Genomic DNA, 922,746 nt, shown 5'->3' on the forward strand with positions numbered 1-922,746 from the left:
TTCGGTGGGAGATGAGTACTATATTCTAAAGCCTCGGTGTGACGGTGCAGTATATGTAGATTTACGTTTCAGGATAAGCGTTTTGTAATCTCTTCTCGCGCAGGCTGTCCAACTTTGTCTGGTTCACCAACCGATAGTCGAATATCTGCACAGGAAGGTGCCCGACAGACTCTGTTCTTACCCAGATGCTTGGCCTGGTATAAAGCGTCGTCTGCCTCTTTGAGTATTTTGTCGAGAGTGTCGGTCTGCGGACCGGTGGCAGCAATGCCCAGGCTGAGGCTCAGGGGTACAGGACCTCCCTTGTAGAGTAATGCCGAGTTCCTGAGTCGCTCAGCGATCTTTACGCCCCTGACAGCATCTGTGTTGGGCAGGAGAACAACAAATTCTTCGCCGCCATAGCGGGCAATCAGGTCCTCCTGACGAAGATCTTTCCTTAGTTGACAAGCAAGGTCAGAGAGAACCTTGTCACCCGCCGGGTGACCGAAACGATCATTGATCTGTTTGAAATCATCGATATCTATGAAAATCAGACAGGATTGGGACTTTGCGGAATCAGGGCGGTGAAGCAGTTCTGAAGCCTCATTGACAAAAGCTCTCCGATTCAGAAGACCCGTCAGTGAATCAAGGCTGGCCTGCAGTTTCCAGAATCGAGTCTGCTGATTGGCCTGAAACAGGGTTCGCGCATGGTTGCTGATGTCGGTTATCTGTTGCCACTTCAAAGGTCTGTTGGGTTGGCTTCCCGGTGAGACCACCAGCAGACTATGGTGGTTTTCTTCACTGTGAAGCAGAAATATCCAGTATTTAACGCCGTTTCGATCTTCAAGCCGGATATGGTGCTTTTGTTCCGAGGTAATGATGTTCATCAGCTCATCTTCAATACTGTCAATACTGTTTGTTAGAATCTGGGCTGCTTTAGGGTAATGGCTGCTGACATCCCACTGGTCTTTATTCTTAATCAGTATCATAGAGGGTGTATCGGGTATTATCGCATCCAGAGTTGCCAGAATGCGCTGTCGAATGGTCTTTTCATCCATTAGTGCATTGCTGGGTGCCTGAAGATGTTTGCGAAGGGCTGAATCAAAGACTCGTCGTTTATCAAATTGGCTGTTAACCAGATTGATAGAGATAGCCTGGCGATTCTTGTGTTTGCGGTTAATCCAGTAAAGACCGTTAATTAGCATGGATTGGAGAGCAATTAATGCCAGTTCGGCCTGACTGGGAATGACTCTGGGCCACTCTTTTGAGGCCCAGCTGCTAAATAGGGCAAAGAACAGTGTGAGCATGACCGGTAACGCCAGTTTGGCGGGTCTGACACCCTGCGAAAAAATAGTCAGAAGGCTGGCAATGAGCAGGACTGCGGACACTGCGATCATTAAAAATGCCGCATTGAGAAGCAGGGTTTTCTCTGTGGCGAAGAAGCTGAGAACCAGTCCGACCGACAGGCAGCTAAGCCAGAGCATAAGTCTGTCTGTTTTGGGATTATAGAGTGCCAGCAAACCGAGGTTCTTGTAACAGCCCAGGGCCGAGACAAGGCTGATGACCGTCATGATCAGCACCCAGAATTCGGGGTCCCAGGACCCGTTAATTATCCAGAAAATGTCGCCTTGGTAAAATACGACCAGCGTCGTGGTGGCCAGCAGGTGTGCAGTAAGCAACAGGTAGGAAGGGTGCCGGGTGTAGATCATTACAGCCGCTGTAACGATCAGAAAGAGCAGAAGCAGTGCCAGCAGTGAAGCTGACAAGGCCTGATTCTTGTATTCATCCAGCATGTAGAGTGATTGTGGCCAAAGGTGAGGGTTCAACCTGTTTGGTTCTGAGCTGTCCACACGTATATAAATGTCGTGGGTTTTGTTCCCAGGTAGCCGGAGTTTCAGAACTCTTGGGTCTGACTTGCGGCTTTGACTGCCAATACCCAATGAAGTGATCCGATAACCCTTTTCAGAAGGTGTGAAGACATCAAGTTTCTTGTGGGGAGTCCTTCTGAATACCAGCAACCAGTCTGAATTAAGAGAATGATTCAATGTCAGGCGGAGTTTGTACCAGCGATCACTGGTGCCGGGCTGTTTTCCGCTCAGGATCGCTTCCGGAGCAGGAACCGAAGTCAGGAAGCTGACCAGTTTAACCGGTCCAGACGGTGAAGATTCTGCAACGGAAGTCCCGTGGGTAGCCTGGCTGACAAAAAAGATCAGCAGAAGCACCAGAGCCCTGATGAAAATGACTGCTCTTTGCGAACAGGTTGAGAAGGTCAATAGAACCCGCAATTCAGGCAGTCCTCCATGACGAATTGACAGCTTTTCACTCTTCCTTCAAAGGGTCGTCTGTTAAATCTATTTACCCTGTAAATGATTGTGACACAGACAAGGTGTGCAGGCCAAGGTGGCAGAGCGGATTCGTCACTAAATTAACTTCGACAGTGACGTTTTCTGTCACTGGTGTGAGGAGTGTACATCAGGACGTCGAGTCCTGATGTAGTGGAAATTACATCGCAAAGTGCTCTTTAGAGAAGGCGACTTTCTCGTCAATAGGCATAGTCCAGTTGGGCAGAGACTCAATCAGCTCCAAACGGGGCTGGATGCCGCAGTCATTGGCGATCTGGATAGCCAGGCCGGGTCGGGCATTGAGTTCAAGGATCAGTGGACCATCCCTCTCATCCAGGACAATGTCCACGCCCAGATAACCCAGTCCTGTCATGTCATAACAGGCTGATGTCAACTTGAGCAGTTTGTCCCAGTGAGGTACTGCCAGTTTTTCAAAGCTGTGACCCGTGTCAGGGTGCCTGTCAATCGGCAGATCAAACTGGACGGCTCTGAGGCTTTTGCCAGAGGCAATGTCCAGACCCACTCCAACGGCTCCCTGGTGAAGGTTGGCTTTACCATCAGAAGCCCGGGTGGCCAGACGCAGCATGCCCATCACCGGAAAGCCCCGGAAAACAATCATACGAATGTCCGGCACACCTTCAAAGCTGTAATCATTAAATACCGGGTCTGCCACGATCAGGCTCTCGATCATGGCTACATCACTTTTGCCTCCGAGACTGTAAAGGCCACCCAGAATGTTGGAAACATGTCGGTTGATGTCTTCAAATTCCAGAGTGTCGCCGCTGGCTTTTACATAACGTGGACCGTCGCGACCCACGATGACCAGAATGCCTTTACCGCCACTGCCCTGGGCGGGCTTGATCACGAAACTGTTGTGTTCTTCAAGCAGGGTACCCAGATCTTTAATGTCGTGCTGGTATTCGACAACACCCAGCAGTTCAGGGACGTCTACATTGGCTTTTTCTGCCATCCTTTTGGTAGTGAGCTTATCGTCCACCTGAGGTAGCAGTTTGCGGGGATTATATTTGATAACATAATCGAGGTTCCGCATGTTCATGCTGAGAATCCCGGCCTCGTGGAGGCTGGATGGACTGGCAAAACTGCGAAAAAATCGTTTGATGAACTCCATGGGTTAACCTCCAACCAGAGGCTTGAAGCGACGAAGTTCCAACAGACGGTAACCGGTGTATTGACCCAGCATGAGGGTCAGACCCAGAACGGTCAATAGCAACTCCGGAAAGTTATAGGTCAGGTGCTCAACCAGTGGGTTGGACATTAGCAGGTAACTCATAGTGGCCACCAGCAGACTACCAGAGCCTTCAATCAGTACGTCTTTGGGGCCTTCTTCTTCCCAGAGGATAGACATTCTCTCAATGGTCCACGCCAGAATAATCATTGGGAAGAAGGTCACGGTCAGGGCCTGGGTAATCCCCATCTTCCAGGTGAGTACGCTCATAACGCCCATTATGCCTATGACGACAATGATCACCGCCGCCAGTCGGGCGACAAGGAGCATATTGAGTTGACTCAATATCGAGCGAATCCAGAGGCCGATGGAAACTATGGTGACAAAGATAATCAAACCAGGCAGTAACTGGGTTTCCAGGAAGGCCACGGAGATCAGGACCGGCATAAAGGTTCCTGATGTTCTCAGGCCGACCAGGATACGCATGATCAATACGACCAGGGTGCCAATCGGAATTAGCAGAATGCTCTTGAAGGCATTCTGGACTTCCAGAGGCAGGGCGTAAATAGAGAAATCGACCAGTGCTGCATTGTCAGCCCGGGACGTTTCAATGGCCAGATCCCTTGTTGGCTCGTTCTGAGAAATCATCGAAAAAGAGACCCGGGACGCTGTGCCACCCATGACATCCAACAGGGATTTACCACCTCGTTGCCAGAGGAAGAAGTTTTCCGGGTTTCCGGATGCTCCGGTTTCAGGATCAAAGAGTAACCAACCATCATTGGTGTAGACTTCCAGCATCTCTACTATGGGCTGACGACGTCTGCCGTCTTCGAGGTAAAGGCCTCGAACAACCCGGGCCGGTATATCGGCCATGGAGAGCATCTCGATCAGCAGATTGGTGAGCTCAGCACGGCTATCAATCATGCTAAGCAGCATGTTGGTATTCTGACTGGGCTGTTGGGCAATAAATTCCTTGATCAGGGTGCCTGTGAAACTTCGACTATCAGCAGAGCGTTCTTTCACCTGTTCCAGCAGTGAGTCTGCTGCAGTCTGATAAGGTTCCGGCAGGGACGGTTTGGCCTTCAGGGTGTCGTTGTTTTCTTCAACAGGAGGGGCCAGAGGTTCCACCAGTTGTCGATCCGGATGCAGACTCACCTTGTAAAACAGGCTTTGTTTGCCACTGGCCTTGCGAATGCTCCACTCTGCACGACGTTGTCCTTCATCATCATACTGGTTGATGCCATAACCCGGAGAAGCAAAGGATTCATTCAGAATACGGAAGCCGGATTGTTGATCGGGTAAGGTCAGGGATGCCTTGACGGGTCCACCGTCGGCCTTGAACTGTATTTCAGCTTCAACACTCCAGACGGTGGTAGTTTCTCCCCGGGTTAAGGGAAACCCCAGGGCAAAGTGTTTGTATAAAGTCAGGCCCAAACCTGCCGCGATCAAAATGACCACCGCCAGACTGAGTTGAAAACGTCCTTTCATTCAAAACCTCACTTCTTTTTCTCAGCAATATTTTGCTGGGCAACATCAACCAGAGCCGTATTGCTCAGGAGTCTTTCACCGATAAGAATCGGATGCTCGTAGCCAGTGCGATTGGTCAGCGTAAATTCAACATTTTTGGAAATCTTTCCCAAAGTTATGGGAATAAAGACAGTAACCCGGCTCTGGTTTGCCAGACCGCCGTGACGTTTGATTGAAACTTCACGATGGACTTTGCGCTCAAAGGTCCGGCTGTTGTCACCATTGACGATCTTGAAACGAACCCACTCTTCGCCATTTTTTGTGAAGTATTCAATATCGGTTGCATCGATGGAAGACGTTTTGGCACCTGTATCAATACGTGCCTTGAATGGGTTCTTGAATCCTTTGATACGAACCTCTTCAAGCTCTCCAAACAAAGCAAGACCACTGACGTCGACAGGCTTGTCTATCTGTTCCTTGATACTCAGGTTGCCGCCAGTCGGGAGCTTAACGGTCAAGGTATCCAGGACTTTCTCGGTTGCGATGTATTTCTTGCTAACATTGGCTATGGCCATGTCTTTGAGAAAATCCCGACCAATGAGCAGTGGGAATTCAAAACTTTCCCTGTCGTTCAGTGAGACATCCAGGTTCTGGGTAATATCGCCGACCTTGACGTTTATATTGACGACATAACGGGTCTGGGACTCTTCACCGCCCGGAACCTTGATCAAGACAGTGTCTTTGACGGGGAGTTCCAGAGTGACATTGCCCTTGCTGGTTCTGGGGAGGTCAAAGCGAACCCACTTTTTACCATCCCGTTCAAAGTTCTTAATGTTTCTGGCATCAATCGACGAGCGTCCTGCACCGGTATCGATCTTGGCATTCATTTTCAGACCGTATTCTGTGAGAGTGCCTATCTCTGCAAAACCCAACACCAGTTTTCCGCCAACACGGGCGGGGGTTTGAACCAGTTGCTGTTTAACAGAAATGGTATCCGGATGAAGAGGCTTGGAAGGTTTAAAAGTTTGTAATTCTTCTGTCTTCTGTTTTGAGTCGGGCGCCTCGGTTTCTGTCCTGGAGGTCTTTTGACTGTCCGTAGTTTGAGCAGGTTTTTGTAGCACCTGGCAGCCAGTCAAAGCGGATATCGCCAGGATAAGCGCGGGTAATGCCGGAAAACGGGTCATGGGTAAGCTACTTATTTTTACATAAAATGAGTGAATGGTAGCCGCGATAGTCTATCGCAAGCCGAGCAGCTTACTTGATGTTTGGTGACTTGCCAAGAAGTCTGGCCTTGTGAGCAGGCTATGAAGGGGTAACGCGTTTCCCGATCAGGCAGGTCAGAACAATAGTCACCACAGAGGGGGCAACCCAGCTTAAATTAAAGTCGTACCATGGTAGTGACTCAAGAGGTACCAGAAGCTTTTGTGTAATTGGATGGTTCAAACCCTTACTGGCATCGACCAGGCTGAGTATAAAGGTGACCAGGAGCGTGGCTCTGTAGACCAGCTGAGGATTGGGTAGCAGGCTTTTGATCAGTCCCAGGAGAATCAGGGCAATAGAGACCGGGTAGAGTACCAGTAAAACAGGAATAAACAGTTCGATCATCTGGTTGAGATTAAAGTTGGCAAACATCATGCAGGAGAGACTGATGGTCGCCACAAGTACCTTGTAATTGAGTTTCCCGGAGAGATCACAGAAATACTCCGAAGCAGCAGTGATCAATCCAATTGCGGTAGTCAGGCACGCCAGTGTCACAACCGTTGCAAGCAGAACATTGCCATAGAAACCAAACAGTCTGTTGACATAAACAGAAAGAATCTGGCCGCCGTTGTCTGGGTGGGCAATGATTCCGTGACTTTGAGCACCCAGATTGAAGAGGGACAGGTAGACCAGAGCCAGTCCGAAAGCTGCTAGACAGGCCGTTATGACAGAATATCTGACCAGGGCGTCGGGTGTGGTAATACCGTGAGATTTAAGGTTGGTAATGATGACAATGCCGAACAGCAGTGCAGCCAGAGCATCCATCGTCATATAGCCTTCAAGGAATCCACTAAAGAAAGGATTTTCTGCATATCCGTTCATAGGTTCACCGGCTTCTCCCAGAGGGGAGATGAGGGGAGATATACCGAGAATCATCAGCAAGAGGATGAGGGCCGGTGTGATGATCTTGCCTACGGATTCAAGTAATTTTCCCGGATAGAGGCTGAGATACCAGGCAGTGCCAAAGAAAATGATGCTGTATGCCAGTCTGGAAGTGCTGTCGGGCTCTTTCAGAAACGGGATTATTCCGATTTCATAGGCAACAAGGCCGGTTCTCGGGACACCGTATATCGGGACAACAATGATATAAATGCAGCAACCCATCAATGCAATCATGCTGCGTGGCAGTTCACCGGTGATCTCGTTGAAGCCGCCGCCAACTCGGGAAATCATGACCACAGCTAACAAAGGGAGAAGCACTCCGGTGACCAGAAAACCGGCAGCAGCAAGCCAGACGTGGGTGCCAGCCAGCTGTCCCGCCAATGGAGGAAATATGAGATTGCCCGCGCCAAGAAACATGGCGAAGGTCATAAAACCCATACCAATGATGTTCTGAAGACTTAATCGTTGCTTCATGCGTAAGGTTCTGCCTTGATTGAATGTTATCTGGTCAGAAACGGACGTCCATGCTCAATCCTGGGAGATGAACGATTTTTTTGTAATGAATAGGAAGTATGGACTCAATTTCAGAAAGTGGTAGTCCGGTCCGACTTTTGCTCGGTCATTATTCGAGATGAGCATAAGATTAACTTTTGTTAATCTTATGCTCATTGGGTCTTCATTGTAGAGTCACTATCCTTTGCGATTATTCACTGATTTCATACAGGTAAGTGTCATGAGGCTTTTAAAAGAGGCCATTCTGGGCCTTTTTCTGGTATCAACCGCTGCTCTGGCAAGCCAGGAGGATGTCCTGCTTCAGCTGGCTATCGAAAATGCCAAAATCAAACCCGAACAGGCCATTGAGAAAATTTCCGACCGCTATTCCGGGCATCTCAGCGAATTTGGCATCGATGATGAAGACGGTAGAATGGTTTATGAGTTTGCCATTGTTGATCCTGAAGACAGCGTTGAGTTGGAAGTAATTATGGATGCTGACTCGGGAAAGGTCTGGCTGGACGAAAAAGACAGGCTTTCCAGCAAAACGTTGAAACGTAAAAAGTACCAGCTGTTAATGAACAGTGGCATGACTTTGAAGAAAGCCATTGATGAAGCGAAAAAGATTGTTCCGGGGCAGCTGATGGAAGCAGAGCTTGAACAGGAGAAGGGTATTGTATTTTTTGAAATTGAGTTGTTGACGGATAAAGGCGTGCGCAAGGTGATTGTTGATCTTCAGTCTGGCAGGCCGATTCCGGTGACCCAAAAATGATCAGGTTTTTGATTCCCTTCCATTGTCAGAACGGAATAGGTGTGATGATATGAAGTTGCTAGTGGTTGAGGACGACCGGACAACCCGTGAATACATTGCCAAGGGATTCATGGAGCATGGCTGGACCGTGGATGTGGCTGACAATGGCCGGGATGGTCTGTTTCTGGCATCAGGCGAGAGCTATGACATCATTGTTCTGGATCGTATGCTGCCCCAGATGGAAGGGCTCAAGGTGCTGGCGGCACTGAGAGCTTCTGAAAACCAGACACCGGTAATCATTCTCAGCGCTCTTGATGGCGTTGATGAACGCATTAAAGGCTTGAAGCAGGGAGGGGATGATTACCTTTGCAAGCCTTTCTCTTTTGGGGAACTTCTGGTTCGGGCAGAAATTCTGACTCGCAGAGGGCACAGTAAAGAAGCTAAAAATACTCTTGTTATTTCCGATCTCGAAGTAGATCTATTATCCAGGCGTGTGGTCAAAAACAGGGTTGAGGTGAACCTTCAGCCAAGAGAGTTCCAGCTTCTTCGCTTTCTCCTGGAGCATCAGGATCAGGTGATTTCCAGAACCATGCTGTTTGAGTCTGTGTGGGATTATCACTTTGATCCGGGCAGCAACATTATTGATGTTCATGTCGCTAAATTGAGGAAAAAGCTGGATACTGCCGGAGGAGCATCCCTGATTCACACTGTGAGAGGGGCAGGTTATGTTCTCCGTGAGTCGGCTTGACCCTCTGGGTCGGTTACGGGCATCCTCACTGCTGCGCTATACCTTGCTGCATACAGCTATTGTCCTGGTACTCTGCGGATCAGCCCTGTGGTTAGTGAAAGACTACAGTCTGGGGTTCTATCAGAAACGACAGGATCAATTTGTTCTGGAACAGCTCAATTCTCTGGCATCTTTGGCCAGAAGCCATTCAGAAAGTGAATTCAGCGCGGTTGTAAGTCAGATGGCTGAAAATAACCGGCAAGTGCTGGTGGTTTTTAAAAGCGCCGAGGGCTATCTGGGTAATTTGAATTATCTGCCTGAAACCGTCCCCCTGTCACCAGCGACGGGCAGTTTCTGGATACTGGGAGATTCGGTTCTGGGAGACGGTCGCTTCCAGAAAGTGCGGGGGAGTCGTATTAACAGTCGCTGGGGTCCCTTGGTGCTGGCCTACAACTCTTCAGACTTTAACCTGTTTGCTTCTCGTTTCACTCTGGCACTTTATGCCGCTATGGTATTGGTTTTGCTGGTAGGACTGGTGACCGGGTTTTTATTTTCAAAAAAAATATTGGCTCGTCTTCGCGCTATCAATAAAGTGACTGCAAAAGTCGGTGAAGGTCTGTTAGCCGCCAGAGTTAAAGTCACTGAAAAGGGCGATGAGTTTGATGAGTTGGCTGGTCATATCAATCAAATGCTTGCGCAGATCGAAGACTCAGTAGAAGCCATTGCATCGGTAACCAGCAGTATTGCTCATGATCTCAGAACGCCTTTATCCCGACTGAGGATCAAGCTGGATGGATACTTGCGAAATGGCGGTGCTGGTGTTGAGGATATTCTTGAGGCCCAGACTGAGCTTGATACGATCCTGCATACCTTCAATGCCATGCTTGAACTCACGAAACTGGAATATGGGCAGGGGGATCTTGAGTTTGTCCGTTGTGACCTGAAAGAAATAGGCTACGAAGTGGTTGAACTGGCGGAGCCTTTGGCAGAAGCCTGTGAGCAGTCTCTAATACTTGAAGTGCAGCAGCCTCTGGTTGTTCGGGGGAGTCACCAGTTGCTGTTTAGAATCCTGTTTAACCTGGTGGAGAATGCAATCAAGTACTCTCCTGAAAAAGGCGAGGTCAAAATTCGTATTGATCAGGATTCAGTATCAGTTATTGATCAGGGGGCAGGTATTCCGGAATCAGAGCAGGAAAAGGTATTCCAGAGGCTGTACCGGCTTGATCAGAGTCGAACAACTCCTGGTCATGGGTTGGGTTTGTCGCTGGTCAAGGTGGTCGCTGAGCTGCACAATGCCAGGATCAGTTTTGAGCAGGGTGAGCAATCTTTTGCTGTTAAACTGACGTTTCGCAGAGGAGAGTAAAGCCTGGCATATGGGCAGGCTTTACTCTGTTCGGTTACTTATAGCCAGCCTTTTCGTTTAAAGAAAAAATAAGTGCCAAGAGCGCTTGCCAGCATCAGAATCAGGGCCAGAGGGTATCCCCAACTGCTACTGAGTTCAGGCATTACCTTGAAGTTCATACCATAGATGCTGGCAATCAGGGTCGGCGGCAGAAACATCACGGCGGCTACGGAAAATATCTTAATGATATTGTTCTGTTCCAGATTGATGAAACCCATGGTGGCGTCCATCAGGAAGTTGATTTTATCAAAGAGAAAGCCAGTGTGGGGTGTCAGAGAGTCAATATCACGAAGAATGTCTCGCACCTGGTCAACCTGTCCGTCATCCAGCTTGTGACGGCAGTTTTTCAGTATGTATCTGAGGCAGCGCTGGCTGTCCAGTAGATTAAGACGAACTTTGCCGTTTATATCTTCCTGCAGGGTAATATTTTTCAACAGGTCATCAACATCAGTATCATCGTCAGAAAGAGCATGTTGACTGGTGGCTTCGAGATTTTCGTAAACTTCTTCCAGAGTGTCAGCTAGAAACTGAACTTTAGTGTCAAACAATGCGATCAAGATATCGATCGGTGTTCGTGCCTTTATGTGTTGCAGTTTCAGATAATTTCTCATCAGTCGGAACAGGGCGGTAGGCTCATCCTGTAGGGTGACCAACTGGTCGTCACGAAGGTTGAAAGCAACGTTGATGCTTCGAAATTCCTGGCCTGCCTGATGAGGGAATAAGGAACGAATATGAAAACCTGTCTCACTTTCAAAAAATCGTGATGAGGCTTCAATCTCGTACAGTGCATCTTCGTCTTCTATAAATCCCGGGCACTCCTGTTTCAGCCAGTCATCCTCGTTTTCGTCCAGTTCAACAAGGTCCAGCCAGAGTGTATTTTCAGGAAGCGCCACATCGGTCTGTATACGGGTGATGCAGTACTGCTCAGTATCACGGTGATAGGCGTTGATCATAAAAGACTCTGATAGCAAATCTGGTACTTGGCGTCTGTTGGACTCAGGCTTCCCGGAATTGGCTGAAATCGTCTAAGTCCATCAGGCTCCTTTAAGAAGGGTCGCTCTATTGTACAGATCGATGCACCTTAGTCCAGCAGTGATCTGGCTCTGGTGGAGGCAAGGCATTTGTCCACCAGAGTCTGGTGATATGCTTTATAAGGCTTTTTACCTGTCAGCAATAGTGAGACAGTTCAGCCCAGGCTCTATAAGCGGGTTCTTTCATCGCCTGTATGTTCAGATCTTCGCATCATAGAGGTGACCTCTATCCGAAAGGGATTGGTTGATTGCTGATTATAACTTTCGAGCCAGTCTCTTAGCTGGTCGGCATTTGCGGCATTCGGACATTAAGCATCAGTGTCTGGCTTTTGCGCTCCCTGTCAAAACGAAATCCGATCAAATAATAAGCAACTGAGCATTGCGGCATTTTTTCTTCATAATCATACCTTTTTAGTCAGAAGCTTCAGAATAGTTAGGTCAATGAAAAAAGATGCTTTTTACTTAGATGATATCTGAATGTAAAAACTCTCAATCAGCCATTCCCGCTGAGTAGCTGTAGATGGAGAAAAAATACAAAGTGACTCAAATCAGGCTGTAATTTTACTTTCTGGTCGTTTTTCAGTATCTGCTGTGAGACATGTCTAACTCATTTTCTTTCGGCAGGCCAGCTTTATCGCTATGCATTGTTGCGATAGGAAAGCTACCCGGCCTGCCGCCTTGTATAAAGTTAATGAGCCCTATAGTTCGGTTTCCTTTTCGACTTTATCCATCAGCTCGTTATCTGCCGGCTGATTTTCTGCCTGCTTGTTATCTGCTGGCCGATCTTCTGCCTGCTTGTTATCTGCTGGCTGATCTGCTGGCTGCTTGTTATCTGCTGGCTGATCTGCTGGCTGCTTGTTATCTGCTGGCTGATCTGCTGGCTGCTTGTTATCTGCTGGCTGATCTGCTGGCTGCTTGTTATCTGCTGGCTGCTTGTTATCTGCTGGCTGATCTGCTGGCTGCTTGTTATCTGCCGACTCATCATCTGCCTGCGCGCCATCTGTTTGCTCTTTATCTACCGGCTCCTTATCTACCGGCTCCTTATCTGCCTGCTCGCCGATAGAAGAGATCTCTATCTCAAAAGGATTAGCCAATTGCTGATTACGAGTATCGAGCCATTTTGTTAGCTTCTCGGCATTCACAGCCTTCGTCACCCATAGCCTGAAACTCAATGTATGGCTGGCGTTTTGTTCGTTCAAACTGAATGAGAGCAACTCATAACTTCCAGAGTATTGCAGTATCGGCAACATATGCTGCAAAGTATCGATTTCCAGATTACTCGAACTGTACGTAAAGCTGACCTGAAACTCTTTTGGAAAGGTGGTATAACTTAAGAAAAGGCCTTCCAGACCTAAAGCGACCAGTCCTGCACCCAGGCATCCGCCTCCCAGCTCTGGAATCCCTATACCAAATCCAGCTCCTGAAACAGCCCCTGTCACGACAACCGTAGCCGCAAGCGCATACTTCATATAAGACCATGACGGATTTACTTCCGAGTTACATATATAGTTACCACATAAGCAGCTGAGCTGACGGTCGGGCTCTATGGCTTCCGGGTCTGATACACAGTGAGGCCGGGAGAAAGGCGGGGTGGAATACATTTCGTCGGCTTTCATGGCCACCAGCCTGGCGAATACGTGGATAAACGTTTTCAGCTGGTTTTCATGAATATGTACAAACGGTTCACCAGCGCCACGGTCTTCTCTTTCCAGCCAGGCGGAAACAGAGGCACTTCCGGTGGGTAGAAATTCAGCGGAACGTCTCGACATAGCAGCAGGCTGACTGGTCAGGGGCTGTTCGGGAGTGGTGGATTCAGCCCTGTTATCAGAATCAAAGAAAGACACTGAGACTGGTAAGGAAACCGCACCATTTGCCGGAGAAGTCGGCACTCCCCCAACAGCTCCCTGTTCCTGACCCGTATCGTCAGCCGCCGATGTCAAGCCACTGGAATGACTCTGGGCAGAAGGGATCCGTCCGGTAACGGGTAACCCGCCAACCATGTCAGATCTCTGGCTTTCAGTATTTTCATGGGTTGGTAACTCAGAGTAGTCTCCCTGTGATCCGGGGGCTGGAGTTAGGTCATCAGCGACGGTTTTTGTGTCAGACTCTACGGACAGATAAACTTTGACGAGTGCCCGTGAGGTTTTGAAATTAAGCACGAAATTATCTGCGACTGAAATTGTGGGAGTCAGCAGGAATAGGAGTGCAGTGAAAAAACTACACAATCTCTTGATGCTCGAAATTTTTTTCATAACTACACCTGTTAATCAGAAATTTTAAATTAGTTAAGCCTATGGAAAAAATGGGGTTTTATTTAGAACATTTCCGACTATGACAACTATTAACCAGTCATTCCCTTTGACCATAGTAAATAAAGTATTTTGTTAGACTTTTTAACAAAGATATCGAGGCTCTTTAGATCGGTTGTGATGTTCCTTTATGGTCGTTTTTCAACACCTCTTGTAGGGCGCGTCCTGCTTGTTTTCTGTCAATAGGCCGCCTTGTATCGGTAACTTTCAAGGTAGATGTCGCCTCAACTTATGCAGCTAAATCACAATCATGCGGCTATAGACGTCCAGAACCAAATAGAGGTAATAATATTTACCCCTGATGGGTGACCCTAAAAAGGTTATATCCCACGACCAGAGCTGATTTGGTCCCGTGGCCCGATGCGATGTTGGCTTCCGCTTTCCGGGCTTCCGACTGCGACCGCGGTGATGCTGTTGATTATAGGCCTTGAGCACTCGATAAAAGCTTGACTCAGAAGCCATATAAACACCTTCGTCGGCCAGTGTCGGTACAATCTGGCTTGGCGACTTACTTTTAAATCGCTCGCTGTTACAGACTTTCAGAATCTCGTTCTGCTCACTCTTGGTCAGTTGGTTGGCAGGTATTCGCCGGTCTGCGTATTGACGCTGATCTTCCCGTACCTGTTCCACATCCGTTTGCCAGCGCTGAACCGTGCGTATCGACAGGTTGAGCGCAGCACAGGCTTTCACTTTACGTGCACCCTGTGAAACAGCTTCCTGGATTAAAGCAACGGCTTCCTTGCGATCAGGGAGAGGAATCAATCGTCCTCGCGCTCCCCCCAGATCGCGTTTGCCTTTTTTGTTAGAACCAACAGTGCTGCGGTTTCAGCAAGTGCTTTGTCTTTGCGTTTGAGTTCTTTTTCCAGTTTCTGGATGCGCTTCTTGTCATCTCGTCTGGCAGCGGCCTGTACCTGACGGGATTCAGCAGGCTTTGTGCTACCGTCCTGTTTTCCGCCCATAAATTCAAACTGAATTCTAAAGTCTGGATTCCCGCTCACCCATATAGTTTGGTCTGCTGATGTCGGAGACCCCTATCTGGAAAGGGCTGGCCCAGTGATGATTATGACTTTCGAGCCAGGCTTTTAACTGGTTGGCATCTACTGCGTCCGGCATCCGGACATTAAACCTCAGTGTCTGGCTATCGTGTTGATCGTCCAAAATGTACGATACCAATTCGTAACCTCCCGAATATTTCAGCATGATCGCTATTCGCTGCAAATTACAGATTTCGAAATTGTTCGAGCTAAATGTGAAGTTGACCTGAAACTGATTTGGAAAGTGGGTAAGACTATAGAATAAGGTAGAGGCAGAGGTGATGAGTAGCCCTGCTGCCAGGGATACGGCAGCAAGAATAGGAGCTCCCTCAGCAAATGCAGCACTGGAACTTGCTGCTGTCAAAATCAACGCAAAGAAAGGCACAAACTTTCCATATTTCCAAATCCTATTTGCGGCCGAGTCACATACAAAGATGCCACACCGTGTGAAAGGCTGGTAGGTATTCATTTCTTTTGGTTCCATAGCAACCAACCTGGCGAAGACACGGACAAACTCATTGAGCTGGGTTGAAGGAACATGAATTGACGGGGCGTCATCGGCCATCTCTACTCTTTCCAGCCAGGCGGAAACCGAGGCTCTTCCAGTTTGCAGATTTTGGATAGAATGGGTTGAAACTGCAACGGGTTGAGTGGTTAAGGGTTGAGCTGGAGGAGAGGATTCATCTTCGTCATCGGAATCAAACTCAAACTCAAGCTCGAATAAAGATACTGCAATTGGCAGGCCCCCAACGGCACCTCGCTCCTCGGTCTCATCATTATAAAAGGGTGTCATCCCAGGAGCGTGAACCCGGGAAAATGGCGAATTAAAAATTGGTAACCCTTCAGCCTTTTTGGAATTTCGACTCGCACTGTTATCAACGTTTGGTAACACAAAGGAATGCCCTTGTAGCCCGCATGCTTGCGATACTTCATCGGTTTTTCTGTCAGGGTCTATAGATAAATAGACTTTGACGAGAGTCTTTGAAGTTTTGAAATTAAGCACGTAGTCATCGGCTGCTAAAACCATGGGAGCTGTCAGAAACACTGTTGTAGTGACAAAATGGAACAATGCTTCGATGATTAAAAATTTTTTCATAATCACACCTGTTAATCAGAAGTCTTAAAATAGTTAAGCCACTGGAAAAAGATGTTTTTTATCGCGTGAGAGTTCCCAGGGTGTCGCAAAAGCAGAGAGCAAAGCTGAGATAAGGAAGAAAGTACTGAAAAAGCGCAATATACTGCCACCCGGCAATACCATCACCCAAACTCTTTCAAAAGGCACCCGTTAAGTACCTGGTTAGGTACTTACAATAGGCTGAGCGTCAGGACGTGACCTGCTGGCCTTTTGAGCAGGCTCATTGGCATCTGTGACGAAGCAGGCAGGAACCACTACGAAATCGTGAAAAAGTAGATGCAAAGACAATCCCCCGCTGATTTCTTTGAATCAGTGGGGGGATGTTTAGATGAGGATTAATCTGTCGGCTGCGGATAAATTCAACCTTAGCCCTATAGCGTGGTTTCGGATTTGCCCATGGAAGAGACTTTTATCTGAAACGGATTAGCTAATTGCTGATTCTTACTTTCCAGCCAGTTTTGGAACTGTTTGGCATCCACGTTATCTGGCACGCGGACATTGAACGTCAGTGTCTGGCTGGCGTTTAGCTCATCCAAACTGAACGATACCAATTCATAACCTCCCGAGCACTGTAGAATATTCACAATTTGCTGAAAATCATAGATTTCCTGACTGATAAGCAACTGGTTTGAACTGAAAGTGAAGCTCACCTGAAACGGGTTTGGAAAACGTGTATGGCTGAAAAAACAGGTACACAGAGGAGTAAAGACCCCCCCTGCGACCAGAGATCCGTAAGCTAATCCAGAGACTCCCGTACCAAATCCAGTGCCCGTACCTGCCGCTGCCGCAAGAAACGTCGAGAGCACCGCAAACTTTCCACATGACCAGGTCGGATTTGCCTCGGAGTTAAAGACGTAGGTGCTGAAACGTGGAAAGGGCTTCCAGCTTCGCATTTTGTTGACTTTCATAGCAACCAGACTGGCAAACATCCGGACAAAGGCTTTAAGTTCATTGGCAGAAATATGAAACGGGTTGCCGCCGCTTACCTCTCTTCTTTCCAACCAGGCATAGACGATTGAACTCCCTGTTTTCAGATAGTGGACTGAATGCACCGACGCATCATCAGGTTGATTGGTTAAGGGTTGGGCAGCTGAAGTGGAATCAGCTGCGTCGATAGAGTCAATAATAGTCACTGAAACTGGCGAAGACGCAGGCCAGCGCCTGACTGCTCCGGGCTGCTGATCTAAATCAATGCCAGTAAATCTTAAATCAAGGGGCTGACTCTGGGGAGAAACTGGCGGGCCGCCTGTTGCTCCAAGTTCCTGATCTATAGCATGTTCAACCATTGTCAAATCAGATAGCAGTCCCTGTATAATGCCATCTACTGTTTCAGGTTCACGGTCTCCATCACTGCCTATCGATGTCAAATCGCGAGGCTGGCTCTGGACAGAAGGTGGCGGCCCAGAAATTGGTAACCCTCCAACTGTCTTATGTTCATGGCTTCCACTCACATCATCGGGGGACATCCCGGTGGCCGTGGCTTGCTCTTCTGGTGCTCCATCAGTGTTAGTTTCAGGATCAATAGACAGGTATACTTTGACGTGTGTTTGTGAGGTTTTAAAGTTAAGCACGTAATTATCGGCCACTGAAACCATGGTGGTCAGCAGAAAGATCAGTGCAACGACAAAGCTGCACAACACCTTAACACTACAAAGTTTTTTCATAATTACTCCTCCAGCTTAATAGCCGGAAACGCATTTCCAATCTGCACAGTGAATTAGATAAGAATGAAAGGGAGAGTTGCTCCAGGGCAGAATAAAGACCCGGCGAGTAACTAAGCCTTCCCGAAAAAACAGAAAATGCATTCAATTAATGCTTGCCCGAAAACACTCCTCCATGATTGTTGATGGTGTTGTCTGCAAACTGTAAGGGGTAATAAAAAAATCGCCATAATGTGTCTTTTAAAGACTCAAACATTATTGCACCTGATTACCAGACGTTTTTAAAATAGTTAAGCCGCTGGAAAAAGATGCTTTTTATTTAGAATATTTCTGTCTATAAAATATAAAATAAAGGGGCGTCCACAAATTTTACTAACAAGGAAACAAAGAAAAACAAAGAAAAACAAAGAAACGTTCGGGGAATTCTTTGACCGGGTGACTTTAAAATAGAGAAGGAAAAAGTATCCATATATTTGACTAACTGACGTGTTGAACTACTTTTTAGACTTGTATCAGTTGGGGACTGTGTTCGAGTTTGCTTGCACCCAAAGTAGACTGATTGATCCGGGTAATACTCTTTTATTATTGTGCGTTTTGTTCCGTAATCAGAGACTAATGTTGTTTTGAGAATTATACGACTATGGGTTTTTTTCAATCTTCAAGGTGGCAGGTTGTCAACTGTTTAGGTGGATTGGACTCTATTTTTGCTATCAAATTTTGTGCTTATGCTTCAATGTTCAATTGCTATGTTTTTCTAGTCGCATATTCTAGTCGGCGTATTTGAATTCTTTGAATTTTTTTATTGTATTTCTACTGAATGATTTTGATGTGAAGATATACAGATTTTCAAAAAAAACACGTATTCTGCTTTTTATAATAATTTTAATAAAGAGCGTTTGAGTTGAGCAGGTGGTTTTTATGTTTCTCATAACAGTTTGTTTGTTAATTTGGCGAAGGGGTTTTTGAGTATGTTATTTCTTCTCTCTTACAGCGTTTTGATACCAGGCTTCTGTAGTCCGAAATAACGGATATAAAGTTAATCTGTGCTCTAGAGGCTGGTTTCCAGAAGACCAACAGGGTGTGTTGTTGGCTCGCCAATGGCAGATACCTTTATTTGAAGCGGATTTGTTAATTGCTGATTCTGCCTTTCAAGCAAGCCGCGGAGATTGCCAGCATTCACTGTGTCAGGCACCTGGACGATAAACCTCAGTGTCTGGGTGGAGGTCCGCTCGTTGAAATGAAATGACACCAGATTAAAGCCTCCTGTGCACTGCAGTAAATTCACTATCTGCTGCAAATGATTGATTTCCTCACTCATGAGTAAATTATTCGATCGAAATGTGAAACTCACCTGAAACCGGTTTGGAAACCAGGCACGGCTTAACATTAAAATGCTGGGAGGAATACAGATTCCGGTACTCAGACATGTGCCTCCCAAGGCAGGGATTCCCATACTAAATCCAACACTGGTAACTGCCGCTATAGCGATTGACTCAGTGAGAACCGCAATCCTTCCCCGATACCAGCGCGGATTTACATCCGAGTCACATATGTAGCTGCGGAGCCGCGTGAACGGCTGACAGGAATGCATTTCTTTAGCTTCCGTAGCAACCAGACTGGCGAACAGAACGACAAATTCATCCAGCTGATCTGGAGAACCTTCAAAAAAAAATGCACCACCGCCATCCTCTACTCTTTCCAACCAGGAGGAAACGCTTGAACTTTTGGTTGGCAGTGGACGGATATATTCTTTCGATGTAGCAGTTGGTTGAGTTGTTAAGGGTAGGGAAGAAGTTGCTCCAGTCCCATCATCAGGTTCAATGAAATGCAGTGAAACGGGTGAAGGAAGCCCTCCTGAGTTCTGGCCTTCGTCGTTAATAATATATGTCAAATCAGTGAACTGACTTTCGGTAGATACCGGCAATCCCCCAACTGCACCTGGTTCCTGATTTTCATCATTACCACCTGATGCAAGATCAGAGGGCTGGGCCTGGGGAGAAGGCGCCGGTTCAGAAATTGGCAAGCCACCTACCGTTGTATATTTCTGGTCTTCACGATCATCACTGGGTAACAATCCAGAGGGTTGCTCTTGCAATCCTTGCTCTACCGATGCTTGATTCGCTTCTGTATCAAGGGGTACAGAGAGGTGTACTCTGACGACGGTTTGCGGACTCTGAAAAACAAGTAGGAAATGCTCTGCAACCGAAGCTGGTGGGGTCAGCAGGAGCAACACAGTAATGACAAAACTGAACGATACCCGGATAAGATATAGTTTTTTCATCATCACACCTGTTAATCAAAAGCTTAAAAATAGTTAAGCCACTGAAAAAAGATGTTTTTTATTTAGAATATTTCCGACTATGCAACACTTTGCAGGTGTTGTTAATGCTTTCCTGGCTCCGGTGTTTTTTGGTACAGCCATAAAGGGACATAAGAGTCATAAACAGCTTGAAGTCCCCGGTCGGCCTGGCTAAGAACTTATGGTTTCTGAAAGCGGATGACATCCTGTTCAGAGGCCTGTTGCAGAATCTGCTTCAGAGTCAGGCAGATATGCTCGGCAACATCAGGATCACTGATGGGCTGATGGTTTTTATCCGTGATAAAGAAGCTGTCTTCGAGTTTTTCACCAAAGGTAGCAACCTTGGCATTATGGACTTGCAGCTCCAGTTCCACGAAAGTCCTTACGACTCTGGCCAAAAGTCCGGGTCTGTCGGTTGCCCTGATCTCCAGCAGTGTCTTTTTAATGCCGGGTAAGTTGCTGATGGTGATCAGAGGTTCTTTGGCGAAGTGCCGAAGTTGTCTGGGGGTGCGTCTCTGGGCAGCAACGGGCATTTGCCCCGAATCGCTGAGAATATCTTGCAGGTAACTCTGTATCTGCACAATGCGAGACTCATTGTTACCTATGGCTGAACCGTCTTCTTCTAATACGGTATAAGTATCGAGGCTGAACTGTTCACTGGAGGTGATGATTCTTGCGTCCTGGATACTGATGTGCAGGGAGTCGAGTCCGGCTACCGTTGCAGCAAACAGATTGGGGCGGTCAGGTGCATAAACAAAAATTTGAGAACCACCGTGCTCCCTGTCAGTGTCTGTTTCCCGTGTCAGTACCAAGGGTTGCCGCTCCTGGTGAGCGAGAATTCCCCTCGTATGCCAGGCAATTTCATGGGGGTCATGACGGGAAAAGTAGTCGTCATCCAGAGTGTTCCAGAGTGACTGAATCGATTGTGTGTCCAGGTTGTCATCAGCCAGCAAGGCGAGCGTCTCCTGCTGAATGTCCTGCAGTCTTTCATCATTGTCAGGCATATTCTCTATGCCGTGCTCCAGGACCAGGCGGGTCTGGCTATACAGCTGTTGCAATAAGGAAGATCGCCAGCCATTCCACAACTCAGGATTGGTAGCATTAATGTCGGCAACAGTGAGCAGGTAAAGATGGTTCAGGCTGTTCAGATTGCCCACTTTACGAGCGAAATCCTGAATGACTTCCGGGTCCGACAGGTCTTTTTTCTGGGCCGTGGTCGATAGGGTGAGGTGTTCACGTACCAGCCAGACAATGAGCTTCGTATCGACACGACGCAGGCCGTGTCTTCGGCAGAATACTTCGGCATCATCGGCGCCCAGCTGAGAGTGATCACCTCCACGCCCTTTACCGATGTCATGATAAAGGCCGGCGACATAGAGTAACTCTGGTTTTTTGATGTCATGTATGATTCGAGAGGCAATAGGGTAGCGCTGCTTGTTTTCTTCGTAGCGAAAGCTACGCAGGTGCTTGATCAGCAACAGAGTATGCGCATCGACTGTATAGGTGTGGAACAGGTCAAACTGCATCTGGCCAATAATGCGACCAAACTCTGGCAGGTAGCGGCCAAGGATGCCATAGCGAGCCATTCTTCTGAGACTGATGGTTAATCCATAGGGTGCCTGCAAAAGCTGAAGGAATAATTTTGCGCACCTTGGGTCTTTTCTGAACTGACTGTCAACGGTGTGACGAATATCGCGCAGCAACCGGATGGTCTCAGCCCTTGGGCCGAGAATATCGGGGTCGCGGGTCATGAGGACAAACATTTCCAGAATAGCTGGCGGGTGCTCAGCGAATACCCGGTCATGAGTAACTTCAATGTACTGATTGCGTATCTGGAATCGATCATTGATAGCCGTTACGGTCTGCGGTTTGTCCGCATTCAGAATCTTGTCATCAAAATTCTGGAGGATCAGGTCTTTGAACTGGCCAACAATCAGAACCGTGCGGAAGTAGCTTTGCATGAACTGTTCTACCGCCAGTGAGCCAGGTTGGTCCCGGTAGCCAAACTGTTCAGCCAGTGATCGCTGGTGGTCAAACAGGAGTCTGTCTTCGCCCCGGCCGGCCAGTGTATGCAGTGCCCATCGTATCTTCCACAAAAATGCCCGGCAGCGGATGAGTTGTTCGTATTCGGCTTCTGTCAAAAAATTCAAAGCCATCAGTTTGATCGGGTCCTGGGTACCGAAATGACGTCTTGCGGTCCAACCCAGCATGTGCAAATCACGGATGCCGCCGGGTGAGCCTTTTATGTTGGGCTCCAGGCTATACGCGGTGTCAGCATACTTTTTGTGTCGGGCCTTCTGTTCGTCAAATTTGGCCTGAAGGTACTGATTGCTGGGCCACATATGGTGGACGCTGATCTTTTCCTGAAGTTGCTTGTTGAGATTTTCAGGATCACAGAGGGGGCGTGCTTCCATCAGGTTAGTGATGATGGTCAGATCGTCTCTGGCCTGTTCGGCGCATTCTTTTATGGACCGCACACTGGAGCCTACTTTCAGGCCAATGTCCCACAATGTCGTCAAAAAAGTTTCGATTTCTGTCTGGTGGGTCTGGTACTCGTCATTCTCCAGAAGAATCAGAATGTCGATATCGGAGCCGGGATGAAGCTCGCCCCGACCATAGCCTCCTACTGCAAGCAAGCTGATGTGTTCAGAATCGTCCCAGGCAGATTGTTCCCATACTGTGATAAGAATTTGATCGATAAGCCAAGTATGACTGTATACCAGCTGATCAATATTGACTTTTTTCCTGAACCATTGGTTCAGCATATCTCTGCCAGACTGGATGGTGTCTTTGTAAAGAGGGATGGAAGGCTGATTGCTGAGAGCGGTAACAAACGAGTTTTTATCAAACAGCTGGGCTTCAAGCTGATTCGGAATCTTTGGGGTTGCGTGATTCATAATAGATTATTCTCCTGGCACTCCGTCGCTAAAAAAACGGCTCGCGCTTCTTTGAAGGCGAAATTCTACAGATCAGATTCTATAAATAAACCGTGCGAGCCATTCAGGGGTCAAAAAGGAAGCGTTTCTTCACTTCTGAGAGTCAGTACCTCGACGCCATCAGCGGTAACAAGAATGGTGTGCTCCCACTGGGCTGAAGGGCGACGATCCTTGGTGACCGCAGTCCAGCCATCTCCCAGGAGTTTGGTGAACTTCTTGCCGGCATTGATCATGGGTTCAATAGTGAATGTCATGCCTTCCCGCAGAACATAATCGTTATGATCGCCATAACCATCGTAATGAAGTACCTGAGGATCTTCATGGAAGACCTTTCCGATGCCGTGGCCGCAAAACTCTTCAACCACAGAGTAGTGGTTGGCGTGAGCATGCTGGGCGATGACCCGGCCAATATCACTCAACCTTACACCGGGTTTGACGATCTCGATGCCCTTGTAGAGACATTCCTGTGTGACATTGACTAATTTTTCTGCATAGGGCTGGACGTTGCCGACCAGGAACATCTTGCTGGTGTCACCGTGGTAACCGTCTTTGATAACAGTAATGTCGATGTTGAGCATGTCGCCGTTCTTGAGGGTCTTCTTGTCATTGGGAATGCCGTGACAGACAACATGGTTCAGAGAGGTGCATATGGATTTTGGAAAACCGGGGCGACCGGGTGCAGCACCATAGTTCAGGGGGGCTGGAATAGCCTGCTGTTCATTAACGATGTAGTCGTGACAGATACGATCAAGTTCGCCAGTAGTAATGCCAGGTTTTACGTGGGGGGTGATCATCTCCAGTACTTCGGCAGCCAGCTTGCCGGCGATGCGCATTTTTTCAATATCTTCAGGGGTTTTGATCGTAACGTTCATTTCAAATATTCTTTGTCAGGCGCAGGAAATACCGAGAGTGCTCTATAGTGAGTGATCTTTGATGACGGGTTAACAAGGTCGTTTTGATCACTTATGACGGTCTGCTTCGGTAGCTTCCCAGGGGCTTTATGGATTCATTGCTGAAATTCTAACAGAAAAGAAGAGAGAGTTGGTTATTGTTAACTGGAACTGGCTTCAACTGTATAAAGAATCCTCCTGCAAAGAAATCTGTCGACTTTGAATCATCATAAGATTGTGGTATAAAATTGCGTCCTCGTGTTCAGGGTCACCTGATTGCGAGGTTACTATCTGATTTTGTAAACAGAACTCACATACACCGACACATGATTCAGGGTGCCCGAGTGCAGTCAGCGAGAGCTGATCGTTGGGTCGAACTCATGGGGTGTGTGGAGGCCTAACCCTGTAACAGGAGAATTCTCATGGCTCAAGTCACCATGCGTGACATGCTCAAGGCGGGCGTGCATTTTGGTCACCAGACTCGTTTCTGGAACCCGAAGATGAATAAATTCATCTTTGGTGCTCGTAACAAGATTCATATCATCAACCTTGAGCACACCATGCCTGCCTTTAATGAAGCGATGAGCTTCATTCGCAAGCTGGCCGAAGGTAAGAACAAGATTCTGTTTGTTGGTACCAAGCGTGCCGCCGGTAAGATCATTCGTGAAGAAGCTGCTCGCTGCAGCATGCCTTTCGTAGCACATCGCTGGTTGGGTGGTATGCTGACCAACTACAAGACCATTCGTCAGTCTGTACGTCGTCTGCGTGACCTGGAAGCTCAGGCTGAAGATGGCACTTTCGAAAAGCTGACCAAAAAAGAAGCCCTGATGCGCCGTCGTGATTTGGAAAAGCTGGATCGCTCTCTGGGTGGTATCAAGGAAATGGGTGGTCTGCCAGACGCACTGTTTGTTATCGATGTCGAGCACGAGCGCATCGCTATCCAGGAAGCCAATAAGCTGGGCATCCCTGTCATCGGTATCGTTGACACCAACTCCAGTCCTGAAGGTGTTGACTACGTTATCCCTGGTAACGATGATGCGATTCGCGCTATTCAGTTATACATTAAAGCTGCTGCTGATGTTGTTCTTGAAGGTCGTTCCGCTGCCAACACAGGCGCTGAAAGCGAGTTTGTAGAAGTTGAAGTAGAAGCTGCAGAAGCAGCTGAAACTGCAGAAACTACAGAAGCAGCTGAAGCCAAGGCTGAAGACGACCAGGAAGACACTAAGGAAGCTTAATCTTCTGGTCGTTGCGAAAAGGGGGCGTGGCCCCCTTTTTCAGATTTAAAAGAGCGTTTGTCACTTTGGGGTGGTCATTGACAGGAGCTTCAGTATGCACAAGCCTATTTTGTATGTCGTAAGCTTGAAGCGCTAAACAACTAAGCTCAAGGCTGCCCTGAATCCCTTATTGAATATTTGCGAGAGGAACCCACCATGGCAGCAATTACTGCAGCACTGGTTAAGGAACTGCGTGAACGCACTGGCCTGGGCATGATGGAGTGCAAAAAGGCTCTGGTTGCTTCAGAAGGTGATATTGAAAAGGCGATTGAAGAGCTGCGTAAATCTGGTCAGGCTAAAGCCGCCAAGAAAGCAGGTCGTACCGCAGCTGAAGGTATTGTCGCTACCAAAGTTGCTGAAGATGGAAGCTTCGGTGTAATGGTTGAAGTTAACTCCGAGACCGACTTTGTTGCTCGTGATGACAACTTCCTGGGTTACGTTCAGACAGTGTTAGACGCTGCTTTTGACCGTAAGGAAGCTGACGTAGCCAAATTGATGGAAGGTGAACTGGAAGAAGCACGCCTGGCGCTGGTACAGAAGATCGGTGAAAACATCGGTGTCCGTCGTATTGAAATCGTAGAAGGTGGCGTGATTGACGCATACGTTCACGGTAACAAGCGTATTGCTGTTCTGGTTAGCCTTGACGGTGGCAGCTCCGAGCTGGCTCGTGATGTAGCTATGCACGTTGCTGCTGTTAACCCTCAGGTGGTTAACAAGGACGACATGCCTGCTGAGCTGGTTGAAAAAGAGAAGGAAATCTTCAAGGCTCAGGCAGAGCAGTCTGGTAAACCAGCTGAAATTATCGAAAAGATGATTGCTGGTCGTATCAACAAGTTCCTGGCTGAAAACAGTCTTACTGAACAGCCTTTTGTTAAAGACCCTGATGTCAAGGTAGGTGCTCTGGCCAAGAAAGCTGGGGCAACTATCACTGGCTTCGTTCGTTACGAAGTTGGCGAGGGTATCGAGAAAGAAGAAGTGGACTTCGCTGCTGAAGTTCGCGCTCAGGCTGGACTCTGATCCTGATACTGGTTATTACTGGTTAATGGATGGTGCCTGACCTGTTAGCTGAACAGGCTTGACAGAGCCTGTTCAGCGGGTCTGCAGGTTTACCCGTGTTCTGGTATCTGAGCAATGATGCACTGCTGCAAGGTTGTATGTAAACGGCCGCTTTTGAGCTGCTGACAGTGCAGAAAGCTCATTTGGCAGGATGTGGGGTGAGTCGGCAGGTTATCGGGGACAGGCGCGCCTTCGCCTAACTCTGAATTGGAAAGCTGAATATGCCGGCAAATGATCGACAACCGAAATACAAGCGCATTTTGCTTAAGCTCAGTGGCGAGGCCCTTCAGGGAGCGGGGGACTTTGGCATTGATCCCAGTGTTCTTGACAGAATGGCTCTGGAAATTGGCCAGCTGGTCGGTATCGGCGTTCAGGTCGGTATCGTGATCGGTGGTGGAAACCTTTTTCGTGGCGCAGCGCTGAGTGCCGCTGGCCTTGACCGTGTGACTGGTGACCATATGGGGATGCTGGCCACAGTTATGAATGCTCTGGCTATGCGTGATGCCCTTGAGCGTTCAAACATCAACACCCGGGTCATGTCTTCCATTCCGATGGATGGTGTTGTAGAGCACTATGACCATCGTCGTGCAATACGCTACCTCAATGGTGGCGATGTAGTGATTTTTTCAGCGGGTACCGGCAATCCTTTCTTTACAACAGACTCTGCAGCCTGCCTTCGCGGTATTGAGGTTGAGTCCGATGTTGTGCTGAAAGCAACCAAGGTTGACGGTATCTATGACAAGGATCCGGTTAAACATTCTGATGCAGTAAAATTTGAATCCCTGACCTATGATGATGTGCTCGAGCGCAAACTCGGCGTAATGGATTTGACTGCGATCTGTCTGGTCCGTGATCAGCAGATGCCCGTTCGGGTTTTCAATATGAATAAATCCGGTGCTCTGCTCAATGCAGTGGTAGGTGGCGAAGAAGGAACACTGGTGAGTGGGGTGGAAAATGATTGAAGAAATTAAGCAAGATGCGCAGGAGCGCATGAGCAAGAGTGTTGACTCTCTGGACAGTGCATTTGCCAAAATTCGTACTGGCCGCGCTCACCCGAGTCTGCTCGATAGTGTCAGGGTCTCTTATTATGGCTCCGAGACGCCATTGAGCCAGGTGTCTAACATTTCTACTGAAGATGCCAGGACTCTGGCTGTCCGCGTCTGGGAAAAGCAGATGGTTCCTGATGTAGAAAAAGCGATCCTGAAATCTGATCTGGGTCTGAATCCTTCCACTGCCGGTGAAGTGATTCGTATCCCTCTGCCTCCCCTGACTGAAGAAACCCGGAAGGGCTACACCCGTCAGGCACGTCAGGAAGCTGAAAACGCTAAAATTGCTATTCGCAATATTCGTCGTGATGCGCTGGCCGATATCAAGGAGCTGGAAAAGGAAAAAGAAATCAGTGAAGACGATGAGCGTCGTGCACAGGACGATATCCAGAAGTTAACTGATAAATACATTGCGGCAGTAGATGCGGCGTTGGCCAGCAAGGAAAAGGACCTGATGGAAGTTTGAGCGCTTCATCTTCTAATTGATTGGTTATAGACAGTCATGAGCGAAGAAAATCAATCTGTGTCAATCTGGATATAGCAGTCTCACTTTAATTGCAAATGTGGTTATTGTGGTGCTGTCGTCAGCTCTGTGTCATTGGCATGGCTGTGTTTCCTTAACATGGCTGTTTGATCGCTCCTCTTAATGTCTCATTTGATCAGGGATGGTGTTTCTCAGGTGGATTTGTGTATCTGTTCTGAGGTGTTAGGAGTGGCACTTTGCTGGCGTTTACAATTTGCAGTGAACGCTTCCGGAGTGCTGCAAATAAATTGTATTTTCAGATCAACAAAATAGTGAATGGCCATGAAATCGCAAGAGGAAATCGGCAGCCTTAAGGAAGTACCAGTTCAGAAGTTGCCCCGCCATGTGGCCATCATTCTGGATGGAAATAACCGCTGGGCGAAACGGCGACTGCTTCCGAGTCTTGCCGGCCATCGAGCGGGTCTGAAAGCAGTCAGAGAAGTCATTGAAGCCTGCGGTGAAGCAGGTATTGAAGTTCTGACTCTTTTCGCTTTCAGCAGTGAAAACTGGAACCGGCCGAAGAGTGAAGTGGATGGCTTGATGGAGTTGTTTCTGAGAACGCTGCGCAAGGAAACCGCTAAGCTCAAGAAAAATAATATCAGACTGAAGATTATAGGCGACATTAGTCGTTTTAGTCCGGACATACAGGCACATATTGCTGAAGCAGAAGCTTTGACTGCTGACGAAGCGAAAGTGACTCTGGTGATTGCTGCCAATTACGGCGGAATGTGGGATATTGCCCAGTCTGCCCGCAAAGTGGCTAACATGGTAGAGCAGGGGGAGATATCCGCTGACCAGGTTGATGAGTCGTTAATTGGTCAGCATTTGAGTACAGTGGGTATACCCGAGCCTGATCTACTCATCAGAACCAGTGGTGAACAGCGTATCAGTAACTTTCTTTTATGGCAGTGTGCCTACAGCGAATTTTATTTTACCAAAACCTTGTGGCCGGATTTCGATCGCAGGGAGTTTGAGCGTGCGCTCCTGGCTTATGTCAATCGCCAGAGACGATTTGGCAAGACCAGTGAGCAGGTGGAGGCTGAGGCTACGTGTTAAAACAGAGAATTCTAACTGCTGTAGTTCTGGCAGTATTGGCCCTGAGCAGTGTTATTTTTCTTCCTCCCACCGCTTTTTCAGTCCTGATTGCCCTGGTTATCATGCTGGGAGCCTGGGAATGGGCTAATTTGTCCGGCTTTAAAGATGTTTTTGCCCGGGTGGTTTATGTGTTGCTGATCGCTGGGGTCTGCTGGTTTGTGAAAGATATGTCGGCCTATGCACTGCTGACAGTGTCTGTTATCTGGTGGCTGCTGGCATTTGCTCTGGTGAAGAGTTATCCAGCTTCTGCCCGTTTCTGTCAGAGTCGATTGCTCAGGCTGGTGATGGGTGTGTTGACCTTGGTTCCAGCCTGGTTTGCACTCTCAAAACTTAAACTCCATGATCAGCATGGCTGGACCATTATTCTGGTGTTTCTGCTTGTCTGGGCAGCCGATATAGGTGCCTACTTTGCCGGTAAGAATCTTGGTCGTCACAAGCTCGCCGAGAGGGTGAGCCCCAAGAAAACGGTTGAAGGATTGGTCGGTGGGCTACTAATGTCGTTACTGGTGGCGGCCTGTGTGGGCTTGTATTTTGACCTTTCTTTAGCTCGTGGGCTGGGTCTTTTGGTACTTTCAGTTGCTGTTGTTCTGGTTTCCGTATTGGGTGATCTTTTTGAAAGTATGCTCAAGCGTGAGCGCGGTATTAAGGACAGTAGTAATTTACTGCCAGGTCATGGTGGGGTGCTGGATCGAATAGACAGCCTGACGGCGGCTGTGCCGGTCTTTACTCTGGCTCTGATTGTCGGAGGGAGTTAAGCATGCAACAGGTTTGTGTCCTGGGTTCAACCGGGTCTATCGGAAAAAGCACTTTGGACGTCATTGCTCGAAACAATGATCGTTACAGAGTCAGGTCGCTGGTCGCATGTCGAAGTCATGATGCGATGTTGGAGCAGGTGAGGGCGTTTAAGCCGGACTTCGCTGTCATGTCAGATCCTGCTGTTGCCGATCAGTTGCGAGCATCGGTAAAAGCTGAAGGGATTAAAACAGAGGTTCTTGGTGGTAGTCGGTCAGTCGCTCTGATGGCTGCTGATTCAGACATCGATATCGTCATGGCTGCTATTGTCGGAGCCGCAGGTCTGCTGCCTACTCTGGCCGCTGTCAAGGCAGGTAAGAAAGTCTTGCTGGCAAACAAAGAGGCGCTGGTTATGACCGGGGCGCTCTTTATGGATTCGGTAAAAGAGTCTGGTGCCCAGCTGTTGCCAATTGATAGTGAGCACAATGCTATCTTTCAGTGTCTTCCCCATGGTTATAGTGAAGGTCTTCAGGGGGTTGGGGTTCGCAGAATTCTATTAACCGCTTCGGGTGGGCCTTTCAGGGATGCACCGGTAGACACTCTACCTGCTGTTACACCAGCCCAGGCATGTGCTCATCCGAACTGGAGCATGGGGCGAAAGATTTCAGTAGACTCGGCCACCATGATGAACAAGGGGCTTGAGTTTATTGAAGCTTGCTGGCTCTTTGGTGCTCGTCCCTCCCAGGTCGAGGTGCTGATTCATCCGCAGAGTATCATTCATTCTCTGGTGGATTATGAGGATGGCTCAGTTCTGGCACAAATGGGCAATCCGGATATGCGCACACCGATTGCTCATGCAATGGCCTGGCCTGAGCGCGTGCAATCCGGTGTGGAGCCACTTTCTCTGGCCGATATTGGCAGACTGGATTTTCAGAAGCCCTGTATGCAACGTTTCAGATGTTTGCAGCTGGCTCAGGATGCTGCAACTACCGGTGGGACTGCAGCCGCTATGTTAAATGCAGCCAATGAGACGGCTGTGGAAGCCTTCCTGGGTGATCATCTACGTTTTGATCGTATCCCGGAAGTCATTGATGCCACGCTTCAGGCGCTTCAGGTGTTCAGTGCAGGTGATATTGAACAGGTGCTGGATGCTGACCGAAAGGCCAGGTTGCAGGCCAGAACCCAGATTGAACAGTGGCACAAGACAGCTTGATGCTGTCATGGCTTAAATACATATATTTACTGTCATTCTGGCGATATTCTATTTACAGTCGTACATTGAATCATAAAACTCTGTCAACCACTGCTGTCTGCGAGTTCAAGGTCAAAGCAGGCAGGCAGGCGTACCGGAGGTTGGGTAGCGCGAAATGATATTTGGAACTTTGCAAACGTTTTTGGCTTTTGTCATAACGTTAGGAATTCTTGTCAGTATCCATGAGTTTGGCCACTTCTGGGTGGCCCGTCGTTGTGGTGTCAAGGTTCTTCGCTTTTCCGTAGGTTTTGGTAAGCCGCTCTGGAAGCGAACTGATCGTCAGGGGACTGAATACGTAATTGCAGCCATCCCCCTTGGCGGTTATGTCAAGATGCTGGATGAGCGGGAGGGGCCTGTACCTGAATCGGAAAGAGCCTTCGCTTTTAACAACAAGCCTGTCCTGTCCCGGATAGCGATTGTGGCTGCGGGTCCGATCGCTAATTTCTTGCTGGCAATAGCGGCACTGTGGTTAATGTATGTTTTGGGTGTAAAGACTGTGCTGCCGCAGGTTGAAAAAGTATTGCCTGATTCTCCTGCTGCAATAGCCGGTATTCAGCCCGGTGATGAGATTTTAAGAATCGACTCAACAGATACACCCGGATGGCAACAGGTGAATATGGAGCTTTTGTCGTTTATTGGCGACAATCGCTCTGTTGAAATCGTGGTCAGGCCCGGAATCCCTGGTCAAAAGCCTGAAGGCACTGAAGTCATCAGGCAGGTGCCCCTGCATAACTGGCTGGTAGGTCAGGAGAATCTGAATCCCGTCAGGGCACTGGGGATTGTACCTTACTCACCACAACTACCTGCCGTTATCGGTCAGGTTGTTCCGGGCGGTGCTGCTGAGCAGGCAGGCCTCCAACCCGGAGATAAAATTCTTAAAACCAATGGTGAGCCTGTACAGGATTGGCTGGCATGGGTTAACCTGATTCGTAGTCACTCTGGTAAAACACTGCAGTTAGACGTTGAGCGTAACGGCAGTCTCCAAAGTCTTACCATTACGCCTGGTGAGAAAGAGGTGGAAGGTCAATCTGTGGGTTATATTGGTGCTGGTGTTCAGTCGGTCTCCTGGCCTGACGATATGGTCAGGACCTTGCAGTTTAACCCGCTCTCCGCAGTGCCCAAAGCTATTCAGGCAACGTCAGCTTTGACAGGAATGACGCTTGAGTCGCTGTGGAAGATGGTTGTCGGGCTGGTTTCGGTAAAAAACTTGAGCGGCCCTATTACCATTGCTAAAGTGGCTGGCGCGTCCCTGCAATCAGGACTGGAGAATTTTCTCTATTTCTTGTCCATGTTGAGTGTCAGCCTTGGGGTTTTGAATTTACTGCCCATTCCTGTACTGGATGGAGGACACCTGTTGTTTTATCTGGTGGAGTGGGTCAGAGGGAAACCTCTGTCTGAAAAGGCTCAGATGGTTGGGTTGAAAATTGGGGTGACTCTGGTGGTCAGTGTAATGATGCTGGCTCTTTATAATGACATAAGCCGGCTTTTCTGATGCGACTACCCAGAGTGAAAAATGAACACGGACTAAGAACGGATTCCATGAAGCGATCACTGTTGTCTCTGCTGATTGGCTCAATGGCCTATGCGTCAGGCGCTAATGCTTTTGTAGTGTCTGATATCCGGATTGATGGCCTTCAGAGGGTTTCAGCCGGTACAGTATTTAATGCATTGCCCATAGAGGTTGGGGATGATGTTGAATCTGTGCAGATTTCCAGTGCAGCTAAATCTCTGTTCCGCACGGGGTATTTCAAAGATATTCAAATGGCCAGAGACGGTGATATTCTGGTCATTTCGGTTATTGAGCGACCTTCAATCAGTGAAATTGTAATTAAGGGTAACAAAGCCATCAAAACTGATGATCTCAAGCAGGGGCTGAGTAAGTCAGGTCTGGCTGAAGGTGAGATTTTTCAGCAGGCTACCCTGGAGGCTATTCGACTTGAACTGGAGCGTCAATATGTTGCTCAGGGTCGCTATGGAGCCAGTATTACCGCTGATGTTGAAGCTCAGCCCCGTAACCGGGTCAAGCTGACTATCAATGTCAAAGAAGGCAAGGTAGCGACCATCCGACATATCAATGTCGTTGGTAATACGGTTTTCCCTCAGGAAGATGTACTGGGTTTGTTTGAACTCAAAGAGTCGCACTGGCTCTCGTTCTTTGGCTCCAGTGATAAGTATTCCCGGGAAAAACTCTCGGGTGATCTGGAGCGTCTGCGCTCTTACTACCTGGATCGGGGCTACATCAACTTTAATATTCGCTCCACTCAGGTTTCGATCAGTCCTGACAAACAGAGTGTTTTTATCACTGTTAATATTGATGAAGGTGATAAATACTCAATCAGTGATGTCAAACTGGCGGGCGACTTGATTATCTCTGAAGAAGAGGCCAAAAGCTTGTTGCTGGCCAGACCGGAACAAGTGTTTTCCCGTCGGGTGATTACGACGACAGAAGAAATTCTGAGCAGACGTCTGGGTAATGAAGGATATACCTTTGCCAATGTGACAGGTATACCGACTCCGGATCATGAAAAGAAAACCGTTTCCCTGACTTTTTTTGTTGATCCTGGTAAACGTGCTTATGTTCGCAGGATCAACTTCACCGGGAATACCAAAACCGAAGATGAAGTTCTGCGTCGTGAGATGCGTCAGATGGAGGGTGCTTCTGCGAACACTCAGAAGATTGAGCAATCCAAGGTGCGTCTGGAACGTCTGGGTTTCTTTAAGTCAGTCAATGTTGAAACACCACCGGTTCCCGGAACCAGTGACCTGATTGACGTGAACTACACCGTTGAAGAGCAGCCTTCGGGCAGTATATCAGCCAGTGTGGGTTTCTCTCAGTCTGACGGCCTGCTTTTGGGCGGCTCTATCAGTCAGAACAATTTCCTGGGGACCGGTAACAAGGTGTCTGTAGGTCTGAACAAAAGTGATGTCAGTCAGCTCTATAACTTCAGCTTTACTGATCCGTATTTCACCGTTGATGGTGTCAGCCGTGGTTTCAACTTGTATCACCGTTCTTATGATTACAGTGATACTGATATCTCGAACTATGCTGCAGATACAACCGGTGCCAATGTTAACTTTGGCTACCCGATTTCGGAAACTCAGACAATCAGTATGGGATTGGGTATTGACGATACCAGTATTACAACGGGTTCAGAAACGCCGGATTATATTCTCAATTATCTGAAGGAGAATGGTGATAGTTTCACAAACGTCAAGACAACGCTGAGTTGGTCCGAAAATGAATTGAATCGAGGCTTGCTGCCGACACGGGGTTACTCTCAAAGTGCATCGGCGCAGGTGACTATTCCGGGGTCGGATGTCAGCTTTTACAAGCTGGTTTATCGTGGCCAGTACTTCTATCCGTTTACCGACTCGCTGACAGGGCGCGTCTCTACCAGAATCGGTTATATCGGTGCCTATGGTGATACCACCGACATACCTTTCTTCGAGCATTTCTATGCGGGTGGCTTTGGCTCTGTTCGTGGCTATAAAGATAACTCCCTGGGTCCTAAGGCCAAAGAGCGGACAGACAATGATTATAACGCCATTGGTGGTGATTTTGTCTTCGAGGGTACCGCTGAAGTGCTCTTCCCTCTACCTTTTGTGAAAGATCAGCGTTCGCTCAGAACCAGTCTGTTCTTTGATTACGGTAATGTCTTTGATACCAATTGTCCCAGCGGTGATATCAAGGATTGCTCGAAGCCTGATTTTGGTTCGCTTCGCTACAGTGTCGGCGTCGGCCTGACGTGGATTACCCCACTCGGACCGCTGACCTTTAGTCTGGCCAAAGCACTTAATCCCGAGGGAGAGGACGAGACTCAGGTGTTTGCGTTCTCCTTGGGTACGCCTTTCTAAAACCTCTCGTGATTTTATTGAGGGCTGCTTCTGGCATTAGCAGCTCTCAATAAGATTTTCAGAAGCCAATACAATCATACAGGTTGAGCGAGTGTTTCCTCAGCAGTTTTCGGCTCTGATTTCCACCTGATTATTCCTGCGATTCGATAATACCGAAGGATGGTTTTATATATGATGAATGCCCACTTTTTTTGCCAGGAGAAAGAATCAGTTTTTACTGATTCTATACAAGCAGAGCGGTATAAATAGATGCGATATAATACCATTTCATTATAATTAGTGCGTTCTCGCATGTGGCTTTAGGAAAGCTTTGAAGCTGTTTCAGAATTTATCAGGTGATTGTTTCAGGCTTTAGAGAGTTTCTGGTATACAAAGGTATACTCTGTTTTGGACTTTGCGTTTTTATTCAGGAGAAAGAACTTGAAATCGATCAAATTGGCGTTTGTTGCTCTGCTGCTGTTATCTCCATTGGCTCAGGCACAAAAAATCGCTGTTGTGGATTCTGAGATGGCTGTTCTGGAGTCAGACGCTGCCAAAAAATATGCCAAAGAAGCTGAAAAGATGTTTGCTCCTAAAATCAAACAGCTCAAAGCACTGCAGGAAGAAATCAGAGTAATGGAGCAAAAACTGCAGAAAGATGGTCCTACTTTAACCGAGGGCCAGCGTGAGAATCGTCAGGTCCAGATCAAGCGTAAGTTTGAAGATCTGCAACTGCAAGATCGACAGCTGCGAAGCGAAAAAGCCCGTTCTGACCAGACCGAACTGGGTAAGCTGAGACCGAAGCTTGATAAAGCGATTGAGGAAGTGTCTAAAGAGCAGGACTATGATCTGGTTCTGGAGCGTGGTGCTGCGCGTTTCGTTAAGCCTGGTTTTGATATCACCCGTAAGGTGATTGAGCGCATGAATAAGTTGAAGTAATTCATGAAACAGTCTTTTTCCTTTACCTTGTCTGAGCTGGCTGACAGAGTGGCTGCTGAACTCAAGGGTGATGGTGAGGAGTGTATCTCTGGCCTGAATACCCTTCAGGATGCTGTTGCTGGTGAGCTGGCCTTTTTAGCGAATCCCGCCTACGCTCGCTACCTGGAGACTACAGGGGCCAGTGCGGTTATTCTGGCACCCGCTCAGGCTGAAGCCTGGGCCGGGAATGCATTGATTCTGGATAATCCTTATCTGGGGTATGCTTCTCTTTCTCATCTGTTTGATACTGATAAGGGGTTGCCTGAAGGTATCCATTCCTCCGCAGTTATTGCTTCAGACGCCGCGATTCATCCAACGGCCGCAATAGGCCCAAAAGTAGTGATTGAGTCCGGAGTTCAGATCTCTGAGGGTGTTCGAATTGATGCCGGTGCTGTGATTGGTCATGACACTGTGATCGGTAAGAACAGTCATATTTGTCGAAATGTTTCAGTCTGTCACGGTGTCTTTATTGGTGAGCGCAGTATTATTCATGCTAATGCTGTTATCGGGGCCGATGGCTTTGGCAACGCCCGATTGGACGGGCAGTGGCATAAAATAGCCCAGATCGGTGGAGTAGTTATCGGTAACAATGTAGAGATTGGTTCCTGCACCTGTATCGATCGAGGCGCATTGGGGGACACGGTGATACACGACGGAGTCAGAATCGACAATCTTGTGCAGATCGCTCATAACGTGATAATAGGAAAGCATACTGCTATTGCTGCCAATGTCGGTATTTCCGGTAGTACCAGGGTTGGTGAATATTGCACCATTGCTGGTGCTTCGGGTCTTGCGGGTCATATCACCATTGCTGATCATGTTCATCTCTCTGGAATGGCAATGGTCACCAAATCCATATCCCGTTCTGGTGCCTATGCATCCGGGACAGGCATCATGGATGCGGGGGAGTGGAGAAAGAACGCGGTCCGCTTCAGGAGACTTGATGATATGGCCAAACGACTGAAACGGTGCGAGCGCCGACTCGAAGAATGAAACCCGTTTGATGTGCCGCACGTTCGGTATCTATCAGCAAGAGGCTGGTTTATCAGTCTCTTGCTGTATTTCCTGATCATCCTGTCATGCCCGGTGATCAGGTTTTGCTGAGGGCTTAATTTCTGGCCATGAAAAGAAATGTCTGGAAGTTCTCCTGTCAGGGGGAGGTTGATGGTAAGATAGCCCGCTGTGCTGAAATAACCTGTGCAAGAAAGGAACTATAGTCTTGATTGATTCCCGTTCCAGCCAAGAATCAAATGCTGTTCTGGATGAATTGATCCATCCGACAGCCATTATTGATCCGCGTGCTGCTTTGGCACCGGACGTAAAGGTCGGACCCTATGCCATTGTTGGTGCAAACGTTGAAATTGACTCTGGAACAGAAATTCATGCCCATGCTGTTGTCAAGGGGCACACCAAAATAGGCAGAAATAACCGCATTTTCCAGTTCGCCAGTGTTGGTGAAGATTGTCAGGACCTGAAGTACGCAGGCGAAACGACCTGGCTTGAAATTGGTGACAATAATGTGATCCGTGAGGGTTGTACTATTCATCGGGGGACTTCCCAGGATAATTCGATTACCCGCATTGGCAGCAATAACCTGTTGATGGCCTACGTTCATGTGGCCCATGACTGCATCGTTGGTAATAACATTATCCTGGCCAATAACGCTACGCTGGCCGGTCATGTCAGGATTGGTGATGGGGTCATCCTGGGAGGGTTCACCACCGTGCATCAGTTTTGTGTTATTGGTGATTTCAGTATGAGTGCTGCTCATACAGCTCTCTTCAAGGATGTTCCTGCATTCGTGATGGTCAGTGGTAACCCGGCCAAGGCTCACGGCATGAATTTTGAGGGGATGAGGCGTCGTGGTTACAGTTCGGAACTGATCCGTGAATTGCGTCAATGTTACAAGTTGATCTACCGGCAGGGTCTGCGGACTAATGAGGCACTGGACAGGCTTGAATCCATGAAAAAACAGCCCCAAATCCAGTTGCTTATTGACTCTTTGAAAGCGTCAACCCGAGGTATCACGCGCTGATTTTCGAAGTCAGTCTTTCCCTGCCAGCCACATATTTTTCACGGTAAATAGGAATGTCCAGAACACTGTCATTTGCTCTGGTGGCCGGGGAGGCCTCGGGTGATCTGCTGGGAGCAGCGCTGATCAGAAAGATCAAATGCCATCACCCCGATGCCCGATGCTATGGGATTGGTGGTCCAATGATGATCGCTGAAGGGTTTGAGAGTCTTTTCCCCATGGAGAGGCTTTCAGTAATGGGGCTTGTTGAGGTGCTGGGGCGGCTGAGAGAGCTATTAGGTATTCGCAAGCAGCTGAAAGAAACTTTCATGGCAGAAAAACCAGACGTTTTTATCGGGATTGATGCGCCTGACTTTAACCTGGCTTTGGAAAAGTACCTTAAATCCAATGAGATACCTACAGTTCATTATGTAAGTCCTCAGGTTTGGGCATGGCGAGAAGGCCGATTGAAGAAAATTCGGTGTGCCGTTGATCATATGCTCGCGCTTCTCCCGTTTGAGGCAGATTACTATCAGGGGCATGGGGTTCCGGTCACTTTTGTTGGTCATCCGCTGGCCGATCAAGTGGCCTGGGAGCCGGACGCGGTTGCAGCTCGGCGCTCACTGGGAATGGATGAAGAAGGGCTTGTGGTCGCCTTATTGCCGGGCAGTCGAAAAGCTGAAGTATCCCGTTTGGGGGAGCTTTTTTTAAACACTGCGCGCCTGCTAAAGAAAGACCATCCCGATATTCGGTTCGTCATTCCCTGTGCCAATGAAAAGAGAAAGTTGCAGTTGCTACCCATGCTGGAAGATTTTCCAGATCTGAATGTCACGGTTGCCGTCGGTAAAACTTCTGAGATGATGGCGGCAGCCAATGCGATTTTGATCGCTTCAGGAACGGCTACTCTGGAGGCAGCTTTACATAAGAGGCCTATGGTGATCAGCTATCGAATGGCGTCACTGAGTTTTGCGATTCTCTGCCGTTTGGTAAAAGTTGAACATGTTGGCCTGCCGAATTTGTTGGCGAGCGAGCCCTGTGTACCTGAGCTGCTGCAAGACGATGCGACCTCTGAAAAGCTTCATGAAGCCATGGCCAGGGCATTAGACGATCAGGAGTGGCGAAGTCATCTGGTTCAGGAATTTACAGCGATTCATAAAACCCTCAAACGTGATGCCAGTGCTCTGGCCTATGATGCGGTGATGTCGGTAGTAGGAAAATACGATGCAACAAAATGAGCTGGGTTTTTTTGCTGTCCCCGAGACCGTTACACAGGTTTGTGGTGTCGACGAGGTGGGTCGGGGCCCACTCTGCGGTCCGGTGGTGACCGCCGCTGTCATTCTGGACCCTGATAATCCCATAGCCGGGCTTAATGATTCCAAGAAACTGTCTGAAAAGAAACGTGATGCGCTCTTTAAAGAAATCAAAGAGAAAGCACTGGCCTGGTCCATCGGCAGGGCTGAAGTTCATGAGATCGATGAACTGAATATTCTTCATGCCACTATGCTGGCCATGCAGAGAGCGGTTGCAGGCCTTTCAGTGAAGCCGGAACTGGCCCTGATCGATGGTAATCGTTGTCCTGATCTGCCCTGTCCTGCTGAGGCTGTGGTGAAAGGTGATGGTTCTGTTCCGGAGATTGGGGCAGCTTCTATTCTGGCAAAAGTAACACGTGATCGTGAAATGGTTGAGTTGGAGAAGCACTATCCCGGTTACGGGATTGCCGGTCACAAAGGTTATCCAACCAGAGTTCATATGGATGCCCTGAAAAAGCTTGGAGCGACGCCTATCCATCGTCGTTCGTTCAAGCCTGTCCGTGATGCATTGGAGGCATCGGGGTTATAACGAGCTGGCAGTTAACATGGCTCCGTTGTTAGAATTAAAAATCACCATCAATCGGTCTACCTTCTCTCATGCCTGCACGTTTCATACATCTGAGACTTCATACAGAATTTTCCCTGAGCGATGGCCTGGTTCGCATCAAGCCACTGATTAAGGCAGCCGGAGAGCTGGGTTTTCCTGCGGTGGCCGTTACTGATCAGTCGAACCTTTGCTCGCTGGTAAAGTTTTATAACAGTGCCCAGGGGGCGGGTATTAAACCGATCAGTGGCGCTGACTTATGGGTTACGCATTCTGATCCGGCTCTTGAGCCTGTGAGACTTGTATTGCTTTCTATGAATGAGAAGGGCTATAGAAACCTCACAGAGCTGATTTCCCGGTCCTTTCTGGAGAATCAGCAGCATGGCAAAGCCATTGTTAAAAGAGAATGGATTCAGGAAAAATCTGAAGGCCTGATAGCGCTATCAGGTGCCAGAGAAGGGGATGTAGGTCAGGCCATTCTTAATGGCAATGAAGCGCTGGCGGGTGAGCTTTTGACTGAATGGATGGAAGCTTTTCCGGGGCGTTACTATCTTGAGCTGCACAGAACATCCCGAGCGGGTGATGAGGATTGCCTGCATGGCTCCGTCGCGCTGGCTGAAAAATACGATTGCCCGGTAGTGGCCACCAACGATGTCATGTTCATCAATAAAGAAGACTTCGAAGCCCACGAAGCCCGGGTGTGTATCGGTGAAAGTTCAACCCTGGACGACCCGCGCAGGGTCAAAAGATACAGCGAAGAGCAGTATCTGAAAACGGAAGAAGAGATGTGTAAACTCTTCTCCGATATCCCTGAAGCGCTTGAAAATTCAGTGGAAATTGCCCGGCGCTGCTCGGTTTATGTGCATCTGGGCGAGTACTTTCTGCCAGAATTTCCCATCCCTGAGGGGATGACGATGGATGCCTTTTTCAGGAAGTTTTCCCATGATGGTTTGACTGAACGTTTGCAAACTATTCTGGACCCTGCTGATTCTGACTATGTCAGTAAAGAAAAAGTGTATCGGGATCGTCTCGATTTCGAACTGGATATTATTCTCCAGATGGGATTTCCGGGCTATTTCCTGATCGTAATGGATTTTATCCAGTGGTCTAAAAGTAACGGCATACCGGTCGGGCCGGGGCGTGGTTCCGGTGCTGGTTCACTGGTGGCCTACGCGCAAAAAATTACCGACCTTGACCCTATTCAGTATGACCTGCTGTTCGAGCGATTCCTGAATCCGGAGCGGGTGTCCATGCCTGACTTCGATGTCGACTTCTGTATGGATGGCAGAGACAGGGTGATTGACTATGTCGCCAGAACCTATGGTCGTGATGCGGTCTCCCAGATCATTACTTTCGGTACCATGGCTGCTAAGGCGGTGGTCAGGGATGTAGCCAGGGTCCAGGGCAAGTCCTACGGTCTTGCAGACCGGCTCTCGAAAATGATTCCCTTCGAGATCGGTATGACCCTCGGTAAAGCTTACGAGCAGGAAGCTACTATCAGGGATTTTCTTGATATCGATGAAGATGGCAAGGAAATCTGGGATATGGCGCTCAAACTTGAAGGGGTTACCCGCAATGTCGGTAAGCACGCTGGCGGTGTCGTCATAGCACCGACCAAACTGACCGATTTTGCACCGCTTTACTGTGATGAAGCCGGTGGCGGTGTTGTTACCCAGTTTGATAAAAATGATGTTGAGTCTGCCGGTCTGGTGAAGTTTGACTTTCTGGGGCTGAGAACTCTGACCATCATTGACTGGGCGTTGAAAATGATCAACCCCCGCCGCCAGCAACGTGGCGAGGATGAGCTTGACATCATGATGATCGATCTGGAGGACAAGTTCTCCTACGACATGCTCAAGCGGGCTGAGACCACTGCGGTTTTCCAGCTTGAGTCCCGGGGCATGAAGGATCTGATCAAGCGTCTTCAGCCCGATTGTTTTGAGGATATCATCGCTCTCGTGGCCCTTTTTCGCCCGGGGCCTCTGCAATCGGGCATGGTAGATAACTTCATTAATCGTAAGCATGGCCGGGAAGAGTTGTCCTATCCGGATGCTCAATATCAGCACGAGTGGCTTCAGCCGATTCTGCAGCCTACCTATGGCATCATCCTGTATCAGGAGCAGGTCATGCAGATCGCTCAGGTGCTGGCAGGTTATACCCTGGGTGGTGCGGATATGCTTCGTCGAGCCATGGGTAAGAAAAAACCCGAAGAGATGGCCAAGCAGAGAGCAGTCTTTGAAGAAGGGGCTATCAAACAGGGGATTGATGGCGAGCTGGCGATGAAAATCTTCGACCTTGTGGAGAAATTTGCCGGTTACGGCTTTAACAAATCTCACTCAGCTGCCTATGCCCTGGTCTCTTATCAGACGCTTTGGCTGAAAGCCCATTACCCGGCAGAATTTATGGCGGCGGTCATGAGTTCCGATATGCAGAATACCGACAAGGTTGTGACGTTTATTGAAGAGTGTCGGGAAATGGAACTTACGCTGCTGCCACCGGATGTAAACAGTGGTGACTATATGTTTGGCGTGAATGACGACGGGCATATTGTTTATGGTCTGGGTGCCATCAAGGGCGTTGGTGAGGGGCCTATCGAATCCATTGTTGAAGCCAGAAACTCAGGCGGTCCATTCAAGGACCTCTTTGATTTTTGTGAACGTGTTGATGCCAAGAGTATCAATAAACGGGTTCTGGAGGCTTTGATTCGTTCCGGTGCCCTTGATCTGCTGGGGCCTGCACCGGGTAAAAAGGCCCGATACAATTTTAACCGCGCGGTGTTGGAGTCCAGCCAATCTGAAGCCATGAAAGCGGCAGACCAGGCCGCCAAGAGTTTTGACTCTGGCCATGGTGATCTGTTCGGTGCACTGGTGCCCGCCGGTGAAGAGGATGTCTACGATAAGTACGGCAATGTCGAAGAGTGGGCCGATAAAGTTCGGCTGAGTGGCGAAAAAGACACTCTGGGTCTGTACCTGACCGGTCATCCCATTGATGAATATGAGCAGGAGATCAAACACTTTATTCGCAACCGTATCCGGGACCTTCAGCCAGCCAGAGGCGAAAGTCAAAACATAGCAGGCCTGGTGGTGGCCATGAGGACCATGAATAACAAACGCGGCGACAAAATGTGTTTTGTGACATTGGATGATCGTACTGGCCGAATCGAAGTATCGATCTTTGCCGATGTTTTTGAGCAGTGTCAGGCGCTCATCAAGATGGATACGGTGATTGTCTTTGAAGGGGAGGTCAGCTTTGATGATTACTCTGGTAGCCTCAAGGTCAGAGCCAAGAAAGCTCTCAACCTGATTGATGCCCGAAGTTACTATGCCCGCAGGCTGCTGGTGGATTTAAGCAGTGGGCAGGTGGACAATGCGTTTCATGCCAAAATGTCCGGCTTGCTCGGACAGCATCCGGGTCAGCTCCCGGTGCAGGTCAACTACACCCGTGACGATGCTTCGGCCAGTATCCAGCTGGGCGAAAAATGGAATGTTAGTCCCAGTGATGACCTGGTGATGGGTTTAAGGCAATGGCTGGGCAAAGAGTCCGCCAAAGTAGAGTATCAGTAACAGACGCTTACTCTTATTAACTCGACATATTGATCGCTTTTACGTATTTTTCAGCTGATGCGGAACTCTTGAAGTGGAATCTATGAACCCGAATTATCTGGATTTTGAACAGCCGATTGCTGAGTTGGAAGCCAAGATCGAAGAGCTAAGACTGGTTGGCACCGATGCCGAACTGAACATTACTGATGAAGTCAGCCGCCTGCAAGAAAAGTGCAAGACCCTGACTGAGCAGATTTTTTCTGATCTGTCTGCCTGGCAGGTAGTTCAGCTTTCAAGACATCCGCGTCGTCCTTACACTCTGGATTATATTCAACATCTCTTTACCGAGTTTGATGAGCTGCATGGTGATCGTCACTTTGCAGATGATCCTTCAATTATCGGTGGCATTGCCCGATTCAATGGTCGTCCGGTGATGGTCATGGGTCATCAGAAAGGCCGTGAAATCAAAGACAAAGTGCTTCGTAATTTTGGTATGCCCAAGCCCGAAGGCTACCGGAAGGCCTGTCGGCTCATGGAGATGGCCGAGCGCTTCAAAATGCCCATCATGACTTTTATCGACACGCCGGGTGCTTATCCGGGCATTGGCGCGGAAGAGCGTGGACAGAGTGAGGCCATTGCCTACAATCTGGCCGTTATGTCTCGCCTGAAAGTGCCCATTATCTCTACTGTTATCGGAGAGGGGGGCTCCGGTGGCGCGCTGGCTATTGGTGTCTGTGACCAGCTGCTGATGTTGCAGAACTCCATCTACTCGGTGATCTCTCCGGAGGGCTGTGCATCGATTCTCTGGAAAAAGTCTGAATATGCTTCCACAGCCGCAGAAGCCATGGGTGTAACTGCATCCCGGCTGATGGAGTTGGGGCTCATTGATCGTCTGGTCATGGAGCCTCTGGGTGGTGCTCACAGTCAGCCAGAAGTGATGGCTTCTACACTGGGTGTTGCCCTGGAGGAGGAACTCCGAAAGCTGGAGACAATGGCCGCTGATGAATTGATAGAAAGTCGTTACCAGCGCATCAGGGATTACGGCGCTGTCTGATGGCGGATCAGCCTTTCGAAAAGAATCGACGATTGAAAAAGTCTTTCATTTCATCCAGTGACGAAAGATTTTTCTCCTTAACAGAGCATCTTTCTGAGCAAATCAGAGGCATTGCAGGGAAGCCAGTTTTAGTGGCGTTTAGCGGTGGATTGGATTCTACCGTTCTTCTTCATTTATCGGTGTCTCTTCGTGAACAGGGGAAGATTAAGTCTCTCTCGGCAGTTCATATTCATCACGGGCTCAGTGAGAACGCCGACTCATGGGCGGAGCATTGCCTGTCCCTCTGTGAACAATGGCAGGTTCCTCTGGAGGTGGTCAAAGTTGCTATTGAGTCATCCTCGGATATTGAACGACAGGGCCGTGAAGCACGCTATGCCGTTTTTGAAGACCGTCTGCCTGATGGTGGTTGTCTGTTGATGGGTCATCATCAGGATGATCAGGCGGAAACAGTGCTTTTTCGATTGCTGCGAGGCAGCGGGTTGGATGGTGTGGCCGGTATGCCTGCTTCAAGACAGTTAGGTGGTGGGATATTACTAAGACCTCTGCTTAATACTTCCAGGCAAACCATTGAAAACTATGCAGAAAATTATGGTTTGGCTTTTGTCGAAGATGAATCCAATCAAGATCAGAGGTTTCGGCGTAATTTCCTGAGGCTAAATCTAATGCCGCAGATTGAGGCCGTCTGGCCAGGTGTTGCAGCCCGGCTGGCACAGTTTTCCGAGGATGTTTCTGAACTAAATCAGATGCTCCTTGAGCAAACAGAGCACTATGCCCGGCCGATTATTCAAGCACCGCCATCCCGAATTTGGGGTGAACGCAGCGTTTTAGATCTGGAGGCGCTCAAGCTTATTAATGGTCTTGCAGCCCGGAGAGTGGTTCGCTATTGGCTGGCCTCTCATCAGGTCCAAATGCCAGACAGAATCCGACTGAACGCTCTGTTCACAGATTTGATTGAAGCGGCAGAGGATGCTGAGCCTGTTGTCTTAATAGGTGCTTTTCAGTTACGCCGCTTTGCAGGAAAGCTGGTGCTGCTTCGTAAACCTGAGCCTATTGAGAGAGAAGGTTTTGACTGGCAGTGGCGTGCGGAGCAAGTCATCAAGCTGCCTTTTTCGGGGGGGCGTTTAGCGCTGGAAGAGGGAGGGGATGTCCGGCTCCCGGAAACGGCATTGCGTATATTGTTTCGTTCTGAGCTGCCTGCGGGGCTAAAAGTCGCTGTGAAAGGTCGTGACGGCCGTAAGACGATCAAACGTTGGTTGCAGGACTACAAAGTTCCCCCTTGGGTCAGGGAGTCTGTTCCATTTGTTTTTTATGGGGATCAGCTGGTGGCGTTACCGGGGGTTTTTGTCACAGACACGTTCGCCTGTGAGCCGGGCGCTGGCAGATGTCTGTCCTGGTGTCCCGATGTCTGAGTCTGGTCAGCAGGACTTAAACCAAACTTTCTAGGCATTTTCTCAGTATGTGTTTTACGTTTAGCAGCGATTTTGGTATCCTGATCTCCCATCTTGAGTATTCATTTTTTTCCCGCATTTAAGAGTCAGCAGATAACAATGACGCGTTATATTTTCGTCACGGGTGGTGTTGTTTCCTCATTGGGCAAAGGCATCGCTTCAGCTTCCCTCGCAGCTATCCTTGAGGCACGCGGTCTTAAGGTGACGATGCTCAAACTGGATCCTTATATCAACGTTGATCCTGGCACCATGAGCCCGTTCCAACATGGTGAAGTGTTTGTTACTGAAGATGGTGCGGAGACCGACCTCGACCTGGGCCATTATGAGCGTTTTGTGCGCACCACCATGAAGCAGGGCAACAACTTTACCACGGGTCGAGTCTATCAGGACGTTCTTCGTAAAGAACGTCGTGGTGATTATCTGGGCGGTACGGTTCAGGTTATTCCCCACATTACCGATGAAATCAAACGTCGCGTTGTTCAGGGGGCTGGTGACGCAGATATAGCTATGGTTGAAATTGGTGGTACTGTGGGTGACATTGAGTCTCAGCCATTCCTGGAAGCGATTCGCCAGTTGAAAGTTGAGCTGGGTTCTTCCCGTGCTTTGCTGATGCACCTGACCCTGGTGCCCTTTATCAAGACTGCGGGCGAAACCAAGACCAAGCCTACCCAACACTCTGTTAAAGAGCTACGATCCATTGGTCTTCAGCCAGACATTCTGGTTTGCCGAAGCGAACAGTTTATTGAAGCCTCTGCCCGTCGCAAGATCTCCCTGTTTACTAACGTTGAAGAGCGTGCGGTTATCTCTCTGGAAGATGCAGATACTATCTACCGCATTCCCCAGATGCTCCATGAGCAGGGACTGGACCAGATTGTTGTCGACAAGTTTGGTTTGGATGCTCCGGCTGCAGATTTGTCTGAGTGGGCAGATGTTGTGGATCGTGACACCCACCCGCAAAAGGAAGTGACTATTGCCATGGTGGGCAAATATATGGAGCTTCTGGATGCTTATAAATCCCTGATTGAAGCGGTTCGCCATGCCGGATTGAAAACCCGTACCAAGATCAATATCCGTTATGTTGATTCCGAACTGCTTGAGCAGGAGGGACTGAGTCGTCTGGAAGGTGTCAGTGCGATTCTGGTGCCTGGTGGATTTGGTCACCGTGGTGTGGAAGGCAAGGTTCAGGCGGTTCGTCATGCTCGTGAGAAGAAGATTCCCTATTTGGGTATCTGTCTGGGTATGCAGGTCGCTGTTATTGAATACGCTCGTAACAAGGCAGGTCTGGAAGGAGCCAACAGCTCAGAGTTTGATCAAAACTCCGAGCATCCGGTGATAGGTCTGATTACTGAGTGGTTGGCTTCCGATGGTGCTTTAGAAACTCGCACCGAAGCGTCCGATCTGGGGGGAACTATGAGGTTGGGGGCCCAGAAGTGTAACCTCATCTCTGGTACACAGGCTCACTCTGCTTACGCTAAAGACATTATTATTGAGCGGCACCGTCATCGTTATGAGGTCAATAACAATTACCTCGAAACGCTCCAGGATGCTGGTCTGGTTATTTCCGGGCGCTCTGAAGACAATGCTCTGGTTGAAATGGTAGAAGTCAAGGAGCACCCCTGGTTTGTGGCCTGCCAGTTTCATCCCGAGTTTACTTCTACGCCGAGGGATGGGCATCCGCTCTTCAAGTCATTCATTGAAGCGGCTTTAAACTATCAGGCTAAACAGGATTAAGGGCGCGTATGTCTGAACAGAAAGCAGTCTCTGTAGGCTCTCTTCAGGTAGCTAACGACAAGCCGTTCGTGCTGTTTGGTGGCATGAATGTGCTCGAGTCTCGTGACATGGCTATGAAAATAGCAGAGCACTATGTTGCTGTTACAGAGAAGCTGGGTATTCCTTATATTTTCAAGGCTTCCTTTGACAAGGCGAACCGTTCTTCCATCCACTCTTATCGTGGGCCGGGCATGGAAGAAGGTCTGAAGATCTTTCAGGAGCTGAAGGAGACGTTCGGAATGCCGTTGATCACCGATGTTCATGAAGTTTATCAGTGCCAACCGGTAGCTGAAGTGGTTGATGTTATTCAGTTGCCAGCTTTTCTGGCGCGTCAAACCGATCTCGTGTTTGCCATGGCCAAAACCGGTGCTGTGATCAACATCAAGAAGCCTCAGTTTCTGAGTCCTTCGCAGATGGGTAATATTGTCGACAAGTTTGCTGAGGCGGGCAATGAGCAGGTTATTCTCTGTGAACGTGGATCTTCTTATGGTTACGACAACCTGGTGGTTGATATGCTGGGCTTTCGTACCATGAAAGAGGTGAGTGGCCAGTCTCCCGTTATTTTTGATGCAACACATGCACTACAGTGCAGAGATCCAATGGGAGCGGCTTCCGGCGGTCGTCGTCATCAGGTGACTGAGCTGTCTCTGGCCGGTATGTCGACCCGTTTGGCAGGTCTTTTCCTGGAAGCCCATCCTGATCCGGATGCAGCTCGTTGTGATGGTCCCTCAGCGCTGCGTCTCTCTCAGTTGGAAGGCTTTCTGGTACAGGTGAAGGCTATTGACGATCTTGTTAAGTCAATGCCCGAGCTGGATACCCATTGAGTGTTCCGTTCGATGTAAGAAAACCGCCGAATTCCGGCGGTTTTTTTTGTCAAAAATAATCTCTTTGATGGCGGCAAAGGGTTCTGTCTTTAAGAGGCTGGGGTTCGTTTTTTTATCAAGCTTCATTCGCTCATTGTTATCCGTTTTTCATCACTGTGATATCAAGGGCTTCCATTGAATTCAAGTTTAATCTTTGCGCCTTCGGTGTTGCTGTGTGCAATAGTTGATAACCCGCCGGGAGTTGGTATAGTGTCCGCACTGCAGCGTCTGGGAAGCTAAAAACAGTCCAATTGGATAATGGCACTGGAAAATTGAATCAGTATTATTATCTAATCGGGCTGAGATGGTTGGGTTGGGAAGATCTGGATCTCAGACTTCATCGGTCTACAGTAAGATTCCTCACTGCCCGGTCAGGTCAGGTATATTTCCCTTCATAGACATGGTGTTGTGAAAAGTATTTTTGTCTTTCTGTGCAACAAGAGTGAAGCAACGTACTTTTCATCGTCTATCGGCATTTGTGTAGAGAGAAAGCTATTATGGCAAAAATTGTTGAAATCAAAGGCCGCGAAATCATGGATTCTCGCGGTAACCCAACCGTAGAAGCCGATGTCATTCTGGAATCGGGTGCCATGGGGCGTGCTGCTGCACCATCCGGAGCCTCTACCGGTTCCCGTGAAGCTCTGGAGCTGCGTGATGGAGACAAATCTCGCTACCTGGGTAAGGGGGTCCTGAAGGCTGTGGGCAACATCAATGGACCTATCCGTGAAGCTCTGCTGGGGCGTGATGCCACTGATCAGCGTGGACTGGATGCGGCCATGATTGAGCTGGATGGTACCGAGAACAAGAGTGTTCTGGGCGCCAATGCCATTCTTGCAGTATCCCTGGCCGCAGCAAAAGCCGCTGCTGCAGATAAGAAAATACCTCTCTACCAGCATATTGCTGACCTGAACGGCACTTCTGGCCAGTTCACCATGCCGGTTCCTATGATGAACATTCTCAACGGTGGTGAGCACGCTGACAACAACGTCGATATTCAGGAGTTCATGATCCAGCCAGTCGCTGCCAGGACTTTTGCTGAAGGTTTGCGCATGGGTGCTGAGGTATTTCATGCCCTGAAGAAAGTTCTGTCTGCCAAAGGCTTGAATACTGCGGTAGGTGATGAAGGTGGTTTCGCGCCCAATCTCGCTTCTAATGCTGACGCGCTGGCTGTCATTAAAGAAGCAGTTGAAGCAGCTGGCTACAAGCTGGGTACTGATATTACTTTGGCGATGGACTGTGCGGCATCAGAATTCTATGTTGACGGCCAATATAATATGAAGGGTGAAGGCAAAATTTTCTCTTCCAATGAGTTTTCTGACTACCTGGCCAATCTTTGTGAAGAGTACCCGATTATCTCTATCGAGGATGGTCTGGACGAGTCTGATTGGGACGGTTTCAAATATCAGACTGAAATTCTGGGCGACAAGATCCAGATTGTTGGTGATGACCTGTTTGTAACCAATACCAGGATTCTCAAGGAAGGTATTGAGAAAGGTATCGCTAACTCTATCCTGATCAAGTTCAACCAGATCGGTTCCCTGACTGAAACGCTGGAGGCTATCAAGATGGCCAAAGATGCTGGATACACTGCGGTGATCTCTCACCGTTCCGGTGAAACAGAAGACGCTACTATTGCAGATCTGGCTGTGGGAACTGCTGCAGGTCAGATCAAGACCGGTTCTCTGTGCCGTTCTGACCGTATTTCCAAGTACAACCAGCTGCTCCGTATTGAAGAAGAGCTGGGTACAAAAGCTCCATATCGTGGTCTCGCTGAATTCAAGCGTGCCTGACAGGTTGTTTGATTAGCGCGTCAATAAAGGGAGGCTTTTAATGTCTCCCTTTGTTCTGTGTAACGAGCCTTTGCTTTTATTTTTATGATCACTTTTCGGGTATTCTAGTTTTTTCTGTTTTCATCGTGGGCACATTTTACAGGCTTTGATAGACTCAATGGCTGGAAACAATGAGAGATTCAGATGCTAAAGCTGGTGCATACATTACTTCTTCTGGCGCTGTTGGTCCTTCAGATTCAACTCTGGACGGGAGAGGGAAGTGTGGCCGAAATGGTAGCGATCAAAAAACAGATTGAGCAGCAGGAGCGGGAAAACGAGCGCTTGTATCGGCGAAACCGCTTGCTCGCTACCGAAGTTATTGAGCTGCAAAACGGTTTGCAAACCCTGGAAGAGCACGCACGTCTTGATTTGGGGATGATCAAGAAAGATGAAACGTTTTATCTGATATATGACTGAGTGTTCCAGCTACTTTAATACTGGCTCAATACCGGGCAAAAAATTCCACAACGCTCATCATTGCAGCTATTTTATAGATCGGGGGAGGTTCCTGATCGGCTATTTAAGTGGCGTTTCAGATTTATAACAGACTGAAACATATTCTGTTTGCAAAAGGTTCCTTATGACCTTTCGTAGGTGACAATGTGAGTACGAGTACCCCTCTTGAGCCCCGTTTTTGGGCAATTGTTCCTGCCGCTGGAGTGGGGCGTAGAATGCAGAGTACAATCCCCAAGCAGTATCTTGAGATTCATGGTCGCACCTTAATAGAACACACCCTTGAACGTCTGCTGGGTTTTTCTGTGTTGGAGAAACTGATTGTTGTGATTGGTGCTGAAGATGAGTACTACAAAAATATTGAGATGTTGCGGGATTCGCGAATTATGTTGGTGCAGGGAGGGGATGAGCGTTACCATTCCGTCTTGAATGGGCTGAAAGCTTTGTCCGAGTTGGCAGATGCCGAGGATTGGGTGATGGTGCATGATGTGGCCAGACCTTGTATTCGTCATTCCGATCTGGAGTGGCTTGTGAAACAGTTAGCTGGCCACGCCACCGGCGGTTTGTTGGGAATGCCTGTCAGAGATACTATGAAGCGCACTTCTTCTTCTGGCGAAGTGACTGAGACCGTGGATCGGGATGAGCTTTGGCATGCCCTGACCCCGCAGATGTTTAGAATGAAGCTGCTTTACGATGCACTCAAAAAAGCGCTGGATGACGGAATGCCCGTCACGGATGAAGCCAGTGCTATTGAATACGCTGGATTCAAGCCGCTGATGATCGAAGGGCACAGCGATAATATCAAGGTGACCCGTAGCGCTGATTTGACACTTGCAGCCCTCTACATTCAACAGCAAGATAAACTGATTGAGACAGTATGATGCGAATTGGTCACGGTTTTGATGTGCACCGCTTTTCCGATGAAGTGGCGGCTGATGCCAGCATTGTGCTGGGCGGGGTCACTATTGAACACAGCCATAAGCTTTTAGCCCATTCTGATGGCGATGTTCTCCTTCATGCCGTTTGTGATGCATTACTGGGAGCGGCTGCTCTGGGTGATATCGGTCAGCATTTTCCGGATACAGATCCAAGGTATAAGGGAATCGACAGCCGACAGCTTCTCAAGCATGTGGTGACATTGATTCATGAGAATGGCTACCAGGTAGTCAACGTCGACAGCACTATTGTTGCCCAGACACCAAAAATGGCTGCTTATATTCCTGCCATGAAAGAAAATATCTCCAGAGATCTTCAGATCGAAACTGAAGCTGTCAATGTAAAAGCAACGACAACTGAGAAGTTGGGCTATACCGGGAGAAAAGAAGGTATAGCAGTTCATGCGGTGGTGCTTCTGACTCATAGCAAAGGCCTTTTTTGTTGATCCGTTTGCGCTATACCCGAAAGATTATTGTTTAATGAATCAAATTTCTTACACACCATCCTGGTCTTATTGCTGGGGTGGTCCACTGGGGCAGTGCGCTTTCAAGTCTCTGCCTGAGGATTTCATCGTTGAAGAAGAGCTGCCCTTTCTTCCGGAAGGTGAAGGGGAGCATGCCTATATCAATGTTCAGAAAACCGGAGAAAATACCGATTGGGTAGCAGGGCGGCTTTCCAGATTCGCTGGTGTAAAACGCTCTGCAGTCAGCTATGCAGGACGAAAGGATCGCCATGGTGTTACACGTCAGTGGTTTAGTGTCTGGCTGCCCGGGCAGGACTCCCCGGAATGGTCGCAGCTGAATAGCGAATCTTTGCTTATAATTGCCGCGACCCGACATGGTAAAAAGCTCAAGACCGGAGCATTGAAAGGTAATCACTTTATCATCACTTTAAGGCATGTAAATGTGCCGCAGGTGCTGCTGGAAGAACGCTTGAAGTTGATCGCCGGTCGAGGTGTGCCCAACTATTTTGGAGAGCAACGCTTTGGTCATGAGGGCGCTAATGTTGATCGGGCATTGCTGATGTTTACCGACAGTTTCAAGGCTCACAGAAACAAACGCGCAATGTATTTGTCTGCAGCACGTTCCTGGATATTTAATCAGGTCGTTTCTGAACGTGTCAGTCAGCACAACTGGACCCGCTACCTTGAAGGAGATGTACCCGGTTTTCAGGACAGTGGTAGTTTAATTCTGCGGGACCATGACCAGAACCTGATGACAAGAATTGAATCGGGAGAAGTCTCATTGACCGCGCCTCTCTGGGGTCGAGGGGAGTTGCTTTCAGGATCGGATTGCAGAAAGATGGAAGAAGAGATTTCTGCACGCAACCTGTTGTTGTGTGAAGGTTTGGAGCAGGCAGGTATAAAGCAGGAGAGAAGGGCCATCCGTCTGATACCTGCAGCCATGAGCTGGAAATGGTTATCAGATGATTGTGTTCAACTTGAATTTTCTCTTCCAAAAGGCTGTTTTGCAACAGCAGTATTGAGGGAAGCTTTAGAATGTATAGAAGGATGTTTCGGTGAGAATACTGCTCAGTAACGATGATGGTGTTTTAGCTACTGGGTTATCCACCCTGTACAGTTCGCTCGATGGCCTGGGTGAGAGAATTGTCTTTGCTCCTGATAGGAACAGTTCGGGCTTGAGCAGTTCATTGACCCTGGGTCGTCCCCTGAGGGTGACTGAGCATTCCAATGGTTTCAACAGTGTTGATGGAACTCCGGCTGATTGCGTTCATTTGGCGGTCAATGCGCTGTTGGAACAAGAGCCGGATATTGTTGTTTCAGGCATCAATCATGGCCCCAACCTGGGTGATGATGTTCTTTATTCAGGGACAGTAGGTGCTGCTATGGAAGGTCGTTTCATGGGCTTACCTGCCATTGCTGTGTCTGCCTGTGGCAAAAGTGAACAAGACTTCATCACAGCAGGAAGGGTGGTCAGAGAATTGATCCCCAGACTTGAGCAATTATCTCTGCCAGAAGGAACCATTTTAAATGTTAATGTGCCCGATAGGCCTTATGAAAAGCTCCAGGGGCTGGCAGTGACTCGTTTGGGGCACAGGGAAAGGCCTGAAAAACCTGTTAAAGTATTGGACCCCAGGGGAAAGCATGTCTATTGGATTGCTCCTGTTGGTAAAGAACAGGACGCGGGTGAGGGTACTGATTTCCATGCAATTGCTGAAGGTTTAGTCTCAGTAACACCCCTTCAGTACGACCAGACTCATCATGCAACGCTCTCTGCGCTCAGTGAATGGCTGGGCAGATGATATGAAAGAGGTTGATATTCATGGTATAGGAATGACCTCCCGGAGAACCCGGGAGCGTCTTATCCATCGACTTTCAGATCAGGGGATTGACTCTGTCGAGGTTCTGGAGGTCATTCGAAATACACCGAGACATCTGTTTGTGGACGAAGCGCTATCCCACAGAGCTTATGAAGATACTGCCTTGCCTATTGGTTTCGGGCAGACACTGTCGCAGCCGTATATTGTGGCCAGAATGACAGAGGCTCTCATGGCAGCAGGTCCACTCAACAGAGTACTTGAAATAGGCACGGGTTCCGGTTACCAGACAGCGGTCCTATCGCCGCTGGTAAAAAAAATATACTCCGTTGAGCGTATCAAACCCCTCCATGAACGAGCGAAGAAATTGCTTAAAGCACTTTCTATTCACAATGCTCAGTTTAAACTTAGCGACGGTGGTATGGGTTGGTCAGTCATGAGCCCCTTTGATGGAATCATTGTGACAGCTGCCCCGGATCAGATACCTGAAGAGCTATTACAGCAGTTGTCCGAAGATAATGGTCGTCTCATCATTCCTGTTGGAGGTCGCAGTGTTCAGGATTTATTGCGGATCACCCGTCAGGGAGATACCTTCAAGAAAGAAATGCTTGAAGCTGTGCGGTTTGTGCCATTACTGGATGGGATTCAGAAGTAATACACTCCTTTGTATCTCAAGAATGAAAACCAGTCGGGTCGCTCTTAAAAGATAAACGGGTCTCTTGCTGATTTATGCATTACAGAATAAGACAGGTTGGATTATGTCAAAGATGAAAGAAAGTCTGGGTATTCTGCTCAAGGGGGTGGCGATGGGGGCTGCCGATGTTGTTCCCGGGGTTTCAGGAGGTACTATTGCTTTTATCACTGGTGTCTATGATCGTCTGTTAAATGCTTTGAAGAGTATCAATCCCGGTTTGCTGGTCAAGCTCAAATCCGGAGGGGTTGCTGAATGCTGGAAGCATATAGATGGGAGTTTTCTGGTTCTGCTGTTTGGCGGTGTGTTGATTAGTATAGTGAGTTTTTCGCATCTTATTACGTACCTGCTGGAAAGTTACCCGGAACTCATATGGTCTTTCCTCTTTGGTCTGATATTGATTTCAGGGGTTCATATGCTAAAACAGATAAAGCATTGGACTGTCGCTTCTATGATACTTCTTATGCTTGGCTGTGGTGTCTCCTATTTTATCGGGACGCTGACGCCTACATCTCTGACTCCTTCTTATCTGATGTTGTTCTTTGCTGGTTGCATTGCTATTTCTGCGATGATTTTGCCGGGCATTTCTGGCAGTTTTATCCTGTTATTGATGGGATTATACCCTGCTGTTTTGGCTGCCGTGAAAGATCTGGATATTCTGGTGCTGGTGATTTTTGGATCTGGATGCATTGTCGGGTTGCTGACATTTTCTCATATCCTCTCCTGGTTGTTAAAGCAGCATCGTGATCTGACTCTGTCTTATCTGACAGGGCTGATGCTCGGTGCCTTGGGAAAAGTATGGCCGTGGAAAGAAACCCTGGAAACGAGAATAAACAGTTCGGGGCAGGAAGTTCCTTTCCTGGAAAGAAATATTTCTCCCTGGACGTATGAAGCGCTTTCTGGTCAGTCGGCTTACCTGTTGCCATCCATTACTTTAATGTTCTCAGGTATTTTGCTGGTTGTTCTGCTTGAGAAATTCAGTAATCGTTTTACTGAAAATTAACTATTGGGCTCTCTTGCTGCATAAGTGAGCAATTAATTCTTAATAGTTGTCAAGGGTTGGTTGCTGCTCCCGGCTGTTCTAAAGATTCTTTGCAGAATTGTGTGTTGGTGTCCTGGTCTCACGAACTAAATACATTCCTGACAGACAGTCTGGAAGGTGGCTGATATGAAAAGAATGTTTCGGTACTGATGATCCTTTGTAGGTAAACTGCGCTGAGATATAGGCGTTATCACTTTTTTTGATATATTTTTTTAGATTAAGAAAATTTAAATATATCCTAATTTATTATATTGTGGGACGTGCCTCGGAGGCTGAGTATGGAGCAGAGTCAATGACAGGTGATCGTCTTGGGCAAGAAATTAATTTGAGTGTTTGCTCAAGAATATTCGGTTGGATAGTATTGACTCTGTTACTGTCAGGGTGTTCTCATGACCCTTCCTCAGTTCAGGTTAAAGAGCTCAGGTTACCCCCCAAAGTAGTTAGTGGTAGTCATATTGTTCGTGGCGGCGAAACTCTTTTTTCAATAGCTTGGCTTTATAGTAGAGATTACAAAGAGTTAGCTGCTGTCAATGGAATACGTTCACCTTACACGATCTTTCCGGGCCAACATATCAATTTGACTTCCTCGAGCTATGTATCTCACTCTCCAGGTCCTGTAATAAAGAGCACAACCATTTCATCCAAGTCTGCTGCGGTTAAAAAAACAACAGTAAAAATGCCTGTGAAGGTAGAACGATCATCCAATATTTCAAGTTGGCGCTGGCCGGCCAATGGAAAAGTGGTACAGGGATACCACAACGGCAATGGGCTGAATAAAGGGATTGATATCAGAGGCAAATTGGGAGAGCCTGTAAGTGCAGCTGCCGCTGGTGAGGTGGTTTACGCGGGTAGTGAGCTCGCTGGCTATGGCAAGCTGATCATTATGAAACATAACAACAGCTATCTGAGCGCTTACGCTCACAATAAGGAGTTGCTTGTGCGTGAAGGAGACTCAGTTAAAGCAGGCCAGAAGATAGCCGAAATAGGTTCTACAGGAACGACAGAGCCTAAGCTGCATTTTGAAATTCGGCATAATGGCAAACCGGTCGACCCGATGCGATTCCTGCCTGTACGCTGATTTCATTCTGCGGTGTCGGTAGAGGGATCTCACGGGTGTCGACTCAACTCTCAGTTGGTTGTTCGACAGACAGTGGGGCTTTCGGATAGGACTGACTCTTATGGCAGCAAAGAGGGAAGACTCAGAGCAAAATAATTTTGCTGAGGATTTTACCCAGGGAAAGAGTGAAATTGATAACGTGTTGGACTCTGATCTCAATGAAAATGAAGAAGTTGAAGAGAAAGAGCCTGCACAGCAGACACTTACACCGAGCGCGTCAGATTACAGTAGGGCCCGTCGTGATGATGACGGTTTCTATAAATCCATTGATGCCACTCAGCTCTACCTCAACGAGATAGGCTTTTCACCTCTGCTAACACCAGAGGAAGAGGTGCATTATGCGCGTCTTGCCCGTCGAGGTGTTGAAGCGGGCAGGCGTCGTATGATTGAAAGTAACTTGCGCCTGGTTGTAAAGATCTCAAGGCGGTATGTGAATCGTGGACTGACACTACTGGATCTTATTGAAGAAGGAAATCTGGGTCTCATCAGGGCGGTTGAAAAATTCGATCCTGAGCGTGGGTTCCGTTTTTCAACATACGCCACCTGGTGGATTCGTCAGACAATTGAGCGGGCCATCATGAATCAGACGCGCACCATTCGTCTGCCTATTCATGTGGTCAAGGAACTCAATGTTTACCTCAGGGCGGCTCGAGAGCTGACTCAAAAGCTGGACCATGATCCTACCCCGGAAGAAATTGCGCAACTGCTGGATAAACCAGTCGATGACGTTAAAAGGATGCTGGGGCTTAATGAGCGTGTCACTTCTGTTGATACCCCATTAGGTCCGGATTCTGATAAGTCCATCCTTGATACCATCTCTGATGAGAAGGAGTCTGATCCAGCGGAATTGCTTCAGGATCTTGATCTTAATGACAGTTTGGACAAGTGGCTGGGAGAGCTTTCTGAAAAGCAGCGTGAAGTGGTGGCCAGAAGGTTTGGTTTAAGGGGCTACGAAACCAGTACCCTTGAAGAAGTGGGTAAGGAAATTGGTCTGACAAGAGAGCGAGTCAGGCAAATACAGGTTGAGGCTCTTAAGCGATTGCGCTCGATCCTTGAGAAACAGGGGTTGTCCGGGGAGTCTCTTTTTAGCTGATAGCAGTGCCTTGATAATAAAAAAGCCATGATCTTGGGGTCATGGCTTTTTGTTTGGGAAAGAGTCAACGCCCGAACCATTGAAAGCAGTAATCAAGGTCGTTCTGCACACTTTTCCTATAGTGATCTTCTTGGTTCTATCGTTCCAGATGTTCAAGCTTACCTTTAACGCCATCCCATTTTTCCGCGTCGGGGAGTGCATCTGTTTTTTCTGTAATGTTATCCCAGACGTCAGCAAGTACGGCGTTGAGTTCAATAAACTCCTGCTGATCTTCCGGTACCTCATCCTCGGAGAAGATCGCATTGGCTGGGCACTCAGGCTCACAGAGGGCGCAGTCGATACATTCGTCCGGGTGGATGACCAGAAAGTTGGGTCCTTCGTAAAAACAATCTACGGGACACACTTCCACGCAATCGGTGTATTTGCACTTTATGCAGTTTTCACCCACTACGAAAGTCATGATGGTTACACTCCGTTTGTTCAGGCTGATGATAAGTCAGTCACAATACATTCATGAAATGTCACCATCAGGAATGACATTTCCAATCGCATATCCCTGACTGGTTTGACGCAAGGCCTAACCAGTCGAGGCGACAAGTCTACCAGTATTGTTTCTAAGGTAGTAGTTTAACCAGTTATGAGCATAGTCAGTTTTGCGCAATCAGTGACTTGAGATCGTACAGCAACCCGAGAGCCTGACGGGGTGACAGGTTGTCAGGGTTGAGATCTTTGAGTGCTTCGACGGCCGGATGTGGTTGTGAAGCTGCAAACATATCTGCCTGAGTCGGGTTCTCATGACAACCCTTTTTGGCCTGTTTTGGGGGTTGTCGCATAGCCTGATCAGTTGAGCCTTCTTCCAATTGTTGCAACCTGGATCGCGCCTGAGAGACTACATTTCTCGGGACGCCAGCTAGCTGAGCCACTTGTAAACCGTAACTCTGGCTGGCAGGGCCATCCTGAACCGAGTGCAAAAATACAATTTTATCGTCGTGTTCTGTAGCATTCAGATGAACGTTGGCAACTGAGCCGCACTCGTCTGGTAGTTGAGTCAGCTCAAAATAGTGAGTGGCGAACAGTGTGAATGCCTTGACGGTATCGGCCAGGTGATGAGCGCAGGCCCAGGCCAGTGACAAGCCATCGAATGTGCTGGTTCCCCGACCCACTTCATCCATCAAAACCAGACTGCTTGCTGAGGCGTTATGCAGAATATTGGCTGTTTCAGTCATTTCCACCATAAACGTGGATCGTCCCCCGGCCAGGTCATCGGATGAGCCTATTCGGGTGAATATTCTGTCTACCAGACCAATTTTTGCGTGGTTGGCAGGAACAAAACTCCCTACGTGGGCTAATAAGACGATCAGTGCCGTTTGCCTCATATAGGTCGATTTACCACCCATGTTTGGACCAGTGATAACAAGCATTCTTTTTGTTGCATGCAGGTCTACATTGTTGGCGACAAAGGGCTCAGTTAACACCTGTTCGACAACCGGGTGGCGACCATCTTCAATATGAATGCCAGGATCCGGGCTCAGTTCTGGCTGGCAGAAGTTCAGAGTCTCAGCTCTTTCTGACAAGTTGTTCAGAACGTCCAGTTCGGAGATGCTCATGGCTGTTTCCTGAAGAGGGCCCAGTGCTTCCAGAAGATTAACCAGTAATTCGTCGTAAAGTGCTTTCTCCCTGGAAAGCGCTCTGCTTTTGCTGGACAGAGCCTTATCTTCGAACTCTTTTAATTCCGGTGTGATGAAACGTTCTGTATTTTTCAGTGTCTGGCGACGTATGTAGTCTACCGGAGCGTCTTCAGACTCTCTTCGGCTGAGCTCAATGTAATAGCCATGAACCCTGTTAAAGCCGACCTTCAGGCTAGGTAGCCCTGTTTTCTCCTTCTCTCTTTTTTCCAGTTCAACAAGATAATCGCCTGCGTTCTGACTGAGAGCACGAAACTCATCCAGTTCTGTGTCAAAGCCCTCCGCAATGACGCCGCCGTCTCTGATGATGACGGGCGGATTTTCGATAATGGCCCGGCTCAGTAGATCTGTAACCTGAGGGTGTTCACTGATGGCTTCAGCCAGCTTATGAATGTCCTCATTGTCGATCGTTTTGAGAATGGATTGCAGCTCAGGCAGCTGATTTAGAGCATCTCTCAGACGAGCCAAATCTCTTGGACGGGCTGATTTTAATGCTACTCTGGCAAGAATACGCTCAATATCGCCAATGCCGCGAAGCAAGGGTTGAATCTGCTCGAAGTAATAGCCAGATTTTATTGTTGAGAGAATGGATTGGCGTTTTTGTAACTTATAAAGATTTCTCAGGGGGCGATTCAGCCATCTTGAAAGTAATCGGCTGCCCATAGCGGTCGCTGTTTTATCAAGTACTGACAAGAGTGTGTGATCCCGGCCACCATTGAGGTTCTGGGTTAGTTCCAGGTTTTTTCGGCTGGCTGCGTCAAGGACTACGCTTTCTTCGCGAACTTCCTGCCGGATGCTTCGAATGTGGGGCAGGGCAGTTCTCTGTGTTTCCTTGGCGTATTGCAACAGACAGCCTGCCACCTCCAGACCGACTGTTAATGATTCGCAGTCGAATCCTTGCAGGTTTTTGGTTTGAAACTGACGGGTTAATCCTTCATAGGCGCTGTCACGATCAAAGTCCCAGGGCGGGCGTTTGATTGTCCCCGGACGTTCAACAATTCGGACTGGCCATTCAACACTGTCATTGATGAGAATTTCGGCAGGGTTGATACGCTCAACTTCTGCCATCAGCGCTTCTTCACCCTCGACTTCTACTGCTGTAAATTGACCACTGCTGATATCCAGAGAGGCTATTCCATATCGATTTTCTGATCGGGTCAGTGCGGTCAGAAGATTGTCCTGCTGTTCGTCCAGCAGTGCTTCGTCACTCACTGTACCAGGGGTCAGGATCCGGACGACTTTTCTTTCAACAGGGCCTTTTGATGAAGCCGGGTCGCCAACTTGCTCGCAAATGGCGACAGAAACGCGCAGTCTGACCAGGCGAGCCAGGTAACCCTCTACAGCATGGTAAGGGATACCTGACATGGGAATGGGCTCACCGGCGGACTGTCCACGGGTTGTCAAGGTTATATCCAATAACTCCGCAGCTTTACGGGCATCGTCATAGAAGAGCTCGTAAAAATCTCCCATGCGATAGAATACCAGGTGCTCCCGGTGCTTCTGTTTGATTCGCAGGTATTGCTGCATCATTGGTGTATGCTGACTCTGGGTGTCTTTGCGCTGGCTCATAGATGAGGGTAAGCCTTGAATTCAGGTTGCTGACAAACAATCTGTCATTTTACTATGAAAAGCTGGCTGTTTTCATGGCAGCAATGGTTTATCTTTAGCTATTGGCAGCTGCGGGCAGTTGAATGTATGTCTGACCCGATTCAAAAAAACTCTTCCTATTTGACCCAGAGGCGAAATTGATGTCCGGAGATTTTGACAAAAAGCTGCTGCTGCTGGCTGGAAAACTTCAGGCTGGAAACTTGAAAGTGGCTGCTGCTGAATCCTGTACTGGTGGCTGGCTCAGTCAGGTTTTTACTTCTCTTGCCGGTAGTTCATCCTGGTTTGAAGGCGCCATTGTCAGCTACTCCAATGCTATGAAACACAAGTTTCTGGGTGTGCCTGTTGCGCTGATTGATCGTTACGGTGCTGTCAGTCAGCCTGTTGTAGAAAGCATGGCATTGGGTGCTGTCAAGCGCCTTTCTGTACCCTTGAGTGTTTCCATTTCTGGCGTTGCTGGCCCTGAAGGTGGGACTGATGAAAAGCCGGTGGGTACAGTATGGGTTGGCTGGTGTTTTAACGATCAGGTAACGACTGAGGTCTTTCACTTTTCCGGAGACAGGGAGCAAGTGAGAAGACAGGCCGTTGATGTCGCTCTGGACGGCTTGATTAAACTGGCGGATAGAATTTCCAGATAAATGCTGGACAAATATACAGATAGTGTTTAAATATACAGTATCTAAAGATTTGAATACTTAAAGAATAGTGGCCTGTACTAAAAGGTGGATTTGAATAATGGATGAGAACAGAAAGAAAGCATTAACGGCGGCTCTGGGTCAGATTGACCGCCAGTTTGGTAAAGGAACGGTCATGCGCATGGGTGACCAGAAGCAGGAAGCCATTCCAGCTATCTCTACAGGCTCATTACAACTGGACATAGCGTTGGGAATAGGGGGGCTACCAAAGGGTCGTGTAGTTGAGATTTTTGGTCCTGAATCTTCTGGCAAGACCACACTGACGCTCAGTGTAATTGCAGAAGCTCAGAAGCAGGGTGCTACCTGTGCTTTCGTAGATGCTGAGCACGCTCTGGATCCTCAGTACGCTGGCAAGCTGGGTGTGGATGTTGATGACCTCTATGTTTCGCAGCCTGATACCGGAGAGCAGGCACTGGAAATTACGGACATGTTGGTTCGTTCCGGTGCGGTTGATGTCATTGTTGTAGACTCCGTTGCGGCTCTGGTTCCCAAAGCTGAAATCGAGGGGGATATGGGTGACTCTCATGTCGGCCTTCAGGCACGCTTGATGTCTCAGGCTCTGCGAAAAATCACGGGTTCTATCAAACAGGCAAACTGTTTGGTTATTTTCATCAATCAGATTCGTATGAAGATTGGTGTAATGTTTGGTAACCCCGAGACTACCACGGGTGGTAATGCTCTTAAGTTCTATTCTTCTGTTCGTCTGGATATTCGCAGAACCGGTGCAGTGAAGCAGGGTGATGAAATTACTGGTAATGAAACCCGGGTCAAGGTGGTCAAGAACAAGGTTTCTCCTCCCTTCCGTCAGGCTGAGTTCCAGATTCTTTACGGTCAGGGTATTTATCACATGGGTGAAGTGATTGACTTGGGCGTTAAACAGAAGTTGGTCGAGAAATCCGGCGCCTGGTACTCCTACAAAGGTACGAAAATTGGTCAGGGTAAGGCCAATGCTGCTCAATATCTGACCGACAATCCAAAGATTGCTGAAGAGATAGAAGCACAGATTCGAGCTGAATTGTTGGGTTCTGCAGAACCTGGGTCTGAAGCCTCTGCAAAATCAGATGCAAAGCATCAGGATGAACTTCTGACGGAATAAGTTTTGGAAGTCTTTGACAAAGATATTCGCCGTGCTGGCATGGATTTGCTGGCACGCCGTGAACACAGTTTTCAGGAGCTTCAGCAAAAGCTCAGTCGGCGTTACCCTGATTTTGATGTGGTTCCTGCACTTGAGAGATTGCAAGACGAAGGTCTCCAAAGTGATGAGCGCTTTATCGAGAGTTATGTTCGTTCAAAAACAGAAAAAGGATATGGCCCCGTCAGAATACGCTCTGATTTGCGCAGGAAAGGCCTTGCTGATCAAGTAATCTCATCTTTTCTGTTTGAGGACGATGATGTCTGGCTGGAGATGGCAAGATCCAGTAGGTGTCGCAAATTTGGTAATAACTTGCCCGCTGGAGCGGGGGAAAGATCTAAACAGTATCGGTTTCTGGCGCAGAGAGGCTTTACCAGTCTTCAGATTTCAAATTGTCTAAAGCAGCTATTTTTAACTTAGCTCATATGAACAACATTTAACTTAAACAGAGTCTGCATGGCTGTTTTTCTTTCCCTTCTATATAATGTCCGTCTTTTATAGATTGCTGTTTAATCTCCCGTTTGGAAGACTTGTATGACTCGTGTGAAATATATGAAAAGTGCTGAGATTCGCTCTGCTTTTCTTGAATACTTCAGAGAAAATGGGCATGAAGTCGTACCCAGTAGTTCTCTGGTGCCTCACGACGATCCAACCCTGCTGTTCACCAATGCAGGTATGAACCAGTTTAAGGAAGCATTCCTCGGCAGGGAACAGCGAGCATATACACGAGCAACCTCGTCCCAAAAGTGTGTTCGTGCTGGTGGTAAGCACAATGATCTTGAAAATGTGGGCTACACTGCCCGTCATCACACCTTTTTTGAAATGCTGGGTAACTTCAGCTTTGGTGACTATTTCAAGCAGGACGCCATTCGTTTTGCCTGGACTTTCCTGACTGAAAAACTGCAACTGCCCGTTGAGCGTCTCTGTGTTACGGTTTATGAATCAGACGATGAGGCTTATGACATCTGGCTTAATGAGATCGGTGTTGCTGCTGAAAATATCATTCGTATTGGTGACAACAAAGGAGCTCCATACGCCTCTGACAACTTCTGGCAGATGGGAGATACCGGTCCTTGCGGACCTTGCACAGAAGTCTTCTATGATCACGGTGATCATATCTGGGGTGGTCGACCCGGAACTCCGGACGAAGATGGCGATCGTTTTATTGAAATCTGGAACATTGTCTTCATGCAATACAACCGTCAGGTGGATGGACTGATGGAACCTTTGCCCAAGCCATCGGTGGATACAGGTATGGGGCTGGAAAGGATTTCTGCGATTATGCAGGGAGGGCATAGTAACTATGATATTGATATCTTCCAGAACCTGTTGAATGATGCTTCCGGAATTCTGGGTGGTGTACCAACACCAGAGGCTTCACTGCGCGTTATTGCCGATCATATCCGTTCAAGCTCATTTATCATTTCCGATGGCGTCGTGCCGTCTAACGAAAGTCGCGGATACACACTCAGACGTATCATCCGTCGCGCATGTCGCCATGGACACAAATTGGGAGCCACTGGGTCGTTCTTCTATAAGCTGGTAGCTTCTCTGGTGCGTGAGATGGGTGATGCTTATCCTGATCTTGCAAAAAATCAGGCGCAGATAGAGAGAATATTGCTACAGGAAGAAGAGCAGTTTGCTAAAACGCTCGATAAGGGAATGAAACTGCTGGAAGGCAAGCTCCAGGGGCTTGAGGATAGTGTTATTCCTGGTGATGTAGTGTTCATGCTTTACGATACCTATGGTTTCCCCGTTGATCTGACCAGTGACATTGCCAGAGAGCGTAAGCTGGCGGTAGATGAAGAAGGTTTCGAGCAGTTACTTGAGGCTCAGCGAGAAAGGGCCCGCGCAGCCAGCAAATTTGGCGTGGACTACAGCGAACAGTTGGTTATTGAGGGAGCTACTGATTTCACGGGCTATGAAAGTCTTCAGGACGGAGCTGAAGTCACTGCTCTGTTTGTTGATGGACAGTCAGTTGATTTTATTTCTGAAGGTCAACAGGCGACGGTCGTTCTGCAGTCAACACCTTTTTATGCAGAATCTGGTGGTCAGGTGGGTGATAGCGGCTCGCTCAGGTTTGAGGGTGGCGAGGTTAAAGTGCTGGACACTCAGAAACAGGGCGACAGTCATCTTCATATCTCAGAAGTATCCCAAGGTAAATTAAAAGTTGGTGATATTGTGAGTGCCTACGTTGATGTTGAAGCCCGAAAGGCAACGGAGCAGAATCACTCTGCCACCCATTTGCTTCATGCTGCACTTCGCAAGGTTCTGGGTGAGCATGTTACTCAAAAAGGCTCTCTGGTAGATCATGACAAACTTCGCTTTGACTTTTCCCACTTTGAAGGGGTTAAGCCAGAAGAACTCCGGGCTATAGAGAGACTGGTTAATCAGCAGATCCGTAATAATAGTCAGGTGGAAACCGAGCTGTTAGATATGAAAGCTGCTCAGGCTAAAGGCGCAATGGCTCTGTTTGGTGAAAAGTACGGTGTAGAGGTTCGCGTGCTTTCTATGGGTTCTGAAGGCTTCTCTGTTGAACTCTGCGGGGGTACTCACGTTAGTCGTACGGGTGATATCGGTTCATTCAGAATTATTTCTGAGTCCGGTATTGCAGCGGGTGTGCGACGCATTGAGGCTGTAACAGGTGCAGCTGCGATTGATTATCAGGAAAAACTGGAAGATACCCTGAAATCGGTCGCAAGTCTGGTAAAAGGTTCTCAGGACAATTTACAAGATAAAGTTTCTTCTCTTCTCGATCGGAATAAAGAACTTGAGAAAGAGCTTCATAAACTTCAACAGAAGCTGGCCTCTGCCGACAGTGCTGACCTTCTGTCCAGGACAATTGATGTCGATGGTGTGAAGTTGCTGGCTACTGAGTTAGAGGGAGTAGACCCTAAGTCTCTCCGTGACATGGTCGATCAGCTGAAAGGTAAGCTCCAGACAGGTATCGTATTTCTGGCTGTCCCTGGCCACTCTAAGTTCCCTCTGGTAGCGGGAGTAACCAAAGATCTTACTGATAGGGTGAAGGCGGGTGACTTGTTGAAAATGGTTGCCAGTCAGGTCAATGGTCGTGGTGGAGGTCGTCCAGACTTTGCTCAGGGTGGTGGTTCAGATGCTTCCAAAATCAAAGAAGCGCTTGAATCTATAGTACCATGGTTACAAGAACGTCTGTAATGTGATCGATTTACCCCGATAAAAAAACGAGCCATATGGCTCGTTTTTTTATCGTAAGCTTTTTTTAATAAAGCTATTCGTGTTAAATTCCGGCGTTGGCTGATTGACGTAGAACGATATAAACATGGCGCTGTTAGTACAAAAATTTGGCGGCACCTCTGTTGGGGACCTGGATCGCATCCAGGGAGTAGCTGACAAGGTGAAAGGGTTCAGGGATAAGGGGCATGATGTCGTTGTCGTTGTCTCAGCAATGAGTGGCGAGACCAATCGACTGACTGATCTTGCGTCCAGTATTCAAAAACAACCCACACCCAGAGAGATGGATGTTCTGCTTTCCACCGGTGAGCAGGTCACAATAGCCCTTCTGGCAATGGCTCTTAATGAGCGTAACTGTCCTGCCCGTTCTTATAACGGTAGTCAGGTTTCCATTGTTACGGATCAGGCTCACACAAAAGCTCGTATACAGCATATAGATACAGAGAAGGTGCGGGCTGACCTTGATCAGGGTCGTGTAGTGATCGTCGCTGGCTTTCAGGGGTGTGATGCTGAAGGCAATGTTACAACTCTTGGAAGAGGCGGCTCCGATACTACAGCCGTTGCTTTGGCAGCTGCTCTTGAGGCAGATGAGTGTCAGATTTATACAGATGTCGACGGTGTTTATACAACCGATCCACGAGTTGTGGAGGGGGCAAGAAGACTGGACAAGATTACTTTTGAAGAGATGCTGGAAATGGCCAGTCTGGGTTCAAAAGTTTTGCAGATTCGGGCGGTTGAGTTCGCTGGAAAATATAATGTCAAACTGAGGGTACTGCATTCCATGCAGGAAGGCCCTGGAACTCTAATTACGATCGACGATGAGGATGTAGCTATGGAATCACCGGTAGTATCTGGTATAGCCTTTAACAGGGATGAAGCGAAAGTTACTATTAAAGGTGTACCTGACATTCCAGGTGTCGCATCCCGAATATTGGGTCCTGTCAGTCAGGCCAACATTGAAGTGGATATGATTGTTCAGAACGTGTCAGATGATCGTACCACTGATTTTACCTTTACTGTGCACCGTAATGATTATCAGAACACTCTTGATGTTTGTGCCAAAGTCTGTAAGGAATTGGGTGCACGCGAATATGACGGTGATGAAAAAATCGCTAAAGTTTCTATCGTCGGTGTGGGTATGAGATCCCACGCAGGTGTCGCCACCCGGATGTTTCAGGCTCTGGCTGCAGAAGGTATCAATATTCAGATCATCTCAACTTCTGAAATCAAAGTTTCCGTTATTATCGCAGAGAAGTATCTCGAGTTGGCTGTAAGGGCTCTTCACTCTGTATTTGAACTGGATAGGGAACCTGTAGAGAGTAGCGAAGTCTAAGGTTAAGTAGGGTATCTTGAAAAGGGAATGCTGCAGTTCAACGTGCTAAACCCGAATGGCTCTGAGACTGGTTTGATCAACAGTCAGGAGGAATATCGGACAAATACACCGTCATTCCCGTCAGGCATGGATTCTTCAACTAGAATGGGTTGTGCCTGTTAAAAACTTACAAAATGTGATTTTTTTGATGACTACATTTCTCTGCTAGTAAAAATACGCATGGAAATGTTGGGTTCGGTGGCTAGACTCTGTTGGCTGAGAGCTTCTCAAGCATGAAACGGTGATCTGGCAGTAGCTGCCTTGCTGAGAAAGTGTTCCCGTATTTGGGGCTAAGGTCAATCAAGCAAAGCATCACCGTGCTCAGGATTGACGGTCGTTGACTTACAGAGATGTAAATAAGGAGATTGTAATGCTGATTCTGACTCGCCGCGTAGGAGAGACCCTGATGGTCGGGGACGAGGTCACTGTCACTGTGCTGGGCGTTAAAGGTAACCAGGTGCGTATTGGAGTCAATGCGCCAAAAGAAGTTGCCGTTCATCGTGAAGAGATCTACCAGAGAATTCAGAAAGAGAAAGAGCACGGGGGTGTTCCGTCTGCCTCTGAGCCTTACTGAGTATCTGGTTTTAACACCGAATTCAGTGAAAAATACCCGGCTAACAGCCCGGGTATTTTTTTATCTATGAAAAATGTCTCGATTAAGGAGCGATAATGCGTTTGCCGATAAGGTGACAAACTTTAGAACCTTTATAAAAGTCTCTGGTCGTAAGTAAGAAGAAAAAGCTTGCATTCCAGGGTGCGAACAGTAGTATTAATTGCGCATGCGGTGAGGTGGCCGAGAGGCTGAAGGCGCTCCCCTGCTAAGGGAGTATACGGTTTGTAGCCGTATCGAGGGTTCGAATCCCTCCCTCACCGCCAGATTCTTTAATGTTTCCTTTCTCATTAAGATCACAGGGCAGGCTGGTTGTTATCAATCTGCTCCATGCTCTGCTCCAACCTTTGTGATGTGATGCTCCTTCAACTCTAACGATTGAAATACACTTATCGTTGCTCAGTGAATTTCGATAATGCTTTGAAATTTGATAGGGGATTATGGGGTCTTTGCTGCCATAAAAATGTCTTTGAGGAATGTCTCTGAGTTTATCTCGAAAATCTAACGGGTTCAGAGCAGAAGGCATTGGGCTGACTTTATGAAACTGGTTGGTGAAAAACGGGTCGAGGTTGCCAGCCACCGTCAAGATTGAGGCCACGTCATCCCTTTGGGCCGCTGATAACAGAGCCAGAGTGGCCCCTCCCGAGTAACCAATCAGCTCGAGTTCTCTATAATTACCCTTTTTCTTCAAATAATCTAAAGCCTCGTTAATGCTTGTCAGAGAAGCCTTGTCGTAGCGGCCAAAAGTCCAGACTGATTTATTGCAGAACTTGGTCATGATGTACTGGCAAGGTCTGCCCAGATAAGCGATATCGGAGTATGGATCCTTCAACATAAGGCTATGAACCAGTCTATTGACCGGTGTTGGGTCGGAAGAGGGTGTACCCCTCTTTAGCCAGGCTTTACCATCTCCTTCTATATAGACCCTTAATCTTTCTTTTCTGGCGTTTTCAGATAGCCATGCCTTGAGGGTGTGGGTTGAAGTGGATATTTCCACAGAGGACAGCTTTTTCGAGTTGGCCAGAAGTTGTGTGGTAGTGGTATTAAAAGGAGCAGGGGAGTGACAGCCAGAGAAAATAAGGCTGAAAGAAAGTATTAAAAGAATGTGCTTCATAGGCAAGTATTTTTTAGAACTAATGTACCTTTTTATTTATCGGAAGCTTAGCTCCCTAATATAGTGACTTAACCTGGCAGTTTTTGATTGATACTGTTGTGTTTGTTAAAAAATATACGAAAAATTTACCAATGTTTTAATTAATAGGCGCTGGGGGTTAGTTGCAGGTTTCTAAAAGAAAGAATCTTTATATCTATAGAATCTATAGAAAAATTAATATCACTTTTAATTCTGAAAAAGTATTTAATATTACTTGTTGCCATCTGTACGATACCTTGCCTTCAGGCTCCTATGTCTGATATGTCCGTTAATTTGAAAACTTATAAATGAGAAAGTTCAACGAAAAGAACATCCAGAAAAGAGGTTGGAGTTGCAGTAATGAGACAGGTTCAGGTGTTTAATAAGACACTGCTTTCCATAGCCGTGGTCACGGCTCTTGGGGGTTATAGTAAATGTTCACAGGCTCAATTCCTCGTGAATAACAAAGATTTCTTTAAAACAGTTGAAAAAGTAGATCTTTCCGGAATGGTAAAAGTTCGGAATGAAATGCTTTCTGATGATCCACTGATTAAACAGGCTGATAAGGCAGTTAAACGTTATGAAGTCTATAAAGTTAAACATGATGAAAAACAAACAGATGCAGAGCGTTTATTCATCAATGCCAGTTTCTGGAAGCAGCTTGAAATAGATGCACCTGATTTTTTATTGTTAAGTGAAAGAAGTGTATCTGCCGATGATCGCAAGCCAAAAGAGTCAGAGTCTTTGGTTAAGCGGGAAAGGGCCGTTTTGGGGAGAGCGCATAGTGCACTTGAGTCTTTGGGTGCAGCAGAGACGCAATCGAGCTTTAGTGGTCAAGATTATGGGCTTGATAAACACCTTTTTAAAAAAGACGGTCAAAGCCTTAATGAAGCCAGGAACGCCTACCTTAAAAGATTGGTAGAACTTGAAAATTTAGCACTTCGTGATGCCATTCTCGTTGAAAAAGAAGTTGTGGATGAATCTACCAGGAAAACGAAAAAGGTTAAGGTGGCTCCGGATGCAATCATACTGAAAGGTATCGATTTATCTGACGGGGGTGTCAGAAAAACAGTTCTTGAAAAGCTGACCAATGTTGAAGAAGTCTTTGAATTAAAGACAAATGGCAATGGTAAAGTGACCGGGCTGGGCTTTAAAACCAGAGTGTTGGAACTGGCGGATGTCAGCAGTGGTTTTAAAGAGGGAGAAAGAGTACCAGTGGTAGCATCAGCTGCAACTGAAGACGAGGCTGATGTTAAGGCATACGGCACAGTTGTTCTTTCTGGAAGATCCAGTGCGGTGCATGAAGGTTTCGGCACAAGTGAACGAGCACTTGATGCATTTGTTGCCAAAGAAGGTACATCGGTACGTATCGCAAAAGATGGTGCTATCCGATCTACGATCATCTATCTGAAAGGTGTTGATGATGTAACGGGTGTTGATGTCGAAGTTGACGGAAAAAAAACCAAGACTGTTGATACTTTTTTAGACTTGGTAGGAATACTACCAGAGCAATTGGAAATTATGGAAGAAGCCATGAATAAGCATGGTAAAAAGGTCCATAAGCCAATTGCACGAAAAGCTGCGGTAGCAGTTATCGATGGGGCTAAAAAAGGTACTGTCAATCTGAAAGGCTATGAAGATATAGAGATCAAAGGCTCCAGGTTAGTTGTTCGACAAATCGGTGTTGCGGAAGATGGTGTTACTCCAGCATCCGCTAATGTCACTATCACAGACAGTGATATAACTGTTGATGCAGGGTCCGACGATACAGCAAATGCTGGAAAAGGCGTTGTGGCTGGTCAGAATATCGTTCTGAGTAATACTCATCTGAGTATGCAGGAAGAGAACAAGATTGCTCTGGAAAGCATTATTTCTGATGAGTTAGAAGGTAATGACAACACTAGGAAAATGAAACAGCCAAATTCAATTACGGTTACTGAAATCAAGGCTGTTCCCGTTAAAGGTCTTAATGCTCAGAAGGCAATGGAAGGCTCCATTGATGGTTTTGCAGAGCACGTTGTTGATGTTGAAGCTGAAGATGTACTTGATGTGTTTGAGGTTAGGAAAGGCTCTGTCTCACACGTCAGCCTTACTGATATTGAGAAGGTTCTGGTTGAAGATGGTCAACTGTATGCCGACGAAGTCAGTACGCTCGAAAGGCCACTGGTCTCGTTTGACCTGAGAGGAAAAGCGACCGTTCGATCAATGTCTAATGATGCGCAGCCTGTTTTCGTTAGTAGAGACGCAGATGTAACTCTGGCTGTCGGGCAGGAAGTGTCCAAGGATATTCATGGTTTCAGACACTTTATTTTGGACGGTGGTACTTTAGAAGGTAGCCTACAAGGCTTTGCTGCTGAAAATGGCGATGAGAAAGATCCTGAACGCTTCACTGGTTCAACAGTTACTCTGAAAAAAGGTACTTTGAAGGGTGGTGAGATTGGCGGCGTTGTTGATGGGAAAGAGCGAGGGCACCTAAAGGAAGTGCTTGTAACGGGTCAGATTGATGTTAAGCCCGGCACTACTGAGCTGAGAACTTTGGATAGGGTAGCTACTAAAAAGTCTCAAATGCCTATCTTTCAATCTACTGAACTCAAGCAGGTCAAAGTGGTTGCTCCTTTGGTTGTCGATTCCAAAGGTAGTTTGAAACTCTTTAAGACGTTTAAGCAAAGCAAGCTGGATGAGAAAAATACCCCTGTTCTTGAGTCAGCACCTTCATTATTGGCAACGAAGGGTAAAACACTTGAGAAAGGTGCTAACCTGTTCCTTGTCGTGGATGGTGATGATAAATCACTGTCGTCTGTCCCCTATGTCAGTGTTGATGGTTCTTTGAAGTTGCAGGGACAGAACCAGATCAAACTTGATTTGACCAATAGCATTGACAGTAAGAAACGTTTTGAAAATGCCAAAAATCTTTATGAAGAAGCCAAGTCTGGTAAGCCTTTGACTACTTCGATTGCAGTTATTGAGGCCGATAAAGTAGAGGGTAGCTTTGTTGCTCCCGATACAGGTACCGTATTCATTGATGCTTCAGACAGTGGATTTGCGAAGAGTGAGAAGACTGGCAAGTCTGTATACTCTATTAATGTGAAGTATGATGACAATCCGGTTCAGAAATTGCGCTCTCAATATAGTCTGTCTGAAGATCAGGCAAAAATGTACATTGCTACCTATGAATCGGCATTGTCTACTGACAATATGGTTTCATCACAGTCTATGTTCAACCTTGTAACAATGGCGGAGCAGCAGGACATCAAGTTGTTTGCTGACCAGCAGTTGCCCGATCTCAATAACGCAGTGGGTCGTGCTTCTGTAACTTTGCAAAATAAAGTTAATGAGTCGATTGGTCGTCGTCTCAACAGTAACCGTACTGGAGTTAATGCTGGCGATATGTATCAGTCTCAGGGGTTTTGGGCCGAGTATATTTTCAATAACGGAAAGCTTGATAATGATGAAGTTCTAAAAGGTTATCAAGCCAGAGTTAATGGAGTCACTCTTGGTGCTGATACCACGCTTAATGATCAGATGACGGTCGGTTTTGCCTTCACTTATGGTAATACAAAGGTTGAAACTAACGACATACATCGTGAAACAGCGACCGATACTTATATGGGCACCCTTTATACTGGATGGAATCAAAATAATTACTTCCTGGACTCAATGTTCAGTTATGGTAAGGGAGTCAATGAATACAAGCGTAAAGTTCAGCTGGAAAAGACTGCTTACAGAGGCGAAGCCGATAGCACTGTCTGGGGGGCACGTTTAGTAGCTGGCTATAACTATCAGATAAATCAGTGGGTTCTTCAGCCTCAGGTCACCTTTGGCTATAACAGTGTTAAATTTGATGATCTCACTGAAAAGCAAACAGGTGACTGGGCTCAGAAGCGTAAGATGAAGGAATTCGAAGTCATGGAACTGGGTGCAGGTTTGAAGCTTATGGGTGATTTCGAGTTGGGTCGAGGTATTCTCCAACCTGAGTTTGTTCTGATGGGTTACCATGACTTTAAGGATGAAAAGCCTGAAGCAACGGTGACAATCCTTCAAGGCGGTAAAACCTTGACATTCACGGGAGCTGAACGTGAGCAAAATCGCTTCCTGGCCGGTTTGGGTGTTAACTACAAAATGGAAAACAACCTGAGCTTGAGTCTGCATTATGACAATAACTGGATGGGGGGCTTCAAGGCGGATAGCTTGAATGCAACTATCCGTTATGATTTTTGATTGGTTGCAAACTAACGTCTAACCACCAGCGTCTTTAGTTGGACCTGAACTTTTTTAGCCCTGCCTGTGTGGGGCTTTTTTGTTGTTGTGCGTTGTTGTTCAAATGTGAAAATTGCCACAATACCGTTGACTCCTCGGGGTTAAATCTCTATAGTTCGCTCCCGTTGATGCAGCGCGCTCGTAGCTCAGCTGGATAGAGTACCTGGCTACGAACCAGGCGGTCGGAGGTTCGAATCCTCCCGAGCGCGCCACTCATTAAAACGGCAAGTGTCGCTAGTATAAGTTGTACCGGTGAGGTGGCCGAGAGGCTGAAGGCGCTCCCCTGCTAAGGGAGTATACGGTTTGTAGCCGTATCGAGGGTTCGAATCCCTCCCTCACCGCCAGTGAACAAGTTAGTATTACGCGCTCGTAGCTCAGCTGGATAGAGTACCTGGCTACGAACCAGGCGGTCGGAGGTTCGAATCCTCCCGAGCGCGCCATTTAAGAAGTTTTCAAATATGAGCGTCCGTAGCTCAGCTGGATAGAGTACCTGGCTACGAACCAGGCGGTCGGAGGTTCGAATCCTCCCGGACGCGCCAATTTGAAAGTTGGGTAACCCCATCAAAACAAAGAATATGACGGTGAGGTGGCCGAGAGGCTGAAGGCGCTCCCCTGCTAAGGGAGTATACGGTTTGTAGCCGTATCGAGGGTTCGAATCCCTCCCTCACCGCCATTCTGTATCTCTTAACTCATTGATTTATCAATGCTTGACTATTTAAACAACTCAAGTTACGCAGTTAGCAACCTCTTTCAAGTGCCTCAGAGAAGCTTTTAGCCTTGCCATATAAATTTTGGCTCTGAGCTGAAAGTGATTCACTTCTGTTACGCGTTGCTCAGAATACAACGGCTTTCAAGTTCTACTTACAACAAATAGCATGGAGAATCAGCCCTAATCTGATCAGCCGCCGTTCTTTGATGGAGTTATTCAATGATCCAACTGAGAAAATGAGAGTCAATTTACTCATGAATCAGGGGGCTGGAGCTTGGGTATGTTTAGCCGGACAGTAGTGAGAAATCATATCAATTTCCCAGATGAACTTTATTTATTAGAAATGATTCTATCTTCAATAAGAAGTCGTTTAAAAGTTGTTAACTTGCCTATAGGTGCATAGTTACGAAGGTGTAACCTCTGCTATAAAGACCTCTTAAAGAGATTTAAAAGCTAAATGTCGGAGCATTGCAACAAAGCTGCTTTATTCTGTCTCCCCTGAGATTAATAAACTATAAACTGTTTTTTCGTGAATATAAGAGCGAAGGGAACTCGCCTTATTCTGTGCTTGAGTTGGCTGCACAGCACTTGGATCGAGTTTCCTCTTTTCCCTCAGGATTCAGAGAGTACAGAAATATGAATTCAAGCTCAGGAAACTCTGCACCTGCTATTGGTGAGATCTCAGCAGCGTCTGGTAAAGTGATCGCCATAAAGCCGGATGGAACCCAAATAGTTCTCGAGCCAGGGGACAAAGTTTTTCTTAATGATCGGGTCGTTTCAGAAAATGGTGATCTCGTTGTCATTACAACATCGAATAACCAGGTTCTGGAACTGAGTGGTCAGCAGCCACTTACTCTTACAGATAGTGTGCTGTCCGGTCAGGATACTGATATCGATGAAGAACAGGCCGAGGAAGAGCTGGCTGATGAAGAGGTTCGGGACGCTGTTGCTGAAGGAGCAGATCCCGGTTCTCCAACAGAAGCTTCAGCGGCAAAAGAAGATACCTCCGAAGAGAGAAGTCCTGACCAGACAGAACCCAGGCTTGCCCCATCAGATATCCCTGTTATCACGCTTGAAACTGATGACCAGTTAGATGAGGAATCCATTACCGAGTCTTCTGAGATCCTGACTGCCAGCAGCAGGCCTGTCACTAACGCAGTTGTTCAACAACAAGAATCTGAGAAAGAATCGGAGACTCCAGAGCCTGTCGTTATTTCGTACCAGCCTGTCGCTCAGGCATTGTCAATGGATGGTAATGAAGATTCACCGATCCTTCAGGGACAGCTTTCTGCGACAGATAATAGTGGTGGTGCTGGCGGAGCATTGACGTACTCTCTGGTTTCTGCAACGGAAGCAGGTTCAATAAATATAAGTGGTGACGGCTCTTTTGAGTTCAAGCCTGGAGCAGACTTTGACTATCTGGCAAAGGGTGAAAGCCAGACTGTTACTTTTGTTTTTGAGGTTATCAATTCACAGGGAAACAGAAGCCAGGCATCCGTAGGTATCACGATAGAAGGTGTCAACGATACGCCTGAAGTAGAGGCTCCGATTGTTCTTGATCTAAATCAGAATGACTCTGGCATTAGTCTGGATCTTTTACAAAAAGCCAGTGATAAGGATCTGGACGATGAATTGTCTGTTACCAGCCTTCGTCTGGTTTCTGGTAACGAAGCTGGCGTCAGTGTGACCGAAGAAGGATCAGAGCTGGTTATTGATCCGGAAGCTTATAAGTACCTTGCCGTTGGCGAGATGGAAATCATCACCTACGAATATCAAGGATCGGATTCACAGGGAGATTTTACGACCCAAACCGCCAGCATCACCCTGGCAGGAAGTAATGATGACCCGGTAGTTCAAAATGCAATTTTATTGAGGACTAACCAGAATTCGCCATCAAATAGTATTGATTTGTTGGCAGGGAGTACTGATGTTGATCAGACCGACACCTTAGATGTTGTGAACCTCCGACTCACCGCCGGTGACCCGGTTGGCATCAGCATCTCGGAAGATGGCAACAGCCTATCTCTGGATTCGTCCGCTTATAACTATTTGGCGGCAGGGGAATCAGAAAGAATTGATTACAGCTACGAAGTTGACGATGGTCATGGGGGAACGGTTAGCCAGAGTGCTTCAATAACCATTGAAGGCCTCAACGACGCTCCCACTATTAGCAATGCCACCGATGTTGCCGGTGCAGTCACCGAGATTGTCGACGGGGGTGCCGGTGAAAACAGCAACAGCCTGACCGACACTGGCTCGTTCACCGTTGCTGATGTCGATCTGAGTGACCAGCAGACTGTCAGCGTCAGTGCCGGGGCCAATGGTTATCTGGGCAGCCTGACGGCTAGCGTGGCAGATGACACCCAGGGCGACGGCAGCGGTCGGATTGACTGGAGTTTCAGCGTTGATGATGCCGACATCGATTACCTGGGCGCCGGTCAGACTCTGACTCAGACCTACACTGTCACAGTTGACGATGGCGAAGGCGGTACCGTCGATCAGCAGGTGACTATCACTCTGACCGGCACCAACGACGCACCTACTATTACCAGTGCCACCGATGTTGCCGGTGCAGTCACCGAGATTGTCGACGGGGGTGCCGGTGAAAACAGCAACAGCCTGACCGACACTGGCTCGTTCACCATTGCTGATGTCGATCTGAATGACCAGCAGACTGTCAGCGTCAGTGCCGGGGCCAATGGTTATCTGGGCAGCCTGACGGCCACCGCGGCGGATGACACTCAGGGCGACGGCAGCGGTCGGATTGACTGGAGTTTCAGCGTTGATGATGCCGACATCGATTACCTGGGCGCCGGTCAGACTCTGACTCAGTCCTACACCGTCACAGTTGACGATGGCGAAGGCGGAACCGTTGATTAGCAGGTGACTATCACAATAACTGGCACCAACGATGCTGCGGTGATCAGTGGTACAGACACCGGTAGTGTTGCTGAAGATGCTGGTAATATCCTGACTGCAACAGGAAGCCTGAGTGTGAACGATGTAGATAACGGCGAGGGGAGTTTTACCGGAGAGACTATATCTGGCACCTATGGTTCACTGACCATGAACACCGATGGCAGCTGGAGCTATTCAGCGGATAACAGTCAGTCAGCTATTCAGGCTCTGGGGGATGGTGACAGCCTGAATGAAACCATTACGGTGAGGTCTCTGGATGGCACCACCCGCGATATAGTGATTACCATTAACGGCACCAACGACGCACCCATTGCAGCTGATAACAATCTGAGTCTCAGTGAAGCGGGAAAGCATACTTTTACTCTTGCTGAATTTGGCTTCAGCGATGTGGATTCAGGGGATAGCCTTGCTTCCATTACGTTGACGTCCCTGCCTGCTTCGGGAAGCCTGACATTAAACGGCAGTGCCGTCTCCATTAACCAGGTAGTCAGTGCCAGTGATATTCCCAACCTGGAATTTACCGCAGATGCCAGCATTAACGGTAGCCATCATGGCAGTGTAGGTTTCAAGGTGAGTGATGGTGCGCTGGAGAGCAGTGCCTATACCATTGACTTTTATACACCGCCTAAAATTGATTCGGTGATGCTAGATGGCAGTTTCCAGCCCGTAATCACCGGTACCGGTCAACCAGATGCAGTGCTGAATTTTACTATCAATGGTAACAATTACAGTGCATCGGTTGGCAGTGATGGTAACTGGAGCTTCACGCCCTCGTTAACACTGAACGACGGTGATCCGCTGAATATCAGTGTTACCTCGACGGAAGCAGGTGGTGTTGCCAGTTCTGCGACCACTTATAGCGCAGATGTCAGCCGGGGTGATCCACAGAGTAATACTGTGACGGGTGGCAACGATACTGACTTTATGTACGGTGAGGCAGGCGCTGATGTTCTGATTGGTGGTGAGGGCGATAACTGGTTAACAGGTGGCAGTGGTCAGGATCGGTTGGTTTGGCAAGCTGGTGATGGTGGCACCGCTGCCGACCCGGCTGTTGACCATGTTACAGATTTTTCCGTTGGTGCCGGTGGTGATATTCTCGATTTGCACGCCCTGCTCAGTGGTGAAGAAAGTACTTCGGCTGATCAGTTTATCCAGTTCCGTGTAGAAGGTAGTGACTCCATTATTGATATCAGCACGGTGGCCGGTGGCGATATAGTTCAGCAGATTGTGCTGGAAAACACGGATCTCTCGTCCTTGGGCAACACCGATCAGGAAATTATTGAGCAGCTACTGAGCGATGGTCAGCTCACCCTTGCCCGAACCATTACCATTGATAACAACATAATGGGTGACAACCAGATCAGCGCTGCCGAAGAAGGTGCCGTTCTCGTTTCCGGTGTTGGTGAGCCCGGTGCTTCCATTCAGGTCGAAATTGAAGACACATCAGCTGCGACTGTCTCTGCCACCGTCACGGTTGGACTGGATGGCACCTGGAGTTTGGCGGGCAGTGAACTGGATGTCAGTGCCCTGTCTGACGGGACGCTGGATATTACCGTTACCCAGACTGACAGTGCTGGAAACATCACGACGGATACTTCAACCGTCATCTTCTCCGGTACCGCCCCCACCCTGTCCTCTGCTGAAATCGTGGCCAATACACAGAATCTGGTACTGACTTTTAGTGAAAATATGGATAGGAGTCGTGTCCCTGACCTGGCTGACTTTGATGTGGCTATTGATGGCAGTGCCGTCAATGTTCTTAATGTCTCTTACCTCAACGATACCCAGATTCGCCTTAGTCTGGACACAGTGGTCAGTCCCTCGGGCAGTGTGACGCTTGATTATACGCCAGGCAGTCATGCCCTTCAGGAACAGGTGGGAATTAACCCATTTGCCGCATTAAGCAGTTTCTCTGCCACAGTGACGCCCGATGTTTCTGCCGCAGTTCGTCAGAGCATGACTGTGGAGGGTGACCAGCTAGTCATTGATTACAATGAAGCACTTGATCCCGCCAGTGTTCCTGATGTCAGCGCTTTCAACCTGTCTCTGGTGGGTGGCGGCAGCCGCACGGTATCAAACGTCAGTATTTCCGGTAGCCGAATGACACTGACCCTGGACAGCCCGGTTGGCGATGCAGATATTGTTAAGCTGTCCTATAACGTGGCAGATGCCAGCAATAATGGCGGTGGCCCCATTCAGGATGACCAGGGAAATGACAGTAGTAGCTTCAGTAGTGCGCTGGTTGAGAATAATACAGACACCTCAGTACCAACTATAAACAGTGCCGTGGTGGACGGTGATACTCTCACCCTGACTTATTCAGAGGATCTGAACGAAAGTGTCAGCCTGAGCGGTATTCTAAATGTTGAGGTAGCAGGTACCAGCAGATCGGTCAGCAGTACCTCAATCAGTGGTAATCAGGTAACGGTGCAGCTGGCCAGCCCCGTGGCAGACGGGGAGTCGGTGACGTTCAGCTATAGCCCATCCAGTGCAGATAGCAGTAATAATAACGACCGGATTGAAGATTTGCGGGGTTTTGACGCCGCTGCCCTCAATCATGGTGACCTGACCGTCAGCAATATCACGGATACGATTTCACCCAGCCTGTCCACCGCCGAGGTGGATGGCAATACCGTTACATTAACGTTCAGTGAGGAACTGAATGGTAATGCCACCATTAATCCATCCCTGTTTAGAATTGCCGTTGATGGGCAGAGTGAACCGATCAGCAGCCTTGCGATCAACGGCCAGCAACTGACCCTGACGCTTTCCAAAGCGATTACGGATGGCCAGTCGGTTACTCTGGATTACACTCCGCCCGCTGCTGGCAGTGCCCTGGACAACGAACGTCTGGAAGACCTTGTCGGCAATGACACGGCTTCGATAGCCAGCTTCTCCGTCGACAACGTGACCAACAGCGGTGGTAACCCGGAAGTCGTGCGCCTTTACAGTGATGACGCGGATCAGTGGTATCGCGATGGTGACACCATTACCGTCAAGGTAGAGTTTTCTGAGCCAGTTCAGGTGACAGGGAATCCAACCCTGCAGCTGGAAACAGGAACCATTGACCGCCTTGCTTCGTACAGTGGTGGCACAGGAACGAATGTCCTGTCGTTTACTTACACTGTGTCTAACCCCGATGAGTCCGCCGACCTCAATGCATTATCCACCTCCGCACTGGATCTTGGTGGCGGTACAATCACCGACCTTTTAGGTAACAACGCAGACTTGCTCCTGCCGGAGCTGAATGAAGCCGGGGCCCTGGCTCAACAAAACGACATCAGGATTGATACTGTGTCTCCGACCGTAGGGCTCAGCAGCAGCTCAGCCAGTTCAGCGGGCATTCTGACGCTTTCCGGTAATGGCTTCAGCTCACTGCTGTCACCAGGTGAGTCTACCGATACCGATCTGACTGGCAGACTGGACTGGTCAAAACTTTCATGGCGGGTTGTAGACAATAGCGGCAGTAACACGGATATCAGCTTTAGCGCTGCTGATATTGAGTCCGCCCTGGCCGTTAATGATCAGCAATTGAACATTAAGTTCAGTAGTAGCAAGCTTGCCACCATGCGTGCCACTTCAGGCTATGGTAATGAGGAAGGTCAGGATCTGATCCGGATTACCAGTGATGGCTTCTTCCAGGATGCGGCTGGTAACACCATGAATGATGGCAACAGCGCTGGCGTGGAGATCTTCATACTGCCTCCTGATGGTATTGCACCTTCTGTCAGCAGTATCACCAGCCTGACGGCAGATGGGGAGTACGCAACGGGTTCCGTTATCCGTTTGCAGGTGAGCTTTGATGAAGCCGTGGAGGTGACGGGTACACCGGTACTGTTGTTGGGCACTGGTGACAATATCTCTGCTGCCCGGTTCAGTTCCGGGTCTGGTACCCAGGAGCTGGTGTTTGAGTACACTGTTCAGCCAGGGGATGAGGCACCGGACCTGGATGTACTGAGTGCCAGTGCCCTGCAGCTTAATGGCGGCACCATCAAAGACTTATCGGGCAATGCCGCTGTGCTGACGGTTCCTGTTGCTGCCAATAGCGACTCGCTGGCCAGTACCGCGGATATCATGATCGACGGCTCCGCCCCAGATGTGTCTATTACCGGGGTTACCCTGGCTCCCGAAGGCGCCAATGATCAAAAGCTGACCATCAATGGCAGTGGTTTTGATGCGTTATTGGGCAGTGGCGAATCCGTTGGCCTGAGCCTGACAGGAGATGCGCTGTCACGGTTTGACTGGAGCAAGCTCTCTATAAAACTGAAACAGCCTGATGGCAGCTTTGAAAGTGTCAGTCTTGGCGCCTCGGATATTGGTTCAGTAGAGATTCACAGTAACCGGCTTGAGATTGTTATTGATGAAGGCGTCAACAAGGTACTGGACAACAATGGTTTCAGTACCGTATCAGGGGACACAGCACTGGATATCAGTCAAGGCTTTATGGCTGACCGGGCGGGCAACCGATCGACTACCGATGCTCTTGCGGATCAGGCGGTTACTGTCACCAGCAACGGCGCTACGGTTCTTAATGTTTCCTCCGACACCGTAGATGGAAGCTATCAGGCCGGTGATGAGATTCTGATTCGCGTACGGTTCAGTGAAAAGGTCTCGCTGCAAAATTACGACCCTAATAATGACCCTCTCTTGTTGTTGCTTAATGACAGACAGCCGACCCAGGCTGATCCTTATGGGGGGAATGCCGTTTATGTCTCCGGTGATGGTACCAGGGAATTTGTGTTCCGCCATACCGTGAGTGCCGGGGAAAACATTGATGACCTTAACTATCGTGATACCAGTTCCCTGACGTTCAGTACCGGCATTTCAGGATTCCCGTCTGCAGGCTCCCTGGTCAACGGTGCAGGCAGTAATGTCAGCCTGACATTGCCCGGAACCGCCAGCACTGAATCACTGGCCGGTAACAGTAACATTGTTATTGACACAGATGCAGCTACCACCACCATCACCAGTGCCGCCTACGATGAAAGCAACAACCAGCTCCTGCTGAAGGGAGCGGATTTTGATCAACTGTTGAACAACAGCGAAAGTGCCACCGCCGATCTTTCGGGCAGGCTGGACTGGAGCAAGCTGGTGATTGATATCGACAAGGATGACGGTATCACACAAAACGTCAGCTTCTCTGCCAGTGATGTGACGGTTGCCCGTTTGGCAGGAACGGATACCCTGTCGATCCAGTTGACTGACGCCAAGGCTGCTGAACTTGAGGGTATTTTTGGCTACAAAGGCTCGGAGGACGGTGTTGATATCCAGGCGGGATTCCTGAGGGATCTGGCGGGTAACGAAGGGGCAGCGGCTGTCAGTGACCTGACCCTGGATTACGCCGACATTGCTGCTCCGACAGTCGTGCAGGTACGGCTTGAAGATCCCGGTCACTTCTCCATCGGAGAACAGGTGGTCATTCTTGTTCAGCTTAGTGAAGCTGTGAGCGTCAGTGGCATTGATGCTTCCGATGCCAGCACTTACCCAACTCTGGCTCTTAACAACGGCGCAGTAGCCACCTATGACAGTGGTGCAGGAAGCGATACATTAAGGTTTGTCTATACATTTGGTGCGGGTAATAGTGAAAACAGCCAAGGGCTTAACTATGCCTCTGATACAGCGCTGACCGTACCTGCCGGAGTCATGGTCTTTGACTCCGCAGGGAATAGCATGCTCACCACACTGCCTCCGGTAAGCAGTAACGATGCCCTGGCCCAGACGGGCAGCGCCATCATTGATGTTAATGCCCCAGAAATTCTGCAAATCAGCAGCCTGACAGCGGATGGTGAGTACAGCGAAGGGAAGCTGATCCAAATAGAGGTCTCTATGAGCGAGGCGGTCAATGTGACCGGCTCCCCGATCCTGAATCTAGATAGCGGTGGTCAGGCCACCTATGCAAGTGGTTCCGGCACAGACAAGCTGATATTTAATTACACGATTTCGTCGGGGGAGAACGATTCTGACCTGGATGTATCGAGCATTTCATTGTCGGGGGGCAGCATACAGGACCAGGCCGGAAATGACTTGGATACCAGCACTCTACCCACTGGTAACGACAGTGATTCGCTGGCTAGTCAGTCGGATATTGAAATTGATACCATTGCTCCCACGCAATCGATCACAAGAATTTTTATGTGGGGGCATGTTTTTGAATTTAATGCCTCCAGCTCATTCGTAACGCCTAAAGGGGGGGGATTTAACGGACGAGTTCGGAATTGGTTGGTCAAAATTTGTACTGACTGGTACCGATAATTTCGGCCAAAGCACCAGTTTTTACTTTCAGGAAAGTGATGTTGGTTCATTTGAAGTTCATAGTGGTTCTTCCTCAACAGGGGTAATATCACTTTCAGATCAAGGGTATGAGCGTTTAGTTTCGTGGCAGGGCTATTCCTACTTCAGAAACAATAATGAGTTCTCTGATATAGATATAAGGGTCGATCAAGGTTGGCTTGCTGATTCGGCGGGTAATTTATCGACCTTTACCTGGAGTCAGAGTGCACTTGAAGCTTCAGGTTGGCAAGAGAATAATTCAAAATATGCCACCCACCTGGAATCTATCACAGCCAGTACGGCAAATGGCATTTACAAGGCAGGTGACGTTATCAATATCACCGTCGGCTTTAGCCAGAAAGTGATGGTGGATACCAGTAGTGGTACGCCGACCTTAACTCTGAGCAATGGCCAGACGGCAACCTTGGTGGAATCAGGTGGTACTAAGGCCAGGGTCTTTAATTTTTCCTATACCGTCCAGGCCGGGGACTTGGTGAATGACCTGGATGTTACCAGTATTAATACCAATGGTGGCCGTTTTTATGGTGGCGGTGGCCCCAACAATGGTACCGTGGATGTGTCTTCTTCTGTTATCAACGGTTTGGACATTGAAGACACTATGGCCGGAGCTAAAGAGATTCATATTGACACTACTGCTCCGGCAACGACGATATCGTCGGCCGAGTACGATCCTGAGAGTAATATGCTCGTTCTTGATGGCAACGACTTTAACAGTATCCTTAGTGCTAACGCCCCGGCTGACAGCACCGAGTTAAGGCTGGTGCTGGACTGGAGCAAGCTCAGCTACAAGGTCAACGGCTCACTGACTGAGAGCTTCAGTGAAGATGACGTGTTGTCTGCCAAAGTGATTGACAACAACCAACTTATTATTGAGTTGGCAGCGGCCAAGGCTGACAGTATCGAAACTAACTCCGGTGGTGATTATAGCGATGATGCGCTGGATATCTCCGCCGGGTTTATCAAGGATCTGGCGGGCAACGTGTCAACCACCGATGCGCTCTCTGCAGGTAGTGTGACCCAGTCGGATCTGAAAGCGCCTGATTTAACCTCATCTCTGGCTTCCAGTAACGAGCTGGTGCTGAGTTTCTCCGAAGCCATTTCCGGCTCGCCCTCAAACTCTGACTTTACCGTTCAAATTGATGGCAGTGCACGTCTGGTGACTGGCGTTGCCATAAACGGTCAGGAAGTTACCGTGACCTTTGATGGCGCCCAGATTGACAGCTCAGAACAGTTATTGTTCAGCTACACCGGCAGTAGCCTGAGTGACAGCAGTGGTAATGATGTGGTTACCATCAGCGACCGGGTGGCAGGCTTTGACCATAGTTCCAGTGCGGGTTTGGATACTTTGATTGGCGATATCGGGGACGATATTTTCACTATTGACCATGACGACGTCACTGCTTCTGGTGGTCTGGGGGCTGATATCTTTGATTTTAATGCCACCGGCACAGCGCAAAACCCTGCCGAGCTGATTATTACCGATTTCAACACCGATGAAGGCGATGTGCTGAAGCTGGATGATATTCTGGTGGATCCAAGTGACAGCCTTGATGAGCATTTTCATTTTGTTGCCAGCGGCAATGATACCGTGATGGAGATCAGTGATACCGCCAATGGTGATGTTACGAAGAAAGTTAGGTTCAAAGATGTTGATCTGTTCGCCCTGGGCGGAAGTGATGCTGATATTCTTAACAACCTGATGGATAACAATAATCTGGATCATGGCTCCTAAAGCCTGTTATTTTTTTCGATTGGCACATTTTGTCGTCTTGTGATCCTATCTATGATCTCACGGATCTGACGACAAAATGCTGTTATATCGGGTAATTTCTAAACTTGTTTTTCTTAGTGATCCATAAAGTATCCATTTTGTTTAATGGATTCACTCTCACCGTATCTGTCAATTGTCATCCTGAGACCAAAATGGCTGAGTGTTACAACAGAGCCGTTTTAATCTGTCTATCCTGTAACTAATAAGCTTTTAAACTGGTTTTTCGTGATACAGGAGCGAAAGGAATTCGCTTTATTCTGTGTTTGCATTGACCGCACAGTACCTAAGTCGATTTTCCGCTGCTCCCTCAGGATTCGGAGAGAGTACAAAAATATGAATTCCAGCTCAGGAAATTCTGCACCCGCCATTGGTGAGATCACAGCGGCATCAGGTAAGGTTATTGCCATAAAGCCGGATGGAACTCAGGTAATTCTTGAACCAGGAGATAAGGTTTTTCTTAATGACCGGGTGGTATCGGAAAACGGTGAGCCTGTTGTCATTACGACAGCGAATAATCAGGTTCTGGAGCTGAGTGGACAGCAACCACTTACACTGACCGACAGTGTGTTGTCCGGCCAGGGCTCTGAAGCTGATGAAGAACAGGCTGATGAAAATCAAGCTGACGAAGGGGGGCGGGATGCCATTACCGAAGGGGTTGACCCCGCTTCCGTGGCAGAAACTCCAGCGGTAGAAGAAAAAGCTTCAGAAGAGCCAGGCTCTGAACAAACAGAGTCCAGACTCGCACCTCCGGATATGCCTGTTATTACCCTTGAAAGCGATGACCAGGCAGATCAGGATTCAGCGGTCGAGTCTTCAGAAATTCTGAATGCCAACAGCAGGTCTGCCAGCAGCAACATTGTTCAGCGACAACAGGAGGCAGAGAGGGCAGAGAGTGAAGCGGGGTCGGCAGAGCCTGTTGTCGTTTCGTACCAGCCTGTCGCTCAGGTATCTTCAATGGTTGGTAGTGAAGATGCACCGGTTCTGCAGGGGCAGCTGTCTGCGACGGATGCCGGTGGTGGCGCACTCACCTACTCACTGATATCTGCACCAGAAGCAGGCTCAATCAATATTGATAGCGATGGCTCTTTTGAGTTCAAACCAGGGGCAGAGTTTGATTATCTGGCTGCGGGTGAAAACCAGACGGTTACTTTTGTTTTCGAGGTTATTAATTCACAGGGGAACAAAAGTCAGGCATCCGTAGATATCACGGTAGAAGGTGTTAACGATACACCTGAAGTAGATGCCCCGATTGCTCTTGATGTCAACCAGAATGATTCCGGTATTAGTTTAAACCTTTTAAAGAACGCCAGTGATACAGACCTTAACGATGATCTGTCTGTTACTGGCCTTCGTCTGGTTTCTGGTAATGAGGCTGGTGTTAGTGTGGCTGAAGATGGCTCAGAGGTGATTATTGATCCGGAAGCCTATAAGTACCTGGCCATTGGAGAGACGGAAACCATTACCTACGAATACCGCGTAACGGATTCGCAGGGAGATTTTACGATTCAAACCGCCAGCATCACACTGGCAGGAAGTAATGATGACCCCGTGGTTCAAGATGCAATTTTGTTGAGGGCTGACCAGAACTCGCCATTACAAAATATTGATTTGTTGGCAGGTGCCAGCGATGAGGATCAGACAGATACTTTAAATGTTATGAGCCTCCGACTCACTGCTGGTGATCCGGTTGGCATCAGCATCTCGGAAGATGGCAACAGCCTATCTCTGGATTCGTCCGCCTATCAGCATTTGGCGGCAGGAGAGTCGGAAACAGTTGAGTACAGCTATCAAGTTGACGACGGTCGAGGAGGAACAGTTAACCAGACTGCCTCAATGACAATTGAAGGCCTCAACGATGCACCCACCATCACCAGTGCCACTGATGTGGCCGGGACTGTCTCTGAAATTATGGACGGCGATGCCGGGGAGAACGGCACCAGTCTGACCGACACTGGTTCCTTTACCATTGCTGATGTTGATCTGAGTGACCAGCAGAGCGTCAGTGTCAGTGCTGGAGCTAACGGTTACCTTGGCAGCCTGACAGCTACCGTTGCTGATGACACCCAGGGTGATGGCAGTGGCCGGATCGACTGGAGTTTCAGTGTTGATGATGCCGACATTGACTATCTGGGCGTCGGCGAGACTCTGACCCAGACCTACACCGTGACTGTTGATGACGGCGAAGGCGGTACTGTCGATCAGCAAGTGACCATTACGCTGACCGGTACTAATGATGCACCAACTATCAGCAGTGCCACCGATGTTGCCGGGATGGTCACCGAGATTGTCGATGGTGGCGCCGGTGAGAACAGCAACACCCTGACCGACAACGGCTCATTCACCATTGCCGATGTTGATCTGAATGACCAGCAGAGCGTCAGTGTCAGTGCTGGAGCCAACGGATACCTGGGCAGCCTCACCGCTACCGTTGCTCATGACACCCAGGGTGACGGCAGTGGCCGGATCGACTGGAGTTTCAGTGTTGATGATGCCGACGTCGATTACCTGGCTGCCGGTCAGACCCTGACCCAAACTTACACTGTCACTGTTGATGACGGCGAAGGCGGTACTGTCAATCAGCAAGTGACCATCACCCTGACCGGTACTAATGATGCACCAACTATCAGCAGTGCCACCGATGTTGCCGGGATGGTCACCGAGATTGTCGATGGTGGCGCCGGTGAGAACAGCAACACCCTGACCGACAATGGCTCCTTCACCATTGCCGATGTTGATCTGAATGACCAGCAGAGCGTCAGTGTCAGTGCTGGAGCCAACGGATACCTAGGCAGCCTGACAGCTACCGTCGCTGATGACACCCAGGGTGACGGCAGTGGCCGGATCGACTGGAGTTTCAGTGTTGATGATGCCGACGTTGATTACCTAAGTGCAGGTGAGACACTGAACCAAACCTACACCGTGACTGTTGATGACGGCAAAGGCGGTACTGTCGATCAGCAAGTGACCATCACCCTGACCGGTACTAATGATGCACCAACTATCAGCAGTGCCACCGATGTTGCCGGGATGGTCACCGAGATTGTCGATGGTGGCGCCGGTGAGAACAGCAACACCCTGACCGACAATGGTTCCTTCACCATCGCCGATGTTGATCTGAGTGACCAGCAGAGCGTCAGTGTCAGTGCTGGAGCCAACGGTTACCTGGGCAGCCTCACCGCTACCGTAGCGGATGACACCCAGGGTGACGGCAGCGGCCGGATCGACTGGAGTTTCAGTGTTGATGATGCCGACGTCGATTACCTAAGTGCAGGTGAGACACTGAACCAAACCTACACCGTGACTGTTGATGACGGCAAAGGCGGTACTGTCGATCAGCAAGTGACCATCACCCTGACCGGTACTAATGATGCACCAACTATCAGCAGTGCCACCGATGTTGCCGGGATGGTCACCGAGATTGTCGATGGTGGTGCCGGTGAGAACAGCAACACCCTGACCGACAATGGCTCCTTCACCATCGCCGATGTTGATCTGAATGACCAGCAGAGCGTCAGTGTCAGTGCTGGAGCCAACGGTTACCTTGGCAGCCTCACCGCTACCGTAGCGGATGACACCCAGGGTGACGGCAGCGGCCGGATCGACTGGAGTTTCAGTGTTGATGATGCCGACGTCGATTACCTAAGTGCAGGTGAGACACTGAACCAAACCTACACCGTGACTGTTGATGACGGCAAAGGCGGTACTGTCGATCAGCAAGTGACCATCACCCTGACCGGTACTAATGATGCACCAACTATCAGCAGTGCCACCGATGTCGCCGGGATGGTCACCGAGATTGTCGATGGTGGCGCCGGTGAGAACAGCAACACCCTGACCGACAATGGCTCATTCACCATCGCCGATGTTGATCTGAGTGATCAGCAGAGCGTCAGTGTCAGCGCCAGTGCCAACGGATACCTGGGCAGCCTCACCGCTACCGTAGCGGATGACACCCAGGGTGACGGCAGCGGCCGGATAGACTGGAGTTTCAGTGTTGATGATGCCGATGTCGATTACCTAAGTGCAGGTGAGACACTGAACCAAACCTACACTGTGACTGTTGATGACGGCAAAGGCGGTACTGTCGATCAGCAAGTGACCATTACTCTGACCGGTACTAATGATGCACCAACTATCAGCAGTGCCACCGATGTTGCCGGGATGGTCACCGAGATTGTCGATGGTGGCGCCGGTGAGAACAGCAACACCCTGACCGACAATGGCTCCTTCACCATTGCCGATGTTGATCTGAATGACCAGCAGAGTGTCAGTGTCAGTGCTGGAGCCAACGGTTACCTTGGCAGCCTCACCGCTACCGTAGCGGATGACACCCAGGGTGACGGCAGCGGCCGGATCGACTGGAGTTTCAGTGTCGATGATGCCGACATTGACTATCTGGGCGTCGGCGAGACTCTGACCCAGACCTACACAGTGACTGTTGATGACGGCAAAGGCGGTACTGTCGATCAGCAAGTGACCATCACCCTGACCGGTACTAATGATGCACCAACTATCAGCAGTGCCACCGATGTTGCCGGGATGGTCACCGAGATTGTCGATGGTGGCGCCGGTGAGAACAGCAACACCCTGACCGACAATGGCTCCTTCACCATCGCCGATGTTGATCTGAGTGACCAGCAGAGCGTCAGTGTCAGCGCTGGAGCCAACGGTTACCTTGGCAGTCTCACCGCTACCGTAGCGGATGACACCCAGGGTGACGGCAGTGGCCGGATCGACTGGAGTTTCAGTGTTGATGATGCCGACGTCGATTACCTAAGTGCAGGTGAGACACTGAACCAAACCTACACTGTGACTGTTGATGACGGCAAAGGCGGTACTGTCGATCAGCAAGTGACCATTACTCTGACCGGTAGTAATGATGCACCAACTATCAGCAGTGCCACCGATGTTGCTGGGATGGTCACCGAGATTGTCGATGGTGGCGCCGGTGAGAACAGCAACACCCTGACCGACAATGGCTCCTTCACCATCGCCGATGTTGATCTGAGTGATCAGCAGAGCGTCAGTGTTAGTGCTGGAGCCAACGGTTACCTTGGCAGCCTCACCGCTACCGTAGCGGATGACACCCAGGGTGACGGCAGCGGCCGGATCGACTGGAGTTTCAGTGTTGATGATGCCGACGTCGATTACCTAAGTGCAGGTGAGACACTGAACCAAACCTACACAGTGACTGTTGATGACGGCAAAGGCGGTACTGTCGATCAGCAAGTGACCATTACTCTGACCGGTACTAATGATGCACCAACTATCAGCAGTGCCACCGATGTTGCCGGGATGGTCACTGAGATTGTCGATGGTGGCGCCGGTGAGAACAGCAACACCCTGACCGACAATGGCTCCTTCACCATCGCCGATGTTGATCTGAGTGATCAGCAGAGCGTCATTGTCAGTGCTGGAGCCAACGGTTACCTTGGCAGTCTCACCGCTACCGTAGCGGATGACACCCAGGGTGACGGCAGCGGCCGGATCGACTGGAGTTTCAGTGTCGATGACGCCGACGTCGATTACCTGAGTGCAGGTGAGACACTGAACCAAACCTACACCGTGACTGTTGATGACGGCAAAGGCGGTACTGTCGATCAGCAAGTGACCATTACTCTGACCGGTACCAATGATGCACCAACTATCAGCAGTGCCACCGATGTTGCCGGGATGGTCACCGAGATTGTCGATGGTGGCGCCGGTGAGAACAGCAACACCCTGACTGACAATGGCTCCTTCACCATCGCCGATGTTGATCTGAATGACCAGCAGAGCGTCAGTGTCAGTGCTGGAGCCAACGGTTACCTTGGCAGCCTCACCGCTACCGTAGCGGATGACACCCAGGGTGACGGCAGCGGCCGGATCGACTGGAGTTTCAGTGTCGATGATGCCGACATTGACTATCTGGGCGTCGGCGAGACTCTGACCCAGACCTACACCGTGACTGTTGATGACGGCAAAGGCGGTACTGTCGATCAGCAAGTGACCATCACCCTGACCGGTACTAATGATGCACCAACTATCAGCAGTGCCACCGATGTTGCCGGGATGGTCACCGAGATTGTCGATGGTGGCGCCGGTGAGAACAGCAACACCCTGACCGACAATGGCTCATTCACCATCGCCGATGTTGATCTGAATGACCAGCAGAGTGTCAGTGTCAGTGCTGGAGCCAACGGTTATCTGGGCAGCCTGACGGCTACCGTGGCAGACGACACCCAGGGTGATGGCAGCGGCCGGATCGACTGGAGCTTCAGTGTTGATGATGCCGACATTGATTACCTGAGTGCCGGTGAAACCTTAAACCAGACTTACACCGTCACTGTTAATGACGGGGAAGGTGGTACCGTTGATCAGCAGGTGACTATCACAATAACCGGCACCAACGATGCACCTACTATCACGAGTGCCACCGATGTTGCCGGGGCGGTCACCGAGATTGTCGACGGTGGTGCCGGTGAAAACAGCAACAGCCTGACTGACACCGGCTCGTTCACCATTGCTGATGTCGATCTTTCAGACCAGCAGACGGTCAGCGTCAGTGCCGGAGCCAATGGTTATCTGGGTAGCCTGACGGCTACCGTGGCGGATGACACCCAGGGTGATGGCAACGGCCGGATCGACTGGAGCTTCAGTGTTGATGATGCCGACATTGATTACCTGAGTGCCGGTGAAACCTTAAACCAGACTTACACCGTCACTGTTAATGACGGGGAAGGTGGTACCGTTGATCAGCAGGTGACTATCACAATAACCGGCACCAACGATGCACCTACTATCACGAGTGCCACCGATGTTGCCGGGGCGGTCACCGAGATTGTCGACGGTGGTGCCGGTGAAAACAGCAACAGCCTGACTGACACCGGCTCGTTCACCATTGCTGATGTCGATCTTTCAGACCAGCAGACGGTCAGCGTCAGTGCCGGAGCCAACGGTTATCTGGGCAGCCTGACGGCTACCGTGGTAGACGACACCCAGGGTGATGGCAGCGGCCGGATCGACTGGAGTTTCAGTGTTGATGATGCCGACATTGATTACCTGAGTGCCGGTGAAACCTTAAACCAGACTTACACCGTCACTGTTAATGACGGGGAAGGTGGTACCGTTGATCAGCAGGTGACTATCACAATAACCGGTACCAACGATGCACCTACTATCACCAGTGCCACCGATATTGCCGGGGCGGTCACCGAGATTGTCGACGGTGGTGCCGGTGAAAACAGCAACAGCCTGACTGACACCGGCTCGTTCACCATTGCTGATGTCGATCTTTCAGACCAGCAGACGGTCAGCGTCAGTGCCGGAGCCAATGGTTATCTGGGTAGCCTGACGGCTACCGTGGCGGATGACACCCAGGGTGATGGCAACGGCCGGATCGACTGGAGCTTCAGTGTTGATGATGCCGACATTGATTACCTGAGTGCCGGTGAAACCTTAAACCAGACTTACACCGTCACTGTTAATGACGGGGAAGGTGGTACCGTTGATCAGCAGGTGACTATCACAATAACCGGCACCAACGATGCACCTACTATCACCAGTGCCACCGATGTTGCCGGGGCGGTCACCGAGATTGTCGACGGTGGTGCCGGTGAAAACAGCAACAGCCTGACTGACACCGGCTCGTTCACCATTGCTGATGTCGATCTTTCAGACCAGCAGACGGTCAGCGTCAGTGCCGGAGCCAATGGTTATCTGGGTAGCCTGACGGCTACCGTGGCGGATGACACCCAGGGTGATGGCAGCGGCCGGATCGACTGGAGTTTCAGTGTTGATGATGCCGACGTCGATTACCTAAGTGCAGGTGAGACACTGAACCAAACTTACACCGTGACTGTTAATGATGGCAAAGGCGGTACTGTCGATCAGCAAGTGACCATCACCCTGACCGGTACTAATGATGCACCAACTATTAGCAGTGTCACCGATGTCGCCGGGATGGTCACCGAGATTGTCGATGGTGGCGCCGGTGAGAACAGCAATACCCTGACCGACAATGGCTCCTTCACCATCGCCGATGTTGATCTGAATGACCAGCAGAGTGTCAGTGTCAGTGCTGGAGCCAACGGTTACCTTGGCAGCCTCACTGCTACCGTAGCCGATGATACCCAGGGTGACGGCAGTGGCCGGATCGACTGGAGTTTCAGTGTTGATGATGCCGACGTCGATCACCTGGCTGCCGGTCAGACCCTGACCCAAACTTACACCGTCACTGTTGACGATGGCGAAGGCGGTACCGTCGATCAGCAGGTGACTATCACCCTGACCGGTACTAATGATGCACCAACTATTAGCAGTGCCACCGATGTCGCCGGGATGGTCACTGAGATTGTCGATGGTGGTGCCGGTGAGAACAGCAATACCCTGACTGACAATGGCTCCTTCACCATCGCCGATGTTGATCTGAATGACCAGCAGAGTGTCAGTGTCAGTGCTGGAGCCAACGGTTATCTGGGCAGCCTGACGGCTACCGTGGTAGACGACACCCAGGGTGATGGCAGCGGCCGGATCGACTGGAGTTTCAGTGTTGATGATGCCGACATTGATTACCTGAGTGCCGGTGAAACCTTAAACCAGACTTACACCGTCACTGTTAATGACGGGGAAGGTGGTACCGTTGATCAGCAGGTGACTATCACAATAACCGGCACCAACGATGCACCTACTATCACGAGTGCCACCGATGTTGCCGGGGCGGTCACCGAGATTGTCGACGGTGGTGCCGGTGAAAACAGCAACAGCCTGACTGACACCGGCTCGTTCACCATTGCTGATGTCGATCTTTCAGACCAGCAGACGGTCAGCGTCAGTGCCGGAGCCAATGGTTATCTGGGTAGCCTGACGGCTACCGTGGCGGATGACACCCAGGGTGATGGCAACGGCCGGATCGACTGGAGCTTCAGTGTTGATGATGCCGACATTGATTACCTGAGTGCCGGTGAAACCTTAAACCAGACTTACACCGTCACTGTTAATGACGGGGAAGGTGGTACCGTTGATCAGCAGGTGACTATCACAATAACCGGCACCAACGATGCACCTACTATCACGAGTGCCACCGATGTTGCCGGGGCGGTCACCGAGATTGTCGACGGTGGTGCCGGTGAAAACAGCAACAGCCTGACTGACACCGGCTCGTTCACCATTGCTGATGTCGATCTTTCAGACCAGCAGACGGTCAGCGTCAGTGCCGGAGCCAATGGTTATCTGGGTAGCCTGACGGCTACCGTGGCGGATGACACCCAGGGTGACGGCAGTGGCCGGATCGACTGGAGTTTCAGTGTTGATGATGCCGACATTGATTACCTGAGTGCCGGTGAAACCTTAAACCAGACTTACACCGTCACTGTTAATGACGGGGAAGGTGGTACCGTTGATCAGCAGGTGACTATCACAATAACCGGCACCAACGATGCACCTACTATCACGAGTGCCACCGATGTTGCCGGGGCGGTCACCGAGATTGTCGACGGTGGTGCCGGTGAAAACAGCAACAGCCTGACTGACACCGGCTCGTTCACCATTGCTGATGTCGATCTTTCAGACCAGCAGACGGTCAGCGTCAGTGCCGGAGCCAATGGTTATCTGGGCAGCCTGACGGCTACCGTGGTAGACGACACCCAGGGTGATGGCAGCGGCCGGATCGACTGGAGTTTCAGTGTTGATGATGCCGACATTGATTACCTGAGTGCCGGTGAAACCTTAAACCAGACTTACACCGTCACTGTTAATGACGGGGAAGGTGGTACCGTTGATCAGCAGGTGACTATCACAATAACCGGCACCAACGATGCACCTACTATCACGAGTGCCACCGATGTTGCCGGGGCGGTCACCGAGATTGTCGACGGTGGTGCCGGTGAAAACAGCAACAGCCTGACTGACACCGGCTCGTTCACCATTGCTGATGTCGATCTTTCAGACCAGCAGACGGTCAGCGTCAGTGCCGGAGCCAATGGTTATCTGGGTAGCCTGACGGCTACCGTGGCGGATGACACCCAGGGTGATGGCAGCGGCCGGATCGACTGGAGTTTCAGTGTTGATGATGCCGACATTGATTACCTGAGTGCCGGTGAAACCTTAAACCAGACTTACACCGTCACTGTTAATGACGGGGAAGGTGGTACCGTTGATCAGCAGGTGACTATCACAATAACCGGTACCAACGATGCACCTACTATCACCAGTGCCACCGATGTTGCCGGGGCGGTCACCGAGATTGTCGACGGTGGTGCCGGTGAAAACAGCAACAGCCTGACTGACACCGGCTCGTTCACCATTGCTGATGTCGATCTTTCAGACCAGCAGACGGTCAGCGTCAGTGCTGGAGCCAACGGTTACCTTGGCAGCCTGACGGCTACCGTGGCGGATGACACCCAGGGTGACGGCAGTGGCCGGATCGACTGGAGTTTCAGTGTTGATGATGCCGACATTGATTACCTGAGTGCCGGTGAAACCTTAAACCAGACTTACACCGTCACTGTTAATGACGGGGAAGGTGGTACCGTTGATCAGCAGGTGACTATCACAATAACCGGTACCAACGATGCACCTACTATCACCAGTGCCACCGATGTCGCCGGGATGGTCACTGAGATTGTCGATGGTGGCGCCGGTGAGAACAGCAATACCCTGACTGACAATGGCTCCTTCACCATCGCCGATGTTGATCTGAATGACCAGCAGACTGTCAGCGTCAGTGCTGGAGCCAACGGTTACCTTGGCAGCCTGACAGCTACCGTAGCGGATGACACCCAGGGTGACGGCAGCGGCCGGATCGACTGGAGTTTCAGTGTTGATGATGCCGACGTCGATTACCTAAGTGCAGGTGAGACACTGAACCAAACTTACACCGTGACTGTTGATGACGGCAAAGGCGGTACTGTCGATCAGCAAGTGACCATCACCCTGACCGGTACTAATGATGCACCAACTATTAGCAGTGCCACCGATGTCGCCGGGATGGTCACTGAGATTGTCGATGGTGGTGTCGGTGAGAACAGCAACACCCTGACCGACAATGGCTCCTTCACCATCGCCGATGTTGATCTAAATGACCAGCAGAGCGTCAGTGTCAGTGCTGGAGCCAACGGTTACCTTGGCAGCCTGACAGCTACCGTTGCTGATGATACCCAGGGTGACGGCAGCGGCCGGATCGACTGGAGTTTCAGTGTCGATGATGCCGACGTCGATTACCTAAGTGCAGGTGAGACACTGAACCAAACTTACACCGTGACTGTTGATGACGGCAAAGGCGGTACTGTCGATCAGCAGGTGACCATCACCCTGACCGGTACTAATGATGCACCAACTATTAGCAGTGCCACCGATGTCGCCGGGATGGTCACTGAGATTGTCGATGGTGGTGTCGGTGAGAACAGCAACACCCTGACCGACAATGGCTCCTTCACCATCGCCGATGTTGATCTAAATGACCAGCAGAGCGTCAGTGTCAGTGCTGGAGCCAACGGTTACCTTGGCAGCCTGACAGCTACCGTTGCTGATGATACCCAGGGTGACGGCAGCGGCCGGATCGACTGGAGTTTCAGTGTCGATGATGCCGACGTCGATTACCTAAGTGCAGGTGAGACACTGAACCAAACTTACACCGTGACTGTTGATGACGGCAAAGGCGGTACTGTCGATCAGCAGGTGACTATCACAATAACCGGCACCAACGATGCACCTACTATCACGAGTGCCACCGATGTTGCCGGGGCGGTCACCGAGATTGTCGACGGTGGTGCCGGTGAAAACAGCAACAGTCTGACTGACACTGGCTCGTTCACCATTGCCGATGTTGATTTTTCAGACCAGCAGACTGTCAGCGTCAGTGCCGGAGCCAATGGCTACTTGGGTAGTTTGACGGCGACCGTGGCGGACGACACCCAGGGCGATGGCAGCGGCCGTATCGACTGGAGTTTCAGTGTTAATGATGCCGACATTGATTACCTGGGTGCCGGTCAGACTCTGACCCAGACTTACACCGTCACTGTTAATGACGGGGAAGGAGGTACCGTTGATCAGCAGGTGACCATAACAATAACCGGCACTAACGATGCGGCGGTGATCAATGGTACGGACACCGGCAGTGTCACTGAAGATGCGGGTAATATCCTGACTGCCACTGGCAGCCTGAGTGTGAACGATGTGGATAACGGCGAAGGGAGTTTTACCGGAGAGACCATAACTGGCACCTATGGTTCACTGACCATGAACACCGATGGCAGCTGGAGCTACTCAGCGGATAATAGTCAGTCAGCTATTCAGGCTCTGGGGGATGGTGACAGCCTGAATGAAACCATTACGGTGAAGTCTCTGGATGGCACCACCCACGATATAGTGATTACCATTAACGGCACCAACGACGCACCCATTGCAGCTGATAACAATCTAAGTCTCAGTGAGGCGGGAAAGCATGCCTTTACTAATGCTGAATTTGGCTTCAGTGATGTGGATTCAGGGGATAGTCTTGCTTCCATTACGTTGACATCCTTGCCTGCTTCGGGAAGCCTGACATTAAACGGCAGTGCCGTCTCCGTTAACCAGGTAATCAGCACCAGTGATATTCCAAACCTGGAATTTACCGCAGATGCCAGCATTAACGGTAGTCACCATGGCAGCATTGGCTTTAAGGTAAGCGATGGTGCTCTGGAGAGCAGCACTCATACCATTGATTTTTATACACCGCCCAAAATTGATTCTGTTGTCGTCGATAATAGTTTCCAGCCCGTGATTACGGGTACGGGCCAACCAAATACTACCCTGAACTTTACCATTAACAATAACAGTTTCAGTGCATCCGTTGGCAGTGATGGTAACTGGAGCTATACGCCCTCGCTGACACTGAACGATGGTGACCCACTGAATATCAGTGTTACCTCTACAGAGGCAGGTGGTGTTGCCAGTTCTGCAACCACTTACAGTGCGAATGTTAGCCGAGGGGATGCCCAAGATAACACCCTGACAGGCGGCAACGGTACAGACTTTATGGACGGTGAGTCAGGTGCTGATGTGCTCACTGGTGGTGAGGGCGATGATTGGTTAACGGGTGGTAGTGGTCAGGATCGTTTTGTCTGGCAGGCTGGTGACGGTGGCTCTGCCGGTGATCCGGCCATTGACCGCATTACAGATTTTTCCGTCGGTGCCGGTGGTGACATTCTCGATTTGCACGCTCTTCTCAGTGGTGAGGAAAATACTACAGCAGATCAGTTTATTCATTTCCGCACAGAAGGCAGTGATACCGTCATTGACGTTAGCGTTGTTGCCGGTGGTGATGTAGTGCAGCAGATTGTGCTGGAAAACACAGATCTGTCGCCTTTGGGGAATACGGATCAGGAAATTATTGAGCAGCTGCTGAGCGATGGTCAGCTCACCCTTGCCCAGACCATTGCCATTGATAACAACATAATGGGTGACAACCAGATCAGCGCCGCCGAAGAAGGTGCCGTTCTGGTTTCCGGTGTTGGTGAGCCCGGAGCTTCCATTCAGGTCGAAATTGAAGATACATCAGCTGCTACTGTCTCTGCCACTGTAACGGTTGGACTGGATGGCACCTGGAGTTTGGCGGGCAGTGAGCTGGATGTCAGTAACCTGTCTGACGGTACACTGGATATTACCGTTACCCAAACCGACAGTACTGGAAACGTTACGACGGACACTTCGACCGTTATCTTCTCCGGTACCACCCCCACGCTATCTTCTGCTGAAATCGTGGCTAATACACAGAATCTGGTACTGACTTTTAGTGAAAATATGGACAAGAGTCGTGTCCCTGACCTGGCTGACTTTGATGTGGCCATTGATGGTAGTGCTGTCAATGTTCTTAATGTCTCTTATCTTAACGATACCCAGATTCGCCTTAGTCTGGACACAGCGGTTAGTCCCTCGGGCGGTGTGACGCTTGATTATACGCCCGGCAGTAATGCCCTTCAGGAACAGGTGGGAATTAACCCATTTGCCGCATTAAGTAGTTTCTCTGCTTCAGTGACGCCCGATGTTTCTGCTGCGGTTCGCCAGAATATGACCGTAGAGGGTGACCAGCTGGTCATTGATTATAATGAAACGCTTGATCCCGGCAGCGTTCCCGATACCAGTGCCTTCACCCTGTCTCTGGTTGGCGGCGGCAGCCGTACTGTGTCAAGCGTCAGCATTTCCGGTAGCCGGATGACGTTAACTCTGGACAGCCCGGTTGGCGATGCGGACATTGTTCAGTTGTCCTATAGCGTGGCTGATGCCAGCAATAATGGCGGTGGCCCCATTCAGGATGACCAGGGCAATGACAGTAGTAGCTTCAGTAGTGCTCTGGTTGAGAATAATACAGATACCTCAGTACCAACTATTAACAGTGCCGTGGTGGACGGTGATACTCTCACCCTGACTTATTCAGAGGATTTGAATGAGAGTGTCAGCCTGACCGGAATTCTGAATGTTGATGTGGCGGGTACCAGCAGGTCGGTCAGCAGTACTTCAATTAGTGGTAATCAGGTAACGGTGCAGCTGGCCAGCCCCGTGGCAGACGGGGAGTCGGTGACGTTTAGCTATAGCCCATCCAGTGCAGATAGCAGTAGTAACAATGACCGGGTCGAAGATTTGCGGGGCTTTGACGCCGCTGCCCTCAATCATGGCGACATAACCGTCACCAATACCACGGACACCATTTCACCCAGCCTGTCCACCGCCGAGGTGGATGGCAATACCGTGACATTAACGTTCAGTGAGGCACTGAATGGTAATGCCACCATTAATCCATCCCTGTTTAATATTGTCGTCGACGGGCAGAGTGAACCGGTCAGTAGCCTTGCTATCAGTGGCCAGCAACTGACTCTGACGCTCTCCAACGCGATTACGGATGGTCAGACGGTCACTCTGGATTACACTGGGCCCGGTGCGGGCAGTGCTCTGGACAATGACCGCCTGGAAGACCTCGTCGGTAATGACACTTCTTCGATAGCCGGCTTCTCTGTCGACAACGTGACCAACAGCGGTGGTAACCCGGAAGTTGTGCGCCTTTACAGTGATGATGCGGATCAGTGGTACAGCGATGGTGACACCATTACCGTCAAGGTAGAGTTTTCTGAGCCTGTCCAGGTGACAGGGAATCCTACTCTACAGCTGGAAACCGGCACAATTGACCGTCTTGGCACGTACAGCGGTGGTTCAGGAACTAAAGTCCTTTCCTTTACCTACACAGTGGCTAATCCCGATGAGTCTGCCGACCTCAATGCATTATCCACCTCCGCACTGGATCTTGGTGGCGGTACGATTACCGACCTCTTAGGTAACAACGCAGACTTGCTCTTGCCTGAGCTGAATGAAGCCGGGGCCCTGGCTCAACAAAACGACATCAGGATTGATACGGTTTCTCCTACCGTAGGGCTCAGCAGCAGCTCAGCCAGTTCAGCGGGCATTCTGACGCTTTCCGGTAATGGTTTCAGCTCACTGCTGTCACCAGGTGAGTCCACCGATACCGATCTGATTGGCAGACTGGATTGGTCAAAACTTTCATGGCGGGTTGTTGACAATAGCGGCAGTAACACGGATATCAGCTTTAGCGCGGCTGATATTGAATCCGCTCTGGCCGTGAACGATCAACAATTGAACATCAAGATCAGTAGTAGCAAGCTTTCCAGCATGCGTGCCACCTCAGGCTATGGTAATGAGGAAGGTATGGATCTGATCCGGATTACCAGTGATGGTTTCTTCCGGGATGCGGCTGGTAACACCATGAGCGATGGCAACAGCGCTGGCGTGGAGATCTTCATACTGCCTCCTGATGGTATTGCACCTTCTGTCAGCGGTATCACCAGCCTGACAGTGGACGGGGAATACGCAACGGGTTCCGTTATCCGTTTGCAGGTGAGCTTTGATGAAGCCGTGGAGGTGACGGGTACACCGGTACTGTTGATGGGTACTGGTGACAATATCTCTGTTGCCCGGTTCAGTTCCGGGTCTGGCACCCAGGAGCTGGTGTTTGAGTACACTGTTCAGCCAGGGGATGAGGCACCGGACCTGGATGTACTGAGTGCCAGCGCCCTGCAGCTCAATGGTGGCACCATCAAAGATTTATCGGGCAATGCCGCTGTGCTGACGGTTCCTGTTGCTGCCAATAGCGATTCGCTGGCCAGTACCGCGGATATCATGATCGACGGCTCCGCCCCAGATGTGTCTATTACCGGGGTTACTCTGGCTCCCGAGGGCGCCAATGATCAAAAACTGACCATCAATGGCAGTGGTTTTGATGCGTTATTGGGCAGTGGCGAATCCGTTGGCTTGAGCCTGACAGGAGATGCTCTGTCACGGTTTGACTGGAGCAAGCTCTCTATAAAACTGAAACAGCCTGATGGTAGCTTTGAAAGTGTCAGTCTTGACGCCTCCGATATTGGTTCAGTAGAGATTCACAATAACCGGCTTGAGATTGTTATTGATGAAGGCGTCAACAAGGTACTGGACAACAATGGTTTCAGTACCGTATCAGGGGACACAGCACTGGATATCAGTCAAGGCTTTATGGCTGACCGGGCGGGCAACCGATCTACTACCGATGCTCTTGCGGATCAGGCGGTCACTGTCACCAGCAACGGCGCTACGGTTCTTAATGTTTCCTCCGACACCGTAGATGGAAGCTATCAGGCCGGTGATGAAATTCTGATTCGCGTACGGTTCAGTGAAAAGGTCTCGCTGCAAAATTACGACCCTAATAATGACCCTCTCTTGTTGTTGCTTAATGACAGACAGCCGACCCAGGCCGATCCTTATGGGGGTAATGCCGTTTATGTCTCAGGCGATGGCACCAGGGAATTTGTGTTCCGCCATACCGTGAGTGCCGGGGAAAACATTGATGACCTTAACTATCGTGATACCAGTTCCCTGACGTTCAGTACCGGCATTTCTGCAGGCTCCCTGGTCAACGGTGCAGGCAGTAATGTCAGCCTGACATTGCCCGGAACCGCCAGCACTGAATCACTGGCCGGTAGCAGTGACATTGTTATTGACACAGATGCAGCTACCACCACCATCACCAGTGCCGCCTACGATGAAAACAACAACCAGCTCCTGCTGAAGGGAGCGGATTTTGATCAACTGCTGAACAACAGCGAAAGTGCCACCGCCGATCTTTCAGGCAGGCTGGACTGGAGCAAGCTGGTGATTGATATCGATAAGGATGACGGTATCACACAAAACGTCAGCTTCTCTGCCAGTGATGTGACGGTTGCCCGTCTGGCGGGAGCGGATACCCTGTCAATCCAGTTAACTGATGCCAAGGCCACCGAACTTGAGGGCATATTTGGCTATAAGGGTTCAGAGGATGGCGTTGATATCCAGGCAGGATTCCTGAGGGATTTGGCGGGTAACGAAGGTGCCGCAGCCACCAGTGACCTGACCCTGGATTACACCGACATTGCTGCACCGACGGTGTTGCAGGTACGCCTTGAAGATCCCGGTCAATTTATCACCGGAGAACAGGTGGTTATTCTCGTTCAGCTCAGTGAGTCAGTGAACATCAGTGGTATTGATGCTTCCGATGCCAGCACCTACCCAACGCTGAATCTGAATAACGGCGCCGTAGCCACCTACGACAGTGGTGCTGGTAGCGATATATTAAGGTTTGTCTACACCGTTGGTGCGGGTAACAGTGAAAACAGCCAGGGGCTTAACTACGCTTCAGATTCTGCGCTGACCATACCTGCCGGGGTCATGGTCTTTGATTCCGCAGGGAACAGCATGCTTGCCACGCTGCCTCCGGTTAACAGTAACGATGCGCTGGCCCAGACGGGCAGTGCCATCATAGATGTTAATGCTCCGGAAATTACCGCAGTCAACAGCCTGACCTCCGACGGCCCTTACAACGAGGGCAAGGTAATCCAGATTGAGGTGTCTTTCACTGAAGCCGTTGATATTTCTGGAGTTCCAGCCCTTAACCTGGATACCGGTGGCCAGGCCACCTACTCCAGTGGTGCCGGAACGGACAAACTGGTGTTCAATTATACGATTGGCAGTGGTCAAGACAGCTCAGACCTTGATGTCAGCAGCCTGGATCTGTCCAACGGCAGCATTACCGACCTGGCCGGTAATTCAGTGGATGTTAGCACCCTTCCGACGGGGGCTCAGGCCAACTCACTGGCAAGCAATGCAGCACTTGAAGTTGATACAACCAACCCTTCCTTACCGGGTCTGGGTGCGGTTAACTTCTGGGTTGGTAGCGACGGCTATTCGCCGGGCCGGATATTTATTTATTCAGATGGTAATCAAGCGCTTAATTCCAACGAAGTCAGCCAGATGACGCCTGACTGGAGCAAGCTGTACGTTGAAAATACAGAGACTGGCGAGCGGCATTATTTCAAGGCAGATGATTTTTCGGCCAGCAGTTTTGAACGGCACTCATCAATAAATCATGAGATGAAAATAGACCTGAACCAGAGTGGGGCTGATGCGTTTGAAAAAAACTTCCGGGGCTACAGTGACTGGCCAGACACTATGGTTGTACATGTTGAAGAAGGGTTTCTGGTAGACCGTGCTGGCAACGGCTATTCTTTTTCATCACCGTCAAACGGTCTGGATATGGAAATTCTCTCTCCTACGGATACGCCAACCGCGCAGGGGAGGCAAGGTAACAAAATTACGGATGTTCGTGTTGTCTCTGTGAATGACACTTATAAAGCCGGTGAAGAGTTGTTGATTCAGGTGGATTTCAACCATGTGGTTAAACTTGACTACAGTACAACACCTGAACTCCGGTTTAATATTGGCGGCACGCAACAAACCGCAGTACTGGACACGAATGCCCACTTATCCGGCGAGTACAACAACAGCTTTTTATACCGTTATACAATTCAGAGTGGCGATAATGTCACTGGCAGTATCTCCCTTGCGGCGTCCAACCCCATCGATACAGTATTCAAGGAACCTGCAACTTCTTCATGGACTAATGGCGCTATCACTGTCAATTCAGAGCAGAGTATCGCCCTGACAGCACCTTCAGGAGCAGGTTCCCTGGATAACAACAGTTCAGATCTGATTATCGATACGACTGCTCCGCTCACCACCATTGCCTCGGCCAGTTATGACCCCGATACCAATCAGCTGGAGCTGTCGGGTTCAAACTTCAATGATATTTTAAGTGGCAATACCGCCGCTGACAGTGCTGAGTTAAGGCTGGTGCTGGACTGGAGCAAGCTCAGCTATAAGGTCAACGGCTCACTGACCGAGAGCTTCAGTGAAGATGACGTGTTGTCTGCCAAAGTGCTGGATAACAATAAACTCATTATTGAGTTGGCAGCGGCCAAGGCTGACAGTATTGAAACCAACTCCGGTGGTGATTATAGCGATGATTCCCTGGATATCTCCGCCGGGTTTATCAAGGATCTGGCGGGCAACGTGTCAACCACCGATGCGCTCTCTGCAGGCAGTGTGACCCAGTCGGATCTGAAAGCACCTGATTTAACCTCATCTCTGGCTTCCAGTAACGAGTTGGTGCTGGGCTTCTCCGAAGCCATTTCCGGCTCGCCCTCAAACTCTGACTTTACCGTTCAAATTGATGGCAGTGCACGTCTGGTGACTGGAGTTGCCGTAAACGGCCAGGAAGTTACCGTGACCTTTGATGGCGCCCAGATTGACAGCTCAGAACAGTTACTATTCAGCTACACCGGCAGTAGCCTGAGTGACAGCAGTGGTAATGATGTGGCCAGCATCAGCGACCGGGTGGCAGGCTTTGACCATAGTTCCAGTGCCGGTTTGGACACTCTGATTGGCGATATCGGGGACGATATTTTCACCATTGACCATGACGACGTCACTGCTTCTGGTGGTTTGGGGGCTGATATCTTTGATTTTAATGCCACCGGCACAGCGCAAAACCCTGCCGAGCTGATTATTACCGATTTCAATACCGATGAAGGCGACGTGCTGAAGCTGGATGATATCCTGGTGGATCCAAGTGACAGCCTTGATGAGCATTTCCATTTTGTTGCCAGCGGCAATGATACCGTGATGGAGATCAGTGACACCGCCAATGGTGATGTCACCAAGAAAGTTACGTTCAAGGATGTTGATCTGTTCGCCCTGGGCGGAAGTGATGCTGATATTCTTAACAACCTTATGGATAACAATAATTTGGATCATGGCTCCTAAAGCCTGTTATTTTTCGATTGGCACATTTTGTCGTCTTGTGATCCTATCTATGATCTCACGGATCTGACGACAAAATGCTGTTATGTCGGGTAATTTCTAAATAGTGATTCTTTCCCATTTCCGGGCCTGCCAGACCATAACAAAAGCCAGTGAGCTGATAAGTCTCTGCAAAGCCTGTACCAGCCAGATTGCAGTCAGTCCCAGGCCCAGCACAGGTCCAACCAGCCAGCACAGTGGTAACAGGATTAACCACTGTCCGGCAGCTCTTATACCTAGCACCGTGCGATTTGCACCGGCACCCAGAAGGGCCTGTGTGAATACCAGAGAGGCCGCATCAAGGAAGATACTCAAACCGGTCAGCTGAAGCGGAATTGTTCCCATCTCCACAAGCGACTCCTGATGCAGGAAGAGACTCAGCAGGAACTTGGGAGCAAAAAGTAAGGGGATGCTCAGTAGTAGCAGTATACTGGCTGCGACCATGACAATATCCCAGCCCCAGCGCCAGGCTTTATCGGGTTTACCGGCTCCCAGGCTCTGGCTCACCAGGGTATTAGCAGCCATACCCATGCCCATACCCGGCAAAATCAACAACAGGGAAATATTCATCAGAACATGGGCTACAGCCAGTTCACTGGTTCCCATCTGGGCAATGATGGCAAATAGCATCATAAAACCAAGAGAGAACAGCATTTGTTGCAGAGAATCCGGAACAGCCAGTCGTATCAGTCGAAGGGTCTGCCCAAAGTCACGATTCATTAAAAACCTGAAGTCCATAAAACCTTGTTCTTTGGCGATCCCCAGAAGGCTGAACAAATTCAGCATGGTAGCGAGGTACATTGCGAGGAAAGTGCCAAGTGCTGCCCCGGCAACTCCCATTGCTGGTAATGGACCTATGCCATAGATAAGACCGAAACTCACCAGCGCATTGAAGAGGTGAGAGATGACCAGAATACGCAGAAAACCTGAAGGCCTCCCCGTGCCATTCCAGTAACCTCTGAAAGAGAGGCAAAGAGCGGCAGCAGCCAGGGACATGACACGAATCCGAAAATAGGTAACGGCAGTATCCTGCACTAGTGCACCCTGGTTAAAAATGTGCAATATCCATGGGGCTAACAGCATCAGCATAAGACTGACGGGCAAGGCAAAGAACAGGGCGATGATGATGCCATGGTTGACGGGCGTCGCACACAGACGACCATGGTCAGCCCCCAATCGACGGGCTACTTGCGCCTGTACGCCGGCAGAGAGCCCTGCCACAAGGGAGAGACCGACAAAGTTTGCATAACTGGCGGCACCCACTGCCGCCAGCGCTTCTTTTCCCAAGGGACCCACCAGGGCAGCATCGACAAGATTCAGAAGGCTTTGAGACAGCATCGCCATGATGATGGGGGTGCCCAGTTTCAATATGGTAGTAACGCGCTGTTTCAAGTAAACCTCAGACTGTGTTATTCAAGATTTGGGCGTAACCAGCGTTCGGCTTCTTCCAGACTTATGCCCTTTCGCTCAGCGTAAGAAGCAAGCTGGTCTTTGGCGATCTTACCCAGACCAAAGTATTTGGATTCAGGGTGAGAGAAGTACCAACCACTGACACTGGCTGCGGGCATCATGGCAAAGTGTTCTGTCAGGTTGACTCCGGTATTTTCCTCGCCATTGAGCAGCTTAAACAGTGTTGCTTTTTCGGTGTGGTCCGGGCACGCCGGGTAGCCGGGGGCAGGGCGGATACCGGTGTATTTTTCCTTAATCAGTTCTTCATTACTTAAGACTTCATCCGGAGCATAACACCAGAATTCCTTGCGCACTTTTTCGTGCATATATTCGGCAAACGCTTCAGCCAGCCGGTCAGCAAGCGCCTTCACCATGATGCTGTTGTAGTCATCGCCCTTGTCTTCGTAGGTGTTGGCCAGTTCATCCGCACCAATGCCCGCCGTGGTGATAAAACCGCCGACATAGTCTTCCAGTCCAGAGTTTTTTGGTGCAACAAAGTCTGACAGGCAGTAGTTTGGCTTATCATCCGGTCTTGGGTTCTGCTGGCGAAGATGATGAAGCATGGCTTTGACTTCGGAGCGATCTTCGTCGGTATAAACCTCAAGGTCATCATCGTTTACCTGAGATGCGGGCCAGAAGCCAATAGCCGCGCGAGCACCAATTTTCTTGTTCTCAACAAGATCTTTCAACATGGCCCTGGCATCATTGTAAAGGGTGGTGGCCGCTTCACCGACAATGTCATCTTTCAGGATATTCGGATATTTGCCCGCCAGATCCCAGGTGATGAAAAAAGGTGTCCAGTCGATGTAATCCACCAGTTTTTCCAGCGGGTAATCTTCAAACACTTTGACACCTGTGAAGGTTGGGGCGGGTGGTTGATAGTTGTTCCAGCCGGCATCAAAGCGATTATCAACAGCCTCCTCATAAGTCAGTAATTGTCGCTTATTACTGCGTTTCTCATGGCGTACTCGAATTTTTTCGTACTCGGCACGCGTCTCCTCGATCAGTCCCGGTTTCAGTTCTTTACTCATCAATCGTGTCGCAATACCAACACTACGGGAGGCATCGGTCACATAAAGTGCCAGATCATTTTGAAACTGTGGCTCTATTTTCACAGCCGTGTGAGCTCTGGAAGTGGTTGCACCGCCGATTAACAGGGGCAGGTGCATGTCCTGGCGTTGCATCTCGCTGGCGACATGCACCATTTCGTCCAGAGACGGTGTGATCAAACCGCTGAGACCAATAATGTCCACGTTTTCTTCCCTGGCTACCTGCAGGATTTTTTCGCAGGGTACCATAACACCCAGGTCGATCACCTCGAAGTTATTACAGGCCAGCACAACGCCGACAATATTTTTGCCAATGTCGTGTACATCGCCTTTAACGGTCGCCATCAGTATCTTGCCGTTGGACTGAACGTCGCCGTCTTTCTCTTCTTCAATGAAAGGAATCAGGTGGGCAACGGCCTGTTTCATAACCCGGGCACTTTTGACGACCTGGGGTAGAAACATTTTACCGGCTCCAAACAGATCACCGACTACGTTCATACCCTCCATCAATGGACCTTCGATAACATGAATAGGGCGATCTGCCTGTTGACGAGCTTCTTCGGTGTCTTCAACAATGTAGGTGGTTATCCCTTTCACGAGGGCATGTTCAAGACGTTTGTTGACGTCCTGTTCACGCCAGGAAAGGTCTTCTACTTTCTTCTGGCCGGTGCTGCCACCGCGATAGTCCTCTGCAATGGCCAGTAAGGCTTCTGTGGCTTCGTTATTGCGGTTGAGAATGACATCTTCAACCCGTTCACGTAGCTCTTTGGGGATTTCCTCGTAAATTTCCAGCTGTCCGGCATTGACAATACCCATAGTCAGACCATCTTTGATGGCGTGATACAGGAAGACCGCATGAATGGCTTCCCTGACCGGGTTGTTACCCCTGAATGAGAAGGAAACGTTACTAACGCCGCCAGAGATCATGGCATGGGGCAGGTTTTCCCTGATGTAGCGAGTCGCATTGATGAAGTCCACCGCATAATTGTTGTGCTCATCAATACCGGTAGCCACAGCAAAGATATTCGGGTCAAAAATAATGTCCTGGGGTGGGAAGCCCACTTCATTAACCAGAATATCGTAAGAACGCTTACAGATTTCTATTTTGCGGGCTTCGGTGTCAGCCTGACCGGTCTCGTCAAAAGCCATCACCACAACGGCAGCACCGTAATTACGGCATAGCCTTGCCTGATGGCGGAAAGCTTCTTCGCCTTCTTTCAGGCTGATAGAGTTAACAATGCCTTTGCCCTGAATGCATTGCAGACCGGCTTCGATGACATCCCATTTAGATGAGTCCACCATGACCGGCACTTTGGAGATGTCCGGCTCAGAGGCCACCAGATTCAGGAAAGTAGTGATAGCCCTTTTGGCATCCAGCATCCCTTCATCCATGTTGATGTCGATGACCTGGGCTCCGTTTTCAACCTGCTGACGAGCAACGTCCAGGGCTGTGTCGTAATCTTCTTCAATAATCAGGCGTTTAAAGCGGGCTGAGCCGGTTACATTACAACGTTCACCGACATTGACAAACAGCGAGTCTGCAAAAATATTGAAGGGCTCAAGACCACTGAGACGACAGGCGACAGGAATTTCAGGAATCTGACGTCTTTCGATAGACGTCATTCTATCTGCAATTGCCTTGATATGAGCCGGAGTACTGCCGCAGCAACCACCAATAATGTTCACCAGGCCGGATTCGGCAAACTCGGCAACAATGTCTGCCATTTCATCCGGAGTTTGATCGTACTCGCCAAACGCATTAGGCAAGCCCGCATTAGGGTGTGCGCTGATAAAAGTGTTGGCAATGTTGGACAGTTCTTCCAGATATGGACGCAGCTCACTGGCACCCAGGGCACAGTTCAGGCCTACAGAGACAGGATTGGCATGTTGCACAGAGTTCCAGAAAGCTTCCGTGGTTTGTCCTGAAAGGGTGCGGCCGGAAGCATCGGTAATGGTGCCTGAAATCATGATGGGCAGTTCATAACCCAGCTCGTCAAACAGTTCTTTTACGGCAAAGATAGCGGCTTTGGCATTCAGGGTGTCGAAAATGGTTTCGATCAGAATAATATCGGAACCCCCCTCAATCAGGGCAAGGGCTGCTTCTTTGTAGGCCATAGCCAATGCTTCAAAGCTGGTGTTGCGATAGCCCGGATTGTTGACGTCAGGCGAAATGGAAGCGGTTCTGTTGGTTGGGCCTAGCACCCCTGCTACGAAACGGGGCTTATCAGGGTTTTGAGCAGTGGCTACATCAGCCACTTCTCTGGCTATACGGGCTGACTCCCGGTTGATCTCCGGGACCAGATGTTCCATCTCATAGTCAGCCATGGCAATGGTTGTAGCGTTAAAGGTATTGGTTTCCAGAATGTCAGCTCCGGCATCCAGGTAAGACTGGTAAATCTCCTTGATGATCTCAGGGCGTGTCAGAGAGAGAAGGTCATTATTGCCCTTGAGGTCACAGCTGTGATCAGCAAACCGTTCTCCACGGTAATCTTCTTCATCCAGCTTATAGCCTTGAATCATGGTGCCCATGGCACCGTCAAGGATCAGAATCCGTTTCTCCAATTGCTCTTTAAGAAGGTTTGCTCTTGGAAAGTGTGCTCTTTCTTGACTGTTAGGCATGGGTACAGATTCCGGGCCAGTTCTCTCTATTGCCATGAAACAGGCCGTCAAGGTTTCAGTTTGACGGCTCACGGCTGCTTGTAGGTATTTTCAGGAGAGCGATGGTATCAGAAATGTGCCTCAGAGTGTGTACTTCAAATTACACATATTCATAGAAAAAGTAAGTAAAATGCAAGGTCGACTATGATACCGCTGTCGGCATAACGACGTTCAATCCCATACCACGATCGAATAAAATATTGGCGAGCTTAAACAGGCTATAGCCCAAAATCGTGCCAATATAGTGAATTTTCGCTTACTTTGGTTGAATAAATGACGCGGGTTTTGCGTCTTCGGGTAAGACCGGGAATGGCCACTCATGAATCCGTCATCAGGGCCAGTTCTTCAATTGTGGGCATTTGTTGTTAATACCTGCAGTGGCAGCTTGAATAAGGGTAAAATTGCTGAGGCTTAATATCAGCGATCATTGTTTATCCATTGCACCTGCCTGATACAAGGGCGTGACATCCTACCCCAGTTTTTTCGGTGTCATGGCAATCACTAATACACGATAATCTCCATTACAGAAGTGCTGTGCCGCAGCGAAACCAACACCATTGCAGTTATCCGTGATCACTGCATTATTCATGATATTTTTCCCATTTTTTACTGTTATTTTAATGGGTAGAGAATATCAACCTGAGCCTGTCAAAGTGACCCGTGAACGCTTTCGCGTGCGCCAGCCAAGTACCTTTACCTGATGGGTGGTATGTGATAAACCCTATGGGCTGAATGGATGGCATGGACAACTTAGAAATGGCGAATGATATACGCAGTTTACTGAACACCTTCAACGATGCGTTTTCGAATCAGTGTCTGGATCGGGTTATGGAGCATTTTGCTGACGAGTGCGAATTCCGAGAAATGAATGGTCATACTGCCCGAGGTAAACACAAGGTTCGTAACGCCATCAAATCAGTGTTTAGCGGTATGTACGGAAAATTAACCTTTATTGAAAAAAGTATGTTGGTTGATGAAGACAATAAAACAGCCAGTTTTGGGTGGTATTGTCAGCATGATATGCTACCAGTGGCAGGTATGTCGTTTAGCCAGAAGGTTATTGCCTCACTGATTAAGCTGCGTTTTGGTAAGTCGTTTCACTGGGAGGGTATGGATTATTTTGTGTTTGATGATGAGTTAAAGATTGTCAGTAAACAAAGTTATGGCCGTGCGGCGATACCAAAATTTATTTGCGGGCCTGCACCGCGTCAATGTGACTGATTGATTATGAGGAAGACCCGTGACTCTTTCTAAAAAACATCACCTCCCAAGCGGTGGCTTTCGCAATAATGACAAGATGGAAATGCATCACCGTTCGTTATGGAAAATTTTAAAATGGAAGTTATTTGAAAAATTACCGGAAAAAGTTTCGATTCCTATTGTGAAAGATGATCATTCGGTCTTTGAGTACTCAGATAAATCGCTGACAAGTTGGATTGGTCATGCGACTTTTTTGATTCGTCATCAGGGCATGAATATTATTACTGATCCTCATTTTTCTGAACGAGCATCGCCAGTGCAGTGGGCTGGGCCAAAGCGTTATTCACCTCCTGCGATAGATATTAATGCCCTACCTCATGTTGATGTGATATTGATTTCCCACGATCACTTCGATCATCTGGATCGACAATCTGTGTTGACGATCCAGAAAAGGCAGAAACACAACCCGCCGTTATTTATGTTGCCACTCGGATTAGGCCATTGGTTCAGCAGGCGGGGAATTGATAATTGGGTTGAACTGGATTGGTGGGAATCGCATACCCATCGTGGCTGGACGTTCACCGCAGTGCCGTGCCAACACTTTAGTGGCCGTTCCATCTTTCCTGACCGAACGCTCTGGTGTGGGTGGGTATTTGAAGCGCCTTCAGTATTTGCGAAACCGGGTAAACGCTTTTATTTTGCTGGAGACACTGGCTACAGCTCAGACTTTAAGGCTATTGGTGATCACTTTGGCTATATGGATATGGCCATGGTGCCCATTGGGGCCTATGAACCACGCTGGTTTATGAAAGAAATCCACGTTAACCCACAAGAGGCGGTGCGCATTCATCAGGATGTTGGCTCGCGCTTATCGCTGGCGATGCATTGGGGCAGCTTTATGCTCACCAACGAGCCGATGTTGCAGCCGCCGGAAGATCTACAGCTTGCCAAACGACAACAGAATGTTGCGGATAACGATTTTATTGTGATCAAGCCTGGAAAAATCACTGCTTTATTTGACGATTTATTATGACAAGGGCGGAGCTGGCATTCTCGACGGAATTGCTAAAGACTCTCGGCTCCTCTACTGTTTTGAAAATCGGGATGCTTATGCTGAAGCCTTAATATTGTCGTGGCTATTCTTTTGAAGGCAAAACCCAGCAACCAGGGTGGCAACCAGAGTTACACTGGCAAGCGTCACTGTTCCCATTTGTGGCAGTGAACCCACCAAACCACTGACTATTGTAGCCAGTAGCATTTCTATGAAGAAGATCAGTCCGGCAGCGGTGCCTGCATTGTTGATCATATGTTCGGTGGCTCTGGCCTGGCATAGGGGCATAAAGAGACCCAGTCCCAGCTCAAAGACAACCATACCAAACATATAACCCGGAATAGAGCTGCCATGACTCCACCAGGCAGTGGCAAAGGAAATGTTTGCACCTGCAGCCAGAGTGATCCAGGCAAGTCGAGTGCTTTTCTCACGTCCTAACCGGTCATTCAATTTGGGGCCATAGGTTGCACTGAAAAGGTAGCCCGCAATGGCTATCGCAAAAAGGAATCCATAAAATTTTGGAGCCAGGCCTAATTGGCTGATCATTACAAAAGGACCACCGGCGACAAAAACAAAAGCGCCAGAGAAGGCTGTGCCGGCAGCGATAGTGAACCGCAGATAGCGCCAGTCAGTTAATACGTCTTTATAGCCTGAGAGAATAGGGTGGCCAACGTGCCTGGGGATTTGATGTTTTTCAGGAATAAATAGCAGGCTCATCATCGCAATAATGGCCATAGCGCCCATGGCCAGAATGTTGTACTTCCAGCCTGCATATTCTTGAATAAATCCACCTGCGATGGGAGCCAGCATAGGGACCAGTGTCAGGCAGGCGCTGATATAGGACAACATCCTTACTTCCATTTTCTCTCGGAAATAATCTTTGGCCAAAATTCGGGCAACGGCAGTACCAAAGCAACCAAATACGGCCTGGGCAAAGCGTGCAGCTATGAACAGACCAATGTGATTGGTCAACAGGGTGGCAGCAGTGGCAAGCAGGTAGAGGGTATAACCCAGCATCAAGGTCTTTTTACGACCCAGGCGGTCAGCCAGGGGGCCCACTATGAGCATCGATATCGAAAAACCCAGCATAAAAATACCGATACTCCACTGGGTTGTAGCACTGTTACTGCCAAAATGTTCTGTTATAGCCGGGAGAGAAGGTGAATAGATATCGATAGAGACCGGACCAACAATGGCAAACACTGTCAGTATCATCAGGACAGTAGTGGAGTGTTTTTCTATATCTAATGAGCTCATGGCTGCGACTCGTTCTACTGAAATTTATGCTGGAAGGGATAAGTTCGAAAGGTTCGAAGGAATTAATTGGCCCTTATTTTTAGGCAAAATTCCCCTTTAACCTGGAAAAAGAGCGCGAAGGGTACAGGCTTTTGAACAGGGTAACAATCGTATAATTTCACATAAGACTGGGGGCTCACGAAGCACTAAAGAGACAAGTACAGCAATGGGGTGTAACCTGCCGTCGTTGAAGCACAAGTCTTTAATACCTGACTAGCCCACTGGGGATTTCAACATAACGCTGAATGGCATAGAATGTCGACAGAATGTTGAGAGGGTTCTTGAGTTGAAGATTACATTTGCGGAAGCAGCACAAAAGTACCTTGCCACCCTGTTGGAGAAACAGAATGTGGAGGGTATTGGGGTGCGCCTGTTCGTTACCCAGCCCGGTACTCCTTATGCTGAAACCTGCCTTGCCTACTGTAAACCCGGAGAGGAAAAGGAAGGAGATCTGATTCTTGAGCTGGAATACTTCAATTGCCATGTAGAAGGAAAAAGTGAACAGTACCTGGAAGACGCTGTTGTTGATTTCTCCGAAGATAAACTGGGTGGCCAGCTGACTATCAAAGCACCGAATGCCAAATTGCCCCAAGTCAGTGAAGACAGTCCACTGGACGAGAAAATCAACTATTTCCTACAGACCGAAATCAATCCGGGGCTGGCTTCTCACGGTGGTGTTGTTTCTCTGGTTGAGATTGATGAGGATGTTGCTGTTTTGCAGTTTGGTGGTGGTTGCCAGGGCTGCAGTGCAGTAGATCTGACTTTGAAAGACGGTGTCGAGAAAACTCTGATTGAACGAATTCCTGAGTTGAAAGGCGTCAGGGATGTGACAGATCACAGCATTACCGAGAATGCCTACTTCAAGTAAAAGGCTGTCTGTCTTAAGAGCCGGTTTATAGACTAATGGCACTCCTATAAGCGAGTCCATTCTTTCCATAAACCGGTTTTTTGTGCGCTGGAAAATGGTAGAAATAGCGAATTAGCATCATTTTGCTATGTATGTACAATATACAATCATATTTATTGCTATTAATTGAAGTGAGGCTTCGTTCGAACTTTGAAACTCATATAAAAAAAGAGGGACTGACTGTTAATCAGTCCACATTTGTCTGGGAGGGTATGGCAATCAAGCAATTATCTGGCAGTAATGGGGTTGTCTAATTCCTCTTTGAAAGAACGATGGTTCAGAGCTTTCCCGGCTGTATATCTCTTCTCTGGATTGGCTTCCAGTAGCTTAGGCAAGAGTTCTAAAATCATGAAACGATGCCCGGATCGAGTCTCTCTTTCCAATGTTTTATTACAGGCATCTTTTAATGTTTCGGCATAATCAACGATGGCCTTTCTGGAAGTCTTCAGCTTACCGGTGTTTTGCAGGGTCTCAACTATGTGTCCATCAGTAATGCTCTGGCACTCTCCAGGAGCAATACAATGAGCCATAGAAGCCATAGTGACACCCAGCGCCCAAATATCACCAGCTGTCTCATACCCTTTTCGTGGGAGAAAGCTTCTGGTGGCAAAAGTTCTGGATGAGGAACGTTAAAGATCGTGTCAGAAAAGTATTTTACCCGGTTCATCATGGATTTATCATGAAGTGCAGCACTGTCCTGATGTTCGGTTGCCATGCCAAAACCATCGAATCTAATCTGGTTATTATCTTCAACAATACATTCTTTACTGACACGGCCGTGGGCAAAACTTTTGCTATGGATGTAAACCAGACATTCCAAAACGGGTTTTATTTTGTCTGTAAATGGTTTTAAGGACTCTCAGGCCTTAGGGCAGACCAGTGCTGCGAGTGATCCCGAATAGGCTTTGAATGTTTTTCCATCTGCCTCAACAAGGCTTGGTAAATAGCTGGCTCCTGTATCCTGTGTTCTTTTTTTTGGTGCAGCTTCTTCAAGTTTGATATTTCGCAAAAATGCGTAGAACCAACTTTCTTTATATTGTTTTTCCAGTGTGGGTAATTTATTGGTTGGTTGGGCTAGGCCGGGTGTAGGAAGGGCTTTCATGGTAATCGTCCTTGATTGATCAATATTCACACCATAGATGAAAATGTAAATAAAATGACTGTGCTGGATGATATTGCTAAAACAGTGCCTTGATTGATTTCTATCTTTGATTAGGATGTTGGGTTAACTCATTTTTTTCTATAAAAAAAATGGATTTCACTGGATTGGCATTAAATGAAGTCGAATCTCATTACACAGGCAGGCAAAGACAAGCTTGAAAAAGAGCTGCATGACCTCTGGCGGCATAAGAGACCGAAAGTGACTCAGGCAGTTTCTGAAGCTGCAGCGTTGGGTGACCGAAGTGAGAATGCAGAGTATAAGGAAGGGAAAAGACTGCTGAGAGAAATTGATCGAAGAATTCGCTTTCTCACCAGGCGGCTTGATGTTATCAAAGTGGTGGATTATTCACCTGAGCAGGAGGGCAAGGCTTTTTTTGGTGCCTGGGTAGAAGTCGAGAATGAGGAAGGAGAAGTGCTCCAATGCCGGATTGTGGGGTCTGATGAAATTGACGTCAAGCGAGGGCACATAACCGTTGATTCACCCATGGCCAGGGCTTTAATCGGTAAGCAGGTTGACGATGAAGTACTGGTCAGGACGCCGGAGGGAAACAAAATCTGGTTTATCAACAAGATACAATACAAGCCTTTCCATTGACTTTGATGACAATTTCGGTCCTGGATCTTGTAACCAGAGTTCATAACAAAAGCGCAGAGCCTTTTGCTGTATTTTTACCTATGTTGGTTTTAGGGTGTATGACAGTTGGCCATAAACGTATATCATAATGTGCCCTTTTTCGTAGTGTTTCTGGTTTTTCCAGTAAATAAAGAACCTGTGAAACTGTATAAGCAAGTCATACTGTCAAATTTCTTCGTTGCCAAGATCATCCAATCTTGCGGCTCCCAGTGTACACACTTGGTAGAAGCCAACCTTGATATTGAATCTCGCGCGGACCGCACACTGTGTACAGAAGTGTTACACGGTGCGCACCACTATAAAGTGCTGACCAATCACTTGCTGCCGGAAGTTTGCCCGATTTGTGCTGCTATCCTGGCTAGAAGAATCAGTAATATGCCAAAAAAGCGGTTGATTTCTTCCAGTTTTCCCGATGAAGTTTGTGTGGAAGTGCCAGAATCACAAATGGACCTATTATCTGGTCTGACAGAAGAGATAGATATACTTGGAACTAAAGAGGTCACACAAGGACATCAATTCGATTTGTTTTAAAGGATGCTGACACAGTCATAAACTGACCGTGTCAGACTGTTAATTATTCTGCAATTCTTGCAGGAAGTAGGTTTTTTAACTTCTCCCTCATATCACGCAGGCTTTTCTCTGTAGTTTCCCAGTCAATGCAGGCATCAGTAATCGATACACCGTATTTCAAGTCTTCAAGGTTTGCAGGCACTTTCTGGGCACCCCAGCCAATGTTGCTTTCTATCATGAGGCCCACAACAGATTTGTTGCCTTCGATAATCTGATTAGTCACGTTTTCCATGACCAAAGGCTGAAGCGCCGGGTCTTTGTTAGAGTTAGCGTGAGAGCAATCAACCATAACGTTTGGCTTGATGCCGGCATTCTCAAGCTCCTGCTCGCAAAGGGTTATGCTGACAGAGTCATAGTTGGGCTTGCCGTTACCACCGCGCAGAACAATGTGACCATATTGGTTCCCCTTGGTACGCGTGACAGCTACCTGACCATTGCCATCAATACCCAGGAAACGATGAGGATTGGATACTGAGTTCAGAGCGTTGATCGCTACTTCCAAGCCACCATCGGTACCGTTTTTGAAACCCACAGCCGAAGACAAACCACTGGCCATTTCACGGTGGGTCTGGGATTCAGTGGTCCGGGCACCAATAGCAGACCAGGATACCAGATCCTGCAGGTATTGTGGGGAGATAGGATCCAGAGCTTCGGTGGCAGAAGGCATACCAAGCTCGGCAACATCCATCAGCAGGCGACGGCCAGTGTGCAGACCTTCTTCAATCTTGAAGGTGTCATTGAGGTGTGGGTCGTTAATCAGACCTTTCCAGCCAACAGTGGTGCGTGGCTTTTCGAAATAGACGCGCATGACCAGATAGAGAGTGTCGCTAAGCTCATCTGCCAGTTTCTTTAGACGTCCGGCATAATCCATGGCCGCATCAACATCATGGATAGAGCAGGGGCCTACCACAACAAAAAGACGATGATCCTTGCCATCGAGAATATTGCGAATAACTTCACGGCCTTCGGAAACGGTTCGCTCAGCTGCCTCGCTCAGGGGAATTTCCTTTTTCAGCTGCTCTGGAGTGATCAGTAAGTCCTGAGATTCAATGTTCAGGTTTTCAATCGGTAATGCGGCCATTTGTTGCGCTCTCAACTTTGATTATTACTCCCTTCCGGGTTTGCGCCTTAGATTGCTCGCCCGGGTATGTATAAGTCGGGCTTGCAGAGTTCAGCGACGGTGATTCACTCTAATCAAGAACTGTGGCTGCTACAACCCTGTGAATAATAATTTTGCTTAATTTAAGTCGTTGCTACTATTGTGAAATCTTGCTGGTTTACATTAGGTAACGAATACCCAGCACCAGCAGAATAGTAGCCAGAATCATACGCATTATGTTCTCTGGCATGTATTTGCCAACTTTAGTGCCCAGATAAATGGCTGGGAGTGAACCAATCATCAGCGCTCCCAGAAGGTTAAAATCAACATTGCCCAGCAAGGTATGACCTATCCCGGCAACGAGGGTTAGTGGTACTGCATGTGCCAATTCAGTGCCGACTACTCTTACAGAAACCAGTGCAGGGTATATCAGTAAGAGAATTGCTGTTCCCAGTGCCCCGGCTCCTACAGATGACAGGGTGACCAGAACGCCCAGGACCATCCCCATAAATACGGTAAAGTACTTCAGTCTGTTTCCAGACAGCACTTTTCTGTTGTAAAACTGCATTTTTTTCAATTTGTTGCTAAATATAAGCACCAGTGCTGTTAAGGTAAGCATAAAGCCAAGGCAGGTAGTAAGTATCGGGCTATAATGATCGCTTCCAGTGAAAAGATATTTCAACAGGAATATAGTAGCCACAGTCGCTGGGATACTTCCCATACACAGTAGTTTGACGAGTCGCCAGTTAACACTATTTTGTCGATGATGAACCCAGACGCCACTGACTTTGGTCAGGGCGGCATACAACAGGTCTGTACCTATTGCTATGTGAGCCGGAAATCCAAATAAAAGGAGTAGCGGAGTCATCAGTGACCCGCCTCCTATGCCGGTTAAGCCAACGGCAAAGCCCACGCTGGCACCCGCTGAAATGTAGAGCAATGTGTCCATAAAATATGGTCTAAAGTTATAAGTAGCTCAGGCGATGTTTGAAATCATGATTAAAGCTGCATGATTCACTGGTAACTGTAGCGACCGGCTTGTATTCTTGGAAGTAATTAAATGATATTCTCTTATGCCGCTATGAACTAAGAGTGCTTGTATTTTTTCACGCTATGGGTAGACGTTAGCTCGACCGGAGGCCATCAATGAAGCTGCAACAACTGCGCTATATCTGGGAGGTCGCTCACCATGATCTCAATGTATCCGCCACAGCGCAGAGTTTATATACCTCGCAACCTGGTATCAGCAAACAGATTCGTCTGCTTGAAGATGAACTGGGTGTTGAGGTGTTTGCCCGCAGCGGTAAACATCTGACCCGAATCACCCCGGCTGGTGAAAAAATTATAGAAACTGCGGGTGAAATTCTAAGAAAAGTCGAAAGCATCAAACAGGTGGCACAAGAGTTCAGTGATGAACGTAAAGGCTCTCTGTCCATTGCTACGACTCATACCCAGGCACGTTACGCGCTGCCTGACATCATCAATAACTTTATTTCCCAGTATCCAGATGTGTCCCTGCACATGCATCAGGGCGCTCCGATCCAGATTGCCGAGATGGCCGCTGACGGTGTTGTCGATTTTGCCATTGCGACCGAAGCGCTCGAACTCTTTAACGATCTGGTGATGATGCCCTGCTATCGCTGGAATCGCTGTGTGCTTGTCCCGAAAGATCATCCGCTGGCACAAATATCTGAACTGACACTTCAGGATGTTGCCCGACATCCTTTGGTGACTTATGTATTTGGTTTTACAGGTCGTTCCAAGCTGGATGAGGCTTTTATGAATGAAGGCTTGTCGCCCAGAGTTGTCTTCACGGCAACCGATGCTGATGTCATTAAAACCTATGTAAGATTAAAGCTGGGTGTGGGGATTGTTGCGAAGATGGCCTATGACCCAGAGCTGGATTCCGACCTGGTTCCCCTGAATGCGGATCACCTGTTTGAACCCAGTGTCACCAAGATTGGTTTCAGAAGAGGGACCTTCCTGCGCGGATTTATGTATGACTTCATCCAGCATTTTGCGCCACATTTGACGAAAGAGGTTGTGCAGGAAGCGATTTCAAGACATAACAAAGCTGAGGTAGATGAACTGTTCTCTGGTGTTCAGCTACCCGATCACTGACTTTTATTTCCTTTGAAGTGGCGGCTGCATTACGCAGCCTGCCGATTCAGCACTTCCTTCACCAGCTTGAAGTAAACGGTGTAGACTCTCGGTTCCTGACCGTCTTCCTCAACTACAAAAAACGGAGCCTTGTCTACCTGGTAGTGATCGGCCAGAAGTGCACCCTCGCTCGAAGTTTCACCTTCCTTGGCAATCAGTACCTGGTCAATTTTTTCAAGGTGACCGGAGCTTTGTAGTCGCTCCAGAACTTCACTGCATTTTTTGCAGGGGCTACCGTCCGCCATTATTTTTTTGACCATGGTGATTTTCATCAAGAGACTCCTGTGGCTGGTTTGCGGTTTATTTTATTATGAAAACGTTGTTTTTTCTTCGCTCGTGGTTATTTATTCAAAGAAAGTTTCGAGAGCTGTCATCAGGTTTTTTACCTTGGTTATGGATTCCTGATATTCCTGGTGACAGTCTGAATCTGCAACAATGGCACCTCCACCCCAGCAGCGAAGCTTTTGATTATGAGCAACCAGAGTCCTGATGGTAATGCTGGTGTCCATCTTGTTGTTACAGCTGATATAGCCAATAGCGCCGCAGTATACGTTTCTGGCGACAGCTTCAAGTTCACGAATGATTTCCATGGACCTGATTTTTGGGGCGCCGGTGACTGAACCACCCGGGAAGGCACCTTCCATCAGTTCGAGAATGCTGTGTTCCTGACTCAGCTCACCGGTCACGGTGCTGACCAGGTGATGAACATTAGCATAACTTTCCAGCTCAAACAGTCTGGGAACGTTTATGCTTCCGGGCTTGCAGACTTTACCGAGATCGTTTCTCAGCAGGTCAACAATCATCAGATTCTCAGAGCGATCTTTTTCGCTAGCCAATAATTCTTCAGCATGGGTAAGATCTTCTTCAGGTGTTTCACCTCTGGGTCTTGTACCTTTTATGGGGTGAGTTTCTACCTTGGAATCAGTCACTTTTATAAAACGTTCTGGCGAGTGACTCAGAACAGTGACATCGAGATGAGACAGGTAAGCAGAATAGGGCGCTGGACTCACTTTCCTGAGATGTTTGTATGCCTGCCAGCAATCGCCATTGAATCGACTGGTAAATTCCTGTGTCAGATTTACTTCATAGGTATCACCTGCAAGTATGTAGTCCTGAACTTTATTGAAGGCGGATTCATACTCTGATTCGCTGATGGTAGTAGAAAATTTTTCCTGCAACTGAAATGGCGATGAATCCTCGAGGCCTGCTTTGTTATGGATGAGAGCAAGAATACTTTCCCGGTTACTCTCTGGCATATCAGGGTGACTGAAAAAGACGGTTTTTTGTCGATGGTGGTCGGAAATAATGGCCCAATGATAAAGACCTACGCTCATTAAAGGCGTTTCCAGCTGTCGAAACTGAATCCTTTCCGGCTCACTCAAACCGCAAAGCTCGTAGCCCCAAAATCCCATGGCGCCACCCGTGAAGGGTAATTCAGAGTGTTCTACTTCCGACATGGTTGCGAGTAAATTATCCAGAATCTTGAAAGGGGACCGATCGCTCTCAACCCGACTTTCACCGGATAGACGATTGATGGTCTTTATGCGGTAGTGGCTGTCTACAGTGACGACGGCCCAGGGATCAGCAGTGATGATGTCATAGCGATTGTGCTGCTCTTTCAAGGATGAGGAAGAGCAGCTGTCCAGATAACATGCCCAGGGTTGCTTGATAAAAGGCTCGAAATAAGGGCTGGAGTCACTCAGGTAGTCCAGTTCAACGATGAATAGCTCTTTCATAAAAGGCATAAAAATCCCGGGTCAGATCAGAGGCGCATTTTACCTTCAGAGTATTGTTGGCGCTACGGACTTTTCTGGTGTTTTATTGTTCAGGATTACTGTTTTCAAAGGCCGGTCAGGTTCTAAGAAATTAGTCTTAATTCAGTTGAAAGCAATATATCTTGCAAAAATTTTTGCCAATTTTCAGATTGTTAACAATAATCTGTATTTTGAAGCATTACTAATGTATAAATGGCTTAAAAAAAGAATATTGTAAACAATTCTTATGCCAGAAAAGTTCGCAAACAAGGACCCGGTTCGTGTTGGGACTCAGTCGCAAGAGGTGATGGGCCTGCTGATCGGAGATATTACTTCGGGTCGTTTAAGTCAGGGCAGCAGAATCTCAGAGCCAGAGCTTTCAAGAAAGTACGGTGTCGGGCGTGGTCCTCTTCGAGAAGCGCTCTTGAAACTTGAAGCTGCCGGTCTCGTTGTTCGTGCTCCTCATGTGGGTGCCAGGGTAGTCACTCTTAGCCAGAATGAGTTGTCAGAAATTTTTGCCGTTCGGGAAGCGCTTGAGGGCATGGCGGCTCGATTGGCAGCAATCCATATGTCCGATCAACAACTGCTGGATCTCGAATTCCTGCTTGAAACACATGCCAGCCATATTAATGAGCACAGTGGCCAGTCATACATTGATCAGGAGGGTGATCTGGATTTTCATTACCGTGTGATCCATGGTTCCTGCAATCAGAGGCTGATACGTTCGCTCTGTGATGAGCTCTATCATCTGATTCAAATGTACCGAAAAACTTCAGGTCGTCCTGCTCGTCCTGAAGAAGCGTTGACTGAGCATCAGATGATCTTCAGGGCTCTGAAAGACCGTGATGGTGAGTTGGCCGAAATGTTGATGCGCCGTCATATTGTCCGGGCCAGAAAAGAAATTGAACAATTCATTGACTCCAATCACCAGCATGAACGAATGAAATAACCTTTGCCCCAGGGGCGAAATATTTTTTCTGGATAAATAGAGGACGTGAAATGAGTGATAAAAACAACGCCCTTGGTCGACTGATCGCTAAAGAGGGCATTGTTACCGCGCCTGGTGTATACGATGGTATCTCTGCTCGTCTGGGTGAAGAAGCGGGCTTTTCTGCACTGTATGGAAGTGGTGGTGCTATAGCTCGAAGCACAGGTGTTCCCGATATTGGTCTGCTGACCTTGACTGAAGTGGTCGAACGTGTCCGTCAAATCTGTGAAGCCACTTCACTTCCCGTGATTGCCGATGCGGATACCGGTTTCGGTAACGAAGTAAATGTCAGACGCACCGTAGAACTTTTCAGAAGCGCCGGAGTGTGTGGCTTTCACCTGGAAGATCAGGAATTTCCAAAGCGTTGCGGGCATCTGGATGGCAAGTCTCTGGTGTCCAGTGAAGAAATGTGCAGGAAAGTTTCCATTGCTGCCAAATACGCCGGTGATGTCACTGTCATAGCGCGAACGGATGCTATTGCGGTAACCGGCTTTGACGATGCAATCGAACGGGTCAAGGCCTATGTTGATGCGGGAGCAGATATGTTGTTCGTCGAAGCTCCCCAGACTATTAAGCAGATAGAAGAGATCGCGAGACAGGCACCTGGCCCGAAACTGATCAATATGTTCTACAGTGGCAAGACACCGCTGGTACCTACAGAAGATCTTAGAGCAATGGGCTATCAACTGATCATCATTCCTTCCGATCTGCAGAGAGCTGCAGTGACTGCTATGCGTGAAGTGCTTGAAGTCATTAAGCGTGACGGCAACAGCGGTGCCATTGCCAATGGCATGATGACGTTTCAGGAACGTGAGCGACTGGTTAAGACCGAAGAATTTCTGAATCCTTAGTGATGACACCTATTCAATAAGAAGAACGGAGAACGATCGTGGCAGAAAAGACGCTTTCCATTAAGAAGCCCGGTGGTGCTGGCCTGCGTGGTCAGTCTGCTGGTGAAACTGCACTCTGCACCGTTGGTAAAACTGGTTCAGGTCTGACTTATCGCGGTTATGATATCAAGGAACTGGCTGACAAGGCACAGTTTGAAGAAGTGGCTTATCTGCTGCTTTACGGCAAGCTGCCCAATCAGTCCGAGCTGGAAGCCTATAAAACCCGTCTGAAAGGGATGCGTTCACTGCCTGATGCCCTGAAGGTGGTATTAGAGCAGGTTCCTGCGGGTGCGCACCCAATGGACGTTATGCGAACCGGTTGTTCAGTGTTGGGTAATCTGGAGACTGAGCATAGTTTCTCCGAACAACTGGATCACATCGATCGTATGCTGGCCATCTTCCCAGGCATGATCAATTATTGGTACAACTACAGTCATAAAGGCATTCGTATTAATGTAGATACCGAAGCTGATTCCATTGCTGAACAGTTCCTGTGGACTTTGCATGACAGCAAGCCAGAACCTCTGCACGTAAAGGTAATGCACGCTTCCCTGATCCTGTACGCCGAGCATGAATTTAATGCTTCCACCTTCACCGGCCGTGTCTGTGCTTCCACACTTTCTGACGTTCACAGCTGTGTAACGGCTGCGATTGGTTCTTTGCGTGGACCTCTGCATGGCGGTGCGAACGAAGCTGCCATGGCTATGATAGAGAACTGGCGCTCTGCCGATGAGGCAGAACGAAGCATCATGACCATGCTGGCTCGTAAGGATAAGATTATGGGCTTTGGCCATGCAATTTACCGTGAGTCTGACCCTCGTAACGCCATTATTAAAGAGTGGTCCAGAAAATTGTCTCAGCAGGTTGGCGATGAGTACTTGTATACTGTTTCCGAGCGTGTTGAAGCGGTCATGTGGCGCGAGAAGAAATTGTTCTGTAACGCTGACTTCTTTCACGCTTCTGCTTATCACTTTATGGGTATTCCAACCAAGCTGTTTACACCAATCTTTGTTTGTTCACGTGTTTCTGGCTGGACGGCACACGTTATGGAGCAACGTGCCAATAATCGTATTATCCGTCCTTCTGCTGACTACACAGGTCCGGAAACTGCCGAGTGGGTTGCGATCGAAGACCGTTTATAAAACAGAAGGCCTGAAGTTATGAACATTGCCTATCGCAAACCATTACGGGGAACTCAGCTGGATTATTTTGATACTCGTGCAGCCGTCGAAGCGATCCAGTCTGGTGCCTACGCAACTTTGCCATATACTTCCCGGGTTCTGGCTGAGCAGCTCGTTCGTCGCTGTGACCCCGAAACCCTGACGGATGCCCTGAAGCAAATCATAGAACGTAAGCGTGAGCTTGATTTTCCCTGGTATCCAGCCCGTGTCGTGTGTCATGACATTCTCGGCCAGACGGCTCTGGTTGATCTGGCTGGCCTTCGTGATGCGATTGCCGAACAGGGAGGTGATCCTGCCGAGGTTAATCCGGTTGTTCCCACGCAGTTGATTGTTGACCACTCTCTTGCTGTAGAGTTCGGAGGCTATGATCCGCAAGCTTTTGAAAAGAACCGTGCCATTGAAGATCGTCGTAATGAGGATCGCTTTCATTTTATTGAGTGGACCAAAACGGCTTTTAAAAATGTTGATGTTATCCCGGCGGGTAACGGCATCATGCACCAGATTAATCTGGAGAAAATGTCTCCGGTGATTCAGGCCCGTGATGGTGTCGCTTATCCGGACACCTGTGTGGGTACAGACAGCCATACGCCTCATGTTGATGCTTTGGGTGTTATTGCAATGGGTGTTGGTGGGCTGGAAGCTGAAACGGTTATGCTCGGGCGTCCTTCCATGATGCGTCTTCCAGAGATTATTGGTGTTGAGCTATCAGGCAAGCGCCAGCCCGGTATTACCGCAACCGATATTGTTCTGGCCATAACAGAGTTCCTGCGTAATGAGCGTGTTGTTTCTTCTTACCTCGAGTTCTTTGGTGAAGGTGCTGCGGATCTGACTATTGGTGACCGTGCCACTATTTCCAATATGACACCGGAGTTTGGTGCTTCTGCGAGCATGTTTTACATTGATGAGCAAACCATCGACTATCTAAAGCTTACAGGGCGTGAGCCGGAGCAGGTGACGCTGGTTGAAAATTATGCCAGGACAACCGGGCTCTGGGCTGATGATTTGAAAACTGCTGAATATGAGCGTGTACTCAGGTTTGACCTGTCCACTGTTGTTCGTAATATGGCGGGGCCATCAAACCCTCATCGTCGTCTGCCCACCTCTGAGCTGGCCAAGCGTGGCATTGCTGTAAATCTGGACAAAGCTCAGGCCGAAGAAAAAGCCGGTCTTCTGCCCGATGGTGCAGTGATCATTGCTGCGATCACCAGCTGTACTAATACCAGCAACCCTCGCAATGTTGTGGCTGCGGGCCTTGTTGCCAAAAAGGCGAATGAACTGGGTCTGGTGCGCAAGCACTGGGTTAAATCCTCTTTTGCGCCAGGCTCCAAAGTTGCCAGACTCTATCTTGAAGCGTCTGGTTTATTGCCTGAGCTTGAGAAACTGGGTTTTGGAATTGTCGCTTATGCCTGTACGACCTGTAACGGTATGAGTGGTGCCCTTGACCCGGACATCCAGAAAGAATTGATTGATCGCGACCTCTACTCTACAGCGGTATTATCTGGTAACCGAAACTTTGACGGCCGTATCCACCCCTATGCAAAGCAGGCCTTTCTGGCTTCTCCGCCTCTGGTAGTGGCATATGCCATTGCCGGTACCGTTCGTTTTGATATAGAAAAAGATGCACTCGGGACAGATAAATACGGCAATGACGTCACTCTGAAAGACATCTGGCCAAGTGATGAAGATATTGATGCGATCGTTGCTGAAAATGTGAAACCAGAGCAGTTTAACGAAGTTTACATCCCTATGTTTGATCTGGATAGGGTAGAAGAAGCCAGTAGTCCGCTTTACGACTGGCGTCCAATGAGTACTTATATCCGTCGCCCTCCTTACTGGGAAGGAGTGCTGACTGGTGAGCGAACACTGAAGGGTATGCGTCCTCTGGCACTTTTGGGTGACAACATTACTACCGATCACCTGTCACCATCGAATGCCATTCTGGCGAGTTCTGCGGCTGGTGAATATCTGGCGAAAATGGGATTGCCTGAAGAAGATTACAACTCCTATGCCACACACCGTGGTGACCATTTGACCGCGCAGCGAGCGACCTTTGCTAATCCGAAACTGCTCAACGAAATGTGTCTGGATGACAGAGGCGCGGTGAAACAGGGTTCCCTTGCCCGTATTGAGCCTGAAGGTAAAGAAACCCGTATGTGGGAAGCGATTGAAACCTACATGAATCGCAAGCAACCACTGGTTATTGTTGCGGGTGCCGACTATGGCCAGGGGTCGTCCCGTGACTGGGCTGCGAAAGGGGTTCGTCTTGCCGGCGTTGAAGCTATTGTGGCTGAAGGTTTTGAACGTATCCACAGGACCAACCTGGTGGGTATGGGGGTTCTGCCACTTGAATTCAAGGATGGCACTACCCGTAAAACTCTGGGTCTGGACGGTACTGAAACTTATGATGTTCTGGGTGAGCCTGCTCCACGAGCGAATCTGACGCTGCTGATTCATCGTGCCAATGGTGAAACCTTGGAAGTAACTGTGACCTGCCGCCTTGATACACAAGAAGAAGTTTCTGTATACGCTGCTGGTGGTGTACTACAGCGATTTGCCAAAGACTTTCTGGAGGGCAAATAAGAATGTCGCATGTGCCTCAGATCAGGATACCAGCCAGTTATATTCGGGGTGGCACCAGTAAAGGAGTCTTCTTCACTCTGGAGGACCTCCCTGAGCGGGCGCAGATTCCCGGCGAAGTCCGGGATAACCTGTTGCTGCGGGTGATTGGCAGTCCCGATCCTTATGAAAAGCACACTGATGGAATGGGCGGGGCTACTTCGAGTACCAGTAAAATTGTCATTCTTTCTAAAAGCCGTCAGCCAGATCACGATGTGGATTACCTGTTCGGCCAAGTTTCCATTGATAAGCCTTTCATAGACTGGAGTGGCAACTGTGGCAACCTGACTGCTGCTGTTGGTGCTTTTGCCATCAGTAGAGGTCTGGTTGATCCCCGCCGTGTTCCGGAAAATGGTGTTTCCATGGTGCGCATCTGGCAGTCCAACATCAAAAAGACCATTGTTGCCCATGTGCCTGTCATCAATGGGGAGGTTCAGGAGACTGGGGACTTTGAGCTGGATGGTGTGACCTTTCCGGCGGCAGAAATTCAGGTGGAGTTTCTTGATCCAGCCGACGGCGATGGCGTTATGTTCCCAACGGGTAACCTGATTGATGATCTGGAAGTTCCCTCTCATGTTATAGAGAGTGGGACGCTGAAAGCTACGTTGATTAATGCGGGTATTCCAACCATTTTCCTGAATGCGCAAGAGCTGGGTTACTCCGGAGTCGAGTTGCAGGAAGCCATCAATAGTGATGAAGAGGCAGTGGCACGTTTTGAAACCATTCGTGCTCATGGTGCTGTCCGGATGGGGCTCATTGACCATGTGGATGGAGCTGCAAAACGTCAGCACACTCCCAAGGTTGCTTTTGTCGCCAGGCCTGCCCCATATACCACATCCAGTGGTAAAGAGATCAAAATGGATGATATTGATCTATTGGTGAGAGCCTTATCCATGGGCAAGCTTCACCACGCCATGATGGGAACTGCCGCAGTAGCCATCGCCACTGCAGCCGCTATTCCCGGAACATTGGTAAACCTGGCTGCAGGTGGTGGTGAACGCAATACGGTTCGTTTCGGGCACCCTTCTGGCGTCTTGCGAGTTGGCGCGGAAGCTGCCCTGGAAAAGGGAGACTGGACAGCGAAAAAAGCTATTATGAGCCGCAGTGCCCGGGTTCTGATGGAAGGCTGGGTAAGAGTCCCCGGGGATTCTTTTTAATTTGACAATCAAAACTCCATCGAATGTTACTTCAGCCGTCGTTTGAGGTGAGCAAGATCCATAATACGAGTAGAAATTTCTTCAACAGAGTAATCAGTACTGTTGATGTAGGGAATACGTTCCTTGCGATAAATCTGCTCAATCGTATGGATTTCAAACTGACATTGCTGGCTGGATGAATAGCGTGAGTTTGGCCGTCTTTCGTGGCGAATACCAGCCAGACGACCGGGATGAATCGTCAGGCCAAACAATTTGTCCCTGTGTGGCTGCAAGGGTTTGGGGAGCCTGAGCGGTTCATCCAGATCTTCTTCTGTGATCGGATAGTTCGCTGCGAATATGCCAAACTGCAGGCCCAGGTAAATGCAGGACGGGGTTTTACCACTTCTGGAGGCCCCCAGCAGAATAATATCTGCCTTGTCATAATTTCTTGTTTTTGCACCGTCATCATTATCAAGAGCGAACTGAACAGCTTCTATACGTCGGTGGTAAATGTGGCTGTGAGTTGTGGAACGTTTTTTGCCCGTTCTATAGAGGGGGTGTTGACCGAACTCATGCTCAAGACCCGGCAGAAAAGTTTCGAAGAGGTCTATTATATAAGCACCACTGGTGTGGAGTATGCGACTGACGTCTTCATTCAGAACTGTCATGAAGACGACAGGTCTTATCTGTTCTACTTTGTGAATGCTGTGAATCTTTTCAATCAGCTGAATGGTTTTTACAGTGGAATCTATATAAGGGAAGGTAACATGTTGAAACTCATAGCCTTCAAACTGCGCGAGGAGACTCTGTCCGAACGATTCTGCAGTGATTCCTGTGCCATCTGAGACGAAAATTGCCGTTCTTTTCACTTTTTTTCCTTCAAGGTATTTCATTTTATAACAAAATCTAACATAGTGTACCTACCGTAACACGGAAGCGATAGGCTGGACTGAATCTGGTATAACAGACGTTTGTCTTTTGTACAAAAAAGCCAAGAGTTGGCCATAAGCATACAAGCACGCCTGGCTAACCGAAACAGCCATAAGCAGATAGAAAAGAGCGGGGAATGCTGCTTTGAATAATTTTGTAGTAGGCCTGGAAACTCTGGGCATGGGAGACGTCGAAAAAGTCGGCGGCAAGAACGCCTCTTTAGGCGAGATGATCAGTGGCTTAAGCAAGGCCGGGGTAAAAGTCCCGGGTGGTTTTGCAACAACGGCCGAGGCTTATCGGGACTTTCTCGATGGCAACGGACTTTATCAAAGAATTCATAGCCTGTTGGATGACCTGGACATCAATGATATACGGGCGCTGACCACTGCTGGCGCTAAAATCCGTCGCTGGATTATGGAGGAACCTTTCAGGCCGGAACTGGAAGAGTCCATTATTAAAGCTTACCAGTCTCTTTCCGGGAGTGATGACCTGCCAGTAGCGGTCCGCTCGTCAGCGACTGCGGAAGACCTTCCCGATGCCTCTTTTGCAGGTCAACAAGAGACTTTTCTGAATATTCGCGGTGCAAAAAACGTGCTGATTGCTGTTCGCGAAGTGTTTGCCTCGCTCTTTAACGATCGTGCTATTGCTTACCGTGTTCATCAGGGCTTTGATCACAGGAATGTAGCACTGTCTGCCGGTATTCAGAGAATGGTGCGCAGCGAGACCGGTTCTTCCGGGGTTCTGTTCTCTCTGGATACAGAGTCCGGTTTTGATCAGGCCGTGTTTATTACGGCTTCTTACGGTTTGGGTGAGACAGTTGTTCAGGGTGCTGTTAATCCGGATGAATTTTACGTCTATAAGCCTGCTGTCAAAGCTGGACGTCCCGGTATTCTGAGACGTACTCTGGGCAGCAAGGCGATCAAGATGATCTATGGCCACAGCGGTTCGGCAGGTCGTTCGGTAGAAACGGTAGATGTGGATCTGGATGCCAGAGGGCAGTTTTCAATCAACGATGAGGATGTCACTGAGTTGTGCCGTCAGGCCATGGCTATTGAAGCGCATTACGGTTGTCCAATGGATGTTGAATGGGCTAAAGATGGTGATGATCAGCAGCTCTACATTGTTCAGGCTCGTCCTGAAACGGTACAAAGCCAGAGCAGTGGCAGAAAGCTGGAAAGCTTCATCCTTAAAGAGAAGGGCGAATTGCTGGCTGAAGGTCGCAGTATTGGCCAGAAAATCGGTCAGGGTAGAGTTCGCCTGATCGAAGATATTGATGAGATGGACAAGGTTCAGGAAGGCGATGTTCTGGTCACTGATATGACTGATCCTGATTGGGAACCAGTTATGAAGCGGGCTTCTGCCATCGTGACTAACCGGGGTGGCAGAACCTGTCATGCAGCCATTATTGCTCGTGAGTTGGGTATTCCTGCGGTTGTGGGTTGTGGCGATGCGACCTTCAGGCTCAGGGAAGGTACTCCTGTAACCGTTTCTTGTGCAGAAGGGGATACCGGTTTTATATACGAGGGCCTTTTAAACTTCGAGCACAAGGTTCGTGATCTGGATGTCATGCCGGAGTTGCCTTTCAAGCTGATGATGAACGTAGGTAATCCGGATCGTGCTTTCAGTTTCTCTCGTACACCCAACAAAGGTGTAGGTCTGGCAAGACTTGAATTCATCATCAACAAAATGATTGGTGTGCATCCGAAAGCCCTGCTGAATTTTGACAAGCTGCCTGTGGATGTGAAGCGACAGGTAGGTGAGCGCATATCAGGCTACAGCAGTCCGGTAGACTTTTATGTTGAAAAACTGGTTGAGGGAGTCTCCACCATTGCGGCCGCCTTTGCACCGGAAAAGGTCATTGTTCGTCTGTCTGACTTCAAGTCTAATGAGTACTTCAATCTGGTGGGTGGTCACCTCTATGAGCCCAATGAAGAGAACCCAATGTTGGGTTTCCGGGGGGCATCACGCTATATTTCTGAAGATTTTCAGGATTGTTTCGAACTCGAATGCCGGGCTATGAAGCGGGTGCGTGATGAAATGGGGCTGACCAATGTTGAGCTGATGGTACCTTTTGTCAGAACCCCGGAAGAAGCGGGTCAGGTCGTTTCCATCATGGAGAAGTTTGGCCTGAAGCGAGGTGAAAACGGTCTTCGAGTCATCATGATGTGCGAGTTGCCTTCTAATGCGTTGATGGCCGATGACTTCCTGCAATACTTTGATGGTTTCTCCATTGGCTCTAATGATATGACTCAGCTGACATTGGGTCTGGACAGGGATTCTGGCCTGATAGCCCATCTCTTTGATGAGCGTAATCCTGCTATCAAGCAGTTATTGTCGATGGCTATTCAGGCTTGTAGAAGGCAGGGTAAGTATGTGGGTATCTGTGGACAGGGTCCGAGTGACCATCCTGACTTCGCCAAATGGTTGATGGAAGAGGGTATAGAGACTGTATCTCTTAATCCGGATTCTGTGCTGGAAACCTGGCTGTACCTTGCTGACAATGAGTCTCAATAGCGATGAACCCTAAATGAAGCCCGTAATGCGGGCTTCATCATTTCTCTTTATATTCACTATTCACTTCCTTTGTCTTCTTCACTTCATTGATTCCTGTACACTTTTTTTGTCGGCAAACCTTGTTCATAAAAGAAGGAAAAAAGAATGACTCAGTTTACTACCCCGGATCTTTGTGATGATTTTCCTGAAAAGATCTCCGTTGTTGAACCGGGTTTCAGAAACTTTGGTGGCGTTAATGCTTTTCATGGACAGGTCGTGACCTTGAAGTGTTTTGAAGATAATTCTCTGGTTCGTGAGTGGGTGGGGCAGCCAGGAGAAGGCAGAGTGTTAGTGGTTGATGGCGGTGGTTCCATGCGCAAGGCCATGTTGGGCGATATGCTGGCAGAGCGTGCCGTTGAAAACGGTTGGGCAGGCATTATTATTTATGGCTGCATCAGGGATGTCGATATTATTGCCGATTTACCGCTGGGTGTTCAGGCGCTGGGCTGTCATCCCATGAAGACAGATAAAAAAGGCGTGGGTGAAAGCAATCTGGTCGTCTCTTTTCACGGTGTTGATTTTGTACCTGAGGGCTATGTTTACGCCGATAATAATGGAATTCTTTTCTCCCGAGAGCAGTTGATATGACGCAATCTTGAAGGAGGGTTGAAAAAAGCCTGCTGTTAGATCACACGAAAGGATGATTGGGTCATCGATGAATGATCATGGCGTATTTTTCAATATCAATGTTTCCGCCTGAAGCGATGATTACAGTTGTTTTTCCCCTGAACTTTTCTGAGTGTTGCAATAGTGCCCCGAGTCCAATAGCGCCACTGGGCTCGAGGATTAGCTTCAGTTTGGAAGCCGCAAATCGGATGCCTTCGTGAACAAACTCTTCATCAACGGCCAGGCCGGCGACCTTTGAATTCTGTATGATTGAGAGATTCTTTTCCCCCGGGCTTAAAGCTTGAAGGGCATCACAGGAGCTGAATAGTTTGCCATCTGCTCTGGCGCGCTGCCCCTCTTCAATCGACAAAGTCATTCCTTCGTACCCGGAGGGTTCAATAGCCAGCACTTGGGTATCAGGGTAGTTCAAAGTATTAAAAACCATGCTCGAACCGGCGGCCAGGCTACCGCCACCGGTCGGGCATAACAGGAAATGGCAGGTCTCTCCCATCTGTTCAAGTTGTTCGGAAGCTTCCATGGCGACAGCGGACTGACCCTGAATCAGAGTAGCATCATCAAAAGGGTGAAGCAGAGAGTAGTCATGCTGCCGGGAAAGTCTAACGGCCTCTGCGGCAGCTGCCTCCTCTCTGGATGGTTCGGATTGGTAACAGAGTTTAACGTCTGCACCATGGGCGCGGGCACTTTCTATCTTGTTCTTCGGGGCATCAGCGGGCATAACAAGGTGAACATCAATGCCCAATATCTCGCCTGCTGCAGCCAGTCCTCTGGCAAAGTTGCCGGAAGAATAAGCAATAACGCCTCGTGATTTCTCGTGTTTAGTGAGTTTTAGTAGTCTGTAGAGGGCTCCCCTGAATTTAAACGCGCCGGTTTTTTGCAGAGACTCAGCTTTCACAAATACTTTGCCTTGGACCCTGGCTCCCAGTTCTTCACTGGGAATCATAGGTGTCTTTCGAGTGTAGCTCTGCAGGCTTTGATAGATTTCCTTCAGGGTTTTTAAGTCAGGGATAGGCATAGAGGTCGGCATAGGGGTTCCATTTTGTACAACTCAGTACAGAATAGACACAATGAAGGGGGCGGGAGTTCCTATCGGTATGGAAAATGGCGTGCAATAAGAAACAGCTCTTCATCCGTTGAAGATGAAGAGCTGTTACAGGTACTAAAATTTGTCAGAAAGCTCCAAAATTTCCCACAATCAATTAAGGCACTATCGGTTCTTCTGGATCACGTGTGTGATGTGGTCAAAGTATCCTGTCCCAACTTCTTTCTGAGGGCATGAAAAGGTGTAGCCTCGTTCAAATGCAGCCTGCTCGGGTTGCTGAACCATTTCTGCGTAATGTTTCATGCCCTCTCCCTTACCGTAGTGATAAGCCAGATCAAACATGTTGTGCCACATACTGTGGATACCTGCCAGTGTGATGAACTGGAATTTGTAACCCATCTCACTTAGTTCATCCTGGAAGCGGGCAATGGTTTTATCGTCCATGTTCTTTTTCCAGTTAAAGGATGAAGAGCAGTTATAAGCCAGTAGTTGATTCGGGTATTCGGAACGAATAGCCTGGGCAAAGGTTCTTGCTTCGTCCAGATCCGGTGTCTCTGATTCATACCAGAGCAGGTCGGCAAAAGGTGCGTAAGCCAGTCCCCGGGCAATCGCCTGTTCAATACCCTTGCGGGTGCGATAGAAGCCTTCTTTGGTTCTCTCGCCGGTCAGGAAAGGCTGATCATAGTCATCGATATCAGAGGTGATCAGATCAGCTGTGCTGGCATCGGTTCTTGCCATAAGCAAAGTCGGAACTCCAGCGACATCTGCGGCCAGTCGAGCAGAAATCAGTTTGTCAACAGCTTCCTGGGTAGGAACAAGAACTTTTCCTCCCATGTGTCCGCACTTTTTGACAGAAGCCAGCTGGTCTTCAAAGTGAACACCCGCAGCGCCAGCTTCGATCATGCTTTTCATCAGCTCGTAAGTGTTACGGACTCCACCAAAGCCATCTTCACCATCGGCAATGATGGGAGCGAACATATCTCTGTATCCTGCATCGCCTGGTTCGATACCATTTTTCCATTGGATCTGATCTGCTCTCATGAAGCTGTTGTTCATTCTTTCGATTAACGCCGGTACCGAATCTACCGGATAGAGAGATTGATCGGGGTACATGGAGCTGGCCGAATTATTGTCGGCAGCCACCTGCCAGCCAGACAGGTAAACGGCTTCTAGTCCCGCTTTAACTTGCTGCAGTGCCTGACCCCCTGTCAGAGACCCCAGACTGTTTACGTAACCCTTGCGTGACTTGTTTTCATAGAGTAGAGTCCAGAGTTTCTCTGCTCCCATTTGTGCAAAGGTATTTTCTACCTTAATGGAACCGCGCAGACGGACGACATCCTCAGCTTTGTAGGTGCGTTTTACATTGGCCCAACGAGGATTTTCTGACCAGTCCTGTTCGATACGGGCAATCTCTTCAGCGCGATTATAAGTTGACATTGTATCGCCTCTCCTGAAAATCAAACGGTTGTTTGTCAAGGCAATTTCAATCTATAACAAAAGATAACAAACTTGATAATTTATTATGGTTATAGTGAATATTCTCATCAAAAATGTCACAATATCCTTCCCTTGCCACTAAATAGTTGGCTCTTTTACTGAAAAACTCTTCTTTATAACCGGAAAGTTAATGTCACAAGACTTCCGGAAGCTTTAAAGCAGTATTCTCTGGATTCAGGTGTCCTGAAGTGTCATTCAAAGAGCTTGCTGCCGCTTATAGCAATAAATGGGGCGTTTTTCAGGATCAGAGGATTGTTTGACTTTGCAGCAGGGGGATAACTATTCTTGGCCATCTGGCGAACCGCTTCAGGATGTAAACAAAAAATATGAACTTGGCTCGTGTTGATCTGAACCTGCTGGTGTATCTGGATGTGCTTCTGCGTGAAAGAAGTGTCACTAAAGCGGCTGAGCAACTGGGCATAACCCAGCCAGCGATGAGTAACGGGTTGAAAAGACTCAGGAGTTTGTTTAATGACCCTCTGCTGGTAAGAACCAGTGAAGGCATGTCTCCAACAGAGAGGGCTCTTGCCCTGAAACCCCAGATTGCAGACGCTTTGAAACTTTTGGAGCAGGCTCTTCTGCCCAGAGATGCCTTTAATCCTGGAGAGAGTTCCAGGGTGTTTCGTGTTATGGCCAGTGATTATTCAGAATCCACTGTCATTCCCATGGTGCTGAAAAAGCTCAGAGCTGAGGCTCCGGGGATTACTCTCGATATTCTCACGCCCAGCGATGTGACCTTTCATGATGTGGAGCATGGTCGTGTTGATATGGCCATTAACCGTTTCAGTCATATGCCGCAATCTTTTCACCAGTCATTGATCTGGGAGGACTCTTTTTCCTGTGTCCTGAGTCGCGACAATCCGGTTATTGGTAATTTCACCCTTGATAGTTATCTTTCCGCGCAGCATATATGGGCAAGTAAGACAGGTATGGGTGTCGGGGTGGGTATTGACCCAAAAGATGTTCAGCAACTCGGATGGGTTGATGAGGCGTTGTCGGCTATTGGTCACAAGCGTGACATCAGGGTCCTGACGAGACATTACCAGGTAGCCATGCTGCTCTCATCCCAAAATGACCTTATTGCGACTCTGCCCAGTAAGTTGGCTGAATTGCACCGCCATGAAGATGAGCTGGTGGTTTTGCCGCCGCCGTTTGAGATCCCCCCAATCCAGCTTCGTATGGCATGGAGCCCGTTGTTGCATCACGACGCCGGGCATAACTGGCTACGGCAGGTTATCAAAGCTACTGCACAACAAACCAAGCCGGGTGACGACCCTGTTTGATAACAAATGATAATTTATGTGAAATAAGTGGTCTAACTATCTAGAAAGTTGTGTTAACTAGTGTTAATCTCTGATTGCCTTTGAGCGATGGCGGGTAGCTAAGTGCTTTGCCTGTCGAAGTCCTGATAATACCCAAACGAGACCCACCGGAAGGTAAGATAAAATGAACTGGTTAACACAACTGAGCACAGAGCACACGCTTTACCCTGTGGCTGATGAATGTATTGAAAATACATCAGAAAGTTACTACCTGATCATCGCTGAGCAAAAGCAGGAATCACATCCGGACGATTGAGTTTCAGAATCCAGAAAAGCCGCCGTTGTGCGGCTTTTCTGTGCATAATCTTTGTTAATAATTGCTATTTATTGAAAAAATATCATATATAACTGAGTTGAATTGGTCATCACCTGTCGGTTCAAACAGAATAGTGCTCAGACTTGAGCTGTCGGATTTTTTGGTGAAAATCAGGCGGTCCATCTCAACATTGGCATTGTCCCCCACCTTATTTCGGTGAGGGTTCCCTGTTGGTCACCTGACAGGTTTCTGTTACATGGTTCGCTGCTCAGGGAGTAATCTTGGTTACTGCGTAAAACTCTCCCAGAGGGAGCTTTTATTGGGCTAATCAAGTTTGCTTCCAGGGTCTCAAACCAACTCTGCAGACTTAACATCCCGTGAGCCCCACGGCAGGTCTGACAGAAGCAGAAAAAATAGTTCACAGGCTTGCTCTTCGCAAGCCCCGCTTACATCTCCACCTGATTCGGTGGTGGTCTTACGCGAATTGAAGATAAAAGCGTGTAGAAGGAAGGCATATGGCTGATCGTATTCAGATCGGAGGTTTGCAGATAGCAGCCCCTATCCACAATCTCTTGGTTGAAGCTATTGAGGGCACTGGAGTGACTTCAGAGGTCTTCTGGTCAGGTTTTGAGGGTGTTCTGGATGAGTGCGTCCTTGAGAACAGGTCTCTGTTGCAGAGGCGGGAGGCTCTGCAAAATCAAATTGATCAGTGGCATAAAGAGCATAAACAGCAGCCCCATGATCCTTCTGCCTATAAACAGTTTCTGTTGGAAATCGGTTACCTGCAATCTGAGGGTGAAGGCTTTAAGATTACGACGGAAAATGTTGATACAGAAATTTCCTCCCAGGCGGGACCTCAGCTGGTTGTACCTGTGATGAATGCTCGTTTTGCACTTAACGCAGCGAACGCTCGTTGGGGAAGTCTTTATGATGCTTTGTATGGTACTGACGCTATTCCTGAAAGTGATGGTGCTGAGCGTGGTAAGGGCTATAACCCTGTGCGTGGACAGAAAGTCATCGCTTTTGGTAAGGCATTGCTTAATCAGGCGGCGCCTCTGGCTAAAGGAAATCATTCCAGGGTGGCCGGTTATGCTGTCAAGGAAGGGGAATTGGCTCTCTCTTTGGACGATGGCAGCGTAACGGCGCTGGCCCAGCCTGAAAAGTTTGTCGGGTATACAGGCAGTGAAAAAGCGCCTGATAGTGTTCTGATCAAAAATAATGGCCTTCATATTGAGATTCAAATTGACCGTCAATCTCCTATAGGAAAGGCTGATGCGGCCGGAGTGAAGGATCTGGTGGTAGAGGCAGCTCTGACAACTATTATGGACTGTGAAGATTCTGTGGCTGCCGTCGACGCTGAAGATAAAGCGTTGGTTTATCGAAACTGGCTCGGATTAATGAAGGCAGACCTGCAGGACACATTCATTAAAGGTGATAGAACCTTAACCCGTCAGCTGGTTGCTGATCGTAACTATACATCCCCCGCAGGTGAAGCGTTTTCTCTGCATGGCCGGAGTCTGATGTTTGTTCGAAATGTCGGGCATCTGATGACTACTGATGCCATTCTGGATCGTCAGGGAAATGAAATTCCAGAAGGCATTATGGATGGAATGTTTACTTCGCTGATTGCCATGCATGACCTGAAAAAACAGGACGGCATGAGAAACTCCCGCACCGGCAGCGTTTATATTGTTAAGCCAAAAATGCACGGGCCAGAAGAGGTAGACTTTACCAATAAGCTGTTTGGCAAGATTGAAGATGTTCTGGGTCTTGAGAAAAATACCCTGAAGGTTGGCATAATGGACGAAGAGCGTCGTACTTCTGTCAATCTCAAAGCCTGTATCCGGGCGGCCAGAGATCGCGTTGTCTTCATTAATACAGGTTTCCTTGATCGTACTGGAGATGAAATACACACCAGCATGGAAGCTGGTCCGATGATTCCAAAAGGCGAAATGAAACAGTCCGCCTGGATTAATGCTTACGAGGACCAGAATGTTGAGGTAGGACTTGACTGTGGTTTGGCCGGTCGTGCTCAGATTGGTAAAGGTATGTGGGCTATGCCGGATGAGATGGCCAAGATGCTGGCGACTAAAATCGGGCATCCCCAGTCAGGAGCGAATACCGCCTGGGTGCCTTCACCTAATGCCGCGACACTGCACTCTACTCATTATCATTCCGTAAATGTTCTTGAAGTTCAGGAATCTATAGCTGAGCGTCAAAGAGCGAGTCTGGATGATCTTCTGACTATTCCTTTGCTGCACGACAGGGCTTCTCTGACTGAAGATGTGATTCAGCAAGAGCTGGATAACAATGCTCAAGGTATTCTCGGTTATGTTGTTCGATGGGTGGATCAAGGTGTGGGTTGTTCAAAAGTTCCTGACATCCACAATGTTGGCTTGATGGAGGATCGCGCAACGCTGCGTATCTCCAGTCAGCATATGGCCAACTGGATGAGGCATGGTGTCTGTTCTGAGGAGCAGGTGATGGATGCCATGAAGCGTATGGCAAAGGTGGTTGATGAGCAGAATGCCGGGGATCCTGAATACCGACCTATGGCTCCCGATTATGATGCCAGTGTTGCTTTTAAAGCAGCGTGCGAGCTGGTCCTGAAAGGTTGTCAGCAGCCTAATGGATATACCGAACCGGTACTGCATGCAAGAAGGCGTGAATTTAAAGCCACTGCAAAATGAAATAACTGAATGGTAATAAATAAAGCCCTCAATTGAGGGCTTTGTTGTCTTGAAGCGATTTGCTCGCTTCGCTATCGTCAGGTTAGATCGCTCTAGCTTGAGAAGCAGCGTTGCCCACATAATTCGCGGGTGTCAGCTTCTTAAGTTCAGCTTTTACCCCGGCAGGCATGTTCAGGTTGTCAATAAAGGTCTCCAGAGTCGCCTGGGTGATGCCTTCCTGACCACGAGTCAGAGCCTTGAGCTTTTCGTAAGGCTGCTTAATACCGTATCTGCGCATAACTGTCTGGATGGGCTCCGCCAGAACTTCCCAGGCATTATCCAGGTCTTCATTCAGGCGTTCGGCATTGATCTGTAGCTTGCTGATACCTTTCAGAGTCGATGCATAAGCAATCAGGCTGTAACCCAGACCCGCTCCCAGGTTGCGCAGAACGGTTGAGTCTGTCAGGTCGCGCTGCCATCGGGAAACAGGCAGTTTCATAGCCAGATGCTGCATAACGGCATTAGCAATACCGAGGTTGCCTTCGGAGTTTTCAAAGTCAATCGGATTAACTTTGTGAGGCATGGTGGAAGAGCCTACTTCGCCGGCCACAGTTTTCTGTTTAAAGTATCCCTGGGAGATATAGCCCCAAATATCACGATCAAAATCGATCAAGACAGTGTTGAAACGGCAAATGGCATCAAATAGTTCAGCGATGTAGTCGTGAGGTTCAATCTGGGTGGTGTAGGGGTTCCATTCCAGACCCAGACTGGTGACAAACTTTTCAGCATGTTGCTGCCAGTCAATTTCAGGGTAAGCGGACAGGTGAGCATTGTAGTTACCAACGGCACCGTTGATTTTGCCTAGTGGAGTAATTCGGTTGATTTGCTGAACCTGACGGCGCAGACGGTAAGCAACGTTTGCCATCTCTTTGCCCAGCGTGGTAGGGGAGGCTGTTTGTCCGTGAGTACGGGACAGCATTGACTGATCGCTGTGCTGATGAGCAAGACTTTCGATTTCCTTGATGATCTGATGCATGGGCGGAAGTACCGCCTGTTCAATGCCAGTCTTCAACATCAGCCCGTGAGACAGGTTGTTAATGTCCTCGGAAGTACAGGCAAAGTGAACAAACTCACTGATAGTAGCCAGCTCATCGTTATCCTGTATTTTTTCCTTGATCAAGTACTCAACGGCCTTGACATCATGGTTCGTGGTGCGCTCAATTTCCTTGACGCGCTGGGCATCCTCAAGGGAAAAGTTGTCGACCAGCCGGTCTAAGAGGACGTTAGCACCCTTGGATAGTTCAGGAACTTCGATGATTTCGGGGTGGCTGGCCAGTGCCTGTAACCATTTAACTTCAACGGTCACTCGAAAGCGGATCAGACCATACTCACTGAAAATGCTTCTCAGGCTTTGGGTCTTGTCCCCATAGCGACCGTCGACGGGGGAAACAGCAGTCAGTGCAGACAGCTCCATGTTTAACATGCCTTATGCTCATACAAAGGACGCATCATACCGGAAAAAGGCTTTGGATGCAGGGTGGATGATTTGGTTTAAAGCTGATTCAAGCCGTTCAATAACTTTTTTCGGCTAAGTAATAACTGCCAGCGGCTGCCACCTGTCTGGCGCCAGAGAATGGCAGCCCGTATCCCGGCAAACAAAATGGCGCGTATCTTGTCAGCATTGCCCTGATTCTGAAGATGTTGGAGGTCGCCTGAAACTTGTACTCTTGTCTTAAAGGTGCTGATGGTGTCGAGGTAAATACCGGCAAGGCTGGCAATAACATTTTCATGGAGGATGCCAAAGTGGTCGGCCTGTTCCCTGCAGCGTTGCAGGCGCTGGGAGATCTCATTCAGCATGTCACGATTTCGGGAAAGTTTGCGTTCCAGATGTATCAGGGTCAGGGCATAACGAACGGTGTCGGCCTGGATCGCGTCGGCCTGACGTTGCAGGACATCTTTCAGTATTTTTCTGCCAGTGAGCAGGCTGTCGTAACCATTGAAGACATCCTCAACGCGATCAGGAGAGATGACAAACAGGCTGCCAATCAGTGGTTCGAGTGGCCCTTCACTGATTTGCCCGCTCTTGGCCAGACGTTCTACAAGGCCAGCAGCCTGAAAAATCGCTGAGAGGGCAGCTGCCTGTTCCTTTGCTGTGTATTGCACCTGAGTTTCTCTACCTTACTTATGCTTTCTCTTTTCGGAAGGTTGTCTGCTCCCGGTTGTGGAGAGTTGAGCGAACTGATTGATGTCTTATTGAATCTGAGCCTCACTCAGAGAGTGATGTCTGGTTTCAATAACTCCACCGCCCAGACAAATATCATTCTGGTAGAAAACAACAGACTGCCCCGGAGTGGCCGCCCTCTGAAGTTCGTCAAAAACCACAAGATATCTCCCATCTGGTGTTCGCTCAAGGCGGCAGGCCTGATCCTGTTGTCGATAGCGGATCTTGGCGGTCAGGCTGGCTGGCATTTCGGGCGCTGAGCCGGAGATCCAGAATATTTCAGAAGCGGTCAGGGCTTCAGAGAACAGCAAGGGGTGACTATTGCCCTGAGCAACGATCAGTTGATTGTTCTCAAGATCTTTCTCAACAACATACCAGGGCGATTCTGAAGCGCCTTTCAGTCCACCAATACCAAGCCCCTGCCTTTGGCCGATGGTATGGTACATCAAGCCTGAATGCTCGCCAATAACTGTGCCCTGATCGGTCGCAATGTCGCCAGGCTGGGCCGGAAGATACTGCTTCAGGAAATCACGAAAACGGCGCTCACCAATAAAGCAGATACCTGTGCTGTCTTTCTTGTTGTGGGTGATCAAATCGTGTTCTTCTGCTATGCGCCGAACTTCGGGCTTTGCTATTTCACCCACTGGGAACAAAGTTCTGGCCAGTTGTTCGGTTCCGACCTGATGCAGGAAGTAGCTCTGGTCTTTATTGGGGTCAAGACCCTTTTTGAGGCAAGCCCGGTCATTAATGTTGTCTCTGCGGGCGTAGTGGCCCATGGCGATACAGTCAGCTTCCAGTGTCAGGGCATAATCCAGAAAAGCCTTGAACTTGATTTCCTTGTTGCAGAGAATGTCGGGGTTGGGGGTGCGTCCGGCCTTGTATTCCTGCAAGAAATGCTCAAAGACATTATCCCAGTATTCAGCAGCAAAATTGGCTTTATGGAGTTTAATGCCAATTTTGTCGCAAACGGCCTGAGCATCTTCCAGATCGGTCATGGCAGTGCAGTATTCAGTGCCATCATCTTCCTCCCAGTTTTTCATGAACAAACCTTCTACCTGGTAACCCTGCTGTTTGAGCAGAAGTGCAGATACCGAGGAATCAACACCTCCGGACATACCCACGATTACACGGGTGTCCTGAGGGTTTTCGTCAGAAAAAGTGGCACAAGAGTCTATCATAGTTAATGTATGGCTGAATCGGGAAGCAGGGCATTGTACCTGTCTGGCTAATTCAGTTCTATAGAGTATTTCGATATGCAAACAGAAGATTGTGTAGCAAAACTACATTTATTCCTTACGCACATTGGTATATCTTATAGGCGATAACGTCAAAAGCGTTACGGGGCTGTGCAAATAAAGTGATAAATAGTGGTCGTCAAACTCCACTTAAACCCCTCCGCAGAGGCACCACAGCCAGTTGTTTTTTGGAGATAACATGACAACAGATACAACCAGAATTATTTACACTATTACTGACGAAGCTCCCGCCTTAGCCACCTATTCACTGCTCCCTATTCTCAAGGCTTTTACCCGAGCCGCAGACGTAGCCGTTGAAACCAAGGATATTTCACTGGCTGGTCGAATCATAGCTAATTTCCCTGAGAAGTTGAGTGCAGCACAAAAGCAAAGTGATGCTCTGTCTGAGTTGGGTATGCTGGCTAAGACGCCTCAGGCAAACATCATCAAGTTGCCTAACATCAGTGCTTCTATCCCGCAACTGACAGATGCGATCAAAGAGCTACAAGAACACGGTTATGACATTCCTGATTTTCCTGTAGAACCCGGGAATCCTGAAGAAGAAGTCATCAAGGCTCGTTATGCCAAAGTGCTTGGTAGTGCGGTAAACCCGGTTCTTCGAGAGGGTAACTCTGATCGCCGTGTTGCGGCTCCCGTAAAAGAGTTTGCGAAGAAGCATCCTCACTCTATGGGTGCCTGGACTGCAGATTCCAAATCTCACGTTGCTCATATGCACAGCGGTGACTTTTACTCCAGTGAGCAGTCAGCAGTCATGCCTGAGGCTACGGATGTAAGAATCGAGTTTGTTGGCAGCGATGGATCTGTTTCGGTGCTAAAACCGAGTACGAGCTTGTTGGCCGGTGAAGTTATTGATAGCGCTGTCATGAATGTGAAAGCTTTGAGGGCATTCTACGAAGCTTCTGCCCAGGAAGCTAAAGAGCAGAATGTTCTGCTCTCCCTGCACCTGAAAGCAACAATGATGAAGGTTTCTGACCCGATCATGTTTGGTCATGCTGTCACAGTCTTCTTTGAAGACGTGTTTGAGAAACACGCTTCTCTATTTTCAGATCTGGGCGTCGATCCGGACAATGGTCTGGGTGACGTTTATGCCAAGATTGCCAAACTGCCTGCTGAGCAGAAGGATGAAGTAAAGGCGGATATTCAGGCCGTATACAAGACTCGCCCTGAGCTGGCGATGGTGGACTCCGATAAGGGTATTACCAACCTGCATGTACCGAACGATGTCATTATCGATGCATCTATGCCTGCCGCTTTGCGTTCCTCGGGCCAAATGTGGGGGCCTGACGGAAAGCTGCATGACACCAAAGCTATGATTCCTGATCGTTGCTATGCGGCTATTTATCAGGAAGTCATCGATTTTTGTAAGGAGAACGGTGCATTCGATGTCACTACTATGGGTAATGTTTCCAACGTAGGTCTGATGGCTCAGAAAGCTGAAGAGTATGGTTCTCATGACAAAACCTTCAAGGCTCCTGCAAACGGCATTATCCGTGTTGTAGAAGAGTCTGGCAGTACTGTGTTTGAGCACAATGTTGAAGAGGGTGACATCTGGAGAATGTGTCAGACCAAGGACGCGCCAATTCGCGATTGGGTCAAGCTGGCCGTTAACCGTGCCCGGGCAACAGGGGCTCTGACTCTTTTCTGGCTGGACGAAAATCGTGCCCACGATGCCAACCTGATTGCCAAGGTCAACGAATACCTGAAGTTCCACAATACCGAGGGTCTGGATATCCGTATTCTTTCTCCGGTGGACGCTTGCCGTCTGAGTATGGAAACGATTCGGGCAGGTAAAGATGCCATTTCCGTGACCGGAAACGTTCTGCGTGATTACCTGACTGACCTGTTCCCGATTCTGGAGCTGGGTACCAGTGCTAAAATGCTCTCTATTGTCCCTCTGCTGGCTGGCGGAGGTCTGTTCGAAACTGGTGCTGGTGGTTCAGCTCCCAAGCACGTTCAACAGTTTGTTAAAGAGAATCATTTACGTTGGGATTCTCTGGGTGAATTTCTGGCTATCGCTGTATCGCTTGAAGATATTGCCGTTAAGACTGGGAATGCCAGGGCCCAGATTCTGGCTGACACATTGAACGCTGCTATTGGCCAATATCTGGATGCTAACAAGTCTCCTTCCCGAAGGGTGAAAGAGCTGGACAACCGTGGTAGTCATTTCTATCTGGCTCAGTTCTGGGCAGAAGCTCTGGCGGCTCAGCAAGTAGACCAGGAACTCAGCAGCAAGTTTTCCGGTCTGGCAAAGGAGCTGGTCGAGAAAGAAGGTCAGATTGTCTCGGAACTGGCAGATTGTCAGGGGGGGGCTGTTGATCTGGGTGGCTATTATGAGCCCACTCCAGCTAAAGCCACTGAAGCTATGCGTCCAAGCACTACCTTTAATGCGGCAATTGATGGCATGATTTAATTTCCGGGCATTTTTACCCATCAAGAATGGCTGCAGGCTTGTTCTGTGGTCGTTTTCTTGCTTGTCAGATCAAATGATTATTTTTCTGATTCTTTTGCTATTTTATTTCGGTTGTCAGTCGATGGTATCCATGAAATCAATAGCTTTTGAAGTGACGAGTGATGTAAATTGTTTTTCTTTGCTCTCAGCGTGTTTAGAATGGTATTCAGGGTGTAGTGCTTTTGACGTTTTTCGTCATCGACACCTGGTTACAGGCAGTCCAGAGCCTGGTTAATTCAGCTGTAAATTCACCTGGAAGCGAGTGCAATGCAGCAGATAGCAGTTCATCAATACATGAGTAACTTTGAGTGGCTTCGTCTAAGCTTAGAGAATGAAGGGATAGAGCAGGAAGGCGATCATGATATCGCTCTGGCACCAGCTAAAGCCAGAGTCAAACCGCCCGCTATGTATCAGGTTCTGCTCTTGAATGATGATTTTACACCGATGGATTTTGTGGTTGAGGTCCTGGAGAAATTTTTCAGCATGAGTAGTGAACAGGCAACACAAATCATGCTGATGGTTCATACGCAAGGCAAGGCTGTATGTGGATTGTTCAGCAAAGATGTTGCTGAAACCAAAGCCCAGCAAGTCAACGAGTACTCCAGAGAATTCCAGCATCCCCTGTTGTGCAAAACAATTAAGGCCGATTAGTGTTCTCAGGGTAATATCATATGCTCAATAAAGACCTCGAACTGACTCTTAACAGTGCTTTCCGTGATGTAAGAAGCAAGCGACATGAATTCATGACCGTGGAACATCTGCTTCTGGCACTGCTTGATAATGAATCCGCTTCCCGAGTACTTCTAGCTTGTGGTGTAGAAACCGAAAAGCTGCGCAGGGAACTGATTGATTTTGTTGATTCAACAACCCCTTTAATACCTGCCAACGATACCGAGCGAGAGACCCAACCCACTCTCGGGTTTCAGAGAGTTCTGCAACGCGCTGTATTTCATGTGCAAAGCTCAGGAAAAAAAGAAGTCACCGGTGCTAATGTTCTGGTTGCAATCTTTAGTGAGCAAGAAAGTCAGGCCGTTTATTTTCTGAAGCAGCAGGATGTTGCCCGCATAGATGTCGTCAACTATATCGCTCACGGAATTTCCAAAATGCCGGGCAATGAGTTGGAAGAGTTGGGTGGAGAGCTTATGGAGGAAAGCACTGACTCAGAGGCAGCCGGTCAAGACCCCCTTAAAAATTATGCCACTAACCTGAACGAACAGGCCCGTATAGGTAAGATTGATCCGCTGGTAGGTCGGGCAGAAGAGGTTGAGCGGGTATCCCAGATATTGACGCGACGTCGTAAGAATAATCCTCTGCTGGTGGGTGAAGCCGGAGTTGGGAAAACAGCCGTTGCTGAAGGTCTGGCAAAAAGAATAGTGGACGGAGAAGTTCCTGAAGTACTCTCCAAAGCGGTTGTGTATTCTCTGGATCTTGGTTCGTTGCTGGCTGGAACCAAATACCGTGGTGATTTTGAGAAGCGATTCAAAAAGTTGCTCAGCGAACTTAAAAAGCTCGATAACGCCATTCTCTTCATTGATGAGATTCACACTATTATTGGTGCCGGTGCTGCATCCGGTGGTGTTATGGATGCTTCTAATCTTTTAAAGCCACTGCTGACTTCTGGCGATCTTCGTTGCATAGGCTCAACGACCTTTCAAGAGTTTCGTGGTATTTTCGAAAAAGATCGTGCCCTGGCTCGTCGTTTCCAGAAAGTGGATATCAGTGAACCGAGTGTTGACGATACCATTGATATTCTTCGTGGTCTCAAGAGTCGCTTTGAAGAGCATCACACCATTGAATATAAGGATGATGCCCTGAAAGCTGCAGCAGAGTTAGCTAATCGCTATATCAACGATCGTCATATGCCTGACAAAGCGATTGACGTTATTGATGAGGCTGGTGCTTATCAGCGTCTTTTACCAGAGAATGAGCGCAAGAAGATCATTGAGGTGGGCGACGTTGAAAGTATTGTCGCCAAGATTGCCCGGATTCCACCTAAGTCTGTTTCTTCTTCTGATAAAGAGTTACTTTCCAAGCTTGAGAGGAATCTCAAAATGGTGGTCTTCGGCCAGGACGAAGCCATTGTTTCTCTTTCAACTGCGATTAAATTGTCGCGTGCTGGTTTGAAGGCGCCTGACAAGCCGGTGGGTGCTTTCCTGTTCTCTGGGCCAACAGGTGTCGGCAAAACGGAAGTTTGTCGTCAGTTAGCCAAGTCCATGGGGGTTGAGCTGGTCCGTTTTGACATGTCCGAGTACATGGAAGCTCATACAGTTTCCAGACTGATAGGTGCACCTCCTGGCTATGTCGGTTATGACCAGGGAGGACTTTTGACAGAAGCGATCAACAAGACACCCCATTGTGTCTTGTTGCTGGACGAAATTGAGAAAGGGCATCCGGATGTATTTAACCTGCTTTTGCAGGTGATGGATCACGGCACTCTGACAGACAACAATGGTCGTAAAGCTGACTTTAGAAATGTTATTCTGATCATGACGACCAATGCTGGTGCTGAAAGCATGACGCGTACTTCTATTGGTTTCACTGAGCAGGATCATACGACAGACGGTATGGAAGCCATTAAGAAAACCTTTACACCGGAATTCAGGAACCGTCTTGACTCCATCATTCCCTTTGACTCATTGACCGAGGATACTATCAAGCATGTTGTCGATAAGTTCCTTACAGAGCTTCAGGCGCAGCTGGATGAGAGAATGGTTCAGATTGACGTTGATGATAAGGCACGAGAATGGCTGGCAGAGAAAGGTTATGATCGGATGATGGGGGCTCGTCCTATGGGGCGTGTTATTCAGGAGCATCTCAAGAAGCCCCTGGCGGAACAGATCCTTTTTGGCAAGCTGTCTGAGAGTGGTGGCTTTGTCCGCGTGACAGTCAAGAAAGGAGGGCTGTTCCTGAAATTCGAACCTGCCAAAAGCCTGACTTCGGATTTTGAAGTTGTGGATGGTGAGCAGGGCTGAAAAAAAGCCAGGAGAGGGACAGGGGCAAGAGGCCCCTGTCAGCGGGAACGGTATGTGATACGGCCTTTGGTCAGGTCATAAGGAGTCAGTTCAACTTTGACTTTATCACCTGTCAGAATGCGGATGTAGTTTTTACGCATTTTGCCTGAAATATGTGCGGTCACAACGTGACCGTTCTCCAGTTCTACACGGAACATAGTATTAGGCAGGGTGTCAATGACAGTGCCTTCCATTTCAAGACTTTCTTCTTTCGCCATATAAAGTTTGACCTCAGGAATAGAGCGTTAGCTGAATAAATCTGGCAGGCATTCTGCCTGAAAACCAGCTTTAAAGCAAAGTGAACCGGCCTTTATCCATATAAAAACATTCTCTGTCATCACTTTCGATCCCCATCAAATCCTGATTGACCAGATAATACGGTGAATTAACTGGGAGTTAATGTCGCTGTAGCTGATTAACCCTGTCTGAATAATCAGTTACAGTGTATGTCAGGACGACTACCTCAAAGTAACCCAGCGGTTGTTAACATAGACTTCCAGAGGACGGTATTGAATTTTGTAACTCATTTTTTTGCAGTCCTTGATCCAATAGCCCAGGTGAAGGTGCTTGAGCCCCAGTTTTTTGGCTTCCTCTATCTGCCAGAGAATGCAGTAACTGCCCAGACTTCTGGTTTTGCTGACTTCAGGGTCATAAAAGGTATAAATTGCAGAGAGTCCATTTGACAGCTCGTCGGTGACTGCAACAGCCACGAGTTTTTCGTCCAGCCAGAATTTGTAGTAGCAACAGAATTCAGGGCAACCTACCAAAAAGGATTGGAATTGCTCCATTGAGGGAGGGTACATATCGCCATCGCGATGCTGTATGGAGATGTATTTTTTGTAAAGCTGATAGGTTTCTTCATCGTATTCAGCTTCGGATCGGGTGACCAGGATATCCCGATTTTTTTTTAATAGCTTTCTGTGCTTGCGTCTGGGTTCGAAACTCTTGGCAACCACTCTGGCCGGAATGCAAGCGTTGCAGCCCTGACAGTGAGGTCTGTATACGTGTCGACCGCTTCTTCGAAATCCAATGTCGGCCAAATGCCGATAAAGAGCTGGATCCAAGTCTTTGTCGGGATCCATAAATAATGTTATAGCCTGCTTATCCTCCAGGTAGCTGCAGTTGTGTGGCTGGGTTGCGTAAAATTTAAGATCTTTAAGTGCGCTCATCAGCTTCGGCCGTCCATTGCCCTGTCTAATTCCAGTGTGCACTGGTTGCAGGCGTTCGGCAACCGTCTTTCAATGCCTTGAGAAATGCATCCCGGCTTATCATTCTCGCGCCCAGTGACTCCAGGTGGGGGCTGTGTATCTGGCAATCGATCAGATGGAAGTTTCTATTCAGCAACTCTTTGCACAACATAATCATTGCAAGTTTTGACGTATTGGTTTCGAAACTGAACATGGATTCTCCAAAGAATACTTTGTCAATCGTGACGCCATAAAGCCCGCCCACCAGCTTATTGCCTGACCAGACTTCCACCGAATGAGCCAGACCCTCTTTAAAAAGGGCAGTATAGGCTTCTTTCATTTCTTTGATGATCCATGTGCCATCCTGATTTTTCCGGGGCGACGAGCAGGCAGTCATGACTTCACTGAAGGCTTCATCAAAACTCACTCTATAAGAGTGTTTTTTTAGAAAACGCTTCATGGAGCGGCTTATGTGCAGATACTCTGGATAAAGCACCATTCTTGGGTTAGGAGACCACCAGAGAATGGGTTCGCCTTCGTTGAACCAGGGGAAGATGCCCCTCTTGTATGCGTCAGTCAGTGTTTCAGGGGCAAGGTTGCCACCCATAGCCAATAGGCCATCAGGGTAATCCAGAGCCTCATGAGCAGCAGGAAATTGAGGTCTATCGGGATCTAGTAAAGGAATGGTTTTGCGCATTATCTGGGCAGCCGGGTTAAAAAAGAGATCAGGTTTTCGGTTTTACTGTTAGTGAATACGGCAATCTCGGTTTTTGATTAGTGTATTCACTAATGGGCGTTCGTTCTCGCAGGGGCTATTTTCATAGACTCTTTCCCCCCCCATCAACAGGAGATAGCTGTGACCCAGCTTGTTGAATTATCCCCTCAACCTATTTGGCGACACTTTCAGGCACTTTGCAAGATTCCCCGCCCCTCCAGGCATGAAGATGCTGTGCGTGCCTACGTAAAGGAGTTTGGCGAAAATCTTGGTCTGGATACCCTGATAGACGAAGTCGGCAACGTGATCATTCGCAAGCCAGCTACTCCGGGTATGGAAAACCGCCGTGGCGTTGTTCTCCAGAGTCACCTGGACATGGTGCCTCAAAAAAACGCAGATACAGAACATGATTTTACTAAAGATCCTATCAGGGCGTACGTTGATGGCGATTGGGTTACTGCGGAAGGAACCACTCTGGGAGCCGATAATGGTATTGGTGTTGCAGCGGCTATAGCGGTGCTTGAGTCGACGGATATTCCCCATGGTCCTGTTGAAGCTCTGTTTACCATTGATGAAGAGAGTGGGATGACCGGAGCTCACGGTCTTAAGCCTGGTTTGCTGAAGGGTGAGATCATGCTGAACATGGACTCTGAAGATGAAGGAGAGCTCTATGTTGGCTGTGCTGGTGGTGTCGATGTTTGTATTTCTCACAGTTACCAGGAAGAGTCTTTGGAGGAAGGATATAGCAGTTTCACTCTTGCTTTGAATGGCTTGAAAGGCGGTCATTCCGGTATTGATATCAAACTGCAGCGGGGTAATGCCAACAAGCTGATGGTGAGGCTAATGAAAGCCTTGTCTGGAATAGGTGCCAGACTGACAGAATATTCCGGCGGTTCACTCAGAAATGCAATCCCGAGAGAAGCCTTTGCTCAGGTAGCTATCCCTCTAAGTAGTCGCGAAGAAGCTGCCCGAATAGTTGATGAGTATCTGAATGTATTTCGTACAGAGCTGTCAGAAGCAGAGCCAGATCTGAGTCTTGTTATGCAGGTCTCAGAATCTGTTCGGAAGGCTATGACCCCGGAAGCACAAAGTCAGCTGATGAACACCCTGCATGTATCTCCAAATGGCGTCCACCGGATGAGTCTGAGTGTTGAAGGGGTGGTGGAAACATCAAATAACCTGGCCGTCATCAAGATAAAGGAGGGTCGGATTACCATAGAAAACATGGTACGAAGCCTTATTAACAGTGCCAGGGAAGAACATGCCGAGAGTATTGCCGGTCTTTATCGGTTAATCGGAGCAGAAGTCAAAAAGCAGGGGGGTTACCCCGGATGGAGGCCCAATGCTGAGTCTACTATTTTGAAAACCATGAAGGATATTCATGAACAGGTGTTCGGTTACGAGCCTGAGATCAAAGTCATTCATGCTGGCCTGGAGTGTGGGTTACTGGGTGGTGTTTACCCAAACTGGGACATGATTTCTTTTGGCCCAACCATTCGGTTCCCTCATTCACCGGATGAAAAGGTCCATATTCCGGCGGTTGGAAATTTCTGGAACTACCTGATTAAAACACTGGAGGCCATACCAGAAGCCTGATTGACCAATAATGCTGTCAGAATGAGCAAATAAACTGGCAGCATTGCAAAAAATTGTGTAAATTGCGCTTTCCTAGGGGAAGTAAGTGTAATAAACTTGTCTCCGTCTAAAGTCAGTCTGCTTTTGCCAGCCATTGAATGAAGAACAATTGATCTCATTATCAAATATCCCCCATACATGTGTGGATGCCCTGCGCTGGCAAGGGCAGCTTCCTGTTGTCATCACTTCAAACTCTTTTCGGAGGTAGGTAATTAATATGGGTACCCTGAGCGCGGGAGGCCGTTTCTTTAAAAATGAAGAACTGGACGTTATTGAGCAACAGCGCCTGCAAGCTCTCCTTGATATCACTGATCAGCACGATAAAGAAGTGACTCAGCTGAAGTCACGGCTTGATGCGGCTGAGCAGAAGGCTGAAAAGCTGAACAAGCAGGTCAAGAGCGCTGATAACGAGCTGAAAACGCTGCGAGCCAGCAATCCTGATCGTATGAAGAAACAGATCAAACGTCTGCAGGAGCAGAACCGGACTCTGACGACAGAGAACGGGACACTGAAAACCAAGCAGAAGCAGCTCACTCAGCAGCTCAATGCCAGTAAGCAGGAGCTGGAGCAACTTCAGGCTGAAAAGGTTGATCAGGAAGAAAGCGAAGAGAGCTTGTAAAAGGCTCTTGTAGTGTGCAGCAGGCTGTGCAGCGTATGGATATGAGGCTCAAGCCATCAGGCAGTTATGTCTTGAAAAGATATATACTGTATAGCCCTTGCTGATTAGCACGTTAATCATCCAGTTGCCATTTCCTGGGAAAGGAGGTTCGATCAAAGCCCAAAATTCATTTATCCTTTCGTGGGGTCTGTATAGACTCTGTCTGTATCATCAGAGTGCTTTCTTGCCGTGCCTGTCAGGTAGGGTAATAAGCCACCAGGAGGATAATATATGAGTAACTGGTCGTTGTGTCAGTATGAAGGCGTTGATCACCTTGAGAAGTCCTATACCTTCAAAAAGTATTCGAAGTCTCTCTGTTTTCTTAATGCGGTGGCGGGACTGGCGGAGTCCTACGTACATCATCCAAGAATGATTATTGAGTGGGGCAAGGTAACGGTTGCCTGGGGGACTCATGAGTCTGAACAAGGGTCCGGAGTCATGGCCAGAGATCGTCATCTCACTCAGGAAACGGATCGATTGTTCGAGCTATTGCAGGTCAAACAGGTGTCGGACGATATCCAGCTATGATTATCTCTGCGTTGGCTGATTGAACCAGAACATGGGTGTGTTTTATAACCGTCAGTGAAAATTTTTATCTAAGGCATACCTGGTAGCGATCAAGCAAGAATAAAAACTTGCCAGGGTGGTGATCGAATTTGCAACAGAATGTTGGTCTGCTTCAATACAATCAAACAACAACGAAGCCGTCAGTTGTCATGAAACACCCTCAGGGTTAATGTAGGGCTACAGAGTAGTTATTTGATGACTATCAGCCATGAAAGTCCTTGAGGGTATTCTAAAAAACAATGAATGAGGATTTCATTAATACCTATCTAAATGAACTTCAACAGGAAGAGGTCGGCCGGTGTTGTAAATGCAAAAGGATTTCTCTGCGCTTTGCCAAGGTCGTTGCTCAACGGAGTCACACTGATAAGGCTCATAAGAACAAGTAGACATCCTCGCTCACCCGTGCCTGGCATACTGAAATAATGAGCCTTTCGTACTTACCAACTTGCAAGATAATCCCAAATACTTCTTACGCAGTTCCGAGATTTTTTTTGATTGCTTTATAGTAATCCCACTGTTTAATGCATTAATTTATAGAAAAATATAACATCCCGGGCTTCAAAACTGAGCACTGCCTGCCATTGTTCAGCAAGGTGCTGAAAGGTTTCTATTGAGTAAAAACAGACATGGGTAGGATCATTCTTGTAATGCCATCTGCAAAAGGCTTCCTGATCTATCACCATTTTGGTCATGAATGCCAGTGTCCCGCCGGGTCTGATCATACTCCAGAGTTTCGGCAACCATACATCCGGTTGATGGATGTGTTCTATGACTTCAGTGACTGTGATAAAATCGTACGTTTTTTCCAGAGCGCTTTGATCCGAATGGAAAAAGGGGTCATACAGAGCCATAGGCCAACCAGCTTCAGCCATCATCAAAGAAAGTGTGGGGCCAGGCCCGCAGCCAAAGTCCAGTCCCTGTGCATCCAAAGATATCCTGCCTTTCAACGGCTCTGTCACCCTTGAAAGAAATTTTCGATATCCCGGCTCAAAGGCATTGTTTGTATGAAGCTCATATTCTGAGCGTTCCAGCTCAGGCGTTGGCCAGCTTTTTTATCAGCAAAAACCAGTGAGCAGTCAGAACATCTGAAATAATCTCTTCTTTTATCGCTGGCAAAGTCTCTGGATAAGGCACTGCACAGGGGACATTGACTGTTTTCAGTGGTTGAAAGTGACATTATTAATCACTTTCATGACGGTATTCAGCGAATTTGGATATAGGCACCCAGCCCGTCTGTTTCTGTTGGTTTTCTACCCAGGCCCAAGCGTTAATCTCACGCATGATTCTCAAATTTTCACCCGCTTTCACACTGAGTTTCCTGGCGCTAAAGTCCTCTAATGCAATCCCGTGTTTCTGGTTCAAACGTCTTATCAGAGGCAGGGGAGTCCAGCCTTCTTTGCCCGATCCAGTTGTGACCCAGATCCATCCGGGAAACTCATCATCACTTTTACCTAATATCAGACTGTCACCTTCACTGAAAGTCACTGGGTCCGGGTAGCAGGCCTGATAATCTTCTATAACCTTGACTGTTTTCATAACTCAGCTTTTAGTAGACAACTCTTTCATACCCTCTTCCAGACCCTTCACCGTCAGAGGGAACATTCTGCCCTCCAGCTGTTCATGGATGATCTTTGTAGAATGGGTGAAAAACCAGCTGTCTTTATTGATGGGGTTCAACCAGATAGCATTATCAAAATGATCCAGAACACGCTGCATCCAGGTGTGCCCCGGTTCTTCATTCCAGTGTTCAACGCTTCCGCCCGGTGAGGTGATTTCATAAGGTGACATCTGGGCATCTCCAACAAAAATCACTTTGTAGTCTTTACCAAAGCGATGAACGATGTCCCAGGTTTCGGTTTTTTCACTTTGTCGTCGGACGTTGTTTTTCCAGACCCATTCATAGAGATAGTTATGGAAGTAGAAAAACTCCATATGCTTGAATTCAGAGCGTGCACAGGAAAAGAGTGCTTCACAGTCTTTGACGTGAGCATCCATGGAGCCACCGATATCCATAAAAAGCAGTACTTTCGCTGAATTACGCCTTTGCGGAACCATTTTTATGTCCAGCAACCCTTTATTGGCTGTGGATCGAATGGTGTTATCGAGATCCAGCTGATCCGGAACCCCCTGTCGTGCGAATTTTCTGAGTCTGCGCAGGGCCATTTTCATATTGCGACTGCCCAGTCTTTCATTGTCATCCAGGTTCTGGAATTCCCGTTTATCCCAGACTTTGGTGGCGCTCCGGTTTCTGCTCTCGTGTTGGCCAATACGAACCCCCATTGGATTGTTACCATAGGCACCAAAAGGGGATGTGCCGCCAGTGCCAAGCCATTTATTCCCCCCGGCATGACGTTCTTTTTGCTCCTGCAGACGCTGCTTCAGTGTCTCCATCAATTCTTCAAGGCTGCCGAGTGCCTTGAGCTTTTCCCGCTCTTCTTCGCTGAGCTGATTGATGAATTCTTTTCTGAGCCAATCTTCCGGTATAGTGGCTTCAAGCAGATCTTCAACGCTCTCAATGCCGTCAAAAAAAGCTTTGCAGGCTTTATCGAAGCGGTCGTAGTGACGTTCATCCTTGACCAGTATGGCTCTGGATAGTTGATAAAATGCTTCGTTATCCGCGAAGACTACATGAGCCTGCATAGCCCTGAGCAAGTCAAGGTACTCCCGGGTACTGGCCGGGACACCAAAGGCGCGAACCGTATCGAAAAAGTTAGTCAGCATCGGTTCACCTTATCGACGAGTCATGAAGGCGAGCCGTTCCAGTAAATGAATATCCTGTTCGTTTTTAACCAGGGCTCCGTAGAGTGGCGGTATAGCACTGCGAGCATCGCTGTTTCTTAGCACATCGACTGGTATGTCGTCAGAGTTCAATAGCTTGAGCCAGTCTATCAGCTCAGAGGTAGAAGGCTTTTTCTTCAGGCCGGGGATATCCCTTAATTCAAAGAACATCTGCAAAGCTTCGGAAACCAGCCCCTGCTTCAGGGTGGGAAAGTGAACATCGACAATCTGCTTCATGGTCGCCGGATCAGGGAAACGGATGTAGTGGAAGAAACAGCGTCTGAGAAAGGCATCGGGCAGTTCTTTTTCATTGTTACTGGTGATGATCACGATGGGCCGCTGTCGGGCCTTAACCATTTTCCGGGTCTCGTAAACAAAGAACTCCATCTTATCCAGTTCCTGAAGCAAATCGTTGGGGAACTCGATATCAGCCTTGTCGATTTCATCAATCAGCAGAACCACTTGTTCATCGGCTTCAAAGGCTTCCCACAATTTACCTTTGACGATGTAATTGCCGATATCGTGTACTTTTTCATCGCCCAGCTGAGAGTCGCGCAATCTTGAAACAGCATCGTACTCATACAATCCCTGTTGGGCCTTGGTGGTGGATTTGATGTTCCACTGCAAAAGTCGTTTGCCCAGGGATTCTGCTACTTCTTCTGCAAGCATGGTTTTTCCGGTTCCGGGTTCGCCCTTGATCAGAAGAGGGCGTTGCAAGGCAATGGCCGCGTTCACAGCAGTTTTCAGTTCGCTGGTTGCAATATAATTGTCGGTAGAATCGAATTTCATGATCACAATCGGATTTGTTGGCGTTAGAGTTCTGTCAGCACTCTAACGAGGTTTGTAGCTGCTGTGAATACTTATTTGATATTTTGTCCGATCAACGATGACTATCTTTCCATGATCTCTGTGACTTTTACAGAGGCTACGACAGATTTAGGACATTGTTGATTTTTTCTGTCAGACTGTCCGCTGAATTGATTCTACTTTTCAGGCTAAGGAGTGACTAAATGGGTTTTGAGATTACAGCCATTGCATTGGTAGTCCTGATCGCTGTGCTGATAGGTACTGGTGTCAGAATGGTTCCACAGGGCTTTCATTTCACCGTAGAACGTTTTGGTAAGTACACCCGAACACTGTCTCCCGGCCTGCATGTCATAGTGCCTGTTGTTGACAGGATTGGTAAAAAAATCAATATGATGGAGCAGGTTCTTGATATACCTTCACAGGAAATTATCTCCTCCGATAATGCCCAAGTAACGACAGATGCCGTTTGTTTTTACCAGGTTCAGGATGCTGTTCGTGCGTCCTATGAAGTCAATGAACTCTATCGGGCTATGCAGAATCTGGTGATGACAAACATTCGTGCGGTTCTCGGTTCCATGGAGCTGGATGAGATGTTGTCCAACCGTGACCGTATTAACAACATGCTGCTCCTCAAAGTGGATGAAGCTACCAGTCCATGGGGAGTGAAAGTGACTCGCATCGAGATTCGGGACATAGCTCCTCCTAATGATCTGGTGGAGTCCATGGCCCGTCAAATGAAAGCGGAGCGGGAGAAAAGGGCTCAGATACTTGAAGCAGAGGGTAGCCGGGAAGCGGCTATCAAAGTAGCAGAAGGTGAAAAACAGGCTCAAATTCTACAGGCAGAGGGTGAGCTGGAAGCAGCCAAGAGAGAAGCTGAGGCCAGGGAAAGGCTGGCAGAAGCAGAAGCGCGGGCGACTGAAGTCGTTTCCCAGGCTATTGCTAATGGAGATGCCCGGGCTATCAATTATTTTGTTGCGCAAAAATACGTGGATGCCTTGCAATCTGTTGCGGCGGCGGAAAACAGCAAGACCATCATGATGCCACTGGAAGCAGGCAATGTGATTGGCTCGCTGGCGGGTATTAAAGAACTCTTCGATGGCTTGAAGAAAACACCCTGACAGGATCTGGTATATCAATGGACTTTCTCAATACTTTGCAACCCTGGCATTGGTTGATTGTTGCGTTCCTGTGCCTGGGTCTGGAAGCTCTTGGGGCAGGAGGCTTCCTTCTTGGCAGTGCTGCAGCGGCTCTCCTACTGGCAGCGTTGGTGTGGCTGCTGCCTGAAACCAGTTGGGCCTGGCAACTGGTGTGGTTTGCATTGAGCAGCCTGATCTTTACGGTGGCTTACTGGAAATTTTTCCGTCGGGTGAATGAAAAAAGTGATTACCCTCAGTTAAATCAGCGTTCTGCTCAATTGATCGGCCGGGTGCTGGTTCTGGAAAATGACCTGCCCGGTGGGCAGGGAAAGATCAGGGTTGGTGATACCCTCTGGTCCGTCAAAGCGCCCGGAGACCTTGAGAAAGGCTGCTCAGTCATCGTCACTGGTGCAGATGGGATGATACTTCTGATTGACAGACATAACTGACCATGGAGAACAAACTGTGGGGCCGATAAAAACAAGCCTGCACTTTATCACTCAGAATCTGATGAAGTTGAGCTGGCTGGCACTGCTTGTTGTTTTGCTGCTGTTGTTTTTTGGCAGCTGGTTGTTAATGTGGCTGTCCGGAGAACAGGAACTGACTTCTCCGGAGATCTGGTTTTATTATTTTGTGGCCACGGCAACTACGGTGGGTTACGGCGATTTCACCCCAGAAACAGCGGGCGGAAAAATGACTGCTTCACTTTTGGTAATGCCGGGCGGTTTGGTGATTTTTGCCGGCTTTCTCGGCAAACTGTCTTCATTTTTTGTCGAGTTATGGAGAAAAGGCATGAAGGGGAAAGGCGATTATTCAGCATTGGCCGGGCATATAGTGATTTTGGGCTGGCATCCTGAAAGGACAGCCAGAATGATCGAACTGATTTTCGGTGATATCCGCAGAGAAGATCGCAAGGTAGTGCTCTGTGCCACAGAAGAGATGGACAACCCTTTTCCTGATCAGGTTTTGTTTATTCAGGGCAAGAGTCTGAGTGATTATGAACTGCTTAGCAGGGCCGGAGTGACTTCTGCCGACCGGGTCATCATTTACCGCTCCAACGATGACAAAACACTGACCAGTTGCCTGACCGTAACAGCAATGACGAAAACCGCTCATATCGTGGCCTGGTTTGAGCATGAACATATGGTCAAACTGCTCAAGTCCCATTGTCCGCAAGTGGAGTGTCATACCAGTATTTCCATGGAGATGCTGGTGCGATCGGCTCAGGACCCCGGTTCTTCTCGAATCCAGGGGCAGCTTCTGTCAACGTTGATTGGCCCCACACAATACAGCGTTAAAGTCCCTGAAGATTTTGAGGGAGTAAGGTTCAATCGATTGCTGGAATTTATGAAAAAACAGCATGAAGCTATTGTTCTGGGAGTCGCTGAGACGGCCACCGGTGATGATCTGGTTCTCAACCCCAATGGTGATCAGCGAGTAAAAGCAGGTCAACTGGTTTACTACATGTCGGCACAGAGAATTCGCTCCGGAGAAATTCGCTGGAGCGATATTAAGGAGTAATAAGGCATCCCGATTCATTATTCACTCATGACGGTAGTGAACCTGGCCTTCCCGGAATGCAATAAATTCTCCGGACTTCATAATGTTCCAGCTCTCATTGGTGGTCAGAGGTTCGGTGGCGACTAGAGTGACAATATCGTTTTTAGTTGTCACCTGCTTAAAATCAACACTCAATGAATCATCCTTCAGAGTCGCTTTTTCAAAAGGTGCTTTTCGGGTAATCCAGCTTAATTTGGTCGAGCAGAAGCAATAAAGATGTTTTGAGTCCGTTAATAACATATTGAACACCCCCAGCTCTCTTAATTCCAACGCCAGCTTATGAATATAGCGCTGCAGGGTTGCAGCCCGTGCAGGGGGTTTAGGAAAGCGTTCCCTGAGCTGGCTCATTAACCAGCAGAAAGCATATTCGCTGTCAGTGGTGCCCACCGGACGGTAATAGCAAAGCGGTTTTTTCTTGATCCCTTTAAGCTGGCCATTATGGGCAAAGGTCCAGTTTCGTCCCCAGAACTCCCGGGTAAAAGGGTGGGTGTTTTCCAGAGAAACCCGTCCGGCATTCGCCTGACGGATATGGCTGATCACAATATCGCTCTTGATCGGATAATTCCTGACCAGTCTGGCGATTTCTGACTCACAGCTCGGATGGGGGTCGCGAAACTCACGTAATCCCGCCCCTTCATAAAAGACGATACCCCAGCCATCACTGTGGGGACCGGTGCGTCCGCCTCTCTGCATCAAACCACTGAAGCTGAAGCAAATGTCGGTCGGTGTGTTGGCGCTCATGCCCAGCAGTTCACACATCTCAACTGTCCGTTAGTATTGTTTCTTGGCATTGTTTGTTCCGTTGGTTCACAAAACTATCAGCAGGTGGGTTCCTGCCTTTTGGATCGTATCTCGCTACCAGAGGGTTTCGGAGCTCGCTCAGTTTTTTTCTTGTCTGTGTTTGACTTCTTTACGGGCAGGACAAAGGCAATCAGGGCCGCTAATCCAGCGGCGAACACAATGATCATTCCTGTTCTGGACATGGCTTCAAAACCGTGGGTCATGCCATCGTATATCATTGTAAACAGCGCGGGAGACAACAGATCAGAGCCTCTGGTTATCCACCAGGGTGTGCAAAGCAGGGCAGCAGCTGTAAAACGCAGTACCCACTTCAAGCGCGCAGGCAGTCTTCCGGTAATCATAATAAGCGACACCAGACAACCCATTGCACCTGCCAGGTAGATTGTCCAGCCTAGAATAAATTGCGAACTTGTCATCCTTTCTCCTGTTGACGATGGCACCGGGCTAAGCCAGAGCTGGAGGAAAATAGCCGATAAGAAAAAATCAGGTGGTCGATCCCGGGATGTCGGCCGATAAAAACTGAAACAATAGTCTATATTGATGCAGGTGTTAACCCGTGAATATTACGCCTGAAGCAATCCAGAGTCTTAACTTGAGGCCACTTTAGCATATGTTTCCGGCAATTTGATCTTTTCCCGGCATGAGGCAGGTATTGCCTTCGCAGTCATGGCTATCGGGGTAGATAGAAGATACTGCTTTATCGAATGACAACAATAACCCAAGAGGACGGACTATGGTCAATCTATCTGGGGTTGCCTCCTGGTTTGACTGGCTGGCACTCCTGTCACTGATTTTACTGTGGGTAGGCTATACCATTTTTGCCTATCGAAAGGGGCAGGCAACGGCATGTCTGGCCAGCGTTCTGGCACTCTACAGACGAGACTGGATGTATCGGCTGCTTGGCAGGGATAACCGGATAGCCGATGCCAGTCTGCTCGCCAGCCTTCGGGCATCTGTCAGTTTCTTTGCTTCCACCAGTATTCTGGTTATGGCGGGCCTGATCACCGGAATTGCAGCATCAGAAGAAGCGGTCGGCGTTCTGTCGGCTATGCCTTTTGTGACGACCAATACCCGTGAACTCTGGGAACTGAAGGTTTTGGTCATGCTGGTTATATTTGTGTATACCTTTTTTGAGTTTACCTGGAGTCTCAGACTCTATAACTTTACCTGTGTTCTTATGGGGAGTGCCCCTCTGATGCAGGATATCAGTGGTAATAAAACGGAACAGAAAGTATTTGCGGACAAGGTGGGCTTTATCATGACGCTGGCCGCCAACCACTTTAACTACGGCCTGCGAGCCTATTATTTTTCTCTGGCCACATTGTCCTGGTTTATTCATCCGTCTCTTTTTATCATCAGCACGGTCATGGTGGTGGTTATTCTGTACCGTCGGGAGTTTCATTCCAAAGTGCTTGATACGCTCTCTGATACTGCTAAGGAGTAGCAGGCAAAAGAATATTCATAAAATTCTCGAATTCTGCCTTGAAATCAAAAAGCCTGTCCCCACATTAGTTTCAAAGCAATTTATGATCAGGCTGATCGCTCATGAGAAGGTTCTGAACGACGGCCACTGGCAGAAAACAATGTAGAGGGCCAAATGACTGCAGAAGCCAAAAAAGAAACACTGGGTTTCCAAACCGAGGTCAAGCAACTTCTTCACCTCATGATCCACTCCCTGTACTCCAATCGCGAAATCTTTCTGCGGGAGTTGATCTCTAACGCTTCAGATGCTGCTGACAAACTGCGCTTTGAAGCGTTGCATAATGATGGTTTGCTGGAAAGTGATCCCAATCTGGATATTCGTGTTGATTTTGACAAGGAAGCAAAAACCGTTACCGTCGCTGATAACGGCATTGGTATGAACCGTGAGGATGTTATTGCTCACCTGGGTACCATTGCCAAGTCCGGCACCGCTGACTTCCTGCAACAGCTGACCGGTGACCAGAAGAAAGACTCTCAGCTGATTGGTCAGTTCGGCGTCGGTTTCTACTCTGCCTTTATTGTCGCTGATAAGGTCACCGTTGAAACCCGCAAGGCGGATGCACCGGCTGAGCAAGCCGTCCGTTGGGTATCTGACGGCTCCGGTGAATTCACCGTTGAAGGGATCAGCAAAGAAAAACGTGGCACCTCCATCATCCTGCACCTGAAGGACGATGCCGAAGAGTTTGCTGACGGCTGGCGTCTGCGCAACATTGTTCGCAAGTATTCTGACCATATCTCCATGCCAATTCTGATGGTCAAGCAAGAGATGCCTTCAGAAGAAGAGGAAAAGGAGGAAGACAAGGCGCCTGAGTGGGAAACGGTTAATACCGCAAAGGCCCTGTGGACTCGCTCCCGTTCTGATATTACTGATGAAGAGTACAAAGAGTTCTACAAACACATCAGTCATGACTTTGCTGACCCTATAAAGTGGAGTCATAACCGTGTTGAAGGCAAGCTGGAATACAACAGCCTGTTGTTCATTCCTGCCAAAGCTCCCTTCGATCTTTATAATCGTGATATGCAGAAAGGCCTGAAGCTCTACGTTCAGCGCGTATTCATCATGGATCAGGCCGATGAATTCCTGCCCATGTACCTGCGTTTCATTAAGGGTGTGGTGGATTCTAACGATCTCTCCTTGAACGTATCGCGTGAAATCCTTCAGAAAGACCCTGCTGTCGACAGCATGAAAGCCGCATTGACCAAGCGTGTTTTGGACATGCTGGAAAAAATGGCCAAGAAGGAAGAAGAGCAGTATGCAGAGTTCTGGAAAGAGTTTGGTCAGGTATTAAAAGAAGGCCCTGCCGAGGACTTCGCAAACCGTGAGAAAGTTGCCAAACTCCTGCGTTTTGCTTCTACCGAGAGCAAGGGTAGTGATCAGGATCAGTCTCTGGAAGGCTATGTTTCCAGAATGAAGGAAGGTCAGGACAAGATCTACTACATCACTGCAGAAACCCACAATGCGGCGGCCAACAGTCCTCACCTGGAAGTGTTCAGAAAGAAGGGGATCGAAGTTCTTCTGCTGAGCGATCGTGTTGATGAGTGGCTGATGTCGCACCTGAACGAATTCGATGGCAAACAGTTTGCAGACATCGCACGTGGTGACCTGGATCTGGGTCAACTGGACGATGAAGGCGACAAGAAAGCCCTGGAAGAAAGTGCCAAGGAGAAAGAAGATCTGCTCAAGCGCATCAAGGATGCCCTGGTGGACCAGATTGAAGAAGTCCGTGTAACGCACCGTCTGACGGATTCACCCGCTTGTCTGGTCGTAGGTGAACAGGATATGGGCGCCCAAATGCGTAAGATCATGGAAGCTGCGGGTCAGGCCATGCCTGAATCCAAGCCTATCTTTGAGATCAATCCTGAGCACCCTCTGATTAACCGTTTGGATCAGGAAGCAGATGAAGATCGTTTTGCTGATCTGTGTCGTGTGGTCTTTGATCAGGCCAAGCTGGCTGCAGGTGGCCAGCTGGATGATCCTGCCAGCTACGTTCAGCGTTTGAACAAACTCCTGTTAGAAATGGCAGGCTAACAAATATTGGAGCTGGAGCTTAATCTAAGTTCCAGCCCTCAACTGTCACTTGTCCAGTTTTTCCACCCTGCCTTAAAGTCATGCCTCAATTCTGACCATCGATTTTTGACATCGTGCCTGAACTCGTTCATCTCTTTTCTAGCTTTCAATTCAAGGCGCTTGAATTTTGAGTCCGTATTGTTCATTTTGACATCAATACTGGCCTGTTCTGCCTCGTGTCTGAGTTTATTGGCGGCTTTTATAAAGTTCTCAAGTGTTAACACCTGACACAGATAGTTGCTGATAGGCTTAAACTCCAGAGCCATGTCTTCAAGAAACTCCGCCAGTATATAAAGCAGGCTGTCCAGACTGGATCTGGATTGAACGTCCCGATTATAAGTACGACCACTGGCGGTTTGCGGAAGGTTGTCAGTCTCAGACTGATACGGTCTTCCAGATAGTTGTTGTCCTTCTACTTTCATAAACGATACCTCCCTGTTCGTTTTAATCCCTGTTTGATTGTAGAGTTTTTTAATGCTGTATTGGTCCTGTTTCGTAAGTTAGATAACCGGTTGGTTATCATTCGGTCGGTTGATTCATAAGCGACACCTCCCTCGTACCTTTGGTCCCTCCATTCGTTTAGTCATTACAATGTTTGCACTCAGAATAGTGGAGAGGACTCCTTGAGCAGTATACGACCTTGATCGATTAGACTTAGGGCTAACTTGACAAAATTACTGCCAGTTCAGTTCATTGTTTCCAGTTTTGATCTACGCTGTATTAAGGCTGAAACGGGTTTTTCTCACCAGTTCCCTGTGACAGTGGCATTCTTTCATGAAGTCCGTCCGTACCGTATTTTTGTCAAAATGGCTGACTGTCCTGTTAGCGATTCTTCTCATTTCTGGCTGCAGCATGCAGTCATCTCCCATTCTTTATCCAAAAGGTCCGGTTGCTGAAACCGAGCGGAATCTGTTATTCCTCGCGACAGCCATCATGCTTTTTACTTTGCTGCCCGTTTACCTGATCACTTTCTGGTCATGCTGGCGTTATCGAGCCAATGGCAAAGGGGCCTATCGGCCAGACTGGCACAAATCCATTTTCGTTGAACTGTTTATCTGGGCCGGTCCACTGGTCATTATCGTTGTGATCGGTGTTCTTGTTGTGATTTACACCTACCAACTCGACCCCTACAAGCCTCTGGTCAGTGATGAGAAAACGTTCAGGGTTCAGGCAGTGGCTCAGAACTGGAAGTGGCTATTTATCTACCCGGACCAGCAGGTAGCGGTAGTCAATGAACTGGCTTTTCCCAGTGACAGACCCGTTAATATTGAAATTACTTCAGACACGGTCATGACATCCTTCATTATCCCTGCGCTGGGTGGCCAAATTTATGCCATGGCCGGGATGACCACTCATCTGAACCTCAAAGCCTTCGAGCCAGGTCGTTTTACTGGAAGAAATACCCAGTTCAGTGGCCGGGGCTTTCCTCATATGGTATTTGACGTTCAATCACTCTCTGAAAGTGACTTTGCACAATGGCTCGATAACGTCAAAAAAGCAAACAAACGACTGGACTCAATGAGTTATCAGAAGCTCCTCAGGCCGGAAACAAAGTACCCGGTAGAGTACTACTCCTGGGTTGAACCGGAGCTGTTCAGTCGAATCGTTGCTAAATACACCGGAGCAAGCGGTGCCTTACCCCTGCAAAAAACCGGAAGTCTGGAGTAAGCCATGTTAGGCAGATTGACCATTGATGCACTGCCGTTCTATAGCTCGGTTGCTATGGGAGGCGCTCTTGTTACAGTGATGGCTGTGCTTTTGACGGCTCTGGCCGTGACCTGGGCAGGCAAGTGGCGATATTTGTGGGAAGAATGGCTGACCAGTGTCGATCATAAGCGAATCGGGGTCATGTATATCTTGCTGGCACTGGTCATGCTTGTCCGTGGGGTTATTGAAGCCGTCATGATGCGAACCCAGCAAGCGATTGCTCTTAACAATGATGGGTATTTGCCGCCAGAGCATTTTGAGCAAATTTTTACTACCCATGGCACTATCATGATCTTTTTTATGGCCATGCCGTTTCTTACTGGCCTGATCAATATCGTTGTTCCCCAGCAGATTGGCGCCAGAGATGTGGCTTTTCCCTTCATGAATTCGGTCAGTTTATGGCTGACTGCTGCAGGTGCCGGGTTGGTGGGAATTTCCCTGGTTCTGGGCAAGTTCTCGACAGCGGGCTGGACCGGGTATCCACCTTATTCAGGTATTGGTTTCAGTCCGGGAGTTGGTGTCGATTACTGGATTTGGGCACTGCTTGTCAGTGGTGTGGGCAGTACGATGACCGGAATTAACTTTATAACGACCATTTTAAGATGCCGGGCTCCTGGCATGAAATTGATGCAGATGCCATTGTTTGTCTGGACCACACTCTGCACCAGTATTCTGATGGCGTTTGCTTTTCCTGCCCTGACCGTAGTGGCGGCTCTGCTGGGGCTGGACCGGACAGTGGGGATGCACTTTTTTACCAATGAGCTGGGTGGCAATATGATGAACTTTGCCAACCTGATCTGGATCTGGGGACACCCTGAAGTCTACATTCTGATTCTGCCTGCTTTCGGTGTATTCTCTGAAGTAACCGCTGTGTTTTCCGGGAAAAGGCTGTTTGGTTATCATTCGTTAGTCTACGCCACCATGGCTATTGGACTTTTGTCGTTTACAGTATGGTTGCATCATTTCTTTACTATGGGCTCCAGTCCAAACGTCAACGCCATATTCGGTATTGCCACAATGATTATTGCTGTTCCCACAGGCGTTAAAATATTTGACTGGCTCTTTACTATGATCAGGGGGCGGATTGTTTTTCATCCCGCTATGCTGTTTACCATCGGTTTTATTATTACCTTTGTAATAGGGGGTATTACCGGAGTCTTGCTGGCAATTCCTCCGGTAGACTACCAGATGCATAACACCACCTTTTTAGTAGCGCACTTTCATAACATGCTGATACCCGGCGCCTTGTTTGGTTACTTTGCAGGCACTCAGTTCTGGTTCCCCAAGGTCTTTGGCTTCAGACTTAATGAGTTCTGGGGCAAGATGGTGTTTTCCTGCTGGTTGATCGGTTTCTATCTCGCCTTTATGCCACTCTACGCCCTTGGGCTTCTGGGTATGACAAGGAGGCTTGAACAATACACCCAGCCTGATTGGCAACCTTTTCTGCTGGTGGCTTTTGCAGGTGCATGTTTTGTACTGGTTGGCATTTACAGTGTCTTTATGCAGTTTTACGTCAGTGTCAGAGACCGTAATCAACATCGGGATCTAACCGGTGATCCATGGAATGGCAGAACTCTTGAGTGGGCCACCTCCTCACCGGCAGCACCCTATAACTTTGCTGTGATACCCAAAGTCAACTCTGTTGATGCCTTCTGGGAAATGAAAAAAAAAGGGGAAGCCTATTATTTTCCTGATCAATACAGCGCCATCATAATGCCCGCTCTTAGGGTAGACATTAAGCTCAAAAAAGCTTCATTTCCAGCGGCAGAACTCACCTTGAACAGCCAAAATAAAGCTTCGCGAAAAGTATCAAGGCTGAACAAGATGAGTATCGCAAATAGTAGACTAGTTCAAAAAAACTGCTGACGTGTTTCGACCGGTCTGAACTTCTCAGTATGGCGGAACAGCTTGGTTTTACTATACGACAGCGAGATATCCGCCCCTTGGACTTTATCCTTTCACTGATTGATGCCCTTGCTGGTGATGGAAACTGCGATACTCAAGCCGATCTCCACCGTAAATTTAATGAGTTGACGGGGCTGAATGTCTCCTATCGTTCCTGGGCAAATCAAGCTAAAAAAGACGCGATGCCTGCTCTTGTCCTCTGGCTATGGGTGCAGTGTCTGGAAGTCTTTACCCGCAAAGTCATGGCGTTTGATGAGGACAGTCCATTTTCAGAGTTCGAGCACATTCTGATTCATGACGGCTCATCGCAGGCTGTCTACAATGCCCTAAAGGAAACATTTCCCGGCAGGTTCTCAACGGTCAGTCCTGCTGCTGTAGAACTTCATACGACAATGGATCTTCTTACCAACAATCTGGTGCGCGTGCAGCTCACTGAAGATACCCGTTCAGAAAGAGACTGTCTGCCACCACTGCCAACCTCCATGGCTAATATCCTGATGCTGATCGATGCCGGTTATTTTGAGTTGGAACGCTTTGCTGCCATTGATGATCGGGAAGGTTCTTTTATCTGCAAGGCACCTCAGAGTATCAACCCGACGATACTCAGCGCAGTACGGGAGGATGGCAAAAATCTGAATCGCTACAAAGGGAAAAAACTTAAGGAAGTGTTGTCTGGCTTCCCTAAAGATCAATGCCTCGACCTGGATGTAGAATGGCCAGGATTCAAAGCCTGGCCATATCGTTTGGTTGTCCGCTGGAATGACAGGAAACTGAAATGGGTATTCGTTGTAAGCAACCTTAACCGGGTTGAGTTCACCCTGAATGAAGTACTTCAGGCCTATCGTCTACGATGGCAAATAGAGCTTATCTTCAAAGAGATCAAGTCCTATTCAGGGTGGCATCGTTTTAACACTAAATCAGCGACACTGGTGTTTAGCCTGATTCTGATGTCCTTCGTGGTTGTGACGTTGAAAAGGTATCTTGCCCATGCTGCACAGGCGAACCTCTATGAAAGTGGAGCCATTGAAGAAATCTCGACGCATAAGGCGATGAAAAGTGGAACCCGACTGTTTGGTAATGTCATTTTATCCCTTATGAATGCAGGAAAGTCTCTGCTCTCACATACAAGGAAGCTGCTCAACTTCTGGGCAGATAATGCGAAACGTGAACACCCTGCACGAGATGGTTGTTCAGGGCGTACAAGATTAGGTCTTTGTGCTGTGGGTGGGGCTTAATGTCTACCTTAAGAATGCCCGCTAATACCGGAGCGGGCGTTTATATTGGTTTGTTTGGATTTTTAGTAGGGTTTGCTTTCGTCTGGTATTTATGGTGGTTGGCCATCCTCGCCATGGTCGGTGCGGTAACAGTATTGATCGTTAGAAGTTCTAATGATCATGAAGAGGAGATCTTTACATCAGAAGCTGTCATGGCCATTGAGAGCAAACGAAAGGCTCAGTTAATGTCTGCTGAAAGTCTCTCACCCAGAGGAGGGCCTGTATGAATCAGAATGCGCTCCAACAAGCCATGGCTGAACATCTTGAAGAGTACCTTGATAACCGGGAATTCGGTTTCTGGCTCTATCTGATGACGGATGCGATTATCTTCGCGCTGCTTTTTGCAACCTATGTCAGTATGTTCAGAAATACTGCCAACGGACCTGGGCCCATTGAACTTTTCGATCTCAAACATGTCTTTCTTGAAACCGCCTGCCTGTTGATCTCCAGTGTCACATTTGGTTTTGCCTGGTTGGCAGCTATGCATAAAAAACGACCGATTGTAATGCTTTGGTTAATCATTACCCTCGTTTTTGGTGTCACTTTTGTTTCTCTGGAAATCGCCGAATTTGCAGAAATGATCAGAGAGGGGGCCGGGCCTCAAACCAGTGGTTACTTGTCGTCTTTTTTTACACTGGTTACTACCCATGGCATCCATGTGAGCATTGGCATGCTTGGCATCCTGATGATGGTGTTGCAGGTTTTTATGAAAGGGCTGACGCCCCAGGTCTGCTCCAGGTTGTATCGCCTCGGTTTATTCTGGCATTTTCTGGATATTGTCTGGATAGGGATCTTTTCTGTCGTTTACCTACCGGTGTTCATATAGGAGGTAGCCGTGCAAGCACATGAACATAGCCTGAAGGACTACCTTGCAGGGCTCGTTCTGGCGATCGTTCTGACGGTGATCCCTTTCTGGGTCGTCTGGTCCTCAGCTTTCCCGGCCAAAATACTGTTTGCCATTATTGCATTGTGTGCCTTGATTCAGGTGCTGGTTCACTTGCGTTTTTTTTTAAACATCACCCTCAGGCACACGGGCAGAGACTATCTGACAGCGCTGTTTTTTGCCGGAGTTCTGATTTTCATTATGGTGGGTGGGACTATCTGGATATTGTTTGATCTGAACTTCAGAATGATGTGAGTGGCAGAAGGCTGCAGCCTAAAGAGTCAAGCGACAATCGCGTTATATTCTTTCACTTTCCTGGCGTATATAGCCGGACCTCTCAGTGGGGTTTCACGATATTTGGCCCGCAGATCAAGACCGGTGCGATAGATGGTTTCGATGCAGCTATCGAGTGATACTGCCTGAGTTGCGTCACCAGGCATAGCCAGACGAGCAGCAGTGATTGCCTTGATAGCCGCCATACCATTTCGCTCGATGCAGGGGATCTGGACCAGGCAGATCCCACCTCTGCCTGACAGCCTGCTTCTGCGCCCGATATGTCGGGTTCAAATATTGCCTTAAAAAAGCATTGTCATTTGGCGTGTTCTCTCATAAAATACTTCAAGATTTTGGAAGTTGTTGGTTTTAAAGACTTTTATCTGAAAATCGATCCATTACGGCGAGTTAGCAAAGCGGTTATGCAGTGGACTGCAACTCCATTTAGACCGGTTCGACTCCGGTACTCGCCTCCATTCTCTTTTTTAAGAATCTAATCTTTCACCCATGGCAAAATATATGGGGCTTCGATGCCGGAGCATGTCAGTTGATTATCTATTTTCCAGGCTTATGATGAGTTCAAGAGGCGTTGGCCACTAACTTAGTGGTAAAAGAAAGCAGCCCAGCGGCTTGGGAACTCTTTCCGTTCCTTGATAAATTGCAGCAGGGTTTTCAAGGGCATTAATTTCAGGGAAGCCCTGGCCTTCTTGTAGCCGAGGCCGTAAACAGGATCGTCACTGTTTTCTATTGCTGCTCTGCGGAATTCTGCGTCTTTTGTATCCTGATTTTTCAACCAGATATAAGTACCTAACCAGTTGGTTTCGCATATTCTGGAAGATGCCTCTGGATCAGAATATCGTTGAACTCTCTGGCTATCACCTGACCATTGGCTGTTGTAGAGGTGCTCCATCGGGTCAGACCCAGTATCGGCCTTTCATTATGAAAGTTACTTCGGCTGGCTTAACGATTTAGACTGTAAGTCTGACAGAACGACCAGAAGGATGAGACTAAGTCTTGTCTCGATGCAGATTATAGAATCAGTAATAGAGCCAGTGTGATTATAATACCGAAACCAGTATCGACTATGGCTTTACCCACAGATGAAGTGGGTACCTTGCTGATACTCGAATCCATACTGTAACTTGAATTAATAATGGAACTTGAATTGATAACGTAGCTTGAATTAATAATGGAGCTTGAATTTGAAAAGGTACTGGATACTGCGTTGTTAACAAAAGCGTAGTTTGTCATGTTTACCGGGCAGACTTCCGAGTCGAAGTATAAATGATCTTCGAGATTGATCAGTCCGCTGCAGGCAGTCGCTGTGGAACCTTTGATGGCTGTCCAGGTGTTGATGGTCTGGTTGATGGCGTAGGGGGCAGGTGATGCCGTGACAACGGATGAGCTGGGTGTCAACCTTTCGCACTCATTTCTCAACAGGAACGGATCAGCCGCTTTCAGGCTGAATTGTTCCTCGATTTGTCGCCACGGACTGTGTCCTTGCAGGTGATTACAGGCAAAGGCCAGTTCAATTGGTGCTTTGACGATTAAAGCGGTCTCTGTCACCTGAATCTGATTGCCTGCCAGGTTAAAAAGGGGACGTTCGGCATTGTTCTCTGTATGACCTGTAAGAACGAAGCCTCCTCTCCTTGATATTAGTAACCAGCGGTGATTATTGGATGCGATGCCACTATTAGAGATGTTGACTTTGTTTCTGTAGATATTCACACTGGTTCCGGATCCAAGAATAAACTCAGCTGCGTCGGCCATTTTGCCCTGCAATGTGTTCCCGATAATCTCCAGTCTTTGCGACTGGTTCTTGATGGCAGGAAGATGAATAAACACCGCTTCCGCAGGAATACCGTTGGTAGTCGGCATGATGTTATTACCTATGACCGTGTTATTGGCAAACCTCAGACCCGGGCCAGATTGAGTGGGGTCAATCGATGCATCCAGAGGTTTTTTGCAATCAAGATAAACTGCAACCCATCTAGGGAGACGGAATACGTTGTTTTCGACAATCAGCCTCCGGTTAGAGCACGCAGCTCCAATAATGATGATATGATCTTCGTTGGTCATAGGTCTATCTGACAGGAAAGTAATATGGCTTATATGACTGTCTTTTGTTTCTCCAAAATTGAAGTTATCAGTAGCTCCAACCCAGATCATAAATGTAAGACGATAATTTGGCCGAAGCGTAATGACGATATCAAAACCTTCATCGGCAGCACCAATAATGTCCTGACCATCCTTCAAAACTATAGAATTTTCAATGCCGTACTTAACTGAGATTTTATCAAGCAGAGGGGAAGCTGTTGATGGGGAAGGTGTCATTGTAGGAGTAGCAGTGTTGGAGGAAAGCAGTATCACGGTGTTCTCAGGAATCCGGTTGATCAACTCAGCCATATCTCTTGTCTGATCGGCATTGAGCAAGGTACAGTTTCGCCCGCGAACAAGATTACTGTATTCGTCCAGTCGTTTATCAACCCCCGCTGTTTGCCCTCTGAGGGATTCACACAATGCCGTTGTAGGGACTGTTGAAGCAGGAGAAGTTGTGGATTGAGCCTGAAGGCTCAAGGGTTGTAAAAGGAATAAAGAAGCGATTAACTGAACCAGATAATGTTGCTGCTTGAACATCGATTTTCCTCAAGTGGATACCCCGTACTTCTAGTGCGGGAAGGAATGTTGACTTGCTGGGGTCGCCCAGACCGTTAGAGCAAGCCATCACTCTATTTTTGGTGCTTACACACCGTCCTAGCCTTGCGGCAGTAAAGTTCACCTCGACGGGGTCGCCTAGACAATGTTAATGGACGGTTTCTTGATAGCAGCACTGTGATTAACCCTCAATACACTGTTTAACCACTATCCTTAGAGCTTGGGACTGGTGAAGTCGGTAGGAAGTCTAGGTGTTGTAATTATACTTATCCAATCAGACTGTGCACGGACTCCCGACAATGGTGTATAGAACGACATCTGTTTTTTTTTGTCCTGACTTAATGATAAAAGAATGCGCTCCAACGGGTAGGGAACGTTTTCCGTTCTTTGATGAATTGCAGCAGTGTTTTCAAAGGCATTAATTTCAGTGAAGCTTTGGCCTTCTGAAAACCAAGGCCGTAGACAGGATCGTCACTGTTTTCTATTGCTGCTCTGCGGAATTCTGCGTCTTTTGTATCCTGATTTTTCAACCATATATACTCCATCATGACACACATGCCTTCTTCAACCTCCAGTGGCAGGTCGCGATAGTTGTTGTAGAAGAACCAGGCATGGGTTAATTCATGGATGGCTACGGTCCGGAAATGTTCTTCTGGCAGATGTCTCTGGATCAGAATATCGTTGAACTCTCGGGCAATGACCTGACCATTGGCTTTCGTAGAGATACTCCATCGTGCCAGACCCAGTATTGGCCTTTCATTATGAAAGTTATGTCGGCTGGCTTCCCTGAGTTCATCACGACCGCACAGTGTCAGTGGGGTTTTGGATTGATGCAAATTCAATCCTACAGAGGAGAGGGCAGAGCGCATCTGCTCCATGATTCTGTCCCCTTCTTCCTGAGAAACTACACCGTGAAGATTGCAGAGGTTGCAGATCACCAGACCGTCCGGGAAAGACATGCCGCCATCGGTGATGTTTTTGCAGACTATGCGGCCGCAACTTGAACAATTGGTGTAGTCCTGATGGGTCTCGCAGAAGGTATTGCCCCAAAAATCCATCAAATATTGTTCACCGAGAGGTTTGCGGCAGACAGCACAGGGGGGATGATGCTGCTTCAGGTAGCAGTCCAGATGCCAGGGCATGCCATCGTTTTCTATGTATTTGTCTTTGATGGTCTTCCGGCATCCGGGGCATTTCAGGCATCTTGTATGAAAAGGACGGCCATTAAAGCCAACAAACGGTTTGTTCAAAAGCGGTTTTTTGCAGGTTCGACAGTTAAAACAATGTGTGTGCCAATGACTACCAAGGGCTTCCAGACCATTTCCGTGGATTGGCTTTCGACAGCTCTTGCAGAAATTCATGTCCTTCCCTGGCCATGTGATGCTTACTCAATAACTTTAGCAGGAGCAGGTTAAAGCTGTTGATGATTCAGAGAAAATGGGTTGCAGTCATTTGCTTCAATCTCTTGGCTTCAGTGTGGTAGTACTGGCTGGTGGTATTGATCGAGTCATGACCTGCAAAAATGGCCAAATCTTCTATGTCCATCTGACGGGCAAGGTGTGTCAATGCAGTATGTCGCAGAGCGTGGAAAGGCATAGCCTTGAATCGACTTGCCCTGATAGCCATCCCGTTTGCTTGATAAGCGCAGAAGTCCATAAAGCTCTGCCACCAGAAACGTAATCCTCTGGAGGAAAGTCCGCCCATTTTGCCCTGAATTTTGCGTGTTCTGGGAGCTAATGGGAAGTCGTCCCCCAACAGGCCTTCATAGTGAAACCTTTGCCTGAACGCCTTGATCTCTTCAATAAGCTTGTTATTCAGTGGCAGCTGACGACGTTTTCGACCCTTCCCCAGAATACTGAGAAAATAGCCGCCTTCAATATCCGGGTGAATATCATTACAGCTATGTCCGGTCAGTTCAGACTCTCGAAGTCCGAGACTGTAGCCCAGCATAATGATGTAGCGTGTTCTTGCTAACTCTGATTCAGAGATGCGCTCACTATGCCTTTGTAGCTCAAGGCAGTTCAGTAAATGCTGCCATTCTTCTTCATGAAAAAAGCGGACAATAGAAGTGCCCCTGGCGAGCTTTTCGCCGGAACGAATCAATGAAACAGCCGGGTTGCCCGGTGTGTATCGATTTTTCTCCAGAAAAGAAAAGAAAGATGAGAGTACGTCTATGACCTGATCAGTGCTTTTTCCGGGCTTGATGGATGCCTTAAACAGTATTCTTTCTGGTTGTCCGGGGATAATACCTTTCTTTAGCCAGCGATCTGGCAGATTTTGTACATGATGAAGATACATCTGAAGATGCTTCAGCCGAACCTCTTTATAAGTTGCCCCCATATCCTGATACAACCAGGCGCTGAAACGCAGGATTTCTCTTTCATAGCGTCTGAGCGTCTCGCTGGAGCGGGCTGCAGATTTGTTCAGAAACAAAGTAAGAATCTCACTGTCATTGACAGCGCCGGTCATATCAGTATTGAACGACGATAAGTCGGACTGATGGTTTGGATGGTTGCCCCCGGGAAGTAGCAGAAGTTTTGAGAGCGCTGGTAAACTCATGGCCTGCTCTCTTTGCTTTGTTCAATAGACAGCTTTAGAGCATCGTTATAGCCTTTAAGTCGTTCAACTTCGCGCTCCAGTGCTTTTGTTGAATCAAGTTCTTCCTGTAGCTCCCGGTTCTTTTGCTCAAGGTCAGCTTGATGCCTTCTGGACTCTTTGATGACATCCTCGTTATGTCGGGCCTTTTGTTCTGTATCCATAAGCTGTCGCACTGCGCTGGTAATCGCTTCAACAGGCAGGTTCATAAGTAGTACCAGCTCTTTAATAGCCTGAAGTTGCGGATCTGATTCTTTAACAATGGCTTTGTAATGATTCCTCTCTTCGCAAGCTTCCAAATGGGCTTTAGACTTGGCTTCCAATCGATATTGAATTTCATTGTGCGCCCTCTCGGCAGCCAATCCGGATTCTTTCTGTTTCTCCAGCTTGGATTCAATATCTGTTCTTAGCCGACGTTCACTGTCTACGGTTTTGATCCAGTGGTTGATTTGTGCCTGGTACTGACTGTCGAGCTTAGTCTCTAGAGAGGAGAGGGCATTGGTATGTTCTTTTTTATTGCAAGCCAGAGTTTCTTCATGCTTGTTATTTTTTTCGATCTCTGCGTTTAGCTGTTCCTTCAATTGAATGATGCTTTTCTCATGCTCTGATTGTTGCTGAATCAGCTTCTTTCCATTTTCTTGTAGCACCTCATTTTCAGCCGTTAGTTGCTCCAGTTGGTGTTTCAGGGCCAGTCGTTCTTCAGAGAACTGCTGTACTACCTGTTGCAGCTCGTCAATTTCCTGATTGGCTTGATCTTCAAAGTCACGCTGCAAGGCGGTTGCATCATGTTTCCATTGGATGAGAGAGCGTTTCAGAACACGCACAAGATCAGCAGGTAGCTCTTCGTTTGTCTCTTTCTGGGCGTCATCCAGAAAGCGCCACTCATTGTAATAGGGCAAAACCGTTTGTTTCCCCATTTTGGCAATGCGGGCCAGTTTATCGGCATTAATTCGTTCTCCTCTGGTCTTGAGATCGTCGAGGACTCTGAAAACCAGCTCTCTGCGCTGAATTTCCTTCTGGTTCTCGCTATTGGCTTTGTTATCCATGATTTTTTACCCGGGAACATACTATCAATACCAGTATTATAATACTGGTATTGATAGTATTAAAGTTCTTTATCTACTACCGGTAAATGAACTTACCGGTAGCAAGTAATAGTTTTTGCGAAAATTCTAAAGATCTGCTTTAAATCTGAATGCGTACAAAACTATTTTGATGAATGACATACGATGAGGACTGAAAATGGATAGAAGAAAGTTTATGCAGCTTGGGTTGGCTTGCACCTTAATCCCACTGGTTGCCATGGATACTGTTGCGGAACCAGCAGCCGCTGGTGAAGTTCAGGAAGACGATCCACAGGCAAAAGCTCTCAACTACGTGAAGGAGGCTTCTGAGGCCAAGGGCAATCCAAAATATAAGGAAGGGGATATCTGCAAAAACTGTATGTTCTTTGAGGCTAGTAAGAATAATGGCTGTACACTTTTTGCTGGTCGCAGAGTAGAGGAGGGTGGTTGGTGCACAGCCTGGGTAGCAAAACCGAAATAATTTACCCTTTCAACGATTCGTTGTTCGGGGCTATCTGAAGAGTGACTTTATAGCAGGTAGAACGATGCGTCCGGTACAACCATCAGAGTCGGGCGCAATATAAACCGCAGTAAGGGCTCAAGCTGGAAAGTCGTACTTGCTAATATACCCGCTAGCAGCATTCCTGAGCCCAAAGGGAGGGTCACTTAATATAGCGAGCTTTGGATTTTACTTTTTCGACCAGCTTTTTACCTTTGGGAGTTAAGGTTAGTTTGAAATAACGACCGTCGTCCTCATGTTGAGCCTTTTTGATCAGACCCAGACCAGGGCGGTCATGGCGGCCTTCGCCCAGACGCTTCACACTGACAGCAATATCGCTGGGTGTGCCACAGGTCAGTTTTTCAGCATTCACCAGGTCAGTTATGGTTTCGCCAGGATTCTCAGCCACTACCAGCAGGATCTGCCATTGGATAATGGTAAGTGGGTATTCCTGAAGCAGGTGGGTAAGTTTAATCAGACCTTTTAATGTCATTATTAATCTACCTTTAGGTTAGGTTATGGGCGCGCTGTGAACTTAAGGCGTCGTATACTTCTTATTTTTCGGCCTCTAAAGCGTACTGCACAACGGGTGCAACAACAGAGGTACCAGAACAAATATTAGACAGTTTTATACTGATCTGGCAAATTTTAAGAGTCAGGTCGTCTATTTTAATGCGAAGGTAGCATAGCTGTTACGCTTTGAAACAAGTAAGGCTACTATTAATCCATGATCAAAAAATGCCTTTTTCCAGCTGCTGGTTACGGGACACGCTTTCTGCCTGCGACCAAATCCATGCCCAAGGAAATGATGCCTATCGTAAACAAACCCCTTATTGAGTTCGGCGTTGATGAAGCCCTGCAAGGTGATTTGCGTGAGATTTGCATCGTTACAGGACGTGGTAAACGGGCTTTGGACGACCACTTTGATATAAATTATGAACTGGAACATCAGATCCAGGGAACAGTCAGGGAACAAACCCTTTCGGGTATTCGGGGTTTGATGGACGAATGTACATTCTCCTATACACGTCAGCGTGAAATGAAAGGACTGGGTCATGCCATTCTGACCGGAGAAACTTTGATTGGAGATGAGCCGTTCGCTGTCGTCTTAGCCGACGACCTCTGTATCAACCTTGATGGAAAAGGTGTTCTGTCCCAGATGGTTAACCTGTACAAACAGTTCCGTTGCAGTATTGTCGCCATCGAGGAAGTGCCTGCCGAGGGTGCCTTTTTTATATCATAGATTGCGCATAATATATATTATGTTAAATATATAATAAGGCTTTCAACTTACGCTGGCTTATGGAGCTTTCCTCCTTCCTTCGCATCAAGGTTCATACTCTATAAATTTCGAGTCATGTAGCCGCAATGTGAACCTATAGCAAATTTACCTGCACGTAAGATACTTTTTCCTTGGAACTATTCAAGATTCAATTTGTTTTACGGAACTTTTTTTTTATTCACTGGTCAACAAGCGTAAGTACCTGTAGAGGGTAACTTTCCTTCATCATGGATAAAGCCAAGAGAATAAAACGATGGACAGATTAACTAACACCTCATGTAATCCGGGACCAAGCCAGTCTGGTTATAGTGCTAAAAACGATGGTAATGAGAATTATGGCAATGCTTCATGCAAAACCGTAAGGCCTGTCAGCGGTGAGCCATCTGGAATCAATCAAGCAGATTTCACACCTGACCCTGCAACAAGACAGAAAGAGATCGAAATTTCCTCCAGAGCAGTTGCTTTCGATGTAAATGCTTCTAAAGCGGCTGAACGCAAACCAAAACTGGATTTTACTGATGTCAGTAGTATTGGTCTTATTTACTGGCAAGAAATCTCTAAGGCGGAAGCTCATCCCGGCAAGAAGTTTGAGGTTAGCAATAGACCGGGCGAATGCCGAGATATTTGTGATATTTCAGAAGACTCAATAGTTGGATTAATCCAATATCATAAGTTTATGGCTGAACGTAAAGCTCTTTTAGCTGGGGACATAGTAACATATGCTCCATTATTGCCGTCCGAGTTTGATGAGATTCGCTGTTTTCTGGAGGACAACTTAAATCTGGATCCAAAAGACAATGTTATCATTGATGCGGGCTCAGGGCCTTTTTGTTATCACAGTGCGCTATTTGCCATGGCAGGCTTTACTGTGAGACCTTACGACTATTCACCTGCCAGAAGTCTCTACGATAAAGAAGATCATGGCTTAGCAGAGAAAGCTCTTTCTCCTTTTCTGAAGGTAAATGATAAGGATTTGACGGGCGATGATATTACTCCCTTATTTTTTGATAAGAACTCAGTATTATTTATGAGTTTCCCTGACTTGCAGGGGCATCCTATTAGCTTTCCTATGGTAAAAAAATACACTGAATCGGAAGCATTAAATAAAGTGGTTGTTCTCATTATTGTCGAAGATGACGACCAACAGGATCATTTTTTTTCTGTGTCAAAAGAGACAATAGAGTTTCTCAGAGAAAACTATGAATTGCGTGATAAAACTCTTATGCGAGGGACTTTGTTAAGCTGTACGCAGGTGCAAATCTACGTCAGGAAAGGAGTCAATCGAGCAGATTTCACAACAGATCCCGTAACAAGTAAAAACAAGACTACCGCTAAAGATAGAATGCGTGAAGCTTTCATAGAACTAGAAAAACAAAATTTCAGACATGCGGAAGGATTATTCCGAGACATTTTGAACGAAGGCCCGTTCACGCTGAGTGTTAGTGAATGCCAAAATATTATCATTGGGCTTGCCAGCTCGCTGAAAGAACAGACCTATGAAAAAAAGACGCAAGCATGCTCTATGCTGGAAGCGCTAAGGTCGAGAAACCCGCTTAATGAATTTGGAGCTTCGACTATTCCCAACCTTGACCTGACCCTGAGTCTTTGTGAACAGGCAGCTGGACGTTGCCGTGTTGCTGAAGCACGGCTGCTGGCTCTGAGAAATAAAGGGCAAGATGCCGACGAGGCAGCACAATGTGAGCCATCTGGCAATTTTGACTTTGACCAGGCTCAGGTAAAAGTGTGGGAGTTGATGCGTAAACATGAATTGGCCGAAAAACTGCAGCTTAACCTGACTGGCAAGCCTCCGGGTGATAGTGAGAGCAGCCCGAGCCAGCCCACTGATAACGATCCGGCCTGAATAAAGATTGGAGAAAATTTAAATGGATATTTCATCGACGCTAAATCGAAGTACAACCGATCAGAATGAAAGGTTCTGGTTAGTGGGTCTGAGTGACTCGGAGGAGGATTCTGCAACAATAACCAGTACTTTTCACTCACGAAATACCTCTACAACAGAGCCACTTGAAATACAGAGTTTGAAGATTCGGGGATTTTCACAACGAGAAATCAGTGCAGCAGAGAAAACACTTCAAGAGAGAAACATTACCCCCACCTATGAAGCTATATCCCACTTTTTGGATTCGGGCTCGCGCACTGGTCGTTTTCCTCTTTTTGACCAGCTCAGTGAAGCTATTAAACGGACACCAGGCGTTCAGGGTAAAGCCCGGCTGGCCGAGGCACTGACAAAATTTGCAGAGTCAGTCAATAATGATGTAGCCGAGAAACTTGACAAACACTATGCCACCTTGTGGCCCAATAGTGAGGAAATTGTAACCATTGTCGACGGTTGGCCTCCTGAACTCAAAGAGCAAGCTCGATATATTAAAAGAAACTGGCCAGAACTGGTGTTAAAAGGTGACGTGAAGTTTAACTTCGATTCTACGTCGGAGGTTTGCTCCGACCACTATCGAAGCTATAGGGGTGCACCATCACCGTTAGGATATCTGGCATTTTTCCGTCTGGTCAAAGACATCTGGTTCGGTGCTGTAAATACGAACAATGCATGCACTATGAACAGAGTCTGCCATCTGCTGATTTTCTTTACCAAGGAAATATCTGACAATACCTTCGCATACGAAGACGAAGGAGCCAGTCGAAAAGAACAATTCGAAAATGTCATTCAACGGGAGCTGAAAAAAGGCATCTCATCGACTTATGATATCGGCGCCTTTGCTTTTATGCTGGTAGCAAACCCATCGTTATGGACTGATCATAAACTTGAAACCTTTCAGTTGATGATTGGCAGGGCCTTTATTGACAAGACCGATAAACTGACTCCCCTGTATTCCCAGTGGCAGGATCCAGCCCAGCAAGATAAGGTTTGCAAAGCGGTCGAGGCCGAGATCATCCCTAATATTGCCCTTACCTTACATTACCTTGATGGCATTTATAACTACCTGATGAACTATAGATCAGTGGTCAGTTGGAGAAGTAATGCACTCAGTGAAGAGATTGCTAATGGAGACTATTTCGACAGCACCACTAAACAGTTGGCGCGTCCAATACAACTGGCTGAATGGAAAACGTTACCTCCTATTCCGGAAATAAAAGAAATACTGTCTCAGTTTTATACTAATCCCAACAATCAGAAACTGTTTTTAGGAACAGAAGAATTCAAAGTATTCCAAAAAGAACAAAGACGACTGAAAGCCAGACAAGGGTTCATTGAGGCCATTAAAACTACGACAAAGCAGATTAAAAAAGAGAAATCTAAACTCATTAAAAAGCAGTTCAAAGAGCAGGGATTTGCAGCAACAAAGGATAATCAGGGCAATATCAGCTACGGAGAGGAATATTATCGAGAGCGCAAACAATACATTAGTCACCTTAAGGAACAAAAACTGGCCGTTGAACAACATATTGGCATCCCTATTCCCTTTAAAGTAACGGCTTTGCAGTTGAGCCAGTTGCTTGGGGCATTTGATGAATTACCCATTGCTGAGCAACGGTACTGGAAAATGAGCCGCGCTTATGCTGAGAGCACTGCCATTCCAGAACTATTGGAAGACTTGACACTGACACAGGATTCAGAGCCTTCAGATCTGGCCGATGAGCACGAAAAACTGAGGGAACAACAAAGTAAATTTATTACTTGCCGCTGTTCAACGTGTACCGTTTGCGAAGCAACCCGTTATCTTTGTGAATGTCGGGATGGCTTGAACCGGAGACTTGTCATAAGAGAGAACAAACACAGAGATCACGTCCTGAAACAAAGAATTGCTAAAAGCGTTAAGGATTTTTATGCTAAAAATTTCTGTACAGAAGGCACTCCTGTGTTGGTCGAAGATAAGCAAATAGCCATTCCCGCAGCACAGAGGCAAAACCCAAATTACAGAAAACGCACAAAGACCCCTGTTGATCCTGATAAAAGCACCCTCCCCCATCCAGCTAAAATGACTCATTTTGAGCACATGCTCACGGATGGAAGCCAGTGTGAGAAAAAACATCGCTCAGAATTCGTGATTGATAAGGACCAGCGCAAGTTTATAACCGAAGTATTTCGTAAAAAAGTAAACTCTCCCGCAAAAAAACAACGACGTCACCGACATTCAGCACTACCTGCCGGGCAACTGAAATATAATAAAGTGCTCCGACAACTTTATAAACACCATGCTGACAATCCGGCCTCCCGAATAAGCACTACTAAAATCCTTGACTGGTTTGATAAAAACCCGGAACAGGCAGCTGCTGCTGTTAGCTATTTGCAGAAAAAGCCACAAGAGATAAGATCGCTGTTTAAACCGGACACTCTGCAGTTTGCAACGCCTAAGTCATTTAAGGCAATTCCATGTCAGGAGATCTATCACAATATTGAATCATTTAATAAACACCTTCATGACCTGGCAGCTGGAAAGGATAATAACTTCATTCCCCTGGATAAAAGGAAAATGAAGGGGTTATACCTCCATAAGACATTCTGCCTTGCCTGTCGGACTAATTTTGGTCAGAAGCGCGAATTGCAGGCTCATTTAAAAGAGACGCATCAGGCAAACATGGACAAAACCTTTGAACGTATTCGAGCCATGGGACATGAGGCGACAGAAGAGCCGACTTCCACTGCGGTGATTGACTCTGTTAAAAACAGGGAGCTTCAAACCATTGAGCAAATGCCTTTCGATCAACGATCTGAAGCAATTGCGGCTGTTTTCGAGCATGAAAGTGTATAGATATAGGGATGCGATTTATCCAAATTGCAGGCTTAGATGCCAGATAATGCTCAACAGCAAGCATTATGCCCTTTTGAGAGATCAGCGAACTGAACGAGCTCGCCATTTCCCGGAGATCATCAGCAGGCAGGGTGTCACCAGCAGTGTTAACAGAGTGGCAAAGGTTAGCCCCCCTGCTATGGAGGTCGCCAGCTGATTCCACATCTGGGTGGAGGGTGCTCCAATCTCGATGGAATGATCAAACATATTGATGTTCATCGACAATACCATGGGCATCAGGCCCAATACGGTCGTGATGGTTGTCAGCATAACGGGCCTGAGACGCTGAGCGCCAGTTCTGAGAATCGCTTCTCGTACACTATGCCCTTCTCTTTTAAGACTATTGAAAGTATCGATCAAAACAATGTTGTTATTCACGACAATCCCCGCCAGGGCAATAATGCCGATGCCACACATAACGATGCCAAAGCTCTGACCGGTGATCATCAGTCCCAGGAAGACGCCACCTGTGGCCAATATCACGGCTGACATAATTAATGCAGCCTGGTAGAAACTGTTGAACTGGGTGACCAGAATCATGGCCATGACAAACAGCGCGACGCTGAATGCTTGCATCAGGAATTGTCCGCTCTCTTTCTGGTCCTCTTCCTCGCCCTTAAAGTCAAAGCTGACACCATCGCCAAAATTGGCCGCTGCTAACGCTTGGGTCAATAACGGGATTTGTTGTGAAAGCAGCTCTCCATCAACCAGATCAGCTGAAAGAGTGATGCTTCGTTTACCGTCTATGCGCTTGATATTATCGAGCTTGCCAGTGACTTCTCGCTCAGTAAAGTTACTGATGGGCACCAGTCCGGAAGAAGTCATTAGACGAAGCTGGTCAATACTTTCCAGATGTCGTTCACTTTCAGGGTAACGGATGCGTATATCTACTTCATCCTCGGAATCATCAGGGCGATAGGACCCCACTGTTAATCCGGATGTCACCATTCTTACCATACTGCCGGTTGTTGTAACGTCGGCTCCATATCGGGCAGCTTCAGCACGATCAATACTCAGACGCCACTCGTAACCGGGTGCGGGCCCTGAATCTTCAATATTGGTAAAAGAACCCAGATTCTCGAGCAGGTTTCTTGCTTTAGCTACTGCATTGTATAGAGTGTCAAGATTGTCGGCCCTGACAATCAGCTCCAGCGGCTTACTGCCGGGAGGACCATCCTTGACACGTTCAACGGCTATATCCAGCCCTGAGAATGCTGACAATCTTTGTTCAGCATCCCCGGCTATGGCCAGGGTTGTGTCACGGTACTGCCAGTCTTCAAGATTGATTCTTAAGGTCCCTACAACCTGATTATCTCCGGTTCTGGCATAGAGTGTCTCCATGCCAGGCAGATCCAGCAGGCGGGCTTCTATGTTTTCCATCAGGGCATCTTTTTCGTCAACGGAAAGGTTCCCTGAGTTCACTTTTACGGTAATGATAATGGCATCAGTATCTACATCAGGGAAGAATTCAACACCACGGGAAGTCTTGATAAAAAGAGTAAAAATCAGCGCTACCGTGATGCAGGTAAAAAGTAACACCTTGCCAGGGTTGTCTATCGCGCGGGCTAAAACTGAAACATATCGCCCGGTGAATCCGGTGGTCTGATCAAATTCGCCTGACTCAACAGCCTGCATGGATGCTTTTTCTCCAGCCCCCAGTGAGCGGGGTTTGCCAATCGTGGCACCCAGCGTTGGGATGAAAATCAGGGCCATGATCAGTGAAGAAGCCAGTGTTGCAATCAGAGTCAGGGGCAAGTACTTCATAAACTCCCCCATCATTCCCGGCCAGAACATCAGTGGAAAGAATGCTGCCAGTGTTGTGGCTGTGGAGGCGGTGATGGGCCAGGCCATTTTGCGAGAGGCTTCGAGATAGGCCTGTTGGCGATGAATCCCCTCCCCCATTCTCCTGTCTGCATATTCTGTGACAACAATAGCGCCATCAACCAGCATACCTACCGCCATAATCAGCGAGAAAAGCACGACCATATTAATGGTCAGACCCATAATCTCCAGGATCAGAATGCCCGACAGGAATGAACCGGGTATTGCGATGCCCACCAGAAAGGCACTGCGAGCCCCCAGGGCACCAATAATAATGATAACAACGAGAATCACTGCAGACAGGACGTTGTTCTGCAAGTCAGTCAGCATCCTTTTTATTTCTTCGGACTGATCACCCACGTAATCCACTTTCAACGTCTCGGGTCCGGCTGCAATACCATGATTGATGATAGTTTTTGCCACTTCAATGGCTTCGATAATGTTCTCACCGGGGCGCTTTTTTATTTCCAGGGCAATACTGTTTTCGCCGTTCAGGCGGGCATAGCCTCCGCCCTCTTTAAACGTACTCAGGACGGTAGCGATATCTGCAAAGGTCACTACCCGGTTCTCTTCTACTTTTACTGGTTGGGAAAGAATATCTGCCGGGGTTTTGTAAACGGCAGGGACTTTAACAGAGTAACTACCCTGACCGGTATCCATGCTGCCAGCAGCGACCAGCTGATTATTCTGAGAAACCAGGTTAATGACATCGGCAGGCACCAGACCATAACTTTCCAGCTTCATAGGGTCGATAATAACGTCTACGACTTCTTCCCTGTCACCGGCGATATCTACTTCCAGAATCGCCTTGCGGGCTTCCAACTCATCCTTCAGGGCTCGGGCAATCTTTACCATGGTTCTTTCAGGAAGATGGCCCGAGAGAATAGCAGTCATCACAGGGTTTACGCTGGCCATGGTAATTTGTTCAATGACGGGCTCATCGGTTCCATCTGGCAGCTTGCTTTTTGCCAGGTTCACCTTGTCGCGGACATCGGCAAGCGCTTTATCAAGCTCCATACCAGCCTCAAACTCAAGTGTGACAGAGGCATGAGATTGTGAAGCCGTTGCAGAGAGTTCCTTGACGCCTTCAAGTCCCTGGAGCTCTTTTTCCAGAGGCAGAATCAGTAATCTTTCTGAATCTTCCGGTGAAATGCCTTCGTAGCTGACGGAAACATATACGAAGGGAATAGGAATATCAGGCGAAGATTCTCTGGGAATCGTCAGGTAGGAGACCATCCCCGAAATAAGAATCAGAATAAACATCATCAGAACTGTACGACTGCGATCCAGCGACAGGCCAATCAGGCTGCTCATGGTGTATCCCCCGCAAGCTTGTCTCCTTTAGCCGCAAGAGCCTGCTCCAGTTCAACCATCACCCGGTCCCCTTCCCTGACAAAACCCTGTCCTCTGGTGATGAGTCTGGCACTGGCAGGAATACCGCCAAGCCAGATACCGCTGGCTTCAGATTTGACAATATCAACGGCAGTGAAGTGCACCTGATCCTGTTCATCCACCCATTTGATGCCGGGGTTACCGGTCTCATCCAGACTTAATAAGGCTGGTGAAGCCTTGATGGCTTCAACTTGTTCCAGTTGAAGTTCAGCCTCAACACTCAAACCGGCCGGTGTCTCCATAGCTGCATTAGGCAGACTGAGTTCTACCTTAAAGGTTCGGGTGCCCGATTCCGCCAGACGGGCAATGTTGCGAACTTTTGCAGAGACTGTTTCACCGGAAGCAAAACGAATATCCGCGCTATCACTCAGGGTAACTGCAGCAATATGTGACTGGGGAACATCAACAGCAACCACCAGAGGATCAAGATCGAGTATCTCGGCGACGGGTTTCCCTGTTTCAATATAATCACCCTGCTCAACAAACCGGTCATTCAGAATGCCGGTTACCGGAGCACGGATTCGGGTGTTATCGAAATCAATTTCAAGCGTTGCAAGCGCTGATCGCGCTTCGCTCAGGTCCACTTCCAGTCGTGGCAAATCATTCTCAGCAATCAGGTTTTTACTTTTCAGTGACAGTGCTGATTCATAGTCCAGCTCAGCTTTTCGGACTCTGGCTTTGGCAGTGGCAATCTGGGCCGGTAATGCCCCCTCTTTCAAAGTGACGATAGCTTCTCCACTTTTTATGAGCTGCCCTTTCTGACCAGTTGCGGCTATCACTCTGGCAGAGATTTCTGCACTGATCGTCACGATCCTGTCGGGCTGGGTTTCGCCAAACAAGCTAAGTGTACGGTGAATAGATTCAACAGGAAAAACTCTGGCTGAGACTCTGGCCAGCGGCAATTCAGCAACAGGGGTGCTTTGCGCCAGAGATGAGGACTTACCGGTATCGGACATGGAAGTCACATCTGCGGTCAGCAGATAGATTCCTAAAAGCCCCGCCATTCCTCCGGCAAGGATCCAGGATCGATTAATGTCAGGCATAGAGTGTTCGCAATGTGTCGTGATGGTTCCAGAGATGTCGTACGACCTTGTACGATTCTTTAAAGGAAACTATATAAAAGCTGACCAGTAAGCAGCAAGCCAAGGCTAATATCTTTGCACATCTCTGACCTTTGGGTCTGGCGTTTCAGCTTATAACCAGGAGGCTTTTCGGCTATGATGCAGCTGATACTACCTAAGGAAGCCGTTTCAAGGTTATGAAAGTCATTACATTCAATGTCAATGGAATCCGTGTTCGTCTGCATCAACTCAAGGCTCTGATCGAAAAGCATCAGCCTGAAGTCATTGGACTGCAGGAGATCAAAGTCACTGATGAAGATTTCCCGGTCGAGGCCATTGAAGCCCTGGGTTATCATGTTGAGTATTTCGGACAAAAAACACACTATGGCGTTGCCTTGATGAGTCGTCGAAAGCCTGTCCGGGTCGAGAAAGGTTTCAAAACCGATGGCCCTGATGCCCAGAGGCGCCTTATCACCGGAGAATACCAGACCGACAGTGGCCAATCCTTTACCGTCATTAATGGTTATTTCCCTCAGGGCGAGAGCCGTGATCACCCTACCAAGTTTCCAGCCAAGCAGGCTTTTTATCAGGATCTGATGAGCACTCTGGATAAAGAGTATTCACCGGATCAACCTTTGCTGGTTATGGGCGACTTTAATATCTCCCACACGGATACTGACATTGGTATCGGCCCCGATAATGCAAAGCGCTGGCTAAGAACGGGAAAATGCAGTTTCCTGCCGGAAGAAAGAGAGTGGTTTGACCGACTTCTGGCCTGGGGGTTCACTGATTGCTTCCGTGCATGCGCTAAAAAGAACAGTGAAGAACTATACAGCTGGTTTGACTACCGCAGTCGTGGATTTGATCGTGAGCCCAAACGAGGTCTTCGAATAGATGGTGTTATCGCAACGGACTCTTTGATGACGCACTGCAAAGCAACCGGCATTGATTACGATATTCGTGGTTTGGAGAAGCCTTCAGATCATGCTCCTCTCTGGGTAGAATTTGACGTCTGACTATTATCTGACAAAAAATAGCCTCTTGCATCAAGAGGCTACAATATTTTCTTAATGTTCTTTAAAACTATTCAATAATCTCGACTGTGTCGCCAGATCGGATAACGCCTTCAGATTCATGGATCAGGTTTTGTCCAAAAATGACGCCCATCTCCGTTCTTCTGTAACCTGACAATGTCAATAGCGGATCTTTTCCTGTCTTAGTGCCTGTTGCCGGATCAACCGTTGTCATGACACATCGGCTGCAAGGCTTGGCCACACGGAAAACCACCTCACCTATTTTGATTCTTTGCCAATGATCTTCTGCATAAGCGCTGGTGCCCTGAACGACAATATTGGGTCTGAAACGGTCCATGGTGACCGGAGTATCAAGGCGGCTGTTAAGCTCATGCAATGAAGCTTCTGTGGTCAGAAGGAAAGGAAAACCATCAGCAAAACCTGTGCAATCTCCCTCATTGGCAAAACGAAGATCCACCTGACGATGCACCTGCTTTGAGAACTTAACCATTCTGCATGGCAAGCCAAGACATTCAGTGAGCCATTGGGATGCGGCATCACCCGCATCAAGCGCCTGCAGCTCATCTTTCCAAACCACAACACGCTTTTGAGAGACTGCAGACGCTTGCTCCGGGTCTTTAATGATGAGATCAGACATCCCCGGTGCAGACAGGGTCAGTCCACCTCCGTCTGGAGTAGCAGAAATCAATGCCATTTTTGGATAATGGCGCTGGGTCATAAATTTGCCATCGGGCTCGACGACCAACCAGCGTCGATCATTAATAAATCCCATAGGATCAATAACAGCCTGATCGACTGAAATCTTCTTGAGCGACTTCACCGGGTGAATGGCAAGATGGGACACAGTCAGGGAAGAATGAGTCATTAAAGTCTCACTATGAATTTAAAGATTCAGCGCATAGCCCGATTGCCATGCCCACCTTATTTTGGAGAGAATGTACCAGATTTTCACCTGTAACTTCGAGGTTTTATGAACCCTAATCTGGTGGACATCGGTGTGAACCTCACCGATAAGCAATTTTCAGAGGATCGGGACGAAGTCGTGGCGCGTGCCGTTGCAGCAGGCGTGAATACGATGATTCTTACCGGAACCTCTGTTGCTGAGTCTCAACAGGCATTGGAACTGGCCGAAAAGTATTCCGATTACTGCTATTCAACGGCCGGCATTCATCCTCACGATGCAAAAAACGCCACACAGTCCTGTTACAAAGCCCTGAAAGAGCTGTTTCAAGCATCGCCAGTGGTTGCTGCGGGTGAAATGGGTCTGGACTTTAATCGGGATTTTTCTCCCAGACCGATTCAGGAAACTGTTTTTCAGCAACAGTTACAGCTGGCCGTTGAAGCAGGTCTCCCGGCTTTCTGCCATGAGCGTGATGCAGCTGAGCGTTTTACAGCCATTGTCAGAGAGTTCAGAGATCACCTTGATGGGCTGGTTTTGCATTGTTTTACTGCCGACAAAAAAGCGCTCTATCAATACCTTGATCTGGATCTGCACATTGGCATAACCGGCTGGGTCTGTGATGAAAGGCGTGGTACGCACCTGCATCCATTATTGAAAGAGATTCCGGCAAATCGCCTGATGATAGAAACCGATGCCCCCTGGCTTCTGCCCAGAAGCATGGACAAAAAGCCAAAGAGCAGGAGGAATGAGCCTGCCTATTTGTCCTGGGTAGTGAAAACCATTGCTGAACAAACGGGCAAAAGCTTCGGGCAAGTGGCCAGAGAGACATCACAAACGGCCAGAAACTTCTTCAATTTGGATCCAGATGAACAATGACGTCGGCATTGGGAAGGAACGCCATAATGGCATCTTCCGCAGCCTGACCAATATCATGAGCTTCGTGCAAGCTCTGATCACCATCAAGGTCGATGTGCATCTGGATAAAGGGAACCCGACCAGAAATACGGGTTCTCATCTCATGGATGCCAAGAACCCCTTCAATAGCCAGCACAATGCGTTCAATGTCCTGAACCTGCTGCTCTGGCAATGAATGGTCCATAAGCTGCTGAACCGCATCCCACGCCATTTTGCCAACACTGACCAGCATATAAATCGAAATCAGGAGAGCAAATCCCGGATCAAGATAGAAATAACCCTGACTGGCACCATAGAGCGCAATAATAACAGAGGCATTGGTGAGCAGATCGACTCGATAATGTGCGGAATCTGCAGCAATGGCAGCAGATCCGGTTTTCTTCACAACATAGTTTTGTATAGACAGGAGTACGAGAGTCACTATAATCGAGAAAAGCATGACGGTCATGCCCACTGTTTCATTGTCAACGCTGCCTTCCTCTCCTAACAGCTGGTCAGTTGCGCTGAGAAACAAAATAATGGCCGAGCCAGAAATAAAAGCAGATTGAGCCAGAACAGCCAGATACTCAGCTTTGCCATGGCCAAATCGATGCTCTTTGTCGGCAGGTTCGAGGGAAATTTTGACTGCCACGAGTGTGATCACCGAGGCAACCACATCCATGACAGAATCCAGCAGTGTTGCCAGAACACTCAGAGAACCGGTCATAAACCAGGCGGCAATTTTAACGAATAAGAGGATGGCGGCAGTTGTGACTGAGGCCATTGAAGCGAGCTTCATTAACTTTTCATGGCTGTCAGAGATTTTTTTAAAGGCTGTAGACATACGATCCATCAATGTTGTGTAAACTGTTTCCCTAGTTTCAGAATACTGAATCTGTAATAAAAATCCTAGGAGCCTGACTAAGAAGCCATCAACTCCGGGATGAATGCTCAGTCAGGTGGTTATAGATCCATTCTCCGAGCTCTTCCATTTCAAACGGCCAGCCTATCTCGTCACCCTCTTCGGTAGCGATCACCGGGATTCTGACACCATATTGTTCAATCAAATCGTCAGATACGCTGATTTCAACCGCCGACCAACAGAATTGACTATGAAGTTGGGGATGTTGGCCGAGAATTATAAGGAACTCTTCAACATGATCACACAGATGGCAACCAGATGTGGTATAGAAAGATAAGTGCAGCACAAGTTTTCCTGAACAGCGGGAGGCTAAGTCGGATACAATTGTAACCGTTCATTTAGCTCACCCCAAAATTTTGCTAGAGAGCTGTATTTTCACTGTAAAAAGAATAACCAGGCCCTATAAACGATGGACTTTACTTTTTTCAATCAATTGATGTTAATTCTGGCTCTCTCCGTGGGAGCCATTGCTCTGTTTCATCGCCTGAATCTGCCCGAAAGCCTTGGCTATCTGGCGGTGGGTATCTTGCTTGGCCCCACCGCTACCGGCTTGATCGATCATAGCTTTGATATCAGCTTGCTGGCAGAAATTGGCGTGGTCTTCCTGCTGTTTACTCTTGGTCTGGAGTTTTCGCTTAAACGAATTAAGTCCATGAAGCGGGAAGTGTTTGGGCTTGGGGGCGGGCAGGTCCTCTTGTGTGGGGCAGGAATCTTTGCGGTTTTGCTGGTGGTTGGAACTTCAGTAAAAGAAGCTTTGATCGTCGCAGCAGCTCTTGCTTTATCTTCTACTGCGATTGTTTCCAAAGAGTTGACCCAGAGCAATGAAATTCGCAGTCGTCAGGGCCAGATGGCGATTGGTGTGCTGCTGTTCCAGGACATTGCCGCAGTTCTGTTCCTGATTCTGGTTCCAGCCCTGGCGGGGGCGGGAGACAAATCAGTCTTCACCACCATTAGCATGGCTCTGGCCAAGGGCCTGCTTTTTGTCCTGCTCATGATGGCCGTTGGTAAATGGATTCTGCCCAGAGTCTTTAACGAAGTCGCAAGGACCCGCTCTGAAGAGCTGTTTGTATTAACCGCTCTCATGATTGCCCTGATGGCGGCCTGGTTAACTCATGTTCTGGGTTTGTCCATGGCTCTGGGTGGTTTTATTGCCGGCATGATGATGGGTGAGAGTAACTATAAGCATCAGGTGGAAGCGGATATCAGACCTTTCCGGGATATTCTACTGGGACTGTTCTTTGTCTCCGTCGGGCTGATGCTGGATCTGAATATCCTGCTGAATTTCTGGCCAGCGATTATCCTGGGTACAGTGGGCCTGGTCATCTTCAAACTGGGTATCATTACGCTACTGGCAAGAGTGCTCAGAGAGAAAAAAAGTACTTCACTCAAAACCGGTCTGGCTCTGGCTCAGGGGGGGGAATTCTGTTTTGCCCTCATTGCTCTGGCTACTCAATATGGCCAAACGGAGGGAGAAAGAGCTTCCGTGGTGCTGGCCATTACTATTCTATCCATGATTCTGGCGCCATTGCTCATCAGAAACAGCAGCAAAATTGTCAATCTTTTATATAAGAAACAGGAGGCTATACAGTCCCAAATTGATCAGGGCGATATTGAGCAGCAGGTCTCTCACATCAGACAGCATACACTCATTTGCGGCTACGGCCGTGTGGGACAGACAATAAGCCGATTCCTGGGGCAGGAAAAGCTGGCCTTTGTAGCAGTAGATAATGACCCCTTACATGTTCATGAAGCCGGACTTGCAGGCGAACCTGTCTTTTATGGAGACTCGCGTCGTTTGGAGCTTCTGGAGTCAGTTGGTTTGAAACGCGCCAGGCAAGTCATTGTCTGTATCGATCGCAGTGAAAATGCCCTGGAGATTGTCAAAACAATTCGTTCCCATTATCAGGATATTCCCATTCTGGTCAGAACCCAGGATGACAGTCTGACAGACTCACTCAAAAAGGCCGGTGCCACAGCCGTTATTCCTGAAGTGCTCGAATCCAGTTTGTTGATCGTCAAGCATGTTCTGTTAATGCTGGGCATAGATCGTAATCAGGTCAGAGACAAGATCCATAAAGCCAGAGAACAACAATATGATATTCTCAATGGTTACTATCCCGGCTATGAAGATGTTATGGGAGACAGCGAGGAAACTTCTTTACGGCATGCTGTTAACGTTTGCCGGGGTAATACCTGTGAAGGATTGAATCCCCGTGATTTACCGCTTGAAGACGATGTTTCTGTTGTTGAAGTAAAACGGGACGGCCAAAGTCTGGATCCGGAAGAAGTGGATGCCCTCGAACAAGACGATATTGTTATTCTGACCGGGCCTCTTGCACCTATGCAGCAATCTGAAAAGAACCTTATCTGATATTTTGGCAGTCCTGAAATACGGGCTGCCACATTCTCAAAACCCTTCCGAAACATTTAGCTTTTTTCAGTGTGAGATAACTGCCTGAGATAACAGTCACCATTTATATAATAAAAAGAACTCCATTCATTTCAATATGATACAAGAATAACCTAATAATTATTCAAACAGACACTATAATGAATTTTCGAAAGGACTTCTGTGTAAAACAGGGCGTTAACAAAAACTTTTATAATATTAAAATAGGTGAATACTATGGTCATTCGATCGATTCGGCTGTCCCTCAGTTCGTGTTTTTTGCTGATATTGATTCTGACCATAAAGCCCTTAAACAGTCACGCCATCTTTCTTGAATTTTACTTGCCACCCTACTTCTCCGGCATGGAAGGACATCCGATTGTTTCCAGAGAAGAACTTCCTCAGAATACTACCCTGATCCAGCAGCAAGAACCTTTTTTCTGCAATGACTACGAGACTAATTTTAATTATTTTAACAGTCTGCCATCCGCCTCATTAATCAAGTTTGGTGGTTTCGCATTGTTGGGATCAGCTTTTACCAATTCAATAGCAGGCGGAGTTGATCCTCATAATTACTGGCACAAGCCTGTTTTTCTGTTGAATCTGGTCACCATTCTTTCCTGGTCCATCCCTCAGACCAGCTTCACCAACGAATACGCTCTACCTGTTGCACAATACCGTGAAGTCGAAAAGGTGTTAGACCAAATAAAAACGACAGAAAGCAACGAGACTCAGCGTTATAAGGAAGAACCTTCAGCCGGTTACGTCCTGACGGGCCTGTCATTTGTTGGCCTTAATTTATTCGCTGAATTTTATAATGCCAACAATCCATCTCCGGGACCCGGAGTGAATATGCTGGAAAATTTCGCCATCGGAGCTAAATCCATTGGTGTCACCAGCAATATGGCATCAGCCCTGAGAACTCACTTAAAAAATATCTACCTGAGTAAAGGCTTTACAAGTTACGAAGCGACTGCGGCAGCATCAAGAGATGTAACAACCATCTACGTTGTCCTTCTGGCTGGGGTGGTAAACACGGGTCTGCTCAACTCAGCAGCCATGGAAGGTATAAACGCCAAAGATATTGAGCAGTATTCATTGGCGATGGCTCGTTATGTCGGTCGAAAATACTACCACGTATCTCTATCGGGCGGCCTGATGATCAGTGCCGCTTATGAAACCATTGGCTCTCTTGAAAATTACTGTATGGCAAACTTTGATCATGTTTTACCTCATGCCCACTATGGGGAGTCAGAAAAACTGGTTTTATGTAAAGGGTTAGCTTCTGTTTCTATGGCCAGCATGAGCGGTCTGGCCTTATTGAAATTATCCAGTGGTTTGCCCTGGGTCTATCTTGTGAATGCTCTAGAAGCAGCGGGTCTGGTAAACACTGAAATGGCGATCACTCTGGGTCGAAACCTGTTCGATCATCCGATTGCTAAAGATACGGCAGGGCTCGCCATGGGAGGCGCTATTACGGCAGGTTCCCTTTACCTCAACCTCCGATACTTCCCCGGATCGATGATGATGTACATACTCCAGGGCTCCGGGTTAATCATGATCTACGAAACGGGCTCTGCACTGGTAAGTCATTCTTATCCGACTGCAGGAAAGGTACTGGCACTTGGTCATACCGTGATGGGAAATTATGACTATGCCTGTAAGCCAAGACCTTAAGGTCTCAGTTATCAAACTCCTCAAGCTTTCAGGTGTTTTTATTATTAAAGGATGCTCTATGCAATTAATGCTCAAACAGTTAATTTTTTTGGTTTTATCTGCTTGCTTCACTTCTCTCTGTGTTGGCCAAACAAACTCGAAGTTGCGTGATCCTCATACTGCTCCGGCTCCGGGTTTTGAAACGGGAATCGATGTACATGCTGCCTGGTTTCAGCAGCACTTTGGTGTTGATGCTATACAAGAGCAGGAGTCCGTAGAATTTATCATAACTGAGTTACCGGATATGTATTCGGAAGAGGCAAGAGAATATCTCGAGCTGACATTACCTGGCTTGTTAAAGGCAAGAAGTCTGGATCACGAAATTCGGGCACCCTGTCATCAGCAGAGACTCAAGTGTGATGTTGAGATTTACCTTTTCAATCAACAGGAAACTTCAAAGCAGCTGACAGAGATTGTGCGCTTTACTGTACTTACGCAGATAAAGCCAGCCGAAGTATCCTCAGGCTCTGACCATTCATCATTAGAAAAAGATGCCCAGTTACATTGTACTGCGAAAATGGATTGTCCTACCGCTACTGATTCGGAAACAAAAACGGCTTTATTTCAGGAGTCAGATCTGCCTGAACTTGGTACGGACTGGCTGGAAAAAGTCCATGTTTATCAAAATAAGGAGAATGGAGACAGTCTGGTCATAAGGAATAACATTGTTTATTACACCGGTAAATCACTGACTGTTCTTCTCAAACTTTTCAATTCCCTGCTCTTCAGCTCGGGACCTGTTGATACCAGTGACGGATATTATGGACATTTCGCCAACGCTCAAATACTGGCAGAAGCTCTGGCATTGGGGGATATAATACCGCTTTTGATCAGAGATCATAATTGGTCTTACATCACACCTCAGATAGATGCCAGCGGTTACACTTTGTCTCTTGCTATTTTTTGCACCTATTTACATTATCGGGATAATCTGGGCCTGGTTCTAAACAAGAAAGAGATGTCTGAGTCTGATGTGCGGATATTCTATACGTGGAAGCTGTTTGCGAATATTGCGACCAAAGCGATTAATGAGGTTGCTGAGAAGAAAATATTTGCCAAAGAGACCGATAGCGAGATTAATAAAATGAAATCCTCGCTGTTCACCAGTTTAGTTACAGCCATTCCCTATGGAACAAAGTTAATGGTCACTGCCTTTACGGGTAATACCTATGCCAATAATATATTGAAGGCGGTACCGGCAGATCACTTCCTCTCCTGCTCGATCAGTGTCAATGGTGCCTGCATTCAACTGTTCTTCCATCGTATTCTGGGTGAAGCTGATATAACCATTGTTCCTGCCACCAGTCTGGAACCGGCCAAAAAAGTGACATCTGGCCTTTCCTATATCCCGTCAGCCATAACACAGGCTGCCATAGGAAAAGCGTTTAATAGCCTTGGAATGACTGTATGCGGTGGACATTACATAAAAGGAGCCGGGTATGCATTGGTTGATGGTGCCGATAAATATCTGGTGGCTCAGGGGGCCAGTGACTTTACCCGCTATTCAGCGTTAATGGCTGGCTCTCTTTTTATGAGTTACAGCAACTACTCATTCAGTAAGACATTTGCGAGCGGATTCACCAATCGCTATGCAAAATATCTCATGATTTGGGCGACTACAACTTTTATGACATTGTCTGAACTCTACTTTCACACGTCTACCTTGAGGTGATTTTTAAGATTATCACGCTTTGTTAATTCTTCTCCTGTCATATCACTTGCGACTTCATCACTGGCATGTAATAAATGAGACGAACTCACGAAACGGGGAATTATCATGGCAAAGGGCACTGGCTTCCTGTCAACGCTGCAGAGCGCCTTAGCGTCTGCGTTTGGTGTGCAGAGTGAAAAAAACAGGGCGCGTGATTTTTCGCAGGGACGTCCGGCGCACTTCATCATCGCCGGTATTGTGGGAACGCTTGTTTTTATTCTGATCCTGGTAATGTTGGTGAAACTGGTGCTCAGTCAGTCTGGGTAGCTTATTGATGGCTGACCCAGTATACAGCAGTAACAACAATCAGCATTACTATCGAAACAGCTGCAATGGCATCAACAGTACTGTCTTTCATGGGCTTTCCCTGAGACATTTCTCATTCCCTCAATCAGTTATTTGATGGTGCTCCTCCAAGCTAGCTGATTATCGCTTTTCGGGCAACTGCTCAATGGTCCTTTTCCGCGCCATAAGTCTTGATTGAAAAGTTTATCTGGAATAATGTGTTCGTGGCACTTAAGCAAAGCGACTTATTCAGTCTCCCGAATACATGGATTTCTTCGGATATGCAGTTTTCATCTAGTTATATAAAAAAATTTTTTATTACTAAATACAAAAATACTGTTATCTTGTCTACTCTCGGTCGTAGCTGGAATCTGCATCGAGCCTGAAACAGATTTCCAGAAGCCTGATATAGTCAGGCCTCTGGATAGCTCGCCAACCCATTTAGAAAAATTATTCCCATGTATAAATACGATGAGTACGATCAACGCATCGTCGACGAAAGAGTGAGTCAGTTCAGAGAGCAGACTCGACGTTACCTCGCCGGTGAGATCGCAGAGGACGAGTTTTTACCCCTGCGTCTGCAGAATGGCCTCTATATTCAGCGTTTTGCTCCCATGCTGCGGATCGCAATCCCGTACGGCATGTTGAATACCCGCCAGGTTAGAAGACTTTCTGAAATTTCGCGCAAATATGATAAGGGCTATGTGCACTTCACTACCCGCCAGAACGTACAATTGAACTGGCCTCTGCTTGAGCAGGTTCCTGATATCCTGGCTGATCTTGCGGAAGTAGAGATGCATGCAGTGCAGACCAGTGGTGCTTGCATTCGTAACACAACTACTGATCAGTTTGCCGGTATTGCACGAGATGAAATTGTAGACCCAAGACCCTGGTCTGAAATCATCCGTCAATGGTCCACATTCCACCCGGAATTTGCCTTTTTGCCCCGTAAATTCAAAATCGCCGTTTGTGGTTCTGAAGAAGATCGTGCCGCTACCATGGTTCATGACATTGGCGTCCATGCCTTTCGAAATGAGAGCGGCAATGTGCGATTCAAGATACTGGCCGGTGGTGGACTGGGACGAACTCCCATGGTCGCCAGTGTCATCAGAGAGTCCATAGAGCCTGAGCATTTATTGACCTATCTGGATGCCATTCTGAGGGTTTACAACCGCTATGGCCGTCGTGACAACAAATACAAGGCGCGCATCAAGATTCTTGTAAAAGCCATGACACCTGAAGTATTCACAGAGAAAGTGGAATCAGAATGGGAGCAGATCAAAGATGCCCCATCCCTTTTGCCTGAAGCTGAGATAAAGCGTGTCAGCCAGCACTTTATTGATCCAGAATACAAGGGACTGGTGGATCAGGACTTTAATGATCTGGCTTTGAAAGCGCCGGCAGGTTTCCATTCCTGGCTGAAACAGAATGTGTTTTCCCATAAGAAACCAGGTTACTGTGCCGTCACCCTGACTTTGAAAGCTACCGGGGATGCTCCTGGTGATGTATCTGCAGAACAACTGGATGTTATTGCTGATCTTGCCGATCATTACAGTCTGGGAGAGCTCAGAGTTAGCCACGAGCAGAATCTGATATTCGCTGACGTGGAACAAACGGCACTGATTGAACTTTGGGAAAAATTGTCAGCTGTTGGCTTGGGGACGGCCAATCGTGGCCTGTTAACCGATGTGATCTGCTGCCCGGGTGGTGATTTCTGTGCACTGGCCAATGCTCGATCTATTCCTCTGGCAGAGGAAATTCAGCGCAAGTTCGACGATATTGACTATCTGCATGACGTCGGTGAGCTGGACCTGAACATTTCAGGTTGCATGAATGCCTGTGCCCATCACCATGTGGGTCATATAGGTATTCTGGGTGTCGACAGAAAAGGCATTGAATATTATCAGGTTCAGGTCGGTGGCTCTGCTTCAAAAGAAGCTGCCCTGGGCAAGATTATTGGACCTTCATTCAAGCGTGAAGAAATTCCTGACGTGCTGGAGAAGATCCTCAGTGTTTACATAGAGCAGCGTCATGAAGATGAACTGTTTATCGATACCTGCCAGCGCATTGGCATAACCCCTTTCAAGGAGCGTGTGTATGCCCAGGCTGCTTAAAAATAGCGAAGTTTTTGAGGATGATTACCGGATTCTGGATTCAGAATCTGCAGATCAGGTATTTGCAGGGACGCTGCTGATTCCAGCTAAGGAACTTGATCAATATAAGAAACTGCTTGAACAAAAGCAGCAACCAACCGGCTTGTTCCTTGATAGTGATGACGAAGTTGAAAATTATGCTGACATACTGTCCAGCTTCGACCTGATTACCATTAATTTTCCCAAGTTTATTGATGGTAGAGGCTACTCCCTGTGCCGCATCCTCAGGGACCGTTATCATTACAAAGGAGATATCAGAGCCGTGGGTGACGTGCTTATCGATCAGATTTTCATGTTGCAGCGGTGTGGCTTTTCAAGTTATTACCTCAGAGAAGACCAGAAAGCAGAAGATGCTATCAAGGCATTGGACACTTTTACCCTAAGGTATCAGGGAAGCACTGATGATCCTGAACCTCTCTACAGAAAAAGACAGGCATCTTAGAAGAGCCAGATCCAACTTGTTAAGGGCTGCTGTCAGCGGCCCTAACCTTCTCTTGTTTACCGGACTCACAGCCTTGGGTATATACTTGGCCTTTTAGCTTCAAGAAAAATGCGGGCTGGAATAGCCCTTTTATAAACAATCATTTATCTGGCGAGTCTAATGGAAAGTGGTTCCCTGCTCTTCTCTTTCTTCCTTATCTTCAGTGGTGCTGCAATACTCGCTACTGCTGCGCTGTTTACCCGTCAACCTCTCCTGGTCGCCTACATCGTACTGGGTGCCTTTCTGGGCCCCTATGGCATGGAAATGGTTACGGATACCGGGCTTTTAAATGATATTGCCCACGTCGGAATTATATTCCTGCTGTTTTTGCTCGGACTGGATATGCAGCCCGCTCACCTTGGTCATCTGCTCAAGAAAACAGCTACGGTAGGATTAATCAGTTCGATCATATTTGCACTAACCGGTTATGGACTGGGACTGGCATTTGGTTTCAGCCAAAAAGAAGCCGTCATAACCGGTGCGACAATGATGTTCTCCAGTACCATTATTGGTATCAAATTATTGCCAACCACGGTACTGCATCACAAACATACCGGCGAAATTCTTGTCAGTCTGCTGCTTTTGCAGGATCTGCTGGCGATTCTGGTTCTCCTGCTGCTGTACAACTTTGATGGTGGATTTGCCAACAGTAAAATGGATGTTCTGATGGCTCTCGCCGCACTTCCTATGATCATAGCTGCGGCTTTTTTGGCTGTTCGTTATGCTCTGCTGCCATTGATGGCACGCTTCGACCGGTTTCATGAATACATGTTCCTCTTAGCCATTGGCTGGTGTCTTGGCTTCGCTGAACTGGCCCATGCCTTGAATCTTTCCTATGAAATTGGTGCCTTTATTGCCGGGGTCAGCATTGCTACCAGCCCGATTTCTCAGTACATAGCCATTAATCTCAAGCCTTTGCGGGATTTTTTCCTGGTTCTGTTCTTCTTCTCAATCGGTGCCAGCTTTAACCTCAATTTGTTCGGAGAAGTGTGGCTGCCTGCGGTTATCATGACCGTTATTTGTCTGCTTCTGAAACCTGCCACATTTGGTATCTTACTGAGTGCCAATGAGAACAAATCAACGGCATGGGAAGTCGGTTTCAGATTGGGCCAGACCAGTGAGTTTTCTATTCTGATTGCAGTACTGGCAGCGGGGCAGATGTTGATGGGAGAGATCGCAGCTCACGTCGTCCAGGCAACTGCCATATTAACGTTGATCATCTCTTCCTACGTGGTGGTGTTTAACTATGAATCACCCATAGCGGTATCGGAAAAGCTGAGAAGAGACTAAGGCAAAGAAACCCCGCATAACACGGGGTTCTTCTATCCAGACAACTCTGGAGCAGTTAAGAGAAATATCGACCCTGAGACAATCTTTCCCAGATTTTTCCGAAGGCATTGTCCAGAGTCGTTTCAGCAGCCAAGCCCAGTTTACTGGCCATTCCTTTCTTCACTTCATAAGTGACCTGAATAATGTCTGAGGAGTCTACCCTGCTATAGATATACTCATCACTGGTCATGACCAGATCAATCAGGTTTTTCTCAATCGCCTGACGGCCATACCAGATTTCACCGGTAGCGACCTCCTCTACGTTAACCTGCTCACGTTCCTCCTTGATAAACTCTTTGAACAGCTCATGAGTGTCCTGAATATCCTGCTTGAACTTATCACGACCTTTTTCAGTGTTTTCACCAAGAACCGTCAGAGTGCGCTTAAATTCACCGGCAGTGTGCAGTTCAATATCAACATCATGTTTCTTAAGCAATTTGTTGATATTAGGCAGCTGAGCCATAACACCTATAGAACCAATCACGGCAAAAGGCGCAGCAACAATCTGATTAGCCGTACAGGCCATCATATAACCGCCACTGGCAGCCACTTTATCGACTGCAATAGTGAACTTAATACCACGATCTCTGATACGTTGTAGCTGGGAAGCTGCAAGACCATAGGCATGTACCATACCTCCCGTACTTTCCAGCTTCACAAGTACTTCATCCTTGTCTGTGATAACAGATAGTACTGCAGTGATCTCTTCACGAAGAGACTTGACTGCAGAAGCTTTCATATCGCCGTGAAAATCAAGGACATACAAACGTGGTTTTATTTCCTTTTCTTTATCCTTTTTCTTTTCCTTGTCGGCTTTCTTTTTTTCCTTTGCCAGCTGCTTCAGACCTTCCTTGTCGAGCGTCGCATGCTGAAGATCATCCTTCAGATGCTGATAGTGTTCATTCAGTTTCTTGATTTCAAGATGCCCTTTACTGATCTTTTTGGATTTTTGTCCCATTGCAGCTGCCGCAACAATGATGATCAGCAGTGCCACAACAAATGTGACCACTTTGGCAAGGAATAAGCCGTATTCCGCCAGATACTCCAAGAGAGCCTCCAATAATTCATTTCAATATGAGTGCTTAAGGATACCTGAAAAAGAGAATGTGAAAAGTCCAACTAATGCTTGGTTGGCCATCTGCTTACCTGCGGCTTGAGTGATCTCCAGCGACCAGTTTTTGAGAACATCAGCTGACGAGCCTACGGCTCTGCCGTAGGTCATTTAACTGGTCACACAAAGGCAGAGACAGTCGTTTTGATGACCATGTGTTCCGTATTTTTTGAGTGGTAGAATTTGCACTGAGCCAAATCTTTAAACAGAACAAAAATATGATTGTATAATATTAAATATCTATCAACATCCTGGATATTGTGAATTTCGGTGGAATGTCCGGCAGATCATCTCTAAGGAACCATTCGGCACTCACCAGCTCTGCCTCTTCAAGCTTAATCTCACCTGATTTATATTCTGCGTGATAGCCCAGCATCAAGGCATGGGGAAATGGCCAACTTTGACTGAGTTGGTACTTTATTTCACCGACCTCCAGACCCACTTCCTCCCTGATCTCTCTTATTACAGCTTCCTCAGCACTCTCGCCCGGCTCGACAAAGCCCGCGATGACCGTATGCATTGTTGTATCACGCAAATGTCGCTGATGTTGAACAAGCAGTACTTCATCCCCTTTATGAACAAGAACTATGATGCAGGGAGATATCCTTGGATAGTAAGTCATCTCACAGGCTGAACAAACCATTGACCAGTCCCCTTCGCTTGACATGCATGGACTACCACAGCGGCCACAGAATTGGTGGTCTTTTCTGGATCTCAGGATTTGAGCGGCGTGACTGTATAACGCCACCATTGATTCAGGTTGCATCGCCATATATTGTCGGGCATTAACAGCACTCCCCTCTTCAGGAATTCGGTCTGTTTTTATAACCGACACCGAATATTCGTCCAGATTTCCAGTTCTGATTGATTCGTGGTTATCCATCCAGGGGTGTTTCTCCCAGAGGAACTCCCCCTCGGAATTCATCAGGATGTCATGACCAGACAGAATTAGATAACGATCAGCATTACCCCCTTCCGGGGTCCAGCCGTTTGCAGGTTGGTATTGTTGCATGTATGTCACTGCTTTCGATGATGAGTTAATGGTCAGTCGGTCATTGCAAACTGGTAGCAATTACCAATTCTGCTGGCCTATCTTTTCCAGTTTTTCCTGATGCAACTGTAATTCAGCATCGGTCGGTTTGATGATTTTCAAGGCGGGTCTGTCCAAAGATAGACGTCTGATAACCGTTACATCATCAGTCCCCTCTCCGGTTCCTCCCAGAAGCAGAGAAGTCTGACCACCCGTCATGGCAAGGTAGACTTCAGCCAATATCTCAGAGTCAAGGAGCGCACCATGGAAGGTACGAGCCGAGTTATCGATAAAATAACGTTTGCAAAGTGCATCCAGGTTATTTTTCTGACCAGGGTGCTTCTTTCTGGCTATAGCCAGAGAGTCGGTAATTTTACTGTAGTCTTCAACCTGCCCAAGGGCTGGATCCAGCCACTTTAGTTCATGGTTGAGAAAGTTAATATCAAAGGGGGCATTATGGGCAATCAGCTCGGCATCTTTGATAAAATCCAGAAAATCTTTGGCCACTGCTGCAAAGAGCGGTTTGTCCTGAATAAATTCGTTGGTAATACCATGAACCTGGATAACCTCATCATCCATTTGCCGCTCAGGATTGATGTAGACATGATAAGTATTGCCCGTCAGCTTACGGTCAATCATCTCCACACAACCGATTTCGACAATCCGGTGACCCTGTGAAGGGTCTATCCCGGTGGTTTCCGTATCCATTATGATCTGGCGGTTCATTGCTTCTTACCTTCAATAATCTCTTGAGCACCACGACAGGCGAGTTCATCCGCCATTTCATTTTCCCGGTGTCCGGCATGCCCTTTTACCCAGCACCACTCAATTTTATGGAGGGTATTCTGGGCATCAAGCCGCTCCCATAAATCTTTGTTTTTTACAGGGTTACCAGCCGCTGTTTTCCAGCCTTTGCGTTTCCAGCCGGACAACCACTCTGTGATACCCTTGCGTACGTATTGGGAATCGGTTGTGACACGCACCTCGCAGGCCCGGGTTAATGTTTCCAATCCGACAATGGCAGCCATCAATTCCATGCGGTTATTGGTGGTTTCCTTCTCGCCACCATACAGTCCTTTTTCAGCGGTACCGTAACGCAGAATGACCCCCCAACCACCGGGGCCGGGGTTTCCTTTACAGGCACCATCTGTAAAAAGCTCAACGAGCTTGCTCAACGATTATCTCCCACTCGGCTGGACCCTGTAATCGGTTTTCCGACCAGGGATTGCCCCACGGAGGACCAGACAGGCTTGATGGGTGTCATGCCTGCCACTTCCCGGGTGGCAACTATGATGTAAAAACTGCCAAAGGGCAGCATCCAATTATGACAGCGCTGTTCAATCGATTCTGACTTCAAGCCCATGACTGAGTGGGTGGAAGGGAACAGATAGGCACCATGAATCACTTTCTCAACACTGAACCCCAACAAGGTTAACCAGTCCTTCATCCGACTTGGACTAATGAACTGGACACCACTGAACAACCTACGATAACCCGGAAGTATCATCCGCTTGATGTTGCAGAGACTCAGAGGGTTAAAACCGACTACCATCATCTTGCCTCCGGGGATGATGGTATGCCCCGCTTCGCTGAGAAGTCGGTGCGGGCGATCAGACACTTCTACCATATGATGCAGCAGGACCAGGTCAAGGCTGCCCGGAGCTATCGGCCAGTGATAAGGATCAAGCAACAACGAAGACGTCGGCTCAGAGTTTAAGGGGTGAAACTGAAAGTTTCGACTTACCTGGGACTCTGACAACAGAGCCGCAGTCGGAGATACCGATAATTCAACAGCATGATAACCAAAGATATACTTTAACTCATGTTCTATGTGACAGCGTTCTGTCTCAAGGACAAACTCTCCTGCACCGGATTGCATCCACCCCTGCAGGGCCTGCAATTTTTGAGGCATTTCAGGTCTGGTCGTTTTTTTAAACCATTGCATCAGGCTTTTTCCGTGTATGCTGCAGTGAAATCAGCAAAAACCTCGAGCCAGATTGTTGTCCTGCTCAAATACACATCTTATCGGGCACGGCAGGATTCAACCAGCATCGGTGTCATCCCCTATGACAATCGTAAAGAAAATAGTACAGACTTTACACGCAAAATTTGTAAAAATGGTTTTTTGTCCATTACAGGCATTAGAATGTTATTGACCATTATCCGACAGAATGTCCTATGATCCACATTCAAGCTATCCCGGCTTTTCAGGATAACTACATCTGGCTGCTCTCTGAAGATTGCAGTCAACAAAGTCTGGTCGTTGATCCGGGTGACGCTAGCGTGGTCGAGAAAGCACTGGATAGACTTGATCTGGAATTGTCGGGCATTTTGATTACCCATCATCACTGGGATCATACAAACGGCATAGAAACGTTAACAAAAAACCGTAGCATTCCAGTCTATGGCCCTGATAATTCGGCAATTTCCGGCATTACTCACACCCTGGATGGCACAGAGACACTGGCAGTGCTCGGTACTGAATTCAGTATTTTGAAAACACCGGGACACACGCTCGATCATATTGCCTATTTCGCTAATCCTGATCAGGATGATCCCATTCTATTCTGTGGCGACACCCTCTTTTCAGCCGGCTGTGGCCGACTGTTTGAAGGGACTGCTGAACAAATGCAGAGCTCATTCAATAAACTCCGCGCTCTACCCGAAAACACCCGGGTATATTGTGCACACGAATACACTCTGGCAAATCTTGCCTTTGCCCAGACCGTAGAACCCGACAACCACTCTATTAAGGAGTATCGCAACAGAGTCGTCCGGCTTCGCGAGCAGAACAGGCCAAGCCTGCCCTCTAGCCTCAAGCTGGAATTTACCATTAATCCATTCATGCGTACTGACCAGAATAGTGTCATTACTGCTGTTAAGGAGCACGCCCCAAATGCCTCTCTGTCAAACGATTCAGAGGTATTTGGAGCATTGCGTCATTGGAAGGATCACTTTTGATGACGATAACCCCTGTGTTCCTTCAAGATAAATATAGTTTTTATGTCTGAACCTTTGATTACAGAGCAAACGTCTGGTCGCTATACCGGACCTGAAGTTAAACCCCTGATTCGAGTCTTGAGTGCCGCCACACTCATAATGACTCTAACAAGCTGTCAGAGTCATTCTCCAGAGCAGGCAGGTACTCCACCAGTCAAAGTTGAGCAAAAAGTTGCCAAAGGGAAAACGGCCAAAAAAACATTTAAGGATCAGCTGGCCAAAAAACCATTGACCGACCTGTGGGATAGAACTCGTCGGGGTCTCGCTATGGACCTGGATAATAATCATCCCCGGGTATTGGCAGAATTACGCTGGTACAAGAAAAACCAGGGCTACTTTGACCGCGTTTCTGATCGCGCCAGTCCCTATTTCTATTTCATCCTGATAGAAGCTGAGAAACGTGGCGTCCCCCTGGAGCTGGCATTAATGCCCATAGTAGAGAGTGCCTTCGATCCATTTGCTTATTCCCATGCAGGAGCATCCGGCTTATGGCAATTCATGCCAGCTACCGGAGAACATTACGGACTGGAGCAGAACTGGTGGTATGACGGTCGTCGTGATGTGGTTGAGGCCACCCGTGCAGCTCTGGACTATATGGTCAGTCTGCACGAAATGTTTGACGACTGGGAATTAGCACTGGCTGCTTTCAACTCTGGGCCAGGGCGAGTCATGAATGCGGTCAACAAGAACGAAAGGCGGGGTAAATCCACCCGCTTCTGGCATCTTGACCTGCCAAGGGAAACCACCGCCTATGTTCCAAAGCTGATCGCCCTGGGCAAGATCGTTCGTGATCCGGCCAAATACGGTATCAAGCTAAAGTCAATTCCTAACAAACCTCATTTTGCCAAGGTTGAAACCGGTGGCCAGCTGGATATGGCCAAAGCGGCCAATTTGGCTGGCGTTACTCTGAATGAGTTATATCGCCTGAATCCCGGGATTAATCGCTGGTCCACCCCTCCTTCTGGTCCACACCATCTGCTGGTGCCTGTTGCCAAAGCCGAATCCTTCCGGACTGAACTGGCTCAATTGCCGGCGGAGAAACGTATGCAATGGCAGCGCTACTCAGTGAAGTCTGGTGATAGCCTGATCAGGATTGCCAATACTTTTAATACCAAGCCCGGGCTCATCAAGGAAGCGAACAAAATGGAAACAGACTTGATCCGGGTTGGTCAAAGTCTTTTAATCCCCGTCGCTGTCAAAGAGAAGGAAGAGTATGCCCTGACAGCGCCGCAGCGCCGTATTGCCAAGCAAAACACTCAGCGTGCCGGACGACACAAACTGAATCACTCTGTTAAATCCGGAGACAGCTTCTGGAGCATAGCCAAAAAGTACAATACCGGTGTCCAGGAACTGGCTCGCTGGAACAGTATGTCACCCAGAGACAATCTCAGGATCGGGCAGACACTGGTGGTGTGGACCAAAACCAATGCGCCTCAGGACGGTGTTGTTCGCAGGGTCAATTACAAGGTTCGCAATGGCGACTCCCTGTCCAGAATCGCTGACAAATTCAATGTCGCCATAGCCCAGATCAGAACCTGGAATACCTTTGACAGCAAATACCTGCAGCCTGGTCAACAATTGACTCTCTATGTTGATGTGACCCGCGTTTACGAATGATAAATTCATAATGCTCAGACCCGGTTTTGAACGGGTCTGATATTTTTCTCTATAAACCACTCCCCTATCCTGTCGATGCTATATTCATTCGGTTTAACAATACCAGGAAGCATCATTGAAACGACTGACGCTCTCTCTTCTGCTCTATTGGCAGAGTATTTACGCAATAGCTGCGGGTGAGCAATGGCAACATTATCTGTCCATCATGGACGAGCCTCTGTATAAGAAAGATTTCAAACACTTCCGGTACGTCAATCCCGCAGCGCCCAAAGGTGGTCATCTGCGATTAGCAGCCCTTGGAACCTTTAATACTCTGAATCCATACAGTGCCAAAGGAATAGCCCCCTCGCAGGCGAATAATACTTTCAGGTTTGGCTTTCTGGAGCTGAACGAACCCCTGATGGTGGGCACTGGTCCTTACGCACCCTCCATGGAACATAAAAATACAGCCTATGGTTTAATCGCCGAAGCGGTAGCTTATGATCCGGAAAAACATAAGCTCTCATTCAAGCTGAGAACAAATGCCCGTTTTCATGACCAGCATCCCATTACCACGGAAGATGTAGAGTTTTCCTATAAAATACTGCTGGAGCACGGGCACCCAAACTTCAAACTGACACTAGAGCAAGTTGAACGCATCCAAATCGAAGATCACTACATTATCCACTTCTATCTGAAACCCTCATCTTCTAAAGCGCTCCCAATTAAACTCAGCGAGCTGCCTGTCTTACCAAAGCATTACTGGCAGAATCGTGATTTTGAAAAAACCACACTGGTCCCACCCTTACTCAGTGGTCCTTATAAGATTTCCAGGGTCAAGCCGGGGTCAACGATCGTCTTTGAACGAGTGCCAGACTATTGGGGGGAAGATCTTCCCGTTAATAAGGGGCTTTATAATTTTGATAAAGTTACTCTGAATTTCTACCGTGACCGTCATGTCAGCTTTCAGGCTTTTAAGAACGGGGAGACCGATGTCCACTATGAAGGCGAGGCGAAAAACTGGGAAACAGCTTATGTCTTTCCAGCCATGCAACAAGGTAAAGCGACCAGACTGAACATTCCTGACAAGATGCATTATGGCAGAAGGTTCTTTGTCTTTAATCTCAGATCCCCACTGTTTCAGGATCGAAGAGTCAGGCAGGCTATCAGCCTGTTATTCGACTGGGAATGGTCTTCAGCAAACCTCTTCCATAACGCCTATGTCCGCACCACCGGTTTCTTTGGCGCTCATGAGAATAATACATCTGCGGTCCCGTCAGAGAACGAGCTGGAACTGTTTGAAGCTTTTCAGTCGATAGTGCCACCGGGGCTCTATTCCCAACCTTTTGAACTCCCAAAAACAAACGGGGATGGGAACATCACAAGCCATCGAAGACAAGCCCTGAAACTGCTAAAAGAGGCCGGTTGGCATTATCATCAGGGACAATTATTAAGCGCCCGGAATGAACCCTTTCACTTTACATTTCTTCACTACTCAAAACTGGCTGATCGTTACATACTTCCTTTTGCGGCCAACCTTGCCAGCGTGGGAATCAAAATGGATTTTCGAGCCATAGACCTGAGCCAATATCAGCGAAGACTGCGTCAAAGGGATTTTGATATGGTTCAAACAACCCTGACGGTGCCTTTTCTTCCCGGCGAAGACCTTAAAGGGTTATTTCACTCAGAGTCTGCGGACTCTGAAGGCAGCCGCAATCTGGCCGGGATTCATAACCCGGCCGTCGATGGCTTAATTGATCATGCGCTGTCAGCCAACACCGGAGAGGCTCTTTATACTGCTATGCAGGCTCTGAATCGTCTCTTGCTCTGGGAATATTACTTCATTCCCAACTGGCAGGGGCGTTTTATAAGAATCGCTCATTGGCAGCATGTGCAACCTCCTGACACTTTCCCACCCTTTGGTATTCGTCTCACTTCATGGTGGATGAAACCAGCCTCTAAAGCCCTTCAACGACAAGGAAAAAAATGACGATCAAACGATGGGCAAGAACTCTTATGGCGCTGAACATTGCCTGGTTTTATCCTTCTGTACTGGCCAGTGTTCAGGAATCCTATCGCACAGGTCATGCCATCAGCCTGATCGGCACTCCCAAATATCCTGCCGACTTTCAACACTTTTCCTATGTCAATCCTGATGCTCCCCGTCAGGGTAAGGTCAGACTGGCGGTTCTAGGCACTTACGATACCTTTGATCTCTTAAGTTCCAAAGGTGTGCCTGCTGCCGTTGGTGCCTACATTTACGACAGCCTGATGTTTGCCAGCCGGGATGAGCCCGGCAGTCTTTATCCAATGATTGCCGAACGTATCGAATACCCGGATGATAATCGCTGGGTACGTTTCGTTATTAACCCGAAAGCCCGTTTTGCCGACGGCAACCCGATTACTGCCGAAACTGTGAGGGATACATTTTTTCAATATAAAAATGGCGACTTCTCCAACTTCAAGCTCCTGTTGAAGGATGTTAATCAAATAGAAGTTGAACCCGGAAACCGGGTAAAACTGACCCTGAATGTCCCCGAAGACAAGAAGCTGCCTTTTCGACTGGCCCAGCTACCCATAATTCACAGTAATTACTGGACAAAGTCTGAAGATGTTGACACTAAGATCCATATTCCTGTCAGCTCAGGGGCTTACAGCATCAAGCACTATGAGCTTGGCCAGACCGTTTTTCTTGAGCGAAACGAGGATTACTGGGCTCAGAAGCTGCCTGTGAATATTGGCCGGAATAACTTTAAGCAGATCAGACTGGAGTATTTCAGGAACTCCACACTCTCTCTCGAGGCTTTTCTCAGTGGACACTACGATATCCGGATAGAAAATCTGGCCAAAAACTGGACTTATGCATACAAGGGTAAGGACCTGGAGAGCGGGAAGATCATCAAGAAAAATTACCCTCGCAAGAGCTTTCAGGTTCAGTCCTTTATCTTTAACAGTCGAAAATACCCTTTTAACGATCAACGGGTCAGAGAAGCCATCAGTCAGGGTTACGATGTAGCCTGGACCAACGCCAATCTTCTTTATGGCATTTATTCAGCGCCCGAAAGCCTGTTTGCCAACTCGGATTTTGCCCACTCAGGCATACCCGATAGAGCTGAAGCCCAACTGCTTGAACCTTATCGGGACATACTTCCTGAGAAGCTGTTTAAACAACCCTGGACTGGTGTACAAACAGATGGCACTGGCAATATCCGAAAACAGCTCAGTTATGCTAATAGACTTCTGAAACAGGCTGGCTGGGAACTCAAAAACGGCAAAAGAGTCAACAAGGAAACCGGTGAGCCACTCAGGTTCGAATTGATGCTGGCGGTGCCAGAACAGGAACGTGTTGCTATACCGTTCAAAAGTAATCTGGAAATGCTCGGCATTGAAATGCAGATCACCTCGCTGGATGTCTCTCAGTACATTCGAAGAGTGCGCAATCAGGATTATGACATGCTGCTCAGAACCTTCCACCAGCCTGATGTGCCTGGCAACGAACAAAGAGAATACTGGAGCAGCAGTACTGCCAATCAACAGGGCACGCAGAACCTCGCAGGTGTCAATCACCCTGCGGTTGACGCCATGATTGAGTCTATTATCAAGGCTGAATCCATCAACCAGTTGCAGGCCGCCACCAGAGCTATGGATCGCATCCTGCTCTGGGAAAATTACACCATTCCCCAGCTCTACCATCGTTACTGGCGGGTAGCATACAGAAGCCACTACAACTATCCTGACAACGGAGGTCTTTACGGCTCTGTGGACCTCAGCATCTGGTGGGAGAAAGAACCAAAATGAAACGCCTTGTTGCGGGAATATTTTTGATAGTAACGTCCTCTTTGGTATGGGGAGCAGAAAACATTCCTCTGAAGCATGCCATAAGTCTCTATGGTGAACCTAAGTACCATAAGGATTTTGAACACTTTGACTACGCCAACCCGGACGCTCCAAAAGGCGGTGAATTCAGACAGGCTGTGACCGGCCAGTTTGACAGTCTTACACCTTTTGTAGATCGCGGTTCGGCTGCGGCTGGCAGCGACTTGCTGTATGACAGCCTGCTGCAAAGATCCTGGGACGAGCCTTTAAGTAAATACGGTTTGATTGCCCAGTACATAGAATTGGACCCTGATAACCGCTGGGTTGCCTATCATATTAACCCCAAAGCTCACTTTAATGATGGCCATAAGGTGTCAGCCAGTGATGTAAAATTCTCGTTTGATCTTCTGAGGGAGAAAGGCTCAACGTTCTACCGCCACTTCTATGATGATATCGAGAAAGCTGAAGTCACAGCGCCTATGAGGGTACTATTTACCTTTAAAAACAACAAAAACCGGGAGCTGCCTCTAATCCTGGGGCAAATGCCTATACTTCCAGAACACTACTGGAAGGACAGACATTTTCCGCCCTCCGGATTTGAAGTCCCCGTCACCAGCGGTCCTTACCAAGTCGATAAAATCAATCCCGGACGATCCATCAGTTATAAAAGAGACGAAGATTACTGGGCACAAGACCTGGCTGTAAACCGGGGTCGGTATAATTTTGACCGCATGCTGTTCGAATATTACGGAAACGAATCTGTGCTGTTAGAAGCGATGTTCAGCAATCAATATGACTTCAGACTGATTACAGACCCAACCATCTGGAATACCCAGCTGAGCGAGAACCGAATTAAAAAATATCGTCTGGTACAAGAAGTCATAAAGAACCATAACCCCCAAACCCTGACGTTAGCCTACAATACCCGGCGACCGTTTCTAAAAGATGCCAGAGTCAGGGAAAGTCTGGGATACGCTTTTAATTTCAAGCAGATCAACGACCACCTTTTCTTTGGAATGTATCGACCTGCTGAAAGCTTTTTTGCAGGCTCTGAGCTGGCAGCCAGTGGAATTCCATCAGCTGAAGAACTGAAATGGCTGGCCCCCTTTCAGCAACAACTGCCTGAAGCCCTCTTCCATGATCCCTTCAAGGTACCTGATAGCCGACTGGCATCGGGCGACCGATTGAGTATGGCAAGCGCACTCAGGTTATTAAAACAGGCAGGCTGGGAAATAAAAGATAATCAACAAGTTAATGCCATGGGGGAACCACTGGTCCTGAACGCACTGGTAGCCACTGAAGAACATGAAAAAGTTCTGCTTTCCATCAAGGACGGTCTGAGTCGTCTTGGTATTACCTTAAATGTTCATCGTATAGACCCACTCCAGATGGTAGCCAGACTCCGTGAACTGGATTTTGAACTGGTACTGCATGTCTATCGACATACTGCATCACCAGGCACCGAACAGGTATCCTTCTGGGGATCGGAAACCGTTGATCAACCAGGAACCAGAAACCTGTCGGGTGTTCATTCACCGGTGGTCGATCACATAGCTCAATTGATTCCATCAGCCACCAGCCGTAAAGAACTGCTTTCAATGGTTCATGCCCTGGACAGAGTTCTGCTGTGGGGACACTACTCACTGCCTCTCTGGTACTCACCTTCCTGGAACGTTCTGTACCGGGATACTCTGAAGCATCCTGAGACGACGCCGCTTTATGCTCTTGACCTGAGTACATGGTGGTATCAAACGAATAAACCACCATCAGCCAGAGCTAGTGCTGGTTCAACACTGAAGAAGGTAGATTAACCGCTTGGGTGACAGGGTACATTGCGATACTAACAATCAGGAACTCTCTGGTTACATGTTTGTAGGTGTTGATTCTGAAGCAACACAGGTATTTTAATTGCTTCAGATCAACTTTTACCGTCATCTAAAAGTATTAATGACCTTTTTATGATGAATTAGACCTTGCCTGTCAGGTTTGATAGGTGTTTACAATATTGTCAGAAATCGGAACAACTCCGCAAGAAGCAATACCTGTAGTCAGGGAGCCGACTATAGTTTTGAGGCAAAAGTTATAACAATGCGATCCAGGCTAACCATGAATCATACAGTGATGATAAAAAGATCGTTGAAGACAACGATTTTCCAGTCCCTCCCCATTGCGACACTCTTGCTTTCCCTGTCTGTGATGCCTTTACCGGTAAAAGCAGAGGACGCAGTTAATAAACTCCCTTCCCTCTCCCTTTACGGTGACAGCAAATACTCAAAAGATTTCAAACATTTTGACTACGTGAACCCCGATGCACCCAAGGGTGGAACCTTGCGAATGGCCAGCATGGGGACTTTTGACAGCCTGAACCCCTATATAGAAAAAGGAACTCCGGCTGCGGGATTAGGCTTGATTTACGATACTCTGATGACCAGCAGTGCCGATGAACCTTTCTCCATGTACGCCCTGGTAGCTGAATATGCAGAGCCCGCCGTTGATAACAGCGGCATCACTTTCCACTTGAATGCAAAAGCCCGGTTTCACGACGGACAGCCTGTAACCGCCGAAGATGTGGTTTACAGTTTTGAACTGCTCAGGGACAAAGGCTCACCGTTTTACAGGGCTTATTATGGCGATATTGCCATGGCTGAAGCCCTGTCCAAACGCAGTGTGCGCTTCGTTTTCAAACACAACCGTAATCCTGAACTTCCCCTGATCATTTCCCAACTCCCGGTTCTTCCAAAACACTTCTGGGAAAAAGAGTCGAATAACTTCGAAGAGGGCAACCTGACTCACCCTCTGGGCAGCGGCCCATACAAAATCCGTTCTGCCGAGCCGGGTCGCAGTATTGTTTACGAGAGAGTTGTTGATTACTGGGGTAAGGATTTGCCGGTCAACAAAGGTCGCTATAACGTTGATGAGCGTCGTTATGACTATTACCGGGATGCCAACGTATCACTGCAAGCATTGAAAGCCGGGGAATACGATCTCCGCTTTGAAAATATTGCCAGAAACTGGGCCACCGCCTATGACACTCCGGCAGTTAAAAAAGGTGACCTGATTCAGGAATCCATCCAAACCAAAGCCCCTCAGGGTATGCAGGGGTTTGTCTTTAACCTGCGCAGAGATATTTTCAAGGACGTCAGAGTTCGAAAAGCGTTGAATTACGCCATGGACTTCCAATGGCTTAACAAGAATCTGTTCTATAACAGTTACACCCGGACACAGAGTTATTTTGCCAACTCTGATATGGAAGCAACCGGCATTCCTGAAGGTAAAGAATTGGCCTACCTTGAGCCCTGGCGAGATCAACTCCCCGCCGAGTTATTTACCCAACCCTTCAAACTGCCCGTCACCGATGGCAGTGGCAGAATCCGCAATCAGCTGAGCGAAGCTCTGTCCCTGATGGAACAGGCAGGCTGGAAACTGGAAAATGGCTCGCTCCGGAAAAACGGCAAGCCCTTTGAATTCGAAATTCTTCTGTATGATTCAAGCATGGAGAAAGTGGCCCTGCCAATGAAGAAAAACCTTGAAGCCATGGGCATCGATGCCAACCTGCGAATCGTGGATATTTCACAATACATAAACCGCCTCAGAAGCTTCGACTTCGATATGCTGGTCAGTCGCATTCCCCAATCCAGTTCGCCCGGAAACGAGCAACGGGACTTCTGGGGCAGCGAATCAGCGGATCTGCCAGGCAGTCGAAACCTGATAGGGATTAAAAACCCGGTGGTTGATGGCCTGATCAGGGAATTAATCAATGCCGACTCCAGAGAGGATCTGGTCGCCGCCGTTAAGGCTCTGGATCGGGTGCTGCTCTGGAATCAATACATGATCCCCCAATGGTATCTGGCCAGTAACCGGGTTGCCTACTGGAAGCCCCTTAAACACCCTCTCAGCCGTCCTGATCAGGAACCTCTTTATCAGTTGGACCTGGACTCCTGGTGGATAGAACCGACAACCATCAGGGCTTCTTCAGACACGACCGCCGATGGCGAAGAAAAAAATGAAGAAAATAAAGGCATACCACTTTGGCCTGTCGGCATTCTACTGGTCATCCTGTTTCTGGGATGGGTCATCCGTCGTTCAAAACGTCGCAACTGAATTATGAAAAGCTATATTCTACGCCGTCTGGCGTTAATGATTCCGACACTGTTTGGCATCCTGCTTCTGAACTTTGTCATCATTCAGGCTGCACCGGGTGGCCCTGTTGAGCAGATGATTGCCAAACTGGAAGGTTTTGAAATCAATGCCACCAGTCGCATCGGAGGTTCCGGCAGTGCCGAGATTCAACAATTGAGTGTGGACGAATCCGGTGAGTATCGGGGACGGCGGGGACTGGACCCGGAACTCATCAAAGACATCGAAAAGCTTTACGGTTTTGACAAACCCGCCTACGAGCGCTTTATACAGATGGTTGTCAACTACGCTCAATTTGAATTTGGCGACTCCTTTTTCAGGGATGCGAAAGTCATTGACCTCATCAAGGAAAAGTTACCTGTCTCAATCTCTCTGGGTTTATGGAGCACACTGCTGATTTACCTGATCTCCATTCCCATGGGGATTCGAAAAGCAATAAAGCACGGTAGCCACTTCGATGTCTGGACCAGCGCTGTTATTACCACAGGCTATGCCATTCCCAGCTTTCTGCTGGCCATCCTGCTTATTGTTCTGTTTGCCGGTGGCAGTTACTGGAACTTCTTCCCACTGCGCGGGTTGACTTCGGAAAACTTTGATCAACTCAGTCTGATCGGCAAACTGGCAGATTACGCCTGGCATATGGTTCTCCCGGTTTTTTGCATTGTTATTGGTGGTTTTGCAACATTAACGATGCTGACCAAAAACTCTTTTCTCGATGAGATTCATCGCCAATATGTGCAGACAGCCCGCGCCAAGGGTCTGGATGATAACCAGGTGCTGTACGGACATGTTTTCAGAAACGCCATGTTGCTGGTGATATCCGGATTTCCTGCGGCCCTGATTGGCATACTGTTCACCAGCTCATTGCTGATTGAAATTATTTTTTCACTGGATGGACTGGGCCTGCTCGGCTACGAAGCCGCCATTAATCGCGATTACCCTGTGGTCTTCGGATCCCTGTTTATCTTCACTCTCATAGGCATGGTGGTAAAACTGCTGGGAGATCTGACCTACATGCTGGTCGACCCAAGAATTGACTTCGAGGCGAGGGACTAATATGGCATCGTCTCAAAGCATAAAACCTTCCCGTATAAGCCCGCTCAACCGGCGACGCTGGCAAAGTTTCAAAAGTAATCGGCGGGGCTATTACTCACTCTGGATTTTCGGTTTCCTGTTTTTCACCACGTTATTTGCCGAGTTCATCGCCAATGACAAACCCCTTCTGGTGTATTTCAAGGGTGAAATCTATACCCCCATTTTACATATCTACCCTGAGACAACCTTTGGTGGTGAATTTGAGCTGGAAATGGATTACCGTCAGGACTACGCAAAAGAGTTGATCGAGCCCCATGGCTGGATGCTCTGGCCTCCCATCCATTACAGCTACGACACCATCAACTATGCCCGCGTTGCTCCGGCGCCTCCCACGCTCGAGAATCTGCTGGGCACCGATGATCAGGGCAGAGATGTATTGGCAAGGGTTATTTATGGTTTCAGAATATCCGTACTTTTTGGTCTGATTCTGACGCTGTTCAGCTCTGTCATAGGGGTTGCCGTAGGCGCCATACAGGGATTTTATGGCGGACGAACTGATCTTATAGGACAACGATTTATTGAAGTCTGGTCAGGTATGCCCAGCCTGTATCTGCTGATCATTCTTTCCAGCTTTGTCGAGCCCGGCTTCTGGTGGCTGCTGGGTATTATGCTGCTGTTTTCATGGATGGCACTGGTGGATGTGGTCCGTGCCGAATTTCTGCGTGGTCGAAACCTTGAATATGTCCGTGCAGCCAGAGCCCTGGGGATGACCGATAGCCGATTGATGTTTCGTCACATTCTGCCCAACGCCATGATTGCAACAGTCACCTTTATGCCCTTTATTCTGACCGGAGCCATCACCACCCTGACTTCTCTGGACTTTCTGGGTTTTGGTCTGCCAGCCGGATCGCCTTCACTGGGTGAGCTGATCGCCCAGGGTAAGAATAATCTTCAAGCGCCATGGTTGGGCATTACAGCCTTCATGGTAATGTCAGTGATGCTGACCCTGCTTGTGTTTATCGGGGAAGCCACCCGCGACGCTCTGGATCCACGCAAATACGTTACAGGTCACTAAGCGATGACAAGTTCCCTGCTCCAAATCAAAGACCTGAAAGTCCGCTTCAATCAGAGCGGTGGCAGCAGCGATGCGGTAAAAAACGTCAGTTTTGAACTGTTTCCCGGAGAGACGCTGGGTCTGGTGGGTGAGTCCGGCTCAGGTAAATCCATTACAGCTCTGAGCATACTGCAACTGCTTCCTGAAAATGCCAGTCACCAGGGCGAGATAGTGTTTGCTGGCAAAAACCTGTTGGCTCTGTCAGAAAGAGAAATGCGAGGCGTTCGGGGTCATCAGATTGGTATGATTTTCCAGGAGCCCATGACCGCTCTCAATCCACTGCATACCATAGAGAAGCAGATCTGCGAAGTTCTCAGTCTGCATCTGGGAATGCGCCCTCAATCTGCCAGTCAGCGGGCTTTGGAGCTGCTTGAACTGGTGGGCATTCAGGAGCCCGCCAAAAAGCTTTCAGCCTATCCTCACGAATTGTCCGGTGGCCAGCGCCAAAGAGCCATGATTGCCATGGCACTGGCCTGCGAGCCAAAGGTCCTTATCGCTGATGAGCCCACCACGGCACTGGATGTCACCGTCCAGAGGCAAATCCTGACACTGTTGGCAGAGTTGCAGCAGAAAATGGGTATGGCTATTTTATTTATCAGCCATGACCTCAACCTGATCCATCATGTTTCCCATCGAATTTGCGTCATGAAAGATGGAGAACTGGTGGAAACCGGTGCCACAGAAGCGGTTTTTAATCAGCCAAAACATCCTTATACGACAGAGCTGCTCAATGCTGAGCCTTCAGGGGCTCCTGCTCCTGTCTCTGATGAGCAACATAAGATTATCGAAGGGCAGGACATCAGGGTCTGGTTTCCAGTCAAAGCGGGATTCTTTCGAAGAACGGTTGACCATATCAAAGCCGTCACCGATCTTTCCATCTCAGTTGCAAAAGGTGAAACACTGGGTATTGTCGGTGAATCCGGTTCTGGAAAAACCACATTGGGCATGGCCCTGCTGAAGTTGCAGGAAAGTCAGGGCCAGATCTACTTTGAAGGTGAAGCCCTCCACCTCCTGAACCAGAAACAGTGTCGTCCATACCGACGACAGATGCAGGTTGTTTTTCAGGACCCCTATGGCAGTCTGAGTCCGAGAATGACCATTGCCGATATTATTGGTGAAGGACTCGATATCCACCAGCTGGCCAGCGACAGTGAACGGGACGATCTGATCATAAAAGCCATGGCAGAAGTCGGTCTTGACCCTCAATGGCGACACCGTTATCCCCATGAGTTTTCTGGCGGGCAGAGACAGCGTATTGCCATAGCCAGGGCCCTGGTTCTGAAACCCGGACTGATTATTCTTGATGAGCCTACTTCAGCTCTGGACAGGACTGTCCAGTCTCAGGTTATTGAGCTGTTGAGAGACCTGCAGAAAAAATACAACCTGAGCTATATTTTTATCAGCCATGACCTTGCTGTAGTGAAAGCTATGAGCCACAGGATTCTGGTGATGAAAGACGGTGAGATTATTGAGCAGGGATCAACTGAACAGATCTTTCACCATCCGCAAACAGGATACACCCGCGAGCTGCTTGAAGCCGCCTTCGAAAGTCATCAGCGGCGCTGATTCCTGACAGGAAAAACAGTCTGCATTCTGAGAGTATTTCATCGTTCTTTTATGAAGAAGATGAAATACTTCACTCCCTGATTCATTGTCATCACTGGCTTTTCAACTATCTTCACTTCACCTGCAGACGAATCCCGTCGGAGTAAGCAGCATGTCCCTGTTTGAACATTACCAGCAAAGATATGACCTGACCCAGGAAGAAGAGATGAGCCTTCAGGCTTTCCTGGAACTGTGCAAGAATGAACCCGGAACCTACGCCAGCGCCGCCGAGCGTATTCTTGAGGCAATTGGTGAGCCGGAGCTTATCGATACTTCCAGAAACCCGAGGCTCAGCAGAATTTTCTCCAATAAGCTGATCAAACGATATCCGGCGTTTGATGGCTTCTTTGGTATGGAAGAAGCCATTGAACAGATTGTTTCTTACTTCCAGTACGCCGCCCAGGGACTGGAAGAGAAAAAGCAGATTCTCTACTTGCTTGGCCCGGTGGGCGGTGGTAAGTCTTCTCTGGCAGAGAAACTGAAGGAACTGATAGAAAAAGTACCCTTCTATGCCATCAAGGGGTCACCGGTGTTCGAATCACCGCTGGGTCTTTTCAACCCGGAGCAGGACGGAGAGCTGCTCGCGAAAGAATTCGGTATACCCGGCCGCTGTCTGCGCTACATTATGTCCCCATGGGCTGTTAAGCGCCTCGAGGAATACAAGGGTGATATCAGCCAATTCAGAGTCGTCAAACTCTACCCTGACCGACTGAAGCAGATTGCCGTTGCCAAAACCGAACCCGGCGATGAAAACAATCAGGATATTTCCAGCCTGGTGGGCAAGGTGGATATACGACAACTGGAAGAGTATTCCCAGGATGATCCGGATGCCTATAGCTTCTCAGGGGCACTTTGTAGAGCCAATCAGGGCATTATGGAATTTGTCGAAATGTTCAAGGCGCCGATCAAGGTACTCCACCCTTTACTGACAGCCACCCAGGAAGGTAATTACAACAGCACAGAAGGTCTTGGCTCAATTCCTTATGAAGGCATAATTCTTGCCCACTCGAACGAATCGGAGTGGCAGACATTCAGAAACAACAAAACCAATGAAGCTTTCATTGATCGCGTCAATATAATCAAGGTGCCCTACTGCACCCGCATGAGTGAAGAGATAAAAATTTATCAGAAGCTGCTTGAGCACAGCTCTCTGAACAAGGCGCCCTGTGCCCCGGACACATTGCGGATGCTTGCTCAGTTCAGCGTCCTGTCCCGAATTGTAGATCCGGAGAATTCTTCCATTTACTCGAAGATGCGGATTTATGACGGCGAGAATCTCAAAGACACCGATCCCAACGCCAAATCGCTCCAGGAATACAGGGATGCCGCTGGCGTTGACGAAGGCATGGAAGGATTATCAACCCGTTTTGCTTTCAAGATTCTCTCAAAGGTCTTTAATTTTGACCCTACCGAAATAGCAGCTAACCCGGTTCACCTGTTGTACGTTCTTGAACAGCAGATTGAACAACAACAGTTCCCTGAAGCGTTGGAAGAGCGTTACATCGGCTTTCTCAAGGAGTATCTGACGCCAAGATACGTTGAGTTTCTGGGTAAGGAAATACAGACGGCGTATCTGGAGTCCTATTCTGAGTATGGCCAGAACATATTTGATCGCTACATTACCTACGCGGATTTCTGGATTCAGGATCAGGAGTTCAGGGACCCGGATACCGGGCAGATTCTTGACCGTAAGGCACTGAATGATGAGCTGGAAAAAATTGAGAAGCCAGCGGGCATAGCCAACCCGAAAGACTTTCGCAACGAAGTGGTGAATTTTGTGCTCAGGGCCAGGGCTGACATGCAGGGCAAGAATCCCATCTGGCTCAGTTATGAGAAGATGAGAGCCGTGATTGAGAAAAAGATGTTCTCCAACACAGAAGATCTGCTGCCGGTCATCTCATTCAATGCCAAGGCTTCTCATGACGACCAGAAGAAACATGCCGACTTTGTAGACCGCATGGTCCAACATGGCTACACCGAAAAGCAGGTCAGGCTGCTGTCTGAATGGTACATCAGGGTCAGAAAGTCCCAGTAGCCCGGCAAGTGACCGTCATGAGTATCATCATTGATCGACGCCTGAACAGCGGCAAAAAAAGTACCGTCAACCGTCAACGCTTTCTGCGACGGTACAAAAACACCATCAAAGAGTCTGTAAAGGAGCAAATCAACCAACGCTCGATTACAGATATGGAGCGTGGTACGGATGTCGCTATTCCCAGGAAGGATGTATCAGAACCGGTCTTTCATCATGGCGATAATGGTCGCAGACAACATGTTCATCCCGGCAACAAAGAGTTCCACACAGGTGACAGGTTCAAGCGCCCAGAGGGTAGTCAGGGTCAGGGGGCAGGTGAAGGCGAAGCCAGTCATCAGGGTTCGGGCATTGATGACTTTGTCTTCCAGATCAACCGGGATGAATTTCTTCAGTATCTCTTTGAAGATCTGAAGCTGCCCAACCTGATCAGGAAAAACCTGATGGACACCACCGAATACTCTCTCAGGCTCGCCGGATTCACCCTGTTTGGCTCTCCTGACCGGTTGAATGTCGTGCGTTCACTCAGGGCCGCTAATGCCCGCAGAATTGCCCTTTTTGGCAAGGAACGCAAATTGATCAGGGAGTTGAAGCGTCAACTCAGGGAGCTTGAGGTACAACCGGGTGGTCGTGACAGGGAGAAGGAAGAGGAGCTGCGCAATCAAATCACTGAATTAAACAAAAAGCTGCGTCGGTTGCCGTTTATTGACGACTTTGATCTGCGCTTTAACAATCTGGTGAGGGTGCCACAACCTTCCAGCAAAGCCGTTATGATCTGTATCATGGATGTCTCGGGTTCCATGACCCGTGAGATCAAGGATATAGCCAAACGATTTTTTCTTTTGCTTTACCTGTTTCTGGAAAGAAATTATGAAGCCACTGAAGTGGTTTTTATAAGACATCATTCCCAAGCACGAGAATGTAACGAACAGGATTTTTTTTACGCCAGGGAAACGGGAGGTACCATTGTCTCTTCAGCACTGGTGCTAGCCAGGCAGATCATTGATGATCGTTATCCATCGGCAAAATGGAATATTTATGTTGCCCAGGCCTCAGATGGCGATAACTGGGACAGCGATAACCCACTCTGTCATGACGCCATTACCCGGAAGCTTCTGCCTCTGGTCCAGTATTTCGCCTACGTAGAAATCGCCAACCGGCATCAGAACCTCTGGCATACCTACAAAGACATCGAAAAAAACTTCAGTGAACAGTTTGCCCAGCAGCAGATTCGTGACCAGAGCAATATCTATCCGGTCTTCCGACGTCTTTTCGAAAAGAAAGTGGAATAGCCATGACTCGCCAGTACCTTTCAACCGGTTCCGAATGGACCTTCGAATTGCTTCATGCTTATGACAGGGCCATTGGTCAGCTGGCAGAAAAATTTAAGCTTGATACTTACCCGAACCAGATCGAAGTCATTAATTCGGAACAGATGATTGATGCCTACGCTTCAGTAGGCATGCCCCTGATGTACCATCACTGGAGTTTTGGCAAAAAATTTCTCACCAACCTTCAAAACTATCAGCGCGGCCACATGGGCCTGGCCTATGAAATCGTCATAAACTCTAACCCCTGCATTGCCTACCTGATGGAAGAAAATTCCATGGCCATGCAGGCGCTGGTGATTGCCCATGCCTGTTATGGTCACAACTCTTTTTTCAAAGGCAACTACCTCTTTCGCCAGTGGACCAATGCAGACTCGATTGTCGATTATTTATTGTTTGCCAGGAACTACATTTATCAGTGCGAAGAGAAATACGGTGTGGATGCCGTTGAAGAGATGCTTGATGCCTGTCATGCGCTGATGAACCAGGGGGTCAATCGATATATGCGCCCTTCTGCTATTTCTGCAGAAATGGAAAAAAATCAGGCACGGGAAAGAGAAGAATATATCCAGAGAAATATCAATGACCTCTGGCGTACGGTCCCGACCAAAAAGGAAGACCCTGCCAAATTGAGAAGACGTTTCCCTCCGGAGCCGGAAGAAAACATTCTCTACTTTATTGAAAAAAACGCCCCACTGTTAAAAACCTGGCAGCGGGAACTGATTCGAATTGTCCGTAAGATAGCCCAGTATTTTTATCCTCAGCGACAGACCCAGGTCATGAATGAAGGCTGGGCCAGCTTCTGGCATTACACACTGATGCATCAGCTCTACCGGGAAGGTCTGATAAACGAAGGCTACATACTCGAGTTTCTGCATTCCCACAGTAATGTCGTGTTTCAGCCGGATTTTGATGATCCACGCTATTCCGGCATTAATCCTTATACCCTGGGCTTTAATATCTACCGGGACATTCGCCGGATATGCGAGCAGCCTACTGAAGAGGACCGGCTCTGGTTTCCTGACCTGGCGGGCAGTGACTGGCTGAAAGCTATCCATCACGCCATGGTTCAATACAAGGACGAGAGTTTTATACTCCAGTTCCTTTCACCCAAAGTGATGCGGGATATGAAGTTATTTTGCATTGATGACGACCACAAAAAAGCCTTCCTGGAAGTCAGCGCCATACACGATGAGTCAGGTTACAAAGCACTCAGGGAGGCATTGTCCAATCAATACAATCTGGGTAATCAGGAGCCTAATATCCAGGTTTATGATGTTGATGTAAGAGGAGACCGCTCGCTGACCCTGATTCATTCCATGCACCTGGGTCAGAACCTTCACGCAGGAACTGCTATGGAAATTCTCAAACACCTGCACCTGCTATGGGGGTTTGACGTACGGTTGAATTCCGTGGACGCTAAAGGTGTGGTACAGCACAGTTACTGTACCTCGGAAATACACTGCACCCCCTGAAAAAACTCATCAGATGAGCTTTTTCAGGACGATGACTAATGCCTGTTATTGAAGAGGCAGGGTCTTGTGGTGATTACCGGTCATGTGTTGCAGAATACGATTGACCTGGCAGCTGTAACCAAATTCGTTGTCATACCAAACGTAGAGTACGCAGCGGTTGCCATCAACAATGGTGGCCTGACTGTCAACAATACCCGCATTACGGTTACCGACAAAGTCACTGGATACCGCTTCAAAAGAGGTCACGTAATCGATCTGCTTCTTGAGATCAGAGAACAGCGCCATCTCGCGGAGATAGCTGTTAAGCTCTTCAACGGTAGTGTCTTTGGACAGATTCAGGTTCAGGATAGCCATGGATACGTTGGGAGTCGGAACCCGAATGGCATTACCGGTCAACTTACCCTGTAACTGAGGCAGCGCCTTTGAGACGGCCTTTGCAGCTCCGGTTTCAGTGATCACCATGTTCAGGGCAGCACTGCGACCACGGCGGGAACCTTTATGGTAGTTATCAATCAGGTTCTGGTCATTGGTGTAGGAGTGAACGGTTTCCACATGGCCATTCTCAACACCAAATTTGTCGCAGATCGCTTTCAGTACGGGTGTGATCGCATTGGTGGTACAGGATGCAGCAGAAATAATCTGATCTTCATCATTGATGATGTTGTGGTTGACACCAAACACAACATTTTTCAGATCGCCCTTGCCCGGGGCAGTCAGCAGAACCCTGGAAGCTCCGTTAGACTGAAGGTGTTGACTCAGACCTTCCTGGTCACGCCATACACCGGTATTGTCTACGATGATAGCGTTGTTAATACCGTAGCTTGTGTAGTCGATGGAATCCGGAGAGTTGGCATAGATAAACCGGATCGCCACACCGTTGGCGTAGATGATATTGTTCTCTTCATCCACACTGATGGTGCCATTGAATGAACCGTGGACCGAGTCACGTCTCAGCAGACTGGCACGCTTTTGCAGATCGTTTTCCGCTTTGCCCTTGCGAACGACAACCGCTCTCAAATTCAGGCCGGAACCACCTGCTCGTTCAACAAGAATTCGAGCCATGAGTCGACCAATACGACCAAAGCCGTAGAGAACGACATCTTTATCGTCATGGCCATTGCCATTCTTGCCATCCACGAGCCCGGAGACCTGACTGCGAACGTACGCTTCCAGGGTTTGCTTGCCTTCACTTTTTTCGTAGCCGGATGCCAGCTTACCAATATCAATTCTGCCCGGAGCCAGATTCAGCTTGCTCAGCAATTCAATGACAGGGAATGTCTGACGGACACACAGGGCAGAACCTTCCACCTGACGCACGTATTTGTGAGATTTAAGGATGTCAATCACAGAACGGTTGATGATTGAGCGGCCATAGATCGAGGTCACAACGTTGTTTTCGCGATACAAGCGGCCGATCAATGGAATCATGGATTCGGCTAAGGCTTCACGTTCTCTCCAGTCCTGAAAATGGTCTTTTCCCACGGTTCCAATCCTGTAATTTTTATGCACTCAAGGCTGTCAATCAGCTCAAGGCTGTTTACTTCTGGCAGACTGTCACCCGAAAGCAACCGACAGGTTACCTCAAACAACATAGGTCTACGTTTTTTGGCCTTTCGGCTCAGGGGCTATTATCCAGAGTTCACCCCCACTTGGCAACAAAGTACAACAAACTTTAACACTGCGTCCAATCACTCTTCGACTTTACAGGCAATTGTTGGTGCGCTAGTGCATGGTATCTGTTGCTCCGAGCAGCTACAATTGCGGATCTAGCGTATTAAGAACAAGTCACCTTTCATGTCGCAGGCCAACTTGAAATCATCTTCTTTCCAGCTTCCAGAGACTCCGGGGCATAAAACCTTCTGGGGTCATTTAAGCCAGTCAACAAGCTCATACGCCATAGCCAGTGCCGCCCGGTCAACCCGCAGGCCGCTTCTGGTTATTACCCCGGATTCCGCTCATGCCAATGCCCTTGAAGAAGAACTGAATTTCTTCCTAAAAGGTGATCGGTCCACCCGGATTCTGCACTTTCCCGACTGGGAGATACTGCCCTACGATGCTTTTTCTCCCCATCAGGACATCATTTCCCAGCGGCTGAAAACCCTGTATCGACTGCCTCGCAGCGAAAAGACCCTGCTGATCATCTCGGTTTCCACCCTGCTGCACCGACTCTGTCCCCGGGATTATCTGGAATCCAACTGTCTGGTTTTGAAGCGGGGTGAAACCTTTGTACTTGCCGAGAAAAGGCAACAACTGGAACAGGCGGGTTATCGTTGTGTTGAAACAGTCTACGAGCATGGTGAGTTCGCAATTCGGGGGTCACTCATGGATATCTTCCCCATGGGTTCCGATACCCCCTACCGGATTGACCTGTTTGATGATGAAATCGATACCCTGCGAATTTTTGATCCGGAAAGCCAGCGCTCCATAGAACAGGTTGATCATATAGAACTGCTTCCAGGTCATGAATTCCCAATGGACAAGACCTCCAGAGATCGCTTCCGCAGTCTGTTCAGAGAAGCGTTTGATGTGGATCACCGTGAGTGTCCCGTGTATCAGGACATAGGACAGGGAATGGCAAGCCCGGGTATTGAATATTACCTGCCCCTGTTTTTCGAAAAGACAGCCACGCTGTTTGATCATTTGTCCACTGACACAACGATCATTCAATATCAGGGCGTGCAGGAAGCGATTGAACACTTCTGGCAGGATCTGACGGATCGCTACGAAAACCGGAAAGTCGATAAACACCACCCGCTTCTGCCTCCCGCAAAGGTTTTAATGCCTTCAGAAGAAATCAACCGGGCTCTGAAACAATACCCGCGTATTATCCTGTCAGCTGAGCATGTTGATGCCCCGGACAGCTTCAACCTTGATCACCAGTCATTACCTGAGCTGACCCTGAATGCCCGAGCCGACCACCCTTTAAAGCCTCTTGAAGACCTGATCGAGTCAGGACCAAGGGTTCTTCTGGTGACCGAGAGCGCGGGTCGCAGGGAAGTCCTGCTGGAAATGCTGGCCCAGTCCGATATTCGCCCCGATACATTCAACAGCTGGGATACCTTCCTGAGCAGAAAAGAGACGCTGGGGATTACCCTGGGTACTTTAGCATCAGGATTCTTTCTCAAAGATCTGAATATTGCCCTAATTCCGGAATCCCTGCTTCTGGGCCAGAGAGTTATGCAGCGCCGCAGGCGAAAAGGCGATACCCAGACCGATACCGATCAAACCATCCGTAACCTGACCGAGCTGAGAGAAGGTGCTCCAGTGGTCCATATTGATCATGGCGTAGGACGCTATCGTGGTCTTCAAACCCTGTCCGTTGATGATCAGGAAACCGAATTCCTGACCCTGGAATACGCCAGCGAAGCTAAACTCTACATTCCTGTCGCTTCTCTGCATCTTATTGCCCGTTACACCGGCACGGATGATGAGCTTGCTCCTCTGCACCGTCTTGGCAGCGAACAATGGTCCAGGGCTCGTCGCAAAGCGGCTGAGAAGGCCAGAGATGCTGCAGCGGAGCTACTGGATATCTACGCCCGACGAGAAGCCAGAAAGGGCTTTGCCTTTTCGGCACCGGATCAACAGTATCATGCATTCACGGCCGGCTTTCCGTTTGAGGAAACACCGGACCAACAGCAGGCAATTATCAATGTCATAAAAGACATGTCTGAGGGTAAACCCATGGACCGACTGGTCTGTGGTGATGTCGGTTTTGGCAAGACAGAAGTGGCTATGAGAGCAGCCTTTCTGGCAGTCCAAAGTGGCAAGCAGATAGCGATCCTGGTCCCGACCACCCTGCTGGCTCAGCAGCATTACGAAAGCTTTCGTGACCGTTTTGCCGACTGGCCCGTTGAAATCGACGTAGCCTCACGTTTCAAATCGGCAAAGCAAATTCAAGGACTCAGGGAGAAAGTCGCAGAAGGCAAACTGGATATCATTATTGGTACCCACAAACTGATTCAGGGTGATTTCAAGTTCAAAAATCTGGGCCTGTTGATTATTGATGAGGAGCACCGCTTCGGAGTCAGGCACAAGGAAATGCTGAAATCCCTGCGTTCCGAAGTTGATATTCTGACTCTGACGGCTACCCCGATCCCACGGACACTTAATATGGCAATGTCGGGTATTCGCGACCTGTCAATCATAGCCACGCCACCTGCACGACGGCTGTCAGTTAAAACCTTTGTTCGACAAAACGATCAATTACTGGTCAAAGAAGCCATTCTGCGTGAGCTATTGCGCGGCGGTCAGGTCTATTACCTGCACAACGAAGTTTCCAGTATCGAGAAAGCGGCTGCTGATTTGCGGGAGCTTATTCCTGAGGCACGTATTGCCGTCGGTCACGGTCAGATGCGTGAAAGAGAGCTGGAGCAGGTCATGTCCGACTTCTATCACAAACGACATAATATCCTGGTCTGTACTACCATCATTGAGACAGGTATTGATATACCGAATGCCAATACCATTATCATCCACCGATCGGACAAGTTTGGCTTGGCACAATTGCACCAGTTGAGAGGTCGGGTCGGTCGATCTCATCATCAAGCCTATGCTTATCTCTTGACACCTTCACCAAAATCCATGACCAGGGATGCTCTGAAAAGACTGGAAGCCATTGCCGAAGCCCAGGACCTGGGAGCTGGCTTTATGCTGGCATCCAATGACCTGGAAATACGGGGAGCGGGTGAGTTGCTGGGTGAAGATCAGAGTGGGCAGATTCAGAATGTTGGCTTTACACTCTATACCGAAATGCTTGAGAAAGCAGTGGAAGCGATCCGAAAAGGTGAAACACCGGACCTGGACAAACCTTTACAGCAAGGCAGCGATGTGAACCTGCGGTTACCCGCACTGCTTCCGGAGGACTATATTCATGATGTTCATAACCGACTGATTCTCTATAAACGAATTGCTGCAGCGAAAAACGACGAAGATCTGAAAAACCTTCAGGTTGAACTGATTGACCGATTCGGCCTGTTGCCGGAACAGACCAAGAACCTTTTTCGGCAGACCCGTCTCAGGTTAAGAGCCGAGAAAATGGGTATTATCAAAATTGATGCCGGTGCCACCAGTGCCCGAATCGAATTTAACAGTCAACCGGACATTAACCCCATTGCCATCATTCAGCTGATTCAATTTGAGCCGCACCTATTCAAACTGGAAGGTAGCAGCGTGTTGAAGTACAGTGGCTCCATGGAAAAAGGCGAAGCACGATTCAAGCTGCTTGAGCAACTATTGGATCGACTGGCCCCATAAGAGTGAGAAGCAGTCATGCGTCTTTTCGATCAATGTCTGCTTCATACGGCTCTGAGTCCTCTAAAACTGTTTACGAAACGGCATGACCACACTTTTGAAGCCCACTGTTCAGATACCTCAGCACTGGCGCACCGCTGCACACCAGACTGAAGGTCAAAGAGTTTCAGGATTAAGCAGGGATTTTATGAAACGCCTTGAGCTGAAAAAAACGACTGTTAATCACAATGTCACCTTCGGCATGATTCAAAAAGCGATCGGTACCCTACTTCTGGGCACAGTCTCCATAACGGCCATTGCCAGTGAGGATACCCAGTGGTACCAGGCTGATATGATTGTATTTTTGAACGAGCAGAGTACGAGTGACAATGAGAAATGGCCTGGTATTACCGCTCACCCTCTTCCCGCTGACGCCATTAAGCTAAAATCCTACAACTCCGGGACAGACGCAAAAGGAACCTCTTCTGATCTCACTGACTTTCTGGATCGTCCTGACAAAAAGCCTGCAACAGATCTGGAGCGGGATGCCTTTGTGTCCCTGCCCTACCCATCACACTTGTTGCAAAGTGAAAGCAGTGCCCTGTCCAAAAATGGTGGCTACCGGATTCTCGATCAAAAAGCCTGGCTGATGCCGCTCAGGGAAGGCAAAAGTTCGAGGCCAATCAGGATAGGCAACTACAACACACAAAGTAAAAAACCCAGTATGTTGGAAGGTACCGTTACGATCAGCTCCAGTCGTTATCTGCATGTAAAAGTTAATCTCTGGTACAGCGAACTGGCATGGGAAGCACTGGCAAAAAACATGGAGAATGTTCAGCCGCACCCGGAGTCTCAAAAGAAACCAACCCTGGATAAAAATCTGCAACTGGTCAGGGCACCTGACGGTCAGCCCATGAAGATTTCCCGTAATTTTCATTTGCAGGAAAGTCGCAGAATCAAAAACAGTGATGAGGTTCAGTACCTGGACAGCCCGGTCATCGGTGTTCTGTTCAAACTGACGCCCTATAAAAAGCCGGATAAACCTTTGCTACCTGAAATGGAAGCTGACCAGGAAAAAAGCCCGGAGCCAGGGATACTACCCGGAATTGTCGATCAGGAAGGCAGCTGATTCGGAGTAATACCCATCGTGCTTTCTAACCCGAGACAAGGCGGCGTGGAAAGTTCGATTGGTATAAAAAGAGCTGTCAGTGGCGCAGCTCTTTTTTCATGATAAAGCTGTTCTTGTCCTGGTTTGACTCATAGGTCACCTGATCCATCAGCTTGTTCACAATGTGTAGACCACGGCCACTGCACAACCAGGCTTCAGGATGCTCAGGATCAACGACCATTTCAGTCGTATTCTGCATGACATCGTCCGGAATACTGTGTCCCCAGTCGCTAACAGAAATATTCATCATGGTCTTGTCCAGATTGATACACACTTCCACCGGATGGCCCGCTTCATTTTCGTAAGCATGCTCAATGGCATTGTTGACAATCTCTACCAGACAAAGCTCTAGCCGATTAATTTCAACAGGAGAGAGAGTGGTCATGGCACAGACACCCCTGACCGCCATAGCCACTAGCCTGGTATTGGATAACTGGCTGTCGATTTCCAGCTTCAGCACCTGTGACATGTCAGCTCCCTTTAACAGCCTCAGCCACTGAACCATGGAGTTTGAACAATTTATCCATGGACGTAAGATCAAACAGATCCTGCACCGCAGGTTGTGCAGAAGCCAGACTGAGTGACCCCTTACCCGACAATTTCTTAAGACCCGCTACCAGCACGCTCAAGCCTGTGCTGTCCATAAAACGCACTTCGGCAAGATCGACAATCAGCTCGGATTTGCCCTCTTCAATCAGATCAAACACATAGGTTTTAAACGCTTCGGCAACGGAAGCATCGAGACGGGACTCATCAATCCGGACCACTGTAATCTGGCCTTCCTCGTAGTGTTCAAACGCCATGCCATCCTCCTGGCTTTCAGGGTTTCCATTCCAGTAACAGGTAGGTCACATCGTCATCGAAACGGTCCAGCTCACTCCAGTCTCTGACATTTTTCTCTACCTGGTCAACAACTGATTTTAAATCGTCATCTAAAGTATCTTGCAGGCATTGCAGCAAACGGGCCTCACCAAACTGTTGACCTTCAGTGTTTTCGCATTCCGTCACTCCGTCAGAATAGAGAAACAGACGGTCACCCGGCTGAAACTGCAAAGTGCTGGAGATGTATTCCATGTCCGGCATCATACCGATGGGCACTCCTCCACCCATTACGGGCTCTACAAAGGCTTTATCACGATGAATCCATAAGGGTTGCGGATGACCCGCCTGTGATAATGTCACCTGACCTGTGCGACTATTGATAAGTCCATAGGCAATGGTGAAATAAAGCATCGACTCCGGTGTCAACTGAAACCGCCGGTTCAGTGAGGCCAGAACCTTTTCGGGCGCACGCACCTTATTGAATGGTTCATGATCCAATGTTTCCTTGACGATGGAGCCTCTGCCCGATGTTTCTGAGAGAATATTATTCAGAGTAAATGAAAAGAGCGCTGAGGGAATACCATGCCCGGCCACGTCCAGTTGATAGAACCCTAAGGTTTCACCATCAATAGCCTGATAACCAAACATGTCCCCGCCCAGTATTTTGCTGGGCTGGAAAAACCAGTCAAAAGAAACATGTTGTATGGTCGCCGGTTGAGCCAGCAAAACTTCCTGGGCTTTGGCCGCCGATTCAAGATCTTTTTCAACGGTCTGAATCGCTTCAACCAGGCGTGTATTCTGCAGCTCGAGCTGCCTCTCAAGTTCGATGATACGAATCCCTGCTTTCAGGCGGGCAGCCAATTCATCAAAATTAACCGGCTTGGCAAGAAAATCATCCGCCCCGTCATTCATGCCTTCAACAACTGCCTTATGATCTGCATTACCGGTGAGCAGGATAAAATAAATATAACGTCCAAGATCTGTTTTTCGGGTCTGCCTGAGCAGTTCCAGACCATCCATCTCAGGCATCATCCAATCGCTGATGATAATTCTGACATCCTGATGTTCCCGCAGAATCTCCAGAGCCTGTCTACCATTCTCGGCCTCGAGTACCTGGTGCCCCTGCTTTTTCAATACCACGGAGAGCATCAAACGCTGGTCACGAGCATCTTCAACGATAAGAATATTCATTTAGCCTATATCGGCCGGGCCTTATTTCATCTTAATCAGTGGCTATCATTATCGGGTGAGTTACCTGACTCTGGTTCAGCATTCGCTTTATGAATCACTTTCATCACCGGATAGGCGAACTCCGCTCCTGCTTTTTGCACTGCAGAAGCAATGATCAACATGATGCTTTCCTGGACCCTGACAAAGTCCACTCTGCCCTTGGGAATGACATGCACCCGGACCTGACACTCCAGTGATGAATCCCCATATTTTAGAAACCTTGCATAGTGGGGCTCCGAACAATCCAGCTCGGGATGCTGAAGAAATTCTGTCGTGATCTGATTCATGACGGCGGGGATCTTGTCCAGATCCTCGTAGCGAATACCAAAGTTTTCAACAACCCGGCGGTTACGCATTCTGGATGGATTTTCCAAAACGATACTGGTGAAGACCGAGTTCGGGACAAACACGGGTCTGCGATCAAAATTTCTTATCTGGGTCAAGCGCCAGCCAATATGTTCTACATGGCCTTCTATCTGTCGGTCCGGAGAACGAACCCAATCGCCTTCTTTAAAGGGTTTATCCAGCATTAACATCAAACCACCAAAGAAGTTGGCCAACCATTCCCTGGCAGCCATACCCACAATCAAGCCGCCTACGCCACCAAAAGTCAGCAGCGCGGAGAGCGAATAGCCCAACTTTTGCGCCAGAATCATCACCGCCAGAACAATCAGAACGATATGAAAAAACCGTGACAGGGTTCTGGCCAGGTCGAGATCTTTATCTTGAACGCCCGAGATCTCGGCAATGTTCGGTAACTGCCTGATGAGTCTCAGCAGAAGCCAGAGTGGAAGTAATACTGAGCAGACAGCTTCTGATGTGGCCAGCCAGTCATGGCCTTCTTCTTCTTCACTATGATCAACAAACCAGTGAGCGAGGTAAAAAAAACATAACAACCACGGAAGAAGCAACAACGGAGGACGAAAAGCTGAGGCCAGACAGGCTCTCACCGATTGATTCTCAGATTGAGCCCATCGACTGAGAAGGAAGTGGCTGAACCAGGAAACGATAACAGCAGCCACAATCGCTGTCATTAGATCGACATTATCCCCTTTAAGAAGACCCTCCCAAAACATTGCCTGCTCCTCGCACAAGAAAACCCCACGGTAAAGGGGATATCGGCCATCGCCTTCCCGGTTATATTCAGACCATTGAAATTATCCTCAAGGGATAAAAGCTGGACGAACATACTTTGATTTCAACACTAAAGGGTTGAAATCAATCTATCATAGCCGGTTCAGCCGTTTTTGCCGGTGTCTGCTTCAACTTGCCGAGCCATTCTTGCGGGACATCAAGCGTCCGGGTCGGGAAGGCAATATCAGCGTCATGAGAATGGATAATAGCCATTATCCTGACCAGGACATCCTGTTTGACCCTGAGGTACTCTGCCCAGTCTCTGGTACATGTAAAGCAATAGACTAAAATATCGAGGCTGGAGGGTCCAAAGGCATTGAGCGATACGAGAAGAGTCTTATCACTGGCGATTTCATCGTTGTCGTTCAGATACTGCCGTATTTCCTCGACGATCACCTCCACCTTCTGGCCATCCTGATACCTCAGGCCAACAGTTTCCTTGATCCTTCTATTTTCCATTCGCGATGGATTCTCAACAGAAATGCTGTTGAAAGTGGCGTTGGGAACGTAGAGTGGTCGCTTATCAAATGTCTTGATGCGGGTTTCTCTCCAGCCAATGTATTCCACAGTGCCTTCAATGTTTCTATCCGGCGAACGAATCCAGTCTCCAACCCGAAAGGGTTTATTCAGGTAAATCATCAGACCACCAAAGAAATTGGCCAGCATATCCTTAGCGGCAAAACCGACTGCCAAACCTCCCACACCACCAAATGCCAAAAGACCTGAGATACTGTAGCCAAGTGACTGTAATATAGTCAGAAAACAGATGATGATGACCACAATTCTGCTTAATCTGCCAATCGCTACTACGGTCGTTGGATCATTAGACTTATCGCCTGCCAGTTCAGGATTCAGGAAGTTTCGTTCCAGCTGACGAATGAAACGGATAATGCTCCAACCCACCAGGGTCAGGATAATGACATCCCTGAGATTATTCAGACCATCGATTAACTCAGAATCCGTAGCCTTGGCAACTACAGCAACAACCCAGCAGAAACCAATGACCCAGATCAACAGGATCAGAGGGGTTCTGAGTCCCCTGATAACGGCATCATTCCAGGGGGTAAGGGCTGCACGACCATCTCTGGAAAGATGAGCAAACACTCTGGACAAGATCAGATTGATAACGCCTGAAATCAACAGGACAATAACGGCCTGAATAACCCATTGAGGAATATCCAGTTCATGAAAAAAAGGGTGAGAAAGAGACATTATCAGACTTCCGGATAGGGAACACGGGACACTTAGCACTGAGAATGATTTCATTCCCACAGGATTGAAACCATTCTATTGTCGTTTTATGGCAGATCAGTTAAATCGTTCAGAAAGGTAATCCAGTCTGTCCTTGCAACTAAGATAGCGATCCATAGTCACCAGCTCTTCCAGAGCTCGACCGCCACGGGCCTGAAGAGATGAAAGATCAGGCGTTGAGAAAGAAGACCGTTCAAGCCAGGGCAAAACTTCCCGGACACCCTCCCTGCTGCTTAATAACAATAAATCACAACCCGCGTTCAAGGCTTTTTCGACCCGGACAGTGTAACTTCCGGCTGAAGCTGCACCCTCCATGGTCAGACAGTCGCTGATGACTAACCCATTAAAACCGATCTGTTCTCTAAGGATGTCTTGCAACCAGATTGATGAAAAACCACAAGGCTGATCATCTACTTCAGGAAAAACAATGTGTGCGGGCATAATCGCTTCCATGCCCTGCTCTATCAGAGCTTTGAATGGCACCATATCTTGCTGCTGGATGGCACTCAGCGAACGATTGTCCGTGGGCAGGGTCAGATGAGAATCTTCGTTAACACTGCCATGGCCGGGAAAATGTTTACCCACACAGGCCATTCCTGATTCACGGACACCACTGCACCATGCACCAGCCAGTTTAATCACGTTTTCTGGCTCACAGCCGAAGGCACGGTCGCCCACTATATCGGTCAGACCCAGGTTCAGATCCAAAACTGGAGCCAGACTCATGTCAAGGCCGCAGGAGAGTAATTCTTCTGCCATAAGCCAGCCACAATCCTCAACCAACTCCAGGGCTTTCTGGGGATCACAGTTGAAATAGCTGGCGTAACGCCCGGCAGGCGGCAAACGGGTAAAGTCGTTTCTGAAACGCTGAACCCTGCCACCTTCCTGATCCACCATCAAAATCAGGTTCTGTCTGATACTTCTTATGTCTCTGACCAGATCACAGAACTGTTTGCGATCGTGAAAATTCCGGGCAAAAAACAATACGCCGGCAACACCGGGATGCAGGAGTAATTCCCGCTCTTCAGGCTGGAGTGTCTGACCTTCAAGGTCGATTATCAGAACGCCATTATTTTTCGCATTGTTATGATCATGCCTATACATACTTTTCTTGCTCTCCTGACCCGTCTGCATGCGATAAAACTACTCTGGCAGAATATCAATAGTAGTTCCGGGATGAACCCGGTCAAATAAATCAATCATGTCATGACCATGCATCCTGATACAGCCTCTCGAACCCGGCTCACCCATCACAGCGGTATCGGGTGATCCGTGGATATAAATATACCGTCGCATGGTATCGACATTTCCCAGACGGTTGTAGCCGGGTTCAAGACCGCTTAACCAGAGAATTCTGCTTAAAATCCAGTCCCGACGTTCAGAGTATTGTTGTAATAGTTCGGGTGAATAGATCTCACCCGTGTATCGCCTTCCCACAAAAACCGCATGGAGAGGGAGGCCCTCACCGATTTTCGCACGAATAATATGACGCCCCAGTGGAGTCTGCCAGCTACCTTCCTGCTGCCCTGTTCCTTTACTGGCGGTGGATACAGAGTAACAAATCTTTTCTGCACCCTTTTGCAGCAGCTCCAGAGTCTGCGAGGCAATTCTAACATTAATGTGCACAGATGAATCTCGTATTGACTGGTTTCGCTTTGGCTCAGGCTCGAGAGCCAGCAACTCGAATAAAGATTATCGACCATTCTTATAGGTGGCATGAGCGCGCAGACCAGCTGCCATAAATGGCACCATTCTTCTCATAATGTTCTCAAGATTGTCATCAATGTCATAATCTCTCTGGGCAATGGAGAGAAGTGCATCGGCGCCAGATACGGAAAAGACAGCAGAGCCAAGACTGAAATAAGTACGCCAGAATTTATCGGCTATCGGAAGGTCAGGACAGGCCCTGAACAACAACTCAAAGTATCGGCTGAAGACGGTTCCATAAGTTTCCGTCAGATAACGCTTCAAATGCCCCTGGTTCTGTGTGAAAGCCAGCCCCATGAGTTTCATAAAAATAGAGATGTCATCGGGCCTTCTGGGTTTTACAGCAAGAATATGGTCAACAAGTATCTCAAGCACAGCCTCAAGATCAGGTGGCTCACTCTGATCGGACCACTCATCCAGAGTGGTATTCAGCCCTTTCATGAAGGGGTCCAGAAAACGGGCAAAAACCGCCTGTATCAGCGCTTTTTTGGAACCAAAGTGATAGTTCACTGCAGCCAGATTAACCCCTGCCTGTTTTGTAATGGTTCTTAAGGAAGTCTCTGAGAAGCCATGTTCAGCGAAGAGCAGTTCGGCTGAATCCAGAATTCTTTCGACAGTTGAAAGTTGTGCCATGGTACAAAGAATTTTATAAGTTTATTAAACGACTGTGTAGAACCTACGTATCTGGCCCTGAACTGTCAAGGCTGCTGCAGCTTGAATCGACTTCAAGTCAACACTTCAAGCCAATGCTCTGGGCGACCTTGCATACCTTTTATGCTTACCCTCTAGAACAGCCACCCTATGGTGGACCTAATGTCAAGAAAATAAATCAATAATTTAAGTCAAGTCCTGCATAGCAAGGAATACGGGAAAGCTCTTGCTTTGAGGGCATTCTGTTTGGGCTATCAACGGGACGGAGAAATATGTGGTAGGCATCACGGAAAGCCAGTCGACAATCATTTTTATTTTAGGGTCTATTTACCAATCGATTTATTCCTGATGGGGGTGGTGAATGTCGGTTTATACTACTGATAGTAATGTCGTCATAACCGATGTCAGCAGATACTTTGCCAATCATGTAAAATATTGTCATTTTATCGCTACTGTCTATGAACGAGCTGCTGCTTTGCGGAACAAAGTGTTTTTTGCCAGAGCAGTTAATAGAGCTGCATTTTGTACCGGGAACCCATACGTCACTCGAGCCGGTATCTAAAACGACTTTAAATATTTGATCATCAGATCCAATTTAATTACAGTGTAATAAATCTCATTACGACTATTTTGCGTTGATATCTTTCCTTTAGCCATCTCTGGCTCACGAATTTCCAAATAGAATCGCTCTTAGGGTAGACATTAAGCTCAAAAAAGATTCATTTCCAGCGGCAGAACTCACCTTGAACAGCCACAATAAAGCTTCGAAAAATTATCAGAGCTGAACAAAATGAGTACTGCAAATAGTAGACTGGTTGAAAAAACTGCTGACGTGCTTCGACCGGTCTGAACTCCTCAGCATGGCGGAGCAGCTTGGTTTTACTATACGACAGCGAGATATCCGCCCCTTGGACTTTATCCTTTCACTGATTGGTGCCCTTGCTGGTGATGGAAACTGCGATACTCAAGCCGATCTCCACCGAAAATTTAATGAGTTGACGGGGCTGAATGTCTCCTATCGTTCCTGGGCAAATCAAGCTAAAAAAGACGCGATGCCTGCTCTTGTCCTCTGGCTATGGCTGCAGTGTCTGGAAGTCTTTACCCGCAAAGTCATGGCGTTTGATGAGGACAGTCCATTTTCAGAGTTCGAGCACATTCTGATTCATGACGGCTCATCGCAGGCTGTCTACGATGCCTAAAGGAAACATTTCCCGGCAGGTTCTCAACGGTCAGTCCTGCTGCTGTCGAACTGCATACGACAATGGATCTTCTTACCAACAATCTGGTGCGCGTGCAGCTCACTGAAGATACCCTTCAGAAAGAGACTGTCTGCCACCACTGCCAACCTCCATGGCCAATATCCTGATGCTGATGGATGCCGGTTATTTTGAGTTGGAACGCTTTGCTGCCATTGATGATCGGGAGGGTTCTTTTATCTGCAAGGCACCTCAGAGTATCAACCCGAAGATACTTAGCGCAGTCCGGGAGGATGGCAAAAATCTCAATCGCTACAAAGGGCAAAAACTTAAGGAAGTGTTGTCTGGCTTCCCTAAAGATCAATGCCTCGACCTGGATGTAGAATGGCCGGGATTCAAGGCCTGGCCATATCGTTTAGTTGTCCGCTGGAATGACAGTAGACTGAAATGGGTATTCATTGTAACCAACCTCAACTGGGTTGAGTTCACCCTGAGTGAAGTACTTCAGGCTTATCGTCTACGATGGCAAATAGAGCTTATCTTCAAAGAGATCAAGTCTTATTCAGGGTGGCATCGTTTTAACACTAAATCAGCGACACTGGTGTTTAGCCTGATTCTGATGTCCTTCGTGATTGTGACCTTGAAAAGGTACCTTGCCCATGCTGCGCAGGCGAACCTCTACGAAAGTGGAGCCATTGAAGAAATCTCGACGCATAAGGCGATGAAAAGTGGAACCCGGCTGTTTGGTAATGTCATTTTATCCCTGATGAATGCAGGAAAGTCTCTGCTTTCACATACAAGGAAGCTGCTCAACTTCTGGACAGATAATGCGAAACGTGAACACCGTGCACGAGATGACTCTATGTAGATAAAAAAAACCTCCTTGATTTTAGACGGTCATTTGAGGTTCAGCTCGAACCAGATAATAAATTAATGGATTCATGACCATGATTTTCATTGGGTAATGTTTTTGTACGAAAACTATCTGATTAATCAGTATAATGCCTTGAGTGTTTTTGGTTCATTGAGCCTGTCATGTAACTTGGCAAAACCAATCCGATCATCTGTTTTATCGAAAACGGTGTAAAACGCTCTCATGAATGGATTTCCAAGGATCCAAGATTCATTATTAATTCCGGGCATTTCGTCAATTCCAGCATGACATTCAACCATTCCAAAGCAGTTTTGCTCTTTGACTACATAAATTTGTGGGGGAACCTCATAGATATGGCCACCAATGGAGACCTTCAGAGGTGGAAGTTGGCTGACGTTTGAGCAATCTGCTTTCACATCAAGAGATTCAAGAATGGATTCGACGTCTTTTTCTGGCCCATAAATATAAAGTGCCCCTGTATCAATATGGGCTTTGCATTGTCTTTCTTGACAGCTTAGGAGAATATTTTTTGCTCCGACTGAGATGCCGTCAAAAGAAATATCGTAATAAGGATGTTCACCATCGATAGCTATCAGGGAGTGCCAGTATATAGGCCCCTGATAATAGAAAGGGTCGGGCTCACCGATAATCATAACACTACCGCCCTTGTTGGTTTTTTGGGACAGGTAGAACGAAAAGACAGCTTTATCGATCAAACCCTGTTTTAGGGCATTGTCTAACCATGATGGGATGATACTATTGCTCTTAAAACCCAAGCCTAAAACGCCATCGAACGGATGGTCCTCGATATCATCTGAAATAACGTCGGCTACAGCAAATCCCTGAGATACTACCTTTATGCCACCGAGAGTAATATCATCATAACCGAAGATACCAGATATTTTACCTCTGGCGTAACTTAGGTTCAGTCTGTGGCTAGTGCGTACAAACGAGCTGCTGCTTTGTGGATCAAAACGTTTTTTGTCAGAGCAGCTGTTTGAATCACATGTTGTACCAGGAACCCAGATATAACTTGATCCGGTATCTAAAAGAACTTTAAATACCTGATCGTCAGATCCAATTTTTATCTCGCCGTAATACTGCGTATTACCGAAGTTGTGTAGTAATGTCTTTCCTTTAGCCATTTCTGGTCCATAAATTTTCAAATAAAGTCGCTTACCGGGAAGGTCACCCATATTGCTGCTGGTTACTGGAATGCGGTTAAAAACAGGAAGATCTGCAAAAACCGCTGAATCAGATAGAGAAAAAATACATATAAAAATATTTTTTAAAAAGAGGTTGTTCATAACAATTACCTTTTCAGACTCTATGTAGTGCCTGCCCGAAAACCCACAAATAATCCGATTCAGCAGGCAGCAGGCAGCAGGCAGCAGGCAGCAGGCAGCAGGCAGCAGCAAAAATTTTAGGTTAAAATTCAGCCTACTCATCTGTGGGTGCTACTTTTTGGTTTATTTCTGTTCATTTTGTGAACAACTTTCCGATTTTTGAGCACAGGGCAACCTCACCCAAAGGTGAACCTGGTTGCCAACAGGCCCGTTTCTCTTTTCAGGCCGCTTTTTTACTTGTCTGGGCTGCCTGCTTTTGTAGCAAGGTACCCAATCGATACAGATTCGTACCCAGAACTGCCAGAGACACATAACGACGGAAGCTATCAATGCCAGTATCCGGGCATCAGTCCAGCCCATGCTGTTCGAGGGCATCAATATCAGATTCTACAGCGGAGTGCTTCCTTTTTGCCCTGATAAACTCCGGGTGTCGCTCACGAAACCTGTCCTGTTCTGACCATTTGCCCTTTTTGGGCAACACTGTCCGGTCGAGTAATTCTTCCAGTTTTTCAAGATTTTCTTTTGAGCAGAAACCCTGGTCATAACGGACTTGTGATACCTGGGGAAATCGCTGTTTGGCACCTTCCGCAATAGTTACAGTCACTTGGTCGCCCCTCTGTTTATCCATGACCAGATGATGCAGGTTAAAGCCAAACTGATCCTGCAATACGTAGACTCTGAGGCCAAGTTCCACAGCGGTGCCAGCCTTACCTTTGCTGATCCATTCAGTATGACATTCGAATAAAGAAAAAACCTTCTCATTATGAGGGATGCTTTCATGATTCAATACACGACGGACAATCAGCTGACACTGGTAGTCTGAATCTTTTACCCAACGTTCCAGTTCTTTTAACCGCAAGTCCCCTGGCGTACGTGCTCTCAGGAGCTTTAAGGTGACTTCTGCCTTGCTAATAAGCTTCTGACTGCAGGCATCATAGTCGGCATGGGCAGCTTCAATATCATTCCGCCGGACATCCCGAAGCGCCTCGTTGGCCGAGGTGGATCGTTTCAGGTTGCGGGCTTTGTGAAATCGCTTCTTATGCTGCTCCTGCAAATAGCGGCTCTGTCGCCACAGGCTTTCATGCTGCTCCGAAAACAAAGTGGTTGCCCACTCTATCAACTTGCAAATAGCATCTCTGAGCAGGTTGATATCCGTCGGAAAGTGAACATTGGTTTTTACGACGATCGAGTCAGCGCGGGCGCGTAACCTCTCTTCTTTTTTTTACCAATTCACGGCCAGCATTGACGACGACCTGATTGATCTGGTCCAGAATTTCCGGTGTGAACAATGAGATGTTATCTTGCAGGGTTTGCAGTTTGTACTGGTGTTCACAGTAAGACCCATGGCCTGGAATCTTTCGGTGAGTTCCATGCTCGTTAGCCAGCTCAAGAAGCCGGTCGTAGTCGCAGTTAATGACCAGCCGCAAGGCGCCAAAAACCAACACCCTCCAGGGATCCATTCCGGGACGCCCGTTACCTTGGTCGGCAGCTATCATACCCTCAAGCACGTGAAAAACCTGATTCCTCAACTCGATATTTGTCCAGATATATTGCAATGCCAAGAGCAAGCGGGGAATGTCATCCCTTGACCTGAGATTGAATGTAATGGCAGAGATATCAACCTCGCCAAGCTGTATTTGTGGATTAATGGTCTGGCGCATAAGTTCGGGAACGTCCTGTTGTGGAAAACCTTCGTTCCTTAAATTAGGCTATAAGCCGCTATTTTAAAGTATTTGAGGGTTTTCGGACGGGCACTAATTAAGTGGCTAAAATAACCTCTGGACAATCATAAACAAAGAGCCAAACCCGGTTTTTAATTACCTCCGGATATTTTTATTAACAAAAGCCTGAAAGCAAACCAGACTCCATAATTTGGACAAATAGATAAGTTAATTTTTTATGGCAGAACTTCGGAAAGAGAAACATCTACCACGATAACGAGCCTCTATTGCAGGAAACAAAGTGTTATCGTAACTAACTAACCGGTCAGTGATTTCTGAGAAAAGAAATAATTAAATATCAAGTACCAGGGCAATACTGTAACCCGGGATTTATGGCTATTTGCTCAGCATGGAAGCAGTGAGTTTATTCTCACTAATTAATTTTTATCAAGAAAGGGAGAGTAGACTATGCAACCTATCAGACAATCAACCGAACCAATGCAATGGCAGACATCAAAACCGCCAGTTAACTCCCTGGAGGTCTCCGAAAAGGCTTCTAATATTGTTACAAAACTGATCAGAAAGCTGTCACTCAAAATCCTGCCTAAGGCCGTCAATGACGACAAAAGCAAGGTAGTGTCTGCTACCAGCCTGGCTCCGGTTCTGGGCATGCTTCTGGCGAGTATGGATGATAAAGAAAGGAAGGCATTGATTCTGGACATCCCCGTAGATACCTTAACTGATGACCTGGAGAATGCAATCCATAAAAAACTCGGTGAAGCCAGCGTAAAACACGCTTATAGTAAGGATCCTGATCAGAAACAGGCAGTCTCTTGCGCTGGCTTTATGGCTACTGAAGATGCCTCCAGGGATGAGCAGCTTGATCAGAGGCTGTCTGAATGTTATCAAACTGAAAAGCTCGACTGTCATGACAGCTCCGTAGCACGCGTCGCAGGAAGTTACATTAATGAGAAAACCAATGAAAAAATTAAAAACTTGTTTGATTGTTATCCTGAAACTGAGCGGGATAACATTAAAGCGGCCATTGGTAGCGTGATACAATTCGATTGTAACTGGGAGAAAGCATTTTCTCCAAATGATACAGTCCCGGGCAATTTTCTTTGCGCAGATGGAACTCATATTAATGACGTAAAGATGATGCAGATGTGGGAAAATTGCCACTATTCCTATAACAGAACATTTGGCGCCATAGCCAAAAATTTCCGATCTGTGAATGGAGAAAACCTTAGATTTGTTGCGATATCACCCCGCGAAGAAAGTGCAACAGCAATTAACTACCTTAGTTCCAAAATAATCACTGATCTGATTAGCGATACAAGACATAATAAAGCGATATTTAATATAACGCTACCTAAAATAAACGTAGTAGAAAGTTGTGATATTCAATTACTCGAGATAATTTGCGAGACATTTGGAACCGACGTAATAGTCGCACAAGACTTAGCAAAATTAGGCAAACCGGAAAATAGTAATCTGAGTATTCTTCTGAAGACTGTACTATCCATTAATGAAGAAGGTGCTCAGAAAAAGCTTTTGAGTGATGAAAAAATTTCTGTAAGGTGCTTACCCAAAGTAGGTAGCTTTGACTTTGTTTGCCCTGGTTACATTGCCATTGTAGACGAAAATGAAAATCGGTTGGTTGAGTTGATCATTAAGGATGGTCGTTTTTTTGAATTTGCTCCGGCCGAGACCATTTCTTCTGAAAGTTTGAGCACTGATGACTGTAAAGCTGAAAGCAAAAGAGCTAAAATCGAAACCAATACAAATGGTAGGAAAAAGCTTGCTTCCAAAAAACGCGGAAAAAGCGGTGAAGCTACTATTGACTCTATAATAGAGCACTTATCTGAGAAAACAAAAATCAAAAGTATTGATGCGAGTCCTCTAATACGTCATAGCTTTGATCCGAATGGGGAGTTTAATATCGAAAGTGCCTATTCAGGTAGATCTGATTTATCTATCAAAACTCGTACCAAGGAAGACGCTATTAAAATCAAAGATAAAATATCAGAATGGCTGGATTACAAACATGAATGTTTTGTTAAAGTTATCGAGATCTCTGATGGCTCTCATGTAGAAGTTTCATTTGACGCATGGGATGCACTGTTTAAGAAGTTAAAATCTACACATTCATAAATAAAGTGCCAAATCCGGAGATTAACCATCTCCGGTTTTTTTTAACAAAAGCTTAGCCTGTAGTTGCCCCCACAGGTTAAACAAACGGACAATTAAAGTTTTTGGGTAGAGATAACTTCACTATGGCAACCAGGCTCTATTGCTGGGAACAAGGTGTTATCGTAACTAACTAACCGGTCAGTTTTTTCTGAGAAAGGAAATACTTAAATATCAAGTACTAATGGCAATACTGTAATTCATCATTTATGACTATTTGCAATAGCATGGAAGCAGTGAGTTTATTCTCACTACTTTGTATCAACCAAAGGAGAGAATACTATGCACTCATTTACCCCAACCGGAACAATTAGAACTTCAAGCCAGGCAATGCAATGGCAGCCATCTAATATGCCAGCAACTTCCTTCGAGATCACCTCACAGGCTTCAGATATTGTTAAAAAACTGATAAATAAAGTGTCAATCGGGATCTTATGTACTCAGGATGCCAAGGACCACAAAAGCAAGGTGATCTCTTCTGTCAGCCTGGCTCCAGTACTGGGTATGCTTCTGTTGTGTATGGATGATAAAGCCAAAAAGGCATTGATTCTGGAAATCCCCGAAGAATCCTTAACTGATGAGCTGGAGACTGAAATCCATAAAAAACTCGGTGAATTCAGCAAAGACCACCCTTACGGAAGCCATCCTGATCAGTTGATCTCTTGCGCTAACTTTATTGCTTCTGCCTTTTGCGTCAGTTTTGAGCAGTTTGAAAAAATACTCTCTGAATGTTATCTAACCCAAAAGCTGGAAGGTGCTTTCTGGGACGTAGCTGATGTCACAGAAGCTTTTGTTAAGGATAAAACCAAAGGAAAAATAGAAAAGTTGTTTGATGGGTTGAACGAAGTTAAAGCAGTAATTGGTAGTGTAATACATTGCCGGGCTGTCTGGGAGGATAGTTTTTCTCCAGATGAAACGGCTGCTGGAAGTTTTCTATGCGCAAATGGAACTTGTATTGATAACGTCAAGATGATGTCTAAAACTGAAACGGTTCAATGTGCTTCTAACAGGAGATTTCGTGCCATCGCAAAGGAATTCCAATCTGTGAATGGAGAAGATCTTAAACTGGTCGCAATAAAGCCGCATAATAAAAGTGCCACAGCGATTGATAAACTTGATTCTGACACGATTAACGAGTTAACTGAACAATTAAATCATAGACAAGCGGAATATACGCTAACGCTACCCAAAATAAACATGGACAGTTGTGACACTCAGTTACTCAAGAAAATATGTAAGGTATTTGGAACTGACATAGTAGCGGGAGATCTAACAAAATTAGGCATTTCGGCAGATGATAATCTGGAGATGCTTCAGAAAATCATATTTTCTGTTGATGAAAAAGGTGCCAGCTGTGCGATGGCGACTGTTGCACAAATTCAAACAAGGTGCGAAAAACCTCGCTTTGATTTTGACTGCCCTGGCTACATTGCCATTTTAGACAAAAAAGGTAATCGGTTGATTGAGCTGGTCATTAAGGATGGCAGCTTTTTGGAGTGTGTTGGAGACCCTATAATCTCCACCGATGGAGAATCAGGCTCTAATAATCTGGCAAGTTTTAACAGTTTTTATATGTCTGATAGCGAAGATGATAGTTTTTATAGCGATGATGATAGTTTTTATAGCGATGATGATAGTTTTTATAGCAAAGATGATCAAGAACCAGTGCATCGCAGTAAAATAGATTTACCCACAAAAATAAAGCTGGTAGAAAAAGACTTATCTGCAATAACACGCTTATCTTTTGACCCTCTTGAAACTATAGATGTGAGTGCTTTTATAAAAGACTGTTATAATCCGGATGGAAAGCTTAATATTAAAAGCGCTAAGGCAGATAATCACAGGCTATATATGACAACATCTTCTTTGGATGACGCTAAAGATATTAAGAAAAGAATATTAAAATCCATTGGAGAAGACTATAGTTGCTATGTTGAAATTCGCGAAAGAGCTACTCCTATTCAAGTAGATGTTTTAATTAATCCTTGGAAAAAAATGATTGATCAAATAACTTCTGGATTTATCAGTTCTTATATTTCTGATAGCGAAGATGATAGTTCTTATAGCAAAGATGATCCAGAACCAGTGGATCGCGGTGAAATAGATTTACCCAAAAAAATAAAGCTGGTGAAAAAAGACTTATCTGCAATAACACGCTTATCTTTTGACCCTCTTGAAACTGTAGATGTGAGCACTTTTATAAAAGACTATTATAATCCGGATGGAAAGCTTGATATTAAAAGCGCTAAGGCAGATAATCACAGGTTAAAAATGACAACATCTTCTTTTGATAACGCTAAAGATATCAGGGAAAGAATATTAAAATCCATTGGAAAAGAATATAGTAATTCTGTTAAGATTTATGAAAGAGCTAAACCTATTCAAGTAGATGTTTTAACCAATCCCTGGAAAAAAATGATTGATAAAATAACTTCAGGACCTACCGATTCTTATATTTCTGATAGCAAAGATAATCCTATAATTACAACTGCTGAAAAACAGAGCTCTGATAATCTGGCAACTCTTAACGATTATGATATGCCTGATAGTAAAGTTTATACATCTGATGATCAATTCACAATTGAGAAAGATGTAACCGATCTAACTTCGATAGATAGGATTAGTACTTTAATACAACACCACTATAATCCGAATAGCGAGTTTGATGTTCGGATCGCTGTGGCAGATCATATGCAGCTAACACTCAATATGTCTTCTAAGGATGAAGTTATAGAGCTTAGAGAAAGAATATTAAAATCAATTGGAGATAAACATAGCAAATTTGTTAGGATACTCGGTCAAAATTCTCCTTTTGAATTAGAGGTTTCTTTTGAAGCTTGGGAAGCACTGCGCAATAAGTTAACTTCTAATCAATCATGAATCAATACAATGCCAAATCCGGAGATTAACCACCTCCGGATTTTTTATTAACAAAAGCTTAAACTATAGTGGCCCCATAGGATGGACAGACGGACAATTAAAGTTTTTCGGGCAGAGATACCTCCACTATGGCAACCAGGCTCTATTGCAGGGAACAAGGTGTTATCGTAACTAACTAACCGGTCAGTGATTTCTGAGAAAGGAAATACTTTAATATCAGTAATACTGGCAATGCTGTAACCCAGGTTTTATGGCTATTTGCTCAGCATGGAAGCAGTGAGTTTATTCTCACTAATTAATTTGTATAAAGTAAAGGAGAGAAGGCTATGGAATCAATGAGAACTTCTATGAATACGGCGCAGTGGCAGCCATTTAATCTGCCAGACACATCCTTACAGACTACCTCACAAGCTTCTGATATTGTTAAAAAACTGCTGGACAAAGTGTCATTAGGCATCCTCAGTGCCAAAGGTGTCAGGGACGACGAAAGCAAGGTAGTGTCTTCTACCAGCCTGGCTCCGGTTTTGGGAATGCTTCTGGCGTGTATGGATGATAAAGCCAGGAAGGCGGCAGTTCTGGGTATCTCGGAAGAAGAATTAACTGATGAGCTGGAGGCTCAGATCCATAAAAAACTCGGTGAATTCAGTGTAAACCACCCTTTCGCTAAGGATCCAGACCATAAACAGGCACTCTCTTGCACTAACTTCATAGGTTCTACCTCTGCCCTCGGGAATGAGAAGCTTAATCAGACACTGTCTGAATCTTATCACACCGAAAAGCTGGAATGTCATGACCATGACAGGTGTCTGGCCGATGTCGCTGAAGATTACGTGAAAGAGAAGACCAATGGAAAAATCGAAAAGTTGTTTCATGGTCATTCTAAAGCTCGACGAGAACTAATTAGAGCGGTATTAGGTCATGTGATGGAATTCGACGGTATTTGGAAAGATGAATTCTCTGAAGACAAAACGGACCATCGCCCATTTAATTGCGCAAATGGAAGTTTTATTAGAAACGTCAAGATGATGTCTTCAACTGAAGAGCTTCAATTTGTTGAGACCAGTGAATTTGATGCCATTGGTAAAGAATTCCAATCCGTGAATGGAGAAGACCTTAAATTAGTTGCAATACAACCACACTTTGAAGATCCTGAAATGATTAATAAACTTGACTCTGAAGCCATTAATCATCTGATTGAAAGATTAAATGATCGTAAAGTGAAGATGGATCTAAGACTTCCGAAAATAAAAATAGAGAATAGTTGTGATACCAGGTTACTCGACAAAATTTCTGAGGTATTTGGAACCAACATAATAAAGGCCGGGGATTTAACAAGATTAGGCGATTCATCAGACGGTGATCTGGAGATACTACAGAAGACCAAAGTATCCATTGGTGAAAAGGGAGCTTATGGTACAGTGGCCACTGCCGCAACAACTACTCTCAGGGACCCATCCTCTGAGCGTCCCAGCTTTGAGTTTAATTACCCTGGCTACATTGCCATTGTCGATGGACAAGGTAATCGGTTGCTTGAGATGGTGATTAAGGATGGCAGCTTTTTTGAGCTTGACGGCACACCCGAAATCATACCCGCTGGAAAACAGAGCTCTGACAACCAGCCAGCTTATTACGATTTTGACATGTCTGATAGTGACGATGATACAGAACCAAAAATCGATTTACCCACAAAAACAAAGATGGTACAAAAAGACTTATCTGCAATAACACGATTATCTTTTGACGTTCTTGAACATGTAGATGTGAGTAATTTTATAAATAACTATTATAATCTGGATGGGAAGCTTCATATTGAAAGCACTGAGGCAGATGATGTCAGGATAACAATAAATATGTCATCTCCGGATGACGCTAAACAGCTTAAAGGAAGAATATTAGAATCCATTGGAAAAGAATATGAATATGGACGTTTTATCAAGATTCATGATAGATGGAACCCTGTTGAATTAGATGTTTGCGGCGATGCCTGGAAAAAAATGATTACTAAAATAACTTCTGGACAATCATAAACAAAAAGCCAAATCCGGGGTTTAATCACCTCCGGATTTTTTTATTAACAAAAGCCAGAAAGCAAACTAGCCCCCATAAAATGAACAGATAGACAAGTTAATTTTTATGGCAGGAAACAAGATGTTATCGTAACTAACTAACCAGTTAGTGATTAATGCGAAAGCAAATACTTAACTCATAGTAATGCTACATAACACAGAATTTACGGCTATTTGAAAAGCATGCGCTGTCCGCAAACATGGAAGCAGTGTGTTTGTCCTGAATAAAAAATTAATTATTATCAGAGTTAGGAGAAAATATTATGCACCCTATTGGACATTCATTCAGACAATTTTCATTGTCATCGCAACCGCTAAATCTGCGAAACACATCCTTCAAAGCCACCTCACAGGCTTCATATCTTGTAAAAAAACTGATTGATAAAGTGTCATTAGGAATTCTGAACGCCGTAGACGCCAGGGACAATAACAGCAAGGTAGTGTCTTCTGCCAGTCTGGCTCCGGTTCTGGGTATGCTTCTGGCGAGCATGGATGATAAAGCTAGAAAGGCATCGGTTCTGGGTATCTCTAAAGAAGAGTTAACTGATGAGATGGAGATTGAGATCCATAAAAAACTAGGCGAATTCAGCGTTAACCATGCTTACGCCAAGGATCCGTACCAGATACAGAAGGCACTCTCTTGCGCTAACTTTATAGGTTCTGACTCTGCCGTCATAAACGAGCATCTTGATCAGATACTGTCTGAATGTTATCAAACCGAAAAGCTGGACCGTCCTGACCAGGACAGGTGCCTGGCTGACGTCGCAGAAGACTTCGTGAAAGAGAAAACTCATGGAAAAATCAATAAGTTGTTTCATGGTCATTCTAAAACTCGACGAGAACAGATTAAAACGGTAATTGGTAATGTGATGGAATTCGAGGGTATCTGGAAAAGTCCATTTTCTAAAGAAAAAACAGCTTCGGGCAAATTTATTTGCGCAGACGGAAGTATAATTGAAAACGTCAAGATGATGAAGTCAACTGAAAATGTTCAATTTTTTCATAACAGAAAATTTGGAGCCATTGGCAAAGAATTCCGATCAGTTTATGGTGAAGATCTTAAATTAGTCGCAATAATAACACCTGATGACAGTCCAACAGGGATTAACAACCTTGATTCTGATACAATCAATCACCTGATTGACGGATTAAATGGCTCTAAAATAGAGATGGATCTAATGCTACCCAAGATAAAAATAGACGGCAGTTGTGACACCAATTTACTCGACAAAATTTATCAGACATTTGGAGCCGCTGTCATAAGGTCTGAAGATTTAACAAGATTAGGCCATCCCTCAAATTGTGATCTGGAAATTCTTCAGAAGACCAGAGTATCCATTGATGAAGAGGGAGCTTATGGTCAAGTTGCCACTGCCGCAACAAGAACGCTCAGAGGGTTCGGTACAAAAAAACCACCACACTTTCATTTTGTCTCCCCTGGTTACATTGCCATTGTAGATGGACAAGGCAATCGGTTGGTGGAGATGCTGATTAAGGATGGCAGCTTTTTAGAATTTTATGCGGCTGGGAATGACTCAGCTGAAAGCTTGAAATCTAATGATTTGAAATCTGATAAAAGTTTGAAACCAAATGACTTGACAGCTGATAGCAAAATGACTCCTATCGAAAATTATAAAAATTACAGAAAATTAGATGAACCCAAAAAAGACGAAAGAATTATTGAAGAAACTATTAACTCTATAAAATATATGTTACCAGATGATGAATCTATTGATGTGAGCAAACTAATATACCATAGGTTTGATCCGAAAGAGGATTTTAATATCAAAAGTGCCAAAGCACTTAAATCCAGATTAGCTATCCATACTGGTACTAAGGACAATGCCCTTGAAATCAGAGAAAAAATATTAGAATGGCTTGATTACAAACATGTAGATTTTGTTAAAGTTTGGCATGGTTTTGATGGCTTTGAAGTAGAAGTTTCAAATGATGCCTGGGATGCACTGCGGAAGAAATTAACTTCTACACAATCATAAATAAAATGCGAAATCCGGAGATTAACCACCTCCGGATTTTTTATTAAAAAAAGCTTCAGGGACTCAGCTTGCGAATTTCAGCCAACAACTCATCACTATGGTGGCAAAGCATGCCTCACCTGCACCATTGACAACCCTCTTGTCATTTTTTACTTATCGTCGCAGCCTGGCAAGGTACTTAATAACTTGCCACCACAAGAATACTGTATATAATCACAGATACTGTATAAAAAAACAGACTGAGAGACCATGATCAAACTGACTAAACGGCAATCCGAGATACTGGACCTGATCAAATCTCATATTGAAGAGACAGGTTTCCCACCCACCAGGGCCGAAATCGCCAAGACCTTCGGCTTTCGCTCACCCAATGCTGCCGAAGAACATCTCAGGGCACTGGCCCGTAAAGGCGCTATCGAGATTACCCCCGGAGCCTCCCGTGGTATCCGCATTCCAGACAGCCAGCCTGAAGGCCTTCCGATTATTGGACAGGTTGCTGCCGGGAACCCGATCCTCGCCCAGGAACATATCGAAGACCACCTGATGCTCAATCCCGCTTTCTTCACCCCATCGGCAGACTTCCTGTTAAGGGTAAAAGGAATGAGCATGAAGGACATCGGGATTCTTGATGGTGACCTGCTGGCCGTTCACAAGACAACAGATGTTCGAAACGGTCAGGTTGTCGTCGCCCGGATTGAAGATGATGTCACCGTGAAAAGATTCGAGAAACAGAAAAACAAAGTATTGCTGCATCCGGAAAACGACGAGTTCGAAACCATAGTCGTTGATCTCACTCAGGATGCCTTTGCCATCGAAGGTTTAAGCGTCGGAGTCATCAGAAATCAGTCCTGAGACGGAATAAGATGAGTCTGACCATTATTCCAGAGACACTACTCACAACAGGCAGCTGTTGTTAAAGGCCCACTACGCTGAAGTGCGAATAACAAACAGCGTCCGGGCTATGCCAGAAGGAAGAATTTATGCTGTACCGAACCAGCAGTGAAAGGCACAATTTTTCAGCCCCAAGCTATCAGACCAATACAGTCTGCATTAACCCCTCGCGCCTAGAAAAGACTTTATCAGGAAAAACTGAAAAGTCTCTGAAGCCCAGTATTAATGAACTCATTCTTTCAGGTCAACCCTGGCAGGCAGAACAACTCCTGACGCCCATGCTCAGTCAGCTGTCCACTGACAGTGAACGTTGGTTGACCCTGATTCTGGCAGATGACACCAGAACCCTGCACTGGTTAAAGAATTGCGACTTAAATCATGACAAGGTGCAAATCTTTAGCTCCAACAATATTAATCAGACATTGGAACTCACCAGGAAAGCGCTGGCATCCGGAACCAGCCACACTGTCATCAGCTGGCTGGGGCATTTGGATAAAGGGTGGCTAAGTAGGCTTGAAAGCGCAGCCAGGAATGGACAGTGTCAGGGGCTGGCTATTCGCACTAGACAGGTTGCATGATGCCTGTCATTTCCATGAAAATAGAGTCAGTGCAGTACTCTGTTCTCAGGAATCTCTTCTTCAGAAGACTGCGGACGAGTAAGTTCAGCAACTTCACGCATGCCTGCATCAAACATGACCTTTGCCACTTGCAGGTGGTCCCCTTCAAGATACATCTTGGCTTCCTCTGAAAACTTCATAGTCAGCAGCGGCTCACCCTCGTCATCACTGCGTCGCAGAACGATCTCTCCTGTTGGAAGTTCCACAATTTCCAAAAACGATGCAGCCATATTTCGTTCCATAAATAGCGTATAAGAGGGAGAAATCATGCAGCATTGTGACTTATGATGCAATAGGTCAGTACAGAGTAATGCAAAGTGTTATTGCAGACTGGAAAGTAAAAACCCTTAAAAGAGCTGCAGCTTTTGCCCCCGTATTGCAGCATACACACGATAAACTGGAATTAATCAGGCTGTTAGCGACAGAGCAAAGCCCAATACTTTCGCACCATTCATCGTGCCATAATCAACAGGGCTAATCGCCTCAACCGGAACAGCATATTCGGCAGCACGCAGCTTGAGATCATTCAACATATATTTAACCTGAGGACCCAGCAGAACAACATCGAAACAGGCTACCTGTTCATCGAAATGACTAGCGCCGAAGGCTTCAACCTCGACTTCTTCACTCCGACTTTCAGCTGCTTCGCGCATTTTCTCCACCAACATGCTGGTAGACATACCTGCCGAACAGCACAGCATGATCTTAGTCATAAGACACCTCTGATCAAATTGAACAACAGCCATAAACAACAGAGTTCTAAACATTCCCACAATCATGCACGGTTTGAATCAATCCAGGCACACTATTATGAGTCATGAATCAGATCTAAAAAATCTAATCACCATTCAAGATTGAAATTTCTAAAGTGCCCTACCAACTCCTTGAGGGAGGCAAGAATACTCTTGGCACTTTCTGGCGTCTTAATACCTTTGGTGACTTCACTAGTATCCGAAGCAATCATAATCATACTGCTATTACTTGAATATGATTGTATATTACCATTAGCATTAAAAATATCGTCATAAGCTTTAAGTAAATCTGCCAGCCAACTGTCCGACGACTCCAGCTGCTTTAACTGCTCGAGTTCAGACACTTCTGCCGGTTGCTCAACCATCAATCTGCAAGCATCTTCCAGAGACAGCAACCGGGTCAGCTGCTCACCGTAGGGAGACAATATCTCCGCCAGCATCGAGGAATAGGCTTGACTGGCATGCATCAGAAATGCCTCTCGAAAAGCCTCCTGCTCAAAAGCTTCTGCTCTTTCCCAGGCATCCAGCTGTAAACGGGCATAGTGTAATTTTTTGTTGGTATGAGAACGCCACTGCTCAGACATAATCTTTCTCAAAAATAAAAAGACCTCCACGGATCTCTGTGAAGGTCCTGTTTGTGACGAGGCCAGATCAGGATTTTTTGCGCTTCCTGGTGACTTTTTCTTCCCACTTGCCTTCCTGGAAGGTAGCACTCCACCCTGAAGCCTTGCCTTCAGACTCACTCATAACATATTGAGTTCTGGTTTTGCGACTGTAGCGAATGATTGCGGGATTACCATCAGCATCCTGCCTCGGTGCATCCAGAAGATAATGATACTTTGGATCAATAGCCGCCTGATGAGGGATCAGTTCACTCACCAGAGGAGCACGGGTCTCACGGTTCTTTGGGAACTGGCTGGCCGCCAGGAAAAGACCTGAGGCACCATCTCTGAGAATATAATGATCATCCACTTTCAGACATTTGAGCTCAGGCATGGGTACAGGATCCATTTTGGGGGGAGCCGCTTCCCCACTTTTCAAGAGCTTGCGGGTGTTTTTACACTCGCTGTTGGTACAACCAAAGTATTTGCCAAAGCGTCCGGATTTGAGCTGCATCTCGGAACCGCACTTGTCACATTCAAGCACGGGGCCATCATAACCCTTGAGTTTGAATTGACCTTTTTCCACTTCATAGCCGGAGCAGTCCGGGTTATTACCACAGACATGAAGCTTACGCTGCTCATCAATCAGGTAGCTTTCCATCGCCGTAGAACACTTGGGACAACGATGCATAGCCCGCAAAGCATTGACTTCTGCATCCTCGTCGTCAGCATCTTCAACTTCTTCGCCGGGCACCAGATTAATGGTACATTTACAACGCTCCCTGGGCGGGAGCGAGTAACCGGAACAACCCAGAAATACTCCCGTACTGGCCGTGCGAATCATCATATCCCTGCCACAATCAGGACATTTGATATCGGTAGGAGAAGGGTCATTGGAGCGCATACCGTCGCTGTCGTCTTCAGCCTGCTCCAGCTTGCTGCTGAAATCACTGTAGAAACTGTCCAGCAGATCTTTCCAGTTCTCACCACCTTCAGCCACTACATCGAGATTGGACTCCATCTTGGCGGTAAAGTTGTAATCCATAAGATCATGGAAGTTCTCAACCAGCCGGTCTGTGACAATATCGCCCATTTTCTCGGCATAGAAACGACGATTTTTCAGGGAAACATAACCGCGATCCTGGATAGTCGAAATAATGGAAGCGTAAGTGGAGGGCCTGCCTATTCCACGCTTCTCAAGCTCTTTTACCAGAGCCGCTTCACTGAAACGGGCAGGCGGTTTTGTAAACAGCTGTTTCGGGTCCAGTTTTTTCAGATCCAGCGGATCACCTTTTTCCAGAGCCGGCAGAATGATGTCTTCACCTTTTTTGGCTATGGCCGCCATTACCCGGGTATAACCATCAAACTTGAGGGTTCTGCCCCTCGCCTTGAGATCAAAGTCGTCCACCCGAACTGTCAGGGACGTACTCAGGTACTCCGCAGGCGTCATCTGACAGGCAACAAACTGTCTCCAGATCAGTTCATAGAGCCGCTCTGCATCCTTCTCAAGACCGGAAATAGAGCCTGGCTCAGCAGTCACAGAGGAAGGACGTATTGCTTCGTGAGCCTCCTGAGCGCCTTCTTTACTGGAATACCGGTTCGGATTTTCAGGCAGATACCTTGAGCCGAACGTACCATCGATAAATTCCCGGGCACTCTCCACCGCTTCCTGACTCAGATTGGTCGAGTCAGTACGCATGTAGGTGATGTGACCCGCTTCATAAAGACGTTGGGCCATCATCATGGTCTTCTTGACACTGAATCCCAGACGGGTACTGGCCGCCTGCTGCAAAGTTGAGGTAATGAAGGGTGCAGAAGGACGACTTCGGGTCGGTTTGTCTTCACGCACGGTCAGCTTGTAATCAGCCTGTCTCAGCTTTTCAAGAACAACTCCGGTGGCAGCCTCACTGACAGGTCTGAAGGCATCGCCAGCTTCTTTGGCCACCTGAAAACGGATAACTTCTCCATTTTCCGTAGACAGGTCAGCGTAAACTTCCCAGTACTCTTCGGGGATAAAGCTTCTGACTTCACGCTCCCGCTCAACAATCAACTTAACCGCTACTGACTGCACCCGCCCTGCTGACAGGCCACGGGCAATTTTAGCCCAGAGCAGAGGAGAAACCATATAACCTACTACACGGTCGAGGAATCGCCTTGCCTGCTGGGCATTGACCCGGTCAATATTGAGAGAGCCGGGCTCTTTGAAGGCTTCCTGGATGGCATTTCTGGTAATTTCGTTGAAGACTACCCGCCGATAACGTTGAGGCTCCCCGCCAATAGCTTCCTGAAGATGCCATGCGATGGCCTCTCCCTCACGGTCCAAATCAGTTGCCAGGTAAATTGTGTCAGCTGATGCGGCAAGGCGACGCAGCTCATCAACCACCTTCTCTTTGCCGGGCAGTATCTCGTAACGGGCCTGCCAGCCTTTTTCAGGGTCGATGCCCATTCTTTCAATCAGCTGTTCTTTGGCTTTGCGCTTCTTATGGATGACTTTCTGCTCAGGAGATAGCTTACGTGTCTCAGCAGCAGCCTTTGCCCGAGCTTTGGGGTCCACAGGCTTCCTGGAGCCACCTGCGGTGGGCAAATCACGAATGTGACCAACACTGGACTTAACAACAAAGTCCTTGCCCAGATATTTGTTTATTGTCTTCGCCTTGGCCGGCGACTCGACGATAACTAAAGATTTACCCATGCTACCTTACACGTCCTGTAATCAGCTCCATTGTTCCGGTTATGCTGACCAGCCTGGAAAAAAGATCATAAAACACTCAGTGCTGTCTGCGACCAAAACAAGAAAGGTCGGGAATTGAAAATTGTTTCAATATATAAGGTCAAGAAAAACATCGGTCAAGGAAAACCCTGCAATGATCCTGAATTTTTCTCGAACGACCCTCTTATTTATCGTTTCACAGCCTCAATGATTAATCCAGCCAGTTATAAGCAATAATATCCTTGAATATCAAAAGATTATTTAATTACTGTGAAGCCTGACAGATTTCATGATGATCATTGACGGGAAAAAATGTCGGGTTTTACCGACAAAATAACTTATGCAGACACTGAAAAAGATACTCATTTTCGAAGCAGAATCTCAGCATAAAAATGCATCAAAAAGGAGTACCCCGGAATAGAATTCCGGGGCGAGTACTTTCAGGCAGGATAAGCCAGACAGGAACCCGTCTGGCAAAGGCCGACGCCTTACAGACGTTCAAATACCGTAGTAATACCCTGACCCAGACCTACACACATGGTTGCTACACCGATCGTACCATTGTTCTGCTTCATTACATTCAGCAGAGTACCGGAGATGCGGGCACCAGAGCATCCGAAGGGGTGACCCAGGGCAATAGCGCCACCGTGCAGATTCACCTTCTCATCCATCTTGTCGAGCAGATTCAGGTCTTTCAGGACAGGCAGAGCCTGAGCAGCAAAGGCTTCATTCAACTCAACATGATCGACGTCATCCATAGCCAGTCCTGCACGCTCGAGAGCTTTCTTGGTGCTGGGCACAGGACCATAGCCCATGATGGAGGGATCAACACCGGCAACTGCCATGGAACGAATCACAGCCATTGGCTGAAGACCCAGGTCCTGTGCACGCTGTGCAGACATAACAATCATGCAGGAAGCACCATCGGTAATCTGGGAAGACGTTCCGGCTGTCACTGTCCCTTTCGGGTTAAAGGCAGGCTTCAACTGCGCCAGTCCTTCGAGTGTGGTTTCAGGACGGATCGTCTGATCTTCGGTGAAAACGGCCAGATTGCCATCATCATCATGTCCCTGCATAGGGATGATCTCATCTTTAAACTGACCGGCTTTGGTCGCTTCCCAGGCTCTCATGTGAGACCTCACACCAAATTCATCCTGAGCTTCACGAGTAATGCCGTGCATCAACCCCAGCATTTCTGCAGTCAGACCCATCATACCAGCAGCTTTGGCAGCGTACTTGGACAGGCGCGGGTTAGGATCCACTCCGTGCATCATACCCACATGGCCCATGTGCTCAACACCACCTACAACAAAGACATCACCGTTACCGGTTTGAATAGCCTGAGCAGCGGTGTGCAGTGCGCTCATGGAAGAACCACAAAGACGGCTGACAGTCTGGGCTGATGAAGTATGAGGAATGGGAGTCATCAAAGACGCCATACGGGCGACGTTCCAACCCTGCTCCAGAGTCTGGTTGACACAGCCCCAGATCACGTCTTCAACTTCTTCAGGGTTAACACCGGGATTACGGTTCAATACTCCGGTGATAAGGTTGGCAGACAGGTCATCGGCACGGACATTTCGGTACATGCCACCCTTTGAGCGACCCATAGGGGTCCGCCCAAAGTCAACAATTACGGCGTCTCTCGGATTAAGGCTCATAGTCAATTCTCTCTTAAATCTGTTGCTCGTGATTAACCATTTTTTTGTCGCTCAAGGCTGTTTACGCGCCGTAAAACGTCTTGCCTTCACGGGCCATTTCCCGCAGCTTTTCAGTAGGCTGATACAGAGGACTGATGTGAGCGTACTGATCAGCCAGTTCAACGAATTTGTCGACACCCATGCTATCGATGTACTTCAGGGCGCCGCCTCGGAAAACCGGGAAGCCGATGCCGTTGAGCAGAGCCAGGTCAGCCTCAGCAGCTGTATCAACAATGCCGTCTTCCAGTGTACGAACGGTTTCCATACACAGTGGAATCATCATGCGATCAATAACTTCCTGTGTCTCAAACTCACGACTTTCGCCAGCCACCTCAGAGAGAAGCTCATAAGCCGCTTCGTCGACCACCTTTTTGGGCTTACCTTTCTTGTCCTGCTCGTACTTGTAGAAGCCGACATTGTTTTTTTGTCCGTAACGCCCATTCTCGAACATCACGTCAATGGCACTCTTCCAGTCACGGGACATACGATCCGGGAAACCTTCAGCCATCACTTTTTCCGCATGAGAGCCGGTATCGATACCCACTACGTCAAGCAGGTATGCCGGACCCATTGGCCAGCCAAACTTCTCCATGACTTTATCGACTTGCTGGAAGTCGGCACCGTCTTTCACCAGCGCGGCGAAACCACCAAAGTACGGGAACAGCACCCGGTTAACCAGGAACCCGGGGCAGTCATTAACAACGATAGGAACCTTACCCATCTTCTTGGCATAAGCAACAACCGTTGCCACCGTTTCTTCGCTGGTCTTCTCACCACGAATCACTTCCACCAGAGGCATTGCGTGAACCGGGTTGAAGAAGTGCATGCCACAGAATTTTTCGGGTCTTTTCAGATCCTTAGCCAGCTCTGTTATTGAAATGGTTGAAGTATTGGAGGCCAGAACAGCGTCCTCACTGACGTGATTTTCTACTTCGCCCAGGACTGCCCTCTTGACATTGACGTTTTCGACAACGGCTTCGACAACGACATCAACATCACCAAACTCACTGTACGACAGAGTTGGAACAATGTGATTAAGAACCTCTCCCATTTTCAGAGGATCCATACGACCACGGGCCACTCGCTTGGACAGCAGCTTGCTGGCCTCGGTCAGCCCCAGATTCAGACCTTCCTGAGCGATGTCTTTCATCAGGATGGGAGTGCCTTTATAAGCAGACTGGTATGCAATACCACCACCCATGATGCCGGCACCCAGAACAGCGGCTTTCTCAACTTTACCTGCCTTTTTGGTCAGCTCCTTGGTCTTCTTCTTGAGCATCTGGTCGTTTAGAAACAGACCCACCAGGACATCAGACACAGGCGTCTTGGCCAACTTGACGAAACCTTCAGCTTCCACTTTCAGGGCTTCGTCTCTTGGCAGCTCGGCATGCTTTTTGATCGCTTTGACAGAAGCCACAGGTGCTGGCATGTGAGGGCCCGCTTGCTGCTTGACAACCGCCGTGGCTGTTTCAAAAGCCATCAGCGATTCCAGCAAAGGCAGCTTGAGAGGTGAACGCTTTTCATCCTTACGGGCATTGTAATCCAGCTCACCTGCCAGGCAGCGTTTGATGATAGCTACCGCTGAGTCCACCAGCTTTTCGGTTTCAACGACTGCGTCTACAGCACCCACTTTCAGAGCGGCATCAGGCTTCTGTTCACGACCGGCAGCAATCCACTCGATCGCGTTATCAACACCGATCAAACGTGGCAAACGGACAGTCCCACCCCACCCCGGGTAGATACCGAGTTTAACTTCAGGCAGGCCGACACCGCCTTTATTGGACAGAACACGATAGTCAGCACAAAGGCAGATCTCAAAACCACCACCCAGAGCGCTGCCATTGATGGCGGCAACGGTCGGCATATCCAGATCTTCAAAACTGCTGAAGGTCTGGTTTACGCCCATGACCATCTCAATCAGTTCACTCTCTTCCTGACGGAAGTTGGAAGTGAACTCCTTGATATCAGCACCAACAATGAAAACGCCTTCCTTGCCGCTGGTAAGAACGACACCCTTAATGGTGCCATCCGACTTGATGGCCTGGACGGCAGCATTAAGATCTTCAATGGCAAGCCGGTTGAACTTGTTCACCGACTCCCCATCCAGGTCAAATCTCAACTCAGCGATGCCGCTTTCAAGTGCCAGAACCTTGAACGCTTTCCCCTGATATATCATTTATCTCTCTCCGGACGGATTGAAAAAGGTTGTCCTGATAACTGACGTCTGAACAAATGGCGCCAGAAGTCTGACTGAAAATAGTGCCTTTAACGAAAATGGCAGATTATTCTCAGTAAGACTCCTGATGAATACATCTCAGACTGTGTTCGCCAGAAATTCATACAACCGTTTGAATTTTTGAGCCTACCTTCTTTGAATTTTTTAACAATGTCAAGGAAATGAACACCAATATATCCGCAAAAATACTGATTCATAACAGATACCCATTGCAAATTTACTTGGACAACTCCAGCTACAGCCATACAATATAGGCGTTTGGTCTATGATGCCTGCAGTAAATCGCCACTTTATGTCACAACCTCATATCGCAACTTTATGCAGCGGTATTGTAGCTGTTGTGGTTATAGTGCACAGCCATGATCCGGAAATGCAGCTCACCGGCTCAGATGATAAAAATGGCTACGTAACTGAATTGAGCTGCATTTCTCTGAAAAACACCGGGAAGAGAGAGACGGTCTATGAGTCAATATAACCATATACTCGTTGCTATTGACCTGTCTGACGAGGCAGACGATGTTCTGGATAAAGCAAAGTCTCTTGCAGAAACCTACCAGGCGAGACTAACCCTGGTGCATGTGGTTGAACCACTGAGTGTGGCTTATGGCAGTGATATCCCACTGGATCTCACAACCCTTCAGGATGAAATCACCCAGCAGGCCAGAGAGCGTATTTCGCGTTTGGCAGAGAGTATTAATCTGGACAAGGGCGAACAGCATGTCGTTTATGGCCGCCCGGAAAGAGAAGTACATCGCATCGCTGACGAATCAGACGTTGACCTGATCGTTGTTGGAAGCCACGGCAGACACGGTCTGGCCCTGATCCTCGGCTCAACATCAACCAGCATTCTGCATGGTGCGGGGTGTGACGTTCTGGCGGTAAGAGTGGGTAAAAATAACAACCATAAATAAGAACCGAAGTGGTGAGTTAACAGTTGGCAGATATCCGTTCTTAAGGCTGCACGCTGCTGACTGTTGACTCCCGACTTAATAAAAATACTATCTCATGGTTGAGGACTTGTTCGCATCTTCTTTAAATAATCGAGCCACTCCGTGAATTTCATCAAATAATACACACGTTTTATCAGATCTCTTTTCTGTAACTTTGCTCTCTCGTCACGTAGACGTTTTCTCAGTTCTTTTCTCTGTAACTTTGCTGCCTCGTCCATGGTTTCATTAGCTTGTTCAGCGTCATTAGAGCCAATAGTTGTGTCAGAAGGAAGCAAGCCAATAGTTGTGTCAGAAAGCAGTTCCCATAATTCAAATGATTGAAACATCAGATCCTTAAATCCGACAGTGAGGATTGTCAGTATGACGCGATAATCATTTTGATCAGGAAAAGCTCTGTGTAATTGTTGGTTTATATAATATTTGATTTGTACCAATAGTTTTCGAAATAATTCAGGATCCAGGTTTCCAATACTATTGTATGTTACAGTCATTCCAAATTTCATTTGTTGAAATAATTCCTTTTCATTGCGCTTATAGTTATAAAAGGTTATCGCTTTACCTGATGTTCTGAAATATTTCTTTATATTAACAACATCATTTATTGCGGATGGATACCTTGAATGTTCGAAAGGGTCAAGCATCGGACTTATGATATCAATCAGTTTCAAGAACTGATTACCCCAAGCCACTAATTCAGGTTCTTCATTACCATACTCTTGTATTAGCTCCAGCATATGATCAGCTGATCTTTGCTGTCGCTTATAGACCGCTATTCTATGACTATTCATGTTATTGCTGAGGAGTTTGGTAGCGTCTCTTAATAATGAATCGACTGATACATTATTGGCTTGCCCAGACTCTAAGGGTGCCTCCAATTGCTGCAAAAGTTTCATGCGTTCTGTATCAAAAGATTTCAGTCCGGAAAAGACTGAAGACGATTTTGCAACATTTTCTTTTAAAACATTTTTATCTTTTATCGGTTTACTTTTACCTAACAGCTCATCTTTATGCCAGTAAAGCCTGGATATTCCAGCTATTTCAGCAGCGTGAATCAGGAATGAAGTAAAAAAAACATGGGCCCTTTGAGAGGAAGCTCCGCTTGAATTTATGGCTGCATAGTAAGCCAACAGCAAATACGCGAGGCTCTCTTGTTGTTGCGAATTGTTAAGATCGACAGGAGACAGAGTACCTTGGAGATAAGATAGAGCCTCCATGATTGCATTCTGATTTTGATCAAGGTCAACGTGAAGACTAGCCTTGGCTTGCTCAATCATGCCTGCAATGGTCAGATTATTACCCGGGGGCATTTCCGGAATGTTATTTAACAAAGTGGTTAGAGTGTCTTCTGAGAGGCCTGAGTTTAATTTGCGGATAATTTCTGCAATTTGTTCACGGGACATTGGCGGCAGCGAAAGGTTCATCAAAGGCTGCATCTGCGCTGCTTCAGCTCCCTGCGGTTCTTCCTGAACCTCAATCTCATTGACGTCTTGTTCACTCCCGGTGTTCATGGCAAAAATAAGATTGGTATCATTTGGGTTGACTAAGGGAAACCTCCCCGTAAGAGCATTATGGTTAATCAAGTCGGATAGAAAGTCGGACTCTTTTGCTCTCTTTCCTTCAAAAAATATTTCATCCACCGGTGTTAATAAAGGATTTGCTGCCAGCAATGCCATACAGGGGCAAGCCATGATAATACCAAGAGAACCGGCGACTAGCTGACTTGCCCTGGTACGATGGGTGAATATTGATAGCCTTGTTGTTTTTGATAATTGAGAAATGGAGTGGCTGATCATTCTACTTCCTTAAAGGTTTGAAGCACCCTCGGAAAGTAGACCAAGGATCACAATAATGCTCAATTCTTGTCACGAATATCAGATCTGACACTCACCGGCTCATTGTCGTCTCTGGGAGACTGTCAGACTTCAGCATCCGTCTAGGCGACCCCGTCTAGGCGACCCCGTCTAGGCGACCCCGTCTAGGCGACCCCGTCTAGGCGACCCCGTCTAGGCGACCCCGTCTAGGCGACCCCATAGCGAGGATTGCGAGAAATTTTCAGACCCATTTATCGCAACCGAACGACAGTATGAATGCAGGAGCCAGAGCAACGCAGGAGCAGTTGCTGCCTTGGATTTACACCTTCTGCTGTGTCAATACCAATCCTGTTCAGAATCACTCCAGTCAGAATAACTGCTGGAATCACTACCATCAGTGTAACTTCTTTCAGATTCACTCTGGTAATCGAATTCAGAAACCTCCGTACTCCAACCAATTAAATAATCAAGCCATTTCGAGAATTCATCCAATGACTCCATACGTTTCATCAGGACTCTTTTCTCTAACTTTGCTGCCTCGTCATTCAGACGTTTTATCAGTTCTTTTTTCTGTAACTCTGCTACCTCGTCATCCGTGGCTTCGTTAGCTTGTTCAGGTTCTATAGAGCCAATAGTTGTATCAGGAAGCAGTTGCCATAAATCAATTGATTGCACCACCAGAGCCTTAAATCCTATAGTGAGGGTTGCCAGTATGGCGTGATATTCATTTTCATCAGGAAAAGCTGCGTGTAATTCTTGGCATATATAATATTTGATGTGTATCAACAGTTTTAGAAATGATTCAGGTTCCAGATCCCCCAGGTCAATCATTATTGCTACTATTCCTTTCCTGATTTCTTCAAATAAATTCTTTGTTATGTGCTCATGGTTATAAAAGGTTGTCTTTTTACCTGATGCTCTGAAATATTCCTCTATGTTATCAATAGCTGTAGTTAGGTCTATTAACCTTATATGATCGAAAGGGTCAAGCATCAGACCTATGATATCAATCAGCTTCAAGAACTGATGGCCCCAAGCCACTAATTCAGGTCCTAAGCCACCATGTACTTGTATTAGCCACAGCATTTGCTCAGCTGATCTTCGCTGTCGTACATATTTTGGTATTCCGTGCCTGTCAATGTCATGATTGAGCAATTTAACAGCGCCGCTTAATAATCCATCGACTGATACATTATCGGGTTGTCCAGACTCTAAGGGATTCTCCAATTGTTGCAAAAGCTTAATGTGTTCTGTTTCAAAAGATTTCAAACCAGAAAAGACTGAAAATGATTTTGCAACATTTTCTTTTAAAACATTTTTATCTTCTATCGGTTTACGTTTACCTAACAATGCATCTCTATACCAGTGGAGTCTGGATATTCCAGCTATTTCAGCAGCGTGAAGCAGGAATGAAGTAAAAAAAACATGGGCCCTTTGAGAAGAAGCCCCACTTGAATTTATGGCTGCATAGTAAGCCACCAGCAAATACGCGAGGTTCTCTTGTTGTTGCGAATTGTTAAGATCGACAGGAGACAGGGTACTTTGGAGATAAGATAAAGTTTTCATGATTACATTCTGATTTTCATCGAGGTCAACGTGAAGACTGGCCTTTACTTGCTCAATCATAGTTGCAATGGTTAGATTATTACCCGGGGGCATTTCCGGAATGTTACTCAACAAAGTGGTTAGAGTGTCTTCTGAGAGGCCTGAATTCAATTTGCGGATAATTTCTGCAATTTGTTCGCGGGACATTGGCGGCAGCGAAAGGTTCATCAAAGGCTGCATCTGCGGTGCTTCAGCTCCCTGCGGTTCCTCCTGTACCTCACTCACATTGACGTCTAGCTCATTCTCGGTGTTCATGGCAAAGATAAGATTGGTATCATTCGGGGTGACTAAGGGAAACCTCCCTGTAAGAGCATTATGATTAATCAAATCGGATAGAAAGTCAGACTCTTTTGTTCCCTTTCCTGCAAAAAATCTTTCATCCACCGGCGTTAATAAAGGGTTTGCTGCCAGCAATGTTGAGCAGTGGCAAGCCATAATAATACCGAGTGAACCTGCAACTAGCTGACTCGCCCTGGTACGATGGGTAAATATTGATAGCCTTGTTGTTTTTGATAATTGAGAAATGGACTGGCTGAGCATTCTACTTCCTAAAGGTTTGAGGAACCCTCGTAAAGTAGACCAACGATCGCAATAATGCCCGATTCTGGTCACGAATATCAGACCTGACACTCACCGGTTCATTGTTGTGGTCTGATTCTAACGACCTGCTCTCCATAGAGCGTACTTTACCTGATTCCAGAATTTCAGCAGTGGCCAGGGCAGCTCAAGCATTTCAACATCCAGTTCGTTGCAGCCTCGTTTATGGCCAACAGATTGGCTGACCTCCCGAACAGTCTTGCCAGCCAGCAAGCGGCTGAGTTCCCCGGCGGTCAATGCCTTAACAGGAACACGACAAATGTTCACTGGAAAAAGGAAATTTTTTCTTACTTGAGAACATTTTACTTACCGAATTACACCTTCTGGCTTGTCAACATCATCCTTGTCAGAACCACTGCTGTTAGAATAACATCTGGAATCCTCACTATCAGAATCACTACTCCAACAATGATCAGGAACAGAGAGACGTCTACCAAAGAAATAATCGAGCCATTGCACGAATTCATCCAAGTGATTTAACCGTTTTTTCAGGCGCTTTCTTTTCCTCTTCTTCTCTTCTTTGCCAAGCTCTTTGTCTTCTTGTCCGCTTGCTGCCTGGTCTTGCATGGTATCGTCAGCTGGCTCAGCGACATCAGACCTGATAGACCTGTCAAGCGCTTCCACTAAATCATATGATTGCAACTGCAGGGCCTTAAATCCTTTAGTGATGGTTTCCTGTATGACTTGAAATTCATTTTCATCTGGAAAAGCCACGTGTAGTTGTTGGCATATATAAAACTTCATCTGTACCAACACTTTTAGAAATGATTTAGAGTCTAAATTTTCCTGGCCAAATAATTCATCTGCCATTGCTTGTTTGATTTGTTTAAGTAATTTCCTTTTTTTACTCTTATAATTATAAAAGGTTGTCTTTTTACCTGTTTTTTTGAAATATTCCTCCATGTCAAAAATATGTGTAATCACGCCTCTCTCTTCTGGATCAAAAGGGTCAAGCATCGGGCTAATGGCATCAATCAGATTCAGATACTGATTTCCCCAAACCACTAATTCAGGTTCTTCGCCACCATATTCTTGTATTAGCTCCAGCATGTGCTCAGCTGATGTTTGCTGTCGCTTATACATCGGTATTCTGTAACTATCAATATTATGGTTGAGTAATTTAGCAGTGTCTCTCAGTAATGCCTCGACTGGTACATTGGGTTGCTCAGATTCTAAGGGATCTTTCAATTGTTCCAATAGCTTAATGCGCTCTGCTTCTAAAGATCTGATACCAGAAAAGACTGAAGATGATTTTGCAACATTTTCTTTTAAAACATTTTTATCTTTTATCGGTTTACCATTACCTAACAGTAGATCTTTATGCCAGTGGAGTCTTGATATTCCAGCCATTTCAGCAGCGTGAAGCAGGAATGAAGTAAAAAAAGTACGAGCCCTTTGAGAGGAAACACTACTTGAATTTATGGCTGCATAGTAAGCCATCAGCAAATAGGCGAGGTTCTCCATGTCATGCGAATTAAAAGGATTGACAGGAGACCCGGCACCCTGGGTATAAGACAGGGCTATTATGATTGCATTCTGATTTGGGTTAACGTCAACGTTAAGACTAGCCTTCACTTGCTCAATCATGCTGGCAATGGTCGGGTTATCACCGGGGGGCATTTCCGGAATATTGTTCAACAGTGTAGTTACTGTGACTTCTGAAAGTCCTACATTCAATTTACGGATAATTTCAGCAATTTGTTCACGGGACATTGGCGGGAGCGAAAAGTTCATCAAAGGCTGCATATACAGTGCTACAGCTCCCTGCGGTTGTTCCTGAACCTGACGTTCATTGACGTCTGGCTCATTCCTGATGTTGATGGCAAAGATAAGATTGGTATCATTTGGGGTGACTAAAGGCCCCCCCCCTGCAAGTGAATTATGGTTAATCAAATCAGATAGAAAGTCAGACTCTTTTGTTCCCTTTTCTAAAAAAAATCTTTCATCAACCGGCGTTAATATAGGGTTTGTTGCCAGCAATATTGAGCAGTGGCAAGCCATAATAATACCAAAGGAGCCTGCGACTAGCTGATTAGCCCTGGTACGATGGGTGATTGATAGCCTTGTTGTTTTTGAGAATTCAAAAATGGAGTAGCTGATCATTCTAGTTACTTAAAGGTTTAAGGACCCCATACAAAGTAGACCAGGGATGGTAATAATGCTCAATTCTGGTCACGAATATCAGATCTGACACTCATCGGTTCATTGTCGTCTTTGGGAGACTGTCGGGCTTAAGCGTCCGTCTCGGCGACCCCATCTAGGCGACCCCATCTAGGCGACCCCATCTAGGCGACCCCATCTAGGCGACCCCGTCTAGGCGACCCCGTCTAGGCGACCCCGTCTAGGCGACCCCGTCTAGGCGACCCCGTCTAGGCGACCCCGTCTAGGCGACCCCGTCTAGGCGACCCCGTCTAGGCGACCCCGTCTAGGCGACCCCGTAGCAAGTTCAGAATCGCTCCCGTCAGAGCAACTCCTGGAATCACTACTATCAGTATCACTTCTTTCAGATTCACTAGTGTATGGGTAATCAGGAACACATGTCCTACTACCAAAGAAGCAATCGAGCCATTGTACACATTCATTCAAGTGCTTTAGCCGCTTTTTCAGGTATTTTTTCCTCCTCTCTTTTTTACTAAGCTCTTTGTCTTCTTGTCTTTTTGCTGCCTCATCATATCTGGCTTCGCCAGCTTGCTCAGAGATATCAGTGCCATTAGTTGTATCAGAAAGCATTACCCATAATTGATATGATTGTTGATGCAGGGCCTTTAACCCTTTGGTGAGGGTTTCCACTATAACTTGATGATGCTTTTCGTTAGTAAAAGCAACATGCAGTTGTCCCGCTATATAGGACTTTAAGTATTCAATCACTATTTTAAATGATTTATGATTTTGATTTTCTTCGTCGAGCATTGCGTCTACTATTACTTTTCTTATTTCTGTCAGCAACTCCCTGCTTTTTCCACTCCCATGGGAAATAAAGGTTGCCCTCATATCTGATTTTCTAAAATAGACGTCTATGTTATCAATCTTTGCTATCAGGTCTATTTTTTCCGAAGCGAAAGGGTCAAGCATCAGTCCAATGAGATCAATTAAATTCAAGAACTGATAGTTCCAGGCTACTAATTCAGGTTCATCTTCACCATATTTTACGATAAGCTCCAACATTCGCTCAGCTGACGTTCGCTGTCGCTTATACATCGATATTTCGTTCCTATCAAGGTCATTATTGAGCAGTTTGCCAGCGTCACACAGTAAGGCATCAATTGACTCAACTGAGGGGTCCTCAAATGGATCTTCAAATAGATCCTCAGATGGTTGCAAAAAGATAATGCGCTCTTTTTCTAAAGATTCCAGAACGTAAAATACTGGATATAATTTTGCAACATTACCTTTTAAAACATCTTTGTCTTTTATCGGTTTATTTTCAGCTAATAGTTTGGTTTTTTGCCTGTGAAGTATAGATATTCCAGCCATGTTAGCAGCGTGAAGCATGAATGAATTAAAAAAAACATGGGCTCTGTACATAGAAGCACCACTTGAATTTATGGCTCCATAGTAAGCCAGCATCAAATAAGCGAGACTCATTTGTTGTTGCGAATTGTTCGGATTGACAGGAGACTTGGTACCCTGAATATGAGATAGAGCTACTATGATCGCATTCTGATTTTGGTTAACGTCAACGTGAAGACTAGCCTTAACTTGCTCAATCATGCTCGCAATGGTCAGGTTCTCAGCAGGGGGCATTTCGGGAATGTTGTTCAACAGAGTGTTTAGAGTGTCTTCTGAGAGGCCTGAGTTCAATTTACGGATAATTTCTGCAATTTGTTCGCGGGACATTGGCGGCAGCGGAAGGTTCATCAAAGGCTGCATCTGCGCTGCTTCAGCTCCTTGCAGTTGTTCCTGAACCTCACTCTCATTGACGTCTGGCTCATTCCCGGTGTGCATGGCAAAGATAAGATTGGTATCACTTGGAGTGACTAAAGGAAGCCTGCCTGTAAGAATATTATGGTCAATCAAATCGGATAGGAAGTCAGACTCTTTTGTCCCCTTTCTTTCAAAAAATCTTTCATCCACCGGCGTTAATAAAGGGTTTACTGCCAGCAATATTGAACAGTGGCAAGCCATAATAATACCAAGGGAACCTGCGACTAGTTGATTAGTCTTAGCACGATTGGACAATATGGATGACTTTGTCGTTTTTGGTAATTGAAATATAGAGTGGCTGATCATGCTAACTCCTCAAGTGTTCGAATGTCTCTAGGAGCCTGACCGAGAATAGCGCCCGTAGCGAGGACGGCAGAAAATTGAGGATGAAAATTCGGTTTTGTGAGGAGAATAGCGAGCTATTTGACGAACAAAAGCGGATTTTCAGACCAATTTGCTGCCGCCGCAGTAGGGCAGACTATTCTCGGTCTAATGGGATGGTCCGCCCCTCCTAAACGGCTTCAAATGAGCCAAAATGGAGTTAACCATTTAAACAGGATTAACCGGAGCGAACCACCCATGACTATTTCAGTACTTGGTATCGATATTGGCAAGAACAACTTTCACCTGTTTGGTGTTGATGAGCAGGGTAGCAAAGTCATCAGAAAGAAGTCGTCCAGGAAGAACCTTCTAGAGTACGTGGCAAATCTGGAGCCATGCATTATCGCTATGGAAGCTTGTGGTGGTGCTCACTATTTGGCTCGGTTATTCAAGAACTATGAGCATACTGTCAAGCTGATTTCACCTCAATTTGTCAAGCCTTATGTCAAGACCAACAAAAATGACTACAACGATGCTGAAGCGATTGCAGAAGCAGCTTCACGGCCCAGCATGCGTTTTGTACCTGTTAAAACATCAGAGCAGCAGGCCTGGCAACTTCTGCACCGCTATCGTCAACAAGCGGTTGATCAGAGAACTGCCCTGGTTAACCAGATCCGGGGGTCACTATTGGAAGAAGGTATTGTAGTTGCCCAGGGTATTGGTAAAGTTCGTGCACAGCTTCCACGAATTCTGGAAGATGCTGAAAATGGACTCCATTCGCTGACTCGTGAGCTGCTACATGGTTTATCAGAAGAGTTGGCCAGTCTTGACAAGCGTATTCAACAGTATGACCAGAAAATTCAGGAGCTAGCAAAAAACGACGACGAATGTCGTCGAATGATGACTATGCCGGGTATCGGAGCCATCACTGCCACAGCATTGAAGGCAGCCATTGGTGATGCGACGTATTTTAAATCTGGTCGACACCTTGCCGCATGGATGGGATTAGTTCCAAGACAGCATTCCACAGGCGGTAAGTCAGTCCTGCTGGGCATCAGTAAACGGGGTGATAAATACCTGCGCACATTATTGATACACGGCGCACGTTCGGTACTCCACTGCCTCAAAAATAAGGATGACCGCTGTAAAAAATGGGTTAGCCAACTTAATGAGCGCAGCAATCACAACGTTGCCGCCGTTGGTCTGGCTAATAAAATGGCTCGGATTGTCTGGGTCATCATGACCCGAAATGAAGTTTACAAGGCTGCATAATGAAGTAAAGGCGGCAGCGGCAAAGTAAAGCATAAGCTTAATCAAAGGGGACCCCCCCGCAGATTGCGATGAGCATGTACAGTTGATGGCAAACAGGTAAAAACCGGCAACCTGAAACCTGATAGGAGCCTTGACCCTTGAGGCCGTCGGACTGATAAGGCCAGGTTGCGCGGATACCCATCAGGGCCAGAGGGTTAGACCTCATGAATAGGCCGTATATATGATTGCAGTTATCTTTGTTTGCTAATTAACAAAACAGGCTCTTGCAAAACGGGGCGGACCATATAAGGCTCCTAGCAGCCTGTCGGACTTAAGACTGTCCTACTGCGGTTGCAATAAATTGGTCTAAAAATCTCTGTTTCTTCGTCAAATAGCTCGCTATTCTCCTCAGAAACAGAGATTTTTATCCTCAATTTCTTGCAATCCTCGCTACGGACGCTTAAGTCCGACAGGCTGCTAGAAAAGTAGACCAGGGATCACAACTACACTCAGATTTATGTTTCAGGATCTTGTTTTAAGCCAGTCCTTCACGGTAACGGCTCCTGCATTGCGCGGGCCGCTGACAGCCTGTTATCTTCTTTTCGTACTTGCGAACATTTGACTTACTGAGTTACAGCTTCGGTGTGTCAATATCGCTCCCGTCTGAATCAGTCCAGTCAGGGTTACTGTCAAAATCACTACTGTCAAGATCACTACTGTCAGTATCATTTTTTTCAGATTCACTACTGTCAGCAGGATCAGGAACCATTTGACTAGTACCAAAGTAATATTCAAGCCATTCGACGAGTTCTTTTAAGTACTTTATTCGTTTTTTCTGGTTTCTTTTTCTCTTCTCTTCTTCACTAAGCTCTGTTCCTTCATGTTCCTTAGCTGCCTCATCATGCATGACTTCATCAACCTGCACAGTATCATTGGAACCAATAGCTTTATCAGGAAGCAGTGCCAATAAATCATATGATTGTTCCAATAGAGCCCTGAATCCAATAGCAAGGGTTTCCACTATGGTGTCGCAATCATTTTCATCAGTAAAAGTTAAGTGCAATTGTTGCGCTACATATATTTTTATGTATAAAAACAATTTCTTAAATGATTTAACATATTGATTGTTTTGATCATGCATCACTTCCATTGATACTTTTTTGAATTCTTCAAACAAATCCCTTCTTTTTTCTCTACCGGAATAAAAGGTCGTATTCTTACCTGATTTTCTAAAATAATCCTCTATATCTTCAATATTTACATTCGGATATTCACATTGTGGCGCGAAAGGGTTAAGAATCAGACATACGACATCAACCAAATTCAGGAAATGATAGTTCCAGGCTATTAATTCAGGTCTATCTTCACCATATTCTTGTATTAGTTCCAGCATTCGTTCGGATGATTTTAGCTGTCGCTTATGACTCGACATTCCGTTCCTGTCGATGCCATCGTTCAGCAGTTTGGCTGAGTCTCTTAGTAATGCATCGACTGATATACTGGATTGCTCAGACTCTGAGGGATCCAGCACTTGTTGCAAAAACTTGATGCGTTCTGTTTCCAAGACTTTCAGACCAGAGAATACCAAAGATGATATTGCAACATTTTCTTTTAAAGAAGCTTTATCTTTTATCGGTTTATTTCTACCTAACAGTTGAGCTATGTGCAGATGGTGGAGGAATCCAGACATTCCAGCCATATCAGCGGCATGAAGCAGAAATGAAGTAAAAAAAGCATGGGCACTTTGAGGGGAAGCACTGCTTGAATTTATGGCTGCATAGTAAGCCAGCAAAAAACAGGCAAGGCGCTGTTGATGTTCTGAATTGCCCGGATTAACAGGGGACTGGGTCCCCTGAATATAAGATAGAGTTTCCAGGATTGCATTATGATTTTGGTCAATGTTAATTTGAAGACTCATCTTCACTTGCTCAATCAAGCCTGCAATGGTCAGGTTATCACCGGGAGGCATTTCCGGAATATTGTTCAACAGAGTGGTTATGGTGTCTTCTGAGAGGCCTGAATTCAATTTCCGGATAATTTCAGCGATCTGTGCACGGGACATTGGCCGGAGTGGAAAGTCCATTAATGGCTGCATCTGCGGTGCTCCAGCTCCCTGCGGTTTTTTCCGGCCCTTTCTCTTATTTATGCCATGCTCATTCCCGGAGTTCATGGCAAAGATAAAATCAGTATCATTAGGGGTGATGAAAGGAAAACTACCCGTAAGGGCATTATGGTTAATTAAAGCGGATAAGTAGTCAGACGCCTTGGCCCCCTTTTCTTCAACAAATCTTTCATCGAATGGCGTAAACAAAGGGTTTGCTGCCAGCAGTTTTGAGTAAGGGCAAGCCATGATAACGAGACCAAGGGAGGCTGCGAATAGCTGATTAGTCTTACTTCGATGGGGATATTTCGAGGACCTCGTTGTTTTCGTTAAATGAGACAGCGAGTTACTGATCATTCTGCTTCCCTTAGTCTTTAAACGCCCCTCATAAAGTAGTCCAAGGATCACAGCAATGCTCAATTTTAAGCTTTAGTCACCAATATCTGAACTGACACTCACCGGTATATTGTCGTCTGTAACCTCAGCTCTTAGCCATCGTGTTTTCTTAAATAACGGTTTGGTGAATTGTTCAAGTTAATTGATAGCTCGAGGCTTATGGAGTACCTGATATCATTGCTGAACGTATATTGAATCATAAGTATCTGCCCTGACCGGAGACCTTGAGCTGTCTGGTTGACGGGCTGTAACTTCTTAAGTTTTCTTGACAGAATCACAGAAAAATCAATAAATTGAGAGACACGTACTTCAGAAAATAACAACGAACTATCCAATGATACCTTCTTATTTTGCTACTGCACTCAGGAATATGATTCATCCATTAGACGATTTGAGCGATAAAGACCGCTATCTGTTTGGCTCGAAAGAACAGTCACGATTTGTTTTTGGCAGATGTCCTTCTACCGAAAAGAGACACTTGTACCCGGATCCATCACAAACTCCTGATACCCTGTTACATGCCAGAAAAATAACCAGATTATCTCACGATAATTTTAAACAGAATGATCGCAGTTTTGAAAAAATAGTGAACGACTGTAAAGCTGCATTTAATCTGGGAAGAGTAGCAACGGTTGTTCAAGGGCGGAGGCATACTTATTATGCATACTTTCTTGCCAGACTGGACGGCTGGCTCAGCCATTTTGAATCAGTACCCATGTTTCAGTGGAATGAAAACAGCACTCTGAGTAAATGTGAAGACTTGGTCAGCGCTATAGACCAACTGCCTAATTATTTTAATTATTATAAGAAGGTTGGGGCTTTTACACGTAAGGCTTGCGCCCTTCTTCTTTCAGAAATGAGTATTGAAGAAATTCGACAATCTCTTATTGAACACGAAAAAGGTGAAAAGCGCTTCTCTTTGCGGTTATATCACCTTTTAAAGGGTATTTGCCGTGCTTCTGAGGAGGCTGAAGAAGTGCAGACCATGCTGGATCACACAGAACAGTGCAAAGGCTTTCCTGTGGAAGAGCTGTACCGGCTTTTTATTGATGAGGATCACTCGAAAGTGTACGGTTTAGGGCTGTTTTGTTATGAGGATGAGCCCGGGTACGCAGCCGCTATGCTAAGAGCCTTTAAAGAAGTTGGTAATATATTGGCTAATAAACCCCTGGATTACAGTAAAATTGAAGCCATTCATACTTTGACAACATCCGGGGTTTTGTCAAGCAATGAAGATGTGGCCATTAAAGACATCTCCTGGAACGAAGGCAGCGTTTTCTATAAAAGAGGCATAAACTTGACAGAGGATGGTTTAGAAGAAATAACGAGACTGACTAGTGTGAACAATTTTCCAAAAATAGAAAGGCTGAATTCTGATACATATCTTGTTGATTTTGATTATAAAGATCACAAAGGTATGGAGTTATCAAAAAATTATTGCCAAACCTTTGAGAAAAAGTTGCAAGAAATAACTGAAACTGACAGCCAACGGCGACAGGATGCAATTATTCATGCCATTGTTGAACTATGTCGGAATCTTCAGCATACCCACCCTTTCAGAGATGGGAATGCCAGAACCATCGGCTGTATTCTGCTGAACGGACTCCTTCTGCGAGAAGGTTTTTCACCCACCATAATTGATGATATTAATAAATTCGATGCTTACAGTGTGAATGAGCTGGTTCAAATCCTTAAGAAAGGGCAGCAATATTTTCAAACGCTTCGCAAGTAATCATAGGCAGCCATTGATCTAAAGTAACTTTTGTTAACCTGATGCGTTTGATCATTGCAGAAAAAACCAGCCTGGGCAGAACCATAGCCGATGTTCTGCACCGGCCACATAAATAAGAACAGAAGCTGTGAGTGAAATGCTAGCAGATATAGGACTGCACATTAACGACTGCTAACTCCCCACTTAATACCGAAGGTTTTCAACTCATATTTTCGAGTTCTTCCCAACGCTGCATCTTCTCTTCAATATTTTGATTGACGGCTTCCAAACGTGCGAGAGTGGTTTGAACAATTTCCTGATCACTCTGATAAAAGACAGGATCGGCGACAGTTTCTTCCAGCTGAATCAACTCTTCTTCTAACGTTTCAAGCTCTCCCGGCAAAGCATCCAGTTCACGCTGAAGCTTGTAACTGAGTTTTTTCTTTTTCGGTTCCGACCGGGATTGAATGCCGGGTTCAGGTTCAGCCTTCTTTTCTGGCTTGCTGGTTTGCGCTTGCGCAACCAGTTGACTGACCTCGCCTCCCTGTCTGAGCCAATCTTCAAAACCACCCACATACTCTTTAATCCTGCCGTCAGGCTGGAATACGAGGGTACTGGAAACCACATTATCGAGAAATTCACGATCATGGCTGACCAGCAGCACCGTACCCTCAAAGTCCACCAGTAATGACTCAAGGAGCTCAAGCGTTTCGACGTCCAGATCGTTGGTTGGCTCATCCATGACCAGCAGGTTAGCGGGCTTACTGAACAGCCTTGCCAGCAGCAAACGATTTCGCTCTCCGCCAGACAAAGCCTTTACAGGAACACGACAACGGTTAGCGGGGAACAGGAAATCTCCGAGATAGCTGATCACGTGCCGACTGGCTCCGTTAATCATGATGCTCTCACGGCCTTCAGCTACGTTATCTATGACCGTTTTTTCAAGATCCAGTTGATTTCTCAACTGATCAAAGTAGGCTACTTCCAGCTTGGTGCCTTCCTTGATAGAACCGGATTCAGGTTGAAGTTGCCCCAGCAAAATACTTAATAATGTTGATTTGCCAGCACCGTTGGCGCCAATCAATCCGATCTTGTCGCCCCGGATCACCCTGAGATCAAAATCTTTAATAATGTGCCGACCTTCCCAGGACTTTGAAATACCCCTGGCTTCCATCACCAGCTTACCGGAACTACCGCCCTGCTCCAGAGAGAAGCTTGCCTTACCCTGAACTACCCGGCGCTCCATTCTTTCATTTCGAAGCACTTTCAACGCTCTGACACGGCCTTCATTACGGGTTCTTCGTGCTTTGATACCCTGGCGAATCCAGGCTTCTTCCTGAGCCAGCTTTTTATCGAAAAGCGCATTCTGTTCCGCTTCCACTTCCAGTGCATGGGCTTTTCTGTCCAGGTAAGTTTTATAATCACAGTCCCAACTGGTCAGGATACCCCGATCGAGCTCGACAATCCGGGTAGCGAGAGACTGCAGGAATGAACGATCGTGGGTGATAAACAGAAGAGCGCCCTGAAAATCAAGCAGCTGCTTCTCAAGCCAGTCAATGGCAACAACATCAAGATGGTTAGTGGGTTCGTCCAGCAATAACAGATCAGGTTCACACACCAGTGCCCTTGCCAACTCTACCCTTCTGCGCCAGCCACCGGAGAGCTCCTTCATTTTCTTCTCTTCCGGCAGACCCAGTTTCTGAATCACTGTATCTACCTTCTGCTGAAGACTCCAGCCATCAGCAGCTTCCAGCTTTTGCTGAACTTTTTCCAGAGCTTTTATATCTTCATCCGACTGAATATTCTGGGACAATTCGTGAAACTGACTGATCCAATCGCCCACTTGTTCAAGGCCGGAAGCTACGACATCGTAAACTTTTTTCTCATCCTGCTCAGGAAGATCCTGGTTCAGAACGCCAATACGCATACCCGGCTTTCGCCAGATGCTGCCATCATCTGCATCGATTTTGCCGGATACCAATTTCATCATGGTGGACTTGCCAGCACCATTACGTCCCAGCAAACAGACCCGTTCACCTTTACGTATCTGAAACTCAGCGCCATCCATCAGGGGATGATCGCCATAGGCAAGGTTTATATTGTCAAATCTTAGTAATGGCATTCTCGAGTTAACCTGTCCTTTTCAACGTCCTGCAACTGCGATAACACAGGATTAAAAGTGCCGCCAAGCATACCTGCTTAAGTGTTTCGAGCCAAAAAATCCAGGCAAAAATCCACAGTTCACGATAAGGCTATATTTGTTTTGCGGTCGGCTGTTCTTTGCCATTGTTTCGAACAAAGCGGTTTAACCAAAGCGGCCTGGAGAAAGATTAGCCAAAGTGGCGAAGAATGGAATGTTTTCAGGGCACGACCATCTCAACCAATGTTGCCAATCCCGGACCGGGAAGCTCCATTTCCAGTACAGCTGCATTGCCAGTCATAAAGCCGGGTCCCTGATGAATTGATCCTTCGCAGAGCAGTCCGGTTAAAGCGCCGACAAGAGGCATATGACTGGCAAGAACGATATTTCCCTGAGCAGGCAGTTCCGAGATAACAGCCAGCGGATCGTCGTCTGGAGTAATGCAATCCATTGTTTCCAGGGAGCAGCCCAGCGTTTCTGCCAGAATCCTGCCGGACTGCTGAGCCCTGAGATAAGGACTGGCCAGTATCCTGTTAATGCCAAGATGGGTCAGCTTCGACGCTGTGCTGAGCACTTCTTGCTGACCCATGCCCGTTAAAGGTCTTTCCTGATCATTTGGCGCTGACCAACTGGCTTGCCCATGACGCATTATGATCAGTTTCATGATTAGATACCTGTTTGTTTAAATGAGCTGATATACGACTGAATATATACAATTTTGGATACAAAAACAGCTACATCCTGACACCCTGTGAAAGTCCGGATTTCTGGCTCATTCGACAACATCTCAACACGAATTCAGGCATCTTTCTCATCACTGACAGGCTCTTTCTCTCCGGGCCAGTCACTGAATGGGTAAGGCTTGGTGTCGGCATTATAAGTAACAAACTGGATAATCTGATAAAAATATTGATTCAGCCCGGCTGAGAAATCCAGCAACCGTGAATTCGGTTCAGATTTAATAAACCCGTGAACCACCTGAATAATGGCAATCAATAGAATCAGCAATCCGACAATATGGGCCAGCATGTAAAACAACACCATGAACAACAGCCTGAGCCATCGGGACTCTGATTTCAGATTATCTAACACTTTCTCATCCATAAAAAAACCCTCGCCGTTTTTGTTAATGGATATGCGTCATTAATTGACAATATTAAGGAAGGAAAGCCCTCCAGCCCTTCATCTGACCATAAATTCGACATCAGTTTTCTGTTCTCGAAGCATCATACCGCGCACCAGCTGATTGACATCAAACTCTTTGAAGATGACCATATGCAATGCTTCAACAATCGGCATATAGACTTCCAGCTCAACCGCTTTTTGCCTGACCTGCTGTAAGGTATTAACCCCCTCTGCGACCTGACCCAGTTCGGCTTCAGCTTCTTCCAGGGTTTTTCCCTGACCCAGAGCATAACCAACCCTGAAGTTACGGCTGAGACTGGAAGTACAGGTGGCGACCAGATCCCCTACCCCGGACAGTCCGAGAAAAGTCATGGGGTCCGCACCAAGCTTGACAGCAAAACGACTCATTTCTGCCAGACTGCGGGTTATAAGCATACTCTTGGTATTTTCACCCATACCCATGGCCGCCCCGATACCCGAGACAATGGCATAAATATTTTTCAGGGCACCGGCCAGTTCAACGCCATAGACATCCCGATTGGAATAGACTCTGAAGTAATCCGAATGCAGCACCTTTTGTACTATCTCACACAACTCGTTATCTTCACTGGCAATCACGGTCGCCGTCACTGCTTTGGCGATAATTTCCCTGGCCAGGTTGGGGCCACTGAGAACACCCACTCTGGCTGAGTCAAGTTCCTCATTCAGAATTTCACTCATCAGGTCAAAGGTGACCGGTTCGATCCCCTTGGTGGTACTTATTACCATTTTGCCTTCCAGTGCATCGCCCGCCATCTGAACCACTGAACGGAAGGATTTGCTGGGAATGGCAATCAGGACAAGATCTGCAGATGAGACTGCGGCCTTGATATCAGTACAAGCCTGAACCGAAGGATGAATGGTAAAATCCGGCAGATAGCGATGATTAATATGATCCCGGTTAATCCCCTTTACCTGCTCATCACTGCGCATCCAGAGTTTAACCTGATGGCCGTTGTGAGCTGATATATCAGACAGTGCCGTACCAAAGCTGCCTCCACCCAGGATGGCTATGGTATACTGCTTGCTATCGTTATTCGGCGTCATCATTATAATTTCGGCTTTGTTTCTCTTGATCTGGTGCTAATCAGCCTATTGGGCAGGCCATGAGTCAAGAATCATCTTTTCAGCCTCAAGCCGGGGAAAAATGATTCGAACAAATAATACAATACCTGAAACGTTTATTGCATGGGCTAAGTACATAAGTTAGTGCATAAGTCGGTATTGCGTTTTTCAAGGCACAAAAAACCCTGACCATTAAGGTCAGATCTTGATTAAATGTCACGAGAGCTGCCACATCTGTTGTTTTTTTGTTAATTTCAACAGAATTCGATGATGACAGTCTGAGACCGGTGGTATAGTGCACGCCGGAACGATAGTAATGAATTCCCGTGATCAGTGATCAGCCAGAAAGGGAGTCGATGTACCCGTGTCACCCCTGCCTTATCGGGCGACCATGTCATTTTCCAGGAATAATGAACGAATGAAGCAACAATCCTTCGATAAAGACGACCTGCTCCGCTGTTCACAGGGTGAGCTTTTCGGGCCAGGCAATGCCCAACTGCCAGCACCCAACATGCTGATGCTGGACCGTATCGTTCGGATCTCTGAAGAAGGCGGTAAATACGGTAAGGGCGAAATCGTTGCCGAGCTGGATATCACTCCAGACCTTTGGTTCTTCGACTGTCACTTTCCGGGCGACCCGGTTATGCCTGGTTGCCTGGGTCTGGACGCTATGTGGCAGCTGGTCGGTTTTTATCTGGGCTGGATGGGTAATCCCGGTCGTGGCAGGGCGCTGGGCAGCGGTGAAGTCAAATTCACCGGCCAGATTCTGCCAACTAATAAGAAAGTGACCTACCAGATCAATATCAAGCGTATCATCAGTCGCAAACTGGCGCTGGGTATTGCTGATGGAACTGTCAGTGTCGATGGACGTGAGATTTATACTGCCGATGGGCTCCGGGTAGGCCTTTTCCAGAGCACCGACGCATTCTGATTCATTCGGATAATTCAGGTTTAGATTAATGAAACGTGTTGTAGTTACAGGGATCGGCATTACCTCCTGCCTGGGAAACACCCAGAGTGACGTGGTCGACAGTCTCAAACAGGGAAAATCCGGTATCAGCTTTAACGAAAGCTACGCTGAAAAAGGCTTTCGCAGCCAGGTTTCGGGCACTGTCAACATTGACCTTAGCGAGCATATTGATCGTAAAACCCAGCGTTTTATGGGTATGGCGGCTTCTTACGCCTACATCGCCATGAAGCAGGCCATTGAAGATTCTGGCCTGTCAGAAGAACAGGTTTCCAACCCAAGAACTGGCCTGATTGCTGCGTCCGGTGGCGCCTCATCCGAAAACATTGTCGAGGCCGCTGACATCATGCGTGAAAAAGGTGTCAAGCGTGTAGGCCCTTACCGTGTCACCCGAACGATGGGCAGCACAGTATCTGCCTGTCTGGCGACCCCATTCAAGATCAAAGGCGTCAATTACTCCATTACTTCTGCCTGTGCTACCAGTGCTCACTGCATCGGTAGTGCGGTTGAACAGATCCAGCTGGGCAAACAGAATGTTGTCTTTGCTGGCGGTGGTGAAGAGGAGCACTGGTCACAGACCGGCCTGTTCGACGCTATGGGCGCACTGAGTTGCAAGTACAACGACAGCCCGGACAAAGCTTCCCGAGCTTACGATGCTGACCGGGACGGATTTGTCATTGCCGGCGGTGGTGGCATGGTGGTTCTGGAAGAACTGGAGCACGCCAAAGCCCGTGGTGCCAAAATTTATGCAGAAGTCGTGGGTTACGGTGCTACTTCTGACGGTTATGACATGGTTGCTCCTTCCGGTGAAGGGGCTTCCCGTTGCATGCGTCTGGCTCTGGAAACGGTTGCCGGTCCTGTCGATTACATCAATACCCACGGTACATCTACTCCCGTTGGTGATGTAGCAGAACTGAAAGCACTGAAAGAAGTCTTTGGTGACACAATGCCTGCCATCAGCTCCACCAAGTCCCTCTCTGGTCACTCTCTGGGAGCGGCTGGTGTGCAGGAAGCGATCTATTGTCTGCTGATGATGAAACACAACTTCATCGCGGCTTCAGCCAACATAGAGACCCTGGACGAGGAAGCCAGAGATCTGCCCATTCTGGTCGGTAAAGCTCGCGAGCAGAAACTGAACCGCATCATGTCTAACAGCTTCGGTTTTGGTGGCACCAACGCTTGTCTGGTATTCCAGAACTACGAAGACTGAAGGGATTCAGATTTCCGGGTGTTTCAGAAGAATGATGGAGCCTGGTTTTATGGTTATGCTCCATCATTTATGTCCGGGAGCTTTGGCTGTGGCAATTTCAACTAACAATGCTCAGATAACGGTTAAAAGCGTCCTCCTCTGCTTCAACGACCATTGCTATGAAGTCTTCATAGCACTGGCTGGTATGAGCTTTATCCAAAGCTTCATAATAAGCAAGACGGTTCTCCGCTCTGATAATGACGGGTAAGTAACCACTGCTCATCAAGTCAAAGTTCATCAGCAAGCGGGCTGTACGGCCATTGCCATCGACAAAAGGATGAATTCCTACAAAATCAACATGCAGTCTCGCTGCCCTCTCAACAGGGTAATAATCCTGATTTTGATAGCCATCCACCAGTTCCGTCATTAACGACTGCAAGTGCAGGTGTTCAGGAGGTATGTGTTGAGCACCTGCAATCATTACATTTTCCTGTCGATAGCAACCCGCATTAGTGTTATCAATATTTTTTAATAGCAACTGATGAATAGACTTAATCAGTCGTTCACTGAATGGCTCATCTCTTGCGATTACAGACTCTACCCACTCAATGGCCTCCCGGTGATTAATGGCTTCAAAATGCTCCCTGATTGACTTGCCGCCAACAGTAATACCCTCAAGAACCACCTTGGTTTCCTTGAGTGTCAGAGTATTACCCTCTATCGCATTGGAATGATAAGTCCACTCAAGCACCATTGCCTCATGGAGCGACTGGACACTGTTTTTTGGCAGGGGCCTGAGGGCCCAATTGGGCTTTGAGAGCATCTATGGTTTCAAACATACCGTGAGTAATCCATTGCGATCGTAATTGTGCCCATTATATGGCAAACAGATTGCTTATGCTCTGAGTCATCAGTAACGGCGCAACTGTTATCCTTTCTATGCCCGCTCTTTGTTATTCTGGCTTACTTTATGGTTAGTATTAATTAACAAAATAATGAATTACTGTTCGTTTTATCTGTCAATACAACCAAGCCTGAAATGCAGTAGGTTGAAAAAGCCGCCTTCCAGGAAGGCGAAGCCAGCTGATCGGGAACTTACAAAAATATCACGGAGTGTATGACAATGAACCCAGTGACAGAAACAAACTTACAACTTATCCCTGCTTTAGCGCAAATAAGCATTCCAGGCACTAAAGAGTCAGCACCAAAAGAATTAGCAACTCATCACTTAAAAGCTGATCAAAGCCAGCCATCGCAGGTTGAAGGGAAATCATTATCAGAAAGAAAGATTGACTCCACCAATAAACTTTTGCTCCTTGATGAAGAGCACCACACGGAAATATTATATGCTTACCGAAAATGCGATGGAACAACCTTTTTTGAACAAATTGACAGTCCAGAACTCTACGCTGAAGAAACTCTTGTGTATTGGAAGCTTAAACTTTTACCTTTTACTTTGAATGGAGTCAAACATTATAAAGTGCCAGCTAATACCCCTATTTTAAAGGAAGAATGTTTGGTTTCTTTGCCTTTAACTGAGGAAGCAAATATTGATTCATGTTATTTGAATCAAATAAAAAGCAGGCTGTCCTGTCTCTTTACAAAGGGCTTTGAGAATGTTTGCAAAACGGTTTTTCCTCTTGAAAATAAAGAAATTGATTCTCACGGTGTCTGTCATCAGCTTGTAAATTATTTAGCATTTGGTATGGATAAACAAAAGGATATAAAATTCAATGGGTGGTATGAAAAACTTCCTTTTGCTTCCATTCATACAGATGACAAAAAAAAACTATGCATCGGAGATATTCTGCAATTATTTTCAAATGAAAAATTGATTCATAGTCTGTTTTATATCGGAGGTGGAAGATGTATAAGCAAGCATGGTCCGATTGATATATTTTTCCAATCTTTACCTGCTGCTCTGGAGACATACCCTTCAGAATCAATAAGGATCGTTAGATTAGCGCCTGAATATTATTCAAAACAAATACCGTTTAGAGTAAATTACTGATCCTTTTAGTTGCCTCTCTATGCCGATTTAGCTGTGACAGGTGGAAAGGATTTAGCCCCTAATCGAGGATAAGTACGTGACCAGTTGGTTTCGCATATTCTGGCGAGTGGATTTTGTCATCCTTCAAGGCGCAACGACGGGCGCGTAGCCATAGCTACGCAACCAGAGTTGGAACGCAGAATGATGGAAAAAGCCGCCGTCCAGAATATGCGAAACCAACTGGTTAGGTACTTAAATACTTACTTAAAGAGATGAAAGCATGAACGGAATAAATAACAAATCCAGTATTGACAGCTCCACCCCATTAACATCTAATCAACCGCCATCAGAAACACCAACTGTTGTCAGTATGGGTAGAGACATCAGTGTACATAACAAGAGTGAACCTTTGTCAGTCAATATTCCTCCCTCAGAAGGTGCAGCCCAATCAATTGCGCCGGAGAAAAAATCACAGCTTGTTAAGGAAGCTTTAAATGAAGCTACCTCTGTCTTTTCAAGATGTGTCTCACTTCATAATGAGGTAAAGGAAGACTGTAGATTGTTATCTCATGCTACTTCTGAAACATCGACTGCAGACACACAATGTTTGTCTGAAAAACCTCAGGCAGAAGCAAGAGCTGCCACCTTATCTCCATTAGAGTTGAGTATTAATGAACTAAAAGATAAAAATATATGCCACACAACGGTATCAGTTCTTGAAAAACATCTCTCTAAAGAAAAGTATTCAGTAACTCATACCTTCATGTTTGGCGAACAACAATTATACAAGGAATACATCAATAGCAATCCAGAAAATAATTATGCTTTTTCACACAGAATCAGTTACATATACGATAATGTGAAAGTATATTCTCATGAATTTGTTATTCTGAGGAAAAACAACAGATTCCATATCTTACAGTCAATGGTAGACGCGTTTAGTCTTGATCAATGGCTGAATGGTGACTCTTCAACAATAGTCAAAAATAAAAAAAGCTTAAAAAAAACCAATGATATGATTTTGTTTTATCAGGAGAATAATTTGCCATCACTTTTTTCTAAAGAAAGGGAAGATGAAATAAAAGAAATGACAGAAGATTTAAATAAAATCGAACCATCATTTAATAAAATAATAAAAACAAGAAAAAACAAGTCCTGCTCTAAAGCTATTTTTAACCAGAAGATTTTGCCTACATTATTTTCAACCTTAGGCAATTCGGATGATCGTCCTTACTTTAGAATATTCTCAGCTTCAAGAAGATACTTAGGCATTGATCCAAAATATGAGATGTTTTTCGAAGTATACGATTTCCGAATATAAGTCGTGTTCCCGAAGTAATTCTGACTGAATACACCAAACCAGTGAGAGTGGGCCCCTCACTCTACAAGAAAAAAAGGAAAAACCTTCATTTCAGGATTCATTCTCATTACAATTTTGCTGAGCTCGGCAGCAGTTTGAGAAAAGCCAGGTAGTTCCTATTGTCCAACTTAAAAGGGTATAACCATGAAAACACGTGCAGCTGTCGCCTGGGGGCCAGGCAAGCCTCTCATTATTGAGGAAGTTGACCTTCAAGAACCCCAGGCTGGCGAAGTCCTGGTAAAATTAACAGCATCCGGCGTATGTCACACCGATGCCTTTACCCTGAGTGGCGAGGACCCTGAGGGTATCTTTCCCTGTATATTGGGTCATGAGGGTGCAGGTGTTGTAGAAGCCGTAGGAGAAGGAGTTACATCCGTCGCGGTGGGTGATCACGTTATCCCGCTATACACTCCGGAATGCGGCGAATGTAAATTTTGTACCTCTGGTAAAACCAATCTCTGTCAGGCCATTCGTGAAACTCAGGGCAAAGGCCTGATGCCGGATGGAACCTCGCGTTTTTCAAAAGATGGGCAGCCCATTTATCACTTTATGGGTACATCAACCTTTGCAGAGCATACGGTATTACCTGAAATTGCCGTGGCAAAAATCAATCAGGCCGCACCATTGGATAAAGTCTGTTTGTTAGCTTGTGGAGTGTCTACCGGTATTGGTGCTGTACTGAATACAGCTAAGGTGGAAGAGGGAGCTACGGTGGCTATATTTGGTTTGGGCGGTGTTGGCCTGTCGGCAGTTCAAGGCGCTGTGATGGCCAAAGCCGCACGCATTTTAGTGGTGGATATTAATCCCGATAAATTTCAAATGGCCAAAGACCTTGGCGCCACCGATTGCATCAACCCAAAAGATTACGATAAACCGATTCAGGATGTGATTGTGGAACTCACCGACGGCGGAGTAGATTACTCCTTCGAGTGCATCGGTCGAACTGAAACCATGAGAAGCGCCCTGGAGTGCTGTCATAAAGGTTGGGGTGAGTCGACGATTATTGGTGTCGCTGGCGCTGGTCAGGAAATCAGTACCCGTCCCTTTCAATTAGTCACAGGCCGTGTCTGGCGCGGCAGCGCCTTTGGCGGGGTTAAAGGGCGGACGCAACTGCCAGAGTATGTTGAAAAATATATGGCGGGTGAAATTAAAGTCGACGAAATGGTCACCCATACAATGCCGTTAGAAGACATTAATATAGCCTTTGAGCTGATGCATGAAGGTAAATCGATTCGCACTGTCATCGAATATTGACCAATGAGTGAATGAGGCTCGTGAATTCTACTCACTTGCCAGGTAACTTTTTAAGTGAATCAACAGGCAAAACCAGCTATGAAAGAATTATCTCGTGTTAAATGCTTTGGTGGCGTTCAACTACAAAATGAGCATGAAGCTGACACTACCCGCTGCACTATGCAGTTCTCGATTTATTTACCCAGTAAAGCCGAATCCGAAAAGGTTCCGGTTCTGTATTGGCTGTCAGGTCTTACCTGTACGGATCAGAACTTTGTGACAAAAGCGGGCGCCCAACAGTTTGCGCAAGAACATGGTGTTGCTATTGTTTGTCCAGATACCAGCCCTCGTGGAGAGGCTGTGGCAGACGATTCCGAAGGCGCCTGGGATTTGGGTTCAGGGGCCGGTTTCTATGTCAATGCAACAGAGCAGCCATGGGCTGAGCACTATCAGATGTACGATTATGTGGTGCACGAACTACCAGCCCTGATCGAGGCTAACTTTCCCGTTACTGGTAAAAAATCAATCTCAGGGCATTCTATGGGTGGCCACGGCGCCTTGGTGATTGGTCTGAACAATGCCAATCATTATGAGTCAATTTCGGCTTTTGCGCCGATCGTAAACCCCAGTCAGTGCCCATGGGGACAAAAGGCATTTACTCATTATTTAGGGCACAACCAGGACGCATGGCTTGCCTACGACGCCACTGTATTAATTGCGAATCAGGCATACGATCGTGTTTTGCCTATTATGATTAACCAGGGTCTGTCGGACAATTTCTTGCAGCAGCAATTACTGACAAATCATTTCAAATCGGCGTGTGATAAGGTGAATTACCCCATCCAGCTATCTATGGATGAAGGCTATGACCATAGCTATTTCTATATAGCCAGTTTTATCAGCGATCATATCGCTTTTCATGCCAGGGCCTTAAACTCTTCACGTTAAAAAGGCATTTAAAAACTCAGTCTTATCAGCCACTCTAGCAGCCTGTCGGAATAACACGGTAAAAATCACTGAACTACGAGAGAATAATTTCTTGTTATCACTCAGTGACGACATTCTTTGTGCTCTGAAAAAACTTTGTTAGTTGTACTTAACAACATGTTATGAACTTTTATCCCACTAGACAACTCTAAATTACTGCACCCATTTTTAATCGACTTGCTAATCCGGGACAAATGCTAACTTGTAGGAAGAAACCATGTACGGAATAGATAACAGCTCCAAAATTGTTGGCTCCCCCCTGACAACACCTCATCAATCTCAATCAAAGACACCAATGGGTGTCAGTATGGGCAGAGACGTCACTGTCTATAACAAGAGTCAACCTTCATTGCTCAACTTTACCCCGTTAGCAGGCACAGCACACTTAACTATGCCAGAGGAAGAATCACAGCTTGTTAAGGACACTTTAGAAGAAGTTTCCTGTGCATTTTCCAGAATTGTTTCAGTTCAAGATGAGATTAAGGTAGGTAGTAAATTTTCATCCAATTCTATTGATGAGACACTGGGTGCAGATAAACGAAGCCTGTCTGAAAAGTCACCCTTAAAACCAAGCTGTGCTTCTTTATCTCCATTAGAGTTGAGTACTAGTAAACTAAAGAATCAATATGTATGCCACATAACAGCAGAAGTCCTTGCAGAAAATCTCGCTAAAGGAAATTGTTCAATCCCTTTTGTTTTTTCATCTGACGAACAGTATTTATATAAGACTTACATTAATAGCGACCCAGAAAATGATTACATATTCATCCATAAAATCAGTTACATACAAGAAAACATTAAAACATATTGTCACGATTTCGTAATTCTCAGAGAAAACAACAATTTTCACATATTACAGTCGATGGCAGGTATGTTTACTCTTAATCATTGGCTTACTGGTGACTCTTCAACCATAGAGGACTCTACAAAAACCTTTAAAGAAGGTAATGATCTAATTTTACTAAACAGCAAAAACCAATTGAAATTACTTTTTTCCAACAAAACAATAGATGAAATAAAAAAAATATGGAAAGAACTAAAAAGCACCAAACATTCATTTAATAAAATAATTAAAACAAGAAAGAACGAACCCTGTTCTAAAGCTATTTTCAATCAGAAGATTTTACCTACGCTGTTTGAAACCTTAAGAAACTCGGATGATCGTCCATATTTCAGATTATTCTCAGTTTCAAGAAGACACTTAAATATAAAACCAGAATACGAGATTTTTTTAGAGCTACAGAATGCAAAAATATAAGTCTCCGACCATTTACAATCAGCACTGACTTTATGTCACACTTCAACTTTCTTACCATTGATTATTTTAAATTAACATTCTGTTATTTGTTAGTCGCACTTAACATCATGTTATGAACTTTTATCCTGAAAGGAACTCCCAATAAATGGATGAAATCAATATTGGATGACCTTCAATACAATATCTGTGCAATGAAGGATAAATCCAACTTAATAAAAAGGAACATGATATGAATAACTTAAATAGCGCTCCCGGTGCTAACGGACTTCCGGACTTACACTCAACAAAACCTGCTCAGCCGCAGAGCGCATCAACAGGTGTTGGTTTCGGAAAGGTTGTTACTGCAGTTGAACTGAGACAATTTTGTATGGAGCGTTATGAGAGTTTGCAACAGCAAAGCTACCATACTCAAGGCGAAGGAAGCATTGGTCTCCACCGTTCGGTGGCCGTCAGTACCGATGGCTGCGCGAAGATCTATAATCGGCAGGCCGATGGATCATTAGCAGAGTCCACCGTCCCCACTACAAGTCCTGTCAGCTCAGCCACCTTAAGCCTCAATGGTCTCCATCTTGTAACCATCAGTAACGATTACACGGCAAAAATTTTTGACCTGCAGGCAGATGGATCATGGACAGAAAAAACCTGCATTTGCCATGATGACAAGATCAGATCAGCTACCTTTAGCAATGATAACAAGCATCTGGTGACCATCAGTGACGATTACACGGCAAAAATTTTTGACCTGCAGGCAGATGGATCATGGATAGAAAAAGCCTGCATTTACCATGATGACAACATCAGATCAGTCACCTTTAGCTCTGATGACAGGCATCTGCTGACCACCAGTGACGATCACACAGCAAATATCTTTGGGTTTACTGACGACGGATCATGGGCAGTAAAAGCCACCATTTACCACAGTGCCAAAATCGGAATAGCCACCTTCAGCGCTGATGACAAACATGTGGTGACCACCAGTGACGATCACACGGCCAAAGTCTATTGCGAGCTGGCCGACGGATCATGGTCAAAACAAATCACCATTGACCACGATGGGCCGATCGAATCATTAATCTTCTACTGTGATGGGCCGCATCCTGGAGACCACCAGTGAGGATGGAACGAGGCAACTTACTGCTCTGACTTGAAAGGATTGTTGGCTCAGAGGCAGAAGTTCCTGACTGCTCAAAACTGAGTTCGATGCAATAAAACAGGGTGCTTCTGATTATTTAGCTATGGCTGGTTCTACGCTGGAGCGTGGGAAGGAGTCAAAATTCTCTTAATTGAACTTTTAGTACAAGCAGAAGTCTAAATAAATAACCTGATCAATAATAAAGTCTAAAAGCTATTTACAAAAAGTTAATGTAAGGGAGTACATAACTATGAACATGGAAGCGATTGGTTATATTTCAAAGGTCCTGTTTGACGTACATGACAGAGGTGGCTACCTGATGCATTCAGGCAATGGCACATCTGTGGGACCCGATTTAAAAATTAAACTTATGGAAGTTTATAATCAGCAGAGCCTTAAATCTTCCAATAAATTTCCGAATGACACACCTATCGATGAAAGAACTGTTGAATTCATTCATATATTGCCCACCCTTGCTCAAACCTCTGATTTTTTTGATAGATTAAACAGGCATGCCGAAAATTTCTGCAGAACGATAGAGAGTAATATTGCTGATTCAATAGAAATACAAGACGCTCTAGAAGAGCTCAACAAGCAACATAGATCGAAGAGGATCGATTTAAAAGAATCTTTAAGGGAACTTAAAGGTGTCGGAAACTTCATGGAAACAATTCTAAATAAAGTTGAGAACGGAGTTACAATAACCGATAACGAAAAAACAATATTCAAGTTTCTGTTAGCCAACATACTGAAGATTGATCAAAACACAGACATTTCAAATTTAGAGCACATCATCAAAACTCTGATAAAATATTTTCATCCTGATAGATGTTCTGGTAAGAATAGTGATTTATATTCCTGCATTTTAAGCAATGGACTCCGTATTATCGATCACATAAAAATTTTATGGGATGTTGAAAAAACAGTGAATTCCAGAAGTCAGAAGGGTATTAGCCATGAATCAACTATTGACTCTTTAATAGAATCGATTGCCAACCTAAAAAAAATTGACAACTGCTATCGACTCAAAACTTTTGAAAAAATAAGAAAAGAGATGCTGGCACTCAAGGCTAATGATCTGAAAGATAACGACAAAGTAAGATTATTAATGTCGATTATCCAAGTCGACTCTCCATCGATATTGAAAACAATGATAAATCACCTGGGTATTAATAATTTAAAAGTCAACAATGAAAAACCGCTTATTTATGCTATCCAGAATACTGCTGTTGAGGTTATCAAGATATTAATAGAAAAAGAAGATATCAATGCTCCCGGCCTCGAAGGAAAAACACCGCTCCAAATAGCCATTGACTGTTACAAGATAAAGAAAGATAACTTTTGCCCTGGTAATTCAGCTAGGATAGTTCATTCCATATTAGATTGTCATAAAGTCTGCGTTGATGCTAAGGACTCTGAGGGTAAGACTGCATTATGCCATATTGCCTTTCAGGAAAACGTTGGTTCAGACAGCCTCAGCCTTGAAATTATTAAAAAACTAATCAATCTGGGTGCCAATATTGATCAGCCCATTATGCACGATCTAACAGTACGTAGCTTTTTAAAGAGGGAGCTAACGAAGAAGAAATTTCATGATATAGAGACATTGGCAGATAGTCTGAAAGACCTAAGAAATGCCGGGTTTCCTTTGATATCATCGATTGCGAAACTAAACACACTTACCGACATGGATCGATCCAAAGCTTATGAAAAAATAAGAAAAGAGATGCTGGCACTCAAGGCTAGTGATCTGAATGATAACGACAAAGCAAGATTATTAAAGTCGGTTATCCAAACCGACACATCAGAGCTGATGGAAATAATGATAAATCGCCTGAGTATTAATAATTTAAAAGTCAACAATGAAACACCGCTTATTTATGCTATTCAGAATACTGCCGTGAAGGTTGTCAAGCTAATAATAGAAAAAGAAGATGTCAATGCTCCCGGCCTCGAAGGAAAAACACCGCTTCAAGTAGCTATTGACTGTTACAAGAAAAGGAAAGATAAGGATACCAATGGTGATCTTACTGAGATAATTCAGTCCCTATTAGAGTCTCATAAACTCTGCGTTGATGCTAAGGACTCTAAGGGTTTTACCGCATTATGCCATATTGTCTCGCAGATAAATATTGATTCAACAAGCCTTGAGATTATTAACAAATTAGTCAATCTGGGTGCCAATATTGATCATCCCATTCTTCACGATATAACATTACGTAGCTTTATAAAGGACAGGCTAAACGAGAAGCAATTTTATGATCTTGAGATATTGGCAGACAGTCTGGAAGACTTAAGAAATGGCCGGTTGCCGTTGATAGCATCGATTGCCAAACTAAACACGCTTACTAACATGGATCGATTCAAAGCTTGTAAAAAAATAGAAAAAGAGATGCTGGCACTCAAGGCTAGTGATCTGAAAGGTGACGACAAAGAAAGATTATTAATGTCGGTTATCAAAACCGACACATCAGAGCTGATGAAAATAATGATAAACCACCTGAGTATTAATAATTTAAAAGTCAACAATGAAACACAGCTTATTTATGCTATTCAGCATGCTGCTGTGAAGGTTGTCAAACTATTAATAGAGAAAGAAGATATCAATGCTCCCGGCCTCAAAGGAAAAACACCGCTACAAATAGCCATTGACTGTTACAAGCAAAGTAAAGATGGGAATACCAATAGTGATTATACTGTGATAATTCAGTCCCTATTAGAGTCTCATAAACTCTGCGTTGATACTAAGGACTCTGAGGGTAAGACCGCATTAAGCCATATTGCCTTTCAGGAAGAAATTGATTCAACAAGCCTTGATATTATTAACAAACTAGTCAATCTGGGTGCCAATATTGATCAGCCCATTGTGCACGATATAACAGTACGTAGCTTTATAAAGTCGAGGCTAAGCAAGCAGCAATTTTATGATATTGAGACATTGGCAGATAATCTGAAAGATTTAAGAGTGGGAGTTGAATTTCACGGAGATGACATTGTGGCATTAATTGACGAGTACAATAAAACTTCTCACAATAATGATAAAGCACGTAAAAAAGTTGAAGAGGCGATCAGCAATAGAAAAACACTTCTTCAGAAAAAAGACTGCAAAAAAACTGTACTGATGGCAGCTATTGAGTCTAACGCACTAAGTTTCATTCAATTACTATTAAAACGATCTGATTTCACTCTTGACCAGCTAACAACTGAAGGTGATAGTCCATTAGATTATGCAAGAAAAAAAGGTGCTCATACAATTGTCGAATTTCTGTCCGATGTTGTTTCAACAACCGGTACTTTCCCAACAAATAGTGGGAATACAAAGCAGTCATCAAATAGTCCATTCACTAACACCTCCACTGACGGAGCCACACCTCCGAAAATACAAAAAATGAGCTGATTTAACTAACTCAAGTACGCATCATCCTGGAAATCAGTCACTATAGGTGACAAGGCTCCTGCCCAGGCTGGAGAGGGTGTCGCAAAACCCTCTCCAGCCTGGGCAGGAGTTGACTCCCGTTATTCCCGGCTTCATTCTCGTCATTCCCGATTTCATTCTCGCCATTCCCGCGAAGGCGGGAATCCACACTGACTCTCCACCAGAACCGTACTGCCCGGTGCCCCCCTGGCCTGGTCATCCCCGAGAAGGCAGAGATCCACCGTTGGCGCTGGATTTCCGCCTTCGCGGGAATGACGAACTCAGAGCATGGGAACGAGCTGTTGGAGTTTTGCGACAGCCTCTCTGGTCCGTGGGCACGAGTCAAAATTCTCTTAATTGAACTTTTAGTAGAAGTAAAAGTCTAATGGATGACCTAATCAATAATAAAGTCTAAAAACCATTTACAAAAAATTAATGAAAGGAAGTACATAACTATGAACATGGAAGCGCTTGGTTTGATTTCAAAGGTTCTGTTTGACGAACATAACACAGGTGGCTGCCTGATTCATTCAGGCAACAGCAGATCTGTGGGACGCTTTTTAAAAATTAGACTTATGGAAATTTATAGTCAGCAGAGCCTTAAATTTTCCAATAAACTTCCGAATGACACACCTGTCAATGAAAGAACTATCGAATTAATTCATATATTACCCACCCTTGCTCAAACCTCTGATTTTTTTGATGGATTAAACAGGCATGCCGAAACTTTCTGCAGAACGATAGAGAGTAATATTGCTGATTCGATAGAAATACAAGACGCTCTAGAAGAGATCAATAAGCAACAAAGGTCAAAGAGGATTAATTTAAAAGAATCTTTAAGGGAACTTAAAGGTGTCGGTAACTACATAGAATCAATTCTAAATAAAGTTGAGAACGGAGTTACAATAACTGATAACGAAAAAACAATATTCAAGTTTCTGTTAGCCAACATATTGAAGATTGATCAAAATTCAGACAATTCAAATGTAGAGTACATTATTAAAACGTTAACAAAATATTTTCATCCTGATAGATGTTCTGGTAAGAATAGTGATTTATATTCCTGCATTTTAAGCAATGGACTCCGTATTATCGATCACATAAAAAATTTATGGGATGTCGAGAAAACAGAGAACTCCAGAAGTCAGAAGGCTATTAGCCATGAATTAACTATTGACTCTTTGATAGAATCGATCGCCAACATAAACAAAATTTCCAACTGGTATGAACTCAAAGCTCGTGAAAAAATAAAAAAAGAGATGCTGGCACTCAAGGCTAGTGACCTGAAAGATAACCACAAAGAAAGATTATTAATGTCGATTATCCAAACCGACTCATCAGATATGCTGAAAATAATGATAAATCGCCTGGGTATTAATAATTTAAAAGTCAACAATGAAACACCGCTTATTTATGCTATCCAGAATGCTGCCGTGGACGTTGTCAGGATATTAATAGAAATACAAGATATCAATGCTCCCGGCCTCGAAGGAAAAACACCACTCCAAGTAGCTATTGACTGTTACAAGAAAAGGAAAGATATGATTACCGATCGTAATTCTATCAGTGATTTTACTAGGATAATTCAGTTCATATTAGATTGTCATGAACTCTGCGTTGATGCTAAGGACTCTGAGGGTATGACCGCATTATGCCATACTGCCCTTCAGACAATAATTGATTCAACAAGCCTTGAGATTATTAACAAACTAATCAATCTGGGTGCCAATATTGATCAGCCCATTATACGCGATATAACAGTACGTAACTTTATAAAGGGGAGGCTAAATAAGGAGCAATTTTATGATATAGAGGCATTGGCAGACAATCTGGAAGACTTCAGAAATGGCCGGTTTCCGTTGATACCATCGATTGCCAAACTAAACACACTTACCAGCATGGATCGATTCGAAGCTTATGAAATAATAAGAAAAGAGATGCTGTCACTCAAAGCTAGTGATCTGAAAGATAACTACAAAGAAAGATTATTAATGTCGATTATCCAAGCCAACTCATCAGATCTCATGAAAATAATGATAAATCGCCTGGGTATTAATAATTTAAAAGTCAACAATGAAACTCCGCTTATTTATGCTATCCAGAATGCTGCCGTGAAGGTTGTCAAGATATTAATAGAAAAAGAAGATATCAATGCTCCCGGCCTCAAAGGAATAACACCGCTCCAAGTAGCTATTGACTGTTACAAAAAAAGCAAAGACAGGAATGCCAATAGTGATTTTACTGAGATAATTCAGTCACTATTAGATTCTCATAAACTCTGCGTTGATGCTAAAGACTCTGAGGGTAAGACTGCATTAGGCCATATTGCCTTGCAGATAAAGATTGATTCAACAAGCCTTGAGATTATTAACAAACTAATCAATCTGGGTGCGAATATTGACCAGCCCATTAAATACGATATCACAGTACGTAGCTTTATAAAGAGGAAGCTAAACGAGCAGCAATTTTATGATATAGAGACATTGGCAGATAATCTGAAAGATACAAGAGTGGGGGTTGAATTTCACGGAGATGACATTGTGGCATTAATTGGCGAGTACAATAAAACTTCTCACAATAATGATAAAGCACGTAAAAAAGTTGAAGAGGCGATCAGCAATAGAAAAACACTTCTTCAGAAAAAAGACTGCAAAAAGACTGTACTGATGGCAGCTATTGAGTCTGATTCACTAAGTTTCATCCAATTACTATTAAAACGATCTGACTTCACTCTTGACCAGTTGACAACTGAAGGTGATAGTCCATTAGATTATGCAAGAAAAAAAGGTGCTCATAAAATTGTCGAATTTCTGTCCGATGTTGTTTCAACAACCGGTGCTTTCCCGACAAATAGTGGGAATACAAAGCAATCATCAAATAGTCCGTTCACTAACACCTCGACCGACGGAGCCACACCTTCGAAAATACAAAAAATGAGCTGATTTAAATAACTCAAGTTACGCACCATCCTGGAAATAAGCCATTCTGCCAGTGTCAGATAATAAAATTTTGTTGGTTTTACTTATCAACCTGTTATGAACTTCCGAGCAAAAATCGAATCTAAATCCAAGTATCGACTATAGCGCCCCTTGCTTATCAAGGATGAAATACTCACTTTCAAGGAACAAAACATGAATAAAATAGACAATAGCTCCATCGTTCAAGGCCCTCTCTCGCCACTACCCAAACGAGCTCGATTGGAAACATCAGCGGTTACAAGGGCAGGAAGGAGCATCACAGTATCTGGTATGGAAGAAAAGGAAAAACCTTCATTATCAGTTATATCCCCGTCATCATCTGCCATGACTTTTCACGATTTGGAGCCTCGGGATATCCTCAGTTCAGAACCGGTTTGCACCCCCCTTCCCGAGACTGTCATGGATTATAACGCTCTGGCAAAAGACTGGTATCGTCGGTTCTCTCCAGCACAACAGTGTCAACTAAGCACTGCCATCAAAACAAAAGACGATAATCAACTCCGTGATTGGTTAGAGTCGTTCTCGAATGACCAGGCGTTGGTAGAGTCACTCACAAATCTCAATCGCGAGGATAGTTGTTTCCCTGCCCGGTTATATTACACCAAAACCAGGCTGATGTCCGAATGTAAAACATTTAATTTGCTGACAAAAGCCACCATTCAAGGAAAAAAACGTATCGCCTCAGCCGCGATCAGTTCTGACGGTCGCTATCTGCTTGCTGTCAATTACGCCAATAAGGCAAAAATTTACCGCCACATGACTGATGGATCATGGGAAAAAGTAACCACCATTTCCCATAAAAGCTTTGTCTACTCAGCTATTTTCAGCCTCGACGGGAAGCATGTGTTGACCGCCAGCCGGGATGGCACAGCGAAAATATATAGTTTGGGGTACGAAGAAGCATGGAAACTGGATGAATCATGGCAACCAAAAGCCATCATTTCCCATGATGCCCCGGTTCTATCAGCCAACTTTAGCGCCGATAGCCAACATGTGATAACCAACAGTTCGGATGGAAAGGTGCAAATCCATAGCCAGATAGACGATGGATCATGGCAATTGACAGCCACATTTTCCCATAATGATGGTGTCGAATCGGCCAGCTTCAGCCCTGATAGCCGCTATGCAGTCACCGCCAGTTGGGATAGTACGGCGAAAATCCTTGCCCGGAAGACCGATGGATCATGGGAAGAAGAAGCCATCATTGACCATGAGAGTAGTGTCTTATCGGCCACCTTCAGCCCTGATAACCGCCATCTCGTGACCACCAGTAGTGATTGCACTGCAAAAATCCATAGCCGCAAAGACAATGGTTCATGGGAATTAACCGCCATACTACTCCATGATGGTATTGTCGAATCAGCCACCTTCAGTCCCGACTGCCGTCATTTGGTGACTGTCGGCTATGATGGCACAGTGAACATCTACGCCCGGAAAGACAATGGATCATTGCTAAAAAAAGCCATCATTCACCATAAGGATCGCGCCAGGTCAGCCGCCTTCAGCCTTGATGGCCTCCATTTCGTGACCGCCAGTGATGATGGCACGGCGAAAATCATGGGTCTGCTGCCCGATGGGTCATGGGTAGAAAAAGCCTGCATTTCCCATGATGGCTATGTTCTATCAGCCAGCATTAGCGACGATGGCAGTCATGTGCTGACCGCTGGCGGCCACATGGTGAAAATCACTGAACTAAAGCGGAGTGATTTATTGCCTGCCCCACCCCTTTCTCAGCGTAGCTGTACAATCGTGTGATTTTTCTTACTCAACGGGGGTGGTCAGTGACTGACGCCATTCTGCCCCTGTTGAAAGAAACAAAACTTGTCAGCTGTACTTCACAACATTTCATGAACTTTCATCAATGTTGACTGCCCGTATTGATCGAAGCCAGATAACCACTTGGGAAGAGCAAGGCATGCAAGGAATAGATAATAACGCCAGCATTGCAGAATCAGAGCCGCCACCAACCAGACAAACTCATTTGGGGAGCACATTATTTTGTATCAGTGCGGGTAGATCCGTCGCTAAAGCTTATGAGGAAGAAAAGGATAGCCCTTCGTTTCAGTATTTTTCTGTATTATCAAGTCCCATGATTTTCCGCTATTTGAAACTTCGAGATATTGTCAGTCTGGAACGGGTATGTAGCCGCCTTCGCGATGGTATCAAACAAGATAATGCTCTGGCAAAAGCCTGGTATCGACGGTTCCCTTCATTACACCAGTATCAACTAAGGACAGCCATCAATACAAAAAACAAGGAGCAACTCCGTGGTTGGTTGGAGTCATTTACGAATGATCAGGTGTTAGTGAATTCACTTACAGACCTCAACCCGAAGGCGGTTTATGCACCTGCTCTGTTTTTTTTCACCAAGGCTAAACTGATGTCTGAATGTAAAACATTTAAATTAATTACAACATCAACTATCACCGAAAATGAATACGTAAACTCAGCCAGCCTCAGTGTCGATGGGCGCCACCTGATCACCGCCAGCGACGATGACAATGCGAGAATTTACGTTCATAAGACTGATGGAGCATGGGCAGAAAATACCGTCATTCGACACAGGGGACCTGTCGAATCGGCCACCTTCAGCCCCGATGGTCAGCATGTGGTGACCGCAAGTTGCGATGGCAAGGCGAAAATCTACTGCCATAAGGCCGATGGGTCCTGGGAACCAGTAGCCAGCATTTCCCATAGAGACTCTGTCAACTATGCCGCCTTCAGTCCCGATGGCCGCCATGTGGTGACCGCCAGTTCCGATCTAAAGGCAAAAGTCTACAGCCTCAGGGACGACGGATCATGGGAAAGCATAGCCACTATCCCTCAATATGGTTCGATCAGATTTGCCAACTTCAGCCCCGATGCTCGCAATATAGTGACCGACAGTGAATATTATACTGCGGAAATCTGTGGCTTCAGAGATGATGGATCACGTTTAGAAGAAGCCAGTATTGATCATGATGGCTGGGTCGTATCAGCCACCTTCAGCCCCGATGGCCGCCATGTGGCGACCGCCAGTAAGGATGGCACGGCGAAAATCTGTGGTCAGAAAGCCGATAAATCTTGGGAACCAGAAGAGACCATTTGTCATTCTGCCTGTGTCAACTCAGCCAACTTTAGCCCTGATAGCCGCTATGTAGTGACTGCCAGTGATGATAAGACGGTAAAAATCTATGGTCGGAAAGCCGATGGATCATGGCAGCCAGAAGCCAACATTGTTCATAAGCGGGAAGTCTTATCAGCCGCCTTCGGCCCTGATGGCTGTCATGTGGTAACTGCCAGCAGGGACGGAACGGCGAAAATCATTGGCAAGAATGCCGACGGGTCATGGTTAGAAAAAGTCAGCATTTCCCACAATACCGGCATTCCCCGTAATAATGACTGGATTATCTCAGCCTCGTTCAGCACTGATGGCCGCTATGTGTTAACCGTTGCCAACGACTATTCGGTGAAAATCACTGAACTACGAAGGAGTGATTTATTGCCTGCTGCCCCCCCCCTTTCTATGAGTAGCTGTATCATTTTGTGATTTTTCTTACTCAACAGGGGTGGTCAGTGAGTGACGCCACTCTGCCCCTGTTGAAAGAAACAGCCTTATTGGTTGCACTTAACATCCTGTCATGAACTTTCATGCTAAATCCGAATCTAACTAGCTGGATCAACATTGAACGTCGTTGATCATTGAGGATACGTACCTGCTTTCAGAGAAAAAAATATGAATGGAATAGACAATAACCCCAGAATTGAAGTTTCACACTCGCCTCCTAAACGAGCTCATTTGCAAACACCAGATGGTAACCATGCAGACAGGAGAGTCAGGGTACCTGACCAGAAAATAAAGGATAAACCTTCATTGCAGGCTTTAACCGAATTACCACTTTCCATGATTTTTTCCTATTTGGAGCTTAGGGATATCCGCAGCATAGAACGTACCTGTACCTTTCTTCACGAGGCTGTCAAAGAAGATAAGGCTCTGGCAAAAGCCTGGTATCGTCGGTTTCCTTCAGCACATCAGTATCAACTAAGGGCAGCCATCAAAACAAAAGATGCTACTCAACTCCGTGAGTGGTTAGAGTCGTTCACGAATAATCAGGCATTGTTGAAGTCACTCACAGACCTCAACCCGGTGGGGGTTTCTGTGCCTGCTCAGCTATATTTCACCAGAGCCAGGCTGATGTCCGAATATAAAATATTTAATTTGGTGAGAAAAGACACCATTTACGAAAATGACTCAGTCGACTCAGCCGTCCTCAGTGTCGATGGCCGCCATCTGTTAATCGCCAACCGCGATTATGCAGCAAAAATCTACCGCCGCATGGCTGATGGATCATGGGAAACAAACACCATCATTCCCCATGGAAGAAGGATCCGCACAGCTATTTTCAGCCCCGATGGGGAGCAAGTGTTAACGGCCAGTTGGGATGACACAGCAAAAATATACCGTCTGGGGTGCGATGGGTCATGGTCAGAAAAAGCCTGCATTTTCCATAATGGCTCGGTTATAAAAGCCAGCTTTAGCGCCAATGGCCGCCATGTGATAACTAACAGTTCGGATAAAACGTCGCAAATCCATAGCCGGAAGGACGATGGATCATGGCAATTGACAGCCACATTTTTCCATGATGATGCTGTTTACTCAGGTAACCTGAGCCCCGATGGCCACCATCTGGTCACCGCCAGTTGGGACATGACAGCGAAAATCCATCGCCAGAAGACCGATGGATCATGGGAAGAAGCAGTCTTCACTTTTTACCATCAGGATCGAGTCAGTTCAGCCGCCTTCAGCCCTGATGGCCGCCATCTGGTGACCGCCAGTGACGATGGCACAGCAAAAATCATCAGCCAGCAGCCCGATGGCTCATGGTTAGAAATAGCCTGCTTTTCCCATGATAACAAGGTTCTATTAGCCAGCTTCAGCCCCGACTGCCGTCATTTAGTGACCTGCAGTGATTGCAAAGTGAAAATCTACGGCCAGAAAAATAATGGAAAATGGGTAGAAAAAGCCATCTTTAAACATGAGGATCCTGTCACCTCAGCGACCTTCAGCCCTGATGGCCGCCATTTGGTGACCGCCAGTGATGATGGCACAGCGAAAATCATTGGTCTGCAGCTCGATGGCTCATGGTTAGAAAAAGCCTGCATTTCCCATGGATACTGGGTTATATCAGCCTGTTTTAGCGACGATGGCAGTCATGTGGTGACCGCTGGTGACAACACGGCGATAATCACTGAACTACAGTGGAGTGATTTATTGCCTGCTGCCCCACCCCTTCTTCAGCGTATCTGTACAATCTTGTGATTTTTCTTACTCAACACGGGTGGTCAATGAGTGACACCATACGGCCTGTGTTGAAAAAAATAAATTTTGTTAGCTGCACTTAACAACCTGTCATGAACTTTCATTCTAAAACCGATTCTAAACCGCTGGATCAATATTAAACGTCGCTGCTCATTGAGGATACGTACCTGCTTTCAGAGAAAAAAATATGAATGGAATAGACAATAACCCCAGAATTGAAGTTTCACACTCGCCTCCCAAGCGAGCTCAATTGCAAACACCAGAGGGTAACCATGCAGACAGGAGGGTCAGGGTACCTGACCAGAAAAGAAAGGATAAACCTTCATTGCAGTTTTTATCCCCATTATCACTTTCCATGATTTTTTCCTATTTGGAGCTTAGGGATATCCGCAGCATAGAACGTACCTGTACCTTTCTTCACGAGGCTGTCAAAGAGGATAAGGCTCTGGCAAAAGCCTGGTACCGTCGGTTTCCTTCAGCACAGCAGTATCAACTAAGGGCAGCCATCAAAACAAAAGATGCTACTCAACTCCGTGATTGGTTAAAGTCGTTCACGAATAATCAGACATTGTTGAAGTCACTCACAGACCTCAACCCGGTGGGGGCTTGTGTGCCTGCTCAGTTATATTTCACCAAAGCCAGGCTGATGTCCGAATATAAAATATTTAATTTGGTGAGAAAAGATACCATTCACGTAGATGAATCTGTCGACACAGCCGCCCTCAGTGTCGATGGCCGCCATCTGTTAATCGCCAATTTCGAATATGCAGCAAAAATCTACCGCCGCACGGCTGATGGATCATGGGAAACAAACACCATCATTCCCCATGGAAGAAGGGTCAGCTCAGCTATTTTCAGCCCCGATGAGGAGCATGTGTTAACCGCCAGTTGGGATGGCACAGCGAAAATATACCGTTTGGGGGGCGATGGATCATGGTCAGAAAAAGCCTGCATTTTCCATAATGACTCGGTTCTGGCAGCCAGCTTTAGCAGCAATGGCCGCCATGTGATAACCAACAGTTCGGACAGAACGGCGCAAATCCATAGCCGGATGGACGATGGATCATGGCAATTGACGGCCACATTTTTCCATAATGAAGCTGTTTACTCAGGCAACTTGAGCCCCGATGGCCACAATGTAGCCACCGCCAGTTGGGACAAAACAGTGAAAATCCATCGCCAGAAAACCGATGGATCATGGGAAGAAGCAGCCTTCACTTTTAACCATCAGAATCGTGTCAGGTCAGCCACCTTCAGCCCTGATGGCCGCCACCTGGTGACTGCCAGCGAAGATGGCACGGCGAAAATCATTAGTCAGCAGCCCGATGGCTCATGGTTAGAAATAACCTGTATTTCCCATGATAACACGGTTCTATCAGCCACCTTCAGCCCCGATAACCACCATGTGGTCACCACCAGTTGGGATAAGACAGTGAAAATCCATCGCCAAAAAAACAATGGATCATGGGTAATAAAAGCCACCTTTAAACATGATGATCCTGTCAGCTCAGCGGCCTTCAGCCCTGATGGCCGCCATTTGGTGACCGCCAGTAATGATGGCACAGCGAAAATCATTGGTCTGCAGCGCGATGGGTCATGGTTAGAAAAAGCCCGCATTTCCCATAGATACCGGATTATGTCAGCCAGTTTTAGCGACGATGGCAGTCATGTGGTGACCGCTGGTGACGACAAGGTGATAATCACTGAACTACAGTGGAGTGATTTATTGCCTGCTGCCCCACCCCTTCTTCAGCGTATCTGTACCATCTTGTGATTTTTCTTACTCAACAGGGGTGGTCAGTGAGTAACACGATTCGGCCTGACAAGATTTCATGAACTTTCATTCTAAAACCGACTCTAAGCAGCTGAATCAATACTGAACGTCGTTGCTCATCGAGGTTAGCCACCTGCTTTAAGAGAAAAAAATATGAATGAAACAGATAATAACTCCAGAATTGTAATTTCACTCTCGCCACCTGAGCAAGTTCATTTGCAATCGCCAGAGGGTAACCATGCAGATAGGAGCATCAAGGTACCTGACCAGAAAATAGAGGAAAAACCTTCATTGCAGGTTTTATCTTCAATACCACTTTCTGTGATTTTTTCCTATTTGGAGTTTAGAGATATCCGCAGCATAGAACTTACCTGTACCTACCTTCGCAAGGCTGTCAAAGAAGATAACGCTCTGGCAAAAGCCTGGTATCGCCGGTTTCCTTCAGCACAGCAGTATCAACTAAGGACAGCCATCAAAACAAAAGATGCTAGTCAACTTCGCGATTGGTTAGAGTCATTCACCAATGATCAGGCGTTGTTGAAGTCACTCACAGACCTCAACCCGGTGGGGGTTAGTGTGCCTGCTCAGTTATATTTCACCAGAGCCAGGCTGATGTCCGAATGTAAAATATTTAATTTGGTGAGAAAAGACACCATTCACGAAAATAAATCTGTCAGCTCAGCTGCCCTCAGTGTCGATGGTCGCCATCTGTTAATCGCGAGTCTCGATTATACAGCAAAAATCTACCGCCGCACGGCTGATGGATCATGGGAAACAAACACCATCATTCCCCATCAAGACCAGCTCAACTCTGCTATTTTCAGCCCCGATGGGGAGCAAGTGTTAACCGCCAGTGAGGATGACACAGCGAAAATATACCGTTTAGGGTGCGATGGGTCATGGTTAGAAAAAGCCTGCATTTCCCATGATAACTCGGTTCTGACAGCCAGCTTTAGCGCCGATGGCCGCCGTGTGATAACCAACAGTTTGGATGGAACGGCGCAAATCCATAGCCGGAAGGACGATGGATCATGGCAATTGACAGCCACATTTTCCCATAATGATGGTGCGGTTTACTCAGGTAACTTCAGCCCCGATGGCCACCATGTGGTCACCGCCAGTTGGGATAATACAGCGAAAATCCATCGCCAGAAAGCTGATGGATCATGGGAAGAAGCAGTCTTCACTTTTTACCATCAGAATCGTGTCATGTCAGCCACCTTCAGCCCTGATGGCCGCGATCTGGTGACCGCCAGCAACGATGGCACAGCGAAAATCATTAGTCAGCAGCCCGATGACTCATGGTTAGAAATAGCCTGCATTTCCCATGATAAACAGGTACTTTCAGCCACCTTCAGCCCCGACTGTCGTCATTTGGTGACCTCCGGCGCTGATTGCAGAGTGAAAATCTACTGCCAGCGAGACAATAGATCATGGGCAGAAAAAGCCATCTTTTACCATGAGGAGAGTGTCAGGTCAGCGGCCTTCAGCCCTGATAGCCGCCATTTGGTGACCGCCAGTGATGATGGCACAGCGAAAATCATTGGCCTGCAGCGCGATGGGTCATGGGTAGAAAAAGCCTGTATTTTCCACAGATACTGGCTTAAATCAGCCAGCTTTAGCGACGATGGCAGCCATGTGGTGACCGTTGGTGACGACACAGTGATAATCACTGAACTACAGTGGAGTAATTTATTGCCTGCTGCCCCACCCCTTCTTCAGCGTATCTGTACCATCTTGTGATTTTTCTTACTCAAGAGGGTGTCGCAAAACTTCAACAGCTCGTTCTCACGCTCTGAAGTCGTCATTCCCGCGAAGGCGGGAATCCAGCGCCAACAGTGGATCTCTGCCTTCTCGGGGATGACAAGGCCAGGGGGGCACCGGGCAGTATGGTTCTGGTGGTGAGTCAGTGTGGATTCCCGCTTTCGCGGGAATGACGAGAATGAAGCCGGGAATGACGAGAATGAAGCCGGAAATGACGAGAATGAAGCCGGGAATGACGAGAATGAAGCCGGGAATGACGGGATTAGCTGCACTTCACCAGATGTCATGAACTTTCATTCTAAAACCAACTCTAAGCAGCTGGATGAATATTGAACATCGTTGCTCATTGAGGATAGCTACCTGCTTTCAGAGAAAAAAATATGAATGGAACAGATAATAACGCCAGAACTCAAGCTTTACTCTTGCCACCTAAGCGAGCTCATTTGCAAAAACCAGAGGGTACCCATGCAGACAGGAGCGTCAGGATACCTGACCAGAAAATAAAGGATAAACCTTCATTACAGGCTATATCCTCATTATCACTTTCCATGATTTTTTCCTATTTGGAGCTTAGAGATATCCGCAGCGTAGAACTTACCTGTACCTTTCTTCGCAAGGCTGTCAAACAGGATAACGCTCTGGCAAAAGCCTGGTACCGTCGGTTTCCTTCAGCACAGCAGTATCAACTAAGGGCAGCTATCAAAACAAAAGATGCTTCTCAACTCCGTAATTGGTTAAAGTCGTTCACGAATAATCAGGCGTTGTTGAAGTCACTCACAAACCTCAACCCGGCCAGGGCTTTTGTGCCTGCTCAGTTATATTTCACCAGAGCCAGGCTGATGTCCGGATATAAAATATTTAATTGGATGAGAAAAGACACCATTTACGAAAATAAATCTGTCAACTCAGCCGCCCTCAGTGTCGATGGCCGCCATCTGTTAACCATCAGTCTTGACAATACAGCAAAAATCTACCGCCACATGGCTGATGGATCATGGCAAACAAATACCATCATTCCCCATCAAAGCCGGGTCAACTCAGCTATTTTCAGCCACGATGGGGAGCGTGTGTTGACCGCCAGTCGGGATGGTACAGCAAAAATATACCGTTTGGGGTGCGATGGGTCATGGTCAGAAAAAGCCTGCTTTTCCCACGATATCCCGGTTATATCAGCCAGCTTTAGCACCGATGATCGCCATGTAATAACCAACAGTTCGGATGGAACGGCGCAACTCCTTAGCCGAAAGGACGATGGATCATGGCAATTGACAGCCACATTTTCCCATAATGATGCGGTTTCCTCAGGTAACTTCAGCCCCGATGGCCACCTTCTGGTCACCGCCAGTCGGGATAAGACGGCAAAAATCCATCGCCAGAATACCGATGGATCATGGGAAAAAAACGCCTTCATTTTTTATCATCAACTACCTGTCAATTCAGCCACCTTCAGCCCTGATGGCCGCCATCTGGTGACCGCCAGCGACGATTGGACGGCAAAAATCATTAGTCAGAATCCTGATGGCTCATGGGTAGAAAAAGCCTGCATTTCCCATAGAGACCGGGTTACATCAGCGAGCTTCAGCCCCGACTGCCGTCATCTGGTGACCACCGGCAGTGATTGCAGAGTGAAAATCTACGGCCGGAAAAACAGTGGATCATGGGTAGAAAAAACCATCTTTCACCATAAGGATCGTGTCAGGTCAGCGGCCTTCAGCCCTGATGGCCGCCATTTGGTGACCGCCAGTGATGATTTCACGGCGAAAATCATTGGCCAGCTGTCCGATGGGTCATGGGTAGAAAAAGCCTGTATTTCCCACAGATACTGGCTTAAATCAGCCAGCTTTAGCGACGATGGCAGCCACGTGGTGACTGCTGGTGGCAACAGGGTGATAATCACTGAACTACAGAGGAGTAACTTATTGCCTGCTGCCCCAACCCTTTTTCAGCGTGTCTGTATAACCATGTGATTTTTCTTACTCAACAAGGGTGGTCAGTGAGTGACGCCATTCTGCCTGTGTTGAAAGATAGAAATTATTAACCATTGTCCGGAATCAGAGTCCTGTTTTTGTTAGTTGAACTAAACAACATGTCATGAACTTTCCCTCTAAATCCGATTCTAACTACCTGAATCAATATTGGACGTCTTTGCCAATCAGGGATAAGGAAATAAAACATGCATGGAATAGATAATAAATCGAGCACCGATGGTTCACACTCCCCACCACCCGGGCAAGTTCGTTTGCAAACACCAAAGGTTATCTGCGCAGGCAGGAGCGTCACTGAACCCGACAAGGAAATCGAGAATAAACCTTCATTGCAGGGTTTATCTTCATTATCACTTGCCATGATTTTTTCTCATTTGAAGTTTCGGGATGTTAGCAGCTTAACAAAAGTATGTACCCGCTTTCGCGACCTTATCAACGAAGATAACACTCTGGCAAAAGCCTGGTATCGACAGTTTTCTTCACCACACCAGTATCAACTCAGGAAAACCATCAATACAAAAAATGGGAATCAACTCCGTGCCTGGTTGCAGTCATTTACTAATGATGAGGCGGTACTGACGTCGTTCAAAGATTGCAAACCTGAGAGTGTTTATTTACCTGCACGGTTATATTTCACCAAGACTAAGCTGATGTCCGAGTGTAAAACCTTTAAATTGGTTAATAAAGCCACCATCAAGGAAGACATGGCTATCGAAACAGCTCTCCTCAGTGTTGACGGCCGCCATATGGTAACCGTCGCTGAAGACCCAAGAGAAAGAACGCCGCAAATCTACGTTTATAAGACTGACGGATCATGGGAAAATATAACCACCATTCCCCATGAGGACTGGGTCAACTCAGTTATTTTTAACCTCAATGGTGACCGTGTGTTGACCGCCTGTGGCGATGGCACAGTGAAAATCTATGACAAGGAGGCTGATGGGTCATGGAAACATAAAGCGACCCTGGCAAATAATCGTCATGCATTAAGCCTCATTGTCGATGAGCGCCATGTGTTGACTACCAGCAGGGACGGAACGACGATGATCCATGGCCTGAAAGACGATGGATCATGGGAATTACCAACCACCCTTTCCCATAATGCACGTATCGAATCAGCCGCCCTCAGCGCCGATGGCTGCCACCTGGTCACAGCGGGTTTTGATTACACAGCAAAAATACACAGTCAGAAGACCGATGGATCATGGGAAGTGAAAGGTATCATTCCCCATGAAAGTATCGTCTACACGGGCAACTTCAGCCCGGACAGTCACTATATCGTGACCGCCAGCCGCGATTTCACAGCGAAAATCTACGGCAGGCAGGCCGATGGATCATGGCTGCCAGAAATCACCATTGAACACGATTGTGCTGTCTGGTCAGCCACCTTCAGTCCCGATGGCCGTTACGTGCTCACTGCCAGTAACGACTGCACGGTGAAAATCTATTACCTGAACGCTGATGAAAAATGGATAAAAAAAGCCACCTTTAACCATGACGATGGGGTCAATTCAGCCAGCTTCAGCCCTGATAGCCGCCATCTGGTCACTGCCAGCAGGGACGGAACGGCGAAAATCATCGGCCAGAACGACGATGGATCATGGTCAGAAAAAGCCAGAATTTACCACAAAGGCAACGTCTTATATGCTACCTTCAGCGCCGATGGCAGCCGTGTGATTACTGCCGGCAGGGACTGTGAGGTGCAAATCACTGAACTACGGATGAATGATTCATTACCTGCTGTCATTGTCTGACATCTTTCTGCGCAGGCGAAAAGACAGAAACTTTGTTAGTTGCACTTAACAAAATGTTTTGAACTTATCATTCCGAAACAGTTTCTAACCTGAATGATTAACTTTCGAACGTCTCTATTGGACGAAGATAATTCCAAATTTTTCAGGAGTCAGACATGCACGGAATAGATAATAATCCCCTCGTTGAAGGTCCGGTCTCGCCACCAAAGCTAGCTCGACTGGCAACACCAGCGAATGACAGCGCGGGCAGGAGCGTCACTGTAGTTGGCGAGGAAAAAAAGCAAAGACCATCACTACTGTCTTTACCCTCACTTTCCATGATTTTTCGCTGTTTGCAGCTTAGAGATATTTACAATACAGGACTGACATGCAAGCACCTCCAAACCGCTGTCAAAGACGACAACGCTCTGGCAAAAGCCTGGTATCGCCAGTTTTCTTCAGCACACCAGCGTCAACTAAGCACGTCCATCAATGCAAAAGACAGTCATCAAATTCGTGATTGGTTGAACCTCTTTACCGAGGATGAGGCGTTAGTCGAGCCATTGGCAAATCTCAGACTGGAGAGCGTTTATTCGCCTGCGTTGTTATATTTCAACAGAGCCCGGCTAATGTCTCAATATGAAACATTTAATCTGAATACAGAAGCCACTATTCACGAAAATAGTTTGATCAAGTCAGCCGCTCTGAGCGTCGATGGCCGTCATCTTGTGACCGCCAGTGATAAATATAAGGCGACTATCTATGACCAGAAGAGTGTTGGATCATGGTTAAAAAAAACCAGCATTCCCAATCACTGCAGGGTCAAATCACCCATGTTCAGCCCTGATGGCCAGCATTTGCTAACAATCAGCAGCGATTACACGGCGAAAATATATAGCCTGGGGTCCGATGAATCATGGGCATTATCAACCACCCTCACCCTGCGCGATGATGGTTGTGTCCAATCAGCCGCTTTCAGCACCGATGGCTGCCATGTGATAACTGCCTTTTGGAATTACACAGCGAAAATCCATAGCCGGATGGACGATGGATCATGGGCAGAAACAGCCAGCCTTTCCCGAGGTTATATCGAACCAGAAAAACGCATAACCGACGACGTCAATAAGATATCTGCCACCTTCAGCACCGATGGCAGCCATTTGGTAATCGTTTGGGGGAATCATAGAGCGAACATCCATGGTCAGAAGGCCGATGGATCATGGGAATTAGAAGGTGTCATTTCCCATGAAAACAGCATCAATTCAGCCAGTTTCAGCCCCGATGGCCGCTATGTAGTGACTGCCAGCGATGACAAAGAGGCGAAAATCTTTGGCAGGGATAGCAATGGATTCTGGGTAGAAATAGCTACCATTCACCACGAGGGTTCTGTCAACTCAGCTACCTTCAGCCCCGATAGCCGCCATTTGGTGACTGCCAGTAATGATCGCACGGTGAAAATCTATTACCTGAACGCTCATGAAAAATGGCAAGAAAAAACCGTCATTAAACATTCCAGAGCTGTGCATTCAGCCACCTTCAGCCCTGATGGCTGCCATCTGGTGACCGGCAGCAAAGATTGGACGGCGAAAATCATTAGTCAGGCGAACGATGGGTCATGGTCAGAAAGAGCCAGCGTTACCCATGGCAACTTGGTTATGACAGCCAACTTTAGCGCCGATAATCGCTATGTGGTAACCGCCAGTTGGGATAGAACAGTGCAAATTAATGAACTGCAGAGAAATAATTGAATGCTGTTCACTGAGAGACGCCATTCGGCAATTAACCAGCTCAATGGTAATTGCTAATCAAGATAAATACTCAGTCTCTGGGAACAAATCATGAATGGGATAGGTAATAACTCCAGCATTGAAGGCTTACATTCACAACCTGAACGAGTTCAATCAAGAACAGATGCGGCTAGCCGTGCAGGCAGAACAATCTCTCTGGCTGACACAGGAAAAAATGAAAAACCTTCACTGCAGCATTTATCCTTATTATCTCTTTCCAGAGTTTTTCGTTATTTGAAGCTTAGGGATATTTGCAGTTTACAACAGGTATGTATCCACCTTCGCGATCTTGTCAAACAGGATAACGCTCTGGCAAAAGCCTGGTATCGCCGGTTTCCTTCACCCCATCAGCATCAACTGAGCATGACCATCAGCAGAAAAAATGACTATCAGCTCCGTGATTGGTTGCAGTCGTTTACGAATGACAAAGAGTTAGTCAATTCACTCGTGGGGCGACGGGAGAGTGTTTATTTTCCTGCTCTGTTGTATTTCACCAAGGCTAAGCTGATGTCTCATTATGAAAGGTTTAAGTTGGTAACAAACTCCACCATTAAGGAAAATGAAACTATCAACTCAGCCGCCCTCAGTGCCGATGGCCGCCATCTGGCCACCGCCAGTAGAATGGTGAGAATCTACGGCAAGGAGGGCAATGGATCATGGGTACAACAGGGCCTTATTCCACACAACGGTGACCTCAACTCAGTCAGTTTCAGCCCCGATGGTCAGCATCTGGTGACTGCCAGTTATGATGGCACGGCGAAAATATATGGTCTGGAGTACGATAAATCATGGACAAAAAAAGCCATCATTACCAATGAGTATTCGGTGCGATCAGCCACCTTCAGTGCCGATAGCCGCCATGTGTTGACCGCCAGTTGGGACATGACAGCGAAAATCCATAGCCGGAAGGACGATGGATCATGGCAATTAACAGCCACCTTCTCCCATGATGGTTTGGTCCAATCAGCTGCCTTCAGCGCCGATGGCCGCCATGTAGTCACCGCCAGTTGGGATTACACAGCGAAAATCCATAGCCAGAATACCGATGGATCGTGGAAAGTAGAAGCCATCATTGACCATAATGACATTGTCAATTCAGTCAGCTTCAGTCCCGATAACCGCTATGTGGTCACTGCCAGCAGGGATCACACCGCGAAAGTCTGTGGCAAGAACGACAAAGGTTCATGGGAAGTAAAGACCGTCATTGACCACAAGGATCATGTCAACACAGCTAACTTCAGCCCGGATAGCCTTCATGTAGTCACTGCCAGCGAAGATGACACAGTGAAAATTTACGGCAGAAAAGCCGATGGCTCATGGGAAAGAAAAGCCATCTTTTATCATAGGGCCTGGGTCACATCGGCCATCTTCAGCCCTGATGGCCGACATATTGTGACTGCCAGCGGTGACGCAACGGCCAAAATCATTGCTCAGAGAGCCGATGGCTCATGGATAGAAATAGCCAGCATTGCCCATTTTAGCTGGATAAAATCAGCGACTTTTAACGACGATGGCCATCGTGTGATCACCGCCGGTTGGGATGCCAGCGTGAGAATCACTGAACTGCTTTGGTATCATTCGTTGTCTGCTGTCACCAAAAGACACCCTCCTGCATGCACCGAAAGAAACTTTGTCAGTTGCACTTAACAAGCTGTTATGAACTTTCGTTCCGAAACTGTCTCCAACTAAATAAATGATTTTTAACCGTTCTTGTTAATCAAGAATAAATATCAACCTTGTGGGAAACAGTCATGCATGGAATAAATAATAATCCCGGTATTAAACCTCGACTAAAGCGAGCCCGAGATCGATTGTTAGCACTAGTGGGTAGGAATGCGGGTAGGTCCGTCACTCTAGCCGATAAGAAAATAAGGCAACAATCTTCATTGCTGGCTTTATCCTCAGATACACTATCCATGATTTTTTGCCATTTGGAACTTCGGGATATTCGCAGTTTACAAAAGGTATGTGTCCGCCTTCGTGACCTTATCAAAACAGATAACACTCTGGCAAAAGCCTGGTTTAGCCAGTTTTCATTACCACACCAGAAGCAACTGAGGATGACCATTAATGCAAAAGACAAGGATCAACTCCGTGCCTGGCTTGAGTCGTTTTCTAGTGACCAGGCGTTACTCAATTCGCTCACAGATTGTCGGCCAGAAAGTGTTAATTTAACTGATCTGTTATTTTTCACCAGGGCAGAGCTGATGTCTAAATGTGAAAGCTATGAACTGGTCACTAAAGCCACCTTTGATAAAACTTATCATGCCAACTCAGCCATCGACACTCCTGATCACCTGCCGATAGCATTCCTCGCTAAAGTGTATTCAGCCGCCCTCAGTGCTGATGGCCGCTATCTGGTTACCGCCAATGGAGACTATAGGGTAAAAATCTACGCCCGCAATGCGGATGGAATATGGGAAATAAACACCACTATTCCCCATGAAAACCGGGTCGAGTCAGTCATTTTTAGCCCCGATAGTCAACATTTACTCACCATCTGTTTGAATTACACGGCGAAGATATGTGCTCTGGGGTGCGATGGGTCATGGGAACCAAAAACCACCATTCTCCATAGTGGACGCATCAAATCAGCCGCCTTCAGCACCAATAGTCGACATGTGGTGACCGCCAGTTGGGATTGCACTGCGAAAATCTATAGCCTGAAGGATGATGGATCATGGCAATATACAGCCATCCTTCCCCATTGGTCTTGTGTCTATTCAGCCAATTTCAGCACTGATGACTGCCACTTGGTAACGAGCTGTCACGATAAAACGGTGAAAATTCATAGCCTGGGGGCTGATGGATTATCATGGCAAGAAAAAGACTCCATTCCCCATAAAGGTATTGTCATATCAGCCAGGTTCAGCCCCAATGGCCGCTATCTGGTCACCGCCAGTAGGGATTGCAAGGCAAGAATCTTTATCAAGAAGGCCGACGGATCATGGAAAAAAATTACCACCATTCAACACACTGGAATCGTCAACACAGCCACTTTCAGCCCCGATGGCCGCCATGTAGCCACTGCCAGCTACGATGGCACGGTGAAAATCTACGCTCGAAAAGCCGATGGCTTTTGGGAAGAGAAAGCCACCTTTTCTCATAAGGGTTGGGCCTTATCAGCGACCTTCAGTCCTGACGGTCGCCATCTGGTGACTGCCAGCAGAGACAAAACAGTGAAAATCATCGCTCAGCAGGATGACGGGTCATGGTTAGAAAAAGCCACCATTACCCATGATGGCAAGATCTCATCGGCCGCCTTTAGCACCGATTGCAGCCAGGTGATCACAGCCAGTGAGGATGGCACAGTGATTATCACTGAACTACGAAAGAATCGTTCATTGCCTGCTGTCACTGAGTGACAGCCTCTTGCATGTGTCGAAAGAAATTTTGTTAGTTGCACTTAACAACCTGTTATGAACTTTCATTCTGAAAATGTCTCCAACTGACGTAAGTACCTAACCAGATACTTATTAATTTTTTAAACGTTCTTGTTGATCGGAGATAAATAGCACTTGCAGGAACCAGAGATGCAAAGAATAAATAACAATCCCGGTATTAAACCACCACTAACGCAAGATCAATCGCTGGCACTAACGGGTAACCATGGGTACAGGTCCATCACTGTAACTGATAAGAAAAAAAAAACAGTTTCATTGCAGGATTTAGCCTCAGATACACTGTCCTTGATTTTTTGCCATTTAAAACTTCGGGATATTCACAGTTTACAAAAGGTGTGTACCCGCCTTCGCGACGTCATTAAAGAAGATAAGGCTCTGGTCAAAGCCTGGTATCGCCAGTTTTCTTTACCACACCAGCAGCAACTGGGGATGAGCATCAAGACAAAAAACAAGCATCAACTCCGTGCGTGGCTTAGTTCGTTTTCGAATGACAAGGCATTAGTCAAGTCACTCACAAATCGCCGGCCGAAGAGTGTTTATTCAGCCGGTCTGTTATTTTTCACCAGGGCTAAGCTGATGTCTGAATGTGAAACGTTTAAATTATTGACTAAAGCCACCATTGATAAAACGTATAAAGTCGGCTCAGCCAGCAGCACTGAGGAATGCAACCGTTTAGCGGGCCTCAATCAAGTCAACTCAATCGACCTCAGTGCCGATGGCCAGTATCTGGTCACCGCCAATGGCGACAAAACAGCGAAAATATTCGGCCAAAAGCCCGATGGAACCTGGGAAAAAACAACCACCCTTTGCCATGACGCCTGGGTCGAGTTAGCCATTTTCAGCCCCGATAGTCAGCATTTAGTCACCGTCAGTTTGAATGGAAAGGCGAGGATATATGATCTGGGGTGCCATCAATCATGGCAACCAAACACCATCATTCGCCATGATGGTCTCATCAATTCAGCCAGCTTCAGCAGCGATTGCCGACATCTGGTGACCGCCAGTTCCGATAACACAGCGAAAATCCATATCCGGAAGGACGATGGATCATGGCAGTTAACAGCCATCCTTCCCCATAACTCTTCAGTCCGTTCAGCCACTTTCAGCACCAATGGCAGCCATTTGGTAACCGCCTGTAACGATAAGACAGCGAAAATCTATAGCCTGAGGGCTGATCGACCCTGGGAAGAAAAAGATGCCATTCCCCATGATGGTGCCGTCCTGTCAGCCAGCTTCAGTAGCGATGGTTGCTATGTGGTCAGCGCCAGTATGGATTACAAGGCGAAAATCTATGAGAAGAAAACCGATGGATCATGGCAGGAAAATACCATTATTCAACACACACAAACCGTCAACTCGGCCAGCTTCAGTCCCGATGGCCGCCATCTGGTGACTGCCAGCAACGACGGCACAGTGAAAATATATGGCCAAAAAACCGATGGTTTTTGGGAAGAAAAAGCCACCTTTTCCCATAAGAATTCGGTCTTATCAGCCACCTTCAGCCCTGATGGCCGCCATCTGGTGACTGCCAGCCATGACAAAACGGCGAAAATCATTGGTCAGCAGGATGATGGTTCCTGGTCAGAAAAAGCCTCCATTGCCCATGACGACTGGGTCTTATCGGCCAGCTTTAGCGCCGATGGCAGCCATGTGGTCACCGCCAGTTGGAATGGCATAGTGAAAATCACCGAACTACGGAGGAATGATTTATTGTCTGCTGTCACTGAGCGATATCCTCTTGCAAGGTGAGCGCTTAATCCTGGCAGCTCTCCGGCGAAGGCTTTTTGGCTGAGAGAATTGAGTTCAGAAAAGCGGGTCAGGCTGTTTTCTGCGGGAATGCCTGTATTTGATAAGGCACGAGAATGGCGTCCGCTAACTGAAGCTGCTTGCAAACAAGAGCGGCTTTGCCTGCAAACAAGGGGCATTTTGTGCCCACATTAAGTGAGAATAACTCAAATACCTTGCTGTACTTGCCCTACAAGTCATGCAGTTCTGTGTTCATGGCTTTAGCTCCAAGGCTTTTACCAGTTCTTTGGCGAGCCTGATATCCCGCTTCTGGGAAGCCTTGTCACCACCGCAGAGCAGGATAATGAGTTCGTCTGTGCAAGTGTGCAGGGAGGCCGGTTTTCACGGCACTGTTTCATGTTACTGGTAAAGTAAAACTATATCGATGAGCGAAGCGCAGTGACATGACCCATATGCGCTACGGTGTGTAATAGATGGAAAACCGCCAATGTGCTACGGTGTCATTATCTTGTAACACATAAGGACACAACCATGAGCGAGGCAACTTTTACCTTCCGGGTCGATGACGCTTTGAAAAGCCAGTTTGCCCAAGCGGCCAAATCTAGCGACCGTAGTGGGGCGCAACTTCTCCGTGATTTCATGCGGGATTTTGTCCGGCAGCAGCAGGAAGCAGCAGAGCATGACGCATGGTTTCGGCGCGAAGTTCAGGCAGGCATAGACTCGGCCAATGCGGGCGAGCTAATAGTCGCTGAGGACGTGGAAGCCGAAGCTGCCGCATGGCGAGCAGAAACGCAGCGCAAACTGTTAGGCTCTGGCTCGTGAGGCTGGTCTGGACCAAACCGGCCAGCCTCGACCGAAAAGATATCCGGGAATACATCGCCCAGGATAACCCGGCCGCTGCCCTCGCCCTCGATGAGTTGATATCGGAAAAGGTTTCGCGGCTGGTCGATCACCCTGGCCTTGGTCGCCCTGGGCGTGTTGCGGGAACGCGAGAGTAGTGTCTGAAAAAACGATCGTTTTGTTAAACGTGCAAAATATGTGCTGCAACAGCGAGAATATCCTGAAAAACAGTTAACTTTTCCCGTCTGCAAAATCAAAGCCTGATTTTCTCTTGCGTTGTTGATTATTCCAGACTGTCAGCATGAAGATTTGTCACGATTACGCGCCATGTACCTCCTTGATATCAAAGCAAGTGAAGTTTTGTTAGTTGCACTGACCAACCTGTTATGAACTTTCATTCTGAAATTGTCTCTGACTACTAAATAATTTTGAACCCTCCTTGTTGATCAAAGATAAATAACAACTTTGCAGGAACCCGTCATGCATGGAATAAATAATGATTCCGTTAATGAACCACCACTACCGCAAGTCGAAGCTCTATCGCTAACACCAACGGGTAACCATGCGGGCTGGTCCATTACAGTAACTGACAAGAAGAAGAAATCTTCATTTCAGGATTTAACCTCAGATACGCTGTCCCTGATTTTTCGGCATTTGAAACTTCGTGATATTCGCAGTTTAGAAAAGGTATGTACCCGCCTTCGCGACCTGATCAAAGAAGATAACGCTCTGGCAAAAGCCTGGTTTCGCCAGTTTTCTTCAGCACACCAGAATCAACTGAGGATGTCCATCAGCAGAAAAGACAAGGATCAACTCCGAGCCTGGTTTGAGTCGTTTACGAATGATCAGGCGTTACTCAAGTCTCTCACAGATTGCCAGCCCACAAGTGTTTATTCACCTGCTCTATTATTTTTCACCAGAGCAGAGCTGATGTCTCAATGTGAAACCTTTGAGTTAGTCACACAAGCCATCATTGATAAAACATATAAAGCAAACTCAGCCACACCCTTTGAGGTTCGCATGAATATGCAAGACCTCAATAGGGTCGACTCGGCCACCCTGAGTGCTGATGGCCGCTATCTGGTCACCGCCAATGGAGACAAAACGGCAAAAATCTACGGCCTCCAACCTGATGGAACATGGGAAAAAAAAGCCACCATTCCCCACGACGGACAGGTCAAATTAGCGATTTTCAGCCCCGATAGTCATCATCTAGCTACTGCCAGTATGAATGGCACGGCAAAGATAGTTGATTTGAGGTGCGATGAATCATGGGAACCAAACACCACCATTGTCCATGGTCGTGACATCAAATCAGTCGACTTCAGCACCGATAGCCGACATCTGGTGACCGCCAGTGAGGATGCGACAGCGAAAATCCATAGCCAGAAGGATGATGGATCATGGGAGTTAACAACCAACATTCCCCATAACGAGGTAGTCTGTTCAGCCACTTTCAGTGCCGATGGCTGCCATGTGATCACAGCCAGTCTCGATAAAACGACGAAAATTTACAGCCAAATGGACGACGGATCATGGGAACAAAAAGAGGTTTTTCCTCATACTGATGAAATCCTGTCAGCCACCTTCAGCGCCGATGGTCGCTATGTGGTCACCGCCAGTAAGGATTGCATTGCGAAAATCTATGAGAAGAAGTCCGATGGAGCATGGGAAATAAATACCACCATTCAACACGGGAAAGCTGTTAACTCGGCCACCTTCAGTCCCGATAGCCGTCATCTCGTGACTGCCAGCGACGATTGCACCGTGAAAATATGCGGCCGAAAAGCCAATGGCTTGTGGGCAGTAAAAGCCACCTTTGACCATAATCAATTTGTCTTATCAGCCACCTTCAGCCCTGATGGTCGCCATGTGGTGACTGTTTCTCTCTATCACACAAGGGCGAAAATCTTTGGTCAGCAGGATGATGGGACATGGTTAGAAAAAGCCAGCATTATACATAATTGCTGTATCTCATCGGCCACCTTTAGTGTCGATGGCAGCCTGGTAATCACATCCAATTTGAATGGCATAGTGAAAACCACTGAACTACGCAGGAATCATTTATTGCCTGCTGTCACTGAGTGAAAGCGTCCTGCATGTACCGAAAGAAATTTTGTTAGTTTCACTGACCAACCTGTTATGAACTTTCATTCTGAAATTGTCTCTGACTACTAAATAATTTTGAACCCTCCTTGTTGATCAAAGATAAACAGCAACTTTGCAGGAACCCGTCATGCATGGAATAAATAATGATTCCGTTAATGAACCACCACTACCGCAAGTCGAAGCTTTATCGCTAACACCAACGGGTAACCATGCGGGCTGGTCCATTACTGTCCCTGACAAGAAAAAAAAAATCTTCATTTCAGGATTTAACCTCAGATACGCTGTCCCTGATTTTTCGCCATTTGAAACTTCGTGATATTCGCAGTTTACAAAAGGTATGTACCCGCCTTCGCGACCTGATCAAAGAAGATAACACACTGGCAAAAGCCTGGTTTCGACAGTTTTCTTCAGCACACCAGAATCAACTGAGGATGGCCATCACCGGAAAAGATAATAATCAACTCCGAGACTGGTTTGAGTCGTTTACGAATGATCAGGCGTTACTCGAGTCTCTCACAGAACGCCAGCCGACGAGTGTTTATTCACCTGCTTTATTATTTTTCACCAGAGCAGAGCTGATGTCTCAATGTAAAACCTTTGAATTAGTCTCTAAAGCCACCATTGGTCTAAAGTGTAAAGTCTACTTAGCCGACCTCAGTGCTGATGGCCGCTATCTGGTCACCGCCAATGAAGACAATACGGCAAAAATCTACTGCCAAAAGGCTGATGGAACCTGGGGAAAAATAACCTCCATTCCCCATAACGAATGGGTCAAATCAGCGTTTTTTAGCCCCGATAGTCACCATCTACTGACTGCCAGTGCTGATTACACAGTAAAGATAGTTAATCGGGAGTACGATGAATTATGGCAACCAAATACTACCATTTCCCATGATGCAGGCATCCAGTCAGTCAGCTTCAGCACCGACAGTCGACATGTCTTGACCGCCTGTTATGATGGCATAACGCAAATCCATAGCCGGAACGACGATGATAGATCATGGCAGTTAACAGCCACCCTTCCCCTTCCCGATTACATACCTGTCTATTCAGCCTTTTTCAGCACCGATGCCCGCCGTGTGGTGACCGCCTGCGACGATAAAATGGCGAAAATCCTTAGCCAGAGAGACGATAGATTATGGGAAGTAGAAGGTGTCATTACTCATAATGCTCCTGTCATGTCAGCCACCTTCAGTGTCGATGGTTGCTATTTGGTTACAGCCAGTGCTGATGGCAATGCGAAAATCTGTGAGAAGAAAGCCGATGGATCATGGGAAGAAAATAGCATCATTCAACACAGGAAAACTGTCAACTCGGCCGTTTTCAGCCCCGATAGCCGTCATGTAGTGACCGCCAGCAAAGATCGTACAGTGAAAATTTACGACAGAAAAGCCGATGGCTTTTGGGAAGAAAAAGCCACCTTTTCCCATAAGCATTCGGTCAAATCAGCCTACTTCAGCCCTGATGGCCGCCACCTTGTGACAACGGCCTCGTATGGTAAAACGGCGAAAATCATTGGTCAGCAGGATGATGGTTCATGGTCAGAAAAAGCCAACATTGTCCATGATGACATTATCACATCGGCCACCTTTAGCGCCGATGGCAGCCAGGTGATCACATCCAGCCTGGATGGCGTAGTAAAAATCACTGAATTACGGAGGAATCATTTATTGTCTGCTGTCACTGAGTGACACCTTCCTGCACGCATCGAAAGAAATTTTGTTAGTTTCACCGACCAACCTGTTATGAACTTTCATTCTGAAATTGTCTCTGACTGACTAAATAATTTTGAACCGTCCTTGTTGATCAAAGATAAACAGCAACTTTGCAGGAACCCGTCATGCATGGAATAAATAATGATTCCGTTAATGAACCACCACTGCCGCAAGTCCAAGCTCTATCGCTAACACCAACGGGTAACCATGCGGGCAGGTCCATTACTGTCCCTGACAAGGAAAAGAAATCTTCATTTCAGGATTTAACCTCAGATACGCTGTCCCTGATTTTTCGTCATTTGAAACTTCGTGATATTCGCAGTTTACAAAAGGTATGTACCCGCCTTCGCGACCTTATCAAAGAAGATAACGCTCTGGCAAAAGCCTGGTTTCGCCAGTTTTCTTCAGCACACCAGAATCAACTGAAGATGGCCATCACCAGAAAAGACAAGAATCAACTACGAGCCTGGTTTGAGTCGTTTACGAATGATCAGGCATTACTCAAGTCTCTCACAGATCGCCAGCCGATGAGTGTTTATTCACCTGCTCTGCTATTTTTCACCAGGGCTGAGCTGATGTCTCAATGTGAAACCTTTGAATTAGTCACTACAGCCACCATTGACAAAACTTATAAAGCGAACGCAACCACCAGCACTGCCGATTTCGATCTCATGGAACATGCCAATAATGTCGAATCGGCCGACCTCAGTGCTGATGGCCGCTACCTGGCCACAGCCAATGGCGACAATACGGCAAAAATCTTCGGCCACAAGCCTGATGAAGCATGGGAAATAAAAACCATCATTCCTCATAGTAAAAAAGTCAAATCAGTGACTTTCAGCCCCGATAGTCACCATCTGCTTACAGTCAGTACAAATGACAGGGCGAGGATTTGTGACCTGGGATGCAATGGATCATGGCAACCAAACATCATCATTGTCCATGATTTTCTGATCAGTTCAGCCACCTTCAGCACCGATAGTCGTCATGTCGTGACCGCCAGTTTTGATAACACAGCGAAAATTCATAGCCAGAAAGATGATGGATCATGGGTGTTAACAGCCATCCTCACCCATAACAGACCTGTCTATTCAGCCATTTTCAGCACCGATGGCCGCCATGTGGTAACCGCCTGTAAGGATAAAACGGCGAAAATCCATAGCCAGAACAACGATAGATTATGGGAAGAAAAAGAGGTTTTTCCCCATAATAATACTGTCCTTTCAGCCACCTTCAGCCCCGATGGTCACTATGTGGTCACGGCCAGTCAGGATTGCAAAGCGAAAATCTATGAGAAGAAGTCCGATGGATCATGGGAAGAAAATTTCATCATTCGACACAGGCAACCTGTCATGTCAGCTTCCTTTAGCCCCGATGGCCGCCATGTAGCCACTGCCAGCAAAGATTTCACAGTAAAAATTTACGGCAGACAAGCCAATGGCTCATGGGAAGAAAAAGCCTCCTCTCTCCATGAGCTTTGGGCCTTATCAGCCACCTTCAGCCCGGATGGCCGCCACCTGGTAACAACGGCCATGTTTTGTAAAACGGCGAAAATCATTGGTCAGCAGGATGATGGTTCATGGTCAGAAAAAGCCAATATTGTCCATGATGACACTGTCTCATCGGCCACCTTTAGCGCTGATGGCAGCCAGGTAATCACATCCAGTGTGGATGGCATAGTGAAAATCACTGAACTACGGAGGAATCATTTATTGCCTGCTGTCACTGAGTGACACTATCTCTACAACACTATCCTGCACGTGCCGAAAGTTATTTTGTAAGTTTCACTGACCAACCTGTTTTGAACTTTCATTATGAAATTGTCTCTGACTGACTAGATAGTTTTAACCGTCCTTGTTGATCAAAGATAAATAGCCACTTAGCAGGAACCCGTCATGCATGGAATAAATAATAAACCCGCTATTGAACCGCCAATAACTCAAGCTCTATCGCTAACACCAACGGCTAATAGTGCGGGCAGGTCCATTACTGTAACTGACAAGGAAAAAAAATCTTCATTTCAGGATTTAACCTCAGACACACTGTCCCGGATTTTTCGCCATTTAAAACTTCGGGATATTCGCAGTTTACAAAAGGTATGTACCCGCCTTCGCGACCTGATCAAACAAGATAATGCACTGGCAAAAGCCTGGTATCGCCAGTTTTCTTCGGCGCACCAGAATCAACTGAGGATGTCCATCAACAGAAAAGACAAGAATCAACTCCGAGCCTGGTTTCAATTATTTTCCAATGATCAGGCGTTACTCAAGTCACTCACAGATCGCCAGCCGACGTGTGTTTATTCACCTGCTTTATTATTTTTTACCAAGGCTGGGCTGATGTCTCAATGTAAAACCTTTGGGTTAGTCACAAAAGCCACCATTGACAAAACATATGAAGCGAACTCAGCCACATCCTTTGAGGAGCGCATGAATAATACTGTTATATCGGTCGCCCTAAGTGCTGATGGCCACTATCTGGTCACTGCCAATGGAGACAATACGGCAAAAATCTACGGTCTCCAACCTGATGGCACATGGAAAAAAAAAGCCACCATTCCCCATAACTTACAGGTCCAATCAGCGATTTTCAGCCCCAATAGTCATCATGTAGCTACTGCCAGTGAGAATGGCACGGCAAAGATAGTCGATTTGAGGTGGGATGAATCATGGCAATCAAACACCACCATTCGCCACGATTTTGCGATCAATTCAGTCAGCTTCAGCACCGATAGTCGTCATGTCCTGACCGCCAGTCTGGATAAAACAGCGAAAATCCATAGCCGGAGGGATGATGGATCGTGGGTCTTGACAGCCACCCTTCGCCATAAAAAATATGTCTATTCAGCCATTTTCAGCACCGATGGCCGCCATGTGGTAACCGCCTGCATGGATAAAACGGTGAAAATCCATAGCCAGAACGACGGATCATGGGAAGTAAAAGATGTCATCCCCCATAGTTATGTTGTCCTGTCAGCCACCTTCAGCGCCGATGGTAACTATTTAGTCACCGTCGGTAGTAACAAGGCGGAAATCTATAAGAAGAGGGCCGATGGATCATGGGAAGAAAGTACCCTCATTCAACACAAGGACATTGTTAGCTCAGCCACCTTCAGTCCCGATAGCCGTCATCTAGTGACTGCCAGCAAAGATAACACAGTGAGAATTTACGGTAGAAAAGCCGATGGCTTTTGGGAAAAAAAAGCCACCTTTTCCCATAAGCATTGGGCCTTATCAGCCACCTTCAGCCCTGATGGCCGCCATGTGGTGACTGCCAGCTATGACAAAAGAGCGAAAATCATTGGTCAGCAGGATGATGGGTCATGGTCAGAAAAAGCCAATATTGTTCATCGTGCACCTATCTCATCGGCCACCTTTAGCACCGATGGCAGCCAGGTGATCACATCCGGTTTCGATGGCACAGTGAAAATCACTGAACTTCGGAGGAATCATTTATTGTCTGCTGTTGCTGAGTAACAACTTCCTACATGCGCCGAAAGAAATTTTGTTAGTTTCACTGACCAACCAGTTATGAACTTTCATTCTGAAATTGTCTCTGACTACTAAATAATTTTGAACCCTCCTTGTTGATCAAAGATAAATAACAACTTTTCAGGAACCCGTCATGCATGGAATAAATAATGATTCCGTTAATGAACCACAACTACCGCAAGTCGAAGCTTTATCGCTAACACCAACGGGTAACCATGCGGGCAGGTCCATTACTGTAACTGATGAGGAAAATAAACCTTCATTGCAGCATTTAGCCTCAGAGACACTGTCCCTGATTTTTCGCCATTTGAAACTTCGGGATATTCGCAGTTTACAAAAGGTATGCACCCGCTTTCGCGACCTGATCAAAGAAGATAACGTTCTGGCAAAAGCCTGGTTTCGCCAGTTTTCTTCAGCACACCAGAATCAACTGAGGATGGCCATCAACAGAAAAGACAAGCATCAACTCCGAGCCTGGTTTGAGTCGTTTTCCAATGATCAGGTATTACTCGAGTCACTCACAGATCGCCAGCCGACGAGTGTTTATTTAGCTAGCCTTTTATTTTTCACCAGGGTTGAGATGATGTCTCAATGTAAAACATTTGAATTGGTCACTAAATCCACCATTGACAAAACTTATAAACCCAACTCAGCCACCAGCGAAATTGATCGCCTCCTTATGGCAGGCCGCAGCAGAGTCCACTCAGCCGCTCTCAGTGCTGATGGCCGCTATCTGCTCACCACCAATAACGACTGTTCGGCAAAAATCTACGGCTGCAAGGCTGATGGAACATGGGAAATAAAAACCATCATTCGCCACTACGGACACACCAGATCAGCGATTTTCAGCCCCGATGGTCGCCATGCTGTTATCACCAGTGGTGCCAAGGCAATGATATATGATCTGGGATGCAATGAATCATGGGAACAAAACACCATCATTTTCCATGATCATAAGATCAAATCAGCCACCTTCAGCACCGATAGTCGACATGTCTTGATCACCAGTTTGGCTAACACAGCGAAAATCCATAGCCAGACAGATGATGGATCATGGCAGTTAACAGCCACCCTTCCCCGTCACAATGCCTTCCTTTCAGTCATTTTCAGCATTGATGGCTGTCATTCGGTAACTGCCTGTCAGGATAAGACGGCGAAAATCTATAGCCAGAAAGGCGATGGATCCTGGGAACCAAAAGATATCATTTCCCATGATAGTGTTGTCGAGTTAGCGACCTTCAGCGCCGATGGTTGCTATGTGATCATCGCCAGTGCCGATGGCAAGGCGAAAATCTATGGCAAGAAGTGCGATGGATCATGGGTAGAAAATACCGTCATTCAACACGGTGATTATCTCAACTCGGCCACCTTCAGCCCCGATGGCCGCCACGTAGTGACTGCCAGCGACGATCACACAGTTAAAATTTATGGCAGAAAAGCCAATGACTTCTGGGAAGAAAAAGCCACCTTTTCCTATAGCGGGTTTGTCTTATCAGCCACCTTCAGCCCCGATGGCTGCCATGTGGTGGCTACTATCTTATACAGTGAAACGGCGAAAATCATTGGTCAGCAGGGTGACGGTTCCTGGTCAGAAAAAGCCAACATTGTCCATGATGCCAGTATCTCATCGGCCACCTTTAACGCCGATGGCAGCCAGGTGATCACAGTCAGTCAGGATGGCATAGTGAAAATCACTGAACTACGGAGGAATCATTTATTGTCTGCTGTCACTGAGTGACACCTTCCTTCATGCGCCGAAAGAAATTTTGTTAGTTTCACTGACCAACCTGTTATGAACTTTCATTCTGAAATTGTCTCTGACTGACTAAATAATTTTTAACCGTCCTTGTTGATGAAAAATAAATAACAACTTTGCAGGAACCCGTCATGCATGGAATAAAAAATGATTCCGGTACTGAACCACCACTAAGGCAAGTTCAAGCTCTATCGTTAACACCAACGGGTAATAGTGCGGGCAGGTCTGTTACTGTAACTGATGAGGAAAAGAAATCTTCATTTCAGGATTTAACCTCAGATACGCTGTCCCGGATTTTTCGTCATTTGAAACTTCGGGATATTCGCAGTTTACAAAAGGTATGTACCCGCCTTCGCGACGTTATCAAAGAAGATAATGCTCTGGCAAAAGCCTGGTATCGACAGTTTTCTTCAGCACACCAGAATCAACTGAAGATGGCCGTCACCGAAAAAGATAATAATCAACTCCGAGCCTGGTTTGAGTCGTTTTCCAATGATCAGGCGTTTCTCGAGTCACTCTCAGATCGCCAGCCCACGAGTGTTTTTTCACCTGCTCTATTATTTTTCACCAGGGCTGAGCTGATGTCTCAATGTAAAACCTTTGAATTAGTCACAAAAGCCACCATTGACAAAATTTGTAAAGTCAACTCAGCCACCAGCATTGACGAAACCGACCATTTAAGAAAACTCAATAAAGTCGAATCTGCCGCTCTCAGTGCCGATGGCCGCTACCTGATCACCACCAATGGAGACAATTCGGCAAAAATCTACCGCCAAAAGGCTGATGGAATATGGGAAAGAACAACCGGCATACCCCATGGCAGTTCGGTCAGATCAGCGATTTTCAGCCCCGATAGTCACCATCTGGTAACCGTCTCGAATCACAGGGCGAAGATATGTGGCCTGGGATGCAATGAGTTATGGAAACCAAACATCAACATTCTCCATGATCATCAGATCAGTTCAGCCACCTTCAGCACCGATAGTCGTCATGTCGTGACCGCCAGTTTTGATAAAACAGTGAAAATTCATAGCCGGAAAGATGATGGATCATGGGAGTTAACAGTTACCTTTTACCATAATTATTCGGTCTATTCAGCCACTTTCAGCAGCGATGGCCGCCATGTGATAACCGCCTGCGGGAGTAATACGGCAAGAATCTATAGCCAGAGAGACGATAGATTATGGGAAAAAAAAGAGGTTTTTCCCCATGAAGGTACTGTCATGTCAGCCGACTTCAGCCCCGCTGGTAACTCTGTGGTCACAGCCAGCCTCGATGGCACAGTGAACATCTATAGGAAGAAGTCCGATGGATCATGGAAAATAAACACCATCAGTCAACACAGAAATGGTGTCAACTCAGCTACCTTCAGCCCCGATGGCCGTCATGTCGTGACTACCATCTTCGATGGCACAGTGAGAATCTACGGCAGAAAAGCCAAAGGCTTATGGGAAGAAAAAGCCTCCTTTGCCAATAATTTTTTGGCCATGTCAGCCACCTTCAGCCCTGATGGCCGCCACCTGGTGACAACTACCTTGCATTGTAAAGCGGCGACAATCATTGGTCAGCAGGATGATGGTACCTGGTTAGAAAAAGCCAACATTGTCCATGATGCCGCTATCTCATCGGCCACCTTTAGCGCCGATGGCAGCCAGGTGATCACATCCAGTGTGGATGGCATAGTGAAAATCACTGAACTACGGAGGAACCAGTCATGCATGCAATAAATAATGATTCCGATATCGAACTGTCACTAAGGCAACCTCAAGCGCTATCGCTAACACCAACGGGTAACCACACGGGCAGGTCTATTACTGCAACTGGCAAGGAAAAAAAATCTTCTTTTCAGGATTTAACCTCAGATACGCTGTCCTTGATTTTTCGTCATTTGAAGCTTCGGGATATTTGCAGTTTACAAAAGGTATGTACCCGACTTCGCGACCTTATCAAAGAAGATAACGCTCTGGCAAAAGCCTGGTTTCGCCAGTTTTCTTCAGCACACCAGAATCAACTGAAGATGGCCATCACCAGAAAAGACAAGAATCAACTCCGAGCCTGGTTTGAGTCGTTTACGAATGATAGGGCGTTTCTCGAGTCACTCTCAGATCGCCAGCCCACGAGTGTTTATTCACCTGCTCTATTATTTTTCATCAGGGCTGAGCTGATGTCTCAATGTAAAACCTTTGAATTAGTCACAAAAGCCACCATTGACAAAACCAATAAACCCAACCCGGCTGCCGACAGGGGCGACCGCCTCTATATGAGACAACTCAGTAAAGTCTACTCTACCGCCCTCAGTGCTGATGAACACTATCTGGTTACCGTCAATGGAGACTATACGGCAATAATCTACTGCCAAAAGTCCGATGGAACCTGGGAAAAAAAAACCTCCACTCCCCATAACGAATGGGTCAAGTCAGCGATTTTCAGCCCCGATAGTCACCATCTACTTACTGCCAGTGATAATGGCACGGTACAGATATATGTTCGGGAGTGCGATGAATCATGGCAACCAAACACTACCATTTCCCATGGTGGTGGCATCACTTCAGCCAGCTTCAGCACCGACAGTCGACATATCTTGACCGCCAGTTATGATGGCGTAACGAAAATCCACAGCCGAAACGACGATGACAGATCATGGCAGTTAAAAGCCACCCTTCCCCATTACAGACCTGTCTATTCAGCCTTTTTCAGCACCGATGCCCGCCATGTGGTATTGGGCTGTCACGATAAAGTGGCAATAATCCTTAGCCAGAGAGACGATAGATTATGGGAAGGAAAAGGTGTCATTACTCATAATTCTTCTGTCATGTCAGCCACCTTCAGCGCCGATGGTTGCTATTTGGTTACCGCCAGTGATGATTGCAATGCGAAAATCTGTGAGAAGAAAGCCGATGGATCATGGAAAGAAAATACCATCATTGAACACAGGAAAACTGTCCAATCCGCCGTTTTCAGCCCCGATAGCCGTCATGTAGTGACCGCCAGCAAAGATTGCACAGTGAAAATTTACGACAGAAAAGCCGATGGCTTTTGGGAAGAAAAAGCCACCTTTTCCCATGAGGGTTGGGTCACATCAGCCAAGTTCAGCCCTGATGGCCGCCATGTGGTGACTAAAAGCTATGACAAAACGGCGAAAATCATGGGTCAGCAGGACGACGGGTCATGGTCAGAAAAAGCCAACATTGTCCACAGTGACATTATCACATCGGCCACCTTTAGCGCCGATGGCAGCCAGGTGATCACATCCAGCCTCGATGGCGTAGTAAAAATCACTGAACTACGCAGGAATCATTCATTGTCTGCTGTCACTGCGTGACGCTATCTTGATAGAACTATCCTGCACGTGCCGAAAGAACTTTTGTTAATTTCACTGACCAAGCTGTTTTGAACTTTCGTTCAGAAATTGTCTCTGATTATTTTTGAGGATTTTTAAACGCCTTTGTTGATCAAAGATAAATAACAACTTTACAGGAAGCAGTCATGTATGAAATAAATAATTCCTTTATTGAACCGCCAATAGCGCAAACTCAAGCTCTATCGCTAACACCAATGGGAAAAAGTGCGGTCTGGTCCATTACTGTATCTGACAAGGAACAAAAATCTTCATTTCAGGATTTAACCTCAGATACACTGTCCCTGATTTTTCGCCATTTGAAAGTTCGGGATATTCGCAGTTTACAACAGGTATGTACCCGCCTTCGCGACGTTATCAAAGAAGACAACGCTCTGGCAAAAGCCTGGTATCGACAGCTTTCTCCAGCACACCTGAATCAGCTGAGGGTGACCCTCACCCGAAAAGACAAGAATCAACTCCGAGCCTGGTTTGAGTCGTTTACCAATGATCAGGCGTTACTCAATTCACATACAGAACGCCAGCCCACAGGCCTTTATTCGTCTGCTCTACTATTTTTCATCAGGGCTGAGCTGATGTCTCAATGTGAAACCTTTGAATTGGTCACTATCGCCACCATTGACAAAACTTATAAAGCCGACTCCTATGATCTCTCTGCCAATATTTCAGATATGGCATTTCACAATCGAGTCATTTCAGCCGCACTCAGTGCTGACGGCCGCTATCTGGCCACCGCCAATGGCGACAAAACAGCAAAAATCTACGAACACAAGGCTGATGGAACATGGGAAATAAAAATCACCATTCCCCATTATGATGAAAGGGTCGAATCAGTGGTTTTCAGCCCCGATAGTCACCATGTACTGATCTCCAGTTCGATGAACACGGCGGAAATATATGATCTGGGCGATGAATCATGGGAACCAAAGATCACCACTCTCGATGATCTTTACGTCAACTCAGCCACCTTCAGCCCCGATAGCCAGCACGTGGTGACCGCCGGTAGCCGCCAGGCGGCTAAAATCCATAGCAAAAAACGCGATGGATCATGGCAGTTAACCACCACCCTTCCCCATGAAAATACTGTCTCATCAGCCTCTTTCAGCAATGATGGCTGCTATCTGGTAACCGCCTGTTGCGATGGAACGGTGAAAATCTTCAGCCGGAAGGACGATGGGTCATGGGAAAAAAAAGATGTTATTCCCATTAATAATGGTGACATGTCACCCACCGCCACCATCAGCCCTGATGGTCGCTATGTGGCCACCGCCGGTGTGGATTATTGTATGGCGAAAATCTTTAGCAGGAAGGCCGATGGATCATGGAAAATAAATACCATCATTGAACATAAGAAAATTGTCAACTCAGCTAACTTCAGCCCCGATGGCCGCCATCTTGTCACTGCCAGCAACGATGGCACAGTGAGAATATACAGCCGAAAAGCCGATGGCTTATGGGAAAAAAGAGCCATCTTTTCCCATAAGGATTTCGTCATATCTGCCACCTTCAGCCCTGATAGCCGCCATGTGGTGACTGCCAGCGATGACAAAACGGCGAAAGTCATTGGTCAGCAGGATGATGGTACATGGTTAGAAAAAGCCACCATTGTCCATGATGACGAGGTCACATCGGCCACCTTTAGCGACGATGGCAGCCAGGTGATCACATCCGGTTTCGATGGCATAGTGAAAATCAGTGAACTACGGGGGAATCATTTATTGTCTGCTGTCACTGAGTGACACTGTCTCAATAACACTGTCTCAACAGCACTATCCTGCATGTGCCGAAATTCATTTTGTTAGTTTCACTGACCAACCTGTTTTGAACTTTCATTCTGAAATTGTCTCTGACTGACTAAATAGTTTTAACCGTCCTTGTTGATCAAAGATAAGCAGGAACCCGTCATGCATGGAATAAATAATAAATCCGCTCTTGAAGCACCAATAACTCAAGCTCTATCGCTAACACCAACGGGTAACAGTGCGGGCTGGTCCGTTACTGTATCTGACAAGGAAAAAACCTCTACATTTCAGGATTTAACCTCAGATACACTGTCCGTGATTTTTCGCCATTTGAAACTTCGGGATATTCGCAGTTTACAAAAGGTATGTACCCGCCTTCGCGACGTTATCAAAGAAGATAGCGCTCTGGCAAAAGCCTGGTATCGCCAGTTTTCTCCAGCACACCAGAATCAACTGAGGATGACGATCAACAGAAAAGACAAGAATCAACTCCGAGCCTGGTTTGAGTCGTTTTCCAATGATAAGTCGTTACTCCAGTCACTCACAGAGCGCGAGCCTACGAGTGTTTATTCACCTGCTCTATTATTTTTCACAAAGGCTGAGCTGATGTCTCAATGTAAAACCTTTGAATTAGTCACAAAAGCCACCATTGACAAAATTTATAAAGCCAACTCAGCCACCAGCTTTGACGAGCTCATGTCTATGGAAGATGACAATAAAGTCCACTCTGCTGATCTCAGTGCTGATGGCCGCTATCTGGCCACCGCCAATGGCGACAACACAGTAAAAATCTTCGACTACAAGTCAGATGGAACATGGGAAATTAAAACCACCATTCCTTTACAAAGACCGGTCAAATCAGCCACTTTCAGTCCCGATAGTCACCATCTGGTCCTCGGCAGTATGCATGGCACCGTATGGCTATGTGACCTGAGATCTGATGAATCATGGAAACTAAGCGCCACCATTTGCAATGAAAGTCCACTCTGTTCAGTCACCTTCAGCACCGATAGTCGACATGTCGTGACCGCCAGTTTTGATAAAACAGCAAAAATATACAGTCAGAAGGATGATGGAATATGGAAGTTAACAACCACCCTTCCCCATCACGGTTCTGTCCTTTCAGCCATTTTCAGCACCGATGGCCGCCATTTGCTAATCGGCTGCGGGGATAAAACGGCGAAAATCTATAGCCAGAGCGCCGATGAATTATGGGAAGAAAAAGAGGTTTTTCCCCATGAGGAGACAGTCCTGTCAGCTGCCTTCAGCGCCGATGATCGTTGTGTGGTCACCGTCACTATGTATGATGGCAAGGCGAAAATCTATGAGAAAAAGTCCGATGGATCATGGGAAGAGAATGTCTTCATTCAACCCATTAACGCTGTCAAATCGGCCTCCTTCAGCCCCGATGGCCGTCATCTAGTGACGACCAGAGCAGATAACACAGTGAAAATTTACGTCCGAAAAGCCGATGGCTTGTGGGAAGAAAAAGCCACCTTTTCTCATAAGAGTTCGGTCTTCTCAGCCACCTTCAGCCCTGATGGCCGCCATTTGGTGACTGCCAGCTATGACAAAACGGCGAAAATCATTGGTCAGCAGAATGATGGGACATGGTTAGAAAAAGCCAACATTGTCCATAGTGACACTATCGCATCGGCCGCCTTTAGCGCCGATGGCAGTCAGGTGATCACATCCAGTGAGGATGGCATAGTGAAAATCACTGAATTACGGAGGCATCATTTATTGTTGGCTGTCACTGAGTGACACCATCCATAGAGCGTGTCGCAAAACCTCTAAGAGTTGTTGGAGTTTTGCGACAGCCTAACAAGGCTTATTCCAATTCTCAGTCTCAACAAAACAGACTACCCTGCATAAACTCAGCAACCTAAACTCTTTGGCAATGTACAGCTTTTACACCTTTCTACAGTTGTCCACTGTATCGTTTGTAGCAACAGTAATTTCCTTTTTGACAAACCCTGAAGTGGCCACTGGTGAATATTTGGAATGGCAGCTGCCTGTAAACCAACAAAGTGATGCCTCTATATCCGTTCGAGCCAGGTCGGTAAGTGTTGCTAAAAAAACTCAGGGCACACGAACACAGTCTTTTACTGGCGAAGTCACTATTTCCGGGCAGATCGACCAGCCATTTATCCTCTGTGCACAAGGCTTAAACGCTCAGGGCTTTACTTATGAAGCCAGTGCTGTTGTACCTTTCCCCTTTTCTGATAGTGATAAATCAACCCATCTTTATGTGCTTAGGTTGAGTGAGCAAACGGGCAGAATGGCGATTAAAGAAAGCCAGCCTTGCCCGGAGTCTTTTAATCAGCCGTATCCATTCACATCAGGGCAATATCTGCGCTCAAAAAAGCCTTTTTTAGTGGTTGATGGACGAGTAGAAAAAACGCTCAATACTCAAAATGCCGGGGCAATTCCTCCCGCCGATATGCCAATCAAGCCTGTGTTGTTTCAAAGCCCTTCAGGTGGTGGCTACGACACTGACGATGACAAGGATTTCAAACGACCGCCCTTTATGCCCGTACCTGACAAAATGATGGTCGACCTGATTCTCCTGCCCACTCTGAGCCTGCCTGCTAACTGGCGTGATTATCTGCCCTTTGTCGGGGTGTACCACTGGCTTACCAATACACAGCCCGAAGGAGTAACGATGGTTGTGCGGTTCGGCGATTCGCCGCCGCTTACCTTCCAAATCAGCCTGGCTGAATCCCGGGAACTGGCGGATAAGCTGCTTAATACACGGGCGCTTTTACACTGGCTCGCCCCCAAACTCAGTGGCAGGGAGCATCTGATACAACAGCTTCTGGAGCTGACAGCAGACTCAGACGAACTACCCGGCCCATTATCTGAAGAAATCCTTAAATCCCTCCGAAAGCAACTGGCTATCGTGTTGGAACTACCCGATACAGAGTTCAGTCTTGAGTTTGAATACTCGGAACTGGAACGCACTTTTAGAAGACAGACCAAGACTCAGACACCCCCCGGAACCGTACAGCTAGTAAACTCCCAAAGCAAAATTTCACAAAATCCCGCAGTGGATAAAGGCAACAAACAGAGTTATTCAGGCACCCAGAAACGGCGCCAAAAAAAAAACAAAACCAGCCAGAGCAGAATTATCCAGAACCTGATAACAAACGTACCGATTACACTCATAATGCACTGTCCGGGAATGTTGAGTATTACACCATCAGGCTGCATCAAACTGAATATCACGTCAGCAAACGACAGGTGTTAGCGATTCTGGACAGGCCTTTGTCAGAAGCCGGTTTAAGGTTATCCTGTCTGGATTGCCAACAAAGCGGGCTTGCGCTTCAGGAAGTAATGCCTCACGCAGAAAGGCACTGGCTAACATGCGATCAGTGTCAACAATTCAGACCCATTGCAGGTACCCTTGATGCGCGCCAAATAATGCTACAAAACCATACCCAAAGTCAGTGCACTCACTACAGAGGGCAGGTACTGGCAACACCTTTAATGGACAATACTCTGACTCTGTTCCGTTTCATGATTCGTTTCGGTACGGAAGAAACCCTGCTCGACCTGTTACAACAGTTCGATTTACCGATAGATGCTGAGGATTTAAATCAGACAGATCGTAACCACAGAACCGTGCTTCACGATCTGGCTCAATATACTTCACCGGCAGTCATCCGGTCGTTTCTTCAGCGTTTCAAGCATTGGGTAACCGCTGAACTAATACAGCTTCCAGACAATTACCGCTGGACTTCAGCACACTACCTGTTTCAATATCAGTCAGAAAAGACCATCATTGAATTCATTCAATCTAATGGCAAGATGATTACCTGGGAATTGCAGTCCCGGCAGAACGACCTGGGTTCAACCCCGCTTCATATTCTTTATCACCGGAATTTCTTCCGGGCAGTGGCGGAAGTGTTTCAAAGATTACAAAATCAGGCAGGCAGACCTGTTAACGAGGATCTGGCAATGCAGGATTTCAGTGGCGTAAACCTGCTGCATATTCTTTTTGCCAGTGGCAATACTCCGCTGATTTATCATTTTATTGACCAGCATTATGACTTGATGACCAGTGATATGCTGTGGTGTGAAAAAGCCGGTAATGACGAAACGCCACTGCACATACTGTTTAAGCAGGGTTCTTCATCTACCATTCAACGGCTTATTGACGGCTGCTATGGTTCCATTCGCCTTAATAAGCTGTTAGGCAAAAAACGAGCCACTGATGGCTATACCCCGCTGCATCTTCTCTTTGCCAGAGGTGATATCTCACTGACCAAAGCATTACTAGACAACCTTGGACGTTGTATTCACAGAAGGGAAGCATTAAAAACCAACCGTGCCGGTGTCTCTGTACTTCAGATGTTGTTACAGAAGGCTTCTCCTATAGCTGCATTGTCCTGGCTGTGTCTGGTTAACTCTAAGCATGAGCAGTTTCTAAAACCACTTCTGGAGACCAACCCTGAACTCAGCTGGGACGAGCTGCTTGATCAGGCCGGGCAGCTCCGGGTCATGACTCCACAACTTAACTGGTTGAAGAAAGAGCGAGAAAAACTTGAACCATCAATTGTTGGAATTTCGGCACCGCTTTCAGAGCCTTTGGCTTCGACAAGGCTTGATCCTGGATCATCAGCTCCGCCGCTGCTTGTACCGGAAGAAGATGAACCTGGGTTATTTGAATCAAGTCAAGATACAAAAAGTCTGGAAGCACCCAAACCCGTTATATCGAAAGCAACGACTTCGGAAGTCTCCATTGCAAAGGCTGAAAAATCTTCAGACGTTATAAGCATCACAGAAAAATCCATAGTCACTGTCGCCAGTGGTGAAAACCAGTTACACGAAATAGCAAGAAACAGCTCAACTGAAGATATTGCAGCAATCTTCGAACGCAATGCTGAAACCATCACGCCAGCCATGCTATCAAAAGCCAATATTGCTGGTCGTACACCTTTTCATATATTGGTTGATCGAAGTATCAGCGCCGGTACTATTTTGTCTTGGCTTTTGCATGGTTTATCAGATGCTGTGGCCAATGAGCTGCTTGATAAAGATCTCTTTAGCGAACATAGTTGGCGACAATTATACGATTACACTCGTGTATCACCTTATCTTGAAAAAGACCTGAAACTCAAACAGGTTCTGGAGCTGCTTAAGCCGATATTCAATCAAGAACCCACATCATCTGAAATGGCTGCATCGCCATCAACTCAGGAGTTTTCAGACGCAGTGGCTCATATAGAGTGTCCAATTTGCATGGAGGCAATGGCCGAAAATGTTGCGGCCACTCCCTGTTGCGGTCAACTCTTCCATAAAGATTGCATTACCCGTTGGGTAAAAGGCAAGAAACAGTGTTCTCTCTGTCGCAAGAGTATTTCAGCCAATCAATTAACAACCATCCGACTGCCTGATATTGTTGTGACGAAAGTGTTTGATGCTCGGCCTAAAGTGAAGCCAGAAGAAAAAAGCTCATCGCCTGATGGAGCAAAAGGTTTTGCCTTTGGTGTTGAACCTGACTTTAAAGCCGGTATGCAATTGGAAACGACAGATAAGATGGGCGATACACCATTACCCCACTTGGCTACTGGTCAAGGCCAAACAGACACCGTCGAAGCCAAGGTATTGTCGGACATTGACCGAATCATCCGCTTTTGGGATTTTAACGTTGCTGCCCGGAATGGCAACACATGGTTGATCAGGGAATCGCTGAAGGTTGATCCCTCCCTGGCCAAAGAGAAGGCTAACGATGGCTCGACGGCTCTTCACTCAGCTGCTCGTAATGGCCAACTAGAAACCATCCAGACATTGCTGAACTTTGACCCCTCCCTGGCCAAAGAGAAGGATAACTATGGCTGTACGGCTCTCCACTTAGCTGCTTATAACGGCCACACAGAGGCCATCCAGACATTGCTGAACTTTGACCCCTCACTGGCCAAAGAGAAGGATAACTATGGCTGTACGGCTCTCCACTTCGCTTCTGAATGTGGCCACTTAAAGGCCACCCAGACATTGCTGAAGTTTGACCGTTCTCTGGCCAAAGAGAAGGATTATTATGGCAATACGGCTCTTCACAAAGCTGTTTCTAATTTTTGGGGCCATACAGTGGTTATCCAGACATTGCTGAAGTTTGACCGCTCGCTGGCCAAAGAGAAGGATAACTACGGCGAAACCGCTCTCCACAAAGCTGCTCGTGAGGGATGCACAGCGGACATTCGGACATTGCTGAACTTTGACCGCTCCCTGGCCAAAGAAAAGGATAACGATGGCAAAACGGCTCTCGACTTTGCTATCAAGTGTGGCCACAGAAAGTGCAAGAAACTTCTTGAAGACTATGGAGCCCAACCATCGGGCAGCCTTCAACAGTGAGAAATAAAATTGCGCGGAGAACCGATTCTTGATTATTTCAAACCTCGCCCTCATACTGCGCCAAACCCGTCGCAGTACCTTTGACCTCCCCATCCTTAATAAACGCCTTTTCACCAACGTTTCTCGACTTTAGTCTTCAGGTAGCACGCCGAAAAATAGCTGCATCAATTTTGGAAGAGACTAGCAGCCTGTCGGACTTAAGCGTCCGTAGCGAGGATTGCAAGAAATTGAGGATAAAAATCTCTGTTTCTGAGGAGAATAGCGAGCTATTTGACGAAGAAACAGAGATTTTTAGACCAATTTATTGCAACCGCAGTAGGACAGTCTTAAGTCCGACAGGCTGCTAGTGCAGCTAAGCCTTGATATCCATACAGCCCTCGTTCCCAAGCTCTGAGGTCGTCATTCCCGCGAAGGCGGGAATCCAGCGCCAACAGTGGGTCTCTGCCTTCTCGCGGATGAAAAGGCCAGGGGCACCGGGCAGTATGGTTCTGGTGGTGAGTCAGTGTGGATTCCCGCCTTCGCGGGAATGACGGGAGTCTAGCCGGGAATGACGGGAGTCTTGCCGGGAATGACGGGAGGGGAACCAGGGTTTTTCGACAACCTCGGAGCATGGGAACGAGCTGCTGGAGTTTTGCGACAGCCTCACAAGGCTTATTCCAATTCTCAGTCTCAACAAAACAGACTACCCTGTATAAACTCAGCAACCTAAACTCTTTGGCAATGTACATCTTTTACACCTTTCTACAGCTGTCGACTGTATCATTTGTAGCAACAGTACTTTCCATTTTGACAAATCCTGAAGTGGCCGCTGGTGAATATTTGGAATGGCAGTTGCCTGTAAACCAACAAAGTGATGCCTCTATATCCGTTCGAGCCAGGTCGGTAAGTGTTGCTACAAAAACTCAGGGCACACGAACACAGTCTTTTACTGGCGAAGTCACTATTTCCGGGCAGATTAACCAGCCATTTATTGTCTGTGCACAAGGCTTAAACGCTCAGGGCTTTACTTATGAAGCCAGTGCTGTTGTACCTTTCCTTTTTTCTGATAGTGATAAATCAACCCATCTTTATGTGCTTAGGTTGAGTGAGCGAACGGGCAGAATGACGATTAAAGAAAGCCAGCCTTGCCCGGAGTCTTTTAATCACCCGTATCCATTCACATCAGGGCAATATCTGCGTTCAAAAAAGCCTTTTTTAGTGGTAGATGGACGAGTAGAAAAAACGCGCGATACTCAAAATGCCGGGGCAATTCCTCCCGCCGATATGCCAATCAAGCCTGTATTGTTTCAAAGCCCTTCAGGTGGTGGCTACGACACTGACGATGACAACGATTTCAAACGACCGCCCTTTATGCCCGTACCCGACAAAATGATGGTCGACCTGATTCTCCTGCCCACTCTGAGCCTGCCTGCTAACTGGCGTGATTATCTGCCCTTTGTCGGGGTGTACCACTGGCTTACCAATACACAGCCCGAAGGGGTAACGATGGTTGTGCGGTTCGGTGATTCGCCGCCGCTTACCTTCCAAATCAGCCTGGCTGAATCCCGGGAACTGGCGGATAAGCTGCTTGATACACGGGCGCTTTTACACTGGCTCGCACCCAGACTCAGTGGCAGGGAGCAACTGATACAACGGCTTCTGGCGCTGACAGCAGACTCAGATGAACTGCCCAACCCATTATCTGAAGAAATCCTTAAATCCCTCCGAAAGCAACTGGCTATCGTGTTGGAACTTCCAGATACTGAGTTCAGTCTTGAGTTTGAATACTCGGAACTGGAACGCACTTTTAGAAGACAGACCAAGACTCAGACACCCCCCGAAACCATACAGTTGGGAAACTCCGAAAGCACAAGTTCACAAAATCCCGCAGTGAATAAAGGCAACAAACAGCGTTATTCAGGCCGCCAGACACGCAACAATGAAAAACAACAAAACCAGCCAGAGCAGAATTATCCAGAACCTGATAACAAAGGTACCGATTTCACTCATAATGCATTTTTCGGGGATGATGAGTATTACACCGTCATACTGCATCAAACCGAATATCACGTCAGCAAACGACAGGTGTTAGCGAATCTGGACAGGCCTGCGTCAGAAGCCGGTTTAAGGCTATCTTGTATGGATTGCGAACAAAGCGGGTTTTTGCTTCAGGAGTTACTGCCTCACGCAGAAAGGCACTGGATAACATGCGATCAGTGTCAACAATTCAGACCCATTGCAGGTACCCTTGACGCACGCCAAGTAATGCTAAAAAGCCATACCCAAAGTCAGTGCACTCGGTACAGAGGGCAGGTACCGGGAACACCTTCAATGGACAATACTCTGACTCTGTTCCGTTTCATGATTCGTTTCGGAACGGAAGAAACCCTGCTCGACCTGTTACAACAATTCGATTTACCGATAGTCGCTGAGGATTTAAATCAGACCGATCGTAACCACAGAACCGTGCTTCACGATCTGGCCCAATATACTTCACCGGCAGTCATCCGGTCGTTTCTGCAGCGTTTCAAGCATTGGCTAACCGCTGAACTGATACAGCTTCCAGACAATGACGGCTGGACATCAGCACACTACCTGTTTCAATATCAGTCAGAACAGGACATCATGGAAACCATTCGATCCAATGGCAAGATGATTACCTGGGAATTGCAGGCCCGGCAGAATCGCAGAGGTTCAACTCCGCTTCATATTCTTTATCACCGGAATTTCTTCCGGGCAGTGGAGGGAGTGTTTCAAAGATTACAAAATCAGACAGGCAGACCTGTTCGCCAGGATCTGGCAATGCAGAATTTCAGTGGCGCAAACCTGCTGCATATTCTTTTTGCCAGTTGCAGTAACACGCTGATTTATAATTTTATTGACCAGAATTATTCCCTGATGACCGGTGCTATGCTGGAGGCTGAAGCCCATAATGGCGAAACGCCACTGCACATACTGTTTGGTCAGGCTTATCCATCTACCATTCAACGGCTTATTGAAGGCTGTCGCATTTACCTTGACTCTAAGGTGTTAGGCAAAAAACGAGCCATTGATGGCTATACCCCGCTGCATCTTCTCTTTGCCAGAGGTAATATCTCACTGACCAAAGCATTTCTGGGCAGGGTTTACTTTGATTATCTCATAGGATTAACAACCAACCATGCCGGTGTCTCTGTATCTCAGATGTTTTTACAGCATACTTCTCCTGCAGCTGCATCGTCCTGGTTGCGGGCTAACCTTGAGCATAAGCATGAGCAGCTTCTAAAAACACTTTTGGAGACTAACCCTGAACTCAGCTGGGACCAGCTGTTTCAACAGGCCGGGCTGCTTCAAGTCAGGTCACATCGACTTGACTGGTTGAAGGTAGAGCGAGAAAAAAGCATCACAGAAAAATCCATAGTCACTGTCGCCAGTGGTGAAAACCAGTTACACGAAATAGCAAGAAACAGCTCACCTGAAGAGATTGCAGCATTCTTTGAACGCAATGCTGAAACCATTACGCCAGCCATGCTATCGAAAGCCAATATTACTGGTTGTACGCCTTTTCATATATTGGTTGATCGAGGTATCAGCGCCGGTACTATTTTTTCCTGGCTTTTGCATGGTTTATCAGATGCTGTGGCCAATGAGCTGCTTGATAAAGATCTCTTTGACGCACTTGGCTGGCAGCCTTTATACGATTATGCCCGTGTATCTTCTTATCTTGAAAAAGACCTGAAGCTCAAACAGGTTCTGGAGCTGCTTGAGCCGATATTCAATCAAAAACCTACATCATCGGAAATTGCTTCATCGCCATCAACTCAGGAGTCTACAGACGCAGTGGCTCACATGGAGTGTCCAATTTGTATGGAGGCAATGGTCGAAAATGTTGCGGCCACTCCCTGTTGCGGTCAACTCTTCCATAAAGATTGCATTACCAGTTGGGTAAAAAGCAAAAATGAGTGTTCTCTCTGCCGCAAGAGTATTTCAGCCAATCAATTAACAACCATCCGACTGCCTGAGATTTTTGTGACGAAAGTGTTTGATGTTCAGCCGAAAGTGAAGCCAGAAGAAAAAAGCTCGTCGCCTGATGGAGCAAAATTACCCCACTTTGCTTCCGGTCAAGGTCACACAGGGACCATCAAGGCCAAGGTATTGCCGGACAGTGACCGAATCAAGCGCCTTCGGGATTTGCACTCTGCTGTCCGCACTGGCATCACACCATTGATCAAGAAAATGCTGGCGTTTGAACCCTCCCTGGCCAAAGAGAAGATTGATGGCGAAACGGCTCTCCACTTGGCTGCTTCGGAAGGCCAAACAGAGGTCATCCAGACATTGCTGAACTTTGACCCCGCCCTGGTCAAAGAGAAGAATATCTTTGGCGAAACGGCTCTCCACAAAGCTGCTTATGAAGGCCCCACAGAGACCATCCAAAAATTGCTGAAAATTGCCCCCTCACTGGCCAAAGAGAAGGACAACGATGGCAAAACGGCTCTCCACAATGCTGCTTTTCTTGGCCACACAGTGGCCATCCAGACATTTCTGGACTTTGACCGCTCACTGGCCAAAGAGAAGGACAACGATGGCAAAACGCCTCTCCACACAGCCGCTGATTGGGACCATCCAGAGGTCATCCAGAAATTGCTGGACTCTGACCGCTCACTGGCCAAAGAGAAGGATAAATATGGCAGGACAGCTCTCGACTATGCTATGCAGCTTATCTGCACAGACTGCAAGAAACTTCTTGAAGACTATGGAGCCCAACCATCGGGCAGCCTTCAACAGTGAGCAATAAAAGTGAAAATCACTGAATTACGGAGGAATCATTTATTGTCTGTTGTCACTGAGTGACACTATCTCAGTAGCACTATCTCAGTAGCACTATCCTGCATGCACCAAAAATCATTTTGTTAGTTGTACTTACCAACCTGTTTTGAACTTTCATTCTAAAACTGTCTCTGACTGACTAAAAATTTCTAAACGTCCTTGTTGATCAAAGATAAATAACAACTTTGCAGGAGCCCGTCATGCATGGAATAGATAATAAACCCGTTATTGAACCGCCAATAACGCAAACTCAAGTCCTATCGCTAACACCAACGGGTAACAGTGCAGGCTGGTCCATTACTGTATCTGACGAGGAAAAAAAATCTTCATTTCAGGATTTAACCTCAGATACGCTGTCCCTGATTTTTCGCCATTTGAAACTTCGGGATATTCGCAGTTTACAAAAGGTTTGTACCCGCCTTCGCGACGTGATCAAAGAAGATAGCGCTCTGGCAAAAGCCTGGTATCGCCAGTTTTCTTCGGCACACCAGAATCAGCTGAAGATGACGCTCTCCTTAAAAGACAAGAATCAATTCCGAGCCTGGTTTGAGTTGTTTTCCATTGATAAGGCGTTACTCCGGTCACTTACAGAGCGCGAGCCGACGAGTGTTTATTCACCGGCTCTATTATTTTTCACCAGGGCTAAGCTGATGTCTCAATGTAAAACCTTTGAATTAGTCAGAAAAGCCACCATTGACAAAATTTATAAAGCCAACTCAGACACCAGCTCTGACGAGCTCCTGATTATGGAAGCTGACAATAGAGTCTACTCAGCCGACCTCAGTGCTGATGGCCGCTATCTGGTCACCGCCAATGGCGACAATACAGTAAAAATCTACGGCCACAAGACGGATGGAACATGGGAAATTAAAACCACCATTCCTCTTGATAGACAGGTCGTATCAGCAATTTTCAGTCCCGATGGTCACCATCTGTTGATCGTCTGTTCGTATGGCTATGGCATGGTGAAGGTATTTGACTTGGGATCTAATGAAACATGGCAACCAAAGGCCACCATTCGCCATGATAATCTAATCTCTTCTGCCACTTTCAGCACCGATAGTCGACATGTAGTAACCGCCAGTTTGGATCACACAGCAAAAATCTACAGTCAGAAGGATGATGGATCATGGAATTCAACTGCCATCCTTGCCCATTACGATGCTATCCATTCAGCCATTTTCAGCACCGATGGCCGCCATTTGCTAATTGCCTGCAGGGATAAAACCGCGAAAATCTACAGCCAGAACGGCAGATTATGGGAAGAAAAAGAAGTTTTTCCCCATGAGGAGGCTATCCTGTCAGCCGCCTTCAGCGCCGATGATCGCTATGTGGTTACCGTCGGTATGAATGATTGCAAGGCAAGAATCTATGAGAAGAAATCCGATGGATCATGGGAAGAAAATACCTTCATTCAACACACTAAATATGTCAAATCCGCCACCTTCAGCCCCGATGGCCGTCATTTAGTGACGGCCAGAAGAGATCAAACCGTGAAAATTTACGGCCGAAAAGCCGATGGCTTATGGAAAGAAAAAGCCTCTTTTTTCCATGATGATTGGGTCTTTTCAGCCACCTTCAGCCCTGACGGCCGTCATGTGGTGACTGCAAGCAAGGACGGAACGGCGAAAATCATTGGTCAGCAGGATGATGGCTCATGGTTAGAAAAAGCCAACATTTTCCATGATGACTCTATTTCATCGGCCAGCTTCAGCGCCGATGGCAGCCAGGTGATCACATCCAGTATGGATGGCATAGTGAAAATCACTGAATTACGGAGAAATCATTCATTGTCTGCTGTCACTGAGTGACATCTTTCTGCATGCACCGAAAGGCATTTTGTTAGTTCCACTGATCAGCCTGTTATGAACGTTCATTCTGAAATTTTCTCTAACTGACTGAATATTTTTTAACTGCCCTTGTTGATCAACGATAAAAAGCAACTTTGCAAGAGCCAGTCATGAATGGCATAAATAAAAATCGCGTTACTGAATCACCACTAACACAAGCTCTATCGCTAACAACAACGGATAACAGTGCGGGCAGGTCCGTTACTGTATCTGACAAGGAAATAAAATATTCATTTCAGGATTTAACCTCAGATACACTGTCCCTGATTTTTCGCCATTTGAAACTTCGGGATATTCGCAGTTTACAAAAGGTATGTACCCGCCTTCGCGACCTGATCAAAGAAGACAAGGCTCTGGCAAAAGCCTGGTTTCGCCAGTTTTCTTCATCACACCAGAATCAACTGAGAATGCCCCTCACCATTAAAGATAAGAATCAACTCCGAGCCTGGTTTGAGTCCTTTTCCGATGATCAGGCGTTACTCCAGTCACTCACAGAGCGCGAGCCGACGAGTGTTTATTCACCCGCTCTATTATTTTTCACCAGGGCTGAGCTGATGTCTCAATGTAAAACCTATGAATTAGTCACCAGAGCCACCATTGACAAAACTTATAAAGCGAACTCATCCCCCCCCATTGCCGGTCCCTTGAATAGGCCAGAGCTCAATAGGGTTAACTCAGCCGCTCTCAGTGCTGATAGCCGCTATCTGGTCACAGCTAATGGAGACCATACGGCAAAAATCTACGGCCTCAAGGCTAATGGAATATGGGAAATAAAAACCACTATTCCCCATGACAAACCGGTTGTATCAGCCATTTTCAGCCCCGATAGTCACCATCTATTAACCGTAAGTTTTAATGCGGCGAAGATATATGATCTGGCATGGGATGAATCATGGGAACCAAACACTACCTTTCGCCATGGTGCTCTCATCAATTCAGCCACCTTCAGCACTGATAGTCGTCATGCGGTGATCACCGGTTGTGATAACACAGGGAAAATCCTTAGCCGGAAGGATGATGGATCGTGGCGATTAACGGCCACCCTCAGGAAAGCCTACAACTCAGCCAACTTCAGCGATGATGGCTGCCATGTGGTCACCACCTCTTTTAATAAAACGGTGGAAATTCATAGCCAGAAGGCGGATGGATCATGGGAAGAAACAGATTCCATTCCCCATAGTGGTAAAGTCATTTCAGCCAATTTCAGCCCCAATGGTTGCTATTTGGTCACCGCCAGTATGGATTGCAGGACGAAACTCTTTGAGAAGAAGTCCGATGGATCATGGAAAGAAAATACCCTCACTCGATACAACAACGTTAACAAATCGGCCACCTTCAGCCCCGATAGCCGCCATTTAGTGACCGGCAGCAACTTTGGCACAGTGAATATCTACGGTCGAAACGCCAATGGTGTATGGAAAGTAAAAGCCATTTTTTTCCATGATGATGAAGTATTGTCAGCCAGCTTCAGCCCTGATGGCCGCCACCTGGTGTCAATTTACAAGCGTTGTAAAACGGCAAAAATCATTGGTCAGCAGGATAATGGCTCATGGTTAGAAAAAGCCAACATTGTCCATGATGACTTTATCACATCGGCCAGCTTCAGCGCCGATGGCAGTCAGGTGATCACATCCAGTAAAGATGGCATAGTGAAAATCACTGAATTACGGAGAAATCATTAATTGTCTGCTGTCACTGAGTGACACCCTTTTGAATGTACCGAAAGTCATTTTGTTAATTTCACTGACCAGCCTGTTATGAACTTTCACTCTGAAACTGTCTCTGACTGACTAAAGTAAACGCCAAATAAACCCACGCCCTTCAGAATCAAAACCCCATTTGAAATGATTAGCCTCCCGATATAAGGAGGCCAATATGTCAAAGAAATTACCCGCAGACAGTGAATGGCTAGAGCGTGTTCAGTCGTGGCGGGATTCAGGTTTGACTCAGAGTGCGTGGTGCCAACAGCATGGTATAAGGGTATCCAAATTCGGATACTGGAAGCGTAAACTCGACACAACCCCCAGCGTAAAACCGACCCCGAACAACTCTGGCTTTGTCCAGGTAACACCCCAACCAGAACCTGGTGCGCCTTCTCGGATAACACCACTCTCCATCACCCTACCCAGTGGTGTAACAGTGTCCGGTATTGATGAAAGTAACCTGTCGCTTTGTGAGCAACTGGTGAGGGATATGCTATGAACACCCCGGTTATGCGACCGTCAGAGGTATTACCAAAGGTGTTTCTCTACCGGGAGCCGATTGACTTTCGCAAGTCATTTCGTGGGCTTGCTGTGTTGGTTGAACAAGAGCTGGGGCACAACCCCTTTGACGGCTATTTATATGCGTTTACCAACCGGCAGCGTAATAAAATCAAGTGCCTGTTCTGGGAAGATAATGGTTTTGTGCTTTATTACAAGAGCCTGTCTGAGGACAAATTCCACTGGCCCAAACCGGACGAAGAGCTGGTTACATTAACCGGGAAACAATTAAACTGGCTGCTGGACGGCTACAATCTCAATGCCATGCAACCCCATAAAAAAAGGCATTATGAGAGCTGTTTTTAGTCCTGTTTTTCAGGGTTTTATGGTAAAATAGCGACCATGAAATCGACCGCCGACACTCTGATTTTTCAGCCGAAATCCGCACTGGATTTGCCCTTTCATCAGGCTGAGACTAACCCTGAAATGGTCGCCTTGTTTGAGGCGATCCATTCGCAGGAAAGTGTCATTCTTGAAAAAGAAAATGCCCTTCTTGAAAAAGAAAATGCCCTTCTTGAAAAAGAAAATGCCCTTCTTGAAAAAGACGACATTATTCAAAAGAAGTCAGAGGTCATCGATTCTCAAAAAAAACGCATTGCGCAACTGGAAGAGTACCTGAGGCTCTCCCGATCCCGCCTGTACGGAAGAAGCACTGAAAAAAACAACAGCCAGGTCGACATTTTCAACGAGGTGGAGCTGGAAGGCTGCACCGGAGAGCAAGACGAAGCTGAAGGTCAGCCAGAGCAAGAGCCTCCAAAACCACGCAAAAAGAAAACAGGGCGCAAGTCATTTTCAGAGTCTCTGCCCAGAGTGCAGGAACGCTCTGAACTCAGTGAAGAAGAAAAAGCCGGAGCCATTGATACCTTCTTTGTCAAAGTCCGTGAAGAGCTTGATATCGTTCCGACCAAGGTTCAGGTGAAAGAAATTCTGCAAGAGAAAGCAGTCTTTCCAGAAGTCGATGAGCATGGACAGGAGAAGCGGGTCATTAAAGTTGCAGAGCTGCCAAAACACCCACTGCCCAAATCTTCACTCTCTGTTTGCACACTGGCCTGGATCATTGTCTCCAAGTACTGCGACGCACTGCCTTTGTACAGGCAAGAGAATATCCTCAAGCGATACGGTGGCTCTGTCACCCGGACGACGATGGCCAACTCTTTGATTCGGCTGTCTACAGAACTGCGGCCACTCATCAATTTGATGAGAGATCATCAAAAGACCGGTTCGGTGATCCATGCTGACGAAACCCGAATTCAGGTGATCAAGGAAACCAGCAAGTCCATCAACTCTGACAAATATATGTGGGTCAGCCTTGGTGGGCCACCCGGACAAACATCGGTGGTGTTTGAATACGATCCCTCAAGAGGCAAGGAGGTTCCCCTGCGTCTGTTCGAAGGGTTCAGCGGTTACCTGCAAACTGACGGGTATGCCAGTTACGACGCTGTATGCAAACAAGAAGGCATCACCCAGGCGGGTTGCTTCGACCACGTTCGCAGGAAATTTCTGGATGCCAGGAAGGGCGAAGCCAAACCGGGCAAAAAGGTGAAAAACACCCGCGTTAGCAAGGCGAATGTCGCTTTAGGCAAAATCGGTAAGCTTTACGCCATTGAGAAAGAAATAGGAGATCTTCCTCCATCAGAAAAAGCCATCCTGCGTCAGCAAAAGAGTAAGCCACTACTGGACGACTTTCATGTATGGCTGGAGAAAAACATAACCAGGCTAGACCCGGGCAGCCTGTCGCACCAAGCCATGAGCTATGCATTGAACCAATGGCCAAAACTGGTCGTTTACTGTGACAACGGCCACCTGGATATCAGTAATGCCGCAGCGGAAAACACCATCCGCCCCTTCGCTATTGGCCGCAAGAACTGGATGTTTGCAGACACGCCAAAAGGGGCGCAAGCCAGTGCCCTTTTATACAGCCTGATTGAAAGCGCAAAGGTGAATGGTCTGGAGCCTTTCAATTACCTGAACCATATTTTAAAAGAGCTGCCTTACGCCGATACCGTTGAGAAACTGGAACAGCTTCTCCCCTGGAATGTTAAGACAGGCAAAGAATAAGAAATCTTGGGGGCGGCAGCCAGTACGCTGGTTTATTTGGCGCTTACTGACTAAATAATTTTTAAACGTCCTTGCTGATCGTAGATAAATAACAACTTTTCAGGAACCAGGCATGCATGGAATAAATAATAAGCCCGGTATTGAACCACCACTGACGCAGGCTCTATCGCTAACACCAACGGGTATCCATGCAGGCAGATCCATCGCTGTAGCTGACAAGAAAGAAAAGCAAAAACATTCATTGCAGGATTTGGCCTCAGATACACTGTCCCTGATCTTTTGCCATTTGAAACTTCGGGATATTCGCAGTTTACAGAAGGTCTGTACCCGTCTTCGCGACGTTATCAGAGAAGATAAGACACTGGCAAAAGCCTGGTATCGCCAGTTTTCTCCTCAACATCAGTCTCAACTAAGGATGACCATCACTGTAAAAAATAAGAATCAACTGCGTGCCTGGTTTGAATCGTTTTCCAATGATCAGGCGTTCATCGAGTCGCTTACGAATCGCCGACCAACGAGTGTTTATTTACCTGCTCTGTTATTTTTCACCAAGGCTGAGCTGATGTCGAACTGTAAAACCTTTGAATTAGTCACTAAAGCTACCATTGATAAAACTTATAAAACCAACTCAGCCACCGGCATTATTAATCGCATCCGCCTGGGACAGCTCAGTAAAGTCAATTCAGCCGCCCTCAGCAGCGATGGCCGTTATCTGGTCACCGCCAATGGAGACAATACGGCAAAAATCTACAGTCAAAACCCTGATGGAACATGGGAAATTAAAACCACCATTCCTCATGAAGGCCATGTCAAATCAGCGATTTTCAGCCCCGATAGTCATCATTTAGTCACCGTCAGTAGTAATAGCATGGCAAAGATATGTGACCTGGAATGCAATGAATCATGGGAACCAAACACCACCATTTCCCATGAAAATCACATCAGATCAGCTGCCTTCAGCACCGATAGCCAACATGTGTTGACCGCCAGTATGGATGGAACGGCGAAAATCCATAGCCAAAAGCGCGATGGTTCCTGGCAGTTAACAGCCATCCTTCCTCATGAGAAATCGCTCTATTCGGCCAGTTTCAGCACCGATGGCTGCCATGTGGTTACCGCCAGTTACGATAACACTGCGAAAATCCATAGTCAGCAGACCGATGGATCATGGACAGAAAAAAAGGTTTTTCCCCATGAGGCGACTGTCCTGTCAGCCGCCTTCAGCGCCGATGGTCGCTATCTGGTCACTGCCAGTATGGATTACAAAGCGAAAATCTATGAGAAGAAGTCCGATGGATCATGGATAAAAAATACCACTATACAACACAAAGATACTGTCAACTCGGGCACTTTCAGCCCCGATAGCCGCCATCTGGCGACTACCAGCAGAGATCGCACAGTGAAAATTTACGGCCGAAAAGTCGATGGCTTATGGGAAGAAAAAGCCTCCTTTCCCCATAAGCTTTGGCTCTTGTCAGCCAACTTCAGTCCTGATAGCCGCCATCTAGTGACTACTGTCTTGTTTTGTAAAACGGCGAAAATCATTGGTCAACAGGATGATGGCTCATGGTTAGAAAAAGCCAACATTGCCCATAATGACTGGATCTCATCGGCCACCTTTAGCGCCGATGCCAGTCAGGTGATCACATCCAGTGAAGATGGCATAGTGAAAATTACTGAACTAAGGAGGAATTATTTATCGCCTGCTGTCACTGAGTGACACCATTCTGCATGCACAAAAAGTCATTTTGTCAGTTTTACTTACCAACCTGTTATGAACTTTCATCCCGGAACTGTCTCTGACTAACTAAATAATTTTCAAAATCCCCTCATAATCGAGAATAAACACCAGCTTTGCAGGATCCAGACATGGATGGAATCAATAATTCCGGTTTTGAGCAACCACTGACGCAAGTTCAAGCTCTATCGCTAAGACCAACGGGTCACCACGCGGCCAGGTCCATCACTGAAGCTGACAAGCAAGAAAAGCAAAATCTTTCATTGCAAGATTTAGACTCAGATACACTTTCCATGATCTTTTGCCATTTGAAACTTCGGGATATTCGCAGTTTACAAAAGGTATGTACCCGCCTTCGGGAAGTTATCAAAGAAGATAACACACTGGCAAAAGCCTGGTATCGCCAGTTTTCATCACCACACCAGAATCAACTGGGGATGACCATCACCAGCAAAGATAAAAATCAACTCCGAGCCTGGTTTGAGTCGTTTTCCAATGATCAGGCGTTAATCAAGTTACTCACAGATCGCCAGCTGACGAGTGTTTATTCACCTGCTCTATTATTTTTCACCAAGGCTAAGCTGATGTCTCAATGTGAAACCTTTGAATTAGTCACTAAGGCCTCCATTGACATAAAGTGTGATGTGTACTCAGCAGAACTCAGTGCTGATGGCCGATACCTGGTCACCGCCAATGAAGACCATACGGCAAAAATCTACGGCCAAAAGGCTGATGAAACATGGGACAAAGAAACCAGCATTCCCTATGACTTCTGGGTCCAATCAGCGACCTTCAGCAACGACAGTCAACATGTAGTGACAGCCAGTCTGGATGGCAGGGCCAAGATATATGATCTGGTGCGCAATGAATCATGGGAACCAAACACCACCATTGCCCATGATCTTGACATCACGTCAGCTGCCTTCAGCACCGATTGCCAACATGTAGTGACCGCCAGTGGCGACCGAACAGCGAAAATCCATAGCCAACAACGCGATGGGTCATGGAAATTAACCGCTACCCTTCGCCATAAAGGAGCTGTCTGGTCAGCCAGTTTCAGCACCGATGGCCGCTATGTGGTAACCGCCAGTGATGATAATACTGCGAAAATCCATAGACAGGTAGTCGATGGATTATGGGAAGAAATAGATGTCATCCGCCATAATGACATTGTCCGGTCAGCCACCTTCAGTCCCAATGGCCACTATTTGGTGACTGCCAGTAATGATCGCACTGCGAAAATCTATGAGCAGAAGTCCGATGTTTCATGGGAAAAAAATACCATCATTCGACGCGAGGAACCTATTAGCTCAGCCACCTTCAGCCCCGATGGCCATCACTTGGTGATTGCCTGCCAGGATGGCACAGTGAAAATTTGCAGCAGAAAAGCCAATGGTTTATGGGAAGAAAAAGCCACCTTTTCCCATAAGCGTTGTACCTTATCAGCCACCTTCAGCCCAGATGGCCGTCATCTGGTGACTGCGAGCAGGGACAAGACGGCGAAAATCATTGGTCAGCAGGATGATGGCACATGGTCAGAAAAGGCCAGGATTGTTCATGATGGCCCTATCTTATCGGCCACCTTTAACGCCGATGGCAGTCAGGTGATCACATCCAGTGAGGACGGCACAGTGAGAATCACTGAACTGCGAAGGAATCATCTATTGTCTGCTGTCACTGAGTGACGCTATCTCATCAACACCATTGCGCATGCACCGAAAGTCATTTTGTTAGTTTCACTGACCAGCCTGTTTTGAACTTTCATTCTGGAAATGTCTCTGCTCACTAAATAATTTTTAAACCGCCCTGACGATCGAGAATAATCAACAGCTTTGCAGGATCCAGACATGAATGGAATCAATAATTCCGGTTTTGAACCACCACCGACGCCAGCTCCAACCAAAGTCCCGGCACTAACGGGTAACTACGCGGGCAGGTCCACCTCTATAGCTGACACGAAAGAAAAGCAAAAACTTTCATTACAGGATTTACCCTCAGAGACACTGTCCTTAATTTTTTGCCATTTGAAACTTCGGGATATTCGCAGTTTACAAAAGGTATCTACCCGCCTTCGCGACACTATCAAAGAAGATAACGCTCTGGCAAAAGCCTGGTTTTGCCAGTTTTCTTCAGAACACCAGTTTCAACTAAGGATGACCATCGCTGGAAAAGATAAGAATCAACTCCGAGCCTGGTTTGAGTCGTTTTCGAATGATCAGGCGTTACTCGAGTCACTCTCAGATCGGCAGCCGACGAGCGTTTATCTAGCAGCTCTGTTATTTTTCAGCAGGGCTGAGCTGATGTCCAAATGTGAAAGATTTGAATTAGTCACTAATGCCACCATTGACAAAATATATAAACCCAACCCAGACCTTCAATTAGTCGATCGTATCCACCTGGAACACCTCAATAGAGTCAATTCAGCCGCCCTCAGTAGTGATGGCCGCTACCTGGTCACGGCCAATGGCGACAATACGGCAAAAATCTACGGCCACAAGCCTGATGGATCATGGGAAATAAAAACAACCATTCCTCATGAAGGATGGGTCAAATCAGCGAATTTCAGCCCCGATAGTCACCATGCAGTGAGCTTCAGTGGTGATGGCACAGCGAAGATTTATGCTCTGGGATGCAATGAATCATGGGAACCAAAAGCCACCATTACTCATTATGATCTCATCAGATCAGCCACCTTCAGCAACGATGGTCGACATATCGTGACCGCCAGTTTGGATAACACAGTTAAAATCAGTAGCCAAAAAGATGATGGATCATGGGTGTTATCAGTCATCTTTTCCCATCATTGTGATATCTATTCAGCCACTTTCAGCACCGATGGCTGCTACGCGTTAATCGCCTGTCAGGATAGGACAGTGAAAATCCATCGCCAGAAGGACAATCCATCATGGGAAGTAAAAGATGTCATTCAACATGGTGGCAGTGTCATCTCAGCCACCTTCAGCGCCGATGGTGACTGTGTAGCCACTGCCAGTATTGTCGATTGCAAGGCGATCATTTACAGCAAGAAGACTGATGGATCATGGGCAGAAAATGCCGTCATTCAACACAGGGGACCTGTCAAGTCGGCCAACTTCAGCCCCGATGGCCGACATCTGGTGACTGCCAGCTATGATCACACAGTAAAAATTTACGACAGAAAAGCCAATGGCTTATGGGAAGAAAAAGCCACCTTTTCCCATAGGAGTCTGGTCATATCAGCCACCTTCAGCCCTGATGGCCGCCATCTGGTGACTGCCAGCTATGACAAAACGGCGAAAATCATTGGTCAGCAGGATGATGGGTCATGGTCAGAAAAAGCCGCCATTGTCCATGATGACTGGCTCTCATCGGCCAACTTTAGCGCCGACGGCAGCCAGGTAATCACATCCAGTGAGGACGGCACGGTGAGAATCACTGAACTGCGAAGGAATCATTTATTGTCTGCTGTCACTGAGTGACGCTATCTCAGTAACACCATCCTGCATCCACCAAAAGTCATTTTGTTAGTTTCACTGACCAGCCCGTCTTGAACTTTCATTCTGGAACTGTCTCTAACTAAATAACTTTTTAACCGCCCTGGCGATCGAGAATAAACACCCGCTTTACAGGATCAAGATATGCATGAAATAAATAATAATTCCGTTATTGAACCACCATCAGTGCAAGCTCTATCGCTAACACCAACGGGTAACCACGAGGGCAGGTCCATCACTGAAGCTGACGAGCAAGAAAAGCAAAAACTTTCATTGCAAGATTTAGACTCAGATACACTTTCCATGATTTTTTGCCATTTGAAACTTCGGGATATTCGCAGTTTACAAAAGGTATGTACTCGTCTTCGCGACACAATCAAGGAAAATAACGCTCTGGAAAAAGCCTGGTATCGCCAGTTTTCTTCAGCACAACAGAATCAACTGAGGATGACCATCAGCGCAAAAGATAAGAATCAACGCCGTGAGTGGCTTGAGTCGTTTTCAAATAATAAGGCGTTAGTCGAGTCACTCCTGGATCTCCAGCCGACGAATATTTATTTACCTGCACTATTATTTTTCGCCCGGACTGAGCTGATGTCTAAATGTAAAACCTTTGAATTAGTCACTAAAGCCACCATTGACAAAACTCATGAAATCAACCCAGCCATCAGCCTACAAAACCCCAACGCTAACGCAAGTCTCAACAAGGTCAAATCAGCGGCCCTCAGTGCCGATGGCTGCTATCTGGCAACCACCAATGGCGACCATAGAGCAAAAATCTACCGCCAAAATCCTGATAAAACATGGGAACTAGAAACCTCTTTTCCTCATGAAAGCAATTTCCAACCAGCCATTTTCAGCCCCAATAGTCACCATTTAGTAACCGTCAATCGTCATTGTGCAGCGAAGATATATAATCTGGGATGTGATCAATCATGGGAACCAAAAACCACCATTGTTCATAATGGGTACATCAGGTCAGCCACCTTCAGCACCGATAGCCAACATCTGGTTACCTCCAGTCTGGATGGTAAAGTGAAAATCCTTAGTAAGAAAGGTGAGGGATCATGGAAGTTATCAGCCAGCTTTTTTTATAAGAATGCTATCTATTCAGCCAATTTCAGCACTGATGGTTGTTATGTGGTAGCCGCCGGTAAGGATAAGACGTTGAAAATCATTGGCCAGAAGGACGCTGAATCATGGGAAGAAAAAGATGCCATTCCTCATGACGGTAGTATCATTTCAGCCACCTTTAGTGCCAATGGCGGCTCTGTGGTCATCGTCAGTCCGGATCGCAAAGCGGTAATCTATGAGAAAAAGGCCGACGGATCATGGGCAAAAAGCGGCATCATTCAACACGGTGATTTTATCAACTCGACCAGCTTCAGCCCCGATGGCCGCCATTTAGTCACTGCCAGCAATGATTGTAAAGTGAAAATTTACGGCAAAACAGCCAATGGCTTTTGGAAAGAAAAAGGCACCTTTTTCCATAAGGGTCGGGTCTTCTCAGCCACCTTCAGCCCTGATGGTCGTCATCTGGTGACTGCCAGCATGGACAATACGGCGAAAATCATTGGTCAGCAGGATGATGGCTCATGGTTAGAAAAAGCCACCATTGTCCATGAAGGCTGGCTCACATCGGCCACCTTTAGCGCCGACGGTAGCCAGGTGATCACATCCAGCGAGGATGGCATAGTAAAAATCACTGAACTACGGAGGAATCATTCATGGTCTGCTGTCACTGAGTGACACCATCCGGCACGCGACGAAAGTCATTTTGTTAGCTGTACTTACCAACCTGGTATGAACTTTCATTCCGGAACTGTCTCTGACTAACTAAATAATTTTCAAATCTTCCAGGTGATCGATAATAAACACCCGCTTTGCAGGATCCAGACATGCATGGAATCAATAATTCCGGTTTTGAACCACCACTGACGCGAGCCCGAGCCAGAGCGCTGGCACAGGCGGGTAACCATGCGGGCAGGTCCATCACTCTGGCTGACACGAAAGAAAAGCAAAAACTTTCATTGCAGGATTTAGCCTCAGATACACTTTCCATGATTTTTTGCCATTTGAAACTTCGGGATATTCGCAGTTTACAAAAGGTATCTACCCGCCTTCGCGACGTTATTGAGCAAGATAACGCTCTGGCAAAAGCCTGGTATCGCCAGTTTACTTCAGCACACCAGCAGCAACTCAGGATGGCCCTCAGTACAAAAAACAAGGATCAACTCCGTGCCTGGTTTGAGTCATTTACGAATAATAGAGCGTTAGTCGAATCTCTCACAGACCGTCGGTCGATGAGACTTTATTCACCTGGTCTGTTATTTTTCACCAAGGCTAAGCTGATGTCCGAATGTGATACCTTTGAATTAGTCACTAAAGCCACCCTTGACAAAACTTATAAAACCCACTCATCCAACAGCATTATCGATCCCATCCGAATTAGACGAAACAATAGAGTCCACTCGGCCACACTCAGTGTCGATGGCCGCTTTCTGGTGACCGCCAATGGCGACAATACGGTAAAAATCTACAGCCATAAGCCTGATGGAACATGGGAAAAAAAAACCACCATTCCCCATGTCAGAGAGATCAAATCAGCGATTTTCAGCTCCGATGGTCACCATCTGGTGACTGCCAGTTCGGGTGGCACGGTGACGATATACAATCTGAGGTGCGACGAAACATGGGAGCCAAACACCATCATTTCCCATAATGGTGAGATCAAATCAGCCAACTTCAGCGCCAATAGTCGACATGTCGTGACCACCAGTTGGAATGGCACAGCGAAAATCCATAGCCGGAAGGACGATGGATCATGGGAGTTAACGGCCACCCTGCCCCATAAAACTGCTGGCGCTTCAGCCATTTTCAGCATCGATGGCTGCCATGTGTTAACCACCTCTGATAATACGGTGAAAATCCATAGCCAGAAGGACGATGGATCATGGGAAGAAAAAGATGCCATTCCTCATGTTGGTGATGTCCTGTCAGCCATCTTTAGCGCCGAGGGTCGCTATTTGGTTGCCACTGGTCTGGAATGGAAGGCGAAAATCTATGGCCAGAAGGCCGATGGATCATGGAAAAAAAATACCATCATTCAACACTGGGGAATTGTCAGATCAGCCAGGTTCAGCAACGATGGCCGCCACCTGTTGATTACCGACAACGATAACAAAGTGAAAATTTACGGCAGAAAAGCCAATGGCTTGTGGAAAAAAAAAGCCACCTTTTCCTATGAGTCTTATGGGGATTGGACCTTATCAGCCACCTTTAGCCCTGAGGGCCGCCATATGCTGACTACTGCCTGCTATGACAACACTGTGAAAATTATTGGTCAGCAAGATGATGGGACATGGTTAGAAAAAGCCACCATCACCCATGATGACTGGATCTCATCGGCCACCTTTAACGCTGATGGCAGTCAGGTGGTCACCTCCAGTCGGGACGGCATAGTAAAAATCACTGAACTGCGAAGGAATCATTCATGGCCTGCTGTCACTGAGTGACAGCATCCTGCAGGCACTGAGCGTCATTTTGTTAGTTTCACTAACCAGCCTGTTATGAACTTTCATTCCGGAAATGTCTCTGACTAACTAAACAATTTTTAACCCTCCCTGATGATCGAGAATAAACACCCGCTTTGCAGGATACAGACATGCATGGAATCAATAGTTCCGGTTATGAACCACCACTGACGCGAGCCCGAGCCAGAGCGCTGGCACTAACGGGTAACAATGCGGGCAGGTCCGTCTCTGTTGCTGACACGAAAGAAAAGCAAAAACTTTCATTACAAGATTTAGCCTCAGATACACTTTCCATGATTTTTTGCCATTTGAGACTTCGGGATATTCGCAGTTTACTGAGGGTATCTACCCGCCTTCGCGACCTTATCAAGCAAGATAACGCTCTGGCAAAAGCCTGGTATCGCCAGTTTACTCCAGCACATCAGCAGCAACTCAGGATGGCCCTCAGTACAAAAAACAAGGATCAACTCCGTGCCTGGTTTGAGTCATTTACGAATAATAGAGCGTTAGTCGAGTCACTCACAGACCGTCGGTCGATGAGTCTTTATTCACCTGGTCTGTTATTTTTCACCAGGGCTGAGCTGATGTCTCAATGTGAAACCTTTGAATTAGTCAACAAAGCCATCATTGACGAAACTTATAAAGCCAACTCAGCCACCTCATTAAATGATCGCATCCGTATGATGTTTGAAAATGAAGTCAACTCAGCGGACCTCAGTGCTGATGGCTGCTATCTGGTTACCGCCAATGCAGACAGGACGGCAAAAATCTATGGCCACAAGCCTGATGGATCATGGGAAATAAAAACAACCATTCCTCATGAAGGATGGGTCAAATCAGCGATTTTCAGCCCCGATAGTCACCACGTAGTCACCGCCAGTGAAGATCACACTGCGAAAATCTATGATCGGGGGTGCAATGAATCATGGGAACCAAACACCACCATTTCCCATGGTAATTTCGTCATATCAGCCGCTTTCAGTTCCGATAGTCGACATGTGGTGACCGCCAGTTTTGATGGCACAACGAAAATCCATAGCCAGAAAGAGGATGAATCATGGGAATTAACGGCCACCCTTACCCTTCCCTATAACGATTTTGTCCATTCAGTCACTTTCAGCACCGATGTCTGCCATGTGGTGACCGTCTGTGAGCATAAGAAGGCGAAAATCCATAGCCAGAAGGGCGATGGATCATGGGAAAAAAAAGGTGTTATTCCTCATGATAGAGCTATCATGTCAGCCACCTTCAACGCCGATGGTAGCTATGTGGTCACCGCCAGTCTGGATGGCAAGGCGAAAATCTATCGCAAGAGCGCCGATGGATCCTGGGAAGAAAATACCATCATTGAACACAGGCTAAGAGTCAACTCTGCCACCTTCAGCCTCGATGGCCGCCACGTGGTCACTGCCAGCAATGATGGCACATTAAAAATCTACGGCCTGAAAGCCAATGGCATATGGGCAGAAAAAACTACCTTTCTCCATACTGGTTTGGTCACATCAGCCACCTTCAGTCCTGATGGTTTCCATATAGTGACTACTGCCAGCTACAGGAAAACGGTGAAAATCATTGGTCAGCAGCATGATGGGACATGGTCAGAAAAAGCCATCATCGCCCATGATGACTGGATCTCATCGGCCACCTTTAGCGCTGATGGCAGTCAGGTGGTCACCTCCAGTCGGGACGGCATCGTAAAAATCACTGAACTGCGAAGGAAGCATTCATGGTCTGCTGTCACTGAGTGACACTATCTTGCAGGTACTGAAAGTCATTTTGTTAGTTTTACTAACCAACCTGTTATGAACTTTCATTCCGGAAATATCTCTGACTAACTATACAATTTTTAACCCTCCCCGGTGATCGAGAATAAACACCAGCTTTGCAGGATCCAGACATGCATGGAATCAATAATTCCGGTTTTGAACCACCACTGACGCGAGCCCGAGCCAGAGCGCTGGCACTAACGGGTAACAATGCGGGCAGGTCCGTCTCTGTTGCTGACACGAAAGAAAAGCAAAAACTTTCATTGCAGGATTTAGCCTCAGATACACTTTCCATGATTTTTTGCCATTTGAAACTTCGGGATATTCGCAGTTTACAAAAGGTATCTACCCGCCTTCGCGACGTTATCAAGCAAGATAACACTCTGGCAAAAGCCTGGTATCGCCAGTTTACTTCAGCACACCAGCAGCAACTCAGGATGGCCCTCAGTACAAAAAACAAGGATCAACTCCGTGCCTGGTTTGAGTCATTTACGAATAATAGAGCGTTAGTCGAGTCACTCACAGATCGCCAGCCGATGAGTGTTTATTCACCTGCTTTGTTATTTTTCACCAGGGCTGAGCTGATGTCTCAATGTGAAACCTTTGAATTAGTCACCAAAGCCACCATTGACAAAACTTATAAAGCCAACTCAGCCAACTCATTAAATGATCGCATCCGTATGATGCATGAAAATGAAGTCAACTCAGCGGCCCTCAGTGCTGATGGCCGCTATCTGGTCACCACCAATGCAGACCTGACGGCAAAAATCTATGGCCACAAGCCTGATGGATCATGGGAAATAAAAACAACCATTCCTCATCAAGGATGGGTCAGATCAGCGATTTTCAGCCTCGATAGTCACTACCTGGTCACCGCCAGTCATAACAGAGCGAAGGTATATGATCTGGAGTGTGATGAACCATGGGAACCAAAAACCACCATTATTCATGATGGATTCATCAGATCAGCCAACTTCAGCACCGATGGTCGACATCTGGTGACTGCCAGTTGGGATCAAACAGCGAAAATCCATAGCCAGAAAGATAATGGATCATGGGAATTAACGGCCACCCTTCCCCATAACGATCTTGTCGAGTCAGCCACTTTCAGCACCGATGGCTGCCATGTGGTGACCGTCTGTTGGGATAAGACGGCGAAAATCCATAGCCAGAGGGGCGATGGATCATGGCAAGAAAAAGGTGTCATTCCCCATGATAGAGGTGTCATTTCAGCCACCTTCAACGCCGATGGTAGCTATGTGGTCACTGCCAGTCTGGATGGCAAGGCGAAAATCTATGGCAAGAGCGCCGATGGATCCTGGGAAGAAAATACCATCATTGAACACAGGATAAGAGTCAACTCTGCCACCTTCAGCCTCGATGGCCGCCACCTAGTCACTGCCAGCAATGATGGCACATTAAAAATCTGCGGCCTGAAAGCCAATGGCTCATGGGCAGAAAAAACCACCTTTCCCCACACTGGTTGGGACACATCAGCCACCTTCAGTCCTGATGGTCTTCATATAGTGACTACTGCCAGCCACAAGAAAACGGTGAAAATCATTGGTCAGCAGCATGATGGCTCATGGTCAGAAAAAGCCACCATCGCCCATGATGCCTGGATCTCATCGGCCACCTTTAACGCTGATGGCAGTCAGGTAGTCACCTCCAGTCGGGACGGTATAGTGAAAATCACTGAACTGCGAAGGAAGCATTCATGGCCTGCTGTCACTGAGTGACAGCATCCTGCATAAACACCAGCTTTCCAGGATTCTGACATGCATGGAATCAATAATTCCGTTTTTGAAAAACCACTAACGCGAGCTCAGGCCAGAGCACTGCAACTAACGGGTAACAATGCGGGTAGGTCCGTTTCTGCAGCTGGCAAGAAAAAAAAGCAAAAACTTAAACTGCAAGATTTAGATTCAGATACACTTTCCATGATTTTTTGTCATTTGAAACTTCGGGATATTCGCAGTTTACAAAAGGTATCTACTCGTCTTCGTGACGTTATCAAAGAAGATAACGCTCTGGCAAAAGCCTGGTATCGCCAGTTTACTTCAGCACATCAGCAGCAACTAAGGATGACCCTCAGTACAAAAAACAAGGATCAACTCCGTGCGTGGTTAGAGTCATTTTCGAATGATCAGGCGTTGGTCGAGTCACTCACAGATCGTCGGCTGACGGGTCTTTATTCACCTGGTCTGTTATTTTTCACAAAGGCTAAGCTGATGTCTGAATGTGACACCTTTGAATTAGTTACTAAAGCCACCATTGACAAAAATTATAAAGACAACAGCATTGACGATCTCATCCGAATTGGACGCATCAATACAGTCTACTCAGCCGAACTCAGTGCCGATGGCCGCTATTTGGTGACCGCCAATGGAGACAATACGGCAAAAATCTACGGCCATAAGCCTGATGGAACATGGGAAAAAAAAACCACCATTCCCCGTGACGGTCGGGTCGAATCAGCGATTTTCAGCCCCGATGGTCATCATCTAGTCACCGCCAGTTCCGATGGTTCGGCGAAGATATATGATCTGAGCTGTGATGAATCATGGGAGCCAAACACCATCATTCGCCATAATCGTGACGTCAAATCAGCTACCTTCAGCAGCAATGGTCGACATGTCGTGACCTCCAGTAGGGTCACAGCGAAAATCCATAGCCGGAAGAACGATGGATCATGGCAGTTAACGGCCACCCTTCCCCATAACGATTATCTTCATCCAGCCATTTTCAGCATCGATGGCTGCCATCTAGTAACCACCTCTGGTATTACGGTGACAATCCATAGCCAGAAGAACGATGGATCATGGGAAGAAAAAAATACCATTACCTATGTTGGTGGTATCTTGTCTGCCACCTTCAGCGGCGACACTGGCAGTGTGGTCGCCACCGGTCTTGGACAGAAAGCGATTATCTACGACAATAAGGCCGATGGATCATGGCAAAAAAATACCACCATTCATCACTCGATCCATTCAGCAAGATTCAGCCCCGATAGCCGCCATCTGGTGACTCGCGGCTACGAATGCAAAGTAAAAATTTACAGCAGAAAAGCCAATGGCTTGTGGCAAGTAAGAACCACCTTTTCCCACAAGGGTTTCGTCATATCAGCCAACTTCAGCCCTGATGGCCGCCATCTGGTGACTGCCAGCGTTGATAAAACGGCGAAAATTATGGGTCAGCAAGATGATGGGTCATGGTCAGAAAAAGCCAGCATTGTCCATGATGACCGGCTCTCATCGGCCTCCTTTAGCGCTGATGGCAGCCAGGTGATCACATCCAGTCGGGACGGTATAGTAAAAATCACTGAGCTGCGAAGGAATCATTCATGGCCTGCTGTCACTGAGTGACACTATCTTAAGTGTGCCGAAAGAAATTTTGTTAGTTGTACTTACCAACTTGTCATGAACTTTCATTCTGGAACTTTATCTGACTGACTGAATATTTTTAAAACTCTCTGGTGATCGAAAATAAACACCAACTTTGCAGGATCCACACATGCATGGAATAAATAATAATTCCGTTATTGAACCACCACTAAAACAAGCTCAAGCTCTATCACTAACACCAACAGGTAACCTCGAGGGTAGGTCCATCACTGAAGCTGACAAGAAAGAAAAGCAAAAACTTTCATTACAAGATTTAGCCTCAGATACACTTTCCATGATTTTTTGTCATTTGAAACTTCGGGATATTCGCAGTTTACAAAAGGTATGTACCCGCCTTCGCGACGTTATCAAGGAAGATAACACTCTGGCAAAAGCCTGGTATTGCCAGTTTTCTTCAGCACACCAGAATCAACTCAGGATGACCCTCACTACAAAAACCGAGAATCAACTCCGTGCATGGTTTGAGCCGTTTTCCAATGATCAGGCGTTACTCGAGTCACTCACTGATCGCCAGCCGACGAGTGTTTATTCACCTGTATTATTTTTCACCAGGGCTAAACTGATGTCTCAATGTGAAACATTTGAATCAGTCACTAAAGCCACCATTGACAAAACTTATAATACTAACTCAGCGAACAGCACTGCTGAATACCTTCATACATTAAACCTCAATCGAGTTAGCACGGCAGCCCTCAGTGCCGATGGCCGCTATCTGGTCACCGCCAATGGTGACAAAACGGCAAAAATCTACGGTCAAAAGGCTGATGGAACATGGGAAAAAAAAACCTCCCTGCCTCATAGAGGACGGGTCGAATCAGCGATTTTTAGTGCCTATGGACACCATGTAATCACCACCAGTGCGGGTTGCACGGCAGAGATATATGGTCTGGGGTGCGATGAATCATGGAAACTGAAATTCACCACTCTCCATGATCTTCCGATCCATTCAGCCGCCTTCAGCACCGATGGCCAACATGTATTGACCGCCAGTCTCGACGGAGAGGTGAAGATCCATAGCCACAAGCGCGATGGATCATGGGAAAGAACAGCCATACTTTCCCTTGGATTTCGTCTCGAATCAGCAGCCTTCAGCAACGATGGCTGCCATCTGGTTACCACCTGTTGGGATAATACAGCAAAAATCTATAGTCAGAGGGCTGATGAATCATGGGAAGAAAAGGATACCATTCCCCATGATAGTTCTGTCATGTCTGCCGCCTTCAGCGCCGATGGTGGCTATGTGGTCACCACCTGTAAGGATTGCAAGGCGAGAATCTTCAGCAAGAAGGCCGATGGATCATGGGAAGAAAATGCCGTGATTCAACACAGGAGTCTTGTCAAATCGGCTACCTTCAGTCCCGATGGCCGACATCTGGCCACTGCCAGCAGCGATGGCACGAAAATCTACGGCCGAAAAGCCGATGGTTTTTGGGAAGTAAAAGCCACCTTTTCCCATGCCAGGGCGGTCTCATCAGCCACCTTCAGTCCTGAGAGTCGCCATTTGCTAACTTCTGCCCACTACGACAAAACTGTGAAAATTATTGGTCAGCAGGATGATGGGACATGGTTAGAAAAAGCCACCATTGCCCATGATGACTTCGTCACATCGGCCACCTTTAGCGCTGATGGCAGTCAGGTGATCACCTCCAGTGAGGATGGCATAGTAAAAATAACTGAACTGCGAAGAAATCATTCACGGTCTTTTGTCACTGAGTGACACCATCCTGCACGCACTGAAAGTCATTTTGTTAGTTTCACTAACCAGCCTGTTATGAACTTTCATTCTGGAAATGTCTCTGACTAACTGAATAATTTTTAACCCTCCCCGGTGATCAAGAATAAACACCAGTTTTGCAGGATCCTGACATGCATGGAATCAATAATTCCGGTTTTGAACCACCACTGAAGCAAGCTCGAGCCAGAGCGCTGGCACTATCGGGTAACAATGCGGGCAGGTCCGTCTCTGTTGCTGAGAAGAAAGAAAAGCAAAAACTTTCATTGCAAGATTTAGCCTCAGGTACACTTTCCATGATTTTTTGCCATTTGAAACTTCGGGATATTCGCAGTTTACAAAAGGTATCTACCCGTCTTCGCGACGTTATCAAGCAAGATAACGCTCTGGCAAAAGCCTGGTATCGCCAGTTGACTTCAGCACATCAGCAGCAACTAAGGATGACCCTCAGTACAAAAAACAAGGATCAACTCCGTGCATGGTTTGAGTCATTTTCGAATAATAAAGCGTTATCCGACTCACTCGCAGATCGTCGGCCGACGAGTGTTTATTTACCTGGTCTGTTATTTTTCACCAAGGCTAACCTGATGTCTGAATGTGACACCTTTGAATCAGTCACTAAAGCCATCATTGACAAAAACTATAAAGACAACTCAGCCAACAGCCTTGGCGAAACCCTCTATATAAGTCGCCTCAATAAAGTCTACTCAGCCGCCATCAGTAATGATGGCCGCTATCTGGTTACCGTCAATGGAGACAAAACGGCAAAAATATACGGCCAAAAGGCTGATGGAACATGGGAGAAAAAAACCACCATTCCCCATGACAAATCGGTCAAATCAGCGATTTTCAGCCCCGATGGTCATCACGTAGTGACCGTCTGTTCGGGTGACGGGGTGAAAATATATGATCTGGTGCACGATGAATCATGGGTACCAAATACCACCATTACCCATGATGGCCGCATCAAATCAGCCACTTTCAGCACCGATGGTCGACATGTGGTGACCACCGGTTGGGATTACACAGCGAAAATCCATAGCAAGAAGGACGATGAATCATGGGAGATAACAGCCATCTTTTCCCAACAGTATGCTGTCTATTCAGCCATTTTCAGCATCGATGGCTGCTATGTCTTAACCACCTGTCAGGATGATACGGTAAAAATCCATAGCCAGAAGGACGATGGATCATGGGAAGAAAAAGATGCCATTCCCCACAATCATAATGTCATGTCAGCCAATATCAGCGCCGATGGCCGCTATGTGGTGACCGCAGGTCTGGATCCAAAAATGAAAATCTATGAGAAGAAGTCCGATGGATCATGGAAAGAAAATACCGCAATTCAACAAAAGAAAGCTGTCAACTCGGCCACTTTCAGCCCCGATGGCCGACATCTGGTGACTGTCAGCAGCGATCGCACAGTTAAAATTTACGGTAGAAAAGCCAGTGGCTTATGGGAAGAAAAAGCCACCTTTGCCCATAGGGGTTGGGTCTTATCAGCCACCTTCAGCCCTGATGGCCGACATGTTGTAACCGCCAGCTATAACAATAAGGCGAAAATAATTGGTCAGCGGGACGACGGATCATGGTCAAAAAAAGCCTCAATTTTCACTGCTGGCTGGATTTCATCGGCCACCTTTAGCGCTGATGGCAGTCAGGTGATCACCTCCAGTGAGGATGGCATCGTAAAAATCACTGAACTGCGAAGAAATCATTCACGGTCTGTTGTCACTGAGTGACACCATCCTGCACGCACTGAAAGTCATTTTGTTAGTTTCACTAACCAGCCTGTTATGAACTTTCATTCTGGAAATGTCTCTGACTAACTAAATATTTTTTAAACCGCCCTGATGATCGAGATTAAACACCAACTTTGTAGGATCCAGACATGCATGGAATCAATAATTCCGGTTTTGAACCTCCACTGACGCGAGCCAGAGCCAGAGCGCTGGCATTAACGGGTAACCATCAGGGTAGGTCCATCACAGTAGCTGACAAGAAAGAAAAGCAAAAACTGTCATTACAGGATTTGGCCTCAGATACACTTTCCATGATTTTTTGTCATTTGAAACTTCGGGATATTCGCAGTTTACAAAAGGTATCTACCCGTCTTCGCGACCTTATCAAACAAGACAATGCTCTGGCAAAAGCCTGGTATCGTCAGTTTACTTCAGCACATCAGCATCAACTAAGGATAACCATCAGTACAAAAAACAAGGATCAACTCCGTGCATGGTTTGAGTCATTTTCGAATAATAAAGCGTTATCCGACTCACTCGCAGATCGTCGGCCGACGAGTGTTTATTTACCTGGTCTGTTATTTTTCACCAAGGCAAAGCTGATGTCTGAATGTGATACCTTTGAATTAGTTACTAAAGCCAACATTGACGATCTCATCCGAATGGGAAGCATCAATGTAGTCTACTCGGCCGCACTCAGTGCCGATAACCGCTATCTGGTGACCGCCAATGGAGACAATACGGCAAAAATCTACGGCCATAAGCCTGATGGAACATGGGAAAAAAAAACCACCATTGCCCATGAAGGACGGGTCAGATCAGCGGTTTTCAGCCCCGATGGTCATCATGCAGTCACCGCCAGTTCGGATGGTACGGCGAAGATATATGATCTGAGTTGTGATGAATCATGGGAGCCAAACACCCTCATTCACCATAATGGTATCGTCAATTCAGCTAGCTTCAGCAGCAATGGTCGAAATGTCCTGACCGCCAGTTTGGATTATACAGCGAAAATCCATAGTCGAAAGAACGATGGATCATGGGAGCTAACGGCCACCCTTCCCAATGAGACTTTTTTCTATGATGCCATTTTCAGCATCGATGGCTGCCATGTATTAACCGCCTCTGATAACACGGTGACAATCCATAGCCAGAAGTACGATGGATCATGGGAAAAAAAAGATACCATTCCCCATGTTTTTAACGTCTTGTCAGCCATCTTCAGCGCCGACACTGGCTATGTGATCACCAACACTCTTGATTCGAAGGCGAAAATCTATGGCAAGAGGGCCGATGGATCATGGAAAAAAAATACCATCATTCAACACTGGGTCAAATCCGCCAGATTCAGCACCGATAACCACCATCTGGTGATTGTCGGCTACGATTACAAAGTAAAAATTTACGGCAGAAAAGCCAATGGCTCGTGGAAAGTAAAAGCCATCTTTTCCCATGAGAGTCAGGTCATATCAGCCAACTTCAGCCCCGATGGCCGCCATCTGGTGACTGCCAGCCTTGATAAAACGGCAAAAATCATTGGCCAGCAAGATGATGGGTCATGGTCAGAAAAAGCCACCATTGTCGATGATGACTGGCTCTCATCGGCCACCTTTAGCGCTGATGGCAACCAGGTGATCACCTCCAGCGAGTATGGCATGGTAAAAATCACTGAACTGCGGAGACATCATTTTTTGTCTGCTGTCACTGGATAACATCACCCCTTAGGTGCTGAAAGAAACTTTATCCGTTGCGCTAACTTTGGAGGAGCCAGACATGGATGGAATTAATAATCACTCCAGCATTACAGGTTCATACTCGCCACCACCAAAGCGAGCTCGCCGGGGAAGTGTATCATCTTCTGTCAATGAGGGTAGAACCTCCGATGTCACTGAAAAAACAGCATTGAATGCTTTAATCAACATTAGTGCTTTCAGCGACAGTGCATTCAAACTGGAACAAGCGCAAGTTACTGACGAGAATTGTTCAGTCTGTTATGGGTCACACACGGCAAGTATAATGAAAACGCCATGTAAACACCTTTTTCACGTGCATTGTTTGTATCAGTGGCTGCAAACCAGACTGCGAAACAGGACAGTTAAAACCTGCCCTGTTTGTCGCGCAGAATTGATTAGCTTAAGGAACAAACTTAAAGACTTAAATGGTCTATTGGATAAATACGACGGTTGTTACTCATTAGATATTGCTGCCAGAGCAGTGAACGAATGGAATAAAGCAGAAGCATGTCATGGAGTCTTATATCATTTTGTCCAACTTTGCAGACATAACAGCCAGGCATCGGATGATTTACAGTATGTAAGTATCCTGCGAAAAATAATTCATCCGGTTATAAAAGCTGAGATTATCCATAAATATAAGATCAACTCCGCCGTCTTCAGCAGCAATGGCCGCCTGGTAATAACCGCCAGTGACGATGGAACGGCAAAAATCTATGGCTACCAGGCGGATGGATCATGGCAAGAAGAAGTCACTATAAGCCACTATGGTCCGATCAAATCAGCCTCCTTCAGTCAGGATGGACGACATGTAGTCACTGTCGGCAGGCATCACAGGGCGAAAATTACTGGCCAAAAGGACGATGGAACCTGGGAAACAGAAGCCACTATTCACCATAGTGGTTCGATCGAATCAGCCTCCTTCAGTGCCGATGGTAACCATGTACTGACTGTATCTAATGGGCAAAGGGAGAGAGTCGTTGAAATTAATGCCGATGGTCAGCTTTTTGTAACTATAAAAAACAAAAATCGGGTAACAGTAGCTGGCAAGCGAGCCGATCAAGTCTGGAAAGAAAAAGCCATCATTGTCCATGACAACACTGTCAACTCAGCCATCTTCAGTGCAGATAGCCTCCATCTGGTGACCGCCAGTGAGGATCATACTGCGAAAATCTTTGCTCAGAAAAACGATGGATCATGGCAAGAAGAAATGACCATTTGCCATAATACTCCGGTCAAATCAGCTAGCTTCAGTGCTGATGGCAGCCATATTGTGACTGTCGGTAAGGATAACGAGGTAAAAATCACTGGCCAGTGGAGCGATGGTTTATGGAAAGAAAGTGTCATCATTACCCATGATAAGACGGTCAATTCAGCCAGCTTCAGTGCCGATAGCCACCATCTGGTGACCGCCAGTGATGATAGAAAGGCGAAAATCTATGGTCTGAAAGATGATGGCTCATGGAAAGAAGATGCCACCATTCACCATAAAGGTATGATTAACTCAGCCACCTTCAGCGCCAATAGCCGTTATGTAATAACCGCCAGTGAGGATGGTAAAGCAAAAATCTATAGCCTGACGGATGATGGATTATGGGAAGAAGAAACCATCATCCGCCATTATGACCCAGTGATATCAGCCACCTTCAGCCCCGATAGCCGCTTTGTGTTAACCGCTGGTGTAGATAGAAGGGCGAAAATCTATAGCCGTAGGGGCGATGCAACATGGAAACATGAAGTCACCATCCGACATGGTGGTCCGATAAAACCAGCCTCCTTCAGCAACGATAGTCGCTTTGTGGTGACCGCCGGCAGAGGTCCCATGGCGATGGGTGGTCACAAGGCAACAATCACTGAGTTATGGAAGGAAGACTGATTGAATAGAAAGCTCATCCGAAAAACCCGGTGTAAATACTTCACTGGCCAAATAGACAAGTATTTTTCTGGCAAAGAGGTTGATTCAGCGAAAAGCACTCTGGCACAAGACAATTAACCGTTTAGCGATTCAGAAATTTTTGGCTATTCTCTGTTTCTACAACAAATAATGAAATCAACCAATGATGTTCCTTTATTTTTCCAGAACAGAAAGTCAAAACGGATTGTCCTGCCGTTTGCTATAAGGCGAAAAGAATGGAATTGATATTATTGACACAGCTTTTTTTGAGGGATTCGAATGCAACTTTGTCGTTTATTCATAGCATTTGTTGTTTCTCTGATAACTATCGTAGTTGTGCCATCAGTCTATTCTTCAACCATCATCGACCGACATAATCCCGATGGACAAAGATTTCAGATTGAAATCAGCGATGATACAGATCCGCAGAGCGTGAGTCAGTGGCAAGTGAGTTTGCTGCTTCCGGAAAGCTTCAATGACCGAAACAGCATTCTTTGCTTTAAGGCACCTGTGGTACCTGCTGATTTGAACAGTATCGCAATATGGGTCACGAACGACTTGAGTGACTATTGCTATAAGCTAGTGCTCCTGAATGAGCAGCAAACTCCCGTCTTCCGGCAGCTCTCACAAGGTGCCTCTGAGAATGGCGCACTGGTCCGCTTGAAATCAACGACGGCGGAGAGACCAGAGCTTATTTCTGTAACCACCGATCAACCGCTGAACGACAAAACCCAGGCCAGCCCGCTGACCCTTCTGCTCTATCCCGACAACCTGACCGACATTGGGATGAAAATCGGGCAAACCCAAAATAACACAATCACATTGAAAGGAGCCGGGTTCGCTGGCAACACCGATTTTACCGGTGGCGGTAATGGAGGCTTTTTCTATTCTCCTCCCCCTCCGGGAGGCGGAGGGGGAAGACCATCGGGATTATTCGAAATTGACCTGATTATCCTGAAACCCGTCAGCAACTGGCTGATGTCCATAGGCAAGGATTCTATCTCGTTTGCGGAAAAGCCATCCCCGGCGCGTCTGAAAATGACACGCGTCAATGCCGACGGCTCTTCCAGTGAGGCCGTTATACCCGTTGGTTGGCTTAACTTCCTGAATATAGAACAACTGACCGATGTTAATTTCTGGAACACCCTCTTCCAGCGTGCCGCCACTACTTGCCCAGCCAGCGAGAGCCTTCAGTGGCAGCTTGACTGTCTAAAACTATTTCTTGAGTACACTGCCTTGAAGACAGATCATGCTGATGTATTAAAGGCAGGTAATGGGTATGGGGAGTCATCGGATAAGGTACAAGATAAATCACTAAAGAACGAAAATAACGACCATCAAAAAGAAAAAAAAGGTGCCCCTGAAGATCAGGAGCGCAATTCACAGGGAGAAGACAATGATAGCAGTGGAGATGGTAATAACAGAAAAGACGACAATGGAAAAGTAAGTGAAAAAAACATCAGGACTCAAGACCTTCAGGTACTGGCGAAGCAACTTGTAGCCATCATTGAAAGCGACAATCCCGATGCCGTTTTTAAGCTGAGGCAAATACTGGTTGAGCTGAACATGCCTCTGCGTTTGCAGGTTTTGGAAACAAAAAGCACAAACACCGAGGGCATTAGTCTCACGCCCCTTGAGGCGATATTGAAGCTGCAGCGTTCCTGCTACGAAAACTCAACACGCAACCGTTTTATCGAACAGCTGATAGAAGCCACCAGTGATAAAACACGGACTTTGGATGATGTTAACATTCCGTCTGAACTCCAGCCAATAATTCCAGCTGACCAGACTCTACCCGAAGCTGGCAACAAGAACCTGATCATTTTGTATAAAATTGTTCGGGATATAATCCACAGAGTCAACCAATCCAGCCAACAGCCACCTATAGGACAATTTGAAAAATGTTGCTTTGCAGAGTACTTCGTCCAATTGTTCCTGCTCCGTTCCAACCCACTTGAACTTATTCTTTATCCGTTAGGACAAATATCAGATCCGGAAGTTAGGCGTGATATTCTAATTGGCGCACAGTCATTTACACTTTCCACTTCTTTTTTATATACCGTTACACAATTCCCTCAACACCCATCGTTTCATGAATTAAAACATTTCTTAAGTCGACTGTTGATTCCGGTAAAAACTCACACTTTACCACAGGAGCCTCCACTGCAAGGGGCTGCAATCATTAGTAGAGACAGCACTTCTAACAGAACAATAGCCTCTGGCTTTGCCGACAACTCCCTTCTCACTCGGCAACCTTATTTCCAACCATCCCTGCCTGCACCGATGAAGTATACCCACGGACTACTTTCAGATACCCCAGCGATTACTCCGGGAAATCCATCTAATGCAGGCGACAGCCCCAACAATCAAGAATTTCAAACTATCAATTGTGGTTTAGAAAAGCTGGAAACTGTTTTAAATGAGTACAGCAGGCTAAGAATCGAAGTTGAGCTGAAAAGAGGAGCTCAGGAAAAACAAGAAAATAAAAGACAACAGATTGAAGAGTTAACTGAAAAAGTTAAAGGGCTAAGCAAAGAGAATCGAGAGTTAAGAATGGAGGCTGAAGGGTTAAGAAGGCAGAATCAAGCGTTAAATACAGATAACCAGGGATTACGGAGCTGCGTGAGCTACCTGCAGGCTGAAAACGAATGCTTTAGTAAACAACTTGAAAAGGCGCATTATGCGCTCAGAGAACTACGAGAATCATTAAACGCTATGCCCCACTGGGCGCAAGAACCTATGACAGCCGCCAGCCCGGCGATGGGAAGCAATGGTGCCGGGCATAGTGGTTCTTACCAGCAGTCGGGCACTCACAATGAGCTTGCAACCCCTTCGTATGAGGCGACAAACTCATCCAATGAGCATTCAGAGTTACCATCAGTAGACGATATGCCCCATGGAGAACAGCAACCGATTTCAACGACCAGCCCGTCGAAGGCACAGTCGACGACATCTGTACAAAAAAAACCAATGTCGCTCTGTTTTCATTACTACAGACTCTGCCTTCTGAAATTTGACTGCTGCAGATTCTATTTCCCCTGCCATAGATGTCATAACGAAAGTGATCTATGCGAGGTTACGAATAAACTGCCGTTTGATGCAAAACAGTTTCAATGTTCTCTCTGCAAATATGAGGGGGACATTACAGAAAACTCCCAGAAATGCCCTGGCTGCCACCAGCAAATGTCGGAATATTTCTGTGCACGTTGCAAACTCTTTACCTCTAGCGAAAGATCCATGTTCCACTGCGATAAATGTGATGCTTGCCATAGGAGCAAGGATAAACTCTTTCACTGTGATGTTTGCAACCTTTGCCTTGATATAAATTTACAAAGCACGCACAAATGCCGACAAATCTCAGGGCGCGAAACCTGCTGCATCTGTCTGGAAGAGGTCCCCGGCGACCGTTTTGTCCTTCCCTGCTCCCACCAAGTTCACGGGGAGTGCGGCCTTTTGATGGTTCAAAACAGGGTAGAAGACTGCCCTGTTTGCAGGCATCCCTTATACCCGTAAGAAGGTGAACATGAACATAATAATTGCCCGACGGTGTGCATTTATTGAAAGCGGTTTAACACGCCTTTTCTTTCCCATAATCCCTGGGTGATCTGCATTGATCCTGGTCAGTGAGATGCAGAGTTGTGAGACTCTGCCCTATCCCAATTATATTGTTTCTCCTGTCATGCGGGTTTCTTTGAGCTTTCTACTTACATATAGAATGGCTGTTATTCCAAGAAGAGTGCCAACAACACCAGCTCCAATGCCAACAGTAATGTCAAAAATACAAATAACATCCTTCCAATTATCTTTTTGAGACTTTTCTAAACTGGTATTATCTACGATAAAATCAAGATATTTTGATAGGGTTTCGAAGATAATTACGCCACCAGCCACGCCAGCGCTTGCGTCAAGTAATCCTAATAAATATGCAGTACCGTTCATGCTGTAGAATAGGGGGCCTCCGGAATTGCCATTTTCTGCATAACCAGCATAATTTAACTCATAAACAGAATTTTTGACTGATAATAATGTAAGAATCACTTTCTTCAAGGCATCGTGATCTGAATAAGCAGCAGCGTAAATGGGATTGATTTTATATAAATCATTTATTAAATATGTTTTATTATCGATTAAGGGTAACTTTATACCTTTCTCATCCAGAAAAATTTTTTGATCTAGCTCAACTATCGCAAAGTCATAATTATAAATAATTCGTGAAGAATCAAATTTCGAGTACAATATATATCTGCTTGCTTTAACCGAAAATGGAGTCAAAGCATTTTTAAAATGAGCCTTAAGGCAGTCAGCATCTGGAAAAGAGTCTAACGCATGAGCAACCGTTACTATATGTCTGTCTGATATCAATACTCCAGTAAAAGTGCCACCGGTATTTGTCATTTTAACAACCCAAGGTAGCAAGCCAGGTGCAACAAGTTGAGTGGGTTCTGTGTATCGCTTTTGTCTATCTAATGCAAAAATGCAACTGGAGTAGACAATTAGAAAAACCAGCCCAAAATAGTGCATAACGACCTCACCTCAACCATTCATACTATAAATTCAAAAAGGTAGTCTACAAACGCGACATAAATCGGGTTTTCGAAGGTCTCCAGGAGGCTGTCGGACTTGATCGTCCATCTGGATACGCTGGTGTATCCATTGATCCAGTCGTGTTATAGCTAGAATTTTCTCGTAAATTACACAGTGGTGGTCGTGTATGACTTTTAGTCGCCTGCCACGCTTCGCAGAAGCAGGCGGTTATGTTCCTTGAAACATCAATTATCTATAACGGTAAAAAAGGGGACATAAGCCAATGATATATTCGTCTCAAATAAATTGTGGGTCTTGCCATGAAGGTTTGCGGAGGAACATGTAATGTATCATCAATATCGCTCTCATCATCCGGCTTTATTGCTTGTGCTTGTACAATTACCTCTTCATCAGAATTCAATATTTGAACTTGACCTTCCTGTACCGCCAGAAAAACAACCTGAGGATTTATAACTGTCGTCCTGCGTGCTTTTAATATTGAACGATGATAAGCAATGGCATTTCTACAAATCGTATTAGCTACAGACGCACCTATAGAACCAGCTATTAATGGTCGCTGCAAGTAAGAAGGGCATAGATTTACAAAAAACATCATGTGTGAAAAAGTGGCCGAACCGGCACCTTGTAGTATTGGACTTAGCGTACCACTGATTTCATTATATCTGCAATAAGCTATCACTCCGGCAAAACAGACACTGGCTGAAAAAATAGTCACTCCATTTGGATAGTGTACCATCAGTCTTCTTATTGTTTGCGGTATCCATTCACATGGATAGAGATTGGCTCCCCAATTGATGCTATAGGGGATAAGCATCCCTGCATTTCGCAGCTGCTCAAGTTGATGTGAAAGCTGCTGAAGGAGTTCTTCATCTTCGGCATGCACATAAAATGTTTGTTGACCAATTTTCACCCAGCGTTTCTGCCAGTGACATGGGTCACGATCATCACCGCCGCTTGCTCCTCCTGATGAGGATATCGTGGGTGGGGGAGGCATCAGATCTGACCCCGCCATAGAGCTGGGACATACATCTAAAAATATGAATGTTAGCGTAACTAATACTCTAAAGCGGTAGAATAATATTTTGGCTTCATAAATAAATGACATATAGGTAACCCCTACGTCAGGATAGATATCGCCTCTTTTAATACATGACTTTCAATAAGTGAGAGCAGATAAAAAGAGACTGTTTTGGCTCGCTGCAGCAAAAAATGGAAGAACCCATTTTCCAGAAGGTGATGCTAGTGTTTTCGTGGCTCAGCTTAAAAAAGAGAAACCGGCATTACTGATGCAGCTCTGTATACTTGGCGCAAACAGACAAAAGTGCAAGGTATACTCGTGCCCGGTGATGGTAAGAAACCATCGGCTCTGTTAGTTCTGACAAACAAGGCAAAGGGAACTTGTACTGTGAAGGCCCACGCCAGGCTCAACCTGTCGATAAACAGGGTTCAGCGCTGGCAAAAAATGAAGAACAGGTACGGGAAGATAAACGTCAAAGGGAAGGTAACCTGTCCTGTCGTCACAGAAACACTGGAGAACTTGAGGATAGCTTAAAATTAAACCTTTACATATCAGTGCCTTATTTTTTTTCAGCTCATAATGAACTTATTGGCACGGCATTTGGTCTAACCATTCAGTACATCTGAAACAATCAATGAGCAAGCCATCAACTTTCAGGGAGCGCAATATGAGAGATGAGATTTTAGAACGTATTAAAGACCACAACGTCATTATTCACTATACCATTGAATCCGGGAGCTGCGCCTGGGGAGTAGCGAAACGAAAACCATTCAGGCTATGCTGGGACTGAATGAATTCATGGAGTCACAACTCTCTGCGCTGGAAGCCTTCAAGGGCAGCCAGCAAACGACTGTGGGATCATTTGAGACCATCAATCACCTGCTCCATAAAATTTTGGACCATACCGCTGAAAAAAATAAGAGAGGTGCAACATCATGCCAGTGATTACTTTGCTAGAGGGAACCGATAGCCAAAAGCCAGTTAAGATTTGGACGGATGAGGTCAGCCCACAGGCACTTGAACAGATGCGTAAAGTCGCCAGCCTGCCCTTTATTCACAAACATGTGGCTGGCATGCCTGACATCCATCTGGGCAAAGGTGCAACAATAGGATCGGTTATTGCTACCACAGAAGCCATTATTCCTGCCGCAGTTGGCGTCGATATAGGCTGTGGCATGAATGCGGTTCAGTTATCACTGAAAGCCTCTGATCTGCCGGACAACCTTCTGGCCATCCGGCATGATATTGAAAAGGCTATTCCCCTTGGAGCCGGCGGACAGCATAAAGAAGCGCAAATAGCCGGAGATTCATCTGTTGCTCATGGCTTGCAACGTATTCTGGAAAAGCATCCGGATATTGTTCGTAGAGGCAATCGGGACAAGTTTGTTCGTCAGATGGGCAGTCTGGGTTCTGGCAATCACTTTATTGAACTGTGCCTGGATGAACACGACAACGTATGGGTAATGTTGCATTCCGGAAGCCGGGGTATCGGTAACCAGATAGGTCAGTACTTTATTCATCTGGCTCGAAAAGACATGGAAAGGCAGCAGATTCATCTGCCCGACAGAGACCTCGGCTACTTGAAGGAAGGCTCGGACCACTTTGATGATTACGTTGAAGCCGTGGCATGGGCACAAAACTACGCCCTGCTGAACCGGGAACACATGATGAACAGTATTCTCAACGTATTGCACCAGCATCTGAAACCGTTCACCGTCATCAATGAAGCTATTAACTGCCACCACAACTTTGTTGAGCAGGAGCTGCATGATGGCCAGCAAGTCTGGGTAACTCGTAAAGGAGCCATCCGGGCCAGAAACAACGAACTGGGCATTATACCCGGCTCTATGGGAGCCAGGTCTTACATTATCCGTGGCAGAGGCAATCCCGAAGCATTTTGCAGCTGCGCTCACGGAGCTGGACGGAGCATGTCCCGTACCGCTGCCAAAAAAACCTTCTCTGTTCGTGATCTTGAAGATCAGACACAGGGCATAGAGTGCAGAAAGGACAAAGGCGTACTGGATGAAATTCCCGCCGCTTACAAAAATATCGATAAGGTCATGAGCCTGCAGAACGATCTGGTTGAGGTCGTGTGCACACTGCGACAGATCGTTAATGTGAAAGGCTAGCAGCCTGTCGGACTTAAGCGTCCGTAGCGAGGATTGCAAGAAATTGAGGATAAAAATCTCTGTTTCTGAGGAGAATAGCGAGCTATTTGACGAAGAAACAGAGATTTTTAGACCAATTTATTGCAACCGCACGACTGCATGGATGCAGGAGCTAGAGCAACGCAGGAGCAGTTGCCGCGAGTACCTGAACAATAAGTCAGAAAATATGATTTCGTATGGTTGAGTACTTATAACCGTAAAGATAAACATCGTGGTCGCAGCGATATCAGGCTGCATCAGAAAGCATTGAATAAAACAGTGTTTTCTTGTGCGGCTTGTTAAACTTTTTTTGCTTTAGTGTTGACAGAGTGATTGCCCGAGGGCATAGACCGCACGTAATCTTCCTGTTCCCTGGTTTCTATGGCTCCGATCCGGGCTTCCCGTACACTTGAAATAGCCTCATCAGATGATGCACCATAGGCCATCAGCAGTCTGGCAACCAACATCCCGGTGCGCCCAAGCCCTCCACGACAATGAACCAATACTTTCTTCCCCTGGTCCAGGTAACGATAAATCGTATTAACAGACTGCTGCCACTGCTGTTCAAACCGGGCATCAGGAATGGAGAAATCTTTTATCGGCAAATGCAGCCACTGCATACCTGCTTTGTTAACTTCATCTTCAAGCTCATTGATACCCAGCATGTGGAACTCATGTTCTTCAATCAGAGAGATCACCAGCACTGCGCCCCATTTTTTTATAGTGGTAATGTCTTTAGCCAGATCCCGGCTCCAGTCCTCTCCAAACATTGACTGCCCCTTTTTACCGGGTGCAACGGCCATGCCCAGAATTCCACCTCCGGGAATAGAAACGCTATCAATGTGTAAAGGATTCGATTGTGATGCTCGCATTCAAATGATTCCCGGACTGTATTCTGAGTTAATAATCGATCTTCCCATAGTTTCTGACAGGATTGTTCAGTATATCCGAACAATCCGTTTTTGCAGATTTACGGAATTAGTTGTGAGTGATGTTGGGTTCAGTAGTTTTGATTGTACCCTGTAATCTTGTTGTTTGAGCCAATTAATACTATTATTTAGCTCATAATTTGAGCCATTTAAGATTTACAATCGGCTCACTATATTGGGTGAATCCGTAAATGACTGATTATTCACCAACGCTGTGGATCTGGCAAAACAAAGACTGGCCCCAGTTTTACTGGCAAGAAGAGGCTGTATTACCTCTGCTCAGAGAAGTTCGCTTCAGCTTGGGAGTCCTGCTAGGAAAAGCCAGCACTACCCAGAATGATACAGCAGGAGCCTCTGCACTGGACACCCTGCTGGAAAACATCATCACCTCTTCTGCCATCGAAGGTGAACGCCTTAATGCCCAGTCTGTCCGGTCATCACTGGCGCAGCGCCTGAATCTCGAAGGTACTGATGACGCTGCCTACCCGACTTCCGAGCGAACCGAAGGCTTGGCAGAAATGATGCTGGATGCGATCTCTAACCTGAATGCCCCACTCAGCCTGAATCGTCTTTTCCAATGGCACCGCTGGCTGTTTACCAATACGGAGTTTACCCTTCATAAGGTTCAGGCAGGTCAGTTAAGGGGCGATGAACCCATGCAGGTGGTGTCCGGACGTATTGATCGGCCCACCGTTCATTTTGAAGCACCGCCAAGAAGTGTATTGGTGTCAGAGCTGGAGCGATTCTTTGACTGGTTTAACCAGAGCGGAAACGATCCAAAGTGCGATCCCCTGCTTCGTGCTGCCATCAGTCATTTCTGGTTTGTGACACTGCATCCTTTTGATGATGGTAATGGGCGATTAACCCGGGCTATTACCGACCTGGCCCTGGCACAAGCCGATGCCCAAAGCATCAGGCTCTATGCTATGTCCAGCGCGATTCTGGATAATCGCAAAGCGTATTATCAGATTCTGGAGCAATCCCAGCGTGGGGAGCTGGACATCACCCACTGGCTGCTCTGGTTTTTGCAGATGCTCGATGAAACGATCAAAGCCTCGTTGAGAAAGATTGATCGTACACTACACAAAACGCGGTTCTGGCAGGCATTTCATGATACGGGGCTTTCTGATGAGCAAATTAAAGTGCTTAACCGGCTGCTCGACGGTGGCGAGAAAGGGTTTGAATCCGGGATCAGTGCATCGCAATACCAGAAGGTGGCAAAAGTCAGCAAGGCTACAGCTACACGACATTTGTGTTATTTATTAAACAAAGGATGTATTGAGAAATTGCCGGGTGGTGGGCGCAGTACCCGGTATCAGATCGCTCGTAAATGATCAGACGCTACATATCAACTACCGCCACGACAGTCACATGTCATAGTCAATGGCGCCTGCAAATGCGTGTGGAGGAATTTTTTTCACTAAAAGATCCGGATAAAGTTTGTAAATAGAAAAAAAGGTTGAGATGACTACTGTCGTTCATCCCAACCAAAAAATCATTCAAAGAAAGTCATTAGCTGGCAGGCATTGGAATGATCTCAAACATTCCGTCAAAGTCATCCAGAGTTGCTGACAGCTTTTCTATCAGCTCTGCGTTGCCTTTGATCTCAGCATCACCTGACTTCAGGAGGGTTGTCAGGGAAGTTTGACCCAGCGCCATTTTTGTCAGGTCAGTTTTTTGAATGACCAGTTCAACATCAGTCTCCGGCAGTGTTTCCACTTCTATATTACTCATATTGGCGTTTGTAACTTCACCAAAAAAGCGCTGCTCCAAGTCCGGGTGATAAAGGCCAAAACTAAAGTCTAAACCCGCCTGCTCCGCTTTTTCGGCATTGAGGCGAACCGCCAGAAAGTCAAGAAACATGCCTGTTGGCGTATTAGCAATAACATCGGCAGAGGCCAGCTTAATGGATGGTTTGATCTCTCCGGTTCTTAACTCCACTGCACCTTGCAGGTAGGAGTTGCGCCACGCCATGGTTTCTGACTGATAACCCTGTTGCTCAAAGCTGTCAGCCAGTGCATAGCGATAATGCAGATTATCCGGGTGACATTGCACCAGATCGTTGAACAGCTGGGATGCTTCTTGATATTGCCCGTTATTGAAGTGTGAAACTCCTGCGCTATAAAGTGCTTCTGCACCCGCTGCATCCACATAAACACAGGACTTGTCTCTGGTTTCAAGCGGGTTGGTGTTTACCGGGTTCATATCGTGATAACCAAGATATAAATTGACCACCGCGCGAGCGTTGTGACTGTATGAACCGTGGTAGCCATTGGTGTGCCAGGTCTGCTTTTGAACCTCTGGCACCAGCTTCTCAATTTCACGACCTACGTCGTTAATAGTGGTGCCATGGTTGGCCAGGCGCATGGCCTGATTGTGAATAAAGCCATAGTTATCCCGCTGCAGGGTCATATACTCGGCAATTTCGTTGTTTTCAGTGGCGGGATCATTCCAGACTGGTGCCGAGTGTGCAGCGTGAATACTGTCAACCATTCCGGAATCCACAAAACGCATTTTCAGTTCAGTCAGATACTTGGTCCAGACCAGAGCATCACGAACTTTTGCTCCCCGGAAAGTGTAGATGTTATGCATGCCGTCATAAGTGAGCTCAGCGGTATTGAGTGAGCGGTATTGCGGAACATAGAGCACCATTTCCGCAGGTGCTTCAGCGCCCGGCATATTTATGGCATGAAACTCCAGGCCATCAATATTAATCACTTTTTCACGTGACGTAATTTCTGTCGTAGGCGCCACAAGAGTGACCTCGCCCCTTGACGTACCCAACCCCAGAGCATTGTCAACGATGCCTTTGGTACTATTGGTTAACGTTGTTCCATACTGATAGTTTGCCCGGCGGCCCATAGCAGTACCGGCGATGACGTTTTCGTCAGCCAGCTCTTTGATGAAATCTTTTGGCGCGTAGATTTGCGCGCCTTCGGCGAAGTTGCCGGACTCATAGACACCCCTGGAACCACCAAAGTGATCAGCATGCATATGGGAGTAAATCATCCCGGTAATTTTATGCTCACCATTGATTTCAGGCAGGTGTGTTTTGGCAAAATCCCAGGCAGCTGCAGCCGCTTCCCGAGACAACAACGGATCATGAATGACATAGCCGTTTTTGGATCGATAAATGGTCATATTGGATAGATCAGCCCCGCGAATCTGATAGACACCATCCGTCACCTGATACAAGCCACCCGCCGTATAATTCAGCATACCCTGACGCCAGATAGACGAATTCACCGTGGCAGGTATTTCGTCAATCGACATATCCGTCATGTACTGAAAACGTTTTTTCAGCTCTCCCGCAGCATGATTGCCAAATTCTGCGATCAGCCCTTTGCGAGTACGTTCAAAAGCGGATACATCTTTCCATGGCAGGTTTTTTGCCAGATTCTGGTTTGCCTGTTCAGTATGGGCAGTGGCAGGTTTGCCCTGATAGTCCTCGAGGCTGGTATATTCAGCACTTGCATTAAACGACGCAAGAATAGCAAGGGTAATAGCTGATAGAGTCTGTGTCGGTTTCATAGTGGTCCTTATTCACAGTTGAACTGAAGACTCGATCACTTTAATGGCTAAATTCATAATGATAAATTTACGATTTTTTAGTTTAATCATCACTGCTGGTTATATATTGATGAAAGCATCAAAGTTCGACCTTAATCTCCTGCGAGTTTTTCTGGCGGTCTATCGCTACCAATCAATCACAGTGGCGGCTGAGGTTATGGAGCTAACCCAGCCCGGCGTCAGTGGCGCATTAAAGAGAATGCAAAACCAATTGGGAGATACCCTGTTTGTTCGTGATGGCCGAGGCATTGCGCCAACGGATTTTGCCCACGAAATAGCCCGCCAGATTGAGCCCGCCCTGGAAACTATAAACAATACTCTCATTGATATGCAGGGACTCAGCCATCATGGAAAGCGCCGGTTCATCGTGTATACCCCAGAGCCCGTAATGCTGGTACTGCTCCCCAAGATTGAAGCTGACTCAACATTGGAAAACCGGGAAATAGTGCTTTTCCCAACACCGACCACTGAGGAAGAGTTACTTGATAAGCTCAATTTACGGCAAGCGGATTTAGCAATAGATTTTGCTCATGTCTCCACCTTATCTTATTTTTCCCAGCCTTTGTTTACTGACCAGATCTGCCTGATTGCCAGCCAATCCCACCCCAGAATCCAGGGAAGCGTTACAGCTGAGCAGTTTTATCAGGAAAAACATATAACGTTGAAACTAAGGCGTGAAAATACATTTTTGGCAGACTCTTTTACGCAAGAGCCCCTGCAACCAAGGAAGGTTATGGCTGAGTGCGACTCCCTGCTTGCGTTAATGGCTCTGGTAGCCAGTAGTGAAAGTATTGGCACTATGAGCAGCAGTCTGGCAAAGGTGTTTTCTCAACAATTTGGTTTACAGATCATGAAAATACCGTTTCGTTCTTTGCCCATTAACTACAAATTGCTAGCCCATAGCCGGGTCCGCAATAGCAAAACCAACTGCTGGTTGCGCAGTAAAATTCTGTCTTATGTCACAGAGTTAAGGGGTGAATAGAAAAGGGCGGGCAGATCATTCCTGAAAAAGCTCCTTGACGACACGATTCTGGATGGACTTCTTTGCTGTCTTCCAGAACTCAAGTGCTCAGGAGGGTGTCAAAAAAGTAGCAAGCAAAGCTGCTGATGAGCAGGCAATTCCCCACACCGCAGGTAAATCACGCAGGGATATGACAGAAGCAAGCATTCAACAGACCTGTCCCAGGTACTTTCATACTCTTTTTAATGCAGCTGGTGAAGGCACCTGACCACTTTCAGCATAAATTAGCCGGATCGAACCAGGTTGGCCGTAGAAATTCAGGTATAACCACAGATGATGAAAACCGGACAGGTTTGAGAAACTACAACTAATGGACAAAGGGGGAGCAAAGGACTTGCTTGCAAGATGCATGCAAGGAAGGCCAACAACAGGCTGACGCCATTTCGAAGCTTCTCTGGAAACGTCAATCGCAAGATTGGCGTTTTTTTTCGTCTGGTTGTACCTTTAACAACGCACTTCAGCAATGCGCCAGCCAAAAGTTCTTATCGTGTCAGATCATCACCGCAGCACCCACATTTTAGCCCTGCGCCCCGGTATGTATAGCCTGTGCCATTGGCTGTTTACTATGAATGTGTCAGCAGGTTCGATGACATCAAAGTAAGTTTGATGCCAGAAGAATTTGTGCTCCTCCTTATTTACCCAATACTCCTGGCCATGTTCACACTTGTTGATACCAACCACCGCAGCGGCGTCAGGCTCACCTCGGCTAAAAAGAAGAAAACAATCACCCTGCCCTATTATTCTCATTGGTAGCCCCTGGTTGGTTCTGTGAACTTCGAGCAACAGATTCTTGGCATCTTCATCCTTAATTCGCGTAAGCCCCCCAAGCTCGTTGAAGGTCTTACGCGAATGAAGATGAGAGCCGGTTACAGCAACGCTCGTCAGCAAACAGCGCCATGAATATCACGTTTTCCTGACAAGCCCTGGCAATCCGGGGACTGGAAGTTATGCTGTGGAATAGGCGAACAGAACCGCCTTTAATAACATGGCAGGGTCATCAGCTGGGCACCTGCCGCCGAACTACAAACTCTGATAATTTGCCCTGTGGTAGAGTTTGTAAATCAGGTAGCCCACAGAAGCAATCACACCAATTAAAACAAACGCTGCAACTTCTCCAGCTATTCCTTCTCCGATGGAGTCAGCAGGTTTTTTGCCAGAATGCTTTGGATCAGGTTTACCTTTACAACCAGGCATACAGCCTTTGGGTCTGCAAATCACAGATTTGCTGCCGGTCAACGACGAATTAGACCACGTATACTGGGCTGAACAAGATTTGCATGTAATAAAATCACCCTTCCTCTCATAATCCATTTCATCAGAATTAAAAGCGTACGAAGAGTTGAATGTACACTGTTCTTTTGACTCGGGGTTAACGCATGACCCATTTACATCAAGACCTGCAACACCTTCTGGTGATATAACTTCACTACAATTGTACATCCCCCTTTCTCGGCAATGAAAATAGTAAGTATCGTTAGCCCTTGGACATCTGGGGTCATAGTCTTTTGCAGAAGCGTTTAATAAGTAGGATGACCTGATGCAGGTATCGCTTACCACTACGCAGAACAGCTGGTTTCTTAGTCTAACCGGAGCCCCATCAGGGATACTGATATCCGATGGCAGCTTGATCATTGTTTGCACTCCGGAATTTTGCTGGCTATCAAAGATAAAATAATGCTTTGTAACATTCATCTCTTCATCGCCTTGTAGCATGTAATAAGCCGTTAGCTCAATTCCATTTGTAACATTAACGGTACTCAATACAGGCGATTGATAGGGCAAGTTATCAGCATAAAGATCTATAGACAGGAGACCTGCTGTAGCCGACCGATTATGTGAAGTTTGAATATGGCCAAGCTTCACACCGCCGGGACTCAGTACATTTATGTCAACGGCTTGCATGAATAGCGCGAGTATTTGCTTGGCGCAGGATGGCGAGGTAAAAATATGCTTTTTTGAAACCCGCACCCCAATACAAGGTTGAGCCTTTTCTGCAATGTAAATCCGGGGTTGAAAGTAAACAAGATTTTCGAAAGCGTTGCCCTGCGTATTTTCTTCGGCAAAGCTTTGAGCAGATAAAATTAGCAATAACAAACAATAGAAAAATGTTTTGTAGTTGTGCAGTCTCATAATAAATAACCTCTGATGAATTAACACTTACGCCGCCTGCTTATTTACAGCGGGTAGCGCTGCCGTAGCAGTTAGACTCGGAAAAACCTTCAGGCAGTAAAAAATACTGAAGCAGGTATGTACCAAGGCAATTGTTTTCATGATATTCATACACACAGCAGGCTTTAGAAGACCTGAGAGATACGATAGAAGCGACGATGCAGTATAGCTTGTAGCGCTCGGTCTGGACTGAAAACCTGAGCAAGCTTCAAGGCATAAAATCCTACGTTTCAGACCTGGAAAAAAATATCAGTTCGAAACGTAGAGTTGAACAGAAGTAAGCGAACAGACTCCCTCCAGGAGGCCGACCGAACAGATAAAAACATCAGACACCTGACCGGAAAGACACCTGAAAGTGATCTAGCAGCCTGTCGGTCTTAAGACTGTCCTACTGCGGTTGCAATAAATTGGTCTAAAAGAATGTTTTCCTGCCGGTATAGTGGCAGGGCATCGCAGTATTTGGAGACGATGATCCAGGCCAGTGTGCTGATGGAGAGGGAGGACTTGGGTAGCGGGTGTTTTGGCAGTTTAGCTGCTTTAATGACCTGCTTTGTCTGTCCGTGGTCATCGATTTGTGGGAAAACCGCTTTCTCTTGCAGGATTTCTTTTACCTGAACTTTGGCCGGTACAATGTCCAGCTCTTCACGGACTTTGACAAAGTAAAGTATCAATATCGTCCAGAGAAAAGCCCCTGTACTCAATTTCATACCCCTTCAGTTGCTGCACCAACTTGGTGGCTTTTTCCTGTAAATGCGTTTTTCGGATATTTTTCGGGTTACGCTTGATTTCAGCAATCAGGACTTTTTTATCCAGTTCATTGACCGCGACAAGATCAATTTCATTCTGGTTCCCTCTCTCCCAGTAACTGCCGACGATATTGTACTCGCCAGTTTCCGCAATCACTTCCCTGACGATTTCTTCCAGCCAGTGACCACTCCAGGTCGGGTAATCACGCTCAATGACTTTATGGATAAACGGAAAGTTGCCAATCTCCACTGCGCTACGGTGTTTATAAATAAAGCGAAACCAAAAGGCCAGGAAAGCATCGGCAATACGATATTTAACCAACCGGGTTCCCGGTTTAGACAACACTGGTCGGTTTCGGCTGATGATATCAAATTCATTTTCCAGGCGATCAAGCTGTGGCCCCACGGAAATACCCAGCAAAGATTCTATTTCAGGTCGGCTCGTACTCCCGGAAGCAATAGCAGCCAGTATGGAAAAATAGGTACCATGTTCAGGTCCGAACTCTTCAGCCAGACGATAATGCCCTTCCTCAATGACCAGACTGTGTGCGTTAATCAGCTGCGACCAAAGGTCGGTTGCAGGATCAATGTTAAACAGCCACTCCAGATATTTAGGAACACCGCCACTGAGCATGTACCACTGCAGAAGTTTTTCAGGTGCAAACTCCTGTCGGTCATTCAGCATCTGGGCGATATAGCGACAACGCAACGGCTGAAGGTTGATGCGATGATCGGCACGACCAAACAAGGGCTCTCGTCCATCCTGAAACAACCGGGTCATAAGGCTGTATAAAGAGCCACAGCAGACCAGGTGCATACGACTCTGTTGTCTGTATCGATCCCATAAATCCTGAAGTTCGGAAAAAAACGCCCGATTAACCCGCTGGATATCCTGAAATTCATCCAGTATGACGGTAACCGGCGTTGTGATGCTGAACTGCAACAGGATTTCCATGACTTCCCGAAGGCGTGCAGGCTGACCAAATATGGGAATATTTAAGACCGTTCTGATTTGCTCGACAAACTCCTCGCAAAGCAATGACTCCTGCTTTCTGGATACGAACAGATAGATAGTGGCTGCAGAAGTATTGCTCTGAGGAAAGGTTTTATTTAACAGCGCTGTTTTACCGACCCGGCGCCTTCCTACTACAGTTGTCAGGTGGGCCGTTCCTTTAGAGGCTAGTTCACTCCACTCACGGAGCTGTTCAAGCTCATCTTCTCGATTATAGAACATCATCAAAAGTTACCGTAATAATTATTACAGTAACTATATCACAAAAACGGTCCTCTCCATACAAATATGCTCTGCGCAAACATCGAGCTATAAGTACTCAGCTACCTTCAGTGTCGATGGCCGCTATGTGATGACCGCCAGCCTGGATAGCAAAGCGAAAATCCATGGCAAAAAGAACGAAGGGTCATGGCCCTGCTGTGTCGGGAGTGTTGCCCAGGTTTGCTTCTGCCTTCTCAAGCATCAATATCAGCTGCTCACGTTTTTTCCTCCTGGCCAGTTCCAGAGGTGTCTGGCCATGGCAATCCCTGGCATGGATATCAGCGCCGCTGTCGATCAGGACAGACAGAGACCGAATGGCATTTAACATGACAGCATGATGCAGCACCGTCCGGCCCATGCTGCTGGTAGCATCGATATTTGCCCCGTTATGGATCAGGAATTGTGCAGTCTTTGCCAAGTCCAGCTTCATGGCCATGTGCAGCGGGGTCAAGCCTTCAGGTGAAGCGATATTAACATCTGCCCCGCTGTTAATCAGGACTTGAGCACAGCCGATTCGGCTACACTGGGCCGCGTGATGCAAGAGCGATCCCCCTCCATTTAACTCATTGACGGAAATACCGGACTTTGTCTGCTTATCAATCAACAGTTCCAGGCAGGCAGAATGACCATGTCGGGCAGCGTAGAACCCGGGCAAACATCCACCGCTATCCGTGGCACTGATATTGGCATTGTTATCGATCAGGACTTGCACACACTGCACGTGACCGTTCATGACGGCCAGGTGCAGGGGAGTCAGGCCCCGTGCATTCCTGATATTAATATCTGCTTTATAAGCCAAAAGGAGTTGAACACACTCCAACTGGCCACATTGTGCGGCCAAATGCAGAGGGCTCCAACCCCTGTTACTCCTGAAATTAATATGCACATGGTCTTTAGCATTCAACAGCACAGCCATACAACGAACCCTGCCAAACTGGGCAGCGATGTGCAGGGGGGTACGGCCTGCCTCATCCACGGGATTGATGTTCACCCTTTTGTCCATCATCAGTAACCGAAGACATTCACTTTGATCATTTTTGCTGGCAAAATGCATGGGCGTCCATCCCCCTCCTCGTTGGGAGCCAACGATCAGCGCCTGGTGTTCAAGCAAGACTTTCAGACACTTTACACTCCCTTCCCGGGCAGCAATATGCAGGGGCGTCAAACCATAAAGGGTCCTGGCATTGATATCAGCCCCTTGCCTGATCAAGGCCAGCAGATACTCCACGCTGTCGAACATGAGGGTACAATGGAGGGGGGTATTATTGCCCTCTGTGAGGGCCTGGATGTTGGCACCATACTTGAGCAGGATATCCACGGAGTTTCGCTGGGGAGTTAAGGTGGCTCTGTGCAGAGCAGTCATACCGTCATAGGTGGCCGCATCGACCTCATGCCCGGCGCCAAGCAAAAGTTCCACACATTCAACATGTCCATTATCTGCGGCACTGTGCAGGGGTGACCAGCCAGAGTCTGTGGTGGCTTCAATAAACCCGGCACCATGAGCGAGTAAAAGCTGTACACACTCCGGATACCCTTGACGGGCAGCGTTGCTCAGTGGCGACAAGTTTCTGTTGTTTCTGCAATTGACGTTTGCCTGTCGGTGCAGCAGCCACTCCACGCACCGGGCGTTGCCAGCCAGGGCTGCCATATGCAGGGGCGTAGAGCCGCCGTTGTCCGTGGCATCCAGCAGGCTGGCATTGTGCTTGAGCAACAGTTCCAGAAAGTCCATACGGCCAGTAAAGGCGGCAACGTGCAGGGCTGTCCAGCCATTGTCGTCTTTGGCATCGACAGCTAACCCTCTGTCAAGCAGTACTTGCAGGAAATTCATGGGGCCACTTCGGGTGAGAACATGCAAGAGCGTCTTGCCCCTGTCCAGCAGGGCATTCACATCGGCTCCGTGATCCAGCAGGATTTGAGCACACTTGCCATGACCATTCAGAACGGCAAGGTGCAGTGCCGTATGGTGGTGATCACAGGTGGCATCTATATCCTCTTCATGCCTCACCCAACTCCTCTCCCCATGTTTCTCTCTGGGCCCGATGAAGAGCAGGGCTGCCACACACGCATCGTGCCCCATCATAGCTGCGAGATGCAGGGGGGTGGTTTCAAAATGGTCAATTTCATTGCCAATCGCCTTGAATTCAAGAAAACGTTCCACGCAGTTCACCTGACCATGCTGGGCAGCGCTGTGCAGGGGCGACCTGCCCATACTGTCCCGGATATTGATATTGGCACCATTGCAGACCAATGTCCTGACACACTGCTCCTGGCCAAATTCGGCAGCAAAATGCAGGGGCGTCGCGCCTGAAGATGAGACGGCATTGACATTAGAGTGATGGTCAATAAGCATCTGTACACACGCCTCATTGCCGACCTGGACAGCGATATGCAGCAGCGTGACATGGCCACCGTAAAACGCTGAGTAGAAGCTTTGACCGGCCAGCGCGGGTTCCCGGTCAAGCAAGTCAGACAGCGCCTCAATATTTCCGGAACGACAGCATTGCAGGGGCAGGAGTTCATCGCCAGAAGTGGCCTGGTCATACAGTGGCTCAGCTGCAGCCTCATCTTCACCTTCATCTGACAGTTCCATATCTACCCCGGTGGCACGCTGCACAGCACACTGGAGTCCCCGTTGCTCACCTTTTGGTATCGTTTCTGCACCCTGGCGAGTAAGCATTAAAGTACCTCCTGCAGAACCATCATCAGCAGAAACGGTATTTGCACCGCCCCTCCAGACAGGTACACCCCGTTGCGAGGCAGATGGTTTTTGAACAGGCAGAACGGCTACCAGTGCAGGGAAACGTTCCAGGACAGCATTGATCTCGTCATTTCTGTTTCCTTGATGCCCACTTCTAATTTGATTGGCAATCATATAACCCAGTGCTGTTACTGCGTTTTCAGACTCTGTCAACACCGCCGAAGCTCCCCCGGTTGCACCTTCAGTGGTTTGGAGCGCATTGCCTATTTCTCTTTGCTTTTCGGCTACCAAATAATTGTAAAGTTTTTTCAGCTTTAGCGATTGATCTTTCTTGCAAAATCTTTTCATAAACTCATCTTTCCCAGCAAGGTTGTCAGGAAACATTGCGTGCAACAAAAAATAAAAAGTGGTTGCTGTGGGCGATTTCTCGGCCAAAAACCTCAGCAGAATCATAGTGTCATTGATATCTTCAGTATCTGGGTAGTTGTTATAATTGATATAGGCCGTCACTTCCAGAAAAGCTGGCGTTAACGGATAATCCAGAAAGTCAGAGCGTAACGCTTTGTTGTCGTTTATTCCCGGTAGTCCATAATTTGTCGATAAGAGTGTCTTTCCCTGATCGCCAAGACCTGAAAGAGAAAAAATAGCCTGACCCGGAGTCAGGCTGCCTGAATAGTATTCTTGCTGACTGCCCTTTTGATTTAAACCAGTCGGCCATTCTTTTGCCGTTATAGTAATACCTGAAAAATGCTGCCCTGTTTTTTTAATATCAGTTGAAGCATCAACAGGCGCAAAAAAAACCTTCTTCTTTTTTGCCAGATGCTGCAAATCAATAGGTATCTGATTATCTGAAATATCAGTCACAACCAGGGACTGGTGAGCATCTGCCCGAAGTCTGATGATATTTTTCTTGTTAATGTCAGAAATAAGGAGTACCGAGCCTTTTTGGGAATCAAAAAATGGAGTAAAACCATGGATCGATAAAATCATATCCGCCTCAACAATAATGAAACCGTCACCGAGAACTATAGATAATGGCCCAGGCGGAGCATTTGGGAGAGTAGCTCCTTTAACCGTTCCAGTGGTAATCAAAATAGAAATTAACAATGTCTGCATCAAACTTTTTTCCACTGAAAAACCTCACTTAACATATAAATTTGAGCACACCTGAATATCCAAATCCCCCCTGTGCCAGCATAGTTGTCGCCTCTCCTGAATTTAGAAACCTAAACAGGGGGCGGGCACTGAGTGATCAATGGCTCGCTATTCAGAAGAGTTCAAAGAGTCCATCATTCAGATGATGATGCCCCCCAATAATAATGTGCCAGTTTCTCAGCTACGTGATACTGGTATCCCCGATGTGACTCTGTACACTTGGCGAAAGAAAGCTTTATCTCAAGGAATACCTGTGCCAGGCAACGGAAAAAATCCAGATCAGTGGACACCGGAAAACCAATTAGCCGTGATCATTGAAACGGCGGCGTTAAATAAAGCAGAAATGGCCGAATACTGTCGTAAGAAAGGCCTTTTTGCTGAACAAATACAGCAATGGAAAGCAGCCTTTATCAGTGGCGTTTCGGCCAAACCTGTCAATCCTGGCTATTCCAGAGCATTCGGCCACTCAATCCGGTAGCATCCGGCCACCTCCCTCATCGGAGCGCAGCGACGCATCGGAATGGAGCTTAGGACTTATATTTGGATCTTGCCAGTTTAGTCTCTTCCAATATGAAATGAGCCTGAAGGGGAGCCCAGTTTCCAACATGGCTGTTAGCTTGAGAGTCTGAAGCTTTTCCAGGGCAGGATTGAGTAACATGATTCTTATCCCTTTATTAACTGTTATTGGTAGTAGTCTGAGCCGCGCAGGTTCTCATGGTCATCCGGCAGCACTTCGTCAGGCTCCAGCTCTGGCAACGACTGTTGATCCAGATTATTTTTCAGGATGGGCCCAATGCTTCGGTAGGAGTAGGTATCTGTATACAGTGCACGACGGCAGGCGTTTTCCAACCGGTCATGACCATAGCCTTAACCTAACCTCATGATGCCGAGGCAACTGCAGTAACTTTGCTCTGGATGTCGACGGGTTGAGAGGATGCGACGGATGACTGCTTCTGTTTCCGGACCTGTCCTTGCCGCCCAGTTTTGCAGTCGCTCAGGCGTCCATTCGGCATACTTTCGGTAGTGGCCAAGTCAACCCCGACACGGCAAAACGTCCCAGATAGTCACTTACGGTTGCTCGGGAAATATTACAGCTGTTAGCGATTTTTCGCTCGCTGAGGTGGTGCTCGAATTTGAGTCTGAGTACTTCACGAATCTTGCGCATGGGCAGTCTCTTCATGATGCTATCCGCTCGTCCTTGAGGAGGTCTCAAGTTTGAGGGGAGCGGTGAAAAATGGGACTGCGCCACTGGTCAGAAAAGGGGTGGCCGGATGTTACCGGAATTGGTGGCCGAATGGCTCTGGAATACCCAGAAATGCAATAAGGCAAGAGTTATAAGATTTTTAAATACTTTATATTTTTAGCTACGTGATCCGTATGGCCGGTGTTGTGGGAGGAGCAGAGTTGTGAGACTCTGCCCTATTCCGATTAGGCATCTAATTCAGGCTGGAATACTTCTTTGAGTTTCTTTTCACCTTGCTCAAACAATAGATGGTAGTTAGAGCAAAACTTTTCTTCATTAGGCTCAAGAAGCACTTCTACAGATGGTGCAATACCCTTTTTCCAAGCTGGCAAGTCAATACCGTGGAGCCGACACAATGTATTTGTTAACATCTCTGCTATTCCCCCAGAGCCTCTCCAGGTTGGAGCAAGGTGAACGTACCACCAGTGTATTCTTGGAATAACACTTAGATCACCGCTTATAGCTTTATCTATTAAATTTCTTACATGCTCTAGCACGATGGGTATTTGTTCCCTACCAGTGTGCAGCCAAAGACCAGACTCTTGATTATCTCCAATATAATTATCATCGTACGCTCCAAACCATCTTTCGCTTTCACATCTTCTATTGTCAGATTCTCTAGGGCAAAAAACATACTGCGTTAATGGAATTGGCGTATCATCTATGTGGCCATGAACCAAGCCATATCTCAATTCACCTGTAGCACCACCGCCATAAAAATGTTTTCTTGCCCAAAATAATCCGTCGTCACTGATCGAATTGATAAAGTGTTTTTTGTCATATGGAATCTTTACAGCCCGTTCCAGTGCATAGCCATATGCCTTACTTCTACGGTTTATTCTTGTATAACACGATTTATTATTAAATAAAGCATCCCCTGTATTTAAATCTCTACGCAAACCAAATCGGTTGAATTTCGCATTATTTCTTTTGAGCGCTATATGTTTTCTTGTTTTTTCAAAATGCTCAATAATGTTTGATGATTTCAGGTCATTTTTTTTAATACTATCCACTGCGTTTGTTACTGCATTTTCAAATTCAAGATCCCAAATTTTCGGATCGCCATAATTAAGCCACTCAACCCCTCTTTGTGCTATGTGCTTTCCTTCTGGTGTAGCACTTTCAAATTCAGGTATTTTTCTTGCTGTAGTATCTTGTATACTTTGAGCTTTTTCTTGATCAATATTAGAGTGTTTGCCAAGTAAGCTAGAGCTGGTGGTTACTGGATTCATGTATTTTAGTCCTCTTAGTCGTCCTTTAGTCCTTTAGTCCTTTAGTCCTTTAGTTCTTTATTAAGTTCAATATTGTTACTGACAGAGATGTAAGGATGCCTAACAAAAACTATTTGGTTCTGGACGTCTATAGCCGCATGATTGAGAGTTGGGAAGTCCATCAGAGTGAGTCCTCTGATCTGTCTGCTCAGATGATCCGCAAAGCTTTCATGCATCAAAAGATCAGCCTTCAGGAACAACCGCTGGTCCTGCACTCGGATAATGGTAGTCTGATGAAGGGGGCGACCATACTGAGTACTCTTCAGCAGCTGGGTGCACAGACATCGTTCAGCAGGCCTCGTGTGAGTAACGATAACTCAAACCCGGAATCAGACTTCAGAATCATGAAATACCGACCCGGGTACCCGAATCACTTCTCCAGTCTGGAGTCAGCCAGAGAGTGGGTGTATGGGTTCGTAAACTGGTACAACATGGAGCATAAGCACAGTGGCATCAAGTTACGACAGACACACAAGGAAGGCTCAAAAAAAGGGTCTGAATCGTGAAAGAGTTTACCGTAAAGCAAAAGAGCAACACCCTGAGCGTTGCTGAAGTCGTATAACCAGAAACTGGAAATTACCGCTAGCAGCCTGTCGGACTTAAGCGTCCGTAGCGAGGATTGCAAGAAATTGAGGATAAAAATCTCTGTTTCTGAGGAGAATAGCGAGCTATTTGACGAAGAAACAGAGATTTTTAGACCAATTTATTGCAACCGCAGTAGGACAGTCTTAAGTCCGACAGGCTGCTAGAGGTATGGCTTAACCCTGAGCGATCAGAGAATCAGCAGCATTGTGATTTAGCTGCATAAGTTGAGGCGACATCTTTGTTGACAAACACCGCCCTCCATATTTGGGTGTCCTAATTTCTCTAATCATTAAAAGAAATGGTTATATAGGGAGGATTGAGCGCAAGACTTTGGCGCAGTAATCGTATAGTGAAAAAACGTGAGAAACAGGCACAAAAAAAGCCTCCCATTTCTGGAAGACTTTTTGGAGTTGGTGCCCGGAGCCGGGATCGAACCGGCACGATCTTAACGATCGGCAGATTTTAAGTCTGCTGTGTCTACCAATTTCACCACCCGGGCTAAATGAATAGCTTATCTATTCAAGCCGAAAAAAAACAGGCTAGTTACCTGTTTTTTTGAATTTGGAGGCGAGTACCGGAGTCGAACCGGTCTAAATGGAGTTGCAGTCCACTGCATAACCGCTTTGCTAACTCGCCTTTTATCTCTTGAGAGACTGGATCGGGAACGGGTTTCGCCACTGCCATGTATAGACGAACCCAACCTTTCTCAGCTCGCAGACTTATCTGTAATTGAACTGGAGCGGGAAACGAGACTCGAACTCGCGACCCCAACCTTGGCAAGGTTGTGCTCTACCAACTGAGCTATTCCCGCAATGAAGATTATTCAGGACTTCTTCAAAGTCCGGAGCAGGAAACGAGACTCACTCTTTAACTCTGAGGCGACCCCAACCTTGGCAAGGTTGTGCTCTACCAACTGAGCTATTCCCGCAATGAAGATTATTCAAGACTTCTTCAAAGTCCGGAGCAGGAAACGAGACTCACTCTTTAACTCTGAGGCGACCCCAACCTTGGCAAGGTTGTGCTCTACCAACTGAGCTATTCCCGCAATGAAGATTATTCAGGACTTCTTCAAAGTCCGGAGCAGGAAACGAGACTCACTCTTTAACTCTGAGGCGACCCCAACCTTGGCAAGGTTGTGCTCTACCAACTGAGCTATTCCCGCAATGAAGATTATTCAGGACTTCTTCAAAGTCCGGAGCAGGAAACGAGACTCACTCTTTAACTCTGAGGCGACCCCAACCTTGGCAAGGTTGTGCTCTACCAACTGAGCTATTCCCGCAATGAAGATTATTCAGGACTTCTTCAAAGTCCGGAGCAGGAAACGAGACTCACTCTTTAACTCTGAGGCGACCCCAACCTTGGCAAGGTTGTGCTCTACCAACTGAGCTATTCCCGCAGTGAAGATAATTCAGGACTTCTTCAAAGTCCGGAGCAGGAAACGAGACTCACTCTTTAACTCTGAGGCGACCCCAACCTTGGCAAGGTTGTGCTCTACCAACTGAGCTTTCCCGCAATGAAGATTATTCAGGACTTCTTCAAAGTCCGGAGCAGGAAACGAGACTCACTCTTTAACTCTGAGGCGACCCCAACCTTGGCAAGGTTGTGCTCTACCAACTGAGCTATTCCCGCATTTGTATTCGTCAGTGCTTGAAGCGTTTGGGCTTCGTCTCCGTCGAAGATGCTGCGTAGTTTAAGAATATTTCGTCTGCTGTCAATAGATTGGAGCAACGAATTAGCTTTCAGCCCTAGAGAATGGTGTCAGATCAGGCCATGCCGCATGAAGGTATACGTACATGGACCAGAGTGTGAGGATCGCAGAAATGTAAAGCAGTGCCAGACCAATATAACCAATCATGGATTCCAGGGGAGCAGGTGCAAGCAGTAACAAGGTAATCGCCATCATTTGCCCGGCCGTTTTAAATTTTCCGATCATATTCACCGCCACACTGGTACGCTTTCCTATTTCGGCCATCCATTCACGCAGAGCAGAAATAACGATTTCCCGACCAATAATGATAACAGCGGGTATGGTCATCCAGGCTGCCCTGAATTCGTCGACCAACAGACACAACGCTGTTGCAACCATGATTTTGTCTGCTACTGGATCAAAAAAAGCCCCGAAGGGGGTGGTCTGATTCCAGCGCCTGGCAAGATATCCGTCAAACCAGTCAGTGATAGCAGCTGCTGCAAAGATGCCTGCACAAAGGGTGTAACGCATCTCTATGGGCAGGTAGAAAATCAAGACCAGAAAAGGAACCAGAACAACGCGTAGCATTGTCAGAGTATTTGGAATATTCATAGCAACAGATAACTAACCATGATGTGAAAACAGTGCTGAGATCTTTGTATAAGAGCCCCCATACAACCTCGAATGGTCTGGTGCAGATGGAGACCCGACAGACTGTCGTTGAAAGTATTTACAGCCGCATAAGTTACACAGTCAGGAGACAGAGTACAAACCCGAATCCAGAAGCCTGTCAATTTCGGCCTCCTAGGAACCATGTAAATGAGCATGTATTTGCTCTGCCAGGTTCTGACTGATTCCCTCGACTTTTGCCAACTCATCTACTGGTGCATTCATTACGCCATGACGCCCCCCAAAGAACTTGAGCAATGCAGAACGACGTTTGGCACCAATGCCCGGAATATCTTCCAGAGTTGATCGCTTTCTGGCAACACTGCGCTTCTGCCGGTGGCCGGTAATGGCAAACCTGTGAGCCTCGTCTCGTATATGTTGAATCAGTAGCAGAGCGCCATCTTGTTTCAGTGCAGCTAGCTCCCTGCCCTTATAGATCAGTGTTTCAAGACCTGGTTTCCTGGAAACTCCTTTAGCGACACCTAATAAAGGAATATGTTGCAGAGACAAATCGTACATGACTTCCTCTGCCACCCTCAACTGCCCCTTACCGCCATCAATCAATATCAGATCAGGTGTATTCTCTGGATGCTCAGCCAAGCCTTTATAACGCTTATGTAGGGCTTTCTTCATGGCTGCATAATCATCACCGGGCTCAATGCCTGTTATGTCGAAACGCCGATACTGGCTTTTATCAGGCCCATCCTGATTAAAAACAACACAGGAGGCAACAGTTGCTTCTCCCATGGTATGACTGATATCAAAACACTCAAACCGGGTTAAAGGTTCTTTCAGCTTCAGCAGCTTACCCAATTGTTCCGTGCGCTTGCGCTGGTGAGTTTTCCCGGCCAGCTCAGACTGAAGGCTCATCTGTGCATTTTTCTCTGCCAGCTTCAACCAGTCCTGTCGCTCCCCCCTCACCCGATGCTTGATTTTTACACTTTTACCCGACAACTGACTGATTCCCTGCTCAAGTACCTGATGATCTTCCATGGCAATGGGCAAGATAATCTCAGCGGGAAAATTGCGACTATTGGCGAGTTTGATATAAAACTGGGCTAGAAATTCTGACAGGTGATCTTCCGGTTGCAGATCCAGTCTGAAGTTCGGAAAGTAACTCTTGTGACCCAATAGCTGACCATTGCGAAAAAAAAGCACCGCAAAACAGACCTTACCCATCTGGTTGCTGTAACCGACTATGTCAGCATCGCCGGTGCTGCGGTTGACCGACTGTTGCTCCTGGACATGTCTGAGCTGGCTGATCTGATCCCGAATTTCAGCTGCCTCTTCAAACCTCAACGCTTCGGACTCATTCTCCATTCTCTTGATCAGTTTACGGATAAGCTGTTGACTCTTTCCTTCCAGAAACTCACGAGTATCCTGCACATCTTGCTGATATTCTTCCGACCTGACCAGATTGACGCACGGAGCCTTACAGCGTTGAATCTGGTGCTGGAGACAGGGACGACTTCTATTGCGGAAATAACTGTTCTCACACTGCCTGACTTTGAACACCTTTTGCAGAAGATTCAGACTTTCCCGCACGGCACCACCACTGGGATAAGGACCGAAAAACAAGCCTTTCTTACTTTTACTCCGACCTCTCTGATAGCCAATGCGAGGGTACTCATCTTCTAGAGAAAGATAGATAAAGGGATAGGACTTATCGTCTCTGAGAAGGATATTGTAGGGCGGCTTCCGGTCCTTGATGAGGTTTTGCTCTAACAGCAGAGCCTCCAACTCAGAGTTGGTAATGGTAACCTCTATGGTGTGTATCTTGCTGACCAGTGCCATGGTTTTGGTGGTCAGACCAGTAGGACGAAAGTAACTGGAAAGACGGTTTTTAAGATTTTTCGCCTTACCGATATAGAGGGTATTCCCGAGATTGTCCCGCATGTCATAGACACCCGGCTGTCTGGGCGCCTGTTTTAGAAAAGCCTTGTGATCGAAGCGCTCTTTTTCTTCACCCTGAACCATTGAGCCTGTCATGGAGTGTTAATACTGTCGATTAATTTCGAACAGTATACTGACAAACCAACCCAGAGACCTACTGAAACTTTAGTTCAGAGCATACGGCTGATTAGACAGAAACAATATCCTGCCCCACTTCAATCAGGCCACATCGAATGGCCAGATGAGTTAACTCCACATCACTGTTTATTTGTAGCTTCTCAAAAATACGGTAGCGATAACTGTTCACCGTTTTACTACTCAGACACAGTTTGTCTGAAATAGTTTGCACCTTTTCACAGTTGACGATCATCAGGCATATCTGCATTTCCCGGCTGGAAAGTTTTTCAAAGGGGGAGCCGGAGGAAGGACGTAACGATTTCAGTGCCATTTGCTGTGCAATATCAGGGCTAATGCAACGCTTGCCAACGACCACTGACTTGATGGTGGTCACCATCTCGTCGATACTGATGCCTTTGGTCACGTACCCGACTGCACCGGCTTCCATCAGCTTGGCAGGATAAAGCTCATCATTGCAGACGGTGACAGCAATGACCTGAATTCCCGGGAATGACTGATTAATTCTGCGGGTGGCTTCCAAACCACCAATGCCTGGCATACGAACATCCATCAAGACAACCTGAGGCTTCAGGCTTCGACATTTCTCAATGGCTTCTTCCCCACTGCTGGCCTCTCCGACAATGACCAGCTCCTGTACATCAGAAAGCATACGGGATAGCCCCGTTCTCACCAGATCATGATCGTCAGCAATCAGTACGCGAATCATGAAACACTCCAACCTGCATCTTTATAGTTGTTATTTTCCTAATCGGTCTCTTACTTCCCTGATGGTAAATCATTCCAATGCCACCAAAAAAGCCTGTGCACGAATAATACCGTACAGCAGGCTTATTATGCTACCAGCCTGATAGCAACATCAGACTCTGAAATCAGAGTTTGCCTTCCAGCTCTGGTACAGCTTCAAACAGATCTGCTACCAGACCATAGTCGGCTACCTGGAAGATAGGCGCTTCTTCGTCCTTGTTGATGGCAACAATGACTTTAGAGTCTTTCATACCTGCCAGGTGCTGGATCGCACCGGAAATACCTACAGCAACATAGAGGTTGGGAGCAACAATCTTGCCGGTCTGACCGACCTGCATGTCATTAGGAACAAAGCCTGCGTCCACCGCAGCACGGGAAGCTCCTACGGCAGCACCCAGCTTGTCAGCCAGTTTATACAGGATTTCGAAGTTTTCTCCATTACCCATACCACGACCACCGGATACTACGATTTTGGCACCACCCAGCTCAGGGCGATCAGACTTGGCCATTTCTTCACTGACAAAAGAAGAAATACCTGCATCGTGGGCAATATCCAACTGTTCAACAGCTGCACTGCCACCTGTAGCGGCGACAGGATCAAAGCCGGTACCACGAACGGTGATAACCTTCACAGGAGCACCACTCTGTACTGTTGCGATGGCGTTACCGGCATAGATAGGACGGGCAAAAGTGTCAGCATTATCTACACGGATAATGTCAGAAATCTGATCAACATCCAGCAGAGCAGCAACACGAGGCATATAGTTTTTACCGCCGGTACTGGCAGCACTCAGAATATGGCTATAGCCTTTGCCCAGCTCAGCAACCAGCAAACTGACATTTTCTGCCAGCTGATGCTCATAGGCGGCGTTGTCCACAACCATAACCTTGTTGACACCTTCAACGGCTGATGCTGCTTCGGCAACAGAACCACATCCGGACCCGGCGACTAATACATGAACATCATCGCCTATTTGGCGGGCAGCCGCTACAGTATTCAGAGTGGCTGCGCCCAAGGCTGCATTATCATGTTCTGCAACTACGAGAATAGCCATTAGATTACCTTCGCTTCTGTTTTCAGTTTTTCGATCAGTTCATCAACACTGCCCACACGGATACCGGCACTGCGCTCGGCGGGCGGCTCAACTTTGAGTGTGTTCAGGGAGGAAGTTACCTCAACACCCAGATCTGCAGGTGTTTTGACGTCCAGAGGTTTACGCTTGGCCTTCATGATGTTGGGGAGGGAAGCATAACGAGGCTCATTCAAGCGCAGATCAGTCGTCACGATAGCGGGCAGTGACAGGGAAACAGTCTGCAGACCACCATCAACTTCACGAGTGACACAGGCCTTACCATCTTCTACAGTCACTTCAGAGGCGAAAGTACCCTGAGGAAGACCAGACAGTGCCGCCAGCATCTGACCGGTTTGGTTGTTATCACTGTCGATGGACTGTTTGCCCAGAATCACCAGATCCGGCTTTTCTTCATCAACAATGGCTTTCAGCAGTTTGGCAACAGACAGAGAACCGGGCTTTTCTTCGGTTTCTACCAGAATGCCGCGATCAGCACCCAGAGCCAGAGCGGTGCGTATTTGCTCCTGACTCTCTTTGGTACCGAGAGATACGACAACGATTTCACTTGCAACACCCTTTTCCTTCAGTCTCACCGCTTCTTCAACAGCAATTTCACAGAAAGGGTTGATGGCCATTTTTACGTTCGTCAGATCGACATCACTATGGTCCGCTTTTACACGAACCTTGACGTTATAGTCGATGACTCTCTTAACGGCTACAAGAATTTTCATGGGTTCGCAGCCTTCCTTATTTATACTATGACTGGATACTTGGTTGTGAGGCAGGGCATGAAATCTCCGAAAACATCGCGCGGAGCATCAATTGTTATCATTGTTTCACATCACTGCTGTGTGGGCAGTCTAACAGCACGTCAATAAGGGTTCAAACCTATGTTCAAGATTGATGATTATCAAGCAGTTTTATGAACAATTTGTCTGACCAGTGCCTTTTATTAGAGCACCCGAGCATTATCGCATATTCTGCAAACTGCCTCAGAGGCATCTCATTGGCAGAAAGCCACCTGACACTCTTCTGCGTCGAACGGACTCCGACTCAGCGAATGCTGGTTATTTGCGTATGAGACAGTATAATGCAGAAAAAAATTCAAACAACTGTTTGATTTTCATGCTGGCAGATTCTTCTGACAACGGCAGCCGGAAAATTTAACCGGAAAAGTTAAAGCGTCATCAGATAAAAAATATTGTATGAAAATCACCATATGATAACTCGGTGAGGGAGGGGATTCATTTTGGAACGCGAGTCTATGCCATTCGACGTGGTAATTGTGGGCGCTGGTCCATCCGGTTTGTCTGCAGCATGTCGTCTTATGCAACTGTCACAGGAAGCGGGTCAGGAACTCTCTGTCTGCGTCGTTGAGAAAGGATCAGAGGTAGGAGCACACATCCTGTCCGGCGCCGTATTCGAACCCACTGCTCTGAATGAACTGTTTCCTGACTGGAAAGAAAAAGGTGCGCCACTGAATACCGCTGTCGCATCCGACGATATCTACTGGTTGAGTTCTCAGGAAAAGGCTCTGAAAGTGCCGGGGGTCTTTGTACCCAAGACCATGCACAACGAAGGCAATTACATCATCAGCCTGGGTAACCTCTGCCGCTGGCTGGCCGAGCAGGCAGAAAGCATGGGTGTAGAAGTTTTCCCAGGCTTTGCTGCCAACGAAATTCTGTTCAACGAAGATGGCAGTGTTAAAGGGGTTGCTACTGGTGACATGGGCATCTCTGCCAATGGCGAGAAAAAAGACAGTTACATGCCTGGCATGGAACTGCACGCCAAATACACCCTTTTCTCAGAGGGCTGTCGTGGTCAACTGGGCAAAGAACTTATCAGCCGTTTTAATCTGGACGAAGGTAAAGACCCTCAGCATTACGGTATAGGCATCAAGGAGTTGTGGGATATAGCTCCAGAGAACCACTCTCAGGGCCTGGTAGTGCACACCGCTGGCTGGCCTCTGACTGAAAGCGGCTCAACCGGTGGTGGCTTTCTTTACCACATTGAAAACAATCAGGTCGTTCTGGGTCTCATTACCGACCTGAGTTACTCCAACCCCCACATCAGTCCGTTTGAAGAGTTCCAGCGTTATAAACAGAGCCCAACCATCAAGAAATTCCTAGAGGGAGGCAAACGGGTTTCTTACGGTGCCCGCGCCCTTGCTAAAGGTGGACCTCAGTCGCTGCCAAAAATGACCTTTGCCGGTGGCATTCTGATCGGTTGTGATGCCGGCACCATGAACGGTGCCAAAATCAAGGGCTCTCATACGGCCATGAAGTCCGGCATGTTGGCGGCTGAAGAAGTTTTCAAGTCAATCAGCACTGGTTCCGAAGGTGGTGAAGATCTCACCTCTTACGCCCGGGCTTTTGAAAACTCCTGGCTGGGTGAAGAGCTTAAGGCGCAGAGAAACTTTGGACCGGCCATGCATAAGTGGGGCAATTTTGTGGGTGCCGGCTTTGCTTTTGTCGACCAGAATATTTTTGGCGGCAAGCTGCCGTTTACCCTGCATGATAAAACACCCGACTATGCAACCCTGAAACCAGCCGCTGATAGCAAGAAGATTGATTACCCAAAACCGGATGGAGTCATCAGCTTTGATCGCCTGAGTTCTGTGTTCCTGTCCAACACCAACCATGAAGAAGACCAGCCCTGCCACCTGAAACTGGCGGACGCATCGATTCCTCTGAAAGATAATCTGCCAAAATACGACGAGCCTGCTCAGCGTTACTGTCCGGCCGGTGTCTATGAAATTGTCGAAGAGGAAACGTCCGGCGAACAACGCTTCCAGATCAACAGTCAAAACTGTGTTCACTGTAAAACCTGTGACATCAAGGACCCTGCTCAGAACATTACCTGGGTAGCTCCGGAAGGTACCGGCGGCCCTAACTACCCGAACATGTAGCTCGGGTTACACAGAAAAGGAGCCATCAGGCTCCTTTTCTGTTTTATGGATGCTCAGGCAGATTTATTGACTCCCATCCCGGATCAGTATTCAGGTTTTATACTGCCAATGGTGAAAGTTTGACCGTGACTGTTGAGGCACAACTCTACATCATCATGCTCCGTAGATTTTTCTTCTGCCATCTCAATGAGTTGATAGAAGACGTTACGATGAACCAGAGCATCCAGCTGAGCCCTGACTCTGATGTACGGTGAAGGCTCTCCCGTCGACGAATCAATATTCACCCACAAAGGATGCTCTCGATCCAGAGTCACTTTATCACCTACGTTAGTAGTGAAAGTCAGGCCATTGTCATTATTTTCAACGGAGACAGCCACAAACGGAGCATCTTCTACCTGGATTCTCACCTTCTCTACCGGGGTCACCAGATAAAAACAGTCATCCTCATCATGCCTGAGAATGTTAGAAAACAGTTTAACCATGGACTCTCTGGCTATGGGTGATCCCATGTAGAGCCAACTGCCATCCCGACAGATTTTCATGTCTATATCCCCACAAAAATCGGGATTCCATGAATGAACAGGAGGTAACCCCTGCTGTTTCAGGAGAGGCTTCATGCTCTCAGCCAGCTGTCCGGGTGATATGGATTGATCACTCATAATTCGGCCCCTCAGTCTGTTGTCATTGTTCTGGCGAAACGTCAGTACTCGAATGAAACACGGATGCAACAAAGACATTATATCGTCTTAATGAGGACGCCGTCTGATTTATCTCTGCCGGACACTCGATCGATCCAGAAAGGATAGTTCGCAAGATCGAGATTAGAAGTCACCCATGACCCTATCAGGGATATGACAAATGCTACTATTTAAGTTGAAGCACTGAAGTTATGGAGAAGTGCATAGTCGAAGAACGACAGGGAAAAACAATGCAGCTCTTCAAATCACTCGCTGGCTTACTCACCAAATGGCTCATGCAACAGCCTGAAGACAACAACCGACCTCTCTGTGATTTCGAAAGAATCCGCCATGAGCTTAAGCCCTGCGATGTAGTGCTCGTTGAAGGTAAATCTCGAGTCAGCAATGTCATCAAACAGATCACCCAGAGCCCCTGGTCCCATGCCATGCTTTATGTTGGCCGCCTGCATGATATAGAAGACGACCGTATTCGACAGACCGTTAAAGAGTCTTATGACGGCTCTCCGGATGATCAACTTATCATTGAGAGCGAGCTTGGATTTGGAACAGTCGTACACCCTTTAAGCCGCTATGAAGGTGAACACCTGAGAATTTGTCGACCCAATGGATTAAACTATTCCGACAGCCAGCAGGTCATTCACTATGCTGTCAGCCGTTTGGGTCTTGATTACAACGTGCGCCATATATTGGACCTGGCCCGCTTTTTCTTCCCTTATTCCATAATGCCCAGGCGCTGGCGTTCCACTTTATTTCAACATTCACCCGGAGATGAAACCAAAACTGTTTGCTCCAGTATGATTGCCGAGGCATTCAGTTTTATTCACTTCCCGATTTTGCCTCTGGTGAAGATGAATGGAGAAAATGGTGTTCAGCTGTTTCAGCGCAACCCCAAACTCTGCACACCCAGTGACTTTGACTACTCTCCCTATTTCCAGATCATTAAATACCCCTTTCTCGATTATACCCACCATTCGGACTACAAACTGCTTCCCTGGCATGGCCATGGTGCTCTGGAAGGTAAGGAAGGAGATCTTTATATCACCCCTGATGAGGTGAAAGAACTGCAGCAGATAGGATTAAACAGTGGCTCAGGCTCAGAGACTCTGGACAACAGAAACACTTTGAACTGACGCCTGGTGAATAAACTGAGAGGCATCAAATCATTCAAGAGTAATAAAAAAGCTGATTATTCAGAATTGATCTTATAGCTTAGTGGACGCGAGAAGAATCTGCACCATAATTACTTCTACTGATCCGGTCGACTTCCCCCTACGATCAATCAGTCTGGGCTGCTGACTTAAGTGGCCTTGATACTTGCATTGTGTACCTATGTTTCACTCCTAAAATGGTCTTAGCCCGCGTACTCTTCCCCCAGAGTCGCGGGTTTCTTTTTGCCTGAAACTCTTGTGTAGCAAGGGCTTTTTACGCCGTTGCGACCTTCCATCCGTGATGCCATTGCTGAGCCAATGGCTTTTTTGCCCGTAGAAACCATCATTCGTGACCAACAAAATACCCATTATCAAGCATTGCGTCAGGCCGACGATGCCGGCGACTCAACACCATATTATCGCCTTCATACTTAAAAGCGATTGAGCAGACTCTCAACGAAGCACTTGCCAGTGAACCCATCCATTTCAGCGACCAAGTAAACCGTTAAGTAAACGATCAAGTAAAAAGTCCTCTTCAGCTTCTTCTGACTGACCCTGACGAACCTTTCAAATTTCCAGTATTCCTTGGAATAGCGGTACTCGTGAAGATTTCAGGGTAATTGACTAAGGTACTATGGTTCTGATCATCCGGCCTCAGTCTGGGCAGCCCTCACCAAATCCGTGGGTCAGTTGAAAACGAAGGTTTATGGATGTCCTGCAGGTACACTTTATCGTTCATAGTCTTTTTCCCAGGCAGAAATAATGGCATGCTCAAGACGGCGAACGGCCGGAACATAGCGGTCAAATAGTTTCATACCCTGAATAATGTTCCATTGCAGAGGCACAGGTACCTCTCGAAGATCAACAACACTGAGTTCAAGCTCGGGGTACAGCCGCTCTAGCTCGGCTTCAATCATTTGTGGCCGGACGGCACGTTCCAGAAGATCGGTTTCATAATCTGTATAAATAACAGCAAGATCCCAGTCGCTGTCGTCCCTGGCATTCCCTTTTGCCCGTGAACCGTATAGATAGATGGCATCAATTGCACTGAAATGTCGCATTGCATCAACCAGACCATCTGGAAGCTGACATGTTGAAGGGCTCAATAGAATGTCCTGCAGATAGTGTCTAAAAAAGTATTACTAAGGGTTATCATTTCATCTGGCCAGTTATTTTTCCATAGTCATCCTGCCTCAAAATATCCATCATGAGCCAAACCTCCCAGACTGACAGCCAATGTGGCTAAAAACAAAGGTTATACCAATCGTGCTTGCTAACTGCCATGATGAGCATGGAGATTTGAGCCTTGAGACAAGGCGGCGTGAGGAGTCATAGCCTTAACTATGGCGCCGATCGCCAACGCAGGATTAAGGCTCAAATCTTCAGCGCAATAGGAAGTTAGAAAGTTCGATTGCTATCACCCATCACCTTGGGCACCCTCTGAATTTTCAGAAGTTTTATGACCCCATCAGAGGGTCTGAAACGCCATGAGTGCCATTTTCAACCCTGCCACAATAACGTCTGAACGTGTCACTTCCTTCAACACTGACTTCCAGCTCATACCAGTTGGATGCAGGCTTGATAAACTGCTCAACAGACGATTTTTCACCGGCTGCCAGAGTGACAGTCTTTTGATTACCTGGCTCGTAGGCTGAGAAGTCTACAGTTACACGCTTCTCTGTATCTGCAAGATTTTCCAGCTTGACAAGAACCGACGGCGTTTCCTTGTTAACTCCATAACATACGGAGACTTCCTGGTTATGTTCCTGCTCGCAGGTTCCCTTAAACTGACGATGAAAACCGTTAGCAGAGAGCACCCACAAGTCATACTTATTGTCGAGAGATGTCGGCCATGTAGCCCGTACGGTATCTCCGGCTCCAATGACAAAACGCTTAGGTATCTCTTCCAGATTCAGTTGATCATAGACATGAATCACCGCGCCCTGCTGTCCACTGTTGGTCATAGTCAGAACAACGGAATACTGATCAATATCGACCAAAGCGTTGACGTGCAGCTCATAAGGAAGAGCTCTTGAAGGCCGGATACCTGCATCCGCAGCGGGCGGTAGCTGGTCATCTTCAGCCGGAGGATTAATCTGTGGCAATAGTTGTTGGAAGAATCTTATGGTATCAGCCTCGGACTTAGTCATTTCCGGTAGCGATGGCAATGGCTCGTCATTAGGGTTTTCAAAATTAAACGCCGATAATAAATCACCGCAAACCGCACGGCGAAAAGGCGTAATATTCTCTTCGATCACTCCAAAACGCTTCTCCAGAAACTGTAACACCGACGTATGATCGAACACCTGTGAGTTCACCCAGCCTCCCCGGCTCCACGGAGAAACAATCAATGCCGGAACTCTTGGACCCGGACCATAAGCCTGATTTTCAGTGTGATACTCTCCGGTTGTATCAACAGTACTTTCACCATGAAAAGCTCCCTCACTCAGGGAAGGCGGGCAAGGTGGAGGCATATGATCAAAGAAACCATCATTTTCATCAAAATTGATAATCAGGACTGTTTTACTCCAGGTGTCCGGGTCACTGGTTAATGCATCCAGAACTTCCTGTGTATACCAGCCTCCCTGTACCGGTGACGAAGGTCCCGGGTGCTCGGAATAAGTTGCTGGCGCAATAATCCATGACACTTGTGGCAAAGTTTTGTTTTCAATATCATTTTTAAGACTTTCCAAAAAGCCACCGTCAGCCATGGTATTGGCGACGCCTTTCAGCAAAGGGCTTATGTTGTCATCGTCTTCTGACCATTCGGGATAAGGCTTACCATTGGATTGATTGCCTTTTGATTCATTGGCTTCCCGGTACTGTCTAAAACCGGCCAGAGGGTTGTCTGTAAAATTATCAGGTAAGTTCTGATAAATCCTCCAACTGACACCCGCCTGCTCCAGACGCTCGGGATAGGTTGTCCATGTATACCCTTCACTGGACGAGCCCAGACTATCATAATCATTAAAAATGGCAGGTGGGTTAGGGTCCAGTTCGTGATGATTGATACCCGTCCAATGATACAGCCGGTTAGGGTTAGTTCCCCCATGGAATGAGCAGTAGTATTCATCACAGACAGTAAAAGCATCGGCCAGGGCAAATTGAAAAGGTAATTCAGCCTCTGTGTAGTAACCCATCGACTGATCTTCTTTATAGGTTGGCCAATCGCTCATGCGCCCGTGATCCCAGGCTTCATGGGCATCCGGAAAAGTGTGTGGCGTACCATTCACCCGCTGGGCATTACCCTGTTCCGCATCCAGATGATAGGGATAAATAAAGCGTTCATTATTTCGTTGCTTATATTTTTGCTTCCAGACATTGCCATACACCGTAGGAACAGGATGGCGATCAGCAAAACCACGAACCCCTGCCAAGGTTCCAAAATAGTGGTCAAAAGCCCGGTTTTCCTGCATCAATATAACCACATGCTCGACATCATTGATGTTGCCATGGACATTATTTGCCGGAATGGATAAAGCCTTCACAATTGAAGGTGGAAGCAACCCTGATGCTGTCACTCCAGTTAAACCGATACCTGACGCTTTTAAAAATTTACGACGACTCAACGCTTTTTTCATAATTAGCTGATTGCCTTTACTATTTATTCAACTGGGCAGTGGTATTCACTGGTATTATTGTCACCATTGGCGGTTTCTGTTTCATCGTCACAGCCACTCAGCAATAGTGAAAAAACAATCAGTGGTATAAAACTCAGAACTCTCACGAGGACTCCCGATTGTTATGGGTTATTTTGCGAGCACAGGGTATGTAAGAAATAAGACACAGTGATGTTACAAGGGTGTCAGTTTCATGATGAATTGGTGACAGCTGTTGGTCCTTCCTTTAATGCCTTTAGCTTGTGATTGCCCTTTATTTTTTATTTTCCGATCAAGGTTGTCTGCAGAACCATTTTGAGCGTCTATAGTTACCGTTTGTTATAAAGCAGCAGGTATTTCTGGTGCGACAAACTGTTATTTTTCTGATTGTTATGACAACGGTTCGAGCGGTTATGGCGCAGGCACCGGCAGATTTGTTCCCTGAGTATCTGTGGATCGTTGACCATGATTACCACGCTACTGCTAATTACAGGAATGCAGGTTACCTCAGCTACGTGAAGTCATTTAAAGGTAAAGCCAAGCAAAATTTCTTCTTATCATCGCTGAATATTCTTGTTCATCCGCCCGAAATCAAAGGTACTACCTCTGTTGTCTCTGTTGGCCTGCCCGGTACCTCGGTTACTTACCGATTTGATGCTGTTCCAATGGTATGGTTTCCCCCTGAGTCTCTGGAAAAAGCCTCGTTCAGCTGGTCTGCAGATGGACAGTCTCTTTTTGTAAAACGAACAGTATCGGAGTGTACATCGGACAAACCTATTATCAGGATTGAATTTGAATATTCAGGCTGTCTCAGCAGCGTCTTCACTAAAGATGTTTTGAAGCATCTGTTTACAAGGTATAACAGTATCAACCCTGAACTCTTCAATTTTGTTGCCTTTCCGGCTACTGGTCAAACGCTTGGTCAAAGGCGCGCTGGTAAAAGAGCTGCTATATTCGTCGGTGACTTTAGGGAAGAGGCAGTCTCTGGCTGTTCTGCAGCCACTGTATCTCAACACGCGCCTGATGGCGTTGACCCGTTGCATTCAGATTACAAGCCTGACCACTCAGACAAACTGCCGCCTTTGGATAATACCCCAAAAGTAAAAAATTCCTCTTCGGAACAGAAGCACGAACTGCCAAAAAAAACACACTCCGCTTCCTCCAATTGAGAAGAAGCATAACATGCAGGGCATCGAAAAATTTGAGATAGGAAAATATTGCCGTACATCTATTCCAGCAAAGTATTAAAGAATTCAGGAACCAATTCAGTAGCAGGACCGCTTAGACTTCGATCAAACCGGGAGGCGTTGGAGCCGGGCTCAAGATTCAACTCTACAGTTTCGGCACCCGCAGCTCTGGCTTCTTCAAAAAAGCCAGCAGCCGGATAAACATTACCTGAAGTTCCGATGGATACAAAAAGATCACACTGCGACAAAGCTTTGAAGATACGATCCATCTCCAGGGGCATTTCACCAAACCAGACGATATGAGGCCGCAAATTGCCCGCCATTTGACAACAGGGGCAGAGTGTTTCGGTAGTCAGATCCTCATACCACTCGAAAACCTGCTCTGTATCCTGACAACTCGCTTTATAAAGCTCACCATGCATGTGAATCAGGTTCTGACTGCCCGCCCGGGAATGCAGATCATCCACGTTTTGGGTTACCAGCAGAAACTCACCATCAAAAGACTTTTCAAAGTCTGAAAGAGCCTTATGAGCAGCATTACAAACCACTTCACTCAGTCGTTGTCGCCTGTCATTGTAGAAAGCCTGCACCAGGGCCGGATTGCGATAATAACCTTCCGGCGTGGCGACATCTTCAATCGAATGGTTTTCCCAAAGGCCATCACTGCCCCTGAAGGTTCGAATACCCGACTCGGCAGAAATACCGGCACCAGTCAGAACTACAATGGATGGATAATTGAGCATGAGCCTTTGATCTGTAGTAAGTTGCATTTTATTTTGCCAGAAGCCTGAACAACTATTGCCTTCAGACTTCTGACCTGAACGGTATTACCGAGTGTATACCGAGGTATATGTAAAGGTTTTCTTGCTTTTTGCGGGAACTTTGACTTTGATGGTGTCAGTCTGCTCCAGAGTACCGCCTTTCACATCTTCCAACTTAATCAGAGAATGATCGCGATCTGTCATCATCAAGGTCACCTCTTCATCACTGTCATTGAATACGACGGCCTGCCAGCGACTGATCAGCTCCTTCTCGCGCTGCTGACTGTCAACACGCTTTCTCTCAACCCTCACAGTCAGAGCTTCGCCCATAGCAAGATGGGCATAATCCCCTTTGGTGGTCTGGGGAATCATGGCATTACCACTGATAATCACAGTGCCGTCGCCGGTAGACTCAAGAATTCTCACCTCACCCGCAGGAAGATCGCGCCCTGCCTTAAAGCGATAATTCAGTCTGGGTCTTTGCAGATCTGAACCTCTGCCCGAATATGAACGTCCATTGACATCCAGCTGATAGTAATGATCGAGTGCTATCTGATCTTCCTTGTAGAGCGTCATCTGTTGCCAGGAGAACGGGGTCAGTTTCGTTTGATCCTTCGGCAAGGGTATGACCATGACTTCACCCACCCGCTGATTTTCCTGACCGGGCATGGGACTGGCAGCATTCGCCCTCACCATTTTATGGGCATAGCCCACGTTGGGTCGCCCCATATCACCGGCCACCAGCTTGATATCTGCGTTGTTGTAATCGGTTTCTGTGTTGTTGTTTAACAGCGCCGTCAGCTCAATACGAGCCTTTCCATCATCATCAAGAGTCATTCGATAATGGCTTGAATAGCGAATGGAAGGCGTGATGTAAGAAAGACGTAACTGGTCGGTACCTTCCAGATCCGGGAAGCGTGCTATCAGACGAGTCTGATAGTCTTTTTCCAGAAAAACCTGTTCGCGCGAAGCCAGCCTGATACCCTGCGGATCGTTCCAGTCCACCAGGTATTGTCGACCATTACTGCCCTGGACCAGACCCATTCCACTGTCATAGGAGAGCAACACACCCTGTACCGGAACGTTCAGCCCTCCCCCTACGAGTTCAACCGACTTGCCGACCAACCTGTTGTATAGATGATCCCGGTCCAGCCCACCTCTGTGCCAAGTGAGGCTATCGGGCACCAGACCTTGTTTGTCTTTGATGTATTCCAGCTCAAGGCTGTCATCTTCCCAGTCATCGGCCATGCCTTCGACGACCAGGCTCCCATCCGATCCGGGAAGCACTTTGAACTGCTGACGAACCAGGGTTTTGTCCGGGTAAAGCGTTAAATGAGTACTGTTGGCGTGACTGACTTCCACTCTTCCTGCCTGTTCATCTGCCGTTACCCTACTGGCAGCCATGCCAGTAAGAACAATAGAGCTAATCAGTATTCCGGTCAGTTTGAGTCTGGTTCTCATTATGACTTTCTCCCTTTAATGAGATACTGAGGACTGATTGAGTCTACCTTTATACATAACTCAATGACCAGCCCGGATAATGATGTAAAGCTTTTGAAGAACATGCCCGTAAAATAGACCATAAATCAACTGAACGTTTGCTCGGGTATGACTCAATGATATCATCCAGTGCAGCCGAATAACGGGATACATTAACTCTTCTTATGTCCAGGGCTGGAAAGGTGGTGCCCCCACTTCATCAGGCTTCCAAGATCAAAAAGACCAGAAAGGATTATCTACTTCCAGATTCACCGGGTGGCCGAAACCGGGTACCTTAATGGATTGGTCGGTGTACTCCAGATCGTCTTCTCCAAGAACCCCTTCACCAAATAGATAAATAGGCTCCGCCTGGCCAGACAGCTGTGCAGACTCATACTCTTCCTGACGGCGGAACGTAGTTTCATAGCACTGCTGCCAGGATGAAAGTGCCTGCTCGCCGTGTCTGGCTTTTAACATCTCACGGGTTATATCAGGACTCAGAACCAGTGCCGTAGCGTTGTTGCCCCCAAAACCTTTGGCATTGATCAGCGACATGGCCATCTGTGATGGGTCCATCTGTTTGTGATTCATACTGATTTCAAGGTGTGAATGATGAACGTCTTCAGCAATGCCGGAAATGGTTCTGATTCCGGGAATAATGCCCTGATGCCAGACACCCAGTGTCGACATTAGCTGATCACCGGCAGCCGCACCAATAGAGTGACCCAGATAGCTCTTAACTGCAGTGACAGGCCAGTTATTCATACCAAAATGACGAGCCGTTTCATTGAGGATGCGGGATTCAGTCACCCGGTTCTGTGGGGTACCGGTACCGTGAGCCTGAACAAAACTTCTCTGTCGCAGAGCGTCCTCTCCCAGAATCGCCCTGCCAAGAGCGGCAGCCCTGGCAAGGGTCAGATAGTTGCCGGCACCGGGCGCTGAAATGGATTTCTTATAGCCGTCTGCGTTCACAAAAACATCAGCCACCGCCCCGAGAATTTCAGCACCGGTCTCCAGCGCCAGTCCATCATCCATCAAGACAAAGTATTGAGAAGACTCGGCAATGGTAAAACCGGCACTCTCTGCAAAAGGACGACAGGCATTACTCCAATCGGGGTTGGTAAGATCGTCAAGACCATCCAGCTTCCTCAAAGCATCATCCGTAGCCAGAGCTCCCATGGTGCTATAGCCATCCATGATTTCAGGAATGACCGGTGCCTCACTGTTGCCAACAATCACCACACGGCGCTTGCCGGAACGAATGTCGTTTACTGCCAGCTGCAGGTTATAAAGCAAGGTCGCACAGGCTCCCATTGAAGTGCCGGTATTACCCAGTGAACCCAGGATATAAGCATTGATAAAGTCAGCAGACATTTCAGCAAAGCCCAGTGGACATTGCTTGGAACTAACCCTCTTACCCATCAGGCGGGCTTTCAGCATACCGCCATAGCCGTTATAGTCGAGCTGGCTCATGGCACTGCCAGAATAGACAGCAATCTGTTCGGGAGACAAATTGTCTTTTAAGAGCTGCCAATCCAAACCAGAGGATTGCAAGGCATCTGAGGCACCATAAACCGTCATAGCCAGTGAACGGGGATGATGTCTGGACTGGTAGAGCGCAGCAGGATCAAAACCGCTGGGTAACTGACCAGCAGCATTGACCGAACCTGCTCTTGTTGAAGGCAACATCAGGGTTTGCGCACCAGAAAAACACACTCTGACATTTCGACCATCATTCAGTTCTTCTACCTGCCAGTTTTCCGGTAATGGCCTGGGCAGCCTGCACTTGGGCAGAATCAGTTCGGAACCCTTGTCGGCTTTGAGGGGCTGGTGATAATAGAGAGCATTATTATCAAACAGGTTGGTTTCCAGCTGCCTGATCAAAGTACCTGAAAGAATGGTGTCTGCCGGTGTGTCTTTATCCAAACCCCTGAGTCGTGCGATAGCAGACAATGTTTTCTGCTGTTGCTGAGCACCCAATTGATCAAATATCAGGCGATGATAGCCATGAAACCCTGAACTTCGTCCCGCCGGGCTGATGCCTCCCTGCGCGACAATGACCGGCAATCTGCTCACGGTAACAACTCCATTTAGAGAAAAGATATAGCGGTAGTTTAATAGGACATTCATCAACTCATCTGTACATTTACGCCAATATACCAGATTATTACGCCATACCATCGAATTCAAAGGCCGGTGCATTGGTACAGAAAACGCTTTCACTGAATAGAGTTATGATTCCCCTTGTGGATCATATGCTGTCTACCAGCATCAGTTTACCCCTTGAAATGATCCAGGCAGGAGTCACCTATAGTCGACTGAGACATCAACACCCAGACGTCAAAATCTGTTTCTGTGCCGAGCAACTTAACCCGATCATCAGCATGAGCAGAATTCCTCTGACACCGGAAGTGACCTTTTCTGAAACAGGTCCCGGAGACCTTGTCATTGTGCCCGGCCTTTGGCGCAATCCCCTACCCGTGGTCAAACAATCCAGAGCAATGGTGAAATGGCTAAGGTATCAGCATCAGCAGGGCGCTACCTTCTGCGTAGCAGCAACCGGGGTCACATTTATGGCCGAAACAGGTTTATTGAATCACCAGCCCGCAGCGACTCACTGGTATTTTCTTGAACGATTAAAGCGACACTATCCCAAGGTTGATTTTAAACCCCACCACCTGATTACCCGCTCAGGCAGAATATTCTGTGCCGGAAGTGTCAACTCGGTTGCCGATCTTATGGTTCACCTTATTAAGCTGAGCATGGGAGAACAAATTGCCCATAAGGTCGAGCAGCAGTTCTCCCACGAAATTCGTCGACCTATGGATCAGATGCTGTTCGCCGAAGATCACACAACCGCTCATAACGATGAAATCATCGTCCGGCTTCAGGAATGGATAAGGCAGCATTATTGTGAAGCTATTGAGATGGAAAACCTGGTAGCAGCTTCAGGCTTGACACGAAGAACGCTGCACAGAAGATTCAAGGAAGCAACGGGCTTCTCCCCCACCGCTTATATTCAGCGAATGAGATTGACCCTGGCCTCGGATCTCCTGAAAAGTACCGACCTTTCAATCAGGGAAGCAGCCTACCAGGCCGGATACACAGACCCTGACTATTTCAGCCGACTGTTTCAGAAACACTTCCAGCTCACGCCAAGCGACTTTAAGCGCAGTGTTCGGGACAAACTTTTCTATCTTGAGAGCTCTTGATACATTTCGTATCAATATACCGACTGATCTATACCGCCTGCGCCTTTTCCACCCTGCCGGTTTTGGATAAGCTTTACTCGACTGTTATGGCACAGTGAACCGTGTGCCGTCTCTTATCGTTAACCGGAGCCAAAGATGATTATCAAGCCAAGGATTCGCGGATTTATCTGCACAACGACCCACCCTGTCGGGTGTGAGCAGAACGTTAAAGAGCAGATCGCTTATACCAGGGCTCAGGGTGAAGTGGCCGGGGGTCCCAAGCGGGTCCTGGTCATTGGTGCTTCCAGTGGTTACGGCCTTGCCTCTCGAATTACTGCGGCTTTTGGTTCAGGCGCGGCCACCATCGGTGTTTTCTTCGAGAAGCCTGCGACCGAAAAAAAACCCGGTACGGCAGGTTGGTACAATTCTGCCGCTTTCGAAAAGCTGGCCCATGAAGCAGGTCTTTATGCAAAAAGCCTGAACGGAGATGCATTCAGTCACGAAGCCAAAACCAAGACAATCGAACTGATCAAGGAAGATCTGGGCCAGATCGATCTGGTAGTTTATTCCCTGGCTTCTCCCGTCCGTAAACTGCCTGACAGTGGTGAAGTGATCCGTTCCGTACTCAAGCCTATGGGACAGCCTTATAAGGCGACTGCCGTCGACACCAACAAAGATCAACTGTTTGAAGCCTCTGTTGAGCCTGCGACCGAAGAAGAAGTAGCAGCAACGGTGACGGTAATGGGGGGTGAAGACTGGGAACTCTGGATAAAAGCTCTTTCAGAAGCCGGTGTCCTGGCAGAAGGCTGTAAAACTGTGGCCTATAGCTATATTGGTACCGAACTTACCTGGCCTATTTACTGGGAAGGTGCATTGGGTCAAGCCAAAAAGGATCTCGACCGTGCCGCCCACGCCATTGATAAACAACTCAAGAGCCTGAATGGTTCAGCCAACATCGCAGTACTGAAGAGTGTCGTTACCCAGGCCAGCTCCGCCATTCCGGTAATGCCCCTCTATATCGCCATGGTCTTCAAAAAGATGCGCGAAGAAGGTGTTCATGAAGGCTGTATCGAGCAGATCAACCGAATGTTCCGTGATCGCCTTTACAGAGAAGACGGCCAGGCTCCGGCAGTGGACGACACCAATCGCCTGCGCCTGGATGACTGGGAGCTGAGGGATGACATTCAATCACACTGTCAGGCACTCTGGCCAGCACTGACCAACGAAAACCTGGCCGAGCTGACTGATTACATTGAATACAAGGAAGAGTTCCTGAAACTCTTTGGTTTTGGTGTTGAAGGCGTTGATTATGAGGCGGATGTTAATCCATTAGTGCCTTTTGACGTGATTGATATCTGATCGACCGATCCGGGAGGGCTTGAAAGCCCTCTTTTATCAATTCCCAAGCTCGTTGAAATACGACAGCCAACCAATCCTACCTATTTTCTAAGCTGCCTGCACGGCAGTGAACCAGAGTATAAAGCATCAAACCACTTATATAACAGCAACTTAGGAATAAATATCAAATTCACCCCAATTTTTTGAGCCATTTATAACCATATGATTTTTAACATCTTTTTAAAGAGCTAATATTTTTGGTCAAAATCAGGAAAATGTCACTCTGTTGCAAACACCTAAAAAAGTCAAACCAGCAAAGTCGGTGGCGCAAATCTAAACCAACTATGCTCCCTAACCATCTGGCAGCCGAAGCGCATCGCGATAGATGACGATAGGCTTTTACTCATAGTAAGAAGCTTCCCGACTGTACCAGGACTGAGGGCGCCCGACGGGCTGATTGAAATCCGGGAATGGCAGTAGCTTGCCATTGGGACCTTTGGTCATTTTATAATCCTGCCATTGATCATCAATGTACAATTCATCACCGGCACGTATGAATTTTAATTGAGCATAGACCGCTATGGGCAGAGGCTTAACTCCCGCTGTGTATGCAACACCCGAGGTAAAACCTGTCAGCTCAAAGCCGTTTTTCAGCCAGTCGACATTGCCTGTAAGGGCATGGGACTCCACCACGGCAGGATCACTGTGGGACAGTACACTGCTTTCAAAATGCCATTGATGTTCGGCATCTATTCTTAATACGTAGCGAATCGCCAGATAGCGGTGCTCACGAAACTTTTTCTTGCGCTGATCATGTTTATTAATTTCGTAAAACGTATTCCTGATGGCTTCAATCGTATCAAAAGCAATGCCATCCGCCATTCGATAAGGATTACCAATGAGCACCTCACCCTTAGAGATGGTCAGTGTTTCCGGCTCATTTTCGACAGGTTTATTTTTATACTCCTTGTCAATAATGATACGGAACTGCCTGGCATGCATCGGCTCATACCGCCCAAGTACTGATTGCAGTTTTTGGAAGCCTGCATCCAGACTTTCAATAGACGGCACAGGTTCGGCTGCATAGAGAGGCCAAATGACGATTGTGACCAATGAGAATACGCCAGTGATCGCCAATTTTCTCATGGCACCATTTATCGCACTATTTATTGCACTGTTTATTGCACTATTCATCGCACTACTTGACTTGAGACTCTGTTTGTAAGCTAGTTCATACAGCAAAACTGTCCAGCCAGAACTTGATCAAAGCGTCAAATAAAGAGCAATATAAAAACCTGGCGGGTAATAAAGTTCTTTAAGGGAATGATTAACTTTGAACACACAATTCTGATTCTGATCTTTTTTGCAGGCTGCCTGATAACTACGACCATTGTCTTTTGGAGCCTGCGTTTGGGCATCACTCCAACACCCACTTCTGGCAAGGTAAGAGTAAAACTACTGGAAACCCTGCCTTCAAGGGTCGATGGCAACATTTATGAACTGGGCTGTGGTTTTGGTTCTCTGATTTCAGTGTTGGCAAATGCCTATCCTGACCGCATCATCTTCGGAATTGAACGTTCTCCCCTCCCCTACTGGATCAGCCGAATACGCTGCAGCCATCTGAAAAATGTCATCATCATTCAGCAGGATATTTTTCAACATCAATGGGAAGAAGCCGGATTGGTCGTATGCTATCTCTATCCGGGCGCTATGGAAAAGTTATCCCGAGCATTCAAGGAGAAACTGAAGGATGGCTGTTACATCGTCAGCCACACATTCAGGCTACCGGGATGGCAGCCTGAACGTACGAATAAGGCTAACGATTTATACCTTAGCCCTGTCTATCGATATCGGGTTAATCACTCTGAACACAGACAGGAATGAGATCGTAGTGACTCGAGCTTAACCAACGATAGACAATCAACTGTTCAGGCCCACAAGCGACACACCCCTGTTTGCAGCCAGATGACTCCTCCGCCACTTTTCCTTTCCTGACCCAGTGACTCAGCATGGCCTGCATGGCTTCAGGGTCTACTTCAAAATGCTGACTCAGTTCAGCCAAAGTACAGATCCCTTTTTCTGACAGAAAATCTCTGATTGATAGCAGCATCAATGGCTTCCTGTAGAGCTTCTGAGTGTTTCAGCAGGTAGATCTTCTGAAGTGAATAGCATTCTCTGCCCTGCCCTCCTGAGTAGCAGAAACACCAGAGTCATGGCCAGCATTATGATGGACAGCCAGCTCAGGGATGTCAGTGGTTGAATAGTAATTCGGGACAACTGGTAGTATAGAGTAGCCACTGAATATCCCATGAAGAAAGTCCAGCCCGCCACAAAGAATGTCCAGCGAAGGCCTGATTCCCGATAAATAGCCCCCAGGGCTGCAACACAGGGTGTGTAGAGCAGGATCATCAGGAGATAAGCGACGACAGCCGCATCACTGATGAACAGTCTTTGCATGACCGCGAAGGTGGAAACTTCCACTGCCTGTTCCTGCGCTACTGATTCCAGATTACTCAAATCACCAACACTGAGTCCAAGAGGATCTGTCAGAGAAGATACCACCTCTGAAAGATTGACAGGAATGGTTGCCATGGCCTCCTTAAAACCAGACATAAAGTCAAAATTATGGGCTTGGGCTTGAGTGCCATTCTCCTGCTCAGCGATGGAGGTGTACATGGAGTTTAGCGTGCCAACCACCGCCTCTTTTGCCAGAATGCCTGTGAACAGGCCAACAGCCGCCGGCCAGTTATCTTCTGACATACCCATGGGAGCAAAAGCAGGTGAAATGGTTTGACCTATTTTACTAAGCGCAGATGACCGGGTGTCTTCATGGCCAAAACTGCCGTCAGTTCCTACAGAGTTCAGGGTATTGAGTATCATTACTACGAGAACTATCGCTTTACCTGCCCTGAACAAGAAGGCTTTCAGTCGACTCCAGGTTCTCAGCAGTACATGCTTGACTGACGGCCTGTGATAGTTAGGTAACTCCATAACAAAAGGTGTAACCTCTCCACTGAAGAGACTCTTCTTCAGCATCAAACCCGTTACCACCGCAGCCAGAATACCCGTCAGGTAGAGTGTAAAAACCACATTCTGACCGAAACCGGGAAAGAAGGCCGCAGCAAATAACGCATAGACAGGAAGACGCGCACCACAGGACATAAAAGGCGCCATGGCAATGGTCAGCATCCGGTCCTGCTGATTTTCCAGCGTCCGGGTCGCCATAATGGCCGGTACGTTACAGCCAAACCCAACCAACATAGGCACAAAAGCCTTTCCGGGAAGCCCCAGAAAACGCATTGCCCTGTCCATAACAAAAGCGGCTCTGGCCATATAACCTGAATCCTCCAGTACTGAAAGGAACAGGAACAGAAAAGCAATTACCGGTATGAAGGTAGAGACAGTCTGGATACCGCCACCGACACCTTTGGCCAGCAGCGCAATAATCCAGTCCGGCGCAGCGATACTTTCAAGCAGATGGCTCACACCATCGACAAAGAAAGTGCCTGAGAGAATATCGAAAAAGTCTATAAAAGCACTGCCTATGTTCACAGAGAACATGAACATCAGATACATAACGCCAAAGAAAACCGGCAACCCCACCAGTCGATTCAGGACAATGCGGTCGACACGCTCAGTAAGACCTTGACTTACATTCCCCATGCTTTTGACAGTATCCTTCATGATGAGGCTGATGCTTTCATAGCGACCGTTTGCCACCAGGATATCCATCTCTGCATCATAGGCGTCCTCAAGTTGGGATCGTGCCAAAACCGCAGCCTCCAACAGACCCTGAGAAACCTGGTCAACATAACCGGCCTCGCCCTCCAGTAATTTAAGCGACACCCAACGTGCAATTGAGCGATCTTCAATCTCACTGGCAACACGTGCCTGCAGGCAAGTAACAGATTCTTCCAGAACGCTTCCCAGAGATTGCGGCTTTGCCGGTTCAACTCCGTTAAAAAAGCATTGATTAATAAGATCCTTGAGCCCCGGTGTTCCTTTGTTTCTGGAGGCTATCATGGCATGAACAGGGCAACCGAGCTGTTCGGACAGCTTTTCAGCATTGATCTTGAGACCTTTGTCCCTGGCAACATCCATCATGTTGAGGACAACAAGAACGGGGAGTCCCATATCCAACAGCTGTGTGGTCAGATACAGGTTACGCTCAATATTTGAAGCATCGACAACGTTGACGATCAGCTCAGCTTCACGGGCAAGGATAAAGTCACGGGCAATGCGCTCATCCATCGATACCTGATCATCAACCACGTCCAGACAATAGGTACCGGGCAGGTCAACCACTTCAACGAGCTGGCTTTTATACTCATAGCGACCACTGCGCTTTTCTACAGTAACACCAGGCCAATTGCCTACATGCTGACTGGCCCCCGTCAAACTGTTGAATAAAGTGGTTTTGCCGCAATTAGGGTTGCCTACAATCGCAAACACATGTTCGTTCATAGACGAGTCACTTCAACGGCTGCCGCTTCGTGACGACGCAGACTGAGTTGAAATCCCCGAACCTGGAGCTGAATAGGGTCACCCAGAGGCGCGACCCGGCATACTCTGAAACAGGTTCCAGGCGTCAGGCCCATGGCCAGAAGCTTACGACGATAGGCTAAGCCTGCTTCCCTGAAAGCGAAGACCCGAGCTTCCTCTCCTGTCCGGAGATCCCCTAAAGTGACCGTCATCACAATCTCCCAAGCCTCCTCCCGGAACGCACAGCAAGCGGGAGAGAGTGCTTCCTGATACATCTGATGATGTAGTGAAAAGAGTAACCTGAGGCGGTTTACGGAAAGACAACAACAGATTGAAAAGCAAGCGGAATATTAGACCTAAATGAGAATTATTTCAATTAACAATCGAACTCATTGATATCGTAGTTTCAGAAATATTAATTTTTAATTCATATAGATTTTTTTCAAAATATCAAAAAGAAATATCTGCTAAATGAGTACGAAAATATTAAATGGTCATACTGCGGCATCTTGAAAATCAATTTAACTTTCAGCTCAGGGGGCCATTATTTTCTCTGTCTCCGACAATCTTCTCTGCCAGTGTATAGCGCACTTGAACCCTGGCTTCATCCAGTTCCTGAAGAGTGGCAATATTCATTTTTACTTTCAATCGGGATGGGGCTTTGTCGGCAAAAACAGGGGCAGAAAGAGCCAGCAGGGTCACTGCGGTAAAACTGATTATTCTTTTTCTCATCGGAGACATCCTTAACTTCCTGTCTGCCTCCCACGCTGCATCCTGAAATTTGGAAGATATACTAAGAAGGCTCTATAAACAGGTCTAGACAAGAACACTGAGTAAAACAAACAAATGGGGATATTACTCCCCTTCTACGCCCTGAATGGGTGCCAGAGTTCCCCAGCCATCACAACCCGGACAATGCCAATGCATCTCTTTGCCGGAAAAGCCACAGCTGAAGCACTGGTAAACAGGCTTTTCAAGCAACATCTGGTCTGTGACCTCTTTCAACAGTTTGATACTGGTCAGAGAGGGGTCAGAGGAATGATTTAACTGAATATTGATCAAGGCATTCAACCCCCTGAGAGAAGGTTGCCGTCGCAACTGAATGGTTAAAAATTCCATGGCAGACACTTCATCACGACTGTTCATTAACTGAGCCGTCATGGCCAATATAATAGCTGTGCCCGACTTCTCATTGAGACACCGTGCCAGATAGCTGCCCAGAGCACGCTGCTGATGACTTCGGTGACAGACAGTTTCAAGCATTTCCAGAGTCAGTGGCACGTAACGATTATCCTGAATGGACACCTTCTGGAGAGCCTTTACGGCTTCTCTGTCGCGGCCTTCCTCCATTTCTATCTGGCCCAGTATCAAACTGGCCCTGACACAGTTCTTATCCCTGGAAAATGCTGTTCTGATGAACTTTCTGGCCCCCGATCGATCATTGTGAAGCAGTTTTTCTTCGGCTAACTCACAGTACAAATGAGCCAGCCTGGAGGCATAGTACTCACCCGACAATTTACGGAGGGATTCTGCAATCTCAACAGCCTGCTGCCACTCTTTCTCTCTCTCGTAGATTTTCAGAAGTTGTTCAAGCGCATCCACTCTATATTCATGATTTTGACTGGAAAGATCGACCAGCATGGCTTCGGCGCGATCAAATAATCCTGCGGTCATGTAGTCCTTGGCCAACTCCAGCCGAACACGAATGGATTGAAGGGGGGTCAGACTGGGTCGTGCCAAAAGATCCTGATGCACCCGAATCGATTTATCCACCTCTCCTTTACGACAAAACAGGCTACCCAGGGCAAGATAGGTATCGACAGTATCATTATTAATATCCAGCGCTCTGATAAAGGTCTCAATGGCCTCATCCGTCTGCTCATTTAACAGATAGTTCAACCCCACAAAATACTCTTTAGAGAGGGGTCGCCCGGGGAAGTGGTCTTTTTTTTTCTTTTTTTCAGCACGTCCGAGAAGATATCCTGCCAGCATTGCCACCATAATCAGCGCCAGCAGTGCAACATCGGGCATCAGGTTAATCCTTGCAAGGCATTCGCTCTGAGTTTTTGTATTTCTGCATCACGTCGGCCCAGCTTACGCTTAAAACTGGCATTGGCCAACCTCAGCCGGGTCATAGCCACCAGTGAGACCAGCAGCCCGAACAGCCCGCCCATTATAAAGGAGATAACGACGACAGAAGACACCTTCACTTCTGGCAATAAAAAACCAGCCAGGTCGAATCTCACCAATTGTGGGTTAGCGACAATAAAATTGACGAGAATAATCAGCAGGAGGAGACTGCCCAACAGTATTACCAGCCGCTTCAGCCAGATACTCAAATGAGAGACCATATTCGATCAAACTCCAGTGATGACTTATTTACGATCCGATTCCGAGTCACAATTGAACAGAGCTTAACAACAGTGGAAAAATCAAGATTTCAGATTCTTAAGGCTACTGTTTACACGATCCCGCATATCTTTGCCCGGCTTGAAATGAGGAACGTATTTTCCATTCAGAACAACAGAGTCACCGGTCTTGGGATTTCGCCCCACCCTGGGAGCCCTGTAGTGCAGGGAAAAACTGCCAAACCCTCTGATTTCTACCCTTGTTCCACAGGAAAGAGAATGTGACATCTGCTCAAGAATAGATTTGATGGCCAGCTCTACATCCTTCACCGACAACTGATCTTGCAGATCGGTCAGTCGTTCTATCAATTCTGATCGGGTCATTGTCGTTCTTCCTATCCCTGCACCCTTGGGTGACACTGAAGTATCAGTATCGTTACAGACGCTGCACCCTGATCAGGAGATAAACAAGACATTAAACAGTCGTAGCCTGGAGCGGCCAAGCATCTCATTAGCCGGACACCCGATAATTCAGGCAGTCCCGAACCTGACAGGGATTACAGATAATTCCTACCCTAGCCAACCCGATTCAATAAATCAAGCAACCTATTGATTACCATAAAAAAAACCGCAGCTCGGGCTGCGGTTTTTTTTATGGTAAAAGAAAGCTTCATCAGAAGCTTTCTCCAACAAGTATTACTTGTTTTCCATCTGAGCCTTGATCAGGTCACCGATGGTGGTAGGGCCGGAAGTCTCGTCTTCCTGCTTCGCACGCAGTTCTTTCATGGCCGCTTTCTCTTCAGCCTGATCCTTCGCCTTGATGGACAGGGAGATATTGCGGTTCTTACGATCGATACTGATGATGCGGGCTTCTACTTCTTCGCCTTCTTTCAGGACGTTGGTAGCGTCTTCAACGCGATCAACACTGATTTCAGAAGCTTTCAGAGTAGCCAGAACGTCTTCAGCCAGTTCTACGGTAGCTGCCTTGGCTGTCACTTCCTTGATCACACCCTTAACGATGGAACCTTTTTCATTCAGGCCAGCGAAAGAGTTGAATGGATCTTCGGACAGTTGCTTGATACCCAGAGAGATGCGCTCACGTTCAGCGTCGATCGCCAGGATAACAGCTTCAACTTCGTCACCTTTACGGTACTTGCGAACAGCTTCTTCGCCAGTTTCATTCCAGGAGATATCAGACAGGTGAACCAGACCGTCGATGCCGCCATCCAGACCAATGAAGATACCGAAGTCAGTGATAGACTTGATCTTACCAGCCAGTTTGTCGCCCTTGTTGAAGGAACCGGAGAACTCTTCCCATGGGTTCTGCTTGCACTGCTTGATACCCAGAGAGATACGACGACGCTCTTCGTCGATGTCCAGAACCTGAACTTCAACTTCATCACCCAGAGCAACCACCTTGGATGGGTGGATGTTCTTGTTAGTCCAGTCCATTTCAGAAACGTGAACCAGACCCTCAACACCTTCTTCCAGCTCAACAAAGCAGCCGTAGTCGGTCAGGTTAGTGATTCGACCGGAAACACGGGTACCTTCAGGGAAGCGTTTGGTGATAGCCACCCAAGGATCTTCACCCAGCTGCTTCAGACCCAGGGATACGCGGTTACGGTCGCGGTCAAACTTCAGAACCTTGACGTTGATTTCGTCACCTACGTTCACAATCTCGCTTGGATGCTTGATGCGCTTCCAGGCCATATCAGTGATATGCAGCAGACCGTCAACACCGCCCAGATCAACGAATGCACCGTAGTCGGTCAGGTTCTTGACGATACCTTTAACTTCCAGACCTTCCTGCAGAGATTCCAGCAGCTGCTCGCGCTCAGCGCTGTTTTCAGCTTCCAGAACGCTGCGACGGGAAACGACTACATTGTTACGTTTCTGGTCCAGCTTGATAACCTTGAATTCCAGCTCTTTGCCTTCCAGGTGAGCTGTGTCACGAACCGGACGCACGTCAACCAGAGATCCAGGCAGGAAGGCTCGAATAGTGTTAACGTCAACAGTAAAGCCACCCTTGACCTTACCGGAAATAACACCTTTAACGATCTCTTCAGCTTCGAAGGCTTTTTCGAGTTCGCCCCAAGCTTCCATACGCTTGGCTTTTTCACGGGAAAGACGGGTTTCACCGAAACCATCTTCAACCGCGTCAAGAGCAACCTGAACTTCGTCGCCGACAGCGATGGTCAGTTCACCCTGTTCGTTCAGGAACTGAGCTTTTGGGATAACACCTTCAGACTTCAGGCCTGCGTGGACAGTAACCCAGTCGCTGTCGATATCGACAACCTGACCGCTAACAATAGCGCCCGGCTTCATTTCGATATCTTTCAGGCTTTCTTCAAACAGTTCAGCAAAGCTTTCGCTCATGGTCATTCCTATCAATCAGCACTTCAATCAACACCACCTCAGAAAGGCAGTGACTACCGATCGCATGCTGGCCACACCGCCAGTCAGTGTGGGTTGTTTTTCAAAAAACACCGTATGGTTGTAACTGGCAATCTGCACCACACGGCTATTCACGCCGGTCTTTCCGGAAGTCGGTCAGACCACCTCGATATAAACAGGCTGTCGAGCTCCTCAACAACCAGCAGGTTCCGAAATGATTAACGTTAATCAGATCAGGCCATTCTGTCGCATGACATTCACTACACGACTGAAGACTTCCTGAATACTCAATCTGGTGCTGTCCAGAACAATAGCATCATCGGCGGGTTTCAGCGGGGCGACATCGCGATTCATGTCACGTTCGTCCCTGGCAAGAATGTCAGCTAAAAGCTGGTCAAAGCTAGCATCAATACCTTTCTGTTGCAACTGATTTTGACGGCGTTTCGCCCGCTCTTCCGGACTGGCTGTAAGGTAAACTTTGACGTTAGCATGGGGGAATACCACAGTTCCCATATCCCTTCCATCGGCAACCAGACCCGGAGCTTCTGCAAAGTCCTGCTGACGCCTCAAAAGAGCCTTCCTGACACCCGGCAAAGCCGCCACCTGAGAAGCTTTGGCTCCCACCTCTTCGGTCCTCAGATTAGCGCCAACGCGCTCACCCTCAAGAACGATTTTCAGACCTTCACCATCAGCACCCGGTTCAAATTGCACATCCAGGTGACCTGCTAAAACTTCCAGTGAATTTTCATCGGAAAAATCCACCCCGTGATTCATGGCCGCCAGCGCCGTCAGTCGATACAAAGCACCACTGTCGAGCAGATGCCAGTCAAACTCTTTCGCCAGCAGAGCCGCAACCGTTCCTTTCCCGGAACCGCTGGGACCATCAATAGTTACGACCGGCACGCTTATATATGAAGAAGTTTTCATTGACTGACTCTCTAATCCATGAAGTAATTAAGAATTACTTCTGTCGCTGCAGACATATCAATATCTCTCACGCTTGAATACCTTCTGTTGAGAGCGCCAGACCCGCATCGAAAGCCAGGTTGACGAAGTTAGCTAAGGATGTGACCACACTGGCACAATCCGGAATACGAATCTCAGCTTAGGGATTCACCCTGATTCTCATCAAGGGTATTCATACGGGCTCTTTTTTCCAGAATACTGGCAAAGTGCTGCCGTGCAGACTGGGCTCGCTCAAAACTCGCCAGTATCCCTTTGCTGTCTTTCTCAACGATGGCTTGACGAAGATGAGTCAAGCCCTCAGAAAACTGATCCAGCGAGGAAATAATAGCCTCGCTATTACCCAGGGCAATATCGTGCCACATAATCGGATCACTGCCAGCAATGCGGGTAAAGTCTCTAAACCCTCCGGCGGCGTAACGAAAGATATCCTGATTTTCAGGATTGCCCGCCAGCGTATCCACCAGTGAAAACGCCAGGAGATGAGGCAAATGGCTCGTCATTGCCAGCACTTCATCGTGACGCCGAAAATCCATAGCGTTGACCTGGGCACCACAGCATTGCCAGAGATGCCTGACGAGGGATAAAGCGGCAGTATCAGTGTTCTCCAGCGGTGTCAGGATCACCTTATGATTCTTGAACAGTCCGGCCCTGGCAGCAGTGACTCCGCTTTTTTCGGAACCGGCGATGGGATGACCCGGCACCAGATTCTCAGGTACACAGTCAAATATTTCCCGGGCAGCCTGGACCAGTATGCCTTTGCAACTACCCACATCCGTCATCACTTTGTCAGTGAGATCGAGACCCTTAAGTTGCCGGAGTAATTTTGGCATAGCCAGCATGGGAACTGATAGCAGGATAACATCAGCCTTGCTGACGGCGGATTCAAAATCTGTACAACCTTCTGCCACGATTCCCAGGGAAAGGGCTGCTTGGATGTTTTCGCCCTTGAGATCAAAACCCATCAGATGAAAGTTTTCACTGCACTCTCTGAGGGAAGCTGCAAATGATCCTCCAATAAGGCCCAGCCCGACCACCAGAATATTCAGTGGGGTACCGGTCTTGTTTTGCTCTATCACTACACGTTCAACCTTTTTCAAAAACCACTTTCAAATGTCTGTCGAATGAAAATGGCGACAGCCTCTTCAGACTAATAATTATCGTACAGGGCTGTGTTTGGCTCAGGGCTGTATTTCGCTCAGGGCTGTTATCACTCAAGGCTGTTTAAGAGCGGACAGTGCTTCCAGAAAACGACGGTTCTCTTCTTCCAGACCAACGGAAACCCGGAGGTGCCCCGGCATTCCATAATTGCCAAGAGGTCTGACAATGACGCCCTGTTTGAGTAAGCGCTGATAACACTCCACACCTTCCATGCCAGCATCAAAAGTAATGAAGTTGCCATTGGATGGAATGTAATCAATATTCATGGACTTCAGACCCGCTTCAATCTGAGCCATTCCATCCTGGTTAACCTGTCTGGAACGGTTCAGGTATTCTTCGTCATTAAGAACAGCAACCGCTGCCGCCTCAACAAGATTATTAACATTAAAAGGCTGTCGTAATCGGTTGATAATAGAGGCTATTTCAGCATTTGAAACAGAATAACCGATTCGACCACCCGCCAGACCGTAGGCTTTTGAGAATGTTCTGACCACTACAAGATTGGGGTATTCTTTCAGCAGCGCAATACCATCCGGGTAATCACTCTCCATGACATACTCAAAGTAAGCTTCATCCAGAACAACAATAACCCCTTCAGCTAGTTTACCCAGAAAGGCACGCAACTCTGTTTCTGAAAAACGGGTACCTGTCGGGTTATTAGGATTAGCCAGGAATACGATACGGGTATCAGAACGAACCGCTTTGGCCATCGCTTCCAGATCATGCCCCCAGTTTTTAGCCGGAACCACAATGCTTTCAGCCCCGCTCGCCTGAACTGCAATGGGATAAACCGCAAAGGCGTATTCAGAGAACACGGCTGAGAATCCTTCTTTCAGGTAGCACTGTGCCAACAGAACCAGAACATCATTGGAACCGTTACCAAAGGTTATCTGATCAGGATCAACCGCCAGCTTTCTGCAGAGAGTATCACGCAGATTGTAAAGACTGCTGTCCGGGTATCGGGCCAGCTCGGCCATCATTGCGGCAATGGCTTCACGGGAAGACTGAGCCGCCCCAAGAGGATTCTCATTGCTGGCCAGCTTAACAATACTGCTGGCATCCAGACCTTGTTCGCGCGCCAGCTCTTCCACAGGCTTTCCGGGAAGATAAGGATTCAGGGCACGTATTCCCGGTACGGCAAGCTTTGTAAAATCACAACCCATGTTTCACCTGTATATTCACCATCTACTCGTCCCCACACTGAAACCAGGGCTTTTAGACAGCCTCCAGAGGCAGGGACGAAAAATTGCTTCAATCGCGCATGGCTGTTTTGTTAAAGAACACCCTTCGGATAAGAGCCCAGAACACGGAGGTCATTCACTCTGTCAGCCAACTTTCCCAACACTTTCTGGATAACCGGATCGTCTTGATGACCTTCAAAATCAATGAAAAAGACATAGTTCCAGATGCCGGTACGGGATGGACGGGTTTCCACTCGGGTGAGATCCACATCATGAACATCGAACGCTTCAAGAATCGAATGCAGAGCACCGGACTGGTTTCTCATGCTGACGACAATTGAGGTTTTGTCTTCACCGCTGACGGGCACATCCTGATGACCAATAATCAGGAAGCGAGTGGAATTGTCGGGTTGATCCTCGATTTTCTCAGAGATTTTTTCCAGACCATAAATGTCAGCAGCCATATCACCAGCAATGGCCGCAGAGTTCCATTCACCCCTGATACGCTTGGCCGCCTCCGCATTGGAGCTGACCGCTACTCTTTCGGCCATTGGCCAATGAGCATCCAGCCATTTACGACACTGTGCCAGTGACTGGGCGTGGGAGTAAATACGGGTAATATTGTCACGACGAGTGTTTTCAGAAACCAGCAGGTGCTGATGAATTCTCAATACAACTTCACCACAGATTTTCAGAGATGAATCCATGAAGCTGTCCAGAGTATGACTGACCACGCCTTCCGTTGAATTCTCAACAGGCACAACACCGTAGCTTACAGCTCCAGCCGTCACCTCCCTGAATACCTCATCAATTGCTGCCATAGGGACAGAAATCGCTGAATGGCCAAAGTGCTTCAAGGCCGCCTGTTGGGTAAAGGTGCCTTCCGGACCAAGAAATGCCACTCGGACGGGCTCCTCAAGGGCCAGACAGGCTGACATAATCTCCCTGAACAATCGAGCCATTTCTTCATCGTCCAGTGGACCATTGTTCCGTTCCATCACCCGACGCAAAACCTGGGCTTCACGCTCCGGGCGATAAAATACTGCCGCAGCATCTTCAGTCTGCTTGACCCTGGCCACTTCCTGAGCGCAGCGCGCACGCTCACTGATCAGCTTCAGAATATCCTGGTCAAGTTTGTCAATTTTTGTCCGCAACCCCTTCAACTTGTCATCTGTCATAATGTTCTCTGCGTTTAACTGTAATGACCAGAGCCGTGCAATCAGCGGCTGGCAATCCTGCGAGCTTTGTGATTGAGATTGCAACGGATCAAGAATTTGTTATCCAAATTTTCTTTCGAATTCACGCATAAAAGCAATCAACGCATCGACATGCTCTTCCGGTACTGCATTATAAATACTGGCCCGCATACCGCCTACTGCCTTGTGACCCTTAAGGTAAAGAAAGCCATTCTTTTCAGACTCTGCCAAAAAGACTTTGTCCAACTCAGGGTCAGTCAGCGTAAAGGGTACATTCATTCTTGAACGCCATCGAGGGTCCACCTTGTTGTGATAAAAACCGGACTCATCAATCACCTGGTAAAGCTTGCCGGATTTGCGGGCATTGACCTGGTCGATCACCTCCAGCCCCCCCTGCTCCTTCAGCCACTCAAACACCAGACCGGCCAGATACCAGGCAAAGGTTGGCGGGGTGTTGTACATGGAATCCTTGTCCGCCTGCACTCGATAATCAAAAACAGCAGGACAACTGGAATGTCCTCGACCCAGGAGATCGTCACGCACGATGACCACTGTTAATCCTGCCGGACCAATATTTTTCTGGGCACCGGCATAGATAACCCCAAAACGGCCGACATCAACAGGCCCGGACAGGATATTGGATGACATATCTGCTACCAGCGGGACATCCCCTGAATCCGGTATAAACGGAAATTCAAGACCACCAATAGTTTCGTTTGGCGTGTAATGGACATAAGCCGCATCTGAACTGAAGCGCCATTCACTTTCTTCCGGCATGGTATGGAATGAAGCTCCCTTACCGTCAGCAATAACATTGACATTCAAATAACGCTGGGCTTCCTTGATAGCTGATTGAGCCCAGTGCCCACTATTGACATAGTCGGCGCTATTTTTCTCACCTCTCAGATTCAGCGGGACGGCAGCAAACTGCCCACGGGCACCCCCCTGTAAAAACAGAACCTTGTAGTTTTCAGGAATCTTCAAAAGCTCACGCAGATTTTGCTCCGCCTGCTCTGCGACTTTGAGAAAGGATTTCCCTCTGTGACTGACTTCCATAATGGAAGCCCCTTCACGGTTGTAGTCCAGCAGCTCATCACGAGCACGCTCAAGCACCGACTTTGGCAAAGGCGCCGGACCCGCCGAAAAGTTATAGGTTTGCCCTTTCGGGTCAGCCAGTGTTTTTGCCAATAGATTGTTCATACCATCCTCCCGTACAGCCAGACTCGTCGATTCAGAAATGCGTAACTGCCGCCCTTGAAATTGCTCTTGCATCTCAGGGATAAATTACATCCCGGCAAGTAAAACGCCAGCATGATGCTGGCGTTAAGTTATGGCATACAGAATCAGCCTTCCTTCCCTTCATCAGGCACGATCTGAGGCATTTCTTCCCCAGCTTCTGAGGTTTCAACGCCCTCAGCCACATTTTCAGGCTCTTCGGGCTCCTCAACTCTGGCAACACCGACCAGCTTCTCGCCTTCCTGAACCTTGATCAAGGTAACACCCTGGGTATTACGACTCATGACAGATATTTCATCGACACGGGTTCTCACCAGGGTCCCCTGATCAGAGATCAACATGATCTCTTCTCCATCCTGCACCTGAATAGCACCAACCAGCTCACCGTTCCGATCGGTACATTGCATGGAAATAACCCCTTGACCACCACGCCCGGTGATTCTGAAATCTTCTACCGCCGTACGTTTACCGAAACCATTCTGACTGACGGTCAGAATCTGGGTGTCGTTTTCGGGGATAATCAGAGAGATAACTCTTTGTGCATCCTGTAACTTGACACCACGCACACCTCTGGCAGTTCTGCCCATGGCGCGCACGTCAGTCTCTTCGAAGCGGATCGCTTTTCCGGCGTTGGAAAGCAGCATAACCTGTTTCTCACCGGTAGTAATTTCAGCACCCACAAGAGTATCGCCTTCATCAAGACCCAAGGCAATCAGACCACTGGTTCTTGGACGGGAAAACTGCTCCAGAGGCGTCTTCTTAACCGTTCCCGCAGCCGTTGCCATAAAGACAAAGTGACCTTCGGTATACTCTTCTACAGGCAGCATCGCCGTAATCCGCTCATCCTCTTCCAGAGGCAGGATATTCACAATTGGGCGGCCACGTGAAGTACGGCCAGCTTCCGGAATCTGATAGACCTTCAACCAATAGACCTTACCCCTGCTGGAGAAACAAAGAATCTGGGTATGGGTATTGGCCACCAACATATGTTCAACATAATCTTCGTCTTTTACCGAAGCGGCAGACTTACCCCGACCACCACGGCGCTGTGCCTGGTAGGTGTCGAGCGATGTGGTTTTTGCATAACCACCATGAGACAGGGTGACGACCATGTCTTCTTCAGAAATCAGATCTTCAACGGTCAGATCCCGGCGTGAACTGGTGATTTCAGTGCGACGCTCATCGCCATACTCTTCAACCACTTTTTCCATCTCTTCGCGGATGACTTCCATCAAACGCTCAGAGCTGGAAAGAATGAGTAGTAACTCGGCAATTTTTTCCAGCAGCTCGCGGTATTCACTGAGCAGTTTTTCATGCTCCAGGCCAGTCAGTCTGTGCAGACGCATTTCCATAATTGCCTGAGCCTGAGCCGGGGACAAATAGTAGAGACCATCCTCTCTCATGCCAAACTCTGCAGGTAATTCTTCAGGTCGACAGGCATCGGCTCCGGCACGCTCTGCCATTTCCAGCACGTGACCGGGCTGCCACCCTTGAGCCACCAGTTTCTCTTTAGCTTCTGCAGGCGTTGGAGAGTCCTTGATCAAGGCAATTACCGGATCAATATTGGAAAGCGCTACGGCCAGACCTTCCAGCAAATGACCCCGCTCACGCGCTTTTCGCAGCTCATAAACGGTTCTGCGGGTCACCACTTCACGACGGTGGCGAATGAAGGCTTCCAGCATCTCCTTGAGATTCAGGAGTTTTGGCTGACCATCCACCAGCGCAACATTGTTGATACCAAATACGCTTTCAAGCTGGGTTTGGGCATAGAGGTTGTTGAGTACTACGTCAGCCACCTCGCCACGACGCAGCTCAATCACGACCCGCATACCGTCTTTATCAGACTCGTCGCGCAGCTCGGAAATGCCCTCAATTTTCTTGTCTTTAACCAGCTCGGCGATCTTTTCAATCAGCCGGGCCTTATTCAGCTGATAAGGAAGCTCGGTAACAATGATGGTACTTTTGTTTCTCTTCTCATCGTGCTCAATATCCGCTCGGGCACGAATATAGATGCGACCACGCCCGGTTCGATAGGCCTGCAAAATGCCCGCACGACCATTAATAATGCCAGCCGTCGGGAAATCCGGACCCGGAATGTATTCCATCAGGTCATCAACAGACAGACTCTCATCATCAATAAGCGCCAGACAACCTTTGACCACTTCAGTCAGATTATGAGGAGGTATATTGGTTGCCATACCAACGGCAATACCGGCAGCGCCATTCACCAGGAGATTGGGAATGCGGGTAGGCATAACAGCAGGGATCTGTTCCGTGCCATCATAGTTAGGCACGTAATCGACCGTTTCCTTATCCAGGTCAGCCATGATGTCATGACTGATCTTCTGCATCCGGATCTCGGTATAACGCATGGCCGCTGCAGAGTCACCATCCACGGAACCGAAGTTACCCTGCCCGTCTACCAGCATATATCGCAGAGAGAATGGCTGCGCCATACGAACAATGGTGTCATATACTGCAGAGTCACCGTGGGGATGATATTTACCGATCACATCACCCACCACACGAGCTGATTTTTTGTAGGGCTTATTCCAATCATTGCCCAGCTCGTTCATTGCGAAGAGAACTCGCCGATGGACCGGCTTGAGTCCGTCACGTACATCGGGCAGTGCCCGCCCGACGATGACACTCATGGCATAGTCCAGATAGGACTGCTTGAGTTCGTCTTCGATGTTTACCGGAAGAATCTCTTTGGCGATATCAGTCATGTAAACCCAGTCGTCCTTTAGCTTGCGCCCAACGGATACCAGTCAGCACCCTTTCTCAACCCGGAAGGCCGGAAACCCGAACAATTCAATCAACACGCAGCCATGTGGAAGCAATCATTCAGTTCCTGTCAGAATAGAAAGGAGCGTTGAAATGAATTTAACGATAAAAAGGGCATGGCTACTTTTTTCATATTAAGTAGGAAATAATACCACAGCTGCCAGCCCTACTGCGAGCAAGTCTATGCGTTGACAACAATATTTGTGAATAAAAAATGACACAGAAGTACGACATAGTAACTCTTTTGTATCCGGATAACAGGAATACTTAACTCTGATAACTCTGTCTGTATAATGCAGACAAGAATACAAACTGCGCTGTTACTTTCGGAAATCAACCGACTCTCGAAATTGGTTTTTTGCGTTATTCTTCGCATAAAGCGGTTTTCAGAGAGACCCGCTTCCCGGCGCACATTCAACACAACCGCATGAGAATCTGGACACTATGACTGCAAACCAGGACGAACCACGCCCAGTGCAAAACGTCGATCCAGCCGAAATTGCTAAATTTGAAGAGTTGGCCAGCCGTTGGTGGGACATGGAGGGTGAATTCAAGCCACTGCACGAAATCAATCCGCTGCGCCTCAACTACATCGACGAGCGAGTGGGTCTGGCCGGAAAAAAAGTACTGGACGTTGGCTGTGGTGGCGGCATTCTCAGCGAATCCATGGCACTTCGCGGCGCAGAGGTGACTGGCATCGACATGGGCGACGCGCCACTTTCTGTAGCTCGCCTGCACAGCATGGAAAGTGAAGTCGAAGTCAATTATCGTAAAATTCCGGTGGAAGAGCTGGCAGAAGAGATGCCCGGCACCTTTGATGTTGTCACCTGCCTTGAAATGCTGGAACACGTTCCCGAACCTGCATCCGTTATTCGCGCCTGTGAAAAGCTGCTCAAACCCGGCGGAAAGATCTTCTTTGCTACGATAAACCGCAACACCAAATCCTGGCTATTTGCCATTGTCGGAGCCGAGTATGTTCTAAAAATGCTACCCAGGGGTACACATGAGCACAGTAAATTCATTAAACCCCATGAACTCTGTAGCTGGATGCGCCAGACCGATCTGGAAGTACACGACATGACAGGCATGGTTTTCAACCCGTTTACTGGCGTTTATTCCCTCAAGAAGTCAGACACTGACGTTAATTACCTGATCTACGGCAGCAAACCAGAGCTCCAATGAGAATCCCGATGAGCCAAACGAACGCCATTGAAGGTATTTTTTTTGATCTGGACGGCACATTGCTGGACACCTCGGAAGACTTTATTTTCACCGTTAACAAAATGCTGGCAGACGACAATATGCCAGCGATTGATAGTGAACTGATTCGAAGCCATGTTTCGGAAGGCTCAAGAAAGCTTGTTCAACTTGCCTATGGTATAGAGCCACCTGATCCGAAGCTCGAAAGCCTGAGAACCAGGCTTCTTGAAGAATACAATGAATATATCAACAATGATCGCAGGGAAAAGGCTGCAAAACTGTACGACGGAATGCCAATGCTGCTGGATACTCTGGATGACAAAGCCATTCCCTGGGGAGTCGTCACCAATAAACCTTCAGCTTATGCAAAAATCTTATTGGATCAGGCTGGCTTGAGCCAGCGTTCAAAAACATTGATCTGTCCAGACCATGTCAAACAGACCAAGCCCAACCCGGAAGCTTTGCTGGTAGCTTGCCAGCAAACAGACGCCAACCCGGCAAAGTGCATTTATATAGGTGATCATTTACGTGATATCGAGGCTGGCAGAAATGCAGGAATGGTGACTATTGCGGCACTCTATGGTTTTATCAGCCCCATAGATACACCGGATCAGTGGCACGCTGATTACAAGGTTTCGTCCGCAGAAGAGATTCTTCCGCTGCTGGAAAAGTATAAGTGGCAGCTGCCACGGAGAGCAACGCATGTTTGAATATACCGCACCCGACAACCTCCTCCGGGACAAAATTATCCTGGTCACCGGTGCTGGCAGTGGTATTGGCCGTACGGCAGCCCTGACCTTTGCACGCCACGGCGCAACCGTCATTCTGCTGGGCAGAACCATCAGCAAGCTTGAACAGGTCTATGACGAGATTGAAAAAAATGGCTGGCCCCAGGCAGCTATTTACCCCATGAACCTCGCCGGAGCCTCTGAACAGGACTATGCCAACCTGGCGGAAACTCTGGACAAAGAATTTGGCAGACTGGACGGGCTTCTGCACAATGCAGGTCTGTTGGGCGAACTCAAGACCATTGCACAGTTCGATCTGGACAAATGGAATGAGGTCATGCACGTTAATGTGACCGCCCCCTTTCTGCTCTCCAGAGAACTAATCCCCCTGCTCCGCAAGGCTGAATCGGGTTCTATTGCCTTCACTTCATCCAGCGTTGGCCATAAAGGGCGCGCTCACTGGGGAGCCTATAGCATTTCGAAATTTGCTACCGAAGGGCTTATGCAGGTCATGGCCGACGAAGAGGACGGCCTCAGTCAGGTAAGAGTCAACACGATTAATCCCGGAGGCACCCGCACAGCCATGAGAGCTTCTGCTTACCCCGGAGAGGACCCGATGAGTCGTCCGACGCCTGAAGATATTATGCCAGTCTATCTGTATCTGATGGGAGACGACAGTCACTCAGTCAGCGGCAAAGCCTTTCATGCCCAGCTTCCGGGTGATCCAGAGAACATTGCAACACTCTGACATCGCCGTGTGACCCACTTAAACGGTGGGTCATTATTTACCTTGTCGGCAAACAACCCGTTACAAAAAAACACGCCTTCCCTGAAACCTCGACTAGATTTTATCCTCGAAGCCCGCCGATAAATCGATCAGACAGAGGAATACATGGCCATAGCTCAAACTTCAATCCTGCTCATAATGGCAGCATACACATCTGCATTGTCAGCACGTCCTGATGATTATTCCCAGAGAGAATTGAATGAAGAAAAAGTCGTTGCGTCCAACTGGCAACAACACTCACCGGAATATGAAGCACTGGTGTACCAGTCTTTTAACATGGCCAGAGACAACCTCAGCAACGCACTGAATCAACTACCGAAAGGCAAGCGTGCAGCGATAGTGACTGATATTGATGACACTTTGATCGAGGGCACCACCTATTTCTCAAGTATGGTGGGGACCGACGGTGCAAGAAACGTCGATGCTACTTTAGCCTGGTGGAAAGATCAGAAGATGGAAGCCTTGCCCGGTGCCTTAGACTTTCTGAATGAGGTTGATAACCAGGGGATAGACATCTTCTATGTCAGCGCTCGTTTTAATGAAGCCAAGGAACTTTCCCTGGCCAAACTAAAACGCTTGGGATTCCCGATCAAAGGAGCTGATTATCTACTCTTTCAGCAAACAGACAATAGAACATTAAGTAAAGAGAACCAACGTCAGAAAATCAGAGACAAGGGCTATCACGTCCTGATGCTTCTGGGTGACCAGCTGGATGATCTGGCAGAAGTGGAAGGCCATCACTTCAACAGGAGACAACAGTGGGTTCAGCAAAACCGAAGCAGATTCGGCAAAGATTGGATCTTCTTTCCCAACCTTGTCTATGGAAGCTGGGAGCATGCTGTGGTGAAGGTGAACTTCAACCAGCTGTCTCCTGATGAGAAGCACGATGCCAAATTGAATGCGCTGAACTATTCTCACTTCGCGCAGATACAGGACCCAACATTTGCAGTGCACAACATTAATGCAATGCTGTGGATGAACTCATCAGCGGATTATCATGCCCTGACGCATCAGGCTTACAATCAATCCACAAGAATATTGGCAAAAATGAATCAGAAAACCATGGAGAACCCTGCTATTGTCGTGAACATCAACGGTACCATATTACAATACACCCCCCAAAATCCTGACCTGAACCTACCTGCACCAGGATCAGAACAGAATCTGTTTAACTGGCACCTTGAACAACAAAAAAATGCAAAGCCAACCCCCGGAGCTCCCGAGTTTCTTGCTGGCGCAAAGGAAAAAGGATTTGATATCTTTTATGTCTCCGAAACACCAGTGTCGTCTGGTCGGCAGGGCAACAAGAAAGACATAGAAACGCTTACGGTCAGGAAATTAAGGGAGCTTGGCTACCCCGATGCAGACGAAACCCACGTTTTATTAAAAGGTGAACACTGCACTGAGGTCGAGCTGAAGAACTGCACAAAAACTTCTCAGCGACATGCGATCACCAGCGGACAGGTTGATAGAAAAAAACATCAGATCGCACTTTATATTGGTGACACACTCTCTGACTTTGGCCTTGAAGAAAATGGCTTTGACCCGGACCTGAAAGCATCCGTGGCAGCCAATAAAGACAGGTTTGGCCGTCAGTATATGATCATTCCCAACCCATTAAATACACGTCGACTTGTTACCATCTACAGCGATTATGCCAGTAAGCACATTGGTGATTTATCGAGTGAAGAGCAGGCCAACATCAGACGAAAATTGATCAGGAACTGGCCTGCGAAGCCTTTTTGACCACCAGCTCCAGATAACCTGTTTCATCGTCTGCTTCCCGGGTGAAACAGGTATCGTCAAGAATACCCACAACTATTTCTGCTGTGGTTTCAATAATCGACCCCGGTTTTAAGTGACCACCAAAAACACGCCCTTCCTTGTCCGCCACACAGATATGCAAATGGAGCCCTGATGGACAACAGGTGCCAGAAAGAGAAAGAATTTCGAAGGGGCCCTGAAGTATCTTCTCCTGCTCTGCTCCGGCCAATCTGAGCGACAACACTTTCAGACTTCCCACGCAGGATAACAGAAAGGCTGCAGGCCATTCCTTGGCAAGGGTCAGGAGTTCGAAATAGAGATCATCGCCAGGAAGCAAACGTTGACTATGCGTTTTCATAACACCCAGATCTGTTTTACCTTAGGAAAGAGCTTAACAAACGCAGAAAAGAAAACAAACTCGCAGAAAAGAACAGGTTACTGACAGAGAGCAAGGGCAGCCCTGAAAAGCCGGGCCACCCTCTTAAAAAGCTCTGCTACCAACCAGATAACCTGTCGTGACAAAGCGCCGTAAAACCCGGGGCTTACTTTAAGTACCTAACCAGTTACTTAGTCAAATTGTTCAGCATTCCCTATTGTCAGTTGCCCGTATTTCAGTGCCCGTTTTCCTGACTAACTACCTCTGTTTGCACAGTATTATTCACTGCATTACTTACCGCTTATCAATTCTACTTTACGAGACTCGTTTGGTTTTCCATAATCGTGCCTTGACTCTATCAATGCCATCTCAATCACAGATTCAGCGTGGCATAACATTTATTTTCACATTCAGCAGCCAGGGAGTGCGGATTGACGGCATCTCGTGATATTCCTTCACTGATCAGCAACATTTTAACCAGCGGTCAAAAACTTAACCTGCAACCCGCAGAGCTTGCATTTCTTGCTACCCTGAGATACTGGAGAGATCAGGAATCTCAGCCAGAGTTCAGCGAAGCGGAGCTTCATATCGTCTATGAACAGGTTGATAAACACCGTATAGACAGTGATTCCGTCACATCTGAACGACGCTGCAATGAAACTATTCGTCGCATGATGGATCAAAACCTGCTGATCTGTCTGGAGGGTATCGGTGAAAAACAGCACGCTTACCTGCTTCCTCCCGTTTCAGAACAAATCGTTGAATCCATCTGCACAGGCTTTGACGCCTCCCATACCGCATTGAGCACACTGTTTATGACAGTCGCCAGCCACCTGCGGGAGATCAGGGATGCTGCTATCAATGATGGTAACGATCAGTACTGGCGTCTTCAAATCGAAGCACCGTTGGATGTCACTGTACAGCAACTCGTCACCGCGATTGATCATAGACAGAGACAACTGGACCAGGAAGCCATAGAAACACGGTCTGACGTCGTCGCCTTGCTGAAGCAAGACTGGCAAAATGCCATGACACAGTGTGAACACCTTCTGAATGATACCCAGGACCGATTACAGGATCTTCAACAACTGTTGCTGGCCTCCTGTCATGACCTGAGACAACTTCTGGAAGCCATTTCCCAGGCCTGCGAAACAGCGAATAGACATCTTGCAGCCCACTCGGTGTTCAGACTCGAGCAACACCTTGATCGCATTGAGCACTGGAGCGGAGAAAGACTGGCGCACTGGGAAAGTTTCCATCAACGCGCCCATCAATATATCCGCCAGTTTATCAACATGGATGAACGCAAAGCCCTGATGGAAAGAACGCTGGACGCCATTCAACAGTATGATCAGAACCCCTGGTATCTCAATCTTTGCAGCGACGCTCCTTTACTTCGACTGAGAGAAATTGATGCGCCCCAGCCTGAAACCACTCAGTCCCGGGTCATCATGGATGAAGAGAGCATGACCGACATGGACGATCTTGAAAGCCGTAAAACAGCGATCGCTCAATGGCTAAAAACACGGGTTTCTGACAAAGGCTATCTTCCCTCCTATGAGGAAGCCTTAAGCGAACTTGCCAACACCCTACCCATGACCGATTTTTTGCAATCTGCGGGCTGGCTGTTCGAAGCCATGACCAGACTGGGCCATTTCCGTAATGCTCAGGATATTCCTGAAAGTTTCTGGCACCAAATCATGCCCAACCTCGAAGCCGAACACCTGCAATTAGAGCTAACAAAACCCATCACATCAGAGAGAGAATCTTCGCTTGAATGCTAACAGCCCCTACCAGACTCTGGCCGATGTCATAAACGACGATCTCTTTCCCGAGCTGGACAGCCGACTGCGCCGGGGTGAGCATATTGATGCCAGACATACCCATCTCTATAGCATGTTACAGGCAGGCAAAACCTGGCTTGACGGGCATTACCAGCGTTATGGTATAGATCTGATTTGTGCTCAGGAAGACTATTATTACCTGCAGCCAAAACTGGGCAACAAAAATCTGATTCGCTCTAAAAAGCTCGACGAACTCAGCATGGTTCTGGGCCAGCTTTTGGCCTTGTATCACCTTGACCCGGAACAGCTCGAAGGCGGCGGCTGGATTCACGCGGATTCTTTGTTTGAACGTTTACGGATGCTTGTAGACGACAAGCGGCTGGCACGATTGCTGGACAGAAAGAAAATCGATACCCAGCTGGATCGTGAAAAAGCTATGGAAACCCTCAAGAGGTCACTGCGGCAACTGGCGAAGCTCGGCATGATCCGCATGGATGGCATAAAAGCTGACAGAGTTCAGACCCAATCCCCCCTGATGCGCTTTATTGAACCTGTAAGAAGCAGCCAAATGACCCGGGAAAGTCTGGAAAAGCTGGTGCAATCCGGTTCTATTTCTCTGGAGGCAGACGAAGAAGTGGCAGACGAATCAGTAACGGATGAAACACTAAACAGCGACGAACCAGCAGCAGAAAACAAAGGTTCCGTTGAAGGCAATGAAGAGATTAAGGAAGTCGAAGCATGAGTCAGACACGTACGCAGATTAACAGTCTGACGCTGGTCAACTTTCGAGGGATATTCTTTAAAACTCTCTCATTGCACCAGTGGATGAGCAACCTGATTGGTCATAATGGGGCCGGCAAAACGACCATTATGGGCGCACTGCTGGTTAACCGGGTACCAGACAATCGTCTGGTAAGATTAAGAAACAACTCCGACAGCGGTCAGGATCGCAGCGACAACGGTATCTGGGGACGCATTGACAAAGGCACCTGTTATTCTCTGGTGGATTACACCCTGTACAACGGTGAACGTGTCATCGCCGGCGTCCAGCTAAAGCGCCTTGGCAAGCCCAGAGTCGAGCTGAAAATGTTTGCCATTTCGGGCATAGACCAAGACATTTCAGTAAAAGATCTGATGATGAGTCCTGCGGGTGAGAATCGTTACGATGCCCTGGAAGGAAACGCCCTTTCAAATCAGATTGCCATTCAGGGCGGAACACTGAAACGTTTCAAATCTCTCGGCCAGTTTATGGACTGGCAATTTCAGTGCCGGATCATTCCCCGCAGAATGGAAAACATCAGAGACCGCCAGCGTTATTATCGAATGTTGGAAACCAGCCTGTATGGTGGCCTTTCTTCTGAAATGCAAAAAGGGCTCCGGGACTACCTGCTGACATCGGAAGAAAATGTTAAAAAGTCGGTCGGTTCCATGCAGAATGCTTTGCAGGAAACTCGCAAAACACGGGACAGTATTCACCATACCCGTGAAAAACGGGAGCTGATTAAAGAGTTACTGGATTCAAGCTACAAACTGGGCGAAAACGTCATAGCATTGGCACAGAGACTTCAGGTCCAACTTGAGCAGTCGCTGATTGATTGCCAGAATCAGACTGAGCGCACTGAGTCAGATATCACAGCTCAACGACAGCAAATCAGCGCAATTGAGCTTGAAATAGAGCAACTGGAAAGTACCAGGGAACAGCTCCAGACCCATGAAACCATGGCCCGTACTCAAAAGGAACAGGCCGAAACACTGGACCGAATCCACACGGAGTCCAGACTGCTGAAACAAGAAAATGACAATATTCATGAACGCCTGCAACAACAGAACGAACAACTTGAATTACTGGAAGCTCAAAAACAGCAACAAAACCAGCAACTGGAACAAATAGAAGAGGACGTTCGATCACTCGTTAAACAGCTGGCTGACGCTGAAGATGCTTATTCTGAAGAAGCCCGTAAAGCCGGACTCTATAATCAGGCTTTAGCCAGCCTTGAAGAGTGTCGCAGCCATCTGTCGGATGCGACCCTGAGTGAAAAAAACCTCAGTCAGATTCTTCAGCAGACGATTGCGCAGCGCAGCGAACTCTCAGCAGAGTATCATGTTAAACGGCCCCTGCTGGAGCAGATGGAAAATATCAGACATCACTTTGATCAGTGTCTACCGATCCTGTCTCTCCTTGAAAACAGTGAAGTGTCTACCGCCAATGTCGGCCAGTTATCAGACAAGTGGATTCAGGTAAAGCGCTCAAAAGAGCATGATACACGTCAAATAAAGGTTATAAAGGACAGGCTGGAATTAACACAACGCAAACTGGCAGAACAACAACGACTTAAAGAAGGCATCGCCAGACTGCCCTCCCCCTTCAACCATGCCATAACAAACCATGCACAATGGCTGACTCACCTGAAGCAGGGAGAGACGGACAAAGCCCTGATCAGTGAACAACTGAGCACACTTTCCGATGCCATTCAGGACCTGAAAGTGAAGCAGCAGCAGCTGGAACAACAGCGTTTACAAAAGCAAAAAGATCATACCCAATGGCTGGAATATGAAAGTCTCAAACAACAGCTGTTTGAGCTAAACGACGATATTCAATTAGAACAGCCGGAGGAGCTGAGTACTCTTCGCTATACATTGACCGAACAGCAGAATATCTGCCATCGTCAGGACCTTGGGCTTGAGACCGAACTGAGCACCCTGAGACTCAGGTTGAAAGGGCTTGAAATCAGCGATTCAAAAGAGCAGATCCAGCTGCAAAGACTGGCGGAATTGACAAAGGGTCAGCTGGTAAGCCAGTTCTTTGATGAAGATGAGATTTCACTGGCAGAAGCCGCCTGGCTGGAAGCCAAAATGGGTCCCTTACGCAATGCGCTACTGGTAAAGGATGTTGAGAAGGCAGCGGCACTGATCAGACAGAAAACTGATCGCCCTGACGATGTCTGGTTGCTTGAGGGTGATTCGAGCACCAGCTTTTCTGAAGACCTCTTCATTGAATCACCGTTACATCAGGATGAAGACGGCAGTGTACTGGTGAATCTTTCAAAGAACATTTCCCGTCTCAGCAAGGAACCTGAATTTCCTACTCTCGGTAAACTGGCCCGCGAGAAAGAGAGAGCAAGACTCATTGAACGGGAAGAAAACATTCTCGATGAGAGACAAACGCTGGCCGTCAACCGCAGGAAACTTGAAAAACAGTTTACTCTGCTCGACAGGATGGCACCTTTATCGCAGTGGATTGGCCAGGAGGAGCCTGACCTCCAGTCACTGGCCGTAAGCATTGAAGACTGTCAAAACCAGCTCACATCGTCTCAGGCCACCCGGACTCAGAAAGATACAGAGTTAAAAACGCTTAACCATGTTGTCTCTTTTCTGGCCTCTCAACAATCCAATGCCACTGTTCTTGATGAAGTCGATCTTGCCATGACAGTGGAGAGTCTGGAGTCCCGGCAGACTCAGTGCCTCGAAGCCGCCGAATGGATCAAAATACATTCTGAAAATATCAGTCAACTGGAAAGCAGTCGTTTATACCTTGATACCCCTCCGGCTGAAGACATTGAAGTCTTCAAGGCCAGTCTTGATAAACTCGGCAACCAGATAGCCGAGTCAGGTAAGACTATTGATCTGCTCCAGCGCACAGAACAGACCCTGCCAAATCTGCGCTTTAAAAATTCAGTCCATCGTCAGAACGAAACCAGCTCATTGAGAGAATCCCTGAAACGGGAATGGGAAGAAAAAGACTCCAGAAAACAGGTCCAACAGAGAGAACTCGAACTCCTTAAGGATCAGCTGCAGGCTCTTAACAGTAATATGTCTGCCGATAAGAGCGTACTGCAACACAACGAAGGTCAGCTCCTGCTCAAAGAAAACGAGATCAAAGGCATCCCACTGGATTGGCATGAAACACTGACAGAGCAGATGAAAGCGCGCTTGGACGAGGTCATCCGGCAACTGAAAGACCTTGAGCCAAAACACAATACCCTGTTCAAGTCAGTCACGGAGCGTCGCTCAGAGCTGAATAAACTACAGGATCATTTAGAAGCCCTGCAGAAAGACATTCAATCTATTACCCCAAGGTGCGAGACAGCAAAGCAACAGTGGGCAGCGATTGAGGAGCGTGCCAGCCAGTCCGGTTTAATGAGTCGGCTGCACTCTCAGCAATTACTCCATGAGAGTAATGAAGCGTTAAAAGAAAATATTTCAACCGCCCGGGCGAGATTGGAACAGGCTCTCAAGCCTGAACCTGAAAATACCCTGCTCAGACGCTTGTCCCAAGCCAGTGCTTCCGACTTGCCCGACCTGTTTGAATGTGTTCTTTATGCCCAGCAACTACTGGCAGAGCGAATGGATAAAACCATTTCCAACTCTGATGACCCCAGACAGGCACTGGAACAACTTGAAGAACATCTGGTTCGACTGGAAGAGCGACTCAAGGACGCAGAAGAGCAGTTCCTTGCTGAATCAGAATACATGGGCCAGAACATTCAACGCAGTATTAACAGACAGCGGAAGCAGATTTTTCAACTTAACTCTGCGTTGTCCAGCGTTCACTTTGGCACCATCCGCTCTATCAAAATCGAAGTGCAGGAGATTGAGAGCTTCAAAAAGGTACTGGATGCCCTGCAAAGCCAGTTCTATGGCGATCTTTTCAAACAGCCTGAAATGACAGTTGAAGATGCCCTTGCGGCAATATTCAAACGGGAAACAGGTGGCACCATTACCGGGGAGAAGCTGCTCGATTATCGCGAGTACATCAAACTTAACATTCTGATTCAACGCGCGGGTAGCAGCCAGTTTGAAGCAGCCAATCCGACCAACCTGTCTACCGGTGAAGCCATAGGCACAGGTTTGGCCGTACTCACCATGGTGCTGCACTCCTGGGAATCCCAGAACCGTGAAGGAAACGGCCATGCAGCCAATCGCCTGCTGTTCCTTGATGAGGCGGCGCGACTGGATGCCCGGGCACTCCAGACTCTGGAAGAACTCTGTGCCAATCAGTCATTGCAATTGCTGGTAGGCGCTCCGGACAACGTTCTTCCAAAGAATGGCGTAACGTACCGCATGGTACGTCTCATGGAACCTTATGAGCACGTTATTTTTTCAGGGGTCAGAAGTAAGCCTGTAGCTTTGGAAAGTGTTTAATGCCTCACTACCCGATAGAAGAAGCCGCTCCTATAGCTATCGAGTTATTGGAGCATGGCAGGATAAGCATACGCGGTAAAATGCCTGAATTTGGTCAATGGCTGATAGAGAATAACTTTATCAGTCAAGACACCCGGTATAGCTTCGTTCTAACGCCAAGTGGTGACCGATCTCTTCGTTACTATATGATAAAAAGTTATGGTCAGAACTGGGACTCTCCGATCGATTCCTGGGATGTACGACGCGCAGCATTTTTGAAAAACAGGTTAACGGGAAATCTTCCACCGCAGGTTCATCACAGGGTTGCACAAGCAGTCTGGACTGGAAACTCCAAATCCTCAGTAACATCTCATCCCGATAACATGTCCGTCGTTTCATGCGACACATTGAGGATAAGAACATCAGAACCTGTGGTTTTTCATTTTACTCACTGGACGATATCTGCAGAAAGCTGCATGAAAACGATGGGCGAGTTAATTCTGAACCAAAGAGCTGTTGACCAATTTATGACTCTGGAGGCCTACAAAACTCTCCACGTAATGACCATAGAAAATCCTGGCGCCTGGGATACATTACCCCTGCTTCCCGGGGTTCTTTATGTTTATGTTCCCGGCAATAATCAGAGCATTGCTACAAATTGGTTGCAGAAAGTGGATGAGTTTAGCTGGTCACATTTCGGCGACCTTGATCAGAAAGGGCTGGAGATCGCCAAACAACTTTCCAGAAAGCTGAACAAGAAGCTTGAGCTGTTTATTCCAGTCTGGTGGGAAGAATATTTTGATCTTTTTAACCTGGAAACCGGAAAACCCTGGCACAAGAGTTCACACAGAAAATTGTCAGCACAATTTCCTATTCTGAAAAGACTTCAGGATACACAGTCAAGAATGGAACAAGAGGCTATTGTGTTAGACAGGGAGTTCCCGGCTAGCCTAAAGCAACACATTAAGCATTTTCACACTCGATAGTTAGCTTCGCTTATGGCGCTGCCTGTATAACGAGCCTCCGGATATGTCTGCAGGCTTGATTTTCAAAATCTTATTCTACTGAAGCAACTGCCAATGCATCATTGCCTCTTCCTGATCTCCAACAATCCACTGAATCCGGAAACGACTGGAGCCAATAGCGTCTTCCCTCAGTCTGGATTGAAGGAGGCTTTTGAATTGTTGCAACCGCCTGCTGAGACTGTCCACCTCAGAGACTCTTTCAGCCGAAGCTGACTCGACCGTAATCAATAAGGCTCTGGTCTGGTTTTCAAAAGCCTTAAGCAGAGACTTGTAGGCTTCTGAACGGGCCAGGGTAGATGAACTGGTCGGCAAGGTGGTCATGACAACCTGGTTATTCCTCACTACTTTTGTTTTGCCTGCAGTGAAGATATCGACCAGGGCGTACTCTCTTTTGTCGCCTCTGCGAACCGTATAGGTCAGATAATAAACGGTCTTGCCATCGACTTGCTTTTCACCCAGAAAATAGGCTTGAGTCTTATCAAGTCCATACAAACGAGCTACATCAAAAACATTATTCGCCCAGAAATTACTGGCCCCACAGCTGAAACGTTCGCAGCTGTATACAGAGGTGACACCCAGTTTTTCAAACTGATCGGTAAAAAATCGATAGGCTTCGTCACTGCTTTTACCACTGGGCAGCTGGTAGAGTTTTCGATTGAGAGAGCCATCGAGCCACTGCTCTGAATCGGCAGTCACGACACCATTCACCTTTTTCATTGGGCTACTGATGACCGGATAGCTGGTCACCTGCTGTTCGAATTCAAGGTTGAGAGTGGCATTGGGAAACGGGACTATTTCATCAGCAATTAGAGTAGCAGAGGCAATAAGGCCACCTGCCAATGTTAAAGTAAGTGTTCGTCTTAACAAAGAATGAAAAATGGCTATGATTTGCATTTCAATCCCGACCAATGAAGTACCGCTTTTTTATCGGATATAAGTACCTTTCAGGTGCCTGGCCCGCCAGACAGAGTCAAGAACTCATAACAGTGTTCACTATGGTGGCTACAGAATCCGTCTCCCCGTCCATATGAAAGTGGTGGGAGCCTGGCATCGGATAAAACCGGACATTATCAAGACGTTCACGGTATGGCTCAATCAAAGCATCAACATAACCTTCTTTTGCGTAAAGCATGTGTGCATCACAGCTCATCTGTTCTGCAAAGGCCAGAGCCTGATCTTCTGTAAAACGAGTGGGAGAAGGCAACTTCAGACGTGGATCGGTTCGCCAGGTCCAGGCATCACCGTCCTGAAATAACGCTCGCTCCACCAGCAATGCGGAAGAGTCCCGCGATACTGGAAATTGTCCCAGACAACGTACGCGAATAGCATGCTCCAAAGAGCGGTAACGGTTTACTGGCTTGCCTTTTCGAAAGGTTTTTCGTTCCTGAATATAGGCCGCCAGGGCACTGGGAGTATCTTCAGGTTTTCTGGGCATGGGAAAAAGCCCATCCAGCAAAACCGCTTTCTCAATCCGATTCCCCAGAATGGCTGAAGCCATCACCGAAACAATGGCTCCCATTGAGTGTCCGATTAAACTGAAAGATTCCAGCTCCAGACTATCAGCGATCCCAACCAGATCTTCGACATAGTGCCAAATGGAATAATCCAATTCATCCGGTCGATGAGAGGAACGTCCGTGACCGGCCTGATCAATAGCAATCAAACGCACATTTTTCAGAAAGGGAGCAAGGGGAGCAAAACTGGCGGCATTGTCCAGCCAACCATGCAGGGCAATCAGCGGCTTTCCGTCCGGGTCGCCCCATTCCTGACCAGAGAAGTTCATCCGCCCAATACTGATTTCAATGTCTCTAGGCTCCATAGCTCTCTCTTGTCAGCCTCTTTATCTTCCACGACAGTGTGTCATTGTTTTCGCCATATACTATGGCCAGGAGCCTGTCGGTCTCATCACAAAAGTTTTCAAGCAGTTCTATCCATTCACCAAACAGCCCCGCAAGAATGCCGAAAAATTATCAGGATATTAAAGGTAAAGCAACCACACCCGAACCAGAGACAAGAGGCTCAAGCACTCTTGGGGGCGAATTTTGAGGTTAATAGTCCCCGTTTCATGGCTTCATGCACTTTTGCCATCAGATCTATTTCTGTCAGACTGTGCAACTCTGAAAGGGACTGGATAATAAAGTAGACCGGTTGAAGAATATCGATCCGGTAGGGAGTTCTCAAAGCCGTCATCAAATCAAAGGACAGACGCTCAGGATCCTCACTTTCGATAGCGTAGACCGTTTCCCTGAAGCTGGAGAGAATACCTCCTCCATATATTCTCAACCCTTCATCTGTCATGACCAGGCCAAACTCCACGGTCAACCAGTACAGCCTTGCCAGATAAACTCTTTCTTCTTTGCTTGCTCTGAGTCCCAACTGACCATAGGTTTCAGTAAATTTCGCAAAATCGGGGTTCGTCAATAAAGGACAGTGTCCAAATATTTCATGGAAGATATCCGGTTCCTCAAGATAATCCAGCTCTTCACGGGTGCGGATAAAAGTAGCCACCGGAAAACGACGATTGGCCAATAATTCAAAGAAACGGTCAAAGGAGATAAGAGCTGGAACTCTGGCCACCGACCAACCGGTGCATTCAAGCAGCTTCTCACTGATGTCATTGAGCTGAGGGATTTGCTCAGCAGAAAGACCAAGAATCCCCAGCCCCCTGATATACTCGGGACAGGCTCTCTTTTCGACCGCCCTGATCTGACGTTCATAGAGTATTCGCCAGGTTTCATGCTCTTCGGCGGGATACTCGATAAAACCCTTTTCATCAGGCTTTCGGGCTGTATACTGTGTGGGCTTCTTCAATCTGAAATTCCTTTTGCTGTGAAAAAAGCAATCGCCATAGCCATTTTCACAGCCTGGAGGCTGTCCGAAAACAGACAGCCTGATCTGAGAGATGCAAGAAAAGTCATTCTTCCTGCAAAACACCACGACGAATCTGATCCCTCTCCATGCTTTCGAACAGAGCCTTAAAGTTACCCTCTCCGAAGCCTTCGTCGCCCTTACGCTGGATGATCTCAAAAAAGATCGGTCCGATGGCGGTTTCGGTAAAGATTTGTAGCAGCAAACCGCCGTCTGAAGTGGGAGCACCATCCATCAGAATAGCTCTGGTTTTCAGGTCTTCAACCACTTCGCCGTGCCATGGCAGACGCTCACCCAGCATTTCGTAGTAAGTATCCGGTGGCGGCGACATAAACTTAACCCCCAAACCCCTCATTCTGTCTACCGCTTCATAAATATTTCCGGCTGTCAGGGCAATATGTTGAATACCCTCGCCCTTGTATTGCTCAAGATATTCTTCTATCTGGCTTTTATCATCAGAAGATTCATTGATGGGAATTCTGACCTTGCCGCAGGGGCTGGTCATGGCCCTGGACTTGAGCCCCGTCAGCTTGCCCTCAATATCAAAGTAGCGAATCTCGCGGAAATTAAAAAGCCTTTCATAAAAACCAGCCCAGTGATCCATGTTGCCACGTGCCACGTTGTGGGTCAGATGATCCAGTATTTCCAGACCGACTTCAGGTTTTTCTGTCTGATCCTGAACAAACTCAAAATCGCTGTCATAAATGGTGCCTGCCGACCCATAACGCTCAACCAGGTAAAGCAAAGCGCCGCCAACACCAACAATGCAGGGGATTTCACGACCATCGACCGAATATTCAGATTCGCCCTGCTCTGCACCCAGACTCAGCGCTCGCTCCAGTGCATACTCAGCGTCTGCCACACGGATACCAAAAGAACAGGCACAGGGACCATGTTTTTCATAGAAACGACGACCAAAACTGCTGGCATCACCATTTACCAGAAAATGGATATCGCCTTGCTTGTAAAGAGCAATATCCCTGGTTTTATGATGAGCAGATGCATGAAAACCGAGGCTTGCGAAAAACTCATGAAGCGCAGCGGGCTGCGCAGAGGCAAACTCTACGAACTCAAAGCCGTCTGTCCCCATGGGATTGATATCAGAAACCTCTGCAGAATGGCCAATACCTTTCATAAATTATCCTCATTTTATGGACGAATTCGGGCAAACTATCCCTTTAAAGTCCGCTATTCTATCTATCGGCCAGCCTTGGCAAATCAGACGTTTATTAGCTTCTTGTTAGTTCAGCTCAAGACTGCCAATAATCTGAGAGGTGTTCAGGGAGAAGAACTCACCAACCGTAACCAAGCGGCATTGGCCATTGAAAGAGCTGCATTTCCTTAGTAAATACAGTATAAAAGGGTGGTCATGCAAAATGGTTGCGACATAAAAAGCAATAAAACAACATCATGCAATTTGATTGCATATCAGGGCCTTGTTCATGATGACTGAATCTCTGGATAAGTACGACGTGAGTCTTCTGGATAGTCTGCAGAAGGAAGATGGAGTCTCTCTGGCAGACCTGGCTAACAAGGTGAACCTGTCCAGCTCTCAATGCTCCAGACGCATTAGCCGCCTGAAAAAGCTGGGCTACATCAGGAAGCAGGTGGCACAACTAAACCCCGAAGCCCTGGGTCTGGATGTCTCGGCTTTTGTTACTGTGACACTGGAAACCCATGGCAAACACTCTGCCGAAAGTTTCCAGACCTCCATCTTGCATATGGATCAGATACTGGAGTGCCACTCGATAACCGGTGATGGAGATTATCTGTTAAAAGTCATGGCACCCAACAGTCAGGCTCTGAATGAATTTATCATGAAAGAGCTTCTGACCTTGCCCGGCGTCAGTCATGTCAAGACGGCCCTGGCCCTGGCCTCGGTTAAATCCACTACGGCGCTGCCTTTGTGAAACAAACTTACTGACGCACTGCTCTCCAGAGTTCCACCAGAGTTTGCGGAACCAGCCCAAGCTCCTTGCTGTTTCCAGCCGCTAACCATTTGTCCATGTGTGTGAAGACATAATAATGGCCGGCCAAGCCCCAGTGGGCTTCTTGAAGCTCAGTCTTGGCATTCATCATTAGCGATAACAGCTTCATTAAATCATCACGCCCATCACCAATAGCATGATTGTGATGCCCGATTTCAAGAATATCGAAATAAGTGGAGTCACTGATGTTAACAGACTTCCCCTCAAAAAAAGGCTTATATTTGAACAGTCCCCTCAATAAGAATGCCAGGTCTTTATTCCAGTCCGTTGTCCTGGATAACCGATCCATGGCTTCTAAATAGTGCGCCAGGAAAAAAGCATTCCCGGGAGATGATGGAGAACCCGTTTGTAATTCCTGTCCCAGTTGCGTCAATGAATTATAGAGTTCATAGCTGTGCTGCTTAATGTCATTGGACAGTGTCGATAACAGTATGATGTAGCTCATACCGTGCCAGGCAGACATAGCCGGGCCCGCATAACAGTGGTCAGCTGTCAGAGACGGCTCGATGAGTTTTGGGTGGTAAAGTGTCACCGGGTGCAGGCCATTTTTGCGAAGCTTATAGAGCGCTTTTATATCAGGCGCGCCGAGAAAAAGAACAGGTTTTTCCGGTGATTGTCCGAAGGTCTCATGATAGAAATGTAATCGATTATGCTCGGCAATATCAGCCCAGACTTTTGCCATGATGGGTATCTGCACCAGGTTTTTTTCTCGATCATAGATAAACGGCTCTGAATTTATGTCCAAAATTCGAAGCCAGGTTAAAACCGCTGCCGCTTTTTCAGAAGTCGCATGAGGGCAACGGTCAACACGCGTTGCTGATTTGAGGAAAGCTTTCCGATAGCGCTCATCAAGGTTAACCTGGACACCCTGAAAAGAGCCATCACTAACAGAATCAAGCCTGCTTATTGATGCAGAACCAAACTGAGCAGCTGGAAGCAACTGGGTGATCCAGGCATTCAAAAGGTTGTCAGTAGTGAGTTGACCGGCAAGGTGAATATGAATGTAGACCAGAAGGTCGAACATTTTTTCCAGCACTGCGTCATCATTTTTGACTTTAGAATTTTCAGTGCCAGAGGCCGGTAATATAAAGTCATTATTGCTGATTTTCTCTACCAGCTGTTCCGCTTCCACCTTTAAAGATTCATCATCAATGATGTCATCACGAAAAACCTTCCAGTCCGAGGCAGGAACATGACAGAACAGGTAATATCTTTGATTATGCTTCAGCCGACTGAGGTAGTCCGGCTCCTGATTGAGACAGCTTGCAGGTTCAACCACCTCATCAGATAAGATCTCCAGACTCAGACCTGACAGAGGCAGTATCAGTGCCGTTAAAGTAAGAATACATCCAGACAGGAAATAATTTTTTTCAAATCGCCACGATAGTCTTGTCATCACATTTACTGACATGGATTGCTCCTCTATACCTTAGGCATTTCATAGAATGTAGTGCATTAGAAAAATGCTGGGACACATAGGGCCTGAAAACATGGGGACCAGAGTTTTGCGATACCTCAAATGGGCAGGGATATAGATGGAGGACTAACACCCTCCCCGTCACCCTCAGAAGAAACCATTCTTACCGGAGGTGAAGGCGGTTACAGCTTTGACGACAACTAGCAGCAAAAAAAACGGCTGCCCTGGATTCTTTTCCAGACCAGTGACACTAGAGCCTGATGGCACTTCCCGCCCTGTGACTGCCTGAAAGACTGAGGGATTTTATTCCCGGAACCCGGCTTTATTACGACTTGCTAGAACAGCATGGGTATAGCGAAGAAATCAATATCATCCTGCGCACTGATGGCCATAAACCCATCATTCAATCATCTTGGCAATGGACGCCTTCGACAACGCCATATCGATCTCGCTGTCAGAGGTCTGGAGCCGGAACGAAAACGTACGCTAACGGTCATAACCCCTATTTCGACAGTGGCCATTGCTGTGCGGCATGCAAAATGCGAAGTATCCGTATGGTGGTTTCACTTACCTTGTTCACAATGATGTAGTTTCCCCAAGCCACTAACTCCCTTGTACCTTCAACCCGGCCTACCCTGCCAATTTTGGGAAAATCCATAAGCTTTTCAGCTTTGGCCTGAATGTCGTCCTTGAGTCGAAGGGCCGCCTCTGGGTTATCATCGGAGATGTAATCAACAATGGTCAAAAGGTCCCGCTGTGTCAGGATAGTTGTCCCGCTCACTGATTAACCAATAAAAGCTAGACAGTGGGCGATGGACGTTGAATATGCCTCGTTTTTCAGAGGAACGTAAATCAGCTGTTTTGAAAAAACTGTTACCACCACACAATCGCTCTGTGCCGGATGTTGCCAGAGAGGAAGGTATCAGCGAACAAACCCTGTATAATTGGCGTAAAAAACTACGGGACAAAGGATTACCTGTGCCAGGGAACGAACAAAAATCAGAACAATGGTCTGCTGAAAGCAAGTTTGCCGTGGTCGTCGAAACCGCTGCTTTGTCAGAAACAGAGTTAAGTGAATACTGCCGTAAAAAAGGGCTTTATCCTCAACAAGTCAAGGAGTGGAAGCACGCTTGTATTTCAGGTGCTGTTCAGGCTTCTCAGCGTGCAGACCAGGAAAGCAAGCAATTAAAACAAGAGCGTAAGCGCAATCAGAGCCTTGAAAAAGAGCTTCGCCGTAAAGACAAGGCGTTGGCAGAAGCTGCAGCCCTGCTGGTGCTATCAAAAAAGCTCGATGCCTTCTACGGGATAGACAGCGAGGACAACTGACACCTGTCGATAAGCGCCGCCAACTGCTGACATGGTTTGATGAGGCTATAGCAAACGGCGCTTCTCGCTGGAAGGCTGCTGAACAATTGGAAATATCCCTGAAAACACTGAATCGCTGGCGCGATGACAATGGTGCAGTGTTAACGGACAAACGCCCGGATGCCTTGCGCCCGGTACCCTCTAACAAACTGACTGAGGAAGAGGAGCAACGTATTCTGACTATCAGTAATGAAGATGAGTATGCGAGCCTGCCACCATCGCAGATCGTGCCAGCCCTTGCAGACAAGGGAGTATACGTTGCTTCTGAATCTAGCTTTTACCGTGTGTTGAAAAAGTATGGTCAGTTGCACCACCGCGGTCGTTCAAGAAAGCGATCGAAAAGCAACAAGCCGACAACCTATGTTGCTACTGGCCCTAACCAGGTCTGGTGTTGGGACATCAGTTACATACCTTCCAGGGTACGCGGCCAGTTCTGGTACCTCTACCTGATACTGGACGTTTACAGTCGTAAGATTGTTGGTTGGGAGATTCATAGCCGTGAGTCTGGTGAGTTAGCCAGTGAACTGATTAACCGGACAATGGTGGCTGAAAAATGCACTAAAACACCGCTTGTACTGCACTCAGACAATGGGGCTCCAATGACGTCGAGTACCTTTAAGGCCAAGCTTGAGGAATTGGGCATTATTCCCTCTCATAGTCGCCCAAGGGTGAGTAACGATAACGCATTTGCAGAATCGATCTTTAAAACGGTGAAGTACTGTCCTCAGTGGCCATCTCAAGGTTTTCTGACGTTAGAACACAGTCGACAGTGGATGCTGAAGTTTGAGCGCTTTTATAACAATGAACACCGCCATAGCTCAATCCGCTTTGTGACACCTGCGCAACGGCATGAGAAAAGAGATCAGGAAATCCTGAATCACCGGAAACAGGTGTATACCAAAGCGCGAGAAGCTAATCCAACGCGCTGGTCAGGAGTTATCAGAAACTGGGAGCCTGTAGGTGCGGTTGCACTGAATCCTGAGCGGTTGTCTGAAGCAAGAATTAACGAGAAAAAGGCAGCCTAAAATTCAGTTTTCGGGACAACTATCTTGAAAAACTCCGAGGTCGTTACGAGCAGGGCCCAACCACTCCAATTTATGCACGTTGTTTTTTCCTTTCGATCAAGGCTTGGGCTTCATCCATAACCTGGTTATGGGATAAAACATCTTCAGAGTTCAAGGCTTCCTTAACCCGCTCCCGGAACCAGGCATCATGCGCTTCAGGGTCACTGGTGAGGCCGACGGGCAGGCCACCTTCTTTGGTTATCCGGGTTAGCAGGATCCGAACCGCATCAGACAGGGTTAAGCCGAAGTTGGCCAGCTTTTCGGTCGCTTCTGTTTTTAAAGCAGAATCTACATGGACGTGCAACATTGATGTATGAGCCATAACAAATATCCTTTTTAAGTAATGTTTATTTAGCATGTCTCTCATTTGAGAGACGGTCAAGTATTGGGAGCTTCACTATTCCTTTTCTCCTTCGGGCCACGTATTTTACGACTCGTTCCCACGCTCTGAGGGTGTCACAAAACTCTCTCCAGCATGGGAACGAGTTGACTCTCGTCATTCCCGACTTCATTCTCGTCATTCCCGCGAAGGCGGGAATCCACACTGACTCACCACCAGAACCATACTGCCCGGTGCCCCCCTGGCCTTGTCATCCCCGAGAAGGCAGAGATCCACCGTTGGCGCTGGATTCCCGCCTTCGCAGGAATATAGAGCACTCTGGCAATGGCGGTTTCCACCAGTGTGTACAGAATCGCACTGCTGTGACATGAGAAAATTGTACCCGGAATATACTGCGCTTTGTGTACATTGCACTTTTCGAAGAAATGGGCGCAATACCTTGATGGAGATGACAAATGGAACTATAAATTTGGCAGTTTTTTCCGCTTTATTCAGGCTCTTTTCCGCTTAACAATTGGGACATGACAAATAGCCTGTGTCTCTCTTGATGATTTCAACCCGTCCGGAGAACGGTTATGCAAGAGTACGAAGAAATGATGGGAGAGCTGATCGAGCTTGGCATCAATGCCAACCCCGTAGCACCTTTTTCCTGCTGCATCCTGGACCCCTGCGGCCAGATTCTGGTGACTGCCGCTTATGCCCGGCATATCAGTCCCCTGTTCAGCGCTGAAGGTCTGGCCCTTCATGCATTGGCACAGAACTATCATGTCCGCCGGGATCAGGAGCTGATTCTGCTGACCAATACCGAGCCGGACTGCGCAGCCATGTCGACGATTCTCTGGTGCAATATGCACGATATCAACATTGCCAGAATCGCCTACGGCGCTTCAAGAATCAGCCTCAAAGAACTCTGGGATTGCTCTTTCGGATTCGAAGCCGTCGAAATTCTCGACCGGGCAGGAAAAGACAACAAATACCGGCCTGAGTTGATTGGCCCAATTCTCGAAGATGACTGCCTTGAAGCCTTTAAAGATGCCAGGGCCTTGTCTGATCAGGGTGATCGCCCGGTATTATCACTGGATCTGCACGACTTTTGGATACCAGGTGACTGGATGCTCGAACTGGAAAACTAATTCTCAATCGGTGTACCAATTCCGACCGGAGAGGGAGCGTCCCCCAATAATTGACAAGGGTTTGGCGCACACGAAACTGGCTTAACAACTCATGTTTCTCTGGCTTTTTATGATAGGTTAAAGTTTACACAGCCCCCCATCAGCCTCTTCATGGAAGATTAAGCCGGTATGCGAATACCCAGTTTTGTCAGCTCAGTCTATCGCTCTCTGCACAGTGGAATTGGCCGTCTCTCCGGTTTCTGGCTGGGTCATAAGGTCAGGAGTCTGCCCACACAAAATACGCTTCCGACAGTTCAGCCCTTTTCTGCAAAAACCTTGGCACACTGGCAAGTGACTGCCAGAGGTCAGGGAGAGGAACTACTGCAGTTGCGCCACAAAAAGCTCTGGCAGCGTGAACTGAATCAATTTGTAGCGTCTCTGGAACAGCACTATTCGGACTTTTATGCAGACAAAAATCAGCTGCGCAGCAAAGTAGCCTTTGTATTAACAAAGCTTGGAATGGCTTCTGGTCAGATTAACTCACTGAAGCCTTCAGGATTCTTCGCATCAAAAGTGAATAACAGAAAGCTGTTCCTGCTTGATCGCTATCTCGCCTGTACAGACCCGGTTGAGTTTGGTCGAATCTGGTTAAACGACGGTGGAAAACTTGATCAGGGGTTTGTGTTTCACTGTGTTTATCCTGCCAGAACAGAAGAAGCACCACTTTTTACCAACAATGAGCTCAGCCAGATGGGCTTTATCCATCGGGAAGAAGACAACAGTTACACACTGGTTTCAGTCGATATCACGCTCGACCATATTGAACTGATGGAACGAACCCGCAGGTCCCGACCGGTTAAGGCGCTGGTGTCTGAACAAACAGGCCTGATGACATTACAAAAGCTGGAACACTTCTGTCAGTCCCTGTCGCAACAGGTCGATGAACCTTTGAAGAGTCAGCTTTGTGAACCCTTGGATGAAAACCATTTGATTAACCTGACTCTCCTACCCGGAATTCAGTACTTTGATGGACTAGAGCAGTCCATCAAGCGTTTTGTAAAAGCATTTCAGGCCGGAAAGACCCTTGAGCAGCAACTGCAAGCCGCAGAAACTTCAAATCCCATTCAGCCGGACTTGATAGAGTGCCTTGTGTCGTGGAGTTCAGCCTCCCTGGATGAAAGCACTAAAAAGATGCTGGCAGCAATGTTGTCCGATATTCAACAACAGCAGTTGACTCAGGAGAGACTTAATCATTACATCATGGGACTGCTGATTCAGGCCCCCGAGCAAATGAGCATGCAGAGCCAGCTTTTTACCCTTATCGCCCGGCACCTGACAAATGATCAACCTATCCATGGAATTCAGAACACTCCCTGGCAACAAACATTTCATCAGGATATGACTTTTATTGTACAGAGGGTTGAACGATTCAATAATTCTGATAGAAATTTAAGAAATTTCTACGTTGCAGACATTCCCACATTGCTGGTCCAAGTGGCTTCAGGAACGGAAATTTTTTCCTACGACAAAGGTCTATCACACCTGTTTGCTCTCGTTGAGGAAATACACGATGCCTGTTCAGTACCCAGTGTTTCTTCTGACACCCGCCAAATGATCGGGGAGCCTTCAGAAAAATGGCTGAGCCATATCACAGGCGAATTAACAAAAAGATTACCCGTGGCGTTAAAGTATGGTCTTAACCATGACATGCCTGTTTCCCCGGAATTTCTGGGCATAAAAGAAAACATGACGAAAGAGTGGCAAGTCATTCTGAACAGTATTAACGATTCCAACGAAATGCTGAGCCAATTTGAAAAGGACCGCGTGCGAACAGACTATCAGTTCAAGGTAGCTACTGGCAGCATAAAGCGAAGAAAGGATCAAACTTTTTCTCGTATCGGACATACGCTGGAAGTCACTCAACTGATGCGTTTTCTTGGCGACATACGTGCTGCCAGGACTCTGTCAAAACTTTTGACCCAGACTTTTGCTGCTTACCAGACCAAACTTGAGACTTATCGACTGTTTAAGGTGACCCCCTTTCTGTTGAATCCTATGGGCAGGGACGCTGACGATAACCACCAGATAACCGTCACACAACTGGCAAACGGTGACCTTGCCGTTGATTACACAATGATCGCCAGCAAACCACCCTATTCACTGGGAGCAAAAGGTGCCGGGATTATGGGACTGGAAACATATCAAATTTCCGGCAGATCCATTGTTTCCATGAAAGATCTGAAACGGGATGTCGTTGCAGCAACAGAACCAGAAGTTACAGTGAAACTGAGCACCAAAAACGGTCAAATAGAATGGTATGTTGATGAAAATACTCAACTGGTTCAGATCCCCTGCCCTCATTTACCGCCGGAATAATAAGCATTTATTAATGGGAATTCAGGTATTTACAATACCTGCTGTGACGCTCTCCGCCTTGTCAAGGGCGGTTTCTGACTTCACAGGCTACAGCCAGCCTATAGCGTCTGGACTTATAAAGAAGCCTTCATCAGCAGTAATCGGGTGCCTCTCGGTTGTTTTTTACGGCAAACGGCAGGTGACGTCGGAACCACCGCTTGGTCATAGGCAGGAAATCAGACCGACCGAACTTACCCTGAAAAACCAGAAAAAGTCAGTAACTGAATATCTGAAACAGGATTAAATGGAATATTAAAGTGAGTCTCTTGGAGATAGCAGCCTTTGAGATGTTTTTTCTACAGACTCGTTACGTGACAAAAGACAAAAACGACTCTACCTTAAATGAAATTTCTAATGCATAGGTTGAGTCCATGAAAACAACCTCTCACTCTACGATAAAGCTGTTTTATATAATATCGTTTCTCTTGGCTTTAGCCTCTTCCGAGCGTTCTTATTCATTTGAATTTAACTATAGATATTCAACTTCTGAATATAGATATTCAACTTCTGAAACAGGGGCACAACTTACCGTTGTAAGTAATGGCGTTCAAACAACATACCATGGCTGGCGAGCAACAATCAGATCAATTCCAACACTGGCAGGTGTTAGTATTTTAATAGGCGGCACTTTTCTTACCATTGGTGCAGCAACAGCAGTCACAGGCATTTCAATTGCAGCCCTTCCTGTAACTATCCTCTATGGCTGTGGTAGAGGATTATCCTTAGCATTACGAGCAACCAGGAATCTAAGATTCCCGCCACCAGGAGCAAATGCTGAATTAGACGTACCATCAGAATTCAGTGTCAATTCATCATTAGTGGTTCCAATCAATGAAGCTATTCGGATGAACGAGGAGGATTTGTCTATCTTGATTGATAATGTAGAGCAGCAAGACACTTACATTAATAGACAGGAAGACATTGCCAAGATTATTAATTATTCAGGAGCATCATCTACAATTTATTCAACATTCGATCAACTTTCCAGACAAACCAAATCAGCTCAAATAAAAAATTATCTTGTATTACTAACAGTAGAAAAAAACTCTAAAGAAAACATACCACGAGGGCTAACCAGGCATGATGTAGATTCAATGCTGTCAAACAGAACATTCCTATATCATGCATCAGAAACTGATTTAATTGAACATAACGAAAGCATTACACATTGCCTGTTGGACAATATCAAGCGTTATTCAATTAATATATCTAAAGAGCAATTCGAAGGCTGCTTTTTATACTTCATGATGAGTGATCATACGGCTAGAATAATTTTTGTACCATTTTCTTAACAAAGTCACCTGGACCAGTTTTGTCTTTTCCGGATGCAATGTCAGACCACAGTCTTTTAAACGTTGTATGACCTGCTCCGACGGAGATTCCGCTTTCTGTTTGGTACGAAAATGGGTAGTCGCCACCATGCGGACCGGAACAGCGCCATACTCGGCCAGAAAAAATAAACCCCAATAAAAACCGGGGTTTATGGCTGCCATTCGGATTGGGCTAACCTGAGATCACTCTTCTTGTTTAGTGATCTTAACCTTTGCGGTTTCCTTCAGGCTCTTGAGGTACTCGGTAAAGAGGTTACGTCCATTACCGTTAGCGATGTAGCTCGCCATCATTCGATTACTGGCGGTATCTGCCTCGAGTGGCTTACCTTCAACTACTTTACTAAGGGCAACAACAGCGATATCACCATTGGACAATTCGACTGAAGCATAGCTCGACTTCCCGTCTTCAGGATGAGGCATTTTGAAAGATTCAATCAGAAGGGGTTGAGGAACGCCCTGCTCTCTTCTGGCAATCGTCTTTGCCTCAGTCCAGTTCAGACCCTCAGATTCAGCTACCTGCTTAACCGTGTCGCCGGCTACCAGTTTCGCCTGCAGAGCTTCTGCCCTCTTGACCAGCTGCTCTCGTGCTTCTTCAATCTTGAGAGCCTGTACAATGCTGTCCTGCACTTCAGCCATAGGACGCAATTCTGGTTTAAGGTGCTTTTTAACTCTAAGAACCATGGCCTTTTCTGGAGACAGCTCAATCAGTTCACTGTTGGCACCCAGTTCAAGCACATCATCACTGAAGGCAGCTGCAATAACTTTAGCGTTTGAAGTTACATCGGTGCTTCCACCCTGGCGAGTAAAAGGACCTGCCGTCTGGATGGTCAGGCCCAGCTGTTCTGCCGGTTGGGCCAGATCAGATGCTTCGAAGCTGATATCCGCCAGCTTACGGGTTTTTTCCAGATAAATGGTTTCGGCTTCCTGAGCCTTAAGCCCGGTAGCAATTTCATCTTTCAGTTCATCAAAGCTCGAAATGACGGGCTTCTCGCGAGAAGTTAATTTGATGATCTGGACTCCAAAGTCAGTTTCAACTGGCCTGGAAACCTGTCCTGGCTCAAGAGAGGCCACCGTTTCATCAAAAGTATCACCAAAGATGCCTGGTTGAACCTGCCCCATATCACCGCCTTTGGCAGAGGTTACGGGATCGTCCGAGTACTCTTCTGCCAGCCTGGCAAAAGCTTCACCCGCCTTCAGCCTGGACTCTACTTCTGCAGCAATTTTACGAGCTTCTTCCAGTGAGCGCTGATCACCGGTCTGAATCAAAATAGTGGACACTGTTTGTGTATCAGCGGCATTCTCTTCGATGTCCTGGAGTCGACGCTGGTATTCATCTTTGACAGCCTGCTCATCGACTTCAAGATCCTCAACCATGGAAGCCCTATCCATTTCTACGAAACTGATCTCAACCTGCTCTGATGTCATGTACTGATCACGGTGGGCTTCGTAGTAGGATTTAACCTGATCTTCAGTCGGTTCAATACTGTCACGAACTTTTGCAACATCCAGTGTCAGCCAGGTTATCTCACGCTTCTGGCTTTCCAGGGCAGTCAGCCTGTTAATCTCTGACTGGGTGACAAACTCGGAACCTGCAACACCGGCCTGAATTTGCTGCAAAACTGTTTCGTCACTCAAAAGCACACGGAACTGAGCTGGAGACATACCCAAACTGCGGACCATCATCATGAAGCGATCCTGGTCGAATTTACCGTCCTGTTGAAATTCAGGCATACGAACGATCATGGCATCCAGTTCTTTCTGACCTAAACCCATACCACCATTTTTGGCTTCCTGCAGCAGCAGACTGCGATCAATCAGAGATTGAAGAACAGACTCCCTGAGTTGTTTTTCATCAATCAGGGATGGATCAAACTGATCACCCATCTGCTGAATAAGCATTCTTCTCTGTTGCTCCAGCGACTGTGTCAACTGGGCACGGGTGATATCTTCACCGTTAACGCTAGCAACGTTAGGATTATTAGGATTCGGCGCCAGTGTTTCCAGGCCGGTAATCGCCATCATAAAAGCAATGATGCCGACAACAACAAATGTTACCCAGCTCTTTGCCTTATCCCTCATTGATTGGAGCATACTAACCTCAGGTTCCGGGCTCGCTTTAGCTTTATATTCATAGAGACACGAACCTGATGTTCGAGCCCTGTTACGATGACATCACTTACCTCTCTGTAAGCTCTTGAGAATGAGCTCTTGAGACGTAGTGTCAGGTGCTGCTGGTATGACCTTTATCCCCTGACCCGTAAAACGGAGTTTCAGAATTTCAGGCTTCACCAACAAAAAAAGCGCATCTTAAGATGCGCCTTTTCGGAAAGCAGCAAAAAATTAACAGCCTTTTTGAAAACAACTGCAGATTCTTGCCACAGTTCCTTTGTGGTTTGTTGAAGTCTCAGGACTTCATCCCAGGCGCGCTATCAGCTGTTAACCGCATCCTTAAGAGCTTTACCAGCCTTGAAGCTAGGGATCTTGGAAGCGGCAATCTCAATAGGCTCACCGGTTTGAGGGTTACGGCCAGTTCGAGCCGCACGCTCTTTAACAGCGAATGTACCAAAACCAACCAGGACGACCTGTTCACCATCTTTAAGTGCATTGGTGACAGAGTTAATCATGGCGTCCAGGGCACGACCAGCGGCAGCCTTGGGAAGGTCAGCAGATGCCGCAATTGCTTCAATCAGCTCGGACTTGTTCACTCTATTCCCCTTCTTTGTACGATGCTTTTATAGCCAAAAATAGCTATAACCAAAAATAGCTTGTTGGTACTGAAGACAGTCTGACTGCCCCAGATACCATACCTGACGGGTGCTTTGCTATGCTGCGTGATTTTAGCTGAAAACTCAAGCGATAGCGCAGGTTACCCGGTAATTTCTGCCGTTTTCTGCCTAATCTGATCGTATGTTCCAATCAAACAGTTAACAACAGCTCCCCGTTTATTACAGAACGGCCACAACGACTTCGAAATACCCTCTGACTTTCCATCTGAAAGAATTGAACAGGGCAAAAAAGCGAAACAGCATCAAACGAGTTGCAGATTGTATCCGAAACGGATAATTCTCAGGCTCCTAAAACCCACAAGAGCCTACTTAACAGCAGACGCTGTTTATACCAATGCCTTATGGGAACTGTCAACAGCGGCAACAACCGCCAATACTGCCTCTGCGCACTAACTCCAAAAAAAAGGCCAGTACTTTTGTACCAGCCTGTTGTTTTAATAGGATCAGTATGCTCAATGGGTCTTGATTAAACGTCTCCTACCAGATGCAGCCTCGGTTTCAAGATCCTTAATCGGCTCTTCATTGTCAGCAGTTGGCATATACTGCAAGGCAATCTCCAGCACTTCATCAATCCACTTCACCGGCACGATCGTAAGGTCTTCCTTGATATTCTCCGGAATCTCTTTCAGATCCCGGCGATTCTCTTCCGGAATAACGACCGTCTTGATACCACCTCGATGTGCCGCCAAAAGCTTCTCTTTCAAACCACCAATGGCCAGCACCTGCCCTCTCAGAGTGATTTCCCCGGTCATGGCAACATCGGCCTTGACTGGAATATCAGTCAGTACAGAAACCAGAGCTGTGCACATGCCGATACCGGCACTTGGGCCATCCTTGGGCGTAGCTCCCTCAGGAACGTGAATGTGCAGATCATTCTTCTGGTGGAAATCCTGAGGAATTCCCAGTGAATGGGCTCTGCTACGAACGACAGTCAGGGCAGCCTGGATAGACTCCTGCATAACATCCCCAAGAGAACCCGTCTTGGTAATCTGCCCTTTCCCAGGCACCGCCATTGACTCAATAGTCAGCAGCTCACCGCCAACCTGGGTCCAGGCCAGTCCGGTTACCTGACCCACCTGATCCTGATCTTCCGCCTTACCAAAGCTGAACTTGCGAACCCCCAGGAAATATTCCAGTGATTCAGGGGTCACTGTATCGTAACGCTCTTGAGCAGAAAGTGCTTCATCCTTAACCGCCTTACGGCAAATTTTGGCAATTTCCCTTTCCAGCCCCCGGACGCCTGCTTCCCGAGTGAAGTAACGGATGACATCACGTATGGCGTCTTCCTCAAACTCCAGCTCACCAGCCTTGAGACCACTGTTCTTGATCTGCTTGGTGACGAGATAACGCTGGGCAATATTCACTTTTTCATCTTCGGTGTAACCCGGAATCCGGATCACTTCCATACGATCCAGCAGTGGTGCCGGGATATCCATGGAGTTGGAGGTACAAACAAACATGACATCAGAGAGGTCATAGTCCACTTCCAGATAGTGATCGTTGAATGAGTTGTTCTGCTCGGGATCCAGTACCTCCAACAAAGCTGAAGAAGGATCGCCCCTCATATCAGAACCCATCTTGTCAATTTCATCCAACAGGAAAAGCGGGTTACGCACTTCGGACTTGGCCATTTTCTGTATCAGCTTGCCGGGCATGGAACCAATATAGGTTCTTCTGTGGCCACGGATCTCCGCTTCATCACGAACACCACCGAGAGCCATACGAACAAACTTACGATTAGTAGCCCTGGCAATCGACTCGCCCAAAGAGGTTTTACCAACACCGGGAGGTCCCACCAGACACAGAACAGGACCTTTTATCTTGCGAACACGTTTCTGTACTGCCAGGTATTCCAGAATACGCTCCTTCACCTCTTCCAGACCATAGTGTTCTGCTTCAAGAATATCCTGAGCACGCCTCATGTCATGACGAACTTTGCTGCGCTTTTTCCAGGGTACAGCAATCATCCAGTCGATATAACCACGGACCACAGTCGCTTCAGCGGACATTGGCGACATCATCTTGAGCTTGCTGAGCTCTGCTATGGCCTTCTCTTTCGCCTCGACAGGCATACCTGCATCATCAATCTTCTGTTTCAGCTCTTCCAACTCATTAGGCGTCTCATCCATATCACCCAATTCTTTCTGGATAGCCTTCATCTGCTCATTCAGATAGTACTCACGCTGACTGCGCTCCATCTGTTTTTTGACACGGCCACGAATCTTCTTTTCAACCTGCAGAAAATCCAACTCACCCTGCATAATACCGATCAGGTATTCCAGCCGCTCACCCAAATCTTCGACTTCAAGCACTTTCTGCTTGTCCTCAATCTTCATGGGCATGTGAGCGGCGACAGTGTCAACCAGCTTGGAGGGCACATTGATTCCTGTCAGGGACGTCAGTACATCAGAAGGCACTTTCTTGCTCAGTTGAACATACTGTTCAAACTGGGACATTAATGACCGGGTCAGAACTTCCGACTCGCGCTCACTGACTTCCTGCTCAATGAATTCCTGAACTTCCGCCGTAACATAATCATTACTTTCATCCAAACGATTGATAGTGACACGGCCCTCACCTTCAACCAAAACTTTGACGGTACCATCGGGTAACTTTAGAAGCTGTAAAATGCTGGCAAGTGTGCCCACCTGAAAAATATCGTCTACGACCGGATCATCGACCTGGGCATTTTTCTGGGCCACCAAAAGAATCTTCTTATCTTGCTCCATGGCAAGGTCAAGGGCCTGTATGGATTTCTCACGCCCGACAAAAAGCGGTATCACCATGTGCGGATACACCACCACATCCCTGAGAGGCAGCAATGGCAGCTCAAAGGGCTCTGACAGATGCAAAGTATCGTTTTTATCCATGACTCAGTCCCCTTACGGCATTTCTACTTACATGACTCCGGTATTATAATGTTCCGGAACGGCTCACAACGGGCAACATCCTGTAAACGTGCAGCACCGTTGGCTTAAGGTTTAAGATGCTTCTTTTTTGCGGAAATTACAATAGTGTTTATTGCTTCCAACTGTGGTAGATTTTCATGATTGAGAAGCTTATCTTCGCAACTTCTTTCGATCAATTCTCTATACGGCCACTGATCTGATTTTTTACAAGACTCTCTACCCACCCGGCAAGTAAAATTTATAGACCTTAGTACCACAATAACGCTGACCAAATTCGTTAATGTAACAGTTTTTGAAGTCTGTCAAGAGCAATGTATCTCTTGTATTTTTCTGTCATCCCCATCAGAGCTGGGCCTATGTAATCCAACACTGAAAAAATAAAGCAATAAGCGTTTTACCAGAATCCCGCTATTTTGGTCGGTTGTGGATTTGCTCCTGGGAAAAAGAAACCCTGCCATTTGACAGGGTTCCCGGTTCTGTAAAAATGCGAACTTATAGTCAACTGTCGTCAGATGCTGCCATCTGTGCTCCAGTGTTTTCATAAATCATCAGCGGTTCAGACTTGCCTTCAATCACGGAAGCGTCAATGACCACTTTGGAAACCGTCCTCTCTGACGGTATGTCGTACATGGAGTCCAGCAAAACACCTTCGAGAATGGACCTTAGACCACGGGCACCCGTCTTTCGTTCCATAGCTTTCTTAGCCACTGCACGCAGAGCGTCTTCACGGAAGTCGACATCGACATCTTCCATTTCGAAGAGCTTTGAATACTGCTTGGTCAGAGCATTCTTTGGTTCGGTCAGAATCTGAACCAGAGCAGCTTCATCCAGTTCTTCCAGCGTGGCAATCACTGGCAGACGACCAATAAACTCCGGAATCAGACCAAACTTAACCAGATCTTCCGGTTCAACCTCATTAAAGATTTCACTCAGATCCTTCTTGCTATCCTTGCTCTTCACTTCCGCCGAGAAACCAATACCACCTTTATCAGTGCGGTCCCGAATCACTTTATCCAGACCGGCAAAGGCACCACCACAGATAAACAGGATATTGGAGGTATCTACCTGCAGGAACTCCTGCTGAGGATGCTTGCGACCACCTTGTGGCGGAACAGAAGCAACGGTACCTTCAATCAACTTGAGCAGGGCTTGCTGAACACCTTCACCGGATACATCACGGGTAATTGAGGGGTTGTCAGACTTTCTGGAAATCTTGTCAATTTCATCAATATAAACAATGCCCACCTGGGCCTTCTCTACATCGTAGTCACACTTCTGTAGCAGCTTCTGGATGATATTTTCAACATCTTCACCCACATAACCTGCTTCGGTCAGAGTGGTGGCATCGGCAATAGTAAAGGGCACATTTAGCAGCCTTGCCAGTGTCTCGGCCAGCAATGTCTTACCACTGCCGGTAGGCCCGAGCAGCATGATATTACTCTTGCCCAGCTCTACATCATCTTTTTTCTTATCGCCATATCGCAGGCGCTTGTAGTGGTTGTATACAGCAACCGACAACACTTTCTTAGCGCGCGGTTGACCGATCACATATTCGTCGAGAATATCCTTGATTTCCCGGGGTGTCGGCAGCTTGTCAGAGGAAGTCTCTGTTTCACTGTCCTGAATTTCTTCACGGATGATGTCGTTGCACAGATCAACACACTCATCGCAAATAAATACGGAAGGGCCGGCAATGAGCTTGCGCACCTCATGCTGACTTTTTCCGCAGAAAGAGCAGTACAGCAACTTGCCGTTATCTTCACCCTTGCCGCTAGTTTCGTCGGTCATTCGATTACCTGTTGGAGGAACAACACCTGTCATAAAAAACAAGATGCAGGCATTGGGACGTATTTTCAAGTGTCAAACAGGAGAAATTACAGAAAAATAGTCTACGAGAGGTTAGTCAGACCTATTTTTCATGCCTCAGGCAGAAACTGTCATGGATTCAATTTACTCCGTCACATTGGGGCAATCTGTTACCAATACTGAGACTGCCTCCACAAAAGCACTCACTGTCCACCTTTGCCTGATTTTAATCTGTTTCTGCCAGATGGTACTCGGGAGTCTGAACAAGAATAGACAGCTCGAGGCTATTTTCGTTCAAACTCCACGCTTTTACTTGTCAGTCGGAATGCGACTACTCAGAACCTTGTCAATCAGGCCGTATTCCATTGCCTGTTCGGCACTCATGAAGTTATCACGGTCAGTATCTTTCTCAACCACTTCCATGGGCTGCCCGGTATGCTTGGCCAGCACATGATTCAAACGTTCCTTGATGGTCATGATTTCCTGGGCGTGAATAGCAATATCAGACGCCTGTCCCTGAAAACCACCCAGCGGCTGATGAATCATCACTCTGGAGTGAGGCAGTGCATAACGTTTTCCGTTAGCACCTGCCGCCAGAAGCAGTGAGCCCATGCTACAGGCCTGCCCGATACACATGGTTGAAACATCCGGTTTAATAAACTGCATGGTGTCGTAAATAGACATACCGGCAGTAACCGAGCCACCCGGAGAATTGATATAGAGATGGATATCCTTGTCTGGATTCTCTGACTCAAGAAACAGTAGCTGAGCCACAACCAGATTGGCCATGTGATCCTCAACCTGACCCACCAGGAAGATAACTCTTTCCTTGAGTAGCCTTGAGTATATGTCGTAAGAACGCTCACCTCTGGCGGACTGCTCAACGACAATTGGAACCAGGCCGGAATTGGTGATTGCCACGGATTGCGTTTCGATCAGTCTGGACATGTCCTGTCTTAACTCCTTGCCAAGTCGAAGAGGAACGACCCGCATAGAGCGGGTCGCGAAACGTGTCATGGTTTAACCACTGTAGTGATACAGTGACTAACATTATCGACGCACACAAGGCGTTAATACGGCAGCGCGCGTCAAAACCTTAGACGACGCCCTGATCAGGCCAGCTGTTCTTCGGAAGCTTCGGCTTCTTCAGCAGGAGCAGCTGGCTTGATTGCATCCTGGTAGCTGCATTCGCTATCAGAAACCTTGGCTGCTTCCAGAACAGTATCTACTACCTGCTCTTCCAGAACAACATACTTCACTTCAGAGAGCTGCTCTTCGTTGCTGTAGTACCAGTCGATAACCTGCTGTGGTGTCTGGTAAGCAGAGGCCATTTCTTCAATCATGGCGCGAACGCGATCGTCATCAACCTTGATTTCGCGCTGCTTGACGATTTCACCAATCAGCAGACCCAGAGCTACACGCTTCCTGGCATCTTTTTCAAACAGTTCAGCAGGCAACTGCCTGGGATCGAAACCACCCTGAGCACCACCAAAGCGTTGAACAGCCTGTTCACGCATGCGGTCGATTTCCTGAGTTACCAGTGGCGAAGGAACCTCAATCTCGTGAGTAGTCAGCAGACCGTCCATTACCTGATTCTTAACCTTGCTCTTTATAGCCTGACGAAGTTCACGCTCCATATTCTTGCGAACTTCAGTGCGGAAAGCTTCTTCGCCACCCCCAGCTACGCCGAAACGCTCAAAGAATGCCTCATCAAGTTCTGGCAGAGTGGCAGCCTGCACCTGGTGCACTTTGCAGGCAAACTTAACGGCTTGCCCTTTCAGCTCTTCAGCGTGGTAGTCTTCCGGGAAGGTCAGTTCCAGCGTCTTCTCTTCACCGACTGAAACACCAACCAGACCGTCTTCAAAGCCCGGAATCATCTGACCAGAGCCCAGCTCCAGAGTGGCATTCTCAGCCTTGCCGCCGTCAAACTCTTCACCGTCTTTCTCTCCTGAAGCAAAGGAACCCACGTAATCAAATACGATCTGGTCACCCAGTTCAGCAGCACGCTCTACATCTTCAAAGGTTTTGCTCTGAGCACGCAGAGTTTCTACCATTTCATCGATATCAGCATCGCAAACTTCAGCGACCGGGCGCTCAACTTCAACACCTGCGAAGTCACCCACTACAATCTCCGGATAAACCTCGAAGATGGCTACGAATTCAAAATCCTTGCCTTCTTCGTCATTCTTGGGTTCAACACGGGGCGCACCTGCAGGATTCAAATTTTCCTGGGTTATCGCTTCTACAAACGCCTGTTGCATCTGCTCACCGAGCACTTCCTGACGTGCACCCAGGCCATAGCGACGCTTAACGACCTTCATAGGCACTTTGCCGGGACGGAAACCATCCAGGCGAACACGACGAGACAGATCCTGCAGTCGCTTGTTGATTTCCCCATCGATCTTGTCGGCTGGGATTGTAATTGTCAGGCGACGCTCCAGACCGGAAGTCGTTTCTACGGAGACTTGCATTTGCGTTCCTCAATAAAACCTGAGTTGCAGTACGTATGGAACAAAGGCGCATAGACTAGCAAAAGTACTTATAGGTTGCACCCCGGATCATACAAACAGACCCCTGCCCCTCTCACGCCTCACCAGCGAGCTGGGACTGCGGACTAGTTGCAGAGAGAATGCCCGGCTCAAACAGGCTATTTTTCCAATACAAAAACGGGGATAAGCAAGCTTATCCCCGTATCGTTCACTGGTGCGGATGGAGAGACTCGAACTCTCACGCCTCGCGGCACTGGAACCTAAATCCAGCGTGTCTACCAATTCCACCACATCCGCTTACAGCACTTTACTGATGCTGCTTAACTCTTGACAAACCAAATATCGGGCTTAAACCCTTTTTTCATACTGGGGTGGACGATGGGGTTCGAACCCACGACCACCGGAATCACAATCCGGGGCTCTACCAACTGAGCTACGCCCACCAGCAATAACCGACTCTTCGAGACAGTTAATTATGGCGCGCCCGGCAGGATTCGAACCTGCGACCATCCGCTTAGAAGGCGGATGCTCTATCCAGCTGAGCTACGGGCGCATCATAAGTTATCACTCGTCTAAACATTAAGAACATTTTAACCAGTGATTAATCTGGTCGGGGTAGAGAGATTCGAACTCCCGACATCCTGCTCCCAAAGCAGGCGCGCTACCAGACTGCGCTATACCCCGAGTCATGGATAACTTTCTGTTAATCCAATGTGCTGATCGTTGCAGCGCGGCGAATATTACCCAGAAGAGAGTGTCTCGTCAACGTCGATTTAATTCAATCATCTGAGCCATCAACGAGTCGCCGGACTTGAGCTCCGCCTTGCTTCCAACGGCAAACAATCTAACACAGGAGTACCAGACTGACCAGACTCGAAACGTTCATTTTTTCAGCCGAAAACAATCACCCGGGTCATTCGGCACTCCAGGAGAACTCCATCTAATAGCTATAGGTATCTTCGACCTATTCAATTCATGAACAATAAAGAACTTCCATGATAAAATGGGCAACTCGTCCGCTTAACAGGCATCCACCAAGAACCATGACCGCTAGAATCATTGACGGCAAGGCCATTGCCGAAAAACTGAAAGATTCCATTGCTGAACGCGTCAAACAACGGATTGTACAGGGACTCAGGGTACCGGGTCTTGCTGTCGTTCTGCTGGGTGACGACCCTGCCTCCCAGGTATACGTAGGCAAAAAAAGAAGTGACTGTGAACGTGTTGGCTTTCACTCTGTTTCTCATGACCTGCCTGCTTCTACCAGCGAAGCAGACCTTTTGGGCCTTATTGACCAGCTGAATGAGGACCCGGCCATTGATGGCATCCTGGTTCAGCTGCCACTGCCAGAGCACATCAACTGCGACCCTGTATTAGAACGCATTCGTCCTGACAAAGACGTAGATGGTTTCCACCCTTATAATATTGGCCGTCTGGTTCAACGCATCCCAATGCTGCGCCCCTGCACACCAAAAGGTGTTATGACCCTGCTAGAGAGTACCGGTGAAGCCATTCGCGGCAAAAATGCAGTGATCGTTGGCGCATCCAACATCGTTGGCCGCCCCATGACCATGGAATTACTGTTGGCAGGCTGCACAACAACAACAGCTCATCGCTTTACCCACGACCTCAAAGAGGTTGTAGGCGGAGCCGAGATTCTGGTGGTTGCCGTTGGCAAACCAGGACTGGTCAAAGGTGAATGGGTTAAAGAAGGTGCAATAGTCATCGACATCGGCATTAACCGTATGGACGACGGTCGACTGGTAGGTGATATCGAGTTCGAAACGGCACAGCAGAGAGCCAGTTGGATCACGCCTGTACCAGGCGGTGTGGGCCCGATGACCGTGGCCACTCTGCTGGAAAACACACTTTACGCAGCGGAACACCTCCACGACTGACCGCGCAACGTTTGAAAAGCTCCGTTAAACAGGCCGGAGCTTCTTTACTCTGTATCAATGTCCTTATTTCGCACTTCACTTTTAACTCGCATCAGGCATCCAAACCAGATGTGTATAGTGAAAGGCTATGATCTTTTGTCAGGAGAAACAATTTGGCTAAGCGCTTGAGTTCTTTCTTTGCTCTGAACCTTTCTACAATACTTGTCGGAAAGTCCAGGCTTTTGAAAGGAAGCCCGTACAGACTCATATCCTTAGTATCTACAACTACGGACATTGGACGATCTGGGGTGTCACCGACAAACAACTGTTTTATGGGAATACCTTTTGAAGATACAAAATCGATCAAGCTCAAAAAACCGTTTTCCATACCTAAATATTGATACCAGCCACCGACAATATGACACTCGAGGCTTCTCATTTGTTGTTGATCACAAAACTTGTAAATATCTGACAGCTTTTCATATGAAAAATCAGCAGCCCCAAAATGACCAAGTAGCACTTTACTTTGAGACCCGTCAAAAAGAGCAAGACAAATGCAGGGAGCGAGAGCCGTGGTAAATATATATCGTGGCGAACCATCTGTGAACCCCAATTCATCCATATTGACTCTTAACATAGAGGTATCAGCATCCTTTAATGCCCGGGGATTATAAAAAGGGGTAAAAGGCTTCGTTTCAAGTAGCACTTCCTGACCATACAAAGTATGGACGTAGGCCTCAGGAGCAACCTTGAGCTCTACAGTTAATTGTTTCTCCTTATAGCCTTTCCGAGCAATAGGAATCAGCCTTTCCGCTCTGATTATATCAGGGATATCTGTACCTTCGAATGCATTTCCGATTAAAGCGTGATATTCACCATCTTTAAAATAGTTGTCCTGATTCACATTATTTCTTTTAGTCAAATCAAAAATAAGCCTATCTTTATTCATGCTAACAGTAATTCCTTTTTTTCCTGAAACAATATCGTGAATCTTTTTGAATAGATGACTTCTACGATCATCATCAGCAGAGTATTTTCTTAAACTGACAGGTGTTTGTTGATAACCCCTCATCCCCTGATCGCCATGGGAGATTACAGGCTCGACACTCGCAACAGAATACCCCTGATGTGTTACCTGTTCTTTTAACTGGCTATTTGAAGTGTGTTTTATAGAAGTAAAAACAAGGTCTGCATCCAGGCCTACTTTTGGGTCCATAATACAATTCCTTAAACTACTCGGCTACTTTAGCGACTTGATTTCGGCAGTCGTTCACGCTCATTACGAACAACTTTGCAACTATGTCTGACATAGTTACACCTCCAGTTTTTTTATCCTTAGCGTGCCACTAAGGGTGCCCTTTTGACTTGTATCAGTTTCAATTCACTTCAGGAATCCAAACCAGCTGTCAATAATGAAAGACTGTGTTTTTTTGTTATGAGACGCATCGTTGCCATATGCCTGAACTTTTCCTTTGTTGAATCCATTTCATAGTGGCTTACTGGAAAATCAAGTTCACAAAAAGGAAGCTTATACAAGTTCATGTCTCTGGTATCTATGACTATAGATTTTGGGCGATCTTTGGTATCTCCTACAAACATCTGGTTTATGGGTACGTCTTTTGAAGATATATAATCTATCAAAGTTAAAAAACCGTTTTTCTGACCTAGATAATTATATTGACCGCCTACAATGTGACACTCAAGGCTTTTCATTTTTTGCTCATCACAAAAATCAAAGATCTCTGATAGATTTTTGGGTGAAATACTTGTTCCACCAAAGTGACAAAGTACCACTTTATTTTGAGATTTATCAAAAAAAGCGACACAAATGCAGGGGTAAAGACCTGTAGTAAAAATGTATCGTGGTGAGCCATCGCTAAACCCCACTTCAAACGCATCTACCCTCAGCATCGAAGTATTAACGTCACTTAAAGCTTGAGAATTATAAAAAGGTGCAATTGGTAGTGTTTTAAGAGTCGTCTCTTCTCCATATAGAGTATGGACATAGGCAGTAGGAAAATGCTTAAACTCTAAAAGCATTTGATTTTCACTATCACCTTTCTGAACAACAGGAATTAGTCTTTCAGATCTAATTAAATTAGGGATATCTGTGCCATCAAATAGATGTCCTAATTTAGCATGACACCCTGAGCATGTAAAAAAGCCATCCTGATCATCAATGATTTTTTCAGTTAAATCAAAAGCAAGCCTTCCTTTATTGACGACAACAGGGATTCCGGTTTTTTCTAAAAAAACATCTTGTATGTGTTTAAAGACTTGTTTCCCAGGATGATCATAAGCGGTGTATTTTCTTAAACTGATAGGAGTTTGCTGACAGGCACTCATCCCATAGGAACCAGACGAAACCAGAGGCATAACACTCAAAACAGTATGCCCCTTATTATTTCCCTGCTCTTTAATTTGGTTGTTTGAAGTGTGATCTATGGAAGCAAACACACAGCTTTCATGCAAGCCTGTTCTTGGGTCCATATATAATTCCTCAATCTTAAATCACTCAGTTATTTTAGAGACTTTATTTCGAGAATCGTTCACTTTTATTACTAACAACATTGCAAGAAAGGCCGACAATATGCTCCAGTCTTTGAACATACTGTGTCACGAAGGCTGCCCTTTCCACTCGTTTCAGTTTAAATCAGGCATCCAGACCAGCCGTTAATAATGAAAGGCTATGATTCTTCGTTATGAGAGGCATCTTTGCTATACGCCTAAGTTTCTTTTTCGATACATACATGTCTTGGCTGCTTGCAGGAAAATCAAGATCACTAAAAGGAAGCCCATACAAGCTCATATCCCTGGTGTCTATAACTACCGATTTTGGACGGTCTTTACTATCACCAACAAACATCTGTTTTATGGGAACACCTTTTGCGGATATAAAGTCAATTAAATCTAAAAAACCGTATTTCTGACCTAGAAACTTACATTCTCCACCAACAATATGGCATTTAAGGCTTTTCATTTTCTGCTGATCGCAAAAATCAAAAATTTCTGATAGTTTTTCAGATAAAAAATCTGTACCAGCAAAGTGACAAAGTAGCACCTTATTTAGAGATTTATCAAAAAAAGCAACACAAATGCAGGGGCAAATGCCTGTAGTAAAAATGTATCGTGGCGAGCCATCTATGAACCCCACATCAAACATATCCAGCCTTAACATAGAACTATCAACATCGTTTAATGCTTCAGGATTATAAAAGGGCATAATAGATAGTGTTTTAAGTGGCGTCTCTTCTCCATAAAGAGTATGCACGTAGGCCTCAGGAAAATACTTAAACTCTAAAATGAATTGACTTTTACTATCACCTTTCAGAACAATAGGAATTAGCCTTTCAGCTCTGATTAAATCAGGAATATCCGTACCATTGAAGGCACTTGAGACTAAATAATGATATTCACCAAATTCTAAAAGCAGATCCTGTTCTTCATTGATTTTTTTAGTTAAATCAAAAACAAGCCTGTCTTTATTGATTCCAACAGTGATTCCATATTTTTTTGAAATAACATCTTGAATATGTTTAAAGACATGACTTAAAGGATGATCATAAGCGGTGTATTTTCTTAACCTGATGGAGGTTTGCTGACAGGCACTCACCCCTGGTAAATCAGAGCCGACTACAGACTCCACACTGACTAGGGTATGACCCTGATACGTTACCGGCTCTTTTGCCTGGTTATTTGGACAATTATTTGTAGCCGCAAAGGAGCCACTAGCCTCCATATTTATGTTTGAGTACATTGTATAACCCTCTAACTCTTTCATCTCAGACTATTTAAGAGTCTCAGTTTTGATATTTGTTCAATATTCTTACTAACATCTTCGCAAGAAATCCTGACAAAAACATTCAGATTCTTTATCAGATATGCCGTTTAACCCCGTGTTCTGAAGACTGTCACAAAACTACAACAACTCGTTCCCACGCTACAAGCTACAGAGCCAAAAAGCATGGGAACAAGCTGAAAAGCCAATAGTTTCAAAGACCATAACGATCCATTACTTCGCGCTTGAGATCATTTCGTTTTATTTTTTCAAGAACAAGCAGTAAGTCTTTAAAGGTAAGTCCAACTTTCCTTTTTTTCCATCGTTCCAGCATTTCCATTGCCTTTCCATCATCTTCATCGATATCATCATCAATACTCCTTAGGTTGTGATTACTAAAAACACCCGTTTGTCTGGCAAAATTCTTCCAATCTTTCCCTAGTTTAAGACCAATATTCAGCAATTCTCCCAGTGGTAAAGGAGCTTTCATAATTACCGCCTGTGGAGTGCCTGTTTTAAATGGATGATACCGCGGATGTTTCGATACATACTCAGCGGCTTGCGTTAACGGAAAAAATTCGTGATTAACTTCCCAAGACAATAGATTAGATAATTCTCTAGGTACCATACCAAAGATCAAAAACATACTACGAATGAATTCGTCTCTTTCTTCTGGCTCACTAAGCTCCAATGCCTCAACAAGCTTTTCTCTGGCTTTAAGGGTAAAATCCATCAAAAGCTCAAGTTCTTTACTGGGTAGCTCTTCAGCTAAAAGACTATGTTCAGGAAATATACCACTTAAACGATACGATAACATTGATCTTATAAGAACTAAAGCAGTAAACATACCCCTAACATCTTCACATTTTGATGATCCATCGCCAGAAACATTTAATGCTAGTCCCTGAAGTGTTTGATGATCAGGCATTTCAAGCAAATTATTTTTGTTAGATGGAGTAATAAAAGAATATTGACCTTGGCTCGAATAGCCCCACATAATAATGTCAAACCCTTGGCCATCAATAACCGGAAAACCAAAAATATACTTAGCATAAACATCTCTGCCTAATTTATTTAACATTTCTATTGTTTTAAATCCCGACGGAACAGTTTCTTCTTGTAGTAGACGCCCCGTCTTTTTAAAAAACTGATAAATAGAATTAATTAGCACCACTTTCTTTTCGCGAACTAACCCTGAATAAAAAACTTGGTCTGAGTCATCAGATATCAAAAGATTATTATCCACCAGGCTGTTCAGCAATTCGTTTTTGAATCGCACCAGCGCAACTTCGTCTATATATACATTTCTATATAATGCAAGCGCTATAATAATTCTCGTCACCTCGAGATGCTCTTCGACTCCCTGCGATGTTGCCAACTCACCAACATATAAAATAAGATCATAAAGTGATATATTATTCTCTACAAAACTAATCCATTTCGAATGAAAATCACTAAGAGTATTTTTGTCTGAAAAAAAACTATGAGTTAAAAGATTATAAATTTCTGGAAAAATATAGTGATGATTAGTGTGAAAAAGATTTGCTCTCCGCCTATCATTTAATTTCAAACTTTTGAACCATTGGAACACCTCGATTGCTGAAGCATCAGCATCTTTTGTTCCTGACACCGGTATTTCTCTATCTTGTCTAGTGGCAAGAGGCTGTTCTTCAGTCGCCTCCTGTTCTAGCACATTGATTCCTGATTCTGGCATTTTCCTAACTCCTCCTACTAAAGGAAGCAGTTTTTTAGTCGGTTCCTGCTCAAGTGCACTGGATTCACGATCCAGACATTCTTTACATTTATTGAAAGCTAATACCGGTTTATTACAATTTTGGCATAACCCATTGTTTGAAGATCCACCTGACCCATCGTCGCCCCCACTCCCATTTCCACCTCGGCTACCTTGACTTTCACGACCATTGTCTTGTTTAAACCGGGTATTGGCAGGTGGGGTTTCACTAAGGTCGGCCATTTGTTTTTCAGCCTCACTGCTTCCCCCGGAGTGGCTGATCCCAGTGGGGACATGGCCCGGAAAAACGGTCACGCTGCGTAATTGTTTGGGACTTAAAATAAACTCGTGCTGTGCATAACGACGATAGTCTTCCGTTTGTAACGGCTGTGCCGGTTGACTGCTCAGGAAATGCTCAAATGCAGCTTCCGGATTATCGGGATTTTTGGACAATGCCAGAAAAAGCCCTGAACTCCTTTCAAGATTTGCACCCCTTATCTTATTCCAAAGTTCCTGCGAAATAATAATCACCTGCTCATTCCAACCCCGTTTGATTTTGAGCACAATCCGGGTATCCCAAATTTGTTTTTTTACGGTCTGCCCGCCGGCGACAGGCACCAGGATCATTCTACTGACCGGCTGACTCGTTAATTCAAAAGAGTAAAGGGGAGCCATCCCATTTCCTGGCTTTTTCTTGAATAAATCACCTAAATCATCGCCACCACCAAAACCGCCACCACCAGAGCTTATGTAAGGCTCGCTGTTATCGGCAGTCTCAGAGGTTCCGGGTATTGCAAAAGGCCCACTGAAACGGCTGCTGCCATCAGGCTTACCAGGCCCATTTTGTACAGGTTGTTTATTACGGTAAAAAATATCGACAAATGATGCTTTTTTGCTATCAGATGCGTTGCTGCCCGATGACGACTTTAAAACAGCGTTTTCTGAAAGAATACCGCTACATTCCGGTTCAATAACCCATCCATTACCATTGTCTTCGATGGCCAGAACCAAAGACTGATTACCTGCCGGTAAACGCCATCTGGCCGAGTACTCATGCTGCCGGAAACCACTGTCTTGTGCCGATTCGACCCGTCTCATTCTCCCATTTTGTATATCCATCATACCCTGATCCGTTAGAGGTTTTTTAATGACAGGAGGGGAGGGAAAATTTCCTGTCGATAATGCAGGAGGCGTCCTGAAACAAAAATTAAACAGGTCACCCGGTTGGCTATCGAGGATGATGTAAAGCTGATTTTTCTCCAGTTCAGAAACTGTTTTACCGCTCTCTTCAAGCGTCTTGCGATCATAAGTAAGAAGGAGGGGCGGATTGCTCCCTATAAACGACAGTTTGTTAATCTCTCCTGATGCCTCACCCCACTTCTCAGTGTCTTTGGGAGAACTCCCCCAATCTGGCCAACTCAACAGGCTGGTATAAGCAGAACTGTGACCTGCAAGTGGCAAAATAAAAGACAGGATGAACGACAGAAACAAGCGAGTCATAGCGAAAATCCTTGCCGTTTTCATAGTGAGTTTTGCCTACAAATTTTATTGAGGAGGGATAACAATAGACCCTAAATTTGAAGTTGTTTTATCTATTCCCATCTTTTCTGATATTTCTCGAAAAAACCTTTAAAATTCGCAGCCAAACTACTATTAAACGTCGCCATCACTTTGCCCCTAAACTAACAAAATCAATGTTGTTGCTTGACGGCTCAGGCAGTACCTGAATCAGTCAAAACAGGCTGCTGCGGGTTCGAGTAATGGGATCTCCTGCTACAGCAGTAATAATCGGAAGCAGGAGAAGATTATTATATCCGGTCAATTAGTCAAATACAGGGATAGCCATTTTAGTTCTCTTGGGGAGCCGGATAAAAAGTTAACAATTTCACAAATGATAACGATCTACTACCTCGGTTATAAGATCAAATCGTCCGATTAGTGTAAAAACATCCAGCAAGTCATTGAAGGTAATCCGAAATTTCATGCTTTTCCATTTTTCCATTTTTCCATCATTGCCCTTGCCTTATCATCAAACCCAACGTTAGCTTTATCAATTTCTATTATATGTTTTTCATTAAGAACACCGGTATTTCTGGCAAATTTTTGCCAATCAATACCTATTTTAAAACCAATATTCAAGAGTTCCTCTTGCGCTACGGTAGAGTCCAAAGTTACAGACTGTGGTGTGCTTTTTTTGACAAATGAGGAACAATCGATATCGAGTCTGGAACACACATCCAGGATTTCCGCTGTATCAGAATTCAAGGTTAGAGGCTGTAGCGCGCTTATTTCTGATTCATGATCCTGTGGATATGCGTCTGCATGTGCAGCGGCTTGCGTTAAGGGAACAGGTTCGGGATCCGATGATTGATCTTACAGCTCATCCGATAGCTTCTCAGGAACCATACCAAAGATCATAAACATACTACGTATAAATTTGTCTTTTTTTTCTGATCCAGCCTGTTCCAGAACCTTAACAAGCGCTTCATGGGCTTTAATGCTAAAAGCGCTTAAAAGCTCAAGTTGCTCACTGGGTAAATCTTTCGTAAAACTGGCATATTCAGGGAACATATCATTTAAACGTTGTCCGTGCATTGATCCTATAAGAACAAAGGCGGTAATCATAGCTTCAACAGCACCAAAATCCAAATATTCATTGGCAGTAACTCCTAATGCCAGCATATGAAGTGATTGACTAATGATTCCACTTATAAAATCTTTGTTATATGGAGTAATAAAAGAATATTCACCACTACTCCCACAGCCCCACATAAGAATTCCTGGTGTGTCCTCATATTCCATTTCCAGATCCGGAAGACCAAAACCATACTTAGCATAAACATCTCTGGCAAATTTATTTAACATTGATATTGTTGTAAACCTCGATGGAAATCTTTCACTCTGTAGAGGTCGACTCGTTTTTTCAAATATCTGATAAATATTATTAATTAACTCTGCTTTTTCCTGGCGACCTAATCCTGGATAAAAAACTTTACCTGGGTCATCAGAAGCGAAAAAATCATTTCTCGTTAAGTAGTTCAGCAATTCGTTTCTGAATTTTTTCAAACCGATTTCGTTCTCAAAGTCATCCCTGTAAACAGCAAGTGCTTTAACAATTTTTGCCACTTCAACATAATCTTCAATTCCCTGAGATTTTGCCAATTCCCCCACATCTGAAATAAGGTGATAAAGAGATAGACTGCCATTTAAAAACTTAACCCATTTCGAATGAAATTTACGTAGCGTATTTTTATCTGACATAAAACTTTGAGTTAAAAGTCTATAAAGCTCTGGGAACTTATAGTAATCATTAATGCGAAAACAATCTTCTCTCTGACTCTCATTTGATTCCAACATTTTGAACCATTCAAATACCTGGATTGCTGAAGTATCAGCATCTTTTGTTCCTGATACAGGTATTTCCCTATTTTGACTTATTGCAGGAAGCAGTTCTTCAGTCGATTCCAACTCAACGATACTGGCTCCTGACTCAGGCTTTCCCTCATATTGTCTTATTGCAGGAAGCAGTTCTTCAGTCGGATCCTGCTCAAGTACACTGGATTCACGATCCAGACATTCTTTGCATTTATCGAAAGCCAGTGCCGGTTTATTACAATTTTGGCATAACCCACTGTCTGGTGATCCATCTGACCCATCGTCTCCTCCACTCCCACTTCCACCTCTGCTGCCTTGATCTTGACGACCATCGCCACTTTGAAACTGCGTATTGGTAGGCGGAGTCCTATTAACGTCACCCTTTTGATTTTCAGCCTGACTGGTTCCGGTTCCTCCAGAATGGCCTATCCCTGTAGGAACAGTACCCGGAAAAACGGTCACGCTGCGTAATTGTTTGGGACTTAAAATGAACTCTTGCTGTGCATAACGACGATAGTCTTCTGCCTGCAAAGGCTGTGCTGGGTGACTGCTCAGGTAATGATAAAATGCAGCTTCAGGATTATCAGGATTTCTGGACAACGCCAGAAAAAGCCCTGAACTCCTTTCAAGATTTGCACCCCTTATCTTATTCCAAAGTTCCTGCGAAATAATGATCGCCTGCCCATTCCAACCCTGCTTGATTTTGAGCACAATCCGGTTATCCCAAATCTGTTTTTTTGCGGTCTGGCCGACTGCGCCAGGAACAGGCATCAGGATCATTCTACTGAATGGCTCACTCGTTACTTCGAAAGAGTAAAGAGGAGCCATCCCATTTCCTGGCTTTTTCTTGAATAAATCGTCTAAATTATCGCCACCACCAAAACTGCCACCGCCAGAGCTTATGTATGGCTCGCTGTTATCAGCAGTATCAGAGGCTCCGGGTATCGCAAAAGGCCCACTGAAACGGCTGCTGCCTTCAGGAATATCAGGCCCATGTTTTACAGCCTGTTTATTAAGGTAAAAAATATCGACAAATGATGCTTTTTTGCTATCGAATGTGCTGCTGCCCGATGACGACTTAAAAGCAGCGCTTTCTGAAAAAATACCGCTACATTCCGGTTCTATAACCCACCCATTATCATTGTCTTCAATGGCCAGAACCAAAGACTGATTACCTGCCGGTAAACGCCATCTGGCCGAGTACTCATGCTGCCGGAAACCACTGTCTGGTGCCGATTCGACCCGTCTCATTCTTCCATTTTGTATATCCGTCATACCCTGATGAGATACAGTCTTCTTAATTACAGGAGGGGAGGGAAAATTTCCAGTCGAAGATGCGGGGGGCGTCCTGAAACAAAAATTAAACAGGTCGCCCGGTTGGCTATCGAGGATAATATAAAGCTGATTGTTCTCCAGTTCAGAAACTGTTTGACCGCTCTCTTCAAGCATCTTGCGATGATAAGTAAGAAGAAGGGGCGGATTGCTCCCGATAAACGACAGTTTGTTAATTATCCCTGATACCTCGCCCCGCTTCACAATGTCTTTGGAAGAACTCCCCCAATCTGGCCAGCGCACCAGGTTACTATAAGCAAAACTGTGACCAGCAAACGGTAAAATGACAGACAGGATGAATAAAAGAAACAGGCGTGTCATAGCGAGAAGCCTTGCCGTTCTCATAATTGGGTTTGCCTACAAATTTTATTAAGCAGGGATAACAATAGACCTTAAATTTGAAGTTGTTTTATTTTTTCTCACCTGTTCTGATATCTCTCGAAAAAACCTTTAAAATTCGCAGCCAAGTTACTATAAACGTCGCATCACTCTTCTGTCACTATGTTGACAACTCTGTCGGCCCCGGAAAAAGACGTGAATGTGGAGCACATGTTGCCAATGAAGATCAAACCAGAATTTTTAATAAACCCCACCCAAGCCTTGCGGGGTAGGTGTTGTTGGTTGAGCGCTCAGGCAGTAGCTGAATCAGTTAAAATAGGCTGCTACGAGTTCGAGTAATGGGATTTCCTGATAAAGCGGTAAAAATCGGAAGCAGGAAAAGATTATTATATCAAGTCGATTAGTCAAATATAGGGATACCCATTTTACTTCTCTCGGGAACCAGATATAAAGTCTATAGTGTCAAAGATGATAACGATCTATTAGTTCGGTTATAAGATCATATCGTTCGATTTCTGCAAGAACATCCAGTAAGTCATTGAAGGTAATCCAGCCTTTCATTCGTTTCCATTTTTCCATCATTGCCTTTACTTTATCATCAAATCTATCGTTATCAACATTAATACTTCTTAGTTGATCGTCACTGAGAACACCCGTATTTTTTGCAAATTTTTGCCAATCGATGTCAAGTTTAGAACCAATATTCAGGAGTTCCTGTTCTGCTACAGTAGAGCACAAATTTACAGACTGCGGTGTGCTTCTTTCTGATTGTTGATACTGAGCATGCACAGCTGCGTCGGCAGTGGCTTGCGTTAACGTAACAGGTTCAGGAGCACACATTTCATAAGATAGATCCTTAGGAAGGATACCGAAGATCAAAAACATACTACGAATAAATTCGTCTTTTTCTTTCGGCTTAGCAAGGTTCAGTATCTCAACCAGTTTTTCCCTCGCTATAAGAGTAAAAGTACTTAACAGATCAATTTGCTCATGGGTTACATCTTTAGCAAAGTTGACATGTTCTGGGAATATAGCGTTTAACCGTTGCCCAAACATTGATCTTATAAGAGCCAAAGCAGTAAACATAGCTTTAACGTCTTCAACATCTAATGATTGATCGGCAGAAACATTTAATGCCAGAAGATGAAGTGGTTGATGATTGGTAATTTCAAGAAAAATATCAATGTTAAATGGAGTAATAAAAGAATATTCATTTTGGCTCGCAGAGCCCCACACAGGAATCTCTGATAACCCCTGATCATTAATATCCGGACCCGGAATACCAAAAGCATACTTGGCATAAACGTCTCTCGCCAATTTATTTAACATTGATATTGTTTCAAATTCCGACGGAAACATTTCATCTTCTAGCAACTGACCAGTTTTTTTAAAGATCTGATAAATAAACTTAACTAACACTACTTTCTTTTGATGATCTAATCCCGAATAAAAAACTTGATCTGAGTCATCAGAGGCAATAATATTGTTACTCGTCAGGCAGTTCAACAAGTCGTTTCCAAATTCTTTCAAACTAGTTTCGCTCTCAAATTCATCCCTATAAAAAGCAAGCACTTTAACTATCCTTGTTACCTCAACATAATCTTCAATCCCCTTTAATTTTGCCAATCTACCGACTTCTGAAATAAGCTCGTAAATTGACATACTGTAATTTAAGAACCTGGCCCAATGCGAATGAAACTTACTAAGCGTATTTTTATCTGACATAAAACTTTGAGTTAAAAGATTATAAAGTTGTGGAAATTTATAGCAATCATTTCTGTGAAAGCAATTTCCTCTCTGCCTATCCTTTAATTTTAAAGTTCTGAACCATTGAAATACATGGATTGCTGATGTGTCAGCATTTTTTGTTCCTGACACAGCTGTTTTTCTATCTTGTCTTATTGCAGAAGGCAGTTCTTTAGTCAGTTCCTGCTCAGCAACACTGGGTTCACGATCCAGACATTCTTTGCATTTGTTGAAAGCTAGTACCGGTTTTTTACAAACTTGGCATAACCCACTGTTTGGTGATCCACCTGAACCATCGTCTCCCCCACTCCCTCCACCATCACGGCTGCCCCGATTTTGACGACCATAGTCTTTTTTAAATTGGGTGTCGGCAGGTGGGGTTTCACTAAGGTTGGTCATTTGCCTTTGAGCCTGACTGCTTCCCCCGGAGTGGCTCGTCCCGCTGGGGACGAAGCCTGGGAAAAAAGACACACTAAGTAATTGTTTAGGACTTAAAATGAATTCTTGTTTTGCATAACGAGGATAGTCTTCTGCTTGTAAAGGTTGTGCCGGGTTACTGCTCAGGTACTGTTCAAATGCAGCTTCCGGATTATCGTGATTTCTGGACAATGCCAGAAAAAGTCCTGAACTCCATTTGATATGGGTGGCACTGTGACCGGCAAGCGGTAAAATGACAGACAGGGTGAGTAACAGAAACAGCCGGATCACAGCAAAAAGCCTTGCTGTTTTCATAATTGAATTTGCCTACAATCTTATTGATAAGAGATTACAATAGACCTTATATTTGAAGTTTTTTTATTTATTCTCACCTATTCTGATATTTCTCAGAAGAACAATTGAATTGCACAGTCGGGCTACTATAAACGACCGCTTCACTCTGTCCCAAAACCGCCAAAATCAATGGGCATGAGCCTTATGCCTCGCTGTAGCATGGGTAGCTCCGTTCATTGCAGGCAGGGCCAACAATTCATGACCACGTCCATAGGACGTGGTTTTTCGCGGTGCACTAAATTTTATGAAACACCTCAGAAACAGATCACATGGTTAGATGAAAATACCAAAACTGCTGTCCCGACTGTTGATGCCCACTGTTGTTTTACCGCTGCCATAAAATGCTCCAAAATCACCGAATTGAGACGACTTTCGATAAAAAAGTTAATGATTTCAAAGAGCATAAAGTTCCATTATATCGTCTATAAGATCATCTCGTCCGATGCTTTCAAGAACAACCAGTAAATCTACAAAGGTAATTCGGACTTTCAATTGTTGCCATAGTTCTAGCATTGCCATTGCCTTATCTTCAACTCTCTCGTTATCAGCATCAATCTTTCTTACATCAGCATTACTAAGGAAAGAGCTTTTGGCAAAATTTTCCCAATCTTCGTCCAGCTTAAATCCAATATTCTGGAGTACCCCTTGTGGTAAAGCAAAGTCCAAACTTACAGACTGCGGTATTCTTATTTTTGATGACAGATGCTGAGGATGTGCTACTGCGTGAGAAGCAACTTGCGATAATGGATAAAGTTCAGAATCCGATTCTTTAGACAATTCATCAGATAGTTCTTTTGGAACCATACCAAAGATCAAAAGCATACTACGTATGAATTCATCTTTTTTTTCTTCCCCACTAAGTTTTAGCACTTCAAAAAGCTGCTCTCTGGCTTTAGAAGTAAAAGTCCTTAAAAAATCAAGTTGCTTATAGGGAATACCTTTTATTAAAAGAGCATGCTCCGGAAAAACTTTTGTCAAACGTTCGGAAAACATTGATTTTACAATAGCCAAAGCCGTAAACATAGTGCTAACTTCTTCAGCATTTGATGATCCATCAGCAGAAACAAACAATGCCATATTTTGAAGTGATTGATGACTGTTAACCTCAAGAAAATTATCCCTGTTGTTTGGAGTTAGAAAAGAATATTGATTGTGATTTGCATAACCCCACATAATAACGTCGAATAAACCGTCATCATCAACATCCGGAAGACCAAAAAAAAACTCAGCATAAATCTCTCTGGCAAAGCTATTTAACATTACCATTACTTCATATCCCAATGGTACAGTTTCTTCTTTTACCAAGGGAACAGTCAATTTAAAAAACTGATAAATAAAATCAATCAATTCTGCTTTCTTATGGCAATGCAATCTTGAATAAGAAATTTGATCCGATTCATCAGATACCAAAAGATTATTTCTCGCTAGATAGTTTATCAATTTGCTTCTGAATAGTGTTAAAGAAATTTCGTTCTCATATACCTCCCTTTTTAATGCGAGCGCTTGTATAATTCTCATCACCTCAACATAATCATCGACTCCCTGGGATTTAGCCAATTCACCGACTTCTGAAATAAGCGAGTAAAGTGCCAGATTTCCTTTTGTAAATTCAACCCATTTTGAATGAAATTTACTTAGATTATTCTTGTCTAAATAAAAGCGATGAGATAAAAGCTTATAAAGCTCTGGTAGATTATAGTAGTCATTATGGTGAAAATAATGTATTGCCTCCTTTTCATTTGATCTCAAAGTTTGAAACCACTGAAATACATCAATTGCTAAAGCATTAAAATCTTTTGCTTCAGACAGTGGTATTTCGCTATTTTGATCTGTTGAAGAGGAGAGCTCTTTATTAGCTACCTGCTCAAATAAATTAGATTCACGATTCAGGCATTCACGGCATTTATTGAAGGCAACAACAGGCTTATTGCAATTTTTGCATAGTCCACTGCTTGGTGATCTACCGGATCCATCATCTCCCCCACTCCCTCTTCTACCTTGGCTTCCTTGATGGTGCCGATCATCGTCTCTTTGAGATTGGCTATAGCCGGGAGGTTTCGCGCCAAGGTCTGCCATTTCCTTTTCAACCTGACCGGTTCCTCCAGAGCAACCGATCCCAGTGGGGCAATGGCCCGGAAAAACAGACACACTAAGTAATTGTTTGGGACTTAAAATAAAATCTTGCTGCGTATAGCGACGATAGTCTTCTGCCTGTAAGGGTTGTGCCGGGTTACTGCTCAGGTAGTGATCGAATGCAACTTCCGGATTATCGGGATTTCTGGACAATGCCAGAAAAAGTCCCGTACTCCTTTCAAGATTTGCACCCTTTATTTTACGCCAGAGTTCCTGCGAAATAATAATCGCCTGCTCATTCCAACCCTGTTTGATTTTGAGAAGAATCCGGGTATCCCAAATCTGTTTTTTTAAGGTTTCGCCATCAGCGTCAGGGACAGGTACAAGGATTATTCTGCTGACCAGGTCACTCATCCATTCAAAAGAGTAAAGAGGCGTTAACCCATTTCCCGGCCTTTTCTTGAATAAATCGTCTAAATCATCACCACCAAAACCGCCACCACCAGACCTTGTGAATGATTCGCTGTTATCGATAGTATCAGGTGATGCAGATATTGCTAAAGGCCCACTGGTACGGCTATTGTCGTCAGAACTGACAGGCTCATTTCTTACAGCCTGTTTATTACGGTAAAAAATATCAACAAATGATGCTTTTTTGCCATCGAAAGTATTGCTTCTCAAAGGCGACGGAGAACGGGTGAGTTCTGAAAGAATACCACTACATTCCGGTTCTATAAGCCATTCATTACCATTATTTTCAACGGCCAGAACCAGCGAGTGATTACCTGCGGGCAAACGCCATCGGGCCGTGTACTCATACTGCCAGCGACCAGTACCTGGTGTCGATCCCAACAGTCTCAATCTCACGTCTTGTATATCGGGCAAACCCTTATCCGTTAAAGACTTTGTAATTACCGGAGGAGAAAGAAAATTCTCCGACGAGAATACTGGAGGTGTCCTGAAACAAAAAACAAACCGGTCATTTGGTACGCCATTCAAAATGATATAAAGCTGATTATTATCCAGTTCAGAAATTGTTTTATCGATCTCGACATTTGACTTGCTATCATAAGTGAGATGAAGAGGCGGACTGTGCCCTATAAACGACAGTTTGCTAATCCCCTCCAATGTCTCACTCCTTTTTTCAATGGCTTTGGAGGAACTCATCCAAGCTGTCCAACTCAACAGGTTGGAAAAAGCAGCACTGTGACCAACAAGAGGAAAAGTCACAGCCAGAATGAATAACATAAACAAGCGAATCATAGTCAGAAGTTTTACTGTTTTCATAATTGGATTTGCCTAAAGATCTTATCAACGAGGCATAACAATAGACCTTAAATTTGAAAATGCTTTATTTATTCCCATCTATTCAGTGCCTGTCTGAAAAACTTGATGTAGCAAGGATTTTCCGGACATTTTTTTACTCTGCCTTGCATGTTTTTATTCACCTCGGGCGGGTGATGTAGTGTCACATCGATCAGGCCATGTCCAGAAGTCAACAGTAGGCAGCAGGCATGTATCGTGCCTTGTTATTCTGAAGAATATCGCCAACACCTTAACGGCTTATCAGGTGGTATGCAGAGACAGCAAGGACACATGTAGACTGTTTGCGGTGATCCGTACCACACAAGTTTGCTGGCGGAGTTCCCTGGCACTCCAGGATGGGGAAAGCCCATTACATGGCGAATGTGAACAAATTCCCCCACAAGGCAGCGGCAAGAGTGAAAGCTATCATGCAGAAATGGTGAAATTTCTTTCTCCATTAACCATATGGCCATTCACTACTGAGCAAAGAAAAGAGTTAAAATTAAAACCATGTGCCAAAGGCTTAGAGTTTGTCTAAATTTGAACAAAATCAAACTAAAGCCACAAAGGATTTTGGCGAAAAATGTGCTTGCCAGAAAAGTTAGTCCCTGAACTAAAAGCTAACGATTTAAGAAACCGGCATACTGATTTTGATTTTTATTAGTGGCTGGTTGCATTCATCCCTAAAGGTGCCATTGCTCTTTAAACTCTTTATGCTATTGTTGCATTATAAAAAATAAATTCGTAAATCCTTTAGCTACATAAAACTTAATAAGTAAAAAAAGGAGCAACTGTGGAGCAGGCGATTCTAGTATTTCTTGAGCTAGTTTGGTTCAACAACGTTTACTTAGCTCGTTTAATTCAAGATTGCATTGAGCTTTACCCAGTCGTTCAGCTTTATGTGTCACAGGTTCTGACCAACCCTTTTTTTGAAAATTACGAACAAATAGAGGCTATTTCAGATTATATCCATCTTTATTGCTCAGAGTATGGGTATCCGGGTGAAACCTGAGAAACCGTTAGAAAAATAAGATAAGCACAACTGCTATCTCTACATCCCTCTTATTAAATATGCGAACTCATCTTTCCTGATTTAAAATCAATGCCGACCTATAAAGGTCATTAATTTATGGAGCATACAGACTGCACTTTTGAATGGCTCAACCGAAATAAATAATCGGATAAAGAATGATCCTGAACTTAACTGTTAAGTCGAGCTCAAAAACACGACAGAAAGCGGGTCATCTCAAATCAGTGGGTGAAGGTCATTCAAAACGGAGTTAACACCCCTCAGGCAACACCAATAATGACACTACTCTAAAGTGTAATAGAGCACCAGACCAAGTACTTATAAAAACTGGGAACCAACGCTGACAGACACAAGATTACACTAAAGAATCATTGGAGACTGGCTCAAAACCAGCAGGCATCTACCGCTAAAAGATACTCCGAACAGGTTTTGATCGAACTGATTGTCGGCACTTTTTTTGGTACATTACTTAACTACTGACAAAGCGGAAAAACTATCATACATCTGCCTGCTAACAGCTATTATGCCTATACTGTCCGAACAAAACGTACTATTTAAAGCTGAATATTGAAATGATTACTATACGTATAGTTCTATTACTTCTAGCAGTTACGTATAAAATTTTTGCACAACCTGGTGACTGTCTTGTAGTCACAAATGAAGATTTGTTATTAACAGAACACATCGAGTCTCTCCATAGGAACAGAGTACCTTCAGAATTACGTCCTCAACCAGAGCAAGAAGCAATTACAATTATTGGTAATTCTATCAGGAAGACAGATTCGGCTCTCTCCGAGGAAGATATTAATGATCGTTCTAAACGCTGGCTTCAGGAAACATTGGATGAAATGGAGCGAGAGGATCGGGAATAGGCGAACAACACCACCTTTAAAAGCATGGTTGGATCGTAGGCTAAACGACCGGTTTCATCATTGTTGTAATGCCCATGAAAGATCGAAGTATAGATTTCCCAGTAACCGCCCATCAAAAATGAACAAAAGATTGCAGATGGAGCGGTTAATGATCACGTGCCCACTGGCCGCGAATACGTCACATCTCGTATTGGGTTGCTGTTCGTCGTCCCGCGATTTTGCGTTGAGCTTTGTTCAGGTCGGGTCGCGCAGGTCGGGTCGCGCAGACCCTGCCTCGCGACAACGCCCTTGCCCTTTCGCTAACCTTTGGCAGCGAATACCTGGTAAGAGGACTTTCACCTCTGAAGTTAAGTGCCATGCTCGGCACACACACTAAAATCTGGTATGCCGTAGGTGTCACCTGGTTTTTTTTGTTAGCTGCGTTCTCCATTTTTTCTGAATAGAATTTTTATCCATCATGTAGAAAAGCCACTCTCTACCGTGTTTCTTTTTTTCAAAAATATTTAGATCAACTAGTCCGTTTAGTACAGTTGAAGCAGTATTATACGAGCAACCAAGATTGTCTCTTACACTAGATGCTGTGAAGACACTTGCTGTACCACTCTTTGCTACCTGAAACACAACCCTCTGTTTTTCTGATAGCTTTTTATAAAGTCCTGAAGACCAAATCCATTGATTGAAACTTTCAATATCATCTAATGCTTTTTTATATGCTTCTTTGAAATTATTTATTGCTTTATGAATAATTCCACACTGATATTCGATAAAATATGTTAAGTCCATATCATCCGTCTCAGTATATAAATATGACATTCCATATTTTACAGGAGCAGCTCTTAGTAAAACACTTATTGCAATATATCTGAATGCTGCATAATCATTTTTGAACATGAACCAATAAAATAATGATCGGGCAACTCTTCCGTTTCCATCTCGAAATGGATGCTCAAAACCAATCGAAAAGTGCAATGAAATTGCCTTGACTAGTGGATGGAGGTAGTCTGAGCTATCCTCATCATCATGACATTGATTTATCCAGTCGCATAAAAGTTTAAACCGTTTCTTTATCCCTTTATGAGAAGGCGGTGTATGGACGGTTTCACCATCACTATCTACAACGACAACATCATCAGTTTGTCTAAATACACCTGGCGTATATTTATCATCATCAATGTCACTGACACCAATCCTCTGCATGTCACATATCAAATCAATAGTCAGAGGCTCATCTCTATTGTCCCATGCAAATCTCATCATTTTATAGTTTCCAAGAATCATTTTTTCATCTGATGTTCTTGGTTTTCTCTTTCTCTTGAGCATGTCTTTTGCTACAAGAGTCGTTGTAGCTGCCCCTTCCAACTGGCTACTACTAATTGCTTCATCTTCAATGAGATCATTTAGAAGATATTCAAAATGTTGCTCTTCCCCAATTTTGCTACTCATCCACTCTAGTGCAGCTGTAGTTGCGTTCCGATCAGTGTGTGAGATCGTTTTTTGAATCGATGGCGTAAGTATTAGGCTACATAGTCCGGTTGGTTCACCTACAGGCAGCAAGTTTACATACTGGCTGTTTCTAGACAGTTTTGTTAAGGACCATGCAATAGCTACATCTAAGCCTTTCTTTACTCGATATCGGAATTCATCAAAGGGTAAATAGCGACCTTTTCCATCTAAGGGCTTGTAATAACTAAGATAATCTCCAAATTTCTCTGGACTATATTGGGAGATTTCCTCAAATACATTTGGATTTAGGCCTTCAGGTGGTGGTGCCTTGAACATAATATATCTCAAAAAAGTGTGATATTGAGATATTCTAACTCAATATTTCTTGTTTGTCTCAATTATGTCGTTTTTTGAGATGTGGAGAGAACAGCTAACGAGCCTTTAGAAAAACCCAAAAACAAAGCCGTAAACCTGCGGTTACTGTTATTAGCGAGTACTGATCTTCAGATTCGCGGTTAATTTGTATTTTTCCATTCTGGCTTATTAGCAGCCTGAGAACCGTTCAGAACACTGCAGGCGCCTCTGGTGCATATTCTGGCATCGCTTGAACACTGATTCTGCTAACTCTTGAACACCTATTCTGGCAGCACTTGAACACCCATTCTGTCAACTCTTGAACACTTTTTGGAGATTTCCAGAATTGCTGTTCAACTGCCCAGAATCCGTGTTCAAGCCTCCAGAATCTGAAACCTCTTCTTTCGGTAGATTATCTCTTACGCATTGATTTCCTTGAACTTTAGCCGCTGACCTTTCTAAACAGAAAGGACAGCAGTCATGCCAAATAACAGGATTTCCATGCGAAAACTTCAAGAAATACTTCGGATGCGCTTTGAGTGCCGCCTCAGCATCCGGCAAATAGCTCGCAGCACGCGGGTCAGTGTTGGCACTGTGTCCAACTACGTTCAGGCCTTTGAGCGGTCCCCACTCAGCTGGCCTCTGTCCTCCGATTGCTCTGAGGCTACCCTGGTGCAAACATTGTTCCCTGAGCCCCCACTGTCGAGCCGCCAGGGGCTGGTCGACCCGGACTGGGGCGTTATTCACCAGTCACTCAAGCGCAAGGAGGTGACCAAGCAAACACTCTGGGAGGAGTACTGCCAGGAGAGCACTCTCAATGCCTACAGCTACTCGCAGTTCTGTCACCGCTACAATCAGTGGCTGGGCTGCCAGAAACGTTCCATGCGACAGCATCACAAGGCGGGTGAAAAATTGTTTGTAGACTACGCCGGTCTTACGGTCCCTGTCGTTAATCCAAAGACCGGTGAGATCGCCCATAACGCCCAGATTTTCGTAGCGGTGATGGGAGCCTCTAACTACACCTACGCAGAAGCCACCCTATCCCAGAAGTCCGAAGACTGGCTGGGGTCTCATGTTCGGGCCTTTGAGTTCTTTGGAGGTATTCCAGCTGTCGTGGTACCAGACAACCTCAGGAGCGGTGTCAGTAAGACTTGCCGTTATGAACCGGACCTGAACCCGGCTTACCAACACCTGGCCAACCACTACCAGGTGGCGGTCATTCCAGCTCGGCCCTACAAGCCCAAGGACAAGGCGAAAGCCGAAGTGGGTGTGCAGTTGGTTGAACGCTGGATACTGGCCAGACTTCGTCATGAGACCTTCTTTACCCTGGCAGAACTGAACAGTCGTATACGGGAGCTGTTGACTGAACTCAACCTTAAGCCCTTTCAAAAACTGCCAGGTACACGACGAAGTACCTTTGAGCAACTGGACGAACCCGCTTTGCGACCTTTGCCCAAACAGGCCTTTGAGTACGCTGAGTTCAGCAAAGCCAGGGTGAACATTGACTATCACATTCACTGTAAAGGCCATTACTACTCAGTGCCTCATCAGCTGGTCAAGAAAGAGGTGGAAGTTCAGGCAACAGAACATACGGTCACTGTCTTCTGCAAAGGTGAAGTTGTGGCCTGTCACCCCCGTAAGTTCACAACCGGTTTTACCACTCAATCAGCCCATATGCCTGAACGACATAGCAAGCACCAGGAGTGGACACCGGAACGACTGCTGGAGTGGGCAAAACAGCTGGGCCCCGATGTTCACTGGATAACTCAGTATCTGTTGAACAGTCGTGAGCATCCGGAGCAGGCTTATCGGTCTTGCCTGGGGTTATTGAACCTCAAACGGGATTACGGAGCTGACCGGTTAAACAATGCTTGCGCCCATGCCCGGAAAATCAAAGGTTACCGACTCAAGAATATCCGGGCGATCCTGCAATCAGGTAAAGACAAACAGGCTCTTCAACCTGAGGTGAAACAAACGACACTACCTCTTCATGACAGCCACGAAAATGTTCGTGGTGCAGCCAGCTATCAGTAACCGGAGACGTATCATGATGAATCAAACTCTGAACCGTCTGCGGTCACTGCGCCTGACAGGCATGGCCGATGCCCTGGCTCAGCAACTGGAGCAGCCCGGCACCTACGACAGCCTGAGCTTTGTGGAGCGGCTGGCCCTCCTGACAGAACAGGAAGAGACCGAGCGCAATAACAAACGTCTTGCCCGGTTACTGAGGGCGGCCAGGTTTAAGCTGGCTGCACGGGTAGACGACATTGACTACGAACATCCCCGGGGGTTGAAGAAAGTCCAAATAGCCACACTGTCCAGCGAGGACTGGTTAAACAGGCACAGGAACCTGCTGATTACCGGACCTTGTGGCAGTGGTAAAAGTTACCTGGCTTGTGCACTGGGACACCGGGCCTGCATACAGGGTTACAGTGTCCGCTATTACCGACTCTCGCGCTTACTGGAAGAGCTGAGCCTTGCCCATGGTGATGGCAGCTACAGCAGGCAACTCAAGCAACTGGCGAAGGTGGATTTGTTGATACTGGATGACTGGGGGCTGGAACCTCTGACCCAGCAGCAACGCAACGATTTACTGGAAGTGATGGATGACCGTCACGAACAAAGTTCAACGTTGGTTACCAGCCAGCTACCGACCCGGCAATGGCATGGCAGCATCGGTGATGAGACTCTGGCAGACGCCATTCTGGATCGCCTGATGCACAACGCCCACAGGATTACGCTGAAAGGGGAATCCATGCGCAAGAAGCTGGGAAAACTGGAAACACTTGAACACTTGGACTAAAAATCAGACTGGGTGATGCGTAGGAGATCCAGGGTGTTCAAATGAACCAGAATGGGTGTTCAAGCTGACCAGAATACGCATCTGGCGGGGCAAGCTGTTCACATAAATTCCGACCAAAGTCGTTTCAGCGTTTCTTTTTTGATCTTCTCCATTCGTTGTAGCAACTTTCCGCCGCCATAACCATGGATTTTCTTGAGATACAGGGGTTAAGTCGCTTCCGTCGCAGTGGGCTTGAGAACGCTAAATTGGTGTTTGGCTTGCATCTGCTGGCTTACTCTGGCAGCTCAAGTTCCAACTGCCAGTTTAAGCTGGCTGGAGGTTCAGTCAGCCCGTTTGGGACTTCAACCCATTCCGGGGCAGAAGCCTGAGCGATATCAAAGGAGTCAGTGTTGTCGTAATTCCTGAGTTTGCGTTTCCAGTTTGTGAATGTTGCCAGGCTTATGTTTTGAGTTTGGCAAAAAGCTTTCTGGCTCAAGCCACTGGCTATTTGCTGATCAATGATCTGTTGCCACTGCTCAGGGTTGAGACGGGTAAAGGGTTTTGTCAGTTGCTTCACGTTAGGTATCTCCTGCGTTGTTTGCAGGGGAAAGGCTGGCAGTCAGGTTGTGATTTTTGAAGACGTCCTCAAATGAGCGGTTACTTTTGAAAAATATTGGTTACTTGATAGAAAATGGGTCAGTCGGAAAAGAAACTCAGTAAAGCCTCATACTTCGCAAAGGAGAGAGCTTTACTGTATTTGAATTTTGGCTTTTACGACACCCTCGATTGGACGAGGGTTTACGGCGATTTTGCTAGATCTGCTCTTGAAATGTTTAATAAAAATTATGAATAATATCTATTCGCAAACTCATGGTTTTGTTGAAACTTTATGTTTAAGATATGGAGTAATAATCACCCTATAAAATAAGCAAACATTGATAACGAAGAATAGATTATGAACTTTCTCCAGTCTCTTCTACTTGGTCGTTCATTTTCTTCTTTTCTGAATATACAAGTTAATTTACGAATAAAGTAGATTGTTAAGAAAATAAACAGTAGAAACTGAGGAATAAAAATGGTCAATGCGTAAACCATCATTATTCCGCCCATGCTATCACCAGAACATGTCCATCCAGAATTTAAGCACCCGAGAAAATATATGATCAAGTATATCGAAATATTACCAATTCCTACCCAAAAAATTGAATCAGGTATAACTCCCTTTTCTTCGATTTTCATACCAGTCTCCTTGCTCGGTTTGAGCATCTAACGCCTAGCCTATAAGCGGCGGTGCATCTAGCGCCGCCGGATTCTCTTTTAAGGTGCGTTGTCAATGTTTTCTTTGAGCTGAACTCACTGAAACGCCGAGAAGATAAAGAGCATCCTTGCTGAAATCTTGATCATTAGGCCATTCTACTGAGCTAAAAGCTACTCTGACCTGTTTAAAATAAGAGACATCTTTGAGTATTGCATCGAGCTTCCTTTAGACCGGGTCGCGTAGACCGGGTCGCGTAGACCGGGTCGCGTAGACCGGGTCGCGTAGACCGGGTCGCGTAGACCGGGTCGCGTAGAGCCCGCCTCACGGCAACGCCCATGCCCTTTCGCCAACCTTCGGCTCTGCGAATACCTGGTCAGAGGACTTTCACCTCCCAAGTTAAGTGCCATGCTCGGCACACACGTCATTTTCAACTGCTCCGCCGCAGGCGCAGTCTGCTGGAAATTTTTTATGCGCATGATCGTACTTGAATGAATTATTACGTTTTTTGATTAAGTGCCTGAATAAAAAGACGTATAAGTATTTCAGGGCAGTCTTTGTTTTTTAGAAGGAGGACAATAAACTCATCAGATGTATTTAAATTGCTAATCAGGTAATTTAGTGCGCGAGGGCTAAGATTATTGAGTAAGTTGACCCAACTTGGCGCATACGTTATCACTCCACTTCCTTGGCAATCAAAACCAGTATAATCACAGCTAGCAATAAAGTGAAATACTGAGCCATCATGTAGTTCCCCAAACATGACCCATGGAGCTTCATCTCTTTCACCTTCTGAATATGAAATCACTTTTTTAATGTCAAACTCCCTGTCTGTAGAATACTCCAGCATTCCTGCTTGAGGTGTTCCACGCACTTCCCAATCCCCATCTTCACTTAAATAGGAAGAATACGCGTAATTCAGCCACCTATTTCGACTTATAGTTCTTATTACATGTAGACCCGAGCTTTGTATTAATTCAGACAAACCCAAAAGAGATGAGTCACAACCAACCGCAGTTCGAAATGAAGAAATGCCTTGAAAGCTTAAATATTTTAAAATATTTGGAACAATTAAAGAGTTTGAAAAAACATCAATGAAACCTTTTCCAGTCTGTGAGCAGGCACAGTCTGAGAAACAATAGAATAAACATACTGTCTTTAGTAACTTTTTCACTTTTAAGTCATCATTCAAGTGATTAATAAGAAAATAATCATAGACCAAAACCTACCCGTTTAACTGGCTTTAACTGATTGCTGGCAGCGCAAAACCGAAAAACTGACGGGCGCACAATATGTACGTCCCAGTTGAGCCTGTTGTTGAACCAAGCCGCTACACGGAAAAAAACTTACAATATTGTCTAATAATTCCTGATACCACATCAATTCTGATGTGTCTGAATAACAGGAATACCAAACATGAATTCAATCGAAAAAAACAGTTCGAAGAACTTTACCAAAAACACCTGACCGCACTCAAACTTCAAAGCAAAAGCAAGCCCACCATTGATCTCTACAGCCGCCCGTTAGACGTCTTGCCAGCTATTTTAACTGCTCCCTCGATGCACTCAACACGGATGACCTTAAAACCTATTTTGCGGATCTGATCGAAAGCCACTCATGGAGTATATTAAAAACAGATCGCAACGGTATCCAGTTCTACTATGGACATGTGATCAACAAACCGTGGAAATTCATTGATATCTTCAAGCCTCTCTCAGTCAGGCGACTGCCGGGAATCCAATATTCAAAAACTTTATTCTCGTTACTTACAGTTCGGGACTGAGGTTAGGAGAGGCATTGAGCCTCACTGTCAACGATATTGACTCAGACAGAATGAGTGTTCATTTAAGACAGTGCAAAGGCGGCAAAGATCGTTAGGTCCCATTGCCAAACCAAGCACTCGAGGCCCTGAGAACCCATTGGAAAACCCACAGAAATCCACGTTGGGTATTTCCACAAGACCGGGATAAAGCAGAAAAACACCTGGCACAAAAGCCGATGAATCGCTCGTTACCCCAAAGAGCCATGAGAAATGCACTGCCTACCAGTACCGTGATATCACCCTCATGTGCACTTTGTAGTTCCGGATGGTGGTATTAATACCCGCCGTCGTGAATGGCGAAAGCTCAAGGGTAAATACCTGTTCAACAGTAACAACCTGGCCAGAGTCTTCCGGGGACGATTGTTGAAAGCCTCGAAAGAAGCGGGTTTACTGACACCAACGCTGAAAAAATCGCTGCCCGAACTCTGGATGGTGAATTGTCAGCACGTCGGAAAAGGCGAACCTGCTTTGTAATACTTGTCCAGAGATCTCTACCGGGGCGTTCTCACTGACCGGCAGATTACAGGTCATGATGACGGGCAAGTGACTTTCATCTACCGGAACAGTAAAACCGGTGCAAAGGAGCAGCGAACCATAAAAGGAGAAGACTTTATCTGGCTGATTTTATAGCATGTTCTGCCCAAAGGGTTGCGACGAGTCCGTGACTACGGATTCCTGTAATGTCGGGCTAAAGGCAGACTTACCTGATTCAGCTGATCTTGAAAGTCATGCTGGAACCTCTGGAACCCGTCATCCGACCCAAACACGCCTGCAGAACCTGTGGCTGCGATATGAAAGCCGTAGCATTCCGGTTCACAGGTTTCACCTGACCGATAAAAAAGCTCTCAAACTCACCCAACGCGACAACGCCGGTGCCCTTTCGCTAGCCTTCGACTCTGCCAATAACTGGTAAGAGGACTTTCATGTCTCAAGTTAGGTGCCATGCCCGGCACACACGCACAAAACCATGTGTGCCGTTGACGTCAACTGGATTTTTCTTTGTTACACCTTGTCCGAAAAATGCGTTTAATAAACGTTCTTTTTCTAACGACACCCAGCTTCAGTTGCGATAAATTTTCTCAATACCACAATAGATAAATTTCCCTGGCTATTCTTGACTACGAAGGGTCGATTTTTAAAACTGATTGGTACGCACCTTGCTGGCTGAACAGGGTAGTTTTGCTCGTATAATTTTTGCTTGGCGATAGTGTGCTGCCTGGCCTTTCTCATGGAATCTATATTAGAGCAACTGCCAACAGCCTGCTTGATGTTTATTCTTTTTGCGCTCCAGAATTCGCTGATATCACCCTTCAAAATATCAAATTTCGACACATCCAATTTAAGATCTTCAAGATGACAATCCCCATTATTGCTATCAGTAATATCAGCACTATCAGCACTATCAGCACTATCAGCACTATCAGCAATATCGATAGATCTTCTTTCTCTATCTAACCCTCGCGTTTCATTTGCTTTATCATCATGTGAGTCAAGACTCATATCATATGGTTTGGTCTCTAATGAAACATTGCCTGTCACCTCATCAAGTGATAATTCCCCCTCATAAATGGGGACATTATATTTCTTGGCTAACTCCAGCACGTCGTCAGCATTTTTATCATCCACTAGCCGGGAAAATGACTCAATATCAACCGTCGGTTCAGTTCCATTTTTGTCACTCAATGTTGGCACAGGATTAGCCATACACACTGAACACGAAAAAAGAGAGATTGCAATAGATTGCACAAGCCGACATTCATTAATACTCCGAACCTTCATACTTCACCTCAATAGAGTAGGTTCCAAGAACATCATCTCACCATCACAAATAGCGAGAAATACCTAGGCAGTCTGACACATATTTTTGTATTTTCAATTTCCTTCATAAAAACATAACGAATCTGTAGAAAAAGGAGATTGCTAACATACGCAGAGTCTGAATACGCTTCTCATCGCCCTCACGATACTGCTCGTCCTGTGCTTCCTGAACGTCGTGCTTCTGATGCTGTTTCATCAGATGGGCGATCATCTGCTCAAGCTTTTTCTGTTTACTGGGCAGTTCCTTATGTTATGTGTCCCACTCCATTCCTTGCGGGCATTGGACGACATTTTACGACCATCAATAGCAAACATACCACGACCAACCCGCTTTAGCTGATCACAGGTCATGAGGATCTTCAGAAACAGCAGACTGACAGGCTTGTGTATACACCAGTGTGTACAGAACCGCACTGCTGCGTGCACCAGCAATACTGTCTGAGAATAGCCAGCCTTTGTGCCCCATCACGAAGGGTTTGATCGCCCGTTCTGATGCGTTGTTGTCAATGCCCACAAGACCATTGTCCAGTTAGCGAACAAGGTACGTCCACTGGTTCTGCATTTAGCGAATCGCCTCACCCAGCTTGCTTTTGGGGGTGACATTCAGCGCCTGTTTTTCCAGCCAAACCTTGATTTTGTCCATCACCGGACCGGCGTCGTTTTGCCTCGCCAGGCGTCGCTCATCCGGTGTTTTGTCCCGCACTCTCTGTTCTATGGCGTAGCCATCGCAGTGCAGAGTCCCCTGATAGTCAGCTAAAATGTTCAGATCCACGCCACTGCTGGTATTCGTAGATGACAATGGGTTTACTGTAAGCACCATTGCGATATAGCCACATATACGATTTGCTGGCCGCCTCTCGCCCTGGTTCTTTCAGCACTTGTAGGGTTGTTTCATCCGCCATGATCGCCAGACCCGACAAGGCAAAAGTGAAATTTCTTGGGACGTATATTAAATCCGATCCCAAGGGGCACACTTCCAAACATAAAAGTGGCCATGCGAAACGGGCAACACTTGCACGTACTGGTGCGGGCACCATAAGGCTCGAAGCTCCGATCATGGAGCTGATGGGCAAACTGGTTGAGGATGGATTTGCTAAGAAAGGGTCTTTTAAGGGAAAAGCGCGTAGAGATTTAATCCCGAGACAGGAATGGGAAATAGTCATGTACTACAACTCGGTCTTGGGAGAAGTTCTGAACTATTACTCTTTCGCTGCCAACAGGTCAAAAATGAGCAGGATGGTATACACGCTTCAAAGATCACTGATGCATACATTAGCGAGCAGCAGGCGCTGTTCAACCCGGCAAGTTTTGAAGAAAGGCAACGGTAAGATTACAGCCTTGAAGACAACTAAAGATAGTATACGACAGGTTAATTTTAATGGATACGGCAATAACCTGTCCCTGAAGGTGAACCAGAAAGCATTTAATGTCAGCGGCAAAGGTCTTGATCCTGAGAAATTGTACCTGAAGCGAATAAACCAGCGAACAAGGAGCAAGCTGGGGTGTCACTGTGCAATTTGCGGTAAACCCGATGATATTGAGATGCATCATGTCCGGCATACCCGCAAGATGGGTCAGGAAGCCAAAGGCTTTAGCAAGGTAATGGCGCAAATCAACCGGAAGCAAATACCGGTCTGTCGTGACTGTCACATGAAAGTTTATGACGGAAAGTACGACGGCATGAAGCTGTCGGAACTAGTGTAGTGCGACCTAATTAACAGTACATAAAGACTCCTAACGGTCTACTATGGATGTTATTCCAACCACTGCCTGTTTTTACTATGCGAGTTGCCACAGAGATAATACTTGATGCTTCTGAAGAAATACGACCCAGAAAGATTACTTCATCAAATACTTGCCCTCTTCGCTTGGCCCGCCGTGCCCAGATTGTTCTTCTCTCTGCAGAAGGAAAAAGCAATCTTGAGATTGCGGAAATACTGAAGATCGTTCGTCATCAGGTCAGCCGCTGGCCCGCTGTGTCAGGATAGTTGTCCCGCTCACTGATTAACCAATAAAAGCTAGACAGTGGGCGATGGACGTTGAATATGCCTCGTTTTTCAGAGGAACGTAAATCAGCTGTTTTGAAAAAACTGTTACCACCACACAATCGCTCTGTGCCGGATGTTGCCAGAGAGGAAGGTATCAGCGAACAAACCCTGTATAATTGGCGTAAAAAACTACGGGACAAAGGATTACCTGTGCCAGGGAACGAACAAAAATCAGAACAATGGTCTGCTGAAAGCAAGTTTGCCGTGGTCGTCGAAACCGCTGCTTTGTCAGAAACAGAGTTAAGTGAATACTGCCGTAAAAAAGGGCTTTATCCTCAACAAGTCAAGGAGTGGAAGCACGCTTGTATTTCAGGTGCTGTTCAGGCTTCTCAGCGTGCAGACCAGGAAAGCAAGCAATTAAAACAAGAGCGTAAGCGCAATCAGAGCCTTGAAAAAGAGCTTCGCCGTAAAGACAAGGCGTTGGCAGAAGCTGCAGCCCTGCTGGTGCTATCAAAAAAGCTCGATGCCTTCTACGGGATAGACAGCGAGGACAACTGACACCTGTCGATAAGCGCCGCCAACTGCTGACATGGTTTGATGAGGCTATAGCAAACGGCGCTTCTCGCTGGAAGGCTGCTGAACAATTGGAAATATCCCTGAAAACACTGAATCGCTGGCGCGATGACAATGGTGCAGTGTTAACGGACAAACGCCCGGATGCCTTGCGCCCGGTACCCTCTAACAAACTGACTGAGGAAGAGGAGCAACGTATTCTGACTATCAGTAATGAAGATGAGTATGCGAGCCTGCCACCATCGCAGATCGTGCCAGCCCTTGCAGACAAGGGAGTATACGTTGCTTCTGAATCTAGCTTTTACCGTGTGTTGAAAAAGTATGGTCAGTTGCACCACCGCGGTCGTTCAAGAAAGCGATCGAAAAGCAACAAGCCGACAACCTATGTTGCTACTGGCCCTAACCAGGTCTGGTGTTGGGACATCAGTTACATACCTTCCAGGGTACGCGGCCAGTTCTGGTACCTCTACCTGATACTGGACGTTTACAGTCGTAAGATTGTTGGTTGGGAGATTCATAGCCGTGAGTCTGGTGAGTTAGCCAGTGAACTGATTAACCGGACAATGGTGGCTGAAAAATGCACTAAAACACCGCTTGTACTGCACTCAGACAATGGGGCTCCAATGACGTCGAGTACCTTTAAGGCCAAGCTTGAGGAATTGGGCATTATTCCCTCTCATAGTCGCCCAAGGGTGAGTAACGATAACGCATTTGCAGAATCGATCTTTAAAACGGTGAAGTACTGTCCTCAGTGGCCATCTCAAGGTTTTCTGACGTTAGAACACAGTCGACAGTGGATGCTGAAGTTTGAGCGCTTTTATAACAATGAACACCGCCATAGCTCAATCCGCTTTGTGACACCTGCGCAACGGCATGAGAAAAGAGATCAGGAAATCCTGAATCACCGGAAACAGGTGTATACCAAAGCGCGAGAAGCTAATCCAACGCGCTGGTCAGGAGTTATCAGAAACTGGGAGCCTGTAGGTGCGGTTGCACTGAATCCTGAGCGGTTGTCTGAAGCAAGAATTAACGAGAAAAAGGCAGCCTAAAATTCAGTTTTCGGGACAACTATCTTGAAAAACTCCGGTACAACCACTCTCTTTGCAGCACTGAATGTGCTTGATGGTGCTGTCATCGGTCAGTGCCAGCAGCGTCATACCCATGTGGAATGGTTGAAGTTTCTTAAACAGATAAACAGGGAAACGGCAAAAGACAAAGAGCTGCACCTGATTTGCGACAACTATGCGACTCACAAACACCCGAAGGTGCGAGAATGGCTGGAAAAACATCCTCGTTTTCATATGCACTTTACGCCAACGTCAGCATCATGATTAAACATGGTTGAGAGATTTTTTCGGGATCTCACGAGTCAGCGGTTACGCCGTGGTGTGTTTGTCAGTGTGCCAGAGCTAGTCAGTGCGATTGATGAATATATTGAAAAGCATAATCAAAATCCAAAGCCGTTTATCTGGACTGCTAAGGCAAATGATATCTTAGAAAAAGTCGTTCGGGCTAATCGCCGGTTAAGTTGCAAAAAGAACGACGCACTACACTAGCCGATCAAGCGTTGGTAATGTGGTAAATCTGCAAGATATTAATACTGGAGGGCGTAGTGCATTGAAAGGTGCATGCTGCGTTCGGGGGCAGGCTGTTGGTTACCAGCTTGGGAAGTTCGTCAACCTCGAACCTCCATACAAGTCACGGTGCTGGCAGTCGAGCCTACTCTGTTACACCAGTGGCCATATACACAGGGTGATTGATATTGGCAGTCATCATCAGCTGATCACCTGGAGTAAACGTTGCAGACAGGCGGTATCGAAATCTGAAGCCAGAGCCATAGTAAAGCCTCGGGGCGTTACAAGAGAGATGCCGGATTCCGGTGTTTGAACCTGTTTGACGTCATCATTATCTACTTTCACAGGAACCAGTGTTTGCTGCAGTTTCGGGGCAGATTGAAGGCGACGTTTGTGATAGCCGAATGTTTTGATTGGCAGCCCGTTGCGGCGGACATATTCAGCCTGGGACAGGCCACTGTTCTGCCAGGCTTCGATGTGGTTTTTCCACTATTGCTGCTTTTGTTCTCGGGTCATGGGAACCTCCAAGGTCCCCCTGTGTCATAGATGGTCCGCCCTTTTTTGCAAGAGCCTGTTTGGTTGATTTGCAAACAGCAATAACTGCAAACATATATACGGCCTATCGTTGAGGTTTACCCTCTGGCCCTGATGGTAATTCGCACGATCTGTCCTTAGCAGGATATCGGATTCGTGATCCACGACACAGCGCAGGTTCCAGATTGTCGGTTTTTACCTGTTTGCCATCAACTTCACACACTCTACGCAATCTTTGGGGGCTTTAAGCTCTCTGCTGTCCCCATGTTTGCTGGTTTAACTATGCAGCCTTATAAACTTCACCCTTGGCCATAATAACCCAGATAATACGGGCGATTTTGTTTGCCAACCCCACTGTTGCAACATTATGGTTAGTACGTGCGTTGAGTTGGACTGCCCACTTTTTACACCGATCATCTGTATTTTTCAGAACACACAAGACCGAACGGGCACCATGTATCAATAGTGTACGTAAATATTTATCTCCTCTTTTACTGATACCCAACAGCTTGGGCTTTCCTCCCGTGGAGTATTGACGTGGCACCAGACCAAGCCATGCTGATAACTCTCTTCCAGATTTGAAATTTTTAGGATTGCTGATTGCTGCCTTTAACGCAGTGGCAATCAAGGCACCAATACCGGGGATCGTCATGAGTCTGATACAGACATCATCCTGTGACGCTATTTCGTGTATTTTCTGATCATACTCTCGGATTCGTTTATCGAGATTAGAAAGCTCTTCAGATAGACCATAAAGTAATGACCGCGAAAGGGGATGAAGCCCATTTTCTGCATTTTCCAATAGACGGGGCAATTGAGCACGCAACTTACCAATGCCTTGGGCTACCACAATGCCTTCTTCAAGCAGAGCTCCTCTGATCTGATTAACCAAAGCAGTTCGTTGTTCAATGCTTTGTTGACGATAACGATGTAACATTTGCCAAGCCTGTTGCTCTGAAGTTTTTATCGCTACAAAACGCATTGTGGGTCGAGTGGCAGCCTCACAGATTGCTTCGGCATCGTTATAGTCATTTTTGTTGGACTTTACATAGGGTTTGACAAACTGCGGGGCAATCAGTTTAACGTTATGGCCCTGTTTCTGGAATAGTCTTGCAAGGTAGTGAGATCCGCCGCAAGCCTCCATAGCTATAAGGCATGGCTCAAGATTGGCAATGTACTCCAGTAAATTTTTACGAGAAAGTTTCTTTTTAATGAGTCTGTTGCCTTTGCGATCAATACCGAAAAGATGAAAGCTGTTTTTACCAATATCGATACCAAGTACTGAAACACACATGACTAGTTCGCTCCGTATTTATCCTGGTAAGTGCTCATCGCTACTTTAGCTTATTGAAACAGTTTAGGAGGGCGTTACGGAGAAAGACCAGTCCTTACCCGATTTATGCACTGGTCTCGAATAGTTAGTATTGCTAACACACATGTTTGTATTGGTAGAACTACTTGGCAGCAGCATTGTCAGATTAGTAATTAAATTGATTATTAAGGAGGATAAAGTGCAAGGAATAGATCAGGTAAACTTATTACAACCAAGTCCGCAAGACGCATCAAACCAAGAAAACCTTTCGTCAGGTAAATTTGCTAGTAAATCTATAACCAGTACATCGCTGAGCTTTACTTATTTTCCTAAAAGCCAAGCTTTCATTTCAGCTGTAAAGCTAACGGAAAGAGAGGCTGCTCAGCAAGATGTATTAACAATATATTATCCTCCAGGTAAAATTTTTTTTAGCTTTGGAGAATGTCAAAATGCATTGGGTTATGATAGTGGAAGTATGATTTTTAGTTATCATCCAGACCATAAAGCAGAGTTACATAAGCCAGAAAATCCTACTAGTAAAAATCACAAGTTAGACGGTTGGCACTGCCATATCAAAGTAAATAGAGCAAAGCTTTCTGATTTCATAGGGAAAGTTTTAATAAGGCATAATGTAGATACGACTGACGTTGCTCTTCATAAAAAACAATTTTTATATTCGATGTCTGCGCTCAGAGAAACACCCAGTCTCAGCGGGCTTACCTTTAAAGATGGCAGTATTACACAAAACTCTGAATGTACCAACATGAAAAAAAGCTTAGCTTTAAATAAAGCTGATTTTATGTCAGTTGAGCATATTGATTGAAGTGCCTAACGCTTGGTTCAGCTACGCCGTAGGCGTCACCTGGAACCACTTGGTACGCCCGGCATGGGCATAAACTTATGGAGTGAAAGGCAGGCATTGAACGACAGCTTTCTTGCAAACCTTGGACTTGTTTCTCTGAAAGATTTATGGATCAGGTTTCACCATCCTCGGTGAACCGCCCGGTGCGGATCCGCACGCCTTGGTGGTGTGGGGGCTGGAGGTTAGAGACCTGCGGCTACCCGATTTAGGTGCGTTGTTTGACTGATTGACACTTTGCAACCATAATGAAACCATTATGACATTTCAGGAGGTTAGGCAATGCCAGCCATTACGGTTAAAAACATACCCGAAACTCTTTATAACAGGTTGAAAGAAGCGGCTTCCGCCCACCACAGAAGCATAAATAGTGAGTTAATTCATTGTCTTGAGCAAATGCTTTTGCCTAAGCGAGTGAACCCTTCCGAGCACTTGCAGCGTGCCAGAGAGCTACGTAGAGGGATTGATGCCAATCTGGTTGATATTGACGATATCCAAGATGCGATTAATAAAGGCAGAGCATGATTGTTGTTGATACCAATGTACTCGTTTATTTGTACTTGCCAACGAAATACACCCCGCATGCGGAAAAACTTCTCGAAATTGACCCGTTGTGGGTTGCTCCTCACCTCTGGCGTAGCGAATTTAGAAATGTTTTAGCACTGTATCTGAGAAAGGAGCTTATTACCTACGACAAAGCTCTCCAGATACAGAATGAAGCTGAAACATTAATGTCTGGTAATGAATATGACATCAAATCACTGAACGTGTTATCCCTTGTAAATCAGAGCAACTGCTCAGCATACGACTGCGAATATGTTTCTTTGGCTATGAACCTTGGGACAAAACTGTTCACGATGGACAAGAAGGTAATTTCTGAATTTCCCCTGATAGCAGAGCCATTGCGCGATGTGAAGTTGTGAGCACCTAACGCCTTAATAACCTGTGCCGCCAGGCAACAGGCTGATTTATTTGTTATCAGTTTTGCGCAACCATATTCGACCTACAAATGCATAAATAATTAATATTGCAAAGCACGCCCCCGGGCATCCGTTGCTGTATTATCAAGCAGTGGCGTAAGCCGAAAACCCGTTATATAAATCTGATCAAGTTAGGCGTTGACAATATCAAAGACGCCTCGATCGCAGCCAGTAGCAAAGGGTATTACCGGCTGGCCAAAACCTTTGCAGTGCAGCAGGCATTGAACGACAGCTTTCTTGCAAACCTTGGGCTTGTTTCTCTGAAAGACTTATGGATCAGGTTTCACCATCCTCGTTGAACCGCCCGGTACGGATCCGCACGCTACGTGGGGTGGGGGTTGGAGGTTAGTATCCTCCGGCTACCCGATTTAGCCCTCCGAGTATATTTGTCCCCAAGGTGTATGCGTAAGCAGCACTAGGCCTATATCGTAGCTTAACACCATCAACGGTTTGTTTCTGAGTTATTGTTTTTGTGGTTACTAAGCCATCATCTAAATCATGCTGCTTTATAAATGCGATAATCCCCTTTAGAACTCTAGAGTCAGAGCATGGTAAATCAGACCACTTTACTTCAACACACCAGTAAGGCTTTTGAGTTGCAAGATTTAACAACACAATATCAACTTCGCCTGCCTTCCAACGAGCATAGTGTAAGTTTTCTATATTGGGATTATGTACCCACTGACTGAAGATTGCTGTTTCTGTCAAGGTTCCCATTGCTTCATGGTTTCCCTCCACAGGGCCAAAAAGAGCGGCCCTCATTGAAGGATTTGTAAGATATACCTTAAACGTTGTTGCCCTTTTGAATTTTTTCGCACTAATATCTACACGATGAATAATCTTTATTAGAAAAGCAGCTTCTAAATACTCAATATATTTTTTTATGGTATTTTTTGAAACACCTGACGACTTTGACAATGACTCTAAAGTTATTTCATTACCTGTGTTATAGGCCATAGCATTAAAAAGTTTATTCAATTCTTGAACATCATTTATCCCATAAAGACTTGGCAAGTCTCTTAAAAGCACTTTATCAATTATGTCACTCTTTATATATCTAGAGCTGTCTTCTTGTATCAATGATGAAAATACAGCTTCAGGATAACCACCATAGTTAAGATAGTTTACAAACTCTTTGTTTAGTTCTTCTATATCTAATGCTTCCCAAAATTCATCATCATAGCTCATGAGTTTATCTGACTTATTGATAAACGAAATGTACTCGGCGAATGTTAGAGATGGGAGAAGGAATTCTGTGAACCGACCTGCACCTGATTCACGGCTTTTCAATTTAAGAGCAGCAGCGGCTGAACCTGCGGCAATATACTTATGAGATGCATATGAATCAACAAGTGATTTTAAATGAACTTCCCAGTTTGGAAGATATTGTATCTCATCAAAAATTATATAGAGTTTGCTATCTCTCTTATGCTTAAATTCTTCATTAAAAAAATTTAAAACTTGTTCAAGCGAAAGACCCGTATATATAGGTGTTTCCAAAGAAACATAAAGAATGCTGGTCGGACTGACACCTTCTTCAAGTAACTTTCCAATTGTATGGTAAACCATAACAGTTTTACCAACTCGTCTAGGCCCCATTAAGACAGCAGCTCTATTTATAGATGACTCTCTAACCAATTCAAAGAAAGGAGTAAAGTAAAACCTCTTGGGATAATTTTGGTACCTAGATTCAATATTGGAGGTTTCCCACCATGGGTTATCAAAGTAGAGGCGCTTTATTATTTCATTGCCAGATATAGTTAACATGAAAATTACTATAAGATCAATTTATTGATTTTAAGTTTACTCTGGAGCCAAATAAAGTCAAGGGATTGATCTTAGCTGGATTTAGGAGGGCTAACGCTGGTAGCAAGGGTGCCGAACGCAGTGAGCCATCCCTTTGCCTGTAATTGTTATGTTGCATTTGGATGGCGGTAGATTTGCCAGAGCCCACCTCTGAACTCTGTTTCTTTTTCGAGATTTGCACCTACAGATTTCGCTAGCTTTTTTGATGCCAAGTTCTCTGAATGAATAAAACTTATCAAAGACAAATCTGGCATATATTTTTTGCCAGTTGCTTGAACAATCAGAGTTGCCTCCTTTGCAAAGCCATGTCCCCAGAACTCCGGAGCCAGTGCCCACTTTATTTCTGGAGATGGCCTGTCGTTAGGATACCAGAAGCCTACTGGACCCAGTACAGCGTTACTGGACTTTTCTACAACAGCATAAGGGCCATAACCTCGTAGTTGCCAATGGCCAATCATTCCTGCCATAGCTCTCCATGTTTCACCCTCTGTAAAAGAGCGACCAGTTGTGAATTTTGTAGCTACTGAGTCACAATAATATTTGTGCAAATCAACCCAATCACCGTCTTCGAATTGTCTGAGAATTAATCTCTCTGTTTCCAACACTTTGGGGACAAGAAAGTCCATTTGATGAATGACTCCTTTGATTTGTATGCAACATAGCGCCTAAATCAGGTGTGCTGTAGGCGTCACCTGAATTTTTTTTATGCGTCTGTTTGATACACCATGATCGTTGTTGTTACAGAATTCTGCTCTGCTTGATGTAATGCTTGAAAGCCATGTTTGAGATATAAAGCAATTAAGCCGCTGATTCTTGATTAATATCCCAACCAGGAAAAACTAGAACGGCTGGATGACATTTTAAGGCACGAGCTAAGATCTTGGCCCTTTCAACGCCAAGATTGACTCGATTATTTTCGATTGCAGAAAGTGTAGACTGCGGTATCCCAGTTATTTCCGCAAGTTCATTCTGACTGAGCTCTTGAAGCTCTCGTACAATCCGAACCGAATCGCCCACTGACACCTCTACATGACGTTTAGCTTTCCTGTATTCGCTCATTTCATTTTCTCCTGTAGTCGTGTGGAGTTACTTTTACGACCTGCACAAGAACATTGTCTTTCTCAACTTTGTAAATCACTCTATATCGCATATTTAGGCGTGATGATCGAAAGCCCTTCCACTCTCCACGTAGGGCCTCATCATTAAATCCACGAATCTGCTTTAGGCCTCCAGGGCCTGAGATCATTACGATATCCTTCCATTTTTCATACCTTTGCAAGACATCCTTCGGAATTTTTCGAAGCTGACCAGCCAATTTCTTATGTTCGTATATTTCCCACATACCAAATATAGTATATATATCATTTATAGTATGTCAATGATAGGTAGTCCGGCTTAACGCCCGCTTCAGCCGCGCCGCCGACGTCGGGTGGAGGGGCGAAGCCCCGGAACGAACTGGAAGCATTCGTTATGCCCGTGCTTCGATACGATCACCATGACTCGGCGGAACAGATGTAACAACAAAAACCAAATCTTGAGAGCTTGTATTTTTAAGCTGATGTGGGACTTTAGCCGGAATATGCAAGCCTTGTCCTGTAATCAACGAATGAACCACTCCATCAGCTTCAATAACTGCGTTACCAGATAATATGTAGAAAAACTGCTCTGACTTTTGGTGAAAATGTCGAATTTCACTACAGCCACTGGGAACACGCTCTTGGATTACACTGAGCATGGCAGACTTTACGAGATGCCAACCATCACACTTTTCGCCCCATTTGTAATGCTTGGCAGTATCTATAGAAACCACTTTCATTGCTTGCCCTTTTTTAACTTATGCTGGCTCTTTGCTTCTAGTAATTTTCTGAACTAACTCATTAAATTCACAATTTGCTGATATTTCCCAAGCATAATCTTCAGCGTATTGAGGGAGTGTGTGAATTATGTTATTGAAGTATGTTTTCCTATTCTCATATCCAAGCCAATCAAAAAGGCTCCTGAGAACTTTTCTCGAAGCTTCGTCTTTCCCTTGAAGGGATAAATGACATGCTGAAGAAAAAAAATTTCTGAACATCATATCTGTTCGGTTTGCCTTGTGGGACTCAATGATCTCTATGAGTTTTAGGAGTGATTCTTTTTTAGCCATTATATTTTTCTCACCGGTCAGATTGTAATTTGTTTTCTTGGTATAAGGGCATAACGCCTGCCTGTGCGGCACCGCTGCAAGCGGCGCCCCAGGAAGCTTGCTGCCGACACCACACACTTGTTATGCGGCACTTTGACTGGTTGCCAACTTCACAGCTTGTGCTGCATGAATTTGTGTTGTGTCGTATAGCGGGATATTTGTATGCTGCTGTTGAACAAGCAACGCAATTTCAGTACAACCAAGAATTACCGCTTCTGCTCCTTGCGAATATAAGTTGCTGATAATTTCGAGATATTTTTCTCTCGATTCATCATTAATTTCACCAAGGCACAGCTCATTGTAAATTACTTTATGAATAATGTTTTGATCTTGATCGTTTGGAACAATAACCTCTATACCATAATTTTCTGAAACTCGATTTTTGTAAAAATCTTGCTCCATTGTAAATTTTGTACCAAGCAAACCAACCCGCTTTATTCCATCAGTGATAAGTTTTTCTGCGGTTGCGTCTGCAATATGAACAAGTGGTATTGAAATAGAAGATTGAATCTCTTCTGAAACCTTGTGCATTGTATTTGTACAGATGAGGATAAAGTCAGCTCCACCCGCTTCAACTGATTGAGCGGCTTGAGAAAGAATTTTTCCTGTCTTATCCCAGCGACCAGAATGTTGCAGCTTTTCTATTTCATCAAAGTCAACACTATAGAGGCAGATTTTGGCGGAATGTAAGCCACCAAGTACTTCTTTGATACCTTCATTTATTGCTTTGTAATAGCTTGCGGTAGATTCCCAACTCATTCCTCCAAGCAGACCAATAGTTCTCATATTTTTCTCGTTTTACTCAATTGTTGATTTTTGCCACATAACCGCCTACATGTCGGGCACCGTAGGCGACCCAGCCAGCTTGCTGGTGACACCATGTGCTTGTTAGCCATTTTTCCCCGATATTTCGTGCAAAGCTGCTAATGCAGCGTTAGCTTTTTCAGATTGAACAAAAACATGATCATGAAAATATGCTGCAATTACATTTGCACTGACACCTTTTGAAGCAAGTTTGTTTGATATTGCTGCTGTTAAACCAACAGCCTCCAAGCTTGAATGCACAGTTAAAGTGATTTGCTTGTAGGTATTTTCAAAACTAATGCCAGCACTTTCAGCACATTTTTTTGGTAAAACCAATGTTAAGCCCTCTGATTCATTGAAAGTAGCAAGAGGGTTTAAATTAATATACTCGGACAGTTGACCTGATACATTGCAAAATACAAATTCATCCTCAACTAGCACTGGGTTCATACTTTCCAGAAGTTTTCCAAGATCTACTATTCCTGACATTACGATACATCTCGATGTTATTATGACGGCTAACGCCTGCGTGTGGGGCACCGCCGCAGGCGGTGTCCCAGGCAGCTTGCTGCCGACACCACGCACCTGTTAGCTGCGTGCTGATTGTTGCATTTTTTTGGACACAGAAATATCTGAATTGTTTTCTGAGGCCGCCAAACCGTTTACGACACCTGAATAGTCTGATGCTGTTTTATTTTGACTTAACTTGAAGTTACCAACTATATCATCAATAACGACCTCCAAACCAACAACAGCATTTATCAGTTTTTTAGTGAACTCAAACGGAGCATCTGAAACTGACCAAGGAAAGGTTTGGTTTAGTTCATGAAAGTCAGAAATATTGTTGAGCAGCTGAATAATCCAGTCACTTTCATGTCTGAAAAAAATTCGACCTCTAACGTGTACGACAGAGTAATTCCATGTTGGAACGACTTTACCCGTTTCTTTCTTTGATGGATAAAAATTCGGGCTGATATAAGCGTTTGGTCCATGAAAGATAAGCAGAACCTCCTGACCGTCTGAGACCTTTTTCCATAAAGGGTTTACTTTTGCAATATGGCTTTGAAGTATTACCTGTGCATTCTTTCGTTTCTGAAGATAAAACGGAATATGGTCAGCATCCAAAGTATTTTCAGCTGAAACTATTAGAGTGCCAAGCGGATACTCCTGAATAAACTCATACAATTTATCCAAGTTTTCTTCTTTAAATTTTGATGGAATGTGCATATTCACTCTTAGCAGCTAACGCCTGCATCAGGTGCGCCATAGGCGTCACCTGGATGCACTTGGTACGCCCGGCATGGGCATGAACTTATGGGGTGAAAGTCCCCTGTAGGTAAACCAGTATCGGATCTTGCGCCTAATAAGCCAACCGATGATAACCACTAGCTTAAGGCAAGTGCAATGTAAACGCCAAATAAACCCACGCCCTTCAGAATCAAAACCCCATTTGAAATGATTAGCCTCCCGATATAAGGAGGCCAATATGTCAAAGAAATTACCCGCAGACAGTGAATGGCTAGAGCGTGTTCAGTCGTGGCGGGATTCAGGTTTGACTCAGAGTGCGTGGTGCCAACAGCATGGTATAAGGGTATCCAAATTCGGATACTGGAAGCGTAAACTCGACACAACCCCCAGCGTAAAACCGACCCCGAACAACTCTGGCTTTGTCCAGGTAACACCCCAACCAGAACCTGGTGCGCCTTCTCGGATAACACCACTCTCCATCACCCTACCCAGTGGTGTAACAGTGTCCGGTATTGATGAAAGTAACCTGTCGCTTTGTGAGCAACTGGTGAGGGATATGCTATGAACACCCCGGTTATGCGACCGTCAGAGGTATTACCAAAGGTGTTTCTCTACCGGGAGCCGATTGACTTTCGCAAGTCATTTCGTGGGCTTGCTGTGTTGGTTGAACAAGAGCTGGGGCACAACCCCTTTGACGGCTATTTATATGCGTTTACCAACCGGCAGCGTAATAAAATCAAGTGCCTGTTCTGGGAAGATAATGGTTTTGTGCTTTATTACAAGAGCCTGTCTGAGGACAAATTCCACTGGCCCAAACCGGACGAAGAGCTGGTTACATTAACCGGGAAACAATTAAACTGGCTGCTGGACGGCTACAATCTCAATGCCATGCAACCCCATAAAAAAAGGCATTATGAGAGCTGTTTTTAGTCCTGTTTTTCAGGGTTTTATGGTAAAATAGCGACCATGAAATCGACCGCCGACACTCTGATTTTTCAGCCGAAATCCGCACTGGATTTGCCCTTTCATCAGGCTGAGACTAACCCTGAAATGGTCGCCTTGTTTGAGGCGATCCATTCGCAGGAAAGTGTCATTCTTGAAAAAGAAAATGCCCTTCTTGAAAAAGAAAATGCCCTTCTTGAAAAAGAAAATGCCCTTCTTGAAAAAGACGACATTATTCAAAAGAAGTCAGAGGTCATCGATTCTCAAAAAAAACGCATTGCGCAACTGGAAGAGTACCTGAGGCTCTCCCGATCCCGCCTGTACGGAAGAAGCACTGAAAAAAACAACAGCCAGGTCGACATTTTCAACGAGGTGGAGCTGGAAGGCTGCACCGGAGAGCAAGACGAAGCTGAAGGTCAGCCAGAGCAAGAGCCTCCAAAACCACGCAAAAAGAAAACAGGGCGCAAGTCATTTTCAGAGTCTCTGCCCAGAGTGCAGGAACGCTCTGAACTCAGTGAAGAAGAAAAAGCCGGAGCCATTGATACCTTCTTTGTCAAAGTCCGTGAAGAGCTTGATATCGTTCCGACCAAGGTTCAGGTGAAAGAAATTCTGCAAGAGAAAGCAGTCTTTCCAGAAGTCGATGAGCATGGACAGGAGAAGCGGGTCATTAAAGTTGCAGAGCTGCCAAAACACCCACTGCCCAAATCTTCACTCTCTGTTTGCACACTGGCCTGGATCATTGTCTCCAAGTACTGCGACGCACTGCCTTTGTACAGGCAAGAGAATATCCTCAAGCGATACGGTGGCTCTGTCACCCGGACGACGATGGCCAACTCTTTGATTCGGCTGTCTACAGAACTGCGGCCACTCATCAATTTGATGAGAGATCATCAAAAGACCGGTTCGGTGATCCATGCTGACGAAACCCGAATTCAGGTGATCAAGGAAACCAGCAAGTCCATCAACTCTGACAAATATATGTGGGTCAGCCTTGGTGGGCCACCCGGACAAACATCGGTGGTGTTTGAATACGATCCCTCAAGAGGCAAGGAGGTTCCCCTGCGTCTGTTCGAAGGGTTCAGCGGTTACCTGCAAACTGACGGGTATGCCAGTTACGACGCTGTATGCAAACAAGAAGGCATCACCCAGGCGGGTTGCTTCGACCACGTTCGCAGGAAATTTCTGGATGCCAGGAAGGGCGAAGCCAAACCGGGCAAAAAGGTGAAAAACACCCGCGTTAGCAAGGCGAATGTCGCTTTAGGCAAAATCGGTAAGCTTTACGCCATTGAGAAAGAAATAGGAGATCTTCCTCCATCAGAAAAAGCCATCCTGCGTCAGCAAAAGAGTAAGCCACTACTGGACGACTTTCATGTATGGCTGGAGAAAAACATAACCAGGCTAGACCCGGGCAGCCTGTCGCACCAAGCCATGAGCTATGCATTGAACCAATGGCCAAAACTGGTCGTTTACTGTGACAACGGCCACCTGGATATCAGTAATGCCGCAGCGGAAAACACCATCCGCCCCTTCGCTATTGGCCGCAAGAACTGGATGTTTGCAGACACGCCAAAAGGGGCGCAAGCCAGTGCCCTTTTATACAGCCTGATTGAAAGCGCAAAGGTGAATGGTCTGGAGCCTTTCAATTACCTGAACCATATTTTAAAAGAGCTGCCTTACGCCGATACCGTTGAGAAACTGGAACAGCTTCTCCCCTGGAATGTTAAGACAGGCAAAGAATAAGAAATCTTGGGGGCGGCAGCCAGTACGCTGGTTTATTTGGCGCTTACAGTGCAATCCCGCGAGGGGTTGTGCGGAGGCAGTCTGACTGCAAAGGTGTGAGCCGACGGAGACTGGGCGTCCCCCAGAAATCGCATACAAGGCCAAATCTCGTGGGCGAGTGAGCCAACGATCACAAAGCCCTCTGGTTTGAGAGACACGGTAAATGCAGCGGTCGCCTGCATGGATGCAGGTGAGGAGCGTGAGCAGGACGCGGAAGCTTTGTGTACTGACAGTTCATGCTCTTACTCGGGGAGGTCTGCCCAACCGGCGACCGTGAATAATATCCAGTTTGACCTCTGGTTCAACAGGTCTGGCATTCTGGCTTCATCAACCGGAATGAGCGAACCCGATGAAACACGGTAGTGCATTCAGGAGTAATCCTGTCTGTGTTTGGGTAGAAGTTGCCGGACACCTGCTGCCGGAATGACACTGCTGGAATGCACTGCCTGCCAGCGCCGTGATCAACGTCCGATGTCCTGCGGTCACCGTAGCTGCAACCACAAAAGTCTGGACGGGCAGCTCGGAATGACCGGCGTATTACATACCCACAGTCGTCGACTTGATTACCACCCTCATGTGCACTTTGTAGTTCCAGGTGGTGGTATTAATACTCGCCGTCGTGAATGGCGAAAGCTTAAGGGTAAATACCTGTTCAACAGTAACAACCTGGCCAGAATCTTCCGGGGTCGATTGTTGAAAGCTCTGAAGGCTGGGAATCATCGTTTACTTCCTTGTTTTGATTCTTCATTACAGCGTCTCTCTGATCGTCTCACTGCCTGGGCCAAGCAGCCAATGCTCGAGCAATGGCATTAAATACGCCTTTGGCGCTTTTTCCAATAGGATGACGACACTTCGGTAGTGTGAAAAAAGCGTTTGCCCAAGGTAGTCTTGCTCAAGGGTCATATTTCGCCCCCCCAGCACCCTCTTTGACAACATCACCCATTTTCAACCCGGATGCGTTCGCCAAGCAACGTTGTCAGGTTCCTACTTGCATTTGAGGCTTTCGTAGGGAATTCGCTTCAGAACTGGCCAAACAGGGGTGTTCAGAAAAAACGTCCCATTAAACCAACCAGTCCATATATTGCTCGTAAAGCGGGTAAGAATGATGTCCTTTAGCATCCAGAAGGTTGGCAAGAACGGTTCGATGCACCGCTTGAGGCGTTTTATCTTGATCGGTCTGTTCAATAACTTGAGTCAGGAACGTTTGAGCCTCATAAGATTTAGGGTTTTCAAAAGATAGACCCAATCGAAGAACGATCCGAACTTCGATTTCACTGACTTATCCCAACATCGCTAACTCGCCAAAAGCCAGTGAGAGCTCAATGAATGCAATGTAAGCAACGACCGCCCCATAGATGACAGTCATTTGAGTCAACCAGCTGCCCTCGTTTGAGTACCCAATGCCAATACCAACGGCACTAACGGCCATTGCAAAGAGACCCTGCAACACCGCCTGACTGCCTACTATTTCAACAATGCGCTCGTTGTGCTCGTCATCAGCGTAAAGTCTTACATTAACCCAATCCGTTATGGCCGTGTCAGCTGCTGCGTAAATACCCGCGTACAGTATTGGGTTAATCCCAAACCCTCTTCTCTGCATGTAACAGTGCATCAAACCAGAAACGGCTGTTCTTGCAACACTCGAGCTCACGGTGATCAGCGCATCGGTGTACGTTTGTCTGGGACAGGTCAACAGCTCACTGGTCACCCTTCTAATCACAGCATCTACCACTCCCACCAAAAAACCCTTTCTTGACAGTGCCACTGCAAGCGTCTGTGCGCTTACTCCGCCCAAACTCTGGCTGACAAGCTGTCCGGTCGCCGCAGCTATTAACCGGTTATTCATCATGTTAGGCAGGTTTGTATATGCGCCAAAACACCATAGCCCCTGAATTAGCAAAACGAACATTAACAGCCATCTACCCAGACGGATTTTAATCTTTCTATCCACTCTTATTTACCACTTTTTAGGCTTTGAGGGACAGAAGATAGACAATGATTATTGATCGTGTCAGAAAATTAATGCCATTTCAGTCAATCCGGCAGCACAACCGGCAAGGTAGGCGGAACCACCAACGGGATCAAGAATCTAGCAGGAGCAGGGGGACAAAATGAGCGTCAGAAACCAGGCTTAACGCCCGGATAACCATGCGCAGGTGGGAATGTGACAAAAAAGCATCACGCTGGTTGATCTGATTGAGAATCGTACTGAGTTGTCGGAGCTGTTAGCCGTTCAATAAGGCCAACAGCTTTGAAACCGGGTGAGGAATCTCGGTGTTTCCAAAACGCTTAACCTGGCTCCGGCAGGAGAGAGCATGAAGCCCTCTCCGGGGGATTAGATGTCTTTGTGAGGACCGAATACCTCGTAGTGAATATTCTCTGATGGCCCCCCCCAGCCCTGAAGTGTTTTGTTGACCATGGACATATAGCCTGAAGGGCCGCAGAAGTAGTAGTAGTGAGCGCCCGGAATTTCAATCTGTTGACGAATCAGGTTCAGGTCGGTACGGCCAGAATGAAGCAGGTTTACTGACACCAACGCTTAAAAAATCGCTGCCCGAAATCTGGGTGGTGAATTGTCAGCACGTCGGAAAAGGCGAACCTGCTTTGAAATACTTGTCGAGATATCTCTACCGGGGCGTTATCGCTGACCGGCAGATTACAGGTCATAATGACGGACAAGTGACTTTCATCTACCGGAACAGTAAAACCGATGCAAAAGAGCAGCGAACCATAAAAGGAGAAGACTTTCTCTGACTGGTTTTACAGCATGTGCTGCCCAAAGGGTTGAGACGAGTCCGTGACTACGGATTCCTGCACTGTCGGGCTAAACGCAGACTTAACCCGATTCAGCTGATCTTGCAAGTCATGCTGAAACCTCTGGAACCCATCATCCGACCAAAACACGCCTGCAGAACCTGTGGCTGCGATATGAAAGTCATAGCATTCCGGTTCACAGGTTTCAGCTGACCGATAAAAAAAGGCTTAAATTCACTCAACAGGGGAGAGCCAGCACAATCTGAATACATAATTTTACGACAATGCTCAATTAATAGCTGGGGCAGGGACGCGCTCAGCTTAACAAAAGTCAAAACCAACCTGCATCAGCTATAAAGGCTGCCAGAGAAAAAGCTATTTCCCGTAAACCATTCCGAGAGGCTGTCAAATCCGGGCTTATTCAACAACCGGATAAGATTGCGGCTGCGCGCAATCTATCCTTATTCGTTACATTTGCGGTTGGCTACGAACCAAAAAGCTGGGCTACTGTTTTCATGGGTAGAAACATGCGAACTCGACCGTTATGTTCACACAGCACTTCAAACCCGTATTTTGTATAAAACTTCTCTGCGGCATCTGTTAAGCAATCAACAATCATGGCGTATGCACGCATATGAGAGTTTATCTCCCACAGGTATTTTAAGGCATTAATGAGACAGGTTTTTCCCAGCCCCTCACCATGAAATTCTCGGTGAAACGCAAGCTGTGCGATCAAAAATACAGGAATAGGGTATCGTGGCAGTTTTTTTGCTAAAGCTTTCGGTAAAGTATCACGGCAGATAGAGCTTGGCGCGATGCTGTAAAATGCACAAATTGGTATTTTTTGATTTGGCAAAGGGTTTGATGCAGGCAGAACCATTGTACGACTGATACCTGCCTGCATATGTTTTGCAGCTTGAGTCTGGAAGAACAAATTAAGCTCAGTTTCACCGCAATCAAATGATGCTCTATCGTGGATACCTTTATCGAGTTCCACAAACTCCTTTGACCAGCTCACTTGACACCGTTCTCCTCGGTAAATGCTAAGGCATCCAGCAAAGCCTTATTTGGAGCCTTTGCCTTCTCGCAAGCTTCTGTAAAGCGATCAAAGACATCGTTTTCGACTGTAATGCTCTCGTATTCTGAAATGACCTGTGTAGAGTCCTCATCCATGAGCCTGACAACGTATTCTGTCAAACTCTTCAACCCCAGTAGAGCTGAAGCCTTCTCTGCTTTAGCCTTGATTTCCTCATCAAGTCTCAGGTCTAAGCGTGCAGTAGCCATTTTTCATCCTCCATTTGTACGGATATCTTCCGTATAAACAGAATCTAGTCCTGAGAGTTCCTATAAGCAAGTTATACAGATAAATGACGGATTGTTTGAGCGAATGTAACGCCAAAACCAGGGGCTGCCGAAGGCAGCCCGCTGGATTTTTTTGTTATGCCTATACTAAGCTGGGCTGAGGCGCATAGACTTCCATCATGAACAAAATTTTTATCTTTAAGTTGTTGACCGTATCTTTATTCATCATCCCTCTACAAGCATTAGCGCAAGAGGCTTGCTCTTTATGCCTGGAAGTTTTAGAAGATAGTGACAATGTACAACAACTTTGTTGTGAGCATTTATATCATGCCACTTGTATAGCCCCTTGGTTTGAGGCCCATGATACATGCCCGAATTGCATGCAGAAAGCTTGTATTCATACTCCAGAGTACAGTACTGAAGAGCATGATAAATGCGTTGATGTTATTTGTGTAATGTCTAACCATGAAGAATCACGTCACCCACGACATTCACGTCGTCAACGATATGCTCCATACACATTTGGAGCACATAGGTTATCAATATCGGCACAATTTTTACCGGCAACGCCCTCAATGCCTCCAATGCCTCCAATGCCTCCAATGCCTCTAATGCCTCCAATGCCTCTAATGCCTCTAATGCCTCCAATGCCCGATTTGTCACATAGCAGTGGAATTTCTATTCAGCTTCAACAGCGTGGAGAAGGAGTTTTCATTTATGGCACACAGGAGGGAGATCCTATTCAAATTAGTTTACCTTCAGAAGATCAAACAGCAACTTTGCAGCAAATAAACCATGGCAACTCTGTTACACAAATAACTACTGAATCTAAAGATGGATGTGTGCGAGTAAGAATATCGAGTAAGAATATGTACCAGAGATAATAGTGGTAATAGCACTGTTGAGGATTAAAGGCATAACGCCTGCGTGTGGGGCTGACGCCGCAGGCGGCAGTCCCAGCCAGCTTGCTGGCGACACCACGCACTTGTTATGCGCTGGTTTATATGCGAGAAGCTTGAACTAAGGCTCTTGAAATCCATTGGTTGATACTTTGACCGCTAACCTGAGCTGCTGTTGCAATAGTTGCATGAAGTTCTGGTGGAATACGTAGCATCAATTTTCCAGAGTATGGTTTCTGAGGCTCTTTGCCCACAGAGGCACAAGTTTCGAGATAATCTTCAACTGCGTCGTGAAAAGCATCTTTCAATTCTGTTACTGACTCACCATGAAAACCAACTCGATCTTTAATGCCTGCAATATGACCAATAAAGCATTCATCATCGTCACTGTATTCTATGCTAGCTGCATAGCCTTTGTATGTCATTGTGTTCATGGTTTAACTCCAATTCTAGTTAGAAAATCTCGTGTATCTTTAACCTGATAGGGCTTTGCCTCTTTTTTTGGCTCTTCAGGGATATCTGTGGGTAAAAATGAGTCAATTTGAAAGGTAGAAGCACCAGCGGCTGATTTTTGATAGGTTTTTTGTTAGCAGACAAAATAACCACAAGAAACACCGCTGATGCTAATAAAAACTATCCTCAATAAAGTTCATAAACTCAAGTCATTTGTTTATCAGGATGTGAAACTTGGCTTCTACCAAGGCTCTGAAGTATTTAATGTAGCCGTTGTTCCACGAAAGAACAGTCACGCTATCTGCTCAGGATGCCAGAAACCTGCTCCGGGCTATGATCATCTTGCTGAGCGTCGTTTCGAGTTTGTTCCTCTCTGGGGAATCAGAGTTTTCTTGCTCTATAGAATGCGCCGGGTGGAATGTAAGACGTGCGGCGTAAAGGTTGAGCAAGTCCCATGGGCTGAAGGTAAGAAGGAGCTGACCAAAGCCTATATGCAATTTCTGGCAAACTGGGCCAGAAAGCTGTCTTGGAAAGAGGTTGCCAGTACTTTCAATACCTCATGGGAGAAAGTATTTCATGCTGTGGAGTACATGGTTGAGTGGGGCAAAGCGCAACGTTCACTCGACAATATCAAGGCCATTGGCGTTGATGAAGTGGCTTACCAGGTCGGACATAAATACCTGACAGTGGTTTATCAGATTGATCGCAGTTGCACCCGGCTATTATGGGTTGGTCAGGATCGTACTGAAGCCACAATTAGAAACTTTTTCTTCTTTTTTGGCCCTGAGCGTAGTCAGCAACTGAAGTATGTCTGCTCTGACATGTGGAAGCCCTATGTAAAGGCGATCGCCGAGTTTGCCAATCAGGCGCTGCATATTCTGGATCGATTTCACATTGTGGCCATGCTGAACAAGGCCATCGATAAGGTCAGAGCATCAGAACACAAACAGCTTCAGGCTGATGGTTATGAGCCTGTTTTGAAAAAAACCCGTTGGTGTCTGCTGAAACGAAAGGAAAACCTGACCGAGAAAGAAGAGATCAAGTTAAATACAGTGCTTCAGTATAATCTCAAAAGTGTCAGGGCCTATCTGCTCAGAGAGGAGTTTCAAGTGTTCTGGAGTTACATATCACCACACTGGGCAGGAAAGTATCTGGACCGGTGGTATACAAGAGTCATGCGGTCAAAGATAGAACCGATGAAGAAAGTAGCTAAAACTGTTCGGCGACACAGACCACTGATCCTGAATTGGTTCAGGGCAAAAAAAGCATTTTCCAGCGGAATTGTGGAAGGTCTGAACACCAAGATAAAACTCACTACGAGAAAATCGTATGGTTTCAGAACCTATAGATGTGCAGAAATCGCTTTATATCATGCACTGGGCAACCTGCCCGAACCAGAAATGCCCCACAGATTTTGCTGACGAGGCAAAAAAATAGAAAAAACTTGCACACTGCTGCCGGCTAACGCCTGCAGCATCGGCAGACAAAATTGGCGGTGCGTTGCCTGCACTTGTTATGTGCCGGGTACTGGATAAATAGTAACAACAACACTACCGCCGACCCCAGCCAATTTTTTTATTGCATCTGACTCTATTCTTGAATGAAAGTTATTTGGTGTAGTCCCACTTTCATAGCCAAAGTCAAAATCTCTCCTTAGTGCTTTGTCCCAGATATCTCTTGATGATTTGGACAAACCATCAATTAAAGAAACATACTCAGCAATTATCTCATCGATCCCGCTACAGGCTGTTTCAAAGGATCCATAATAAATACCATCAATCTCTTCATTACGAAACACGCAAACACGCTCCCCCCATTCCTCGATGATGGGAGATATATCAATCGACGATTCGATATCTAGATCTATGTTAAGAAAGTGGATCTCATTCATAGTAACTTAACTTGATTTGGCACATAACGCCTGGTTCAGCCGCGCCGCCGACGGCGGCGTCGGGTGGAGGGGCGAAGCCCCGGAACGAACTGGAACCATTTGTTATGCCCTATAGCTCGATGGCATTAAAATACTGTCCATGGGTTGCGCTTGTTTGCATCCAGTCACCGAGCTTCACATTGAAGCCTTGACTTTTGATTTTGTTTCCAATTTCCTCCATGTATTGTCTGTCAGCTTTAAAGTCACCTAAAGAAAGAAGTTCGACTCCAATCCTGCTGACTTGATAACAATCAAGAACCATTTTTTTAGCTGGATCATCATGTTCAATTAATAGGATTATGCTTCTATTTATTAAGCTGTTTATGTATTTATTGCTATCGATACTAGGCATTGTTAAATTGAGGCCTGCAACTTGTCCACCTTGCACCCCATTGAGAATTCCAAGATCATCCATTTGAAGCAAGAAAGACATGTTAATATTAAATTCTTCAAGGCGTTTGGTTTTAAAAATAGTATTATTTATGACAAACTGACCGAGAGTTGAAATTGCTAACGCTTCGTCTTGAGATAAATTCTTTATAAACTCAAGAGTCCTTAATGAATATCTTCCTGGTGATTTCACTTCACCGGCTAAGGTTCTAGCCCAAAGCTTTCGTAATTCTTCACTTTGAGTGCTTTTAGCATAATCACGCCAACGATAAATCCAGTCAGGATCTACATTCTCCTGAGGTGGTTCTTGATTAGATCTTAACAATTCATCTTCTGCTAAAAGAATTGTTTTGTTTATGTTTATTTCTTGTTGTATTTCTTCAGCATTCTTCTGTTGATCTATTTTTGAAGAAAGGCTATTTAAGTTAATTAATGGCTCAATTCTACCTAAATCATCTTTTTCAGATGAATCTACACTAGAGTTATCATTTAATTCAATTAAACGACCATCTGATAATAATTTTTTGCGACCTTGCTTTATATCATCAGCATCAGATTCTGCCTGCGCAATTAAAAGGAGTTCATCTCTTCGCACTTCAGCGTGCGCTTTTCCTTGCCTTTTTATCTGCCAAGGAGAAGCCAATGAGCCGATTCCATCTTTGGTTAATGTTTCCCACATTTTTATGAGAAGTTTTTCTCCAAACATTTTGTAAACGCCAAATAAACCCACGCCCTTCAGAATCAAAACCCCATTTGAAATGATTAGCCTCCCGATATAAGGAGGCCAATATGTCAAAGAAATTACCCGCAGACAGTGAATGGCTAGAGCGTGTTCAGTCGTGGCGGGATTCAGGTTTGACTCAGAGTGCGTGGTGCCAACAGCATGGTATAAGGGTATCCAAATTCGGATACTGGAAGCGTAAACTCGACACAACCCCCAGCGTAAAACCGACCCCGAACAACTCTGGCTTTGTCCAGGTAACACCCCAACCAGAACCTGGTGCGCCTTCTCGGATAACACCACTCTCCATCACCCTACCCAGTGGTGTAACAGTGTCCGGTATTGATGAAAGTAACCTGTCGCTTTGTGAGCAACTGGTGAGGGATATGCTATGAACACCCCGGTTATGCGACCGTCAGAGGTATTACCAAAGGTGTTTCTCTACCGGGAGCCGATTGACTTTCGCAAGTCATTTCGTGGGCTTGCTGTGTTGGTTGAACAAGAGCTGGGGCACAACCCCTTTGACGGCTATTTATATGCGTTTACCAACCGGCAGCGTAATAAAATCAAGTGCCTGTTCTGGGAAGATAATGGTTTTGTGCTTTATTACAAGAGCCTGTCTGAGGACAAATTCCACTGGCCCAAACCGGACGAAGAGCTGGTTACATTAACCGGGAAACAATTAAACTGGCTGCTGGACGGCTACAATCTCAATGCCATGCAACCCCATAAAAAAAGGCATTATGAGAGCTGTTTTTAGTCCTGTTTTTCAGGGTTTTATGGTAAAATAGCGACCATGAAATCGACCGCCGACACTCTGATTTTTCAGCCGAAATCCGCACTGGATTTGCCCTTTCATCAGGCTGAGACTAACCCTGAAATGGTCGCCTTGTTTGAGGCGATCCATTCGCAGGAAAGTGTCATTCTTGAAAAAGAAAATGCCCTTCTTGAAAAAGAAAATGCCCTTCTTGAAAAAGAAAATGCCCTTCTTGAAAAAGACGACATTATTCAAAAGAAGTCAGAGGTCATCGATTCTCAAAAAAAACGCATTGCGCAACTGGAAGAGTACCTGAGGCTCTCCCGATCCCGCCTGTACGGAAGAAGCACTGAAAAAAACAACAGCCAGGTCGACATTTTCAACGAGGTGGAGCTGGAAGGCTGCACCGGAGAGCAAGACGAAGCTGAAGGTCAGCCAGAGCAAGAGCCTCCAAAACCACGCAAAAAGAAAACAGGGCGCAAGTCATTTTCAGAGTCTCTGCCCAGAGTGCAGGAACGCTCTGAACTCAGTGAAGAAGAAAAAGCCGGAGCCATTGATACCTTCTTTGTCAAAGTCCGTGAAGAGCTTGATATCGTTCCGACCAAGGTTCAGGTGAAAGAAATTCTGCAAGAGAAAGCAGTCTTTCCAGAAGTCGATGAGCATGGACAGGAGAAGCGGGTCATTAAAGTTGCAGAGCTGCCAAAACACCCACTGCCCAAATCTTCACTCTCTGTTTGCACACTGGCCTGGATCATTGTCTCCAAGTACTGCGACGCACTGCCTTTGTACAGGCAAGAGAATATCCTCAAGCGATACGGTGGCTCTGTCACCCGGACGACGATGGCCAACTCTTTGATTCGGCTGTCTACAGAACTGCGGCCACTCATCAATTTGATGAGAGATCATCAAAAGACCGGTTCGGTGATCCATGCTGACGAAACCCGAATTCAGGTGATCAAGGAAACCAGCAAGTCCATCAACTCTGACAAATATATGTGGGTCAGCCTTGGTGGGCCACCCGGACAAACATCGGTGGTGTTTGAATACGATCCCTCAAGAGGCAAGGAGGTTCCCCTGCGTCTGTTCGAAGGGTTCAGCGGTTACCTGCAAACTGACGGGTATGCCAGTTACGACGCTGTATGCAAACAAGAAGGCATCACCCAGGCGGGTTGCTTCGACCACGTTCGCAGGAAATTTCTGGATGCCAGGAAGGGCGAAGCCAAACCGGGCAAAAAGGTGAAAAACACCCGCGTTAGCAAGGCGAATGTCGCTTTAGGCAAAATCGGTAAGCTTTACGCCATTGAGAAAGAAATAGGAGATCTTCCTCCATCAGAAAAAGCCATCCTGCGTCAGCAAAAGAGTAAGCCACTACTGGACGACTTTCATGTATGGCTGGAGAAAAACATAACCAGGCTAGACCCGGGCAGCCTGTCGCACCAAGCCATGAGCTATGCATTGAACCAATGGCCAAAACTGGTCGTTTACTGTGACAACGGCCACCTGGATATCAGTAATGCCGCAGCGGAAAACACCATCCGCCCCTTCGCTATTGGCCGCAAGAACTGGATGTTTGCAGACACGCCAAAAGGGGCGCAAGCCAGTGCCCTTTTATACAGCCTGATTGAAAGCGCAAAGGTGAATGGTCTGGAGCCTTTCAATTACCTGAACCATATTTTAAAAGAGCTGCCTTACGCCGATACCGTTGAGAAACTGGAACAGCTTCTCCCCTGGAATGTTAAGACAGGCAAAGAATAAGAAATCTTGGGGGCGGCAGCCAGTACGCTGGTTTATTTGGCGCTTACAACATTTTTACTCCATAGTTTATTTATTGCAGGGGCATAACGCCATGCTGTGGGGCGCCGCACAGCGGTGTCCCAGCCCCTTTAGGGGCGACACCAGCAACTTGTTAGCATGGCAGCCCACCCGCAAGGGCAAATGGTGAATGATGCAGAGGATTAGCAAGCTTTCTTGCTGAACTGATCGAAGCGCACAATCTCTGATATTTAAAAGCTACCAAGCGATAAAGAAGCTGATGCAACTTTGAACTGGCATAGGGCAACTGAGCAAAAAGTACCGATAAACTGAAAACCAACGCTGACATGCCCAACGATACACCGCAGATTTTTCAGCGACAGACTTCACACCAGCAGACATGAACTGCTGAGAACTACTGAAAAGTTAGTGTAACACTGTCTTTTTGCTGGGAGGTTCTAACTCGAAACCCACCATAGACAGTGAACCCAAAAACTCTTTTTGAAAACTGGTCTTTTCACGACCAGAAACTCTCTATTATTGCTGCCTGCTAACAGCTATTCTTAGGGTAGACATTAAGCCCCACCCACAGCACAAAGTCCTAATCTTGTACGCCCCGAACAACCATCTCGTGCAGGGTGTTCACGTCTCGCATTATCTGCCCAGAAGTCCAGCAGCTTCCTTGTATGTGAGAGCAGAGACTTTCCTGCATTCATCAGGGATAAAATGACATTACCAAACAGCCGGGTTCCACTTTTCATCGCCTTATGCGTCGAGATTTCTTCAATGGCTCCACTTTCGTAGAGGTTCGCCTGAGCAGCATGGGCAAGATACCTTTTCAACGTCACAACCACGAAGGACATCAGAATCAGGCTAAACACCAGTGTCGCTGATTTAGTGTTAAAACGATGCCACCCTGAATAGGACTTGATCTCTTTGAAGATAAGCTCTATTTGCCATCGTAGACGATAGGCCTGAAGTACTTCACTCAGGGTGAACTCAACCCAGTTGAGGTTGGTTACAATGAATACCCATTTCAGTCTCCTGTCATTCCAGCGGACAACTAAACGATATGGCCAGGCCTTGAATCCCGGCCATTCTACATCCAGGTCGAGGCATTGATCTTTAGGGAAGCCAGACAACACTTCCTTAAGTTTTTGCCCTTTGTAGCGATTGAGATTTTTGCCATCCTCCCGGACTGCGCTAAGTATCTTCGGGTTGATACTCTGAGGTGCCTTGCAGATAAAAGAACCCTCCCGATCATCAATGGCAGCAAATAGGGAAAAATCATGAAACCCCACACCCAGCAAGGACTTCAGACAGGTATTGTGTGTTCATGGCTGCCTTTTTCTGTTTACGCTTTAAGCCTGCTTTAAAGGTTTTGGTATTGTTCAACATATTCACTGCCATATGTCGAAAACCTGTGAGCATTTCAGCGGCATTGCCCCTTCTGATTCGACAATCATCTTCTCGCATTGCAACATCCATTTTCCAATGGAGTTTATTTTCGATCGCCCAATGCTCTCTTGCAGCATGTGAGAATTCTTCTGCTGTTAACTCCGCAGAGGAGATATAATAACGCACACTGATATCATCAGCGTTGAACACTTTATCTTCCATTCTGGCAGAGAAAATAATCCCGAGTGTTTTCATTCCTTTCCAATCAAAAGAAAAATTAACGAACTCATCAAAGGTATCACTTACTATGTGAAGGCGTGTTTCCATTCTACCATGGCTTTTTTCTTCGACTCTGAAAGTATCACCATTCCATTGATTCACTTTTTCAACAGAGAAATGTTTCTCAAATGCTTCATGAAGCTTGCCCTGGTTGCCTTTTACCGCTAACAAATAATCAGCGCCTTTATCAACGATTTTCTTGGCAATGTCCCTCTGACACCCCATGGCGTCTATAGTTATGAGGCAGCCACGGATTTCCAGGAGATCAAGCAATTCAGGTATGGCGGTAATCTCGTTACTTTTATCATTAATTTTAATTTGGCCAAGAACCAATTCGTTTGCAGTCGCAAATGCACTCACCATGTGAATTGCACCTTTGTCCTTGCCTTTATCGTAAGAGCCTCTTGCTGTTTTTCCATCAATTGCAATGATCTCACCATTGGTTGTCTGGTGACAGGCTTGCATCCACTCAATAAAGCATTTCTGAAATTGCTTTGGGTTAATAGCAGCAACTACTCTGGAAATTGTATGATGTGAAGGAATACCGTATTCAAATTCACCATACTTTTTTAACCATTGCAGTCTTTCATTGCCGAAGTCTTCAATTTCTTCCCAACCTTCACAACCTGCAATGACAGCACAGATGGTTAAGAGCAGAATATCGGCAAGTTTATGATCTACTTTCCATTGCTGGCGTGCGTCATAAATGACAGATAGCCTATTCATTAAATCAAATGCATTCATTTCCAGGACATCCAAATCTTTTTTATACAAGACAATGGATGTGTATTTTACTCTATAGGTGGATATCCTTATAGCCATTGAGCTCAGTGGCTTCGGGGGCTTTCATGATTTTTCCCTAACTGGTTTAGTGCGCCGGACCAAATACTCATAAACACCGTGAACCCACGCTGACATGCCCAACAAGACACCGCAGATTTCATAGCGACTGACACAGAACCCAAAGACATGCACTGCTGAGAACTACTCAGAACTGGATTTGAACAGGCTGGTTGCTAGCATGGATTTTGGTTCGTGACTCGTCCACTAAAAAAATAGAAAAAACTTGCACACTGCTGCCGGCTAACGCCTGCAGCATCGGCAGACAAAATTGGCGGTCCGTTGCCTGCACTTGTTATGTGCCGGGTACTGGATAAATAGTAACAACAACACTACCGCCGACCCCGGCCAATTTTTTTATTGCATCTGACTCTATTCTTGAATGAAAGTTATTTGGTGTAGTCCCACTTTCATAGCCAAAGTCAAAATCTCTCCTTAGTGCTTTGTCCCAGATATCTCTTGATGATTTGGACAAACCATCAATTAAAGAAACATACTCAGCAATTATCTCATCGATCCCGCTACAGGCTGTTTCAAAGGATCCATAATAAATACCATCAATCTCTTCATTACGAAACACGCAAACACGCTCCCCCCATTCCTCGATGATGGGAGATATATCAATCGACGATTCGATATCTAGATCTATGTTAAGAAAGTGGATCTCATTCATAGTAACTTAACTTGATTTGGCACATAACGCTTGCATAAGCGGTGGCGCGTCAAGCGCCGTCCGCTGGATGCTCTTGTTATGTTTCGGTTCCTTTCATGTACTGCGAATATAATATGTCAGCAAAATCAGTTTCATTTATTTTTTGTATGACCAAATCTCGAACTGCATTTGCTAAAAGCTCATTATCTTCTGTGATTTCATAGTCATTCAGAGAAAGATATTCAAGAGCAACAGCTAATCCTGTGCGTTTATTCGCATCTGGACAGGCATGAGAAACTGCAATAGATGCAGTATATTTAGCAGCTATTTCAAATATATCATCTAAACCTTCGTAAACTATTGCATTATCAATGCGGCTTAATGCTCCTTGCAACTTGGATACATCAACTGTGCCTTTCATCCCTGGCTCAGTAGTAAGAATAAATGCATTGATCTCAATCACACGCTCAAAGGGAAAGCAAATGATATTCATCACATATCAGCCAGTTTTTTGAAAGTTTTAGCGTGAGTTCTTAGAGCAAGCTTTGTTTCTGATTTTATTATTTGCCGCCCAGCATCACCTGAAAGATCAAGCTTCTTTGTTGCTTTTATTTTCGGTCTTTCAACAGGCAGCACACCATAGTCTTCAACTTTTGAATTCATAATTTTTACCTTATTTAAATCTTTGTGGGGTATTATAGCTCGACGGGTTGAGTTGAGAAACATAACAGCTATTAAAACTCAAACGAGTGATATCAGATATTACACTCACACGCGCCATATCCCCCCAAATCAGAGAAAATCAACGCACTCGAGATATAATCCCGTTTTTTCAATCCGTCAAAAAGTCATTAATTATCAACAGACTACGAGCTATTCTACCTACCGTCCCGAATAGGCCGCAAGTGAGTTATTTGCTTTCTGGTATTTTCTTCAATAATACTGTACAAAATAACAGTTATTGAGTTTACCATGCCATCTGCTTTTATGACTGAAGCAGACAAAACTCTGAGAGTGAGGGGCTATAGCTTTAAAATCAAGCTGACGGTTTCTTTAACAAAAAAACGGCAGCTGACACCCTAAAAGAATTCGGCAGCAATTCCAAAAAACTGGATGCAGGCCTGGGAATGACCGGCGTCCTGCACACTCATAGCCGACGACTGGATTACCATCCCCATATACACTTTCTCGTGCCAGGTGGCGGCATCAATACCCGACGAAAAGAGTGGCGCAAACTCACAGGCAACTACCTGTTCAATGGCAAGAATCTGGCCATGGTCTTTCGAGCCAAACTCCTTCGCGCCCTGGACGAAAAGGGACTACTATCTCCGAGCCTGAAAACAAGGCTACCCAAAGAGTGGGTCGTCAATTGCAAAGTAAGCGTTCAAGCAGGGTATAGACTCCCCCTACTTATCGAGATCGGATTTTAACGGATTGGCCCCGAATTTCTCTTTCCAGATTCGTGGGATTAGCTCCCGGATATCTCGAGCCGGATGGTAACTGATGCGCTGAAGCACATCGACGAAGTACTTGTATGGATCAATGCCTGCAAGAAGACAACTGACGATTAACGTCTGAAACACGGCTACATTGACTGCCCCTTCTTCTGTCCAGCAAAAAAGCCAGTTCTTTCTCCCCATCGGGATACACCTGAGACTTCGCTCCAGGTGATTCGTATCAATGGCGACATCCGGATTATCCAGATAAAGCCGTAGCTCTTTTTCCCGTTTGTTCACGTAGCCAAGAGCCTTGCTCAATGGGTTGCTTTTCACCAGATTCAGGCGACGAAGTTGTTCTTTATGCCAGTTAAAGAACTGATCAACCAGTGGCTTGGCATTCTGTTGGCGGTATTCCTGCTTTGCTTCGCCTTGCAGCCCAGCTTTGCGGATTTCGTCTTCGACTTGATAGATCGCACCTATGCAGTCCAGCGCCTCTTTTGCGGCTTCTGGCTCGACCTCTTGTGACTTGACGAAGTACCTCCTGCTATGTGTCCAGCACTGGGCATGGATGATTTTGGGATATTTCATGCACAGGCGGTCGTATTCCGAATAACCATCGGTCAGCAAGACCCCCTTATACTCTTTCAGATAAGGCTCTACGACCCTGCCAGAACGAGTGGTGGAGAAGGTAAAAGCTATCTCATTCTGGTCTCCGTAAAAACACCAGAAGTAGCCTCTTTGCATCTTGCCCTTGCTTTTACGGCCCGCTTTTCCGGGCGTTTCATCCAGAGTGAGGACATGACTTTCCAGACAGCTGTTGAGCACTTCGTCAGCGATGGGTTTGAGTAACTGCCCGGCACGCTGCTCAAGATGTGTCAGGGTTCCACGGCTGATGGTAATACCACTGGACTCAAGTTTCTGATGCTGGCGGTAAAGCGGTGCGTGAAAGCGGTACTTCTCTACCAGCAGACCTGCGATAAAGCTGACATCGGCAAAGCTGCGATCAAATAATCCTGATGGTGCGGCTACCGTTGTTAGCGTCTGGCTGGGCTTATGGCGAACGACTTCGCGCTGATATTTCAGGATGACATAGCTGGCAGGGCGCTGCGCCAGCCGATAGGTGTACTTGTAGTCAATGATTTCGTACTGGTCTGCGTCTTCACCCTTCATTTCTGCAGCAGGCATCGGGATGAGTTCAATCGGTACATCTTCAGTAAAGCGCAGTCCCTGATCGGTCACACAGTCTTCAGGGCGATTCTTTTTCCGCCGTTCGTAAGTGATGGTTTCTGTGGGAGTTTCCTGCTCTTCAGGCTTGTCCTGAAGGATTTCTCCCAGCGCCAGCTGGTCCGGATTCTCAATCAGGCGCTTTTCGGATTTTTCACCAAATAGCTGTTGTTTAAACCAGGCCAGCTGATGTTTAAGAGAAGCTATTTCCTGATCACGCTCCGACAGCAAGACCAGGATCTGCTGGAGCAGGTCCTGGTCAGTGGTGCCGGGGGTCGAAACAGGTAATTTCATGGCGGTTAAAGATAGACCTTTGACTCTCCTTTTGTGTAACGGGACGGTTGATGTTTGTAGCGTTTATATTGCTGAACGCAGCGGGTATCAATGCCTTCAAGGATGAGCTTCAGATCTGTCCACGCCATTGTTTGCTTGATGGATTTGCCTGCATGAGTATGAAACTGACCCTGTTCCAGTCGTTTGCTCCAGATACAGTATCCACTGCGATCAAAATACAGCACCTTGCACTGGGTTTGTTTGCGGTTGATGAAGACAAACAGCTGGCCGCTGAGTGGGTCTTCTTCAAGTTTGTTTCTCACCAGGGCAGACAGGCCGTCGTAGGATTTACGCATGTCGGTGGGCCGGTTGTAGAGCCAGATCCGAACCTGAGATTCTGGAAAAAACATGATCAGCGACGCATACGAAGAATAACGCCACCGGGCAGCTCAAGTTCCAACTGCCAGTTTAAGCTGGCTGGAGGCTCAGTCAGCCCGTTTGGGACTTCAACCCATTCCGGGGCAGAAGCCTGAGCGATATCAAAGGAGTCAGTGTTGTTGTAATTCCTGAGTTTGCGTTTCCAGTTTGTGAATGTTGCCAGGCTTATGTTTTGAGTTTGGCAAAAAGCTTTCTGGCTCAAGCCACTGGCTATTTGCTGATCAATGATCTGTTGCCACTGCTCAGGGTTGAGACGGGTAAAGGGTTTTGTCAGTTGCTTCACGTTAGGTATCTCCTGCGTTGTTTGCAGGGGAAAGGCTGGCAGTCAGGTTGTGATTTTTGAAGACGTCCTCAAATGAGCGGTTACATTGCAAAAGGGTTGGCAAAGGATTACCAGCACTTGAATATCTACCCCGCTATCTGTACCGAGGCGTGATCAGTGACAACAACATCCTGGCCAGCAAACGAGGAAAGGTGACCTTTTCTTACCTCAACAGTGAAACCGGCAAAAAGGAGAAGCGAACCCTGCCAGAAGAAGATTTCCTGTGGCTGGTACTGAAACATGTATTACCCAGGCGACTTCGACGATCGCGGGATTACGGATTTTTACACAGCAAGGCAAAAAAACAATTATGACTGGTGCAACTGGTTTTAAATGTGATGGTCAAAGCATTCGAACCCGTCATTCGCCCGAAATTCAAATGCAGGCGTTACGGTGAGTCTATGAAACAGATTGCGTTCAGTTTCCTGAAACCGACCTGAGCTATTGACACATCAACAAAAACCGCCATTCACAAGCAAGGAGGAAATGTAAGCCCAGCCAGACAGATCCGACATATCCAAGACTACCGTAATGCAGTGGTCTGGAGACACTCATCCTGAATAAATAGCGTTCAGAAAAAACGTTTTGATTCAAGGTCCGCCAGAAAAGTAAACTCCAATAGGCTTTCCTTACCAGAATTCAACCCGGGCTTGTGCAACAACAGGATAAGATTGCGGCTGGGCACAATCTATCCTTATTTGTTATGTGATTTGTTTCAGTCCTTTTGGATGTAAGTTTTTAATTGACTCATGGCATACCAAAGCCTTCTGGGTCTTCCGAGCCTTTCCATTCCGGCCAGCTCAGCAGCTTTTTCACCTCATCCTTGGGCAAACCTTTGTCATGATACATGGACGAGAAGGCGCGGAACAGCTCCATACTGAACTGGCCATCCACTTCCCAAGGCTCGGAGTTTTTCAAGATAGTTGTCCCGAAAACTGAATTTTAGGCTGCCTTTTTCTCGTTAATTCTTGCTTCAGACAACCGCTCAGGATTCAGTGCAACCGCACCTACAGGCTCCCAGTTTCTGATAACTCCTGACCAGCGCGTTGGATTAGCTTCTCGCGCTTTGGTATACACCTGTTTCCGGTGATTCAGGATTTCCTGATCTCTTTTCTCATGCCGTTGCGCAGGTGTCACAAAGCGGATTGAGCTATGGCGGTGTTCATTGTTATAAAAGCGCTCAAACTTCAGCATCCACTGTCGACTGTGTTCTAACGTCAGAAAACCTTGAGATGGCCACTGAGGACAGTACTTCACCGTTTTAAAGATCGATTCTGCAAATGCGTTATCGTTACTCACCCTTGGGCGACTATGAGAGGGAATAATGCCCAATTCCTCAAGCTTGGCCTTAAAGGTACTCGACGTCATTGGAGCCCCATTGTCTGAGTGCAGTACAAGCGGTGTTTTAGTGCATTTTTCAGCCACCATTGTCCGGTTAATCAGTTCACTGGCTAACTCACCAGACTCACGGCTATGAATCTCCCAACCAACAATCTTACGACTGTAAACGTCCAGTATCAGGTAGAGGTACCAGAACTGGCCGCGTACCCTGGAAGGTATGTAACTGATGTCCCAACACCAGACCTGGTTAGGGCCAGTAGCAACATAGGTTGTCGGCTTGTTGCTTTTCGATCGCTTTCTTGAACGACCGCGGTGGTGCAACTGACCATACTTTTTCAACACACGGTAAAAGCTAGATTCAGAAGCAACGTATACTCCCTTGTCTGCAAGGGCTGGCACGATCTGCGATGGTGGCAGGCTCGCATACTCATCTTCATTACTGATAGTCAGAATACGTTGCTCCTCTTCCTCAGTCAGTTTGTTAGAGGGTACCGGGCGCAAGGCATCCGGGCGTTTGTCCGTTAACACTGCACCATTGTCATCGCGCCAGCGATTCAGTGTTTTCAGGGATATTTCCAATTGTTCAGCAGCCTTCCAGCGAGAAGCGCCGTTTGCTATAGCCTCATCAAACCATGTCAGCAGTTGGCGGCGCTTATCGACAGGTGTCAGTTGTCCTCGCTGTCTATCCCGTAGAAGGCATCGAGCTTTTTTGATAGCACCAGCAGGGCTGCAGCTTCTGCCAACGCCTTGTCTTTACGGCGAAGCTCTTTTTCAAGGCTCTGATTGCGCTTACGCTCTTGTTTTAATTGCTTGCTTTCCTGGTCTGCACGCTGAGAAGCCTGAACAGCACCTGAAATACAAGCGTGCTTCCACTCCTTGACTTGTTGAGGATAAAGCCCTTTTTTACGGCAGTATTCACTTAACTCTGTTTCTGACAAAGCAGCGGTTTCGACGACCACGGCAAACTTGCTTTCAGCAGACCATTGTTCTGATTTTTGTTCGTTCCCTGGCACAGGTAATCCTTTGTCCCGTAGTTTTTTACGCCAATTATACAGGGTTTGTTCGCTGATACCTTCCTCTCTGGCAACATCCGGCACAGAGCGATTGTGTGGTGGTAACAGTTTTTTCAAAACAGCTGATTTACGTTCCTCTGAAAAACGAGGCATATTCAACGTCCATCGCCCACTGTCTAGCTTTTATTGGTTAATCAGTGAGCGGGACAACTATCCTGACACAGCGGGGGCTGTTCATTTTCCGAATTTGATTGAGGAAATGACTGCTCCTGAATTAACTCATATTCTCCCGGAAGGGCAACTTGGGGAGAATTATTCGTTGCAATTATTAGTATGTGGAAATTACCATTTGGAAGTTGTACTGAGTTATAAATTAAAGAGGCTACCATATTATTATCTACTGAAGCAGTTGCACTAGCCCCATTTGAAATGCTCTGTCCACTTAATATTCCTTCTATATTTTCATTTGTGTGATATAAATAAGAACTACCGCTAGTGCTTGTAATTATATACATGATATGACCGTTGCTGATATTCTTAACTTCTGCTAAATACTTAATAGCTTCAGGAATACCTGAAACATTGAGAGTTATAGTTTGGTTTTCGTTTGAAATTATAAATTTATAAGGTTCAATTTTAGTAATCGTTGAGTAGCAAACGGGCACCCCTAAAAAAAATAATATGCAGCTCTTTAGCACATGTTTGATAGTTTTTAACATCATTTAGTCCTGTTTCACTCGATGGAGTTTAGACAGTAGCATAAAGATGATAGGTTGCCATTTAATCACAGTCACATAACGCCGCGCTCACCCGCTGACAAACATGGCGCTTGTTTTGCGCAAGCAAGACGAGTGACAGGTTTAGCAGTCGGTTGCAGCGCCTTGTTATGCATCTGTCTGCTCTAGCTCCAAAGGTTCTAATAAACGAAGATCAATGCCTATATGTTTCTGAAAACTTCCTTCATCCATGTGATACCAGATTGGAGTTAAGCTACTTGTAAATTTTACGAGTGCAAACTCGTGTTCAAATTCTTTAAAGCCTATACCTTTGGGCCAATGATCAATCCAAATTAGCTCTCTATCTTTTTTAGGAGAACTTTCTTCGTCTTTTGGGGTGTTCAGTTTTAAGTAAAATCTATAGCCTTTTAGAAACAACGAGCAAGCTATAGCCCATGGCTTGCTTGTCTTATTGTCGGAAATAAATTTTTCTATTTCAGTAATTTTTCCATCGTTAGGTAACATAGTCTCTGACTTTTTTGGGAAAAATCTCTCCCTTATATCTGTGTAGATATACTCAATTCGGTTTGTAGTTGATGTCCCCACATTTTCTGGTAATGCGGTACATACACCAACAAATTTATCTTTATCGTCAGTAAATATTCTTATACGACACTTTCCAGGAGTATTCGCCCAAAAGCCATCATATTCATACATGAAATCTTCAATCTTTCTCATAAATAAGCGATATCTCCCTTTGCATAACGCCATGCTGTGGGGCGCCGCACAGCGGCGTCCCAGCCCCTTCAGGGGCGACACCAGCAACTTGTTAGCATGGCAGCCCACCCGCAAGGGCAAATGGTGAACGATACAGAGGATTAGCAGCCTTCTTGCTGAACTGATTGAAGCACACAATCTCTGATATTTAAAAGCTTCCAGGCGATAAAGAAGCTGATGCAACTTTGAACTGGCATAGGGCCACTGAGCAAAAAGTACCGATAAACTGAAAACCAACGCTGTCATGCCCAACGATACACCGCAGATTTTTCAGCGACAGACTTCACACCAGCAGACATGAACTGCTGAGAACTACTGAAAAGTTAGTGTAACAGTGTCTTTTTGCTGGGAGGTTCTAACTCGAAACCCACCATAGACAGTGAACCCAAAAGCTCTTTTTGAAAACTGGTCTTTTCACAACCAGAAACTCTCTATTATTGCTGCCTGCTAACGCCGCGCACAGCGGCTGGCAAAGCTGGCGTTTTTTGTGCTGAAAGCACAAAAAGTGACAGGTTTGACAGTCCGTTGCTGCGCCTTGTTATGTGCATGCACCTGTTATGCAGCATGGTTTGTGTTGTCCATTGTTTACGACCCAACCAATAACTTTGAAACATATATAGGTGCTACCAAAACAAGCAATCCAACAATTAAAATTCCAAAGCTAACGGGAAACCTTATCCATGGGTTGTCACTTTCTACATATTGCTCAAATCTCAAATATAAGAAATTTAGAACAATAGCGCCTAAAACTATGCCTAAGAAAATTTGGACTTTTTGTTCTTCCATGATTTCTCGATATATCTACTTCGTTGGCACATAACAGCTATTAAAACTCAAACGAGTGATATCAGATATTACACTCACACGCGCCATATCCCCCCAAATCAGAGAAAATCAACGCACTCGAGATATATCCCGTTTTTTCAATCCGTCAAAAAGTCATTAATTATCAACAGACTACGAGCTGTTCTACCTACCGTCCCGAATAGGCCGCAAGTGAGTTATTTGCATTTTTGGTATTTTCTTCAATAATACTGTACAAAATAACAGTTATTGAGTTTACCATGCCATCTGCTTTTATGACTGAAGCAGACAAAACCCTGAGAGTGAGGGGCTATAGCTTTAAAATCAAGCTGACGGTTTCTTTCAACAAAAAGACAACCGGATCTACATTGATATGACAAACCCGTGTTCTCATACAGTAAAAAGCCCTTGTCGCAAAATACAAGAAGCACGCTACCGCCCTGAGAGTAAATCTGCCGAAACAGCAGACAAGCACATATCCCTAGGCTCAATGGCATTCTGGTTGGATGAGTAAACAGGTTCTATTGAGCGACATTGTGCCAGTATTTTCCATTGAAGGGCAGGTATTGGGGCTTAATTTTTGGCAACTGGAGTAAAAATTCTTGAGGTTTGGTAGGACCTGAAGATCCCAGGTCCTGAAAAGTCTATCAGCGCTCAATACGCCAGGTGGTTCCTTCCCGACTGTCCTGCAGGATAATACCCTGACTGGCCAGCTCCTCACGGATACGATCCGCTTCAGCATAGTCACGAGCCTTCTTGGCATCTTTGCGCTTCTGAATCATTGCTTCAATCCAGGCTTCATCGACCTCGGCTCCGGACTTCAGGAAAGACTCGGCATCACCTTGCAGAATACCCAGGATACCACCCAGTTTGACCAGCAAAGCTGCCAGCGGCATGGCTTTCTGCTTATCTTCGGCACGAATGGTATTCAGGTCACGTACCAGTTCAAACAGGGACGCCAATGCTTCCGGTGTATTAAAGTCGTCATCCATGGAAGCCATGAACTTTTCTTCAAAACGAGTGCCTTCAGCCGCAGTGACACCAGCCACATCCAGTCCTTTCAGTGCAGTGTATAGACGCTCAAGGCGAATAGACGCCTCTTTCAGACTATCTTCCGAATAATTAACCGGACTGCGGTAATGACTGGAAATCAGGAAATAACGCACGACTTCGTCCGGGTACTTATCCAGCACCTCACGAATCGTAAAGAAGTTACCCAGGCTCTTGGACATTTTCACATTATCAATGCGAATGGCACCTGAGTGCATCCAGGTATTCACGAAGGTCTGACCGTTGGCCGCTTCACTCTGGGCAATCTCGTTTTCATGATGAGGGAACTTGAGATCTGAACCGCCGCCGTGAATATCAAAGGTTTCTCCCAGGCAGCACTTACCCATAACCGAGCACTCTATATGCCAGCCAGGACGGCCATTGCCCCAAGGTGAAGGCCAGCTTGGCTCACCTTCTTTAGCTCCCTTCCAGAGCACAAAGTCCATAGGGTCTTCTTTCTGCTCATCGACTTCGATACGGGCACCGGCTTCCAGTTCTTCCAGAATTTTTCCAGAAAGCTTGCCATAGCCATCGAATTTGCGAACCCGGAAGTAAACGTCGCCATTGCCCGGTGCATAAGCAAAGCCTTTCTCAACCAGGTCACTGATCATTTCGATCATACCTTCCACGTGCTCGGTCGCCCTGGGTTCCTGATCAGGCTCCAGATTGCCGAGACGTTTAAAGTCTTCACGCATGGCGGCGATCATACGATCTGTCAGCACGTCAATAGTTTCACCATTATCAGTGGCGCGACGAATGATCTTGTCATCAATATCAGTGATATTGCGAATGTAAGTCAGGTTGTAGCCTTTAGCTCTCAGGTAACGGGAGACCACATCAAAAGCCGTAACCGTTCTGGCATGACCAATATGGCACAGGTCATAAACTGTCATACCACAGACGTACATCCGCACATGATTTTCATTCAGTGGTTTAAAGGCTTCTTTGGTTCTGGTCAGGGAGTTGTATATCTGCAACACGTTCTTTGTCCTGTAGCCCGATGATCCAGGCTGTATGCTCTCCCTGAAATGGGAGAGCTTGATTCCACTCGTCAGACTTTACTGGCCCAGGTATCCTTGAGACCAATCGTCATATTGAACACGGGTTTTTCAGAACAGTGTTCACGTCGATCGGCGACAAAATACCCTTCCCTCTCGAACTGAAAGCCCTGTTCCGGCTTCGCTTCTACCAGAGAGGGTTCAACCCAGCCTGTCACCACTTCCAGGGAAGACGGATTCACATGAGCCATAAAGTCTTCATCACCCTTGTCTGGAGCAGGGTTATTAAACAGGCGATCGTACTTACGGATTTCTGCCTGCTTGCCATGGCTCGCTGACACCCAATGAATCACACCACGAGGTTTAATACCTTCAGGAGGGTTTTCTCCCACTGTACCGGGTACATAGCTGCAGTGAATCTCAGTGATTTTGCCCTGCTCATCTTTAATTACCTGGTCTGATTTGATGACATAGGCACTGCGCAGGCGCACGTACTCACCCGACACCAGTCGCTTGAATTTTTTGCGTGACAGAGTGGTGTCTTCAGTAAAATCTGAACGATCAATATACAGTTCACGTGTAAACGGCAGTTTACGCTCACCCAACTCAGGCTTGTTAGGGTGTGCCGCTGCGGTCATTTCCTGTACCTCGCCTTCAGGCAGGTTGGTAATCACGACTTTCAGCGGATTGATAACCGCCATGGCACGTGCTGCGTTGTTGTTCAGGTCGTCACGGATCGCATGTTCCAGCATGGAAACATCAGCAATACCGTCGGAACGACTGACACCCACCATATCGGAGAATTTGCGAATAGAAGCCGGTGTGTACCCACGCCGACGCATACCGGACACGGTAGGCATACGGGGGTCGTCCCACCCTTCTACGATACCTTCATCCACCAGTCGCTTCAGTTTTCGCTTGCTGGTGACGGTGTAGTTCAGGTTCGTTCTGGCAAACTCGAATTGTCTCGGCCTTGATGGCACCGGCAGGTTCTCGATAAACCAGTCGTATAACGGACGGTGGTCCTGAAATTCCAGTGTACAGATCGAGTGCGTTACCCCTTCAATGGCATCTTCCTGACCATGGGCAAAGTCATAGCTTGGATAGATACACCACTTATCACCCGTCTGGTGGTGAGGCACCTTGCGGATACGGTAAAGAATCGGATCACGCATATTCATGTTGGGGTTCTGTAGATCAATCCTGGCCCTCAGGCTGCACTGACCTTCTTCATACTCACCGGCACGCATCTTTTCAAACTCTGCCAGATTCTCTTCTACAGACCGCTTGCGGCATTCCGTTTCAACGCCAGGGGTATTAAAGTCACCCCGGTTTTTAGCCATGGACTCGGCGTCCTGATGATCCACATAGGCCTTACCTTCTTTGATCAGGTAGAGAGCCCATTCGTAAAACTGATCAAAGTAGCTGGAAGCATAGCGAACCTCTCCGCTCCAATTGAAACCCAACCAGCGAACATCTTCCTGAATGGCATCGACATACATCTGCTCCTCTTTTTCGGGATTCGTATCATCAAACCTCAGGTTACATTGGCCATTGAATTGCTCAGCCAATCCAAAGTTCAGACAGATGGACGTGGCGTGTCCAATATGCAGAAAGCCGTTGGGCTCCGGCGGAAATCGGGTCTGAACCGATTGAACCAGACCTGCAGCCAGATCCTTTTCAATGATCTGCTCAAGGAAATTACCGGATTTTGATGGTTTGTTGGATGAAGTGTCTGTTGTGCTCATTGCAACCAGCGTCTTGGAAGAGAAAGCCCTCTCTGATACAGAAGCCCGGAGACATCAGACCGTTCAGGATCTGACTCGCCCATGCTCTAGAGGGAATGCATTATTTTACCGTAAAAAAATCTTTTGCCATCCAGAGCGATAATAGACTTTTCAATCGCCCATGGCTGTTTGGTTAACGCCTGAGACTAACATTTTCCCGTCGAAGGGTACAAGTCAGACCGACTTTTGGCTTGCGGTTTCAGTAAATAGTTTCCTGCATCTCAAGCAGCTTGATTAAGTCACCCATCGCTGTTTATTCCACTCTGACCTTTTACACCTGTCTCATAACCACCTAGAATTGGAGGTTTTCCGTTCGCGGATCATCTGAACAGAGATTACGGTAACCCTATGGTTGTACTGCACACCAATTTTGGCGATATCAAACTGGAACTGGACGCTGAAAAAGCCCCCAAAACTGTGGCTAACTTTCTGGAATATGTAAAGAGTGGCCACTTTGACGGTACCATCTTCCACAGGGTCATTGATGGTTTTATGATCCAGGGCGGTGGTTTTGAACCAGGTATGCTTCAAAAAGAGACACAGACACCTATCGAAAACGAAGCAGACAACGGCCTGAAAAACACCATTGGCACTATTGCCATGGCCAGGACGATGGACCCACATTCAGCTTCATCGCAATTCTTTATCAATGTTTCTGACAACCATTTCCTTAACCACACCTCCAAGACGCCGGATGGCTGGGGCTATTGCGTATTTGGTCAGGTCACTGAAGGTATGGATATTGTGAACAAGATCAAGGCGGCTAAAACCACCTTCCGGGCCGGTCATCAGGATGTTCCTGAAGATGACGTGTTGATTGAGTCTGCGGTCGTCGAATAGGAAGCCGATTGAATGAACATACAGTTCATTTCTGACCTGCATCTGACACCCGAACGCCCGGACATTGTCCGGGCGTTCACTTCTTTCATGCAGGAGCAGGCTTCTCAATCAGATGCTCTTTACATTCTGGGCGATTTCTTTGAATACTGGGTGGGCGACGACGCCATGGAACCCTTTCATCATGACATAGCCCGTCAACTCAAAGCCTACTCTGATTCAGGCAAGCCACTGTTTGTGATGGCAGGTAATCGTGACTTTGCCATCGGCAAGGATTTCCTGAGAATGACCGGAGCCACCTGGCTCAATGACCCCTGCGTCATTGACCTGAATGGCGAGACGGTTCTGCTGATGCACGGTGACCTGCTCTGCACGGGTGACACGCAATACCTTCGCTACCGCAAGATTATCCGCAACCCTCTGGTTCTGGGCATACTTCGCCTCACTCCACGGAGTTACCGGAAAAAACTGGCTCAAAAATTACGCAGCAAAAGCAAAAAATCCAAATCCACGAAGTCTCTGGCCATCATGGATGTCACTCCGGAGGAGGTGGTTCGGGTAATGGACAAGTATCAAGTCAAAACGCTGATTCATGGTCACACTCATCGCCCGGATACCCATGAAGTCGAGCTGGCTTCAGGTACCGGAAAACGGATTGTACTTGGCGATTGGGACCGGCAGGGTTGGGTGCTAACCTGTGACGAATCAGGACTGAAAATGGACGCTTTCTGTATCGAGCCACTCCTGTAAGTTGAGATAATACCGACCCGGCACCTACTGCTATCTATCCATCTTCCAATAGCGATGATGGCTTCTTATGGATTATCATTCGTCCTTCAGGATTCCCATTGACGTTGTAGTCATATGATCCTCCCGAACAACAAATGAAGGCTGCCATGGCCACCACCCGTTAATCTCGACATGTCTTTTCCCTGAAGACCACCTGCCCAGCGGCGTATCCCAATGATAGAATTCTGTAGTGCTGGGTATTGCATCAACAAACTCCATTTTCAGGGCCAGTTCTGTTGCATTCAATGGAATACCCTCCATAGTTCTGGTCATAAAACCAACAATATCCTGATGCAGCTCCTTCTCACCTTCCGGAGTCTGGAACTTTAAGGTTGCCTTGATAAAGTAACTCCCCTTGTTTTCGAAGATGATTTGAAAAGCTTCAATCTCTTCCATCCAGTAAGGAATGACCTGCTTGCCACTAATCGACGCAAAGGTGTATGCAACAGGAACAAGATCTTCAGTTGTGGTGTTTGGTTGACTGGGCCAGATAGTGCTGATTACATCAGTATCACCCCCGGCGCTGGAGTAAGATGCCTTTGCAGAACCATGCCCAAGCATGCTCTGTAAATTGCTGGCCTTGCCGGTAATACTCCACTGGGAAGAGTCTGAGAGTGACGCAACATTCATCCCGCTTTTTGCCAGAAGCACACTGGTTACCACTCCAAACCCCTGGGAAATGGCATCGGCTCCAGGATCATACATCTCCATATCTGCAGCGACTGATTTCAAGAAATCCATATTCTCATTGATAACCCGAAATGGCTCTTTCAAACTGTGCTCCTTTACCAGATCCCATTGAGCTATCATCGCTCCTCGTTTGCTGAACTGCCATTTAAGGTCCGTACTTACGCTCGCTTTTGATGACTGATCATTCATTGGAAATGAGGCTACCTGAGGACCTTTAACATGAGTAGTCGATATTTTCAGCTCTTCAGAAATGTCACCGGAGTCCACAGAGATTTTGGAAATCTGCTGCCCTGCAGAATGAAATATTCCAGTATCAGTATCAATCACACCGATCGCACCCGGCTTAATAGCAAGATCCAGCCCCCAGTTCCCCCAAAAGTTTGGCCTGACCTCTCGTATCAGAGCATTGAAACTATTCGACGGGTCCTCTGGGTCAAGAATCGATAGAGAAGAACTGGAAAATAACTGTCCAGCTCCAGAAAAAAAAACGATCAGCAGCAGTGATTTTCTTTTCAGCAGGGGCATTGCATATCTCCCGAAAACCAGTATCCCAGTCAAACTGAATCAGAATGAAGGTGGGAAATCAGAGATGAGAAGCCGTAAGAATAGAGTCAGTTGAAAGCACTTTACGCAACAGCTATAGAGATAAATAAAAAATTTACAGCACAGGGTAAACCCACTAAGTATTCGATTATAGACTACGAAGCTGATCTACCATTCCCTGATTGGCTACATTTCAGGCAGTAGCCGGAACGCCACTGTGAAAACGGAAGGTTTCATCAGCGGACTCAATGGCTTCCCGTTCTACTTTGGCAAAAAAAGCCACTCGCTCTTCTATGGGTTCTTCTGAAAGACTTTCTGCCAGAGTCAGGTAATCTTTGAAATGTCGACCCTCCGACTTGAGCAGTGACATGTAAAACTTCTTCAGCTCATCATCAAGATATGGGGCCAGCTTGTGAAATCGTTCACAGGAGCGGGCTTCAATGTAAGCACCAATAATCAGGGTGTCCACCATTCGAGCAGGCTCCCAGGTTCTTACGTGCTTTCTTAGCGCTCCGGCATAACGTGAAGCTGACAGGGTTCCATAAGGAATATCCCGTTTTTTTATAATGGCCAGAACTTGTTCAAAATGCCTCAACTCCTCACGAGCCAGGCGCGACATTTTGTTGAGCAACTGAAAATGCCCGGTGTAGCGATACATCAGGTTCAAGGCAGTGGAAGCCGCTTTTTTTTCACAATTGGCGTGATCAATCAGCAGAATATCCTGATTTTTCAGCGCTTCTGCAATCCATTCATCTGGCGTCACACAGGGTAAAAAAGCATCCAGTTCAGGAAAAAGTTCGGTCAGGCTCTGGTCACTCATTATTTCTATGTCTCTTAGCAACAAAATCCAAACAACCAGGTCCTGGTAAACGACCCTGATTAAGTTTGAATAAGGGTAAAAATTCAGGCACTACGTTACCTTTAAAGCTGAATGCTGTCATGGGTTGATGCCTGTTAATAGAGCCATCGTCACAAATTTCTGATTAACAAGTTAACGATATTAATGCAGATCATTTTTCCTCATCGGGCTATTCAGTTCGATCCCATTAGTCTATAAAAAAAACAGTTAGAGTTGAGACCCCCTCAGGGTTATAGAAATTCTTAAGGTATAAAGGAGCAGGCCATGCAAGGAATACAACGAATACTCGTTATTGTTGATACTCGCAAAGCCCGTCATGTCGCACTCAATCGAGCCACCCAACTGGCCAGGGCAGCCCATTGCAGTCTTCATATTCTGGCTCCGAACCCCAAACCTGACGCAACGTCTGCTGAGGTACTCTCTACACTTAGCAAAAATGTCGAGGCCGACGGTATAGAAGTCACCAGTCAGGAGTCGTGGCGAAATAACCTTCTCGACACCATTATCCATGTCAGACAGATGGAACGCAGTCATCTGGTTATCAAGGATTTCCGGCAGGAAAGCTTTATGGAAAAGCCTTTCTCTACTCCTACAGATTGGGCTTTACTGAGAAAAAGCCGGGTTCCGGTCCTTCTGGTTCGTCATGATCGTCCGTGGGAAAATGAGCCTATGCTCGCGGCCATTAAGGCCGATCCCGGAGATGCCGACCATCAACAGCTGAATAAGGCCATCATGGAAAATGCCAGAGTGGTCAGAGACTATTTTGATGCACAGCTGCACCTGGCTTCTGCCTACCCCACCATAATGCTGGCAGTATCCGCCGACAAGGGTGACGGTCAGACCAATGAGGAGCGTTACCTTCAGAATTGTCAGCATTTTGCCAAAGATTACGGGATTACCGAGGACGCTATCCACCTGGTCACTGCACCAGCGGAGACCATGATTCCGGACCTGACCCGTGAGCTGGCGGTATCACTGCTGATCATGGGCACCAATGCCCGTTCAGGCCTCAGTGGACTGACCCTGGGCAATACGGCTGAGAAGTTGGCCAGCAATATCGACTGTGACCTGCTTGCGGTTCAATCCAGACACCACATGCTGCCGCTGGAGCGTGAGCTGGAAGCCTGACCAGATTCCTGAGTGCTACTTTCTGTCAGGCCCGTCAGGCAGCGAGAAAGTAGCTTCATAGGATTAAGGTACGGATAGGCCCCGGATACATTGCTCTTATCAGGCTTGGCTCAATGCCATTGTCAAGGTGACTGCCTATATTTTTGTCATTTATGGTAGCCTCCAAAGCACAGTGGAACACGTCAGTGCCGACACGATTCGGGACGAAAACGGCAAGAGCTTCTATATTGTTCGGGTTAGAACGAAAAAAAACCATCCGGGCACTTCCGAGAACCCGTTACCGATTATTTCTGGAATGCAGACCAGCGTTGGCACTTCCACAGAAGAATATCGGTTCCGGATTACTTGCTTAAGCCGATCCGTCGTTCTGCTCTGAGAGAAGCCTGAATAGTAGGAAACTGACCAAGAACAGACAGCCTGTGACCAAAACTGGAATCCATCGGTCTTAATTCCTGATTAGGCGGCTTCCAATTTTGTAAAACGCCGCATTGAATTTGCTGAGGAAACTGATGGCCAACGAAGATTCAGTAGTAACCCCTATCACAACACATGGGGTTGAAGACCCTGACACTGGAATGTCTGCCAGACAGTTCGGAGCTCAGATCGTCGTTGATCGAACCAGACCCGTTTTTCAGAGGGAACTGTCGGATATTTCCACCAGTCACCAGCCTGTATTCCCCATCAGGCTGCACACGGCTCACGAACTTCTGCAAAGCCCTGCCCTGACCACCACTATTGATTACGCAAATTATGTCAGCGCCCCGGAACTGCCTGCCCTGCTCTGCACCCTGAAGCAGGCAGGCAGAAAGGATCTGATTGACCAGATATTCATCCGCCATAAACAGGATACCAGCGACAGCCATTGCAATTGTCGGTCCGTCGATGATCCGGCTTGCACCATCAACTATCCGGACCCCACACATCAGCCGCTTCTGGTTGTGAATTATGAGGAACAGCAATATGGCCTCTATCCTTCATCCTGAGTACGTCTGATACCAGAGATGCCCGTCGCCCATCCAGAGTTGCTCCGGGTGGGTATTCCTTCTCACCCACAGGTAATCATTGTTGAGACGCGCTATGAACAAGAAAGAACTTGTTGAAAAGGTCGCAGAGCAATCCAACCTTTCAAAGAACAAGGCGGAGCAGGCCGTCAATGCCTTCATTCAAAATACCCAGGATACCCTTGCAAAAGGGGATATTGTGCAGCTGATCGGGTTTGGAACTTTTTCAGTGGTGGATCGAGCGGCGCGCAAGGGAAGGAACCCGCAAACAGGCCAGGAAATTCATATACCCGCCTGTAAATTGCCGCAATTCAAACCGGGAAACAAACTGCGGGAAGTGGTGAAATAACCAGACAACACAAAGTTGTCTACCGCGTCACTACCCAAACCGGCTCGATCAAAGCAAAATGGAGAGGACCTGTCTGGACAATGCCAATAAGGCTTTTGTTCTGACAGGCCTTCGGTGAGCCTCTTTCATTGCAGCCAAAAATAGTTGTTTGATGCTTGGTTATTGAAAAGGCGCTTTTCAGCGCCTTTTATCAAGCAATAGTGTATACAAGCTATAAGAAGCTGTACTTTAGTCCAACCGATATTAATGAACTTTCGCTGGCTGCTCCGCCTCCGTCTTTCAAATAGAATGTTTCAAAACCATCATCGGTCTTGAGATTAATGTTTTTCTCAGAAAATTTTGTGAAAGTATATTCACTGTAAATTTTCATCCTCGGACTTAGTTGATAGGCGTAATTAAACGATAAAGAGGTGTAAGTTGAATGGCTACTGCCTTTGCCGTCATAAGTCGTATCACTAAGATGGTGCGTATCGAAGTCTTCAGCTTTAACCAGAGGGCTCCATTTTATTTGGGCACCATACTGAGACTTTCCGACTCTGTAGTCTCCACTCAATCCCAGATATAACGTTAAAAATGTTTGCTGGTATGAAACTCCAAGAGTGTCATGAGGTATAGTTCCTACATCCTCACCGAAATCGTAATTATATGAACCTCCACGTGCCTCATAGTGCATTTTTTGGCCAAACAGGCCGCCAGTAACGCCTACTTTATAATCGCTTTTTGAAAGCAGCCAATAAGAAGCACTTAGATCTATTGCAGAGGCCCTGGTTGTTTTTGTGTGAGGGTGTTTTGATATGTCAGATGGTTCAGCTATTCCTGACTCCCAGTCCCTATCTGTCAAATAGCCATTGCCTTGCGTCAGTGTCATCCAGTAGTCTGCATTAAATGTCCATCTTGGGTCTAAATCCCAAATTGCACCTAGCTTGATAACAGGGGCATTGTAAGTTTCCCAATCGAGTTGGCTGGCTCGTTCCCCGTCGATATAGACTAACTCGGTCGCCTCTCCATTTAAGACGCCCAACGAGCCTTCAAATGTCACTTTGGCATTTGCACCTGTGGCTGCAAGGGCAAAAAACGGAAATAAAATTAACTTTTTAACAACTCACCTCCGAGCATGTGAAGTGAGAATATGAGCCTCTGAAGCCGATCACCCCATGGCTCTCATGACATTAAGAATGGCCCGCTTTTTCTTCAGGTTCATTCTGTTCAGGCTGCGAATGATCTCATCATCGACTTGAGTGTCGCAGATGGTATCTGCAGGTGAAGTCAGGTACTGATTCCCCCTGCCTGTCGCCAACCATTCAAATGAAACTTCCAGAAGCTCAGCCATTTTGCGGAGATTTTCAAGACTGGGACTGCTCATTTCGGTTTCCCACTGAGCCAGAGCACTTCGGGAGACACCGATCAGATCAGCCAAAACTTGTTGGGAATAACGCTTTTCCTTGCGTGAGCGAAGAATCCTTGTTGTCAGGTTCATCCTTGAACTCTCGTCGATAATCGAAAAAGATACTTTATTAAAATTTAGTGTAACACATGCTCTGGTAATGACCGGTTGCAATTAGAGAATCCTTTCTCCCGACCCCTAACCTGCTTTCAAGATCAGGCTGTTATCCAGCACTGGCCTGAGTAAATCCAGTACTTGTCGGGAGTCAATGGCTTTCAGACACTGGTTATCGTTGCAACTGGTCTTCCTGTGATTCGCGGCACTGACACAGGGCGAACAGGGCAATCCGGCATAGATCGGAGTTGAATTCCCGAGGGCACCGTAAAGTGCGGGTGTTTCCGGACCGAATATCACAAAGGTTTTCAGTTCTGTGACGGAGGCAAAATGAGGAGGTCCGGAATCATTGGACAACATCAGTTCAGAGAGAGAGTAAAGGGGAACCAGCTCCTTAAACTCAAAAGCACCGGCACTGTTGAGACAGCGTTCATGTTTCACCCGCTGTCTGAGAATTTCAGCTTCTGGACGTTCTGCCGGAGCACCGGTAATGACCACCAGAATATCTGAGTACTCGGCCAGCAAAGTCCGAATAACGTCAACGTAACGATCTTTCATCCATCGTCTCTGGGGGAGCAGGTCACTGGCATTAGGGTTCACAAGCACCAGACGCTGAACACCCGGTTCAAAACCGACATAAAGCGATTTCAGCTTGGTGATCACCGATGATCTCAGATCACTGCTTACTTCTGCTCTGGCCAGTTGAATTGACTCATCCAATAGCTCTTTCTGATAAGGCTGATAAGGTGTATTTTGAGAAGCCCTCACCAGAGTCATAAAGTTTTTCGAAATATGGCTGTATGGGTTATACATCACCGGGTGAGTTAAGTAATTACCCCGGTACAGACCCTCTTCATGAACCCGATCAAAACCTGTCCGATTGCTGGCACCGCAGAGTCGACTCAGAATGGCTGTAAAACGTGAGAACAACTCCAGATCAATCACCGTATCAATTTTCTTTTTCCGACACCAGATCAGGAATTTAAGGCTACTGATTGCCAGGCTGAATAAATTATCCGGTTTAATCAGGAAAATATTGTCCCGATGAATGGTATTTAACAACTGCAGGCTGGTCGCATTTTTCTCAAAAATGACAAAATGCAGGGTTTTGCCCTGTCCCTTCAGCCAGCGCATGGAAGGGTCAGCCAGAATAGCACTGCCCATTTCAGACAACTCAATCAACAGTACATTGTTAGAAACCGTCTTCTGCCCCTTATGAATCCAGTCAAAAGGCCAGAAAACCAGTTTTAAAAGAAAACAGAGTGGAACACCCACATAATGATCAACCCATCGCATAGTATCTACTTTCACAGGTTGGCCCCCTTAGCTACATTGGACTTTTGTCCTGAAAAAACAAATACCGTTGCTATGGTGAAATTAAATAACATGCCCGCCAAAACACCGGATATCAGTGCCAGCTGTTTGTATTCCGTAAAGAAAGGTACAAAGGACGTTAATAAATAATAAGTTCCCCAGTTGGGGATAAAACTGACCATACACATAGTCAGATATTTACTCCACTGTTTCAGTTTTTTCTCTTTGGGGACATGGGAAAAAGTAAAAGTACGATTCCAGAACCAGTTCCAGCTGGCAGCGACCCAATAGGAACCACCTCTTGCCAGCAAGTGAGGCACTCCCAGCCACTGCACTGAGAGAGTGTAAAAACCCATATCCACCAAGAATCCACTGGCTCCTACCATGCCGAACTTGGTCAGTCTCTGCCCTGTCATAAATAGCTTGTTCAACAGGGTTCCTGATTGTTTCATGCGAGCTTCCAGCTCGTCCTGATAAAGAGAGAACATACAGTGAGCGGATAAAACCAGAGCCAGCAACGCAAGTACAAATTGTAAATACATAATCACTTTATAAGAGCGGAATCCATTGTCGTAGAATGGCAATACAGCCACGCACAACAAACCCAGAAGAATAAAGACCATCCGACTCTTAAGGCCAGATGCCACTTTACTGGCCAGGAAGTCCCCTGTCACAGCAGCAAGAATACCCACCCAGGCGCCCAGGAAAATATCAAACGGCCAATGAGCCCCGACAACAATGCGTGAGATTGCAGAAAGAATTGCAATCGAAAGAAGCAGGTATTGAGTGAGTGAATTCAAATAAAGAAACGAAAGTCCAACCAAAAGAAAAACCGTACCGGTATGCCCCGAAGGCATGGTATCTGTTTTTAAAACAGGCCCCAGGACATTAACGGCTTCAAGCCCCAGCTCGCCGACCGGACGTGAGAAGGGAAGGAGAGCTTTACCACCACTCAATAAAAAGTCACCCACCAACATGGTAAAAATAATCGCCAGCTGTTTGTCGGGCTTTTTATAAAACAACAACATAGCCAGAGGAAAGAGGAAAAAGCCATCCCCCAGGTTGGTTAATAACACCCAGAAAACAGCAGCGGGCGACTCAACACCCCAGTCATTGACCTGATAAAAAACTGAATGATTGACCTCAGTGACTAAAAACAGCGCCACGAAGGGAAGCAGAAAGCAGCTGGCTTTATAGATTGTTGAGCGAGACCGGCCAGAATCGACTCCGAGCAAATCGGACATTCCTTATATAACCTCGAAACCCTGTCAAAACAGCTTTCAGCGATAAAAATGATGATTCATCATGAACAGATGAAATTATCCAGCACTAAAAACCAAGTTACAGCAAACAGAAGAATATGCAAAGACAGAATAAAAAAACTGATGAAATCAATGTTAAAGGCAAGCCGTACAGAAAAGCACAAAAACCCCATCAATAGACCGGGGATGAGGCTTTAAATAAAACCTCAGTTACTGAGCGGCCTGACACCGATAAAACTGGAATCGATTAACCGTAATAGTGTCCAGCCCGGATTCTGTCTCATCGACCAGTATGCAGGAAAAGTTCTGTATTTTAAGGCGGCCACTCTCAGGGGCTGATTTCTTATCGCGTACCAGCAGACCATAACTACCGGATTCTGGTTTGCCGTGCCAGAAATCAAACTGGGTTAATCGGTCGGTCAGCAGTTGCACGGGTTCAGGGTAGGCATACCAGGCTATGCGACTGGCCTTGGTCCAGTTATCCACCATCAGAACCGATTCTATTCCTGCTTCTTTCTGCCACTTCTGCTTCAATAACTGCGCCTGTTCAGCCGCTGCTTTCCAGCCCACCAGGTCCTTGATGGCTGAGGTCATGAAAGGGAAAGTAGAAAGAGGCATAAAGGCCAGAAAGAAAAACACAAAGCCAATCAGTCCCAGTGACAGGATGGAAGAAAAAACAACCAGACCTTTCACCCACAAACGGGACCAGCCATGGCAGATCCAATAGGCCGACAAAGGCGCCAGTAGTGTCCAACCCAGGGCTGGCCAGTTAGGCAACACTGTGCCATCACCGGCAGACCAGCTGGTCACAGCCAGTAATGGCACAGCACTCCAGATAATCAGCCAGGAAGATGCCCTGTGGCGCTCCGGGATTCGTTTCCTGATCAGTGAAAAAATGGCCGCTATGGCGGCAACATAAGCCAGTATGGAATAGAGAAGCATTTGCGCCAATTGCATGACCAGAGCTTCTTTTAATGACCACTCCTCAACCCCGACACCACGATTAAACTGGTAAGCCAGAGATGCCCAATCGTTGTCAGCATTCCAGAGGAGTACAGGAAAAATCAACACCAGTGCTATCGAAGCTGCCAACCATGGACCGGCCTGTCGAAGCCATCTCAGTCCCTGATGCTGAATCATGAAAAGTATCATGCCCAGGGGCAGGAATACCGCCGTATATTTGCTCAACCCCGCCAAACCAAAGACGATACCCAGAGCCAGCCAATAAGGTAAACAATTGTCATGGTGGATGCGGTAAATCAATTCCAGCGACAAGAGACCAAAGACCATCAGGGGCAGATCAGGTACCAGCCCCCACCCCATCAACTGCAGAATAGGTGCCGTATTGATCAGAAAGACTGCCACCAGTCCGATCCAGACCGGACCATCAGGAAAAAGTATCCTGCTGACCCTGAATGCCAGATAACTGCTTAACGCATAAAGAATCGCAGGGACAAGCCTGACTGTAAATTCATCGTACCCCAGCGGTGCCACCAGAAGTTGTAACCAGCCCACCATAGGTGGATGATCAAAATAACTCAGGGCCGGATGAAGGGCATAAAGTGCATAGTGAGCTTCATCAACACCCAGTGGCACTCCGGATGCCATGGTTAAATGAATCAGGAGCACCGTGGTAATGATACCCCAGGCTGCAACTTGCCCTCGTTCCTGCATGAACACACCCGTTAATTATGATTGGATAAAGCGATCGCCCAAAGTTCCACTACCGATTCTGCATCACTTATCAGACAGGAGTTGAGCAAACTTCCTGAATCTGATTAAAGTATTCCGCCCGGCTTTCCCCTGTCTGATAGAGAACTCATTACTCTACGACAAGGGATGTCTAAAAAAAAGTATGTCAGAGTACCCATATCATTCTGAGACAGTGCGCTTTTTGTGAAAAATGCAGCATTCGGATCTAAGGTAGATGAACTTTTTGTTGTTGCCTCATGGGTCTTTGCTCCTGAGGTACCATAATGTGATGGCTGCAATCCCTCTCTGCCCGAAGCGCCCAAACTGGCCGGAGCAAAGTTTGTTAGTGCTAATCCGCAACTCATACAATATAACATTCTTGAAAAACTATGCCCTTGGACAGTCAACGGATAAAAAAGTTCATAGCTAGCCAACCGTCTTTACGCTGGATCACACATAGCCGTTCTCTTCCTTGGACTCATTCAGCAACGGTATCTCATAGCGAACGAAGTGGTGCTGCACTTCATTGGACTGGTAATCGAATATCCGGACTTTGCCCCCTGCGACAGGTTAAAACTCAACAGGCTAATCGCAATGCAATTGCTGATCCTTTTGTTCATTGAATAATCTACCGTAACGGCCGCTCTGGCATTAAACACCCTGACTAGCAGCCTGTCGGACTTAAGACTGTCCTACTCGGCAACTGCTCCTGCGTTGCTCTAGCTCCTGCATCCATGCAGTCGTGCGGTTGCAATAAATTGGTCTAAAAATCCCTGTTTTTTCGTCAAATAGCTCGCTATTCTCCTCAGAAACAGAGATTTTTATCCTCAATTTCTTGCAATCCTCGCTACGGACGCTTAAGTCCGACAGGCTGCTAGGCCTGGCTTTCGTGAGGATAAGTCTCTCGCAGGAACAGAAATAGGAAACACGCCAGAGCCAGGATTAGTGGAATACACACCAGGGCCCATTGATAGTTGACGACGGTTTGCGCGGCATCTCCTTCTATATCGGCTATCCGCGCCACCAGCCCTGAGCCCGACAGGACCCGACCAGGAATTGCCATGATGATACCGCCCACAATGAACTGCACCGCATTCACAACGGCGGCCGAGGTGCCAATGAGGTGTGGCTCCACCAACTCCGCAGCAATCGGAAAGTTCAGCATGGACGCACCAGCCATCCATCCCCAGGCGAAGAAGAAGATATTCGCTTGTTGCGGTGACATGGAAGGATTTAACAGAATGAATAGAATGGTCAGTAGCTGGAGAAAGCAGCCAATGAACATGGTTTTCCTGCGGCTACGGAAAGTGTCTGAGAGCCAACCCCAAACCGGCGCGCCCAGTGCGAGTCCACCCCACATCATCGAGCTGGTGAAAAACGCGTCAGTCTGCCCCATACCCGCGACCATCAGGTACTTGGGACCCCAAACCACCCCCATAGACAGCATGGTGCCGAAAGTCGCACCACCAATGAGAGCGTTGATCCAACTGTCCGGGATGGATGCCACCTCGTTGATCGCATGCACCACATCGTGCAGGAATTTACGCCCCCCCTCCCAGGGAATGAGGTGCTGGTCCTTCCGTGTCGGATCTCGCATCACGATAAACATAACTGCCGTCAGAGCTGTTCCGCCCAGAGCAAGGCCATTCAATACGTTGTTCCAGGGTAATTCCTGTACTAGGCTGCCCAGCACACGCTGGCCAATAATTGCTGCGGCGGACGCCACAAACTGTACCCAGCAGAACATAATTCCGTACTTGGCAGCACCGAACCAGCTCCCTCCGGTAAAGCCGGCCCCGACAAAGCCGAAGGATGCACCCAAGGCCATCAGCACCTGCCCCAATACCAATACTTTGGGGCCATCCGCATTGGCAAAAATTAACCCCCCAACCGAGACAAAGCCCGCTGCGATGGGCAAGACCCAGCGAATGCCGAAGCGATCCAGGATAGAGCCACTGGAGAACTGCACCACGGCAAATGCCCAGGTATAGATAGAGCCAATCAAACCCACCTGGGCCACCGTCAGCGAAAGATCTTCCTGCATGCCCACGCTGGTGATGGCATAGCCCGTCTGGAAGGTGAAAACAAAAACGACAAAAGCGGTTGCCAGTAGCCAGTTGATCCAGGCCTGTCCACCACCCAGGGTGCTTTGCCTACTCATGCTGATACTCCTGTCTGGCCGGGTTTGATGGAGAGCTATTTCATTTCATGTCATGCTTGTGTCTCACTGGCTACTCGCTGGTACACGCAATTGCCATTGACGTAGGTCGCGCGTGCAGTGCGATCATCGCCCAGTGTCATGAGCACAAACAAAACCTCGTCCAGGTCGTTTGCGTACTTCAGGCGATAATCCATTAACGGGGTTGCCTTTAGATCCAACACCGCAATGTCTGCCTCCATCCCGACCGCAATGCTGCCGATCTTGTCATCAAGGTACAGGGCATTGGCAGCGCCACGGGTTGCCAGGTAATAAGCGTGATGGGCACTCAGGGAATAACCACCCATTTGCGCGACCTTGTAAGCCTCGTTCATGGTGACTAACTGGGAGAAATTGGTGCCAGCACCGAGATCGGTTGCCAAACCGACCCGAATCGGCCGCTTGCTGTCCATGGCAGTTTCCACGCTGAACAGGCCACTGCCCAGGAACAGGTTGGAAGTTGGGCAGTGGGAAATCGCCGTTCCGGTATCGTGCAGGATCTGAAATTCCTCTTCAGTCAAATGGACACCGTGGCCAAGAATGCTGCGCTCACCCAGCTGCCCGTAATAGTGGTATACGTCCAGATACCCGGTACGCGCTGGGTACAGTTCCCTGACCCACTCAATCTCACCCAGATTCTCCGACACATGGCTTTGCAAATAAGTACCGGGGTGCTCTTTCCATACAGCCCCGGTCATCTCCATCTGCTCAGGAGTACTGGTTGGAGCGAAACGCGGCGTAACACAGTAGAGGCTGCGCCCCCTGTTATGCCATCGGGCAATCAGTTCCTTGGTCTGGTCGTAGCCGTTCTGCGCCGTGTCCATCAGTTCCGGGGGCGCGTTGCGGTCCATCAACACCTTACCTGCGATATTGCGCATCCCCAGCTTCTCGGATTCCTCGAAGAAAGCATCCACCGACACCGGGTCTACGGTGCAGAAGACACAGGAGGTGGTCGTGCCACTGCGCAAACCCTCTTGCAGGAACACTTTCGCGACTTCCAGGGCATGCGCCTTGTCCCTGAAGTTTTGCTCGGCAACAAAGGTGTATTTATTCAGCCAGTCGAGCAACTGCTTGCCATACGCACCAATGATTTCCGTCTGCGGGTAGTGCACGTGGCAGTCAATGAAACCGGGGACAATCAGGGAATCTCTGTAGTTAGTGACTTCTATGCCCTCGGGCAAAGAGGGCAGGACCTGATCAGCAGGACCAAAAGCTGAGATCTTTCCGTCCTGCATCACTATCACACCGTCGGGCTCGTGGACGACACACTCTTCCAGCGGCGACTGGAAGGGGTCGTCCCGGTAGGACAGGACCGAGCCTCTTACCGCACATGGCTCACCGACACCCGGGGAATGGCTTGCAGACATAGCGTTTCCCTCAACAGTTGCTAGTTGCTTGAAACAAGAAACTTACGAACTAGATGGCGCAACTGTCGTTATAGCTCCAGACTGGGAAAACGCAAATCCCCGGATATATCTTCCTTTGAAAAAAACCTCTACAAAACAGAACATTTCAAGGTAGAAGTTTCGTAGTTTCATCGAGCAAGGGCACAGGTAGTGATCACTCCTTCTTTTCATACGGCCCCTGGCTTTCTGCTTTTTCTCAACCGACTTTTTCTTGCCCTGCCTTTTCTCGCGCGGCACACCCTCAGGCATATCCACAGTCGAGTCACTGTCATAGATTTCGATGCGACCTATTGATTCGGCGTCAATTTCTGACTTATTGGCAAACAGGATCCTTTGCCCTTCCCGTTCCGGTCTGCACCTGATCCAGCAGGTTAGGCCCGACAGCAGATGGAGAATCGTCATGGTCTGAGAAGCAGAGGGGGTCTTGTAGCCCATTTGAAATAGCTGAATGTTAGCCCTGAAAACCCAATCAATAGAAGAGAAAATATAGAAAATAGCGGAGTCAGTCAGGAAGAATTGAATGAGCCGTTGACTACGACTCACCCAATAACGGACTTTAAACGGCCAAGGCCAGGAACAGACCGGCAATAGTGGCACTCATCAAGTTAGAGAGTGTACCCGCTACCACCGCTTTCAGACCAAAGCGGGCGATGTCCTGACGACGGTCAGGCGCCATAGAGCCCAGACCACCCAGCAGAATAGCAATGGATGAAATGTTGGCGAAGCCACAGAGGGCAAAGGTCAGAATTGCCTGAGAACGATCAGACAACAAGGCAACACCGGCCTTGGCTGCTGCTTCAGCATCGACGTAGTTAGCCAGACTGCTGAAAGCAACAAACTCGTTAACGATCACTTTCTGACCCAGGAAGCTGCCTGCAGTCAGAGCTTCAGACCAGGGTACGCCGATCAGGTAAGCCAGAGGAGAGAAGGCATAACCCAGGATCAGTTCTATGGTCAGGTCAGGATAACCCAACCAGCCACCAACCCAACCCAGCAAACCGTTAAGCATGGCAATCAGGGAGATGAAAGCCAGCAACATGGCACCAATCATGGCAGCCAGTTTGAGACCACTGGCAGCACCCGAAGCAGCAGCATCAAAAATATTAGCTGGCTTTTCTTCAGAGCCCTCCTCGTCAATGTCGTCTACGTCATCATGAGGTGTCTCGGTCTCAGGCTTGATAATTTTTGCCATCAAAAGGCCACCCGGAGCCGCCATGAAACTGGCAGCAATCAGGTACTTAAGCTCAACCCCCATACTGGCGTAACCCACCATAACTGCACCGGCAACAGACGCCAGACCGCCCACCATAACGGCAAACAGTTCGGACTGAGTCATACGGCTGATGAAAGGACGAACCATCAGAGGTGCTTCAGTCTGACCAACAAAAACGTTAGCAGCAGCTGAAAGCGATTCTGTGCGACTGGTGCCCAGTAATTTGTGCAGAGCGCCGCCAAACAGTTTGATGACAAGCTGCATGATCCCCAGGTAATACAGCACTGCCACCAGAGCAGCAAAGAAGATAATGACAGAGAGAACATGGACAAAGAAGATAAAGCCAAGCTTGAAGCTGGCCAGTCCTCCAAACAGGAAACCAATACCACTGTTAGCATATCCCATAACAGCATTAACGCCGTTGGTAATGGCTTCCAGAATGTATTGTCCGGCAGGGATATAAAGAACGAATGCGCCGATACCCGCCTGAATAGCAAATGCCCCACCCACGGTTCGCAACTTTATCGCTCTGCGGTTGTCCGATAATAATATTGCAATACCCAATAGGACTGCGATTCCCAAGAGACTTATAAGCATGTGTTGCACGGGGATGGTCACCTTAAAACGGATTTTTGGGGCATTATACTTATATATTTATTGGCTTTAATAGAAAGTAATTACCGAATAAAAACATAATAATGACACACCCTGTGTCCCGTAGAATTCGCCTGTAAACGGATACAAAGATTTCACTCAATCTGCCGACGACTCCGGCAACCTGCAAAATTGCTACAAATCTGCTCTCTGACTAGAATCTGATGTTGATGATATTCTGATGTAATGAAAGACAACTTGATTCTGTCCACTAAATGATTTCTTAAGAATTGGATCTCATCATGGGATACTGTTCAGAACGCTTTCTGGTACTCGCCTTTCTCACCTTAATTGGATTATTAGAACCCCGGATTTCGACGGCCCAGGTAGCCTGTCCAAGACTACCTTCCTTTGGTGATCTGGCCGAAGGAGATTACACGACATCACCCAGTAGTTGCATTTTCAATGGGGCTGCACATCCGAACAACGGGTTTTCTGTCATCAATCGTTTGCAAAGCAAGCGGGTTTTTATCGGCTTTGGTGAAGCAGGTGTGCCCAATTTTAATATCTCCGACTATTCAGGCAGCTGCGCGGGACAAGGTTGCGTCGCACCTACCCATTTCAGACCGGGCTTCTTTTACGAATGCAATCCAGACCTCGGCTCTTGCACTATCAATCACGACTACATTCAGGACAACGGACAAATTGTCAACTTGAATTTCTCGGTCCCTTCTGGCTCGGAGGAGATAACGCCATTTGTCGCAAATGGTGGCAGATTTGACATTACTGCGCCGGTTTTTTCGGGGGTTCCCTCTGACATCTACGTAACCGCTCCGGCGGGACAGACGTCATACGTCGTTACGTTTGCGTCACCCACTGCAACAGACAATACCGATGGCCCGGTGACACCAACACTAACCTCCAGCCCTACTCCCGGATTGAACAGCGGAAGCGCCTTTCCACTGGGTGTAACGACCCTTACGTATACCGCGACAGATCGTGCGGGTAACATAGCGGCCTACAGTTTTGGTGTGGTCGTTACGACTTCACCACATGTTGACAAGACCGCACCCGTTTTTTCGGGGGTTCCTTCAAACATATACAAAACCGCCCCAGCAGGTGAGACCTCAGCCGTCGTAACATTTACATCACCCACTGCAACAGACGATGAAGATGGCCCGGTGACACCAACACAAACATCGAGCCCTACTGCCGGCTTAAACAGCGGAAGCGCTTTTCCATTGGGAGTAACGACCCTTACGGATACTGCAACAGATCATGCGGGTAACGTCGCGACCTGTAGCTTTGATGTAATCGTCTCGGCTTCACCACTTGGCTCAATAACACTTGTGATCCGGTCTGACGTCGACGGTACTTTCTTTATTCGGTCGTCAGCTCCTGACTTGAACACTGCCATTCCGGTCAAATCCGGATCGGGCAGTTCCGGAGCCATTCCTTTGCCTCCCGGCAGTTATCCCATAAACTTTTCGGCACCGGATGGTATCGGGGTAGAAGGTGCTACATGCGACAATCCCTCAGGCGTTCTGGACGTACAAAAACAAACTGGTACGCTCTTGCTTACCTCTGCGGAATCGATTGTTTGCACGATTGATGTGAAGGACTCGCGGCGCGCCACAACGCATCAGATAGAGCAATTTCTGGAGGCGCGGTCCAGGCTGATCCTGCAACACCAACCCGATGTCGTCCGGCGCATCAACAGACTGGAAAATAGCATGCCAGGAACTTCTGGCATCGAAGGTTTCGGCTTTGCATTCAATGCCGGGAGCTTGCCATTCTCAGCGCGCCTCGGAGCAGATCGGGTCAGTTTTGCCTACAGCAGAAGCAATGCGCATTCGCATGCGTACTCACCTGGTTTACACGCTAATCTTCAGCAGGTTCTTGCAAATATCGATGTATTAATCGCGACATTAGGGTCTGACCAGCGGGTCGGTAGATCGTCCTCAGTTTCAAAAACAGGGCTGTCTCTGGATGACTTTCATCGCTCTCTCGAAAATCCAGACCCTCGACCACAATTCCCAACCGCAGTTGGCAAACAGATTATGCTTGCAGCCAACTCTGAGATCCCGTTTAAGTTCGACGTTTGGACCGAGGGACAAATCAGCAGGTTCAATTACAAAGAAGGTGATGGCAGTTTCGGAGTTCTTCATATTGGTATGGATTATTTGTTCCAGCCAAAGCTTCTTGTTGGTCTTTCCGTTCAGGGTGACTGGACGGACTTAGAGTATTTAGTCCCTGGTAGTGAAGCAGAAGGTGTTGGGTTTCTGGTCTCTCCGTATTTGACCACAGAGCTGTCAGACAATTTCTATGTCGATGCCCGTGCTGGTTGGGGTAAAGTAGAGAACAGGATTTCACCCTTTGGCACCTATCGGGATTCGTTTGATTCTGAACGCTGGCTCGCAACTGCTGCGCTGATCGGAACCTGGCAGATACAGGAAACTCGAATCACGCCAGAGGCAAGACTGTCCTACTACAAGGAAAAAAGTGATGACTATCTGGATTCGTTGAACGTAGCCATTTCTTCGGTTGAAGTCGAAACCGGCGTTTTTCAGTTTGGACCAACGGTCAGAAAAGACTTCAAAATGTCCACGGACACTCGTCTGTCACCCTTTCTCACGTTTGAGGGAATCTGGACCTTCAAACAAAAAAACTCTGCACCAGTTCCGTCCGGTTCATCCGGCCTGGCTGGTGAGGGTTTTAGAGCAATGCTCAAGACCGGCATTAACCTCTACAGCAGCAACGGTGTCAGTTTTTATTGTTCAGCCTATTATGACGGAATCGGCGATGGCGACTTTGAAGCCTCGGGATTAGACCTGCGTTTTGATCTTCAGTTTTGAAAGGTGTGAAGCCTGTAGAAAATCTGGTTCGATAAAGTATTCATAAGTATGCACTCCTGAGACCATTATCTGGTACTATGATTACTCTGTCCGATAGATCCCCACTGGCGTATTGATTGTATGGAACTGACCGGCCCTCAACAGAGGGTAACCCGGCATGTAGATGGACATGCCCTTTGCATAGCCGTGGCCGGTTCAGGTAAGACCACCACCCTCTCCTTTCTCATTCATGAGTTGCTGAACCAGGGGGTTCCTCCCCGACGCATCATGGTCATGATGTTTAACAAATCAGCCCAGCTGGACTTTACCCGCAAGCTTCGAAAGCGCTGTCGACAGTGGCCGACACTTCCGATAGTCCGGACCTATCACTCAACAGGCCTGAAACTTCTGAAGTCGCTGGAAGGCTGGGGATTGAGAGCGACCTACAATCACCGCCCCCTGACAGAGAAAGAGATCGAACTGAAAGTCCGGGAACTGCTGCTGGCATTGGCACCTGACGTACTGCAAGACCGGATCAAAGCAGACAGCGCCCGTTACATTGAAGTGGCCAGCAGTTTTATCGATAACGTTAAAGCCAGTCTTAACGCCCCCTGCGAAGTTCTGGAACAGGCAGACTATCCTGATTATTTTCGATTTCTGGTGGAACTCTTTGAGGCCTTTGAACAGTGGCGCCACCAGCATCAAAGAATAACCTTCACGGATATGCTGTACGACACAGTCTGTTTGATAGAAGCCAACCCGAATGTCATCCCCCGCATCACCAACAAAATAGATCGAATCATAGTAGATGAATATCAGGACACTTCGACCCTGCAACACCGATTGACCCGTATCATCGCTGGTGAACGGGCAAAAATGATTGCCGTGGGCGATCCAGATCAAACCATTTATGAATTTGCCGGAGCCAATATCCAGAATATTCTCCGGCATTTCGAAGCCGATTACGCCAGCACCGATGCCGTTCATGAGTTGACTCTGCCTCATACTTTTCGCTATGGCCACGAGATCGCCATGGCAGCCAGTCACTTGATCAGTCGTAACAAAAACAGAAAAGATGTGATCTGTATTGCCCACCCGGACAACCCGGATTCGAGTATCTCAATCTCGCAAGGGGCAGGCGAAGATACCGAACGGGTATTGGCCACTATCCAGCAACATATTTCCAACTCCGACTCCCGGATTGCTGTGCTTTTGAGGGTCTGGGCACAATCCGTCCCATTGGAGCTGAGACTGCTGGCAAACGGTCTGTCTTACCAGTGTGAAGGCCCTTCCCTATTTGACCGTCCTGAAATATCAGCCTTGATCGCAGCCCTCAGAATGGCCTCAGGCGAGTTGCAGCACCTGAACCCTGCCGTTCGTTCCGAGATATTGACTTCGCTGTTTACCCTCCCTCACCTGGGCGTTAAAGCAGCCCTGTTAAAACAACTGGTTGCCCGCCTTCAGGAACAGGATCAGCAATGGGGAAAAGAATTGGGTCTGCTAGCCAGCAAAGTTTCAGGAATCAGTGATTATCAGCGTCAGAAGCTTTACGACAGGGGTGAGATATTACAGTCGTTGGAAAAGACATCCGATCAGCAACCTGCTGCTGAATTACTGCAAGGCTACATTCAACGCACAGAGCTCAGGGAAAGCCTGCAATCCATGAGCCTTAATGATCAGAGAACGGAAGAGCAACTGCTGGCCATCGATGGATTCCTCAGCTATCTGAGAAAAATGAACCTGACCGTCAGGGAAAGCTGCCTGCATCTGGATGAATTGAGATCCAAACAGAAAACACCATCCAGAACCTCGGGACAAAAGACCGCTCACGGAACCGAACAGATCGTGATCAGCTCCTGCCACCGGGCTAAAGGGCTGGAATGGTCGACAGTATTGATTCCGGGACTGACCTCAAAATACTGGCCGTTCAAAAGAGAAGATGAACTGACCCCGGGCAGCAGCGAAGATCTGGAAAGTGAACGTCGACTGCTCTACGTAGCCATGACCCGTGCCAGAGAAAAACTCTACCTGTTTACCAGCAACGGATCTCTCCAGCCCAAAGCCAAAAGCTGGATGGATAACGGCTCACAACAGATCAGCCAGTTCCTGAAAGAGATGCAGGTCCCTCACGTCAAATCCGTTTGCCAGTCACTCAACCAGGCCTCAGAGGATGAACTGGTCAACCAACTCAAGAAAAATGGCCTGAGTAAAGCAGCACGTCGATACTTTCAGGCAATAAAGCCGAACCTGGCACAAAGGATTGAAACCATCCCTTCACTGGCAGAAAAGCATCGCTCAAAGCCTTCCGCTTCGTCTCACAGTCCGGCCTATCTGTCAGCACGACAAAACATCTTACGCAGGGAAGTACCGGAAAATGCCCCATGGCAACTTAACCGGAGGTTGAAACACAGCATTTTCGGGAAGGGTAAAGTCATTGAAGTCAACGACACTAACTTTGTCATCCTGTTTGACAGCGAGAATAGCGTAAAAAGGTTTGCCCGCAATCAGCAGGTTCTGCATCTGTTCGAGCTGCTCTGAACGCTTCGCAAAGTTACATGTCAGCTGACTTTTTTCTATGCTTGAGCAACTCAGCCTCATGCCAATGAATGGAGAAAATGACATTGCTGTACTATAAATCCTTCTGAAAAACAGAAGTGGCCAAAAGCTGGCGCATTACAGGCTGCCAGTGCATACCGATCAGCTTTTCGCAACAGAAATATAAGCCAAACCAGGGGGACATATAAAGCATCTGTCGCCCATGAACCTTAAGTACCTGGCCAGTTGGTTTCGCATATTCTGGCGAGTGGATTTTTTCATTCTACAAGGCGCGACGACGGGCGCGTAGCCATAGCTACGCAACCAGAGTTGGAACGCAGAAGGGTGGAAAAAGCCGCCGTCCAGAATATGCGAAACCAACTGGTTAGGTATTTATGCTGGATGTAATCAAAGTAACTGTGTACTCACGATAGGTAGGGTCAGTCTGGTATTTTGTTTATATCAAAACCGACTACCCGAATTAAGGGCATAAATAATGAAAGCATCCGGTAAATCACTACCACTGTTTTTGTGCTTGCAATTTTTATGTTCAATCGCCTATTCGGGCCTATCAAAACAAGAACAATTAAACTTATTGAGCCACTACAGCAATACAACGTTAGTTGAAGATGGCCTGAAACTGGCAACCAGCAGTTCCGGGCTGGTGATTTCCACCGTGATCAATTATGGATTATGGTACAGCATCTGCAGATCACCCGAAGTGATCTCTGCCCTTGTGGGTCGCTCCGATCTGTCAGGCACAGAGCAAAATGAGCAACTGGAGTTCAAATCTTCCTTTTGCAATCAACTCGCAGCTGTTGTCACTTCCACTGAGATTGCATTAGCAGGACACGTATCGCTCTGGCCGCCTGAGACACCCTGGTGGCAGCCGCTGCGGTTTGTAGCAACAGCATACAGCGGTTATCTGGTGTACACTGACCAGGATCCATATTATGGGCTCATAACGACTGCTGCTTACTTAACCCATGAGGTAATGGCAAGAACGGTAGCCGCAATCTACGCTGCACGTGCTTTAAGGTATCAGGATAGAGGCAAAATCGAACCTTTAGATTATGCCCGTAGTGAATATTCCTTCTTGTCAACAATGGCAGGCACGATGGTCGGGACAGCAGCTTATAACAGGATGGTCAGCAGAGGAGCTACAACTTTTGATGCAATCTCTGCATACCTGATATCGGCTTTATTGATAGAGCAAGTATTAGCAATAGGCTCTTCTTCAGCACATAATTCAGGCGCTGTTGATTCAGTCGAGGCAGAAGCAAAAGCCTTAGCCGGAATTGGAGCCATAACGGGTTCACTAGCCACAGGCATAACCGGAGTCGCAACTGTTGGGTTGTCATCAGATGTTTACGCGTCCCTAATCACATTCGCCAAGCTGTTCATATCTATGACCAAGTTTCAATTCATAGCCAAAGACGCAGTGCTTGCCGGAATCATAGCCGGAACCGGATACAAGCATCTTCTGGTGATACAAAGCTTCGTTCTGGACTCAAACCATTTATGGAGAAACATTGCTGTTACCATATCTCCTGCATTGGGAATCGCTCTGATGAATGGTTTTTCAAAGAATATTCTTTATGGTCACACGCTTGAAGAAAGTTTGACAGAAACTATCCGAAACCAATGGCAGAAATTTCATGCTCCTTTGCGTTATCTGCACACCTTGTTTAACTGACAGATAGCTGATTCGGGAGACTATCAATGGGCATTGGCAGAACAGTCAACTCCTGACAATAAATGGCGAAAGATCCATTATTGTACTATAAATTCCTGTTGAATTAGTAAAGCCCGTAGTGCTGAGAACGCATGACAGGTTCCTGCATGTGCCAAACAGGTTTCTTAACTGGAAAGTTCAGCCAAAGGAGGGTGAATATAAAGCATCTGCCACTTATAACCCTTATACCGGATGTAATTAAAGAAACAGGATGCTTCTGGTATTTAAGGTTTGACTGGTCATTTACTAATAACAAATCAGTCACACTTAATAAGGACATAGACAATGAAAACAACTATTAAAGTTATATCGCTATGCTCATGCTTATTATTTATAAGTTCAGCCGCTCATTCAGACGTATCGAGAGAAGAACAATTCAACTTATTGAGCCACTACAATAACGCATCTTTAGTTGAAGACGGTCTGAAACTGGTAACCAGCGGTTCCGGGCTGGCAGTTTCTACCGCGATCAATTATGGATTCTGGTACGGCATCTGCAGATCACCTGAGGTGGTCATTGCCCTTGCGGGTCGCTTTGGCCTGTCAGGCCCACAAGAAAATGAGTTACAAGAGATCAGATCATCTTTTTGTAAGCAACTCGCAGCGCTTATGACTTCTGCTGAGGTTGCTTTAGCCGGACACATATCGCCCTGGCCCGTTGAGCCGCCCTGGTGGCAGCCAATGCGATTTGCAGGAACAGCATACAGTGTTTATCAAGCAGGCACTGAAGAGGTACCTCATCTTGCGGCCATAACACCCTTCGCATACTTTACCAATGAGATAATAACAAGAACATTTGCCGGAGCCCATGCTATCAGGGGTTTAAGGTCTCAGGGCAATGATACAATCCAATCTTTGGATTATGCCCGTAGTGAATATACCATGTTGTCATCAATCGCTGGCACGATCGTTGGCATGATAGCCTATGACAAGGCAATCGACAGAGGTTATACACCTGCGAATGCAATCTTTGCTTTCGTGTTATCTTCTATATTGGCAGAGACAATATCATCATTTAGCTCTTTTTCAGCGTTAAATTCAGGCGTTGGCAATAAAAACGATACAGGAACAGCAGCCTTAGCCGGGGCCGGGGCCTTAGCTGGGTCAATGGCCACAGCCGCAATCTTAACCGGCCATGTTAGGAGCAGATCAAATTTTGTCTTGACTCTAACCGCAGTTAGCATCTTCACTCGCTCTATACCTGAAGTTGGATACAGAGTCTATTTTAGCGCCATAGCCGGAAGCTTCGTCGGGCCCATTTTCGAGGTGTTTCTCTGGAAACAGGGCCGGGAACTGAACTCAAGGCATTTACCGAGATACGCCGCTGTTATCCTGGCACCTGCACTGTCAATCGCTCTGATTAATGGCCTTTCAAACCATGCAGTTTATGGTTACCCACTTGAAGAAAGTTTATCCGAAACAGCCCGTAATCAATTGCAGAAACTTTATGACCCTTTAGATTATTTGTACACCATATTTAATTGACAATAACTGGCTCAACCCGGCTGACTGTCTTACGAAAAGAATAAGCAGACTCTGAAACTTTTTGAGTTACTATGAACTCCTCGCAATGCGTCTGAATGACTTTAAATGTCAGCTGACTTTTCTTCGTTTGAACGATTCAATAAAAGCGCCCTAGCAGCCTGTCGGACTTAAGACTGTCCTACTGCGGACGCTTAAGTCAGACAGGCTGCTAGCGGCTTTGACTAATACGCACGTCCACTTATTTCTGAAAAAACTTTTTTGGTTCCGGGTGAATATTTCTTTCAGGTCAGACACCAGAAGAATTAATTATGATAATGAGTGGAGACAACTCCAATGCTGTACTATGAAGAACTATCCAGACAGAAAAGCCCAAAGAGCCAGTAACAGCAACACTGGTTCATTTGTATGACAAACAAGTTCTTACAACTATTAAGGTCAGCCAAAGGAGGGCATATAGAGAGCATCTGTCACTCAAGAATCTCATGCTGGATTTAATTTAAGAAACTGATTAATTCTGGCAGGTATTTTTTGACGTGTCATTAGCTTATAACAAACCAGAAAATTTAATTAAGGACATCAATAATGAAAACATTCACTAAACTAATACCGCTTTTCTCGTGCTTATTATTTATATGCCCTGGAGCTCATTCAGACATATCGAAAGAAGAAAAATTCAACTTATTGAGCCATTACGATAATACATCATTAGTAGAGGACAGCCTGAAATTGGTTGGTAGCACTTCCAAGGTGGCCATTTCCACCGTGATCAATCACGGATTCTGGTACAGCATCTGCAAATCACCCGAGCTGGTCTCTGCCGTTGCAGGCCGCTTTGGCCTGTCCGGCACAGAAGAAATTGAGTTACAAGAAATCAAATCATCTTTTTGCAATCAACTCGCAACCGTTATTACCTCTGCTGAGATTGCTTTAGCCGGACAACTTTCGCTCTGGCCCCATGAGCAGCCCTGGTGGCAACCGCTGCGATACATGGGAACGGCCTACATTGGATATAAAGCATACACTCAACAGGAGCCTTATCATGTACCTTTAACAACTTTGGCTTTCTTTACCAACGAGGTAGTGATGAGAACAGTAGCAGGAGCCGCTGCTATCCAAACTTTAAGGAATCAGGGAACAGTCTGGCCTTTGGATTATGCTCGCAGAGAATATTCCATGTTGTCAACACTCGCTGGATTGATGGTCGGTACTATCGTTTACGAACAGATGCTTGCCAAAGATGTTTCAGCGGTAAAAGCTGCTTTTGCCTGCATTATCTCCGCTACATTGACACAGACAATATTAGCCATTAGCTCTTTTTCAGCACTCAATTCAGGCTCTTTTGATTTTGTCGGGACAGGGGCAGAAGCAGAAAGCCTGGCTGGAAACGCAGTCTTAGCTGGGTCATTTGCCACAACCATGTCCGGATACATGTGGGTTGGGAACTCACTTAATCAGTTCACTAACTTTATCACTCTTGCCATCGTGGCCACGGCTTTTCCGATGAGGGGAACTGCAGTTGATTACAAAATCTTGGCCGGGTTGGTAACCGGGACAGCAGTCTCAACGGGAATCATTGAACTTCAGAAGCTGCAAAGGTCAAAACTGGATTCAAGGCATTTATTAAGCAATCTTGCGATTTCCCTGGCTCCTGCATTGGCTATCGCTCTGATCAATGGCGTTTCAAACAATGTCGTTTATGGTTACCCACTTGAAGAAAGTTTATCCGAAACAGCCCGTAGCCAATTGCAGAAATTTTATGCTCCCCTGGATTATTTGTACAGCTTTTTTAATTAACAGATAGTTGAAGCGAGAGATAGCCAACGGTTAAAGTCATTGGCAACAACTTTGTAATCCTGTTTAAAAACAACAAAGTGTAAAAAGATTCAACAGGAGTGAGCAGGTTCTGAACCTGCTCAAGTTGCTTTGAATGCTTCGGGAAGCAGCGGATTGAGTTTAACTTTTCTCTTTGAATAACGAACCAGCAAAAGCACTCAGCCACTTTTATTAATATTCCTCTCTAAAGCGCGGTGTATACATAGATCTGTCGCCCCTGAACCTCATAATGGATGCTATAAAAGAAACAGATTAATTCGGACAGTTAAGCTTTGACTGGTCTTATAACAAATCAGTTACTCCAATTAAGGACTTCAATAATGAAGACATTCGGTAAACTAACAATACTCTTCTCGTGCTTATTATTTTTATGTTCAGTCGCTCATTCAAGCAGATCAAAAGAAGAACAATTTAACTTGTTGAGCCACTATAATAATGCATCCTTAGTTGAAGATAGCCTGGAACTGGTGACCAGCAGTTCCAGGCTCGCAGTTTCTACTGTTATCAATTATGGATTCTGGTACAGCATCTGCAAATCACCCGAGCTGATATCTCCCCTTACGGGTCGCTTTGGCCTGTCAGGCTCTGACGAAAATGAGTTACAAGAGGTCAGATCATCTTTTTGTAACCAGCTTGCAGCCATTATCACCTCCACTGAGGTTGCCTTAGCCGGGCACATATCGCCCTGGCCCCTTGAGCTGCCATGGTGGCAGCCACTGCAGTTTGTAGGAACAGCATACGTTGGTTATCAAACATACACAAACCAGGATCCTTATCGTGTTGCGATAGTGACTTCGGCTTACTTTACCCATGAGGTAGTGGCCAGAACCTTAGCCAGAGCCCTTACCATCCGAACTCTAAGGAATCAGGACACAGGCACAACACAATCGCTAAATTATGCCCGTATTGAATATAAATTGTTGTCATCAATCGCTGGCCTGATGGTCGGGGCAATAGTCTATAAAAAGATGCTCGACATAGGATTATCACCTGTGAAAGCAGCCTTTGCTTACATGATATCTGCTTCAATGATGAAGACAATATCAACATTAAGCTCTCTTTTAGTTCTTGACTCAGGCAGTGGTCATGCAGTTGTGGAAGAAGCAGTAACCATGGCAGCGGCCGGAACCGGGGCCATAGCGGGAACAATGGCTGTAGCCATAAGCGGAGCCATGGCTGTTTGGTGCAGATCAGATCTATTCTTGAAAGTAAACACACTTGTTACCATAACCCTGGCCAGTCCTGAATCTGAAATTGGACACATAGACAGTTTTATTGGACTTAAAGCCGAAGTCGGAATGACAGTCGGAGCCGTACTCTTGCAATTTCTATTGCAACAAAGCCGGGAACTGGACTCAAGGCATTTAATGAGAAACGTCGCTGTTACCCTGGCTCCTGCATTAACACTCGCTCTGATCAATGGCGTTTCAAACCATGCTGTTTTTGGTTATTCACTTGAAGAAAGTTTCACCGAAACAGCCCAGAACCAATGGAAGAAATTTCATGCTCCTTTGGATTACTTGTACACCTTGTTTCATTGACAGAGTGAAGTCAATCGCACCATCTTTGTCATACCTTTTACCATCAGCAAGTTGCATTGGACACTTTATTTCCTGAACCCGGGAACCACTCAATGGTTGGCGAAAATTCCATTGCTGTTCTATAAATAGGATCCTGAGAAAACAGGAAATGCTCGCAACACATCAGTTTCATTTACCCTGATTATGGACACGAAGAATGAAAATGTCCGTTAGACTAATACCATTATTTTCGTGCTTATTATCTTTGTGTTCGGTCGCTCATTCAAGCTTAACCAGAGAAGAGCAATTTAACTTATTAAGCCACTACAATAATAATGCATCGTTAGTCGAAGACAGCCTGAAACTGTTCAGTAGTGGTTCCGGGCTGGCCGTTTCCACCGTGATCAGTTACGGATTCTGGTACAGCCTCTGCAGATCACCCGAGCTGGTCTCTGCACTTGCGGGTCGCTCTGATCCGTCTGGCACAGAGCAAAATGAGCTGCAAAAATTTAAATCACTTTTTTGTTATCAACTTTCAGCCGTTATCACTTCCACTGAGGTTGCATTAGCCGGACGCGTATCGGCCTGGCCCCTTGAGCTGGATTGGTGGCAGCCGCTGCGATTTCCGGGAACTGCATACGTTGGTTACAAAACATACACTACCTGCGATCCTCCTTTTCTTATACCCGTTGTCACTGCGGCATACTTTACCCATGAGGTCGTTGTAAGAACGGTAGCCGGAACCTATGCCATCCAGGCTTTAAGGCAGCAGGACAGAGGCACGACCCAAACTTTGGTTTATCTCCGTAGTGAATATACTATGTTGTCATCAATGGTGGGTCTGATGGTCGGGGTAGTAGTCTACGACGCTACGCTCGCCGGAGGTTTTACAACGGCGCAAGCGATTGGTGCTTACCTGATATCGTCTGAATTGACGGAGAGAATATTTACAAGAAGCTCTTTTTCAACACTTAATTCAGACGATACTGATAGAATCGAGGCAGGAGCAGAAGCACTGGCCGAAGCCGGAGCCATAGCTGGATCATTAGCTGCAGCCATAGCCGCAGCCATAATGATGTCTGCTGAGCGCTCAAATTTAATCTTCGAAGGAATCACACTTGTCACTCTGGTCTCAGCCGTCCCCATAGTTCCGGAAGTCTGTGTTGGAGCCTTCGTCGGATTGCTAGCCGGAGCACAAATCATTGGACTTATGATGCTGCAACACTCACAACTGGACTCAAAACATTTATTGAAAAACATCGCTCCTCTGGGTCCTGCGCTGGCAATCGCTGCGATCAATGGTTTTTCAAACCATCGTGTTTATGGTTACTCACTTGAAGAAAGTTTCACCGAAACAGTCCGTAAACAATGGAAGAAGTTTCATGCTCCTTTGGATTATCTGTACACCTTGTTTAATTGACAAATAGTTAGATGCGAGAGACAGCTAATTAGATTTTAGCTCGTGTGTCGCTGAGCAATTTCCGCTAGTGAATGCCGAAAATAAACAAGAATAGTGGACAACTAATGCCGTGTAAGCCCCAAAGGGCCAGGAAGATACCGGATGCTATACCGGATGCTATAAAAGAAACAGGTTAATTCTGGTAGTCAAGGTTTGACTGGTCACTTACTTATCACAAATCATTCACCCTGATTAAGGACTTCAATAATGAAAACTTCCGGTCAACTAGCAACGCTGTTCTCGTGCTTGTTATTTTTATGTTCAGTCGCTCATTCAGGTATATCAAAAGAAGAACAATTTAACTTATTGAGCCACTACAGTAATACATCGTTAGTTGAAGACAGTCTGAAACTGGCAACCAGCAGCTCCGGGCTGGCCATTTCCACTGTGATCAATTATGGATTCTGGTACGGCATCTGCAAATCACCCGAGGTGGTCTCTGCCCTTGCAGGTCGCTTTGATCTGTCAGACACAGAGCAAAATGAGCTACAAGAGGTCAAATCATCTTTTTGTAATCAACTCGCAGCCGTTATCACCTCCACCGAGGTCGCTTTAGCCGGGCACGTATCAACCTGGCACCTTAAGCATCCCTGGTGGCAGACATTGCGATATGCCGGAACAGCCTACAGTGGTTATGCAGCATACACTAACAGCAATCCTTATCTTATACCCATAGTGACTGCGGGTTACTTTACCCATGAGGTAGTGGCAAGAAGGGTAGCCGGAGCCACTTCTATCCGGAGTTCAAGGTATCAGGACAGAAGCACAACCCAACCTCTGGATTATGCACAAAGTGAATATTCCATGTTGTCATCAGTCGCTGGCATGATGGTCGGGTCGATAGTCTATGACATGATGATCGCCAGAGATGTCTCACACGCAAAGGCAATCTTTGCTTACATAATATCCCACGCATTGTTAGAGGGATTATCAGCAATAAACCCTCTTTCAAAACACAATTCAAACGGTGTTGCCAGCGTTTGGACAGAAACAGGAGCAGATGTCTTGGCTGGAACAGGAGTAGGAGCCTTAGCTGGATCATGGGCTACAGCCATATCCGGAGGCGTAAGGGTCGCGCACACATCTGATCTATTACCGAGCGCCGCCATAGTAGTTTACACCGCGATTTTGGTTTCTCCTTATTCTAGAGGAAGGGACACCATTGTTGGAATGGTGGGAGGATTGATGGCCGGAAACCTGGTCTTGGCTCTTCTCAGTCATCAACGCTCAGCACTGGACCCAAATCATTTATTGAAAAACGTTGCTCTTACTCTGGCTCCCGCATTGACGCTCGCTCTGATCAATGGCTTTTCAAACTATGCGATTTATGGTTACTCACTTGAAGAAAGTTTCACCGAAACAGTCCGTAACCAATGGAAGAAGTTTCATGCTCCTTTGGATTATCTGTACACCTTGTTTAATTGACAAAACGCCCTGAAATCCTTCAGAGACACAGGGCTTTTCGCTTATTTAACACTTACTGTCAATGGCGAAAGTTCCGTTGCTGTACTATATCGTCTCTTGGTAACAGCAAGACACAAAGAACCCGAACCGAATGAGAGACTCCTATGTGTGCTGGTCGTGTTTTTACAGCTACAAAAAACAAACTACTCCCGGTTTGGGAAGATTCAGTCCGTCATTTAGTGATCAATAAATTAGTTGCCCGAATTAAAAACACAGACAATGAAAACATTCCTGAATCAATACTGCTGTTCCTGTGCTTGTTATTTATCTGTTCGGTCGCCCATTCAGGCATATTGGAAGAAGAACAATTCAACTTATTAAGTCACTACAATAATGCATCATTATTAGTCGAAGACAATCTGGAACTGGTCGTTAGAGGTTCCGTGCTGGCCGTTTCCACCGTGGTCAATTACGGATTATGGTACGGCATCTTGTGCAAATCACCTGAGCTGGTCTCTTCCCTCACGGGTCGCCCTGGCCTGAATCTCCCAGAGCGAAATGAGTTCCAGGAGCTCAAATCTTCTTTTTGTCATCAACTCGCAGCCGTCACCACCTCCACTGAGGTTGCATTAGCAGGTCAGGTATCGCTTTGGCCCCTTAAGCGGCCCTGGTGGCGGCCACTGCGATTTGTTGGAACCGGATACATTGGTTATTTAGCATACACAAAATGCGACACTCGTTTTATACCCATAATGACTGCGACTTACTTTACCCATGAAATAGTGGCGAGAACGGTAGCCGGAGCTATGACTTCACTGGCTTTAAGGACTCGTGACAGTCCTTCAATCCAACCTGAAAATTATACCTGCAGTGAATATGCCGTAGTGAAATCAATCACGTGCGTGATGTTCGGAGCAATTTTTTATCACAAGTTTCTCGCCGCAGGCGCTTCAACTGGTAAAGCAATCTCTGCTTATCTTGGGTTTGCTGCATTGGTAGAGTTATTACTACCCATAAGCTATTTTTCAGCATCTCATTCAGACAGTGCCCACGCAGTCGATCTGGAAGCAGCGGCAGAAACCTTAGCCAGCGCCTTGGCTGGATCAATAGCCGGAGCCTTAACCGGAGCCTTCTATGTTGGGTTCTTTGACCTGGCATTGTCCACAGCCGTAGTGGGTTATATGACCTTCTCACTCAGTAAAACTGAATTTTTATCCGGAATTGAAGACGAAGTCCTGCTTGGAGCCATGGCCGGAGCTGGAACCGGACTCACAGTCCTGATGATTCTGTTAAAACAAAACTTAGAGCTAGACTCAAACCATTTATTGAGAAACATCGCTATTACCGTGTATCCTGCATTGACAATCGCTCTGATCAACGGCTTTTTAAACAATGCGGTTTATGGTTACTCACTTGAAGAAAGTTTCACCGAAACAGTCCGTAACCAATGGAAAAAATTTCATGCTCCTTTGGATTATTTGTATACCTTGTTTAATTAACAAATGGTTAGGTTTGATGCGAGAGACCAGATTTTATTTCGTGAATCGCCAAACAATGACCGTTACTGAATAGCGAAAGTTCATTTGCTGTACTATAAATTCTCCCGGAAACAATAAAAGGTCAGCCACTACAGCTTCCTGTAAGTACCGGGCCAGTTGGTTTCGCATATTCTGGCGAGTGGATTTTTTCATCCTTCAAGGAGCAACGACGGGCGCGTAGCCTTAGCTACGCAACCGGAGTTGGAACGCAGAAGGATGCGAAAAGCCGCCGTCCAGAATATGCGAAACCAACTGGCTAGGTACTTATATGCAGATCGAATTCTCATAACTGCAAAGATCAGCCAAAGGAGAGCATATGTTAAGCGTCTGTCCCTTTTGAACCTCGTACTGGATGCTATAAGTACCTAACCAGATACTTAAAAGAAACAGGTTAATTCTGGCAGGAAAGATTTGACTGGTCATTTGCTTTATAGCAAATCAGATACCCTGTTTATGGATTTCAATAATGAAAATATCCGGTCAACTAACAGCGCTTTTCTCGTGCTTATTATTTTTATGTTCAGTCGCTCATTCAGGCCTATCAAAAGAAGAACAATTTAAATTATTGAGCCACTACAGTAATACATCGTTGGTTGAAGACAGCCTGAAGCTGGCAACCAGCAGCTCCGGCCTGGCCATTTCCACCGTGATCAATTATGGATTCTGGTACGGCATCTGCAAATCACCCGAGGTGGTCTCTGCCCTTGCAGGTCGCTTTGATCTGTCATGCACAGAGCAAAATGAGCTACAAAAGGTCAAATCATCTTTTTGTAATCAACTCGCAGCCGTTATCACTTCCACCGAGGTCGCTTTAGCCGGGCACGTATCATCCTGGCCCCTTAAGCAACCCTGGTGGCAGACATTGCGATATGCCGGAACAGCCTACAGTGGTTATGCAGCATACACTAACAGCAATCCTTATCTTATGCCCATAGTGACTGCGAGTTACTTTACCCATGAGGTAGTGGCAAGAACGGTAGCCGGAGCCACTGCTATCCGGAGTTCAAGGTATCAGGACAGAAGCACAACCCATCCTCTGGATTATGCTGAAAGTGAATATTCCATGTTGTCAACAGTCGCTGGCATGACGTTCGGGTCGATAGTCTATGACATGATGATCGCCAGAGATGGCTCACACGTAAAAGCAATCTTTGGTTACATAGTATCCCACGCATTGGTAGAGGGATTATCAGCAATAAGCCCTCTTTCAAAATACAATTCAAACTGTGACGATAGCGTCTGGACAGAAGCAAAAGCAGAAGCAGGAGCAGATGTCTTGGCTGGAACAGGAGTCGGAGCCTTGGCTGGATCATGGGCTACAGCCATATCCGGAGGCGTAAGGGCCGCGCACATATCAAAAGATCTATTAGCGAGCATCGCCATGGTAGTTTATACCGCGATTTTGATTTCTCCTTGTGCTAGAAGAAGCGACATCACTGTTGGAATGGTGGGAGGATTGATGGCCGGAAACCTGGTCTTGGCTCTTCTCAGTCATCAACGCTCAGCACTGGACTCAGGTCATTTATTGAAAAACGTTGCTCTTACTCTGGCTCCCGCATTGACTCTCGCTTTGATCAATGGCTTTTCAAACAATGCGGTTTATGGCTACTCACTTGAAGAAAGTTTCACCGAAACAGTCCGTAACCAATGGAAGAAATTTCATAATCCTTTGGATTATTTGTGTACCTTGTTTAACTGACAGGCAGTTTAGGCGAGAGACGACCTAAGTACCTGGCCAGTTGGTTTCGCATATTCTGGCGAGTGGATTTTTTCATCCTTCAAGGCGCAACGACGGGCGCGTAGCCATAGCTACGCAACCAGAGTTGGAACGCAGAAGGGTGGAAAAAGCCGCCGTCCAGAATATGCGAAACCAACTGGTTAGGTACTTATGGGTGATGATGGTTAAGGCCCAGTCTGGCACGACGGGTTGAACCGTCAAAACAGTCCCATCTGTTCGTCAATCAAGGTATTAAAATCAAGATTTATAAACGGAAGAACACCCTCTGCCACCGGCTTTAGCTGCTTGTCGATGTAATGTTGATAATCAATGGGGCTGGTGCGATATTCCAGCGGCTCAGGGCCGTTGACGGTGATCAGGTATTGAATCCAGCCTTTGCGCTGGTACTTTAGTGGTTTTCCCAGTGACTGATTGATCTCATCGGCTTTTCTGGCCGCCCTGACCTGAGGAGGAATGTGTTTAACATAGTCCCTGAGATTACGCCGCAGTCGCTTTCGGTACACCAGTTTGTCATCCCACTCTCCGGCCAGCGTTTTCTGCACAGTCTCCCTGACCAGGTTTTCCGGAGATTGATCGTTAAACACCAACGAGAACAGTTCCGTTTGAAAATATTTTGCCAGTGCCGTCCAGTCAGAACGGACCGTTTCCAGTCCCTTGAATACCAGTTGCTGCCCGCTGGCAGTGGCTGTAATACCGGCGTAGCGTTTTTTACTGCCGGTATCCGCGCCACGAATGGTCGGCATCAGAAACCTTCGGTAGCAGGTTTCAAACTCAAGCTCCAGCGCCGAGTCCAGTTGATAATCCTCTTTTAATTTAGCTGTCCAGCGGTCGTTAATCAGCCGCTCCAGTTCTTTCCCGGTGGATCTGGCCTGCTCATCGGAATAGGCTTCATTCAGGAGCACGAAAGTAGAATCGGTATCGCCATAAATCACCTGATAGCCCTGCTCTTCTATCCAACGGGCCGTCTGCTGCATGATTTCATGCCCTCGCAGGGTAATGGAGCTGGCCAGCCGGGTATCATAGAAACGACAACCGCCTGAGCCCAGCACGCCATAAAAGGAATTCATAATAATCTTCAGCGCCTGGGAGCGGGCAGCATCCTTTTGCTTCTTGGCTTCATCCCGTTGGGCCCAGAAATAAGCAATAATATCTGGAAGAAAATGCCGGTCACGGGAGAACAGGCCGCCACGAAAACCGGGAATCGCCCCTTCTGGTTTCTGCAAACCTTCCACCAGTCCCAGTGGATCGATTTTGAAGGTTCTGATGATCGAAGGATAGAGGCTCTTGAAATCCAGAACGATGACATTGCGATAGAGTCCGGGAATGGAATCCATAACATACCCCCCCGGACTGGCCAGCCCTCCGCCTTCCGGTAAATTCGGAGCCACATAACCGGCCCTGTGCAAACGGGGCATATAAAGATTGGTGAATGCCTGGACTGAGCCACCCATGCGATCAAGCTCCAGCCCGGTCAGATGACTGCGTAATCTCAGGTAATCAAGAATGTTGGTGTGTTGAAAAATCTCTGCAACCAGTCGGCAGTCCTGCAGGTTGTAACGGGCCAGTTTTTCCTTGTTATGGAGGAAGTCATGATTAATGATAGCCATCCGGTTATCTACGTCTTCTGTCGCCTTACCTTTGCCCAGAAGCGTCTGTGCCACAAACTCCAGACTAAAGCTGTCAAACTGATAAGTGGCTGCCTTTAATGCCTCAATGCCATCAATGACCATTCGACCCGGCAGGGTAATAAACCCCTGCCCACTATCACCTCTGCGACTTCTCCAGCTGGCTGCCTGTTGCCCCCGGCCCAGTTTCAACGGCATGCCATGGCGTTCTGCCCGTTTAAGCAGCAGCCGAAAATCAAAATTAATGACATTCCAGCCAATCACTATGTCGGGGTCCAGAGTTCCGAGCGTCTCTTCAAGTGCCTCCAGAAGCGCTCTCTCATCAGCAACCCAATGTATCCAGTCAACCGGCTCCTGATCGCCCACCATGATGACCCGTTCAAAGTCCCCGGCCGAAAGTCCAATGGAGTAAAGTTCACCTCGCTCGGAACATTCAATATCCAGGGAGACCACCTTGAAGTCGGGATTAAACTCAGCAGGACGAATTCGCACCTTGCGGTATTCCTGATAGCCTGACTTCTGCACCAAATCACCAGTGAATGCCATGCCACCGTTTACAAAACGCTCCATCAGGAACCGATCTGCCAGCCTGACATCGGCTTCCAGCAACTCTACGCCTCTGGTACGAAAATAATCATGCATCTGAAACGATTGGTTCACGTTTTGACTGTAAAGGGCCGTGACTGGCTCATGACGAAAGTTCTTCAGAGGTAAAGGCTTTGCCTCAATCGTTGGATAACTCCTGAAAAACTCACTCTTTAGCGGCTCAAACCTCGAGGAAACAACAAAACAGACGGGACGCTCCCCTTCAACCACCAGCTTTGCAGGACCATCATCAGTGACAACCCACAAAACAACTTCCGTCTGTCCTCTGCGGTCCTGGCTATGTCGGCTCAGAAGAAAGCCTTTGCGTACAGGCTGGGTATTTAGCAAGTCAGTTCTCAAACGTTGTCTATTCGGTCAATCAGGTTCTGAGAGATATTAACACTGCCGCAACAGCGCCGGGAGATTAAAAATCCAGAATCCGTATGGACAAACGCTCATGACTGGCTAAAAATGGAAACAATTCAAGACCTCAACAAACAACTTTCACCCTTACCCGGAAATTAGGCTTGAAAATAAGAAAAACCATAGGTTCAGTTTGATGACATTACCTGACGATCTTGAATACCAGACGGGCTTTGGTAACGAACACGAAACAGAGGCATTACCCGGTGCCCTGCCCAAGGCCTGCTTCAACCCTCAGAAAGTGGCTTACGGGCTCTATTGTGAACAGTTTTCCTCCACGGCCTTCACGGCACCCAAACACCAGAACCGCCGAACCTGGACCTATCGAATCCGCCCTTCTGTTGTGCAGGGAGACTACCAGCCCTGGGACAACAATCCCCTGCTTAAAACCGCTCCCCTGACAGACCTGCCGCCTGTGCCAAGTCCACTTCGTTGGGACCCGCTGCCCGCTCCACAGCAACCCACTGATTTTATCAGCGGTCTGACCACTCTTGCGGCTAATGGTAAAGCCATTACACAGATCGGTAGTGCCATTCATCTGTACGCCGCTAACCAGAGCATGGAAAAGCGTTTTTTTTATAATGCCGATGGCGAGCTGCTGATTGTGCCACAGTCAGGCGCTCTGATGATCTGTACCGAACTGGGTCAATTACAGGTCAGCCCGGGAGATATCGCCGTGATTCCGCGAGGTATGAAATTCAGGGTGGATCTTCTGGAGAGTCAGGCCAGCGGCTATCTCTGCGAAAATTATGGAGCCCCTCTGACACTGCCGGAACGCGGCCCGGCAGGCGCCAATGGCTTCGCCAATGACCGGGATTTCCAATACCCCGTTGCCTGGTATGAAGACAAAGAAGGTAACTTCGAACTGATCGCTAAATTTGCCGGTCACCTTTATGCCTGTGAGCTCGATCACTCACCCCTGGATGTCGTTGCCTGGGTAGGAAATTCGGCACCCTATAAATACCAGCTGTCCCGTTTCAATGTCATCAATACGGTGAGCTACGACCATCCGGACCCCTCTATCTTTACGGTTCTGACCTCCCAATCTCACTCACCCGGCGTAGCCAACCTGGATTTTGTCATCTTCCCTCCCCGCTGGATGGTGGCTGAAAACACCTTCCGCCCCCCCTGGTATCACCGGAATATTATGAGTGAGTTCATGGGGCTGATTCAGGGTGTTTACGACGCCAAGGAAAAAGGGTTTGTACCCGGTGGCAGCAGTCTGCATAACTGTATGTCACCCCATGGTCCCGAGGCAGACGTATTCAGGAAAGCCAGTGAAGCGGAGCTGAAGCCCGTGCGTTATGAAAACACTCTGGCGTTCATGTTTGAATCCCGATATGTCTACGTACCCTCAAAGTTTGCCATGGAGAGCGACCTGCGACAAAAAGACTATCTTAAATGCTGGTCTGGCCTGAAGAAGCATTTTGATCCCGGTCAGAAGCCTTAAGTCAGACAGTCATTAACAAGAAAAATCACGCGTGCCAGATAGGCTGTTTGCAGTAGCTGGTACCCTGTTTCTCAATGCATTCAGGATAACTAATGATTTCACTGAACGAGACCCATGACGTTAATCTAACCAGCTGGGTAATTTGTGCCAACAAATCTGATGCCGACTTTACCATTCAGAATCTGCCTTTTGCTGTTTTTCGCACAGGCAGTGAGCCTTTCCGATGTGGCGTAGCCATTGGCAACCAGATTCTGGACCTGAAGGCAACAGACGCGCTGAAGCCATTTGACGGCAAGGCAGCCGTGGCACTGACAGCCTGTACTCAGGAAAATTTGACGCCCCTGATGGAGTTGGGTTTTGAATACTGGAGCGCTCTCAGGCTCAGCCTGTCCAGGGCACTGAGAACAGGGTCGGAACTGGAAAGCCAACTGAAGCCCTGTCTGATCACCATGAACAAAGCCGAATTCGCCCTGCCCTGCCAGATTCGGGATTACACAGACTTCTATTCCTCTATCTATCACGCCACAGCCGTCGGTTCACTGTTCAGACCCGGCAATCCCCTGCTTCCCAACTATAAGTGGGTGCCCATTGGCTACCATGGCAGGGCCTCATCCATTGGGGTTTCAGGACAAACTTTTCACCGTCCGGTTGGTCAAACCAAAGCACCGGACGCAGAACAACCTTCCTTTGGTCCCTGTAAACGACTGGACTATGAGCTTGAAATGGGCATTTTCATCGGTCAGGGCAACCCTTTGGGTGACCCTGTTGCGCTGGATAAGACCGATCAGCATGTATTTGGCCTGTGTCTTCTCAATGATTGGTCTGCACGAGACATTCAGGCCTGGGAATACCAGCCCCTGGGACCGTTTCTGGCGAAAAGCTTTGCCTCAACTATTTCGCCCTGGATTGTGACGCTGGAAGCACTGGCTCCGTATCGAACCGGTTACCTTCGTCCTGCCGATGATCCTCAACCTCTGCCTTATTTAAGCTCGGAAGAAAACACTAGTCTGGGCGCTCTGGACATTCAGCTGGAAGTCCTCCTGCAAACACCCGCCATGAAAGGTTCTCAACAAAGCATGGAAAAGCTGTCTCAATCCAGCTTCAAACATTCCTACTGGAGTGTGGGTCAGATGGTGGCTCATCACGCCAGTAATGGTTGTAACCTGCAATCCGGCGATTTGCTGGGAACGGGTACCCAGTCAGGCCCCAGGCCAGAGGAAGCAGGCTCACTGCTGGAACTGACCCGGGGTGGTAAGGAGGCTATAAACCTGACCAATGGTGAACAAAGAACGTTCCTGCAGGACGGAGATACCGTGGTCATGAGAGGCTGGTGCGAGAAAGAAGGCGCTGCCAGAATCGGCTTTGGTGACGTCTCGGCCACTCTTCTGCCAGCAAAGGGATAACGCAATGAAGCTATACAGCTACTTCCGATCTTCAGCGGCTTATCGGGTCAGGATCGCCCTGAACCTGAAAGGGGTGGATTACGAATTGGTTCCGGTTAACCTGTTGAAGTCAGAACAGACAAAGGATAAATATAAAAACATTCAACCCCAGGGACTGGTACCGGCACTGGAAGTCGGCAATAACAGAGTGATTCAGTCCATGGCTATTCTGGAATGGCTTGAAGAAACCTGTCCGGAACCGGCCATTATTCCCGGTGATGCCTGGCAGAAAGCCCGGATTCGAAGTCTGGCCAATATCATCAGCTGCGATATCCATCCTCTGAATAATCTGAGAACACTAAAATATCTGAAGTCAGAATTTGCAATCAGTGACGAGCAAAAAAACCAATGGTACCAGCACTGGATAAAAACAGGTTTTGATGCCTGTGAGCAGCAATTGGGGGATGACCCTTTCTGTATCGGAGACACCCCTACCCTGGCCGACATCTGTCTGATACCTCAGGTCTACAATGCCTTGCGGTTTAACGTGCCATTAACGGATTATCCAAAAATCCAGAGGATCCACCAGCACTGTAATGAACTCAATGCATTTATTGATGCCAGTCCAGAGCAACAGCCTGACAGCACCTTATGATTGAAGCTCAGCGTCGCTTCAAAGCAATGACGGCACGGCGATCATTAATAGCCAGGTAGGCCAACCGCTCGAATTCAGGGTATTCACCGGGTTGATAGAGGTTTTTCTTAATGACGATCTGCCGCTTCACAACCAGAGTATTACCCTCCATCCTGTAATGACTGCTGTAAGTGCCGGCCTGATTATCCACCTTCAAATTTTCCGGAAGCCGGGTGACTTTATAATTTTTGGGGAGTTTCATTCGGTGCTCCCAATGATAATGCCTGGGTCCGACCGTAAACGGGTACTTGCGCTCTCCATCCACCAGATAGGTTCTCAGCGCCAGCACATCTTGAAAATCCAGCCCTGGTGCAGTGGTGATAAATCCTTCCTTGCCCAGTTCAAAAGCGTGAGGGCTGTGCCATTTACCCTTATAGGCGGGCTGTGTTTTCAGATCATAAGCAGACGCACCCTGAGAGATAGAGCCAAAACCGCCGATCAGGGTGTCCGCCAGCAGATTACTGGCCTTCCATTCACCGCTGCCACTGGCTGCCAGCAGCTCGCGAATCTCTTCTCCGATGGTTCCAGTCCCGGTGACTTTACTCTCTCCTCTCAAAAATCCATTCCCGGACAGCACCGACTGGTTTTTTACCCAATAACGGTTCTGATCCGGTTGCATGACGGGAAGAAATTGAGTTTCACCTTCAGGGCTGGCCAGCACCACTCGCTTGCCCGAAAGACTGTAATCCAGTGATCCGAATGGAGACAGGGGTGAAACAGGATTGAGCCAGGTGTTCATTTCAGGAATGTATAACAGCGCATGATTAAACTGCATGGAAGTCGGTACCGGCCAATCCTTATAGCTGTTATCCCAGCTGACCAATGCCGACTTTGACTCTATACCACGGGCTTTTAACAATGCCTGCAACAACAGAGCCTGATCTTTGCAGTCGCCATAACCATGAAGAAGAATCTCTTCCACCGGGTGAGGGACCAGCGTATCTTCAAGGTTGTAGCTCAGAGACAGGTAATTAATATTTTGGGCCACCCAGTTATAGATGAGTTCTGCCTCCTCCCGTGGATGCCTGGCTCCGCGGGTGATCTCTTCAGCCAACTGACGGATTTCTTCACTGTCAGCCTGTCTGTTCAGACTACTTTCGTAGTATATCTGGCCGATCTCTTCCCAGCTTTTCAGAGAGGTTATCGCAAACATGGGCAGCACATCATCCGGGCTGACCATATTTGGCTCCATCTCCTGATAAGGGAAGTTTTCAAGGCTGACCGTCAACTCTTTACGCTTGCCTTTCCAAAGTTCTTTAACAGAGAAATTGCCTCTACTCCCCCATTTCATGGGTTTGTTTTCAGGCAGCACAATGGTAGCTGCCAATTTCTTTTGTTCCAGTTCCAATTCGGGTTGCAGCACCATGTTAAAGCCCATGGGGCTGTCCTTGTTCACCACATGCTCAAACTTCAGTTTCATGGTGCTGCCTGGTGTCAACCGGGAGAAAATCACCACGACTTCCCTGGAACGCCGCTCCTGATCACGCCCTCCCAGATCCTGTTCGTAAATATTATCTTTTTCAACAGAGAACACCTTACCATCCGGATGGGTAATCGAAGCTTCCAGAACCTTAAGGGATTCATTCTCGGAAAAATAACTGTAGTGGTATTCCTGCAACTCCTCAGCACCTGCAGGAGTCAACACCTGATACTCAAAGGTGACAATACGGGTGTAACTCAGATCGTCGTTGATCTCTATATGATATTCCGCCAACAGACTGCGATAGTCCTGAACAGCTTCATCCGCCAGAACCAACCCCGAAATAACCAGCAACAAGAAAGACAGAAGAGCAGAACAAGCACGCATAAAATATCTCGAATCAGACATAACTCCCCCTTTAACAATTAATGGAACTTTCTAAAAATTAATGAAACTCACTCAATAACTTTGACCGTCAATATATAAAAAAGTTCAGGGCAGAGTGTATTTTTAAACACTAAAAGACATTGAAGCAGGCCAGGATTCCTTCGGTATCTGACATCAGAGCAACTCAAGAAACCTTATTGCACGCTGGCCGCTTCGCGAGGCTCAAGCATTGTTAGAAACTCAGCCATATTGTCTGATACTTTGCAATGAAGTTTTTTGCCAACTTTTTCCAACCAAACCTCACCGGTTTCATTATTCAGCATAAGATTGATATCTTTCATGTCAGTGAAGGCAAAAAACAGGATTAGAGGCTGTCGGAGTGATAGTGCTGAGCTTTCACCTTGTCTCAATTCGTTCCCATATTCTGGAGGCTGCCGTGCGCACCTGAACCAGTCGTCAGGTGCGAGTCAATTGCGGGAGAGCCTCTTTTAATCCAAGTGAGCTGTATACTTGTGAAGGGTCTATTGGGGAAGCAGGGTCAAATTTTATTAAGCTTTTGATCAATGTATTTAAAGAACCGCTTCCCCGCATTGTTTCATCTATGATTTTATCAAGTTCAACTTTATCTTTAAGCTTGTCATCAACCTGATAGCAGGCTTTGCATTTATAAGTAACACTCTCTTTACACTCATGAGATTCTTTCAATTTACAATAAAGAACAATTAATCCGATATTTTTCATGATTTCATTTTTCTCGGCAGGAATGTCAAAACATGCACTGTTAAAGTCTATGAATTTCAAAACTCCCTGATTAAAAAAATACACGACATTATCATCAAAAAGATCCTTGTTTTGAATCCCATTTTTCAACATAAATTGAGCAGCTCTTGACAGGTTATCAATGATAAAATTTAAATGACCTTCAGTGAACTTAGTTTTATGTCCAATCATTTCTCTTATCAGGCTATCTAAATCAATATCTCCCAATTCCAATAAGACGTGTGGATACTTATCAATATAAGATGCGAAGATATCAACGATAAAGGGGCATTCTTTCAGCAAATTCAGGGCTTTAACTTCTGTATTAAAAAACCTTACATCCTTAAAAAAACCATCGTAAACTTTTACCGCAAATCTCTCAGGCAGCCGTTTATCTCCAATAGACGATGACCCGGCATAAACATGGGAAAAAAGTCCTTTTCCTATCATTTCATGTCGTTCAACGCTCTTTGAAAAGGCATAGGGAAGGTCACCACAAGCACCTCTGACACGTCTATCACTTTGCTGAGTGGCTACAAGTGATGAAATTTCTTGTCTTAAACAATTTGTCGGTATTCTGTCCACATTATATACCTGATAATTCAAATTCAATTTATAACATCAGAGCATTACTTCTCTTTAAAGTTCATTGGAAAATAAATGTTTTTCGATGTATTCAAAAACTCACTGAACTCTGAACTTATGTCACTCCAGACTATCTGACCAACTCATTTATAATCTCGTTGGCAATTCTTTAAGACGTCCCTTGGCATCAACACTCTCTGAACTGGTACTTTTGAACTAGTCATCATTTTTCGACTCAAAGTATATATGAGTAGGAGATACAACAACAGGAGCAAGCTCTTATCTCAAAGCTTAAAGTCCGCTGGCCTGCGTTCTACCGCCATTCCCCAGGCTGCGGCCAATTTCAATCAACATATTTAGCCCTTCCGAGCGATTAAGGTCAGGGTCCTCCGGGTGCCTGTTAAATCTAAAGTTGTCAGCTCCAATCAACACATTTAGCGCTTGCGAGTGATCAGTGTCAGGGTCCTCCGGATGCTGGATAGGTGTGAAGCTATAAGCTGCCATCAAGGCATCAACAGGTGAGTCCTCTTGCTGGATTGTCCTATCTTTGAGGGGAGTTCTACACAAAGGACATTGATCTCCACGCTGTAGCCAGGTTTCCAGACAAGATGTATGGAAATAATGGTTGCATTTGGTAACCGATACTTTTTTTCCTGCAAAACAGAATTTACAAATTGTACATTCGTCCTCTTGCATGTATTCAGTAGCGGGCTGGTAATATTGGCTAGAAGAGCTTGTGATTCTGTTCATAATATTTATTCCTGATCGGCTGATTGTGCTTGTTTGACTTGCGTTAACTCTTTCAGTTCCTTGGTCCCTGGTATTTTTTGTCGTTATTGAATAGCCGTAACCATTTAATCGGAGTTGTAACACCAATCGTGTTTTCCAACTCCCGTGGTGAGCATGAAGATATTGGACTTCTTCGTTCATGGCGTTCTCCAGGTTTCCGAGTCGGACCGGCAGAAAAACAGGGACCTGAAAGTAGCTATGTTCAGATACACATGGGCCACTCAACTGGAAAAATGACGACGGAATACCAGGAAGGACACGAGATCAGATACGAGTCTGTAGAAGCTGAACTGAGTTTGGAAGGTTTGGAGATTTGATCGTTTTTTTACGACGCAAAAAAAGCCCACTGTAAAAAATGGGCTTTTCGTTGGTGAGATCAATCACTTATATGGTAGGCGGTACTGGAGTCGAACCAGCGACCTTTACGATGTCAACGTAACGCTCTAACCAGCTGAGCTAACCGCCTGAAGTTGCTGCGTATAGTATCAACGCTGCTGAAAAATGCAACCCCCGATTCCCGATTAATCTAAAAGAAAATCAGGCGATTAGCTGAACATCAGCTTGGTTAAAATATGTACAAAACAGAGCATGGATATAGCTGAAAATCAGTCCAGATTTCTGTGCAAAAAACGTTCATTTTTTTGCCCTTTTACCGCCAGCAGGCAGTCGGTAATTTTTTTGAGGCGTCCCTTCGCATCATTCCCTGACCTGGTACTTTTGAACTATTTCTCATTTTTCAAGTCAAAGTATTATGTAGGTGAACTAATCATCCCTTCAGAAATATTAATTTTTATCCAGAAGGATATATTTTCGTATCAATTAACTGATTTAGGAGAGAAACATGTTACTAATTAATAAAAAACTTCGTTTAAAAACCGCCTTCTTATTTCTTTTTGTTTTTTCTTCAAGCATCGGCGCTATTAAAGCACGAGCATTTGACATTGAGGAAGAGAAAAGAAAAGCTCAAGCAAGTGGTTTTTTAGTCAAGGCTACTATCTTTCAGAGCACCACTACCACAGTGACGGAAAGCAAATCGGTTAATGGAAAACTAAAGAGCTTTAAACAAATAAAAAGTCACTCACACAATAGCAAGATCATTTCTGTAATCAATAGACCACAGAGCCTGACTCGTCATGATTTTTATGCCGGGGCTGGTCTATTGACTATCAGCTCTGACATTAAAAGTGGAAGTAATGAAATCAAGATTTCTTTGATGGGTGCTGACAAGGGGCAATATGTAACCTTGACACTTTTCAATCAGCCACACTATTTCCAGATAACTCAGACTGCATTTTCAAATCAGAAAAAAAGTACCAACAGCATCATCCCAATCAACAGAGGTGCAAGTGCCATTCACGGTAAAGCTCATTTAAGCTGGTCTGTCAGTGGCGCTACTAAACGATTCAATGTATATGTTGGTAATATTCAGCTGGCCAGCTTTGAGACCCCCAACTTCCCGGTAAAAGAAGTATTTATAGATAATGGTGGTGAGACGGTCAGAGCTGAATTACAAACTGTTTCAAACCACAATGGTCAACTGCTCGATACAATGGATATGGCTGAGGCTTTTTCTCACAATTTTATCCATTAATACCCGTCGCACCGGGCTTAATACCGGTGCGTCAGAACGCTGAACCCCACAGACAATCGCTGCTGGGCTGGCTTAGGAAGAGAGTCAATTCATTTCAATACCCGATCCCTGAGCCTGGCCACCTGATCACGGACAGCTGCCGCTTCTTCAAACTCCAGATTGCGGGCATGTTCCATCATCTTGTTTTCCAGCTTACTGATCTCTTTAGCCAGTTCCTGAGCCGACATCTCATGGTGATAGTCGGCTTTCGGCTCAGCAACCTTGCGACTGGGCTGCCCTTTCTTCTTGCCGGGAATGACTGCGCCTTCAAGAATATCCGCAACCGATTTATGGACACTCTTCGGGGTAATCCCGTGCTCTTCGTTGTAGGCAAGCTGTTTTTTTCGACGACGTTCGGTTTCATCAATCGCCCGCTGCATTGAGCCCGTGATTTTGTCGGCGTAGAGAATAGCCTTACCATTAATATTACGGGCTGCACGACCAATGGTCTGAATCAGAGAGCGATCAGAACGCAGGAAACCTTCCTTGTCGGCATCAAGAATAGCCACCAACGAAACTTCCGGCATATCGAGACCTTCTCTTAACAGGTTAATGCCTACCAGCACGTCAAACGTCCCTATCCGCAGATCACGAATGATCTCAACCCGCTCTACTGTATCGATACCAGAATGCAAATAGCGACAGCGAACACCGTTTTCATGGAGATAATCGGTTAAATCTTCCGCCATGCGCTTGGTCAGGGTCGTTACCAGAACCCTGTCGCCTTTAGCCACGGTTTTATTAAGCTCAGTCAACAGATCATCCACCTGGGTCGTGGCAGGACGAACTTCAATCTCCGGATCAACCAGCCCGGTGGGTCGAACCACCTGATCCACTATCTGTCCCTGATGTTCCGCTTCATAAGGACCGGGAGTCGCGGAAACAAAAATAGTTTGCGGGCGTCGTCCTTCCCACTCTTCAAACTTCAGGGGCCGGTTATCCAGCGCAGAAGGCAGTCTGAAGCCATACTCCACAAGGGTCTCCTTACGAGAACGGTCGCCTTTGTACATCCCACCCACCTGGGGCACCGTGACGTGTGATTCGTCAATCACACACAAGGCATTGTCAGGAATATAATCAAACAGTGTCGGTGGTGCTTCGCCGGGTTGAGTGCCTGAGAGATAGCGGGAATAGTTTTCGATACCCGTGCAGTAGCCCAGCTCCAGCATCATTTCCAGATCGTACTTGACCCTCTGCTCCAGACGCTGTGCTTCCACCAGCTTATTGTTATTTCTGAGCACTTCCAGACGTTCAACCATTTCGTCTTTGATAGCTTCTGTGGCTTCAATGATGGTCTGACGAGGTGTGACATAGTGAGTCTTGGGGTAAATAGTCACCCGGGGCAGTTTTCTGAGCACTTCGCCGGTCAGAGGATCAAATTCACTGATTTCCTCCACCTCTTCATCAAACAGCTCCAGCCTGATGGCTTCTTTTTCAGATTCTGCCGGGAAGATATCAATGACATCACCACGAACACGATAAGTAGCCCTTTTCAATTCTGTATCGTTGCGGGTATATTGCAGCTCGGCCAACCTGCGCAAAACCTCCCGCTGGTCAATCATTTCACCCCGGGAAATATGCAACATCATCTTCAGGTAAGATTTGGGATCACCCAGACCGTAAATCGCTGAAACCGTCGCAACAATAATGGCATCTTCCCTTTCCATCAACGCTTTAGTGGCCGAAAGTCTCATCTGCTCAATGTGCTCATTGACCGAGGCATCTTTCTCGATAAAGGTGTCCGAACTGGGCACGTATGCTTCAGGCTGGTAATAATCGTAGTAGGAAACAAAATACTCAACCGCATTGCCAGGGAAAAACTCCTTGAACTCGCCATACAGCTGGGCAGCCAGAGTCTTGTTATGGGCCATAACAATAGCGGGTCTTTGCAGCTTTTCAATGACATTGGCAATGGTGAAGGTTTTCCCTGAACCGGTCACCCCCAGCAATGTCTGGCAGGCCAGTCCCGAATGAATGCCGGACAGCAGCTTTTCAATGGCTTCAGGCTGATCTCCGGAAGGCTGAAATTTTGATGATACCTTGAATGTCTTTCCCATACGTATCCACTGGCAGAAGCGCTTAAATTATTTGTTGATTATAAACAGCCCAGGACAGGAAATGCAGCCAGAGAACACTGCACTTAATCAGGAAAAGCAACCACCATCGGTGTGTCGCAAAAATGTAATCAGACTTCCGTTTTCAGATGGCGCAGTGAAGAGGGCTTGTGTATGATGCGCATTGCTGATGCGTGATTCCCTGACAAGTCAGCTTGTCAACCTTATAAGATTCGCACCGGAATCAGTATCAGTCAGGACACAGGCTAAGCATTGCGCCAGATTGTCTGACTTTATACGGGTTTGAAAAACGATTAACGAGGAACATCGTGACTGGTCAACCTTCCCACCGCGTTCAGATGGTCAAACCATCACCTACCATGGCAGTCACTGCCCGAGCCGCTGAACTTCGCGCCGCCGGACACGACATTATTGGCCTGGGTGCCGGTGAACCCGACTTCGATACCCCTGATCACATCAAGGCTGCTGCGATCAGGGCCATTAACGAAGGAAAAACCAAGTACACTGCCGTTGACGGTACTGTAGAACTGAAACAGGCCATTATCGATAAGTTCAGGCGCGACAATGGTCACGAATATGCGCCAGACCAGATTCTGGTTTCCTCCGGTGGTAAACAGAGCTTCTTCAATCTCTGTCTGGCACTGATCAATAAGGGTGATGAGGTCGTTATTCCTGCCCCTTACTGGGTTTCCTACCCGGATATGGTCACTATTGCTGAAGGTGTCCCGGTGATCGTCAAGGGCAGCCTTGAGAACCGTTTCAAACTGACTCCGGAGCTTCTGGAATCGGCCATTACAACAAAAACCAGGCTGGTAGTTCTGAACAGCCCCTCCAACCCGTCCGGTACAGCCTACACCCGCAAAGAGCTGGAAGGTCTGGCCGCTGTTCTGCTGAAACACCCCCATGTTATGGTGGCTACTGATGATATGTACGAGCACATCCTCTGGAGTGATGAGCCTTTCTGCAACATCCTGATGGCCTGCCCGGAACTGTACGACAGAACAATTGTTCTGAACGGTGTATCCAAGGCTTACTCCATGACCGGATGGCGTATTGGTTATGCCGGTGGACCCGCCTGGCTGATCAAAAACATGAAAAAGATTCAGTCACAGAGTACCTCCAACCCCTGCTCTGTTGCCCAGGCTGCGGCGACTGAAGCTCTGGCCGGTTCACAGGAGTGTGTAAAAGAGATGCTGGTCTCTTTCAAAAAGCGTCATGACTATGTCGTAGGTCGTCTGAAGAAGCTGCCTGGTGTTACCACCATTGAAAGCGACGGTACTTTCTATACCTTCCCTGATTTCAGCGAAGCCATGCAGAAGCTGGGCTTTGAAAAAGACACCCAACTGGCAGAGATGCTCCTGGAAAAAGGCGTTGCCCTGGTACCGGGCTCAGCCTTTGGCATGGAAGGCTGTATGCGTCTATCCTACGCCACCAGTGATGAAGCCCTGGAAAAAGCCCTGGATCGAATGGAAGCAGCACTCAGTTGATCTTTCTCGTCATCCCAGCCAGCATTCTTTCCGAATGCTGGTCGTAGAATTACCTTTCGCCGCAATTACCTCTTGAAATGAAAACCATTCTGTTAACGAGCCTGGCCCTCATAGCATTCGCGGGAAATTCCATTCTGTGCAGATTGGCTTTGGGTGATAACGAGATTGACGCCGTTAGCTTTACGTGGATTCGATTACTTAGCGGCGTTTTGGTATTGCTGCTGATACTCAAGTTATCCCGATTCAATTGCGTTTCAACATCAAAAGGGAGCTGGAAAGCTTCCTTCATGTTATTTCTTTACGCCATCGCCTTTTCTTTTGCCTACCTCTCTCTGAATACGGGAACAGGGGCATTAATCTTGTTCGCTTCGGTACAAATTACGATTATTGTTGCTGAGCTTGTTACAGGAAAAAAACTTTTACCTGTTGAGTGGCTGGGTGCTTTTATTGCATTTCTGGGTTTTGTTTATCTGGTGATACCCGGTTTGTCCACGCCATCACTGACGGGATTTATCCTGATGACTTTCTCCGGCGTAGCCTGGGGCTTCTATACGCTTGCTGGCAGGAGCTCACAAAATCCGCTGGCAGACACCACTTATAATTTTGTTCGTACGCTACCATTTGTATTGATTTTGGGGCTTGTATCCATTCAGGAGAGCCGCTTGTCCACCGAAGGTGTCATATTGGCAGTGGTATCTGGTGGCGTCACATCGGGAATTGGTTACATGATCTGGTATATCGCGCTGGCGGGGCTTTCTGGCACACAATCGGCTGTCGTGCAGTTGCTCGTTCCTGTTATTGCCGCAATAGGAGGTGTGTTGTTTACCAACGAGACCTTATCTATGAGACTTGTTCTGTCTTCACTGATGATACTCGGCGGTATCTTGACCTTGATTTCAGGAAAACACTTTTTTGTTCAGCGAGCCAACAACCAAACAAAGTAGCAGTGAAAACTCAATCACTTTTGATCGTTATTTCTTCACTTTACTTTTTTGGGAACCCTGGTCGACGTGCTGGTTCATATCAAAAGTCTTGTGTTTTCGATGTGCCCTTTTGTGGTCCAACAGGGCTTTTGTATTCTTGCAGATCTTTCCGCATGGCCAACGCTGACCACCCTCTCCGACCACTGTGTAGTAACAGGTTTGTTGCCCGCTGTGGTCAATTCTCTTGTGATCCGTCAGGGCTCCAGCATTCCTGCAGACCTTTGCACATGATTGCTGCTGGCCATTCTCACCGATCACGGTTACGTCACAGGTTCGTTTTCCACTGTGGATTTTGCTTCTGTGAGACCACAGAGCCTGAGGATTCTTGCCGACAAACGCGCATGACCGCTTCTGGCCATCTTCCGAGACCACAATCAGGTCACAGCTTGCTTGCTTGGTGTGTCCATTTCTTTTGTGGATCATCAGGTCTTGGGCATTCTTGCAGACTGCCCCGCATGGCCGCTGCTGGCTACCCTCCCCGGTCACCATCAAGTCACAGGTTTTTTGCCCGGTGTGGAATTTGTATTTGTGCGTCGCAAAAGATCGATTGTTCTTGAAGACTTTCTCGCAAGGCCGCAGCTGTCGACCCTTCCCGAGTATGGTCAATTTACAGATTCGTTGATTGCCATGGACTCTGGCTTTGTGAACCGACAGGGCTCCGGCATTCTTGAAGAAGGTTCCACATGGCTGCGACTGGTTATCCTCCCCGGTCACCATGACGTCACAGGTTTTTTCCCCGGTATGGCATTTGCTTTTGTGACACGATAGTCTTTTTTCGTTTTTACAGACCTTCCCGCATTGTCGCAGATGGCCATCCTTTTCGAAGACTATCACATTGCAGGCTAATCGCCCGGCAGTAGTGTTTATAGCGTCTGTCACTGTAGCTATTGAGGCTGAGGCGACCCCGTCTGAGGCGACCCCGTCTGAGGCGACCCCGTCCAGAGAGTTACATCGATAACAATGTCTCCTTGCCAAATGCTGGGAGAAGCTTTTTTCGGATGTTTTACCCGTTTTGTCTGTAGAACTTTCTTCACAATTCTGCACTTTACCATCGGTTAAACCGGAAGATTGTCTAAATCGACAAACGCCATTACAGGGGTGGACGAAACAATTTAAGCCCAAAGTATGTGAGTGTTGTTGTGGCTCTTCGTTACCTTTGCCAGAGTCAGAGTAGAGCAAATGGGTTAAATAGCCCAAAGGGTGGGTAGTGAACTGTATTGCCTGCTGGCCGGATGATTCTGGAGGTTGCCCCTGTGGTTGGTCCTGTTCAGAACCTGGCACCGTAATGGTGACCGCAAACGGGTGATTTTGAGACACTTCTTGTTGTTCAATCGGGTTAAACAGAGGTGAATCCCGGTTCCAAGAGCTTTTTAAAAGCCAGCCAACGATAGCTGCTTCTAGAGAATAGGGGATGGCGCTTAGAGGCTTGTCTTTGGGTGTCAGGATCAGTTCATAAGCAACCAGCAGATTCCTGACGTAAGGCCATTGCAAGGAGGTCGACTCAACGGGAGGGGTTTCCATCTCGTAACTGTCAGGTCTATCAAGCTCGACAATAAAACCCCCGTTCAACGGTTTGGCCAGGCAGATGACAGACAACGACAATAACAGCAGTATTGCAAAACGGGAGTGTTTAATAATTTTATCCTTGCCTTCTGATTTCCAGAGAGGAAGGATAGATCAATATAGAAGTCTGCCCAGTGGTTGAGCCTAGCCATCAAAAAAGCCTTTACCATGGAAAACCAGACGCATCTTTCTGACTTTTTTCGGCAGAAGCTTTATGAATAAGCTATACAGAAGATTCGTGTAGTTTTTTGATCTGACCTCCTAAATGTCCTTTATATTCAAGCCCCTTACATTCAGGGTTCGTGGCTGGCTGCATAGAACTCTCCTTGCCCTGCCCTGCTTCCTGTTGGCCTTCACTGCTTCCATGCAGGTTTTCTCTTTGCCCCTTGAGAGGGGTCTGCTGGCCAACCCAAAATCCCTGCACCCCCACTATTTTGGCGGCTCACCCAACGCCCAGGTGCTCAAGGATGTTTTTGAAGGGTTAATGGTGCAGAACAAAAACGGTGAACCCGTGCCCGGAGTGGCCAGCGATGTTGAACGCGCCCCTGACGGCACCCGATATACCTTTATCATCAGAAAAAATCTGAAATGGTCAGATGGCAGTGCCCTCACGGCTGAAGACTTTGCCCGCAGCTTCAGGGCACTGGCCGATCCTGAACGTCGAGCCACCTACCGCTGGTACTTGAAAGTCGCTAAAATAAAAGGAGCCGAGCAGGCTCTGAATGGCGATCTTGATGCCCTGGCGGTGAAGGCATACGACGATAAAGTCATTATCGAACTGGATCAGCCCACTCCTTATTTTCTGGACCTGATGACCTTTCCCAGCTTTCTGCCTGTCCATAAGAGTAATCTCAAGGGCGATACCTCAACCATTCCGGTCACCAACGGTCCCTTCAAAATTCGTCAAGTGATCCCTGAAACCCGTATAGAATTAAGCAGCAACCCCCATTATTTCCGTCATCTGGATACTGACCTGCAACGGGTCAATTACCAGATTATTCCATCCGTCCATCGTCAAATAGAACAATTTGAGAATCACGTACTGGATGTAACGGCTCAATTGCCAGCGCTGCATATTCAGGAATTGAAGAAAAAGCACCCTGTGTCTGTGTTTGAAGATCAGGTTCTTGCCACCGCCAGCCTGATGGTCAGCCCGAAGGTAACGGTCCTGCATAATTTAAAAGCAAGGCAGGCTCTATCGATGGCTATTGACAGGAATGCGCTGGTCAAGAAGATATACCCCCACAGTCATACCACACCAGCGTGCAGTTTTGTGCCTCCCCATACCCGGGGCTTCAACCCGGACCCGGCTAACTGCAAAAGGCTGCTCGATAATCCGGATCGCAAAGAACAGGCCATCAAGTTACTGGCTGAATCAGGCATTAAAGGAAGTGATATAAAACTAACTGTATTATCAAGCCCAAGGTACGATTCTCTGGATATTCTGCCGGAGATCTGTCATCAGATTAACAGCACTCTGGGCACATCCCTGAGCAGTAAGAGTGAGGATTGGGGTAGTTACCTCGAGCATATATCTAAAGGAGACTACGAGCTGGCATGGTATGAGTGGTTAGCTGATTACAATGATGCCACGGCTTTTCTGATTCCTCTAACCGAAAGTCAATTCTTTGGCCCCTTCAGGGATCCAGCCTATCTCAGGGAACTTGCCCTGGCTGCAAGCAAGAAAACCGCTGTAGCCCGTTTACCGAACTATCAGAATGCCGAAGCTATTCTGGCCAGAGAATTACCACTGATTCCTGTCCTCCACCCTTCCCGGATAACACTCGTCAATCCTGATATTGGTGGCTTCTACGCCTCCAATCCGGAAGGCTGGGTTCAAAGCTGGCACCTGTACCGAATACTTGACTGACCCGCCGATAAAAAGCAGTGTTACCAGACTTTGAATACGCCCCCCTATACTGAGGAAAGACACTCTGCTTTGAGAGCTGAGTTGAAAAGTTTCACAACAGGCATAAGAATCAGATCATCATGGATAGATCAAGACTCGATACACAAGCGACTCAATTCAGGCCTATTTCTGAAAAACAGTTCGATAAGTCTCAGAAAACAGGTGTGTTTGGCCGGTGGAAAGTCAAACTTTCCAAGTCCATGGGCAAATATTCCCCCCAAAAAGCCACTCTTAAAAACGATGCCCCTGTGAAACTCGAGCAGCGGGAAATCAAAAAACTGGCCATGAACAGTAAACCGCCCACAGAACCCAGAGTTCTCAGATCTATGGCCATTGATGCTCAGTTGGCCGCTTATCCCTACCACCGATCGCTTGAGAAAATCAGCGAAGCCGGAGATATTCACAAACCAGAGAAAGAGGATTTTGCCGCTCAATGGCAACCTTCTGAGGATATCGCAAAACTGATTTCCGATGAGACAGGAGTGACCCTCAGCACCAAGGAACCCGGATTCCTGTATGACAAGAAAACAGGACTCACGGCTTACGTTCTTACCAATCCTGAACGTAAGGAAGTCCGTCTGGTGTTTGGCGGCACGACATCGGGACTGGCAGCAGGAGGGCTAATCGAACGTTCGAGAAAAAACATGCAGTTTTCAGGCAAGCAATGGCAAGCCAATCTCAAGAATCTCACGGGAAAAGGCATCCCTGACAGCTATAAACAAGCCAAAGCCCTGACCGCCAGTCTTATGAAAAATCTGCCTGCAACGCCTGAAGGCGAGCCTTTTTCTCTGAAACTCAATGGCCATTCCAAAGGAGGAGCCGAAGCAAGCTATGCAGCACTCTCCATGGTGCCTCCAGTCGAAGCGGTTTGCTTCTCAAGTGCGGAGCTGAGTCGTGCAGCTCTATCAGACATTCCCAGAGAAAATCTGGCCAGCGCCCACGAGAAGGTAACCCATTATAAGGTCAGCAAAGACCCGGTGACGCTTGCCGGAAAGTTTATCAGCGGTTTGTCCCATACCGGCAAAGTCATCACGCTTCCAGCCAAACATGCTTACGATTCGTTTCTGGATCGGCATGATAAGTTCACAAAACATATTGAGCATTACGCCAAAAATGAGTCCCACTGAACCTTTACGTTTGATTGAGAGGGCTTTTAAAACCCTCTCAAACAAACTTACAGCTCACGTTCCATTATCGGATTTTCAATCAAAGGGAATTGATCACCTTCGCTTTCGCCCAAATTCATTTCAGGATCTTTCGTCAAACCTGTTTTCATTTCTACGCCCGCAGATGGCGAATAAATGACTTCATCATCATCCTCACTTAAACCGCGCCATTTGCGTTGGTTACACCATGCAAGCACTTTTGCAGTGGCAGCCAGTGCAAGGGTTTTGGGTAAGATAAAGAACGACCAGGCTCTCCCATGTCCAGGCAGATTGGTAAGACCATAGAGACCACACCCGCCGTATACAGCAGCTGCACCGACAGCGAACCCTATGCCGACCCATTGGCCCGTGCTCAGACCATTGTGTGAAGGTGTCGGAGACCCTCTCAAGGCCTGAATATTGGGCAAAGCGCTACAGTTACCCTCTGCAAACTCAAGAATATCAGAAGGTATTTCATCGAGGTTAACGGAGAAGCAACGGTTACTGTACACCTGAACCAGGCCATTAATTCTGGCAGGCTCTTTAGCCAGTCTGCCAACCGTGACATCAATGGTTTTCTTCTCGTCAATAGCTGAACCCATGGCAATGTTGTCAGCGATATAAGCATAGATATCGTCCCTGTTATTATTTGGCAGTACAACACTGATGTTCACCGAAACAGACTCGGTCTCCTGAACATTCTTACGAACTTTCAGGATTCTGTAGTGACGGACGTCAATAGCAGCCGGTGCAGACTCGCCAGAATTTGAGTCTGTAAAGCGGTTACCGGAAATATCCATCTTCTGGACTTCTTCCAGGCAATTTTTACAATCGGCATAAATGGCGGCTTTTGTCAGACCTCCGGAAAAAAACGTACTGCCAGTAATTATCACATCACCTGATGAGTCCCGTACCTCAATATAGTGGGAAGGCGCTTTTTCGTTTTCCCTGATGGCGTTATATTGAAACTCATCACCGCTCATGACGAGTTTTCCACGATAGTGGACGGCCTTGATTGCCGTGCTGATGGGGTTGCTCCGGATACTGTCTGAAGCGGAAATATCCCAGGTTATGCCTTTGCTGAAGAAACCCAAACCCGTACTGGCATAATCGAGCAGAACCAGCGATTCTGCCTCGGCAGGATAATCAACGGCTTGCTTAATAACCGTATTGCCAATACCGACCAGTGCCACAGGCCGAACCACACGAAGCTGCTCGTACAGTTCATAGCTGCCTGCCTGAAGTAAAATAACCTTGCCAGACTCCGACGTCATGTCTACTTCGTGAAGCAGTTCCCAAGTATTTTGTACAATCACCACTTCAGAAAACGTAGTCCTTATATTCATTTCCTCAAGCTCGTTCAGAAGTTGCTGGCAGAGCTGAGCTTTGTCTGAATCGGTTAGCTGATCACATGGGCTGCTGAGTGGTGGTAGAGATGAAGGTGTCGAGCCTGATGTGACGGATGATACGACAGTGGTCTGAATCCGGGTCGGCACGATAGACGATGGCGCTGAACGGATCTTTCCGCCCGGACTTGGCTCTGAAGTTCCGTAGCCGTTCATTGCAACGGTCGCTGCTGGCAAAGAGGGCGTTACAGTGGATTTGGAGCGCGCCAACCTTGCAGTAGCTTCCTCCAGACCGGGGGTGTAGCGATAATTCTTCTCGTCAAAATCCAGAAGTTCCGGTGGTTTATAGTAGTCGTTTCCGGTTACTTCTACGTAACCCGATAAGTTGAGCTTTTCATAAGGTGATTTCTTGTGGACTTGTAGCTGAATGATTCTTTCTTGTTGCGATGCGTCTATATGCGCTCTGTTGTTTTTTATGGTAGCGCTTTCAATGCTCTGGTTGTTTTTAAATCCAACTTTTATCGCACCCGCAGCACTGCTGTCTTTTTGTATGTTGTTGTGAATTTTCAGCTGTTGGTAATTAGCAAGAACAATAGCATCTGGCCTGTCGCTATGAAATGGATCGTCACTTCTGAACTCATTGGCGTCGACCTCGATAGCCGCCCGGGAGTTTGGGCTGGCAGTGGATTCAATCACATTAGACTCCACTGCCTCTGTATCAAATATATTATGACCAACGTAGTACGCATAACCCTTATTATCGTTCAGCACTACAGAGTGCAAGGGCCAGGATATGGAGTGTTTCCGGTCACTGAAGCGATTCTGGTAAATCCGTATATCACCGTTGTAACCTTTTGCGGAGATGAGGGATTGAAATTTAAAAAAGTACCGGCCTTCAGGCATACTGGTCTTCCACTCCAGGTTCCAACTGTAAAAGCCGGTATCCAGAGGATCAGAGACAGCCTTAAGGTAAAGCAGTGAACGATCGGGACCTTCGCTGCCACTGAAGTCGCGTGCCGCTGTGATAACAGGCAATCGGCCGTCTTCACTTTTTAAGGCGACCATGGCAACCCGGTGGTTGGCACTCAGAGCTTTTGATAGTTCATAGGTATCCGGCTCCAATAGAATAATTCTACCGCTAACAGGTCTGCCATCATCACCGGTCGTTTTATTGATGGCGTCGATCAATTCCGGAGTAGTGCTAACCACAATGGCGTGAGAAAAGGCAGGCTTATTGGCAGTCGTCCCCGAGGCCAGTTCGTCTTGCAGAAATGCCTTACAAATTTCAAATGCGGTTGGATGATCCCGGATATCGTTGCAGGGTTCCGTTTTTGCAGGCAGCGGGCGAACAGAGGCGGTGGCAGCTATCAGTGAACCGGTTGGCGTAATGGCATCAGGAGACACACTGACTGATGAGGCCGCTTTTACCGTCGATGACGCTGAAATTGTCTGTGAAGGCGCAATAACCTGTTTACCCGGGATGTAATCAATAAAACTCGGGGCAAGTCCGGATTCATCAAAGGTGTAATAATCATTTCCTAAAACATGAAGTTTTCCGGTAACCCTCAGATAATGATCGGCAAAGTGGGAAGACTGGAAGATAATTTTGCGCTGAAGCTCAGGAGCATCTTTATGAGCAATGTTATTCAACACGTAGCCATGCAAGCGTTTAACGTCGTAATGATCTCTTAAAAGAATGCTACCTGTTGCATCTTTGTTTTTCTGCTGGTTACCAGCGATCCGGAAGCGCATATAACCTAAAACGCACATCGATTTCGGCGGTTCTTTTCTATAGCTCTTTAGGAATTTCAAGGCGTCTGGGGATGGGGAGGTTTCGATGTAGAAATGGTTATTACTAACGTCAAGCGGAGGTTCTGCAGCCTGACAGACTTTACTTTGACAATTGGCGATAATAGTACACTCGGTTAAATAAGCGGTATCAAACCTGTTGTCTTCTATAAACGTACCACCAATAGCATCCACTAACTCGATATAAGAGTTGATATAACTCAATCTTGCTTCCGAGAATTTGTTTTCATAAATTCGGATATCCCCTTGATAGGAATTACTGTAGATAGCTCGTTTTTTTATTAACCCATAAAAAAATGAGTATATTGGAGTGCTAGAGATGTCCCAGTGAATATGGTGACTGAAAAAGCCGGTTTCAGCTACCTCTGGATCCTGGCGAAGATAAGCCAACAAACGGTATCCCCAGTCCTTAGTGGTTTTGATAGTAGGATATTCACCGTCTTTAAGGACTCCAACCAGAGCCACCTTGCGCGTAATATCCAAGTACTTGGTGAGTGGATAGGTACCGCTTTTTAATACAACCAGTCTGCTGGCATCGGGATTGCCTTCCGGGAACTTGCCGGTAACGGCTTCATCCAGTTCCCTGGCATTACTGACGACAACCGCCAGAGAAAAAGAGTGACCACCCGATGCTTTGTTATTGTTAAGAAAGGCTTTGCAGGCGTCAATTTCACTGGCCGTGACCTCTGCAGTTGATTGCATGCGATCACAGATTGCCACAGAAGAACCTGTTGGAGTAACGGAATAGCTTGGCGACATTGCCCGGGTCGGTAAGGGTGTTGTGCTATTGGTAATATCCCGATGTGCTGGTGCAGACATTCCCGGGGCGGATGTCCGGACGACCTGCGAAGGCGACACCACGGGTTGAGTAGTGGATGATGCCCTGGCAGTCGTAGCTTCGACGGTCAATCCAGCCATCAGTTTGTCCGGGTCAAAGAGTGTATAACCGCTGTTTTGCGTCACAATCAGCGATCCGGTGACACGTGGGAGCCCTTCAAGCATGTAGGACTCGATTCTTATCATCCGCTGATTTCCCGGAGCACTTGTGCTCACGGTATTGTTGCGGATTACACCATTGACACCACTGGTATTATCTTTCAGAAAAACACTGATTTTGGCGGCAGCTTTGCTGTTTTCCTGTCGATTGTTTTCAATCTGGAATCGTTTGTAGCCCTTAAGTTCAATGCCGTGAGCAACTGAATAGGTCGTTGAAGCCTGATCACTGATAAAACGGTTTGAGACAATTTCCATTTTTGTACCGAGTTCAGAACAATCGGCACATTGGGCAGCAACCGCACAAAATTTAAGACGGGTGGTATCAAATGTATTATGCCCTATGTAAGCATCGTCGTTAAAATTATTCAGCATCAGGAAGTGGCGAATGTTGTTAGCGTCCAAATGATGCATAAAGTAGTTATCAAAAATCCTGATCTTGCCCGAATAAGACACCCCGCTGATTGTGCTGTCTTCAGAAACCACTTCATGTATATGATAAATATCATCAATATCATCAATGCCGGTATCCCACTTGATATGAGCACTGTAAAAACCGGAGGATGGTTGTGAAGAACTGCTCCTCAAATCAACCAGCGATGACCTTTCACGGGACGTCAGGAGGATCTCGTTACTGGCTTTTATCTTGGGAAAAGAGTCACCGGATTTCTCACCAACCAAAGCCACTTTATGATTGGTGATTAATTGTCTGGGTAGCAGGTAGGTTCCTGCACGTAAGACAATAATGCTGCCTGTGAATCCGCTATCGTCAGGGTAATATCGCTCAACGGCGTTAAGCAGCTCCTCTGCGTTGCTTACCACGAAGGCGTGAGAGAAGTTTTTATCGCCGCCTGTTGCCAGCGAGTGACTGAGAAAGTCGTTACAGATCTTGAAGGCAGCAGCATCCCGACTCAAGTTGCCGCAGATTGGTAATGGAGAACCTCCGGCAGGAATCTTTTTTCCTCGCGTGAAGGCAATATAGGCGCCCTCTTCATCCTCGCGCTTAACGTCGAAATAGTCATTGTCAGAAATGGCCAGAAGACCCGTAACTTTGGAATTCTCCTCGCTTGTTTTTTTTGCTACTTGTAAATTGATTAAGCGATTGGACTCATCTGCGGCAGGATCAGCAATATTGTCTTTAATAGAGCCTTGCACCCCGGGCTGGTTAAGTAACTCAACCAATATGGATGCGTTAGCCCGACGGCTCAGAGAAATATTATTTTTGATCGTGAATTTTTTGTGATGAGCAAGATGAAAGGCATTCTTACTGACGGTGTTCGCACCATTTTCGCTCATTAATACATTGTTGGTAATAATGATTTCATTCTGGTCTCTACCGGAGGCACTTGCCTCTGAGAATACCGCTGAAAGTCTGATGTTACTGGTATTGAACTGGTTACTGTCGATCACTATTTTTTTGGCTGTATCACGCCTGTTCTCCAGATAAACAAGCTCACTGCCATGAAAGTTATTGTTCTTTTGTGTAAAAATGTTGTCATAAAGCCTGATTTCCCCCGGATAATTCTCCCCGAAAATGGTGCTGTATTTGTTAGCATCGCCGTAATTCGAAATCACGTTGGTTTCCCAGTTTATAAATGCGCTGTAAAAGCCAGCTGAAGCCCCCTCTTTTGGCTGCTGCAAATAAACCAGACCGGTTGGATTACTCCCCGCCAAATCAACATTTGCAGTGATCTTTACTCGGGTCCCGGCCGATTTAATACCCACCAAAGCCATTCTCTGAGCGGGCTTCAATGCTTTGGTAAGCTTATAAGTTCCGGGAGCCAGAACAATAATAGTGCCTCCGGGCCTGGCGCTTTCGACCGCACTGACAAGTTCACTGGCATTAGTGACAACCCGTGCCGTTTCAAAGGATTCCGTCTCTCCGGCCGCTGTTTCATTGTTGAAAAACCTGTTGCAAGTCTCCAGGGCTAACTGATTACGGAATAAATCATCACAGGGATTGCTTCTGCTGAATACCGTTGTCGGGGCTATTGTAGTAGCTATTGTTGTGGCTATTGTCGTAGCCGTAGCTGAAGTTCTGTTTGGTGACAGGCCAGTCGGAGTGTCTTTTGGAGGAGCAGTCGTGTCTGTCAGAGTGTCTGGTGGGGGAGCAGTCGTATCAGTCGGGGTGTCTGGTGGGGGCGTAGTCGTGTCTGGGGCACTGCCGCCACCGACACTATAAGCGGAAAGAGACAGAGTGCAGAATGCCAGAAAAAAAACCGATAAAAAACATCGTATTTTATACGACGGATAACAAACAGTTGCACATGAACTTTTCATAATAATTAGTAAGCCATATCTATAAAAATTAATAAAAAATCAAACGCATCTTCAATGACAGAATGTTTGAGTAATTAGTCGTGTAACTTCAGTTATAAAAACTGATAGTTAATAAGTTAGGAAAAATATTTCCAACAATTAAAATAGTTTGAAATAGATGTGGGATTTTTTACATTGAACGGCTTTAGGGAAAGATGAATTCGTAGATTTTCATGCACCAAAGCCACAATAACCGACAAGACTTTCAAACTCCAAAGTAGAGGTTGATTTGTCAGCTAATGAAACGCACCAAAAATGGGCTGGAGCCCCATTTTAAGAACGACATTTGTCTTATTATATCTGGCTATTGACATAGATCTTTTTTCACAAATTGCCCAGATGGACAATGGATAAGGCCAAAGCACAGGCTTTGGTGTTCGAACCTGTAATACCAATCGAACTTTCTAACTCCCTATTGCGCTGAAGATTTGAGCCTTAATCCTGCGTTGCCGATCGTCGCCATAGCTAAGGCTATGACTCCTCACGCCGCCTTGTCTTAAGGCTCAAATCTCCATGCTCATTGCGGGAGTTAGAAAATACGATTGGTATAAGAAATACAGAACAGATGTGCCGGTCGGTGGCTGGAGTGGCTGGAAAACCGCACCGTTTTCTTAACCTCGATCAATGGCTAACCATACATGTAGCGTCTAGGCTTCGGTAAATTTCTCAGGAGTTCAGAGCATGATGAAGCTACAGCAATATCTGGCACGTTTAATTGTGCCTGTATTACTGTTTCAGGCCCTGAATACCCAGGCTCAAACAAGATTACAATCTTCAACAGCAACCCCTTCTGCCATAAATAAGACGACACCCTGCGACGATCTTCTGAAGCCGACGAATCTTGCACTGCAGACGAAAGGAGTACAAAAACGACTGAACCAGCACAGGAAACTTGTTAAGGGACAGCAGTGCGTTATTCTCAGTGCCAACTCCTTAAAAGATTTAAGTGAGTTAATAGAGCAGTTTCCCGAGAACACCGTCATATTGTTCTCATCCAATACTGACCCTATCGTGACACCCTCGCCAACAGCTACCTCTTTGACGGGCAAAACGCCGGTTGTGTACTTTGCTGACCATGAAATACGTTTAAAGAATGGTCAGGACATTATTGGCGCGGCTGATGACGACTTTGAGATCGTCATCAGGGATCGGCCAGTATTTGAAGGCAAATATCTGCTCAGGTTTGGATCTGCCAACTTTCAGCCCGCCCATACAGACGACAGCAACATAAAACACATTACTTTTCGGCCCACCCGAAAAAAAAAGCGCGACTCCATTAAATCCATTATTTACGCAGAGTGTTATAACCGAAAACTGATTGTAGAAAAAAATGTATTTTATCCCCCTATCCTGGCCGAAATTATTGATGTAAATGATTTACATAAGCCTCCTTTCCGGGCCGCTGTTATTATTGCTTGCGAAAAACATCTGGATGCATCTGTCAAATGGCTCCAGGGCCCAGAGTTGCAGTTTGCAGATAACAGGATCATCGGTGAAAAGTTCGACTCGATTAGCGACAAACTTTTTCCCTATGTTATTCCCGACCAAGGCCTGTTTATTAATCTTACTGGCATCGTGAATCAGCAGGACAAGATAGCTGTTTCCGGGAATATATTCGAAGGTTACATTGCAGAAGCGGCTGAGTTCACGCTTGGACCCGGGACCCGCATGGAGGTCTTCAATAACACTATCAGCATTTCCAATGAGGGCGACACAGAGCACAACTCTGTTCGCAAAGGAGGGTTCGTTCTCGCGGGGCCTGCAGATAACACGGAAATCCCCCCTGTTTTTTTACTGGCTGACAATCAGATCAGGGTAACACGGACAGCTATCATCGTAAGGGGGCAGCTCGGCCTGATAATGGCTTGTAATCACCTGCAGGCAGTTAATCCATGGTGGCAACCCCAAAAACAATTCAGCCTGAAAGCACTGCCATTGCCCTCGGGAAGAGAACCAGAATGGTGCAATGACATAGTGAGTTCAACGACTGTCAGGCCCACTGCTTCAGGTTCAGCCCATGACAGGTCAACATCCATTCCACCTGCAATAAGCAGCCGGTTTGCCAATACCTGGACTGCCATCAACGGTTCCTTCTTCACTGCCTGTAAGGGTCTGGTCAACTTCGAAGGTCGATTTTTGTTTGCTACAGAAGTCTGCCAGCCTGTCATTTCCCATTCTGCTCCCGATACCAGCACGACAGCAGTCCCTTCCTCATCAACAATTACAGCTACAGTGGCAACCCCTCTTGGCATCATGACCACTCTGGCCATATTGCTGAATCTATAACCAGAGCCCATTGATCCCTGCAGGCATTCCGGGAACCTGAGAACGATTAAAAGGAAGTCCTGTATATTTTGTTAACACCTGATAATGGCCAACTATTAATGGAGCGTCTAGGCTTCCTATCTAGGTTCGCCAGGAGCCCGGAACATGATCAAGCAGCAATATTATCTGGCCCGATTGATCGCGCCTTTATTCCTTTTGCAAGCGCTGATTCTTCAGGCCCAGATGCCGACAGTCTCTTCTTCTACAGCAAGCACTCCGAAACCATCGTGCAATTCCATGGGACAGACGAAAGTTGAACAACGGCTAAAGCAATACAGCGAGCTTGATAAAAAGTGCAAGGTTCTCTATGCCGACCCTTCAAAGGATTTAGGTGAGTTGGTAAAACAGACTTCAAAGGACACCGTTATCTTCCTCTCCTCCAAAACTGCACCCGGCGCAACGCTTTCTCCAGCTACCCCCGCATCCAGTATTGCACCCAGCGCAACGCTTTCTCCCGCTACCCAGGCAGCTAAAACCCCGGTTGAGTATTTTGTTGACAGTGAAATAGTTTTGAAAGACGGTCAGTCCATTATTGGAGCAGCTGATGACGGCTTTGAGATTGTCATCAGGGATCGGTCAACTTTCAATCACAAACACTTACTTACAGTCGGAGACCCTGAAAGCTTCAAACCTCTCGAAACCAAAGACAGCTATATAAGACACCTTACTTTCTGGCCATCGCTGAATAATCCACGCCTTCCCATTGACTCTATTATTTCTGCAGAGTGCTTCAACCGGAAGCTGATCATAGAAGATAACGTATTCCGCACTCCTGCAAAGGCCGCCTTCAAGCTTGAGTGCAAAGAATTTTCCGACGCCCCTGACCCAACCCACCCCCCTGGCCCACACCTGAAGTTCGCTAAAAACAGAATCTATGGAGGAAAATACACTTCGGTTACGGACAGAATTTATTCCCATGTTATTCAGGAACAAGGAATATTTATTAATCTTCCTTCTGTCGTGAACCAGTCAGGTCGGCTATCGGTTATTGGAAACACATTTGAGGACGATATTGCAGAAGCGGCTGAGTTCAGACTTGCTCCCGGATCTAAAATCAATGTCTTCAATAACATTATCAATATATCCAATGTTGGCCCCATAACTCGCAGCACCACTCAAAAAGGAGGTTTCGTTCTGGTTGGGCCAACACATGACCTTGCAAAGCTGCCTGTTTTTTTCCTGGCTGGCAATCAAATCAAGGTAACACGAACCGCTATAACCGTCAGGGGACAGCTTGGACTGACTCTGGTTTGTAACCACCTGCAGGCCGTCAACCCATGGCGGCAACCCTTAAAACAATTCAGCATTAAAGCAATGCCAGCACCTTTGGGACAAGTGTCAGGAGTGTGCAGTAGCCTTGTGGGTCCAACTTCTGTCATGCCAATATCTGGTACAAATTCAACCTTTGTTATGTCAACGCCCACTCCAGATTCAACGGCTGTCATGTCAACATCCGGTCCGGACTCAATCGCTGTTATGTCGGCTTCCAGTCCGAATGCAACCCTTGCCATGTCAACTCCCATTCCAGATTCAAACGCTGTCATGTCAACTCCCACTCCAAATTCAACCCTTGTCATGTCAACTCCCGCTGTAAATTCAACGGTTGCCATACCAACGCCCACTACACATGGAAGCATCCGGTTTGCAAATATCTGGACTCCCATAAACGATTCCTCGTCCACTCCCTGTACCGGTCTGGTTAACTTCGAGGGTCAGTTCTTTTTTCGTAAAGAAATCTGCCAACTATTCACTCTGGCTTCTGCTTCTGTAGCCAATACAACGTCCGGTTCCCTATTGGTCCCAACTACGGCAGCGGGAACAACCGCAGAGATTACTGGTTTGGGTGTTTTGGCTACGTTGGCCATATGGTTGAATCTGTAACCTGAGCGAATTCTTTCGAGGCGATCATTCCCCACAAAGCGTCTGTTACAAAACCTTGGTTCCTGTGCTTTCAGGCCTTGTGGGTTCAATGACCCACAGATATCCCTAAAGAGCCCGGAACATGACCAAGCTGCCAAATTATCTGAACAGATTGTTTGCGCCTTTATTGCTTTTGCAAGCTCTGGTTCTTCAGGCCCATGTGCCGACAGTCTCTTCTTATATATCATGCCTTCAGATATCACCTTGCAACACTCTCATGGGACAGACGTCAGGGGTTGAGCAACGCCTGAAGCAATACAGAGAACTTGTTAATGGAAAACAGTGCGTTGTTCTCAGTGTCGACCCATCAGAGGATTTAGGCAGGTTGGTAAAAAAGATCCCGGAGAACACCGTTATCTTGCTCTCCTCCGCCACTGCACCTGGCGCGACACCTTCTCCGTCCCCTTTCCCCGAGACAAATAAAATCCCGGCTGTGTACTTTGTTGACACTGAAATAGTTTTGAAAAACGGTCAGGACATTATTGGAGCGGCTGATGACGGTTTTGAGATTGTCATCAGGGATCGGTCATATTTTGAATACAAACAACACATACTCAGAGTTGGATACCCTGAAAGCTTCAAAACTGAAGAAACGAAAGACAGCCATATAAGACACCTTGCTTTCTCGCCATGGCAGAAAAGTTTTCACCATCCCATTGAATCCATTGTTTTTGCAGAGTGCTTCAACCGGAAGCTGATCGTAAAAGATAACCTATTCATAAGTCCTGCAAGGGCCGCCTTCACTCTTGATTGCAAAAAATCCTCCGATGCCTCTGACTCAACCCGGAACCCGAGCCCAAACTTGCTGTTCGCTAATAACAAAATCTCTGGAGGAAAATACAGCTGGATTGCTGATTATACTTCTTACTATGTTACTCAGGAACAAGGGATATTTATTAATCTTCCTTCTGTTATTAACCAGTCAGATCGACTATCGGTTATTGGCAACACATTTGAGTACTACATTGCACAAGCGGCTGAGTTCAGACTTGCACCCGGATCTAAAATCAATGTCTTCAATAACATTGTCAATATATTCAATGCTGGCCTCACAATTCGAAGCTCTGCTCGCAAAGGAGGTTTCATTCTGGTTGGGCCTGCACATAGCCCTTCAAAACTGCCTGTTTTTTTCCTGGCAGGCAATCAAATCAAGGTAACACAGACCGCTATAAACGTCAGGGGACACATTGGACTGACTCTGGCTTGTAACCACCTGCAGGCCTTCAATCCATGGTGGCAACCCTTAAAACAATCCAGCATCAGAGCAATGTCGGCACCTTTGGAAAAAGTGTCAGGAGTGTGCGGCAGCCTTGTGGGCCCAACGGCTGTCATGTCAACTCCCACTCCAAATTCAACCGTTGCCATGTCAACTCCCGCTGTAAATTCAACGGTTGCCATACCAACTCCCACTACACATGGAAGCATCCGGTTTGCAAATACCTGGGCTCCCATAAACAATTCCTCGTCCACTGCCTGTGACGGTCTGGTTAACTCCAAGAGTCAGTTCTTTTTTTACTTAGAAACCTGCCAACCATTCACTCTGCGTTATGCTTCTGCTTCTGCTTCTGCTTCTGCTTCTGCTTCTTCTGTCTCTGTTGCTGATACAACATCCAGTTCCCTTCTGGCCCCAACTAAAGCAGCGGGAACAACCGCAAAGATTACTGGTTTGGGTGTTTTGGCTAGTCTGGCCATATGGTTGAATCTGTAACCTCAGTTAATTCATCCTTTTGACACCATCATTCCCCGCAAAACAGCATTGCAGAACCCTGGCTCCCATGCTTTCAGGCCCTGTGAGCCGCAACCTGGGAACCGATACGTTCTTGCCAATTTTTTCATGATCGAATTACATGAGATCGAATAATATTAATGGATAGTTATAAATGCAGAGTCTAGGCTTCCTCATTTTAGGATTTCCGGAAGTTTTTAAAGTGATTCATAATTTAACCCGATTAATCGCGCCTGTGTTTCTTATAAAGGCTCTGAGTCTCCATGCCCAAACGACAACTCAATCGACTATACCCGAACCCCCTTCTCCTTCAACACCCCCTCCGACGATGTCCTGCGAGGCTATTTCGGGGCAGACGTCAGGGGTTCAGAGTCGCCTTATCGAGCATAAAAGCCTCGTTCGCGGTCGGCAGTGCGCTGTTCTCAGTGCCGATCCGACAGTGGATGCAGATCAGCTGATCAATCAAATTCCTGAAAACACCGTGATACTGCTCTCCTCCGATACTGCCACCGCAGTGAAGACGCCTTCTCCATCAGGTTACCCTGTCTCGGGCAAAGCCCCGGTTGTGTATTTTATTGGCGGTGAAATACGTCTAAAAAACGGTCAAGACATTCTCGGGGCAGCTGATGATGGCCATGAAATCGTCATCAGGGATCGGCCGGGATCTGTAGATAAACATTTCATTAAGGTCGGAACCACTGACAACTTCCAGTTTGACGAAACCAAAGACAGCCATATCAGACACCTCACCTTCCAGCCCACTCGGGAGAATGGCTCCCCATCAATTGACACCATTGTTTTTGCAGAGTGCTATAACCGGAAACTCATTTTAAAAGAAAACGTATTTCACCTTCCTCTCCAGGCTTCACTTGTCCTTGATTGTAAAGAATCTCTGGATGCATCAGACAATGTCAACCGCCAGGGGCCGGGCCTGCTGTTCGCCGAAAACACACTCAAAGGTACAAGCTTCAAAAAGCTCACCAAAACGCTTGTTCCCGAAATAGGCCTGTCTATTAATCTGCCTGCCATCAGAAATCAGCAAGAGGCATTAACTGTTACCGGAAACAAAATTGAGGGCAAAATGGCAGAGGCAGGTGCCTTTAAACCTGGCTCAGGAAGCGCTATAAATATCTTCAAAAACACGGTTGATATTACCAATTACGGCAGCATTGGTCGCCCCGCTTTCCGCAAAGGGGGTTTTGCTCTTTTAGGTCATACTGATACCAGTGCAAAAACGCCTCTCTTTAATGTGATTGGCAATAAAATCCAGGTGACAGCAACCGCTATAACTATCAGGGGACTGATTGAACTGTCTATGTCTTGCAACCACCTGCAAGCCTTCAATGCATGGTGGCAAATCCAGCCGCAATACAAGTTCAAGGCGTCCCCTGCAACATTTGGTGATATTGGAAGACAGTGTGAAAACGTGGTGAGTTTAAACAATGTTATGCCAACTCCACATGAAAACATCGAGCCTGCAAATACCTGGACGGGCACACCTTATTCCTCTGATACGGCTTGCTCCGGTTTGGAAAACTATGTAGGCCAGCTCTTCTTTGACACAGAAAACTGCCAGTCCTTCACGCCATCCTTTGTTTCCAGTACCCGCAAAACTGCCAGCTCCACTAAAACTGGCAGTAGCACTACAACTGAAAGTATCTGCATGATCTGCAGTAGATTACCAGAGCATACCTTGCAATTTTTTAGTGTGTGTTTTCTCCTGACCCTCATGGCTCTGATCTTCGCTAATTAATCTGAGCTGACTCACCCTTCCGGTTCAGGCAGGCTTTTAGAAAACTCTGGTTCCCTTTCAGGCTCTGTGGGATCCGGAGTTGGAAACAACAGGCTATCTCAAGTTATTGAGACCGGTTTTCGGATAAGCAGAGCATGGAAACAAGTTGTACTTTCTCAACACAGACCAATGGATAACTACAAATACAGCGTCTAGGCTTTTTAACGACCCTCCCGAGGAACCCTGAAAATGATTAAGTTGCAGCGTTTTACAGCTCAGTTAATCGTTACTGCATTTCTGATACAAGCCCTGAGCCTGTTCGCCCAGACAACTCAGCCTGCAACCACAACATCCTTCTTGCCATCAACACGGTGTGACACTCTTACAGGACAAACGACGGGGGTTCAGCAACGGCTAAGCCAGTATAATGACCTTGTTCGTGGACGACAGTGCATTGTCCTCAGTGCCGATCCGATAGAAGATACCGCAGGGCTGATTAATCGAGCTCCTGAAAACAGCGTGATACTGCTCTCCTCCAACATTATCCATGGAGTGACGCCTACTCCCTCCATGACCCCTTCGACAAGTAAAAAACCGGTTAACTACTTCATTGACAGTCCAATACTTATAAAAAGTGGAAAGGATATTATAGGGGCTGCTGATGACGGTTTTGAAATCGTTATTTCGCCTTGGCCAAGTTTCCGACAAAATTATATGCTCAAGATGGGTTCCTATGATGATTTTCAGTTTGGAGAAACAAGAGACAGTCATATAAGGCACATCACGTTCCAACCCATTCTACCTGACAACAGCTCACCCATTCACACGATTATCTTCGCTCAGTGCTCTAACCGCAGATTGTTTCTGGACAACAACGTATTTTATCTCCCAAACTGGATCGGGGTCAGACTTGAGTGCACAGAACCTCTCGATGCAGCTGCCAATCATTTGCATCCGGGCCCTGGTCTGCAGTTCGTCAATAACACATTACTGGCCGACTCAATCAACGCTCACGGTCACATGCGTATCCCTCTGCATGCGTTAAAAATCTATCTTCGTGGCATCGAGAACCAGTCCGGGAGGGTCAGTGTTATTGAGAACACTTCCCGGGGAAAGATGGGCAGCATGGGTCGCTTTGGTCTTGGACCCGGAAGCAGTATGGATATCTTCAGAAATATTATCGATATTGACAACTCAGGCTTGACACATAGAGAAATGAATTTAGGAGGAAAAATACGAAAAGGTGGTTTCATTCTTATCGGTCATAGTGAACGCGCTTCAGAACCGCCTCTCTATAATCTGGCAGGCAACCAGATTTATGTAACAGACACCGCTATAAGTGTCGAGGCAAAACTTGAACTGGCCCTGGCTTGTAACCGCCTGCGGGCCTATAAACCCTGGCAACAAGACAAACAACAACACCCCGTCGAAGCTGCTGATCCGTTACCACTGGCAGGTGAGTGCGAAAGTTCGGTGAATTCAACCGTTGCCATGGCAACGACCCGGCCGCCCAGACTCTGTCAGATTGTCAATACCTGGACTGCCATCAATAATTCCACAGCTACTGCCTTGAGTGGACTGTCCTACGTCGATGGTCAGTTCAACTTTGACCCGCTAGTCTGCCCGGCAATCAATTCGACCTCTGCTCCTGTCACCACTCCATCTACCCTTTCATCAGAGGGCACAAACCTCGCAGCAACGGCTTTAAGCGTCGTGACCTCTTTATTCCTTTTGTTAAAAAACTAATCTGAAGTCATGTCTCCGGCAAAGAGACTGATGGCTAATTGTAAATGCAGAGTCTAGGCTTCCTATCTAGATTTATCGGTAGTAGTCCTTAATATGAACAAGTCACAGTATTATTTAGCCCGTTTAATCGTTCCTGTATTCCTTTTACAGGCTCTGAATCCGGAAGCTCAAGCGACTCAGCCGCCACTTCCAACAGACTGCGCCTCTCTTTCAGGACAACCGACGGGGGTTGATCAATGGCTTAAATACAATAGTGAACATGTTCGTGGACGAAAGTGTGTTGTTCTCACTTCAGACCCAACGGTGGATACCGCTCAGCTGATCAATCAAATTCCTGAAAATACTGTCATACTGCTCTCGTCCCGTACGACGATTCAACCCGTTATCCCCCCAACAGGTAATACCCTGATTATCTACCTTATTGATAGTGAAATCGTTTTGAAGGACGGTCAGGACATTATTGGGGCAGCTGATAAAGGTTTTGAAATAGTCATTATTCCTAAGCAAAGTTATAAAAAGCAATTTATGGTCAAGGTTGGAACCCGTGACAACTTCCAGTTTGAAAAAACAGGAAGCAGTCATATAAGGCACGTTACTTTCACGCCAAAAGGCGACGGGTACCGCAGCCAAGTATACGCAATTGTTAAAGCAGAGTGCTATAATCGAAATCTGATTATAGAAAACAACCACTTTTCTCTTCCTTATTGGACGGCAGTTGACCTTGATTGCAAAGAACCTCTGGATGCATCCGCCAATGTTGATCAGCCGGGTCCGGGCCTCCGGTTTGCGAATAATACGATCATCGGTAGTGGTATCAGAACGCGGTTCGGCCTCTTTTTTGCCGAGGAAGGGATACACATTAACCTTCCAGCCATCCAGAACCAGTCAAAGAGACTCGCGGTTATTGGGAACAGATTCCTGGGCAGAATGGCTGAAGCCGGTGAATTTGTTCTTGGACCCGGTGCCCGTTTAGATGTCTTCAGAAACAGGGTCCACATTTCCAATATCGGTATCACACTCCGCAGCGCCCGTCGACAACGACAATCATTGCTGGGAGGCTTTGCTCTCATAGGTCACAAAGACAGCGACTCAGGGCCTGCTCGCTTTAATCTGGCGGGCAATAAGATTAAGACAACAGCCGCCGCCATAACCGTCAGAGGCCCCCTTGAACTGGCCCTGGCTTGCAATCACCTGCGGGCAATCAGTCCCTGGTTACAACTTCAACCAGAATTCAGCCTGAAATCTGCTAATCCATTGCCACTGGGAAAAGAGTGCCCAAGTGTGATGAGTTCATCCATTGCCATGCTCACTCCTGACCCAACCGTTTCCAGACAGGCTCCAGTATCAACCGTTGACATGTCAACGCCAAACTCAACGTCTGTCATGCCAGGTCTGGAATCAACCGTTGGCGTGTCAACGCTAAACTCAACCTCTGTCGTGCCGGGTCTGGGATCAACCGTTGGCATGTCAACTCCAGACTCAACCTCTGTCATGCCAAGTCTGGAATCAACCGTTGGCGTGTCAACTCCAGACTCAACCTCTGTCATGCCAAGTCCGGGATCAACCGTTGGCGTGTCAACGCTAAACTCAACCTCTATCATGCCAAGTCCGGGATCAACCGTTGGCATGTCAACTCCAAACTCAACCTCTGTCATGCCAAATCCGGGATCAACCGTTGGCATGTCAACTCCAAACTCAACCTCTGTCATGTCAGGTCTGGAATCAACCATTGGCACGCCGACACCAAACTCAACCTTTGACTGGCCAACTCCATACTCAACCGTTGTCATGCCAACACACAAATCCTATACAATCAACCAGATCAGGAACACCTGGACCGCCATCCATGATTCCACCGCCAACGCCTGCAGCGGATTGTTCAACTTCGAAGGTCAGTTCTTCTTTAACAGAGAAGACTGCCTGACAGTTCCCATGACCCACGCTTTTTTTATTACCGATACGATATCCATTAACAGCAGGACTCATGATACCGTCAAGACTATCATTACCTCTATGGTCCCCACTTCGTCAGCGGGCACAAATCTGTTGACTACTTCTGGCCTGGGAATCATAACCACTCTGGCCGTATTGCTATCTCCTTGACCTGAGCTTATTCATCCCTACGCAAGCGTGGCAACCGGTTTTGATTAATAGATGGGTAAAATCGCAGCGTTCAGGAGTATGACCCAGCATGATCAAACTGCAACATTATCTGGTCTGGTTGATTACTCCTTTGTTTCTGTTACAGGCTCTGAACCAGGAGGTTCCGGGCGCTCATCGAAATAATAAACTTGAACCGACCGAGTGCGATTCTGTTACATTGCCACTGCTGAAGCATACGACGGGGGTTAAGCAACGGGTGGCCCAATACGGCAACCTGATTCGCGGACGACATTGCACGATTCTCAGCGCTAACCCTGCAGAAGATTTAAGTGAGTTGATAAAACAGCTTCCGGATGACAGAGTTATACTGCTTTCCTCACACACGTTTTCGCCAACCACTGCCTCTGTGCCAACCACTCCCTCTGTGACGGGTAAAACCCGGATTCACTATTATATTAGGAATGAAATAGTTTTGAAGAACGGTCAGTTCATTCTTGGGGCTGCTGATGACGGTTTTGAAATCGTTATTTCGCTTTGGGAACGTTTTCGAGATAAAAATATGGTCAGGGTTGGAACCACTGACAACTTCCATTTTGGCAGAACTCATGAAAATCGTCTGAGTCATCTTACCTTCCTTCCGACCGGGCCTCTGGACCAGCACCCCGTTCACACCATTCTTTTCGCAGAGTGCTATAACCGGAAACTGATCATAGAAGACAATGTATTTCATCTTCCTAACTGGTCTGCGGTTGACCTTGATTGCAGAAAAAGTCTGGATGCGTCTGTCAATGTCTCGCATCAGGGCCCTGGCTTGCTGTTCACCAAGAACAAAGTTATCGGTAAGATCATCAGCACAATAGACCACAGAATCACCATTCCCAGGGAAGGGATATTTATTAATCTCCCTTTCATCAAGAATCAGTCAAAGAATCAGTCAAAGAGAGTCGCGCTTATCGGGAACACCATTCGGGGCGTAATAGCAGATGCAGGTCAGTTTGAACTCGGACCCGGAACCAGTATGGATGTCTTCAGAAACACGGTCAACATTACCAATGCTGGCCCCACTGTTCGCGACACCACTGGCCTTCGAATAACACAAAGGAGTGGTTTCGTTCTCAAAGGTCATTCAGAAAGTGATGCAGAACGTCCACTCTATAATTTGGCAGGCAACCAGATCCAGGTAACAGGAATAGCTCTGGCCGTCAGTCCACCCCTTGAACTGGCCCTGGCTTGTAACCACCTGCAGGGATCCAGCCCGTGGCGACAACTTTACAAAGAATTCACCCTGAAAGCCGCTGTTCCATTTCCACTTGGAAGTAAGTGCAAAAACTTCGTGAGTTCAACCTTAGTTGTGCCAACACCCACTAACGGTTCCTATACAATCAGCCAGATCGAGAATAGCTGGACAGCCATCAGTGACTGCAGGATCAAGGCCCTGAGTGGACTGACCAACTTTGAAGGACAGTTCTTCTTTGGCCGGGAAGACTGCCTGAAAACGACTACACTATCTCCAGGCAACAGCAGCAGGCCTGCCGCTGACATAGACCCCGATTCATCAACAGCTACAACCTCAGTAACAACGGGTTTGGGTGTCATAACCACTCTCATAACCACTCTGACACTATTGTTGAATCTGTAACCCGAGAGAATCCGTCCCTTCGGTTTAAAAGCCAGAGGCATGAATTCACTTACTCTGGCTCACTTGCTTTCAGGCTCGGCAGGTCCCATCAGGAGCACAGACTGACGGCAAGTTTAAACGCAGCGCCCGAATACTTAAAAAGACACCCATAAATTTGCTTTACCATCCACCTGGTCTACTTTTTCACCCATCACTGATTTTTTACCCAGACAGGTGAGTTCATGGCCCAAGCTCGCAATACCCTGATTGATCCCGGCACAACGCCTTATTACCACTGCATGGCAAGATGTGTTCGTCAGGCTTACCTCTGTGGAGAGAACCACCTGACTGGCAAGAACTACGAGCATCGCCGTCAGTGGGTGGTGGATAAACTCCGGGAACTGGTTTCAGTCTTTGCTATCGAAGTCTGTGCTTACGCTGTCATGTCGAATCATTATCATGTGGTTTTGCACATCAATCAGTCATCTGCCAGAGGCTGGTCACGGAATGAAGTGCTTCACCGTTGGACGACCTTGTTTACAGGCCCACTTCTGGTGCAAAGGCATCTGGCCGCTGACAAACTGGGCAGCGCTGAATTGGCCCGTATTGATGAATATGCTGAGGAATACCGGCGTCGTTTAACGGATATCAGCTGGTTTATGCGCTGCCTGAATGAACATCTTGCTCGTGAGGCCAACAAAGAAGACGAGTGTAAAGGACGCTTCTGGGAAGGACGCTTTAAAAGCCAGGCATTGCTGGACGAAGCAGCGTTACTGACCTGCATGACCTACGTTGACTTGAATCCGATTCGGGCTGGAAAGGCAGAAACACCCGAAGAGTCGGACTACACGTCGATTCAGGAACGGGTGGAGCAGGTTACACATTCTGAGACTAAAAAACAGCCGCTGACCCTGAAACCTTTCTGTTTGCAGGGACAGGAAACGGACGTTGCCCTTCCCTACCTTCTTCACGACTATCTGGAACTGGTTGACTGGAGCGGTCGCATTGTCAGAACAGATAAGAAAGGTTCCATCCCGTCGTGCCCCCCTCCGATTCTTCAAAGGTTGGAAATTGATCCGGATGAGTGGCTGAAAACCATGCAATGGAATAATCGTTTTTATCGGGCAGTTGGCCGTCTGAAGGCGATGAAGGCTTATGCACTTGAAGCCGGACAGAAGTGGCTTCGAGGTTTAAACGCCTGCAGTCGTTTGTACCTGACAGGTTAGCGTAGAAGTCAGTTAAGACGTCAAAGACCCTCTCTTTATCTCTCTTCGACTTATGTCGGAATGAATTTGCATTGTCTGAATTATGGCTTGAACAGCCTCTGTTCGTTGGGTGGCGCTGTGTGGTTCGGTGATACGCGACTTGAAGATAGATTTTTCTGATCCTTTTTGGGAGTACAGTTTTTGAATGTCTTATTTTTTCCCCCTGAAGAGACATTTTTTATGGGTGTCTTTTTTTCCTGTACATGAGCGGCTCAGGAGTCATGGCTAATACCCTGAGTAGCAGCACTAAAGAGAGTATTGACAGAAAGATCCATCTATTTTCTTGCAACGCCTTAACCGTATTAATGGATAACTATAAACAAAGCGTCTAGGCTTCCTATCGACTTTCCAAGGAGTCCTGAAAATGATTAAGTTGCGGCACTATTCGTCCCTTTCCATCGCACCTGTATTTCTTTTACTGCCTCTGAACCTTCAGGCTCAGAACACGACTCAACATACAGCCGCAGTTCAATCGACAGCTGGAGTTCAATCGACAGCTGGAGTTCAATCGACAGCCACAGTTCAATCGTCAGCCGCAGTTGAACCGACAACCGCAGTTCAATCGTCAGCCGCAGTTGAACCGACAACCGCAGTTCAATCGTCAGCCGCAGTTGAACCGACAACCGCAGTTCAATCGTCAGCCGCAGTTGAACCGACAACCGCAGTTCAATCGTCAGCCGCAGTTGAACCGACAACCGCAGTTCAATCGTCAGCCGCAGTTGAACCGACAACCGCAGTTCAATCGTCAGCCGCAGTTGAACCGACAACCGCAGTTCAATCGTCAGCCGCAGTTGAACCGACAACCGCAGTTCAATCGTCAGCCGCAGTTGAACCGACAACCGCAGTTCAATCGTCAGCCGCAGTTGAACCGACAACCGCAGTTCAATCGTCAGCCGCAGTTGAACCGACAACCGCAGTTCAATCGTCAGCCGCAGTTGAACCGACAACCGCAGTTCAATCGTCAGCCGCAGTTGAACCGACAACCGCAGTTCAATCGTCAGCCGCAGTTGAACCGACAACCGCAGTTCAATCGTCAGCCGCAGTTGAACCGACAACCGCAGTTCAATCGTCAGCCGCAGTTGAACCGACAACCGCAGTTCAATCGTCAGCCGCAGTTGAACCGACAACCGCAGTTCAATCGTCAGCCGCAGTTGAACCGACAACCGCAGTTCAATCGTCAGCCGCAGTTGAACCGACAACCGCAGTTCAATCGTCAGCCGCAGTTGAACCGACAACCGCAGTTCAATCGTCAGCCGCAGTTGAACCGACAACCGCAGTTCTATCGTCAGCCGCAGTTGAACCGACAACCGCAGTTCAATCGTCAGCCGCAGTTGAACCGACAACCGCAGTTCTATCGTCAGCCGCAGTTGAACCGACAACCGCAGTTCAATCGTCAGCTGCAGTTGAACCGACAACCGCAGTTCAATCGTCAGCCGCAGTTGAACCGACAACCGCAGTTCTATCGTCAGCCGCAGTTGAACCGACAACCGCAGTTCAATCGTCAGCCGCAGTTGAACCGACAACCGCAGTTCAATCGTCAGCCGCAGTTGAACCGACAACCGCAGTTCAATCGTCAGCCACAGTTCAATCGTCAGCCGCAGTTGAACCGACAACCGCAGTTCAATCGTCAGCCGCAGTTGAACCGACAACCGCAGTTCAATCGTCAGCCGCAGTTGAACCGACAACCGCAGTTCAATCGTCAGCCGCAGTTGAACCGACAACCGCAGTTCAATCGTCAGCCGCAGTTGAACCGACAACCGCAGTTCAATCGTCAGCCGCAGTTGAACCGACAACCGCAGTTCAATCGTCAGCCGCAGCTGAACCGACAACCGCAGTTCAATCGTCAGCCACAGTTGAACCGACAACCGCAGTGCAATCGTCAGCCGCAGTTGAACCGTCCGCCGCTGTTCAATCGACAGTTACAGCTCAATCGTCAACTGCAGCTCCTACTGCTGCAACTCCCCATCCAACGGAATTATGCAGCTCTCTCAGAGGTCAAACGACGGGGGTTCAACAACGGCTTGACCAGTACAGTGATCTTGTTAGCGGACGACAGTGCGTTGTTCTCAGTGCCGACCCTGCAGATGATTTAAGTGAGTTGATAAAACAGATTCCTGATAACACCATTATCTTGCTTTCCTCTAAAACAACTTCTCCAACCGTTGCCCCCGTTACAGGTAAGCCCACTGTTGAATATTTTATCGCCAATGCAATCGTTTTGAAGAGCGGTCAGGACATCATCGGGGCTGCTGATGACGATTTTGAAATTGTTATCAAGCTTCATGTTAACTTTACAAGTAAATACATGATCGGAGTTGGCGTTCACTACGATGACGAATTCAATTTTGGAGAAACAGCAGACAGTCATATAAAACACATTACTTTCCGGCCAACCGGAGTTAATCCAGATACTCAAACTGACGCTATTGTCCAAACAAACTGCTATTCTGGGACATTATCTATAGAGAACAACGTTTTTTATCTCCCTGTCCAGGCCGCAGTTAACATTGTTTGCTCTGCGAATCTGGATGCATCCACCATTGATTTGCACTCGGGCCCGGGCTTACGTTTCGCTAATAACGAGGTCATTGGTAAAACCATCAGCACAACAAAACTCAGTATGATTCCCGAGGAAGCAATATTCATTAATCTTCTCAACATCAATAACCTGTCAAACAAACTCGAAATAATTGATAACACATTCCGGGGCAAAATCTCGGAATTGGCTCAGATTAAAATTGGATCCGGAAGCAATATTAATATCTTCAGAAACACTGTTGTTATTGACAATAAAGGCAAGACACCTAGCGAAATTCGTACAAGAATTAAAAGAGGGTTCGCTTTAGTGGGTCTTTCCTCGTCTGACGATGGAAAAGCTCCTCTCATTAATCTGGCTGGTAACAATATCAACGTCACAACGACAGCTTTAACTATCTATGAGAAGCTTGATCTGGCACTGGCCTGTAACCACTTTCGGGGAATGACTTTGTGGAAAGTAGACGACGAAGGTTTCTCCCTGAAAGCCGTTGATCCATTGCCACTGGCAGATGAGTGCCCAGGGTCTGTGAGTTCAACCGTCGACCCGGCAACGACCAATGCATCGACACTTTGCCAGATCGTGAATACCTGGACTCCCTTCAATGATTCCAAAGCCACTGCTTTGACTGGACTGACCAACGTCGAGGGTCAGTTCTACTTTGACTCAGCTGTCTGCATGACAGAGCCTCAATCCTTTGCTTCATCAGCGGGTACAACTCCAGTGACCAATGCTTTGGGGGTCATAGCTTCTCTGGCCATAGTGTTGAATCTATAGCCTGAGCTGATTCCTCGGTTAAAAGAGCATGCCCGCACCCTGTATATGAAAGGCTCAGGAATCAAGGCTAATACCCTGATTAGCAGCACTAAAGAGAGGATTGACAAAAAGATCCATCTATTTTCTTGCAACACCATCATCACATTAATGGATAAGTATAAACACAGCGTCTAGTCTTCCTAACGACTTTTCCAAGGAGTCCTGAAAATGATTAAGTTGCGGCACCATTCGGCCCTGTTCATCGCTCCTGTATTTCTGTTACTGCCCCTGAACCTTCAGGCTCAAAACACGACTCAACCTACAACCGCAGTTCATCCAACAACCACAGCTCAACCGACAGCAGCACTTCAACCGACAGCCGCAGCTGAATCAACAACCTCAGTTCATCCAACAACCACAGTTCAATTGACAACGGCAGTTGAACCGACAGCCTCAGTTCAAACGACAGCCGCAGTTCAACCGTTCGCCGCAGTTCAATCGACAGCCGCAGTTCAATCGTCAGCCGCAGTTCAATCGACAGCTGCAGTTCAATCGTCAGCCGCAGTTCAATCGACAGCTGGAGTTCAATCGTCAGCCGCAGTTCAATCGACAGCCGCAGTTCAATCGTCAGCCGCAGTTCAATCGACAGCTGCAGTTCAATCGTCAGCCGCAGTTCAATCGACAGCTGGAGTTCAATCGTCAGCCGCAGTTCAATCGTCAGCCGCAGTTCAATCGTCAGCCGCAGTTCAATCGACAGCTACAGCTCAATCGTCAACTGCAGCTCCTACGACTGCAGCTCCTACTACTGCAACTCCCCCTCCAAGGGAATTATGTAGCTCTCTCAGAGGTCAAACGACTGGGGTTGAACGACGACTTCAGCAATACAGTGGTCTTGTTAGCGGACGACAGTGCGTTGTTCTCAGTGCCGACCCTGCAGATGATTTAAGTGAGTTGATAAAACAGATTCCTGATAACACCATTATCTTGCTTTCCTCCAATACAACTTCTCCAACCGTTGCCCCCGTAACAGGTAAGCCCACTGTTGATTATCTTATTGCCAGTCCAATAACTTTGAAAAACGGTCAGGACATCATCGGGGCTGCTGATGACGGTTTTGAAATTGTTATCAAGCTTCATCCAGGTTTTGCAGACAGAAACATGATCGAGGTTGGAGTTGAATACAATGGCGGATTCAATTTTAGCGAAACAATAGACAATCATATAAAACACATAACTTTCCGGCCAACTGGAACTGATCCCGATAATCCAATTTACACTATTTTTTACACAAACTGTTATAACAGGACACTGGCTATAGAAAACAACGTTTTATATCTCCCTACCTGGGCTGCAGTTGAAGTGAGTTGCAGTTTAGCTCTGGATGCATCCGCCAATAATTTGCACACGGGCCCGGGCCTACGCTTCGCCAACAACAAGGTCATAGCTGAAACCATCCGCACATCACAACACAGCATGATTCCTCAGGAGGCGATAATTATTGCTCTTGCCAACATCACTAACCAATCAAACAAGCTCGAAATAATTGAAAACACATTTCGGGGCAAAATCTCAGAATTGGCTGAGATTACAATTGGGTCCGGTAGCAGTATTGATATTTTTAGAAACACGGCTTCCATTTACATTGACAATAAAGACATAACACGAAGCGAAATTAGAACAGGAAGAGTGCTCCGACGAGGGGGATTGGCTTTAAGGGGACTTTCATCTACTGTGAGAAAAGCTCCTCGCTATAATCTGGCCGGTAATTATATCCGGGTCACAACGCAAGCTTTAACCATCATTAATCAGATTGAACTGGCCCTGGCCTGTAACCGCTTTCTGGGAATGATTCTGTGGAAACAATACAGCGATTATTTTTCACTGATAGCAGTTAACCCCATACGGCTGGGAACTGAGTGCCAAACATCCGTGAGTTCAACCGCCGGCATAGCGACGACCAGAAGACCGACAGTCGACCAGATCGTGAATACCTGGACTCCCATCAATTATTCCAGAGCTTCTGTTCTATCCGGGCTGAAAAATATCCAGGGTCAGCTCTACTTTGATAATGCAGCAAACTGCCCGACACTTGCTACCCCTGCTGTTATTGACACCACATCAGCGGGTTTAGACGACTCTGATGTTGTGACCACTTCAACTGCAGGTTTAACCGCCGCGACGACTGCTTTGGGTGTTATAACCACTCTGGCTGTATTGTTGAATCTATAGCCAGGTGCAACCAGGCGCTGATATAAATGTACCCAGCGTTTATTCTGATTGCTGTGCTTTCAGGTGCTGTGGGTGGTCCCGGCCCGGGAATCCGTACATCATCTCAGGAGATAGACATTCCCGTCGAGGGCAAAACGAGTGATATGAAATAGCTCTGGAGTCAGGGCTGGTTGTCCGGGCAAGAGCACTGAAGAGAGGGTAGTAAGAAAAATCCAACTGTTTTTCCTGAAACATCTTAACCATATTAATGGATAAGTATATATGCGGAGTCTAGGCTTCTTATCTGGGAGGCTTATCGGGAGTCTTTAACATGACCAAGCTACAGTATTATTCAGCCTGCTTAATCGCTCTTGTACTCCTGTCACAGGCTCTGATTCTGCAGGCACAGAACACAACTCAATCACCCAGTGTAACCCCTTCTGCTCCCCCCCTCCTTCCGACTGAATTGTGCGACCGTCTTTCACCACAGGCAATGGGGGTTGATGCGGTAGTGAACCTTTATAGCGACCTTGTTTACAATCGACAGTGTATTGTTCTCAAAGCTGACCCGACAGAGAATTTAAACAAGCTGATCGAACGGATTCCAGAGAACACTGTTATTTTGCTCTCCTCCGAAACCGTGCAGACCTCAACCACTGCCCCAACCACTGCCAATGTCACCACCAGCTCTTCGATGAATATGACCTCTTCCTCAATGGTTCTGTCAAATAGCACCACAGCGATGCCTCCTCCGTCAACGACCTCGGCGCCTGGTAAAATTACCGCTAAATACTTTATTGACGGTGAAATTCGTTTGAAAGACGGTCAGGACATTCTTGGAGCTGCCGAGGTCGATCATGAAATCGTTATCGAGGATCGGCCAGGATTTACAGGCAGTAGTATGATCAGGATTGGAGCCCCTGATCACTTCCTCTTCGGAGAAAGAAGAAAAAGTAATATACAACACATTACTTTCCGGCCAACCCGTGAGAATAACCTCCCCAAAATTGACTCCATTGTTTTTGCAGAGTGTTATAACCGCAGACTGATATTAGAAAAAAACGTATTCCATCTTCCTGTTCGGGCAGCAGTTAACCTGGATTGCAAATTACCTTTGAATTTATCCGCCACTTATTGGTATCGAGGTCCAGGTCTACAGTTTGCCAATAACACGGTCATTGGAAAAAAATACACCGGGCTTCACAACGGCATTCTTTCCGATCTTATTCCCGATCAGGGAGTATTAGTCAATCTTCCCGCCATCAAGTACCAGTCCAGGTTATTGACTGTGACTGGGAACACATTCCAGGGCGATATGGCAGAGGCGGGAGAGTTCAGACTGGGCCCCAGAATCTCCATGGATGTGTTCAAAAACAATGTTAATATTTCCAATGAGGGTATCACACGACTCGACCCTCTTCGCAAGGGAGGGTTTGTACTTGTTGGTACCGCAGATAAGGAAACAAAGTTTCCTCTTTTTTACCTGATTGGTAATCAGATCAAAACAACACAGACCGCTCTGACCGTCAGTGGACTGCTTGCTCTGAATTTGGTTTGTAACCACCTTCAGGCAGTCAAACCATGGTGGCAACCTCTGGAACGCTTCAGCCTGAAAGCAGCACACATAACACTGGATGACGCGGAAAAACAAAAACTGTGCGAAAAAGTTGTAAGTTCACCCAGTGTCTGGCCAATTCCCACTCAAACAACCGTGAATATCTGGACCGCCATGAATGGTTCCACAGCCAATGCCTGCGCCGGGCTGGTCAACCTCGAAGGTGAGCTCTTCTTTGTTTCAGAGGTCTGCCAGCCAGTCAGTCCGTCCTCTGACCCAGCTGCAGGTTTCGCAGCCTTCTTCAATGCCGTCAATATGAGTTCGGCAGCGGCCTCCAACTTATCAAACACAGTTACGACCACAGCACTCCCAACTTCATCAAATACAAATATGACCGTCGTACCCACTGCATCAAGCACAAATATGACAGTCCTGCCCACTTCATCAGCAGGTAAAGCCGCAGTGACGACTGCTCTGGGTGTCATGGCCACTCTGGCCATATTGTCGAACTTATAACCTGATGCATTCCCGCGCAAAGGGCGGGAATGCAGTGGGTGGGGGATGTATTGTTTGAACTAAGAAGTTTGAGGATTAAACCACTTAAGCTTGTCGTGGAGCTGCACCACATCACCAACAATTATCAAAGTGGGTGCCTTTACAGCATTCCCTTCAACAATGCTGCAAATAGTATCCAGAGTTCCGGTGAATACCCTTTGTTTCTGGGTGGTTCCCTTCTCAATCAAAGCAATGGGTGTGTCTGAACTGCGCCCGTGTTTGTGTAACTCTTCACAGATTCGTGGCAACCCCATCAGACCCATGTAGAAAACCAGAGTCTGGGAAGTGTCAACCATTTCTTGCCAGTTCAGGTTATAGCTGTCGTCTTTAAGATGACCGGTTACAAACCTTACAGACTGAGCATGATCTCTGTGCGTCAGGGGAATGCCCGCATAACTGGCACAGCCGGATGCCGCCGTAACACCCGGCACCACTTGAAAAGGAATATTCTCTTCAGCCAGAGTGTCAATCTCTTCACCTCCCCGACCAAAAATAAATGGATCTCCTCCTTTCAGACGCAACACCCGTTTACCTTCTTTTGCCAGATCGACCAGTAGCTGATTAATTTCTTCCTGAGGGCGGGTGTGTCGATCGCGCTTCTTGCCTACGTAGATGTAATCCGCATCCCGGCGACAGAGTGACAATACCTGTTCTGAAACCAGTCGGTCATGCAACACGACATCAGCCTGCTGCATCAACCTCAGTGCTTTGAATGTCAGCAAGTCCGGGTCCCCTGGCCCACCACCCACCAGATACACTTCCCCGGTTGTCACCGCTTCGGAGCTGGCGAGCTCTTCTTCCATTAAACGTTGGGCTGCCTCAACATCGCCGGAAATGGCTTTTTCCGCAGCACTCCCGGTTAACACACGCTCCCAGAAATATCTGCGATCATTGATATGACTGAATTTCCGGGACACTTTTGCACGAAACTGCCCCGCCATTTCGGCGAGACGGCCATAGCCAGCCGGCAAGATGGATTCCAATTGCTGTCGCAGCATTCGCGCTAGAACAGGTGCTTTTCCTCCCGTTGAGAAAGCCACCATAACCGGTGAGCGATCGACAATAGAAGGCATTACGGCATTACCGGATTGAGCGTCATCGACGACGTTGACAAACAAATTTTGCAGCTTTGCCTGCCGGGCCACTTCCGAGTTCACTTCAGGATCATCGGTTGCTGCAATAACGAGACAAACGCCTTTCAAATCAGAAAGCTCAAAGGCTTTCTGCCGGAACTGATGATCTCCGGCATTGATCAATGTCATCAGGTCCGGGTGAATTTCGGGCGCTACCAGCTGAATCATCGCACCCGCATCAGACAGTAATCTGGCTTTGCGCAAGGCAATGTCCCCCCCCCCAACGAGAAGACAGGGACGATCACGAACTTCGAGGAATAATGGCAAATAATCCACTCGGACGACTCTCTTTCAGTTATCATTATTGTATCCGGGAAACGGTTTTTTCAGCGGCTTAACCTGATACTGAACCTGTTCCTCTCATTGTCCGGCATTATACCAGTGAATGCTTATCCTTTAATAAGAATAAATTTGATCCTTATACCCTCTTTTAAAGCCTTAAAATCCAATGCCTGGTTGTCTCACTTCAGAGTTCGGTATTTCCCAGCAGATGAGCGATACTTTAGTTCATATAATCTACGCCGAATAATTCAAGACTGAATCTAGAACAGTCTAAGTACTCAGCCATACGGAATCGAATATTTCTGGCTTATTGGGCAGGTGCTCTGCAAGGCGCAACGACGGGAACATAGCAAGCTATGTGACCAGAGTTGCAACGCATCACGACTGCATGGATGCAGGAGCTAGAGCAACGCAGGAGCAGTTGCCGCGAGTGCCTGAACAATAAGTCAGAAAATATGATTTCGTATGGTTGAGTACTTAATACCCTTTTTATCAGGAACTGCATGAATACATCCGCTTCACTAAGTTTTAGTGCGGACAGGGAGTTTTTTCATAAACTCTGGCGCCTCGCCCTGCCTGTTTCCCTGCAATCCATGATGTTTTCCCTGCTCGGACTCATCGATATTCTGATGGTCGGTCAGCTGGGTGAGACAGCCGTTGCGGCGGTGGGCCTGGGAAACCGAATCTTTTTCTTTAACCTGATTCTGACTGCCTCTCTGGGTAGCGGTATGAGTATTCTGGCCTCACAGTTTATCGGCTCGGGCGATCCTGCGGGCTTGCGAAGAACGCTGGTGCAATCGCTGCTGACCTCAGTACTCATCACGGTACCTATCGTGGCCTTTTACATGCTGCTGCCTGATGTCGTGATCGGGCTTTCAACCCGCGACCCTGAGCTAACCCGACTGGCTATTGAATACCTCCTGATTACCGCCCCTTCGATTATCTGTGCGGCAATTGTCGTACCTTTGGAAGCCGCGATGAGAGCATCTGGCGATGCCAGAACACCCACCCTCATTGGCTTTTATGCCATTCTGGTGAATGTATTCCTGAATTACGTGCTGATTTTTGGGCACTTTGGATTCCCGGAACTGGGCGTTGCCGGATCGGCCTGGGGAACAACGCTGTCCAGACTCTTCCAGACAGTCCTTCTGCTCTGTTACATCAAACAATTCAGAAGCTACCTGATTCCCGAAAAACAGGATTTAGAGTTGGGCCTGAAAACGAAAGAGCTGATTCGCTATTTCAAAGTCAGTGTTCCCATCGTGCTCCAGGACGGATCCTGGGCTTTTGGTCTGATTATATACAGCGTCATCTATGCCGGTATTGGTGTCAATGAGCTTGCAGTCATGTCAGCGATCTCCTCTATCGAGGCCATCCTGATTTCACTGTTTCTCGGATTCGGTGTGGGCGGCTCTATTATTCTGGGTCAGGAACTGGGAGCCTGCCGTTTTGAGAGAGCCTGGCGACAGGGTTGGATGATGCTGGTCATGTCACCCTTTATTGCGCTGTTTATTGGTACTCTGCTGATCGTTTTCCGGACGGATGTGGTTACCCTGTTCGGAAAGTTTGAAGGCTCCACCATGACTATGGCTCAGGAGGCAATGATCGTAGCCAGTGTGGGCTTGTGTATCCGGGTTATCAACCTGATGGGAATTATCGGCCTGCTGAGAAGTGGCGGAGATGTTAAAGCCACCGCTATCATCTGCACCTTTGCCATGTGGGGGATTGGCATCCCCATGGCCTGGCTCGCAGCGCACTGGGGACTGCCGCTGTACCTGGTGTTTATTTTCAGCCTGTTTGAAGAGCTGTTTAAGGCTATGATGGTGTTGTTCAGAGTATTCTCACGACGGTGGTTGAAGAACCTGGTCTCGGAGCCTGTGACCCAGAGCACCTGAAGGTGCTCTGGTTTTAGAACTATCTGTTTCAGAGCTATCTGTTTCAGAACTATCTGCCCAGCACAGTGACGCCACCCATGTAGGGCTGAAGCACTTCCGGGATAGTAATGGAGCCGTCTTCATTCTGATAATTTTCCAGAACAGCCACCAGCGTTCTGCCCACTGCCAGACCCGAACCATTGAGGGTATGCAGCAGTTCCGGCTTGCCGGTTTCGGGATTACGGAAACGGGCCAGCATGCGGCGAGCCTGGAAATCCAGACAGTTACTGACAGAAGAAATCTCACGGTACTTGCCCTGACCCGGCAGCCAGACTTCCAGATCGTAAGTTTTGGCGGCACCAAAGCCAAGATCACCGCCGCAGAGCGCGACTACGCGATAAGGCAGTCCCAGTTTCTGCAGAATAGCCTCAGCATGACCGGTCATGGCTTCCAGCGCCTCGAACGACTTTTCCGGATGCACTACCTGAACCATTTCCACTTTCTCAAACTGATGCTGGCGGATCAGGCCACGGGTATCACGACCATGGCTGCCTGCTTCGCTGCGAAAACAGCAAGAGTGTGCCGTCAGTTTCAGTGGCAGTTCAATGGCATCCAGAATGCTCTCACGTACGACGTTAGTCAGGGTCACTTCGGAGGTTGGAATCAGGTAGAAAGGTTTCTCAGCTTCAGCGCATTCGGTCTTGAACAGATCTTCACTGAACTTTGGCAGCTGTCCAGTCCCCAGCAGAGCGGTATCATGAACCAGAGCCGGTGTATTGACCTCTTCATAACCATGTTCCTGAACCTGAACATCCAGCATAAACTGAGCCAGGGCACGATGCAGTCGGGCAATGCCACCACGCATCAGTGTAAAACGTGCACCAGACAGTTTGGTGCCGGTTTCAAAGTCCAGACCCAGGGGCTCACCCAGATCAACGTGATCCTTGATATCAAACTGGAAATCAGCCGGGGTTCCCCAACGACGCACTTCAACATTGTCTTCTTCATCAGCTCCTTCCGGTACTGATTCATGGGGCAGATTGGGAACCCCCAGTAACAAGTCATTCAGTTCTACCTGCAGGGCTGACAGTTGGTGCTCGGACTCTTTCACCTCCGCAGAGAGCTGGTCCATACGAGCCTTGAGTTCGGAGATATCACCGCCTCGGGATTTGATCTTGCCGAACTCCTTCGACCCGGATTTACGTTCGCTCTGAAGCTGTTCGGTGCGCATCTGCAGGGACTTGCGACGCTCTTCCAAAGCGTTTAGTCGCTCTACATCCAGCTCGAAATGCTTTTTACGAAGCAAGGCAGCCACTTCATCGAGGTGGCTGCGAACGTATTTGGGATCCAGCATGTGAATTCCGTAACCTTATGTCTTGAACAATTCTGAGGGTCCTGAACCAGGACGAGTGCAGAGATCCTGAGCAGATCTCCGTGAAACATCAATAATAAGGAAAGTCTGCAAATTCACAAGGGGCAGGTTCTTTAATTGCGGAAATTGTTTATTGGGGAGTCTTTTTAATGGTGCCATTCAGCTCCAGGTCGCCTTGCGACACTGAACCTCAGAAGTCCTTGGGGTACGCCAGCTGGAACAGCCACTTGCTCTTTGCTGACTTGAAGAACTACTGGAGGGTGAATGTGTGGTCGCCCTCCCCTGCTGATGGCTAGTTCCGCTGCAGGTGGCTGTTCGGGCCCTTTCATCCGCCTCTTCCTGCATCATCTCCATTTCCATCTCCATCTCCATCTCCCGGCGTCTTTTCTCTTCTTTTGTCAAGAGATACCTGCGTTCCTTCAAATAGTCGTATAGCTTTATCAGCGATATCTGCATGCTGAGATTAATATCCACGTTACAGGAATAGGGATCCAGAGCCCCGGACCTGATCAGTACTTTCTCCGTAACCCTTCTATCAAAGCCTTCCATAATCTCTCCGATCTTTTTCCTGTCTCTCCTGTCAGGCTCCCGGTCCCTTCCTTCCTGATCTTCCAGCTCGAGTGCCTTGCCTAACTTTCTTTGCAACTCCTCCGCCTGTTCAATCTCCCATGTCCATTGCTCTCTTTGTGATAGCCTCTGGCCATGAGCAATGACTATACCCATCACGCCGGTTAAAAAACCTCCGAGCAATGCGCCTGAAAGGAACAGTACTTTATAATTGAGACCATCGAGATTATAACCACTTCGGGGGTGGTAGGTGACCGGCTTTTTACCCTCCAGAACTCTGTGAACCTGCTGGTACCATTCAGTGCCATAACCTTCAAGACCAGCGGCGTCCATAAACAGGGCGGAAAGATCTTCTTGATAATGACGACGTTCACTGTCTGTACGCCAGAGGGTGGAATGGCTGTTAAACAGTTCAGTCAAAGAGGAAACGTAAAGAACAAAGGCTGGGTCTCTGGCAATCTCCGGGTCCTGTTTTTGCTCATCGACCCTGTAGCTGAGATGACGAAGCGCCTTGCCACGGAGAAAAAGCTCCTGCATTTCTACCAGAATGAAACCAAGCTGCCGGGATAACTCTCTCGGGGAAAGCGGGTTGGACGGAAATTCTCTGAAACTGTTCTGCACTGCCTCTTCAATCAGGCTCGCCATTGAGTCCGTTCGGTCTTCAGCCGAGACCCCCTGAAGCAACACAGGTCGCGTTCGATACCAACGAGCAACATCCGGGGATTCTTCCATGCCAGGTGCTTTGTTGAGCAGAAGGTGAAACATAGGGTGGTCCGGATTGTCGCTAGCGGTGACTTTCGAAATAGTATGCCGGACAGCCTGATGAACGAGTCTGGTCAAAAACTGCTGTCGGGTTTCTGTCTGACTGTCTGGTAAAGAGTGGCCTTCCGCCCCCTGATCCTGCTCATAGCTATCATAGACTCGCCGAACCGAAACCATGATGGCTTTTAACAGCTTCTCATTTTCTTCGGCAAACACGTAATCAAAATAGAGACTGTTCAGATTATCCCGGACATTCCTGGCGGCTTTCTGCTCGGGTGACTCAGCACTGCCCCAACAGGAAGTCACCAGCATCAAGCTGAAAAACACAAACAATAAGCCTCGAAGAAAAAACATCTGACCTCCCTGTCAACTGGCAAATTAAAAAATTATAGGACAAGCAACTGGCCGCTGCGGAATAAAAACAATGAATCCATGGCCAGAACCTTCTAATGGCGGAAATTGTTTACCGAACATAAATCAGCTGACAAAGCTTTAAATAATCAATCCCAGCTAGCCTCCAGCCCCTGAACTGAAAGAGTGGTCGGTGTATCCCAACTGGAAAAGCCAAAACCACCATCGTTGTCTGAAGAATCCCAACTGAAGCCGGAATTGGATAGGGTCTTGAGCTTATTTTGTTGATGGGTTGTTGCAGTGTAGGCGGCTGTTCTGGCTCTTTCAGCCGCTTCTTGCCGCTGCTGTTCATGACGTATTTTATCTTCTCTTGTCAGGATATATTCTTCTTGTCTCAAATGGCTATAAAGATCTGCCAGCGACCACTGCATATAGAGATCATCCAGATCCATGTCACAGAAATGGGGATCCAGAACCCCGGCTCTGATCATGACTTTTTCCCAAATCTTTCGATCAAAGCCTTCGATGATATCTCTTACCTTCTTCCTGTCCCTTCTGTTAGGTGTCCAGTCCCTTCCTTTCGGATCTTTCCGCCAAGGCTTGTTGAGTGCTCTGCCCAGCTTCTTTCGCAGCTTTTCCTCTTGCCGCCACTTGCGTTCCATTTTATATTCATCGACCATCAAAAAGGCCATTATGCTGATCATGCTGATGACCACGCCGCCTGCCGAAGCGATCACCCCAATTTTAAACCAGCGTTCCCAGTTATTGTCATCCTGATGGCTTTGCCTGATCGGCTTTTCAATGACCAGCTTTTTACTGACCCGTTTTTCACCATCCAGAATTCTGCGAACCTGCTGATACCACCCAAGACCGTAATCCTGACGGTCAGCCGCTTCCATAAACAGGGCAGAGAGGTTTTCCTGATAGTCACGACGTTTGCTGTCTTTATGCCAGAGGGTGGGATGATTATTAAAGTCTTCAGTCAGGATGGTCAGGTAAATGTTAAATGCAGGGTCTCTGGCAATCCGTGGGTTCTGTTTTTGCTTTTCAACCTTAAAACTAAGTGAACGAAGCGCCTTGCCCCGGAGAAAAAGCTCCTGCATTTCCAGCAGAATAAAACCGAGTTGCCGGGCTAACTGCTCCGGGGAAAGCGGGTTGGCGGGAAATTCTCTGAAGCTGTTCTGCACAGCCTCCTCAATCAGACTCTCCATGGAGTCCAGACGATCTTCAGCCATCACCCCCAGAAGCATGACCGGATAGGTTTGAGACCAGTGAACAACATCCTGAGATTCCTTCATGTCGGGAGCATTGCTGAATGCCTGCAGGAGATGAAACATGGGACGGTCCGGGTCACTGTCGTCCAATTTATCGTTAACTTTCGCAATAGTGTGGCGGGCAGCCTGCTGGACGAGTCTGGTAAGAAACTGCTGTCGAGCTTCTTTCTGATTGTCTGGAACCAGTTGGTCTTGCGGCCACTGATTCGGCTTATAAAGGTCATAGATTTGCCGGACAGATACCATCATGGCTTTTAACAGCCCCTCATTTTCTTTGGCAAAGACATAATCAAAATAGAGATTGCCAAGATTCTTCTGGGCATTCCTCTCAGCTTTCTGCTCGATTGACTCAACACTGCTCCAGCTGGAAGCCACTGCTATCAGACTGAGAAACAAAAACAGAAAACCACGAAAAAGAAGCATCCAACACCCCTGTGTCCTGACAAATTAAGGAAGCATAGAACAAGGTAATGGCAGCTGCAGAGAAAAAACCAATGAATTTAGGGCAGAACGTTTAATTGTGGAAATTGTTCAGCGAAACGGGGGCTCTGGCTAATGTTTACAGCCTATCCTCTTTTAGCTCTTCTTCGCGGAGGTTCCGGTTCACATATTTCTTTCACTATTGATACCACCGTGAAGATGACCACCAAGGAAAACGGAATCATGATCACAGGTTTGATCCAATGTTCCCAATCATTGTCAGCCCCGAAAGGCTCTTCAATGACCGGTTTTTCTCCATCCAGAACCCTGCGAATCTGCTGGTACCACTCAATACCATATTCTTCATGATCAGCAGCTTTCATAAACAGGGCGGAGAGGTCTCCCTGATACTGACGCCATTTGCTCCCCCCGCTCTCTGTATGCCAGAGGGTGCCGTGGCTGTTAAACCGTTCAGTCAAAAAGGAAAGAAAAAAAGCAAATGAAAGATCACTGCCGATCTCCGGTATCCGTTTGAAGCGGTTTACCGTGTGGCTAAGAGAACGGAGCGCCTTACCACGGAGAAAAAGCTCCTGCATTTCCACCACTATAAAACCCAGTTGCCGGGCTAACTGTTCCCGGGAAACCGGGTTAGACGGGAATTCTCTGAAACTGTTCTGCACAGCCTCCTGAATCAGGCTCTCCATAGAGTCCATACGATCTTCAGCGACGACCCCCTGAAGCAACACAGGCCGGGTTCGATACCAATGAACGACATCCCCGGATTCCTCCATGGCAGGAGCATTACTGAATGCCTGCAGGAGATGGAACATGGAACAGTCTGGGTGACTGTCAACCACCTTTTCGCTACCAATGACTTTCGAAGTAGTATGCCGGATAGCCTGCTGGATGAGGTTGGTGAGAAGTTGCTGTCGGGCTTCTGTCCGATTCTCTGTTGCAGAGTGACCTTCCGACCAAAGATCCTGATAATAGTAGTCATAGACTTGCCGCACTGAAACCATGATGGCTTCTAACAGCCTTTTATTTTCTTCGGCAAAGACGAAACTAAAATAGAGGCCGTTGACACTGAGCCGGGCATTCCTGTGAGCTTTCTGCTCGGGTGACTCAACACTGCTCCAACAGGAAGCCACCAGCATAAGATTAAAAAACAGAAACCATAAACTACGAAAAAGAAGCATCTGCCCCCCTATTTCCTGAAAAATTTACAAAGCATAGGACAATCAACTAGGAGGCTGAAAAAGTCATTAAAATAAACCCCAACAACTCGTTTCCACGCTGGAGCGGAACGAGTCAAAAAATCCCAACTGAAGCTGGTAAATCAGGTTGAGCGCTCTGCCTGATGTCCTTTGCAGCCTATCCTCAAACAGCTACTCATACCCTTGGTACAAACATTTCATATACATGTGCAGTTCTCAAAAGATGAGCCACCGCGTTGATCATCAGCATGCTAAAAATAGCAATCAGCTCAAGTCCGATCTTTCGATCCAGTAAATCGCTGATCATGTTCACGTAGTCTTTCCTGACTGGCTCTTTATTGACCGGCTTTTTATTGACCGGCTCATTATTGACCGGCTTATTATTGAATAGCTTTCCACTATCCAGAATTCTGCGAACCAGCTTGTAAAACTCCAAACCATAATTTTTATGATTAGCGGCTTGCGAAAACAGGACGGAGAGGCCTCCCTGAAACTTAAGCCATTTGCTCCCCAGGCTCTTTGTATGCCAGAGGGTGTCATTGCTGTTAAACAGCTCAGTCAAAAAGGAAAGATAAAGAGTGAATGCAGGATCATTGGCAATCTCCGGGTTCTGTTTTTGCTGCTCTATCTTGTAGCTGAGAGACCGGAGCGCCCTGCCACGGAGAAAAAGCTCCTGCATTTCCAGCAGAATATAGCCGAGTTGCCAGGCTAACTGTACCCGGGTAAGTGGCTCATAATAGAATGCCCTCTTCACCACAAATCTTGGTAATAACTGTTCCCAGGTAAGTGGGTGAGACGGGAATTCTCTGAAACTGTTCTTTACCGCCTCCTGAATCAGGTTCTCCATGGAGTCCGTACGATCTTCAGCCAGAATCCCCTGAAGCAACACCGGCTGATTTTGATACCAATCAATAACATCCCGGGATTCCTCCAGAGCAGGAATACTATTGAATACCTGCAGAAAATGAAGCGAGGGACTGCAAGGGCGACTGTCATCCATACCATTGTCACCGGTGACTTTTGCAATAGTATGACGGATGGCCTCCTGAACAAGACTGGTAAGCAGCCGCTGCCGATCTTCTTTCTGACTGTCTGGAGTAAAATGACTTTCCAGCGACTGATACTGCTCATCGCGGTCATAGACTTTCCGTGCAGAAACCATGATGGTTTCTAGCAGCAACTTATTTTCTCCGGCAAAGACGTAACCAAAATAGAGATTGCTTATGTCGTACTGGACATCTATGAGAGCTTTCCGCCCGACTGACTCAACACTGCCCCGACAGGAAGCCACCAGCATCAGACTGAAAAGCAGAGACCATAAACCACGAAAAAGAAGCACCCGCCCCCCCTATGCCCTGACAAATTCAGAAAGCATAGGACAATCGACTAGTGGGTGCAGACAAAGTCACTAGAATTGCCCTTGGTGAAGGCGTATACGGTACGCAAAATCTTCCACAATAACGATCATCAGCCAATCAACCACAAGCCAAAGGGTAAATTTCTCCCTTGGGCCCACTTCAATGCAGTACAGGTAGTATTTGATGTCATTCCAGTACGAGTAGTATTTCCTGGCCGGCTTTTCATGGAGCAGCTTTTCACCATCCAGAATTCTGCGAACCCGCTGGTACCGCTCAATACCATAATTTTCATGATGAGCGGCTTTCATAAACAGGGCGTAGAGGTCTTCCTGATACTGACGCCATTTGCTCCCCAGGCTCTTTCTATGCCAGAGGGCTTCATGGCTGTTAAACAGTTCAGTCAAAAAGGAAAGATAAAGAATAAATGCAGGATCACCGGCAATCTTCGGGTTCTGTTTTTGCTGCTCTATCTCGTAGCTGAGAGACCGGAGCGCCCTGCCACGGAGAAAAAGCTCCTGCATTTCCAGCAGAATAAAACCGAGTTGCCGGGCTAACTGTTTCCGGGAAAATGGGTTGGACGGAAATTCTCTGAAACTGTTCTGTACCGCCTCCTGAATCAGGCTCTCCATGGAGTCCCTGCGATCTTCAGCCAGCACCCCCTGAAGCAACACCGGCTGGTTTCGATACCAATGAATAACATCCCGGGATTCCTCCATGGCAGGAGAACCACTGAATGCCTGCAGGAGATGAAACATGGAACGGTCCCGGTAACTGTCATCTATATCATCGTTACCCGTGATTTTCGCAATAGTATGGCGGGTAGCCTGCTGGACAAGTCTGGTGAGCAGCTGCCGCCGGTGCTCTGTCTGATTGTCAGAAGCAAAATGACTTTCCGGCCACTGATACAGCTCATAGCGGTCATAAACTTTCCGTGCTGAAACCATAATGGCTTCTAACAGCCTGTTATTTTCTTCGGCAAAGACGTGACCAAAATAAAGACCGTTGATGTCGTAATGGACATCTATGAGAGCTGTCCGTTCGAGTGATTCAACACTGCCCCAACAGGTGGCCACCAGCATCAGATTCAAAAACACAGACCATAAACCGCAGAAAATAAACATCCGCCACCCCAATGTCCTGACAAATTCAGGGAGCATAGGACAATCCACTGGCAAGTGCCGAAAAACTAATTAATGGTTCAGATTCAGACGTTCCCGGCAGGCAAATGAGAACACTGCCGGGCCTCCAAACATGGAATCAGGCACATAAATGACCTCAATTCCAGTCCGCATCCCGTCCCTGAACCTCAGTGGCAGTGGCAGTACCAAAGCTGACATAACCACTGTCGTCATCGCTGCCTGGAAAATTATAAGTGAAGCTCGATAAAGACTCCGACCCGTTTTGTTGCGAGGTTGTTTCAGTGTATGAGGGCGTCCAGGCTCTTTCATTAGCCTGTTCCTGCTCTTTTCTGCGGCGTTCTTTATATTCTTCCTGCTCCCTTTTTCGGCGAATTTCATCTTTTTCTGTCCAGATATAGCGTTCTTTCCTCAAATACCTGTAGAGCTCTGTCAGCGATATCTGCATGTAGATATCAGCTATATCCATGTTACAGAAAAGGGGATTCAGAACCCCAGCCTGGATCAGTACATTTTTTATGATCTTTTCTTCAAAGCCTTCCGCAGCTTCTTTGACTTCCTTCCTGTCAGTTTCGTTGGGTTTCCAGTCCCTTCCCTGCGGATCTTCCCGCCCGGGTTTGTTGAGTGTTTTGCCCAATTTCCTTTGCAGATTCTCCTCCTGCCGCCGCTCCTGCCTGCCCTGCTCCGCTTCATGTTCAGACATTCCCAGACAGACCATGGTGGTGACAAATGCGCCAAACATTACACTCATCCCAAGCACCACTCTAAAGGGAGTGAGTTCAAACCAGCCTTCCCACTCATCATCATCCCGGTAGTAATGCCTGTGCGGTTTCTGAGCGGGCGTTGGTCGGGTAACAGGCACTGGCTTTTCACCATCGAGAATCCTGCGAATCTGCTGGTACCATTCATTGCCATAACCTTCACGATCAGCGGCTTTCATAAACAGGGCGGAGAGGTCTTCCTGATAATGACGACGTTTGCTGTCGGTATGCCAGAGAGTAGGATGCTTGTTAAAGGCTTCCGTCAGCAGGGACAGGTAAATGGTAAATGCAGGGTCTCTGGCAATCTGCGGGTTCTTTTTTTGCTTGTCTACCTTGTAACTGAGTAAACGAAGCGCCTTGCCCCGGAGAAACAGCTCCTGCATTTCGACCAGGATAAAACCGAGTTGCCGGGCTAACTGTTCCCGGGTAAGCGGGTCAGACGGGAATTCTTTGAAACTGTTCTGCACAGCCTCCTGAATCAGGCTCTCCATGGAGTCCATACGATCTTCAGCCAGAACCCCCTTAAGCATCACCGGCCTGGTCTGGAACCAATGAGCAACATCCAGGGATTCCTGCATGGATGGCGCATTGCTCAGTGCCTGCAGAATATGAAACATGGGAAGATAACTGTCATCCGTGTCATCGTTACCATTGATTTTTGCAATAGCATGGCGGGTGGCCTGTTGAACCAGCTCGGTGAGTAGCTGCTGTCGGGCTTCTGTCTGATAGAGAGATTCAGACTGACATTCCAGCCTTTTATCCAACTCATCGCGGTCATAGATACGCCGCACTGAAACCATGATGGCTTTTAACAGCCTCTCATTTTCTTCTGCAAAGACGTAATCGAAATAGAGTCTGTTGATATTGTTCCGGACATTCCTGGCAGCTTTCTCCCCGGGTGAATCAACACTGCCCCAACAGGAAGCTACCAGCATCAGACTGAAAAACACGGACCACAAACCACGAAAAAAAAACATCTGCCACCCCTGCGCCCTGACAAATTCAGAAAGCTTAGGACAAGCGTCTGGCAGGTTCTGAAAAATTATTGGCTCAGGCTGCATTCGGTTTAAAGAGCGGCCGGATACCCTGATAACCCAGACTGGCTCCCGGCAGGCAGACAGGAAAAATGCCGGGCACAAAGACGTAGAATCAAACAGATACATGACTTCAGTCCCAGACCGCATCCCGACTCTGAACTTGTTCAGTAGAGGGTGTACCAAAGCTGTCATAACCACCAGAGCTGCCGTAACCACCAGAGCTGTCATAACTACCAAAGATGTCATAACCACTGCCGCCATTACCGCTGCCTGGAAGACTGAAAATGGAGCCGAATGCCTCCCCAAACCCGTCTTGATGATGAGTTGATTGAGTGGCTTGTCTTTTAGCCTCTTCCTCCTGCCTTCTCAGACGTCTTTCCTCTTCCTCCTGTCTTCTCAGGCGTCTTTCCTCTTCTACTGCCCAGATATCGCCTTCTTCCCACGAATAGCTGTATAGCCTTGGCTGTGGAGACTGCATGAAACTGACCTGCTTCCCTTCAGCGCTGTTAGGTCTCAAGTTCCTTCCCTGGGGACCTTTCCGCCCGGGTTTGTCGATGCCCGATTCTGTGTCATATTCGAAGGAGATCACTATGTAAACCGCAGCGCAGGTCAACACGCCAAGCATAGCCCCCATCCCAAGCGCTGCTTTTAACACAGTGGGTTGATACCAGGCTTCCCCATTACTTTCATGCCGATTGTGATGGCTGCCCGGATTCTGACCGGGCGGCGGTGGTGTAACAGGCACCATTTTTTCAACAGCCAGAATCCTGCGGATCTGCTGGTACCACTCATGACCATAATCCTCACGATCTGTGGCTTTCATAAACAGCGCGGAGAGATTTTCCTGATACTCACGACGTTTGCTGTCTGTATGCCAGAGGGTGGGATGGTTGTTAAAGGTTTTAGTCAGCAGGGACAGGTAAATGCTAAATGCCGGGTCTCTGGCAATCTTCGGGTTCTGCTTTTGCCGATCTACCTTGTGGCTTAGAGAACGAAGCACCTTGCCACGCAGAAAACGCTCCTGCATTTCCAGAAGAATAAAACCGATTTGCTGAGCTAATTGCTCCCGGGAAAGCTGGTTGGACGGGAATTCTCTGAAACTGTTTTGCACAGCCTCCTGAATCAGGCTTTCCATGGAATCCATGCGATCTTCAGCGAGAACCCCCTGAAGCAGTAAGGGCCGAGTGTGGAACCAGTGAGCAACATCCTGGGATTCCCGCATGGATGGCGCATTGCTGACTGCCTGCAGGAGATGAAACATGGAACGATCACTGCCATCCAGCTCCTCGTCACCATTGATTTTTGCGATAGTATGCCGGGTTGCCTGCTGGACCAGCCCGGTGAGAAGCTGCTGTCGGGCTTCGGTCTGATTGCCTGTTGCAGAGTGGCCTTCCAGCCAATGATCCAGCTCATAGTGGTCATAAAGTCGCCTTACAGAAACCATGATGGCTTTTAACAGCTTCTCGTTTTCTTCTGCAAAGACGTAGTCAAAATAGAGTCTGTTGAGATTTTCCCGGGCGTACCTGAGCGCTTTCTGCTCAGGTGAATCAACACTGCCCCAACAGGAAGCAACCAACACAAGACTGACAAAAACGGAACTAATTATTCGAAAAAGATACATCCTATACCTCCTTTTCTTTAAAGAATATTTTCCTTAACAAACCCCGGAAGCATAGGACAATCTACTGGCAGGTGCAGAAATAGCGATAAACGGTTGAGCCTGTATCCAGGTTCTAAAGCGCCCAGCGGACCCCCTGATAACCCAGCCAGGTTCCCAGCAGGCAAACAAGAACACTGCCAAGCCCATAGGCCAGGGCAGTCAGAAGCTGATCGGATTGAAGCAATCTCATCAGATCCAGAGAGAAGGTTGAGAAAGTGGTCAGTGCGCCCAGAAAACCGGTCATCACAAAGACCTTCCAGGTGGGTGATAACATGGCTTTTTCTGTCAGCAGGTACCAGCAAACCCCCATGATAACTGATCCCACCAGGTTAACCGTCAGCGTCGGAAAATGATGCAGATGGGGATTACGGGTCAGCACAAACAGCTCATAGACAAATGCTCTGAGAAGGGCTCCCAGTGCACCACCCGCAGCGACGGCTATCCAGTGTGTAGCTTGCATCATAATTCCTGTTTGTTTTCTGGTCACAGTTCTGCCCGTAGCCGCTTTTGCTACGTCAGGCGTGACCAGACTGATAGAGTTTGATCTGTGCCAAGATAACACGGGCTCCCCGGCATTGGCAGTGGGACAAACAGGTCAGCCGACTGGACAGATATCTCTGACCTGCTTCAATTGAACTGCCAGAACGGTTCGCCAAAAATCACGCCAAAGGTTCCAAAAAATCAGACACTTCAGGACGGAGCACTTTGCAAAAATGTATCCTATAGGTTACAGTCTGGAAATTATGAAATTCGATTTAGTGGCCACAGAGGTATTCCAGAAGTGGCGCAAAGGCCTGAAAGACCGCCAAGCGGCGAAGGCTATCGCCATAAGGCTTGAGCGGGCCAGGGCCGGCCACCTCGGAGATGTCCAGTCCGTTGGAAACCAGGTCAGTGAGATGAGAATTTTTGTTGGTAAAGGATACCGCCTCTATTTCACAATCCGGAACCGTCAGCTAATCGCACTCTTATGCGGTGGCGACAAAAGCAGCCAAAAGCGGGATATTCTCAAAGCCCACACATTGATAGAACAAATGAGGAATGACGATGGCACTGAAACTTGAACCTTTTAACCCTGTGGAAATGCTGGAAACCGATGATGAGATTGCACACTTTCTGGCTGAGGCTTATCTGGACGACGACCCCGCTGTTTTCGTACTCGCTCTGGGTGACGTGGTTAAGAAAAAAGGGGTCGCTCAATTGGCCAGGCAAACCGGGCTGAGCCGGGAGAGCCTTTACAAAACCTTCAATGGCAGGGTGCAGCCCCGTTGGGATACGGTTCACCGCCTGCTGAAATCACTGGGTGTCAAACTCACTGTTACAGCCTGAATTGCCAGCGCGGTTCTTATCTGCTCCATATGATCAATGTCGTTGACGACCATAAGCTTCAGGGTTGATCTCGACCAGCGTCTGGTGCTCTGATTTTCAGCGGAAGAGCACCTTATTCTATGTTTTCCGGCTTCTGCGCTGCGGGCTCCCTGGCATTGGCAGTGGGACAAACAGGTCAGCCGACTGGACAGATATCTCTGACCTGCTTCAATAACAGTGGGTCTCCCGTCTTTCATTCCATCATCAGAGTACACCCCGGTAAGCCGATGAAACATCGTTCAGAAGTCGATATTTTTAATGAACAATGGCAGTGCTACCGCTGGCTGGTCGATAACAATGTCATGGGCCACCAGCAGCTGATGCGTCTTGCTACTAGTAAACTCATGCAGCACTACGGCGATCAAAAAGTAGACCTGCTCGATCTTGGCTGTGGCGATGCGTCACTGGCAGTAGAGATGACCAGAGAGCTATCGCTAACCTCCTACACGGCAGTCGATCTTGCTGAATCTGTTTTAGCCATGGCTAAACAGAACATGCAAAAACCCGGGGTTGATTCACAGTTCTTTCTCAGTAATATTTTCGACCCCCTGCCAGTTAAGGGCGCCTACAACCTGATCTTCAGCAGTTTCGCCATTCATCATGGCTCCCTGTCGGAAAAACAGGCGCTTTTCTCGGAACTCAGGAACAAGGCAGAACCCAACAGCCTGTTTGTGATGATTGATGCCATCAGGCTTGATCAACAGAGTCGGGATCAATACATCGAAAAAGTTGGCCAGTACTTCAAAAGTATTTCGGAGCTTCAGGGCGACTGGCAGAACCTTGTTCTGGATCACGTCAGCCAGTTCGACTTCCCGGAAAGTATTGCGCAGCTTTGTGAAATAGGTGAGCAGGCTCGGTGGCAGCTGCTGGATCACCAGATAGTGAAAGAGCTGCCGGACTATCCGGCAGCGATCATGGTCTTTCAGGCGATTTGAGTATTATCTGTAAACCGGTAGCGTCCCACTGAACCTGATACTACAGAAAAAAACAGACCCTGTGGTGATTTTACATTGGCGGTAAATACCCTTATCCGCCACAATAGCCGACCCGCTGTATTTACGGTCACAGCCGGAAACCTTTCCCTGAATGATTTCACACTGACGGTAGGCGCCATTGTTTTTAATCACCGCTGTGCCGGTATACATGCCACCACATTGGCTGATCTGACCATGACTGATTGAGCAGGTGCGATATTCACCGGCAAGGGTTATGCCTGACATCAGCAGGCTGGACAGGAATATCCAGAACTTCATTTTAAATACCCGGGGAAACTTTGCGCTTGCAGATTAACTTCATCATGATTGAGGTTCATCGGGGCCCATGGCTATCTTTCAGTTGTCACGAGAACCGGTATGGATCAGTCTTCCTGACGTCGGCGAACGGGACTCTGCTGATCCCATTGCGCCAGTTTCCCGAGCTTCTCCCGAATTTTGATTTCCAGTCCGCGATCATTGGGCTGGTAGTACTTTCGGGCCTCCATATTCTCTGGAAAATAGCATTCACCGGCTGCATAGGCATTGGGCTCGTCATGGGCATAGCGGTATTCAGAACCGTAGCCCAAGGATCCCATCAGCTGGGTGGGAGCATTTCTGAGATGGTGCGGAACGTCAAAGGAAGGGTTTCCTTTGACATCGGCCATCGCCGCCTTCCAGGCCAGATAGACGGCGTTACTCTTGGGCGCACAGGCACAATAAACTGTGGCATGGGCCAGAGCCAGCAACCCTTCCGGACTGCCCAGCCGCTCATAAGCCTGCCAGGCATTCATGGTCATCTCCAGCGCTCTTGGATCGGCATTGCCAATGTCTTCACTGGCAATCGCTACCAGTCTGCGAATGATATAGAGTGGATCAGCGCCACCATCCACCATTCTGGCAGCCCAATAGAGTGCGGCATCGGGATCAGAACCTCTCACGGATTTATGAAAGGCTGATATCTGATCGTAAAATGCGTCACCGCCCTTATCGAAACGTCGGCCACTGTCGGCGAGAATCTCGGTCACCGTTGCCACTTTAATCTGGCCATCCTCACTGAGATCTGCCGCTACTTCCAGAGTATTCAGAACCCGTCTGGCATCGCCATCGCCATAACGAATCAGAATATCTTCAGCTTCAGGCTCCAGTGAAACAGGACTGCCCTTAAAACCCCGTTCGTCAGACAGAGCCTGATGGAGCACTTCTCTGAGCGCATCGTCCGTCAGCGGTTTTAATACATAAACCCGGGCCCTGGAGAGCAAGGCGTTGTTCAACTCAAAGGAAGGATTCTCGGTAGTAGCACCGATAAATGTGATAGTGCCATCTTCAATATGGGGCAAAAAAGCGTCCTGCTGAGACTTGTTAAAACGATGCACCTCATCCACGAACAAAATGGTTTTGCGCTGACGGGTCATCTGCTCGTCCCGAGCTCTGGCGACCGCAGCCCGAATGTCTTTGACACCAGAGAGAACCGCAGACAGTGTTTCAAAGTGGGCATCACAGACACCGGCAACCAACTGGGCCAGAGTTGTTTTCCCGACCCCTGGTGGCCCCCAGAAAATCATCGAATGAATGGCACCCTGCTGCAAAGCTTCACGCAGAGGTTTGCCTCTGGCCAGAATATGCTCCTGCCCCAGGTACTCATCCAGGTTGCGGGGCCTCATGCGTGCAGCAAGGGGCTCATAACGGGATGACTCGTCGTCAAACAAACCGGCAGAATACACAGCTAACCCCGGGTCTCATCAATGACATCAAAACCTTTGGGAGGTTTTACCTCAAACAGGCTGTCATTCAACTGAGTGTTTTCCTTCACCCCGGAGAACAGGATTCTGCGCTTGCCACCCAGAGAATCAGACAACTCAATAGCGCTTAGCCTCCCCTGGCGAAAATCAATATCCAGCTTCTCAAACAGGTCTGACTCCTCTCTGGGTGTCAGAGTGAATCTCTCATTGCGATCCTTGCTATAGACAGAAACCTTGTACTGTTTCAGCAACTCACGGGCATTCCCTGTCAGCAGTTTGGCTGGCGTATTGGCCCTGCGTGCATCCTGCTTCTGGATGATCACCTGCTGGAGTTCAGGGTCTACCATCCAGACTTTATTGCCCTGGGCAACGATCTCCTGTTCAAAAGGTTCCCTGGTAAGCCAGCGAAAAAGATCAGGACGTTTCATTTGCATCTCCCCGGATTCTGTCTTGGTACGACCATCAGAAGAGACCGCTTGCTGTTGAAAATGAGCACTCAGACTTTTTATGGACTGCAGTTTTTTGGCGAGAGCCTGAGAGGCTTTCTCATCGTTCAGCCCCTTGCTGACATCCAGCTTCTTGACTGGTTGAGCCTTCAGGGTGGTGGCTGAAACATTTTCCAGCGGGGCCGCCATGACCTGCGCTGAGACATTGAAAATAGCAGTAATTACAACCACTTGGGAAATTTTATTAAACACTCAACTTCAACCCTTCACGGGAGGTGGTGCGATCACCTCACGATTACCATTATGACCTGCCGGACTCACCACACCGGCTGTTTCCATAGTCTCTATGATACGCGCAGCGCGGTTATAACCAATCTTTAATTTACGCTGCACTGACGAAATTGACGCTCTTCGGCTTTCAGTCACAAAGGCGACCGCTTCATCATACAGGGCGTCTTGCTCTGAATCTTCATCCAGTCCACCACTGAAAGCACTGCCGTCGGAAGCCGTATCGGCGCCACTGAGAACGGCTTCCACATAATCAGGTTTGCCCCGCTTCTTCCAGTCAGCAACCACCCGGTGCACTTCATCATCGCTGACAAAAGCACCGTGAACACGAATAGGAACACTGGTTCCCGGCGGCAGGTAGAGCATGTCGCCATGACCCAGCAATTGTTCTGCCCCACCCTGATCAATGATGGTGCGGGAGTCAATTTTACTGGACACCTGGAAACTGATTCGGGTCGGAACATTAGCTTTGATCAGGCCGGTAATGACATCCACCGAAGGACGCTGGGTTGCCAGTATCAAATGGATGCCCGCCGCACGGGCTTTCTGGGCAATCCGGGCAATCAGTTCTTCGACTTTCTTACCGACAATCATCATCATGTCAGCAAACTCATCCACCACCACGACAATGAACGGCAGTGATTCAAGCTCAGGGGCCAGATCACCGAGGGTCATGGCTTCGTGGAATGGATCACGCAAAGGCTCGCCCGTAGCCGCCGCATCTTTGACCTTTTTGTTGTAGCCAGCAATATTCCTGACCCCCAGAGCCGCCATCAGCTTGTAGCGACGTTCCATTTCTGCCACACACCAGCGCAGGGCGTTGGCGGCTTCTTTCATGTCGGTCACTACGGGAGATAGCAAATGCGGAATACCGTCATAAATCGACAGTTCCAGCATTTTCGGGTCAATCATAATCAGACGAACGTCTTCCGGCCCGGATTTGAAGAGCATGGAGAGCAGCATGGCATTAACGCCAACCGACTTACCGGAACCGGTAGTCCCTGCCACCAGCAGGTGCGGCATTCTTGCCAGATCTACCACCACCGGCTGACCGGCAATATCATGTCCAAGCGCCAGACTGAGTGGGGATGCGGCTTGTTCATAAGCTCTGGAAGCAATCAATTCTGCAAAGAACACCGTTTCCCGGTCGTCGTTGGGAATTTCGATGCCCATCACTGACTTGCCAGGAATCACTTCAACCACCCGGACACTGACCACAGCCAGAGAACGGGCAAGATCCCTGGCCAGATTGGAAATCTTGCTGGCCTTGACTCCGGGCGCAGGCTGAATCTCATAACGGGTAATCACCGGACCCGGATGCACAGCGACCACTTCAGCTTTAACACCAAAGTCTGCCAGCTTGGCTTCCAGCAGGCGGGAGACAATGTCCAGCTCTTCCTGGTTAATACCGTTGCCATGATCTTTGATTTTGTCGAGTAAGCCCACGCCGGGTAGTTCACCTTCCGGCGGTATTTCAATGGCATCTTCTATATCGGCTAAAGGGCTTTTCCCGGGCACGGCAATTTTGCCGAGTCTGGTGGGTTTTGATTCGGGCTCAGGAGCCGGGAGAACCACTACAGGCTCCTGACGCTGCCTTGGAGCAAAGTCGGCAGGCTCCGGCTCAGGCTGAGCGGCTTGAAAGGCTTCACGATCCCTTTCACGTTGCTCTTTCCAATCAGCGATGCGAGCCCGGATGATTGCAACCAAACGGATAATGCCCCTGCCTGTTCTGGCAAAAGTTATCTTTAATAACCGCCCGATTGTATCCAGAACCTGAAACCATGACAGATGGGTGTATATAGTGAATCCCACCAGAAAAATGGCCAGCAAAATCAATGTGCTGCCGACCAGATTAAAAACAGGCAGTGACTGTTCCATAATCATGCGACCGAGAATACCACCGCTCCGGGCAGGCAAGCCCCTGCCGACTGTTTCCAGATGAATAGCAGCCAATGCTGCCCCTGTAGCCAGAGCCAGCAGTAATCCCAGTGAGCGCATAACAAACCAGCCGGGTTGCCAGCGCCAGGCACTGTATCGATATTGAAAAACCAGCACCGTTTTGATGACCAGCAGAACCGGTATCCACCAGGCAAATACACCAAACAGGGAAAACAGGACATCACTGAACCAGGCTCCCGCTCTGCCTGTGCTGTTTGCCACTTCTCCTTCATGGCCCACGTAGCTCCAGCCGGGATCTGTAGGGCTGTAAGAAAACAGCGCCAATGCAGTAAAAGCAGCCAGCACCAGCAGGAATAACATACCCGCTTCTCTCAGTCTCAGTACCAGAGCACTGGCTTCTTCAGTCCCTGCGCCAGAGTCCGCATCACGAATACCCGTTATGGCTTTGAGCATCGGCTTTTCTTCTGCGGCTCGCTTACGCTTCTTGGTGATCGATTCGGACATTCGACTCCCGTTTAATCTCCTGACAGTCTCATCAACAGTTGCTCTGCGCGCAGAGCAGCTCACGGTTTATTTCAAGATACCATGCAACCAACACAGGGTCCCAGCATTGAATATTACGCCAGGCGGTAACTCTCAAACCCCTGCTCAGGGTCGTGCCCCTCCCTCAACAACATTTGTCGTTTACCAAGATTCATTATCAGGGTCACCAGAGTTCCCGCATTTCCGGTCAGCTCATGATAACTGTAGGGCCTGAGAACCGGAAAAGGTTTTTCATTATTATCAAGCATTTGCATCATGGTCTTAAGGTTCAGTTGAGGGTTATACAGTAACCCATCCTCTAGCCGTTTGAGCCGGGTCTCAGTACACGGCTTTGATGAAGTTGGCTGGGCCTGACCCGGCTGAAAGTAATGATTGGTATGCAGATAAGTATCCTGTTCCGTGGATTGGAACCAGGGCTGATCAGGTGCCAACTCAACCGCTATGGTTTCTTTTTTATCCGCGACCATAATGTGACTGGCCTTGCCTGCCCCGTGAGCCTCGATCAGAGATCGGGCTTCCTGAAGGCTTTGAGATTCCAGCAATGCTCTCAATAAAATGTGAACAGGCAAGCCGGTCAGTTTTCGGGTGGCGGGCAGAATATTCAGACAGACACCCAGCCCCGCAGAGTTCATTCCGATTTTGGCCAGCATACCCGGCTCGGTCATGGTCAGAAATCGATGACCGTTTTCGAGTTCAACATCTGCCAGGGCCAACTTGCCTGCCAGTGCTTCAGCCCAGTCCCAGTTTTGCCCTATCAGCCCCTGCCTTGGGAATGCGACAGAAGAACACTCAATGGGCGAGGACATAAGCTCACTGCGGGCGTTAATGCAATAAATCCAAAAAGGCTCAATGTCTGCGGCTTCGGCAATAGCATCCATCTCCACTTTATAGTGCGGTCTGAATGACAGAACTTTCTGCATCAGCAGATCAAGATGAGACTGTAAACGTTCCCTGTCTCTAAGAAAACGTGACCGGTAGTAATCCAGCACTGCGCTGATTTCATCGCGCATCTGCTCACCATGGATACGCCCCCGGTTTTTGGCTGATCCATTGAGCGCCAGTTTTTTCATCAATATGAGCCCCGAAATGTCCCGATTCATTAACAGCCCAATGCTCAATGGGCTTCCGTTGACGCTGCTGGTCTCGATTCTTGTGTCACTCTTCGTGGAAGATAACACAACAGAAAGCCAAGAAAAAAATCAGGATCATATGATTTCAGGAGTCGCTCCTGTATCAAAATCCCCGGCAGAGAGTATCTTTCGATATCAAGCTATTGAGCCTTGCTGCTTTACCTTCACTGATGTCTTTAAATATCACCCGTTTCAACTTCATACTTGACATAAAGCAATGAGGTTATAATCTGGATGCATGGCTTGGCTGACAGGCCATGATAATAATGATACTCATGATGTCAGAATATGGACTGTCTGGCTGCACTGAGTGCTCCGTTCACGAAAACCAGAACATTCAGGATATGATTCCGGAAACCCTGTGCAAAGAGGCCATTGGCCCCTCCCTTCATAACAACAAGAGAGATCAAAATGTTTCTGCCGGGTTTCTGCTGAAAGCCCTTAGATGTCGTCCTGAATTTAAATAATGATGCTGCCCAATGCCTTGTTCGAGCCAAATTGTGTGTCTCGATTCCGGGTTACAGTAGCTTTGGATAATTGGAGACCTATTTACCATGCAACAGAATAAACTGTTTATAGGTAACCTTCCTTTCAGCAGTGATGAAAGTGACCTTCAGCAAGCCTTCGAGCAATTTGGTGAGATCGATGAAATTCGCGTGATTACCGACAGGGAAACCGGTCGCTCCAGAGGTTTTGCCTTTATTACTTTTGCAGAAAGTGATAACGCTCAATCTGCTTTAACTATGGATGGTAAAGAATTGAATGGCAGACCCCTTCGAGTCAATTTTGCTACCGAACGCAATGCTGGAAAGACCCGTGGCAAGTCCCGCAATCAAACTCCTACGAGAAACAATGTCTGATTAAGGCGACGAACCTGACAGGGAAACAGATCGGTCATTTAATTTCAGTACCCGATATGACAGTGATGAAAGCTATGCTTTCCGGGCACCTGGTCGGCTCTGGTTGGCTTCAATCAGAAGCGGGAAATGGTTCCCGGCTTCCCTGATCATGACCCTGTCTTTTTTCTCCAGAATTTTTCATCATTCCCTGCTGTCACTTCATCGGGTTGATGGGTATTTTTCTCGGCACTTGCAGATCCATCGCTCGTTGAATCTGCATTTGCGGTTGTTGAATGGCTTTTGCTATCGGGTTGAACCGGAATTACTGAATTCAGGAATGGGCACTCTTGAAGTGCTGCTACAGTTTTTATTCTGTGCCAGACCTAGCAGGTAATTGTAACGTTGACGAAAGGCATTAATTTCAATCTGCTCTGCCTGACTGAGGTCCATAAAGAACCAGGGAACCAAGAGAAACGCACCGGCCACCCCCAGGGTTACGTTTTTACCGGTTTTATCGGTCTTGGGAACCAGCCTTCTGATTTCCTCCTCGATAAAGACTATTTCGTTTTCCAGAGCTGCACAGGAGCGATTGATATCCCCGTACTGTCGTACAGCAACCGGATGTGCATCCCTGCCTGCACAGCCTGCCTGCAGCAGCGTGACGGCCAGTAGTGATAGACCGGCAATTCGATGACTATTTCTTAACAACATAATTTAATCTGAACACTCTAAAAAAAACCAGATATAGGTTAGACCAACAAAACGATACTTCGTTCACTCCTTACAAAAAAATAAATAAAAACCTCTTTCGCAAGCCTCATCCCTATCCACTTTTGCCGATACAAATCTAACGTCTCCCTGCAACTGATTAATGGATGTCCTGATGAATAATGTGATGAATAAAAAGTATTTGCTTTCCCTTGCTCTGGTTCTCTCTCCTGTCATACAAGCTAACCAAAAACCTATAAAACCGGTTGAACCCGTAAAGGCTGAAATGACCGTTGAATCTGCCACTCAACCCGAACTCTCAGATAAATCTCCTCTGCCACTGGTTTCTGCTGCGGTGCGCTATGGAATGATGGCCAGTGCTTATTTGAACAGCCCCAGTGGGATGGTGACAGAAGGCTATCGTTTTCAAATCAGAAGCCTCTACCTGTCTTATCTGAAAGAGATGCTGGCAAAGCCGGGTCATACCGTTGAAAAAATTAATGAGACACTGTTGGCACAGTGGATGATGAGGCTGGGCCGTGAAGGTTTTGGACCTGAGACACTCCTGAGTATCAAAAATGGCATGCAGGACAAACTGGCCGAGTGGAGCCAGAAAAGCCTGTCAGGACAGATTACGCCTTCCCTGGAGTCCACTGAAATCATGCCCAAACTCGAACAGCAGATTAAGGCCTGCAAAAGAATGACGCCTCAACCCTCCAGTGATCCCGCCAAACGTCGCTCTTGCCACCAGGCCGAATCCCTGACCAGAATTGAATCCAGTGCAGTGATCGGCCCTGACCTGCTGAAAAGCGCCATGCTGAAATTGATTCCCTCTTATGCCCAGGGTTTAATCGATGTATCCAGTCGTCCTTACTACCGGGCATTTATTACTTCCAAAGAAGATTTCCAGGGGAGCGTGAGCACTTTACTGGGTCAGGGTTACACTGCACGTCAGCTGGCTGAAATTCTGGAATTTGCCGGTGTGGATTACCCGGAGGTTTTTAACAACCTTTATTACTACGCCCTTCGAAACGACCAGAGTATTCATGAGCCAGTGGTGATTCAAAACTGAACATCCTTTATCGAATGAGCGTAAAACCCCGTACTTTGAGGACGGGGATGAAAGCTCGGCTTGCAGAGCAAGCCCCTTGTGCTACTTTACTATCCGACAGGTGTTTTTAGCGATTACGCTACCTGACAGGAAAAGTAAAATACCTTCCGCTTTCTGCCCGTGTTTGTTAACGGGGTCGCCTAGACAATCCGAAAGGTAGAGCAGATTGTCGAATAAGGTGTATGCCGCTATAGGGTAAGGTATACACTGCGGTCGGGCATGACCGTCTAGCCGTAGGAATCCCCGTCGTTCACGGTGGGGAGGATTTCAAAAAAAAGAGCCGTGCTATTGAAAGTCACGGCTCGATTTTTTAGAGAGCAACGGCCTTATCCGTCATAGCGAACCTTGTAAAGCAGCGAATAAGTCACTGGCAGTACAATCAGTGTCAAAACGGTTGCAAAGCCGAGACCAAAGATAATAGTCACCGCCATTGAACTGAAGAAAGCATCAAACACCAGCGGTATCATACCCAGCATGGTGGTCAATGCAGCCATGCAAACCGGGCGTACCCTGCTGACAGAAGCATCAACAATGGACCTGGCAAGATTGCCGGTTTTCTCTTCTTCAATGTTGATTTGTTCCACCAGGACAATGCCATTCTTGATCAACATACCTGAAAGACTCAGTAAACCAAGCAGCGCTGTGAATGTGAAAGGCATATTCAGTAACAGCAAACCTGCCGACACCCCGATGACACCCAGAGGTACGGTAAACCAGATAGCCAGTGGCTGCCGAACCGTACTGAACAGCAAAACCGTAATAATAAACATTATCAGGTAACCCATCGGCAATGACTTAAAGATGCTGCCCTGGGCATTACTGGACATTTCGAATTCACCGCCCCATTCCAGGGTGTAACCTTCTGGCAGGCTGATGGACTCAATTTTATCCTTGAGCCTCAATCGAACCGATTCGGGGGTTTCACCTGTGAAGGGTCTTGCGTCTGCCATGACCGTGAGAACACGCTTCAGGTTACGACGCACAATCAGCGGATTTTCTGTAGCCGATTCGAAGCTGCTCACGACCTGAGCTACTGGCACAAAGGCATTACGCTCCTGGCTCCATACCTGAAGATCGGTCAGGGTATTGGCGTTCAGGCGTTCTTCCTCCGGAGCTCTGGCTATGATAGGCAACAGATGACTGCCATCCCGATACACACCCACCTGCTTGCCGGTAAAGTTCACCAGCAAGGCTTCATCCAGCGTCTGTTTTGAAATACCGCTTCGGCGGCCTGCCGCTTCATCAAACTGAGGACGGGCAATGGTAACCTGCTCTCTCCAGGACTGTCTCACGTCTACGGCTGAGGGCTCTTCCTCCATGATGGCCATGGCTTTGGCGCCCAGTTCCCGAAGAATAGCGGGGTCTGAGCCGTAGAACCTTGCTTCTATGTTGGCGGCGGGTGAAGGACCGTTCTGCAACAGCTTGAACTTGAATTCAATGCCCGGGTATTTGGCGTTCATAGCCTTTTCCATGGGACCAATCAGCGCTTTCATCCGATCCCTTTCATCGACCTCGATAATCAGCTGTCCGTAGCTGCTGTAACTCTTTTCCGGAGCATATGTCAGAATAAAACGCTGAGCCCCCCTGCCCATCACCGAAGTGACATTCACGACGCCCTCGTAAGTCAGTACATCCTGCTCAAGTTGCTTGATGGCTTCTTCAGTGGCACGAATATCACTGCCTTCCTGCATCCAGACATCGACAAAGAAGATCGGTGTATTTGAAGGAGGAAAGAAAGACTGCTTAACATAACCAAAACCGACAATGGCCGTGAACAGAGCGGCCACCGTCAATAACAGAGAAATAATTCTGTGCTTCAGGGCTTTGTTCAGAAACCAGCGATAAAAAGAGAACAGAGCGCCTTTATAGGGATCAGATTCACTGCCCACCATGGCCTCGGACGGTTCCTTGAATACCAGATGACAGAAAAAAGGTGTCAAAGTGAGAGCCAGAACCCAGCTGATCATCAGGGACAAAAACAGCACCTGAAACAGGGAAACCATGAAATCACCGGTGGTATCAGGTGACAGACCAATGGGCGCAAAGGCGATAATGGCAATCACTGTCGCGCCCAGCAAAGGCCACTGATTCTGAACCACCACCTGCCTGATGGCGTCCATTCGGGAAAGCCCTCTGTGCAAACCCACCAGAACCCCTTCGGTGACCACAATAGCATTATCCACCAGCATCCCCAGGGCAATGATCAATGCCCCGAGTGAAATAAGCTGCAAATCGACTCCCAGCAAGTTCATGCCGATGAAAGTGCCCAGAATGGTCAGCAACAGAATACCACCCATTAACAGACCGGAACGCAGACCCATGGCAAACAGCAAGACAACTATGACAATGGCAATAGCTTCAGCCAGACTGATCAGAAAGCCATTTACTGAAGCTCTGACCACTTCAGGCTGGTCATAGACAGTGGTAACATCGATCCCTACAGGACGGCTTGACTCCAGTTCGGCCAGACGGGCATTAACGGCATCTCCCACATCCACTACGTTCACGCCCTTGGCAAATGAGATGCCCAGAGAAATCGCCTGCTCACCATTACTTCGATAAAGGTTTTGAGGCGTGTCATCAAAGGTAGTGTGAACATCAGCAATATCACCCAGGTAGATCAGTTCAGTGGTGCCGGGTGAACTGACCAGCAATTGCTTCAACTCACTGATGTCCCTGAACTCTCCCGTGGGATGAATACGTACCGAAAAGCCATCAATAAACATCTTTCCGGCATTGGACACAACATTCTGATTTTGGATCAAACTGAAGATATAGGCCGGATCGACACCCAGGGCGGCGGCTTTGGGCTGAGAAATCTCAATAACCACCTGTTCATCGACCGTACCCGCCAGGCTGACTTTCTTGACGCCGTCGACCAGAGAGAGTTCACGTTGAAGAAAGTCGCCATAACTTTCCAGCTCACGATAATTAAAGTCGCGGCCACTGATGTTCAGCATGATGCCAAAGACATCACTGAAGTTATCATTGACACTCGAAGGCAAGACACCCTGAGGCATAGACGACTGGGTATCATTGACCTTACTGCGAAGCTCATCCCATATTTGCGGCTGATCGCTGGCCGTGAACTCATCTTTCAGCTCTATCATGATCTGGGAGAGACCGGCACTGGAGACAGAATCGATATTCTTCACGTATTCCATCTCCAGAATGGCCCGTTCCAAAGGTAAAGTGACCTCTTCTTCAACCTGCTGGGGTGAAGCTCCGGGATACGCGGTGTTGACCATCGCCTGGGGAATCGGAAATTCCGGGAACTCCAACTTGCCCAGACCAAAGAAGGATACCGTACCGCCAATCAGCAGCAGGACCACAAACATCCAGCTGATCACTTTGTTTCGAATCGAATACTCAGCAATATTCATGCTTACAGCCCCCGCTCACGCTGCAGTGGCTTGACAGTCATGCCGGGGCGCAGCCGATTAACACCGGCTGAAACAATGCGCTCACCTTCTTTGAGCCCTGAAGTGACTTCGATACCCGACTGGAGAATGGTACCTGTGGTCACTGCAACCGGATTCACGGTGTTATTATGCTCATCGTATATCCAGACCTGCTCCCTGCCGCTGGTATTGTCTTTCAAAACCGCCGACAGAGGCACAATAAAGTGCTGACCGCCGTTGCTTCCCGGTGAAACTTTTGCCAAATCCATTGTCAGGGTTGCGCCCATGCCGGGATAAACCGTTAAGTCTTCAGGAATAGGCATGGTGAAAACGGCTTCATAGGACTGGGTACCGGGGCTCACTCTGGTGGCGTGCTCTTTGTAACTGACTTTGTATTCCGTACCGGGTCTTCCGGCAAAAGTGACCGTCGGCTGATAGCTGAAATCCACCTCCTCTTCCCGGACATTGGCGACAATACTCTCCGGAACCTGAATACTGACATCCAGGGTATTGCTGCCCTCCAGAATAAGAATGGCCTGCTGCGCCTGAACAAACTGATAATTCTCTACCAGAGTCTGGGCAACCCGACCATCAAACGGCGCCTTGAGTACAGAGTACTTCAATTTATCCCTGGCCAACTCCAGGGCGGCTCTGGCTGACTTGAGTTTGGCGTTGGAGTTATCCAGCTCGGACTGAGAGACCACTTTTTTCTGATAGAGCGATTTAATCCGTTTATTGTCCGTTTCTGCCAGATCAAAATCTGCCTGTCGGGCAGCCAGCTCATTGCGAATATCACGGTCGTCCAGCCTGGCCAGCAACTGCCCTTTCTTAACCTCTTCAGCCTGTTTGACAGGAAACTCCACCAGTTCGCCGGGAATACGGAAAGAAATCTCGGCTTCCTTGCTGGCATAGACCTTGGCCGGAAACTGTCGTAAGTTGCCGGCATTGGAATCTTCCACCTTGAACAGCTTCACTGGACGAGTCACCACTTTCTGTTCTTCCTGTGGCTGCGAGCAACCTGAAAGAACCAGAACCGCAGCGACCAGTGAGGTCAGAAGGAATGGCGAGTAACCCAACTTGTTGTTATTGATTGAAGCCTTACCTTTGGGCAGGCTGAACATCGATTTCATAAACTTTCTCCCTCGCGGACACAGGGCATCCCAACCCCGAATATCATTCGCAAAACAGCCTAAAAAATCCCCTGCGCGAGGGGATCAACATAAACAGCAATAAGCAAAGAAAAACACTCTGTGCCAGCTGCACATTTCAGAAATGGCAAATCAAACCGTGTTAAAGTAAGACTTTCAGTAGTCTGCTTCAAGGACTGTATAGCTAGTCACAACGCCCACCAGCTGATTAAGCCGTGATCTGGGAACGACAGAATGAAGATTCCAACCCGCCAGATAGCGTTCAATATTTGACAAGTGCAGATCCACTCCGTCGTCTTCTCGAAAGTCTGCATTGAAAACGCCAAAGCCTGACTCCTTAATCTGATAAAGACCGCAGGACAAGCCCCAAAGCCCCATCAACAGCTCAGCAACCAGCGCATCAGAAACGTCTTCATAGCCATTCTCAACAAGCGTCAGCCGAACCAGAGCCCTGAGCTGATTGTCAATATAGTTACCCAACTCATTCATGGCATTGCTGCGATTGGCAGAGGCTCTTTGCCAGATACTCGGGTTCATGGCCAGCTGACTGAGTGAAAAGTGCTCTGGATTATCCTGATTCACCTGCCACAGGCAGAGACAGATCATGACCATCTTTTCGACCGAAGCCAGATCTTTATCCAGAACACGATGCAGCACCTGAATTTTTTGCCGGGCCAGAAAATAAGCGCACCCCAGAAGCAGATCTTCTTTACTGGAGAAATGAGAATAGATGGCTCCCATGGAGCACTCTGCCGCCTGGGCAACATCGGACATTCGCAGATCGAGGAAACTTTTCTCTTTCATCAGAAGGAGTGTGGCAGCAACGATCTCGGCTTCTCTCTGAATACGTTTCTGCTGTCTGGACATAAGGACGCTAATACTTGGAAATAAAAACGAATAATATTCGTTTTTGCTCAACTGACACAAGTTATTTTTTAGATTGGAAGGAGCCACGATCCGGATTTTTCACATTGCTGAATGGAGGTGTTCGGTTCAGGAATTTGAACCATGATCTACTGAATTGCGTCATTAAACCTGATTGGTCACTGTCTGCGCTCCACTGTCATGATCGATGGCAACGTCTGCCCGGTCAGTGCAGGCGTGCCAAAGAGTGGAAATTCCGCATTACAAACATTAATTCAGCGATTTTTCTGACGTAAAAGCAGTTTTGCGGGCCGAGACTCAACCTCGTTGACAAACACCGCTGGTTGGTCTGCATGGTTGCAGTTATTTGCCTTGGGCCCAAAGCACGTCAACAGACCCCGTTCTTCTGGCGACATCATGACTGCACTTTGGGCAATTTTATCAAGAAGCTTTGTTCCCACCAAACGCTCCCGGCAAACTTTGCTGTTTGAGCTGGTCCTGCAGTCCGAACTCCGCAAAGTCCGGGAACATATGCGCTAGCCGCTCCCTGACACAGACCTCATTATACTTAAGAGATAAATCTGGCTGATTTAAAAAAACCCGTACAGATTTTAACAATAATAAGCGGTCATTGGTTTTGACCACCAGCTTCAAGCCTTCGTTGTGTACTCTCTGAATAACATTTAAGAACTGCTTGATATGAGTATCATCATCAGTAACATCACACTCCATCAAAACAGCCTGATGCTGTGTTTTGGTTAAATCTCTGAGATCGTAATCCGAGCTTACAACATATATTCCGGGTAAAAAGGGGCTCCCCACCTGACGGATCTGTTCGGCCGGAATACTGAGTACTCTGACCAATTCTTCTATTGATACTGCGTGTTCAGTGATCACTGCTGCCGCATTGCGGCCGTGATACTGAGCCAGTTGCGATATTGCATCAGCAGCCTGTACTTCAGGGCTGTGCCACCATCGGGAACGGTGACTGTCTCCCTGCAAATCGCTCAGATAAAGAAAATTATGTGCGTACTCGGTTAAGGGATCAATATTGCAAGGGAATGCAGCTTTGAGAGGAATATGATGATTTGAACTGACCATGACGGCCTTATCATAATCCATCACATGTTTCATTGTTTTTGCCAGAAGTTGTTTGCTAAAGCAATCGCTGCGGGCATCATCGATGACCACCAAATCCTTACCGGCAAGCATTTCGTCGATCTTTACATACCATCGCACTATATCAGCCTGTAAGTGCTGATAAAGCTCACCTAACTTATCTGCGTCCAGATAGAGGGTGTTGACACCATACTTGGCTGCTTTTTTGGCAACAGCTACACAAAGATGTGTTTTTCCTATTCCTGGTGATCCGGTCAGGAATAGTCCCATGGGCTTTTTACTCCATGCTTCACCCTGATTATTAATCACAGCGTGCGTAAACTTCAGGGCCTTCTCATGCATGAGTTCCTGCTGTGTTGAGCAGGGTTTGTATTGATCTATATCAGCATCAAGATTTTCAGTGTGGAGCTGTGACCCGTAATGCACCGGCTTTGGTTTCATAGTCGCAGTGACAGACAAAAGCGGTTGACGGTGCCAGACTTGATCGCACTGGGACAAAAAATATTCCCAGAACTCAGTACGAAAGCGAGCCGCAGTATGGATACCACCAATAGGGTGGTCATAGGGCAGGATATCGCTGGCCCGCTCTGTATAGTTCGTTCTCCCTTCTTTAATGGCAAAAATTGTCTCAGGACTCTGTGGTTTATTGTAGCCATCAATCAGTATTTTTTTGACCTGGTCGTAGGTTTTCGGCTCATCAAATACACCCGGACCAAACCCCAGATAGAGATTCTGTCCGCTGCTGTTTTGCCCGGTGCATACCAGATTGAAACCCGCAGCAGAACCGCTCGCGTGCTTCAAATGGTAGCCTTTTACGCCCTGAATATAGAGGATATCACCTTTTTTTATCTCCTGTTCTGACTGCTCAGTGCTCCATGAACCCTTGTAAAACTCAAGATAATCAAACAGAGGATGGAGAGGGTTGCTAAAATCGGTCAGTTTTAAAGATTCACCTTCTTTTGCGAGTTTTTGGAAGAATTCAGAAACATGGCTGATGTGACTGAAAAGGTCGCAGGGAATTCTAAACTTTGAGATCGGTGCGCCAAAGATGCGGTCGAATTCGTCTGTGCCAATGATGGTTTCTATGGCTCGATACTGACAGGCCAAAAGGGTCATTGCACAGTCTGCAATGGTGGGGCCATGAAAAAAAGCATTCAGACACTCACTTGGTTTATGCCCATTGTCCCTTGCTACAAAGCTACGCCTGTTCATCGTGTCAAAATATTCCGGTAGTGAGTGCGCCCCGAGGTAGGTACTTTTTGTCAGCTTGCGAAGTTCGTGAGCCTGATAATCCACCCCATAAAAAACACCCAGACGTTTTTCTTCTTCTGCCCAACAATTATCCGCTTCATGACAAAAGCTTGTCGTGACTGAGCCCCGTCGATCGTATGGTGTGTTAACGAGCTGGAGCCAGTGAATTGTTTTTTCGGCGAACTGCTCAGCGAAGGGTTTAGTGCTGAGACTTTTCGGGAAGGCGTTGTAAGGGGGGGTTATCTGGTGTAAAGATTTGATATGATCTCTAAAAACACGCTTATCGTGGTATGAGACTTTTTTAGGAATTGAGTCAAAGACGACAGAAAAGCCTGCGCCAATTCCAACATCATGGTTTCCTCCATTCATTATATTCGACTTCTGCACGCATGAATCCACCTTTTCATTAGGATCGTCATGAATGAACTCCGCACCAGAAGATAATACACACCTGGACGTAATAGCTGTCTGTATCAGTTTCCCATCGATATCGATTGGTCTAAAAAGTTTTGAATCATCTTCATAATCTGATGACAAAGATGATACAAGCCTTGAGGGGTTACCCAAAAATGTTTTGGTATTCCCTACTTCAGAAGCTCTTTCAGTAGACTCTCCCGCCGGGAATTGGAGATTTGTGCCGGGTTGAAAGCTTGCAGGTTCAGTATACATATTTCTTATCCTCCACTTCTTATGCTTGCTGTTAATACCTTTTTGAAGCCATCATATTTAGTCAGCACGTTCAATCCTGCCTGAGAGTACTTCAGGTAATCTCAAGAGAGCGTGCTTATATGAATCTGACACTAAAGTCTTAATATCTTTGACAACGAAGAAATGATTTAGTTCATTGCTAAATGGAGGTGTTCGGTTCAGGAGTTTGAACCATGACCTACAGAATTGCTCACTGACAGCCTGTTACCTGCTCGCCCGGCAGGTCTGCTGGCGCCTTGCTATAAAAATGAAGCTCCCGTTGCGGGAATGGAATGGTGATACCTTCCCGGTCAAACCGGACTTTCACCTCACGGGTGATGTCCCAGTATACATCCCAGTAGTCGTCTGTTTTTACCCAGGGACGAACCACAAAATCCACGGATGACTCGTTGAGAATATTCAGACGAATGATGTGCTCCGGTGTTTTCAGTATTTTCTGGTGGCTGCAGACAATATCTTCAAGAAGGCTTTCAACCTGCTCAACATTGTCTCCATAAGCAACCCCAAAGACCATATCGACCCGGCGGATGCGCTCCGATGTGATGTTCTTAATGGTTTCTCCCCAGATTTTGGCATTGGGTACCATAAAGACCTGATTATCAAAAGTGCGAATTGTGGTGTTGACCAGACTCATTTTGCCCACTTTGCCTGCAACACCTCCGGCCTCAACATAGTCACCCACATCAAAAGGGCGATAGATCAGGATCATCATACCGGAGGCAAAATTGGACAGGGTATCCTGCAGGGCAAAACCGATAACGATACCGGCCACACCCAGACCGGTCAGTACCGGTGTTAAATCCAGTCCCACCTGTGCCAGGGCAAACAGGAGGCCGAAAACCACCACCAGGTTACCGCCAACACTGATAAAGAAATCCTGAACCAATGTACTGAAACGAGCTTTCTTAAGAGTAACGGCCCGGGATATCCCCCGCCGAACCAGACGAGATAGCATTATGGTGACTGCCATCAGAGCGACAAACAGTAAGAGGCGGGAGAGTATGCCGCCCAGATTTGATTTAAACCAATGAATCAAATCACCCCAGAGTCCGGCAATGACCGTGTGCAATGTTTCGATGTTAACGACGGCTTCTGCCAGATTACCGGTAGTTTTGAAAATCAGTTCATTATACTGTTCCACCGGCAGTCCCTGTTCTTGCATCATTATCACGATCTGTTTCAGATTCGCCACGGCACTGCGAACCAGACGGTCCTGAGTGGCAATTTTACTTTCCAAAGAACTTCGGGCATCTGCAGGAAGGGATTTCAGCTCCGTCTGTAACAACTCTTTCTGGCGGTTATTATTACGGAGATAGGTAGCCATAAACTCAGCGTAAAGGGTTATCTCCCGGTCAAGTTGCTGTTGCGCAGCGGCGCTATTGACCTTCCAGCTTTTCAGTAATTTCAGGTTATCCAGCCGTTCATTCAGCAGCCAGTTTATGTAGGCGTAGAAGTCGTTGATGTTGAACAACACCAGTAACTGCTCATCGGCACTGGCTTTCTCATATTGTTCAAACAGTTTGCGCAGATCAGTTGAGGCGGGGGTTAGCCGGGCTTCAAAAAAGCGGTTTTCTGCGTTCACCACCTCTTCACCCAGCTTTATGGTCTCTGGGGTATTAATAGCCTGAACCTGGTCAAGGAAATCATTAACCAGACGAGTAGTGGTGCGAATATCGGAAACGACTTGTTGCTGAATTAAATCGCGGGTCATCTCAGAACTGGTATCCTCCCAGTTGGCCTCCATCTGAACCACCCGTTTGCTGGCAGCTTCAATATTGCTGATGACCGAAGCCTGTGAAGCAACAAGCTCGGTTGCTGGCAGGGACTGGCTAGTGGTGTTTTCTGCTAAGGCGCTGAAAGAAAAAAACAGGAATATCCAGATAAGGTTTCTGAACATCGGAAATCTCCGAAAAGAACAAGAGTCTCTGTTCCAGTTTAGGTGGTGATGGGATTCCCTATGTGAAAATTTGATACCTTAGCATTAGTTCGGGGTCTGTAAAGAACGTCAGCCGACGTTTATAGGCATAAAGACCAGTAAACCGCTTCATGATTACTCTCAAGGCAACAGTTTTTTATAGCGACCAAATTGAAGCAGCGCTGCCACCACCTTGTTATTGAAAGGCTTATTCACATGCATTTGCTGCAGCCTGAAGTGATGGTTTGTTATTGAGTCCTTATCCAGGCAGCTATCAATATAATCAGCCAGGGCTTGCTCAGAAGGATCAAGCGCTGCGAGCAACGCCTTTTTTTCAATCCCGCCCAGTTTTTCTGCTTTATGTAACAGGCTCATAATGGTGACTGGCCGCAATTGCAAAGGCGATGGCTGGGGGTCTGCCCATACAAAATCCAACGCCTCATTTTCAAATTCAAACTCGTTGGTCTTTATCTTGTCAATATAAGAAACTGCCTCTGCATAGCGACCTTCCCTGACAAAATTGGACAACTTTTTAAGGACTTCAATCCCGGTGCCTTCCCTTTCCATCTGTAGCTTGCAGGAAAAGGCCAGGGCCTTTAAAGCCTCCAATGGCACTCCCATGTCCTGGGCCACTGGCGTATTTCCATAGGGAAGGAGAGAAAGATGGGGTTGGCCACTTTGCAACAGAGTCGTGGTCAGATTGGCACCTTCACTTAATACCGGGAAACGGGTGCTTTGCACCAGCTTATTGAAACTTTGCTGCGGCAGACTGGGCATAAGACACAGTAACCATTGGCTCCTGCCCGAGGCCATCAAAGAGGCCCGGTCCTGCTGATCCCGAAAGTCAACCAGTGTAAAGCCCGTGGTTCTGGTGATTTCTTTTAACGAACTTATTCCATTTTCATCCATATATTCATCTCCCTCTCTATCCTTATCCCTAAAAGCGCTGACCGTGGTGGTCACCACTACCGGGAGGGCGTCTGCTGCCTGACCCTGATTTATTTTAATAGCACTAAGCCAATTGCTTAGTATCGTTGCTTTATTCTGGCGCAGAACAGTGTGCAAACCATAAACTACCGCAATATGTATTTTTTCGTTGGCAGATAAATCACAAAGATCATCAATAGCAGAGATTAATGTTGCTCGATGGCTATCGACGGATTCGTTGGCTATTTCCGTTCCCTGTGGTTGCAGATCTTCGCCGGGAATAATGGCGTTTGCCGGTAGATGCAAAGAGACGATATTACAATCAGACACTGCATCCTTGTCGTCAATGGAAGTTGTGGGTGATTTATCGGTGAAAGTGGATTTCGAAACGTTGCAAGGCTGTGACCATAGAGAGTATTCGTTATTTTCATCATTCATTTTAACCGATGTTTTGGTATCCAAATACATCGTTTCATGCTCAATGAAAAAACGATAGGGTTTTAAAGTAATGTAGGATTCTTGTATGCACCCCAATTGCCAGTAAAGCATTTCGGGTCGAAAAAATGAAAGGGTAACGGCTGCATTGATTTTATTCTCGCTTCGAAGATTACAGCTGGAAATGATAACCCTGGTGTCTTTTATATAAATTTCCTGAATGTCCTGATTAATCTTTATTCCTGGCAGCAAGTAAGCCAACATTGATAATGCTATTCGCTGTTTCTTTAAGTATCCTGCCTGTTCTTTATGATTAAATTTTTGTCGTGTAATGAAATCACTGTAATCCGGGGGTGACAATTGCGCATGAATAGTTTTGGCGCCCAGGTCAACAAGGGTTTTAATGAGTCCAACCGATGCCACGGTATCACCCATAGACATGAATTGACCTTTTTTATCTAAATTTTCTTCAATGATACAATGTACATACACCCCTATTTCCTGCAACCCACTTAACAAGGCTTTAACCTGTGGCAAATATTTGTCGGATGATGATCTCTCGGCAAAACTGTTGTCGGGCTGATCCGATAAATTTTCTCCCCTGATATTTTTATTGAAAATTTTATCTTCTTCCTGCTGCAAGGTCTGTTGGAATAGCGTTTTATCGAAATTCTTCACCGGGCAAAACGGCAACTTCACTTTCTCCCGGGCCTCTCTGATCAGTTTTGCACAGATACCATTTTCTTTACTCTGAAATTCAGAGGCATATCCCATTTTCGTCAGTCGATTGATGAAGAACGGCTGCTCGAGAAGATATTTTAGAATTTCATCATGGCCACGTTTTATAGCCAGCTGAGTTAGCGGCTCCAAGTCATTTAAATAAACCTCGTCAGGTGTGAAAGTATCTGGACAGGTTTGAACGAGCCATTTTACACAATCCAAATGCCCACACTTTACCGCATGGCGAAGAAGGCTATTGGGTCGAAAAAAAGTACCCGCATTTTTTGCACTGCTGATAATAACTTCTGCACACTCCTTATGACCATTTTCCATCGCCAACCCAATAAGTGAATAATTGCCAACAAACAGATTCCGGAGACTTTCATACTCAAACATGGCCATTAAACCGGCTTTATTTCCGTGTTGCGCTGCCAGGTGAACCGGGGTGGCTCCTGATTTGTCTGTTGCCAGCAGTTCTTTTTCCAATAATGACAAGTTGGGGCAATTATCCAGAAAAAATCTCAAAAAATTATTTTGTTCTTCTTTAGCTGCGATATGCAGAGGTCGTTCGCCGTTATTATTTATTGCCAGCAACAGGTGCTGAGCTCCACTCACCAACAGCCGAGATAAGTCATCATGGCCGTGTAGCAGCGCCAGATGCAGAACGGAGTTACCTTCTTCATCTTTAATAGCCAGAGCAAGGGGGTTTTTGCTAATGCATTCTTTTACGCTTTCTGTATCACCCTGCCTTATCAGGTTTATCAGGACTTGCGGGGATAAATTATCCGCAAGGTTGCGCTGATGCCATGGAGCCTCCTTCGAAGAGACTTGCAGTTCCGCCATCTCCATCATCACTTGTTGCATCAGCACATTATCAGATGATTCCGGGAGTGCTTTTTTATTTTCGGGTCTGGAGTAAGGATGACCAAGAATGGAGCGAGCCTGGATCAGTCTTACTGTTCTTGTAGCGCGTAAGCTTTCAGATGGCATAAAGCTTTGACTATGCCGTAATGCCACGCTCTGGACAGAAGGTATTCCGGTAGCCGGGGCTGTTACGGGATTGTGCTTTTCAGATGTGTTTTTATCACCACCATTCAGGTTTACTGGATTGGAAGATGCCCCTCCTTTTGGCAGCATTGTTGTTTCCCTCCTGAAAATCTTGCCAGCATCAGCCAGCTTTTTTTAGACAACTGATAACTAAAAAAGTTCTGTCTCAGGGAACTTTTATTCGATACCGGGAACAGCCTCATCAAGTGTATCTTCGTATTGGATGCAGCCCACCGTAACAAGGTTCATTTTATAGATTGAACTAAAAACTGGTACTTTGGTCTAAATAAAAAGAACAGTCTTTAATCATTACAAGCTGAATAAACGTTTTTAATCTTATTGCATATTTATAGACAAGGAGAAAAGTCATGATTAACGGTATGAATACTCTCAAATCTCTCGTTCCGGCAACAATACCGGGCAACACTAGAGAAACTCCCACTGATAAGCCTGTTGATGTTACGCAAAAACGTGACATCACCCCTTATCTGAAAACCGACGGCAACGAAATTCAACAACCGACCGTCGATCTTTCAAGCCGAACCGTTACTGATTTGAATTCAGGCTTAAACAACTCAGACATCAGCCCGTCGTCCTCTGTGCTCGAGGCAGTCGCAAAAGTAGCAAGCAAAACTGAGACAGGGCAAAAAGTGGCGAACAAAGGTAGTTCACAAGAAGTAAATGAACGTTTTGATCCCACCGTATCGGAGAAGCGCCAGACTTTTAAGAAAGCCTTGCACAGCCAGAGCGTTCCTGAGGCCAGTGAACACATTGGACAAGATAAGCGTCCCATACAACTGAATGCTCCTGGCAAAGCTTACACGGGCAGTTCCGAGCGTATTCATTGGAAGCATATGAATAATACCCCCCGGGATAACTACTATGCGACCTATGCCAATGTACCGCTTGAGATTGAGCCGGAAACTGTCCAGATTGGCAACCAGCAACTGATTACGCTGGATACTTCGCAATCATTTGTTGATAAGGCTCTGGAGGCAGAGAGGGAATATTTGGAATACTTTAACTTCAGCTTTCTGGTTGATTTTTTACGCGAAAACAGCTCAATCAAATACATTGTTGATATTGGCTGTGGTGACGGAAAAAAATCCCTGTTAATGCAAAACTATCTCCATGAAAAGGAACTTCAGATTAAAGTGATTCCTGTTGATATTGCCAATACTTATGACAATGTATATAACGACGACAAGCCACTGCCCATCAACATTATCCCGGCTCAGGAAATTGTTGCCGCTAGACCGGCAACTACTTTGTTTACCGCCATACACCCTTTTACCGGCGACTACGATGAAGTAAAAGGATTGAGCAGTGAGATTACACAGGGAAAAACTGACTATTACATCACTACACTCATAAAAAACAATCCCGGCTGTTTTGTCCTGGCTACCGAAGACAGACACACATCCTCACCCCAGCGTTATATTCCACCAGAACTGGTGTACACCAAGCATTATCACGCCTACGCGAATAGCTTTTGGATAAAGTGGCTGGAGGATGATGACAGGGTGCCTTTTTACCAGGAAAAAGCTGCAGAAATGAACTCAGAAAACGGTAATATTCACCGGTTAAACCAATTACTGGCGAAACTTCCCGAACAGCGGGATGGTTATCTGGCTTCAATCTCCCAAATTACAGATCGAATAAAAAGTTACATACTCAAAGAGCCAGAGAAATTCTGGCCAGATAATATCTTCAATTTGCATATTAATGACACATTATTCATGGCAACTAACAAATCTTCCGAATGTATCACATTCGAAAGCATCGAAGATGAGATAAAAAGAAATAGATTGGAGATGCATTGCTGGCATGCCTATCGCCAGGATATCAATGCCTCAAAAGTTACCGGCCAGGCAGCAAAAACACCCTGATTTTAAATTAAAACTAAAAGACAGCCCAGTTTATGAATGGAGCTTTCAATTGATATTCTGGTCAAAAAATTAAGGATAAACTTTTAACCAGTTCTTTCTGAACAAGGGTTTTTAGTCACATTACATACTCATCGACAAGGAGAGCAGTCATGATCAGAGGTATGGACACTTTCAACTCTCTCGTTCCGACGGCAAAACAGGGCAATACTGAAGAAACTCCCCCTGGTAAACCTGATGATGTTACGCAAAAACATGACATCACCCCTTATCTGAAAACCGACGGTAACGAAATTCAACAGCAGACTGTCGATTTTTCAAGCCGAGCCGTTACTGATTTGAATTCAGGTATAAACAACTCTGACACCAGCCCATTGCCCAAACCGCGCGAGGCAGACGCAAAAGTAGCCAACAAAACTGAGACAGAGCAAAAAGTGGCGAACAAACGCAGTGCACAAGAAGTCAATGAACGTTTTGATCCCACCGTACCGAAGAAGCGCAAAACTTTTAAGATGACCTTGCACAACCAGAGCGTCCCTGAGACCAGTGAACACATTGGACAAGATAAACGTCCCACACAGCAGAACACTCCCTTAACGCCATACCCTGATACTTCCGGTTACAGACGCGTATTTGCCTTGATGGATAATACTACCCGGCACAATTACTGTGCGAGACATGCCAATGTAACGGCTGAGGTTGAACCGGAAACTGTCCGGATTGGCAACCAGAACCTGATGACCCTGGATACTTCACAATCATTTGTTGATCCAGACCTGGAGTCAGACAGGAGCAATTGGGAGGAGTTTAACCTCAGCTACCTGCTCGATTTTTTGGATAAAAACAAAACCATCGAATACATTGTTGATATTGGCTGTGGTAGCGGAGGAATATCCCTGTTACTGCAGAACCTTCTCAACGAAAAGAATTTCAAGATCAAAGTAATCCCTGTAGATGTTTACAATTATCACGACGATGAGGCTATCAAGTCACTGCCCATCAACATAATAGCGGCCCAGGAAATTGTTGGCGCTACACCGGTAAACACTTTGTTTATCGCCATACACCCTTTTACCGGCCACGACTATGAAGCAATAAAGCTAAGCAGGGACATTACACAGGGGAAAACTGACTATTACATCACCACACTCATAAAAAACAATCCCGGCTGTTTTGTCCTGGCCACCGAAGACCGCTTTGCCTCCTCTCCACAGCGTTATATTCCCCCGGAACTCGTGTACACCAAACATTACCAGGCATTCGTATACAGGATTCCGTCGGAGACCGATGAGGCAAAGGCCCTTCGTCAGGAGAAAGCTGCGGAAATGAATTCAGAAAATGGTGCTATTTACCGGTTAAACCAGTTGCTGGCAAAACTGCCTGAACAGCGGGATAGTTATCTGGCTTCGATCAATAAAATTACCAGCTGTCAACAGCAGCAAATACTCAGAAAGCCTTCTGAATTCTGGCCAGATGTCATCTTTGAGTTGCACATTAATAATGACTTATTAACGGAAGTTGGCAGAACTTTTGAAAGTATCAAACGTGAAGTAGAAAATAATCAATTGGAGATGCTTTGCTGGCATGTCTATCGTCAGGCTATCAATCCCTCATAAGTGGCAAGCCAGTAGGCGAAAAAAGCCCGATTTTTAAATTGAAGGCCCCAAACGGCACAGTTATCCCTGAAGAGCCTGAGTTGAACTAAGCGTTGATATTTTGGTCTAAACATACAATTACAAATTTTAACCCGTTCAAGGTGAATAAAGTTATTGATCTTGTTGCATAGACGTGGAGACTAGTCATGATTCGTAGTACGGGCACAGCCAATTCTCCCATTCAGACGGCAAAACAGGGCAGTACAGAAAAAAAAACCTCTGGCAAACCTGATGATATTGCGCAAAAAAATAACATCACCCCGAAAACCGACGGCAACGGAATTCAACAACGACAAACCAAAAGTCTTTCGAGCCGAGTGATTACTGATTTAAATTCGGACTCAAACAACCCTGAAATCAGTCCATCACCCTCCTCTCTGCACGAGACTGTCGAAAAAGTAGCAAGCAACGCTGTGACAAAGCAAAAAGTGGGTAAAAATCGTCGTTTACAAGAAGTAGATGGGTATTTTGAGCCACTTTTTAACGCCATATCAGCGAAGCGACCCACTTTAGCGACAGCTTGGCATTGCCAGAGCGTCCCTGAGGCCAGTGGACCTATTGGACAAGACAGACGTGCCACACAGCAGATCGCTCCCTCCAGACCATACCCTGGTCATTCCAGTTACGAGTCTGCCTTTATGGATAACAGTCCCCGCAGCAATTTCTCTGCAACCTATGCCAATGTACCCGTTACGGTTAAGCCGGAAACTGTCCAGATTGGCAACCAGCGGCTGATTACGCTGGATAGGTCGCAAGCATTTGTTGATCCAACCCTGGTGGAAGACAGAATTGATTCGGAACTTTATAACTTCAGTTTTCTGGCTGATTTTTTACGCCAAAACAACACCATCGAATACATTGTCGATATTGGCTGTGGTAATGCAGAAGCATCCCTGTCAATGCAAAACTATCTCAACGAAAAGACATTACCAATCAAAGTGATTCCTGTGGATGTCAGCAATGCTTATGCCGGTATATCTGACGTCGCCACGACACTGCCCATCAACCTGATACCGGCCCAGGAAATTGCTGGCGCTGCACCGGCAACCACTTTGTTCACCGCTATTCACCCTTATACCGACACAGGCTCAGTAGCAAGACGACTGAGCAGGGAGATTGCACAGGGGATGACTGACTACTACCTCACCACGCTGATAAAAAACAATCCCGGCTGTTTTGTCCTGGCAACCGAAGATCCCTACCTCTCCTCGCCCCAGCGTTATATTCCTCCTGAGCTGGTTTACACCAAACATTATCAGGCATTCGCGAATGACATGAAGCTGGATGATTATGAAACAAACCCCAACCAAGAGGCAAAAGCCATGAGAATGAATGCAGAAAAAGGTGATATTCACCGGTTAAACCATTTGCTGGCAAAACTTCCTGAAGAGCGGGCCCATTACCTGGCCTCGATCCCTGCAATTAAAGAAAAATTGCAAGTAGAATTACCCGGAAAACCTGAGCGAGCCAGGCCAGACAAAATCTTCAAGTTGTATCTTGACAAGATGGCATCTATCAAGGGTTTCAGGTTATACCCTGATATTAAACATGACCTGGCAAAAAATAGATTGGAGATGCGTTGCTGGCATGTCTATCGCCAGGATATTAATGCCTCAGAGGTTTCCAGCCAGGCTGCTAAAGAGCCGTATTTTTCAAATGGAAACTACCAGACAGTCCGTTTTATGAATGGAACTCAATATTAATATTTTGTCTGAAGAGAAAACGCAAAACTTTTACCAGTTCAAACTGAATAAGGATTTTTGATCTTATTGCTTATTAATCAACATGGAGAACCATCGTGATTAGAGATATGGAGACTTCTCATTTAAACGTCAAGACGACAGAACAGGTCAGTACTGAAAAAACTCCCCCTGACAAACCTGTTTATTGCAGGCAAAAACAAGAGGTCAACCCTTTTCTGAAAACCGATGGCAACGAAATCCACGAGCAACAAGTCTTCAGTCTTTCCTGCCGTAACGTTGCTGATTTGAAGACTCCTTCCAGGCCATATCCCGGTACTTCCAGATGTACATCAGTCTATATGGATAATAATCCCCGGGGGAACTACTCGGCTACCTATGCCAATCTACCGGAAACAGTTACACCGGAAACAGTCCGGATTGGTAATCAGCAACTGATCACGCTGGATACTTCGCAACCATTTGTTGATTCGGATCTGGCGGCAGAAAGGCGCTTTTTGGGATTGTATCACTTCGACTTTCTGGTTAATTTTTTATACCAAAACAACCAAATTGAATACATTGTTGATATTGGCTGTCACCGCGGAACAATATCCTTGTTAATGCAAAACTATCTCAATGAAAAGGGATTGCGGATCAAAGTAATTCCTGTGGACGTCCGTAATGATTATGCCAATGAAGCTGACGGTGCCAGGGCACTGCCCATCAACCTGATCCCGGCCCAGGAAATTGCCAATGCTTCACCCGCAACCACTTTGTTTACCGCCACACACCCTTATACCGGCTCAGGCTCAGGAGCAAGAAGACTGAATAAGGAAATTAGAGAGGGGATCGCTGACTTTTATCTCACCACACTGATAAAAAACAATCCCGGCTGTTTTGTCCTGATCACCGAAGATCCTTATGTATCCTCACCACAGCATTATATTCCCCCGGAACTGGTGTATAGCAAGCATTACTATGCATACCCGAACTTCCTTGTTCCAGCGGCTTGTGAGACAGAGAAAGCCATTCGTCAGGCAAAAGCTGCAGAAATGAATGCGCAAAGCAGTGATATTCACCGGTTAAACCAGTTGCTGGCCAAACTTCCTGAAATGCGGAACAGCTATCAAGCTGAGATTTCTGCATTGAAAGATCAATTACAGCCGGAAATAGTCAAAAAGCCCGATCGATTTTGGCCAGATGAAATCTTCAGGTTATATCTTGATAAAAGGTCCTTTACCGAAGGTGTCAGACCTTATGATGATATCCAATATGACGTAAAAAGAAAGGCATTGGAGCTGCGTTGCTGGCACGTCTTTCGTCAGGATATAAATACCTCAGAAGCCTGTGGATACAGCCCCCCAGAACAAAGTTCGGTTTATGGATTGAACTAATAACTTGTACCTTGGTCTAAATCTATAAGCACTGACTATTAATGAATAAACGTTTTTAAACTTTTTGCGTGCTCATCGACAAGGAGAACAGTCATGATTAGAGGTATAGAAAACCCTGTCGTTCCGACGACATTACCGGGCAATACTAAAGAAACTCGCCCTGATAAACCTGATGATGTTGTACAAAAACATGACATCCCCCCTCATCTGAAAACCGACGGCAACGAAATTCAACAACAGAGACTTGATCTTTCAAGCCGAACCGTTACTGATTTGAATGCAGATATAAAAAGCCCATTACCCAATGCGCGCGAGGCAGACGCAAAAGTAACCAGCAAAACTCAGACAAGGCAAAAACTGGCAAACAAACACAGTTCACAAGTATTAAAGCAATGTTTTGATCCCAGCGAATCACAAAAATGCAAGACTTCTGAGACAGCCTCGCACAGCCAGAGTGCCCCTGAGGCCAGTGAACACGTTGGACAAGATGAACGTCCCTTAGAACTGAACACTCCTCGCAAACCCTACCCGGGTAGTTCCAGGCGTCGACGTGAAGCCCATATGAATAATAACCCCTGGGGCAACTACTATGCGACCTATGCCAATGTACCGCGTACGTTTAGACCGGAAACTGTCCAGATTGGCAACCAGAAACTGATAACGCTGGATACATCACAATCATTTATTGATCCGGATCTGGAAGGAGACAGGAAAGATTTGGGACACCATAACTTCAGGTACCTGGTTGATTTTTTAAACAAAAACAACGAAATCAAATACATTGTTGATATTGGCTGTGGTGACGGAAAAAAATCCCTGTTAATGCAAAACTATCTCAAAGAAGAGGGCGTTCAGATTAAAGTGATTCCTGTTGATATTGCCAATGCTTATGACAATGTATATAACCACAACAAGCCACTGCCCATCAACATTATCCCGGCTCAGGAAATTGCTGGCGCTACACCAGCAACCACTTTGTTTACCGCCATACGCCCTTTTACCGAAGAGGACCGGGAAGCAGAGCAACTGACCAGGGAAATTGCACAGGGAAAAACCGATTATTACCTCACCACACTCCTGAAAAACAATCCCGGCTGTTTTGTACTGACCACCGAAGATCCGTACGCATCTTCACCCCAGCGTTACATTCCCCCGGAAATGGTGTACACCAGACATTACCATGCATTCGCAAATGCCTTTTCGCCGCACGATTATGAGACATTGTCTGATCGTCAAGCAAAGGCTGCGGAGATAAATGCAGAAAACGGTGATATTTACCGTTTAAACCAGTTGCTGGAAAAATTTCCTACCAGAGATCGGAATATTTATTTGTACTCGATCCCTCTAATCAGGGGAAATTTACAAAAGGAATTACCCAAGGAACCTGAGCAACTTCGCCCAGACAACATCTTCAATTCGTTTCTTCGAAATATCACATGTTTCGAGCCAATAAGTTCATATCTTGGAATTCAACGTGACTTAACAAGAAACAATTTGGAGATGCGTTGCTGGCATGTCTATCGTCAGGATATTACTACCTCAGAAGTTACCGAGCAAGGCACTAAAGAGCCCTGATTTTTTAAATTGAAACTAATAGACAGCCCGGTTTATGAATGGAACTCTCTATTGATATTCTGGTCCAAAAAGTAAGGACAACCTTTAAACCAGTTCATTCTGAGTAAGCGTTTGCAGTCTTATTACATGCTCATCGACAAGGAGTATAGTCATGATTAGAAGTATGGACACTGCCAATTTCCAGGCTCCGACAACAGAACAGGGAATTACAAGAGAAACTCCCCCTGACAAACCTGATCATGTCAGGCAAAAACGTGACATCGAGCCTCAATTAAAAACCGACGACGATGGAATTCAGCAACAACAGGCCGCCAGTCTTTCAAGCCGAACCATTACTGGTTTAAACGCTCATTCCGCAGCGTACCCTGAAACTCACTCGTATGGATATGCCCGTATGTATAATAATCCCCGGCGCAATTACTGTGCGAGCCATGCCAATGTATCGGGTACGGCTGAACCGAAAACTGCCCAGATCGGCAACCAGAAGCTGATAACACTGGATACTGCGCAATCATTTGTTGATTCGACCCAGGAGGCAGACAGGGACAATGTGGAACTCTTTAACTTCAACTTCCTGGTTGATTTTTTGCACAAAAACAGCGAAATCAAATACATTGTTGATATTGGCTGCGGTAACGCAAAGATATCTCTGTTAATGCAAAAATATCTCAATGAGCAGGAAGTTCAGATTAAAGTGATTCCTGTGGATATCGCAAATATTTACGGTAGTCTCTATGCAGTTTTCCACGACAAGCCACTGCCTATCAACATAATCCCGGCCCAGGAAATTGCTGACGCTACACCGGCAACCACTTTGTTTACCGTCTTACATCCTTTTACCGGCACGCCTTCAGAAGAAGAAAAACTCTCCGGGGAGATCGTAAGGGGGGAAACCGAGTATTACATCACCACACTCATAAAAAACAATCCCGGTTGTTTTGTCCTGGCCACCGAAGATCCCTATGCATCCTCACCCCAGCTTTATATTCCCCCGGAACTGGTGTACACCAAACATTACCATGCATTACCGAATTGCGTTTCGTCGGAAGATATTGAGACAAAATCCCTTCAAGAGGCAAAAGCTGCAGAGATGAATGCAGAAAATGGTGATATTGACCGGTTAAACCAGTTTCTGGCAAAACTTCCTGAGCAGCGGAGTCATTATCTGGCTATGACTTCTGCAATTACAGAGAGATTACAACGGCAAATGGACTTAAAACCCAGGCTATTCACGCCGGATTATATTTTTAATGCTTATCTCTGGGGAAAAAGGCTAGACGATAAGGCAATCAGGTCTCGCGCTCATATCAAATCTGTCCTGGAAAATTATGGACTGGAGCTGCGTTGCTGGCATGTTTATCGTCAGGACATCAGTGCCTCAAAAGTGACCAGCGAAACTGCGAAAGAGCCCTATTCTTCAAATTGAAGCTGCCAGACACCCTCTCCAGCCTGGGAACGAGCCGTCAACAACGCCCGGTTTATGGATTGAACTAATAACTAGTACTTTGGTCTAAATATGTAAGCACAGACTAAAACCGGCCCAAGCTGAATAAAATGTTTGATCTTTTTGATGACTCATCGACAAGGAGAAATGTCATGATTAGAAGTATGGACACTGCCAATTTACAGGCTCCGACGACACAACAGGAATTTACCAGAGAAACTCCCCCTGACAAACCTGATCATGTCAGGCAAAAACATAACATCGCCCCACAATTGCAAACCGACGGCGATGGAATTCAGGAACAACAGGCCACCAGTCTTTCAAGCCAAACCATTACTGGCTTGAACCCTCATTCTGCGTCGTCACCTGAAACTTACTGGGAATGTGAGCATATGGATAATAATCCCCGGCGTTATTGCTGTGCGAGCTATGCCAATGTACCCGGTACGTCTGAACCGAAAACTGTCCAGATCGGCAACCAGAAACTGATGACACTGGATACTTCGCAATCATTTATTGATGCGGCCCTGGAGTCAAACAGGGGTCATTTGGAACTCTTTAACTTCAGCTTTCTGGCTGATTTTTTAAGCAAAAACAGCGAAATCAAATACATTGTTGATGTTGGCTGTGGTTTTGGAAAAATATCCCTGTTAATGCAAAGCTATCTCAAAGAGCTGAACCCCCAGATCAAAGTAATTCCTGTAGATATCGGAAATGCTTATGCTATGCAGGATCGAACTTACTGTGACGACCCGCTGCCCATCAACATAATCCCGGCTCAGGAAATTGCTGGCGCTAATCCTGCGACCACTTTGTTTACCGCTATACACCCTTATACCGGCTTGCCTTCGGAAGAAGTACAACTTTGTAAAGAGATTGCACAGGGGAAAACTGATTTTTATCTCACCACACTCATAAAAAACAATCCTGGTTGTTTTGTCCTGATCACCGAAGACCCGCACGCATCCTCACCCCAGCAATATATTCCCCCGGAACTGGTGTACACCAAACATTACCACGCGCTCGCTCAAAGCATTACGCTGGAGGAGCGTCAGACAGAACCCCGTCGCCAGGCAATAGCCGCAGAAATGAACGCAGAAAACGGTGATATCTACCGGTTAAACCAGTTGCTGGCAACACTTCCTTCGCGGCAGGCTATTTATCTGTTTTTTACCTCCATAAATACAGAAAGGTTTGAACGGGAAATATCCTTAGCACCCTGGCAATACTCGCCGGATTATATCTTCCATTCGGCTCTTGAACCCATGTCACAGGACGTGGGGATTAAATCCTACGAAAACATCAAATCCGAGGTCGCAATACATAACCTGGGGCTGTTTTGCTGGCATGTCTATCGCCAGGATGTCAGTGCCTCAGAATCTTCCAGCCAGGCGGCTAAATCAAATTGAAGCTACCGGAGGGCTGTCGACCGGACAGCCCGGTTTTGTGGTGGGGATACACAGACCAGGCTGTTCTAGAAACAGTTTGTAGGTCTCGGCAGACCTGCAATTCTGGCAGCCAGTTTGGCGGGACTGCCGGGAAACAGCTTCATCAGATAGAGACTGTTCCCCTTCTCTTTTCCCAGCTGGTTGGCAACGTATTTCACAAAAGGTCTTTGACTGGGAGCGTGTTCAAATTGCTGATAATACTTTCTGAGCAGATTAAGGATTTCCCAGTGCTCATCGGTCAGAATAACTTGCTCTTCAGCAGCTAACTGACCCGCTACCTCTGGATTCCAGTCACTGAGGTTGACCAGATAACCGTCTTTATCAAGCATCAAATCCGACATATTCTAAAACCAGCTCACCACCTTGTCGTTGGCCACCGTCAGCTCAACAAAGCCCTGATAGTCCACCATACCAATATCGAGATCGTCTCTGTTTGTGATTCCCCGGGCCAGAACATCCGCCTCCAGCACATAGACGGTTACATGCCTGAGAAGATCCGATAAAACATCACTGGCTTCGTACAAAGCGTAAACGCCCTCTTCCAGAAGCAGAACACTGTCACCGGCATTAAGGGCTCTCAGGCAGAGCTCCAGGGGTTGTCCGGTTTTATTGACGGTATGCAGAGTAGCCATCAGAAACTCAATACCTTATCTTGCTGTGCCAGGAAAGAGGCCACCGCGTCCCCTTCCAGCAGTGTGTACAGGGGTAATAACTGCTCTGGATCAAGGTGACGCTCTGTCAGGGATTCTCCATCCACATAAACTGTTTCAATGCCATAGAGCTCCAGGGATTGAAAAAGGGCTGAAAGTTTTTTCCTTTGCAGCTGTCCGGGAGACTGCCCATCCAGGATCTGATAAACACCATCCCCCATCAGCAACAGACGGGTTGGGATCTCGTAGGATGCAGAAACCAGCACAGCGTCCAGGGCTTCTTTGGCAAATTGACCACGGTAAGGGGCCTGAGTCGATATAATACAAATGGATTGACTCATGCTTAGTCTCCAAAAGTAACCAGACGATCGGCCACAATCGTCGCTTCAATTAACTGGCCCAGTCCCGAGAGATCATACCCCTCTCTGAGATTGCTTCCAGACAGTTCGTACCTTTCAGCTTCTTCAGTATTCACCACACCTCTGCGAAGAGCCGCTGCGACGCAGACAACGGCATCAATACCCTGCTCCGTTATCAGCTTTTGCCATTGCTCTGGCAGATTCACCTCATCCTGTGGTGGAGAAACCAGGCTGGAAGCATTGTGCACACCCTCCTGATAAAAAAAGACCCGAATAATCTCATGGCCACAAGCCAGCAGGGCCCTGGCAAAAGAAAGCGCTGTCAGTGAAGACTGCCCGGTGCCGGAGGCACCGTATACAGCCAGTGCGTATTTCATTCAAAGACTCCCTTCGACAAAAAAATACCCCGGGGATACCGGGGTATTTATATGGGCCATCGAATACTTAGTCGTCAGACATGCCCAGCAGAGAAAGCAGAGCCGTAAACAGATTGTAGATATTCAGATACAAAGAGACGGTAGCGCGGATATAGTTAGTTTCGCCGCCGTGGATGATACGGCTGGTATCAAACAGGATAAAACCGGACATCAGCAATACAATGGCAGCAGACAGTGCCATAGATGCCGCCGGGATCTGGAAGAAGATCAGGGCGATACTGGCAATGACGGCCACAATCAGGCCAACCATCAAGAACCCCCCCATAAATGAGAAGTCCTTGCGGGTAACCAGTACATAGGCAGACAGAGCAAAGAATACGACGGCTGTTCCGCCCAGGGCCTGCATCACCAGAGAAGGACCATTAGGCAGAGCCAGATAAAAGTTCAGCATAGGGCCAAGAGCTGCGCCCAGAACACCGGTGAAAGCAAAAACAGCCACCAGACCTTTGCCTGAGTCAGCGGTTTTATTGACAACGAAAATCAGACCAAAACCTACCAGGCTGAGCACCAGGGCAGTGATACGGCTGATTTCCAGTGCCATGGCCACACCAGCAGTAAAAGCACTGAACAGCAGTGTCATACCCAACAACAGGTAGGTGTTGCGCAAAACACTGTTGATCTCAATGCCGCTGCCAACCTGTGTCGGCCTTGACGCTATAACGGTAGATTTTCGTTCCATCTTTTTATTCCTCACGTTGGGAGATATATAAGGAGTATACCAGAGCTGAACATGTCGGCTATATCCAAAACTTCGTTTTACATGATGCCCACAGTACCCTGATGGCGTTACAAAATCGTAACAATCGTTACTTTTTCCGATGCTTTGCCATAAATATTTTTCCATTCAGGAGATATCCTTTGGTTTTCAAGGGTTTGACAGTTGATCGTTTTCAGGTAATATTCATTCCCGTTGCTGCGGAGGGATGGCTGAGCGGTTGAAAGCACCGGTCTTGAAAACCGGCGTGGGTTAATAGCCCACCCAGGGTTCGAATCCCTGTCCCTCCGCCATATTTAAATTTCCTTTGAAATCAGATATCTGTAGGCAGTTACTTGGGTGACAGCTTGCTTTTACTGTGAATTTTCACCTGATACGGTGGGTTGGCTGAGTGGTTGAAAGCACCGGTCTTGAAAACCGGCGTAGGTTAATAGCCTACCCAGAGTTCGAATCTCTGACCCACCGCCATCTATTACGAAAACCTCTGGAATCATGCTGGTCTGTTTGCGAGTTTCATTTGTTTGAAACCTTATTGCTTCAGACATCCTTATCTGAACGCTTTATTTAAGACTCCAGATCTTCGAAATTTTTCAATCATGATCAAATATAGTGAATATCTCCCTGGCATTACGGGTGGTTGCAGCAGCAATCTCTTCAGCATCTACACCCAGTATTACACTCAGTGCATGGACCACATAGGGCAGATTAGCAGGAACATTATCAACTCTTTTTTTACTACCCTTCACAGGATTATCTTTTCGGGGCATCACCTGGAAGGGGCATAAAAAGGGTGCATCAGTCTCAATCATCAGACGATCCCGCAGAACATCCCATCCAACAGTACGCAATGCTTCCACCAGATCTCTGTTGCAGCCACCAGCAATCCATCCTGTAATTCCAATAGAGCACCCCAGATCGATGTAATCTTGCAGAGCCTCGCTATTGCCGGTGAAACAGTGAACGCAGGCCATTTTTTTCACGGGCAGTTGCTCAATATAATCCACCAGAATTTCCTTGAAATCGTCATGAGCGTCACGCTCATGCAAAAACAACGGTTTTTTCATTTCTACAGCCAGTGCCAGCTGCTGCCGAAAAGCTTCTTTCTGATCTTCCACAGGCGAGTATTTTCGATTGTAATCAAGCCCGCACTCACCCACTGCGATGCAGCGTTTGCGATCCTTCTTAAGCATTTTTTTCATCGCCGGGATGCCACCATCTTTCAAAAAGTCTCTGGCATCGTGAGGATGACAACCCACTGTGTAGTATAAAGAACATCGTAAGGCATCAGAGGAATCGCCAATAGCCATTGCCTGATCAGTTTCTCTGCCTGACACAGGGAAGGGTTTCCCCCATTTCATTACCTCATTTTGAACCTGTCTGGATACCGGGATAGACGAACCGGTTAAAATTATAGTGCCGACCCCCGAACGGGCAGCATCAGCAACAACTGCGTGCAAGTTTTGAAACCTACTATTCCCGACCAGATTGGCACCAATATCTATCAGCGGAGTATCATACCGGGGTCTCTCCAGCAGTGATTTCAGTTTTACTTTTGCCCCTTTTTTTGCAGGAATTAACTGAGAACCAGTGGAAGCATCACCTCTGTCAGAATCAGTCCGCTGCAAACCAGCCAGGGTTGAGTTCTGGCGATATCGGAACTTAAGTCCTATGTTAACCAAAGCCTGCTGCCCCTGAGCTGCGCCCTGGCTTGGGTTAGTTCGATGGCGGGCAGCACAGGGTGGATAGTCGGCAACAGACTTGTCTGAGCGCTTTTTCTTCTTGCCTTTCCGTGCTCGTGAATCAGCGACCAACGCCCAGCCTGCTTCCGAACCCTGTCTGTCAGAATGAAGCCTGGCATTTTGTACTTCTTCCCTGTAAGCGTCAGAGACCATGGTTTCAGAGCTCAGTTTGCCTGCTTCTGATGACTGATACCGGGCTGCTGAATTATCAACACCTTTTGCCAGAAGCTCCGGTATTTTCTTTTCTCCTCTCATTCCAGGAGGCGATCCTTTAGTCACTTCCTGCTCATCGAGTTGAGATTCACGATTCAGGCATTTGAGACACTTATTGGAGGCGACAGCAGGTTTATTACAATGTTGGCATAACCCAGTGTTGGGTGCCCCTCCTGACCCATCATCTCCTCCACTCCTTCTTCCACTGCGGCTGCCTTGATTTTGCCGACCATAACCTCTTTGAGATTGGGCATTGGTCGATGGTTTCACACTAAGGTCAGCCATTGCCTTCTCAACCTGAGCGGTTTCTCCGGAGCAACCGATCACTGAGGGGCAATGGCCCGGAAAAACAGATACACTTCGTAATTGTTTAGGACTTAGGATGAACTCTTGCTTTGCATAGCGACTGTAGTCTTCTGGTTGCAGCGATTGTGCCGGGTTGCTGCCCAGGTAATGATCAAATGCAGCTTCCGGATTAGCGGGATTTGCAGACAATGTCAGAAAAAGTTCTGAATTCCGTTCAAGATTTGCCTCCCTTATCCTGTTCCACAGTTCCTGCGAAATTATGATCGCCTGCTCATTCCAACCCTGCCTGATTTTTAGCACAATCCGGTTATCCCAGACCTGTTTTTTAACAGTCTGACCGTTAGTGTCAGGAACAAGCAGCAGCACCATTCTGCTGACCAGTTCACTCACCCATTCAAAAGCGTAAAGTGGGGCTATCCCGTTTCCCGGCCTTTTCTTGAATAAGTCGTCTAAGTCATCACTACCGCCAAAACCGCCACCACCAGAAGAGCTTGCGAATGGCTGACTGCTATCGGCAATATCAGCGGCTCCGGGTATTACAAAAGGGCCATCTAAACGTGTTTTGTCATCGAGATAATCAGGCCCATTTTTTACAGCCTGTTTACTGCGGAAAAAAATTTCGACAAATGATGCTTTTTTGTTTCTGTCAGTAATACTGCCATAATTATTGCTTCTCAAAGGCGACGGTAAACCAGTACTTTCTGAAACTATACTGCTGCATTCCGGCTCTAAAACCCATCCATTCTCATTGTCTTCAATGGACAGAACCAACGACTTATTTCCTTTCGGCAAGCGCCAACTGGCCGAGTACTCATGTTGCCAGTGATCACTGTCTGGCGCCAATGGAACCAGCCTCACTCCCCCGTTTTGTATATCCGGCATAGCCTGGCCCGTCAGAGGCTCTGCAATTACCGGGGGGTGAGGCAAATTTCCCGTTGAAAATGCGGGTGGCGTCCTGAAACAAAAATTAAACAAGTGACCTGGTTGGCCATTGAGGATGATATAAAGCTGATTGCTCTCCAGTTCAGAAATTGTTTTGATGTTCTCGTCAAACGCCTTGCGATCATAATTAAGATGGAGAGGCGGGCTGCCACCTATAAATGACAGTTTGCTAATCCCTTCCGATGTCTCACTCTTTTTTTCAATGGCTTTGGAAGAACTCAACCAACCAGTCCAGCTCAACAGGTTGGTAAATTCAGCACTTTGAGCAACAAACGGCAAAATGACAGACACTACGAACAAGAGAAACAGGTGAGTCATAGTGAGAAATCTTGCTGTTTTCATAATTGGATTTGCCTGCAGGCTTTATAATTGAGACATAACAATAGACCCTAAATTTGAAGATATTTAATTTATCTTCCTTTTGTTTTCGTACCTGTCAGAAAACACTGGTCCTCCAAAAATGGGTTCATACTTCTGTCTAACTATTTGCTAAATTGTCCTAATAAACTTGTCCTTTAGAGTCAATACAATGATACAGAAAGAATATGTACGCTGTGCTGTATTGATTGTCGCACTGGTAATCTGTTCGGCTGCACAGGCAAAAACCGCTGTTTTATATTTTAAAAGCAATACAGATAACAGCTACTGGGCCAAGCACACGGATGAGGGTAAGTGTATGGATGATAATCCTATGGATGATATTGGTTTCAATGGACTTAGAACCCGGGTTCCGCCGGGAGCTGTGACACATATATACTATTCCTCGTCGTTTTTTAACTGCGCATGGCATCAGTCCTGGTTCGATTTCACTGTCAGTGATGTCCAGGGACATGAGGCACTCATAAGATGGTACAAGCTCGCAGATAACATATTACCTTATTTGCGGATACGTAGTGACCCCGACCATCTTATTAAAGACTGGTATTCGACTTATGGTGATGACAGTGTGTCACGGGGAGGATATTTCTCTACAACTATTACCCTAAGCTATTGAGATAGTTGGACAGACTCGCCCCCTAATCCTCCGCCATTATAAAAAGCCCCTGATCAGCATAAAAAGTGGTCAGAGGCTTTTTTCATTTCAATAACTCCGTGCTATCACTGCTGCAGAGAAAATGCTTATGCTGCGCCAGACACTCTTCAGCAACACTTCTCAATTCTTCTTCAACAACTCAAGCTGCAAAATGGACTGTTCAAATCCCTGACCGGCGGCCAATTTATAATAGGTTTCAGAAAGCTCTTTGTTCATGGGGATGCCATGACCCATCTGGTACATTCTGGCCACCCAATGCTGAGCACAGTCCAGCCCATTGTCGGCTTCTACTTTGAGTACCTCAAACGCTTTGGCATAATCACCTGCGATATAGATGGCCAGACCTGATGAACAGCGTTTATTATCTACCATCTGTTCAGCCATCAAATGCAATGGAAATAAAATCAGCAACAGTGCTAATCCTTTAGCCTTCATGTCAAACACTCCCTGTTAGTTATGTGTGCTTCCTATATTGACAGAAAATTAACAAAGAAATGAAATTTTTCTTCTCAAATTTGCGTTATCAACCATAGCTGCTCAAACCGTGCACTCAAGCTGAAGCCGACTGATCTTTTGAGTCAGCTCTTCATAAACAAGCTGCCTGAACCAGATATGAGCCGGTTCTTTCATATACCTCTCATGCCAGATGATTGAGTAGGTAAAAGGCTTTTGCTCCATGGGAAAAGGCAGTATCGCCAATCCATAGTGACTGGCACAGCTTCTCACCAACCCATAAGGTGCTGTCAATATATAATCGGTATTGGCTACCAGAGCCAGTGCGGCAATAAAGTGCGGCACCCTCAGGGCAATTCGTCTGGACAATCCCCGCTCTTCCAACAGGTAGTCAACAGCACCCTTACGCTCCCCCCCCATGGTAATCAGTGCGTGGGAATGGCTGGCATAGCGCTCAATATCCATGCCCTGCTCCAGCAGAGGGTGTGAATCTCTGACAACACAGGCAAACTTGTCCTGACCTATTCCTCGCCCATGAATCATTGCCGGCGCGTCGGTGATAGAGCAGACAGCCAGATCGACATTCTGCTGATCCATCTCATGGAGCAAATGCGAACGCCAGGGCACAATTTCGAGCGAAATTCCCGGAGCCTCACGACTTAGCCTCCTGATGACTTCAGGCAGTAAAACGTGAGCCCCATAATCTGAAGAGGCCATTCGAAAGCTGTGCTCAGACTCTGCCGCTATGAAACGGGGAGGCTCAATTAACTGGCTGATGTCTTGCAATGATTTTTGCAAGTCCAGGGCTATACCCTGGGCCCGTGGTGTCGGTGCCAACCCCTGGGGAGTCCGGGTGAACAAAGGGTCATCAAAAAGTACCCGAAGTCTGGCCAGACTTCGACTGATGGCAGGCTGAGTCAGATTTAATCGACCAGCAGCACGGGTCACACTTCGCTCTTCCATCAGGACCTGCAACACCGGCAGCAAATTTAAGTCGGAAGACGACAGATTATCAACAGGCAAACTCATTACTCACAATCATGATCAATATAACAATGATGCATTGGAGTCATATTGAGTACAACGATAAATTATCCCCTGAACTATCTGTTTCAGGACATTCGTTCATGTTTATAGAGAAAAATTGCGAGATTCATCTTGCCAGACGCCCCGAAGGTTTGCCAGACAGCACCTGCTTCAAACTGGTTTCTCAGCCCGTTGCAGAGCTGAAAGAGGGTGAAGTTCTGGTTAAAAACCTTTGGATGTCTGTTGACCCCTACATGCGTGGACGCATGGTCGATCGCAAAAGCTATGTGCCACCCTTTGCTTTGGATGCCGCCCTCGAAGGTGCAGCCATCGGCGAAGTCATAGAGTCACGAAATCCATCCCTGCCGACAGGTAGCAAAGTGTCCAGCATGAAAGGCTGGCGCGAGTATTTCATTTCTGATGATAAAGACCTTCAATTGCTACCCCAGACAGAAATTGACGATCAGGCCTTCCTGGGAATAATGGGTATGCCTGGCATGACAGCCTGGGTGGGATTAACACAAATTGCAGAACTGAAAAAAGGCGACCGTGTTTTTGTTTCTGCTGCATCCGGAGCAGTAGGGTCGACCGTCTGCCAGATTGCAAAGCTCAAGGGTTGTTATGTTGTCGGCAGTGTTGGCTCCGACGATAAAGCCCGTTACCTGCAGGAAGAATTGAAAGTCGATGCAGTGGTCAATTACAAGACCGTACCTGACCTGGCGAATGCCATTGCCGAAGCCTGCCCTGAAGGCATTGATGTCTATTTTGACAATGTCGGCGGCCAGCACCTTGAAGCCGCCCTCAATCTAATGAACGATCATGGACGTATAGCTGTATGCGGCATGATAGATCAATACAACTCAACTGCTCCTGTTCCCGGACCAGCCAATCTGGCTCAGATAATTGTAAAAAAACTGAAAATGCAGGGCTTTATTGTGTTCGAACATTGGGAGCATTACCCCGAGTTTGTCCAACAGATGGGCCACTGGATACAGGAAGGCAAGATCTCCTGGAAAGAAACGGTTTTTGAAGGTATCGAGCAGGCCCCTGAAGCTTTTCTCGGGCTTTTCTCTGGCATTAATACCGGCAAAATGCTCGTTAAACTCAGCTAATCAGTATTAGGTTTAATCATGAAAAACTTTTCATTTCACAACCCAACACGCATTCACTTTGGCAAAGGCATGATCGCCCGTATTGCTGATGAAGTCCCTCGTAATGCCAGAATTCTGATCACCTATGGCGGTGGTAGCATTAAAAAGAACGGCACTCTTGATCAAGTCAGGGAAGCCCTGAAAGAGCATACGTCCATTACCGAGTTTGGCGGTATTGAGCCTAACCCTTCCTTTGAAACACTGATGGAAGCGGTTGCTCTGGCAAAACAGGAAAACATTGATTTCTTGTTGGCCGTAGGTGGTGGCTCGGTCATTGATGGCACAAAGTTTATTGCCGCAGCCATTCCATTTGAAGGAGATCCCTGGACCATTCTCAGTGAGCACGCCAGGATTCATCAGGCCATACCTGCTGGCAACGTTCTTACCCTTCCGGCAACAGGCTCGGAAAGTAACTCAGGGTCAGTTATTACCCGCAGAGCCACCAATGACAAGTTGGCTTTTAGCAGCCCCGAAGTCTTTCCACAATTTACTGTGCTGGATCCGGAAACCACTTATAGCCTTCCGCAAGGCCAGACCGCTAACGGTGTCGTAGACGCCTTTGTCCACGTAATGGAGCAGTATCTGACGACCCGCGAAAATGCCCCTGTTCAGGATCGCTATGCCGAAGGTTTGCTGTTAACCCTGATTGAGCAAGGCCCGGTTGTACTCAAACAACCCCGGGAATATGAATCCAGAGCCACCATCATGTGGGCTGCAAATCAGGCCTTGAATGGTCTGATTGGCGTGGGTGTGCCCCATGACTGGTCTACTCATATGATTGGCCACGAGATCACTGCCCTGTTTGGCCTCGACCATGCCCAGACACTGGCCATCGTGCTCCCCTCAGTGATGCATGTCATGAGAGAAGAGAAAGCGTCCAAGCTGCTTCAGTATGCTGACAGGATCTGGGGCATTAAGGAAGGCAACGACCAGGAGAAGATGGATTCAGCCATCAGCAAAACCCGCGAATTCTTTGAACAGATGGGTATTAAAACGCGTTTGTCCGATTATGGCATTGAGGAAAGCGCCATCGCTGACCTTGTTGATCAGCTGAAACGGCACAAAATGACTGCACTGGGAGAAAAGCAGAATATTACTCCTGAAGTTGCCACCAAAATTCTCAGGCATGCCGCCTGACCATATGGAGATGAACTTATGAAGGTGTTATTCGTCCTGACATCCCATGACAAGCTGGGAGATACAGGTGAGAAAACGGGTTTCTGGATCGAGGAGTTTGCAGCGCCCTACTATGTGTTTGCGGATCACAATGCCGAGGTAACCCTCGCATCCCCGAAGGGTGGCCAGCCGCCCATTGACCCCAAAAGTGCCCAACCGGACTCTCAGACTGCAGCCACAAAAAGGTTTGATTCGGACGGTGCCCTGAAAAACAAGCTGTCAAATACCTTAAAGCTGTCTGAGGTTTCTGCTGACGAATACGATGCCATCTTTTATCCGGGTGGCCATGGCCCTTTATGGGATCTGGCCCATGACAAAAACTCTATAGCCCTGATAGAAGCATTCGCGAAACAGGGAAAGCCTGTCTCTGCCGTATGTCATGCACCAGCCGTTTTGCTGAATGCAAAGAAAGGAGACAATACACCACTGATCAGTGGCAAGAGAGTCACCGGTTTCAGCAACAGCGAAGAGGCCGCTGTAGGTTTAACCGATGTGGTTCCCTTTCTTCTGGAAGATGAGCTCAAAAACAAGGGAGGCCAATACAGCCAGGGAGATGACTGGTCACCCTACTGTATTACCGATGGTTTACTGGTAACCGGGCAAAATCCAGCTTCTTCAGAAGCTGTTGCAGAAGTTGTCCTGTCGATGCTTAGCTGACGCTGGCATTGTAGCAGCCTGTCGGACTTGAGCGTCCGTAGCGAGGATTGCAAGAAATTGAGGATAAAAATCTCTGTTTCTGAGGAGAATAGCGAGCTATTTGACGAAGAAACAGAGATTTTTAGACCAATTTATTGCAACCGCAGTAGGACAGTCTTAAGTCCGACAGGCTGCTAGGCCTGCTTTGGTATTCTCTTTTCAAAGCAGGCTTTGGAAACAGCCACTCTCTTCTCTTATGAAGTAACCTGACCAACAATGCCTCTGACCAACAATGCCTCTGACCAACAATGCCTCTGACCAACAATGCCTCTGACTATCAATGCCTCTGACTATCCGGGAAAATCAATACTAATTAACTACCAGGGAATCAGGGAGCCGTCGTATGCTAGAAACTGACCAGTCTGCTCAGAACTTAAACGACGAATCACCTCCAACATCCGCTGGGCTGAGTGCTGCGAAGAGAAGAGTTTTTCGGGTGGAACATTTTTTTTAAATGGCTCGGTAAGCTGAGTATCTACCGTTCCGGGATGAATGGCCACAATACAACCATCGGGCTTTTTCCTTCGCCACTCATGGCTGAGTGTCTTCAACACCATATTAAGAGCCGATTTCGATGCCCTGTAGCTGTACCAACCCCCCACCCTGTTATCTTCAATACTACCCACCCTTGCAGACAGTGCAACAAACCGGGGGCATTCACTGCCTTTAAAATTTTTCAGGAAGTAACGGGCCAAAAAAAGTGTCGACAGAACATTCACAGCCATTGTTTTGTGAAAAAAATCTGAATCTATCTGAGTAATCGATTTTTCAGGCATCTGAGTGGGAGTATGCAGCATTCCCGAAGCATTGATAATCCAGTCAATTGGCCCAACGCTATCGGCAAGCTGTTCAACGGAATCGGCATCGGTAAGGTCTGACCTGTGCCATTGAACGGAGTTTACGGAATTATTATTTTCTGGAGAGTTTTTGGAATCCGGAGAGCTTCTGAAAAAAGTGGCATGTACTTGCGCTTCTGGCATTTCATGCACGATCTCTTCGACAAAGGCCCGACCAATTCCACCACTGCCACCAGCAACCAGTATTTTCATAGAAGCCTCAATTAGATGCGTCACTCATCCTACGCATTCCGATGAATCTGGATCACATTTTATCGCAATAATCAATTTCAACTGGCTCCCGCGCTCCACATGGGAACCAGCTACCGATATACATCAGAGATTAGACAATGGATTGGCTGACTCTCCCCAGGGGGGGGTAAACATTTCGACTACTTTTTCCTGAGGAACCTCTTCAATCACTGGATAAGCCCATTGTGGCTGATTATCCTTATCCACCAGAAGCGCTCTGACCCCTTCCTGAAAATCGCCTTTCAGCACACAGTTGATGGAGAGCAAGAGTTCACTCTGAAAGACTTCCTTCAAAGAGACATGCCGACTCTTTTTAAATTGCTCGTAGGCAACCACAGCCGACAGAGCCGAACCCGTCAGAGCTATATTGCGTGCCTGCTCAAGCCAGCTGTCTTCTGTTTCCAGCGCTTTCAGATCAGCAATGATCGCCGAAAAGTTTGACTTGTCCATCATTCGGGCTATTAAATCACGGTGTTCCCTGATCTTGGAGTAAGGCAACCAGCCAGCACTGTTATCTGCATAATATTGAACAACATCAGAGGTCACCTGATAATGGTCTCCGGACCAGTCAGCCTCCTGAAGTGATTCCAGCACATTTTTTCTAAAGGCATGATCAATAAATCGGTTAGCCAGACCCAGGTACATAGCATCCGCAGGATTTAAACGACACCCGGTCAAAGCCATAAACAGACCAATTTTTGCGGGCAGGCGATTCAAGATCCATGAACCACCGACATCCGGATAAAGTCCTATCGTAATTTCAGGCATGGCCATAACAGAAGTGTCGGTCACTACACGAAAGTCTGCCCCGGCCATGAGGCCAAAACCGCCCCCCATAATGACTCCGTTACCCCAGCAGATCACGGGTTTTCGGTAGGTATGAATCAGGTAGTCAAGACGGTATTCTTTTTCAAAAAACTGCCCCGGGGCACTGGTATCCCCATCAAGAACACTTTGCCTGAGAGAACGGACATCTCCACCCGCACAAAACGCTTTTTCCCCAGCCCCCTGAAGAAAAATACAGACGATTTTGTTGTCTTCCTGCCATTCACTGAATTGTTCATAAAGGCTGTCTAACATCGCTTTGTCGAGAGAGTTAAGATTGCCCTCAGCATTCAGAGTGATAACACCAACTTTATGCCCGGAGGCTGTATCAAGCCTGTCAAATAGGACCTTTTCGGTCATTTCTTCTTCTCCTGCAATGACCGGCGATAAACCGTTCAATCGTTATTCTGTGCTCACCCAGGGTCACTGGATAGGTAGTTCTCTCACTGATCCACTATATGAGACCAACGTGGGCTTTTCAAACCTGATCTGATCTACATCAACCACACCAGTGCATTTGCCGATAGCAAAATAAAGGCCCCTCCTATTCTTGAAGAGACCTGTGCATAGGGCATGAGATACATACGACGGCTGGCTGATAATACCGCCACATCTCCGGTTCCCCCCATATTTGCCATACACAGCCCCGCCGTTACAGAGGCTTCTATGGGATAAAAACCCAGTATTTTTCCAGCCAGTCCTGCACCCAGTATGGCCCCTGTGACAGTCGTCACTACCAGAATGAAATACTGCAAAGAGATCACTTGTGCAATCTGATGAAGATCCGTAAAGCCTATTCCTATACAGGCAAGTAAAGCAGGCGTAAGAGACATCACCATAAAATCGCCCCACAGAGCAGCTCCTTCTTCAACGCTGGAAGGAAACACTCCCAGCGCTTTGACAAGGCCGACAGAGAAAATCATTAAGGCGTAAGGATGCAGAGAAATGAACAGACTGAGCAAATAACCTAAAACATAGAAACCGCTCGCAACAAAAAGTCCGATCCCTATCTTCGCCAGATCGGGAACAGGCTCGACTTTATCTTCATGGGGCTCTTCATGGGGAGTGGCCTTCTGACTTTTCATCAGTTTGCCATTGCCTGTCAGACCGGGCTTGATCTTGCCCAGCCTTTCCAGCAACCCCGCTGCAATAATGGCGACCAGATTACCCAGTACAACCGCCGGGACCATTTTTGACAAAACCGTCGTAACGTCGGAGTTCAGAATATTGGCAAAGATCTCTGCCAGCGGGACAGCTCCAGCACCCATACCGCCACCCATGATGGGCAGTCCAACATAGAAGACAGCTTCAACAAAGCCAGTACCAATGAGCATACCTGCCAGCCCCACCAGAGTAATGGCACCCAGAACACCGCCGACGATCACCGGTAAATACCAGAGTGCTGATCGCAGCAGCAGCTGCCTGTCCATACCGAACAAACTGCCGGTAATAAGGCCTGATATAAACAAAGTGAGAAAACCCTGATTTCGGACAAAATCAGAGACACTGTCACTGGTCTCGGCTGGAATACCCCCCGTCGCTACCATCAGGCTGGAGCCAAAAATGATGACAATCGGCCCTCCGCCCAAATAGTTACGAATCCAGCTCAAACGTTCGCCAAGGGTATTGAGCAGAGCACCCAGAGCCATAATAAAAGGAATCAGTCCGACCATCCCGGTTGGCAGGTGACCGGTACAACCGGCAGCAATCACAACCACACCAGGCAAACTCAGCCAGAACAGCATCGCCCGCCGGGGTGATCGCCTCCCTACCTGCTGCAACAACATTTCATCAATAACCGTCGCTATGCGTTAGTTTTACGATGTCTCTAACTAATAGCAAAGTTGGGAAATAGTGGTGCTTTTTCAGGGAGACATTTTCTTCGGGCAGAAAAAAACCGGGAGATTTTCAAGGTGGGCTTCAAGAAAAGTGCGGCGGAACTAATTCGTTATTCCGATTATCCATGAGCTTGAGAAATTCTTTTGGAATAAACCCAGGCCAGAGAATTAGTCTGGCCTGGATACGAGAACTCAGCTTTCCCCTTCCGCCTGAGCTTTGCCAACAGACTCTACAGTCAATCTTCCCTTATCTTCGAGAAGGGTATCCAGCGCCTGCTGAATCTCCTTAACAGAGACGGTCTTCACTTCTTCAGCAATAAGCTTCTGGAAATCAAAACCGGCTTCCTGACCATCCAGGGACTGCCAGAAACGGGAGCTGCGTTCATCCAGGTTGGCATCTTTTTTCAAAAGATCACCCAACAGGCCCTGACGATACTGCTCTAACTCTTCATCGGTCAGGGATTTTATCTTCTCTTTCTGGCCCTTAAGAAAGGCTTCTACCTTCTCCTCAATACCTTCCGGCCCGAGCACGGGAGATTGCACCACAAAGATTAAGCCGGGATGACGTTCAACAGGACGGGGACCAGCAAAGACGATGTAACCCAGCTGCTGCTCAGTCCGCAATTGGTTGAAGAAGGGGGTCGCCAACAATCTTCCCAGCAGGGAGTACACGGCACGATCTCTGTCATTAGTACCAGGGCGCTGGTAGTAAGTGATATAGAGAGAGTCATTGTGGTTAAAGTCAGTCTTGATGGTGCGCTTCTTATCCTTCAGAAGATTAAGAGGCTGCCTGAATTGACGGCCACGGTTGTCTTTCGTTAACAAAGCTTTTTCCACCAGCTCAGCCAGCTTCATAGCCTCTTGTGAACTGTGGTTTCCATGGACCAGCATCTGGATATAAATTGAACGATAGAAGTCACTGGCAAACTGTTTAACATCACTGAAGGTCACCTTTTCAGCGGCTGCCAGTAACGTCTTATCGTCACGATAGGTGGGATAAAGTTCCTGGCTCAAACGATCCATACCCAGTCGATAGGGTGGCTGGAACTGCTTGTTTTTGAGCCTTCTGATCAGCAGCGCCTTCTCCTGGTCAAAACCGGCCTGATCGGGGTTGAACTGCCTGATGGCCTTGAGAATGTCTTTTAGCAGAAGCTCCTGCTTATCCTGATAGCCAGACAGCGCAATGGTCAGCCCTTCCCGGCTGGATGAAACACCGTAGTTCAGGCCCGCTTCTTTGGCTGGGTAGCCGTATTCATTCAGACTTCGTCTCAGGAGGACGCTGTAGAGTTGCATCTCTACGAGATCGGCTTCTGTTTCGGAAGCCTTCCCGGAGGATATCTTGATGCGAACATTGGCTTTGGGCACTTCAAAGCTGCTGTCTGTCATACTCCAGACTTGAAAGCCGGGCTCTTCCAGTAACACCCCGGGCTTATCACCGGAACTGCTTTCACGCAGCTTCAAATCCCGGGCAATAAAGTCATTAGGCTCGGGAATGGTCATTTCTGCATGAACCTGAGGCGATAAAAGTTGCTTCACCAGGGTATCAGACAGAGGTTTGATACTGTAATGAGTCTTGAAATAGGGCTCGACCTGATCCGTTTCAAGGCCTCTGGCAATAACAACCTGCCTCATGTTCGAAGGCTTCATTTGATCAAGCAGATCACTGATCAGCTCGCGATCAAAGTCTTCGTAGAGGTAGCTGGTCCGCAAAATATCCTGAGGCGGGATATCGTGAATGCGAGAAGCCAGTCCGGATGCGGTCTGCTGTGGATTGGCATCTTCCTGGTAACGGAATCCCAGTTCTGCCAGCTGACGAGCTTCCTCGTATATCCGGAGCTCCAAACCCTGTTTGCGAACCAGATCCAGATAATCAAACACCAGGGCAGTCATCTCGTCGACCTGCTCCAGACCTTTTGGAGTCAACTCCATTCGAACCGTGAACTCACTGAACTCTCCGGGTAAATGGCTGGAATAAGAAGACAGCGACTCTATCAGACCACGCTCCTTCAAATAACTGTGCAGACTGCCCTCACCTTCATAACCCAGTATTCTCGCCAGATAGCCCAGAGGCTTCTTGCGGTAATTCTCATATTGACTGGGCATTGGAAAGCTCAAAGAGAGTACCCGGACGTCTTTTAGAGGTACCAGATCAATACGAACACCCAGCTGCTGAGGTGTATAGGGAGCAAGACCAATATGAGTGTCCGGCGACTGGCCTTCAGGTACTCCGGCAAAAGACTCTTTTAACCAATTTTCCAGAACATCTGTTGATTCCCTGCCATAGATAACAACTCCGATATTCTCGGCTACATAGTAGGCATCGTGAAACCTCTTAAGGTCTTTCCAGAGCGACCTGCCGTCTTCATTGGCAAGGGTTTCCAGACTGCCGATATTGAAACGACTGCGAGGGTGAGCCGGATTTGAAGTAGCATTCTGAGCTGTCATCAGACGCCAGCCATCTTCATTGGCATGAAGCTTATATTCTGAATCAACCGCATTACGCTCACGATCAACATAAGCAGGATCCAGCGTAGGGGAGACAAAAAACTGTGCCAGCTGATCCAGCGCAGGTCTCAGCTTGTCACTGTTAATATCGAAGAAATAATTGGTTCGGGTATCAGCCGTATAGGCATTGGCACTGCCGCCATTGGCCCGGATGTATTCAAAATACCCATCCACTTCCGGGTATTTTTCATTGCCCAGAAACAACATATGTTCAAGAAAATGAGCCAGCCCCAGACGATTGTCCGGGTCCTGGAAACTACCCACTTTCACATCCACTGCGGCAGCGGCCTTATCGGTATCCGGATCAGAAATCAGAAGAGCCTTGAGACCATTGTCCAACTCGACAAAACGGTAGTCCCGATCATCCGCTGGACTTTTCACCACCACCCGACTTTTTTCCATTGCATCACGTTCAGCTGTCACTGTACACCCACTTGCCAGTATCGTTGCCAGCACTCCCACAATCAGAGACATGTGCTTTCGTAGCATAAAAGTTCCCACACCTTCTAAAGGTCTTGATCCCAGCTGAATACTTTCTGCAGACAGGGCTAATTATCAAGCACTGAGACAGCCAATTTACCATCCTTTTACTGTTCGCAAAGATGTCCGTATAGACGCACGTACAAAGGGTGCCTGTATTTATATCTATTTTTCTATTCGTCAAGATTTTAAACCAGAGTACAAAAGTAGCAGTCGTAATCTAATTACACTTGTACCACAGAAAGGATTAAAGGTTCGAGTATTAAGTACTCAGCCATACGGAATCGAATATTTCTGGCTTATTGGGCAGGTGCTCTGCAAGGCGCAACGACGGGCACATAGCAAGCTATGTGACCAGAGTTGCAACGCATCACGACTGCATGGATGCAGGAGCTAGAGCAACGCAGGAGCAGTTGCCGCGAGTGCCTGAACAATAAGTCAGAAAATATGATTTCGTATGGTTGAGTACTTATACCAATCAAACTTTCTAACGCCCTGTTGCGCTGAAGATTTGAAAATAAAGAAAACCAGCCCTGAAGGCTGGTTTTCTTCTTTGAGGGATCAGAAGCCCAGGGGAATATTGAAGGCGAAGAACCCTATCAATGCAGTCGTCCAGATAGTGATAAAGGCAATGGAATAAGGCATCATGATTCCGATCATGTCACCAATGGACAGATCTGGCTTGTACTTCCTCATAAAGGCCAGAATAACACCCGCATAAGTCATCATCGGTGTAATAATGTTGGTGGAAGAGTCAGCAACACGGAATGCTGCGGCCACCAGATCAGGAGTCATCGCCGGGTTAGCCTGGTAAAGCATAGGTACGAAGATTGGACCCAGCAGCATCCACTTGGATGTCAGGCCGCCGACAAACAGGTTGATGACTGCGGTGGTGATAATGAAGCCAATGATCAAGAGAATTGGGAAATTATCCAACCCCAGGAACTGAAGGAAACTCGCTCCCAGAAAGGTAATGTAGGTCCCCAGTCCGGTAAAGCTCAACAGGGCCAGAAAGTTGTAGCAGAAGAAGGTCAACACCAGTACATAGCCGACAGTATTCATCTGCTTGACCATGGCACTGATAACATCCTGCATAACCTTGAATTTACCTGTCGATTTGCCATAGCAAACACCCACAATGAGGAAAGTCATGGTAATCATCAGGATGATGTTATTAAGGAATGGGTTGACCACCTTACCGGCTTCATTGGTGTATTCAGCCAGCGGCCCCATTGCCAGACCTGTCATAATGGCAATGGAAACCAGCAGTCCAAAAAATGCGGCCTTCAGGCCCTTGTTCTCAGCTTTGGTGACTTCGAAATTAGTGATATCCAGATCTTCAGGTATCTGATAATCCATTTTCTCAAGTTTGGGAGTAACAAACTTATGGGTCACCCAGGCACCCACAGTCGCCAGGATAAAAGTCGATGCAAAAATAAAGAAATAGTGCATGGTGGCAGGCGTCAGTGCTTCACCGGCTGCGTTAGTGAAAGGCACTCCCTGAGATTCAGCAAAAATCTGAGCATTGACACCAACGATAACATCCACCGGAGTAGCAGGCAGCAGATTCGCACTGAACCCGGCAGAGACACCGGCAAACGCTGCCGCCATGCCAATCAGAGGATTCTTGCCGAGGCCCGCATACAAAAGGCCTGCCAGTGGAATCAGAACCAGATAACCGGCATCGGTGGCTACACTGCTCATGATGCCAATGAATACCAGCAAAGCAGGCAGGTATTTATCGTTCACTTTAAGACCGGCCTTCTTGATCAGGGTGGATAGAAGACCAGAGTTTTCTGCAACACCGACCCCCAACATAACAATCAGGATGATGCCAAGAACGCCGTGACCAAAGGACAACCAGTTTGTCAGAATGGCATTTTCAAACATCCAGCGGACATTTTCTGTGGTCAGCATGTTTTTGACAGTATGAACAATCTGACCACCATCAGCGCCCATAACTTCAAAGCTGTGGCCTCCCATCAGGAAAGAACCTGCCAGAGTCAGGCCGAATAACCAGATAAAGATGATGACCGGGTCAGGTATTTTTTTTCCGATTCTTTCAATAATGGACTTCTTGCCGTCATTGGCAGAAGGTGCGACCGTTGACGTTGTGCTCATTAAAACCAGCCTGTTTAACAAGAGTTAAATACCTAACCAGGTATTCGTATTTTTCATTTGCCCTTTCTCAGGGTATAGGAAGCCAAAGGCCTGAGGGCCCTTCCCTTCTGAAAGGAATTGGAAAGACAGGATTAAGGTATTAAGTATGTTTGACTTTAATTTCAGTCAGAATGACTTGGATTAAATCAATTACCCTACCTCAAGGGACAGGGCATGAAGTGAGTTCTGTGGTCCGTTCACCGCATCGACGGAGAAAAACCCTCAGAGATGAAACCCTTCCACCTTCAAGCATCTGCCCCCACACACCATTATAATCTTGAACAAGAGGCTGTATTCTCATTGATATAGACCAGCTCAACAAATCGTATTAATACCAATGAACACAGTACTTTCAACCAATAAAAACTCGCACAACGAGAAATAAACCAGAACTTCAAATAAAAACAAAGTAATACCCTATTCACAAATGCGGCCTTTTAAAAAAACACGTGTAATCGGGGCATTAGGTTAACGGTGTCGTTAATCATTTTCTATTAACTAATACCCAAAATGGTATCGCACTTCGACAAGCCCAATGCAAGGGTTCAGGTCTTAAGTACAACGCCACTGATCAGAGTTGACAGCGGTTTCACGACCTGACCGGTTCATATACAATGAACTCACTGCATCAGCGAAGTATGAACATGGATATCAGCCATCTGCGAGAGAATTACACCCAGGCGGGTCTCGATCTGGACTCTCTTGATCCCGATCCATTCCAACAGTTTGACCTGTGGTTTCAACAAGCGGTCGAAGCACAACTGCCTGAACCCAACGCCATGAGCCTGGCAACAACATCCAGAGATGGTTTACCCAGCCTGCGCACCGTCCTGCTGAAATACGTAAGCCCCGAGGGCTTTGTCTTTTTCACCAACTACAGCAGTCGCAAGGCTCAGGACATTGCCGACAACCCCAATGTAGCCATTATGTTTCCCTGGGTTGCCCTGGAAAGACAGGTCACTGTTCGGGGTCGGGCCGAAAAGATTTCCAAAACCGACTCGCTAAAATATTTCGCCAGCCGCCCTCACGGCAGCCAGTTGGGAGCCTGGGTTTCACAGCAGAGTTCAGTCATCACTGGCAGAAAAGTGCTTGAGATGAAGCTGGAAGAAATGAAAAGAAAATTCAAGGAAGGCAAGGTTCCTTTACCGGATTTCTGGGGGGGCTATCGGATCATCCCTGAAGCCATAGAATTCTGGCAGGGGCGCCCCAATCGTCTGCACGACCGTTTCCTGTTTAAACGAACAGAATCCAACTGGTCAATAGAAAGGCTGTCACCATGAGTCAGAAGACGGCGGCCAGGATTGCCGTCAGAGACACCCTGATTCATATGGTGACCGTCAACAGACAGTTTCGTGATCAGGTCTATGATGACCAGCTCCTGCCCGTTTGGGTTATGAAATCCCCGGACGAGGACAAGAATGACCGTGCTCTGGCGGCAGAAACCAGCACCCGACTGATCTATACCGATCAGCAAAACAAACAGGAGACAGCCCGACTGCCCGGAATAGTTGGCATTGCCAAAGAAACGTTGCAGACGGGTATAAAACTTAACGAAGCCCGGGAAAGCTTCAAACAGGCCATGTCCGAATTCAGGAAACTCTACGGAGACAGTATTGAGGCCATTGAAGAAACCTCGGACGAGATCAGGGAAAAAATGCTGGGCGGCTTGCAGTTTGCCCACATACATTTCGTCCAGAGTTACCGTCAACTAAAACTCTTTGAGACTCCACCCCGTCGCATTGGCTTCAGCTGGGCAGCCCACCACAGCGGCTCTGTGAAGCTTTCTGCAAATGAGGCGATTGATCACCTGCGCAAGAAATACCTGACTTCCAACGCCATCCAGACAGACATCCAGATGCTTGAGCAGATGCCTGCCGCTGAGACCGTTATTATTAAAAGAATGCTGAGCCCTCATCTGCGTGCCAACCTGACCTGGGCAAAGGATATTGAGCAACTGAGAAAAACGGATAAAGATTTTCGCAAACTCTATCCTGGCCAGATCAATACGCCCCTGCCTGTTTTTGTCCAGCTGGAAAAAGGCCAGCCATTACCAGAGTTCAACCGGATCAAACCTTTTGACCCCTCTGCGAAACAGGAGCGACTCACACGCAGTGACACCAGACTGGTGAAAATCTCGGAAAACCCGCACTCTCGAATTTATAAATATGCCTGAACGTGCCTGCTCATCAAAAATGCTTTTCGCTTCGGCCCGGTTTTCCATGGCAATGGCAGGGGCCAGATTCTGATCCCGGTAATGGTTGCGCAGACGTTCTTTTTCGGCATCGTCGGCCTGTTGAAAAATTGGGTCTGCGGTCTAGTTATGCCAGCTGGTCATAATGTCATCCCTGATCTATGCTGTTTTTTCAGTTTTTGTCGGGGTGGTTATGGAAAAGTCGTTATTTTCAGAGCTCAAGCGTATTGGCATTGATGAAGAACTGGCCAGTAAGGTCAGTGCTTCCCTTGATCCGGAATACAATGCCAGTAAAAAGGATATCCTGATCATGCAGGAAGCCATTATGCAGATACAGCTGCAAAGTGATCGCAATTATCAGTCACTGAGTTCGGATATCAGTGCCTTGCGCACTGAGATGCATACGGAAATAGCCGGTGTGCTTACTGAGCTGCATAAAGAGATAGCCGGTGTACGTGCTGAAATTACCGATGCTCGAGCCGAAATGGGTTCCTTCACCCGGCAATACATCATTACCTTTCTCATTTTGATAACCACCATTGTCAGCGTCTTTATCATCAACTGGCACTTTCACTAGCGCAAAGGCTCATTGGTTGCAGTGGTTGTGCAGCAGCTGGCGGTAGTGCAGCGGCTGGCTGTTGACCTCAGCCTTGCAGGGATTCCACCAACTCTTCTCTCAAATAGGCAGCCAACTCTGTGTAACCGCCAATGTACTTTTGGCCGTGAAAGATCTGAGGCACGGTTTCAACCGGCTTTCCAACGGTTTTTTCCAGATCTGCCTTGGTGATACCTTCCGCATGAATATCCACATACAGCATGGGCAGTCCACAGCTTTCCAGTACTTCTTTAGCCCGCACACAGTAGCCACAGCCCGGACGTCCAAAAACGGTAAAACGATCCATAAAATCCACCTAACCCTAATCAGGATTCAAATTCATATAAAAGTATGCCACTGACTATAAACGAGTCAGTGTAATGCCTGAAATCAGTATTTTTTAACGGTTTGATAGAGAAAGTCTATCCGTCATTACCGAACCTCCTTATTGCCTGTCAGTCCGGCTTCAACAACGGATTGCCCCGCTCTCCCAGACGCCTCTTTTACAGCAGACTGGACTTTCAGCGGTGAACGATTACCTTTTTTTGTTGTCTATATATAAGTACCTAACCAGTTTGCATTGAAGTCAACCATTTTCAAGAGTTGAGGAAATATCATTTATGAAAAAGAACTATCCAAAAAACTATCTGATGATTATTTTGACAGCCGCTTTATTCAGTAGTGCAGTTTGGGCGGCGGATTCTTTAAGAAGCATCATTACAGGCAGGTTTGTAGCTTACCCCGTCCAGAGTAAAGATCAGGATCACAGAATATGGGTTCTGGATTCTGAAAACGGAAACGTTAAGCTTTGCAAGAAAGAGAACTTTGGCGGCGTGGTTAAATGCTCAAATTTCTCCGATTGACTCCTTAAAGCTGGGAGCTACTCTGGCTTTCAGCGATTTTTTGTTGCGTACATAAGCCCCGGACACATTGCTTTAAAAATTGAACGGCCTGCTTTCTGCCCGTCAGGCCATTTGCCCTGGCTATCTCCGACCAGTCATTCAACTGAAGTACTTTGGCTATTAAGACATTCAAAGCGACCTTAGAGGCAGAGCTGTCAGAAATTTTTGATAAAAGGAGGGAGCGAATGGCAGGCAGACAACTTTCAAACAGACGATCCGAACAGACAAGAGATTTCAGATCCATCTGATCTCGCTGATCCAGAACCGATTCAATGTTTGAATGACTCAAGCGAAGTATCACTCGAGCCAGATCAGGAGCCATTTCTCTGAATACCCCGGGTAGCTGGATCAGAAAACCTGAGGTAAAACGACACTGCATTTCTTTAACAAGAAGACAAAATGCTTCATTCAGTGACTTCAAAACCATCATTGAATGACAGCCACTGGCCGCTTCACGGGTAATACCCACTCGAACAGGAAGATAGCCCGAACCTCCCCAAAAAGACGCCAGTTCTGAGGTTGCACCAAAACTACTGCCCAGATAATCCAGTTTTCTGAGCTTTGCCTGCTCTTCAATGCATTTCAACAGATGAGTGCCGAGCCCATTTCCCTGCAATGAAGGATGTACCGCAATTCGAATAACCCTCAAACCTTTAAAGCCTGAAGCCTCCGGAAAACCACAATGATTGCTGAGAGACTGTGGAATAAGATGACCCCGAACCCTGCGCTGCCCAAGCCAGACCGCTTCCTGCAAGCTGTCTTCAATGCCACCTTCCAGCGCCATTAACGCCGTTGCCACGACACGTTCCTGATACCTGAGGCAGTGCACCTCGATATTCGGGCCATCCAGTAAATGCCTGAGATCAAAAGGACGGGTTCGATAATGGGCGAATACCAGCAGACCAAACACATCCGTCAGCAACTGATCGTCATGAATCAGTTCAGTCGACTCAAGACGATCAAATGAACAGTTCTCAATACCTGCACCCTCTACCATTTCCTCTGAAACAGGTGAGGCATTCAGCATCAACGCTCTGAAAACAAACGCCTCGAAAGGATCATTACCAGCCCAACGGATCGGCTGTTTCAGATGCAGACCCTGCCATTTTGGCGTCAGTTCAGACAGTGTTGATTTGAACTTGATGGCAAATCCCCTGCCCGTTCCTTCATAGCCATGCTGGGTGGATGAGAAAACGATTCTGGAATGATTCCTTAACAATTGGGTCAACAGTGGCACCGGGATAGCAGCGGCTTCATCGACCAGCATTAGGTCGCAACCAGAGTCATCTTCAGGATGCAGGAGTTCGTCGGGTGCTTTGAATTCAAGTATACTGCCTTCCCAAAGCAGTCTTCCCCGGTGGACTTTACACCCATCAAGCAATGATTCAGCGGTATTAAAGACGACTTCGACAGAAGTCAGAGAGGGGGCCGTTACCCATATCCTTGAAAGCCCCGATTGCAGTAAGCGGGCGGAGGCAATACCCAGTGCAGCACTCTTGCCCCGACCACGATCTGCAGTCAGCACTAATGGACGACGCCGATGGCCTTTTGCCACGCGAAGAATAGCTTCAACAGCCCCGGATTGATCCAATGTTCTACAAGCACTGTCGCCTTTTGATCCAGCTTGACAAGAATCAGATAAATCGGTGTAACAAACAGTTTGTTGCCATCGAGCATCGCTGTTCTCGCATAACAGAGAGAGCGTCGTTTCAGACTTGATAAGGTTTGCCAGCCTTTTCAGATAGAGCCCCCCGATCTGCTCAGGCTGATAGGGGTAAACAGCAAGTCTTTTATGGTCCGGGTCGCAGTAATCTGGCCAGTTATCCAGGTCTGGCACCAGAAGTACGAAAAGCCCTCCCCCTTTCAAAGCACCACTGAGTTGACCAAAGGCATCGACATCAAAACCGGAAAAGGCGTTAAATACCAGGAAGTCAATCTCACGCCCTAACCAGCTTGTAGCTTTAGATGCAGAGATCGAACTTTCATTTCCCCGCTTGCGCTCACCTACCCAAAGAGCTTGTAGCTCCGGATTATTTGAGCACAGGAGTGCATTTTGAAACAGGCATTCAGCCTGCTGCTGTGCCCAGACTTCTGTCCCGGATAAAACCAATAGAGCACGATGATTGTTTTCAGCCGCCTGCCTCAGGATAGACTCAACTTTATCCATTTGCCGCCGCAATTTTTTCTAATGCCAACGTCACTATCCATAGTTCAGAATCAGCAGGAATACGGCTACCAAACTGTCTGGCAGGTGTCGCGTGGTTAATGCCTCTTTCCACCGGGAAGCCTGAACCCGTCCAGGCTTTAAGTCCACCATTGAGAAGTCGTACATCTTTGACACCGGCGTATTGAAGAACAAACAAAACTCGTGCAGCGGCAATCATATCATCGCCATAAACGACTATAGGCGTATCTTTAGTGATACCCAGCCTGAGCAGGACCGACACCAGTTTTTTTGACTCCTTGATAATCGACTCCAGACTGCCGGTTTCAACATGCAGGGCACCGGGAATATGCTCAACGACATAGCGAGCGCCCCTGCCCCAGGAGACATCCAGTACCATAAGATCGGAATTTACCTTAAGCTGCTCATCCAGCCACTCAGGTGTAACCAGTCGCTCATAACCCGGCAACTTGGCAGGCTTGCCACCCTGGGTCAGCCAGGAAGAAAAGCCTGCTTCAAACACACGAATCCGATCCTCATTAAAGCCCTGCTCATCCACCAGCCACTGGGCGAGCACCTGGGCATCCTGCTTGTCGCGACCATAAACAACGATATTGTTGTCAGGCGATATTCCCTTACTGGCCAAAAGGTTCTGAACAGGTTCAGGGTCGGCTGTCATCAAAGCCAGGTCAAAGTTTCGGGCACCCGGAATATGCCCCCCATCCGGATCATTACCCGAAGGCCACCCGTTGTACCAGTTACTGTCTCGAACATCGACCAGGACCCAGCCCTGCTCCCGGACCAATGCTTCCATCTCAGGTTGATCAACGGATTTTAATGCCAGCCTGCTATTCCAAAAGCTGTCGCAGGCTGTGATAACCGGCAACAAGATGATTAACAGACAATTTTTTGCCCAACGCTTCATGGAACCTTATTTACCTGATAGTTATTGGGGTAACAGTGACGCTTATAGCTGTTTTACTTAATTGGGTGCCGTTCTGACTCTTTCAACTGCCAGAATGGTGATCGGGTCAACAGGAACATTTGCATGAGGCCCTCTATTCCCGGTTTTCACGGAAGCTATGGAATCCATAACCTCTTCACCCTTAATCACCTCTCCAAACACTGCATAGCCCGGACGACCCGGACGATCATTCAAAAAATCATTATTAACGAGATTAATGAAGAACTGAGAGGTAGCGCTGTCCGGGTCAGAGGTTCTTGCCATAGCGACAGTGCCACGACTGTTCCTGAGGCCATTACCAGACTCATTCGTGATAGGTGCCTCCGTCGACTTTTGACTCATATCTGCGGTCATGCCACCGCCCTGAATCATAAAGCCAGGCATCACTCGGTGAAAAACCAGACCTTCATAGAACCCTTGGTCTACATAAGCGAGAAAGTTCTCTACGGTGGCGGGGGCCCTCTCGGGATTCAGGCGAACTGTCATATCACCTTTGCTGGTCTTGATCACTACATCAACAGGCTGCACAGCTTCTGAAGCGGGTTTATCTGGAGCTGTTGCTTTCTGCTCTGCCAGTAGCTGACTGGCAAAGAGTAAAAAAGATAGCGTCAGAACCCTTTTGATTGCATTTAACACTGGCGTTAACCCATAAGAAAGATGATTAAGGTCGTTATCCTACTGGATTCGTCGTTAAGGCTATAGTCTGACACGGAGAAAAAGTAAACATTTCTTCATTTTCTGTTCGCTAATCCATTGTTGTCATAGAGGTTGCTATAGAAGGAAATCAGACTAAGACTTGCAAATCCGCATTAGAAAGGTAATATACAGCTCCGCCGCACAGAGCGGCACGTCGGAGCGTAGCGCAGCCTGGTAGCGCACCACAATGGGGTTGTGGGGGTCGGAGGTTCGAATCCTCTCGCTCCGACCAGTCATACCATGGGTTCCAGAGTTTTTCGCCCATTTCAAAAAACAGGGCGGGACACGTCTGGGACATGCAAGTCTTTCATTAGTTTTTCACCCTCCTGAATTTTTCTCTTTTGCCCACTCTGAATTTCAAAAACTGTCTATCATGATGACAAATTTCAAAATAATCATTCGCAGGTAAGTTCGAAAAAACCGCGCACAATTTTCATTCAGCGAGAATAAAGGACTGAGATATGAATTATCACTATACAGAGTGTGGTTTATCTTACATTTACCTTGCTGATGGGTACGATATTGAAACCATAGATGGTGAGACTTATGTGGGCGTGGAAGATGTTCATGGTCTTCACCGAATCATTGCCAAATATATTACTGAAAAGAAAACCCCGCTCCTGGGTGAGGAGGTGCGATTTTTGAGAATCGAGTGTGGCATGTCTCAAAAAAACATGGCGGAAATATTGGGTGTTAATAGCCAAACAGTTGCTCGCTGGGAGAAGGATCAAATCGCTATACCAAGAACCTCGGACGCAGTACTTCGATCTATCTATCTGGAAACCATAAACACGAGCAGCAAAATCAGCTTTTTCCTCAACCTTCTTGCACAGAGCGAAGAGGCTCAGGCCATCAAACAGCTGACGCTCAAGGCTGTAAATAATCAGTGGTCGTTAGCGATTTGACTTGTTCATACGCTCTGAGGCTCTATTGGTCAATGCATGGAAACAAGTTGATTACTTGCTGGCAAGGTTGTTGACGATCTGGACCAGCAGCTCTTCAACTTTGTCGAAGCGTCTAGTGTGATCCGCCAATTCTTCCCTCACCCATATTTGCCACCTCAGAATCCAGGCCACTGTGCTTATGAGGCCAGTGAGTATCTGATCGTGCTCGCTAAAGCGCCTGTCCATCTCTTTCTTCACCCCATCTCTTACTTCATCCCTTCCTGTTCCCTGAGAATCAACCCCACAGCAGCTTCAATACCAACAAGCACCTTGTCCCAATGCTCTTCCAATGCTGTGACCCTCTCCACAAGACTCACACTACTTACCCCAATGGTTTTTTATTCGAGATTGGAACGTAGCAGATAGAAGAAGAGCTGCAACTCAGTTACAAAGAGGGCCTAAAAGCAAGGAAACCAGGCGAAAAATCACCCAGCACCGCTGAGCAAAATGACCACAGACATTACCGCACAGAAAGTGCGATTGGATTGCGCGATGCTGGCGACTCTTTAAACGACACTAACTCTACATCAAGTCTTTCATAACTGGTTAAACACTAAAATACACTAACATGGTCATCCAATAGGACATTGACGATTATCATGCTTTTCTTATTTTTCCAAGCAGGTATACTACCTATTGCATGAAACATTAGTGCCATATAAATTACAAAAAGACTACAAAACCAGACATTTTATGAACAAAGCATGAATATAAACAACAGCAATCGAGCTACCTGATCCGCCTTTATACCTAGAGTTTATTGCCTTCCTTGTCTTCGCACCTGTACAAGAACATAGCCGCAATAATCGGTGTAACAAAAACGAAATAATCAAGTGCGACAATACACAATTACCTGAATAAAACACAAAGCTTATAGTACTCAGCCAAATTTCCTAACACGCTGTTTCAGTATATGCGTGCTCGTACCTGTCCTATGACAATTCATGAAGCAAATCTCGAAGGGCGGTAGCGTGTCTGGATATAAATCGATGAAAACTCAAGCTTAAAGCCTGCTACAAGCTTAAAACCTGCTAATAGTTCAGACTGACTGCCCTTATTTTTCTGATGCAATCAAGATCTCCCTTACAAATACAGTATGCTGTACTGCATGCACTACTCATACGTGAACTCAAGACCCGCTTTGGAGCCTACCGGCTTGGCATAGCCTGGGCCTTTATCGAGCCAATCCTGCAGATAGCCGTTTTTATGGGGCTGTTTTACTTTGGTGGAAGAAGCTCTGTTGGCGGACTAGAAATACCATTATTTCTGGCCACCGGTATTGCGCCCTATCTGTACTTCAATAAAGTCATCACACAATCATTGGGTGCTGTTAGCGCCAATCAAAATCTCCTTATATACCGACAGGTAAGAGTATTTGATACCTTTTTGACCCGTTTCATACTTGAATTTATTACCTCTTTTATCGTCTTATCCGCGATCATTCTGATCACCTGGTGGGTGGGTTATGAAGTCACTCTGGTCAACAGTCTGATTTTCATTTATGCCTACTGCTTGCTAAGCATCATTGCGTTCGGGTTGGGTTTGATATTTGGTGTCATCAATACGATTTACCCTGAGCCGGGTAAATTTATACCCGCCTTACTCAGACCACTTATGTTCATTTCTGGCACATTCTTCTCCATCAACGAGATGCCTTCTGCCATACAAGAACTTTTACTATGGAACCCACTGATCCATGTATTTGAATTTATGCGCTCAGCTTTTTCATACCACTATGATACCAGCCTGCTCAGCCTTAAATACGTAGAGATGTGGGCCTTAACAACGCTAACTTTAGGCCTTCTGATGCTCCGGGCCAACTGGCGCAGGATGCTGACGCAGTGATTACTTTCAAAAACGTCACAAAATATTACCCGACTCCCCAAGGCCGCCACTACATACTCAAAGATGTAGACCTGGTTTTGCCCGGTGATAAAAACATCGGCGTGTTCGGAGCCAACGGAAGTGGCAAGTCCACACTCATGCGGCTGTTGGCCGGAGTCGACTTCCCCAACAAGGGCAGTATTAAAATGACAGGCAATGTTTCATGGCCCCTGGGCCTTTCCGGCTACCAGGGCAGTATGACAGGCCGTGAGAATGCTGAATTTATCTGCCGGATATACGGAAAAGATAAAGATGAGATCAAGGACAAGATCGAATACATCAAAAACTTTTCTGAATTAAATGACTTTTTCGAAATGCCTCTCAAAAGCTACTCTTCCGGGATGAGATCCAAATTCTCATTCGCAGTCAGCATGGCTTTTGATTTTGACTACTACCTGATTGATGAGCTTACAGCCGTGGGTGACAAGCGATTCAGAGAAAAATGTCGCGAAACCTTCGATGCCAAAAAAGGGATAGCCAATTTTCTTTTTGTCTCACACAACATCAATGAGCTAAAGCGGCAGTGTGACATTGGCATTTATATAAAAGACGGCTCTATCCATGTTCATAACAGCATAGATGATGCCATTGCCGCCTATAACTCCATGTAAATTTGACCTGACCCTATCGACATGCCAGATACAATTCAAGCACCGCCTCAAGCCCCACCGAAAGAAGCACAACCCGCCAGCAAAAGCGAAGCTCTTCGAACCCCACAGAAGCCTGAACAGCTCGGCGCTCCTGTTTATACCATCAAGAAAAAGCTAAAACAGCTTAAACTCACTCAAAAACTCAAGTCAGCGCTTTTGACCCATAAAACCGGACGGTGGTTTACCGCTATTGTTCTTATTCCCTGGGTACTCTGTGCAATTTACTTTACCCTGATAGCATCGGATCGTTATGTTTCCGAGGCCAGCTTTCTTATTGAGAGAAGTGACTCAGGCGGCACTGCCATTGAAGGCCTCAGTCTGTTTGGCGTAACGCCACAAGCCAGCAATGACCAGAGAATTCTGGAGACCTTTATACAGTCCCCCGACATGCTGGAGTACCTCAATCAAGAGCTGGACTTAAGACAGCATTACATTGAATCTGCCGACTGGATCTCCAGACTATCGTCGTCTGCCAGCCAGGAAGATTTTCTCAACTTTTATCGCAGTCATATCAATGTTCGATACAATGATACCAATGGCATGCTGGATATGGAGGTTCAAGGATTTGAGCCCGAATACGCCAAAAAAGTCACCGATCTGATTCTTTTAAGAAGCGAAAACTTTGTCAATGAAATCAGTCACAATCTGGCCAACGAACAGTTGACCTTTGTCCGATCTGAAGTAGAGCGGTCCGAAGAGAGACTCAAGGACTTCACCCGCAGACTATTGAATTTTCAGAACAAAACCGGATTGCTGAGCGTTGAGGAACAAGGAGCCGCACTCAGTGGCATTATGAATGAGCTGCAGGCTGAATTAATCAGAAGCCAAACCGAATTACAGACCCTGACTTCCTATCTGAACGAAAACTCCGCCCAGGTCATTGCATTGAAGCAACGGATCAACGCCCTTCAATCTCAGATCACCACAGAAAAGGACAAACTGGTCGATAGTGAAGCCACTTCGCTGAACGAACTTGCTGCCCAACAACAAGAATTACAGCTGGATCTGGACCTGGCCACTCAGGCCTATACGTCAGCACTGGTTGCCCTGGAAACAACACGTACCGAGGCAAGCCGTAAATTAAAGCAGCTGGTTGTCGTCAGTAGCCCATACCAGGCGCAAGATGCCAAGTACCCCAGGGTGACCTACTCCCTCATTAACATTATGCTGATTTTGCTGATGATTTTTGCACTGGCCCGAATGGTTCGCGCCACAATCCGTGAGCATCGTGATTGACGAAGGATCAATAAAAAAGCATCGTTTAAGCATTCCTGATTTCCCAGACTATGAATTTATGAAACTACAACTCACTTCATCAACAGCCGCACTCATGCTGAGTATGGCTGCTTACGCAAACACACCGATCCCCGAATCTACTGAAACGGAAACAGTGGGCCCGGAACTCGTTGAAACCGTCAAGCAACATCCGGTATTCGGTCAAAATTTATTTGAAGGGTTCAAACAGGCCGAGTTTAAAGGCTTTAACCCTGAGTACACTCTGGCCATTGGCGACAGAGTAACCCTGCAAATGTGGGGAGCTTATGAAGTGGCCGTAGAACTTACGGTTGATGCACAAGGTAATGTCTTTATTCCACAGGTAGGACCCGTAAAGCTGCAAGGTGTTGCCAACAAAGACCTGAACCAGGTTATCGAGAAAAAAGTTCGCAGTGTTTACCAAAAAAATGTCAACGTCTACTCCAGCCTGAATGCAGCAGAACCGGTTAAACTGTTTGTCACCGGCTTTGTTCAATCACCCGGCCTTTATGGCGGCTTTTCATCGGATTCAATACTGGCCTTTCTGGCAAAAGCCGGGGGTATACGTCCAGAGTCTGGTAGTTATCTGAACGTTGAGCTAAAACGCAACGGCAAGACCCGAGCCATTTTTAACCTCTATGAGTTTCTTCTCACAGGTACCATTGAACAGGTTCAACTGGGCGACGGTGACACTCTGGTAGTCAACACACGACAAGGGGTAGCCGCTTTTGATGGACTGGTTGAAAACCCGGTTCAAATTGAATTCGCCAACGGCCAGACGGCTTTGAAAGACGCTCTGGATATGGTCGGTGTATTACCCGAAGCCACCCACGTTCGGATTGCCAGAAACCAGATGGCCAAGCGCAACGTGGAATACCTGTCTATTGCCAAAACAGCGGACGTACAACTTCATAGTGGCGATGAAGTCACCGTTGTTTCTGACAAAATGCCGGGAACCATCAGTGTATCAGTCGAGGGGGAACACAACGGTCAGGCTATTTATATCCTTCCTTACGGCAGCACCATTAAAGATCTGATGGCCCGGCTCTCCCCTAACGACCGGTCCAATATGGAAGCCATGCAACTCTTCAGAGAGTCTGTAGCAAAACGCCAGAAAGCCATGCTTGATGTGCAGCTAAAACAGCTTGAGCAAGCGGCACTCTCGGCACGAAGCAAAAGCATAGGCGAAGCCAACTTGAGAAAGGCCGATGCACAATCGATCCTGCAATTTGTAGAAAGAGCCAGACAGGCAGTCCCTCGTGGTCAGGTGCTGCTGGGCCAGAATAAAACCCGCATGGATGTCATGCTGAAAGACCAGGATAGAATCGTTATTCCTAATGACACCGTTCTGGTTCAGGTGCATGGCGAAGTCATGTTCCCCAATGCCATGGTCTTTGATAATGAAAAAACCATCAACGACTACGTTTCCGCAGCAGGGGGCTACTCTCAAAAAGCCGATCAATCCCGAGTGCTGGTCCTGCATCAGGATGGAACGATTTCTCGCATTGAATACAACGATGGTCTGTTCAGTAGTGGTTTAGCGAAATACGACGTTAAACCCGGAGACGAAATCCTGGTGATGCCACAAGTCGATGAAAAAACCATGCAATATACCAGTGATATTATGCAGGTCATTTATCAGGTGGCTATGAGTGCGGCGGTGGTGTTGAGGCTATAGCACTTTTTTGCCGTTATGAAAGGGTATTACTTTAGGCAGTACCCTTTAATGCTTATCCGTAGAAAAGCCAATCAAATCGGAATGACTGGTAATGTGGGTAAAATCTCTGATACGGCTTATTCCGCTCAACTCGAAGAGCATTAAGCCAGGTCATCAAGGTAGCCGCGACCCGATGGATCAAAACCATCGGCAGGTTTGCCATTTTCTGCCACATGCCACTGGAAAGGCACCTGCTCCGGTTTATTCTGCTGTGTGGAAATAGCCATGCGAATGAGCTGGTTTGCCAACTGGCTCACGGTTGTGCGCTCCCTGGCGGCTTGCTCTTTGAGCTGGGCAAGCAAGCTCGGCTCTAGATCCAGTGTTGTTCTCATGGTTTAAGCCCTTTTTTTAGTTTGATACATCATGAATGTGATAATAGTGCATCATGGTGCATTGGCAAATCATCATTAACAGAACCGATTTTGGACACTCACCTTTCCAGTAGTATCCAGTCAATAGCTGGGGCTATTGATTATTAATGGAACGGTTTGCAAATGACTGGTTAATATATAATAAATCCGTCGTCTGCTTACACGGTTAATCCCGATAATTTCAGTGCAACCTTTGCTTTATTGATAAATGACCATGTATATGCAAAACAATACCGTTCTGGTGAGAGCCTATGGTGAAATGATGTTCCTAAATGACATGGTATCCACTGAGTGCCAAACATCGGCTTGCACCCTTTGACACGTAGACCTCCAGGTATTACTTTGAGTAATACCTTTGTTTTCGGGAAGTCAGCCATGGCCAGCAGCTCTATTACCACCAAGGGACAAGTGACCATCCCCAGCGCCTTGCGGGAGAAATTCCAGTTGGAACCGGGCGATAAGGTGCTGTTTTTAGAAAAAGACGGGGTAATCACCCTGGTACCCATGAAACAGGATATTACCCACCTGGCCGGTTGCCTTGCCGACGATGTGGGCGGACGCCGGGCATCCCTTGAAGATATGGAATCCGCTATCAGGGAGGGCGCCACTAAGGATTGGGGGCAGAACAAGGAGCTTGACAATGGAAGGGGTTGATACAAATGTACTTATCCGCTTCCTGGTCAAAGATGACCCGCAGCAGTACCAACAGGCACTGTCACTGTTTATCGGAATGCCGAAGGTTTATCTCTCCCCCATCGTGCTAGTAGAAACGGTATGGGTACTCAGTCATTTCTATCAGGTCAAGCGGCTACGACAGTGCGAGATATTAAAGGCTTTTATCTGCCAACAGGGCGTTGTCACCGATGACCGGCAAGCGGTCATAGCTGCACTGGATGACTATGAACAAGGGTATGACTTTGCAGATGCAATGATTGGCCACCATAACCACATTCATCAATGCAAAAAGACCTGGACCTTTGACCGAAAAGCATCAAGGCTGGCAGCCTTTAGCCTGATTCAACCAGATCACTGAGATAACAGGATGGAAAAGCAACAAGATAGTCGCTGGAAGCAGCGATTTGATAACTACCAGCGCGCCCTGGGCCGATTGCAGGCAGCAGTCAGTCTTTCACACAGTCGAGAGTTAAGTGAGCTTGAGAAACAGGGTTTGATCAAAGCCTTTGAGTACACTCATGAACTGGCCTGGAATACCCTGAAAGACTTTTTGACTGAGCGCGGGGCTGAAAAGATGTTCGGTTCCAGGGATGTTACTCGTCTCGCCTTCAAAGAAGGGCTTATAGAGCAGGGTGAGACCTGGATGAGTATGATCAAAAGCAGAAACCTGACATCCCACACCTATCGGGAAGAAGTCGCTCAGGAAATCTATGAAAACATCATCAACCAGTACTTAAACGAATTCAACGCACTAGAGCAGATGTTAAAAAGCCTGAGTGATGATCAACCATGAAATTTGGTTTAAGTAATAAAACCATAGAAGCCATTCAAGACGTATTAAGCCGACACCAGCAAGTTGGAAGCGCCATTATTTATGGTTCCAGGGCAAAAGGAAACTACCGCACTGGCTCAGATATTGATCTAACCCTGGTGGCTGCAGAGGGTGAAACACTGGATTTAAACCTGCTGTTCAAAATCGATGATGCGCTGGATAACCTGTTACTGCCTTACAGTTTTGATCTCTCGATTCTTGCAGACATTGATAACCCGGCGCTGGTTGAGCATATTCATCGGGTGGGGCAGCTTTTTTATCAGAGCTAACTCTCCCCGCTTATCGGGCAAAGCTTTACGGCGAAACTGGTAAGTTAGCAATCTTGGCAGCATACTGGGTTCAAAGCCTTCTGAACCTTGAGACGAACAATGCCACTCAATACAAAATATCTATCTCTTTTTGAGCAAAACTGGTCTGAATCTCAAATAGCCGTTAAACGCATGAAAGCTTCACTCAGGAGGCTTGAAGAGCACTTTCCATTGACTGCTCAGGCACTCAAGTCGGAAGATGAAGCGCTATTTGAAAAACTCGACGCTTTCAGAGTTCGATTTGCAGGCCTGCAAGACTGTATTGGCAACAAGCTCTTCAGAAACTTACTACGAATGGAAGATGAAGAAGGCTTGAATATGGCAGATACGTTATCTCGGATGGAAAAGCGACATATCCTGAGTTCTGCTGACAGCTGGCGGAAAATGCGTGAAATTCGCAATGTATTTTCTCACGACTACCCGGAAGCTGAATCACAACGGGCTGAAGCTCTCAACATGGCATGGGCTGTGGCTCCCGAACTGATTAAAATCACCGATCAGATCGAAGCTTACCTACTCAAGCTCCACAATTTAAAGTTAGGTGGTGACAATTGAGAATCAGTCCAAAGCAGAAAAACGACATCATAGAGTTGGTCAGGAAAGAGCTCAGCGAGCAGGCCCGGGTCTGGCTCTTTGGCTCAAGGGCCAGAAATGACGCACGAGGTGGCGATATTGACTTGTTGATTGAAGTCGATGGATTGAGCAACCCGGTCGAAAAGAAAATCAACTTACGCCTCGCCCTGGAAGACCGATGGGGTGAGCAAAAAGTAGATATTTTGATTCACGATACACAGCACCCGGAACAACCCATTCACCAAATTGCCAAATTGGAAGGTGTTCGGTTGGTTTAGGGTCTATCAGTTGAATAAACGGGCTACGGTGATACCCTGGCTTTCAACACACGACAAGGTGTCACCTCTTTTAATGGACTGGTAGAAAACCCAGTTCAGATTGAATTAACCAACGGCCAAGTAATTTATATTTTTCCCTACAACAGATAGATCTGATTTCTGAACTCACCAACCCTTTACGACCTGTCAAAATGCTATTCGATAGGCTATTCCGTGACTTGTTCTTATTAATATGAAAGATAGTATTTTACCCACTACAGCAAATGTCGAAGACAGCTCTGTCTATCGCTGCACAGTTAAAGTCGAAAACGTAGACAACTACACAGCATTAAAGCTGACTGGAAAAAACAAAGATGGCAGCTTAATACTAAATCGTGATTTAAAAAGCGACGGTGAAATATCAACAATATTCTTTACCAAAGACAAGCCCGAATGCCTTAATATTCAACTAACAAGCAAGTGCAAAAAACCAATTAATACAAATAAGACTATTAAATACTTTCGTCTAGAAAAAGTTGGCTGCACTCAAAAAAACATCAAACTCAATACCAGTCAAGATACTATTTGCGCTGCAATTGCGACTTATCCTGCAAGGCAAAGAAGCTTATTCATAACTATTAATTCATTGATAAATCAGGTTGACTATTTACTCTTGTATTTAAATGAATATCAAGAAATACCACTAGAGATCAAAGAGCATAGCCAACGAAATAAAATTATTTGTATTATTGATGAGACAGGTAACCGCAGAGCAGAAGCAAAATTTCATTGGTTACAAAAAACAAATGGTTACTATCTGACATGTGACGATGATATCATTTATCCTGAGAATTATGTTCTAAGAACAGTATCTGCAATCGATAAGTATAACCGCAAAAAAATAGTTGGTTATCACGGTATTATTTTCAAGAAATATGTAGCAAACTTCAAAGCCGATAGAAAGGAGTTCTATAAGTTCACTGAAACGGTTAAAGAAGACAAAGTCTGCCACTTATTGGGGACTGGTGTTAGTGGATTTCATACTAGCCTATTTACAAAAGTGAATAGCCAAATTTTAAACGAATATCCATATGCAGTAGACCCAGCTTTTGCAGTAATCTGCAAGAAAAACAATATTGAAATGTTATGTTTATCTCATGAAGAAGGGTGGCTAGAGTCATCCCCATACATGCTTTATGGTTTACATGAAGAAAAACAAAATTTCAAAGATATTAAAAATTCAGTTAACAAATTACTAACCAATAATAGCCCTTGGGGAGGCTACTCAATTTTCAAACCCTTTGCATATATAAAACTAAATGCAAAATTTAGAAAACTGATAAATAATCCCAGGCAATTTTTTAAGGACAGCTACCTAGGTAGTAAAATCAAGTAAATCGGTACAACAAACAGTATGTTTAATTTAGAAAACACAAAAATCGCAGTAATCGGCCTTGGCTATGTGGGACTTCCACTGGCAGTTGAATTCGGCAAAAAGTTGGAAACCAAAGGGTTTGATATCAGTAAAAAGCGCATTAATGAGTTGTGCGAATTTGTTGACCATACTCTAGAAGTAACCAGCGAAGAGTTAAAAGCGTCAGATAAAATAACGTTCACTGATAAGCTTGATGAAATTCGTGACTGTAATGTTTACATAGTAACGGTTCCAACACCTGTTACCGAATTCAAAACTCCCGATATGACACCTGTTAAGTCTGCTAGCCGCATGTTGGGTGAAGTGGTAAAAAAAGGTGATATTATCATCTACGAAAGCACCGTTTACCCTGGTGCAACAGAAGAAGATGCTATTCCTGAGGTTGAACGTGTTTCTGGCTTAAAGTTTAATAAAGACTTCTTTGCAGGTTATAGCCCTGAGCGAATCAATCCGGGCGACAAAGTAAATACCGTCACAACTATTCAAAAAATCACTTCTGGCTCTACTCCTGAAGTGGCCGATTATGTTGATAATCTTTACAACATAATTATTACTGCCGGTACTCACAAAGCCCCTACCATCAAGGTTGCGGAAGCAGCTAAAGTCATTGAAAACACCCAGCGCGACGTTAACATTGCTCTGGTAAACGAACTTTCACTGATTTTTGATCGTCTGAACATTGATACAAAAGATGTAATCGAAGCCGCAGGCACAAAATGGAACTTTATTAAGATGCAGCCAGGTCTTGTTGGTGGCCACTGCATAGGCGTTGACCCATACTACTTGGCGCATAAAGCAGAATCTTCTGGCTATTACCCACAAATGATACTGTCTGGTCGTCGGATTAATGAAGGTATGTCTGCTCACGTTGCAGGCAAAGTGGTTCGACTAATGAATGGTAAACGTATCCATGTGGTTGGATCTCGAATCTTAGTTTTGGGCTATACCTTCAAAGAAAATTGCCCGGACGTGAGAAACACTCAGGTTGAAAAACTGGTCACAGAACTAGAAGCTCATAATGCTGAAGTGGATGTCTATGACCCATGGGCCAACCCTCAGGAGTGTTGGCAAGAGTACGGTCGTGATATCGTCAGCAGACCAGATACCAATGCCTATGATGCGGTTATTTTTGCAGTAGGCCATGATCGTTTTGTCCAGAACTATAACAAAAAAGTTGAGAGATTTGCCAAGCCTGAGCGGGTGATTTTTGATGTTAAAGGCGTTCTGCCAGTAGATCAGATTGATGGTCGTCTCTAAGACCGATTCAACCCAAATAACATGCCCCTGTAATGCAGGGGCTTTGAAATACCAGTGGCGATTGCAGTGAAAAGTAATTTTATAGCTGAGTTTAAAAAAATAAGAAAAGCCAAAGCGTTAAAAAAAGATATTATTAATGCGGGGGTTAATAAAAATTACTCCTCAGTGCATAGCTTAATTACCCGTTCAGAAAATAATAATCTTCATGCAAATGAAGCAACATTTTCAGTACTGTGCTCACCTGCAGTTGTACGCACACTCAACGAAGCCAATAACTACTTTGTTCAAGAAAATAAAAATGATAAAGCATACGATTGCTTTATCTACTCTCTGAGAATCAGAAACCGACAAAGAGAAAATATTGATACAGAAATTCTCAGAAGCATTGATGCATGGCAACCAGAAAAAATACAATTACTGGCTGAAAAAGGTTATGAAGCGTATAAACATACACGCTACCTGGCGATTCAGGCATTGGTTCACCGAATTCAGTCAATCGATAAATTCGCTGATTTTTCAGAAAGTATTACACAAACCGTAAATAACTATATGCACACAGGTAAACTAAAGGGATTCTACCTGTTCTACTTGAAGGAAAAGCTATATCAGGGTAGCGAATGTCGTGACTCCGTTTTTGTCATGCTTAGAAAAGGACTCAGAGATCCTTTAATTCGTAAACTGATTATCGCATTTTTGCATCAATACCAATCTCAAAATAGAGAGCTATCTGCCAGTTATGTAGAACTCTACCTGACAACACTGGTAGAAGGTTTAGATTTAAGTTTTAGAGCGCTAACTCTAAGCGATTTATTCAGCTCGATTCCTATATTGCCAGAAGGGGATGAAAAAACACTACTGCTGGCATTAGAAGCCTCAGAATCTAGCGCTGATCTGTCTGACATTGAAAAGCTTTTCTTCAAACTGAAGAAAGCCTCGTCAAGATACTATTTTATTCGATTAGTGACAGGAGTGCGCAAAGAGCAGCTGACCCAGCATTTTGCCAAAAACGCCTGTTTATGGAAAACACCAACTTTCGTTGCCAAGCTCTTCAAGCAGTTATTCGACGGTCAGTGCTACGATCTGATTATTGATCTTTTTACACAGCTGCCTGATGCGCACCGTGAGCAACATCAAATTTTTACTTTTTATATTGGTGCGCTTAGAAATAAGGACCAGGTTAAGTTGGCAAAAGAGCTGCTGAAGGCTGCATCTGCTAAATTGCCTGAACTGACTGTTCTGACCCAGGAGTACTATCTCTATAAAAAGGAAAAGGACTTTGGCAGTGCATTGCAAAGAGCCAAAAAGGTCTATGAACTTCAGCCCGAGAGAAATAAGCAGCGCTGGGCTTTTGCCACTGTAGAGCTGATGGGGGCAGAAGGTGATTTTGAGTCAGCCCGTGTATATGTTGCCAGACATCCACAATACGCAGCAACGCTCCTGCCGCTGATTCATTTTCAGGAAGGTACACTAGCTACCATTGAGCATGAACTGTTAGCCAGAGTAGCGGCAGGGGAAAAAAATGGTGATCTTCACTACTACCTTTCCTACCTCTACTGCGAACGAAAAGCCTATCCGGAAGCGATTGAACAGATTACTGAAGCCATTGAGATCAGGGTTAACCGGCGCAATGCCCTGCACTACATATTGTTGAAGTCGGTTGTTGAAAAAGACTACCAAGCTTGTATGTCATTAATCAGTAACAACCAGCTGGATTCTGATGTTTTATTTGCCAAGTATTATGCACATTCTTTAATCCAAGCTGGCGCTTTGGCAGAAGCGGATGACTACCTGAACCGACGATCAGAGGTATTCAATGCCACGGAAAAGGGTGCCAGCGAGAGAAAACTTTTGCTGGCCAACTCAGCACGGTTATCGGGGGATAATCAAAGGTCATTTGAGCTATTTGCCAGCATTTTTCCTGAAGAGCATCGCTGCTTTACCAGTACGGATAAGGTTTCTCAATCTTTTGCAGTAATGAACCTGAAGTCAACGGCTCCTATTATTCGTGATGATACACAGCCGCTGATCTCGGTGATAATGACCAATTTTGGCTGGTCTGAATATACGCCGGTGGCTATACAATCAATACTGGATCAGACTCACAGTAACTTTGAGTTGATTATTATCGATGATCACAGTGAGAAAAATGCTTACAGAAAGCTGGCAAAGTTTGTAAGAGGCAAAAAGGATAAACGGATTAAGGTTATCAGGCTAAAGCAGAACTCAGGCACATACAGAGCCAAGAACCATGGTTTGTCTCTTGCGAGTGGTGAGTATATTACTTTTCAGGATTCGGATGATTGGTCGCATCCAGAGCGTTTTCAACTCCAATTAATCCGGCTTAACAATAATTCTTCACTTATAGCAACTCTTTGTTCTTATGTAAGAGTCAATAGTCTGAGCCAGTTAAATTTTCAAAATAAAGCATTGTGTCGAAAAGCATTTATATCTTTATTCATGAAGAGAGAGGTCTTAGATAGTGTAGGTTTTTTTGATAGCGTTCGCACATCTGCTGATAGTGAATTCTATTCTAGGGTTGAGGCTTATTTCTCACCTAATATGCTGGATCATTATGAAGCACCTATATACATCGCAAGCTATCATGAAAGATCGTTGACTTCTTATGGATTATTCAGTATTGATCCAATTATAGGCATATCTAGTTTTAGGAAAAAGTATCGTAAATCATACTCGGAATGGCATAAAAATTGTCATTCAAAAAACAGTCTGTTTTTGCCGAAACAACAGAAAAGCAGGGTATTTAATGCTCCTTGCGAAATGATTATTTGAGGTCTTTATGAAAAAAGCAAAAATTTTATCAGTCTATTTTGATGTTATTATTAAAAAAATTCAAACGCTGGGTGATAACTTATCTATTAATGACATTTCTTTTTATAATTCTAGCCATTGGCCGCCTAGAGCTAATTCTACGGCCAGATTGAATATAGCTAATTATAAAGCTCTCGATATGCTATCTGATAAATATGAAATTGAACACTATTATTGCACATCCTTTGATGATAATTTTAAGTCGGCTCTAAGTAACTTTGACTTTGTTGTAATTCATCAAAACGCCAGTAAAAATACTTTTTCTATTGTTCGTGAATTGTTGGATTTTATAAACAATAAAAAAATAAAGGCTAAGTTGATCTTTGGTACTGAAGGCACATGGGGTACCACAAAAGAATTCTTAACAGATGAGAATATAAATGATATTTACTTTGCTCATCTTTTGCTGAGGCATACAGCTAAAACAGACCGTGAAGTTTATGCAGCTAATGATCATATTAGAGCAAGAGTTGAAGAGTTTGAGCTCGGTATTGATACTGATGTTCTTTCTTTTGGAAAAGACGTTAAAGATAGAAAATACATAACTTTTGTAAAAGCTCCAGAAGGTAGAGTAACAAAAAATAATTCTGCAATTGATGATATTATTGAAGAGATAAAAAAAACAAGTCTAGCCGAGAGGTTTGAAATTAAAGTCATTGCCCCGCCATACTCCAGCAAAGAGTATTGGGATTTAATGTCTGAAACAATGTTTTTTGTATTTGTCTCGAATAGTGAAACATTTAGTTATTGTCTAAATGATGCTAAATCTCTCGGAGCAATTACTTTTTACCCAAATCATATGTATTGCACAAAGATTGGAGCAAGGTTTGTTGTTGATAATTACCCTGCTCTAGGGAGGAGATATTCATCTATTGGGAATCTTATAAAGCAAATGGAGAAGATTGCTTCTAATGAAGTTTTACTTAATTTTGAGTCAAGGCTTTCGAGAGAGCAAGTTGTTAATAATTTTTCTATTGCCACAGTCTCTAAAAACTGGGATTTAATTTTTTCAGAAAGAAGATACAGAAAAAACAAACTATTTGTTTTCTCAGATTTTATGAAAATAGAAGATGTGGTTTCTTATTGCAAAGAAAACAACATCGATTTTGCCTTACCATACAGAAATAAATCTATTGTCTCTTGGTATGATCAACAATTTTGTTATGTAGATGCATTAAGCAACATAATATTTATAAAAGATTATTTGTTAGAAGTAGATGGGGTACTGAAAAGATCCTTTGTCATTGATAATGGTGTATTTCAATTTTCATCTGGGGCAGATGTAAAAACGGAAAAGTTTGACGAAACAATGTCTTTTTTTAGTCTAATTACCAGAATTAATAAAATAGGTGAAGTTATTTTGGATAAAAATATTGAAAACAATACATTAAAAAGGGTCGCTAGTTACATAAATTAAATTAACTGGCGATATCAAAATCAAGCAAACTTTCTGATTTATATTTTTTGTTAGGGAGTTCACTAAACCAAGAAAAACTGTAGAAACCGGGGTCAGGTATTAATTCTTGAATAAAGTCAAGGAATTTTGACAATTCAATTTTTCCCGGTTCTTCTTTTCTCAGTTATTTGACACCCGTTGTCTGTGTAAATCTATCAGAACCAGTATTCATATAATTCTATTATGACCAGAAAATACTTCGGTACCGACGGCATCCGTGGCCGTGTCGGTCAATTTCCTATTACCCCTGATTTTGTCCAGAAACTGGGCTGGGCTGCCGGGCGTGTACTAAGCCGCCAGGGCAATAACCGGGTGTTGATCGGTAAAGATACCCGTATCTCCGGCTATATGTTCGAATCGGCTTTAGAAGCCGGGCTTTCGGCGGCGGGGATGGACGTGTATTTGTTAGGCCCAATGCCTACGCCAGCTGTCGCTTACCTGACCCATACCTACAGCGCCAGTGCCGGTATTGTTATCAGTGCTTCCCATAACCCCTATTACGATAATGGCATCAAGTTTTTCTGTGGTGATGGCCTGAAGTTGCCCGATGAGGTTGAGCTTCAGATTGAAGCAATGCTGGAAGAACCGTTCAGCTGTGTACCCTGCAATGAGTTAGGTAAAGCGCGCCGTATTAATGATGCCGCTGGTCGCTATATCGAGTTTTGCAAAAGTACCGTACAACCAAGGCTGAATCTGCATGGTCTGAAGATTGTGGTGGATGCCTCCAACGGCGCCTGTTACAAGGTAGGGCCTGCGGTATTTGCTGAGTTGGGGGCTGAGGTGATCAGCACCGGTATTGAGCCCAACGGCACCAATATTAATGACGGTTTGGGTTCCACCTGTATTAACCATTTGCAGCAGCAAGTGCTGGAACATTGTGCAGATCTGGGCATTGCCTTTGATGGCGATGGTGACCGGCTGATTATGGTGGATGGCAATGGCGCCGAGCTGGACGGTGATGAGTTGCTGTTTATTATGGCCTGCTCACTGCAAGACCGTGGTCTGTTGCAGGGCGGTGTAGTGGGCACGGTGATGTCCAACCTGGGAATGGAACACGCTCTGGCCCAGCGCAATATTCCGTTTGCCCGTGCAGCGGTGGGCGACCGTTATGTTAATGAGTTGCTGCTGTCCAATGGCTGGTATCTGGGCGGTGAATCCTCCGGCCATCTGATCTGCCGACAGGTGACCACTACGGGTGATGGTATTGTAGCCGCTTTGCAGGTACTGGCAGCGGTTCAGCATTCCGGTAAAACCCTGGCGGAACTGAAGCAAGGCATGAACAAGTACCCTCAGCATCTGATCAATATTGTTATGACTGAGCGCCGGGACCTTGCCCGTATTCCTGCAGTGACCCGTGCCGTTACCGAATGCGAGCAGGCACTGGCTGGCTGTGGCCGGGTATTGTTGCGCCCTTCCGGTACTGAACCCGTAGTTAGGGTGATGGTAGAAGGTGAGGATAAGGCAGAAATTACTCAACACTGCCAGGTGTTGGCGGAGAAGGTTGAGCAGGTATTGAAGGTGTTGAACGGGTAATAGACCTTGAATAAGCTTCTTTCCGTTATTATCCCTTTTCGGAAGCGGTCAGGCGATCGGGCTTCTATTCAGCGTCTTGATCAGGCCATTGCCTGTTTTGCAGATCAACCAGATATCGAACTCGTGGTTTTTGATACGGGGCGACAATCAACGCGCTTAAAATTGACTAATGGACAGCAGGACAACCTGCGCTATTTCCATCAGTATCAGCCAGGTGTATTCGCACCGGGGCAGGTCCGTAATGCGGCGGTTGCCCATGCAACCGGTCAGTATATTTTTCTGTTTGATGCGGATTTATTGATCGCCCGGGGAATGGTTGATCAGCTATCAGGCTTTGTTCAGGAATTGACACTGGAAGGGCCGCCGGCTTTTCGCATGTACCCCTGCCTTTACCTTTCAGAACGCTATTCTGCCCATTTTACGGCAGAATTTTTTAAGCCTGTTTTGCAGCAGGCTTTTTACCAGGAGGCGTTTGAGTCCTGGTTTCGTGGTGAAGTATGTAAAGTGGATGGCATCGCCCTGGCCTCCAGCTGTTTACTGATCAATCGTGAATGGTTTCTGGCGATGGGTGGCTTTCGTCAGACGTTTGCTGGCCATGGCTATGAAGACTTTGATCTGATCCACCGATTGGCCATGTATTACCCTGTTGGCAAACGGCCTGCCGATTATCCTGAGGATGTGAAAAGTCAGTTTCCGGGGGATTACCGGGGCTTTCGCCGCTACTTTAGTTATTACGCAGTGCCGCATCTTTTTAAGGGTACATTTCTGCTGCACCAGTGGCACCCAAGGCCACTGACTCGACAGTACCACCGTAAAAGAAAGGAGAATGAAGCCCGTTTTGCCGAGATCCTCAAGGACGCCACGGTGACATTGCCAGAACCTTTACCGGGCTTTCAGGCAGATGCTGAGATATTGGCTGTTTTAAAAAACGGTGTTTTCGACTCTGATACGATACTTTCTGATTTTCCTTGCTGGTTACGGGAGCAACAAATATTGAATGGCTTTCCAGTTGAGGAATATCCCGGTCTGTTTCATTTTCAGGCCGGTGTAAAAAAAAAGAATGGCGGTTTCTGGCGGAAATTGCGAAAGCTAATTTTAAATCCAAGAGCTTTTTTTCAAGATAGTATGTTCATCAGGAAAAATTATGAAAATCCTTGAAACAATTTTATAAGAGGAGCCTAATGTGATAACCGACAACCCCGAACTCCTGAAACTCTTGGAAATCAGGGGCTAACTTGTAACACTCGATGCCACGGGACCTCAGTAAGATATGGTCCAGGCCATAGTCGAAACTGCCTTAATCTGACCGGAAGATTAGGATGTTCATCCAAAAAGAACCGGGGTCAAGTGTTGATTCTTGACCCCCTCTAATCCTGCTCTAGTCTAAAAATGGATTCAGCCATTTAACACCTATTCCTGAAAAGTTACTCTAACTTCTGGCTACAGCGATCAAATCGCAAGCCAGCACAGTCGCTGCAATCTGTTTATCAACGAGCCGCAAAACAGACCATGTTCGCACAGAAAGCCAGATGCAGTTAGCTGAGTAGCCTATTTAATCGCAGGGCAGCCAGTCATCCTCAATAACTTGCCCGAAGGTCCAGGGGCACTCAGGTGTGAAACTGTTGTTATTAAGCTGCTGGTGCTTCTGCACGTAGCGGTTCATTTCTTTAATAGCCATGCGCTTGGCACTAGGGTAAACCTCACGGAGTGTTTTGTCGGTCTCCCGTTTCAGAGATGGATTTCTGCGGAGTAGCGACCCTATGGCATCCCTCGCCCTGTCTATGCTTGCAAACCATTCACGACAATTATATGGCTCCGGCAGCACCGGGTTGATAACTTCTACCTGATGCTGGTATTTCAGCAAATGTAATAAAAGAATCTTCAGATGTGACTCAAGGGTATGATGGTTATTCCCCATTTCCTGTTCCATTGCCTCTAGCAGGTTGGGTATATCCAGTTCGTTAAACCTGTTGTTTTTCAGTAGCTCACGTTGCCGGGCGATCCAGCCGTGATAGTCGGTGTTATAGAGGTTTTCCATGATCATCTCTTAATGTTTAACTCCATTGACCTTCCAACCTAGATCAACTTTTGTAAGTTATCCAGTGATTTCATAATGCATATGCGTGCCTTTGCTGATGCCTGGCCGACCTTCACCTAAGAACCCAATATCCAACAAACTGTTGGACCAGGGAAAACTCATGAACCCCCCTGAAATTATCGACCTGTAGCTTATATTTGTTTTCTTTCTAATACGTCTATGGTCTTATACCTGCACATCAGATAAGGCCTCAGCATGATGCTCACGATTTGATTTCACAGCTCTCTATTATCAGTGACCCTCGCCAAGCTTGGAAAGTCGGCCACAAGCTAACAGACATCTTTTTTTGACCATCTGTGCTGTCATTGCCGACGAAGAAGGCTGGGGTGAAATCGAAGACTTTGGTCATGAACCACTGGACTGGCTTAAGCAGTAGGGTGATTTTGAAGAAGGTATTCCTTCAAATGACACCATAGCGCGAGTCGTGAGTGCCATCAGCCCAAAGCGGTTCCAGAAGTGCTTTATTGACTGGATGAATGCCTGTCATAACGTCTCTCAGTTGCTTTGACCCTTGATAATTCAGAGTGGTTGCGTAATGCATTAATGAGTCCTGTATCACGGACGCTTCATCCTGATGCATGAGGAAGTAACTGATTTCATCCAGTATCAGCCAACTTGAATACAGCAGTTGCTGCACTTATCTCTCAAGCCAGTTTTCCTCTTGTGTTTTTTCCAGCGTGGCCATCAACTTGTTAAGGCTCATGAACATCACCCGGTGTCCTGCCTCCCTCAAGGCAAGAGTTATTGCCAATATGAGTACAGGCTCTCCCGCTGAAGTCCTTGCTGAGCAGGCAAAAAGTATATTTTATGATGAATATGCTATTCAGTTTTATGACGAGGAAAGTTCTGAGGCCGAAGATAGATTTTTGATGGTTGGTGTGAGTCAACAATCCCGTGTTTTACTGGTGTGTCATTGCGAGAGAGACGATGGTGAGACCATCCGTATTATCTCAGCAAGGAAAGCCACTAATACTGAGCGCAGTTATTATGAAGGGAACTTGTCATGAAAGATGAATATGATTTTTCAAAAATGAAAGCCCGCAGAAACCCTTACGCTTCAAAGCTGAAAAAATCAGTGACAATGCGCCTTAGTGAAGATGTCATTGAATATTTCAAAAAAATGGCAGAAGAAACGGGTGTACCTTATCAAAGTCTGATCAATCTCTATCTCAAAGATTGTATGATAGAGCATCGTAAAATCGACATCACATGGCAAGCCAGGACATAAATTGGTAGTCGGAGGTATCTAACCTTCAGCCAAGGTCACGAGGCTTTAGTGTGTATTAATGATGGTACAGTTCTCAATGGCCATCTTCCAAAGAAGACCGCAAGGTTGGTATCTGACTGGTGTGGTGACCATAAAACATCACTACTTGATAACTGTCAATAAGCAGTGGAGCTTCAGCCGCCAGAGCGTATTCCGGGTGCTGATTATGATTAGATTGATAAAAGCTGAGTGGTTATACGATAAAGAAATTCGACTTTCTTTTTCTGATGGTTCCCACGGATTGATGGATTTTTCTCCGTTGCTGTCTAAAAAAACAGCTATGACATTACCCTTGGAGCCTGACCGAGAATAGCGCCCGTAGCGAGGACGGCAGAAAATTGAGGATGAAAATTCGGTTTTGTGAGGAGAATAGCGAGCTATTTGACGAACAAAAGCGGATTTTCAGACCAATTTGCTGCCGCCGCAGTAGGGCAGACTATTCTCGGTCAGGCTCCTTGGAGAGTTCACAGTATTTTTGCCGTTTTTTCCTTGAGTTGGGCGCCTTGTGCTGGCCTAATGGTTTTGAACTGAGTCCAGGTAGCTTGCATGAGAAACTGGATAAGGCAGGTAAGCTAGTCAGGTTTGATGCCGCGTAACCAAAAGAAGAAACTCGGAGAAACCCGTGTGGTGAGACCCGGCAACACAAAACCGGTGTCATGTGTTTGAGCCGTAAACGTCTCAGTTAACCGCCGCATTGTGTTTGAATTTAAAGACGGTGATGCCTATATCGTAAACTATGAGGATTACCACTGATGGCTATACAACCATTTAACCCACCTCACCCAGGGGCGTTGATCTACCGTACCTACATTGAGCCGTTCACCTCAATTACTGCTAACAGAATTGCCGACCAACTGGGCGTGGCCAGAAGTACTTTCAATCGTTTGTTGAATGAAAAAGCAGGTGTTTCACCGGAAATGGCCATTCGATTGTCCGAAGTACTGGGTGGTTCTGCTGAAAGCTGGATGACACTTCAGGAAAGCTTTGACTTGTGGAAAGCCAGGCAAGTGGTCGATACAGCAAACCTTGAACGCATTGATTTTAATCAGGTAGCGTAGCGAAGAGAAGAAAGCAGAGTCAGATCTTGATTCTTGACATCCTTTAACTCTGTTATACTCCGGATTCCTCCCTGCCTTTTTGATTGACTTGAATGTGTCGTAATTATTGGGTTGTAATTTATCGGTGATAACTTGAGAGTGAGCTAGGAGCCTGACCGAGAATAGCGCCCGTAGCGAGGACGGCAGAAAATTGAGGATGAAAATTCGGTTTTGTGAGGAGAATAGCGAGCTATTTGACGAACAAAAGCGGATTTTCAGACCAATTTGCTGCCGCCGCAGTAGGGCAGTCTATTCTCGGTCAGGCTCCTAGTGAGCCTGAATGATGTCTGCATTCACCATTACATCAGCTCTGAAGAGCTAACCGCTGAACAATTGGTGAGGCCATCCGGGAATATTGACACATTGAGAATAAGCTTCACTGACTGTACTAATCAAATTTCTGAGATATGATGGTCTAAATATCAATTGTCAGTAAGACACATGACTATAGACACTACTTTTTTTTCTCGTTGCATCAAGACACTGGATACTGCTTATAACCGTTTACTCGGCTGTGAAGAAGGCAGTATAGAGTACGATATGTACCGTTCAGCCTGTGTGAAAGAGTTTGAAATCATCCTCGAACAGGCTGGTAAACTTCTCCGCAAGTGTCTGAAGGATTTTGCTCATAGCCCCAAGGCGATAAATCGCCTTGTGTTCAAAGAAGTCTTCAGGCAGGCGGGGCAACATAGCCTTTTGTCTGTTGAGGAAACCGAACGCTGGTTGATTTATCGGGATAATCGTAATAACACGGCCCACGATTATGGTAAGAAATTTGCTGAATACACGCTAACGTTGCTGCCAGGTTTTATCGCTGATGCCATTACCTTGGAGAAAGCTATAGTGCAGCATCTGGGAAGAGTCAGAGATGATTGATTTACGAGAAAAAGATCGCAAGTCCGTCTGTGATCTGGCATCGCAGATATTCCCCGTTGGTACCATGCTGTGGGCTTATGGAAGCCGTGTAAAAGGTACTAATTATGATGCCAGTGACCTGGACATTGTCGTTCACTTTCCTGATGAGCAAGATGAGAATGATAGCTTCGCTCAGCTAGCGGCGTTTAATGAAGCCTTACGTGACTCCAACATTCCCATAATTGTGCAGGCACTGTCCTGGTCTGCGATACCAGAGTCTTTTAAAACTAATATTAAATCCTGTTATCAAGAGCTTTGCCTGGTTTGAAGACAGGAAAAGATTAACCCCCTCCCCTGCTCTTTCATCAGCCTGGCAGACTTAACGACAGAGCAATTGGGTAAGGCCGGTCGGGAAACATTAGCACATCGAGTATAAGCTTAACTGGAAGTTTGATGTTACGATGAGAAAATCAGTGTCGAATTCAAAGAGCACACACTTCCTCGCTCAGGCTCTTGCTGAACTGGCACTTTCATGATTTTGCCATGTTACAGCCTCCGAAGCCGGAGCTTCGTCTTATGGAAAATATTGCCTGGCATAGTCACAGGGTTTCCAGAGAAGCACGTTCGAACCTGAAATCGCAAAAGCCCTGCCTGTTCTGGTTCACTGGCCTGAGTGGCTCAGGTAAGTTTACCGTTGCCAACACAGTTGACGGTTTCCTGCATGGACAGGGTTATCATACCTATGTCTTGGATGGTGATAATGTTCGGCGTCGTTTGAACAAGTTAGCACCTCTTGCAGAACTGAGCCAATCATTGCGGCTCTGTGCTGCCTTATAAGACGTTTAATAACCAGAGCTGCTTCGGGTAACCGTTCTTGCGCACCACAATCCAAAAATTCACCTGATGTACGTTTTTCTGTTATTTTAATCCTTTTATCATTGCTGATTTATCCACATGACCCCAACGCCTGATAACCGCTGGAAACAGCGCTTCGAGAACTATCAGAATGCCCTTGCTGTTCTGGACTCCGCAGTAGCTGCTGTTCAGGCAGCACCCGAAGATATTTTATATCGAATCGCCCTGATCCAGTCTTTCAAGTTCAGTTGGGAGCTTGGCTGGAAAGTAATGAAAGACTACCTGAACCATGAGGGTATCGAGGTTCAACCGTCGCCCAGACAGGTTATTAAGCAGGCATTTCAACAGCAGATAATATCAGATGGCCAGTTATGGATAGATATGCTGGAAGCCCGTAATACCATGAGTCATGCCTATGACAACCAGAAGGCGCAACAAGCTGCCAAGGCTATACAGCACAGTTATCACCCAGCTTTAGTGGCGCTGTCAGATTACTTTACCGGGCGAGTGACACCCTGATGTTTGGGCTTCCTGAAGCAACCCTGCAACAAATTATTGCCTGCTTGTCCGGCTTCACTGAAATCAGTCAGGCGGCTATTTTTGGTTCCCGTGCTATCGGCACTTATCGGGCAGGATCTGATATTGATATCGTAATTTGGTTAACCACCGATAACCCTCACACAGTAGCTCATATTGCTGCGGCTCTGGATGAACTTCCAACACCTTATTTGTTTGATGTGGTGGATTATGGAACAATCACTCATGAGCCTTTGAAGGCTCATATTGATGATAAGGCAAAACCTCTGATTTTGGAGAGGTAGGTACCGTAGGCAGGTCTTGTACTACCCAAAGTAACACATTGTCTTATACATTTTCACTTCAGACCTATCGATTTTCAGATTCCAGGTTATTTATTTCAATCAACTATCAGTGACTACCTTGCTGTCTTCTCCAAAACCAAAACCAGCTTTTATCACCCTTTCTCGCGGGATCAGTAAAGCAAGAGAATTGACCGCTCTCTTGCACTGCGATGGCATAGAAAAGAAAAAGCCTTACACAAAAATACAGCCATATCACGTTGTTCTCGGCTGGGGTAAAAAAGCCAACACACAACAGGCTGTAAAACTTGCAGAAAAACACCAGGTACCTTATTGGCACCTTGAAGACGGCTTTATCAGCTACCTGGGCCACCCTGCCCTGGGTGACAAACGCTTTGCTTTGATCGTTGATAAACGGGGCATTTATTACGATGCTACCTGCCCTTCAGATATTGAAGATCTTCTCAACCATCCAGACTGGTTCAGCTCAGCATTAAAAGAGCGGTCTTCAAACCTTCTGACTCTGATTACTGAAGACAAAATCACTAAATATAATCATGAGCCAGTTGATAGCTGGAAGCCTGAAGCTGGAGAGCAGAAACGTATTCTTGTGGTTGATCAGACTTACGGGGACTGTTCCGTCAAATTTGGGTTAGCCGATGACTCCAGCTTTAATAAAATGCTGAATGCAGCTCTTGCGGAGAATCCGGATTCTGAAGTCTGGATAAAAGTTCATCCCGATGTTGTTCTGGGTACCAAAAAGGGCTACCTCGGCAGCAACCTTCCTGATAATCCCAGAATACGCATTCTTGCCGACAAGGTTAATGCCCAGTCGCTTTTCCCCTATTTTGAAAAAGTCTACGTTGTTACCTCTCAATTAGGCTTTGAAGCACTCTGGCACAAGAAAAATGTCGTTTGTTTTGGTGTCCCGTTTTACAGTGGCTGGGGATTAACCGATGACCGGGTTCCCTGCCCTCGCCGGAAACAAACGCATACTATTGAAAGCCTCTTTGCTGCTGCCTGCCTGAAATACACTCGTTATATCGATCCGGAAACGTTTGAACGGTGTGAGCTGGAAGCTATTCTTGAGCTTATCCCCCTGCAGAGAAGATCACGCTGCCAACCCGTCAAAACACTCTATGCGGTCGGCTTCAGCCTATGGAAAAGAGCCTTTTTAAAGAGTTTTACCCGGGCAATTTCAGAGAAGGTTCAGTTTGTAAAATCAGTTCAGCAGGCTGAAGCAAAGGCCAAATCAGAAGATGGCGTTCTGGTTTGGGGTGCTAAACATCATGATTATAAACCTCCATCAAATATTAAGCTTTTCAGAGCAGAAGACGCATTTATTCGTTCAGTAGGTCTGGGCGCAGACCTGCGAAGACCCAGTTCATTGATTCTGGATCAGACGGGTATCTATTTTGATGCTTCACGACCTTCTGATCTTGAAACTGCGATCAATACCATTGAGCTCAATGATAAGCAGCTCGAACAGGCGAAGGCTTTGCGTAAAACGCTGAAAGAGCAAAGAATCAGCAAATATAATCTGCAAGGCTCAGAACAATCCTTGTTTGTGTCAGCCAGAACGGATCAGCGCAAGATACTGATTACCGGTCAGGTAGACAGCGATGCTTCCATTCAATGGGGCAGCCCCGAGATCTCATCCAATCTTGAATTGATCAAGGCGGTCAGAACCTGTGCGCCTGATGCTTTTATTGTTTACAAGCCTCACCCTGATGTTCTTTTAGCAGGAAGAGAGGGACATATTCCTGACAGTCTGGCCTTGAACTGGGTTGACCATGTTGTGGCGAATGGTGATATTTTTGATTGCATAGAGCAATGTGATGAGTTGCACGTCATGACCTCTCTGGCAGGTTTTGAAGCCCTGACACTCGGAAAAACAGTCCACTGCTGGGGCCAGCCTTTTTATGGGGGATGGGGGGTAACCGTTGATCATTTAACCTGCAACAGGCGTTATCGTACGAGAAACCTGGAGGAGCTGATCTATTTTGCGCACTGTTATTACCCCATGTATATCAACTGGCAAACCCGAAGGTATACGACACCAGAGAGGGTTATTGCTGCTATCGAGCAAGAACGTTGTTCAACATCAAAGAGTGGGCACTTTATAAACCGATGGTTGAGCAGAAAACGACGAAAGGTGGGCTATTTAATAGAGGCTCTGTTTAGTTAGATATTTCTTATACATTCAGTGGCATTCTCTGAGATAGCTGAATTGGTATTCACGATTCCCTCCTGAAGGGCCATGTTGCAGCCAGAAAACTTAACTTAAATTCATGACCACGTCGAAAGGACGTGGATTTTCACGTAATGTGTCACAGTGTCATTTCACTCCGTACCTGACACTGTCCGTATAATCAGGTTCAGTATAATCGTTCTCGCATATCACTCCTGACAGCTCTGCAACCACTCCCTCTGACTTTATCTCATCGCGCTCTCAAGACATTGACAGTGATCTCAGGCAATTTTCTACCTGCCTGGACAGGCTCTGTTGACTGGCTGCATCAACTTTAAATTGTTTAACCACTTCAGGACCCAATGTTAAGGTGAGTTTAATCATTACCACGTACTATACGTATAGCCTTCTCAATGCAGAACCTAGTATTGTTTAAGACAACCATATTAAAACCCAAACCAGTTTGCTTGCTACAGCAATTCAATTACATTCAGTTATATTTTTAGACTGGCTTATGCTAGGATTTGCACAACACACGACAACCGATAAGCGACCAAGGTCATACACAAGGATCGGATTTAGGCTATGACCAAATCTGCCGTACTTTTTCTTCAAGGCCCACTGGGGCCATTTTTCAAGCGGCTGGCACGCACCTTTTCCAGAGCGGGTTACACCACCCACAAAATCAACTTTAATGGCGGCGACCGGTTTTTTTCATGGGCTGATGTTCAGACCCACTACAAGGGAAAACCAGCTGACTGGGCCGCTTTTCTTGAACAGTACCTCACCGAACATCGTATCGAAGCCGTTTTTCTCCTTGGTGACTGCCGTTATTATCACAGAACTGCAAAGCCGGTCTGTGATGCCTTGGGGGTTCAATTTTGTGTCTTCGAAGAAGGTTACTTACGACCTGATACCATTACACTGGAGTCCGGAGGCGTTAATTCACTGAGCCAGATGGATCTCAGCCGCGAAAGCCTGGAGAGAATAACGCCATGCTCAGCTAAATCCAGCCAGACAATCGGCGGCACCATGAAACGAAGGACCCGCTACGCTGCTTTTTATTATTGGGCCAGTTCTTTCTCAAGGGATGAATTTTCTGAGTACAGGCATCACAGGGCTACTAATCCGGTCAAAGAAGGCTTTTACTGGTTGAGAGGGTTTGCCAGAAAACTGCTGTTTAAAAGTTATGACAAGCAAACGCAATTTCGTCTGGATAATGAGTTTGATCAGAGATTTTATCTGGTTCCGCTACAAGTTCACGACGACTCCCAGATGATTTTTCACTCTCCTTATGAGTCAGTGAAAGCTTTTATTCAGGAAGTCATAGTCTCCTTCTGGAAGCATGCAGATTTAGACAAGGTGTTGTGCTTCAAACACCACCCGATGGACAGGGGCTACACAGAATACGGGCAGTTTATTGAAGACCTGGCAACAAATCTGGGCATCCAGGACAGAGTGCTGTACTGCCACGACATCCCATTACCCGATTTATATCATCACACCTGTGGCGTAGTGACCGTTAACAGTACCGTTGGGATCTCCGCCCTTCTGCACCACCTGCCTACCAAGGTCATGGGACGAGCTTTTTATGATATCGAGGGCATTACCCATCAGGGATCTCTGGAGTCATTCTGGAAAAGTCCGGAGCCTGTTGATCGTCATTTATTCAAACAACTGCATTCCTACCTGTTTCAGAAAACCCAGATCAATGGCAGTTTTTTCAAATACTACCGGCTTACCTGTGATAGCAGTCTGCGCTTTTACGAAGAATTTCTGAAACCCACTTCAACATTCAGACCATCAGAACAAGCGCCTGTCCTGATCTCTGAACAAGCCAAACCCCTGCCCTCCTCTTATATCAGTGCTGCGTAGAGCAGCATTGACCACCCAAGCCATATTCATTTAGGGCTCTCCTTCTCTTTGTATACACCTCTGCTCAACACCCTTCTCTACCTAATATCGGTGGGAAATTCCTGTTAGTCACTTGAAATGTCCAGCCAGTTGAGAACAGTTGTGGAAGAACTACTCTTTATTACAAACAAGTCTGCGTGACCAATGCGCAAAGGATTTTAGCCCTCTTCTCTCATCAAATCCCCCGGCAATAAGCTGTCTGAAAATCTCTCATAAAGTTTCATTTTTATCGGCCGATAGCTAATGCGTGGAAACCACTAAGAGAATAATATCAAGGGGAAGTATATGAAGAGTGCTATTGCCAGCCTGTGCTTATCAGCGTCGCTGCTGATCCAGACACAGAGCGTTCACGCAGAGGACTTTGTTCCAGATGGTATCAATGTTAGCTATGGCCAGTACCTTGACCTTGTTTCAGGTCGTTCAGCGGATTACACCAATCTGCGCCTGGGCATCACCTGGGACTGGAAAAAGGACTTTTATCAGTCTGATAGCATTGTACTCAGCAGCTATTTTGAATTGGCTGCCAGCTCATGGAAAAGTAATCTCTCGGCCAGTGACAATCCCAGTCCTGACGGCAAAGACAAAGTAACTACTATTAGTTTTTCGCCGGTATTAAGAATGGGATTTCTCCCCAACGCCAGCGTGCGTCCGTTTATAGATCTTGGAGTGGGTGCCGCCTACCTGTCTGAACAAGATTTGGAGAAAGAAAAGAGATCACCTATTAATATGGGCGGTCACTCCCAATTCGAGATCCGGCTCATGGCAGGTATTGAATTTGGAGCTAATCAGCAATTTGAACTCAGCTATGGCTGGTTCCATTACTCCAATGCCGGACTGCACAGCATGAATGAATCCATTGATTTTCATTCGGTGACATTTGGCTACAACTGGTAATCACTTAGTCTGCAGCCTTCTAAAACAATAACTAGAATGGATACATCATGGTGTTATGGTGTATTCCAATGGCTGTTGGCTTATCGACAATTTTTGGATTTTTTGCTGCCTGGATGCCTCTGGAATCTCCCTGGGTGGATGTAGCAACAGACACCCCGGAGGATTTCAACCCTCATTGCCACTATCAGGTTGAGTTCGATCAAGCCTGGTTCTTTGCAGCCGCCGTCAATAAAGATGCTCTCTTGTTTACCCCCTACGGCAGCCTGGAAAATGCCGAGACTTATATACTCAAAATTTCTGCCACACAGAAAAACACTCTGATCGTTGAAAGCAGTGACGGCACCAGTGAAAAACCTCTTGGCTTTGAATCCATTCGCAGATGGTGCCCTTCTGTTCCAGAGAAATTAGATCTCAACAGCAACAGCAGCTTTAATCCTGACTGTTTCCATTGGATCAATGAAGAACAGGCTTTTTACAATTACCTGTCCACCTGTTACAACAAAACCCGGCTTGAACTGATACCCGAAGACTTCGGCGACAAGAAAACCGTACTGAAAGCCCATATTCAGTCGAACAGAAAAAATACTACCCTTGTTCAGAAAGCGGATGGGCAAGCCATCAAAGTGCTGACCCACACAATACTGAGCCAGTGTCAGAATATTGAATGGAAAGAGTTTCCTGATCCGGATTCAACTGAAAAAGTGATTCATGAAGCCAGAGGCAGAAAGCTTCAGGCCAGCAGCTTCAGCAGAAATTGCTTTTATCGAGTGCAGCTCGATAGTGACACAAGCTGGCAAACCGCTTTTGGTACAGATAATGGCGGCTTCACCCTCTATATCAACACTTATTTTCCGGATTCTTTAACAGGCACACAAAAAACCATTGACTGGATGACGACGGACCAGTACACCCGAATACGAACAGGTGAAGCGAAAACCACGGGCCTTGTAAATCGAATTCAGTACTTTTGTCCTAAATGAACTACGACATCTCCCAGCCTCTGCTGCTTTACAGTTCAAGCTTTCGTCGGCCTGCCAATGCGTGGGCTAGAGTGCCGCCGTCAACGTATTCCAGCTCACCACCCAACGGCACACCATGTGCTATCCGGCTCGCTTCAACGCCCATATTTTTGAGCTCTTCTGCAATAAAGTGAGCCGTGGCTTCACCCTCAACCGTCGGGTTAGTTGCCAGAATGACTTCTTTAACCTGAAAATCGGACACTCGCTCCAGCAAGTCGGTCACACCGATTTCGTCAGGACCAACCCCATCGATCGGTGAAAGGTGCCCCATAAGAACAAAATAGCGTCCGGAATAGCCACCGGCCTGTTCCAGGGCCATTACATCAGAGGGGTTTTCTACCACACAAAGTGTTGATTTCTCGCGACCCGGATGACTGCAAATATCACACAATTCACTCTCACATAATGTTCTGCAAGACTTGCAGCGCCCAACCCCTTCTGCTGCTTCGGTGAGAGCTTTAGCCAGCCGAAGTGCACCCTCCCGGTCTTTTTCCAATAGATGCAACGTCATTCTTTGGGATGACCTGGGCCCCACCCCGGGCAAACAACGCAGGGATTCTATCAATTCCTTGATCAGAGGACTGAACATAAATGCACTCAAATTCCGGTCAGGGCCCACTCACCTTGAGTAGACCCTGGTAGCCAATGACTGTCCAAAGGTGTTTTGAACGAATAGCCTGCTGCAAGAAAATGACGCTTAAAAAGGCATCTTGAAGCCAGGCGGCAGACCCATACCAGCGGTCAGACCACTCATTTTATCCTTGCTGTTTTCTTCCACTTTACGTACCGCATCATTCACTGCTGCCGCCAGCAAATCTTCCAGCATTTCCTTGTCTTCTTGCATCAGGCTTGGATCGATTTGGACATCCTTGACATCATGACGACCGTTCATAATCACTTTCACCAGACCGGCACCAGACTCACCAGTCACTTCAGCGTTCGCCAGCTCTTCCTGGATACGCTGCATGTCTTCCTGCATTTTCTGGGCCTGCTTCATCAGGTTACCCATACCGCCCTTAAACATAAAAACTCCTTTACGTTATCTTTTGGCTTATTAAAAGCGACGAACTAAACACAAATACGACCGCCGGATGATTGAAATACCCGGCTATTCATCACTTAACGACATTGCCAACTGGCTGAATACTGTCTTCGATGACGACAGCAGAAAATTTATCAATCAGACTTTGCACATGCTGATCATTAAAAATACTGGAGCGAGCATCAGCCATTCGTTCAGCCATTTTGCGCTCTCGCCAGGCGGCAGGCGTTTCTGCCTGAACCTGACCAATTTCCACCTGAACCCTGAGCGGCTGATCAAAATAGTCGCTCAGCGCTTTCTCAACCCTTTGCCGATGCATGTCGTTGTACAAAGTACTTCTGCCACTATCCAGTCGCAGATCGACTCTACCTGCTGAATGACTGACATACTCACAGTGAGAGGCAATCGTTCGGGTCACACCACCCAGAGGAAGACTTCTGAAAACAGGCACCCAGGACTGAACATTCAGATCAGCAAAAGAAATTCTTTCTTCAGAAGCAGAACTCTGAACAGGTTCTTCTATCACCTGTGCTGACTCTGGCTCTGGCTGAGCGACCGTCTCTCTTGATGCCTGCTCAGACGCATAAGCTTCATAAGTGGACACCGATGGCGGAACTCCATCCTCCTCCACTTGCTGTTTCTGAGAAGCTTCAACGGTTGGCGGAACTTCTTCATCGACATTTTGATCGGGCCCGCATACCTGAGCTGGCTCCAGACTGGATGGCGTTGAAGGAGAAAAATCTTCCGGCAAGAAATTTTCTGTAATAGCGGTAACAGGCCGCTCAGCTAAAGCCTGAGGTTGATATTCTTCAGTCACAGGCGATGACAGAGGACTTTCAGGCTCACTTGTTTCAGTATCCCTCTGCTGCTGATTTTCGGACTGCAATACAGCAGCAGGCTCAGGTTCCGGATCAGGAGATGATACAACAGGTTCGGAAGCCTCTGTTGACTGAGCCTCCACTTCACGCCGGGCACTTTGTGGCACCTGAATGGCAACAGGCTCAGGTCTGAATGCCAGCATTCTCAAGAGAGCCATTTCGAAGCCGCCCCGTGGATCCGGCGCCAGCGGAAGATCTCTTTTCCCGACCAGACCGACCTGATAATACAGCTGAACGTTTTCAGCCAGCATATTACCTGCCAGCTCCAGAACCTGCTCACGATCACCCTGACTATTGTCCACTGCCTCTGGCACTGCCTGGGCAATGGCAATCCGATGCAGCATGGAAAGCATATCGTCCAGCACTGCCCCATAGTCCGGTGCATGTTCAGCCAGGCTGGCAACAGCGGCCAGGACTTCAGGAGCCCCACCCGAAGAAAGTGCCCTGACCATCTTCATGACCTGGCCCTGATCAATGGTACCGAGCATGGCACTGACTTCCTGCTCGGTTACCTGACCATTACCGAACGCGATGGCCTGATCGGTCAGGCTCAGAGAGTCTCTCATACTGCCATCGGCTGCTCTGGCCAGCTGCCAGAGGGCCGGACCTTCAAAAGGGATAGCTTCCTGGCCGAGAATATTTTCCAGGTGACCGACAATCCTTTCCGGTGTCATATTTTTCAACCCAAACTGTAAACATCGCGACAGAATGGTGACCGGTAACTTCTGAGGATCAGTGGTAGCCAAAAGGAACTTTACATGGGGAGGTGGTTCTTCCAGGGTTTTTAGCAACGCATTAAAACTGTGCACCGAGAGCATGTGCACTTCGTCAATCAGATAAACCTTATAACGCCCTCTGGTGGGAGCGTACTGGACATTATCAAGCAGCTCCCTGGTATCTTCCACCTTGGTTCTGGAAGCAGCATCCACTTCAATAAGATCAACAAAACGACCTTCATCAATTTCGCAACAGGCAGCGCACTGCCCACAGGGAGTAGAGCTGACACCTGTTTCACAGTTAAGGCACTTGGCAAGAATTCTGGCAATCGTTGTCTTACCCACGCCTCGTGTGCCCGTGAACAGATAAGCATGATGCAGCCGATCCTGGTCCAACGCATTGACCAGAGCCTGTAATACGTGAGTCTGGCCCACCAGCTCTTTAAAAGAACGGGGTCGCCATTTGCGTGCAAGAACCTGATAGCTCATTGAAAAGCTTAAATACCGGTAACTGAAACTGAGGACTCTATGCTAACCAAGAAAACGAAAGAATGCACGATTCACAGGGGTCTGATAAGGATATTTCAAGGACAGGGCAATACAGATGGAGGCAAACCCCACCAGCCACACCCCGGCACATGATGTCACTGCTACCGTTGCTCCCTTCCGGGCCTGGCGGGGTTCACAGCTGATCATTGCGAGGGGACCGACAGGGCCCACCAAAAAAACAGACGTCTCGTCTGGATGCAGCGCATTTTCCACAAAACGCCCTACTCCGTCAACTACTTATAGTGTCTCTCTGCCAGATGTTCAAAACCAGCTGGTCATGGCAGCGTCCTGCTGATAGATATCTTCTCTGAACCGGACTCTGCCCGATTCATCGGGCCAGGCTGTAAAGTAAACAAAATAGATAGGCACAGGCTGGAAAAGCATTCTTTTGTACGTCAGCTCTTCAGGGGTGGTTTTGTGCACCCACGCCATAGATTGCTGATGAAAGATGGTTTGGATCAAATCGGCAATCCCTTCAACCCGGGTACAGCCTGAACTAAACATCCTCCTTTCCTCTGCAAACAACTCAGGCTTATCCGTATCGTGGAGATAGACACCGAACGGATTCGGCAGATCCAGCTTAAAGCGCCCTAATCGGTTTTTCTCACCGGGTTGCTGCTCAAGCCGGTAACGAAATGTTCCGGGCGTCAAGGATCGCCAATTGACTTTATCGATAGCAACAGCAGGTGCCCGGTCCTCCCAGCTTTCATAGACGACGAAACCTTCACGCTTTAAAAATCCCGGTTCTTTCCTTTCTGCCCTTAACATCGAATGGGCGGCTATAGAATGAGGAACTTTCCAGACGGGATTGAATGTCACACTTTCGACATGATCATTGAAAACCGGCGTCTGCTTATGACGCATTCCAACGATCGCCTTATGAATCTTCTGATTGGTTTTATTCTTGACCCAGGCAACATTGAAACCCGCAATATCCACACGAATGTGAGGGTATGGCAGTGTCGATGGCAACCAGCGAAGACGCTCAAGATTAGCCTTAAGCGTTCTGATTCTTTCGTGAGTTATGGCTAACAATGCCTGACGCGTCATGACCCCCAGCCTGCCATCCGGCATCAGATCAAACTGAAGCTGTACTTGCGTCAGGACATCCTTATGCGCTTGAGTGTAAACACTTCCTTCCAAATGCTCTGCAAGGTCCAGATCCATCAACCACTGATTCAGGCGGACAACAGCAGAGTGCCGGTCATCTTTGAAGAAAATCAGATCATCCGGAAATTCCTGAGCAGCCACCAGGCTCCAGTTCTTGAGTTTTTTCAGACTGTTGATCAAAGCACGATATTGGGGAAGGTCAGGCTCAAGACCCTTAAGGTCATCAATGGAATAGCGTTGCGATTGATCTTTTTCTTTACGTGGCTGGTCATCTATCTGCCAGCCTGGCTGAAACAATCTTTTATCAAGACGCCCTCTATCAACATACAAAGCGTACCGACGAACTATTTGTTGAAGTGCTGCAGAAGAAGGACTGGCAACCAGGCGCTGCCAGTCCAGGTCCTCCACAGGAATACCCTGTTCTGGTAAACCGGCAATCCAGTTGATATAAGCAGTATTATCGGCCTTGGCATAAAGCGTGAACCCAATCAGCATGACAACCCATCTATGCATAATATCCTCGTCTTCAGCTGCGCTCCGGGGACAGACAATGTCTGGGGAAACAAAATCAGTGGCTAAGTACCTGGCCAGTCGGTTTCGCATATTCTGGCGAGTGGATTTTTTCATCCTTCAAGGCGCAACGACGGGCGCGTAGCCTTAGCTACGCAACCAGAGTTGGAACGCAGAAGGATGGAAAAAGCCGCCGTCCAGAATATGCGAAACCAACTGGTTAGGTACTTATATGAAGACTAAAGAGCGCTGCAAACGATCAGGCAAAGAGGAGGCCTGACTGGCCGACAAAGAGCAGATTTCATTAGTGGGTGGTTGCCCGTATGATTTGCAGTGACAAAAATCTGTCAACTCAATGAAAAAAAAAGCACTCCCCGACGGGATTTAATTTGGAACAATGTGTAACCCGCGATCCCAATCGTAACGTAGCACTACGGGGAACAACTCAAAAAAAGCCACTTACGCAGTCACCCCAAACAAAGGAAAAACGCACCAAAATAGGTATTAATACCCGCCTTTCTATCATTGGCACGGGCTGTGCATATTATCCTCCCACAACGAGCAGCCTGTCCGAAGAAAGGACGTCAGGACAGCAGGTGAACAGGATTCATTATTTTTAATGTTGAAAGTACGTTTAGCTCGAACAGATCACTTTTTAGCTAAACACGCACTTTTCGACCAAGGCGATTTGGAACAAGAATGAGCAAACCTGAACAAAGTCACATGGAAGCTTATCTGAAATACCTCAGAGCCAATGTGCAGCTGAAAGAAAAACATCAAGAAATCAACAACCTCAGATTAGAAGAAACTGTCAAGACAGAAGGTTCTTTAAACGTTAAAGACTCTTTAGCGCTTGAAGCCGAATATCTAAGAAGTATTTATAAAGTCCTGCCAAGAGAACAGGCCCTGCAAATGACTCTCAAACAGGCAAAAAACCACACCTCTATCAGACCTTGATACAAGCAGTGATGCCTTAAACAAAGTAAACGACTGTGTCTACAAACAGCAATAAGAATCAAGGTCCTGATACTCCTCTCTTTACCGTCAGGATCTTACTGAAAATTCTTCATTGACTGCCGAAGCAACCTGCTGTTAACTCTCACCTCAGGACTGTCTGCGGAAAACGGCATGAGCACATCGGCTTCTGATCAAAAAAATGTTCTCGGGGAACCTCTTCAACCCTGTTGCCTTGATCCTGTTACCGGAATCTACCGGGATGGGTATTGCCATACTGACAAGAATGACATTGGACAGCACATTGTCTGCGCCAGAGTCACTAAGGATTTCCTGGAGTTTTCCCTCGAACAGGGTAACGACCTGATTACCCCCAATCAGGCCTACCGTTTTCCCGGACTCAAAGAAGGTGACCAATGGTGTCTGTGTGCACAGAGGTGGATACAAGCTTATGAAGCCGGCGTCGCCCCTCCAGTCTACTTGAGATCGACACACGAAAAGGCTCTTGAAATGATCAGCTTTGGTGTATTGAAATCTAAAGCCCTTGATATTCATTAATAAACGACACAAGTATTCGGTTTCAAAACATATCATTAGAAGTCCACAATGCAGTACAATTGCACAGAACAAACATCCCAAGTAATCAGTCATGAGCACAATATGCACAATGCAGAAAGAGAAGATCTGACTATTTCAAGGGCAGATACTCAATGCAGTAACCTTTCTTCTTCTGATGAACAGACTTCAGCTAACGATAGAGATGAAATATCCAGTTCTGAAGCACTCCGCCTGATCAGGGAACGCTGGCCTGAAGCCTTTCGGGTGGCTTCACCGCGTCCCCTTAAAGTCGGCATTCATAATGAAATGAATCAGACCGGTGAATTTCCGGCCAGTACCATCAAAAAAGCCCTGAAACTCTTTACTCAGCAGGATCGCTACCTATCATCGATCAAGGAAGGCAGAAACCGCGTCGACCTGAATGGCAAACCTGCCGGCAAAGTCAAACTGAAAGAAGCTGTCAACGCCGAAATTCTTCTGTATCAGAGACAACTGACTCGCCAGAAAAAGAATCAACGAGTCTTTGTGGGGCAACTCAAACTGGTGGTGACCGGACAACCCGCTCAAAGTGACACTTGCAAAACAACCACTAACCAAAGCTCAACCACTCAGGAGTAATCTTATGGCGACTGCCGGTGCCAGACACATCCTGGTTAAAACGCAGGAAGAAGCAGAAAAGCTCAAAAAACAGCTGGACAAAGGGGCTGACTTTGGCCAGCTGGCCAAAAAATACTCCCAGTGCCCCTCTGGCAAGAAGGGAGGAGACCTTGGAGAGTTTCGTCAGGGACAAATGGTAAAAGCCTTTGACCAGGTGGTGTTCCGAAAAGAAGTTCTTAAGGTTCATGGCCCGGTCAGAACTCAATTCGGCTTCCACCTGTTACAAACACTGTTTCGCAACGACTGACACTCAAATAGCAACCCGGCCAAGCCGGGTTTGGCTTTACTCGTAGCGCCAATCAGGTGAGCGCTTTTCCAGAAAAGCCTTAACACCTTCATTTTGATTCTGACCTTTAAACAACTTCAGGAACAGATCTCGCTCAACAGCGTACCTATTGCTTGAGGAAAGCCGATTCATTTGAATCAGCTTTTTACTGGCGACAACAGAATCAGGGCTTTGCTGACTCACCTTTTCAGCAAGCTCCCGAGCCATTGAACAGGACTGCCCCTGCTCTACGACTTCTTCCACCAGACCAATCTGACAGGCTTTCTCTGCGTCCACTTTCTCACCCAGCAATATTATCCGCTTGGTCCAGGCTTCGCCCACCAGCCACATTAAATTCTGAGTACCGCCTGCACAAGGCAACAGACCCACTGATGCTTCTGGCAGCCCCAACAAGGCCTGTCTTTCAGCCACTCTCAGATCACAGGCCAGCGCCACTTCAAGCCCACCCCCCAGGGCAAACCCATTGATTGCTGCAATAGAGATGCCCTTAAATTCTGTCAGTGTTTCAAAAGCCATGCCAAATGCTTCCGCCATGGGCCGGGCCTGCTCAGGCGAAACATCGGCAAACAGCTTAAGATCGGCTCCGGCACTGAAAAATCTTTCTTCTTCAGAGAAAATAATCAGGGCGGTGACCCTCGGATTTTCATTCAAGTCATCAACCATCTCTTGAAGGAGCTTCAGACTTTCCAGTGTCCAGGTGTTGGCCGGCGGGTTATTCAGTTGGATGGTGGCGATATGGCCTTCGAGAGAAAGCTTCAAAAGATCAGACATAGTTCATTCCAGTCCTGCGTATTCATCAGCCAGAATTCTACGGGCAATGATCAGTCTCATTATCTCATTGGTCCCTTCCAGAATCTGGTGCACCCGGGTATCTCTGACATGCCGCTCAAGAGGATACTCATTGATGTAACCATAACCCCCATGGAGTTGCAGCGCCTCATCACAGATTTTAAAACCAACATCCGTGGCAAAACGTTTCGCCATGGCACAATAGGCAGTGGCTTCAGGGTCTTTTTGATCCAGCTTGAAAGCTGCGAGCCTGACCATCTGTCTGGCTGCCGTCAACTCTGTGGCCATATCGGCCAGCCGGAACTGCAAGGCCTGGAACTCGGCCAGGGCTTTTCCAAATTGCTTACGCTCCCTAAGGTATTCTCTGGCAGTATTCAGCGCCTGCTGAGCAGTACCGACAGAGCAGGTGGCTATGTTAATTCGACCACCATCCAGACCTTTCATAGCAAGAGTGAAGCCTTCTCCCTCCATACCCAGAAGAGAGCTGGCGGGAATCCTGACATTGTCAAAACTTACCAGTCGGGTTGGCTGACTTTTCCAACCCATTTTCTTTTCGTTACGACCATAAGTAATTCCTTCACTGTCGGCAGGAACCGCAAAAGCAGAGATACCTTTTGGACCCTCTTGCCCCGTTCGGGCCATGACCAACAGCAGACTGGTGCTGCCCGCACCTGAAATAAACATTTTCGAACCGGAAAGGACATACTCGTCTCCTTCCCTGACGGCACGGGTTTTCAGAGAAGCAGCATCACTCCCGGAACCCGGTTCTGTCAGGCAATAAGAAGCCAGTTTTTCACCCGTCACCAGAGTCTCACTCCACTCGGACAGCACCTCATCGCTGGCAGCCAGTCCTACCATCCAGACGACCATGTTATGGATGGTCATATAAGCCGTGGTTGACGTACATCCCATGGCAAGCTGTTCGAAAACCAGACTTGAGTCGAGCCGTGATAACCCCATCCCCCCCATTGATTCAGGTGCATACAGGGATAAAAATCCCAGTTTGCCAGCTCTTCTGAGGGTCTCAATGGGAAAAGTGCTATCTCTATCCCAGTCAGCCGCATGGGGTAACAGCTCTTGCCGGGAAAACTGGGCGGCAAGATCACGGAAAGCGATTTGATCTTCTGTCAGGGTAAAGTTCATTAACGGCCTCTTATTGTTTGTAAGCCTCAGGAGCCTGCCGGACTTCAGAAAATCATTACAGACTCCTTTTGCTTGTGGCGATTAATAAACGACCAAGTCGTCAAAAATCCTGAGCTCAAGACACATTAAATAAGCTCAAGTGCGATAGCAGTAGCTTCACCACCACCAATACAGAGGGATGCAACACCTTTGCTGCCACCCTTCTTTTTCAGGGCATTAAGAAGCGTCACAATAATTCGGGCGCCACTGGCTCCCAGTGGATGGCCCAGCGCACAGGCGCCACCGTAGACGTTGACCTTGCTGTGATCCAGACCCAGCTCTTGCATGCACGCCATGGTGACAACCGCAAAAGCTTCATTTATTTCAAACAAGTCTACTTCTTCTGCCTGCCAATCCACCTTTTCCAGCAATTTACTGATAGCAGCAATGGGGGCAATAGTAAACTCCGCCGGTAACTGGGCATGGCTCTGATAGCCTTTGATGCGTGCAACAGGTGCCAAACCTTTGGCCAAAGCATCTTCTTCACGCATCAAAACGAGGGCCGCCGCACCGTCGGAAATAGAGCTGGAGTTTGCTGCTGTGACAGACCCGTCCTTCTCGAACGCGGGTCTCAGCTGCCGGATCTTTTCAGGACGGGCCTTGCCGGGCTGTTCATCCACCGTAACTTCACCATTACGACGTGTTTCCACCGGAGCAATTTCATCTGCGAATGCCCCTTCCTCATTGGCAGCCAGGGCTCTTCTCAGTGATTCCAGAGCATAGTCATCCATTGATTCTCTGGACACTTCAAATCGTTTGGCGGTTTGCTCGGCAAAAACGCCCATGGCCTGGCCTTCATAGGCATCTTCCAGCCCGTCAGTGAACATGTGATCTTTAATCTCTCCGTGCCCTAATCTCAAACCTGAGCGAGCTTTTTCCAAAAAGTAGGGCGCATTCGTCATACTCTCCATACCGCCTGCAACCACAGCGTCAGCCTCGCCCAATTTTAGCTGAGCCGCGCCCATCATGACGGTTTTCATGCCTGAGCCACACACTTTATTGACAGTTGTCGTGCAAGTAGAGTCCGGCAGACCTGCTCCTCTGGCTGCCTGTCTGGCGGGAGACTGACGACAGCCTGCAGGCAACACACAGCCCATCAGAACTTCAGAGATATCGGAGGGAGAAAGGCCACTTTTCTCAAGGGCAGAACGGATAGCGACAGCGCCCAGTTCAGGCGCTGAGACGTCTGAAAGGCTCCCCTGGAAACCTCCCATGGGAGTACGTGAAGCTGAAACGATGACAATACTAACTTGATCAGACATGGTAATCTCTTGTTTTTGTTGATGCTAAATGCACATACGGCAAAAAGCTCCATTGTACAATACATCTGCACTTCGTCTGCACTTCATCGCACTGAAACGATTACGGCAGAACAGCGATACAATACAGCCAGTATCCGACAGAACTGACCGACTCTCAAACATTCTACTGCAAGAGAGGACAAAAAATACCACCCTGAACATTTGGACTCGTGATTGCACTTCTGTGACAGGCACCTCTAACCTGAGAAGGCAAGATGTTTGGGGGGGGGGAATATTAATTCAGTTAGATGCAGCTATCATCCGCAATATCAAAGCATCCCCACTCGAGGAAGAGGCCTTCAACTTCGCGGATAGCTTCTTTGTCAGCACAACTGATGTGCCTCAGGACAGCATTGGCCATGACTGAAGCCAGATCACTTTTTAGCGACTCTCCCAAACCCGCAGGCAGGCGGAGAATGACATCCCCAAAGAGAATCGTGCCACCCTGGGTTACCCGGATAACATATTCCCCCTGGGTCGATTCAGTCATGGTGAGAACAGCTTTTTCTATAGACTTACTCATCAGTTTCTCCTCTTGGCTGATCGAAGGCACCTCTATCCATGCATCGGCTGAGAAGAGAAAAACATTGCTTGAATTCAGGTCATAAATACCTGACCGGTTAGTTTCGACATTAGCAGCAGAGGAAAGTGGCCTTGTGAGCAGCCCCGAAGACAAAACCGAAAGCAACCTATTGTGAAAAGCACTATCTTGTGAAAAGCACTATCTTGTGAAAAGCTCTATCTTGTGAAAAGCTCTACCCCTTGGCATTCAAACCCAGAATACCTTCCTTAAACTTCTGGTTGGGCGGGGTTTCACCAATCCAAACTTTAAGTATTGCGTTGAATAGTTTCTTGCCGGGTATGATCCCCTTTTCCTCCCCGGCAATAATGACTCTGGCTCCCTTACCAGGGATGTATTCAAAGGTTCCAGATTCTCCTTTGCTCAGAGTACCATCAATCATGCCCATAAACTGAGCGATACCTTTTTCCAGCTCCTTCTGCTCTTCCTCAGATGTATTAATCTGAATCGCTTCGTAAAAGGCATTGGCCATACGTCTCGCACTCATTTTCGATAACAGAATGGTGAAGCTCATTCTCTGATAACTTTCTTCAGAGAGTATGCGGGATACGTCAGTGGTGGGGTTTTCGAGATAGAGTGCACCAATGTAACCGTCTACCACCAAATACCATGTTCGAACTGCTGCACCCTGAAGTTGCAAAACAGTGTCGTCTGACTTCACAACATCAGGGATCTCCATACCCTTCATCGAAAGAGCCTGAGCTGACTGCCAGAGGGCCATCCCAAATGCGACAATAAACAACTTTTTCATAAGTATCCTTTGGGTATTATTATTGTTTGTCGCGACATATTACAGCAGCTGATACTTTATTCCCATTTTTACCACTGACATGGCGAAAAAAGCTCAGAAAGATGATCCAGGCTGCTGAAGAAAGCTCAATTCTTCATCGGTACTCTCACGTTCCAGCAGGCTGTTGCGATGAGGAAAGCGTCCAAATCTGGCAACAATATCACGATGTCTGACAGCAAAATCCAGTGAACCTGCGAGGTATTGTTGATAGCCATCTCCAGCCCCGCCAAGAATGCTCTCAAACAGCCTCACACATTGCTCCTGATCTTCAAGCGACTCACTGTGCATGAAAGGCATGACAAAAAAAACCTGTTGCAGCTCTGTCAGCTGATCCAGCTGACCCAGCTCTACACCCTCTCTGGAAATCGTCAGAGCAGTATGATCGTACTGAAAGGATCCGGGATGGCCCCGGAACATATTCCGGGGAAACTGATCCAGCGCAATAATCGCTGCCAACCGCCCTTCAGCGGATTCCAGCCATTCGTCGCACTCTCCGGACTCTACCGCCTCCGGCAAGCCAGCAAATTGATTGCGGATCTGCTGATCCTGAGCCTCACTTTTCTTCCACCAGCGGGACATTTGCACATCGCCAAGAGGTTCACCTTCAAACCAGAAACCCAAAACTTCCTGAAAACTTTTCATATTATTAACTCCCTTGATCGCGTCAGTTGAGTGGCACGCAGATTTTACTCAACCATACTTAATTACATCGCCTATTGAAATCACTGGAGATGACTCCAGATAGTCATTATCCGCTTACTATTCATTCCGAGACGTTATCCGAAAAGACTATGACAGATCAGGACAATCAGGAACCCGAAGTTATTTCAGCTGATGAACAGGTAGAGGATATGGGTACCGGACTGGTGCTCCCGGAACACGCTCTGCCTGACAAGCTTTACCTCATCCCTGTCTCAAACCGGCCGTTTTTCCCGGCACAGGTTCAACCTCTGGTATTCAGTAGTCAGGAGTGGGAAGAAACACTTCATCGGGTCGCCCAGAGCCCACATAAAGTAGTGGGACTCAGTTATGTTGCTGGCATGACAGGAGCTGGCGATGTGGTCAGTCCGGGAGACTTCCCGCAGGTGGGCTGCACCGTAAGAATTCATAATATCCTTCCGGAAGGCGACCAGATCCAGTTCATCGCTCTGGGCATGCAGCGCTTTCGTATCAAGCAATGGCTTCGAAAACGCCCACCCTACCTGGTTCAGGTAGAGTACCCTGACAATATCGAAGATGACACCGATGAAATCAAAGCCTACGCACTGGCGCTGATTCAGGCCATCAAAGAATTAATCCCGCTGAACCCGCTCTACAGCGAAGAACTGAAAAATTACCTCAATCGATTCAGTCCAAAAGACCCGTCCCCACTGGCGGACTTTGCAGCCGCCATCACCACTGCGCCGGGTAAGGAGTTGCAGGAAGTCCTTGAAACGTTCTCTGTTCAGCGTCGAATGGAGAAAGTATTGATTCTCATCCGCAAGGAACAGGAAGTGGCCCGCCTTCAGGGTGAGATTAACGCTGAGGTAAACCGCAAGATCAGCAAGCATCAACGTGAATTTTTTCTGAAAGAACAGCTGAAAGTCATTCAGAAAGAGCTTGGCATTTCGAAAGACGACAGAACGGCTGAAATTGAGGCATTTGAAAAACGGATTGCCGAGCTGGCTATTCCGGAAACGCCCCTTAAAAAGATCAATGACGAGATGAAAAAGCTCTCAATTCTCGAAGTGGGCTCCCCTGAATATGCCATCTGCCGGAACTATCTTGACTGGGCTACCTCGGTCCCCTGGGGCAAATACTCCGAAGACATATTTGATCTTGCCCATGCCAGAAAAATTTTAAATGCAGATCATGATGGACTTGAAGACGTCAAAGACCGAATCATCGAGTTTCTGGCTGTTGGTGCTTACAAACAGGAAATATCAGGCACTATCATGTTACTGGCAGGCCCTCCCGGCGTTGGTAAGACGTCCATAGGACGATCCGTCGCCCGTGCTTTAGGCAGAAAGTTTTATCGTTTCAGCCTGGGCGGCATGAGGGATGAAGCAGAGATTAAAGGTCATCGCCGGACCTATATCGGTGCACTGCCGGGTAAACTGGTTCAGGCCCTTAAGGAAGTCGATGTTGCCAATCCCGTTATCATGCTGGATGAAATAGACAAAATCGGTGCCTCTTATCGTGGAGACCCCGCATCCGCAATGCTGGAAGTGCTCGACCCGGAACAAAACAGTGAGTTTCTCGATCACTATCTGGACATGAGAATCGATCTTTCAAAAGTGCTGTTTATCAGTACTGCCAATCAATTGGACACGATTCCCGGCCCTCTTCTGGATCGAATGGATGTCATAAGACTTTCAGGCTATATCACAGAAGAAAAAATGGCTATCGCCAAAAATCACCTGTGGCCAAAACTGTTGAAACAGTCGGGTTTAAAAAAGAGCCAGATCAGGCTCTCCGACCTCACTCTTAAGGCAGTCATTGAGGGCTATGCCAGGGAAGCTGGCGTGAGAAACCTTGAAAAACTGCTTCATAAAATTATTCGCAAAGTCGTTGTTCAACTGCTTGAAGGCACCGGTAAGAGTCTCAGTGTGACTAGCAGGAATCTATCTGACTATCTGGGTGCACCTTACTTCAGAAAAGAGAAGCGCATTGAAGGCATTGGTGTAGTGACAGGTCTGGCCTGGACTGCCATGGGAGGCGCAACCCTGCCAGTAGAAGCCAGCCTTATTCATCATCAGCGAGCTGGCTTCAAACTGACCGGTAAGTTGGGGGATGTCATGAAGGAGTCTGCTGAAATAGCTTATAGCTTTGTTTCAAGCCAAGCTGAAAAATTAGGCATTCCGGAAGCCTATTTTGAAAAAGCCTTTATCCATCTTCATGTGCCTGAAGGCGCAACTCCCAAAGACGGTCCTTCAGCCGGGATTACCATGGCAACCGCACTATTATCTCTTGCCACGAGCAAAAAGCCCGCCTCTCTAGCCATGACCGGAGAGCTGACTCTAACCGGAAAAGTTCTGGCTGTTGGCGGGGTCAGGGAAAAAGTCATAGCAGCCAAACGACAAGGTATTCATACCCTGATCATTCCGGAAGAATGCCGAAGAGATTACGATGAACTGCCGGATTATATTCGAGAAGATATGACCATTCACTTTGCCACAACCTTCGAAGATGTGCGCCAAGCAGCATTTCCTGAAAAGACATCGCCTGTAAAGACATCGCTTGTAAAGATATCGCCTGTAAAGAAAAGCACAAAGAAAACCGCACGTAAAAAGCCTGTGAGGAAGCGTTGAGTTCAATCAGATCGACCCGGACTTGGAAATTTCTTTCCCCACAACGAACTGTGCCGCCCCTTAGGGGGCGGCACATGATTCAATGCTCTAACAACGAGGGAGACCCCCGTTAGGACACATTAGTGAGCGAACTAAGTATTGACTTCTTGAAGATTGCTGTCCATCTGCAATCAAGAATTTTGAAGCATAAGAATTTTTTTTTAAGTCAATTTTCGTCACGCTGCAAAATGCCAGCCATTTCCTTTGACAATCTGCCATTCATTCGACACTTTTTAGCAGCGCAAAAACACAATTTCTCCTACCGCCTCAGCCAAGCTGCCAAGCTCTATTGCTATCAGCTAAGCTGTGTTAATAAATACTGAAATGCTGATGAACCCGAAAGCTCATAACGGACTGCAGCGACATGTCATCACCTCTTACACCTGGCAGCAACAACTCGCCCCCTTCCTCCAGATCTTCTGGCGATCGTAATCCGCCCCCTTCTCCACTCACTGGACAGGACCATCTGGGCAGACAAATCAGTGAGACAAGCACCAGGAGTCAATTGAGCCACGAATCATCTGATCAACGGGCACCTCAATCCCCTCAGATTAATGAGCGAAAAGCTGAAAGACGCCCCTGGTTCTTCCGGCGATGGTACAAAAGTTACATCGGCAAGAAAAACTCGACACTCCCTCCTACTAAGGATTTTGAACCTGAAGAAGCGGAAAAGCAGACCGGTTACCTTGGTTTACTGAAAGATCTTCCAGGCAGAGCTGTCGGAGCACTGGCGAACCTTCCTGGAGCAGGTTTCGAGAAAGTCGCATCAAAGCTTGATAATTTCGTCAATCATCAGGCTGGCATTGAGATCAGCCGTGAGGATGAAAGACGCCAGTGGCGCTCTTTATTATATGACTTGCTGTGCAGTTATACGGCGGTCATTGTCGACGGAGAGCAAACTCCATTCAACTTTAATGAGATACTCATAAAGAATGGCGATGATCTGCCCGTTAGAATTACAGCGCTGAACTTCGACTCGAAAAGAGTCGTCCAGGCATCAGAGAGCTATTTAATCAATGGACAAGCCACAAAAAACCATTTTGAAGTAGGGGATCTTTCCTGTACGGTTGAAATTCCGGTTAAAGATAAACCTCCACTGACGTTGCAAATCAGACTCGAGAACACGACTATCTCAGTCGGCACCGATATCAGCATCTCCCAGATATTGAAAAACTCATTCATTTCCTCTTCCGAGGATCGAACAGCGGTGCAACTTTCCGCTGAAAGAGTTGAAGTCCGATATGAAAATCTGGACTCTTATGAAGAGCTGACGGCAGTACCTGACCCTTCAAAAGAATCAGACTGCATAGTAGGTTATGAGAGAGGAAAGCTGACCATGAAAGGCGTCCGCTTTTGCAAACCTCTCGACCTGCTTAAAGCTTCACCAAAACAAACATCCATACTTGCTTTCGATGCGTTAAAGCTTGTCAACGAGTCAGCCCGGCCTGCCCTGCTGGAGGTTAAGAAAGTCAACATTCAGCACTTCGATGATACTCATAATGGAACCTTCAACAGCTCACTGATCATTCACCCCAAAACCATTCGAAACATCCCCTACATTGGTTGGCTATTAGCTCCTCTCTTCTCAAAACCTGTTCATCTCGATATCTTCGCTTTTATGCAGCACGGCGAAGTCATGATAAAAGATTTGAAACACGGTATCAGGGTTTCAGGTGGAAGTCTGACTGGGTGGTTGGTAAAAAAAGCGCTAACAGCCAAAGAAACACGCCTGGTTCCCTACGAAGGTGGAACAGGACTGCAAATAGGCTGGCCGTTTGAATTTATCGCATGCAAAATCGAGATACCCGGTCTGCTCCCTGGAAAACCGGCAACCAGAATAGAAGATCACGATCAGGTCACCTATGAGCGACTGAATCAGATGCACACTCAAGATGCTTCAATACCAGGTCAATCTCAATCAGGCAATACGTCAGATGAAGTGTCACCTGCACTTCACCACCAGCATATAGAAGCACTCAAAAAAGAAGAGGGTGTACTCATTGTACCCGATGCCTTCAGTAGAGTGCTCAGTGACATCATCTCAGAAGACCAGGCTTTAGCCCAGCCAGTAAGGATGGTGCCAAGATTAATGGAAAAACGTTGCATAGAAGCGGCAAGAGGTGACGAGGCTGCCTGCCGGATCCTGCTCCACTTTGTCCGGGATCAGGAAAGATTTCAGCATGAAAGTGACTGCATGATGGCCCTGCAGGCTATCCCTGAAGCTTTCTACGCCAGGGAAGCTGCAGAAGCGGATGATGAGCAATGGCTATGGCTTGAGAGTGTCGCACACAGGCTGATTGTCGTTGAACGACAGAAAGCCTTTGAGCTATACAGACAGCTGTTGAAAAGAAAGGACATCGAAAATGCCAGTAAACTGGTGACTGACACTGAATGGCTGATCCATCTGGCAAAAAACCTCCCTAAAAACACGCCCGAGGAAAAAGCCATTGCCTTCCGTTTAGCCGAGTTTGCCTATAAATCCAATCCGGAAAAAGCAGAAGAATTGATCAAGCTGCTTATCGACTGCAATAAGAACAATCTCTATAAAACAAAGCAGCTGAATGATCTTATTCAAGACTTGGTCAGTCACCATCCCTACTTTGCAGACCCTCATCATCTCATCTCATTATTAAACCTGCTTGACCAAAGCCATCCGGACATCGTTGCCCGCTCACTGGAACACTTTCCGATACAGACTCTTCTTCAAAACCTCTGGACAGATGACAACATTCAAGCTCATAGCACTCTGAATTTTCTTAAAATCCTGCTGATCAAGCATGGTCGCTTTAAAGAAGCCGCTGAACTTTTGATTGAGTCAGGGGATCCCAGACAGGCTGCAAGAATGCTTGACCTTGGTATCAGGCAGGGCAACCCATCAGCTCTTAAGGTGAAAGTGGAATTGGCGGTAAGGGATGAGCTAGCTGAAGGTGTAACGTTAGAAAAGGAAGTTCGTCGCCTCAGGCATTTGATAGAGACTCCCTCAACCCCGGAGGTCATGAGAGAGGCAGCTATTTCCGTCCTGGCTGATCTTGTTACAGAAGAACCCCATCCGGAACTTGCAGGGATTTTCACAGAAGATCTTTTGATGACAGAGGAAAAAAAGGCTTCTTTCGTGAAAGCAGTCAATAAGCTGTTTAACCTTCAAAAGGGAGAAGCGCTGAGTCTGAATGATCGCATGAGAATCCTGAATCAGGTTGAACAGCATCTGAAAACTGCCCGAACTGATGAGTCAGCCTACTTAAGCAAACCTCTGCTGCTGAAGAAGATTCAGGATGCAAATCAGCAGGTTGATCGGGTTATGGAATTACTGATAAAAGTGAGGGGACCTGTTGAGCCCAACCTGCTGACCATGCTGACATCTCAAGGCCCGGTTGCCGAAACCAGCATCGAAAACAACACGGCCTCTGAGACAATATCTGGCATGGAAGAAGATGATGAGTTTTTCGATGCTTTGGATACACCCTACAACCCAACGATTGATCAAAAGTCCACTGCCGTCAATGAAGACTTGCCTATAGCAATCGATGATGAAGATAAGGAAATAAAGATCTCTCCAACCGATGAAACGGGCCATCTGGAAGAAGAGAACTTCTTGCTTTCAAACTCTTTCTCAAGCTATGCATCGCTGCTTAGCCAACCTGTATTTTCCAGATCTTCGAAAGGTTTTCTTGACCCGGGGCTCAAGCGTGAGTGGGCCTCAATACTTAAGATGATGTCGATTTGACCGGAAAGTTCAGGCAGATATTTCTCTGTCACCATAGAGATTCATCAAACGTTCAAGAGCCACGAGACTGTCTGGTGTGTATGTCCGGTTGAAGCGGTTTGACCGAATCTCTTCAGGCGACTCCATGATTACCCTTGCCACTTCTTCTTCCTGCAACCTCAGCTCCCCCTCATATTGACAGCTGTAGACCCTCCCCCAAACCTTGCAGTCATCATTCTGAAAGTAAAAGTGAAACAGAGGCTCCAAAGGTGTGTCTTCTATGCCAAGCTCTTCCGCCAGTTCCCTGACGGCAGCCACGTCATAACTCTCACCTTCAGCGACTACGCCTCCCGTTGCCGGCTCAAAATAACCCGGGTAAATATCCTTGCTCAACGTCCTTTCCTGAACGTAGAGCTGCCCTTTACTGTTAAAAACAAAGACGTAAGTAGCCCGGTGGCAAAGTTTCTTTTCTCTCATCTGGCTTCTGGGTAAAGCACCAAGCACCTGGTTACTTTCATCGACAATAATGACCTTTTCTGATGCAGGCTGCAGTTCTGGGTTAGATGGCATAAATACCAGACTCCGGATATTCGTTTTATTTTACCGTGAGACATTTTCACGCAATCGTATCTCTCTGTCTCTTCGAGAGCACAACCGGATGCACGAGCTCCTGAAAGTCTTGCCAACCCAGTATCAAAAGTTCAGAGATATCATCACTGTTTTGGCCAAATTATGACCACTGATCTGTGCCTGTTCGGCAACTTCCTGAGCCGTAAAAGCGGATGGCTGGCGATGGGTTGAAAAGGTCACATGGTGATGATTCAGATAGCCCACTACTCTTTGTTTAGCCATTTTCACTACCTCTGGCAAAGCCTGAAAGAGCCGAAATGAAATGTGAGCCAGTGAGTCAACCATTCGGCTCTCAACAAGGTGTTAACACTCCCAATTTGTCAGAGGATGAACAATCCGTCAAGACTGAAAAAATGTCTTATATCCACATATAATCAGACTGTGGCCGATTAAATAACATGGCCACAAGGTCAGAACCACTTTGCTATCCAAATCGCTGGACGATTTTCACGATAAAAAAAACCAGGGGGTGCCATGACCGCCAGAAATACTGTTTCCACTATTGTTAACCCTGTAGGCTCCATGCGTGTTCTCTCAAACCATGAGGTCAGCAGCCTTCAGGACACCAGTCAGAAAGGGTTGCATCGTTTGTTCCGGCAGTGCGCCCTGGCCATACTCAACTGTGAACAGGAAGGTGATGACACCGAAGAAATCATGGAGCAATACCAGGATTTCGACATTCGTATTGTTCAGGAACACCGCGGACTAAAACTGGAATTAATTAATGCTCCCGCCGACGCCTTTGTCGCTGGAAAACTGATTCGCGGCGTTCGGGAAAACCTGTTTTCTGTCCTCAGAGATATACTTTATGTGTCGTCTCGCATCACAGAAGACCCTCGCTTTGCTGTAAACAGTTCCACGGATATCACGCATCTGGTTTTCCAGATTCTCAGACACGCTGACGCTTTTATTACCCAACAGGTTCCCAGTATTGTGGTTTGCTGGGGCGGACACTCCATTGCCCGACATGAATATGAATATACCAAGAAAGTGGGTTACCAGCTGGGCCTGAGAAGCATGAACATTTGCACAGGTTGTGGTCCGGGTGCCATGAAGGGCCCCATGAAAGGGGCTTATATCGGTCATGCCAAACAGCGAATGTCCCGTGGACGATTCATTGGTTTAACAGAGCCTGGAATTATTGCGGCCGAATCCCCCAATCCTATTGTCAACGAGTTGATTATCCTGCCGGATATTGAAAAGCGTCTGGAGGCCTTTGTTCGTCTGGGTCATGGTATCACCGTTTTTCCGGGTGGACCGGGAACCTGTGAGGAAATTCTCTATATTCTCGGCATTTTACTCAACCCTGCCAACAGGGAAATCCCTTTCCCACTGGTTTTTACAGGGCCAGAAGCCGCCAGGGAATATTTTGAAAAAATTGATGAATTTATCGGCAACACACTGGGGGAAGAAGCCCAGTCACGCTACCAGATTATTATTGATGATCCGCTGGAAGTCAGCCGGGTGATGAGAAGTGGACTGGAGCAGGTTACGCGCTATCGCAGAAAGCATGGCGACGCCTACTACTTTAACTGGTTGCTTCAAATTGACGAGGACTTTCAAACCCCCTTTGACCCAACCCATGAAAACATGGCGAACCTCGAGTTAAATACCCAGCTGCCTCCCCATATTCTGGCGGCCAATCTTCGACGCGCCATGTCAGGTATTGTGGCAGGCAATATAAAAGAAGAAGGCGTTTGCCAGATCAGGGCAAAAGGCCCCTATCAATTAAAGGGAGAGCCTGAACTGATGAAACAGGTCGATAGCCTGCTTCAGTCTTTTGTAGAACAATTCAGAATGAAGCTGCCGGGCAGTCATTATGTCCCCTGTTACGAGATCGAAAGCTAAAAAAGTAGTTCTGGAAAGCGAAGTGATACATCTTCGCTTTCTCCTTTTTTAGCACAATGACTCTTACCCAACCATTTAATGCCTCATCCAAAGGCAATCCCATGATTTTTTTTAGCCGTTCGATGGATCGGATTTAAAATTTTCAATAATTTTCTCATTAAGGCACGATCTCAGAAATTTATTCATCCGGGTTGTGTCTGCCGTTGCATAGAAATCAAGCATCAACTGGTTAAACTCTTTCTGACGTTTTGCTGGAACATTGACAATGGGAAACCCATGAGAAAGCAAAATACCGTTCATCATAAATCGCCCCATACGCTTATTCACATCCCAGAAGAACTGTGCTCTTGCCATTCTCAAAAAAGCGGTAAATGCCATATCATAAACATCGTTACAAGTAGCGATTTCCGACTCAATCTCAGCCCAGACGTTATCCAGCTCATTGGGCGAGGGAGGTTCGTATGCTGATCCACTTATCGTGACGTTACCAGTTCGAAAAGCCCCCCACACGAGAGCTTCTGCTTTACCCGCAATGTTGTGAATTGCCAGGGCAACGTCTTTGGAAAAAGAGAACTTTCCTTCAGCAGCCAGTGCAAACAGATATTTCCAAGCCTCTGCCTGATGTAGAGCCATATTCTGGTCACTTATTTTGTGGCCTCCAACAGTTATCCCATCTAATAATGTTTGAATTTCTGGTAGAGTCATCGCAACCCCTTCAAGGTTGACAGCGTCATAGACCAAAGAAGGAATATCACGAACGGCAAGCTGTCTGGCCATCGCGCGATCAGGGTTCATTCCCCAAACAGTATCTTTTGCCGTTGTCATTGGCTCATCCCAGAAGATGTGGTTGAAATTTCCACATTATATCTGCACGAATTCTTATCGTCATGCAGCTCGAAGAGTCTGGGCAATAAAAGATAACGCCCCCATGAAAAACTCCCGGATGGTAAGTCAGTCACACATAACGGTAAATAATTAATGATTTGAGACAAATCTGGCAATCACCTCCTAAACTATTAGTAACCATTATGTTCAGGGAGCGAACAAAAATGTCTCAGTTAATTGAGGAATTCAAAAGCGAACATGTGCAAATCAGTGACTTACTTTTACAAGCACGTGATATTGGCATTGGTAACCAGAAAGGTCGGGATTTGATACTGTCCGCCAAAAAAATACTGCTAGCACATTTAAACAAAGAAGATAGGCTCCTGTATCCCGTATTGAGAGAAGCCGCCGAGAACGATGAAAGCCTGAAGTCTACTCTGACTGACTATGCGCTTGATATGGATAAGATTTCTGCCAAAGTGATGGTTTTTTTCAACCTTTATGAAAATGGTGATAACACCATCGAAAACTTTCAGCAGGACTGCAACAATATCATCAGGGCGTTAAGCAAGCGAATTTCCAAAGAAGAAGCCGTTCTCTACAAGACTTACGACAAAATCAAAGGTCTCTGAAACCACCAGCACAAATGATCGGCTGGTTCCCGGCCGATCATCATTCCCTTCCAGAAGAATACAAATCCAGATAGCACGACCCACCGAATCATCCCAAAGACGAAGTATGACATAACCGATGTTCCCTTTAGTTCTTTGTTATATTCGCTGACTCGAATGTTAGTGACATCTTCTTTTTATACAGATTTAATTAATCATTCAATCTGTTATCAAGGAAGAACCATGCAACCATTTCAAAATAGCACGGCATCAATTCAACCAGCAATGGACATCCCATCCATCTCTCAAACTGATCAGCCAGTAAATCGAAAACTGGAGATATGCCAATATAAAGTAACTAATAGAGACAATATGGGAGACTTTAAAGTCTATCCATTTATTCTAAACGGCAAGACTTATTACCATATTGACAAAGCCTCAGGTTGTGACTCCGTTTCAGAAAATGATGAGATTTTTATAGAACATTGTGCAGGACAACAAGAAGAAAAAAACCAACAATTAATAAAGAGACTCTCTGACATCATAACAAAAGGCTTTAGAAATGTTTGCACTGTTTTCTATCCAGATGATAAATCAAAAATAGAGGGTGTATGTCACGACTTTGCTTATTATTTGAGCTTTGGGCTTTCAGTTTTAATATCTACGAGAGATAACACTCATGATTCTTTTTACGAATCGCTTTCGAACATAAAAATTTATGAATTTACTGGAGAAAAGGATTTAGACTTTGGAGACATTGTGCAAATAACAAACAATACTTCCCACACTGAAAGAAAACCTTTAGTTTTTCATAGTGTGGTTTATATCGGTAATGGAAAATACATTAGCAAGCTTTCTAAGGAAGATATTTACATTCAGGATCTTGAATCAATATTAGATACTTTTGAACTATGGAAAAAAGGAAGTCTAAGGGTTGTTAAAGATCTAAGCACATAACTGCCTTTCTCATAAATAAACAAAGCGCCATAGTTTATTTTTGCTTCTTTACATATTCTGAAACCTTGAGTGCTTAAAAAGCTCCAATACTTCAGGCAGTGGCTCCTCCAAAACCATTTTTCTAATAATACTCCCTACCACAGGGGCAAACTTGAAGCCATGACCTGAAAAGCCCCCTGCTACAATGACTCTCTGGTGATCCGGTAATGCCTCCATAATGAAATGCCCATCGGGGCTATTAGTGTAAAGACATGGCTCTTCCCTGATAACTTCAGGCACCACCCCTGGCAAATACTTTTCAATAACTGACTGGATCTCTGAAAGGTTTCTGCGAGAATCTTGAAGCAACTGTTCAGGATTATCCAACAGAAAACCCGTTTTGTGTCTGCCAATCTTCACCAGTCGCTCAGCGCCATATTGAGGCACACCATAATAAAATCCATCGGGAGTGTCGAAGGCAAAAGCTGGCGCATCCGCTGACAAATTCTCACTGTTTCTGCTCTTAAACCAATACTGAAGATTCATCTCAATTTCCAGCGGATACTTTCCACCGACAATGCTGTTCAGCCAGGAGCCTGCGGTTACGACCAGGTGTGAACAGGAAAAAACATCTTTACTGGTTGTAACCTCAACGCCACTATCATGCTCCTTAAATGACTCCATTAAAGTGTTCTCCAGTATCTGACCTGAGTGACTTCTCAATACTTCAAGGAAATATTGCAATGACTTATCAAGATCCAAAAACCCGGCTTGCCGGTCCAGTATGCCTGTCCAGACTGAAGGGACTTTCAGACCGGAAACAAGTTCGCTGCATTCACTGCCTTTCAGGATATTAACGTCCAGATCATACTCAGAGGCACTGCTTAAAACTCCCTTTAAAGTCTGGCTTGACATCAGATCACCAGCAATTAGCAGCCCGTTCAGAGAGAGTATCTTCCCGTCTGTAACACGATTGATATCCTGCCAGTCGACCAGAGCTTCTTTAAGCAGGGGAACGTAGCGAGAGTCTTCAAAATAAGAGAGTCGAAAGAGTCTGGTCTGGCCGTGAGAACTGTTTCTTTTATTACCTAACTCATATTGCTCCAGACAAAGCACACTTAAACCAGCTTGGGTCAGTCGGGCTGCAACAGCGCATCCCATAATCCCCATACCCACAATAATGGCATCATAGTGCATCATATTCTAATGCCCCTGCCCCACCTTTATGGGAACTTGACCTACTTAAACCGATCACTTGATCAGTTGGGTTAAGTCATTTCAATGAATAGACATCGAAGTTCATTCAGACCAGATGGCAGTCATTATTTGCGGTAATAATCAGCGATATACGAAAAAAACCGGCGCAACAAGGGCTTTTCCGACCGATTCAACCAGTATTCACCAAATTTATATCAAAGATTGCGGGCTTCCCTTAACTTGAATAACGCTATCCGCTATACTGCCCGCGCCGCCGGTTGGCTGAATAAGCGAAGGTTACAGTTCTTTTCACTGCTAATCTATACAGAATAATTCCGACCGGTTTACGATGCCTGCACACATCGTCATGGGCATGAAAGTGATCTAAAGTAAACTCCTGTTCTGGAGGAGGAGCAGAAGTATCCGGCAGAGCTTTCTTCTTTACCCGCCCAGCCATACCGTGCAGGACCTATATTCACAGGAACATCAGCAACTGTCCGCCCCATCACTGTAAACATTACAGCAAGGGTGAACGGGCAGGCCGCACAGATGATGAGGGTTGATCCGTGCTAGAAGCCTACAGAAAACATGTCGAAGAGCGTGCAGCAGAAGGTGTCCCACCAAAGCCATTAAGCGCTGAGCAAGTCACCGGACTGGTAGCCTTGCTTAAAAACCCACCCGCCGGTGAAGAAGAGTATCTGCTGGACCTGCTGGAAAACCGCATTCCGCCCGGCGTGGACGAAGCTGCCTATGTGAAAGCCGGGTTCCTGTCTGCCATTGCTACAGGTGAGGCAGAATCCCCACTGTTGGACAAGAAAAAAGCGGTTGAACTGCTGGGCCTGATGCATGGTGGCTACAACATTGAGACGCTGGTTGAACTGCTGGACAGCACCGAACTGGCAGAGCTGGCCGCAGAACAACTGAAAAGCACCCTGCTGGTGTTTGATGCTTTCCACGACATCGAAGAGAAAAGCAAGGCCGGAAACGCCCATGCTAAAGCTGTCCTGAAGTCCTGGGCAGACGCCGAATGGTTCACCCAGCGTCAAGCGGTTCAGGAAAGCATCAAGGTTGCCGTCTTCAAAGTGTCCGGTGAAACCAACACCGACGACCTTTCTCCTGCCCCTGATGCCTGGTCTCGACCAGACATTCCGGTTCATGCCCGAGCCATGTACAAAATGACCCGCGACGGTCTGGAACCTGAAGAGCACGGTGTTACCGGCCCTCTGAAGCAGATCGACGACATCAAGGCCAAAGGCCTGCCCGTTGCTTTTGTGGGCGACGTAGTAGGTACCGGCTCTTCCCGTAAATCCGCGACTAACTCTGTACTCTGGTTCTTCGGTGATGATATTCCGGGCGTACCTAACAAGCGTGCAGGCGGTATCTGTATTGGCGGAAAAGTAGCACCCATCTTCTTCAACACGATGGAAGATGCTGGCGCACTGGTTTTCGAAGCCCCCGTTGATAAGTTGGGCATGGGTGATGTGATCGAGATCCGTCCATACGACGGCAAAATCCTGTCCGAATCCGGTGAAGTACTGTCTGAATTTGGCTTCAAATCCGATGTCATCCTGGACGAAGTGCAAGCTGGCGGCCGTATTAACCTGATCATTGGTCGTGGCTTGACCGACCGCGCCCGTGAAGCTCTGGGTCTGGGACATTCCGAGATATTCCGTCGCCCTGTTGCTCCTGAAGCCTCCGAGAAAGGCTTTACCCTGGCTCAGAAAATGGTCGGTAAAGCCTGTGGTGTTGAAGGCGTTCGTCCCGGTACTTACTGTGAGCCAAAAATGACCACCGTCGGTTCTCAGGACACCACGGGCCCAATGACCCGTGATGAGCTGAAAGATCTGGCCTGCCTGGGCTTTTCTGCCGACCTGGTGATGCAGTCTTTCTGTCACACGGCGGCTTATCCAAAGCCGGTTGATGTTGAAACTCACCACACTCTGCCAGACTTCATTATGAACCGTGGTGGTGTATCCCTGCGCCCGGGTGACGGTATCATCCACAGCTGGCTAAACCGTATGCTGCTGCCAGACACTGTGGGTACAGGGGGTGACTCTCATACCCGTTTCCCACTGGGTATTTCCTTCCCTGCCGGTTCCGGTCTGGTCGCCTTTGCTGCGGCCACCGGTGTTATGCCTCTGGATATGCCGGAGTCCATTCTGGTTCGTTTCAAAGGCGAAATGCAGCCCGGCATCACTCTGCGTGATCTGGTTCACGCCATTCCACTGTACGGTATCAAGCAAGGCCTGCTGACCGTTGAGAAGAAAGGCAAGAAAAATGCCTTCTCCGGCCGCATCCTGGAAATCGAAGGTCTGGAAAGCCTGACAGCCGAGCAAGCCTTCGAACTGTCTGACGCTTCTGCTGAACGTTCCGCTGCAGGTTGTACTATCACTCTGTCTGAAGAGTCCATCGCCGAATACCTGAAGTCGAATGTGACCATGCTGCGCTGGATGATCAGTGAAGGTTACGGTGACCCTCGTACTCTGGAGCGCCGTGCCCGCAAGATGGAAGAGTGGCTGGCCAACCCGGTTATGATGCGCGCTGATGCTGACGCAGAGTACGCTGAAGTGATTGAAATCGATCTGTCTGAAATCAAAGAGCCTATCCTGTGTGCTCCCAACGATCCGGACGATGCCCGTACACTGTCTGACGTGGCTGGCGACAAGATTGACGAAGTTTTCCTGGGTTCCTGCATGACCAACATCGGTCACTTCCGTGCAGCCGGTAAACTGCTGGAGCAGAACAAGGCCCCTCTGCAAACCCGCTTCTGGATGTCTCCTCCCACCAAGATGGACAAGGCCCAACTGGAAGAAGAAGGCTATTACAACATCTATCAGGACAGCGGTGTACGTACCGAAATCCCGGGTTGCTCACTGTGTATGGGTAACCAGGCACGGGTAGAACCCGGTGCTACAGTACTGTCAACGTCTACCCGTAACTTCCCGAACCGTCTCGGTGACGGGGCTAACGTATACCTGTGCTCTGCCGAGCTGGCTTCTGTTGGCGCGATTCTGGGTAAGATTCCTACAGCTGATGAGTACATGGAATACGCTCAAAATCTGGATTCCATGTCCAGTGAAGTCTACCGTTACCTGAACTTTGATCAGGTAGAGTCCTACCAGAAGGCAGCTGATGATGTTATCGCCAAAGCAAGCTGATCAGTAACCTGATTGTCAACCTCAAATCCCCGTCATTGTGCGGGGATTTTTTTTCTAAGCCTGGTTGCCGAAGTGGAAAAATTGACAGCGTATTTCCAGCCAGCAGAAAGACTCGTCAGAAAGTCGATAACTTATCCGGCTGACGTTGTCAGCCAGCCTTGCCAGATACCTTTTAGCCCTGTAAATCGAGATCAGGAATGAACTGATTATACTGAAGACTATCAGTAGATTTTCTGGCTTAAGCATGATTCCAACGTCTGACTCGGTCAGTTCGGCGTCCAACTGGCAGATTTTCAAAAGCTGGGTAAAACACAAACTGCGCTCAGCCTTTACCTGGAACCGGAAAACCCGGGTACTGGAAGACCCTGCCGCCCTGCTCCAGGAAGCCAGAGCCAGAGGCGACAATCCTTATTCGGGCATAAGACTTCGAGACATCAAACGCCATGATAGTCCCAGGTCCAGGATTAATAGAGCCGCTCAACACTTCAGGACTGACTTTGCCCGCATTGGTATTGATGTCAGCTCACTCACTGAAGAGACCGACCTGTTATCTGAATTTCGGAACAAACTGCTAACCCAAGCCAGGCGCCTTCAAATCAAAACCTACAAACAGGGAACGCTGGAAGACATGCAGGCTTTTTCCAAACTTGTGAACCGGGTGGGCGCCGCTAACTGGCCAGCTGTTTTGAATGATCTGACTCTGAGACATCCTGTTGGAGGGGCTCACAAACTTGCCGATTTTGTCAGGCCTCTTGAGCTTCTTATCACTCCCTCAGGGCAACAATCTACAGACACTCTGATGCAAACGGATGTCAGAATTCCTGCTGACCAGCTGCTGGGAAAAGAGCTCTTTTTGATGTCCGGAGATATCAGCCGAATGAATGAATTACAAACCCCACCTATTCAAGCCATTGCCTGCCCTCACACCCCCAAAGGATCAGAAAATGAGACGGCTTTACTGAAGCAGCTTTCCGAAATTGATAGCAGTTTGGCAAAAAAAGGTTTTTTGGAAGCTATTAAAAAGGTGCAACCAGGACTGGCCGTCATTGCACCCAGCCCTGCACTGAAGGACAGGGGCTTCAGTCACATGGTTCATGCCATGCTGCCACATGTCGGTTCCGGGAATATTCATTCAGAGTTGGTCGCCGCCTACCAATCCACCATTGAAGCCGCTCACAGGAAAAATCTGTCGAGCATAGCCATCCCCATTTTCAGCTCTGAAATGAACCTTTCCCCACAAAGAGCAGCGACCATTGTTTGTGTAGCCATCAGCCGATACATGAGCAGTCACCCTTATGAAACCAAACCGCCAAAAGTGTATCTGGTTTGCCCCGGCACTGAAAAAGGTCAGGAAACCCAGCGATATATTAACCATTATCTGAGCCAGAAGATGCCAAAGTCACCTAAACGAGAAATCATCTAGCAGCCTGTCGGACTTAAGCGTCCGTAGCGAGGATTGCAAGAAATTGAGGATAAAAATCTCTGTTTCTGAGGAGAATAGCGAGCTATTTGACGAAGAAACAGAGATTTTTAGACCAATTTATTGCAACCGCAGTAGGACAGTCTTAAGTCCGACAGGCTGCTAGCCCTAAAAATTAGCCAAAAGCCGCTTCAACTCGTCCATTTCCGAATGTTGTTCTCCGTAAGCCGCTCGCATATAAGCCTCACAAAACGACATTACAGGTTCTGCAAGCGAGTCATCCGATTGGGAAATACGACGGGCAAAACTCAACTCTGCTTCACCCTCTCGAGGGACAAAGCCTCTTCTAGCCATTTTTTTCAGGAAGCGGGCATAGAGTTCCTGGAGCGGAGGCAGAGTCTGTCGGCGATACAGTAAAGTCAGGGACAGTATAGTCAGTATCACGCTTACCCCTATCGTCAGAGCCATCCCTTGTCGCCAATAAAAATCTTTATCACCCAATAGGCCTCTCATGAACGCTTCCTGCTGATCCTGCTTGAAATTCACGACCGATCTCTGCCATTGATATTCTGCCTTCTCAAAGGCCAGCCTGACTCTGTTAATAATGCCTGACTCACGGTAACGGTAGAGAGACAAAGGACTGTCTGGCAAAAAAGTTTCGGAGTTACCGATAGCCGCTTCCAGACCAGACTCTATTCGCTGGGGTGAAACCGCTGCAGTTGGGTCAAACCTTTCCCAGCCCTGCCCTGCCACCCAGATTTCAGCCCAGGCATGAGCATCAAACTGTCGAACCTGAATCAGGTTATCAGCTTTCTTAAACTCTCCACCCTGATAACCGCCAATGACCCTGGCCGGAACACCCGCAGCCCTCATCAGATAAACGAATGCTCCGGCATAATGGGCACAAAAACCTCGCCTACCTTCAAACAGAAATTCATCAATCGTAGAGTTTTGATCGTATAAAGGCGGTGCAACGGTGTAGTAGAAATCATCCAGACGGAACAGCGACAGCAATCGAGCCGCCATTTTGACGGGATCCTGACCTGCCTGGTTGAACAGCCTGAGGGCATATTGTCGACTCCGGTCATTTCCAAAATCCGGAATCTGAGTATTCAAGGCAGCAAGCCAGTCAGGCATTAAGACAGATCGAGCCTGAGGCAACATCCCATCCAGTGAGTACAACAATCGGCTGTCAATCGGTCGTTCCGATGCCAGTCTCATTGTCCTGTATAAAAAGCTGTTTTCAGCCACTGTGCCAGCAGCTCCCAATGTATACATCCATGGTTTTCCGGTAGGCTCCATCATCACTTCATATTGATAGCTTCCCTGACGATTCTTCCACCAGCCTTCAATTTCAGGTTGCCTGCTGACCCAATCTTTCTGCGACATGGCGGCAACAGAAAAAGGCTTGTCCGTTTGCTTCCAGGTCTTGCCATCAAACTGATCCAGAACCACAGCCCGCCAGTATCTTTGCCGAGGTGGTGGTACATCACGAGCAAAGCGTGCCCGAAACACCAGCTCATCTGAACGACTGAGTCTTGCTATATCGCCTGGCGTCATGGCATCGGTTAAGCCAGTTCTGGCACTATTATCGGGAAGGGGGACTGACCAGAGCGGCCCCATCCGGGGCACCAGGACAAACAGGAGAATGGTTAAAGGAGCTGCCTGCAAAACAAGGAGGCCTGCAAACCTTATACTGGAAACAACAGGTGCCGCATTCGTTGATCGGAACAAGCCCTGCTGGGCAGCGATCAACATCACCAGACAAAACATCAGGTAGAGTGTTTGTAGTAACGACTGGGAGAAAAGAACGGCTGTCGCCACCAGAAAATAGCCGATGTAAACCACAATGAGCGCATCACGCTGGCTTCTCATTTCCAACAGTTTGAGTGCATACCCTGCTGCCAGAACAGAGACCGATGATTCCAGAGATATCAACGGCCTGAAACTGACTATCACCGTAACCAGTGCAATCAGAATCAGTCCCAGACGCAACAAAAAAGGTGGCCACTGCCCTCTACCCAACAAAATAGTAATCCGCCAGCCTGCTGAAAGACAACCCAGTAAAATAATCAGCGTCGGAACTTGCTTCCAAATGGGCAACAGAACTGACAGAAGGGCTGCAGTTAACCACAGTGTTGAGGTTCTGCTCACCTGAGCATTACTCAGCACGACCACCTCCTGACTTTACACTGCCCGAAGCCCTGTCAGAGCCAGAAGCAAATAGAGCCAAAGTCTCAAGGCACTGTTTTAAATGCTTGCGCCCTCTATTGGCTGCCAACTCTGTCCCGGGAACAGACAAGCTGAAAGGTTTGTTAGTGGCTTCGCATCTCAGACACCATCCAGCCAGAACAGACAGTTTATCTTCCAGACTTACGCCGGGATTATGCTCCAGGGAGAGCTTAACCTCATGACCAATAGGCTCTTCAAACAGTTTGGTATTCAGCTCACTGGTTCTCGCATACCCTTTCCAGTCAACATGACCCGCAAGATCCGTCTCTTTAAAGCGGCGAAAGCCGGCAAAATCATCCTGCCCTGATCGTGTTTGGACACCGGTTTCCTCCCCCGCGCCCAGTAGGCTTGGAACAGGGTGGGTGTAATCAGGTCGGGGATAGATCAGTGTGTGCATTTCAAGTTGAACCCAGCTCCAGGCTCTGCAAAATCCCAGAGGATACAGGCTCTCTACTCTCATCCTTCCTGGACGAAACCAGCCTCTGGATGTTGCTTTTACCCTCAGGCTCAAGTCCAGATCCGATTCGAATGAATAGATCACTTGCTCATTTTCGGGCCAGCCTAATCTCACTGATTGTCGACCTCGCTCACCTGTCTGCAATTGCAGATGAACCGGTATCAGATCCCCAACATGTCCCGAACCGGCAGACTTTGAAATCAGAGTGATGCCCGCCAGGTTTCTCCAGGTATGAAGAATGGACAGCATAAACAGACTGACCATAAAAAAAGACAGACCGAACGCCAGACTGTTAGCATAATTGGCGGCAAGAATAAAAATAAGGGCAGCAACAAACAGCCAGATGTAGCCCCCTTTTGTGGGCAGGATAAATATCCGCTTTTGATCCAGAGTCACCCGGGTAGCCGGAGGAATGCGTCGATCAAGCCATTGACGATATCGCCGTTTTACAACGCCTTCTGACATACCTGTTATCCCATAACTTGAGTGGTAGCCAGCAACTCCCTGACCGATTGACCTTTTTCCTTTGCATGTAATCGGTGCTCGGCAACAGAGACAAACACAGCCTGAATATCCTCGGGAATAACATAGTCCCGACCTTCCATCCAGGCCCAGGCTTTTGCGGCGGCCATTAATGCCAGCCCCGCTCGTGGCGAGAGTCCAACATTTAAGCATCCCACTTCCCTGGTACGAGAAATCAGCCTCATGACATAATCCAATAACATCTCTCCGGCATGTACCCGGGCTGATGCATTCTGAGCCTTGATCAATTGATCTGCATTGAAGATGACAGGCAGCGCATTCATTTCCTCCCTGCCGGCTTCGCCTTTCAAAATGGCTTTCTCTGATTCAGGGTCGGGATAGCCCAGCTCTAATCTCATCAAGAACCGATCAAGCTGGGATTCTGGCAGGGGAAAAGTGCCTTCCTGATAGACAGGATTCTGGGTTGCCACCACGAAAAAAGGTTCGGGCAGGGATTGCGGCTGACCATCTACCGAAACCTGACGCTCCTCCATGGCTTCAAGCAAGGCACTTTGCGTTCTGGGTGAAGCCCTGTTGATTTCATCTGCCAGCAACAGCCGGGAAAAAACCGGCCCGGGCTGAAAGGCAAAGCTGGCGGTATTTTTATCAAAAACGGTGACCCCGATAATATCAGCAGGTAACAAATCACTGGTAAACTGCACCCGTTGATAGTCCAGGCCCATAACCCGGGCCAGTGCATGAACCAGCGTTGTTTTACCCATTCCGGGCAGATCTTCGATGAGCAGGTGACCTCGGGCAAGAAGACAACATACCGCAAGCCGAATTTCCAGGTCCTTACCACGGATAATCGTATTCAGCGCATGAATACATTGATTGACTTCATTCATTAATTGGGAACCGTTCTTATTATTTTGAAGACTTTGCTTTTTGTACTCAAGGCTGTTTTATCGGTCAATCGACACAAAAGAACAGAATTCCTTTTCTGTTACGGGGAGCTTATTTAAAGCTGGGCTAATCCTATTTCAAGATCAGCCTTGAGGTCTTCAAGGTTCTCAAGACCTACAGCCACCCTGATCAGATTTTCGGTAATACCGGCTCTTGCTCTGTCTTCATCAGAAAGACGACAATGCGTGGTGGTGGCCGGATGAGTGATCGTTGTGCGGGTATCACCCAGATTAGCGGTTCTGGAAATAAAGGTTACCGCATCCATCACTTTCCAGGCCTGCTCTCGACCGCCTTTGACTTCAAAGGCAAGAACACCACCAAAAGCTTTCTGCTGACGTTTCGCCAAACTGTGACCAGGGTGAGACTCAAGACCACTGTAGTGAACCTTTTCAACAGCAGGATGCGCTTCCAGCCATTGGGCCAGAGCCATTGCATTGCAGCAATGAGCATTGACCCTGAGATTAAGTGTTTCAAGGGACTTGTAGAAATTCCAGGCATTAAAAGGACTCATTGAAGCACCAGCCGCTCGTTGCCAGAGATGCATCTCACTGATCAGTTCCTTGCTGCCGACAGCTACTCCCCCCATGCAGCGTCCCTGACCGTCGATAAACTTGGTGGTAGAGTGGACGACAATATCTGCCCCAAGCTTCAGAGGCTGCTGCAGAGCCGGTGTACAGAAGCAGTTATCCACCATCAGTAAAGCATCATTCTCATGAGCAATGGCGGCCATGATTTCCAGATCCACTACTTCGCCCAGAGGGTTCGAAGGCGTTTCCAGAAACAAAAGACGTGTTTCAGGACGCATTGCATCTCGCCACTGCTGGTAATCCGTGAAATCAACAAAAGTGGTTTCTACGCCAAATTTGCCCAGGTATTTGGCAAAAATGGTGACCGTCGTGCCAAAAACACTCCGAGAGCAAATCACATGATCACCGGCTTTCAACAACCCCATGCACATACCCAGGATAGCCGCCATGCCTGAAGAGGCGGCACAGGCCAACTCTCCCCCTTCAAGGGCCGCCATACGCTCTTCAAACATTTTTACTGAGGGGTTGGTATACCGTGAGTAAACATTGCCCTGTTCATCTCCGGCAAAAACAGCCTGAGCCTGCTCGGCACTGTCATAAGTGAAGCTGGAAGTCAGATAAATAGCTTCGCTGTGCTCTCTTTCACCACTGCGTATGACGCCAGTCCTGATAGCCTGAGTTTCAAACGCCCATTGATCCTGGTTATTACTCACATCGTTGTCTTTCATTTCTGATCCTTTGTACCGCTGAGGGCAGTTTACCATGAATAATATTTTGTTCTGCTATTCAGAAATTACGCTGTATTTTTTCACTCATGGCTGTTTCTGAGCCTACAATTCCAAGGCTTCGATTATATGTCATGCTGAGGTTTTCTACCCGGCCTGAAAGAACCTTGAGTCTGACATATCCCGGATGGCTGAGATGCCAAAGATAGCGAAAAAAACCGGCGGTTGACAGTAGAAATAACCACCCTCACTGCTCGGTTTTAGAAAGATAAAAGAAAATTCCCGGCCCCTGAATGTGGTAATCTGGGAACACGATTATTAAATGTTTAGTGTTGATTTATACATCCATGGCTGTTCAGGAAAAACAGAATGCGCCCTCACCTGCTTTTGATTGATGCTCTGAATCTTATCCGAAGAGTACACGCTGCTGTCAGGGCCCCGGATGAAAACAGCCAGATAGACGGAGCAATTTCAGCTACCGTTGCTTCGCTAACTCGGGCCATTAAGGAAACATCGCCAACGCATTGCCTGATGGTTTTTGATGGCAACCCTCCGACCTGGCGACATGAGCTTTTTCCTGACTATAAAAAGGGTCGCAAGCCCATGCCCGAAGCACTGAGAAAAAGACTGGGCGACTTTAACAGAGCTTTTCTGAAAATGGGGGTAAAAACATTGAGAAAAACAGGTCTGGAAGCGGATGATGTCATTGCCGCTGTAGCCTCCAAGGCATCAAAAGCCAACGCCGAAACCACCATCCTTTCAACCGACCGTATTTTCCTGCAACTGTTGAATGTTCCGCAGATAAAACTGCGTGATCACTTCCAGAAGATTGATTATCAGGGAGAGAGTGTACAGAACCTTTACGGCTTCGGGGCTGAAAAGCTAACCCAGTTCTGGGCAATTGCCGGTGTGGGCGATGTGCCCGGCGTTCAGGGCGTAGGCGATAAGGGAGCGACCTCCCTGATTCTGGAACATCAGGAAATAAGCACTATCTTTTTGCTAGGAGAGGAGGCTAAAGGGGCGGCGGGAAAAGTAGTGAAGCAGAAAGAACGGGCATTGTTAAGCCTGAAATTGGCAACTTTGACTTGTGACCTTGAGGTTGGAGTAAGGATGAAGGATTTGAGGTATGAGACTGTATCTAGAGGGTAACTTGTTTAGGAGAAAATTATAGTGGCAAGGAAGAGACTTCATATTTAAATATGTTGCCATCACTCGTCACAATCGTCATTCCTTCAACAAGGCATTGGGCAATCAGTACTCTGTAAAAAAGGATCTCTATGAATCATTGGAAGATCAACTATCTTGTTAGCATGGAAAAAAGTGATGGGTAAAGATTGAAAGCCACAAGACGCGATAACCTCTGAAAAGTTTTCATCGACACTCAGCTTGCCAATCTGCTGCTTAATTCTTATCTCCCAAATTGACGCCGAACTGACATAAACCTCATTACCAGGTGAATTGATTTCATCAATAACCTGACCGGAAATCCTGAAATCACCTTTTAACCAACGCAGAAGTGCACAGGTATCCAGTAAATATCTCATTGATCGGAGTTACCATAAAATTGATTGATTACGTCATCAGGTGTACTGTCAAAATCATCGGATATCTCAATCCGCCCTCTCAGAGCACCAAAACCTCTGCCTTTAGGCTGCTCTTCGTAAGGAACCAACCTAATAACTGGCTTATTCCTCTGAGTGATAACGATATCGGCATCTTCTTCAAGTGCCAGCCTGACAAGTTCTGGGAACCTGCTTATTACCTCATGCATTCCAACGGTAATTTGTTGTGACCCTGACATTAAGCCGTCCCCCCAGCTAATTAAACTAGGTAGAGTTTAGCCCTTGTTAGCAAAGCTAACAAGGGCTTGACTCTGGTAACTGGCGCTGTTGAGGGATAAATCAGGCAAGCTCTTCATCATTGTGAAGATCAATGATCGAATCACTTCCTTCATTCGCCCGGGTTTGTTCGTTCCTGCTGGCAGCAAGACGACTGAGGTATTCACTGTCGATACCGCCAGCAATGTATTTACCATCAAAAACAGAACAGTCGAAGTCGGTAATCTCGGGATTCAACGAAGAAACGATCTTCTTTAAATCATCCAAATCCTGGAAGATCAGACGATCTGCCCCGATTTCCTGCTCAATTTCCTTATCTGTCCGATCGTAGGCTATAAGCTCTTCAGATGTCGGCATATCGATCCCGTAAACATTAGGATAACGAATCGCAGGAGCAGCAGAGCTAAAATAGACTTTCTTTGCACCACTGTCTCTGGCCATATCGATGATCTGCTGACAGGTTGTGCCCCTGACGATAGAGTCATCCACCAACAGCACATTCTTGCCTTCAAATTCCTGGCGTATAGCACTGAGTTTTTGGCGAACGGACTTCTTGCGGACCTCCTGACCAGGCATGATAAAAGTTCGACCGATATAACGGTTTTTAACAAAGCCTTCTTTGTAAGGAAGCCCTAACCGGTTGGCAATCTCCAGTGCCGATGTTCGGCTGGTATCAGGGATAGGCATGACCACATCAATATCGTGCTCTGGCCACTCTCTGAGAATCTTGTTAGCCAGGATCTGCCCCATTCTCTGATGCGCCTGATAGACCGAAATACCATCCACAATTGAGTCAGGGCGAGCAAGATAGACGTACTCAAACATACAAGGGTGCTTGGTGCCCTCGACACACTGGAAAGTGTGCAGCTGATTGTTTGAGTCTATAAATACGGCTTCGCCTGGTTCAACGTCACGGATCACTTCAAAACCAGAGGCACTCAGAGCGACGGATTCAGAAGCCATCATATACTCTGTGCCTTTCTCGCTTTCTCGCTTACCGTAAATCAGGGGGCGGATACCATAAGGGTCACGAAAACCAATGATACCGTGACCATTGATCATAGCAACGACAGCATAACCCCCTTCACAACGCTCATAGACACGACGAACCGCCTGAAAAAAATCTTCCGGACTGGGCTGCAACTTGCCAGACTGCTCCAGTTCGTGAGCGAAGACATTCAACAGAATCTCTGAATCAGAGCTGGTATTGATATGGCGAAGATCTGCTTCGAAGAGCTCTTGCTTGATGCTCTGGGCATTGGTGAGATTCCCGTTATGGGCAAGGGCAATCCCGTAGGGAGAGTTCACATAGAATGGTTGGGCTTCGGCTGAGCTCGAAGTCCCTGCAGTAGGATACCGAACATGAGCGATGCCCATATTCCCTACCAGTTTTTTCATATGCCGGGTTCTGAAGACATCACGGACTAGCCCGTTATCTTTTCTCAGATAAAAATGCCCTCCCCCCAGAGTGACCATTCCGGCTGCGTCCTGCCCCCTGTGCTGAAGCACGGTCAGCGCATCGAACAACAGCTGGTTAACATTCACTGTCGCCGAAATACCGACAATTCCACACATTTATCACATCCTCAGGCTGGATCAGCGGCTCTAAAGTTATGGCAGGGTAACCTGAAAATCGGCTCTCCCCGCATTTTATGCTTTTGGTTGGCTTTAGAGCCTGTTTTTTCTCAAAAGTTCATTGAAAGCCCCCCCTGGACGTTTGCCTGTTCCCGGGAAGCTTTCAGAGATTATTTCAACCGGCTTGCATCAATGGTTCAACCCACTGGACCACTGTTTGCCTGGACCAGTCTGCAAGCAGCAAAAAGTGGGGCAATAATACCGAATCTTGCCATGCTTCGTCATTCTCTAATGGGGCAAATGTCATTAGTCCCACCACAAGCACTACAAGCAGGCAGCCTCTGAGTCCTCCGAAAACCATACCCAACACCCTGTCAGTCCCAGTAAGGCCAGTGGCTTCCACCAATTCTGCAAACAAACGATTCACTAACCCCCCCACCAGTAGAGTTGCGACGAACAACAGGATTGATGCGGAAATTACTCTAACGGATGGGGTCTCTACATACTGGGTCAACAAGCTGGCAACACTGCCATTAAAAGTCCAGGCCACAAAAATGGCCACTACCCAAGTCAGAAGAGAAAGGACTTCCTTAAAAAAGCCACGTTTAAGGCTGATAAGAGAGGACACAGCCACTATGGCCACAATGACCCAGTCGATCCAGGTAAACGTCAAAGGAAAACTCCTGCATTAGTCTTTATTCGGGTCAGATTATCGGTTTTGGAACAGCTACTCAACACACAAAAAAGCCCGTCTCTATGGACGGGCTTTTTTGTGTGTATTATTCCTACTCTTCAAAAATTATTCTGGATTCGTTTTTCTTCATAAAGGCTTCACCGATGAACTTCACCTGATCAAGGTCATCCATATTCTTGTAAGGACCATGGGCTTTGCGGTGTTTGACTATCTCTTCTGCTGTTCGTCGGCCAACACCTATAAGCTTTTCGTCCAGTTCCTGAACGGTGGCTGTGTTGACATTAACGACCCATTCTTTTTCGTCGCTATTGGCAAATGAGCCTGCAGAGAACATCAAAAGACTGGAAAGAGCGATAGCTGGGAAAAAATTATTCATAATCAAACTTCCTTATTGATTATTTGAGTTTGGCTTTAGATATTTCTAAAACCGTTATTTCCAGTTTTAGACGGATTTTAAAAAAAAACCAAACGCATTGAAAAAAAACTATGACTACGTCAGAGCCATTTGGTGTAAACGACTGATTTTATAAAGAACTCGGGACAGTCTCCAAAATAAGCACTCAGACAGCGAAGCCAATGTTTTGACAATATATAAGCATGAATAAAACTATTTCTTCAGGCTCTGACAACAAAAAGTCAAGAGTAAAACAAACCCTCAGGAGCCTTTCGGATTGAAGCCTTCAAGTATTAATTTCAGAACAAAACGAGCCGGATTATTGAGTGCACTCATGGCTACAACCAGTATCACCTATCGATTCTGTATTAAACTACGCTCAGCCCTATAAATGAAACTTGATGTCCGCCCCGTCCTAAGGGACGGTTTTTTACGCTCACTCGATAATTAATTAATCGTGTTGGTGCTAATCCCTTTGCTTCTTTCCCTGGTTAGCTTTTCCTCTATCGCCTCACAAATGAACGCGTTGATAGACTTTGGCCTTGTGTGATTAAGTGGTGCTTCGAGGATGGCTATGGCCATGGCCTTGTGAAGTTCCTCACCGACGCGAACATTCAGCGAGCCCTTGAATGGTTTATCAGGGGCTTTGCCCAGTTCCTCACAGTCTTTCAGGTAGTCATCTACTGACTGCTGAAACTCCTCTATCAGCTTTGGCAGCGTGTCCGCTCCATAAGTAATCAGATCTCGGATGAAGGCTACTTTGCCAAACAGCGTACCATCATCAATCTGTGGCTCTATTGTGCCTTGATAGCCCTTGTATTTGAGGTATTGAGTCATGACAGATGCCCCTCGTTATCCAGAAACTCGATGAGTGCCTTCAGGGCTCCCCCTTTCAGATTTTTGTCCGGGTGTGGCCTGTGCAGTCTTATCATTCGTTTCGTGTTTTTGTTGTAAAATCGTACCCGTGAGCCAGCCTTTTCCTCCTGCTTGTAGCCAAAATACTTCAATAGTGAGCAGACATCTTTCCATGGAAAGGTGTTCGGGCCTTCCTTCAGTTTTTCAATGTTCTTTTTCTGAGCCACAATATTTGCTCTCCAGTATGCGACTAATTATAGTCGCTTGGCTCTCTGTGGCAACTGCCAAGCTTACATCCCCTACCCAGTTCGGTGGGGGTCTTACTCTGAAGTTCGATAAAAGCATGAATAAAACTATTTCTTCAGACTCTGACAACAAAAAGTCAAGAGTAAAACAAACCCTCAGGAGCCTTTCGGATTGAAGCCTTCAAGTATTAATTTCAGAACAAAACGAGCCAGAGTATGAGTACACTCATGACTGCAGCCAGTATCATCTACTGATTCTGTATTAAACTACGCCCAGCCCAATAAATGAAACTTGCACTATCGTTATTGGTGCAGTTTTGATTCGTAAGGTGCAAGGTGGGTAAGATAGACTGTAGGAAAGTTTGATAATGGACAAAGCAGGTGGCCTATATGCGTGACTTGTACGATACCGACTTTTACAGCTGGACTCAGAGGCAAGCAAAACTGATCCGTGAAGGTCGCCTCGCAGAACTCGATCTGGAAAATATCCTTGAGGAAATTGAGAGTATGGGTCGCAGTGATTACAGAGCTTTACAATCCCGGCTGGAAATACTCTACATGCACTTGTTGAAATGGAAGTATCAGCCAGAAAAAAGGCAGATGGGTCACAGTTGGGAACGCACCATTCGTGAGCAACGAAAACAGGCACGACGAATTCTCCAGGATTCTCCGGGTCTGAAAAACAAAATTGATGCCATGCTTCCTGTCGCTTATAAAAGAGCCGTCGAAGATGCTACTGAAGAAACAGGACTATCACCTTCAACCTTCCCCAAAGAGCGTCCCTGGAGCTATGAGCAAGCTATGAGCCCTGAGTTCTGGCCCTGATAATTCTCCAGGCAATAATATAAACTGAAAGGTGACTATGAAATCTTATAAAAACAGCAGGTGATCTTTGTGCGTGATTTATACGATACCGACTTTTACAGCTGGACCCAGAGACAGGCAAAACTGATCCGTGAGGGCCGACTCGCAGAACTCGATCTGGAAAATATCCTGGAGGAAATCGAAAGCATGGGGCGCAGTGACTACAGGGCATTGGAATCCAGAATATGTTTGCTTTTCATGCATTTGTTGAAATGGCGGTACCAGCCTGAAAAAAGACAAACCGGACACAGCTGGGAAAGGACTATCCGGGAGCAACGCAAGCAGATCAGACGGATTCTAAGAAAAAATCCAGGACTGAAAGGCAAGCTGCCAGAAATTCTGCTTGAAGCCTACTCCGACGCTATGGAAGATGCCTCAGATGAAACAGAACTCCCCTCCACTACTTTCCCAAAAGAATGCCCCTGGAGCTATGAGCAGGCAATGGATCCGGAATTCTGGCCTTAATGCTCAACTCTTCTAATATCCTTGTAGATATCCAGAACAGAAAGTTCGAGACCGACTGAGCGCAACAGCAAAGAGTCTCCTCGTCCGTAACGCTGTGTACACCATTGTCCTCCTTCCCGTCGGTATAGATCCACCAGAAGCTCATATTGAGAAACCAGCATGTATTCTTCCAGAGTTGCTATTTGAGTATATGCCTCAAGTTTGGCAAAACGATCATGCTGTTCTGTAGATTTTGAAAGGATCTCAATAATCAGTTTTGGATTCTCTTCAATATAATCATCACCAGAGCCACGACCACAAGACACCATTATGTCAGGGTAAAAAAAGATATTATCGCTTTCAGAACCTGCACTGACTTTCATGTCAGAAGCAAAGACATCACAACCTGTGCCGTAAGCGTTCAAGCAGGGTATAGACTCCCCCTACTTATCGAGATCGGATTTTAACGGATTGGCCCCGAATTTCTCTTTCCAGATTCGTGGGATTAGCTCCCGGATATCTCGAGCCGGATGGTAACTGATGCGCTGAAGCACATCGACGAAGTACTTGTATGGATCAATGCCTGCAAGAAGACAACTGACGATTAACGTCTGAAACACGGCTACATTGACTGCCCCTTCTTCTGTCCAGCAAAAAAGCCAGTTCTTTCTCCCCATCGGGATACACCTGAGACTTCGCTCCAGGTGATTCGTATCAATGGCGACATCCGGATTATCCAGATAAAGCCGTAGCTCTTTTTCCCGTTTGTTCACGTAGCCAAGAGCCTTGCTCAATGGGTTGCTTTTCACCAGATTCAGGCGACGAAGTTGTTCTTTATGCCAGTTAAAGAACTGATCAACCAGTGGCTTGGCATTCTGTTGGCGGTATTCCTGCTTTGCTTCGCCTTGCAGCCCAGCTTTGCGGATTTCGTCTTCGACTTGATAGATCGCACCTATGCAGTCCAGCGCCTCTTTTGCGGCTTCTGGCTCGACCTCTTGTGACTTGACGAAGTACCTCCTGCTATGTGTCCAGCACTGGGCATGGATGATTTTGGGATATTTCATGCACAGGCGGTCGTATTCCGAATAACCATCGGTCAGCAAGACCCCCTTATACTCTTTCAGATAAGGTTCTACGACCCTGCCAGAACGATTGGTGGAGAAGGTAAAAGCTATCTCATTCTGGTCTCCGTAAAAACACCAGAAGTAGCCTCTTTGCATCTTGCCCTTGCTTTTACGGCCCGCTTTTCCGGGCGTTTCATCCAGAGTGAGGACACGACTTTCCAGACAGCTGTTGAGCACTTCGTCAGCGATGGGTTTGAGTAAGTGCCCGGCACGCTGCTCAAGATGTGTCAGGGTTCCACGGCTGATGGTAATACCACTGGACTCAAGTTTCTGATGCTGGCGGTAAAGCGGTGCGTGAAAGCGGTACTTCTCTACCAGCAGACCTGCGATAAAGCTGACATCGGCAAAGCTGCGATCAAATAATCCTGATGGTGCGGCTACCGTTGTTAGCGTCTGGCTGGGCTTATGGCGAACGACTTCGCGCTGATATTTCAGGATGACATAGCTGGCAGGGCGCTGCGCCAGCCGATAGGTGTACTTGTAGTCAATGATTTCGTACTGGTCTGCGTCTTCACCCTTCATTTCTGCAGCAGGCATCGGGATGAGTTCAATCGGTACATCTTCAGTAAAGCGCAGTCCCTGATCGGTCACACAGTCTTCAGGGCGATTCTTTTTCCGCCGTTCGTAAGTGATGGTTTCTGTGGGAGTTTCCTGCTCTTCAGGCTTGTCCTGAAGGATTTCTCCCAGCGCCAGCTGGTCCGGATTCTCAATCAGGCGCTTTTCGGATTTTTCACCAAATAGCTGTTGTTTAAACCAGGCCAGCTGATGTTTAAGAGAAGCTATTTCCTGATCACGCTCCGACAGCAAGACCAGGATCTGCTGGAGCAGGTCCTGGTCAGTGGTGCCGGGGGTCGAAACAGGTAATTTCATGGCGGTTAAAGATAGACCTTTGACTCTCCTTTTGTGTAACGGGACGGTTGATGTTTGTAGCGTTTATATTGCTGAACGCAGCGGGTATCAATGCCTTCAAGGATGAGCTTCAGATCTGTCCACGCCATTGTTTGCTTGATGGATTTGCCTGCATGAGTATGAAACTGACCCTGTTCCAGTCGTTTGCTCCAGATACAGTATCCACTGCGATCAAAATACAGCACCTTGCACTGGGTTTGTTTGCGGTTGATGAAGACAAACAGCTGGCCGCTGAGTGGGTCTTCTTCAAGTTTGTTTCTCACCAGGGCAGACAGGCCGTCGTAGGATTTACGCATGTCGGTGGGCCGGTTGTAGAGCCAGATCCGAACCTGAGATTCTGGAAAAAACATGATCAGCGACGCATACGAAGAATAACGCCACCGGGCAGCTCAAGTTCCAACTGCCAGTTTAAGCTGGCTGGAGGCTCAGTCAGCCCGTTTGGGACTTCAACCCATTCCGGGGCAGAAGCCTGAGCGATATCAAAGGAGTCAGTGTTGTTGTAATTCCTGAGTTTGCGTTTCCAGTTTGTGAATGTTGCCAGGCTTATGTTTTGAGTTTGGCAAAAAGCTTTCTGGCTCAAGCCACTGGCTATTTGCTGATCAATGATCTGTTGCCACTGCTCAGGGTTGAGACGGGTAAAGGGTTTTGTCAGTTGCTTCACGTTAGGTATCTCCTGCGTTGTTTGCAGGGGAAAGGCTGGCAGTCAGGTTGTGATTTTTGAAGACGTCCTCAAATGAGCGGTTACCCTGTGCCAGACAGATGCTGATGAAGCCTCGTTGCAAGAGAAACTGTTAGCAAGTTATGCTTTCGACTGCCACTCACCATAGCAAAGACATATCCATTGATGTACTCGCTTTTCGATTCAGCCGTCTTTTCAGACTCTAAATATTCATCAACGGATAACAGTGGATTTCTCATAGCGTTTTTGCATCTGGCTCACTGATCATTATGAAATATGAGCCGTTCAATATAGACAGGGATTTAGCAGACATCATAGCAAACGACAGCTCAATGGTAGCTCAGAACTTCTCGCTCAGATTTTGATTCGGTTTGCCTGGACTGATCCATCCAATCCACCACATCAGAAGTTGGATTAAAACCATTCACACAGCTGGAAAGCAGATCTCTTAGATCGGTAAAACGCCCACTTCTCGCCACTTCAAAAACAGTTTCCAGGGCCAGCCTATAGTTACTCCATAATTCTTTGCTTTCCATAGCCATGCTGATTTTAGGATGACTGGTACCTGTCACATTGTCTCCAATCAACAGTTCTTCATAGAGCTTTTCACCAGGGCGTAATCCTGTGTAGACAATTTCAATATCGCCTTCAGGGTTACTTTCATCCTTCAGGGTCAAGCCAGATAAATTAATCATACGCTTTGCAAGGTTGGCTATTTTGACAGGTTTCCCCATATCCAGCACAAAAACCTCCCCTCCGCTGGCCATCGCACCGGCTTGAATCACCAGAAGTGCAGCCTCAGGAATCGTCATAAAATAACGGTTAATGTCTGGGTGAGTCACTGTCACAGGACCACCGACCCGAATCTGTTCGCGAAACGCTGGTATAACTGAACCACTCGAGCCCAATACATTTCCAAACCGCACCATTGTAAAACAGGTATTAACGGGTATTTTTGTTTCTGGCCTAAAGCCAAACCTGTCGGAATGAAACAGATTTACTGAACTTTCATCAGCCAATCCCTGCAAAGCCATTTCTGCCAGACGCTTTGAGGCACCCATAACATTTGTGGGACGTACTGCCTTATCGGTAGATATCAGGACAAAGCGTTCTACCTGAGCAACAATGGCGGCTTGTGCCGTATAAAGCGTACCCAAAGTATTATTGCGTAAACCTTCTTCAATATTTTGTTCAACAATAGGTACGTGTTTATAGGCAGCAGCATGATAAACCGTATTCACAGCAAATCTTCGCAAGGTTTCAATTAACCGTTCCGGATTGTTGACCGAACCCAGCACTGCCGCAAGCTGTACCGCTTTACAGTCATTGGTACTCTTTTGCGTTTTTATTAAATCCTGCTCGACAGAATATAAGCTGAACTCACTGTGCTCATAAAGCACAAGACATAAAGGTTTCTTTTTAAGAATCTGACGACAGAGTTCAGAACCGATAGAACCTCCTGCCCCAGTCACCATGACAACCTTACCGGTGATACATTTCTCCAAAAGCTCTTGCCTTGGCTCCACCTCGTCTCTTCCAAGCACATCACCAATATCAACTGGCTGAATTTCCTGCATTTTCATGCGGCCGCTGGCCAGGTCAGCCATGGCGGGTATAGTTCGAATAGGTAGACCATGTTGTTCAAGAGTATGAACTATCTCCATTCGCCTTTGCCTGCTCGCAGAGGGTATAGCCAGTAACACCTCCTGAACACCTGTCTCCTGAACCATCTGCTCAAAACATAATGGTCGGTATATGCGCCTCCCTTGAATAGCACGACCAGCATTGTCCTGCTTATCATCTAAAAAAGCGACTGGCTGGTATTCAATCCCTTTGTCTAAAGCGGACATTACCTGCACACCTGCAGCGCCTGCGCCATAGATGGCGACAGGAATTCCCCTGCTCGAGTGACGCTGCCTGCGAGGGAAAAATTCAGGGAAAATATCTGCTATGGATTCCTCTAATAACCAGCTTCTGATCAAATAGCGAGAGATAATCATTGTCGGTAGCAACAGGAGCCAATATATAAAGGGAATGGAGCGGGGAAGATGAGCCTGACCTGAAAGAAACCCAGCCAACATCAGGCAGATGGCAGCATAGGAACAGGCTTTAAAGATAACGATAAGAGAGTCTGAGCCCATGTACCGGAGGACAGCCCGATAAAGTCCCATCTTAACCAGGAAGGGCAAGGTGACTACTACAGCAATGATGAATGCAGGATAATATTGAGTGAACGAGTCCACCATATTCAGGCGAATATAGAACGCCATCCATAGACAGAAGATTATTGCTATTGAATCGAATAGCAATGTCACCAGCCGTTTGCCTGAGCGTGGGAGTGAGAGCAGTGTCTTGCGCATTCTTATCAAACCCAAAGGTTAAAGTTCAACTTCTGAGGCGTGGCGCATAACTTCGCGAAGAACTTCTAGAGTTTTATTTATTTCGTCATCTTTCAGAGTTGGATGAACAAGAAACATTAGACTACTCTCTCCTAGTTCTTGAGCTACTGGAAGTCGTTGCGCCGGTTGAAACCCGGTATTGTCAAATGCCTTCTCCATATAAATTTCTGAACAAGAACCATGTAAGCAAGGAACACCTCTGGATTGAATTTCAGCAACAACCCTATCTCTTGTCCACCCGTCCTTTAGTTTTTCTGGCTGAACAAAAAGGTAATATTTATAGAACGCATGTTCAATATACTGTGGGACTTCAGGTATACGCAAAGCTGCAAATTCTCGTGACACATCTCTTATAGCTTGTGCGTTAGCCTGACGCTTCCTGTTCCATTCTGGCATCCTTTGAAGCTGAATACGGCCTATGGCAGACTGCATTTCTGTCAGCCGCCAGTTGGTACCGAATGACTCATGAAGCCACCGAAAGCCCGGCGGATGCTGAGTATTGTAAACTGCATCATATGATTTACCGTGATCTTTGTACGACCACATTTTTTTCCATAATCCTTCATCATTGGTCGTCACCATACCGCCCTCTCCGCCCGTTGTCATAATCTTATCCTGACAAAAAGACCAGGCGCCAATATGGCCAATTGAGCCAACACTTCGACCCTTATATGTGGCACCATGAGCCTGAGCACAGTCTTCGATGACAAAAAGGTTATGGCGGTCAGCCAATTCCATAATGTCGTCCATTTCACATGGCCAACCTGCCAAATGCACACAGATAACGGCTTTCGTTTTAGGTGTTATAACCTTTTGAATAGATTCTGCACTTATATTCTGAGAATCTCGGTCCACGTCAGCAAATACCGGAGTAGCACCTGACAAAACGATAGCACTAGCGGATGCAAGAAAAGTACGGGATGTAACAATTACTTCATCACCAGATTTGATATCCAGAGCTTTCAAGGCAAGTTCAAGGGCAAGGGTACCGTTAGCTACGGCTACGGCATGTTTTGTGCCACACCAGGTAGCAAATTCCTTTTCGAATTCCCGCCCCTGAGTTCCGGTCCAATAGTTAACTTTATTGGTTAGTAAAGTTTGGGAAACAGCATTAGCTTCTTCTTCTGTGAAGAAAGGCCAGGAAGAGAAAAGAGTTGTAAGCATTTAAGAAATCTTTTATTTGAAGAGAAAGTAGATATGATGCTGACATGACAGCTCATAGGTTTTTCAAGACATTTTTAAGACAAAAAAATGAATCTATTTTCACATGGGCTCGAAAAGCTTGATCTACCTCCATCGAAGAGTACTGACCTTTCTCAGTCAACATCTGGATGGTTTTCCAACCTAGACGATTTGGTGTCACAAAGTCTTTAGTAGGGTTATCTCCCACATAAACGCATTCTTCAGGAGCAACATTTAAAAATTGTTCTGTTTTTTTGTAGGACATCTCATGAGGCTTCCAATACTGCTTACCAAGCAAGTCTGTAATGCAGATATGATCAAAGTAAGAGCAAATACCGAGGGCATCAATTTTTTTCTTCTGAGCAATCTGATAACCATCAGTAATTAAAGCAGTTTTATAGGTGCTTGATATGTAATCCAATACTCCTATTGTTGCTTTATCTAACTTAATATCAGGAATATGACCTCTATAAACTGATACTAAGTGCTTTATAAAAGAGTCATTATAAGAAAATTTTAGAGAATCCAAGGCTTTATTGAATACATCCCCTCGATAGCCCTTAGAAAATAAAAGGTTAGCCACTCTATAGAAACCAATTAACTTATAATTTTTTCTAAGAAAGTGATCAATTGCCTTGAAACCACTATCTACATATTTATATTCTGGATATAGAGTGTCATCCAGATCAAAAACTACTGCTTTAATCAACGGATATCTTCTCCACGAACAATAACCTCATCATCATAACGAAGCATAGCCAGATCATCCTGCCAAACATCCTGCCGGGCCTCACATACCTGATCGGTAAGCTCCTGAATAATCCATTTTGGGAAATCAGCACCAGCATGCAAACTGAGAGGATGACCACCACCGAAACGAGGGTTAATCTCAATAAAACAGATTCGACCATCTGCTTGTTTAAAACATTGTACCGTCATACAACCCACAGCATGAGGCAACTTGGCTACGACATTATTTACAGCTTCGATAATGTCAGCATCATTCACAGTCAAACCTTTACTGACTTCCCCCGCTCTTGTCTCCAGGCGCTTTCGTGGCACAACACAGCGAACTTGACCATTAAAATCCACATAGGCATCACAGGTGTATTCATCACCCTGAATGTATTCTTGGACAATGGCATTTTTCACATACTGCCTGAAAAAGTGCAGTTCTTCTAAACTATTCACCTTATTAACTCCAATGCTGCAGCTTCCATCCCAAGGTTTTACTAGCAGGGGAAAGTCCAATGCATTCAGATTCTGAATCTCGGTTTCAGAGAACACTTTGGGAGTAACAATTCCGTTTTCAGTAAAAAATTGCCAAGTATTATTTTTATCGAAACAGATCTCATTGGTTGCAGGATCAGAGACTAATACCTCTGTGCCCACATCTCTGAACTTGGCTTTATGTTGTGATAGCAAAGTCAGGTCTGTATCGATAAGGGATACCAACAGACGAATCTTCAACCTCTTACAGACAGATAACAACTCAGGTATATAATCAGATGATGACACTCTGGGGACTTGCACCCGATGGTCAGTAACAAACGATGCCGGAGCTGACTTACCAGCATCTGCAGCAAAAACTGTCCCGGTAATTCCCATGTCGTTCAGTGTTTTTTTAAAATGACGGATCAAGGAAACACGCCGACCCGCAGCAGCAAACAGTATATTAAATTCGTTCATAGAATATCGATATTTAATAATCAGTACATGTAAAAGTCCGGCTGACAAACAGCAAAAGAGGTAAGTTAAAGATCAACTCTGTTCTTACAAGTTTTAACTTTTAAATCGTTAACCTTTTCATTTTTACGAGAACCAGCCAACGAACAGTCAGTAACATCTTTCTCAATCGTAGGTTTAATAACATCGGTCTTATTTCGGATATCGGAATGCGGATCACGGACAACGCCTGAAGAGCCTCCCTCAAAAAAAGGCATAGTCGCATGATCATCCGCACTAATCCCTTCCCGCAAAACCACTTTCTTAACCGTTAAAAAAAGAATCTTGATATCGAGCCAGAGCGACTGGTTATCAACATACCAGACGTCAAGCTTAAATTTGTCATCCCAAGAAATTGCATTACGTCCATTAACTTGTGCCCAACCCGTAATACCGGGCTTAACCTCATGTCGTCGATACTGTTCCCTTGAGTACAGTGGCAAATACTGCATCAATAAAGGTCTTGGACCTACCAAGCTCATGTTACCTTTTAAAACATTCCAGAGTTCTGGCAGCTCATCCAGACTTGTTACTCGCAACCAGCGGCCAAAATCTGTCAAACGTTCACTATCTTCTAGAGGCAGTCCCTGTGAATCATAGGCATCGAGCATGGTACGAAACTTTATCATCTCAAAAGGTATGCCATCTTTGCCTGGTCGAGTTTGACGAAAAAAAACAGGGCTTCCCATAGTTTTTCGAACTTTTAAATAAATGATGCTAAGAACTGGGCTGAAAAGAATCAAGGTAATAAAGGAAGCAAAAATATCGACAAAACGCTTAAACATTTTTAGTTACCCATAACAAGCCAGTCAGCAAAGTGCTGTGATAGTTTACTTCTATCAAACCTTTTTTTAGCTAGATTACTAGCAGCTTCACCCATCTTAAGCAGTTCTTCACGATGATCCGCTAAATATACCAACGAAGCTGCAAAGGCCTCAGCATCTAAAGGCGGAACAGTAAGACCACAATGATTTTCATTAATCATATCTGCCAGCCATCCAGGATAGTTATTTAGCACAGGAAGACCACAGGCTATATAATCGAAAAATTTATTGGGTGAAGTCCCATAATAAAAGGCCGGTACATTTGCAAGAATTTGCAAACCAACATCAGTGGCTGCCATTAATCCAGAAAGTTCCTCCTTACTAACAGGATCATGAAAAATAATATTATCCAAGCATTCCTGTTTAGCACGCCTGATTAATTTTTCTTTAAGTTTACCTTGGCCGATAAGTACGAATTTAATATCATTTCTACCATCTTTCTTTAAAACCAGAGCTGCATCAAGAACTGAATCCAGACCGTTGGCAATACCATGAGTCCCTGCAAAAACGGCCATTAAATCAGTATCGTTTACTCCTGGTGGACGCCAGCTTTTAGTATTTGCATTACCAAAAAGTGTCAGATCACAACCATTTGGAATCATGGCAATTTTATTACGTGGAATATTCAGTCGGGCAATGCCATCGACTATTCCCGGAGAGAGGCCGATCAACCGGTTTGCACTTTTATAGGCTGCCCATTCTAGCCGTCCCATAGCCCAAAGTAGTGAAGGATTGGTAATGACACCCATCTCTTTGGGTAGTTCTGGCCAAAGGTCACGCACCTCGAAAACAAACGGCTTACCACGCAACCAACGAGCAATAATACCGGGTATGGCTGCTGTCAGAGGAGTACTGGTGGCAAACAGCAAATCATAGTGTTCAGAAAGTGCAACACTAATACTTTTAAGGGCGAACTTGAAAAAAAGGATTGTACGTTTAAAAAAACCATCCCGATTTGAATATTCAAGTTGGAACTCTATCACGTTGATTCCGTCCACCATACCCCGGCGAACACCTTTGACAAAGGGTTGGTCCAACCCAGTATGTCCACCACTGTATGAACCGCAAACCATAGTGACCTGATGGCCTTTTTCAACTAAACGTTTGGCCATTGCATAGGAACGAATACCTGCTGAACCTTTTGGCGTACTGAAATGTTGATGGAAGTAAAGAAGTTTCATTTGATATATGTCGTATACTGATTTTAACTTTTAAGAAAAATTGAATTTATGACTGCTTTACCATCTAATATTCAAACATAAAAATAGTCTCAATAGTTGCGCATGTATTAACTTCAACTTCCAGTACCGGCAGCGGTGTCTTTTCATCGTAGTGGCGTGACTCAAGCCCGGTTACTAATTCAATTCTCGAAAATGATGAATGGCTGCTGACTTTTAATCGAACTCCATCAAGGTAAAGCTGATTTCCGTCCAAAGTCCAATTACCGGGCATTAACCGCCAACGTAGCACTGCCCTTTCATTAAATCCCTTGACCATATCAGTCACCATTAAACGGCCAGAACTCAGAGCAACTTTGCGAAAGTGTTCAGCTCCCCAAGCATCACGATAAGAACAACTCCAATCTTGCGAGCCTGCCTCATGAGCAATCGTGGAAACCTTAAGTGGCTCCAACCAATCACTAAAAAGAAAGCGACTGACTTTAAGCATTTGATCCCTGTTATCAAATTGTACGGTACTGTGGCTCGCTGTACCGGGAAAATAACTCCGCCAGGATTCACTCGTGTTATAGCTAAAACTGCCACCATCACGAATAATATTCCTACCCTGATGCCAGAGATCGAGGTGCAGCAAATCAGCCTGATTAGGTCGAAAATGAAAACGAGGGTAACGCAAATAAAGCTCAATATTCGAAGTGGGGTCACTGAGAAAGCAGTAGCCTCCCTGATCAAAACACTTGGAAAACCTCATAAGATAGTGGGATTTTTTTACATCAATACCAAGCCAGCTCAAAGGTTGATCCCAAGATCCAGCAGGATAAGATCGGTGTTTTTTAAACAGAGCACCGGCCAACTGCACAGTGGGTCGAAAATCACGATAATGGGTATCAGAAAGCACAAATAACCGTGCACCGTCGTTAGCCCCGAGATTGGGTGCATCACCGGTTGCCGGTTGAGTCATTATGCACAGCCAATCAGTAGCTGCCTTTACCTTTTTGTAAAAGGCACAGCTGAAAGCTGGTTCTGAAAATTGTTGACGCCAAAACTCAACCATACTGAAGGAATCCAGCATGACCCTGTGATAATTCACCGAATATTGGGAAAAACTGCCATCGTTTTCGATAAGCTTTTTTGCCCTATTCTCCAGCCATTTCCGCCCCAATTTGATAAAGTGCTCTGCACTCTGTCTCTCTTTTGATTTAACAAGCTTTGCGGGCAGTCGTTTAAGCCAGACTCCAGCAATAAAAAGTGCAGCAGCCTCACTAGTGCCGTGATTATTATCCTGTGCCATGGCATAACTTAAGGTAGGTGCTATTCGCTGACCATGTGCCAGCAAAAAATCAACCATAACTGGCTGTGGTTCTGAGTGCTCACCCAAAATAAAAGCCGTCAGCAGTGTCTGCATCACTCTTATTGATGCTTCCTGACCACACTTCCAGTTCGGCCCGCCATTGACAGGATTTTCCCGACACCAATCCATAAGCCAGTGATTAAGCGCATCAAGGTAGCGAGCCTCTTGGGTATGACAAAAGGCTCTTGCCAAAACCAGCAACCAGTCAAATCGGGAAAGCTCCCACACCCGCTTGATGTCACCAACCTCTGGATTGAAATCCAGAATAGCTGACCAGTGTGTCATTGCGTCACCTGCCTCAACACCCTCAGGAGTGCAGCGCCATTTCGGAGGGACGGGTAACTGCACAGACTGGCAGGAAAAAAAAGTAAACTTGCCAGACAAGAGTTCGTCAGCCTGTTGTTGAATCGTACGCTTATCACCAAAAGCACGATTAACGCAATCACCACGAAACAGTGGCTTGATCGGTAAAAAAGAAACCGGCAACTGTTTTTGGTACAACCCTGCCTTTTTTTTCAAACGATAGAACAACACATCGGCGAGATTTACAATACCGAGTTTTCTGTAAGTATTGATTTTATTTAGCACGAATTCTTATAAATTTAAAAATTGAATTTAGGGGCAGGTCAAATCAATGAATATTGGAGAATTGACATTTAATGCTTTCCTTATTTCCATCTAGTCAGAGCAAAATTGAAAAGCTAATAACAGCTGACTTCGCTGTTCGACAGCCTCAGCAGTCAGCGCTATAGTAGCGAAGAGTTGGAAAACCTAACCCTCACGCAAGGCATCAACCACATCTACCGTTACTCGTGCCACCTCAATAATTTGTTCCAGTGGAATTGGTGTAGGCCTTCCCTCACGAATAGAGCTTAGAAATGCCTCAGCACAAGCTTCCTGACCTTTGTTCTGTTTATTCAGATTCATCTTTCTAAATCCGGGCCAGTTGTAGCCGGTCATCCTGCGGTAATTGTCGATCTGAAGGGTAGCACCGGCAGCAAATACTTCAATACGCTCTTTGGGGAAACTGCTACCACCATTAGCAAGGTAGTGAATCACACCAAAAGAGCCATCAGCAAAATTCAACATAATGGCTGCTTTGTCTTCCCGAATCGCCACCGAAGGCACGTTACCAACCTGGGTGGCTTGATAACTGGTTATAGGACTGCCCGCGAGGTGCCGCATTAGATCAATATAGTGACAGGCTTCACCTATTATACGACCACCACCGACAGCTGGATCCTGAGTCCAGTGATCAGCCGGAATAGCTCCCGCATTCATGGTCATTATAAAAGATTTGGGTTCTTTTATAGCATCCAAAAGAGTTTTCATTTTCTGAATCTGTGGGGAGAAGCGTCGATTATAACCAACCATCAAACGCGGCTGAATTTCCGCTACGCCCAGCGCTTCAACTATACCGTCGATCTCATCATGATTGAGAGCCAGTGGCTTTTCTACAAACACATTTTTGCCTGCTTGCAAAGCCTTAGTGACAAAAGCAGCATGGCTGTTGTGCTGAGTGACAACGGTGACGGTATTGATAGCAGGATTAGCCAGCATGTCATCAACAGAGGTGGAAGCCTCAGTAAAACCAGCCTTCTTGCCATGATGAACACCACTTACACCAGTGCTGGTGACAATAGTATGAAATATGGTTCCGGCTTTTTGAAACGCAGGGATAAGAATACGTGATGCATAATTGCCAGCACCAATAAACCCACATACAGGATCAGTGGTGAGATAAGCAGGAGTTTTATTAGACAGTGCTACTCGATCAACCCGCAATGCATCAACCGATTGATTAGGATACTGCAAAAGAATACCCAATGTCTTCGGTTCATCAGTTAAGGTTTGGTAGGCTTTAAGGGCATCATTAAATGCAAACCGATGGGAGATCAATGGCTTCATATCCAGCCGCTCATCCGCCATCATATCCAGAATGGCTTCAAAGTTACGCTGCTCAGTCCATCGGACAAAGCCCATTGGATAGTCCTGCCCCTTTTCTTCATAGTTGCTATCGTAACGACCGGGGCCGTAAGAGCAGGAAACCTGAAAAGAGAGCTCTTTTTCATAAAAGTCCGCCCGTCTCAGATTAAGCCCGGTAACCCCTACCAAAATAATACGGCCACGTTTACGACTCATGCGTGCAGCTTGAGTCACTGGATCATTAGATTTGGTACTGGCTGTAACTAAGACGGCATCCACGCCTTTACCCCGGGAAAAGGCCATACCTGCCGCGACTGGATCTTCACCTTGAGCAAGATTAACCGTTTCAGCACCAAACAACCGAGCTAGCGCCAATTTATCTTCATCAAAATCAACACCCAGTACACGACAACCTTGGGCACGAAGCAGCTGAACCGTCACCAAACCAATTAGACCAAGGCCGGTTACCACCACGCATTCACCCAGCGTTGGTTGGGCCAGTCGTACGCCTTGTAAGCCAATCGCTGCAAGGACGGTAAAAGCTGCCGTTTCATCGTCTACATTATTTGGAATCTTTGCACAGAGGTTTTGTGGTACCCGCACAATATCTGCATGAGGGCCATTACTAACCACTCGGTCACCAATAGAAAACCCTGTAACGCCATTCCCCGTTTCAAGTACAACACCAGTATGGCAATAGCCCAATGGCAGTGGCTGATCAAGCTTCGACTTGATAGTATCCAGTGTGGTAGCCAAACCATCGGTACGCACTTTTTCAATCACCATTTTTACTTTATCTGGCTGCTGTCGTGCTTTTTCTAGTAGGTTGGCCTGACCGAATTCAACTAGCATACGTTCCGTGCCAGCAGAAATTAGCGAAGTTTTACTTTGTATTAATAGCTGTCCAGATTTAGATTTGGGTGACGGGGCTTCAACCAGTGTGGTTTCACCGCTGGACATGTTTTGGAGGATTTGCAACATTAATCAAATACTAACTGAAATATTATTTGGCTAAATTAATACAGCGAACTAAATCATCAAAAGAGTTATATCGATACGTTTCAACTCCATCAGGGCGAACAACCACATCTGAAGCTATAACAGTACATCCTAGAAATAGAGCCTCTCTCACACTGACGCTATCACCGTCCGTCGATGTAAGTCTGAAAAATAAGTTTGCATGTCTAAATAAAGGCCATAACTGTTTTTGACCAACAAGAAGGCATAGTCGCCCCTGTTTTTGAAAGGATTTGATCATGTTCAAGACATTAGAAGGAAGCTTTTCAGGTTCATATTCAGGTATCGCAAGTAAGAGCCTTTCATTCCTACAGACTTTCAACAATTCTAAGCTAGTTGATATACCATATAAATCTAAACCATTAGAGCACGGTATATATCGCCATGCAGAGTTAATCCAGAACGAACCATTATCAACAAATGACTTAACATCCTTATCATAAGTTTCTATAATTTTTTCCTCGTCCGTAATTCGAGGCGGAATGAAAGGAATAAAGACCTCCACATTTACTGCTTCTTTAATAGGACTATAAAACGAAATAAGATTTTCATTAACAACCTTAATGCCAAATGAACCCTTCAAAAAATAAAGCAAAAGCTTCTTTTTCATACCTGAAAAATGTCTAGATGCATTGTGATCATAAAAAACGCATCTCTTAGATTTCCCAAATAACGAAAGAAATAAAACCAACTTTATATTTAAGCTATGAACTTCATAAATAGAGTAGTTACCAAAAATTAAGTTTAAGATAGAACTGACACTGCCAAGATCTATTTTTTTTGTAACTTCATTATCAATAGATTGATTTAAACGGCGATCTGCATAGACACTAACTCCACCCAAAGGAGGAGGAAATCGAGCTACTATACCAATAATATTCATATAAATACTAATACAACCACGTTTTGTAGGGGAAAATATTGCCTGCTAAAAATGAGACAAAAATATTGTAACACCAATAACCAGAACTGATGAATACAATAGTAACATTAACAATCAATGAATTATAAAACTTAAATCTAGCTGCATTATTGATTACAATAATACTAAATAGAAAATCAATAATCAGTGATAGTCTACTAGCAAGCATAGGTATATCTAGCAATATAAAAAAAACACATAAAAATGTAAAAAACAGAGAAGTCATAGCATTTCTATTTAAATCATCGTATTTGATTTTAAAAAAGAGAACAGTCAATCCAAAAAATATATATTTAAAGACAAATAGATTAGATGCAGCTTCTTTGAAGTTATTGGTATAACCAAGAACTTTATATTTCAAATAACTTTCACCAGCAAAGGCTTGCAACCAATTTACAACATAAACTAAATCGATAAGAATTGAGAATAGTAATGAAAGCCCTAGTAAAGTCCAAAATCTAACCCCAGTGTTACATCTTTCAAAAATAGCTTTATTAGCTATTACTAAAAGCAAAACTAAAAATGAAAATATGTGGATAAAAGAGGCTAAGAACAAAAGTAAAAACGAGACAAAATATCGCTTAAGGTTATAAAAATAAAATCCTGCGAAAATTATTGACAATGCAAGAGCCCATCGTATTTGAATAAACTCTGAACTTATATAAACCAACGAAAAATAAACAAATAGAGAAACCACAGGATTTAGAGAGAGTTTATTAAAAATATATCCTTTGCTAGAGATACTAATAGCAGCAAGTAAAGCTAAAAATAGAAAGCCTGGCATCCCAAGAGTGTTAAAAATCGAATTTGCTATCGAGTATAACGGTTCCATTCCATACCGATCGAAGAAATCAAACTCTAAAACATTCAGGCGTGATGCTTCATAGATATTTATATAAGCTTCATAATCAGCTCCAGCAAAATACCTAAAGGCCGTAAATAATAGAATCAGACACAAGAATAGATAAAAACAAGTCTGTAAATCTTTCTTATTTAGAAAAGGTGAAATTAAAGCAATTAAAGTCGAATAAAAAACAAGAAAATAATAATCTAACAAAATCTATATACCGCTAGCCAACTTAGTAATCACATATAGCATCAAAACAAATCATCTATTATTTAATTCACCGATATGCTCAAACCATTTATTATTAATTTTATTTAAACTAAATCGCAAACTCATGGAATAAGCATTATGTGCCAACTGGGAATATAGGGTTTGATCAGTAGCAAGCAACTCAACCTTTTCGATAAATTCGGTCTCATTTCCATCATTTACAAGAAAACCATTTAATTCATTTTTTATCAATTCTCTAGGACCAGTAGGACAGTCAAAAGATATCAAAGGCAATGAAAAAGAGTTTGCTTCAATTAATACCATTGGAAGACCTTCATAGTAAGAAGTCAGTAAAAATATATCAGAGTTTCTATAATAGTCCTCAATATTACTCACCAGTCCTACTAACTGAACCCTATCTGATAACTCATATCTATTTATCAAATTTTGAATTTCATCTTTAAGATCCCCCTCCCCTATGATTGTCAATTGAAAATCAATTTTTAAATCACTTACGATTGACATTAACCTATCATAACCTTTTTGTACAACTATCCTTCCTACTGATAATAACTTCACTGGTTTACTCACTGTTTTATTAGAAATTACACCTTGCCCAGGCAGCTCGCTGAGTGGATTTACCATCACAGAGATGGATTCTCTTTTAAAAGGATTTTTTTTAGAGTAGACCTTCTTATCTCTATCTGTTAATACAAACAACTTATCTGCTCTGAAAAAAGCAATCAATCTAATCACTCTTTTTAATCTATTCTTATATGCGTAGTAATTATTATGCTCGCAGACAATCACTTTGTTTTTAAAGAAAAGCAAGGAAAACAAAAAACGAATGGATATATCAGTACCAGACAAAACTAAGACTTTACTCTTTCTACTCCTTAAAAAACCATACAATATGAAAAACCTACGAAACTGTTCAAAAACAAAAGAAAATTTATTTTTTGATCTGTAGTTAAATTTTAAAGATGTTCTTGTAATATTGTTAGACAGTTTATAGAAGTCATTTTCAGCTAAGTCTCCAGTCACAAGCTCAACATTTACACCATCAATCTCTGACCAACTATTACACAAGGTCGATGCAACTCTTTCAGCACCACCAGATTGCAAACTACCTAATATAAAAGCTATATCAACTTTCATAAGACTTAGCTACTTTCTGATCTTTAAAAAATGAAACAAAAATAGAAAAAACAAGTGCACCATATATATGTATAATTGATAAAAAACTTAACTTAGTTATTGGAACTAAATAATCGTGAAAATTATCAAAATCTTTTGAGCTTTTTTCTAAAGAAAACTCCTTAGCTCTAATATAGTTTTTTTTCCGTATTTTATTGTAATCTTCGTTACTACAATTGACTAAAGATTTAACAATATCAGATATCTTAGATTTTTGATATTTAAGGCCATCCTCTTGGATGTACTGGCCTTTCGTTTCATAAATATAACCGTAACTCAATGGTTCTTTAAGAGAATCAATACCTATAAAGGAAGGACAAGAACGACCAGCGGCTAAAATTAATGTAGTACCACTACCAACAAAACAATCTGCGGAGTCAATAATATCTCCTAACTTATCGTACGCAATGTTATCTTTTAAATGCACACAATCTCGTAAACCTAATTCTTTTATTTTTAAATTTATCTCACCTGATAAAGGTCCATTTCCATAGATACAATACTCTGCATCAATACCATCATCAATTAATTCTCTCATGACTTGTAACATAGAGAGATTATAGGTTTTAAAATCAACCAATCGACCAATTGATATAATTTTAAATTTTAAACCCTTTCCTTTTGATAGAAAGCTTTTATGAATTGGGACACCCATTTTCAATAAAAACACTTCTCTATGGGACGAATAATATTGTTCTGCAACAACATTTCTAGTTACTGCACCAGTTGCCATAAAATTTTGAACTGGAAAATAATCAATGACCTTCGAAATTAATATTTTATTGAAATAACTATCGCGTTCGAAGGCTATTATTTCAGCCGAGTGGTATAGCCCGAATGAGGCCTTACAGCATAATAGCTTCCTGCAATATAACAGATTATAAAATAACCAACCAATTAGATTGCAAAAGTGGCATACATCAGCTTCTGCCAAAACTTTTTTAAACTCGTCGCTATAGCAACTCAAAAATAAAAATATCTTAAATCTCTGAAAAAACTTAAGTCTATAAACAGATGAGATATGATCATCAATGAAATAAACAGTTGCTACAGCTTTAATTTCATTCAAAAGCGGTGCATCATACTCCTTTGTCAAAAGAACAACACTAATCTCATTGCCTCTCTGCTTCAATTGTCGGCATTGTTCAAGTAACTGAGTCTGAATACCACCAATAAGAAAATCTGTATAAATAAATAAATACTTCTTATTCATAATTACTTACAAAATGTAAAATCATATAATTCAAAATAACTTTAGAGGCTGATATCAAAACCATTAACCATATCAGTTGAGTTCCAGTAAAAAAGAGTGACAAAGAACAAAACATTATTAAAAATAAAGTTTCGATCAATGAAACTTTATACTTACTAATCCTCGATAATATTAGATAGCCACTACAATAGCCTATAGAATTTAACACCAAATTTATTGATAGTGGAAAAAAATACGAAATAGCCCCTAACTGTTTTTCAGATAGTAATAATATCACTAACTCACTTGGAAATAAATTTAACAGCAAACTACTTAAACTGAATAGAATGCATGAGGTGATACTTACTCTATACATATAAAGCTTTGCATCACTAAAGGACATTTTGCTTACATTAGAAAAGTAAAATGTGCTGTAAAAAGCTGCTGACAAGCTCAACATGATCTCAAATATTCTTTGTGCAGCAAAATATTGCCCCATTTCAGAAAAACCATAGCTATCATTTAGACTATCTCTAATAAGACCAGTTGTAATTATCCCCGACATAAGAGAGATAAATCCATATAAATAGAATGGTATTGGATTCCCTTTTTCTTTTTTAACTGGCTCACCACTCCTCACCATAGCTACCTTACCACTAAAAATTAAATAGAAAGACAAAGCTCCAGGTCGGATTAAAACAGCAACGATGAGAACTAAATAGCTTTCATAACTTATAGCAAGACATACTATCAACATTCCAACTAAAGTATTTGCAATAGAGAATAAAAAATAATCACGACTATTATTCTGTTTTGCATTGGCAGCTTGAACTGAAATAAACAACTGATAGACTATTGGAAGAAATAATAATACAACATAAACAGGAAGGGAAAGCTGAATGCTGAAAAACTTTTCAACTTTAGAAGAAAAAATAATTACAAGAAGTACTGAAAGGTATCCAAAGCTAGTATAAAAAACGGTTGTTTTATGGTCTGATATAGAGGAACTAATTAAGTTATTCGACAATCCTGAAGTAAACAAAGCCATTAGAAATGTTGAAAACAATAAGAATTGTCCATAAAGAGCATATGATTCCTCACTTAAGTTTATAGCAGCAAACTTATTTAGAATTATTGAAATAACAAGCGCAATTAAAGTACTTCCTGATGAGGAAAATACATTTTTAAGTTTATAAAGAATCTCTTGCATTGAAGTAATTTATTATTGACTGACAAACTACCGAAATTTCATTATCGGTAATTCCATGATAAATTGGCAACCTGATTAGTTTCAATGACTCTGTTGAAGTAAACTTATTCACACCATGAAACACGCTAACTCTAGCTCCAAACTCAGAGCTGTGTAAAGGGATATAGTGAAAGCAAGCAGATATATTTCTACTTTTTAAGTACGCTATAAGATCATCTCGTATTGCTTGCTCTTTTACCTTTACATAAAAAATATGGCCATTATGTTTGGCTTTATTCACGGTTATCGGAGGTAATTCAAATTTATAATCATCTGAAAATGGCTTCAATCTTTCATAGTAATTATGCCATGCATCTAACCTAGAGCTAATAATTTCTTCAGAGTGTTGTATTTGACCGAATAAATATGCTGCTTGTAGTTCTGATGGTAAATAACTACTACCAACATCTACCCATGAATACTTATCAACTAACCCACTTATAAATTTACTTCTATTCGTCCCTTTTTCTCTGATGATTTCCGCCCTATCTATTAAGCTTTCATCATTAACAATAAGTAAACCACCTTCACCACCACTGGTAAAATTCTTAGTTTCATGAAAACTAAACGTACCAATGTGCCCTATGGTGCCGAGATTATAACCATTATATTCAGCCAACATTCCTTGGGCAGCATCTTCTATTACATACAGCTTATACTTTTTTGCTAGCTCCATTATTTTATCCATTTCACATGCCACACCTGCATAGTGTACTGGAACAATAGCCTTCGTTTTTTCGGTTATAGCCGCCTCTATAAGATTCTCATCTATATTCATTGTGTCTTTGCGAATGTCTACAAAGACAATTTTTGCCCCCCTTAATACAAAGGCATTGGCTGTGCTGACAAAGGTAAAGCTCGACATGATGATCTCATCGCCGGGCTGGGTATTGATAAGAATGGCTGCCATTTCCAAAGCATGAGTACAAGAAGGTGTAAGCAATGCTTTTTTACATGGCAAGGTACTTTCAAACCAATGGTGGCATTTTTTTGTATATTGACCATCACCTGAGATTTTTGTGCTCTTCATAGCATCAAGCACATACGCTTCTTCATTCCCAACACAGGCTGGCTTATTAAACGCTATCATTGTCATGAAAAGCTCTTCATAAACTCTTTTGCATCGGGACCTTTATTAAAAATCAAGTCCAGTATGCTAACACCTGATTCGAATGGTGCATGGATTTGCTGGTAAGTTGGGTAATCGGAATAATCCATCCACTCTACTCTTATGTTTTCGTCTTCGAATATCTTAGAATCAAGATAGTCTTTTGCAGATGGCCCACTCAAGTATATCTTTGCATTTAAATCCTTACAAATACCCAGCAAACGTTCTGATTTCCCATCACACAAATCAAAGTCACTCGACCAATAGATATTTGTAGATATATCAAGAATTTTATTAATCAAGATAATAAAATTGTAATTAATCTTACTTAAAAATATTTCATCACTACTTAAATAAAGGTTTTCAAATAAAATTGAGTATTCTTTAAAGTAAGGCGCTTTACTGTATTCCTCTTTAATTATCCTCCAATGTTGTTCACGCCAACCCAAATCAGAAACTGTTGTCTCATTAATTTTCTGAAAATACTTTCCTTTCACATTTACCGGAACAGATAGCCATTTTAATCCATGGGAGGCATATATCTTGTTTCTATTTCGCCAATCACGGCGAGTGTACTGCATATCATCATATAAAACAAAATCATCGACGCTATTAATAAGATCAAAGTAACCTTTCCAGGGGATGTAATTGGATTGGCTGATTGCAACCTTTTTCATACTTGAATTCTAGACTCCAAATATTCTGACACCCCGCTCTTAACACTAAAGCTAAGCCCAAGTAACTTCTCAAACTTTTCAATATCAAATTTATATGCAAACATTTCTTTATCGAGCTGTATTTGTTTGGCAAATATAGGTGGAGCATAAACGTGATTAACTGCACACCGATCATAAATAGTTACGTTTTTACTACCAGAATGATAAAGCATACAGTTTAAAATTAAATAATCACCCGCATTTGCTATGATTTGTTTTTCATTTTTATCTATATATTCATTTGATGGGAAGGTTTCATGCAAATGAGATGAAGGTATTACTTTTGTCGCCCCATTATTAAGTGTAAACTCATCAACACAATAAAGGGCATTGATAGCAATTGGTCTTGATGTAGTAAAATGCTGGTATGGTAAATCTCTGTGCCACTTTCCTTGGTTGTACTCTTCACCTGCTGGATTAACAACACCATTTTGCTGATTTAAAATAAAACCTTCACCTAAAAAGTGGGTAAGAAATTTTATCACTCGTTCATTTGCAGCTAACTCTAGAAATACATTACTCAATAATAATGGTAGCCTTATACCATTATATTCATCCCTACTCTCCAAGTAGCTTGGGGAGTATTTTTGAATATACTTCTTTCTTATAGATGTAAATTCTTCTTTAATCTCTAGTATTTTTTCTTTTGAAAACCCTGATGATATTAGAGTGTAACCATTTCGTTCAAATTGTTCTTTTTCAAGATCCAACTCGTTTTTTATATCATACTGTTCTGTTACTCCGTAACTATTAATCACCATTACCAGCCCTCTAGCACAGCCAAACCAAAACCAGTTTTACCATGACCATTCCCATTATAAGCCATGTAAATCTTATCTTTGTGTTTAAATACATAGGGATAACAAATCATATCGGAATCCCAACCCTTTTCAGATACATCAATACCTGAGCTCTCATTTTCTAGTAACCAAGCTATACCATCAAAACTTTTTGCATAGCCAATTCGATATTTATTTGGTGGCTTGCCTCGGTAAGAAAACCACATGTGATATATTTTTTTATCACAAACGAAAACTGTCGGCCTTGAAAATGCCTGCGCATTACCCAAACAAAATGGTACTGCCAAACCTTTTAAATCCCAAGATTCGCCATTATGAGAGGATGCGTGATTAATTATATGTAGCATTTCGCCATTACCGCTGTCCCAAGTCACTGTTGATCCGTACCACATTTTGAATGAATTATTATCTTTATATACTGCTGGGTATGAAAGGCTTACTGGATCGGTATCAGATACACCTATAAAAGGCTTATCGCTAATTAATTTTAAATTTTCTTTATTAGTTAACTCTAATCTGCCAATATCACCACGCCAATGTTCGTCACCTGTAATTTTCCATCCCATAAAAAGAATATAATCTTTACCATCACTCTGATATACATCACCAATACTTATACCGTGTGAGTAAAAACTTTCAGATGGTCCATGTTTAATTACAGGCTCGTTTTTTGTATATATAATTTCTTTTGTTAATATATCAATGTCTACAAAACCTACGGATGATCTATTTTTAAAATCCCTACCGCTATAAAAAAATCTATATATATCTTTTTCTAAATGAATTGGTAGTGGGTTTGCCGCATGACTAATAAGTTTTTCATCAGTACTTGCTGGACTAAATATTAATCCTAGTTTGATCCATTTCATATTATATGCCCTTCATCTTGTGACTAGGGATTGCTCTGGCTTTAGTTTTATCTGCCACATAAACCTGATCATTTTCGGTATCATGCATAATCGAAGCACTAGCACCGATCACATTTGCAGATCCTACTTTGATATGATCGCGTAACGTGGCATTAACGCCGATAAACGAATGATGTCCAATAGTGACGCCACCAGAAATAACAACATGTGAAGTTATAAAGCAGTGATCTTCAATTATTGAATGGTGGCCAATATGATTACCACTCCATAAGGTCACATTATCCCCGATAGTAACAAATGGCTGGATTGTATTATCTTCTAAAATAAAGCAGTTTTCACCAATACTTTCGCTCCATATTGTTGCTTTACTGCTCACATAGCTAGCCAAATTATAACCTTTTTCTTTCATTTGAAGATACTTGCTTTCTCGCAACTTGTTTACCTGGTTATAACCTATAGCAACAAAAACACTATTTTTTTCTGGTGGGTAGTCTCTTGTTAAATTGTCAGTAGTTATTAATGGTAAATCGCAAAATGTGTCACTTTCTTTAAAGTCTTTGTCTACAACAAATGCAACAACGTTATATTCGCTATCTTTACTAAAAAAGAACCATGCTAACTCTGCCTGTTCGCCATTCCCAAAAATAACAAGATTTTTCATTGTTTATAATCCGGTAACATTAGTTAAATATTCTGAAGTTACACATTTAGCCTAAGAGTAGACATTCACGACAAAACCGTGGATGCGCCCAATGACTATAGAGTAATAAAGTGCGCAAATAACCACACCACTGGGTCAGGGCTTCTGTTGCCAACAAGGCAAACATGTACTGCAATGATTGACAGGATAAAATCGAAGGGTTGTGTACATCGCTGTTTATAGTGAAACCAAGTTTTCAATCATTCCGGGGTAATCTGACTGATCGAAACAGGTCAGTAATCTTTTTCACTAATCTACTACTTGATACTCACCTGCTTCAATCTTGATGGGAGTGCTCAAGCTTATTCTGGCTGTTACAAGGTGAGCTCTTTCGCTGGCAATGCTATTCTTTTGGACTTTATGTCTACACTAACTGTATTGATCAGAGACTGTAAATATTGACCATATTCAGTTTTTTCTAAATCTTTCGCAATTACAAAAATTTTGTCTAGTGAAAGCCATCCATTACTCAATGCGATTTCTTCAAGACATGCAATTTTTACGCCCTGACGCTGCTCAATTGTCTGTACAAAATGACCAGCCTCTAAGAGAGCATTATGTGTACCGGTATCGAGCCAGGCAAAACCACGACCGAGTAACTCAACCTTCAGCTTGTTCTGCGCAAGGTATAAATTATTCAGGTCGGTTATTTCAAGCTCACCTCTAACAGAGGGAGTCACTTCACTTGCAAGTTCAATTACTTGGTTATCATAAAAATAAAGACCGGTTACTGCATAATTGGACTTTGGGTTGTCTGGCTTTTCTTCTAATGATATCGCATTATAATTTTCATCAAATTCGACAACACCAAATCTTTTTGGATCATTAACTCTGTAACCAAATATCGTTGCGCCTTCGTCCCTAGATACTACTTCTTGCAATTTTGGTGTAAAACCCTGACCATAAAAAATATTATCCCCTAATATAAGTGCAACCCTATCATTGCCAATAAATGATTTCCCGATTGTGAATGCTTGCACTAGCCCTTTGGGTTCAGCCTGAATAGCATAACTTAAATTAATACCAAACTGGCTACCATCGCCCAACACATTAAAAAAATGGACCTGATCCTCGGGCGTGGTGATGAGCAGAATATCCTGAATACCTGCTAGCATCAGTACTGAAAGAGGATAATAGATCATCGGTTTGTCATAAACCGGGAGGAGTTGCTTGGAAACCCCTTTGGTAATTGGATGCAGCCGAGTACCACTGCCACCGGCAAGGATAATTCCTTTCATTTTTTATGCCTTATTGGAGCCAAGTCGTTCACGCTGATAACTACCATCTTGCACACATTTACACCATTGCTGGTTAGTCAAATACCATTGGATTGTTTTACGTAACCCAGTTTCAAAAGTTTCTTCTGGCTTCCAATTTAACTCTTTAGCAACTTTGCTGGCATCGATAGCATAGCGGTTATCATGACCAGGCCGATCGGTAACAAAAGTGATGAGATCTTTATATCGGTCAATACCTTTGGGTTTAACAGGGGCAAGTTCTTCTAATAAGGTACAGATGGCTTGCACCACTTCAATATTTTTCTTTTCATTATGGCCGCCAATATTGTAAGTTTCACCTACCCTGCCTTCTGTGACTACTTTGTAAAGCGCCTTGACGTGGTCTTCTACATAGAGCCAGTCTCGAAGCTGTTCACCCTTACCGTAGACCGGCAGCGGCTTTCCTTCCAAGGCGTTTAAAATCACCAGCGGTATCAGTTTTTCCGGAAAGTGATAAGGACCATAGTTATTAGAGCAGTTGGTGATGATTACCGGTAAACCGTAGGTACGATGCCACGCTCTTACCAAATGATCGGAGCCTGCTTTACTTGCCGAGTACGGTGAGCTGGGTGCATAAGGTGTAGTTTCAGTAAACAAGTCATCAGTCTCTTCCAGGTCCCCATATACTTCATCGGTTGAAATATGGTGAAAACGAAAAGAGGCTTGTTTCCTAGAACCTAGAGTATTCCAGTACTGCCTGGCTATCTCCAGTAGTGTGCAAGTTCCCACTATATTAGTTTGAATGAACTCTGCCGGTCCATCAATGGAACGATCTACATGGCTTTCTGCGGCCAGATGCATAACCACATCTGGCTGAAATTCTGCAAAAGTTTGTTCCATGATTTCTGGATTGCAAATATCAGCTTGTACAAAATGGTAGCGTTCACTGTGGTCGACCGTTTTCAGAGATTTAAGGTTGCCCGCATAGGTAAGCTTGTCAACATTACAGACGAGATCTTTTGTATTGTAAATTATATGCCGAATAAGCGCTGAACCAATAAACCCAGCACCACCCGTAATAAGAAACTTCTTAGCCATATCACCATACTCCTTTTGTATCTACGATATAGCTGATCGACGGTTTGAACTTCTTAAATTGATAGTGATCAACCAACAACACATAAACATCAGCTTTAACAAAGGCATTATCCAGATTCACCAGTTCAAAGTCTTCGTTCAAACTATCGACATTTGGCTCCACAGCAACAATCTTACAACTCAGGCTGTTAACTAACTCTCTAGTAATTTGCAGCGCCGGGCTTTCTCGCAAATCATCAATATCAGGCTTAAAGGCCAAACCAAAACAGGCAATGGTGACCTCAACCATTTTTTTTCCGGGATGGTCTGCCAGAAACTGATCCACCTTCTCTTTTACTTTTTCAATGACCCAAGCCGGTTTATTTTCGTTTACTACTCTTGCTTGTCGGATCAATTTAGCTGTTTCCGGCGTTTTACTAATAATAAACCATGGATCAACAGCAATGCAGTGCCCCCCCACCCCCGGACCGGGTTGAAGAATATTCACCCTTGGGTGTCGGTTAGCCAAAGCGATCAATTCCCAGACATTAATATCCAGCTCATCGCAGATTATTGAAAGTTCGTTGGCAAAAGCAATACCTACATCTCTACTGGCATTCTCCGTGAGTTTGGCCATTTCAGCAGTTCGAGCTGTGGTAGTAATACATTCGCCCATTACAAACGCCCGGTAGAGTTCTATTGCTTTTTCCGAACTCGCTCTATTTATGCCACCAATAACCCTGTCGTTTTCTACCAGTTCTTTTACCACATAGCCCGGCAAAACCCGTTCAGGGCAGTGGGCAATATACAAGTCACCATTCTCTTTTTCACTGAACGGTACCAAAAGATCTGGTCTGGCATCTGCTATCCACTTTGCCATTTGTTCCGTGGCGCCCACTGGAGAGGTAGATTCCAGCACAACCAGGTCGCCTTTTTTAAGTACCGGAGCAATGGCTTTGGTTGCCGATTCAATATAAGAAAGGTCTGGCTCGCACCCCTCTTTGAAAGGGGTTGGTACTGCCACCAGAAAAGCATCAGCCGGTTCTGGTGTTATTGTTGCTCGCAGATAACTAGCAGTAACAGCAGCACTCACCAACATGTCCAGATCGGGCTCGACGATATGGATTTTACCATCATTGATGGTGTCAACGGCCTGTTGGTTCACGTCTACCCCAATAACTTTCATCTTGCGGGAAGCAAACATGGCCGCTGTAGGTAAGCCTATATAACCGAGACCTATTACTGAAACAGTTTTAAATGTTGAGTCATGCATTGTTTTTATATCCAGGAATGGGTAACTTTTGTCCTAAACCAGCCCATACGAAATGCCGCATAATGGCAGCAAAAAAGAAGATAAGAATTATGAATTAATCAGGTGACCGATAATTCTGTCGCTGGCTTTACCATCCCCATAAGGATTCTGAGCTTTGCTCATTTTTTCGTAGATTTTGCTGTCATTCAGCAAAGTAGTGATGGTTTCAATAATTTTTGAGGAATCCGTTCCGACTAATTTAACGGTACCTGCCGTTACTGCCTCTGGACGCTCTGTTGTGTCACGCATTACCAATACTGGCTTACCAAGGGACGGAGACTCTTCCTGAATTCCTCCAGAATCGGTCAGGATAATATCCGAACGGTTCATTAACCAAACAAAAGGCAAATAGTCCAATGGTTCAATCAAATAAATATTATCAATATCACTCAACAACCGATTAACGGGTTCCCTGACATTTGGATTCAAATGTACCGGGTAAATGATCTGTACATCGGGTTCCTGCTTGGCTATTACTGCCAGTGCTTCACAAATGCGCTCGAAGCCATCACCAAAACTTTCCCTGCGATGTCCGGTAACCAGAATAATCCTGGAATTGTCGGCAATAAAAGCAAACTGATCAGAAAAACGTGATTTAAGCCCATGATCATTTTCCAGTTTATTTTTTACCTCCAACAGCGCATCAATGACTGTATTACCGGTAATCAGAATATTCTCTTCCGCAATGTTCTCGGCCAGCAAATTGGCTTTTGCACTTTCGGTGGGCGCAAAGTGCCATTTAGCAAGTGCTCCGGTAATTTTTCGGTTCGCCTCCTCTGGCCACGGTGAATACAAATCCGCAGTTCTGAGGCCTGCTTCAACATGCCCCACGGGTATTTGCTGATAAAATGCAGCCAGTGAAGTAGCCAAAGTTGTTGTAGTATCACCGTGTACCAAGACTACATCTGGCTTACAATCGTGGAGAACGGATTCCAGACCTTTTAGAATATTACTGGTTATATCCGTCAATGATTGGCCCGGCTGCATGACATTTAGATCATAATCTGGCTCTATTTCAAATAGCTTCAATACTTGGTCGAGCATTTCCCGATGTTGTGCTGTCACACAAACTCTGGCTTCAATTTTGGGATGTGAATATAATGCTTTGACGACAGGCGCCATTTTAATGGCTTCAGGACGTGTACCAAAAACGATTAGAACTTTCATGATTTTCCTTAATCCGGAAAAATGGCACCGTATCCAAACGGTGACTTTCAATGGAGATATCGCCTATTTATGCAGTTGAATCAGAATTTTACATAGCACTAACCACCACCATACCGCCGACAATACCCCCTAACCCTGTCAGCAACATCAAGCAACACTGGCGTAAATGTGAGAACCCTGGGAAAAATCAGGCTAAATGCCTCCGGCTGGTATTCATGAGCAATACTATTTTTAATCTCACGAATTTCTATAAATCCAATGGCGTTATCAATCAGACCTTTTTTCTCGGCGCGGTTGATTCTGTCGCGAACGGTACCCCCATGCTCCACGTCTATGACGTCGATCAAACGGAATATTTTTTGTAGTAAGATGTCGTTAAAACGAGCAAAGCGAGCGGTGAGGGATTCAAATTTTTCCAGATCTTCAAGGTCTGGCATACTTCCCTTTTCAAGATTTACAGTCTTACAGCGAGCCAAAGACCATTTCAGCAACTCCTCCATCTGCCTCATGCTTTCCAGCTGCTGCTGCAATAACAAGAACTGGTCTTCTTTTATTGCTACTTGTTGCTTGCCGACTTTACCTTCACTCACAGAGAAACACCTTCTGCCAATGCTATTCGAGTAAACGGGTCGGAATCATCAGCGGCAATGACCAAGTCTATTTTCTGCTCACCCAGCTTTTCGTAGAGCGCCAACCTGATCCTCATTTTATCGTCAGGATTCAACTTATCTGAAAGAATCAGTAAGTCTATATCCCCACCTCTGACCTGATCATCAACCCTTGAACCAAAAAGCCAAATTTCGGCATCTGGGTCAAACTGCTGAATAGCTGACACAATAGCTTTCCGCTCAGATTCACTCAGCCGCACTGGGCACGCCCTCAACCATCGCTTTTATATCAGACACCGGCTCTGTATAACCTTTGTTACAATCTTTTCACTTCGCCCATCACCCACTCAAGGCGCAAAGCATGGCGGTCACAAATGGTCACCGATGTGCTGTTTGATGTCCACCAGGCTATAGAGTTTAGCATCAAAAACCGCTTCCGGGCTTTGCAGGTCGGTTTCTATATAGAGGTCAATATCACCGCCACGCTGATTATCATCAACTCTGGAGCCGAAAAGCCAGATACCAGTTTTTGCACCAAAGTAATGCTGAAGCACGTTGCAAATATAATCTGCATGTTCGCTTGTGATTCTCAATGGTATTGACCTCTCGCTATTGTCTATTAAACAAGCACTCCGGAATTTTTGCCTCGTCAGCAAAATCTGTGGGGCATTTCTGGTTCGGGCAGGTTGCCCAGTGCATGATATAAAGCGATTTCTGCACATCTATAGGTTCTGAAACCATACGATTTTCTCGTAGTGAGTTTTATCTTGGTGTTCAGACCTTCCACAATTCCGCTGGAAAATGCTTTTTTTGCCCTGAACCAATTCAGGATCAGTGGCCTGTGCCGCCGAACAGTTTTAGCTACTTTCTTCATCGGCTCTATCTTTGACCGCATGACTCTTGTACACCACCGGTCCAGATACTTTCCTGCCCAGTGTGGTGATATGTAACCCCAGAACACTTGAAACTCCTCTCTGAGCAGATAGCCCCTGACACTTTTGAGATTATACTGAAGCACTGTATTTAACTTGATCTCTTCTTTCTCGGTCAGGTTTTCCTTCCGTTTCAGCAGACACCAACGGGTCTTTTTCAAAACAGGCTCATAGCCATCAGCCTGAAGCTGTTTGTGTTCTGATGCCCTGACCTCATCGATGGCCTTGTTCAGCATGGCCACAATGTGAAATCGATCCAGAATATGCAGCGCCTGATTGGCAAACTCGGCGATCGCCTTTACATAGGGCTTCCACATGTCAGAGCAGACATACCTCAGTTGTTGACTACGCTCAGGGCCAAAAAAGAAGAAAAAGTTTCTAATTGTGGCTTCAGTACGATCCTGACCAACCCATAATAGCCGGGTGCAACTGCGATCAATCTGATAAACCACTGTCAGGTATTTATGTCCGACCTGGTAAGCCACTTCATCAACGCCAATGGCCTTGATATTGTCGAGTGAACGATGCGCTTTGCCCCACTCAACCATGTACTCCACAGCATGAAATACTTTCTCCCATGAGGTATTGAAAGTACTGGCAACCTCTTTCCAAGACAGCTTTCTGGCCCAGTTTGCCAGAAATTGCATATAGGCTTTGGTCAGCTCCTTCTTACCTTCAGCCCATGGGACTTGCTCAACCTTTACGCCGCACGTCTTACATTCCACCCGGCGCATTCTATAGAGCAAGAAAACTCTGATTCCCCAGAGAGGAACAAACTCGAAACGACGCTCAGAAAGATGATCGTAGCCCGGAGCAGGTTTCTGGCATCCTGAGCAGATAGCGTGACTGTTCTTTCGTGGAACAACGGCTACATTGAATACTTCAGAGCCTTGGTAGAAGCCAAGTTTCACATCCTGATAAACAAATGACTTGAGTTTATGAACTTTATTGAGGATAGTTTTTATTAGCATCAGCGGTGTCTCTTGTGGTTATTTTGTCTGCTAACAAAAAAACTATCAAAAATCAGCCGCTGGTGCTTCTACCTATCAAATTGACTCATTTTTACCCACAGATATCCCTGAAGAGCCGAATTTTTAGGGCTTATACCACAGGCAGTCTTTTCATACCCGCTCAGTAATATCCAGCAGAGTGAGTGTAACCTGCAACGGTTGATTCTGTCTCTGATGGTGCCGACATCATCAAGATCAATAGTATCAATCAGGCGGATTATTTTTTGTAACGAATGTCACTAATACAGGCAAAACGATTAGTATCAAACTGTCGAATAAAAGTCACAATGGCTTGCTGCTACGATTCAGTCAATCGCACCGTGCTCTCTCTCAATCATTGTTTTTAGAAACGCTACCGCCCTCCAGATAACACCTCTCTCTGAAAAGCAGCTTAAAAACCGTCTAATTTTTATTCACTACACGACCACTTACGGGCACGCAAAAACCAGGCAACCGTTAGCCAAGAGCCTTCTCTAGATGTCATGAAGTAGCACAACAAGAGTACCAGTTATACATACACTGACAAGTACCTGTCACTCAAAACACACGTCTAAATACAAATATTTTTTATAAAAATACCCATGAGCACGTAACACTCATGCCAGAATTCTTATTTAAAAAGGAACACCTAACTGTCAATGCTCAAAATTGCACCAACCGTCAAAAACGAACCAACAACAAGCACTCTGTCACTGGCTGTTGACTCTTCTTTAAGTTGCTGGAAACCTTGTTCTGCATTTTCAGCGATGACAGGCAGACCAGAATATCTGGCCACTGCTTCACTGAGATCGACTTTATTAAGTGCTCTGGGTGAGTCGAAATCAGCAACAACCCACTCATCTACCACTTCAGACAGTGACTCAATCACTCCGTGATAATCCTTGTCTTTATAGATAGCTATCAGTGCACGAGTCTTCCCTGATACCGGGTCTGACCTCAGGCACTCCGCCAGCTTTGCTGCTGCCTGGGGGTTATGAGCAACATCGAAAACAATCTGAACTTCCTCCCCGCTTTTATTAGTCTCAAGGACTTTTTCATAGCGACCAGGGAGGTGCGATGCTTTTAAACCTTCTAAGATGGCATCACGGCTTACAACTTCAGGTAAAAGCTGAATTGCTTGCAGAGCAGTAGCAGCGTTATCAATGACCAACGCAGGCACAGGGAGGCCAACATACTCAATACAATCACCCGTTTTGTTCAAACCTTTCCAACTCCATGTTCTGTCTTCTTCTGTTAACTCGAACTCTTTATCTCTTCTGTAAAGAGCTGACTCCAGTCTGACAGCTTGATCGACGATACTGTTTGGTGTCTCCACACCACCAAATATTGCTGGTTTTTCAGAGCGAAAAATTCCTGCTTTTTCTTTTGCTATCGCTTCAATACTGTAACCCAGCCAGTCCTGATGATCCAACCCTACTGTTGTAATAATTGAAATATCGGGCTCAATCATGTTGGTGGCATCGAGTCGACCGCCAAGTCCAACTTCCATGAGAGCGATATCTACTTTTTCTTTCCTGAACACATCTATAGCCAACAGGACTGCGAACTCGAAATAGGATAGCCAGTCACCACCAAGTCCGTCATTTACTTTTTGAAAAGAGTCACAGAGGCTTGCATCGCTCGCTTCAACACGATTAACTTTAATTCGCTCATTGAATCTGCACAGATGCGGAGAGGTGTAAACGCCGACCTTATAACCAGCCGCTAGGAGAATGGACTCAAGAATAGCGACCGTCGAGCCCTTGCCATTGGTACCACCTACCGTGATTACGAGAGGAGCAGGTTTGATAAGATCCAGTCTTTTGGCCACCTTCCTGATTCTGTCCAACCCAAGTTCCATTTCGTGTTCAGGCCGGGTGTTTTCCAACCAGTCAAGCCAATCAGACAGCTGCTCGAAGGGAGGCTGACTGTTTTGCTGGTATGTCATGCAGGGATTCCTTGGAAGTACATCGTTAGGGACGAATGGTTGCATATTTGCTTAAATCATTCTACATCTGGCTTTGGATGAATCCTTTATGAGGCAATTCGATGACCCAGCAGCTTTACGACACTGATTTTTATAGCTGGACGCAGCAACAAGCCAACTTAATCCGTCAGGGTCGACTGGGAGAACTGGATTTGGATAACATTCTTGAGGAAATCGAAAGCATGGGCAGAAGTGAATATCGCCAGCTTAGTCATCGACTGGACTTATTGCTCATGCATCTTTTGAAGTGGAAATATCAACCCGTAAACAGGAGCACATATTGGCAAGGCTCAGTCGAAGAACAACGGTACCGTCTAAAAAAACTCATCAAGGAAAACCCCGGACTCAAACCCAAATTCCCTGAGATCTTTGCTGAGGCTTACAACGTCGCGAAGATCACAGCATTCAAGGAAACGGGCCTGCAAGAAGCCACATTCCCAACACAATGCGAGTGGCGCTTTGAACAGGTGATCAATGATGAATTTTGGCCAGACTAACTTATCGATTCATTTCTAGAGACTTTCAACTCCCTCCCTCAAGGAAGGCATGATTTTCTTTATTCTAATCACACCTCACCCAGCCGCTGAAATCACCTCTTCCTCAACTGCACTAAAGTCCGAATCCGGCTCAGCAGGCGCAGGGGCCATCCCCTGCATTTTTCTACAAAGTCGAGCAACCGTCGAACGCATATCGCCTCGATCAACAATCATATCGATGGCACCATGCTCCAGCAGAAACTCGCTGCGCTGGAAGCCTTCCGGCAATTTTTCACGAACGGTCTGTTCGATCACCCGCGGACCGGCAAAACCGATCAAGGCACCAGGCTCGGCAATATTCACATCACCCAACATTGCCAGAGAGGCAGACACACCCCCATAAACGGGATCTGTCAGCACTGAGAAATAAGGTACCGCGTGTTGTTTCATACGCTCCAATGCCGCACTGGTTTTAGCCATCTGCATCAGGGAGAACAAGGCTTCCTGCATACGAGCACCGCCACTGGCAGAAAAACAGACAAAAGGAATCTTGAGTTCCAGGCTCAGCTCTGCCGCACGGGCAAACTTCTCGCCAACAACAGAACCCATTGACCCACCCATAAAGCTGAATTCAAATGCCACAGCGACCAAAGGCAAGCCATCAAGCTGGCCCTTCATAGCCACCAGAGCATCTTTTTCCCCCGTCTGCTTTTGGGCCGATGACAGGCGATCCTTGTATTTCTTTGAATCCCGGAACTTGAGCTTATCGACAGGCTCTATCTCGGAGAACAGCTCTTCAGTGCTGTTTTTGTCCAGAAAACACTGCAGACGTTTTCGGGCACCGATACGCATGTGATGATTACATTTTGGACAAACGTACAGATTTCTCTCAAGCTCTGGACGATACAATACCGACTCACACTTAACACACTTGCGCCACAATCCTTCTGGCACATTGCTGCTCTTCTGCTGACTCGCAGAACGTGACAGCGAAGGTATCAGTTTGTCGACTAGCCAGTTACTCATTCACGCTTCCTGTCTGTTAGCAAGACTGAAAGGGGGCACCTGAATGTTCAGGACAATCCCCCATTTTCTATCGCCTTAATTCATTGGGTTAACCTTTATCCATTGCCTGACGCATTGCTTCCAGATGGCCAGAAACCCGGTCGATAGCACCTTCACCCTGGCTTTCATAATTAGCCAGCTCAGATACCAGCAGAGACCCTACTACCACACCATCCGCAACAGAAGCAATAGCGGCGGCAGACTCACCATCACGAATACCAAACCCTACTCCTACAGGCAGATCGGTATACCCTTTGATGTGGGCCACTCTGGACTGAACGCTGTCCAGATCCAGCTTGTTCGAGCCTGTGACTCCCTTTACAGAAACGTAATATACGAATCCTGAAGCAACAGAACAGATCTTTTGAATGCGCTCATCGGTGGTAGTCGGCGTAATCAGGTTGATCATATCAATCCGCCTGGGCTTTAAATGCTCAACCAGATCACCGGCAAATTCTGCGGGCAGATCAACAATCAGTACACCGTCTACACCGGCTTCAGCTGCCCGGGTAGCAAACGCTTCATAACCCATGATTTCAACCGGGTTCAGGTAGCCCATCAGGACAATCGGTGTATTATTATCGTTTTCCCTGAAGCGAGTTACCATTGAAAAAACGTCATTCAATGTAACACCTTGTGATAATGCTCGCTCATGCGCCTCAGCAATCACCGGCCCGTCAGCCATGGGGTCAGAGAACGGAAACCCAAGCTCAATCAGGTTAGCACCACTGGCTACCAGCTTGTGCATAACGTCTACGGTCTTACTTGCCGGATCACCCGCTGTTATGTAGGGCATCAGAGCCTTGTGACCTTTTGAAGACAATCGCTCAAAGCATGCTTTAATTCTCATAATGATTTCTCCTTGAATGCTTAGAACGTAAGTCCATCTATCTCGGCCACAGTGTGAATATCCTTGTCACCCCGACCAGACAGATTGACAAGAATAATCTGATCCTTTGCCATGGTGGGAGCCAGCTGCTCAACAAAAGCCAGGGCATGAGAACTCTCAAGCGCCGGCATAATACCTTCCATACGTGTCAGGCTTCTGAATGCCGCCAGAGCCTCGTCATCTGTCACGCAAGGATACTCTGCACGACCCACAGTTCTGAGATGGCTGTGCTCTGGCCCTACTCCCGGATAATCCAGTCCAGCCGATACAGAATAGCTTTCAGTTATCTGACCATCGTCGTCACACATCAGGAAACTGCGCTGCCCCTGGAAAACGCCCTGTCTTTCACCAGACATTCTTGCGGCATGCTCTCCAGATTCGACACCGTGACCACCGGCTTCAACACCGTAGATTTTGACGTCTTCATCCTGCAGGAATTCATAGAACAACCCCATCGCATTAGAGCCACCCCCCACACAAGCCACCAGTGCATCAGGCAGACGCTGAGTCATTTCCAGACATTGCCTGCGAGCCTCACGACCAATAACACTCTGAAAATTACGCACCATTTCCGGATACGGATGTGGACCACAAACCGTTCCCAGAATATAGAAGGTTTCTTCAGGACGGGTTACCCAGTCACGCAGAGCTTCGTTGATGGCATCTTTCAGTGTTTGAGAGCCACTCTCGACCGGTACCACAATGGCCCCAAGCAGCTTCATTCGGTAAACATTCAGCGCCTGTCGTTTTACGTCTTTAGCGCCCATGTAAACGATGCACTCCAGACCCAGTCTGGCAGCAACAGTAGCGGTAGCCACACCGTGCTGACCGGCACCGGTTTCAGCAATAATCCGCTTTTTCCCCATATGTTTGGCCAGCAGAGCCTGACCAATGGCATGATTGATCTTGTGGGCACCGGTATGATTCAGATCTTCACGCTTCAGGTAGATTTGAGCACCACCCAGACTTTCAGACCAGCGCTCAGCATGATAGAGCGGTGAAGGCCTGCCTACGTAATGAGCCAGATCACGGTCAAAATCAGCCTGAAAATCCGGATCATTCCAAAGCTTCTTGTAGGTCGATTCCAGCTCTTCAAGGACACACATGAGCGTTTCAGCCACATAACGTCCACCAAAACGACCAAAATGGCCGGATTCATCCGGCAGTTCGTGCAACTTTTTATAATCTACAGTCATTGTTTTACCGCCTCGACAAAGGCTTTCATCTTTTCGGGGTCTTTACCCCTGTCATTCTCTACACCACTGCTGACATCGACAGCAAAGGGCGCAACCTGTTCTATGGCTTGCGAAACATTCTCAGGATTAAGGCCACCCGCCAGAATGACAGGCTTATCCAGACTGTCGGGTATCAACTGCCAGTCAAAGGCCTCACCGGTTCCACCGGGTATACCTTTACGATAAGAATCCAAAAGCAGACCACAGGCACCGGGATAAGCGGCAGCACTTTCCTCAACAGACGTCCCGGGACGTACTCTGAGTGCCTTGATATATCTTCTTCGCCATCGCTCACACTCCTGATCGGTCTCATTGCCATGAAACTGCAACAGATCCAGGGGGACCTGATCCAGAACGTTCCGGATAACCGCTTCTTCAGCGTCAACAAACAGACCCACCAGAGTGATAAAGGGTGGGACCACACTGGCAATTTCTCGAGCCTTACTAACGGACACAAACCGCTTGCTAGATGCATAAAACACCAAACCCAGTGCATCGGCACCCGCATTAACCGCTTCAAGTGCTTCTTCTACAGAGGTGACTCCACAGACCTTGATCCGAGTCTTCAACGATACCTCTCCCGTATGTGCCTATTTCCAGTAAAGAACGCCTAAAGCATTCGATAACAGTGAACTCTCCCGGTCATCAGACAAACCGGTTAAATACGGCTTCTTTGATGAGTGAGCGATGGGAGTCATTGAACAGGATGCTTCCATACCACTCCTCAAGGAGAAGGAAAAAAACAGGATCAGAAAGCAGAACGTGGATGTTAGCAGAAACAGCCGACCCTTGTCTCATAATGGAGAGACAAGAGCCAAATCAGGAGTAAAAGTCACTTCAATTCAAACGCCTGGAAGGGTACTGTCCTCTGATGACCAGATTGTAATAACGACCCACAGATTCGGCAGACAGCAAATCCTGATAGACGCTCTCAGGCACACCGTAATATCGATAGAGACTGTCACTACCCACAAACTGGATTTCCAGTATCCGGGCTGTTGGATCATAGCCCGCAGATGCCAGCGCAGTTGAGTCTACTGGCTGCCGATCAAAGGGTAAGGTTTCAAGACTATAAGCAACACTTCTGATCTGCTCCCTCAACATCTGGCCGCTGGGATCGCCTAAAACATAACTCAATCCAAAACTATGATTTTTCCAGTCGTCGCTCACAGCATTGTTTGTTACATTGGCGGGCAGAGGTCCGAAGGCAGCACTTCTCAATAAATTAATCACCAGATCATCAGAAAGCGTCAGGTATCGGGTCACACTCTGTTGATCAACGGGATAACTCAAGGGGTATCCTACCTGACTTGCAGGAGTGGCCACTGACACCATCCCCATTAACTTCAACTCATCCCAGGCGATGCCAGCAGTGAAAGTCTGATAAACCGAACGCCAGGACTCATTACCATAAAAGTTCCCCTGAGAATGAGCCACCAGCAAAACCTTTCGACATTGGCTGATGTCTTGCGTGTATTGACTAATATGCTTGCGAAGGTCACTATCGAACACATAACTGAATGCATCATAGCTGAGTACTATCAGCTCCAATCCTTCCCGGAACCAGTCAGGTGCCGACTCCACTCCTGAAAGCCACAGTAAAATATTACTGTAATCCTGCAACAGTTTTTGTCGCGCCACTTCGAGCACTTGATCAACAGGACTTTCGTTGTAGTTATAAGAAAGACTGTAGCTGACCCGGTAACCGGGAAGCTGGCTTGCCATCATCAGCTTCAGCCTGCCCTGAGACTCAACGGCATCCTCCCGATCGTTAAACATCCCATTACCATAAGCCATTGTTAAATCAGGTCTTGAAACAGGACACTCTGCAGCCCATAAATTCAAGCTTAAGCACACAAAAAACATGAGTAATACTTTCTTCATAATCATCCCTGAAAGAAGTTGAGACAGTGACTCATCCAGAACTATTCGGTTGAACCATTCACTGCAAAATTACATTGACTCGCAAAATCTTCCGGTAACGTATAAGGCACCCCACTTAGATGGCCATTCATTTTATTCCATGCTTCTATACGCTCTGACGTGTTATACATTTTCGCCTTCATCTTATGGCGAAATGCGGTGGCATCCCGGCCCATTACATGCAATAGACAAATAACTGCCGCACCCGACTCATCGTCCAACTCAATAATTCTTTCTCTGTCATAGGCATTCTCCAGCTTCTTCTGACTCACTTCCGCCAACTGCCTGGCTGCTTTCTTTTCTTGTTCAGAATCAGGCAGAGTTCTCTCAATAAACCGCTCAATATCATCACGAACACCATCTTGATTACTGTCAATTCCTGCTAAACCTATCAAGCCATCCTCACCAGGATCGGGTGGCAGATCAAATAACCAGCGGGTTTCGACAGATTGCAGACATTGCTCCCAGGAAAGACTTTCAAAGCGCTTGTTATTGTTCAATATCAGACAGTAGCGACTACCTCGGAACTGAAAACTCAAACGTTGCTGCAGATACTGAACAGGATAAAGTACTCCGAATCTGCGCTCAGACGCTACCGGATAGAATTCTTTGCGCCATCTGAAAACATTCAGCCTTCTGCCTTCTAGAGAAACCACCTCCTCTTCATCTACCTCCCAGTCCTGCAGTCTGCTCTGATCACAAGAACGGGAATAGACCATCCTTCCACTGCTAAAGTGAGGTAGCCAGTTAAACTTCTTTCTAATATTTTGACTCCATTGGTCTCGCTCCTTCGAACCCTCCTGAAGACAGACTCCGTCCTCCTGACCAGCCGATTCCAGTGATCCGGCCCGAGCTATCCCACTCAAGACCAATGAAACTAAAACGTAGACGAAAAAGCCTGCTGCAGACCGATGTCGTTTTCTCATAATCCATCCCTGGTTGCCTATTCCCTTGGCTATAAAAATATCAATCGATAAAGACAAATGCTTAATACAATAAAAAGACCTCTTGCCAGCCCGATTGTCAAGTGACTTTCAGGTCACCAGGGCAGCGTCGAGGCTACGAAGAAAGGATTCGGTTCACTTTTTGGCAGTTCGAAATCTGCCGGATAACCCACATCAACAAAATAAAGACCATGGGGCTTGGCTGTAGTACCTCCTTCAGAACGTTTTCGGGCCTCCAGCACTTCTTTTGCCCAGACTGGTGGTTTTCTGCCCGCACCAATTTCCAGAAGAACGCCCGTGATGTTTCTTACCATATGATGAAGAAAAGCATTCGCCCTGACATCAATCACCACCATATCGCCATGTCTGTAGACATTCAGATGCTGAATTTCACGAACCGCATGTTTCGCCTGACACTGTACCGCCCGATAAGCATCAAAATCATGCTCACCAATAAGCTGCTGCCCGGCAATATTCATCAACTCTACATCCAGTGGCCGGTAGTAAAAGGTGACACCTTTAGGCAGGTGAGCGGGTCTCACCGGTCGATTAAGAATCACATAGCGATATCTGCGCCACAGAGCAGAATAGCGGGCATGAAAGTCTTCACTGACAGGCTGAACCCAGTTGAAGGAGATGTCATCCGGCAGGTTGGTATTCCCTCCAAACGTCCAACCATAACCACTACGAACGGACTCAGTATCAAAATGAATAATCTGGTTGCAACCATGCACCCCGGCATCCGTCCTTCCTGCACAAACGACAGAGACAGGATGATTGGCTACGTTCGACAACGCCTTTTCTACAGCAGCCTGAACCGAGGGAAGCCCTGACTTCAGACTCTGCCAACCGTGGTAACGGGAACCATCGTATTGAACACTGGCAGCTAATCGCGGCATGAAAAATACTCACTCCATCCATTAAAGAGGCTGCTGCAAAACTCCAATAACTCATTTCCACGTTGGGACCAGGAGAGCCTTTGAGCATAGGTACCAGAGTTTTACAACAGCCACTAAAAGGAGGGAAATTTATCAGGAGGCAGAAACAATTGGTAGGGCAGCAAGCCGAATAAACATAGGGTCCGCCTGGTTTTTATACACTGAGACGCAATTTTTGGTACTCGAATGAAAAACACGTTTATTTTCCAGATCCGTCACTTTCCTGGTCTATCTTTACTCCCTACAAAAACACAAATAGATGTAAGGATAGATTTTTGAAAAACCTACTCTCCAATAGATGCAATGACAGAGTTTTCAGAAAACCACTCTCCGCAGGTCTCATATTGCTGTTACTCTCATTGCCCGCTATTTGCCAGGCCGAATCATTTAAAAGAGGCTTTGTTGTCGAGTTGCAGCAGGATGAAAGCTCTCCAACAGGCAGCTTTTCTATACTGCAAGACCCGCACACCTTACTGAGCACCCCGTCATACCTTACTGATATAAACGACTATGCAGAAGCAATTTTGCCGCCAGAAGAGAAAGCAGACAGACTTGGCTGCGAGGTAAAAACCTCCTTATTTGAGTCGATCTCGTGGAAATTGATTTACGCCATTCATTTCCTGGTTGCTTACGAACTGATTATAACCACCAGTGATGCTATGCTGAGCGCCAAACCTTATTCAGGGGTACCTGCAGAAGCGCTTGTCGCTGTCGGCTCACTTTTGCAAAGCTATTGGAACACCGATTCACCGCTGTTCAATCCAATAGGGCAACTGCAGGCAAGTCAGGATGATCCGTTTGTGATCACCACGATGATGCTCCCCGGACGTGGTCAACAACAAAGTCAACAAAAAAGCCAGGAACCAAACCAGCCATCAGCATCACCCGGTCAGCAAGCCTCTCATTCAACCACGCTGCTTAAAGCCACTCTCACCTCCCGTTCGGGCTCCGGTGACGGTAACAAAGGCCCCGAACAACAACAGCACACTTTGGGTTTAAATTGTCACGTCGACTCCTGTAATGGCCTTTGTAAACTACGACAATCATCTGATAGCGGCGAGTCATCAGAAGAGAGGTCGCTGAATGCCGCAGAAACTCCAACAAACCAAACTGCAGGGACACCGGAACAAGGCAAGCAATACGCACGAATGGATGATCTCATTCAAGCCCTGCACGATCTTCAGCCATACGCCCTTACAGCATCGTTTATCAAGCCGGAAAATGAACCGCAGGAGCAAAAAAGACCCTACAAGAAGCAACCCAAGCGCTTACATAGCACCGTCAGCAGTCTGAATAGAAGAAGATCCAGTCTCTTCGAGCAACACCATTGTAACGAGACAGTGGTCGGGGCGGATGGCAAGGAGCACCGATGCGATCGGGTCTCAGTCAGCGCTTCAGCCCTCAAGCGTCACAAAAAAAGATTCCACACCGGGTCACAAACTTATGATGAGCCAGCGCTCGGAGAGGATGATCAACAACAGTCATGCGGAACAACCTTCGAGAACTGTGAACAGCTGCCCTATCAGACAGAAGCGCATCGAAAAGGCAAGCAGCTTCCTGATACAAAGCAGAATGAAAATGACTTAAGCCCTTCAGAAGAAAGCAAAGAGTGATCCAGCTTTCAGCCTCTATTAAAAGACACTTCCAGAATGAATAGGCAGCTCAAATATTATCTGGATTTTTTAACAGGGCAAAAAGTGGCTGTTTTTTTGCCTTTGCTGCAATGCTGGTTAAACTTCTGACAGACACTCGTCGCCTGTTTCTTTAACCCTGATTCCGATGGCTAAAAAAAAGCCCGATGTGAACCATTCCGGGCTTTAAGTACCTAACCAGTTGGTTATTGAATTGAGGCTGGGGAATGTTAAACCGCTTGCTCCATCAGTGCCTGAGCTTCCTGCTTCTGCTCATCAGAGCCAGACTCAAGCACCTCCTGCAGAATGTCCCTGGCACCTTCTATATCACCCATGTCAATGTAGGCCCTTGCCAAATCCAACTTGGTTGCTGCTTCATCGTCATCAGAAAGGAACTCCAGATCATCGCCTTCCAGAACCGACTCCAGGTCAGGCAGGCCATCATCGAAGCTCAGCGACTGTTCGTCATCATCGGCATAGCGTTCATCCAGTTCAAGCTCCAGATCATCAAGATTATCGCCTGGAGCAGGAACCGCTTCCTGAGCAGCTACGTCCGATTCTGAAGGCAGCTCCAGTTCTTCAAGTGCCTCAGAAGTATCGTCTTCGCCCTGTTCTGGCTCCAGATCAAGATCATCCAGCTGGAAGTCCAGATCATCAGCCGACTCAGCAGGCTCATCATTGAACTCCAGGTCATCCAGATCAAACTCCAAATCACCCAGCTCGCCATCAGAATCAACATCGCTTTCATCGTTGAGTGCTTCATTCAGGTCGAATTGCTCAAAATCGTCATCTGCCTCTTCAGTAGCCGCTTGTTGAGTAACATCTCCAAAGAAAGCTTCAGCCGGGAACCGGGCTTTATAGGCATCAGCCTGACGCAAGGCATCCTGATCATCCAGCGACTCAACACCTGCCAGAGCTGCCTTAAAGTTATCCAGATCATTATTTTCAGCATGAACTTCCAGCAGTTTGAGTCTCAGATCCGAACGATCCGGCTCATTTGCAATGGCTTTTTCCAGAAGCTCAACAGCTTGCGGAAATCTGCCGTAGGCAATATAGATATCGGCTTCACTGATTGCATCCTCTGTCTGCTGAGTCGTCTCTTCTGGCTCTTCATCTTCAAGCAGACTGTCTTCATCGATTTCGAGTGTCTCATCCAGCTCAAACTCTTCCTGATCATCCTGCTGAGGTTCATCAGGAATCAGCGACATCGGCTCCAGGCTGGACTCTTCCTCAACTTCGATCTCGTCCTCTTCTTCCTGCTTGCGACGTCGGTAAACTAACAGGGCCGCAATCAGACCTAATGGCAGCAGAGCTGACAAAGCCAGATAAAGAGGGTGACCAAACAGGAAGCTCAGGAAGCCAGGCTCAGATTCTGGTACTGGTTGCTCAGCCACAGGAACCGGCCTGGTTTCCGGCGCTATTTGCGCCGGTGTCCCGACAGGCTGCTGTGTCAGTGCGGCCATCTGATCATCTTTCAGATCTATCAGTCGTTTCAGGGTACTGATCTGATCGTCGAGATCTTTTAAACGGCTTTTAAGCTCTTCATTCTCGCGAGTCAGGTTATCCATCTTCTCACGAGTCATTGCCAACTCATTCTGAAGCGCCGTGGTTGCCGTGTCTGCAGACCCTCTTCCCAGATCACTGCCCGCACCGGAGCTATTATCTGTGGCAACAATCGACAAACGCCCATTGTTTCCAGCACCTTCTCCACCCGACTCGGCTGAGCTGCGTCGTGTTGCATCCAGTTGCTCCAGACGAGCCTGCCACTCACGATTCTGTCGAGCCACCTCACTAACAGCATCCTGAAAGCTCACTTGTGTAATTTCATCTCTGTCAGGCAAGCGCAACACCTGTCCTTTTTTGAGACGGTTGATATTATTTTGAACAAAGGCTTGTGAATTCTTTTTCTGCAGAGCCAGCATCGTCTGCTGAATACTCAGATCACTAGCAGGCCTGACACTTCTGGCAATATTCCAGAGACTATCATTAGGCTGCACTTCATAAGTATCTCTCTGGCCTGGTCCAGAATAGCTACGGACACCGGTGCGAACAGGCTCTTCCCTGACCGGATTGACCTGGATCGGCCTGGATGATTCTTCTGGCTGATAGGATGAAGATTGACTTTCAGAGTACCCTCTCTGATCGAACGGATTCACACTCTGACCACGTGAAGGCTCAGGAAAACCACTGTTGTATGTCTGGGTAGAAGCAGGATTCACCGGAGCCGCTGCCTCCTGGCTAAAGGCAGGCGGATCCAGCAGCATGGTGTATTCCCGGAGCAAGCGACCACTGGGCCAGTGCACTTCCAGCAGAAAATTAAGGAAGGGCTCACGAACCGCCTGACTGCTGGTGACATGAATATAGCCCGTACCGTCCTCTCTCAGAATGGTTTTAAAATTCAGGCCAGTCAGACTGAAAGGCCTGTCGAGCCCCGCCCGTTGAAAATCTGCACGACTGGCAAGATTGGGCAGAATCTCGTTCCGGGTCAACTCTCTGACTTGCAGCAATTCAATCTCGGCATCCAGCGGTTGATTGAGCGCAGAATTCAAGCGCACTTCACCCAACCCCAGTGCATTCGCCAGACCGGAACCCATTGCTCCTGATATGACCATAGCTGCTACAAGCTTTTGCAGTTTCATTATGAGTCCTTGTTATCTGCACGAATCAGAAAACCCGCCCGTAAACACACCTTACATCGACAGCCAGAAGCAGAACCGAGTTAAAAACTGAACAATTCAGGTCGTCAACTGTTCTCAACCCCCGCCTTTCGGGGCGTGAGGTTTTCTTTGACGACACTTTTTATAACAAACAGCTTTCCAGATGTGTGCTGCACCCTCAAACAGAAGACAGGTGCCCAATCTGTACTCCAACATGGAATACACCAAAAGCTATGATCACTCATAGCCATAAAACCGGTACGGCTAACAGTTCCTGATTACCTGAAGCCCTTCGCTGCTCTAGTCAAAGCAAGGCTTCAGGATAAAATTTTTATTATTCTGACAATTTCAATAAGGAACTGTCACTATTCTAAGCTAAGTTATCATTTTAAAAAGTCTTTTAGCAATATCTCTGCCACTGCCAATGCCTGAAATGCGCCACATCGCACCCGATCAGCAACAATCCAGAGACATATTTGATCGGCATGATCCGGATTTTGACGAATCCGACCAACGACAATGGCATCTTTTCCTGCCACAGTTTCAACAGAAGGCATTTCATCATCGGCCGCCAACTCAATACCAGCAACCCCTGCAAGGAGATCCCTGACAGTCTGCTCATCAACTGGACGGTCCAGATCCAGGTGAACTGCGAGGCTGTCACCAAAGAATACAGGCACACGCACACAGGTAGCACTAACCCTGAGATCATCCTGATCCAGCCCTTTCATGAGTTCTTTAGCAATCATTCGCTCCGGTAATGTAAAACCTGCCTCAGTGACGACACCCACCTGCGGCAGGACATTGAAAGCAATTCGCTGCTCAAAAAGCTTTTTCTTCACCGGCTTGCCACTGAGCAAATCAATTGTTTGCCCACGCAATTCTTCAATCCCTCTCTGACCAGTTTCAGCCAGTGAAAGGCTGGCCATGACATTGATAGAATCAATGCCGACTGCATCTTGAAGCGACTTCATGACCTGAAGCATCAGGGCAGCAGGACTGGCAGGAATTGCGATCTCCTGCAAGCCTGACAGTTCCGCAGCATCAGACAGACCCGGCAGGTACATCTCGGCCTCGGCACCAATAGCACCATTAACTACACGACAGCCACTGTCACTGGCCAGATTCAGAATCTCAGGATTAATTTGTGAGCCAGCGGGTATAATCAGAAGATCGGCGTCTGCATAATTAAACGTCAAGGCACTAATCACATCGATTTCAGCGCCTTTGAAAGCCACTGTCGTCTCATCTCTGGACTTATTGAACTCTTCAGGCCCTGTCAGCGGATAGACAACGCCGGGGGTTAAATGACTCTCTTCCAGAATAGCCAACACTGCTTCCCCGGCAAGACTCTGTGCATCGTAAATCGCTAAATCAAAGGTTCCGCTCATGAGCTTCTCTGCATCTGTACAAAATTGTCGGGAAATGTATCAGGAAGTATTCAGGAAAGCATCACTCAGGCATGAATTGCAGTCATGCCCGAGCTCATGAGATCAGGTTCTAATACCAATCGTATTTTCTAACTCCCGCAATGAGCATGGAGATTTGAGCCTTAAGACAAGGCGGCGTGAGGAGTCATAGCCTTAGCTATGGCGACGATCGCCAACGCAGGATTAAGGCTCAAATCTTCAGCGCAATAGGGAGTTAGAAAGTTCGATTGGTATAAGTACTCGGCCATACGGAATCGAATATTTCTGGCTTATTGGGCAGGTGCTCTGCAAGGCGCAACGACGGGAACATAGCAAGCTATGTGACCAGAGTTGCAACGCATCACGACTGCATGGATGCAGGAGCTAGAGCAACGCAGGAGCAGTTGCCGCGAGTGCCTGAACAATAAGTCAGAAAATATGATTTCGTATGGTTGAGTACTTATAAGCTATCAAGCCGAAAGTGTGCTCTTGCTGTTGCCACCGGTGTTTCCCTGCGACTCTGCCAGGCGGTGATCGCAACATTGGCGATCCGGCTACCCTGTCTCACCACATCGCATTCTGCATAAACATCCTGAATTTTTGCGCTTCTTAAATAATCAATAGAAAAATCCACAATCTTGGCAATTTTTGGCTCATCCATAAACAACATCAAGTGAATGGCTGCCGACATTTCCATAAAACCACCCAACACACCACCATGGAGTGCTGGTAACACCGGATTACCCGTGTTATCTCTGTTTTCAGGCAGAACAAAAAGGGCATCATCACCCAGAGACTGGCAACTCATGCCAATTTTCCTGGCGTAGGGCAAGAGCTCCGTCAAATAACTGTAATCACTGGTCGCTCTGGCCTGAAGCAGAACCTCACGAAAGTCGTTCTGAATCTTCATTTTGCTAACCCCTTAGCCATTTGACTCAACGTTCGCCCGGATCTCATAAAGGTTCCCACGCCGTGCGCAAAAGGCTCGTCACGATTGCCCTGATAGACTACCCCTCTGGTAAAGACAACGGTTTTAGTAACCCGATAGGCTTCAGCAAAGCAGCGAACCGGCTTGAAAGGAGCCGGAAAACCCAGATGATCAATTCGCAGGTCAATGGTAGGACAAGTCTCAAAGCCTGGCAGACTTATACAGGCGGCTATACCGAAAGCGCTATCCATCAGGGTTGTTATCGCACCTGAATGAATGATTCCACTTCCCGGGTTGGCTTCCAGTTCGTCACTAAACGGCATGTTAATGACAACACCTTCAGAAGAGGCATGCTCCGGCTTCATCTCCAATACACGACAATGGGGAACTGCTTGGAAAAACTGCTGAACAATGCTTACTATCTGCTCATCGCTATTCATGTCAATGCAATCTCAAATCATAGTAAGTACCAATGTACAGCATAACCATTTTCAAACAACTGTTTAATTTACTGGCAGCTATAAGATTTGCCCCCCCTAAAGGAGAGAAAATCGTCGTTAATCGGAATGTTACAGATGCAAATCCATTTAATACTGAAGAGAATGGGCCTGAGTGCAACGCTTGCACCCAGTTTTTTATCAGCCCACGTAGTCTATCTAGCGGCGAGATTTTTGTTTTTTCTTTTTATCATCCTTCCTCTTGCCTTTCAGTTCAATAACACGACGCTTGTGAGTTACCTTCCGTTCACCCCCAGAGCTCTTCTTGTGAACCGCTTTGCGTTCTGCATAAGGGTTTTCTGAGGAACGGAATTCAATCCGAATGGGTGTTCCCATGATCTTTAGCACCTTTCTGAAGGTATTTTCCAGATAGCGCTTATAGGAAGCAGGAACTTCTTCCGTCTGATTACCATGAATAATGATAGTCGGTGGATTCATGGCACCCGCATGACAGTACCTTAATTTGATACGACGATTTCGAACCATAGGTGGCTGATGAATCTTGGTAGCATCTTCCAAAATTCGAGTCAGCTGGTTGGTAGACAGTTTGCGAGTCGCACACTCATAGGCTTCGTCGATAGAGTCATAGAGATGACCGACATTAGTTCCGTGCTTGGCAGAGATCATGTGAATACGGGCAAAATTGATAAACTCCAGCCTTCTGGACAGTTCTTCTTTCACCTTTTTTCGCTCTTCTTCTTTCATGCCGTCCCACTTGTTTACGGCAATCACAACGGCACGACCAGCTTCCAGCACAAAGCCCAGCAGATGCAGATCCTGTTCCACAATCCCTTCTCTGGCATCCACAACCAGTACCACGACATTGGCATCTTCAATAGCCTGAAGGGTTTTAATTACTGAGAACTTTTCAGCCACTTCATGGACTTTACCACGGCGGCGAACACCTGCCGTATCGATCAAAGTGTAATCCTGACCCCAGCGTTCATAAGGTATGTAAACACTGTCGCGGGTAGTTCCAGCCTGATCATAAACGACAACACGTTCTTCCCCCAGCAAACGATTGACCAGTGTCGACTTACCCACATTGGGTCGTCCTACAATGCCAATCCTGATACCTCTGGCCTTGACCGTTTCCGGGTCGTCTTCATCTTCTTCAAACTCACCGGACTCTGGCCCCATCACTTCTTCGAGCACGCCTTCAATCATGCCTTTGACACCACGGCCATGAACAGCAGCAATATGGAAGGCTTCACCAAAGCCAAGAATGGCAAAGTCGGCTTCTGCCTGATCAGCATCAACGGTATCCGTCTTGTTAAGCACCAGATGGTACTGCTTGTTCTGCTTACGCAGATGACCAGCAATCATTTCATCAGCGGCAGTCAATCCGGCCCTGGCATCGACCAGGAACAGAACAATATCAGCTTCCCGGATGGCCGCCAGGGACTGTTCAGCCATAGCTGAATCAATGCCTTCCTCATCACCGCTGATTCCACCGGTATCAACAACAATATAAGGTCTGGAGCCCATTCTGCCTTCCCCGTACTTACGATCACGGGTAAGACCGGCTACATTGGCAACCAGAGCATCACGAGAGCGAGTCAGACGGTTAAACAGCGTAGACTTGCCAACATTGGGACGCCCCACCAGGGCAATTACAGGAACCATACACTTCATTCCACTGGGGCTATTGAACACCCCCAAAGCTTTAAACCAGTTACAGACAAACTGCCGTTTAAGTGGGAGCAGTCTGTCATGAAATCTGTCCTGACAGACCTTGACGGGCCAATTGCAACAGATTCCCAGCATTCAAATAACAGAAAAAGGGCTGAACCTTCCAAGATTCAGCCCGGCTTTAATCCTTTGCCAAAGTCACTGTTTGATTCAGCAAATTATTTTTGGTTGAGCGCAGTCAAAGTACCTTCGGCACTGAGCACAAAGAGGAAATCACCCGATACCACAGGAGGGGCTTTGATCGCTGATGAACTGGCCTTGAACCGACCTGCCATAACACCATCAACCTGAGATAATAGATGAACATAGCCTTCCAGATCAGCCACAGCTACATAGCTGCTGTATGTCGTTGGCGCTGTCAGCAAACGATATTCCAGCTTATCCTGCCTCCAGCTGACCGCACCACTGCGCTGATCCAGAGAACTGACATAACTGCTGTCATCCGTCAGATACAGAGAGCCGAAACCTTCTGCAATCGACTTGTAGCTGGATAATTCCCGACTCCAGCGTACACGTCCACTGTACATATCCATAGCAGCTACATTACCCTGAAAGCTGACCATAAACAGGTTGTCACCTACGATCAGTGGCTCCGCATTAATGTCGACCATTCTTTCCAGCTCGGAAGAGCCTTTCGGAATAGAAACCCGACTGTTCCAGAGAGGACCACCATCATTCACCCTGAATGCCTTCGCCTCACCATTGGAGAGCCCAACAAACACCGCTTCACCTTCAATAAGCGGCGTACTGGAGCCTCTCAAAGTCAGTGCAGGTTGCAGGTTTTCCTGATGCCAAAGCTCCTTGCCGGTTTCAGCATCGAGAGCCGTAATCGTATCGTCAATACTCTGAACCATTACGACACGGCCGTTGGTTTGGGGAGAAGAAATCACTTCACTGCTTACTCTGGCTTTCCAGAGCTCACTGCCATCTTCCTCTTTCAGAGCAATAACATGCCCATCCAGGGTTCCCAGAAGCAGCATCCCGAAGTCAGCAGTAATGCCACCACCGACAGCTAATTCCAGACTTTTCTTCCAAATCTCCTTACCAGTCTCAAGGTTCAGGGCAATGACATCCCCCTGAGCGCCTGCAGCATAAATCACATCGCCTGAAACAGAAGGCACCAGTCGCTCATAGCTGTCTTCGACACCTTTACCGATACTTCTGGACCAGACCTCTTGTAATTCAATATCCGGCTCAAACCCGGTGAGGGTCTTTGGTTTGCGGACTATGTCCTCGTCATCGGAAAACAGGCTACAGGAAGCCAGCCCCAGCGTCAGGGAAACGATCAGCAGTGATCTGATTATCCTCTCCATCCATTAGCCCTCTTTTACGTTAGCTGCCAGATCATCCAGTTTGAACTGCAGCAGAGGCCGGGACTCTCCGTTAGTACGGGCAGCTTCCAGTGCCTTTTCATAGGATTCTCGTGCTTTGTCTCTCTGACCCATTGCCAGATGTGCATCGCCTCGAACGGACTCGATAGTCGTGACAAAACCGGCTTCCGAATCGGCTTTGGCCAAAACATCCAGCGCCGCTTGTGCGTTATCATCAGACTGGCTCAGCATCACTCGCGCCAGTCGGGCACGAGTCACCAGCTCAATTTCCAGATCGGGCTTTTGAGCCAGCACCCATTCAAGGGAAGAACGGGCACCATCAAGATCATTATCCAGAACCTGTTCACGGGCCTGAATCAGTGTTGCAAAAGCCGCATAATCAGAGCTCTCGTAATCAGACTGCAGAGTTTCCACCACGTGTTTAACGGTGGATTTCTGTTGCTCTGACAGCGACTGCCCCTGAGTTGTGACTTCCAGAAGGCTCTGATAAAGCTGTGATGAAGCAGCTGCCGTTTCCAGCTGATTCTTCTGGTAAGCCTTGTAGCCGAAAATAGCTACGACAGTGATAGCAACGCCAACAACAACCGGCTTGCCGTATTCCTGCCAGAGGTTCTTAAGCAGTTCTACTTCTTCTTCATCTGTACGGCTCACTCTTTACTCCTGAATTCGCTTTTTCAAAAATTCAACCACAGCAGGAATATCCATGCTTTCCTGCTCACCATCTATTGACAGAGACTTAACGGTTACCGACTGACTGGCCAACTCATCTTCTCCAATGATGAAGGCGAAGTCAGCTCCGCTGTTAAAGGCCCTTTTCATCTGTCCTTTAAAGCCTCCACCGCAATTGACCAGAATGCGCACATCCGGAACCGCTGTTCTTATTTGCTCAATCAGGGGCAGAGCTTTAGCACTGACACCCTCTCCACGGGTGACCACAGCGACATCAACTGTCTTTTGAACCGACTCGGGAATAAGATTCAACGTTTCCAGCATCAGTACCAGGCGTTCCAGCCCCATGGCAAATCCTACTGCCGGGGTTGGCTTGCCACCCAGCAGTTCAACCAGAGCATCGTAACGGCCACCACCGCAAACGGTTCCCTGTGCGCCAAGACTGTCTGTTATCCATTCAAACACGGTCCGGCTATAGTAATCCAGCCCGCGCACCAGACGTGGATTAACGACATAAGAAATCCCTGCCGCATCAAGAATACTTTTCAGGGTTTCAAAATGTTCGGCCGATTCAGCGTCCAGATAATCGTGCAATACTGGTGCATCCGCAACAATTTCCCGGGTGCTTTTATCTTTACTGTCAAGAATTCTCAGAGGATTGATACCCAGACGATTCCGACTGTCTTCATCCAATTCCTGTTCGAAGCGGGATAAATACTCGACCAGAGCCTCACGATAATTCTGCCGAGCTTCCAACGTACCCAGAGTATTGAGTTCCAGACGCACATGCTGATCAATACCCAACTCTTTCCAGAGTCTGGCAGTCAACAATATAAGTTCCGAGTCAATGTCGGGGCCAGCCATGCCGAAGGTTTCAACACTAAACTGATGAAACTGACGATAACGGCCTTTCTGTGGACGCTCATAACGGAACATAGGCCCCATAGTCCAGAGTCTTTGTGTCTGGTTATAGAGCAAACCGTGCTGGATACCGGCTCGAACACAACCGGCTGTCCCTTCGGGACGCAGAGAGAGACTCTCGCCGTTGCGGTCCTCGAAGGTGTACATTTCCTTTTCTACAATATCTGTACCTGCACCGATGCCCCGGCTAAATAGTGGACCGGGCTCAACCACAGGCATCCTGATTTCGCGATAACTGTAAGTCGCCATCAGGTTACGGAGTCTGGACTCCAGGTACTGCCAGGCAGGACTCTGATCTGGCAGGATGTCATTCATCCCGCGAATGGCTTGAAGTTGCTTTGCCAAGTTCTGACGCCCTCTCAATCCTCTAAATGAACGTTGGTGAGCAGGTAATAATGGCAGATAATGCCTGAAGCATTACTATCAACCGGCAAAAATTGCTCAAAAAGGCTTATTCCAACGACAAAAGCGCCAACTATAACTTTTCCGGGGCCCTGAGTATAGGCAGACTGGCTTGTCGCAGAACCGGATTCTCAATCAGCCAGCTTTCAGTAACAGGCTTGCTACCCTGCGACCCGAGCCAGACGTCTTGACCGCGACTTTTTTGCCATCAAATTTTAGATCCGCCACACCTTTCACATTCCCAAAGCGGACCTGAACGGATGAGGGTACTTCAAGCTGCAGGTTTGAGCCTGCCCTCTGAACATCGGTATAGAGAGCACGACCACTCATATCCTTGACTTCAATCCAGCAGTCCTCAACAAAGTCAATAGCCAGCCTGACAGGGGAGCCATTGTCGGAGAGAGAGCCGTCAACATCGGAAAGAGAACTGCCCACTTCGGGAAGAACCCGTTCAGTTTGACCAAGAGGTTCTTCACTGTCCTGACCAACCGCAGGTATATCATCATTTTCTGATTCGTTCTCAGGCTCTGTCACTTCCATTTCAGAATCATCAAAGTCAACCTGCACGGGCATCACTTTTTCTGCTTCAGAAACATCTTCTGACGACTCGATAACAACGGAGGGCTGCTGCCGAAAAATCACTTCCGATTGCGAAGCAGAACGTTTGTCCAGATTCCATCCATAATAACTGCCCGCCCCCACCAGAATAACCGTGAGAAGGCTTGCTCCCCAGGCAAAAAAAGAAGACATTGGACGCCAGGTTGTCAATGGAGCACCTGCTTTCAAATGAGAGGTTTCGGCGCCACTGTGCCCGGTGAAACGATCAAAGTGATCCACCAGTTCATCACCATCCAATCCGAGAGCCCGGGCATAGCGTCTGACGTACCCCCGGGCAAAAACCAGACCTGGCAGTGTCTCAAACTCATTACTTTCCAACGCCAGAATATAAGACTCTGGCAACTTCAAAAGGTCTGCAGCCTCACCTATTGAAAGACCTGCTTTTTGCCTTCCAGCACTCAGTAACTGACCAGGAGCGACAGCAGAAGCCTCCTCCTGGTCTTCTTGGCTGTTTTGCTCATCAGTACTCATAACCGCTTCTACTCCGCACTCCCTCTCCAGTAGAAGAAGGGAATAAACGCCCTAATTGCAAAGAATAACTGGCTGCAGCATCCTGATCGCCATTAACTCTGGCCAAGCGAACCCCCAGCCTCAGGGATCGCTCATTCTGACGGGAAAGACGGGTAAAGACCTGATAGTACTTCCAGGCTTCACGAAACTGGCCTTGCTCTTCAAGTATCGCCGCTAATTCCAGACTTGCACGAGGTAAATTACTGTTCAGTTTCAGAGCTTTGTCAAAATGCTCTGCAGCCAGAGATCGTCGGCCTTGTTTTAATGCCACCAGCCCCAGGTTTTCATAAGCTCGGCTGCGGCTACTGTAACGAACGTCACCGGCGGCTTGCTCAAATTCACGGTAAGCCTCACTCAGGCGGTTCTGACTGAAGAGAAATACACCAAAGTTATTGTGGATTTCAGAAGAGTCAGGATTAAAAGACAGGGCTTTCCTGAAAGATGTCTCTGCCAGGCTGGCTTCTCCCTGAAGCTGATAAACCAACCCAAGCATGCCGAAGGCATCGGCTGATCGGGGCTGGATCTCCAACGCCCGATTAATCGGCTTGACTGCCTTTTCGGTTAGACCCTGTTGCACATACCCCCTGGCCAGTTCAAGGTAGCTACGGACAGCTTCACCTTCATTGACGGGTTCAGGCCCGCCGGTTGTCACACAACCACTCAGGATGATACTGAACAAAACTGCACTGATTCCCAGTTTTGCGATCATACTTCTCCCCGTTTTTTAATTATTTTGAACATAGTAAGTGAACCGGGATAGTCGAGGCCACAGAAATCTGGCCCCTGCGGTCATAATTTTCAGCTCAAACAGGCTTTTACCAGAATCAATGAATTGGAAACCGGATACTCTGATCAGCCAACATTTACCTGACGAGCAGCGATATAGCGTTCACTTCTTCGTGTTTTGTCTGCAACCTGCCCCACCAGCTGGCCACAGGCAGCATCAATATCGTCACCACGAGTCTTGCGCACGGTGACATTAAAGCCGGCTTCCTGAAGTTGTTCCTGGAAGCGACGTACAGCATTGTTGCTGGGGCGTTCATAACCGGAATGCGGGAACGGATTAAAGGGGATCAGGTTGATTTTACAGGGGACATTCTTCAACAACTGAATCAGCTCAATGGAATGCTCAGGCTGATCATTCACTCCCGCCAGCAGCGTATATTCAATGGTTACGACACGTTTGTCTGGAAGCCCACTCATATATTGTTCGATCGCATCCAGCAAGTCTGACAACGGATACTTACGGTTAATCGGAACCAGCACATTTCTCAATTCATCGTTAGCTGCATGAAGCGACACTGCCAGCGACACATCGGTCACCTCACCCAGTTTACGCAGGGCGGGAACAACCCCCGAAGTACTCAGTGTTACCCTGCGCTTGGACAGGCCATAACCCAGGTCATCCATCATCAGGTTCATGGCATCAACGACATTGTCAAAGTTCATCAGAGGCTCACCCATCCCCATCATTACGACGTTGGTGATAGAACGATCTTTCTTTGCGGGAACATTATTAAAGTGACGCGCGGCAATCCAGACCTGACCGATAATTTCCGCCACAGTGAGATCGGAGTTAAAACCCTGTTTACCGGTGGAGCAGAAACTGCAGTCCAGTGAACACCCTGCCTGGGAGGATACACAGAGGGTGCCGCGCTTTCCTTCCGGTATATAGACTGTCTCGACACAACTGCCCGAAGCGACTCTGACCACCCACTTGCAGGTACCATCTTCAGAAAAATGGCTACTGACGACTTGGGGACCACGAATTTCAGCCACCTCTTTCAGCTTTTGCCTGAGAGTTTTGCTGATATTGGTCATTTCATCAAAATTATCGACGCCGAAGTGGTGAATCCACTTGAGCATCTGCTCAGCACGAAACTTCTTTTCACCTATGCTGAGAAAAAAATCCACCATCTTGCTGCGGGACAGATCCAACAGGTTAACAGGTGTGTTTTGAACCTCACCGGCCTCAGCGCTTACGGTGATTAATTCTGACATTCTTAATACCTCAAAAAGCCATGAGCGCTATAAGCCGCCCAACAGCCATGGGGTGGACTCGCATTATCCCTCGCCGGAATTTAATGCAAACCTGAAATGGCTGCATTCTCACTAACTGCCATGATTGACTATAGAGAAAAGTCGTCGACACTGAGCCAATGAAAAATGATTCACGATAAAAACATGAGCGCTATTAAACCACAATAGCCACGGCATTTTTATAGATAAAAATACAGGGCATACGCCTACCCCTGATTTCAGGTTGCAGAAAGAATGCCCCGTTATGTCATTATCGGGTGCGAGGACAAACGTCTGCATCTTCAAAGAAGTAGGACACTTCTCTGGCAGCAGAAGCCGGAGAATCCGAACCATGCACTGCATTTTCATCAATAGTCTGGGCAAAATCGGCACGAATAGTTCCCGCAGCGGCTTCGGCCGGGTTGGTAGCGCCCATCAGCTCACGGTGATGAGCGACCGCATTCTCACCTTCCAGAACCGACACAACGACCGGACCCGACGTCATGAAAGCGACCAGATCCTTAAAGAAAGGACGCTCTTTATGCTCTGCATAAAAACCTTCTGCCTTCTCTTTGCTCAGGTGAACCATGCAGGTTCCGACAACTTTCAGGCCGGCTTTTTCAAAGCGGCTAAATATCTCGCCGATGACATTTTTAGCAACGGCATCAGGCTTGATAATTGATAAAGTGCGCTCTACGGCCATTACACTCTCCAAATGTTCTTTTATTGGCCCATTAAGGGTCAAGTTTATAATTCAATGCGCCACCTCCAGTCATTGGGGAAGCTTGGTCGGCATTGTAAACGATCACTATCCCTGTGTCAGTCATATCCGTAAAAATCATACAAGAGAAAAAACAAACTCATATCATTGCATTTCAAAACGCCAATACCACGCTTGTCTCATTTGAGAGATCAGCAGTGCAGCTAATGTGTGTCTACAATTCTTACGCACTCCCGCAAGTGCCAGAACATTTCTATTTATTCAAGCTTAATAACTCACTCACTAAGGCAGGCATAAAATTGACTTTAAAAAATAAGTTGAGCAGCCGCTCCTCTCAATACGCTTCAATGCAGCTTTCACTATTGATATTCTGTTTCCTGTTAACATCACCTCCGCTTCGGGCTGCCCCCCAAACATGCCAGGAGTGTATGTCTGCTTTCAATGATGGTGTCTTTCTTGTCTGCCCAGTCTGCCACCCGGCACCTGACGATCCAGCTCAGTCCTTGCCAACTGCCAATCAGCCTATCGCCAGCTGCACGCCACCTGAAAATCCAGTAACTCAACCTGCAACACCACACTCCCAACATCTGGATGTGGTGATGAGACTTTTTATGTTGGCAGCCCAGACCCATTCAAATTCAAATTTTGTTTTTTCCCCTGACAGCCTTTTTCACGCCCTGTCGGCCCTACTCGCGGGAGCCTCTGGCACCACCCGGGAGTTGCTCGCAAATTTTCTGGAAAGCAGTGCTTTCCCCACAACAGAAGAACCAGGTGCCGGTTCAGGACAAAGCGAGGTCTACTCTGTGGGCAACGCTTTATTACTGGCCTCCCGACATCAGCTTCAAGATTCCTATCGAAGGGAAGCTGAAAAGATGAATACGATTGTTCATGAGAATATAGACTTTACTAACAGACCATCCGTGAAAGCACTCGCAAGGTATCTTAACGAAGAGTTCTGCTATTTAACCCATGGCATGATTCGATCTTTTTGCAATGCTGATGATTGGAACACAGAGACTGCACTTATTCTCATCAATTCTGTTTACTTCAGAGGGCTGTGGAAACAACCTTTTTATCGTAAACAGGAAGGAGGAATGTTTACTTTAGCAAACGGAAGAGTGCATCTCAGAAGAGTTTTACATCAGGAAATACAACACACAGGGTACGCTACCCACAATGAGTGGCAAGCAGTAACGGTTCCCTACCGGGGTAACTATGAAATGGTTCTGGTTTTACCCCCGGAAGGAACAGCAGTTTCAGGAATATCCACTGGATTAATGGCCAATTTACTTGCGTCAATACAAACTGTACCAGAAGTGGATCTTACTTTACCCGCTTTTGAGACCCGTTCCAAAAGTGACTTGGATTCCGCCTTACAAAACACCGGTCTGGGATGCTTGTTTGAGCAAGGCAGAGTCAATTTAGGTGGCATGCTAGTGGGTTCTTCGAAAGAGATCTTTTTAAGCGGTGTTCAACAAAATTGCGCCATAAAAGTCAACGAATTAGGGACTGAAGCTTCAGCAGTCACTCAAACTATGTTTGTCGATGGTATCAGAAAAAATATCAAAATTAATTTTAACAGGCCATTTCTTTATATATTACGACATAAGAAAACAGAGAGAATACTCTTTATCGGGCAGATACTTCACCCTGAAGACCTTAACTATCGTTAACTGGAAGAATAGAATCAATCATTGCTCTTAGGGTAGACATTAAGCTCAAAAAAGCTTCATTTCCAGCGGCAGAACTCACCTTGAACAGCCAAAATAAAGCTTCGCGAAAAGTATCAAGGCTGAACAAGATGAGTATCGCAAATAGTAGACTAGTTCAAAAAAACTGCTGACGTGTTTCGACCGGTCTGAACTTCTCAGTATGGCGGAACAGCTTGGTTTTACTATACGACAGCGAGATATCCGCCCCTTGGACTTTATCCTTTCACTGATTGATGCCCTTGCTGGTGATGGAAACTGCGATACTCAAGCCGATCTCCACCGTAAATTTAATGAGTTGACGGGGCTGAATGTCTCCTATCGTTCCTGGGCAAATCAAGCTAAAAAAGACGCGATGCCTGCTCTTGTCCTCTGGCTATGGGTGCAGTGTCTGGAAGTCTTTACCCGCAAAGTCATGGCGTTTGATGAGGACAGTCCATTTTCAGAGTTCGAGCACATTCTGATTCATGACGGCTCATCGCAGGCTGTCTACAATGCCCTAAAGGAAACATTTCCCGGCAGGTTCTCAACGGTCAGTCCTGCTGCTGTAGAACTTCATACGACAATGGATCTTCTTACCAACAATCTGGTGCGCGTGCAGCTCACTGAAGATACCCGTTCAGAAAGAGACTGTCTGCCACCACTGCCAACCTCCATGGCTAATATCCTGATGCTGATCGATGCCGGTTATTTTGAGTTGGAACGCTTTGCTGCCATTGATGATCGGGAAGGTTCTTTTATCTGCAAGGCACCTCAGAGTATCAACCCGACGATACTCAGCGCAGTACGGGAGGATGGCAAAAATCTGAATCGCTACAAAGGGAAAAAACTTAAGGAAGTGTTGTCTGGCTTCCCTAAAGATCAATGCCTCGACCTGGATGTAGAATGGCCAGGATTCAAAGCCTGGCCATATCGTTTGGTTGTCCGCTGGAATGACAGGAAACTGAAATGGGTATTCGTTGTAAGCAACCTTAACCGGGTTGAGTTCACCCTGAATGAAGTACTTCAGGCCTATCGTCTACGATGGCAAATAGAGCTTATCTTCAAAGAGATCAAGTCCTATTCAGGGTGGCATCGTTTTAACACTAAATCAGCGACACTGGTGTTTAGCCTGATTCTGATGTCCTTCGTGGTTGTGACGTTGAAAAGGTATCTTGCCCATGCTGCACAGGCGAACCTCTATGAAAGTGGAGCCATTGAAGAAATCTCGACGCATAAGGCGATGAAAAGTGGAACCCGACTGTTTGGTAATGTCATTTTATCCCTTATGAATGCAGGAAAGTCTCTGCTCTCACATACAAGGAAGCTGCTCAACTTCTGGGCAGATAATGCGAAACGTGAACACCCTGCACGAGATGGTTGTTCAGGGCGTACAAGATTAGGTCTTTGTGCTGTGGGTGGGGCTTAATGTCTACCTTAAGAATCATTGCTAAAAGCTCTCATCGGGCTGATCACTCATGCTCTTCTATCCAGGCCGCCTGAATTGCTTCCAGAATCTTTTCCCCACAACGCTCTGGATCATCATCAAAATCTTCCAGAGCCATCACCCAGCCTCTCAGATCAACAAAATTGACAAATTTTGGATCAACATCCGGATGGGCATCGACCAGCTCAGCAGCAATGTCGAAAACATCTGTCCATCTCATTGCCTTTCTTCCTCCTATTCGATGATCCACTCTATGGAAAGAAAGAGACTCATTGGAGCCTCTGTAGCGAAAACACATCAGGATCAGTGTTTCTCTGACACCTGGTTGAGCGTGTACCTGGGTATTTCTACCACCAGATCCTCTTCAGCAACCACCGCCTGACAGCTCAAACGAGATTCAGGCTCCAGACCCCAGGCCTTGTCGAGCAGATCTTCTTCCAGCTCATCAGCTTCTTCCATACTGTCAAAACCTTCACGAACAACAACATGACAGGTGGTACAGGCACAGGACTTTTCGCAGGCATGCTCAATCTCAATACCATTAGCCAGAGCCGCATCACATACGGTCACCCCCGCCTCAGCTTCAATCACAGCCCCTTCCGGACAGATTTCATCATGGGGCAGAAATACGATTTGCGGCATTGTTCAGGACTCCTTGAATTCGTCAATCTTATGACCCGAGAGTGCTTTTCGTATACCCGAATTCATTCGACGGGCAGCAAACTCATCAGTGGCCTTACTGATACGTTCTATTTCAAGCTTGATGGCATCGGCATCCCCCAGACGCCTTACAGTTCCGAGTTGTTCCAGATCAGCCACCAAACGGTTAAATTCATCTTCACTCAGCAGTTCACGCCCGTCGGCTTTAAGCGCCGTTGTCAGAGCTTCTGTCAAACGATCAGCCTCTACTTCCTGCTCCCTCAGTTTTCTGGCATCCCTGTCTTCAACAGCACTACTCATGGACTCTTTCAGCATACGGGCGATTTCATCATCGGTCAGACCAAATGAGGGCTTGACCTGTACACTGCTTTTAATACCCGTAGCCATTTCTTCCGCTGAAACATCCAGCAGGCCGTCCGCGTCAACCTGGAAAGTCACACGAATCTTGGCAGCACCGGCAGGCAGTGGTGGAATACCGCGCAACTCAAAGCGAGCCAGCGAACGGTTGTCACTCACCAGTTCCCGCTCACCTTGCAGAACCTGTATGGCCATTGCGGTCTGGCCTTCTTTATAGGTTGTAAACTCCTGGGCCCTACTGACCGGAATAGTGGTATTTCTGTGAATGACTTTTTCCATCAATCCGCCCATGGTCTCCAAACCGAGCGAAAGAGGAATAACATCCAGCAGCAACATTTCTTCAGCAGACTTGTTCCCTGCCAGAACATTGGCCTGTTGCGCAGCGCCCATTGCTACAACCCGATCCGGATCAATAGACGTCAGGGGTTGCTTGCCGACAAATTCAGCCACAGACTCTCGAACAAAGGGTACACGGGTAGAACCACCCACCATAACCACTTCACGAATGTCAGCCGCCTTAACGCCTGCATCACGCAGGGTTCGTTTGAATGCTCTGATGGTTCTGGAAACCAGTGGCTTAACCAGCCCATTAAACTGAACACGGCTCAGCTCACCCTGCCAGCCAGCAAAGGCGACGGAGACGCTATCCAGGTCAGTCAGGGCTTCTTTAGCCCTGCAGGCTTCTGTCATTACGGCCCTGAAAAGCCCGCTGTCAAGTTCCGCTTCAGAAACAGAAGCAGACTCCAGAATCCAATGGGCAACGGCTTTGTCAAAATCATCACCACCCAGGGCGGTATCTCCACCCGTAGCCATGACTTCAAACACGCCTTTCTTTAACCTGAGCACAGAAATATCGAAGGTACCACCACCCAGGTCAAAGACAGCAATAACCCCTTCAGCCCCGTCATCCAGTCCGTAGGCAACAGCAGCTGCAGTGGGCTCATTCAAAAGACGGTATACATGTAAACCTGCCAGCCTGGCTGCATATTTAGTTGCCTGTCGTTGTGCATCATCAAAATAAGCAGGCACGGTAATGACCGCACCATCCAGCTCACCACCCAGGCTTTCCCTGGCACGCTCTGATAATGAACGAAGAATTTCAGCAGACACTTCAACCGGACTGACAGCACCCCGACGGGTTTCTATCAAAGGCATACTGCTTTCTGACTGTGTGAAGTGATAAGGCATCACCTCACCCAGTGTGCTGACATCTTCCAGACCGCGCCCCATCAGTCGCTTAACTGAGACAATGGTATTCAGGGAATCCTCTACGACGTAAGGTTTCGCAGCCAGCCCCACCTCGATACCCTGGTCTGCGTATCGGACTATTGAGGGCAGAATATGATGGCCTTCGTGATCCGGTAATGTTTCCACAGAGCCGGATCGAATGGTCGCTACCAGGGAGTTGGTCGTTCCCAGATCGATGCCTACTGCACGTTTTTGCTGATGAGGTTCCGGAGCCTGCCCGGGTTCAGATATCTGAAGAAGTGCCATATTCGATTCTCAATCATCCAGGAGCTCGGCTTCCAGCTGTTCCAGTTCGATAGACAGCTTAACCATGAATTGCATTTTTTGAACGACAGCCGCAGCCTGCTCCAGAGAAGCCTCATCGCCCTTTTGCCAGAGAGAGGCAAATTCGTTTTGATAATCCGTTACAGATTGGTCCACCTGAGCCATCAGCCGATCCAGTTCAGACTCAGGATCCTGATGTTCACGAATTTCGCTGACAGCTTCTCTCAGCTCCATCTGCTCCATCAGGAAGGCCGTGTCCATAATCGTATTATTTTCAAGATCAACAGAATGGCCAGCCAGATCCAGTAGGTAAAGTGAGCGATTGAGGGGCAACTTCAGTGTTTCGAGCCCTTCATTAACATAGGCCGCATACTGAACCGCCAACCTTTGCTGACGCTCATCTTCCCCGGCAAACCGGTCAGGATGAACCGACTTTTGCAATTCGCGATATCGCTCGGATAACAACGCCTGATCGACCTGAAATTCGACAGGCAACTGAAACAACTCGAAAAAATTCTTGGTTAAATCGACCACGATACCGAACATTCCAAATAGGTGAAGGCCGGAATTCCATCAACAAATAAAATACCAGAAATCCCGAAACTTATTCATTACGCAGCCTTTATTACAACTCTCTCTCAATGTCAAAAAGTCTTTCACCACTCACGTGATAAAAGACTTTTTAATGCATTGTAAAAGGAACGAGGGTCGGCTGCATGGGTATCACTGTACGTCAAAGTTCAAACGTTAAAGCTCTCACCACAACCACACTCGCTGGCTGCATTGGGGTTGTTGAATTGAAAACCCTCGTTCAAACCTTCCCTGACAAAATCAAGCTCAGTGCCATCAAGGTAGACCAGACTCTTCTGATCCGAGTATATGTAGACACCCTGACTTTTAAAAGACAGCTCGTCTTTGGCAGTTTCATCCACGAACTCCAGCACATAAGCCATGCCCGAACAGCCAGAAGTTCGCACCGCTACACGAATACCGAGACCCCTGCCGCGCTTCTTCAGCTGATCCCTTACATGCCGGGCTGCGGCTTTCGTCATGGTGATCGCCATGAAATACTCCAACTCAATACATAAATCCAGCAGCTCAATGGAATATCACCAACCTTATGACCCGCCGTGTTTGGTACGATAATCGTCGATTGCAGCCTTGATTGCATCTTCAGCCAACACTGAACAGTGGATCTTCACAGGGGGAAGCGCCAACTCTTCAGCAATATCTGTGTTTCTAATTTCTGCTGCCTGATCCAGCGTCTTGCCTTTCATCCACTCTGTTGCCAGAGAGCTGGAGGCAATAGCAGAACCACATCCATAGGTTTTGAAGCGAGCATCTTCAATCACACCCTCATCGCTAACCTGAATCTGAAGACGCATTACATCACCACAGGCGGGCGCACCGACCATACCCGTACCTACCTTGTCAGATTTGTCGTCTAGTTTACCGACATTACGGGGATTCTCGTAGTGATCGATTACTTTTTCACTGTATGCCATGATATTTTCCTCCCACCCGGTTCAATATTAGTGTGCTACCCACTGAACAGTGCTCAGATCTACGCCATCCTTGTACATATCCCAAAGAGGTGAAAGTTCACGCAGTTTTCCTACGGCCTCTCTTACCTGGGCAACGGCATGATCTACCTCTTCAGCGGTTGTGAAACGGCCAAAGCTGAAACGCAGGGAACTGTGTGCCAGCTCATCGCTGACGCCCAGCGCACGCAGCACATAAGACGGTTCCAGACTGGCTGAAGTACAGGCCGACCCGGAAGAGACAGCAATATCTTTCAGAGACATAATCAGGGACTCACCTTCTACGAAGGCAAAGCTGATATTGAGATTACCGGCAACACGGTGTTCAAGACTGCCATTGACATGGACTTCTTCCATATCTGCAATACTGTTCATAAAGCGCTGACGCAGCTTCAGGCTGTGCTCGTTATCAACAGCCATCTCTTCTTTGGCGATACGACAAGCTTCACCCATGCCGACGAGCTGGTGTGTAGCAAGAGTACCTGAACGCATTCCACGCTCATGACCGCCACCATGAATTTGAGCCTCGATACGAACGCGCGGCTTACGACGCACGTACAGCACGCCCACACCTTTAGGGCCATACATCTTGTGAGCCGATAAAGACATCAGATCCACTTTGAGACTGGCCAGGTCAATAGGCAGCTTACCCGCACTCTGCGAAGCATCAACGTGGAACAAAACCTTGTTGGCTCGGGTAATTTCGCCAATGGCTGCGATATCTGTGACCACACCAATTTCATTATTGACGTGCATGAGACTGACCAGAACAGTGTCTTCACGCAATGCACTACTTACCTGCTCGGGTGTAATCATCCCCTGAGAATCTGGCTCGAGGTAAGTCACCTCATAGCCTTCACGCTCTAACTGACGACAGGCATCCAGAACCGCCTTGTGTTCAATCCTGGAAGTAATGACGTGCTTACCCTTCTTGCTGTAAAAGTGCGCTACGCCTTTAATGGCGAGATTGTCAGACTCTGTGGCACCTGAAGTCCAGACAATTTCACGGGGGTCAGCATTCAACAGATCCGCAACCTGTCTACGAGCATTTTCAACGGCTTCTTCTGCCTTCCAGCCAAATACATGTGAACGGGATGCAGGATTACCGAAATTGCCTTCAGACAACAGGCATTGACTCATCTTCTCAGCAACACGCGGATCACAGGGTGTTGTTGCTGAATAATCCAGGTATATAGGTAGTTTCATCCCGTACATCTCCAGGCGCTCGGACATTGGTGTTGTTCGAGTCACTCAAGGCTGTTTGTCCCTGCGATCAACTGCCCTCCCTCATCAAAGAAGGCTATTGATCGCGCTCTTGTTTTTCAGTCCCTGCTGCTCATCCTGACGGATCGCAACACTCTGAACTTCACGTCTGGCTACGAGTTCAGCAAGACTGATACCACTGAGGAATTCGTGGATCTGCTGGCTAAGATCATGCCAGAGGTCATGGGTAAGGCATTTAGCCCCTTTCTGGCAGGAACCACTGCCATGACATCGTGTGGCATCAACCGACTCATTAACCGCATCAATCACTTCTGCCACATAGATTTCATCAATATCACGACTCAGGCGGTAACCACCTCCGGGCCCCCGAACACTGAATACCAGGTCTCCCTTACGGAGACGAGAAAACAGCTGCTCCAGGTAGGATAGAGAGATACCCTGACGATCGGAAATATCAGCCAGTGCTATAGGCCCTTCTCCAGCATGAAGAGCCAGATCCAACATAGCGGTCACGGCATAACGCCCTTTCGTTGTTAATCGCATGCTGGCAATATCTCCGAACTAGCCGACCAGAGCCGGTGTTATCAAAAGAATCCAATCTACTGTTTTTGCTGCTTGTCCAGACAGCAGCTCTATCCTGCATACGTAATAAAACCATCACAGGATCAGTATTCGTGCGAATTATGAAATACCCTAGTAATTTAGTCAAGTATTATAAATAATAGTCCGAGAGCCCTGCTTTGACCTTAAGCCAGCCATTGCGAGGAGAGGGATTCAGAGAGGGATCAGGCGAAGTCGAGGTCAAGCCAACCGAAAAAGATCATCTGAATTAAGGACCTGTTGCTCAACCATCTGGAAACGTTACTAACGAAAGCACCATTAAAAAACTCAGCGACCTGCAGGCCGACGCTATTGTATACAAGCAGCACCCCGCATCCAAGCAAATTATGGATGCGTAAGCACTTCACCCTCCGTGCCTGATTTTACGCTGGCAAAATCTTCTTTTCTTAATTCAGGCAGCTGCTTGTCACCACAATCAAGCCCACGCTCCCTGAGCGTCATACAGAGCTCTTCTATACGACTATCCACTGCCTGCATATGATCCAGCATCGCAGATATAGCGTTTGCGGTAGGATCCGGCATATCTTCTGTCACTGCATAGGCATCAAAACCTATCTTTTCCGCCATTTTCTGGCGCCGAGAATCCACTTCTTCACGCTTTTTGACGATACGCCCCGGTATGCCAACCACCGTAGCACCTTCAGGCACTTCACGAACCACCACCGAGTTGGAACCAATTTTGGCATTTGCGCCAACAATAAAGGGACCCAACACCTTGGCACCTGCACCAACCACAACTCCCTCCATAAGTGTCGGATGACGCTTACCCTGATTCGAAGGGTGATTTTTACCTCTATTCGGCGAAGTCCCTCCCAGCGTCACACCGTGATAGAGAGTCACATCGTCATGAATGATGGCCGTTTCACCGATCACCACACCCATTCCATGATCTATAAAAAAACGTCGACCAATGCTGGCACCAGGATGTATTTCTATACCAGTTAACCAGCGACTGAATGTAGACAGCGATCGGCCCAACCAGCAGAAACCGGACTTCCAGATTTTATGCGCTGCACGATGCAACAACAAAGCATGAAGCCCCGGATAGTTGGTAAGAACTTCAAAGGTGCTCCGGGCAGCCGGATCACGCACCATGACCGTTCTTATGTCTTCTTTTAAACGTTCAAACATGGGTCAATTCGTCACTTGTTTTCTGGGTGCTGTTGTTATTATTGAATGTACATTTTTACTTCTTTTGAGTCTCCTCAGCCTCTTCAGTTCTGCCGGAACAACCTGCAAACTTCCCGGTCTCTGACAAAATGCCTCTAAGGATACTCAGCTCGACGCGATCTGGACGAATGCGACCGTACATTCGCCTGAGCTTGGCCATAATCTTCTCATGACTACTGTGCTCAAGAAAGCCGATTTGAATCAGCGTCTTATATAAATGCTCATAAAAACGCTCTACATCATCCTGGGATGCCAGCTCATGGGTTCGCGGTGAAGGTAGCGGAACTTCACCCCGGGTTATAGCCAGCCATGCCATTCTCAACTCATAGGTCATAACCTGGACAGCAGCTCCGAGGTTCAGCGAGCTGAAATCCGGATTGGTCGGAACATGCACCTGAAGATGACACATCTGTAATTCTTCATTAGTCATCCCGCGATCCTCCCTGCCAAAGACCAGAGCGATATTTCCTGAGCTCGCTTCAGAAAGAATCTGGTTAGCGCAGGCACGTGGATCTACCAGAGGGAGGGACACCCCTCTGACTCTGGCGCTGGTACCGACCACAAAGTGACAGTCAGCTACTGCCTCTTCCAAAGTACCCACCACGCTGGCATGAGCCAGCAGATCATCCGCTCCGGAAGCCAGCGCACTAGCCTTGTCTGAAGGAAACTCCTGCGGCTCCACCAACACCAGCTTACTAAGCCCCATGGTCTTCATAGCCCTTGCTGCCGCCCCGATATTACCGGGATGAGTGGTATTAATCAGAACAATGGAAATATTGTCGAGCACCAAAGGCTCAATTGCGACTGCGTCACTCACTGGGGGATATCTCGTTTGCACCAAAAACAAGGAGCCAGAAGCTCATTAAATGCCATAAAACTCATCCAAAATCTGTAACGGATGATTTTTATGATATATACGATCAGGCCGACGAGTTTAACCCAAACAATGACTGACAGCCACGTAAGGGAAGCTTCGATTGGCCTTAAAACCGATATAGTTAACAACCAATACCTCCATCCTGATCATCAGCGTTAAATCAGAGACTGCACACAAGCACAATGAAAGGTTTCCAGCCTTAAATAACACTGTTATACTCCAGCGCTTGTTTTCCCAGTCACTGGCCCAATACTCGGAACTTTATTTTCCGTGTAGGAAACCAGTCTGTACCAGGCTGCCGACCCCCTCGGTCAGCATTTCGATCTTTCACAGTCAGACGTAGTCCAGCCTATGCAACCCATGGTGAACATGGCCTTGCGAGCAGCTCGCTCGGCCGCCGAAATCATCCTTCACGCCCATCAAGACCTCGAGAGTCTCAAGGTGCAGGCAAAAGACCGGAACGACTTTGTCACTGAAGTCGACAGAGCTTCCGAGAAAACCATTATCGGCGCATTAAAGAAGGCGTACCCCGACCACGGATTCTTTGGTGAAGAGTCCGGTACTACTGAAGGAAAAGGTGAAGGTAAGGACTACCTCTGGATCATTGACCCACTGGATGGCACCACCAACTTCATCCGTGGCATCCCCACTTTTGCTATTTCCATCGCCTGTCAATATCGCGGCCGCATTGAACACGCTGTTGTGCTTGACCCCATTCGTGACGAAGCATTTTGCGCGAGTCGTGGACAAGGCGCCACAATGAACAGCAAACGCATTCGCGTAAGCAGTCGCAAAAGCCTTGAAGGCGCATTAATCGGGACAGGCATCCCTTTCTCCGGCAACAACCTGAACTATCTGGATGGCTACCTGAACATGATGCGCACCTTACTGGGCGATACCGCCGGCATTCGTCGCGCAGGGGCTGCTGCACTGGATCTGGCCTACGTTGCCTGCGGCCGTCTGGACGCATTCTGGGAATTCGGTCTGCAGAAATATGACATGGCAGCTGGTATACTATTAATCCAGGAAGCCGGTGGTCTGTGCAGCGATTTCAATGGCAGACACGACTTCCTGGACAAGGGACAGGTCGTTGCCGCCAACCCCAAATGCTTCAAGGAAGTACTGCAACGTATTCGCCCATTTGCCCACGAAAACATGGGACGCTGACCTCCTAGAGCCTTACCCTTCCGGGCTAAGGCTCGCTTTTTAGGCAAAGTCATTTCAACAGTTTCGCCACGTCTCGAAAAACATCACTCCCGGCGGTTTTCATCAGTTCAAACAGTGCCATTTCAACATTGGTCATCTCAACACCCTTGCGTGCCAATTTATCTAACGCCAGTCGCTTGCTGTGCTTAGATCTGGATGAAGTCGCATCAGCCACTATTTCGACTTCGTAGCCTGAAGCCATTAAATCCAGAGCCGTCTGATAGACACAAATATGAGTCTCAATACCTGCCAGTAAAATGCATGTTTTTCCAGTTGCCATCAGTGAATCCATAAACTTTTGCTGCCCACAACCACTGAATGTTGTCTTGGCTATGGGGGCCACACCCTCCAACTCATCTGCAATTTCTGGAGTCGTTCGTCCCAATTTTTCGGGCAACTGCTCCAGCCATAAAACAGGCAAATTCAGCATTCGAACCCCTTTGATCATTTTCACCAGAGCGTCATGCATTTTCTCCTGCTTATACATCAATGTGGCAAGCTTACCCTGAACATCAACAACAACCAGAGCAGTATTATTCTGACTCAGCATACTGACACCTCAACGCGGTAGTACAAACAGTTTAATAATATTTGGGGCCTGAACCAAAGCCATTGCACAGATTGCTTTTTATGCAGCGTGACAAGATTTAAAATATTGAGTCAGAGCGCAAAAAAAACCGGCCTTTATACGGCCGGTTCTTCATCAGACTGACAGGTGCCTCAATAAAGAAACCTGCTAACGACAACCATCAGGGTCTGTGATCAGCGTCATCTTCCTTAACAGGAACAATCAGGTCTTCACGACTGATCTTCATGTAGATCAGCAGATTGGAGGCAATATAGATGGAGGAATATGTACCCACACCAATACCTACAATCAACGCTGTGGCAAAACCATTGATCATCTCACCACCAAACAGGTACAGCGAGAGCAGCACCATCAAGGTAGTACCCGAGGTTGCTAATGTCCGACCCAGTGTCTGAGTCAGGGAAACATTGATGATTTCATCCGCATCACCCTTCCTCAGTTTCCTGAAGTTTTCACGAATTCTGTCGTACACAATAATGGTATCGTTCAACGAGTAACCAATAACCGCCAGTATCGCCGCCAGAACGGTGAGGTCGAACTGCAATTGCATAAAGGAGAACAATCCCAGAACGATAATGGTGTCATGGGTCAATGCCAGAACGGCACCGACAGAAAATTTGAACTGAAACCGAAAAGCGATATAAAGCATAACCAGACCCAGAGCCATCAGCATCCCCAGGCCACCCTGCTCTCTCAGTCGCTCACCTACCTGAGGACCAACAAACTCTACTCGCTTGACGACAACGCTACCATCGTGATTCTGATCCAGCAGCTTGGCAATATTATGGCCCAGAGCCGGATCATCACCGGGAATACGAACCAGAATGTCACGTACAGAACCGAACTCCTGCACGACGGCGTCATTATAACCAGCCTCACCCAGCTGGTTACGAATCTCTTCCGTGTTAGCAGGCTGATCATAAACCAGCTCGATCAAGGTACCGCCGGTAAAATCCAGACCCCAGTTAATTCCTTTAGTGGCCAGGGAAGCCAGGGAGCCCAGGATCATCACAACGGAAAGAATAGTTGCGTAGGTACGCAACTTCATAAAATTAATGGTTTTATCGCTCAAGGCTGCTTTTTCGCTCAAGGCTGCTTTCTTGTCTGCCATTGTGACCACCTCAGATGCTCAGTTTCTTCAGATCACGACGTCCGCCGTACACCAGATTCACCAGTGAGCGGGTCACCATAATCGCGGTGAACATGGATGTGACGATACCGATAGACAGAGTCACAGCGAAGCCCTTGATTGGACCGGTTCCCACGGCAAAGAGAATCAGACCGACCAAAAGCGTAGTAATATTACCATCAAAAATCGATACAAAAGCACGGTCATAACCATCATGAATCGCACGCTGTACCGGACGCCCCAGCTTAATCTCCTCTCGAATACGCGAGAACACCAGCACGTTGGCATCCACCGCCATACCCAGTGTCAGAACGATACCGGCAATACCGGGCATTGTCAGGGTAGCACCAAAGATACTCATGACAGCAATCAACAGCATCAGGTTGATTGCCAGGGCAATATTTGCCAGCAAACCAAAAACCCGGTAGACCACCACCATAAACATGACGACAAGACCCAATCCCATCAGAGTGGAGTCCAACCCCATTTTGATATTCTCGGCACCCAGGCTTGGGCCGACTGTTCGCTCTTCAACAAAATACATTGGCGCCGCCAGGGAGCCAGCTCTCAGCAACAGGGCCAGCTCAGAGGCTTCACCCGAAGAATCCAGACCAGTAATACGGAACTGGTTACCCAGTGCCGACTGAATAGTAGCCAGACTGATCACTCGTTTTTCTTCACGGAAACCGGGCACTTTAACTTTGACCAGGTTTCCGTCAATTTCACGGGATTCGGTTCGAGTGACAGGCTTCTGCTCAATAAAGATGACCGCCATGCTGCGCCCGACATTATTCCGCGTGGCGTTATTCATCTTCTTGCCACCGGTACTGTCCAGACTAATATTTACCTGAGGCTGACCACTTTCGGTATCAAAGTTCGACTGAGCACTGGAAACTCGCTCACCGGTGATAATTATGTCGCGCTCCAGGTTAACAGTACGCCCCTGGTAATTAAAAGCCTCCGAATTACTGCGGGAAGCATTTGGCAGCGCCTCAAGACGAAACTCGAGGTTAGCGGTTTTACCGAGAATACGCTTGGCTTCTGCGGTGTCCTGAACACCCGGAAGCTCAACAACAATGCTATTACGCCCCTGACGCTGCACCAGAGGTTCAGAAACACCCAACTCGTTAACACGGTTACGAACAGTCGTCAGGTTTTGCTTGACCGCATAATCCTCCAGTTCACGAATATACTGTTCGGAGTAGCGATAGGAAACAGCATAACGCTCCCCCAGGTCTTCAGCCTCTACCAGCAAATCAGGAAACTCGCGCTTGATCAGACGCTCTGCCTTGTCACGGGTTGCTTCATCCAGGAATGCCAGCTGACGGGCACCGTCAACACGATCAGGCATAGTGCGATAGCGCAACCTTTCCTTTCGAAGCAGTGTACGAATTTCAGTATTGGAAATATCCAGCTTGGTCTTAACAGCCCGATCCGTATCCACCTCCAGCTGGAAATGCACACCGCCAGACAAATCGAGACCCAGCTTCATGGGGTAGGCGCCCATGGATGTCAGCCATTCTGGTGTCGTCGGAGCCAGATTGAGCGCTACGATGTAGTCATCGCCCAGGGCATCCTTAATCACCGATTTAGCCAACTGCTGCTGATCAGCATGCTTCAGTCGAATCAACAAGGCATCGTTATTATTATCACTGGCCTTAACCTCAATATTGGCCTCAGCAAGCGCTTTTTGTGCCTTATCCTGCACACCAGCATTGATGGTTTCAGATGAACTGGCGCCCGATATCTGAATAGCAGGGTCATCGGGGTACAAGTTGGGCAGAGCGTACACAAAGCCAAGGGCAACGACGATTGCAATCAGCAGGTACTTCCACAGCGGATATCGATTGAGCATGGCCCACCGGTTCCTGTTCTAAATTTTAAATGCCTGGATCAGAAGCCTGTTCAAGGAACAAAACTCTCCCTGATGCTCAGGCAAAGTCCGTTTCTCCAGAAATAACCGGAAACCATCCTCGATTCCCGGTCACGCTTTTTATCTTGAAAAAATTTTTCATCATCAACGATTCAGAAAAACAATTTCCACAGCTCATGGCTGTTCATTAGCTCATAGCTATCACTGAATAGCTTTAATAGTGCCCTTGGGCAGAGAAGCAGCTACTGAAGATTTTTGGAAATTCAGTTCGATGTTCTCAGCAACCTTCAAGGTAATAAACTCATCGGTAGTGTTTACGACCTTACCAACGATACCACCAGTGGTCACGACCTCATCCCCCTTTGACAGATTGCTGAGCAGGTTTTTGTGCTCCTTGGCCCGCTTGGACTGTGGGCGCCAGATCAGCAGCCAGAAAATCAGGACAAAACCACCCAGCATGATCAGCTGACCGTACATGCCAGGACCCGCTGGGACTGCTCCAGCTGCTTCAGCAAATGCCGGACTGATGAATGGGATCATTCAAATGCTCCTTAAAACAATACACAGTTAAATTCCGTTAGATCAAAAACAGGATCCTACCGACCAATTAAAGTACCGGCACTGCCTGACCACGCTTTCGGTAGAACTCTTCGACAAAGTCGTCCAATTTACCTTGTTCAATGGCGTCTCGCAAACCTGCCATGACCCTCTGGTAGTAGCGAAGATTGTGGATTGTATTGAGCATACAGCCCAGGATCTCGCCACATTTGTCCAGATGATGCAGATAGGAGCGACTGAAATTCTGGCAAGTATAGCAGTCGCAACCCTCTTCCAATGACCGGTTATCCCGCTTATGAACGGCATTACGAATTTTAATGACACCTTCGTCTACAAAAAGATGGCCGTTGCGGGCATTTCGGGTCGGCATCACACAGTCAAACATATCCACACCACGGCGTACGGCTTCAACAATATCTTCCGGCTTGCCTACGCCCATCAGGTAACGTGGATAACCTTCGGGCACCTTGTTGGTAATATGCGACAGAATACGCATCATATCCGCCTTGGTCTCACCCACAGATAGACCGCCAATGGCATAACCATCGAAGCCAATCTCGGTCAACCCTTCCAGAGAACGATCGCGCAGATGCTCAAACATGCCGCCCTGGATAATTCCAAACAGAGCCGAAGGACTGTCGCCATGAGCCTGTTTGGAGCGCTTGGCCCAACGAAGGGACAACTCCATGGACGCTTCTGCTTCCTTTTCAGAAGCCTCGCCATCGGTACACTCGTCAAAGATCATCACAATATCTGAACCCAGCTCACGCTGAACCTGCATAGAGACTTCCGGGCTCAGGAATACAGGAGAACCATCCACAGGCGACTTGAAAGAAACACCTTCTTCAGTGATCTTGCGCAATTTGCCCAGACTGAAAACCTGAAAACCACCCGAGTCGGTCAGAATCGGCCCCTGCCATTGATTAAAATCGTGCAGATCCCCATGCTCACGGATAATTTCAGTGCCGGGACGCAACATCAGATGGAAAGTATTCCCGAGAATAATCTCCGCGCCGGTGTCGGCAATATCCCTGGGCATCATGCCTTTAACGGTGCCATAGGTACCAACGGGCATAAAACAGGGCGTTTCAACCGTGCCACGGGGAAAGGTCAGCCGTCCACGTCGAGCTTCACCATCAGTGGCGAGCTCCTGGAACTGCATGAAGCACTCTTCTCTACTCATGAGCCTCTCAATTCAGACGACACAGCAGACTGCATTCATCCGAGTCATATCTAAAATAAAATCAAGTTTAAGGTGGGAACGGATCCGTTTTTTTCAAGCCCGACGACCGGCTTTCATATTCAGGCTTTGCGGGTCAGCCACATGGCATCGCCATAACTGAAGAATCGATAGCCTTCTTTCACCGCCTCGTTATAAGCCCGAAGTATGGCGTCTTTGCCTGAAAAGGCACTGACCAGCATCAGCAATGTTGACTGTGGAAGGTGGAAGTTCGTGATCATTGCATCTACAGAACGGAATTCATAACCCGGGAAAATAAAGATATCGGTATCACCGAAGAAGGGTTTGATTTCCCCATCTCTGGACGCTGACTCCAGGGAACGTACCGATGTAGTCCCTACAGCCACAACTTTGCCACCCCGGGCACGAGCGGCATTGACTGCTTCGCAGACTTCTTCCGGCACCTCTATGTACTCAGAATGCATTTCATGGTCGGCGATATGCTCAACCCGCACTGGCTGAAAAGTGCCAGAGCCTACGTGTAAAGTAACAAAAGCCTGCTCAACACCTTTATCTTTCAGGCGTTGTAACATGGCTTCGTCAAAATGCAGGCCGGCCGTTGGCGCTGCCACAGCACCGTCTTTTTGAGCAAACACCGTCTGGTACCTCAGACGATCCGCACTACCATCTTCACGGTCGATGTAGGGAGGAAGCGGCATATGACCATGCTCTTGTAACTGAGGCAGCACGGGCATATCAAAGTCAATGAGAAACAGAGCCCCCTGCCGACCTGTCACTTCTGCTTGCACACAACCATCAGCCAGAAAGATACGGCTGCCGGGCTTAGGCGCTTTACTGGAACGTATGTGCGCTAAAACTTTTCGTTCTTCCAAAACACGTTCTATCAAAACTTCCAGTTTACCACCGGTCTCCTTTTGGCCAAACAGCCTCGCAGGAATCACCCGGGTGTTGTTCATAACCAGTAGATCGCCGGGCTCCAGAAGACTTTCTACATCGGCAAACTGCCCATGGGTAATGGTTTCTGTCGGACCATCAAGCCGCAACAGACGACTACCGGTTCGTTCCCTGGCAGGAAACCGGGCAATCTGTTCGTCGGGCAGCTCAAAATCAAAATCACTGACGCGCATAGTGGGTGTGTGACCTGGTACTTGAAAACTAAACAGCCTTAGACAGCTCAACCGATTCGAATCACGAGTACGGGCAAACAGGGCCATTTCTCAAAAAAGCAGGATAATATACTGTAAAACTCCAACTCTGTCAGGCGACATTCTATGCACTTTGGTTTCAGTTACTACGTAAGGAAGAAAAAATAATCAGAAATACCGAATACCAGCTCTCAGGGCAAAACGGCTGTTGAAAACGATTCGGGCTTATGTATACTACGCCACATCTTCTCGGGACAGCCCAGTCCTGAAAACAGTGCCGGTGTGATGGAATTGGTAGACATAGGGGATTCAAAATCCCCCGCCTTTGCGGGCGTGGCGGTTCGAGTCCGCCCACCGGTACCAGAAGTGACCGCATTCATACACTGGTTTCAACAGTGTTACGTTTTATCGTATCAATGTATTGTCTCAGCTCTTCTATTTTATGTTCAATGATTACTCTTTCACTAGGGAGTTCGTTGCCATAATGAATAAGATGGCCAATTATCATATGTGCCAGGCCTCTCATCATATCTGCATCAATCTTTGACCAGTCCTGGTTGAGGGGGTGAGAGAGTGTTTCATCAACAACTTTTAGCAAATCATGGAACTTGGTTGTAAAGTAACCATGATGATTAGAGTCGAGAGACCTCAAGAAAGCTTCGATTTCTCTACGCATCTGTTTGACCCGATCCCCACAAAACAAAGCAACGCTTCTTTCCTGAAGAAGACACCCTGCATTTTCTGGCCAACGTTGAGAAAGTTCATTGCCAATATCACTGGGTTTAACCTCCTTGTTATCATCAAAAGCACGGACGACTTCTTCATCATCTGTTGGCGGCAGACTGCTTAATGCTGAAGTTGTAGCACTGGTTCGAGGTATGTTGTTCATTCCTTTTTTCCTGTTTTTGATTGTATAAATTAGAGATTTTCTAAACTCTGTTGTTTCGACCAATAAATCAGAAAATAGTTCAAATGACCTACTGGATGGACCAGAAAACTACATGAGGTTCTTGGATTTATACGTTTCAATCAGTAATTTAATGTTATTATACTTCCAATAGTCATTACCAATATGGAGCTTTGTTGGCTCAATTCCATGGTCACCTGTAAACTTAATAATCGTTTCACCATTTCCCCACTGCATTTCAACCTTGCGATCCTTTGAACCGCCCAAAGGATGAGCATTAAATCCAGAACCTGATATGGTTGGGAGAATTTCGATGCGGCCTTTCAACAATTCTTTAAAATCCAGACATCCGACAACTGTCTTTTTAAGATAGCTATCCACTTTCAGATGTACAGAAGGGTGATGTAATTTTTCCAGACGAGCTATCCTTGCCGCTCTGACTATGTCGTGGCCAAAATAGAGAGGTGGTGCTTCATGCTTGAAAATACTAAAGCCTCCGACATCGGAATAGCCCTCTCGATTAGAATGCTCTTCATGCCCAATGGGTTTCTGTATTGAAGGCTGGATGTCCTGATTTTGACGCGGACTCCCGGACCAGGCTGGAGATGAGCCAGCACAGTTCGGCGGACTGCTGTTGTGTCAGGAGTCTTGCGGGAGGCGGAATTGCCAAGAATACTCCGTAATTGATGGTTCATATTCTCCAGCTCAATCGAATGGCTCAGCTGCTGATAATAGAAGCCGGCCTGGTTATTCTGGCTCTAGCAGCCTGTCGGACTTAAGACTGTCCTACTGCGGTTGCAATAAATTGGTCTAAAAATCTCTGTTTCTTCGTCAAATAGCTCGCTATTCTCCTCAGAAACAGAGATTTTTATCCTCAATTTCTTGCAATCCTCGCTACGGACGCTTAAGTCCGACAGGCTGCTAGATTCTTTAGATGTTCAGTAATTTCTTGAGCATTCAGGTGGGTCACTTGAACTATTTTCTGATTTGTTGGTCAAAATATATATGTGTTAGAAAATCTCAAATTTATACGCTTACAAAGAGGAGAACAGGAATGATTAGCTTATTTCGAACCAATACTCCACCTCAAGAAGTGGATGCACCCCAGTCAACTGCTGAAGAAGCCGGACATGCTTTTGCTGGTAGCATGGGGGTTAAAACCAGTGATATTAGTAATAAACTTTCTCAATGCTGGCCAGAAAACAGGGGGTATTGTCTTCGGTCTTTTCAGGAAAGAACCGTTAGTTTGTATTACGGGGATCATGTTAATCAGATGATGAAGCAGGCTCCTGGTTGTCTATCACTGAGCCTCGATGAAGTGCTGCAAGTCGCTAATGACATACTCACCCATCCCCTCAACAATAACTGGTCAAAAGGCGATAAAGTCACAATTCAAGCTGTGACATACTGTACATTGGCACATCTTCCTGGGTACAAAGAAAAATTCCCTAGTGAAAGAGAAGCCATTGAACAAAAAATCTCCGAGCTGAGACAATACCTTGATACGCTGGATAGATATGATACAGGGTGGGAACTGGAGGACGAATGAATGATATTTATGAAGTGCAAAATCAGGACACCCAGCCATCAACCTTGAAATCCATTCGCCATGAAGGGCATTCCGATCTCCGGGGCTTTACAGTTAACAAACATAGAAAATCGCCTTGCTCTTTCAACTTCAAAGGTGCAAAGATAGCTCGTTTGGAAAAAATACATCACCCTTCTGTGCACCTGAAATTGGATGCCAGCGATGTAAAAAAGAAAATTGTCGAATGTCTGGTTTTTAAAGATTTGTTGAAATGCCACATCAATATTATCCCAACCTCATAAGGTGTTGGAGTTAATTTTATTCCCTTGGCCAGTTCAAAGCATGGCAGGGTTAAAATGGAATCGGAAAATGGAGAAACGATCATTACGTTTACAGGTGATCTTGGATCTAATTCAATAAAGCTCCATGTTGGTAATGACTATTGGAAACATAATAATATTAATGAACTGATTGGGAAGTATGAATCCATGAACCTCATGTAGTGTTCTGGCTACCGTTCAAGACACCCTGAATTATGACGGAACAATTATGTGCCCCGTTTGGTATCAATGATCTGGTCATTTTCAAAGGATTGATAAGTCATATCACCAGCTGACTGATGACGTAAGAAAGCTTTGTTTGATGAATAGGTATACATGCGATCAAAATTAGCCTACTTGACAGTTTTATACGGGCCAAGAAACCGGAATTAGTGCCAGTGATGCACAGATTGATATTGAAAAACTGCTTTCCCAGTTTCATGTCTGTCTGGGTGTCAGGTGTCTCTGTACCATCTCTCAAAGTCTGCTATTCTGGTGGCTCATTCAATAAAAATGGGTAGTACCTATGTCGCTAGAGGCAAGAGTTACCAGGCTTGAGCAAAAGGTTGAACACCTTGAGTATGCCTTTCGAGAAAACAACAAAATTCTTGAAACTACTCACGGGGTGGTCTCTCTGATCCTCAATGAACAACGGGAGAAGTTCAAAGCGGTTGATGAGAAGTTCAAAGCGGTTGATCGTCGTTTCGACAAGAGCGAAGAACTTCTGATCCAGATCGTGAACCACCTGGCCAGCAAGTAACACGCCACTTAACAACAAAACCCAGTGGATTGCCTGTCGGCAACCACTGATTTAAAGGATATGGGGAGCGAATCCCGAGAACCTGCAAACCTTGTTGAAAAACTCCGCATCAAAATTCAGGGCTTTTGTTAGCAACCATCGTCAAGGAAAGGGAAAGGACATATCAAGACGATGAGCTTTTTAAAAAGTTCTGTAGTCCGATAATATCGCCAACTATTATAAAATCAGCCCCTATTCCAGCACCTGACGGGACTACAAAAATGCCCTCCCCCGATAGTAAACTCAGCAACGACCTAGTGCTGGCCCGCAACCAGAATCCAGCCTGGCAGCTGCTGGCATCCCGACGTGGCCCCTTGATGATCAGTTGCCTTAAGACTCTGTTCGAGCAGGAACGGGAGGCAGTATCAGAAGAAGAAGCCCTCCACCTTCTGGCCGAAATTCTCAGTCAGTTTGTCAATCACGATGAGTTCGATATCGATACCGAAGACTTTCTGTTGTTAGCCAAAAAGGAAATGAGAGAGTGGCGTCGACGCAAGCTGATCGTAGAACGGGAAGGTCAGCTGTTTGCTACGGATGCCCTGCAACAGGCCATGGAGTTTATTGACGGCATGGATAACCGCATTATGACGTCTACTGCTTCCCGTCTGGCCACCGTTCAACGGGAGATCGATAATCTTGAAGCCAAGCTCAACCCCGATCAGAAAAGTCGGGCAAATGCACTGAAACGACAGATCGATGCACTGCAACAGGAGCTGGAACGGGTTAATCGTGGTGAATTTAAAGTGCTTGACGGGCCATCTGCAGTGGAAAATATACGGGAAGTTTATAACCTGGCCATGACACTGAAGTCGGACTTTCGCAGAGTTGAAGATTCCTATCGGGAGGCAGATCGTCACCTCCGCCAATCCATTATCAGTGAACAGCACCACCGGGGAGAGGTCGTCGACCGCCTGCTCGATAACCACGACCATCTCCTGAACACACCCGAAGGCCAGGTTTTCCACGGCTTTTATCAGCAGCTAAGCCACTCGGTTGAGCTGGAGAATATGAAGCATCAATTACGGAGTATTCTTGGCAGTGCCCCCTGCCGCAAGGCCCTGACACAACAACAGTCCGCCGAACTGCGCTGGCTCACCTCCAGTCTGGTCCGGGAGTCCGAATATGTAATTCGTGCCAGGGCCCGCAGCGAACGGGATGTGAAAGGTTTTCTGAAATCCGGACTGGCAGCCGAGCACCATCGTGTGGGCCAACTGCTGAATGACATTATGGAAAGCGCATTGAATCTGGATTGGCAGAACCAGAAATTACGACGCGCCCCCGCGCCATTCAAGCCGCTGGCTATCCCCTTATCCGGACTGCCTCTGATTGAACGACTGACGTTCAAGTCCCTTGAGCAGCTGGAGTCCCGGGAGCTATTGCTCACTCAAGGTGCCGTCGATCTGAATGAGCTGGACGATGATTTCTGGGACGCCTTTGATGGTCTGGACAGAGAAGCCCTTCTGGAACAGACCATTGCCCTGTTAAAGCGCCGGGGCACCCCCATGACCATCGCCGAGCTGGCAGAACACCTGCCCCCGACCCACGACCTGGAAACCCTGGCACTCTGGTTAAGCATGGCCAGGGAAGCGGAACTGATTATTGATCAGGATGAGGAGCAACTGGATATTCAGGACCGCGATGGACATTGGCTCCGATTCTATCTGCCAAAAGCTAATTTGGAAGAGGAAACCCTGTCCGCCATTAATTGGGAGCTGTAAAGCTATGAGCGATTTTTTTGACCAACTGATTGCTTCCGGGACGCAGAAACAGCAGCCCCCGGCAGATGCTCCAGAAGACCAGTCCTCCAGCCAGCAGCATGAAAGCTCAACCACAATAACGGCTAAAAACATAAAGAAGGCTGTACAGGAGCTGATGAAATTCGGTTATCTTGAAGCCAGCCGTCGACCCAATCTCTATCAACAGTCCGTTGTCTCCCGGGAGCAGATCAATCAAATTCTGGAACCTCTGGATCTGAAACTCACCATTGATGATATCCGTGGCCTTGCATTTCTGGTGGTTAGCGACCTGTGGCAAAACCAGGAAGAAGACGGGGCAGACAGTGATGAATGGACACATCCACTGGTCAGGCGACAACGGATTACTATGGAACAATCACTCCTGATCGCCATACTTCGACAACAGTATATCGCCCATGAACAAGAAGCCGGGATTGGTGCCAGTGATGCACGGGTTGATATTGAAGAACTGCTTTCCCAGCTTCAGGTCTACCTGGGTGATATGGGGAGCGACTCCCGTGAACGCAAGCGGCTGGATAATCTGCTGGACAAGCTCTCCATCCACGGACTGGTTTCAGTAGACGACAAACAGCAAACAGTAGCCATCCGACCCATCATCACACATCTGGCGAATCCTGAGAGCCTGCAAACCTTGTTGAACCACTTCAAGCAATCACACAGTCCGTCTGATGACGTTTCCACAACCATTGTCCGTGATGAGGCAGAGCAGTAAGCCATGAGCGACCACAACAATTCACAACACGACGACGCTCTACCACCGAAAAACAAGAATAGCCCGACAAAAAGCATTGATCTTTTTCAAGCAACTGATCAACCGGACACCGCTTTTGTTCTGAAAGAGCTGAGCCTCTATAACTGGGGACCGTTCCAGGGAAACAACCAGGCTACGTTTGACCTGAATGGTACCGCTATTATTGGCCCAACAGGCAGTGGTAAAACCACACTGGTTGATGCCCTGATGACCTTGATCGTTGCTCAACCCAAATACAATCTGGCCTCCACTGGCGGGCATGAAAGCGACCGGGATCTGATCTCCTACGTTCGCGGGGTGACAGGTGCCGGTAACAACTCTGGCGATGATAACCATATCGCCCGCACCGGTAGGACCATCACCGGGTTGGCAGCCCGCTTTGAACACCGCGATCAGGTGGTGCATATTGGCGGTCTGTTCTGGATTGATGTGCCAGGCAATGCTTCCACAGACCTGAAAAGACTCTGGCTATTTACCCAACGCAACGATCAAACTCTGGAGGAGTGGCTGACCCGACTGCAAGAAGACGGTAAACGCGCACTGAGGCAGTTTGAGCGCAATACGCCCGATCTAAAACTGTTTGACAGTAAAAAAGCTTACCTGGATAAGATTCAGCGTTTTTTTGAAGTGGGCAAAAATGCCTTTCCCCTGCTGAACCGGGCAGCAGGTCTGAAACAACTGAACAGCGTTGACGAGATATTCCGGGAGCTGGTACTTGAAGACCGTTCAATGTTTGTGCGGGCCGGTGAAGTGGCTACGGAATTTGATGATCTTGCCATCATCCATGAAGAGCTGAACACTGCCCGCCGTCAGCAGAGCTCACTCCAGCCCTTGTTGAGTCTCAATAAAGACTATCAGAAGCAGACACTTAAGCTATCCGAGCAGCAGGAACTGTCGGGCATTATTCCCATCTGGTTTGCTATAGCAGGCCACCAACTCTGGACAGCCAGGATTGAGGCATTGAACACATCAATAGCCGATGTCCGTAGCGCCATTGAAATGGGTCAGAAGCAACAAACCCAGCTTCAGGATCAGGCAGACCGGTTAAATGAAGTCTATCTGAAGGCGGGAGGGGCCAGTATCGAGTCTTTAGGCCGTGAAATTGAACAGCAGGAAAGACTAACCGCCGATTGTCGTCAACGAGCCAAAAATTACCAGACACTGGCCCGCAATCTCAACCTTGATGACACCCTGTCGGCAAAAGCACTCACCGCCAACCAACAGCAGATAGACCAGCAGCAGCAAGCGTTACAGGTACAGGCAGAACAACGGGAAAACGAAGTAAAAGAACTGGGATTTGAGCTGGTATCCAGAGAAAAGCAGCTGACAGAAGCCAGTAAGGAATACGACAGCGTTAAAGCCAGACCCGGCTCCAATATCAAGGGATCGCTACAGAGTTTCCGTAGCGATCTGGCTGAAGCACTGCAGCTACAAGAGGAATCCCTGCCGTTCGTAGCAGAGCTGGTAGAAGTCAAGGCTGAAGAAAAAGCGTGGCGCGGAGCGATTGAACGTGCCATTGGCAGCCATCGGGAACGGATCCTGGTCCCTTCAGAGCATATGAAAGCGGCACTTCGCTGGATCAACAGTCGTCATAACCGGGTCCATGTTCGACTGCAGGATGCCAGGAAACCGGATACACAGCCCCGGTTTTATGACGATGGTTTTACCCGCAAACTCAACTTTAAAGACCATTCTCACCGGGAAGCACTGAAAATGCTTCTGGCCAGTATTGATCGCCATTGTGTCGACTCACCGGACCAGTTAAAAATAACCCCCCACGCCATGACCCAACAGGGCTTGATGTCCGGCTCCGGCGGTCGCTATGAAAAGCAGGATCAACGCTCCCTGCATGAGAACTGGATGACCGGCTTTGACAACCGCGACCGTCTCGCCAGTCTGGAGACAGAAATTCAGACACTGCGGCAGGAAGAAAAGCTCTTCAATCAGAAATATACAAAAGCCGAGGAGCAGAAACAGGCAATACAACAAAAGCTGGACTTATTAAGCAGGCTATCAGAGATTAGCTTTGAAGAGATTAACCTGCCGGAGTACGAACAGCAACTGAGCCATCTTAAGCAACAGCTGGCCACCCTGTTAGCACCCGATTCCGATGCCGCCAAAGCCAAGGTGGAGCTGGATCAGGTCAGAGCTGCAATGAAGGAAGTACGGGCACAAATAAATGCGAAAGGGCAACAACTGGGTGCGCTGGACAGCCAACTGAACGCTGCTGAGCAGAAAAAGAACAAAGCATTTGCCGCCATTGGCCCTGGCCTGACCAATGAGCAAATGGAACTGGCCACAGGACGACTGCCTGATCTCTCTGCAGTTAACCCTGACGACCTGCCCGACCAGGAAAAAGACGCCCAGAACAAGTCAACGACCCGTATTAAGGAACTGCAGGAGGCAATAAAAACCACCGAAGGAAAACTGATCCGGCAAATGAACGAGGCCCAGAAACAGGATACCGGCGCCCTCAGTGAAGCGGGCACCGAGCTAATGGATATGCCTCAATACCTCGAACGACTGAAAGTTCTGACCGAAGAAGCCTTACCAGAAAAACAGAAGCGTTTTAAAAACTACCTTAACCAATCCTCTGATCAGGGTGTCACACAGCTGCTGAATACTATTGATAACGAAGTCAGTCAGGTGGAAGAGCGCATTGAAGACTTGAACCGTACCCTGCAACGGGTGGATTTCAAGCCCGGGCAATATCTTCAGTTAAAACCCCAGCGCGTCGTCCATGAAAGTCTGCGCACTCTGGAGTCGGCCCGTCGCCATCTGCGGGCAGCCTCCCTGAAAGACGACGATGGTGAAAGCCATTACCAGGCCCTGGTGAATATGGTGAGTTTACTGCGGGAGGCCAGTGACAATCGCAGAAATCTGGGGGCTCGGGCACTGCTTGATCCCCGCTATCGACTGCAGTTCACGGTAGAAGTTTGCGACCGTTCGGATCACACCATTATTGAACGGCTTAAGGGGTCCCAGAGTGGCAGTGGCGGTGAAAAAGAAATCCTGGCCAGCTACATTCTGACCGCTTCCCTGAGCTATGCACTCTGTCCTGCAGGTGCAGCCCGCCCATTATTTGGAACAATTGTCCTTGATGAAGCCTTCTCCAAAAGCTCCCAGGCGGTGGCAGGCAGAATAATCTCTGCCCTCAATGAGTTTGGTCTTCACCCACTGTTTGTCACACCCAATAAAGAGATCCGCCTGCTACGGGCACATACCCAATCAGCCATTCTGGTTCACCGTAAAGGGATGAAAGCCACGCTGACGCCCATGCGTTGGGAAACCCTTGCACAACACGCCAACAAAAAGAGCCTGATCGCAACCCAATCACCTGTTGCTACGGATGAGCCAGCCAATCATGAAATCACCAGATGACATAGCTCGGGAGCTGACCAGACAGTGGAATAACGCCAACATCAGGGAAACACGCCTGCTGATGGCGGACAGCTGGCCCCTGAAAATCAGAATTGGCAGGCCAACATCGCAGGTCATCAGCCAGCAGCCGGACAAAATCAGACAGCACTTCCAGCAATGGCGGCAAATAAACATCGGTGAGGTACAGTGGACTCCGGTTAACTATCGGGGAGCTGCCACCGCTATTGAGGTTCCTGTCTACTGGGTGCTGTCAAAACCCAGTGAATGGATTGAAGCAAGCGGTTGTAAAAACAGCAAACATGAATATCAACAACTACTGACAATCATCAGTCAGGTAGACCCGATTTTTCATCCATACTTCGTACGCCAAAGACGCTGGCTGGCCAAACCGGCAGACGAAGTGATCAAAGCCGCCAGGCTGGCCATGATCCTAACCCCTGGTTGTGCCCGGGGCGTGCCACTGCGCTCTCTCGGGGTGGCCAATACCGACACCAAATTTTTCGAGCGCAATCACCTGCTGATCCGGCAATTGCTTGATATCCGGTTTGATGGGCTGGCAAGCAGACTGGGGCTTGAGGAATTTCTTGACGCTACGGACGACAGTCACCACTGGTTATTAATCGCAGACCTGGATGGGGCACTGTTGCCTTTCAAACAGCTAAGGGTCAGAGATCAGGAACTCGTCACCACCCCTTTACCGGCCGACAAGATCCTGATTGTGGAAAATGAACAATGCCTGCACCTGTTACCTGCACTGTCCAATACCATAGCCATCCTGGGCGCAGGCCTGAACCTGTCATGGATGCAAGCTGCCTGGCTGTCCTCAAAAGTCCTGGCTTACTGGGGTGATATGGACACCTGGGGACTGACCATGCTGGCCAGAGCACGCAAATATCATCCAGAGCTTTCGGCACTTTTAATGAATCAGGCGCTGTTCAATCAGTACCAGGAAAGTAAAGCAGTTGCAGAGCCAAACCCATCGGTAAATGAAGACTCTACAGCACTGAAGGATGAAGAACAGCAATTCCTGACAGCTCTCAGGCTCCACGAAAAAGGGAGACTTGAGCAGGAGTTTTTACCTATGGAGATTGTTCATAGGACATTGTGTCAATGGCACTTGTCGAGCCAGGAAAGGTTTGCATCCTCCTCAAGTCAATAATACTAACCATGGGTGCCGACTGTGTTAGGATATTTGTCCCAGACAGGCCTGCTGCCAAGCTTCGATTGCCTGGTCAGTGTCTGACTCTGCTCTTCATTGGCGAAGTCGGTGGATCATCAGCAGATTGGTCTACCTGCCGGAGTGTCTGGACGTTACTATTGTTCGTGGCGTATCTCTTAATCTTGAAAAACGCGGGTATTTCCGGACAAGTTCAGATTTATTGATTTTGCGGCTGTTTGCAATAGCTTGAAAAGCCCTTTTCCGAGTTTTCAAATCCAGCTTTTTTTGCGAGTTCCCAGGGTCTCTCACAGCTGTTTGTACGCTTACACCAAAGATAGCCGGCAGAACCAATGCACCCGTGCTCATCCCGATCAGATCCAACCAAAGGTTGGAAATCTTGTTCTTCCGGGCTGTTCGAACTGCAACCGGTAAGAAGAAAGGCGGAAATGAATAGACATGAAATTAGCTTTTTCATAAAACAGACCCACGCATCTAATGAGGTACTAAACCTAAAGTTTGACGAAACAATTATAGATCAACCCATTCCAAATCATCAGAGTGTATTATTCAGCTGAAGTTTCAATGCCAGAGCATAACGAAAGGGCAAGCCGAGCCCCTCAGGTGCGTCGGATGAAGACTTTCAGAATGGAATTTACTCCAGTCACTTAATTAAGAGGCTATACTCGAAAGCTCAATTCAATAAGGATAATGATAATGCTTATTAATATACGGTCATATTTTATACTTGTAATTCTTACAACAGCTTTAGCTTTAAATGCGACAACAAAGGTTCATGCAGGTGATTTTCGAATATTAAACCTGTATGAAATCAGGGTATTAATCCTATGTTATCTTTCTGCTAAAGATCTTTTATCTCTAATGGAAGCGCTTAATATTGGGGTATATCAAAGCGTTAGTATGCATATAAAAAACGATTTGTGCGATAAAGTTAATGCTTTAAATATTGACTATATTCCTCCTGCTTTATGGCGTGAGTGCGAAGACCAGGAGCAAGGCTGGCATGACTACAGAGCTTTTACATATTGGTTTAGTGAGTATGAAGATGACTTTGATGATGAATTTTACTATCAGGAAATCAATAATCATATCAGGGGCGTACCAATGCCAGGAATGATTGAGTATAAACCTCTGGTGAGTGTCGCAACAGAAAACATAAAATTCGTAATTTCTTATGTTTGGATAGGCCCACGAGCTGACAACATATGGCATGTATTTGGTGAATTGATTGATGGTTCGGCCTTCTATTTTAATTCAGAATGTTGTTATACCGGCTTTACTGCATGGGGAGCTGGTTTAGTAAGGTTGGCGCCAAGCTGGAATTATTTAATACAAAACATGAGTGAGTCTGAAATCGAAAATTTTATTTCATCGTTGAATTTAGATGATTTTTCTAAAGATATTTTAACCCACTCAAGAACAGCAAAATCATCAGATTGCACAGAAGTATTTAGTTATTTTCTGCAAACTCTAATGTTTAAAGATGAGTACGAATCATACGAAGCGCAGATCAGATTTGAAGAACAGGAACTAGATTCAAAAAAGCTACCATCCTATATAAACTAACATTAAAGTCCTGAAGTAGCTGGATCAATGGTGATGAACAGGCTTTAACCGATCGAAGCAAGTTCTGAAAAGATTCATGATGAACTAAGTTAGTTGTCAGGTACCGTAATAACACTAATCTTTTCTCTGTTATTTGAAGTCATCAATCAAAAAGAGGCAACATTTATCCTGACATCAGGGGTCAGAATCAGAAAACAGATGCTTACTCAACCCTTTATCAAGACCTTCATCATATAGATCAATACATTGGCGTGTCTGTGTAATCAGTGCTTCGTCTTCTTCCTCACTTTGCCAATCGTCTCCATCCTTTTGTTCGGGGCTTGGCTCTCCACACGAGGCAATAGAGACAGGGTTAAGGAACCCTGAGTAATACAGTGTGGCTTCATAAGTGATAGTGCCTTGTTCCCTGTCACTGAGCAGATGGGCCTTCCAGTATTGTGGAGATTCGAATACAGGATCACAATTAGTATTTGAACATTCAAAACATCCGCATTTTCGGCGCATTGCTCTGGCCCCATTATCTATTTCTGCAGCTGCAGCTTCGCCTTCATCATCCCTGAAACCAGGATTCTCATCAAACTCATCACCAGAATCGTCAGGGCTATTGTCCGCTGCTGACCCTTGGCTGCGTTCAATATTGGCCCGGCCCAGATGGTAATTTTTATCAGAGTTGAAATGAGCTCTAAAATACTCAGTCAATAATGGCAAAATAGATAAAAAAGAGGTGTTAATGATGGCACTCACAGCATAGGATTTTAAAGATTGGGGTTGTAGACCAACATCAACATCTAAAAGAGGGGTATGAAAGCTGGCAGTCACAACTATAACTCCATCAACAGTCTGTTCATCAACTTCTCCATCGGATGTGTAGTGATCCCTGTTAAACGACCATACGCTAACCTCTTTTAGATTCAAAAGGTATCTCGGTAATTGTCCTTCTATAAAGACTCGGAGCTTTTGAGAGAGCTGGAGTGCTGTTAAAGGCAGTAAAGCTGTAAACCTGTTATCTCCACAATACCCCATTCGGGGAAGTACCATTGTACCAAAAATTGTCACTAACAGGATAAATTGCTTCATGCTATCAGGCCTTTTTTCTTGATAAAGGCAATTTATATAACCAAAATCAAAAAAGTCAATAACACTATCGAATCTATGTTTGTGCTTATCGAGATGGGAAACGAAGCGGCTAATGAAAGCATTAGTAGCTTGTCGTAATGTGCGTCCATTATTATTTTGGTAAGGCTTTTAGGGACACATTGTCGTTTTGGTTGGTCAGACTTTCTTTCAAAATAATCCATTGTCGTATAGAAAATTCTAAGTATAACAGACTAATCTCACAATATCGTATATATTCTCTCAATGTCTATATTCGTTTTTCTAGAATATAGACTCACAATTCACTGACACGAGCTTGTGTATTATGTTCTCTACAAAAGTATCTGCACTATCGCTTTTGTTTTTTGGCTGCTCTGCATTTTCCTCTGAACCATCTTTCATGGGAGAATGGGAAGGTCATCAAGAAAACACTGACTTTTTTTGCAATATATTATTTACACATCAATCCAAACTTGAATATTCACAAGATCATTTTTTTTACGTACCTTTATTGGAGGGTATTATTGTTGAAAAATTTCGCTCGGGTGAATACGGGCAATATTCTTTGATGATTGTTGATAAAGCTAACGATAAACTAATTGATTACAAGCATTATAAATTATGGTTTTACATAGATGCCATTGATCGAAAAGATAAAATCAGTACTAAAAAATGCTGCTATTAACCGATTTGGATGACACTAAAGAATTTGATAATAAAGACTTACCTACAAAAGTTTTGACAGCAGCTTACAATTTAAAGATTCAGCCGATGATTAATGAAACTTATTCTATTGGTATGATTGAGTATAAAAAGGGGAGTTATAAAAGCTGCACTGTAATGAAAAAAGATGATCCCTTTAAAGATGAGTTTTAGAATATAATGCCGAACTCAGGGACTGCTCCGAAAGCGCAGTCCTCCGAGGCTCTTTGTCAGATTAAATGGTATTAGTTGTTCTCGATACCACTTCGGCTAACTGCCCCTAGACCATCAATTTTCTTTGGTGCTTCCTTGCATGCAATAAAAGCAGGAATAGTGCTTTTCGGGTCATCTTTTATTGCTAATGACACCAAACGATGCAAACCATCCAGATGAACTAATCTTCCCTCAGCAAGTTTAGGATCGTCTATGATTTTTCCATAGTCGTAACGAATATTGATGGGCTCTACTGTTAAAAAGATTGGCTTTTCAGCAGGGTCTTTTCCTAAATGATAATTTAGAGACCCTGAACATAACGGATTATTACGCTTATCTTGTTCAGTCCAAACTTTATAACTATTTGCTGCATCTTTAGCTGTTAAGCCACACTCTGGAAGAAGGGTTTTTCGCTCACCATCATGCGTGTGCCCTGGCAATAATACTTTCATTGCTGTTTCAAATGGAAGTTCTGCGAATAACCAACCTCCATGATTTGGTAAAACAATTTCCGTATGTGCTATTTTGATATAGCCTTTGGCAATCAAGTTAGTATCACCATATTGTCCATGCTCTTTTTCGAAATTATCCAGTACTTCCCGAAAGCTGACAATTTTTGCCCCCTCAAATAAGGAATCTTTTAAATTATTGGCTACTGAATATTCACTGATCGGTTTATTTTCGGTCAAACGAGTAGTGCTGGGCATTTGTTTTTCGGTGCTATCTTTCTGCTTCAAAAAACTCGAATTGCAATGGCAATTCGTACTCATTCGAGATAAATTTATTGCATCCATAATCAATCTCCTTTTCATTTTATGATTAATAACTTAGATGCAAAATATTCTCATTTGTTCCATAAACAACTGACAAGATTGTTACTGAAATTAACGGTGATAATCTACCTGTTTTTTTAAAATATAAAGCCACCTTCAGGGGCTGCCCTGCAGCTGTAGCCTCATGGACGGCTTATTATGTCTGACTGGAATAACTAATAAGAAAACAACCATTTATTAAGCCATCTAAGTATTTCAGAGTGAACACTGGAATTGGTTGCAAGTTCTTGTTCTAGATAGATTAAGTCATCCAGATCTTGGAGGTCAGTTTGACTTGAAACCACAAAGTCAAGCATTGGAACCAAAAGGTCGTGGGAGATTACATTTAAATATTCAATGAGACCATTTACGAAGGGAAATTGAACGATATGAAATAAATGAACATTTTTATAACCATGCTTCATATAAATATCATGAATATCAGCCTTGCCTAAAATGCAAAGCATCGACAAAGTTGAGAACAGAATAAAATTGCGTAATGACCGACTGCACATGAAAATTCTCTATTACAACCAAGAATTAAGAATAACAATAGTTCAAATACATAGGAATGATTTTCAAAGCATATCAACTGTTTCAAGTTTGCGATGGCTGCCAACAGAAACCCCACCTGAAAGCACTTTTTATGCTAAAACTGAGACTTGTTGTAGGTAAAGAATATAATCGATGTTCATATGAAAACTTATTTAAAATGCATTTTAGCAATAATAACCATGGTAAATACCCTATATACTCCCAAAAGTTCAGCCATAGAAGTGTTTAAAAAGGAAGGGCGCTTATTAGTGCTGAGGGATGTGCCCATTAGTCATGTACTGACTCCACGAGTGATGATGGCCGCAATAGCATACAATTTACCGGTAACACTATCTGGTGCAGTATTGGGTAGCTTTTTTGGTGGTTTAGGAGCCTGTTTCCTTCAAGATGCTAATGTTCTTAATTCATTGCCCTCAGATAGTTTTGGTATTCATGCCACTGATTATGGAATATCTATTGTTGCTACATCATCTGAGATGTCAGCTGCCCTCAGCACTTTGGATAGTGGAATATCAATTGGTTGGACTCTGGGGGCAACTTTTGGAGCAGCGTTTGGTGCTTTTTCCATAGGTTTTATTTTTTCTAATATGATCCAGCGATATGGCTTAGATGAGGCAATATCGCGATTCACCCAGCCTTGGGCTCAAAATAGAAACACAGAATTTGATTAGAACATAAAGCCAGCTTATGAGCCGCGTTCAAAAGGAAAACCAGTTAGAAGGTTTTGATTTTACTTTTTTTATTTATTTTTTGCAGATGAAAAAAAGTTATTTTTGAAATATTCCTTTTCTTCTCTAGTCTTTTTTAACTCTCCTTCAAGGCTATTAATTTTTTTATCTTTCTCCTCCAATTCAAAAGATAGTAATTTTATTTTTTGATTCTTTTCTTTAAGTTCTTTGGTTAATACCTTAACTTCTTTTTCCAAGTCTTCCAAGTATTTTTTCTTTTTTCCTCTTGACAATGCGGCTGATATTCTATTTTTTATTTTTCTTTCATTAATATATTCTTGTCTCTCTTGATCTGTTAGTTTTCTTTTCTTAACTTTTGCCGTTTCTATATCCACTTTCATTCCAAAACATTTAGACTCATCAGTACGATCAACGATATAAGGCTCTTGAGCTCCATAGCAGGGAGAGGAAGAAGAACTACAAATCGGTTTATCCATGATGTACTCCAAGACTTAAAAAACAATGACTTTCAGATTCGGAGTTTTGTTAGACAAATAGCCTGACTTTATTCGACTTTCAACATAGAATTTATCTAGTTAACTCCGGTTTAATGAATAGTTAGATGGCTGTATTCCAGATTCGTTCCTTTTCTAACAAAATAGTTAGGAATATAGACCATTTTTAGAGCCTAATCAGATTTCAATTGAGCGATCAGCATAAGTATTCAACCATACGAAATCATATTTTCTGACTTATTGTTCAGGCACTCGCGGCAACTGCTCCTGCGTTGCTCTAGCTCCTGCATCCATGCAGTCGTGATGCGTTGCAACTCTGGTCACATAGCTTGCTATGTTCCCGTCGTTGCGCCTTGCAGAGCACCTGCCCAATAAGCCGGTAATATTCGATTCCATATGGCTGAGTACATACAATCTTCCTGCTGATAATCATCAGTTTTGTTGTCCGTCTCAGCGACAATACACATAAGGACAGATACTTATCAAGTGGTGGGAACCCCAATGTCAGGGTTAATGTTGATTGAAACACATAACCTGCAATCATTGCTTCTGTACTTTTTATTAATCCTGAACTTTGCCTGTTGAAGCCTTGGTGACAATACTGATGCAGCTTTTAAACTGGAATAAAGTACCAGATCAAATACCCACAGCAATCGGATACAAACGCCCATCGCTACACCTACGACTGTTATTTGAGCAGCTCGTAACTTACGGACGTAATCTGTTAAGAGCTACTCAGAAATGGTTTTGATCGGACAGAATGCTGACATAGGTATTAGCGGTCACTCACCACTGGCAAAAGAGAAAAAACTCGCTTACATCGTAAGCAAACGCCAAACCCAGGGGCACTGCGAGAGCAAAAAACTCTGGTTTTTTTTGTTATTCACAACTATTGAAGTAACAAAACTTAAAATAACCCTTATGTGAAAATTCAAGTGCTAATATATGCAAATACTAATCACAGAGCCTCATTTTTATGGATACTATTGTAAAGCTAAAGTACATTGAATGTGTTGTTTTTTTCATGCTTCTTTATTCTTTTAAAGTTCTCGCTTTAGACTGCCCTCATTGTTGCTACCCAATGAGTTTTACAATGGGACGATATGGATGCACATACCCATTCTGCCCCCTGTTCGTTCAGAATAGAATGGCTTCTCCTATGGGAAATCTAGAACTCAATATTGAAACACGCGATTTTAGTTTTTCTTGTAAAGGGGCAGGCTTACCTGCTCTGAATTCTTTGCGAGTCATTCCATTTCTGGCCCACCAAACATCTGTTCAAACGCAGATGCCAACAATCCCCCAAATCACGCCTATCCCGCAAATGCCATCAATCCAGCAAATGCCATCAATCCAGCAAATGCCATCAATCCAGCAAATGCCATCAATCCCGCAAACGCCAACAATCCCGCAAATCCTTCCAATCCAACAAGCCCCACCAACCCCGCAAGTTCAGGAAGCCCCGCAAACTCAACAAATGGCTTTAGCCTCTACTACTTCAAATCCACCCCCTGATGAGACTACCCGATACAGTGGGTCCGGTCAGCTTATGACAACAGACCATTTGCAAACGCCAATCGTTAAACTAAGAAATACACTTGAAGTACTGTTAAAAGATTTTGGAGTGAACCAGAGAAAACATACTGAGCTAAATTTCATCAGTGATTCCAGTTATTTTTTATTAAGGCGTTTTGCTGTGACTTGGGCCAATCTTTCCAGAAACAGGCAACTTACTAATAATCAGAGATTGGCCAAACTCTGTGAAGAGCTCGGTTTTTGTGGTATTTGGCCTCCGGATATTACATCAGAACAACCCGTTTTTGATAACTCTTTAGATACTTTGATGAATGCAGTCTTACAAAACAATCAAGTATTTATTGCATTTTATACAGAGGAAAACCCATTTATTATGTTGCACATAAACATTTTGCAGAATACATTCGCTGCCTTGCCAGTCGTACAAATTCATGGAATTGACCAGGAAAGAGGCTTTGACACGAACTTGTCTCTTGATTCTCTAAGGCAGTTCCTATTTTACCTACTTCATGCCGGTAACCAAGAACTCCGTCACGTTTCCATTTTAATCTTTAAAATAGTGAACCGTTCGCGTGAACCTAACATGGATAAATTACAAATTACCGAAAACTAATATGGAAAAAAGTATAAAATCAAATTATGGGGCAGCTTTCTCTTCACATGAGTACCTGTAGATTGAGAGCCTTGAAAATTCATCGGATGAATAACGATCTTTGTATTTTATAAGCAGAGGAGTCATTTTCTTTAACAACTTCATATTGGACTGCTGTCAGATATCAAGGCTCTGTTATTCCAGGTATATGAATCAAAACGGAGGGGTAGGGTCAGCTGGAAGGCTCTGTTATCCGCTCCTCCCGATGACATTAGCATTAATCTCAAGAATGTTAAACTTCATAACAAAATATTAAACAACGAACTCATATTAAATGGTCAGAGTCGAGGTTCACTGTTTCCCCCAAGCAGCAAATAATCAGCTGCTGGCAGCCTAATCACTTGCTAGACGTTATCAACGAGGGGAGTAAATATAGGTAGTACAAAAATGACGTGAACCAAAATCATTTCTCTTCGAAACATCTTCTTTTATAAAGTCTAATGGAATTTTACTTTCATCGAGGTTAGAGCTTGGCAGTCGTAATTTACCATTTGCAACCAAACATGACCTTACTGCTGAAAAATAATCATCAGAGTATTTCATAAATAAAAACAAAGGCCCTTCATCAACAATTTCTTTATATTTATTGAGACTACTAAGATATTCAGTTGCTCTTTTATCTCCCCATTGTAACAAAACATCTGGTTTAATACGTGCCCTTATATCCAAAGTATCTACACCGTAATGATTATAATGATCATTCTTATGACCACAGCCAAGCATTAAAGTAGAATGTTTATCTGGATTCAGTCCATTTAGAATTACAACACCATACTTTTCAAAGATGCTATTAAGTTCTTCATCGCAAACTAATGTCATTGTATCTAGTTTTTTTTCATCAGAATGAAGCATAATAAAAAGATCTAATTCATCATAAGATTCTAGTGAGTTCTGAGACTTTATCCTATGAGCTTCATCTCTGGCTGTTACTGTACTCCCTCCTGATGAATATGTATACAAAGGATTATCTGTATTATTCATTGCCATGAAAATCAGATTTGCAACTTTCAAAATTAACTCCTGATCATCTTTATTGCCTATAACTACTCCTCTTTCAGATAGATTTTCTGGTGTAATACAAAGAGTTTTATTTTTTTCTCTAGCAAGTGAACATATTTCGTTAATCTTCCTGTCTTTTAGTTCTAATCCATAATCTGGTTCAGCCTTTCTATGAGGAATTACTTTTTCCTTGGGCTTCTCATCACACCCGTTTTTCAGTTTTTTATCAGATAGAGATTCATCTATTGTATTAATTGAAGATCGCTTTTTTGCTGAAATATCCATGTTTACCTTGTGTATTAATTTGACTGCGCCTGAGTATCCTGTAAAGAAGGTAATTGCAAAGAAAATATCCCCTTCCAGGTTCATACTGATACTTTATTGAGAGCGACCTCAGGTATTTTCCTTTCACAAAAACCTGAAACACCACCATCTATTAAAATTCGAATCATTTATATCTTAACAGTATCATTTTTCATCTTTCTGTCCAGTTATTCACCACTAGGAGCCTGACCGAGAATAGCGCCCGTAGCGAGGACGGCAGAAAATTGAGGATGAAAATTCGGTTTTGTGAGGAGAATAGCAAGCTATTTGACGAACAAAAGCGGATTTTCAGACCAATTTGCTGCCGCCGCAGTAGGGCAGTCTATTCTCGGTCAGGCTCCTAGACAGCTAAATCTTCTTGAGTTAACGGTTAACCGATCAATGACTCGACTTTAGTTCCTACGTCGTTCTAACTCGCAAATCCATTAACTCTTAGTGCCCCTGAGATTAACAGGAAGTAAATTGCCCCGGATAACCATCTTTGTATGGTTACTTGCATTGATGCTCTGCCTTGAACTGGTGGTTATTTTCATAATCACAGACACATGTATCGTAATTAAAGCTACCACCTGTATCCAGACAATCATATACTTCGTCCTCCGAGAAAAAGTATGGTGCAACTATTGAAATCAAAACACCCAGGATCAAAGCCAGTACCAAGACACCCAACATGATTTTGAATACTAACCTGAAGTAGCGGTTCATATTGATTGCTCTCTTTTCTTATGGCACATAACTTCTTGCTTAACGAGCTTATCCCGTTCACTTGCCTGTTATACGGCGGTTACCCAGGTACCCTGGACAGAATGATCTTTAAGGCTTCTTTGATTTCCGCATTGTCAGCTTTCAACACTAAGTACTCAACCATACGAAATCATATTTTCTGACTTATTGTTCAGGCACTCAGACTGCGTTGCAACTCTGGTCACATAGCTTGCTATGTTCCCGTCGTCGCGCCTTACAGAGCACCTGCCCAATAAGCCAGAAATATTCGATTCCGTATGGCTGAGTACTTACACTGTCTGCTTTCAGTGCAGCAATCTCTCTTTCTTGACAGTCAAAACGTTTCTCTTGCAGATCGAACCTTTGGTGTATTTCACCACGGGTTTTACTGGCGAAGCTGACAATACCCGTGGGTGTCTTGAATATAGTTCTCTTTTTGATCGTTGTCCTGACAGACTCAGCCCTGAGGATTTAAAAACCTGATTTGCCGCCCTGGTGGAAAGCCATTGGAGCACGGTCAAAACCGATCGTAATGGCCTGCAGTTTTTCTGGAAACATGTTCTGGGCAAACACTGGGACTTTGTTGAAATCATCAAACCACCTACCGTCAAGCGACTGCCTGTTATCCTGACGCCTGCAGAGGTAGAACGACTGCTCAATACTGCACGGAAACTGCGCTATTACACCATTCTGTTGACACAGGAGAAGACTTCCCAGATCCGACATATCCAAGACTTCCGTAATGCAGTGGTCTAGAAACACTCATCCTGAATAAATAGCGTTCAGAAAAAACGTTTTAATTCAAGGTCCGCCAGAAAAGTAAACTTCAGTAGACCTTCCTTACCAGAATTCAACCCGGGCTTGTGCAACAACAGGATAAGATTGCGGCTGGGCGCAATCTATCCTTATTCGTTATGTCCGTGGCCGATTAATGCCTTTGAGAAGAAGGCTGAATTGTTACGCTAAGAAGATACAGAGTATCTTTGCTGAAGTCTTGCTCATTGGGCCATTCTATAGAACCAAATGAAACTCTTACCTGCTTAAAGTAATTAATATCTTTAAGTTCTACAAAAATACCTTTTTCCAAGTATGGAGAAACGTCAAACTCTTTGACTTCATCATTCTCAAACTCAATATGGAGTTTGTAATTCTCTAAAGCTTGTACTGATTTCACCGCAGGATTCATATTTACACCTATTTTAAAGGATCAATTTTGAATACTGAGTCTCCATTTATTGCTAAATCCCAGTTAGCCATGAGACTTTCTTTATGGATTTCTATCCAGGCATCAACAAGTTTTTGCTTGTTCTTAGGAAGATTTCCTTCAAGTATTTTGCCTGTAGGAATTTCGATAATTGCCTCAAAATTCTGATAAAAAACATGAATGTGAGGCATATTGTGTTTCTGATTATCGAAGTAATACATTCGAACAATCAGACCATAAAACATTGATATAGTAGGCATTTATTAATCCTGAGTTCAATAGCTCAACTGATTATAACCCACTGAAATATTTTGTTGAACCAAGCCGCTAACGCGGCAAAATAATACCGTTCATCCCAGCCACCCCAACATTGCCAATACTTCCTGATATCCGTATCACTCCGGCGTGGCTTATATAAGGGAGCAGCATGGAACGTTCTGAGCAAATCCGGTTTGACAAACTGTATCAAAAACACATCACCACCCTGAAACTTCAGGGCAAAAGAAAATCAACCATTGATCTATACAGCAGGCCAATTCGGCGGCTGACAACCTTCTTTGATCGTTCTCCTGACAGACTCAGCCCTGAGGATTTAAAAACCTGTTTTGCCGCCCTGGTGGAAAGCCATTCCTGGAGCACGGTCAAAACCGATCGTAATGGCCTGCAGTTTTTTCGGAAACATGTTCTGGGCAAACACTGGGACTTTGTTGAAATCATCAAACCACCGACCGTCAAGCGACTGCCTGTTATTCTGACGCCTGCAGAGGTAGAACGACTGCTCAACACTGCACGGAAACTGCCCGATTACACCATTCTGTTGACACAGGAGAAGACTTCCAAGATCCGACATATCCAGGACTACCGTAATGCAGTGGTCTGGAGACACTCATCCTGAATAAATAGCATTCAGAAAAAACGTTTTGATTCAAGGTCTGCCAGAAAAGTAAACTTCAGTAGACCTTCCTTACCAGAATTCAACCCGGGCTTGTGCAACAGGATAAGATTGCGGCTGGGCGCAATCTATCCTTATTCGTTATCTGCGTTAACCAGTTAGGAAGTACTTTGCTTTAGAATCGCTTCTTTTCCAACATGCTTGCTTGTCGTTCATTGTTCTTTGTGAAGATTACTGTTTTTTTATTACTCTCTATTCAGCAAGGTAGTCTATTAGACACCCGATGTTGTAGCCAATTGTTCCAAGAGTTACAGGAGTGTAGAGAAAACCAATATTTATTCCTCTATCTTGTTCATCGAGCCCGTCTGTAGCAAGATAACAGTGAAAAAATATGCCAGTATAGAGTCCCCAAATTGATAGGGTTTTCGCCCAACTTATTGTCTGCTCCTCATCTTGAAACTGTACAGCGAAACTGTCTGTAGCAGTCGATAAGCTGGCAAGTAAAGCAAATACCCGAGCGGTTTTCATAGGCTTATCTACTACAAATTGAACTCTGAGTTTAGGCATAAGATTAACGAAGCTATCACTTCATGCCAATACTTACACTCTGAGTACGTGAATACTACCAGCAGATCCCGCTATTTATACGACCTAAGGTCGTGTAAGTTGGCATATAAAAATATTCCCCTTTAGTACCAAGGCTTGTAAAGGTATATAACTGATTACATAAATTCATAGCTAAAAATGTTTGCGAGAGTATAAAAAAAGCAGAACTAAATCCCATGGCACCCCTGACTTCCAGTGTCGTTTACTTGTTCAAGATGTAAGCATGATCGATGCTGTCCGCAAACTTCGCCTTTGAAATTCGTTTAATATAATACTTAAAGGAATATTCAGTTCACTGTCTGCCTAAGCCTACAAAGTTAGTAAAAATTAACATTTACACGTCTCAAGGCGTGTAAAGTGTTAGAGCTGTGGAATACTACAACCACTTCAACATTCTTTCAGGAGTAGCGAATATGGGCGCAATCTGTCCTTATTCGTTATGCGGCGGTTATTCTGAACGAGAATTACTTTATAACTAATATGGCAGCTATTTAAGTATGAACTATATATAAACCTACTTTTTGTTATGGCGTTTTCAAAATGAAATGAAATATTTTAGGCTTTGCACATTAACCTTACTGCTTTTTATTGTACTAAAACCTGAAGCAGCATTTGAAAGAATAATCATTAAATCTGACAAAATACCAGTACTTGAAATCACAGCCAAATATAATCATCAAGCATCTAGGACTAGAAATATAGTCCCCGATAAAATTATTGTCAGATCATTACTATCAGATACAGTAAGGGGCAGGCTGGGGACACATTCCTTCTTTACAGCTCTAGAGAATTTTTCGCGTTCTTTGTACAGGACAGGAATTATGAGTATGACTGCTGAACGCGAATATTCTAAGAATTTTACTTTATCATTCGCTAACGCACCTAGTTTATTGTTAAGAACGCCAGCTATTGACATGATGGATTGGCAAGTGGTTTTTTCTCATCTAAATCAAGACAATCTGCTTTATCAATCTGGCTGTCAAATCCCAGGAGTTCATCCACTTATATTATTTTTCTCGAGTGATTTTTTGAATTATCTTGATCAGAATATTTTGACAGGGCTCGCAGGCAGCCAAGCAATACAAATTCCTTTATTACAATTAACTGCTAATACTGAGAACTATTTAACAGATGATTTGGTATTTACAGAATCTGCTAATGAAACAGACTTGATTATTAATATATACCCACAAGGCGAGAATCAAGTGTCTCCTCCAGAAGGGTATACAATGAAACGTTTTTTTGAGGGCAGCTTAAAACATTACCAATAGCCGCTAACGCGGCAAAAAAATACCGTTCATCCCAGCCACCCCAACATTGCCAATACTTCCTGATATCCGTACCACTCCGGCGCGGCTTATATAAGGAAGCAACATGGAACGTTCTGTGCAAATCCGGTTTGACAAACTGTATCAAAAACACATCACCACCCTGAAGCTTCAGGGCAAAAGAAAATCAACCATTGATCTATACAGCAGGCCAATTGGGCGGCTGGCAACCTTCTTTGATCGTTCTCCTGACAGACTCAGCCCTGAGGATTTAAAAACCTGTTTTGCCGCCCTTGGTGGAAAACCATTCCTGGAGCACGGTCAAAACCGATCGTAATGGCCTGCAGTTTTTCTGGAAACTGTGGCTGGTACTGAAACATGTATTACCCAGGCGACTTCGACGATCACGGGATTATGGATTTTTACACAGCAACGCAAAAAAACAATTATCACTGTTGCAACTGGTTTTAAATGTGATGGTGAAAGCAGTCGAACCCGTCATTCTCCTGAAATTCACATGCAGGCGTTGCGCTGAGTCTATGAAACACATTGCGTTCAGTTTCCTGAAACCGACCTGAGTTATTGTCACATCAACAAACACCACCATTCACAAGCAAGGAGGAAATGTAAACTCAGCCAGGCAGATCCGACATATCCAAGACTACCGTAATGCAGTGGTCTGGAGACACTCATCCTGAATAAATAGCGTTCAGCAAAAACGTTTTGATTCAAGGTCCGCCAGAAAAGTAAACTCCGATAGACCTTCCTTACCAGAATTAAACCAGGGCTTGTGCAACAACAAGATAAGATTGCGGCTGAGCGCAATCTATCCTTATTCGTTATGTGCGATTTCCACTTAGCGGGATTTTTAGTGGACACCGAGCAAGAGGCCTTTAACACTCAAATCTTCATCAAGATCAGGCCAATGGATACCATCCCCCTCCCCAAGCAACTCCCAATTGTTGAGTTGTTGTTTGGTTCCATTTAAAAGAGATGGAAACCAAGAGATTGGTACCAAAATAACTCTGCCATCAACCAAACTAACAATTAGCTCAGATTCAGAAAATTTAACATCTTGAGCTAATGGATGTGCCTCAACCTTTAAAGTATTCATTCCATGCCTCCAAGAATTTATCTTGATTTTTATCTACATGCTTTTGAAGCTCCCTTATCTCTTTGGCAGAGAATCTTGTTGAGCTTGCAAGCATGACAGGTTTTAACCAGAATTTTGCGAGAGCTTTGTCACGCTGAATATGAATATGGGCAGGTTCTCCATTTTCATTGGAGTAGAAGAAAAACCTGTATGGCCCGATTCTTAAAATAGTTGGCAATCTGAGCACTCCCATAGATAAATCATTTAAAAATAAGTTATTGATATTCATATGAGATCATACAACTATGAGTCATAAGATAGCTGATTGGTTCAATTTTGACGATGTTTGTTTTCGCGCATAACGCCTGCGTGTGGGGCGTCGTTGCAAGCGGCGTCCCAGGCACCACGCACTTGTTGAACCAATCCGCTAACGTGGCAAAAAAAAATACCGTTCATCCCAGCCACCCCAACATTGCCAATACTTCCTGATATCCGTACCATTCCGGCGCGGCTTATATAAGGAAGCAACATGGAACGTTCTGAGCAAATCCGGTTTGACATACTGTATCAAAAACACATCACCACCCTGAAACTTCAGGGCAAAAGAAAATCAACCATTGATCTATACAGCAGGCCAATTGGGCGGCTGGAAACCTTCTTTGATCGTTGTCCTGACAGACTCAGCCCTGAGGATTTAAAAACCTGTTTTGCCGCCCTGGTGGAAAACCATTCCTGGAGCACGGTCAAAACCGATCGTAATGGCCTGCAGTTTTTCTGGAAACATGTTCTGGGCATGCGCCGCAGGCGCAGTCCCCTGGAAATTTTTGTTATGCCTATACTTCGATATATTTTTGAAGGTTGAAAGTTGGTATGAAGACACAGCTAAAAATTTATTTATTCAGTATTCTGATAACTATAAATTCTATTAACGTCTCTGCTAACAATGAATTTTACGATATTGGAGTGATTGAGAACTTCACATCAAAACTAACTGATTATAAGCAGTACGTAGGTCTTGGTTTCGCCTGTTTATTTTTGCCCACTTTAATAAATCGAAGTGATAGTTATTACAACACAATTACAACAGCAAATGCTTTATTAGCCGCCCTCGGTGGATCTATTGGATATTTAGCAGGTGTTACAGTAGCAAATTCACCTGAGTTAATTAGAAAAGCAACAATTCTTATAGGAGAAAATATTAATTACATTGTAAAAATGAATTCGCTTTCAATCGAAATTTCAGATGTACTTTTAATGATAGAAAAAGATCTAAAAATGCTTTTAAATCTAACTCTTTCTGCTTCGGCTCTGGGGTTAGCAATAGCTACGATTTTGCTTAGCGAGCTAGATCAGCTGATCTACATCCTCACGTCTCGACATGCTTATTTGTTTTTGTGATTTGAGGCATAACGCCGCAATAAGCCGCTGAGCCGCAGGCGAGGTCAGGTGGAGGCCGAAGGCCGGGACGAACTTGATTGCTTTGTTATGTGCTTGAACTTACAGGTTGTGTTATTTGATGTAGTAACCTGCCGCTTTCCATTCGTTGTCAACTTGCATAAACGTTACTGTTTCAGTGGCTTCACTTTTATTTGTGAATCTTGAATGGTATGTCATGACTTCATATTTGCCTTCTGGAGCATTTGGCAAATTTGAAACAGTTTGAGAAGCTATAAATTTTCTGGAAGTTAAATGACCTCCAACAGAGCCGGAGGCTTATTAGGTGACGCCCTCAAAGGGCTTTTATTGCACCCAAGGGCGCGTGTCAAAACCAAGTTTCAGCTGATCTCGTGTTTCATCATTTATCTCCTGATTTCGGATATATGCCTTAACCAGATCTTCATCAAGACCTACTGTGCTGACGAAATACCCTCTTGCCCAGAAATGCTCACCAGAAAAATTCCTCTGCTTACCTTTGAAGTGTCTCGCAATAGCTATTGCGTATTTACCCTTCAAATAGCCAACAACATTTGGAACAGAGTGTTTCGGCGGGATGCTAATGCAAATATGAACGTGATCTCGCATCAAATGCCCTTCCACAATTTCACACCCTTTGCGACTGGCAAGATCATGGAAAATGGCTCCCAGAAATTTTCTCAAGCTCCCATAAATAACCTTTTGTCTCTTTTTGGGAATAAAGACAATGTGATACTTACAATCCCATCGAGTATGAGTCAGACTTTTGTAGTCTGGCATAAGTTAAACCTCTTGGTTCTTGGCGGAACCCTTGAGGTTAGCTACCGAAGCCTCGCTATAACCTATGCGAGTCTCCCCGGCATAGCCGGGGGTTTACCTAATGATTAATTAATAAATCCCAAATGCGCATTGTAGCCAGTAGCAGAAATGTTTTCACAGAATTCAAGATGCCTTTCAAGACCCGAGGTTGCATCGATGTATGCAGCAGACATCATAACATCAAAGCAAAATGCCTGAGTGTGTGAATCCTGATCTCTCATCCATACTAAAAGACGGTCAACCTCAGATGTATCAGGTGGATTGCGATGTTGAGCGTATAACGCTTGCAGCAAGGGTGGCAAACACAGTGAGCCATCCCTTTGCCTGTATTTGTTAGCCCGGCAGCCCTGCCGCCTGGGACAATGTTGATTATTGCAGAGGAGCTTCAGTAAAACCTGCACCTGCTGCACCGATTGAAGTGCATAAAAATTACCGCTGGAAAACTTGCAGGCAACGCCAATGCTGTTACAACTTTTAACTCGTTTAGTGCGCCGGACCAAATAATCATAAACACCGTGAAACCACGCTGACATGCCCAACAAGACACCGCAGATTTTTCATCGACTGACACAGAATCTACAGACATGCATTATTGAGAACTACTCAGAACTGGATTTGACCATACTGGTTGCTGGCGTAGATTTTGATTCCTGGCTCATCCACTGGAAAAATAGAAAAAACTTTCATACTGCTGCTGGCTAACGCCTGCGTGTGGGGCACCGCCACAGGCGGCGTCCCAGGCAGCTTGCTGCCGACACCACGCACTTGTTAAATGCCGTGCTGATGCTCTACTTTTGAGATTCGAACTTTGAAGGCAGAGTACCACTTTTCATGGCCAAACTTCTGAGCCAATGAATGCTCCGAATTTGCTTTCCATTTTTTTATGGACTCCAGATTTTCCCAATAAGAAACAGTAATACCAATATTTTCTCGTGCAGACTCAAGACCCAGAAAACCCGGCTGAACCGCTGCAAGCTCTACCATCCTTGCTGCCATTTCACTATACCCGTTGTCACATTCATTTCTGACTGAAGTGAATATCACTGCATAATAAGGTGGGCTTGGAGTTTCTGAAATCGAACTCATCTCTAATTCTCTTCTTATTGCACATTGAAACAGAGTAATGCTGGTGTATTTAGAATAATGCTGATCAAGGCATTTAACGCCTGCGTGTGGGGCACCGCCGCAGGCGGCGTCCCAGCCAGCTTGCTGGCGACACCACGCACTTGTTATGTTGCGTATACTTTGACTGTTAATGGATACCAACTTCTGACTGGCAATCAAATTTTTCTCCAGTCCAGCTACTTCCGGGAACCCAAACTACCCTAAAAAAGTATGATCTATTATCATTTTCAAGCCAGCCTAGCTGCATAAACCCAAAATATACCTCCACATTTTTCCATGGCGTTGGAGTCAATCTAGAAAGTTCAGTGATTAAGCTTTTTGATGCGGTTTGCGGGGATGATATATAAATTTCCAGCTTCTTATCACCTATATCACCTGACCATAGCGGAGTTTTTCAAGATAGTTGTCCCGAAAACTGAATTTTAGGCTGCCTTTTTCTCGTTAATTCTTGCTTCAGACAACCGCTCAGGATTCAGTGCAACCGCACCTACAGGCTCCCAGTTTCTGATAACTCCTGACCAGCGCGTTGGATTAGCTTCTCGCGCTTTGGTATACACCTGTTTCCGGTGATTCAGGATTTCCTGATCTCTTTTCTCATGCCGTTGCGCAGGTGTCACAAAGCGGATTGAGCTATGGCGGTGTTCATTGTTATAAAAGCGCTCAAACTTCAGCATCCACTGTCGACTGTGTTCTAACGTCAGAAAACCTTGAGATGGCCACTGAGGACAGTACTTCACCGTTTTAAAGATCGATTCTGCAAATGCGTTATCGTTACTCACCCTTGGGCGACTATGAGAGGGAATAATGCCCAATTCCTCAAGCTTGGCCTTAAAGGTACTCGACGTCATTGGAGCCCCATTGTCTGAGTGCAGTACAAGCGGTGTTTTAGTGCATTTTTCAGCCACCATTGTCCGGTTAATCAGTTCACTGGCTAACTCACCAGACTCACGGCTATGAATCTCCCAACCAACAATCTTACGACTGTAAACGTCCAGTATCAGGTAGAGGTACCAGAACTGGCCGCGTACCCTGGAAGGTATGTAACTGATGTCCCAACACCAGACCTGGTTAGGGCCAGTAGCAACATAGGTTGTCGGCTTGTTGCTTTTCGATCGCTTTCTTGAACGACCGCGGTGGTGCAACTGACCATACTTTTTCAACACACGGTAAAAGCTAGATTCAGAAGCAACGTATACTCCCTTGTCTGCAAGGGCTGGCACGATCTGCGATGGTGGCAGGCTCGCATACTCATCTTCATTACTGATAGTCAGAATACGTTGCTCCTCTTCCTCAGTCAGTTTGTTAGAGGGTACCGGGCGCAAGGCATCCGGGCGTTTGTCCGTTAACACTGCACCATTGTCATCGCGCCAGCGATTCAGTGTTTTCAGGGATATTTCCAATTGTTCAGCAGCCTTCCAGCGAGAAGCGCCGTTTGCTATAGCCTCATCAAACCATGTCAGCAGTTGGCGGCGCTTATCGACAGGTGTCAGTTGTCCTCGCTGTCTATCCCGTAGAAGGCATCGAGCTTTTTTGATAGCACCAGCAGGGCTGCAGCTTCTGCCAACGCCTTGTCTTTACGGCGAAGCTCTTTTTCAAGGCTCTGATTGCGCTTACGCTCTTGTTTTAATTGCTTGCTTTCCTGGTCTGCACGCTGAGAAGCCTGAACAGCACCTGAAATACAAGCGTGCTTCCACTCCTTGACTTGTTGAGGATAAAGCCCTTTTTTACGGCAGTATTCACTTAACTCTGTTTCTGACAAAGCAGCGGTTTCGACGACCACGGCAAACTTGCTTTCAGCAGACCATTGTTCTGATTTTTGTTCGTTCCCTGGCACAGGTAATCCTTTGTCCCGTAGTTTTTTACGCCAATTATACAGGGTTTGTTCGCTGATACCTTCCTCTCTGGCAACATCCGGCACAGAGCGATTGTGTGGTGGTAACAGTTTTTTCAAAACAGCTGATTTACGTTCCTCTGAAAAACGAGGCATATTCAACGTCCATCGCCCACTGTCTAGCTTTTATTGGTTAATCAGTGAGCGGGACAACTATCCTGACACAGCGGGATAGTTGAGGGCTGATATAGCAGGGTATTTGTTTTCTAAGCCTTTTTGACCAACCCTCTTGCCACTTAATTTCACCTATTAATACCGACTCATTTTTGAAACCAACAAAATCAGCTGCCTCGCCAACTTTTCCTGTGTAACACCAAATAGCTGATGGAGTATCAAAAAATAAGTTTGGATCTGCTTTTATAAATTCATGTATATCATTTACTTCATTCCAGCCGGATAAATCAGCAAGTTCTTGAGCACCACCACAATCAACTATTCCTTCACCATATCCTTTGAAAACTGATTTATGCCACTTGATTGATTCAACCTTTTCAGTACATGGCAGGAATTTTTTATTTTTAATATCAATTGTCCACATTTTTTTCATTGTTCATTCCAAGTTTGATGAGCCACATAACGCCTGCTTCAGCCGCACGCCGAAGGCGCGTCGGGTGGAGGGGCGAAGCCCCGGAACGAACTGGAAGCATTTGTTATGTGCGTAGGTTGATTCTATAAACGAAAGCATCCTCTATGAATTGACCATTTATAGTTTCTCTTGAGAGCCTTTCTTTTAATATGTTTTTCTTACTATTGAAAACACTGGCCAATAATTGCAATATCTTGTTTGAATTATCGGTAACACCAATATTATTAAGGGATAAGGTTGAATCTTTATCCGAAAAATCGTTTAAGGCATCTACTACTTTTTTGTAGTACTTTTTTGGCCCTTCAGATTTAACTAATTCTGAAGTAAAGTAAAGCTTCCATGTTTTTTCTTCTGGATAATATAACCAAAATGTTGCAGAAACTTTAGCATCGCTCTTATCAAGTTTTTTGAGAAGAGTTTCACCGACACTAATCATTTCATTCGTTAGGCTTTCGCTTACCAAAATTTCTTTAGCCATTGTAAAATTCCTGATTGTTTATCGATAATTGCTTCAATTAAGTCAATAGCTCTAGTTTTTTCGATATTTGTTTCATATCGGGAGGTTTCTTTCCAGTCTTTAACAACTGCCCAGTTCAATTTAAAAGTTTCACTATCCTGTTCTTCTTTTTTGAGCCTTTGCTTCAGCCCTGCGACACCAACCAAATCAGTTAGGTTGTGGGTATGGCTATCTTGAGCCAACTTCTTGTTTGGAAAGTCAAACTCTTTGACTTGCTTACAAATACAAGCTTTTAAAGCACACTCAACAGAATACCCTGCAAGATAGTAAGCTCCATTGAACTCATCATTTTCAAGCAGTATTATTGCTTCTCTTATCCTTATCGAGGATAAGCTCTCTAACTCAGCCTTATTCATATAGCTAAGATTGCTCTCAAAATCGTATGAAATGGTAAAGATAGCGGATTATGTCATGCTTTGATCTGTTTTTTAACTTTTACTTACTGCTTGGTAGGAGCACATAACGCCATGCTGTGGGGCGCCGCACAGCGGCGTCCCAGCCCCTTTAGGGGCGACACCAGCAACTTGTTAGCATGGCAACCCACCCGCAAGGGCAAATGGTGAATGATGCAGAGGATTAGCAGCTTTCTTGCTGAACTGATTGAAGCGCACAATCTCTGATATTTAAAAGCTTCCAGGCGATAAAGAAGCTGATGCAACTTTGAACTGGCATAGGGCCACTGAGCAAAAGTACCGATAAACTGAAAACCAACGCTGACATGCCCAACGATACACCGCAGATTTTTCAGCGACAGACTTCACACCAGCAGACATGAACTGCTGAGAACTACTGAAAAGTTAGTGTAACAGTGTCTTTTTGCTGGGAGGTTCTAACTCGAAACCCACCATAGACAGTGAACCCAAAAACTCTTTTTAAAAACTGGTCTTTTCACAACCAGAAACTCTCTATTATTGCTGCCTGCTAACGCCTGCGTGTGGGGCGCCGCCGCAGGCGACGTACCAGGCAGCTTGCTGCCGACACCACGCACTTGTTAGGTCTGCATGATTATTTGCCAGTAGCCGACATCCTGCCACTGATTGAACTTAAAACCAACTTTCTTAAAATGAGCAACTTTATTCATCCCTCTTAGGGTAGACATTAAGCTCAAAAAAGCTTCATTTCCAGCGGCAGAACTCACCTTGAACAGCCAAAATAAAGCTTCGCGAAAAGTATCAAGGCTGAACAAGATGAGTATCGCAAATAGTAGACTAGTTCAAAAAAACTGCTGACGTGTTTCGACCGGTCTGAACTTCTCAGTATGGCGGAACAGCTTGGTTTTACTATACGACAGCGAGATATCCGCCCCTTGGACTTTATCCTTTCACTGATTGATGCCCTTGCTGGTGATGGAAACTGCGATACTCAAGCCGATCTCCACCGTAAATTTAATGAGTTGACGGGGCTGAATGTCTCCTATCGTTCCTGGGCAAATCAAGCTAAAAAAGACGCGATGCCTGCTCTTGTCCTCTGGCTATGGGTGCAGTGTCTGGAAGTCTTTACCCGCAAAGTCATGGCGTTTGATGAGGACAGTCCATTTTCAGAGTTCGAGCACATTCTGATTCATGACGGCTCATCGCAGGCTGTCTACAATGCCCTAAAGGAAACATTTCCCGGCAGGTTCTCAACGGTCAGTCCTGCTGCTGTAGAACTTCATACGACAATGGATCTTCTTACCAACAATCTGGTGCGCGTGCAGCTCACTGAAGATACCCGTTCAGAAAGAGACTGTCTGCCACCACTGCCAACCTCCATGGCTAATATCCTGATGCTGATCGATGCCGGTTATTTTGAGTTGGAACGCTTTGCTGCCATTGATGATCGGGAAGGTTCTTTTATCTGCAAGGCACCTCAGAGTATCAACCCGACGATACTCAGCGCAGTACGGGAGGATGGCAAAAATCTGAATCGCTACAAAGGGAAAAAACTTAAGGAAGTGTTGTCTGGCTTCCCTAAAGATCAATGCCTCGACCTGGATGTAGAATGGCCAGGATTCAAAGCCTGGCCATATCGTTTGGTTGTCCGCTGGAATGACAGGAAACTGAAATGGGTATTCGTTGTAAGCAACCTTAACCGGGTTGAGTTCACCCTGAATGAAGTACTTCAGGCCTATCGTCTACGATGGCAAATAGAGCTTATCTTCAAAGAGATCAAGTCCTATTCAGGGTGGCATCGTTTTAACACTAAATCAGCGACACTGGTGTTTAGCCTGATTCTGATGTCCTTCGTGGTTGTGACGTTGAAAAGGTATCTTGCCCATGCTGCACAGGCGAACCTCTATGAAAGTGGAGCCATTGAAGAAATCTCGACGCATAAGGCGATGAAAAGTGGAACCCGACTGTTTGGTAATGTCATTTTATCCCTTATGAATGCAGGAAAGTCTCTGCTCTCACATACAAGGAAGCTGCTCAACTTCTGGGCAGATAATGCGAAACGTGAACACCCTGCACGAGATGGTTGTTCAGGGCGTACAAGATTAGGTCTTTGTGCTGTGGGTGGGGCTTAATGTCTACCTTAAGATTCATCCCTAGCTTTTCATGTAAGGCAATACTTTTTTCATTTGGTAATGTTATACAGCCAATAACTGCTTTAATTTTTTTACTCTGTAATTTATTTAATAACTGTTTATACAATGTGCTACCAAGTCCGTTACTTTGAAAGTTCGGATCGATATAAATGGTAGTCTCTACTGAGAAACGGTATGCACTACGATCATGCCATTTTGAAGCATAAGCATAACCGACTACATCTGAATCATTTATTAAAACAAGCCAAGGTAACCCATTTGATTTTATTTTCTTAACTCTTAAATCAACATCAGACAATGAAACCTCTTCTTCTTCAAACGTAAATGCAGTGTTCCTTACGTAGTGATTATAGATTTCTACAATCCGTTGAATATCACCTTCCTCGACTTCTCTTATCATTATTTCTGCCTCTTAACTGTGATGTATGAGCACACCTAACGCTTGCATAAGCGGTGGCGCGTCAAGCGCCGTCCGCTGGATGCTCTTGTTATGTTTCGGTTCCTTTCATGTACTGCGAATATAATATGTCAGCAAAATCAGTTTCATTTATTTTTTGTATGACCAAATCTCGAACTGCATTTGCTAAAAGCTCATTATCTTCTGTGATTTCATAGTCATTCAGAGAAAGATATTCAAGAGCAACAGCTAATCCTGTGCGTTTATTCGCATCTGGACAGGCATGAGAAACTGCAATAGATGCAGTATATTTAGCAGCTATTTCAAATATATCATCTAAACCTTCGTAAACTATTGCATTATCAATGCGGCTTAATGCTCCTTGCAACTTGGATACATCAACTGTGCCTTTCATCCCTGGCTCAGTAGTAAGAATAAATGCATTGATCTCAATCACACGCTCAAAGGGAAAGCAAATGATATTCATCACATATCAGCCAGTTTTTTGAAAGTTTTAGCGTGAGTTCTTAGAGCAAGCTTTGTTTCTGATTTTATTATTTGCCGCCCAGCATCACCTGAAAGATCAAGCTTCTTTGTTGCTTTTATTTTCGGTCTTTCAACAGGCAGCACACCATAGTCTTCAACTTTTGAATTCATAATTTTTACCTTATTTAAATCTTTGTGGGGTATTATAGCTCGACGGGTTGAGTTGAGAAACATAACGCCTAAATCAGGGGCTGCGCCGCAGGCGCAGTCCCCTGGATTTATTTGGTACGCCCGGCATGGGCATGAACTTATGGGGTGAAAGTCCCCTGTGGGTAAACCAGCATCGGATCTTGAGCCTAATAAGCCAACCGATGATAACCACTAGCTTAAGGCAAGTACAATCCCGCGAGGGGTTGTGCGGAGGCAGTCTGACTGCAAAGGTGCGAGCCGACGGAGACTGGGCGTCCCCCATAAATCGCATACAAGGCCGAGTCTCGTGGGCGAGTGAGCCAATGATCACAAAGCCCTCTGGTTTGAGAGACACGGTAAATGCGGCGGTTGTGCACTGACAGTTCATGTTCTTATCCGGGGAGGTCTGTTCAACATGCGATTGGTTATTCCCAGTTCTCAGCCACTGGTTACAACAGGCTCGGCGAGCAAGATTCATCACCCTGTTCGAGCAAACCCGATGACAACCAATAGCGCCCAAAGGAGTAATCCTGTGTGGTGATTGAACAGAAGTCAGCAGACGTCATAGTAGTTGTTCGACAGGAGTCGTCAGCGAAGGACTGAACACCGATGACAAAGAGGAGACTGATTCCCTCAGCACAGTGCAGCCGTCCGGCGAAACACTGTGTCTGGCGACAGAATCTTTAACCAGCTTTGAACCACGATCTACTAAGTTGTGCACTGGAGCCTGCCAACTTACTGAAGGCATGCGACTGCAAGGATGCAGGAGGTAGGGCGAAGCAGGAGCCAGAGCCGAGAAACAGGTCAGAAGCAACAAGGGTGCTCCCGGCATTGATGGAGTCACCATTGAGGCTTACCCTGACTTTGCTAAACAGCATTGGTCCTCAGTGCGCCAAGCCTTACTGGATGGAACATATAAGCCGTCTCCGGTGCTTCGGGCTATCATTGAGAAACCCGATGGAGGAGAAAGGTTGCTTGGAATTCCTACCGTTCAGGATAGGGTTATACAACAGGCCATAGTGCAGGTGTTAACCCCCATCTTTGATCCCGGATTTTCAAACAGCAGCTTTGGTTACAGACCGGGAAGATCTGCACATGATGCTGTGCAACAGGTTAAACGCTATATCAAACAGGGGCTGCATCAGGCGGTTGACGTTGATCTGAGTCAGTTCTTTGATACCGTCAGCCATGATGTACTCATGTCGAGAGTCGCTCGTAAGATTAACGACAAGCGCCTGCTAAAACTGATTGGTCGCTACCTCCGTGCTGGCGTCATGATTGATGGGCAATGCTACACGACACGGGTGGGTATGCCACAAGGCGGTCCACTTTCACCGCTGCTGTCGAATGTACTTCTTGATGACCTGGACAAGGAACTGGAATATCGGGGTCACTGTTTCGCAAGATATTGCGATGACTTCGTGATATTGGTTCACAGCCAACGGGCAGGGGAAAGGGTGATGGAAAGCATCACCCGGTACCTTGAGCGTCGACTGAAACTGACAATCAACCCGACCAAAAGCAAGGTGGTGAAATCCACTGAGGTCGAGTTCCTGAGTTTTACCTTCACAGGGAAGAGAATCCGCTGGTCACAGAAAAGCCTGCTTCGCTTCAAACGGAAAATCATCAAACTCACCAGCCGTAGCTGGGGAGTCTCGATGGGCTACCGCCTGCGAAAGCTTGCCGAATATATCCGGGGCTGGATGGGTTATTTCAGAATAACCGAATATTACCGTCCTATACCGCTGCTGGATCAATGGATACGTCGGCGCATCCGTTGCTGTTTTATTAAGCAGTGGCGCAAGCCGAAAACCCGTTATCGAAATTTAGTCAAGTTAGGCGTTGATCATATCAAGGCCGCTTCGATTGCAGCCAGCAGCAAAGGGTATTATCGGTTGAGCAAAACCTTTGCAACTCAGCAGGCACTCAACGACAGTTATCTTGCAAATATTGGGCTTGTTTCCCTGAAAGAGTTATGGATCAGGTTTCACTATCCTCGGTGAACCGCCCGGTGCGGACCCGCACGCCGTGGTGGTGTGGGGGCTGGAGGTTAGAGACCTCCGGCTACCCGATTTATACGGATTCTAGAATATTACTGATTGAGCTAATACTTTAACCATGAGCAATACAAATAATATGATTGGAATCCCAATCAAACATAGAAAAATGCTAATCAAAAACTTAGTGATTCGTCTTCTTAAAGGCTCTGGTTTTAGTTCAGGAAATGCTTTCGCATATTCATTTATTTTAGATAAAGCAATATCATTAGCTTTTTTTGCATTTTTGTACTTTAAAGCGTCTGAAACAATAGAGAGAATAAATTCATATGTTGTTTCTAAAGCTGCTTCCTTATATTTATCTTTGACCCAATGACTCTGATAATGTAGTGATTTTTCTTTATAGGTTTTTCCATAAACTAATGATATGGAATTAAAGTTTGATCTGATTTTTGATTTTCTTATTCTTAGTAAACTTATATCAAATACGTCTTCTATTTGCTTTCCTAAAATTGGTTCTCTCACAAGAACAGAGTTCACAACATCAATTAAAAAATACTTCGAATGTAAGAAATATTTGAAAGTTATCACCCAGCCAAAGGCAATGAACAAAATTATCAAAACGGATAAAAACATTCCTGCATTGACATAAAAGGCATATCCAAAAACTAATATCATTAATGTATAAAGAATAGAAAGAACTATTGCTTGCAATAAGCTTCCATTTGACTTTATTTTTATATGACTGTCGTCTTTTATTTCGAAAATTGGATATTTAAGTTTATATGTCATTGTTTTGTATATCCGTATAACGCCTGCTTCAGCCGCGCCGCCGACGGCGGCGTCGGGTGGAGGGGCGAAGCCCCGGAACGAACTGGAAGCATTTGTTATGTGGCGATCTCGATGTATAACGAGCATTTAAAATGGAATTCCAAATTCATCTTCATAATGTTTCTGGCCTTCTGCTTTGACATTTTGTTCTGTCTCAATTAAATGCCATAACTCATTCTGATGCAGCCATATAGGATAAGCGTTTGCTTTAATGAAATCATCAACCGGCATTCCATCAATTTCAGGTTCTTTCTTTACTTTAACCTGATTTCCATTGATGAAAATAAATTCGTATTTTTTTCTCTGCTCAATCTTTCTTTCACGCCGAAGTTTCTTAATTTTTTTAGAAAGAGGTTTTTTCTGAGCTTTCATAATTTGCTGCCATACTAGCTATGCCAATTGTCATAGTGAACTATATTTGCTGAGTTATCCTGCTTTTTTAAACTTGATAAGGGTTCACCACAAAAAGGACAACAGTATATTTCAGAGACTGTTTGCCAGATTGTATCACCTATTTGTTCAAGGTAATGATTTTCTTCAAGATCTGACTCTCTTGCTGTGCGCTCTATTATCATATTCCAGACATGCTTCTCATCGTCAAGAAATTCATTACTGTAGACAATGGTAATTCCTTCTTTTGGCTGAAAATCACATTCATGATATTTATACAATTTAAGACACCTTTGCATATGGTTTGTAATAGCCACATAACGCCTGCATAAGGGCGCCGAGAGCGTCCCTTTGACGCACTTGTTATACGGCTGTTGCCACAAGCATGTGACTTGCCCCTTTTTGGAACTGGTACGGAACAGGCGGAGTTTTTCAAGATAGTTGTCCCGAAAACTGAATTTTAGGCTGCCTTTTTCTCGTTAATTCTTGCTTCAGACAACCGCTCAGGATTCAGTGCAACCGCACCTACAGGCTCCCAGTTTCTGATAACTCCTGACCAGCGCGTTGGATTAGCTTCTCGCGCTTTGGTATACACCTGTTTCCGGTGATTCAGGATTTCCTGATCTCTTTTCTCATGCCGTTGCGCAGGTGTCACAAAGCGGATTGAGCTATGGCGGTGTTCATTGTTATAAAAGCGCTCAAACTTCAGCATCCACTGTCGACTGTGTTCTAACGTCAGAAAACCTTGAGATGGCCACTGAGGACAGTACTTCACCGTTTTAAAGATCGATTCTGCAAATGCGTTATCGTTACTCACCCTTGGGCGACTATGAGAGGGAATAATGCCCAATTCCTCAAGCTTGGCCTTAAAGGTACTCGACGTCATTGGAGCCCCATTGTCTGAGTGCAGTACAAGCGGTGTTTTAGTGCATTTTTCAGCCACCATTGTCCGGTTAATCAGTTCACTGGCTAACTCACCAGACTCACGGCTATGAATCTCCCAACCAACAATCTTACGACTGTAAACGTCCAGTATCAGGTAGAGGTACCAGAACTGGCCGCGTACCCTGGAAGGTATGTAACTGATGTCCCAACACCAGACCTGGTTAGGGCCAGTAGCAACATAGGTTGTCGGCTTGTTGCTTTTCGATCGCTTTCTTGAACGACCGCGGTGGTGCAACTGACCATACTTTTTCAACACACGGTAAAAGCTAGATTCAGAAGCAACGTATACTCCCTTGTCTGCAAGGGCTGGCACGATCTGCGATGGTGGCAGGCTCGCATACTCATCTTCATTACTGATAGTCAGAATACGTTGCTCCTCTTCCTCAGTCAGTTTGTTAGAGGGTACCGGGCGCAAGGCATCCGGGCGTTTGTCCGTTAACACTGCACCATTGTCATCGCGCCAGCGATTCAGTGTTTTCAGGGATATTTCCAATTGTTCAGCAGCCTTCCAGCGAGAAGCGCCGTTTGCTATAGCCTCATCAAACCATGTCAGCAGTTGGCGGCGCTTATCGACAGGTGTCAGTTGTCCTCGCTGTCTATCCCGTAGAAGGCATCGAGCTTTTTTGATAGCACCAGCAGGGCTGCAGCTTCTGCCAACGCCTTGTCTTTACGGCGAAGCTCTTTTTCAAGGCTCTGATTGCGCTTACGCTCTTGTTTTAATTGCTTGCTTTCCTGGTCTGCACGCTGAGAAGCCTGAACAGCACCTGAAATACAAGCGTGCTTCCACTCCTTGACTTGTTGAGGATAAAGCCCTTTTTTACGGCAGTATTCACTTAACTCTGTTTCTGACAAAGCAGCGGTTTCGACGACCACGGCAAACTTGCTTTCAGCAGACCATTGTTCTGATTTTTGTTCGTTCCCTGGCACAGGTAATCCTTTGTCCCGTAGTTTTTTACGCCAATTATACAGGGTTTGTTCGCTGATACCTTCCTCTCTGGCAACATCCGGCACAGAGCGATTGTGTGGTGGTAACAGTTTTTTCAAAACAGCTGATTTACGTTCCTCTGAAAAACGAGGCATATTCAACGTCCATCGCCCACTGTCTAGCTTTTATTGGTTAATCAGTGAGCGGGACAACTATCCTGACACAGCGGGCAGGCTTTATAGTGACATTGATACCGTTGTTTTCAAGGCTCCTCGTCACAGCTGGCAAATGCTTTGATTGTCTATTGTCCAATGATACCAGAGGATATACTCTAACCTCTTTAGATACGCGACAAAGCTCCATGATTGACTCTAGATGCTGTGATTCCGTGAAATGTTCACTGTATAAGAACAGAAAATGAGAACATAAAGCTAGATCAAATTCTTTATCAGAAAATGGTAGATCAGGTAAAGATGCATCAATATACCTGTTTGAGCTTTTACCAGTATCGTAGTCGGAAAGAAAGTTTTTCATTGCTGACATTCTCACAGATTCCAACTTTTTTGAAGACTGGATGCTTAACCAAATATAATTGCTTTGATTTTTATGCATCTGTTCCATAATTTGCGGACGAACTTCATCAATACGGTTGCTTATCTGGGATTTAGAGAATTTATAAATTGGATCTATTGAAGTAATGTCGCCACCTAACAATGTTAGTTCTGCATTAAAGCTGGCAGGTCCATCTCCACACCCGAGAATTTTCTTTCTCTTATCTTCCTCACTTAAGCAAAACATACTTTCATACTCTTCAAGAGTACGCCCCCAAGGGACCACTTTATCTAATTCCACTTACTGATATTCTCTTTATGTAAGACTTTACTGGATGTTTAGGAGCCGTATAACGCCTGCGTGTGGGGCGCCGCCGCAGGCGGCGTCCCAGGCAGCTTGCTGCCGACACCACGCACTTGTTAGGTGCATGGCACGTGGTCAGGGTTTATTTTTGATGTGAGAACATCCCGCTGTGTCAGGATAGTTGTCCCGCTCACTGATTAACCAATAAAAGCTAGACAGTGGGCGATGGACGTTGAATATGCCTCGTTTTTCAGAGGAACGTAAATCAGCTGTTTTGAAAAAACTGTTACCACCACACAATCGCTCTGTGCCGGATGTTGCCAGAGAGGAAGGTATCAGCGAACAAACCCTGTATAATTGGCGTAAAAAACTACGGGACAAAGGATTACCTGTGCCAGGGAACGAACAAAAATCAGAACAATGGTCTGCTGAAAGCAAGTTTGCCGTGGTCGTCGAAACCGCTGCTTTGTCAGAAACAGAGTTAAGTGAATACTGCCGTAAAAAAGGGCTTTATCCTCAACAAGTCAAGGAGTGGAAGCACGCTTGTATTTCAGGTGCTGTTCAGGCTTCTCAGCGTGCAGACCAGGAAAGCAAGCAATTAAAACAAGAGCGTAAGCGCAATCAGAGCCTTGAAAAAGAGCTTCGCCGTAAAGACAAGGCGTTGGCAGAAGCTGCAGCCCTGCTGGTGCTATCAAAAAAGCTCGATGCCTTCTACGGGATAGACAGCGAGGACAACTGACACCTGTCGATAAGCGCCGCCAACTGCTGACATGGTTTGATGAGGCTATAGCAAACGGCGCTTCTCGCTGGAAGGCTGCTGAACAATTGGAAATATCCCTGAAAACACTGAATCGCTGGCGCGATGACAATGGTGCAGTGTTAACGGACAAACGCCCGGATGCCTTGCGCCCGGTACCCTCTAACAAACTGACTGAGGAAGAGGAGCAACGTATTCTGACTATCAGTAATGAAGATGAGTATGCGAGCCTGCCACCATCGCAGATCGTGCCAGCCCTTGCAGACAAGGGAGTATACGTTGCTTCTGAATCTAGCTTTTACCGTGTGTTGAAAAAGTATGGTCAGTTGCACCACCGCGGTCGTTCAAGAAAGCGATCGAAAAGCAACAAGCCGACAACCTATGTTGCTACTGGCCCTAACCAGGTCTGGTGTTGGGACATCAGTTACATACCTTCCAGGGTACGCGGCCAGTTCTGGTACCTCTACCTGATACTGGACGTTTACAGTCGTAAGATTGTTGGTTGGGAGATTCATAGCCGTGAGTCTGGTGAGTTAGCCAGTGAACTGATTAACCGGACAATGGTGGCTGAAAAATGCACTAAAACACCGCTTGTACTGCACTCAGACAATGGGGCTCCAATGACGTCGAGTACCTTTAAGGCCAAGCTTGAGGAATTGGGCATTATTCCCTCTCATAGTCGCCCAAGGGTGAGTAATGATAACGCATTTGCAGAATCGATCTTTAAAACGGTGAAGTACTGTCCTCAGTGGCCATCTCAAGGTTTTCTGACGTTAGAACACAGTCGACAGTGGATGCTGAAGTTTGAGCGCTTTTATAACAATGAACACCGCCATAGCTCAATCCGCTTTGTGACACCTGCGCAACGGCATGAGAAAAGAGATCAGGAAATCCTGAATCACCGGAAACAGGTGTATACCAAAGCGCGAGAAGCTAATCCAACGCGCTGGTCAGGAGTTATCAGAAACTGGGAGCCTGTAGGTGCGGTTGCACTGAATCCTGAGCGGTTGTCTGAAGCAAGAATTAACGAGAAAAAGGCAGCCTAAAATTCAGTTTTCGGGACAACTATCTTGAAAAACTCCGACATGGTCTTGCCATTTTCCTGCAATTTTTAAATATGATTTTGCAAGCCCTTCATGCTCAAAGCCTAATTTATCTAATAATGCGTAAACGCCAAATAAACCCACGCCCTTCAGAATCAAAACCCCATTTGAAATGATTAGCCTCCCGATATAAGGAGGCCAATATGTCAAAGAAATTACCCGCAGACAGTGAATGGCTAGAGCGTGTTCAGTCGTGGCGGGATTCAGGTTTGACTCAGAGTGCGTGGTGCCAACAGCATGGTATAAGGGTATCCAAATTCGGATACTGGAAGCGTAAACTCGACACAACCCCCAGCGTAAAACCGACCCCGAACAACTCTGGCTTTGTCCAGGTAACACCCCAACCAGAACCTGGTGCGCCTTCTCGGATAACACCACTCTCCATCACCCTACCCAGTGGTGTAACAGTGTCCGGTATTGATGAAAGTAACCTGTCGCTTTGTGAGCAACTGGTGAGGGATATGCTATGAACACCCCGGTTATGCGACCGTCAGAGGTATTACCAAAGGTGTTTCTCTACCGGGAGCCGATTGACTTTCGCAAGTCATTTCGTGGGCTTGCTGTGTTGGTTGAACAAGAGCTGGGGCACAACCCCTTTGACGGCTATTTATATGCGTTTACCAACCGGCAGCGTAATAAAATCAAGTGCCTGTTCTGGGAAGATAATGGTTTTGTGCTTTATTACAAGAGCCTGTCTGAGGACAAATTCCACTGGCCCAAACCGGACGAAGAGCTGGTTACATTAACCGGGAAACAATTAAACTGGCTGCTGGACGGCTACAATCTCAATGCCATGCAACCCCATAAAAAAAGGCATTATGAGAGCTGTTTTTAGTCCTGTTTTTCAGGGTTTTATGGTAAAATAGCGACCATGAAATCGACCGCCGACACTCTGATTTTTCAGCCGAAATCCGCACTGGATTTGCCCTTTCATCAGGCTGAGACTAACCCTGAAATGGTCGCCTTGTTTGAGGCGATCCATTCGCAGGAAAGTGTCATTCTTGAAAAAGAAAATGCCCTTCTTGAAAAAGAAAATGCCCTTCTTGAAAAAGAAAATGCCCTTCTTGAAAAAGACGACATTATTCAAAAGAAGTCAGAGGTCATCGATTCTCAAAAAAAACGCATTGCGCAACTGGAAGAGTACCTGAGGCTCTCCCGATCCCGCCTGTACGGAAGAAGCACTGAAAAAAACAACAGCCAGGTCGACATTTTCAACGAGGTGGAGCTGGAAGGCTGCACCGGAGAGCAAGACGAAGCTGAAGGTCAGCCAGAGCAAGAGCCTCCAAAACCACGCAAAAAGAAAACAGGGCGCAAGTCATTTTCAGAGTCTCTGCCCAGAGTGCAGGAACGCTCTGAACTCAGTGAAGAAGAAAAAGCCGGAGCCATTGATACCTTCTTTGTCAAAGTCCGTGAAGAGCTTGATATCGTTCCGACCAAGGTTCAGGTGAAAGAAATTCTGCAAGAGAAAGCAGTCTTTCCAGAAGTCGATGAGCATGGACAGGAGAAGCGGGTCATTAAAGTTGCAGAGCTGCCAAAACACCCACTGCCCAAATCTTCACTCTCTGTTTGCACACTGGCCTGGATCATTGTCTCCAAGTACTGCGACGCACTGCCTTTGTACAGGCAAGAGAATATCCTCAAGCGATACGGTGGCTCTGTCACCCGGACGACGATGGCCAACTCTTTGATTCGGCTGTCTACAGAACTGCGGCCACTCATCAATTTGATGAGAGATCATCAAAAGACCGGTTCGGTGATCCATGCTGACGAAACCCGAATTCAGGTGATCAAGGAAACCAGCAAGTCCATCAACTCTGACAAATATATGTGGGTCAGCCTTGGTGGGCCACCCGGACAAACATCGGTGGTGTTTGAATACGATCCCTCAAGAGGCAAGGAGGTTCCCCTGCGTCTGTTCGAAGGGTTCAGCGGTTACCTGCAAACTGACGGGTATGCCAGTTACGACGCTGTATGCAAACAAGAAGGCATCACCCAGGCGGGTTGCTTCGACCACGTTCGCAGGAAATTTCTGGATGCCAGGAAGGGCGAAGCCAAACCGGGCAAAAAGGTGAAAAACACCCGCGTTAGCAAGGCGAATGTCGCTTTAGGCAAAATCGGTAAGCTTTACGCCATTGAGAAAGAAATAGGAGATCTTCCTCCATCAGAAAAAGCCATCCTGCGTCAGCAAAAGAGTAAGCCACTACTGGACGACTTTCATGTATGGCTGGAGAAAAACATAACCAGGCTAGACCCGGGCAGCCTGTCGCACCAAGCCATGAGCTATGCATTGAACCAATGGCCAAAACTGGTCGTTTACTGTGACAACGGCCACCTGGATATCAGTAATGCCGCAGCGGAAAACACCATCCGCCCCTTCGCTATTGGCCGCAAGAACTGGATGTTTGCAGACACGCCAAAAGGGGCGCAAGCCAGTGCCCTTTTATACAGCCTGATTGAAAGCGCAAAGGTGAATGGTCTGGAGCCTTTCAATTACCTGAACCATATTTTAAAAGAGCTGCCTTACGCCGATACCGTTGAGAAACTGGAACAGCTTCTCCCCTGGAATGTTAAGACAGGCAAAGAATAAGAAATCTTGGGGGCGGCAGCCAGTACGCTGGTTTATTTGGCGCTTACAATAATGCTGCGCTTCGAATATTGGTTGGAATATAGTTTGCCATGATTCTATGAAGATTTAACTCACTAAATATTTGGTTAATTGATGCACTCAAAATCTCTGCCATCAACCCATTACCTTCATACTTTTTCCCAATGGAGTAACCAAGATTGCAAGCCTTAAAGTAGCCAAAGACAATATTTGTGAAGTTGCAAACACCAATTATTTCACTCTTATCGGGAGTTAAAGCTGTTAATTTTATAGAAGATTTTTCCTGAAGGTTCTTATGGTTTTCGCCAAGCATTTCTGAGAAATTTTGCAATGTGAAATAACTGTCACTTCTTTTTGGCTCCCACGGCTGGAGATGGGCTTTATTCTCCAAATAATAAGTTAGCATTAGTTCGGCTTTTTCTATGCCAAGTACTTCAATCACTGTTCTTTCTGTTTTTATTTCCATAGATCGTAGTTCGAATTTTTGGAGCACCTAACGCCATGCTGTGGGGCGCCGCACAGCGGCGTCCCAGCCCCTTTAGGGGCGACACCAGCAACTTGTTAGCATGGCAGCCCACCCGCAAGGGCAAATTGTGAATGATGCAGAGGATTAGCAGCCTTCTTGCTGAACTGATTGAAGCACACAATCTCTGATATTTAAAAGCTTCCAGGCGATAAAGAAGCTGATGCAACTTTGAACTGGCATAGGGCCACTGAGCAAAAAGTACCGATAAACTGAAAACCAACGCTGACATGCCCAACGATACACCGCAGATTTTTCAGCGACAGACTTCACACCAGCAGACATGAACTGCTGAGAACTACTGAAAAGTTAGTGTAACAGTGTCTTTTTGCTGGGAGGTTCTAACTCGAAACCCACCATAGACAGTGAACCCAAAAGCTCTTTTTGAAAACTGGTCTTTTCACAACCAGAAACTCTCTATTATTGCTGCCTGCTAACCCCTGCATGAGCGGCAGCCTTAGGCTGACCGTTCCATGCTGTTGTTATGCGGAAAATTAACACCGAACTAAAGGCGTGAATATGAAAAGTACTGATGGAAGAAACTTCGTTACAGATGACAACACTGGCGGTTTTTTTGTAATTGATTGCGAGTGCTGTGGCCATGTGTTTAACAGCAAAGATGCACACGGCGGTGGTCAGATTGCAGACACAGGTGATTACGACGACTGCTATTGCCCAAAGTGTGGTGCTGCCGATCCGGCAGAAGCAGACAATGCTAATAAGGTTTGGAATGTTCAACAGGCTCGGATAAATGAGTTGGAATCTGCAATCAATCAAACCATTGGCTGGATCAAAGACACCAATGCTCTCAGATCTGAAGACGGTGAGGAATCTTTAAGATTACTGGAGGCTGCGGTTTCCGTATAACGCCATGCTGTGGGGCGCCGCACAGCGGCGTCCCAGCCCCTTTAGGGGCGACACCAGCAACTTGTTAGCATGGCAGCCCACCCGCAAGGGCAAATTGTGAATGATGCAGAGGATTAGCAGCCTTCTTGCTGAACTGATTGAAGCGCACAATCTCTGATATTTAAAAGCTTCCAGGCGATAAAGAAGCTGATGCAACTTTGAACTGGCATAGGGCCACTGAGCAAAAAGTACCGATAAACTGAAAACCAACGCTGACATGCCCAACGATACACCGCAGATTTTTCAGCGACAGACTTCACACCAGCAGACATGAACTGCTGAGAACTACTGAAAAGTTAGTGTAACAGTGTCTTTTTGCTGGGAGGTTCTAACTCGAAACTCACCATAGACAGTGAACCCAAAAGCTCTTTTTGAAAACTGGTCTTTTCACAACCAGAAACTCTCTATTATTGCTGCCTGCTAACGCCATGCTGTGGGGCGCCGCACAGCGGCGTCCCAGCCCCTTTAGGGGCGACACCAGCAACTTGTTAGCATGGCAGCCCACCCGCAAGGGCAAATTGTGAATGATGCAGAGGATTAGCAGCCTTCTTGCTGAACTGATTGAAGCACACAATCTCTGATATTTAAAAGCTTCCAGGCGATAAAGAAGCTGATGCAACTTTGAACTGGCATAGGGCCACTGAGCAAAAAGTACCGATAAACTGAAAACCAACGCTGACATGCCCAACGATACACCGCAGATTTTTCAGCGACAGACTTCACACCAGCAGACATGAACTGCTGAGAACTACTGAAAAGTTAGTGTAACAGTGTCTTTTTGCTGGGAGGTTCTAACTCGAAACCCACCATAGACAGTGAACCCAAAAGCTCTTTTTGAAAACTGGTCTTTTCACAACCAGAAACTCTCTATTATTGCTGCCTGCTAACAGCTATTAGATCTCAAGCAAGTGATATTAGATATTACACTCACACGCTGCATATCCCCCTAAATCAAGAAATATCAACTCACTTGAGATATATCCCGACTTTTCAACCTGTCAAAAAATCATTAATTATCAACAGACTATGGGCCATTTTACATACCGCCCCGAATAGGACGCAAGTGAGTTATTTGCATTTTTGGTTTTCTCTTCAATAATACTGTACAAAATAACAGTTGTTGAGTTTACCATGCCATCTCCTTTTATGACTGAAGTACGCAACACCCTCAGAGTGAAGCGCTATAGCTATAAAACTGAACAGTCCTATTGTTATTGGATCAAGTACTTCATTCGTTATCAACACATGAAGCATCCTCAGTATTTAGGGCCTGATCATGTCAGACAATTTTTGACTTATCTTGCTGTTCAGCGTCGGGTTGCGACTTCAACGCAAAATCAGGCATTGAATGCTCTGAACTTTTTATACAAACAAGTTTTAGGTAGACCTTTGGGGGATGTCAGCAATCTGGTCAAAGCCAAAAAGGCCACAAAGATTCCTGTGGTGTTTGAACGGCATGAAGTGAATGCAATTTTCGCAGTGATCAGCACTGCACATAAGTTACCGGTTCAACTGATGTATGGTTCCGGGTTGCGGCTAATGGAGTGCCTTCGCCTGCGTATTAAGGACATTGATTTCAACCGTATGGCCATTGTTGTTCGCAGTGGTAAAGGCAATAAGGACCGGGTAACCATCTTGCCAGACCAGCTTATTCCTGAGCTAAAAGCTCGCATAAGCGAGGTTCGCCTTCTCCATATCATGGATAAAGAGGCCGGTTTTGGTGAAGTATGGATGCCGGATTCTCTGGCAAAAAAATACCCATCTGAGGCAAAAAGCCTTCATTGGCAGTATCTATTTTGTTCTCACAAGCGTTCAATCGATCCAAGAGATGGACGTGAGCGACGCCATCATATTGATGACAGTACTTTGCAACGAGCAGTAAAACGAGCCATTGAGTTATCCGGTATAGAAAAGAAAGGGAGCTGCCATACTTTCAGACATTCTTTTGCCACGCATTTGCTTGATGATGGCTACGATATACGAACGGTTCAGGAGCTTCTTGGACACAGAGACCTGAAGACAACCCAGATCTATACTCACGTGCTAAACCGTGGTGGCCATGCAGTAAAGAGCCCTTTGTGCAAAATATAACAGGCACGCTACCGCCCGGGGAGTTCCCCAAAACAGCTGAAGAGCACGTATCCCTGCGGCTCAATGGCTTCCTGCCTGTCTGAATGAATAGAATCTATTGAGCGACATTGTGCCAATATTCTCTATAGAAAGGTAGGCAGTAGTGATTATATTTATTGCAGTCTTATATTTTTCGTGATCCATTCACCACGTCTATACGTAGAAAAAGGCATAACAATAGATTGGCTGGCGGGCACGACAAGGAGTTAAGTTATATGGGTTACCGGAGCGGCGATTGATGCAGGCAGGGTCAATATATTATGGCTAAAGTAAGCAAGCGTTTATTAGTCTTTAACGCCGTGTTGTTTCAGCTGGTTTGGTTTATTGCTGTGCAAGGTGACAATCTGTATGCGCTATTGGCATTACTCTTCTTGCTTGTTATGCACTTCACGCTAATGAAACCGGACGCACAGGAGTTACGACTGATCTTTGCCGTGCCAGTCGTTGGTATCGTTGCTGACACTTTAATTATGAATGCAGGATGGATTGAGTATCAGAGTACTGATCATTTTCTTATTCCTATCTGGCTATGCGTTTTGTGGGTTGCATTCGCGACTACTCTTAAACATTCGATGAGTTGGGTATTTAAGACCTTCTGGTTACCTCCATTGGTGGGCTTGCTGGTTGTGCCATTCAGTTATTGGGCAGGCATTAAATTATCAGGGGCTCAGCTTTTGATCCCCATGGAAAGGCTACTGCTGCTGGAAGGCCTGGTCTGGGCTGTTTTATTGACTCTGATTGGCCATACAACAAGAAAACAGGAACAATCCTTATGCTAGCGTCTTTAAACCCAAAATCGATCATTATATTCAACCCGGTTCTACTACTCTCTCCGTTCGCTCAAGCAGATCATCCGTCACTCACCGGTTATGCTTATCATAAGGGAACAAAAGAGCTTGCCTACACAGAAGAGCACACATTCCCGGACTTCCTGTCTCATCATGTTGTTTATAAAGAGACTGACGGAAGTATTTTCGCCAGCAAAACCATCGACTACAGCGATAGCTATATTGCGCCGGATATCATCCAGACAAATCAGCGTAATGGAGAACTGATCAAAACCGAGTTCGTGGACGATGCAATCAAAGTTTCTTACAGAACAAGCTTCGGTGCAGACACTCAACAATCAGACATTGCCTTTTCCCCTGACCTGGTGATCGATGCCGGCTTCGATCACTACATTCGTTTAAACTGGGACGCCCTCATAGCAGAAAAAGAAACAGTGATTCAATACCTGATACCAAGCCACCAACGAAAAATCGATCTCCGCATAAAAACGGTTGAATGCAAAAAATACCTGAAAAAGACTCATATTTGCTTCAATATTGCCGCAGACAGCTGGTTATACCGCATGCTCTCGTCGTCACTTACACTCAGCTATGACAAGCAAAGTCAAAAGCTGATGATTTTCTCTGGCCGCTCTAATATCAGCGATAAGAACGGTGATTATCAGGACGTCACTATTCGCTATCAATTCCATACACCTATTAAAAACCAAGAGATTAGTTATGTTGCGAATTAGCACTCTGCTGATGGTTCTGTTTTTATTTGGCTGCAACTCCGTCGATATCAGTCAATATCAAGATAACCAACCCACTCTCTCATTACCGGAGTTTTTCAATGGTCCTCTGACAGCCCACGGGATTCTGAAGAATCGAAGCGGCGAGGTAATACGCTACTTTAACGCCACCATGACAGGGAGCTGGGACGAAGAGGGGATTGGCACTCTGGATGAGGATTTTATTTTTGACGACGGTGAAAAACAAAAACGTATCTGGACATTCACACCGGATGGCAAGGGCAGCTACCTGGCCAGTGCAGGAGACGTTAAAGAAGCCGTTCCTGTGAAAACATCTGGCAATGCCTTATTTATGGCGTATGTACTGAACATCCTCTACAAGGGTGAACCTCTCGAAGTGTCGATAGACGACAAAATGTACCTGGTCAGCGATAAAGTCATCATCAATGAATCCATCATGACCAAGTTCGGTATCGACTTGGGCTATATTACTCTGACGATCATCAAAGACGGGAATGATACCGGCAGCTGAAGATAGTTTCCGCTTGGGCATTCGATCCATGCAGTAGTTTCATCTGCTTTAATATCTATTCGCGAAAGATATTCAAAGCTGGTGTGGGGCTTCTGTACTGATAGGAGCACTCAGTAATGCACTAATGAGTTTATCCTGAAAGATTGAACTCACAGAGAACTCAGGGCTCCTTTGACCAGTAGCTTTACAATCACTGCATTCAGCGTAACCAATGGATTGACACCAAAAGAAATGCCAAGGTTTGGCTGGTTATCCCGCGTAACAAAACCAACACCGGGGACCAGCTCACGAGGTTCAAATATGAAGAAATCAAAGATATTGGTCGTTTCAGGACAGTCTGGGTAGGTCAACTTCGGTATAACATTATGTTTAATGTCGTTAACAAATCTGCCGTCATAACCGCACCAGTAGATAACCTCTCTGACAGCCTGTGACAGCAGCCCATCTTCATCCATTGCCTGAGCCGCACACTCTTCTGTGAATCGGGGAAACGCCTTGTGAAACAGAGTAACAAGAATCGCCTTTATTTTATGCTCATGATTAAGTGTGGACTCCCTATTGCCAGAGTCGAACTGTTTTTGAAAACAGAGAGCATATTGCAATACCAGCCCCTGGGCATTTTTTGCCAGTTCAGAAAAGGCCACCTTGGCCCGATCCTCTGACTTTTCAAAATCAAGAAATTTCTGACACCTGCTGAAGAAAAAATAATCTTCACCCAGCTCATGCATACTTTTCGTATCACCGGAATCCCGCATACCCACTGGACCCACATTGGGATGTTCTGACGCTTTTTTCCACTGAAGCATCCTACCCTCGCTAGAGGCGTCGACATAAGAGGAAAGAACATAGTGCTTTCGGTTCGTCACTGAATCATGGTCAGCCGCCATTACCTCTGGGGCATATAATCCGCAACTGAATAACACACCGCAATCATGGGCATACTTATAGAGTCCCTCGAAAATCTGATCCGCCTTTGTTACTGGATCAAGCACATAAGGGTATAAATGATAAGGCGCATCTTTGGTTGATTTCAGGTGCAGACAATAACCTGTCTTGTCATCAATGTAGCGACACTTTTCCTCCAGTTTTGCCTTTATGGTGGGAGAAATTAATGTCGCCAGATCAGTCTGCACATTTTCCCAGCGATATCTGCCGACCACTTCAGGAATTGAGCTTTTCAAGCCATGCTGGCTGGCTATGGTTGCCATCAGGCTGATTTTATTACCCTCTTTTGCCAGTTCTTCCGGTTTTTCTGTATCGCTGAGAAATTTCAGATAATCCCAGCCACCATCCGTTCGCTGAATGACCAGCGTTCGCCCGCACACCTCGATAGATTGACCTATCAATGATGCTGTCGGGGGAGGGTCTGACCACTGCCGCGGATTGTCCAGTTTTTGCCAATCATTATCATACTGATTTTCCTGTGGCTGATAATCTTTATCCAGTGATAACAGTAACTGCCAAATGTTAGGACTTCCCACAACATTGAGGGGGTAAGCAGTTCTGCAAAACAAGGCTTCCCGCTGTTTTGCACAATCAGGATTGTTTAACCAGTTATTTAGCACATGGATTCGATGGCCTGGAGGAGCAAGCCGCAGAAATGATTCAATGATGTCAAAATGTAAGTTAGTGACGCCAGTGGTGTAGGTTACAAGTTGAGTATATGCATATGATCTTGGTGGTGTTGCCGAAGCCTCATTGCCCGGGTCCGGCCACAGGTCCGGACGGTAACTTTTCAGCCTGGTTGTGAACTTTGCCTCAGCCTCACGGTAGCGCGATTCCGATCGAACCCATGACAGGCCATCCAGCAAAAGCCAGTCCATGAATTTCCTGAAATCATCAGGATGGGTGAGGCCATTGCAGCATTTGACCTGGCTGATAAGGGTGTTCCATGTCTGACTATACTGGACATCTTCCTGTAAAAGACCTGCACTGTTTGCCAAAATAGTATCATTAATTCCCTTAAAAATTTTTGCTGCCCACAAGCTTACATCTCTCAGATCCAAAGATTTCCCATGATACGCCCATAACCCATTTTCCGATCCATAACTCCCCTTATGGCAAATGGACATTTGTTCCATGACAAGATGGATAAATGGCAGCTCATCCTTCTCTGAATACAGGTGTTCCTCGTGCATCTGCATTCCGAATTGGTCGGGCAAGGTCCATAAAAACGGAGCTATTCGATTGACTGTATTGACAAACAAGCGCTCATTGGTCAAACCAGCCTCTTTGGCCATAAGAAAAGGAGATTTATTAAGATTAACCGATACGTCTTTAAACGCCTGCCTGGAGACGGTAACACCCATTTCAGTCAATAACTCGGAGCATTGGTAAAGTCCTCCTAAAACAGCAATCATTGCAATCAGCTTCTGTTCTTCCTGAGAAAATGAAACAATAAGTTTGCGGGCTTCTTTTTGTGATTGTTGTGCAATAGCTTCAATAACAAACACCATTATTATGTTTTTTTTGTATCTGTGAATCTCTCTTCTATTAGTAAATCGGTGGTATCGAAATTGATGTTCATTCAAGTCTCTGATTATGTTTCTGCTATTGCATCCACGACGGAGGTAATTAAAGAAAATCATTAATCTGGCCAATGAAACCTTTGGTATTGATTGTGCAATTACTTCCTGAAATAACATACCATCAATGGATCGAGAATTTAGAATCTCCTCTGAAAGAAGGTCAAAGCGAGAGTCCGGATCAGCAAAAGCACCCTTGACAAATAACAGGTCCGGGCAATGATCTTCGCAGTTATCGACCAGCTTTCTCATCGTATCAAAAGGGAGGTATACGGTAGTTTCAAGGTCAAAATCAAGACAGCTGGATAGAGGATTGATGGGGAACCCTTGCTCAATAATATAGGTAAGTACTTTCAGATTGTTTTTTTCGACCCCGGCCCATGTAGCAATATCCCGTGCTATTGTTTGAACATCAACCGCTATTTTTTTCCTTGATTCAATACCGCTTGTAATTTCAAATTTATACCTGCCAACGATGTAAGTATCATTATCAAAGTATTCTTTAATCTCTCTTTTCAGCTCATTAACTTTATCCATTAGACTGATATTGACATGTAATTTATCAAATTGTTGGAAAAGTTTCTCAAATTCGTCTTTTAAACATTCTTCTTTATCATGTTCTGAAGTCAGTAATTCCAGCAACTTTGCTTGTTCTAGCTGACGATGACCAGAGCTGGGGGCTACTTTCTGGTTGCCTTCGGCCCCAACTTCTATATCGATGTTTTTCGGACTGTAAACTGTGGAATGACTGACACTGTAGTCGGTAAGATCAGGTGAGTTGTCAATGCGTTGAAATCGGGGCCCAGATACTCCGGTGTTGCCAGATACAACATTGGCAGGATTGAAGTATATCTCTTTGCCTTCAGTGGATCTTACTGTCAGCGATTTATAATTCCCTATTCCTTCACTATCACTGGCTTCGGAAATTAGGCCAGATCCAGTCATGGTATTGGTATTTTTGCCTGTTACATCCATATATGCGCACCCTTATCAAAATGTCCTTTGTACCTTTTGACAATGAGAACGAAAAAAAATTCCAATTCCCGGGCCACAACCGACAATTGCGGTAAATCCAGTGATGAGTTTATCCTGAAAAGATTGAACTCACAGAGAGGTCAGAGCGCCCCTGGCCAGTAGCTTTACAAGCACTGCATTCAACGTAACCAATGGATTGACACCAAAAGAAACGCCAAGGTTTGGCTGGTTATCCCGTGTAACAAAACCAACGCCGGGGACCAGCTCACGAGGTTCCAATGTGCAATAATCAAAGATATTGGTCGTTTCTGGACAATCTGGGTAGGTCGATTTCGGTATAGCGTTATGTTTTATATCGTTAACGAATCTGGCGTCATGACTACACCAGTAGACGATTTCTCTAACAGCCTGTGACAGCAGCCCATCTTCATCCATGGCCTGAGCTGCGCACTCTTCTGTGAATCGGGGAAACGCCTTGTGAAACAGAGTAGCCAGAATTGCCTTTATTTTATGCTCATGATTGACTGTGGACTCTCTATTGCCAGAGTCGAACTGTTTTTGAAAACAGAGAGCATATTGCAATACCAACCCATGGGCATTTTTTGCCAGTTCAGAAAAGGCCACCTTGGCCCGATCCTCTGACTTTTCAAAATCAAGAAATTTCTGACATCTGCCGGAAAAAAAATAATCTTCACCCAGCTCATGCATACTTTTCGTATCACCGGAATCCCGCATGCCTACGGGACCCACGTTGGGATGTTTTGAGGCTTTTTTCCACTGGAGCATCCTCCCCTCGCTGGAGGCACCCACATAAGACGAAAGCACATGGTGCTTTCGGTTCGTCACTGAATCATGGTCAGCCGCCATTACCTCTGGAGCATATAATCCGCAACTGAATAAAACACCGCAATCATGGGCATACTTATAGAGTCCCTCGAAAATCTGATCCGCCTTTGTTACTGGATCAAGAACATAAGGGTATAAATGATAAGGCGCATCTTTGGTTGATTTCAGATGTAGACAATAACCTGTCTTGTCATCAATGTAGCGACACTTTTCCTCCAGTTTGGTCTTTAAGGTGGGAGGTATTAATGTCGTCAGACCAGTCTGCACATTTTCCCAGCGATATCTGCCGACCACATCGGGAATTGAACTTTTCAAGCCATGCTGGCTGGCTATGGTTGCCATCAGGCTGATTTTATTACCCTCTTTTGCCAGTTCTTCAGGCTTTTCCGTATCACTGAGAAATTTCAGATAATCCCAGCCACCGTCTGTTCGCTGAATGACGAGCGTACGCCCATACACCTCGATAGACTTGCCTATTAACGATGTTATCGGAGGGGGCGCTGTCCATTGCTGTGGATTGTCCAGTTTTTGCCAATCATGTTCAAACTGATTTCCCTGTGGCTGATAATCTTTATCCAGTGATAACAACACCTGCCAAATGTTAGGACTTCCCATAGTATTGAGGGGATGAACAGATCTGCAAAACAGGGTTTCACGCTGCTTTGCGCAATCAGGATTGTTTAACCAGTTATCTAGCACATAAATTCGATGGCCTGTAGGGGCAAGCCGTAGAAATGATTCAATGAAGTTAAAATGTAAGTTAGTGACACGATTGCTATAAGTTTCAAGTTGATCACATAATGCCGGTGATGTTGTCGAATCCTCATTACCCGGGTCCGGCCACAAGTCCGGTCGGTAACTTTTCAGTCTGGTTGTAAAAGCTGCCTCTTTCTCACGGTATTTCGATTCCCCTCGTACCCATGACAGACCATCCATCAAAAGCCAATCCATGAATTTCTTGAAATCATCGGAACGGGCCAGCCCATTGCAGCATTTAACCTGGCTGATCAGGATGTTCCATGTCTCACTATAGCGGGCATCTTCCTGTAAAAGACCTGCACTGTTTGTCAAAGTAGCATCACTCATTCCCTTAAAAATTTTTGCTGCCCACAGGCTTACATCTCCCGGAACCAATGCTGCTCCATGCTTCGGCGCTAAACCATTTTTCGATTCATAACTCCCCTCCTGACAAATCGACAATTGATCCATGACAAGATGAATAAACGACAGCGATTTTTTATCTAAAAGCCAGTGTTCCTGGTGCAGATATAGCCCGAATTTATTGGGCAAGGACCATAAAAACGGAGCTATTCGATTCACTGTATTGGCAAACAGTCGTTCATTCGTCAGACCCGCCTCTTTAGCCATAAGAAAAGGAGAATTTTCAAGATTAACCGAGGCTTTTTTAAACGCCTGCCTGGAGACGGTAATACCCATTTCAGTCAATAGTTCGGAGCATTGGTGCAGTCCTCCCAAAAGTGCAATCATTGCAATCATCTGCTGCTCATCCTGATAAAATGATCCAATAAGATTACAGACTTCTTCCTTTGCTTCTTTTTGTGATTGTTGAGCCATGGCTTCAAGAACAAATACCATTATTATGCTTTTACTGTATCTTTCCATCCTGTGACAATTGGTAATGCGGTGATTTTCGAAACTATGCCTATTAAGGTCTTTAATCATGTCTCTGGCATTACATTCACGACGAAGGTAGTTAAAAAAAATCATTAACCTTCTAAATGAAACCGTTGGTATTGATTGTGCGATTGCCTGCTGAAATAATTCATCTTTAATGTATCTGGAAGTTAAAATCTCCTCGGAAAGAACGTCAAAGCGAGGATCAGTACCAGCAAAAATACCCTTGACAAATAACAGATCTGGAAAGTCTGGCTTGCAGTTATCTACCAGCTTTCTCATCGTGTCAAAAGGGAGGTATACAGTAGACTCAGGATCAAGATCAATACAGCCAGCTTTTCTTTCGATAGGAACCCCTTGTTCAATAATATAGGTGAGCACTTTCAGATTGTCTTTTTCGACCCCCGACCAAATAGCGATATCCCGTACTATTTTTTTAATTTTATCCGCTATTTTTTTTCTTGATTGAGCATCATTTATAGTTTCAAATTCTTTCCCTATGTAGCTGTAAGTACCCGTATCAATGTATTCCTTAATCTCTTTTTTCAGCTCATTAACTTCAGCCATTAAACTGATACCGACATGTAATTTATCAAATTGTTGGACAAGTTTCTCTAATTCTTCTTTTACACATTGTTCGTTATCATTTTCTGAAGTAAGTAATTCCAACAACTTTTTTTGCTCTACCTGACTATGGCCAAAACTGGTTGCTACTTTGTGGTTGTCTTCTGCCCCACCTTCTATACCGAAGGTTTTCGGGCTGCAAGGCTTGGAATGACTGACATTACCGTCGGTAAGATTAAACGAGCTGTCAATGCGTTGAAATCCGGTTCCAGATACTCCGGTGTTGCCAGATACAACATTGCCAGGATTGAAGAGTCTCTCGTTGCCTTCAGTGGATCTTACTGAGAGCGATTTATAATTCCCTATTCCTTCACTATCACTGGCTTTGGAAATTAGGCCAGATCCGGTCATGGTATTGGTATTTTTGCCTTTTACATCCATATATGCGCACCCTTATCAAAATGTCCTTTTTACCTTTTGACAATGAGAACGAAAAAAAATTCCAATTCCCGGGCAGCAACCGACAAATTGCGGTATAACCCCTGCTCACTCTGTGAAATAGCCTTATCCGCTGCACTGTCTGTTCAAGAAAAGCATTCAAAGCTAGTATGGGTCCACTAATCTGAGGATTTAGAACATGAGCGAACAAGACAAATACGCCCCTCCGGCGGTCTGGACCTGGGACGATGAATCCGGCGGTCAATTTGCCAATATCAATCGTCCGGTATCTGGTAAAACACACGATAAAGAACTGCCCAGGGGAGAGCATCCTTTCCAGCTTTACTCACTAGCCACTCCCAACGGAGTAAAAGTCACCATCATGTTCGAAGAGTTGTTAGAGAAAGGCATTGATAAAGCCGAATATGATGCTTATCCAATCAAGATCATGGAAGGAGAGCAATTCGGTAGCGGGTTTGTCGATATCAACCCCAATTCGAAGATTCCGGCATTGATCGATAACAGTGGCGAGAAGCCGGTTCGTATTTTTGAATCCGGTGCCATTCTGGTTCACCTGGCAGAAAAGTTTGGCGAATTTTTGCCGCAAAAAGAGGGTCGTGCAGAAATCATGTCCTGGTTATTCTGGCAGATGGGCAGTGCACCCTTTTTAGGTGGAGGCTTTGGCCATTTTTATACCTATGCACCCGAGAAATTTGAATACCCGATTAATCGTTACACCATGGAAGTAAAACGCCAGCTGGATGTACTGGATAAGCAACTGGCGAAAAACAATCATATCGCAGGCAATGAATACTCCATCGCCGATATCGCTATCTGGCCCTGGTACGGTGCTTTGGTCTTGGGTCAGCTGTACAACGCGGCAGAGTTTTTGAGTGTGAACTCTTATAAAAACGTTAAACGCTGGGCAGAACAGATGGCTTCACGACCCGCAGTTAAACGCGGCAAGATGGTCAACAGAACCTGGGGAGAACCCGAGGAACAATTGCCTGAACGACATGATAAGACTGACTTCGAATAATTGAGAGCTGTTTGTCATTAATAAATTCAGCAAGTTGAGGCCGGTCTTATAATTTTCACTCTCTTAGTCCCAAATGCACTCTCACACAGGAGCTTGGATACGGGCCAAAAGATAGAGAAGATATGGGGGGGGGTAAAAAGTGCAGTCAAAGATTCTGCTTCAGGTGGATATGACCTGTGGCATGACAAAGTCAGTCCTGCGCACAACAGACCTACAATGCGTCGCTCTGAAGTGGGAGCTGAAGCAGAATCTATGTAGCATGATAATTTACCTGTAAGGTGGTGGCTAAACTTTTGTATCACTAGCCCATTTTCAAGACACCTTCTTTGTCCAATGTGGCAAATGATTTTATGATCGCTTCATTTTCTAAAAGAATGGCTTCTACAACAGCCAGTTTTGCATTTCCTGTTGTCAGATAAACCAATTTTGGTGGATGGCCGTACTGAATTGCATAGCGAAGAAAATCTTTGTCTTTGGTGACAATGGTTAACTGTTGTTTTTTTGCATAACACCAGATTTCAATATCAGGTGAGTTATCCAGCTTTGAATGCAAAACATGCAAGCTTCCGGGGTATGTATCATTGATTCTGGCAACAGGTTTTGGTGAAAGGTTTTCATCCAACAATAGCATCAGGCGGCACCAGATAGCTGATTGGCTGCATAGAGCAATGCAGCCTTAATATGTTCAGCCAGAAGATTAGGGTGTTCATCAAGTATTTCTGCTTGCGTCATACCACTTGCCAGCATTTCCAGTATGTCCGTAACCGTTATTCGGGTCCCTTTTATACAAGGTTTTCCAAAACGTTTTGCCTGATCAACTTCAATATGCTTCAAATAGTCTTCTTTATTCATAATTCTCTCCCGAATAAGCCCGTAAACATTCTACAACGGGCCAGTAGCGTGTATTTCCTCTATATATTTAAAACACACTTCTACACATCTACACAGCCTCAACATTCTAGGAGCCTTATATGGTCCGCCCCGTTTTGCAAGAGCCTGTTTTGTTAATTAGCAAACAAAGATAACTGCAATCATATATACGGCCTATTCATGAGGTCTAACCCTCTGGCCCTGATGGGTATCCGCGCAACCTGGCCTTATCAGTCCGACGGCCTCAAGGGTCAAGGCTCCTATCAGGTTTCAGGTTGCCGGTTTTTACCTGTTTGCCATCAACTGTACATGCTCATCGCAATCTGCGGGGGGGTCCCCTTTGATTAAGCTTATGCTTTACTTTGCCGCTGCCGCCTTTACTTCATTATGCAGCCTTGTAAACTTCATTTCGGGTCATGATGACCCAGACAATCCGAGCCATTTTATTAGCCAGACCAACGGCGGCAACGTTGTGATTGCTGCGCTCATTAAGTTGGCTAACCCATTTTTTACAGCGGTCATCCTTATTTTTGAGGCAGTGGAGTACCGAACGTGCGCCGTGTATCAATAATGTGCGCAGGTATTTATCACCCCGTTTACTGATGCCCAGCAGGACTGACTTACCGCCTGTGGAATGCTGTCTTGGAACTAATCCCATCCATGCGGCAAGGTGTCGACCAGATTTAAAATACGTCGCATCACCAATGGCTGCCTTCAATGCTGTGGCAGTGATGGCTCCGATACCCGGCATAGTCATCATTCGACGACATTCGTCGTCGTTTTTTGCTAGCTCCTGAATTTTCTGGTCATACTGTTGAATACGCTTGTCAAGACTGGCCAACTCTTCTGATAAACCATGTAGCAGCTCACGAGTCAGCGAATGGAGTCCATTTTCAGCATCTTCCAGAATTCGTGGAAGCTGTGCACGAACTTTACCAATACCCTGGGCAACTACAATACCTTCTTCCAATAGTGACCCCCGGATCTGGTTAACCAGGGCAGTTCTCTGATCAACCGCTTGTTGACGATAGCGGTGCAGAAGTTGCCAGGCCTGCTGCTCTGACGTTTTAACAGGTACAAAACGCATGCTGGGCCGTGAAGCTGCTTCTGCAATCGCTTCAGCATCGTTGTAGTCATTTTTGTTGGTCTTGACATAAGGCTTGACAAATTGAGGTGAAATCAGCTTGACAGTATGCTCATAGTTCTTGAATAACCGAGCCAAATAGTGAGCACCACCACAAGCTTCCATAGCGATAATGCATGGCTCCAGATTTGCCACGTACTCTAGAAGGTTCTTCCTGGACGACTTCTTTCTGATGACTTTGCTACCCTGCTCATCAACACCAAACAGGTGAAAGTTGTTCTTGCCAATATCGATACCAAGTACTGAAATAGTCATGGGTGGTTCGCTCCGGTTAATCCTGTTTAAATGGTTAACTCCATTTTGGCTCATTTGAAGCCGTTTAGGAGGGGCGGACCATCCCATTAGACCGAGAATAGCGCCCGTAGCGAGGACGGCAGAAAATTGAGGATGAAAATTCGGTTTTGTGAGGAGAATAGCGAGCTATTTGACGAACAAAAGCGGATTTACAGACCAATTTGCTGGCGCCGCAGTAGGGCAGTCTATTCTCGGTCAGGCTCCTAGCAGTAACTTCCAGGGAATTAATTTTCTTGGCGAATATTATGCACCCAGTTTTTTAGCTTGTTCCCATAGTATGGAGGCTGCCAAATAATCCTGGTTTCCTCGCCTTCAGGCCCTTTGGTTCCAGACCTGGAAACCAGCACTTTGTCTTGAGTTTCGGGGTCCGCTTATCGGGATGTATATACTCCAGTGCGAAGCATAGGAGCAAGCCAGTGACATATTTTCCACCTCAACCAAACAACCTCAGCCCAAAATATGTTATAAACCTTCACTATGAACAACATCAACATCCAATACTACAAATCACCCGTTGGCGAGCTGATGCTGGGCACCTATGACCAGCAGCTCTGCCTGTGTGACTGGCGCTATCGAAAGAAAAGATTGCAAGTTGACGCGCGTGTCAGAAATGGGCTCAAAGCTGAGTACGTCGAGCAGGACAACGAAGTGATGGCACTCACCCGGCAGCAGTTGGAAGCGTATTTTCGTAAAGAGCGGAATAGCTTTTCAGTGCCTCTGCTTCTGGTTGGCACTGCCTTTCAAAAGCAGGTTTGGCAAGCTCTTATGGATATTCCCTATGGAGAGACCACCACCTATGCCGGACTGGCAGAATCCATGGGAGACAGGAACGCCCTGAGAGCCGTAGCCAATGCCAATGGTGCAAACGGCATTTCAATACTGATTCCCTGCCACCGGGTTATTGCCAGCAACGGTGAGCTTCAAGGTTATGCCGGCGGTAAACCGGCTAAACAAAAGCTACTTGATCTCGAAGGTGGCTTACCTGATCAACAGGGTTCGCTGTTTGATTAACAGGCAGGATGCACAAAACCTCCAACTCAATATAAAGCCCTTATGATCAATAACATACCTGGAACTTAATTGGCACTGGTTGAATCCTGTTATGCCATAGCTGCCCAACAAGATAGAAACTGATAAACTCCGCAGCCTGTTACAGGAGTTTTTATGTCAGGCACATCTCAAAAGAAGCAGGCTCAACCCGCACCCGTTTGGCGGCGACTGGCTGCCATGATCTACGACAGTTTTCTGGTTTTGGCCATTATGTTTCTGGTGGGTTTTATCAACCTGGGCATTCAAATGAAGGTATATGGAGCTGAAGAACTCAAGGCCATGACAGAGAATGGGCAATCCATTGGCGGGCCCTTCTTTTATGCTGCGCTTTTTCTGAGTATTTTCAGCTTCTTTGCCTTTTTCTGGACTCGTCGAGGCCAGACACTGGGCATGCAGGCCTGGAATATTCAGATTGTGGATCGGGAAGGAGGTTATATCTCTATCGGCCAATGTCTGATTCGCACACTGACCGCTATCCCTGCCCTGTTACTCTGCGGACTGGGAGTCTTCTGGTGTCTCTGGGATCGGGAACATCTCAGCTGGCAAGATCGCTTGTCCCGATCCAGAACGCTGTATATTCCTAAACAAAAGTCCTGACCGAATAAATCACAGGCAGTCAGCCTATGTTAGCTCAATGACTGCCTCAGGCACCTGGATTTAACACCATTCTTACTCTCTCAATACAGCCAGCCATCTTCCGAAATAAGACAGCACTCTGTCATCAGGCAGCCCGGTGTAGCAACAATGACCCTATACCAATACAGATCAGAACCGGCAGCAGAACAGAGAAGACTGGCGGAAAACCAAACACCAGGCTGGAAGGCCCCAGCAGGTTCTGCACAATCATAAATACAACCCCGGTAATCACGCCCGAAAAGATTCTCAGCCCCATACTGACCGAGCGCAGAGGACCAAAGACAAAAGAGATTCCCACCAGCACCAGGGAGAAAATAGACAAGGGTTGCAGTGCTTTTGTCCAGAACGCCAGCGCATATTCACCCGTATCCAGTCCCTGCTCTTCCAGATAAAGGGTATAAGTATTCAGGCCTGATATAGACAAGCCATCGGGCTTAACCACCACCACTTTCAAAAGCGTTGTTGTCAGGTTGGTATCCCAGGGCTCTGTATTCACTGTTTCTGAAACGACTTTATCGCCTTCCATACGACTAAGGGTGACATCCTCAAGCAGCCAGTGGTCCTGTTGATAGATCGCCCTTCTGGCAAACGAACTCTCCTTGAGTCTCATATCATCATCAAAAACATATCGACTCACACCGTAGAGCACACCATTTGGCTCAACGGCATTAAAATACATAAATTCATTGCCTTCACGATGCCAGACCCCTTCTCCGGAATACTCGCCATTGTGGGATCGGGCGATATTCTTCCGGCTTTCAGCAATCTGCTCTGTGGCGGGCGCCACATATTCACCCAATACGATGCCTATGAAAATCAGCACCAGGGCCGGCTTCATCACAGACCAGACCATCCGCCACAGCGAAACACCTGCGGCTCTCATGACCACCAGCTCGCTGTTTGAGGCCATACTGCCGAGGCCAGCAAGACATCCAATCAAGGCTGACACCGGGATGAACTCATAAATCTTCTTGGGGATGAGAAGCAAAATATAGACGACCGCATCCGCCATCTGATAATTGCCACGAATATTATCCAGCTCGCCCAAAAACGCGAACATGGATTCCAGCGCCACCAGAATCAAAAGCACCACGACCATGGAAGCCAATACGTTCCATGCGATGTAACGGTCCAGCTTACGCATGAGCAACTTTCCTTTTGGCAATCATGACCCGCAAAGGCTCCTGAAAATAAACGACCAATCCAAGCAGCAGATAAACCCCATGCACCCACCAGACACCGACCTTTGGAGAAAGGCGACCATCATCAACCATTCCACGGGTTGAAATCAGTAACGCCAGATACAGCAGATAGAGCAATACACCGGGCAAGAGTTTGACGAAGCGTCCTTGTCTGGGGCTCACTTTTGAGAGCGGTACAGCCAGCAACACAATAATTGGAATCAATAATGGCAGTGAGATACGCCACTGCAACTCAGCTATATAGGTGGGATTATCAGAGCCTAACAATGTAGAAGTCGGCAGCGCCTGCTCTTTGCTGATTTCATCTGCGACTGCATTCTCTTCCATTCGAACGCCATAGGTTCCATACTGAGTCACCCTGACTTTTTTGCCACCGGGTGTCAGATCGTAGCGATAACCATCACTCAGGATAAGATAGCGCTGACCGGCTTCCTCTGTGGTAGATATACGACCACGCTCTGCCAGCACCAGAGACATCTCTGAACTGCCCCGCCCGGATGACTGGTGAGCAATAAACACCTTCTCCATCTGTTGATTGTCATCCGTCAGCGATTCGGTGTAAGTAACCCGATTTGCCCCCTCAAACTTTTGAAAACGACCCGGTACCAGGGTGTCGAACTCAGTCATGGAATCCTGCTGATGAAGAATGGTTTCTACCTTCTTTATCCCCCAGGGGGCGACCAGAATACTTAGAAGAGCCACCACTAGCATAACGCCCAGCGCCGGAATCATGGTCATGCGCAGCAGATGGCCCTGACTGACACCACAGGCCCCCATAACCGTCATTTCATTTTCTACATAGAGCCTGCCATATGCCATGATAATGCCCAGAAACAGCCCCAGGGGAATAATCATTACCAGGAATTCGGGCATTCTATAGCCCATAATGGCAAAAAGGATATCGGCGTTCAGCGTGCCATTGGCAGCCTGCGCAAGATAGTTCACAAAACGGCCACTCATGATAATCAGGAGCACAACGCCGGTCACAGCAAATGTGACCTTGAGCATTTCTTTGGCCAGGTATCGAAAAAGGATCGAAGGCATGATCTTGAGTTACTGTTTCCGATAGTTCATAAAAGTAAAACTCACTTACCCGAGAGGTCCGGTAAGTATGACGCTTCAAGACAGACAGTAATCCTGACCATTTGTCGACCATCAAAACATGATTTTTCTGCCCGAAAAATCAGTTGTCGACACATTGATACAATAAACGGACTAAAATCTATCTCTGAAAGCCTTGCGGGAATTCACTTCTCGTGCAAGCTCTGTTCAAATACCCGATCTGACAATTATCCAACAAACCTCTTCGAGTTTATAGCCCGGATGAAAGAAGTCTCATCATTTACGTGCCTTTTGCTAAAAAAGGGTGTGTCCCCCAGGGGCATTCAGTGCTGACTCAGGTGTCCGTCGGTTCCCTCGAAATCCCGACTCCTGGTTACCAGAGCCACAAGCCCGATTAAGAGTATTTATCAGGAATTTGTCAGAAAGATTAACAGGAAATCGGGTCATCCCCGAGAGTTAGAACCGGACAAGTGTCCTATGGGAGCAACCATGCAATTTATCGTAAAAAGCGGAGCGGTAGAGAAGCAGAAAACTGCCTGCCTGGTATTGGGTGTGCAGAAGAAAGAGCTTACCGCCGCAGCCGCAGCCGTAAACGAAGCCAGCAAGGGTGCCATCAACAGCATCCTCAAACGAGGCGACCTCAAGTACAAGGCAGGTCAGACCCTGTTGCTCCAGCATGTTCCGGAAATGCCCTCTGAGCGGATTCTGCTCTGTGCGACCGGCGAAGGAAAAACCGCCCTCAAGGAAAGTGAATTCATCAAACTGGCCAGAGCCGTTGCTGGTGAACTGAAAGCTACCTCTGTCAAAGACGCCCTGGTATCCCTGGAAGATATCAATGTGCACGGCAAGGACCATAGCTGGAAAGTACGTCAGCTGGTAGAAGCCATTGTATATGCGTTCTACCAGTTCGACGAATTCAAGAGTAAAAGCGCCGATGCACTGGTACTGAAGAAGGTCACCTTTCTGGCTGATCGCAAGCAGGCAAAATCTCTGAATCAAGCTATTGCTGAAAGTCAGGCCATTGGTGAAGGTCGTAACCTGGCTCGTACTCTGGGCAACCTGCCGGGCAATATCTGCCACCCGACTTATCTGGCAGATCAGGCTAAAGCTCTGGCAAAAACCCATGCCAGGATGACTGCCAAGATTTTGGGTGAAAAACAGATGTCCGATCTGGGTATGAACTCCCTACTTTCCGTAGGCCAGGGTTCAGACCAGGAATCCAAATTGATCCTGATGGACTACAAAGGTGGCAAGCGCGGTGAGAAGCCCGTTGTACTTCTGGGTAAAGGCATTACCTTCGATACCGGTGGTATTTCCCTGAAGCCCGGTGCAGCCATGGACG

At 46.6% G+C, this 922,746-nt stretch carries 732 protein-coding genes, 26 tRNA genes, 1 other RNA gene and 18 pseudogenes (1 of these 777 running past the window's edge); 379 read left to right on the plus strand and 398 right to left on the minus strand.

Annotation, left to right across the window (positions count from 1 at the left end; translation table 11 throughout):
* Nucleotides 1-68 precede the first annotated feature (68 nt).
* The 5 genes from ACOMHB_RS13075 to brnQ all read right to left on the minus strand — a co-directional run bounded on the left by ACOMHB_RS13075 (nt 69) and on the right by brnQ (nt 7,587).
* A complete protein-coding gene (locus ACOMHB_RS13075) occupies nt 69-2,261 on the minus strand; it encodes a diguanylate cyclase (RefSeq protein ID WP_448216958.1) in 2,193 nt (730 codons plus the stop codon).
* 217 nt (nt 2,262-2,478) lie between these two features.
* Complete coding sequence (locus ACOMHB_RS13080) at nt 2,479-3,447, minus strand: alpha-L-glutamate ligase-like protein (RefSeq protein WP_422409518.1); 969 nt, start codon at nt 3,445-3,447, stop codon at nt 2,479-2,481.
* Between the two features lie 3 nt (nt 3,448-3,450).
* Nucleotides 3,451-4,992: a UUP1 family membrane protein gene (locus ACOMHB_RS13085; protein ID WP_448216959.1), complete on the minus strand. Its 1,542-nt coding sequence runs from the start codon at nt 4,990-4,992 to the stop codon at nt 3,451-3,453.
* Nucleotides 4,993-5,000: 8 nt separating this feature from the next.
* The gene (locus ACOMHB_RS13090; RefSeq protein WP_448216960.1) at nt 5,001-6,155 is read right to left on the minus strand and encodes an ATP-dependent zinc protease family protein; all 1,155 of its coding nucleotides are present in this window, start codon (nt 6,153-6,155) and stop codon (nt 5,001-5,003) included.
* A gap of 118 nt (nt 6,156-6,273) precedes the next feature.
* On the minus strand, nt 6,274-7,587 hold the full coding sequence (gene brnQ / locus ACOMHB_RS13095; RefSeq protein WP_448216961.1) for a branched-chain amino acid transport system II carrier protein: 1,314 nt from the start codon (nt 7,585-7,587) through the stop codon (nt 6,274-6,276).
* A gap of 259 nt (nt 7,588-7,846) precedes the next feature.
* Between brnQ and ACOMHB_RS13100 the strand changes: the two genes are divergently transcribed.
* The 3 genes from ACOMHB_RS13100 to ACOMHB_RS13110 are packed head-to-tail and all read left to right on the plus strand — an operon-like array spanning nt 7,847 to nt 10,446.
* Nucleotides 7,847-8,377 (plus strand): PepSY domain-containing protein, encoded by a 531-nt coding sequence (locus ACOMHB_RS13100; RefSeq protein ID WP_448216962.1) that lies wholly within the window; start codon nt 7,847-7,849, stop codon nt 8,375-8,377.
* Nucleotides 8,378-8,426: 49 nt separating this feature from the next.
* On the plus strand, nt 8,427-9,104 hold the full coding sequence (locus ACOMHB_RS13105; protein ID WP_422137892.1) for a winged helix-turn-helix domain-containing protein: 678 nt from the start codon (nt 8,427-8,429) through the stop codon (nt 9,102-9,104).
* Nucleotides 9,082-10,446, plus strand: a complete 1,365-nt coding sequence (locus ACOMHB_RS13110) for a HAMP domain-containing sensor histidine kinase (protein ID WP_448216963.1) — start codon at nt 9,082-9,084, stop codon at nt 10,444-10,446. The genes ACOMHB_RS13105 and ACOMHB_RS13110 overlap by 23 nt, the downstream gene beginning before the upstream one ends.
* Nucleotides 10,447-10,484: 38 nt before the next feature.
* Here ACOMHB_RS13110 and corA read toward each other — a convergent pair whose 3' ends face one another.
* The 9 genes from corA to map all read right to left on the minus strand — a co-directional run bounded on the left by corA (nt 10,485) and on the right by map (nt 23,762).
* A complete protein-coding gene (gene corA / locus ACOMHB_RS13115) occupies nt 10,485-11,438 on the minus strand; it encodes a magnesium/cobalt transporter CorA (protein ID WP_317141697.1) in 954 nt (317 codons plus the stop codon).
* A gap of 776 nt (nt 11,439-12,214) precedes the next feature.
* Complete coding sequence (locus ACOMHB_RS13120) at nt 12,215-13,675, minus strand: hypothetical protein (RefSeq protein ID WP_448216964.1); 1,461 nt, start codon at nt 13,673-13,675, stop codon at nt 12,215-12,217.
* Between the two features lie 387 nt (nt 13,676-14,062).
* Entirely contained in the window at nt 14,063-14,587 is a 525-nt protein-coding gene (locus tag ACOMHB_RS13125; protein ID WP_448216965.1) for a hypothetical protein, read from the minus strand.
* Complete coding sequence (locus ACOMHB_RS13130) at nt 14,584-14,784, minus strand: hypothetical protein (RefSeq protein WP_448216966.1); 201 nt, start codon at nt 14,782-14,784, stop codon at nt 14,584-14,586. The genes ACOMHB_RS13125 and ACOMHB_RS13130 overlap by 4 nt, the downstream gene beginning before the upstream one ends.
* A gap of 16 nt (nt 14,785-14,800) precedes the next feature.
* The gene (locus tag ACOMHB_RS13135; RefSeq protein WP_448216967.1) at nt 14,801-15,955 is read right to left on the minus strand and encodes a hypothetical protein; all 1,155 of its coding nucleotides are present in this window, start codon (nt 15,953-15,955) and stop codon (nt 14,801-14,803) included.
* 410 nt (nt 15,956-16,365) lie between these two features.
* Nucleotides 16,366-17,658 carry a hypothetical protein gene (locus ACOMHB_RS13140; RefSeq protein WP_448216968.1) on the minus strand — a complete coding sequence of 431 codons (1,293 nt, stop codon included), beginning with the start codon at nt 17,656-17,658 and terminating at the stop codon, nt 16,366-16,368.
* Between the two features lie 1,045 nt (nt 17,659-18,703).
* Nucleotides 18,704-19,936: a hypothetical protein gene (locus ACOMHB_RS13145; RefSeq protein WP_448216969.1), complete on the minus strand. Its 1,233-nt coding sequence runs from the start codon at nt 19,934-19,936 to the stop codon at nt 18,704-18,706.
* A gap of 197 nt (nt 19,937-20,133) precedes the next feature.
* The gene (gene glnD / locus ACOMHB_RS13150) at nt 20,134-22,851 is read right to left on the minus strand and encodes a [protein-PII] uridylyltransferase (protein ID WP_448216970.1); all 2,718 of its coding nucleotides are present in this window, start codon (nt 22,849-22,851) and stop codon (nt 20,134-20,136) included.
* A gap of 110 nt (nt 22,852-22,961) precedes the next feature.
* Nucleotides 22,962-23,762, minus strand: coding sequence for a type I methionyl aminopeptidase (gene map / locus ACOMHB_RS13155; protein WP_422133625.1), 801 nt, complete (start codon nt 23,760-23,762; stop codon nt 22,962-22,964).
* Between the two features lie 440 nt (nt 23,763-24,202).
* Here map and rpsB point away from each other — a divergent pair, with 440 nt between their 5' ends.
* From rpsB to rpoS, 29 genes are all read left to right on the plus strand, one after another.
* The gene (gene rpsB, locus ACOMHB_RS13160) at nt 24,203-25,015 is read left to right on the plus strand and encodes a 30S ribosomal protein S2 (RefSeq protein ID WP_448216971.1); all 813 of its coding nucleotides are present in this window, start codon (nt 24,203-24,205) and stop codon (nt 25,013-25,015) included.
* A gap of 195 nt (nt 25,016-25,210) precedes the next feature.
* Nucleotides 25,211-26,071: a translation elongation factor Ts gene (gene tsf / locus ACOMHB_RS13165; protein ID WP_422133627.1), complete on the plus strand. Its 861-nt coding sequence runs from the start codon at nt 25,211-25,213 to the stop codon at nt 26,069-26,071.
* Between the two features lie 260 nt (nt 26,072-26,331).
* Nucleotides 26,332-27,072, plus strand: coding sequence for a UMP kinase (gene pyrH, locus ACOMHB_RS13170; protein ID WP_448216972.1), 741 nt, complete (start codon nt 26,332-26,334; stop codon nt 27,070-27,072).
* A complete protein-coding gene (frr, locus tag ACOMHB_RS13175) occupies nt 27,065-27,622 on the plus strand; it encodes a ribosome recycling factor (protein ID WP_448216973.1) in 558 nt (185 codons plus the stop codon). Before pyrH ends, frr begins: the two co-directional genes overlap by 8 nt.
* A 339-nt stretch (nt 27,623-27,961) precedes the next feature.
* Nucleotides 27,962-28,735: a polyprenyl diphosphate synthase gene (gene uppS, locus ACOMHB_RS13180; RefSeq protein WP_448216974.1), complete on the plus strand. Its 774-nt coding sequence runs from the start codon at nt 27,962-27,964 to the stop codon at nt 28,733-28,735.
* Complete coding sequence (locus ACOMHB_RS13185) at nt 28,729-29,529, plus strand: phosphatidate cytidylyltransferase (RefSeq protein WP_422133629.1); 801 nt, start codon at nt 28,729-28,731, stop codon at nt 29,527-29,529. Before uppS ends, ACOMHB_RS13185 begins: the two co-directional genes overlap by 7 nt.
* A gap of 2 nt (nt 29,530-29,531) precedes the next feature.
* Nucleotides 29,532-30,719 (plus strand): 1-deoxy-D-xylulose-5-phosphate reductoisomerase, encoded by a 1,188-nt coding sequence (gene ispC, locus ACOMHB_RS13190; protein WP_422137898.1) that lies wholly within the window; start codon nt 29,532-29,534, stop codon nt 30,717-30,719.
* A gap of 154 nt (nt 30,720-30,873) precedes the next feature.
* The gene (rseP, locus tag ACOMHB_RS13195) at nt 30,874-32,250 is read left to right on the plus strand and encodes a sigma E protease regulator RseP (RefSeq protein ID WP_448216975.1); all 1,377 of its coding nucleotides are present in this window, start codon (nt 30,874-30,876) and stop codon (nt 32,248-32,250) included.
* 47 nt (nt 32,251-32,297) lie between these two features.
* The gene (gene bamA, locus ACOMHB_RS13200) at nt 32,298-34,613 is read left to right on the plus strand and encodes an outer membrane protein assembly factor BamA (protein WP_448216976.1); all 2,316 of its coding nucleotides are present in this window, start codon (nt 32,298-32,300) and stop codon (nt 34,611-34,613) included.
* A 420-nt stretch (nt 34,614-35,033) separates the two neighbouring features.
* Complete coding sequence (locus ACOMHB_RS13205) at nt 35,034-35,531, plus strand: OmpH/Skp family outer membrane protein (RefSeq protein WP_317141682.1); 498 nt, start codon at nt 35,034-35,036, stop codon at nt 35,529-35,531.
* Nucleotides 35,532-35,534: 3 nt separating this feature from the next.
* Nucleotides 35,535-36,563, plus strand: a complete 1,029-nt coding sequence (lpxD, locus tag ACOMHB_RS13210; protein ID WP_422133634.1) for a UDP-3-O-(3-hydroxymyristoyl)glucosamine N-acyltransferase — start codon at nt 35,535-35,537, stop codon at nt 36,561-36,563.
* A 274-nt stretch (nt 36,564-36,837) separates the two neighbouring features.
* Nucleotides 36,838-37,605, plus strand: coding sequence for an acyl-ACP--UDP-N-acetylglucosamine O-acyltransferase (gene lpxA / locus ACOMHB_RS13215; RefSeq protein WP_448218635.1), 768 nt, complete (start codon nt 36,838-36,840; stop codon nt 37,603-37,605).
* Between the two features lie 53 nt (nt 37,606-37,658).
* Complete coding sequence (gene lpxB, locus ACOMHB_RS13220; RefSeq protein ID WP_448216977.1) at nt 37,659-38,816, plus strand: lipid-A-disaccharide synthase; 1,158 nt, start codon at nt 37,659-37,661, stop codon at nt 38,814-38,816.
* Nucleotides 38,803-39,420 (plus strand): ribonuclease HII, encoded by a 618-nt coding sequence (rnhB, locus tag ACOMHB_RS13225; protein ID WP_448216978.1) that lies wholly within the window; start codon nt 38,803-38,805, stop codon nt 39,418-39,420. Before lpxB ends, rnhB begins: the two co-directional genes overlap by 14 nt.
* Before the next feature lie 68 nt (nt 39,421-39,488).
* The gene (gene dnaE, locus ACOMHB_RS13230; protein WP_448216979.1) at nt 39,489-42,998 is read left to right on the plus strand and encodes a DNA polymerase III subunit alpha; all 3,510 of its coding nucleotides are present in this window, start codon (nt 39,489-39,491) and stop codon (nt 42,996-42,998) included.
* Between the two features lie 82 nt (nt 42,999-43,080).
* Complete coding sequence (gene accA / locus ACOMHB_RS13235) at nt 43,081-44,031, plus strand: acetyl-CoA carboxylase carboxyl transferase subunit alpha (RefSeq protein WP_422133638.1); 951 nt, start codon at nt 43,081-43,083, stop codon at nt 44,029-44,031.
* Nucleotides 44,031-45,440 carry a tRNA lysidine(34) synthetase TilS gene (gene tilS, locus ACOMHB_RS13240; protein ID WP_448216980.1) on the plus strand — a complete coding sequence of 470 codons (1,410 nt, stop codon included), beginning with the start codon at nt 44,031-44,033 and terminating at the stop codon, nt 45,438-45,440. The genes accA and tilS overlap by 1 nt, the downstream gene beginning before the upstream one ends.
* Nucleotides 45,441-45,578: 138 nt before the next feature.
* On the plus strand, nt 45,579-47,210 hold the full coding sequence (gene pyrG, locus ACOMHB_RS13245; RefSeq protein ID WP_448216981.1) for a CTP synthase: 1,632 nt from the start codon (nt 45,579-45,581) through the stop codon (nt 47,208-47,210).
* Between the two features lie 8 nt (nt 47,211-47,218).
* On the plus strand, nt 47,219-48,073 hold the full coding sequence (gene kdsA / locus ACOMHB_RS13250; protein WP_422133641.1) for a 3-deoxy-8-phosphooctulonate synthase: 855 nt from the start codon (nt 47,219-47,221) through the stop codon (nt 48,071-48,073).
* Nucleotides 48,074-48,609: 536 nt separating this feature from the next.
* Nucleotides 48,610-49,902: a phosphopyruvate hydratase gene (eno, locus tag ACOMHB_RS13255; RefSeq protein ID WP_448216982.1), complete on the plus strand. Its 1,293-nt coding sequence runs from the start codon at nt 48,610-48,612 to the stop codon at nt 49,900-49,902.
* A gap of 183 nt (nt 49,903-50,085) precedes the next feature.
* A complete protein-coding gene (locus ACOMHB_RS13260) occupies nt 50,086-50,358 on the plus strand; it encodes a septum formation initiator family protein (protein WP_422133643.1) in 273 nt (90 codons plus the stop codon).
* 185 nt (nt 50,359-50,543) lie between these two features.
* The gene (gene ispD, locus ACOMHB_RS13265; RefSeq protein WP_448216983.1) at nt 50,544-51,275 is read left to right on the plus strand and encodes a 2-C-methyl-D-erythritol 4-phosphate cytidylyltransferase; all 732 of its coding nucleotides are present in this window, start codon (nt 50,544-50,546) and stop codon (nt 51,273-51,275) included.
* Nucleotides 51,275-51,775 (plus strand): 2-C-methyl-D-erythritol 2,4-cyclodiphosphate synthase, encoded by a 501-nt coding sequence (ispF, locus tag ACOMHB_RS13270; RefSeq protein ID WP_422137104.1) that lies wholly within the window; start codon nt 51,275-51,277, stop codon nt 51,773-51,775. Before ispD ends, ispF begins: the two co-directional genes overlap by 1 nt.
* Nucleotides 51,776-51,809: 34 nt before the next feature.
* On the plus strand, nt 51,810-52,868 hold the full coding sequence (gene truD, locus ACOMHB_RS13275) for a tRNA pseudouridine(13) synthase TruD (protein ID WP_448216984.1): 1,059 nt from the start codon (nt 51,810-51,812) through the stop codon (nt 52,866-52,868).
* Nucleotides 52,849-53,592, plus strand: a complete 744-nt coding sequence (surE, locus tag ACOMHB_RS13280; RefSeq protein ID WP_448216985.1) for a 5'/3'-nucleotidase SurE — start codon at nt 52,849-52,851, stop codon at nt 53,590-53,592. The genes truD and surE overlap by 20 nt, the downstream gene beginning before the upstream one ends.
* 1 nt (nt 53,593) lies before the next feature.
* On the plus strand, nt 53,594-54,262 hold the full coding sequence (locus ACOMHB_RS13285; protein WP_448216986.1) for a protein-L-isoaspartate(D-aspartate) O-methyltransferase: 669 nt from the start codon (nt 53,594-53,596) through the stop codon (nt 54,260-54,262).
* Between the two features lie 103 nt (nt 54,263-54,365).
* A complete protein-coding gene (locus ACOMHB_RS13290; RefSeq protein ID WP_448216987.1) occupies nt 54,366-55,301 on the plus strand; it encodes a polyprenyl-phosphate transporter in 936 nt (311 codons plus the stop codon).
* A 331-nt stretch (nt 55,302-55,632) separates the two neighbouring features.
* Nucleotides 55,633-56,418: a peptidoglycan DD-metalloendopeptidase family protein gene (locus tag ACOMHB_RS13295; RefSeq protein ID WP_422133649.1), complete on the plus strand. Its 786-nt coding sequence runs from the start codon at nt 55,633-55,635 to the stop codon at nt 56,416-56,418.
* A gap of 100 nt (nt 56,419-56,518) precedes the next feature.
* On the plus strand, nt 56,519-57,550 hold the full coding sequence (rpoS, locus tag ACOMHB_RS13300; RefSeq protein ID WP_448216988.1) for an RNA polymerase sigma factor RpoS: 1,032 nt from the start codon (nt 56,519-56,521) through the stop codon (nt 57,548-57,550).
* Between the two features lie 136 nt (nt 57,551-57,686).
* Here the strand turns inward: rpoS and fdxA are convergent, their stop codons facing one another.
* Both fdxA and mutS read right to left on the minus strand, forming a co-directional pair.
* Nucleotides 57,687-58,010: a ferredoxin FdxA gene (gene fdxA, locus ACOMHB_RS13305; protein WP_257281113.1), complete on the minus strand. Its 324-nt coding sequence runs from the start codon at nt 58,008-58,010 to the stop codon at nt 57,687-57,689.
* Nucleotides 58,011-58,197: 187 nt separating this feature from the next.
* Nucleotides 58,198-60,804: a DNA mismatch repair protein MutS gene (gene mutS / locus ACOMHB_RS13310; protein WP_448216989.1), complete on the minus strand. Its 2,607-nt coding sequence runs from the start codon at nt 60,802-60,804 to the stop codon at nt 58,198-58,200.
* Nucleotides 60,805-60,983: 179 nt separating this feature from the next.
* Here mutS and ACOMHB_RS13315 point away from each other — a divergent pair, with 179 nt between their 5' ends.
* From ACOMHB_RS13315 to ACOMHB_RS13395, 17 genes and pseudogenes are all read left to right on the plus strand, one after another.
* Nucleotides 60,984-61,478: a CinA family protein gene (locus tag ACOMHB_RS13315; RefSeq protein ID WP_422133652.1), complete on the plus strand. Its 495-nt coding sequence runs from the start codon at nt 60,984-60,986 to the stop codon at nt 61,476-61,478.
* A gap of 97 nt (nt 61,479-61,575) precedes the next feature.
* The gene (recA, locus tag ACOMHB_RS13320) at nt 61,576-62,631 is read left to right on the plus strand and encodes a recombinase RecA (RefSeq protein WP_422133653.1); all 1,056 of its coding nucleotides are present in this window, start codon (nt 61,576-61,578) and stop codon (nt 62,629-62,631) included.
* Nucleotides 62,632-62,634: 3 nt separating this feature from the next.
* Nucleotides 62,635-63,087: a regulatory protein RecX gene (locus ACOMHB_RS13325; RefSeq protein WP_422133654.1), complete on the plus strand. Its 453-nt coding sequence runs from the start codon at nt 62,635-62,637 to the stop codon at nt 63,085-63,087.
* A gap of 132 nt (nt 63,088-63,219) precedes the next feature.
* A complete protein-coding gene (gene alaS, locus ACOMHB_RS13330) occupies nt 63,220-65,841 on the plus strand; it encodes an alanine--tRNA ligase (protein ID WP_448218636.1) in 2,622 nt (873 codons plus the stop codon).
* A gap of 124 nt (nt 65,842-65,965) precedes the next feature.
* Entirely contained in the window at nt 65,966-67,210 is a 1,245-nt protein-coding gene (locus ACOMHB_RS13335) for an aspartate kinase (protein ID WP_422133655.1), read from the plus strand.
* A gap of 409 nt (nt 67,211-67,619) precedes the next feature.
* Nucleotides 67,620-67,823, plus strand: coding sequence for a carbon storage regulator CsrA (gene csrA, locus ACOMHB_RS13340; protein ID WP_422133656.1), 204 nt, complete (start codon nt 67,620-67,622; stop codon nt 67,821-67,823).
* Nucleotides 67,824-68,032: 209 nt separating this feature from the next.
* Nucleotides 68,033-68,125: transfer RNA gene (locus ACOMHB_RS13345), tRNA-Ser, on the plus strand.
* Nucleotides 68,126-69,351: 1,226 nt separating this feature from the next.
* A complete protein-coding gene (locus ACOMHB_RS13350; protein ID WP_448216990.1) occupies nt 69,352-73,209 on the plus strand; it encodes an autotransporter outer membrane beta-barrel domain-containing protein in 3,858 nt (1,285 codons plus the stop codon).
* Between the two features lie 174 nt (nt 73,210-73,383).
* A tRNA-Arg gene (locus ACOMHB_RS13355) sits at nt 73,384-73,460 on the plus strand.
* Nucleotides 73,461-73,499: 39 nt separating this feature from the next.
* Nucleotides 73,500-73,592: transfer RNA gene (locus tag ACOMHB_RS13360), tRNA-Ser, on the plus strand.
* A 19-nt stretch (nt 73,593-73,611) separates the two neighbouring features.
* A tRNA-Arg gene (locus ACOMHB_RS13365) sits at nt 73,612-73,688 on the plus strand.
* 22 nt (nt 73,689-73,710) lie between these two features.
* Nucleotides 73,711-73,787 (plus strand) — tRNA-Arg (locus ACOMHB_RS13370).
* Between the two features lie 41 nt (nt 73,788-73,828).
* A tRNA-Ser gene (locus ACOMHB_RS13375) sits at nt 73,829-73,921 on the plus strand.
* A 672-nt stretch (nt 73,922-74,593) separates the two neighbouring features.
* Nucleotides 74,594-77,476: pseudogene (locus tag ACOMHB_RS13380) on the plus strand (VCBS domain-containing protein); the annotation flags it as partial.
* A 39-nt stretch (nt 77,477-77,515) separates the two neighbouring features.
* Complete coding sequence (locus ACOMHB_RS13385; protein ID WP_448218637.1) at nt 77,516-83,128, plus strand: SwmB domain-containing protein; 5,613 nt, start codon at nt 77,516-77,518, stop codon at nt 83,126-83,128.
* Between the two features lie 382 nt (nt 83,129-83,510).
* Nucleotides 83,511-84,899, plus strand: coding sequence for a type I secretion C-terminal target domain-containing protein (locus ACOMHB_RS13390; protein ID WP_448216991.1), 1,389 nt, complete (start codon nt 83,511-83,513; stop codon nt 84,897-84,899).
* Nucleotides 84,900-85,271: 372 nt separating this feature from the next.
* Nucleotides 85,272-105,071: a VCBS domain-containing protein gene (locus ACOMHB_RS13395; RefSeq protein WP_448216992.1), complete on the plus strand. Its 19,800-nt coding sequence runs from the start codon at nt 85,272-85,274 to the stop codon at nt 105,069-105,071.
* Between the two features lie 96 nt (nt 105,072-105,167).
* Here the strand turns inward: ACOMHB_RS13395 and ACOMHB_RS13400 are convergent, their stop codons facing one another.
* Nucleotides 105,168-106,499: an MATE family efflux transporter gene (locus ACOMHB_RS13400; protein WP_252180058.1), complete on the minus strand. Its 1,332-nt coding sequence runs from the start codon at nt 106,497-106,499 to the stop codon at nt 105,168-105,170.
* Nucleotides 106,500-106,516: 17 nt separating this feature from the next.
* Nucleotides 106,517-110,224, minus strand: a complete 3,708-nt coding sequence (gene metH, locus ACOMHB_RS13405) for a methionine synthase (protein ID WP_448216993.1) — start codon at nt 110,222-110,224, stop codon at nt 106,517-106,519.
* 780 nt (nt 110,225-111,004) lie between these two features.
* Here metH and ACOMHB_RS13410 point away from each other — a divergent pair.
* Both ACOMHB_RS13410 and ACOMHB_RS13415 read left to right on the plus strand, forming a co-directional pair.
* A complete protein-coding gene (locus tag ACOMHB_RS13410; RefSeq protein ID WP_448216994.1) occupies nt 111,005-111,484 on the plus strand; it encodes a nuclear transport factor 2 family protein in 480 nt (159 codons plus the stop codon).
* Between the two features lie 19 nt (nt 111,485-111,503).
* Nucleotides 111,504-112,496: an MBL fold metallo-hydrolase gene (locus ACOMHB_RS13415; protein ID WP_448216995.1), complete on the plus strand. Its 993-nt coding sequence runs from the start codon at nt 111,504-111,506 to the stop codon at nt 112,494-112,496.
* Between the two features lie 75 nt (nt 112,497-112,571).
* Here the strand turns inward: ACOMHB_RS13415 and ACOMHB_RS13420 are convergent, their stop codons facing one another.
* Nucleotides 112,572-113,771 carry a multidrug effflux MFS transporter gene (locus tag ACOMHB_RS13420; protein WP_448216996.1) on the minus strand — a complete coding sequence of 400 codons (1,200 nt, stop codon included), beginning with the start codon at nt 113,769-113,771 and terminating at the stop codon, nt 112,572-112,574.
* Between the two features lie 325 nt (nt 113,772-114,096).
* Between ACOMHB_RS13420 and nfuA the strand changes: the two genes are divergently transcribed.
* Nucleotides 114,097-114,678, plus strand: a complete 582-nt coding sequence (gene nfuA / locus ACOMHB_RS13425; RefSeq protein ID WP_422133664.1) for a Fe-S biogenesis protein NfuA — start codon at nt 114,097-114,099, stop codon at nt 114,676-114,678.
* A 266-nt stretch (nt 114,679-114,944) separates the two neighbouring features.
* On the opposite strand, the gene ACOMHB_RS13430 is transcribed toward nfuA, so the two are convergent.
* On the minus strand, nt 114,945-115,256 hold the full coding sequence (locus ACOMHB_RS13430; protein ID WP_448216997.1) for a hypothetical protein: 312 nt from the start codon (nt 115,254-115,256) through the stop codon (nt 114,945-114,947).
* Nucleotides 115,257-115,576: 320 nt separating this feature from the next.
* On the minus strand, nt 115,577-115,819 hold the full coding sequence (locus ACOMHB_RS13435; RefSeq protein WP_448216998.1) for a hypothetical protein: 243 nt from the start codon (nt 115,817-115,819) through the stop codon (nt 115,577-115,579).
* A gap of 174 nt (nt 115,820-115,993) precedes the next feature.
* Between ACOMHB_RS13435 and greB the strand changes: the two genes are divergently transcribed.
* Together greB and ACOMHB_RS13445 are read left to right on the plus strand one after the other, a co-directional pair.
* Complete coding sequence (gene greB / locus ACOMHB_RS13440) at nt 115,994-116,473, plus strand: transcription elongation factor GreB (protein ID WP_422133666.1); 480 nt, start codon at nt 115,994-115,996, stop codon at nt 116,471-116,473.
* A gap of 105 nt (nt 116,474-116,578) precedes the next feature.
* Nucleotides 116,579-117,043, plus strand: a complete 465-nt coding sequence (locus ACOMHB_RS13445) for a hypothetical protein (RefSeq protein WP_448216999.1) — start codon at nt 116,579-116,581, stop codon at nt 117,041-117,043.
* Nucleotides 117,044-117,086: 43 nt separating this feature from the next.
* Here ACOMHB_RS13445 and ACOMHB_RS13450 read toward each other — a convergent pair whose 3' ends face one another.
* A complete protein-coding gene (locus ACOMHB_RS13450) occupies nt 117,087-118,163 on the minus strand; it encodes a 3-deoxy-7-phosphoheptulonate synthase (RefSeq protein WP_448217000.1) in 1,077 nt (358 codons plus the stop codon).
* A gap of 196 nt (nt 118,164-118,359) precedes the next feature.
* A complete protein-coding gene (locus ACOMHB_RS13455) occupies nt 118,360-119,130 on the minus strand; it encodes a sulfite exporter TauE/SafE family protein (protein WP_422133669.1) in 771 nt (256 codons plus the stop codon).
* Nucleotides 119,131-119,327: 197 nt separating this feature from the next.
* Here ACOMHB_RS13455 and cysB point away from each other — a divergent pair, with 197 nt between their 5' ends.
* The gene (gene cysB / locus ACOMHB_RS13460; protein WP_422133670.1) at nt 119,328-120,302 is read left to right on the plus strand and encodes an HTH-type transcriptional regulator CysB; all 975 of its coding nucleotides are present in this window, start codon (nt 119,328-119,330) and stop codon (nt 120,300-120,302) included.
* Nucleotides 120,303-120,331: 29 nt separating this feature from the next.
* Here cysB and ACOMHB_RS13465 read toward each other — a convergent pair whose 3' ends face one another.
* Nucleotides 120,332-120,613 carry a hypothetical protein gene (locus ACOMHB_RS13465; RefSeq protein ID WP_422133671.1) on the minus strand — a complete coding sequence of 94 codons (282 nt, stop codon included), beginning with the start codon at nt 120,611-120,613 and terminating at the stop codon, nt 120,332-120,334.
* A 72-nt stretch (nt 120,614-120,685) separates the two neighbouring features.
* A complete protein-coding gene (gene pabB, locus ACOMHB_RS13470) occupies nt 120,686-122,077 on the minus strand; it encodes an aminodeoxychorismate synthase component I (protein WP_448217001.1) in 1,392 nt (463 codons plus the stop codon).
* A 265-nt stretch (nt 122,078-122,342) separates the two neighbouring features.
* Between pabB and ACOMHB_RS13475 the strand changes: the two genes are divergently transcribed.
* The 5 genes from ACOMHB_RS13475 to prpF are packed head-to-tail and all read left to right on the plus strand — an operon-like array spanning nt 122,343 to nt 128,927.
* On the plus strand, nt 122,343-123,044 hold the full coding sequence (locus ACOMHB_RS13475) for a GntR family transcriptional regulator (RefSeq protein WP_422452278.1): 702 nt from the start codon (nt 122,343-122,345) through the stop codon (nt 123,042-123,044).
* Nucleotides 123,045-123,094: 50 nt separating this feature from the next.
* Entirely contained in the window at nt 123,095-123,934 is an 840-nt protein-coding gene (locus ACOMHB_RS13480) for an isocitrate lyase/PEP mutase family protein (protein WP_448217002.1), read from the plus strand.
* Between the two features lie 38 nt (nt 123,935-123,972).
* Nucleotides 123,973-125,115: a bifunctional 2-methylcitrate synthase/citrate synthase gene (gene prpC, locus ACOMHB_RS13485; RefSeq protein ID WP_422137917.1), complete on the plus strand. Its 1,143-nt coding sequence runs from the start codon at nt 123,973-123,975 to the stop codon at nt 125,113-125,115.
* Between the two features lie 18 nt (nt 125,116-125,133).
* Nucleotides 125,134-127,734 carry a Fe/S-dependent 2-methylisocitrate dehydratase AcnD gene (gene acnD / locus ACOMHB_RS13490; RefSeq protein ID WP_448217003.1) on the plus strand — a complete coding sequence of 867 codons (2,601 nt, stop codon included), beginning with the start codon at nt 125,134-125,136 and terminating at the stop codon, nt 127,732-127,734.
* 2 nt (nt 127,735-127,736) lie between these two features.
* The gene (prpF, locus tag ACOMHB_RS13495) at nt 127,737-128,927 is read left to right on the plus strand and encodes a 2-methylaconitate cis-trans isomerase PrpF (protein WP_448217004.1); all 1,191 of its coding nucleotides are present in this window, start codon (nt 127,737-127,739) and stop codon (nt 128,925-128,927) included.
* 26 nt (nt 128,928-128,953) lie between these two features.
* On the opposite strand, the gene ppsR is transcribed toward prpF, so the two are convergent.
* Nucleotides 128,954-129,775 carry a posphoenolpyruvate synthetase regulatory kinase/phosphorylase PpsR gene (ppsR, locus tag ACOMHB_RS13500; protein WP_422133678.1) on the minus strand — a complete coding sequence of 274 codons (822 nt, stop codon included), beginning with the start codon at nt 129,773-129,775 and terminating at the stop codon, nt 128,954-128,956.
* Between the two features lie 205 nt (nt 129,776-129,980).
* On the opposite strand from ppsR, the gene ppsA reads away from it, so the two are divergent.
* Together ppsA and rraA are read left to right on the plus strand one after the other, a co-directional pair.
* Nucleotides 129,981-132,350, plus strand: coding sequence for a phosphoenolpyruvate synthase (gene ppsA / locus ACOMHB_RS13505; RefSeq protein WP_422137920.1), 2,370 nt, complete (start codon nt 129,981-129,983; stop codon nt 132,348-132,350).
* Between the two features lie 144 nt (nt 132,351-132,494).
* Nucleotides 132,495-132,977 carry a ribonuclease E activity regulator RraA gene (gene rraA, locus ACOMHB_RS13510; protein WP_422133680.1) on the plus strand — a complete coding sequence of 161 codons (483 nt, stop codon included), beginning with the start codon at nt 132,495-132,497 and terminating at the stop codon, nt 132,975-132,977.
* Nucleotides 132,978-133,038: 61 nt separating this feature from the next.
* Here the strand turns inward: rraA and ACOMHB_RS13515 are convergent, their stop codons facing one another.
* Complete coding sequence (locus ACOMHB_RS13515; RefSeq protein WP_448217005.1) at nt 133,039-134,040, minus strand: threonine ammonia-lyase; 1,002 nt, start codon at nt 134,038-134,040, stop codon at nt 133,039-133,041.
* Between the two features lie 180 nt (nt 134,041-134,220).
* Nucleotides 134,221-135,492: an isocitrate lyase gene (gene aceA, locus ACOMHB_RS13520; RefSeq protein WP_448217006.1), complete on the minus strand. Its 1,272-nt coding sequence runs from the start codon at nt 135,490-135,492 to the stop codon at nt 134,221-134,223.
* 386 nt (nt 135,493-135,878) lie between these two features.
* Here aceA and ACOMHB_RS13525 point away from each other — a divergent pair, with 386 nt between their 5' ends.
* The 3 genes from ACOMHB_RS13525 (at nt 135,879) to ACOMHB_RS13535 (ending at nt 139,820) form a co-directional block, all read left to right on the plus strand.
* The gene (locus tag ACOMHB_RS13525; protein ID WP_448217007.1) at nt 135,879-136,835 is read left to right on the plus strand and encodes a LysR family transcriptional regulator; all 957 of its coding nucleotides are present in this window, start codon (nt 135,879-135,881) and stop codon (nt 136,833-136,835) included.
* A gap of 163 nt (nt 136,836-136,998) precedes the next feature.
* Nucleotides 136,999-137,130: a hypothetical protein gene (locus ACOMHB_RS13530; protein WP_422133684.1), complete on the plus strand. Its 132-nt coding sequence runs from the start codon at nt 136,999-137,001 to the stop codon at nt 137,128-137,130.
* 515 nt (nt 137,131-137,645) lie between these two features.
* Nucleotides 137,646-139,820 carry a malate synthase G gene (locus tag ACOMHB_RS13535; RefSeq protein ID WP_448217008.1) on the plus strand — a complete coding sequence of 725 codons (2,175 nt, stop codon included), beginning with the start codon at nt 137,646-137,648 and terminating at the stop codon, nt 139,818-139,820.
* An 82-nt stretch (nt 139,821-139,902) separates the two neighbouring features.
* On the opposite strand, the gene purB is transcribed toward ACOMHB_RS13535, so the two are convergent.
* The 3 genes from purB to mnmA all read right to left on the minus strand — a co-directional run bounded on the left by purB (nt 139,903) and on the right by mnmA (nt 143,198).
* Nucleotides 139,903-141,273 (minus strand): adenylosuccinate lyase, encoded by a 1,371-nt coding sequence (gene purB / locus ACOMHB_RS13540; RefSeq protein ID WP_448218638.1) that lies wholly within the window; start codon nt 141,271-141,273, stop codon nt 139,903-139,905.
* A gap of 77 nt (nt 141,274-141,350) precedes the next feature.
* A complete protein-coding gene (gene hflD, locus ACOMHB_RS13545) occupies nt 141,351-141,962 on the minus strand; it encodes a high frequency lysogenization protein HflD (RefSeq protein ID WP_422133686.1) in 612 nt (203 codons plus the stop codon).
* An 87-nt stretch (nt 141,963-142,049) separates the two neighbouring features.
* Complete coding sequence (gene mnmA / locus ACOMHB_RS13550; RefSeq protein WP_448217009.1) at nt 142,050-143,198, minus strand: tRNA 2-thiouridine(34) synthase MnmA; 1,149 nt, start codon at nt 143,196-143,198, stop codon at nt 142,050-142,052.
* A 256-nt stretch (nt 143,199-143,454) separates the two neighbouring features.
* Here mnmA and ACOMHB_RS13555 point away from each other — a divergent pair, with 256 nt between their 5' ends.
* The 3 genes from ACOMHB_RS13555 to clpA all read left to right on the plus strand — a co-directional run bounded on the left by ACOMHB_RS13555 (nt 143,455) and on the right by clpA (nt 148,697).
* Nucleotides 143,455-145,686 (plus strand): NADP-dependent isocitrate dehydrogenase, encoded by a 2,232-nt coding sequence (locus ACOMHB_RS13555; RefSeq protein ID WP_448217010.1) that lies wholly within the window; start codon nt 143,455-143,457, stop codon nt 145,684-145,686.
* 306 nt (nt 145,687-145,992) lie between these two features.
* Complete coding sequence (gene clpS, locus ACOMHB_RS13560; RefSeq protein WP_422133689.1) at nt 145,993-146,376, plus strand: ATP-dependent Clp protease adapter ClpS; 384 nt, start codon at nt 145,993-145,995, stop codon at nt 146,374-146,376.
* 20 nt (nt 146,377-146,396) lie between these two features.
* Nucleotides 146,397-148,697 carry an ATP-dependent Clp protease ATP-binding subunit ClpA gene (clpA, locus tag ACOMHB_RS13565; protein WP_448217011.1) on the plus strand — a complete coding sequence of 767 codons (2,301 nt, stop codon included), beginning with the start codon at nt 146,397-146,399 and terminating at the stop codon, nt 148,695-148,697.
* 38 nt (nt 148,698-148,735) lie between these two features.
* Here the strand turns inward: clpA and infA are convergent, their stop codons facing one another.
* The 3 genes from infA to aat all read right to left on the minus strand — a co-directional run bounded on the left by infA (nt 148,736) and on the right by aat (nt 150,620).
* The gene (gene infA / locus ACOMHB_RS13570) at nt 148,736-148,954 is read right to left on the minus strand and encodes a translation initiation factor IF-1 (protein WP_252180026.1); all 219 of its coding nucleotides are present in this window, start codon (nt 148,952-148,954) and stop codon (nt 148,736-148,738) included.
* Between the two features lie 240 nt (nt 148,955-149,194).
* Entirely contained in the window at nt 149,195-149,905 is a 711-nt protein-coding gene (locus tag ACOMHB_RS13575) for an arginyltransferase (RefSeq protein ID WP_422133691.1), read from the minus strand.
* A gap of 25 nt (nt 149,906-149,930) precedes the next feature.
* Nucleotides 149,931-150,620 carry a leucyl/phenylalanyl-tRNA--protein transferase gene (gene aat, locus ACOMHB_RS13580; RefSeq protein ID WP_448217012.1) on the minus strand — a complete coding sequence of 230 codons (690 nt, stop codon included), beginning with the start codon at nt 150,618-150,620 and terminating at the stop codon, nt 149,931-149,933.
* Nucleotides 150,621-150,779: 159 nt separating this feature from the next.
* Between aat and ACOMHB_RS13585 the strand changes: the two genes are divergently transcribed.
* The 3 genes from ACOMHB_RS13585 (at nt 150,780) to ACOMHB_RS13595 (ending at nt 153,459) form a co-directional block, all read left to right on the plus strand.
* Nucleotides 150,780-152,234: an aminoacyl-histidine dipeptidase gene (locus ACOMHB_RS13585; protein ID WP_448217013.1), complete on the plus strand. Its 1,455-nt coding sequence runs from the start codon at nt 150,780-150,782 to the stop codon at nt 152,232-152,234.
* A gap of 256 nt (nt 152,235-152,490) precedes the next feature.
* A complete protein-coding gene (locus ACOMHB_RS13590) occupies nt 152,491-152,892 on the plus strand; it encodes a hypothetical protein (RefSeq protein ID WP_422133694.1) in 402 nt (133 codons plus the stop codon).
* 270 nt (nt 152,893-153,162) lie between these two features.
* Complete coding sequence (locus ACOMHB_RS13595) at nt 153,163-153,459, plus strand: 4a-hydroxytetrahydrobiopterin dehydratase (protein ID WP_422133695.1); 297 nt, start codon at nt 153,163-153,165, stop codon at nt 153,457-153,459.
* 557 nt (nt 153,460-154,016) lie between these two features.
* Here the strand turns inward: ACOMHB_RS13595 and ACOMHB_RS13600 are convergent.
* The 4 genes from ACOMHB_RS13600 to ACOMHB_RS13615 form a co-directional block, all read right to left on the minus strand.
* Entirely contained in the window at nt 154,017-154,445 is a 429-nt protein-coding gene (locus ACOMHB_RS13600) for a class I SAM-dependent methyltransferase (protein ID WP_448217014.1), read from the minus strand.
* Nucleotides 154,446-154,677: 232 nt separating this feature from the next.
* Complete coding sequence (locus tag ACOMHB_RS13605) at nt 154,678-155,034, minus strand: SH3 domain-containing protein (RefSeq protein WP_422133697.1); 357 nt, start codon at nt 155,032-155,034, stop codon at nt 154,678-154,680.
* A 3-nt stretch (nt 155,035-155,037) separates the two neighbouring features.
* Nucleotides 155,038-156,219 (minus strand): vWA domain-containing protein, encoded by a 1,182-nt coding sequence (locus ACOMHB_RS13610; RefSeq protein ID WP_448217015.1) that lies wholly within the window; start codon nt 156,217-156,219, stop codon nt 155,038-155,040.
* Nucleotides 156,220-156,228: 9 nt separating this feature from the next.
* Nucleotides 156,229-157,065 (minus strand): AAA family ATPase, encoded by an 837-nt coding sequence (locus ACOMHB_RS13615; protein WP_422133699.1) that lies wholly within the window; start codon nt 157,063-157,065, stop codon nt 156,229-156,231.
* A gap of 221 nt (nt 157,066-157,286) precedes the next feature.
* On the opposite strand from ACOMHB_RS13615, the gene ACOMHB_RS13620 reads away from it, so the two are divergent.
* Genes ACOMHB_RS13620 through ACOMHB_RS13630 form a run of 3 tightly spaced genes read left to right on the plus strand, consistent with a single transcriptional unit; the run spans nt 157,287 to nt 159,740 of the window.
* On the plus strand, nt 157,287-158,201 hold the full coding sequence (locus ACOMHB_RS13620) for an SPFH domain-containing protein (protein ID WP_422137925.1): 915 nt from the start codon (nt 157,287-157,289) through the stop codon (nt 158,199-158,201).
* A gap of 17 nt (nt 158,202-158,218) precedes the next feature.
* Nucleotides 158,219-158,668: an NfeD family protein gene (locus ACOMHB_RS13625; RefSeq protein ID WP_422137926.1), complete on the plus strand. Its 450-nt coding sequence runs from the start codon at nt 158,219-158,221 to the stop codon at nt 158,666-158,668.
* A gap of 16 nt (nt 158,669-158,684) precedes the next feature.
* Nucleotides 158,685-159,740 carry a potassium channel family protein gene (locus tag ACOMHB_RS13630; protein ID WP_422408934.1) on the plus strand — a complete coding sequence of 352 codons (1,056 nt, stop codon included), beginning with the start codon at nt 158,685-158,687 and terminating at the stop codon, nt 159,738-159,740.
* Nucleotides 159,741-159,761: 21 nt separating this feature from the next.
* On the opposite strand, the gene ACOMHB_RS13635 is transcribed toward ACOMHB_RS13630, so the two are convergent.
* Both ACOMHB_RS13635 and ACOMHB_RS13640 read right to left on the minus strand, forming a co-directional pair.
* A complete protein-coding gene (locus ACOMHB_RS13635; RefSeq protein ID WP_448217016.1) occupies nt 159,762-160,538 on the minus strand; it encodes a class II glutamine amidotransferase in 777 nt (258 codons plus the stop codon).
* Between the two features lie 59 nt (nt 160,539-160,597).
* Complete coding sequence (locus tag ACOMHB_RS13640; RefSeq protein WP_422133704.1) at nt 160,598-160,996, minus strand: hypothetical protein; 399 nt, start codon at nt 160,994-160,996, stop codon at nt 160,598-160,600.
* 317 nt (nt 160,997-161,313) lie between these two features.
* Between ACOMHB_RS13640 and ACOMHB_RS13645 the strand changes: the two genes are divergently transcribed.
* Entirely contained in the window at nt 161,314-162,024 is a 711-nt protein-coding gene (locus ACOMHB_RS13645; protein WP_448217017.1) for a DUF599 domain-containing protein, read from the plus strand.
* Between the two features lie 153 nt (nt 162,025-162,177).
* Nucleotides 162,178-164,091 (plus strand): molecular chaperone HtpG, encoded by a 1,914-nt coding sequence (htpG, locus tag ACOMHB_RS13650; protein ID WP_448217018.1) that lies wholly within the window; start codon nt 162,178-162,180, stop codon nt 164,089-164,091.
* 38 nt (nt 164,092-164,129) lie between these two features.
* Here htpG and ACOMHB_RS13655 read toward each other — a convergent pair whose 3' ends face one another.
* Nucleotides 164,130-164,552: a hypothetical protein gene (locus ACOMHB_RS13655; RefSeq protein ID WP_448217019.1), complete on the minus strand. Its 423-nt coding sequence runs from the start codon at nt 164,550-164,552 to the stop codon at nt 164,130-164,132.
* Between the two features lie 430 nt (nt 164,553-164,982).
* On the opposite strand from ACOMHB_RS13655, the gene ACOMHB_RS13660 reads away from it, so the two are divergent.
* From ACOMHB_RS13660 to cyoD, 6 genes are read left to right on the plus strand one after another with little or no spacing between them, the layout of a single operon-like run.
* The gene (locus tag ACOMHB_RS13660; protein ID WP_448217020.1) at nt 164,983-165,798 is read left to right on the plus strand and encodes a COX aromatic rich motif-containing protein; all 816 of its coding nucleotides are present in this window, start codon (nt 164,983-164,985) and stop codon (nt 165,796-165,798) included.
* A 3-nt stretch (nt 165,799-165,801) separates the two neighbouring features.
* Entirely contained in the window at nt 165,802-167,703 is a 1,902-nt protein-coding gene (locus tag ACOMHB_RS13665; RefSeq protein ID WP_448217021.1) for a cbb3-type cytochrome c oxidase subunit I, read from the plus strand.
* Entirely contained in the window at nt 167,700-168,977 is a 1,278-nt protein-coding gene (locus ACOMHB_RS13670) for an IS4 family transposase (RefSeq protein WP_448218607.1), read from the plus strand. The genes ACOMHB_RS13665 and ACOMHB_RS13670 overlap by 4 nt, the downstream gene beginning before the upstream one ends.
* Nucleotides 168,977-169,243 carry a hypothetical protein gene (locus ACOMHB_RS13675; protein WP_448217022.1) on the plus strand — a complete coding sequence of 89 codons (267 nt, stop codon included), beginning with the start codon at nt 168,977-168,979 and terminating at the stop codon, nt 169,241-169,243. The genes ACOMHB_RS13670 and ACOMHB_RS13675 overlap by 1 nt, the downstream gene beginning before the upstream one ends.
* Nucleotides 169,240-169,842 carry a cytochrome o ubiquinol oxidase subunit III gene (gene cyoC / locus ACOMHB_RS13680; protein ID WP_448217023.1) on the plus strand — a complete coding sequence of 201 codons (603 nt, stop codon included), beginning with the start codon at nt 169,240-169,242 and terminating at the stop codon, nt 169,840-169,842. The genes ACOMHB_RS13675 and cyoC overlap by 4 nt, the downstream gene beginning before the upstream one ends.
* 9 nt (nt 169,843-169,851) lie before the next feature.
* A complete protein-coding gene (gene cyoD / locus ACOMHB_RS13685) occupies nt 169,852-170,154 on the plus strand; it encodes a cytochrome o ubiquinol oxidase subunit IV (protein ID WP_448217024.1) in 303 nt (100 codons plus the stop codon).
* 26 nt (nt 170,155-170,180) lie between these two features.
* On the opposite strand, the gene ACOMHB_RS13690 is transcribed toward cyoD, so the two are convergent.
* Complete coding sequence (locus ACOMHB_RS13690; protein WP_448218639.1) at nt 170,181-170,453, minus strand: L-serine ammonia-lyase, iron-sulfur-dependent, subunit alpha; 273 nt, start codon at nt 170,451-170,453, stop codon at nt 170,181-170,183.
* A gap of 121 nt (nt 170,454-170,574) precedes the next feature.
* Between ACOMHB_RS13690 and ACOMHB_RS13695 the strand changes: the two genes are divergently transcribed.
* A tRNA-Cys gene (locus ACOMHB_RS13695) sits at nt 170,575-170,648 on the plus strand.
* Between the two features lie 125 nt (nt 170,649-170,773).
* Here the strand turns inward: ACOMHB_RS13695 and ACOMHB_RS13700 are convergent.
* The 5 genes from ACOMHB_RS13700 to ACOMHB_RS13720 form a co-directional block, all read right to left on the minus strand.
* Nucleotides 170,774-171,082, minus strand: a complete 309-nt coding sequence (locus ACOMHB_RS13700; RefSeq protein WP_448217025.1) for a hypothetical protein — start codon at nt 171,080-171,082, stop codon at nt 170,774-170,776.
* A gap of 119 nt (nt 171,083-171,201) precedes the next feature.
* Nucleotides 171,202-172,809, minus strand: coding sequence for a hypothetical protein (locus ACOMHB_RS13705; protein ID WP_448217026.1), 1,608 nt, complete (start codon nt 172,807-172,809; stop codon nt 171,202-171,204).
* A gap of 356 nt (nt 172,810-173,165) precedes the next feature.
* Nucleotides 173,166-174,188: a protein DA1 gene (locus ACOMHB_RS13710; RefSeq protein WP_448217027.1), complete on the minus strand. Its 1,023-nt coding sequence runs from the start codon at nt 174,186-174,188 to the stop codon at nt 173,166-173,168.
* Nucleotides 174,189-174,255: 67 nt separating this feature from the next.
* On the minus strand, nt 174,256-175,386 hold the full coding sequence (locus ACOMHB_RS13715) for a tyrosine-type recombinase/integrase (protein ID WP_422133717.1): 1,131 nt from the start codon (nt 175,384-175,386) through the stop codon (nt 174,256-174,258).
* Nucleotides 175,383-176,468, minus strand: coding sequence for a coiled-coil domain-containing protein (locus tag ACOMHB_RS13720; protein ID WP_448217028.1), 1,086 nt, complete (start codon nt 176,466-176,468; stop codon nt 175,383-175,385). Before ACOMHB_RS13720 ends, ACOMHB_RS13715 begins: the two co-directional genes overlap by 4 nt.
* Before the next feature lie 196 nt (nt 176,469-176,664).
* Here ACOMHB_RS13720 and ACOMHB_RS13725 point away from each other — a divergent pair, with 196 nt between their 5' ends.
* The gene (locus ACOMHB_RS13725; protein ID WP_422133719.1) at nt 176,665-176,967 is read left to right on the plus strand and encodes a high-potential iron-sulfur protein; all 303 of its coding nucleotides are present in this window, start codon (nt 176,665-176,667) and stop codon (nt 176,965-176,967) included.
* Nucleotides 176,968-177,148: 181 nt separating this feature from the next.
* Here ACOMHB_RS13725 and ACOMHB_RS13730 read toward each other — a convergent pair whose 3' ends face one another.
* Entirely contained in the window at nt 177,149-177,478 is a 330-nt protein-coding gene (locus tag ACOMHB_RS13730; protein WP_317141597.1) for a MarR family winged helix-turn-helix transcriptional regulator, read from the minus strand.
* Nucleotides 177,479-177,712: 234 nt separating this feature from the next.
* On the opposite strand from ACOMHB_RS13730, the pseudogene ACOMHB_RS13735 reads away from it, so the two are divergent.
* The 3 genes and pseudogenes from ACOMHB_RS13735 to ACOMHB_RS13745 form a co-directional block, all read left to right on the plus strand.
* A pseudogene (locus ACOMHB_RS13735) lies at nt 177,713-178,207 on the plus strand (sugar phosphate nucleotidyltransferase); the annotation flags it as partial.
* 313 nt (nt 178,208-178,520) lie between these two features.
* On the plus strand, nt 178,521-180,128 hold the full coding sequence (locus ACOMHB_RS13740; protein WP_448217029.1) for a hypothetical protein: 1,608 nt from the start codon (nt 178,521-178,523) through the stop codon (nt 180,126-180,128).
* Nucleotides 180,129-180,150: 22 nt separating this feature from the next.
* Nucleotides 180,151-182,997 (plus strand): hypothetical protein, encoded by a 2,847-nt coding sequence (locus ACOMHB_RS13745; RefSeq protein ID WP_448217030.1) that lies wholly within the window; start codon nt 180,151-180,153, stop codon nt 182,995-182,997.
* A gap of 81 nt (nt 182,998-183,078) precedes the next feature.
* On the opposite strand, the gene ACOMHB_RS13750 is transcribed toward ACOMHB_RS13745, so the two are convergent.
* Nucleotides 183,079-186,171: an efflux RND transporter permease subunit gene (locus ACOMHB_RS13750; protein ID WP_448217031.1), complete on the minus strand. Its 3,093-nt coding sequence runs from the start codon at nt 186,169-186,171 to the stop codon at nt 183,079-183,081.
* The gene (locus ACOMHB_RS13755) at nt 186,168-187,292 is read right to left on the minus strand and encodes an efflux RND transporter periplasmic adaptor subunit (RefSeq protein WP_448217032.1); all 1,125 of its coding nucleotides are present in this window, start codon (nt 187,290-187,292) and stop codon (nt 186,168-186,170) included. The genes ACOMHB_RS13750 and ACOMHB_RS13755 overlap by 4 nt, the downstream gene beginning before the upstream one ends.
* A 215-nt stretch (nt 187,293-187,507) precedes the next feature.
* Here ACOMHB_RS13755 and xthA point away from each other — a divergent pair, with 215 nt between their 5' ends.
* Nucleotides 187,508-188,326, plus strand: coding sequence for an exodeoxyribonuclease III (gene xthA / locus ACOMHB_RS13760; RefSeq protein WP_448217033.1), 819 nt, complete (start codon nt 187,508-187,510; stop codon nt 188,324-188,326).
* A gap of 67 nt (nt 188,327-188,393) precedes the next feature.
* Here xthA and ACOMHB_RS13765 read toward each other — a convergent pair whose 3' ends face one another.
* Nucleotides 188,394-189,209, minus strand: a complete 816-nt coding sequence (locus ACOMHB_RS13765) for an MOSC domain-containing protein (RefSeq protein ID WP_448217034.1) — start codon at nt 189,207-189,209, stop codon at nt 188,394-188,396.
* 105 nt (nt 189,210-189,314) lie between these two features.
* Here ACOMHB_RS13765 and ACOMHB_RS13770 point away from each other — a divergent pair, with 105 nt between their 5' ends.
* A complete protein-coding gene (locus tag ACOMHB_RS13770; protein WP_448217035.1) occupies nt 189,315-190,121 on the plus strand; it encodes a TatD family hydrolase in 807 nt (268 codons plus the stop codon).
* On the opposite strand, the gene ACOMHB_RS13775 is transcribed toward ACOMHB_RS13770, so the two are convergent.
* The gene (locus tag ACOMHB_RS13775) at nt 190,096-190,983 is read right to left on the minus strand and encodes a cation diffusion facilitator family transporter (protein WP_448217036.1); all 888 of its coding nucleotides are present in this window, start codon (nt 190,981-190,983) and stop codon (nt 190,096-190,098) included. The two genes, ACOMHB_RS13770 and ACOMHB_RS13775, sit on opposite strands and share 26 nt — an antisense overlap.
* A gap of 88 nt (nt 190,984-191,071) precedes the next feature.
* Nucleotides 191,072-191,347 carry a glutaredoxin family protein gene (locus ACOMHB_RS13780; protein WP_448217037.1) on the minus strand — a complete coding sequence of 92 codons (276 nt, stop codon included), beginning with the start codon at nt 191,345-191,347 and terminating at the stop codon, nt 191,072-191,074.
* A gap of 123 nt (nt 191,348-191,470) precedes the next feature.
* On the opposite strand from ACOMHB_RS13780, the gene ACOMHB_RS13785 reads away from it, so the two are divergent.
* The 7 genes from ACOMHB_RS13785 to ACOMHB_RS13815 all read left to right on the plus strand — a co-directional run bounded on the left by ACOMHB_RS13785 (nt 191,471) and on the right by ACOMHB_RS13815 (nt 201,086).
* A complete protein-coding gene (locus ACOMHB_RS13785) occupies nt 191,471-193,432 on the plus strand; it encodes a cation:proton antiporter (RefSeq protein WP_448217038.1) in 1,962 nt (653 codons plus the stop codon).
* Between the two features lie 255 nt (nt 193,433-193,687).
* On the plus strand, nt 193,688-195,127 hold the full coding sequence (locus ACOMHB_RS13790) for a hypothetical protein (RefSeq protein ID WP_448217039.1): 1,440 nt from the start codon (nt 193,688-193,690) through the stop codon (nt 195,125-195,127).
* A gap of 142 nt (nt 195,128-195,269) precedes the next feature.
* Nucleotides 195,270-196,838 carry a hypothetical protein gene (locus ACOMHB_RS13795; protein WP_448217040.1) on the plus strand — a complete coding sequence of 523 codons (1,569 nt, stop codon included), beginning with the start codon at nt 195,270-195,272 and terminating at the stop codon, nt 196,836-196,838.
* A gap of 105 nt (nt 196,839-196,943) precedes the next feature.
* On the plus strand, nt 196,944-197,144 hold the full coding sequence (locus ACOMHB_RS13800) for a DUF2970 domain-containing protein (protein ID WP_422133734.1): 201 nt from the start codon (nt 196,944-196,946) through the stop codon (nt 197,142-197,144).
* A 476-nt stretch (nt 197,145-197,620) separates the two neighbouring features.
* Nucleotides 197,621-199,276, plus strand: a complete 1,656-nt coding sequence (locus tag ACOMHB_RS13805; RefSeq protein WP_448217041.1) for a nitrite/sulfite reductase — start codon at nt 197,621-197,623, stop codon at nt 199,274-199,276.
* Nucleotides 199,260-199,757: a DUF934 domain-containing protein gene (locus tag ACOMHB_RS13810; protein ID WP_422133736.1), complete on the plus strand. Its 498-nt coding sequence runs from the start codon at nt 199,260-199,262 to the stop codon at nt 199,755-199,757. The genes ACOMHB_RS13805 and ACOMHB_RS13810 overlap by 17 nt, the downstream gene beginning before the upstream one ends.
* A gap of 159 nt (nt 199,758-199,916) precedes the next feature.
* Nucleotides 199,917-201,086 carry a cation:proton antiporter domain-containing protein gene (locus ACOMHB_RS13815; protein WP_422133737.1) on the plus strand — a complete coding sequence of 390 codons (1,170 nt, stop codon included), beginning with the start codon at nt 199,917-199,919 and terminating at the stop codon, nt 201,084-201,086.
* A gap of 55 nt (nt 201,087-201,141) precedes the next feature.
* On the opposite strand, the gene sohB is transcribed toward ACOMHB_RS13815, so the two are convergent.
* The 5 genes from sohB to ACOMHB_RS13840 form a co-directional block, all read right to left on the minus strand.
* Nucleotides 201,142-202,173, minus strand: coding sequence for a protease SohB (sohB, locus tag ACOMHB_RS13820; protein WP_448217042.1), 1,032 nt, complete (start codon nt 202,171-202,173; stop codon nt 201,142-201,144).
* Nucleotides 202,174-202,468: 295 nt separating this feature from the next.
* The gene (gene nudC / locus ACOMHB_RS13825) at nt 202,469-203,308 is read right to left on the minus strand and encodes an NAD(+) diphosphatase (RefSeq protein WP_448217043.1); all 840 of its coding nucleotides are present in this window, start codon (nt 203,306-203,308) and stop codon (nt 202,469-202,471) included.
* Nucleotides 203,309-203,992, minus strand: a complete 684-nt coding sequence (gene dnaQ, locus ACOMHB_RS13830) for a DNA polymerase III subunit epsilon (RefSeq protein ID WP_448217044.1) — start codon at nt 203,990-203,992, stop codon at nt 203,309-203,311.
* The gene (gene rnhA, locus ACOMHB_RS13835; RefSeq protein ID WP_448217045.1) at nt 203,989-204,441 is read right to left on the minus strand and encodes a ribonuclease HI; all 453 of its coding nucleotides are present in this window, start codon (nt 204,439-204,441) and stop codon (nt 203,989-203,991) included. The genes dnaQ and rnhA overlap by 4 nt, the downstream gene beginning before the upstream one ends.
* A complete protein-coding gene (locus tag ACOMHB_RS13840; protein WP_448217046.1) occupies nt 204,438-205,211 on the minus strand; it encodes a class I SAM-dependent methyltransferase in 774 nt (257 codons plus the stop codon). The genes rnhA and ACOMHB_RS13840 overlap by 4 nt, the downstream gene beginning before the upstream one ends.
* Before the next feature lie 233 nt (nt 205,212-205,444).
* Between ACOMHB_RS13840 and gloB the strand changes: the two genes are divergently transcribed.
* The 12 genes from gloB (at nt 205,445) to ACOMHB_RS13900 (ending at nt 224,404) form a co-directional block, all read left to right on the plus strand.
* Complete coding sequence (gene gloB, locus ACOMHB_RS13845) at nt 205,445-206,227, plus strand: hydroxyacylglutathione hydrolase (protein WP_448217047.1); 783 nt, start codon at nt 205,445-205,447, stop codon at nt 206,225-206,227.
* A gap of 42 nt (nt 206,228-206,269) precedes the next feature.
* Nucleotides 206,270-207,883, plus strand: coding sequence for a lytic transglycosylase (locus ACOMHB_RS13850; RefSeq protein WP_448217048.1), 1,614 nt, complete (start codon nt 206,270-206,272; stop codon nt 207,881-207,883).
* Nucleotides 207,884-207,998: 115 nt separating this feature from the next.
* The gene (locus tag ACOMHB_RS13855) at nt 207,999-209,852 is read left to right on the plus strand and encodes an extracellular solute-binding protein (protein WP_448217049.1); all 1,854 of its coding nucleotides are present in this window, start codon (nt 207,999-208,001) and stop codon (nt 209,850-209,852) included.
* Nucleotides 209,849-211,660 (plus strand): extracellular solute-binding protein, encoded by a 1,812-nt coding sequence (locus ACOMHB_RS13860; RefSeq protein WP_448217050.1) that lies wholly within the window; start codon nt 209,849-209,851, stop codon nt 211,658-211,660. The genes ACOMHB_RS13855 and ACOMHB_RS13860 overlap by 4 nt, the downstream gene beginning before the upstream one ends.
* A complete protein-coding gene (locus tag ACOMHB_RS13865; protein ID WP_448217051.1) occupies nt 211,657-213,489 on the plus strand; it encodes an extracellular solute-binding protein in 1,833 nt (610 codons plus the stop codon). The genes ACOMHB_RS13860 and ACOMHB_RS13865 overlap by 4 nt, the downstream gene beginning before the upstream one ends.
* A gap of 310 nt (nt 213,490-213,799) precedes the next feature.
* A complete protein-coding gene (locus ACOMHB_RS13870) occupies nt 213,800-215,779 on the plus strand; it encodes an extracellular solute-binding protein (RefSeq protein ID WP_448218640.1) in 1,980 nt (659 codons plus the stop codon).
* Between the two features lie 3 nt (nt 215,780-215,782).
* Nucleotides 215,783-216,871, plus strand: a complete 1,089-nt coding sequence (locus ACOMHB_RS13875) for a microcin C ABC transporter permease YejB (protein ID WP_448217052.1) — start codon at nt 215,783-215,785, stop codon at nt 216,869-216,871.
* Between the two features lies 1 nt (nt 216,872).
* Complete coding sequence (locus ACOMHB_RS13880) at nt 216,873-217,925, plus strand: ABC transporter permease (RefSeq protein ID WP_422133750.1); 1,053 nt, start codon at nt 216,873-216,875, stop codon at nt 217,923-217,925.
* Between the two features lie 3 nt (nt 217,926-217,928).
* Nucleotides 217,929-219,530 (plus strand): ABC transporter ATP-binding protein, encoded by a 1,602-nt coding sequence (locus tag ACOMHB_RS13885; protein ID WP_448217053.1) that lies wholly within the window; start codon nt 217,929-217,931, stop codon nt 219,528-219,530.
* A gap of 151 nt (nt 219,531-219,681) precedes the next feature.
* Nucleotides 219,682-221,604 carry a PrkA family serine protein kinase gene (locus ACOMHB_RS13890; protein ID WP_448217054.1) on the plus strand — a complete coding sequence of 641 codons (1,923 nt, stop codon included), beginning with the start codon at nt 219,682-219,684 and terminating at the stop codon, nt 221,602-221,604.
* A gap of 17 nt (nt 221,605-221,621) precedes the next feature.
* On the plus strand, nt 221,622-222,893 hold the full coding sequence (locus ACOMHB_RS13895) for a YeaH/YhbH family protein (protein WP_448217055.1): 1,272 nt from the start codon (nt 221,622-221,624) through the stop codon (nt 222,891-222,893).
* 2 nt (nt 222,894-222,895) lie between these two features.
* The gene (locus ACOMHB_RS13900) at nt 222,896-224,404 is read left to right on the plus strand and encodes a SpoVR family protein (RefSeq protein ID WP_448217056.1); all 1,509 of its coding nucleotides are present in this window, start codon (nt 222,896-222,898) and stop codon (nt 224,402-224,404) included.
* A gap of 45 nt (nt 224,405-224,449) precedes the next feature.
* On the opposite strand, the gene ACOMHB_RS13905 is transcribed toward ACOMHB_RS13900, so the two are convergent.
* On the minus strand, nt 224,450-225,886 hold the full coding sequence (locus ACOMHB_RS13905) for a glyceraldehyde-3-phosphate dehydrogenase (RefSeq protein WP_422133755.1): 1,437 nt from the start codon (nt 225,884-225,886) through the stop codon (nt 224,450-224,452).
* A gap of 327 nt (nt 225,887-226,213) precedes the next feature.
* Between ACOMHB_RS13905 and mfd the strand changes: the two genes are divergently transcribed.
* Complete coding sequence (gene mfd, locus ACOMHB_RS13910) at nt 226,214-229,657, plus strand: transcription-repair coupling factor (protein WP_448217057.1); 3,444 nt, start codon at nt 226,214-226,216, stop codon at nt 229,655-229,657.
* An 82-nt stretch (nt 229,658-229,739) separates the two neighbouring features.
* Nucleotides 229,740-230,762, plus strand: a complete 1,023-nt coding sequence (locus ACOMHB_RS13915) for a CsiV family protein (RefSeq protein ID WP_422475136.1) — start codon at nt 229,740-229,742, stop codon at nt 230,760-230,762.
* A gap of 76 nt (nt 230,763-230,838) precedes the next feature.
* Here ACOMHB_RS13915 and ACOMHB_RS13920 read toward each other — a convergent pair whose 3' ends face one another.
* From ACOMHB_RS13920 to ACOMHB_RS13960, 9 genes are all read right to left on the minus strand, one after another.
* Nucleotides 230,839-231,270, minus strand: coding sequence for an ATP-binding protein (locus ACOMHB_RS13920; RefSeq protein ID WP_448217058.1), 432 nt, complete (start codon nt 231,268-231,270; stop codon nt 230,839-230,841).
* A 1-nt stretch (nt 231,271) separates the two neighbouring features.
* Nucleotides 231,272-231,604 carry an STAS domain-containing protein gene (locus tag ACOMHB_RS13925; RefSeq protein ID WP_448217059.1) on the minus strand — a complete coding sequence of 111 codons (333 nt, stop codon included), beginning with the start codon at nt 231,602-231,604 and terminating at the stop codon, nt 231,272-231,274.
* 16 nt (nt 231,605-231,620) lie between these two features.
* Nucleotides 231,621-232,814 (minus strand): PP2C family protein-serine/threonine phosphatase, encoded by a 1,194-nt coding sequence (locus tag ACOMHB_RS13930; protein ID WP_422137962.1) that lies wholly within the window; start codon nt 232,812-232,814, stop codon nt 231,621-231,623.
* Nucleotides 232,815-232,849: 35 nt separating this feature from the next.
* On the minus strand, nt 232,850-233,929 hold the full coding sequence (locus ACOMHB_RS13935) for a mechanosensitive ion channel family protein (protein ID WP_448217060.1): 1,080 nt from the start codon (nt 233,927-233,929) through the stop codon (nt 232,850-232,852).
* 142 nt (nt 233,930-234,071) lie between these two features.
* On the minus strand, nt 234,072-235,199 hold the full coding sequence (locus tag ACOMHB_RS13940; protein WP_448217061.1) for a mechanosensitive ion channel family protein: 1,128 nt from the start codon (nt 235,197-235,199) through the stop codon (nt 234,072-234,074).
* A 96-nt stretch (nt 235,200-235,295) separates the two neighbouring features.
* Complete coding sequence (nagZ, locus tag ACOMHB_RS13945; RefSeq protein WP_448217062.1) at nt 235,296-236,342, minus strand: beta-N-acetylhexosaminidase; 1,047 nt, start codon at nt 236,340-236,342, stop codon at nt 235,296-235,298.
* A 39-nt stretch (nt 236,343-236,381) separates the two neighbouring features.
* Nucleotides 236,382-236,864 (minus strand): L,D-transpeptidase family protein, encoded by a 483-nt coding sequence (locus tag ACOMHB_RS13950; RefSeq protein WP_448217063.1) that lies wholly within the window; start codon nt 236,862-236,864, stop codon nt 236,382-236,384.
* A 66-nt stretch (nt 236,865-236,930) separates the two neighbouring features.
* Nucleotides 236,931-237,578 carry a TetR/AcrR family transcriptional regulator gene (locus ACOMHB_RS13955; protein ID WP_448217064.1) on the minus strand — a complete coding sequence of 216 codons (648 nt, stop codon included), beginning with the start codon at nt 237,576-237,578 and terminating at the stop codon, nt 236,931-236,933.
* A gap of 334 nt (nt 237,579-237,912) precedes the next feature.
* Nucleotides 237,913-238,191, minus strand: a complete 279-nt coding sequence (locus ACOMHB_RS13960; protein WP_448218641.1) for a pepsin-like aspartyl protease — start codon at nt 238,189-238,191, stop codon at nt 237,913-237,915.
* A 265-nt stretch (nt 238,192-238,456) separates the two neighbouring features.
* On the opposite strand from ACOMHB_RS13960, the gene ACOMHB_RS13965 reads away from it, so the two are divergent.
* Both ACOMHB_RS13965 and ACOMHB_RS13970 read left to right on the plus strand, forming a co-directional pair.
* The gene (locus ACOMHB_RS13965) at nt 238,457-238,795 is read left to right on the plus strand and encodes a hypothetical protein (protein ID WP_448217065.1); all 339 of its coding nucleotides are present in this window, start codon (nt 238,457-238,459) and stop codon (nt 238,793-238,795) included.
* A 151-nt stretch (nt 238,796-238,946) separates the two neighbouring features.
* Nucleotides 238,947-239,660 carry a transposase gene (locus tag ACOMHB_RS13970; RefSeq protein WP_448217066.1) on the plus strand — a complete coding sequence of 238 codons (714 nt, stop codon included), beginning with the start codon at nt 238,947-238,949 and terminating at the stop codon, nt 239,658-239,660.
* 125 nt (nt 239,661-239,785) lie between these two features.
* Here ACOMHB_RS13970 and ACOMHB_RS13975 read toward each other — a convergent pair whose 3' ends face one another.
* Both ACOMHB_RS13975 and ACOMHB_RS13980 read right to left on the minus strand, forming a co-directional pair.
* Nucleotides 239,786-241,114, minus strand: coding sequence for a pepsin-like aspartyl protease (locus ACOMHB_RS13975; protein WP_448217067.1), 1,329 nt, complete (start codon nt 241,112-241,114; stop codon nt 239,786-239,788).
* 118 nt (nt 241,115-241,232) lie between these two features.
* A pseudogene (locus tag ACOMHB_RS13980) lies at nt 241,233-242,673 on the minus strand (ISNCY family transposase).
* 468 nt (nt 242,674-243,141) lie between these two features.
* On the opposite strand from ACOMHB_RS13980, the gene ACOMHB_RS13985 reads away from it, so the two are divergent.
* From ACOMHB_RS13985 to ACOMHB_RS14010, 6 genes are all read left to right on the plus strand, one after another.
* Entirely contained in the window at nt 243,142-244,827 is a 1,686-nt protein-coding gene (locus ACOMHB_RS13985) for a serpin family protein (RefSeq protein WP_448217068.1), read from the plus strand.
* Nucleotides 244,828-245,145: 318 nt separating this feature from the next.
* Nucleotides 245,146-247,743: a serpin family protein gene (locus ACOMHB_RS13990; RefSeq protein ID WP_448217069.1), complete on the plus strand. Its 2,598-nt coding sequence runs from the start codon at nt 245,146-245,148 to the stop codon at nt 247,741-247,743.
* Nucleotides 247,744-248,069: 326 nt separating this feature from the next.
* Nucleotides 248,070-249,770 carry a serpin family protein gene (locus ACOMHB_RS13995; RefSeq protein WP_448217070.1) on the plus strand — a complete coding sequence of 567 codons (1,701 nt, stop codon included), beginning with the start codon at nt 248,070-248,072 and terminating at the stop codon, nt 249,768-249,770.
* A gap of 302 nt (nt 249,771-250,072) precedes the next feature.
* Nucleotides 250,073-251,806, plus strand: coding sequence for a serpin family protein (locus ACOMHB_RS14000; RefSeq protein ID WP_448217071.1), 1,734 nt, complete (start codon nt 250,073-250,075; stop codon nt 251,804-251,806).
* Nucleotides 251,807-252,055: 249 nt separating this feature from the next.
* Complete coding sequence (lexA, locus tag ACOMHB_RS14005) at nt 252,056-252,658, plus strand: transcriptional repressor LexA (protein ID WP_448217072.1); 603 nt, start codon at nt 252,056-252,058, stop codon at nt 252,656-252,658.
* 128 nt (nt 252,659-252,786) lie between these two features.
* Complete coding sequence (locus tag ACOMHB_RS14010) at nt 252,787-253,275, plus strand: SulA-like leucine-rich domain-containing protein (RefSeq protein ID WP_448217073.1); 489 nt, start codon at nt 252,787-252,789, stop codon at nt 253,273-253,275.
* Nucleotides 253,276-253,301: 26 nt separating this feature from the next.
* Here the strand turns inward: ACOMHB_RS14010 and ACOMHB_RS14015 are convergent, their stop codons facing one another.
* The 6 genes from ACOMHB_RS14015 to fadB form a co-directional block, all read right to left on the minus strand.
* Nucleotides 253,302-253,544: a hypothetical protein gene (locus tag ACOMHB_RS14015; protein ID WP_448217074.1), complete on the minus strand. Its 243-nt coding sequence runs from the start codon at nt 253,542-253,544 to the stop codon at nt 253,302-253,304.
* Between the two features lie 177 nt (nt 253,545-253,721).
* On the minus strand, nt 253,722-254,027 hold the full coding sequence (locus tag ACOMHB_RS14020; protein WP_422475160.1) for a PTS sugar transporter subunit IIB: 306 nt from the start codon (nt 254,025-254,027) through the stop codon (nt 253,722-253,724).
* A 128-nt stretch (nt 254,028-254,155) separates the two neighbouring features.
* On the minus strand, nt 254,156-254,650 hold the full coding sequence (locus ACOMHB_RS14025) for a DUF6586 family protein (protein WP_448217075.1): 495 nt from the start codon (nt 254,648-254,650) through the stop codon (nt 254,156-254,158).
* 67 nt (nt 254,651-254,717) lie between these two features.
* Complete coding sequence (gene topA, locus ACOMHB_RS14030; RefSeq protein WP_448217076.1) at nt 254,718-257,360, minus strand: type I DNA topoisomerase; 2,643 nt, start codon at nt 257,358-257,360, stop codon at nt 254,718-254,720.
* Between the two features lie 506 nt (nt 257,361-257,866).
* The gene (gene fadA / locus ACOMHB_RS14035; protein ID WP_448217077.1) at nt 257,867-259,039 is read right to left on the minus strand and encodes an acetyl-CoA C-acyltransferase FadA; all 1,173 of its coding nucleotides are present in this window, start codon (nt 259,037-259,039) and stop codon (nt 257,867-257,869) included.
* A gap of 61 nt (nt 259,040-259,100) precedes the next feature.
* Nucleotides 259,101-261,254: a fatty acid oxidation complex subunit alpha FadB gene (gene fadB / locus ACOMHB_RS14040; RefSeq protein WP_448217078.1), complete on the minus strand. Its 2,154-nt coding sequence runs from the start codon at nt 261,252-261,254 to the stop codon at nt 259,101-259,103.
* 325 nt (nt 261,255-261,579) lie between these two features.
* On the opposite strand from fadB, the gene ACOMHB_RS14045 reads away from it, so the two are divergent.
* Together ACOMHB_RS14045 and ACOMHB_RS14050 are read left to right on the plus strand one after the other, a co-directional pair.
* The gene (locus tag ACOMHB_RS14045) at nt 261,580-261,789 is read left to right on the plus strand and encodes a hypothetical protein (RefSeq protein ID WP_448217079.1); all 210 of its coding nucleotides are present in this window, start codon (nt 261,580-261,582) and stop codon (nt 261,787-261,789) included.
* Nucleotides 261,776-262,225: a universal stress protein gene (locus ACOMHB_RS14050; protein WP_317146481.1), complete on the plus strand. Its 450-nt coding sequence runs from the start codon at nt 261,776-261,778 to the stop codon at nt 262,223-262,225. The genes ACOMHB_RS14045 and ACOMHB_RS14050 overlap by 14 nt, the downstream gene beginning before the upstream one ends.
* A gap of 92 nt (nt 262,226-262,317) precedes the next feature.
* On the opposite strand, the gene ACOMHB_RS14055 is transcribed toward ACOMHB_RS14050, so the two are convergent.
* The 5 genes from ACOMHB_RS14055 to ACOMHB_RS14075 form a co-directional block, all read right to left on the minus strand.
* Complete coding sequence (locus ACOMHB_RS14055; RefSeq protein ID WP_448217080.1) at nt 262,318-264,057, minus strand: hypothetical protein; 1,740 nt, start codon at nt 264,055-264,057, stop codon at nt 262,318-262,320.
* Between the two features lie 354 nt (nt 264,058-264,411).
* Nucleotides 264,412-266,220, minus strand: coding sequence for a hypothetical protein (locus ACOMHB_RS14060; protein ID WP_448217081.1), 1,809 nt, complete (start codon nt 266,218-266,220; stop codon nt 264,412-264,414).
* Between the two features lie 117 nt (nt 266,221-266,337).
* Nucleotides 266,338-266,544, minus strand: coding sequence for a hypothetical protein (locus ACOMHB_RS14065; RefSeq protein WP_448217082.1), 207 nt, complete (start codon nt 266,542-266,544; stop codon nt 266,338-266,340).
* Between the two features lie 39 nt (nt 266,545-266,583).
* Nucleotides 266,584-268,380: a hypothetical protein gene (locus ACOMHB_RS14070; protein ID WP_448217083.1), complete on the minus strand. Its 1,797-nt coding sequence runs from the start codon at nt 268,378-268,380 to the stop codon at nt 266,584-266,586.
* Between the two features lie 294 nt (nt 268,381-268,674).
* Nucleotides 268,675-270,507 carry a hypothetical protein gene (locus ACOMHB_RS14075; protein WP_448217084.1) on the minus strand — a complete coding sequence of 611 codons (1,833 nt, stop codon included), beginning with the start codon at nt 270,505-270,507 and terminating at the stop codon, nt 268,675-268,677.
* A 273-nt stretch (nt 270,508-270,780) separates the two neighbouring features.
* Here ACOMHB_RS14075 and ACOMHB_RS14080 point away from each other — a divergent pair, with 273 nt between their 5' ends.
* Complete coding sequence (locus ACOMHB_RS14080; protein ID WP_448215063.1) at nt 270,781-271,794, plus strand: IS110 family RNA-guided transposase; 1,014 nt, start codon at nt 270,781-270,783, stop codon at nt 271,792-271,794.
* A gap of 610 nt (nt 271,795-272,404) precedes the next feature.
* On the opposite strand, the gene ACOMHB_RS14085 is transcribed toward ACOMHB_RS14080, so the two are convergent.
* Nucleotides 272,405-274,123, minus strand: a complete 1,719-nt coding sequence (locus ACOMHB_RS14085; protein ID WP_448217085.1) for a hypothetical protein — start codon at nt 274,121-274,123, stop codon at nt 272,405-272,407.
* Nucleotides 274,124-274,640: 517 nt separating this feature from the next.
* Between ACOMHB_RS14085 and ACOMHB_RS14090 the strand changes: the two genes are divergently transcribed.
* On the plus strand, nt 274,641-276,002 hold the full coding sequence (locus ACOMHB_RS14090) for a hypothetical protein (protein WP_448217086.1): 1,362 nt from the start codon (nt 274,641-274,643) through the stop codon (nt 276,000-276,002).
* A gap of 199 nt (nt 276,003-276,201) precedes the next feature.
* On the opposite strand, the gene uup is transcribed toward ACOMHB_RS14090, so the two are convergent.
* The 4 genes from uup to ACOMHB_RS14110 form a co-directional block, all read right to left on the minus strand.
* Nucleotides 276,202-278,103 (minus strand): ATP-binding cassette ATPase Uup, encoded by a 1,902-nt coding sequence (gene uup / locus ACOMHB_RS14095; protein WP_448217087.1) that lies wholly within the window; start codon nt 278,101-278,103, stop codon nt 276,202-276,204.
* Nucleotides 278,104-278,341: 238 nt separating this feature from the next.
* Nucleotides 278,342-278,785 (minus strand): phosphohistidine phosphatase SixA, encoded by a 444-nt coding sequence (sixA, locus tag ACOMHB_RS14100; RefSeq protein ID WP_448217088.1) that lies wholly within the window; start codon nt 278,783-278,785, stop codon nt 278,342-278,344.
* Nucleotides 278,786-278,919: 134 nt separating this feature from the next.
* Nucleotides 278,920-279,225 carry a DUF4389 domain-containing protein gene (locus ACOMHB_RS14105; protein ID WP_448217089.1) on the minus strand — a complete coding sequence of 102 codons (306 nt, stop codon included), beginning with the start codon at nt 279,223-279,225 and terminating at the stop codon, nt 278,920-278,922.
* A gap of 78 nt (nt 279,226-279,303) precedes the next feature.
* On the minus strand, nt 279,304-280,335 hold the full coding sequence (locus ACOMHB_RS14110; protein ID WP_422133792.1) for an NAD(P)H-dependent glycerol-3-phosphate dehydrogenase: 1,032 nt from the start codon (nt 280,333-280,335) through the stop codon (nt 279,304-279,306).
* A gap of 433 nt (nt 280,336-280,768) precedes the next feature.
* On the opposite strand from ACOMHB_RS14110, the gene fabA reads away from it, so the two are divergent.
* Both fabA and fabB read left to right on the plus strand, forming a co-directional pair.
* Nucleotides 280,769-281,281: a 3-hydroxyacyl-[acyl-carrier-protein] dehydratase FabA gene (fabA, locus tag ACOMHB_RS14115; RefSeq protein WP_317146541.1), complete on the plus strand. Its 513-nt coding sequence runs from the start codon at nt 280,769-280,771 to the stop codon at nt 281,279-281,281.
* A gap of 28 nt (nt 281,282-281,309) precedes the next feature.
* The gene (gene fabB / locus ACOMHB_RS14120; RefSeq protein WP_448217090.1) at nt 281,310-282,527 is read left to right on the plus strand and encodes a beta-ketoacyl-ACP synthase I; all 1,218 of its coding nucleotides are present in this window, start codon (nt 281,310-281,312) and stop codon (nt 282,525-282,527) included.
* A gap of 97 nt (nt 282,528-282,624) precedes the next feature.
* Here fabB and ACOMHB_RS14125 read toward each other — a convergent pair whose 3' ends face one another.
* Nucleotides 282,625-283,329 carry a Fic family protein gene (locus ACOMHB_RS14125; RefSeq protein WP_448217091.1) on the minus strand — a complete coding sequence of 235 codons (705 nt, stop codon included), beginning with the start codon at nt 283,327-283,329 and terminating at the stop codon, nt 282,625-282,627.
* Between the two features lie 300 nt (nt 283,330-283,629).
* Between ACOMHB_RS14125 and ACOMHB_RS14130 the strand changes: the two genes are divergently transcribed.
* The 53 genes from ACOMHB_RS14130 to ACOMHB_RS14390 all read left to right on the plus strand — a co-directional run bounded on the left by ACOMHB_RS14130 (nt 283,630) and on the right by ACOMHB_RS14390 (nt 373,198).
* Complete coding sequence (locus tag ACOMHB_RS14130) at nt 283,630-284,517, plus strand: hypothetical protein (RefSeq protein WP_448217092.1); 888 nt, start codon at nt 283,630-283,632, stop codon at nt 284,515-284,517.
* 259 nt (nt 284,518-284,776) lie between these two features.
* Nucleotides 284,777-285,817: a hypothetical protein gene (locus ACOMHB_RS14135; RefSeq protein ID WP_448217093.1), complete on the plus strand. Its 1,041-nt coding sequence runs from the start codon at nt 284,777-284,779 to the stop codon at nt 285,815-285,817.
* Between the two features lie 183 nt (nt 285,818-286,000).
* Nucleotides 286,001-287,110: an S-(hydroxymethyl)glutathione dehydrogenase/class III alcohol dehydrogenase gene (locus ACOMHB_RS14140; RefSeq protein ID WP_448217094.1), complete on the plus strand. Its 1,110-nt coding sequence runs from the start codon at nt 286,001-286,003 to the stop codon at nt 287,108-287,110.
* Nucleotides 287,111-287,188: 78 nt separating this feature from the next.
* On the plus strand, nt 287,189-288,037 hold the full coding sequence (gene fghA, locus ACOMHB_RS14145; protein ID WP_448218642.1) for an S-formylglutathione hydrolase: 849 nt from the start codon (nt 287,189-287,191) through the stop codon (nt 288,035-288,037).
* Nucleotides 288,038-288,293: 256 nt separating this feature from the next.
* Nucleotides 288,294-289,334, plus strand: coding sequence for a hypothetical protein (locus ACOMHB_RS14150; protein WP_448217095.1), 1,041 nt, complete (start codon nt 288,294-288,296; stop codon nt 289,332-289,334).
* Between the two features lie 229 nt (nt 289,335-289,563).
* The gene (locus ACOMHB_RS14155; protein ID WP_448217096.1) at nt 289,564-290,448 is read left to right on the plus strand and encodes a WD40 repeat domain-containing protein; all 885 of its coding nucleotides are present in this window, start codon (nt 289,564-289,566) and stop codon (nt 290,446-290,448) included.
* A gap of 268 nt (nt 290,449-290,716) precedes the next feature.
* The gene (locus ACOMHB_RS14160; RefSeq protein WP_448217097.1) at nt 290,717-293,863 is read left to right on the plus strand and encodes an ankyrin repeat domain-containing protein; all 3,147 of its coding nucleotides are present in this window, start codon (nt 290,717-290,719) and stop codon (nt 293,861-293,863) included.
* A gap of 473 nt (nt 293,864-294,336) precedes the next feature.
* Complete coding sequence (locus ACOMHB_RS14165; RefSeq protein ID WP_448217098.1) at nt 294,337-296,823, plus strand: ankyrin repeat domain-containing protein; 2,487 nt, start codon at nt 294,337-294,339, stop codon at nt 296,821-296,823.
* Nucleotides 296,824-297,012: 189 nt separating this feature from the next.
* Nucleotides 297,013-298,614 (plus strand): WD40 repeat domain-containing protein, encoded by a 1,602-nt coding sequence (locus tag ACOMHB_RS14170; protein ID WP_448217099.1) that lies wholly within the window; start codon nt 297,013-297,015, stop codon nt 298,612-298,614.
* Nucleotides 298,615-298,720: 106 nt separating this feature from the next.
* Entirely contained in the window at nt 298,721-300,388 is a 1,668-nt protein-coding gene (locus tag ACOMHB_RS14175; RefSeq protein ID WP_448217100.1) for an F-box/WD repeat-containing protein, read from the plus strand.
* Between the two features lie 186 nt (nt 300,389-300,574).
* On the plus strand, nt 300,575-302,158 hold the full coding sequence (locus tag ACOMHB_RS14180; RefSeq protein ID WP_448217101.1) for an F-box/WD repeat-containing protein: 1,584 nt from the start codon (nt 300,575-300,577) through the stop codon (nt 302,156-302,158).
* A gap of 187 nt (nt 302,159-302,345) precedes the next feature.
* Nucleotides 302,346-303,932 carry an F-box/WD repeat-containing protein gene (locus tag ACOMHB_RS14185; protein ID WP_448217102.1) on the plus strand — a complete coding sequence of 529 codons (1,587 nt, stop codon included), beginning with the start codon at nt 302,346-302,348 and terminating at the stop codon, nt 303,930-303,932.
* A 153-nt stretch (nt 303,933-304,085) separates the two neighbouring features.
* The gene (locus tag ACOMHB_RS14190) at nt 304,086-305,675 is read left to right on the plus strand and encodes an F-box/WD repeat-containing protein (RefSeq protein WP_448217103.1); all 1,590 of its coding nucleotides are present in this window, start codon (nt 304,086-304,088) and stop codon (nt 305,673-305,675) included.
* A 168-nt stretch (nt 305,676-305,843) separates the two neighbouring features.
* Nucleotides 305,844-306,029, plus strand: a complete 186-nt coding sequence (locus ACOMHB_RS14195; protein WP_448217104.1) for a hypothetical protein — start codon at nt 305,844-305,846, stop codon at nt 306,027-306,029.
* 47 nt (nt 306,030-306,076) lie between these two features.
* On the plus strand, nt 306,077-307,663 hold the full coding sequence (locus ACOMHB_RS14200) for an F-box/WD repeat-containing protein (RefSeq protein ID WP_448217105.1): 1,587 nt from the start codon (nt 306,077-306,079) through the stop codon (nt 307,661-307,663).
* A gap of 206 nt (nt 307,664-307,869) precedes the next feature.
* The gene (locus ACOMHB_RS14205; protein WP_448217106.1) at nt 307,870-309,435 is read left to right on the plus strand and encodes an F-box/WD repeat-containing protein; all 1,566 of its coding nucleotides are present in this window, start codon (nt 307,870-307,872) and stop codon (nt 309,433-309,435) included.
* 155 nt (nt 309,436-309,590) lie between these two features.
* Entirely contained in the window at nt 309,591-311,162 is a 1,572-nt protein-coding gene (locus ACOMHB_RS14210) for a WD40 repeat domain-containing protein (protein ID WP_448217107.1), read from the plus strand.
* A 90-nt stretch (nt 311,163-311,252) separates the two neighbouring features.
* A complete protein-coding gene (locus ACOMHB_RS14215; protein WP_448217108.1) occupies nt 311,253-312,848 on the plus strand; it encodes an F-box/WD repeat-containing protein in 1,596 nt (531 codons plus the stop codon).
* 104 nt (nt 312,849-312,952) lie between these two features.
* On the plus strand, nt 312,953-314,566 hold the full coding sequence (locus ACOMHB_RS14220; protein ID WP_448217109.1) for an F-box/WD repeat-containing protein: 1,614 nt from the start codon (nt 312,953-312,955) through the stop codon (nt 314,564-314,566).
* A gap of 168 nt (nt 314,567-314,734) precedes the next feature.
* A complete protein-coding gene (locus tag ACOMHB_RS14225; RefSeq protein WP_448217110.1) occupies nt 314,735-316,354 on the plus strand; it encodes an F-box/WD repeat-containing protein in 1,620 nt (539 codons plus the stop codon).
* A 528-nt stretch (nt 316,355-316,882) separates the two neighbouring features.
* Nucleotides 316,883-317,173, plus strand: coding sequence for a CopG family ribbon-helix-helix protein (locus ACOMHB_RS14230; RefSeq protein ID WP_448217111.1), 291 nt, complete (start codon nt 316,883-316,885; stop codon nt 317,171-317,173).
* Nucleotides 317,128-317,349 carry a type II toxin-antitoxin system RelE/ParE family toxin gene (locus ACOMHB_RS14235; RefSeq protein ID WP_448217112.1) on the plus strand — a complete coding sequence of 74 codons (222 nt, stop codon included), beginning with the start codon at nt 317,128-317,130 and terminating at the stop codon, nt 317,347-317,349. The genes ACOMHB_RS14230 and ACOMHB_RS14235 overlap by 46 nt, the downstream gene beginning before the upstream one ends.
* A gap of 322 nt (nt 317,350-317,671) precedes the next feature.
* On the plus strand, nt 317,672-319,279 hold the full coding sequence (locus ACOMHB_RS14240) for an F-box/WD repeat-containing protein (RefSeq protein ID WP_448217113.1): 1,608 nt from the start codon (nt 317,672-317,674) through the stop codon (nt 319,277-319,279).
* Nucleotides 319,280-319,427: 148 nt separating this feature from the next.
* Complete coding sequence (locus ACOMHB_RS14245; protein ID WP_448217114.1) at nt 319,428-319,616, plus strand: hypothetical protein; 189 nt, start codon at nt 319,428-319,430, stop codon at nt 319,614-319,616.
* Nucleotides 319,603-320,991 (plus strand): WD40 repeat domain-containing protein, encoded by a 1,389-nt coding sequence (locus ACOMHB_RS14250; protein WP_448217115.1) that lies wholly within the window; start codon nt 319,603-319,605, stop codon nt 320,989-320,991. The genes ACOMHB_RS14245 and ACOMHB_RS14250 overlap by 14 nt, the downstream gene beginning before the upstream one ends.
* A 149-nt stretch (nt 320,992-321,140) precedes the next feature.
* Entirely contained in the window at nt 321,141-322,748 is a 1,608-nt protein-coding gene (locus ACOMHB_RS14255) for an F-box/WD repeat-containing protein (protein WP_448217116.1), read from the plus strand.
* 162 nt (nt 322,749-322,910) lie between these two features.
* Nucleotides 322,911-324,491: an F-box/WD repeat-containing protein gene (locus tag ACOMHB_RS14260; protein WP_448217117.1), complete on the plus strand. Its 1,581-nt coding sequence runs from the start codon at nt 322,911-322,913 to the stop codon at nt 324,489-324,491.
* A 148-nt stretch (nt 324,492-324,639) separates the two neighbouring features.
* Entirely contained in the window at nt 324,640-326,244 is a 1,605-nt protein-coding gene (locus ACOMHB_RS14265) for an F-box/WD repeat-containing protein (RefSeq protein ID WP_448217118.1), read from the plus strand.
* Between the two features lie 149 nt (nt 326,245-326,393).
* The gene (locus ACOMHB_RS14270) at nt 326,394-327,989 is read left to right on the plus strand and encodes an F-box/WD repeat-containing protein (RefSeq protein ID WP_448217119.1); all 1,596 of its coding nucleotides are present in this window, start codon (nt 326,394-326,396) and stop codon (nt 327,987-327,989) included.
* Complete coding sequence (locus ACOMHB_RS14275; RefSeq protein ID WP_448217120.1) at nt 327,977-329,584, plus strand: F-box/WD repeat-containing protein; 1,608 nt, start codon at nt 327,977-327,979, stop codon at nt 329,582-329,584. The genes ACOMHB_RS14270 and ACOMHB_RS14275 overlap by 13 nt, the downstream gene beginning before the upstream one ends.
* Nucleotides 329,585-329,748: 164 nt before the next feature.
* Complete coding sequence (locus ACOMHB_RS14280; protein ID WP_448217121.1) at nt 329,749-331,359, plus strand: F-box/WD repeat-containing protein; 1,611 nt, start codon at nt 329,749-329,751, stop codon at nt 331,357-331,359.
* Nucleotides 331,360-331,524: 165 nt separating this feature from the next.
* Entirely contained in the window at nt 331,525-333,126 is a 1,602-nt protein-coding gene (locus ACOMHB_RS14285; protein WP_448217122.1) for an F-box/WD repeat-containing protein, read from the plus strand.
* A 202-nt stretch (nt 333,127-333,328) separates the two neighbouring features.
* Nucleotides 333,329-334,612: a hypothetical protein gene (locus ACOMHB_RS14290; RefSeq protein WP_448217123.1), complete on the plus strand. Its 1,284-nt coding sequence runs from the start codon at nt 333,329-333,331 to the stop codon at nt 334,610-334,612.
* Nucleotides 334,606-337,716 carry an ankyrin repeat domain-containing protein gene (locus ACOMHB_RS14295; RefSeq protein WP_448217124.1) on the plus strand — a complete coding sequence of 1,037 codons (3,111 nt, stop codon included), beginning with the start codon at nt 334,606-334,608 and terminating at the stop codon, nt 337,714-337,716. Before ACOMHB_RS14290 ends, ACOMHB_RS14295 begins: the two co-directional genes overlap by 7 nt.
* 786 nt (nt 337,717-338,502) lie before the next feature.
* Nucleotides 338,503-342,462, plus strand: a complete 3,960-nt coding sequence (locus ACOMHB_RS14300) for an ankyrin repeat domain-containing protein (RefSeq protein WP_448217125.1) — start codon at nt 338,503-338,505, stop codon at nt 342,460-342,462.
* A 239-nt stretch (nt 342,463-342,701) separates the two neighbouring features.
* The gene (locus ACOMHB_RS14305) at nt 342,702-344,312 is read left to right on the plus strand and encodes an F-box/WD repeat-containing protein (protein ID WP_448217126.1); all 1,611 of its coding nucleotides are present in this window, start codon (nt 342,702-342,704) and stop codon (nt 344,310-344,312) included.
* A gap of 149 nt (nt 344,313-344,461) precedes the next feature.
* On the plus strand, nt 344,462-346,033 hold the full coding sequence (locus ACOMHB_RS14310; RefSeq protein WP_448217127.1) for an F-box/WD repeat-containing protein: 1,572 nt from the start codon (nt 344,462-344,464) through the stop codon (nt 346,031-346,033).
* A gap of 193 nt (nt 346,034-346,226) precedes the next feature.
* Nucleotides 346,227-346,553, plus strand: coding sequence for an IS66 family insertion sequence element accessory protein TnpA (gene tnpA, locus ACOMHB_RS14315; protein ID WP_448215653.1), 327 nt, complete (start codon nt 346,227-346,229; stop codon nt 346,551-346,553).
* Nucleotides 346,550-346,918, plus strand: a complete 369-nt coding sequence (gene tnpB, locus ACOMHB_RS14320) for an IS66 family insertion sequence element accessory protein TnpB (RefSeq protein WP_448215654.1) — start codon at nt 346,550-346,552, stop codon at nt 346,916-346,918. The genes tnpA (ACOMHB_RS14315) and tnpB (ACOMHB_RS14320) overlap by 4 nt, the downstream gene beginning before the upstream one ends.
* A gap of 36 nt (nt 346,919-346,954) precedes the next feature.
* The gene (tnpC, locus tag ACOMHB_RS14325; RefSeq protein ID WP_448215655.1) at nt 346,955-348,670 is read left to right on the plus strand and encodes an IS66 family transposase; all 1,716 of its coding nucleotides are present in this window, start codon (nt 346,955-346,957) and stop codon (nt 348,668-348,670) included.
* 112 nt (nt 348,671-348,782) lie between these two features.
* Entirely contained in the window at nt 348,783-350,390 is a 1,608-nt protein-coding gene (locus tag ACOMHB_RS14330; RefSeq protein ID WP_448217128.1) for an F-box/WD repeat-containing protein, read from the plus strand.
* A gap of 149 nt (nt 350,391-350,539) precedes the next feature.
* Nucleotides 350,540-352,093 (plus strand): F-box/WD repeat-containing protein, encoded by a 1,554-nt coding sequence (locus ACOMHB_RS14335; RefSeq protein WP_448217129.1) that lies wholly within the window; start codon nt 350,540-350,542, stop codon nt 352,091-352,093.
* Between the two features lie 162 nt (nt 352,094-352,255).
* Nucleotides 352,256-353,866, plus strand: a complete 1,611-nt coding sequence (locus tag ACOMHB_RS14340; RefSeq protein ID WP_448217130.1) for an F-box/WD repeat-containing protein — start codon at nt 352,256-352,258, stop codon at nt 353,864-353,866.
* A gap of 159 nt (nt 353,867-354,025) precedes the next feature.
* Complete coding sequence (locus ACOMHB_RS14345; protein ID WP_422138024.1) at nt 354,026-355,630, plus strand: F-box/WD repeat-containing protein; 1,605 nt, start codon at nt 354,026-354,028, stop codon at nt 355,628-355,630.
* Between the two features lie 149 nt (nt 355,631-355,779).
* A complete protein-coding gene (locus ACOMHB_RS14350) occupies nt 355,780-357,396 on the plus strand; it encodes an F-box/WD repeat-containing protein (RefSeq protein ID WP_448217131.1) in 1,617 nt (538 codons plus the stop codon).
* Between the two features lie 149 nt (nt 357,397-357,545).
* On the plus strand, nt 357,546-359,162 hold the full coding sequence (locus ACOMHB_RS14355; protein ID WP_448217132.1) for an F-box/WD repeat-containing protein: 1,617 nt from the start codon (nt 357,546-357,548) through the stop codon (nt 359,160-359,162).
* A 149-nt stretch (nt 359,163-359,311) separates the two neighbouring features.
* Nucleotides 359,312-360,919 carry an F-box/WD repeat-containing protein gene (locus ACOMHB_RS14360; RefSeq protein ID WP_448217133.1) on the plus strand — a complete coding sequence of 536 codons (1,608 nt, stop codon included), beginning with the start codon at nt 359,312-359,314 and terminating at the stop codon, nt 360,917-360,919.
* Nucleotides 360,920-360,958: 39 nt separating this feature from the next.
* Complete coding sequence (locus tag ACOMHB_RS14365; protein WP_448217134.1) at nt 360,959-362,545, plus strand: F-box/WD repeat-containing protein; 1,587 nt, start codon at nt 360,959-360,961, stop codon at nt 362,543-362,545.
* Nucleotides 362,546-362,693: 148 nt separating this feature from the next.
* Complete coding sequence (locus ACOMHB_RS14370; protein ID WP_448217135.1) at nt 362,694-364,301, plus strand: F-box/WD repeat-containing protein; 1,608 nt, start codon at nt 362,694-362,696, stop codon at nt 364,299-364,301.
* Between the two features lie 149 nt (nt 364,302-364,450).
* A complete protein-coding gene (locus ACOMHB_RS14375; RefSeq protein ID WP_448217136.1) occupies nt 364,451-366,058 on the plus strand; it encodes an F-box/WD repeat-containing protein in 1,608 nt (535 codons plus the stop codon).
* A 149-nt stretch (nt 366,059-366,207) separates the two neighbouring features.
* Nucleotides 366,208-367,770: an F-box/WD repeat-containing protein gene (locus ACOMHB_RS14380; RefSeq protein ID WP_448217137.1), complete on the plus strand. Its 1,563-nt coding sequence runs from the start codon at nt 366,208-366,210 to the stop codon at nt 367,768-367,770.
* A 61-nt stretch (nt 367,771-367,831) separates the two neighbouring features.
* A complete protein-coding gene (locus ACOMHB_RS14385) occupies nt 367,832-369,667 on the plus strand; it encodes an RING finger domain-containing protein (protein ID WP_448217138.1) in 1,836 nt (611 codons plus the stop codon).
* 297 nt (nt 369,668-369,964) lie between these two features.
* Nucleotides 369,965-373,198, plus strand: coding sequence for a CHY zinc finger protein (locus ACOMHB_RS14390; protein ID WP_448217139.1), 3,234 nt, complete (start codon nt 369,965-369,967; stop codon nt 373,196-373,198).
* Nucleotides 373,199-373,345: 147 nt separating this feature from the next.
* Here ACOMHB_RS14390 and ACOMHB_RS14395 read toward each other — a convergent pair whose 3' ends face one another.
* A complete protein-coding gene (locus ACOMHB_RS14395) occupies nt 373,346-374,206 on the minus strand; it encodes a trypsin-like serine protease (RefSeq protein ID WP_448217140.1) in 861 nt (286 codons plus the stop codon).
* A 256-nt stretch (nt 374,207-374,462) separates the two neighbouring features.
* Entirely contained in the window at nt 374,463-375,335 is an 873-nt protein-coding gene (locus ACOMHB_RS14400; protein WP_448217141.1) for a hypothetical protein, read from the minus strand.
* A 216-nt stretch (nt 375,336-375,551) separates the two neighbouring features.
* Between ACOMHB_RS14400 and ACOMHB_RS14405 the strand changes: the two genes are divergently transcribed.
* Nucleotides 375,552-375,782, plus strand: coding sequence for a hypothetical protein (locus tag ACOMHB_RS14405; RefSeq protein ID WP_448217142.1), 231 nt, complete (start codon nt 375,552-375,554; stop codon nt 375,780-375,782).
* Between the two features lie 401 nt (nt 375,783-376,183).
* A complete protein-coding gene (locus tag ACOMHB_RS14410) occupies nt 376,184-377,377 on the plus strand; it encodes an RtcB family protein (RefSeq protein WP_422133852.1) in 1,194 nt (397 codons plus the stop codon).
* Between the two features lie 317 nt (nt 377,378-377,694).
* Here ACOMHB_RS14410 and ACOMHB_RS14415 read toward each other — a convergent pair whose 3' ends face one another.
* A complete protein-coding gene (locus tag ACOMHB_RS14415; protein ID WP_448217143.1) occupies nt 377,695-378,267 on the minus strand; it encodes a cyclin-dependent kinase inhibitor 3 family protein in 573 nt (190 codons plus the stop codon).
* Between the two features lie 248 nt (nt 378,268-378,515).
* Here ACOMHB_RS14415 and ACOMHB_RS14420 point away from each other — a divergent pair, with 248 nt between their 5' ends.
* Entirely contained in the window at nt 378,516-379,658 is a 1,143-nt protein-coding gene (locus ACOMHB_RS14420; RefSeq protein ID WP_448217144.1) for a Fic family protein, read from the plus strand.
* 178 nt (nt 379,659-379,836) lie between these two features.
* Here ACOMHB_RS14420 and ACOMHB_RS14425 read toward each other — a convergent pair whose 3' ends face one another.
* The gene (locus ACOMHB_RS14425; RefSeq protein ID WP_448217145.1) at nt 379,837-381,855 is read right to left on the minus strand and encodes an alkyl/aryl-sulfatase; all 2,019 of its coding nucleotides are present in this window, start codon (nt 381,853-381,855) and stop codon (nt 379,837-379,839) included.
* A 109-nt stretch (nt 381,856-381,964) separates the two neighbouring features.
* Between ACOMHB_RS14425 and ACOMHB_RS14430 the strand changes: the two genes are divergently transcribed.
* Both ACOMHB_RS14430 and ACOMHB_RS14435 read left to right on the plus strand, forming a co-directional pair.
* Nucleotides 381,965-382,876 carry a LysR family transcriptional regulator gene (locus ACOMHB_RS14430; protein WP_448217146.1) on the plus strand — a complete coding sequence of 304 codons (912 nt, stop codon included), beginning with the start codon at nt 381,965-381,967 and terminating at the stop codon, nt 382,874-382,876.
* Between the two features lie 34 nt (nt 382,877-382,910).
* On the plus strand, nt 382,911-383,123 hold the full coding sequence (locus ACOMHB_RS14435) for a hypothetical protein (RefSeq protein WP_448217147.1): 213 nt from the start codon (nt 382,911-382,913) through the stop codon (nt 383,121-383,123).
* A 290-nt stretch (nt 383,124-383,413) separates the two neighbouring features.
* Here the strand turns inward: ACOMHB_RS14435 and ACOMHB_RS14440 are convergent, their stop codons facing one another.
* From ACOMHB_RS14440 to ACOMHB_RS14460, 5 genes are all read right to left on the minus strand, one after another.
* Nucleotides 383,414-383,803 (minus strand): hypothetical protein, encoded by a 390-nt coding sequence (locus ACOMHB_RS14440; protein WP_448217148.1) that lies wholly within the window; start codon nt 383,801-383,803, stop codon nt 383,414-383,416.
* Between the two features lie 132 nt (nt 383,804-383,935).
* A complete protein-coding gene (locus ACOMHB_RS14445; protein ID WP_448217149.1) occupies nt 383,936-385,045 on the minus strand; it encodes a hypothetical protein in 1,110 nt (369 codons plus the stop codon).
* 416 nt (nt 385,046-385,461) lie between these two features.
* Entirely contained in the window at nt 385,462-385,755 is a 294-nt protein-coding gene (locus tag ACOMHB_RS14450) for an IS66 family transposase (protein WP_448217150.1), read from the minus strand.
* A complete protein-coding gene (locus tag ACOMHB_RS14455) occupies nt 385,727-387,067 on the minus strand; it encodes an ATP-binding protein (protein WP_448217151.1) in 1,341 nt (446 codons plus the stop codon). Before ACOMHB_RS14455 ends, ACOMHB_RS14450 begins: the two co-directional genes overlap by 29 nt.
* A 181-nt stretch (nt 387,068-387,248) precedes the next feature.
* Entirely contained in the window at nt 387,249-390,791 is a 3,543-nt protein-coding gene (locus ACOMHB_RS14460) for an ankyrin repeat domain-containing protein (protein WP_448217152.1), read from the minus strand.
* 265 nt (nt 390,792-391,056) lie between these two features.
* Here ACOMHB_RS14460 and ACOMHB_RS14465 point away from each other — a divergent pair, with 265 nt between their 5' ends.
* Nucleotides 391,057-391,434, plus strand: coding sequence for a transposase (locus tag ACOMHB_RS14465; RefSeq protein ID WP_448217153.1), 378 nt, complete (start codon nt 391,057-391,059; stop codon nt 391,432-391,434).
* Between the two features lie 203 nt (nt 391,435-391,637).
* Here ACOMHB_RS14465 and ACOMHB_RS14470 read toward each other — a convergent pair whose 3' ends face one another.
* The 3 genes and pseudogenes from ACOMHB_RS14470 to ACOMHB_RS14480 all read right to left on the minus strand — a co-directional run bounded on the left by ACOMHB_RS14470 (nt 391,638) and on the right by ACOMHB_RS14480 (nt 393,431).
* Nucleotides 391,638-391,805: a hypothetical protein gene (locus ACOMHB_RS14470; RefSeq protein WP_448217154.1), complete on the minus strand. Its 168-nt coding sequence runs from the start codon at nt 391,803-391,805 to the stop codon at nt 391,638-391,640.
* 175 nt (nt 391,806-391,980) lie between these two features.
* Nucleotides 391,981-392,136: pseudogene (locus tag ACOMHB_RS14475) on the minus strand (IS21 family transposase); the annotation flags it as partial.
* A 248-nt stretch (nt 392,137-392,384) separates the two neighbouring features.
* Nucleotides 392,385-393,431 carry a hypothetical protein gene (locus ACOMHB_RS14480; RefSeq protein WP_448217155.1) on the minus strand — a complete coding sequence of 349 codons (1,047 nt, stop codon included), beginning with the start codon at nt 393,429-393,431 and terminating at the stop codon, nt 392,385-392,387.
* A 95-nt stretch (nt 393,432-393,526) separates the two neighbouring features.
* Between ACOMHB_RS14480 and ACOMHB_RS14485 the strand changes: the two genes are divergently transcribed.
* Nucleotides 393,527-393,976, plus strand: a complete 450-nt coding sequence (locus ACOMHB_RS14485) for a transposase (RefSeq protein WP_448217156.1) — start codon at nt 393,527-393,529, stop codon at nt 393,974-393,976.
* Between the two features lie 490 nt (nt 393,977-394,466).
* On the opposite strand, the gene ACOMHB_RS14490 is transcribed toward ACOMHB_RS14485, so the two are convergent.
* From ACOMHB_RS14490 to ACOMHB_RS14560, 15 genes are all read right to left on the minus strand, one after another.
* Nucleotides 394,467-394,554: transfer RNA gene (locus ACOMHB_RS14490), tRNA-Leu, on the minus strand.
* Nucleotides 394,555-394,617: 63 nt separating this feature from the next.
* A tRNA-Cys gene (locus ACOMHB_RS14495) sits at nt 394,618-394,691 on the minus strand.
* Between the two features lie 99 nt (nt 394,692-394,790).
* Nucleotides 394,791-394,866, minus strand: a tRNA-Gly gene (locus ACOMHB_RS14500).
* A gap of 34 nt (nt 394,867-394,900) precedes the next feature.
* A tRNA-Gly gene (locus ACOMHB_RS14505) sits at nt 394,901-394,983 on the minus strand.
* Between the two features lie 34 nt (nt 394,984-395,017).
* Nucleotides 395,018-395,100, minus strand: a tRNA-Gly gene (locus ACOMHB_RS14510).
* Nucleotides 395,101-395,134: 34 nt separating this feature from the next.
* A tRNA-Gly gene (locus ACOMHB_RS14515) sits at nt 395,135-395,217 on the minus strand.
* Between the two features lie 34 nt (nt 395,218-395,251).
* A tRNA-Gly gene (locus ACOMHB_RS14520) sits at nt 395,252-395,334 on the minus strand.
* 34 nt (nt 395,335-395,368) lie between these two features.
* A tRNA-Gly gene (locus ACOMHB_RS14525) sits at nt 395,369-395,451 on the minus strand.
* Between the two features lie 34 nt (nt 395,452-395,485).
* Nucleotides 395,486-395,567 (minus strand) — tRNA-Gly (locus tag ACOMHB_RS14530).
* A gap of 34 nt (nt 395,568-395,601) precedes the next feature.
* A tRNA-Gly gene (locus ACOMHB_RS14535) sits at nt 395,602-395,684 on the minus strand.
* 103 nt (nt 395,685-395,787) lie between these two features.
* Nucleotides 395,788-396,354: a CDP-diacylglycerol--glycerol-3-phosphate 3-phosphatidyltransferase gene (gene pgsA, locus ACOMHB_RS14540; RefSeq protein WP_448217157.1), complete on the minus strand. Its 567-nt coding sequence runs from the start codon at nt 396,352-396,354 to the stop codon at nt 395,788-395,790.
* Between the two features lie 192 nt (nt 396,355-396,546).
* Nucleotides 396,547-398,400 carry an excinuclease ABC subunit UvrC gene (uvrC, locus tag ACOMHB_RS14545; protein WP_448217158.1) on the minus strand — a complete coding sequence of 618 codons (1,854 nt, stop codon included), beginning with the start codon at nt 398,398-398,400 and terminating at the stop codon, nt 396,547-396,549.
* Nucleotides 398,401-398,491: 91 nt separating this feature from the next.
* Nucleotides 398,492-399,148, minus strand: coding sequence for a UvrY/SirA/GacA family response regulator transcription factor (gene uvrY / locus ACOMHB_RS14550; RefSeq protein WP_448217159.1), 657 nt, complete (start codon nt 399,146-399,148; stop codon nt 398,492-398,494).
* Between the two features lie 163 nt (nt 399,149-399,311).
* Nucleotides 399,312-400,241 carry an electron transfer flavoprotein subunit alpha/FixB family protein gene (locus tag ACOMHB_RS14555; RefSeq protein ID WP_422411997.1) on the minus strand — a complete coding sequence of 310 codons (930 nt, stop codon included), beginning with the start codon at nt 400,239-400,241 and terminating at the stop codon, nt 399,312-399,314.
* Nucleotides 400,241-400,990: an electron transfer flavoprotein subunit beta/FixA family protein gene (locus ACOMHB_RS14560; RefSeq protein WP_448217160.1), complete on the minus strand. Its 750-nt coding sequence runs from the start codon at nt 400,988-400,990 to the stop codon at nt 400,241-400,243. The genes ACOMHB_RS14555 and ACOMHB_RS14560 overlap by 1 nt, the downstream gene beginning before the upstream one ends.
* Nucleotides 400,991-401,523: 533 nt before the next feature.
* Between ACOMHB_RS14560 and ACOMHB_RS14565 the strand changes: the two genes are divergently transcribed.
* Nucleotides 401,524-403,167: an electron transfer flavoprotein-ubiquinone oxidoreductase gene (locus ACOMHB_RS14565; RefSeq protein WP_422133871.1), complete on the plus strand. Its 1,644-nt coding sequence runs from the start codon at nt 401,524-401,526 to the stop codon at nt 403,165-403,167.
* 83 nt (nt 403,168-403,250) lie between these two features.
* On the opposite strand, the gene ACOMHB_RS14570 is transcribed toward ACOMHB_RS14565, so the two are convergent.
* On the minus strand, nt 403,251-403,826 hold the full coding sequence (locus tag ACOMHB_RS14570) for a DUF1285 domain-containing protein (protein ID WP_422133872.1): 576 nt from the start codon (nt 403,824-403,826) through the stop codon (nt 403,251-403,253).
* A 230-nt stretch (nt 403,827-404,056) separates the two neighbouring features.
* On the opposite strand from ACOMHB_RS14570, the gene ACOMHB_RS14575 reads away from it, so the two are divergent.
* Entirely contained in the window at nt 404,057-404,995 is a 939-nt protein-coding gene (locus ACOMHB_RS14575; RefSeq protein WP_448217161.1) for a YiiX/YebB-like N1pC/P60 family cysteine hydrolase, read from the plus strand.
* Between the two features lie 300 nt (nt 404,996-405,295).
* Nucleotides 405,296-405,448, plus strand: coding sequence for a hypothetical protein (locus tag ACOMHB_RS14580; protein WP_422133874.1), 153 nt, complete (start codon nt 405,296-405,298; stop codon nt 405,446-405,448).
* Nucleotides 405,449-405,741: 293 nt separating this feature from the next.
* Here ACOMHB_RS14580 and mntA read toward each other — a convergent pair whose 3' ends face one another.
* The 3 genes from mntA to ACOMHB_RS14595 all read right to left on the minus strand — a co-directional run bounded on the left by mntA (nt 405,742) and on the right by ACOMHB_RS14595 (nt 408,740).
* Nucleotides 405,742-406,119, minus strand: coding sequence for a type VII toxin-antitoxin system MntA family adenylyltransferase antitoxin (gene mntA / locus ACOMHB_RS14585; RefSeq protein ID WP_448217162.1), 378 nt, complete (start codon nt 406,117-406,119; stop codon nt 405,742-405,744).
* Nucleotides 406,120-406,470: 351 nt separating this feature from the next.
* Nucleotides 406,471-408,594: a phosphocholine-specific phospholipase C gene (locus ACOMHB_RS14590; RefSeq protein ID WP_448217163.1), complete on the minus strand. Its 2,124-nt coding sequence runs from the start codon at nt 408,592-408,594 to the stop codon at nt 406,471-406,473.
* 23 nt (nt 408,595-408,617) lie between these two features.
* Complete coding sequence (locus ACOMHB_RS14595; RefSeq protein WP_422133878.1) at nt 408,618-408,740, minus strand: hypothetical protein; 123 nt, start codon at nt 408,738-408,740, stop codon at nt 408,618-408,620.
* Between the two features lie 264 nt (nt 408,741-409,004).
* Here ACOMHB_RS14595 and ACOMHB_RS14600 point away from each other — a divergent pair, with 264 nt between their 5' ends.
* A complete protein-coding gene (locus ACOMHB_RS14600; protein WP_448217164.1) occupies nt 409,005-409,781 on the plus strand; it encodes a hypothetical protein in 777 nt (258 codons plus the stop codon).
* A 59-nt stretch (nt 409,782-409,840) separates the two neighbouring features.
* On the opposite strand, the gene cobB is transcribed toward ACOMHB_RS14600, so the two are convergent.
* From cobB to ACOMHB_RS14615, 3 genes are all read right to left on the minus strand, one after another.
* Entirely contained in the window at nt 409,841-410,569 is a 729-nt protein-coding gene (cobB, locus tag ACOMHB_RS14605) for a Sir2 family NAD+-dependent deacetylase (RefSeq protein ID WP_448217165.1), read from the minus strand.
* A 57-nt stretch (nt 410,570-410,626) separates the two neighbouring features.
* Complete coding sequence (locus tag ACOMHB_RS14610; protein ID WP_448217166.1) at nt 410,627-412,021, minus strand: DUF4139 domain-containing protein; 1,395 nt, start codon at nt 412,019-412,021, stop codon at nt 410,627-410,629.
* Nucleotides 412,022-412,273: 252 nt separating this feature from the next.
* Nucleotides 412,274-414,115 carry a beta-ketoacyl synthase gene (locus tag ACOMHB_RS14615; RefSeq protein WP_448217167.1) on the minus strand — a complete coding sequence of 614 codons (1,842 nt, stop codon included), beginning with the start codon at nt 414,113-414,115 and terminating at the stop codon, nt 412,274-412,276.
* Nucleotides 414,116-414,273: 158 nt separating this feature from the next.
* Here ACOMHB_RS14615 and ACOMHB_RS14620 point away from each other — a divergent pair, with 158 nt between their 5' ends.
* Together ACOMHB_RS14620 and fabV are read left to right on the plus strand one after the other, a co-directional pair.
* Nucleotides 414,274-415,251: a GlxA family transcriptional regulator gene (locus ACOMHB_RS14620; RefSeq protein ID WP_448217168.1), complete on the plus strand. Its 978-nt coding sequence runs from the start codon at nt 414,274-414,276 to the stop codon at nt 415,249-415,251.
* Between the two features lie 135 nt (nt 415,252-415,386).
* Nucleotides 415,387-416,589 carry an enoyl-ACP reductase FabV gene (fabV, locus tag ACOMHB_RS14625; protein ID WP_448217169.1) on the plus strand — a complete coding sequence of 401 codons (1,203 nt, stop codon included), beginning with the start codon at nt 415,387-415,389 and terminating at the stop codon, nt 416,587-416,589.
* A 378-nt stretch (nt 416,590-416,967) separates the two neighbouring features.
* On the opposite strand, the gene ACOMHB_RS14630 is transcribed toward fabV, so the two are convergent.
* A complete protein-coding gene (locus ACOMHB_RS14630) occupies nt 416,968-417,762 on the minus strand; it encodes a hypothetical protein (RefSeq protein ID WP_448217170.1) in 795 nt (264 codons plus the stop codon).
* Nucleotides 417,763-417,978: 216 nt separating this feature from the next.
* Between ACOMHB_RS14630 and ACOMHB_RS14635 the strand changes: the two genes are divergently transcribed.
* The gene (locus ACOMHB_RS14635) at nt 417,979-418,452 is read left to right on the plus strand and encodes a class I SAM-dependent methyltransferase (protein WP_448217171.1); all 474 of its coding nucleotides are present in this window, start codon (nt 417,979-417,981) and stop codon (nt 418,450-418,452) included.
* Here the strand turns inward: ACOMHB_RS14635 and ACOMHB_RS14640 are convergent.
* From ACOMHB_RS14640 to gyrA, 14 genes are all read right to left on the minus strand, one after another.
* The gene (locus ACOMHB_RS14640) at nt 418,424-418,678 is read right to left on the minus strand and encodes a FeoC-like transcriptional regulator (protein WP_448217172.1); all 255 of its coding nucleotides are present in this window, start codon (nt 418,676-418,678) and stop codon (nt 418,424-418,426) included. The two genes, ACOMHB_RS14635 and ACOMHB_RS14640, sit on opposite strands and share 29 nt — an antisense overlap.
* The gene (gene feoB / locus ACOMHB_RS14645; RefSeq protein ID WP_448217173.1) at nt 418,678-421,032 is read right to left on the minus strand and encodes a Fe(2+) transporter permease subunit FeoB; all 2,355 of its coding nucleotides are present in this window, start codon (nt 421,030-421,032) and stop codon (nt 418,678-418,680) included. Before feoB ends, ACOMHB_RS14640 begins: the two co-directional genes overlap by 1 nt.
* A complete protein-coding gene (locus ACOMHB_RS14650; protein ID WP_422133895.1) occupies nt 421,029-421,262 on the minus strand; it encodes a FeoA family protein in 234 nt (77 codons plus the stop codon). Before ACOMHB_RS14650 ends, feoB begins: the two co-directional genes overlap by 4 nt.
* A gap of 316 nt (nt 421,263-421,578) precedes the next feature.
* Complete coding sequence (locus ACOMHB_RS14655; RefSeq protein WP_448217174.1) at nt 421,579-421,782, minus strand: hypothetical protein; 204 nt, start codon at nt 421,780-421,782, stop codon at nt 421,579-421,581.
* A gap of 123 nt (nt 421,783-421,905) precedes the next feature.
* Nucleotides 421,906-423,081 carry a lipopolysaccharide assembly protein LapB gene (gene lapB / locus ACOMHB_RS14660; protein WP_448217175.1) on the minus strand — a complete coding sequence of 392 codons (1,176 nt, stop codon included), beginning with the start codon at nt 423,079-423,081 and terminating at the stop codon, nt 421,906-421,908.
* Nucleotides 423,081-423,401: a lipopolysaccharide assembly protein LapA domain-containing protein gene (locus ACOMHB_RS14665; RefSeq protein ID WP_422133898.1), complete on the minus strand. Its 321-nt coding sequence runs from the start codon at nt 423,399-423,401 to the stop codon at nt 423,081-423,083. Before ACOMHB_RS14665 ends, lapB begins: the two co-directional genes overlap by 1 nt.
* Before the next feature lie 81 nt (nt 423,402-423,482).
* The gene (ihfB, locus tag ACOMHB_RS14670; protein ID WP_422133899.1) at nt 423,483-423,782 is read right to left on the minus strand and encodes an integration host factor subunit beta; all 300 of its coding nucleotides are present in this window, start codon (nt 423,780-423,782) and stop codon (nt 423,483-423,485) included.
* A gap of 312 nt (nt 423,783-424,094) precedes the next feature.
* A complete protein-coding gene (rpsA, locus tag ACOMHB_RS14675; RefSeq protein ID WP_317146341.1) occupies nt 424,095-425,774 on the minus strand; it encodes a 30S ribosomal protein S1 in 1,680 nt (559 codons plus the stop codon).
* A gap of 246 nt (nt 425,775-426,020) precedes the next feature.
* A complete protein-coding gene (gene cmk, locus ACOMHB_RS14680; protein ID WP_448217176.1) occupies nt 426,021-426,719 on the minus strand; it encodes a (d)CMP kinase in 699 nt (232 codons plus the stop codon).
* Nucleotides 426,720-426,892: 173 nt separating this feature from the next.
* A complete protein-coding gene (locus tag ACOMHB_RS14685; protein WP_448217177.1) occupies nt 426,893-427,855 on the minus strand; it encodes a prephenate dehydrogenase/arogenate dehydrogenase family protein in 963 nt (320 codons plus the stop codon).
* Between the two features lie 114 nt (nt 427,856-427,969).
* Nucleotides 427,970-429,079 carry a histidinol-phosphate transaminase gene (gene hisC / locus ACOMHB_RS14690; protein ID WP_448217178.1) on the minus strand — a complete coding sequence of 370 codons (1,110 nt, stop codon included), beginning with the start codon at nt 429,077-429,079 and terminating at the stop codon, nt 427,970-427,972.
* Nucleotides 429,080-429,189: 110 nt separating this feature from the next.
* The gene (gene pheA, locus ACOMHB_RS14695; protein WP_422133903.1) at nt 429,190-430,275 is read right to left on the minus strand and encodes a prephenate dehydratase; all 1,086 of its coding nucleotides are present in this window, start codon (nt 430,273-430,275) and stop codon (nt 429,190-429,192) included.
* Nucleotides 430,276-430,374: 99 nt separating this feature from the next.
* Nucleotides 430,375-431,493: a 3-phosphoserine/phosphohydroxythreonine transaminase gene (serC, locus tag ACOMHB_RS14700; RefSeq protein WP_448217179.1), complete on the minus strand. Its 1,119-nt coding sequence runs from the start codon at nt 431,491-431,493 to the stop codon at nt 430,375-430,377.
* Nucleotides 431,494-431,636: 143 nt separating this feature from the next.
* Nucleotides 431,637-434,258, minus strand: a complete 2,622-nt coding sequence (gene gyrA / locus ACOMHB_RS14705; protein WP_448217180.1) for a DNA gyrase subunit A — start codon at nt 434,256-434,258, stop codon at nt 431,637-431,639.
* A gap of 502 nt (nt 434,259-434,760) precedes the next feature.
* Between gyrA and ubiG the strand changes: the two genes are divergently transcribed.
* The 4 genes from ubiG to ACOMHB_RS14725 all read left to right on the plus strand — a co-directional run bounded on the left by ubiG (nt 434,761) and on the right by ACOMHB_RS14725 (nt 438,777).
* Entirely contained in the window at nt 434,761-435,498 is a 738-nt protein-coding gene (gene ubiG / locus ACOMHB_RS14710) for a bifunctional 2-polyprenyl-6-hydroxyphenol methylase/3-demethylubiquinol 3-O-methyltransferase UbiG (protein ID WP_448217181.1), read from the plus strand.
* A gap of 8 nt (nt 435,499-435,506) precedes the next feature.
* Nucleotides 435,507-436,226: an HAD family hydrolase gene (locus ACOMHB_RS14715; protein WP_448217182.1), complete on the plus strand. Its 720-nt coding sequence runs from the start codon at nt 435,507-435,509 to the stop codon at nt 436,224-436,226.
* A complete protein-coding gene (locus ACOMHB_RS14720) occupies nt 436,219-436,992 on the plus strand; it encodes a YciK family oxidoreductase (protein ID WP_422138070.1) in 774 nt (257 codons plus the stop codon). The genes ACOMHB_RS14715 and ACOMHB_RS14720 overlap by 8 nt, the downstream gene beginning before the upstream one ends.
* A 144-nt stretch (nt 436,993-437,136) precedes the next feature.
* On the plus strand, nt 437,137-438,777 hold the full coding sequence (locus ACOMHB_RS14725) for an HAD family acid phosphatase (protein WP_448217183.1): 1,641 nt from the start codon (nt 437,137-437,139) through the stop codon (nt 438,775-438,777).
* Here the strand turns inward: ACOMHB_RS14725 and ACOMHB_RS14730 are convergent.
* Nucleotides 438,749-439,153: a PPC domain-containing DNA-binding protein gene (locus ACOMHB_RS14730; RefSeq protein ID WP_422138072.1), complete on the minus strand. Its 405-nt coding sequence runs from the start codon at nt 439,151-439,153 to the stop codon at nt 438,749-438,751. The genes ACOMHB_RS14725 and ACOMHB_RS14730 overlap by 29 nt on opposite strands.
* Before the next feature lie 449 nt (nt 439,154-439,602).
* Between ACOMHB_RS14730 and ACOMHB_RS14735 the strand changes: the two genes are divergently transcribed.
* Genes ACOMHB_RS14735 through ACOMHB_RS14750 form a run of 4 tightly spaced genes read left to right on the plus strand, consistent with a single transcriptional unit; the run spans nt 439,603 to nt 447,062 of the window.
* The gene (locus ACOMHB_RS14735) at nt 439,603-440,955 is read left to right on the plus strand and encodes a hypothetical protein (RefSeq protein WP_448217184.1); all 1,353 of its coding nucleotides are present in this window, start codon (nt 439,603-439,605) and stop codon (nt 440,953-440,955) included.
* Nucleotides 440,945-441,697 carry a chromosome partition protein MukE gene (locus ACOMHB_RS14740; RefSeq protein WP_448217185.1) on the plus strand — a complete coding sequence of 251 codons (753 nt, stop codon included), beginning with the start codon at nt 440,945-440,947 and terminating at the stop codon, nt 441,695-441,697. Before ACOMHB_RS14735 ends, ACOMHB_RS14740 begins: the two co-directional genes overlap by 11 nt.
* On the plus strand, nt 441,694-446,097 hold the full coding sequence (mukB, locus tag ACOMHB_RS14745; RefSeq protein ID WP_448217186.1) for a chromosome partition protein MukB: 4,404 nt from the start codon (nt 441,694-441,696) through the stop codon (nt 446,095-446,097). The genes ACOMHB_RS14740 and mukB overlap by 4 nt, the downstream gene beginning before the upstream one ends.
* Nucleotides 446,097-447,062 carry a Wadjet anti-phage system protein JetD domain-containing protein gene (locus tag ACOMHB_RS14750; protein WP_448217187.1) on the plus strand — a complete coding sequence of 322 codons (966 nt, stop codon included), beginning with the start codon at nt 446,097-446,099 and terminating at the stop codon, nt 447,060-447,062. Before mukB ends, ACOMHB_RS14750 begins: the two co-directional genes overlap by 1 nt.
* 75 nt (nt 447,063-447,137) lie before the next feature.
* Here ACOMHB_RS14750 and ACOMHB_RS14755 read toward each other — a convergent pair whose 3' ends face one another.
* The 4 genes from ACOMHB_RS14755 to hppD all read right to left on the minus strand — a co-directional run bounded on the left by ACOMHB_RS14755 (nt 447,138) and on the right by hppD (nt 451,104).
* On the minus strand, nt 447,138-447,995 hold the full coding sequence (locus tag ACOMHB_RS14755; RefSeq protein ID WP_422138076.1) for a DUF4892 domain-containing protein: 858 nt from the start codon (nt 447,993-447,995) through the stop codon (nt 447,138-447,140).
* A gap of 76 nt (nt 447,996-448,071) precedes the next feature.
* Nucleotides 448,072-448,920, minus strand: a complete 849-nt coding sequence (locus ACOMHB_RS14760; RefSeq protein WP_448217188.1) for an alpha/beta hydrolase — start codon at nt 448,918-448,920, stop codon at nt 448,072-448,074.
* Nucleotides 448,921-449,120: 200 nt separating this feature from the next.
* Nucleotides 449,121-450,038, minus strand: coding sequence for a phenylalanine 4-monooxygenase (gene phhA / locus ACOMHB_RS14765; protein ID WP_448217189.1), 918 nt, complete (start codon nt 450,036-450,038; stop codon nt 449,121-449,123).
* Nucleotides 450,016-451,104 carry a 4-hydroxyphenylpyruvate dioxygenase gene (hppD, locus tag ACOMHB_RS14770; RefSeq protein WP_448217190.1) on the minus strand — a complete coding sequence of 363 codons (1,089 nt, stop codon included), beginning with the start codon at nt 451,102-451,104 and terminating at the stop codon, nt 450,016-450,018. The genes phhA and hppD overlap by 23 nt, the downstream gene beginning before the upstream one ends.
* Nucleotides 451,105-451,411: 307 nt before the next feature.
* Here hppD and ACOMHB_RS14775 point away from each other — a divergent pair, with 307 nt between their 5' ends.
* The gene (locus tag ACOMHB_RS14775) at nt 451,412-451,879 is read left to right on the plus strand and encodes an Lrp/AsnC family transcriptional regulator (protein ID WP_317146321.1); all 468 of its coding nucleotides are present in this window, start codon (nt 451,412-451,414) and stop codon (nt 451,877-451,879) included.
* A gap of 7 nt (nt 451,880-451,886) precedes the next feature.
* On the opposite strand, the gene ACOMHB_RS14780 is transcribed toward ACOMHB_RS14775, so the two are convergent.
* Nucleotides 451,887-453,368, minus strand: coding sequence for a hypothetical protein (locus ACOMHB_RS14780; protein ID WP_448217191.1), 1,482 nt, complete (start codon nt 453,366-453,368; stop codon nt 451,887-451,889).
* Nucleotides 453,369-453,876: 508 nt separating this feature from the next.
* Nucleotides 453,877-454,155, minus strand: a complete 279-nt coding sequence (locus ACOMHB_RS14785) for a type II toxin-antitoxin system RelE/ParE family toxin (protein ID WP_448217192.1) — start codon at nt 454,153-454,155, stop codon at nt 453,877-453,879.
* Nucleotides 454,156-454,199: 44 nt separating this feature from the next.
* Between ACOMHB_RS14785 and ACOMHB_RS14790 the strand changes: the two genes are divergently transcribed.
* A protein-coding gene (locus ACOMHB_RS14790; protein WP_448215008.1) for an IS3 family transposase occupies nt 454,200-455,764 on the plus strand; the annotation gives its coding sequence in 2 pieces (ribosomal slippage) (nt 454,200-454,653 and nt 454,653-455,764; 1,566 coding nt in all).
* Nucleotides 455,765-455,834: 70 nt separating this feature from the next.
* On the opposite strand, the gene ACOMHB_RS14795 is transcribed toward ACOMHB_RS14790, so the two are convergent.
* Together ACOMHB_RS14795 and ACOMHB_RS14800 are read right to left on the minus strand one after the other, a co-directional pair.
* Nucleotides 455,835-456,125: a type II toxin-antitoxin system RelB/DinJ family antitoxin gene (locus ACOMHB_RS14795; RefSeq protein ID WP_448217193.1), complete on the minus strand. Its 291-nt coding sequence runs from the start codon at nt 456,123-456,125 to the stop codon at nt 455,835-455,837.
* 195 nt (nt 456,126-456,320) lie between these two features.
* Complete coding sequence (locus ACOMHB_RS14800) at nt 456,321-456,512, minus strand: hypothetical protein (RefSeq protein WP_448217194.1); 192 nt, start codon at nt 456,510-456,512, stop codon at nt 456,321-456,323.
* Between the two features lie 206 nt (nt 456,513-456,718).
* On the opposite strand from ACOMHB_RS14800, the gene ACOMHB_RS14805 reads away from it, so the two are divergent.
* From ACOMHB_RS14805 to ACOMHB_RS14820, 4 genes are all read left to right on the plus strand, one after another.
* The gene (locus ACOMHB_RS14805) at nt 456,719-457,276 is read left to right on the plus strand and encodes a hypothetical protein (RefSeq protein ID WP_448217195.1); all 558 of its coding nucleotides are present in this window, start codon (nt 456,719-456,721) and stop codon (nt 457,274-457,276) included.
* A 168-nt stretch (nt 457,277-457,444) separates the two neighbouring features.
* Nucleotides 457,445-459,631, plus strand: coding sequence for a BAR domain-containing protein (locus tag ACOMHB_RS14810; RefSeq protein ID WP_448217196.1), 2,187 nt, complete (start codon nt 457,445-457,447; stop codon nt 459,629-459,631).
* 13 nt (nt 459,632-459,644) lie between these two features.
* On the plus strand, nt 459,645-459,914 hold the full coding sequence (locus ACOMHB_RS14815; RefSeq protein ID WP_448217197.1) for a hypothetical protein: 270 nt from the start codon (nt 459,645-459,647) through the stop codon (nt 459,912-459,914).
* Nucleotides 459,915-460,041: 127 nt separating this feature from the next.
* Nucleotides 460,042-460,962, plus strand: coding sequence for a hypothetical protein (locus ACOMHB_RS14820; protein ID WP_448217198.1), 921 nt, complete (start codon nt 460,042-460,044; stop codon nt 460,960-460,962).
* Nucleotides 460,963-461,184: 222 nt separating this feature from the next.
* Here the strand turns inward: ACOMHB_RS14820 and ACOMHB_RS14825 are convergent, their stop codons facing one another.
* The 10 genes and pseudogenes from ACOMHB_RS14825 to ACOMHB_RS14870 form a co-directional block, all read right to left on the minus strand.
* Nucleotides 461,185-463,092, minus strand: a complete 1,908-nt coding sequence (locus tag ACOMHB_RS14825; protein ID WP_448217199.1) for a SurA N-terminal domain-containing protein — start codon at nt 463,090-463,092, stop codon at nt 461,185-461,187.
* Between the two features lie 338 nt (nt 463,093-463,430).
* Nucleotides 463,431-463,709: pseudogene (locus ACOMHB_RS14830) on the minus strand (HU family DNA-binding protein); the annotation flags it as partial.
* A gap of 530 nt (nt 463,710-464,239) precedes the next feature.
* Nucleotides 464,240-466,657, minus strand: coding sequence for an endopeptidase La (gene lon, locus ACOMHB_RS14835; protein WP_448217200.1), 2,418 nt, complete (start codon nt 466,655-466,657; stop codon nt 464,240-464,242).
* Between the two features lie 537 nt (nt 466,658-467,194).
* Nucleotides 467,195-468,484: an ATP-dependent Clp protease ATP-binding subunit ClpX gene (clpX, locus tag ACOMHB_RS14840; RefSeq protein WP_448217201.1), complete on the minus strand. Its 1,290-nt coding sequence runs from the start codon at nt 468,482-468,484 to the stop codon at nt 467,195-467,197.
* Nucleotides 468,485-468,811: 327 nt separating this feature from the next.
* The gene (gene clpP, locus ACOMHB_RS14845) at nt 468,812-469,450 is read right to left on the minus strand and encodes an ATP-dependent Clp endopeptidase proteolytic subunit ClpP (protein WP_422133927.1); all 639 of its coding nucleotides are present in this window, start codon (nt 469,448-469,450) and stop codon (nt 468,812-468,814) included.
* A gap of 164 nt (nt 469,451-469,614) precedes the next feature.
* Nucleotides 469,615-470,973, minus strand: coding sequence for a trigger factor (tig, locus tag ACOMHB_RS14850; RefSeq protein WP_422133928.1), 1,359 nt, complete (start codon nt 470,971-470,973; stop codon nt 469,615-469,617).
* 230 nt (nt 470,974-471,203) lie between these two features.
* Nucleotides 471,204-471,288: transfer RNA gene (locus tag ACOMHB_RS14855), tRNA-Leu, on the minus strand.
* A 70-nt stretch (nt 471,289-471,358) separates the two neighbouring features.
* Nucleotides 471,359-471,434 (minus strand) — tRNA-His (locus ACOMHB_RS14860).
* Nucleotides 471,435-471,467: 33 nt separating this feature from the next.
* Nucleotides 471,468-471,544: transfer RNA gene (locus ACOMHB_RS14865), tRNA-Arg, on the minus strand.
* Nucleotides 471,545-471,598: 54 nt separating this feature from the next.
* Nucleotides 471,599-471,675 (minus strand) — tRNA-Pro (locus tag ACOMHB_RS14870).
* Between the two features lie 359 nt (nt 471,676-472,034).
* Between ACOMHB_RS14870 and folD the strand changes: the two genes are divergently transcribed.
* Nucleotides 472,035-472,889, plus strand: coding sequence for a bifunctional methylenetetrahydrofolate dehydrogenase/methenyltetrahydrofolate cyclohydrolase FolD (gene folD, locus ACOMHB_RS14875; protein ID WP_422133929.1), 855 nt, complete (start codon nt 472,035-472,037; stop codon nt 472,887-472,889).
* A gap of 91 nt (nt 472,890-472,980) precedes the next feature.
* On the opposite strand, the gene ACOMHB_RS14880 is transcribed toward folD, so the two are convergent.
* The 8 genes from ACOMHB_RS14880 to ACOMHB_RS14915 form a co-directional block, all read right to left on the minus strand.
* Nucleotides 472,981-474,084: a hypothetical protein gene (locus tag ACOMHB_RS14880; RefSeq protein ID WP_448217202.1), complete on the minus strand. Its 1,104-nt coding sequence runs from the start codon at nt 474,082-474,084 to the stop codon at nt 472,981-472,983.
* A gap of 170 nt (nt 474,085-474,254) precedes the next feature.
* Nucleotides 474,255-475,358, minus strand: coding sequence for a hypothetical protein (locus ACOMHB_RS14885; protein WP_448217203.1), 1,104 nt, complete (start codon nt 475,356-475,358; stop codon nt 474,255-474,257).
* A gap of 163 nt (nt 475,359-475,521) precedes the next feature.
* Nucleotides 475,522-476,649: a hypothetical protein gene (locus ACOMHB_RS14890; protein ID WP_448217204.1), complete on the minus strand. Its 1,128-nt coding sequence runs from the start codon at nt 476,647-476,649 to the stop codon at nt 475,522-475,524.
* A gap of 211 nt (nt 476,650-476,860) precedes the next feature.
* On the minus strand, nt 476,861-479,878 hold the full coding sequence (locus tag ACOMHB_RS14895; protein WP_448217205.1) for a hypothetical protein: 3,018 nt from the start codon (nt 479,876-479,878) through the stop codon (nt 476,861-476,863).
* Between the two features lie 480 nt (nt 479,879-480,358).
* Nucleotides 480,359-480,517 (minus strand): death domain-containing protein, encoded by a 159-nt coding sequence (locus ACOMHB_RS14900; RefSeq protein WP_448217206.1) that lies wholly within the window; start codon nt 480,515-480,517, stop codon nt 480,359-480,361.
* Between the two features lie 234 nt (nt 480,518-480,751).
* Entirely contained in the window at nt 480,752-483,406 is a 2,655-nt protein-coding gene (locus ACOMHB_RS14905) for a hypothetical protein (protein ID WP_448217207.1), read from the minus strand.
* Between the two features lie 480 nt (nt 483,407-483,886).
* Complete coding sequence (locus tag ACOMHB_RS14910; protein WP_448217208.1) at nt 483,887-485,902, minus strand: hypothetical protein; 2,016 nt, start codon at nt 485,900-485,902, stop codon at nt 483,887-483,889.
* Nucleotides 485,903-486,334: 432 nt separating this feature from the next.
* Nucleotides 486,335-489,301 carry a hypothetical protein gene (locus ACOMHB_RS14915; protein ID WP_448217209.1) on the minus strand — a complete coding sequence of 989 codons (2,967 nt, stop codon included), beginning with the start codon at nt 489,299-489,301 and terminating at the stop codon, nt 486,335-486,337.
* A gap of 811 nt (nt 489,302-490,112) precedes the next feature.
* Between ACOMHB_RS14915 and ACOMHB_RS14920 the strand changes: the two genes are divergently transcribed.
* Together ACOMHB_RS14920 and ACOMHB_RS14925 are read left to right on the plus strand one after the other, a co-directional pair.
* Entirely contained in the window at nt 490,113-490,331 is a 219-nt protein-coding gene (locus tag ACOMHB_RS14920; RefSeq protein WP_448217210.1) for a hypothetical protein, read from the plus strand.
* A gap of 590 nt (nt 490,332-490,921) precedes the next feature.
* Nucleotides 490,922-491,221 (plus strand): hypothetical protein, encoded by a 300-nt coding sequence (locus ACOMHB_RS14925; RefSeq protein WP_448217211.1) that lies wholly within the window; start codon nt 490,922-490,924, stop codon nt 491,219-491,221.
* Here ACOMHB_RS14925 and ACOMHB_RS25745 read toward each other — a convergent pair.
* Both ACOMHB_RS25745 and ACOMHB_RS14930 read right to left on the minus strand, forming a co-directional pair.
* The gene (locus ACOMHB_RS25745; protein ID WP_487247187.1) at nt 491,179-491,334 is read right to left on the minus strand and encodes a transposase; all 156 of its coding nucleotides are present in this window, start codon (nt 491,332-491,334) and stop codon (nt 491,179-491,181) included. The two genes, ACOMHB_RS14925 and ACOMHB_RS25745, sit on opposite strands and share 43 nt — an antisense overlap.
* A gap of 283 nt (nt 491,335-491,617) precedes the next feature.
* Complete coding sequence (locus ACOMHB_RS14930; RefSeq protein ID WP_448217212.1) at nt 491,618-493,000, minus strand: Fic family protein; 1,383 nt, start codon at nt 492,998-493,000, stop codon at nt 491,618-491,620.
* 498 nt (nt 493,001-493,498) lie between these two features.
* Between ACOMHB_RS14930 and istA the strand changes: the two genes are divergently transcribed.
* Complete coding sequence (gene istA, locus ACOMHB_RS14935; protein WP_448215045.1) at nt 493,499-495,052, plus strand: IS21 family transposase; 1,554 nt, start codon at nt 493,499-493,501, stop codon at nt 495,050-495,052.
* A gap of 10 nt (nt 495,053-495,062) precedes the next feature.
* Nucleotides 495,063-495,821, plus strand: a complete 759-nt coding sequence (gene istB, locus ACOMHB_RS14940) for an IS21-like element helper ATPase IstB (protein ID WP_448218584.1) — start codon at nt 495,063-495,065, stop codon at nt 495,819-495,821.
* A 271-nt stretch (nt 495,822-496,092) separates the two neighbouring features.
* Here the strand turns inward: istB and tnpA (ACOMHB_RS14945) are convergent, their stop codons facing one another.
* The 3 genes from tnpA (ACOMHB_RS14945) to ACOMHB_RS14955 form a co-directional block, all read right to left on the minus strand.
* Entirely contained in the window at nt 496,093-496,377 is a 285-nt protein-coding gene (gene tnpA, locus ACOMHB_RS14945; protein WP_448217213.1) for an IS66 family insertion sequence element accessory protein TnpA, read from the minus strand.
* A 335-nt stretch (nt 496,378-496,712) separates the two neighbouring features.
* Nucleotides 496,713-497,039, minus strand: coding sequence for a hypothetical protein (locus ACOMHB_RS14950; RefSeq protein ID WP_422138095.1), 327 nt, complete (start codon nt 497,037-497,039; stop codon nt 496,713-496,715).
* Nucleotides 497,040-497,554: 515 nt separating this feature from the next.
* Nucleotides 497,555-498,277: a hypothetical protein gene (locus tag ACOMHB_RS14955; protein ID WP_448217214.1), complete on the minus strand. Its 723-nt coding sequence runs from the start codon at nt 498,275-498,277 to the stop codon at nt 497,555-497,557.
* 312 nt (nt 498,278-498,589) lie between these two features.
* Here ACOMHB_RS14955 and ACOMHB_RS14960 point away from each other — a divergent pair.
* From ACOMHB_RS14960 to ACOMHB_RS14970, 3 genes and pseudogenes are all read left to right on the plus strand, one after another.
* Nucleotides 498,590-498,838 (plus strand): annotated as a pseudogene (locus ACOMHB_RS14960) (hypothetical protein); the annotation flags it as partial.
* Nucleotides 498,811-498,933 (plus strand): tyrosine-type recombinase/integrase, encoded by a 123-nt coding sequence (locus tag ACOMHB_RS14965; protein WP_448218643.1) that lies wholly within the window; start codon nt 498,811-498,813, stop codon nt 498,931-498,933. The pseudogene ACOMHB_RS14960 and the gene ACOMHB_RS14965, both read left to right, overlap by 28 nt.
* Nucleotides 498,934-499,111: 178 nt before the next feature.
* Nucleotides 499,112-499,707, plus strand: a pseudogene (locus tag ACOMHB_RS14970) (IS91 family transposase); the annotation flags it as partial.
* Between the two features lie 214 nt (nt 499,708-499,921).
* Here the strand turns inward: ACOMHB_RS14970 and ACOMHB_RS14975 are convergent.
* On the minus strand, nt 499,922-500,581 hold the full coding sequence (locus ACOMHB_RS14975) for a hypothetical protein (protein WP_448217215.1): 660 nt from the start codon (nt 500,579-500,581) through the stop codon (nt 499,922-499,924).
* Between the two features lie 213 nt (nt 500,582-500,794).
* Between ACOMHB_RS14975 and ACOMHB_RS14980 the strand changes: the two genes are divergently transcribed.
* Entirely contained in the window at nt 500,795-501,031 is a 237-nt protein-coding gene (locus ACOMHB_RS14980; RefSeq protein ID WP_448217216.1) for a hypothetical protein, read from the plus strand.
* Nucleotides 501,032-501,035: 4 nt separating this feature from the next.
* On the opposite strand, the pseudogene ACOMHB_RS14985 reads toward ACOMHB_RS14980, so the two are convergent.
* Together ACOMHB_RS14985 and ACOMHB_RS14990 are read right to left on the minus strand one after the other, a co-directional pair.
* A pseudogene (locus ACOMHB_RS14985) lies at nt 501,036-501,515 on the minus strand (IS66 family transposase).
* Nucleotides 501,445-501,597: an IS66 family transposase gene (locus ACOMHB_RS14990; protein WP_448217217.1), complete on the minus strand. Its 153-nt coding sequence runs from the start codon at nt 501,595-501,597 to the stop codon at nt 501,445-501,447. The pseudogene ACOMHB_RS14985 and the gene ACOMHB_RS14990 overlap by 71 nt, the downstream one beginning before the upstream one ends.
* Between ACOMHB_RS14990 and ACOMHB_RS14995 the strand changes: the two genes are divergently transcribed.
* From ACOMHB_RS14995 to ACOMHB_RS15010, 4 genes and pseudogenes are all read left to right on the plus strand, one after another.
* The gene (locus ACOMHB_RS14995; RefSeq protein ID WP_448217218.1) at nt 501,596-502,399 is read left to right on the plus strand and encodes a group II intron reverse transcriptase/maturase; all 804 of its coding nucleotides are present in this window, start codon (nt 501,596-501,598) and stop codon (nt 502,397-502,399) included. The two genes, ACOMHB_RS14990 and ACOMHB_RS14995, sit on opposite strands and share 2 nt — an antisense overlap.
* A gap of 47 nt (nt 502,400-502,446) precedes the next feature.
* Nucleotides 502,447-502,683, plus strand: a complete 237-nt coding sequence (locus tag ACOMHB_RS15000; protein ID WP_448217219.1) for a helix-turn-helix domain-containing protein — start codon at nt 502,447-502,449, stop codon at nt 502,681-502,683.
* Nucleotides 502,684-502,740: 57 nt separating this feature from the next.
* Nucleotides 502,741-504,305 (plus strand): IS3 family transposase gene (locus tag ACOMHB_RS15005; RefSeq protein WP_448215008.1). Its coding sequence is split into 2 segments (ribosomal slippage): nt 502,741-503,194 and nt 503,194-504,305, totalling 1,566 coding nucleotides; the frame shifts between segments, so codons are not numbered across the junction.
* 27 nt (nt 504,306-504,332) lie between these two features.
* Nucleotides 504,333-504,812 (plus strand): annotated as a pseudogene (locus ACOMHB_RS15010) (IS630 family transposase); the annotation flags it as partial.
* Nucleotides 504,813-505,031: 219 nt separating this feature from the next.
* Here the strand turns inward: ACOMHB_RS15010 and tnpA (ACOMHB_RS15015) are convergent.
* Complete coding sequence (tnpA, locus tag ACOMHB_RS15015) at nt 505,032-505,307, minus strand: IS66 family insertion sequence element accessory protein TnpA (RefSeq protein WP_448218644.1); 276 nt, start codon at nt 505,305-505,307, stop codon at nt 505,032-505,034.
* A 337-nt stretch (nt 505,308-505,644) separates the two neighbouring features.
* The gene (locus ACOMHB_RS15020; protein ID WP_448217220.1) at nt 505,645-506,658 is read right to left on the minus strand and encodes an IS110 family RNA-guided transposase; all 1,014 of its coding nucleotides are present in this window, start codon (nt 506,656-506,658) and stop codon (nt 505,645-505,647) included.
* Between the two features lie 217 nt (nt 506,659-506,875).
* Here ACOMHB_RS15020 and ACOMHB_RS15025 point away from each other — a divergent pair, with 217 nt between their 5' ends.
* The 4 genes from ACOMHB_RS15025 (at nt 506,876) to ACOMHB_RS15040 (ending at nt 508,814) form a co-directional block, all read left to right on the plus strand.
* Entirely contained in the window at nt 506,876-507,499 is a 624-nt protein-coding gene (locus ACOMHB_RS15025; RefSeq protein WP_448217221.1) for a hypothetical protein, read from the plus strand.
* Nucleotides 507,500-507,817: 318 nt separating this feature from the next.
* On the plus strand, nt 507,818-508,060 hold the full coding sequence (locus ACOMHB_RS15030; RefSeq protein WP_422133948.1) for a FitA-like ribbon-helix-helix domain-containing protein: 243 nt from the start codon (nt 507,818-507,820) through the stop codon (nt 508,058-508,060).
* Complete coding sequence (locus ACOMHB_RS15035; RefSeq protein WP_448217222.1) at nt 508,057-508,458, plus strand: type II toxin-antitoxin system VapC family toxin; 402 nt, start codon at nt 508,057-508,059, stop codon at nt 508,456-508,458. The genes ACOMHB_RS15030 and ACOMHB_RS15035 overlap by 4 nt, the downstream gene beginning before the upstream one ends.
* Before the next feature lie 104 nt (nt 508,459-508,562).
* Nucleotides 508,563-508,814, plus strand: coding sequence for a hypothetical protein (locus ACOMHB_RS15040; protein ID WP_448217223.1), 252 nt, complete (start codon nt 508,563-508,565; stop codon nt 508,812-508,814).
* Between the two features lie 46 nt (nt 508,815-508,860).
* Here the strand turns inward: ACOMHB_RS15040 and ACOMHB_RS15045 are convergent, their stop codons facing one another.
* The 9 genes from ACOMHB_RS15045 to ACOMHB_RS15085 form a co-directional block, all read right to left on the minus strand.
* Nucleotides 508,861-510,282, minus strand: coding sequence for an ATP-binding protein (locus ACOMHB_RS15045; protein WP_448217224.1), 1,422 nt, complete (start codon nt 510,280-510,282; stop codon nt 508,861-508,863).
* Between the two features lie 146 nt (nt 510,283-510,428).
* Complete coding sequence (locus tag ACOMHB_RS15050) at nt 510,429-510,947, minus strand: GNAT family N-acetyltransferase (protein ID WP_448217225.1); 519 nt, start codon at nt 510,945-510,947, stop codon at nt 510,429-510,431.
* A gap of 172 nt (nt 510,948-511,119) precedes the next feature.
* Nucleotides 511,120-511,380: a helix-turn-helix domain-containing protein gene (locus ACOMHB_RS15055; RefSeq protein WP_422138103.1), complete on the minus strand. Its 261-nt coding sequence runs from the start codon at nt 511,378-511,380 to the stop codon at nt 511,120-511,122.
* A 1-nt stretch (nt 511,381) separates the two neighbouring features.
* Complete coding sequence (locus ACOMHB_RS15060) at nt 511,382-511,663, minus strand: type II toxin-antitoxin system mRNA interferase toxin, RelE/StbE family (RefSeq protein ID WP_422133954.1); 282 nt, start codon at nt 511,661-511,663, stop codon at nt 511,382-511,384.
* A gap of 126 nt (nt 511,664-511,789) precedes the next feature.
* Nucleotides 511,790-512,137, minus strand: coding sequence for a cupin domain-containing protein (locus ACOMHB_RS15065; protein WP_422138104.1), 348 nt, complete (start codon nt 512,135-512,137; stop codon nt 511,790-511,792).
* An 18-nt stretch (nt 512,138-512,155) separates the two neighbouring features.
* Nucleotides 512,156-512,584, minus strand: a complete 429-nt coding sequence (locus ACOMHB_RS15070; protein WP_448217226.1) for a hypothetical protein — start codon at nt 512,582-512,584, stop codon at nt 512,156-512,158.
* A 3-nt stretch (nt 512,585-512,587) separates the two neighbouring features.
* Nucleotides 512,588-513,292 carry an aspartate/glutamate racemase family protein gene (locus ACOMHB_RS15075; protein ID WP_448217227.1) on the minus strand — a complete coding sequence of 235 codons (705 nt, stop codon included), beginning with the start codon at nt 513,290-513,292 and terminating at the stop codon, nt 512,588-512,590.
* Nucleotides 513,293-513,394: 102 nt separating this feature from the next.
* Nucleotides 513,395-513,799 (minus strand): ACT domain-containing protein, encoded by a 405-nt coding sequence (locus ACOMHB_RS15080; RefSeq protein WP_448217228.1) that lies wholly within the window; start codon nt 513,797-513,799, stop codon nt 513,395-513,397.
* 99 nt (nt 513,800-513,898) lie between these two features.
* Nucleotides 513,899-514,537 carry an FMN-binding negative transcriptional regulator gene (locus ACOMHB_RS15085; protein ID WP_448217229.1) on the minus strand — a complete coding sequence of 213 codons (639 nt, stop codon included), beginning with the start codon at nt 514,535-514,537 and terminating at the stop codon, nt 513,899-513,901.
* A 259-nt stretch (nt 514,538-514,796) separates the two neighbouring features.
* Here ACOMHB_RS15085 and tnpA (ACOMHB_RS15090) point away from each other — a divergent pair, with 259 nt between their 5' ends.
* The 3 genes from tnpA (ACOMHB_RS15090) to tnpC (ACOMHB_RS15100) are packed head-to-tail and all read left to right on the plus strand — an operon-like array spanning nt 514,797 to nt 517,240.
* Nucleotides 514,797-515,123, plus strand: a complete 327-nt coding sequence (gene tnpA / locus ACOMHB_RS15090; RefSeq protein ID WP_448215653.1) for an IS66 family insertion sequence element accessory protein TnpA — start codon at nt 514,797-514,799, stop codon at nt 515,121-515,123.
* Complete coding sequence (gene tnpB, locus ACOMHB_RS15095; RefSeq protein WP_448215654.1) at nt 515,120-515,488, plus strand: IS66 family insertion sequence element accessory protein TnpB; 369 nt, start codon at nt 515,120-515,122, stop codon at nt 515,486-515,488. The genes tnpA (ACOMHB_RS15090) and tnpB (ACOMHB_RS15095) overlap by 4 nt, the downstream gene beginning before the upstream one ends.
* A gap of 36 nt (nt 515,489-515,524) precedes the next feature.
* The gene (tnpC, locus tag ACOMHB_RS15100; RefSeq protein WP_448215655.1) at nt 515,525-517,240 is read left to right on the plus strand and encodes an IS66 family transposase; all 1,716 of its coding nucleotides are present in this window, start codon (nt 515,525-515,527) and stop codon (nt 517,238-517,240) included.
* A gap of 281 nt (nt 517,241-517,521) precedes the next feature.
* On the opposite strand, the gene ACOMHB_RS15105 is transcribed toward tnpC (ACOMHB_RS15100), so the two are convergent.
* Nucleotides 517,522-517,647 carry a hypothetical protein gene (locus ACOMHB_RS15105; RefSeq protein WP_448217230.1) on the minus strand — a complete coding sequence of 42 codons (126 nt, stop codon included), beginning with the start codon at nt 517,645-517,647 and terminating at the stop codon, nt 517,522-517,524.
* A 28-nt stretch (nt 517,648-517,675) separates the two neighbouring features.
* Between ACOMHB_RS15105 and ACOMHB_RS15110 the strand changes: the two are divergent.
* Nucleotides 517,676-518,092 (plus strand): annotated as a pseudogene (locus ACOMHB_RS15110) (transposase); the annotation flags it as partial.
* Nucleotides 518,093-518,339: 247 nt separating this feature from the next.
* On the opposite strand, the gene ACOMHB_RS15115 reads toward ACOMHB_RS15110, so the two are convergent.
* The 3 genes from ACOMHB_RS15115 to ACOMHB_RS15125 form a co-directional block, all read right to left on the minus strand.
* Entirely contained in the window at nt 518,340-518,525 is a 186-nt protein-coding gene (locus ACOMHB_RS15115) for a hypothetical protein (protein WP_448217231.1), read from the minus strand.
* 33 nt (nt 518,526-518,558) lie between these two features.
* Nucleotides 518,559-519,230: a hypothetical protein gene (locus tag ACOMHB_RS15120; protein ID WP_448217232.1), complete on the minus strand. Its 672-nt coding sequence runs from the start codon at nt 519,228-519,230 to the stop codon at nt 518,559-518,561.
* Nucleotides 519,231-519,614: 384 nt separating this feature from the next.
* Nucleotides 519,615-519,812: a hypothetical protein gene (locus ACOMHB_RS15125; RefSeq protein WP_448217233.1), complete on the minus strand. Its 198-nt coding sequence runs from the start codon at nt 519,810-519,812 to the stop codon at nt 519,615-519,617.
* Between ACOMHB_RS15125 and ACOMHB_RS15130 the strand changes: the two are divergent.
* Nucleotides 519,791-520,246, plus strand: a pseudogene (locus tag ACOMHB_RS15130) (transposase); the annotation flags it as partial. The gene ACOMHB_RS15125 and the pseudogene ACOMHB_RS15130 sit on opposite strands and share 22 nt — an antisense overlap.
* 271 nt (nt 520,247-520,517) lie before the next feature.
* Here the strand turns inward: ACOMHB_RS15130 and ACOMHB_RS15135 are convergent.
* The gene (locus ACOMHB_RS15135) at nt 520,518-521,051 is read right to left on the minus strand and encodes a GNAT family N-acetyltransferase (protein WP_448217234.1); all 534 of its coding nucleotides are present in this window, start codon (nt 521,049-521,051) and stop codon (nt 520,518-520,520) included.
* Nucleotides 521,048-521,317 carry a type II toxin-antitoxin system TacA family antitoxin gene (locus ACOMHB_RS15140; RefSeq protein WP_448217235.1) on the minus strand — a complete coding sequence of 90 codons (270 nt, stop codon included), beginning with the start codon at nt 521,315-521,317 and terminating at the stop codon, nt 521,048-521,050. The genes ACOMHB_RS15135 and ACOMHB_RS15140 overlap by 4 nt, the downstream gene beginning before the upstream one ends.
* Before the next feature lie 197 nt (nt 521,318-521,514).
* Here ACOMHB_RS15140 and ACOMHB_RS15145 point away from each other — a divergent pair.
* A pseudogene (locus ACOMHB_RS15145) lies at nt 521,515-521,703 on the plus strand (RING finger domain-containing protein); the annotation flags it as partial.
* 91 nt (nt 521,704-521,794) lie between these two features.
* Here ACOMHB_RS15145 and ACOMHB_RS15150 read toward each other — a convergent pair.
* The gene (locus tag ACOMHB_RS15150) at nt 521,795-521,998 is read right to left on the minus strand and encodes a hypothetical protein (RefSeq protein ID WP_448218682.1); all 204 of its coding nucleotides are present in this window, start codon (nt 521,996-521,998) and stop codon (nt 521,795-521,797) included.
* A gap of 337 nt (nt 521,999-522,335) precedes the next feature.
* Nucleotides 522,336-522,668: a type II toxin-antitoxin system HicB family antitoxin gene (locus tag ACOMHB_RS15155; RefSeq protein ID WP_257282032.1), complete on the minus strand. Its 333-nt coding sequence runs from the start codon at nt 522,666-522,668 to the stop codon at nt 522,336-522,338.
* Between the two features lie 186 nt (nt 522,669-522,854).
* Between ACOMHB_RS15155 and ACOMHB_RS15160 the strand changes: the two genes are divergently transcribed.
* Nucleotides 522,855-524,108 carry an ISL3 family transposase gene (locus ACOMHB_RS15160; protein WP_448217236.1) on the plus strand — a complete coding sequence of 418 codons (1,254 nt, stop codon included), beginning with the start codon at nt 522,855-522,857 and terminating at the stop codon, nt 524,106-524,108.
* Between the two features lie 92 nt (nt 524,109-524,200).
* Here ACOMHB_RS15160 and ACOMHB_RS15165 read toward each other — a convergent pair whose 3' ends face one another.
* Complete coding sequence (locus ACOMHB_RS15165; protein WP_422138118.1) at nt 524,201-524,578, minus strand: hypothetical protein; 378 nt, start codon at nt 524,576-524,578, stop codon at nt 524,201-524,203.
* 109 nt (nt 524,579-524,687) lie between these two features.
* Nucleotides 524,688-525,713, minus strand: a complete 1,026-nt coding sequence (locus tag ACOMHB_RS15170; protein WP_448217237.1) for a DUF2806 domain-containing protein — start codon at nt 525,711-525,713, stop codon at nt 524,688-524,690.
* A gap of 83 nt (nt 525,714-525,796) precedes the next feature.
* Here ACOMHB_RS15170 and tnpA (ACOMHB_RS15175) point away from each other — a divergent pair, with 83 nt between their 5' ends.
* Genes tnpA (ACOMHB_RS15175) through tnpC (ACOMHB_RS15185) form a run of 3 tightly spaced genes read left to right on the plus strand, consistent with a single transcriptional unit; the run spans nt 525,797 to nt 528,240 of the window.
* On the plus strand, nt 525,797-526,123 hold the full coding sequence (gene tnpA, locus ACOMHB_RS15175; RefSeq protein ID WP_448215653.1) for an IS66 family insertion sequence element accessory protein TnpA: 327 nt from the start codon (nt 525,797-525,799) through the stop codon (nt 526,121-526,123).
* Nucleotides 526,120-526,488: an IS66 family insertion sequence element accessory protein TnpB gene (tnpB, locus tag ACOMHB_RS15180; protein WP_448215654.1), complete on the plus strand. Its 369-nt coding sequence runs from the start codon at nt 526,120-526,122 to the stop codon at nt 526,486-526,488. Before tnpA (ACOMHB_RS15175) ends, tnpB (ACOMHB_RS15180) begins: the two co-directional genes overlap by 4 nt.
* A 36-nt stretch (nt 526,489-526,524) precedes the next feature.
* Nucleotides 526,525-528,240, plus strand: coding sequence for an IS66 family transposase (gene tnpC / locus ACOMHB_RS15185; RefSeq protein ID WP_448215655.1), 1,716 nt, complete (start codon nt 526,525-526,527; stop codon nt 528,238-528,240).
* Between the two features lie 572 nt (nt 528,241-528,812).
* Here tnpC (ACOMHB_RS15185) and ACOMHB_RS15190 read toward each other — a convergent pair.
* From ACOMHB_RS15190 to ACOMHB_RS15210, 5 genes are all read right to left on the minus strand, one after another.
* Nucleotides 528,813-529,538, minus strand: coding sequence for a transposase (locus tag ACOMHB_RS15190; RefSeq protein ID WP_448217238.1), 726 nt, complete (start codon nt 529,536-529,538; stop codon nt 528,813-528,815).
* Nucleotides 529,525-530,658, minus strand: a complete 1,134-nt coding sequence (locus ACOMHB_RS15195; RefSeq protein ID WP_448217239.1) for an ISAs1 family transposase — start codon at nt 530,656-530,658, stop codon at nt 529,525-529,527. Before ACOMHB_RS15195 ends, ACOMHB_RS15190 begins: the two co-directional genes overlap by 14 nt.
* A 391-nt stretch (nt 530,659-531,049) precedes the next feature.
* Nucleotides 531,050-531,427 (minus strand): hypothetical protein, encoded by a 378-nt coding sequence (locus ACOMHB_RS15200; protein ID WP_422138118.1) that lies wholly within the window; start codon nt 531,425-531,427, stop codon nt 531,050-531,052.
* 76 nt (nt 531,428-531,503) lie between these two features.
* Nucleotides 531,504-531,899, minus strand: a complete 396-nt coding sequence (locus tag ACOMHB_RS15205; protein WP_448217240.1) for a type II toxin-antitoxin system death-on-curing family toxin — start codon at nt 531,897-531,899, stop codon at nt 531,504-531,506.
* Nucleotides 531,899-532,069, minus strand: coding sequence for an acetyltransferase (locus ACOMHB_RS15210; protein ID WP_163372918.1), 171 nt, complete (start codon nt 532,067-532,069; stop codon nt 531,899-531,901). The genes ACOMHB_RS15205 and ACOMHB_RS15210 overlap by 1 nt, the downstream gene beginning before the upstream one ends.
* A gap of 398 nt (nt 532,070-532,467) precedes the next feature.
* On the opposite strand from ACOMHB_RS15210, the pseudogene ACOMHB_RS15215 reads away from it, so the two are divergent.
* Nucleotides 532,468-532,818: pseudogene (locus tag ACOMHB_RS15215) on the plus strand (transposase); the annotation flags it as partial.
* Here ACOMHB_RS15215 and tnpC (ACOMHB_RS15220) read toward each other — a convergent pair.
* From tnpC (ACOMHB_RS15220) to tnpA (ACOMHB_RS15230), 3 genes are read right to left on the minus strand one after another with little or no spacing between them, the layout of a single operon-like run.
* Nucleotides 532,813-534,363 carry an IS66 family transposase gene (tnpC, locus tag ACOMHB_RS15220; protein WP_448217241.1) on the minus strand — a complete coding sequence of 517 codons (1,551 nt, stop codon included), beginning with the start codon at nt 534,361-534,363 and terminating at the stop codon, nt 532,813-532,815. The pseudogene ACOMHB_RS15215 and the gene tnpC (ACOMHB_RS15220) overlap by 6 nt on opposite strands.
* 5 nt (nt 534,364-534,368) lie before the next feature.
* Entirely contained in the window at nt 534,369-534,752 is a 384-nt protein-coding gene (gene tnpB / locus ACOMHB_RS15225; RefSeq protein WP_422452200.1) for an IS66 family insertion sequence element accessory protein TnpB, read from the minus strand.
* A 2-nt stretch (nt 534,753-534,754) separates the two neighbouring features.
* Complete coding sequence (tnpA, locus tag ACOMHB_RS15230; RefSeq protein ID WP_448215511.1) at nt 534,755-535,063, minus strand: IS66 family insertion sequence element accessory protein TnpA; 309 nt, start codon at nt 535,061-535,063, stop codon at nt 534,755-534,757.
* 80 nt (nt 535,064-535,143) lie between these two features.
* Here tnpA (ACOMHB_RS15230) and ACOMHB_RS15235 point away from each other — a divergent pair.
* Nucleotides 535,144-535,542, plus strand: a pseudogene (locus ACOMHB_RS15235) (transposase); the annotation flags it as partial.
* A gap of 307 nt (nt 535,543-535,849) precedes the next feature.
* Here the strand turns inward: ACOMHB_RS15235 and ACOMHB_RS15240 are convergent.
* From ACOMHB_RS15240 to ACOMHB_RS15265, 6 genes are all read right to left on the minus strand, one after another.
* A complete protein-coding gene (locus ACOMHB_RS15240) occupies nt 535,850-536,020 on the minus strand; it encodes a hypothetical protein (RefSeq protein ID WP_448217242.1) in 171 nt (56 codons plus the stop codon).
* Nucleotides 536,021-536,044: 24 nt separating this feature from the next.
* Nucleotides 536,045-537,609, minus strand: a protein-coding gene (locus ACOMHB_RS15245; RefSeq protein ID WP_448215008.1) for an IS3 family transposase whose coding sequence is annotated in 2 segments (ribosomal slippage) — nt 536,045-537,156 and nt 537,156-537,609 — 1,566 coding nt in all. Because the reading frame shifts where the segments join, the coding sequence is not laid out codon by codon here.
* A gap of 41 nt (nt 537,610-537,650) precedes the next feature.
* Nucleotides 537,651-538,178 carry a hypothetical protein gene (locus ACOMHB_RS15250; protein ID WP_448217243.1) on the minus strand — a complete coding sequence of 176 codons (528 nt, stop codon included), beginning with the start codon at nt 538,176-538,178 and terminating at the stop codon, nt 537,651-537,653.
* A 162-nt stretch (nt 538,179-538,340) separates the two neighbouring features.
* A complete protein-coding gene (locus ACOMHB_RS15255; RefSeq protein WP_448217244.1) occupies nt 538,341-539,195 on the minus strand; it encodes a hypothetical protein in 855 nt (284 codons plus the stop codon).
* 1,205 nt (nt 539,196-540,400) lie between these two features.
* Complete coding sequence (gene cysS / locus ACOMHB_RS15260) at nt 540,401-541,780, minus strand: cysteine--tRNA ligase (protein ID WP_448218645.1); 1,380 nt, start codon at nt 541,778-541,780, stop codon at nt 540,401-540,403.
* A gap of 74 nt (nt 541,781-541,854) precedes the next feature.
* Entirely contained in the window at nt 541,855-543,549 is a 1,695-nt protein-coding gene (locus tag ACOMHB_RS15265; protein WP_448217245.1) for a glutamine--tRNA ligase/YqeY domain fusion protein, read from the minus strand.
* A 387-nt stretch (nt 543,550-543,936) separates the two neighbouring features.
* Between ACOMHB_RS15265 and ACOMHB_RS15270 the strand changes: the two genes are divergently transcribed.
* Nucleotides 543,937-544,428, plus strand: coding sequence for a peptidylprolyl isomerase (locus ACOMHB_RS15270; RefSeq protein ID WP_422133984.1), 492 nt, complete (start codon nt 543,937-543,939; stop codon nt 544,426-544,428).
* Nucleotides 544,429-544,440: 12 nt separating this feature from the next.
* On the plus strand, nt 544,441-545,175 hold the full coding sequence (locus ACOMHB_RS15275) for a UDP-2,3-diacylglucosamine diphosphatase (protein WP_448217246.1): 735 nt from the start codon (nt 544,441-544,443) through the stop codon (nt 545,173-545,175).
* A 75-nt stretch (nt 545,176-545,250) separates the two neighbouring features.
* On the opposite strand, the gene ACOMHB_RS15280 is transcribed toward ACOMHB_RS15275, so the two are convergent.
* Nucleotides 545,251-546,429, minus strand: a complete 1,179-nt coding sequence (locus ACOMHB_RS15280; RefSeq protein WP_448217247.1) for a hypothetical protein — start codon at nt 546,427-546,429, stop codon at nt 545,251-545,253.
* A gap of 211 nt (nt 546,430-546,640) precedes the next feature.
* Nucleotides 546,641-547,267: a MiaE family protein gene (locus tag ACOMHB_RS15285; RefSeq protein ID WP_448217248.1), complete on the minus strand. Its 627-nt coding sequence runs from the start codon at nt 547,265-547,267 to the stop codon at nt 546,641-546,643.
* A 303-nt stretch (nt 547,268-547,570) separates the two neighbouring features.
* On the opposite strand from ACOMHB_RS15285, the gene ACOMHB_RS15290 reads away from it, so the two are divergent.
* The 4 genes from ACOMHB_RS15290 (at nt 547,571) to ACOMHB_RS15300 (ending at nt 549,784) form a co-directional block, all read left to right on the plus strand.
* On the plus strand, nt 547,571-548,434 hold the full coding sequence (locus ACOMHB_RS15290) for a universal stress protein (RefSeq protein WP_448217249.1): 864 nt from the start codon (nt 547,571-547,573) through the stop codon (nt 548,432-548,434).
* Between the two features lie 172 nt (nt 548,435-548,606).
* Nucleotides 548,607-548,810, plus strand: a complete 204-nt coding sequence (locus ACOMHB_RS25750) for a beta-barrel domain-containing protein (RefSeq protein WP_487247190.1) — start codon at nt 548,607-548,609, stop codon at nt 548,808-548,810.
* 133 nt (nt 548,811-548,943) lie between these two features.
* Entirely contained in the window at nt 548,944-549,417 is a 474-nt protein-coding gene (locus ACOMHB_RS15295; RefSeq protein WP_422133989.1) for a hypothetical protein, read from the plus strand.
* A 94-nt stretch (nt 549,418-549,511) separates the two neighbouring features.
* Nucleotides 549,512-549,784: an HU family DNA-binding protein gene (locus tag ACOMHB_RS15300; RefSeq protein WP_257254590.1), complete on the plus strand. Its 273-nt coding sequence runs from the start codon at nt 549,512-549,514 to the stop codon at nt 549,782-549,784.
* Nucleotides 549,785-549,995: 211 nt separating this feature from the next.
* Here ACOMHB_RS15300 and ACOMHB_RS15305 read toward each other — a convergent pair whose 3' ends face one another.
* The 8 genes from ACOMHB_RS15305 to ACOMHB_RS15340 all read right to left on the minus strand — a co-directional run bounded on the left by ACOMHB_RS15305 (nt 549,996) and on the right by ACOMHB_RS15340 (nt 560,963).
* On the minus strand, nt 549,996-550,823 hold the full coding sequence (locus ACOMHB_RS15305; RefSeq protein WP_448217250.1) for an omptin family outer membrane protease: 828 nt from the start codon (nt 550,821-550,823) through the stop codon (nt 549,996-549,998).
* Nucleotides 550,824-550,931: 108 nt separating this feature from the next.
* The gene (locus ACOMHB_RS15310; protein WP_422133991.1) at nt 550,932-551,261 is read right to left on the minus strand and encodes a helix-turn-helix domain-containing protein; all 330 of its coding nucleotides are present in this window, start codon (nt 551,259-551,261) and stop codon (nt 550,932-550,934) included.
* A 105-nt stretch (nt 551,262-551,366) separates the two neighbouring features.
* Nucleotides 551,367-552,593, minus strand: coding sequence for a glycosyltransferase family 9 protein (locus ACOMHB_RS15315; protein ID WP_448217251.1), 1,227 nt, complete (start codon nt 552,591-552,593; stop codon nt 551,367-551,369).
* Nucleotides 552,590-553,840 (minus strand): GtrA family protein, encoded by a 1,251-nt coding sequence (locus ACOMHB_RS15320; protein ID WP_448217252.1) that lies wholly within the window; start codon nt 553,838-553,840, stop codon nt 552,590-552,592. The genes ACOMHB_RS15315 and ACOMHB_RS15320 overlap by 4 nt, the downstream gene beginning before the upstream one ends.
* A 228-nt stretch (nt 553,841-554,068) precedes the next feature.
* Nucleotides 554,069-555,532 carry a glycosyltransferase family 39 protein gene (locus ACOMHB_RS15325; protein ID WP_448217253.1) on the minus strand — a complete coding sequence of 488 codons (1,464 nt, stop codon included), beginning with the start codon at nt 555,530-555,532 and terminating at the stop codon, nt 554,069-554,071.
* 892 nt (nt 555,533-556,424) lie between these two features.
* On the minus strand, nt 556,425-557,711 hold the full coding sequence (locus ACOMHB_RS15330) for an MFS transporter (protein WP_448217254.1): 1,287 nt from the start codon (nt 557,709-557,711) through the stop codon (nt 556,425-556,427).
* 50 nt (nt 557,712-557,761) lie between these two features.
* Nucleotides 557,762-559,114: a guanine deaminase gene (gene guaD, locus ACOMHB_RS15335; protein ID WP_422133996.1), complete on the minus strand. Its 1,353-nt coding sequence runs from the start codon at nt 559,112-559,114 to the stop codon at nt 557,762-557,764.
* Between the two features lie 595 nt (nt 559,115-559,709).
* Nucleotides 559,710-560,963 (minus strand): NupC/NupG family nucleoside CNT transporter, encoded by a 1,254-nt coding sequence (locus ACOMHB_RS15340; protein WP_448218646.1) that lies wholly within the window; start codon nt 560,961-560,963, stop codon nt 559,710-559,712.
* 299 nt (nt 560,964-561,262) lie between these two features.
* Here ACOMHB_RS15340 and ACOMHB_RS15345 point away from each other — a divergent pair, with 299 nt between their 5' ends.
* The 10 genes from ACOMHB_RS15345 (at nt 561,263) to ACOMHB_RS15390 (ending at nt 579,002) form a co-directional block, all read left to right on the plus strand.
* Nucleotides 561,263-563,815 carry an HYR domain-containing protein gene (locus ACOMHB_RS15345; RefSeq protein ID WP_448217255.1) on the plus strand — a complete coding sequence of 851 codons (2,553 nt, stop codon included), beginning with the start codon at nt 561,263-561,265 and terminating at the stop codon, nt 563,813-563,815.
* Between the two features lie 120 nt (nt 563,816-563,935).
* Nucleotides 563,936-566,332 (plus strand): ATP-dependent helicase, encoded by a 2,397-nt coding sequence (locus ACOMHB_RS15350; protein WP_448217256.1) that lies wholly within the window; start codon nt 563,936-563,938, stop codon nt 566,330-566,332.
* A 493-nt stretch (nt 566,333-566,825) separates the two neighbouring features.
* Nucleotides 566,826-568,025, plus strand: a complete 1,200-nt coding sequence (locus ACOMHB_RS15355) for a hypothetical protein (protein WP_448217257.1) — start codon at nt 566,826-566,828, stop codon at nt 568,023-568,025.
* A gap of 324 nt (nt 568,026-568,349) precedes the next feature.
* On the plus strand, nt 568,350-569,549 hold the full coding sequence (locus ACOMHB_RS15360; protein ID WP_448217258.1) for a hypothetical protein: 1,200 nt from the start codon (nt 568,350-568,352) through the stop codon (nt 569,547-569,549).
* 582 nt (nt 569,550-570,131) lie between these two features.
* Nucleotides 570,132-571,343, plus strand: coding sequence for a hypothetical protein (locus tag ACOMHB_RS15365; protein ID WP_448217259.1), 1,212 nt, complete (start codon nt 570,132-570,134; stop codon nt 571,341-571,343).
* Nucleotides 571,344-571,798: 455 nt separating this feature from the next.
* A complete protein-coding gene (locus ACOMHB_RS15370) occupies nt 571,799-572,923 on the plus strand; it encodes a hypothetical protein (protein WP_448217260.1) in 1,125 nt (374 codons plus the stop codon).
* 244 nt (nt 572,924-573,167) lie between these two features.
* Complete coding sequence (locus ACOMHB_RS15375) at nt 573,168-574,322, plus strand: hypothetical protein (RefSeq protein WP_448217261.1); 1,155 nt, start codon at nt 573,168-573,170, stop codon at nt 574,320-574,322.
* A 246-nt stretch (nt 574,323-574,568) separates the two neighbouring features.
* Complete coding sequence (locus ACOMHB_RS15380) at nt 574,569-575,786, plus strand: hypothetical protein (RefSeq protein WP_448217262.1); 1,218 nt, start codon at nt 574,569-574,571, stop codon at nt 575,784-575,786.
* Nucleotides 575,787-575,929: 143 nt separating this feature from the next.
* Nucleotides 575,930-577,264, plus strand: coding sequence for a hypothetical protein (locus tag ACOMHB_RS15385; RefSeq protein WP_448217263.1), 1,335 nt, complete (start codon nt 575,930-575,932; stop codon nt 577,262-577,264).
* 604 nt (nt 577,265-577,868) lie between these two features.
* Entirely contained in the window at nt 577,869-579,002 is a 1,134-nt protein-coding gene (locus ACOMHB_RS15390) for a hypothetical protein (protein ID WP_448217264.1), read from the plus strand.
* A 236-nt stretch (nt 579,003-579,238) separates the two neighbouring features.
* On the opposite strand, the gene ACOMHB_RS15395 is transcribed toward ACOMHB_RS15390, so the two are convergent.
* Nucleotides 579,239-581,599 (minus strand): DNA polymerase II, encoded by a 2,361-nt coding sequence (locus ACOMHB_RS15395; protein WP_448217265.1) that lies wholly within the window; start codon nt 581,597-581,599, stop codon nt 579,239-579,241.
* Nucleotides 581,600-581,810: 211 nt separating this feature from the next.
* On the opposite strand from ACOMHB_RS15395, the gene hmgA reads away from it, so the two are divergent.
* The 3 genes from hmgA to maiA all read left to right on the plus strand — a co-directional run bounded on the left by hmgA (nt 581,811) and on the right by maiA (nt 585,161).
* Nucleotides 581,811-583,124 (plus strand): homogentisate 1,2-dioxygenase, encoded by a 1,314-nt coding sequence (hmgA, locus tag ACOMHB_RS15400; protein WP_448217266.1) that lies wholly within the window; start codon nt 581,811-581,813, stop codon nt 583,122-583,124.
* 92 nt (nt 583,125-583,216) lie between these two features.
* Complete coding sequence (gene fahA, locus ACOMHB_RS15405; protein WP_448217267.1) at nt 583,217-584,527, plus strand: fumarylacetoacetase; 1,311 nt, start codon at nt 583,217-583,219, stop codon at nt 584,525-584,527.
* A gap of 4 nt (nt 584,528-584,531) precedes the next feature.
* The gene (gene maiA / locus ACOMHB_RS15410; protein ID WP_448217268.1) at nt 584,532-585,161 is read left to right on the plus strand and encodes a maleylacetoacetate isomerase; all 630 of its coding nucleotides are present in this window, start codon (nt 584,532-584,534) and stop codon (nt 585,159-585,161) included.
* 7 nt (nt 585,162-585,168) lie between these two features.
* Here maiA and ACOMHB_RS15415 read toward each other — a convergent pair whose 3' ends face one another.
* From ACOMHB_RS15415 to ACOMHB_RS15435, 5 genes are all read right to left on the minus strand, one after another.
* Nucleotides 585,169-587,028 carry a DUF3858 domain-containing protein gene (locus ACOMHB_RS15415; protein WP_448217269.1) on the minus strand — a complete coding sequence of 620 codons (1,860 nt, stop codon included), beginning with the start codon at nt 587,026-587,028 and terminating at the stop codon, nt 585,169-585,171.
* Between the two features lie 173 nt (nt 587,029-587,201).
* Nucleotides 587,202-587,417 (minus strand): SecY-interacting protein Syd, encoded by a 216-nt coding sequence (locus ACOMHB_RS15420; RefSeq protein ID WP_448217270.1) that lies wholly within the window; start codon nt 587,415-587,417, stop codon nt 587,202-587,204.
* A 46-nt stretch (nt 587,418-587,463) separates the two neighbouring features.
* Nucleotides 587,464-588,351: a protein kinase domain-containing protein gene (locus ACOMHB_RS15425; protein WP_448217271.1), complete on the minus strand. Its 888-nt coding sequence runs from the start codon at nt 588,349-588,351 to the stop codon at nt 587,464-587,466.
* Nucleotides 588,352-588,642: 291 nt separating this feature from the next.
* Complete coding sequence (locus ACOMHB_RS15430; RefSeq protein WP_422134016.1) at nt 588,643-589,281, minus strand: RING finger domain-containing protein; 639 nt, start codon at nt 589,279-589,281, stop codon at nt 588,643-588,645.
* A 248-nt stretch (nt 589,282-589,529) separates the two neighbouring features.
* Nucleotides 589,530-589,606, minus strand: a tRNA-Val gene (locus ACOMHB_RS15435).
* Nucleotides 589,607-589,981: 375 nt separating this feature from the next.
* On the opposite strand from ACOMHB_RS15435, the gene ACOMHB_RS15440 reads away from it, so the two are divergent.
* The gene (locus ACOMHB_RS15440) at nt 589,982-590,731 is read left to right on the plus strand and encodes a hypothetical protein (RefSeq protein ID WP_448217272.1); all 750 of its coding nucleotides are present in this window, start codon (nt 589,982-589,984) and stop codon (nt 590,729-590,731) included.
* 89 nt (nt 590,732-590,820) lie between these two features.
* Here ACOMHB_RS15440 and uvrB read toward each other — a convergent pair whose 3' ends face one another.
* Nucleotides 590,821-592,827, minus strand: a complete 2,007-nt coding sequence (gene uvrB, locus ACOMHB_RS15445) for an excinuclease ABC subunit UvrB (RefSeq protein WP_448217273.1) — start codon at nt 592,825-592,827, stop codon at nt 590,821-590,823.
* Nucleotides 592,828-593,183: 356 nt separating this feature from the next.
* Here uvrB and ACOMHB_RS15450 point away from each other — a divergent pair, with 356 nt between their 5' ends.
* Together ACOMHB_RS15450 and ACOMHB_RS15455 are read left to right on the plus strand one after the other, a co-directional pair.
* Entirely contained in the window at nt 593,184-594,332 is a 1,149-nt protein-coding gene (locus ACOMHB_RS15450) for a pyridoxal phosphate-dependent aminotransferase (RefSeq protein WP_422411159.1), read from the plus strand.
* Nucleotides 594,333-594,409: 77 nt separating this feature from the next.
* The gene (locus tag ACOMHB_RS15455; RefSeq protein ID WP_448217274.1) at nt 594,410-595,276 is read left to right on the plus strand and encodes a DMT family transporter; all 867 of its coding nucleotides are present in this window, start codon (nt 594,410-594,412) and stop codon (nt 595,274-595,276) included.
* A 27-nt stretch (nt 595,277-595,303) separates the two neighbouring features.
* Here ACOMHB_RS15455 and ACOMHB_RS15460 read toward each other — a convergent pair whose 3' ends face one another.
* On the minus strand, nt 595,304-596,911 hold the full coding sequence (locus ACOMHB_RS15460; protein ID WP_448217275.1) for a hypothetical protein: 1,608 nt from the start codon (nt 596,909-596,911) through the stop codon (nt 595,304-595,306).
* A gap of 232 nt (nt 596,912-597,143) precedes the next feature.
* Here ACOMHB_RS15460 and ACOMHB_RS15465 point away from each other — a divergent pair, with 232 nt between their 5' ends.
* Both ACOMHB_RS15465 and ACOMHB_RS15470 read left to right on the plus strand, forming a co-directional pair.
* Entirely contained in the window at nt 597,144-598,748 is a 1,605-nt protein-coding gene (locus ACOMHB_RS15465; RefSeq protein WP_448217276.1) for a peptide ABC transporter substrate-binding protein, read from the plus strand.
* 119 nt (nt 598,749-598,867) lie between these two features.
* Complete coding sequence (locus ACOMHB_RS15470; RefSeq protein ID WP_448217277.1) at nt 598,868-599,914, plus strand: alpha/beta hydrolase family protein; 1,047 nt, start codon at nt 598,868-598,870, stop codon at nt 599,912-599,914.
* Nucleotides 599,915-599,961: 47 nt separating this feature from the next.
* Here ACOMHB_RS15470 and ACOMHB_RS15475 read toward each other — a convergent pair whose 3' ends face one another.
* Nucleotides 599,962-606,360: a polysaccharide lyase domain-containing protein gene (locus tag ACOMHB_RS15475; protein WP_448217278.1), complete on the minus strand. Its 6,399-nt coding sequence runs from the start codon at nt 606,358-606,360 to the stop codon at nt 599,962-599,964.
* A gap of 720 nt (nt 606,361-607,080) precedes the next feature.
* Here ACOMHB_RS15475 and ACOMHB_RS15480 point away from each other — a divergent pair.
* The 8 genes from ACOMHB_RS15480 to ACOMHB_RS15515 all read left to right on the plus strand — a co-directional run bounded on the left by ACOMHB_RS15480 (nt 607,081) and on the right by ACOMHB_RS15515 (nt 620,795).
* Complete coding sequence (locus ACOMHB_RS15480) at nt 607,081-608,685, plus strand: hypothetical protein (RefSeq protein ID WP_448217279.1); 1,605 nt, start codon at nt 607,081-607,083, stop codon at nt 608,683-608,685.
* A 144-nt stretch (nt 608,686-608,829) separates the two neighbouring features.
* Nucleotides 608,830-610,605, plus strand: a complete 1,776-nt coding sequence (locus tag ACOMHB_RS15485) for a hypothetical protein (RefSeq protein WP_448217280.1) — start codon at nt 608,830-608,832, stop codon at nt 610,603-610,605.
* A 121-nt stretch (nt 610,606-610,726) separates the two neighbouring features.
* Complete coding sequence (locus tag ACOMHB_RS15490; RefSeq protein ID WP_448217281.1) at nt 610,727-612,352, plus strand: hypothetical protein; 1,626 nt, start codon at nt 610,727-610,729, stop codon at nt 612,350-612,352.
* 220 nt (nt 612,353-612,572) lie between these two features.
* Nucleotides 612,573-614,123 carry a hypothetical protein gene (locus tag ACOMHB_RS15495; protein ID WP_448217282.1) on the plus strand — a complete coding sequence of 517 codons (1,551 nt, stop codon included), beginning with the start codon at nt 612,573-612,575 and terminating at the stop codon, nt 614,121-614,123.
* Between the two features lie 228 nt (nt 614,124-614,351).
* Complete coding sequence (locus ACOMHB_RS15500) at nt 614,352-615,848, plus strand: hypothetical protein (RefSeq protein ID WP_448217283.1); 1,497 nt, start codon at nt 614,352-614,354, stop codon at nt 615,846-615,848.
* Between the two features lie 93 nt (nt 615,849-615,941).
* Nucleotides 615,942-617,951, plus strand: a complete 2,010-nt coding sequence (locus tag ACOMHB_RS15505) for a hypothetical protein (RefSeq protein WP_448217284.1) — start codon at nt 615,942-615,944, stop codon at nt 617,949-617,951.
* 88 nt (nt 617,952-618,039) lie between these two features.
* Nucleotides 618,040-619,590, plus strand: a complete 1,551-nt coding sequence (locus ACOMHB_RS15510; protein ID WP_448217285.1) for a hypothetical protein — start codon at nt 618,040-618,042, stop codon at nt 619,588-619,590.
* 221 nt (nt 619,591-619,811) lie between these two features.
* Complete coding sequence (locus tag ACOMHB_RS15515) at nt 619,812-620,795, plus strand: transposase (protein ID WP_448217286.1); 984 nt, start codon at nt 619,812-619,814, stop codon at nt 620,793-620,795.
* Nucleotides 620,796-621,202: 407 nt separating this feature from the next.
* On the opposite strand, the gene ACOMHB_RS15520 is transcribed toward ACOMHB_RS15515, so the two are convergent.
* Nucleotides 621,203-622,699 carry a hypothetical protein gene (locus ACOMHB_RS15520; RefSeq protein WP_448217287.1) on the minus strand — a complete coding sequence of 499 codons (1,497 nt, stop codon included), beginning with the start codon at nt 622,697-622,699 and terminating at the stop codon, nt 621,203-621,205.
* Nucleotides 622,700-622,932: 233 nt separating this feature from the next.
* Between ACOMHB_RS15520 and ACOMHB_RS15525 the strand changes: the two genes are divergently transcribed.
* The 4 genes from ACOMHB_RS15525 to ACOMHB_RS15540 all read left to right on the plus strand — a co-directional run bounded on the left by ACOMHB_RS15525 (nt 622,933) and on the right by ACOMHB_RS15540 (nt 628,405).
* Nucleotides 622,933-624,147, plus strand: coding sequence for a hypothetical protein (locus tag ACOMHB_RS15525; protein WP_448217288.1), 1,215 nt, complete (start codon nt 622,933-622,935; stop codon nt 624,145-624,147).
* Nucleotides 624,148-624,565: 418 nt separating this feature from the next.
* Nucleotides 624,566-625,072 (plus strand): hypothetical protein, encoded by a 507-nt coding sequence (locus ACOMHB_RS15530; protein ID WP_448217289.1) that lies wholly within the window; start codon nt 624,566-624,568, stop codon nt 625,070-625,072.
* 5 nt (nt 625,073-625,077) lie between these two features.
* Entirely contained in the window at nt 625,078-626,355 is a 1,278-nt protein-coding gene (locus ACOMHB_RS15535) for a hypothetical protein (RefSeq protein ID WP_448217290.1), read from the plus strand.
* A gap of 310 nt (nt 626,356-626,665) precedes the next feature.
* Nucleotides 626,666-628,405, plus strand: a complete 1,740-nt coding sequence (locus ACOMHB_RS15540) for a hypothetical protein (protein ID WP_448217291.1) — start codon at nt 626,666-626,668, stop codon at nt 628,403-628,405.
* 59 nt (nt 628,406-628,464) lie between these two features.
* Here the strand turns inward: ACOMHB_RS15540 and cysG are convergent, their stop codons facing one another.
* Nucleotides 628,465-629,853 carry a siroheme synthase CysG gene (gene cysG, locus ACOMHB_RS15545; protein ID WP_448217292.1) on the minus strand — a complete coding sequence of 463 codons (1,389 nt, stop codon included), beginning with the start codon at nt 629,851-629,853 and terminating at the stop codon, nt 628,465-628,467.
* Between the two features lie 509 nt (nt 629,854-630,362).
* On the opposite strand from cysG, the gene ACOMHB_RS15550 reads away from it, so the two are divergent.
* A complete protein-coding gene (locus tag ACOMHB_RS15550) occupies nt 630,363-631,754 on the plus strand; it encodes an MATE family efflux transporter (RefSeq protein ID WP_448217293.1) in 1,392 nt (463 codons plus the stop codon).
* Between the two features lie 49 nt (nt 631,755-631,803).
* On the opposite strand, the gene serS is transcribed toward ACOMHB_RS15550, so the two are convergent.
* From serS to crcB, 9 genes are all read right to left on the minus strand, one after another.
* Complete coding sequence (gene serS, locus ACOMHB_RS15555) at nt 631,804-633,087, minus strand: serine--tRNA ligase (RefSeq protein WP_448217294.1); 1,284 nt, start codon at nt 633,085-633,087, stop codon at nt 631,804-631,806.
* Between the two features lie 177 nt (nt 633,088-633,264).
* On the minus strand, nt 633,265-634,788 hold the full coding sequence (locus ACOMHB_RS15560; RefSeq protein ID WP_448217295.1) for a hypothetical protein: 1,524 nt from the start codon (nt 634,786-634,788) through the stop codon (nt 633,265-633,267).
* 146 nt (nt 634,789-634,934) lie between these two features.
* The gene (locus ACOMHB_RS15565; RefSeq protein WP_448217296.1) at nt 634,935-636,482 is read right to left on the minus strand and encodes a hypothetical protein; all 1,548 of its coding nucleotides are present in this window, start codon (nt 636,480-636,482) and stop codon (nt 634,935-634,937) included.
* A gap of 143 nt (nt 636,483-636,625) precedes the next feature.
* Nucleotides 636,626-637,675 (minus strand): hypothetical protein, encoded by a 1,050-nt coding sequence (locus tag ACOMHB_RS15570; RefSeq protein WP_448217297.1) that lies wholly within the window; start codon nt 637,673-637,675, stop codon nt 636,626-636,628.
* A gap of 193 nt (nt 637,676-637,868) precedes the next feature.
* On the minus strand, nt 637,869-639,032 hold the full coding sequence (locus tag ACOMHB_RS15575) for a hypothetical protein (protein ID WP_448217298.1): 1,164 nt from the start codon (nt 639,030-639,032) through the stop codon (nt 637,869-637,871).
* Nucleotides 639,033-639,101: 69 nt separating this feature from the next.
* On the minus strand, nt 639,102-640,172 hold the full coding sequence (locus ACOMHB_RS15580) for a hypothetical protein (RefSeq protein ID WP_448217299.1): 1,071 nt from the start codon (nt 640,170-640,172) through the stop codon (nt 639,102-639,104).
* Nucleotides 640,173-640,326: 154 nt separating this feature from the next.
* Nucleotides 640,327-641,925 carry a hypothetical protein gene (locus tag ACOMHB_RS15585; RefSeq protein ID WP_448217300.1) on the minus strand — a complete coding sequence of 533 codons (1,599 nt, stop codon included), beginning with the start codon at nt 641,923-641,925 and terminating at the stop codon, nt 640,327-640,329.
* A gap of 190 nt (nt 641,926-642,115) precedes the next feature.
* The gene (locus ACOMHB_RS15590) at nt 642,116-643,606 is read right to left on the minus strand and encodes a hypothetical protein (RefSeq protein WP_448217301.1); all 1,491 of its coding nucleotides are present in this window, start codon (nt 643,604-643,606) and stop codon (nt 642,116-642,118) included.
* A gap of 112 nt (nt 643,607-643,718) precedes the next feature.
* The gene (gene crcB / locus ACOMHB_RS15595; protein WP_422134050.1) at nt 643,719-644,108 is read right to left on the minus strand and encodes a fluoride efflux transporter CrcB; all 390 of its coding nucleotides are present in this window, start codon (nt 644,106-644,108) and stop codon (nt 643,719-643,721) included.
* Nucleotides 644,109-644,358: 250 nt separating this feature from the next.
* On the opposite strand from crcB, the gene ACOMHB_RS15600 reads away from it, so the two are divergent.
* From ACOMHB_RS15600 to ACOMHB_RS15610, 3 genes are all read left to right on the plus strand, one after another.
* A complete protein-coding gene (locus ACOMHB_RS15600) occupies nt 644,359-644,706 on the plus strand; it encodes a type II toxin-antitoxin system RelE/ParE family toxin (protein WP_448217302.1) in 348 nt (115 codons plus the stop codon).
* A complete protein-coding gene (locus ACOMHB_RS15605; RefSeq protein ID WP_448217303.1) occupies nt 644,690-644,971 on the plus strand; it encodes an addiction module antidote protein in 282 nt (93 codons plus the stop codon). The genes ACOMHB_RS15600 and ACOMHB_RS15605 overlap by 17 nt, the downstream gene beginning before the upstream one ends.
* A 266-nt stretch (nt 644,972-645,237) precedes the next feature.
* A complete protein-coding gene (locus ACOMHB_RS15610; RefSeq protein WP_448217304.1) occupies nt 645,238-645,945 on the plus strand; it encodes a class I SAM-dependent methyltransferase in 708 nt (235 codons plus the stop codon).
* Between the two features lie 3 nt (nt 645,946-645,948).
* On the opposite strand, the gene ACOMHB_RS15615 is transcribed toward ACOMHB_RS15610, so the two are convergent.
* From ACOMHB_RS15615 to ACOMHB_RS15635, 5 genes are all read right to left on the minus strand, one after another.
* Nucleotides 645,949-646,263 (minus strand): hypothetical protein, encoded by a 315-nt coding sequence (locus ACOMHB_RS15615; RefSeq protein ID WP_448217305.1) that lies wholly within the window; start codon nt 646,261-646,263, stop codon nt 645,949-645,951.
* Between the two features lie 104 nt (nt 646,264-646,367).
* A complete protein-coding gene (locus tag ACOMHB_RS15620; RefSeq protein WP_448218647.1) occupies nt 646,368-647,645 on the minus strand; it encodes a replication-associated recombination protein A in 1,278 nt (425 codons plus the stop codon).
* A 62-nt stretch (nt 647,646-647,707) separates the two neighbouring features.
* Nucleotides 647,708-648,421: an outer membrane lipoprotein periplasmic chaperone LolA gene (lolA, locus tag ACOMHB_RS15625; protein WP_448217306.1), complete on the minus strand. Its 714-nt coding sequence runs from the start codon at nt 648,419-648,421 to the stop codon at nt 647,708-647,710.
* A 6-nt stretch (nt 648,422-648,427) separates the two neighbouring features.
* Nucleotides 648,428-650,860 (minus strand): DNA translocase FtsK, encoded by a 2,433-nt coding sequence (locus ACOMHB_RS15630; protein ID WP_448217307.1) that lies wholly within the window; start codon nt 650,858-650,860, stop codon nt 648,428-648,430.
* 113 nt (nt 650,861-650,973) lie between these two features.
* Entirely contained in the window at nt 650,974-651,969 is a 996-nt protein-coding gene (locus ACOMHB_RS15635; RefSeq protein WP_448217308.1) for a C45 family autoproteolytic acyltransferase/hydrolase, read from the minus strand.
* Between the two features lie 317 nt (nt 651,970-652,286).
* Here ACOMHB_RS15635 and ACOMHB_RS15640 point away from each other — a divergent pair, with 317 nt between their 5' ends.
* Together ACOMHB_RS15640 and ACOMHB_RS15645 are read left to right on the plus strand one after the other, a co-directional pair.
* A complete protein-coding gene (locus ACOMHB_RS15640; protein ID WP_448217309.1) occupies nt 652,287-652,496 on the plus strand; it encodes a hypothetical protein in 210 nt (69 codons plus the stop codon).
* Between the two features lie 87 nt (nt 652,497-652,583).
* Complete coding sequence (locus tag ACOMHB_RS15645; RefSeq protein ID WP_422134059.1) at nt 652,584-652,889, plus strand: RNA recognition motif domain-containing protein; 306 nt, start codon at nt 652,584-652,586, stop codon at nt 652,887-652,889.
* Between the two features lie 282 nt (nt 652,890-653,171).
* Here the strand turns inward: ACOMHB_RS15645 and ACOMHB_RS15650 are convergent, their stop codons facing one another.
* The gene (locus ACOMHB_RS15650) at nt 653,172-653,579 is read right to left on the minus strand and encodes a hypothetical protein (protein ID WP_422138176.1); all 408 of its coding nucleotides are present in this window, start codon (nt 653,577-653,579) and stop codon (nt 653,172-653,174) included.
* Nucleotides 653,580-653,751: 172 nt separating this feature from the next.
* On the opposite strand from ACOMHB_RS15650, the gene ACOMHB_RS15655 reads away from it, so the two are divergent.
* Nucleotides 653,752-654,648 carry a hypothetical protein gene (locus tag ACOMHB_RS15655; RefSeq protein ID WP_448217310.1) on the plus strand — a complete coding sequence of 299 codons (897 nt, stop codon included), beginning with the start codon at nt 653,752-653,754 and terminating at the stop codon, nt 654,646-654,648.
* A 365-nt stretch (nt 654,649-655,013) separates the two neighbouring features.
* Here ACOMHB_RS15655 and ACOMHB_RS15660 read toward each other — a convergent pair whose 3' ends face one another.
* From ACOMHB_RS15660 to ACOMHB_RS15685, 6 genes are all read right to left on the minus strand, one after another.
* The gene (locus ACOMHB_RS15660) at nt 655,014-658,070 is read right to left on the minus strand and encodes an efflux RND transporter permease subunit (RefSeq protein WP_448217311.1); all 3,057 of its coding nucleotides are present in this window, start codon (nt 658,068-658,070) and stop codon (nt 655,014-655,016) included.
* 2 nt (nt 658,071-658,072) lie between these two features.
* On the minus strand, nt 658,073-659,218 hold the full coding sequence (locus ACOMHB_RS15665) for an efflux RND transporter periplasmic adaptor subunit (RefSeq protein ID WP_422134063.1): 1,146 nt from the start codon (nt 659,216-659,218) through the stop codon (nt 658,073-658,075).
* A gap of 174 nt (nt 659,219-659,392) precedes the next feature.
* Nucleotides 659,393-660,103, minus strand: coding sequence for a TetR/AcrR family transcriptional regulator (locus ACOMHB_RS15670; RefSeq protein WP_448217312.1), 711 nt, complete (start codon nt 660,101-660,103; stop codon nt 659,393-659,395).
* Nucleotides 660,104-660,541: 438 nt separating this feature from the next.
* Nucleotides 660,542-662,839, minus strand: a complete 2,298-nt coding sequence (locus tag ACOMHB_RS15675; protein WP_448217313.1) for an ATP-binding protein — start codon at nt 662,837-662,839, stop codon at nt 660,542-660,544.
* 529 nt (nt 662,840-663,368) lie between these two features.
* Nucleotides 663,369-665,075, minus strand: coding sequence for a mechanosensitive ion channel domain-containing protein (locus tag ACOMHB_RS15680; RefSeq protein WP_422134066.1), 1,707 nt, complete (start codon nt 665,073-665,075; stop codon nt 663,369-663,371).
* 159 nt (nt 665,076-665,234) lie between these two features.
* A complete protein-coding gene (locus ACOMHB_RS15685) occupies nt 665,235-668,312 on the minus strand; it encodes an ankyrin repeat domain-containing protein (RefSeq protein WP_448217314.1) in 3,078 nt (1,025 codons plus the stop codon).
* 278 nt (nt 668,313-668,590) lie between these two features.
* Between ACOMHB_RS15685 and ACOMHB_RS15690 the strand changes: the two genes are divergently transcribed.
* The 7 genes from ACOMHB_RS15690 to ACOMHB_RS15720 all read left to right on the plus strand — a co-directional run bounded on the left by ACOMHB_RS15690 (nt 668,591) and on the right by ACOMHB_RS15720 (nt 679,267).
* Nucleotides 668,591-670,111, plus strand: a complete 1,521-nt coding sequence (locus ACOMHB_RS15690; protein WP_448217315.1) for a hypothetical protein — start codon at nt 668,591-668,593, stop codon at nt 670,109-670,111.
* Between the two features lie 149 nt (nt 670,112-670,260).
* Complete coding sequence (locus tag ACOMHB_RS15695; RefSeq protein ID WP_448217316.1) at nt 670,261-671,724, plus strand: hypothetical protein; 1,464 nt, start codon at nt 670,261-670,263, stop codon at nt 671,722-671,724.
* 185 nt (nt 671,725-671,909) lie between these two features.
* Complete coding sequence (locus ACOMHB_RS15700; protein ID WP_448217317.1) at nt 671,910-673,466, plus strand: hypothetical protein; 1,557 nt, start codon at nt 671,910-671,912, stop codon at nt 673,464-673,466.
* Between the two features lie 95 nt (nt 673,467-673,561).
* Complete coding sequence (locus ACOMHB_RS15705) at nt 673,562-674,839, plus strand: hypothetical protein (protein WP_448217318.1); 1,278 nt, start codon at nt 673,562-673,564, stop codon at nt 674,837-674,839.
* 93 nt (nt 674,840-674,932) lie between these two features.
* Nucleotides 674,933-676,414 carry a hypothetical protein gene (locus ACOMHB_RS15710; RefSeq protein ID WP_448217319.1) on the plus strand — a complete coding sequence of 494 codons (1,482 nt, stop codon included), beginning with the start codon at nt 674,933-674,935 and terminating at the stop codon, nt 676,412-676,414.
* A 151-nt stretch (nt 676,415-676,565) separates the two neighbouring features.
* Nucleotides 676,566-677,840 (plus strand): hypothetical protein, encoded by a 1,275-nt coding sequence (locus ACOMHB_RS15715; RefSeq protein WP_448217320.1) that lies wholly within the window; start codon nt 676,566-676,568, stop codon nt 677,838-677,840.
* Nucleotides 677,841-678,010: 170 nt separating this feature from the next.
* Entirely contained in the window at nt 678,011-679,267 is a 1,257-nt protein-coding gene (locus ACOMHB_RS15720; RefSeq protein WP_448217321.1) for a hypothetical protein, read from the plus strand.
* A 65-nt stretch (nt 679,268-679,332) separates the two neighbouring features.
* On the opposite strand, the gene ACOMHB_RS15725 is transcribed toward ACOMHB_RS15720, so the two are convergent.
* The 5 genes from ACOMHB_RS15725 to ACOMHB_RS15745 all read right to left on the minus strand — a co-directional run bounded on the left by ACOMHB_RS15725 (nt 679,333) and on the right by ACOMHB_RS15745 (nt 681,431).
* Nucleotides 679,333-679,647: a TusE/DsrC/DsvC family sulfur relay protein gene (locus ACOMHB_RS15725; protein WP_448217322.1), complete on the minus strand. Its 315-nt coding sequence runs from the start codon at nt 679,645-679,647 to the stop codon at nt 679,333-679,335.
* 3 nt (nt 679,648-679,650) lie between these two features.
* Complete coding sequence (gene tusB, locus ACOMHB_RS15730) at nt 679,651-679,938, minus strand: sulfurtransferase complex subunit TusB (protein WP_448217323.1); 288 nt, start codon at nt 679,936-679,938, stop codon at nt 679,651-679,653.
* Nucleotides 679,938-680,297 (minus strand): sulfurtransferase complex subunit TusC, encoded by a 360-nt coding sequence (gene tusC / locus ACOMHB_RS15735; protein WP_422134080.1) that lies wholly within the window; start codon nt 680,295-680,297, stop codon nt 679,938-679,940. The genes tusB and tusC overlap by 1 nt, the downstream gene beginning before the upstream one ends.
* A 2-nt stretch (nt 680,298-680,299) precedes the next feature.
* On the minus strand, nt 680,300-680,692 hold the full coding sequence (tusD, locus tag ACOMHB_RS15740) for a sulfurtransferase complex subunit TusD (RefSeq protein ID WP_448217324.1): 393 nt from the start codon (nt 680,690-680,692) through the stop codon (nt 680,300-680,302).
* Between the two features lie 67 nt (nt 680,693-680,759).
* A complete protein-coding gene (locus ACOMHB_RS15745) occupies nt 680,760-681,431 on the minus strand; it encodes a Bax inhibitor-1/YccA family protein (protein ID WP_317146175.1) in 672 nt (223 codons plus the stop codon).
* A gap of 238 nt (nt 681,432-681,669) precedes the next feature.
* On the opposite strand from ACOMHB_RS15745, the gene ACOMHB_RS15750 reads away from it, so the two are divergent.
* Nucleotides 681,670-681,760, plus strand: a tRNA-Ser gene (locus tag ACOMHB_RS15750).
* A gap of 84 nt (nt 681,761-681,844) precedes the next feature.
* A tRNA-Ser gene (locus tag ACOMHB_RS15755) sits at nt 681,845-681,935 on the plus strand.
* Nucleotides 681,936-682,057: 122 nt separating this feature from the next.
* On the opposite strand, the gene ACOMHB_RS15760 is transcribed toward ACOMHB_RS15755, so the two are convergent.
* The 3 genes from ACOMHB_RS15760 to ACOMHB_RS15770 form a co-directional block, all read right to left on the minus strand.
* On the minus strand, nt 682,058-685,009 hold the full coding sequence (locus ACOMHB_RS15760; RefSeq protein ID WP_448217325.1) for a TatD family hydrolase: 2,952 nt from the start codon (nt 685,007-685,009) through the stop codon (nt 682,058-682,060).
* A gap of 811 nt (nt 685,010-685,820) precedes the next feature.
* Complete coding sequence (locus ACOMHB_RS15765) at nt 685,821-686,135, minus strand: SEL1-like repeat protein (protein WP_448217326.1); 315 nt, start codon at nt 686,133-686,135, stop codon at nt 685,821-685,823.
* A gap of 102 nt (nt 686,136-686,237) precedes the next feature.
* The gene (locus tag ACOMHB_RS15770) at nt 686,238-687,182 is read right to left on the minus strand and encodes a LysR family transcriptional regulator (RefSeq protein WP_422138192.1); all 945 of its coding nucleotides are present in this window, start codon (nt 687,180-687,182) and stop codon (nt 686,238-686,240) included.
* 98 nt (nt 687,183-687,280) lie between these two features.
* On the opposite strand from ACOMHB_RS15770, the gene ACOMHB_RS15775 reads away from it, so the two are divergent.
* From ACOMHB_RS15775 to ACOMHB_RS15785, 3 genes are read left to right on the plus strand one after another with little or no spacing between them, the layout of a single operon-like run.
* Complete coding sequence (locus tag ACOMHB_RS15775) at nt 687,281-688,291, plus strand: NADP-dependent oxidoreductase (RefSeq protein ID WP_448217327.1); 1,011 nt, start codon at nt 687,281-687,283, stop codon at nt 688,289-688,291.
* Between the two features lie 18 nt (nt 688,292-688,309).
* Nucleotides 688,310-689,467, plus strand: coding sequence for an iron-containing alcohol dehydrogenase (locus ACOMHB_RS15780; protein WP_448217328.1), 1,158 nt, complete (start codon nt 688,310-688,312; stop codon nt 689,465-689,467).
* An 18-nt stretch (nt 689,468-689,485) separates the two neighbouring features.
* On the plus strand, nt 689,486-690,163 hold the full coding sequence (locus ACOMHB_RS15785; RefSeq protein WP_422134088.1) for a type 1 glutamine amidotransferase domain-containing protein: 678 nt from the start codon (nt 689,486-689,488) through the stop codon (nt 690,161-690,163).
* 356 nt (nt 690,164-690,519) lie between these two features.
* Here ACOMHB_RS15785 and ACOMHB_RS15790 read toward each other — a convergent pair whose 3' ends face one another.
* From ACOMHB_RS15790 to ACOMHB_RS15810, 5 genes are all read right to left on the minus strand, one after another.
* Nucleotides 690,520-691,251, minus strand: a complete 732-nt coding sequence (locus ACOMHB_RS15790) for an SDR family NAD(P)-dependent oxidoreductase (protein ID WP_448217329.1) — start codon at nt 691,249-691,251, stop codon at nt 690,520-690,522.
* Nucleotides 691,252-691,374: 123 nt separating this feature from the next.
* Nucleotides 691,375-692,475, minus strand: coding sequence for an enoyl-CoA hydratase/isomerase family protein (locus ACOMHB_RS15795; protein ID WP_448217330.1), 1,101 nt, complete (start codon nt 692,473-692,475; stop codon nt 691,375-691,377).
* Nucleotides 692,476-692,609: 134 nt separating this feature from the next.
* Nucleotides 692,610-693,902 carry a 2-hydroxycarboxylate transporter family protein gene (locus ACOMHB_RS15800; RefSeq protein WP_448217331.1) on the minus strand — a complete coding sequence of 431 codons (1,293 nt, stop codon included), beginning with the start codon at nt 693,900-693,902 and terminating at the stop codon, nt 692,610-692,612.
* A 243-nt stretch (nt 693,903-694,145) separates the two neighbouring features.
* Nucleotides 694,146-696,947 carry an insulinase family protein gene (locus ACOMHB_RS15805; protein ID WP_448217332.1) on the minus strand — a complete coding sequence of 934 codons (2,802 nt, stop codon included), beginning with the start codon at nt 696,945-696,947 and terminating at the stop codon, nt 694,146-694,148.
* Between the two features lie 552 nt (nt 696,948-697,499).
* A complete protein-coding gene (locus tag ACOMHB_RS15810; protein WP_448217333.1) occupies nt 697,500-699,059 on the minus strand; it encodes an AbgT family transporter in 1,560 nt (519 codons plus the stop codon).
* A gap of 653 nt (nt 699,060-699,712) precedes the next feature.
* Between ACOMHB_RS15810 and pdxH the strand changes: the two genes are divergently transcribed.
* The 3 genes from pdxH (at nt 699,713) to ACOMHB_RS15825 (ending at nt 701,866) form a co-directional block, all read left to right on the plus strand.
* A complete protein-coding gene (pdxH, locus tag ACOMHB_RS15815; RefSeq protein ID WP_448217334.1) occupies nt 699,713-700,378 on the plus strand; it encodes a pyridoxamine 5'-phosphate oxidase in 666 nt (221 codons plus the stop codon).
* Nucleotides 700,375-701,271: a DNA replication terminus site-binding protein gene (locus tag ACOMHB_RS15820; protein ID WP_448217335.1), complete on the plus strand. Its 897-nt coding sequence runs from the start codon at nt 700,375-700,377 to the stop codon at nt 701,269-701,271. Before pdxH ends, ACOMHB_RS15820 begins: the two co-directional genes overlap by 4 nt.
* Nucleotides 701,272-701,482: 211 nt before the next feature.
* Nucleotides 701,483-701,866 (plus strand): hypothetical protein, encoded by a 384-nt coding sequence (locus ACOMHB_RS15825; RefSeq protein WP_448217336.1) that lies wholly within the window; start codon nt 701,483-701,485, stop codon nt 701,864-701,866.
* A gap of 67 nt (nt 701,867-701,933) precedes the next feature.
* On the opposite strand, the gene ACOMHB_RS15830 is transcribed toward ACOMHB_RS15825, so the two are convergent.
* Nucleotides 701,934-702,191 (minus strand): GrxA family glutaredoxin, encoded by a 258-nt coding sequence (locus ACOMHB_RS15830; RefSeq protein ID WP_448217337.1) that lies wholly within the window; start codon nt 702,189-702,191, stop codon nt 701,934-701,936.
* A gap of 313 nt (nt 702,192-702,504) precedes the next feature.
* Between ACOMHB_RS15830 and ACOMHB_RS15835 the strand changes: the two genes are divergently transcribed.
* Entirely contained in the window at nt 702,505-702,747 is a 243-nt protein-coding gene (locus ACOMHB_RS15835; RefSeq protein ID WP_448217338.1) for a hypothetical protein, read from the plus strand.
* A 4-nt stretch (nt 702,748-702,751) separates the two neighbouring features.
* Here the strand turns inward: ACOMHB_RS15835 and ACOMHB_RS15840 are convergent, their stop codons facing one another.
* From ACOMHB_RS15840 to ACOMHB_RS15850, 3 genes are read right to left on the minus strand one after another with little or no spacing between them, the layout of a single operon-like run.
* Nucleotides 702,752-704,953: a tRNA(Met) cytidine acetyltransferase TmcA gene (locus ACOMHB_RS15840; protein ID WP_448217339.1), complete on the minus strand. Its 2,202-nt coding sequence runs from the start codon at nt 704,951-704,953 to the stop codon at nt 702,752-702,754.
* Nucleotides 704,946-705,875, minus strand: coding sequence for a sulfurtransferase (locus tag ACOMHB_RS15845; protein ID WP_422134101.1), 930 nt, complete (start codon nt 705,873-705,875; stop codon nt 704,946-704,948). The genes ACOMHB_RS15840 and ACOMHB_RS15845 overlap by 8 nt, the downstream gene beginning before the upstream one ends.
* 57 nt (nt 705,876-705,932) lie before the next feature.
* Nucleotides 705,933-706,550, minus strand: a complete 618-nt coding sequence (locus ACOMHB_RS15850) for a peptidylprolyl isomerase (RefSeq protein WP_448217340.1) — start codon at nt 706,548-706,550, stop codon at nt 705,933-705,935.
* 215 nt (nt 706,551-706,765) lie between these two features.
* Here ACOMHB_RS15850 and ACOMHB_RS15855 point away from each other — a divergent pair.
* Together ACOMHB_RS15855 and ACOMHB_RS15860 are read left to right on the plus strand one after the other, a co-directional pair.
* Nucleotides 706,766-706,842 (plus strand) — tRNA-Pro (locus tag ACOMHB_RS15855).
* A gap of 229 nt (nt 706,843-707,071) precedes the next feature.
* Entirely contained in the window at nt 707,072-707,515 is a 444-nt protein-coding gene (locus ACOMHB_RS15860) for a helix-turn-helix domain-containing protein (RefSeq protein WP_448217341.1), read from the plus strand.
* A 51-nt stretch (nt 707,516-707,566) separates the two neighbouring features.
* Here the strand turns inward: ACOMHB_RS15860 and ACOMHB_RS15865 are convergent, their stop codons facing one another.
* Nucleotides 707,567-707,752 (minus strand): hypothetical protein, encoded by a 186-nt coding sequence (locus tag ACOMHB_RS15865; RefSeq protein WP_448217342.1) that lies wholly within the window; start codon nt 707,750-707,752, stop codon nt 707,567-707,569.
* A gap of 867 nt (nt 707,753-708,619) precedes the next feature.
* On the opposite strand from ACOMHB_RS15865, the gene ACOMHB_RS15870 reads away from it, so the two are divergent.
* From ACOMHB_RS15870 to ACOMHB_RS15885, 4 genes are read left to right on the plus strand one after another with little or no spacing between them, the layout of a single operon-like run.
* Nucleotides 708,620-709,399 (plus strand): ABC transporter permease, encoded by a 780-nt coding sequence (locus tag ACOMHB_RS15870; protein ID WP_448217343.1) that lies wholly within the window; start codon nt 708,620-708,622, stop codon nt 709,397-709,399.
* Entirely contained in the window at nt 709,396-710,049 is a 654-nt protein-coding gene (locus ACOMHB_RS15875; protein WP_448217344.1) for an ABC transporter ATP-binding protein, read from the plus strand. Before ACOMHB_RS15870 ends, ACOMHB_RS15875 begins: the two co-directional genes overlap by 4 nt.
* A 21-nt stretch (nt 710,050-710,070) precedes the next feature.
* Nucleotides 710,071-711,324: a KpsE/RkpR family capsule polysaccharide export protein gene (locus tag ACOMHB_RS15880; protein WP_448217345.1), complete on the plus strand. Its 1,254-nt coding sequence runs from the start codon at nt 710,071-710,073 to the stop codon at nt 711,322-711,324.
* A gap of 58 nt (nt 711,325-711,382) precedes the next feature.
* A complete protein-coding gene (locus tag ACOMHB_RS15885; protein WP_448217346.1) occupies nt 711,383-713,020 on the plus strand; it encodes a polysaccharide biosynthesis/export family protein in 1,638 nt (545 codons plus the stop codon).
* A 140-nt stretch (nt 713,021-713,160) separates the two neighbouring features.
* Here the strand turns inward: ACOMHB_RS15885 and ACOMHB_RS15890 are convergent, their stop codons facing one another.
* Nucleotides 713,161-713,391, minus strand: coding sequence for a hypothetical protein (locus ACOMHB_RS15890; protein ID WP_448217347.1), 231 nt, complete (start codon nt 713,389-713,391; stop codon nt 713,161-713,163).
* Between the two features lie 381 nt (nt 713,392-713,772).
* On the opposite strand from ACOMHB_RS15890, the gene ACOMHB_RS15895 reads away from it, so the two are divergent.
* The 12 genes from ACOMHB_RS15895 to ACOMHB_RS15950 all read left to right on the plus strand — a co-directional run bounded on the left by ACOMHB_RS15895 (nt 713,773) and on the right by ACOMHB_RS15950 (nt 725,743).
* Nucleotides 713,773-714,084, plus strand: a complete 312-nt coding sequence (locus ACOMHB_RS15895) for an AbrB/MazE/SpoVT family DNA-binding domain-containing protein (RefSeq protein WP_448217348.1) — start codon at nt 713,773-713,775, stop codon at nt 714,082-714,084.
* Complete coding sequence (locus ACOMHB_RS15900) at nt 714,071-714,463, plus strand: type II toxin-antitoxin system VapC family toxin (protein WP_448217349.1); 393 nt, start codon at nt 714,071-714,073, stop codon at nt 714,461-714,463. Before ACOMHB_RS15895 ends, ACOMHB_RS15900 begins: the two co-directional genes overlap by 14 nt.
* A gap of 9 nt (nt 714,464-714,472) precedes the next feature.
* Complete coding sequence (locus ACOMHB_RS15905; protein ID WP_448217350.1) at nt 714,473-714,898, plus strand: nucleotidyltransferase substrate binding protein; 426 nt, start codon at nt 714,473-714,475, stop codon at nt 714,896-714,898.
* Nucleotides 714,895-715,206 carry a nucleotidyltransferase family protein gene (locus tag ACOMHB_RS15910; RefSeq protein ID WP_448217351.1) on the plus strand — a complete coding sequence of 104 codons (312 nt, stop codon included), beginning with the start codon at nt 714,895-714,897 and terminating at the stop codon, nt 715,204-715,206. Before ACOMHB_RS15905 ends, ACOMHB_RS15910 begins: the two co-directional genes overlap by 4 nt.
* Before the next feature lie 99 nt (nt 715,207-715,305).
* A complete protein-coding gene (locus ACOMHB_RS15915; protein WP_448217352.1) occupies nt 715,306-715,800 on the plus strand; it encodes a hypothetical protein in 495 nt (164 codons plus the stop codon).
* Nucleotides 715,797-716,096: a nucleotidyltransferase domain-containing protein gene (locus ACOMHB_RS15920; RefSeq protein WP_448217353.1), complete on the plus strand. Its 300-nt coding sequence runs from the start codon at nt 715,797-715,799 to the stop codon at nt 716,094-716,096. The genes ACOMHB_RS15915 and ACOMHB_RS15920 overlap by 4 nt, the downstream gene beginning before the upstream one ends.
* 232 nt (nt 716,097-716,328) lie before the next feature.
* A complete protein-coding gene (locus ACOMHB_RS15925; protein ID WP_448217354.1) occupies nt 716,329-717,471 on the plus strand; it encodes a hypothetical protein in 1,143 nt (380 codons plus the stop codon).
* An 18-nt stretch (nt 717,472-717,489) separates the two neighbouring features.
* Nucleotides 717,490-718,767 (plus strand): nucleotide sugar dehydrogenase, encoded by a 1,278-nt coding sequence (locus tag ACOMHB_RS15930; RefSeq protein WP_448217355.1) that lies wholly within the window; start codon nt 717,490-717,492, stop codon nt 718,765-718,767.
* Between the two features lie 54 nt (nt 718,768-718,821).
* Entirely contained in the window at nt 718,822-721,557 is a 2,736-nt protein-coding gene (locus ACOMHB_RS15935; protein WP_448217356.1) for a glycosyltransferase, read from the plus strand.
* A gap of 7 nt (nt 721,558-721,564) precedes the next feature.
* Entirely contained in the window at nt 721,565-723,013 is a 1,449-nt protein-coding gene (locus ACOMHB_RS15940; RefSeq protein WP_448217357.1) for a hypothetical protein, read from the plus strand.
* A 222-nt stretch (nt 723,014-723,235) separates the two neighbouring features.
* Nucleotides 723,236-724,585, plus strand: a complete 1,350-nt coding sequence (glmM, locus tag ACOMHB_RS15945) for a phosphoglucosamine mutase (RefSeq protein WP_448217358.1) — start codon at nt 723,236-723,238, stop codon at nt 724,583-724,585.
* Nucleotides 724,586-724,591: 6 nt separating this feature from the next.
* Entirely contained in the window at nt 724,592-725,743 is a 1,152-nt protein-coding gene (locus ACOMHB_RS15950) for a glycosyltransferase (RefSeq protein WP_448217359.1), read from the plus strand.
* Between the two features lie 394 nt (nt 725,744-726,137).
* On the opposite strand, the gene ACOMHB_RS15955 is transcribed toward ACOMHB_RS15950, so the two are convergent.
* The gene (locus tag ACOMHB_RS15955; protein WP_448217360.1) at nt 726,138-726,623 is read right to left on the minus strand and encodes a DUF29 domain-containing protein; all 486 of its coding nucleotides are present in this window, start codon (nt 726,621-726,623) and stop codon (nt 726,138-726,140) included.
* 269 nt (nt 726,624-726,892) lie between these two features.
* Here ACOMHB_RS15955 and ACOMHB_RS15960 point away from each other — a divergent pair.
* Nucleotides 726,893-727,173: pseudogene (locus ACOMHB_RS15960) on the plus strand (ISAs1 family transposase); the annotation flags it as partial.
* Here ACOMHB_RS15960 and ACOMHB_RS15965 read toward each other — a convergent pair.
* Nucleotides 727,084-727,320: a hypothetical protein gene (locus ACOMHB_RS15965; RefSeq protein ID WP_448218683.1), complete on the minus strand. Its 237-nt coding sequence runs from the start codon at nt 727,318-727,320 to the stop codon at nt 727,084-727,086. The pseudogene ACOMHB_RS15960 and the gene ACOMHB_RS15965 sit on opposite strands and share 90 nt — an antisense overlap.
* A gap of 64 nt (nt 727,321-727,384) precedes the next feature.
* Between ACOMHB_RS15965 and ACOMHB_RS15970 the strand changes: the two genes are divergently transcribed.
* From ACOMHB_RS15970 to ACOMHB_RS16030, 13 genes are all read left to right on the plus strand, one after another.
* On the plus strand, nt 727,385-727,690 hold the full coding sequence (locus tag ACOMHB_RS15970; protein ID WP_448217361.1) for a BrnT family toxin: 306 nt from the start codon (nt 727,385-727,387) through the stop codon (nt 727,688-727,690).
* Nucleotides 727,687-727,911, plus strand: coding sequence for a CopG family antitoxin (locus ACOMHB_RS15975; protein ID WP_448217362.1), 225 nt, complete (start codon nt 727,687-727,689; stop codon nt 727,909-727,911). Before ACOMHB_RS15970 ends, ACOMHB_RS15975 begins: the two co-directional genes overlap by 4 nt.
* 48 nt (nt 727,912-727,959) lie before the next feature.
* Nucleotides 727,960-728,073 carry a DUF4160 domain-containing protein gene (locus ACOMHB_RS15980; protein ID WP_448217363.1) on the plus strand — a complete coding sequence of 38 codons (114 nt, stop codon included), beginning with the start codon at nt 727,960-727,962 and terminating at the stop codon, nt 728,071-728,073.
* Nucleotides 728,074-728,702: 629 nt separating this feature from the next.
* Entirely contained in the window at nt 728,703-729,008 is a 306-nt protein-coding gene (locus ACOMHB_RS15985; protein ID WP_448217364.1) for a HigA family addiction module antitoxin, read from the plus strand.
* Nucleotides 729,009-729,488: 480 nt separating this feature from the next.
* The gene (locus tag ACOMHB_RS15990) at nt 729,489-729,923 is read left to right on the plus strand and encodes a nucleotidyltransferase substrate binding protein (RefSeq protein ID WP_422138243.1); all 435 of its coding nucleotides are present in this window, start codon (nt 729,489-729,491) and stop codon (nt 729,921-729,923) included.
* The gene (locus ACOMHB_RS15995; RefSeq protein ID WP_422134137.1) at nt 729,916-730,230 is read left to right on the plus strand and encodes a nucleotidyltransferase domain-containing protein; all 315 of its coding nucleotides are present in this window, start codon (nt 729,916-729,918) and stop codon (nt 730,228-730,230) included. Before ACOMHB_RS15990 ends, ACOMHB_RS15995 begins: the two co-directional genes overlap by 8 nt.
* Nucleotides 730,231-730,478: 248 nt before the next feature.
* A complete protein-coding gene (locus tag ACOMHB_RS16000; RefSeq protein WP_448217365.1) occupies nt 730,479-730,739 on the plus strand; it encodes an adenylyl-sulfate kinase in 261 nt (86 codons plus the stop codon).
* Nucleotides 730,740-730,856: 117 nt separating this feature from the next.
* Nucleotides 730,857-731,276, plus strand: a complete 420-nt coding sequence (locus ACOMHB_RS16005; protein ID WP_448217366.1) for a nucleotidyltransferase substrate binding protein — start codon at nt 730,857-730,859, stop codon at nt 731,274-731,276.
* Nucleotides 731,276-731,578 (plus strand): nucleotidyltransferase domain-containing protein, encoded by a 303-nt coding sequence (locus ACOMHB_RS16010; RefSeq protein ID WP_448217367.1) that lies wholly within the window; start codon nt 731,276-731,278, stop codon nt 731,576-731,578. Before ACOMHB_RS16005 ends, ACOMHB_RS16010 begins: the two co-directional genes overlap by 1 nt.
* A gap of 187 nt (nt 731,579-731,765) precedes the next feature.
* The gene (locus ACOMHB_RS16015; RefSeq protein ID WP_448217368.1) at nt 731,766-733,763 is read left to right on the plus strand and encodes a capsule polysaccharide biogenesis protein; all 1,998 of its coding nucleotides are present in this window, start codon (nt 731,766-731,768) and stop codon (nt 733,761-733,763) included.
* Nucleotides 733,764-734,351: 588 nt separating this feature from the next.
* On the plus strand, nt 734,352-735,641 hold the full coding sequence (locus tag ACOMHB_RS16020) for a capsule polysaccharide biogenesis protein (protein ID WP_448217369.1): 1,290 nt from the start codon (nt 734,352-734,354) through the stop codon (nt 735,639-735,641).
* A gap of 324 nt (nt 735,642-735,965) precedes the next feature.
* On the plus strand, nt 735,966-736,574 hold the full coding sequence (locus ACOMHB_RS16025; RefSeq protein ID WP_422134147.1) for an acyloxyacyl hydrolase: 609 nt from the start codon (nt 735,966-735,968) through the stop codon (nt 736,572-736,574).
* Between the two features lie 47 nt (nt 736,575-736,621).
* Nucleotides 736,622-737,554, plus strand: a complete 933-nt coding sequence (locus ACOMHB_RS16030) for a hypothetical protein (protein ID WP_448217370.1) — start codon at nt 736,622-736,624, stop codon at nt 737,552-737,554.
* A gap of 28 nt (nt 737,555-737,582) precedes the next feature.
* Here ACOMHB_RS16030 and recR read toward each other — a convergent pair whose 3' ends face one another.
* The 5 genes from recR to ACOMHB_RS16055 form a co-directional block, all read right to left on the minus strand.
* Nucleotides 737,583-738,182, minus strand: a complete 600-nt coding sequence (gene recR / locus ACOMHB_RS16035) for a recombination mediator RecR (protein ID WP_448217371.1) — start codon at nt 738,180-738,182, stop codon at nt 737,583-737,585.
* Between the two features lie 108 nt (nt 738,183-738,290).
* Nucleotides 738,291-738,617, minus strand: coding sequence for a YbaB/EbfC family nucleoid-associated protein (locus tag ACOMHB_RS16040; RefSeq protein WP_317146116.1), 327 nt, complete (start codon nt 738,615-738,617; stop codon nt 738,291-738,293).
* 91 nt (nt 738,618-738,708) lie between these two features.
* On the minus strand, nt 738,709-740,718 hold the full coding sequence (gene dnaX, locus ACOMHB_RS16045) for a DNA polymerase III subunit gamma/tau (RefSeq protein WP_448217372.1): 2,010 nt from the start codon (nt 740,716-740,718) through the stop codon (nt 738,709-738,711).
* A gap of 126 nt (nt 740,719-740,844) precedes the next feature.
* Nucleotides 740,845-740,941: signal recognition particle sRNA small type (gene ffs / locus ACOMHB_RS16050), an RNA gene on the minus strand.
* Between the two features lie 98 nt (nt 740,942-741,039).
* Nucleotides 741,040-742,401 (minus strand): L,D-transpeptidase family protein, encoded by a 1,362-nt coding sequence (locus ACOMHB_RS16055; RefSeq protein ID WP_448217373.1) that lies wholly within the window; start codon nt 742,399-742,401, stop codon nt 741,040-741,042.
* Between the two features lie 696 nt (nt 742,402-743,097).
* Between ACOMHB_RS16055 and ACOMHB_RS16060 the strand changes: the two genes are divergently transcribed.
* The 4 genes from ACOMHB_RS16060 (at nt 743,098) to ACOMHB_RS16075 (ending at nt 744,814) form a co-directional block, all read left to right on the plus strand.
* A complete protein-coding gene (locus ACOMHB_RS16060) occupies nt 743,098-743,355 on the plus strand; it encodes a hypothetical protein (protein WP_422134152.1) in 258 nt (85 codons plus the stop codon).
* 171 nt (nt 743,356-743,526) lie between these two features.
* The gene (locus ACOMHB_RS16065; RefSeq protein WP_448217374.1) at nt 743,527-743,910 is read left to right on the plus strand and encodes a DUF2237 family protein; all 384 of its coding nucleotides are present in this window, start codon (nt 743,527-743,529) and stop codon (nt 743,908-743,910) included.
* A gap of 102 nt (nt 743,911-744,012) precedes the next feature.
* Nucleotides 744,013-744,528, plus strand: a complete 516-nt coding sequence (locus tag ACOMHB_RS16070; RefSeq protein WP_448217375.1) for a ProQ/FINO family protein — start codon at nt 744,013-744,015, stop codon at nt 744,526-744,528.
* 4 nt (nt 744,529-744,532) lie between these two features.
* Nucleotides 744,533-744,814 (plus strand): peptidylprolyl isomerase, encoded by a 282-nt coding sequence (locus ACOMHB_RS16075; protein ID WP_448217376.1) that lies wholly within the window; start codon nt 744,533-744,535, stop codon nt 744,812-744,814.
* A 36-nt stretch (nt 744,815-744,850) separates the two neighbouring features.
* On the opposite strand, the gene ACOMHB_RS16080 is transcribed toward ACOMHB_RS16075, so the two are convergent.
* The 6 genes from ACOMHB_RS16080 to ACOMHB_RS16105 all read right to left on the minus strand — a co-directional run bounded on the left by ACOMHB_RS16080 (nt 744,851) and on the right by ACOMHB_RS16105 (nt 750,137).
* Entirely contained in the window at nt 744,851-745,624 is a 774-nt protein-coding gene (locus tag ACOMHB_RS16080) for an enoyl-CoA hydratase (protein ID WP_448217377.1), read from the minus strand.
* A 3-nt stretch (nt 745,625-745,627) separates the two neighbouring features.
* Nucleotides 745,628-746,785: an acyl-CoA dehydrogenase family protein gene (locus ACOMHB_RS16085; RefSeq protein ID WP_448217378.1), complete on the minus strand. Its 1,158-nt coding sequence runs from the start codon at nt 746,783-746,785 to the stop codon at nt 745,628-745,630.
* A gap of 125 nt (nt 746,786-746,910) precedes the next feature.
* Complete coding sequence (locus tag ACOMHB_RS16090; RefSeq protein ID WP_448217379.1) at nt 746,911-748,086, minus strand: thiolase family protein; 1,176 nt, start codon at nt 748,084-748,086, stop codon at nt 746,911-746,913.
* Between the two features lie 283 nt (nt 748,087-748,369).
* Nucleotides 748,370-748,648, minus strand: a complete 279-nt coding sequence (locus ACOMHB_RS16095; RefSeq protein WP_422410530.1) for a hypothetical protein — start codon at nt 748,646-748,648, stop codon at nt 748,370-748,372.
* A gap of 232 nt (nt 748,649-748,880) precedes the next feature.
* A complete protein-coding gene (locus tag ACOMHB_RS16100; RefSeq protein ID WP_448217380.1) occupies nt 748,881-749,456 on the minus strand; it encodes a chalcone isomerase family protein in 576 nt (191 codons plus the stop codon).
* 93 nt (nt 749,457-749,549) lie between these two features.
* On the minus strand, nt 749,550-750,137 hold the full coding sequence (locus tag ACOMHB_RS16105; RefSeq protein WP_448217381.1) for a DUF924 family protein: 588 nt from the start codon (nt 750,135-750,137) through the stop codon (nt 749,550-749,552).
* Between the two features lie 149 nt (nt 750,138-750,286).
* Between ACOMHB_RS16105 and lon (ACOMHB_RS16110) the strand changes: the two genes are divergently transcribed.
* Together lon (ACOMHB_RS16110) and ACOMHB_RS16115 are read left to right on the plus strand one after the other, a co-directional pair.
* The gene (gene lon / locus ACOMHB_RS16110; RefSeq protein ID WP_448217382.1) at nt 750,287-752,785 is read left to right on the plus strand and encodes an endopeptidase La; all 2,499 of its coding nucleotides are present in this window, start codon (nt 750,287-750,289) and stop codon (nt 752,783-752,785) included.
* A 544-nt stretch (nt 752,786-753,329) separates the two neighbouring features.
* Nucleotides 753,330-756,548 (plus strand): hypothetical protein, encoded by a 3,219-nt coding sequence (locus ACOMHB_RS16115; RefSeq protein ID WP_448217383.1) that lies wholly within the window; start codon nt 753,330-753,332, stop codon nt 756,546-756,548.
* Between the two features lie 9 nt (nt 756,549-756,557).
* Here ACOMHB_RS16115 and yfcD read toward each other — a convergent pair whose 3' ends face one another.
* On the minus strand, nt 756,558-757,097 hold the full coding sequence (yfcD, locus tag ACOMHB_RS16120) for an NUDIX hydrolase YfcD (protein ID WP_422134164.1): 540 nt from the start codon (nt 757,095-757,097) through the stop codon (nt 756,558-756,560).
* Nucleotides 757,098-757,220: 123 nt separating this feature from the next.
* Complete coding sequence (locus ACOMHB_RS16125) at nt 757,221-757,379, minus strand: hypothetical protein (protein ID WP_448217384.1); 159 nt, start codon at nt 757,377-757,379, stop codon at nt 757,221-757,223.
* Nucleotides 757,380-757,631: 252 nt separating this feature from the next.
* Here ACOMHB_RS16125 and ppnN point away from each other — a divergent pair, with 252 nt between their 5' ends.
* Nucleotides 757,632-759,005 (plus strand): nucleotide 5'-monophosphate nucleosidase PpnN, encoded by a 1,374-nt coding sequence (gene ppnN, locus ACOMHB_RS16130; protein ID WP_448217385.1) that lies wholly within the window; start codon nt 757,632-757,634, stop codon nt 759,003-759,005.
* Between the two features lie 111 nt (nt 759,006-759,116).
* Here ppnN and ACOMHB_RS16135 read toward each other — a convergent pair whose 3' ends face one another.
* Nucleotides 759,117-759,830: a Fic family protein gene (locus ACOMHB_RS16135; protein ID WP_448217386.1), complete on the minus strand. Its 714-nt coding sequence runs from the start codon at nt 759,828-759,830 to the stop codon at nt 759,117-759,119.
* A 224-nt stretch (nt 759,831-760,054) separates the two neighbouring features.
* Between ACOMHB_RS16135 and ACOMHB_RS16140 the strand changes: the two genes are divergently transcribed.
* Both ACOMHB_RS16140 and ACOMHB_RS16145 read left to right on the plus strand, forming a co-directional pair.
* Nucleotides 760,055-760,462 carry a hemerythrin domain-containing protein gene (locus ACOMHB_RS16140; RefSeq protein ID WP_448217387.1) on the plus strand — a complete coding sequence of 136 codons (408 nt, stop codon included), beginning with the start codon at nt 760,055-760,057 and terminating at the stop codon, nt 760,460-760,462.
* A 222-nt stretch (nt 760,463-760,684) separates the two neighbouring features.
* The gene (locus ACOMHB_RS16145; RefSeq protein WP_422134168.1) at nt 760,685-761,398 is read left to right on the plus strand and encodes a hypothetical protein; all 714 of its coding nucleotides are present in this window, start codon (nt 760,685-760,687) and stop codon (nt 761,396-761,398) included.
* Nucleotides 761,399-761,446: 48 nt separating this feature from the next.
* Here the strand turns inward: ACOMHB_RS16145 and solA are convergent, their stop codons facing one another.
* Nucleotides 761,447-762,577 (minus strand): N-methyl-L-tryptophan oxidase, encoded by a 1,131-nt coding sequence (gene solA, locus ACOMHB_RS16150; RefSeq protein WP_422134169.1) that lies wholly within the window; start codon nt 762,575-762,577, stop codon nt 761,447-761,449.
* 563 nt (nt 762,578-763,140) lie between these two features.
* Here solA and acnB point away from each other — a divergent pair.
* Nucleotides 763,141-765,732, plus strand: a complete 2,592-nt coding sequence (gene acnB, locus ACOMHB_RS16155; RefSeq protein ID WP_422134170.1) for a bifunctional aconitate hydratase 2/2-methylisocitrate dehydratase — start codon at nt 763,141-763,143, stop codon at nt 765,730-765,732.
* A gap of 244 nt (nt 765,733-765,976) precedes the next feature.
* Nucleotides 765,977-767,155: a macro domain-containing protein gene (locus ACOMHB_RS16160; protein WP_448217388.1), complete on the plus strand. Its 1,179-nt coding sequence runs from the start codon at nt 765,977-765,979 to the stop codon at nt 767,153-767,155.
* 165 nt (nt 767,156-767,320) lie between these two features.
* On the opposite strand, the gene ACOMHB_RS16165 is transcribed toward ACOMHB_RS16160, so the two are convergent.
* From ACOMHB_RS16165 to ACOMHB_RS16180, 4 genes are all read right to left on the minus strand, one after another.
* On the minus strand, nt 767,321-769,324 hold the full coding sequence (locus ACOMHB_RS16165) for a transglutaminase TgpA family protein (RefSeq protein ID WP_448217389.1): 2,004 nt from the start codon (nt 769,322-769,324) through the stop codon (nt 767,321-767,323).
* The gene (locus tag ACOMHB_RS16170; protein WP_448217390.1) at nt 769,314-770,306 is read right to left on the minus strand and encodes a DUF58 domain-containing protein; all 993 of its coding nucleotides are present in this window, start codon (nt 770,304-770,306) and stop codon (nt 769,314-769,316) included. Before ACOMHB_RS16170 ends, ACOMHB_RS16165 begins: the two co-directional genes overlap by 11 nt.
* 5 nt (nt 770,307-770,311) lie before the next feature.
* Nucleotides 770,312-771,211 (minus strand): AAA family ATPase, encoded by a 900-nt coding sequence (locus ACOMHB_RS16175; protein WP_448217391.1) that lies wholly within the window; start codon nt 771,209-771,211, stop codon nt 770,312-770,314.
* Nucleotides 771,212-771,324: 113 nt separating this feature from the next.
* Nucleotides 771,325-772,524: an O-succinylhomoserine sulfhydrylase gene (locus ACOMHB_RS16180; protein ID WP_448217392.1), complete on the minus strand. Its 1,200-nt coding sequence runs from the start codon at nt 772,522-772,524 to the stop codon at nt 771,325-771,327.
* A 366-nt stretch (nt 772,525-772,890) separates the two neighbouring features.
* Between ACOMHB_RS16180 and ACOMHB_RS16185 the strand changes: the two genes are divergently transcribed.
* On the plus strand, nt 772,891-773,670 hold the full coding sequence (locus ACOMHB_RS16185; RefSeq protein WP_448217393.1) for a 5'-3' exonuclease H3TH domain-containing protein: 780 nt from the start codon (nt 772,891-772,893) through the stop codon (nt 773,668-773,670).
* Nucleotides 773,671-773,753: 83 nt separating this feature from the next.
* Here the strand turns inward: ACOMHB_RS16185 and ACOMHB_RS16190 are convergent, their stop codons facing one another.
* The 7 genes from ACOMHB_RS16190 to ACOMHB_RS16220 all read right to left on the minus strand — a co-directional run bounded on the left by ACOMHB_RS16190 (nt 773,754) and on the right by ACOMHB_RS16220 (nt 778,104).
* Nucleotides 773,754-774,065 carry a type II toxin-antitoxin system VapC family toxin gene (locus ACOMHB_RS16190; RefSeq protein WP_448217394.1) on the minus strand — a complete coding sequence of 104 codons (312 nt, stop codon included), beginning with the start codon at nt 774,063-774,065 and terminating at the stop codon, nt 773,754-773,756.
* The gene (locus ACOMHB_RS16195; RefSeq protein WP_448217395.1) at nt 774,062-774,322 is read right to left on the minus strand and encodes a type II toxin-antitoxin system Phd/YefM family antitoxin; all 261 of its coding nucleotides are present in this window, start codon (nt 774,320-774,322) and stop codon (nt 774,062-774,064) included. The genes ACOMHB_RS16190 and ACOMHB_RS16195 overlap by 4 nt, the downstream gene beginning before the upstream one ends.
* Nucleotides 774,323-774,422: 100 nt before the next feature.
* Nucleotides 774,423-775,934, minus strand: a complete 1,512-nt coding sequence (purF, locus tag ACOMHB_RS16200) for an amidophosphoribosyltransferase (RefSeq protein WP_448217396.1) — start codon at nt 775,932-775,934, stop codon at nt 774,423-774,425.
* Between the two features lie 175 nt (nt 775,935-776,109).
* Nucleotides 776,110-776,607, minus strand: coding sequence for a CvpA family protein (locus ACOMHB_RS16205; RefSeq protein WP_422134179.1), 498 nt, complete (start codon nt 776,605-776,607; stop codon nt 776,110-776,112).
* A gap of 112 nt (nt 776,608-776,719) precedes the next feature.
* Complete coding sequence (locus ACOMHB_RS16210; RefSeq protein WP_422134180.1) at nt 776,720-777,004, minus strand: ComEA family DNA-binding protein; 285 nt, start codon at nt 777,002-777,004, stop codon at nt 776,720-776,722.
* A gap of 465 nt (nt 777,005-777,469) precedes the next feature.
* Nucleotides 777,470-777,859: a type II toxin-antitoxin system HicB family antitoxin gene (locus ACOMHB_RS16215; protein ID WP_448217397.1), complete on the minus strand. Its 390-nt coding sequence runs from the start codon at nt 777,857-777,859 to the stop codon at nt 777,470-777,472.
* Nucleotides 777,856-778,104 carry a type II toxin-antitoxin system HicA family toxin gene (locus ACOMHB_RS16220; RefSeq protein WP_448217398.1) on the minus strand — a complete coding sequence of 83 codons (249 nt, stop codon included), beginning with the start codon at nt 778,102-778,104 and terminating at the stop codon, nt 777,856-777,858. Before ACOMHB_RS16220 ends, ACOMHB_RS16215 begins: the two co-directional genes overlap by 4 nt.
* A gap of 408 nt (nt 778,105-778,512) precedes the next feature.
* Here ACOMHB_RS16220 and ACOMHB_RS16225 point away from each other — a divergent pair, with 408 nt between their 5' ends.
* A complete protein-coding gene (locus ACOMHB_RS16225; protein WP_422134183.1) occupies nt 778,513-778,947 on the plus strand; it encodes a DUF29 domain-containing protein in 435 nt (144 codons plus the stop codon).
* Nucleotides 778,948-779,016: 69 nt separating this feature from the next.
* Nucleotides 779,017-779,451 carry a DUF29 domain-containing protein gene (locus ACOMHB_RS16230; RefSeq protein WP_448217399.1) on the plus strand — a complete coding sequence of 145 codons (435 nt, stop codon included), beginning with the start codon at nt 779,017-779,019 and terminating at the stop codon, nt 779,449-779,451.
* On the opposite strand, the gene ACOMHB_RS16235 is transcribed toward ACOMHB_RS16230, so the two are convergent.
* The 31 genes from ACOMHB_RS16235 to folC form a co-directional block, all read right to left on the minus strand.
* The gene (locus ACOMHB_RS16235) at nt 779,448-779,855 is read right to left on the minus strand and encodes a Uma2 family endonuclease (protein WP_448217400.1); all 408 of its coding nucleotides are present in this window, start codon (nt 779,853-779,855) and stop codon (nt 779,448-779,450) included. The genes ACOMHB_RS16230 and ACOMHB_RS16235 overlap by 4 nt on opposite strands.
* 18 nt (nt 779,856-779,873) lie before the next feature.
* Nucleotides 779,874-781,424, minus strand: coding sequence for an IS66 family transposase (tnpC, locus tag ACOMHB_RS16240; protein ID WP_448215580.1), 1,551 nt, complete (start codon nt 781,422-781,424; stop codon nt 779,874-779,876).
* Between the two features lie 5 nt (nt 781,425-781,429).
* A complete protein-coding gene (gene tnpB / locus ACOMHB_RS16245; RefSeq protein WP_422452200.1) occupies nt 781,430-781,813 on the minus strand; it encodes an IS66 family insertion sequence element accessory protein TnpB in 384 nt (127 codons plus the stop codon).
* 2 nt (nt 781,814-781,815) lie between these two features.
* Nucleotides 781,816-782,124 carry an IS66 family insertion sequence element accessory protein TnpA gene (gene tnpA / locus ACOMHB_RS16250; RefSeq protein ID WP_448215511.1) on the minus strand — a complete coding sequence of 103 codons (309 nt, stop codon included), beginning with the start codon at nt 782,122-782,124 and terminating at the stop codon, nt 781,816-781,818.
* A 347-nt stretch (nt 782,125-782,471) separates the two neighbouring features.
* Nucleotides 782,472-784,502: a polysaccharide biosynthesis protein gene (locus tag ACOMHB_RS16255; protein WP_448217401.1), complete on the minus strand. Its 2,031-nt coding sequence runs from the start codon at nt 784,500-784,502 to the stop codon at nt 782,472-782,474.
* An 18-nt stretch (nt 784,503-784,520) separates the two neighbouring features.
* On the minus strand, nt 784,521-785,705 hold the full coding sequence (locus tag ACOMHB_RS16260; protein WP_448217402.1) for a DegT/DnrJ/EryC1/StrS family aminotransferase: 1,185 nt from the start codon (nt 785,703-785,705) through the stop codon (nt 784,521-784,523).
* A 52-nt stretch (nt 785,706-785,757) separates the two neighbouring features.
* Nucleotides 785,758-786,432, minus strand: a complete 675-nt coding sequence (locus tag ACOMHB_RS16265) for an HAD family hydrolase (RefSeq protein WP_448217403.1) — start codon at nt 786,430-786,432, stop codon at nt 785,758-785,760.
* Complete coding sequence (locus tag ACOMHB_RS16270) at nt 786,429-787,412, minus strand: ATP-grasp domain-containing protein (RefSeq protein WP_448217404.1); 984 nt, start codon at nt 787,410-787,412, stop codon at nt 786,429-786,431. The genes ACOMHB_RS16265 and ACOMHB_RS16270 overlap by 4 nt, the downstream gene beginning before the upstream one ends.
* Nucleotides 787,413-787,477: 65 nt before the next feature.
* A complete protein-coding gene (locus ACOMHB_RS16275; protein ID WP_448217405.1) occupies nt 787,478-788,233 on the minus strand; it encodes a sugar transferase in 756 nt (251 codons plus the stop codon).
* 2 nt (nt 788,234-788,235) lie between these two features.
* Nucleotides 788,236-789,453 (minus strand): glycosyltransferase family 4 protein, encoded by a 1,218-nt coding sequence (locus tag ACOMHB_RS16280; protein WP_448217406.1) that lies wholly within the window; start codon nt 789,451-789,453, stop codon nt 788,236-788,238.
* A gap of 64 nt (nt 789,454-789,517) precedes the next feature.
* Nucleotides 789,518-791,389, minus strand: coding sequence for an alginate lyase family protein (locus ACOMHB_RS16285; protein ID WP_448217407.1), 1,872 nt, complete (start codon nt 791,387-791,389; stop codon nt 789,518-789,520).
* 183 nt (nt 791,390-791,572) lie between these two features.
* Entirely contained in the window at nt 791,573-793,708 is a 2,136-nt protein-coding gene (locus tag ACOMHB_RS16290; protein ID WP_448217408.1) for a bi-domain-containing oxidoreductase, read from the minus strand.
* A gap of 22 nt (nt 793,709-793,730) precedes the next feature.
* A complete protein-coding gene (locus ACOMHB_RS16295) occupies nt 793,731-794,627 on the minus strand; it encodes a hypothetical protein (protein WP_448217409.1) in 897 nt (298 codons plus the stop codon).
* A 7-nt stretch (nt 794,628-794,634) separates the two neighbouring features.
* Nucleotides 794,635-795,723, minus strand: a complete 1,089-nt coding sequence (locus ACOMHB_RS16300; RefSeq protein WP_448217410.1) for an EpsG family protein — start codon at nt 795,721-795,723, stop codon at nt 794,635-794,637.
* Nucleotides 795,724-795,774: 51 nt separating this feature from the next.
* Nucleotides 795,775-796,881: a glycosyltransferase family 4 protein gene (locus ACOMHB_RS16305; protein ID WP_448217411.1), complete on the minus strand. Its 1,107-nt coding sequence runs from the start codon at nt 796,879-796,881 to the stop codon at nt 795,775-795,777.
* Nucleotides 796,871-798,133: a glycosyltransferase family protein gene (locus tag ACOMHB_RS16310; protein ID WP_448217412.1), complete on the minus strand. Its 1,263-nt coding sequence runs from the start codon at nt 798,131-798,133 to the stop codon at nt 796,871-796,873. Before ACOMHB_RS16310 ends, ACOMHB_RS16305 begins: the two co-directional genes overlap by 11 nt.
* Nucleotides 798,126-799,322, minus strand: coding sequence for an MATE family efflux transporter (locus ACOMHB_RS16315; protein WP_448217413.1), 1,197 nt, complete (start codon nt 799,320-799,322; stop codon nt 798,126-798,128). Before ACOMHB_RS16315 ends, ACOMHB_RS16310 begins: the two co-directional genes overlap by 8 nt.
* Nucleotides 799,303-800,457 carry a dTDP-4-amino-4,6-dideoxygalactose transaminase gene (gene rffA / locus ACOMHB_RS16320; RefSeq protein ID WP_448217414.1) on the minus strand — a complete coding sequence of 385 codons (1,155 nt, stop codon included), beginning with the start codon at nt 800,455-800,457 and terminating at the stop codon, nt 799,303-799,305. Before rffA ends, ACOMHB_RS16315 begins: the two co-directional genes overlap by 20 nt.
* On the minus strand, nt 800,454-801,146 hold the full coding sequence (locus ACOMHB_RS16325) for a WbqC family protein (protein ID WP_448217415.1): 693 nt from the start codon (nt 801,144-801,146) through the stop codon (nt 800,454-800,456). The genes rffA and ACOMHB_RS16325 overlap by 4 nt, the downstream gene beginning before the upstream one ends.
* Entirely contained in the window at nt 801,143-801,946 is an 804-nt protein-coding gene (locus tag ACOMHB_RS16330) for a phytanoyl-CoA dioxygenase family protein (protein WP_448217416.1), read from the minus strand. The genes ACOMHB_RS16325 and ACOMHB_RS16330 overlap by 4 nt, the downstream gene beginning before the upstream one ends.
* Entirely contained in the window at nt 801,946-802,854 is a 909-nt protein-coding gene (locus tag ACOMHB_RS16335; protein ID WP_448217417.1) for a glycoside hydrolase family protein, read from the minus strand. The genes ACOMHB_RS16330 and ACOMHB_RS16335 overlap by 1 nt, the downstream gene beginning before the upstream one ends.
* Before the next feature lies 1 nt (nt 802,855).
* A complete protein-coding gene (locus tag ACOMHB_RS16340) occupies nt 802,856-803,515 on the minus strand; it encodes an acetyltransferase (protein ID WP_448217418.1) in 660 nt (219 codons plus the stop codon).
* Nucleotides 803,516-803,868: 353 nt separating this feature from the next.
* Entirely contained in the window at nt 803,869-804,792 is a 924-nt protein-coding gene (rfbA, locus tag ACOMHB_RS16345) for a glucose-1-phosphate thymidylyltransferase RfbA (RefSeq protein WP_448217419.1), read from the minus strand.
* A 3-nt stretch (nt 804,793-804,795) separates the two neighbouring features.
* Complete coding sequence (rfbB, locus tag ACOMHB_RS16350) at nt 804,796-805,869, minus strand: dTDP-glucose 4,6-dehydratase (RefSeq protein WP_448217420.1); 1,074 nt, start codon at nt 805,867-805,869, stop codon at nt 804,796-804,798.
* Between the two features lies 1 nt (nt 805,870).
* Entirely contained in the window at nt 805,871-807,121 is a 1,251-nt protein-coding gene (wecC, locus tag ACOMHB_RS16355) for a UDP-N-acetyl-D-mannosamine dehydrogenase (RefSeq protein WP_448217421.1), read from the minus strand.
* 87 nt (nt 807,122-807,208) lie between these two features.
* Nucleotides 807,209-808,327, minus strand: a complete 1,119-nt coding sequence (gene wecB, locus ACOMHB_RS16360) for a non-hydrolyzing UDP-N-acetylglucosamine 2-epimerase (protein ID WP_448217422.1) — start codon at nt 808,325-808,327, stop codon at nt 807,209-807,211.
* 98 nt (nt 808,328-808,425) lie between these two features.
* Nucleotides 808,426-808,917: a hypothetical protein gene (locus ACOMHB_RS16365; RefSeq protein ID WP_448217423.1), complete on the minus strand. Its 492-nt coding sequence runs from the start codon at nt 808,915-808,917 to the stop codon at nt 808,426-808,428.
* Complete coding sequence (locus ACOMHB_RS16370) at nt 808,914-809,162, minus strand: nucleotidyltransferase domain-containing protein (RefSeq protein WP_448217424.1); 249 nt, start codon at nt 809,160-809,162, stop codon at nt 808,914-808,916. Before ACOMHB_RS16370 ends, ACOMHB_RS16365 begins: the two co-directional genes overlap by 4 nt.
* 141 nt (nt 809,163-809,303) lie before the next feature.
* A complete protein-coding gene (locus ACOMHB_RS16375; RefSeq protein WP_448217425.1) occupies nt 809,304-809,528 on the minus strand; it encodes a nucleotidyltransferase domain-containing protein in 225 nt (74 codons plus the stop codon).
* A gap of 56 nt (nt 809,529-809,584) precedes the next feature.
* Complete coding sequence (locus ACOMHB_RS16380) at nt 809,585-810,838, minus strand: ISL3 family transposase (protein WP_448216754.1); 1,254 nt, start codon at nt 810,836-810,838, stop codon at nt 809,585-809,587.
* 667 nt (nt 810,839-811,505) lie between these two features.
* Nucleotides 811,506-812,804: a bifunctional tetrahydrofolate synthase/dihydrofolate synthase gene (gene folC / locus ACOMHB_RS16385; protein WP_448217426.1), complete on the minus strand. Its 1,299-nt coding sequence runs from the start codon at nt 812,802-812,804 to the stop codon at nt 811,506-811,508.
* Between the two features lie 101 nt (nt 812,805-812,905).
* Between folC and ACOMHB_RS16390 the strand changes: the two genes are divergently transcribed.
* The gene (locus ACOMHB_RS16390) at nt 812,906-813,340 is read left to right on the plus strand and encodes a DUF29 domain-containing protein (RefSeq protein WP_448217427.1); all 435 of its coding nucleotides are present in this window, start codon (nt 812,906-812,908) and stop codon (nt 813,338-813,340) included.
* A 75-nt stretch (nt 813,341-813,415) separates the two neighbouring features.
* Here ACOMHB_RS16390 and accD read toward each other — a convergent pair whose 3' ends face one another.
* The 7 genes from accD to truA all read right to left on the minus strand — a co-directional run bounded on the left by accD (nt 813,416) and on the right by truA (nt 820,274).
* On the minus strand, nt 813,416-814,345 hold the full coding sequence (gene accD / locus ACOMHB_RS16395; protein WP_448217428.1) for an acetyl-CoA carboxylase, carboxyltransferase subunit beta: 930 nt from the start codon (nt 814,343-814,345) through the stop codon (nt 813,416-813,418).
* Nucleotides 814,346-814,433: 88 nt separating this feature from the next.
* The gene (gene trpA, locus ACOMHB_RS16400; RefSeq protein ID WP_448218648.1) at nt 814,434-815,237 is read right to left on the minus strand and encodes a tryptophan synthase subunit alpha; all 804 of its coding nucleotides are present in this window, start codon (nt 815,235-815,237) and stop codon (nt 814,434-814,436) included.
* Nucleotides 815,238-815,254: 17 nt separating this feature from the next.
* The gene (gene trpB, locus ACOMHB_RS16405) at nt 815,255-816,469 is read right to left on the minus strand and encodes a tryptophan synthase subunit beta (protein ID WP_448217429.1); all 1,215 of its coding nucleotides are present in this window, start codon (nt 816,467-816,469) and stop codon (nt 815,255-815,257) included.
* Entirely contained in the window at nt 816,466-817,077 is a 612-nt protein-coding gene (locus ACOMHB_RS16410) for a phosphoribosylanthranilate isomerase (RefSeq protein WP_448217430.1), read from the minus strand. The genes trpB and ACOMHB_RS16410 overlap by 4 nt, the downstream gene beginning before the upstream one ends.
* A 268-nt stretch (nt 817,078-817,345) precedes the next feature.
* Nucleotides 817,346-818,305 carry a KTSC domain-containing protein gene (locus ACOMHB_RS16415; protein WP_448217431.1) on the minus strand — a complete coding sequence of 320 codons (960 nt, stop codon included), beginning with the start codon at nt 818,303-818,305 and terminating at the stop codon, nt 817,346-817,348.
* A gap of 128 nt (nt 818,306-818,433) precedes the next feature.
* Complete coding sequence (locus tag ACOMHB_RS16420) at nt 818,434-819,357, minus strand: hypothetical protein (RefSeq protein WP_448217432.1); 924 nt, start codon at nt 819,355-819,357, stop codon at nt 818,434-818,436.
* A 113-nt stretch (nt 819,358-819,470) separates the two neighbouring features.
* Nucleotides 819,471-820,274: a tRNA pseudouridine(38-40) synthase TruA gene (truA, locus tag ACOMHB_RS16425; protein ID WP_422134218.1), complete on the minus strand. Its 804-nt coding sequence runs from the start codon at nt 820,272-820,274 to the stop codon at nt 819,471-819,473.
* Nucleotides 820,275-820,588: 314 nt separating this feature from the next.
* Between truA and ACOMHB_RS16430 the strand changes: the two genes are divergently transcribed.
* Nucleotides 820,589-821,926 (plus strand): hypothetical protein, encoded by a 1,338-nt coding sequence (locus ACOMHB_RS16430; RefSeq protein WP_448217433.1) that lies wholly within the window; start codon nt 820,589-820,591, stop codon nt 821,924-821,926.
* A gap of 248 nt (nt 821,927-822,174) precedes the next feature.
* Here the strand turns inward: ACOMHB_RS16430 and ACOMHB_RS16435 are convergent, their stop codons facing one another.
* The 12 genes from ACOMHB_RS16435 to ndk all read right to left on the minus strand — a co-directional run bounded on the left by ACOMHB_RS16435 (nt 822,175) and on the right by ndk (nt 836,300).
* Nucleotides 822,175-824,583: a motility hub landmark protein FimV gene (locus tag ACOMHB_RS16435; RefSeq protein ID WP_448217434.1), complete on the minus strand. Its 2,409-nt coding sequence runs from the start codon at nt 824,581-824,583 to the stop codon at nt 822,175-822,177.
* Between the two features lie 401 nt (nt 824,584-824,984).
* A complete protein-coding gene (locus ACOMHB_RS16440; RefSeq protein WP_448217435.1) occupies nt 824,985-825,992 on the minus strand; it encodes an Asd/ArgC dimerization domain-containing protein in 1,008 nt (335 codons plus the stop codon).
* A 478-nt stretch (nt 825,993-826,470) separates the two neighbouring features.
* The gene (locus ACOMHB_RS16445) at nt 826,471-826,920 is read right to left on the minus strand and encodes a PaaI family thioesterase (protein WP_448217436.1); all 450 of its coding nucleotides are present in this window, start codon (nt 826,918-826,920) and stop codon (nt 826,471-826,473) included.
* Complete coding sequence (locus ACOMHB_RS16450; protein ID WP_422134223.1) at nt 826,917-827,378, minus strand: PaaI family thioesterase; 462 nt, start codon at nt 827,376-827,378, stop codon at nt 826,917-826,919. Before ACOMHB_RS16450 ends, ACOMHB_RS16445 begins: the two co-directional genes overlap by 4 nt.
* Before the next feature lie 216 nt (nt 827,379-827,594).
* On the minus strand, nt 827,595-829,061 hold the full coding sequence (gene der / locus ACOMHB_RS16455; protein WP_448217437.1) for a ribosome biogenesis GTPase Der: 1,467 nt from the start codon (nt 829,059-829,061) through the stop codon (nt 827,595-827,597).
* A 224-nt stretch (nt 829,062-829,285) separates the two neighbouring features.
* A complete protein-coding gene (gene bamB, locus ACOMHB_RS16460; protein ID WP_448217438.1) occupies nt 829,286-830,440 on the minus strand; it encodes an outer membrane protein assembly factor BamB in 1,155 nt (384 codons plus the stop codon).
* A 3-nt stretch (nt 830,441-830,443) separates the two neighbouring features.
* Nucleotides 830,444-831,109 carry a YfgM family protein gene (locus ACOMHB_RS16465; RefSeq protein ID WP_448217439.1) on the minus strand — a complete coding sequence of 222 codons (666 nt, stop codon included), beginning with the start codon at nt 831,107-831,109 and terminating at the stop codon, nt 830,444-830,446.
* A gap of 3 nt (nt 831,110-831,112) precedes the next feature.
* Nucleotides 831,113-832,393 (minus strand): histidine--tRNA ligase, encoded by a 1,281-nt coding sequence (gene hisS, locus ACOMHB_RS16470; protein WP_448217440.1) that lies wholly within the window; start codon nt 832,391-832,393, stop codon nt 831,113-831,115.
* 192 nt (nt 832,394-832,585) lie between these two features.
* Entirely contained in the window at nt 832,586-833,539 is a 954-nt protein-coding gene (locus tag ACOMHB_RS16475; RefSeq protein ID WP_448217441.1) for a helix-turn-helix domain-containing protein, read from the minus strand.
* Nucleotides 833,529-834,287 (minus strand): type IV pilus biogenesis/stability protein PilW, encoded by a 759-nt coding sequence (pilW, locus tag ACOMHB_RS16480; RefSeq protein WP_422134229.1) that lies wholly within the window; start codon nt 834,285-834,287, stop codon nt 833,529-833,531. The genes ACOMHB_RS16475 and pilW overlap by 11 nt, the downstream gene beginning before the upstream one ends.
* A gap of 143 nt (nt 834,288-834,430) precedes the next feature.
* The gene (rlmN, locus tag ACOMHB_RS16485) at nt 834,431-835,579 is read right to left on the minus strand and encodes a dual-specificity RNA methyltransferase RlmN (protein ID WP_448217442.1); all 1,149 of its coding nucleotides are present in this window, start codon (nt 835,577-835,579) and stop codon (nt 834,431-834,433) included.
* A 289-nt stretch (nt 835,580-835,868) separates the two neighbouring features.
* Nucleotides 835,869-836,300 carry a nucleoside-diphosphate kinase gene (gene ndk, locus ACOMHB_RS16490; RefSeq protein ID WP_422134231.1) on the minus strand — a complete coding sequence of 144 codons (432 nt, stop codon included), beginning with the start codon at nt 836,298-836,300 and terminating at the stop codon, nt 835,869-835,871.
* A 113-nt stretch (nt 836,301-836,413) separates the two neighbouring features.
* On the opposite strand from ndk, the gene ACOMHB_RS16495 reads away from it, so the two are divergent.
* Both ACOMHB_RS16495 and ACOMHB_RS16500 read left to right on the plus strand, forming a co-directional pair.
* Nucleotides 836,414-837,991: a serpin family protein gene (locus ACOMHB_RS16495; protein WP_448217443.1), complete on the plus strand. Its 1,578-nt coding sequence runs from the start codon at nt 836,414-836,416 to the stop codon at nt 837,989-837,991.
* A gap of 166 nt (nt 837,992-838,157) precedes the next feature.
* Complete coding sequence (locus ACOMHB_RS16500; RefSeq protein ID WP_448218607.1) at nt 838,158-839,435, plus strand: IS4 family transposase; 1,278 nt, start codon at nt 838,158-838,160, stop codon at nt 839,433-839,435.
* Nucleotides 839,436-839,478: 43 nt separating this feature from the next.
* Here the strand turns inward: ACOMHB_RS16500 and iscX are convergent, their stop codons facing one another.
* The 10 genes from iscX to trmJ all read right to left on the minus strand — a co-directional run bounded on the left by iscX (nt 839,479) and on the right by trmJ (nt 847,355).
* The gene (iscX, locus tag ACOMHB_RS16505) at nt 839,479-839,673 is read right to left on the minus strand and encodes a Fe-S cluster assembly protein IscX (RefSeq protein ID WP_422413458.1); all 195 of its coding nucleotides are present in this window, start codon (nt 839,671-839,673) and stop codon (nt 839,479-839,481) included.
* An 83-nt stretch (nt 839,674-839,756) separates the two neighbouring features.
* Complete coding sequence (fdx, locus tag ACOMHB_RS16510) at nt 839,757-840,095, minus strand: ISC system 2Fe-2S type ferredoxin (protein ID WP_422134234.1); 339 nt, start codon at nt 840,093-840,095, stop codon at nt 839,757-839,759.
* Nucleotides 840,096-840,098: 3 nt separating this feature from the next.
* Entirely contained in the window at nt 840,099-841,964 is a 1,866-nt protein-coding gene (gene hscA, locus ACOMHB_RS16515; protein ID WP_448217444.1) for a Fe-S protein assembly chaperone HscA, read from the minus strand.
* 9 nt (nt 841,965-841,973) lie between these two features.
* Nucleotides 841,974-842,516 carry a Fe-S protein assembly co-chaperone HscB gene (hscB, locus tag ACOMHB_RS16520; protein WP_422134236.1) on the minus strand — a complete coding sequence of 181 codons (543 nt, stop codon included), beginning with the start codon at nt 842,514-842,516 and terminating at the stop codon, nt 841,974-841,976.
* Nucleotides 842,517-842,722: 206 nt separating this feature from the next.
* Nucleotides 842,723-843,046: an iron-sulfur cluster assembly protein IscA gene (gene iscA, locus ACOMHB_RS16525; protein WP_317142071.1), complete on the minus strand. Its 324-nt coding sequence runs from the start codon at nt 843,044-843,046 to the stop codon at nt 842,723-842,725.
* Nucleotides 843,047-843,100: 54 nt separating this feature from the next.
* Nucleotides 843,101-843,487 carry a Fe-S cluster assembly scaffold IscU gene (gene iscU, locus ACOMHB_RS16530; protein ID WP_422134237.1) on the minus strand — a complete coding sequence of 129 codons (387 nt, stop codon included), beginning with the start codon at nt 843,485-843,487 and terminating at the stop codon, nt 843,101-843,103.
* 27 nt (nt 843,488-843,514) lie between these two features.
* Entirely contained in the window at nt 843,515-844,729 is a 1,215-nt protein-coding gene (locus tag ACOMHB_RS16535) for an IscS subfamily cysteine desulfurase (protein ID WP_422134238.1), read from the minus strand.
* Between the two features lie 84 nt (nt 844,730-844,813).
* Nucleotides 844,814-845,290, minus strand: a complete 477-nt coding sequence (iscR, locus tag ACOMHB_RS16540) for a Fe-S cluster assembly transcriptional regulator IscR (RefSeq protein WP_422134239.1) — start codon at nt 845,288-845,290, stop codon at nt 844,814-844,816.
* Between the two features lie 402 nt (nt 845,291-845,692).
* The gene (gene cysE, locus ACOMHB_RS16545) at nt 845,693-846,499 is read right to left on the minus strand and encodes a serine O-acetyltransferase (protein ID WP_422475667.1); all 807 of its coding nucleotides are present in this window, start codon (nt 846,497-846,499) and stop codon (nt 845,693-845,695) included.
* Between the two features lie 55 nt (nt 846,500-846,554).
* Nucleotides 846,555-847,355 (minus strand): tRNA (cytosine(32)/uridine(32)-2'-O)-methyltransferase TrmJ, encoded by an 801-nt coding sequence (gene trmJ, locus ACOMHB_RS16550; protein ID WP_448217445.1) that lies wholly within the window; start codon nt 847,353-847,355, stop codon nt 846,555-846,557.
* Between the two features lie 411 nt (nt 847,356-847,766).
* Here trmJ and ACOMHB_RS16555 point away from each other — a divergent pair, with 411 nt between their 5' ends.
* Nucleotides 847,767-848,582 carry an inositol monophosphatase family protein gene (locus ACOMHB_RS16555; RefSeq protein WP_448217446.1) on the plus strand — a complete coding sequence of 272 codons (816 nt, stop codon included), beginning with the start codon at nt 847,767-847,769 and terminating at the stop codon, nt 848,580-848,582.
* A 49-nt stretch (nt 848,583-848,631) separates the two neighbouring features.
* Here the strand turns inward: ACOMHB_RS16555 and ACOMHB_RS16560 are convergent, their stop codons facing one another.
* The 6 genes from ACOMHB_RS16560 to queA all read right to left on the minus strand — a co-directional run bounded on the left by ACOMHB_RS16560 (nt 848,632) and on the right by queA (nt 855,098).
* Complete coding sequence (locus ACOMHB_RS16560) at nt 848,632-849,171, minus strand: hydrolase (protein ID WP_448217447.1); 540 nt, start codon at nt 849,169-849,171, stop codon at nt 848,632-848,634.
* Between the two features lie 199 nt (nt 849,172-849,370).
* Nucleotides 849,371-850,321 carry a protein translocase subunit SecF gene (secF, locus tag ACOMHB_RS16565; RefSeq protein WP_448217448.1) on the minus strand — a complete coding sequence of 317 codons (951 nt, stop codon included), beginning with the start codon at nt 850,319-850,321 and terminating at the stop codon, nt 849,371-849,373.
* Nucleotides 850,322-850,331: 10 nt separating this feature from the next.
* Entirely contained in the window at nt 850,332-852,194 is a 1,863-nt protein-coding gene (gene secD / locus ACOMHB_RS16570) for a protein translocase subunit SecD (RefSeq protein WP_448217449.1), read from the minus strand.
* Between the two features lie 219 nt (nt 852,195-852,413).
* Nucleotides 852,414-852,752 (minus strand): preprotein translocase subunit YajC, encoded by a 339-nt coding sequence (gene yajC, locus ACOMHB_RS16575; RefSeq protein ID WP_448217450.1) that lies wholly within the window; start codon nt 852,750-852,752, stop codon nt 852,414-852,416.
* 67 nt (nt 852,753-852,819) lie between these two features.
* On the minus strand, nt 852,820-853,932 hold the full coding sequence (gene tgt / locus ACOMHB_RS16580; RefSeq protein ID WP_422137121.1) for a tRNA guanosine(34) transglycosylase Tgt: 1,113 nt from the start codon (nt 853,930-853,932) through the stop codon (nt 852,820-852,822).
* A gap of 140 nt (nt 853,933-854,072) precedes the next feature.
* Entirely contained in the window at nt 854,073-855,098 is a 1,026-nt protein-coding gene (queA, locus tag ACOMHB_RS16585; RefSeq protein ID WP_448217451.1) for a tRNA preQ1(34) S-adenosylmethionine ribosyltransferase-isomerase QueA, read from the minus strand.
* Nucleotides 855,099-855,392: 294 nt separating this feature from the next.
* Here queA and ACOMHB_RS16590 point away from each other — a divergent pair.
* Nucleotides 855,393-855,479 (plus strand) — tRNA-Leu (locus ACOMHB_RS16590).
* 13 nt (nt 855,480-855,492) lie between these two features.
* On the opposite strand, the gene ACOMHB_RS16595 is transcribed toward ACOMHB_RS16590, so the two are convergent.
* Entirely contained in the window at nt 855,493-856,005 is a 513-nt protein-coding gene (locus ACOMHB_RS16595; RefSeq protein WP_448217452.1) for a hypothetical protein, read from the minus strand.
* 108 nt (nt 856,006-856,113) lie between these two features.
* Nucleotides 856,114-856,404: a hypothetical protein gene (locus tag ACOMHB_RS16600; RefSeq protein ID WP_448217453.1), complete on the minus strand. Its 291-nt coding sequence runs from the start codon at nt 856,402-856,404 to the stop codon at nt 856,114-856,116.
* Between the two features lie 589 nt (nt 856,405-856,993).
* Here ACOMHB_RS16600 and ACOMHB_RS16605 point away from each other — a divergent pair.
* The 8 genes from ACOMHB_RS16605 (at nt 856,994) to ACOMHB_RS16640 (ending at nt 867,302) form a co-directional block, all read left to right on the plus strand.
* Nucleotides 856,994-857,572, plus strand: a complete 579-nt coding sequence (locus tag ACOMHB_RS16605) for a hypothetical protein (RefSeq protein WP_448217454.1) — start codon at nt 856,994-856,996, stop codon at nt 857,570-857,572.
* Entirely contained in the window at nt 857,569-857,853 is a 285-nt protein-coding gene (locus tag ACOMHB_RS16610; RefSeq protein ID WP_448217455.1) for a hypothetical protein, read from the plus strand. The genes ACOMHB_RS16605 and ACOMHB_RS16610 overlap by 4 nt, the downstream gene beginning before the upstream one ends.
* Before the next feature lie 544 nt (nt 857,854-858,397).
* Complete coding sequence (locus ACOMHB_RS16615) at nt 858,398-858,631, plus strand: hypothetical protein (RefSeq protein WP_448217456.1); 234 nt, start codon at nt 858,398-858,400, stop codon at nt 858,629-858,631.
* Between the two features lie 260 nt (nt 858,632-858,891).
* Nucleotides 858,892-860,388: a DUF3375 domain-containing protein gene (locus ACOMHB_RS16620; protein ID WP_448217457.1), complete on the plus strand. Its 1,497-nt coding sequence runs from the start codon at nt 858,892-858,894 to the stop codon at nt 860,386-860,388.
* 4 nt (nt 860,389-860,392) lie between these two features.
* Entirely contained in the window at nt 860,393-861,139 is a 747-nt protein-coding gene (locus ACOMHB_RS16625; RefSeq protein ID WP_448217458.1) for a DUF4194 domain-containing protein, read from the plus strand.
* Between the two features lie 3 nt (nt 861,140-861,142).
* A complete protein-coding gene (locus ACOMHB_RS16630) occupies nt 861,143-864,559 on the plus strand; it encodes an ATP-binding protein (protein ID WP_448217459.1) in 3,417 nt (1,138 codons plus the stop codon).
* Nucleotides 864,543-865,718, plus strand: coding sequence for a Wadjet anti-phage system protein JetD domain-containing protein (locus tag ACOMHB_RS16635; protein ID WP_448217460.1), 1,176 nt, complete (start codon nt 864,543-864,545; stop codon nt 865,716-865,718). The genes ACOMHB_RS16630 and ACOMHB_RS16635 overlap by 17 nt, the downstream gene beginning before the upstream one ends.
* A gap of 714 nt (nt 865,719-866,432) precedes the next feature.
* Nucleotides 866,433-867,302: a hypothetical protein gene (locus ACOMHB_RS16640; protein ID WP_448217461.1), complete on the plus strand. Its 870-nt coding sequence runs from the start codon at nt 866,433-866,435 to the stop codon at nt 867,300-867,302.
* Nucleotides 867,303-867,476: 174 nt separating this feature from the next.
* On the opposite strand, the gene ACOMHB_RS16645 is transcribed toward ACOMHB_RS16640, so the two are convergent.
* Nucleotides 867,477-868,379 (minus strand): hypothetical protein, encoded by a 903-nt coding sequence (locus ACOMHB_RS16645; RefSeq protein WP_448217462.1) that lies wholly within the window; start codon nt 868,377-868,379, stop codon nt 867,477-867,479.
* Nucleotides 868,380-868,722: 343 nt separating this feature from the next.
* On the opposite strand from ACOMHB_RS16645, the gene ACOMHB_RS16650 reads away from it, so the two are divergent.
* Nucleotides 868,723-869,082 carry a hypothetical protein gene (locus ACOMHB_RS16650; protein WP_448217463.1) on the plus strand — a complete coding sequence of 120 codons (360 nt, stop codon included), beginning with the start codon at nt 868,723-868,725 and terminating at the stop codon, nt 869,080-869,082.
* Nucleotides 869,070-869,273, plus strand: coding sequence for a hypothetical protein (locus tag ACOMHB_RS16655; protein WP_448217464.1), 204 nt, complete (start codon nt 869,070-869,072; stop codon nt 869,271-869,273). Before ACOMHB_RS16650 ends, ACOMHB_RS16655 begins: the two co-directional genes overlap by 13 nt.
* Nucleotides 869,274-869,344: 71 nt before the next feature.
* Here ACOMHB_RS16655 and ACOMHB_RS16660 read toward each other — a convergent pair whose 3' ends face one another.
* Nucleotides 869,345-870,106 (minus strand): DUF6309 family protein, encoded by a 762-nt coding sequence (locus tag ACOMHB_RS16660; RefSeq protein ID WP_448217465.1) that lies wholly within the window; start codon nt 870,104-870,106, stop codon nt 869,345-869,347.
* A gap of 713 nt (nt 870,107-870,819) precedes the next feature.
* Here ACOMHB_RS16660 and ACOMHB_RS16665 point away from each other — a divergent pair.
* Nucleotides 870,820-871,350, plus strand: coding sequence for a hypothetical protein (locus ACOMHB_RS16665; RefSeq protein WP_448217466.1), 531 nt, complete (start codon nt 870,820-870,822; stop codon nt 871,348-871,350).
* A 68-nt stretch (nt 871,351-871,418) separates the two neighbouring features.
* Here ACOMHB_RS16665 and ACOMHB_RS16670 read toward each other — a convergent pair whose 3' ends face one another.
* On the minus strand, nt 871,419-871,844 hold the full coding sequence (locus ACOMHB_RS16670) for a hypothetical protein (RefSeq protein WP_448217467.1): 426 nt from the start codon (nt 871,842-871,844) through the stop codon (nt 871,419-871,421).
* 1,165 nt (nt 871,845-873,009) lie between these two features.
* Between ACOMHB_RS16670 and ACOMHB_RS16675 the strand changes: the two genes are divergently transcribed.
* Nucleotides 873,010-874,011, plus strand: a complete 1,002-nt coding sequence (locus tag ACOMHB_RS16675; RefSeq protein ID WP_448217468.1) for a hypothetical protein — start codon at nt 873,010-873,012, stop codon at nt 874,009-874,011.
* Between the two features lie 393 nt (nt 874,012-874,404).
* Here ACOMHB_RS16675 and ACOMHB_RS16680 read toward each other — a convergent pair whose 3' ends face one another.
* Nucleotides 874,405-875,418 carry a hypothetical protein gene (locus ACOMHB_RS16680; protein ID WP_448217469.1) on the minus strand — a complete coding sequence of 338 codons (1,014 nt, stop codon included), beginning with the start codon at nt 875,416-875,418 and terminating at the stop codon, nt 874,405-874,407.
* Between the two features lie 1,173 nt (nt 875,419-876,591).
* Between ACOMHB_RS16680 and ACOMHB_RS16685 the strand changes: the two genes are divergently transcribed.
* On the plus strand, nt 876,592-876,852 hold the full coding sequence (locus ACOMHB_RS16685) for a hypothetical protein (RefSeq protein ID WP_448217470.1): 261 nt from the start codon (nt 876,592-876,594) through the stop codon (nt 876,850-876,852).
* A gap of 172 nt (nt 876,853-877,024) precedes the next feature.
* Here ACOMHB_RS16685 and ACOMHB_RS16690 read toward each other — a convergent pair whose 3' ends face one another.
* Both ACOMHB_RS16690 and dhiT read right to left on the minus strand, forming a co-directional pair.
* Nucleotides 877,025-877,282, minus strand: a complete 258-nt coding sequence (locus ACOMHB_RS16690; protein WP_422134266.1) for a DUF2442 domain-containing protein — start codon at nt 877,280-877,282, stop codon at nt 877,025-877,027.
* 8 nt (nt 877,283-877,290) lie between these two features.
* On the minus strand, nt 877,291-877,560 hold the full coding sequence (gene dhiT, locus ACOMHB_RS16695) for a type II toxin-antitoxin system toxin DhiT (RefSeq protein ID WP_422134267.1): 270 nt from the start codon (nt 877,558-877,560) through the stop codon (nt 877,291-877,293).
* A gap of 167 nt (nt 877,561-877,727) precedes the next feature.
* On the opposite strand from dhiT, the gene ACOMHB_RS16700 reads away from it, so the two are divergent.
* Nucleotides 877,728-878,195, plus strand: a complete 468-nt coding sequence (locus ACOMHB_RS16700; protein ID WP_448217471.1) for a phage integrase N-terminal SAM-like domain-containing protein — start codon at nt 877,728-877,730, stop codon at nt 878,193-878,195.
* Nucleotides 878,196-878,444: 249 nt separating this feature from the next.
* Here the strand turns inward: ACOMHB_RS16700 and ACOMHB_RS16705 are convergent, their stop codons facing one another.
* Complete coding sequence (locus tag ACOMHB_RS16705; RefSeq protein ID WP_448217472.1) at nt 878,445-878,759, minus strand: hypothetical protein; 315 nt, start codon at nt 878,757-878,759, stop codon at nt 878,445-878,447.
* Between the two features lie 866 nt (nt 878,760-879,625).
* On the opposite strand from ACOMHB_RS16705, the gene ACOMHB_RS16710 reads away from it, so the two are divergent.
* From ACOMHB_RS16710 to ACOMHB_RS16720, 3 genes and pseudogenes are all read left to right on the plus strand, one after another.
* Nucleotides 879,626-880,069 (plus strand): hypothetical protein, encoded by a 444-nt coding sequence (locus ACOMHB_RS16710; protein ID WP_448217473.1) that lies wholly within the window; start codon nt 879,626-879,628, stop codon nt 880,067-880,069.
* A 103-nt stretch (nt 880,070-880,172) separates the two neighbouring features.
* Entirely contained in the window at nt 880,173-880,403 is a 231-nt protein-coding gene (locus tag ACOMHB_RS16715; protein WP_448217474.1) for a phage integrase N-terminal SAM-like domain-containing protein, read from the plus strand.
* A gap of 22 nt (nt 880,404-880,425) precedes the next feature.
* A pseudogene (locus ACOMHB_RS16720) lies at nt 880,426-880,644 on the plus strand (IS91 family transposase); the annotation flags it as partial.
* A gap of 290 nt (nt 880,645-880,934) precedes the next feature.
* Here the strand turns inward: ACOMHB_RS16720 and ACOMHB_RS16725 are convergent.
* The gene (locus ACOMHB_RS16725) at nt 880,935-881,180 is read right to left on the minus strand and encodes a DUF2442 domain-containing protein (RefSeq protein WP_448217475.1); all 246 of its coding nucleotides are present in this window, start codon (nt 881,178-881,180) and stop codon (nt 880,935-880,937) included.
* On the minus strand, nt 881,161-881,448 hold the full coding sequence (locus tag ACOMHB_RS16730) for a DUF4160 domain-containing protein (protein ID WP_448217476.1): 288 nt from the start codon (nt 881,446-881,448) through the stop codon (nt 881,161-881,163). Before ACOMHB_RS16730 ends, ACOMHB_RS16725 begins: the two co-directional genes overlap by 20 nt.
* A 240-nt stretch (nt 881,449-881,688) precedes the next feature.
* On the opposite strand from ACOMHB_RS16730, the gene ACOMHB_RS16735 reads away from it, so the two are divergent.
* Nucleotides 881,689-882,021: a phage integrase N-terminal SAM-like domain-containing protein gene (locus ACOMHB_RS16735; RefSeq protein WP_448217477.1), complete on the plus strand. Its 333-nt coding sequence runs from the start codon at nt 881,689-881,691 to the stop codon at nt 882,019-882,021.
* 8 nt (nt 882,022-882,029) lie between these two features.
* Nucleotides 882,030-882,557: a hypothetical protein gene (locus ACOMHB_RS16740; RefSeq protein ID WP_448217478.1), complete on the plus strand. Its 528-nt coding sequence runs from the start codon at nt 882,030-882,032 to the stop codon at nt 882,555-882,557.
* 111 nt (nt 882,558-882,668) lie between these two features.
* On the opposite strand, the pseudogene ACOMHB_RS16745 reads toward ACOMHB_RS16740, so the two are convergent.
* From ACOMHB_RS16745 to ACOMHB_RS16785, 9 genes and pseudogenes are all read right to left on the minus strand, one after another.
* Nucleotides 882,669-882,842, minus strand: a pseudogene (locus tag ACOMHB_RS16745) (DUF4019 domain-containing protein); the annotation flags it as partial.
* Between the two features lie 57 nt (nt 882,843-882,899).
* Entirely contained in the window at nt 882,900-883,352 is a 453-nt protein-coding gene (tnpA, locus tag ACOMHB_RS16750) for an IS200/IS605 family transposase (protein ID WP_448217479.1), read from the minus strand.
* A gap of 104 nt (nt 883,353-883,456) precedes the next feature.
* Entirely contained in the window at nt 883,457-883,924 is a 468-nt protein-coding gene (locus ACOMHB_RS16755; protein WP_448217480.1) for a hypothetical protein, read from the minus strand.
* Nucleotides 883,925-884,159: 235 nt separating this feature from the next.
* Complete coding sequence (locus tag ACOMHB_RS16760; protein ID WP_448217481.1) at nt 884,160-884,477, minus strand: antibiotic biosynthesis monooxygenase family protein; 318 nt, start codon at nt 884,475-884,477, stop codon at nt 884,160-884,162.
* Nucleotides 884,478-884,938: 461 nt separating this feature from the next.
* Nucleotides 884,939-886,503, minus strand: a protein-coding gene (locus tag ACOMHB_RS16765; protein WP_448215008.1) for an IS3 family transposase whose coding sequence is annotated in 2 segments (ribosomal slippage) — nt 884,939-886,050 and nt 886,050-886,503 — 1,566 coding nt in all. Because the reading frame shifts where the segments join, the coding sequence is not laid out codon by codon here.
* A 37-nt stretch (nt 886,504-886,540) separates the two neighbouring features.
* The gene (locus tag ACOMHB_RS16770; protein ID WP_448217482.1) at nt 886,541-886,954 is read right to left on the minus strand and encodes a hypothetical protein; all 414 of its coding nucleotides are present in this window, start codon (nt 886,952-886,954) and stop codon (nt 886,541-886,543) included.
* 103 nt (nt 886,955-887,057) lie between these two features.
* Nucleotides 887,058-887,471, minus strand: coding sequence for a hypothetical protein (locus ACOMHB_RS16775; RefSeq protein WP_448217483.1), 414 nt, complete (start codon nt 887,469-887,471; stop codon nt 887,058-887,060).
* On the minus strand, nt 887,450-887,866 hold the full coding sequence (locus tag ACOMHB_RS16780) for a HEPN domain-containing protein (protein WP_448217484.1): 417 nt from the start codon (nt 887,864-887,866) through the stop codon (nt 887,450-887,452). The genes ACOMHB_RS16775 and ACOMHB_RS16780 overlap by 22 nt, the downstream gene beginning before the upstream one ends.
* A gap of 635 nt (nt 887,867-888,501) precedes the next feature.
* Nucleotides 888,502-888,696: a hypothetical protein gene (locus ACOMHB_RS16785; protein ID WP_448217485.1), complete on the minus strand. Its 195-nt coding sequence runs from the start codon at nt 888,694-888,696 to the stop codon at nt 888,502-888,504.
* Between the two features lie 39 nt (nt 888,697-888,735).
* On the opposite strand from ACOMHB_RS16785, the gene ACOMHB_RS16790 reads away from it, so the two are divergent.
* Nucleotides 888,736-890,013, plus strand: coding sequence for an IS4 family transposase (locus ACOMHB_RS16790; protein WP_448218607.1), 1,278 nt, complete (start codon nt 888,736-888,738; stop codon nt 890,011-890,013).
* Here ACOMHB_RS16790 and ACOMHB_RS16795 read toward each other — a convergent pair.
* The 3 genes from ACOMHB_RS16795 to ACOMHB_RS16805 form a co-directional block, all read right to left on the minus strand.
* Entirely contained in the window at nt 889,916-890,434 is a 519-nt protein-coding gene (locus tag ACOMHB_RS16795; protein WP_448217486.1) for a GNAT family N-acetyltransferase, read from the minus strand. The two genes, ACOMHB_RS16790 and ACOMHB_RS16795, sit on opposite strands and share 98 nt — an antisense overlap.
* A gap of 88 nt (nt 890,435-890,522) precedes the next feature.
* Nucleotides 890,523-890,918: a type II toxin-antitoxin system death-on-curing family toxin gene (locus ACOMHB_RS16800; RefSeq protein ID WP_448217240.1), complete on the minus strand. Its 396-nt coding sequence runs from the start codon at nt 890,916-890,918 to the stop codon at nt 890,523-890,525.
* Nucleotides 890,918-891,088: an acetyltransferase gene (locus ACOMHB_RS16805; protein WP_163372918.1), complete on the minus strand. Its 171-nt coding sequence runs from the start codon at nt 891,086-891,088 to the stop codon at nt 890,918-890,920. The genes ACOMHB_RS16800 and ACOMHB_RS16805 overlap by 1 nt, the downstream gene beginning before the upstream one ends.
* Nucleotides 891,089-891,906: 818 nt before the next feature.
* Here ACOMHB_RS16805 and ltrA point away from each other — a divergent pair.
* Nucleotides 891,907-893,109 (plus strand): annotated as a pseudogene (gene ltrA / locus ACOMHB_RS16810) (group II intron reverse transcriptase/maturase); the annotation flags it as partial.
* Nucleotides 893,110-893,190: 81 nt separating this feature from the next.
* On the opposite strand, the gene ACOMHB_RS16815 reads toward ltrA, so the two are convergent.
* The 5 genes from ACOMHB_RS16815 to ACOMHB_RS16835 form a co-directional block, all read right to left on the minus strand.
* Nucleotides 893,191-893,895, minus strand: coding sequence for a hypothetical protein (locus ACOMHB_RS16815; protein ID WP_448217487.1), 705 nt, complete (start codon nt 893,893-893,895; stop codon nt 893,191-893,193).
* Nucleotides 893,896-894,021: 126 nt separating this feature from the next.
* A complete protein-coding gene (locus ACOMHB_RS16820; protein WP_448217488.1) occupies nt 894,022-894,306 on the minus strand; it encodes a hypothetical protein in 285 nt (94 codons plus the stop codon).
* Nucleotides 894,307-894,320: 14 nt separating this feature from the next.
* A complete protein-coding gene (locus ACOMHB_RS16825) occupies nt 894,321-894,641 on the minus strand; it encodes a hypothetical protein (protein ID WP_448217489.1) in 321 nt (106 codons plus the stop codon).
* Between the two features lie 143 nt (nt 894,642-894,784).
* Nucleotides 894,785-896,349 (minus strand): IS3 family transposase gene (locus ACOMHB_RS16830; protein ID WP_448215008.1). Its coding sequence is split into 2 segments (ribosomal slippage): nt 894,785-895,896 and nt 895,896-896,349, totalling 1,566 coding nucleotides; the frame shifts between segments, so codons are not numbered across the junction.
* Between the two features lie 37 nt (nt 896,350-896,386).
* Entirely contained in the window at nt 896,387-897,046 is a 660-nt protein-coding gene (locus ACOMHB_RS16835) for a class I SAM-dependent methyltransferase (protein WP_448217490.1), read from the minus strand.
* 241 nt (nt 897,047-897,287) lie between these two features.
* On the opposite strand from ACOMHB_RS16835, the gene ACOMHB_RS16840 reads away from it, so the two are divergent.
* A protein-coding gene (locus ACOMHB_RS16840; protein WP_448215008.1) for an IS3 family transposase occupies nt 897,288-898,852 on the plus strand; the annotation gives its coding sequence in 2 pieces (ribosomal slippage) (nt 897,288-897,741 and nt 897,741-898,852; 1,566 coding nt in all).
* Between the two features lie 3 nt (nt 898,853-898,855).
* Here the strand turns inward: ACOMHB_RS16840 and ACOMHB_RS16845 are convergent.
* Nucleotides 898,856-899,059, minus strand: a complete 204-nt coding sequence (locus ACOMHB_RS16845) for a hypothetical protein (RefSeq protein ID WP_448217491.1) — start codon at nt 899,057-899,059, stop codon at nt 898,856-898,858.
* Between ACOMHB_RS16845 and tnpA (ACOMHB_RS16850) the strand changes: the two genes are divergently transcribed.
* Genes tnpA (ACOMHB_RS16850) through tnpC (ACOMHB_RS16860) form a run of 3 tightly spaced genes read left to right on the plus strand, consistent with a single transcriptional unit; the run spans nt 899,053 to nt 901,496 of the window.
* Entirely contained in the window at nt 899,053-899,379 is a 327-nt protein-coding gene (gene tnpA, locus ACOMHB_RS16850; RefSeq protein ID WP_448215653.1) for an IS66 family insertion sequence element accessory protein TnpA, read from the plus strand. The genes ACOMHB_RS16845 and tnpA (ACOMHB_RS16850) overlap by 7 nt on opposite strands.
* Nucleotides 899,376-899,744 (plus strand): IS66 family insertion sequence element accessory protein TnpB, encoded by a 369-nt coding sequence (tnpB, locus tag ACOMHB_RS16855; protein WP_448215654.1) that lies wholly within the window; start codon nt 899,376-899,378, stop codon nt 899,742-899,744. The genes tnpA (ACOMHB_RS16850) and tnpB (ACOMHB_RS16855) overlap by 4 nt, the downstream gene beginning before the upstream one ends.
* 36 nt (nt 899,745-899,780) lie before the next feature.
* Nucleotides 899,781-901,496, plus strand: a complete 1,716-nt coding sequence (tnpC, locus tag ACOMHB_RS16860; RefSeq protein ID WP_448215655.1) for an IS66 family transposase — start codon at nt 899,781-899,783, stop codon at nt 901,494-901,496.
* A 43-nt stretch (nt 901,497-901,539) separates the two neighbouring features.
* Here the strand turns inward: tnpC (ACOMHB_RS16860) and ACOMHB_RS16865 are convergent, their stop codons facing one another.
* A complete protein-coding gene (locus ACOMHB_RS16865; RefSeq protein WP_448217492.1) occupies nt 901,540-901,980 on the minus strand; it encodes a GNAT family N-acetyltransferase in 441 nt (146 codons plus the stop codon).
* 576 nt (nt 901,981-902,556) lie between these two features.
* Between ACOMHB_RS16865 and ACOMHB_RS16870 the strand changes: the two genes are divergently transcribed.
* From ACOMHB_RS16870 to ACOMHB_RS16890, 5 genes are all read left to right on the plus strand, one after another.
* Nucleotides 902,557-902,904: a hypothetical protein gene (locus ACOMHB_RS16870; RefSeq protein ID WP_448217493.1), complete on the plus strand. Its 348-nt coding sequence runs from the start codon at nt 902,557-902,559 to the stop codon at nt 902,902-902,904.
* 1,170 nt (nt 902,905-904,074) lie between these two features.
* The gene (locus tag ACOMHB_RS16875; RefSeq protein WP_448217494.1) at nt 904,075-905,034 is read left to right on the plus strand and encodes an integron integrase; all 960 of its coding nucleotides are present in this window, start codon (nt 904,075-904,077) and stop codon (nt 905,032-905,034) included.
* Nucleotides 905,035-905,333: 299 nt separating this feature from the next.
* A complete protein-coding gene (locus tag ACOMHB_RS16880; protein ID WP_448217495.1) occupies nt 905,334-905,852 on the plus strand; it encodes a DUF2878 domain-containing protein in 519 nt (172 codons plus the stop codon).
* Nucleotides 905,846-906,595, plus strand: a complete 750-nt coding sequence (locus tag ACOMHB_RS16885; RefSeq protein ID WP_448217496.1) for a hypothetical protein — start codon at nt 905,846-905,848, stop codon at nt 906,593-906,595. Before ACOMHB_RS16880 ends, ACOMHB_RS16885 begins: the two co-directional genes overlap by 7 nt.
* On the plus strand, nt 906,582-907,124 hold the full coding sequence (locus ACOMHB_RS16890) for a DUF3833 domain-containing protein (RefSeq protein ID WP_448217497.1): 543 nt from the start codon (nt 906,582-906,584) through the stop codon (nt 907,122-907,124). The genes ACOMHB_RS16885 and ACOMHB_RS16890 overlap by 14 nt, the downstream gene beginning before the upstream one ends.
* A gap of 149 nt (nt 907,125-907,273) precedes the next feature.
* Here ACOMHB_RS16890 and ACOMHB_RS16895 read toward each other — a convergent pair whose 3' ends face one another.
* Complete coding sequence (locus ACOMHB_RS16895; RefSeq protein ID WP_448217498.1) at nt 907,274-910,624, minus strand: hypothetical protein; 3,351 nt, start codon at nt 910,622-910,624, stop codon at nt 907,274-907,276.
* Nucleotides 910,625-910,753: 129 nt separating this feature from the next.
* Complete coding sequence (locus ACOMHB_RS16900; RefSeq protein ID WP_448217499.1) at nt 910,754-914,110, minus strand: hypothetical protein; 3,357 nt, start codon at nt 914,108-914,110, stop codon at nt 910,754-910,756.
* A 196-nt stretch (nt 914,111-914,306) separates the two neighbouring features.
* Between ACOMHB_RS16900 and yghU the strand changes: the two genes are divergently transcribed.
* Entirely contained in the window at nt 914,307-915,146 is an 840-nt protein-coding gene (yghU, locus tag ACOMHB_RS16905) for a glutathione-dependent disulfide-bond oxidoreductase (RefSeq protein WP_448217500.1), read from the plus strand.
* A 301-nt stretch (nt 915,147-915,447) separates the two neighbouring features.
* Here yghU and ACOMHB_RS16910 read toward each other — a convergent pair whose 3' ends face one another.
* The 3 genes from ACOMHB_RS16910 to ACOMHB_RS16920 form a co-directional block, all read right to left on the minus strand.
* Entirely contained in the window at nt 915,448-915,768 is a 321-nt protein-coding gene (locus tag ACOMHB_RS16910; protein ID WP_448217501.1) for a DUF5615 family PIN-like protein, read from the minus strand.
* Nucleotides 915,769-915,776: 8 nt separating this feature from the next.
* A complete protein-coding gene (locus ACOMHB_RS16915; RefSeq protein WP_448217502.1) occupies nt 915,777-915,998 on the minus strand; it encodes a DUF433 domain-containing protein in 222 nt (73 codons plus the stop codon).
* 403 nt (nt 915,999-916,401) lie between these two features.
* Nucleotides 916,402-917,415, minus strand: coding sequence for an IS110 family RNA-guided transposase (locus ACOMHB_RS16920; RefSeq protein ID WP_448215063.1), 1,014 nt, complete (start codon nt 917,413-917,415; stop codon nt 916,402-916,404).
* A gap of 516 nt (nt 917,416-917,931) precedes the next feature.
* Here ACOMHB_RS16920 and ACOMHB_RS16925 point away from each other — a divergent pair.
* Nucleotides 917,932-918,465, plus strand: a complete 534-nt coding sequence (locus ACOMHB_RS16925; RefSeq protein WP_448217503.1) for a methylated-DNA--[protein]-cysteine S-methyltransferase — start codon at nt 917,932-917,934, stop codon at nt 918,463-918,465.
* A 153-nt stretch (nt 918,466-918,618) separates the two neighbouring features.
* Nucleotides 918,619-919,101 (plus strand): RDD family protein, encoded by a 483-nt coding sequence (locus ACOMHB_RS16930; protein WP_422134301.1) that lies wholly within the window; start codon nt 918,619-918,621, stop codon nt 919,099-919,101.
* Nucleotides 919,102-919,225: 124 nt separating this feature from the next.
* On the opposite strand, the gene lptG is transcribed toward ACOMHB_RS16930, so the two are convergent.
* A complete protein-coding gene (lptG, locus tag ACOMHB_RS16935) occupies nt 919,226-920,284 on the minus strand; it encodes an LPS export ABC transporter permease LptG (protein ID WP_448217504.1) in 1,059 nt (352 codons plus the stop codon).
* The gene (gene lptF / locus ACOMHB_RS16940; RefSeq protein WP_422134303.1) at nt 920,277-921,386 is read right to left on the minus strand and encodes an LPS export ABC transporter permease LptF; all 1,110 of its coding nucleotides are present in this window, start codon (nt 921,384-921,386) and stop codon (nt 920,277-920,279) included. Before lptF ends, lptG begins: the two co-directional genes overlap by 8 nt.
* Nucleotides 921,387-921,893: 507 nt before the next feature.
* Here lptF and ACOMHB_RS16945 point away from each other — a divergent pair.
* Nucleotides 921,894-922,746: the 5' portion of a leucyl aminopeptidase gene (locus ACOMHB_RS16945; RefSeq protein ID WP_448217505.1), read on the plus strand. It continues 629 nt past the right edge of the window; 853 of the gene's 1,482 nt are visible here — the first part of the coding sequence; it begins with the start codon at nt 921,894-921,896; its stop codon lies off the right edge, out of view.

Source organism: Endozoicomonas sp. 2B-B, assembly GCF_053470045.1.

Coding starts and splice junctions, on each gene's coding strand:
- ACOMHB_RS13080 (WP_422409518.1), bottom strand. CDS start 3,447: ATGGAGTTCATCAAACGATTTTTTCGCAGTTTTGCCAGTCCATCCAGC.
- ACOMHB_RS13085 (WP_448216959.1), bottom strand. CDS start 4,992: ATGAAAGGACGTTTTCAACTCAGTCTGGCGGTGGTCATTTTGATCGCG.
- ACOMHB_RS13090 (WP_448216960.1), bottom strand. CDS start 6,155: ATGACCCGTTTTCCGGCATTACCCGCGCTTATCCTGGCGATATCCGCT.
- brnQ (WP_448216961.1), bottom strand. CDS start 7,587: ATGAAGCAACGATTAAGTCTTCAGAACATCATTGGTATGGGTTTTATG.
- ACOMHB_RS13100 (WP_448216962.1), top strand. CDS start 7,847: ATGAGGCTTTTAAAAGAGGCCATTCTGGGCCTTTTTCTGGTATCAACC.
- ACOMHB_RS13105 (WP_422137892.1), top strand. CDS start 8,427: ATGAAGTTGCTAGTGGTTGAGGACGACCGGACAACCCGTGAATACATT.
- ACOMHB_RS13110 (WP_448216963.1), top strand. CDS start 9,082: ATGTTCTCCGTGAGTCGGCTTGACCCTCTGGGTCGGTTACGGGCATCC.
- corA (WP_317141697.1), bottom strand. CDS start 11,438: ATGATCAACGCCTATCACCGTGATACTGAGCAGTACTGCATCACCCGT.
- ACOMHB_RS13130 (WP_448216966.1), bottom strand. CDS start 14,784: ATGGGCGGAAAACAGGACGGTAGCACAAAGCCTGCTGAATCCCGTCAG.
- ACOMHB_RS13135 (WP_448216967.1), bottom strand. CDS start 15,955: ATGAAAAAATTTTTAATCATCGAAGCATTGTTCCATTTTGTCACTACA.
- ACOMHB_RS13140 (WP_448216968.1), bottom strand. CDS start 17,658: ATGAAAAAACTTTGTAGTGTTAAGGTGTTGTGCAGCTTTGTCGTTGCA.
- ACOMHB_RS13145 (WP_448216969.1), bottom strand. CDS start 19,936: ATGAAAAAACTATATCTTATCCGGGTATCGTTCAGTTTTGTCATTACT.
- glnD (WP_448216970.1), bottom strand. CDS start 22,851: ATGAATCACGCAACCCCAAAGATTCCGAATCAGCTTGAAGCCCAGCTG.
- map (WP_422133625.1), bottom strand. CDS start 23,762: ATGAACGTTACGATCAAAACCCCTGAAGATATTGAAAAAATGCGCATC.
- rpsB (WP_448216971.1), top strand. CDS start 24,203: ATGGCTCAAGTCACCATGCGTGACATGCTCAAGGCGGGCGTGCATTTT.
- tsf (WP_422133627.1), top strand. CDS start 25,211: ATGGCAGCAATTACTGCAGCACTGGTTAAGGAACTGCGTGAACGCACT.
- pyrH (WP_448216972.1), top strand. CDS start 26,332: ATGCCGGCAAATGATCGACAACCGAAATACAAGCGCATTTTGCTTAAG.
- frr (WP_448216973.1), top strand. CDS start 27,065: ATGATTGAAGAAATTAAGCAAGATGCGCAGGAGCGCATGAGCAAGAGT.
- uppS (WP_448216974.1), top strand. CDS start 27,962: ATGAAATCGCAAGAGGAAATCGGCAGCCTTAAGGAAGTACCAGTTCAG.
- ispC (WP_422137898.1), top strand. CDS start 29,532: ATGCAACAGGTTTGTGTCCTGGGTTCAACCGGGTCTATCGGAAAAAGC.
- rseP (WP_448216975.1), top strand. CDS start 30,874: ATGATATTTGGAACTTTGCAAACGTTTTTGGCTTTTGTCATAACGTTA.
- bamA (WP_448216976.1), top strand. CDS start 32,298: ATGAAGCGATCACTGTTGTCTCTGCTGATTGGCTCAATGGCCTATGCG.
- lpxD (WP_422133634.1), top strand. CDS start 35,535: ATGAAACAGTCTTTTTCCTTTACCTTGTCTGAGCTGGCTGACAGAGTG.
- lpxB (WP_448216977.1), top strand. CDS start 37,659: ATGTCCAGAACACTGTCATTTGCTCTGGTGGCCGGGGAGGCCTCGGGT.
- rnhB (WP_448216978.1), top strand. CDS start 38,803: ATGCAACAAAATGAGCTGGGTTTTTTTGCTGTCCCCGAGACCGTTACA.
- dnaE (WP_448216979.1), top strand. CDS start 39,489: ATGCCTGCACGTTTCATACATCTGAGACTTCATACAGAATTTTCCCTG.
- accA (WP_422133638.1), top strand. CDS start 43,081: ATGAACCCGAATTATCTGGATTTTGAACAGCCGATTGCTGAGTTGGAA.
- tilS (WP_448216980.1), top strand. CDS start 44,031: ATGGCGGATCAGCCTTTCGAAAAGAATCGACGATTGAAAAAGTCTTTC.
- pyrG (WP_448216981.1), top strand. CDS start 45,579: ATGACGCGTTATATTTTCGTCACGGGTGGTGTTGTTTCCTCATTGGGC.
- kdsA (WP_422133641.1), top strand. CDS start 47,219: ATGTCTGAACAGAAAGCAGTCTCTGTAGGCTCTCTTCAGGTAGCTAAC.
- eno (WP_448216982.1), top strand. CDS start 48,610: ATGGCAAAAATTGTTGAAATCAAAGGCCGCGAAATCATGGATTCTCGC.
- ACOMHB_RS13260 (WP_422133643.1), top strand. CDS start 50,086: ATGCTAAAGCTGGTGCATACATTACTTCTTCTGGCGCTGTTGGTCCTT.
- ispF (WP_422137104.1), top strand. CDS start 51,275: ATGCGAATTGGTCACGGTTTTGATGTGCACCGCTTTTCCGATGAAGTG.
- truD (WP_448216984.1), top strand. CDS start 51,810: ATGAATCAAATTTCTTACACACCATCCTGGTCTTATTGCTGGGGTGGT.
- ACOMHB_RS13285 (WP_448216986.1), top strand. CDS start 53,594: ATGAAAGAGGTTGATATTCATGGTATAGGAATGACCTCCCGGAGAACC.
- ACOMHB_RS13290 (WP_448216987.1), top strand. CDS start 54,366: ATGTCAAAGATGAAAGAAAGTCTGGGTATTCTGCTCAAGGGGGTGGCG.
- ACOMHB_RS13295 (WP_422133649.1), top strand. CDS start 55,633: ATGACAGGTGATCGTCTTGGGCAAGAAATTAATTTGAGTGTTTGCTCA.
- rpoS (WP_448216988.1), top strand. CDS start 56,519: ATGGCAGCAAAGAGGGAAGACTCAGAGCAAAATAATTTTGCTGAGGAT.
- fdxA (WP_257281113.1), bottom strand. CDS start 58,010: ATGACTTTCGTAGTGGGTGAAAACTGCATAAAGTGCAAATACACCGAT.
- mutS (WP_448216989.1), bottom strand. CDS start 60,804: ATGAGCCAGCGCAAAGACACCCAGAGTCAGCATACACCAATGATGCAG.
- ACOMHB_RS13315 (WP_422133652.1), top strand. CDS start 60,984: ATGTCCGGAGATTTTGACAAAAAGCTGCTGCTGCTGGCTGGAAAACTT.
- recA (WP_422133653.1), top strand. CDS start 61,576: ATGGATGAGAACAGAAAGAAAGCATTAACGGCGGCTCTGGGTCAGATT.
- alaS (WP_448218636.1), top strand. CDS start 63,220: ATGAAAAGTGCTGAGATTCGCTCTGCTTTTCTTGAATACTTCAGAGAA.
- ACOMHB_RS13335 (WP_422133655.1), top strand. CDS start 65,966: ATGGCGCTGTTAGTACAAAAATTTGGCGGCACCTCTGTTGGGGACCTG.
- csrA (WP_422133656.1), top strand. CDS start 67,620: ATGCTGATTCTGACTCGCCGCGTAGGAGAGACCCTGATGGTCGGGGAC.
- ACOMHB_RS13350 (WP_448216990.1), top strand. CDS start 69,352: ATGAGACAGGTTCAGGTGTTTAATAAGACACTGCTTTCCATAGCCGTG.
- ACOMHB_RS13390 (WP_448216991.1), top strand. CDS start 83,511: ATGGTGGATACCAGTAGTGGTACGCCGACCTTAACTCTGAGCAATGGC.
- ACOMHB_RS13395 (WP_448216992.1), top strand. CDS start 85,272: ATGAATTCCAGCTCAGGAAATTCTGCACCCGCCATTGGTGAGATCACA.
- metH (WP_448216993.1), bottom strand. CDS start 110,224: ATGCCTAACAGTCAAGAAAGAGCACACTTTCCAAGAGCAAACCTTCTT.
- ACOMHB_RS13410 (WP_448216994.1), top strand. CDS start 111,005: ATGGACAACTTAGAAATGGCGAATGATATACGCAGTTTACTGAACACC.
- ACOMHB_RS13420 (WP_448216996.1), bottom strand. CDS start 113,771: ATGAGCTCATTAGATATAGAAAAACACTCCACTACTGTCCTGATGATA.
- ACOMHB_RS13430 (WP_448216997.1), bottom strand. CDS start 115,256: ATGGCTTCTATGGCTCATTGTATTGCTCCTGGAGAGTGCCAGAGCATT.
- ACOMHB_RS13435 (WP_448216998.1), bottom strand. CDS start 115,819: ATGAAAGCCCTTCCTACACCCGGCCTAGCCCAACCAACCAATAAATTA.
- greB (WP_422133666.1), top strand. CDS start 115,994: ATGAAGTCGAATCTCATTACACAGGCAGGCAAAGACAAGCTTGAAAAA.
- ACOMHB_RS13450 (WP_448217000.1), bottom strand. CDS start 118,163: ATGGCCGCATTACCGATTGAAAACCTGAACATTGAATCTCAGGACTTA.
- ACOMHB_RS13455 (WP_422133669.1), bottom strand. CDS start 119,130: ATGGACACATTGCTCTACATTTCAGCGGGTGCCAGCGTGGGCTTTGCC.
- cysB (WP_422133670.1), top strand. CDS start 119,328: ATGAAGCTGCAACAACTGCGCTATATCTGGGAGGTCGCTCACCATGAT.
- ACOMHB_RS13465 (WP_422133671.1), bottom strand. CDS start 120,613: ATGAAAATCACCATGGTCAAAAAAATAATGGCGGACGGTAGCCCCTGC.
- pabB (WP_448217001.1), bottom strand. CDS start 122,077: ATGAAAGAGCTATTCATCGTTGAACTGGACTACCTGAGTGACTCCAGC.
- ACOMHB_RS13475 (WP_422452278.1), top strand. CDS start 122,343: ATGCCAGAAAAGTTCGCAAACAAGGACCCGGTTCGTGTTGGGACTCAG.
- ACOMHB_RS13480 (WP_448217002.1), top strand. CDS start 123,095: ATGAGTGATAAAAACAACGCCCTTGGTCGACTGATCGCTAAAGAGGGC.
- acnD (WP_448217003.1), top strand. CDS start 125,134: ATGAACATTGCCTATCGCAAACCATTACGGGGAACTCAGCTGGATTAT.
- prpF (WP_448217004.1), top strand. CDS start 127,737: ATGTCGCATGTGCCTCAGATCAGGATACCAGCCAGTTATATTCGGGGT.
- rraA (WP_422133680.1), top strand. CDS start 132,495: ATGACTCAGTTTACTACCCCGGATCTTTGTGATGATTTTCCTGAAAAG.
- ACOMHB_RS13515 (WP_448217005.1), bottom strand. CDS start 134,040: ATGCCGACCTCTATGCCTATCCCTGACTTAAAAACCCTGAAGGAAATC.
- aceA (WP_448217006.1), bottom strand. CDS start 135,492: ATGTCAACTTATAATCGCGCTGAAGAGATTGCCCGTATCGAACAGGAC.
- ACOMHB_RS13525 (WP_448217007.1), top strand. CDS start 135,879: ATGAACTTGGCTCGTGTTGATCTGAACCTGCTGGTGTATCTGGATGTG.
- ACOMHB_RS13530 (WP_422133684.1), top strand. CDS start 136,999: ATGAACTGGTTAACACAACTGAGCACAGAGCACACGCTTTACCCTGTG.
- ACOMHB_RS13535 (WP_448217008.1), top strand. CDS start 137,646: ATGGCTGATCGTATTCAGATCGGAGGTTTGCAGATAGCAGCCCCTATC.
- purB (WP_448218638.1), bottom strand. CDS start 141,273: ATGGAGCTGTCTGCACTGACTGCTGTTTCCCCCGTCGACGGTCGCTAT.
- mnmA (WP_448217009.1), bottom strand. CDS start 143,198: ATGATAGACTCTTGTGCCACTTTTTCTGACGAAAACCCTCAGGACACC.
- ACOMHB_RS13555 (WP_448217010.1), top strand. CDS start 143,455: ATGACAACAGATACAACCAGAATTATTTACACTATTACTGACGAAGCT.
- clpS (WP_422133689.1), top strand. CDS start 145,993: ATGCAGCAGATAGCAGTTCATCAATACATGAGTAACTTTGAGTGGCTT.
- clpA (WP_448217011.1), top strand. CDS start 146,397: ATGCTCAATAAAGACCTCGAACTGACTCTTAACAGTGCTTTCCGTGAT.
- infA (WP_252180026.1), bottom strand. CDS start 148,954: ATGGCGAAAGAAGAAAGTCTTGAAATGGAAGGCACTGTCATTGACACC.
- ACOMHB_RS13575 (WP_422133691.1), bottom strand. CDS start 149,905: ATGAGCGCACTTAAAGATCTTAAATTTTACGCAACCCAGCCACACAAC.
- aat (WP_448217012.1), bottom strand. CDS start 150,620: ATGCGCAAAACCATTCCTTTACTAGATCCCGATAGACCTCAATTTCCT.
- ACOMHB_RS13590 (WP_422133694.1), top strand. CDS start 152,491: ATGGGTACCCTGAGCGCGGGAGGCCGTTTCTTTAAAAATGAAGAACTG.
- ACOMHB_RS13595 (WP_422133695.1), top strand. CDS start 153,163: ATGAGTAACTGGTCGTTGTGTCAGTATGAAGGCGTTGATCACCTTGAG.
- ACOMHB_RS13605 (WP_422133697.1), bottom strand. CDS start 155,034: ATGAAAACAGTCAAGGTTATAGAAGATTATCAGGCCTGCTACCCGGAC.
- ACOMHB_RS13610 (WP_448217015.1), bottom strand. CDS start 156,219: ATGCTGACTAACTTTTTCGATACGGTTCGCGCCTTTGGTGTCCCGGCC.
- ACOMHB_RS13615 (WP_422133699.1), bottom strand. CDS start 157,065: ATGAAATTCGATTCTACCGACAATTATATTGCAACCAGCGAACTGAAA.
- ACOMHB_RS13620 (WP_422137925.1), top strand. CDS start 157,287: ATGGGTTTTGAGATTACAGCCATTGCATTGGTAGTCCTGATCGCTGTG.
- ACOMHB_RS13625 (WP_422137926.1), top strand. CDS start 158,219: ATGGACTTTCTCAATACTTTGCAACCCTGGCATTGGTTGATTGTTGCG.
- ACOMHB_RS13635 (WP_448217016.1), bottom strand. CDS start 160,538: ATGTGTGAACTGCTGGGCATGAGCGCCAACACACCGACCGACATTTGC.
- ACOMHB_RS13640 (WP_422133704.1), bottom strand. CDS start 160,996: ATGACAAGTTCGCAATTTATTCTAGGCTGGACAATCTACCTGGCAGGT.
- ACOMHB_RS13645 (WP_448217017.1), top strand. CDS start 161,314: ATGGTCAATCTATCTGGGGTTGCCTCCTGGTTTGACTGGCTGGCACTC.
- htpG (WP_448217018.1), top strand. CDS start 162,178: ATGACTGCAGAAGCCAAAAAAGAAACACTGGGTTTCCAAACCGAGGTC.
- ACOMHB_RS13655 (WP_448217019.1), bottom strand. CDS start 164,552: ATGAAAGTAGAAGGACAACAACTATCTGGAAGACCGTATCAGTCTGAG.
- ACOMHB_RS13660 (WP_448217020.1), top strand. CDS start 164,983: ATGCAGTCATCTCCCATTCTTTATCCAAAAGGTCCGGTTGCTGAAACC.
- ACOMHB_RS13665 (WP_448217021.1), top strand. CDS start 165,802: ATGTTAGGCAGATTGACCATTGATGCACTGCCGTTCTATAGCTCGGTT.
- ACOMHB_RS13675 (WP_448217022.1), top strand. CDS start 168,977: ATGTCTACCTTAAGAATGCCCGCTAATACCGGAGCGGGCGTTTATATT.
- cyoC (WP_448217023.1), top strand. CDS start 169,240: ATGAATCAGAATGCGCTCCAACAAGCCATGGCTGAACATCTTGAAGAG.
- ACOMHB_RS13700 (WP_448217025.1), bottom strand. CDS start 171,082: ATGGAGCACCTCTACAACAGCCAATGGTCAGGTGATAGCCAGAGAGTT.
- ACOMHB_RS13705 (WP_448217026.1), bottom strand. CDS start 172,809: ATGTTCAAGCAGCAACATTATCTGGTTCAGTTAATCGCTTCTTTATTC.
- ACOMHB_RS13710 (WP_448217027.1), bottom strand. CDS start 174,188: ATGAATTTCTGCAAGAGCTGTCGAAAGCCAATCCACGGAAATGGTCTG.
- ACOMHB_RS13715 (WP_422133717.1), bottom strand. CDS start 175,386: ATGAGTTTACCAGCGCTCTCAAAACTTCTGCTACTTCCCGGGGGCAAC.
- ACOMHB_RS13720 (WP_448217028.1), bottom strand. CDS start 176,468: ATGGATAACAAAGCCAATAGCGAGAACCAGAAGGAAATTCAGCGCAGA.
- ACOMHB_RS13725 (WP_422133719.1), top strand. CDS start 176,665: ATGGATAGAAGAAAGTTTATGCAGCTTGGGTTGGCTTGCACCTTAATC.
- ACOMHB_RS13730 (WP_317141597.1), bottom strand. CDS start 177,478: ATGACATTAAAAGGTCTGATTAAACTTACCCACCTGCTTCAGGAATAC.
- ACOMHB_RS13740 (WP_448217029.1), top strand. CDS start 178,521: ATGGACAGATTAACTAACACCTCATGTAATCCGGGACCAAGCCAGTCT.
- ACOMHB_RS13745 (WP_448217030.1), top strand. CDS start 180,151: ATGGATATTTCATCGACGCTAAATCGAAGTACAACCGATCAGAATGAA.
- ACOMHB_RS13750 (WP_448217031.1), bottom strand. CDS start 186,171: ATGAGCAGCCTGATTGGCCTGTCGCTGGATCGCAGTCGTACAGTTCTG.
- ACOMHB_RS13755 (WP_448217032.1), bottom strand. CDS start 187,292: ATGCCTGACATTAATCGATCCTGGATCCTTGCCGGAGGAATGGCGGGG.
- xthA (WP_448217033.1), top strand. CDS start 187,508: ATGAAAGTCATTACATTCAATGTCAATGGAATCCGTGTTCGTCTGCAT.
- ACOMHB_RS13765 (WP_448217034.1), bottom strand. CDS start 189,209: ATGACTCATTCTTCCCTGACTGTGTCCCATCTTGCCATTCACCCGGTG.
- ACOMHB_RS13770 (WP_448217035.1), top strand. CDS start 189,315: ATGAACCCTAATCTGGTGGACATCGGTGTGAACCTCACCGATAAGCAA.
- ACOMHB_RS13775 (WP_448217036.1), bottom strand. CDS start 190,983: ATGTCTACAGCCTTTAAAAAAATCTCTGACAGCCATGAAAAGTTAATG.
- ACOMHB_RS13785 (WP_448217038.1), top strand. CDS start 191,471: ATGGACTTTACTTTTTTCAATCAATTGATGTTAATTCTGGCTCTCTCC.
- ACOMHB_RS13790 (WP_448217039.1), top strand. CDS start 193,688: ATGGTCATTCGATCGATTCGGCTGTCCCTCAGTTCGTGTTTTTTGCTG.
- ACOMHB_RS13800 (WP_422133734.1), top strand. CDS start 196,944: ATGGCAAAGGGCACTGGCTTCCTGTCAACGCTGCAGAGCGCCTTAGCG.
- ACOMHB_RS13805 (WP_448217041.1), top strand. CDS start 197,621: ATGTATAAATACGATGAGTACGATCAACGCATCGTCGACGAAAGAGTG.
- ACOMHB_RS13810 (WP_422133736.1), top strand. CDS start 199,260: ATGCCCAGGCTGCTTAAAAATAGCGAAGTTTTTGAGGATGATTACCGG.
- ACOMHB_RS13815 (WP_422133737.1), top strand. CDS start 199,917: ATGGAAAGTGGTTCCCTGCTCTTCTCTTTCTTCCTTATCTTCAGTGGT.
- dnaQ (WP_448217044.1), bottom strand. CDS start 203,992: ATGAACCGCCAGATCATAATGGATACGGAAACCACCGGGATAGACCCT.
- ACOMHB_RS13840 (WP_448217046.1), bottom strand. CDS start 205,211: ATGCAATGGTTTAAAAAAACGACCAGACCTGAAATGCCTCAAAAATTG.
- gloB (WP_448217047.1), top strand. CDS start 205,445: ATGATCCACATTCAAGCTATCCCGGCTTTTCAGGATAACTACATCTGG.
- ACOMHB_RS13850 (WP_448217048.1), top strand. CDS start 206,270: ATGTCTGAACCTTTGATTACAGAGCAAACGTCTGGTCGCTATACCGGA.
- ACOMHB_RS13860 (WP_448217050.1), top strand. CDS start 209,849: ATGACGATCAAACGATGGGCAAGAACTCTTATGGCGCTGAACATTGCC.
- ACOMHB_RS13865 (WP_448217051.1), top strand. CDS start 211,657: ATGAAACGCCTTGTTGCGGGAATATTTTTGATAGTAACGTCCTCTTTG.
- ACOMHB_RS13870 (WP_448218640.1), top strand. CDS start 213,800: ATGATAAAAAGATCGTTGAAGACAACGATTTTCCAGTCCCTCCCCATT.
- ACOMHB_RS13875 (WP_448217052.1), top strand. CDS start 215,783: ATGAAAAGCTATATTCTACGCCGTCTGGCGTTAATGATTCCGACACTG.
- ACOMHB_RS13880 (WP_422133750.1), top strand. CDS start 216,873: ATGGCATCGTCTCAAAGCATAAAACCTTCCCGTATAAGCCCGCTCAAC.
- ACOMHB_RS13885 (WP_448217053.1), top strand. CDS start 217,929: ATGACAAGTTCCCTGCTCCAAATCAAAGACCTGAAAGTCCGCTTCAAT.
- ACOMHB_RS13890 (WP_448217054.1), top strand. CDS start 219,682: ATGTCCCTGTTTGAACATTACCAGCAAAGATATGACCTGACCCAGGAA.
- ACOMHB_RS13895 (WP_448217055.1), top strand. CDS start 221,622: ATGAGTATCATCATTGATCGACGCCTGAACAGCGGCAAAAAAAGTACC.
- ACOMHB_RS13900 (WP_448217056.1), top strand. CDS start 222,896: ATGACTCGCCAGTACCTTTCAACCGGTTCCGAATGGACCTTCGAATTG.
- ACOMHB_RS13915 (WP_422475136.1), top strand. CDS start 229,740: ATGACCACACTTTTGAAGCCCACTGTTCAGATACCTCAGCACTGGCGC.
- ACOMHB_RS13920 (WP_448217058.1), bottom strand. CDS start 231,270: ATGTCACAGGTGCTGAAGCTGGAAATCGACAGCCAGTTATCCAATACC.
- ACOMHB_RS13925 (WP_448217059.1), bottom strand. CDS start 231,604: ATGGCGTTTGAACACTACGAGGAAGGCCAGATTACAGTGGTCCGGATT.
- ACOMHB_RS13930 (WP_422137962.1), bottom strand. CDS start 232,814: ATGAATATTCTTATCGTTGAAGATGCTCGTGACCAGCGTTTGATGCTC.
- ACOMHB_RS13935 (WP_448217060.1), bottom strand. CDS start 233,929: ATGTTTTGGGAGGGTCTTCTTAAAGGGGATAATGTCGATCTAATGACA.
- ACOMHB_RS13940 (WP_448217061.1), bottom strand. CDS start 235,199: ATGTCTCTTTCTCACCCTTTTTTTCATGAACTGGATATTCCTCAATGG.
- nagZ (WP_448217062.1), bottom strand. CDS start 236,342: ATGTATAGGCATGATCATAACAATGCGAAAAATAATGGCGTTCTGATA.
- ACOMHB_RS13955 (WP_448217064.1), bottom strand. CDS start 237,578: ATGGCACAACTTTCAACTGTCGAAAGAATTCTGGATTCAGCCGAACTG.
- ACOMHB_RS13965 (WP_448217065.1), top strand. CDS start 238,457: ATGGCGGAGCAGCTTGGTTTTACTATACGACAGCGAGATATCCGCCCC.
- ACOMHB_RS13970 (WP_448217066.1), top strand. CDS start 238,947: ATGGCCAATATCCTGATGCTGATGGATGCCGGTTATTTTGAGTTGGAA.
- ACOMHB_RS13975 (WP_448217067.1), bottom strand. CDS start 241,114: ATGAGTAGGCTGAATTTTAACCTAAAATTTTTGCTGCTGCCTGCTGCC.
- ACOMHB_RS13985 (WP_448217068.1), top strand. CDS start 243,142: ATGCAACCTATCAGACAATCAACCGAACCAATGCAATGGCAGACATCA.
- ACOMHB_RS13990 (WP_448217069.1), top strand. CDS start 245,146: ATGCACTCATTTACCCCAACCGGAACAATTAGAACTTCAAGCCAGGCA.
- ACOMHB_RS13995 (WP_448217070.1), top strand. CDS start 248,070: ATGGAATCAATGAGAACTTCTATGAATACGGCGCAGTGGCAGCCATTT.
- ACOMHB_RS14000 (WP_448217071.1), top strand. CDS start 250,073: ATGCACCCTATTGGACATTCATTCAGACAATTTTCATTGTCATCGCAA.
- lexA (WP_448217072.1), top strand. CDS start 252,056: ATGATCAAACTGACTAAACGGCAATCCGAGATACTGGACCTGATCAAA.
- ACOMHB_RS14010 (WP_448217073.1), top strand. CDS start 252,787: ATGCTGTACCGAACCAGCAGTGAAAGGCACAATTTTTCAGCCCCAAGC.
- ACOMHB_RS14015 (WP_448217074.1), bottom strand. CDS start 253,544: ATGGCTGCATCGTTTTTGGAAATTGTGGAACTTCCAACAGGAGAGATC.
- ACOMHB_RS14020 (WP_422475160.1), bottom strand. CDS start 254,027: ATGACTAAGATCATGCTGTGCTGTTCGGCAGGTATGTCTACCAGCATG.
- ACOMHB_RS14025 (WP_448217075.1), bottom strand. CDS start 254,650: ATGTCTGAGCAGTGGCGTTCTCATACCAACAAAAAATTACACTATGCC.
- topA (WP_448217076.1), bottom strand. CDS start 257,360: ATGGGTAAATCTTTAGTTATCGTCGAGTCGCCGGCCAAGGCGAAGACA.
- fadA (WP_448217077.1), bottom strand. CDS start 259,039: ATGAGCCTTAATCCGAGAGACGCCGTAATTGTTGACTTTGGGCGGACC.
- fadB (WP_448217078.1), bottom strand. CDS start 261,254: ATGATATATCAGGGGAAAGCGTTCAAGGTTCTGGCACTTGAAAGCGGC.
- ACOMHB_RS14045 (WP_448217079.1), top strand. CDS start 261,580: ATGATGCCTGCAGTAAATCGCCACTTTATGTCACAACCTCATATCGCA.
- ACOMHB_RS14050 (WP_317146481.1), top strand. CDS start 261,776: ATGAGTCAATATAACCATATACTCGTTGCTATTGACCTGTCTGACGAG.
- ACOMHB_RS14055 (WP_448217080.1), bottom strand. CDS start 264,057: ATGATCAGCCACTCCATTTCTCAATTATCAAAAACAACAAGGCTATCA.
- ACOMHB_RS14060 (WP_448217081.1), bottom strand. CDS start 266,220: ATGCTCAGCCAGTCCATTTCTCAATTATCAAAAACAACAAGGCTATCA.
- ACOMHB_RS14070 (WP_448217083.1), bottom strand. CDS start 268,380: ATGATCAGCTACTCCATTTTTGAATTCTCAAAAACAACAAGGCTATCA.
- ACOMHB_RS14075 (WP_448217084.1), bottom strand. CDS start 270,507: ATGATCAGCCACTCTATATTTCAATTACCAAAAACGACAAAGTCATCC.
- ACOMHB_RS14080 (WP_448215063.1), top strand. CDS start 270,781: ATGACTATTTCAGTACTTGGTATCGATATTGGCAAGAACAACTTTCAC.
- ACOMHB_RS14085 (WP_448217085.1), bottom strand. CDS start 274,123: ATGGCTTGCCCTTACTCAAAACTGCTGGCAGCAAACCCTTTGTTTACG.
- ACOMHB_RS14090 (WP_448217086.1), top strand. CDS start 274,641: ATGATTCATCCATTAGACGATTTGAGCGATAAAGACCGCTATCTGTTT.
- uup (WP_448217087.1), bottom strand. CDS start 278,103: ATGCCATTACTAAGATTTGACAATATAAACCTTGCCTATGGCGATCAT.
- sixA (WP_448217088.1), bottom strand. CDS start 278,785: ATGAAACTGATCATAATGCGTCATGGGCAAGCCAGTTGGTCAGCGCCA.
- ACOMHB_RS14105 (WP_448217089.1), bottom strand. CDS start 279,225: ATGGATGAGAAAGTGTTAGATAATCTGAAATCAGAGTCCCGATGGCTC.
- ACOMHB_RS14110 (WP_422133792.1), bottom strand. CDS start 280,335: ATGATGACGCCGAATAACGATAGCAAGCAGTATACCATAGCCATCCTG.
- fabA (WP_317146541.1), top strand. CDS start 280,769: ATGAAGCAACAATCCTTCGATAAAGACGACCTGCTCCGCTGTTCACAG.
- fabB (WP_448217090.1), top strand. CDS start 281,310: ATGAAACGTGTTGTAGTTACAGGGATCGGCATTACCTCCTGCCTGGGA.
- ACOMHB_RS14125 (WP_448217091.1), bottom strand. CDS start 283,329: ATGCTCTCAAAGCCCAATTGGGCCCTCAGGCCCCTGCCAAAAAACAGT.
- ACOMHB_RS14130 (WP_448217092.1), top strand. CDS start 283,630: ATGAACCCAGTGACAGAAACAAACTTACAACTTATCCCTGCTTTAGCG.
- ACOMHB_RS14135 (WP_448217093.1), top strand. CDS start 284,777: ATGAACGGAATAAATAACAAATCCAGTATTGACAGCTCCACCCCATTA.
- ACOMHB_RS14140 (WP_448217094.1), top strand. CDS start 286,001: ATGAAAACACGTGCAGCTGTCGCCTGGGGGCCAGGCAAGCCTCTCATT.
- fghA (WP_448218642.1), top strand. CDS start 287,189: ATGAAAGAATTATCTCGTGTTAAATGCTTTGGTGGCGTTCAACTACAA.
- ACOMHB_RS14150 (WP_448217095.1), top strand. CDS start 288,294: ATGTACGGAATAGATAACAGCTCCAAAATTGTTGGCTCCCCCCTGACA.
- ACOMHB_RS14155 (WP_448217096.1), top strand. CDS start 289,564: ATGAATAACTTAAATAGCGCTCCCGGTGCTAACGGACTTCCGGACTTA.
- ACOMHB_RS14160 (WP_448217097.1), top strand. CDS start 290,717: ATGAACATGGAAGCGATTGGTTATATTTCAAAGGTCCTGTTTGACGTA.
- ACOMHB_RS14165 (WP_448217098.1), top strand. CDS start 294,337: ATGAACATGGAAGCGCTTGGTTTGATTTCAAAGGTTCTGTTTGACGAA.
- ACOMHB_RS14170 (WP_448217099.1), top strand. CDS start 297,013: ATGAATAAAATAGACAATAGCTCCATCGTTCAAGGCCCTCTCTCGCCA.
- ACOMHB_RS14175 (WP_448217100.1), top strand. CDS start 298,721: ATGTTGACTGCCCGTATTGATCGAAGCCAGATAACCACTTGGGAAGAG.
- ACOMHB_RS14180 (WP_448217101.1), top strand. CDS start 300,575: ATGAATGGAATAGACAATAACCCCAGAATTGAAGTTTCACACTCGCCT.
- ACOMHB_RS14185 (WP_448217102.1), top strand. CDS start 302,346: ATGAATGGAATAGACAATAACCCCAGAATTGAAGTTTCACACTCGCCT.
- ACOMHB_RS14190 (WP_448217103.1), top strand. CDS start 304,086: ATGAATGAAACAGATAATAACTCCAGAATTGTAATTTCACTCTCGCCA.
- ACOMHB_RS14200 (WP_448217105.1), top strand. CDS start 306,077: ATGAATGGAACAGATAATAACGCCAGAACTCAAGCTTTACTCTTGCCA.
- ACOMHB_RS14205 (WP_448217106.1), top strand. CDS start 307,870: ATGCATGGAATAGATAATAAATCGAGCACCGATGGTTCACACTCCCCA.
- ACOMHB_RS14210 (WP_448217107.1), top strand. CDS start 309,591: ATGCACGGAATAGATAATAATCCCCTCGTTGAAGGTCCGGTCTCGCCA.
- ACOMHB_RS14215 (WP_448217108.1), top strand. CDS start 311,253: ATGAATGGGATAGGTAATAACTCCAGCATTGAAGGCTTACATTCACAA.
- ACOMHB_RS14220 (WP_448217109.1), top strand. CDS start 312,953: ATGCATGGAATAAATAATAATCCCGGTATTAAACCTCGACTAAAGCGA.
- ACOMHB_RS14225 (WP_448217110.1), top strand. CDS start 314,735: ATGCAAAGAATAAATAACAATCCCGGTATTAAACCACCACTAACGCAA.
- ACOMHB_RS14230 (WP_448217111.1), top strand. CDS start 316,883: ATGAGCGAGGCAACTTTTACCTTCCGGGTCGATGACGCTTTGAAAAGC.
- ACOMHB_RS14235 (WP_448217112.1), top strand. CDS start 317,128: ATGGCGAGCAGAAACGCAGCGCAAACTGTTAGGCTCTGGCTCGTGAGG.
- ACOMHB_RS14240 (WP_448217113.1), top strand. CDS start 317,672: ATGCATGGAATAAATAATGATTCCGTTAATGAACCACCACTACCGCAA.
- ACOMHB_RS14245 (WP_448217114.1), top strand. CDS start 319,428: ATGCATGGAATAAATAATGATTCCGTTAATGAACCACCACTACCGCAA.
- ACOMHB_RS14255 (WP_448217116.1), top strand. CDS start 321,141: ATGCATGGAATAAATAATGATTCCGTTAATGAACCACCACTGCCGCAA.
- ACOMHB_RS14260 (WP_448217117.1), top strand. CDS start 322,911: ATGCATGGAATAAATAATAAACCCGCTATTGAACCGCCAATAACTCAA.
- ACOMHB_RS14265 (WP_448217118.1), top strand. CDS start 324,640: ATGCATGGAATAAATAATGATTCCGTTAATGAACCACAACTACCGCAA.
- ACOMHB_RS14270 (WP_448217119.1), top strand. CDS start 326,394: ATGCATGGAATAAAAAATGATTCCGGTACTGAACCACCACTAAGGCAA.
- ACOMHB_RS14275 (WP_448217120.1), top strand. CDS start 327,977: ATGCATGCAATAAATAATGATTCCGATATCGAACTGTCACTAAGGCAA.
- ACOMHB_RS14280 (WP_448217121.1), top strand. CDS start 329,749: ATGTATGAAATAAATAATTCCTTTATTGAACCGCCAATAGCGCAAACT.
- ACOMHB_RS14285 (WP_448217122.1), top strand. CDS start 331,525: ATGCATGGAATAAATAATAAATCCGCTCTTGAAGCACCAATAACTCAA.
- ACOMHB_RS14305 (WP_448217126.1), top strand. CDS start 342,702: ATGCATGGAATAGATAATAAACCCGTTATTGAACCGCCAATAACGCAA.
- ACOMHB_RS14310 (WP_448217127.1), top strand. CDS start 344,462: ATGAATGGCATAAATAAAAATCGCGTTACTGAATCACCACTAACACAA.
- tnpA (WP_448215653.1), top strand. CDS start 346,227: ATGTCAAAGAAATTACCCGCAGACAGTGAATGGCTAGAGCGTGTTCAG.
- tnpB (WP_448215654.1), top strand. CDS start 346,550: ATGAACACCCCGGTTATGCGACCGTCAGAGGTATTACCAAAGGTGTTT.
- tnpC (WP_448215655.1), top strand. CDS start 346,955: ATGAAATCGACCGCCGACACTCTGATTTTTCAGCCGAAATCCGCACTG.
- ACOMHB_RS14330 (WP_448217128.1), top strand. CDS start 348,783: ATGCATGGAATAAATAATAAGCCCGGTATTGAACCACCACTGACGCAG.
- ACOMHB_RS14335 (WP_448217129.1), top strand. CDS start 350,540: ATGGATGGAATCAATAATTCCGGTTTTGAGCAACCACTGACGCAAGTT.
- ACOMHB_RS14340 (WP_448217130.1), top strand. CDS start 352,256: ATGAATGGAATCAATAATTCCGGTTTTGAACCACCACCGACGCCAGCT.
- ACOMHB_RS14345 (WP_422138024.1), top strand. CDS start 354,026: ATGCATGAAATAAATAATAATTCCGTTATTGAACCACCATCAGTGCAA.
- ACOMHB_RS14350 (WP_448217131.1), top strand. CDS start 355,780: ATGCATGGAATCAATAATTCCGGTTTTGAACCACCACTGACGCGAGCC.
- ACOMHB_RS14355 (WP_448217132.1), top strand. CDS start 357,546: ATGCATGGAATCAATAGTTCCGGTTATGAACCACCACTGACGCGAGCC.
- ACOMHB_RS14360 (WP_448217133.1), top strand. CDS start 359,312: ATGCATGGAATCAATAATTCCGGTTTTGAACCACCACTGACGCGAGCC.
- ACOMHB_RS14365 (WP_448217134.1), top strand. CDS start 360,959: ATGCATGGAATCAATAATTCCGTTTTTGAAAAACCACTAACGCGAGCT.
- ACOMHB_RS14370 (WP_448217135.1), top strand. CDS start 362,694: ATGCATGGAATAAATAATAATTCCGTTATTGAACCACCACTAAAACAA.
- ACOMHB_RS14375 (WP_448217136.1), top strand. CDS start 364,451: ATGCATGGAATCAATAATTCCGGTTTTGAACCACCACTGAAGCAAGCT.
- ACOMHB_RS14380 (WP_448217137.1), top strand. CDS start 366,208: ATGCATGGAATCAATAATTCCGGTTTTGAACCTCCACTGACGCGAGCC.
- ACOMHB_RS14385 (WP_448217138.1), top strand. CDS start 367,832: ATGGATGGAATTAATAATCACTCCAGCATTACAGGTTCATACTCGCCA.
- ACOMHB_RS14390 (WP_448217139.1), top strand. CDS start 369,965: ATGCAACTTTGTCGTTTATTCATAGCATTTGTTGTTTCTCTGATAACT.
- ACOMHB_RS14395 (WP_448217140.1), bottom strand. CDS start 374,206: ATGCACTATTTTGGGCTGGTTTTTCTAATTGTCTACTCCAGTTGCATT.
- ACOMHB_RS14400 (WP_448217141.1), bottom strand. CDS start 375,335: ATGTCATTTATTTATGAAGCCAAAATATTATTCTACCGCTTTAGAGTA.
- ACOMHB_RS14410 (WP_422133852.1), top strand. CDS start 376,184: ATGCCAGTGATTACTTTGCTAGAGGGAACCGATAGCCAAAAGCCAGTT.
- ACOMHB_RS14415 (WP_448217143.1), bottom strand. CDS start 378,267: ATGCGAGCATCACAATCGAATCCTTTACACATTGATAGCGTTTCTATT.
- ACOMHB_RS14420 (WP_448217144.1), top strand. CDS start 378,516: ATGACTGATTATTCACCAACGCTGTGGATCTGGCAAAACAAAGACTGG.
- ACOMHB_RS14425 (WP_448217145.1), bottom strand. CDS start 381,855: ATGAAACCGACACAGACTCTATCAGCTATTACCCTTGCTATTCTTGCG.
- ACOMHB_RS14430 (WP_448217146.1), top strand. CDS start 381,965: ATGAAAGCATCAAAGTTCGACCTTAATCTCCTGCGAGTTTTTCTGGCG.
- ACOMHB_RS14445 (WP_448217149.1), bottom strand. CDS start 385,045: ATGAGACTGCACAACTACAAAACATTTTTCTATTGTTTGTTATTGCTA.
- ACOMHB_RS14455 (WP_448217151.1), bottom strand. CDS start 387,067: ATGATGTTCTATAATCGAGAAGATGAGCTTGAACAGCTCCGTGAGTGG.
- ACOMHB_RS14460 (WP_448217152.1), bottom strand. CDS start 390,791: ATGATTTTATCGATCCATGGTTTTACTCCATTTTTTGATTCCCAAAAA.
- ACOMHB_RS14465 (WP_448217153.1), top strand. CDS start 391,057: ATGGCTCGCTATTCAGAAGAGTTCAAAGAGTCCATCATTCAGATGATG.
- ACOMHB_RS14480 (WP_448217155.1), bottom strand. CDS start 393,431: ATGAATCCAGTAACCACCAGCTCTAGCTTACTTGGCAAACACTCTAAT.
- ACOMHB_RS14485 (WP_448217156.1), top strand. CDS start 393,527: ATGCCTAACAAAAACTATTTGGTTCTGGACGTCTATAGCCGCATGATT.
- pgsA (WP_448217157.1), bottom strand. CDS start 396,354: ATGAATATTCCAAATACTCTGACAATGCTACGCGTTGTTCTGGTTCCT.
- uvrC (WP_448217158.1), bottom strand. CDS start 398,400: ATGACAGGCTCAATGGTTCAGGGTGAAGAAAAAGAGCGCTTCGATCAC.
- uvrY (WP_448217159.1), bottom strand. CDS start 399,148: ATGATTCGCGTACTGATTGCTGACGATCATGATCTGGTGAGAACGGGG.
- ACOMHB_RS14555 (WP_422411997.1), bottom strand. CDS start 400,241: ATGGCTATTCTCGTAGTTGCAGAACATGATAATGCAGCCTTGGGCGCA.
- ACOMHB_RS14560 (WP_448217160.1), bottom strand. CDS start 400,990: ATGAAAATTCTTGTAGCCGTTAAGAGAGTCATCGACTATAACGTCAAG.
- ACOMHB_RS14565 (WP_422133871.1), top strand. CDS start 401,524: ATGCCATTCGACGTGGTAATTGTGGGCGCTGGTCCATCCGGTTTGTCT.
- ACOMHB_RS14570 (WP_422133872.1), bottom strand. CDS start 403,826: ATGAGTGATCAATCCATATCACCCGGACAGCTGGCTGAGAGCATGAAG.
- ACOMHB_RS14575 (WP_448217161.1), top strand. CDS start 404,057: ATGGAGAAGTGCATAGTCGAAGAACGACAGGGAAAAACAATGCAGCTC.
- ACOMHB_RS14590 (WP_448217163.1), bottom strand. CDS start 408,594: ATGAAAAAAGCGTTGAGTCGTCGTAAATTTTTAAAAGCGTCAGGTATC.
- ACOMHB_RS14600 (WP_448217164.1), top strand. CDS start 409,005: ATGACAACGGTTCGAGCGGTTATGGCGCAGGCACCGGCAGATTTGTTC.
- cobB (WP_448217165.1), bottom strand. CDS start 410,569: ATGCAACTTACTACAGATCAAAGGCTCATGCTCAATTATCCATCCATT.
- ACOMHB_RS14610 (WP_448217166.1), bottom strand. CDS start 412,021: ATGAGAACCAGACTCAAACTGACCGGAATACTGATTAGCTCTATTGTT.
- ACOMHB_RS14620 (WP_448217168.1), top strand. CDS start 414,274: ATGATTCCCCTTGTGGATCATATGCTGTCTACCAGCATCAGTTTACCC.
- fabV (WP_448217169.1), top strand. CDS start 415,387: ATGATTATCAAGCCAAGGATTCGCGGATTTATCTGCACAACGACCCAC.
- ACOMHB_RS14630 (WP_448217170.1), bottom strand. CDS start 417,762: ATGAATAGTGCAATAAACAGTGCAATAAATAGTGCGATAAATGGTGCC.
- ACOMHB_RS14640 (WP_448217172.1), bottom strand. CDS start 418,678: ATGCTGCTATCAATCAGAGATTTTCTGTCAGAAAAAGGGATCTGTACT.
- feoB (WP_448217173.1), bottom strand. CDS start 421,032: ATGAACGAACATGTGTTTGCGATTGTAGGCAACCCTAATTGCGGCAAA.
- ACOMHB_RS14650 (WP_422133895.1), bottom strand. CDS start 421,262: ATGACGGTCACTTTAGGGGATCTCCGGACAGGAGAGGAAGCTCGGGTC.
- ACOMHB_RS14655 (WP_448217174.1), bottom strand. CDS start 421,782: ATGAGAAAAAGAATAATCAGTTTTACCGCAGTGACCCTGCTGGCTCTT.
- lapB (WP_448217175.1), bottom strand. CDS start 423,081: ATGCCCGATGTTGCACTGCTGGCGCTGATTATGGTGGCAATGCTGGCA.
- ACOMHB_RS14665 (WP_422133898.1), bottom strand. CDS start 423,401: ATGGTCTCTCATTTGAGTATCTGGCTGAAGCGGCTGGTAATACTGTTG.
- ihfB (WP_422133899.1), bottom strand. CDS start 423,782: ATGACCCGATCAGAATTGATAGAACGACTGACCGATCTGCAAGATCAG.
- rpsA (WP_317146341.1), bottom strand. CDS start 425,774: ATGAGCGAAAGCTTTGCTGAACTGTTTGAAGAAAGCCTGAAAGATATC.
- cmk (WP_448217176.1), bottom strand. CDS start 426,719: ATGAAAACTTCTTCATATATAAGCGTGCCGGTCGTAACTATTGATGGT.
- hisC (WP_448217178.1), bottom strand. CDS start 429,079: ATGGGTTGTGATTTTACAAAGCTTGCCGTACCGGGAATACGTGCCCTG.
- pheA (WP_422133903.1), bottom strand. CDS start 430,275: ATGACAGATGACAAGTTGAAGGGGTTGCGGACAAAAATTGACAAACTT.
- serC (WP_448217179.1), bottom strand. CDS start 431,493: ATGAACAATCTATTGGCAAAAACACTGGCTGACCCGAAAGGGCAAACC.
- gyrA (WP_448217180.1), bottom strand. CDS start 434,258: ATGACTGATATCGCCAAAGAGATTCTTCCGGTAAACATCGAAGACGAA.
- ubiG (WP_448217181.1), top strand. CDS start 434,761: ATGACTGCAAACCAGGACGAACCACGCCCAGTGCAAAACGTCGATCCA.
- ACOMHB_RS14715 (WP_448217182.1), top strand. CDS start 435,507: ATGAGCCAAACGAACGCCATTGAAGGTATTTTTTTTGATCTGGACGGC.
- ACOMHB_RS14720 (WP_422138070.1), top strand. CDS start 436,219: ATGTTTGAATATACCGCACCCGACAACCTCCTCCGGGACAAAATTATC.
- ACOMHB_RS14725 (WP_448217183.1), top strand. CDS start 437,137: ATGGCCATAGCTCAAACTTCAATCCTGCTCATAATGGCAGCATACACA.
- ACOMHB_RS14730 (WP_422138072.1), bottom strand. CDS start 439,153: ATGAAAACGCATAGTCAACGTTTGCTTCCTGGCGATGATCTCTATTTC.
- mukB (WP_448217186.1), top strand. CDS start 441,694: ATGAGTCAGACACGTACGCAGATTAACAGTCTGACGCTGGTCAACTTT.
- ACOMHB_RS14750 (WP_448217187.1), top strand. CDS start 446,097: ATGCCTCACTACCCGATAGAAGAAGCCGCTCCTATAGCTATCGAGTTA.
- ACOMHB_RS14755 (WP_422138076.1), bottom strand. CDS start 447,995: ATGCAAATCATAGCCATTTTTCATTCTTTGTTAAGACGAACACTTACT.
- ACOMHB_RS14760 (WP_448217188.1), bottom strand. CDS start 448,920: ATGGAGCCTAGAGACATTGAAATCAGTATTGGGCGGATGAACTTCTCT.
- hppD (WP_448217190.1), bottom strand. CDS start 451,104: ATGAAAGGTATTGGCCATTCTGCAGAGGTTTCTGATATCAATCCCATG.
- ACOMHB_RS14775 (WP_317146321.1), top strand. CDS start 451,412: ATGATGACTGAATCTCTGGATAAGTACGACGTGAGTCTTCTGGATAGT.
- ACOMHB_RS14780 (WP_448217191.1), bottom strand. CDS start 453,368: ATGTCAGTAAATGTGATGACAAGACTATCGTGGCGATTTGAAAAAAAT.
- ACOMHB_RS14795 (WP_448217193.1), bottom strand. CDS start 456,125: ATGGCTCATACATCAATGTTGCACGTCCATGTAGATTCTGCTTTAAAA.
- ACOMHB_RS14800 (WP_448217194.1), bottom strand. CDS start 456,512: ATGTCACAGCAGTGCGATTCTGTACACACTGGTGGAAACCGCCATTGC.
- ACOMHB_RS14805 (WP_448217195.1), top strand. CDS start 456,719: ATGCAAGAGTACGAAGAAATGATGGGAGAGCTGATCGAGCTTGGCATC.
- ACOMHB_RS14810 (WP_448217196.1), top strand. CDS start 457,445: ATGCGAATACCCAGTTTTGTCAGCTCAGTCTATCGCTCTCTGCACAGT.
- ACOMHB_RS14815 (WP_448217197.1), top strand. CDS start 459,645: ATGGGAATTCAGGTATTTACAATACCTGCTGTGACGCTCTCCGCCTTG.
- ACOMHB_RS14820 (WP_448217198.1), top strand. CDS start 460,042: ATGAAAACAACCTCTCACTCTACGATAAAGCTGTTTTATATAATATCG.
- ACOMHB_RS14825 (WP_448217199.1), bottom strand. CDS start 463,092: ATGCTCCAATCAATGAGGGATAAGGCAAAGAGCTGGGTAACATTTGTT.
- lon (WP_448217200.1), bottom strand. CDS start 466,657: ATGGATAAAAACGATACTTTGCATCTGTCAGAGCCCTTTGAGCTGCCA.
- clpX (WP_448217201.1), bottom strand. CDS start 468,484: ATGACCGACGAAACTAGCGGCAAGGGTGAAGATAACGGCAAGTTGCTG.
- clpP (WP_422133927.1), bottom strand. CDS start 469,450: ATGTCCAGACTGATCGAAACGCAATCCGTGGCAATCACCAATTCCGGC.
- tig (WP_422133928.1), bottom strand. CDS start 470,973: ATGCAAGTCTCCGTAGAAACGACTTCCGGTCTGGAGCGTCGCCTGACA.
- folD (WP_422133929.1), top strand. CDS start 472,035: ATGACCGCTAGAATCATTGACGGCAAGGCCATTGCCGAAAAACTGAAA.
- ACOMHB_RS14880 (WP_448217202.1), bottom strand. CDS start 474,084: ATGGACCCAAAAGTAGGCCTGGATGCAGACCTTGTTTTTACTTCTATA.
- ACOMHB_RS14885 (WP_448217203.1), bottom strand. CDS start 475,358: ATGGACCCAAGAACAGGCTTGCATGAAAGCTGTGTGTTTGCTTCCATA.
- ACOMHB_RS14890 (WP_448217204.1), bottom strand. CDS start 476,649: ATGAAAGAGTTAGAGGGTTATACAATGTACTCAAACATAAATATGGAG.
- ACOMHB_RS14895 (WP_448217205.1), bottom strand. CDS start 479,878: ATGACTCGCTTGTTTCTGTCGTTCATCCTGTCTTTTATTTTGCCACTT.
- ACOMHB_RS14905 (WP_448217207.1), bottom strand. CDS start 483,406: ATGACACGCCTGTTTCTTTTATTCATCCTGTCTGTCATTTTACCGTTT.
- ACOMHB_RS14910 (WP_448217208.1), bottom strand. CDS start 485,902: ATGAAAACAGCAAGGCTTTTTGCTGTGATCCGGCTGTTTCTGTTACTC.
- ACOMHB_RS14915 (WP_448217209.1), bottom strand. CDS start 489,301: ATGAAAACAGTAAAACTTCTGACTATGATTCGCTTGTTTATGTTATTC.
- ACOMHB_RS14925 (WP_448217211.1), top strand. CDS start 490,922: ATGATTACTATACGTATAGTTCTATTACTTCTAGCAGTTACGTATAAA.
- ACOMHB_RS25745 (WP_487247187.1), bottom strand. CDS start 491,334: ATGGGCGGTTACTGGGAAATCTATACTTCGATCTTTCATGGGCATTAC.
- ACOMHB_RS14930 (WP_448217212.1), bottom strand. CDS start 493,000: ATGTTCAAGGCACCACCACCTGAAGGCCTAAATCCAAATGTATTTGAG.
- istA (WP_448215045.1), top strand. CDS start 493,499: ATGCCAAATAACAGGATTTCCATGCGAAAACTTCAAGAAATACTTCGG.
- ACOMHB_RS14950 (WP_422138095.1), bottom strand. CDS start 497,039: ATGAAAATCGAAGAAAAGGGAGTTATACCTGATTCAATTTTTTGGGTA.
- ACOMHB_RS14975 (WP_448217215.1), bottom strand. CDS start 500,581: ATGGCTAATCCTGTGCCAACATTGAGTGACAAAAATGGAACTGAACCG.
- ACOMHB_RS14995 (WP_448217218.1), top strand. CDS start 501,596: ATGATCGCCAGACCCGACAAGGCAAAAGTGAAATTTCTTGGGACGTAT.
- ACOMHB_RS14990 (WP_448217217.1), bottom strand. CDS start 501,597: ATGGCGGATGAAACAACCCTACAAGTGCTGAAAGAACCAGGGCGAGAG.
- ACOMHB_RS15000 (WP_448217219.1), top strand. CDS start 502,447: ATGTTATTCCAACCACTGCCTGTTTTTACTATGCGAGTTGCCACAGAG.
- ACOMHB_RS15020 (WP_448217220.1), bottom strand. CDS start 506,658: ATGTGTGTTTCAGTACTTGGTATCGATATTGGTAAAAACAGCTTTCAT.
- ACOMHB_RS15030 (WP_422133948.1), top strand. CDS start 507,818: ATGCCAGCCATTACGGTTAAAAACATACCCGAAACTCTTTATAACAGG.
- ACOMHB_RS15035 (WP_448217222.1), top strand. CDS start 508,057: ATGATTGTTGTTGATACCAATGTACTCGTTTATTTGTACTTGCCAACG.
- ACOMHB_RS15045 (WP_448217224.1), bottom strand. CDS start 510,282: ATGTTAACTATATCTGGCAATGAAATAATAAAGCGCCTCTACTTTGAT.
- ACOMHB_RS15050 (WP_448217225.1), bottom strand. CDS start 510,947: ATGGACTTTCTTGTCCCCAAAGTGTTGGAAACAGAGAGATTAATTCTC.
- ACOMHB_RS15055 (WP_422138103.1), bottom strand. CDS start 511,380: ATGAGCGAATACAGGAAAGCTAAACGTCATGTAGAGGTGTCAGTGGGC.
- ACOMHB_RS15060 (WP_422133954.1), bottom strand. CDS start 511,663: ATGTGGGAAATATACGAACATAAGAAATTGGCTGGTCAGCTTCGAAAA.
- ACOMHB_RS15065 (WP_422138104.1), bottom strand. CDS start 512,137: ATGAAAGTGGTTTCTATAGATACTGCCAAGCATTACAAATGGGGCGAA.
- ACOMHB_RS15075 (WP_448217227.1), bottom strand. CDS start 513,292: ATGAGAACTATTGGTCTGCTTGGAGGAATGAGTTGGGAATCTACCGCA.
- ACOMHB_RS15080 (WP_448217228.1), bottom strand. CDS start 513,799: ATGTCAGGAATAGTAGATCTTGGAAAACTTCTGGAAAGTATGAACCCA.
- ACOMHB_RS15085 (WP_448217229.1), bottom strand. CDS start 514,537: ATGCACATTCCATCAAAATTTAAAGAAGAAAACTTGGATAAATTGTAT.
- tnpA (WP_448215653.1), top strand. CDS start 514,797: ATGTCAAAGAAATTACCCGCAGACAGTGAATGGCTAGAGCGTGTTCAG.
- tnpB (WP_448215654.1), top strand. CDS start 515,120: ATGAACACCCCGGTTATGCGACCGTCAGAGGTATTACCAAAGGTGTTT.
- tnpC (WP_448215655.1), top strand. CDS start 515,525: ATGAAATCGACCGCCGACACTCTGATTTTTCAGCCGAAATCCGCACTG.
- ACOMHB_RS15105 (WP_448217230.1), bottom strand. CDS start 517,647: ATGCACTACCGTGTTTCATCGGGTTCGCTCATTCCGGTTGATGAAGCC.
- ACOMHB_RS15140 (WP_448217235.1), bottom strand. CDS start 521,317: ATGGCTACTGCACGCTTAGACCTGAGACTTGATGAGGAAATCAAGGCT.
- ACOMHB_RS15155 (WP_257282032.1), bottom strand. CDS start 522,668: ATGAACACAATGACATACAAAGGCTATGCAGCTAGCATAGAATACAGT.
- ACOMHB_RS15160 (WP_448217236.1), top strand. CDS start 522,855: ATGCTAATAAAAACTATCCTCAATAAAGTTCATAAACTCAAGTCATTT.
- ACOMHB_RS15165 (WP_422138118.1), bottom strand. CDS start 524,578: ATGAATGAGATCCACTTTCTTAACATAGATCTAGATATCGAATCGTCG.
- ACOMHB_RS15170 (WP_448217237.1), bottom strand. CDS start 525,713: ATGTTTGGAGAAAAACTTCTCATAAAAATGTGGGAAACATTAACCAAA.
- tnpA (WP_448215653.1), top strand. CDS start 525,797: ATGTCAAAGAAATTACCCGCAGACAGTGAATGGCTAGAGCGTGTTCAG.
- tnpB (WP_448215654.1), top strand. CDS start 526,120: ATGAACACCCCGGTTATGCGACCGTCAGAGGTATTACCAAAGGTGTTT.
- tnpC (WP_448215655.1), top strand. CDS start 526,525: ATGAAATCGACCGCCGACACTCTGATTTTTCAGCCGAAATCCGCACTG.
- ACOMHB_RS15195 (WP_448217239.1), bottom strand. CDS start 530,658: ATGAATGCATTTGATTTAATGAATAGGCTATCTGTCATTTATGACGCA.
- ACOMHB_RS15200 (WP_422138118.1), bottom strand. CDS start 531,427: ATGAATGAGATCCACTTTCTTAACATAGATCTAGATATCGAATCGTCG.
- ACOMHB_RS15205 (WP_448217240.1), bottom strand. CDS start 531,899: ATGAATATCATTTGCTTTCCCTTTGAGCGTGTGATTGAGATCAATGCA.
- ACOMHB_RS15210 (WP_163372918.1), bottom strand. CDS start 532,069: ATGAATTCAAAAGTTGAAGACTATGGTGTGCTGCCTGTTGAAAGACCG.
- tnpC (WP_448217241.1), bottom strand. CDS start 534,363: ATGAAATTACCTGTTTCGACCCCCGGCACCACTGACCAGGACCTGCTC.
- tnpB (WP_422452200.1), bottom strand. CDS start 534,752: ATGTTTTTTCCAGAATCTCAGGTTCGGATCTGGCTCTACAACCGGCCC.
- ACOMHB_RS15250 (WP_448217243.1), bottom strand. CDS start 538,178: ATGATGTTAAAAACTATCAAACATGTGCTAAAGAGCTGCATATTATTT.
- ACOMHB_RS15255 (WP_448217244.1), bottom strand. CDS start 539,195: ATGACAGCGTTGGTTTTCAGTTTATCGGTACTTTTTGCTCAGTGGCCC.
- ACOMHB_RS15265 (WP_448217245.1), bottom strand. CDS start 543,549: ATGAGCACAACAGACACTTCATCCAACAAACCATCAAAATCCGGTAAT.
- ACOMHB_RS15270 (WP_422133984.1), top strand. CDS start 543,937: ATGGTTGTACTGCACACCAATTTTGGCGATATCAAACTGGAACTGGAC.
- ACOMHB_RS15275 (WP_448217246.1), top strand. CDS start 544,441: ATGAACATACAGTTCATTTCTGACCTGCATCTGACACCCGAACGCCCG.
- ACOMHB_RS15280 (WP_448217247.1), bottom strand. CDS start 546,429: ATGCCCCTGCTGAAAAGAAAATCACTGCTGCTGATCGTTTTTTTTTCT.
- ACOMHB_RS15285 (WP_448217248.1), bottom strand. CDS start 547,267: ATGAGTGACCAGAGCCTGACCGAACTTTTTCCTGAACTGGATGCTTTT.
- ACOMHB_RS15290 (WP_448217249.1), top strand. CDS start 547,571: ATGCAAGGAATACAACGAATACTCGTTATTGTTGATACTCGCAAAGCC.
- ACOMHB_RS15295 (WP_422133989.1), top strand. CDS start 548,944: ATGGCCAACGAAGATTCAGTAGTAACCCCTATCACAACACATGGGGTT.
- ACOMHB_RS15300 (WP_257254590.1), top strand. CDS start 549,512: ATGAACAAGAAAGAACTTGTTGAAAAGGTCGCAGAGCAATCCAACCTT.
- ACOMHB_RS15310 (WP_422133991.1), bottom strand. CDS start 551,261: ATGAACCTGACAACAAGGATTCTTCGCTCACGCAAGGAAAAGCGTTAT.
- ACOMHB_RS15320 (WP_448217252.1), bottom strand. CDS start 553,840: ATGTCCGATTTGCTCGGAGTCGATTCTGGCCGGTCTCGCTCAACAATC.
- ACOMHB_RS15325 (WP_448217253.1), bottom strand. CDS start 555,532: ATGCAGGAACGAGGGCAAGTTGCAGCCTGGGGTATCATTACCACGGTG.
- ACOMHB_RS15330 (WP_448217254.1), bottom strand. CDS start 557,711: ATGAGTAGGCAAAGCACCCTGGGTGGTGGACAGGCCTGGATCAACTGG.
- guaD (WP_422133996.1), bottom strand. CDS start 559,114: ATGTCTGCAAGCCATTCCCCGGGTGTCGGTGAGCCATGTGCGGTAAGA.
- ACOMHB_RS15340 (WP_448218646.1), bottom strand. CDS start 560,963: ATGCTTATAAGTCTCTTGGGAATCGCAGTCCTATTGGGTATTGCAATA.
- ACOMHB_RS15345 (WP_448217255.1), top strand. CDS start 561,263: ATGGGATACTGTTCAGAACGCTTTCTGGTACTCGCCTTTCTCACCTTA.
- ACOMHB_RS15350 (WP_448217256.1), top strand. CDS start 563,936: ATGGAACTGACCGGCCCTCAACAGAGGGTAACCCGGCATGTAGATGGA.
- ACOMHB_RS15355 (WP_448217257.1), top strand. CDS start 566,826: ATGAAAGCATCCGGTAAATCACTACCACTGTTTTTGTGCTTGCAATTT.
- ACOMHB_RS15360 (WP_448217258.1), top strand. CDS start 568,350: ATGAAAACAACTATTAAAGTTATATCGCTATGCTCATGCTTATTATTT.
- ACOMHB_RS15365 (WP_448217259.1), top strand. CDS start 570,132: ATGAAAACATTCACTAAACTAATACCGCTTTTCTCGTGCTTATTATTT.
- ACOMHB_RS15380 (WP_448217262.1), top strand. CDS start 574,569: ATGAAAACTTCCGGTCAACTAGCAACGCTGTTCTCGTGCTTGTTATTT.
- ACOMHB_RS15385 (WP_448217263.1), top strand. CDS start 575,930: ATGTGTGCTGGTCGTGTTTTTACAGCTACAAAAAACAAACTACTCCCG.
- hmgA (WP_448217266.1), top strand. CDS start 581,811: ATGACATTACCTGACGATCTTGAATACCAGACGGGCTTTGGTAACGAA.
- fahA (WP_448217267.1), top strand. CDS start 583,217: ATGATTTCACTGAACGAGACCCATGACGTTAATCTAACCAGCTGGGTA.
- maiA (WP_448217268.1), top strand. CDS start 584,532: ATGAAGCTATACAGCTACTTCCGATCTTCAGCGGCTTATCGGGTCAGG.
- ACOMHB_RS15415 (WP_448217269.1), bottom strand. CDS start 587,028: ATGTCTGATTCGAGATATTTTATGCGTGCTTGTTCTGCTCTTCTGTCT.
- ACOMHB_RS15430 (WP_422134016.1), bottom strand. CDS start 589,281: ATGAACGAAGAAGTCCAATATCTTCATGCTCACCACGGGAGTTGGAAA.
- ACOMHB_RS15440 (WP_448217272.1), top strand. CDS start 589,982: ATGTTACTAATTAATAAAAAACTTCGTTTAAAAACCGCCTTCTTATTT.
- uvrB (WP_448217273.1), bottom strand. CDS start 592,827: ATGGGAAAGACATTCAAGGTATCATCAAAATTTCAGCCTTCCGGAGAT.
- ACOMHB_RS15450 (WP_422411159.1), top strand. CDS start 593,184: ATGGTCAAACCATCACCTACCATGGCAGTCACTGCCCGAGCCGCTGAA.
- ACOMHB_RS15455 (WP_448217274.1), top strand. CDS start 594,410: ATGAAAACCATTCTGTTAACGAGCCTGGCCCTCATAGCATTCGCGGGA.
- ACOMHB_RS15465 (WP_448217276.1), top strand. CDS start 597,144: ATGTCCTTTATATTCAAGCCCCTTACATTCAGGGTTCGTGGCTGGCTG.
- ACOMHB_RS15470 (WP_448217277.1), top strand. CDS start 598,868: ATGGATAGATCAAGACTCGATACACAAGCGACTCAATTCAGGCCTATT.
- ACOMHB_RS15475 (WP_448217278.1), bottom strand. CDS start 606,360: ATGAAAAGTTCATGTGCAACTGTTTGTTATCCGTCGTATAAAATACGA.
- ACOMHB_RS15480 (WP_448217279.1), top strand. CDS start 607,081: ATGATGAAGCTACAGCAATATCTGGCACGTTTAATTGTGCCTGTATTA.
- ACOMHB_RS15485 (WP_448217280.1), top strand. CDS start 608,830: ATGATCAAGCAGCAATATTATCTGGCCCGATTGATCGCGCCTTTATTC.
- ACOMHB_RS15490 (WP_448217281.1), top strand. CDS start 610,727: ATGACCAAGCTGCCAAATTATCTGAACAGATTGTTTGCGCCTTTATTG.
- ACOMHB_RS15500 (WP_448217283.1), top strand. CDS start 614,352: ATGATTAAGTTGCAGCGTTTTACAGCTCAGTTAATCGTTACTGCATTT.
- ACOMHB_RS15505 (WP_448217284.1), top strand. CDS start 615,942: ATGAACAAGTCACAGTATTATTTAGCCCGTTTAATCGTTCCTGTATTC.
- ACOMHB_RS15510 (WP_448217285.1), top strand. CDS start 618,040: ATGATCAAACTGCAACATTATCTGGTCTGGTTGATTACTCCTTTGTTT.
- ACOMHB_RS15515 (WP_448217286.1), top strand. CDS start 619,812: ATGGCCCAAGCTCGCAATACCCTGATTGATCCCGGCACAACGCCTTAT.
- ACOMHB_RS15540 (WP_448217291.1), top strand. CDS start 626,666: ATGACCAAGCTACAGTATTATTCAGCCTGCTTAATCGCTCTTGTACTC.
- ACOMHB_RS15550 (WP_448217293.1), top strand. CDS start 630,363: ATGAATACATCCGCTTCACTAAGTTTTAGTGCGGACAGGGAGTTTTTT.
- serS (WP_448217294.1), bottom strand. CDS start 633,087: ATGCTGGATCCCAAATACGTTCGCAGCCACCTCGATGAAGTGGCTGCC.
- ACOMHB_RS15560 (WP_448217295.1), bottom strand. CDS start 634,788: ATGTTTTTTCTTCGAGGCTTATTGTTTGTGTTTTTCAGCTTGATGCTG.
- ACOMHB_RS15565 (WP_448217296.1), bottom strand. CDS start 636,482: ATGCTTCTTTTTCGTGGTTTTCTGTTTTTGTTTCTCAGTCTGATAGCA.
- ACOMHB_RS15570 (WP_448217297.1), bottom strand. CDS start 637,675: ATGCTTCTTTTTCGTAGTTTATGGTTTCTGTTTTTTAATCTTATGCTG.
- ACOMHB_RS15580 (WP_448217299.1), bottom strand. CDS start 640,172: ATGTTTATTTTCTGCGGTTTATGGTCTGTGTTTTTGAATCTGATGCTG.
- ACOMHB_RS15585 (WP_448217300.1), bottom strand. CDS start 641,925: ATGTTTTTTTTTCGTGGTTTGTGGTCCGTGTTTTTCAGTCTGATGCTG.
- ACOMHB_RS15590 (WP_448217301.1), bottom strand. CDS start 643,606: ATGTATCTTTTTCGAATAATTAGTTCCGTTTTTGTCAGTCTTGTGTTG.
- crcB (WP_422134050.1), bottom strand. CDS start 644,108: ATGATGCAAGCTACACACTGGATAGCCGTCGCTGCGGGTGGTGCACTG.
- ACOMHB_RS15600 (WP_448217302.1), top strand. CDS start 644,359: ATGTATCCTATAGGTTACAGTCTGGAAATTATGAAATTCGATTTAGTG.
- ACOMHB_RS15605 (WP_448217303.1), top strand. CDS start 644,690: ATGGCACTGAAACTTGAACCTTTTAACCCTGTGGAAATGCTGGAAACC.
- ACOMHB_RS15610 (WP_448217304.1), top strand. CDS start 645,238: ATGAAACATCGTTCAGAAGTCGATATTTTTAATGAACAATGGCAGTGC.
- ACOMHB_RS15615 (WP_448217305.1), bottom strand. CDS start 646,263: ATGAAGTTCTGGATATTCCTGTCCAGCCTGCTGATGTCAGGCATAACC.
- ACOMHB_RS15620 (WP_448218647.1), bottom strand. CDS start 647,645: ATGAGGCCCCGCAACCTGGATGAGTACCTGGGGCAGGAGCATATTCTG.
- ACOMHB_RS15630 (WP_448217307.1), bottom strand. CDS start 650,860: ATGTCCGAATCGATCACCAAGAAGCGTAAGCGAGCCGCAGAAGAAAAG.
- ACOMHB_RS15635 (WP_448217308.1), bottom strand. CDS start 651,969: ATGAAAAAACTGGCGCTCAATGGATCAGCCAAAAACCGGGGGCGTATC.
- ACOMHB_RS15640 (WP_448217309.1), top strand. CDS start 652,287: ATGATAATAATGATACTCATGATGTCAGAATATGGACTGTCTGGCTGC.
- ACOMHB_RS15645 (WP_422134059.1), top strand. CDS start 652,584: ATGCAACAGAATAAACTGTTTATAGGTAACCTTCCTTTCAGCAGTGAT.
- ACOMHB_RS15650 (WP_422138176.1), bottom strand. CDS start 653,579: ATGTTGTTAAGAAATAGTCATCGAATTGCCGGTCTATCACTACTGGCC.
- ACOMHB_RS15655 (WP_448217310.1), top strand. CDS start 653,752: ATGAATAATGTGATGAATAAAAAGTATTTGCTTTCCCTTGCTCTGGTT.
- ACOMHB_RS15660 (WP_448217311.1), bottom strand. CDS start 658,070: ATGAATATTGCTGAGTATTCGATTCGAAACAAAGTGATCAGCTGGATG.
- ACOMHB_RS15665 (WP_422134063.1), bottom strand. CDS start 659,218: ATGAAATCGATGTTCAGCCTGCCCAAAGGTAAGGCTTCAATCAATAAC.
- ACOMHB_RS15670 (WP_448217312.1), bottom strand. CDS start 660,103: ATGTCCAGACAGCAGAAACGTATTCAGAGAGAAGCCGAGATCGTTGCT.
- ACOMHB_RS15675 (WP_448217313.1), bottom strand. CDS start 662,839: ATGAATGGAGGAAACCATGATGTTGGAATTGGCGCAGGCTTTTCTGTC.
- ACOMHB_RS15680 (WP_422134066.1), bottom strand. CDS start 665,075: ATGTTCAGAAACCTTATCTGGATATTCCTGTTTTTTTCTTTCAGCGCC.
- ACOMHB_RS15685 (WP_448217314.1), bottom strand. CDS start 668,312: ATGCTGCCAAAAGGAGGGGCATCTTCCAATCCAGTAAACCTGAATGGT.
- ACOMHB_RS15690 (WP_448217315.1), top strand. CDS start 668,591: ATGATTAACGGTATGAATACTCTCAAATCTCTCGTTCCGGCAACAATA.
- ACOMHB_RS15695 (WP_448217316.1), top strand. CDS start 670,261: ATGATCAGAGGTATGGACACTTTCAACTCTCTCGTTCCGACGGCAAAA.
- ACOMHB_RS15700 (WP_448217317.1), top strand. CDS start 671,910: ATGATTCGTAGTACGGGCACAGCCAATTCTCCCATTCAGACGGCAAAA.
- ACOMHB_RS15710 (WP_448217319.1), top strand. CDS start 674,933: ATGATTAGAGGTATAGAAAACCCTGTCGTTCCGACGACATTACCGGGC.
- ACOMHB_RS15715 (WP_448217320.1), top strand. CDS start 676,566: ATGATTAGAAGTATGGACACTGCCAATTTCCAGGCTCCGACAACAGAA.
- ACOMHB_RS15720 (WP_448217321.1), top strand. CDS start 678,011: ATGATTAGAAGTATGGACACTGCCAATTTACAGGCTCCGACGACACAA.
- ACOMHB_RS15725 (WP_448217322.1), bottom strand. CDS start 679,647: ATGTCGGATTTGATGCTTGATAAAGACGGTTATCTGGTCAACCTCAGT.
- tusB (WP_448217323.1), bottom strand. CDS start 679,938: ATGGCTACTCTGCATACCGTCAATAAAACCGGACAACCCCTGGAGCTC.
- tusC (WP_422134080.1), bottom strand. CDS start 680,297: ATGAGTCAATCCATTTGTATTATATCGACTCAGGCCCCTTACCGTGGT.
- tusD (WP_448217324.1), bottom strand. CDS start 680,692: ATGAAATACGCACTGGCTGTATACGGTGCCTCCGGCACCGGGCAGTCT.
- ACOMHB_RS15745 (WP_317146175.1), bottom strand. CDS start 681,431: ATGGAACGAAAATCTACCGTTATAGCGTCAAGGCCGACACAGGTTGGC.
- ACOMHB_RS15760 (WP_448217325.1), bottom strand. CDS start 685,009: ATGAAAACAGCAAGATTTCTCACTATGACTCACCTGTTTCTCTTGTTC.
- ACOMHB_RS15765 (WP_448217326.1), bottom strand. CDS start 686,135: ATGAAGGCTAAAGGATTAGCACTGTTGCTGATTTTATTTCCATTGCAT.
- ACOMHB_RS15770 (WP_422138192.1), bottom strand. CDS start 687,182: ATGAGTTTGCCTGTTGATAATCTGTCGTCTTCCGACTTAAATTTGCTG.
- ACOMHB_RS15775 (WP_448217327.1), top strand. CDS start 687,281: ATGTTTATAGAGAAAAATTGCGAGATTCATCTTGCCAGACGCCCCGAA.
- ACOMHB_RS15780 (WP_448217328.1), top strand. CDS start 688,310: ATGAAAAACTTTTCATTTCACAACCCAACACGCATTCACTTTGGCAAA.
- ACOMHB_RS15785 (WP_422134088.1), top strand. CDS start 689,486: ATGAAGGTGTTATTCGTCCTGACATCCCATGACAAGCTGGGAGATACA.
- ACOMHB_RS15790 (WP_448217329.1), bottom strand. CDS start 691,251: ATGAAAATACTGGTTGCTGGTGGCAGTGGTGGAATTGGTCGGGCCTTT.
- ACOMHB_RS15795 (WP_448217330.1), bottom strand. CDS start 692,475: ATGACCGAAAAGGTCCTATTTGACAGGCTTGATACAGCCTCCGGGCAT.
- ACOMHB_RS15800 (WP_448217331.1), bottom strand. CDS start 693,902: ATGTTGTTGCAGCAGGTAGGGAGGCGATCACCCCGGCGGGCGATGCTG.
- ACOMHB_RS15805 (WP_448217332.1), bottom strand. CDS start 696,947: ATGCTACGAAAGCACATGTCTCTGATTGTGGGAGTGCTGGCAACGATA.
- ACOMHB_RS15810 (WP_448217333.1), bottom strand. CDS start 699,059: ATGAGCACAACGTCAACGGTCGCACCTTCTGCCAATGACGGCAAGAAG.
- pdxH (WP_448217334.1), top strand. CDS start 699,713: ATGAACTCACTGCATCAGCGAAGTATGAACATGGATATCAGCCATCTG.
- ACOMHB_RS15820 (WP_448217335.1), top strand. CDS start 700,375: ATGAGTCAGAAGACGGCGGCCAGGATTGCCGTCAGAGACACCCTGATT.
- ACOMHB_RS15825 (WP_448217336.1), top strand. CDS start 701,483: ATGGAAAAGTCGTTATTTTCAGAGCTCAAGCGTATTGGCATTGATGAA.
- ACOMHB_RS15830 (WP_448217337.1), bottom strand. CDS start 702,191: ATGGATCGTTTTACCGTTTTTGGACGTCCGGGCTGTGGCTACTGTGTG.
- ACOMHB_RS15835 (WP_448217338.1), top strand. CDS start 702,505: ATGAAAAAGAACTATCCAAAAAACTATCTGATGATTATTTTGACAGCC.
- ACOMHB_RS15840 (WP_448217339.1), bottom strand. CDS start 704,953: ATGGATAAAGTTGAGTCTATCCTGAGGCAGGCGGCTGAAAACAATCAT.
- ACOMHB_RS15845 (WP_422134101.1), bottom strand. CDS start 705,875: ATGAAGCGTTGGGCAAAAAATTGTCTGTTAATCATCTTGTTGCCGGTT.
- ACOMHB_RS15860 (WP_448217341.1), top strand. CDS start 707,072: ATGAATTATCACTATACAGAGTGTGGTTTATCTTACATTTACCTTGCT.
- ACOMHB_RS15870 (WP_448217343.1), top strand. CDS start 708,620: ATGCAATCAAGATCTCCCTTACAAATACAGTATGCTGTACTGCATGCA.
- ACOMHB_RS15880 (WP_448217345.1), top strand. CDS start 710,071: ATGCCAGATACAATTCAAGCACCGCCTCAAGCCCCACCGAAAGAAGCA.
- ACOMHB_RS15885 (WP_448217346.1), top strand. CDS start 711,383: ATGAAACTACAACTCACTTCATCAACAGCCGCACTCATGCTGAGTATG.
- ACOMHB_RS15890 (WP_448217347.1), bottom strand. CDS start 713,391: ATGAGAACAACACTGGATCTAGAGCCGAGCTTGCTTGCCCAGCTCAAA.
- ACOMHB_RS15900 (WP_448217349.1), top strand. CDS start 714,071: ATGGAAGGGGTTGATACAAATGTACTTATCCGCTTCCTGGTCAAAGAT.
- ACOMHB_RS15905 (WP_448217350.1), top strand. CDS start 714,473: ATGGAAAAGCAACAAGATAGTCGCTGGAAGCAGCGATTTGATAACTAC.
- ACOMHB_RS15910 (WP_448217351.1), top strand. CDS start 714,895: ATGAAATTTGGTTTAAGTAATAAAACCATAGAAGCCATTCAAGACGTA.
- ACOMHB_RS15915 (WP_448217352.1), top strand. CDS start 715,306: ATGCCACTCAATACAAAATATCTATCTCTTTTTGAGCAAAACTGGTCT.
- ACOMHB_RS15925 (WP_448217354.1), top strand. CDS start 716,329: ATGAAAGATAGTATTTTACCCACTACAGCAAATGTCGAAGACAGCTCT.
- ACOMHB_RS15930 (WP_448217355.1), top strand. CDS start 717,490: ATGTTTAATTTAGAAAACACAAAAATCGCAGTAATCGGCCTTGGCTAT.
- ACOMHB_RS15940 (WP_448217357.1), top strand. CDS start 721,565: ATGAAAAAAGCAAAAATTTTATCAGTCTATTTTGATGTTATTATTAAA.
- glmM (WP_448217358.1), top strand. CDS start 723,236: ATGACCAGAAAATACTTCGGTACCGACGGCATCCGTGGCCGTGTCGGT.
- ACOMHB_RS15955 (WP_448217360.1), bottom strand. CDS start 726,623: ATGGAAAACCTCTATAACACCGACTATCACGGCTGGATCGCCCGGCAA.
- ACOMHB_RS15970 (WP_448217361.1), top strand. CDS start 727,385: ATGAACATCACCCGGTGTCCTGCCTCCCTCAAGGCAAGAGTTATTGCC.
- ACOMHB_RS15975 (WP_448217362.1), top strand. CDS start 727,687: ATGAAAGATGAATATGATTTTTCAAAAATGAAAGCCCGCAGAAACCCT.
- ACOMHB_RS15985 (WP_448217364.1), top strand. CDS start 728,703: ATGGCTATACAACCATTTAACCCACCTCACCCAGGGGCGTTGATCTAC.
- ACOMHB_RS15990 (WP_422138243.1), top strand. CDS start 729,489: ATGACTATAGACACTACTTTTTTTTCTCGTTGCATCAAGACACTGGAT.
- ACOMHB_RS15995 (WP_422134137.1), top strand. CDS start 729,916: ATGATTGATTTACGAGAAAAAGATCGCAAGTCCGTCTGTGATCTGGCA.
- ACOMHB_RS16000 (WP_448217365.1), top strand. CDS start 730,479: ATGGAAAATATTGCCTGGCATAGTCACAGGGTTTCCAGAGAAGCACGT.
- ACOMHB_RS16005 (WP_448217366.1), top strand. CDS start 730,857: ATGACCCCAACGCCTGATAACCGCTGGAAACAGCGCTTCGAGAACTAT.
- ACOMHB_RS16010 (WP_448217367.1), top strand. CDS start 731,276: ATGTTTGGGCTTCCTGAAGCAACCCTGCAACAAATTATTGCCTGCTTG.
- ACOMHB_RS16020 (WP_448217369.1), top strand. CDS start 734,352: ATGACCAAATCTGCCGTACTTTTTCTTCAAGGCCCACTGGGGCCATTT.
- ACOMHB_RS16025 (WP_422134147.1), top strand. CDS start 735,966: ATGAAGAGTGCTATTGCCAGCCTGTGCTTATCAGCGTCGCTGCTGATC.
- ACOMHB_RS16030 (WP_448217370.1), top strand. CDS start 736,622: ATGGTGTTATGGTGTATTCCAATGGCTGTTGGCTTATCGACAATTTTT.
- recR (WP_448217371.1), bottom strand. CDS start 738,182: ATGTTCAGTCCTCTGATCAAGGAATTGATAGAATCCCTGCGTTGTTTG.
- ACOMHB_RS16040 (WP_317146116.1), bottom strand. CDS start 738,617: ATGTTTAAGGGCGGTATGGGTAACCTGATGAAGCAGGCCCAGAAAATG.
- dnaX (WP_448217372.1), bottom strand. CDS start 740,718: ATGAGCTATCAGGTTCTTGCACGCAAATGGCGACCCCGTTCTTTTAAA.
- ACOMHB_RS16055 (WP_448217373.1), bottom strand. CDS start 742,401: ATGCATAGATGGGTTGTCATGCTGATTGGGTTCACGCTTTATGCCAAG.
- ACOMHB_RS16060 (WP_422134152.1), top strand. CDS start 743,098: ATGAGCAAACCTGAACAAAGTCACATGGAAGCTTATCTGAAATACCTC.
- ACOMHB_RS16065 (WP_448217374.1), top strand. CDS start 743,527: ATGAGCACATCGGCTTCTGATCAAAAAAATGTTCTCGGGGAACCTCTT.
- ACOMHB_RS16070 (WP_448217375.1), top strand. CDS start 744,013: ATGCACAATGCAGAAAGAGAAGATCTGACTATTTCAAGGGCAGATACT.
- ACOMHB_RS16075 (WP_448217376.1), top strand. CDS start 744,533: ATGGCGACTGCCGGTGCCAGACACATCCTGGTTAAAACGCAGGAAGAA.
- ACOMHB_RS16080 (WP_448217377.1), bottom strand. CDS start 745,624: ATGTCTGATCTTTTGAAGCTTTCTCTCGAAGGCCATATCGCCACCATC.
- ACOMHB_RS16085 (WP_448217378.1), bottom strand. CDS start 746,785: ATGAACTTTACCCTGACAGAAGATCAAATCGCTTTCCGTGATCTTGCC.
- ACOMHB_RS16090 (WP_448217379.1), bottom strand. CDS start 748,086: ATGTCTGATCAAGTTAGTATTGTCATCGTTTCAGCTTCACGTACTCCC.
- ACOMHB_RS16095 (WP_422410530.1), bottom strand. CDS start 748,648: ATGAGTAAGTCTATAGAAAAAGCTGTTCTCACCATGACTGAATCGACC.
- ACOMHB_RS16100 (WP_448217380.1), bottom strand. CDS start 749,456: ATGAAAAAGTTGTTTATTGTCGCATTTGGGATGGCCCTCTGGCAGTCA.
- ACOMHB_RS16105 (WP_448217381.1), bottom strand. CDS start 750,137: ATGAAAAGTTTTCAGGAAGTTTTGGGTTTCTGGTTTGAAGGTGAACCT.
- lon (WP_448217382.1), top strand. CDS start 750,287: ATGACAGATCAGGACAATCAGGAACCCGAAGTTATTTCAGCTGATGAA.
- yfcD (WP_422134164.1), bottom strand. CDS start 757,097: ATGCCATCTAACCCAGAACTGCAGCCTGCATCAGAAAAGGTCATTATT.
- ACOMHB_RS16125 (WP_448217384.1), bottom strand. CDS start 757,379: ATGGCTAAACAAAGAGTAGTGGGCTATCTGAATCATCACCATGTGACC.
- ppnN (WP_448217385.1), top strand. CDS start 757,632: ATGACCGCCAGAAATACTGTTTCCACTATTGTTAACCCTGTAGGCTCC.
- ACOMHB_RS16135 (WP_448217386.1), bottom strand. CDS start 759,830: ATGACAACGGCAAAAGATACTGTTTGGGGAATGAACCCTGATCGCGCG.
- ACOMHB_RS16140 (WP_448217387.1), top strand. CDS start 760,055: ATGTCTCAGTTAATTGAGGAATTCAAAAGCGAACATGTGCAAATCAGT.
- ACOMHB_RS16145 (WP_422134168.1), top strand. CDS start 760,685: ATGCAACCATTTCAAAATAGCACGGCATCAATTCAACCAGCAATGGAC.
- solA (WP_422134169.1), bottom strand. CDS start 762,577: ATGATGCACTATGATGCCATTATTGTGGGTATGGGGATTATGGGATGC.
- ACOMHB_RS16160 (WP_448217388.1), top strand. CDS start 765,977: ATGATTCCAACGTCTGACTCGGTCAGTTCGGCGTCCAACTGGCAGATT.
- ACOMHB_RS16170 (WP_448217390.1), bottom strand. CDS start 770,306: ATGTCAGAAGGCGTTGTAAAACGGCGATATCGTCAATGGCTTGATCGA.
- ACOMHB_RS16175 (WP_448217391.1), bottom strand. CDS start 771,211: ATGAATGAAGTCAATCAATGTATTCATGCGCTGAATACGATTATCCGT.
- ACOMHB_RS16180 (WP_448217392.1), bottom strand. CDS start 772,524: ATGAAAGACAACGATGTGAGTAATAACCAGGATCAATGGGCGTTTGAA.
- ACOMHB_RS16185 (WP_448217393.1), top strand. CDS start 772,891: ATGCGCCCTCACCTGCTTTTGATTGATGCTCTGAATCTTATCCGAAGA.
- ACOMHB_RS16190 (WP_448217394.1), bottom strand. CDS start 774,065: ATGAGATATTTACTGGATACCTGTGCACTTCTGCGTTGGTTAAAAGGT.
- ACOMHB_RS16195 (WP_448217395.1), bottom strand. CDS start 774,322: ATGTCAGGGTCACAACAAATTACCGTTGGAATGCATGAGGTAATAAGC.
- purF (WP_448217396.1), bottom strand. CDS start 775,934: ATGTGTGGAATTGTCGGTATTTCGGCGACAGTGAATGTTAACCAGCTG.
- ACOMHB_RS16210 (WP_422134180.1), bottom strand. CDS start 777,004: ATGAATAATTTTTTCCCAGCTATCGCTCTTTCCAGTCTTTTGATGTTC.
- ACOMHB_RS16215 (WP_448217397.1), bottom strand. CDS start 777,859: ATGACTCAATACCTCAAATACAAGGGCTATCAAGGCACAATAGAGCCA.
- ACOMHB_RS16225 (WP_422134183.1), top strand. CDS start 778,513: ATGCGTGACTTGTACGATACCGACTTTTACAGCTGGACTCAGAGGCAA.
- tnpC (WP_448215580.1), bottom strand. CDS start 781,424: ATGAAATTACCTGTTTCGACCCCCGGCACCACTGACCAGGACCTGCTC.
- tnpB (WP_422452200.1), bottom strand. CDS start 781,813: ATGTTTTTTCCAGAATCTCAGGTTCGGATCTGGCTCTACAACCGGCCC.
- ACOMHB_RS16255 (WP_448217401.1), bottom strand. CDS start 784,502: ATGCGCAAGACACTGCTCTCACTCCCACGCTCAGGCAAACGGCTGGTG.
- ACOMHB_RS16260 (WP_448217402.1), bottom strand. CDS start 785,705: ATGCTTACAACTCTTTTCTCTTCCTGGCCTTTCTTCACAGAAGAAGAA.
- ACOMHB_RS16270 (WP_448217404.1), bottom strand. CDS start 787,412: ATGAACGAATTTAATATACTGTTTGCTGCTGCGGGTCGGCGTGTTTCC.
- ACOMHB_RS16275 (WP_448217405.1), bottom strand. CDS start 788,233: ATGTTTAAGCGTTTTGTCGATATTTTTGCTTCCTTTATTACCTTGATT.
- ACOMHB_RS16280 (WP_448217406.1), bottom strand. CDS start 789,453: ATGAAACTTCTTTACTTCCATCAACATTTCAGTACGCCAAAAGGTTCA.
- ACOMHB_RS16290 (WP_448217408.1), bottom strand. CDS start 793,708: ATGTTGCAAATCCTCCAAAACATGTCCAGCGGTGAAACCACACTGGTT.
- ACOMHB_RS16295 (WP_448217409.1), bottom strand. CDS start 794,627: ATGAATATTATTGGTATAGTAGCTCGATTTCCTCCTCCTTTGGGTGGA.
- ACOMHB_RS16305 (WP_448217411.1), bottom strand. CDS start 796,881: ATGAAAGTTGATATAGCTTTTATATTAGGTAGTTTGCAATCTGGTGGT.
- ACOMHB_RS16310 (WP_448217412.1), bottom strand. CDS start 798,133: ATGAATAAGAAGTATTTATTTATTTATACAGATTTTCTTATTGGTGGT.
- ACOMHB_RS16315 (WP_448217413.1), bottom strand. CDS start 799,322: ATGCAAGAGATTCTTTATAAACTTAAAAATGTATTTTCCTCATCAGGA.
- rffA (WP_448217414.1), bottom strand. CDS start 800,457: ATGACAATGATAGCGTTTAATAAGCCAGCCTGTGTTGGGAATGAAGAA.
- ACOMHB_RS16325 (WP_448217415.1), bottom strand. CDS start 801,146: ATGAAAAAGGTTGCAATCAGCCAATCCAATTACATCCCCTGGAAAGGT.
- ACOMHB_RS16330 (WP_448217416.1), bottom strand. CDS start 801,946: ATGGTGATTAATAGTTACGGAGTAACAGAACAGTATGATATAAAAAAC.
- ACOMHB_RS16335 (WP_448217417.1), bottom strand. CDS start 802,854: ATGAAATGGATCAAACTAGGATTAATATTTAGTCCAGCAAGTACTGAT.
- ACOMHB_RS16340 (WP_448217418.1), bottom strand. CDS start 803,515: ATGAAAAATCTTGTTATTTTTGGGAATGGCGAACAGGCAGAGTTAGCA.
- rfbA (WP_448217419.1), bottom strand. CDS start 804,792: ATGAAAGGAATTATCCTTGCCGGTGGCAGTGGTACTCGGCTGCATCCA.
- rfbB (WP_448217420.1), bottom strand. CDS start 805,869: ATGGCTAAGAAGTTTCTTATTACGGGTGGTGCTGGGTTTATTGGTTCA.
- wecC (WP_448217421.1), bottom strand. CDS start 807,121: ATGCATGACTCAACATTTAAAACTGTTTCAGTAATAGGTCTCGGTTAT.
- wecB (WP_448217422.1), bottom strand. CDS start 808,327: ATGAAAGTTCTAATCGTTTTTGGTACACGTCCTGAAGCCATTAAAATG.
- ACOMHB_RS16380 (WP_448216754.1), bottom strand. CDS start 810,838: ATGCTAATAAAAACTATCCTCAATAAAGTTCATAAACTCAAGTCATTT.
- folC (WP_448217426.1), bottom strand. CDS start 812,804: ATGACATACCAGCAAAACAGTCAGCCTCCCTTCGAGCAGCTGTCTGAT.
- ACOMHB_RS16390 (WP_448217427.1), top strand. CDS start 812,906: ATGACCCAGCAGCTTTACGACACTGATTTTTATAGCTGGACGCAGCAA.
- accD (WP_448217428.1), bottom strand. CDS start 814,345: ATGAGTAACTGGCTAGTCGACAAACTGATACCTTCGCTGTCACGTTCT.
- trpB (WP_448217429.1), bottom strand. CDS start 816,469: ATGACTGTAGATTATAAAAAGTTGCACGAACTGCCGGATGAATCCGGC.
- ACOMHB_RS16415 (WP_448217431.1), bottom strand. CDS start 818,305: ATGGCTTATGGTAATGGGATGTTTAACGATCGGGAGGATGCCGTTGAG.
- ACOMHB_RS16420 (WP_448217432.1), bottom strand. CDS start 819,357: ATGAGAAAACGACATCGGTCTGCAGCAGGCTTTTTCGTCTACGTTTTA.
- truA (WP_422134218.1), bottom strand. CDS start 820,274: ATGCCGCGATTAGCTGCCAGTGTTCAATACGATGGTTCCCGTTACCAC.
- ACOMHB_RS16435 (WP_448217434.1), bottom strand. CDS start 824,583: ATGAAACTGCAAAAGCTTGTAGCAGCTATGGTCATATCAGGAGCAATG.
- ACOMHB_RS16440 (WP_448217435.1), bottom strand. CDS start 825,992: ATGAGCGGAACCTTTGATTTAGCGATTTACGATGCACAGAGTCTTGCC.
- ACOMHB_RS16445 (WP_448217436.1), bottom strand. CDS start 826,920: ATGAAGATTCAGAACGACTTTCGTGAGGTTCTGCTTCAGGCCAGAGCG.
- ACOMHB_RS16450 (WP_422134223.1), bottom strand. CDS start 827,378: ATGAATAGCGATGAGCAGATAGTAAGCATTGTTCAGCAGTTTTTCCAA.
- der (WP_448217437.1), bottom strand. CDS start 829,061: ATGGTTCCTGTAATTGCCCTGGTGGGGCGTCCCAATGTTGGCAAGTCT.
- bamB (WP_448217438.1), bottom strand. CDS start 830,440: ATGGAGAGGATAATCAGATCACTGCTGATCGTTTCCCTGACGCTGGGG.
- ACOMHB_RS16475 (WP_448217441.1), bottom strand. CDS start 833,539: ATGAGTACTGATGAGCAAAACAGCCAAGAAGACCAGGAGGAGGCTTCT.
- pilW (WP_422134229.1), bottom strand. CDS start 834,287: ATGATCGCAAAACTGGGAATCAGTGCAGTTTTGTTCAGTATCATCCTG.
- rlmN (WP_448217442.1), bottom strand. CDS start 835,579: ATGTCAGAATTAATCACCGTAAGCGCTGAGGCCGGTGAGGTTCAAAAC.
- ndk (WP_422134231.1), bottom strand. CDS start 836,300: ATGGCCGTAGAGCGCACTTTATCAATTATCAAGCCTGATGCCGTTGCT.
- iscX (WP_422413458.1), bottom strand. CDS start 839,673: ATGAGATGGACAGATGTTTTCGACATTGCTGCTGAGCTGGTCGATGCC.
- fdx (WP_422134234.1), bottom strand. CDS start 840,095: ATGCCGCAAATCGTATTTCTGCCCCATGATGAAATCTGTCCGGAAGGG.
- hscA (WP_448217444.1), bottom strand. CDS start 841,964: ATGGCACTTCTTCAGATATCTGAACCCGGGCAGGCTCCGGAACCTCAT.
- iscA (WP_317142071.1), bottom strand. CDS start 843,046: ATGGCGATCACCATGACGAAAGCCGCAGCCCGGCATGTAAGGGATCAG.
- iscU (WP_422134237.1), bottom strand. CDS start 843,487: ATGGCATACAGTGAAAAAGTAATCGATCACTACGAGAATCCCCGTAAT.
- ACOMHB_RS16535 (WP_422134238.1), bottom strand. CDS start 844,729: ATGAAACTACCTATATACCTGGATTATTCAGCAACAACACCCTGTGAT.
- iscR (WP_422134239.1), bottom strand. CDS start 845,290: ATGCGATTAACAACGAAAGGGCGTTATGCCGTGACCGCTATGTTGGAT.
- cysE (WP_422475667.1), bottom strand. CDS start 846,499: ATGTTTGAACGTTTAAAAGAAGACATAAGAACGGTCATGGTGCGTGAT.
- ACOMHB_RS16555 (WP_448217446.1), top strand. CDS start 847,767: ATGCAACCCATGGTGAACATGGCCTTGCGAGCAGCTCGCTCGGCCGCC.
- ACOMHB_RS16560 (WP_448217447.1), bottom strand. CDS start 849,171: ATGCTGAGTCAGAATAATACTGCTCTGGTTGTTGTTGATGTTCAGGGT.
- secF (WP_448217448.1), bottom strand. CDS start 850,321: ATGGCAGACAAGAAAGCAGCCTTGAGCGAAAAAGCAGCCTTGAGCGAT.
- secD (WP_448217449.1), bottom strand. CDS start 852,194: ATGCTCAATCGATATCCGCTGTGGAAGTACCTGCTGATTGCAATCGTC.
- yajC (WP_448217450.1), bottom strand. CDS start 852,752: ATGATCCCATTCATCAGTCCGGCATTTGCTGAAGCAGCTGGAGCAGTC.
- tgt (WP_422137121.1), bottom strand. CDS start 853,932: ATGCAGTTCCAGGAGCTCGCCACTGATGGTGAAGCTCGACGTGGACGG.
- queA (WP_448217451.1), bottom strand. CDS start 855,098: ATGCGCGTCAGTGATTTTGATTTTGAGCTGCCCGACGAACAGATTGCC.
- ACOMHB_RS16595 (WP_448217452.1), bottom strand. CDS start 856,005: ATGAACAACATACCTCGAACCAGTGCTACAACTTCAGCATTAAGCAGT.
- ACOMHB_RS16610 (WP_448217455.1), top strand. CDS start 857,569: ATGAATGATATTTATGAAGTGCAAAATCAGGACACCCAGCCATCAACC.
- ACOMHB_RS16615 (WP_448217456.1), top strand. CDS start 858,398: ATGTCGCTAGAGGCAAGAGTTACCAGGCTTGAGCAAAAGGTTGAACAC.
- ACOMHB_RS16620 (WP_448217457.1), top strand. CDS start 858,892: ATGCCCTCCCCCGATAGTAAACTCAGCAACGACCTAGTGCTGGCCCGC.
- ACOMHB_RS16625 (WP_448217458.1), top strand. CDS start 860,393: ATGAGCGATTTTTTTGACCAACTGATTGCTTCCGGGACGCAGAAACAG.
- ACOMHB_RS16630 (WP_448217459.1), top strand. CDS start 861,143: ATGAGCGACCACAACAATTCACAACACGACGACGCTCTACCACCGAAA.
- ACOMHB_RS16635 (WP_448217460.1), top strand. CDS start 864,543: ATGAAATCACCAGATGACATAGCTCGGGAGCTGACCAGACAGTGGAAT.
- ACOMHB_RS16640 (WP_448217461.1), top strand. CDS start 866,433: ATGCTTATTAATATACGGTCATATTTTATACTTGTAATTCTTACAACA.
- ACOMHB_RS16645 (WP_448217462.1), bottom strand. CDS start 868,379: ATGAAGCAATTTATCCTGTTAGTGACAATTTTTGGTACAATGGTACTT.
- ACOMHB_RS16650 (WP_448217463.1), top strand. CDS start 868,723: ATGTTCTCTACAAAAGTATCTGCACTATCGCTTTTGTTTTTTGGCTGC.
- ACOMHB_RS16655 (WP_448217464.1), top strand. CDS start 869,070: ATGCTGCTATTAACCGATTTGGATGACACTAAAGAATTTGATAATAAA.
- ACOMHB_RS16660 (WP_448217465.1), bottom strand. CDS start 870,106: ATGGATGCAATAAATTTATCTCGAATGAGTACGAATTGCCATTGCAAT.
- ACOMHB_RS16665 (WP_448217466.1), top strand. CDS start 870,820: ATGAAAACTTATTTAAAATGCATTTTAGCAATAATAACCATGGTAAAT.
- ACOMHB_RS16670 (WP_448217467.1), bottom strand. CDS start 871,844: ATGGATAAACCGATTTGTAGTTCTTCTTCCTCTCCCTGCTATGGAGCT.
- ACOMHB_RS16675 (WP_448217468.1), top strand. CDS start 873,010: ATGGCTTCTCCTATGGGAAATCTAGAACTCAATATTGAAACACGCGAT.
- ACOMHB_RS16680 (WP_448217469.1), bottom strand. CDS start 875,418: ATGAACCTGGAAGGGGATATTTTCTTTGCAATTACCTTCTTTACAGGA.
- ACOMHB_RS16690 (WP_422134266.1), bottom strand. CDS start 877,282: ATGAATCCTGCGGTGAAATCAGTACAAGCTTTAGAGAATTACAAACTC.
- dhiT (WP_422134267.1), bottom strand. CDS start 877,560: ATGCCTACTATATCAATGTTTTATGGTCTGATTGTTCGAATGTATTAC.
- ACOMHB_RS16700 (WP_448217471.1), top strand. CDS start 877,728: ATGGAACGTTCTGAGCAAATCCGGTTTGACAAACTGTATCAAAAACAC.
- ACOMHB_RS16705 (WP_448217472.1), bottom strand. CDS start 878,759: ATGCCTAAACTCAGAGTTCAATTTGTAGTAGATAAGCCTATGAAAACC.
- ACOMHB_RS16710 (WP_448217473.1), top strand. CDS start 879,626: ATGACTGCTGAACGCGAATATTCTAAGAATTTTACTTTATCATTCGCT.
- ACOMHB_RS16715 (WP_448217474.1), top strand. CDS start 880,173: ATGGAACGTTCTGTGCAAATCCGGTTTGACAAACTGTATCAAAAACAC.
- ACOMHB_RS16725 (WP_448217475.1), bottom strand. CDS start 881,180: ATGAATACTTTAAAGGTTGAGGCACATCCATTAGCTCAAGATGTTAAA.
- ACOMHB_RS16730 (WP_448217476.1), bottom strand. CDS start 881,448: ATGAATATCAATAACTTATTTTTAAATGATTTATCTATGGGAGTGCTC.
- ACOMHB_RS16735 (WP_448217477.1), top strand. CDS start 881,689: ATGGAACGTTCTGAGCAAATCCGGTTTGACATACTGTATCAAAAACAC.
- ACOMHB_RS16740 (WP_448217478.1), top strand. CDS start 882,030: ATGAAGACACAGCTAAAAATTTATTTATTCAGTATTCTGATAACTATA.
- tnpA (WP_448217479.1), bottom strand. CDS start 883,352: ATGCCAGACTACAAAAGTCTGACTCATACTCGATGGGATTGTAAGTAT.
- ACOMHB_RS16755 (WP_448217480.1), bottom strand. CDS start 883,924: ATGTCAGCGTGGTTTCACGGTGTTTATGATTATTTGGTCCGGCGCACT.
- ACOMHB_RS16760 (WP_448217481.1), bottom strand. CDS start 884,477: ATGAGTTCGATTTCAGAAACTCCAAGCCCACCTTATTATGCAGTGATA.
- ACOMHB_RS16770 (WP_448217482.1), bottom strand. CDS start 886,954: ATGAAAAAAATGTGGACAATTGATATTAAAAATAAAAAATTCCTGCCA.
- ACOMHB_RS16775 (WP_448217483.1), bottom strand. CDS start 887,471: ATGGCTAAAGAAATTTTGGTAAGCGAAAGCCTAACGAATGAAATGATT.
- ACOMHB_RS16780 (WP_448217484.1), bottom strand. CDS start 887,866: ATGAATAAGGCTGAGTTAGAGAGCTTATCCTCGATAAGGATAAGAGAA.
- ACOMHB_RS16795 (WP_448217486.1), bottom strand. CDS start 890,434: ATGATAAGAGAAGTCGAGGAAGGTGATATTCAACGGATTGTAGAAATC.
- ACOMHB_RS16800 (WP_448217240.1), bottom strand. CDS start 890,918: ATGAATATCATTTGCTTTCCCTTTGAGCGTGTGATTGAGATCAATGCA.
- ACOMHB_RS16805 (WP_163372918.1), bottom strand. CDS start 891,088: ATGAATTCAAAAGTTGAAGACTATGGTGTGCTGCCTGTTGAAAGACCG.
- ACOMHB_RS16815 (WP_448217487.1), bottom strand. CDS start 893,895: ATGACATATAAACTTAAATATCCAATTTTCGAAATAAAAGACGACAGT.
- ACOMHB_RS16820 (WP_448217488.1), bottom strand. CDS start 894,306: ATGAAAGCTCAGAAAAAACCTCTTTCTAAAAAAATTAAGAAACTTCGG.
- tnpA (WP_448215653.1), top strand. CDS start 899,053: ATGTCAAAGAAATTACCCGCAGACAGTGAATGGCTAGAGCGTGTTCAG.
- tnpB (WP_448215654.1), top strand. CDS start 899,376: ATGAACACCCCGGTTATGCGACCGTCAGAGGTATTACCAAAGGTGTTT.
- tnpC (WP_448215655.1), top strand. CDS start 899,781: ATGAAATCGACCGCCGACACTCTGATTTTTCAGCCGAAATCCGCACTG.
- ACOMHB_RS16865 (WP_448217492.1), bottom strand. CDS start 901,980: ATGGAAATAAAAACAGAAAGAACAGTGATTGAAGTACTTGGCATAGAA.
- ACOMHB_RS16870 (WP_448217493.1), top strand. CDS start 902,557: ATGAAAAGTACTGATGGAAGAAACTTCGTTACAGATGACAACACTGGC.
- ACOMHB_RS16875 (WP_448217494.1), top strand. CDS start 904,075: ATGCCATCTCCTTTTATGACTGAAGTACGCAACACCCTCAGAGTGAAG.
- ACOMHB_RS16880 (WP_448217495.1), top strand. CDS start 905,334: ATGGCTAAAGTAAGCAAGCGTTTATTAGTCTTTAACGCCGTGTTGTTT.
- ACOMHB_RS16885 (WP_448217496.1), top strand. CDS start 905,846: ATGCTAGCGTCTTTAAACCCAAAATCGATCATTATATTCAACCCGGTT.
- ACOMHB_RS16890 (WP_448217497.1), top strand. CDS start 906,582: ATGTTGCGAATTAGCACTCTGCTGATGGTTCTGTTTTTATTTGGCTGC.
- ACOMHB_RS16895 (WP_448217498.1), bottom strand. CDS start 910,624: ATGGATGTAACAGGCAAAAATACCAATACCATGACTGGATCTGGCCTA.
- ACOMHB_RS16900 (WP_448217499.1), bottom strand. CDS start 914,110: ATGGATGTAAAAGGCAAAAATACCAATACCATGACCGGATCTGGCCTA.
- yghU (WP_448217500.1), top strand. CDS start 914,307: ATGAGCGAACAAGACAAATACGCCCCTCCGGCGGTCTGGACCTGGGAC.
- ACOMHB_RS16915 (WP_448217502.1), bottom strand. CDS start 915,998: ATGAATAAAGAAGACTATTTGAAGCATATTGAAGTTGATCAGGCAAAA.
- ACOMHB_RS16920 (WP_448215063.1), bottom strand. CDS start 917,415: ATGACTATTTCAGTACTTGGTATCGATATTGGCAAGAACAACTTTCAC.
- ACOMHB_RS16925 (WP_448217503.1), top strand. CDS start 917,932: ATGAACAACATCAACATCCAATACTACAAATCACCCGTTGGCGAGCTG.
- ACOMHB_RS16930 (WP_422134301.1), top strand. CDS start 918,619: ATGTCAGGCACATCTCAAAAGAAGCAGGCTCAACCCGCACCCGTTTGG.
- lptG (WP_448217504.1), bottom strand. CDS start 920,284: ATGCGTAAGCTGGACCGTTACATCGCATGGAACGTATTGGCTTCCATG.
- lptF (WP_422134303.1), bottom strand. CDS start 921,386: ATGCCTTCGATCCTTTTTCGATACCTGGCCAAAGAAATGCTCAAGGTC.